General features: G+C 30.9%; 947 protein-coding genes, 45 tRNA genes, 6 rRNA genes, 1 other RNA gene, 8 pseudogenes, 4 riboswitches and 4 other annotated features (2 of these 1015 running past the window's edge). Of the genes and pseudogenes, 595 read left to right on the top strand and 412 right to left on the bottom strand.

Annotated elements, in window-relative coordinates:
* Nucleotides 1-1,188, top strand: the end of a protein-coding gene (locus ACUV9F_RS06900; protein WP_446183540.1) for a YhgE/Pip family protein. The gene continues 1,188 nt to the left of window position 1, outside the view; only the last 1,188 of its 2,376 coding nucleotides appear in the window; its start codon lies off the left edge, out of view; the stop codon is at nt 1,186-1,188.
* A gap of 135 nt (nt 1,189-1,323) precedes the next feature.
* Nucleotides 1,324-1,992 carry a CPBP family glutamic-type intramembrane protease gene (locus ACUV9F_RS06895; protein WP_446183539.1) on the top strand — a complete coding sequence of 223 codons (669 nt, stop codon included), beginning with the start codon at nt 1,324-1,326 and terminating at the stop codon, nt 1,990-1,992.
* Between the two features lie 23 nt (nt 1,993-2,015).
* On the opposite strand, the gene ACUV9F_RS06890 is transcribed toward ACUV9F_RS06895, so the two are convergent.
* The 4 genes from ACUV9F_RS06890 to ACUV9F_RS06875 form a co-directional block, all read right to left on the bottom strand.
* Complete coding sequence (locus tag ACUV9F_RS06890) at nt 2,016-2,516, bottom strand: YagU family protein (protein ID WP_446183538.1); 501 nt, start codon at nt 2,514-2,516, stop codon at nt 2,016-2,018.
* A 153-nt stretch (nt 2,517-2,669) separates the two neighbouring features.
* On the bottom strand, nt 2,670-3,563 hold the full coding sequence (locus ACUV9F_RS06885; RefSeq protein ID WP_446183537.1) for a VOC family protein: 894 nt from the start codon (nt 3,561-3,563) through the stop codon (nt 2,670-2,672).
* A 74-nt stretch (nt 3,564-3,637) separates the two neighbouring features.
* Complete coding sequence (locus ACUV9F_RS06880; RefSeq protein ID WP_446183536.1) at nt 3,638-4,441, bottom strand: HAD family hydrolase; 804 nt, start codon at nt 4,439-4,441, stop codon at nt 3,638-3,640.
* 85 nt (nt 4,442-4,526) lie between these two features.
* The gene (locus tag ACUV9F_RS06875; RefSeq protein WP_446183535.1) at nt 4,527-5,450 is read right to left on the bottom strand and encodes a hypothetical protein; all 924 of its coding nucleotides are present in this window, start codon (nt 5,448-5,450) and stop codon (nt 4,527-4,529) included.
* A 132-nt stretch (nt 5,451-5,582) separates the two neighbouring features.
* Here ACUV9F_RS06875 and ACUV9F_RS06870 point away from each other — a divergent pair, with 132 nt between their 5' ends.
* The gene (locus ACUV9F_RS06870; protein WP_446183534.1) at nt 5,583-8,114 is read left to right on the top strand and encodes a M1 family metallopeptidase; all 2,532 of its coding nucleotides are present in this window, start codon (nt 5,583-5,585) and stop codon (nt 8,112-8,114) included.
* Between the two features lie 10 nt (nt 8,115-8,124).
* A complete protein-coding gene (locus tag ACUV9F_RS06865) occupies nt 8,125-9,075 on the top strand; it encodes an aldo/keto reductase (RefSeq protein WP_446183533.1) in 951 nt (316 codons plus the stop codon).
* 21 nt (nt 9,076-9,096) lie between these two features.
* Here ACUV9F_RS06865 and ACUV9F_RS06860 read toward each other — a convergent pair whose 3' ends face one another.
* Entirely contained in the window at nt 9,097-10,359 is a 1,263-nt protein-coding gene (locus ACUV9F_RS06860) for a uracil-xanthine permease family protein (RefSeq protein ID WP_446183532.1), read from the bottom strand.
* 199 nt (nt 10,360-10,558) lie between these two features.
* Here ACUV9F_RS06860 and ACUV9F_RS06855 point away from each other — a divergent pair, with 199 nt between their 5' ends.
* Entirely contained in the window at nt 10,559-10,762 is a 204-nt protein-coding gene (locus tag ACUV9F_RS06855; RefSeq protein WP_446183531.1) for a hypothetical protein, read from the top strand.
* Nucleotides 10,763-10,776: 14 nt separating this feature from the next.
* Here ACUV9F_RS06855 and lacD read toward each other — a convergent pair whose 3' ends face one another.
* From lacD to ACUV9F_RS06835, 4 genes are read right to left on the bottom strand one after another with little or no spacing between them, the layout of a single operon-like run.
* The gene (gene lacD / locus ACUV9F_RS06850; protein ID WP_446183530.1) at nt 10,777-11,769 is read right to left on the bottom strand and encodes a tagatose-bisphosphate aldolase; all 993 of its coding nucleotides are present in this window, start codon (nt 11,767-11,769) and stop codon (nt 10,777-10,779) included.
* 22 nt (nt 11,770-11,791) lie between these two features.
* Nucleotides 11,792-13,195: a PTS galactitol transporter subunit IIC gene (locus ACUV9F_RS06845; RefSeq protein ID WP_446183529.1), complete on the bottom strand. Its 1,404-nt coding sequence runs from the start codon at nt 13,193-13,195 to the stop codon at nt 11,792-11,794.
* Nucleotides 13,196-13,220: 25 nt separating this feature from the next.
* Nucleotides 13,221-13,535 carry a PTS sugar transporter subunit IIB gene (locus tag ACUV9F_RS06840; protein WP_446183528.1) on the bottom strand — a complete coding sequence of 105 codons (315 nt, stop codon included), beginning with the start codon at nt 13,533-13,535 and terminating at the stop codon, nt 13,221-13,223.
* 15 nt (nt 13,536-13,550) lie between these two features.
* A complete protein-coding gene (locus ACUV9F_RS06835; RefSeq protein ID WP_446183527.1) occupies nt 13,551-14,048 on the bottom strand; it encodes a PTS sugar transporter subunit IIA in 498 nt (165 codons plus the stop codon).
* A gap of 237 nt (nt 14,049-14,285) precedes the next feature.
* Between ACUV9F_RS06835 and ACUV9F_RS06830 the strand changes: the two genes are divergently transcribed.
* Genes ACUV9F_RS06830 through ubiE form a run of 7 tightly spaced genes read left to right on the top strand, consistent with a single transcriptional unit; the run spans nt 14,286 to nt 19,114 of the window.
* Nucleotides 14,286-15,044: a DeoR/GlpR family DNA-binding transcription regulator gene (locus tag ACUV9F_RS06830; protein WP_446184363.1), complete on the top strand. Its 759-nt coding sequence runs from the start codon at nt 14,286-14,288 to the stop codon at nt 15,042-15,044.
* Nucleotides 15,045-15,061: 17 nt separating this feature from the next.
* Complete coding sequence (gene lacA, locus ACUV9F_RS06825) at nt 15,062-15,490, top strand: galactose-6-phosphate isomerase subunit LacA (RefSeq protein WP_446183526.1); 429 nt, start codon at nt 15,062-15,064, stop codon at nt 15,488-15,490.
* 14 nt (nt 15,491-15,504) lie between these two features.
* Entirely contained in the window at nt 15,505-16,080 is a 576-nt protein-coding gene (gene lacB, locus ACUV9F_RS06820) for a galactose-6-phosphate isomerase subunit LacB (protein ID WP_446183525.1), read from the top strand.
* A 48-nt stretch (nt 16,081-16,128) separates the two neighbouring features.
* The gene (locus tag ACUV9F_RS06815) at nt 16,129-17,073 is read left to right on the top strand and encodes a hexose kinase (RefSeq protein WP_446183524.1); all 945 of its coding nucleotides are present in this window, start codon (nt 16,129-16,131) and stop codon (nt 17,071-17,073) included.
* Nucleotide 17,074: 1 nt separating this feature from the next.
* Nucleotides 17,075-17,746: a DUF4867 family protein gene (locus ACUV9F_RS06810; RefSeq protein ID WP_446183523.1), complete on the top strand. Its 672-nt coding sequence runs from the start codon at nt 17,075-17,077 to the stop codon at nt 17,744-17,746.
* A gap of 29 nt (nt 17,747-17,775) precedes the next feature.
* Nucleotides 17,776-18,393: a histidine phosphatase family protein gene (locus ACUV9F_RS06805; protein WP_446183522.1), complete on the top strand. Its 618-nt coding sequence runs from the start codon at nt 17,776-17,778 to the stop codon at nt 18,391-18,393.
* A 7-nt stretch (nt 18,394-18,400) separates the two neighbouring features.
* Complete coding sequence (gene ubiE, locus ACUV9F_RS06800; RefSeq protein WP_446183521.1) at nt 18,401-19,114, top strand: bifunctional demethylmenaquinone methyltransferase/2-methoxy-6-polyprenyl-1,4-benzoquinol methylase UbiE; 714 nt, start codon at nt 18,401-18,403, stop codon at nt 19,112-19,114.
* Between the two features lie 167 nt (nt 19,115-19,281).
* On the opposite strand, the gene ACUV9F_RS06795 is transcribed toward ubiE, so the two are convergent.
* On the bottom strand, nt 19,282-19,704 hold the full coding sequence (locus tag ACUV9F_RS06795; protein WP_446183520.1) for an Hsp20/alpha crystallin family protein: 423 nt from the start codon (nt 19,702-19,704) through the stop codon (nt 19,282-19,284).
* A gap of 99 nt (nt 19,705-19,803) precedes the next feature.
* Between ACUV9F_RS06795 and ACUV9F_RS06790 the strand changes: the two genes are divergently transcribed.
* Nucleotides 19,804-20,160: a DUF488 domain-containing protein gene (locus ACUV9F_RS06790; protein ID WP_446184362.1), complete on the top strand. Its 357-nt coding sequence runs from the start codon at nt 19,804-19,806 to the stop codon at nt 20,158-20,160.
* A gap of 3 nt (nt 20,161-20,163) precedes the next feature.
* Here the strand turns inward: ACUV9F_RS06790 and ACUV9F_RS06785 are convergent, their stop codons facing one another.
* On the bottom strand, nt 20,164-20,895 hold the full coding sequence (locus tag ACUV9F_RS06785) for a TerC family protein (RefSeq protein WP_446183519.1): 732 nt from the start codon (nt 20,893-20,895) through the stop codon (nt 20,164-20,166).
* A gap of 45 nt (nt 20,896-20,940) precedes the next feature.
* A complete protein-coding gene (locus tag ACUV9F_RS06780) occupies nt 20,941-22,281 on the bottom strand; it encodes an Nramp family divalent metal transporter (protein WP_446183518.1) in 1,341 nt (446 codons plus the stop codon).
* Between the two features lie 154 nt (nt 22,282-22,435).
* Between ACUV9F_RS06780 and ACUV9F_RS06775 the strand changes: the two genes are divergently transcribed.
* A complete protein-coding gene (locus ACUV9F_RS06775) occupies nt 22,436-22,903 on the top strand; it encodes a hypothetical protein (protein ID WP_446183517.1) in 468 nt (155 codons plus the stop codon).
* A gap of 71 nt (nt 22,904-22,974) precedes the next feature.
* Nucleotides 22,975-23,675: pseudogene (locus ACUV9F_RS06770) on the top strand (MgtC/SapB family protein).
* A 167-nt stretch (nt 23,676-23,842) separates the two neighbouring features.
* On the opposite strand, the gene cls reads toward ACUV9F_RS06770, so the two are convergent.
* From cls to ACUV9F_RS06750, 4 genes are all read right to left on the bottom strand, one after another.
* Nucleotides 23,843-25,312 carry a cardiolipin synthase gene (gene cls, locus ACUV9F_RS06765; RefSeq protein ID WP_446183516.1) on the bottom strand — a complete coding sequence of 490 codons (1,470 nt, stop codon included), beginning with the start codon at nt 25,310-25,312 and terminating at the stop codon, nt 23,843-23,845.
* Nucleotides 25,313-25,376: 64 nt separating this feature from the next.
* Entirely contained in the window at nt 25,377-26,087 is a 711-nt protein-coding gene (locus ACUV9F_RS06760) for a zinc metallopeptidase (RefSeq protein ID WP_446183515.1), read from the bottom strand.
* 9 nt (nt 26,088-26,096) lie between these two features.
* Nucleotides 26,097-26,528: a hypothetical protein gene (locus ACUV9F_RS06755; protein ID WP_446183514.1), complete on the bottom strand. Its 432-nt coding sequence runs from the start codon at nt 26,526-26,528 to the stop codon at nt 26,097-26,099.
* A gap of 10 nt (nt 26,529-26,538) precedes the next feature.
* The gene (locus tag ACUV9F_RS06750) at nt 26,539-27,330 is read right to left on the bottom strand and encodes an alpha/beta hydrolase (protein ID WP_446183513.1); all 792 of its coding nucleotides are present in this window, start codon (nt 27,328-27,330) and stop codon (nt 26,539-26,541) included.
* A 59-nt stretch (nt 27,331-27,389) separates the two neighbouring features.
* Here ACUV9F_RS06750 and ACUV9F_RS06745 point away from each other — a divergent pair, with 59 nt between their 5' ends.
* On the top strand, nt 27,390-28,037 hold the full coding sequence (locus tag ACUV9F_RS06745) for a ribonuclease H family protein (protein WP_446183512.1): 648 nt from the start codon (nt 27,390-27,392) through the stop codon (nt 28,035-28,037).
* A 28-nt stretch (nt 28,038-28,065) separates the two neighbouring features.
* Here the strand turns inward: ACUV9F_RS06745 and ACUV9F_RS06740 are convergent, their stop codons facing one another.
* Nucleotides 28,066-29,001, bottom strand: coding sequence for a DUF1002 domain-containing protein (locus ACUV9F_RS06740; protein ID WP_446183511.1), 936 nt, complete (start codon nt 28,999-29,001; stop codon nt 28,066-28,068).
* A 205-nt stretch (nt 29,002-29,206) separates the two neighbouring features.
* On the opposite strand from ACUV9F_RS06740, the gene ACUV9F_RS06735 reads away from it, so the two are divergent.
* The 4 genes from ACUV9F_RS06735 (at nt 29,207) to nagA (ending at nt 33,373) form a co-directional block, all read left to right on the top strand.
* Nucleotides 29,207-30,517: an NCS2 family permease gene (locus ACUV9F_RS06735; protein WP_446183510.1), complete on the top strand. Its 1,311-nt coding sequence runs from the start codon at nt 29,207-29,209 to the stop codon at nt 30,515-30,517.
* A 124-nt stretch (nt 30,518-30,641) separates the two neighbouring features.
* Nucleotides 30,642-31,700 (top strand): D-alanine--D-alanine ligase family protein, encoded by a 1,059-nt coding sequence (locus ACUV9F_RS06730; RefSeq protein ID WP_446183509.1) that lies wholly within the window; start codon nt 30,642-30,644, stop codon nt 31,698-31,700.
* An 11-nt stretch (nt 31,701-31,711) separates the two neighbouring features.
* Nucleotides 31,712-32,122, top strand: a complete 411-nt coding sequence (locus tag ACUV9F_RS06725; protein WP_446183508.1) for a hypothetical protein — start codon at nt 31,712-31,714, stop codon at nt 32,120-32,122.
* A 93-nt stretch (nt 32,123-32,215) separates the two neighbouring features.
* Nucleotides 32,216-33,373 (top strand): N-acetylglucosamine-6-phosphate deacetylase, encoded by a 1,158-nt coding sequence (gene nagA, locus ACUV9F_RS06720; protein WP_446183507.1) that lies wholly within the window; start codon nt 32,216-32,218, stop codon nt 33,371-33,373.
* A 24-nt stretch (nt 33,374-33,397) separates the two neighbouring features.
* On the opposite strand, the gene ACUV9F_RS06715 is transcribed toward nagA, so the two are convergent.
* Nucleotides 33,398-33,757, bottom strand: a complete 360-nt coding sequence (locus ACUV9F_RS06715) for an HIRAN domain-containing protein (protein WP_446183506.1) — start codon at nt 33,755-33,757, stop codon at nt 33,398-33,400.
* A 148-nt stretch (nt 33,758-33,905) separates the two neighbouring features.
* On the opposite strand from ACUV9F_RS06715, the gene ACUV9F_RS06710 reads away from it, so the two are divergent.
* From ACUV9F_RS06710 to ACUV9F_RS06690, 5 genes are all read left to right on the top strand, one after another.
* A complete protein-coding gene (locus ACUV9F_RS06710) occupies nt 33,906-34,847 on the top strand; it encodes a glycosyltransferase family 2 protein (RefSeq protein ID WP_446183505.1) in 942 nt (313 codons plus the stop codon).
* Nucleotides 34,847-36,805, top strand: coding sequence for a hypothetical protein (locus ACUV9F_RS06705; protein WP_446183504.1), 1,959 nt, complete (start codon nt 34,847-34,849; stop codon nt 36,803-36,805). The genes ACUV9F_RS06710 and ACUV9F_RS06705 overlap by 1 nt, the downstream gene beginning before the upstream one ends.
* 74 nt (nt 36,806-36,879) lie before the next feature.
* The gene (locus ACUV9F_RS06700; protein WP_446183503.1) at nt 36,880-37,875 is read left to right on the top strand and encodes a YeiH family protein; all 996 of its coding nucleotides are present in this window, start codon (nt 36,880-36,882) and stop codon (nt 37,873-37,875) included.
* Nucleotides 37,876-37,944: 69 nt separating this feature from the next.
* A complete protein-coding gene (locus ACUV9F_RS06695) occupies nt 37,945-38,190 on the top strand; it encodes a GlsB/YeaQ/YmgE family stress response membrane protein (RefSeq protein WP_446183502.1) in 246 nt (81 codons plus the stop codon).
* A 135-nt stretch (nt 38,191-38,325) separates the two neighbouring features.
* Nucleotides 38,326-38,958: a TMEM175 family protein gene (locus ACUV9F_RS06690; RefSeq protein ID WP_446183501.1), complete on the top strand. Its 633-nt coding sequence runs from the start codon at nt 38,326-38,328 to the stop codon at nt 38,956-38,958.
* Here ACUV9F_RS06690 and ACUV9F_RS06685 read toward each other — a convergent pair.
* Nucleotides 38,955-39,416 carry a DUF2798 domain-containing protein gene (locus tag ACUV9F_RS06685; protein ID WP_446183500.1) on the bottom strand — a complete coding sequence of 154 codons (462 nt, stop codon included), beginning with the start codon at nt 39,414-39,416 and terminating at the stop codon, nt 38,955-38,957. The two genes, ACUV9F_RS06690 and ACUV9F_RS06685, sit on opposite strands and share 4 nt — an antisense overlap.
* A gap of 210 nt (nt 39,417-39,626) precedes the next feature.
* Here ACUV9F_RS06685 and deoC point away from each other — a divergent pair, with 210 nt between their 5' ends.
* The 8 genes from deoC (at nt 39,627) to uriH (ending at nt 48,045) form a co-directional block, all read left to right on the top strand.
* Nucleotides 39,627-40,274, top strand: coding sequence for a deoxyribose-phosphate aldolase (gene deoC / locus ACUV9F_RS06680; RefSeq protein ID WP_446183499.1), 648 nt, complete (start codon nt 39,627-39,629; stop codon nt 40,272-40,274).
* A 23-nt stretch (nt 40,275-40,297) separates the two neighbouring features.
* The gene (locus ACUV9F_RS06675; protein ID WP_446183498.1) at nt 40,298-41,488 is read left to right on the top strand and encodes a phosphopentomutase; all 1,191 of its coding nucleotides are present in this window, start codon (nt 40,298-40,300) and stop codon (nt 41,486-41,488) included.
* A gap of 14 nt (nt 41,489-41,502) precedes the next feature.
* A complete protein-coding gene (gene deoD / locus ACUV9F_RS06670; RefSeq protein ID WP_446183497.1) occupies nt 41,503-42,207 on the top strand; it encodes a purine-nucleoside phosphorylase in 705 nt (234 codons plus the stop codon).
* A 12-nt stretch (nt 42,208-42,219) separates the two neighbouring features.
* On the top strand, nt 42,220-43,443 hold the full coding sequence (locus tag ACUV9F_RS06665; protein ID WP_446183496.1) for a NupC/NupG family nucleoside CNT transporter: 1,224 nt from the start codon (nt 42,220-42,222) through the stop codon (nt 43,441-43,443).
* A 26-nt stretch (nt 43,444-43,469) separates the two neighbouring features.
* The gene (locus tag ACUV9F_RS06660; protein ID WP_446183495.1) at nt 43,470-44,747 is read left to right on the top strand and encodes an NCS2 family permease; all 1,278 of its coding nucleotides are present in this window, start codon (nt 43,470-43,472) and stop codon (nt 44,745-44,747) included.
* 16 nt (nt 44,748-44,763) lie between these two features.
* Nucleotides 44,764-45,711, top strand: a complete 948-nt coding sequence (gene deoR, locus ACUV9F_RS06655; RefSeq protein ID WP_446183494.1) for a DNA-binding transcriptional repressor DeoR — start codon at nt 44,764-44,766, stop codon at nt 45,709-45,711.
* Nucleotides 45,712-45,726: 15 nt separating this feature from the next.
* Complete coding sequence (locus tag ACUV9F_RS06650) at nt 45,727-47,025, top strand: pyrimidine-nucleoside phosphorylase (RefSeq protein WP_446183493.1); 1,299 nt, start codon at nt 45,727-45,729, stop codon at nt 47,023-47,025.
* A gap of 84 nt (nt 47,026-47,109) precedes the next feature.
* Complete coding sequence (uriH, locus tag ACUV9F_RS06645; RefSeq protein WP_446183492.1) at nt 47,110-48,045, top strand: uridine-preferring nucleoside hydrolase UriH; 936 nt, start codon at nt 47,110-47,112, stop codon at nt 48,043-48,045.
* Between the two features lie 29 nt (nt 48,046-48,074).
* Here the strand turns inward: uriH and ACUV9F_RS06640 are convergent, their stop codons facing one another.
* The 3 genes from ACUV9F_RS06640 to ACUV9F_RS06630 are packed head-to-tail and all read right to left on the bottom strand — an operon-like array spanning nt 48,075 to nt 52,051.
* Nucleotides 48,075-50,432, bottom strand: a complete 2,358-nt coding sequence (locus tag ACUV9F_RS06640; RefSeq protein WP_446183491.1) for a hypothetical protein — start codon at nt 50,430-50,432, stop codon at nt 48,075-48,077.
* A 5-nt stretch (nt 50,433-50,437) separates the two neighbouring features.
* A complete protein-coding gene (locus ACUV9F_RS06635; protein WP_446183490.1) occupies nt 50,438-51,439 on the bottom strand; it encodes a DUF916 domain-containing protein in 1,002 nt (333 codons plus the stop codon).
* A gap of 18 nt (nt 51,440-51,457) precedes the next feature.
* On the bottom strand, nt 51,458-52,051 hold the full coding sequence (locus ACUV9F_RS06630; RefSeq protein ID WP_446183489.1) for a WxL domain-containing protein: 594 nt from the start codon (nt 52,049-52,051) through the stop codon (nt 51,458-51,460).
* A 162-nt stretch (nt 52,052-52,213) separates the two neighbouring features.
* Between ACUV9F_RS06630 and ACUV9F_RS06625 the strand changes: the two genes are divergently transcribed.
* Together ACUV9F_RS06625 and ACUV9F_RS06620 are read left to right on the top strand one after the other, a co-directional pair.
* On the top strand, nt 52,214-53,704 hold the full coding sequence (locus tag ACUV9F_RS06625; RefSeq protein ID WP_446183488.1) for a helix-turn-helix domain-containing protein: 1,491 nt from the start codon (nt 52,214-52,216) through the stop codon (nt 53,702-53,704).
* A gap of 75 nt (nt 53,705-53,779) precedes the next feature.
* Nucleotides 53,780-55,612: an FAD/NAD(P)-binding protein gene (locus tag ACUV9F_RS06620; protein ID WP_446183487.1), complete on the top strand. Its 1,833-nt coding sequence runs from the start codon at nt 53,780-53,782 to the stop codon at nt 55,610-55,612.
* A 28-nt stretch (nt 55,613-55,640) separates the two neighbouring features.
* On the opposite strand, the gene ACUV9F_RS06615 is transcribed toward ACUV9F_RS06620, so the two are convergent.
* Nucleotides 55,641-56,450, bottom strand: a complete 810-nt coding sequence (locus tag ACUV9F_RS06615) for a metallophosphoesterase (RefSeq protein WP_446183486.1) — start codon at nt 56,448-56,450, stop codon at nt 55,641-55,643.
* Nucleotides 56,451-56,573: 123 nt separating this feature from the next.
* On the opposite strand from ACUV9F_RS06615, the gene ACUV9F_RS06610 reads away from it, so the two are divergent.
* The 5 genes and pseudogenes from ACUV9F_RS06610 to ald (ACUV9F_RS06590) all read left to right on the top strand — a co-directional run bounded on the left by ACUV9F_RS06610 (nt 56,574) and on the right by ald (ACUV9F_RS06590) (nt 62,498).
* Nucleotides 56,574-57,155 (top strand): peptidylprolyl isomerase, encoded by a 582-nt coding sequence (locus ACUV9F_RS06610; protein WP_446183485.1) that lies wholly within the window; start codon nt 56,574-56,576, stop codon nt 57,153-57,155.
* Between the two features lie 123 nt (nt 57,156-57,278).
* Nucleotides 57,279-58,564, top strand: a pseudogene (locus ACUV9F_RS06605) (GntP family permease).
* Between the two features lie 9 nt (nt 58,565-58,573).
* A complete protein-coding gene (locus ACUV9F_RS06600) occupies nt 58,574-59,707 on the top strand; it encodes a glycerate kinase family protein (RefSeq protein ID WP_446183484.1) in 1,134 nt (377 codons plus the stop codon).
* A gap of 133 nt (nt 59,708-59,840) precedes the next feature.
* Nucleotides 59,841-61,196 (top strand): APC family permease, encoded by a 1,356-nt coding sequence (locus tag ACUV9F_RS06595; RefSeq protein ID WP_446183483.1) that lies wholly within the window; start codon nt 59,841-59,843, stop codon nt 61,194-61,196.
* Between the two features lie 207 nt (nt 61,197-61,403).
* Nucleotides 61,404-62,498, top strand: coding sequence for an alanine dehydrogenase (gene ald / locus ACUV9F_RS06590; protein ID WP_446183482.1), 1,095 nt, complete (start codon nt 61,404-61,406; stop codon nt 62,496-62,498).
* 33 nt (nt 62,499-62,531) lie between these two features.
* Here the strand turns inward: ald (ACUV9F_RS06590) and ACUV9F_RS06585 are convergent, their stop codons facing one another.
* Complete coding sequence (locus ACUV9F_RS06585) at nt 62,532-62,915, bottom strand: winged helix-turn-helix transcriptional regulator (RefSeq protein WP_446183481.1); 384 nt, start codon at nt 62,913-62,915, stop codon at nt 62,532-62,534.
* A 102-nt stretch (nt 62,916-63,017) separates the two neighbouring features.
* On the opposite strand from ACUV9F_RS06585, the gene ACUV9F_RS06580 reads away from it, so the two are divergent.
* Both ACUV9F_RS06580 and ACUV9F_RS06575 read left to right on the top strand, forming a co-directional pair.
* On the top strand, nt 63,018-63,836 hold the full coding sequence (locus ACUV9F_RS06580) for an MBL fold metallo-hydrolase (protein ID WP_446183480.1): 819 nt from the start codon (nt 63,018-63,020) through the stop codon (nt 63,834-63,836).
* A gap of 6 nt (nt 63,837-63,842) precedes the next feature.
* The gene (locus ACUV9F_RS06575; protein WP_446183479.1) at nt 63,843-64,241 is read left to right on the top strand and encodes a nuclear transport factor 2 family protein; all 399 of its coding nucleotides are present in this window, start codon (nt 63,843-63,845) and stop codon (nt 64,239-64,241) included.
* 31 nt (nt 64,242-64,272) lie between these two features.
* Here ACUV9F_RS06575 and ACUV9F_RS06570 read toward each other — a convergent pair whose 3' ends face one another.
* Nucleotides 64,273-64,893: a GyrI-like domain-containing protein gene (locus tag ACUV9F_RS06570; RefSeq protein ID WP_446183478.1), complete on the bottom strand. Its 621-nt coding sequence runs from the start codon at nt 64,891-64,893 to the stop codon at nt 64,273-64,275.
* Between the two features lie 103 nt (nt 64,894-64,996).
* On the opposite strand from ACUV9F_RS06570, the gene ACUV9F_RS06565 reads away from it, so the two are divergent.
* Together ACUV9F_RS06565 and ACUV9F_RS06560 are read left to right on the top strand one after the other, a co-directional pair.
* Nucleotides 64,997-66,199, top strand: a complete 1,203-nt coding sequence (locus ACUV9F_RS06565) for an MFS transporter (RefSeq protein WP_446183477.1) — start codon at nt 64,997-64,999, stop codon at nt 66,197-66,199.
* Nucleotides 66,165-66,560 carry an OsmC family protein gene (locus ACUV9F_RS06560; RefSeq protein WP_446183476.1) on the top strand — a complete coding sequence of 132 codons (396 nt, stop codon included), beginning with the start codon at nt 66,165-66,167 and terminating at the stop codon, nt 66,558-66,560. Before ACUV9F_RS06565 ends, ACUV9F_RS06560 begins: the two co-directional genes overlap by 35 nt.
* Before the next feature lie 28 nt (nt 66,561-66,588).
* On the opposite strand, the gene ACUV9F_RS06555 is transcribed toward ACUV9F_RS06560, so the two are convergent.
* Complete coding sequence (locus ACUV9F_RS06555; RefSeq protein ID WP_446183475.1) at nt 66,589-66,951, bottom strand: winged helix-turn-helix transcriptional regulator; 363 nt, start codon at nt 66,949-66,951, stop codon at nt 66,589-66,591.
* A 138-nt stretch (nt 66,952-67,089) separates the two neighbouring features.
* Between ACUV9F_RS06555 and ACUV9F_RS06550 the strand changes: the two genes are divergently transcribed.
* The 5 genes from ACUV9F_RS06550 (at nt 67,090) to coaBC (ending at nt 74,010) form a co-directional block, all read left to right on the top strand.
* A complete protein-coding gene (locus tag ACUV9F_RS06550; RefSeq protein WP_446183474.1) occupies nt 67,090-68,262 on the top strand; it encodes an MFS transporter in 1,173 nt (390 codons plus the stop codon).
* A gap of 165 nt (nt 68,263-68,427) precedes the next feature.
* On the top strand, nt 68,428-69,282 hold the full coding sequence (locus tag ACUV9F_RS06545) for a PRD domain-containing protein (RefSeq protein WP_446183473.1): 855 nt from the start codon (nt 68,428-68,430) through the stop codon (nt 69,280-69,282).
* Nucleotides 69,283-69,382: 100 nt separating this feature from the next.
* Entirely contained in the window at nt 69,383-71,248 is a 1,866-nt protein-coding gene (locus ACUV9F_RS06540; RefSeq protein ID WP_446183472.1) for a beta-glucoside-specific PTS transporter subunit IIABC, read from the top strand.
* Between the two features lie 14 nt (nt 71,249-71,262).
* Nucleotides 71,263-72,702, top strand: a complete 1,440-nt coding sequence (locus tag ACUV9F_RS06535) for a glycoside hydrolase family 1 protein (protein WP_446183471.1) — start codon at nt 71,263-71,265, stop codon at nt 72,700-72,702.
* Between the two features lie 138 nt (nt 72,703-72,840).
* Nucleotides 72,841-74,010 (top strand): bifunctional phosphopantothenoylcysteine decarboxylase/phosphopantothenate--cysteine ligase CoaBC, encoded by a 1,170-nt coding sequence (gene coaBC, locus ACUV9F_RS06530; RefSeq protein WP_446183470.1) that lies wholly within the window; start codon nt 72,841-72,843, stop codon nt 74,008-74,010.
* Between the two features lie 77 nt (nt 74,011-74,087).
* Here the strand turns inward: coaBC and ACUV9F_RS06525 are convergent, their stop codons facing one another.
* Nucleotides 74,088-74,939, bottom strand: a complete 852-nt coding sequence (locus ACUV9F_RS06525; protein ID WP_446183469.1) for a YitT family protein — start codon at nt 74,937-74,939, stop codon at nt 74,088-74,090.
* Nucleotides 74,940-75,114: 175 nt separating this feature from the next.
* On the opposite strand from ACUV9F_RS06525, the gene ACUV9F_RS06520 reads away from it, so the two are divergent.
* Genes ACUV9F_RS06520 through ACUV9F_RS06510 form a run of 3 tightly spaced genes read left to right on the top strand, consistent with a single transcriptional unit; the run spans nt 75,115 to nt 76,705 of the window.
* The gene (locus tag ACUV9F_RS06520; protein ID WP_446183468.1) at nt 75,115-75,657 is read left to right on the top strand and encodes a DUF805 domain-containing protein; all 543 of its coding nucleotides are present in this window, start codon (nt 75,115-75,117) and stop codon (nt 75,655-75,657) included.
* On the top strand, nt 75,650-76,018 hold the full coding sequence (locus ACUV9F_RS06515; RefSeq protein WP_446183467.1) for a hypothetical protein: 369 nt from the start codon (nt 75,650-75,652) through the stop codon (nt 76,016-76,018). Before ACUV9F_RS06520 ends, ACUV9F_RS06515 begins: the two co-directional genes overlap by 8 nt.
* A gap of 15 nt (nt 76,019-76,033) precedes the next feature.
* On the top strand, nt 76,034-76,705 hold the full coding sequence (locus ACUV9F_RS06510; RefSeq protein ID WP_446183466.1) for a DUF975 family protein: 672 nt from the start codon (nt 76,034-76,036) through the stop codon (nt 76,703-76,705).
* Between the two features lie 35 nt (nt 76,706-76,740).
* On the opposite strand, the gene budA is transcribed toward ACUV9F_RS06510, so the two are convergent.
* Both budA and alsS read right to left on the bottom strand, forming a co-directional pair.
* A complete protein-coding gene (budA, locus tag ACUV9F_RS06505; RefSeq protein ID WP_446183465.1) occupies nt 76,741-77,454 on the bottom strand; it encodes an acetolactate decarboxylase in 714 nt (237 codons plus the stop codon).
* Between the two features lie 14 nt (nt 77,455-77,468).
* On the bottom strand, nt 77,469-79,145 hold the full coding sequence (alsS, locus tag ACUV9F_RS06500) for an acetolactate synthase AlsS (protein WP_446183464.1): 1,677 nt from the start codon (nt 79,143-79,145) through the stop codon (nt 77,469-77,471).
* A 114-nt stretch (nt 79,146-79,259) separates the two neighbouring features.
* Between alsS and ACUV9F_RS06495 the strand changes: the two genes are divergently transcribed.
* The 7 genes from ACUV9F_RS06495 to ACUV9F_RS06465 all read left to right on the top strand — a co-directional run bounded on the left by ACUV9F_RS06495 (nt 79,260) and on the right by ACUV9F_RS06465 (nt 84,824).
* Entirely contained in the window at nt 79,260-79,676 is a 417-nt protein-coding gene (locus ACUV9F_RS06495) for a MarR family winged helix-turn-helix transcriptional regulator (protein WP_446183463.1), read from the top strand.
* 381 nt (nt 79,677-80,057) lie between these two features.
* Nucleotides 80,058-80,642, top strand: a complete 585-nt coding sequence (dhaL, locus tag ACUV9F_RS06490) for a dihydroxyacetone kinase subunit DhaL (protein ID WP_446183462.1) — start codon at nt 80,058-80,060, stop codon at nt 80,640-80,642.
* Between the two features lie 10 nt (nt 80,643-80,652).
* Entirely contained in the window at nt 80,653-81,663 is a 1,011-nt protein-coding gene (gene dhaK, locus ACUV9F_RS06485) for a dihydroxyacetone kinase subunit DhaK (RefSeq protein ID WP_446183461.1), read from the top strand.
* Complete coding sequence (gene dhaL, locus ACUV9F_RS06480) at nt 81,653-82,231, top strand: dihydroxyacetone kinase subunit DhaL (RefSeq protein ID WP_446183460.1); 579 nt, start codon at nt 81,653-81,655, stop codon at nt 82,229-82,231. The genes dhaK and dhaL (ACUV9F_RS06480) overlap by 11 nt, the downstream gene beginning before the upstream one ends.
* Before the next feature lie 13 nt (nt 82,232-82,244).
* A complete protein-coding gene (gene dhaM, locus ACUV9F_RS06475) occupies nt 82,245-82,616 on the top strand; it encodes a dihydroxyacetone kinase phosphoryl donor subunit DhaM (RefSeq protein ID WP_446183459.1) in 372 nt (123 codons plus the stop codon).
* 17 nt (nt 82,617-82,633) lie between these two features.
* On the top strand, nt 82,634-83,764 hold the full coding sequence (locus ACUV9F_RS06470; protein WP_446183458.1) for a glycerol dehydrogenase: 1,131 nt from the start codon (nt 82,634-82,636) through the stop codon (nt 83,762-83,764).
* A 76-nt stretch (nt 83,765-83,840) separates the two neighbouring features.
* The gene (locus tag ACUV9F_RS06465; protein ID WP_446183457.1) at nt 83,841-84,824 is read left to right on the top strand and encodes a dihydroxyacetone kinase subunit DhaK; all 984 of its coding nucleotides are present in this window, start codon (nt 83,841-83,843) and stop codon (nt 84,822-84,824) included.
* On the opposite strand, the gene dhaS is transcribed toward ACUV9F_RS06465, so the two are convergent.
* Nucleotides 84,821-85,411: a dihydroxyacetone kinase transcriptional activator DhaS gene (gene dhaS, locus ACUV9F_RS06460; protein WP_446183456.1), complete on the bottom strand. Its 591-nt coding sequence runs from the start codon at nt 85,409-85,411 to the stop codon at nt 84,821-84,823. The genes ACUV9F_RS06465 and dhaS overlap by 4 nt on opposite strands.
* Before the next feature lie 137 nt (nt 85,412-85,548).
* Between dhaS and ACUV9F_RS06455 the strand changes: the two genes are divergently transcribed.
* Nucleotides 85,549-86,718 (top strand): iron-containing alcohol dehydrogenase, encoded by a 1,170-nt coding sequence (locus ACUV9F_RS06455; protein ID WP_446183455.1) that lies wholly within the window; start codon nt 85,549-85,551, stop codon nt 86,716-86,718.
* Nucleotides 86,719-86,764: 46 nt separating this feature from the next.
* Here ACUV9F_RS06455 and ACUV9F_RS06450 read toward each other — a convergent pair whose 3' ends face one another.
* Entirely contained in the window at nt 86,765-87,310 is a 546-nt protein-coding gene (locus ACUV9F_RS06450; RefSeq protein WP_446183454.1) for a cysteine hydrolase family protein, read from the bottom strand.
* A gap of 99 nt (nt 87,311-87,409) precedes the next feature.
* Between ACUV9F_RS06450 and ACUV9F_RS06445 the strand changes: the two genes are divergently transcribed.
* Nucleotides 87,410-87,715 (top strand): iron chaperone, encoded by a 306-nt coding sequence (locus tag ACUV9F_RS06445; RefSeq protein ID WP_446183453.1) that lies wholly within the window; start codon nt 87,410-87,412, stop codon nt 87,713-87,715.
* 73 nt (nt 87,716-87,788) lie between these two features.
* Nucleotides 87,789-88,070, top strand: a complete 282-nt coding sequence (locus ACUV9F_RS06440) for a hypothetical protein (protein ID WP_446183452.1) — start codon at nt 87,789-87,791, stop codon at nt 88,068-88,070.
* A gap of 12 nt (nt 88,071-88,082) precedes the next feature.
* On the opposite strand, the gene ACUV9F_RS06435 is transcribed toward ACUV9F_RS06440, so the two are convergent.
* Nucleotides 88,083-89,024, bottom strand: coding sequence for a glycosyltransferase family 2 protein (locus tag ACUV9F_RS06435; RefSeq protein ID WP_446183451.1), 942 nt, complete (start codon nt 89,022-89,024; stop codon nt 88,083-88,085).
* Between the two features lie 184 nt (nt 89,025-89,208).
* On the opposite strand from ACUV9F_RS06435, the gene ACUV9F_RS06430 reads away from it, so the two are divergent.
* From ACUV9F_RS06430 to ACUV9F_RS06405, 6 genes are all read left to right on the top strand, one after another.
* Nucleotides 89,209-90,921: an ABC transporter ATP-binding protein gene (locus tag ACUV9F_RS06430; RefSeq protein WP_446183450.1), complete on the top strand. Its 1,713-nt coding sequence runs from the start codon at nt 89,209-89,211 to the stop codon at nt 90,919-90,921.
* The gene (locus ACUV9F_RS06425) at nt 90,921-92,714 is read left to right on the top strand and encodes an ABC transporter ATP-binding protein (RefSeq protein ID WP_446183449.1); all 1,794 of its coding nucleotides are present in this window, start codon (nt 90,921-90,923) and stop codon (nt 92,712-92,714) included. The genes ACUV9F_RS06430 and ACUV9F_RS06425 overlap by 1 nt, the downstream gene beginning before the upstream one ends.
* A 92-nt stretch (nt 92,715-92,806) precedes the next feature.
* A complete protein-coding gene (locus ACUV9F_RS06420; RefSeq protein WP_446183448.1) occupies nt 92,807-93,451 on the top strand; it encodes a YdeI/OmpD-associated family protein in 645 nt (214 codons plus the stop codon).
* A gap of 2 nt (nt 93,452-93,453) precedes the next feature.
* Nucleotides 93,454-93,993 (top strand): DUF1697 domain-containing protein, encoded by a 540-nt coding sequence (locus ACUV9F_RS06415; protein ID WP_446183447.1) that lies wholly within the window; start codon nt 93,454-93,456, stop codon nt 93,991-93,993.
* Between the two features lie 45 nt (nt 93,994-94,038).
* Nucleotides 94,039-94,896, top strand: coding sequence for an aldo/keto reductase (locus tag ACUV9F_RS06410; protein WP_446183446.1), 858 nt, complete (start codon nt 94,039-94,041; stop codon nt 94,894-94,896).
* A 108-nt stretch (nt 94,897-95,004) separates the two neighbouring features.
* Complete coding sequence (locus tag ACUV9F_RS06405; RefSeq protein WP_446183445.1) at nt 95,005-95,670, top strand: CPBP family glutamic-type intramembrane protease; 666 nt, start codon at nt 95,005-95,007, stop codon at nt 95,668-95,670.
* Nucleotides 95,671-95,677: 7 nt separating this feature from the next.
* Here ACUV9F_RS06405 and helD read toward each other — a convergent pair whose 3' ends face one another.
* Nucleotides 95,678-97,948 carry an RNA polymerase recycling motor HelD gene (gene helD, locus ACUV9F_RS06400; RefSeq protein WP_446183444.1) on the bottom strand — a complete coding sequence of 757 codons (2,271 nt, stop codon included), beginning with the start codon at nt 97,946-97,948 and terminating at the stop codon, nt 95,678-95,680.
* A 273-nt stretch (nt 97,949-98,221) separates the two neighbouring features.
* Here helD and trpS point away from each other — a divergent pair, with 273 nt between their 5' ends.
* The 9 genes from trpS (at nt 98,222) to ACUV9F_RS06355 (ending at nt 105,939) form a co-directional block, all read left to right on the top strand.
* The gene (gene trpS / locus ACUV9F_RS06395) at nt 98,222-99,235 is read left to right on the top strand and encodes a tryptophan--tRNA ligase (RefSeq protein WP_446183443.1); all 1,014 of its coding nucleotides are present in this window, start codon (nt 98,222-98,224) and stop codon (nt 99,233-99,235) included.
* 121 nt (nt 99,236-99,356) lie between these two features.
* The gene (locus ACUV9F_RS06390; RefSeq protein WP_446183442.1) at nt 99,357-99,812 is read left to right on the top strand and encodes a MarR family winged helix-turn-helix transcriptional regulator; all 456 of its coding nucleotides are present in this window, start codon (nt 99,357-99,359) and stop codon (nt 99,810-99,812) included.
* Nucleotides 99,805-101,253: an MDR family MFS transporter gene (locus ACUV9F_RS06385; RefSeq protein ID WP_446183441.1), complete on the top strand. Its 1,449-nt coding sequence runs from the start codon at nt 99,805-99,807 to the stop codon at nt 101,251-101,253. Before ACUV9F_RS06390 ends, ACUV9F_RS06385 begins: the two co-directional genes overlap by 8 nt.
* Before the next feature lies 1 nt (nt 101,254).
* On the top strand, nt 101,255-101,986 hold the full coding sequence (locus tag ACUV9F_RS06380; protein ID WP_446183440.1) for a DUF4811 domain-containing protein: 732 nt from the start codon (nt 101,255-101,257) through the stop codon (nt 101,984-101,986).
* Between the two features lie 270 nt (nt 101,987-102,256).
* Nucleotides 102,257-102,907 (top strand): ABC transporter ATP-binding protein, encoded by a 651-nt coding sequence (locus tag ACUV9F_RS06375; protein ID WP_446183439.1) that lies wholly within the window; start codon nt 102,257-102,259, stop codon nt 102,905-102,907.
* Nucleotides 102,907-103,668, top strand: a complete 762-nt coding sequence (locus tag ACUV9F_RS06370) for an ABC transporter permease (RefSeq protein WP_446183438.1) — start codon at nt 102,907-102,909, stop codon at nt 103,666-103,668. Before ACUV9F_RS06375 ends, ACUV9F_RS06370 begins: the two co-directional genes overlap by 1 nt.
* A gap of 32 nt (nt 103,669-103,700) precedes the next feature.
* Entirely contained in the window at nt 103,701-104,276 is a 576-nt protein-coding gene (locus ACUV9F_RS06365) for a LemA family protein (protein ID WP_446183437.1), read from the top strand.
* Nucleotides 104,276-105,064, top strand: coding sequence for a TPM domain-containing protein (locus tag ACUV9F_RS06360; protein ID WP_446183436.1), 789 nt, complete (start codon nt 104,276-104,278; stop codon nt 105,062-105,064). Before ACUV9F_RS06365 ends, ACUV9F_RS06360 begins: the two co-directional genes overlap by 1 nt.
* Nucleotides 105,061-105,939, top strand: coding sequence for a Ppx/GppA phosphatase family protein (locus tag ACUV9F_RS06355; RefSeq protein ID WP_446183435.1), 879 nt, complete (start codon nt 105,061-105,063; stop codon nt 105,937-105,939). Before ACUV9F_RS06360 ends, ACUV9F_RS06355 begins: the two co-directional genes overlap by 4 nt.
* A gap of 161 nt (nt 105,940-106,100) precedes the next feature.
* Here ACUV9F_RS06355 and ACUV9F_RS06350 read toward each other — a convergent pair whose 3' ends face one another.
* The gene (locus ACUV9F_RS06350; protein WP_446183434.1) at nt 106,101-106,994 is read right to left on the bottom strand and encodes a DegV family protein; all 894 of its coding nucleotides are present in this window, start codon (nt 106,992-106,994) and stop codon (nt 106,101-106,103) included.
* A 102-nt stretch (nt 106,995-107,096) separates the two neighbouring features.
* Between ACUV9F_RS06350 and ACUV9F_RS06345 the strand changes: the two genes are divergently transcribed.
* From ACUV9F_RS06345 to ACUV9F_RS06290, 12 genes are all read left to right on the top strand, one after another.
* Nucleotides 107,097-108,023: a hypothetical protein gene (locus tag ACUV9F_RS06345; protein WP_446183433.1), complete on the top strand. Its 927-nt coding sequence runs from the start codon at nt 107,097-107,099 to the stop codon at nt 108,021-108,023.
* A gap of 9 nt (nt 108,024-108,032) precedes the next feature.
* On the top strand, nt 108,033-108,725 hold the full coding sequence (locus ACUV9F_RS06340; RefSeq protein ID WP_446183432.1) for an NAD-dependent protein deacylase: 693 nt from the start codon (nt 108,033-108,035) through the stop codon (nt 108,723-108,725).
* A gap of 7 nt (nt 108,726-108,732) precedes the next feature.
* Entirely contained in the window at nt 108,733-109,554 is an 822-nt protein-coding gene (locus ACUV9F_RS06335; protein ID WP_446183431.1) for a DUF72 domain-containing protein, read from the top strand.
* Nucleotides 109,555-109,661: 107 nt separating this feature from the next.
* Nucleotides 109,662-111,665, top strand: coding sequence for a methionine--tRNA ligase (gene metG, locus ACUV9F_RS06330; RefSeq protein ID WP_446183430.1), 2,004 nt, complete (start codon nt 109,662-109,664; stop codon nt 111,663-111,665).
* Between the two features lies 1 nt (nt 111,666).
* Nucleotides 111,667-112,443 carry a TatD family hydrolase gene (locus tag ACUV9F_RS06325; protein ID WP_446184361.1) on the top strand — a complete coding sequence of 259 codons (777 nt, stop codon included), beginning with the start codon at nt 111,667-111,669 and terminating at the stop codon, nt 112,441-112,443.
* Nucleotides 112,436-112,993: a ribonuclease M5 gene (gene rnmV, locus ACUV9F_RS06320; RefSeq protein ID WP_446183429.1), complete on the top strand. Its 558-nt coding sequence runs from the start codon at nt 112,436-112,438 to the stop codon at nt 112,991-112,993. Before ACUV9F_RS06325 ends, rnmV begins: the two co-directional genes overlap by 8 nt.
* Nucleotides 112,983-113,855, top strand: coding sequence for a 16S rRNA (adenine(1518)-N(6)/adenine(1519)-N(6))-dimethyltransferase RsmA (gene rsmA, locus ACUV9F_RS06315; protein ID WP_446183428.1), 873 nt, complete (start codon nt 112,983-112,985; stop codon nt 113,853-113,855). Before rnmV ends, rsmA begins: the two co-directional genes overlap by 11 nt.
* A 68-nt stretch (nt 113,856-113,923) precedes the next feature.
* A complete protein-coding gene (locus tag ACUV9F_RS06310) occupies nt 113,924-114,181 on the top strand; it encodes a Veg family protein (RefSeq protein WP_446183427.1) in 258 nt (85 codons plus the stop codon).
* 133 nt (nt 114,182-114,314) lie between these two features.
* Nucleotides 114,315-115,310 (top strand): acyltransferase family protein, encoded by a 996-nt coding sequence (locus tag ACUV9F_RS06305; protein WP_446183426.1) that lies wholly within the window; start codon nt 114,315-114,317, stop codon nt 115,308-115,310.
* A 101-nt stretch (nt 115,311-115,411) separates the two neighbouring features.
* Entirely contained in the window at nt 115,412-116,251 is an 840-nt protein-coding gene (gene purR / locus ACUV9F_RS06300) for a pur operon repressor (protein WP_446183425.1), read from the top strand.
* 101 nt (nt 116,252-116,352) lie between these two features.
* Entirely contained in the window at nt 116,353-117,744 is a 1,392-nt protein-coding gene (glmU, locus tag ACUV9F_RS06295; RefSeq protein ID WP_446183424.1) for a bifunctional UDP-N-acetylglucosamine diphosphorylase/glucosamine-1-phosphate N-acetyltransferase GlmU, read from the top strand.
* A gap of 12 nt (nt 117,745-117,756) precedes the next feature.
* Nucleotides 117,757-118,740 (top strand): ribose-phosphate diphosphokinase, encoded by a 984-nt coding sequence (locus tag ACUV9F_RS06290; RefSeq protein ID WP_446183423.1) that lies wholly within the window; start codon nt 117,757-117,759, stop codon nt 118,738-118,740.
* Nucleotides 118,741-118,826: 86 nt separating this feature from the next.
* Here ACUV9F_RS06290 and mscL read toward each other — a convergent pair whose 3' ends face one another.
* The 4 genes from mscL to ACUV9F_RS06270 form a co-directional block, all read right to left on the bottom strand.
* Nucleotides 118,827-119,228 carry a large conductance mechanosensitive channel protein MscL gene (gene mscL, locus ACUV9F_RS06285; protein WP_446183422.1) on the bottom strand — a complete coding sequence of 134 codons (402 nt, stop codon included), beginning with the start codon at nt 119,226-119,228 and terminating at the stop codon, nt 118,827-118,829.
* A gap of 83 nt (nt 119,229-119,311) precedes the next feature.
* Nucleotides 119,312-120,994, bottom strand: coding sequence for a glycerol-3-phosphate dehydrogenase/oxidase (locus ACUV9F_RS06280; RefSeq protein WP_446183421.1), 1,683 nt, complete (start codon nt 120,992-120,994; stop codon nt 119,312-119,314).
* Nucleotides 120,995-121,103: 109 nt separating this feature from the next.
* On the bottom strand, nt 121,104-122,429 hold the full coding sequence (locus tag ACUV9F_RS06275; RefSeq protein ID WP_446183420.1) for an HD domain-containing protein: 1,326 nt from the start codon (nt 122,427-122,429) through the stop codon (nt 121,104-121,106).
* Between the two features lie 9 nt (nt 122,430-122,438).
* On the bottom strand, nt 122,439-123,251 hold the full coding sequence (locus tag ACUV9F_RS06270; RefSeq protein WP_446183419.1) for a lipoate--protein ligase family protein: 813 nt from the start codon (nt 123,249-123,251) through the stop codon (nt 122,439-122,441).
* A 40-nt stretch (nt 123,252-123,291) separates the two neighbouring features.
* Here ACUV9F_RS06270 and ACUV9F_RS06265 point away from each other — a divergent pair, with 40 nt between their 5' ends.
* From ACUV9F_RS06265 to ACUV9F_RS06235, 7 genes are all read left to right on the top strand, one after another.
* A complete protein-coding gene (locus tag ACUV9F_RS06265) occupies nt 123,292-123,726 on the top strand; it encodes a YwiB family protein (RefSeq protein WP_446183418.1) in 435 nt (144 codons plus the stop codon).
* Between the two features lie 44 nt (nt 123,727-123,770).
* Nucleotides 123,771-124,373 (top strand): DNA-directed RNA polymerase subunit delta, encoded by a 603-nt coding sequence (gene rpoE / locus ACUV9F_RS06260; RefSeq protein WP_446183417.1) that lies wholly within the window; start codon nt 123,771-123,773, stop codon nt 124,371-124,373.
* A 172-nt stretch (nt 124,374-124,545) separates the two neighbouring features.
* Complete coding sequence (pyrG, locus tag ACUV9F_RS06255) at nt 124,546-126,159, top strand: CTP synthase (RefSeq protein WP_446183416.1); 1,614 nt, start codon at nt 124,546-124,548, stop codon at nt 126,157-126,159.
* A 66-nt stretch (nt 126,160-126,225) separates the two neighbouring features.
* Nucleotides 126,226-127,488, top strand: a complete 1,263-nt coding sequence (gene murA, locus ACUV9F_RS06250; RefSeq protein WP_446183415.1) for a UDP-N-acetylglucosamine 1-carboxyvinyltransferase — start codon at nt 126,226-126,228, stop codon at nt 127,486-127,488.
* A gap of 211 nt (nt 127,489-127,699) precedes the next feature.
* Entirely contained in the window at nt 127,700-129,232 is a 1,533-nt protein-coding gene (gene abc-f, locus ACUV9F_RS06245) for a ribosomal protection-like ABC-F family protein (RefSeq protein WP_446183414.1), read from the top strand.
* 66 nt (nt 129,233-129,298) lie between these two features.
* Nucleotides 129,299-129,547, top strand: coding sequence for a type B 50S ribosomal protein L31 (locus ACUV9F_RS06240; protein WP_446183413.1), 249 nt, complete (start codon nt 129,299-129,301; stop codon nt 129,545-129,547).
* A 48-nt stretch (nt 129,548-129,595) separates the two neighbouring features.
* Nucleotides 129,596-130,027, top strand: a complete 432-nt coding sequence (locus ACUV9F_RS06235) for a GNAT family N-acetyltransferase (protein ID WP_446183412.1) — start codon at nt 129,596-129,598, stop codon at nt 130,025-130,027.
* 16 nt (nt 130,028-130,043) lie between these two features.
* Here the strand turns inward: ACUV9F_RS06235 and ACUV9F_RS06230 are convergent, their stop codons facing one another.
* A complete protein-coding gene (locus tag ACUV9F_RS06230; protein WP_446183411.1) occupies nt 130,044-131,264 on the bottom strand; it encodes a multidrug efflux MFS transporter in 1,221 nt (406 codons plus the stop codon).
* A 124-nt stretch (nt 131,265-131,388) separates the two neighbouring features.
* On the opposite strand from ACUV9F_RS06230, the gene ACUV9F_RS06225 reads away from it, so the two are divergent.
* The 4 genes from ACUV9F_RS06225 to alr all read left to right on the top strand — a co-directional run bounded on the left by ACUV9F_RS06225 (nt 131,389) and on the right by alr (nt 135,920).
* Nucleotides 131,389-132,762, top strand: a complete 1,374-nt coding sequence (locus tag ACUV9F_RS06225; protein WP_446183410.1) for a UDP-N-acetylmuramoyl-tripeptide--D-alanyl-D-alanine ligase — start codon at nt 131,389-131,391, stop codon at nt 132,760-132,762.
* A gap of 102 nt (nt 132,763-132,864) precedes the next feature.
* Nucleotides 132,865-134,400 (top strand): degradosome RNA helicase CshA, encoded by a 1,536-nt coding sequence (cshA, locus tag ACUV9F_RS06220; RefSeq protein ID WP_446183409.1) that lies wholly within the window; start codon nt 132,865-132,867, stop codon nt 134,398-134,400.
* 57 nt (nt 134,401-134,457) lie between these two features.
* Complete coding sequence (gene acpS, locus ACUV9F_RS06215; protein WP_446183408.1) at nt 134,458-134,814, top strand: holo-ACP synthase; 357 nt, start codon at nt 134,458-134,460, stop codon at nt 134,812-134,814.
* The gene (alr, locus tag ACUV9F_RS06210) at nt 134,814-135,920 is read left to right on the top strand and encodes an alanine racemase (RefSeq protein ID WP_446183407.1); all 1,107 of its coding nucleotides are present in this window, start codon (nt 134,814-134,816) and stop codon (nt 135,918-135,920) included. Before acpS ends, alr begins: the two co-directional genes overlap by 1 nt.
* Before the next feature lie 13 nt (nt 135,921-135,933).
* Here the strand turns inward: alr and cbpA are convergent, their stop codons facing one another.
* Nucleotides 135,934-136,599: a cyclic di-AMP binding protein CbpA gene (gene cbpA / locus ACUV9F_RS06205; protein WP_446183406.1), complete on the bottom strand. Its 666-nt coding sequence runs from the start codon at nt 136,597-136,599 to the stop codon at nt 135,934-135,936.
* Between the two features lie 165 nt (nt 136,600-136,764).
* A complete protein-coding gene (locus tag ACUV9F_RS06200; RefSeq protein ID WP_446183405.1) occupies nt 136,765-137,742 on the bottom strand; it encodes an L-lactate dehydrogenase in 978 nt (325 codons plus the stop codon).
* A gap of 124 nt (nt 137,743-137,866) precedes the next feature.
* Here ACUV9F_RS06200 and pth point away from each other — a divergent pair, with 124 nt between their 5' ends.
* From pth to ACUV9F_RS06095, 21 genes are all read left to right on the top strand, one after another.
* Nucleotides 137,867-138,424: an aminoacyl-tRNA hydrolase gene (pth, locus tag ACUV9F_RS06195; RefSeq protein WP_446183404.1), complete on the top strand. Its 558-nt coding sequence runs from the start codon at nt 137,867-137,869 to the stop codon at nt 138,422-138,424.
* A 16-nt stretch (nt 138,425-138,440) separates the two neighbouring features.
* A complete protein-coding gene (gene mfd / locus ACUV9F_RS06190; RefSeq protein WP_446183403.1) occupies nt 138,441-141,959 on the top strand; it encodes a transcription-repair coupling factor in 3,519 nt (1,172 codons plus the stop codon).
* Nucleotides 141,959-143,485 (top strand): oligosaccharide flippase family protein, encoded by a 1,527-nt coding sequence (locus ACUV9F_RS06185; protein WP_446183402.1) that lies wholly within the window; start codon nt 141,959-141,961, stop codon nt 143,483-143,485. The genes mfd and ACUV9F_RS06185 overlap by 1 nt, the downstream gene beginning before the upstream one ends.
* A complete protein-coding gene (locus ACUV9F_RS06180) occupies nt 143,482-143,721 on the top strand; it encodes an RNA-binding S4 domain-containing protein (protein WP_446183401.1) in 240 nt (79 codons plus the stop codon). The genes ACUV9F_RS06185 and ACUV9F_RS06180 overlap by 4 nt, the downstream gene beginning before the upstream one ends.
* A gap of 47 nt (nt 143,722-143,768) precedes the next feature.
* On the top strand, nt 143,769-144,152 hold the full coding sequence (locus ACUV9F_RS06175; protein WP_446183400.1) for an FtsB family cell division protein: 384 nt from the start codon (nt 143,769-143,771) through the stop codon (nt 144,150-144,152).
* 38 nt (nt 144,153-144,190) lie between these two features.
* Nucleotides 144,191-145,522: a tRNA lysidine(34) synthetase TilS gene (tilS, locus tag ACUV9F_RS06170; RefSeq protein ID WP_446183399.1), complete on the top strand. Its 1,332-nt coding sequence runs from the start codon at nt 144,191-144,193 to the stop codon at nt 145,520-145,522.
* Nucleotides 145,519-146,064, top strand: a complete 546-nt coding sequence (hpt, locus tag ACUV9F_RS06165) for a hypoxanthine phosphoribosyltransferase (RefSeq protein ID WP_446183398.1) — start codon at nt 145,519-145,521, stop codon at nt 146,062-146,064. The genes tilS and hpt overlap by 4 nt, the downstream gene beginning before the upstream one ends.
* 76 nt (nt 146,065-146,140) lie before the next feature.
* Nucleotides 146,141-148,243 carry an ATP-dependent zinc metalloprotease FtsH gene (gene ftsH, locus ACUV9F_RS06160; RefSeq protein ID WP_446183397.1) on the top strand — a complete coding sequence of 701 codons (2,103 nt, stop codon included), beginning with the start codon at nt 146,141-146,143 and terminating at the stop codon, nt 148,241-148,243.
* A gap of 45 nt (nt 148,244-148,288) precedes the next feature.
* The gene (gene hslO, locus ACUV9F_RS06155; RefSeq protein ID WP_446183396.1) at nt 148,289-149,158 is read left to right on the top strand and encodes an Hsp33 family molecular chaperone HslO; all 870 of its coding nucleotides are present in this window, start codon (nt 148,289-148,291) and stop codon (nt 149,156-149,158) included.
* 81 nt (nt 149,159-149,239) lie between these two features.
* A complete protein-coding gene (dusB, locus tag ACUV9F_RS06150; RefSeq protein WP_446183395.1) occupies nt 149,240-150,235 on the top strand; it encodes a tRNA dihydrouridine synthase DusB in 996 nt (331 codons plus the stop codon).
* Between the two features lie 46 nt (nt 150,236-150,281).
* Complete coding sequence (gene lysS / locus ACUV9F_RS06145) at nt 150,282-151,766, top strand: lysine--tRNA ligase (protein WP_446184360.1); 1,485 nt, start codon at nt 150,282-150,284, stop codon at nt 151,764-151,766.
* Nucleotides 151,767-151,859: 93 nt separating this feature from the next.
* Nucleotides 151,860-151,932 (top strand) — tRNA-Val (locus ACUV9F_RS06140).
* Nucleotides 151,933-151,935: 3 nt separating this feature from the next.
* A tRNA-Lys gene (locus tag ACUV9F_RS06135) sits at nt 151,936-152,008 on the top strand.
* A 32-nt stretch (nt 152,009-152,040) separates the two neighbouring features.
* A tRNA-Leu gene (locus ACUV9F_RS06130) sits at nt 152,041-152,123 on the top strand.
* Between the two features lie 7 nt (nt 152,124-152,130).
* Nucleotides 152,131-152,203: transfer RNA gene (locus ACUV9F_RS06125), tRNA-Thr, on the top strand.
* 119 nt (nt 152,204-152,322) lie between these two features.
* Nucleotides 152,323-152,393, top strand: a tRNA-Gly gene (locus tag ACUV9F_RS06120).
* Nucleotides 152,394-152,508: 115 nt separating this feature from the next.
* Complete coding sequence (locus tag ACUV9F_RS06115) at nt 152,509-154,989, top strand: ATP-dependent Clp protease ATP-binding subunit (RefSeq protein ID WP_446183394.1); 2,481 nt, start codon at nt 152,509-152,511, stop codon at nt 154,987-154,989.
* A 210-nt stretch (nt 154,990-155,199) separates the two neighbouring features.
* Complete coding sequence (gene rpoB / locus ACUV9F_RS06110) at nt 155,200-158,823, top strand: DNA-directed RNA polymerase subunit beta (RefSeq protein ID WP_446183393.1); 3,624 nt, start codon at nt 155,200-155,202, stop codon at nt 158,821-158,823.
* An 11-nt stretch (nt 158,824-158,834) separates the two neighbouring features.
* A complete protein-coding gene (gene rpoC, locus ACUV9F_RS06105) occupies nt 158,835-162,497 on the top strand; it encodes a DNA-directed RNA polymerase subunit beta' (RefSeq protein WP_446183392.1) in 3,663 nt (1,220 codons plus the stop codon).
* Between the two features lie 55 nt (nt 162,498-162,552).
* Nucleotides 162,553-163,107 (top strand): TetR/AcrR family transcriptional regulator C-terminal domain-containing protein, encoded by a 555-nt coding sequence (locus ACUV9F_RS06100; RefSeq protein WP_446183391.1) that lies wholly within the window; start codon nt 162,553-162,555, stop codon nt 163,105-163,107.
* A gap of 65 nt (nt 163,108-163,172) precedes the next feature.
* Entirely contained in the window at nt 163,173-164,087 is a 915-nt protein-coding gene (locus tag ACUV9F_RS06095; RefSeq protein ID WP_446183390.1) for a DUF5692 family protein, read from the top strand.
* Nucleotides 164,088-164,100: 13 nt separating this feature from the next.
* On the opposite strand, the gene ACUV9F_RS06090 is transcribed toward ACUV9F_RS06095, so the two are convergent.
* The gene (locus ACUV9F_RS06090) at nt 164,101-164,781 is read right to left on the bottom strand and encodes a prepilin peptidase (RefSeq protein ID WP_446183389.1); all 681 of its coding nucleotides are present in this window, start codon (nt 164,779-164,781) and stop codon (nt 164,101-164,103) included.
* A 214-nt stretch (nt 164,782-164,995) separates the two neighbouring features.
* Here ACUV9F_RS06090 and rpsL point away from each other — a divergent pair, with 214 nt between their 5' ends.
* The 41 genes from rpsL (at nt 164,996) to ACUV9F_RS05885 (ending at nt 188,887) form a co-directional block, all read left to right on the top strand.
* On the top strand, nt 164,996-165,409 hold the full coding sequence (gene rpsL / locus ACUV9F_RS06085) for a 30S ribosomal protein S12 (protein WP_446183388.1): 414 nt from the start codon (nt 164,996-164,998) through the stop codon (nt 165,407-165,409).
* Between the two features lie 35 nt (nt 165,410-165,444).
* Nucleotides 165,445-165,915 carry a 30S ribosomal protein S7 gene (gene rpsG, locus ACUV9F_RS06080; RefSeq protein WP_446183387.1) on the top strand — a complete coding sequence of 157 codons (471 nt, stop codon included), beginning with the start codon at nt 165,445-165,447 and terminating at the stop codon, nt 165,913-165,915.
* A 40-nt stretch (nt 165,916-165,955) separates the two neighbouring features.
* Nucleotides 165,956-168,064 carry an elongation factor G gene (gene fusA, locus ACUV9F_RS06075; RefSeq protein ID WP_446183386.1) on the top strand — a complete coding sequence of 703 codons (2,109 nt, stop codon included), beginning with the start codon at nt 165,956-165,958 and terminating at the stop codon, nt 168,062-168,064.
* Nucleotides 168,065-168,322: 258 nt separating this feature from the next.
* Nucleotides 168,323-168,631 carry a 30S ribosomal protein S10 gene (gene rpsJ, locus ACUV9F_RS06070; RefSeq protein ID WP_446183385.1) on the top strand — a complete coding sequence of 103 codons (309 nt, stop codon included), beginning with the start codon at nt 168,323-168,325 and terminating at the stop codon, nt 168,629-168,631.
* Nucleotides 168,632-168,661: 30 nt separating this feature from the next.
* Entirely contained in the window at nt 168,662-169,309 is a 648-nt protein-coding gene (rplC, locus tag ACUV9F_RS06065) for a 50S ribosomal protein L3 (protein ID WP_446183384.1), read from the top strand.
* Between the two features lie 16 nt (nt 169,310-169,325).
* Nucleotides 169,326-169,949, top strand: coding sequence for a 50S ribosomal protein L4 (gene rplD / locus ACUV9F_RS06060; protein WP_446183383.1), 624 nt, complete (start codon nt 169,326-169,328; stop codon nt 169,947-169,949).
* Nucleotides 169,949-170,233 carry a 50S ribosomal protein L23 gene (gene rplW, locus ACUV9F_RS06055; RefSeq protein ID WP_446183382.1) on the top strand — a complete coding sequence of 95 codons (285 nt, stop codon included), beginning with the start codon at nt 169,949-169,951 and terminating at the stop codon, nt 170,231-170,233. Before rplD ends, rplW begins: the two co-directional genes overlap by 1 nt.
* Before the next feature lie 24 nt (nt 170,234-170,257).
* Nucleotides 170,258-171,091: a 50S ribosomal protein L2 gene (gene rplB / locus ACUV9F_RS06050; RefSeq protein WP_446183381.1), complete on the top strand. Its 834-nt coding sequence runs from the start codon at nt 170,258-170,260 to the stop codon at nt 171,089-171,091.
* Nucleotides 171,092-171,130: 39 nt separating this feature from the next.
* Nucleotides 171,131-171,406: a 30S ribosomal protein S19 gene (gene rpsS, locus ACUV9F_RS06045; protein WP_446183380.1), complete on the top strand. Its 276-nt coding sequence runs from the start codon at nt 171,131-171,133 to the stop codon at nt 171,404-171,406.
* Between the two features lie 32 nt (nt 171,407-171,438).
* Nucleotides 171,439-171,789 (top strand): 50S ribosomal protein L22, encoded by a 351-nt coding sequence (gene rplV, locus ACUV9F_RS06040; RefSeq protein WP_446183379.1) that lies wholly within the window; start codon nt 171,439-171,441, stop codon nt 171,787-171,789.
* A 16-nt stretch (nt 171,790-171,805) separates the two neighbouring features.
* Nucleotides 171,806-172,480 (top strand): 30S ribosomal protein S3, encoded by a 675-nt coding sequence (gene rpsC / locus ACUV9F_RS06035; RefSeq protein WP_446183378.1) that lies wholly within the window; start codon nt 171,806-171,808, stop codon nt 172,478-172,480.
* 3 nt (nt 172,481-172,483) lie between these two features.
* On the top strand, nt 172,484-172,918 hold the full coding sequence (gene rplP / locus ACUV9F_RS06030) for a 50S ribosomal protein L16 (protein ID WP_446183377.1): 435 nt from the start codon (nt 172,484-172,486) through the stop codon (nt 172,916-172,918).
* Nucleotides 172,908-173,099: a 50S ribosomal protein L29 gene (gene rpmC, locus ACUV9F_RS06025; protein ID WP_446183376.1), complete on the top strand. Its 192-nt coding sequence runs from the start codon at nt 172,908-172,910 to the stop codon at nt 173,097-173,099. The genes rplP and rpmC overlap by 11 nt, the downstream gene beginning before the upstream one ends.
* A 22-nt stretch (nt 173,100-173,121) precedes the next feature.
* On the top strand, nt 173,122-173,394 hold the full coding sequence (gene rpsQ / locus ACUV9F_RS06020; RefSeq protein ID WP_446183375.1) for a 30S ribosomal protein S17: 273 nt from the start codon (nt 173,122-173,124) through the stop codon (nt 173,392-173,394).
* Between the two features lie 41 nt (nt 173,395-173,435).
* On the top strand, nt 173,436-173,804 hold the full coding sequence (gene rplN / locus ACUV9F_RS06015; protein WP_259596409.1) for a 50S ribosomal protein L14: 369 nt from the start codon (nt 173,436-173,438) through the stop codon (nt 173,802-173,804).
* 52 nt (nt 173,805-173,856) lie between these two features.
* Nucleotides 173,857-174,183, top strand: a complete 327-nt coding sequence (gene rplX, locus ACUV9F_RS06010) for a 50S ribosomal protein L24 (protein WP_446183374.1) — start codon at nt 173,857-173,859, stop codon at nt 174,181-174,183.
* Between the two features lie 22 nt (nt 174,184-174,205).
* Complete coding sequence (rplE, locus tag ACUV9F_RS06005) at nt 174,206-174,748, top strand: 50S ribosomal protein L5 (RefSeq protein WP_446183373.1); 543 nt, start codon at nt 174,206-174,208, stop codon at nt 174,746-174,748.
* Between the two features lie 17 nt (nt 174,749-174,765).
* Nucleotides 174,766-174,951, top strand: a complete 186-nt coding sequence (locus ACUV9F_RS06000; protein WP_302083109.1) for a type Z 30S ribosomal protein S14 — start codon at nt 174,766-174,768, stop codon at nt 174,949-174,951.
* Nucleotides 174,952-174,981: 30 nt separating this feature from the next.
* Nucleotides 174,982-175,380, top strand: a complete 399-nt coding sequence (gene rpsH / locus ACUV9F_RS05995; RefSeq protein WP_446183372.1) for a 30S ribosomal protein S8 — start codon at nt 174,982-174,984, stop codon at nt 175,378-175,380.
* A 30-nt stretch (nt 175,381-175,410) separates the two neighbouring features.
* Entirely contained in the window at nt 175,411-175,941 is a 531-nt protein-coding gene (gene rplF / locus ACUV9F_RS05990) for a 50S ribosomal protein L6 (RefSeq protein ID WP_446183371.1), read from the top strand.
* Between the two features lie 33 nt (nt 175,942-175,974).
* Nucleotides 175,975-176,331 carry a 50S ribosomal protein L18 gene (gene rplR / locus ACUV9F_RS05985; RefSeq protein WP_446183370.1) on the top strand — a complete coding sequence of 119 codons (357 nt, stop codon included), beginning with the start codon at nt 175,975-175,977 and terminating at the stop codon, nt 176,329-176,331.
* An 18-nt stretch (nt 176,332-176,349) separates the two neighbouring features.
* A complete protein-coding gene (gene rpsE / locus ACUV9F_RS05980; protein ID WP_446183369.1) occupies nt 176,350-176,850 on the top strand; it encodes a 30S ribosomal protein S5 in 501 nt (166 codons plus the stop codon).
* Nucleotides 176,851-176,868: 18 nt separating this feature from the next.
* The gene (gene rpmD / locus ACUV9F_RS05975) at nt 176,869-177,051 is read left to right on the top strand and encodes a 50S ribosomal protein L30 (protein ID WP_446183368.1); all 183 of its coding nucleotides are present in this window, start codon (nt 176,869-176,871) and stop codon (nt 177,049-177,051) included.
* A gap of 31 nt (nt 177,052-177,082) precedes the next feature.
* Nucleotides 177,083-177,523 carry a 50S ribosomal protein L15 gene (rplO, locus tag ACUV9F_RS05970; protein ID WP_446183367.1) on the top strand — a complete coding sequence of 147 codons (441 nt, stop codon included), beginning with the start codon at nt 177,083-177,085 and terminating at the stop codon, nt 177,521-177,523.
* Entirely contained in the window at nt 177,523-178,818 is a 1,296-nt protein-coding gene (secY, locus tag ACUV9F_RS05965; RefSeq protein ID WP_446183366.1) for a preprotein translocase subunit SecY, read from the top strand. Before rplO ends, secY begins: the two co-directional genes overlap by 1 nt.
* Before the next feature lie 25 nt (nt 178,819-178,843).
* A complete protein-coding gene (locus tag ACUV9F_RS05960) occupies nt 178,844-179,497 on the top strand; it encodes an adenylate kinase (protein ID WP_446183365.1) in 654 nt (217 codons plus the stop codon).
* Nucleotides 179,498-179,589: 92 nt separating this feature from the next.
* The gene (gene infA, locus ACUV9F_RS05955; RefSeq protein WP_446183364.1) at nt 179,590-179,808 is read left to right on the top strand and encodes a translation initiation factor IF-1; all 219 of its coding nucleotides are present in this window, start codon (nt 179,590-179,592) and stop codon (nt 179,806-179,808) included.
* A 40-nt stretch (nt 179,809-179,848) separates the two neighbouring features.
* Complete coding sequence (gene rpmJ / locus ACUV9F_RS05950) at nt 179,849-179,965, top strand: 50S ribosomal protein L36 (protein ID WP_046315631.1); 117 nt, start codon at nt 179,849-179,851, stop codon at nt 179,963-179,965.
* Between the two features lie 23 nt (nt 179,966-179,988).
* Nucleotides 179,989-180,357, top strand: coding sequence for a 30S ribosomal protein S13 (rpsM, locus tag ACUV9F_RS05945; RefSeq protein ID WP_446183363.1), 369 nt, complete (start codon nt 179,989-179,991; stop codon nt 180,355-180,357).
* Nucleotides 180,358-180,372: 15 nt separating this feature from the next.
* Nucleotides 180,373-180,759 (top strand): 30S ribosomal protein S11, encoded by a 387-nt coding sequence (gene rpsK / locus ACUV9F_RS05940; RefSeq protein ID WP_446183362.1) that lies wholly within the window; start codon nt 180,373-180,375, stop codon nt 180,757-180,759.
* Between the two features lie 45 nt (nt 180,760-180,804).
* On the top strand, nt 180,805-181,740 hold the full coding sequence (locus tag ACUV9F_RS05935; protein WP_446183361.1) for a DNA-directed RNA polymerase subunit alpha: 936 nt from the start codon (nt 180,805-180,807) through the stop codon (nt 181,738-181,740).
* Nucleotides 181,741-181,760: 20 nt separating this feature from the next.
* Complete coding sequence (rplQ, locus tag ACUV9F_RS05930; protein WP_446183360.1) at nt 181,761-182,141, top strand: 50S ribosomal protein L17; 381 nt, start codon at nt 181,761-181,763, stop codon at nt 182,139-182,141.
* 166 nt (nt 182,142-182,307) lie between these two features.
* Nucleotides 182,308-182,396, top strand: a riboswitch (TPP riboswitch).
* Nucleotides 182,397-182,458: 62 nt separating this feature from the next.
* The gene (locus ACUV9F_RS05925) at nt 182,459-183,298 is read left to right on the top strand and encodes an energy-coupling factor ABC transporter ATP-binding protein (RefSeq protein WP_446183359.1); all 840 of its coding nucleotides are present in this window, start codon (nt 182,459-182,461) and stop codon (nt 183,296-183,298) included.
* Nucleotides 183,274-184,119 carry an energy-coupling factor ABC transporter ATP-binding protein gene (locus ACUV9F_RS05920; protein ID WP_446183358.1) on the top strand — a complete coding sequence of 282 codons (846 nt, stop codon included), beginning with the start codon at nt 183,274-183,276 and terminating at the stop codon, nt 184,117-184,119. Before ACUV9F_RS05925 ends, ACUV9F_RS05920 begins: the two co-directional genes overlap by 25 nt.
* A gap of 9 nt (nt 184,120-184,128) precedes the next feature.
* Entirely contained in the window at nt 184,129-184,932 is an 804-nt protein-coding gene (locus ACUV9F_RS05915) for an energy-coupling factor transporter transmembrane component T family protein (protein WP_446184359.1), read from the top strand.
* 3 nt (nt 184,933-184,935) lie between these two features.
* Entirely contained in the window at nt 184,936-185,679 is a 744-nt protein-coding gene (truA, locus tag ACUV9F_RS05910; RefSeq protein WP_446183357.1) for a tRNA pseudouridine(38-40) synthase TruA, read from the top strand.
* A 138-nt stretch (nt 185,680-185,817) separates the two neighbouring features.
* Nucleotides 185,818-186,261, top strand: a complete 444-nt coding sequence (rplM, locus tag ACUV9F_RS05905; protein ID WP_446183356.1) for a 50S ribosomal protein L13 — start codon at nt 185,818-185,820, stop codon at nt 186,259-186,261.
* 14 nt (nt 186,262-186,275) lie between these two features.
* The gene (gene rpsI, locus ACUV9F_RS05900) at nt 186,276-186,668 is read left to right on the top strand and encodes a 30S ribosomal protein S9 (RefSeq protein ID WP_446183355.1); all 393 of its coding nucleotides are present in this window, start codon (nt 186,276-186,278) and stop codon (nt 186,666-186,668) included.
* Nucleotides 186,669-186,856: 188 nt separating this feature from the next.
* Nucleotides 186,857-187,036 (top strand): CsbD family protein, encoded by a 180-nt coding sequence (locus ACUV9F_RS05895; RefSeq protein ID WP_446183354.1) that lies wholly within the window; start codon nt 186,857-186,859, stop codon nt 187,034-187,036.
* A 70-nt stretch (nt 187,037-187,106) separates the two neighbouring features.
* On the top strand, nt 187,107-188,156 hold the full coding sequence (locus tag ACUV9F_RS05890; protein WP_446183353.1) for a YibE/F family protein: 1,050 nt from the start codon (nt 187,107-187,109) through the stop codon (nt 188,154-188,156).
* Nucleotides 188,156-188,887, top strand: a complete 732-nt coding sequence (locus tag ACUV9F_RS05885; RefSeq protein WP_446183352.1) for a YibE/F family protein — start codon at nt 188,156-188,158, stop codon at nt 188,885-188,887. The genes ACUV9F_RS05890 and ACUV9F_RS05885 overlap by 1 nt, the downstream gene beginning before the upstream one ends.
* 25 nt (nt 188,888-188,912) lie before the next feature.
* Here the strand turns inward: ACUV9F_RS05885 and ACUV9F_RS05880 are convergent, their stop codons facing one another.
* Nucleotides 188,913-189,464: an NADPH-dependent FMN reductase gene (locus ACUV9F_RS05880; protein ID WP_446183351.1), complete on the bottom strand. Its 552-nt coding sequence runs from the start codon at nt 189,462-189,464 to the stop codon at nt 188,913-188,915.
* 323 nt (nt 189,465-189,787) lie between these two features.
* On the opposite strand from ACUV9F_RS05880, the gene nhaC reads away from it, so the two are divergent.
* Both nhaC and ACUV9F_RS05870 read left to right on the top strand, forming a co-directional pair.
* On the top strand, nt 189,788-191,158 hold the full coding sequence (nhaC, locus tag ACUV9F_RS05875; protein WP_446183350.1) for a Na+/H+ antiporter NhaC: 1,371 nt from the start codon (nt 189,788-189,790) through the stop codon (nt 191,156-191,158).
* A 2-nt stretch (nt 191,159-191,160) separates the two neighbouring features.
* Complete coding sequence (locus ACUV9F_RS05870) at nt 191,161-192,156, top strand: zinc-binding alcohol dehydrogenase family protein (protein ID WP_446183349.1); 996 nt, start codon at nt 191,161-191,163, stop codon at nt 192,154-192,156.
* Nucleotides 192,157-192,177: 21 nt separating this feature from the next.
* Here ACUV9F_RS05870 and ACUV9F_RS05865 read toward each other — a convergent pair whose 3' ends face one another.
* On the bottom strand, nt 192,178-192,963 hold the full coding sequence (locus ACUV9F_RS05865; protein WP_446183348.1) for a Cof-type HAD-IIB family hydrolase: 786 nt from the start codon (nt 192,961-192,963) through the stop codon (nt 192,178-192,180).
* 96 nt (nt 192,964-193,059) lie between these two features.
* Here ACUV9F_RS05865 and ACUV9F_RS05860 point away from each other — a divergent pair, with 96 nt between their 5' ends.
* The gene (locus ACUV9F_RS05860; protein ID WP_446183347.1) at nt 193,060-193,788 is read left to right on the top strand and encodes a winged helix-turn-helix domain-containing protein; all 729 of its coding nucleotides are present in this window, start codon (nt 193,060-193,062) and stop codon (nt 193,786-193,788) included.
* A gap of 5 nt (nt 193,789-193,793) precedes the next feature.
* Nucleotides 193,794-195,248 carry an ATP-binding protein gene (locus tag ACUV9F_RS05855; RefSeq protein ID WP_446183346.1) on the top strand — a complete coding sequence of 485 codons (1,455 nt, stop codon included), beginning with the start codon at nt 193,794-193,796 and terminating at the stop codon, nt 195,246-195,248.
* A gap of 7 nt (nt 195,249-195,255) precedes the next feature.
* Here the strand turns inward: ACUV9F_RS05855 and ACUV9F_RS05850 are convergent, their stop codons facing one another.
* A complete protein-coding gene (locus ACUV9F_RS05850; protein WP_446183345.1) occupies nt 195,256-197,394 on the bottom strand; it encodes an LTA synthase family protein in 2,139 nt (712 codons plus the stop codon).
* An 84-nt stretch (nt 197,395-197,478) separates the two neighbouring features.
* Here ACUV9F_RS05850 and ACUV9F_RS05845 point away from each other — a divergent pair, with 84 nt between their 5' ends.
* Nucleotides 197,479-198,093, top strand: coding sequence for a VanZ family protein (locus tag ACUV9F_RS05845; protein ID WP_446183344.1), 615 nt, complete (start codon nt 197,479-197,481; stop codon nt 198,091-198,093).
* Between the two features lie 65 nt (nt 198,094-198,158).
* A complete protein-coding gene (locus tag ACUV9F_RS05840; RefSeq protein WP_446183343.1) occupies nt 198,159-199,499 on the top strand; it encodes a glucose-6-phosphate isomerase in 1,341 nt (446 codons plus the stop codon).
* 86 nt (nt 199,500-199,585) lie between these two features.
* On the opposite strand, the gene ACUV9F_RS05835 is transcribed toward ACUV9F_RS05840, so the two are convergent.
* From ACUV9F_RS05835 to ACUV9F_RS05815, 5 genes are all read right to left on the bottom strand, one after another.
* Complete coding sequence (locus tag ACUV9F_RS05835; protein WP_446183342.1) at nt 199,586-200,806, bottom strand: site-specific integrase; 1,221 nt, start codon at nt 200,804-200,806, stop codon at nt 199,586-199,588.
* 115 nt (nt 200,807-200,921) lie between these two features.
* The gene (locus ACUV9F_RS05830) at nt 200,922-201,572 is read right to left on the bottom strand and encodes a hypothetical protein (RefSeq protein WP_446183341.1); all 651 of its coding nucleotides are present in this window, start codon (nt 201,570-201,572) and stop codon (nt 200,922-200,924) included.
* Nucleotides 201,573-201,660: 88 nt separating this feature from the next.
* A complete protein-coding gene (locus ACUV9F_RS05825) occupies nt 201,661-202,335 on the bottom strand; it encodes a DUF3862 domain-containing protein (protein WP_446183340.1) in 675 nt (224 codons plus the stop codon).
* A gap of 55 nt (nt 202,336-202,390) precedes the next feature.
* Complete coding sequence (locus ACUV9F_RS05820) at nt 202,391-202,852, bottom strand: ImmA/IrrE family metallo-endopeptidase (RefSeq protein ID WP_446183339.1); 462 nt, start codon at nt 202,850-202,852, stop codon at nt 202,391-202,393.
* 7 nt (nt 202,853-202,859) lie between these two features.
* Nucleotides 202,860-203,195 carry a helix-turn-helix domain-containing protein gene (locus tag ACUV9F_RS05815; RefSeq protein ID WP_446183338.1) on the bottom strand — a complete coding sequence of 112 codons (336 nt, stop codon included), beginning with the start codon at nt 203,193-203,195 and terminating at the stop codon, nt 202,860-202,862.
* A 165-nt stretch (nt 203,196-203,360) separates the two neighbouring features.
* Between ACUV9F_RS05815 and ACUV9F_RS05810 the strand changes: the two genes are divergently transcribed.
* On the top strand, nt 203,361-203,588 hold the full coding sequence (locus ACUV9F_RS05810; RefSeq protein WP_446183337.1) for an XRE family transcriptional regulator: 228 nt from the start codon (nt 203,361-203,363) through the stop codon (nt 203,586-203,588).
* An 8-nt stretch (nt 203,589-203,596) separates the two neighbouring features.
* The gene (locus tag ACUV9F_RS05805; protein ID WP_446183336.1) at nt 203,597-203,761 is read left to right on the top strand and encodes a hypothetical protein; all 165 of its coding nucleotides are present in this window, start codon (nt 203,597-203,599) and stop codon (nt 203,759-203,761) included.
* Here the strand turns inward: ACUV9F_RS05805 and ACUV9F_RS05800 are convergent.
* Entirely contained in the window at nt 203,756-204,340 is a 585-nt protein-coding gene (locus tag ACUV9F_RS05800; protein ID WP_446183335.1) for a hypothetical protein, read from the bottom strand. The genes ACUV9F_RS05805 and ACUV9F_RS05800 overlap by 6 nt on opposite strands.
* An 80-nt stretch (nt 204,341-204,420) precedes the next feature.
* On the opposite strand from ACUV9F_RS05800, the gene ACUV9F_RS05795 reads away from it, so the two are divergent.
* From ACUV9F_RS05795 to ACUV9F_RS05725, 15 genes are all read left to right on the top strand, one after another.
* Entirely contained in the window at nt 204,421-204,585 is a 165-nt protein-coding gene (locus tag ACUV9F_RS05795) for a hypothetical protein (protein WP_446183334.1), read from the top strand.
* Between the two features lie 78 nt (nt 204,586-204,663).
* Complete coding sequence (locus ACUV9F_RS05790; RefSeq protein WP_446183333.1) at nt 204,664-205,176, top strand: helix-turn-helix domain-containing protein; 513 nt, start codon at nt 204,664-204,666, stop codon at nt 205,174-205,176.
* 3 nt (nt 205,177-205,179) lie between these two features.
* Entirely contained in the window at nt 205,180-205,410 is a 231-nt protein-coding gene (locus tag ACUV9F_RS05785) for a hypothetical protein (RefSeq protein WP_446183332.1), read from the top strand.
* A gap of 1 nt (nt 205,411) precedes the next feature.
* Nucleotides 205,412-205,576, top strand: coding sequence for a hypothetical protein (locus ACUV9F_RS05780; protein ID WP_446183331.1), 165 nt, complete (start codon nt 205,412-205,414; stop codon nt 205,574-205,576).
* 159 nt (nt 205,577-205,735) lie between these two features.
* Nucleotides 205,736-206,518 carry a phage recombination protein Bet gene (bet, locus tag ACUV9F_RS05775; RefSeq protein ID WP_446183330.1) on the top strand — a complete coding sequence of 261 codons (783 nt, stop codon included), beginning with the start codon at nt 205,736-205,738 and terminating at the stop codon, nt 206,516-206,518.
* A 22-nt stretch (nt 206,519-206,540) separates the two neighbouring features.
* The gene (locus ACUV9F_RS05770) at nt 206,541-207,269 is read left to right on the top strand and encodes a PD-(D/E)XK nuclease-like domain-containing protein (protein ID WP_446183329.1); all 729 of its coding nucleotides are present in this window, start codon (nt 206,541-206,543) and stop codon (nt 207,267-207,269) included.
* Nucleotides 207,270-207,346: 77 nt separating this feature from the next.
* Entirely contained in the window at nt 207,347-208,306 is a 960-nt protein-coding gene (locus tag ACUV9F_RS05765; RefSeq protein WP_446183328.1) for a DnaD domain protein, read from the top strand.
* Between the two features lie 82 nt (nt 208,307-208,388).
* Nucleotides 208,389-208,895, top strand: a complete 507-nt coding sequence (gene ssb / locus ACUV9F_RS05760) for a single-stranded DNA-binding protein (RefSeq protein ID WP_446183327.1) — start codon at nt 208,389-208,391, stop codon at nt 208,893-208,895.
* Between the two features lie 8 nt (nt 208,896-208,903).
* Nucleotides 208,904-209,140, top strand: coding sequence for a LexA family protein (locus ACUV9F_RS05755; RefSeq protein WP_446183326.1), 237 nt, complete (start codon nt 208,904-208,906; stop codon nt 209,138-209,140).
* 65 nt (nt 209,141-209,205) lie between these two features.
* Nucleotides 209,206-209,643 carry a RusA family crossover junction endodeoxyribonuclease gene (locus ACUV9F_RS05750; protein ID WP_446183325.1) on the top strand — a complete coding sequence of 146 codons (438 nt, stop codon included), beginning with the start codon at nt 209,206-209,208 and terminating at the stop codon, nt 209,641-209,643.
* Nucleotides 209,640-209,777, top strand: coding sequence for a hypothetical protein (locus ACUV9F_RS05745; RefSeq protein WP_446183324.1), 138 nt, complete (start codon nt 209,640-209,642; stop codon nt 209,775-209,777). The genes ACUV9F_RS05750 and ACUV9F_RS05745 overlap by 4 nt, the downstream gene beginning before the upstream one ends.
* Entirely contained in the window at nt 209,774-210,205 is a 432-nt protein-coding gene (locus ACUV9F_RS05740) for an ArpU family phage packaging/lysis transcriptional regulator (protein ID WP_446183323.1), read from the top strand. The genes ACUV9F_RS05745 and ACUV9F_RS05740 overlap by 4 nt, the downstream gene beginning before the upstream one ends.
* 416 nt (nt 210,206-210,621) lie before the next feature.
* Nucleotides 210,622-210,813 (top strand): type II toxin-antitoxin system HicA family toxin, encoded by a 192-nt coding sequence (locus ACUV9F_RS05735; protein ID WP_446183322.1) that lies wholly within the window; start codon nt 210,622-210,624, stop codon nt 210,811-210,813.
* A 93-nt stretch (nt 210,814-210,906) separates the two neighbouring features.
* The gene (locus ACUV9F_RS05730; RefSeq protein WP_446183321.1) at nt 210,907-211,290 is read left to right on the top strand and encodes a type II toxin-antitoxin system HicB family antitoxin; all 384 of its coding nucleotides are present in this window, start codon (nt 210,907-210,909) and stop codon (nt 211,288-211,290) included.
* 68 nt (nt 211,291-211,358) lie between these two features.
* Complete coding sequence (locus tag ACUV9F_RS05725) at nt 211,359-211,625, top strand: hypothetical protein (RefSeq protein WP_446183320.1); 267 nt, start codon at nt 211,359-211,361, stop codon at nt 211,623-211,625.
* Nucleotides 211,626-211,659: 34 nt separating this feature from the next.
* Here the strand turns inward: ACUV9F_RS05725 and ACUV9F_RS05720 are convergent, their stop codons facing one another.
* Nucleotides 211,660-212,034 carry an ASCH domain-containing protein gene (locus tag ACUV9F_RS05720; protein WP_446183319.1) on the bottom strand — a complete coding sequence of 125 codons (375 nt, stop codon included), beginning with the start codon at nt 212,032-212,034 and terminating at the stop codon, nt 211,660-211,662.
* 74 nt (nt 212,035-212,108) lie between these two features.
* Here ACUV9F_RS05720 and ACUV9F_RS05715 point away from each other — a divergent pair, with 74 nt between their 5' ends.
* The 29 genes from ACUV9F_RS05715 (at nt 212,109) to ACUV9F_RS05575 (ending at nt 235,763) form a co-directional block, all read left to right on the top strand.
* Complete coding sequence (locus tag ACUV9F_RS05715) at nt 212,109-212,792, top strand: helix-turn-helix domain-containing protein (RefSeq protein WP_446183318.1); 684 nt, start codon at nt 212,109-212,111, stop codon at nt 212,790-212,792.
* Entirely contained in the window at nt 212,782-214,089 is a 1,308-nt protein-coding gene (locus ACUV9F_RS05710) for a PBSX family phage terminase large subunit (RefSeq protein ID WP_446184358.1), read from the top strand. Before ACUV9F_RS05715 ends, ACUV9F_RS05710 begins: the two co-directional genes overlap by 11 nt.
* Before the next feature lie 8 nt (nt 214,090-214,097).
* Complete coding sequence (locus ACUV9F_RS05705) at nt 214,098-215,621, top strand: phage portal protein (RefSeq protein ID WP_446183317.1); 1,524 nt, start codon at nt 214,098-214,100, stop codon at nt 215,619-215,621.
* The gene (locus ACUV9F_RS05700; RefSeq protein WP_446183316.1) at nt 215,621-217,093 is read left to right on the top strand and encodes a phage minor capsid protein; all 1,473 of its coding nucleotides are present in this window, start codon (nt 215,621-215,623) and stop codon (nt 217,091-217,093) included. The genes ACUV9F_RS05705 and ACUV9F_RS05700 overlap by 1 nt, the downstream gene beginning before the upstream one ends.
* A 12-nt stretch (nt 217,094-217,105) precedes the next feature.
* Nucleotides 217,106-217,315, top strand: coding sequence for a hypothetical protein (locus tag ACUV9F_RS05695; protein ID WP_446183315.1), 210 nt, complete (start codon nt 217,106-217,108; stop codon nt 217,313-217,315).
* Between the two features lie 56 nt (nt 217,316-217,371).
* Nucleotides 217,372-217,557, top strand: coding sequence for a hypothetical protein (locus ACUV9F_RS05690; protein ID WP_446183314.1), 186 nt, complete (start codon nt 217,372-217,374; stop codon nt 217,555-217,557).
* Nucleotides 217,558-217,659: 102 nt separating this feature from the next.
* Nucleotides 217,660-218,223 (top strand): phage scaffolding protein, encoded by a 564-nt coding sequence (locus ACUV9F_RS05685; protein WP_446183313.1) that lies wholly within the window; start codon nt 217,660-217,662, stop codon nt 218,221-218,223.
* Between the two features lie 19 nt (nt 218,224-218,242).
* On the top strand, nt 218,243-219,136 hold the full coding sequence (locus ACUV9F_RS05680; protein WP_446183312.1) for a phage capsid protein: 894 nt from the start codon (nt 218,243-218,245) through the stop codon (nt 219,134-219,136).
* Nucleotides 219,137-219,213: 77 nt separating this feature from the next.
* Nucleotides 219,214-219,450 (top strand): hypothetical protein, encoded by a 237-nt coding sequence (locus ACUV9F_RS05675; RefSeq protein ID WP_446183311.1) that lies wholly within the window; start codon nt 219,214-219,216, stop codon nt 219,448-219,450.
* Between the two features lie 7 nt (nt 219,451-219,457).
* Nucleotides 219,458-219,868: a head-tail connector protein gene (locus tag ACUV9F_RS05670; RefSeq protein ID WP_446183310.1), complete on the top strand. Its 411-nt coding sequence runs from the start codon at nt 219,458-219,460 to the stop codon at nt 219,866-219,868.
* Complete coding sequence (locus tag ACUV9F_RS05665; RefSeq protein WP_446183309.1) at nt 219,861-220,211, top strand: putative minor capsid protein; 351 nt, start codon at nt 219,861-219,863, stop codon at nt 220,209-220,211. Before ACUV9F_RS05670 ends, ACUV9F_RS05665 begins: the two co-directional genes overlap by 8 nt.
* Nucleotides 220,208-220,531: a minor capsid protein gene (locus ACUV9F_RS05660; RefSeq protein WP_446183308.1), complete on the top strand. Its 324-nt coding sequence runs from the start codon at nt 220,208-220,210 to the stop codon at nt 220,529-220,531. The genes ACUV9F_RS05665 and ACUV9F_RS05660 overlap by 4 nt, the downstream gene beginning before the upstream one ends.
* A complete protein-coding gene (locus ACUV9F_RS05655) occupies nt 220,531-220,923 on the top strand; it encodes a minor capsid protein (protein WP_446183307.1) in 393 nt (130 codons plus the stop codon). The genes ACUV9F_RS05660 and ACUV9F_RS05655 overlap by 1 nt, the downstream gene beginning before the upstream one ends.
* Nucleotides 220,924-220,935: 12 nt before the next feature.
* Nucleotides 220,936-221,391 (top strand): phage tail tube protein, encoded by a 456-nt coding sequence (locus ACUV9F_RS05650; protein WP_446183306.1) that lies wholly within the window; start codon nt 220,936-220,938, stop codon nt 221,389-221,391.
* Nucleotides 221,392-221,531: 140 nt separating this feature from the next.
* The gene (locus tag ACUV9F_RS05645; RefSeq protein ID WP_446183305.1) at nt 221,532-222,008 is read left to right on the top strand and encodes a hypothetical protein; all 477 of its coding nucleotides are present in this window, start codon (nt 221,532-221,534) and stop codon (nt 222,006-222,008) included.
* An 8-nt stretch (nt 222,009-222,016) separates the two neighbouring features.
* A complete protein-coding gene (locus ACUV9F_RS05640; RefSeq protein ID WP_446183304.1) occupies nt 222,017-222,607 on the top strand; it encodes a Gp15 family bacteriophage protein in 591 nt (196 codons plus the stop codon).
* On the top strand, nt 222,600-225,653 hold the full coding sequence (locus tag ACUV9F_RS05635) for a tape measure protein (protein WP_446183303.1): 3,054 nt from the start codon (nt 222,600-222,602) through the stop codon (nt 225,651-225,653). Before ACUV9F_RS05640 ends, ACUV9F_RS05635 begins: the two co-directional genes overlap by 8 nt.
* Entirely contained in the window at nt 225,653-227,107 is a 1,455-nt protein-coding gene (locus ACUV9F_RS05630; RefSeq protein ID WP_446183302.1) for a distal tail protein Dit, read from the top strand. Before ACUV9F_RS05635 ends, ACUV9F_RS05630 begins: the two co-directional genes overlap by 1 nt.
* A 1-nt stretch (nt 227,108) precedes the next feature.
* Nucleotides 227,109-228,980 carry a phage tail spike protein gene (locus ACUV9F_RS05625; RefSeq protein WP_446183301.1) on the top strand — a complete coding sequence of 624 codons (1,872 nt, stop codon included), beginning with the start codon at nt 227,109-227,111 and terminating at the stop codon, nt 228,978-228,980.
* A 15-nt stretch (nt 228,981-228,995) separates the two neighbouring features.
* Nucleotides 228,996-230,180, top strand: a complete 1,185-nt coding sequence (locus ACUV9F_RS05620) for a BppU family phage baseplate upper protein (RefSeq protein WP_446183300.1) — start codon at nt 228,996-228,998, stop codon at nt 230,178-230,180.
* Between the two features lie 16 nt (nt 230,181-230,196).
* Entirely contained in the window at nt 230,197-230,538 is a 342-nt protein-coding gene (locus ACUV9F_RS05615; protein ID WP_446183299.1) for a hypothetical protein, read from the top strand.
* Nucleotides 230,538-230,666, top strand: a complete 129-nt coding sequence (locus tag ACUV9F_RS05610; RefSeq protein ID WP_446183298.1) for an XkdX family protein — start codon at nt 230,538-230,540, stop codon at nt 230,664-230,666. Before ACUV9F_RS05615 ends, ACUV9F_RS05610 begins: the two co-directional genes overlap by 1 nt.
* A 47-nt stretch (nt 230,667-230,713) precedes the next feature.
* Entirely contained in the window at nt 230,714-231,019 is a 306-nt protein-coding gene (locus tag ACUV9F_RS05605) for a hypothetical protein (protein WP_446183297.1), read from the top strand.
* A 12-nt stretch (nt 231,020-231,031) separates the two neighbouring features.
* Nucleotides 231,032-231,991 carry a peptidoglycan recognition protein family protein gene (locus ACUV9F_RS05600; protein WP_446183296.1) on the top strand — a complete coding sequence of 320 codons (960 nt, stop codon included), beginning with the start codon at nt 231,032-231,034 and terminating at the stop codon, nt 231,989-231,991.
* Nucleotides 231,992-232,439: 448 nt separating this feature from the next.
* A complete protein-coding gene (locus ACUV9F_RS05595) occupies nt 232,440-233,003 on the top strand; it encodes a PBECR4 domain-containing protein (RefSeq protein ID WP_446183295.1) in 564 nt (187 codons plus the stop codon).
* Nucleotides 233,004-233,199: 196 nt separating this feature from the next.
* Nucleotides 233,200-233,481: a TIGR04197 family type VII secretion effector gene (locus ACUV9F_RS05590; RefSeq protein ID WP_446183294.1), complete on the top strand. Its 282-nt coding sequence runs from the start codon at nt 233,200-233,202 to the stop codon at nt 233,479-233,481.
* An 8-nt stretch (nt 233,482-233,489) separates the two neighbouring features.
* Entirely contained in the window at nt 233,490-233,828 is a 339-nt protein-coding gene (locus tag ACUV9F_RS05585) for a DUF3958 family protein (protein WP_446183293.1), read from the top strand.
* A 14-nt stretch (nt 233,829-233,842) separates the two neighbouring features.
* Entirely contained in the window at nt 233,843-235,297 is a 1,455-nt protein-coding gene (locus ACUV9F_RS05580) for a T7SS effector LXG polymorphic toxin (RefSeq protein WP_446183292.1), read from the top strand.
* Nucleotides 235,298-235,310: 13 nt separating this feature from the next.
* A complete protein-coding gene (locus tag ACUV9F_RS05575) occupies nt 235,311-235,763 on the top strand; it encodes a hypothetical protein (protein WP_446183291.1) in 453 nt (150 codons plus the stop codon).
* Between the two features lie 495 nt (nt 235,764-236,258).
* On the opposite strand, the gene ACUV9F_RS05570 is transcribed toward ACUV9F_RS05575, so the two are convergent.
* The 5 genes from ACUV9F_RS05570 to ACUV9F_RS05550 all read right to left on the bottom strand — a co-directional run bounded on the left by ACUV9F_RS05570 (nt 236,259) and on the right by ACUV9F_RS05550 (nt 239,868).
* Entirely contained in the window at nt 236,259-237,479 is a 1,221-nt protein-coding gene (locus tag ACUV9F_RS05570) for a site-specific integrase (RefSeq protein WP_446183342.1), read from the bottom strand.
* A gap of 115 nt (nt 237,480-237,594) precedes the next feature.
* Nucleotides 237,595-238,245: a hypothetical protein gene (locus ACUV9F_RS05565; protein WP_446183341.1), complete on the bottom strand. Its 651-nt coding sequence runs from the start codon at nt 238,243-238,245 to the stop codon at nt 237,595-237,597.
* A gap of 88 nt (nt 238,246-238,333) precedes the next feature.
* Entirely contained in the window at nt 238,334-239,008 is a 675-nt protein-coding gene (locus ACUV9F_RS05560; protein WP_446183340.1) for a DUF3862 domain-containing protein, read from the bottom strand.
* A 55-nt stretch (nt 239,009-239,063) separates the two neighbouring features.
* Complete coding sequence (locus tag ACUV9F_RS05555; protein WP_446183339.1) at nt 239,064-239,525, bottom strand: ImmA/IrrE family metallo-endopeptidase; 462 nt, start codon at nt 239,523-239,525, stop codon at nt 239,064-239,066.
* Between the two features lie 7 nt (nt 239,526-239,532).
* Nucleotides 239,533-239,868, bottom strand: a complete 336-nt coding sequence (locus tag ACUV9F_RS05550; protein WP_446183338.1) for a helix-turn-helix domain-containing protein — start codon at nt 239,866-239,868, stop codon at nt 239,533-239,535.
* Nucleotides 239,869-240,033: 165 nt separating this feature from the next.
* On the opposite strand from ACUV9F_RS05550, the gene ACUV9F_RS05545 reads away from it, so the two are divergent.
* Both ACUV9F_RS05545 and ACUV9F_RS05540 read left to right on the top strand, forming a co-directional pair.
* Nucleotides 240,034-240,261: an XRE family transcriptional regulator gene (locus ACUV9F_RS05545; protein ID WP_446183337.1), complete on the top strand. Its 228-nt coding sequence runs from the start codon at nt 240,034-240,036 to the stop codon at nt 240,259-240,261.
* 8 nt (nt 240,262-240,269) lie between these two features.
* Entirely contained in the window at nt 240,270-240,434 is a 165-nt protein-coding gene (locus ACUV9F_RS05540) for a hypothetical protein (protein ID WP_446183336.1), read from the top strand.
* Here ACUV9F_RS05540 and ACUV9F_RS05535 read toward each other — a convergent pair.
* On the bottom strand, nt 240,429-241,013 hold the full coding sequence (locus ACUV9F_RS05535; protein ID WP_446183335.1) for a hypothetical protein: 585 nt from the start codon (nt 241,011-241,013) through the stop codon (nt 240,429-240,431). The genes ACUV9F_RS05540 and ACUV9F_RS05535 overlap by 6 nt on opposite strands.
* A gap of 80 nt (nt 241,014-241,093) precedes the next feature.
* Between ACUV9F_RS05535 and ACUV9F_RS05530 the strand changes: the two genes are divergently transcribed.
* From ACUV9F_RS05530 to ACUV9F_RS05460, 15 genes are all read left to right on the top strand, one after another.
* Entirely contained in the window at nt 241,094-241,258 is a 165-nt protein-coding gene (locus ACUV9F_RS05530) for a hypothetical protein (RefSeq protein ID WP_446183334.1), read from the top strand.
* Between the two features lie 78 nt (nt 241,259-241,336).
* Complete coding sequence (locus ACUV9F_RS05525) at nt 241,337-241,849, top strand: helix-turn-helix domain-containing protein (RefSeq protein ID WP_446183333.1); 513 nt, start codon at nt 241,337-241,339, stop codon at nt 241,847-241,849.
* A 3-nt stretch (nt 241,850-241,852) separates the two neighbouring features.
* Entirely contained in the window at nt 241,853-242,083 is a 231-nt protein-coding gene (locus ACUV9F_RS05520; RefSeq protein WP_446183332.1) for a hypothetical protein, read from the top strand.
* Nucleotide 242,084: 1 nt separating this feature from the next.
* Complete coding sequence (locus ACUV9F_RS05515) at nt 242,085-242,249, top strand: hypothetical protein (RefSeq protein WP_446183331.1); 165 nt, start codon at nt 242,085-242,087, stop codon at nt 242,247-242,249.
* Nucleotides 242,250-242,408: 159 nt separating this feature from the next.
* Nucleotides 242,409-243,191 carry a phage recombination protein Bet gene (gene bet / locus ACUV9F_RS05510; protein WP_446183330.1) on the top strand — a complete coding sequence of 261 codons (783 nt, stop codon included), beginning with the start codon at nt 242,409-242,411 and terminating at the stop codon, nt 243,189-243,191.
* Between the two features lie 22 nt (nt 243,192-243,213).
* Entirely contained in the window at nt 243,214-243,942 is a 729-nt protein-coding gene (locus ACUV9F_RS05505; protein ID WP_446183329.1) for a PD-(D/E)XK nuclease-like domain-containing protein, read from the top strand.
* A 77-nt stretch (nt 243,943-244,019) separates the two neighbouring features.
* Nucleotides 244,020-244,979, top strand: a complete 960-nt coding sequence (locus ACUV9F_RS05500; protein WP_446183328.1) for a DnaD domain protein — start codon at nt 244,020-244,022, stop codon at nt 244,977-244,979.
* Between the two features lie 82 nt (nt 244,980-245,061).
* Nucleotides 245,062-245,568, top strand: a complete 507-nt coding sequence (gene ssb, locus ACUV9F_RS05495) for a single-stranded DNA-binding protein (protein WP_446183327.1) — start codon at nt 245,062-245,064, stop codon at nt 245,566-245,568.
* Nucleotides 245,569-245,576: 8 nt separating this feature from the next.
* On the top strand, nt 245,577-245,813 hold the full coding sequence (locus tag ACUV9F_RS05490) for a LexA family protein (RefSeq protein ID WP_446183326.1): 237 nt from the start codon (nt 245,577-245,579) through the stop codon (nt 245,811-245,813).
* A gap of 65 nt (nt 245,814-245,878) precedes the next feature.
* Nucleotides 245,879-246,316 (top strand): RusA family crossover junction endodeoxyribonuclease, encoded by a 438-nt coding sequence (locus ACUV9F_RS05485; protein ID WP_446183325.1) that lies wholly within the window; start codon nt 245,879-245,881, stop codon nt 246,314-246,316.
* Nucleotides 246,313-246,450: a hypothetical protein gene (locus ACUV9F_RS05480; protein ID WP_446183324.1), complete on the top strand. Its 138-nt coding sequence runs from the start codon at nt 246,313-246,315 to the stop codon at nt 246,448-246,450. The genes ACUV9F_RS05485 and ACUV9F_RS05480 overlap by 4 nt, the downstream gene beginning before the upstream one ends.
* Entirely contained in the window at nt 246,447-246,878 is a 432-nt protein-coding gene (locus tag ACUV9F_RS05475) for an ArpU family phage packaging/lysis transcriptional regulator (protein ID WP_446183323.1), read from the top strand. The genes ACUV9F_RS05480 and ACUV9F_RS05475 overlap by 4 nt, the downstream gene beginning before the upstream one ends.
* Before the next feature lie 416 nt (nt 246,879-247,294).
* Nucleotides 247,295-247,486: a type II toxin-antitoxin system HicA family toxin gene (locus tag ACUV9F_RS05470; RefSeq protein WP_446183322.1), complete on the top strand. Its 192-nt coding sequence runs from the start codon at nt 247,295-247,297 to the stop codon at nt 247,484-247,486.
* A 93-nt stretch (nt 247,487-247,579) separates the two neighbouring features.
* On the top strand, nt 247,580-247,963 hold the full coding sequence (locus tag ACUV9F_RS05465) for a type II toxin-antitoxin system HicB family antitoxin (RefSeq protein WP_446183321.1): 384 nt from the start codon (nt 247,580-247,582) through the stop codon (nt 247,961-247,963).
* Nucleotides 247,964-248,031: 68 nt separating this feature from the next.
* A complete protein-coding gene (locus ACUV9F_RS05460) occupies nt 248,032-248,298 on the top strand; it encodes a hypothetical protein (RefSeq protein WP_446183320.1) in 267 nt (88 codons plus the stop codon).
* A gap of 34 nt (nt 248,299-248,332) precedes the next feature.
* Here the strand turns inward: ACUV9F_RS05460 and ACUV9F_RS05455 are convergent, their stop codons facing one another.
* On the bottom strand, nt 248,333-248,707 hold the full coding sequence (locus ACUV9F_RS05455) for an ASCH domain-containing protein (RefSeq protein ID WP_446183319.1): 375 nt from the start codon (nt 248,705-248,707) through the stop codon (nt 248,333-248,335).
* 74 nt (nt 248,708-248,781) lie between these two features.
* On the opposite strand from ACUV9F_RS05455, the gene ACUV9F_RS05450 reads away from it, so the two are divergent.
* From ACUV9F_RS05450 to trxA, 49 genes are all read left to right on the top strand, one after another.
* Entirely contained in the window at nt 248,782-249,465 is a 684-nt protein-coding gene (locus ACUV9F_RS05450) for a helix-turn-helix domain-containing protein (RefSeq protein WP_446183318.1), read from the top strand.
* Nucleotides 249,455-250,762: a PBSX family phage terminase large subunit gene (locus ACUV9F_RS05445; protein ID WP_446184358.1), complete on the top strand. Its 1,308-nt coding sequence runs from the start codon at nt 249,455-249,457 to the stop codon at nt 250,760-250,762. Before ACUV9F_RS05450 ends, ACUV9F_RS05445 begins: the two co-directional genes overlap by 11 nt.
* Nucleotides 250,763-250,770: 8 nt before the next feature.
* Entirely contained in the window at nt 250,771-252,294 is a 1,524-nt protein-coding gene (locus tag ACUV9F_RS05440; RefSeq protein WP_446183317.1) for a phage portal protein, read from the top strand.
* Nucleotides 252,294-253,766 carry a phage minor capsid protein gene (locus ACUV9F_RS05435; RefSeq protein WP_446183316.1) on the top strand — a complete coding sequence of 491 codons (1,473 nt, stop codon included), beginning with the start codon at nt 252,294-252,296 and terminating at the stop codon, nt 253,764-253,766. The genes ACUV9F_RS05440 and ACUV9F_RS05435 overlap by 1 nt, the downstream gene beginning before the upstream one ends.
* 12 nt (nt 253,767-253,778) lie before the next feature.
* Nucleotides 253,779-253,988: a hypothetical protein gene (locus tag ACUV9F_RS05430; protein WP_446183315.1), complete on the top strand. Its 210-nt coding sequence runs from the start codon at nt 253,779-253,781 to the stop codon at nt 253,986-253,988.
* Nucleotides 253,989-254,044: 56 nt separating this feature from the next.
* Complete coding sequence (locus tag ACUV9F_RS05425) at nt 254,045-254,230, top strand: hypothetical protein (RefSeq protein ID WP_446183314.1); 186 nt, start codon at nt 254,045-254,047, stop codon at nt 254,228-254,230.
* A 102-nt stretch (nt 254,231-254,332) separates the two neighbouring features.
* Complete coding sequence (locus ACUV9F_RS05420) at nt 254,333-254,896, top strand: phage scaffolding protein (protein ID WP_446183313.1); 564 nt, start codon at nt 254,333-254,335, stop codon at nt 254,894-254,896.
* A gap of 19 nt (nt 254,897-254,915) precedes the next feature.
* Nucleotides 254,916-255,809, top strand: coding sequence for a phage capsid protein (locus ACUV9F_RS05415; RefSeq protein WP_446183312.1), 894 nt, complete (start codon nt 254,916-254,918; stop codon nt 255,807-255,809).
* A 77-nt stretch (nt 255,810-255,886) separates the two neighbouring features.
* The gene (locus ACUV9F_RS05410; protein ID WP_446183311.1) at nt 255,887-256,123 is read left to right on the top strand and encodes a hypothetical protein; all 237 of its coding nucleotides are present in this window, start codon (nt 255,887-255,889) and stop codon (nt 256,121-256,123) included.
* 7 nt (nt 256,124-256,130) lie between these two features.
* Nucleotides 256,131-256,541 carry a head-tail connector protein gene (locus ACUV9F_RS05405; RefSeq protein WP_446183310.1) on the top strand — a complete coding sequence of 137 codons (411 nt, stop codon included), beginning with the start codon at nt 256,131-256,133 and terminating at the stop codon, nt 256,539-256,541.
* Nucleotides 256,534-256,884 (top strand): putative minor capsid protein, encoded by a 351-nt coding sequence (locus ACUV9F_RS05400; protein ID WP_446183309.1) that lies wholly within the window; start codon nt 256,534-256,536, stop codon nt 256,882-256,884. The genes ACUV9F_RS05405 and ACUV9F_RS05400 overlap by 8 nt, the downstream gene beginning before the upstream one ends.
* Complete coding sequence (locus ACUV9F_RS05395; RefSeq protein WP_446183308.1) at nt 256,881-257,204, top strand: minor capsid protein; 324 nt, start codon at nt 256,881-256,883, stop codon at nt 257,202-257,204. The genes ACUV9F_RS05400 and ACUV9F_RS05395 overlap by 4 nt, the downstream gene beginning before the upstream one ends.
* A complete protein-coding gene (locus ACUV9F_RS05390) occupies nt 257,204-257,596 on the top strand; it encodes a minor capsid protein (protein ID WP_446183307.1) in 393 nt (130 codons plus the stop codon). The genes ACUV9F_RS05395 and ACUV9F_RS05390 overlap by 1 nt, the downstream gene beginning before the upstream one ends.
* A 12-nt stretch (nt 257,597-257,608) precedes the next feature.
* Nucleotides 257,609-258,064, top strand: a complete 456-nt coding sequence (locus tag ACUV9F_RS05385) for a phage tail tube protein (RefSeq protein ID WP_446183306.1) — start codon at nt 257,609-257,611, stop codon at nt 258,062-258,064.
* 140 nt (nt 258,065-258,204) lie between these two features.
* Nucleotides 258,205-258,681: a hypothetical protein gene (locus tag ACUV9F_RS05380; RefSeq protein ID WP_446183305.1), complete on the top strand. Its 477-nt coding sequence runs from the start codon at nt 258,205-258,207 to the stop codon at nt 258,679-258,681.
* Nucleotides 258,682-258,689: 8 nt separating this feature from the next.
* Nucleotides 258,690-259,280, top strand: coding sequence for a Gp15 family bacteriophage protein (locus tag ACUV9F_RS05375; RefSeq protein WP_446183304.1), 591 nt, complete (start codon nt 258,690-258,692; stop codon nt 259,278-259,280).
* Nucleotides 259,273-262,326, top strand: a complete 3,054-nt coding sequence (locus tag ACUV9F_RS05370; RefSeq protein ID WP_446183303.1) for a tape measure protein — start codon at nt 259,273-259,275, stop codon at nt 262,324-262,326. The genes ACUV9F_RS05375 and ACUV9F_RS05370 overlap by 8 nt, the downstream gene beginning before the upstream one ends.
* Nucleotides 262,326-263,780 (top strand): distal tail protein Dit, encoded by a 1,455-nt coding sequence (locus tag ACUV9F_RS05365; protein WP_446183302.1) that lies wholly within the window; start codon nt 262,326-262,328, stop codon nt 263,778-263,780. Before ACUV9F_RS05370 ends, ACUV9F_RS05365 begins: the two co-directional genes overlap by 1 nt.
* Before the next feature lies 1 nt (nt 263,781).
* Nucleotides 263,782-265,653, top strand: a complete 1,872-nt coding sequence (locus ACUV9F_RS05360; protein ID WP_446183301.1) for a phage tail spike protein — start codon at nt 263,782-263,784, stop codon at nt 265,651-265,653.
* A 15-nt stretch (nt 265,654-265,668) separates the two neighbouring features.
* The gene (locus ACUV9F_RS05355; RefSeq protein WP_446183300.1) at nt 265,669-266,853 is read left to right on the top strand and encodes a BppU family phage baseplate upper protein; all 1,185 of its coding nucleotides are present in this window, start codon (nt 265,669-265,671) and stop codon (nt 266,851-266,853) included.
* 16 nt (nt 266,854-266,869) lie between these two features.
* On the top strand, nt 266,870-267,211 hold the full coding sequence (locus ACUV9F_RS05350) for a hypothetical protein (protein ID WP_446183299.1): 342 nt from the start codon (nt 266,870-266,872) through the stop codon (nt 267,209-267,211).
* Nucleotides 267,211-267,339, top strand: coding sequence for an XkdX family protein (locus ACUV9F_RS05345; protein ID WP_446183298.1), 129 nt, complete (start codon nt 267,211-267,213; stop codon nt 267,337-267,339). The genes ACUV9F_RS05350 and ACUV9F_RS05345 overlap by 1 nt, the downstream gene beginning before the upstream one ends.
* 47 nt (nt 267,340-267,386) lie before the next feature.
* Nucleotides 267,387-267,692, top strand: a complete 306-nt coding sequence (locus ACUV9F_RS05340; protein WP_446183297.1) for a hypothetical protein — start codon at nt 267,387-267,389, stop codon at nt 267,690-267,692.
* A 12-nt stretch (nt 267,693-267,704) separates the two neighbouring features.
* Nucleotides 267,705-268,664, top strand: coding sequence for a peptidoglycan recognition protein family protein (locus ACUV9F_RS05335; RefSeq protein ID WP_446183296.1), 960 nt, complete (start codon nt 267,705-267,707; stop codon nt 268,662-268,664).
* Nucleotides 268,665-269,112: 448 nt separating this feature from the next.
* Complete coding sequence (locus ACUV9F_RS05330) at nt 269,113-269,676, top strand: PBECR4 domain-containing protein (RefSeq protein WP_446183295.1); 564 nt, start codon at nt 269,113-269,115, stop codon at nt 269,674-269,676.
* A gap of 196 nt (nt 269,677-269,872) precedes the next feature.
* Nucleotides 269,873-270,154 (top strand): TIGR04197 family type VII secretion effector, encoded by a 282-nt coding sequence (locus tag ACUV9F_RS05325; protein WP_446183294.1) that lies wholly within the window; start codon nt 269,873-269,875, stop codon nt 270,152-270,154.
* An 8-nt stretch (nt 270,155-270,162) separates the two neighbouring features.
* Nucleotides 270,163-270,501 (top strand): DUF3958 family protein, encoded by a 339-nt coding sequence (locus ACUV9F_RS05320; protein WP_446183293.1) that lies wholly within the window; start codon nt 270,163-270,165, stop codon nt 270,499-270,501.
* Nucleotides 270,502-270,515: 14 nt separating this feature from the next.
* Nucleotides 270,516-271,970: a T7SS effector LXG polymorphic toxin gene (locus ACUV9F_RS05315; protein WP_446183292.1), complete on the top strand. Its 1,455-nt coding sequence runs from the start codon at nt 270,516-270,518 to the stop codon at nt 271,968-271,970.
* 13 nt (nt 271,971-271,983) lie between these two features.
* Nucleotides 271,984-272,436 (top strand): hypothetical protein, encoded by a 453-nt coding sequence (locus tag ACUV9F_RS05310; protein WP_446183291.1) that lies wholly within the window; start codon nt 271,984-271,986, stop codon nt 272,434-272,436.
* 549 nt (nt 272,437-272,985) lie between these two features.
* The gene (groES, locus tag ACUV9F_RS05305; RefSeq protein ID WP_446183290.1) at nt 272,986-273,270 is read left to right on the top strand and encodes a co-chaperone GroES; all 285 of its coding nucleotides are present in this window, start codon (nt 272,986-272,988) and stop codon (nt 273,268-273,270) included.
* Nucleotides 273,271-273,289: 19 nt separating this feature from the next.
* Nucleotides 273,290-274,918 (top strand): chaperonin GroEL, encoded by a 1,629-nt coding sequence (gene groL, locus ACUV9F_RS05300; RefSeq protein WP_446183289.1) that lies wholly within the window; start codon nt 273,290-273,292, stop codon nt 274,916-274,918.
* A gap of 137 nt (nt 274,919-275,055) precedes the next feature.
* Nucleotides 275,056-275,820: a TIGR00282 family metallophosphoesterase gene (locus ACUV9F_RS05295; RefSeq protein ID WP_446183288.1), complete on the top strand. Its 765-nt coding sequence runs from the start codon at nt 275,056-275,058 to the stop codon at nt 275,818-275,820.
* Between the two features lie 12 nt (nt 275,821-275,832).
* Nucleotides 275,833-278,403: a DNA mismatch repair protein MutS gene (gene mutS / locus ACUV9F_RS05290; protein ID WP_446183287.1), complete on the top strand. Its 2,571-nt coding sequence runs from the start codon at nt 275,833-275,835 to the stop codon at nt 278,401-278,403.
* A 21-nt stretch (nt 278,404-278,424) separates the two neighbouring features.
* Entirely contained in the window at nt 278,425-280,299 is a 1,875-nt protein-coding gene (mutL, locus tag ACUV9F_RS05285; RefSeq protein ID WP_446183286.1) for a DNA mismatch repair endonuclease MutL, read from the top strand.
* Complete coding sequence (gene ruvA, locus ACUV9F_RS05280) at nt 280,299-280,889, top strand: Holliday junction branch migration protein RuvA (protein ID WP_446183285.1); 591 nt, start codon at nt 280,299-280,301, stop codon at nt 280,887-280,889. Before mutL ends, ruvA begins: the two co-directional genes overlap by 1 nt.
* Nucleotides 280,890-280,904: 15 nt before the next feature.
* Entirely contained in the window at nt 280,905-281,918 is a 1,014-nt protein-coding gene (gene ruvB, locus ACUV9F_RS05275) for a Holliday junction branch migration DNA helicase RuvB (protein ID WP_446183284.1), read from the top strand.
* A gap of 4 nt (nt 281,919-281,922) precedes the next feature.
* Nucleotides 281,923-282,954: a tRNA preQ1(34) S-adenosylmethionine ribosyltransferase-isomerase QueA gene (gene queA, locus ACUV9F_RS05270; protein WP_446183283.1), complete on the top strand. Its 1,032-nt coding sequence runs from the start codon at nt 281,923-281,925 to the stop codon at nt 282,952-282,954.
* A 113-nt stretch (nt 282,955-283,067) separates the two neighbouring features.
* The gene (gene tgt, locus ACUV9F_RS05265; RefSeq protein ID WP_446183282.1) at nt 283,068-284,210 is read left to right on the top strand and encodes a tRNA guanosine(34) transglycosylase Tgt; all 1,143 of its coding nucleotides are present in this window, start codon (nt 283,068-283,070) and stop codon (nt 284,208-284,210) included.
* A 55-nt stretch (nt 284,211-284,265) separates the two neighbouring features.
* Entirely contained in the window at nt 284,266-284,637 is a 372-nt protein-coding gene (gene yajC, locus ACUV9F_RS05260) for a preprotein translocase subunit YajC (RefSeq protein WP_446183281.1), read from the top strand.
* Between the two features lie 86 nt (nt 284,638-284,723).
* On the top strand, nt 284,724-286,193 hold the full coding sequence (gene zwf, locus ACUV9F_RS05255; protein ID WP_446183280.1) for a glucose-6-phosphate dehydrogenase: 1,470 nt from the start codon (nt 284,724-284,726) through the stop codon (nt 286,191-286,193).
* Nucleotides 286,194-286,212: 19 nt separating this feature from the next.
* Nucleotides 286,213-287,328 carry a DNA polymerase IV gene (dinB, locus tag ACUV9F_RS05250; RefSeq protein WP_446183279.1) on the top strand — a complete coding sequence of 372 codons (1,116 nt, stop codon included), beginning with the start codon at nt 286,213-286,215 and terminating at the stop codon, nt 287,326-287,328.
* Nucleotides 287,329-287,335: 7 nt separating this feature from the next.
* A complete protein-coding gene (locus ACUV9F_RS05245) occupies nt 287,336-288,280 on the top strand; it encodes a DHH family phosphoesterase (protein ID WP_446183278.1) in 945 nt (314 codons plus the stop codon).
* A gap of 31 nt (nt 288,281-288,311) precedes the next feature.
* Entirely contained in the window at nt 288,312-289,637 is a 1,326-nt protein-coding gene (locus tag ACUV9F_RS05240) for a DEAD/DEAH box helicase (RefSeq protein WP_446184357.1), read from the top strand.
* A 230-nt stretch (nt 289,638-289,867) separates the two neighbouring features.
* Entirely contained in the window at nt 289,868-292,507 is a 2,640-nt protein-coding gene (gene alaS / locus ACUV9F_RS05235; protein WP_446183277.1) for an alanine--tRNA ligase, read from the top strand.
* 68 nt (nt 292,508-292,575) lie between these two features.
* Nucleotides 292,576-292,836 carry an IreB family regulatory phosphoprotein gene (locus tag ACUV9F_RS05230; protein ID WP_446183276.1) on the top strand — a complete coding sequence of 87 codons (261 nt, stop codon included), beginning with the start codon at nt 292,576-292,578 and terminating at the stop codon, nt 292,834-292,836.
* A complete protein-coding gene (gene ruvX, locus ACUV9F_RS05225) occupies nt 292,836-293,267 on the top strand; it encodes a Holliday junction resolvase RuvX (protein ID WP_446183275.1) in 432 nt (143 codons plus the stop codon). Before ACUV9F_RS05230 ends, ruvX begins: the two co-directional genes overlap by 1 nt.
* A gap of 10 nt (nt 293,268-293,277) precedes the next feature.
* A complete protein-coding gene (locus tag ACUV9F_RS05220; RefSeq protein WP_446183274.1) occupies nt 293,278-293,556 on the top strand; it encodes a DUF1292 domain-containing protein in 279 nt (92 codons plus the stop codon).
* 83 nt (nt 293,557-293,639) lie between these two features.
* Entirely contained in the window at nt 293,640-295,997 is a 2,358-nt protein-coding gene (locus ACUV9F_RS05215) for an endonuclease MutS2 (RefSeq protein WP_446183273.1), read from the top strand.
* 58 nt (nt 295,998-296,055) lie between these two features.
* Nucleotides 296,056-296,364, top strand: a complete 309-nt coding sequence (gene trxA / locus ACUV9F_RS05210) for a thioredoxin (protein WP_446183272.1) — start codon at nt 296,056-296,058, stop codon at nt 296,362-296,364.
* A 28-nt stretch (nt 296,365-296,392) separates the two neighbouring features.
* Here the strand turns inward: trxA and ACUV9F_RS05205 are convergent, their stop codons facing one another.
* Complete coding sequence (locus tag ACUV9F_RS05205; protein WP_446183271.1) at nt 296,393-296,794, bottom strand: DUF2507 domain-containing protein; 402 nt, start codon at nt 296,792-296,794, stop codon at nt 296,393-296,395.
* 103 nt (nt 296,795-296,897) lie between these two features.
* On the opposite strand from ACUV9F_RS05205, the gene murI reads away from it, so the two are divergent.
* The 5 genes from murI (at nt 296,898) to ACUV9F_RS05180 (ending at nt 300,270) form a co-directional block, all read left to right on the top strand.
* The gene (gene murI / locus ACUV9F_RS05200) at nt 296,898-297,683 is read left to right on the top strand and encodes a glutamate racemase (RefSeq protein ID WP_446183270.1); all 786 of its coding nucleotides are present in this window, start codon (nt 296,898-296,900) and stop codon (nt 297,681-297,683) included.
* Nucleotides 297,673-298,275 carry an XTP/dITP diphosphatase gene (locus ACUV9F_RS05195; protein WP_446183269.1) on the top strand — a complete coding sequence of 201 codons (603 nt, stop codon included), beginning with the start codon at nt 297,673-297,675 and terminating at the stop codon, nt 298,273-298,275. The genes murI and ACUV9F_RS05195 overlap by 11 nt, the downstream gene beginning before the upstream one ends.
* Nucleotides 298,276-298,328: 53 nt before the next feature.
* On the top strand, nt 298,329-298,730 hold the full coding sequence (locus tag ACUV9F_RS05190; RefSeq protein ID WP_446183268.1) for a DUF948 domain-containing protein: 402 nt from the start codon (nt 298,329-298,331) through the stop codon (nt 298,728-298,730).
* Nucleotides 298,731-298,739: 9 nt separating this feature from the next.
* Nucleotides 298,740-299,042: a hypothetical protein gene (locus ACUV9F_RS05185; RefSeq protein ID WP_446183267.1), complete on the top strand. Its 303-nt coding sequence runs from the start codon at nt 298,740-298,742 to the stop codon at nt 299,040-299,042.
* A gap of 61 nt (nt 299,043-299,103) precedes the next feature.
* A complete protein-coding gene (locus tag ACUV9F_RS05180) occupies nt 299,104-300,270 on the top strand; it encodes a CynX/NimT family MFS transporter (protein WP_446183266.1) in 1,167 nt (388 codons plus the stop codon).
* Nucleotides 300,271-300,296: 26 nt separating this feature from the next.
* On the opposite strand, the gene ACUV9F_RS05175 is transcribed toward ACUV9F_RS05180, so the two are convergent.
* Nucleotides 300,297-300,932 (bottom strand): VTT domain-containing protein, encoded by a 636-nt coding sequence (locus ACUV9F_RS05175; protein WP_446183265.1) that lies wholly within the window; start codon nt 300,930-300,932, stop codon nt 300,297-300,299.
* Between the two features lie 84 nt (nt 300,933-301,016).
* On the bottom strand, nt 301,017-302,003 hold the full coding sequence (locus tag ACUV9F_RS05170; protein ID WP_446183264.1) for an NAD(P)/FAD-dependent oxidoreductase: 987 nt from the start codon (nt 302,001-302,003) through the stop codon (nt 301,017-301,019).
* Between the two features lie 107 nt (nt 302,004-302,110).
* Here ACUV9F_RS05170 and ACUV9F_RS05165 point away from each other — a divergent pair, with 107 nt between their 5' ends.
* The 32 genes from ACUV9F_RS05165 to ACUV9F_RS05010 all read left to right on the top strand — a co-directional run bounded on the left by ACUV9F_RS05165 (nt 302,111) and on the right by ACUV9F_RS05010 (nt 310,168).
* Nucleotides 302,111-302,482: a CvfD/Ygs/GSP13 family RNA-binding post-transcriptional regulator gene (locus tag ACUV9F_RS05165; protein ID WP_446183263.1), complete on the top strand. Its 372-nt coding sequence runs from the start codon at nt 302,111-302,113 to the stop codon at nt 302,480-302,482.
* Nucleotides 302,483-302,798: 316 nt separating this feature from the next.
* A 16S ribosomal RNA gene (locus tag ACUV9F_RS05160) occupies nt 302,799-304,373 on the top strand.
* A gap of 83 nt (nt 304,374-304,456) precedes the next feature.
* A tRNA-Ile gene (locus ACUV9F_RS05155) sits at nt 304,457-304,531 on the top strand.
* A 36-nt stretch (nt 304,532-304,567) separates the two neighbouring features.
* Nucleotides 304,568-304,640, top strand: a tRNA-Ala gene (locus tag ACUV9F_RS05150).
* Nucleotides 304,641-304,748: 108 nt separating this feature from the next.
* A 23S ribosomal RNA gene (locus ACUV9F_RS05145) occupies nt 304,749-307,665 on the top strand.
* A 59-nt stretch (nt 307,666-307,724) separates the two neighbouring features.
* Nucleotides 307,725-307,841: ribosomal RNA gene (gene rrf, locus ACUV9F_RS05140) — 5S ribosomal RNA — on the top strand.
* Together the 16S, 23S and 5S rRNA genes with 28 tRNA genes alongside form the textbook arrangement of a ribosomal RNA operon.
* A 7-nt stretch (nt 307,842-307,848) precedes the next feature.
* A tRNA-Val gene (locus ACUV9F_RS05135) sits at nt 307,849-307,921 on the top strand.
* A gap of 3 nt (nt 307,922-307,924) precedes the next feature.
* Nucleotides 307,925-307,997 (top strand) — tRNA-Lys (locus ACUV9F_RS05130).
* Between the two features lie 40 nt (nt 307,998-308,037).
* Nucleotides 308,038-308,120, top strand: a tRNA-Leu gene (locus tag ACUV9F_RS05125).
* A 5-nt stretch (nt 308,121-308,125) separates the two neighbouring features.
* Nucleotides 308,126-308,198, top strand: a tRNA-Thr gene (locus ACUV9F_RS05120).
* A gap of 6 nt (nt 308,199-308,204) precedes the next feature.
* A tRNA-Gly gene (locus tag ACUV9F_RS05115) sits at nt 308,205-308,276 on the top strand.
* Between the two features lie 13 nt (nt 308,277-308,289).
* Nucleotides 308,290-308,375 (top strand) — tRNA-Leu (locus ACUV9F_RS05110).
* 11 nt (nt 308,376-308,386) lie between these two features.
* A tRNA-Arg gene (locus tag ACUV9F_RS05105) sits at nt 308,387-308,460 on the top strand.
* Between the two features lie 5 nt (nt 308,461-308,465).
* A tRNA-Pro gene (locus ACUV9F_RS05100) sits at nt 308,466-308,539 on the top strand.
* 30 nt (nt 308,540-308,569) lie between these two features.
* Nucleotides 308,570-308,643: transfer RNA gene (locus ACUV9F_RS05095), tRNA-Met, on the top strand.
* A 4-nt stretch (nt 308,644-308,647) separates the two neighbouring features.
* A tRNA-Ile gene (locus ACUV9F_RS05090) sits at nt 308,648-308,722 on the top strand.
* A gap of 38 nt (nt 308,723-308,760) precedes the next feature.
* Nucleotides 308,761-308,834: transfer RNA gene (locus ACUV9F_RS05085), tRNA-Asp, on the top strand.
* A gap of 4 nt (nt 308,835-308,838) precedes the next feature.
* Nucleotides 308,839-308,911 (top strand) — tRNA-Phe (locus tag ACUV9F_RS05080).
* 20 nt (nt 308,912-308,931) lie between these two features.
* Nucleotides 308,932-309,002, top strand: a tRNA-Gly gene (locus ACUV9F_RS05075).
* A 9-nt stretch (nt 309,003-309,011) separates the two neighbouring features.
* Nucleotides 309,012-309,086, top strand: a tRNA-Ile gene (locus ACUV9F_RS05070).
* Nucleotides 309,087-309,088: 2 nt separating this feature from the next.
* Nucleotides 309,089-309,176: transfer RNA gene (locus ACUV9F_RS05065), tRNA-Ser, on the top strand.
* 13 nt (nt 309,177-309,189) lie between these two features.
* Nucleotides 309,190-309,262: transfer RNA gene (locus ACUV9F_RS05060), tRNA-Glu, on the top strand.
* Nucleotides 309,263-309,306: 44 nt separating this feature from the next.
* Nucleotides 309,307-309,396 (top strand) — tRNA-Ser (locus ACUV9F_RS05055).
* 9 nt (nt 309,397-309,405) lie between these two features.
* Nucleotides 309,406-309,479 (top strand) — tRNA-Met (locus ACUV9F_RS05050).
* A 14-nt stretch (nt 309,480-309,493) separates the two neighbouring features.
* Nucleotides 309,494-309,567 (top strand) — tRNA-Asp (locus tag ACUV9F_RS05045).
* Between the two features lie 4 nt (nt 309,568-309,571).
* Nucleotides 309,572-309,644: transfer RNA gene (locus tag ACUV9F_RS05040), tRNA-Phe, on the top strand.
* 5 nt (nt 309,645-309,649) lie between these two features.
* Nucleotides 309,650-309,732, top strand: a tRNA-Tyr gene (locus ACUV9F_RS05035).
* A 9-nt stretch (nt 309,733-309,741) separates the two neighbouring features.
* Nucleotides 309,742-309,812, top strand: a tRNA-Trp gene (locus ACUV9F_RS05030).
* A 13-nt stretch (nt 309,813-309,825) separates the two neighbouring features.
* Nucleotides 309,826-309,899, top strand: a tRNA-His gene (locus ACUV9F_RS05025).
* A 6-nt stretch (nt 309,900-309,905) separates the two neighbouring features.
* Nucleotides 309,906-309,977, top strand: a tRNA-Gln gene (locus ACUV9F_RS05020).
* A 7-nt stretch (nt 309,978-309,984) separates the two neighbouring features.
* Nucleotides 309,985-310,055, top strand: a tRNA-Cys gene (locus ACUV9F_RS05015).
* Between the two features lie 29 nt (nt 310,056-310,084).
* Nucleotides 310,085-310,168 (top strand) — tRNA-Leu (locus tag ACUV9F_RS05010).
* Nucleotides 310,169-310,312: 144 nt separating this feature from the next.
* On the opposite strand, the gene ACUV9F_RS05005 is transcribed toward ACUV9F_RS05010, so the two are convergent.
* The 3 genes from ACUV9F_RS05005 to ACUV9F_RS04995 form a co-directional block, all read right to left on the bottom strand.
* The gene (locus ACUV9F_RS05005; protein ID WP_446183262.1) at nt 310,313-311,437 is read right to left on the bottom strand and encodes a site-specific integrase; all 1,125 of its coding nucleotides are present in this window, start codon (nt 311,435-311,437) and stop codon (nt 310,313-310,315) included.
* A gap of 159 nt (nt 311,438-311,596) precedes the next feature.
* A complete protein-coding gene (locus ACUV9F_RS05000) occupies nt 311,597-312,118 on the bottom strand; it encodes an Ltp family lipoprotein (protein ID WP_446183261.1) in 522 nt (173 codons plus the stop codon).
* A gap of 80 nt (nt 312,119-312,198) precedes the next feature.
* The gene (locus ACUV9F_RS04995; RefSeq protein ID WP_446183260.1) at nt 312,199-313,104 is read right to left on the bottom strand and encodes a hypothetical protein; all 906 of its coding nucleotides are present in this window, start codon (nt 313,102-313,104) and stop codon (nt 312,199-312,201) included.
* A gap of 116 nt (nt 313,105-313,220) precedes the next feature.
* On the opposite strand from ACUV9F_RS04995, the gene ACUV9F_RS04990 reads away from it, so the two are divergent.
* Entirely contained in the window at nt 313,221-313,952 is a 732-nt protein-coding gene (locus ACUV9F_RS04990; RefSeq protein ID WP_446183259.1) for a P-loop ATPase, Sll1717 family, read from the top strand.
* Nucleotides 313,953-314,117: 165 nt separating this feature from the next.
* Here ACUV9F_RS04990 and ACUV9F_RS04985 read toward each other — a convergent pair whose 3' ends face one another.
* Nucleotides 314,118-314,810 (bottom strand): hypothetical protein, encoded by a 693-nt coding sequence (locus ACUV9F_RS04985; RefSeq protein WP_446183258.1) that lies wholly within the window; start codon nt 314,808-314,810, stop codon nt 314,118-314,120.
* A 141-nt stretch (nt 314,811-314,951) separates the two neighbouring features.
* Here ACUV9F_RS04985 and ACUV9F_RS04980 point away from each other — a divergent pair, with 141 nt between their 5' ends.
* Nucleotides 314,952-315,332 (top strand): hypothetical protein, encoded by a 381-nt coding sequence (locus ACUV9F_RS04980; RefSeq protein WP_446183257.1) that lies wholly within the window; start codon nt 314,952-314,954, stop codon nt 315,330-315,332.
* Here the strand turns inward: ACUV9F_RS04980 and ACUV9F_RS04975 are convergent.
* On the bottom strand, nt 315,325-315,519 hold the full coding sequence (locus ACUV9F_RS04975; RefSeq protein ID WP_446183256.1) for a hypothetical protein: 195 nt from the start codon (nt 315,517-315,519) through the stop codon (nt 315,325-315,327). The two genes, ACUV9F_RS04980 and ACUV9F_RS04975, sit on opposite strands and share 8 nt — an antisense overlap.
* Before the next feature lie 3 nt (nt 315,520-315,522).
* On the bottom strand, nt 315,523-315,648 hold the full coding sequence (locus ACUV9F_RS04970; protein WP_446183255.1) for a hypothetical protein: 126 nt from the start codon (nt 315,646-315,648) through the stop codon (nt 315,523-315,525).
* A gap of 532 nt (nt 315,649-316,180) precedes the next feature.
* On the opposite strand from ACUV9F_RS04970, the gene ACUV9F_RS04965 reads away from it, so the two are divergent.
* The 13 genes from ACUV9F_RS04965 (at nt 316,181) to ACUV9F_RS04905 (ending at nt 328,795) form a co-directional block, all read left to right on the top strand.
* Nucleotides 316,181-316,825 carry a deoxynucleoside kinase gene (locus ACUV9F_RS04965; RefSeq protein WP_446184356.1) on the top strand — a complete coding sequence of 215 codons (645 nt, stop codon included), beginning with the start codon at nt 316,181-316,183 and terminating at the stop codon, nt 316,823-316,825.
* A gap of 126 nt (nt 316,826-316,951) precedes the next feature.
* A complete protein-coding gene (locus tag ACUV9F_RS04960) occupies nt 316,952-318,151 on the top strand; it encodes a glycosyltransferase family 4 protein (RefSeq protein ID WP_446183254.1) in 1,200 nt (399 codons plus the stop codon).
* Entirely contained in the window at nt 318,144-319,172 is a 1,029-nt protein-coding gene (locus ACUV9F_RS04955; protein WP_446183253.1) for a glycosyltransferase family 4 protein, read from the top strand. The genes ACUV9F_RS04960 and ACUV9F_RS04955 overlap by 8 nt, the downstream gene beginning before the upstream one ends.
* Entirely contained in the window at nt 319,173-320,192 is a 1,020-nt protein-coding gene (locus ACUV9F_RS04950; protein WP_446183252.1) for a lysylphosphatidylglycerol synthase transmembrane domain-containing protein, read from the top strand.
* Between the two features lie 7 nt (nt 320,193-320,199).
* Complete coding sequence (locus ACUV9F_RS04945) at nt 320,200-322,257, top strand: LTA synthase family protein (protein WP_446183251.1); 2,058 nt, start codon at nt 320,200-320,202, stop codon at nt 322,255-322,257.
* Between the two features lie 351 nt (nt 322,258-322,608).
* Nucleotides 322,609-324,183: ribosomal RNA gene (locus ACUV9F_RS04940) — 16S ribosomal RNA — on the top strand.
* A gap of 83 nt (nt 324,184-324,266) precedes the next feature.
* A tRNA-Ile gene (locus ACUV9F_RS04935) sits at nt 324,267-324,341 on the top strand.
* A gap of 36 nt (nt 324,342-324,377) precedes the next feature.
* A tRNA-Ala gene (locus tag ACUV9F_RS04930) sits at nt 324,378-324,450 on the top strand.
* 108 nt (nt 324,451-324,558) lie between these two features.
* Nucleotides 324,559-327,475, top strand: a 23S ribosomal RNA gene (locus tag ACUV9F_RS04925).
* 59 nt (nt 327,476-327,534) lie between these two features.
* Nucleotides 327,535-327,651, top strand: a 5S ribosomal RNA gene (gene rrf / locus ACUV9F_RS04920).
* A gap of 7 nt (nt 327,652-327,658) precedes the next feature.
* Nucleotides 327,659-327,731, top strand: a tRNA-Asn gene (locus tag ACUV9F_RS04915).
* Between the two features lie 42 nt (nt 327,732-327,773).
* Nucleotides 327,774-327,862 (top strand) — tRNA-Ser (locus ACUV9F_RS04910).
* A 312-nt stretch (nt 327,863-328,174) separates the two neighbouring features.
* Entirely contained in the window at nt 328,175-328,795 is a 621-nt protein-coding gene (locus tag ACUV9F_RS04905; protein ID WP_446183250.1) for an isochorismatase family protein, read from the top strand.
* A gap of 345 nt (nt 328,796-329,140) precedes the next feature.
* Here the strand turns inward: ACUV9F_RS04905 and ACUV9F_RS04900 are convergent.
* Nucleotides 329,141-329,213, bottom strand: a tRNA-Glu gene (locus ACUV9F_RS04900).
* Between the two features lie 213 nt (nt 329,214-329,426).
* On the bottom strand, nt 329,427-329,744 hold the full coding sequence (locus tag ACUV9F_RS04895; protein ID WP_446183249.1) for a hypothetical protein: 318 nt from the start codon (nt 329,742-329,744) through the stop codon (nt 329,427-329,429).
* 100 nt (nt 329,745-329,844) lie between these two features.
* Between ACUV9F_RS04895 and ndk the strand changes: the two genes are divergently transcribed.
* Nucleotides 329,845-330,255, top strand: coding sequence for a nucleoside-diphosphate kinase (gene ndk, locus ACUV9F_RS04890; RefSeq protein WP_446183248.1), 411 nt, complete (start codon nt 329,845-329,847; stop codon nt 330,253-330,255).
* 26 nt (nt 330,256-330,281) lie between these two features.
* On the opposite strand, the gene ACUV9F_RS04885 is transcribed toward ndk, so the two are convergent.
* Nucleotides 330,282-330,881, bottom strand: a complete 600-nt coding sequence (locus tag ACUV9F_RS04885) for a CPBP family intramembrane glutamic endopeptidase (protein ID WP_446183247.1) — start codon at nt 330,879-330,881, stop codon at nt 330,282-330,284.
* Between the two features lie 51 nt (nt 330,882-330,932).
* Between ACUV9F_RS04885 and ACUV9F_RS04880 the strand changes: the two genes are divergently transcribed.
* On the top strand, nt 330,933-331,883 hold the full coding sequence (locus ACUV9F_RS04880) for a serine hydrolase domain-containing protein (protein ID WP_446183246.1): 951 nt from the start codon (nt 330,933-330,935) through the stop codon (nt 331,881-331,883).
* An 82-nt stretch (nt 331,884-331,965) separates the two neighbouring features.
* Nucleotides 331,966-332,670, top strand: a complete 705-nt coding sequence (locus ACUV9F_RS04875) for a D-alanyl-D-alanine carboxypeptidase family protein (protein WP_446183245.1) — start codon at nt 331,966-331,968, stop codon at nt 332,668-332,670.
* Here ACUV9F_RS04875 and ACUV9F_RS04870 read toward each other — a convergent pair.
* Complete coding sequence (locus ACUV9F_RS04870) at nt 332,663-334,021, bottom strand: MurT ligase domain-containing protein (RefSeq protein ID WP_446183244.1); 1,359 nt, start codon at nt 334,019-334,021, stop codon at nt 332,663-332,665. The two genes, ACUV9F_RS04875 and ACUV9F_RS04870, sit on opposite strands and share 8 nt — an antisense overlap.
* A 127-nt stretch (nt 334,022-334,148) precedes the next feature.
* On the opposite strand from ACUV9F_RS04870, the gene ACUV9F_RS04865 reads away from it, so the two are divergent.
* The 21 genes from ACUV9F_RS04865 (at nt 334,149) to ACUV9F_RS04765 (ending at nt 350,650) form a co-directional block, all read left to right on the top strand.
* Nucleotides 334,149-334,727 (top strand): thymidine kinase, encoded by a 579-nt coding sequence (locus tag ACUV9F_RS04865; protein ID WP_446183243.1) that lies wholly within the window; start codon nt 334,149-334,151, stop codon nt 334,725-334,727.
* Between the two features lie 11 nt (nt 334,728-334,738).
* Nucleotides 334,739-335,836: a peptide chain release factor 1 gene (gene prfA, locus ACUV9F_RS04860; RefSeq protein WP_446183242.1), complete on the top strand. Its 1,098-nt coding sequence runs from the start codon at nt 334,739-334,741 to the stop codon at nt 335,834-335,836.
* A complete protein-coding gene (gene prmC, locus ACUV9F_RS04855) occupies nt 335,814-336,662 on the top strand; it encodes a peptide chain release factor N(5)-glutamine methyltransferase (RefSeq protein WP_446183241.1) in 849 nt (282 codons plus the stop codon). Before prfA ends, prmC begins: the two co-directional genes overlap by 23 nt.
* 5 nt (nt 336,663-336,667) lie before the next feature.
* Nucleotides 336,668-337,687, top strand: coding sequence for an L-threonylcarbamoyladenylate synthase (locus ACUV9F_RS04850; RefSeq protein ID WP_446183240.1), 1,020 nt, complete (start codon nt 336,668-336,670; stop codon nt 337,685-337,687).
* 2 nt (nt 337,688-337,689) lie between these two features.
* Nucleotides 337,690-338,319: a uracil phosphoribosyltransferase gene (gene upp, locus ACUV9F_RS04845; protein WP_446183239.1), complete on the top strand. Its 630-nt coding sequence runs from the start codon at nt 337,690-337,692 to the stop codon at nt 338,317-338,319.
* Nucleotides 338,320-338,480: 161 nt separating this feature from the next.
* A complete protein-coding gene (gene atpB / locus ACUV9F_RS04840; protein ID WP_446183238.1) occupies nt 338,481-339,191 on the top strand; it encodes a F0F1 ATP synthase subunit A in 711 nt (236 codons plus the stop codon).
* 20 nt (nt 339,192-339,211) lie between these two features.
* A complete protein-coding gene (gene atpE, locus ACUV9F_RS04835; RefSeq protein WP_446183237.1) occupies nt 339,212-339,424 on the top strand; it encodes a F0F1 ATP synthase subunit C in 213 nt (70 codons plus the stop codon).
* A gap of 43 nt (nt 339,425-339,467) precedes the next feature.
* Complete coding sequence (atpF, locus tag ACUV9F_RS04830; RefSeq protein WP_446183236.1) at nt 339,468-339,986, top strand: F0F1 ATP synthase subunit B; 519 nt, start codon at nt 339,468-339,470, stop codon at nt 339,984-339,986.
* Nucleotides 339,973-340,518, top strand: coding sequence for an ATP synthase F1 subunit delta (atpH, locus tag ACUV9F_RS04825; protein ID WP_446183235.1), 546 nt, complete (start codon nt 339,973-339,975; stop codon nt 340,516-340,518). The genes atpF and atpH overlap by 14 nt, the downstream gene beginning before the upstream one ends.
* Before the next feature lie 18 nt (nt 340,519-340,536).
* Complete coding sequence (gene atpA / locus ACUV9F_RS04820) at nt 340,537-342,054, top strand: F0F1 ATP synthase subunit alpha (protein ID WP_446183234.1); 1,518 nt, start codon at nt 340,537-340,539, stop codon at nt 342,052-342,054.
* Between the two features lie 18 nt (nt 342,055-342,072).
* On the top strand, nt 342,073-342,990 hold the full coding sequence (locus ACUV9F_RS04815; RefSeq protein ID WP_446183233.1) for a F0F1 ATP synthase subunit gamma: 918 nt from the start codon (nt 342,073-342,075) through the stop codon (nt 342,988-342,990).
* 17 nt (nt 342,991-343,007) lie between these two features.
* A complete protein-coding gene (gene atpD, locus ACUV9F_RS04810) occupies nt 343,008-344,453 on the top strand; it encodes a F0F1 ATP synthase subunit beta (protein WP_446183232.1) in 1,446 nt (481 codons plus the stop codon).
* A gap of 11 nt (nt 344,454-344,464) precedes the next feature.
* Nucleotides 344,465-344,902 carry a F0F1 ATP synthase subunit epsilon gene (locus tag ACUV9F_RS04805; protein WP_446183231.1) on the top strand — a complete coding sequence of 146 codons (438 nt, stop codon included), beginning with the start codon at nt 344,465-344,467 and terminating at the stop codon, nt 344,900-344,902.
* A 134-nt stretch (nt 344,903-345,036) separates the two neighbouring features.
* Nucleotides 345,037-345,267, top strand: a complete 231-nt coding sequence (locus tag ACUV9F_RS04800; RefSeq protein WP_446183230.1) for a DUF1146 family protein — start codon at nt 345,037-345,039, stop codon at nt 345,265-345,267.
* A 17-nt stretch (nt 345,268-345,284) separates the two neighbouring features.
* The gene (murA, locus tag ACUV9F_RS04795; protein WP_446183229.1) at nt 345,285-346,610 is read left to right on the top strand and encodes a UDP-N-acetylglucosamine 1-carboxyvinyltransferase; all 1,326 of its coding nucleotides are present in this window, start codon (nt 345,285-345,287) and stop codon (nt 346,608-346,610) included.
* An 84-nt stretch (nt 346,611-346,694) separates the two neighbouring features.
* On the top strand, nt 346,695-347,675 hold the full coding sequence (gene mreB, locus ACUV9F_RS04790) for a rod shape-determining protein (RefSeq protein ID WP_446183228.1): 981 nt from the start codon (nt 346,695-346,697) through the stop codon (nt 347,673-347,675).
* 3 nt (nt 347,676-347,678) lie between these two features.
* Nucleotides 347,679-347,927, top strand: coding sequence for a membrane protein insertion efficiency factor YidD (gene yidD, locus ACUV9F_RS04785; RefSeq protein WP_446184355.1), 249 nt, complete (start codon nt 347,679-347,681; stop codon nt 347,925-347,927).
* A gap of 13 nt (nt 347,928-347,940) precedes the next feature.
* Nucleotides 347,941-348,159, top strand: a complete 219-nt coding sequence (locus tag ACUV9F_RS04780; RefSeq protein ID WP_446183227.1) for a DUF2969 family protein — start codon at nt 347,941-347,943, stop codon at nt 348,157-348,159.
* A gap of 13 nt (nt 348,160-348,172) precedes the next feature.
* Nucleotides 348,173-349,378 (top strand): FtsW/RodA/SpoVE family cell cycle protein, encoded by a 1,206-nt coding sequence (locus tag ACUV9F_RS04775; protein WP_446183226.1) that lies wholly within the window; start codon nt 348,173-348,175, stop codon nt 349,376-349,378.
* Nucleotides 349,379-349,393: 15 nt separating this feature from the next.
* Nucleotides 349,394-349,687, top strand: a complete 294-nt coding sequence (locus ACUV9F_RS04770) for a glycine cleavage system H family protein (protein WP_446183225.1) — start codon at nt 349,394-349,396, stop codon at nt 349,685-349,687.
* Nucleotides 349,688-349,813: 126 nt separating this feature from the next.
* On the top strand, nt 349,814-350,650 hold the full coding sequence (locus ACUV9F_RS04765) for a helix-turn-helix domain-containing protein (protein WP_446183224.1): 837 nt from the start codon (nt 349,814-349,816) through the stop codon (nt 350,648-350,650).
* A gap of 12 nt (nt 350,651-350,662) precedes the next feature.
* On the opposite strand, the gene ACUV9F_RS04760 is transcribed toward ACUV9F_RS04765, so the two are convergent.
* The 3 genes from ACUV9F_RS04760 to ACUV9F_RS04750 all read right to left on the bottom strand — a co-directional run bounded on the left by ACUV9F_RS04760 (nt 350,663) and on the right by ACUV9F_RS04750 (nt 353,019).
* A complete protein-coding gene (locus tag ACUV9F_RS04760) occupies nt 350,663-351,139 on the bottom strand; it encodes a universal stress protein (protein WP_446183223.1) in 477 nt (158 codons plus the stop codon).
* Between the two features lie 64 nt (nt 351,140-351,203).
* A complete protein-coding gene (locus ACUV9F_RS04755) occupies nt 351,204-351,488 on the bottom strand; it encodes a hypothetical protein (protein ID WP_446183222.1) in 285 nt (94 codons plus the stop codon).
* 256 nt (nt 351,489-351,744) lie between these two features.
* Nucleotides 351,745-353,019, bottom strand: coding sequence for a replication-associated recombination protein A (locus ACUV9F_RS04750; protein WP_446183221.1), 1,275 nt, complete (start codon nt 353,017-353,019; stop codon nt 351,745-351,747).
* A gap of 59 nt (nt 353,020-353,078) precedes the next feature.
* On the opposite strand from ACUV9F_RS04750, the gene ACUV9F_RS04745 reads away from it, so the two are divergent.
* Nucleotides 353,079-353,648, top strand: a complete 570-nt coding sequence (locus ACUV9F_RS04745; protein ID WP_446183220.1) for a DUF1054 family protein — start codon at nt 353,079-353,081, stop codon at nt 353,646-353,648.
* A 39-nt stretch (nt 353,649-353,687) separates the two neighbouring features.
* On the opposite strand, the gene rpsD is transcribed toward ACUV9F_RS04745, so the two are convergent.
* The gene (rpsD, locus tag ACUV9F_RS04740) at nt 353,688-354,296 is read right to left on the bottom strand and encodes a 30S ribosomal protein S4 (RefSeq protein WP_446183219.1); all 609 of its coding nucleotides are present in this window, start codon (nt 354,294-354,296) and stop codon (nt 353,688-353,690) included.
* A 322-nt stretch (nt 354,297-354,618) separates the two neighbouring features.
* On the opposite strand from rpsD, the gene ACUV9F_RS04735 reads away from it, so the two are divergent.
* The 6 genes from ACUV9F_RS04735 to ACUV9F_RS04710 all read left to right on the top strand — a co-directional run bounded on the left by ACUV9F_RS04735 (nt 354,619) and on the right by ACUV9F_RS04710 (nt 364,331).
* The gene (locus ACUV9F_RS04735) at nt 354,619-356,313 is read left to right on the top strand and encodes a septation ring formation regulator EzrA (protein ID WP_446183218.1); all 1,695 of its coding nucleotides are present in this window, start codon (nt 354,619-354,621) and stop codon (nt 356,311-356,313) included.
* Between the two features lie 78 nt (nt 356,314-356,391).
* Nucleotides 356,392-357,537, top strand: coding sequence for a cysteine desulfurase family protein (locus tag ACUV9F_RS04730; protein ID WP_446183217.1), 1,146 nt, complete (start codon nt 356,392-356,394; stop codon nt 357,535-357,537).
* A gap of 10 nt (nt 357,538-357,547) precedes the next feature.
* Nucleotides 357,548-358,765, top strand: coding sequence for a tRNA uracil 4-sulfurtransferase ThiI (gene thiI / locus ACUV9F_RS04725; RefSeq protein ID WP_446183216.1), 1,218 nt, complete (start codon nt 357,548-357,550; stop codon nt 358,763-358,765).
* Nucleotides 358,766-358,803: 38 nt separating this feature from the next.
* Nucleotides 358,804-358,991: a binding site (T-box leader), on the top strand.
* Nucleotides 358,992-359,041: 50 nt separating this feature from the next.
* Entirely contained in the window at nt 359,042-361,681 is a 2,640-nt protein-coding gene (locus ACUV9F_RS04720; protein WP_446183215.1) for a valine--tRNA ligase, read from the top strand.
* Nucleotides 361,682-361,995: 314 nt separating this feature from the next.
* Nucleotides 361,996-362,553, top strand: coding sequence for an aggregation-promoting factor (apf, locus tag ACUV9F_RS04715; RefSeq protein WP_446183214.1), 558 nt, complete (start codon nt 361,996-361,998; stop codon nt 362,551-362,553).
* A 128-nt stretch (nt 362,554-362,681) separates the two neighbouring features.
* Nucleotides 362,682-364,331, top strand: a complete 1,650-nt coding sequence (locus ACUV9F_RS04710) for a putative polysaccharide biosynthesis protein (protein ID WP_446183213.1) — start codon at nt 362,682-362,684, stop codon at nt 364,329-364,331.
* 26 nt (nt 364,332-364,357) lie between these two features.
* Here ACUV9F_RS04710 and ACUV9F_RS04705 read toward each other — a convergent pair whose 3' ends face one another.
* From ACUV9F_RS04705 to ACUV9F_RS04680, 6 genes are all read right to left on the bottom strand, one after another.
* Nucleotides 364,358-365,143 carry an ABC transporter permease gene (locus tag ACUV9F_RS04705; RefSeq protein ID WP_446183212.1) on the bottom strand — a complete coding sequence of 262 codons (786 nt, stop codon included), beginning with the start codon at nt 365,141-365,143 and terminating at the stop codon, nt 364,358-364,360.
* A 2-nt stretch (nt 365,144-365,145) separates the two neighbouring features.
* Nucleotides 365,146-366,036: an ABC transporter ATP-binding protein gene (locus ACUV9F_RS04700; protein ID WP_446183211.1), complete on the bottom strand. Its 891-nt coding sequence runs from the start codon at nt 366,034-366,036 to the stop codon at nt 365,146-365,148.
* Between the two features lies 1 nt (nt 366,037).
* Complete coding sequence (locus ACUV9F_RS04695) at nt 366,038-366,370, bottom strand: DUF1048 domain-containing protein (RefSeq protein WP_446183210.1); 333 nt, start codon at nt 366,368-366,370, stop codon at nt 366,038-366,040.
* Between the two features lies 1 nt (nt 366,371).
* Complete coding sequence (locus ACUV9F_RS04690; protein ID WP_446183209.1) at nt 366,372-366,695, bottom strand: PadR family transcriptional regulator; 324 nt, start codon at nt 366,693-366,695, stop codon at nt 366,372-366,374.
* A 78-nt stretch (nt 366,696-366,773) separates the two neighbouring features.
* Nucleotides 366,774-367,604 carry an NAD(P)H-hydrate dehydratase gene (locus ACUV9F_RS04685; protein WP_446183208.1) on the bottom strand — a complete coding sequence of 277 codons (831 nt, stop codon included), beginning with the start codon at nt 367,602-367,604 and terminating at the stop codon, nt 366,774-366,776.
* A 30-nt stretch (nt 367,605-367,634) separates the two neighbouring features.
* On the bottom strand, nt 367,635-367,883 hold the full coding sequence (locus ACUV9F_RS04680; RefSeq protein WP_446183207.1) for a zinc ribbon domain-containing protein: 249 nt from the start codon (nt 367,881-367,883) through the stop codon (nt 367,635-367,637).
* Nucleotides 367,884-368,029: 146 nt separating this feature from the next.
* On the opposite strand from ACUV9F_RS04680, the gene ACUV9F_RS04675 reads away from it, so the two are divergent.
* From ACUV9F_RS04675 to ACUV9F_RS04660, 4 genes are all read left to right on the top strand, one after another.
* Entirely contained in the window at nt 368,030-368,182 is a 153-nt protein-coding gene (locus tag ACUV9F_RS04675) for a hypothetical protein (protein WP_446183206.1), read from the top strand.
* A gap of 50 nt (nt 368,183-368,232) precedes the next feature.
* Nucleotides 368,233-368,598 carry an iron chaperone gene (locus ACUV9F_RS04670; RefSeq protein WP_446183205.1) on the top strand — a complete coding sequence of 122 codons (366 nt, stop codon included), beginning with the start codon at nt 368,233-368,235 and terminating at the stop codon, nt 368,596-368,598.
* Between the two features lie 242 nt (nt 368,599-368,840).
* On the top strand, nt 368,841-370,535 hold the full coding sequence (gene argS / locus ACUV9F_RS04665; protein WP_446183204.1) for an arginine--tRNA ligase: 1,695 nt from the start codon (nt 368,841-368,843) through the stop codon (nt 370,533-370,535).
* Between the two features lie 89 nt (nt 370,536-370,624).
* Nucleotides 370,625-371,533 (top strand): prenyltransferase, encoded by a 909-nt coding sequence (locus ACUV9F_RS04660; RefSeq protein ID WP_446183203.1) that lies wholly within the window; start codon nt 370,625-370,627, stop codon nt 371,531-371,533.
* Here the strand turns inward: ACUV9F_RS04660 and ACUV9F_RS04655 are convergent.
* A complete protein-coding gene (locus ACUV9F_RS04655) occupies nt 371,523-372,395 on the bottom strand; it encodes an RluA family pseudouridine synthase (RefSeq protein WP_446183202.1) in 873 nt (290 codons plus the stop codon). The genes ACUV9F_RS04660 and ACUV9F_RS04655 overlap by 11 nt on opposite strands.
* A gap of 77 nt (nt 372,396-372,472) precedes the next feature.
* On the opposite strand from ACUV9F_RS04655, the gene ACUV9F_RS04650 reads away from it, so the two are divergent.
* Together ACUV9F_RS04650 and ACUV9F_RS04645 are read left to right on the top strand one after the other, a co-directional pair.
* The gene (locus ACUV9F_RS04650) at nt 372,473-374,542 is read left to right on the top strand and encodes a PBP1A family penicillin-binding protein (protein WP_446183201.1); all 2,070 of its coding nucleotides are present in this window, start codon (nt 372,473-372,475) and stop codon (nt 374,540-374,542) included.
* Nucleotides 374,543-374,551: 9 nt separating this feature from the next.
* Nucleotides 374,552-374,896, top strand: a complete 345-nt coding sequence (locus ACUV9F_RS04645) for a YlbF family regulator (protein WP_446183200.1) — start codon at nt 374,552-374,554, stop codon at nt 374,894-374,896.
* 76 nt (nt 374,897-374,972) lie between these two features.
* Here the strand turns inward: ACUV9F_RS04645 and ACUV9F_RS04640 are convergent, their stop codons facing one another.
* Nucleotides 374,973-375,524: a TMEM175 family protein gene (locus tag ACUV9F_RS04640; protein WP_446183199.1), complete on the bottom strand. Its 552-nt coding sequence runs from the start codon at nt 375,522-375,524 to the stop codon at nt 374,973-374,975.
* 218 nt (nt 375,525-375,742) lie between these two features.
* Between ACUV9F_RS04640 and ACUV9F_RS04635 the strand changes: the two genes are divergently transcribed.
* The gene (locus ACUV9F_RS04635; protein WP_446183198.1) at nt 375,743-375,949 is read left to right on the top strand and encodes a hypothetical protein; all 207 of its coding nucleotides are present in this window, start codon (nt 375,743-375,745) and stop codon (nt 375,947-375,949) included.
* Between the two features lie 215 nt (nt 375,950-376,164).
* Here ACUV9F_RS04635 and ACUV9F_RS04630 read toward each other — a convergent pair.
* A tRNA-Gln gene (locus ACUV9F_RS04630) sits at nt 376,165-376,235 on the bottom strand.
* A 148-nt stretch (nt 376,236-376,383) separates the two neighbouring features.
* On the opposite strand from ACUV9F_RS04630, the gene ACUV9F_RS04625 reads away from it, so the two are divergent.
* Nucleotides 376,384-377,808, top strand: coding sequence for a C69 family dipeptidase (locus ACUV9F_RS04625; protein ID WP_446183197.1), 1,425 nt, complete (start codon nt 376,384-376,386; stop codon nt 377,806-377,808).
* A 12-nt stretch (nt 377,809-377,820) separates the two neighbouring features.
* On the top strand, nt 377,821-379,335 hold the full coding sequence (gene yjeM / locus ACUV9F_RS04620; RefSeq protein WP_446183196.1) for a glutamate/gamma-aminobutyrate family transporter YjeM: 1,515 nt from the start codon (nt 377,821-377,823) through the stop codon (nt 379,333-379,335).
* A gap of 38 nt (nt 379,336-379,373) precedes the next feature.
* On the opposite strand, the gene ACUV9F_RS04615 is transcribed toward yjeM, so the two are convergent.
* The gene (locus ACUV9F_RS04615) at nt 379,374-380,474 is read right to left on the bottom strand and encodes a M24 family metallopeptidase (RefSeq protein WP_446183195.1); all 1,101 of its coding nucleotides are present in this window, start codon (nt 380,472-380,474) and stop codon (nt 379,374-379,376) included.
* Between the two features lie 163 nt (nt 380,475-380,637).
* On the opposite strand from ACUV9F_RS04615, the gene ccpA reads away from it, so the two are divergent.
* Nucleotides 380,638-381,636 carry a catabolite control protein A gene (ccpA, locus tag ACUV9F_RS04610; protein ID WP_446183194.1) on the top strand — a complete coding sequence of 333 codons (999 nt, stop codon included), beginning with the start codon at nt 380,638-380,640 and terminating at the stop codon, nt 381,634-381,636.
* 36 nt (nt 381,637-381,672) lie between these two features.
* On the opposite strand, the gene pepV is transcribed toward ccpA, so the two are convergent.
* The 3 genes from pepV to ACUV9F_RS04595 form a co-directional block, all read right to left on the bottom strand.
* A complete protein-coding gene (pepV, locus tag ACUV9F_RS04605; RefSeq protein ID WP_446183193.1) occupies nt 381,673-383,079 on the bottom strand; it encodes a dipeptidase PepV in 1,407 nt (468 codons plus the stop codon).
* Between the two features lie 75 nt (nt 383,080-383,154).
* The gene (locus tag ACUV9F_RS04600; RefSeq protein WP_446183192.1) at nt 383,155-383,649 is read right to left on the bottom strand and encodes a DoxX family membrane protein; all 495 of its coding nucleotides are present in this window, start codon (nt 383,647-383,649) and stop codon (nt 383,155-383,157) included.
* Nucleotides 383,650-383,753: 104 nt separating this feature from the next.
* Nucleotides 383,754-385,106, bottom strand: coding sequence for a glycerophosphodiester phosphodiesterase (locus ACUV9F_RS04595; protein ID WP_446183191.1), 1,353 nt, complete (start codon nt 385,104-385,106; stop codon nt 383,754-383,756).
* A gap of 57 nt (nt 385,107-385,163) precedes the next feature.
* Here ACUV9F_RS04595 and ACUV9F_RS04590 point away from each other — a divergent pair, with 57 nt between their 5' ends.
* Genes ACUV9F_RS04590 through ACUV9F_RS04570 form a run of 5 tightly spaced genes read left to right on the top strand, consistent with a single transcriptional unit; the run spans nt 385,164 to nt 388,747 of the window.
* Nucleotides 385,164-385,481 carry a hypothetical protein gene (locus ACUV9F_RS04590; protein WP_446183190.1) on the top strand — a complete coding sequence of 106 codons (318 nt, stop codon included), beginning with the start codon at nt 385,164-385,166 and terminating at the stop codon, nt 385,479-385,481.
* A gap of 2 nt (nt 385,482-385,483) precedes the next feature.
* Entirely contained in the window at nt 385,484-386,869 is a 1,386-nt protein-coding gene (locus tag ACUV9F_RS04585) for a bifunctional metallophosphatase/5'-nucleotidase (protein WP_446183189.1), read from the top strand.
* Nucleotides 386,862-387,353: a YutD family protein gene (locus tag ACUV9F_RS04580; RefSeq protein ID WP_446183188.1), complete on the top strand. Its 492-nt coding sequence runs from the start codon at nt 386,862-386,864 to the stop codon at nt 387,351-387,353. Before ACUV9F_RS04585 ends, ACUV9F_RS04580 begins: the two co-directional genes overlap by 8 nt.
* 12 nt (nt 387,354-387,365) lie before the next feature.
* Nucleotides 387,366-388,151, top strand: a complete 786-nt coding sequence (locus ACUV9F_RS04575) for a TIGR01457 family HAD-type hydrolase (RefSeq protein WP_446183187.1) — start codon at nt 387,366-387,368, stop codon at nt 388,149-388,151.
* On the top strand, nt 388,151-388,747 hold the full coding sequence (locus tag ACUV9F_RS04570) for a TIGR01906 family membrane protein (protein ID WP_446183186.1): 597 nt from the start codon (nt 388,151-388,153) through the stop codon (nt 388,745-388,747). The genes ACUV9F_RS04575 and ACUV9F_RS04570 overlap by 1 nt, the downstream gene beginning before the upstream one ends.
* A 27-nt stretch (nt 388,748-388,774) precedes the next feature.
* Here ACUV9F_RS04570 and glyA read toward each other — a convergent pair whose 3' ends face one another.
* The 4 genes from glyA to ACUV9F_RS04550 form a co-directional block, all read right to left on the bottom strand.
* On the bottom strand, nt 388,775-389,983 hold the full coding sequence (gene glyA, locus ACUV9F_RS04565; protein WP_446183185.1) for a serine hydroxymethyltransferase: 1,209 nt from the start codon (nt 389,981-389,983) through the stop codon (nt 388,775-388,777).
* A 53-nt stretch (nt 389,984-390,036) separates the two neighbouring features.
* Nucleotides 390,037-390,786, bottom strand: coding sequence for a DNA/RNA non-specific endonuclease (locus ACUV9F_RS04560; RefSeq protein ID WP_446183184.1), 750 nt, complete (start codon nt 390,784-390,786; stop codon nt 390,037-390,039).
* 69 nt (nt 390,787-390,855) lie between these two features.
* Nucleotides 390,856-391,248: an SMU1112c/YaeR family gloxylase I-like metalloprotein gene (gloA2, locus tag ACUV9F_RS04555; protein WP_446183183.1), complete on the bottom strand. Its 393-nt coding sequence runs from the start codon at nt 391,246-391,248 to the stop codon at nt 390,856-390,858.
* Between the two features lie 272 nt (nt 391,249-391,520).
* Nucleotides 391,521-392,162 carry a DNA-3-methyladenine glycosylase gene (locus tag ACUV9F_RS04550; protein ID WP_446183182.1) on the bottom strand — a complete coding sequence of 214 codons (642 nt, stop codon included), beginning with the start codon at nt 392,160-392,162 and terminating at the stop codon, nt 391,521-391,523.
* 58 nt (nt 392,163-392,220) lie between these two features.
* Here ACUV9F_RS04550 and ACUV9F_RS04545 point away from each other — a divergent pair.
* The 13 genes from ACUV9F_RS04545 to ACUV9F_RS04485 all read left to right on the top strand — a co-directional run bounded on the left by ACUV9F_RS04545 (nt 392,221) and on the right by ACUV9F_RS04485 (nt 406,700).
* Nucleotides 392,221-392,293 (top strand) — tRNA-Glu (locus ACUV9F_RS04545).
* A 7-nt stretch (nt 392,294-392,300) separates the two neighbouring features.
* Nucleotides 392,301-392,373: transfer RNA gene (locus tag ACUV9F_RS04540), tRNA-Val, on the top strand.
* A gap of 872 nt (nt 392,374-393,245) precedes the next feature.
* The gene (metK, locus tag ACUV9F_RS04535) at nt 393,246-394,433 is read left to right on the top strand and encodes a methionine adenosyltransferase (protein WP_446183181.1); all 1,188 of its coding nucleotides are present in this window, start codon (nt 393,246-393,248) and stop codon (nt 394,431-394,433) included.
* 71 nt (nt 394,434-394,504) lie between these two features.
* On the top strand, nt 394,505-395,980 hold the full coding sequence (locus ACUV9F_RS04530; protein WP_446183180.1) for an MDR family MFS transporter: 1,476 nt from the start codon (nt 394,505-394,507) through the stop codon (nt 395,978-395,980).
* Between the two features lie 67 nt (nt 395,981-396,047).
* Entirely contained in the window at nt 396,048-397,220 is a 1,173-nt protein-coding gene (locus tag ACUV9F_RS04525; protein ID WP_446183179.1) for a class I SAM-dependent methyltransferase, read from the top strand.
* Between the two features lie 308 nt (nt 397,221-397,528).
* Nucleotides 397,529-399,946: a leucine--tRNA ligase gene (leuS, locus tag ACUV9F_RS04520; protein ID WP_446183178.1), complete on the top strand. Its 2,418-nt coding sequence runs from the start codon at nt 397,529-397,531 to the stop codon at nt 399,944-399,946.
* A gap of 66 nt (nt 399,947-400,012) precedes the next feature.
* Complete coding sequence (locus tag ACUV9F_RS04515) at nt 400,013-401,248, top strand: bifunctional folylpolyglutamate synthase/dihydrofolate synthase (protein WP_446183177.1); 1,236 nt, start codon at nt 400,013-400,015, stop codon at nt 401,246-401,248.
* Nucleotides 401,249-401,267: 19 nt separating this feature from the next.
* Complete coding sequence (radC, locus tag ACUV9F_RS04510) at nt 401,268-401,924, top strand: RadC family protein (protein ID WP_446183176.1); 657 nt, start codon at nt 401,268-401,270, stop codon at nt 401,922-401,924.
* A 94-nt stretch (nt 401,925-402,018) separates the two neighbouring features.
* The gene (locus ACUV9F_RS04505) at nt 402,019-403,017 is read left to right on the top strand and encodes a rod shape-determining protein (protein WP_446183175.1); all 999 of its coding nucleotides are present in this window, start codon (nt 402,019-402,021) and stop codon (nt 403,015-403,017) included.
* Between the two features lie 57 nt (nt 403,018-403,074).
* Nucleotides 403,075-403,932, top strand: coding sequence for a rod shape-determining protein MreC (mreC, locus tag ACUV9F_RS04500; RefSeq protein WP_446183174.1), 858 nt, complete (start codon nt 403,075-403,077; stop codon nt 403,930-403,932).
* Nucleotides 403,932-404,471, top strand: coding sequence for a rod shape-determining protein MreD (gene mreD / locus ACUV9F_RS04495; RefSeq protein WP_446183173.1), 540 nt, complete (start codon nt 403,932-403,934; stop codon nt 404,469-404,471). Before mreC ends, mreD begins: the two co-directional genes overlap by 1 nt.
* A gap of 61 nt (nt 404,472-404,532) precedes the next feature.
* Nucleotides 404,533-404,632: riboswitch (TPP riboswitch) on the top strand.
* 35 nt (nt 404,633-404,667) lie between these two features.
* Nucleotides 404,668-405,249, top strand: coding sequence for an energy-coupled thiamine transporter ThiT (gene thiT / locus ACUV9F_RS04490; RefSeq protein ID WP_446183172.1), 582 nt, complete (start codon nt 404,668-404,670; stop codon nt 405,247-405,249).
* A gap of 69 nt (nt 405,250-405,318) precedes the next feature.
* Nucleotides 405,319-406,700, top strand: a protein-coding gene (locus tag ACUV9F_RS04485) for an IS3 family transposase (RefSeq protein ID WP_446183171.1) whose coding sequence is annotated in 2 segments (ribosomal slippage) — nt 405,319-405,790 and nt 405,790-406,700 — 1,383 coding nt in all. Because the reading frame shifts where the segments join, the coding sequence is not laid out codon by codon here.
* A gap of 63 nt (nt 406,701-406,763) precedes the next feature.
* Here ACUV9F_RS04485 and ACUV9F_RS04480 read toward each other — a convergent pair.
* A complete protein-coding gene (locus ACUV9F_RS04480; protein ID WP_446183170.1) occupies nt 406,764-406,874 on the bottom strand; it encodes a DUF4044 domain-containing protein in 111 nt (36 codons plus the stop codon).
* A gap of 225 nt (nt 406,875-407,099) precedes the next feature.
* Here ACUV9F_RS04480 and mraZ point away from each other — a divergent pair, with 225 nt between their 5' ends.
* From mraZ to ACUV9F_RS04300, 36 genes are all read left to right on the top strand, one after another.
* Nucleotides 407,100-407,531, top strand: a complete 432-nt coding sequence (gene mraZ / locus ACUV9F_RS04475) for a division/cell wall cluster transcriptional repressor MraZ (RefSeq protein ID WP_446183169.1) — start codon at nt 407,100-407,102, stop codon at nt 407,529-407,531.
* Between the two features lie 8 nt (nt 407,532-407,539).
* Complete coding sequence (gene rsmH / locus ACUV9F_RS04470) at nt 407,540-408,487, top strand: 16S rRNA (cytosine(1402)-N(4))-methyltransferase RsmH (protein WP_446183168.1); 948 nt, start codon at nt 407,540-407,542, stop codon at nt 408,485-408,487.
* A gap of 17 nt (nt 408,488-408,504) precedes the next feature.
* Complete coding sequence (ftsL, locus tag ACUV9F_RS04465) at nt 408,505-408,876, top strand: cell division protein FtsL (protein WP_446183167.1); 372 nt, start codon at nt 408,505-408,507, stop codon at nt 408,874-408,876.
* The gene (locus ACUV9F_RS04460; protein WP_446183166.1) at nt 408,873-411,050 is read left to right on the top strand and encodes a penicillin-binding transpeptidase domain-containing protein; all 2,178 of its coding nucleotides are present in this window, start codon (nt 408,873-408,875) and stop codon (nt 411,048-411,050) included. Before ftsL ends, ACUV9F_RS04460 begins: the two co-directional genes overlap by 4 nt.
* A gap of 21 nt (nt 411,051-411,071) precedes the next feature.
* A complete protein-coding gene (mraY, locus tag ACUV9F_RS04455) occupies nt 411,072-412,034 on the top strand; it encodes a phospho-N-acetylmuramoyl-pentapeptide-transferase (protein ID WP_446183165.1) in 963 nt (320 codons plus the stop codon).
* A 17-nt stretch (nt 412,035-412,051) separates the two neighbouring features.
* Complete coding sequence (gene murD, locus ACUV9F_RS04450; RefSeq protein ID WP_446183164.1) at nt 412,052-413,419, top strand: UDP-N-acetylmuramoyl-L-alanine--D-glutamate ligase; 1,368 nt, start codon at nt 412,052-412,054, stop codon at nt 413,417-413,419.
* Entirely contained in the window at nt 413,420-414,514 is a 1,095-nt protein-coding gene (murG, locus tag ACUV9F_RS04445) for an undecaprenyldiphospho-muramoylpentapeptide beta-N-acetylglucosaminyltransferase (protein ID WP_446183163.1), read from the top strand.
* Between the two features lie 11 nt (nt 414,515-414,525).
* Nucleotides 414,526-415,272, top strand: a complete 747-nt coding sequence (locus ACUV9F_RS04440) for a cell division protein FtsQ/DivIB (protein ID WP_446183162.1) — start codon at nt 414,526-414,528, stop codon at nt 415,270-415,272.
* 81 nt (nt 415,273-415,353) lie between these two features.
* Nucleotides 415,354-416,733 carry a cell division protein FtsA gene (ftsA, locus tag ACUV9F_RS04435; RefSeq protein ID WP_446183161.1) on the top strand — a complete coding sequence of 460 codons (1,380 nt, stop codon included), beginning with the start codon at nt 415,354-415,356 and terminating at the stop codon, nt 416,731-416,733.
* 32 nt (nt 416,734-416,765) lie between these two features.
* The gene (gene ftsZ / locus ACUV9F_RS04430; protein ID WP_446183160.1) at nt 416,766-418,025 is read left to right on the top strand and encodes a cell division protein FtsZ; all 1,260 of its coding nucleotides are present in this window, start codon (nt 416,766-416,768) and stop codon (nt 418,023-418,025) included.
* 14 nt (nt 418,026-418,039) lie between these two features.
* Nucleotides 418,040-418,429, top strand: coding sequence for a cell division protein SepF (locus ACUV9F_RS04425; protein ID WP_446183159.1), 390 nt, complete (start codon nt 418,040-418,042; stop codon nt 418,427-418,429).
* A gap of 21 nt (nt 418,430-418,450) precedes the next feature.
* Nucleotides 418,451-418,717 carry a YggT family protein gene (locus ACUV9F_RS04420; RefSeq protein WP_446183158.1) on the top strand — a complete coding sequence of 89 codons (267 nt, stop codon included), beginning with the start codon at nt 418,451-418,453 and terminating at the stop codon, nt 418,715-418,717.
* On the top strand, nt 418,714-419,487 hold the full coding sequence (locus tag ACUV9F_RS04415) for a YlmH family RNA-binding protein (RefSeq protein ID WP_446183157.1): 774 nt from the start codon (nt 418,714-418,716) through the stop codon (nt 419,485-419,487). The genes ACUV9F_RS04420 and ACUV9F_RS04415 overlap by 4 nt, the downstream gene beginning before the upstream one ends.
* 226 nt (nt 419,488-419,713) lie before the next feature.
* Nucleotides 419,714-422,491 carry an isoleucine--tRNA ligase gene (ileS, locus tag ACUV9F_RS04410; protein ID WP_446183156.1) on the top strand — a complete coding sequence of 926 codons (2,778 nt, stop codon included), beginning with the start codon at nt 419,714-419,716 and terminating at the stop codon, nt 422,489-422,491.
* A gap of 1 nt (nt 422,492) precedes the next feature.
* Entirely contained in the window at nt 422,493-422,696 is a 204-nt protein-coding gene (locus ACUV9F_RS04405) for a cold-shock protein (RefSeq protein WP_446183155.1), read from the top strand.
* A 54-nt stretch (nt 422,697-422,750) separates the two neighbouring features.
* A complete protein-coding gene (locus tag ACUV9F_RS04400) occupies nt 422,751-424,169 on the top strand; it encodes an MFS transporter (RefSeq protein ID WP_446183154.1) in 1,419 nt (472 codons plus the stop codon).
* Nucleotides 424,153-424,716, top strand: a complete 564-nt coding sequence (locus ACUV9F_RS04395) for an NUDIX hydrolase (protein WP_446183153.1) — start codon at nt 424,153-424,155, stop codon at nt 424,714-424,716. Before ACUV9F_RS04400 ends, ACUV9F_RS04395 begins: the two co-directional genes overlap by 17 nt.
* Nucleotides 424,709-424,918 carry a hypothetical protein gene (locus tag ACUV9F_RS04390; protein ID WP_446183152.1) on the top strand — a complete coding sequence of 70 codons (210 nt, stop codon included), beginning with the start codon at nt 424,709-424,711 and terminating at the stop codon, nt 424,916-424,918. Before ACUV9F_RS04395 ends, ACUV9F_RS04390 begins: the two co-directional genes overlap by 8 nt.
* A 21-nt stretch (nt 424,919-424,939) precedes the next feature.
* Nucleotides 424,940-425,623 (top strand): 5'-methylthioadenosine/adenosylhomocysteine nucleosidase, encoded by a 684-nt coding sequence (locus ACUV9F_RS04385; protein ID WP_446183151.1) that lies wholly within the window; start codon nt 424,940-424,942, stop codon nt 425,621-425,623.
* 15 nt (nt 425,624-425,638) lie between these two features.
* Nucleotides 425,639-426,775: a cysteine desulfurase family protein gene (locus ACUV9F_RS04380; RefSeq protein ID WP_446183150.1), complete on the top strand. Its 1,137-nt coding sequence runs from the start codon at nt 425,639-425,641 to the stop codon at nt 426,773-426,775.
* A gap of 15 nt (nt 426,776-426,790) precedes the next feature.
* Nucleotides 426,791-427,126: a cysteine desulfurase gene (locus ACUV9F_RS04375; protein WP_446183149.1), complete on the top strand. Its 336-nt coding sequence runs from the start codon at nt 426,791-426,793 to the stop codon at nt 427,124-427,126.
* A 19-nt stretch (nt 427,127-427,145) separates the two neighbouring features.
* A complete protein-coding gene (gene mnmA, locus ACUV9F_RS04370) occupies nt 427,146-428,261 on the top strand; it encodes a tRNA 2-thiouridine(34) synthase MnmA (protein WP_446183148.1) in 1,116 nt (371 codons plus the stop codon).
* Between the two features lie 14 nt (nt 428,262-428,275).
* The gene (locus ACUV9F_RS04365) at nt 428,276-428,755 is read left to right on the top strand and encodes a phage tail protein (protein ID WP_446183147.1); all 480 of its coding nucleotides are present in this window, start codon (nt 428,276-428,278) and stop codon (nt 428,753-428,755) included.
* A gap of 87 nt (nt 428,756-428,842) precedes the next feature.
* Nucleotides 428,843-429,502: a histidine phosphatase family protein gene (locus ACUV9F_RS04360; protein WP_446183146.1), complete on the top strand. Its 660-nt coding sequence runs from the start codon at nt 428,843-428,845 to the stop codon at nt 429,500-429,502.
* 9 nt (nt 429,503-429,511) lie between these two features.
* Nucleotides 429,512-430,159, top strand: coding sequence for a tetratricopeptide repeat protein (locus ACUV9F_RS04355; protein ID WP_446183145.1), 648 nt, complete (start codon nt 429,512-429,514; stop codon nt 430,157-430,159).
* A 3-nt stretch (nt 430,160-430,162) separates the two neighbouring features.
* A complete protein-coding gene (gene recD2, locus ACUV9F_RS04350; RefSeq protein ID WP_446183144.1) occupies nt 430,163-432,523 on the top strand; it encodes an SF1B family DNA helicase RecD2 in 2,361 nt (786 codons plus the stop codon).
* Nucleotides 432,524-432,532: 9 nt separating this feature from the next.
* The gene (locus ACUV9F_RS04345; protein WP_446183143.1) at nt 432,533-433,750 is read left to right on the top strand and encodes a GNAT family N-acetyltransferase; all 1,218 of its coding nucleotides are present in this window, start codon (nt 432,533-432,535) and stop codon (nt 433,748-433,750) included.
* 128 nt (nt 433,751-433,878) lie between these two features.
* A complete protein-coding gene (locus ACUV9F_RS04340; RefSeq protein WP_446183142.1) occupies nt 433,879-434,391 on the top strand; it encodes a DUF1307 domain-containing protein in 513 nt (170 codons plus the stop codon).
* A 147-nt stretch (nt 434,392-434,538) separates the two neighbouring features.
* Nucleotides 434,539-435,102: a hypothetical protein gene (locus ACUV9F_RS04335; RefSeq protein ID WP_446183141.1), complete on the top strand. Its 564-nt coding sequence runs from the start codon at nt 434,539-434,541 to the stop codon at nt 435,100-435,102.
* A 43-nt stretch (nt 435,103-435,145) separates the two neighbouring features.
* Nucleotides 435,146-437,266 (top strand): MucBP domain-containing protein, encoded by a 2,121-nt coding sequence (locus tag ACUV9F_RS04330; RefSeq protein ID WP_446183140.1) that lies wholly within the window; start codon nt 435,146-435,148, stop codon nt 437,264-437,266.
* A gap of 18 nt (nt 437,267-437,284) precedes the next feature.
* Nucleotides 437,285-437,650: an EF2685/EF0750 family sortase-dependent surface protein gene (locus tag ACUV9F_RS04325; RefSeq protein ID WP_446183139.1), complete on the top strand. Its 366-nt coding sequence runs from the start codon at nt 437,285-437,287 to the stop codon at nt 437,648-437,650.
* On the top strand, nt 437,640-438,221 hold the full coding sequence (locus ACUV9F_RS04320) for a WxL domain-containing protein (protein ID WP_446183138.1): 582 nt from the start codon (nt 437,640-437,642) through the stop codon (nt 438,219-438,221). Before ACUV9F_RS04325 ends, ACUV9F_RS04320 begins: the two co-directional genes overlap by 11 nt.
* Before the next feature lie 80 nt (nt 438,222-438,301).
* Complete coding sequence (locus tag ACUV9F_RS04315) at nt 438,302-439,390, top strand: WxLIP family cell surface protein (RefSeq protein ID WP_446183137.1); 1,089 nt, start codon at nt 438,302-438,304, stop codon at nt 439,388-439,390.
* Between the two features lie 66 nt (nt 439,391-439,456).
* The gene (locus ACUV9F_RS04310; RefSeq protein ID WP_446183136.1) at nt 439,457-440,902 is read left to right on the top strand and encodes a helix-turn-helix domain-containing protein; all 1,446 of its coding nucleotides are present in this window, start codon (nt 439,457-439,459) and stop codon (nt 440,900-440,902) included.
* 2 nt (nt 440,903-440,904) lie between these two features.
* Nucleotides 440,905-441,300, top strand: coding sequence for a hypothetical protein (locus ACUV9F_RS04305; RefSeq protein WP_446183135.1), 396 nt, complete (start codon nt 440,905-440,907; stop codon nt 441,298-441,300).
* A gap of 11 nt (nt 441,301-441,311) precedes the next feature.
* Nucleotides 441,312-441,596, top strand: a complete 285-nt coding sequence (locus ACUV9F_RS04300) for a hypothetical protein (protein WP_446183134.1) — start codon at nt 441,312-441,314, stop codon at nt 441,594-441,596.
* On the opposite strand, the gene ACUV9F_RS04295 is transcribed toward ACUV9F_RS04300, so the two are convergent.
* The gene (locus ACUV9F_RS04295) at nt 441,586-441,936 is read right to left on the bottom strand and encodes a MarR family winged helix-turn-helix transcriptional regulator (protein WP_446183133.1); all 351 of its coding nucleotides are present in this window, start codon (nt 441,934-441,936) and stop codon (nt 441,586-441,588) included. The genes ACUV9F_RS04300 and ACUV9F_RS04295 overlap by 11 nt on opposite strands.
* Nucleotides 441,937-442,248: 312 nt before the next feature.
* On the opposite strand from ACUV9F_RS04295, the gene ACUV9F_RS04290 reads away from it, so the two are divergent.
* Nucleotides 442,249-444,354 carry a BspA family leucine-rich repeat surface protein gene (locus tag ACUV9F_RS04290; protein WP_446183132.1) on the top strand — a complete coding sequence of 702 codons (2,106 nt, stop codon included), beginning with the start codon at nt 442,249-442,251 and terminating at the stop codon, nt 444,352-444,354.
* A 20-nt stretch (nt 444,355-444,374) separates the two neighbouring features.
* Here ACUV9F_RS04290 and ACUV9F_RS04285 read toward each other — a convergent pair whose 3' ends face one another.
* The 4 genes from ACUV9F_RS04285 to def all read right to left on the bottom strand — a co-directional run bounded on the left by ACUV9F_RS04285 (nt 444,375) and on the right by def (nt 447,969).
* Entirely contained in the window at nt 444,375-445,340 is a 966-nt protein-coding gene (locus tag ACUV9F_RS04285; protein ID WP_446183131.1) for a diacylglycerol/lipid kinase family protein, read from the bottom strand.
* A 38-nt stretch (nt 445,341-445,378) separates the two neighbouring features.
* Nucleotides 445,379-447,067 carry a ribonuclease J1 gene (gene rnjA / locus ACUV9F_RS04280; protein WP_446183130.1) on the bottom strand — a complete coding sequence of 563 codons (1,689 nt, stop codon included), beginning with the start codon at nt 447,065-447,067 and terminating at the stop codon, nt 445,379-445,381.
* A gap of 6 nt (nt 447,068-447,073) precedes the next feature.
* Nucleotides 447,074-447,286, bottom strand: a complete 213-nt coding sequence (locus tag ACUV9F_RS04275; RefSeq protein ID WP_446183129.1) for a DNA-directed RNA polymerase subunit epsilon — start codon at nt 447,284-447,286, stop codon at nt 447,074-447,076.
* 122 nt (nt 447,287-447,408) lie between these two features.
* Nucleotides 447,409-447,969, bottom strand: a complete 561-nt coding sequence (def, locus tag ACUV9F_RS04270; RefSeq protein ID WP_446183128.1) for a peptide deformylase — start codon at nt 447,967-447,969, stop codon at nt 447,409-447,411.
* 175 nt (nt 447,970-448,144) lie between these two features.
* Here def and ACUV9F_RS04265 point away from each other — a divergent pair, with 175 nt between their 5' ends.
* The 16 genes from ACUV9F_RS04265 (at nt 448,145) to holA (ending at nt 464,147) form a co-directional block, all read left to right on the top strand.
* Nucleotides 448,145-448,540: a CidA/LrgA family protein gene (locus tag ACUV9F_RS04265; protein ID WP_446183127.1), complete on the top strand. Its 396-nt coding sequence runs from the start codon at nt 448,145-448,147 to the stop codon at nt 448,538-448,540.
* Nucleotides 448,541-448,545: 5 nt separating this feature from the next.
* Nucleotides 448,546-449,298, top strand: a complete 753-nt coding sequence (lrgB, locus tag ACUV9F_RS04260) for an antiholin-like protein LrgB (protein ID WP_446183126.1) — start codon at nt 448,546-448,548, stop codon at nt 449,296-449,298.
* 211 nt (nt 449,299-449,509) lie between these two features.
* Nucleotides 449,510-450,610: a pyruvate dehydrogenase (acetyl-transferring) E1 component subunit alpha gene (gene pdhA / locus ACUV9F_RS04255; protein ID WP_446183125.1), complete on the top strand. Its 1,101-nt coding sequence runs from the start codon at nt 449,510-449,512 to the stop codon at nt 450,608-450,610.
* Between the two features lie 2 nt (nt 450,611-450,612).
* The gene (locus ACUV9F_RS04250; RefSeq protein WP_446183124.1) at nt 450,613-451,590 is read left to right on the top strand and encodes an alpha-ketoacid dehydrogenase subunit beta; all 978 of its coding nucleotides are present in this window, start codon (nt 450,613-450,615) and stop codon (nt 451,588-451,590) included.
* 36 nt (nt 451,591-451,626) lie between these two features.
* Entirely contained in the window at nt 451,627-452,916 is a 1,290-nt protein-coding gene (locus ACUV9F_RS04245; RefSeq protein ID WP_446183123.1) for a 2-oxo acid dehydrogenase subunit E2, read from the top strand.
* Nucleotides 452,917-452,922: 6 nt separating this feature from the next.
* The gene (gene lpdA, locus ACUV9F_RS04240) at nt 452,923-454,350 is read left to right on the top strand and encodes a dihydrolipoyl dehydrogenase (RefSeq protein ID WP_446183122.1); all 1,428 of its coding nucleotides are present in this window, start codon (nt 452,923-452,925) and stop codon (nt 454,348-454,350) included.
* A 51-nt stretch (nt 454,351-454,401) separates the two neighbouring features.
* Nucleotides 454,402-454,680 (top strand): UPF0223 family protein, encoded by a 279-nt coding sequence (locus ACUV9F_RS04235; RefSeq protein ID WP_446183121.1) that lies wholly within the window; start codon nt 454,402-454,404, stop codon nt 454,678-454,680.
* A gap of 262 nt (nt 454,681-454,942) precedes the next feature.
* On the top strand, nt 454,943-455,710 hold the full coding sequence (locus tag ACUV9F_RS04230; RefSeq protein WP_446183120.1) for an inositol monophosphatase family protein: 768 nt from the start codon (nt 454,943-454,945) through the stop codon (nt 455,708-455,710).
* A 95-nt stretch (nt 455,711-455,805) separates the two neighbouring features.
* Nucleotides 455,806-457,644: a translational GTPase TypA gene (typA, locus tag ACUV9F_RS04225; protein ID WP_446183119.1), complete on the top strand. Its 1,839-nt coding sequence runs from the start codon at nt 455,806-455,808 to the stop codon at nt 457,642-457,644.
* Nucleotides 457,645-457,751: 107 nt separating this feature from the next.
* A complete protein-coding gene (locus tag ACUV9F_RS04220; RefSeq protein WP_446183118.1) occupies nt 457,752-458,921 on the top strand; it encodes an FtsW/RodA/SpoVE family cell cycle protein in 1,170 nt (389 codons plus the stop codon).
* A 9-nt stretch (nt 458,922-458,930) separates the two neighbouring features.
* Nucleotides 458,931-459,200 carry a YlbG family protein gene (locus tag ACUV9F_RS04215; protein WP_446183117.1) on the top strand — a complete coding sequence of 90 codons (270 nt, stop codon included), beginning with the start codon at nt 458,931-458,933 and terminating at the stop codon, nt 459,198-459,200.
* An 8-nt stretch (nt 459,201-459,208) separates the two neighbouring features.
* Nucleotides 459,209-459,763 carry a 16S rRNA (guanine(966)-N(2))-methyltransferase RsmD gene (rsmD, locus tag ACUV9F_RS04210; protein ID WP_446183116.1) on the top strand — a complete coding sequence of 185 codons (555 nt, stop codon included), beginning with the start codon at nt 459,209-459,211 and terminating at the stop codon, nt 459,761-459,763.
* Nucleotides 459,764-459,768: 5 nt separating this feature from the next.
* A complete protein-coding gene (gene coaD, locus ACUV9F_RS04205; protein WP_446183115.1) occupies nt 459,769-460,263 on the top strand; it encodes a pantetheine-phosphate adenylyltransferase in 495 nt (164 codons plus the stop codon).
* Nucleotides 460,264-460,307: 44 nt separating this feature from the next.
* On the top strand, nt 460,308-460,943 hold the full coding sequence (locus ACUV9F_RS04200) for a helix-hairpin-helix domain-containing protein (protein WP_446183114.1): 636 nt from the start codon (nt 460,308-460,310) through the stop codon (nt 460,941-460,943).
* A 188-nt stretch (nt 460,944-461,131) separates the two neighbouring features.
* On the top strand, nt 461,132-463,141 hold the full coding sequence (locus ACUV9F_RS04195; protein WP_446183113.1) for a DNA internalization-related competence protein ComEC/Rec2: 2,010 nt from the start codon (nt 461,132-461,134) through the stop codon (nt 463,139-463,141).
* 1 nt (nt 463,142) lies between these two features.
* Nucleotides 463,143-464,147, top strand: coding sequence for a DNA polymerase III subunit delta (holA, locus tag ACUV9F_RS04190; protein ID WP_446183112.1), 1,005 nt, complete (start codon nt 463,143-463,145; stop codon nt 464,145-464,147).
* 29 nt (nt 464,148-464,176) lie between these two features.
* On the opposite strand, the gene rpsT is transcribed toward holA, so the two are convergent.
* On the bottom strand, nt 464,177-464,431 hold the full coding sequence (rpsT, locus tag ACUV9F_RS04185) for a 30S ribosomal protein S20 (protein ID WP_446183111.1): 255 nt from the start codon (nt 464,429-464,431) through the stop codon (nt 464,177-464,179).
* A 206-nt stretch (nt 464,432-464,637) separates the two neighbouring features.
* Here rpsT and rpsO point away from each other — a divergent pair, with 206 nt between their 5' ends.
* The 7 genes from rpsO (at nt 464,638) to spxB (ending at nt 473,706) form a co-directional block, all read left to right on the top strand.
* Nucleotides 464,638-464,907 carry a 30S ribosomal protein S15 gene (gene rpsO, locus ACUV9F_RS04180; protein WP_446183110.1) on the top strand — a complete coding sequence of 90 codons (270 nt, stop codon included), beginning with the start codon at nt 464,638-464,640 and terminating at the stop codon, nt 464,905-464,907.
* 155 nt (nt 464,908-465,062) lie between these two features.
* Nucleotides 465,063-466,745 carry a ribonuclease J gene (locus tag ACUV9F_RS04175; protein ID WP_446183109.1) on the top strand — a complete coding sequence of 561 codons (1,683 nt, stop codon included), beginning with the start codon at nt 465,063-465,065 and terminating at the stop codon, nt 466,743-466,745.
* 47 nt (nt 466,746-466,792) lie between these two features.
* Nucleotides 466,793-467,698, top strand: coding sequence for a hypothetical protein (locus ACUV9F_RS04170; protein WP_446183108.1), 906 nt, complete (start codon nt 466,793-466,795; stop codon nt 467,696-467,698).
* Nucleotides 467,699-467,889: 191 nt separating this feature from the next.
* Nucleotides 467,890-469,080: an elongation factor Tu gene (tuf, locus tag ACUV9F_RS04165; protein WP_446183107.1), complete on the top strand. Its 1,191-nt coding sequence runs from the start codon at nt 467,890-467,892 to the stop codon at nt 469,078-469,080.
* A gap of 151 nt (nt 469,081-469,231) precedes the next feature.
* Nucleotides 469,232-470,521 (top strand): trigger factor, encoded by a 1,290-nt coding sequence (gene tig / locus ACUV9F_RS04160; RefSeq protein ID WP_446183106.1) that lies wholly within the window; start codon nt 469,232-469,234, stop codon nt 470,519-470,521.
* 111 nt (nt 470,522-470,632) lie between these two features.
* Nucleotides 470,633-471,889 (top strand): ATP-dependent Clp protease ATP-binding subunit ClpX, encoded by a 1,257-nt coding sequence (clpX, locus tag ACUV9F_RS04155; RefSeq protein WP_446184354.1) that lies wholly within the window; start codon nt 470,633-470,635, stop codon nt 471,887-471,889.
* A 98-nt stretch (nt 471,890-471,987) separates the two neighbouring features.
* A complete protein-coding gene (spxB, locus tag ACUV9F_RS04150) occupies nt 471,988-473,706 on the top strand; it encodes a pyruvate oxidase (RefSeq protein ID WP_446183105.1) in 1,719 nt (572 codons plus the stop codon).
* 54 nt (nt 473,707-473,760) lie between these two features.
* On the opposite strand, the gene ACUV9F_RS04145 is transcribed toward spxB, so the two are convergent.
* On the bottom strand, nt 473,761-475,101 hold the full coding sequence (locus ACUV9F_RS04145) for an FAD-dependent oxidoreductase (protein WP_446183104.1): 1,341 nt from the start codon (nt 475,099-475,101) through the stop codon (nt 473,761-473,763).
* Between the two features lie 142 nt (nt 475,102-475,243).
* Here ACUV9F_RS04145 and ACUV9F_RS04140 point away from each other — a divergent pair, with 142 nt between their 5' ends.
* The 7 genes from ACUV9F_RS04140 to ACUV9F_RS04110 all read left to right on the top strand — a co-directional run bounded on the left by ACUV9F_RS04140 (nt 475,244) and on the right by ACUV9F_RS04110 (nt 481,055).
* The gene (locus ACUV9F_RS04140; RefSeq protein WP_446183103.1) at nt 475,244-475,567 is read left to right on the top strand and encodes a heavy metal-binding domain-containing protein; all 324 of its coding nucleotides are present in this window, start codon (nt 475,244-475,246) and stop codon (nt 475,565-475,567) included.
* Between the two features lie 68 nt (nt 475,568-475,635).
* Nucleotides 475,636-476,217, top strand: coding sequence for a ribosome biogenesis GTP-binding protein YihA/YsxC (yihA, locus tag ACUV9F_RS04135; protein WP_446183102.1), 582 nt, complete (start codon nt 475,636-475,638; stop codon nt 476,215-476,217).
* A 240-nt stretch (nt 476,218-476,457) separates the two neighbouring features.
* Complete coding sequence (gene tyrS / locus ACUV9F_RS04130) at nt 476,458-477,708, top strand: tyrosine--tRNA ligase (protein ID WP_446183101.1); 1,251 nt, start codon at nt 476,458-476,460, stop codon at nt 477,706-477,708.
* A gap of 118 nt (nt 477,709-477,826) precedes the next feature.
* On the top strand, nt 477,827-479,626 hold the full coding sequence (locus ACUV9F_RS04125; RefSeq protein WP_446183100.1) for a heavy metal translocating P-type ATPase: 1,800 nt from the start codon (nt 477,827-477,829) through the stop codon (nt 479,624-479,626).
* On the top strand, nt 479,623-479,841 hold the full coding sequence (locus tag ACUV9F_RS04120) for a heavy-metal-associated domain-containing protein (RefSeq protein ID WP_446183099.1): 219 nt from the start codon (nt 479,623-479,625) through the stop codon (nt 479,839-479,841). The genes ACUV9F_RS04125 and ACUV9F_RS04120 overlap by 4 nt, the downstream gene beginning before the upstream one ends.
* The gene (locus ACUV9F_RS04115) at nt 479,838-480,377 is read left to right on the top strand and encodes a ferritin family protein (RefSeq protein WP_446183098.1); all 540 of its coding nucleotides are present in this window, start codon (nt 479,838-479,840) and stop codon (nt 480,375-480,377) included. The genes ACUV9F_RS04120 and ACUV9F_RS04115 overlap by 4 nt, the downstream gene beginning before the upstream one ends.
* Nucleotides 480,378-480,395: 18 nt before the next feature.
* A complete protein-coding gene (locus tag ACUV9F_RS04110; RefSeq protein ID WP_446183097.1) occupies nt 480,396-481,055 on the top strand; it encodes a Crp/Fnr family transcriptional regulator in 660 nt (219 codons plus the stop codon).
* Nucleotides 481,056-481,091: 36 nt separating this feature from the next.
* On the opposite strand, the gene ACUV9F_RS04105 is transcribed toward ACUV9F_RS04110, so the two are convergent.
* Complete coding sequence (locus ACUV9F_RS04105; protein ID WP_446184353.1) at nt 481,092-482,033, bottom strand: NADP-dependent oxidoreductase; 942 nt, start codon at nt 482,031-482,033, stop codon at nt 481,092-481,094.
* Nucleotides 482,034-482,260: 227 nt separating this feature from the next.
* Entirely contained in the window at nt 482,261-483,139 is an 879-nt protein-coding gene (locus ACUV9F_RS04100; RefSeq protein ID WP_446183096.1) for a LysR family transcriptional regulator, read from the bottom strand.
* Nucleotides 483,140-483,238: 99 nt separating this feature from the next.
* Between ACUV9F_RS04100 and ACUV9F_RS04095 the strand changes: the two genes are divergently transcribed.
* The 7 genes from ACUV9F_RS04095 to ACUV9F_RS04065 all read left to right on the top strand — a co-directional run bounded on the left by ACUV9F_RS04095 (nt 483,239) and on the right by ACUV9F_RS04065 (nt 492,908).
* Nucleotides 483,239-484,858, top strand: a complete 1,620-nt coding sequence (locus ACUV9F_RS04095) for a malolactic enzyme (protein ID WP_446183095.1) — start codon at nt 483,239-483,241, stop codon at nt 484,856-484,858.
* A gap of 15 nt (nt 484,859-484,873) precedes the next feature.
* Nucleotides 484,874-485,833: an AEC family transporter gene (locus ACUV9F_RS04090; RefSeq protein WP_446183094.1), complete on the top strand. Its 960-nt coding sequence runs from the start codon at nt 484,874-484,876 to the stop codon at nt 485,831-485,833.
* Nucleotides 485,834-486,035: 202 nt separating this feature from the next.
* Nucleotides 486,036-487,535, top strand: coding sequence for a PTS fructose transporter subunit IIC (locus ACUV9F_RS04085; RefSeq protein ID WP_446183093.1), 1,500 nt, complete (start codon nt 486,036-486,038; stop codon nt 487,533-487,535).
* 14 nt (nt 487,536-487,549) lie between these two features.
* A complete protein-coding gene (locus tag ACUV9F_RS04080; protein ID WP_446183092.1) occupies nt 487,550-487,996 on the top strand; it encodes a PTS sugar transporter subunit IIA in 447 nt (148 codons plus the stop codon).
* A 55-nt stretch (nt 487,997-488,051) separates the two neighbouring features.
* Entirely contained in the window at nt 488,052-490,679 is a 2,628-nt protein-coding gene (locus tag ACUV9F_RS04075; RefSeq protein WP_446183091.1) for a glycoside hydrolase family 38 N-terminal domain-containing protein, read from the top strand.
* Between the two features lie 4 nt (nt 490,680-490,683).
* On the top strand, nt 490,684-492,069 hold the full coding sequence (locus ACUV9F_RS04070) for a glycoside hydrolase family 1 protein (protein WP_446183090.1): 1,386 nt from the start codon (nt 490,684-490,686) through the stop codon (nt 492,067-492,069).
* A gap of 14 nt (nt 492,070-492,083) precedes the next feature.
* Nucleotides 492,084-492,908, top strand: a complete 825-nt coding sequence (locus ACUV9F_RS04065; protein WP_446183089.1) for an ROK family protein — start codon at nt 492,084-492,086, stop codon at nt 492,906-492,908.
* On the opposite strand, the gene ACUV9F_RS04060 is transcribed toward ACUV9F_RS04065, so the two are convergent.
* Complete coding sequence (locus ACUV9F_RS04060; RefSeq protein ID WP_446183088.1) at nt 492,905-493,708, bottom strand: MurR/RpiR family transcriptional regulator; 804 nt, start codon at nt 493,706-493,708, stop codon at nt 492,905-492,907. The two genes, ACUV9F_RS04065 and ACUV9F_RS04060, sit on opposite strands and share 4 nt — an antisense overlap.
* A 145-nt stretch (nt 493,709-493,853) precedes the next feature.
* Here ACUV9F_RS04060 and ACUV9F_RS04055 point away from each other — a divergent pair, with 145 nt between their 5' ends.
* From ACUV9F_RS04055 to ACUV9F_RS04005, 11 genes are all read left to right on the top strand, one after another.
* Nucleotides 493,854-495,356, top strand: coding sequence for a YfcC family protein (locus ACUV9F_RS04055; RefSeq protein ID WP_446183087.1), 1,503 nt, complete (start codon nt 493,854-493,856; stop codon nt 495,354-495,356).
* Between the two features lie 13 nt (nt 495,357-495,369).
* Complete coding sequence (locus ACUV9F_RS04050) at nt 495,370-496,704, top strand: M20 family metallopeptidase (protein WP_446183086.1); 1,335 nt, start codon at nt 495,370-495,372, stop codon at nt 496,702-496,704.
* A gap of 146 nt (nt 496,705-496,850) precedes the next feature.
* Nucleotides 496,851-498,281, top strand: coding sequence for a PTS transporter subunit EIIC (locus ACUV9F_RS04045; protein ID WP_446183085.1), 1,431 nt, complete (start codon nt 496,851-496,853; stop codon nt 498,279-498,281).
* 18 nt (nt 498,282-498,299) lie between these two features.
* Nucleotides 498,300-499,355, top strand: coding sequence for a DUF871 domain-containing protein (locus ACUV9F_RS04040; RefSeq protein WP_446183084.1), 1,056 nt, complete (start codon nt 498,300-498,302; stop codon nt 499,353-499,355).
* A gap of 3 nt (nt 499,356-499,358) precedes the next feature.
* Nucleotides 499,359-500,246, top strand: coding sequence for an N-acetylmuramic acid 6-phosphate etherase (gene murQ, locus ACUV9F_RS04035; protein ID WP_446183083.1), 888 nt, complete (start codon nt 499,359-499,361; stop codon nt 500,244-500,246).
* 15 nt (nt 500,247-500,261) lie between these two features.
* Nucleotides 500,262-501,116: a MurR/RpiR family transcriptional regulator gene (locus ACUV9F_RS04030; protein ID WP_446183082.1), complete on the top strand. Its 855-nt coding sequence runs from the start codon at nt 500,262-500,264 to the stop codon at nt 501,114-501,116.
* A gap of 2 nt (nt 501,117-501,118) precedes the next feature.
* The gene (locus ACUV9F_RS04025) at nt 501,119-501,586 is read left to right on the top strand and encodes a PTS sugar transporter subunit IIA (RefSeq protein WP_446183081.1); all 468 of its coding nucleotides are present in this window, start codon (nt 501,119-501,121) and stop codon (nt 501,584-501,586) included.
* 282 nt (nt 501,587-501,868) lie between these two features.
* On the top strand, nt 501,869-504,106 hold the full coding sequence (locus ACUV9F_RS04020; RefSeq protein ID WP_446183080.1) for a sigma factor-like helix-turn-helix DNA-binding protein: 2,238 nt from the start codon (nt 501,869-501,871) through the stop codon (nt 504,104-504,106).
* A gap of 31 nt (nt 504,107-504,137) precedes the next feature.
* Entirely contained in the window at nt 504,138-504,530 is a 393-nt protein-coding gene (locus ACUV9F_RS04015; RefSeq protein ID WP_446183079.1) for an arsenate reductase/protein-tyrosine-phosphatase family protein, read from the top strand.
* A 185-nt stretch (nt 504,531-504,715) separates the two neighbouring features.
* A complete protein-coding gene (locus ACUV9F_RS04010; RefSeq protein ID WP_446183078.1) occupies nt 504,716-506,284 on the top strand; it encodes an Nramp family divalent metal transporter in 1,569 nt (522 codons plus the stop codon).
* A 7-nt stretch (nt 506,285-506,291) separates the two neighbouring features.
* Nucleotides 506,292-506,723 carry a universal stress protein gene (locus tag ACUV9F_RS04005; RefSeq protein WP_446183077.1) on the top strand — a complete coding sequence of 144 codons (432 nt, stop codon included), beginning with the start codon at nt 506,292-506,294 and terminating at the stop codon, nt 506,721-506,723.
* A 425-nt stretch (nt 506,724-507,148) separates the two neighbouring features.
* On the opposite strand, the gene tenA is transcribed toward ACUV9F_RS04005, so the two are convergent.
* A complete protein-coding gene (tenA, locus tag ACUV9F_RS04000; protein WP_446183076.1) occupies nt 507,149-507,811 on the bottom strand; it encodes a thiaminase II in 663 nt (220 codons plus the stop codon).
* A 39-nt stretch (nt 507,812-507,850) separates the two neighbouring features.
* Nucleotides 507,851-507,939: riboswitch (TPP riboswitch) on the bottom strand.
* A gap of 6 nt (nt 507,940-507,945) precedes the next feature.
* Nucleotides 507,946-508,113, bottom strand: a complete 168-nt coding sequence (locus tag ACUV9F_RS03995) for an SPJ_0845 family protein (RefSeq protein ID WP_446183075.1) — start codon at nt 508,111-508,113, stop codon at nt 507,946-507,948.
* Between the two features lie 122 nt (nt 508,114-508,235).
* On the opposite strand from ACUV9F_RS03995, the gene uvrC reads away from it, so the two are divergent.
* The 6 genes from uvrC (at nt 508,236) to ACUV9F_RS03965 (ending at nt 512,770) form a co-directional block, all read left to right on the top strand.
* Entirely contained in the window at nt 508,236-510,041 is a 1,806-nt protein-coding gene (gene uvrC, locus ACUV9F_RS03990) for an excinuclease ABC subunit UvrC (protein WP_446183074.1), read from the top strand.
* A 1-nt stretch (nt 510,042) separates the two neighbouring features.
* Nucleotides 510,043-510,699, top strand: coding sequence for an NAD(P)H-dependent oxidoreductase (locus ACUV9F_RS03985; RefSeq protein WP_446183073.1), 657 nt, complete (start codon nt 510,043-510,045; stop codon nt 510,697-510,699).
* Entirely contained in the window at nt 510,699-510,875 is a 177-nt protein-coding gene (locus tag ACUV9F_RS03980; RefSeq protein WP_446183072.1) for a hypothetical protein, read from the top strand. The genes ACUV9F_RS03985 and ACUV9F_RS03980 overlap by 1 nt, the downstream gene beginning before the upstream one ends.
* A gap of 83 nt (nt 510,876-510,958) precedes the next feature.
* The gene (locus ACUV9F_RS03975) at nt 510,959-511,321 is read left to right on the top strand and encodes a GntR family transcriptional regulator (RefSeq protein ID WP_446183071.1); all 363 of its coding nucleotides are present in this window, start codon (nt 510,959-510,961) and stop codon (nt 511,319-511,321) included.
* A 2-nt stretch (nt 511,322-511,323) separates the two neighbouring features.
* Nucleotides 511,324-512,028 (top strand): ATP-binding cassette domain-containing protein, encoded by a 705-nt coding sequence (locus ACUV9F_RS03970; protein ID WP_446183070.1) that lies wholly within the window; start codon nt 511,324-511,326, stop codon nt 512,026-512,028.
* Nucleotides 511,997-512,770, top strand: coding sequence for a hypothetical protein (locus ACUV9F_RS03965; protein WP_446183069.1), 774 nt, complete (start codon nt 511,997-511,999; stop codon nt 512,768-512,770). The genes ACUV9F_RS03970 and ACUV9F_RS03965 overlap by 32 nt, the downstream gene beginning before the upstream one ends.
* Before the next feature lie 184 nt (nt 512,771-512,954).
* On the opposite strand, the gene ACUV9F_RS03960 is transcribed toward ACUV9F_RS03965, so the two are convergent.
* The 3 genes from ACUV9F_RS03960 to ACUV9F_RS03950 are packed head-to-tail and all read right to left on the bottom strand — an operon-like array spanning nt 512,955 to nt 516,538.
* Nucleotides 512,955-514,859: a PTS fructose transporter subunit IIABC gene (locus ACUV9F_RS03960; protein WP_446183068.1), complete on the bottom strand. Its 1,905-nt coding sequence runs from the start codon at nt 514,857-514,859 to the stop codon at nt 512,955-512,957.
* Nucleotides 514,860-514,871: 12 nt separating this feature from the next.
* On the bottom strand, nt 514,872-515,786 hold the full coding sequence (gene pfkB, locus ACUV9F_RS03955; protein ID WP_446183067.1) for a 1-phosphofructokinase: 915 nt from the start codon (nt 515,784-515,786) through the stop codon (nt 514,872-514,874).
* Nucleotides 515,786-516,538 carry a DeoR/GlpR family DNA-binding transcription regulator gene (locus ACUV9F_RS03950; protein ID WP_446183066.1) on the bottom strand — a complete coding sequence of 251 codons (753 nt, stop codon included), beginning with the start codon at nt 516,536-516,538 and terminating at the stop codon, nt 515,786-515,788. The genes pfkB and ACUV9F_RS03950 overlap by 1 nt, the downstream gene beginning before the upstream one ends.
* 145 nt (nt 516,539-516,683) lie before the next feature.
* Between ACUV9F_RS03950 and obgE the strand changes: the two genes are divergently transcribed.
* The 6 genes from obgE to ACUV9F_RS03920 all read left to right on the top strand — a co-directional run bounded on the left by obgE (nt 516,684) and on the right by ACUV9F_RS03920 (nt 521,366).
* Nucleotides 516,684-517,955: a GTPase ObgE gene (gene obgE / locus ACUV9F_RS03945; protein WP_446183065.1), complete on the top strand. Its 1,272-nt coding sequence runs from the start codon at nt 516,684-516,686 to the stop codon at nt 517,953-517,955.
* 14 nt (nt 517,956-517,969) lie between these two features.
* Nucleotides 517,970-518,902 (top strand): ribonuclease Z, encoded by a 933-nt coding sequence (rnz, locus tag ACUV9F_RS03940; protein WP_446183064.1) that lies wholly within the window; start codon nt 517,970-517,972, stop codon nt 518,900-518,902.
* Nucleotides 518,903-518,906: 4 nt separating this feature from the next.
* Nucleotides 518,907-519,719 carry an SDR family NAD(P)-dependent oxidoreductase gene (locus tag ACUV9F_RS03935; RefSeq protein ID WP_446183063.1) on the top strand — a complete coding sequence of 271 codons (813 nt, stop codon included), beginning with the start codon at nt 518,907-518,909 and terminating at the stop codon, nt 519,717-519,719.
* A 13-nt stretch (nt 519,720-519,732) separates the two neighbouring features.
* Nucleotides 519,733-520,008 carry a LapA family protein gene (locus ACUV9F_RS03930; RefSeq protein WP_446183062.1) on the top strand — a complete coding sequence of 92 codons (276 nt, stop codon included), beginning with the start codon at nt 519,733-519,735 and terminating at the stop codon, nt 520,006-520,008.
* An 84-nt stretch (nt 520,009-520,092) separates the two neighbouring features.
* Complete coding sequence (rpmF, locus tag ACUV9F_RS03925) at nt 520,093-520,275, top strand: 50S ribosomal protein L32 (RefSeq protein WP_446183061.1); 183 nt, start codon at nt 520,093-520,095, stop codon at nt 520,273-520,275.
* Between the two features lie 245 nt (nt 520,276-520,520).
* Entirely contained in the window at nt 520,521-521,366 is an 846-nt protein-coding gene (locus ACUV9F_RS03920) for a glycosyltransferase (RefSeq protein WP_446183060.1), read from the top strand.
* A 38-nt stretch (nt 521,367-521,404) separates the two neighbouring features.
* On the opposite strand, the gene ACUV9F_RS03915 is transcribed toward ACUV9F_RS03920, so the two are convergent.
* Complete coding sequence (locus ACUV9F_RS03915; protein ID WP_446183059.1) at nt 521,405-521,596, bottom strand: YjzD family protein; 192 nt, start codon at nt 521,594-521,596, stop codon at nt 521,405-521,407.
* A 123-nt stretch (nt 521,597-521,719) separates the two neighbouring features.
* Between ACUV9F_RS03915 and dnaE the strand changes: the two genes are divergently transcribed.
* From dnaE to ACUV9F_RS03735, 36 genes are all read left to right on the top strand, one after another.
* Nucleotides 521,720-525,031 (top strand): DNA polymerase III subunit alpha, encoded by a 3,312-nt coding sequence (gene dnaE, locus ACUV9F_RS03910; protein ID WP_446183058.1) that lies wholly within the window; start codon nt 521,720-521,722, stop codon nt 525,029-525,031.
* A 101-nt stretch (nt 525,032-525,132) separates the two neighbouring features.
* Nucleotides 525,133-526,092, top strand: coding sequence for a 6-phosphofructokinase (pfkA, locus tag ACUV9F_RS03905; RefSeq protein WP_446183057.1), 960 nt, complete (start codon nt 525,133-525,135; stop codon nt 526,090-526,092).
* Between the two features lie 23 nt (nt 526,093-526,115).
* A complete protein-coding gene (pyk, locus tag ACUV9F_RS03900; protein ID WP_446183056.1) occupies nt 526,116-527,888 on the top strand; it encodes a pyruvate kinase in 1,773 nt (590 codons plus the stop codon).
* 65 nt (nt 527,889-527,953) lie between these two features.
* On the top strand, nt 527,954-528,415 hold the full coding sequence (locus ACUV9F_RS03895) for a DUF441 domain-containing protein (RefSeq protein ID WP_446183055.1): 462 nt from the start codon (nt 527,954-527,956) through the stop codon (nt 528,413-528,415).
* A 7-nt stretch (nt 528,416-528,422) separates the two neighbouring features.
* Nucleotides 528,423-529,289 (top strand): S1-like domain-containing RNA-binding protein, encoded by an 867-nt coding sequence (locus tag ACUV9F_RS03890; protein ID WP_446183054.1) that lies wholly within the window; start codon nt 528,423-528,425, stop codon nt 529,287-529,289.
* Between the two features lie 13 nt (nt 529,290-529,302).
* Nucleotides 529,303-530,211 (top strand): site-specific tyrosine recombinase XerD, encoded by a 909-nt coding sequence (gene xerD / locus ACUV9F_RS03885; RefSeq protein WP_446183053.1) that lies wholly within the window; start codon nt 529,303-529,305, stop codon nt 530,209-530,211.
* A 9-nt stretch (nt 530,212-530,220) separates the two neighbouring features.
* Nucleotides 530,221-530,607: a hypothetical protein gene (locus ACUV9F_RS03880; protein WP_446183052.1), complete on the top strand. Its 387-nt coding sequence runs from the start codon at nt 530,221-530,223 to the stop codon at nt 530,605-530,607.
* Complete coding sequence (locus ACUV9F_RS03875; RefSeq protein ID WP_446183051.1) at nt 530,594-531,346, top strand: segregation and condensation protein A; 753 nt, start codon at nt 530,594-530,596, stop codon at nt 531,344-531,346. The genes ACUV9F_RS03880 and ACUV9F_RS03875 overlap by 14 nt, the downstream gene beginning before the upstream one ends.
* Nucleotides 531,330-531,923 (top strand): SMC-Scp complex subunit ScpB, encoded by a 594-nt coding sequence (scpB, locus tag ACUV9F_RS03870; protein ID WP_446183050.1) that lies wholly within the window; start codon nt 531,330-531,332, stop codon nt 531,921-531,923. Before ACUV9F_RS03875 ends, scpB begins: the two co-directional genes overlap by 17 nt.
* Nucleotides 531,916-532,644, top strand: coding sequence for a pseudouridine synthase (locus ACUV9F_RS03865; protein ID WP_446183049.1), 729 nt, complete (start codon nt 531,916-531,918; stop codon nt 532,642-532,644). The genes scpB and ACUV9F_RS03865 overlap by 8 nt, the downstream gene beginning before the upstream one ends.
* A gap of 2 nt (nt 532,645-532,646) precedes the next feature.
* Nucleotides 532,647-532,763: riboswitch (FMN riboswitch) on the top strand.
* Between the two features lie 77 nt (nt 532,764-532,840).
* The gene (locus ACUV9F_RS03860) at nt 532,841-533,398 is read left to right on the top strand and encodes an ECF transporter S component (RefSeq protein ID WP_446183048.1); all 558 of its coding nucleotides are present in this window, start codon (nt 532,841-532,843) and stop codon (nt 533,396-533,398) included.
* 77 nt (nt 533,399-533,475) lie between these two features.
* On the top strand, nt 533,476-534,231 hold the full coding sequence (locus ACUV9F_RS03855) for a LysM peptidoglycan-binding domain-containing protein (RefSeq protein WP_446183047.1): 756 nt from the start codon (nt 533,476-533,478) through the stop codon (nt 534,229-534,231).
* 63 nt (nt 534,232-534,294) lie between these two features.
* Entirely contained in the window at nt 534,295-534,951 is a 657-nt protein-coding gene (cmk, locus tag ACUV9F_RS03850; protein ID WP_446183046.1) for a (d)CMP kinase, read from the top strand.
* A gap of 63 nt (nt 534,952-535,014) precedes the next feature.
* On the top strand, nt 535,015-536,196 hold the full coding sequence (gene rpsA / locus ACUV9F_RS03845) for a 30S ribosomal protein S1 (RefSeq protein WP_446183045.1): 1,182 nt from the start codon (nt 535,015-535,017) through the stop codon (nt 536,194-536,196).
* Nucleotides 536,197-536,247: 51 nt separating this feature from the next.
* Complete coding sequence (gene der / locus ACUV9F_RS03840) at nt 536,248-537,561, top strand: ribosome biogenesis GTPase Der (protein ID WP_446183044.1); 1,314 nt, start codon at nt 536,248-536,250, stop codon at nt 537,559-537,561.
* Between the two features lie 177 nt (nt 537,562-537,738).
* The gene (locus tag ACUV9F_RS03835; protein WP_446183043.1) at nt 537,739-538,014 is read left to right on the top strand and encodes an HU family DNA-binding protein; all 276 of its coding nucleotides are present in this window, start codon (nt 537,739-537,741) and stop codon (nt 538,012-538,014) included.
* A gap of 94 nt (nt 538,015-538,108) precedes the next feature.
* Nucleotides 538,109-539,359 carry a tetratricopeptide repeat protein gene (locus ACUV9F_RS03830; protein ID WP_446183042.1) on the top strand — a complete coding sequence of 417 codons (1,251 nt, stop codon included), beginning with the start codon at nt 538,109-538,111 and terminating at the stop codon, nt 539,357-539,359.
* 9 nt (nt 539,360-539,368) lie between these two features.
* Entirely contained in the window at nt 539,369-540,565 is a 1,197-nt protein-coding gene (locus tag ACUV9F_RS03825) for a CCA tRNA nucleotidyltransferase (protein ID WP_446183041.1), read from the top strand.
* A gap of 49 nt (nt 540,566-540,614) precedes the next feature.
* Nucleotides 540,615-541,076, top strand: a complete 462-nt coding sequence (locus tag ACUV9F_RS03820; RefSeq protein WP_446183040.1) for a hypothetical protein — start codon at nt 540,615-540,617, stop codon at nt 541,074-541,076.
* 80 nt (nt 541,077-541,156) lie between these two features.
* Complete coding sequence (locus tag ACUV9F_RS03815; RefSeq protein ID WP_446183039.1) at nt 541,157-541,930, top strand: ABC-F family ATP-binding cassette domain-containing protein; 774 nt, start codon at nt 541,157-541,159, stop codon at nt 541,928-541,930.
* Between the two features lie 38 nt (nt 541,931-541,968).
* On the top strand, nt 541,969-543,036 hold the full coding sequence (locus tag ACUV9F_RS03810; protein WP_446183038.1) for an ATP-binding cassette domain-containing protein: 1,068 nt from the start codon (nt 541,969-541,971) through the stop codon (nt 543,034-543,036).
* Between the two features lie 3 nt (nt 543,037-543,039).
* A complete protein-coding gene (locus tag ACUV9F_RS03805) occupies nt 543,040-543,990 on the top strand; it encodes a thymidylate synthase (RefSeq protein ID WP_446183037.1) in 951 nt (316 codons plus the stop codon).
* Between the two features lie 13 nt (nt 543,991-544,003).
* Nucleotides 544,004-544,483, top strand: coding sequence for a dihydrofolate reductase (locus ACUV9F_RS03800; RefSeq protein WP_446183036.1), 480 nt, complete (start codon nt 544,004-544,006; stop codon nt 544,481-544,483).
* A 76-nt stretch (nt 544,484-544,559) separates the two neighbouring features.
* Nucleotides 544,560-545,402, top strand: a complete 843-nt coding sequence (locus ACUV9F_RS03795) for a DegV family protein (protein ID WP_446183035.1) — start codon at nt 544,560-544,562, stop codon at nt 545,400-545,402.
* Nucleotides 545,403-545,447: 45 nt separating this feature from the next.
* On the top strand, nt 545,448-546,260 hold the full coding sequence (locus ACUV9F_RS03790; protein WP_446183034.1) for an SGNH/GDSL hydrolase family protein: 813 nt from the start codon (nt 545,448-545,450) through the stop codon (nt 546,258-546,260).
* A 7-nt stretch (nt 546,261-546,267) separates the two neighbouring features.
* Nucleotides 546,268-546,852 carry a YpmS family protein gene (locus ACUV9F_RS03785; protein WP_446183033.1) on the top strand — a complete coding sequence of 195 codons (585 nt, stop codon included), beginning with the start codon at nt 546,268-546,270 and terminating at the stop codon, nt 546,850-546,852.
* 2 nt (nt 546,853-546,854) lie between these two features.
* The gene (locus ACUV9F_RS03780; RefSeq protein ID WP_446183032.1) at nt 546,855-547,079 is read left to right on the top strand and encodes a YozE family protein; all 225 of its coding nucleotides are present in this window, start codon (nt 546,855-546,857) and stop codon (nt 547,077-547,079) included.
* A gap of 8 nt (nt 547,080-547,087) precedes the next feature.
* Nucleotides 547,088-548,494 (top strand): S41 family peptidase, encoded by a 1,407-nt coding sequence (locus ACUV9F_RS03775; protein WP_446183031.1) that lies wholly within the window; start codon nt 547,088-547,090, stop codon nt 548,492-548,494.
* Between the two features lie 11 nt (nt 548,495-548,505).
* Nucleotides 548,506-549,363 carry a ribosome biogenesis GTPase YlqF gene (gene ylqF, locus ACUV9F_RS03770; protein WP_446183030.1) on the top strand — a complete coding sequence of 286 codons (858 nt, stop codon included), beginning with the start codon at nt 548,506-548,508 and terminating at the stop codon, nt 549,361-549,363.
* Nucleotides 549,344-550,105 carry a ribonuclease HII gene (locus ACUV9F_RS03765; protein WP_446184352.1) on the top strand — a complete coding sequence of 254 codons (762 nt, stop codon included), beginning with the start codon at nt 549,344-549,346 and terminating at the stop codon, nt 550,103-550,105. The genes ylqF and ACUV9F_RS03765 overlap by 20 nt, the downstream gene beginning before the upstream one ends.
* Before the next feature lie 38 nt (nt 550,106-550,143).
* A complete protein-coding gene (gene dprA / locus ACUV9F_RS03760; protein ID WP_446183029.1) occupies nt 550,144-550,923 on the top strand; it encodes a DNA-processing protein DprA in 780 nt (259 codons plus the stop codon).
* 95 nt (nt 550,924-551,018) lie between these two features.
* Nucleotides 551,019-553,097, top strand: a complete 2,079-nt coding sequence (topA, locus tag ACUV9F_RS03755) for a type I DNA topoisomerase (RefSeq protein ID WP_446183028.1) — start codon at nt 551,019-551,021, stop codon at nt 553,095-553,097.
* Between the two features lie 64 nt (nt 553,098-553,161).
* Nucleotides 553,162-554,058 carry a tyrosine recombinase XerC gene (xerC, locus tag ACUV9F_RS03750; protein ID WP_446184351.1) on the top strand — a complete coding sequence of 299 codons (897 nt, stop codon included), beginning with the start codon at nt 553,162-553,164 and terminating at the stop codon, nt 554,056-554,058.
* A 15-nt stretch (nt 554,059-554,073) separates the two neighbouring features.
* Nucleotides 554,074-554,598: an ATP-dependent protease subunit HslV gene (gene hslV, locus ACUV9F_RS03745; RefSeq protein WP_446183027.1), complete on the top strand. Its 525-nt coding sequence runs from the start codon at nt 554,074-554,076 to the stop codon at nt 554,596-554,598.
* A gap of 10 nt (nt 554,599-554,608) precedes the next feature.
* Nucleotides 554,609-556,012, top strand: coding sequence for an ATP-dependent protease ATPase subunit HslU (gene hslU / locus ACUV9F_RS03740; RefSeq protein WP_446183026.1), 1,404 nt, complete (start codon nt 554,609-554,611; stop codon nt 556,010-556,012).
* Between the two features lie 9 nt (nt 556,013-556,021).
* On the top strand, nt 556,022-556,906 hold the full coding sequence (locus ACUV9F_RS03735; RefSeq protein ID WP_446183025.1) for an aldose 1-epimerase family protein: 885 nt from the start codon (nt 556,022-556,024) through the stop codon (nt 556,904-556,906).
* 78 nt (nt 556,907-556,984) lie between these two features.
* Here ACUV9F_RS03735 and ACUV9F_RS03730 read toward each other — a convergent pair whose 3' ends face one another.
* On the bottom strand, nt 556,985-557,605 hold the full coding sequence (locus ACUV9F_RS03730; RefSeq protein ID WP_446183024.1) for an endonuclease III domain-containing protein: 621 nt from the start codon (nt 557,603-557,605) through the stop codon (nt 556,985-556,987).
* Between the two features lie 128 nt (nt 557,606-557,733).
* Here ACUV9F_RS03730 and ACUV9F_RS03725 point away from each other — a divergent pair, with 128 nt between their 5' ends.
* Nucleotides 557,734-558,582: an alpha/beta hydrolase gene (locus ACUV9F_RS03725; protein WP_446183023.1), complete on the top strand. Its 849-nt coding sequence runs from the start codon at nt 557,734-557,736 to the stop codon at nt 558,580-558,582.
* A 40-nt stretch (nt 558,583-558,622) separates the two neighbouring features.
* Here ACUV9F_RS03725 and ACUV9F_RS03720 read toward each other — a convergent pair whose 3' ends face one another.
* Nucleotides 558,623-559,354 carry an SDR family oxidoreductase gene (locus ACUV9F_RS03720; protein ID WP_446183022.1) on the bottom strand — a complete coding sequence of 244 codons (732 nt, stop codon included), beginning with the start codon at nt 559,352-559,354 and terminating at the stop codon, nt 558,623-558,625.
* Between the two features lie 69 nt (nt 559,355-559,423).
* Between ACUV9F_RS03720 and ACUV9F_RS03715 the strand changes: the two genes are divergently transcribed.
* Entirely contained in the window at nt 559,424-559,888 is a 465-nt protein-coding gene (locus tag ACUV9F_RS03715) for a MerR family transcriptional regulator (RefSeq protein ID WP_446183021.1), read from the top strand.
* Nucleotides 559,889-559,895: 7 nt separating this feature from the next.
* Here ACUV9F_RS03715 and plsY read toward each other — a convergent pair whose 3' ends face one another.
* Nucleotides 559,896-560,525 (bottom strand): glycerol-3-phosphate 1-O-acyltransferase PlsY, encoded by a 630-nt coding sequence (plsY, locus tag ACUV9F_RS03710; protein ID WP_446184350.1) that lies wholly within the window; start codon nt 560,523-560,525, stop codon nt 559,896-559,898.
* A 98-nt stretch (nt 560,526-560,623) separates the two neighbouring features.
* Here plsY and parE point away from each other — a divergent pair, with 98 nt between their 5' ends.
* The 5 genes from parE to rbsU all read left to right on the top strand — a co-directional run bounded on the left by parE (nt 560,624) and on the right by rbsU (nt 568,161).
* Nucleotides 560,624-562,657 carry a DNA topoisomerase IV subunit B gene (gene parE / locus ACUV9F_RS03705; RefSeq protein ID WP_446183020.1) on the top strand — a complete coding sequence of 678 codons (2,034 nt, stop codon included), beginning with the start codon at nt 560,624-560,626 and terminating at the stop codon, nt 562,655-562,657.
* A 68-nt stretch (nt 562,658-562,725) separates the two neighbouring features.
* A complete protein-coding gene (gene parC, locus ACUV9F_RS03700) occupies nt 562,726-565,137 on the top strand; it encodes a DNA topoisomerase IV subunit A (RefSeq protein WP_446184349.1) in 2,412 nt (803 codons plus the stop codon).
* Nucleotides 565,138-565,252: 115 nt separating this feature from the next.
* Nucleotides 565,253-566,221 (top strand): LysR family transcriptional regulator, encoded by a 969-nt coding sequence (locus tag ACUV9F_RS03695; RefSeq protein WP_446183019.1) that lies wholly within the window; start codon nt 565,253-565,255, stop codon nt 566,219-566,221.
* A 19-nt stretch (nt 566,222-566,240) separates the two neighbouring features.
* Complete coding sequence (locus ACUV9F_RS03690) at nt 566,241-567,164, top strand: manganese-dependent inorganic pyrophosphatase (protein ID WP_446183018.1); 924 nt, start codon at nt 566,241-566,243, stop codon at nt 567,162-567,164.
* Between the two features lie 106 nt (nt 567,165-567,270).
* Complete coding sequence (rbsU, locus tag ACUV9F_RS03685; RefSeq protein WP_446183017.1) at nt 567,271-568,161, top strand: ribose/proton symporter RbsU; 891 nt, start codon at nt 567,271-567,273, stop codon at nt 568,159-568,161.
* A 38-nt stretch (nt 568,162-568,199) separates the two neighbouring features.
* Here rbsU and ACUV9F_RS03680 read toward each other — a convergent pair whose 3' ends face one another.
* The gene (locus tag ACUV9F_RS03680) at nt 568,200-569,858 is read right to left on the bottom strand and encodes a DUF6792 domain-containing protein (protein ID WP_446183016.1); all 1,659 of its coding nucleotides are present in this window, start codon (nt 569,856-569,858) and stop codon (nt 568,200-568,202) included.
* Between the two features lie 158 nt (nt 569,859-570,016).
* Here ACUV9F_RS03680 and ACUV9F_RS03675 point away from each other — a divergent pair, with 158 nt between their 5' ends.
* Nucleotides 570,017-571,447, top strand: a complete 1,431-nt coding sequence (locus ACUV9F_RS03675; protein ID WP_446184330.1) for an MFS transporter — start codon at nt 570,017-570,019, stop codon at nt 571,445-571,447.
* Nucleotides 571,448-571,588: 141 nt separating this feature from the next.
* Here the strand turns inward: ACUV9F_RS03675 and ACUV9F_RS03670 are convergent, their stop codons facing one another.
* The 5 genes from ACUV9F_RS03670 to ACUV9F_RS03650 form a co-directional block, all read right to left on the bottom strand.
* A complete protein-coding gene (locus ACUV9F_RS03670; protein WP_446184329.1) occupies nt 571,589-572,839 on the bottom strand; it encodes a peptidoglycan bridge formation glycyltransferase FemA/FemB family protein in 1,251 nt (416 codons plus the stop codon).
* 70 nt (nt 572,840-572,909) lie between these two features.
* Nucleotides 572,910-573,002 (bottom strand) — tRNA-OTHER (locus ACUV9F_RS03665).
* 64 nt (nt 573,003-573,066) lie between these two features.
* On the bottom strand, nt 573,067-573,492 hold the full coding sequence (locus tag ACUV9F_RS03660) for a Fur family transcriptional regulator (RefSeq protein ID WP_446184328.1): 426 nt from the start codon (nt 573,490-573,492) through the stop codon (nt 573,067-573,069).
* A 15-nt stretch (nt 573,493-573,507) separates the two neighbouring features.
* Nucleotides 573,508-574,191, bottom strand: a complete 684-nt coding sequence (locus tag ACUV9F_RS03655; RefSeq protein WP_446184327.1) for a VIT1/CCC1 transporter family protein — start codon at nt 574,189-574,191, stop codon at nt 573,508-573,510.
* 9 nt (nt 574,192-574,200) lie between these two features.
* Entirely contained in the window at nt 574,201-574,878 is a 678-nt protein-coding gene (locus ACUV9F_RS03650) for a VIT1/CCC1 transporter family protein (RefSeq protein ID WP_446184326.1), read from the bottom strand.
* Nucleotides 574,879-575,202: 324 nt separating this feature from the next.
* Between ACUV9F_RS03650 and ald (ACUV9F_RS03645) the strand changes: the two genes are divergently transcribed.
* Genes ald (ACUV9F_RS03645) through ACUV9F_RS03635 form a run of 3 tightly spaced genes read left to right on the top strand, consistent with a single transcriptional unit; the run spans nt 575,203 to nt 578,738 of the window.
* Complete coding sequence (gene ald, locus ACUV9F_RS03645; RefSeq protein WP_446184325.1) at nt 575,203-576,318, top strand: alanine dehydrogenase; 1,116 nt, start codon at nt 575,203-575,205, stop codon at nt 576,316-576,318.
* 40 nt (nt 576,319-576,358) lie between these two features.
* The gene (gene tdcB, locus ACUV9F_RS03640) at nt 576,359-577,390 is read left to right on the top strand and encodes a bifunctional threonine ammonia-lyase/L-serine ammonia-lyase TdcB (RefSeq protein ID WP_446184324.1); all 1,032 of its coding nucleotides are present in this window, start codon (nt 576,359-576,361) and stop codon (nt 577,388-577,390) included.
* Nucleotides 577,391-577,409: 19 nt separating this feature from the next.
* A complete protein-coding gene (locus tag ACUV9F_RS03635; protein WP_446184323.1) occupies nt 577,410-578,738 on the top strand; it encodes an APC family permease in 1,329 nt (442 codons plus the stop codon).
* Between the two features lie 34 nt (nt 578,739-578,772).
* Here the strand turns inward: ACUV9F_RS03635 and ACUV9F_RS03630 are convergent, their stop codons facing one another.
* Nucleotides 578,773-579,636, bottom strand: coding sequence for a DegV family protein (locus tag ACUV9F_RS03630; protein ID WP_446184322.1), 864 nt, complete (start codon nt 579,634-579,636; stop codon nt 578,773-578,775).
* A 97-nt stretch (nt 579,637-579,733) separates the two neighbouring features.
* Between ACUV9F_RS03630 and ACUV9F_RS03625 the strand changes: the two genes are divergently transcribed.
* Nucleotides 579,734-581,416 (top strand): Rqc2 family fibronectin-binding protein, encoded by a 1,683-nt coding sequence (locus ACUV9F_RS03625; RefSeq protein WP_446184321.1) that lies wholly within the window; start codon nt 579,734-579,736, stop codon nt 581,414-581,416.
* Here the strand turns inward: ACUV9F_RS03625 and ACUV9F_RS03620 are convergent.
* The 7 genes from ACUV9F_RS03620 to ACUV9F_RS03590 form a co-directional block, all read right to left on the bottom strand.
* Nucleotides 581,396-583,771: an ATP-binding protein gene (locus ACUV9F_RS03620; RefSeq protein WP_446184320.1), complete on the bottom strand. Its 2,376-nt coding sequence runs from the start codon at nt 583,769-583,771 to the stop codon at nt 581,396-581,398. The two genes, ACUV9F_RS03625 and ACUV9F_RS03620, sit on opposite strands and share 21 nt — an antisense overlap.
* Before the next feature lie 15 nt (nt 583,772-583,786).
* Nucleotides 583,787-584,854, bottom strand: coding sequence for a carbamoyl phosphate synthase small subunit (locus tag ACUV9F_RS03615; RefSeq protein ID WP_446184319.1), 1,068 nt, complete (start codon nt 584,852-584,854; stop codon nt 583,787-583,789).
* A 9-nt stretch (nt 584,855-584,863) separates the two neighbouring features.
* The gene (gene pyrR / locus ACUV9F_RS03610; RefSeq protein ID WP_446184348.1) at nt 584,864-585,376 is read right to left on the bottom strand and encodes a bifunctional pyr operon transcriptional regulator/uracil phosphoribosyltransferase PyrR; all 513 of its coding nucleotides are present in this window, start codon (nt 585,374-585,376) and stop codon (nt 584,864-584,866) included.
* Between the two features lie 108 nt (nt 585,377-585,484).
* Nucleotides 585,485-586,393 carry an RluA family pseudouridine synthase gene (locus ACUV9F_RS03605; RefSeq protein ID WP_446184318.1) on the bottom strand — a complete coding sequence of 303 codons (909 nt, stop codon included), beginning with the start codon at nt 586,391-586,393 and terminating at the stop codon, nt 585,485-585,487.
* On the bottom strand, nt 586,390-586,848 hold the full coding sequence (gene lspA / locus ACUV9F_RS03600) for a signal peptidase II (protein WP_446184317.1): 459 nt from the start codon (nt 586,846-586,848) through the stop codon (nt 586,390-586,392). Before lspA ends, ACUV9F_RS03605 begins: the two co-directional genes overlap by 4 nt.
* Before the next feature lie 3 nt (nt 586,849-586,851).
* On the bottom strand, nt 586,852-588,528 hold the full coding sequence (locus tag ACUV9F_RS03595; RefSeq protein WP_446184316.1) for a formate--tetrahydrofolate ligase: 1,677 nt from the start codon (nt 588,526-588,528) through the stop codon (nt 586,852-586,854).
* 16 nt (nt 588,529-588,544) lie between these two features.
* Entirely contained in the window at nt 588,545-588,925 is a 381-nt protein-coding gene (locus ACUV9F_RS03590; RefSeq protein WP_446184315.1) for an EbsA family protein, read from the bottom strand.
* Between the two features lie 160 nt (nt 588,926-589,085).
* Between ACUV9F_RS03590 and lplA the strand changes: the two genes are divergently transcribed.
* A complete protein-coding gene (gene lplA / locus ACUV9F_RS03585; protein ID WP_446184314.1) occupies nt 589,086-590,099 on the top strand; it encodes a lipoate--protein ligase in 1,014 nt (337 codons plus the stop codon).
* 60 nt (nt 590,100-590,159) lie between these two features.
* Nucleotides 590,160-591,080 carry a magnesium transporter CorA family protein gene (locus tag ACUV9F_RS03580; RefSeq protein WP_446184313.1) on the top strand — a complete coding sequence of 307 codons (921 nt, stop codon included), beginning with the start codon at nt 590,160-590,162 and terminating at the stop codon, nt 591,078-591,080.
* A 93-nt stretch (nt 591,081-591,173) separates the two neighbouring features.
* Here the strand turns inward: ACUV9F_RS03580 and ACUV9F_RS03575 are convergent, their stop codons facing one another.
* The 4 genes from ACUV9F_RS03575 to ACUV9F_RS03560 form a co-directional block, all read right to left on the bottom strand.
* A complete protein-coding gene (locus ACUV9F_RS03575; protein ID WP_446184312.1) occupies nt 591,174-592,286 on the bottom strand; it encodes a THUMP domain-containing class I SAM-dependent RNA methyltransferase in 1,113 nt (370 codons plus the stop codon).
* A gap of 75 nt (nt 592,287-592,361) precedes the next feature.
* An RNA gene (gene rnpB / locus ACUV9F_RS03570) (RNase P RNA component class B) lies at nt 592,362-592,723 on the bottom strand.
* Between the two features lie 51 nt (nt 592,724-592,774).
* On the bottom strand, nt 592,775-593,212 hold the full coding sequence (gpsB, locus tag ACUV9F_RS03565; RefSeq protein WP_446184311.1) for a cell division regulator GpsB: 438 nt from the start codon (nt 593,210-593,212) through the stop codon (nt 592,775-592,777).
* A 102-nt stretch (nt 593,213-593,314) separates the two neighbouring features.
* Nucleotides 593,315-593,869, bottom strand: coding sequence for an SLOG family protein (locus ACUV9F_RS03560; protein ID WP_446184310.1), 555 nt, complete (start codon nt 593,867-593,869; stop codon nt 593,315-593,317).
* Nucleotides 593,870-593,940: 71 nt separating this feature from the next.
* Between ACUV9F_RS03560 and recU the strand changes: the two genes are divergently transcribed.
* On the top strand, nt 593,941-594,552 hold the full coding sequence (gene recU / locus ACUV9F_RS03555; protein ID WP_446184309.1) for a Holliday junction resolvase RecU: 612 nt from the start codon (nt 593,941-593,943) through the stop codon (nt 594,550-594,552).
* A gap of 2 nt (nt 594,553-594,554) precedes the next feature.
* Nucleotides 594,555-596,813, top strand: a complete 2,259-nt coding sequence (locus ACUV9F_RS03550; protein ID WP_446184308.1) for a transglycosylase domain-containing protein — start codon at nt 594,555-594,557, stop codon at nt 596,811-596,813.
* 18 nt (nt 596,814-596,831) lie between these two features.
* Here the strand turns inward: ACUV9F_RS03550 and ACUV9F_RS03545 are convergent, their stop codons facing one another.
* Genes ACUV9F_RS03545 through ACUV9F_RS03515 form a run of 7 tightly spaced genes read right to left on the bottom strand, consistent with a single transcriptional unit; the run spans nt 596,832 to nt 609,863 of the window.
* Nucleotides 596,832-597,476 carry an endonuclease III domain-containing protein gene (locus ACUV9F_RS03545; protein ID WP_446184307.1) on the bottom strand — a complete coding sequence of 215 codons (645 nt, stop codon included), beginning with the start codon at nt 597,474-597,476 and terminating at the stop codon, nt 596,832-596,834.
* Nucleotides 597,476-598,102 (bottom strand): DnaD domain protein, encoded by a 627-nt coding sequence (locus ACUV9F_RS03540; protein ID WP_446184306.1) that lies wholly within the window; start codon nt 598,100-598,102, stop codon nt 597,476-597,478. Before ACUV9F_RS03540 ends, ACUV9F_RS03545 begins: the two co-directional genes overlap by 1 nt.
* A gap of 52 nt (nt 598,103-598,154) precedes the next feature.
* Entirely contained in the window at nt 598,155-599,453 is a 1,299-nt protein-coding gene (gene asnS / locus ACUV9F_RS03535; protein WP_446184305.1) for an asparagine--tRNA ligase, read from the bottom strand.
* A 10-nt stretch (nt 599,454-599,463) separates the two neighbouring features.
* On the bottom strand, nt 599,464-599,940 hold the full coding sequence (locus tag ACUV9F_RS03530) for a PepSY domain-containing protein (RefSeq protein ID WP_446184304.1): 477 nt from the start codon (nt 599,938-599,940) through the stop codon (nt 599,464-599,466).
* 42 nt (nt 599,941-599,982) lie between these two features.
* Nucleotides 599,983-602,781 carry a helicase C-terminal domain-containing protein gene (locus ACUV9F_RS03525; RefSeq protein WP_446184303.1) on the bottom strand — a complete coding sequence of 933 codons (2,799 nt, stop codon included), beginning with the start codon at nt 602,779-602,781 and terminating at the stop codon, nt 599,983-599,985.
* Between the two features lie 16 nt (nt 602,782-602,797).
* Nucleotides 602,798-606,403, bottom strand: coding sequence for a helicase-exonuclease AddAB subunit AddA (addA, locus tag ACUV9F_RS03520; protein WP_446184302.1), 3,606 nt, complete (start codon nt 606,401-606,403; stop codon nt 602,798-602,800).
* Nucleotides 606,393-609,863, bottom strand: coding sequence for a PD-(D/E)XK nuclease family protein (locus ACUV9F_RS03515; RefSeq protein ID WP_446184301.1), 3,471 nt, complete (start codon nt 609,861-609,863; stop codon nt 606,393-606,395). The genes addA and ACUV9F_RS03515 overlap by 11 nt, the downstream gene beginning before the upstream one ends.
* 109 nt (nt 609,864-609,972) lie before the next feature.
* Here ACUV9F_RS03515 and mvk point away from each other — a divergent pair, with 109 nt between their 5' ends.
* The 4 genes from mvk to fni are packed head-to-tail and all read left to right on the top strand — an operon-like array spanning nt 609,973 to nt 614,021.
* Nucleotides 609,973-610,908, top strand: coding sequence for a mevalonate kinase (gene mvk / locus ACUV9F_RS03510; RefSeq protein WP_446184300.1), 936 nt, complete (start codon nt 609,973-609,975; stop codon nt 610,906-610,908).
* Nucleotides 610,909-610,917: 9 nt separating this feature from the next.
* Nucleotides 610,918-611,886 (top strand): diphosphomevalonate decarboxylase, encoded by a 969-nt coding sequence (mvaD, locus tag ACUV9F_RS03505; RefSeq protein WP_446184299.1) that lies wholly within the window; start codon nt 610,918-610,920, stop codon nt 611,884-611,886.
* Between the two features lie 22 nt (nt 611,887-611,908).
* Nucleotides 611,909-612,982, top strand: coding sequence for a phosphomevalonate kinase (locus tag ACUV9F_RS03500; protein ID WP_446184298.1), 1,074 nt, complete (start codon nt 611,909-611,911; stop codon nt 612,980-612,982).
* A 1-nt stretch (nt 612,983) separates the two neighbouring features.
* Complete coding sequence (fni, locus tag ACUV9F_RS03495; protein ID WP_446184297.1) at nt 612,984-614,021, top strand: type 2 isopentenyl-diphosphate Delta-isomerase; 1,038 nt, start codon at nt 612,984-612,986, stop codon at nt 614,019-614,021.
* 395 nt (nt 614,022-614,416) lie between these two features.
* Here the strand turns inward: fni and ACUV9F_RS03490 are convergent, their stop codons facing one another.
* The 13 genes from ACUV9F_RS03490 to ACUV9F_RS03430 all read right to left on the bottom strand — a co-directional run bounded on the left by ACUV9F_RS03490 (nt 614,417) and on the right by ACUV9F_RS03430 (nt 627,690).
* A complete protein-coding gene (locus ACUV9F_RS03490) occupies nt 614,417-614,935 on the bottom strand; it encodes a hypothetical protein (protein ID WP_446184296.1) in 519 nt (172 codons plus the stop codon).
* A gap of 95 nt (nt 614,936-615,030) precedes the next feature.
* Nucleotides 615,031-616,548, bottom strand: coding sequence for an LXG domain-containing protein (locus ACUV9F_RS03485; protein ID WP_446184295.1), 1,518 nt, complete (start codon nt 616,546-616,548; stop codon nt 615,031-615,033).
* A 15-nt stretch (nt 616,549-616,563) separates the two neighbouring features.
* Nucleotides 616,564-616,830: a hypothetical protein gene (locus tag ACUV9F_RS03480; protein WP_446184294.1), complete on the bottom strand. Its 267-nt coding sequence runs from the start codon at nt 616,828-616,830 to the stop codon at nt 616,564-616,566.
* An 11-nt stretch (nt 616,831-616,841) separates the two neighbouring features.
* Nucleotides 616,842-617,192, bottom strand: coding sequence for a hypothetical protein (locus ACUV9F_RS03475; protein WP_446184293.1), 351 nt, complete (start codon nt 617,190-617,192; stop codon nt 616,842-616,844).
* A complete protein-coding gene (locus ACUV9F_RS03470; RefSeq protein ID WP_446184292.1) occupies nt 617,176-617,517 on the bottom strand; it encodes a DUF4176 domain-containing protein in 342 nt (113 codons plus the stop codon). Before ACUV9F_RS03470 ends, ACUV9F_RS03475 begins: the two co-directional genes overlap by 17 nt.
* A 3-nt stretch (nt 617,518-617,520) precedes the next feature.
* Nucleotides 617,521-618,024 carry a hypothetical protein gene (locus ACUV9F_RS03465; protein ID WP_446184291.1) on the bottom strand — a complete coding sequence of 168 codons (504 nt, stop codon included), beginning with the start codon at nt 618,022-618,024 and terminating at the stop codon, nt 617,521-617,523.
* A 3-nt stretch (nt 618,025-618,027) separates the two neighbouring features.
* Nucleotides 618,028-622,521: a type VII secretion protein EssC gene (essC, locus tag ACUV9F_RS03460; protein ID WP_446184290.1), complete on the bottom strand. Its 4,494-nt coding sequence runs from the start codon at nt 622,519-622,521 to the stop codon at nt 618,028-618,030.
* Entirely contained in the window at nt 622,505-623,137 is a 633-nt protein-coding gene (locus ACUV9F_RS03455; RefSeq protein ID WP_446184347.1) for a type VII secretion protein EssB/YukC, read from the bottom strand. Before ACUV9F_RS03455 ends, essC begins: the two co-directional genes overlap by 17 nt.
* Nucleotides 623,107-623,427: a hypothetical protein gene (locus tag ACUV9F_RS03450; RefSeq protein WP_446184289.1), complete on the bottom strand. Its 321-nt coding sequence runs from the start codon at nt 623,425-623,427 to the stop codon at nt 623,107-623,109. Before ACUV9F_RS03450 ends, ACUV9F_RS03455 begins: the two co-directional genes overlap by 31 nt.
* A 14-nt stretch (nt 623,428-623,441) precedes the next feature.
* Nucleotides 623,442-623,690 carry an EsaB/YukD family protein gene (locus ACUV9F_RS03445; RefSeq protein WP_446184288.1) on the bottom strand — a complete coding sequence of 83 codons (249 nt, stop codon included), beginning with the start codon at nt 623,688-623,690 and terminating at the stop codon, nt 623,442-623,444.
* 2 nt (nt 623,691-623,692) lie between these two features.
* The gene (locus tag ACUV9F_RS03440; RefSeq protein WP_446184287.1) at nt 623,693-624,175 is read right to left on the bottom strand and encodes a hypothetical protein; all 483 of its coding nucleotides are present in this window, start codon (nt 624,173-624,175) and stop codon (nt 623,693-623,695) included.
* On the bottom strand, nt 624,168-627,326 hold the full coding sequence (gene esaA / locus ACUV9F_RS03435; RefSeq protein ID WP_446184286.1) for a type VII secretion protein EsaA: 3,159 nt from the start codon (nt 627,324-627,326) through the stop codon (nt 624,168-624,170). Before esaA ends, ACUV9F_RS03440 begins: the two co-directional genes overlap by 8 nt.
* Nucleotides 627,327-627,396: 70 nt before the next feature.
* On the bottom strand, nt 627,397-627,690 hold the full coding sequence (locus tag ACUV9F_RS03430) for a WXG100 family type VII secretion target (RefSeq protein WP_446184285.1): 294 nt from the start codon (nt 627,688-627,690) through the stop codon (nt 627,397-627,399).
* Nucleotides 627,691-628,056: 366 nt separating this feature from the next.
* Between ACUV9F_RS03430 and ACUV9F_RS03425 the strand changes: the two genes are divergently transcribed.
* Genes ACUV9F_RS03425 through ACUV9F_RS03415 form a run of 3 tightly spaced genes read left to right on the top strand, consistent with a single transcriptional unit; the run spans nt 628,057 to nt 630,769 of the window.
* Entirely contained in the window at nt 628,057-629,529 is a 1,473-nt protein-coding gene (locus ACUV9F_RS03425; RefSeq protein WP_446184284.1) for a cytochrome ubiquinol oxidase subunit I, read from the top strand.
* Nucleotides 629,522-630,541 (top strand): cytochrome d ubiquinol oxidase subunit II, encoded by a 1,020-nt coding sequence (cydB, locus tag ACUV9F_RS03420; RefSeq protein ID WP_446184283.1) that lies wholly within the window; start codon nt 629,522-629,524, stop codon nt 630,539-630,541. The genes ACUV9F_RS03425 and cydB overlap by 8 nt, the downstream gene beginning before the upstream one ends.
* A gap of 18 nt (nt 630,542-630,559) precedes the next feature.
* Nucleotides 630,560-630,769, top strand: a complete 210-nt coding sequence (locus tag ACUV9F_RS03415) for a hypothetical protein (protein WP_446184282.1) — start codon at nt 630,560-630,562, stop codon at nt 630,767-630,769.
* A 30-nt stretch (nt 630,770-630,799) separates the two neighbouring features.
* Here the strand turns inward: ACUV9F_RS03415 and ACUV9F_RS03410 are convergent, their stop codons facing one another.
* The 3 genes from ACUV9F_RS03410 to ACUV9F_RS03400 are packed head-to-tail and all read right to left on the bottom strand — an operon-like array spanning nt 630,800 to nt 633,884.
* On the bottom strand, nt 630,800-632,146 hold the full coding sequence (locus tag ACUV9F_RS03410) for an RsmF rRNA methyltransferase first C-terminal domain-containing protein (protein ID WP_446184281.1): 1,347 nt from the start codon (nt 632,144-632,146) through the stop codon (nt 630,800-630,802).
* A complete protein-coding gene (locus ACUV9F_RS03405; protein ID WP_446184280.1) occupies nt 632,146-633,123 on the bottom strand; it encodes a hypothetical protein in 978 nt (325 codons plus the stop codon). Before ACUV9F_RS03405 ends, ACUV9F_RS03410 begins: the two co-directional genes overlap by 1 nt.
* A gap of 5 nt (nt 633,124-633,128) precedes the next feature.
* On the bottom strand, nt 633,129-633,884 hold the full coding sequence (locus tag ACUV9F_RS03400; protein WP_446184279.1) for a hypothetical protein: 756 nt from the start codon (nt 633,882-633,884) through the stop codon (nt 633,129-633,131).
* A 106-nt stretch (nt 633,885-633,990) separates the two neighbouring features.
* Here ACUV9F_RS03400 and lepB point away from each other — a divergent pair, with 106 nt between their 5' ends.
* Nucleotides 633,991-634,623: a signal peptidase I gene (gene lepB, locus ACUV9F_RS03395; protein WP_446184278.1), complete on the top strand. Its 633-nt coding sequence runs from the start codon at nt 633,991-633,993 to the stop codon at nt 634,621-634,623.
* A gap of 32 nt (nt 634,624-634,655) precedes the next feature.
* On the top strand, nt 634,656-634,832 hold the full coding sequence (locus ACUV9F_RS03390) for an LBP_cg2779 family protein (protein ID WP_446184277.1): 177 nt from the start codon (nt 634,656-634,658) through the stop codon (nt 634,830-634,832).
* A gap of 213 nt (nt 634,833-635,045) precedes the next feature.
* On the opposite strand, the gene ACUV9F_RS03385 is transcribed toward ACUV9F_RS03390, so the two are convergent.
* The 14 genes from ACUV9F_RS03385 to rpsU form a co-directional block, all read right to left on the bottom strand.
* On the bottom strand, nt 635,046-635,234 hold the full coding sequence (locus ACUV9F_RS03385) for a 2-hydroxymuconate tautomerase (RefSeq protein WP_446184276.1): 189 nt from the start codon (nt 635,232-635,234) through the stop codon (nt 635,046-635,048).
* 12 nt (nt 635,235-635,246) lie between these two features.
* Nucleotides 635,247-636,479, bottom strand: a complete 1,233-nt coding sequence (gene pepT / locus ACUV9F_RS03380; RefSeq protein ID WP_446184275.1) for a peptidase T — start codon at nt 636,477-636,479, stop codon at nt 635,247-635,249.
* 11 nt (nt 636,480-636,490) lie between these two features.
* On the bottom strand, nt 636,491-637,270 hold the full coding sequence (locus tag ACUV9F_RS03375) for a Nif3-like dinuclear metal center hexameric protein (RefSeq protein WP_446184274.1): 780 nt from the start codon (nt 637,268-637,270) through the stop codon (nt 636,491-636,493).
* Complete coding sequence (locus ACUV9F_RS03370) at nt 637,263-637,961, bottom strand: tRNA (adenine(22)-N(1))-methyltransferase (protein ID WP_446184273.1); 699 nt, start codon at nt 637,959-637,961, stop codon at nt 637,263-637,265. The genes ACUV9F_RS03375 and ACUV9F_RS03370 overlap by 8 nt, the downstream gene beginning before the upstream one ends.
* Nucleotides 637,962-638,032: 71 nt before the next feature.
* Nucleotides 638,033-639,154 (bottom strand): RNA polymerase sigma factor RpoD, encoded by a 1,122-nt coding sequence (rpoD, locus tag ACUV9F_RS03365; RefSeq protein WP_446184272.1) that lies wholly within the window; start codon nt 639,152-639,154, stop codon nt 638,033-638,035.
* 12 nt (nt 639,155-639,166) lie between these two features.
* Nucleotides 639,167-640,987 (bottom strand): DNA primase, encoded by a 1,821-nt coding sequence (dnaG, locus tag ACUV9F_RS03360; protein ID WP_446184271.1) that lies wholly within the window; start codon nt 640,985-640,987, stop codon nt 639,167-639,169.
* An 11-nt stretch (nt 640,988-640,998) separates the two neighbouring features.
* Entirely contained in the window at nt 640,999-643,059 is a 2,061-nt protein-coding gene (gene glyS, locus ACUV9F_RS03355; protein WP_446184270.1) for a glycine--tRNA ligase subunit beta, read from the bottom strand.
* 1 nt (nt 643,060) lies between these two features.
* The gene (gene glyQ, locus ACUV9F_RS03350) at nt 643,061-643,963 is read right to left on the bottom strand and encodes a glycine--tRNA ligase subunit alpha (RefSeq protein WP_446184269.1); all 903 of its coding nucleotides are present in this window, start codon (nt 643,961-643,963) and stop codon (nt 643,061-643,063) included.
* Nucleotides 643,964-644,201: 238 nt separating this feature from the next.
* Nucleotides 644,202-644,966 (bottom strand): DNA repair protein RecO, encoded by a 765-nt coding sequence (recO, locus tag ACUV9F_RS03345; protein ID WP_446184268.1) that lies wholly within the window; start codon nt 644,964-644,966, stop codon nt 644,202-644,204.
* Nucleotides 644,966-645,874: a GTPase Era gene (era, locus tag ACUV9F_RS03340; RefSeq protein WP_446184267.1), complete on the bottom strand. Its 909-nt coding sequence runs from the start codon at nt 645,872-645,874 to the stop codon at nt 644,966-644,968. Before era ends, recO begins: the two co-directional genes overlap by 1 nt.
* On the bottom strand, nt 645,874-646,278 hold the full coding sequence (cdd, locus tag ACUV9F_RS03335) for a cytidine deaminase (protein ID WP_446184266.1): 405 nt from the start codon (nt 646,276-646,278) through the stop codon (nt 645,874-645,876). Before cdd ends, era begins: the two co-directional genes overlap by 1 nt.
* A gap of 2 nt (nt 646,279-646,280) precedes the next feature.
* On the bottom strand, nt 646,281-646,742 hold the full coding sequence (gene ybeY / locus ACUV9F_RS03330) for an rRNA maturation RNase YbeY (protein ID WP_446184265.1): 462 nt from the start codon (nt 646,740-646,742) through the stop codon (nt 646,281-646,283).
* 9 nt (nt 646,743-646,751) lie between these two features.
* A complete protein-coding gene (locus ACUV9F_RS03325) occupies nt 646,752-647,717 on the bottom strand; it encodes a PhoH family protein (RefSeq protein WP_446184264.1) in 966 nt (321 codons plus the stop codon).
* A gap of 96 nt (nt 647,718-647,813) precedes the next feature.
* Nucleotides 647,814-648,002, bottom strand: a complete 189-nt coding sequence (rpsU, locus tag ACUV9F_RS03320; protein ID WP_446184263.1) for a 30S ribosomal protein S21 — start codon at nt 648,000-648,002, stop codon at nt 647,814-647,816.
* Between the two features lie 138 nt (nt 648,003-648,140).
* On the opposite strand from rpsU, the gene ACUV9F_RS03315 reads away from it, so the two are divergent.
* On the top strand, nt 648,141-648,968 hold the full coding sequence (locus ACUV9F_RS03315) for a pyruvate, water dikinase regulatory protein (protein ID WP_446184262.1): 828 nt from the start codon (nt 648,141-648,143) through the stop codon (nt 648,966-648,968).
* A gap of 15 nt (nt 648,969-648,983) precedes the next feature.
* Here the strand turns inward: ACUV9F_RS03315 and ACUV9F_RS03310 are convergent, their stop codons facing one another.
* The 4 genes from ACUV9F_RS03310 to hisS all read right to left on the bottom strand — a co-directional run bounded on the left by ACUV9F_RS03310 (nt 648,984) and on the right by hisS (nt 652,621).
* A complete protein-coding gene (locus ACUV9F_RS03310) occupies nt 648,984-649,883 on the bottom strand; it encodes a deoxyribonuclease IV (protein ID WP_446184261.1) in 900 nt (299 codons plus the stop codon).
* A gap of 12 nt (nt 649,884-649,895) precedes the next feature.
* Nucleotides 649,896-650,774 carry a YitT family protein gene (locus ACUV9F_RS03305; protein ID WP_446184260.1) on the bottom strand — a complete coding sequence of 293 codons (879 nt, stop codon included), beginning with the start codon at nt 650,772-650,774 and terminating at the stop codon, nt 649,896-649,898.
* Between the two features lie 75 nt (nt 650,775-650,849).
* The gene (gene msrB, locus ACUV9F_RS03300; protein ID WP_446184259.1) at nt 650,850-651,272 is read right to left on the bottom strand and encodes a peptide-methionine (R)-S-oxide reductase MsrB; all 423 of its coding nucleotides are present in this window, start codon (nt 651,270-651,272) and stop codon (nt 650,850-650,852) included.
* Between the two features lie 68 nt (nt 651,273-651,340).
* On the bottom strand, nt 651,341-652,621 hold the full coding sequence (gene hisS, locus ACUV9F_RS03295; RefSeq protein ID WP_446184258.1) for a histidine--tRNA ligase: 1,281 nt from the start codon (nt 652,619-652,621) through the stop codon (nt 651,341-651,343).
* Nucleotides 652,622-652,886: 265 nt separating this feature from the next.
* Here hisS and ACUV9F_RS03290 point away from each other — a divergent pair, with 265 nt between their 5' ends.
* Nucleotides 652,887-654,239: an N-acetylmuramoyl-L-alanine amidase family protein gene (locus tag ACUV9F_RS03290; RefSeq protein WP_446184257.1), complete on the top strand. Its 1,353-nt coding sequence runs from the start codon at nt 652,887-652,889 to the stop codon at nt 654,237-654,239.
* Nucleotides 654,240-654,336: 97 nt separating this feature from the next.
* Here the strand turns inward: ACUV9F_RS03290 and ACUV9F_RS03285 are convergent, their stop codons facing one another.
* The 6 genes from ACUV9F_RS03285 to ACUV9F_RS03260 all read right to left on the bottom strand — a co-directional run bounded on the left by ACUV9F_RS03285 (nt 654,337) and on the right by ACUV9F_RS03260 (nt 660,136).
* The gene (locus ACUV9F_RS03285; protein WP_446184256.1) at nt 654,337-654,972 is read right to left on the bottom strand and encodes an HAD-IA family hydrolase; all 636 of its coding nucleotides are present in this window, start codon (nt 654,970-654,972) and stop codon (nt 654,337-654,339) included.
* On the bottom strand, nt 654,959-655,411 hold the full coding sequence (dtd, locus tag ACUV9F_RS03280) for a D-aminoacyl-tRNA deacylase (RefSeq protein ID WP_446184255.1): 453 nt from the start codon (nt 655,409-655,411) through the stop codon (nt 654,959-654,961). The genes ACUV9F_RS03285 and dtd overlap by 14 nt, the downstream gene beginning before the upstream one ends.
* A gap of 4 nt (nt 655,412-655,415) precedes the next feature.
* Entirely contained in the window at nt 655,416-657,629 is a 2,214-nt protein-coding gene (locus ACUV9F_RS03275; RefSeq protein ID WP_446184254.1) for a RelA/SpoT family protein, read from the bottom strand.
* A 360-nt stretch (nt 657,630-657,989) separates the two neighbouring features.
* Complete coding sequence (locus tag ACUV9F_RS03270) at nt 657,990-658,745, bottom strand: 16S rRNA (uracil(1498)-N(3))-methyltransferase (protein ID WP_446184253.1); 756 nt, start codon at nt 658,743-658,745, stop codon at nt 657,990-657,992.
* Nucleotides 658,745-659,638 (bottom strand): 50S ribosomal protein L11 methyltransferase, encoded by an 894-nt coding sequence (gene prmA, locus ACUV9F_RS03265; protein ID WP_446184252.1) that lies wholly within the window; start codon nt 659,636-659,638, stop codon nt 658,745-658,747. The genes ACUV9F_RS03270 and prmA overlap by 1 nt, the downstream gene beginning before the upstream one ends.
* A gap of 75 nt (nt 659,639-659,713) precedes the next feature.
* Nucleotides 659,714-660,136, bottom strand: a complete 423-nt coding sequence (locus tag ACUV9F_RS03260) for a hypothetical protein (RefSeq protein WP_446184251.1) — start codon at nt 660,134-660,136, stop codon at nt 659,714-659,716.
* Between the two features lie 163 nt (nt 660,137-660,299).
* Here ACUV9F_RS03260 and ACUV9F_RS03255 point away from each other — a divergent pair.
* The 3 genes and pseudogenes from ACUV9F_RS03255 to ACUV9F_RS03245 all read left to right on the top strand — a co-directional run.
* Nucleotides 660,300-660,569: pseudogene (locus ACUV9F_RS03255) on the top strand (YbaK/EbsC family protein); the annotation flags it as partial.
* Nucleotides 660,570-660,618: 49 nt separating this feature from the next.
* Nucleotides 660,619-662,000, top strand: a protein-coding gene (locus ACUV9F_RS03250; protein WP_446183171.1) for an IS3 family transposase whose coding sequence is annotated in 2 segments (ribosomal slippage) — nt 660,619-661,090 and nt 661,090-662,000 — 1,383 coding nt in all. Because the reading frame shifts where the segments join, the coding sequence is not laid out codon by codon here.
* 27 nt (nt 662,001-662,027) lie between these two features.
* A pseudogene (locus ACUV9F_RS03245) lies at nt 662,028-662,270 on the top strand (YbaK/EbsC family protein); the annotation flags it as partial.
* Between the two features lie 204 nt (nt 662,271-662,474).
* Here ACUV9F_RS03245 and ACUV9F_RS03240 read toward each other — a convergent pair.
* Nucleotides 662,475-663,647 carry an MFS transporter gene (locus ACUV9F_RS03240; RefSeq protein WP_446184250.1) on the bottom strand — a complete coding sequence of 391 codons (1,173 nt, stop codon included), beginning with the start codon at nt 663,645-663,647 and terminating at the stop codon, nt 662,475-662,477.
* 108 nt (nt 663,648-663,755) lie between these two features.
* On the opposite strand from ACUV9F_RS03240, the gene ACUV9F_RS03235 reads away from it, so the two are divergent.
* The gene (locus tag ACUV9F_RS03235; RefSeq protein WP_446184249.1) at nt 663,756-664,046 is read left to right on the top strand and encodes a hypothetical protein; all 291 of its coding nucleotides are present in this window, start codon (nt 663,756-663,758) and stop codon (nt 664,044-664,046) included.
* Nucleotides 664,047-664,211: 165 nt separating this feature from the next.
* On the opposite strand, the gene ACUV9F_RS03230 is transcribed toward ACUV9F_RS03235, so the two are convergent.
* The 7 genes from ACUV9F_RS03230 to ACUV9F_RS03200 form a co-directional block, all read right to left on the bottom strand.
* On the bottom strand, nt 664,212-664,700 hold the full coding sequence (locus tag ACUV9F_RS03230; protein ID WP_446184248.1) for a hypothetical protein: 489 nt from the start codon (nt 664,698-664,700) through the stop codon (nt 664,212-664,214).
* 648 nt (nt 664,701-665,348) lie between these two features.
* Entirely contained in the window at nt 665,349-667,046 is a 1,698-nt protein-coding gene (locus tag ACUV9F_RS03225; RefSeq protein WP_446184247.1) for a putative mucin/carbohydrate-binding domain-containing protein, read from the bottom strand.
* A 62-nt stretch (nt 667,047-667,108) separates the two neighbouring features.
* Entirely contained in the window at nt 667,109-667,612 is a 504-nt protein-coding gene (locus ACUV9F_RS03220) for a hypothetical protein (RefSeq protein ID WP_446184246.1), read from the bottom strand.
* Between the two features lie 627 nt (nt 667,613-668,239).
* Entirely contained in the window at nt 668,240-668,689 is a 450-nt protein-coding gene (locus ACUV9F_RS03215) for a hypothetical protein (RefSeq protein WP_446184245.1), read from the bottom strand.
* Nucleotides 668,598-668,966, bottom strand: a complete 369-nt coding sequence (locus ACUV9F_RS03210) for a TIGR04197 family type VII secretion effector (RefSeq protein ID WP_446184244.1) — start codon at nt 668,964-668,966, stop codon at nt 668,598-668,600. The genes ACUV9F_RS03215 and ACUV9F_RS03210 overlap by 92 nt, the downstream gene beginning before the upstream one ends.
* Before the next feature lie 145 nt (nt 668,967-669,111).
* Complete coding sequence (locus ACUV9F_RS03205; protein WP_446184243.1) at nt 669,112-669,279, bottom strand: hypothetical protein; 168 nt, start codon at nt 669,277-669,279, stop codon at nt 669,112-669,114.
* Entirely contained in the window at nt 669,276-669,554 is a 279-nt protein-coding gene (locus ACUV9F_RS03200; protein WP_446184242.1) for a hypothetical protein, read from the bottom strand. The genes ACUV9F_RS03205 and ACUV9F_RS03200 overlap by 4 nt, the downstream gene beginning before the upstream one ends.
* A gap of 75 nt (nt 669,555-669,629) precedes the next feature.
* Between ACUV9F_RS03200 and ACUV9F_RS03195 the strand changes: the two genes are divergently transcribed.
* Entirely contained in the window at nt 669,630-669,812 is a 183-nt protein-coding gene (locus ACUV9F_RS03195; protein ID WP_446184346.1) for a tyrosine-type recombinase/integrase, read from the top strand.
* 162 nt (nt 669,813-669,974) lie between these two features.
* Here ACUV9F_RS03195 and ACUV9F_RS03190 read toward each other — a convergent pair.
* The 4 genes from ACUV9F_RS03190 to ACUV9F_RS03175 form a co-directional block, all read right to left on the bottom strand.
* Nucleotides 669,975-670,062: transfer RNA gene (locus tag ACUV9F_RS03190), tRNA-Ser, on the bottom strand.
* 16 nt (nt 670,063-670,078) lie between these two features.
* Nucleotides 670,079-670,591, bottom strand: coding sequence for an adenine phosphoribosyltransferase (locus tag ACUV9F_RS03185; protein WP_446184241.1), 513 nt, complete (start codon nt 670,589-670,591; stop codon nt 670,079-670,081).
* A gap of 11 nt (nt 670,592-670,602) precedes the next feature.
* Nucleotides 670,603-672,879, bottom strand: coding sequence for a single-stranded-DNA-specific exonuclease RecJ (gene recJ, locus ACUV9F_RS03180; protein WP_446184240.1), 2,277 nt, complete (start codon nt 672,877-672,879; stop codon nt 670,603-670,605).
* A gap of 80 nt (nt 672,880-672,959) precedes the next feature.
* The gene (locus ACUV9F_RS03175; protein ID WP_446184239.1) at nt 672,960-673,730 is read right to left on the bottom strand and encodes a class A sortase; all 771 of its coding nucleotides are present in this window, start codon (nt 673,728-673,730) and stop codon (nt 672,960-672,962) included.
* Nucleotides 673,731-673,862: 132 nt separating this feature from the next.
* Here ACUV9F_RS03175 and galE point away from each other — a divergent pair, with 132 nt between their 5' ends.
* The gene (gene galE, locus ACUV9F_RS03170; RefSeq protein ID WP_446184238.1) at nt 673,863-674,855 is read left to right on the top strand and encodes a UDP-glucose 4-epimerase GalE; all 993 of its coding nucleotides are present in this window, start codon (nt 673,863-673,865) and stop codon (nt 674,853-674,855) included.
* Nucleotides 674,856-675,011: 156 nt separating this feature from the next.
* On the opposite strand, the gene ACUV9F_RS03165 is transcribed toward galE, so the two are convergent.
* The 8 genes from ACUV9F_RS03165 to pnuC all read right to left on the bottom strand — a co-directional run bounded on the left by ACUV9F_RS03165 (nt 675,012) and on the right by pnuC (nt 681,856).
* Nucleotides 675,012-676,304: a DUF4097 family beta strand repeat-containing protein gene (locus tag ACUV9F_RS03165; RefSeq protein WP_446184237.1), complete on the bottom strand. Its 1,293-nt coding sequence runs from the start codon at nt 676,302-676,304 to the stop codon at nt 675,012-675,014.
* Between the two features lies 1 nt (nt 676,305).
* On the bottom strand, nt 676,306-676,641 hold the full coding sequence (locus ACUV9F_RS03160) for a PadR family transcriptional regulator (RefSeq protein WP_446184236.1): 336 nt from the start codon (nt 676,639-676,641) through the stop codon (nt 676,306-676,308).
* Nucleotides 676,642-676,750: 109 nt separating this feature from the next.
* Nucleotides 676,751-678,376 (bottom strand): ABC-F family ATP-binding cassette domain-containing protein, encoded by a 1,626-nt coding sequence (locus ACUV9F_RS03155; RefSeq protein WP_446184235.1) that lies wholly within the window; start codon nt 678,374-678,376, stop codon nt 676,751-676,753.
* A gap of 94 nt (nt 678,377-678,470) precedes the next feature.
* Entirely contained in the window at nt 678,471-679,550 is a 1,080-nt protein-coding gene (gene pepA, locus ACUV9F_RS03150; RefSeq protein ID WP_446184234.1) for a glutamyl aminopeptidase, read from the bottom strand.
* Nucleotides 679,551-679,584: 34 nt separating this feature from the next.
* The gene (locus tag ACUV9F_RS03145; RefSeq protein ID WP_446184233.1) at nt 679,585-680,316 is read right to left on the bottom strand and encodes a 3-oxoacyl-ACP reductase; all 732 of its coding nucleotides are present in this window, start codon (nt 680,314-680,316) and stop codon (nt 679,585-679,587) included.
* Complete coding sequence (locus tag ACUV9F_RS03140) at nt 680,316-680,540, bottom strand: DUF2829 domain-containing protein (RefSeq protein WP_446184232.1); 225 nt, start codon at nt 680,538-680,540, stop codon at nt 680,316-680,318. The genes ACUV9F_RS03145 and ACUV9F_RS03140 overlap by 1 nt, the downstream gene beginning before the upstream one ends.
* Nucleotides 680,540-681,025, bottom strand: a complete 486-nt coding sequence (locus ACUV9F_RS03135; RefSeq protein WP_446184231.1) for a QueT transporter family protein — start codon at nt 681,023-681,025, stop codon at nt 680,540-680,542. The genes ACUV9F_RS03140 and ACUV9F_RS03135 overlap by 1 nt, the downstream gene beginning before the upstream one ends.
* A gap of 102 nt (nt 681,026-681,127) precedes the next feature.
* A complete protein-coding gene (gene pnuC, locus ACUV9F_RS03130; protein WP_446184230.1) occupies nt 681,128-681,856 on the bottom strand; it encodes a nicotinamide riboside transporter PnuC in 729 nt (242 codons plus the stop codon).
* Nucleotides 681,857-682,131: 275 nt separating this feature from the next.
* Here pnuC and ACUV9F_RS03125 point away from each other — a divergent pair, with 275 nt between their 5' ends.
* Entirely contained in the window at nt 682,132-682,284 is a 153-nt protein-coding gene (locus ACUV9F_RS03125; RefSeq protein ID WP_446184229.1) for a zinc ribbon-containing protein, read from the top strand.
* A gap of 15 nt (nt 682,285-682,299) precedes the next feature.
* On the opposite strand, the gene ACUV9F_RS03120 is transcribed toward ACUV9F_RS03125, so the two are convergent.
* The gene (locus ACUV9F_RS03120; protein WP_446184345.1) at nt 682,300-683,034 is read right to left on the bottom strand and encodes a class I SAM-dependent methyltransferase; all 735 of its coding nucleotides are present in this window, start codon (nt 683,032-683,034) and stop codon (nt 682,300-682,302) included.
* 176 nt (nt 683,035-683,210) lie between these two features.
* Between ACUV9F_RS03120 and ACUV9F_RS03115 the strand changes: the two genes are divergently transcribed.
* Together ACUV9F_RS03115 and ACUV9F_RS03110 are read left to right on the top strand one after the other, a co-directional pair.
* A complete protein-coding gene (locus tag ACUV9F_RS03115) occupies nt 683,211-683,840 on the top strand; it encodes a hypothetical protein (protein ID WP_446184228.1) in 630 nt (209 codons plus the stop codon).
* A gap of 2 nt (nt 683,841-683,842) precedes the next feature.
* Entirely contained in the window at nt 683,843-684,658 is an 816-nt protein-coding gene (locus ACUV9F_RS03110) for a DNA/RNA non-specific endonuclease (RefSeq protein WP_446184227.1), read from the top strand.
* Between the two features lie 77 nt (nt 684,659-684,735).
* Here ACUV9F_RS03110 and lepA read toward each other — a convergent pair whose 3' ends face one another.
* The 25 genes and pseudogenes from lepA to ACUV9F_RS02985 all read right to left on the bottom strand — a co-directional run bounded on the left by lepA (nt 684,736) and on the right by ACUV9F_RS02985 (nt 711,836).
* Entirely contained in the window at nt 684,736-686,562 is a 1,827-nt protein-coding gene (gene lepA, locus ACUV9F_RS03105) for a translation elongation factor 4 (RefSeq protein ID WP_446184226.1), read from the bottom strand.
* A gap of 63 nt (nt 686,563-686,625) precedes the next feature.
* Nucleotides 686,626-687,744: a molecular chaperone DnaJ gene (gene dnaJ / locus ACUV9F_RS03100; RefSeq protein WP_446184225.1), complete on the bottom strand. Its 1,119-nt coding sequence runs from the start codon at nt 687,742-687,744 to the stop codon at nt 686,626-686,628.
* Between the two features lie 18 nt (nt 687,745-687,762).
* Nucleotides 687,763-689,610, bottom strand: a complete 1,848-nt coding sequence (gene dnaK / locus ACUV9F_RS03095) for a molecular chaperone DnaK (RefSeq protein WP_446184224.1) — start codon at nt 689,608-689,610, stop codon at nt 687,763-687,765.
* A gap of 24 nt (nt 689,611-689,634) precedes the next feature.
* The gene (gene grpE / locus ACUV9F_RS03090) at nt 689,635-690,213 is read right to left on the bottom strand and encodes a nucleotide exchange factor GrpE (protein ID WP_446184344.1); all 579 of its coding nucleotides are present in this window, start codon (nt 690,211-690,213) and stop codon (nt 689,635-689,637) included.
* A gap of 22 nt (nt 690,214-690,235) precedes the next feature.
* Entirely contained in the window at nt 690,236-691,282 is a 1,047-nt protein-coding gene (gene hrcA, locus ACUV9F_RS03085) for a heat-inducible transcriptional repressor HrcA (protein ID WP_446184223.1), read from the bottom strand.
* A gap of 92 nt (nt 691,283-691,374) precedes the next feature.
* Nucleotides 691,375-692,319 (bottom strand): riboflavin biosynthesis protein RibF, encoded by a 945-nt coding sequence (gene ribF, locus ACUV9F_RS03080; RefSeq protein ID WP_446184222.1) that lies wholly within the window; start codon nt 692,317-692,319, stop codon nt 691,375-691,377.
* A 9-nt stretch (nt 692,320-692,328) separates the two neighbouring features.
* Nucleotides 692,329-693,225 (bottom strand): tRNA pseudouridine(55) synthase TruB, encoded by an 897-nt coding sequence (truB, locus tag ACUV9F_RS03075; RefSeq protein ID WP_446184221.1) that lies wholly within the window; start codon nt 693,223-693,225, stop codon nt 692,329-692,331.
* Nucleotides 693,226-693,320: 95 nt separating this feature from the next.
* A complete protein-coding gene (rbfA, locus tag ACUV9F_RS03070; RefSeq protein ID WP_446184220.1) occupies nt 693,321-693,674 on the bottom strand; it encodes a 30S ribosome-binding factor RbfA in 354 nt (117 codons plus the stop codon).
* Between the two features lie 14 nt (nt 693,675-693,688).
* Nucleotides 693,689-695,557 (bottom strand): annotated as a pseudogene (gene infB, locus ACUV9F_RS03065) (translation initiation factor IF-2); the annotation flags it as partial.
* Between the two features lie 651 nt (nt 695,558-696,208).
* Nucleotides 696,209-696,298, bottom strand: a pseudogene (locus ACUV9F_RS03060) (translation initiation factor IF-2 N-terminal domain-containing protein); the annotation flags it as partial.
* 15 nt (nt 696,299-696,313) lie between these two features.
* Complete coding sequence (locus tag ACUV9F_RS03055; RefSeq protein WP_446184219.1) at nt 696,314-696,613, bottom strand: ribosomal L7Ae/L30e/S12e/Gadd45 family protein; 300 nt, start codon at nt 696,611-696,613, stop codon at nt 696,314-696,316.
* Nucleotides 696,610-696,921 (bottom strand): RNase P modulator RnpM, encoded by a 312-nt coding sequence (rnpM, locus tag ACUV9F_RS03050; protein WP_446184218.1) that lies wholly within the window; start codon nt 696,919-696,921, stop codon nt 696,610-696,612. Before rnpM ends, ACUV9F_RS03055 begins: the two co-directional genes overlap by 4 nt.
* 31 nt (nt 696,922-696,952) lie before the next feature.
* A pseudogene (gene nusA, locus ACUV9F_RS03045) lies at nt 696,953-698,020 on the bottom strand (transcription termination factor NusA); the annotation flags it as partial.
* Nucleotides 698,021-698,034: 14 nt separating this feature from the next.
* A complete protein-coding gene (rimP, locus tag ACUV9F_RS03040; RefSeq protein WP_446184217.1) occupies nt 698,035-698,502 on the bottom strand; it encodes a ribosome maturation factor RimP in 468 nt (155 codons plus the stop codon).
* Between the two features lie 124 nt (nt 698,503-698,626).
* Nucleotides 698,627-702,940: a PolC-type DNA polymerase III gene (locus ACUV9F_RS03035; protein ID WP_446184343.1), complete on the bottom strand. Its 4,314-nt coding sequence runs from the start codon at nt 702,938-702,940 to the stop codon at nt 698,627-698,629.
* A gap of 42 nt (nt 702,941-702,982) precedes the next feature.
* Nucleotides 702,983-704,686, bottom strand: coding sequence for a proline--tRNA ligase (locus ACUV9F_RS03030; protein WP_446184216.1), 1,704 nt, complete (start codon nt 704,684-704,686; stop codon nt 702,983-702,985).
* Between the two features lie 18 nt (nt 704,687-704,704).
* Nucleotides 704,705-705,982, bottom strand: coding sequence for an RIP metalloprotease RseP (rseP, locus tag ACUV9F_RS03025; protein ID WP_446184215.1), 1,278 nt, complete (start codon nt 705,980-705,982; stop codon nt 704,705-704,707).
* A 15-nt stretch (nt 705,983-705,997) separates the two neighbouring features.
* The gene (locus tag ACUV9F_RS03020) at nt 705,998-706,804 is read right to left on the bottom strand and encodes a phosphatidate cytidylyltransferase (RefSeq protein ID WP_446184214.1); all 807 of its coding nucleotides are present in this window, start codon (nt 706,802-706,804) and stop codon (nt 705,998-706,000) included.
* Between the two features lie 12 nt (nt 706,805-706,816).
* Nucleotides 706,817-707,569 (bottom strand): undecaprenyl pyrophosphate synthase, encoded by a 753-nt coding sequence (gene uppS, locus ACUV9F_RS03015; protein ID WP_446184213.1) that lies wholly within the window; start codon nt 707,567-707,569, stop codon nt 706,817-706,819.
* A 3-nt stretch (nt 707,570-707,572) separates the two neighbouring features.
* Nucleotides 707,573-708,130: a ribosome recycling factor gene (gene frr / locus ACUV9F_RS03010; RefSeq protein ID WP_446184212.1), complete on the bottom strand. Its 558-nt coding sequence runs from the start codon at nt 708,128-708,130 to the stop codon at nt 707,573-707,575.
* Nucleotides 708,130-708,858 (bottom strand): UMP kinase, encoded by a 729-nt coding sequence (gene pyrH, locus ACUV9F_RS03005; RefSeq protein WP_446184211.1) that lies wholly within the window; start codon nt 708,856-708,858, stop codon nt 708,130-708,132. Before pyrH ends, frr begins: the two co-directional genes overlap by 1 nt.
* A 122-nt stretch (nt 708,859-708,980) precedes the next feature.
* The gene (tsf, locus tag ACUV9F_RS03000) at nt 708,981-709,856 is read right to left on the bottom strand and encodes a translation elongation factor Ts (protein ID WP_446184210.1); all 876 of its coding nucleotides are present in this window, start codon (nt 709,854-709,856) and stop codon (nt 708,981-708,983) included.
* A gap of 85 nt (nt 709,857-709,941) precedes the next feature.
* A complete protein-coding gene (gene rpsB / locus ACUV9F_RS02995; RefSeq protein WP_446184209.1) occupies nt 709,942-710,700 on the bottom strand; it encodes a 30S ribosomal protein S2 in 759 nt (252 codons plus the stop codon).
* Between the two features lie 139 nt (nt 710,701-710,839).
* Nucleotides 710,840-711,112 carry a GIY-YIG nuclease family protein gene (locus ACUV9F_RS02990; RefSeq protein ID WP_446184208.1) on the bottom strand — a complete coding sequence of 91 codons (273 nt, stop codon included), beginning with the start codon at nt 711,110-711,112 and terminating at the stop codon, nt 710,840-710,842.
* On the bottom strand, nt 711,102-711,836 hold the full coding sequence (locus ACUV9F_RS02985; RefSeq protein WP_446184207.1) for a tRNA1(Val) (adenine(37)-N6)-methyltransferase: 735 nt from the start codon (nt 711,834-711,836) through the stop codon (nt 711,102-711,104). Before ACUV9F_RS02985 ends, ACUV9F_RS02990 begins: the two co-directional genes overlap by 11 nt.
* A gap of 67 nt (nt 711,837-711,903) precedes the next feature.
* Between ACUV9F_RS02985 and ACUV9F_RS02980 the strand changes: the two genes are divergently transcribed.
* Entirely contained in the window at nt 711,904-712,509 is a 606-nt protein-coding gene (locus tag ACUV9F_RS02980) for a lysophospholipid acyltransferase family protein (RefSeq protein ID WP_446184206.1), read from the top strand.
* 9 nt (nt 712,510-712,518) lie between these two features.
* On the opposite strand, the gene ACUV9F_RS02975 is transcribed toward ACUV9F_RS02980, so the two are convergent.
* Nucleotides 712,519-712,734: a YneF family protein gene (locus tag ACUV9F_RS02975; protein ID WP_446184205.1), complete on the bottom strand. Its 216-nt coding sequence runs from the start codon at nt 712,732-712,734 to the stop codon at nt 712,519-712,521.
* A gap of 62 nt (nt 712,735-712,796) precedes the next feature.
* Nucleotides 712,797-713,039 carry a DUF896 domain-containing protein gene (locus ACUV9F_RS02970; protein WP_446184204.1) on the bottom strand — a complete coding sequence of 81 codons (243 nt, stop codon included), beginning with the start codon at nt 713,037-713,039 and terminating at the stop codon, nt 712,797-712,799.
* A 93-nt stretch (nt 713,040-713,132) separates the two neighbouring features.
* Between ACUV9F_RS02970 and lexA the strand changes: the two genes are divergently transcribed.
* Nucleotides 713,133-713,756 carry a transcriptional repressor LexA gene (gene lexA, locus ACUV9F_RS02965; protein WP_446184203.1) on the top strand — a complete coding sequence of 208 codons (624 nt, stop codon included), beginning with the start codon at nt 713,133-713,135 and terminating at the stop codon, nt 713,754-713,756.
* A gap of 25 nt (nt 713,757-713,781) precedes the next feature.
* On the opposite strand, the gene ACUV9F_RS02960 is transcribed toward lexA, so the two are convergent.
* Nucleotides 713,782-715,200: an aminotransferase-like domain-containing protein gene (locus ACUV9F_RS02960; RefSeq protein WP_446184202.1), complete on the bottom strand. Its 1,419-nt coding sequence runs from the start codon at nt 715,198-715,200 to the stop codon at nt 713,782-713,784.
* Nucleotides 715,201-715,320: 120 nt separating this feature from the next.
* Between ACUV9F_RS02960 and thiD the strand changes: the two genes are divergently transcribed.
* From thiD to ACUV9F_RS02945, 3 genes are read left to right on the top strand one after another with little or no spacing between them, the layout of a single operon-like run.
* Nucleotides 715,321-716,133 (top strand): bifunctional hydroxymethylpyrimidine kinase/phosphomethylpyrimidine kinase, encoded by an 813-nt coding sequence (gene thiD / locus ACUV9F_RS02955; protein WP_446184201.1) that lies wholly within the window; start codon nt 715,321-715,323, stop codon nt 716,131-716,133.
* The gene (locus tag ACUV9F_RS02950) at nt 716,130-716,621 is read left to right on the top strand and encodes an ECF transporter S component (RefSeq protein WP_446184200.1); all 492 of its coding nucleotides are present in this window, start codon (nt 716,130-716,132) and stop codon (nt 716,619-716,621) included. The genes thiD and ACUV9F_RS02950 overlap by 4 nt, the downstream gene beginning before the upstream one ends.
* Nucleotides 716,622-716,631: 10 nt before the next feature.
* The gene (locus tag ACUV9F_RS02945; RefSeq protein WP_446184199.1) at nt 716,632-717,192 is read left to right on the top strand and encodes a TIGR01440 family protein; all 561 of its coding nucleotides are present in this window, start codon (nt 716,632-716,634) and stop codon (nt 717,190-717,192) included.
* A gap of 31 nt (nt 717,193-717,223) precedes the next feature.
* On the opposite strand, the gene rplS is transcribed toward ACUV9F_RS02945, so the two are convergent.
* From rplS to ACUV9F_RS02875, 14 genes are all read right to left on the bottom strand, one after another.
* On the bottom strand, nt 717,224-717,574 hold the full coding sequence (gene rplS, locus ACUV9F_RS02940) for a 50S ribosomal protein L19 (RefSeq protein ID WP_446184198.1): 351 nt from the start codon (nt 717,572-717,574) through the stop codon (nt 717,224-717,226).
* A 119-nt stretch (nt 717,575-717,693) separates the two neighbouring features.
* A complete protein-coding gene (gene trmD, locus ACUV9F_RS02935) occupies nt 717,694-718,425 on the bottom strand; it encodes a tRNA (guanosine(37)-N1)-methyltransferase TrmD (protein WP_446184342.1) in 732 nt (243 codons plus the stop codon).
* Nucleotides 718,425-718,937, bottom strand: a complete 513-nt coding sequence (gene rimM, locus ACUV9F_RS02930; protein WP_446184197.1) for a ribosome maturation factor RimM — start codon at nt 718,935-718,937, stop codon at nt 718,425-718,427. The genes trmD and rimM overlap by 1 nt, the downstream gene beginning before the upstream one ends.
* Before the next feature lie 77 nt (nt 718,938-719,014).
* Nucleotides 719,015-719,284, bottom strand: coding sequence for a 30S ribosomal protein S16 (gene rpsP / locus ACUV9F_RS02925; RefSeq protein ID WP_446184196.1), 270 nt, complete (start codon nt 719,282-719,284; stop codon nt 719,015-719,017).
* 77 nt (nt 719,285-719,361) lie between these two features.
* On the bottom strand, nt 719,362-720,798 hold the full coding sequence (gene ffh, locus ACUV9F_RS02920) for a signal recognition particle protein (protein ID WP_446184195.1): 1,437 nt from the start codon (nt 720,796-720,798) through the stop codon (nt 719,362-719,364).
* Between the two features lie 15 nt (nt 720,799-720,813).
* The gene (locus ACUV9F_RS02915) at nt 720,814-721,155 is read right to left on the bottom strand and encodes a putative DNA-binding protein (RefSeq protein ID WP_446184194.1); all 342 of its coding nucleotides are present in this window, start codon (nt 721,153-721,155) and stop codon (nt 720,814-720,816) included.
* The gene (gene ftsY, locus ACUV9F_RS02910; RefSeq protein ID WP_446184193.1) at nt 721,155-722,261 is read right to left on the bottom strand and encodes a signal recognition particle-docking protein FtsY; all 1,107 of its coding nucleotides are present in this window, start codon (nt 722,259-722,261) and stop codon (nt 721,155-721,157) included. The genes ACUV9F_RS02915 and ftsY overlap by 1 nt, the downstream gene beginning before the upstream one ends.
* A gap of 8 nt (nt 722,262-722,269) precedes the next feature.
* Nucleotides 722,270-725,818 (bottom strand): chromosome segregation protein SMC, encoded by a 3,549-nt coding sequence (gene smc / locus ACUV9F_RS02905; RefSeq protein ID WP_446184192.1) that lies wholly within the window; start codon nt 725,816-725,818, stop codon nt 722,270-722,272.
* Between the two features lie 23 nt (nt 725,819-725,841).
* A complete protein-coding gene (rnc, locus tag ACUV9F_RS02900) occupies nt 725,842-726,540 on the bottom strand; it encodes a ribonuclease III (RefSeq protein WP_446184191.1) in 699 nt (232 codons plus the stop codon).
* Nucleotides 726,541-726,630: 90 nt separating this feature from the next.
* Nucleotides 726,631-726,870, bottom strand: coding sequence for an acyl carrier protein (acpP, locus tag ACUV9F_RS02895; RefSeq protein ID WP_446184190.1), 240 nt, complete (start codon nt 726,868-726,870; stop codon nt 726,631-726,633).
* A 48-nt stretch (nt 726,871-726,918) separates the two neighbouring features.
* Nucleotides 726,919-727,908, bottom strand: coding sequence for a phosphate acyltransferase PlsX (gene plsX, locus ACUV9F_RS02890; protein WP_446184189.1), 990 nt, complete (start codon nt 727,906-727,908; stop codon nt 726,919-726,921).
* 15 nt (nt 727,909-727,923) lie between these two features.
* Entirely contained in the window at nt 727,924-729,963 is a 2,040-nt protein-coding gene (recG, locus tag ACUV9F_RS02885) for an ATP-dependent DNA helicase RecG (protein ID WP_446184188.1), read from the bottom strand.
* Nucleotides 729,964-730,023: 60 nt separating this feature from the next.
* Complete coding sequence (locus ACUV9F_RS02880) at nt 730,024-731,709, bottom strand: DAK2 domain-containing protein (protein ID WP_446184187.1); 1,686 nt, start codon at nt 731,707-731,709, stop codon at nt 730,024-730,026.
* 30 nt (nt 731,710-731,739) lie between these two features.
* Nucleotides 731,740-732,105, bottom strand: coding sequence for an Asp23/Gls24 family envelope stress response protein (locus tag ACUV9F_RS02875; protein WP_446184186.1), 366 nt, complete (start codon nt 732,103-732,105; stop codon nt 731,740-731,742).
* 228 nt (nt 732,106-732,333) lie between these two features.
* On the opposite strand from ACUV9F_RS02875, the gene rpmB reads away from it, so the two are divergent.
* Nucleotides 732,334-732,519 (top strand): 50S ribosomal protein L28, encoded by a 186-nt coding sequence (gene rpmB, locus ACUV9F_RS02870; protein WP_446184185.1) that lies wholly within the window; start codon nt 732,334-732,336, stop codon nt 732,517-732,519.
* A 15-nt stretch (nt 732,520-732,534) separates the two neighbouring features.
* Here the strand turns inward: rpmB and ACUV9F_RS02865 are convergent, their stop codons facing one another.
* From ACUV9F_RS02865 to gmk, 10 genes are read right to left on the bottom strand one after another with little or no spacing between them, the layout of a single operon-like run.
* Entirely contained in the window at nt 732,535-733,206 is a 672-nt protein-coding gene (locus ACUV9F_RS02865; protein ID WP_446184184.1) for a thiamine diphosphokinase, read from the bottom strand.
* A gap of 3 nt (nt 733,207-733,209) precedes the next feature.
* Entirely contained in the window at nt 733,210-733,854 is a 645-nt protein-coding gene (gene rpe, locus ACUV9F_RS02860) for a ribulose-phosphate 3-epimerase (RefSeq protein WP_446184183.1), read from the bottom strand.
* A gap of 2 nt (nt 733,855-733,856) precedes the next feature.
* A complete protein-coding gene (rsgA, locus tag ACUV9F_RS02855) occupies nt 733,857-734,735 on the bottom strand; it encodes a ribosome small subunit-dependent GTPase A (protein ID WP_446184182.1) in 879 nt (292 codons plus the stop codon).
* A gap of 23 nt (nt 734,736-734,758) precedes the next feature.
* Nucleotides 734,759-736,639 carry a Stk1 family PASTA domain-containing Ser/Thr kinase gene (gene pknB, locus ACUV9F_RS02850; RefSeq protein WP_446184181.1) on the bottom strand — a complete coding sequence of 627 codons (1,881 nt, stop codon included), beginning with the start codon at nt 736,637-736,639 and terminating at the stop codon, nt 734,759-734,761.
* Between the two features lie 3 nt (nt 736,640-736,642).
* On the bottom strand, nt 736,643-737,386 hold the full coding sequence (locus ACUV9F_RS02845; RefSeq protein ID WP_446184180.1) for a Stp1/IreP family PP2C-type Ser/Thr phosphatase: 744 nt from the start codon (nt 737,384-737,386) through the stop codon (nt 736,643-736,645).
* Between the two features lie 9 nt (nt 737,387-737,395).
* A complete protein-coding gene (rsmB, locus tag ACUV9F_RS02840; protein ID WP_446184179.1) occupies nt 737,396-738,718 on the bottom strand; it encodes a 16S rRNA (cytosine(967)-C(5))-methyltransferase RsmB in 1,323 nt (440 codons plus the stop codon).
* Entirely contained in the window at nt 738,708-739,646 is a 939-nt protein-coding gene (fmt, locus tag ACUV9F_RS02835) for a methionyl-tRNA formyltransferase (protein WP_446184178.1), read from the bottom strand. Before fmt ends, rsmB begins: the two co-directional genes overlap by 11 nt.
* Nucleotides 739,647-739,660: 14 nt before the next feature.
* A complete protein-coding gene (priA, locus tag ACUV9F_RS02830; protein ID WP_446184177.1) occupies nt 739,661-742,042 on the bottom strand; it encodes a primosomal protein N' in 2,382 nt (793 codons plus the stop codon).
* Between the two features lie 49 nt (nt 742,043-742,091).
* Nucleotides 742,092-742,352: a DNA-directed RNA polymerase subunit omega gene (gene rpoZ, locus ACUV9F_RS02825; RefSeq protein ID WP_446184176.1), complete on the bottom strand. Its 261-nt coding sequence runs from the start codon at nt 742,350-742,352 to the stop codon at nt 742,092-742,094.
* The gene (gene gmk / locus ACUV9F_RS02820; RefSeq protein ID WP_446184175.1) at nt 742,349-742,963 is read right to left on the bottom strand and encodes a guanylate kinase; all 615 of its coding nucleotides are present in this window, start codon (nt 742,961-742,963) and stop codon (nt 742,349-742,351) included. The genes rpoZ and gmk overlap by 4 nt, the downstream gene beginning before the upstream one ends.
* A gap of 177 nt (nt 742,964-743,140) precedes the next feature.
* Here gmk and ACUV9F_RS02815 point away from each other — a divergent pair, with 177 nt between their 5' ends.
* Complete coding sequence (locus ACUV9F_RS02815) at nt 743,141-743,464, top strand: hypothetical protein (RefSeq protein WP_446184174.1); 324 nt, start codon at nt 743,141-743,143, stop codon at nt 743,462-743,464.
* Here ACUV9F_RS02815 and recN read toward each other — a convergent pair.
* The 17 genes from recN to miaA all read right to left on the bottom strand — a co-directional run bounded on the left by recN (nt 743,453) and on the right by miaA (nt 756,371).
* The gene (recN, locus tag ACUV9F_RS02810) at nt 743,453-745,138 is read right to left on the bottom strand and encodes a DNA repair protein RecN (RefSeq protein ID WP_446184173.1); all 1,686 of its coding nucleotides are present in this window, start codon (nt 745,136-745,138) and stop codon (nt 743,453-743,455) included. The genes ACUV9F_RS02815 and recN overlap by 12 nt on opposite strands.
* Nucleotides 745,139-745,147: 9 nt before the next feature.
* A complete protein-coding gene (locus ACUV9F_RS02805) occupies nt 745,148-745,978 on the bottom strand; it encodes a TlyA family RNA methyltransferase (RefSeq protein ID WP_446184172.1) in 831 nt (276 codons plus the stop codon).
* Nucleotides 745,971-746,852, bottom strand: coding sequence for a polyprenyl synthetase family protein (locus tag ACUV9F_RS02800; protein WP_446184171.1), 882 nt, complete (start codon nt 746,850-746,852; stop codon nt 745,971-745,973). The genes ACUV9F_RS02805 and ACUV9F_RS02800 overlap by 8 nt, the downstream gene beginning before the upstream one ends.
* A 4-nt stretch (nt 746,853-746,856) precedes the next feature.
* Entirely contained in the window at nt 746,857-747,087 is a 231-nt protein-coding gene (locus tag ACUV9F_RS02795; RefSeq protein WP_446184170.1) for an exodeoxyribonuclease VII small subunit, read from the bottom strand.
* A complete protein-coding gene (xseA, locus tag ACUV9F_RS02790; RefSeq protein WP_446184169.1) occupies nt 747,077-748,423 on the bottom strand; it encodes an exodeoxyribonuclease VII large subunit in 1,347 nt (448 codons plus the stop codon). The genes ACUV9F_RS02795 and xseA overlap by 11 nt, the downstream gene beginning before the upstream one ends.
* The gene (locus ACUV9F_RS02785; RefSeq protein WP_446184168.1) at nt 748,410-749,264 is read right to left on the bottom strand and encodes a bifunctional 5,10-methylenetetrahydrofolate dehydrogenase/5,10-methenyltetrahydrofolate cyclohydrolase; all 855 of its coding nucleotides are present in this window, start codon (nt 749,262-749,264) and stop codon (nt 748,410-748,412) included. The genes xseA and ACUV9F_RS02785 overlap by 14 nt, the downstream gene beginning before the upstream one ends.
* Nucleotides 749,265-749,317: 53 nt before the next feature.
* Nucleotides 749,318-749,740: a transcription antitermination factor NusB gene (gene nusB, locus ACUV9F_RS02780; protein ID WP_446184167.1), complete on the bottom strand. Its 423-nt coding sequence runs from the start codon at nt 749,738-749,740 to the stop codon at nt 749,318-749,320.
* A gap of 12 nt (nt 749,741-749,752) precedes the next feature.
* On the bottom strand, nt 749,753-750,166 hold the full coding sequence (locus tag ACUV9F_RS02775; protein WP_446184166.1) for an Asp23/Gls24 family envelope stress response protein: 414 nt from the start codon (nt 750,164-750,166) through the stop codon (nt 749,753-749,755).
* Nucleotides 750,167-750,190: 24 nt separating this feature from the next.
* Entirely contained in the window at nt 750,191-750,751 is a 561-nt protein-coding gene (gene efp, locus ACUV9F_RS02770; RefSeq protein WP_446184165.1) for an elongation factor P, read from the bottom strand.
* Between the two features lie 115 nt (nt 750,752-750,866).
* Nucleotides 750,867-751,139 (bottom strand): 50S ribosomal protein L27, encoded by a 273-nt coding sequence (gene rpmA / locus ACUV9F_RS02765; RefSeq protein ID WP_446184164.1) that lies wholly within the window; start codon nt 751,137-751,139, stop codon nt 750,867-750,869.
* A 14-nt stretch (nt 751,140-751,153) separates the two neighbouring features.
* Complete coding sequence (locus tag ACUV9F_RS02760; protein WP_446184163.1) at nt 751,154-751,489, bottom strand: ribosomal-processing cysteine protease Prp; 336 nt, start codon at nt 751,487-751,489, stop codon at nt 751,154-751,156.
* 2 nt (nt 751,490-751,491) lie between these two features.
* Complete coding sequence (gene rplU / locus ACUV9F_RS02755) at nt 751,492-751,806, bottom strand: 50S ribosomal protein L21 (RefSeq protein WP_446184162.1); 315 nt, start codon at nt 751,804-751,806, stop codon at nt 751,492-751,494.
* 9 nt (nt 751,807-751,815) lie between these two features.
* Nucleotides 751,816-751,884 (bottom strand) — a sequence feature (ribosomal protein L21 leader region).
* Nucleotides 751,885-751,936: 52 nt separating this feature from the next.
* Nucleotides 751,937-752,833: a glycine betaine ABC transporter substrate-binding protein gene (locus tag ACUV9F_RS02750; protein WP_446184161.1), complete on the bottom strand. Its 897-nt coding sequence runs from the start codon at nt 752,831-752,833 to the stop codon at nt 751,937-751,939.
* Nucleotides 752,834-752,842: 9 nt separating this feature from the next.
* On the bottom strand, nt 752,843-753,697 hold the full coding sequence (locus ACUV9F_RS02745; protein WP_446184160.1) for an ABC transporter permease: 855 nt from the start codon (nt 753,695-753,697) through the stop codon (nt 752,843-752,845).
* Complete coding sequence (locus ACUV9F_RS02740; protein ID WP_446184159.1) at nt 753,690-754,892, bottom strand: quaternary amine ABC transporter ATP-binding protein; 1,203 nt, start codon at nt 754,890-754,892, stop codon at nt 753,690-753,692. The genes ACUV9F_RS02745 and ACUV9F_RS02740 overlap by 8 nt, the downstream gene beginning before the upstream one ends.
* Nucleotides 754,893-755,302: 410 nt before the next feature.
* A tRNA-Arg gene (locus tag ACUV9F_RS02735) sits at nt 755,303-755,376 on the bottom strand.
* An 83-nt stretch (nt 755,377-755,459) separates the two neighbouring features.
* The gene (gene miaA / locus ACUV9F_RS02730) at nt 755,460-756,371 is read right to left on the bottom strand and encodes a tRNA (adenosine(37)-N6)-dimethylallyltransferase MiaA (RefSeq protein WP_446184158.1); all 912 of its coding nucleotides are present in this window, start codon (nt 756,369-756,371) and stop codon (nt 755,460-755,462) included.
* Between the two features lie 67 nt (nt 756,372-756,438).
* Here miaA and ACUV9F_RS02725 point away from each other — a divergent pair, with 67 nt between their 5' ends.
* Nucleotides 756,439-756,621, top strand: coding sequence for a DUF3042 family protein (locus ACUV9F_RS02725; RefSeq protein WP_446184157.1), 183 nt, complete (start codon nt 756,439-756,441; stop codon nt 756,619-756,621).
* A gap of 48 nt (nt 756,622-756,669) precedes the next feature.
* Here ACUV9F_RS02725 and ACUV9F_RS02720 read toward each other — a convergent pair whose 3' ends face one another.
* The 14 genes from ACUV9F_RS02720 to ACUV9F_RS02655 form a co-directional block, all read right to left on the bottom strand.
* Nucleotides 756,670-757,074, bottom strand: coding sequence for a rhodanese-like domain-containing protein (locus ACUV9F_RS02720; protein WP_446184156.1), 405 nt, complete (start codon nt 757,072-757,074; stop codon nt 756,670-756,672).
* Nucleotides 757,075-757,076: 2 nt separating this feature from the next.
* Entirely contained in the window at nt 757,077-758,051 is a 975-nt protein-coding gene (locus ACUV9F_RS02715; RefSeq protein ID WP_446184155.1) for an ROK family glucokinase, read from the bottom strand.
* Nucleotides 758,038-758,256: a YqgQ family protein gene (locus ACUV9F_RS02710; protein ID WP_446184154.1), complete on the bottom strand. Its 219-nt coding sequence runs from the start codon at nt 758,254-758,256 to the stop codon at nt 758,038-758,040. The genes ACUV9F_RS02715 and ACUV9F_RS02710 overlap by 14 nt, the downstream gene beginning before the upstream one ends.
* Before the next feature lies 1 nt (nt 758,257).
* Nucleotides 758,258-758,938 (bottom strand): rhomboid family intramembrane serine protease, encoded by a 681-nt coding sequence (locus ACUV9F_RS02705; protein ID WP_446184153.1) that lies wholly within the window; start codon nt 758,936-758,938, stop codon nt 758,258-758,260.
* 1 nt (nt 758,939) lies between these two features.
* Nucleotides 758,940-759,491, bottom strand: coding sequence for a 5-formyltetrahydrofolate cyclo-ligase (locus ACUV9F_RS02700; RefSeq protein ID WP_446184152.1), 552 nt, complete (start codon nt 759,489-759,491; stop codon nt 758,940-758,942).
* 48 nt (nt 759,492-759,539) lie between these two features.
* On the bottom strand, nt 759,540-759,689 hold the full coding sequence (rpmG, locus tag ACUV9F_RS02695) for a 50S ribosomal protein L33 (RefSeq protein ID WP_446184151.1): 150 nt from the start codon (nt 759,687-759,689) through the stop codon (nt 759,540-759,542).
* Nucleotides 759,690-759,761: 72 nt separating this feature from the next.
* On the bottom strand, nt 759,762-761,876 hold the full coding sequence (locus ACUV9F_RS02690) for a peptidoglycan D,D-transpeptidase FtsI family protein (protein ID WP_446184150.1): 2,115 nt from the start codon (nt 761,874-761,876) through the stop codon (nt 759,762-759,764).
* A 15-nt stretch (nt 761,877-761,891) separates the two neighbouring features.
* The gene (locus ACUV9F_RS02685) at nt 761,892-762,185 is read right to left on the bottom strand and encodes a HesB/YadR/YfhF family protein (RefSeq protein ID WP_446184149.1); all 294 of its coding nucleotides are present in this window, start codon (nt 762,183-762,185) and stop codon (nt 761,892-761,894) included.
* Between the two features lie 73 nt (nt 762,186-762,258).
* On the bottom strand, nt 762,259-762,735 hold the full coding sequence (gene greA / locus ACUV9F_RS02680) for a transcription elongation factor GreA (protein ID WP_446184148.1): 477 nt from the start codon (nt 762,733-762,735) through the stop codon (nt 762,259-762,261).
* A gap of 91 nt (nt 762,736-762,826) precedes the next feature.
* Nucleotides 762,827-763,924 (bottom strand): endolytic transglycosylase MltG, encoded by a 1,098-nt coding sequence (gene mltG / locus ACUV9F_RS02675; RefSeq protein WP_446184147.1) that lies wholly within the window; start codon nt 763,922-763,924, stop codon nt 762,827-762,829.
* Nucleotides 763,925-763,978: 54 nt separating this feature from the next.
* The gene (pheT, locus tag ACUV9F_RS02670; protein ID WP_446184146.1) at nt 763,979-766,387 is read right to left on the bottom strand and encodes a phenylalanine--tRNA ligase subunit beta; all 2,409 of its coding nucleotides are present in this window, start codon (nt 766,385-766,387) and stop codon (nt 763,979-763,981) included.
* Entirely contained in the window at nt 766,388-767,440 is a 1,053-nt protein-coding gene (gene pheS, locus ACUV9F_RS02665) for a phenylalanine--tRNA ligase subunit alpha (protein WP_446184145.1), read from the bottom strand.
* A 43-nt stretch (nt 767,441-767,483) separates the two neighbouring features.
* Nucleotides 767,484-767,667 (bottom strand) — a binding site (T-box leader).
* Between the two features lie 42 nt (nt 767,668-767,709).
* Complete coding sequence (locus ACUV9F_RS02660) at nt 767,710-768,210, bottom strand: HD domain-containing protein (protein WP_446184144.1); 501 nt, start codon at nt 768,208-768,210, stop codon at nt 767,710-767,712.
* Between the two features lie 62 nt (nt 768,211-768,272).
* Nucleotides 768,273-769,037, bottom strand: a complete 765-nt coding sequence (locus ACUV9F_RS02655) for a TrmH family RNA methyltransferase (RefSeq protein ID WP_446184143.1) — start codon at nt 769,035-769,037, stop codon at nt 768,273-768,275.
* 65 nt (nt 769,038-769,102) lie between these two features.
* Here ACUV9F_RS02655 and ACUV9F_RS02650 point away from each other — a divergent pair, with 65 nt between their 5' ends.
* The 3 genes from ACUV9F_RS02650 (at nt 769,103) to ACUV9F_RS02640 (ending at nt 771,894) form a co-directional block, all read left to right on the top strand.
* Nucleotides 769,103-769,381 carry an acylphosphatase gene (locus ACUV9F_RS02650; RefSeq protein WP_446184142.1) on the top strand — a complete coding sequence of 93 codons (279 nt, stop codon included), beginning with the start codon at nt 769,103-769,105 and terminating at the stop codon, nt 769,379-769,381.
* Between the two features lie 67 nt (nt 769,382-769,448).
* On the top strand, nt 769,449-770,462 hold the full coding sequence (gene yidC / locus ACUV9F_RS02645; protein ID WP_446184141.1) for a membrane protein insertase YidC: 1,014 nt from the start codon (nt 769,449-769,451) through the stop codon (nt 770,460-770,462).
* A gap of 50 nt (nt 770,463-770,512) precedes the next feature.
* Nucleotides 770,513-771,894 (top strand): IS3 family transposase gene (locus ACUV9F_RS02640; RefSeq protein WP_446183171.1). Its coding sequence is split into 2 segments (ribosomal slippage): nt 770,513-770,984 and nt 770,984-771,894, totalling 1,383 coding nucleotides; the frame shifts between segments, so codons are not numbered across the junction.
* A 35-nt stretch (nt 771,895-771,929) separates the two neighbouring features.
* Here ACUV9F_RS02640 and ACUV9F_RS02635 read toward each other — a convergent pair.
* The 27 genes from ACUV9F_RS02635 to ACUV9F_RS02505 all read right to left on the bottom strand — a co-directional run bounded on the left by ACUV9F_RS02635 (nt 771,930) and on the right by ACUV9F_RS02505 (nt 798,034).
* Complete coding sequence (locus ACUV9F_RS02635; RefSeq protein ID WP_446184140.1) at nt 771,930-773,375, bottom strand: HAMP domain-containing sensor histidine kinase; 1,446 nt, start codon at nt 773,373-773,375, stop codon at nt 771,930-771,932.
* Nucleotides 773,375-774,058, bottom strand: coding sequence for a response regulator transcription factor (locus ACUV9F_RS02630; RefSeq protein WP_446184139.1), 684 nt, complete (start codon nt 774,056-774,058; stop codon nt 773,375-773,377). Before ACUV9F_RS02630 ends, ACUV9F_RS02635 begins: the two co-directional genes overlap by 1 nt.
* A gap of 124 nt (nt 774,059-774,182) precedes the next feature.
* Nucleotides 774,183-776,753, bottom strand: a complete 2,571-nt coding sequence (locus ACUV9F_RS02625) for a hypothetical protein (RefSeq protein WP_446184138.1) — start codon at nt 776,751-776,753, stop codon at nt 774,183-774,185.
* Nucleotides 776,754-776,830: 77 nt separating this feature from the next.
* Nucleotides 776,831-777,505 carry a hypothetical protein gene (locus ACUV9F_RS02620; protein ID WP_446184137.1) on the bottom strand — a complete coding sequence of 225 codons (675 nt, stop codon included), beginning with the start codon at nt 777,503-777,505 and terminating at the stop codon, nt 776,831-776,833.
* A 132-nt stretch (nt 777,506-777,637) separates the two neighbouring features.
* Nucleotides 777,638-779,059 (bottom strand): NADP-dependent phosphogluconate dehydrogenase, encoded by a 1,422-nt coding sequence (gndA, locus tag ACUV9F_RS02615; protein WP_446184136.1) that lies wholly within the window; start codon nt 779,057-779,059, stop codon nt 777,638-777,640.
* Nucleotides 779,060-779,156: 97 nt separating this feature from the next.
* On the bottom strand, nt 779,157-779,696 hold the full coding sequence (locus ACUV9F_RS02610; RefSeq protein WP_446184135.1) for a YceD family protein: 540 nt from the start codon (nt 779,694-779,696) through the stop codon (nt 779,157-779,159).
* 3 nt (nt 779,697-779,699) lie between these two features.
* On the bottom strand, nt 779,700-780,812 hold the full coding sequence (locus tag ACUV9F_RS02605; protein WP_446184134.1) for a nucleotidyltransferase: 1,113 nt from the start codon (nt 780,810-780,812) through the stop codon (nt 779,700-779,702).
* A 9-nt stretch (nt 780,813-780,821) separates the two neighbouring features.
* Nucleotides 780,822-781,550 (bottom strand): class I SAM-dependent DNA methyltransferase, encoded by a 729-nt coding sequence (locus ACUV9F_RS02600; protein WP_446184133.1) that lies wholly within the window; start codon nt 781,548-781,550, stop codon nt 780,822-780,824.
* Nucleotides 781,550-781,906, bottom strand: coding sequence for a ribosome silencing factor (gene rsfS, locus ACUV9F_RS02595; protein ID WP_446184132.1), 357 nt, complete (start codon nt 781,904-781,906; stop codon nt 781,550-781,552). The genes ACUV9F_RS02600 and rsfS overlap by 1 nt, the downstream gene beginning before the upstream one ends.
* Nucleotide 781,907: 1 nt before the next feature.
* On the bottom strand, nt 781,908-782,498 hold the full coding sequence (gene yqeK, locus ACUV9F_RS02590) for a bis(5'-nucleosyl)-tetraphosphatase (symmetrical) YqeK (protein WP_446184131.1): 591 nt from the start codon (nt 782,496-782,498) through the stop codon (nt 781,908-781,910).
* Nucleotides 782,485-783,126 carry a nicotinate-nucleotide adenylyltransferase gene (locus tag ACUV9F_RS02585; protein WP_446184130.1) on the bottom strand — a complete coding sequence of 214 codons (642 nt, stop codon included), beginning with the start codon at nt 783,124-783,126 and terminating at the stop codon, nt 782,485-782,487. The genes yqeK and ACUV9F_RS02585 overlap by 14 nt, the downstream gene beginning before the upstream one ends.
* 11 nt (nt 783,127-783,137) lie before the next feature.
* On the bottom strand, nt 783,138-783,455 hold the full coding sequence (locus ACUV9F_RS02580; RefSeq protein WP_446184129.1) for a YhbY family RNA-binding protein: 318 nt from the start codon (nt 783,453-783,455) through the stop codon (nt 783,138-783,140).
* Nucleotides 783,455-784,570, bottom strand: a complete 1,116-nt coding sequence (yqeH, locus tag ACUV9F_RS02575; protein WP_446184128.1) for a ribosome biogenesis GTPase YqeH — start codon at nt 784,568-784,570, stop codon at nt 783,455-783,457. The genes ACUV9F_RS02580 and yqeH overlap by 1 nt, the downstream gene beginning before the upstream one ends.
* A complete protein-coding gene (locus ACUV9F_RS02570) occupies nt 784,571-785,089 on the bottom strand; it encodes a YqeG family HAD IIIA-type phosphatase (protein ID WP_446184127.1) in 519 nt (172 codons plus the stop codon). It abuts the gene before it with no gap.
* Nucleotides 785,090-785,164: 75 nt separating this feature from the next.
* Entirely contained in the window at nt 785,165-785,521 is a 357-nt protein-coding gene (rplT, locus tag ACUV9F_RS02565; RefSeq protein ID WP_446184126.1) for a 50S ribosomal protein L20, read from the bottom strand.
* A gap of 44 nt (nt 785,522-785,565) precedes the next feature.
* Nucleotides 785,566-785,766: a 50S ribosomal protein L35 gene (gene rpmI / locus ACUV9F_RS02560; protein ID WP_446184125.1), complete on the bottom strand. Its 201-nt coding sequence runs from the start codon at nt 785,764-785,766 to the stop codon at nt 785,566-785,568.
* A gap of 17 nt (nt 785,767-785,783) precedes the next feature.
* Nucleotides 785,784-786,299: a translation initiation factor IF-3 gene (gene infC / locus ACUV9F_RS02555; RefSeq protein WP_446184124.1), complete on the bottom strand. Its 516-nt coding sequence runs from the start codon at nt 786,297-786,299 to the stop codon at nt 785,784-785,786.
* A 43-nt stretch (nt 786,300-786,342) separates the two neighbouring features.
* Nucleotides 786,343-786,452 (bottom strand) — a sequence feature (ribosomal protein L20 leader region).
* A gap of 45 nt (nt 786,453-786,497) precedes the next feature.
* Complete coding sequence (gene thrS, locus ACUV9F_RS02550; protein WP_446184123.1) at nt 786,498-788,438, bottom strand: threonine--tRNA ligase; 1,941 nt, start codon at nt 788,436-788,438, stop codon at nt 786,498-786,500.
* Between the two features lie 268 nt (nt 788,439-788,706).
* Nucleotides 788,707-789,645, bottom strand: a complete 939-nt coding sequence (gene dnaI, locus ACUV9F_RS02545; protein WP_446184122.1) for a primosomal protein DnaI — start codon at nt 789,643-789,645, stop codon at nt 788,707-788,709.
* 10 nt (nt 789,646-789,655) lie between these two features.
* Nucleotides 789,656-790,972: a DnaD domain protein gene (locus ACUV9F_RS02540; RefSeq protein WP_446184121.1), complete on the bottom strand. Its 1,317-nt coding sequence runs from the start codon at nt 790,970-790,972 to the stop codon at nt 789,656-789,658.
* Nucleotides 790,965-791,459: a transcriptional regulator NrdR gene (gene nrdR, locus ACUV9F_RS02535; RefSeq protein WP_446184120.1), complete on the bottom strand. Its 495-nt coding sequence runs from the start codon at nt 791,457-791,459 to the stop codon at nt 790,965-790,967. The genes ACUV9F_RS02540 and nrdR overlap by 8 nt, the downstream gene beginning before the upstream one ends.
* A 100-nt stretch (nt 791,460-791,559) precedes the next feature.
* Nucleotides 791,560-792,156 (bottom strand): dephospho-CoA kinase, encoded by a 597-nt coding sequence (coaE, locus tag ACUV9F_RS02530; RefSeq protein ID WP_446184119.1) that lies wholly within the window; start codon nt 792,154-792,156, stop codon nt 791,560-791,562.
* Nucleotides 792,156-792,986, bottom strand: coding sequence for a DNA-formamidopyrimidine glycosylase (gene mutM, locus ACUV9F_RS02525; protein WP_446184118.1), 831 nt, complete (start codon nt 792,984-792,986; stop codon nt 792,156-792,158). Before mutM ends, coaE begins: the two co-directional genes overlap by 1 nt.
* A 19-nt stretch (nt 792,987-793,005) precedes the next feature.
* Nucleotides 793,006-795,657, bottom strand: coding sequence for a DNA polymerase I (polA, locus tag ACUV9F_RS02520; RefSeq protein ID WP_446184117.1), 2,652 nt, complete (start codon nt 795,655-795,657; stop codon nt 793,006-793,008).
* A gap of 81 nt (nt 795,658-795,738) precedes the next feature.
* On the bottom strand, nt 795,739-797,067 hold the full coding sequence (gene murC, locus ACUV9F_RS02515) for a UDP-N-acetylmuramate--L-alanine ligase (RefSeq protein WP_446184116.1): 1,329 nt from the start codon (nt 797,065-797,067) through the stop codon (nt 795,739-795,741).
* Nucleotides 797,068-797,077: 10 nt separating this feature from the next.
* Complete coding sequence (gene ytpR, locus ACUV9F_RS02510) at nt 797,078-797,692, bottom strand: YtpR family tRNA-binding protein (protein WP_446184115.1); 615 nt, start codon at nt 797,690-797,692, stop codon at nt 797,078-797,080.
* 18 nt (nt 797,693-797,710) lie between these two features.
* Nucleotides 797,711-798,034, bottom strand: a complete 324-nt coding sequence (locus tag ACUV9F_RS02505; RefSeq protein ID WP_446184114.1) for a thioredoxin family protein — start codon at nt 798,032-798,034, stop codon at nt 797,711-797,713.
* Between the two features lie 114 nt (nt 798,035-798,148).
* Here ACUV9F_RS02505 and ACUV9F_RS02500 point away from each other — a divergent pair, with 114 nt between their 5' ends.
* A complete protein-coding gene (locus tag ACUV9F_RS02500) occupies nt 798,149-798,460 on the top strand; it encodes a hypothetical protein (RefSeq protein WP_446184113.1) in 312 nt (103 codons plus the stop codon).
* Here the strand turns inward: ACUV9F_RS02500 and trmB are convergent.
* Genes trmB through ACUV9F_RS02485 form a run of 3 tightly spaced genes read right to left on the bottom strand, consistent with a single transcriptional unit; the run spans nt 798,457 to nt 801,038 of the window.
* Nucleotides 798,457-799,101 carry a tRNA (guanosine(46)-N7)-methyltransferase TrmB gene (trmB, locus tag ACUV9F_RS02495; RefSeq protein WP_446184112.1) on the bottom strand — a complete coding sequence of 215 codons (645 nt, stop codon included), beginning with the start codon at nt 799,099-799,101 and terminating at the stop codon, nt 798,457-798,459. The genes ACUV9F_RS02500 and trmB overlap by 4 nt on opposite strands.
* Nucleotides 799,102-799,129: 28 nt before the next feature.
* Complete coding sequence (locus ACUV9F_RS02490; RefSeq protein ID WP_446184111.1) at nt 799,130-800,305, bottom strand: ABC transporter permease; 1,176 nt, start codon at nt 800,303-800,305, stop codon at nt 799,130-799,132.
* Nucleotides 800,298-801,038: an ABC transporter ATP-binding protein gene (locus ACUV9F_RS02485; RefSeq protein ID WP_446184110.1), complete on the bottom strand. Its 741-nt coding sequence runs from the start codon at nt 801,036-801,038 to the stop codon at nt 800,298-800,300. Before ACUV9F_RS02485 ends, ACUV9F_RS02490 begins: the two co-directional genes overlap by 8 nt.
* A gap of 88 nt (nt 801,039-801,126) precedes the next feature.
* Between ACUV9F_RS02485 and ACUV9F_RS02480 the strand changes: the two genes are divergently transcribed.
* The 3 genes from ACUV9F_RS02480 (at nt 801,127) to ACUV9F_RS02470 (ending at nt 802,844) form a co-directional block, all read left to right on the top strand.
* Nucleotides 801,127-801,567 (top strand): HIT family protein, encoded by a 441-nt coding sequence (locus tag ACUV9F_RS02480; protein WP_446184109.1) that lies wholly within the window; start codon nt 801,127-801,129, stop codon nt 801,565-801,567.
* A 2-nt stretch (nt 801,568-801,569) separates the two neighbouring features.
* Nucleotides 801,570-801,836: a YtxH domain-containing protein gene (locus ACUV9F_RS02475; protein ID WP_446184108.1), complete on the top strand. Its 267-nt coding sequence runs from the start codon at nt 801,570-801,572 to the stop codon at nt 801,834-801,836.
* 123 nt (nt 801,837-801,959) lie between these two features.
* A complete protein-coding gene (locus ACUV9F_RS02470) occupies nt 801,960-802,844 on the top strand; it encodes a peptidylprolyl isomerase PrsA (RefSeq protein WP_446184107.1) in 885 nt (294 codons plus the stop codon).
* A 51-nt stretch (nt 802,845-802,895) separates the two neighbouring features.
* Here ACUV9F_RS02470 and ACUV9F_RS02465 read toward each other — a convergent pair whose 3' ends face one another.
* From ACUV9F_RS02465 to ACUV9F_RS02445, 5 genes are all read right to left on the bottom strand, one after another.
* Nucleotides 802,896-803,834, bottom strand: a complete 939-nt coding sequence (locus ACUV9F_RS02465; RefSeq protein WP_446184106.1) for a 3'-5' exoribonuclease YhaM family protein — start codon at nt 803,832-803,834, stop codon at nt 802,896-802,898.
* Nucleotides 803,827-806,238, bottom strand: coding sequence for an ATP-binding protein (locus tag ACUV9F_RS02460; protein ID WP_446184105.1), 2,412 nt, complete (start codon nt 806,236-806,238; stop codon nt 803,827-803,829). The genes ACUV9F_RS02465 and ACUV9F_RS02460 overlap by 8 nt, the downstream gene beginning before the upstream one ends.
* Nucleotides 806,239-806,246: 8 nt before the next feature.
* Nucleotides 806,247-807,428, bottom strand: a complete 1,182-nt coding sequence (locus ACUV9F_RS02455; RefSeq protein ID WP_446184104.1) for a metallophosphoesterase family protein — start codon at nt 807,426-807,428, stop codon at nt 806,247-806,249.
* Nucleotides 807,429-807,685: 257 nt separating this feature from the next.
* Nucleotides 807,686-807,910, bottom strand: coding sequence for a zinc-binding dehydrogenase (locus ACUV9F_RS02450; RefSeq protein ID WP_446184103.1), 225 nt, complete (start codon nt 807,908-807,910; stop codon nt 807,686-807,688).
* A gap of 52 nt (nt 807,911-807,962) precedes the next feature.
* A complete protein-coding gene (locus ACUV9F_RS02445) occupies nt 807,963-808,685 on the bottom strand; it encodes an NADP-dependent oxidoreductase (RefSeq protein ID WP_446184102.1) in 723 nt (240 codons plus the stop codon).
* Nucleotides 808,686-808,812: 127 nt separating this feature from the next.
* Here ACUV9F_RS02445 and ACUV9F_RS02440 point away from each other — a divergent pair, with 127 nt between their 5' ends.
* Nucleotides 808,813-809,358 carry a TetR/AcrR family transcriptional regulator gene (locus ACUV9F_RS02440; protein ID WP_446184101.1) on the top strand — a complete coding sequence of 182 codons (546 nt, stop codon included), beginning with the start codon at nt 808,813-808,815 and terminating at the stop codon, nt 809,356-809,358.
* A gap of 96 nt (nt 809,359-809,454) precedes the next feature.
* Here ACUV9F_RS02440 and ACUV9F_RS02435 read toward each other — a convergent pair whose 3' ends face one another.
* From ACUV9F_RS02435 to ACUV9F_RS02425, 3 genes are read right to left on the bottom strand one after another with little or no spacing between them, the layout of a single operon-like run.
* Nucleotides 809,455-809,928 (bottom strand): NmrA family NAD(P)-binding protein, encoded by a 474-nt coding sequence (locus ACUV9F_RS02435; protein WP_446184341.1) that lies wholly within the window; start codon nt 809,926-809,928, stop codon nt 809,455-809,457.
* Nucleotides 809,929-809,966: 38 nt separating this feature from the next.
* A complete protein-coding gene (locus tag ACUV9F_RS02430; protein ID WP_446184100.1) occupies nt 809,967-810,278 on the bottom strand; it encodes an NAD(P)H-binding protein in 312 nt (103 codons plus the stop codon).
* 1 nt (nt 810,279) lies between these two features.
* On the bottom strand, nt 810,280-810,702 hold the full coding sequence (locus tag ACUV9F_RS02425; protein ID WP_446184099.1) for a MarR family winged helix-turn-helix transcriptional regulator: 423 nt from the start codon (nt 810,700-810,702) through the stop codon (nt 810,280-810,282).
* Between the two features lie 124 nt (nt 810,703-810,826).
* On the opposite strand from ACUV9F_RS02425, the gene ACUV9F_RS02420 reads away from it, so the two are divergent.
* The gene (locus ACUV9F_RS02420; protein WP_446184098.1) at nt 810,827-811,153 is read left to right on the top strand and encodes a hypothetical protein; all 327 of its coding nucleotides are present in this window, start codon (nt 810,827-810,829) and stop codon (nt 811,151-811,153) included.
* Nucleotides 811,154-811,179: 26 nt separating this feature from the next.
* Here ACUV9F_RS02420 and ACUV9F_RS02415 read toward each other — a convergent pair whose 3' ends face one another.
* The 9 genes from ACUV9F_RS02415 to ACUV9F_RS02375 form a co-directional block, all read right to left on the bottom strand.
* Nucleotides 811,180-811,374 carry a hypothetical protein gene (locus ACUV9F_RS02415; protein ID WP_446184097.1) on the bottom strand — a complete coding sequence of 65 codons (195 nt, stop codon included), beginning with the start codon at nt 811,372-811,374 and terminating at the stop codon, nt 811,180-811,182.
* Nucleotides 811,375-811,431: 57 nt separating this feature from the next.
* Nucleotides 811,432-811,926, bottom strand: coding sequence for a glycosyltransferase family 2 protein (locus tag ACUV9F_RS02410; RefSeq protein WP_446184096.1), 495 nt, complete (start codon nt 811,924-811,926; stop codon nt 811,432-811,434).
* 141 nt (nt 811,927-812,067) lie between these two features.
* Nucleotides 812,068-813,366, bottom strand: coding sequence for a D-alanyl-lipoteichoic acid biosynthesis protein DltD (gene dltD, locus ACUV9F_RS02405; RefSeq protein WP_446184095.1), 1,299 nt, complete (start codon nt 813,364-813,366; stop codon nt 812,068-812,070).
* Entirely contained in the window at nt 813,359-813,598 is a 240-nt protein-coding gene (gene dltC / locus ACUV9F_RS02400; protein WP_446184094.1) for a D-alanine--poly(phosphoribitol) ligase subunit DltC, read from the bottom strand. The genes dltD and dltC overlap by 8 nt, the downstream gene beginning before the upstream one ends.
* Nucleotides 813,599-813,617: 19 nt before the next feature.
* Nucleotides 813,618-814,844 (bottom strand): D-alanyl-lipoteichoic acid biosynthesis protein DltB, encoded by a 1,227-nt coding sequence (gene dltB / locus ACUV9F_RS02395; protein ID WP_446184093.1) that lies wholly within the window; start codon nt 814,842-814,844, stop codon nt 813,618-813,620.
* Nucleotides 814,841-816,382, bottom strand: a complete 1,542-nt coding sequence (gene dltA, locus ACUV9F_RS02390; protein ID WP_446184092.1) for a D-alanine--poly(phosphoribitol) ligase subunit DltA — start codon at nt 816,380-816,382, stop codon at nt 814,841-814,843. Before dltA ends, dltB begins: the two co-directional genes overlap by 4 nt.
* A gap of 21 nt (nt 816,383-816,403) precedes the next feature.
* Nucleotides 816,404-816,553 (bottom strand): teichoic acid D-Ala incorporation-associated protein DltX, encoded by a 150-nt coding sequence (locus ACUV9F_RS02385; RefSeq protein WP_446184091.1) that lies wholly within the window; start codon nt 816,551-816,553, stop codon nt 816,404-816,406.
* A gap of 91 nt (nt 816,554-816,644) precedes the next feature.
* Complete coding sequence (locus ACUV9F_RS02380) at nt 816,645-817,034, bottom strand: hypothetical protein (RefSeq protein ID WP_446184090.1); 390 nt, start codon at nt 817,032-817,034, stop codon at nt 816,645-816,647.
* The gene (locus ACUV9F_RS02375) at nt 817,027-818,289 is read right to left on the bottom strand and encodes a Y-family DNA polymerase (protein WP_446184089.1); all 1,263 of its coding nucleotides are present in this window, start codon (nt 818,287-818,289) and stop codon (nt 817,027-817,029) included. Before ACUV9F_RS02375 ends, ACUV9F_RS02380 begins: the two co-directional genes overlap by 8 nt.
* Nucleotides 818,290-818,459: 170 nt before the next feature.
* Between ACUV9F_RS02375 and ACUV9F_RS02370 the strand changes: the two genes are divergently transcribed.
* Nucleotides 818,460-818,645, top strand: coding sequence for a PspC domain-containing protein (locus tag ACUV9F_RS02370; RefSeq protein ID WP_446184088.1), 186 nt, complete (start codon nt 818,460-818,462; stop codon nt 818,643-818,645).
* Between the two features lie 50 nt (nt 818,646-818,695).
* Here ACUV9F_RS02370 and ACUV9F_RS02365 read toward each other — a convergent pair whose 3' ends face one another.
* The 4 genes from ACUV9F_RS02365 to ACUV9F_RS02350 all read right to left on the bottom strand — a co-directional run bounded on the left by ACUV9F_RS02365 (nt 818,696) and on the right by ACUV9F_RS02350 (nt 822,157).
* On the bottom strand, nt 818,696-818,902 hold the full coding sequence (locus ACUV9F_RS02365; RefSeq protein WP_446184087.1) for a cold-shock protein: 207 nt from the start codon (nt 818,900-818,902) through the stop codon (nt 818,696-818,698).
* 158 nt (nt 818,903-819,060) lie between these two features.
* Nucleotides 819,061-819,189, bottom strand: coding sequence for a hypothetical protein (locus tag ACUV9F_RS02360; RefSeq protein WP_446184086.1), 129 nt, complete (start codon nt 819,187-819,189; stop codon nt 819,061-819,063).
* A gap of 76 nt (nt 819,190-819,265) precedes the next feature.
* Nucleotides 819,266-820,603, bottom strand: a complete 1,338-nt coding sequence (gene glnA / locus ACUV9F_RS02355) for a type I glutamate--ammonia ligase (RefSeq protein WP_446184085.1) — start codon at nt 820,601-820,603, stop codon at nt 819,266-819,268.
* A 126-nt stretch (nt 820,604-820,729) separates the two neighbouring features.
* Nucleotides 820,730-822,157, bottom strand: a complete 1,428-nt coding sequence (locus ACUV9F_RS02350) for an APC family permease (RefSeq protein WP_446184084.1) — start codon at nt 822,155-822,157, stop codon at nt 820,730-820,732.
* A 165-nt stretch (nt 822,158-822,322) separates the two neighbouring features.
* Here ACUV9F_RS02350 and ACUV9F_RS02345 point away from each other — a divergent pair, with 165 nt between their 5' ends.
* Nucleotides 822,323-824,389: an Orn/Lys/Arg family decarboxylase gene (locus ACUV9F_RS02345; protein WP_446184083.1), complete on the top strand. Its 2,067-nt coding sequence runs from the start codon at nt 822,323-822,325 to the stop codon at nt 824,387-824,389.
* A gap of 22 nt (nt 824,390-824,411) precedes the next feature.
* On the opposite strand, the gene ACUV9F_RS02340 is transcribed toward ACUV9F_RS02345, so the two are convergent.
* From ACUV9F_RS02340 to ACUV9F_RS02285, 12 genes are all read right to left on the bottom strand, one after another.
* A complete protein-coding gene (locus tag ACUV9F_RS02340) occupies nt 824,412-825,671 on the bottom strand; it encodes a methionine gamma-lyase family protein (protein WP_446184082.1) in 1,260 nt (419 codons plus the stop codon).
* Nucleotides 825,672-825,673: 2 nt separating this feature from the next.
* Nucleotides 825,674-826,252: a GNAT family N-acetyltransferase gene (locus ACUV9F_RS02335; protein ID WP_446184081.1), complete on the bottom strand. Its 579-nt coding sequence runs from the start codon at nt 826,250-826,252 to the stop codon at nt 825,674-825,676.
* A complete protein-coding gene (locus tag ACUV9F_RS02330; protein WP_446184080.1) occupies nt 826,221-826,805 on the bottom strand; it encodes a TetR/AcrR family transcriptional regulator in 585 nt (194 codons plus the stop codon). The genes ACUV9F_RS02335 and ACUV9F_RS02330 overlap by 32 nt, the downstream gene beginning before the upstream one ends.
* A gap of 63 nt (nt 826,806-826,868) precedes the next feature.
* Nucleotides 826,869-827,342, bottom strand: coding sequence for an SsrA-binding protein SmpB (gene smpB, locus ACUV9F_RS02325; RefSeq protein ID WP_446184079.1), 474 nt, complete (start codon nt 827,340-827,342; stop codon nt 826,869-826,871).
* Nucleotides 827,343-827,358: 16 nt separating this feature from the next.
* Nucleotides 827,359-829,632 carry a ribonuclease R gene (gene rnr / locus ACUV9F_RS02320; protein WP_446184078.1) on the bottom strand — a complete coding sequence of 758 codons (2,274 nt, stop codon included), beginning with the start codon at nt 829,630-829,632 and terminating at the stop codon, nt 827,359-827,361.
* Nucleotides 829,633-829,642: 10 nt separating this feature from the next.
* Complete coding sequence (locus ACUV9F_RS02315; RefSeq protein WP_446184077.1) at nt 829,643-830,398, bottom strand: alpha/beta hydrolase; 756 nt, start codon at nt 830,396-830,398, stop codon at nt 829,643-829,645.
* 62 nt (nt 830,399-830,460) lie between these two features.
* Nucleotides 830,461-830,697: a preprotein translocase subunit SecG gene (secG, locus tag ACUV9F_RS02310; protein ID WP_446184076.1), complete on the bottom strand. Its 237-nt coding sequence runs from the start codon at nt 830,695-830,697 to the stop codon at nt 830,461-830,463.
* 154 nt (nt 830,698-830,851) lie between these two features.
* Complete coding sequence (gene eno / locus ACUV9F_RS02305; protein ID WP_446184075.1) at nt 830,852-832,147, bottom strand: phosphopyruvate hydratase; 1,296 nt, start codon at nt 832,145-832,147, stop codon at nt 830,852-830,854.
* A 31-nt stretch (nt 832,148-832,178) separates the two neighbouring features.
* The gene (tpiA, locus tag ACUV9F_RS02300; RefSeq protein WP_446184074.1) at nt 832,179-832,934 is read right to left on the bottom strand and encodes a triose-phosphate isomerase; all 756 of its coding nucleotides are present in this window, start codon (nt 832,932-832,934) and stop codon (nt 832,179-832,181) included.
* 15 nt (nt 832,935-832,949) lie between these two features.
* On the bottom strand, nt 832,950-834,161 hold the full coding sequence (locus ACUV9F_RS02295) for a phosphoglycerate kinase (RefSeq protein WP_446184073.1): 1,212 nt from the start codon (nt 834,159-834,161) through the stop codon (nt 832,950-832,952).
* A 108-nt stretch (nt 834,162-834,269) separates the two neighbouring features.
* Complete coding sequence (gene gap / locus ACUV9F_RS02290; RefSeq protein ID WP_446184072.1) at nt 834,270-835,286, bottom strand: type I glyceraldehyde-3-phosphate dehydrogenase; 1,017 nt, start codon at nt 835,284-835,286, stop codon at nt 834,270-834,272.
* Between the two features lie 32 nt (nt 835,287-835,318).
* Nucleotides 835,319-836,353 carry a sugar-binding transcriptional regulator gene (locus ACUV9F_RS02285; RefSeq protein WP_446184071.1) on the bottom strand — a complete coding sequence of 345 codons (1,035 nt, stop codon included), beginning with the start codon at nt 836,351-836,353 and terminating at the stop codon, nt 835,319-835,321.
* 199 nt (nt 836,354-836,552) lie between these two features.
* On the opposite strand from ACUV9F_RS02285, the gene ACUV9F_RS02280 reads away from it, so the two are divergent.
* Nucleotides 836,553-836,624, top strand: a tRNA-Arg gene (locus ACUV9F_RS02280).
* A 312-nt stretch (nt 836,625-836,936) separates the two neighbouring features.
* On the opposite strand, the gene ACUV9F_RS02275 is transcribed toward ACUV9F_RS02280, so the two are convergent.
* The 4 genes from ACUV9F_RS02275 to ACUV9F_RS02260 are packed head-to-tail and all read right to left on the bottom strand — an operon-like array spanning nt 836,937 to nt 839,161.
* Entirely contained in the window at nt 836,937-837,191 is a 255-nt protein-coding gene (locus ACUV9F_RS02275) for a hypothetical protein (RefSeq protein ID WP_446183697.1), read from the bottom strand.
* Nucleotides 837,188-837,550, bottom strand: a complete 363-nt coding sequence (locus ACUV9F_RS02270) for a hypothetical protein (protein ID WP_446183696.1) — start codon at nt 837,548-837,550, stop codon at nt 837,188-837,190. Before ACUV9F_RS02270 ends, ACUV9F_RS02275 begins: the two co-directional genes overlap by 4 nt.
* Complete coding sequence (locus ACUV9F_RS02265) at nt 837,547-838,770, bottom strand: alpha/beta hydrolase family protein (RefSeq protein ID WP_446184070.1); 1,224 nt, start codon at nt 838,768-838,770, stop codon at nt 837,547-837,549. Before ACUV9F_RS02265 ends, ACUV9F_RS02270 begins: the two co-directional genes overlap by 4 nt.
* Nucleotides 838,751-839,161 (bottom strand): DUF1310 family protein, encoded by a 411-nt coding sequence (locus ACUV9F_RS02260; protein WP_446184069.1) that lies wholly within the window; start codon nt 839,159-839,161, stop codon nt 838,751-838,753. Before ACUV9F_RS02260 ends, ACUV9F_RS02265 begins: the two co-directional genes overlap by 20 nt.
* A 385-nt stretch (nt 839,162-839,546) precedes the next feature.
* On the opposite strand from ACUV9F_RS02260, the gene ACUV9F_RS02255 reads away from it, so the two are divergent.
* Together ACUV9F_RS02255 and clpP are read left to right on the top strand one after the other, a co-directional pair.
* Entirely contained in the window at nt 839,547-839,744 is a 198-nt protein-coding gene (locus ACUV9F_RS02255; protein ID WP_446184340.1) for a helix-turn-helix domain-containing protein, read from the top strand.
* 205 nt (nt 839,745-839,949) lie between these two features.
* Nucleotides 839,950-840,540, top strand: coding sequence for an ATP-dependent Clp endopeptidase proteolytic subunit ClpP (gene clpP, locus ACUV9F_RS02250; RefSeq protein ID WP_446184068.1), 591 nt, complete (start codon nt 839,950-839,952; stop codon nt 840,538-840,540).
* A 39-nt stretch (nt 840,541-840,579) separates the two neighbouring features.
* Here clpP and whiA read toward each other — a convergent pair whose 3' ends face one another.
* The 25 genes from whiA to ACUV9F_RS02125 all read right to left on the bottom strand — a co-directional run bounded on the left by whiA (nt 840,580) and on the right by ACUV9F_RS02125 (nt 868,633).
* On the bottom strand, nt 840,580-841,518 hold the full coding sequence (whiA, locus tag ACUV9F_RS02245; protein WP_446184067.1) for a DNA-binding protein WhiA: 939 nt from the start codon (nt 841,516-841,518) through the stop codon (nt 840,580-840,582).
* A gap of 2 nt (nt 841,519-841,520) precedes the next feature.
* A complete protein-coding gene (locus ACUV9F_RS02240) occupies nt 841,521-842,555 on the bottom strand; it encodes a gluconeogenesis factor YvcK family protein (protein WP_446184066.1) in 1,035 nt (344 codons plus the stop codon).
* A 1-nt stretch (nt 842,556) separates the two neighbouring features.
* Entirely contained in the window at nt 842,557-843,444 is an 888-nt protein-coding gene (rapZ, locus tag ACUV9F_RS02235; RefSeq protein WP_446184339.1) for an RNase adapter RapZ, read from the bottom strand.
* A gap of 97 nt (nt 843,445-843,541) precedes the next feature.
* On the bottom strand, nt 843,542-846,391 hold the full coding sequence (gene uvrA, locus ACUV9F_RS02230; protein ID WP_446184065.1) for an excinuclease ABC subunit UvrA: 2,850 nt from the start codon (nt 846,389-846,391) through the stop codon (nt 843,542-843,544).
* Nucleotides 846,391-848,397, bottom strand: coding sequence for an excinuclease ABC subunit UvrB (gene uvrB / locus ACUV9F_RS02225; RefSeq protein ID WP_446184064.1), 2,007 nt, complete (start codon nt 848,395-848,397; stop codon nt 846,391-846,393). Before uvrB ends, uvrA begins: the two co-directional genes overlap by 1 nt.
* Before the next feature lie 104 nt (nt 848,398-848,501).
* Nucleotides 848,502-850,223: a phospho-sugar mutase gene (locus ACUV9F_RS02220; RefSeq protein ID WP_446184063.1), complete on the bottom strand. Its 1,722-nt coding sequence runs from the start codon at nt 850,221-850,223 to the stop codon at nt 848,502-848,504.
* Between the two features lie 103 nt (nt 850,224-850,326).
* On the bottom strand, nt 850,327-851,253 hold the full coding sequence (gene trxB / locus ACUV9F_RS02215) for a thioredoxin-disulfide reductase (RefSeq protein WP_446184062.1): 927 nt from the start codon (nt 851,251-851,253) through the stop codon (nt 850,327-850,329).
* Nucleotides 851,254-851,332: 79 nt separating this feature from the next.
* The gene (locus ACUV9F_RS02210) at nt 851,333-852,349 is read right to left on the bottom strand and encodes an NAD(P)H-dependent glycerol-3-phosphate dehydrogenase (RefSeq protein ID WP_446184061.1); all 1,017 of its coding nucleotides are present in this window, start codon (nt 852,347-852,349) and stop codon (nt 851,333-851,335) included.
* Between the two features lie 14 nt (nt 852,350-852,363).
* Entirely contained in the window at nt 852,364-853,188 is an 825-nt protein-coding gene (lgt, locus tag ACUV9F_RS02205) for a prolipoprotein diacylglyceryl transferase (RefSeq protein WP_446184060.1), read from the bottom strand.
* 6 nt (nt 853,189-853,194) lie between these two features.
* The gene (gene hprK, locus ACUV9F_RS02200; protein WP_446184059.1) at nt 853,195-854,139 is read right to left on the bottom strand and encodes an HPr(Ser) kinase/phosphatase; all 945 of its coding nucleotides are present in this window, start codon (nt 854,137-854,139) and stop codon (nt 853,195-853,197) included.
* An 86-nt stretch (nt 854,140-854,225) separates the two neighbouring features.
* A complete protein-coding gene (locus ACUV9F_RS02195) occupies nt 854,226-854,576 on the bottom strand; it encodes a phage holin family protein (protein ID WP_446184058.1) in 351 nt (116 codons plus the stop codon).
* A 62-nt stretch (nt 854,577-854,638) separates the two neighbouring features.
* Nucleotides 854,639-855,292, bottom strand: a complete 654-nt coding sequence (gene phoU, locus ACUV9F_RS02190; RefSeq protein ID WP_446184338.1) for a phosphate signaling complex protein PhoU — start codon at nt 855,290-855,292, stop codon at nt 854,639-854,641.
* Nucleotides 855,293-855,313: 21 nt separating this feature from the next.
* Entirely contained in the window at nt 855,314-856,075 is a 762-nt protein-coding gene (gene pstB, locus ACUV9F_RS02185; RefSeq protein ID WP_446184057.1) for a phosphate ABC transporter ATP-binding protein PstB, read from the bottom strand.
* A gap of 8 nt (nt 856,076-856,083) precedes the next feature.
* The gene (gene pstB, locus ACUV9F_RS02180; protein WP_446184056.1) at nt 856,084-856,884 is read right to left on the bottom strand and encodes a phosphate ABC transporter ATP-binding protein PstB; all 801 of its coding nucleotides are present in this window, start codon (nt 856,882-856,884) and stop codon (nt 856,084-856,086) included.
* A complete protein-coding gene (gene pstA / locus ACUV9F_RS02175; protein ID WP_446184055.1) occupies nt 856,884-857,774 on the bottom strand; it encodes a phosphate ABC transporter permease PstA in 891 nt (296 codons plus the stop codon). The genes pstB (ACUV9F_RS02180) and pstA overlap by 1 nt, the downstream gene beginning before the upstream one ends.
* Nucleotides 857,774-858,694 carry a phosphate ABC transporter permease subunit PstC gene (pstC, locus tag ACUV9F_RS02170; protein ID WP_446184054.1) on the bottom strand — a complete coding sequence of 307 codons (921 nt, stop codon included), beginning with the start codon at nt 858,692-858,694 and terminating at the stop codon, nt 857,774-857,776. The genes pstA and pstC overlap by 1 nt, the downstream gene beginning before the upstream one ends.
* Nucleotide 858,695: 1 nt before the next feature.
* Nucleotides 858,696-859,556 (bottom strand): phosphate ABC transporter substrate-binding protein PstS family protein, encoded by an 861-nt coding sequence (locus tag ACUV9F_RS02165; RefSeq protein ID WP_446184053.1) that lies wholly within the window; start codon nt 859,554-859,556, stop codon nt 858,696-858,698.
* A gap of 151 nt (nt 859,557-859,707) precedes the next feature.
* Nucleotides 859,708-860,055, bottom strand: coding sequence for a DUF805 domain-containing protein (locus tag ACUV9F_RS02160; protein ID WP_446184052.1), 348 nt, complete (start codon nt 860,053-860,055; stop codon nt 859,708-859,710).
* 9 nt (nt 860,056-860,064) lie between these two features.
* Nucleotides 860,065-861,723, bottom strand: a complete 1,659-nt coding sequence (locus ACUV9F_RS02155; protein ID WP_446184051.1) for a sensor histidine kinase — start codon at nt 861,721-861,723, stop codon at nt 860,065-860,067.
* Nucleotides 861,713-862,381 (bottom strand): response regulator transcription factor, encoded by a 669-nt coding sequence (locus ACUV9F_RS02150; protein WP_446184050.1) that lies wholly within the window; start codon nt 862,379-862,381, stop codon nt 861,713-861,715. Before ACUV9F_RS02150 ends, ACUV9F_RS02155 begins: the two co-directional genes overlap by 11 nt.
* A gap of 8 nt (nt 862,382-862,389) precedes the next feature.
* Nucleotides 862,390-863,506, bottom strand: a protein-coding gene (prfB, locus tag ACUV9F_RS02145; protein WP_446184049.1) for a peptide chain release factor 2 whose coding sequence is annotated in 2 segments (ribosomal slippage) — nt 862,390-863,433 and nt 863,435-863,506 — 1,116 coding nt in all. Because the reading frame shifts where the segments join, the coding sequence is not laid out codon by codon here.
* A 46-nt stretch (nt 863,507-863,552) separates the two neighbouring features.
* On the bottom strand, nt 863,553-865,913 hold the full coding sequence (gene secA, locus ACUV9F_RS02140; protein ID WP_446184048.1) for a preprotein translocase subunit SecA: 2,361 nt from the start codon (nt 865,911-865,913) through the stop codon (nt 863,553-863,555).
* 156 nt (nt 865,914-866,069) lie between these two features.
* Nucleotides 866,070-866,618 (bottom strand): ribosome hibernation-promoting factor, HPF/YfiA family, encoded by a 549-nt coding sequence (hpf, locus tag ACUV9F_RS02135; protein WP_446184047.1) that lies wholly within the window; start codon nt 866,616-866,618, stop codon nt 866,070-866,072.
* Between the two features lie 91 nt (nt 866,619-866,709).
* The gene (locus ACUV9F_RS02130; RefSeq protein ID WP_446184046.1) at nt 866,710-867,192 is read right to left on the bottom strand and encodes a ComF family protein; all 483 of its coding nucleotides are present in this window, start codon (nt 867,190-867,192) and stop codon (nt 866,710-866,712) included.
* Between the two features lie 187 nt (nt 867,193-867,379).
* A complete protein-coding gene (locus ACUV9F_RS02125) occupies nt 867,380-868,633 on the bottom strand; it encodes a helicase-related protein (protein ID WP_446184045.1) in 1,254 nt (417 codons plus the stop codon).
* Nucleotides 868,634-868,662: 29 nt separating this feature from the next.
* Between ACUV9F_RS02125 and ACUV9F_RS02120 the strand changes: the two genes are divergently transcribed.
* On the top strand, nt 868,663-869,292 hold the full coding sequence (locus tag ACUV9F_RS02120) for a YigZ family protein (RefSeq protein ID WP_446184044.1): 630 nt from the start codon (nt 868,663-868,665) through the stop codon (nt 869,290-869,292).
* A gap of 11 nt (nt 869,293-869,303) precedes the next feature.
* On the opposite strand, the gene ACUV9F_RS02115 is transcribed toward ACUV9F_RS02120, so the two are convergent.
* The 13 genes and pseudogenes from ACUV9F_RS02115 to ACUV9F_RS02055 form a co-directional block, all read right to left on the bottom strand.
* Entirely contained in the window at nt 869,304-870,398 is a 1,095-nt protein-coding gene (locus ACUV9F_RS02115) for a glycosyltransferase family 4 protein (RefSeq protein ID WP_446184043.1), read from the bottom strand.
* 105 nt (nt 870,399-870,503) lie between these two features.
* Nucleotides 870,504-872,069: a ribonuclease Y gene (rny, locus tag ACUV9F_RS02110; protein ID WP_446184042.1), complete on the bottom strand. Its 1,566-nt coding sequence runs from the start codon at nt 872,067-872,069 to the stop codon at nt 870,504-870,506.
* A 156-nt stretch (nt 872,070-872,225) separates the two neighbouring features.
* The gene (recA, locus tag ACUV9F_RS02105; RefSeq protein WP_446184041.1) at nt 872,226-873,266 is read right to left on the bottom strand and encodes a recombinase RecA; all 1,041 of its coding nucleotides are present in this window, start codon (nt 873,264-873,266) and stop codon (nt 872,226-872,228) included.
* A gap of 84 nt (nt 873,267-873,350) precedes the next feature.
* Complete coding sequence (locus ACUV9F_RS02100) at nt 873,351-873,884, bottom strand: CinA family protein (RefSeq protein ID WP_446184040.1); 534 nt, start codon at nt 873,882-873,884, stop codon at nt 873,351-873,353.
* A gap of 32 nt (nt 873,885-873,916) precedes the next feature.
* The gene (gene pgsA / locus ACUV9F_RS02095; RefSeq protein WP_446184337.1) at nt 873,917-874,498 is read right to left on the bottom strand and encodes a CDP-diacylglycerol--glycerol-3-phosphate 3-phosphatidyltransferase; all 582 of its coding nucleotides are present in this window, start codon (nt 874,496-874,498) and stop codon (nt 873,917-873,919) included.
* Between the two features lie 94 nt (nt 874,499-874,592).
* Nucleotides 874,593-875,411: pseudogene (locus ACUV9F_RS02090) on the bottom strand (helix-turn-helix domain-containing protein); the annotation flags it as partial.
* 59 nt (nt 875,412-875,470) lie between these two features.
* Nucleotides 875,471-876,199 carry an elongation factor P 5-aminopentanone reductase gene (ymfI, locus tag ACUV9F_RS02085; RefSeq protein ID WP_446184039.1) on the bottom strand — a complete coding sequence of 243 codons (729 nt, stop codon included), beginning with the start codon at nt 876,197-876,199 and terminating at the stop codon, nt 875,471-875,473.
* The gene (gene yfmH / locus ACUV9F_RS02080; protein WP_446184038.1) at nt 876,192-877,442 is read right to left on the bottom strand and encodes an EF-P 5-aminopentanol modification-associated protein YfmH; all 1,251 of its coding nucleotides are present in this window, start codon (nt 877,440-877,442) and stop codon (nt 876,192-876,194) included. The genes ymfI and yfmH overlap by 8 nt, the downstream gene beginning before the upstream one ends.
* Before the next feature lie 3 nt (nt 877,443-877,445).
* A complete protein-coding gene (gene yfmF, locus ACUV9F_RS02075; protein WP_446184037.1) occupies nt 877,446-878,717 on the bottom strand; it encodes an EF-P 5-aminopentanol modification-associated protein YfmF in 1,272 nt (423 codons plus the stop codon).
* A 6-nt stretch (nt 878,718-878,723) separates the two neighbouring features.
* Nucleotides 878,724-881,063 carry an FtsK/SpoIIIE family DNA translocase gene (locus tag ACUV9F_RS02070; protein WP_446184036.1) on the bottom strand — a complete coding sequence of 780 codons (2,340 nt, stop codon included), beginning with the start codon at nt 881,061-881,063 and terminating at the stop codon, nt 878,724-878,726.
* A 112-nt stretch (nt 881,064-881,175) separates the two neighbouring features.
* Nucleotides 881,176-881,685, bottom strand: coding sequence for a tRNA (uridine(34)/cytosine(34)/5-carboxymethylaminomethyluridine(34)-2'-O)-methyltransferase TrmL (gene trmL / locus ACUV9F_RS02065; protein WP_446184035.1), 510 nt, complete (start codon nt 881,683-881,685; stop codon nt 881,176-881,178).
* Nucleotides 881,686-881,860: 175 nt separating this feature from the next.
* A complete protein-coding gene (locus ACUV9F_RS02060) occupies nt 881,861-882,730 on the bottom strand; it encodes a putative RNA methyltransferase (protein ID WP_446184034.1) in 870 nt (289 codons plus the stop codon).
* The gene (locus ACUV9F_RS02055) at nt 882,702-883,883 is read right to left on the bottom strand and encodes an AI-2E family transporter (protein ID WP_446184033.1); all 1,182 of its coding nucleotides are present in this window, start codon (nt 883,881-883,883) and stop codon (nt 882,702-882,704) included. Before ACUV9F_RS02055 ends, ACUV9F_RS02060 begins: the two co-directional genes overlap by 29 nt.
* A gap of 88 nt (nt 883,884-883,971) precedes the next feature.
* Here ACUV9F_RS02055 and ACUV9F_RS02050 point away from each other — a divergent pair, with 88 nt between their 5' ends.
* From ACUV9F_RS02050 to ACUV9F_RS02040, 3 genes are read left to right on the top strand one after another with little or no spacing between them, the layout of a single operon-like run.
* Nucleotides 883,972-884,994 carry a lactonase family protein gene (locus tag ACUV9F_RS02050; RefSeq protein ID WP_446184032.1) on the top strand — a complete coding sequence of 341 codons (1,023 nt, stop codon included), beginning with the start codon at nt 883,972-883,974 and terminating at the stop codon, nt 884,992-884,994.
* Between the two features lie 30 nt (nt 884,995-885,024).
* Nucleotides 885,025-885,867 (top strand): undecaprenyl-diphosphate phosphatase, encoded by an 843-nt coding sequence (locus ACUV9F_RS02045; protein WP_446184031.1) that lies wholly within the window; start codon nt 885,025-885,027, stop codon nt 885,865-885,867.
* A 20-nt stretch (nt 885,868-885,887) separates the two neighbouring features.
* The gene (locus ACUV9F_RS02040; protein ID WP_446184030.1) at nt 885,888-886,523 is read left to right on the top strand and encodes a copper homeostasis protein CutC; all 636 of its coding nucleotides are present in this window, start codon (nt 885,888-885,890) and stop codon (nt 886,521-886,523) included.
* A gap of 27 nt (nt 886,524-886,550) precedes the next feature.
* Here the strand turns inward: ACUV9F_RS02040 and mgtE are convergent, their stop codons facing one another.
* The 4 genes from mgtE to yjbM are packed head-to-tail and all read right to left on the bottom strand — an operon-like array spanning nt 886,551 to nt 890,264.
* The gene (mgtE, locus tag ACUV9F_RS02035) at nt 886,551-887,912 is read right to left on the bottom strand and encodes a magnesium transporter (RefSeq protein WP_446184029.1); all 1,362 of its coding nucleotides are present in this window, start codon (nt 887,910-887,912) and stop codon (nt 886,551-886,553) included.
* A gap of 4 nt (nt 887,913-887,916) precedes the next feature.
* The gene (locus ACUV9F_RS02030; RefSeq protein ID WP_446184028.1) at nt 887,917-888,810 is read right to left on the bottom strand and encodes an RluA family pseudouridine synthase; all 894 of its coding nucleotides are present in this window, start codon (nt 888,808-888,810) and stop codon (nt 887,917-887,919) included.
* 1 nt (nt 888,811) lies between these two features.
* Nucleotides 888,812-889,615: an NAD kinase gene (locus ACUV9F_RS02025; protein WP_446184027.1), complete on the bottom strand. Its 804-nt coding sequence runs from the start codon at nt 889,613-889,615 to the stop codon at nt 888,812-888,814.
* Nucleotides 889,596-890,264 (bottom strand): GTP diphosphokinase, encoded by a 669-nt coding sequence (gene yjbM, locus ACUV9F_RS02020; protein ID WP_446184026.1) that lies wholly within the window; start codon nt 890,262-890,264, stop codon nt 889,596-889,598. The genes ACUV9F_RS02025 and yjbM overlap by 20 nt, the downstream gene beginning before the upstream one ends.
* A 157-nt stretch (nt 890,265-890,421) precedes the next feature.
* On the opposite strand from yjbM, the gene ACUV9F_RS02015 reads away from it, so the two are divergent.
* Nucleotides 890,422-891,051 (top strand): DsbA family protein, encoded by a 630-nt coding sequence (locus tag ACUV9F_RS02015; protein ID WP_446184025.1) that lies wholly within the window; start codon nt 890,422-890,424, stop codon nt 891,049-891,051.
* Here ACUV9F_RS02015 and ACUV9F_RS02010 read toward each other — a convergent pair.
* The 4 genes from ACUV9F_RS02010 to ACUV9F_RS01995 form a co-directional block, all read right to left on the bottom strand.
* Nucleotides 891,022-891,789: a competence protein CoiA family protein gene (locus ACUV9F_RS02010; RefSeq protein WP_446184024.1), complete on the bottom strand. Its 768-nt coding sequence runs from the start codon at nt 891,787-891,789 to the stop codon at nt 891,022-891,024. The genes ACUV9F_RS02015 and ACUV9F_RS02010 overlap by 30 nt on opposite strands.
* Nucleotides 891,790-891,972: 183 nt before the next feature.
* The gene (locus ACUV9F_RS02005; RefSeq protein WP_446184023.1) at nt 891,973-892,665 is read right to left on the bottom strand and encodes an adaptor protein MecA; all 693 of its coding nucleotides are present in this window, start codon (nt 892,663-892,665) and stop codon (nt 891,973-891,975) included.
* 112 nt (nt 892,666-892,777) lie between these two features.
* Nucleotides 892,778-893,176 carry a transcriptional regulator SpxA gene (gene spxA, locus ACUV9F_RS02000; RefSeq protein ID WP_446184022.1) on the bottom strand — a complete coding sequence of 133 codons (399 nt, stop codon included), beginning with the start codon at nt 893,174-893,176 and terminating at the stop codon, nt 892,778-892,780.
* Nucleotides 893,177-893,393: 217 nt separating this feature from the next.
* Nucleotides 893,394-894,125 carry an MBL fold metallo-hydrolase gene (locus ACUV9F_RS01995; RefSeq protein WP_446184021.1) on the bottom strand — a complete coding sequence of 244 codons (732 nt, stop codon included), beginning with the start codon at nt 894,123-894,125 and terminating at the stop codon, nt 893,394-893,396.
* A 30-nt stretch (nt 894,126-894,155) separates the two neighbouring features.
* Here ACUV9F_RS01995 and ACUV9F_RS01990 point away from each other — a divergent pair, with 30 nt between their 5' ends.
* Nucleotides 894,156-894,557: a hypothetical protein gene (locus tag ACUV9F_RS01990; RefSeq protein WP_446184020.1), complete on the top strand. Its 402-nt coding sequence runs from the start codon at nt 894,156-894,158 to the stop codon at nt 894,555-894,557.
* On the opposite strand, the gene ACUV9F_RS01985 is transcribed toward ACUV9F_RS01990, so the two are convergent.
* Nucleotides 894,547-896,550, bottom strand: coding sequence for an FtsX-like permease family protein (locus ACUV9F_RS01985; protein WP_446184019.1), 2,004 nt, complete (start codon nt 896,548-896,550; stop codon nt 894,547-894,549). The genes ACUV9F_RS01990 and ACUV9F_RS01985 overlap by 11 nt on opposite strands.
* Nucleotides 896,543-897,307: an ABC transporter ATP-binding protein gene (locus ACUV9F_RS01980; protein ID WP_446184336.1), complete on the bottom strand. Its 765-nt coding sequence runs from the start codon at nt 897,305-897,307 to the stop codon at nt 896,543-896,545. Before ACUV9F_RS01980 ends, ACUV9F_RS01985 begins: the two co-directional genes overlap by 8 nt.
* Nucleotides 897,308-897,365: 58 nt before the next feature.
* Between ACUV9F_RS01980 and ACUV9F_RS01975 the strand changes: the two genes are divergently transcribed.
* Together ACUV9F_RS01975 and ACUV9F_RS01970 are read left to right on the top strand one after the other, a co-directional pair.
* Nucleotides 897,366-898,040 (top strand): response regulator transcription factor, encoded by a 675-nt coding sequence (locus ACUV9F_RS01975; RefSeq protein ID WP_446184018.1) that lies wholly within the window; start codon nt 897,366-897,368, stop codon nt 898,038-898,040.
* A gap of 9 nt (nt 898,041-898,049) precedes the next feature.
* Nucleotides 898,050-899,057 (top strand): sensor histidine kinase, encoded by a 1,008-nt coding sequence (locus ACUV9F_RS01970; protein ID WP_446184017.1) that lies wholly within the window; start codon nt 898,050-898,052, stop codon nt 899,055-899,057.
* 26 nt (nt 899,058-899,083) lie between these two features.
* On the opposite strand, the gene ACUV9F_RS01965 is transcribed toward ACUV9F_RS01970, so the two are convergent.
* From ACUV9F_RS01965 to ACUV9F_RS01950, 4 genes are all read right to left on the bottom strand, one after another.
* Nucleotides 899,084-901,132: a copper-translocating P-type ATPase gene (locus ACUV9F_RS01965; protein WP_446184016.1), complete on the bottom strand. Its 2,049-nt coding sequence runs from the start codon at nt 901,130-901,132 to the stop codon at nt 899,084-899,086.
* Nucleotides 901,125-901,556 (bottom strand): CopY/TcrY family copper transport repressor, encoded by a 432-nt coding sequence (locus tag ACUV9F_RS01960; RefSeq protein WP_446184015.1) that lies wholly within the window; start codon nt 901,554-901,556, stop codon nt 901,125-901,127. The genes ACUV9F_RS01965 and ACUV9F_RS01960 overlap by 8 nt, the downstream gene beginning before the upstream one ends.
* A gap of 91 nt (nt 901,557-901,647) precedes the next feature.
* Nucleotides 901,648-903,375: a phosphoenolpyruvate--protein phosphotransferase gene (gene ptsP, locus ACUV9F_RS01955; RefSeq protein ID WP_446184014.1), complete on the bottom strand. Its 1,728-nt coding sequence runs from the start codon at nt 903,373-903,375 to the stop codon at nt 901,648-901,650.
* The gene (locus ACUV9F_RS01950; protein ID WP_446184013.1) at nt 903,375-903,641 is read right to left on the bottom strand and encodes a phosphocarrier protein HPr; all 267 of its coding nucleotides are present in this window, start codon (nt 903,639-903,641) and stop codon (nt 903,375-903,377) included. Before ACUV9F_RS01950 ends, ptsP begins: the two co-directional genes overlap by 1 nt.
* A 300-nt stretch (nt 903,642-903,941) precedes the next feature.
* Between ACUV9F_RS01950 and ACUV9F_RS01945 the strand changes: the two genes are divergently transcribed.
* Nucleotides 903,942-906,110, top strand: a complete 2,169-nt coding sequence (locus ACUV9F_RS01945) for an ATP-dependent Clp protease ATP-binding subunit (protein ID WP_446184012.1) — start codon at nt 903,942-903,944, stop codon at nt 906,108-906,110.
* Between the two features lie 11 nt (nt 906,111-906,121).
* Here the strand turns inward: ACUV9F_RS01945 and ACUV9F_RS01940 are convergent, their stop codons facing one another.
* The 4 genes from ACUV9F_RS01940 to ACUV9F_RS01925 all read right to left on the bottom strand — a co-directional run bounded on the left by ACUV9F_RS01940 (nt 906,122) and on the right by ACUV9F_RS01925 (nt 911,517).
* Nucleotides 906,122-907,360, bottom strand: a complete 1,239-nt coding sequence (locus ACUV9F_RS01940; RefSeq protein WP_446184011.1) for a D-alanyl-D-alanine carboxypeptidase family protein — start codon at nt 907,358-907,360, stop codon at nt 906,122-906,124.
* Between the two features lie 147 nt (nt 907,361-907,507).
* Entirely contained in the window at nt 907,508-908,419 is a 912-nt protein-coding gene (locus ACUV9F_RS01935; protein WP_446184010.1) for a GRP family sugar transporter, read from the bottom strand.
* 102 nt (nt 908,420-908,521) lie between these two features.
* Nucleotides 908,522-910,096, bottom strand: coding sequence for a peptide chain release factor 3 (locus ACUV9F_RS01930; protein ID WP_446184009.1), 1,575 nt, complete (start codon nt 910,094-910,096; stop codon nt 908,522-908,524).
* 65 nt (nt 910,097-910,161) lie between these two features.
* A complete protein-coding gene (locus tag ACUV9F_RS01925; RefSeq protein ID WP_446184008.1) occupies nt 910,162-911,517 on the bottom strand; it encodes a hemolysin family protein in 1,356 nt (451 codons plus the stop codon).
* A gap of 128 nt (nt 911,518-911,645) precedes the next feature.
* Between ACUV9F_RS01925 and ACUV9F_RS01920 the strand changes: the two genes are divergently transcribed.
* Nucleotides 911,646-912,101, top strand: coding sequence for a hypothetical protein (locus ACUV9F_RS01920; protein WP_446184007.1), 456 nt, complete (start codon nt 911,646-911,648; stop codon nt 912,099-912,101).
* Nucleotides 912,102-912,150: 49 nt separating this feature from the next.
* Here the strand turns inward: ACUV9F_RS01920 and ntdP are convergent, their stop codons facing one another.
* On the bottom strand, nt 912,151-912,687 hold the full coding sequence (ntdP, locus tag ACUV9F_RS01915) for a nucleoside tri-diphosphate phosphatase (protein ID WP_446184006.1): 537 nt from the start codon (nt 912,685-912,687) through the stop codon (nt 912,151-912,153).
* A gap of 311 nt (nt 912,688-912,998) precedes the next feature.
* Between ntdP and ACUV9F_RS01910 the strand changes: the two genes are divergently transcribed.
* Genes ACUV9F_RS01910 through ACUV9F_RS01900 form a run of 3 tightly spaced genes read left to right on the top strand, consistent with a single transcriptional unit; the run spans nt 912,999 to nt 915,207 of the window.
* The gene (locus tag ACUV9F_RS01910) at nt 912,999-913,772 is read left to right on the top strand and encodes a transporter substrate-binding domain-containing protein (protein ID WP_446184005.1); all 774 of its coding nucleotides are present in this window, start codon (nt 912,999-913,001) and stop codon (nt 913,770-913,772) included.
* A gap of 11 nt (nt 913,773-913,783) precedes the next feature.
* The gene (locus ACUV9F_RS01905; RefSeq protein ID WP_446184004.1) at nt 913,784-914,473 is read left to right on the top strand and encodes an amino acid ABC transporter permease; all 690 of its coding nucleotides are present in this window, start codon (nt 913,784-913,786) and stop codon (nt 914,471-914,473) included.
* The gene (locus ACUV9F_RS01900; RefSeq protein WP_446184003.1) at nt 914,470-915,207 is read left to right on the top strand and encodes an amino acid ABC transporter ATP-binding protein; all 738 of its coding nucleotides are present in this window, start codon (nt 914,470-914,472) and stop codon (nt 915,205-915,207) included. Before ACUV9F_RS01905 ends, ACUV9F_RS01900 begins: the two co-directional genes overlap by 4 nt.
* Nucleotides 915,208-915,247: 40 nt before the next feature.
* Here the strand turns inward: ACUV9F_RS01900 and ACUV9F_RS01895 are convergent, their stop codons facing one another.
* From ACUV9F_RS01895 to ACUV9F_RS01870, 6 genes are all read right to left on the bottom strand, one after another.
* Nucleotides 915,248-915,601: a transcriptional regulator, SarA/Rot family gene (locus tag ACUV9F_RS01895; protein ID WP_446184002.1), complete on the bottom strand. Its 354-nt coding sequence runs from the start codon at nt 915,599-915,601 to the stop codon at nt 915,248-915,250.
* On the bottom strand, nt 915,601-918,576 hold the full coding sequence (locus ACUV9F_RS01890) for a BspA family leucine-rich repeat surface protein (RefSeq protein ID WP_446184001.1): 2,976 nt from the start codon (nt 918,574-918,576) through the stop codon (nt 915,601-915,603). Before ACUV9F_RS01890 ends, ACUV9F_RS01895 begins: the two co-directional genes overlap by 1 nt.
* 65 nt (nt 918,577-918,641) lie before the next feature.
* Nucleotides 918,642-921,443 carry an isopeptide-forming domain-containing fimbrial protein gene (locus ACUV9F_RS01885; protein WP_446184000.1) on the bottom strand — a complete coding sequence of 934 codons (2,802 nt, stop codon included), beginning with the start codon at nt 921,441-921,443 and terminating at the stop codon, nt 918,642-918,644.
* Nucleotides 921,444-921,452: 9 nt separating this feature from the next.
* Nucleotides 921,453-921,668 (bottom strand): hypothetical protein, encoded by a 216-nt coding sequence (locus ACUV9F_RS01880; RefSeq protein WP_446183999.1) that lies wholly within the window; start codon nt 921,666-921,668, stop codon nt 921,453-921,455.
* 92 nt (nt 921,669-921,760) lie between these two features.
* A complete protein-coding gene (locus ACUV9F_RS01875; protein ID WP_446183998.1) occupies nt 921,761-922,120 on the bottom strand; it encodes a hypothetical protein in 360 nt (119 codons plus the stop codon).
* On the bottom strand, nt 922,113-922,746 hold the end of the coding sequence (locus ACUV9F_RS01870; protein WP_446183997.1) for a helix-turn-helix domain-containing protein. Its footprint extends 773 nt past the window's final position; 634 of the gene's 1,407 nt are visible here — the last part of the coding sequence; the start codon falls outside the window, past its right edge; it ends in the stop codon at nt 922,113-922,115. Before ACUV9F_RS01870 ends, ACUV9F_RS01875 begins: the two co-directional genes overlap by 8 nt.

Raw genomic sequence — 922,746 nt, 5'->3', positions numbered from 1 at the left:
AATGGTGTTAAAACTCAAGTCAGTGGAAAAATATCTAATGAGGAGTTTGCTCAATTACAAGCCGCTACACAAGGCTCAATTGATATGCTTCAAAGCTTGAGAGAAATTCAGACTGGTCTTAATTCAAAACTTGTTCCTGGGATGGATCAATTAGACTCGGGAATCTCACAATTACAGAGTGGATCAACTACAATTGCTGAAGGACTTAGTCAATACACTAATGGTGTTGCTACAGCTGCTAATGGTGCTAGTCAATTAAACGCAAATAGTGGAGCTCTTAATTCTGGAGCTAATCAATTATCTGCAGGAACTGGTGAATTAAACGCCAAAATACCTGTGCTATCTTCAGGTGTAAATCAACTTGCTAATGGAACAAAGCAATTAGCTGCAAACTCACCACAATTGACAAATGGTGTTGCTCAATTAAGTGATGGTAATAATACGTTAGCTACTGCATTAAAAGATGGTTCTAAGAAAGTTAATTCAATAAAATTAACTGATAAAACTGCAAATCAATTTGCTGCTCCATCAGAATTAAAACACTCTAATTATAGTAAGGTTCCAAATTATGGACATGCCCTAGCTCCTTATGTACTATCACTTGCATTGTATGTTGGAGCGTTGGTATTTAACTTCGCATTCCCAATTAGAAAAATCTCTATGACAGGCCAATCATCAACTGCTTGGTTCTTGAGTAAGATTTCTGTTGGTGGAATAGTGGCGATAGCTATGGCTATTATTGAACCAGCACTAATGATGGCTGCCGGATTGCAGGTTGATAACCCAGGACAATTCTTTGCCGTAGCAATTTCGTTCTCAATAGCTTCTATGGCAATTGTTATGTTCTTATCAATGACCTTTGATAATCCAGGACGTTTTTTGGCTATGATTTTATTGATGCTACAACTTGGTGGTTCTGGTGGTACTTTCCCAATGGAAGTTACAAACGGATTCTATAACTTTATTCATCCATTACTTCCTATGAGCTATTCAAACCTTGGATTCAGACAGGCAATTACTTCTGGTCTAGGTAGTGGACAGATCACTCAAACAGTAAGTGTTCTTGCATTATTTACAATAATTAATTTAGCATTATTGTGGACGGGAATGTATTACTTACAAAAACGCGGTAATAATGGCGAATCAGTATTAGACGATAACCAAAAATTACAAGAAGTAGAAAAATAAGAAGATTCTTTGTCAACAGATATTGATGAAGAGAAGAAGAGGTATTTATCGAAAGATAAATACCTTTTTCTTTTCAAAATCTTCTAAAGGAATCCAGAAACTCATTAGTGTATAATTCTCACATGAGGTAATTTTATGTTTGATGAGTTATTAATAAAAAGCAAAATAAGACTGAGTAAAATTTGGATTATTCCAATAATGATTGTTTTAGGCATGGCAGGTTTATCTTTTGGTTGGCTTCGTTTGCCTTGGATTTGGCTACCTATAACTAGTTCAATCTCTTTAATTGTTACATTTGGCTGGAGTAACTTTAAGAAGTTCTTTAAGTTTCCTGTTAAAAAGGACTGGAAAACTATTTTTCAAATGGGATTATTAGCGTATGGTCTTGCCATGTTGGTTTTCATAATTGGATCACTTTTATTTCATTTGAAGTTTTCGGCCAATCCTATATTAAATAGTGATAAAAGTTCTATTTTAATTAGTTTATTATTTATTTGGATATCTTTAGTTGGTGAGGAATTAATTGTTGCATCGGTTGTTCTACCTATTTACAGTTATCTAGCTCAAAGAAAGACTAATAAGAAAAATGCGTGGCTTATTGCTTTAATAGTTGGATCTGTATTTTTTGGAATGTTACATCTACCAACTTATTCTTGGAACTGGTATCATGCAGTAGTTATTATTGGCTTAGCACGTGTGCCATTTAGTATGGCTTGGAAAAAAACAGACAGTTTATTAGGTGGAATATTTACGCATATCATTTATGATTATGTATTGATTTTAATAGTATTGTTAGGAATGTAAAAAAGGATTGAAGAAAAAAATCTTCAATCCTTTTTTGCTAGTCGATTATATATTTCTTGTCCTACAACGTCATTAGTCCACATCCATGCAATATGTCCCAGAGCTTCTGACAAGTGTTCTTCAAATGGTTGTTCTTTTGCAGAGGGTATTGTTTTCATAGCAGGCATTACTAAAAGGTGATATGTAATCCAAACTGCTAATCCAAAAATAGTTCCACTGCCTGCGCGTAATTTATCTTTATATTGTATTAAAACTTCATAGATTATCGCAAATGAAGCTGAAAACCCAAAATGAATTATATAACTAACATATGGTAGTTCTTGTCTTGAGTATTTGTATGTTGCATGGGTAATTGAGCTTGGAATACCTAGTTGTTCTAACATTTTTTGTGGTGGATTAGTCTTATTTCTTTGTGGCGTACGTGGAGGTAAGATGTTTTCCCAGCCTAATTTGACTAATCCTGATGTAATACCAGCTGCTGTTCCAGCGAGTACAGCAGCCTTTAAATTTATTTTTTTATTCATATGAAATACCTGACTATTTCTTTATATTTACTATATTAAGAATAGCAGAATATTTTTATTAAAAAAATAAATTAAACTATATACTATTTAAGCTCAATTGAACTTAAATTGCTTTTAAAATACGTGTCAAGTCATGCCAATAATCAATTCAAATTAAAAATTTATTCCTTTTTCTGCATAAAATTTTTCAATATCTAATCTTTCTGGTTCTAATCTGTCTGGAAGACTTAAATGCTGTCCAAGAAAATCTAAAGGTTCATCAACAGTCATACCTGGATATGATGTGGCAAATTCAATTCTGTTATGATTTGGATCTTTGAAGTATAAAGAATAAAAAAATTTTCTATCAATATCTTCTTCATATTCAAAATTACTATCAAGACCTAACTGTTTAACTCTGGTAATGTCACTTTTATCAAGAACTGAAAGAGCAATATGGTCTATACTTCCACGTCCCATGCGCTTTCTTCCTGGGTTAGACGATTGTATTAGTGTTATTGTCTGATTATCGTCAAGAGGTAATATATTACCAGAGAATTTAATAGAAGTTAATGTTTCAAAGAAGTTTTTTTCTGCATTCATATCATTTACATAGATATTTGAATTTTTAAAACGAATTATTTGATTATCACGTGAAATATCACTAAGAGTATTTACAAGATGTTCTGGCAGGTGCTCATTTATAAAGTTAAGTGATAAAGGAACGTCTTCAAAATCTTTAAAGGATAAAATATTGTTTTGAAAACTAAATGGAATATTAAAATGTGTTAATCTGTTTTGCCAAAATTCTTCACTACCTAATGGAGCATAAAAATCGACTCCTTGAATATAACTATCTTCATCTGTTCTTTGACCTAGTCTGGGAACTTCTATAAATGTTATATCCATACCAATACTGCCCATATAATCTCCATAAAAGACATGACGCATATGAGGATTTTCTTGATTAATGGAATTTTTCACTAATCTAAATCCAAGTATTTTTATGTAAAAATCTGAATTTTTAGAGACATCTTTAGTTAGTAACGTAATATGGTGTAGTTTCATATTATTATCCTCCTGTCTGTAATCACCTAAATTATAAATCTATTAAAAAAAATATCGAGAACTAAGTCTCGATACTATAATAAATACTTATGTATACCAAATCCTACACCATCTTCTTTGTTTGATTTGGTAATATATTTTGCATGTTTTTTAATGTCATCATTAGCATTTGCCATGACAATAGGTGTTCCAATAAGTTTTAACATGGGTAAGTCATTGTGACCGTCGCCAAATGCAGCAGCTTGGTCATATGATAGGTTTTCTGAATCTAAAATGTACTTAACACCTGATGATTTTTTTGCTTTGTCACTGGTGAATTCAAAATAATTATAACCTGAACCAACAAAACTTACTTCAGGTAGATTTAATTGTTTAAAATAATTGTTTATATCCGAACAATCTTTTGATGTTTTTGAGATGGTCATTATTTTAAAGAGTTTTTTATTTTTATCAGTAAATAAGTCGTTGAATTCAACGATTTCTGGATAATGATTTACAAATTTATGCTCCGATTCAATTCCAAAATCAATTTTTTCTGCATACCAATGATCAGTATCGTAAAGACTGACACTTGTGTTTGGAAAATTATTTTTTAATTCATTTACGATTATTTCTGCTGCAGAGATATTTAAAAGATTTTCTTGTATTGGAATTATCTCATTTTCTTCAAATTTAAAGATTAAGCCACCATTAAAGGCAACCTGTTCATCAGTAAGATGTAATTCTTTTATGAAGTCGATCATTTCTATAGGTGAGCGAGCAGATACTAATGTTAAGGGAATATTGCTCTCATCAATTAAGGCGGCATTATTATTTGTTAGAATTCCCTTTTCGTTTAGTAATGTTCCGTCCATATCTGAAAAAATGTGTTTTATCATATTATTATCCTTAAATAAAAAAAGTCTTAGTTACTAACTAAGACTTACTGTAAAGTAAGATATTTGTTTTGTAAACAGTCAAATATTATATTTCTTCCAAAGATTCTTGTCTTGAACTCTTTAAACTTAAAACCTTTTGGTATGTAAATGCTAATGAAAAGAAAAAAGCTGAGGCAATTAAAGCGGTAGTTGGTAAATTATTAAAAATATTTGTAGGTAAAACTATTGCTAAAAGTGGAAAAGCATAGGCAGCAGGTAGTTGTATTTTTAAAATTGTTAATAGTAAAAATACAAGAGGTAAAGAAATTAAAGTAGTGATTAGCCATGATGCAAAAATGCTATGAACAAAGAAACCTATTGTGGCAGCTAATGTTAAGGCAGTTGCTTGCTTGATTGCCATTATTCCGGAATATTTTGGTTTTTGTAGTACTTCAAAAATAACGACAAGAATAGGCGGAATTGCAGACATAGATTCTTTTCCTAGTAAGCTAACAATTACTATCCAACTAAGAGAAATAATAAAGAAAAAGATAATTCCGTTATTATTTAACGTAAATTCTTGTGAATATTTTTTATCTAGTTTTCTAAGTTTAGCTACTAGCATTAATAAAAATGTGAAAGCAAGAATAGAGATGATAAATGAATATTTGTGTGCATTTACTATTATTGGAAGTAGTCCTGTGGCAAATGAAGGCGCCAAGCTAGAATTAGTTAGGTATAGAATTATAAGCATTATGAACAATAAAATAATGACTTTTTGAAAATATTCAATTTGTAATTTGTTAATAAAAAATCCAATAATTGCAGTAATTGATGGAATATAAAATATTTTAATGGGGTTATTTAGCCAGTGAGTTTCATGATAAATCCACAATCCAGCGGTTAAAGCACCTAACTCTGGCAAAATTATTTCGATATCTTTTGTTATTGTCGCAGTACCAATCATTAGTAAAATAAAAACTAATCCAATTACGTACTCAAAAAACTTGTATACTGTACTTCTTTTCATTATTTGTAGCTCCTTAAATAAAAAAACACAATAAATAGAATACCACGAAAAAAACTATATATGCAACTTTGAACGACCTTGAGTGCAATTGTGCTAATATGTAGTCACAAGTATATAGTTAGGAGAATTCTTATGACTGAGGTAAAACATTTTTTTGAATATTTTAAGCCAGAAACATACAATATTTTTTTGGATATAAATAGAAAGAATAAAACTATTAAAGGTGAAACTGAAATTAACGGTGAAGCAAGAGATTCAACGATTTTTTTAAATCAGAAGAATTTAAAAATTGAATCAATAACTTCTAACGGAAATAGTCTTGATTTTTCAGTTAATAATGAAGATGATTCAATTACGATTTCACTAAATAAAACAGGATTAACAAATTTAAAAATTAAGTATCATGCTGATTTAACCGATACAATGATGGGAATTTATCCTTCTTATTATGAAGTGGACGGAGAACAAAAACAGCTTGTTGGGACACAGTTTGAAACGACTTTTGCTAGACAAGCATTTCCAAGTATTGATGAACCTGAAGCGAAAGCTAAGTTCAATTTGGCTATAAAATTTGACGAACAACCTGGCGAGACAATATTAAGCAATATGCCAGAAATAAAAAATGAAAATGGAATTCATTACTTTGATACTACGGTCCGTATGTCTACCTATCTCGTGGCATTTGCTTTTGGTGATTTACAAAGTGTTAAGACAAAAACAAAAAATGGAACGCAGATAGGTGTGTTTTCGACTAAAGCACATAAGTTAAGCGAGCTAGACTTTTCTTTAGATATAGCAAAACGTGCTATTGAGTTTTATGAAGATTTTTATCAAACTCCTTATCCTTTGCCACACTCATGGCAACTTGCCTTGCCAGATTTTTCAGCAGGAGCAATGGAAAACTGGGGACTGGTTACATATCGTGAAGCTTATTTACTAGTTGATCCAAGAAACACTTCAATAGAAACAAAGCAAAGAGTAGCAACTGTTGTTGCTCATGAATTGGCTCATCAATGGTTTGGTGACCTTGTTACTATGAAGTGGTGGGAAGATTTGTGGTTAAACGAAAGTTTTGCCAATATGATGGAATATCTTTCAATTGATGCTATTGAACCAAGCTGGAATATATGGGAGTCATTTCAAACTGGTGAAGTTGCAAGAGCTTTAAAAAGAGATGCAACTGATGGTGTTCAGTCAGTCCATGTTAAAGTAGAAGACCCAGCTGAAATTGATGCATTATTTGACGGTGCAATTGTATATGCCAAGGGATCAAGAATATTGGTGATGGTAAGGTCGTTAATTGGCGACGAAGCACTTAGATCAGGATTAAAAGATTACTTCAAAAATCATAGTTATGGTAATGCACAAGGAGATGACTTGTGGAATGCTTTAAGCAAATATTCAAAACTGGACATCACAAAAATTATGCATTCTTGGCTTGAACAACCAGGTTATCCTGTGGTATCAGCAAGTGTCGTAAATGGAGATTTGATACTAAAACAAAAACAATTCTTTATAGGTGAAGGCAAAGAAGTAGGGCGTAAATGGGAAATACCTTTAAATACAAACTACAAAAATACGCCACTAATTATGTCACAAGAAGAGTTAAATCTTGGTAGATATAAAGAATTACGTGAACAAAATAATCAGCCATTTAGGTTAAATGTAGGTAATAGTTCTCATTTTGTAGTGAAATATGACGATGCTTTATTAGAAGATATTTTTAAAGATATAGACAGTCTAGACAATATTTCCCAACTACAAATACTACAAGACTTAAGATTATTGGCTGAAAGTAATCAAATTTCATACGCAAATGTGGTCGGTTATTTGAAACACTTCTCAAATAGTAAGTCTGCAATTGTAAATACAGGATTATATGTATTAGCTAATAATTTGAAAAAATTTGTTGATAATGATTCTGATGAAGAAAGAAATTTAAAAAAATTATTTAATAAATTAAGTGCCGATATTGTTAACGATTTGACTGCTGAGAACAGAGAAAATGATTCTTTAGATGATACATTATCTCGTCCTGTCGTGGTGAATGCAGCGATGTATGGTGAAAATATAGCAGTAGAGAAACAACTTCATGATATTTTTGAGCTTAATAAAGATAGTTTAGAAAAATTACCAGCGGCAACAAGAATGCTAATAATGAAAAATGAAGTACAGAACTTTGGTAATGATAGTCTTTACGAAAAACTATTTAAAGAATATCAAAATACCACAAGTCCAAGTTATAAAGCTGATCTAGTAAGAGCGATAACAAGTGCTGAGAGTAAAAACTTTTTACAAAAAGTAGTAGGTGAATTTGAAAATTCTCAAATTATCAAACCTCAAGATTTACGTGCGTGGTTCCAAGGAGTGCTAGAAAATGGCATAGGTGAACAATTAGCTTGGGATTGGATAAGAAATGATTGGGACTGGTTAGAAAAAACAGTTGGTGGAGATATGGAATTTGCAACATTCATAACTGTTATTTCAACAGTACTTAATAATCGTCAAAGATTAAATGAATTCAAAAAGTTTTTTGAGCCTAAACTTCAAACACCTGGATTAACTCGAGAAATAATAATGGATACGAAAGTTATTGAAACTAGAGTAAAACTAGTTGAAGAAGAAAAAAATACAGTAAACCAAGCGATCTCAGATGAAATGTGAGGGCTTTTAAATGAAAAGTATAAAAATCGGTAATTCTAATTGGAAAGCATCAGCAATTGCATTAGGAATTATGCGTATGAACGTTTTAGATAGTAATAAGGCAGTTGAAGTGATTGAAACAGCTTATAAAAATGGAATTAATTTCATTGATACTGCAGATATTTACGATCTAGGAAAATCAGATGAAGTTTTTGGTGAAGCATTAAAAAAATCTTCTTTAACTCGAGATAATTTCTATATTCAATCTAAAGGTGGCATTATTAACAATAATGGTAAGTCTAAGAGTTTTCCTGAAGGTCTTAGATATGATTTTTCTAAAAAACATATTATTGAATCTGTTGAAGGCAGTCTTAAAAGACTGAAAACTGATTATCTTGACTCGTTTTTATTGCATAGACCAGATACTTTGATGGAAGTTGAGCAAATAGCAGAAGCGTTTGATGAATTGGAAACGTCGGGAAAAGTTAGACATTTTGGTGTATCAAATTTTAATCCGGAGCAATATAAGTTGGTACAAAGTGGTATTAATCAAAAATTAATGATTAATCAGTTGCAGTTTAGCATTATGCATACTGGTATGATAGATTTTGGGATTCATACTAATATGACAGATAATGGATCAATAAGTCATGATGGAAGCATCTTAGAGTTTTCTCGCCGTAAGAATATTACAATTCAAGCATGGTCACCATTTCAATATGGATTTTTTGATGGGACTTTCATAAATAATGAAAAATTTCCTGAATTAAATCAAAAGTTAAAGCAATTAGGTGATAAATACGATGTAGGGAAAAACGCAATTGCTACTGCGTGGATATTAAAACATCCAGCTAATATGCAGGTGATTTTAGGGACTATGAATCCTAAACATATTGAAGATAGTGCTGCAGGTGGAGATGTTGTATTAACAAATCAAGAATGGTATGACGTATATTTTGCAGCTGGAAATGATTTACCATAAATTAAAAAAGCACGTATGAAGTTATTCTTCATTACGTGCTTTTTGTGGTAATACAGCGTTTAATAGCATGCCTACAATTGTTGCTACTGCTACACCGGAAAATTGAAAAGTTCCGATTTGTAAGAAAACATTTCCGATTCCTATTACAAGGACTGATGAGGCAATCATTAAGTTTCGATTTTTATTAAAATCAATATGGTTATCAACAAGAATTCTTAATCCACTTGAGGCGATAACTCCAAATAATAAGAAACTAATTCCACCAATAACGGGTAAGGGAATACTTTGTATAAGGGCGCTAAGTTTTCCGATGAATCCAAAAATTATAGCAAATATTGCAGCGCCGATTATGACGTATACACTATAGATTTTGTTTAAGGCCATAACTCCAATATTTTCTCCGTATGAAGTAATTGATGGCCCTCCAATTAATCCGGCGATTATTGAAGCTGCTCCGTCACCGGCAAGAGTTTTATTAAGACCTGGATCCTTTAAAAAATTTTTACCAGTTAATTCATCTAAAACCATAATATGACCCATATGCTCTGTCATTGTTACGAATGCGATAGGTGCCATTCCTAAAATAGCTCCCCAATATATTTGGGGTTTGTATGAAATGAAAGGTATTTGAAAATTAGGAATTTTAAACCAAGGGGTGTTTATAACGGTAGAAAAATCTACTAGTCCAAATCCGACAGAGATAATGTATCCAAAAAAAACACCTATAAGAATAGAAATTTGACTAGCAAAACCTTTTAATAACATGTTAAAAGCAATTGTGATAAATAGTGTAGCAAAGGCAACAATGAAAAATCTGATATCATAATGTCCATTATTCATGGTTGCATCTTTTCCAGCATTTGAAGCAAGTGATAATCCAATCACCATGATAATTGGGCCAACAACAATAGGAGGAAGAGCTTTATCAATCCATTCAGTTCCTAAAAAACTTACTAACGTAGAAACAATTAGATAGACAATACCGACAGCAATGGTTCCTTGAGCAACTGCAGGATAGCCAATTGTTTTCATAAGAGCAATCATTGGAGTTATAAAAGCAAAACTAGAACTCATATATGATGGAATTTTTCCTCTAGTTACGAGAATATGCATTAAAGTTCCCACCCCGGAGCTAAATAAAGCAATTCCAGGATTAAGACCAACCAAGATAGGAACCAAAACAGTTGAACCAAACATTGCAAATAAGTGCTGAATTGATAATCCTAACCACTGAAGTGGTTCAGGACGATCATGGACATCTAAAACAATTTTGTTATTTTTCATAAAATCCTCCATAAAAAAAGACCTTTTATCCGCGTGAAGATAGAAGGCCTCTAATGTTAATAGAGTTTTAGCATAAATTTATGACTACCTTGCAAGCCTCACGGGACTTAATTAAAGGTTTATTTAGTTTTTAATAGAATACATATAAAAAATGAGTATGTCAATGGTAGAATGTTATTAGTTAAGGAAGGTACTCATTATGGATCAAAAAGAAAAGAAACGAAGAAATAAAGTTTTTTTATGGGCAATAATTGTAGTTGCTGTTAATATAATTCAATATATTTATCATAATTCAATTACTATTGGAATTGCGTTGGTAATAACGGTGTATGCCTTATATGTTATCACTATAAAAGATAGGGTTGAAAAAGATAAGAAAGAAAAAAGCAAGAAATCCAACTAAGGATTTCTTGCTTTTTAATCGATCCTATTTGTCCAAGGAGTAGCAGTTTCTGCAAGTACTTTGTTTAAATCTTCAATATTTTTTTTACCTTCTGTACGCATCCATTGTCTTCCTGCTTCTTCACCATCTTTAGCAAATGGTTCGATACCAAGTTTCCACGTTGCACGTCCACAAAGAACACCATTAAATGTTGATCCTGCTTCTTTAGCAAAGATTAATTCTTCTTGGAATAGTTGCGGTGTAACGCCAGCACTCAAGAAAATAAATGGTAATTCAGTAGCATCACTTTGTTCTTTATAGAAGTTTGCTGCCTCCGACTTAGAATAGATTGCCTCGCTATTATTTTCATTGAATCCCTCAACGTATTTTTGGTTAACAGGTACTTCGACTTTTAAAACTGTAACATTGTATTGAGGTTTTGAAAATTCTTTCATTGCTTCAATAACCTTATGAGGCTTTACTTTAGCGTATTCAGGTGAACTTACATCATCTATGTGTGCATCATATGATACTAATTCTAAGAAAAATGGCATTTCTTCTGCAACGCATTCTGAACCTATACGTTCTATGAAAGCGTGTTTTTTGTTATTAATTTCTTCTGATTCATCTGTATCGTAGTATAGAAGGAACTTAATAGCATCGGCTCCTTCATTTTTTAAACGTTTAACAGACCAAACGTCAAGAATGTCAGGCATACGTCCTGGTTCAGTAACATCGTAACCTGTTTTTTCATAAGCTGCTAAAAATCCAGCGTTAGTATCTCTAACATTTGCGGCTGGTAATCCGTATTCTGGATCAAGAAGAATTGAAGAAGAATATTTAGTTAACTCACTAGAGATAACTTTTTTAAATTCAACTATATCTGTTTCGTTAGCTTCTTTACCACTAGCTGAAGCTAACATTTTTTTTAAGGATTCACGTTGGTCTATCGCTAAAGCACCGATAACATTATCAGAATTAGATAATTTTTTTAGTCTTGTTTTTACTTCATCTGTTACTTGTATCATTTATTGCTCTCCTTAATAGTAATTAGTTCTTATTTGCTGCATATTCAGCGTTACGTTTCTTCATTTGTTTTGCATACCACATGAAGATTAGTAGATAAGCTACTAAAACTAATATTGCATACATGATGAATTTAATATCACCTTTACTTGCATTACCAACTAAATAGCCAAGGAATTTTTCAACGGGTCCTTCCATTGTTGAATGAGAAATTAGTGTTGATGAAGCCATTCCCTTTGGAAATGCTCCAACATGTTTAGCGGTTTCTGTTACAAATGGTGCTGTTAATGTTCCTGCCCATAAAAATAATGGTAATTCGATAGTACCGATGATAATCATTCTCAAAATTTTTCCTCTAGTTACAACTAGAAGTGCGGGTGTAACACCCATTGCAATAATTCCACCTAAAGGTAGAATTTTGTTTCCTGGTAGTACAAGAGACTCTAATAACATAATAGGAGCAAGTACGTTTGCTGCTGCCCATACTTCAGCACGACCGGCAATGAATGGCCAATCAAGACCGACATTCATTGTACGACCATTAAATCTCTTGTTTGCAAAGTTTGTAATACCTTGAGATAAAGGCTCAACAGCGGCAATGAACCATGAACCGATAATTGAGAATAATTCCAAACATGTTGCAGCTGTTAGTGATAATGTAAATATTTCTTTAGGGTTAGATTGTGAAAGCAGACCAATAAAGATACCTAAATAAATACCTATAGCAAATTTACTTCCCCAAAAGCCAATTTTTTCGTTTAGTTTAGCTGAGTCAAAATCATATTTATCTAGCCAAGGGAAAAGCTTATCGAATAATTTATCCAAAATCATTATGTATGGATTCATCATGTAATTCATATGTGTAGTTGTCATTGGGTTCGAATCTGGGGCATCTAATAAATCGTTAAAAGTAGGTTTCATTAAATCGGAATTGATAATTTTTAGAATTCCGATAAATACTACTAATAATGTTGCTACGAGAAGATTTGCACCACAGAATATTGCAAATAATCCAACGAATGATGAGTGCCAAACATCAAAAATATCTACATCTAAAGTGTTGGTTTTTTTCAAAACGAGCATTACTGCATTAACTATCACTAATATCATAAGAAAGAATAATGTATATGGGGAACCCCAAGTAATTGTTGCTAGGGGAGCCCATCCTAAATCGGTAACGGTTAGATGAATACCAGTATTTTCAACAAATCTTTGAAGAGCATCTTGATATGCTGTTGTTAAAAGTCCAATAATATCACCGATTGCAGTAAGAGCTATCGCTAATTTAATACCACCTTCAAGAGCTTTTGAAAATTTAACTCTAAAGATAAGTGCAATGACTGTCAGTACAATAAGCATTAATGGAGCAGCACCTAAATCTATTAAAGGTTTGAAAATTGTATTGGCAAAATTAATAATTCCATTCATATTCATACTCCTTTATTTTAGTTATTTAACTATTTTCTATTTTTTTTACGGCGTCTTCGACTTGATTAAATACAGGATCAGCCATAGCTGGCATTCTGTACAAAATTGGTCCGGCATCAATAACTGGAACATCAGGAGTAAAACCTAAATCTGTTTTTGCAATTGGTGTAAAAATATCGTATTTAGACATCAATTCTTCGTTAACATCTTTAACCATGTAGGCATCAGCTTTAACTTGATGTCCTCTTTTTTTCATTTCTTCATTAAGTGCATCTGCAATTTGATGTGATGAGTTTACTCCTGCACCACACGCTGTAAGAATTTTTACGAGTTTTGTCATGATTTTTCTCCATTTCTAATTAAATTTATTTTCCAATATACTGAAAATTGTTTTTGTATCATTAGAATTAAATAACTCTTGAAGATATTCAACTTCGCTAGAAGAAATAAATTCCATAATTTCAGATAATATATTTGCTTGTCCTTCAGGATCGTTATTTAAAATCATAAATAAAAAATTAACCTTAATGGTTTGAGAAGGGTTAATCATATTGTTAAATTCTACTGAGCTAGTTAACTTAACAGGAATAATTCTTCTGGAATTGACGAAACCACTTTCAGTATGTGGAATAGCAATATTTGATAATGAATTGTCTATTACTGATAAATCCATTCCTGTAGGGAATTCTTCTTCTCTTTTGATGATATTATACAAAAAATCTTTTTTGACTAGTCCTGATTCATAAAGCTTTTTGGAAATATCAGCGAATACCTCATTGGATGTATTTTTATCAGAAATAAAAATTGAACCTTGTGATATAAGTGCTTCAACAACGTTTGACAGTTTAATCACCTTCCTTTTTTGTTCTTTTTTGTTCTGTTTACACCACGAATTATCTAGCAAACGCTTTCAAAAGTCAAGAAAAAAATAAAAATGCCTATTTAATAGATGATTTATTAGGTAAATAATAAATTCTAATTTGTTGTTATTATTGGAATTACATAGTTGACAATAAACTACAGTGTGTTATATTTTTGTTGTTATCAAAAAAGAACATTTTAGAACATTTAGAAAGAGAGATGATGCTTTCTGCTTAAAAATGAAAGACTATTGAAAATAGTAAAATTGGTAGATGAAAGTAATATTATTACTGTAAATACCTTGGTAAAAAAGTTAGGCGTCTCAACTATGACTATTAGAAGAGACTTAGAAGAATTAAGTAAAAACGGTCAAATAATTAGGATACATGGTGGGGCAGAAAGCGCTAAATCTAAACTTAGCAAAAAAGAACTCACGTATGTACAAAAGAAGAGTATAAATGTCTTTGAAAAAAAAGAAGTGGCACAACTTGTCGCTTCTATGATAAATGAAGATGAGACTGTATATATAGGGCCTGGAACTACTAACGAATTTATTGCGATGTATTGTAAGCAAAAAAATATAAGAGTAGTAACTAATAGTTTGCCTGTTTTTAATTCTTTTAGAGAGCTACATGATTATGAGATTTGTCTTGTTGGTGGAGTTCTCCGAGAACGGAGTGGGGCATTTATAGGTGGAATTACCTTAGACTCATTAAAACATCTAAGGACAAGTAAGGCGTTTGTGAGTGTAAATGGTATCAATGAAGATTCACTGATGAATGCAAGCCCTGAGGAAGGAAATACTCAAAGAATTGCATTACAAAATGCAGATAGAAAATTTGTTGTAGCAGATCATAGTAAATTTAATCATTCTGATTTTTTTAGTTTTTGGAATCTAAAAGATGTTGACGCTGTAATTACAGATTCTGCATTGGATGTTGAAGTGAAAAAAGAATATGAAAATGAAGTGGCAATTATACAACCATAGGTTTAGGAGGAACGAAAATGAAAGTAGTAGTTGGATCAGATAAAGATGGGTTTCAATTAAAGGAAAAAATAAAAGAATATCTTATTAAAAATAATCATGAGGTAATTGACGTTAGTGAAGAACCATCTGTTGATTTTACTGAATCGGCATTAGCAGTAACTAAAGAAGTGCTTGATAATGGAATAAAAAAAGCTTTGATGTTTGATGAGTATGGTGTTGGATCAGCAATGGTAAGTAATAAAGTGAAGGGAATGGTAACAGCTAACGTTAATGAGGAAAGAACTGCTCATATGACAGCAGAACATAATGGTGCTAAAGCGATAGCAATGGGTGCCGGTATTGTTGGTTATAAATTAGCAGAATCAATAATAGCTGATTATTTAAAAACTGATTATGCTGCTGGACGTCATCAAGTTAGACTAGATATGCTAGAAAAGATGATTTAATGGAGGAAATTAAAATGTTAGATAATGATAGACCACAACCAGAGTTTGTTGAACCAGATATTAATAAAAATACTATAATTGCAATAGGAAACGATCATATTGTTACAGATGTTAAAATTAAAGTTTCTGATCATCTTAAATCTTTAGGATATCAGGTTATTGATGAAGGAACACATGATTTTTCAAGAACTCACTACCCTATATATGGGAAAAGAGTCGCAGAAGATGTAGCAGACGGCAGAGCTGACTTAGGAATAGTTTTGTGCGGTACAGGTATAGGAATTTCAACTGCTGCAGATAAAAACGACGGAATTCGTGCTGCAATGGTTGGCGATGCTACTCAAGCAAAATATGCAAAAGAACAATTAAATGCTAATGTCTTAGGATTTGGTGGGATTGTATTAGGAAGAGACTTTATATTTGATATCGTCGATTCATTTTTAAATGCTGAATATAAGCCAACAGAAGAAAATAAAAAAATAATAGAAAAAATTGATAATATTGCTATTCCTAATCCTGAACAAAGAGATAATGAACATTTCTTTGATGAAGAAAATGAGAAATGGGCGCGTGGTGTATATCACGATTAAAAATAAAAAGCCGTGACATATGTCATGGCTTTTTTATGGAGGAGAAAAATGATACTAACACTAACAATGAATCCATCTATTGATATGGCTTATTCATTAGATACTCTAAAGATAGATCAAGTGAATAGAGCATCTGAGGTAATTAAAACTGCTGGTGGTAAAGGTTTAAATGTTACTAGGGTGATCAAAATGATGGGAAGAAATGTAACTGCAACTGGATATAATGGTGGAAATTTAGGTGCGTTTCTAGAAAAAAAATTAGATGATGATGGAATTCAATATGAATTTGTTAAGATTAATGATGAAATCAGAAATTCTATCGCAATAATCCATGATAATGGTATGCAAACGGAAATACTAGAACCAGGGCCTACAATAAATAAAGAAGATAAAATAAAGTTTTTAGAATATTTTAAAAAGAATGTTTCAAGATATTCTGTAGTAACAATTTCGGGAAGCTTACCTAAGGGACTTGATACAAGTTTTTATTCAAAAATAATTGAGATTGCTGATAAAAATAATGTAAAAATATTATTAGACACATCGGGAGAAGCACTTAAAGAAAGTTTAATACCTGAAAAAAAACCTTTTTTAATTAAGCCAAATGAAGCAGAAATTTCACAATTGTTAGATGCTCAATATACTGAAGAGAACATCAATTATGATAGTTTAAAAGAAAAGTTGCAAAATGACATGTTTAAAGGAATAGAATGGATTGTTGTCTCTTTAGGTGCTCAAGGGGCATTTGTAAAAGTAAATGGTGATTTTTATAAAGCAATAATTCCATCTATTAATGTGGTGAGCCCTGTTGGATCAGGGGATTCCACTTTAGCGGGCTTAGCAATAGGGATTGATGAAAAAATGTCTATTGAAGATACAATAAAAACTGCGATGACAACGGGTATGTTAAATACTATGTCTTCAAAAACGGGTTACATTGATAAAAGTAAATTTGATGAATATTTTAAAAAAGTAAAAGTTGAGGAATATTAGTTTGGATAAAATTACAAGATTTAGAGAGGCAAATCCAAATAAAAAGATACATACTATTGATTCTAGTGATTTTAAAAAATTTGGAGAAATAAAAACAGGATATGATATTTCTGATATTAGTGAATATTTTTCAAATTCTGTAAAAATAAAAGAAAAAAATTTATATACTACATCAAATTCAGAGATTGAAAATTTCGATGTTGTAAAACAGCTTTCTAATGATATTTATCCGGGTGTGGAAACACAGGCAGGAGAGTGCACAGGGCATTCAAAAGACTTTTCGGCAGTGGAATATCATCAAGGAAGTGAAACAAATATATTCTTTACCGATGTTATAATGGTTTTGGCCAAAAGAAGTCAAATGACCAATAATAATATAAATATACAAGAATCTGGTGAGATTTATTTTGTCCCTAAAGGAACAGTTATAGAATTTTATAGTGATACCTTACATTATGCACCAATTCAAGTAACAGATGAGGGAATTAAAATATTAGTTATGCTCATTAAAGGGACAAATGAAGAATTGCCAAATAATTTTAAATCTAGTAATCGTATTATTACTAAAATAAATAAATTTCAAGTGGTTCATAAATCAAGAAAAGATAAAATTAATAATGGAGCAGTAATTGGAGTTACTGGTGAACTTCTTACCTTTAACATGATAAACTAGAGATAATATCAAATATTAGAGGTGCTTTTATGGTTGAAGTATATATAATTCGTCATGGAGAAACAGATACAAATAAAGAAAAAAGAATAAATGGGAACTCTACAGATTTACCATTAAATGAAAAGGGACGAAAACAAGCCAATCAACTAAGAGAAGTTTTTGATCTATCAGACTTTGATGAAGTTATTTCAAGTCCACTAATTCGTGCATATGAAACGGCTCAAATTCTTACAGAAAATACGGGTATCGAAGTTAAGACAGATGTTCGACTTAGAGAAGCTGACTATGGTAGTTGGGATGGTGTATCAGAAGAAAAATTATATAAAGAACATCCAGAAGTATTTGATGATAATGGTTATTTGCTACCTGATTATATTAAGTATGCTCAAGATGCAGAAAATTATGAAGATGTTTATCAAAGAGTAGATGATATTTTAAATGAGATTAGTCAACTAGGTGATAATAAAAAAGTTGCTCTAGTTTGCCATGGCTTTATTAGTAGAGCTTTGATGAAAGTTATCATGAATATTGATGATATATCTAAAATTATCCAACCAAGAAATTGTGGTGTAAGTAGATATAGATTAAATAAAGATGGAAAACGTTATTTAATTTATTATGGACGTAAGACCCCTTTAGAATTTTAGGTGAATTATGAAAAAAACAAACAACGTTTCTGAAGAAAAAGTTCAAAATATTTTTAATCATATTGCTGGTGAATATGATAAAGTGAATTCTCTAATAAGCATGGGAACTCATAGAAAATGGCGCTCTCAAGCCACAAGGAAATTCAATCCTAATGTTGATAGTGTACTTGATTTATGCTGTGGAACTGGTGATTGGACCATAGATATATTGAATCAAGTTTCAAAAAAGACAAAAGTGACAGCCTTGGATTTCAGTGAAGGGATGTTAAATGTAGCCAGAAAAAAGCTTAAAGAAAATAATTACGAAAATCGTGTAAAAATTGTTCAAGCAGATGCCATGCATTTACCTTTTGATGATGAGTCATTTGATGTTGTGACTATTGGTTTTGGCCTAAGAAATGTTCCTGATGCAAATGTCGTCTTGTCAGAAATTTATAGAGTCTTAAAGCCAAATGGTAAATTAGTATGTTTGGACGCATTTAAAGTTGAAATTCCTGTAATTAAATTAGGCTGGAAGTTTTATTTTGGAAAAATAATGCCAGTAGTAGGTAAAACATTTAACAAAAAGGCAACTAACGAGTATGAATATTTAAATTCATCAGTAAATAATTTTGTCTCAATAAATCAGTTGAAACACATGTTTGAAAAAGTAGGATTTAAAAATATTAAAATTAAAGAATATATTTTTGGTTCAGCAGCAATGCATGTTGGAACAAAATAAAAAGAGTGCCAAGGGGAAAGGCACTCTTTTTATATATTATAGAGGAGTAAGAATATAAGGAAGTTATAAAAAGAATTTAGGGGGAAACTCTTTATAACTTTCTATATTTATAGACTAACTTTTAAATTTGAATTTCTAAGTTATAAAACTTGAAAAAAGTGTGAAAATTAATCGATTTTAATGAAATTATCTCCGTTTTTACTTTCTTCATTCTTAGGAAGTGTAATATTTAGAGTTCCATCCTTGTAATTTGCAGTAATGCCACTTTTATCTGCGTTTGGAAGTCTAAAACTTCTTGAGAATTGTCCGTAACTACGTTCACTCATTAAAAGGTTTCCCTTATTATCTTCATGATCTGAGAAACTTTCACGTTTTCCAGAAACTGATAATACTCCGTCTGTATAAGAAATTTTTATGTCATCTTTATTCATGTCAGGCATGTCAACTTTTACAAGATATTCTTTATCGGTTTCAGAAATATCTGCTTTCATATTCATTTTTGGAAATGATCCAAAATTGTGAAACATATCTCCAAAATCATTAAACCAATTTCCCATATCACCATTACGATTCATCATTTCATTTCTCATAGATACGTACTTCCTTTCTCTTATGTTTACAATTATATTTTAGTTCCTGCATCTAGCTTTGTTAAATAATTTGATTGCGGTAATATGTAAATGGGAGTGATTATTATGATAAAGATCGCACGTATTTATGAGAGTTATGAAATGCCGGAATTTTATCGAATATTGGTTGATAGAGTTTGGCCTAGAGGAGTTTCAAAACAAAAAGCTAGATTATTTATGTGGGCAAAAGATATAGCACCGTCAAAAGAGTTGAGAGAATGGTTTAATCATGAAGATGAAAAGTTTGATGACTTTAGAAAAAAATATCTCGAAGAGTTAAGATTGAATCCTAAAACTTTTGATTTCGTACAAGAAGTTCAAGCTCATGAAGATATAGTATTGTTATATGCTGCAAAGAATAAAGAACATAATCAAGCGGTAGTTTTACAAGAGTATTTAAAAAGCCTAGAAAGTTAATTTCTAGACTTTTTTGTTATTTATGAGGTGTAAAACAATAGTAATTACAAAAACGAGAATGGTAAAAATAAGAAATAAGTATGAAGGTATTTCAATTCCGATAAATGGTATGGTCAAAAATAATTTGATTGCTATAAAGAAAATTAAAATATAAGCAGCGGAGATTAATTCGGGAATTTTGTTCATTATTGAAGATATTACTTCTGCAATAAGTCGCATAGCCAGTATCCCAATTAGACCGCCTAAAATTAAAATGATTGGGTTCTCAGATAGTGCTAGCGAAGCTAATACAGAATCGACTGAAAAAGCTATATCCATTAACTCGATTGAAATGACGACTCTCCAAAATAACGATAATTTTTTAAGAGCTGGTAGATGACTATGTCCATTTTTGCCGTCAGTAGCTTTTATAAAAAATGAAATTGATAAATATAACAAGTAAATGGCACCAATAACTTTAATAATCCAAAACTGAATTAAATAACTTCCAATTCCAATTGCAATAAATCTAAAAATGTATGCACCGAATAATCCGTATAATAACGACTTTTCTTGTTCATGCTTATCAGGAAGAATTTTAGTTTGTGCCGCTAAGACAACAGCATTATCTAAAGACATCATGCATTCTAATATAATTAGAGAAATAATTATAATCCAGTCTTGTTTACTATTGAAGACTGCAATCCAATTATTCCAATCAAAGAATGGTTCATAAAATGTTAAAAAGTTATTCATCTTTTTTCACTTTCCTCCGATAAATAAAAAAGAGCTAATGCTCTTTTAAAATGACTTAATAATTAACCAAATATTTAATGCGGTTAAAATGGCAGCAATGAAATATCCTAGCCATTTTATCCATGCTTTGTTAGCAAAATTTCCCATTAATTTTTTACTACTTGAGAAGTATACTAGTGGAAAGATTGAAAAAGGTAAAGCAATACTTAAAAATACTTGAGAAAATGTAAGTAAGCTTTCAATTTTTGCCTCATTTCCATGATAGTAAATAGTAAAGAAAATAACTGGTGATATTGAAAGAAGACGTGTTATTACTCTTCTAGCCCAAAGCGGAATCTTCATGTGAACGAAACCTTCCATAACAATTTGCCCTGAAAGAGTACCTGTTATTGTTGAGTTTTGACCAGAAGCAAGTAATGCTATGGCAAACAAAATACTTAATGTTGGGCTAGCAATTGCACCGGCAACTTTTGGATTTTGTAAAGCATTAAATAAGTCACCTAGTCGACCTAAATCTGTCTTAGTTCCATAAAATAATGCAGCACCTAATACAAGTAATAAAGTATTAACAATGAATGCTAAAGTTAATTGTATGTTGGAATCCCATGTAGAAAAACGAACGGCGTCTGCAACACTTTTTTCATCATCTCTATCATATTTTCTTGCTTGAGAAATTGAAGAATGTAAGTAAAGATTATGTGGCATAACTGTGGCACCTACAATACCTAAAGCAATATATAACATTGATTGATTGTGTGTAATTTCAATACTTGGAATATACCCAATCATCATTTCACCAAAATTAGGTTGAGCAAGAAGAACTTCGTATAAGAAGACTCCAAGTATAATTGTGATTAACATAGCAACAAGTGCTTCAATTTTTCTAAAGCCTAATTTCATTAATAATAGTAAAAGCAAAACATCAGCGGCAGTTATTAAGACACCAACTAATAAAGGTACATGAAATAGTAATTTGATGGCTATTGCAGAACCAATAATTTCAGCAATATCGGTCGCCATGATTGCTAATTCAGACATAATCCATAATGCTAGTCCACCCCATTTACTAGTGTGGTCACGTGTGAGTTGAGCTAAATCGCGATTTGTTACAATACCTACTTTAGATGCCATATATTGTAATAACATCGCAACTAAACTAGAGATCAAAACAACGCTTAGTAATGTGTATTTGAATTGTGCACCACCAGCAATTGATGTTACCCAGTTACCAGGGTCCATGTAACCAACGGCAACTAAAGCACCAGGTCCAGAATATGCTACTAGTTTTTTGAAAAAACTACCATTTTCAGGAACTTCAACAGTGGCATTTATTTCTTCAAGTGAAGGTCCATTAGCGTAAGTCATGAACTTTTTCTTTTCAGACATAGATTTTTCCTCCTAATCTTTTATCCTAACCAATATAGTACACTATAAATATTAGGAATGAAACTATTTTTTAGGCTAACTTAACTTTCTTAATTAATATACATTTCATTTTATTGATGTTAAGCTATATGTATAGAATTGAGGTATAAGTATAATGAATATTTTTGTTTGGATTGCTATTGCAATTTTTGTTGCAGGGGCTGCTTTTAATATCTATTGGCAGTCACAAATAACAATAAAAGCTAAATATAAATTTATGCCAGTAGTTGTATCTGCCTTTTTTGTGGCCTGGATTTTCACTGGCTTTGAGTATTCTCTAAGTTACATTATTTTAGTTGCTCTATTCTTAACTGTAGGGATTATGGATGGAGTGGGTGGAATTGGTGAAAAGAGAATAGTTAGCAGTGGATTTTTGTCCAGCGTTTATGAGTATTCAAAATTAACTAATATTACTTTAATTCCAATTAATCTTGGAAATAAAAATAGAGTAGTTGCAATATTTAATCTAAACACTAGACAATCTACTCAAATGATTTTCAATAAAGAGTTAAATGTCATTAAAAACGAACTTGAAAAACATATAAATGATTCTACAAAAATAGAAATAGGAAGTATTCAATAAAAGCTTGAGAAATTATCTCAAGCTTTTTTGATATTTTGATATACTTATTATTAAAATTGGAGGGAAAAATTTTGTTTGAAGTTAATACTACACAGATATTTATTAGACTAGCACTAGCGACATTGATCGCAGCATTAATAGGTACAGATAGAGAATATAAAAACAGCCTGCTGGTATGAGAACTCATGTATTAGTATGCGTAGGTGCGTGCGTAGTCGCTATGATTCAACAAGAAATAGCTTATCAAAATATAGAATTTGCTAAAGAACATTTAGCGTTGGCTACAACAATAAGAACAGATCCTGCACGACTAATTGCACAAGTAGTTAGCGGAATTGGTTTTTTAGGAGCTGGAACAATTATTGTTACAAGAAGAAAAATTATGGGATTAACTACTGCTGCATCATTATGGGCAACGGCTGGAATAGGTTTAGCTGTTGGTATGGGATATTATGAAATAGCTATTATAAGTTCAATATTTGTAATTTTAATATTGGTATTCTTAAAGAAAATTATTCATATCAATACGCTGAAAAAAATTGAAATAAAATATCAGCATAAATTAGAGACAAAAGAATTTATTCAAAATTATTTTGATGAACATGGAATTAAAGTTAGAGATGTTAATTTCACTGTTAGTCAAACAGAGGATTTTAAAATATATACAAATGTTTATAGAATAGAAGTTCCAAGAGGAATGAAATACTCTGATATAGTTGAAGATATTTCTTTAAATAAAAATATTAATACTATTAGAATGGTTTCAGTATAAAAAGGGTATGATAATATAAGTATTGGATGCTGTAATTAATGCGAACCTTTCTATTCAGCGTGGTTCATAAATCAGTAAGTTCCACTAAAAAACAGTCCGTAATCATAAACTATGATTACGGACTGTTTTTTAGCGCTCAATTATAAACGACTTCTGTCACAGCTCGTTTATAGTATTGGAGACAATAATCTTGAAAAGTATTGTTTAAATGTTAACCATCTACTTTGATTGTTAATGTTTTCTTTAGTAATAAGAGAAGATTCTTTAATATCCTCATAAAAAATATTTACTAATTCTTTTGCTAAATTTGAATCATAAAAATAAGCATTAGCTTCAAAATTTAAACTATAACTTCTGAAGTCGTGGTTCATTGAACCAACAATAGCAATCTCGTCGTCAAAAACTGCTGTTTTAGCATGCATAAAGCCTTTGTTGTAGTTATATACTTTGATTCCATATTTGGTAAGGTGGTTAGCATAATATTGAGTCGCACGATATATAAATGGATGATCAGGCATATCTGGAATCATAATTTTTATATTTATTCCGGAGTGCGCTGCAACTATTAATGCATCTATCATTGAATCATCAGGAACAAGATAAGGTGTTTGTATATAAATACTTTGCTTAGCATTTAAAACCATACTTAAAAAGCCACCTTTTAAAATGTCTTCAGTGTGATCGGGACCATCGGCAACTATCTGAGTGCGAGTATTTGCTTCGTAGGGGATTTTATTTTCTGGGAAAAATCTTGATTCAAAAGAAATTTTTTCCGCATCCTTTTTTACTGATGCATTCCAATCCATAATAAAACGTTCTTGCATCAAAAATACTGCAGAACCATAAATTCTTACATGAGTATCACGCCAATAACCAAATTTTTTTGTTGTATTAATATATTGGTCACCAACATTAAATCCGCCGATCCAACCATATATCCCATCAATTACAACTATTTTTCTATGTAAATGATAATTTAATCGAGCTTTAGAAATTATATTTCGCCCAGTTACAAAAGGGATGACTTGCACACCACGTTTTTTGTAAGATTTAAATAACTCGCCACGAACTTTTCCAGATCCCCAGGCGTCATAAATCACACGAACTTCTAATCCTTGTTCTGCTTTAGACGCAAGCAATTCCATTAACTCATTACCGATATCATCATTGAAAATTGAGTAGTATTCAATATGAATATACTCCTTTGCATTTTTTATATCCTTAAATAAATCTTTGAATTTTTCTTTACCATCGGTATAAACTGCGACTTTATTGTGCCTTGTTAAAGGAGAATCTTCTGTCTTGTCAAAATAGTTTATTATTTTATTACATTTTTTTGAAGTGTCTGATTTTATGTTTTCAACAATCGACTGGTTATTTTTTTTAATAATTCTTTTTAGAGTCTCTAACCCTATATGGTCTTGATTTGAAATTGCAAAAAGTTTGTCATCGGCTAATCCGCGTCCGAAAAATGCAAAAACAAAAAAACCAATTATAGGAAGAAAGAATAAGACAATTAACCAAGCTAGCGTAGATGATATACTTCTAGGTTTGTGAAAAACTGTAATTATTGCACCAATTGTATTTGCAAGTAAAATAAAACTAATAATAGTTAAAACGATAACATCTATTTTCATAATCTAATCCTTAAAAAAACAGTAAACTAATATAAATTAGTTTACTGTTTTAAAAGATAAAAATCTAGTCGCGTTGATTACCAAATAAGATAACCAAACGTAAGAATTGAAGAGCTGTTGATAATACAGCAGCTACATATGTTAGCGCCGCTGCAGTCAATACTTTTTTTACTGCAGGAATTTCGCTATTTTCAAGTAATGTTCCTTGAGATAAGATATTTACTGCTCGCATAGATGCGTTGAATTCAACAGGTAAAGTAATGATTTGAAAAATTAAAACTAATGCGAATGCATAAATACCTATGTTTATCAATGTATGGTTCATTCCCAAAAGCATGCCTATTAAGATTAAAGGAAATGAAATCGTTGATCCGATATTTACCAAAGGGACAAAGGACGCACGTAATCTCATTGGAAGGTATCCTTCATGATCTTGAATAGCATGTCCAACTTCATGGGCGGCAACTCCAATTGCTGCAACAGAAGTTGAAGTAAAAGAAGCATCAGATAAGTTTAAAGTTTTATTACCTGGATTATAGTTATCTGTAAGGTGTCCACTTATGTGATTAACAGTAATATCATTTATATTTGCCGATTTCATAATTTCTTCGGCAGCTTGGGCAGCGGTTATTTGATTTTTGCTGGTAACTTTATCATATCTGCTGAAAGTGCTTGTTACATTTAATTGTGCAATACCTGCAATTGCTGCACCGATAATTACTAAAATGAATGTAGGATCAAATCCAAATCCATATCCCATACCAATTGGAAACATTTAGTCACCTCATTTTTTTAATATTAATGTATCATTTATCGTATTATAGTAATTTAAAAGTTCAGTGTAAACTTTATTATTTATTCTTGAAGAAATTGTAAACTTTTGTAGATTTAAATTGATGGTACAAATTTCTGCAATCCTAAAGCTGATTTCGTGAGCATCTTCATCACTAAGAGAAGAATCCAATTTTGCATTAAGTGTATTATTTTTAAAATTAAATTTTACTAAGCCAATTATTTTTTTGGAGAGTTTATCTTGAATAAACCAAAAAATTACATTTCCTTCCATAATTTCTTTCATTAATTCACTAGACTTTTGTGTGACTGTGTCATAATCTTCTTCAGAAAATTCACTGATTTGTTTAGTTGTGAATTGAGAAGGAAAATCAAAAATATATCCCTTTGTCATAAGAGGTCGTAAATAAGAAAATTCTGCCATTTTATCTCCTTTAGTTAAATAAAAAGGTAGTCATTGCATCAAGAATTTCATCATCATCATGCATTTGAGAATGTTCTCCACGATTTCCTAAAATCTCATATTCGTTAAAAGAACGAACTTGGTCTTTTAAAATGTAGCCAATTGATCTAGCTGAAGTTACAGATACATATTTATCCGAGTTTGAAAAATCGTTAACATTTCCATATATATTTATAACATCAACATCTTTAGGAAACTTTTTTTTCAATAACATCAATTGCATGAAGGTAAAACCAATAAACAATGGTCGCCCGTCTTTATTTAATCTATTAATATTAGGTAAATCACCCAAGCCAATAACTCCTGAGAAAGGTCCGGCTATTAAAACCATTTTATCAATTTTTGGCAGAAAAGGTTTGTTTGAAGCACTGATTTCCATCAAAGTAAGTGCTACAGCACCTAATGAATGTCCAACTGCATAATATTTTTTGAAGTTAAAATTTCTTGCTAGGTCTTTTAATACTTTTAAAAGCCAATAAGACATTATTTGCGAAATGGTAAATTTATCTTTAAATACTATTTGTATAAGGGGATGTTTATTATTAGTCCAAGTACCTTCATACGAAATTTTTCCAAGCCTGTTAACAGTGATCTTTAAAAAATCATCAGCGTCTGTTTTATTTAAAGATGCAAGTACCATTTTTTCGGTTGTATAATCTCCGCCTCTAAAGCCATGTATAAATAGTGTTGGAATTTGATTGGGAATTAATCCGTCTTGATGTTTAGGTATAGAGTTATTATTATTTTTTTTCAAATTTTTCATTCCTATTTATTTTCTCGTTCCTATATTATAATACTTCGTAATGTGTTGAGGTGAATAATATGAAATTTTATGCAATTAAAAAAGGAAGAAAACCAGGGATTTATACGAATTGGCCAGAAGCAAAAAAGCAAGTTGAAGGCTTTTCTGGTGCGGTATACAAAGGATTTACTACAAAAAAAGAAGCAGAATTATTTATAAATCAAGATAAAAAAAATATAAAAGTCTCAGATGATGCAATCATTGTTTATACAGACGGTGGTTCTAGAAACACCGGAAATATCTCTGGCGGGCATGTTAAAAGTAATGATAAAGCAGCTTGGGCGTATCTGATTAATGATCATTCAAAAATATATGAAGATTCCGCTGGTGAGTATGGTGTAACTAATAATAAAATGGAACTTACGGCGTTGATAGCTGCACTAAAGAAATTAGAAGAATTAAATAAAAAAGAATCAGAAATATTGATTATATCTGATTCAAAATATTTAATTAATGCAATAACTTTAGGATGGATGAATGGTTGGAAAAAGCGCGGTTGGAAAAAATCAGATGGAACAGTTCCAGCAAATGTCGAGTTATGGAAAGAAATGAGTAGTATTTTGCCTAGCTTTTCTAATCTGCAAATTAAATGGACTAAAGGACACGCAAATAATGATGGCAATAATCTTGTGGATGAATTGTTAAATAAAACGATGGATAGGATGTAAAAAGAGCTGACATATGTCAGCTCTTTTTTTAAAACAATCCTTTGAAAAAGGACACTATATTGTCCCAAAGTTTTTGAAGGAAGTTTCTGTTTTCTTTAGTATTTAGTTTGTCAAAAATATTTGAAGCTGATTTTTTTATATTATTGCTTAGCTTATCGGCTTGATTTTTAAAATTATTATTATTTAAAGCTCCAGAATCACGGATTGTTACCATGGTTTTAACAATTTGTTGTCTTTGAGTATCTGTAATACTATTTTCTAAACCATTGTTTGATATTTGAGTATTAACAATATTAGTGATTTCATTGACAGTAATATTTGGTCCTTTTTTTGCCATATCACTTTTAGTACCTGCTATTGCGTTGTTTAGTTGTTGATCAGAATAATTGTCTTTGTTCTTGTTTTCTTGATTTATTTGGCTTAGTGTACTCATTTCATCTTGAGCAGCAGATACTTGCTCTTGATTCAATGAGTTTCCGTTTTGAGCATAGGCTGCATAAACACCTGCAAGAGCACCGGAACCATCTATAGGAACAGCGGAAGTAACATAAATGTTTGCATCTGATATTCCTGCAGTTAGTGCCGCATTTTTGTATTGATCTGCTGTAATAGTAGTAATATTTTTGTTGCCATTATAGTCCAGAATTTGTACATTAATACCGGAATTTCTATTACTTGGAACGATTAGTGCAGATGACCAAACACCAGAATTATTTGTAAAATTAGAACCAGATGGATTTAAATATTGTACTAATGTACTTCCGTCTACAGTAAGTTGACTATAATCTTGATTTTTTATTTGGGACGATAAGACATCGATTGTTCCTTGTTTTTGGCTCTGTGTTAAAGATGTTCCCAAAGTCATGACGGGTTTATTTAAGTCAGCAGCTTTTGCGTTTGTAGTAAAAGAGAATATTCCTGTTATAAGTAATGTAAGGATAAATAAAAATTTTGTCTTTTTCATGACAAATACCTCCTATTTGTAAATAAATGATAACAATAAAATTGAAAATTAACGAGAATTCTAAATATATATTAAGAAATTCTGTTTATTAAACACGAATAATGTTCGATTAGAATTTGATTTTTAATCTTGATTTACGATATATAATAATTTACAATAGTTATTGTGTTAAAAAATACGAACAATATCGCGAGGTAATTCAATAATGATTGGAAAAATCGAACAATATTTTGATTTTGAATCTTTAAAGACAAATTTTAAAACAGAAATAATTGCTGGAATAACAACTTTTGTTTCTATGGCTTATATATTATTTGTAAATCCTAATGTTTTGGGTGCATCTGGTATGAATAAAGGTGCTGTGTTTACTGCAACAGCTTTAACAGCTGCTATCGGTTGTTTAATCATGGGAGTGGTTGCTAAGTATCCTTTTACAGTTGCGCCTGGACTTGGAATTAACGCATTCTTTACTTTTACAGTAGTTAAAGGAATGGGTGTTTCTTGGAAAACAGCATTATCAGGTGTATTTTTAGCATCAATTATTTTTATTTTAATAACAGTATTTAAAATTCGTGAAGCTATTATTAATTCCATACCTCAGGATATGAAATTGGCTATTGCTGCAGGTATTGGTATGTTTATTGCATTTTTAGGATTGCAAGAAGGTGGGGTAATAGTTGCTAACGATTCTACTCTAGTAGGAATGGGATCATTAAGTGTTGGTACAACATGGCTTACAATTTTTGGAATAATAATAACTGCAATACTAATGGTAAAAAAAATACCTGGATCAGTTTTCATTGGAATGATCCTAACAACCATTGTTGGCTTAGTAACTAAACTAATACCTTTGCCTAGTGCAATAATATCTAGTGTACCAAGTATTAAATCTACATTTATGGTGGCTCCTCAACATATTGGAGATTTTAATAGTATTCAAATGATTGCAGTAGTTTTGACATTTTTAATGGTAACCTTTTTTGACACTGCAGGTACTTTTGTTGCTTTAGCTGAGCAAGCCGGATTTATGAAAAATAATGAATTACCAAGAGTGGGGAAGGCTTTGACAGCAGATTCTTCAACAATGATGATTGGTTCATTGCTAGGAACTTCTCCAACTACATCATATGTGGAAGCTTCAGCAGGTATAGCTGTTGGAGGTCGTTCAGGATTTACTTCTGTGATAGTTTCGATTTTATTTGTTTTGAGTTTATTCTTCTCACCACTACTAACAATAATTACAAGCAATGTAACAGCTCCTGCATTGATTGTTGTTGGTGTTTTAATGGCAACATCATTGAAAAAAATTAATTGGGACAATTTAGAAATAGCAATTCCAGCATTTATGACAATAATAAGTATGCCACTTACATATAGTATTTCAGACGGAATAGCAATTGGATTTATTTTTTACCCAGTTACAATGATTACCGCTAAACGTGGCAAGGAAATACACCCTTTAATGTATGTATTGGCGTTAATATTTATTGCATTCTTTTTAATAACTAATAAATAAACTCGCACATTGCGAGTTTTATTTATTTTAAAATTATTCTTAAAATATTTCTTTTGAAAGTGTTTTTGTGGTAAAGTAAAGATTCTAGAAAAACACGTTAATTATGACACGGGAGGAAAAACCGGTGAAAATAGTAGTATTATCTGGTGGTCGTAGTACTGAAAGAAATGTTTCTTTATCGTCAGGTGCAAAAATAACAAATGCGTTGAGAAGTAAAGGACATAAAGTAGCATACATTGATTCTTTTTTAGGAAGAGATGTTGATAACGACGAAGAAATTGAAGCATTGTTTACAACAGTTCCTGAAGATGAAAGTAAACAAAAAATTAGTGACGAGGTTCTTACCACAGAAAAGATAAACGCATTGAGAACTGATGGAACTAGAGGATTATTTGGGAAAAATGTGTTAAAAATCTGTCAGGCAGCAGACATTGTGTACATGGGTCTTCATGGTGAAGATGGAGAGAATGGAAAGGTTCAAGCAGTACTTGATTTGAATGAAATCAAATATACTGGTTCAGGAACATTAGCTTCTGGTTTAGCAATGGATAAAAAATTCTCAAAAGAAATTTTCTTCCAGAATAAAATTCCTACTGCTAAGTATTTTGCAACTAAATCAGCAGGGGTAACTTCTAAAGATTTAGATTTTGATTTTCCAATGGTAGTGAAACCGGCAAATGGTGGTTCTTCAGTTGGAACAAGTATTGTAAAAGATGAATCAGAATTAAAAGCTTCATTGGAAGAAGCGTTAAAATTTGATAGTGAAGCACTAATTGAAGAATTTATAAAGGGACGCGAGTTTTCAATTGGATTAGTGGATGGTCATGTTTTTCCGGCAATCGAAATTGTTGTAGATACTGGTTGGTATGATTTTGAACATAAATTCCAAGAAAATAATGTTACGCATTTTATCACACCTCCCAAGAATTTAGACGATGATATTCATAAAGAAATGCAAGATTTGTCTTTGAAAACTTTTGAAGCTTTGGGAATGGCAAATTATGGTCGAATAGATGTATTGTTAAATGATTCAGGAGCTTACGTAATAGAAGCAAATTCATTACCAGGAATGACTCCTTTATCATTACTTCCCCAAGAAGCGGCAGCTGACGGTGTAGATTATGCAGATTTGTGTGAAATGATTATTAACAGTAAACTAAAATGGTATGAACAAAATAAATAGAGAGGTAAAAAATGCAAGATTCTAGGGATTTCACTTTATTATTAGTGGTTGTCTTATTGATAATATTAATTGTATTAATTACAGCTGAATGGATTTGGTTGAATGGCTACCTAAAAAAAAGAAGATCAGTTGAAAAAGCTGAAAGAGGTCGCTACATAAAATATTATGTTGGACGTGGTGGAACAGGGTTTGTTGGAATCCATAAACACAGTTTGACAATATTTATCGATACCAAAAAAGTAAAAAAAATCCCTTACGAAAAATTATATATTTACCGAACAAGAAATAGATTTGATTTTAAAGATAGTGCAGAGCCGCTAACTATGACAGACCGAACTTACGGTGTAATATTAAGTCATGCTGATACTAAGTCATTTAAACATTTTATTAAGGAAAATAATTTAAGATTGATTCAAAATTAAAGAACCCAAGTGGTTCTTTTTTATTTTCAATTCGTATTGGTATAGACCTGTTATAATGATATAATAAAATCAGAAAATATTGGAGGTATATGTATGTCGTATTTTATTCACGCAAATAAATTCTTCTTTCAAAATGCTACTGAAAATGGTGGTTATTTAGAAATTACTGAGGACAATAAATTTGGTGATTATTTTAAAGAAAATCAAAAACCAGATGGAAAGATTGTTGATTATTCTAATCAATGGATAGCCCCAGGCCTTGTTGATACTCATATTCATGGACTTTTGGGTCACGACGTTATGGATAATGATTGGGATAAATTAAATGAAATGTCAGAAGGGTTATTAAAAACAGGTGTAACTTCATGGCTACCAACAACCTTAACTGCTTCATTTGATCAACTTGATGCAATTTGTAAAACAATTGGCGACAATTATCAAAATGCAACAGGTGCAAAGATTCAAGGTATCCATTTTGAAGGCCCTTATTATACTGAGGAACACAAAGGTGCACAAAATCCTAAATATTTTAGAGATCCAGATATCAACGAATATATAAAATGGCAAGAATCAGCCAAAGGGATGTTAAAAAAAATTTCACTAGCTCCTGAAAGAAAAGGTGCTGTAGAATTCACAAGAGAGGTTACAAATGATGGCACTGTGGTTGCTTTAGGACATTCAGCCGCTACATTTGAACAAGCTAAAGACTGTGTTGAAGCTGGTGCATCAATGTTTACACATACATATAACGGAATGAGTGCTTTTGGTCATCGTGAACCTGGAATGGTCGGAGCGGCAATGAGTATGAACTTAGTTGATGATGAATTGATTTGTGATGGATATCATGTTCAGCCATATGCTGCTAAAGCGCTTATTGAAAGCAAAACACCAGAACATGTTGCATTGATTACTGACTGCATGCGCGCAGGATTAATGCCTGATGGAGATTATGTACTAGGAGAATTTCCAGTTGTAGTTGAAAACGGAACAGCAAGATTGAAAGATGAGTCACACAATCTTGCAGGAAGTATTTTAAAATTAAATGATGCTATTAAAAATGTTGTGGATTGGAATATTGTAACTCCTGAAGATGCAATTATGATGGCAAGTTATGTTGCAGCTAAAAGTAGTAAAGTTAATGATAGATGTGGATCAATCTTGCCAGGAAGAGATGCTGATTTCTTGGTATTAAATAAAGATATGAGTCTATCAGAAACTTACTTAGATGGAGTTTCAAGATATAAAGCATGAAAATAAGGAAGTCATATGACTTCCTTATTTTTTTCTATTGTCTGTTATATTTAAAACCACTCTAACCTGACGATCTGGATATTCAGAAGTATCGATAGATAGTATTTTGGCTTCAAATATATTTTCATGACCAAAATATAAAATAGTATTTAAAAAGCTATTTTTATCGCTCGGAACATAGCCTAATTTATATTTGTTGTAATAAATTGCAATTGCATTAGGATCATATGGATTATCTTCTTCAGTAACTAAAGTTAAATTATCATTTAATTTTAGTTTATTAATTATATTTAAGCCATCATAATACTTGAAACCAGCAATTGTAAAATCATCAATATATGAACTTTTAATGTAAGGTATATCAATATTTTCTGAATTTTTCATAATATAATCCTCTCTTTAATTACATTTTAAACTTAAAATATTTTAAATTAAAGCTAAAATATTTATAAAAATTTACTAAAATGTAAGATGTTTTTTTGTTAGTTTAGTAGTAATATTTAAGTTATTGTAATTTGTTGAAGGAGTATTTATGAAGAAATTAACAATTGTTGTCCCTGCTTTTAATGAAGAGGAAATGTTACATATATCTATTGATACATTAATAAAAATTGAAGATAGATTAATTGAAAATTCTAAGATAAGCGAGCAATCTGATATTTTAATAGTAAATGATGGTTCTAAAGATAAAACTTGGGATGTTATAAAGAATTTACATGAAAAGAATGAAAGAATAAAAGGAATTAAATTTAGTCGAAATTTTGGTCATCAAAATGCTTTGATCGCTGGACTTACCGAGGCAATAAAAGAATCCGATACAACGGTAACTATTGATGCCGATCTACAAGATGACCCTAATGCAATTATTGAGATGGTCGATAAAAATATGGAAGGTGCAGATATTGTTTATGGTGTTCGTAACAATCGAGAAACAGACTCTTGGTTTAAAAGAACAACTGCAGAATTATTTTATAAATTTTTAAATTTTTTAGGTGTAAAGCTAGTTAATAATCATGCTGACTTTAGACTTATGTCAAAAAGAGCAGTAAAGACCTTACTTTCATATGAAGAAAGAAACTTATTCTTAAGAGGATTAGTACCATTAATAGGTTACAAAACTGATAAGGTCTATTATAAACGTGGGAAACGTGAAGCTGGTGAGTCCAAGTATCCTTTGAAAAAGATGTTGTCATTTGCTTGGGAAGGATTAACATCTTTTTCAATTGCACCAGTCAGGTTAATTACAGTTTTGGGTCTTTTAGCAAGCACTTTTGGATTCGTTATGTTTATTTATACATTGGTAGCTAAGTTTATGGGCCAAACTAGTCAAGGATGGTCATCTCTTATGATATCTATATGGGTTCTTGGTGGATTACAAATGCTTAGCCTTGGTGTAATTGGAGAGTATATTGGTAAAATTATCCTTGAAGTTAAAAGCCGTCCAAGATATATAATTGAGGAGATTTTAAAATAGTGATAGTTAAGTTATATAAAATATTTCCTGTTAGTTTAATTGTTATATTGATTGTGGGTATTGTGTCTAATCTGTCATCTCCACTAAGTGTTGTAATGTTAAGTGCATTAATTATAAGCACTTTAATAATATGGAGAAATTGGCGTTCATTAAAAAGAAAAACACAGAATATAAATTCAAAAAGTATGAATAAAATCATAATTAGTTTTCTAATTATGATTTTTGTTATTCAGATAATTACTTTAAAATATTTTCAAGCAACGGTTTACCATGATCCTTTTAGGGTTTTGTATCAAGCTGAATTACTGAGTAGAGGTCATAATTATTGGGGAAGCACAACTTATTTTTGGCGATATCCTAATAATGTATCAATTGCATTTATAATTTCTTTATGGATGAGATTTACTAATTTATTTCATTTGACAAGTAGCTCATCAATACATTTACTAGCGTTAATTTTTTTAGATTCTTTTATAGTACTGTCAATATTCACAGTAAGAAAACGGTATAAAAGAAATATTGGAATATTAGCGTTAATGTTGTTTTTACTATTTAGTCCATTTGCATATACCTATTATTTACAAGTGTTTTATACAGATTTACCTAATATGTTATTTCTACTTATTGTTTTTAATTTAGTTAGTTCATGGGAAAAAATGACAGCAGTTAAACAGATACTGTCGGGTTTTTTAATTATTGTATTAATAACACTAGGACAGCTGCTAAAACCTAATTTAATTATTCTCGGAATTGCAGTTCTTATTATTACAATTGGGTTTTTTATAATTAATAAAAATGTATTAAAAAATATATTGATACCTTTAATATTAATTTTATTGGGATTAGGTTTGGCAACTCCAGTTAAATCAGCCATACAAAAAAGTATTAACTTCCATCAAAATGCAAAATATCAATTACCTACAAGTCATTGGATATGGATGAGTTATAACCTTCATGGAAATGGAGAGTATATGCAGTCTGATGTCCAAGAAATGTTAGATATTCCTACAAAAAGACAACGAATAAACTATTTAGATAAAGAAGGACTTCCTAATAGATTGAAATCTCTGGGTCCTCTTGGTGTTTTAAGAAGATGGACTACGAAATTAGGTTTATTATTAAATGTAAATAATATTCAAAAAGCGTATACAGGCGGATTTATACAAACACCTAAATTTTATACAAAAATACAATATTTCATGAGTATTTTTGGACAATTTATTATAAGACTAGGTTTTATTATATTATATGGGATGAGTTTATTAACTGCTATTAGATTGACTATGCAAAAAAAGGAAGAAATAGATATAATTCAAGCCTTTTCCACTGTAACAATAGTAGGTTTTATGTTATTTCATACAATTTTTTGGGAAGCAGGAGCAAGATATGGTCAAATATTAATTCCTTTATTATTTATGATTAATACTGGTGAATCATATGAAATAAAAAAAAGAATTGATTGGTCAAGATTTGAAATTGCTGTACCAATAGCTGGATTGTCTGCAATAATGATTATGCTTTTTGTGCCAAGGCCTTTAATACCACATAGTCCTATAGTTGTTTCAGCACAAAGAAGTCAATTATCAAAACAATATGGTGATAAGGCTCAAAAAATTCCTGGGAATTCAAAAGTTTCTCAAATAATAAAAATAAATCATGAAGTTAAAGAGATAGCAATAAACTCACCGAGTGAAGATAGTAACCTAAAAGCAACTTTAGTTAATTTAAGAAGTAAAGAAATTATAAAAATGAAAAAAGATAAAAGTGTAATTTATTTAAACGGGAAAATTAAACCGGGTAAATATAGGGTTATTTTTGAAGCTAAAAATAAAAAGAAACCTTTTTACTTTACATCTACAAGCACTAAAAGCTATAAATTAGCAAATTATCCAATCGAAATTAATGGAGAAAAAAATAATTATCGTTCTATGATTTATCAAGCAAGTTATTTACATTAAGCCTTATATAGTAAGGCTTTTTTTATTTGAAGATATTCATGTATAATTACAACTATGTGTGAAAGGAGCATTTTATGAGTGGTAAAAGAGTTATAGATATAATTCCTGGTTTTGCGTTATCTTTTATCGTTGCCATTGTTGCAAAGCTATTAGCGATTTTCTTACCTAGTTTAGGAGCAGCAACTATTGCAATATTAGTAGGCATAATTTTAGGTAATATTTTTTTTAAGCAAGAAGTTTTAAATAAAGGTACTAAGTTTTCTGAAAGTAAATTACTAGAATATTCTGTAGTTTTATTAGGATTCACAGTGACATTTCAGACAATTAGTAAAATGGGCATTAATGGTTTGATATTTGTTTTGTTAATGATGACTATTGTTATTTTTAGTGCATATAATATTGGAAGAAAATTAGGTTTTAATGAAAAAATGTCTCTAATGTTTGCTGGTGGCAATGCAGTTTGTGGATCATCTGCTATTGGTGCAATTGCTCCTGCAATAGATGCTGACGATGAAGAAAAGGGTCAAATCATTACACTAGTAAACTTGCTTGGAACGGTTATGATGTTGACTTTGCCATTTTTAGGGACTTTGATTTTTGGAGATAATTTATTATCTAAAAGTGCCTTATTAGGTGGAAGCTTACAATCGGTTGGTCAAGTTGTTGCTGGGGCCAGCTTGATAAATTCTGATACTGTTAAATTTGCAATGTTATTTAAGATAACTAGAATTATCTTATTAGTAGTTGTCGTATTTGCTTTTGAAAAAAAAGTAAAACCAACATCTAAAGCTAAAAAAAATAAATTCAAATTGCCAATACCTTGGTATGTATTGTTGTTTTTAGTTCTTTGTCTAATTAATAGCTTTGTTGATTTACCAATATTGTTTAATAATACTGCTCATTTTTTAAGTGGTTGGTTTGAAACAATAGCTCTTGCGGCTATTGGATTAAGATTAGATTTTAGAAAATTTATTAAAGAGGGACCTAAATTTTTAATCTATGGTCTTTCTGTTGGAACTGTACAAACAGTATCAGCCATCTTATTAATAGTATTATTAAATGTTAAATAAGCATAATCTTCGTTCTTTTATAAGCTTGATTATATAATGATTATAAATATAAGAAGTGAGGTAATTATTATGCATATTATATGGGTATTAATTGTAGGAGCTATTATAGGTGCGATTGCAGGTGCAATTACTAAGACATCATTAGGATGGATACTAAATATTTTGGCTGGTCTTGTTGGTTCATATTTAGGTGAAATGGTATTAGGAAGCTGGGGCCCTCATCTAGCTGGAATGGCAATATTTCCATCAATAATTGGTGCAGTTATACTTGTAATTGTGGCTTCACTAATAGTTGGTGCGATGAGGAAAAAATAAAGCAAATCATATAGTGATTTGCCTTTTTATTTGTTCTTATAACATCAAAAAATATGAATTAAGTATGTAAAGAGTCCTAATTGAAGGAAAAATTCTATAATTAATGTATAATTTCTTTGAATGGGGGAATATGTAATGAAACCAGATCGTGTTCAGGCTTTTAGTGACGGTATATTTGCAATATTAATTACTATTCTAGTCTTGGAGTTTAAACTACCAAAATATACCGCAGGACATTTAGTTGATAGTGTAATTAAACAGTGGCCAATACTTTTTTCATATATTTTAACGTATTCTTATATAGGCTTTTTATGGTTATTTCATCATGATTTGTTTAGTAAATTGAAAGTTACTACAATTGGATTTAATATAATAAATTTATTTTCGATTTTTTTAATAACATTGCTAAATTATGTGACTCTTTTATTGGCAGAAACTATTTCAACAGAAAACACTGCAGATATGAGATTTGCTTTTGGTTTGTATGACGTAGTGGCTTTTTTAATTTCACTTTCATTTATTGTTTACTATATGTATTTGTACAATAATCCTAAGGTATTAAAAGATACTTTTAGAGATAGGTATGATCTAAGAATAAATAGGTATCCATTAACGAGTATGAGCCTATATTTGTTAGCATTTTTATTAAATTATGTTCAAGTATATTTAGGCTTATTATTTTTGATTTTAGGCATGGTATTTCATTCGGTAGCATATTTTAAAACCTCAAGAATTATACATGGTAATAAAAAAGTGATTGAAGATTAATCTTCAATCACTTTTTTTGTATGAATTAAGCTTAAGATACCTCTAGAAAATGGGCCTACAAGTATTAATTGTAAAGGTAAAGCCATAATAAAGTTCATCATCCATACATGAATATATGTAGTAATAAAGCTGTTAGGTATATCTCCATCAATTAATAATCCAAATAAAGTCATCAGGGTAACCATACCGAGAATCATAAGAGTTGAAATAGCTAATATCATTTGAATTTTACTAGTTTTATCAATGAAGCTCAGATGAGAAACGATTTTCTTTGCTGTAATTCCAACTATGAAAGTATCCAAAAATAAGGCAATAATAAATCCTAGAATAAATCCAAAAATGAAATTAGATAATATTATTGGTCCATGGAGTAATGAGTTATAAAGACTCATACATAAAACCATACAAAAACACATTAATGTTGTGAAAATAATTCCTTCTTTTTTGTTAGTTGGCATGTAAAAACCCTCTTTCATTAAAATTAACACAATGATTAACATATCATATTAAAAAAATCTTCGTAAGCAAAAAATTATTAAAGATAAATATAAATGGCTATATTAATTTTATTGTTGATAAATACTTTAAAAATGTTCAAATCGATGTTTACAAAATGTAAAATATGTATTATAGTGTAAGCGTTAACAAACAAGAAGGAGATTTTTAAAATGAATTTAGCAAAATATATTGATCATACAATTTTGAACCCAGAAGCAACAGAGGATCAAGTTGAAAAAATAATAAATGAGGCAAAAGAATATGATTTTGCATCAGTATGTGTAAACCCTTATTGGGTTGAAAAATCAGCAAAAGAATTAGCTGAATCAGACGTTATGGTATGTACAGTTATTGGTTTTCCGTTAGGGGCAACAACTACAAATTCAAAGGTTCTAGAAGCAAAAGATGCTATACAAAATGGGGCTGACGAATTAGATATGGTTATCAATATCGGTGAACTAAAAGCGGGACATTATGAAAATGTTTTAAATGACATTAAAGCTGTAGTTAATGCCGGTCATGAAAATGACAAGCACGTAAAAGTAATTATTGAAACTAGTTTATTAACTGATGATGAGAAAATAAAAGCTTGTGAATTATCAGAAGAAGCCGGTGCAGATTTTGTAAAAACATCAACAGGATTTTCAACAGGTGGAGCAACAGTTGAAGATGTTAAATTGATGCGTAAAACTGTTGGTAATCGTCTAGGTGTTAAGGCATCAGGTGGAATTCATTCAAAAGAAGAAGCATTAGCATTGATTGAAGCAGGAGCAACTCGTTTGGGAGCAAGTGCCGGCGTAAAAATAATGAATAGCTAATATTAAGAATGGAGGAAAGTTCGGTGAAATATAATAGAGTTTTTGCAATTGTAATGGATTCAGTAGGGATAGGAGAGTCACCAGATTCAGTAGATTTTGATGATGCTGGAGCAGATACCTTGGGACATGTCGCTAAGTTTTATGGGAAGAATTTTAAAATCCCCAACTTAGTAAAATTAGGAATTGGAAATATTAGAAAAGATAATCCTTTATCAGACGTAGAAATTATGGATTCTCCAATTGGAAGTTTCGGTAAAATGCAAGAAACATCAGTTGGAAAAGATAGTATGGATGGACATTGGGAGATGATGGGCTTACCTGTTAAGGAGCCACTTGGATTTTTTCCTAATGGTTTTCCTAAAGAATTAATTGAAAAGTTAGAAAAATTTAGTGGAAGAAAAGCAATTGTTAATAAACCATATTCTGGAACAGATGTAATAAGAGACTATGGAGAACACCAATTAGAAACTGGAGATTTAATTGTTTATACATCAGGAGATTCGGTTTTACAAATTGCTGCCAATGAAGAAAAAATTCCATTGAAAGAATTATATAAAATATGTGAGTATGCTAGATCAATAACTAGAGATCAACCATATAGAATTGGTAGGATTATTGCTAGACCTTACGTTGGAACAAATAAAGAAAATTTTGAAAGAACTTCAAACAGACATGATTACGCTCTAGAACCAACAGCAGAAACTGATATGAATAGAATTCAAAAATCAGGACTGGAAGTACTAGGAGTTGGGAAAATAAACGATATTTTCTCAGGTAATGGAATTACATCAGGCGTTCATACAACGAGCAATCATGATGGAATGGAAAAAACTATTGAAAACTTAAATAAAGATTTCAAAGGATTTAGTTTTACTAACTTAGTAGATTTTGATGCAATGTATGGACACCGACGTAATCCAGAAGGATTTGGTAAGGCATTGATGGAATTTGACATTCAATTAGGGGAATTTTTAGATCAAATGAAACCAGACGATTTACTGATGATTACTGCTGACCACGGGAATGACCCTGGATATAAGGGAACTGACCATACTAGGGAATATGTTCCATTATTAGCATATTCTCCAAGTATGAAAAAAGGTGATTCACTAGGAATTAGATCAACATTTGCAGACCTCGGCGCAACAATTATTGATAATTTTGGTATTGAAGGTAATGGTGTTGGTACAAGCTTTTTGGATCAATTAAATTAAAGGATGGTAGATAAATGAGTACACATATTAATGCACAACCAGGTGATATTGCAGATGTTGTTTTATTGCCCGGAGATCCTTTGAGAGCAAAATATATTGCAGAAACATTTTTGGAAGATGTAACTCAATATAATACGGTTAGGAATGCTTTTGGATTTACTGGAACTTACAAGGGAAAGAAAGTTTCAGTTCAAGGAACTGGAATGGGTATTCCTTCTATATCGATTTATACAAATGAATTGATTCAATTTTACGGAGTAAAAAAATTAATTCGTGTGGGTACATGTGGTGGATTAGGTAAAGATGTTCACGTAAGAGATGTTGTTATCGCTCAATCTGCAAGTACAGATTCGGGTATTATCAATAATACTTTTGGCAGCGGTTTTTACTATGCACCAACTGCTGATTTTAGTATGTTGCTGGACGCATATAATTCAGCTAAAGAAAATAATATTAATATAAAAGTAGGAAATATTTTATCAGAAGATAGATTCTATAATGATGAAATTAATCGTGAAAAATTAATTGAATACGGAATACTTGGTAGTGAAATGGAAGCCGCTGCATTATATATGCTAGCTGCAAAATTCAATATAAAAGCACTTGCTGTTCTTACAATTAGCAATCATATAATTACCGGAGCAGAAACCACTTCAGAAGAACGTGAAAAATCATTTAATGACATGATTTCGGTATCTTTAGAAACAGCTATTGCCTAAGGAGGAAAAAGTATGTTTTTAATTACAAATATAATTGGACTGTTGATTTTTCTTGCAATTGCTATTTTGTTTTCAAAAAATAGAAAAAATGTTAAGTGGAAATCAATAATTGTTATGGTTGCTATTAATTTAGTCTTATCTTGGTTTTTAACTGATTTTTCAGTTGGAAGACAGATAGTCTTAGGTGCTGCAAATGGATTTAATCAATTGGTACAAATTGCTTATACAGGAATAGCTTTCGCACTTCCAAGTATGGTTCATGTTAAACAAATGGATTTTTTTGTAAGTGTATTGTTACCAATTTTAATGATTATTCCATTGTTTGATATCTTAACTTATGTCGGAATATTACCATGGATAATCAAATGGGTTGGTCGTGGTTTGGCAAAAATCACTGGACAACCAAAGTTTGAATCTTTCTTTGCAGTTGAAATGATGTTTCTTGGAAACACTGAAGCGCTAGCGATTTCAGGCTTGCAATTACGGAAAATGAGTAAGGAAAGAAATCTTACCTTAGCTATGATGTCAATGAGTTGTGTCACTGCTTCTATTGTAGGAGCATATACACAAATGATGCCTGGACAATATGTATTAACAGCAATTCCTATAAATATTATCAACGCAATTATTGTCTCAAACATCTTGAATCCAGTATCTGTACCAGAGTCTGAAGATACTATCGCTACAATTGGTGAGGCTGATGAAGAAAACGGTGAGAATACAAATAATAAAAAAGAACCATTCTTTTCATTTCTTGGCGATTCAATCATTGGAGCTGGTAAGCTTATCTTAATTATTGCTGCAAATGTAATTGCATTTGTTGCTTTAGCCGCATTAGTTGATAAATTATTAGGTATAATTAATCCATGGCTAAGCCTAGAACATATTTTGGGAATTATTATGTTCCCATTTGCATGGTTAATGGGAGTTGATACAAGTACAGCATTTGAATTTGCTCAATACATGGGAACAAAATTAGTTACTAATGAATTTGTTGTTATGGGACAAATAACTAAGACTGTTCATACATTTTCAGCACATTATCAAGCAATATTAACTGTTTTCTTAACATCATTTGCTAACTTTTCAACAGTTGGAATGATAATTGGTGCATTTAAAGGATTAGTTAATCAAGAAAAAAATGATCATATTGCTAAAAATGTTGGATATATGATTTTAGCAGGAATTTTAGTATCACTATTATCAGCAGCAACTGTTGGATTGTTTGTATGGTAATAATTCTAGATGGGATGTATGTTTAAGTGTCAGAATTTTTCAAATTATTTAAAACAAAAAAATTAAAAACAGAAATTATCGCTGGAATAACAAGCTTCTTCGCAATTTCTTATATAATGATAGTAAATCCAATGATTTTAAAAGATGCTGGAATACCAATGAATCTAAGTGTATTCGCAACCATATTTATATCTGTTATCGGATGTTTATTAATGTTTGTTTGGGCAGATGCTCCGGTTATTTTAACTCCAGGAATGGGTGTCAATGCATTTTTTACATATACTTTAGTTGTTGGACTTAAGTTTAGTTGGCAAGAAGCTATCGCCGTTTCAATAGTTAGCAGTATTTTTTACTTAATTATTGCATTTACTCCATTAAGTAATATTTTGTCTAAGTCAATTCCTGATACTTTAAAATCTGGAATTACCGTTGGGATTGGATTGTTTTTAGTTGAGATTGGGTTAGAAAAAGCCGGACTAATAGTAGCGGGCAGTAACGGTTCCTTATTAGCATTTGGATCATTAAATAATTCAACAACTATTTTAGGATTATTTGGGTTATTATTAACTTTGGTATTATTTATTAAGAAAGTTCCAGGAAATTTTATTATCGGAATTGTTATAACAACAATTATCGGTGTGATTTTTCAAATAAAGGGACAAGCAACCAGTATAAGTATTACTCAATTAAATGATTATTCCAATATTTTGATAAAAGGTGACTTTTCTCATATTGTTGACTTGAAGTTTTTGTTGGCTGTCTTTTCTATGACTATGATTTTAGTTTTTGAATCTATGGGATTGTTAGAAGGAATATTACCCGATAAAAAGAAGTTTAAAAAATCTTTTCAAAGTAGTGCAATAACTTCATTACTGTCTGGTTTTTTTGGAACAAGTCCGACAGTTGCTGCAGCAGAAAGTGCTTCAGGTATTGAAAGTGGCGGAAAAACGGGAATTGTGTCACTAGTTGCAGGAATGTTATTTGCTATATCAACATTTTTTGTGGGATTTTTAAGCTATGTTCCGCAAGCAGCAATAGCTCCAGTGATTATTATTACAGGTGCATTGATGATGCAGCAATTAAGATTTATTCACTTAGAAGATTTTAGTGAATGGTTTCCGGCATTTTTAATTATTGTTTTAATTCCGCTGACTGGAAGTATTGCTACAGGAATATCTTTTGGATTTATTTGTTATCCAATTGTTAAAGTAGTAAACAAGGAATATAAAAAAGTACATCCTATTATGTGGATAATTGGAATGTTATTCTTACTAAATTTAATTACTAATTCTTTACTGGTGTAATATTAGAAGGATATTTATGAAAGATAATTCGTTAAGTATAAAAATACACCAAAGTATAAAAGCCGCACATTTATATTATGAAGCTGCTTATAGCCAAGAAAAAATTGCTAAAGAACTAAATGTCTCACGACCCACTGTTGTTAGATTATTAAAATATGCTAAGGACAATGGATTTGTAAAAATAACAATATCTGATCCATGTGGCCAAATTGCTGAACTGGAATCCAAGTTAAAAACAAAATATAACTTGAAAAAAGTTAGAGTAGTTAGTACGCCAAGCAGTGAGTATAAAGATATTGTTAATAAACTTGGTGAAAATACTGCAGATATGCTGGAAAGTATTGTTAAAGATGGAGACACTTTAGGGGTATCTTGGGGGCAAACAATGAATGAAGTTGCTAAGCATTTAAGGCCTCAGAAAGCAGAAAATGTAGAAATCGTTGAGTTAAAAGGAAATGTAACTTATACTGAAACCCCAATTTTTGCTGAATCGGTACTTATGGAGTTTGGAGAGGCATATCATACAAGTCCTTACAAGCTACCTCTTCCTGTTATTTTTGATGATCAAGAGACACATAATTTAGTTTTAAAAGAAAGATATATTAATTCTCTTATTCAAAAAGGAAAAAGTGCAAATATAGCATTATTTACTGTAGGAACAGTGAGAGACGAAGCGTTATTGTTTAAAACAGGATATTTTAATGAAGAAGAAATTAGATATTTAAAAAAACATTCAGTTGGAGATATATGTTCAAGATTCTTTGATGAGAATGGGGAAATAGCTTGGCCTCAGTTAAATAAAAGGACAGTAGCTATTCAGTTGGACGATTTAAAATCAAAAAAATATTCAATCTTAATTGCAGGTGGTCAACACAAAGTTCGTTCGATTAAAGCTGCATTAATAGGAGGATACGCTAACGTTTTAATCATTGATGAACAAACGGCCCAGTCAATTATTGATTGACGGAGGTATGATGTTATGAGAATGGTAGATGTTATTCAAAAAAAACGTGATAAAAAAGAATTAACAAAGGAAGAAATTGAATTTTTTGTTAATGGCTACACGGATGGATCAATTCCTGATTATCAAGCAAGCGCATTATTAATGAGTATTTATTTCAATGATATGACTGATGATGAACGAGCAGCACTAACTATGACCATGCTCAATTCTGGTGACAAACTAGATTTATCAGCTATTAGTGGAATTAAGGTAGATAAACACTCGACAGGTGGTGTAGGAGATAAAACAAGCCTACCATTAGCACCAATTGTAGCGGCGTTGGGAATTTCTGTCCCTATGATTTCTGGTAGAGGACTAGGACATACAGGTGGAACTCTTGATAAACTTGAATCCATTCCAGGTTTTAAAGTTGAAATTTCTGAAAAAGATTTTATTAAACAAGTTTCTGAAATGGGTTTAGCAATTGTGGGGGCTACAGGGAATATTGCTCCAGCCGATAAGAAGATTTATGCATTGAGAGATGTAACTGATACTGTTGACTCTATACCATTGATTGCTGGATCAATTATGAGTAAAAAAATTGCTTCTGGAACAGATGCTTTAGTGTTAGATGTTAAGACTGGTTCAGGGGCATTTATGAAGTCTGAAGAAGACGCTATAAAACTAGCTAATGCCTTGGTTAGAATTGGAAAAAGTGTTGGAATGAATTGTATGGCAGTAATTTCTGATATGAATCAACCACTAGGTAATACTGTTGGAAATACACTTGAAATTGAAGAAACAGTAGATATTTTAAAAGATAAAGGTCCTAAAGATATAACTAAATTAGTGGAAATATTAGCTTGTCAGATGGCTGTTCTTGGTGAAAAAGCTAGTTCCATTGAAGATGCTCAAAAAATGGTTGATGAAGTCATAAAAAATGGAAAAGCACTTGAAAAATTTAAGGAAATGATCGAGTATCAAGGTGGAGATTCAAATATAATTGATGATTACACATTGATGCCACATGCCAAATTTAAGATTGAGCTCCCCGCATTAAAAACTGGAACAGTAAGCAAAATAACAGCTGATGAAGTGGGTATTGCAAGTATGTTACTTGGTGGTGGAAGACAGTCAAAAGATGATCTAATTGATTATGGTGTTGGAATTAAGTTTCATAAAAAAGTTGGAGACAAAGTTGACGAAGGTCAAAGTATATTAACTATATACAGTAATACAGAGAATGTTGATAATATAAAGGAACTGTTATATAACAATATTAATATTGGAAATGAAGTTAAACCCATAGAATTAATTCATAAAATAATTCAATAAAAGTTAATTTGTTATATTTTTTGTAATCGCTATTATTAATAATGTGATAGTATCAAAGTATATATCTTAAAGGGAAGGATTAATATGACTAAAAAAATTATTTTGGATTGTGATCCAGGTCATGATGATGCCTTAGCTATGATGTTGGCATACGCAAATCCAGAAATTGATCTTGTTGCTGTGACTACGGTGGCGGGTAATCAAACACTAAAAAAAGTAACAAATAATGCACTTTCACTTGCTACATTAATTGGAATGAACGAAGTTCCAATAGCTGCAGGATGTGAGAATCCTTTGGTTAACAAAATAAAAGTTGCAGATGATGTTCATGGAGAATCAGGAATAGATGGAACAGATTTACCTGATCCTGAAGTTGAATTACAAGATATTCACGCTGTTGATTTGATTATTGATATTATTATGAATAATCCCGAAAATACAATTACTCTTGTTCCAACTGGAGCTTTGACTAATATTGCTATGGCTGTTAGAAAAGAGCCTAAGATAGTAAATAGAGTAAAAGAAGTTGTTTTAATGGGTGGAGGATATTTGGAGTCTAACGCTAGTGCAGTTGCAGAATTTAATATAATTACTGATCCAGAGGCAGCACATATTGTATTTAATGCTGGTTGGAAATTAACAATGGTTGGATTAGATGTTACCCATAAAGCACTAGCAACACAGGATGTATTAGATGAGTTACTAAAAATCAATACAGAAACTTCTGTTAAGGTGAATGAATTATTATCATTTTTTCAAGCTATGTACAAAGAAAATCAGGGGTTTGATTTTCCTCCAGTGCATGATCCAGTAACTGTGGCATATTTAATTGATCCAAGTATTATGGAAGTTAAAAATGTTCCTGTTGATATTGAATTAAGTGGTAAACTTACCAGGGGTATGACGGTTGTAGACTTTAGTCATGTTATTAAAGAAAAATGTAATACATACGTAGGTATGAGTCTAGATAAAGAAAAATTTTGGAATTTAATATATGATGCATTAAGAAAAATAAGATAAATAAAAAATTGACTTAAAAAGTCGATTTTTTATTTATCTGGGCCTGAATTTAGTGACCACTGTATAGTTCCTGAATAAGATTTATTACCTATGAATTTTTGGTTATTAGATATTTTTAATTCTGGGCCGGAAGTAGTAGGCCAAGTAAAATCTAAGATTCCGTCATTTGATAAACTATTTTCGTATATAGTATTTGAATTACCAGGTGTTAAAGACAAGTTTTCATCAAACATCCCTGGATATTGATTTTTTAGATTAGGATCTTGTATTAAAAGTAATGTTGAATTCAATGAATCACCATCTTGATCCGTTAAAGCATTAACTACTTTTCCCGATAATGTCCAATTGAAATCATCATCATCATAGGTATCAAGAATTTTTATGAAGAATTCATCAGGAGATTGGCGATGATATGTTTTAACTTTGTCAGGTACTGTTTGTTGACCAAACGCAATATTCTTTGTCACATCTTGAAATCTTAATTCTCCCAACTTAATATTGATATTTGATGCATTTGTTTCACCGATTGTATGTACTTTGTTATCTACTTTTGAAGGGGCTTCAATTAAATCTTTTGGTACAGGTAAAGTTTTACCTTTATCGTTTTTAGAAGTTGAAACTTTATAACTTAGTTTAATGGCTGTGTCTTTTGGTATAAAGTCTAAATTATATATTAACTGTCCATTTTGCCAAAGATTGTCTGAAATATTGATAATCTTAGAACCGGCTACTAGTTTAGTTGAGTTCGGAATAAGTGATGTTGAATCTGGTAATGTTGACTTGATGGTTGATTGAATTAAATCAACACTTTTTTCGGGGGAAAAAGTTGAAACTATATTTACGTCTTCACCGGGGGTGATTGTTAATGTATTAGTGGATCTATCAGTTGATGTGAAGAGAGTTTTTTCACTTTTAAAGTTTGGAATATCTAAAACGGTATATTCGTAAGTGACAGTGACAGTGCGATTAAATTCATCGTTAAAAGTAAGTATTAACATATGTTTGCCAGAAGCTGAATACTCGCTAGGGAGAGCGACGATAGATTGTTCCTGTTCTCCGGGCTTGTTTACAGATATATTTGTTTTATTTGCAGTTGAAGATAATAAATCTTGAATTGATACAGAAAGTTTTTTTGACCTGGTATCGTATTGCGTAAAATCTATAGGGACTTTTATAGATTCGCCAAACATATAAGTGTTCTTAGCTGATGAACTTAATTTCACAAATAGTGATTCATCATCTCTTGTAAAAGTTACTTTTCTTGGACTTAATCTTGTCCAGGTTGAATCTGTACCATGAAAAGTGACAGTAGTTTTCTTTTTTGTGGTTAGGTTATCTATATCATGAGTTATATTACTACCATCTGTGGTATCTTGCTGTGTATAAATATTAACAATTCGATTGAATCTATTACCAACTTCTGTTAATTCAGGGTGTTCCCAAGATTTAAATGAAACTTCACGATTAGAAAAGGGTCCTGGTAAAAATGAGTCTTGTAATTTACCGTCTCTTACAATATTTTCCCAATTTTCAGTGGTGTTTTTTTCACCGGTATTAAATGTCTCTCCATTATCCCAAGGGGAAATGTATTCGTTCCAAGTAGAGAAACTGTCATGACTTTCATTAGCATTTTCGTTTCCTGGTTTTGGTTTTATTTTTTTGTTACTATCCCAATCTATTTGATCATGTCCATAAAAATTAACCCCAAATTTTAATTTTTTATCGGGTGATGGGGGAGCCATTCCTCTTGTCAGTTGCTGATTAGGGCTTTTGTCGATGTCAGGATATCCGTTTTTTGTAAGTTTATTTACATCTATTTTTGCAACTAATTTAACATCAAGAGAACCACTGAAATTTGTAATTATTGATTTAACAATATCAATAATCCACTGAATTAATTTATTAAACTCTGCACCTTTACGCATTGTGAAATATAGATAGTGATCACTGGGATTATCGTATGAAAAGAATCCAGAGTCCAAAACATAGGGCTCAGCAGATCCAACATACAAATATGAGTTTTTATAATCTAATGAATCAATTACATCTTTGGCAGTAATTGATTCTGGTAAATTAATTCTTGCTCCAAAGTTAAGTCCATTTTTAGCGGCTTGTAGTGCATCAGAACCTGCTAATGCTGTAAGAGTAGGAACAACTGTATCTTCCCAAACGAAATCAGCACTTCCGCCTTTCCATGGATCAATTCCGGGATTTTCGGGGTAGTAAAGAACTTTAGTTTTCGGGGTAACGCTCCGTTTTTGTTTAACTAAAACACCATTTTCAATATCGCCATATAACCAATGTGCACTTACCATATTAGGCGTAGAGATAACTTGAGCGATGAGAAGAAGCATAATAGATAGATTAATAATTATTTTTCTTTTCAATAGTACTATCTCCTTTTTGAAAGTTTGAGTCTAATTAGTAAATAGATAACAGTAATAACTAAAATAAAAATAATTAGAACAAAAAATATATATATCCAATTTATATTCTTATGTAACCCTGATTCTTTATTAATAGCGTTAGCAGTTTTATTTGAAATGTTGATTTCTTTAGTAAAGTGTCGTGAAGTTTTATCACTTTTTACGTTTAAATCCAAAATATATATTCCTGGGTCAAGATATTTTTTTACAATTTTAGTTGTATGTGTAAATTTGGAGTTTGGAGCGATTTTAAGATTATTGGAAGTATCAGATATAAACACTTTTTTATTGGATTTTTTATATAATTTTGAAGTTATTTTTAAGTTTGATTCAATATTATTACTCCAATTATTTAAAGAATATTCCACTGAAGGGTAATTAAAACTAGATTTAATTTTAATATTTGAGAGCTTTAGATTTGATTTATCAATAATGCTACTATTTCTTACAACAATGGCAATATTATAAGCAAAAACATTTTTTATTGAAGAATTGTTAGAAGAAACATTTGAACCATTTTTCTTATATACATGAAACGCCCCTAATTTCATTCCGTTAAATGAATTTTTAGGCATGGTAATTTTTATTTGTACGTCTTTGCTACTATTTTTTGGTATTTTTATTTCTTGTTTCCTTTTATCTACTAAGTCTTCAAAGTCTAGATTTAGTTTATTAGTTCTTTTAAATTGTCCGTAATCTATTGCACCTGACTCACTAGTAGTAGCTTGATTAGTTTCAATAATGAATGCTTGTTCCTTATTGGAACTGTTATGAATAGATATAGTTACTACTTTTTGTTGTTTTGGTTTTAAAGTTAAATCAAAATATGTGTTAATGTTAGAATTATTAGTATTTTCAATCAATGGAGTAACTGAAAATTCACTATCACTAGAAGCAAAAATTGCATTTGTGGATAATATAAACAGTAGCGGTGCTCCAACTAATAATTTTTTTAATATTTTTTTCAACAGTCTTCTCCTTAACAATTATTTGTCTGGCCCGGAGTTTAGTTCCCAAATTAGGTTTGCCGAATACTTTCCTTCATACGCAGAGCTAGGAATTTTAAGCTGGATATTACTATTTTCACTTGAATTAGGATCATAAAAGAGTGCATTCCAATGTCCTATTCCTTCATTTGAAGAAGCTTTTAATATTTCTGTTGGGGAGTCATTAGCAATTATTTCAGTGTTTTTAAATGTTGGTGCTAAAGTGGCGTCGTTATCTTTTGAAGGAACAATTTTTGGTTGTTTAAAAATTAATTTAAAATTAGTATTGGTTTTTCCATTCACAGTAAAACCATGTGTTTTTACCGTGAGATTCCATCCCGTGTAAGATCCTGTTGAGTCTTTTATATGAATGTAGGGCTCTTGAGATTTGTCGCTTATAGTTGAATTTTGACCATAAGTATAAGTTCCAAAATCTAGATTTGGAACATGTATTATTTCTAGAGAGTTTTCTGATTGAGTTTTAAAAGATATTTCTGCAGTGGTTAAATTATTTTCTGCGAATGTAATGTTATTAGGTATTGATATGGAAAATATAAATAGCATAAAAAGAATATTTTTTTTAGAAAATAACATATCTTTGTTCTTCCCCCCCCTTTTAAAATGTATAGCCCCATAAAGTGTAAGTATCTTATACTAATTGTAACTGCAATGATTTAAGTATTTATTCATGTTTATTGACGTTAATAATAATCTATGAATATAATTTGTTGAGTCTTAACTTTTAGGAGGTAACTTATGTATGACTTTTTAAGTAAACAGGATCAAAAAAGAATGGATGTTTTTAAATACCTTTATTTGCATGGAAATAGTCATACTAAAGAAGTAGCTGAAGCACTAGATGTTTCAACATCTACAGTTAGCAAGGTTATTGAAGATATTACAGAAAAAAATGAGGAATTCAAAAAGCAAATTACAGAATTAAATGGTGAAATATTAGTCGAAAAACTAGATCTAAATGCTCTTTTAAATCATTACTTACAGTCTTCGGTAATATACGAGATGTTAAGATCGTTAATGAAGACTGGAACAATGAGTCAAGAATACTTTGAAAAGAATCTTTATATAAGCCAGCCAACTTTTTCGAGAAATAGAACACGATTGAAGCATATATTGAAGCATTTCAATATAGAATTGAGTAGTAATAATGAATTAATCGGTAGTGAATATATAATTAGAAAATTCTTTTATTTTTTTTATACAGGGATATCAGGGTATTTAAAACAAGATAAAAATGATATCAAAATTAAAATGCATTACTTATTTGAAGCAGCGCCATTTTTAAAAACTAATAACTATAATTTATATAATAAGATGTATCGTCTTTTAAAAATAAGTTCATTACGTGTTAATCAAGGGAATTTTATTGATGTAGATATTTTTGTTGATAGAGATAAATCACAAGTTGTTGATAAAATGATGAATAGTTTTCCAAAGTACATTGTTTCTACAAAAATAACTTCAGAAATTAAAAATAAAGAAATTAAATATTTTATTTATACACTATACAGAGAATATATAACTAATTTTAATTTAAAAAATGAAGAATTGACTGAACTATTTAAAGTGCCAGATGAAAGATTTTACAAAGTTGAAAAAGATATTGTCAATGAAATTCTTGGAGAAATAGCGTTCGAAAATAAAAAATCTGAAGATGTCACTAAAAAAATTGATGAATTAGTAAATAGATATCATTTAGAAATGATGTATGGATTAATAGATAGGAGTTTTTTTGAAATAGTAAGTCTTGATAGAAGTGCTTTGCATGCAGTAGAGGAAAAATTGGTTCATAAATCTGAGAAAATATATGAAAAACTCAGTTTGAATAAAGAATATAGAAACTGGGTTGTTAACAATGATGTTTATGTGGATAAAGATTTGTTTATAACGGATATTTTCTTTTTGCTTTATAGAGCCAAAATATTTCAAGCAAAAACGGATAAGTTAGTTTTGAATATTCAAAGAATTAAGCTACTTATTCAAATGTCACATCCAGAAATAGAAAGATTTATACATACAAGATTTGAACTTTTATTTTGGAACCGAATAACTTTTGTAGATGATGTTTCAAAAAAACCTGATTTTATAATTGCTGATATAGAATATCCAGAGTACAAAGGAATTCCAACTTATTATTTGGCGTCTATCCCGACTGAACAACAGACTAAAAAAATAATGATAGAATTATCGGAAAGTATTTTAGATATGTTTTTAGAAAGAATAATTTAGGAAAAACTAGATTTTTTTAAAATGTTATTTCTTGGTCTATACTATAAAGGATATAAATTTTGATGGGAGAAACTTATGATTTTATCAATAATTGGTGCTGGACCTAGGGGAATGTTAGCTCTTGAACGATTAATTTCGTGGCAAAAAGAAACGACTAAATTTAAAAATATAGATATAAAAATATTTGATCCTTATGGAGTTGGTGGACGTGTTTGGGATGTTAATCAACCTCATGAGTTAATAATGAATACGACTGCTCAAGATATAACTTTGTTTCAAGATCAAAGCGTTGAATCTACTGGACCGATTAATAATGGACCAAGTTTGTATGAATGGATTAAAAACAATGCAGAAGAGTATTTAAAGATTAATAATTACTCTGAAGTCTTTTTAGATGAAATAAAAAGGATCTCAGCTAATGACTATACATCAAGAGCATTGTTTGGAATTTATATTCACTGGTTTTATGAAGAACAGTTAAAAAGAATAGAAAATAATATTAAAATTGAATTTATTAACGAAGAAGTAAAAGATATACAAAAATCAAGAGATAACTTTGTTATAAGTTATAAAAATGAACAAATTATTAGTGATATTGTAATTGCTTCTTTAGGTAATTTATTTACAGTCCCAACAAAAGTTGAAAAAGAGCTTTTAGAATTTGCTAAGAATAATAAATTGATTTATTTTGAACCTAATTTTGCTAATGAACCGGATCTCACTAATATTACAAGTGATAAAACGGTTGCTGTAAGGGGATTGGGATTGAACTTTTTTGATCTGATGGCTCGGTTTACTTATGGCAGAAATGGTAAGTTCAAAAGAAATACTGAAGGTTATTTAGAATATATAAAAAGCGGTGATGAACCACGTATTATTGCGGGATCCCTACATGGATTACCTAATCATTCAAAAGGAAAAAACGAAAAAGCACCTGGTGAAGAATATGAACCTAAATATTTAACTCAATCAGTATTGGGTAGATATAAAAAAGGTGAGTTAAGCTATGAATATTTCTGGAAAATGATAAAGCGTGAAATGAATTATGTTTATTATTTCAATCTTTTATTACAAAAATATCCAGAAATTGATATAGATTATTTTCAGTTAAGTATTTTAAGAAACCCTGAAAAATCAATTAAGGAATTACCAATTAATATTGAAGATCACATAGACTGGGATGTATTTTTACACCCTAAAGAAGCAAACCAAAATGATGGATTTGAAGAGTTTATCGAACAATTTATTAAAGAGGATTTCCAAGAAGCGAAAAAGGGTACTAAAACAGGAGCAATAACAAGTGCTTTAGAAGTATTGCGAGATATTAGGGCAACTATACGTTATATCATTGATAATGAATTATTCTCAAAAAGTGATTACGTGGAGAAATTTTTGGGACAATTTAATTCGGCTAATAATCTATTATCAATGGGGCCTCCAGTTTCAAGATTGGAAGAATTATATGCATTGATTAAAAGTGGAATAATTGAAATAATTCCTGGTGAAATGATAGTAAAAACCGGGCAAACAAAGTTTGAAGTTTCAAGTAAAGCTCAAAACGCCAATGTATATAAAGCCGATGCTTTAATTGAAGCCAGAATACCGAGAGGATCAGCTACTAGTTCAAATAACACATTAATAAATAATTTAAATAAACAAAAAATGATAAAAAACTGGTCGTTCAAAAAAGAGAATGGTGATTTATTTACAAGTGGGGCAATTGACTTTGATAGAAATACATATCAATTAGTTAATGCAGATGATGAAATAGTTAATAATTTTTATTTCTGGGGAGTTCCTACTGAAGGCAAGATGTGGTTAACAACAGCTAGTCCAAGACCTTATATTAACGATCCAAGTTTGAGAGGGATTAATAAAATTATCAGTAATATTTGGAATACTAAATAAAAAGGTTGCCTTTTAAAGGGCAACCTTTTTAAAAATGAATTGAAAATGAAGATACTTCAGGAATTACGTTAAATCTTGCATGGATAGAAGTAGTTCCTAATCCAGTATTAACATACAATTTTGTGCCGTCAGACAGTGTATATAACCCGCGAGTGTATTTTCTTGCTAAATTATTTGTTATAGGATGGAATGGAATCCAAATTTGACCACCGTGGCTATGTCCAGCTAACACTAACTGTGTATTTGTATTTACAAAATTATCAGCAACATCTGGTTCATGAGTTAGCAATATCGAATAATCGTATTGTTTGCGATATGCTAATGTGTCACTGACGGATGGATTTCCAAGTAAGGAATCGTCTAAACCACCAATAAATAAAGTTTTACCATTTTGTAATGTTATAGTTCGGCCTTCATTTTTTAAAACTTTAAAGCCGGATTGAGTCATAACATTATCATAGATTCGTGAAGCTCCTCCACCGTAATCATGATTTCCCCAAACTGCATATTTTCCAAGTGTTGCATTCATTGAACTGAGTTTTTGAATTATTTCATCACTATGTGAGTATTTTGAATAGTTGTCAAACAAATCACCAGTAAAAACAATTATGTCTGGATTCTCTTTATTAACTTTAGAAATAACCCTATCCAGTCTATTTGATGCATAGGCTTCTGATACTTGGATATCAGAAATCTGGACTACTTTTAATTGCTCTTGTTTGTGAGGATCACCAAGTTGAATATGATTAGTGTGAACTAAGAAAGGTTCAATTTTGAATGCATAAATTGGTATAAAAATAATGATTAGTACAATAAAAAATAGAATTTTTTTAAACATATTTTGTCCTTGCTAATTTTTAGTATACGGATAACAATAACAAATATTTTTTTAAATTCAATTGATGTTAATTAATCTTAAAAACTAATATAATAAAGTGAGTTTTAAAAAAGGAGAAAATATATGTCATATCCACAATTAGATTTACAAAATGTAAATGGAACTAAGGTAACAATTAAAACAAATCATGGAAATATAAAAATTCAGTTGTTTGATGAGCTAGTACCAAAAACAGTGAAGAATTTTGTTGAGCTAGCAAAAAAAGATTATTATAACGGTGTTGTATTTCACCGAGTAATCCCTGACTTTATGATTCAAGGTGGGGATCCCACTGGAACAGGTATGGGTGGAGAGAGTATTTATGGAGAAGCATTTGAAGATGAATTTTCAAATGAGCTATTTAATTTAAACGGGGCTTTATCAATGGCAAATGCGGGTCCCAATACTAATGGAAGCCAGTTTTTTATTGTGACAAATAAGAATGTTCCTGAAAATATGATTGCACAAATGGAACAAGCAGGTTACCCAAAAGAAATTATTGAGGAATATAAAAAAGGTGGAACACCTTGGCTTGATCACCGTCATACGGTCTTTGGACAAGTAATTGAAGGTATGAAAAATGTTGAAGAGATTAGTAATGTCGATCGTGACAACATGGACAAGCCTAATGCAGCTGTAGTAATTGAAGAAGTTGAGATAGATTAAAAAGGTTAGCAAACAATCAGTTTGCTAACCTTTTTAATCTTGCCAATAATATAAGTATTAAGAAAATATAATGTATAATATATCCTATAGTATAATAACGGAAAAATTATAGGGAGGTATTTAATGACAATTCAATGGTGGGCTGCTTTAATCGGTTTAGCAATTTCAATTATTTTAATTTTATACAAGGTGAATTCAGTTTATTCACTGCTTTTTGGTACAATCGCAGGTTCTTTAATCGGAGGACTTAGTCTTTCCCAAACGGTAAATGTAATTGTTACGGGTGCATCTGGTGTTATGGGAACAATAATAAGAGTTTTAGCAGCAGGAATACTTGCTGGAGTAATGATGGAATCTGGTGCTGCTGATGTAATAGCCAGAGCAATTGTTGACAAATTAGGAGATAAAATGGCTATAGTTTCATTGGCATTATCGACAATGATTATAACGAGTGTAGGTGTATTTATTCCTGTGGCTGTTTTAATAGTTGCACCAATTGCTTTAGAAGTTGGCCAAAGAATGAAGATCAGTAAGATAGCTCTACTAGTTGCACTTTCTGGTGGTGGAAAGGCAGGAAATATTATATCGCCTAATCCTAATACTATTGCAGCTGCTAAAGGATTTAATATTGAGCTTAGTCAATTAATGGTGGCAGATTTTATCCCTGCAGTAGTAGGCATAGTTGTTACGATAATAGTTGCATCACTTTTAAAAAAACATGGTGTAATGGTGAAAGAAACAGATGTAGTTAATGAGAGCGAATATGAAAAAAAGAATTACCAAGTTTAGTAAAATCACTAGTTACGCCAGTTGTGGCTGTTGTTTTATTACTTATTAATCCTCTAGGAAATATTTTTAATATAGAAATTATGAAAAGTTTTAACGTAGATGCTATGTATATTTTGCCATTAGCAGGCATTTTAGGGACTATTGCTATGGGAAAGTATAACAAACTACTGTCATATATGTCTGCTGGACTTTCTAGAATGACAGATGTTGTTTTGATTTTAATTGGTGCAGGAGCAATCGCAGGATTAATTGGGACGTCAAATTTACCACAAGAAATTGTTACTTTGGTAAAAAATAGTGGGATATCAGGAACGTTCCTTGCGCCTATTTCAGGTATTTTAATGGCAGCAGCAACAGCATCAACATCAACAGGTGTAATATTAGCTTCAGGATCGTTTGGAAAGTCAATATTATCACTTGGTATTCCAGCGGTTGGAGCGGCTGCAATGGTTCATACTGGTGCTACATTCATCGATCATTTGCCACATGGAAACTATTTCCATGTAACTGGAAATTCAATGAAGATGTCATTTAAAGAACGTATGCAAACAGTTATTTGGGAAACTATCGTTGGTGCTTCAATGACAATCTGTGCTGTATTAATTTATGGAATTTTTTAGGAGAATATTATGAAAATAGTAATTGCACCTGATTCATTTAAAAATTCACTAACTGCAAAAGAAGTTGCAGATAATATAGAGATAGGGTTCAAAAAAGGTTTACCGGAGGCTGAATATGTAAAAGTGCCGATGGCAGATGGAGGTGAGGGTACAGTTCAATCAATGGTTGATGCTAGAAATGGGAAAATAGTAACAGCTAATGTTACAGGTCCACTAGGTAGTATTGTTGAGGCAGATTATGGCTTAATTGATAATAATCAAATTGCAATCATTGAAATGTCTGCTGCTAGTGGAATTCAGTTTGTAGATGAAAACACAAAAAATCCTTATATTACAACTACTTATGGTACTGGAGAACTTATAAAAGATGCTATAAAAAAAGGCGTAAAAAAAATAATAATTGGCATTGGCGGAAGCGCTACTAATGATGGTGGAGCAGGCATGGCTCAAGCACTTGGATATAATTTGCTAGATGTTAATGGACATGAATTGGACTTTGGCGGTAAGAATTTAGAAAATTTATCAAAAATTAAGACAAATAATGTTTTAAAAGAATTAAAAAATGTAGAAATTCTAATTGCTTCAGATGTAAGTAGTCCATTAACTGGTAGTAAAGGTGCATCAGTAGTATTTGGACCACAAAAGGGTGCTAATGAAGAAATGGTAAAGGTACTAGATAACGCTTTACATCATTATGCAAAAATAATAAAAAAAGACTTAAATAAAGATATAGAAAAATTACCTGGATCTGGTGCAGCTGGTGGCTTGGGAGCAGGACTTTTGGCTTTTACTAAATCTTCTATGAAATCTGGAGTTGAGATAGTTACCGAATATACAAGGTTAAAAGAAAAATTGGTTAATGCAGATTTTGTTGTAGTTGGTGAAGGGAGTATTGATTTTCAAACACAATATGGTAAAACACCAATTGGTGTTACTAAAACTGCTAAAGAAATTGCACCTGATTCAAAGGTCATTGCAATTGCAGGACTACTTGGAAAAGACGCACAAGTATTATACAACCAGGGAATAGACGCTATGTTTAGTTGCGTTCCTGGTGTTGAGACACTAGAAAAAGCAATAGAAAATACTGATATTAATTTACAACAAATTTCAGAAAATATTGCGAGAATGATAAAAGACTAAAAAGGGATTTTTCTTTTTGAGCAAAATAATTTCTTTAATATATTAGAATAGTTATAATACGTTTAGAAATCGCTTACAGTTTTATGATTTTTGTTTCTTTGTTTTGAACTCAGGCAAGACAGGAGGCTTATTTATGAAGCTGAAGGAGATAGATGATCTTGCCCATAATCAAAAACAACGACCTAAAACATTAGGTTTGTTTGATTTATCAATTATGGGAATTGGTGCCATTATAGGTACTGGGATTTTAGTATTAACAGGTATAGTTGCAGCCACTGACGCAGGACCAGGAGTAATATTTTCGTTTCTAATTGCTGCTCTTGCTAGCGGGTTGATAGGACTTTGTTATTCAGAATTGACAACCTCTATTCCAAGTTCTGGTAGTGCGTATGTATATACATGGGTATCTATGGGGCAGACAGTCGCATATTTTACTGGATGGACAATGCTAGGGGTTTATATAACAACAACGGCTACTGTGGCTGCTGGTTGGACAGGTTATTTCACTTCATTTCTTGGCGAATTGGAAATTGTTTTTCCAAAGGTGCTTTCGACAACACCTTTTAATGGAGGAATTATTAACTTACCAGCAACAATAATAGTTATATTAATCATGTTATTGCTTATGCGAGGAATGAGTGAGAGTAAAACAATAAACAATATTTTAGTAATAGTAAAATTATCTATAATTATTTTGTTTATAATCGTAGGGATATTTAGTGTTAAAGTAAAAAATTGGTCACCACTTTTACCTTACGGATTAAAAGGAGTTTTTAATGGAGCATCAACGGTGTTTTTCGCATTTTTAGGGTTTGATGCATTGGCAACATCTGCAGAAGAGGCTAAAGATGTACAAAAAAATTTGCCAAGAGCAATTATTATTTCTTTAGTGGTATCAACATTACTTTATATTGTTGTTAGTTTAGTTATGACAGGAGATGTATTTTACAAAAAATTAAATGTTGCTGAAGCAATGTCTTTTGTGCTTATAACTACTCATCATCCGTTAGTGGCACAAATAATTTCGGCGGGAGCCTTGTTAGGGATTATTGCTGTTATATTAGCATTTATATATGCATCATCCAATATAGCGATGGCAATGAGTCGTGGAGGTTTTTTGCCTAAAAAATTTTCTGAGTTAAATAATAAAACAGGTAGTCCTAATAAGTCCTTGTTATTAATAGGAATTGTTGCTGCAGTTGGAGCTGGCTTTTTAGATTTGAAAAATCTAGCAACTTTTTCAAATGTAGGATCAATATGTGTGTTTGCTCTTATTTCTTTAGCAGTAATATTACTTAGAAAATTATATCCAAATCTAAAAAGACCTTTTAAGGTTCCGTTCGGAATGATTATTCCTGTCAGTTCAATTTTAATTTGTATTTTCTTACTTTCAAATTTACCATTTTCCGCTTGGTTAAATTATATTGGATGGTTACTGATAGGATTAATAATTTATCTAGTTTACTCTATAAAACATGTTGAATATTAATTGGCGTATACCAATTAATAAATTATTTTAATCACAAAGTTAATAGATTAAATGCCATTTTTATGGGATATATTGACTTTTGTTAGAAAAAAATTCACAAAGTATAAATATGAAAAAAAGAAAATGGTTATATATTGTTAAGTTTTTACTGGTGTGATATTTTAATGGTGTAAGCGATTTCAAAAATATATTTTGGAGGATATAACAATGATTATAGGTGTTCCAAAAGAAATAAAAAATGAAGAAGAACGTGTTGGTAGTACACCAGCTGGTGTATCTAATTTGGTAAAAGCAGGACATGAGGTTCGTGTTCAGTCTGGTGCTGGTATTGGTTCAGGTTATTCTGATTCCGACTATGAGAGTGTTGGTGCAAAAATTGTTTCAGTTGATGAAGCTTGGGCTTCTGATATGGTAATTAAAGTAAAAGAGCCACTTGAAGAAGAGTACCATTATTTTAGAGATGATCTAATTATTTATACTTATTTACATTTAGCTGCTGATCCTAAATTAACAGATGCATTATTAAATGCAAAAACAACAGGTATTGCTTATGAAACAATGGTAGGAAGAGATGGTGGATTGCCATTACTTGTGCCAATGAGTGAAATAGCAGGGCGTATGTCTGTGCAACTAGGTTCACATTTCCTAGAGCAAAATCATGGTGGCAAAGGTATTGTTCTTGCTGGAGTTCCAGGAGTAAAACGTGGTGAAGTTGTTGTTATTGGTGGTGGAACCGTTGGTGTTAATGCGGCTAAGATTGCCGTTGGAATGGGTGCTAACGTGACACTTCTAGATATTAATGCTAAAAGATTGGCAGAGATTGAAGATATATTTGATGGAAAAGTACAAACATTAATGTCCAATACTCATAATATTGCTACCGCAGTTAAAAAAGCTGATTTAGTGATTGGTGCTGTATTGATACCTGGTGCAGCTGCACCTAAACTAGTTTCTGAAGAAATGATTAAAAGTATGGAAGCAGGCTCGGTTGTCGTAGATATTCCAATTGATCAAGGTGGTATATTTGAAACTTCTACTAAAATAACAAGTCATGATGATCCAACTTTCGTTGTTCATGATGTTGTACATTACACAGTTCCTAATATTCCAGGTGCAGTTCCAAAGACTGCAACAGAAGCACTATCTGCTGCAACTAATATGTATGCTATACAGATTGCAAATAAGGGACTTAAAGAAGCAGCCAAAAATAATACTGTTTTAACAGGAATTAATACTTTTAATGGTAAACTAACAAATCAGGCCGTTGCTGAAAGTCTAAATATTGAATATGAACCTTTCTAAAAAAGAAAATAGTAAGAAAAAAGCATCTCAAAATTAATTTTGGGATGCTTTTTGTTGAAAATTTTTGGAAATATATGATTCTCCCCAATCGCTCATCCAATTAAAGATTGGAATTAAAGTCTTACCGGTTGTTGTCAAAGAATATAATGTTCTTCGTTTGTTTTTTTGAATATATTCGTTTTTCATAATTAGTTTATCAGTTACTAACTCTTTTAATTGTTGTGCTAAAACTTGTTTAGTAGCTTCTGGAATTTTTAATTGTAATTCTGAAAAATGCAAGTTAGTGTTTTCGCTTAGATTTACTAATATTGCCATTTTGTATTTACCGCTAAACATTGATAATGCAACTTCTTTTTCGCACTTAAAATCATTATTTATAAGTTTATTTTTTACTGATTTTCTGATAACGTCTGTCATTTTTAAATATTCCTCATTTGGTTGGTAATAAAAATATTACCTATTTTCTTTGATTTCTCGGGTGGTATATTATATATACTAACAAAAAAGGAGAATTTTTAAATGCTTAATGTACAACGCAAAAGTGTTGATGATTTGGAACTTATTATTTTTGTATCAGACGAAAATAGTTTCATGATAACAACAACTCTAATAACTAAAGGTAGTCGAGCTGTATTAATAGGGACATCCTTTACAAAAGATGATGCTAATGAGATTGCACAATTTATTAAAAATAATGAATATAGTCTAGAAAGTATTTATTTGTTACACGGAGATCCAGATTATTATTTTGGATTAGAGCAAATAAAGCAATATTTTCCTAAAGTTATAGCATATTCAACTCAATCAACGTTTTCACATATTGCAAAAACAGTTGAATCTAAGTTAACAGTATGGTCGGAAACACTAGGAAACCAATTGCCACAAAATATTGTGATGCCAAAAATTATTCAAGAAAATAAATTTGAAATTTTTGAAGAAAATTGGGAAATAGTTGGAGAGAAAAAACGTACCAATCTTTGGAATAGCAAAAAAAATATACTTATTGGTGGAATAGATACGTTTAATGAAATAAATCTATTTTTAGCAGATACAGCAAGCTCACCAGAATTAGAACAATGGATAAATAGATTAGATTTATTGATTGATCTTAATTCTGAGATTGTAATTCCAAGTCATTCTTCAGCTAAGAAATCATATGATAAGAAAGCACTTGAATTTGAAAAAAAGTATATTCAAACAGTTTTAAAAATAATGAAAAATGTTAAAAAATCTGATCAATTTATTGATGAAGTAAAAAAAGAATTTCCTAACTTAGAAAATGAATCTGTTTTAGCATTAAGTGCTAAAGTGCTTACAAAGGAAATTAATTGGGGGTAAAGTAGAATGAATGAACTATATGAAAAATTATTACATGAAACATATATATTAACTGGACAGGGAAAATTAGATGAATTTAAATCATATTTAGCTGATGACGTATCTTGGACAGAAGCAAAGGGTTTTCCTTATGCGGGTACATATGTTGGACCAGATGAAGTAATAAAAAATGTGCATCAAAGACTAGGAACAGAGTGGAACAATTATTCAGCAAAGGATATATCTTATGGATTTAATGGAAATAAGGTATATGTTTATGGCCAATACAGTGGTGAATATAAAGAAACGAAAAAATCTTTTATTGCAGACTTTGTTCATATTTATGAATTTAATAATGATAAAAAAGTCCAAAAATTTACTCAGGTTGTTGATAGTCATACTGTTGTACAAGCAATGAAAAACTAGAAAAAAATAGGGAGCTTTAACTCCCTATTTTTTATTTGAGTTTATATCTTAATACAGTCTTTAATTTTTCTGGAGCAGTACGTCTATTATCTGATAAATAGATTTCTCTATGTTGATAAATATTTTGAAAGGTTGTTTTTTCTAAATTGTTTTCCTTCATAAATTCTTCCATTTTTTGAAATGTATTTATTTCAGTTTCAAAAGGACCATTATGAAGAGCTTCTACAACTTTGCCATCAGTTATTTTTTCAAAAGTCACTTCTGAAAAGTATTTATTTTCTTTTTTTTCTAAAACATTTTTTTTGATATCATTAAATAATTCTTCTGTAACAATCTCTGGTTGGCGAATCATTATTTTATAGACAAGTGCATCTTTATTTAAATACTCATCTCTTGAACCATCTGATGTTGTCCATATTCCTTCTAATGGATATACAGTATATTCAAAAGGCTCACCAAGTTCACCTTTTTTTAATGCCATTCTTATTCCATAGGCAATTGGATATAAAGCTTGTATATGTTCAGAGAAATCTTCACTATTAGGATTTCCAGTTCCTTCAAGTGTGATGTAATTATATTCGGGAAGATCTAACTTAACAACTCCCTTCGGAAGATAAATGTCTTTTTCATTTTTTCGCCATTCGTATTTCAAAATTAAGTCCCCATTTTCTATAAGTTATTTTAAAGAAACTTTGTGATTGATAGTTTCTCTTATTTTATTTTATACTTATTTAGTTAGAAAAATGGAGGTAAAAATGAAATCTTTTAAATTTAGGTTTGTAGTTTTAGTTTTAATCGCTTTTACACTAGGATGTAGTGAGTTTTTAATTTCGGGTATTATTGGTAATATTTCAAAAGATTTTAATCAACCATTGGCAACAGTTGGACTTTTAGTTACTATATTTGCTTTTGTATACGCAATATTCACCCCCATTGTTACTTTGATTATTGGGAAGTATAAATATTATTATTCATTTATTGTATTAATGCTAATTTATATTATTGGAAATATAATGAGTGCCTTAGCTTTTAACTATGTGATTTTAGTAATATCGCGTATAATTACGGCGGGTGTATCAGGAGCAATGTTGTCGGTTGCCTTAACCTTTGGTAATGCAATTGCGCCTCCTAAAAAAAGAGCATTTATGGTTTCTTGGATTTTTTCAGGATTTAGTATAGCTACTGTTGCCGGCCTTCCAATGGGAACATACATTGCACACATCGCTAATTGGCATTACTCTTTTTGGGCAGTAATACTTCTTTCTATTACGACTCTTTTATTAGGAGTTTTTGCTCTTCCAAAAGATTTAAGAGCCCAAGTAGGGGATACTTCAGCTAATCAATTAGACTTAATGAAAGACCCATTAATTATAGTTGGTGTGTTATTACCTGTATTTAATGCAGCATCTAGTAATTTATTTAATACATTTCTAGCTCCACTATTTACTGATATATTAAAATTTAGTGCCACAGAGTTAAGTTTATTATTGTCACTTATTGGAATTTTATCTATTATTAGTAGTCAAATTGCTGGATGGTTAGCTAATCATGAAGGGCTAAAAAAAATACCTCTAATATTTGTTCTTCAGTTTTTATTATTTATATCTATATATTTTGCTTTAGGGAATGTTTTAAGTTCTTTAGCCATAATTTTTATTCTTGAATTAACATTTAATATGGTGGGATCTTCGATGCAAATTCATTTTTTTGATGTTGCAGAAAGATCCTACCCTCAATCAATGGTCTTGGCTTCTTCTTTGAACCCAGTATTTTTTAATTTAGGAATTTCTCTGGGATCAGGGACTGGTAGCTGGGTTGTTTCAAAATATGGTTTGAATTCAATAGGGTTCGGATCAGCTGTATATGTAGTTATTGCGTTAGTCGTATTATTAATTTTAAATAAGATGATAGGAGCTAGCAAAAATGAAACCAAATTATCAAACAAAAATTTTGAATGATCAAGGATTGTACGGCAGAGTAAAGGTTAGTAATGGTAATGATTTTGTGACTAGTAGTCCTCAAAGTGGTGATAAAAACAACAATCCAGAACAATTTATAGGAGCTGCATTGGCGACTTGTTTAAATGCCACTTTAGAATATTTGAATAAGGAAGAAAATTTACCACAAACGTCAAGTGTAGAAGTTACTGTTGATCAATATTTAGATATTAAAGGCTACAAATTTAAACTTGATGCATCAGTTAAATTACCAGATGTCTCTAGAAAAAAAGCAAAAGAATTATTAGAAGAAGCAGAAAAAAGATGCCCTGTAGCAAAATTATTAACTAGTAGCGGTCAAGTTAATGTACATTTAGAGTAAAAAAGTCCTTCATGAGTGAAGGACTTTTTTATACGCTATCTCTGTTTAAAATTGTTATATCTTCACCTTTTTCATGACGACGATCAATATCGTTTTCTCCCCAGACACAAAGTAGGTTTAAAATCTTATTCAATGATTCTCCGTATTCGGACAATTGATATTCAACATGTGGAGGAACTTCTTGGAAAACGTGTCTTGTGATAATATCGTCTTCTTCAAGTTCACGAAGTTGTTGAGTTAATACTTTTTGAGAGATATTTGGAATTTTTTTCATTAATTCATTAGTTCTTAATGGCACGTTTCTTAAATGGCATAAGATAATTGGCTTCCATTTTCCACCAATTATATCAATCGTAGCTTCTACACCAATATTATAAATTTTTTCAGTCATTAATAAATTCTCCGTTACTGTTATCATACAAAAGTTACTTTTAAGTAACTTACTGACTAATAAGTACGTAATTGTACTTATTTTTTTACTGCCTATAATAATATCACGTCGTTATTTTTTTTACACGTGGAGGTAGTTATGAAAAATAAGAATAAATCGAGTTTAACACTGTTAGCGTTGGCATTAAGTGCTTTTTCAATTGGATCAACAGAATTTATTAGTGTTGGTCTTATGCCTTTATTAGTCAAGGATTTTGGCATTAGTATACAATTAGCTGGATTGACGGTTTCTGTATATGCACTTGGAATAACAATCGGTGCACCAATATTAGCGATACTAACGAACAACTGGGATCGTAAAAAATTATTGTTAGGTATTATGCTTACTTTTATTATTGGTAATTTAACAGTTGCTCTTGCACCGAGTTTTTCAGTTGTATTAGTTGGCCGAGTGATTTCGTCTTTGGCTCATGGCATATTTATGTCAATTTCTTCAATTATTGCTGCTGATGTGGTTGCTCCTAATAAGCGTGCTAGCGCAATAGCTGTCATGTTTACTGGATTGACAGTAGCTACTGTTACCGGTGTTCCTCTTGGAACATTTATTGGCCAGATATCTACATGGCATATGTCATTTTACTTTATAGCATTAATTGGTGTAATAGGATTTATAGCAAATTGGTTGTTAGTACCTAATAATCTTCCTAAAAGTAAGAAAACAAGTTTTTCAGGAATTATTAGAGTTTTAAAGACAAAGCCATTGGTTTTTGCATTGATTATTACCGCATTTGGTTATGGATCAACATTTACAGTGTATACTTTTATAACCCCAATTTTGCAAACTAAAATGAAATGGAGTCCTAATGCTATTGTAATAATTCTAATTGTGTACGGATTGATGGTAGCAATTGGAAATACACTTGGCGGAAAATGGTCTAATAAAAATATTTTATCTGGATTAATAAAGATGTTTATCGGATTGTTAGTAACATTGTTGCTATTTCTTGTAACAATGGGAAGTCACTGGATAGGATTAGTTAATGTTATGCTATTAGGATTATTTGCATTTATGAATGTTCCTGGCTTACAACTATATATTGTACAATTGGCAGAAAAATTCACACCTAATGATATATCAATAGCATCAGCCTTGAATATATCAGCATTTAATATCGGTATAACTTTGGGCTCGTTACTTGGAGGTCAAGCAGTTTCAAAAGTAGGACTAATTGCAACACCGTTTTTTGGTGCAATAATGATTTTAATCAGTATTATTTTGACGATCTATTTGCAAAGAATAGAGAAAAAATAAATAAATATAGTGACTTAGCTTGCCTGAAAAAATAATAAATGATAATATATCTCTGTAAACGTTTGCAGTAATGGGGATTGTTACTTTAAGTAGGCAAAACTTCACGGAACCTAATAAGGGGTCTTGTGGAGTTTTTTTAATACTAAGAATTGGAGGTGATAAATCTTGCTGATTGATTCAGTTGTTAATAATAATGTTGTAATGAGTAAAGATGACGACAATAATGAATTGATTTTGGTCGGTAAAGGGCTTGGTTTTAAGGCTAAAAAAGGCGATGAAATTGAAGAATCAAGGATTCAAAAGAGATTTTATTTAGAAGATCAGACTCTCTTTTCAAAATTCAAAAGTATTCTTAATGAATTGTCTTCTGAAGAATTAATAATTACTTCTGAAATTATTAACTATGCTCAAGCTAGTCTAGGGAAAAAATTAAATGAGTCAATTTATATAACATTATCAGATCACATACATTTTGTGATTGAACGATATAACAAAAATGAGTTAATAACTAATACGTTTATTTGGGATATAAAAAGATATTACTCAACAGAATTTGAAATAGCTCAATATGCGGTTCGTTTAATCAATCAACGTTTTAAAGCTCAACTAGATGATAATGAAGCGGGATTTATCGCGTTTCACTTCATCAACGCATCAAGTGAGATGAATAAATCTATTGGCGCTAACAAATTAATGGATTTGGTTCATCAGATTGTAAATATCGTTAGTTATAATTTAAATATTTCTATTGATATGTCAGATGTAAATGGTTATAGATTCATTAATCATGTTAAATATTTCGCTCAAAGAGTGCTTGAAAAAATATCGACTGATGTCACCGATCAATCTGATAATGAGTTGTATGAAATTGTTAAAAGTAAGTATAAAGAATCTTTTATTATAATGAAAAAAATTAGTGAATTTTTATTGCAGCAATATCAACATAAAATGAGTAAAAACGATCAACTATATTTTATGATTCATATTCATAGATTAATAACGCATTTTAAAAAAGAATGATTTTTCGAAGTTGTTACTTTAAGTAGGCAAAACTCGAAATATATCCATTAAGCCAATGGATATATTTTGAGTTTTTTTATTAGAAAAAGGAGGAAGAAATATGGACTACTCAAAATTAGCAAGTGAAATATTAAGTGAAGTTGGTGGAGAAGAAAATGTTAATACACTAATTCATTGTGCAACAAGACTTAGATTCACGTTAAAAGATATTTCAAAAGCTCAAAAAGATAAAATCTCTAATCTTGACGGTGTGATTTCTGTTGTTGAAAGTGGTGGGCAGTTCCAAGTGGTTATTGGGAACAATGTCTCTAAAGCTTATGAGGCTATCATGGATATAACTCACTTGGGTGATGATAGTTCACCTGATGATCCTACAATTAATAAAAATAAGGGTATAAAAGCGATAATTGCTTCTTTTATTGATGTTATTTCAGGAGTATTCTCACCAATATTAGGTGTATTAGCAGGATCAGCTGTTTTAAAAGGAGTACTGGCTATTTGGGTAGCAATGGGTGCTAATCAAAAAAGTGGAACTTACATAATATTGTATGCAGCGGCAGATAGCTTATTTTATTTCTTACCGTTAATGCTAGCAGTTTCAGCAGCTCGTAAATTTAAAGCTAACATGTATGTGTCATTAGCTTTAGCTGGGGCTTTGATATATCCATCAATCGTTACTGCATTTACCAATGCTACTAAATTAGATTTTTTAGGAATACCAGTGGTTTTAGCACAATATAGTAGTACTGTTATTCCTTCGATAGTTGCGGTTTATGTGTTATCAAAACTTCAAAATTTTGTAGAAAAATATTTACATGAGAGTGTAAGAAATATATTGGCTCCTTTTATTAGTTTAACAATCATGGTTCCCTTGACATTAATAGTAGTAGGACCTGTTACAACTTATTTAAGTGATTTATTAGCAAAAGGTTACTTAGCTATATATACATTTAGCCCAATATTATCTGGTATTTTAATAGGTTCATTATGGCAGGTACTTGTTATATTTGGTTTACATTGGGGAATGGTACCAATTATGATGAACAATGTTTCTAAATTTGGTAGAGATACTTTATCAGCAATGATTGTACCCGCAATAGGAGGACAAACTGGAGCTGCTTTAGGTGTATTCTTTAAAACAAATGATAAGAAAGTAAAAAGTCTATCAGTATCATCGTTTGTTACTGGACTATTTGGAATTACTGAACCGGCAATTTACGGAATAACTTTAAAATATAAAAAGCCATTTGTAGTAGGAGTAATTGCAGGTGGAATTGGTGGTGCGATTGTTGGAGCCGCAGGTTCAGCAGCCTCAGCATTTAATATTCCAAGTTTATTAACATTCCCAGTTTATTTAGGAAAAGGATTTGTATGGTTTATCTTAGCTTATGTCATTGCATTAGTTATTGGTTTTGTTGGAACTTTAATTGTTGGTATAACAATTCCGGATTCAGAAAAAAAAGAAGTAGAAAACTCATTAGAAACGCCAGTTGATAAGTTAATCGAAAATGAGATGATTGCTTCTCCAATAAGTGGTGAGATTATTCCACTAACTGAAGTGAAAGATAAGACGTTTTCTAGCGGTGCTCTGGGTAAAGGATTTGGAATAATCCCTGATGGGGACACAGTTTCATCACCAGTAAATGGGAAAATAACAATGATATTCCCAACTAAACATGCTGTAGGAATAATTTCAAATTCAGGTGCAGAAATTCTTATTCATATTGGAATTGACACTGTTCAACTTGATGGACAGGGATTTGAAAGTTATGTTGATGTTGGTCAAGAAGTCAAAATTGGAGATAAATTAATTAAGTTTGATAATAAAGAAATATTGAAAAAAGGTTTTGATACTACAATAATGGTTGTAGTTACTAATTCTGACAATTATTTAGATATTTTAGATAAATTTGAAAAAAATTCAGAAGTAAAACAAGGTCAAAATAGTTTGGCACTAATGATTTAATAGGAGGTAAGGTTATGAGTAAATTTAAAAAAAATTTTTTATGGGGTGGTGCCACAGCCGCCAATCAATTAGAAGGGGCATATAATAAGGACGGAAAAGGTCTCTCAATTGCTGATGTTCTTCCTGGAGGACCTAAGAGATTTGAAATAGTTAATCAACCAGACTTTAAATTTGAAATAGATGAAGGTACTTATAAATATCCTAATCATTTAGCAATAAATCATTATGAGAGATTCAAAGAAGATATTGAAATGTTTGCAGAAATGGGGTTTAAAGTTTATCGATTTTCTGTTGCTTGGAGTAGAATTTTCCCACAAGGTGATGAGAATACTCCTAATGAAAAAGGATTAAAATTTTACGATCAAGTAATTGATGAATGTTTAAAGTATGGAATTGAGCCTGTTATAACTATCTCACATTATGAGATGCCTCTTAACTTAGTTACTAAATATGGCGGATGGAAAAATAAAAAGTTAATTGAGTTTTATGAAAGATACTCAAATGTTGTATTAAATCGTTGGTACAAAAAAGTTAAATATTGGATGACTTTTAATGAAATTAATAGTGCACAACATTTTCCAATTATGAGTCAAGGTTTAGTAAATTCTAATGGTGCTTTAGATAAGAAAAATGTTTTTCAGGCATGGCATAATCAATTTGTAGCAAGTGCTAGAGCTGTAAAAATTGGACATGAATTAGATAAAAATCTTCAAATAGGTGCTATGATTTTATATGGAACATCTTATTCAATTGACGCAAACCCAAAGAATCAAATGGCAAATCTTGAGAATAATCAAGAATTTAATAACTTTTGTGGGGATGTTCAGTCTCGAGGACAATATCCGGCCTATACCAAAAGATACATGAAAAAGTATGGTGTTAAGTTATCTGATTTAGATATTACAAAAGAAGATTTGAAACAGATAAAAGAAGGAACTGTTGACTATATTGGCTTTAGTTATTACATGTCTACTGTGACTGATATAACAGGAACTGAAAATAAAAAAGCAACTGGTAACTTTATTGGTGGTTCAGTAAATCCATTTTTAAAATCCAGTGAATGGGGATGGCAAATTGATCCGATGGGATTAAGAATTGCTTTAAATGAGTTGTATGACAGATATCAAAAGCCACTATTTATTGTTGAAAATGGCCTTGGGGCTAAAGATGAGATAAATGAAAAAGGTGAAATAGATGATTATTATCGCATTGATTATTTAAAACAACATATCCAAGCAATGAGTGATGCGGTTGATGATGGTGTTGATTTGATGGGATATACTCCTTGGGGATGTATCGATTTGGTAAGTGCATCAACAGGACAGATGAGTAAAAGATATGGATTTATCTATGTTGATCTAGATGATGATGGTAATGGAACAATGAATAGATATAAAAAGAAGTCCTTTAATTGGTATAAGAATGTTATAAAAACTAACGGCGAAACACTATAGAACTGATAGATTTAAAATAAGACCTCACTAAAAATTAATTTCAGTGAGGTTTTTATTAATTAGATATTAAACTAACAAGTTACTTTAATTATTCTAAATGTTAATGCTACAATAAGTACAATCATTTGGAGGTGTCGTATGAAAATTGCACTATTTGTTAGTGGTAGTATAGCCGCATTTAAGATTCCTACACTAGTTAGCTCGCTTATTAAAAATGGACATGAAGTTCGAGTGGCAATGACTTCTTCTGCCAAATATTTTGTTACAGAAAAATCATTGGCGATTATGTCAAAACACCCTGTCTTGACTGATGAAAATCAATTCCAAAATGCTGAACATGTGTCACATATTGAACTCGCACAATGGGCAGAGCTTGCACTCATTGCTCCAGCTTCAGCGAATACGATTGCTAAATTAGCTAATGGTATCGCTGATAATGTTGTTACTACGACATTACTGGCAACCAATGCTCCTAAAATAGTCATTCCTGCAATGAATAATCAAATGTGGTCATCACAACAAACACAAGAAAATATAAGTCGTTTAAGAAAATTCAATATAAATGTTATAGAACCAGAAGTAGGAATGCTTGCCGAAGGTTATGAAGCAAAAGGAAAAATGCCAGAGCCATCCACAATTAGTCTAATAGTAGAAAACTTTGATTCCTCTCAATTTTTAAAAGGGAAAAAAATATTAATTTCAGCAGGTGGAACTAAAGAACGCTTGGATCCAGTTAGATTTCTTACTAATGATTCTTCTGGAAAAATGGGAACTGCTCTCGCTAATGCAGCTGCTGGAGCTGGAGCTTTAGTTACACTTGTTACGACTAAAGACCTGCCTACAATTCCTAATGTAAAAAAAATATTTGTAGAGAGTGCACAAGAGTTAAACAATAAAATATTAGAAAACTTTTCTAATACAGACATTGTAATTATGGCAGCAGCTGTTTCCGATTATCGTGTTGATCATGTCGCTAATCAAAAAATTAAAAAAACATCACCAACTGCAGGACTTGACTTACATTTAATACAAAATCCTGATATATTATCAGAACTTGGACAAAAAAAAGAGAACCAATATGTAGTCGGTTTTGCTGCAGAAACCAATGATTTAGTAGCTAATGCTACAAAAAAACTTGAAGCCAAAAAAGCGGATATGATAATTGCCAATTCAGTTGGTGGAGAAAACAAAGGATTCAACTCAGAAGATAATGAAATCACAATTTTAAGACATAACCAAGAGCCAAAAGTGGTTTCAAAAATGGCAAAAACTCAAATTGCTAAAATAATTTTAAAAGAATTACTTTAAAACAAAAAAACATTTAAATTAGGACTTAACAGCTCATAGTCTTAATCTAAATGCTTTTTTAGTATGGAAATAATCAATTAAATACTACCATTGTGAACTTCTGCCATTGTATCAGCTAGAATAAAAGATTTTTTATCAATACTATGGATAATATGTAATATTTGTCCGTAAAATTGAGTTTCTGTAACAATCATTAACATTTTTTTGTCATCATTTGTATACATTCCTTGAACATTAAAAACAGTACCACCGACATCTAGTGATTTAGAGATAGCAGCTTGTATCTCGTCAATTCTGTTTTCACTCATTATATAAATAATTTGTTTTTTATCTATACCTGTTTCTATATAGTTAATAACTATTGTCGATAATCCAACGGACAAAATAGCTAGGAAAAAAGTTTCTATACCTGAAGTAAAGATATTTCCTAAGCAGACTATTGCATCAATTACAAATAAACTATTGGCATTTCTAATATGAAATAGTTTTTTGAAAATGAGCGGTGGGACCGTAGTTCCACCACTTGGAGTATTTAAACGATAAAGTATAGTTAGACCAACACCAAAAATAATACTACCAATTATAGTCGATAAAAAGATATCTTTAATTACCATATAGTTAGGAGTGACTGCAACCAATATAGGTAAGACGATACTGCTAAAAGTTATACGTGCAGTAGTGATTCTATCTAAAAAAATATAGGAAAGAATCAACATTAAAATATTAATTGAAAATAGTGAAATACCAAGAGGAATATTAAATAATCCTTTAAAAAGAATAGATATTCCGGTTGCTCCTCCAGCAGCTATTGAATGAGGATCAAAAAACATAGTAACACTCATTGCTATTAGCTCTAATCCAATTAATATTAAAAGAATTTGAATAAGCTTATTAATAATTTTGTTTTGAGTAAGTTTAGATATATTCATATATATATTATTGCAAATTGCGTATAAAATATCACGAAATATGAAGAGCGATTTTATGTTTACGCGTGAAATAATTAGCGATGGTAAATAATTGTCAAAACAATGAATTTTTTTTAGTTTTTTTTGAAATATTATTAGTGTATGGTAATCTATATAACTATGGGGGAGGTTTAATTTGATTAGAGCATATAAAGATTTTTGGAAAAAATATATAGATTTCAAGGGGAAATCAACTGTAACTGACTATTGGTGGTCAGTTTTAGGAAATGTTATTATTTCGATTTTATTGATAATTTTAATGCTTATTTCTTTTAGAAATATGAGTATTCAAGAATTCACTGGTCAAGAAACATTTGCAACAATTTATGTAGTCATAATGGTGTTAGTTTTTGCTATATGGTTACTTGCACTGATAATTCCTAATATTGCAATTAGAATTAGGCGATTTCGTGATGCTGGATTATCACCATGGTGGACATTATTAGTAGTTGTTCCAACTTTGATACCTATTTTTAGTGTAAGTACGTTGGCAGTTATATCAAGTCAGATATTAAATGTGGGGTATGGCTTTGATTCATCCTTATCATTTTTTCATAGTGGTTTAATGACAACATTAGTGTTGGTAAGAATTGTTTTGGGAATAATTAATTTTGGAATATCAATATTCTTTTTTATTGCATCATTATTGCCAACAAAAAAGGAGAAAATAAGTGAATAAATCTTTAATTAAAAGCGTTTTTATATTAACAATTATTCAAGCAATTATATATTTATTTGGATTTGGAAATTGGGCAGCTAGCGTATCAGGATGGAAACCATGGCTAAACATTTATGAGAGCGGGTTTGGTACAATAATGTTCTGGTCAATTTTAGGATGTTTAAGTATTGTAATTGTTGTATTATCAATTTACATAATATCAACAAAATCGGTACCTAAGTCTGATAGGTTAGGAATATTTTTAGCAATTGTGGGTGCACTGTTGCCTATTGTTTTAATATTTTTCTTAATATTGCCAGCAACAGTAATGATTTTAGCGGCGATATTTATTAATTATTTAAATTTTAAAAAAGATAAATGAGGAGAATCTGATTTAATGAAAAGTAGAGCAGAACTAAAACAAGAAGTAAAAGATACATTTAGAGGTAATTGGGGAAGTGCCATAATTATGGTGTTTATTCCTGGCTTGATTTTTATGGTTTTAGAAATATTACTTTCAGTAATTTTTCCGGCAGAAGTGATAGATGGAAGAGTATATCCTAACTCAATTTCACAGTCATTATCGTATGTAGTTTCTATAATTTTTGCTATGTTAGTAACAGGGGCAACTTATCAATTTATTGATTGGTTAAAGAACAAGGATTTAGAGTTTTCACCAGTGAAGGCAGTCTTTGTACTTTTTAATGCTAAAGATTTCTGGAAAATAGTAGGAGTAATTGTCATTAGAAGCTTATTTACATTTTTATGGACATTACTATTTTTCGTTCCTGGTGTTATTAAATCATGCAGTTACTCTCAAGCACTTAATCTATACAAAAAAGCTAAAGAAGATGGAACTAGTAGTGAATATAAATTAACTGACTATATTACTCAAAGTAGAAAACTAATGAATGGACATAAATTTGATTACTTTGTACTTCAATTAAGTTATATTGGTTGGATGCTTTTAGGAATAATAACTTTGGGAATAGGTTTATTGTGGGTCGCACCATATGTGCAAGCTACTAATGCGGCATTCTTTAATGATTTGGTTAAGAATCAGGAATAAAATAAAAGGAGCTATGACAGATTTGTCATAGCTCTTTATTTTTCAGCCTCATCAATTGCAGCTGCAGTTTGAGAATTATCAAATTTATGATTCATATATGTTTCATTTGTTATTGGTAAGTGTTGAGTAAAGGTATCAAAAACTTGTAACTCTGACGTACCATTATCAAGTTCGAAATCTAAAACATGTCCACCAATTGAATGATCATCTGCTAAAAAGTGACTATGACAGCCTCCAACTGCAGCTCCATTAAATACTTCGGGTGAATAGTAAGTCAATAATGTACCCTCAATGTTTTCTGCATCAAAGACACGTTGGTCATGAGCAGTTTGAACAAGAGTAGGATATGGTTTTTTTGATTTCTTTACGACCCTAGTTTTTATTTTAGAAAATTTTCCTTTAGTTATTACAGCAAAAAAAGTATTTTCTGAGTTTGATTTTTCTATAATTTCTTTTTCAAAATCATTTAGGGTTATTTTTTTAAGATCGATAAATTTTTTGAAATTACTAAAATGTGCTGTTGCAAATGGCATTGTAAAATCATCTTTTACAAGATTTACTGATCCAGTACTATCAACTTGATAAGGAATTCCATCAAGAATTATTAGCTCTCCATCCAAGCCTTCACCAGATCCAATTCCCATATTTCCGTGGGTTAATAAATCACCCATAGAAATAGTTCCTTCTAGTAATCCAGGAACAAGAAGTGCTAAAGTTCCATGTTGGTATACAACATTTTCTTCATTCATATTTATACCTTCTTTTAATAAAATGAGTCTTCAATCATTTGTTTACTTAATTCTATATTATTTCGATAATCAATTGGAATATCAATAACTACCGGTCCATTTGTTGAAAATGCTTCATCCAATGCTGATGCAATGTCATGATTTTTATCTACTTTAATTCCTTTAGCTCCAAAACTTTCGGCATATTTTGCAAAATCAACACCACCAACTTTTACACCTGCGGCTTTTCCATATTTTGCTTCTGCTTGGAATTTTACCATATCATAATAGCCATCGTTCCATACTAAATGAACAATATTTAAATTATGTTCTACTGCAGTTGCTAATTCTTGACTAGAATACATAAAACCAGCATCCCCAGATACAGAAACAACCTTTTGTCCAGGATTAAGTAAAGCAGCGCTGATTGCCCAAGGCAATGCTACTCCTAAAGTTTGCATACCATTACTAAATAGTAATTTTCTTGGTTCATAACTTTTAAAGTGACGAGCCATCCAAATATAATTACTTCCTACGTCAACTGTAACTGTTGTATCATCATTAACTCTTTGTTGTAATTCTTTAATAACAGTTAAAGGGTGAACCAAATTGTCATTATCTGATACTGGTGGAATATCTTTTAATTTGTGATCTTCACGGACTTTATTTAGATACTCTGAAGTTTCTTTTGATAAATTAAATTTAGAATCAAATTCTTCACTAAGTGCATCAAGGGTATCAGCTAAATCGCCACGTAAAATTAAGTCGGGTTGATAGTCTGTTGATATTTCAGGTAATATACTATCAAGGTTAATGATTGAACCTTGACGATTCTTATTCCAATTACGTGCTTCATATTCAATGGGATCGTAGCCAATAGTAATTACCAAATCACTTTTACTTAGTAAAATATCTCCAGTTTGATTAGTAAATAATCCAACTCTTCCAAAGAAGTTATCAATTAAGTCGTGAGAAATAATTCCAGCACCTTGAAAAGTTTCTACTACAGGTATATTTATTTGTTTCAAAAGCTTTCTTAAAGATGATGTGGCATTTTGTTCTGATGCTCTCATTCCAGCAAGAATAACTGGCATTTTAGCATTTTTAATTCTATCAGCAAATTCTTTAAGTTGTGTTTTAGCTGGAATTCCTTGTGCTACTTCTTGAACAGAAGTGATATTTTTTCTAGTTACAACTCCGTCCATAACATCTTGTGGAATAGAAATAAAACTTGCACCACCTTTAGGCGCTTTAGCAATTTGATAAGCGTTAGCAAATGTTTCAGATAGATTATTAGCATCTTCAACTTCTGCACTCATTTTTGTAACAGGTGATAATAATTCTCGGTTAGCGATACTTTGATGGCTGCGACGTACTAAGTCATCGCGAGTTACTTGTCCACCAATAGCTACTATGGGGTCTCCTTCAGATGTTGCGGTAACTAAACCTGTAGCAAGATTTGCCACACCAGGTCCTGAAGTTACGGCTACAACACCTGGATTTCCTGTAATTCTACCAATTGCTCCAGCCATAAAAGCAGCATTTTGTTCGTGTCGCGTAACTATAAGTTTTGGTGCGTTTTTTATATTTTTGTTCTCGATAATATCAAACAATTTATCTACTTTTGCACCTGGTAAACCAAAAACGTATTTGATTTTGTGATTTATCATTGTTTCTAAGAGTGCTTCAGCACCAGATTTTTTAACAGTCATTAGAAAAAGCTCCTTAATTGTATGTTGATTTGTCAACTTAAAATCATCATATAAATCGCAAGTTGATTTGTCAACTAAAATATTATATTATACCTTTTAAATAAGGAGTATTAAATGGATGATCTAGGTAAATTAGCACAGAATATATCAGTATTACACCGACAGTTTTATAAAGATACAAATGAAAAATATAAAAAGTATAATCTAAATCCCACAGCCTCTTGCATTTTATTAATGGTTTCCGATAATCCAGGCATTATTCAAAAAGAAATTTGTGATGGGCTAGTTATTGATAAAGCACTGGCAACAAGAGAAATAAATAAAATGAAAGGAATGGATTATATTAAAAAAATTTCTGGCACAGGAAGAACAATTAAGTTATATTTAGGCAACGAAGGAGAATTAGTAGCACCAATTATTAGAGAGATAAGACAAGAATGGTGGACTGATAAGTTTGCCTCAACCGGTGTTAGTCAAGATTCAAAGTTAGTGCAAGGAATTCAAACTATAGTAAAGACAATAACAAATTAGAGATGACATGTTGTCATCTCTTTTTTTACAAAGAAAAACAACCCAATAATTAGGGTTGTTTATTTAAAATATTCAGTTGTAACTAACAAATACCAGCCACATACTAATATCCTGTTTTTCTTATACGCTGAAAAGTCTAGCGATTTTCTTTAGAGAATTTGGAGCTGGTACTGCTATTATTTGTGATCTCGACTTCATATCCCATCGGAACCACCTCCCTTAGTTTCTCTTTATTTTGTAACTATATTATATATCTTGAGTTCTGATAAAGCACGAATTATGCTTATGATTTTTTAGTAAATGGACAATATTAAATTTTTGTCCCTTAAAAATTAAGCGCTTACATTTTATAGTGTAATTAAGTTAATAAAGGAGGCAAAAATGTTAACTACTGAAAACTCAAAAAAGTGGATGAAAAATTTTGCAAAAAAAATAGATGAAAAAAAAGATGAATTAAGTCGCATTGACAGTATAGTTGGTGATGGAGATCACGGTAATAATATGAGTCGTGGAATGCATGAAGTAATTGAACAATTTGAAGTTCAAAATCCCCAAACTATTACTGAGGTCTTTAAAGTGACAGCAATGTCAATTATGAATAAAGTCGGTGGAGCGTCTGGAGCGCTGTATGGAACTGCATTTTTAGAAATGGCAAGAGAAAGTAGAAATTCAGAAAAGCTAACAGATATGTTACAAGCATCAGTTGATAAATTGATGAAACGTGGTGGAGCAAAACTTGGTGATAAGACAATGCTTGATACATGGATTCCTGTTACGCAAGCAATAAAAGAAAATAGACTAGATGAAGATACTATTCAACTAGCTGTTGATAACACAAAGAGTATAAGAGCTTCAAAAGGAAGGTCATCATATATTGGTGATAGATCAATAGGATATCCTGATCTAGGAGCTCTTTCAAGCAGTTATCTATTTCAAAGCTTATTAGAAACAGAAGATATTTTATAGGAGAAAAATAATGAAAAAAATTATTAACAATCCAAGTGATATTTTAAAAGAAATGGTAAGCGGATTAGTTCGTGCTTACCCAAAATATTTAAAACAGTTAGATGATACATATGTAGTTGCAAGAAATGACAATAAAAAAATAAAAAAAGTAGGAATCGTTTCAGGTGGTGGAAGTGGACATGAGCCACTCCATGCAGGATTTGTAGGAGAAGGAATGCTTGATGCAGCAGTTTGTGGACAAGTATTTACATCACCAACACCTAATGAAGTATTAGCAGCAATTAAAGAAAGTGATCAAGGAATGGGAGTTTTATTGATCGTTAAAAATTATGCTGGAGATGTAATGAATTTTGATATTGCCAAGGATTTAGCAGACTTAGAAGATATTAGAGTTGAACAGATTATTGTTGATGATGATATCTCAGTTGAAGATAGCACGTACACTCAAGGTAAACGTGGTGTCGCAGGAACAATTCTTGTTGAAAAAATTATAGGTGCTGCTGCACAAAATGGTGCTTCATTAGATGAATTAGTTGAACTTGGAAACAAAGTAATTGAAAAAACAAATACAATTGGAGTTGCTTTAGAACCAGCGACAGTTCCCGAAGTTGGAAAACCTGGATTTGAAATTGCTGATGATGAGATTGAATATGGTGTTGGAATTCATGGAGAACCTGGGTATAAGAGACAAAAATTAGTTCCTTCAAAAGAATTAGTTGAAGAATTGATTGTGAAATTAGAAAAATCATTTGATGGATTAGAAAACAAAAAATTTGCAGTTTTGGTTAATGGGTTAGGCGCAACTCCATTAATGGAACAATATATTTTTATGAATGATGTGCTAAATAAACTGGAAGAAAAAAATGCCAGTGTTGAATTTACAAAAGTTGGTTCATACGTGACCTCAATAGAAATGGCAGGTATTTCACTAACACTACTCGAATTAACACAAGAAGACTGGTTGAATAAGTTGAATGCTAATACAGAAACAATAGGCTGGGGTGATACTCATGTTGAATAATGAACAAATTTTAACGTGGATGAAAATATATCAAGAAAAAATTTCTCAAAATAAACAAACACTAAGTGATCTAGATGATGTTATTGGTGATGGCGATCATGGTAATAATATGGATCGTGGAATGACAGCAGTGATATCTGATTTAGAATCAAAAAAACCTAATAATATAACTGAAAGTTTTAAATTGATAGCAATGGCTTTGATGTCAAAAGTAGGAGGGGCCTCTGGACCATTATACGGAACTGCATTTTTAGAAATGGGAAAAACCTCTAAAGATAGTCAAGATATAGCTGAATTAATAGCAGCTGGAGCAAAAGGAATTGCAAAACGTGGCGGGGCTTCAATGGGTGATAAAACTATGTTAGATGTATGGTTGCCTGTTGCTGATGAAATAAGACATGAAAGTTTAACAAACGAAAAAATAGATGGTTTTGTTGAATTAACCAAAAATATGCAAGCCAAAAAAGGAAGAGCTTCCTATCTTGGTGAAAGATCAATAGGACATATCGATCCGGGTGCTGAATCAACAGGGATGTTATTTAAGTCTTTGTTAGAATCAATGAAATAAGTAGGAGTTAACAATGGCAAAATATGGAATTTTATTAGTTTCACATGTTTCTGAAATAGTTTCAGGTATTAATAGATTAATATCTCAAGTTGCAAAAGATGTGCCAGTTACTATTGCAGGTGGGACTGAAGGAAATGATGTAGGAACAAGTATTGAAAAAATAAATAATGCAATTCAACAAAATAATGGTGAAGAATTATTGGTATTTTACGATTTAGGTAGTGCCAAAATGAATTTAGAAATGGCTGAGGAGTTATCTGAAAAACCTCTGCACATTTTTAATACGGCATTCGTTGAAAGCGCTTACTCAGCTGCTGCGTTATTGCAAGTGGGAGTACCACTTGCAAAGATTGAAGAAGAACTAAAAGAATTAACTATTAAATAAAATTAAGGAGATTTATCATGGATAAAATGTTTGTAAGCCCAGATACATATATACAAGGATCAGGATTATTAGAGCACAGTGCTGAATATATTAAAAAATTAGGTAAACACATTTTAATTATGTCTGACGAAACAGTTTGGAAAATTGTAGGAGATGAGTTTGCTGATTATTTATTAGATAATGATTTTGAAATAGAAAAAGTAGTATTTAATGGTGAAGCATCAGTTCAAGAGATTGAAAGAATTACTAAAATTGCCAAAGATAAAAAAGTAGATGTAGTAGTTGGACTAGGTGGTGGTAAAACTATTGATACATCTAAAGGAATAGCATTAGAAGCAAATACTAAGCTAGTAATTGCACCAACAGCCGCATCTGCTGATGCACCAACAGCAGGACTTTCAGTATTATATACTGAAGATGGTGTATTTGATCAATATAAATTCTATCCAAAACATTCTGATTTAGTATTACTTGATACTAAAGTAATTGCTAATGCTCCAGTAAGAACTTTAGTATCTGGTATATCAGATGCAATGGCAACAAATATTGAAGCAAAAGCAACTGCAATGAAGCATGGTGTAACAATGGGAAATGGAGCTGCAACTTTTGCTGGAAGAGCAATAGCCGCAGAATGTGAAAGAGTTATTTGGGATTACGCATATGAAGCAGTTGAATCAAATAAAAATAAAGTAGTTACACCTGCCATAGAAGCAATTGTCGAAGCAAACACTTTGTTGTCAGGTTTAGGATTTGAAAATGCTGGATTAGCTGCAGCTCATGCAATTCACAATGGCTTCACAGCCGTAAAAGGAGAAATACATCATTTAACTCATGGTGAAAAAGTCGCATTTGGTTCAATGGTAGAACTAGTACTTGAAGATACACCACATGATGTATTAGATAAGTATATTAATTTCTGGTTAACACTAGGATTACCAATAACAATGGAAGATACACATTTAGATCAATTATCAGAAGATGAATTAATGCAAATTGGTAAGTTAGCAACTGCTCCGGACGAAACAATGAAGAATATGCCTTTTGAAGTAACTCCTGAAATGGTTGTTAATGCTATGAAAGCAGCAAGCGCTTATGTAAATGCATATAGAAAATCACATGATATTAAACCTATTTTTGAAAGAAAATAAATATAATAAAAAGGCATTCAAAAGAGAATGCCTTTTTTGATACAATTGAGTCAAATGAATGTATTGGGGATTAAACTTGAAAAAACTAATAAATAACTCAAAAAATGTTGTTCATGAAATGCTACGTGGATTGGTGTTAGCCCATCCAGAGCTTACAAAACCGCATGGAATTAATAGTATTATTTATGATAATAAAAGAAAAGTAACATTGATATCTGGAGGTGGAAGTGGGCACGAACCCTTAGATATTGGCTATGTTGGTGAAGGACTATTAGATGCTGCTGTAATTGGAGAGCCATTTACTCCTCCAACTGCAGATCAAATAGTTAAAACTGCAGAACAATTTAGTATAAGTAAACCAATTTTATTTATTGTTAAAAACTTTGAAGAAGATATTAAAGAGTTTGAAAATGCAGGGAAAAAATTAGAAAAAAAAGGTTATGTAGTTAAAACAGTAATCGTAAATGATGATGCTTCAGTTGATCCAGATACAAAAAAGACTCGGAAACGTGGGGTTGCTGGAACGGTTTTAATTCATAAGATTTTAGGCGCAGCTGCAACTAGAAGAATGGATATTTTTGAGCTTGTAGAATTAGGCAAACAAGTGAATGAAAATTTATTTACTCTAGGAGTTGCTTTAACAGGATCAGAACTTCCCGGACAAAATAAACCAACATTTGAACTTAATGAGAACCAAATTTTTTATGGTATAGGAATTCACGGAGAACGTGGCTATCGAAAAGAAGAATTCACCTCTTCTGAACTATTAGGAAGAGAATTGGTTAATAAACTAGTTCAAGTAAGTTCAGCTAAAGAAAATGAGAAAATAGTACTATTAATTAATGGCTTAGGAAATTTACCAATGATGGAGAGCTTTATATTTACTAATGATGTAAATAAGTTGCTGCAATTAAAGGGGATTAATCCAGTGCTGGTAAAAACAAGTAATTATTTGAGCTCATACAATATGGATGGAGTATCTATTACCGTATTAAAAATAAGAAATGATGAGTGGTTAGAGTATATTAATCAAAGTTGCGGTGGTTTTGGGTGGTACTAATCAAAATAATGATATTTATGTCTACCAGGTTTTTCTCGTAACAACATCCCATTAATAGTATCTTCAATAAATAATGTTAAGAACTTGGATTCATCTTCAACACTTCTACGGTGATGATTTGAAATCCAAGTTTTTAATTGTCCTACAAGAGAGTTAGCAAATAATTCAGTTGAGAATTCAATTTGGTTATCACTAAATTGAATTTTTTGCTTATCTGAAATTTCCAACATAATAACTTTCACTAGGTTTTGAATATGCTTTTCAATAAGCTTTTCGGAGAAATTACTTTGATTAGAATCATTTAAAATTTTTCGAAAAAAATTTCTATTTTTGAAAAAATAAATACACAAATAATTAACTATGTTATGCCACTTTTCATAGTCAAGATTATCTTCAATAATTTCCGTGATTTCATCGTTATAAAGCCACTCTATGGCATCATATTTATCAAGAAAAAAATCATAAAAAGTCTGTCTTCTCATATTTATACTTTTCATAATTTTTGTAACACTAACTTGATCAATATCTGTTTTGACAACCAAGTCTTTGCAGGCATTGGCTATTTTCTTTTTTGTTATATATGACATTTATCTCACCAATTATAGTTTATAAGAAAGCGCTTCATATTACAAAGAGAGTTTCTGGACAAAAATAGACTTTTGTCCGATGTAAGCGTTTTAATTAGTGATAATATTAACAATATAAAGAAAGGAAGGGAATAAATATGAAAGAAAATTTTGATTTCTTAATGCCAAGTGTCAATTTTTTTGGTTCAGGAGTAATTGAAAAAATTGGTGATCGTGCCAAAATGGTAAATATAAGTAAGGCACTAGTTATAACAGACTCATTTTTAGAAAAAATGGAAAATGGTCCCGTTGAGCAGACCATTAATTCATTGAAAGAATCAAATGTACAGTATGTTATCTATAATGGAGTAGAGCCCAACCCTAAAGTTAGAAACATTAAAGAAGCAAAAGAAATTTATTTAGAGAATAGCTGTGATGGAATTATCACTGTTGGAGGTGGCTCTGCACATGATACCGGTAAAGGTGCTGGTATCATTTTGACAAATGGTGATGACATCACTAAATTGGCTGGTATTGAAACACTGAAGAATGCTTTGCCCCCACTTATTGCGGTGAATACAACTGCAGGAACTGCATCAGAATTAACTAGACACTGTGTAATTACTAATGAACAAACACATCTTAAATTTGTAGTAGTGTCTTGGCGAAATGTTCCGCTTGTTTCGTTTAATGACCCCAAATTAATGCTTAATGTACCACCTAAATTAACTGCTGCAACTGGTATGGATACTTTTGTTCAAGCAATTGAACCATATGTTTCAACAAATAGAAACGATATAACAGATGGACAGTGTATTCAGGCAATTAAATTGGTTGAACAAAGTTTAAGACAAGCAGTTGCTAATGGTCAAAACTTAGAAGCACGAACAAAGATGGTAGAAGCAGAAATGTTGGGAGGAATGGCATTTAATAATGCTGATCTTGGCTATGTACATGCTATGGCACATCAACTTGGTGGTCAATATGATGCTCCACATGGGGTATGCTGTGCAATTTTATTACCTATTGTAGAAAGATTTAATATAATTGCTTGTCCAGATAGATTTGCAGATTTAGCAGTAGCAATGGGTGAAAATATTGATGGATTATCAACTCGTGATGCTGCAGATAAAGCTATTGAAGCAATGCAAAAGATGAATGATGATGTAGGAATACCTCGAAGTATAAAAGACATAGGAGCAGATCCTAAAGATTTTGAGATAATGGCAGAAAATGCATTGAAAGATGGAAATGCATTTTCAAATCCAAGAAAAGCTAGCAAAGAACAAATTGTTGAGTTATTCCAACAAGCTTATGACGCAAAATAAAAAAACGGTAGCGAAATATCAAAAAAAACAGCCATTGGCTGTTTTTTTAAACTATTGTTGCACCAAGAGAGTTTTTGAAATGTTCTAATGACCATTCTTGACCATTTTTTGTAAAAGTTGCTATTCCTTCTTTATGGATTATTAATTTGTATCCTAGATTGTATGCATCAACAGCTGTATGTAAAATACATATATCTGAACATACGCCGACTAAGTGCAATGTATCAATTTTTCTTTCTTGTAAAAGAATGTCTAAATTGGTTCCAGCAAAAGAACTATAACGAGTTTTATCAATAATTTTTATTGAATCTGAATTATTTTTTTTGTACCAAGAATTTAAATCACCATAAAATTCTCTTCCCCAAGTATCTTTTTGATTATGAATAGGAAATAATTTTGATTCAGGATGAAATGTGTCATTTTTTTCGTGAATATCTGTTGGTAAGTATATAAACGAATTCTTCTTCACAGAATCAGCTAAATTTATAATGTATGGCTCAAGTTTTTGACCAGGTTTCCCACAAGATAACGCACCATTTGTAGCGACAAAATCATTTGTATAATCTATAATTAATAAAGATTCATTATTCATAAGTCTTCTCCTCAGATTTAATTGAGTTAAATATATAAGATATTATTAGTTTATTCAAGAAAATAGATATATAATAATTTGTACAACGGGGAGCTGAAAATGGACGATTTTAATGAATATTTATTGACGATTGATAATAAAGAACATTTAGAAAAAATAGCCAATGTTTTAAAATGGATACATAAAGAATTTCCACAACTAAAACCAAGAATTGCATGGAATCAGCCTATGTATACAGATCATGGAACATTTATTATTGGTTTTAGTGTGGCTAAAAATCATTTCTCAGTTTCAGCTGAAAAAGCAAATGAGAAGTTTAAAAATGAAATAAAAAAAGTGGCTATGAGAGTGGTAAAAAATTATTTAGAATTCCATTTGATAGCGACGTTAATTATGAGTTATTAAAAATGCTAATAGAATGGAATATAAACAATAAAAAAAATATAGATACATTTTGGTGGAAGTAAGGAGTTTTTTATTGAAGTGGTTAAGTAAGTCCTCTGTATTTACAATTTTAATTTTAGAAATAATTTTAATAGGTGTATTAGGATATTCTCAAAATGTTGATGCTACAAAAAATGCATTAATATTGTTTGGAATTAGTATAATTTTTGTCGGCTATTTAATAAGCTTTAAGCTACGTGGTGATTTAGTTGACTATTTTGTGAGTAATAATAACGATAAAACAGTATTAAAAGTAACAGGAATGATTGTGTTTTTAGTGGGTGTTGCAGTACTTGCATTATCATTTGCAATTTAAAAAAGATAATCCTTATTTATTAGGGTTATCTTTTTCTGTTTCTTTAACTATATAAATAGGACGTTTTTTTGTTTCAACGAAGATTTTTCCGATATATTCACCTAAAATACCAAGACATAGTAATTGAATACCACCAATAAAGAGAATTAAACAGATGATAGATGACCATCCACTAATTGCAATTTCTGGCGATATTATTTTACGAATAATTATCCAAACGATTCCTAGTCCAGCTAAAGTTGAAAAGAATCCTCCACTCCAAGTAGCAATATGTAAAGGTGCTTCAGAAAAATCTGATATTCCATTTATAGCATATTTTAATAGTTTCCAAAATGACCAAGAAGTTTGTCCAGCAACACGCTCTCTATTTTTAAACGATAGGAATGTTGTCTTATATCCGACCCAACTAAATAATCCCTTAGAAAAACGATTGCTTTCTGAAAGTCTTAAAATCGAATCAACCACCTGTCGAGTCATTAGTCTATAATCTCGAGCACCATTAGTCATCTTAGTGTCAGAAATTTTGTTAATAAGTTGATAGAATTTCTTTGCAAAAAAGCTCCTAATAGCGGGTTCACCATCACGATTTTCTCTTCTTGTCGTTACGCAATCAAAGCCCTTATTTTCGATTAGATCAATCATTTCCGGTATTAATTCTGGAGGATCTTGTAAATCCACATCCATTACGGTAACTAATTCGCCAGTTGATGCTTGCAAACCTGCATATAAAGCTGATTCTTTACCGAAATTTCTAGAAAATGAGATATATCTTACATTTTCATGTTTAGAAGATAATTTTCTTAATTCTTCTATAGTATTATCACTTGATCCATCGTTAATAAAAATATATTCAAAAGTATATTCTATTTCACTTTGAATTTTTTGCATTTCTTCATAAAAAATAGGGATTGTTACTTCCTCGTTGTAGCAAGGAATAATTACTGAAAGTTTCATTATAACTCCTTCAAATAAGTAATTTATTAAATTATAGCATTAGTAGTAATTGCTTTTTGAAAAAATAATTATTTTGTATCAAAAAACTTTAAAAAAATATTGATAAATAATTTGAGTGGTATTAGAATGGAAACTCTGATACTAATAAATGTGTCAAATCTTAAAATAGAAAAGAGTTGGTTTTGTGTCTTTACTTAAACAACACATTAGACCATATTTGGGGGTCTTATCTGTTTCTATAATAGCAACTATTTTTTCAGTTATTGCCGCCTTATGGCAACCAAAGTTGCTACAAAACATATTGGAAGCCATTATGAAAGAAGATCAAAGTAAAGTTAACCATTATGGTATTTACTTGTTGGTTATTGCTTCAGTTGGCTTGATTGCTGGAATAGTTAATACTATTGCATCAGCAAGTACTGCACAAGGTATGACAGCAGATATTCGTGAAACAGCATTTAAAAAAATACAAACATTTTCTTTTGGAAATATTGAAAAGTTTTCTGCTGGTAATTTATCAGTTAGATTAACTAATGATATGACTCAAGTTCAAAATGTTATTATGATGACTTTACAAACGATTGTTAGAATTCCTTTCTTATTTATTGGAAGTTTTATTTTGGCAATGAATTCAATTCCAAGTCTTTGGTGGATTATTATTGTTTTGGTCATATTAGTATTTGTGATTACGTTTATTTCATTTGGACAAATGGGTAAACACTTTGGCGCTATTCAAAAATTAATTGATAGAACAAACAATCTTGCTAAAGAAAATTTAATGGGAGTAAGAATTGTAAAATCTTTTGTTCAAGAAGATAATCAAGATAAAAAATTTAAAAGCACAAGTGATGAGTTACAAAGCCACACAGCAACTGTTGGGGTTTTATTTTCAATTATGATTCCTGCATTTATGCTTGTAGCTAATTTAGCTATTGTAGCTTCAATTTATTTCGTAGGGAATCTAGTTGATTCAGACCCACAAGCTGTTGCAGCAATTGCATCATTTATGAATTATTTAATGCAAATAATGATGTCAATCATTATGGGTGGAATGATGATTATGGGAGCTTCTCGTGCGGCTATTTCTATTGTACGTATTAACGAAATAATGAATACTGAACCTGATATTAAATTCAAAGATACAGCAGATAAAGATATTAATGGTTCTGTTGAATTTGATAATGTTACTTTTAGATATTTCGGTGAAGATCATGATACTTTAAAGAACATATCATTTTCAATTAATCCAGGTGAAATGGTAGGAATAGTTGGTGCAACAGGTTCAGGTAAGTCAACTCTTGCACAATTAATTCCAAGATTATTTGATCCACAAGAAGGTACTGTAAAAGTTGGTGGAGTTGATGTAAAAGATTTGAATGAAAAAAATCTCCATTCTTCTGTATCAATGATCTTGCAAAAACCAATTTTATTCTCAGGGAAAATTTCTGATAATCTTAGACAAGGCAAGTCTGATGCAACTCTTGAAGATATGAAAAAAGCTGCAAAAATTGCTCAATCTGAGGAATTTATTGAAACTAGACCTAAAAAATACGATGACATTGTTGAAGAAAGAAGTGCTAACTTCTCAGGTGGACAAAAACAACGTTTGTCTATTACTCGTGGTGTTATTGGAACTCCTAAAGTATTAATTCTTGATGATTCAACAAGTGCTTTAGATGCAAAATCTGAAAAATTAGTAAAAGAAGCACTTGATAAAATGACAGGAACAACAAAAGTCATTATTGCAGAAAAAATTTCCTCTGTTGTAAATGCAGATAAAATTTTGGTTATGGATGATGGTAAATTAGTTGGTGTCGGTAATCATAAAGAATTGGTAGAAAATAATGATGTATATCGTGAAATTTTCGAAACACAAAAAGGAAGGAGAGATAAATAATGGCTGAATTTAAAAATTCTATGAAGTTTTTCTATCGTTATTTAAAGCGTTATAAGTTTTCTTTCCTAGTTGCAATTATAATGACAATTATCGCTGTGTATTTACAAGTAAAAGCTCCTATTTATATAGGTGATGCGTTGAATGAACTTGTTAAGTACGCTGGAAAATATCAATATTTAAAAGCAATGCATTTGCCAACTAGTGGTGCTTCTAAAGATGCATTTATCAGTGTAATATGGTCGTTATTACTATTTTATGTATTTAATGCTCTTGCTACATTTGTACAATCCATAGTTCTATCAATTGTTAATGCAAAATCTACTAATCAAATGAGAACAGGATTATTTTCAAAGTTACAAAAATTAACTGTTGCATTTTTTGATCGTCATTCAGATGGAGATATCTTGAGTAGATTTACTTCGGATCTTGATAATATTTATAATGCGATGAATCAAGTATTATCACAATTAATGACTGGTATTGCATTGATTATTGGATTATTAATAATGATGTTTCAAAAAAATTCTCAACTTGCTTGGGTTACCATTGCTAGTGTTCCGGTATCAATTATTTTAGCTGCTTTTGTTATTGTGAAAGCTCGTAAGTATGTTGATTTGCAGCAAGATGAAGTTGGTAAGCTAAACGGATATATTAATGAACGTATAACTGGGCAAAAAATAATCATTACTAATTCACTACAAAAAGAAACAGTAGATGGCTTTAAAGTTCATAATGAAAAAGTTAGAAAAGCAAGTTTAAAGGGACAAATTTATTCAGGAATGATTTTTCCTGTAATGCAAGGAATGTCACTTGTTAATACTGCTATTGTTATTTTCTTTGGAAGTTGGTTGGCAGTTCATGGAGATATCAAAAAAACTGTTGCGCTAGGATTAGTAGTTACATTTGTTCAATATTCTCAGCAATTTTACAACCAAATTGCACAATTGGCATCTTCTTATAGCATGATCCAATTGGCATTAACTGGTGCAAGACGTGTTGATGAAATGCTTGACGAAGTTGAAGAAGTAAATCCAGAAAACGGAAAGAAAATTGCAGGAGTTGAAAATAACATAAAATTAGAACATGTTGATTTTCAATATTTACCTGATAAACCGATTTTAAAAGATGTTAATATTGAAGTTGATAAAGGACAGATGATTGCTTTAGTTGGACCTACTGGTTCAGGTAAAACAACTGTTATGAACTTAATGAATCGCTTTTATGATGTGAATAATGGTTCAGTTAAGTTCGATGATACTGATATTCGTGATATCGATTTAGATTCGTTGAGATCCCATGTTGGTATTGTTCTTCAAGAATCAGTTCTATTTGGTGGAACAATTCGCGAAAATATTGCTTTTGGTAAACCTGATGCAACTGATGAAGAAATAATAGCAGCTGCAAAGCAAGCACATATTCATAGCTTTATTGAGACACTTGAAAAAGGTTATGATACTGAAGTTAGTGAAGAAAATAATATATTCAGTACAGGTCAAAAACAACTAATTAGTATTGCCAGAACTATATTGACAGACCCTTCATTATTAATTCTTGATGAAGCAACAAGTAATGTTGATACAGTTACAGAAGCAAGAATTCAAAAGGCAATGAATAATGTTATAAAAGGTAGAACAAGTTTTGTAATTGCTCATCGATTAAAAACAATATTAAATGCTGATAGAATTATCGTTCTTCGTAATGGAGAAATTATTGAAGAGGGTAATCATGATGAATTAATGAATCAAAATGGATTCTATGCTGAGTTGTATAATAATCAATTTGTTTTTGAATAAAAAAAGAGGCTTAATTCTTACAGAATTAGGCTTTTTTTGTTGCAATAGTTATTAAAATAAAATGATATAATTGTAAAAAAGTGGAGAAAATAATGACTGAAAAATCAATAATTGAGAAGCTTAAACTTAACAAATATAAAGATCCTATTATTATAAATCCTTTAGATGATGGTCTATCAAAACAGCTGAAGGCAAGAATTAATGTTTTTGAAAAAACTGAATTAATGATAATTTTTGTAAAAGATATTAATGAGTTTGTTACGTATTTTGAAAAAGCTAAAAATTTGATATTAGAAAATGGAATCTTAGCTTTTGCCTATGCTAAAAAAGGGAATAAGCTGTATGATTCTTATATTCCACGTGATGATATTTTTCCAGCACTAAAAGTTGATGATGATGGATATCCAAAAGCTAGTCTATTAAAGTTCAATAGGATGATAAAGTATGATGATAACTTTACACTTGTAGCCTTAAAGAAGACTAAAAGACACGAAGTTCATAAAAAAGATGGGCGTATTAAAGACTATGAAAAATATGTTCCTAAACTTATGGAAGTAATGAACGAAGAAATAAAAAATAAGTTTGAAAAACTAACTCCTGGATACCAAAAAGATTGGGCAAGATATGTATATAGTGCAAAAACTGAATTGACTAGAAAAAAACATATTGAGGAAATGATAAGTATTTTACAAAAGGGTTATAAAACAAGAGACATGTATAAACGAGGAAAAAAATAAAGATGAAAAAATTTATTGTTTTATTAAGAGGAATTAATGTTGGTGGTAAAAATAAGATTCCAATGAAAGAATTAAAAGAAAATCTTGAGAGATATTTTTTTAATGTATTAACATATCTAAATACAGGTAACATTATTTTAGAGTCAGATAAAGATGAAGTAGAAATTCAAAATGAAATTCATAATATCATACTAGAAAAATTTGAATGTGATATTTTTACTCTTTGTATAAATTCAGATGATTACTTAGAAATGATGAATAACTTACCAGAATGGTTTGGAAAGAATAAAGAAGACAAAAATAATTTTATTTTTGTAATAAAACCTTATTCCGGAAAAGAAATAGTGGAGTCTATAGGAGAAGGAAAGCCGGAATTTGAAAGGGTAGACTATTTTAAGAATGTTATTTTTTGGTCGGCACCACTTAAAACATTTAGTAAAACTCGTTGGTCAAAAATAGTAGGAACAAAAGAATATAAATATATAACAATTAGAAATATTAAGACTGCTAAAAAGTTGTCCGATATAATTCAAAATGAGTGAGAAATTTTCTTTTATGTAATATGATTTAAACTGGAGGGATTTATTATGACAAATATACCTAATATAAAATTAAATAATGATGTATTGATTCCACAATTTGGATTGGGAGTCTATAAAATGCAAGAAAAATCTGAATTTATGGATGCCATTAATTGGGCATTTGAAGCAGGTTATAGACATATAGATACTGCAGCATATTATGGTAATGAAGAATGGTTAGGACAAGCAATCAAGGAATCAGGGCTTGCTCGTGAAGAATTATTTATAACATCAAAAGTATGGAATGCAGATCATGGTTATGAAGAAACAAAATCTGCATTTGAAAAAACTATGAAAAAACTAGATTTAGACTATCTAGATTTGTATTTAATACATTGGCCATCAGATAATTATGTTGAAACTTGGAAAGCAATGGAAGAGTTTTATAAAGAAGGACGTATTAAATCTATTGGTGTGTCAAATTTTCAAATACATCATTTACAAGACTTAATGAGTAAAACAGATGTTGTACCAGCAGTTGATCAAGTTGAGACACATCCATATTTTCAACAAGATGAGTTGAGAGAATTTTTATTAAAAAATAATATTGCCCATGAAGCCTGGGGACCACTAGGACATGGTAAAAATGACCTATTTACTGATCCTATTTTGACGAAAATTTCAGAAAGTCATAATAAAACAGTAGCACAAGTCATTTTACGTTGGCACATTCAAAGAAATACAATTGTTTTTCCTAAGTCCGTTCATAAAGAACGTCTTGCTCAAAATATTGATATTTTTGATTTTGAGCTTAGCGATGAAGAAATGACTGAAATTAAGAAGTTAGAAACAGGAAAGAGATTTGCTGCAAATCCAGATGATAAAGAATTTCTTGCAGAGTCAGCAAAAAAGAAAATTGATTAATTAAAAAATGAGCTAATTAATTAGCTCATTTTTTAATTTTATTTTAAATTCAATAGTATCCACTTAGTTGATTAAGTATAATAATCATATTAAAGTGGGTAAATTTATATGAATAATGTTGAATCAAAAGGTGTTACATTTTTTAGATATATATTTTGGTTGTTATTTGCAGCAATGACAACTTTTTTACGTGAAGCAGCTGTTAGTAAAAGTGGACTAAATATATTTTTAGCTATTTTCTTTGCTATATTCGGAATTACTACGTCACGAATTATGTCTCATCGATATGGAAGAGAGCAAATAATTTTAAAAGAATCTCGTATTTATTTTAGAGATACGGTGGCTCAAAAATTTGGATTAATTATAATAATGGCTATTTTGATAGGGGTTACTAGAATAGGTGTAACTTATTTACAATTGAAGGGTGTTTTACCTAAATTTAATAATGATTACTATGCAAGCTCAGATCAAAAAGTATTAATTTTTAATATGTTGGCTAATATATTTATAATTTCGTTTCAGCAAATGATGGTTTCTCAAGTATTCTTGTACAATTATTTTTGGAGGCGAAATACTACCAGCAATTATGTCTCTGGAATGGTAATGAGTGGAATTGTTTTGGCTGTTATTAGTCTTACAACAACATATCAAGAATTTATTTTGTACTTCTTATTAGGAATTGTATATACAATAATTTATCGTAAAACTAAAGACTTTAAGGTTACGTTATTATTAATTATATTTAGCAATATTATGGGAACGTTAATTGTATAAAAAAAAGCTAACGAAAGTTAGCTTTTTTGATATACAAGTTTTTATCTATTTTATTTAGTATTGAAGAACTTTCTCCAATACATGTAACAGTTAAATCATGCATTGCACGTGTAAATATCGTATATAATACATCTAAGTTTTTCATCTCTGAAGAAATATTATCAGCAATTACTGCATCAAACTCCAATCCTTTAGCAAGATATATCGGTAAAATTAATAAACCTGAATGAAGTTTACGATTATTGTCATTTATCAATGAAACATTGATGCTTGTATTTAATTTATCATATAAGTACTTTGCTCTCGTTTTCGAAGTCGTCAAAATTGCAACAGTATCATTTTTTTGAGATAGATTTTTATAAATATCTGGCAAACTTTGTAAATATCTTTTTTCACTACCAAAATTAATAAGCTCGGGTTTATTTCCATCTCTACTAAAAGTTCTAATTTGATTACCATTAGGTAAAATCTGTTTAGCAAAGTTAGTTATAGAAGCTGTTGAACGATAACTTTGATTAAGAGTTACTAATTGTGTTTTTTTATTAGAAAAAATACTTTGTAATTCATCTAATCGATTATTTTTTGTGTACGTTGAAGCAAAAATATCTTGTGAAAAGTCTCCAAGCAATGTGAATTTTGCGATTGGAAAAGAATAATCAAGATATTTGAATACTGAAATAGGATAGTCTTGCATTTCGTCAACAAACAAATGTTGAATACTGTAATTTTTCCCAGTACCGGTAACGATATCTCGTATTAATAGTACAAAAATTGCGTCACTCAATCGGATTTTATGATATTCGATATTGTTTACTACGGTTTCAATCATCATAGTCCAAGTTGTTTCATCTATGTTTTCAGGACGATTGTCAAATAAGTATTGACTGTATGCTTTGTAAGGATCCCAATAAAAATCGTTAAAAATACCGTTATAAATAGTGCGATATCTTTCTTTTAAGAACTTTTGTGATAAAAATTCTCGTTGCTTTTCAGAGTCTTCAATATGATTATCTTTTAGTAATTGTTGAAAATCCATGTCATCTAAATTATCAATTTCATCTTGGACCCACTCTTGCATAGCATCTGTTTTAATGCGGTGCTTTAATTCTTTAATCAAAGTATTTTTTGTTTTAAGATAACGTTGTTCAATAGGTAGTCTAATATTCAAAGAATTAAAAATTTCATTTATATGCTCGCTACTAAAGAAAATTTCTCCTTCAAAATAAACATCTTCAAATTCTAAATGCAAATTGTTATTTGAAAAATATTTTTTTATTTTTTCAAAAAATGATGAACTTTCTTTAAACTTACGAATCTCCTTTGTTTCCTCTGGAATATTAGCTAAGTCATTTTCGAATCTTTCAAAAAGCGATTCAACTTTTATTCCATATAATCTTCTTGATAAAAAGTCATCAAGAGTTACTTGTCGCATGTTCTTTTCACCTAAACTGGGTAGGACTTGTGAAATGTAGTTACTAAAAAGCTTGTTGGGTGAAAATAAAATCATATTATCTGAATTTAATTGAGAACGGCTATGATACAAAAGATAGGCAACTCGTTGTAATATTGCGGAAGTTTTTCCTGAGCCTGCAGCACCTTGAACAATTAGTACATCTGAACTAGTGTCTCTTATAATAGTATTTTGTTCTTTTTGAATTGTAGCAACAATATTTTTCATGTATTCGCTACTTTTTGATCCTAGAGCGTTTTGCAGTATTTCATCACCGACAGTCTCGTTGGTATCAAACATGTTTTTAATTTTTCCATTAACTATATTAAATTGCCTTTTTAATGTTAAATTGGCTTCTTTAGTAGTATTTGGTAGTTCATAATTAACTTTGCCAAGAGTACCATTATAATAAAGACTAGAAATGGGTGCACGCCAATCATGAACTAAAAAATTATTGTCTTTATCTTGAAGTGTTCCTGTTCCAATATAGTAAGTATTCTTTTTTTCTGATTCTTCAACATCAATACGTCCAAAATAAGGGGATCCTTGTAGGGCATGTAATTGTGTATTTCTATTATTAAGAACTGTTTCGTTTTCTGTTGCCATGGAAATAAGCTGTTTTTGTTGTTGTACGGAAGCATTAGTTTCCATTTGATCATCAACTTCTAAAGTATTAACACGGGTATTTGCACCATATGAAGTTTCAATTTCGTGTGTTTGTTTTTTTGCGGTTGATATTTTTTCTTCTGTTTCTAACAATTGATCCTTAATAATATTTTCAACTGTATCCACACGTTTTTGCTCTTGTGATTTTGTCGTATTAGCCATTAACTTCCCCTTTGTTGACAAAAGATTTAGTTGCCGTTATGCTATTAATAATTCAGCTTGAATATTATAGTGTTTTTACAGTACTAATTCAATCAATTGATACAGAGAGCGAAATGAATTCTGAAAATTTTGCCAATATTGTTTTAGGAAATGGATATAGGTGGTGCTTTATAGCTAATTAAGGTAGAGTAATATTTCTACAAAAACAGGTGGTACCACGGTAAAGCGTCCTATTAGTCATAGGATGCTTTTTTAATTTAGGAGGTAGTTATTATGACAAAACATACAATATTAACAGGCGATAGACCAACAGGTAAATTACATATAGGTCATTATATTGGATCATTAAAAAATAGAGTTAATATGCAAAATGAAGGAACTTATGATACTAACATCATGATTGCCGATATGCAGGCGTTAACTGATAATGCAAGAAATCCTGAAAAAATTCGTAATAGTTTAATAGAAGTTGCTTTGGATTATTTAGCGGTGGGATTAGATCCGAATAAGTCAACGATATTTGTTCAATCGCAAATTCCGGCTTTAAATGAATTAACAATGTATTATTTAGATTTAGTAAGTGTTTCAAGACTTGAAAGAAATCCAACAGTTAAAGCAGAGATTAAACAAAAAGAGTTTGGTCAAAGCATTCCTTCTGGATTTTTAATTTATCCAATCAGTCAGGCAGCCGACATTACAGCTTTTAAGGCAGACACAGTTCCTGTTGGTGACGATCAAGAACCGATGATTGAACAAACAAGAGAAATTGTTCGCTCTTTTAACCATACTTACAACAAAGAAGTTCTTATAGAGCCAAAAGGAATATTTCCTCCTGCTGGACAAGGACGTTTGCCAGGATTAGATGGCAATGCAAAAATGAGCAAGTCTTTAGGAAATGCAATTTATCTGGCAGATTCTGAAGATGAAGTTCAAAAAAAAGTTATGTCTATGTATACTGATCCTAATCATATTAGAGTAGAAGATCCTGGTCAGATTGAAGGTAACACAGTATTTACGTATTTAGATGTATTTGCTAAAGATAAACAAGAAGTTGCTAAATTAAAGGAACGGTATCAAGCCGGTGGATTAGGTGATGTTAAGGTTAAAAGATATCTAAATGACGTATTACAAGCAGAGCTTGAGCCAATTAGAAAAAGAAGAGAAGAGTTTTCTAAAGATATTCCAGCAGTATATGAAATGTTGAAACAAGGTAGCCAAAAAGCAAATGTAGTAGCTAATAGAACTTTAGATGAAGTTAGAAATGCTATTGGTGTTAATTATTTTTAAAAAGAAGCCTGTATAGGCTTCTTTTTATTGAAAACGCATTCTTGATTTTTTCAAGTATTATTCTTGATTTTTTCAAGAGTCAGAGTAAAATAGTCTATGTTTTCTAAAAGGAGATAATAATTTGGAAATAGGACAAAAAATATTCTTCCTTGCTCGACAAAAAGGGATGTTCTTAAAACAAATAGCTAAAGAACATAATTACAAAGTAATTGAACTTGCTATTTTGGCGGTTGCAGATCATAAACCTGGGGTTAGTCAAGAAGAAATAAGAGATGTGACTAGTTTTGATGAAGCTAGTGTAGCAAGAAGTTTGAAGAGCTTGGAAGACAGAAATCTTATTAAAAGAGAAGTTAATCCAGAAAATAAACGTCTTAAAAAAGTACTTTTAACTAGTGAAGGTCAAAAAGCAAATGACAAATTTAAAAGTATTTTAGATTTTTGGGATGATGAACTTTTATCTGAATTAACAAAAAACGAAAGAGATCGTTTAGGTGAACTTTTAGATAAAGCAACTATTGACTCTGAAAAATTTAAAGTGGATTCAATGGTTAAAAAATGGAGGGAAAATAATGAATAACACAGATATAAATGGAAAACATTATAATCGAACATTAATGGTTATTGTTTTGTTGATTGGTTCATTTTGTACTGTTTTAAATCAAACAATTTTATCAACAGCATTTCCAACCTTAATGAAAGATTTTGATGTTTCAACATCAACTATTCAATGGTTGACAACAGGATTCATGATGGTAAATGGGGTTATGATACCTGTTAGTGCGTGGTTAATTACAAGATTTAAGTCTAAATGGCTCTATTTAGGAGCAATGACAACGTTTTTGATTGGTACAATTATTTGTTTTATTGCCGATAATTTTACTACAATGTTGATCGGTCGCTTGGTACAAGCTGTTGGTGTTGGGTTGTCAATGCCTCTTTTACAAACAATTATGCTATCAATTTTTCCACCTGAAAAGCGTGGAGTTGCAATGGGTATGGCGGGACTTGTTATCGGTGTAGCACCTGCTATAGGACCAACTTTGTCGGGTTGGGTTATTGATAATATGACTTGGAGAGATTTGTTTGGAATGATTATTCCAGTTGTGGTAATTGTTATAATCTTAGCGATGTTCTTCATGAAAAATGTTTTACAAACACGTAAGGAAAAACTTGATGTCACATCATTTATACTATCAACAATAGGTTTTGGAGCATTATTGTATGGATTTTCAACTGTAGGTGATAAAGGTTGGTCATCAATGGAAGTCATTTTACCAATAATTGGTGGACTTATTCTTATTGTCATATTTGGATATCGTCAATTACACATGGACAAGCCATTTCTTGAATTACGTGTATTTACATCACGTGAATTTACAATTGCTGCAGCATTGTCATCAGTAACAAATATGGCGATGGTTGGTGTAGAAATGATTTTGCCTATGTATTTGCAAATTATTAAAGGATTGTCAGCATTTCATTCGGGACTAGCATTACTTGGTGGTGCTGTTATGATGGCAATTATGAGTCCCATTACAGGAAGAGCTTTTGATAAATTTGGTGTAAAGAGACTAGCAATTACAGGTATGTTATTTCTAACAATTGGAACTGTACCATTTGTCTTTTTAACAAAAGATTCTTCAACACTTTATTTAACAGTTTTGTATGCAATTAGGATGTTTGGTATTTCAATGGTTATGATGCCTGTGACAACATCAGGTATGAATTCGTTACCTAACAATCTAATTAGTCACGGAACGGCTGTAAACAATACTACTAGACAAGTATTCTCATCAATGGGAACAGCTATATTAATTAGTGTTCTTTCAAATGTAACAAAGAATAATATGCCAGGAAAGCACTTACTAAAACAAATGCCTTTGGTATATAAAGACCATGCAATAAATGCTACACTTACTGGATACCATGCAGCATTTATGGTAGCTATATTATTTTGTATAATAGCTGTTTGTTTAACATTTATATTAAAAAATACAAATGCCAAGGGGGTAAAGTAAGATGATTATATTTACATTAATACTTTTTGTCCTTCTAGCTTTTATTAGTATTGTTTACATCAAAAATAAAACAATTAGTAATATGTTGGGAATTTTGTTTTTTGCATTGGTAATTGGAAATATTTCATTAATGATGATGAATGATCATAATCATTTTGGAATGAAGACAATTACTGAAGAAAGAACAGTAGATTTAGTTTCAGCTTCGCCAAAAAAAGGTATGAATATGCTTTTGTATAAACCTGTTGGAACAAAGGGAAAAGAAAATGTATATATCTATAGAACAGATAAGAATCAAAAGAAACCAAAATATACAAAGGTAGACACAAATATAAGTATAAGTAATAAAGTGGTAACAACAACAGGTGCTGACAAACTAGTGCAAAAATCTAAATATCGAGTATATAAATCTGAATTTATGAAATTTGTATTTGGAATATCAGGAAATGATCATAAATTTGTTTCAAGAAAAAATGTTTTCTATGTAAATAAAAATTGGTTAGTTTTATCAACTAATCAGGCACAAGAATTACAGAAGAAAATGAAAGATAAGAATTATCAAGCACAGCTAAAAATTGAGGGAAAATCATATGTTCAAAAAGCTGTAATGACTGCAATGATGCAAAATCCTCAAATGACAGAAGATCAAAAAAATAGAATAGTTAATGATGCAACACAACAATTCCAGATGATGAAAATGGAAGAACTAATAAAAAATTTAAAAAATGATTAATTAAACGAGCTGTGACAGAAGTCGTTTAGCAATTGAGCATTAAGGAAGAATAACCTGTAATCATGAACATGTGATTACAGGTTATTCTTTTTTTAGCGGAATTTGCTGACTTATGGATCGCGTTGAGTTGTAACGTTCGTACTAATTGAAGTATTTAATACTTATGTCATATTCTTTTTTTGAAATCAGTGCTTAAACTTTATTTAGAATCATTCCAATTTGAATATTTTTATGATAAATTTAATTATAAATATCCTTTAGGAGTAAATTATGACTGAAATAATAAAGCTAAATCATGTTAATTATTCTGTAAATAATTCTAAAATATTAGATGATATTAATTTGACAATAAATAAAGGCGATTTTTTAACCTTTTCAGGTCCTTCTGGCTCTGGTAAAAGTACAATTATGAGATTAATTGCCAATATGATTAGTCCAAACAGTGGTGAAATTTTATATCAAAATAAAGATATTAATGATTATGAACCTACTGAGTATAGAAGAGAAGTTTCTTATTGTTTTCAACAACCGACTTTATTTGGTGAAACTGTTAAGGATAACCTTGAATTTCCTTTTAAGGTTAGAAATAAAAAGATAGATAATGAGTTACTGATTCAAAAACTAGAGATGGCTAATTTAAATAAGAATTTCATAAATCAAAAAGTAATTGATCTATCAGGTGGTCAACGTCAAAGAATAGCATTACTTAGAAATCTTATGTTCTTGCCTAGTGTATTAATTCTCGATGAAGTAACTACTGGTCTAGATAAGGATAATAAGGAAATAATTCATAATTTAGTAACAGATTTAAATAAAAATCACGACGTTACTGTTCTTGCAATTACTCATGATCAAAGTGAATTAAACGATTCAAAAAGTATTGTAAATATTGAATCTGGAAAAATTGTGGAGGGAAAATAATGCAAAATTTAGCAGTTAACAACTTATCATTAGCATTATCATTTGTACTTGTTTTAGTAGCTCTATATTTTGGTTATAAGGAAAAGTTAGGTATTGATAAAGATATAATAATTGGAGTTATTCGTGCGATTATCCAGCTGTTTGTAGTTGGATATATATTAAAATATATTATTCGTACAAACAATGTAATTTTGACACTAGCAATGATGATTATAATAGTTACTAACGCAGCCTGGAATGCAAAAAAACGTGGTGCTGGAATTCCTGATATCTTTTGGACTTCATTACTTGCAATTGTTACAAGTACAGGAGCTACCATTGGTGTATTAGTTGCTTCTGGATCCATTAGGTTTATTCCACAACAAATAGTTCCTGTTTCTGGAATGATTGCCAGTAATTCAATGGTTGCAATTGGACTTTGTTATCGTAATATGATTGCTGCTTTTAAAGATAGACATCAACAAGTGCTTGAAAAATTAGCCCTTGGAGCAAACATTAAACTAGCTTCTATGGATATTTTAAGAGATAGTATAAGAACAGGAATGTCTCCTACAATTGATTCTGCTAAAACGGTAGGACTTGTAAGTCTGCCAGGGATGATGTCAGGATTAATATTTGCAGGAGTTGATCCAGTCAAAGCTATTAAATACCAGATTATGGTAACGTTTATGCTACTTTCAGCAACAAGTATTGCTTCTGTAATTTCTTGTTATTTTGCATATAAGAAATTTTATAACGATAAAAGCCAACTTGTACTATAATAATAGCAATTCGTTAATAAGGAGAAATAATAATGAGTAATAGTAAAAGAAATATATGGATTGGAATTGGAGCAGTAGTTGCAATTATTGTGATTTTTGCTATTTCAACGTATAACGGCCTAGCAAAAAGAAATCAAGAAGTTGATGCACAATGGAGCCAAGTTGAGAATGTAATGCAAAGAAGATACGACTTGATCCCCAATTTAGTTAACTCAGTTAAAGGAAGCATGAAGCAAGAAAAAGATGTATTTGGAGATATTGCTAAAGCTCGCCAAAACTATAATAAAGCTGATACAACTAAAGAAAAAGCAAATGCAAATGCAAAACTTGATCAATCAGTTGGTACTTTGATTAATGTTATTAGAGAAGACTATCCTCAACTTAAATCAAGTGAGAATGTATCTACACTAATGACTCAACTAGAAGGTTCAGAAAACAGAATAGCAACAGAACGTAAACGTTATAATGACAAAGTTGCTGATTATAATAAGTCTATTATTACTTTCCCTAAAAACATGTTTGCAGGGATGTTTGGTTTCCACCAAAAGAGTTACTTCAAAGCAGATGAAAGTGCAAAAGAAGCTCCTAAAGTAGACTTCAATAATTAATGATGAAAAAGAGATCAATTCTTTTAACATTTTTAATAGTTTATTTGTTTGTATTAGCAATTGGTGGAAAAAAAGTTTATGCACAAATACCATCACGACCTGATTCTTATTATTATGATGAAACCAATATATTAGATGATAAGACTAAAGAATTAGTAGAAAAAACTTCAGAAAATTATCAAAAAACTAAGAAAAAGCCGCAAGTTGTTGTTGCAGCTATTAAGTCAACGGATGGCGATAGTATAGACTCTTATGCTCCTGACTTATTTGAAAACTGGGGAATAGGTAATTCAAAATATAATAATGGAGTACTGATTTTATATGCTCTAAATAATGGGCAGAGAAATGTTCGTATCGAAGTAGGATATGGTTTAGAAGGTGCAATAACTGATGCACAAACTGGACAAATTCTACAAAAATATAAAAACGATTTAAAGTCAAACGATACTCAAAAAATAAATTATGGATTACAACATGTATTTAATTCTGTCACTACGTTAATAGATAAAGAATACGGCTATAAGGTGACTAAAGAAAAAAATAAAGAAGAATCTGGTAATGACAATAACCCGTGGGGAAGTTTAGTTATTTTTGTTATTATTATTCTCATTGCATTATTCTTTAATGGTGGAGGATCATCAGGTCCAGGAGGACGCTATTATAGAAGAGGTACGTATGTAGGTACAGGAATGGGTGGATATTTTGGTAGTGGAAGTGGCGGCTCTTCAGGCGGTGGTTTTGGAGGGTTCGGCGGTGGAAGTTCTGGAGGAGGAGGTTCTTCGATTTGATTAAAAAAATAGCGATAATTGAATTTGGTTCTAACGCTATAAGAACCGCTGAATTTTCTGTGAACTCTACAACCTTTAAAGAAGAATTGCTTGAAAGAATACCTTTAAGATTAATTGAAGATCTTGGACAAGAAAAAGAAGTATCAAAAAAGACAATCAAAAAAGTCATTAATATTATTAATGACTTTTTGAATAGAATTAATGCCAATGTAAAATTATATGCAATAGCTACAGCGGCGGTTCGTAGTGCTGATAATAAAGAAGAATTCATTAAAGAAGTGCAAAAAAGCACTAATATTAAAATAGAAATAATTTCTTCTGACAAGGAAGCTTACTATGACTATTTGGCAGTAGAAAATAAATTAGGTATTTCTGATTTATTAATTGCAGATGTTGGTGGCGGATCGACTGAACTAATCGGTGTGAAGAATAAAAAAATAATTGGAAAAACTAGCGTACCAATTGGTGGCGTAAATATAACAAACAATTTTTTTACTGATATTCCAATAAATAAATACGAGCAAAACTTAGCACAAACAGAAATCAGAAGACATCTACAAAAATTAGATTGGCTAAAAGATTTTAGACAACCTTTAGTATTACTTGGTGGAGCGGGCATTGTTTTATTTAAGATGGCTCAAAATTCAGATTTTATTAAGACCGATGCTTTGAACTTACAGATATCTAGACTTCAAAAGATGAGTAAATATCAAATGAATGAGCTTGCAATAATTCCATCAGGGACAATAGATATTATAAATGGCGGAATTAGTATTATTAGTGAACTACTTAGATATTCGCAACCACAAAAAGTAACTACAATAAAAGCAAGTGTTCGAGAAGGATATTTGATAGATAAGATAAATGGGATGTGACATAAGTATTAAATACTACAATTTAGTAAGAACGTTTCAATTCGAAATGTTCTATAAGTCAGCAAATTTCGCTTAAAAATGAATAGCCAGTAATCATGGACATATGATTACTGGCTATCTTTTTAATGCTCAATTGTTAAGCAACTTCTGTCATGGCTCTTTCAATTATAACTTTCGGCTATTTCTTTCCAATCTTGAGACCAGATAACTGCGATTGCACCTTGTCCTGTATGGACTCCAACCACTGGCCCAATGATACTTGTATCAACTTCCATATCTGGAAAAATATTTTTGAATGTTGTTACCCATTCGTTACTTTTTTCTGGATCGTGAGCATCAATAATAGTTGCTCTTACTTTATAATTTTTATTTTTAATTTGATTAGAGACATCTTGTTGTACTTTTTTAAATGCTTTTATATAAGTGCGCTCTTTTTCAATTACTGATAATTTACCATTACCTGATTCTTGAACATCCATGCCAATTATTGGTTTTATATTCAAAATTCCACCGATAAAACTTGCAGCATTACTCAAACGACCTGTTCTATTTAAGTGCTTTAAATCGTCAACAATTAAACGAACGTTAGTAGTGTCTCTTAATTGGGATAATGCCTCGAATATTTCGTCACTATTATGATTGTCACGTACCATTTTTGAAGCCAATAATGTCATATTAGCTAGTCCAGCGCAAGTTACATGAGAATCAAAAACTCTAAATGTAATATCTTTTCTTTGCTGTGCGTATGTTTTAGCGTTTGAAATAAATGAGCTTATTCCACTTGAAATAAAAATTCCAATAATTTCATCGAAACCCTTTGATTTTAGCTCATCAATCTTTTTTTCTAATGCACCAATTGATGGAGTTGATGTAGTCGGTAATTGTTTTTTTGTGATTAAATTTTTATAAAAATCATCAAATGAAATATCAACCATATCAAGATATTCCTTGTTATCCCATATAATAGGAATCGGTAGAATTTCAATATTATTTTGTTTGATTTGATCATTAGTTAGATAAGAAGAACTATCTGTTAAAATTGCTATGTTAGTCATTATTGTCCACCTCTTGTTAGGATAAGAATAATTCACCCCGTATTCATTAAAGAAAATTATAGTCTAAGTGATATAATTTGCATAGAAAAAGAGGTATTTAGAATGAAAAGGATTGTCATTAATAATTTATCAGATAAGCTACAAAATTTAATTAAAGAAGTTTCTGAATTGGCGCAAAAAGAAATAATAATTAATTTTGAAAATGAAAGAACTACTCCATATATCGAGTTGAGCCAGTCTGAACATAAAGTTAGTGGAAATGTTATTAATATTGAGATAAAAAATTCTCCAAATATTGAGTATATGATTGCTCACGAGTTATTTCATATTAAGTTGGATTATTCTGATTTTACGAAATTAAATTTTAATCTTTATAGTAGTGATGCTAATTTTAACCAACAAGCTCAAGCTACAGCAGTCTCTTTAAAAACTGTTATAGACCATAGATTAATAAAAAATTGGGAACTGTCTAATGAATTCATAACAACAGATATTCAAGAGTCTATTAATTATGGGGCAAAAGAGATGCTGGCCGCTGACGAAGTAAATGCAAGTGATGAACAGTTAATTTTGTATAGAACTCTAATTATGCTAGACAATGATATTTATGATAGCAAGTATATAACTGCTAATGATTTAGCCAAGAGATTAAATGAAGTGATAGGAGATATTCAAAATAGTACGCAACATCATAGTGCATTGGTTAGACTATTTAATACGTTTGATGGGAATGTTAAAAATATTGGTTATATTGATTTAATGCATAATCAATTTACAACATTAACTCCAATCTTTAGTAAGCGACAATTAAGATTAGAAGTTAATCAAATATTTGAAGTATTGCATACTGAATTTGTGAATAAGCAAAATACACATCCATATATTTTATTGACAAAAAATAATAATCAGAATGCAGGCATTATTGAAATACCCGTAAATAAACAAATACCTGATTTTTTTAAAGAATTATATTCGATGACTTTATTAGACTTTTTAGATAGTTACCATATTGAATATTTACTTAGATAGGAGATAACTATGGAACTTCAAAATGAAATTGATCAAGCTGAGTATATTGTTTTTTTAACTGGAGCAGGTATATCAACGGCTTCTGGGATTCCAGATTATAGATCAAAAAAAGGATTATATACAACTAGTGATGATGAAACGCCAGAATATATGTTAAGTCATGATAATTTTATAAATAATCCAAAAAAATTTTATGAATTTGTAATGAAAAATATGTACTTTCCTGATGCTCTTCCTAATATCATCCATAAAAAAATGGCGGATATTACTAATGAAAAAGGAATGGTTATTACTCAAAATGTTGATAATCTTCACGTAAAGGCTGGAACAAAAAATTTAGTTGAGTTTCATGGTAATCTGTATAAAACTTATTGTACAAAGTGTGGCAAACAAGTTGATTATCATGAATATCCTAAAGATTATCATCATAAAGAAGACGGTGGAATTTTAAGAGGAACAACTGTTTTATATGGTGAATCAATAAAACCAGAGGCAATACAAAGATCAGCTATAGCAATTAGTAAGGCTGATTTAATAGTTATAGTAGGAACAAGTTTTAAAGTATATCCATTTGCCAATCTTTTACAGTATAGGAATCAGAACTCAAAAATTATCGCTATTAATAAGGAGAATATTAGTGATGATGATAATATAGAGATGATTGTTGCTGATGCAGTTGATATATTTGAAAAATTAAAATAGGTGAATAATGATTAAAATTGGATTAACAAATTGGGCAAAACATCCAGATTTAATTGATAAAAAAACTATTAGTTTAAAGGATTATGCAAGTTTTTATTCTTGTGTAGAAGTTGATAGTTTTTTTTATGGAATAAAAAATGCTCAAGTAGTAAAAAAATGGTCAGAAACTGTAGACGAAAATTTTGATTTTATTGTAAAAGCGAGTAAGGAAATTACTAAACAAGCAGATGCTTCAGAAATTGAGATTCAAGAACAATGTAATAAGTTAGTAGAATCACTTGTACCATTAAAAAATAAATTAGCAGGTGTATTGTTACAGTTTCCTCCTTTTTTTGACGTAAAAAAAGAAAATATTGAATACTTGTCAACAATATTTAATTTGTTGCATAAATTGCCTTTAATAGTTGAGTTTCGACACAAAAGTTGGTATTCAAAAGATTACTACTTACGGACAATAAATTTTATTAAAAAAAATAAAGTCACATTAGCAATGGTTGATGAACCACAGATAACTGATGGATGTATCCCGTTTGATATAACTGTAACAAATAATGACTTAGGATTTTTTAGATTTCATGGAAGAAATACAAACGGATGGTTCGCACCACTTGGGTTTGAAACGGGTAGTAGAACTAATTATGACTATTCAGACGAAGAACTAGAACAATTAGCAAAAAAAGTTAAAAGTGTTTCAAAAAATGTTAAAAAAGTAGTCGTCATTTTTAATAATAATGGTGGACTACATGCAAATAAAAATGCTATTAAGTTTCAAAAAATATTGAATTTAAAACCTAAAAATATGCAAGTAGAGCAAATTGAACTATTGTAACGTTTATTGAAATGTAAATTTATGCTATAATTTCAATACTTTATATAGGAATTAAAGAACTCGGGAAGAAAATTTAAATTCCCGTTTTTTTATTGAAGGAGCCAGTTATGACTAACCAAAAACCAACATTTTATGTAACCACACCAATATATTATCCATCAGGAAAATTGACTATAGGAAATTCATATACAACTATTGCTGCTGACACTTTGGCACGCTATAAAAGGAATCAAGGATATGATGTTTTCTTTCTGACTGGAACTGATGAGCATGGGCTAAAAATTGAACAAAAAGCCGCTGAAAAAAATATGTCTCCTCAAGAATATGTTGATATGATGGCTAAAGATATCAAAGAACTTTGGAAAAAACTTGAGATTTCTAATGATAAATTTATTAGAACAACCGATCATGAACATGTTGAAGCAGTTCAAAAAATTGTTCAAAAGTTAATTGATCAAGGGGATGTTTATTTAGGTGAATATTCCGGATGGTATTCAGTATCAGATGAAGAATATTTTACTGAGTCTCAATTAGAAGAAGTTTATAAAGATGCCCAAGGAAAAGTAATTGGTGGTAAAGCACCATCAGGGCATGAAGTACAGTTAGTTACTGAGCCAACTTATTTCTTTAAGATGAGTAAATATGCAGACAGATTATTAAAATACTATCAAGATAATCCCGAATTTATTCAACCAGCTTCACGAATGAATGAAATGATTAATAATTTTATTAAACCAGGCTTAGAAGATCTAGCAATGTCACGTACAAGCTTTAATTGGGGTGTTCAAATTCCAAGCGATCCTAAACATGTTGTATATGTTTGGATTGACGCATTATTAAACTATATTACTGCACTTGGATATACTAGTGACGATGATCAGTTATTTAAAAAATTTTGGCCAGCAAATGTTCAGTTTGTTGGAAAAGAAATTGTACGTTTTCATACAATATATTGGCCTATTATATTGATGGCACTTGACTTACCACTTCCCAAACAAGTATTTGGACATGGCTGGTTACTAATGAAAGATGGCAAGATGTCTAAATCTAAGGGAAATGTTGTCTATCCTGAAATGATTGTGGAAAAATACGGTTTGGACGCTCTTCGTTATTACCTAATGCGTGCTATGCCATTTGGTAATGATGGTACATTTACACCTGAAGATTTTGTTGAAAAGATAAATTATGATCTTGCTAATGACCTAGGAAACCTATTGAATCGTACAGTTACAATGATTAATAAATATGACAATGGTGAAATACTTTCTGTTGAAAATATGACTGAATTTGATACAGGGTTGGTTAATACAGCGGAAAGCGTGATTAGTGATTATCATAAACAAATGAATAAATTCCAATTTCCGAGTGCTTTAGATGATGTTTGGAAGCTAATTTCTCGTGCTAACAAGTATATTGATGAAACGCAACCATGGATTTTAGCTAAAGATGATTCAAATAAAAAGATTTTATCTTCAGTTCTTGGACATTTAGCCGAAGTATTAAGATTAGTTGGTTTAATGATTTCTCCAGTTATGACACAAACACCTTCAAAAATATTTACTCAACTAGGATTAGATTTAGATAAAGATAATCAACTTAGCTTTGGAAAAACTGTTGTTGGTAAAAAAGTGATTAAAAAAGGTCAACCAATTTTTCCACGCTTAGATATTAAAGAAGAAGTAGAATATATAAAAAATAAAATGGCTGAAGAACAAGCTAAAGCTGGTGGCGCAAAAATAAGTAAGTCGGCAGCAAAGAAAGCAAAAAGCCAGAGTGAAGTTTCAGAAATTGAATTTGATGACTTTGCAAAAGTTAAAATGATAACCGTTCAAATTAAAGAGGTTTCAAAAGTTAAAAATGCGGATAAATTATTGAAATTTCAATTAGATGATGGCAGCGAAAATCCTAGACAAATTCTTTCTGGAATAGCAGAATACTATCCAAACTTTGAAGAATTAGTTGGGAAAAAAGTAATAGCTGTAATTAACTTAAAACCAAGAAAAATTCGTGGGGAGATGAGTAACGGTATGTTACTTTCTTCAGAAAAAAATGGAAAAGTACAGCTTTTAGTAGTTGATGATTCACACGAAAATGGAGCAGAAGTTGGATAAAATAAAAATTTTTGATTCTCATACACATTTAAATGATAAGCCATTTCAAAATGATATAAATCAATATAATATGAATGCAAGGGAATTAGATGTAATAAAAATTGCTAATGTTGGTTCTGATTACGAATTAAATAATGGAGCAATTGAATTAGCAAATAAGTTCGATAATATGTACGCAATTATTGGATGGCATCCTGAATTTGCAGATCAATATGATGATAAAGCTAAACAGTATCTAAAAGATAATTTGAAGAATGAAAAAGTAGTGGCAATTGGTGAGATAGGGCTTGATTATCATTGGGAAGATGCACCCAGTAAAGAAATTCAAAAACAAGCATTCATAGAACAATTAAAACTTGCCAATGAACTAGGCGTACCAGTATCTATTCATTGCCGAGATGCATATGATGATGCCTATCAAATATTTACATCAATTGATTTGAGTAATACTAAGGTGATTATGCATAGCTTTAATGGAAATGTTGACTGGTTAAATAAGTTTTTAGATTTAGATTTTTATATTTCATATAGTGGTGTTGTATCTTTTAAAAATGCAAAAGAAGTTCATGAGTCAGCGGCAAACACGCCACTTACAAAATTATTACTAGAAACAGATGCACCTTATCTAACTCCAGAGCCTTATAGAGGTTCTCAAAACCAACCAGCTTATACTAGATATGTGTTAGAAGCAATTTCAAAGTTGAGAAATGAATCGATAGAAGAGATTGCTCTTCAAACTTATAAGAATACTTGTGAGATATTTAAAATAAATGAATGAAATAAATGAAGTTATAATTGTAGAAGGTAAGTCAGATACTACACATCTAAGAAGTTTTTTTAAAAATATTGATACAATTGAAACAAATGGTTCAGCCATTGATGAAAAAATTATTGAACAAATAAAATTAGTTAATGAAAAAAGAGGAGCAATTGTATTAACTGATCCTGATTTTAATGGAAATAAGATACGTCAAAAAATCGTTTCACAGATTCCTGAAATAAAGCAAGCCTTTCTACCTAGAAAAAAAGCAGTACCTAAAAAATCAGGAAATAGTCTAGGTGTTGAGCACGCGTCTAAAGAAGACTTGATAGAAGCTCTTAATAATGTTATTACACTGAAAAAATATAAAGAAGAAATAACTCAATCACAACTAATACAATTAAAACTAATAGGATTTAAAGAATCCAAACAACTTAGAGAATATTTGGGAGATAGGCTCCATATTGGGTATGGAAACTCTAAACAATTCTTAAAAAAAGTAAATCAGTTTAATATAAGTATTGAAGAATTAAAAGAAGCAATAAACAGGAGAAATAATGGAGAGTAGACTAAGTATAGCCAATCCAATCAGAACAAATGCAATTATTAAGAAGTTCAATTTACGAGCAAAAAAAAATCTTGGACAAAATTTTTTAACTAATGAACAAGCTATAAATGGAATTGTTGAAGCAGCAAAATTAATAGATACAGACACAGTAATAGAAATTGGCCCAGGAATTGGAGCATTAACTGAAAAGCTTGCTCAAAAAGCTGGTCGAGTTTATGCATTTGAAATTGATTCAACATTGTTACCTGTTTTAGACGATACATTATCTCAATATAATAATATTGAAATAATAAACCAAGATATTTTAAAAGTTAATTTAGTTGAGTTCATAAAAGAAAAAAATATTAGTGGATCAATAAAAGTAGTTGCAAATTTACCTTATTACATAACTACACCAATTTTACTGGGACTTTTAGATGAAGAAATAGAATTTGATAAAATGGTTTTAATGATGCAAAAAGAAGTTGCAGAAAGAATAACTGCAACTCCAGGACATCGAGAATTTGGATCATTAACAATTACTATTCAAAGTAGGATGGATTCGCAAATTTCGTTAATGATTGGGAAAAATTCTTTCTTTCCAAGACCAAAAGTAGATTCAGCAGTTGTAACATTAAGTAAAATGAAAACTAACAAATATGAAATTGAAAATTTTGCAAAATTTAATAAGTTTGTTAGGGCCTGTTTTGCTCAAAAAAGAAAAAGTTTGTGGAATAACCTTTTAAACTTATTAGGTAGGACAGATGAACAAAAAGCTAAAATTAGTAACGCTTTTGAACAAATTAATGTTGAAACTAATGTAAGAGCTGAACAGCTTTCTATCAATAAAATCAAAGAATTATTTGACTTGTTAGATATATAGCTTAATTAGTTTATGCCATTGATTTTCTAAAAAAAATATGATAAAATATTCGCCAGGGAGTTGATAATATGCCAACATCACTAGCAAACATCAAAAATACACTTGATGAACATATCGGAGAAAATCTAACTGTTGTAGCTCAAGCAGGTAGAAAAAAAGTTATACGTCGTAAAGGAAAATTAGCTGAAACATTTCATTCAGTATTTGTTGTTGATTTAGATCAAGACGAGAATTCATTTGAAAGAGTTTCATATAGCTATGCTGACTTATTGACAAAATCAATCGACATCACTTTTGAAAGTGATGAAGATACAATAGAAGAATAGTTAAAACTACATCTATCAAGTAATTGGTAGATGTTTTTTTGTTTAAAAATTTTATAAGAATGTTAAATAAAAGTAATGGCTTTCAGCATTTTTCTAATATATAAGTTAAATTATATTTAGAGGAGTGTATATTATGAAAAAAAACTATGATGCCATTGATTTGATGAAATTTATTGCCGCTATTTTTATAATTGGAATTCACTCGTCCGCTTTAAGAGATATAAGTCCCGTTTTAAATGATGTAATATTTCAAGGAATTGGAAGATTAGGATTTCCTTTGTTTTTTGTTGCTTCGGGATTTTTATTGAGTAAAAAAATTCAAAGTGATACTAAAAACACTAAAATAATTGTAAAAAATTATGTAAAAAGAATTGGTATTGTATATCTTTTTTGGCTTGCTTTTAATTGGAAGTGGGTTTGGGAAAGCTGGTTTGCAAATTCAACAGGTACTTTTGAGAGCAACTTTGTAAAGCTTTGTTTAGACATTGTGTTTCAATCGACGTTTAGCGGATCTTGGTACTTAATGTCATGTATTTTTTCTGCAATATTATATTTTATAGTTTTAAAAAGATTATCTAGAACTCAAAAATTGATTCTTACCGGAATTATCTTTTTTGTAGTAGCAACTTTTTCTTTAAGGATAAACAATCCAATAATTAATTACATAAAAAATGTTTTGTATTTACCTGTTTCAATATTTGTTGGTCCAATATATTTTGCGATTGGAGACCTTATTGCAAATGATGATGTCAGAACTATTAAAGAAAATCAAAATGTATATATCATCGGAACTTTACTTTCTGCAATATTATGGATAATTGAGCTTATTATGAAGAGTAAAATATTAATTTCAACAGATCAATTGTTTATTTATCCAATTATTAGTTACTTTATTTTTTCTCTTTTATTAACAGTAGAAATAAAAATACCATTTTCATATGAAATGAGAAAAATTAGTAGTGTAATGTATTTGAGTCAATTTTCATTTTTATTCTTAAATCAAGCATTTTTAAATCTACCAAGCACAGTATTGTTTTCTTTAACTGTAATTGAAACTATAACTCTTGGAATGGTTGTCTTAAAACTAAATAAATTAAAAGAATTTGATTGGCTAAGCTTAGCATATTAGTTTTATTCGATTTTTATCGATAATTACAAAAAATTAGAGTGAATAGTTCGTAAAAATAGTTTATAATTAATCGAGAAAGTAATATTTTATGAGGTTAATGAATGAAAACACGAAGAAGCGAACGTTTAATTGATGCTACGAACTATCTTTTAAGTAATCCACATACTCTAATTCCATTAACATATTTTTCAAAAAGATATGAATCAGCTAAGTCTTCAATAAGTGAAGATTTAGGAATAGTTAAAAAGACTTTTTTAAAGCGTGGTGTAGGATTTCTTGAAACTTTGCCAGGTGCTGGTGGTGGAGTGATTTTTACTCCAGCTATTAATAAAGAAGTGGCTTCTGAATTTATTGATGAAATGGTTGAAACAGTTTCCGATCCTAAGCGTCTGTTACCAGGAGGTTATGTATACCTTTCTGATATATTAGGATCTCCTGAAACACTTAGAAAGATTGGTTTAATAATAGCTACACAGTATGCTAATGACAAAGTAGATGCTGTTATGACTGTTGCAACAAAGGGTATTCCAATTGCCCAAAGTGTTGCTTCTTGTTTAAACGTTCCCTTTGTTATTGTTAGAAGAGACTCAAAAATAACTGAAGGATCAACTGTCAGCGTTAATTATGTTTCAGGTTCATCAAACAGAATTGAAAAGATGGAGCTTTCAAAAAGAAGTCTACCCGAACACTCACGTGTTTTAGTAGTAGATGACTTTATGAAAGGCGGCGGAACTGTAAGTGGAATGCACGGTATGATTAAAGAATTCAATTCTGAATTAGTTGGTGTTACGGTTTTTGCTGAATCTCCACAAAAGGTAAAAACTTCCAATCTAAAAACTACATCATTAATTAAAGTTAAAAAAATTGATACTGAAAAACAAGAATTACAGGTTGAAAAAGGCACCTATTTAGAAGATGTTTCGCCTGATAATTTTTCATAATATATTCAGGCTCTTTGTTGAGAGAACTGTATCTTTAGGGTATTATTTATAGAGACGGTTTAATCAATCGGAGCCTTTTTAATGTTAGGAGATATTTTTGAATGAGTGATCGATTTGTCGTCATTTTGGCTGCTGGTAAAGGTACCAGAATGAAATCAAAATTATACAAGGTATTGCATAAGGTTAGCGGTAAGGCAATGGTTGACCATGTATTGACTCAAGCTGAATCAATTAATGCTAAAGAAATTGTGACAGTTGTTGGACACGGTGCAACTGATGTTGAAGATCTTTTGGGTGATAGAACTAGGTATGCTTTACAAGAAGAGCAATTAGGGACAGCTCATGCAGTTTTACAAACTGAAGACATACTAAAAGATAAAGAAGGAACAGCACTAATTATTAGTGGAGATACTCCTTTATTTACTCATGAAACATTAGATAATTTGTTCAAATTTCATGAAGAACAAAAAGCTTTGGCAACTATATTGACAGCGAAAGCTCCCAATCCATTTGGGTATGGTCGAATTATCCGAAATAACGAAGGCCAAGTAGTAAAAATCGTCGAACAAAAAGACACTTCTGAAGAAGAAGCAATGGTCGATGAAATTAATACTGGGGTCTATTGTTTTGATAATAAAACTCTTTTCCAGAGATTACATGAAATAGGAAATGATAATGCACAAGGTGAATATTATTTACCAGATGTAATTGAAATTATAAAAAATGTTGGTGGGAAAATTTCTGCTTATCAAATGAGTGATTTTAATGAGTCTATGGGTGTAAATGATCGTGTTGCCTTATCTAGTGCTGAAAAAGTAATGCGTAGAAGAATTAATGAAATGCATATGAGAAATGGTGTTACATTAATTGATCCAGAAAGTACATATATAGATTATGGAGTAGAAATTGGCTCAGATACTATAGTTGAGCCAAATACAAAAATTTTTGGGAATACAGTTATTGGTTCTGATTGCTTAATTGGTAGTGGTAGTAGAATTGAAAATTCTAAAATAGGAAATAATATTAAGATAATAAGTTCAACTATTGAAGAAGCAGAGATGAAAGACGGCAGTAATTGTGGACCAAACAGTCACTTAAGACCTAATGCAATTATTGGGGAAGAGGTTCATATTGGTAATTTTTGTGAAATCAAAAATGCAGATATTGGTCCTCGTACAAAAATTGGCCATTTAACATATGTAGGAGACGCTACATTAGGAAGTGATATTAACGTAGGTTGTGGTGTTGTATTCGTAAACTATGACGGAGTTGAAAAATTCCACAGTACTATTGGAGATCATACATTTATAGGAAGTAATTCTAATATAGTAAATCCTGTTAAGATATCTGATCATGCGTTTGTTGCTGCAGGTTCAACTATAACTGATGATATTCCATATCATGCCATGGGTATTGCCAGGGCAAGGCAAACTAATAAAGAAGATTTTTGGAAACGACTTGCTATAGCTGATAGTGAAGAATGGAATAAATAATTGGAGGAACTTATGATAAGTACAAATAATGAAACTAGACCACTGAAAATTTTCGCTTTAAATTCAAATAAACCATTAGCAGAAAAAATTGCTGAATCAATGGGAGTTGAACTTGGTAAGTCATCAGTTACTAAGTTTAGTGATGGTGAAATTCAGATAAATATTGAAGAAAGTATACGTGGAGCAGAGGTCTTTTTAGTACAATCAACTTCAGATCCCGTAAATGATAATTTAATGGAATTATTAATAATGATTGACGCTTTACGACGTGCTTCTGCTTCAATGATCAATGTTGTAATTCCTTATTATGGCTACGCTAGACAAGATCGTAAGGCGCGTTCACGCGAACCTATCACTGCTAAGTTGGTTGCCAATATGCTTGAACGTGATGGAGTAGATAGAGTTTTAGCACTTGATTTACATGCTGCGCAAATTCAAGGATTCTTCGATATACCAGTGGATCACTTGATGGGAGCTCCTTTGTTAGCTGATTATTTCTTAGAAAAAGGTTTAGATGATAATGCAGTTGTAGTATCTCCTGATCATGGTGGTGTAACTAGAGCTAGAAAATTAGCAGAATTTTTGAAAACACCGATTGCAATTATTGATAAAAGAAGACCAAGAGCAAATGTTGCAGAAGTGATGAATATTATTGGAGATGTAACGGATAAGCGAGCAATTATTATTGATGATATGATTGACACTGCTGGTACTTTGACATTGGCATCACAAGCATTGATTGATGCGGGAGCTAAAGAAGTTTATGCTTGCTGTACACACCCTGTATTATCGGGACCCGCAATAAAAAGGATCGCTGAATCACCAATTAAACAATTAATTGTTACTGATTCAATTAATTTACCAGATGAAAAACAAATTGATAAAATGGTACAAATTTCAGTAGGTCCATTAATTGGAGATGCAATTTTAAGAATTCACAATAATGAACCGGTTAGTCCGTTGTTTGTAACAAGATTTAGGCCTAATAAAAAATAAGTTCTAGTTATATATAATAAAAAAAAAATCCACTTTGATTTAAATAAAATCAAAGTGGATTTTTTGTTTTCAAAAGATTGACTTAATTATTTGCTTTCTTTTTGTTCTTTTAGCAAATCACGAATTTCCATTAGGTAGTTCTCAGCTGTGTTAATTTGTGTTTCTTCTTCCTCTTCTTCACTTTGTTTACCAAGTGAACGCATCTTATTAATTGCCTTAACAATAAGGAAGATTACAAACATAATCATAATAAATTCGATAATTGAGTTTATGAACATACCAAACTTGAAGTTTGCATTTCCTATTCTTAATACAATTGAAGATAAATCAACTTGCCCTAGGAATAGACCTAATAATGGGTTAATTAAGTTGGCTACAAGTGATCCGGCAAGATCTTTAAATGCACCACCAACAATAACACCGACGGCCATGTCAATAACACTTCCTCTTGAAATGAATTCTTTAAATTCTTTCAAAAAACTTCTCACAATAATTTCCTCCAAATATACAATACTAATGGTAATTATAGCAGAATAATTAAAGGATATTCAATAAAGAGAAAGTGAAATTTTTATTTTTCTTCTTTATATTCTTTTTTAATTTCAGAAAGATCAGTTAATTGTAATTTTTCATCGATTTCTTCAGTCATTTTTTCTTTAGTTTCATCTGACCAATTAAAATAAGTTTGCATGTAATTAATTACTGGAGTTTTTACACTCTTCATATGATTTATATCAAATAACATCTGACTGCTACGTCTTAACAGATAGTCAATAGGGTGCTCAACCATTTCGTATTCTAGACCGTATTGCACCATAGCATAATCAACTCTGTCTAATCCTGATTTGGTTTTTGTTTCGGGTAGAAGAGAAAAAACAATTGGAGCATTTGAGCCATAACGTTGTACGATTTTTTCAGCATCTTCGCGACTCAAGTCAAATTCGGCAATTCCTTTTTTTACAGTTTCATGGAAATAGTTATCCCAGCCTTTATCACCGCCTACATCTCCTCCTGAAAGAGGCATATTAACTGTGTGTTTTTGTTGGAATACATAGTCTGTTTCGTCTTCAAGTTGATGGGCAACTTTATTAACGATTTTTTCAGCCATTTTACGGTATCCAGTTAATTTACCGCCAGCAATTGAAAGCAAGCCACTTTCTGATTGGAATATTTCGTCTTTTCTAGAAATTTCTGAAGGGGATTTTCCTTCTTCTTGAATTAGTGGTCGTACTCCTGACCAACCTGATTCAACGTCTTCAGGAGTTAGTTTTTGAGGAAGTGAAAACATTTGATTTGCTGCAGCAAGAATATAAGTTACATCTTCTTTAGTGATATCTGGTTCTTTAGGATCTTCTGTCCAAGTAGTATCAGTGGTTCCGATGTAAGTTTTTCCTTCACGAGGTATTGCAAACATCATACGATTATCGTGGAAAGGTGTATCAAAAAATAATGAGTTGGAAATAGGGAATTTTTCATGATCAATTACAAGATGAACACCTTTTGTTAAGTGTAGATGCTTGCCTGTATTTGAACCATCCATTTCGCGAATGTCATCAACCCAAGGACCACTTGCATTAATAACTTTTTTTGCGTGCACCTCAAAAATATCACCTGTTAAAGTGTCTTGAGCCTTGACCCCGCTTACCTTATTATCAGTGTATAATAAGTCGATTACTTTAACATAGTTAGCAATTAATGCACCTTTTTCACTTGCCTTTTTCACTACTTCAAGAGTTAAACGCGCATCGTCTGTACGGTATTCTACATAGACCCCAGTACCTTTTAATCCGTCACCTTTAATATATGGCTCACGGGTTAGTGAGTCTTCAGGATTTAGCATAAATTTTCTTTCGGATTTTTTAACTCTGGCTAATCTATCATATACATCAAGCCCAATTGCAGTTGTGAAAGGACCAAAAGTACCACCTTTATAAAAAGGAAGCATCATTTTTAATGGAGTAGTGACTGCTGGTGCATTGTTATAAACAATGGCACGTTCTTGACCAACTTCAGCTACTTCTTTAATAGCAGCTTGTTTTAAATATCTTAGTCCACCGTGAACGAGTTTGGTAGATCTACTCGATGTTCCTGAAGCAAAGTCACGCATTTCCAGCATAGCTGTCTGAATACCTCTGGTCTGTGCATCGAGAGTAATACCACTACCAGTGATACCACCACCTATTACAAGTAGATCAGTTTGTTCTTCTTGCATTTTTTTTATATTATCAGTTCTTGTTTCATTTGAAAATTTCATTATTTTACCTCCAAGAATTTTACTTACACTTATAATAATAAAACATCTCGCACTCGTTTGAAAGCGGTACCACTACTTATAAATAAAATAAAACTACCAAAAAGGTAGTTTATATTAATTGGTTATTATTTATATGTGACTGAAATTCATCATAATAGCTATCAAATATACTATTTCTAGTTTTTGTCAGCATTTGTTTAGGGAAGAATAAACGCTCATCTTTAGAGATTTTATCTGAAATCGATGCTACTAGATAACTAAGAGTAGATAATTCATTTAATGTTCCATCTTCTTGGATGATTTCAATAGGTGTTTTAGGCTCGTTATATGCGTCATATGGAAGATCTGAACTATTATTAATTGCTGTGTAGTATTGTTTATCAAAGCCGCATTTTTCCACTAAATCTTTCATATTTGGTATTAAATATTTAGTAGAGTCTGTAAATTGAATTGACTTAAAAGGATGTCTATTTAAAAATCTTCTTGTTAAGTCTTTTAAAATTTTATCAGGATGATCAATCCATAGATTAAAGTAAGTGTTCAATACACCATCGTCAAGGCGTAAATAATCATTAACAGATACATTTTTTTCGAAGAATGGGACTAATAAGCTTGGCATATCAAAGCCTTCCATATCTCCATTTTCATAAAGTGTTTTGGCTCTTTGAAGTAGATTAGTTAAAATCACCTCCATGCCTCTTGATACTGGGTGAAAATAAATTTGCTGATACATTTGAAATCTTGCTAAGATGTAATCTTCAACAGCATGCATTCCATCAGTTTCAAAAGCAATTCCTTCTTTGTAAGGTCGCATTACTCGTAAAACTCGGGTCAAATCAAACATACCATAATTTGTTCCAGTATTATATGCATCACGAAGTAGATAATCCATTCTATCAGCATCAAGTTGACTAGATATTATTTGAACGACTTGAGGATTAGGATATGTTTTTTTTATAACACTTGCAACTCTTTCAGGAAAATTAGAAGCGACTTTTCTTAGAACGGCGTTGATTTCAGTTTTTTCATTTGTAATTATTTCTTGAGTCCATTGCTCGTGGTCAGTGTCAAAAATATGCTCAAATGTATGAGAATAAGGACCATGCCCTACATCGTGAAGTAAGGCAGCACAAAGTGCAACGATACGTTCTTCATCATTCCAAAGACCGTCTTCTTTTGAATGGCTAGGATAGTTTCTTTTAAAATTGTCACATATTTGACGTGTTATTTCATAAACTCCAATACTATGTGTAAAACGAGTATGTTCAGCCCCATGAAATGTGAAAGAAGATGTACCTAGTTGTTTTATTCTACGTAGTCGTTGAAATTCTTTAGTATTAATTAAATCTAAAATAACTTTATGTTCAATATGTATGTAGTTATGAATTGGATCTCTAAAAACTTTTTCTCTTGGAAGGTATATTATATTATCCATTTTTAACCTCTATAAAATAATATTTTTATTTCTGGTTTTTAAATCATTTAAAGCGATATCTAATTGTTCTTGATATTCTTGTGTCTGAGTATACAAGTTAAGGGTTTTTGAGTCTAATTTAATGGTGGGTAAAGAATTAAAAATTGATTTTTTATATTCCTCAATAGACATATGTTTATTAAGCAAGACATCTAAATTTTCCATTACGGCTGGATCAACATCTGGATAAGTATATTTCTCGTTTTTTGGAATATTGCTTTTTGAATAAAAGTTTTTAATTAATAAACTTCTTTTATTTTGATTACCTGTAATGCTTAAATATGCCATGACAACAATACCATTAGTTACTCGTCGCTGTGAAATTCCTGCAAATTTTTTTCCGTTAATACTTAAATCAAAATCTCCTGGACAATACGAATTGGCAATTTCTTTAACGTCGATTTTTTTTTCTGGTATTGAAAGTTGTATTAAATCAACCATTATCTGATAAGCAGAATCGATGGATAGATTATATTTTTTTCTTGGGATAAATAAAGAAATATTTAGTATGTCTTTATCATTAATTACAGCAAGCCCACCAGAATTTCTTACAAAGTATTTGTAATTATTTTTTTTAAAAATTTTTAGGCCTTCGGTTAGGTTAGGTAGACGTTGATCAGTCATTCCAAGAATTACTGTGTCATCCATTGTCCAAAAATTTAAAATTGTATCTGATTCTAAAGATTTTAATAAAACATTATTTTCAGCAAACGGTAAATAAATTTTGGTTGGTTGTTTGTAATTTCGGTCGTATAATAACAAAGTATCTAAATTTTTTAACATAACTATCTCCTGATTACTATTATATAAGAAAGTACGTAAAATGAATAATTCTAAACAGATAAAAGTTAAATTAGAAACATTAATAAAACAAGATGAAAACATTGATTCATTTACAATTGAATCTGAAGGGACTATTGAGTCTTTTAAAGATAGACATGTAATACAATTTTTAGAAGAAAACTCTGAGAATATATTTAATATTCGTTTTGATCTAATGAAAACTGGAGAGGTCTTATTAAATAGACAATCAAAAAATAGGCAAGAAATGTCTGATTTTTACTTTAAAGAACAAGATCAAAAAGATGTTATTTATAAAACTATTTATGGTACGATGAATTTAATTGCTAAAACCCTAAAAATAAATATAAATTTGGACGAAAAATCTGAAAAAGGTGAGATTAAGATTCAATATAATTTATATAATCAAGATCAAATACTTGGAGAATATAAGTTACGATTGATTTTTAGGGGGTAAATAGGTTAATATTATAAGAAGGCTGTTTGAAAGGACGTGGACCCGTGAAATTAGATATTTTCGATGGTCAACTTAAAGATGAATTATCAATGATTGAAGTTGCCCATGCTATTCTCGAACAAAAAGAAGAAGCAATCTCATTCGCTGATTTAGTTAACATGATCCAAGAATTCTTGGAAAAAGATGACTCAGACGTTAGAGATCAACTTCCACAATTTTATACAGATTTAAATAATGATGGTAGTTTTATATCATTAGGTGATAATGTTTGGGCATTACGTAAATGGTATGCTGTAGATTCAATTGATGAAGAAGTAAATCACCCAGAAGATATGGGAGATGAACCAACAATTAATACAGGTGCTAAAGTTAATGCATTCTTAAATGATGATGCAGAAGATGATGATGTTGTTGATTATGACGACGATGATGCAGATGATGACGATACTGTAATCGGTGCTGGTGAAGGACCTGATTTATCTAAGTTTACTAATAGTGATTTAACTTTAGATGATGACGATGATGAAGATAAAAGCGATGATTTACCAGACGGAATTGAAGGTCAACTAACTGAATTTGATGATGCAGATGATGAAGATATTGACCTTGATGAAGAAGATGACGACGAAGACGATGATGAAGAATAAAAAAATAGCATTTTTTATTTGACGAATCGACTATATATCTATATTATATTGTTTGGGCTCTTAAGAGACGTCTTAAATAACAAGCTCCCTGTTCGAAATGAATAGGGGGCTTGTTTTATATTTAAGAAGAGTTGCTACCTCAAGTTGTGTACATAAGAAAGGAATAGATTTTATGACTAAATATATTTTTGTTACTGGTGGAGTTGTGTCATCATTAGGTAAGGGAATTGTTGCTGCTTCATTAGGAAGATTATTAAAGAATCGTGGATTGAAAGTAACTGTTCAAAAATTTGATCCATATATAAATATTGATCCTGGAACAATGAGCCCATATCAGCATGGTGAGGTTTTTGTAACGGATGATGGAACAGAAACTGACTTGGATCTTGGTCATTATGAAAGATTTATTGATAATAACTTGAATAAATATTCAAATGTTACTACAGGTAAAATCTATTCAGAAGTATTGAAAAAAGAACGCCGTGGAGATTACCAAGGCGCAACAGTTCAAGTAATACCACATATTACAAATATGATTAAGGAAAAAATAATGCGTGCAGCCTCAACAACAGACTCAGACGTAATTATTACTGAAATTGGTGGAACTGTTGGTGATATTGAATCTCTTCCATACTTAGAAGCATTACGTCAAATGAAAGCTGAAGTTGGTGCAGAGAACTGTATCTATATTCATACGACTTTAATTCCATACTTACGTGCTGCAGGAGAAATGAAAACCAAACCAACTCAACATAGTGTAAAAGAACTTCGTGGAGTTGGTATTCAACCTAATATCTTGGTCGTAAGAACTGAAAAAGAAGTTCCTCAATCAATGAAAGATAAAATTGCATCATTTTGTGATGTATCACCAGATGCAGTAATTGAATCACGCGATGTGGATACTTTGTATTCAATACCATTAAACTTACAAAAGCAAAATATGGATCAAATAGTTTGTGATTATTTACATATAGAAACTCCAAAGGCAGATATGACATCTTGGAAAAACTTAGAGCAACGTGTTTTGAATTTAAAACATACAACAAATATCACATTAGTTGGTAAATATGTTGAGTTACAAGATGCATATATTTCTGTTACAGAAGCATTAAAACATGCCGGATATGTATATAATTCAGATGTTAAAATCACAAAGATAAAAGCAGAAGATATTACAAAAGATAATGTTGATGAAATGCTAAAAGATAGTGATGGGATAATTGTCCCTGGTGGTTTTGGTGATCGTGGATTAGAAGGAATGATCGAATCAATTAGATATGCTAGAGAAAACGATGTTCCTTATTTAGGAGTTTGTCTAGGTATGCAAATGGCATGTATTGAATTTGCTAGAAATGTTGTGGGTATTAAAGATGCAACAACTGGTGAAGTTGATGAAAATGCTGCCAATAAAGTTATTGATTTGATGGCAGATCAACAAGGTGTAAGAGAAATTGGTGGAACTTTACGTTTAGGCCTATATCCATGTAAACTAAAAGAAGGTTCAAAAGCTAAAGAGTTGTATGACAATCAAGATGAAATTCAAGAACGTCATCGTCATCGTTATGAGTTTAATAATGATTATCGTGAAGAATTTGAAAATAAAGGATTTGTATTTTCAGGGCTATCTCCAGATGGACGTTTAGTTGAAGTAATTGAAAACCCAAATAATAAATTCTTTGTTGCTGCACAATATCATCCAGAGTTCTTATCAAGACCAAATCGTCCAGAAGGATTATTTAAGGCATTTATTGGAGCTGCATCTGATTTAGAAGAATCAGAATTTTAATTGTAAATCATTAGAAAAATAGGTATATTAGATAGAGTATATTTAAAGGATTAGTTGGACTAAAAAATGCAAAAAATTGTTATTAATGGTGGAAAAAAAATATCAGGTGAAGTATCAATTGGTGGGGCAAAGAATAGTACAGTTGCTCTTATTCCTGCTGCTATTTTATCCGACTCAAAAGTTGTTTTAGATTGCGTACCCCGAATAAGGGATGTTTACAATCTAATGGATATTCTAAGTGATATGAATGTCCAATCAGAATTTCGTGAGGATATATTAACAATTGACCCAACAGAAATGGAATTTGGTCCACTCCCAGATGATAAAGTTACGTCTTTACGTGCGTCATATTATTTTATGGGTGCATTATTAGGTAAGTTTAATAAAGCCATTGTTGGATTACCCGGTGGTGATGATATTGGTCCTCGACCAATTGATCAACATATCAAGGGATTTGAAGCGCTTGGCGCAACTGTAGAAAATAAAAATGGAAATATTGTAATTGAAGCTAAAGATGGGTTACATGGTGCAAAGATATTTTTAGATATGGTATCCGTTGGAGCTACAATAAATATTATCTTAGCTGCAGTTAGGGCTAAGGGAGTAACTGTTATTGAAAATGCTGCAAAAGAACCTGAAATTATCGATTTGGCAACATTTTTAAATAATATGGGCGCTCAAATCAGAGGAGCTGGTACTGAAACAATTAGAATTTTGGGAGTTGATCAATTAAATTCCCATAATTCACATACCATTATCCCTGATCGAATTGAAGCAGGTACCTACTTAGCTATGGCAGCAGCAGTTGGTGATGGTGTTTTGGTTAAAAATATTATTGCGGAACATCTAGATGCATACATAGCAAAACTTGAAGAAATGGGTGTTCCTTTAGATGTTCATGAAGATAGTATTTATGTGCATCCCGTTGAAAGACTAAATAGTGTAAGAATTAAAACAATGCCATATCCTGGCTTTGCCACTGACTTGCAACAACCAATTACGCCTTTATTATTAAAAGCTGAAGGGCAAGGAATAATCTCTGATACTATTTATCCAAAAAGAATTAGACATATTCCACAGTTAGTAAAAATGGGAGCTGAAATAACCAACGAGAATGATTTAATTATTGTTGGCAAATCTAATCAGTTGCAAGGAGCTACAGTTACTGCTGATGAGATTCGAGCTGGAGCATGTCTTGTTACAGCCGGTTTAATGGCACAGGGTCAGACAGTCATTGAAAATGCTGAAAATGTTATGCGTGGATATGATCGCGTAATTTGGAAACTTAGAAATCTTGGAGCTGATGTATCCTTGATCGATGAAGATTAATCTGATATATTACTATTTACAATATAACTGAAAGGAAGTGAAGCCGTTGAGAAACTAAGTTGAAATAAGATTAAATATACGAATCAGTATGTTTATTTGCTTTTCAACTTAGTAGTATCAATGGCGAAACTTCGCCTATTTGACGCTACTTTTGTGGCGTCTTTTTTTGTTGAATAAGCTCGTACTGATTTAATAATACGAGGTGAACTATATGGGAACAATACAAATACAAAACTTAAATTTTAAATATTCTAATATGTCACAGAATCTGTTTGAAAATATAGATATACAAATAGATGAGACTTGGAAACTAGGTTTAATTGGAAGAAACGGCCGCGGAAAAACTACATTATTAAAAATAATTCAAAATCAACTAAGTTATGATGGGAAAATTTTAACTAATTTAAACTTTTCCTATTTTCCTAAAGACATTAAAAATCAAACTAGAAAAGTTGAAGAAATTATTTTTGAAATATCTAGTATCGAAGAATATGATTTATGGAAAATACAAATAGAATTTGAAAAATTGAATTTAGATAATGAAATCTTAAAAGAGCCTTACAATATTTTAAGTCCCGGACAGCAAACAAAAGTCCAGTTAGCAGCAATGTTTGTTAATGAAAGAGAGTTTCAGTTGTTAGATGAGCCAACAAATCATCTTGATATAAAAGGACGTCAGATTGTTCAAAAATATTTAAAATCTAAAAAGGGATTTATTGTTGTAAGTCATGATAGAGTGTTTTTAAATAATGTTGTTGATCACGTTATTTCAATAGATCGCAGCAATATAAGTGTATATAAGGGGAATTTTGATACTTGGGAAATAGAAAAAAATAAGCAAGATAAACACGAATTACAACAAAAAGAACAACTACAATCTGAAATTAAAAAAATGAAATTGTCAGCTACAAAAAAAGAAAATTGGTCTAAACAAAAAGAATCAGATAAATATAAAAAACAAGGTATGGAAAATGCCAAACTAGATAAAGGATTTATTGGATCACGGGCGGCAAGAGTGATGAAAAGAGCTAAACAAATAGAAAATAGAGCAAATAACGCTATCAATGAAAAAGAGTCATTACTTAAAAATATCGAAATAGATGAACCATTAAGTTTTAATTATTTAAATGACGTGCATTTTAAGGAAATAATTACTGCAGAAAATTTACAAATGGGATTTAATGGTAATGTTATAAATCAGCCTATTTCATTTAATTTAGAGCTTGGTAAAATTTTTACATTTATCGGTGAAAATGGCGTTGGAAAGTCAACGTTAATAAAAAGTATATTAAATAAAAGTAACGCAAAATTAACTGGAGAATTAAAAGTAAAGTCTAATCTTAAAATATCTTATCTGAGTCAAAATGCTAATGAATTAAATGGAACAATTGAAGAACTCAGCCAAGAAAAAAATATATCTAAAAATGAAATTTTTTCAAATTTAAGAAAATTAGGGTTTGAGAGGTCATTATTTAATTCGAAAATTGAGAGTATGAGCCAAGGACAAAAGAAAAAAGTTGCGTTAGCACTAAGTCTATTGGAACCCGCAAATATTTATATATGGGACGAGCCATTAAATTATTTAGATGTAATAACAAGAAGCCAAATTATTGAGGCTATTAAAAAATATCACCCTACTATGTTAGTAATTGAACATGATCAAGATTTCATTAATGGAATTTCTGATAAAAAAATTATATTTGAGAGTACTACTACTATTGAAAGTGATCAAAAAACATGTTAAACTTTTTAAATGTCAGTTAATAATCTCTAGACTGGCAAACAGTTTAGGGCAAAGGAGAAATTTACAATGAAAAAAGATATTCATCCAGATTTTCATCCAGTTGTGTTTATGGATTCATCAACTGGTGCTAAGTTCCTTGCAGGTTCAACAGTTAACTCAGAAGAAACTGTTGAATTTGAAGGTGCAGAATATCCATTGATTCGTGTTGAAATTTCATCAGATTCTCATCCATTCTACACAGGTAAACAAAAATTTGCTCAAGCAGATGGACGTATCGATCGTTTCAACAAGAAATATGGACTATCAAACAAATAAAAACAGCCAGTATGGCTGTTTTTTTGTTTTTATGTGAGGAAATTAATTATGATTATTACAAATAAAGACCTAAATAAAGAAGACTACAAGCAAATTGCTAACGTTTGGTTAGAATCAAATATTGAGTCACAGGATTTTATAAATAAAAAATATTGGCTTTCTAATCTCGGTTATGTTAAAAATGCTATGCAAAAATCTAAGATTTTCGCATATAAGATTGATGATGAAATACAAGGATTTATAGGACTTAATGATGACTATATCGAAGGAATTTTTGTAAAAAAAGAATACCGTAAACATGGTATTGGAAAGAAGTTATTAGAACAATTAAAAAGAGAGCATGATTTATTAAAACTATTCGTATACAAGAAAAATGAAGTAGCACTTCAATTTTATCTTTCTAATGGCTTTACTATTTTTAATGAATCAATCGAAGACGAAACAGGAGAAATTAGTGTTTCTATGGTTTGGAAAAAATAAAAAGAGCAGATAACTATCATTTATCTGCTCTTTTCGTGGTTTTTGTTGCGACTAAGAAATTTATTAATTCTAAGCAACTTGTACTTAAAAATACGGCACCATATCCTAATATACTCGATATACTTGAACCGAGTAATGGTCCTGTGACATTACCAATTGCTTGGAAGGATTGATTAAATCCAAATATTCTACCTGCAGATTCATGTGGAGAATTTTTAGCTATTAATGTTTGAACTTGTGGTATCAATGCTGCATCAGAAATACCAACAATAAATCTCAATACCATTAATTGATAGACGTTTGTCACAAAGCCTTGTGGCAGGTAAACTAAGAATGCCAGAATCAATCCAGACAAAAGAATTTTTTGAGTTCCTATTTTGTCACCTAAAGCACCAAACCTTGGAGCAGCAATTACTGTTGCTATTCCAGGAATGGCGGCTACAATTCCACTTATAAAAGCGACATTATTTCCACCGTGCAATAATTGTCTTACGTACAAACTTAAAATTGGGTTGATGGAATTATTAGATGCTTGGATAATCATGGTGGTTATAAACATTCCAAAAATAATTCGTTTGTTTGGTAAAGTACTAAATAACTCTTTTGCATTGATTTGATCATTTTTTTCAACAGGTTTAAAATCTTCATGAACAAAAAATAATGAGAGTAAAAATGCGATAAATAATACAGCACCTGTAATCATAAAGGGAACTCTATATCCGTAAATTTGAGCAACCGCTCCACCAATCATTGGTCCTAATAATGATCCAGATACATTTCCAGTTGTAAGAGTACCTAAAGCTCTACCTGATTCTTCTTTAGGAGTTGTAGTGGCAATTAAAGTATTTGCATTACTGATAAATCCTGAAAATACACCTTGTAATGTTCTTAAAGCTAATAATTGATAGACATTTGTTACCATAGAACAAAGGGCTAGAACAATCGACATTCCTAATGCTGCTCTTAATAACATTAATTTACGGCCCTTGCGATCAGCGATTCTTCCCCAAATTGGAGAAATGAATGCCATAACTAAAAATGTAGATGAAAAAACTGCCCCTGACCAAAGGTTTAATTGGGTTTTGGTGAAACTTCCTAATTCATCGATATATAAAGACATGAATGGGGTGATCATTGAAAAACCAATCCCCACCATAAAATTTCCAAACCATAAAACCTGTAAATTACGTTTCCACTGTGGTTTTGATTTTGAAAAGAAATTTGAAATACGCCCCAAGTTTTACACCTCCAATTCAAGGTTTCTTTTTTATTGAATTTCAATATATATTAAAAGTATAATATTGTAGAAATTAATAGACAATTTAATAATTATAGTACAACAATTCTTAGGAGTACAATTAATGAAGTTATCAGTTAAAGAAATATTAAAAGCTTTAAATTCAAAACAAGTTATAAAAGAAGATGAAGTAATTGTTACAAATGCTTGTTTTGACAGTAGAAAAGTAATACAAGGATCATTATTTATTCCACTTGCAGGTAATAGAGATGGACATGAATTTGTTATTAAAGCTCAAGAATTCGGTGCAACAGCAAGTTTTTGGCAAAAAGATCGAGAGATTCCTACTAATATAAATATACCGCTTATCTTAGTTGATGATGTGTTATCTGCTCTTCAAACTTTGGCAAAATATTATTTGAATAAAGTAAATCCCAAAGTTGTAGCAATTACAGGAAGTAATGGTAAGACAACTACTAAAGATATGGTTGCTTCAATATTAAGTTCAGAAATGAACGTAGTTTATACATATGCAAATTATAATAATGAAATTGGTGTGCCAATAACGGTACTTAATATGGAAACAAATACCGAAACCTTAGTAGTTGAACTTGGGATGGATCGTCCTGGACAAATAGATGCTTTAAGTGAATTAGTACAGCCTGATATTGCTGTTATAACAATGGTTGGAGAGGCACATATTGAATTTTTTGGTACAAGAGATAAAATCGCTGATGCTAAAATGGAGATAACTAATCATCTAAGAGAAGATGGAGTATTTATTTTTAATGGTGATGACGATTTATTACTAGAAAAATCCAAAAAGGTATCACAAAAAATGATTACCTTTGGATTTAATGAATCAAATGATATATATCCAATAAGTTATGATAGTAAAAAAACAGATACTAGTTTTGAATTAAATATTTATGAAGATAGTCAGTTTATCTTGCCTCTAATGGGAGATTACAATGTCAAAAATGCTATGGCTTCAATAGCTGTTGCAAATGAGTTTCAGATTCCAGTAATAGCAATAAAAGAACAATTAAAAAAATTCATTCCAACAAAAAATAGAACCGAGTGGAAAAAAGCGTTTAATGGAGCTGACATTTTAAGCGATGTTTATAATTCTAATCCTACAGCGGTTAAAGATGTATTGCTGAATCTTAAAAAAATTCCGACAAGTGGAAGAAGAGTGGTTGTTTTAGGTGATATGCTCGAGCTAGGAGAGCAATCAAAAAGTTTACATGAATCACTTTTTGATTATTTAGATCCAAAATATTTTCAAGAGATATATCTTATTGGATCAGATATGAACTATTTGAAGAAAAAATTAAATACAAAGTATGACAAGTTACAAGTTAAGTATTTTGAAAAAACACAATTAGAAGAATTATCCATGGCGATTAAGACTGATTTAAAACCAGAAGATATCATTTTACTGAAAGCAAGTAACGGTATTCATTTGAATAAAGTACTGGAGCAAATACAAAAATAGTAAAATGGTTGATATTATAGGTTTTCAGTGGTAATATTATTTAGTGCGTTTTCAGAAAGCAAATTGAAAATAGTAACAATAAATATTCCAGGAGGAAAACATTTGAAATTTAATGAGCTAAATTTAAGCCCTGAAATTTTAAAAGGAATTCAAGAAGCAGGGTTTGAAGAAGCTACTCCTATCCAAGCCGAAACAATTCCTTTGGTAATTAAAGGAAATGACGTAATTGGACAAGCCCAAACAGGTACAGGGAAGACAGCTGCTTTTGGGTTGCCATTGTTGGATAAAGCAGATACAAAGGATAATCATATTCAAACGTTGATTATTTCACCTACACGAGAGTTAGCTATTCAAACACAAGAAGAATTATACAAGCTTGGCAAGCCTAAAAGAGCTAAGGTACAAGCAGTGTATGGTGGATCAGATATTAGAAGACAAATAAATAATTTGAAAAATCATCCGCAAATTCTTGTAGGGACACCAGGAAGGTTATTGGATCATATCAATAGAAAGACTGTACGTTTAGAACATGTTACAACTATTGTTCTAGATGAAGCTGATGAAATGCTAGATATGGGATTCATTGAAGATATCCAAAGCATTTTAGAAACTGTTCCTAATGAACATCAAACATTGTTATTTTCAGCAACAATGCCAAAACCAATTTTAAATATCACAAAGAGATTTATGAAAGATCCCGAAGTGGTTAAAATTAAGTCAAAAGAATTAACAGCAAAAAATATTAAACAATATTTTGTTAAGTCAAAAGACTTTGAAAAATTTGATATCATGACAAGAATTTTTGACGTTCAAGCACCAGAAAAATCAATAATATTTGGTAGAACTAAAAGACGTGTTGATGAATTAACAAGAGGATTACAAGCTCGCGGATACAGAGCAGAAGGTCTTCATGGTGATTTATCACAACAAAAGAGAATGTCAGTGCTTCGTCAATATAAAGAAGGTAAGCTAGAATTTCTTATTGCGACAGATGTTGCAGCACGTGGATTAGATATTTCTAACGTAACCCATGTTTATAATTACGATATTCCACAAGATCCAGATAGTTATGTTCATCGTATAGGAAGAACGGGGCGTGCTGGTAAGTCAGGTATTGCTGTATCATTCATTACACCAAATGAAATGGGATATCTTCGTACGATTGAAGAACTTACAAAAGTAAGAATGGATCCTTTGCAGCCACCAACAGATCAAGAAGCACTTGTAGGACAATTCAATTCTGCTCGTAGTGAAGTTATTGATACAATTGAAAACAACGATTTAACAAAATATGAAGATTTTGCTAAAGATTTACTTGGACAGTATAGTGCAGAGCAACTAGTTGAAGCTTATATCAAAACAATTAGTAAAGATGCTGAAAACATTCCAGTAAAAATCACTCCAGAACGTCCATTGCCATCAAGAAAGAATAGTCGTAATAGACGTGGTAATGGTGGACATCATGGTAACAGAAACAATCGTGGTGGAAATGGAAAGAAACGTTTTAATGATCGCGATCATAGACGTGGTGGTAAAGACGGTAAGCCTAATCGTTCCAATGATTCTAGAAAAAATGGAAGTAGTAAAAAAGGTGAAAAACGTAAGAATCGTAATTTCACAATCAGAACAAATGCATAGATTTATGGTAAAATAGTGTATCCAATATGGTGCACTATTTTTTTGTGGGGTAGCTAAATGATAAAAGGATTTGGTATAGATTTAACTGAAATTTCTAGAATTAAAAAGCTAACAAAAGAGCACGATGGATTTATAGACAAAATTCTTACAAAAAGTGAGAAAAAAGAGTTAAAAAAATTTAGTGACAAAAGAAAGATTGAGTACTTAGCCGGTAGGTATTCAACAAAAGAATCCTTTTCAAAAGCGATAGGTACAGGTATAGGCAAACATGTATCTTTTCAAGATATTGAGGTTTTATCAGATCAATATGGTAAACCATATATAATAACAGATAAAATAAGTCAAAAAATTCATGTATCCATATCGCATACAGATGAATTAGTAATGACACAAGTGATAATAGAGGAGATATAATGGACTTTCCATCAATACATAGACCATCATATGTAGAAATAAACTTAAACAATATTAAAAAAAACATAAAAAATATACAGCATCACTTAAAAAATAATGAGGATATATTTGCGGTTGTTAAAGCAGATGCATACAGTCATGGACTTGTTGAAGTTTCAAGGGCTGCTATTGAATCTGGTGTAACTGGACTTTGTGTTGCAACCTTAGATGAAGCATTAACATTAAGAGAAGCTAGTATAATTGAGCCTATTTTAGTATTAGGAGTTACTGATGCTAAATATGCTCCTTTAGCAGCTCAACAAAATATTTCTTTAACAGTTGCGTCAAAAGGATGGCTTGCATTTACTCAAAACGAAAATTTTGATGGTTTAAAGGTACATATCAAAATTGATTCGGGAATGGGAAGAATAGGAATAACAAAGCGAGAAGAGCTTCTAGAAGCATGCGATATCTTAAAAAAAGATTCTCGATTTATCTCAGAGGGAATATTCACACACTTTGCTACTGCTGATGAACCTGATGATACTTATTTTCAATATCAACTTGATACTTTTAAAAAAATTACTAAAGATTTACCGATCAATTTTAAGTATAAGCATGTAGCTAATTCTGCAACGACTCTTTGGAGAGATGATTCTGGGTTTAATATGATTCGATTAGGAATTGCAATGTACGGTTTGAATCCTTCAGGAACTGCAATTGATTTGCCGTATGAAATAAAGCCAGCTTTTTCTTTACAAAGTGAAATAGTATTTGTAAAAAAAGTTAAGCCAAAAACAAAAATTGGATATGGTGCAACTTATGAAGCGCCCGAAGAAGAATGGATAGCCACTGTACCAATTGGTTATGCAGATGGTTGGTTAAGAAGAATGCAAGGATTTGAAGTCTTAGTAGATGGGAACCGTTGTCCAATAGTGGGACGTGTTTGTATGGATCAATTAATGATTAAATTACCTGGGCCATATGTTCCTGGAACTAAAGTAACCTTGCTTGGACAAAATGGTGACGATGAAGTAAGTATACAAGAAGCAGCAGATTATGCTGATACAATTAACTATGAAATAATTTGTTCGTTGTCATCAAGATTGCCAAGAATATATAAATAAAAACGCTGAATAATTATTCAGCATTTTTATTTTGTATTACAGATCCAGTTTGTAAGTCATCTATTTCAGCAATTTCAAAGCCTTTGCGATTTAGTTTTTTTGAAATTTTTTTTAATGTTTCTTCAGTTGTACCTGTTGGTAAAGTAAATAAAGTTCTTCTAACTCCAATTTCTTCACGAGCGTCTAAAGTCATACATCCACCAATTGATGCATATTTAGCTATTATTTTTGACATAGCTGCAAGATCACCTTGTTTACCATCAGAAAGTACTGTTAAAACGTAACTACTTAAATGTATGTTCCAAGCGTCAGATAACATATCTAATAGTTTGGAGTGAGTTAAAATGCCACTAAACATATTTTGCTCATCTAAGACTGCTATATAAGGTAGATCTTTAATATTAAAGAAAACTTTAAAAAAAGGAGAATCAATTTGAATGGTTTTTGTGGCATTTTTTAAAAGAGTAGTTACTGGTAAAGACATATCACCGCCGTTTGCTTTGTGTCGGTAAATATGCATTTTATATATGTTTCCTCTGAAAATTTTACCTGTTTTATCTACAATAGGAACGCAACGAAAACCAGATTCTTCTAGTATAGAAAGTGCTTCTTGCAAAGTGATATCCTCATTAACTGTTGTTAGTTTTTCCTTATTTAAAATTAAAGATTCTATAAGCATAATATGATCTACCTCTAAATATATTAAGATAATTTAATCTAGCTCATTTATATTAGCATAAAAATAGCCTTATTGCTCTATTAATAAATTAGAGAAAAACTAAGAGTAGAAAAATATTGTACAAAAAAAGCTCACTTTATTTTAAAGTGAACTTTTTTAAATTAATTATCTTTTGATATCTGTTGCAGCAAATCCATCTTCGATAACTTTGTTTAATGCACTAGCTGATGCATCCATTGCAGCTTTTTCTTTGTCATCAAGAGGAACTTCAATAATTTGTCTTAGACCATCTTTATTAACGATTGCAGGTGTTCCAACATAAACATCATTCAATCCATATTGACCTTCCATAAGAACTGAAAGTGGAAGAACTGTGTTTTCATCGTTAAGAAGTGCTTTACAAATACGTGCTAGAGCTGTACCAACACCGTAGAATGTAGCACCTTTACCGTTGATGATTTCGTAAGCAGCATTAACTGTACGTTCTTGAATTGCTTGAAGTTTTTCTTCAGTAAATGAACCTGGGTTAGCAGCCATCCATTCGCGAATTGTGATTCCACCAATTGTTAGATGAGACCATGCGGCAAATTCTGAATCACCGTGTTCACCTAAGATATAACCGTGAACTGAGCGAGGATCAACGTTGATTTCTTCAGCAACGAATTTACGTAAACGGTTTGAATCAAGTGAAGTACCTGAACCGATAACACGTTCTTTAGGGAATCCTGAAAGTTTGTATGTTGCGTATGTCAAGATATCAACTGGGTTAGCAGCAACAAGGAAAATACCATTAAATCCTGATTCAACAACAGGGTTAACGATTGATTTTAGAATGTTTAGATTTTTGTTAACAAGATCAAGTCTTGTTTCACCTGGTTTTTGAGGAGCACCAGCAGTGATAACAACAATATCAGCATCTTTAGCATCTGAATATTCACCACTTCTGATGTTCTTTGGAAATGAGTAAGGTGTAGCATCAGATAAATCTAATGCGTCCCCAACAGTTCTATCTTTAGCAATATCAACAATTACTATTTCTTGAGCGATACCTTGTAATGTCATTGCGTAAGCAAATGATGAACCAACAGCTCCATCACCTACAAGAATAACTTTTTGATGGTTCTTAGCGTTTGTAGCAGTCATAATAGGCCTCCTAATAAATTTACAAATATTATTATACTGTTTTTTTTATTATAAAAAAAGGTAAATAAGATAATTAAATGCTATTGCATGATATAATATTTAATATTGAAATGGTGGTAATAAAATGAAGTTAATAGTTGGATTAGGAAATCCTGGAAAAAAATACGATAAAACAAAACATAATATGGGATTTTTAGTTATCGATAGGTTGGTTGAAGAATTTGGTGAGCCGCTTAATAAAAATAACTTTGACGCTAAATATTGTCGCTTTAAATTTGAAGGAGAAGATATTTTTTTTGTTAAACCATTAACCTACATGAATGATTCTGGACGAGCTGTTGGAATGTTAATGGGATATTTTCAAATTCAAAAAGAAGAGTTATTAGTTATTCAAGACGATATGGACATGCCAATCGGTAAAATACGTCTAAGAGCTAAGGGGTCAGCTGGTGGACACAATGGCATAAAAAGTATTATTAATTCCGTTGGTGGTAATGACTTTAAAAGAATAAAAATAGGTATTCAACATCCAGACAAAAAAAGTGTTGTTGATTGGGTATTAACTCCTTTTAATAAAGATGATGAACCTGTTGCAATGGCTGGAGTAGATAAAGCCAAAGATGCTATTGTCGATTGGATTAAAGATGGGAATTTTGAAAAACTAATGAATCAGTATAATTAATTAAAAGAGGTACCAATTGAATTTAGTAGAGACTTTTTTTCAGAATAAACAATTACAAAATTTTGTAAGTAAAATTGAATATAATACAAAAAGCTTATTGACCGGATTGTCAGGATCTGCAAATACGCTTTTTTTTGCTGGACTGTTAAGTAAACAACAGAAGATATTAGTAATTGAAAATACTAATTTTCATGCAAATCAAACATTTGATGATTTAAACAGAATTTTAGACGAAGATTTAGTTCATATATTTCCAGTTGAAGAAGCAATATCTACAGAGGCAGCTGTTAGTTCACCTGATTCATTGGTTCAAAGATTGGATGCAATGAACTTTTTGGTTTCAAATAACAAGGGAATCGTTGTAACCTCTGTTTCGGGACTTGAGTATATTATTAATGGACAAAAAGAGTTTAAAGAATCAAAATTGATATTTAAAACTGGATTAGAATTTGATTTAAATCAATTGGCAAAACAATTGATTTCTATGGGTTATCATCGAGAAAGTATAGTTGCTAAACCAGCAGATTTTGCTATTAGAGGTGATATTTTAGATTTATATCCACTGAATACAGAAAATCCTGTTAGAATTGAGTTTTTTGGTGATGAAATAGATAGTGTCCGATATTTTGATGAAAATACACAAGTTAAGATATCAAGTGCTGATGAAGTAGAAGTTATTTCAGCGACAGATAGAATTATAGATACAAATAATTTATCAATAATTGCGGACAATATTGAAAAAGATTTTAAAAAAGTAACAGATAAGTTAGATAGTAAAGAATTAAAAGAAAACTATGAAGCCAATATAAATCCAGTTATTGAAAAACTACGCCAAAATGTTATTCCAGAAAATATTGGGTTATTTGCTGATTATATTTATGATAAAAAGAATTTACTTTTGGATTATGTTGATGAAGAAGTAACAATTGTTTTTAATGATTATAATAGGTTAGTAGAACAAGCTAATGAAAATATTTCTGATGAACTTGCGTGGACTACCGGACAATTAGAGTTAGGTAAAATTCTTCCTAATCAAGTTATTAGACAAAAATTTCTTGAGGTTATAAAAGGTAATAAAAATAAACAAGTATATCTTTCAATGTTACAAAAAAGTATGGGAAGAATGAAATTGACGCAGTTAGAGAATATACATATTAGAAGTGTTGCAAAATTTTTCAGTCAAATGCCATTAATCAAATCTGAAATAGATCATTGGAATAAAGAAGAATTCAGAGTGATCATTTTAATTGATTCAAAGCATCGTATTGAAAACATAAAAAATACTTTAAACGATTTTGAAATTGATGCTAAATATGTTACTAATGGGCAGCTAACGGATGATAAGGTACAGATAATTAACTCTAGTTTAGCGACTGGTTTTGAATATATTGATGAAAAGATAGTTGTAATAACGGAAACTGAATTATTCAATAAAGTTTCTAAAAAGCGTCGACGTCCTACTTTAAATAATGCTGAGAGACTAAAAAATTATAATGAACTAAAACCAGGAGACTATGTAGTACATGTAAATCACGGAATTGGTAAATTTACAGGCATTCAGACTATGGAAGTTGATGGTAAGCATCAAGATTACATTAGTATTGAATATCGTGATAGCGGTATGATTTTTGTTCCTGTTGTTCAATTGAATTTAGTTCAAAAATATGTAGCTTCTGAGGGAAAAACACCAAAAGTTAACAAACTAGGTGGAACCGAATGGCAAAAGACAAAAAATAAAGTTCAGTCAAGTATTGAAGATATTGCGGATGATTTGATTGAATTATATGCTAAAAGAGAGTCTGAAGAAGGCTTCAAATTTTCAAAAGATGATGCTATGCAAAGAGAGTTTGAAGATAGTTTTCCTTATCCTGAAACACCTGATCAAGTTAGAAGTACTAATGAGATAAAACATGATATGGAACAAATACGTCCTATGGATAGGCTATTGGTTGGGGATGTTGGTTTTGGAAAAACCGAAGTTGCTTTAAGAGCTATATTTAAGGCGGTCGAAGACCAAAAACAAGTGGCTTTTTTAGTTCCGACAACAATTCTTGCACAACAACATTTAGAAACAATGCAAGACAGATTTGCAAATTTCCCAATAAATGTAGCAATTATGTCTCGCTTTCAAACGCCTAAACAAATTAAAGAAGTAATAAAGGGGCTGAAGAATGGCAGAATTGACGTTGTCGTGGGAACACATAGAGTTTTATCAAAAGATGTAGAATTTAGTGATTTGGGGTTGCTAGTTGTTGATGAAGAACAACGTTTTGGTGTGAAACATAAAGAAAGATTAAAAGAATTAAAATCACAAATAGATGTACTAACTTTAACTGCAACTCCAATACCAAGAACATTAAATATGTCTATGCTAGGAGTTAGAGATTTATCTGTTATTGAAACCCCTCCAAGTAATCGTTATCCAATTCAAACTTATGTTATGGAGCAAAATGCAGCTGCGATAACAAGTGCGATTAATAGAGAGATGGAACGCGATGGTCAGGTATTTTATTTACATAATCGTGTCGAAGATATCGAAAGAACTGTAAGTGAAATTGAATCACTGGTTCCTAATGCAAGAGTTGCTTTTGCACATGGTAGAATGACTGAGACTCAATTAGAGGGTGTTATTTATGATTTTCTTCAAGGAGAGTATGATGTGTTGGTAACAACAACCATCATTGAAACGGGAGTTGATATGCCTAATGCTAATACTCTTATTATTGAAGATGCAGATAAATATGGATTATCGCAGTTATATCAACTAAGAGGACGTGTTGGAAGATCTAGTAGAGTAGCTTATGCATATTTCACTTATAAGCCAAATAAAGTTTTGACAGAAGTTAGTGAGAACCGATTAGAAGCAATTAAGAACTTTACTGAACTAGGATCAGGCTTTAAAATTGCAATGAGAGACTTATCTATACGTGGTGCCGGTAATCTCTTAGGGAAACAACAGCATGGCTTCATTGATTCTGTTGGATATGACTTATATATGCAGATGTTAACAAACGCTGTAAGTCAAAAGCGTGGACTTAAAAAGCAAGAAACAACAGATACTGAATTGAATATCAAAATTGAAGCTTATATTCCAAGTGAATATATTTCAGATGATCGTCAAAAAATTGAAATTTATAAAAGAATAAAATTAATTGATTCAGAAGAAAGTATGAAAGAAATGCAATCTGAGTTGATTGATAGATTCGGTAAGATACCAGTACAGACACAAGCTTTAGTTAGAATAAGTTATATTAAGTCCTTTTTAGATAGAGGACAAGCAGAATCACTTATAAGAAAGAATGGACAGTTGGTATTGAAATTATCAAATGACATTTCAAATAAGCTAAGTGGTGAAGATATTTTTAAGGCACTATCATTTACAACAATGAAGGCCAACGTCAGCCAAGATGATGAAAAATATAATTTGGTATTTAAAAATATTGACGATTATTCGGATGATGAATTATTGGATCAACTTGAAAGCTTTGCTAAAGGACTGGATAATATTGTTAATTCAAAAGAAAGTAGTGACTAATGGCTAATCAAGATAGTAAAAATATAATTACTGGAACTTGGATAATGGCATTTGCAGCGATATTTTCAAAAATACTTAGTGCTGTTTATCGAGTGCCATTACAAAATATGGTTGGCGATCATGGATATTATATATATCAACAGATATATTCTATCTATGGAATTTTTAGTGTCCTATCATTGACAGGACTTCCTTTATTAATTTCTAAGTTATTCTCTAGTTCGTCAGAAGAAGAATTAAATAGATATATTTTGGATGTGTTTTGGATTTTAGTATATATAGCGATTTTTTTAGTTGTTGTTATTCAAATTAGTTCGTCAAAACTTTCGTTAATGATGGGAGACAAAAATATAAAAGAAGAATTGCAATTGACAGCATTCATTTACTTGTTAATGCCGTTTGAAACTGTAATTCGTGGATATTATCAAAGCAAGCTTAATGTTGGAATAAGCGCAATTTCTCAAGTGATTGAGCAATTTATAAGAGTTACCTTAATTTTATTAGTGGCGTTTTTGTTTACAGCTGGATTATTTGACGTTTATAAAATGGGTGCTTGGGCTAACTTTGGTTCGGTTATTGCGGCTATAGTTGCTAGTTTATATTTAGGAATTGTGTTTTTAAAAGATAAGCCAATTAAATATAATTTAATGCCTACTTTTAATAAAAAAATATTTAAATTGTTAGTTACGCAAGGTTTAGGAATTGTATTAGTAACTGGTATATTAGTTTTTTTTCAAATGATTGATTCATTAACTATTGTTCCTGAGCTAATAAAAAGTGGACTTACAGTTATGCAAGCTGGCGTACAAAAGGGTATTTTTGATAGAGCACAACCGCTAGCACAATTAGGAATAGTAGTTGTTATTTCTTTTTTGTCCGTGTTAGTACCTGCAAAGCAAGCAAATATTGATCAATCTTCTTTAAATAAAGTACTTAGGTTTTGTATAAATTTATCTTTAGCTGAAACAGTCGGTCTTTGCTTATTAATAAGGCCAATCAATACCATGTTATTCAAAGATGATAAAGAAAGTATGACTATAGCGATATTTTTAATATCTATAGCTTTATACTCATTAATTAATATTTTGGTTACTTTAAATGATAAAACCCATCATAAACTAGTATTGATTTTTATTGGTATTTCTTTAACTTTAAAGGCTATTCTTAATATTATTTTGATACAACATCTAGGATTAATTGGTGCAAGCATAGCAACTAATATTAGTTTATTGTGTTTATTAATTTTGTTATTGTTTATTAGTGATAAAAAAATTAAACGTGTTTTTACTTCAGATAAATTTATTGGTAAGACTTTAATTGCATTATTAGTAATGGCAGTATTTGTGGAAATAACTGTTAGAATTAGCTTAAGTTTACTAGGTAGTTCAAGAACAGATAGTATAATAATAACGTTTTTAAGTATATTAGTAGGTGTTATAGTTTATGGTATATCTGTTGTTAAATTTAAAGTTTTTCCTAAGGAAGATTTAAATGATATACCTATATTGAAGAGGATAATAAAATGAGATTAGATAAATTTTTAAAAGTAAGTCGCATTATAAAAAGGCGTACGGTCGCAAAGGAAGTAGCAGATAAAGGAAGAATAGAAATAAATGGAAGAGTTGCTAAATCATCAACTGATTTAAGTGTTGGTGATAAGATAACTATTCATTTTGCTGCTAAAGATAGTACTTTTGAAGTTTTGAATTTACAAGATACTACTAAAAAAAATGATGCTGAATTAATGTATCGAGAGTTATAATTATATTTGGTATACTTAATCTAAGTTTTTTGGGGAAAGTGATAGTCATGAAAAAGGATACTTCAAGAAATGTCATTTCCTTTAGAACTAAATCTAAAGGAAAACAAAAAAATCTGACATATGAACAAATAGTTCATAAAAGAAGAATAACTGCAATTGTTTCTATTATCGTTCTTGTAGTACTAATTTTGGGTGGGCAAATAGTTTTTGCCAAACTATCTGAAATGAATACCAATAATTCCATCACGACTAGCCAAAAAAAGTTAGAAAAAGAGAAAAATAAAAATTCGGATTTAAAAATAAAAGCAAAACAATTACAAGATGATGATTACATTGAAAAAATCATCCGTTCAAAATATTATTACTCAAAAGATGGTGAGCAGATATATGCATTGCCTGGAAGTAATAATGTTAATTCAAATGATAATTAGAAGGCGGATAAAGTCCGTCTTTTTTCGTTGGAGAAGCTATGAAAGACTTATATAATAATTTTAAAAAAGAAGTATCAAAACTAAGTGGAACCATCAGTGGTAATAAATATTTGCTTGGTATTTCAGGTGGAGTTGATTCCATTGTTTTGTTTGATATGTTTTATCGTTTGAAAGGAGAGTTTTTATTTGAGTTTGAAGTAATAACGATTGATCATAAATTACGAAAAGAAAGCGAAGAAGAAGTTTCATATGTTAAAAAAATGTGTGAAGCAAAAAACATAATTTGTAATGTAGAAACTTGGAATAACAACAAAGATAAAAGTGAAAATGCAGCTCGTATATTTAGATATGAGATGTATAAAAAAGTTATGAATGAACATAATATTCACAATTTAGTACTTGCACATCATGCTGATGATCAAACAGAGACCGTTTTAATGAAATTAATTCGTGGAGGTAATATCCGTGAAGTTCAATCAATTGAACCTAAAAGGAATTTTAATAATGGTTTTGTAATCCGACCTTTTTTGAAGAATTCAAAAGATGAAATTAAAGAATATGCAAAAAACAATAATCTAAAATATTTTGATGATGTAACCAATTATTCTGATTTTACAATGAGAAATCGTTTGAGAAATAAAGTTGTTCCAGAGTTAAAAAAAGAAAATCCTAAAATTTTACAACACTTTACAGAGTTTACAGAGCAATTACAAACTACTAATTTGATATTAGAGAAATATTTTAATCCTATTTTTTTAAATGATTTTTCTTCTGACTTATTGTCAGGAAGCATAAGAAGTCTAAAAAACTTAAGTTTTGAAGAAAATATTTTATTTTGGAATATTTTCAAAAAGAAAAAACACTTTTTCCAATTGAACGATAAACAAATTAAGCAAATAAGTACATGTGTTAAATCTAAGAAGCCAAATATGGAAGTTTATTTAGACGATGAATTAAGATTTATAAAAGATCATGATAAATTCTCAATTGAAAAAGAAGACAGTTTTGACGGGTTAAATCTCGAATTACCAATGAATGAAAAAATAGCAATTAATGATATTCAAACAGCACTGATAACTGATGAATTTAAAACAACTAATTCTATAAAAATAAATGTTGATGAATATCCTAGTAGAATAGTTTTAAGAACCAGACAACCTGGTGATGTTTTATTACTAAGTAATAATAAGCACCAAAAATTAAAGAAAAGAATGATTGACTTAAAACTTTCGAAAAAGCAAAAAGAAAACGCCTTAATTCTTGCTTTTGATGATAAAATTGTATGGGTAGATGGAATTTATAATATTTCCAACTATGAAAAAAATAAAAACAGGAATTTTTATCTACAAATAAAAGGGAGATATCAATGAGATTAAGTGATGATATTGAAAAAGTTTTAATTAGTGAAGAACAATTGGAGCAAATCAATGAAGAACTTGCTGCTCAATTAAGTAAAGATTATGCAGATAAGAATCCAATTTTTGTTTGTGTACTTAAAGGAGCAGTTTTATTTTTAACTGACCTAGTTAGAAAAATGGATATACCGGTCGAAATTGAATTTATGGATGTTTCTAGTTATGGTGACGGAATTAAATCATCAGGTGATGTTAAAATCTTAAAAGATTTAGATGTTTCTGTTGCTGGAAGAGATGTTGTATTTATTGAAGATATCGTTGATACGGGATTAACTCTTGCTGCTTTGACAGAACTATTTAAGACTAGAAATGCAAAATCAATTAAAATATGTACATTACTTGATAAAAAAGAAAATAGACAAGTTAATGTAAAAAGCGACTATATAGGCACTACTGTTCCAAATGAATTTGTAGTAGGATACGGTTTAGACTATGCTGAAAAATATCGTAATTTACCGTATATTGGTGTTTTAAAACCAGAGATATATCAAAATTAAGATTCCTTATAATAAATAGCTAATTTTATTTTATTGTGTTAATATTCTGTGTATAAAAATTTTAGGAGGCATTAAATTGAAAAACAACAGAAATCGGCTAGTAAATAATAGCCTATTTTATATTTTAGTTTTTGTTGTTTTAGTTTTAGGGATGAGCTGGTTTGTGGGAAACCATGGTGGCTCACAAACTAAAGTAATGGATTCAAGTGAATTTATTTCTAAACTACAAAAAAACAAAATTAAAGATTTTTCTATCCAACCATCTAATGGTACATATCACGTAGTAGGAGAAATGAAAACCTCAAAAAGTGATAAAAAAGATGAAAAATCAAATAACAATGTCTTTCCATTATTTAGTAGTACAAAACAAAATAAACCTGAAGTAATAAACTTTACGTCTACAGTACTTCCTAATGATGCTACATTAAAGACTATCAACGATTTAGCAGCTAAAAATAACGTTAAAGTTAATGCTCAAGAAGAATCTCAAACTGGTGCATGGTTAAATATTGCACTCTTAGTTGTTCCAACTATAGTTGTTTTCTTCTTCCTTTACATGATGATGAGCCAATCTGGCGGCCAAGGTGGCGGAGCTGGAAGAATGATGAACTTTGGCAAAACTCAAGTCAAACCACAAGACCCTAAGAAAAACAGAGTACGTTTTTCAGATGTTGCTGGTGCAGAAGAAGAAAAACAAGAACTTGTTGAAGTTGTTGAATTCTTAAAAGATCCAAGTAAATATATCTCACTTGGTGCAAGAATTCCTGCCGGAGTATTGTTAGAAGGACCTCCTGGTACTGGTAAGACATTACTAGCTAAAGCTGTTGCTGGAGAAGCTGGAGTTCCGTTTTTCTCAATTTCTGGATCAGATTTCGTTGAAATGTTTGTTGGTGTTGGTGCAAGCCGTGTTCGTGATTTATTTGAAACAGCAAAGAAAAATTCACCATCAATTATTTTTATTGATGAAATTGATGCTGTTGCCCGTCAACGTGGAAATGGTATGGGTGGAGGAAACGATGAACGTGAACAAACACTTAACCAATTGTTAGTTGAAATGGATGGTTTCACTGGTAGTGAAGGTGTAATTGTTATCGCAGCAACTAACCGTTCCGATGTTTTAGATCCAGCTTTATTACGTGCTGGACGTTTTGATAGAAAAGTTCTTGTTGGTCGTCCTGATGTAAAAGGGCGTGAGGCAATCTTAAAGGTTCATTCTAAGAATAAGCCTCTAGCAGATGATGTTAATCTAAAAGTAGTTGCTCAACAAACACCAGGCTTTGTTGGTGCTGATCTTGAAAACTTATTAAACGAAGCGGCTCTAGTCGCAGCTCGTCGCGAAAAAAACAAGATAGATAATAAAGATATTGACGAAGCTACTGATCGTGTTATTGCTGGACCAGCTAAAAAGGATAGAGCAATCAGCAAAAAAGAACGCAATATTGTTGCTTATCACGAAGCTGGACATGCTTTAATTGGATTAGTATTGAGTGATTCTAGAGTTGTTAGAAAAGTTACTATTGTTCCTCGTGGTCGTGCAGGCGGATATGCTATTATGCTTCCTAAAGATGATCAATTCTTAGCAACTAAAAAAGAATTAGACGAACAAATTGCGGGATTATTAGGCGGTAGAACTGCTGAAGAAATAATATTTAATTCATTATCATCTGGAGCTTCAAATGATTTTGAGCAGGCAACTGCAATTGCTCGCAGTATGGTTACTGAATACGGAATGTCTGAAAAACTTGGAACAGTTCAACTCGAAAAAGAAGGACAAAGAGGATACGGACAACCGCTATATTCACAACAGACTGCTAAAGAAATTGATAATGAAATTCGCGATATCATAAATGTTCAGCATAAACGTGCTCATGCGATTATAGAAAGTCATCGTGAACAACATAAAGCAATTGCTGAAGCATTATTGAAATACGAAACGCTTAATGAAGAAGAAATTCTTAGTCTTTATAATACTGGAAAAATGCCAGAAAAAACTGATGAATTTCCAAGTGAAGCTGCAGCTACATTCGATGAAGCTAAAGCTGCTTTAGAAAGAAAAGATGCTGAAAAGCAAGCTGAAGAAGGAACAGTTGAAAAGAAGACTGAAGAAAATGAATCAACAGATTCTACTTCTGAAGAAAAAACACAAACTCTTAAGTCAGAAAATGATGATAAAGAATAATAAAAAGACTTCTTAGGAAGTCTTTTTTTATGAAAGGATTTTAAAATGAGCAATTATTTGATAAAAGCTATTACTAAGGATAATAACTTTCGTGTTTACTGTGTTGATGCAACTAGTTTAGTACAAGAGGCGCATGTAAGACACGACACATGGGTTACTTCAACAGCAGTTTTAGGAAGAACTCTCATTGGTACATTGTTGATTTCAACGTCATTGTTAAAAGGAGAGGATAAAATAACTGTTCGTCTACAAGGCAATGGACCTGCAGGAGCAGTAATTGTTGATGGTAATTCTCATGGAACAGTTAAAGGGTATATACAAGAACCACATATTAGTTTGCCAAGTAATGATAAAGGTAAAATTGATGTTAAAGGTGCAGTTGGAACTAAGGGAATATTATCTGTTACTAAAGATCAAGGATTAAAAGAACCATTTACTGGTCAAGTCGGACTAGTATCTGGAGAAATTGCCGAAGATTTTACATATTACATGGCTAAATCTGAACAAACACCATCAGCAATAGGATTGTCCGTATTTGTAGAACCTGATGAGCATGTTGAAGTAGCAGGCGGATTTTTAATTCAAGTACTTCCTGGAGCTGATGAAAGGGCAATAGAAGATCTAGAAAAAAAATTATCTGATATGCCATTAGTTTCTGAATTGTTGAGAGAAGGTAAAAATCCTGAACAAATAATTGAAGAATTATTTAGTAAAGAAAATGTGAAAACATTAGAAAAAATGCCAGTAAGTTTTACTTGTGATTGTAATAAAGAAAGGTTCAAGACAGCTTTGACTTCAATTAGTAAAGATGATTTACAAGAAATGATTGATCAAGATAAAGACATTGAAACAGTATGTAAGTTTTGTGGTAATAAATATCAATTCACCATTGATGAATTAAAGGAATTAATTTAGCATTTAGTGCTATGAGCTTGCTTTTATACCTTTATTTTTGCTATCATTAATCGGATAAAATTTTTCTTGGAGATAATTAAAATGGAATGGAAAATTGGTGACATAACGATACCAAATCAAGTGGTTGTTGCTCCTATGGCAGGAATTACAAATGCTTCTTTTAGACTAACAGCACGTGAGTTCGGTGCTGGTCTTGTAGTGTGTGAAATGATTAGTGATCGTGGAATTATATATCGCAATAAAAAAACATTAAATATGTTATTTGTCGATCCTAAGGAACATCCTGTAAGTATACAAGTTTTTGGTGGAACAAAAGAAACGCTTGTTCAAGCTGCACAATTTGTTGCCGAAAATACAGAAGCAGATATTATTGATATTAATATGGGATGTCCGGTAAATAAAATAGTTAAAACTGATGCAGGAGCAAAATGGCTTTTGGATCCTGATAAAGTCTATGAAATGGTTGACGCTGTAACAAATGCAGTTGATAAACCAGTAACGGTTAAAATGCGTACTGGTTGGGATGAGGACCATATTTTAGCGGTTGAAAATGCTTTAGCTGCTGAAAAAGCAGGTGCAGCAGCTCTTGCAATGCATGGAAGAACAAGAAAACAAATGTATACTGGATATGCAGATTGGGATATCTTGCATCAAGTTGCCCAAGAAATCACTATTCCATTTATGGGAAATGGTGATATTAAAACTCCAGAAGATGCTAAAGTAATGATTGAAGAAGTTGGTGCTGATGCTGTTATGGTAGGACGTGCTGCTTTAGGGAATTTATGGCGATTAGATGCCATGAATCATTACCTAGAAACTGGTGAATTAATTTCTGAACCAACACCGTCTGAAAAAATTCAAACTGCTAAACTACAATTAGATAGATTAATCGAATTAAAAGGTGAACATACTGCTGTACCTGAGTTTAGACAACAAGCTGCATATTACTTAAAGGGTATTCCTCGTGCAGCAAGAGTACGTGCATCAGTTATGAAAGTAGATACAAAAAAAGAAGTGTTTGATATTTTAGATGACTTTATCGAGAAATTAGAAAAGACACAAGCAACTGGAAGATAAAATTGGAGGTTTTATTTTGGCTAAATTAACAGGCGAACAAAGACAAATGAATGATCAATTAAGAGCTAGAAGAGAGAAAATGACAGAACTAGCTGAATCTGGAATTGATCCATTTGGCTCGAGATTTGAACCGAAAAATACTGCAAGTGAACTTCATGAACAATATGAAGATATTGAAAAAGAAGAATTAGATGGCAAGGCTATATCAACAATTATTGCGGGGCGCATGATGACAAAGCGTGGTAAGGGTAAAGTAGGCTTTGCTGACATAAAAGATAGAACTGGACGTATTCAAATTTATGTTAGAAAAGATGTCGTAGGTGAAGATAATTATCATATCTTCAAGCGCTCTGATCTTGGTGATATTTTGGGTATTGAAGGTGAAGTGATGAAAACGGATATGGGTGAGCTAACTGTGAAAGTAACTCATATTACAATGCTTACTAAAGCACTACGTCCACTTCCTGATAAATATCATGGGCTAACAAATATAGAACAAAGATATAGACAAAGATATTTAGATTTAATTACAAATCAAGAAAGTTATGATCGCTTTGTTAAACGTACTAAAATCATTTCGGCAGTTCGCAAGTATTTAGACAATAATGGATTTTTAGAAGTAGAGACTCCTGTTTTGAACTCTCAAGCAGGCGGTGCTTCAGCTAAACCTTTTATCACACATCACAATGCTTTAAATATAGATATGTATATGCGTATTGCTTTAGAACTTCATTTAAAGCGTTTAATTGTTGGTGGTATGGAACGCGTTTATGAAATAGGACGCTTATTCCGTAATGAAGGTGTTGATACACATCATAATCCTGAATTCACATCGCTTGAAACATACGCAGCATATTTTGACTTTAATGATGTTATGGACGAAACAGAAGGAATATTTAGATTCGCTGCTAAAGAAGCGTTAGGAACGGAGCAAATTAACTACCAAGGTGATGATGTTGATTTAGCTAAGCCGTTTAAACGTGTTCACATGGTAGATGCAATTAAAGAAGCAACTGGAATTGATTTCTGGAAAGAAATGACTTTAGAAGAAGCACGTAAATTAGCCGATGAAAAAAATGTTAAATATGAATCTTACTGGAAAGTAGGACATATAATTAATGAATTCTTTGAAACCTTTGTGGAAGAGACAATTAAAGAACCAACATTTATTTATGGTCATCCAGTTGATGTTTCACCACTTGCAAAGAAAAACTCTGAAGATCCTCGATTTACTGATCGCTTTGAATTGTTTATTTTAGGCAATGAGTATGCTAATGCATTTACTGAACTAAACGATCCAATTGATCAAAGACAAAGATTTGAGGACCAAGTTGCAGAACGTGATGCAGGTAATGACGAAGCTGAAGGAATTGATGAAGACTTTATTGAAGCTCTTGAATACGGAATGCCACCTACAGGTGGTTTAGGTATTGGTATTGATAGATTAGTTATGCTATTAACTGATGCAGCATCTATTCGAGATGTATTGTTATTTCCAACAATGAAACCAGAACATAAGGATAACGATTAAAACATAGGTAAATTACCTATGTTTTTTTATTTATCTTATTGACGTACCAATTTAGAGTTGGTAAAATATATGAGTTGCGTTAAGCAAACTCATGGAGGATTAGCTCAGCTGGGAGAGCATCTGCCTTACAAGCAGGGGGTCACAGGTTCGAACCCTGTATCCTCCATTTGAGTCGTTAGCTCAGTTGGTAGAGCATCTGACTTTTAATCAGAGGGTCGGCAGTTCGAGCCTGCCACGACTCATTGCACGTAGTGCAATATTGAATAATAGATATGCGGGTGTGGCGGAATTGGCAGACGCGCCAGATTTAGGTTCTGGTGTCCATTGGACGTGAAGGTTCAAGTCCTTTCACCCGTATAATGTCGCCGACTTAGCTCAGTTGGCAGAGCATCTGTCTTGTAAACAGAGGGTCGGAGGTTCGAATCCTCTAGTCGGCATAATTTTTAAAAGACAATCCAATTGGATTGTCTTTTTTTAGTGATTATAATAAAATTTTAAAAAAAGAAATAGTAGGTATTGAACATATGCTTAATTATGGTTATAATAATTAAGTATTGCGGGTGTAGTTTAGTGGTAAAACCACAGCCTTCCAAGCTGTTGTCGCGAGTTCGATTCTCGTCACCCGCTTAAAAAAGAGACTGCAAATAATTGTGCAGTCTTTTTATTTTGCATTTTTTATAATAAGTTTTATACTATTTAAACTATTGTTATAATTTATGTAAATAATTAAGCGAGGCAATTAATGATTAATGAATTTTCTGATAGTGCAAAAGATGTTTTAACGATTGCACAACAAATGACAAAAAAATTCCGTCACAATGCAGTAGGAACTGAACATTTACTATTAGCATTAGATTTAGAGAATGACGGTATAGCTGGTATTGTCTTAAGAGATATGGCTGTTTTTCCTAATGATATTGAGGAAGAAATTGAAAGCTTGACAGGATATGGGTTTAAAGACTCAAAAGTAGCTAGAAATGTTGAACTCCCTTTTTCTGCTAAAACAAGAATGGTTCTTCAATCTGCTCAAGATCAAGTAACCTTTATGCAGTTAAATGAAATAGGTACAGAACATCTATTACTAGCTTTGTTAAATAATAATGATGCTATTGCCAATAGAATTTTAATTAATCTTGGAGTCAGTGTCGTTAAATTAAAGGAACGTCTGTTTAACGAGATGGGAATGCCAAAACGTAATCGTAATAATGACCAGTTTAAAAGAGCTATTAAAAAAATGGCTGACCAAGGACAAGCTGGAACTCCAACGTTAGATTCTTTAGCTAGAGATTTGACTAAAATTGCGCGTGAAGAGCAAACAGACCCAGTTATTGGACGTCAAAAAGAAGTTGAACGAAGTATTCAAATTTTAAGTAGACGTACAAAAAATAACCCTGTTCTTGTTGGAGAGCCTGGAGTTGGTAAAACAGCAATTGTTGAAGGTCTTGCCCAAGCAATTGTAAACAAAGAAGTTCCCTTTGATATGCAAAATAAAAGAATAATGATGTTAGACATGGGAAGTCTTGTTGCTGGAACTAAATATCGTGGAGAGTTTGAAGATAGACTTAAAAAGATTATTAGTGAGATTTATGATGATGGTCAGGTAATATTATTCATTGATGAGCTTCATACACTTGTGGGTGCAGGAGGTGCTGAAGGTGCAATCGATGCATCGAATATTTTGAAGCCTGCACTTGCTAGAGGAGAACTACAGTTAATTGGTGCGACAACACTAGATGAGTATCAAAAATATATTGAAAAAGATTCAGCCCTAGAACGTCGTTTTGCTACTGTTCAAGTCGAAGAGCCAAGTAAAGATGAATCACTTCAAATATTACAAGGCTTGAAACAAAACTATGAAGAATTTCACAAGATAATAATATCTGACGAAGCTTTGCAAGCTGCAGTTGATTTATCGAGTCGCTATTTAACTAATAGATTTTTGCCAGATAAAGCAATAGACTTGGTTGATGAAGCTGCTGCTAAGGTTAGAATAGGTGCTGTTAATAATTCTAGATCAATAAAAGCTGAAAAATTACAAAATGAATTAAAAGAAAAAATAAATGAAAAAAATTCTGCTTTAGAAAATCAGGATTTTGAATTAGCTGCTACGTATCGCCAAGAAGAAAAAGAGCTTCAAAAAAAACTTGATAAATATAATGAAAGAAATGCTAATGGCATAAACGCTAATGTTGTTGTAACTCAAGAAGATATTGCCACTATTGTTTCTCAATGGACTGGTGTACCAGTAGAACAAATGAGCAAAAAAGAGAATGATCGATTAATTAATCTTGAAAAATCATTACATAAACGTGTGATTGGTCAAGATGAAGCAGTTGATGTAATTTCTAGATCAATTAGACGGGCAAGAAGTGGTATTAAAGATCCAAATCGTCCAATTGGTTCATTCTTATTCCTAGGTCCAACTGGTGTTGGTAAAACAGAATTAGCAAAAACACTAGCTCAGGAAGTATTCGGATCAGAAGAAGACATGATAAGAGTTGATATGTCAGAATTTATGGAACAATATAGTACTTCTAAGTTAGTTGGTTCAGCACCTGGATATGTTGGTTATGAAGAAGGCGGACAACTTACCGAAAAAATAAGAAATCACCCATACTCTGTATTATTACTAGATGAAGTTGAAAAAGCTCATCCAGATGTTTTTAATATTTTATTACAGGTACTAGATGATGGTTACCTTACAGACGCTAAGGGTCGTAAAGTGGACTTTAGAAATACTATTATTATCATGACTTCTAATCTTGGAGCAACTAAGATTCAGGAAGAAAAAAGTGTTGGATTTGGTGCAGATAATGCCTCTGAAAATTATGAAGCAATGAAATCGGCAATTTTTGGTGAAATGAAGAATTTCTTTAGACCTGAATTTATTAACAGAATTGATGAAGTAGTAGTCTTTAAAAAATTAGAAAAAGTTCAACTTCGTCAAGTTGTAAAAATTATGGCCAGAAACTTAACAGAACGCTTAAATCAGCAAGATATTCATTTGAAATTTACTAGTTCAGCACTTGATGAAGTTGCTCAAAAGGGCTTTAGTCCTGAATATGGTGCAAGACCTTTGAGACGTGAGTTACAAAAACAAGTTGAAGATAAATTAAGTGAATTATTACTTGCAGGAGAAATAACTTCAGGTGATACAGTTTCTATTGGAACAAAGAAAAATGAAATCAATATAAAAATTACAAAACCTGAAGAAGTCATGTAAGATTCACTTCATTGACAACTTTAAAAAAAGAGCGTAATATATTAAACAGATTTATAAGTGATGAGATATCGCAATCTCCCCTGATATATTGTCCAGGGAAGGTAATAAAAAGCAAAAGTAATACTGTTACTTTTGTCTTTTTTTTGCTCAAATTTCTTTAAAAATGAAATTGTAATGAAATTGTAATATTTTATCAAAATTAATGAAGAGGTGGAAAATTTGGCACAAGACGTCCAATTTGGAAAAAAATCAACTAGACGTAGTTATGCAAGAATCAAAGAAGTTTTAAAGCTTCCTAACTTGATTGAAATTCAAACGAATTCTTATCAGTGGTTCTTAGATGAAGGTCTACGTTCAATGTTTGAAGACATTATGCCTATCCAAGATTTTGCAGGAAATCTTTCTTTGGAATATGTCGATTATAAGTTATTAACACCAAAATATACCGTAGAAGAAGCTCGTGACCATGATGCTAACTACAGTGCTCCTTTACACGTTACTTTAAAATTAACTAACCACGAAACTGGTGAAATTAAGACTCAAGACGTGTTCTTTGGTGATTTCCCAATCATGACTGAAGAAGGAACATTTATTATTAACGGTGCAGAACGTGTTATTGTTTCTCAATTGGTTCGTTCACCAGGTGTGTACTTTAATTCTGATACTGATAAGAACAGTAGAGTAACTTACGGTACAACTGTAATTCCTAACCGTGGTGCATGGTTAGAATATGAAACAGATGCTAAAAATATTTCTTATGTACGTATTGATCGTACAAGAAAATTACCTGTTACTGAATTGGTTCGTGCATTAGGTTTTGGATCAGATTCTGACATTTTAGATATGTTTGGTGAAAATGATTCACTTAACTTAACTCTTGAAAAAGATGTCCATAAAGATGTATCTGATTCTCGTACTGATGAAGCTTTAAAGGATATTTATGAAAGACTTCGTCCAGGAGAGCCTAAAACAGCTGATAGTTCAAGATCATTATTTTATGCACGTTTTTTTGATCCAAAACGTTATGATCTAGCAGAAGTTGGTCGCTATAAAATTAACAAAAAACTAAATCTTCGTACTAGATTGATGAATCAAACTCTTGCTGAGACTTTAGCTGATCCTGATACAGGTGAAGTTATTTTAAATAAAGATACTGTCTTAGACAGAGAAGCAATGGATACTTTAACACCTTATCTTGAAAGAGAAGATTTTAAAGCAACAACATATCAACCTTCTGAAGACGGTGTATTAAGTGATCCTATTACCTTACAAACTATTGAAGTATATTCAAAAAATGATCCAGAAAAAGTAGTTAAGGTTGTAGGAAATGGACATATCCCAGAAAACGTTAGAACTGTATTACCTGCTGATATTCTTTCATCATTGAATTATTTCTTAAATCTTCAAGAAGGTCTTGGAAATACAGATGATATTGATCATTTAGGTAATCGTCGCATTCGTTCCGTTGGTGAATTACTCCAAAACCAATTTAGAATTGGTCTTTCTCGTATGGAACGTGTTGTACGTGAAAGAATGTCAATTCAAGATGTAGATACAATTACACCTCAACAACTTATCAATATAAGACCAGTTGTTGCCTCTATTAAAGAATTCTTTGGTTCAGCACAACTTTCACAATTTATGGATCAAACTAACCCATTGGGAGAAGTTAACCATAAACGTCGTTTATCAGCCCTTGGACCTGGTGGTTTAACTCGTGATCGTGCTGGATATGAAGTTCGTGATGTTCACTATACTCACTATGGTCGTATGTGTCCTATTGAAACTCCTGAAGGACCTAACATCGGACTTATCAATAACTTAGCTAGTTATGCTGTCGTTAACAAATATGGATTTGTTGAAACACCATATCGTCGTGTTTCATGGAAGACACACAAAGTTACAGATAAAATTGATTATTTAACTGCTGATGAAGAAGATAATTATATTGTTGCTCAAGCAAATACTCCTCTTAATGATGATGGATCATTTGCTGATGATGTAGTGTTGGCTAGACATAAAGATGACAATATTGAAACAACACCTGAAAAACTTGATTATATGGACGTTTCTCCAAAACAAGTAGTTTCAGTAGCTACAGCTTGCATTCCTTTCTTGGAAAATGATGATTCAAACCGTGCCTTGATGGGTGCTAACATGCAAAGACAAGCTGTTCCATTGATCAAACCAGAAGCTCCTATCGTTGGAACTGGTATGGAATATATTGCCGCTCATGACTCTGGATCTGCTTTACTTGCTAGTGCAGACGGTGTTGTTGAATATGTTGATGCAAAACAAATTAGAATTAAAGAAAAATCAGAAACAAAGACTTATAAAGTAACTAAGTTCCGTCGTTCTAACTCTGGTAAGAGTTATAACCAAAGACCTATTGTCAGTGTCGGAGATAAAGTTGACGCTGGAGATATTATTGCTGATGGTCCTGCAATGGAAAACGGTGAGCTAGCACTTGGTCAAAATCCAGTTATTGCATTTATGACATGGAATATGTATAACTACGAAGATGCCATTGTTCTTTCTGAAAAAATGGTTCGTGATGATAAATATACTTCAATTCATATTGAAGAATATGAATCAGAAGCTCGTGATACTAAGCTTGGACCTGAAGAAATTACCCGTGAGATTCCAAATGTTGGCGAAGAAGCTCTAAAAGATCTTGATGAAGATGGAATTATTCGCATTGGTGCCGAAGTTAATGACGGTGATATTTTAGTTGGTAAAGTAACACCTAAGGGAGTTACTGAATTATCTGCTGAAGAACGTCTTTTACATGCAATCTTTGGTGAAAAAGCTCGTGAAGTTCGTGATACTTCACTTCGTGTACCACACGGTGGTGGCGGAATAGTTCAAGATGTAAAAATCTTTACTAGAGAAGCTGGCGATGAATTAAGTCCAGGAGTAAATATGATGGTACGTGTATATATTGCTCAAAAACGTAAAATTCAAGTCGGTGATAAGATGGCTGGACGTCACGGTAATAAAGGTACTGTTTCAATTGTTGTTCCAGAAGAAGATATGCCATTCTTGCCAGACGGTACTCCAGTTGACATCTTGTTGAACCCAATGGGTGTTCCATCACGTATGAATATCGGACAAGTTCTTGAATTACATCTAGGTATGGCCGCAAGAAATCTTGGTATAAAAGTTGCTTCACCTGTTTTTGATGGTGTAAATGATGATGATTTATGGGATATTGTTAAAGAAGCTGGTATGGATTCTGATGCTAAGTCAATTCTTTATGATGGTCGTACCGGTGAACCATTCCATAATCGTGTTGCCGTTGGTGTAATGTATTACATGAAATTGGCTCACATGGTTGACGATAAACTTCATGCAAGATCAATCGGACCATATTCATTAGTTACGCAACAACCACTAGGTGGTAAAGCACAATTTGGTGGACAAAGATTTGGTGAAATGGAAGTTTGGGCCTTAGAAGCTTATGGTGCTGCTTACACACTTCAAGAAATTTTGACTTACAAGTCAGATGATATTGTAGGCCGTGTTAAGACATATGAAGCCATTGTTAAGGGTGAACCAATTCCTAAGCCAGGTGTGCCAGAATCATTCCGTGTTCTTGTAAAAGAATTGCAAGCACTTGGTCTAGATATGAAGGTTCTTGATGTTGATCAAACAGAAATTGAACTACGCGATATGGATGATGACGATGACGTAGTCAGTGTTGATGCACTTTCTAAGTTTGCACAAGAACAAGAACAAAAACGTGCTGAAGAAGAAGCAAAACAAAACGAAGAACAAGAAAATAAAATACAAGCAGAACCAGTAATAACAGATTCTGATAATAGTGAAGAATAGGAGGACACCGCGTGATAGACGTTAACAAATTTGAAAGTATGCAAATTGGTTTGGCCTCTCCTGATAAGATTCGTAGTTGGTCTTATGGAGAAGTTAAAAAACCAGAAACAATTAATTATCGTACTTTAAAACCAGAACGTGATGGTCTTTTTGATGAAAGAATTTTTGGACCACAAAAAGATTGGGAATGTGCGTGTGGTAAGTACAAACGTATAAGATATAAGGGTATTGTTTGTGATCGCTGTGGTGTTGAAGTTACTAGATCAAAAGTACGTCGCGAACGTATGGCTCATATTGAACTAGCAGCTCCTGTAACACATATCTGGTACTTTAAAGGTATTCCAAGTCGTATGGGACTTGTTTTAGACATGAGTCCACGCTCTCTTGAAGAAATCATTTATTTTGCTGCATATGTTGTTATTGAACCTGGTAATACAGATCTAGAAGCAAAACAATTAATTACTGAAGCAGAATATCGTAAAAAAGTTGAAGAATTTGGAAATACTTTTGTTGCTAAAATGGGTGCAGAAGCTATTAAAGAATTACTTGCAAAAGTAGATCTTGAAACAGAAATTAAAGAACTTAAAGAAGTTCTTCACTCTGCACAAGGTCAAAAAAGAACTCGTGCAATTCGTCGTTTAGATATATTGGATGCATTTAAAAAGTCAGGAAATAGTCCTGAATGGATGATTCTTGATTGTATTCCAGTTATTCCCCCAGATTTAAGACCTATGGTACAACTTGAGGGTGGACGTTTTGCTACTTCAGATTTAAATGATTTGTATAGACGTGTTATTAACCGTAACAATCGTTTGAAGAGACTTCTTGATCTAAATGCTCCAAATATTATTGTTCAAAATGAAAAAAGAATGTTACAAGAAGCTGTTGATGCTTTGATTGACAATGGTCGTCGTGGTCGTCCTGTTACTGGTCCTGGTAATAGACCATTGAAATCATTGTCACACATGCTTAAAGGTAAACAAGGACGCTTCCGTCAAAACTTACTTGGTAAGCGTGTTGATTATTCAGGACGTTCCGTTATTGATGTTGGTCCTACACTTAAGTTTTATCAGTGTGGATTACCACGTGAAATGGCTCTTGAATTATTCAAACCATTTGTAATGCATGAACTTGTAAAACGTGAAATTGCTTCAAATATCAAGAATGCTAAAAGAAAAATTGAACGTCAAGATGACGAAGTTTGGGATGTTCTTGAAGATGTAATTAAAGAAAGACCTGTTCTTTTAAACCGTGCACCTACACTACATAGACTTGGTATTCAAGCCTTTGAACCTGTTTTAGTAGATGGAAAAGCAATGAGATTACATCCATTAGCTTGTGAAGCTTATAATGCCGATTTTGACGGTGATCAAATGGCTGTTCACGTACCTTTATCTGATGAAGCTCAAGCTGAGGCTCGTATGTTAATGCTTGCTGCCCATCATATCTTGGCACCAAAAGATGGAAAACCTATTGTTACTCCATCTCAAGACGTTGTTTTAGGTCACTATTTCCTAACTATTGAAGAAAAAGGTCGTAGTGGAGAAGGCACAATTTTCAAAGATACTAATGAAGTAATTATGGCTTATCGTACAGGCCGTGTTCATTTCCATTCAAGAATTGGTTTGGCAGTAAACTCATTGTCTAACAAGCCTTTCACAAAAGAACAAAGAAATAAAATAATGGTTACAAGTGTTGGTAAAGTAATATTTAATGAAGTTTTACCAGAAGACTTTAATTTCTTAAATGAGCCAACACAAAGCAATATTGAAAATGGTGTTCCTGACAAGTATTTCCTAGATGAAGGACAGGATATCAAAGAATATCTATCAGATGCTCCTTTAATTGATCCATTTAAGAGTGGATTTTTAAGTGACATCATTGCTCAGATTTTTAAAGTTTATAGAGTTCAAAGAACCTCAGAATTACTTGATGATATGAAAGAACTTGGATACACAGTATGTACAGTTTCTGGCTTAACTGTTGGTGTTAAAGATGTTCCTCAATTAGCTGAAAAAAGTGAAATAGTAGAAACGGCACATAATGGTGTTGCTACTGTTTCTAAACAATTCCGTCGTGGATTGATAACTGATGAAGAGCGCCACGATAGAGTTATTTCAATTTGGAATGATGCAAAAGATAACATCCAACAAAAATTGATTGATTCTTTTGATCCAACTAATCCTATCAGTATGATGAGTGATTCTGGAGCTCGTGGAAATATCTCTAACTTTACTCAACTTGCCGGTATGCGTGGACTTATGGCTGCTCCTAATGGTGGTATGATGGAAGTTCCTGTTACATCAAACTTCCGTGAAGGACTTTCTGTTTTGGAAATGTTCATGTCAACTCACGGTGCTAGAAAAGGTATGACTGATACAGCCTTGAAGACTGCTAACTCAGGTTACTTGACTCGTCGTCTTGTTGATGTTGCTCAAGATGTTATTGTTCGTGAAGAAGATTGTCATACAGACCGCGGATTAATTGTTTCTGCTTTCAAAGAAGGAAATGAAATGATTGAGCCATTGTTTGATAGAATTGTTGGTCGTTATACACAAAAGACTGTATTTAATCCAGAAACTCATGATGTTATTGTTCCTAAAGGAACATTGATGGATGAAGATATGGCTCAAGAGATTGTTGATGCAGGTGTTGAAACTGTAACAATCCGTTCAGCATTCACATGTAATACAAAACATGGTGTATGTAAGAAATGTTACGGCCGCAACCTTGCTACTGGTGAAGAAGTAGAAATTGGTGAAGCAGTTGGTACAGTTGCTGCTCAATCAATCGGTGAACCAGGTACACAACTTACAATGCGTAACTTCCATACCGGTGGTGTTGCTGGTGGAAATGATATCACTCAAGGGCTTCCTCGTATTCAAGAAATTGTTGAAGCTCGTAATCCTAAGGGACAAGCAATTATTTCTGAAGTAGATGGGATAATTACTGCAATTGATGAAAACCCTGCGGAACACACAAGAGAAATTACAGTTGAAGGTAAAACTGATACTCGTACTTATAGTGTTCCTTATGCTTCAAGTGTTGAAGTTTCAGAAGGTGATCATATTAAACGTGGTGGTAAGTTGACTGGTGGTTCTACAGATCCTAAACAACTTATCCAAATAACTGATGTATTAACAACTGAAACTTATATGCTTTCAGAAGTTCAAAAAGTTTATCGTATGCAAGGTATTGATATTTCAGATAAGCATTTTGAGGTAATGATTAGACAAATGATTCGTAAGATGCGGGTTCTAGATCCGGGTGATGCTGATGTATTACCAGGTGCATTACTTGATATTGCTGATTTCACTGAAATTAACCGTGCCGTTCTTGCTAAGAGTGGTGTTCCTGCAACTGGTAGACCTGTTCTTCTTGGTATTACAAAGGCTAGTTTGGAAACAAATAGTTTCTTATCTGCCGCTTCATTCCAAGAAACAACTAGAGTTCTAACAGATGCATCAATTCGTGGTAAGAATGATCCTCTACTTGGACTTAAAGAAAATGTTATTATCGGTAAAATTATTCCAGCTGGTACAGGTATGGCTAAGTATCGCCATATGGAACCAAAGAAAAATGGTCCGGTAGCAACAAATGCTTTAAACGGAGCCTATACTATCTCAGATATTGAAGCTCAAATGAAAGAAGCAGAAGAATCTAATAAAGAATAAGAAAAACACCCTAGATAGGGTGTTTTTTTGTATACTCTAATTTAAAGGAGTAAATATGAAAAATACAAAATTAAAATTATCTAACGCGTTAAAAGAAATGATGGAAACACAATCAATTGATCACATTACTGTAAACCAATTATCTGAATTTGCTAATGTTTCTAGAAACACTTTTTATTATCATTTTATAGATATTCATGATGCCTTGTCTTGGACATATAATCACGAAGTAATAGAGCAACTTGATAATTATCAAAATCAACAATACTGGAAAGATGGAATAAAATTAGTTCTTGATTATATAGAAGAGAATCAAAAATTTTGTTTAAATACTTTTCGATCTTTAAATAGAGATTTATTGAATCACTTTTTATATGAACATTTGTTTTCAATGGTTGTAGAAGTGGTAGATGAAATTAATGACGAATGTTCTGAACAATTAAGAGATGAAATTGGAAATTTTTATAGTTGGGCAATTGTGGCACAAATCGTTCAATGGTTAGTTACTAACTTAACTGAATCAAAAGAGGAATTTTTAAATAGAATGTATACGATGCTTCATACCACTATTGCACATGTTATTGAATATAATATGAATTTGGACAAATAAGCATTATTGACTATATGAATACGTTTTCAACTCTTTTATGATAGGTCATAAAAGGAGGTAGAAAAATGTTTTTATTTAGTAATATAAATTATATTGATATTTTTGTTTGGATTATTGTTGTTGCAATATTAATGATATTAAATGAAATCGCAAGATTTAGTAAGATAGCGTCTGTTGGATTATTTATAATATTGCCAATTTTATTGACCATTTTTGTTTGGCCAAATACAGCAGGCCCAGGAAGTAGTACGGGAACATGGTTTCATTGGATGAAAGTATATTCCACATTAGCGGGTTGTTTGGGATTTATGGCACTACGTTATTTCCCAAAACTTGCAAAGAATAAATGGTGTTTATTATTTCCACCTTTAATATTAGCATTTAATATATGTGAAGCAGTGATTAGAGATTTCCAAGTTTCAAGTATGCATGGAGTTATTGATGGTGTGTTCATGAACGGTGGAGCTTGGAACATAATGAATGGAATAGCAGGAATAATAAATATTATTACTATCACGGGTTGGTTTGGTATTGTAATTAGCAAAGATAAACAAAAAGATATGTTGTGGCCAGACCAGATATGGTCATGGATTATTGCTTATGATGTTTGGAACTTTGCTTATGTTTATAACTGTGTTGGAGATCATTCGTTTTACGCAGGTCTTGCATTACTAGTTGCGCCAACAACAGCTGCTTTTTTAATTAAAAAGGGTACTTGGCTTCAAGCAAGAGCACAAACATTAGCATTTTGGATGATGTTTACAATGAGCTATCCAATGTTTGTAACTGATAGTCAATTTTCAGTAGCAAGTTCTCATAATAGTGTAGCTTTATTTACAGTAAGTTTACTAGCTCTATTAATAAATATTGCTGTTTTGGTTTTACATATTTATAGAGTTAAAAAGTACCATAAAAATATATTTAAAGATGAAGTATACAAGGGTACAGGCGCTTATTTAAAAGTTATCAAAAGCAAATAAAAATCTAGGGATATTATATTATCCCTAGATTTTTTAATTGTATTACTATCGAAAAACTCCAATAAATATAAGGTACAAAATGAATTTTTTTATCATACGGATTTTTAAAAGTCTCAATGATTATGCAGAAAAAACAAGAAATTAAAATAATTAGTAAACAATAGTATAATGGGAAAAATAATGCTAAAAATGAAAGAATTTCAACATCACCAAATCCTAAACCTTTGGTGAGTAATGAAAAGGCGAGAAGACATACAAAGACTATAAAAAAATTAGCTAACGAAAAACTAAAAAAAGGTAATAGTATTATCATAGGTATAAATAAAATCGGCATTATTATTCCATAAAAAAAGTCCATTGTAGAAAATATTAATAATAATGATAAAACACATATTTGCAATATTGCAGTTGATGAATTCAATTTAATAATAACAATAGTAACTCCAAAAAATAGTTCATTTAAAGGAAAAAATAACGAAATATTGTTATGACAATTAGTACATTTGCCTCTAGACATTACATAGCCCAAAATGGGGATTAGATTAAACCATTTAAGCTGTTTTTTACAGTAATCACAATGTGATCGAGGATAAATAATACTTTGACTAAGTGGCATACGAGTTCCAATTAAACATAAAAAAGAACTGATACATGTTGATAAAATAAAAATATAAAAAGTATAGATATAATTCATAAAATCACCTCATAAGTGAAATTACGCAGAAGTTTGAAATTATGTTGACAAACATTGCTTTTAGATGGTAAATTAGTAACTGTGCTTTTTAGTGGACACTATTGTCTTGCGAAGATAAGCCAACTCAACCACATGCGTGGTATTTTATTTTATTCAAAAATGAAACACCTGGATGTGTGTATTTAAATAATAAAATATATAGGAGGAACCTTTAATGCCAACAATTAATCAATTGGTCCGTAAAGGTCGTAAATCAAAGACATCAAAATCAGATTCACCTGCTTTGAACTTTGGTTACAACAGTATGAAGAAAACTTTGACTGACACACCAGCTCCACAAAAACGTGGTGTTGCAACTCGTGTTGGTACAATGACACCTAAGAAACCTAACTCTGCTTTACGTAAGTATGCTCGTGTTCGTTTATCAAACTTAATTGAAGTTACAGCATACATTCCTGGTGAAGGTCATAACTTACAAGAACATAGTGTTGTTCTTATCCGTGGTGGTCGTGTAAAAGATTTACCTGGTGTTCGTTATCACGTTATCCGTGGTGCTTTAGATACTGCCGGTGTTGATGGCCGTATGCAAAGCCGTTCAAAATATGGTGCTAAAAGACCTAAGAAATAATAAAAAATATATTTAAAATACTGGAGGTAATCTAAATGCCTAGAAAAGGTACTGTAGCAAAACGTGATGTTTTGCCTGACCCAATTTATAACTCAAAACTTGTTACTCGTTTGATTAACCATGTTATGAAAGATGGAAAACGTGGTACATCATCAAAAATTATTTATGATGCATTTAATAAAATTAAAGAAACAACAGGAAATGAACCACTAGACGTATTTGAAGAAGCAATGAACAACATTATGCCTGTTCTTGAAGTTAAAGCTCGTCGTATTGGTGGATCAAACTATCAAATTCCTATCGAAGTTCGTCCAGAACGTCGTACAACATTAGGATTACGTTGGTTAACTAATTATGCTCGTTTACGTGGTGAACATACTATGGTTGACAGACTTGCTAATGAAATTATGGACGCTGCTAACAATACTGGTGCTGCTGTTAAAAAACGTGAAGACACTCATAAGATGGCTGATGCTAACCGTGCCTTTGCACATTATCGTTGGTAATATCGTTTAATCGATAAATTCGAGAGGAGAAATTTAATTAATGGCAAACAAACGTGAATTTCCATTAAAAGATACACGTAATATTGGTATCATGGCTCATATTGATGCTGGTAAAACAACAACTACAGAACGTATTCTGTATTACACAGGTAAAATCCATAAAATTGGTGAAACTCATGAAGGTGCTTCACAAATGGATTGGATGGAACAAGAACAAGAACGTGGTATTACAATTACATCTGCTGCTACAACTGCAGAATGGAAGAAAAATCGTATTAACATCATCGATACTCCGGGTCACGTTGACTTTACAATCGAGGTTGAACGTTCACTACGTGTTTTAGATGGTGCTATCACAGTTCTTGATGCTCAATCAGGTGTTGAGCCACAAACCGAAAATGTTTGGCGTCAAGCTACAACATATTCAGTTCCAAGAATCGTTTTTGTTAACAAAATGGATAAAATTGGTGCTAATTTTGACTATTCTGTTGAAACATTACATGACAGACTAGATGCTAATGCTCATGCTATTCAAATGCCTATTGGTGCTGAAGATCAATTTGAAGGTGTTATTGATTTGATCGAAATGGTTGCTGATATTTATGATGAAGATGAATTGGGTTCAAAATGGGATACAGTTGAAATTCCTGATCAATATAAAGAAGAAGCAGAAAAGAAACGTCAAGAATTAATTGAAGCTGTTGCTGATGTTGATGACGATGTTATGGGTAAGTATCTTGAAGGTGAAGAAATCACTAAAGATGAACTAAAAGCTGCTATTCGTAAAGCTACAATTGATTTGAAATTTTACCCTGTTCTTGCAGGTTCAGCATTTAAAAATAAAGGTGTTCAAATGTTAATGGATGCCGTTGTAGATTACTTACCATCTCCATTAGATGTTAAACCTTATAATGCCGTAAATCCTGCAGATGATTCAGAAGTTTCTCTTGTTGCTGATGATGACAAACCATTTGCTGGACTTGCATTTAAGATTGCAACAGATCCATTCGTTGGTCGTTTGACATTCTTCCGTGTTTACACTGGTACTTTGGAATCAGGCTCATATGTATTGAATGCGTCAAAAGATAAACGTGAACGTGTTGGACGTCTTCTACAAATGCACTCAAATCACCGTAATGAAATTCCAGAAGTATTTTCAGGTGATATTGCCGCAGCTATCGGTTTGAAAGATACAACGACTGGTGATTCCTTGACTGATCCAGATCATCCATTGATTCTTGAATCACTTGAAATTCCTGAACCAGTTATCCAAGTTTCTATTGAACCAAAATCAAAAGAAGATAGAGATAAGTTAGATGTTGGTCTTCAAAAACTAGCAGAAGAAGATCCTACATTTAGAGCTGAAACAAACCCTGAAACTGGAGAAACACTTATTTCTGGTATGGGTGAGCTTCATTTAGATATTCAAGTTGATCGTTTGAGACGTGAATTTAAAGTTGATGCACAAATTGGTGCTCCACAAGTTGCTTATCGTGAAACATTTACTAAAGCAACACAAGCACAAGGTAAATTTGTTCGTCAATCAGGTGGTAAAGGTCAATATGGTGATGTTTGGGTTGAATTTACTCCAAATGAAGAAGGCGCTGGCTTTGAATTTGAAGATGCTATTGTTGGTGGTGTTGTTCCTCGTGAATACATTCCTTCAGTAGAACAAGGTCTTAAAGAAGCAATGCAAAATGGTGTATTAGCTGGATTCCCATTAATTGATGTAAAAGCTAAACTTTATGATGGTAGTTATCATGATGTCGATTCTTCTGAAGCTGCCTTTAAGATTGCCGCTTCAATTGCGTTGAGAAATGCTGCTAAGTCGGCTGGTGCTGTTATCCTTGAACCAATCATGAAAGTTGAAATTGTTGCCCCAGAAGATTATCTAGGTGATGTTATGGGACACGTGACAGCTAGACGTGGTCGTGTTGAAGGAATGGAAGCTCGTGGTAATGCCCAACTTGTTAATGCATATGTTCCTCTTTCAGAAATGTTTGGATATGCAACCACATTACGTTCAGCAACTCAAGGACGTGGTACATTTACTATGGTAATGGATCATTACGAACCAGTTCCTAAGAGTATTCAAGAAGAAATTATTAAAGAAAATGGTGGAAAAATAGTTAATCCAGAAGATGAATAATTATTTTTCAAAAAAGACTCGAATTTATCGAGTCTTTTTTTATTTATTTCGTGAAAAAGCCTTGATATTACTCGTGATTTCTTGTAATATATTACTCGTGCTGATTATCCCTTGGGATAAGTATGCTCAATTGAGTATTTAGGAATACTCTCGGTGAAGAAGTGGGAGGTTGCGACACACCCGGCCGCTTTGCCACGGCAAGTGTGGCGGATATTTCCACTGAGCCGGTCATTTTAAAGACAAAAAGGAGGTAACCCCATGGCAAGTCAAAAGATTCGTATTCGTTTGAAAGCTTATGAACATCGCATTCTTGATCAATCAGCTGACAAGATTGTTGAAACAGCAAAGAGAACTGGTGCTGAAATTTCAGGACCAATTCCATTGCCAACAGAACGTTCACTTTATACAGTACTTCGTTCACCACATAAGCACAAAGATTCTCGTGAACAATTCGAAATGCGTACACATAAAAGACTTATCGACATCGTAAATCCATCAGAAAAGACAGTAGATTCTTTGATGAAATTAGATTTACCAAGTGGTGTGGATATTGAAATCAAATTATAATAACAAAAATAAACTAATGGAGGTGTAAACATGGCCAGAAAAGGTATTCTCGGTAGAAAAGTTGGAATGACTCAAATCTTTACTGACAACGGTGAATTAATTCCTGTAACAGTTGTTGAAGCTACTCCAAACGTTGTTATGCAACTTAAGACAGTTGAAAATGACGGTTATGAAGCTGTACAACTTGGTTTTGAAGACATGCGTGAAGTATTGAGTAACAAACCAGCTAAGGGTCATGCTGAAAAATCAAAATCTACTCCTAAACGCTTCATTCGCGAATTCCGTGATGTAGATATGGGAGCTTACGAGCTTGGTTCTGAAGTGAAGGTTGATACTTTCGCTGAAGGAGAAATTGTTGATGTAACTGGTGTTACTAAGGGTCACGGTTTCCAAGGAAATATTAAAAAAGATGGTCAATCACGTGGTCCAGAAACTCACGGTTCACGTTACCATAGAATCCCAGGTTCAATGGGAGCAGTTATTAACCGTGTATTCAAAGGTAAAAAATTACCTGGACGTATGGGTAACAAGACTGTTACAACACAAAATCTATCAATTGCTAAAATTGATGTTGAAAATAACGTAATTATGATCAAAGGTAATGTTCCTGGTGCTAAGAATTCACTAGTAAAAGTTCAATCAGGTATTAAAGCTTTGGCAAAATCAGAAGATAAATAGGAAAGGAGGAGCTTAAATGACTAAGATTACATCATTCAAAGAAAATGGAACAAAGGGAACAGATGTTGAGTTAAATGATTCAATTTTTAATATTGAACCAAACGATAACGTAATTTTTGATGCTGTTGTTATGCAACGTGCATCAATGAGACAAGGTACTCACGCTGTTAAAAACCGTTCTGAAGTTCGTGGTGGTGGTAGAAAACCATGGCGTCAAAAAGGTACTGGTAGAGCTCGTCAAGGGTCAATCAGATCACCTCAATGGGTTGGTGGTGGAACTGTATTTGGTCCTACACCAAGATCATATGCATACCATCTTCCAAGAAAAGTTAGCCGTTTGGCATTGAAATCTGTTCTTTCACAAAAGGCTAAAGATGGAAATGTAATAGTAATTGATTCAATTGACTATAAAGAACCAAAAACAAAAGTGTTTGCTAAATTGTTGAACAAAGTTAAATCAACAGGTAAGACATTGGTAGTAGTTGAAGAAGAAAATGAAAATGTAGCATTATCTGCAAGAAACTTAGATAAAGTTACAGTAGTTGCTTCTCGTAAGATTAATGTTTTAGATGTTATTAACAATGAAAAACTTGTAATTACAAAAGCTGCACTTTCAAATATTGAGGAGGTGCTTGGATAATGAATGCACGTGATATAGTTCTACGTCCGGTAATCACTGAACAATCTATGGCTATCATGGACGATAAAAAGTACACATTTGACGTTGCTGTTGACGCTAACAAAATCCAAGTACGTCAAGCAATTGAAGAAATCTTTGATGTAAAAGTTAAAGCAGTAAATATTATGAATGTTAAAGGTCATAAAAAACGCGTTGGTCGTTATGAAGGTATGACTAAAAAACGTCGTAAAGCTATTGTTGCTCTTACAGAAGACTCTAAAGAAATTAAAATTTTTGAAGATTAATATAGAAGAAGGAGGAATTTTGTAATGGGTATTATTAAATATAAACCAACTACAAACGGTCGTCGTAATATGACTGCTTTGGACTTTGAAGAAATTACAAAGACAAAGCCTGAAAAGACTTTGCTTGAATCTCAAGGTCATACAGCTGGTCGTAACTCATACGGTCACATTACTGTTCGTCACCGTGGTGGTGGACACAAACAAAAATATCGTATAATCGATTTTAAACGTATCAAAGATGATTCTAAAGCTCTTGTTAAAGCTATTGAATATGATCCAAATAGAACAGCAAATATTGCATTACTACATTATGAAGATGGTGTTAAATCTTATATCTTAGCACCTAAAGGATTAACTGTAGGAACTGTTATTGAATCAGGACCTGCTTCAGATATTAAAGTAGGTAATGCTTTACCACTTGAAAATATCCCAGTTGGTTCAATTATTCATAATATTGAAATGAAACCTGGAAAAGGTGGACAAATTGCTCGTTCAGCGGGTACATCAGCTCAAGTACTTGGTCGTGATGGTAAATATACTCAAGTAAGATTATCATCAGGTGAAGTAAGATTGATTCTTTCAGCTTGCCGTGCAACTATTGGTGAAGTTGGTAATGAACAACACGAATTAATTAATATTGGTAAAGCTGGTCGTAAAAGATGGATGGGTATTCGCCCAACAGTTCGTGGTTCTGTAATGAACCCTAACGATCACCCACACGGTGGTGGTGAAGGTAAAGCTCCTATCGGACGTCCATCTCCATTATCACCATGGGGTAAAAAGACTCTTGGTAAGAAAACACGATCATCTCATGCCAAATCAGAAAAACTTATTATTCGTCATAGAAAAGGTAAATAATCTGATATTTGAATTTATTTTAAAAAAGGAGGCAACAAGATGACTCGTAGTCTTAAAAAAGGACCTTTCGTCGATGAGCATTTGATGAAAAAAGTCCAAGCACAAGAAGATCAAGATAAAAAAGCGGTAATTAAAACTTGGTCTCGTCGTTCAACAATATTCCCTAACTTTGTAGGCGCAACAATCGCTGTACATGACGGACGTAAACATGTTCCAGTTTATATACAAGAAGATATGGTTGGTCACAAACTAGGTGAATTTGTTCCTACACGTACTTTCCACGGTCATGGAGCAGACGACAAAAAAACTAAGTAAAATAGTTTTACTAAATGAAGGGAGAATGTCAGATGGCTGAGCAAATTACTTCAGCAGTAGCAAAAGCTAAAACTGTTCGCATTGCTCCTCGTAAGCTTCGTCTTGTTATTGACCTTGTTCGTGGCAAGAATGTTGCAGAGGCTCTAGCAATATTGCAATTCACACCTAACGCTGGTGCTCCAGTTATTACTAAGGTTGTGAAGTCTGCAGTTGCTAATGCAGAACATAATTTTGATTTAGATGCACAAAACTTATATATCAGTGAAGCATTCGTAGATGAAGGACCAACACTTAAACGTTTCCGTCCTCGTGCTAAGGGATCAGCTTCACCAATTAATAAAAGAACATCTCACGTAACAGTGGTTGTTTCAGAAAAAGAATAGTATAGGAGGGAAACTAGTGGGTCAAAAAATTAATCCTATTGGATTTCGTGTTGGCGTAATTCGTGACTGGGATGCCAAATGGTATGCAGACAAGAAAGATTTTGCTAATTATTTACACGAAGATCTAAGAATACGTAAATTTATTGAAGAAAAATTATCAGACGCTTCAGTTTCACGTATTGAAATTGAACGTGCTGCAAAACGTATTAACGTTTCTATCCATACTGCAAAACCAGGAATGGTTATCGGTAAGGGTGGAGCAGAAGTTGATAACTTGCGTAAGCAACTTAACAATTTAACTGGTAAAAATGTACACATTAATATTGTAGAAATTAAAAAACCTGATTTAGATGCTAAATTAGTTGGTGAAAGTATTGCTCGTCAACTTGAAGCACGTATTGCCTTTCGTCGTGCACAAAGACAAGCTGTTACACGCTCTCGTCGTGCTGGTGCTAAAGGCATTAAGACACAAATTTCTGGTCGTTTGAATGGGGCAGATATGTCACGTCGTGAATGGCATACAGAAGGTACAGTTCCATTGCATACATTAAGAGCAGATATTGACTATGCTTGGGTTGAAGCAACAACTACTTACGGAAATCTTGGTGTTAAAACTTGGATTTATCGTGGAGAAGTTCTTCCAGCTAAAGCTAACAAAGATAATAATCAGGATGCGAAAGGAGGGAAATAGCCAATGCTAGTACCAAAACGTGTTAAACATCGTCGTGAATTTCGTGGTAAGATGCGTGGAGCCGCAAAGGGTGGTAAAGAATTAACATTCGGTAAATACGGTTTACGTTCACTAGATTCACATTGGATTTCAAATAGACAAATCGAAGCTGCTCGTGTTGCGATGACTCGTTACATGAAACGTGGTGGTAAAGTTTGGATTAAAATTTTCCCTCATAAATCTTACACTGCTAAAGGTGTTGGGGTTCGTATGGGTAATGGTAAAGGTGCACCAGCTGGTTGGGTAGCTCCAGTAAAACGTGAAAAAATCATGTTTGAAATTGATGGAGTTTCTGAAGAAGTTGCTCGTGAAGCACTTAGACTTGCATCACACAAATTACCAGTTAGAACCAAATTCGTTAAACGCGAGGAAGTAGGTGGCGAATCTGATGAAAACTAATGAAATTAAAGAATTAACCACTGATCAAATGCTTGATAAAGAAAAGCAATATAAAGAAGAACTTTTTAACTTACGTTTCCAACAAGCAACTGGACAATTGGAAAATACTGCAAGACTTAAAAAAGTTAGAAAAAATATTGCGCGCATTAAAACAGTGTTACAACAAACAGAAAGTAAATAATAAATAGGAAGGAGTACTAAACTTGAGCGAATTAAATGAAAGAAATCGTCGTAAAGTATACCAAGGTCGTGTTGTTTCAGATAAGATGGATCAAACTATTACAGTAGTTGTTGAAACTTATAAGACTCATCCTGTATATGGTAAACGTGTTAAATACTCAAAGAAGTACTACGCACAAGATGATAACAATGAAGCAAAAGTTGGCGATATTGTTCGTATCATGGCTACTAGACCATTATCACGTACAAAACGCTTCCGTTTATTAGAAATCGTTGAAAAAGCGGTAATTATTTAAAACTTCTATTATAAAGTTTAAACGAGAGGAGGACCAACATAGTGATTCAACAAGAAAGTCGTTTGAAAGTTGCTGATAATTCAGGAGCTAGAGAAATTTTAACTATTAAAGTACTTGGTGGCTCAAACCGTAAAACTGCCAACATTGGTGATATTATTGTTGCAACTGTTAAACAAGCAACACCAGGTGGCGTTGTTAAAAAAGGTGATGTTGTTAAAGCTGTTATTGTAAGAACTGTATCAGGAGCACATCGTGCTGATGGTTCATATATTAGATTTGATGAAAATGCAGCAGTTATCATTAACGCTGATAAAACACCTCGAGGCACACGTATCTTTGGACCGGTAGCTCGTGAATTACGTGACAATGATTTCATGAAGATTGTTTCATTGGCACCAGAAGTATTATAAAAATAATTTATGATCTACAGATTGAAAAGATTAAACAAGGAGGTGCTGATCTATGTTTGTAAAAACTGGTGATAATGTCAAAGTTATTTCAGGAAATGACAAAGGCAAAGAAGGTAAAGTCCTTAAAGTATTTCCTAAGAATGACAAGGTATTAGTTGAAGGTATTAATGTTGCAAAGAAACATCAAAAACCAACTAATCAAGAACCAAATGGTGGTATTGTTGATGCTGAAATGCCAATTAGTGTTTCAAATGTTGCACTAGCAAAGAAATCTGCTAAAAAGACAACTACATCAAAAACAACAACAAAGAAAACTACTGCTAAGAAGACAACAAAAAAAGAAACAACAAAATCAACTTCTAAAAAAGATGATAAATAACGGAAGGGAGGACTAATAATAAATGGTAAGTAATTTAAAAAAGAAATATGTTGAAGAAATCACACCAGCTTTGGTAGAAAAATTCAACTATAGTTCAGTTATGCAAACACCCAAAATTGAAAAAATTGTTTTAAATATGGGTGTTGGTGATGCTGTTTCTAATTCAAAAAATTTAGATGATGCTGTTGAAGAACTAACTCTTATCGCAGGTCAAAAACCATTAATAACAAAAGCTAAGAAGTCAATTGCTGGTTTCCGTTTACGTGAAGGTATGTCAATTGGTGCTAAAGTTACATTACGTGGTGAAAAAATGTATGATTTCTTATATAAATTAATCAACATTTCACTTCCTCGTGTTCGTGACTTTCGTGGAGTTAGCGATAAATCTTTTGATGGTCGCGGTAACTACACACTTGGTGTTAAAGAACAATTAATCTTCCCAGAAATCGATTACGATATGGTTAATCGTGTTCGCGGATTAGATATTGTTATTGTTACAACAGCAAATACTGATGAAGAAGCAAAAGAATTGCTTAAACAAGTCGGTATGCCATTTGCTAAATAATAAAGGAGGTCAAATAATTGGCTAAGAAATCTCAAATTGCAAAGAACCATCGTCCAGCAAAGTATAAAGTTCAAGAGTATACACGTTGTGAACGTTGTGGTCGTCCACATTCTGTTTATCGCAAATTTAAGCTTTGCCGTGTTTGCCTTCGCGAATTAGCTCACAAGGGCCAAATTCCTGGTATGAAGAAAGCTAGTTGGTAAAAACAAAATTAATTACAGGAGGTAAATAGAATGGTAATGACAGATCCTATTGCAGATTACCTAACACGTATTCGTAATGCTAATATGGTTAGACATACATCTGTATCAGTTCCTGCTTCAAACATGAAAAAAAATATTTCAGAAATTTTGAAGCGTGAAGGTTTCATTAAAGATTACGAAGTTGTTGAAGATAATAAACAAGGTATGATCAATATCACACTAAAGTTTGATCAAAACAATGAACGTGTATTAACAGGTTTAAAGCGTATTTCAAGACCAGGTCTAAGAAGTTACGTAAATTCTGAAGAAGTTCCCAAAGTTCTTAACGGATTAGGTATTGCTATTATTTCTACTTCTGAAGGTGTTATCACCGATAAAGAAGCTCGCGCTAAGAAAATTGGTGGCGAAGTAATTGCATACGTTTGGTAAGAATAAGAATTAGATAAGGAGGTGCACAACTTGAGTCGTATTGGTTTAAAAACAATCGAAGTACCTGCAGATGTAACAGTTACTAAAAATGGTAACGAAATCACTGTTAAAGGTCCTAAAGGTGAATTGACAAGAGAATTCAGTCCAAAAATTAAATTTGTTCAAGAAGGTAATGTTGCAAGATTTGAACGTGAAAGTGAAAATGATAAAGCATTACATGGAACAATGCGTGCTAATTTAAACAACATGGTTGAAGGTGTTGTTAATGGATTTGAAAAGAAACTTCAACTAATTGGTGTTGGTTACCGTGCACAACTTAAAGGTAGTCAACTAGAACTTAATGTTGGATATTCACATCCAGTACTTATGGATGCTCCAGAAGGCATTAAGATTGAAGTTCCATCAAATACTGAAATTACAATTTCAGGAATCAGTAAACAGGTTGTTGGACAATTTGCTGCTGAAATCAGAGACGTAAGACCACCAGAACCTTATAAAGGTAAAGGAATTCGTTATGTTGATGAATATGTTCGTCGTAAAGAAGGTAAGACTGGTAAATAATTAAGTCTTACAAAAATAATATGAGGTGAAAAAATGATTTCTAAACCAGATAAAAACAAGATACGCCTAAAACGTCATAAACGTGTCCGTGGTAAAATCTCTGGTACTGCTGAGCGCCCACGCTTAAACGTATTTCGCTCAAATGCTAACATCTACGCTCAAGTAATTGATGACGTAGCGGGTGTGACGCTAGTAAGTGCCTCAAGTATTGATAAAGAAATTAAAGACGGTTCAAAAACTGAAAAAGCTGCTGCCGTAGGTGCACTTGTTGCAAAACGTGCTGCAGAAAAGAAGATTGTTGATGTTGTGTTTGACCGTGGTGGTTATATCTATCATGGACGTGTTCAAGCACTAGCAGAAGCAGCTCGTGAAAATGGACTAAAATTCTAAAAAGGAGGATACCTAAGTATGACATTTATCGATCCATCACAATTTGAATTAGAAGATCGTGTTGTTGCTATTAACAGAGTTACAAAAGTTGTAAAAGGTGGACGTCGTCTACGCTTTGCTGCTATTGTAGTTGTTGGTGATAAGAACGGTCATGTAGGTTTTGGTACTGGTAAAGCTCAAGAAGTTCCAGAAGCTATTCGTAAAGCGGTTGAAGATGCTAAAAAGAACTTGATTGAAGTACCAATGGTTGGTACAACTATTCCTCATGAAATCATTGGGAAATTTGGTGCTGGCGAAATCTTATTAAAACCAGCTTCAGAAGGTTCAGGTATTGCTGCTGGTGGTTCAGTTCGTTCAGTTGTTGAACTTGCTGGTATTGCTGATATTACAGGTCAAATGTTGCGTAGTAATACACCAATTAACGTTATTCGTGCAACAATTGACGGTTTAAGTCGTTTAAAAACAGCCGAAGGTGTTTCATCACAACGTGGTGTCTCAGCTCAAGATTTGCTTAACTAGAAAGGTGTGTCGTAAATAATGGCTAAATTAAAAATTACTCTTATTAGAAGTGCAGCACACCGTATTCCAGCTCAACGCAAAATTGTTAAAGAGCTAGGGTTGGGTCGTATTAGTAGTTCTGTTATTAAGAACGATGATCCAGCAACACGCGGTGCTATTGTAAAAATTGCACATTTAGTAAATGTTGAAGAAGTTAAATAATTATAAGAAATAAACAAGGAGGTACCTTTTCATGGAATTACATAATCTTAAACCAAGTACTGGTTCAAGAAGTTCTAGAAAACGTGTAGGTAGAGGTACTTCATCAGGTACAGGTAAAACTGCAGGACGTGGACAAAAGGGTCAACTAGCAAGATCAGGTGGTAAAACACGTATTGGTTTTGAAGGTGGACAAATGCCTTTATTCCGTCGTATGCCAAAACGCGGATTTAACAATATCAATAGAAAAGAATATGCTGTTGTTAATTTAAGCGATTTAGCTAAGTTTAAAGATGGTTCTGAAGTAACTGTTGCTTCATTAAAAGAAGCTGGAATCATTAAAAAAGAACTTGCAGGAGTTAAGTTACTTGCTAATGGTGAGGTTAAAGCTAAGCTTACAGTTAAAGTTGCAAAATGCTCAAATGCTGCTAAAGAAGCAATTGAAGCTGCAGGTGGTTCTGTCGAGGTGATTTAATGTTTAAAACAATCAAAGCTGCTCTGAAAGTTAAAGAAATAAGAAAAAAGATTTTCTTTACTTTAATGATCTTGGCTATATATAGATTGGGTTCATATATTGCTGTGCCAGGTGTTAATGCTTCAGCAATGAATAAAATTAGTGCTACTGGATTAGTTCCATTATTGGATACTGTTTCTGGTGGTGGCTTATCAAATTATTCTATATTCTCAATGGGTGTTTCACCGTTCATTACTGCTCAAATTGTTGTTCAATTATTGCAAATGGATATTGTTCCTCGATTCGTTGAATGGAGTAAACAAGGTGAAGTTGGACGTAGAAAATTAAATCAAGTTACTCGTTACTTAACGATCATACTTGGATTAATTCAGTCAATTGGTATAACAGCTGGATTTAACGCACTTAGCGGCATGGGACTTGTTAAGAAACCAAGTATTCAGACATTTTTGATTATTGGAATCATCTTAACTGGTGGAACAATGTTGCTTACTTGGCTAGGTGAACAAATTACTGATAAGGGTCTTGGTAATGGTGTTTCAATGATAATCTTTGCAGGTATCATTGCAAGAATGCCAAATGGCCTTTATAAGTTATTTAATGATCAGATTGCTAGTTCAAATAAAAGTGATTTAGCTAAAAATATTGGATTTTTAGTTGGAGTTATTTTAGTAATTCTTATAGTCACCGTTTTTGTTACTTTTGTACAGCAAGCGGTTAGAAAAATACCTATCCAATATACAAGACGTGCTACTAGTGGTGGAAGCGAAAGTTTTCTTCCGCTAAAAGTTAACGTTGCTGGTGTTATTCCTGTTATTTTTGCTAGTTCATTTATTGTTACTCCCCAGACTATTATGATGGCTTTTCAAGCAAGTCATGGTGATGAAAATTGGTTCAAAGTATTAAGTAACATTTTTAACATGCAAACTACAACGGGGGCACTTCTTTACACCTTATTGATTATTTTATTTACTTTCTTTTATGCATTTGTTCAAGTCAATCCTGAAAAACTTGCTGAAAATTTACAAAAACAAGGTGCCTATATTCCAGGTGTATGGCCTGGAAATGGAACAATTAAGTTTGTTTCTGGTGTTTTGATGAGACTTTCAACAGTTGGATCATTATTCTTGGGACTAATTGCATTGCTTCCCTTATTAGCATCAAATATATTTGGATTACCTCAATCTATTGGATTAGGTGGGACAAGTTTACTTATTGTTATAGGGGTTGCTTTAGAAAGTGATCGTCAACTTAAGGGATTATTAATGAAACGTAAATATGTAGGTTTTATTAGATAATAAAAATTTAAGTTGGGAGAAAAAAATGAATCTATTACTTATGGGCTTACCGGGTGCTGGTAAAGGTACTCAAGCTGAAAGAATTGTTAATGATTTTAAAGTTGTACATATTTCCACTGGAGATATGTTCAGAGAAGCAATGGCCGAAAAAACTGAGATTGGAATGAAAGCTAAATCATTTATGGATAATGGTGAATTAGTTCCGGATGAAGTTACTTCTGCTATTGTTAAAGAAAGATTAGCAAAAGAAGATGTCAAAAAATCGGGTTACATGCTTGATGGTTTTCCAAGAACTATTGCTCAAGCTGAATCTTTAGATGAAATTTCAAGTGATCTTAATCAGCCGATTGATGGTGTTATCTATATAGATGTTCCTTCAGAAAAGTTAGTTGAACGTCTATCTGGAAGATTTATTTGTAAAAATTGTGGAGCCACATATCATAAGATATTTAATCAACCTAAAGTTGAGGGTACTTGTGACATTTGTGGTGGACATGAATTTTATCAAAGAGATGATGATAAACCTGAGACTGTAAAAAATAGATTAGATGTAAATATTAAAATGAATACTCCATTAATTGATTTTTATGAAAAGAAGAATCTTTTGCATAAAATTAATGGAGACAAAGATATTGAAGAAGTTTATGAAGATGTGAAAAAAGTTATAAAAGGACTTTAGTTACCATTTATTTACTTTTTAGTAGCTTCGTGATATTATTTTTCGATATATGTAGTAGTATTAAACCTTACAAATTCGAGGAGGGTCCAAGTTTGGCCAAAGACGATGTTATTGAAATCGAAGGTACTGTTGTAGAGAACTTACCTAGAGCAATGTTTAAAGTAAAACTAGAAAACGATGCCACAGTATTGGCTCATGTTTCTGGTAAAATTAGAATGCACTATATTAAGATATTGCCTGGTGATAAAGTTACTGTAGAACTTTCACCGTACGATTTAAGTAAGGGACGTATCACATATAGATATAGATAAATATTTTCTGTTTTTTAATATGATGGGAGGTTCACAGAATATGAAAGTAAGACCATCTGTAAAACCAATGTGTGAACACTGTAAAGTTATCAAACGCAAAGGTCGCGTTATGGTAATTTGTTCAGCAGATCCAAAACACAAACAAAGACAAGGTTAATATTATAGAAGGAGGATACTTCAATGGCTCGTATAGCAGGTGTTGATTTGCCACGTGATAAAAGAATTGTCGTGGCACTTACATACATTTTTGGTGTTGGTAACTCAACAGCAGTCAAAGTCTTAAAAGATGCCGGGGTTTCTGAAGATATCAGAACTCGTGATTTGACTCCAGATCAAGAGGATAAAATCAGAACTGAACTTGATAAATTTCCTGTTGAAGGTGATTTACGTCGTTCAGTAAGTATGGACATCAAGAGATTACAAGAAATTGGTTCATATCGTGGAATTCGCCATCGTCGTGGATTACCCGTTCGTGGACAAAATACAAAAAACAATGCACGTACTCGCAAAGGTAAAAAAGTTACTATTGCAGGTAAGAAGAAAGACTAATAAGGAGGTAGGTTCATGGCAGTCAATAAAGGTCGTAAACGTCGTGTAAAGAAACATATTGAATCTGGCGTTGCTCATATTCATTCAACATTTAACAATACACTAGTAATGATTACTGACGTTAATGGTAACGCCGTTGCTTGGTCATCAGCTGGTGCCTTAGGTTTTAAGGGAAGTCGTAAGTCTACTCCTTTTGCCGCACAAATGGCTGGTGAAGCAGCAGCAAAAGAAGCAATGGAACATGGTATGAAAACCGTAGAAGTTGCAGTTAAAGGTCCAGGTTCTGGACGTGAGGCAGCAATTCGTTCTTTACAAGCTACAGGTCTTGACGTTACAGCAATTCGTGATGTTACACCAGTTCCTCATAATGGTTCTCGTCCACCAAAACGTCGTCGTGTATAGTAAGTTCTTTGAAACTAGCGCAATAGATGAAAGGGGCAGAACTGAATGATTGAATTCGAAAAACCAAGTATCATAAAAGTTGAAGAAAAAAATGATTACGGTAAGTATGTAATTGAACCTCTTGAAAGAGGTTATGGTACTACTTTAGGTAACTCACTAAGACGTGTATTACTTGCTTCTTTACCTGGTACAGCAGTTTCTGATGTACAAATTGATGGAGTTCTTCATGAATTTTCAACAATTGATGGTGTTATTGAAGACGTAACTCAAATTATCTTGAATATTAAGAAACTTTCTTTAAAACTTCACGGAGATGAAAAGAAAGTTGAAATTAATGTTAAGGGACCTGCTCAAGTAACAGCTGCTGATATAGTTGCAGATGACGATTTAGAAATTCTAGATCCTACTCAATATATCTGTACTGTTGCTGAAGGTGGCGAACTTAATATGCAAATGACAGTTAAAACTGGTCGCGGATATACACCAGCTGACCAAAACAAAACAGATGCAACACCAATTGGTGTTTTGCCCGTTGATTCGATTTTTACACCTGTTTCAAAAGTTAATTACCAGGTCGAGAGTGCTCGTGTTGGTAAAAGAAGTGATTTTGATAAATTAACTTTAGACGTTTGGACAAATGGATCAATTAACCCCAAAGAAGCAATTAGCTTGGCAGCTAAAGTTCTTACAGAACATTTGAATAGTTTTGTAAACTTAACTGAAGAAGCTATGAACGCTGAAATGATGGTTGAAAAAGAGGAAACTCAAAAAGAAAAGAAACTTGAAATGACTATTGAAGAACTTGATTTATCAGTTCGTTCATACAACTGTTTGAAACGTGCAGGTATTAATACTGTTCAAGAACTTACAGATAAGAGTGAACCTGATATGATGAAAGTTCGTAATCTAGGACGTAAGTCATTAGAAGAAGTCAAAGTTAAGTTAAACAATCTAGGTTTATCACTTAGACAAGACGATTAATAGACAAGGAGGGCACTAAAATGGGCTACCGTAAACTAGGACGTTCAACAGATCAAAGATTAGCTATGCTTCGTGATTTAACTACTGATTTGATTATTAATGAACGTATCGTTACTACTGAAACTCGTGCTAAAGAAGTTCGTCGTACAGCTGAGAAAATGATTACACTTGGTAAAAAGGGTGATTTACAAGCTCGTCGTCAAGCTGCAAAGTTTATTAGAGATGAAGTTGCTAACATTAGTGAACAAGATGATGCAGTTGTTGTTCAGTCTGCTCTTCAAAAACTATTCAGTGATGTTGCACCTCGTTACAAAGATAGACAAGGTGGATACACAAGAATAATGAAGACAGCACCACGTCGTGGAGATGCTGCACCTATGGCAATAATTGAACTAGTTTAATTATTACATCAATCTATTTAAAAACAGTCATTCGTGATTTTAGTGAGCGTTATGATGTTGGGTATATTCCAAGTCTAGCTCTAAGATTTCCCTAATCGGGAGACACTAATTTTATCGAATGATTTTTTTATATACTTATAAATTATTGTGTTATTATATTGTTAATTAAATAAATCTGGGGTGCAATTTGCTGAGATTATACCCATTGAACCTGATACAGTTAATGCTGAAACGGGGAGATAGTAGTTGTAAGTATTAGTGGACCTCTTTGTTTAATATTACAAAGGGGCCTTTATTTTTAAATAAGGTATGTAAATATGACAAATCCAATTATTGAAATTAGTAAATTAAATTACAAATATGATGAATCCACTGAAAATGTATTGTCAGACATTAATCTAAGAATTAAAGAAAAGTCATGGACTGCTATTGTTGGACAAAATGGTAGTGGTAAAAGTACGTTGACTAAGTTATTAAATGGTATTTTACAAACCGATTCTGGAACTATAAAAATTGATAATATCAAATTAACTAATGAAACTATTTGGGACATACGTTCTAAAATGGGAATTGTTTTTCAAAATCCTGATAATCAGTTTGTTGGTGCAACGGTAGAAGATGATGTTGCCTTTGGTTTAGAGAATCAAAGTGTTCCTCAATCAGAGATGAAAAGTAAAGTGATGGATGCTTTAGACAAAGTTCAAATGACTGATTTTGCAAATAGAGATCCACAAAGTCTTTCAGGTGGACAAAAGCAGCGTGTTGCTATTGCTGGAATTATTGCACTAGAACCAAAGATAATTATTTTGGATGAAGCTACTAGTATGCTTGACCCAAGTGGACGATACGAGATAATTGATATCATAAAAAAATTAAAAGATGAGCTTGATTTAACTGTATTGTCAATAACACATGATGTTGAAGAAGTAACTGTTGCCGATGATGTTCTTGTTTTAAGTAAAGGAAAAATTTTAAAGCAGGATAAACCAGAAAATATTTTTACTGATGAAAAATTATTAAAGCAAGCAGGACTAGAGTTACCATTTGTTCAAAAAGTACAGCAGCGTCTTATATCAAGAGGTATTAATATTTCAAACGACTGGATGAACGAAGAAAGATTGGTGAATGAAATTTGGAAATATCATTTGAACAAGTAGAATATATATATCAGCCAGATACTCCTATGGAAAATTTAGGGTTAGAAGATATTAATGCAACAATTAAAAATAATAGTTTTACTGCATTGGTCGGTCATACAGGAAGCGGAAAATCTACTTTTGTACAGCATATAAATGCTCTATTAAAACCAACTAAGGGAAAAATTGTTGTTGGAAATAAAGTAATAACGCCAGATACAAATAATAAAGATTTAAAGTCATTGAGAAAAGAAGTAGGTATGGTTTTTCAATTTCCCGAGAGTCAATTGTTTGAAGAAACCGTTGAAAAGGATATCATGTTTGGTCCGATGAATTTTGGTATAGAAGAAAAAGATGCTAAGATTCTTGCAAAAGAATCACTATTAAAAGTTGGATTAAGTGAAGAATATCTTCAAAAATCTCCTTTCGATTTATCAGGGGGTCAGATGAGAAGGGTTGCAATTGCAGGAGTATTAGCAAGTAACCCTGATACGTTAATTCTTGATGAACCTACAGCCGGTTTAGACCCAGAAGGACGTTTAGAAATGATGACTTTATTTTATAATTTACATAAAGAAGGTAAGACTATTATATTAGTCACTCATCAAATGGAAGATGTCGTTAATTATTCAGATGATGTAATTGTGTTTAATCATGGAAAAATCGTTAAACATGATACTCCAGATAAAATTTTTGAAAACGAAATTTGGGTAAAAAATAACAATCTTGAACTCCCAAGAAGTGTTGAATTTATGAATCGTTTAAAGAGTAAAGGGATGAATAGTACTGATAATCCGTTAGTGATTTCAGATTTAATTGATGTAATTAGTAATGATATTTAAGGGGAATTAATTTTGAATAAATTAATTGTAGGTCGTTATATACCTGGTGATTCGATAATTCATAATTTGGATCCACGAGCAAAGTTTATTGGAACTTTTTATTTTATTGGAATTATATTTTTAGCGAATAGCTGGTACACATATTTGCCATTATTTTTGTTTGTTTTTTTTGCTTTAAAATTGTCAGAAATAAAATTGTCTTTCTTTTTCAAAGGATTAAGACCACTAATGTGGCTAATTTTATTTACTGTGCTTTTGCAAGTATTTTTTACTCCGGGTGAAAAGCAATTATGGCAATGGTGGATTTTTTCATTATCTTGGCAATCTATATTAAATGGTACATATATATTTATGAGATTTTTACTGATAGTTTTCTTTTCAACACTTTTAACGTTAACAACTACTCCAGTTGAATTATCGGATGCAATCGAAGCGGTAATGAAGCCACTGAAGTATATTAAATTTCCAGTTACTCAAGTTGCTTTAATGTTATCTATTGCGTTAAGATTTGTGCCTCAACTAATGGATCAAACTACTAAAATTATGAATGCACAAAGAGCGCGTGGCGTAGATTTTGGTACAGGATCAATAATGCAAAGAATTAAAAGCTTTATTCCATTACTAATCCCACTTTTTGTAAGTAGTTTTTCAATTGCTTATGATTTAGCAATAGCTATGGAATCCAGAGGATATCAGGGTGGTGAGAATAGAACAAGATACAGAGAACTTATTTGGGAAAAAAATGACACAAAAATGATTGTAGCGTTTATCGCTATAACGCTATTACTTTTATATTTAAGGTTTGGTTTGTAGTGAATGAGTAATTATAAGTTAACGTTGAGCTATGATGGTACTAATTATCATGGATTTCAACGCCAAAATGAATTAAGAACAGTACAAGGTATTATTGAAAAAGCATTAAAAAAAATGACAAAAGGAAAAAGTATAGATGTAATTGGCTCTGGAAGAACTGATGCAGGAGTACATGCATTAGGGCAAGTTATTAATTTTAATTACCCAGGAAATATTCCAGCATTAAATATGCAAAAAGCATTAAATAGTTTAATGCCATTGGATATATTATTTACTGATTGCGAGATCATAGATGATAATTTTCATGCAAGATTTTCTACCAAGGGTAAGCGATATATGTATCGGGTTGACTTAGGACACTATACTAATCCTTTTAAAAGAAACTATACTGGTCATTATCCATACAAAATAGATATTGAAAAAATTAGAATCGCATTAGATGATGTAATTGGAACTCATGATTTTACTAGTTTTGCAGCTAGTGGAGGAGTGATTAAAGATAAAGTTAGAACTATATATGATGCGACTGTTGAATTTGATAAAAAAAATAATGAATTAATTTTTGAGTTCTATGGCAATGGTTTTTTATATAATATGGTTAGAATTTTAGTTGCTACATTGCTTGAAATTGGAAATGGTAGAAGAGATATTCATGATTTTTTACGTTTATATGAATTAAAGGATAGGCAAGAAGCTCGAGCAACCGCTCCTGCAAGTGGATTATATCTAAAGGAAGTTTATTACTAATTTAGCCAGAAAAATTGCGATTCATATTGACTTTATAGATAATTTTAAGTATTATGAACTTTGGTATTGTTTGCCCCACGATAAGCCCCGGAAACTTATTGAGTGTCAAACATGTAGAATGATATGGAGGAATTTATTGTGCGTACAACACCTTTTGCTAAATCAGGCGAAGTTGAACGTAAATGGTATGTTGTTGATGCAACAGATGTTGCTTTAGGACGTCTATCAACTGTAGTGGCTTCAATCCTACGCGGAAAGAACAAACCACAATTTACACCAAACGTAGATACAGGTGACAATGTAATTGTTATTAACGCCGAAAAGATTAAATTAACAGGTAAAAAAGATACAGATAAAATTTATTATCGTCACAGTGACTATCCAGGTGGTCTTAAAGCTGTGTCAGCTGGAGAATTAAGAGATACAAAACCTACAAGATTGATTGAAAATTCAATTAAGGGTATGTTACCTAAGAATTCTCTAGGTCATCAACAATACATGAAACTTCATGTATATGCTGGTTCAGAACATGAACAACAAGCTCAAAAACCAGAAGTATTGGATATCAATAAACTAATCTAAGGGAGGAAATAATTTTGGCACAAGTAGTATATGCTGGAACAGGTCGTCGTAAGAACTCAATTGCCCGTGTACGTTTAGTACCAGGTAACGGCGCAATCACAATTAACAAGCGTGATGTTAAAGATTACATCCCTTTTGATAGTTTGATTGCTGATATGGTTCAACCACTTGAAGTAACAGAAACAAAAGACAGCTATGACGTTTTAGTTAACGTTAATGGTGGTGGATTCTCAGGACAAGCAGGAGCTATTAGACATGGTATTTCACGTGCTCTATTAGAAGTAGATCCTGACTTCCGTGGTGCTCTAAAAAGAGCTGGTTTCTTAACACGTGATTCAAGAATGAAAGAACGTAGAAAACCAGGTCTTAAAAAAGCTCGTAAAGCTCCACAATTCTCAAAACGTTAATATATTTATATATCAGTATTTTGGAACACTTCACAATGTATTTTGTGAGGTGTTTTTTTAATTGAATAATTAATAGTATTTTGTTAATTTATTTAAACATTAAAAAGTCTTAAACTTTTTATAAGCTCATTTCTTGTCTCTATAATTTCTACTTGGTAGCATGAAGTTAATATAAAGGAGGTATTATTATGAGTTTAGAAAGTAAAAAAGATCAAGTAAAGGGAAAAATAAACGAAGAAGTTGGTAAAGCAACTGGTGACGACAAAAAAGAACTAAAGGGTAAGGCAGAAGGTTTATTAGGTAAAGCAAAAGATAAACTTGAAGATCTTGGCGATAAAGTTGCTAAAAAGATAAATAATGATGATTAATTTTTATAAAAAGAGTTTAAATTAAATTTAGACTCTTTTTTCTTTGTTAAATAAAACTATAATAATAGCTATGAAGAAAAAATATAAAATACTCATTGGTATATGCTTTGTTATTGTTATAACAATAATTTCTTATTTTGATGCAATGATTTATCAGAATCCCATAATGGTTGTTACTAGTGTAGAACAAATTAGTTCGTTAAGAATTAATGATGATAATAACAAGCAAATCACCCAAAAAATTCAGGGATTTTTAATAGATAATGATCATAGGAAAGTTAATCTAATTAATCAATATTTGAATTCTGAAATGACTGACTATAAAGTCCATCCTGGTCAAGAATTGATTTTAAGTAAAAATAAAAAAATAATTCAAAATGTGAAAAGAGACTATATTGTTATTTTTATATTAGCAGTTTTACTTTTACTACTAATATGTATAGTTCCTTCGATTATTGAAGTATTAAAATTATTTATTCTTTATTTGGTTATTTATATATCCTTTATAAGTATTACTAATCATAGTTCAACTCATGTTTTGTTATGGACTATTTTAGTATGTTTGATTACGTTAATAAGCACAGTGTTATTGCTCTTTGGGAAAAAAATTGACAGTATATATCTTTTATTGGCAATAATATTTTCAATTGCTATTGCTGTTGTCATAGGAATAGCTTGTTTAAAAATTAGTAATTTTCAAGATTTAAATTTTGAACTGTCTGGTGCGGGCATGCAACCTTACATAGATGTATTTATTTCACAGATTATTTTAAGTGTTTCAGGCGTAATACTTGATGAATCAATTGATATCACTGCATCGTTAAAAGAAATTCAAAATCAAAACGAGATAAAAGATAGAAAAGAAATATTCTCAATTGGTATGAATATTGGAAAGGATTTAGTTGGACCGTTATCAGGAATTTTATTTTTCATAATTATTGCTACGCATTTGAATGAATTGACTGTATATCTAAGTAATAATTACCCTCAAAAAGAATTATTCAAGCTAATTATTAGTCCTGATATTGCACAATTTTTAATAAGTGTTTTAGGCATTGTTCTAGCAGTTCCAATTACTAGTTATATTTTTAGTAGAGTTTTAATTAAAAAGGAGAGCTAATGGTTTATTTGAGTCTAATTGTAATCCTACCATTATTTTTAGTTTTGAAAGTTAAAGCAGTTAATTTTATACTAAGTATTTTAATAAATACATTGCTCATATATATTTTATTAATTTTAATATGTGATGGATTTGGAATTATTGCTTCAACAATTATTTTTTCAGGAATGATTTTAGCAGTTTCAATTTATTTAAATGTTAAAAATAGTTTTTCAGCTGATACTTCATTTAAAACTTCTATAATTGTTATTTTTATACTATTATTAATAATAGTTCCTATTTTATTAATTGCCTCAGTTCAAGGCTTTGGAATTATCAATTTAGATGCCATTGAAGGGATGCAACCCGGTAACATAATGTTTCAAAAGCTTGTAAGTTCAATTATGGTTATAAATACGATTGGAGTTATTTCCGAAAGTAGCATTGCAATATCTGAAGGTATTTTTGAAAATTATGAGTTAAATAAAGATAAAAAGAGAATTTTTAATTCTGGAATGATAATTGGTTCGATGATATTAAAAACTCAAATAACCACATTGTTTTTAAATTTAGTATCGTTAACTTTTCCTGTAGTAATTGCCTTAATGAGATTAAATTATGGTATTGTTGATATTTTTAATGACAAGGTAGTAGTCTTTCAAATTATAACTATTTTATTATGTATGATAGCTGTTGTTATAACAGTTCCTATTACGTCAATGTATTGTAATTGGAGAATAAAAAAATCGTAAGAATTATAATTCTTACGATTTTTTATTAATATTTATTTACTAGTTCTACAAAGGCTTCAACTATTGAACTAAAGAATCCAAGTGTTCCCTCATTTGTTACTTTTCCTTCGTCGTTCAATAAGTTTGTAACTCCACCAATGTAGGCTTCTGGTTGTTGAACAACTGGCATATTTAAAAAGACAAGTGATTGGCGTAATTGATGATTTGCACCAAAACCACTAATTGCACCAGGTGAAACTGAGATAATAACAGCAGGTTTATTTTCCCATATATTTTCACCATAAGGGCGTGATCCAACATCTAGTGCATTTTTTAATACAGCGGGTATTCCACGATTATATTCTGGAGTTGCAAAAATAACAGCATCCATTTCCTTCATAGTATTTCTAAATGAAGTATATTCACTTGGAACGTTACCTTCATCATCAAAATCTTGATTATATAATGGCAAATTTCCGATTTCTACAAATTGTGCTTCAAAACCATCTGGTAGCATATCCATAATATTTTGAGCAATTTGTTTTGTAAAAGAACCTTTTCTAAGGCTTCCTACAAGAACAGCAACTTTTTTTGTCATTGTAAAATTCTCCTTTTTATTTATCGACGATATTTAAAATATCATGAAAATTAAATTAGGTAAAATATTTATACTTGAATATTTTTATTGACTTAATTTAAATTTGTCTGTAAGGTAATAGTCATTAAGTAATCAGTAGTGACTTATCTGGGTGTAAGAAAGCCGGTGGTTGATGCGAACCGGTCAGGATAAAATCATGAATTATTTTAGTTAAATATACTTATTTGAGGCACTTTTTTAGTGTAAATATGGGTGGTACCACGATATTATCGTCCCTGTTGCAATTTATTGCAGCAGGGATTTTTTGTTTAAGGAGAAGTAATATGAAGAAGAATGTAGGAACTATTGAATCAGCAATTGTATTAGTAATTATGTTTGTGATTTTAGGAGTGAGTGTAATTAAATTAGGATTAATACCTCAGATACCTATATTATTAATTATTGCTTTGTTAATCGTTTGGGCTTTAATTCATGGATTTACATGGGATGATATTATTGGTGGTATAAAGCGCGGTGTTAATGGAGGAGTAATTCCTATAGTTATATTTATTTTAATTGGTGCTTTGATAGGATCTTGGATTGCAGCAGGAGTTATACCAGCTTTAATGATGGTTGGTTTTAAAGTGATAAGCGTTAAATTCTTTGTACCTTCAGTTTTTATCGTTTGTGCCATAGTAGGAACTTCAATTGGTTCTGCATTTACAATAATATCTACTATAGGAATAGCACTATTAGGGATGGGCAATGCTTTAGGAATTGATCCAGTTATAACGAGTGGCGCAATTATATCGGGTGCTATTTTTGGTGATAAAACATCTCCACTATCAGATTCAACAAACTTAGCTTCTGCAATTTCTGGAGCAGATTTATTTGATCATATTAAGAATTTAATGTGGACAACATTACCTGCATTTTTAATTTCGTTAGTTTTCTTTGCGTGTATCAATCCACAGGCAAGTAATACCCATACTGCGATTATTATGAATCTAGAGAATCAGTTAAATAGTCATTTTACTCTTGGATGGTGGCAAGCAATACCAATTTTATTAATGTTTGTATGTGCAATATTCAAAATCCCAGCTATTGGAACTTTATTACTAAATGTGTCCGTTTCAGTAGGATTAATTTTTGTTCAAAATCCACATATACAGATGAAAAAAATAGTAAGTATTTTAAATGATGGTTATGTAATGCAATCAAACAATAAAAATCTAGATGCACTGTTATCTCGTGGTGGAATTATGAGTATGATGCCAACGGTTGCTTTGATTATTATTACTTTATCATTAGGAGGTTTATTGATTAAATTTAATATAATTCAAAATGTTATTGAGTTACTAACTAAAAATATTAATAACACAGGTCACTTAGTTTTAGTTACAATTCTTTCAGGAATTGGTGTTAATATATTTGTGGGTGAACAGTATTTATCAGTAATTTTACCTGGTAATGCATTTAAAAAAGTATTTGATGAAAAGAAATTTCGACCTGTAGTATTAAGCAGAATTCTTGAAGATGGCGGAACAGTTATTAACTACTTAATACCGTGGGGAGTTGCTGGGTCGTTTGCTGCAACAACCTTGGGAGTTTCAACACAAGCATACTTGCCGTTTGTGATTTTTAGTTGGATTTCACCAATTTTATCTATTATTAGTGGGTACACAGGATTAGGTATTAATAAAAAGGAGAGTTAGCTATGAAAGCATTTGGCTTTAAAAAATATTATCCAATTAGTGATGAAAGGAGCTTTATAGAGTTCGAAGCTCCAACTCCAAAATTAAGAGATGAAGATGTTCTTGTTGAAGTCTTAGGGATAGCTTTAAATCCAGTTGATATAGCTACTAGAAAACAAGTTACAAAAGAGTTAATTGAACCTATGATTGTTGGCTATGATGGATATGGAAAGATAGTTGACAAAGCTAATTCTAAATTTGAGAATGGCGATTTAGTATTTTTCGCGGGAGACCATACTCGTTTTGGTAGTTATGCGGAATTAATTGCAGTAGATCAAAGAACTATAGCTCTTGCACCTAATAAAATTAGCTTAGAAGAAGCTGTGGCAATGCCTTTAACAAGTCTTACTGCGTACGAATCATTAGTTGATAAACTCAATATTGACTTCAGTGATAATAATCAAAATAAATCTATTTTGATTATTAATGGTTCAGGAGGTGTAGGATCTGTAGCTACTCAATTAGCTAAAATAGCGGGTCTTAAAGTTATAGCAACTGCTTCTCCTAATAACCAAGAATGGGTTAAAAACCTTGGAGCTGATATTGTTATTGATCATCATGAAAATATTGTAGAACAGTTGAAAAAACAAGATATTGAAGAAATTGACTATATTCTTGTATATTCTGCGGTTGATCCACACTGGAAAGAAATTACTAGCTTAATAAAACCTTTTGGAAAAATTGTAACCATTACAAGTACTACATCGAATATGAATGATCTGAAATCTAAATCAGTTAGTTTTGAATGGGAATATATGTTTACAAAGACAATATACCAAACAGAATCAATTGACACTCAAGGACAATATTTAGCCAAGATAGCTAAGTGGTTAAATGAAGGGAAATTAAAGTCTACAGTTAAAAAAGTTTACAATGGATTAAATTTGAGAAATATTAAAGATGCTACAAAATTATTAGAAGATGGGCATATGGTGGGTAAAATTGTTATAAAAAAATAGTCGCAAACTGCGACTATTTTTTTATATTAAATTATAATGTTTTAAACCGTTAACAATACCATGATTTGTATTTTTCGTGGTGATATACTCTCCATATTGAAATATATCTTTGCGTGCATTCCCCATTACTACTGAGTGATCTACGTAGTTAAGCATTTCAATGTCATTTGGACCATCACCAAAAGCATAAGTTGGAACATTTGTAAGATTTAAATTTTTTAATAAATTAATGATTCCATTTTTCTTTGACTCTTCTTTCATGACACAATCAATTGAAAAAGTTCCAGTTTTATAAAATTTTAATGAGCTAGAAAATTTCACATTATATTCATTTTCTTTGTCTATACTATAGATAACCATCATGTTGATATCATTATCTTGATAAAAAGTAGAATCTACTTCAGGAATTGGTTCTGCAATAAATTTATGAGTTTGAATAATTGCATTTGTATCAAGATTGGTTCGACGAATTGTTTGGTTGTTATACATTGCAACGGCTTCCTCGAAAGAATCAGCCATTTCTATGACGTTTTTGCATAAATCAGTTGGAATTATTCTTTGATAAATAATTTCGCTATTATTTTTGACTAGACTTCCATTTAAAGTAATGACTGTATCAATATTGGTCATTTCTTGAGTGTGAATTATTTCATGTGGAGATCTACCAGTACAAATAACTGGCAATATATTGTTCTTTTTTAGTTTTTCAGTAGCTTCAGCTACTTCAGGTTCAATTTTTGATTTGTCGTTTAATAAAGTACCGTCTAAATCAAAAAAAACAACGCCTTTAATGTTTGATGTGTTCATATTTGCTCCTTTACTTTATATTGAGAAGTTTTATATATTGAATATAATTTAAGGATAGCAGATTAATGTTAAAATAGAGATATTAGGAGTGTTTTTATGAAAATATTAATGATAGAAGATAATAAATCAGTTTCTGAAATGATGAATATGTTTTTTCAAAAAGAAGGCTGGGAAGTAAGTTTTGCCTATGACGGAAAAGATGCACTTAAAATATTTAATGATGATAAAGACGCATGGGATTTAATCACATTAGATCTAAATTTACCTGAGATAGACGGTATGGAAGTTGCAAAAGAAATAAGAAAAGTTTCTGATTCTGTTCCGATAATAATGTTAACAGCCAGAGATACCGAAAGTGATCAAGTCTTAGGTTTAGAACTTGGAGCGGATGATTATGTCACAAAGCCTTTTAGTCCAATTACATTAATCGCTAGAATTAAGGCACTTCACAGAAGAAGCGAATTAGTAAATACAAAAAATGAGTCTAGTTCTGCTGAAACAGATAGTGAAGAAGAAATTAATGATATTGATACAGGTATATTTAAACTTAACAGTAAAACAAGAGAAGCATCTATTGAAGGGAAAGATATTCCTGACCTAACTCCAAAAGAATTTGACTTATTAAAAACACTAGCAAGCAAACCAAGACAAGTGTTTTCAAGAGAACAATTATTAGAACAAATTTGGGGATATGATTTTTTTGGAGATGAAAGAACAGTTGATGCACATATAAAAAAATTACGTCAAAAAATTGAAAAAGTTGGTCCTCAAGTAATAAGTACTGTTTGGGGAGTAGGGTATAAATTTGATGATACGGATGTATAAATAATATGAAGTTAATTTATCAACAAATGTTGAGTTTTTTTGTAGTTATTTTTACTACATTATGTATTCTTGCATTCTCTATTCAAAAAAATAATGAACGACTAGAGTATGAGCAAACATGGACAAAGCTTGAAAGTTATGGAAACAGTTTGGGGAATTTGGCGTTAAGAATGGATCCTCAAACTCATGAAATAAAGAATATAACAAGTGGGTTTATTGACGATCTTGAAAATGTAATGCAAGATCAATCTGTTCAATTTGCTGTTTTTAATGCTGATAATGATCAAACTTATCCTAAAAATAATTCTAACATTCATTTGAAACCAAAAATATGGAATCAAATTAAAAAGGGAAAGGTAGTTAAAGAAGAAACCAATATTGGTTTAGGATCTCCTAAATTTAATAGTAAAAGTGGAGAAATGACATTTGTTATTGTCCCTTGGTTTATGAATAAACAATTGGTTGGGGCTGTATGGGTTGGTTCAAGGGTATCTGATTTAAAAAATAATTTACAAGATATGAGACAAAACCTCTATACGGCAATAGCAATTGCACTAATTATATCTATAATGTTGAGTTATGTTTTAGCTAGATATCATGTTTCACGAATTAATAGATTAAGAGAAGCTACTAATAAAGTTGCTTCAAATAATTTTGATGTACAAATAAAGACAAGAAATCGTGATGAAATTGATGATTTGGCTAAAGACTTCAATAGTATGGTTAAATCATTGAAAGAATCTAATGATGAGATTAAAAGACAAGAACAAAGACGAAAAGAATTTATGGCTAATGCTTCTCATGAAATGAAAACGCCACTTACTACCATTAATGGTATATTAGAAGGATTACAATATGATGCTATTCCTGAAGAGTCAAAGGATCAAAGTATTCAATTAATGAGAAATGAAACTAATAGGCTTATTAGATTGGTTTCTGAAAATCTTGATTACGAAAAAATTAGAACTAATCAGATAACTTTGACTAAAACGACATTTGATGCAATTGAGCCATTAAAAAATATAATTTCTCAACTAAATAAAAAAGCAAAGGAATCAAATGATAAAATAATTTTTATTTCAGAAGAAACAAAGGTTCCTGTCTTTGCTGACTATGATAGATTTGTACAAATATTTTTTAATATATTACAAAATGCAATTCAATTCACTGATAATGGAAATATAAAAATTGTTGCTACTAAAACAAGTAGGGGTGTAATGATATCTGTTTCCGATACAGGAATAGGATTAACTAAAGAGCAAATTAAGAATATATGGGATAGATACTATAAAGTTGATCCATCTCGCAAGGCTACCAAGGGAGAATCTGGACTTGGACTTTCAATAGTTCACCAACTTGTTGAGATGCATAAAGGAAAGATTGAAGTAGAAAGCGAAGTTGGAAAAGGTACGTCATTTATAGTTAAGTTTTATGATAAAAAATATTTAAATAAAAAATAAAGAGACTCTAATGAGTCTCTTTATTTTTGCTGGAAAATGTATCAATTGTCATTCTATCCCCATTTATTTCAGGTGCATCAGTAATGTAATCGTTTGTTGTTGACTGATTTTTATTCTTAGAATAAACGCTAGTAGATTTAACTCCCAATTGATTTCTAATTTTTTCTATTTGTTGCATTTGGTTGAAATAATCATATTGAGTAGGATCAACTGGTGTAAATCCAATTGGAGTATAAAATCTTAGAAGATTCATATTGTTAACTTTATCTGATAAAGATAGGGATTCGTTTCTATCGTTTTGAATTTTTGTGATTTCTTTTAATAATTTTTTATTTGGGTTATTTATCAATAGTCCATTCTTACTATTATAAATATCTGTTTTGCCATCTTTATTATGAATAATAGTGTAATTTTTGTTTACAATATTTTTGTTCCTAAAAATCACATTACCATTATGTTGATTTGATAGTAGATCGGTACCAAATTGAATATATCCTTTTGTAGGTATACCAGCTAGATGTAGGATTGTTGGCAATGCATCAATTTCGCCACCATATTGATTTTGTATTCCGCCCTTTAAGCCCTTCATATTAATCATGAAAGGAACCCTTTGAAGTTGAGCATTGTCAAAATTATTCCAAGTTGAGGGTTCTTTTCCTAAAAGGGATGAAAGAGATTTGTTATCTGAGTCAGATAATCCATAATGATCTCCGTATAATACAATCATTGAATTATCATATATTCCTGATTTTTTCAAATAATCAAAGAATTCTTTAATTGAACTATCAAGATAATGAGCAGTTGCAAAATAATTATTCACAATTTGACTATCCGTCTGGGGTCGTATGAAACCACTATTATCTTCTTCATCAAGTGGAAATGCGTAATGATTTGTTACAGTGATAAATTTAGTATAAAAAGGTTGTTGTAGCTGCTCTAAATATTTAGCACTTTGCGACAACAAAAGTTTATCCTTTAATCCATATTCAGTACTTGAATTATTCATAGAAGTATCATAATAGCTTTGATCAAAAAAATAATTGTAACCAAAGTTTTTATAAACACTATTTCTGCTCCAAAAACTAGCAACGTTACCATGAAATACAGCTGATGTATATCCTTTTTGTTGATTTAAAATGGCTGGGGCTGCTTGGAATGTGTTGTCAGGGCCTAGTTTAGTAAAAACAGATCCTTCAGGAAGTCCATATAAACTGTTTTCCATCATGGTTTCAGCATCACTTGTTTTACCCTGACCAACTTGATGAAAGAAATTTTTAAAGGCTAAAGTATTATTGTCGTGATATAAAGAATTTAAAAATGGTGTAACTTCTTGGTTATTAACTTTGAAGTCTATTAAAAATTGCTGAAAACTTTCCAAATGGATAACAATAATATTTTTTCCGTTAGCTGCTCCGTAATAATTAATGTTTGGTTCGGCGTAATGTTTATCAACATAATTTAAAACCGGAGTTATATCTGTTCCGTCAGCTGTTGATCTAACGGCATCATTTTGAGCAGTTTTTAAAGTGTCATAGACTAAAAATGAATTAAGACCAAGATATTTAACAATATAAGATCTATCAAATGTCCTACCCAATAATTGTGGTCTGTTTGTTTCAGCGAGTGCTAAGTTAAAACAAAATAATGCAATAGAAAAAATAGTAGTCGCAATGGCAGTAATTCTTTTTACAGGTCTTGAATCAAGTTTAATAATTCCTCTTATAAGTAGAAAAATTATGATAATTAAATCTATCCAATAAATTATGTCATGATACTGCATTAGATTGAAAGTGCTTGAACCGAGTCCTTTTGAAACTTTTCCTGCAGAAGCAATTGTATTAAAAGAAAGAAAGTCAGTAAATTGACGATAATAAATTATGTTTCCGTATAAAATAAGTGTTTCTACAAAATATATAATTAAAGTCAAAATATAAGAAATTTTTTCTTTTTTAATATACAGACCAATACTAAGTAACAAAATGCTTGTAGCAAAAGGATTAATAATTGCTATTAAATGTTGTAGCGGATCTGCTATTCCTAAATTAAATTCAAAATAGTATGCAAAGATAGTTTTAAGCGCAATTAAAATAGTTAAAAGTGAGATAAATCCAAAACGGGTAGTCAATAATTTTTCTTTTTTATTCATTAAGTTATTTCCTTAATTCTTTAATTACTTCAATAAAATTGATAGTATGATTACAGATATTAGTTAATTAGAAAGAATGTATTTATGATATTTTTAAATCCATTATACCAACAAATTGAATATTTATATGCTAATAAATTTAATCATTTTCCTTTGATAAGATTGTCCATCTTAAGTTTAGATAAAACAATCTTTTATTTAATTATTTATATTATTTTACGTATTTTGTATCTCAAAAATAAAAAAAAGAAAGTTACTTTTATTTCAGAACTAAAAAAATTTTTCTTTATGGCATACATTCTACTATTATTTTTTTTGACGGTATTTCGAGCCCAGTATTTTCCTTGGGAAATTCATTTTATTTTAAACAGACCTCTTTCTAGTATTAATTTTGTTCCACTAGTTCAAACGTTTAAATTAGCAAGCGGTGCTTCGATAATTGATTTTCTTTATAATTTTTATGGCAATATTTTATGGTTTATTCCCTTAGGAATTTTTGTACCTTCATTAAGGAAAAAGAATACTAGTTTATTACAAATGACTTTAATTGGTGCAACATTATCAGTAACAATAGAAGCATTACAATTTCTATTAATGTCTGGTATTAGTGATATTGATGATGTTATTTTTAATGTTTTGGGTGTAATCATTGGATATTGTTTATACCAAATAGGAAAATCGTTTAAAAAAATATTTTAATAATAGAATTTTACTGTCAAATGGACTAAAATTATAATTGATTTATGTAAAAGAAAGGGACAATTATGACACATATTAAATTTGATGATTCAAAGTTATCACCATTCATTAATGATAATGAATTAGAAGAAATGCAAGCTATGGTAAATGCTGCTGATGAACAACTACGCCAAGGAACTGGAGCAGGTAGTGATTTTCGTGGTTTTATAGATTTACCAGTTGATTATGATAAAGACGAATTTGCACGCATCAAAGAAGCCGCTAAAAAAATTCAAAATGATTCAGAAGTATTTATAGGAATTGGAATTGGTGGTTCATATCTAGGTGCAAGAGCTGCTATTGACTTTTTAAGCTCAAGTTTTTATAACGTGCATAACGAAAAAAATGTTCCGGAAGTTTATTTTGCAGGAAACTCAATCTCACCTAATTATTTAGCTGATTTAATGGAAGTCATTGGAGACCGTGACTTTAGCATTAATGTTATTTCAAAATCTGGTACAACAACTGAACCTTCAATTGCTTTTCGCATATTAAAAGCAAAATTAATTGAAAAGTATGGTGAAAAAGAAGCTATTAAACGTATTTATGCCACTACTGATCGTGCTAAAGGAGCACTAAAACAAGAATCTGACGCACAAGGTTATGAAGAGTTTGTTGTTCCTGACGATATTGGTGGACGTTTCTCTGTTCTTTCTGCCGTAGGATTGTTACCAATTGCTGTTGCTGGTATTGATATCGATAAATTAATGGAAGGTGCTGCAGCTGCTAGAGAAGATTACAAAGAAAAAGACTTAAATAAAAATGAAGCTTATCGTTATGCTGCAACTAGAAATATTTTATATCGTAAAGGATATACAACTGAGCTATTAGAAAACTATGAACCAAATTTACAATATTTTGGTGAATGGTGGAAACAACTTATGGGTGAGTCTGAAGGAAAAGACCAAAAAGGAATTTATCCATCAAGTGCAAACTTTTCAACTGATTTACACTCTTTAGGACAGTATATTCAAGAAGGTCGTCGTAACTTGATGGAAACAGTTGTTATGATTGATAAGCCAAGACACGATCTTGAAATTCCTAAGTATGATGAGGATCTTGACGGATTAGGCTACTTAGAAGGAAAGACAATGGACTTTGCTAACAAACGCGCTTATGAAGGTGTTGTATTAGCACATACTGATGGTGGTGTTCCTGTAATGTCAGTTCATGTTCCTGAACAAGATGCATTTACTTTGGGATATTTGATATATTTCTTTGAAATTGCTGTTGGAGTTTCTGGATATCTAAATGGAATTAATCCATTTAACCAACCTGGTGTTGAAGCATATAAGAAAAATATGTTCGCTCTTCTTGGTAAACCAGGATTTGAAGAACTAGGTAAAGAGTTAAACAAACGCCTATAAGACAAAGATTTAAGCTGAATTATAAATAAGAATTAAAGCATTTAAATATTAAAAAAGACTGAAATGGTTCCGATAATGGTTCCGTTTCAGTCTTTTTTTTGTTTTTCATTAACAAAATGTTCATAAATTGATGATGCTCTTTTGACAGTCACTTCTGTTGGCTTTGCATATATTTGTGTAGACTTAATAGAAGTATGTCCTAATTGTGCTTGTATGTCTTCCAGTGGAATTCCAGCCTCACGCATTATAATAGCGTGTGAATGTCTCAATCCATGAATTGTTATTTTGGGTAACTCAGCATTTTTGGTAATTCTTGTGAATGCTCCATCTACAGCTCTTGAACGAAGTACATTGCCTTTGTTTCTTTTATAAAAAGAATATCTAAAAATAAAATCATCAATTGTTAAATCGTTATCAGCATTATTTATGGATACAATATCTCTTATACTTTCGGTGTAATCTTTGAATAGCTTTAAATTTGAACTTAATCGCTCAGTCATAAAAATTTTATGTGTTGAACCAATCGACTTTGTAGTATCTAAAACTATTGATCCAACATTTTCTCCAACTTCGCTTCTATAAAGTCTATTCCTTCGAATGAATATTGTATTATTTTTAAAATTGATGTCCTTCCAACATAGAGCCATAGCTTCGCCTTTTCTAATTCCTAATTCAATCAGGGTTAAGAAAAATAAATACCAAACTTTATCCGCTTCATATTCAGCATATTTTAGGAATATTTCCAGCTGTTCAATATTCCAATGATTCTGTTCTATTTTTGCTTCTTCTTTTGGAAATTCAACATTTAAAGTAGGATTGTAAGGTATTAGCCCGAGTTTCTTAGCTTTAGAAAAAGCGTTAGATAGAGTTAAGTTAATCAAAGATACTGTATTTCTTTTTAGTGGCTGTTGATCTTTCCCTCCATGATCTAGTAATTCATTGATGAAGTCCTGATGCATTTTGAAAGAATAATCAGCCATCTTATATTTACCAATTTTAGGAATTAAGTAATGCTCAACTTGATACCTATAGGCAATCATGGAACCTTCTTTTACATTTACCTTATATTCACTAATCCATTTATTTAAATATTCTGCAATGGTCATATTTCCTTTATAATCAGTGGTTATTTTATTGTCCATTACATCTCGTTCAATCTTGTTAGCATATTTCTTAGCTGATCGTTCGGTATCAAATCCACGCTTATGGATTTTTTTCTCTTTACCGGACCCATCTACGCCAATGTAACAAAAGACTTCATATTTAGTTAATCCGGATTTTAGCTTATATGGGACTATCCTTGCCATTGTTTTTTATTCCTTTCGGATGTAAATATCGTATTTACGAACTTATGTTCTTTTTTGACTTAAAATAAAAAGCCATAAGACTTAATTAATTTTAATTCTGCAATTTTAGTTCACTTTAATTCTTCGTAGTTGCAACTTTATATATCATCCAAATAACAATACAGATGAAAAATAAAGAATAAGTAGAGAAAAAAAATCTAAAAAAATAATTAGAAATTTTGTCGTTGTCTATATTATCATTTAGTTTAGAATTTTTAATTTTAATTGGATAGAAAGAAGCAGCTTTAGTTTTTGGAACTTCAAAAAGATAGCTTTCATTAACAAGATCAACTATTTTTATTAAACTTTTGTCTTCAGTTAAAGCAACTGAAAAATTATTATCTTCCTGTCTCTTTAATAGTTCTCCAATAATTCTATTTTTTGAATAAACAAAAGTGATATTTCCTGGTTTTTTATTAAATGATTTTATAGTGAGAAAAATACAAAATAATGCCCCTATGCTAAATAAGGAAATTAGTATTGTTGCAGGAATAATTTTTTTAAAGTTGTTCCAAAATGTTATTACGTATTCAAAAGATATAAAAAGTGAAACTAGAGAAAAGATAATTATTATAACTGCATTATATGAAATTTTTGAGTAAATTTTAGTCTTTGTACTTAATATATTTTTTTCAATAGAAGTATACGATAAATATATAATGTAGAAGTATATTATCGATCCTATCAGACCGATGGATGTAATAATTGCCATAATAATATTAACCATATATAAGGAGTTCCTTTCTTTATTTTTTTATTCCCCAGCCAGGAGTCAAACCCAGCCAAGCTATCATAGTGGGGTAGACAAGTAATTGTTACTTCATACTTGTTTGTGTTTTTCCAGATACCGCTCCATTTTCAATAGTTACATTAAAATTAGCACCGATATCACCTTTTATATCAGATGTATATTCTAATATCTTAGATGTTTGTCCAGAAATTGAAGTCTCTGAGTATCCATTTGGTTTGCCAATCTTTTTCGTTAAATCTGCTTCAGACATTCCATTTTCAATAGAATTAAAAGTATCCAAGTCTATTTTTTTACTTCTAGAAACTTTTAAACCAGAAATAGCTTTAGATACAGCATGTTCATTAGAAAATCCAATAATTACGCTTGATCCCATTTCTCCGCCGTCAACTTTGTCCCAGGTCAAATCTTCTGCTTTAATACCGCCGACAGTATTGTCAGAAGTGGAATTAGCTTTACCTAATTTTGCTATTAAATCACTTTTAGCAGTTCCATCAGTTTCACTTAATTTAACCGCATCATAATCAGCTTTATTCATACCGTCACTTTTTGCATTATGCTTTTTTGCTGAAGTATTACTTGAACTACTGTTCGAATTATTACTATTTGATTTTTTTCCACCCATTGATGAAGCAACAATAATAATTACAATAATTGCTAAAATCCAAAACCAAACTCTTTTATAAAATGGTTTCTTTTGTACATAAGTTTTGCCATTTTCATCTTTAATTTTTTTAGCCACGAATAATTCCTCCAATAAATTCATCTTTTATAGTCTTAAGTGTTTGGACTTATAGTTAATTCTTTTTTATTTTATTTATATTAATAGTATTAGTTAAATCAAAATAATAATCTTTATATTTAAAATTTAAACCAAGTTTATTTCTATAATAATCAATGGCGTTTAATATTTTATCTTCATTTATATTTAAGTGATCTGCAAGTTCAAATAATTTTGTATCACCATCTTCGTAACATTCAATTAAATCATCCAGAGTGACTAGATACGTTACAGCAGTCCGACGAGCTTGTAATTCTTGTTTTCTACTTATGGAATCATTTTTATTAACTATGTTTCCAACGGTAGTAGCATAATGAGCAACTTCTTCTGCTAATAATTCATTTTGAGTTTTCTTGCTTACTCTAGAATCAATAAATATCTCATTATCGTTATTATATCCAGGTAATCCTTCTGGCATCTTAATAAATTCAAATTTTAAAGAAGGGTACATATTTGAAAGCCTTTTTATTATATCCATTTAAGAATCAGTCCTTTTTATCTCTGTTTTTAACAAATTCAATAAAATTAGCTATTTCTTTCTTTTGATCATCGTTTAAATTATCGTCCATGTGAGCTGCAGACGTCCCTCTATTAAAATCATCTTCATTTTTAAATTGAGATTTCCCAAGCAAATAATCTGTAGATACATTGTACAAGTCAGAAAATTGACTAAGCTCGTCACTTTTAACATCTCTTTTTCCACTCTCTATTTTTGAAATAATGGAATTCTCAAGATGTAATCTTTTAGCAACCTCTGACTGGCTATAATTATGATCTTCTCTAAGATTGATTAATCTTCTAATTAAGTTATTATTCGCCAACAGTGTGCTCCTTTCTATGCGCTATTCGCATATAATGTTATCATCTTTGCGATAAAAGATACGATGTTGTGCTAAAAAAGCAAAATAATTGTTGACAATGCTAAAATCGCATATTATAGTATGTATATCGAATGCGATAATCGCATTTAAGAAAGAGGTGATATTTTGCAGTACGAAGTAGATTTGAATTTCTTAAGGAAACGAAGAAAAGAGCTTGGATTATCTAGTATAGATATGTCAAAAGCTTTGAAATTGAAGTCTCCAGACAAGTATTTAAGAAGGGAATCGGGAGTATATAGATTTCAATCAAATGAAATTCCCACACTTGCTTATAAGTTAGAAATTCCCATAGAAAAAATTTTTAAAAAGAATAATGCTAAAATCGCAAATTAGGAGGGAACATGGAAAAAGATATTGATGTAGCTCAGCAAAAAGCAAACAAGTTAGTTGAAACTTTAAAAAAAGCCAACTCATTGGCAGATGAATTGGCCCATAAAGAAATTAATAATAAGCAACTACAAATTTCTAAAGTTGGTGCTGCTCAAGTAATCAAAATAGATTTATAACAAATTACTTAATAATTTAACGATAAATACACCTACAGAAATTCCAAGCTCTGAGTGTTTTTCAAATAAGGATTTGAATTTTGATAAAAAGCCTGCAGACATAGGAATATTTGAGTCTTTAGTTATATCAAGCAATGATATTAGTTCCTCTTTCTGTTTATCAGAAACATCAGAATAAGAATCTAAAAGGTTTTTAATATCTTTTAAGTCATTAACAGAATTGTTAAATACGTTGTTGTTATTGTCACCGATAGAAGCTATGCCGTTAACCGTACCAATGGTAATAGGAGATTTAGGATTGTTTTGCTTGCTAAACTCAGTATCATATTTTACTTCAAATCCAGCATTTGGTTCTCCTGGATAAGGTATTGGATTAACTTCATTGACAAAGTATTTTTTATTTAATTCGTCAACGAGAATATCTCCCTCCATTACTTCGTAACTTGGAGTAACTTGTAGACCGTGATTACCCGTAAAGAATGCTTTTATAGTATCGACCTTAGAATCATTTCTAAACACATCAAAATCTTTACTAGATTCTTCCATAAAGCTTTTCATTTGTTCGAGATCCATATTCATATTTTATCACCTCACTTTCGTGTTAATTATACCAGTGAAGTGATTCAAAATTTTTCAAAGAACTAAAAGGAGGTGATGACATGATTACTAAAGAAGAAAAGATTAAACGTATAACAGAGCTTGACCCTAAATATACTGTGGCAATGTTGAAATCATTAAATGAATCGACTATCGACAACATGCTAATAGTTGCTAGAAATCAATTCGCTAGAGCCGTTCAAGAACAAGCATTTGAAATGGCTTAATCATTTCTACTATTTAAAGATACTAATAAATTAATCGGATAGAAATAAGAACTATTACGAATCGAAAGGAGCAATTTAATGGATATAGCTAAGCCATTAAAAAAGCATTTATTAAAAAATGATATACCTCAAAAAGCATTTGGAATACTTGCTGGTATTAGTCGGTCATCAATGAGTGATTATATGCAAGGAAGAAGTCCTAAAACTGAAAAAGCTGTAGATATTGCTAAAACTTCTAACGACTTTGAATTGAATATGAATATTATCAGTCAAATGTTCGGAATATTTAAGTTAATGGACGGTCCAAAATTAAATGGGGATGCATTAACGATTGATGCATTTACAGAATTGGAAGAGCAAGAACTACAAGCAAAATATAAAAAAAATCATGCTAGAACTTTACTTAGAAATTCTGAATTATCTAAACAAGAGCACAAAGAATTGTTAGATATAACGCTTGATGATATGGATGCGGTAATTATGAGAGTAACTAGATTAAGTGTTGAATGTGAAAAGTTAGGTGTTACTCCCATGGAATTGTTTAGCAAAAAGAAAAAAGAGTACATAGAAAAAGAATATATGGAGGCTTAATAAATGGCATTACAAGTAATTAAACCGCCTAAAAAAGTTAACAGAAGAAAACGTTATAAGAGCTACGAGTTTGTATCGATGGAAGCAATAGCAAAACATTTTAATGTAACTAAACCAACTATTACTAGATGGAGTACACGAGATGATAACCCAATGCCTAGACACAAAGCGCCATTTGGTAAGGTGGTGAATTTTGTTATCGAAGAGTGCGATAGATGGTATGAAGGAGAATGATATGGAAGGAATAATATTTTTTGGAATATTGATAATAGGAAATTGGCTCGACGGTCATAAGTTTAAAGATATGTGGGATTTCAATTTCGAAGAAAACATGAGAGCACAAAAAAAGACCCAATCAGCGGCAACTGATAAGGTCTCGAACATTAAACAAAATATTTAATAAATTAATATTAGAACATTTGGAGGCATATTTCAATGTTCAACTATGATAACTGGTTATCAGATGACGGATATGTATATCAAGATGATGAAATACCAGAACAAGATCCAGATGATTACGATGATGAATTAGGATATTAAAACTAAGGAGAAATTAATTATGGCAAATGAGTTATCAGATAAAAAAGTAAGTTATGAAGTAAATGGAGACACAGTTGAATTATCTCCAAGCATTGTTAGTCAGTTTGTAACTAAAGGAAACAGTAATCTTACAAATGAAGAAATAGTAAATTTCATGCAACTTGCAAGATTCCAAAGACTTAACCCTTTTTTGAATGAAATTTACTTAATAAAATTTGGTAGTCAACCGGCACAAATGGTTGTTTCTAAAGAAGCATTTATGAAACGTGCTGAGAATAATTCACATTATAGAGGTCTGAGAGCAGGAATTTTAGTTGACCGAAACGGTGAAATAAAACAGCTTCAAGGTGCTGTAAAGCTTAAAGATGATACTTTGATTGGTGCATGGGCAGACGTAGATAGAGATGATAGAAATTATCCAGCACACGTTGAAGTTGCTTTAGATGAGTTTTCTAAGTCACAAGCAACTTGGAAACAAATGCCACAGAATATGATTCGTAAAACAGCGATTGTTAATGCTCTACGTGAGGCATTCCCTGAAAGTCTTGGATCAATGTATACAGAAGATGATAAGGACTTGAATGAAGTTAATGGTAATTCTAAATCTAATCTTAAAAAGGTAACAGGGACTGAAACAGATAATTCATCAGTTAACGACATGCTAAACAAGGTTAAAGACGAAGTGAAAGGAGATATAAACAATGAGCCTAAATCAGAAGGACAATCTGAAACAGTTGAAAATAGTGAGCAAAGTGTCACTGAAGAAACTACAACAGAAACTGAACAACAACAATTACTATAATCCAGAAATGGATTTACCATACATGAGCTTTAGTTTATTCAAGAAATTTATTGAATGTGAAGCTGCGGCAATGAATAAGCTCTTAAATCCTAGTGAAGAAAATAATGCAACTGCCTTGTTAGTTGGTAATTATGTTCATTCATATTTTGAGAGTGAAGAAGCTCATCAAGATTTCTTAAACGAAAAAGAAAAATATATAAAGACAAGAACAGGTACATTGAGATCTGATTTTGTTAAAGCTAGTAAATATATTAAAAGATTGCAAGATTGGAAATTGTTTAATGCGTTTTACAAAGGCGAAAAAGAATCAATAGTCATTGGAAATATTGGCGGTGTTCAATGGAAAGGTAAGATCGATAATTTGAATATTGCTAAAGGTTACTTCTGTGATATTAAAACAGTTAAAGATTTTAGTAGGATTTGGAACCCTGATACTCATGAACGAGAGAATTTCGTTGTTAATCGTCAATACACAATGCAGATGTACATATATAAGACATTGTTAGAACAACAATACGGAAAAGAATTTACACCAATTATATTTGCGGTAACAAAAGAAGAACACCCAGATATTAAAGCAATTAGCTTTCAAGATTGGGACTTCTCAATTGATGAACAAACTATACAGAGTTACTTGCCTCACGTAATGAAGGTGTTATATGGCGAAGAAAAGCCAACGAGGTGTGAAAAGTGTAATTTCTGTAAAGATACTAAACAGCCAACTGATTTAGTTTCGGCTAACGATTTTTAAAGGGATGTCAAGCTGTATTTAAAAAAAGTAATAATCACTGTGCTATATGTGGCTCGAATTATGAGAGGAGGAATCATATGAATAATTATTTTCCTCATGATAGCAACGCTAGAAATTCCGATAAATTACTCCCAGTTAGGATGAAGTACGGTGCGGAAGGGTACGGAATTTACTTTATGCTTTTAGAACGTCTTAGAGAAGAAAAGGACTATACGAGTATCAAAGATTACAACATGCTAGCTTTTGATCTTCGTGTAGATTCTGGAAAATTAAAATCCATCATTGAAGATTTCGGGTTATTTGCCTTCACCGATGACGGTGAGTGTTTCTACTCCGATAGTTTCAAGAAAAGAATGGAAATCAAAGACGCTAAGAGTAAAAAACTTTCCGAAGCTGGAAGACAAGGTGCTGAAAAACGTTGGAATAAAAGCGATCAAGAGGGCAAGCCAAAGGGTAGCTATAGCCACCCTATAGCAAATGCTACAGAAAATGATAGCAAGAAAAGAAAAGGAAAGGAAACTAAAGTAAATGAAAGTAAAGTAAATAATACTGCAAAAGAAACTGACAAAGAAAAGCCCCAGCAGTCAACAGACAATATCTCTGACGCTGTCCCTAGAGAAAAACTAGCCTTAAACACTTTTCAAAACAATATCGGTGTTCTAAGTCCAATCGTGAATGAAAAAATAGCTAATTGGGTTAAAGACTTTACAGACAAGGGGACTGATGATCTAGAGGCTAACGAGATTATTAATCATGCTATCGAGATCGCTGTTAGTAAAAACGCTCGTAATTGGAGTTATGTTAATGGCATTCTTAAAAGCTATTACAACAGCAATCTATTCACCTTAGCTAATATTCAAGCTAGTGAAGATGAGTTCAAAGCAAAGCGTCAATTAAATGATCGGTATAACAAGCCTAGAGTTTTTGAACAAGGTACTGAATGGTCAGAGAAGAATCGGGAAGCTGAAATGTCTGACAAGGATGCCGACAAAATGATTGCTGAGGCTAACGCACGATTAGAACGACTGCATACATGAGGTGTGGCTAGTGAGCAGATGTTCCAAGAAATAGAAAAACATACAAACGAATATTTAAGTATACGAAATAAGGAGTCAAACCATGATAAATAGAGTTGTATTGGTTGGTCGCCTGACAAAAGACCCGGATTTGAGATATACGCAATCAGGTTCAGCAGTTGCTAGTTTTACATTAGCTGTTAACCGTCAATTTACAAATCAACAAGGAGAACGAGAGGCAGATTTCATTAACTGTGTTATCTGGAGAAAAGCTGCAGAAAACTTTGTCAACTTTACTAAAAAAGGTTCATTAGTTGGAATTGATGGTCGTTTACAATCTAGATCTTATGAAAATCAACAAGGACAAAGAGTATATGTGACTGAAGTTGTTGTAGATAACTTCTCATTGCTTGAACCAAAATCAAGTCAAAAGAATGATAATGCGTCAAATCAAGGCTTTAGCGGTGAACCAAAAGTAAATCAAAATCAAAATACTGATATTGATACAAGTAGACCTTACGAAGAAGTGAACGGAATTAAACCTGATAGTAATCCTTTTAATGATAATGGACATCCTGTTGATATATCAGATGAAGACCTTCCATTTTAGGAGTTAGCATGAATGATTTAACAGAAAAACAAGAGAGATTTTTAGCAGCTTTAAATTTCTTAATTAACGATCAATGCGTGGAACCCACAACCTCTAAATTAATGAAGTTGATGAATATTAAAACAGCGCAAGGAATATTGAGATATTTTAAGGAATTGAAACGAAAAGGCGTAATTATTTACGTTTATGGAACCCCAAATAAAGCTGTTATTACAAAAAAAGGATATGAAATTTTAGGAAGATAATTTTAAACGAGGTATGGAGTTAGTCTTGATGAATTTAGGGATTAAGTAGTTTTAGGAGAGATGTTTTGAAGATTGTAGTTGAAGGTACACCACAGGCTCAAGAGAGACCGAGATTTAAAAGATTAGGTAGCCATGTAGCGACATATGACCCAGTTAACTCGAAAAATTATAAAGCCAAACTAAAAGCTGAATGGATTAAGAAATATGGAAGAAAATCAATGCCGGAAGGTGTCCCACTAGAAATTAGTATTGTTGTCTATCGCCCCATTCAAAAGTCTATATCAAAGCGAGAACGCTCATTGAGAATCGCTAATAAGGTATTACCAATAATGAAACCTGATACTGATAATTACATCAAAATATCGATCGACGGTCTGAACGGATTAGCTTTTAAAGATGACAACGTGATAACTGATATACACGCTGCTAAGCGTTATTCAGGTGAACCTAGATTAGAAATTGAAATCAAAGAAATTGAGTTAGTTAGTGAGGAGCAGGTATGAACGCAAAGAAATTTGGAAATGCATTAAGTTATATGATAGTAGGAGCAATCGCTATTTCGGTATCTTTCATTATTATTGCAATAGGTTTTAAGATTGGCTTTTGGATAGGCTTAATAAGGGGTGGCAATATATGAACCTTTTTCCTGATCCTGATGAAAAGAAATCTATTGAAAATGCGAAAAATATTTTAAAAGATTATCGTAAAATTTCACGTATATTAGGACAACCACTAACTAATTATAAATCGCCAATGATAACTGATATTCCTAGAAGTGAAACTTATGGAAATAGCATAGAAGACAAAATCATAGATAATCTATCAGCAAAAGATGAGTATTTAGCGATTAATGATGCCATGAGAACATTATCTCAAGAGTGTTATCAAGTTCTATACTATAAGTATATGTCTAGTGAAGAACACACCAATATTTGGATAGCTGGAGCAGTATTTGGCACACCGAACGCTTATAGGACAGTTCAACGTACAATTGACAAAGGCTTACTTCAATTTAGCTATGGTTACAGAGGCGGTAAATTACTAGAATTTTCAAAATGTCCATAATTTGTCCATAATTTGTCCATAATTTGTCCATTTCACGCGAAATTGAGTGTTAAATTAGTATTATCGAAAATGTAAAAATTCTAAGTTAATTAGTTAATAGATTGAGCTTAGGCGTGAATTTGAACTTCACCCGTTGTTAAAACTACTGGTGCAATTCCAGTGCTAATTATTGCCTCTCGTTCAGGCAAAAATAAAAGTCCTCAATAGAGGCTAGCTTTATTTAACTGGTATATCGGGTTCGAATCCTGATATATCATTAGTGCAGACTCCCGGAAGTGAAATTGATTAACCTACATTTTCAATTTAACTGCACGTATTAAAGTCATTGTTTGATGGCTTTTTTATTTTGAATAATTGTTGACATACACATTTAGTGTGTATATAATGTATTTATTAAGTAAGAGGGAGGTACGCAAATGCCGATGAAGCCAAGGCAGATGATAAAACTGCTAAAAAAGAATGGCTTCATAGAAAAATCACATAATGCCTCATCGCATTGTATAATGTTCAATCCTAAGACAAATAAGACCGTTCCTGTACCAGTACATGCAAAGGAATTAGGAAAAGGATTAGAACATACGATTTTGAAAGAAGCTGGGCTTAAATAAAAAAATAACTAGGACGGTAAGTCCTAATATTTTTTAGAAGGCCGAACTTGACGCTATTTGTGTACGTTCATTTAAGAAAAGGAGGAACTTAGTATGAAAGATGTAGTAATGTATCCTGTAATTCTTCGAAAAGATGACGATGGTTATATTTTTGTACGAATTCCTGACATTGATGGTGGATTTACCCAAGGAGAAAATGAAATTGATGCTATAAAAATGGCTGAAGATGTAATTGGAAACTTATTGGAAAATGAAACCAAATACCCAGAGCCATCTAATATTGAGGATATTGAATTGGAAGATGGAGAAAAACTTGTATATGTCACAACTGATATGACTATATTTAGACAAATGTATTCTAAAAAGGTTAGAAGAAATGTAACTATTCCAGAATATCTAAATGAAATTGCTAAAAAACAAAAAATTAATGTATCTAGCGTCTTAACTGATGCATTAAAAGAAAAAATAGAAGCATAAGAATTAATTATTTAAGCGACACTCATTGAGTGCTCGCTTTTTTATTTTGAATAAAAGGATATGAAATTTTGAAAAATTCAAAAATAATCTCACAGGCTGAGACTAGAGCAAACACTGAATTACTGAACTCTAGAAGAGACAAAATAATCACATTAGAAGATGTAGATGAAACATTTAAAATTGCCGAAGAACTAATTAAAAGTGGTAATCCTGAATGGGTGGAAGATTTACATTTTACATATTCAACTATTAGAAAATTAGAAATACGCGGTTGTGATGTTAAAAGGCTAAAAGAACTATTCACAGAAAAATCAGAGGAACTATTGAAATTATGAAAGAAAGATATTATTTGAAAGTTAAGTACGGCAATTATTCAAAGATTAATGGCTTGTAATATTCATTGAAGAATTGATCTTCGCCTTCATCGTCTTCAAATTCTGGTATCTGGATATCTTCAAGTTCAGTATCAACATTAAAAATTCTTTGTTGACCTTTAATAGGTATAGGAACTATGACGCTAATATCATCTAGCATCCAAGCATACTTATTATCAGCAAGTTTTTTAACATCAACGATATTAACTAAAGCTTGAGCATATCCAGGTATAGTACCTGATATTTTACGAGCTGTTGAACATATTAGAATAGGTCCACGATATTTAGTTGACCATGATCTGTATTCAATATGCTTTCTTCCGGTAACAATGTCAGCGACGAAGTCCGGACGAATTGATAAAGCTTTCATATAATTTATGTCCTTTTTTTAAATGAATTTATTGAATTAATTATAACATTAAATTGGAGTGTGGTGAACATGTAATGGCACAGAGTAAGTACCAAGAATGGGTATCTGATAAGGGTTTGAGCATGATTGCTGGTTGGGCAAGAACTGGCTTGACTGATGAACAAATTGCAAACAATATGGGAATTAGTCGTTCTACTTTGAACGAGTGGAAAAAGAAGTATTCGGACATATCGGACACCCTAAAAGAAAATAAACAAAAAGCTGATATTGAAGTTGAAAATGCACTTTATAAAAAAGCTTTAGGGATGACTACTAAATCCAAAACTTACAAGATGGTTAAAGTTGATGATGATGTTTTAAGGGTTAGACGTGAAAGATTTCTAAATCAGTATAAGCTCAATCATCCAAAAGCTACTAAAAAAGAGTTGGCCATGAAATCAATTGAAGAAGTCCCAACGTATGAACGCATACCTATAGTTGAAAATGAAACAGAGTTAGCGCCGGATACATCAGCTATTATATTCTGGCTTAAGAATAGAATGCCAGAAGTATATAGAGACCAATCATTTAAAGAACTTAATGAAGCACAAGCTGATAAAGCTAAGGCAGATGCTGAAACAGCAATACAGAAGGCTAGAATTGCTAAAATACAAGCCGATAGTTTAGAAGGTTTAAACGATGATGGTTCAAATATTACTATTGTAGATGGGTGGTTAGATGATGAAGACGAAACGTCGACAGACAAAGATGCAGATTGATATTCAAAATGAAGTACAGCCGCACTTTAAAAATGTATGGCTATCTAAAAAACCTTATAATATTTTAAAAGGTGGACGTAACTCTTTTAAATCGTCAGTAATAGCATTGAAATTAGTCTATATGATGATTGCTTATATTATTTTGGGCAAAAAGGCTAATGTTGTAATAATACGTAAGGTTAGCAATACAATTCGTGATTCTGTCTTCTTAAAAATTCAATGGGCTTTAAATAAGTTCGGTATTGCTCATATGTTTAATATGACTGTTGCACCTTTTAAAATTACTCATAAGTTAACAGGTTCAACATTTTATTTCTATGGCCAAGATGACTTTCAAAAGTTAAAGTCTAATGATATTAACGACATAATAGCTGTATGGTATGAAGAAGCTGCTGAATTTAAGAACGCAGAAGAATTTGACCAAACTAACATTACTTTCATGCGTCAGAAACAGTCAGATGCTGAAATGGTACAGTTTTTTTGGTCATATAATCCACCACGTAATCCGTATTCATGGATTAATGAGTGGACGGACTCAAAATTGGGAGATAATAACTATTTAGTAGACTCATCGAGTTATTTAGACGATGAATTGGGCTTTATAACAAATCAAATACTAGATGAGATTAATCGAATTAAAGAAAATGACTACGATTACTACAGATATTTATATCTTGGTGAAGCTGTTGGGTTAGGGTCAAATATTTACAATATGAATTTATTTCATTCTATAAAACAATTACCAGATGACGACTCTATAGGTGGTCTAACATATTCTATTGATGCAGGACACCAAACATCAGCTACAACTTGTTTATGTGTAGGAATTACGCAAAAAGGCAAAGTTATTTTAATAGATACATATTATTATTCACCTGCTGGAAGAGAATATAAAAAATCACCTCAGCAATTAGCGAAAGATATTCACAAGTTCATTGAACGAACAAGTCTTGAATATCCTAATGCAACAATCATTAAAAGAACAATTGATTCTGCGGAAGGTGGTTTAAGAAATCAATATTACAATGATTTTAAAATTAAACTTCATGGCGTTAACAAAGCTATGAAGAAAGAAACTATGATTGATTATATGCAAGACTTACTCGCTCAAGGGCGAGTTTTTATTTTGCAAAAAGAAAGCAATCAAATAGTCATATCCCAGCACAGACAATATCGTTGGGACGAAAAAACAATTGAAACAGATAATCCCAAAGTTATCAAAGAAGAAGATCATACATGTGATGCATTTCAGTACATGGCAATTGATAACAGGAGATTACTTGGTTTAAAAAGGTAGGTTAGTAAATGTTTAATAGATTAAAGAACTTTTTTAGACAGACAGGAGCTGAGATAGGAATGGTTGAATCTTTAACTAATATCACTGATCACAAAAAAATAAATGTTGATCCATTAGAATATCAAAGAATTAATAAAAGCCGACAATATTTGGAAGGTAAATTTGATGATGTGAAGTATAAAAATACGTATGGGGTGGAACAAACAAGGCCTTATATGACTATTAACATGATGAAAGTTGTCGTTAAAAGATTAGCTTCACTTTTATATAACGAACAATGCAGAATTAAAGTTGGAGATGATGAGAAATTTAAAGATGCTAATGATTTTATTGAAAATACTTTTAATGATAATGATTTTAATAAAAATTTTGAGAGATATCTTGAATCAGATTTAGCTTTAGGTGGTTTAGTTATTAGACCTTATTTTGATAAAGCGCAAAATAAAATTAAATTAGCTTGGTGTCAAGCTCCTACTGTATATCCATTGAAGAATAACACTAATGATGTGTCAGATATTGCGATTGCAACAGTTAATCAAAAAATTGAAAATGATAAAGTAATCTATTACACATTACTAGAATTTCACGAATGGATAAATGGCGTATATACAATCACTAATGAACTTTACAGATCAGAAAATAAGAGCAGAGTAGGTATTAAAGTACCTTTAAATACGTACTATGAAGATTTACCTGAGAAATCAGAGATTAATAATATTAAGCATCCCATTTTTGTTTATATGAAGCCACAAGGATTTAACAATAGAAATATAATTAGTCCACTTGGCATAGGTATTTGCGATAATGCATTAGAAACTCTTAAACAGATAAATGATACTTTTGATAAATTTAACTGGGAAATTCAAATGGGACAAAGAAGAGTTGGTGTTCCAAGTGATTTAGTTGCAACAACTTTTGATGAACAGGGTAGTAAGCCAAAAGAAGTATTTGATACAAATCAGAATGTGTTTTTTGAGTTACCTGGTGACTCCGAAAATGGTTTCACGTTAAGTGATTTAACTCCAGATATTAGAACTGATGAGTTTGTTGGAGCAATAAACAATGCTCTTAGAATGCTCGAATTACAAACAGGATTTTCTGCAGGTACTTTTTCATTTGATGCAAAAAACGGAATGCAAACGGCTACAGAAGTTGTTTCAGAAAACAGCATGACTTATCAAACGCGAAATTCTCAACTAACAATGGTTGAACGCGGAATTAAGGAATTAATAATTGCAGTGCTCGAACTCGCGAGCACAGAAGAGATTAATCTTTATGATGGTAAATTGCCAACATTAAATGATATATCTATTGATTTTGACGATGGAGTATTCACTGATAAGAAGCAGAAACTAGACTACTATTCACAACTTTTATCGAGTGGCTTAGTTTCCAAATTAAAAGCCATTAAAATGGTTTTTGGTGTTACAGATGACCAAGCACAGGAAATGTTAGACGAGATCAACGAAGAAGTATCAAATAGTCATGAAGTATCAGCTCAAGCACCAATGTTTGCTAATGGTGATGAATAATGTCATCAAGACAATTAGATCTGTACTCTAGTCAAATTCAAGATACGTATAAAGCTCTTGAAGATGAAATAGTAAGTATGTTCATTAAAAAATTAAATGGGGATGTTTTAGATAAAAAAGATTTTAATATTTACCGTTGGCATTTAAGTAAGTTAAATGAACTACATATTTTAAATAATGAAACTATAGATATCATTTCGAGTGCAACTGGCATTAGTCAAAAGCTAATTAAAAAAATGATTATTGATGGCGGTTATCAAATTGCAGAATCAACAAGTAAAGATTTATCTAATTCACTAAATGCAGATGATAAGGGGATTTCTTCTGACGTTGATGATTTATTAAAGTCAATGCTCGAACAGACTAACGCAGATATGAATAATTTCGTAAATCAAACTCTATTGACAAGTAATTACGGTCAAGGTGCTGTTTACGATGCCTACCAATCAATTTTAAATGAAATGATGGGTAAAGTTATCTCAGGAATTAAAACACCAAGAGAGGCATTAAATAGTGCTATTTATAATTTTATCGATAAAGGATTAAATTCAGGGTTTATTGATAAAGCTGGGAGACAATGGAGCTTAGAATCATATATAAGAATGTTAATGGATACAACTGTATATAACGTGATGAACGAGTCAAGAATGAGAGAAGCACATGAATATGATGTACATACATTTTTAATGAGTTCTCATCCTAAAAGTCGTCCTGCATGTGCTTTTATTCAGGGCCATGTTGTTAATGATGTACCAAGAAATGATGCTCACTTCGATGGTAGATTTCCAACGATTTATGATTATGGATATGGAGAACCTGCAGGAACATTTGGTATTAACTGTAGACATATTAAATATCCATTTATACCTGGGGTAAATATCAATAATCAACCACAATATGACCCAAAGGAAGCGATAAAGAATGGTGAATTACAACAGAGGCAAAGGCAAATCGAACGTGCAATTAGAAATAATAAAAGTAAGTTAAATGCTGCTACTCAGTTAAACGATGAAAATGGAATTTTTAAATATAAAAATTTAATTAGAAATCAACAAGCTGCATTACGTGATTATCTTAAGAAACATTCAGCATTAAATAGAGATTATTCCCGTGAAAAAGTATATAATAAGCCTATATCAAAGGCTGAAAAGGAAGAGATATTAAAACGTAGTACAATCAATACTCAAAAGAATAATAGGCATATTCCTGGTACTTATGAATATAATGAGAAAGTTAAAGTAATGGGAAAAAGAAACAGAAGACCAAGTTATTTAACAATAGATGAAAACGAAATAATAAATCTAGTTGATCAATATGGTGTTAAAGATTTAACAACAAGAACTATTGCATTTGATGCCAAAAAGATAGTTGGCTATTTCGTTGATGCTAACGGAAGAGAATATGCTACAAGTTGGTTATTAGTTACCTATTCAAAAAATGGTTATCACGTAACACCCATTAAACCAAAATAGGAGATGTAATAAATGGATAATGAGTTTTTAGACTATGAAGCTAAATATACTGGAATAAATGTTGATATTATTACGAAAGACAATAAAAGCTACAGTGGCATTGTCTCAGCTGTTATACCTGCTGAAGATATTGATGATAATAGAAATATGATTGTATTAAACGCTACTGATAAATTAACTGAATTGTTTATTGATGAAATTAAACAAATTAAAACAAAATAAACAGCATCTTACGTTTGTAAGGTGCTTTTTTTGTGCACAAAATTAAGGAGAATATTATGTTTAATAAAAAGAAGCGTTCTAAAGAACAAATAGGTTTAGACATAACTTCTGTTAGTCTACAAGCAGATGTTAAAGAAAGAATGAAAGTAAATATTGAATTAGAAATATTTACTAATCCAAACAACGAAAATTTACATTTGATTGAAGATTTAGTAAATAAAATTGGAAAAATAAAACTTTAAAAATTGAATAATTCGACCTGAGCACGTCGTTAAACCGCTTATTTTTTATGCAGAAATTTCGTGTCTCGTGGCACGTTAAAAATAAACGTTAGGAGAGTAGGCATGAAAAGAGAAGATTTAAAAGATTTAGAATTATCTGACGAACAAGTTGATAAGATTATGAGTTTGCACGGAAAAACAGTGAATGATTTGAATAGTCAAATCACTTCGTTAAAAACCGAAAAAGATACACTATCTGAGCAAGTAAATCAATCTAGCAAGCAGCTTGAAGAATTGAAGGAAAGTACAAAAGACAATGAGAGTCTTCAAACTAAAATCCAAGAACTTCAAGATGCAAACAAACAACTTGAAAATGAGAGCAGTTCTAAATTGACTGAGGCACAGAAAGGATTTGCCCTTGAATTAGCATTAAGAGATGCCGGTGCTCATGATGTTAAAACCGTATTGCCTTTACTAGATCAGGACACTATCAAATTTGAAAATGAAAAATTAACTGGTCTTGATGAGCAATTAAAGAATATTCAAGAGAACAAATCATTTTTGTTTCAAAGCAAAGAAGATGGTAAAGGAAAACCAAGCATCACAACTTTGGACAATCCTAATCCACCCTCAAATGGTAATGGTGCGAATGATCCATTCGCTGAAAAAGTTGCTAAATATCAATAGAATATAGGAGGCCATAAGAATGGCAGGAGAAAACAATAATCAAGCAGTAAGAAGTTATCAAAAACAATTTATGAGTTTGCTACAAGCAGTGTTTGCTAAGCAAGCATACTTTGGCGAATTTTTTGGAAATAATCTACAAGCATTAGATGGAGTAACAAATAACGAAACGGCATTTTCTGTTAAGACTAATGATATACCTGTGGTTGTTGGAAGCAAATATAGCAAAGATAAAGATATTGCATTTGGTAAGGGTACATCAAATTCAAACAGATTTGGTGAAAGAACAGAAGTGATTTATAGCGATACTGATGTTAAATATAGTTGGGAATGGGTATTTCATGAAGGTATTGATAGACACACGGTGAATGCTGACTTTAATGGAGCAATAGCTGACAGAACAGATCTTCAAGCACAAGCTAAAGTACAAATGTTTGATAATCATGGCGGTAAATTCATTTCTAGCATTGCAAACGAAGCATTAGAGCTTAAAGATTTTACAGCGGATTCAGTGCTAGCGTTGTTCAATTCACTGGCAAGTAAATATGTGAATATGGAAGCTGTAGGTCAAAAGATGGCATGGGTTAAACCTGAATTGTATAACGCAATTGTTGACCACCCATTAACAACTAAATCAAAAGATTCAAGTGCTGATATCGACAATAACGGTATTTTGAATTTTAAAGGTTTCAGAATTAAAGAAGTTCCTGAAGATAAATTTCAAGATGGAGAAATTGCATACACTTCAATTACAGGAGTTGGACGTCAATTTACTGGCATTAATACAGCTAGAACTATCGAGGCACAAGACTTTGACGGTGTAGCATTCCAGGGAGCTGGAAAGGCTGGAGAATTTATTTTGCCTGCTAATAAAAAGGCAGTTATTAAAGTAATTACTGGTACAGCGTCAAAATAATAGCCCCAAGTAAGGTTGAGGTAACAGCTACTGCAGATGGGGCAACGATTATAACAGAATAAGTAGGAGGAAAGATCATGCCAAGAAAAAAAACAATATCTGCAATTGATCGTACAGGTCAAACTCTATTAGTTCTTGATAATGCAGGTAAAGCTGTCTTTACAGGAAAAATTGGAGAAAAGACAGTTTCTATCACTGGCCTTGCAGCTGGTACAAAAGTTGCAACTGGAGATTATAAAGTTGCTTACACTGATGGAACTCAAACGTCTGATTCAGTAGATGTTCCAGCATTTGAAGTCCCAGCAGAAGGGTAGAGCTAAAATGAACACTACATATTTAACTTTTGCTGAGTTTAAAAAAATGGGATTTGATATTGATGAAAATAATTTTGATGATTTATATAAAAGAGCAATGGATCAATTATTGATTGTAACTCGAAGGTTTTATCAATTTAATGATTTTGAAAAAGACTACACGTTTAGAAAAGATGCATATAAGTTAGCTTTAGCATATCAAGTAATGTATATGTATTCTCAAAGTGTTTCATCCGCTGACGATGTAGCCAATAAACCTAATTCGGTATCACAATCAATTGATGGTACAAGTGTTTCAAAAACGTTTAGTAACACTACCTCTTCAAATAGTAGTGGTGTATCTAGAGCTGTAAGTCAAGAAGCGTTAAATCAGTTAAGTGGTACTGGTCTTTTATATCGAGGTGTTGAATATGACTGAACTAATAGACTCATCGTGGTTAATCCATAATATTAAAATATTTAAAGTTAAAGGTACTGATGAATATAATAATCCGATCTATAAAGATAGGCCGATAGAGCTTAATCATGTCAGAGTCAATATAGAAAATAAATATTCAGGAAGTCAAAATAATAAAGAGATCGTAGCAACTGCTACGGTCTTTTCTTTTGCAGATTTTACAGAAAATTATTTTGTAGCTGATGATAGTTTATTAAAAGCTAAGGTTGAGTATAAAGGCGATGATTATAAATTGGTTGGTTATAAAAATTCATTATATGTAGAAACCGATAAGCCTTATCAAACTAAGTTGAGTTTATTATGACAATAAAAATAAAGGTTGATCTATCAGGTATCAATGAGAAGTTTTCAGTCAGAAATATTCAATATGGAAAAACCGCATTGGCAAATCAAATGCTTTCAGATATGAACAATGAAGTTCCATTAAGAGATGGATATTTACGTAATTCGGGTCATATTGAAAGGAATAGTTCTCAATTGGTGTGGGATACACCATATGCACACCGTCAATATTCCAATAAGTATAGACATCCACGAGGTGGAAGCGATCATTGGGACAAGAAAGCTAAATCGATTTATGGAAAACAATGGGTAGAAGTATTTAAGAAAGGGGCTAAATTCTGATGGATTTTATGGAAAAGTTAAAAGATAACATTAATGGAATCAGTGAATTACCAATGCACATGAAACTTGGATATTTAACCGAATCGGATAGTCTCGTTATGTATGGAATACCTGGAGGAAAGGTTAACCGTAAATATTACGATGGAGTTAAAGATGAGTCTTTAAATTATGAAATTGGTATTAAAACTAAAAATCAAAAATTAGCTAATAGAACTCTATGGTTAATTCAAACTCATTTAGAAGGGTTAGAAGAATTATTAAGTGATGATTCTAGCTTCGAATTTCAAGGAATAGAAATATCAAATAAGCCCTTTTTATCTGGAGAAGATGAACAGGACTTTTTTATTTATCTGCTTAATATTCAAGCAGATTTAACAACGTTTAAAAAATAGGAGGACTTTGACATGCGTCAAAAAAACGCTAAAAGAAAACACTTTATTGCACCATGGACAAGTGATGAAAAAAAACCGGAAGAAGCAGATTATTTGCCATTAGCTCACTGGATTACAACTTTAGAAGATGACTCTGATGAAGATACAGATGATTATGGTGACTATGCAGGAGATGGAAACAAGAAGTCAACTTTAAATGGACGTACTGAAAAATGGAACTTTGAAGGAACATATGATTCTGCAGATCCTGCTCATAAGTTGATTGCTTCAATGCGTCGTAAAACAACAGATGAAGAGCGTATGGTTTGGCACAAAATCATTGAAACTGACGGAACTATTGTTGAAGGACCAGCAATGGTCATGGAACCTAAAGCCGGTTCGGGTGATGCAACTGATTACGAAGACTTAGAAGGTCATATTGATTACACACAAACACCAACTGAAACTCCTGCAACAACAACACCCTAATGATCCCCAAAATGTGGTAGTTACTGCTACAAAAGATGGTGCAATTATTACTGCTGAATAGGGGTTATTCATTTTAGCCCTGACACTTTGAAAAGGTGTTAGGGCTTTTTATTTTTAATAATAAGATTAGGAGAAATATTATGACAATTAAAACTTTAAATTTTAAAGCTCAACAAGAAGGTATACCTTTCAATGTTGAAGTCGAGCAAATGAATGGTTCAACAAAACTAGTGCAAGTCTTTTTAAAAACAGATGAAAATTCATTGATAGAGTTGATGAATAAAGCTAATGAAATAAACGAAAAAACAAAAGATATATCAAAGAAATATCCAGCAATTAATGAAGAACTTTCAGAAGACAATGTTGAAAAAATTGAAGAAGCAGTTAAAGGAGTAACTGAGTTTGTAAAAACTAATTATGATGAACTTTTTGGAGAAGGATCATATCAAAAATTTGTAGATGCAGGATTAAGTCTTAGAAAGTTAATTCCATTGTTAGATGATATGTCTGAGGCTGCTACAAAACAGTTAGAGGAAGATAATAAAGAATCTAAGAAAAAATCAGACAAGAAAAAAGCAAATGCTTTGATTAATAAAAAGAAAAAACAAAACAAGTAGGTGGTTAGATGTTCAGGTTGAACGACCCACTTGAAGATTTTATTAAAATTAACAACAAAAAATATTCAGTAGACATGTCCTTCGATAATGTTCTAGATGCACTTGATTATTTGAATGATAAAGAAATGACAGTCATTGACAGAATCGACACTTTTATAGATTTAATGATCATTGATTTTACAGCTAATTCTGAATTAGAAAAGAAATCTGCTGTTGAGCAAGTAATCAAACTGATAAACATAGAACCGGTTGAAAGTCAGAAATACGATATTGAAGGTAATCCAATGCCAACTAAAAAAGGAAATGAGAATGAACAACTCATTTCCTTTTCTTTTGATTCCAAATATATTTATGCGGCTTTTATGCAAGCTTATGGAATTGACTTAATAGATCAACAAGGAAAACTTCATTGGGTCAAATTTTCTGCAATGTTAAATGCACTTCCGGAAGATACAATGATGAGAAAAATCATTGATATTAGAGGGACCGATTTAAAAGATATCAAGGATAAAAAAGAAAAAGCTCGAATGAGAGAGCTAAAAAAAACATATAGATTACCAAACCAAGAAATAGAGGAAGGAGGAGAAGATTATGGCTAATGATGGAACGGTTAGAATTACTATTGAGGCTGATGGTAATAAAGCTATTAAAACTGCTAAAGATTTAGAATCTGTATTTAATGGTTTGAGTAAAACTAAAGGTACAGATGGTATTAATAAAAGTCTTGACGAGACTGCTCGCAGTGGTGGAAAAGCCAGAGTTTCAATTATGGATATGGCAGCTTCAATGGGAGTAGTAAAAGTTGCTAGCGCCGCTTTTAATGTATTAAAAAGTAATGTTGCCGGCGCAGTACAAAGGTTTGATACTTTAAATCGCTATCCTGTTGTTATGAAAGCACTTGGTTATTCAGCAAAAGATACTAATAAATCAATGAAACTTTTAAACAAAGGAATTGATGGTTTACCAACATCTTTAGATGAAATCACTTCATCATCACAACAATTCGCAACGCTAACTGGTAGTGCAACATCAGGTGCAAAAGCTGCTTTAGCATTGAATGACGCATTCTTAGCGAGTGGTGCAAGCTCTGCCGATGCAAGCCGTGGAATGGTTCAATATACTCAAATGTTATCGTCTGGAAAAGTCGATATGATGTCGTGGCGTACTTTAATGGAAACTATGCCATCATCATTAGACAAAGTTGCCAAGTCATTTGGACTAACAGGTAAATCAGCCAAAATGGATTTATATAATAAGTTGCAAAGCGGCGAGATTACTATTGATCAATTAAATGATAGATTTGTAAAACTTGATGGTGGAGTAGGTGGATTTGCAAAAATGGCAAGAAAGAATTCGGCAGGTATTGGTACATCGTTTACCAATATGTCTAATTCTATTAAAAAAGGTTTAGCCAATACCTTAACTGCAATTGATGATGGATTGAACAATGCGGGATTACCTGGAATAGCCGAATCGTTCAATAATATGAAAGATGTCATTAATACTGCTTTTACTTCTATAAACGCAAAAGTAACTCAGACCATACCACCTATAATTAATACTATAAAAGGTTTAGTAAGCTTTGTTCAAAAAAATAAAGATTGGTTAGAACCATTAGTAGTAGGAATTGGAAGTTTTGCTGTTGCCTTAAAAGTAGTTAGAACTGCCAAAACAGCATTTTCGGGACTTAAAGCTGCAATGACCGTTGGCAAAGTTGTATCTCAACTAGCGGGAGACACTGACTTATTAAAGACAGCATTAGCTAACATGAGTAAAGAAAGCAAACTTGCTGCTTTAGCACAAGAAGCATTAAATGTAGCTCAATCATTAAGTCCTACAACATGGATTATCATTGGAATTATGGCACTTGTTGCAGCTTTAGTATGGTTTTTTACTCAAACAAAAACTGGCAAAAAGATAGTTGAAGATGTTACTAAAGCTATTCAAAACGCATGGAATAAGACTGCTTCTTTCTTATCTCAACTATTTAAGAAAATAGCTAAAGCAGCAAATGATATATGGAATGGATATGTTGATTACATTAAATCTGTAATTAATGGCTTTAAAAATGCATGGAGTGGCGTTGTTTCCTTCTTTTCTGGAATAGTTACTGGAATACAAAATGTTTGGAATGGAATCACTACCTTTTTTAGTAATTTATGGAACGGTATAGTTCAGGCGATGATGCCATACTGGCAAAGTTTTCTTACATCTATTCAACCAATAGTAGATGCTTTTATGAACTTATGGTCAGCATTAAGTTCGTTCTTTTCAACGTTGTGGAACGGTATTGTATCGATTGCAAAAGTAATATGGTCTGCATTTGTATCATATTTCAATTCATTAATAACGACAATCACTAGTGTTTGGATTACTATTTCTTCATTTTTTAGTGGATTATGGCAAAGTATAGTAAATATTTCAATGTCAATCTGGCAGGGAATTGTTACATTCATGACGCCTATAATTCAAACGGTTCAGGTAATGTGGTCAGGGTTAGTAGCATTTTTTGCCATTTTATGGCAATCAATTGTAACTGTCGCTACAGCCATATGGTCTGGACTAGTTGCTTATTTCACTTTTGTTTGGACAACAATTGTAACTATAGCAACCACCATTTGGAATATGCTTCAGACTGTAATAAGTACTGCGATTAATGTCATTATGGTTATAATTCAGACGGTCTTAAACGTTATTGTAGGTATTTGGTCAGTTATTTGGAATTCAATCGTTGCTGTAGTAACAACCATTTGGAATATTATAGTTACTGCAATCTCAACCGCAATTAATGTTCTAGCAGGAATTATTAATGTGGTAACTGCTGCAATTCAAGGTAACTGGACTGCCGTTTGGAATTCGATAAAAGGAATTGCCACAACTATTTGGAACGGTATTAATAAGGTAATAACTTCGGTGATGAATGGAATTAGAGCAGTTGTTTCTTCCGTTCTAAATGGAATTCGTGGTATTTGGAGTTCTGTTTGGAATGGAATAAAAAGTGTGGCTTCTTCTATATGGAATGGTATTAAATCAGTTATAACAATAGCTATTAATGGTATAAAAAGTGTAATTAATGGAATACGATCAGTTATTGGAAGTGTAAGTAGTACATTTAATTCCATTAAAAGTGCTATGGTTGCACCAATTCAAGCAGCTAAAGGTATCATTGATGGAATTATCAACGGAATAAAAAATGCGATTAATGGTGTAAAGAATATCGGTGGAAGTATTAAGAAAAAACTCGGTTTTAGCTTAGAAATACCATCAATTGATAACGGTGCAGGAGAAGGACCAGGTCAAGAATCGACTAGTCCAGTTTCTGCAATGAGTAATTTAGCAAACTCAGCAAGAACAATGATGGCAAGTAAAAGTATGCCAAATTTTGCATTTGCTGGAATAACTCCCGAAACTTTCTCAGGAATAAACACGTCCGCTAGACCAACAAATTCAGTTGTTAATAATTATCAAAAATTTGATAAAGTTTCAACTGAAAATAATGGAAGCAATGAGTTAGATAGTCCTATTGAATTAAATGTATCTGTCGAAGTTGATAATAAATCAATATTTAGAGGTGCTGGAGAGGTAATGCAAAGCGAGTTAAATAGAAGCAAGAAGATGAATTTAAGACTTGGAGGACAAAGATAGTGGCTTTCAAAGTGTTCTTTAATGGATATGATTTAAGTAAGTATTTAAATGTCGTTTGGGGTTTTAGTAGAGATATAATTTCCGATAGAACGAATACTGTTCAAAAAGTTGGTAATAATAGCGGAAGTATTCTTCTAGATTCTACTATTGAGTCTAAAACAATTAAAATGCCATTTATTATGCTTAATAAAAATCTCGATACAATTGATAAGCTTGCAAAAATATTAAATGTTAGTGAAGAAAAAGAATTAGTATTTGAAGATCAAACTGACAGAATATTTTTTGCAATTCCAACAGGAAGCATAGATTTTGACGAATTAAGAAATTCTGGAAAAGGTACTATTAATTGGTTAGTAACAGATTCACATTCTCACGCTGCACAATCAACTAAAGTTGATAATTTTAGCAATTCTAGTTCACCAACTAATACCGTTAAATTTTTTAATAACGGAACTGATAAAACACCAATCAAGGTTAGTGCTGAAATGTTATCTGATAATGGATTTCTCGGGTTAACTCTTGGTAACAGGTTTTATCAGATTGGTAATCCGCAAGAAGTGGATGGAACATATTTTGATAATTCAGAAGAATTAGTAAAAGGTGACCCAATGCCTACTTCAAATCAAGGTGAAATTAACAAGCCTAATTTTGAAGTAATACCTCCGGAACAGGGCAATTTAAAGTTAGGTGGAACTATTGGAACTAATCAATGGAAGCAATTATTCGCTGATGGATTTGGTGATGATTCCTATGAAGGTCCACATGGTCCGTCAATAACATTTAAATTGCCAGCTGATTCATCGAAAAAAGAAGGGTCTAAGGACTTTGAGTTTAGATGGCATTCAGCTTTTAGACCAACTAATCTAAACCAATTGGGAGAAATGACCGCTACTATTCATGATGAAAGCGGTAGAGCATTAGCTTCAATGGCTTTTAATAATTTAACCACTTTAACGACTGACACTACTGTTAGATTTGATATAAATGGTAAGAGCTATTTTAACCAAGTAATACCCAATATGCCTAAAGGGTTTGAAGGTCACGCTAAAATAATTAAATCAGGTAATCAATTCACATTTGCTTGGTTCAATTTAAAGCCTATGACCTTTATTTGCAATGAATTAGCTGAGTCAAAAGCTTACTACGTATCTTTCAGTTTTCTTAAATGGAAAGATTACTCACCCATTGAAATAATGGGAATTATTAACTGGAATTTCAGAAAAAATTTCACTGATTTTAATAACATTCCTAATTTCTTTCAAAATGGTGATGTTTTAACGCTTGATAGTGAAAGTAATCAACTTAAAATTAATGAATTAACTGATTGGGATAGAGTGGATATTGGCTCTCAACCACTACTAGCAGATGTTGGCGAAAATGAATTAAAAATAATTAATTCTGATTGGGCTAAAATTCCAAAGGTATCAGTAGAATTTAGAGAAAGGTGGCTTTAATTTGAATTGGTTTATATTTTCAAGAGATATGCACGTACTTTGTAATCCAAGTACTGATTCTAAAGACAGCTTGCCAATCTATAATGACAAACAGAATATTGTAATTTCAAACAATACAGTTGTTTCAACGTATGATTTCACTGTTCCACAGAATCACCCCGACGCTAAATTCTTAAAATATGGTAATTATATTGTTTTTAAAGATAAATACGAAAAAACAAAGATGTATACATTAATTGAGTTTGATGGAGATGATACTGAAACTGATTGGCATGCTGAAGATGTTGGACTTGATTTGTTAAATGAAACTGCTGATAAATGGGACTTCACAGGTCAACCACACGACATTAAATGGTATTTAGAAAACCATCTACTATTTGATACCGGGTGGACTGTTGGAATTAATGAAGTTTCAGATTTAACTAGAGCATTGAAATTCGAAGGTCAGAGCGATACTTCTTTAAAACGATTAGGCGATATTGCTAATCAATTTGATGGTGCAGAAGTTGATTTTACTATTGAATTAAATGGAAACTTAATTACGAAACAAGAAATTAACATTTATAAGAAAATAGGTTCAAAAGCTATTTCACAACGATTTGTGGACAGTCAAAACTTAATATCTTTAAACAGTAAAGGCAGTATTGCTGATTTAAAAACAGCACTAATTGGCTATGGTTCTCAACCTGAATCCACAGATGGAAAAACTAATGAAGCACCAATTACTTTTAAAGATATTAATTATGATGATGGACAGTTCTTTAGCCCATATGGCTCAGAGTATTTAATGGATAGAGTTAATCATCAACAGTGGTCTAGATATTCAGGTTATGACCCCAACAATCCAAAAGAAACAAATGGGTATATAGTTGGCATATATTCATATGACACTAAAGACCCACAGGAACTTTTGAAACGTACTATTACTCAACTTCAAAAAGTTAATCACCCGAACGAAACATACGAAGCTAACTTATTAGATATCAAGGCGGACATTGGAGATTATGTGCAGATAGCTCATAACAACTTCAATCCGCCTATTTATTTATCCGCTAGAGTTGAATCAGTAACCAATTGTTATACTCAAAAAGGACAAGATACTGGTACTTTAGGTGACTATTCAAAGTTAACTTCTAATGTAGACCAAAATATCAAAGATATTTTAAATAATTTAAATGGTGTAACGATTAATAATTCAACAATGAGTTCTTCAACAGTTAAAGGTTCTAAAATGGTTAACGAGTTTAAATATGATGAAGGTGGTGGAACCCAAGCCGTAGGAACTTCCATAATTGAAAATGGTGCATTTAAAATTGATTATAAAGAAGTTTTAGGAAATGGAGCTGATGGACTTTCAGGTGAAGTTCAATTATATAATCAGGGGTTTCAACAGACTTTAAAAGATTCAAGCGGTAAAGTTTTAACTTCAATGTCTTTAACAGCAGATGGATTGACTTTGATTAACAATTTGAGTAGCAGAAATACGACAGGTCAATTAACTGCTGAAGATATTGATAGTGCGGGACCAATTTATTATAAATCGTCGAATGCAGACGGTAGCTATGTTTTAAGTTTAGAAAAACATTTTAGAAAAGTTTGGATTAGTGGAGTGATTGTGCTACCTCAAGCTTCTTTTCCAAACTATGTACATATATTTGATATTCCTGATACTAAAATGAGGACTAAAATTAATAGATATATTTTTGGTAATTTAGTTGGCAATAACCCAATTCCGGGAATGTTGGAGGTTAGACCTGATGGTTCAGTATGGGCTGCGGGAGTTCCTCAAGCTGGGCGATATTCATTCGAGAGTAAATCATACTCAACAGATGCAGTAGATTTATCGAAAGCAAAATTTATAACAATAAAGTAATGAAAGGAGAAATACATGAGTGAAACCGTAATTAAATTAGATTTAAATAATCAAACAATATTTAATCCCATTGTAAAAATTAGAATGGGTGACGGAAATATATTAAATATCAATGTAAGTATTTTCGATAATGGAGAGACTGCTGACCTATCTAAGTTTAATAAAGCTGAATTTAGAGGGACAAATAGTAATAGTGAGTTAGTAATTAAAGAACTATCTGATTTTCAAAAAAATGAGTTTGAATTTACTTTTCCCAAAACTGCAAGCTCAGTTGCTGGAGCATTTAAAAGAGCATATTTTGTTTTTTATACATCAGATGGTCAAATTTCTACATCTGATTTTAATATTCAGGTATTTCAAAATTCGGACTCAAATAGCAAACACGCTGATGAATTGGTTGATAAATATAATGAGTATTTAAAAAAACTTCAAGATATATTTGATTCTGGCAAAGCTGGTTTGGATACTGAAATCAAAGAATTAAAAGATAAACTTGAAGAAATTTCAAATAAATTAAAAGATGTGAATTTTGTGACTCAAGATGATTTAAAAACGTATGCCAAAAGTTCAGATTTAGATAATTATGTTGAAACTATAGATTTTGAAAACCATAAAAATGAATCAGATAAGAAGTATTTAAATCAAAATGTAGGAACTATTGATAGTACAACAGATTGGAATACAATTACGAAGTCAGGGATATACCATGTAAATGGTAGCAATGGTGCTAATGCACCGCTTGGTAGTACTAAAACATGGGGTGATTTACTTGTAATTGCTAATGGTAATTGGATAGAGCAACACTATTTCTGCGCTACTCAACGAGGAACAGAATATATTAGAAGTTATTCAGGGGAAAATTCCGTATGGAGCCCTTGGAATAGCCCCATTATGGCAAATGATTTTATTAAAAAAATCGATTTAAAGCCAATTAATGGAGCTACTCAAAGCTGCCATTTAACTATAGTTGGTGAAAAATCCATAACATTAACTTTTGATACGAAGATACCTAAAAGTGCTGCTGTTACTTGCTACAAGATTGATTCAAAGTACGCACCAAAAGTTAATACACCATTTACGTTGGGACATAACAGCATGTCATCTCAGGCCGTATTAGTAATTACTGTCAAAGGTGATATTGTGATAACAAACGACGATGATCAGAAAGCAGTATTCGGAAGTTTTTCATATTCAATCTAAATCTAGGAGAAATAAATTGGAAAAATTAATATATTTTTATGATGAGAATTTAATATTCTCAGAATGTAAGATTTTAGAAACAGAAGAGTTACCAGAAAATGCAACTCTTAAAGCCCCAAGAACTGAAGTGGGATATGAACCATATACGTATGATCCTGCTGCAGATGATTGGAAAGGTGTATCAGAAGAAGAGTATTTAAAAGCTCATCCAGAACCTGAACCAGAAGCACCTGAACCAAGTGAAGTAGATAAAGCAATTGCTAAACTAACATTAAACCAAGCTACTCAAAAGGTAGCTCAAGATAAATTCAATGCTAATGTATTGCTACAAATTGCTAAAATTGGAGGTAATAAATAATGTTTGAATATATTAAAAGTTATTTTGAAATGGGTCTATATTCCGAATCAGACTTAGATACATTCGTATCTTCTGGAATGATTACAGAAGAGGAAAAACAAGAAATTTTAAAAGAAAAATCAAAATAGACTAGCTACTGATATTTAGTAGCTAGTCTATTTGTTAGGAGATTAACTTGAATTTAGAAAAAGAGGTAGAAAGTCATACAGGAAGAATTAAAACTCTTGAACATGATGTTAAAGAGCTTAGTCAAAATTTAAGAGATGGTCTTCAAAGAGTAGATCAATCAAACGAATATTTGAGAACTCAAAACAATGACATTTTAAAAGAGATTATTAAAAGAAATTCTAATGCCGAACAGAGAGATTACGAATTAAAAAAATTAGGAAAAACAAATCAAGTTAAAATGTTTGGAATGATTTTTGGAGCGAGCGGTTTAGCTGCTTTGGTTTTAGATTTCTTAATGAAGTTAGTTAAATAGGAGGAATATATATTGAAAAATAAAATAAGTAAATTAGTAGTCGCCTTAATGGCGATTTTTTTGTTGGTTTTAACAAATGTAGCAAGTGCATATAGTGTTGACTACACATATGCATTGAATGGAAATGAAGGAACATATCAAATTCCATACAACAGATTAATTATTGCGCACGATACAGGAACTTATGCTCCAGCTCGTAATAATGCAATATTTGAAAAGCGTACTTGGTTAAGTAATCAAGCATTCGTTCAATACATAGTAGGTGATGGTGGGCATGTTTACAAAGTTGGACGTGATGGAAATGTAAGTTGGGGTGCTGGTTCATGGGCTAATGCTAACGCACCAGTTCAAGTAGAGTTGGCAAGAACCTATAGTCAAGCACAGTTCAATATTGATTATGCGGTATACGTTAATCTTTTGAGAGATTCAGCACGTACATACGGTATATCAACTAATCTAGATACTGGATACGGAATTGTTGGTCATAAATGGGTATCCGATAATGTCTGGGGTGATCATCAAGATCCATACGGATATTTAGCAAGTCACGGAATTAGTAAAGCTCAGTTCGCTCAAGACTTAAAGACAGGATTACCTGAGAACGGAAATTATCACCCTAATAATTCATCATCAATCCAACAATTTAAGAATGCTGGAAACTGGTATACAATCAATAAACCTATAAGGGTAGATGAAGTCAGGTACTGGAGAGGTTGCTGGCAATTCGTTAATTATGAATTAGCAGGTGGACGTGATGTGAACTGGGATAATAACGGTATTCCCTTAGCAATCGTAACTAGAACTGATGGTGGAGATAATGACAATGTTGGTAAAGGTGCAATGGTTAAATTTGATAGTCCTTGGAATACAGGTACAATTGATTCATATGACCCTGCAACAAATGGCGTAGGAGTTAATTATGGAAAATATGGCATGATTTGGTTCAACGCGGATACATTGTTAAAATTATAGAAACATTAAAAAGAGGTCTAGCTACTTAATGTAGTTAGGCCTCTTTTTATTTTAAAGAAATTTATAAATTATAATTTATAAAAAGTTATCCACAATTTCATGTATGATAAATACTGTTAAATAGGTTTTTTACCAATTTTAAAGTTAGTAATTTAAGAAAAATATTTTGTGTTTTCCACAAGAATATTGGTTATAAATGCTGATATGTAAGTATTCTTAATGTGTTGCATTTTTAAAACAATGTTGCTAATATAGTAGATGAGCAAGTCATTGAGTGGCCTTGCTTAGCTTTGCTTTTTTTATTTAGTGTAGTAGATAGCACACTATGTTGCCAGGTGAAAGCTTATTTCACCCCTAGTTCTGAGTAGAGACTGATCTATTCCTGTGCTATATAAAATGCCGGTGCCAGTTTTTCTGGCATCGGTTTTTTATTTGGAGGAGAAGAACATTGGAAAATCAATTTGACAAAGAAGTTCCTATCATTATTGATAAGGAAAATGATATTGATTTTTATAGAATATTAGTAGATTACCGTAATTTCTTTTCTGGTAGATCAATTAAAATTACTACTAATTATAATTTACTTAGTACATTTATTGTATCTTTTAATGATAATGATTTACCTCACTTAATGGGATGGCATAAGTTGAGAAATAGTAGAGCTACAAAATTAATATCTGCTGTTGAAAGTGGTTCTTTGACAAAGGAAAAAGTAAAAAGGCATCCAAAATGGCATGAAGCTTCTCAAAGAATGCTTTCTTATAATTTTATGCATAGAATTTTTGTTGATCAAGATATATCTGCCTTTGTTTATACAAGAGAAATGAAACCCAACAGACAAAATCTTGATATTGTATTTTTAAATAATAGAAAAAAAGATACTGTTATTCTCGGCTTAAGGAAAGCTAATGGTAGGGATACATTTATACCAACAACTTTGCACGTTGAGCCATTGAATAATTCATATAATGGCAGAAGAAGAACTAGAATAAAATCTACTGAGTGGTTATAGTGGTATTTATTTTTTAAATAAAAGATTTATTATGAATAATTACTAAAAAAGCTCACTGCTTACTTGATTAAATTCAGGTAGGTAGTGGGCTTTTTTTTATTTGTCACAATCAACTATTGCTAAGGTTAATTTTATTATGTCTAAGGTTATGAGATAATAAACCAAATTTAAAATATTAATGAGTGGGGAAATTAATATGGTTATAAAAAGTGATAAACATGTAGCTAGTCAATTAGCTAATGGTATTGGGGAATCAATTACTGACTTAAGTGGGATAAAGGGTAACTCAATAGACCAAGATAGCACAACTAATGTATCTGTAGTAAAAACTGCTAGTAATACAATAGATGATGTAGTTGGTTTTGTCTCTAAATATGAATTAGCTGTTAAACAAGTGATGAAAGATATTAAGTCTGTTGCTGATAATTTTGAAGTAACTGATAAGGACACAAAGAAATTATTTGAAAAGATTAAGTAGGCGTAATCATGACAGATAGTAAAATCGATTCAATTAATAATGAACTTAAAGACATAGAAAATAAAAGATTTGATATTGAAGATGAAATACATAAGAACCAAAATCTTCAAGAAGATAACTTTAATAATTTAACTCAATCTAGGGCAACAATGAATGATATACAAACTGATTTTTATCGAGATGAAAAATTAGGTACTTGGTTAAATGATATGAGTTTAGAACTAGAACAAAGACAAAAGAAAACTGAACAATTATTAGAAGACAAAGATAATGATTTAAGAAGTAAGAAGAATAGCTTAAATAATAAGTCAGAAGAATTAATCTCACAAAGACGTAAATTATACTAAGGGGAAGTATATAAATGGGACTAAGATATGTAATTGATAGTGCTGAAGAGCAGTCAGAATCAAGTATTAGATATTGTAATAAAATAATTGAAGCAATGGATTCATCAATTAAAGCTTTAAATAAGTTTGTTAACGATGAAGAATTACAAGGTAAGACATATAGTTCCGCAAAGAACTTTGTAAGACAAATTCATATACCTTTAGCTAAGGGGATAGTTGAAGTATGTGAAGAAGTGATAAAGAAAAACAAACATTACGTTTCAAAATATAGAAGTGATGTAGCTACAGTAACTGTAGATGAAGACAGAGAAAATCAACATATAAGTAAAGTTCAAAGACAAATTTCAAATACAAGAGCTTTAAATGACGCACTACCTAATCCAATGTCTAAGAGTTCTATTGAGATATACCAAGAAATAGAAAAACAATTAAAAAAGAAGATACAAGATTTATATGATTATGACTCAGAAACTCATAATAGTTTTGAATCAGTAGAGAATTTATTAAGTAGTTTATCTAGAGGTTTTCAACAACTATCAGCACATTCAGGATTTAATCCTAAGACTGGTACATTTTCAACAGAGGGAATGGATTTAAGTTGGACAAAGAGTATTAATGATAATTGGAAGAGTTCTAAAGAAGAACAGATAGAAGAATTAGAAAAAAATTTTGGTATTAGTAAAGAGATTGCTAAATTAATTATAAAAATGCAAAATAAGGTTCATGATTATGCCAAGAAACATCATATGAATCAAGATGAAGAAAATCACTTTTATTTTAGTCTTTTGGCTTCGGCTGCAGGATATCAAGGAAATTTTGTTTGGGGAACAGCTGCTAATAATCCTGGAACTAATGATTTGGAAAAAATACTTAAAAATATGGGATTTTCAAATCATGAAATTAATAAAATGATAACAAATAAAGATAAAGAATATTATCCATATGTTAGTAAGAAATATGATTTTGGTCATTTAATGGCTTGCTTATCAGTCATTACAAACAATAATTCTGGGAAGACTATTGCAGATATCGGAACCACTTCTACATTCTCTTTTTTAAATACAGATAATGAAACGATTAACAGAACTTCTAGGGGATCTTATGACAGAATAGATGAAGCAGCAACATTTAGAGGAGATATTGCATCGGGATCATTTGACAGAAAAGATTATATGGCGGATGTTGATTCTTTAAATCTTAAAAAAAGGGGACCAGGAAAAGGTAATGTTTTAGATATATTAAATAAGTATTTTGCATCACTTTCAAATGGAACAAATAGAGCAAATGAGTTAGCAAAAAATTATGGTGGAAAAAATAATTTACATAATAGAGTTTTTGATAGCATAGATGATGCAGGTAATTTGAAATTAGCATTTAACAAATGGAAGTATAATTTGAGCCATAAGGATAAACTAGACAAGAAAAATAATGACATGTGGAATTATTTTTTGAAAGATTTTAACAAGTAGGGATTATTGTATTATGAATGGAAAAATAATGAAGAAGATTATTATATTTGCTTTTTTAGTATGTATATTAATTTATGGATTTTATTATCATGAATTCAGACAAAGAAATGCTTTTTATTTTGCATATAGGAGTGATCCTACTAGTTTTAATAAGACTAGAAAAGGACTTATTAAGTCTATTGATAATAGTGGTGATATGCAGAGAGAGATTTTAAAAGATAATGGTGTAGACTTCGAGGTGTTGCATGGTGGACGTGGAGTTAAATTTATTAGTGTATCAGACAGTCAGAATTATATTACTTTTAGTAATAGTGATTCGTCATATAACATTGGGAATAATAATTCAAAGGATGTATATATGTCAGGATTAAAACCAAATTCAAAAGAACTTAAGATAAAGAAAAAAGGCATGAAAATGTATTTTAAGGTTATTAAAGAACTTTATGAAAAATGGGAATTGAGATAGTTTTAATGACTCTATATAAGAAGAGTTACTGAACTAAAGACTTAAAGATGATAATATCGATCACTAATCTCTTCGTGAAATTCTAACAATTGTTTTACTGTTGCAAAATGTCTAATGTAAATCTTAATTATAATAGAATAAATAGTTTTATACATAATTACCTCCTATATATAATTACGCAAAAATAATATAAAAAATATATGTAACTTTTTGGTTCCGGTAATGGTTCCGAGTGACGTCTGAATATGAAATAAATGAAAGATATGTTACTTGCTAAATACTTATAGATTAAGGTTTGCTATTGATTGATGTTATCTAAAATCATATTGGATATAAGAAAAATATGTTCGCTCTTCTTGGTAAACCAGGATTTGAAGAACTAGGTAAAGAGTTAAACAAACGCCTATAAGACAAAGATTTAAGCTGAATTATAAATAAGAATTAAAGCATTTAAATATTAAAAAAGACTGAAATGGTTCCGATAATGGTTCCGTTTCAGTCTTTTTTTTGTTTTTCATTAACAAAATGTTCATAAATTGATGATGCTCTTTTGACAGTCACTTCTGTTGGCTTTGCATATATTTGTGTAGACTTAATAGAAGTATGTCCTAATTGTGCTTGTATGTCTTCCAGTGGAATTCCAGCCTCACGCATTATAATAGCGTGTGAATGTCTCAATCCATGAATTGTTATTTTGGGTAACTCAGCATTTTTGGTAATTCTTGTGAATGCTCCATCTACAGCTCTTGAACGAAGTACATTGCCTTTGTTTCTTTTATAAAAAGAATATCTAAAAATAAAATCATCAATTGTTAAATCGTTATCAGCATTATTTATGGATACAATATCTCTTATACTTTCGGTGTAATCTTTGAATAGCTTTAAATTTGAACTTAATCGCTCAGTCATAAAAATTTTATGTGTTGAACCAATCGACTTTGTAGTATCTAAAACTATTGATCCAACATTTTCTCCAACTTCGCTTCTATAAAGTCTATTCCTTCGAATGAATATTGTATTATTTTTAAAATTGATGTCCTTCCAACATAGAGCCATAGCTTCGCCTTTTCTAATTCCTAATTCAATCAGGGTTAAGAAAAATAAATACCAAACTTTATCCGCTTCATATTCAGCATATTTTAGGAATATTTCCAGCTGTTCAATATTCCAATGATTCTGTTCTATTTTTGCTTCTTCTTTTGGAAATTCAACATTTAAAGTAGGATTGTAAGGTATTAGCCCGAGTTTCTTAGCTTTAGAAAAAGCGTTAGATAGAGTTAAGTTAATCAAAGATACTGTATTTCTTTTTAGTGGCTGTTGATCTTTCCCTCCATGATCTAGTAATTCATTGATGAAGTCCTGATGCATTTTGAAAGAATAATCAGCCATCTTATATTTACCAATTTTAGGAATTAAGTAATGCTCAACTTGATACCTATAGGCAATCATGGAACCTTCTTTTACATTTACCTTATATTCACTAATCCATTTATTTAAATATTCTGCAATGGTCATATTTCCTTTATAATCAGTGGTTATTTTATTGTCCATTACATCTCGTTCAATCTTGTTAGCATATTTCTTAGCTGATCGTTCGGTATCAAATCCACGCTTATGGATTTTTTTCTCTTTACCGGACCCATCTACGCCAATGTAACAAAAGACTTCATATTTAGTTAATCCGGATTTTAGCTTATATGGGACTATCCTTGCCATTGTTTTTTATTCCTTTCGGATGTAAATATCGTATTTACGAACTTATGTTCTTTTTTGACTTAAAATAAAAAGCCATAAGACTTAATTAATTTTAATTCTGCAATTTTAGTTCACTTTAATTCTTCGTAGTTGCAACTTTATATATCATCCAAATAACAATACAGATGAAAAATAAAGAATAAGTAGAGAAAAAAAATCTAAAAAAATAATTAGAAATTTTGTCGTTGTCTATATTATCATTTAGTTTAGAATTTTTAATTTTAATTGGATAGAAAGAAGCAGCTTTAGTTTTTGGAACTTCAAAAAGATAGCTTTCATTAACAAGATCAACTATTTTTATTAAACTTTTGTCTTCAGTTAAAGCAACTGAAAAATTATTATCTTCCTGTCTCTTTAATAGTTCTCCAATAATTCTATTTTTTGAATAAACAAAAGTGATATTTCCTGGTTTTTTATTAAATGATTTTATAGTGAGAAAAATACAAAATAATGCCCCTATGCTAAATAAGGAAATTAGTATTGTTGCAGGAATAATTTTTTTAAAGTTGTTCCAAAATGTTATTACGTATTCAAAAGATATAAAAAGTGAAACTAGAGAAAAGATAATTATTATAACTGCATTATATGAAATTTTTGAGTAAATTTTAGTCTTTGTACTTAATATATTTTTTTCAATAGAAGTATACGATAAATATATAATGTAGAAGTATATTATCGATCCTATCAGACCGATGGATGTAATAATTGCCATAATAATATTAACCATATATAAGGAGTTCCTTTCTTTATTTTTTTATTCCCCAGCCAGGAGTCAAACCCAGCCAAGCTATCATAGTGGGGTAGACAAGTAATTGTTACTTCATACTTGTTTGTGTTTTTCCAGATACCGCTCCATTTTCAATAGTTACATTAAAATTAGCACCGATATCACCTTTTATATCAGATGTATATTCTAATATCTTAGATGTTTGTCCAGAAATTGAAGTCTCTGAGTATCCATTTGGTTTGCCAATCTTTTTCGTTAAATCTGCTTCAGACATTCCATTTTCAATAGAATTAAAAGTATCCAAGTCTATTTTTTTACTTCTAGAAACTTTTAAACCAGAAATAGCTTTAGATACAGCATGTTCATTAGAAAATCCAATAATTACGCTTGATCCCATTTCTCCGCCGTCAACTTTGTCCCAGGTCAAATCTTCTGCTTTAATACCGCCGACAGTATTGTCAGAAGTGGAATTAGCTTTACCTAATTTTGCTATTAAATCACTTTTAGCAGTTCCATCAGTTTCACTTAATTTAACCGCATCATAATCAGCTTTATTCATACCGTCACTTTTTGCATTATGCTTTTTTGCTGAAGTATTACTTGAACTACTGTTCGAATTATTACTATTTGATTTTTTTCCACCCATTGATGAAGCAACAATAATAATTACAATAATTGCTAAAATCCAAAACCAAACTCTTTTATAAAATGGTTTCTTTTGTACATAAGTTTTGCCATTTTCATCTTTAATTTTTTTAGCCACGAATAATTCCTCCAATAAATTCATCTTTTATAGTCTTAAGTGTTTGGACTTATAGTTAATTCTTTTTTATTTTATTTATATTAATAGTATTAGTTAAATCAAAATAATAATCTTTATATTTAAAATTTAAACCAAGTTTATTTCTATAATAATCAATGGCGTTTAATATTTTATCTTCATTTATATTTAAGTGATCTGCAAGTTCAAATAATTTTGTATCACCATCTTCGTAACATTCAATTAAATCATCCAGAGTGACTAGATACGTTACAGCAGTCCGACGAGCTTGTAATTCTTGTTTTCTACTTATGGAATCATTTTTATTAACTATGTTTCCAACGGTAGTAGCATAATGAGCAACTTCTTCTGCTAATAATTCATTTTGAGTTTTCTTGCTTACTCTAGAATCAATAAATATCTCATTATCGTTATTATATCCAGGTAATCCTTCTGGCATCTTAATAAATTCAAATTTTAAAGAAGGGTACATATTTGAAAGCCTTTTTATTATATCCATTTAAGAATCAGTCCTTTTTATCTCTGTTTTTAACAAATTCAATAAAATTAGCTATTTCTTTCTTTTGATCATCGTTTAAATTATCGTCCATGTGAGCTGCAGACGTCCCTCTATTAAAATCATCTTCATTTTTAAATTGAGATTTCCCAAGCAAATAATCTGTAGATACATTGTACAAGTCAGAAAATTGACTAAGCTCGTCACTTTTAACATCTCTTTTTCCACTCTCTATTTTTGAAATAATGGAATTCTCAAGATGTAATCTTTTAGCAACCTCTGACTGGCTATAATTATGATCTTCTCTAAGATTGATTAATCTTCTAATTAAGTTATTATTCGCCAACAGTGTGCTCCTTTCTATGCGCTATTCGCATATAATGTTATCATCTTTGCGATAAAAGATACGATGTTGTGCTAAAAAAGCAAAATAATTGTTGACAATGCTAAAATCGCATATTATAGTATGTATATCGAATGCGATAATCGCATTTAAGAAAGAGGTGATATTTTGCAGTACGAAGTAGATTTGAATTTCTTAAGGAAACGAAGAAAAGAGCTTGGATTATCTAGTATAGATATGTCAAAAGCTTTGAAATTGAAGTCTCCAGACAAGTATTTAAGAAGGGAATCGGGAGTATATAGATTTCAATCAAATGAAATTCCCACACTTGCTTATAAGTTAGAAATTCCCATAGAAAAAATTTTTAAAAAGAATAATGCTAAAATCGCAAATTAGGAGGGAACATGGAAAAAGATATTGATGTAGCTCAGCAAAAAGCAAACAAGTTAGTTGAAACTTTAAAAAAAGCCAACTCATTGGCAGATGAATTGGCCCATAAAGAAATTAATAATAAGCAACTACAAATTTCTAAAGTTGGTGCTGCTCAAGTAATCAAAATAGATTTATAACAAATTACTTAATAATTTAACGATAAATACACCTACAGAAATTCCAAGCTCTGAGTGTTTTTCAAATAAGGATTTGAATTTTGATAAAAAGCCTGCAGACATAGGAATATTTGAGTCTTTAGTTATATCAAGCAATGATATTAGTTCCTCTTTCTGTTTATCAGAAACATCAGAATAAGAATCTAAAAGGTTTTTAATATCTTTTAAGTCATTAACAGAATTGTTAAATACGTTGTTGTTATTGTCACCGATAGAAGCTATGCCGTTAACCGTACCAATGGTAATAGGAGATTTAGGATTGTTTTGCTTGCTAAACTCAGTATCATATTTTACTTCAAATCCAGCATTTGGTTCTCCTGGATAAGGTATTGGATTAACTTCATTGACAAAGTATTTTTTATTTAATTCGTCAACGAGAATATCTCCCTCCATTACTTCGTAACTTGGAGTAACTTGTAGACCGTGATTACCCGTAAAGAATGCTTTTATAGTATCGACCTTAGAATCATTTCTAAACACATCAAAATCTTTACTAGATTCTTCCATAAAGCTTTTCATTTGTTCGAGATCCATATTCATATTTTATCACCTCACTTTCGTGTTAATTATACCAGTGAAGTGATTCAAAATTTTTCAAAGAACTAAAAGGAGGTGATGACATGATTACTAAAGAAGAAAAGATTAAACGTATAACAGAGCTTGACCCTAAATATACTGTGGCAATGTTGAAATCATTAAATGAATCGACTATCGACAACATGCTAATAGTTGCTAGAAATCAATTCGCTAGAGCCGTTCAAGAACAAGCATTTGAAATGGCTTAATCATTTCTACTATTTAAAGATACTAATAAATTAATCGGATAGAAATAAGAACTATTACGAATCGAAAGGAGCAATTTAATGGATATAGCTAAGCCATTAAAAAAGCATTTATTAAAAAATGATATACCTCAAAAAGCATTTGGAATACTTGCTGGTATTAGTCGGTCATCAATGAGTGATTATATGCAAGGAAGAAGTCCTAAAACTGAAAAAGCTGTAGATATTGCTAAAACTTCTAACGACTTTGAATTGAATATGAATATTATCAGTCAAATGTTCGGAATATTTAAGTTAATGGACGGTCCAAAATTAAATGGGGATGCATTAACGATTGATGCATTTACAGAATTGGAAGAGCAAGAACTACAAGCAAAATATAAAAAAAATCATGCTAGAACTTTACTTAGAAATTCTGAATTATCTAAACAAGAGCACAAAGAATTGTTAGATATAACGCTTGATGATATGGATGCGGTAATTATGAGAGTAACTAGATTAAGTGTTGAATGTGAAAAGTTAGGTGTTACTCCCATGGAATTGTTTAGCAAAAAGAAAAAAGAGTACATAGAAAAAGAATATATGGAGGCTTAATAAATGGCATTACAAGTAATTAAACCGCCTAAAAAAGTTAACAGAAGAAAACGTTATAAGAGCTACGAGTTTGTATCGATGGAAGCAATAGCAAAACATTTTAATGTAACTAAACCAACTATTACTAGATGGAGTACACGAGATGATAACCCAATGCCTAGACACAAAGCGCCATTTGGTAAGGTGGTGAATTTTGTTATCGAAGAGTGCGATAGATGGTATGAAGGAGAATGATATGGAAGGAATAATATTTTTTGGAATATTGATAATAGGAAATTGGCTCGACGGTCATAAGTTTAAAGATATGTGGGATTTCAATTTCGAAGAAAACATGAGAGCACAAAAAAAGACCCAATCAGCGGCAACTGATAAGGTCTCGAACATTAAACAAAATATTTAATAAATTAATATTAGAACATTTGGAGGCATATTTCAATGTTCAACTATGATAACTGGTTATCAGATGACGGATATGTATATCAAGATGATGAAATACCAGAACAAGATCCAGATGATTACGATGATGAATTAGGATATTAAAACTAAGGAGAAATTAATTATGGCAAATGAGTTATCAGATAAAAAAGTAAGTTATGAAGTAAATGGAGACACAGTTGAATTATCTCCAAGCATTGTTAGTCAGTTTGTAACTAAAGGAAACAGTAATCTTACAAATGAAGAAATAGTAAATTTCATGCAACTTGCAAGATTCCAAAGACTTAACCCTTTTTTGAATGAAATTTACTTAATAAAATTTGGTAGTCAACCGGCACAAATGGTTGTTTCTAAAGAAGCATTTATGAAACGTGCTGAGAATAATTCACATTATAGAGGTCTGAGAGCAGGAATTTTAGTTGACCGAAACGGTGAAATAAAACAGCTTCAAGGTGCTGTAAAGCTTAAAGATGATACTTTGATTGGTGCATGGGCAGACGTAGATAGAGATGATAGAAATTATCCAGCACACGTTGAAGTTGCTTTAGATGAGTTTTCTAAGTCACAAGCAACTTGGAAACAAATGCCACAGAATATGATTCGTAAAACAGCGATTGTTAATGCTCTACGTGAGGCATTCCCTGAAAGTCTTGGATCAATGTATACAGAAGATGATAAGGACTTGAATGAAGTTAATGGTAATTCTAAATCTAATCTTAAAAAGGTAACAGGGACTGAAACAGATAATTCATCAGTTAACGACATGCTAAACAAGGTTAAAGACGAAGTGAAAGGAGATATAAACAATGAGCCTAAATCAGAAGGACAATCTGAAACAGTTGAAAATAGTGAGCAAAGTGTCACTGAAGAAACTACAACAGAAACTGAACAACAACAATTACTATAATCCAGAAATGGATTTACCATACATGAGCTTTAGTTTATTCAAGAAATTTATTGAATGTGAAGCTGCGGCAATGAATAAGCTCTTAAATCCTAGTGAAGAAAATAATGCAACTGCCTTGTTAGTTGGTAATTATGTTCATTCATATTTTGAGAGTGAAGAAGCTCATCAAGATTTCTTAAACGAAAAAGAAAAATATATAAAGACAAGAACAGGTACATTGAGATCTGATTTTGTTAAAGCTAGTAAATATATTAAAAGATTGCAAGATTGGAAATTGTTTAATGCGTTTTACAAAGGCGAAAAAGAATCAATAGTCATTGGAAATATTGGCGGTGTTCAATGGAAAGGTAAGATCGATAATTTGAATATTGCTAAAGGTTACTTCTGTGATATTAAAACAGTTAAAGATTTTAGTAGGATTTGGAACCCTGATACTCATGAACGAGAGAATTTCGTTGTTAATCGTCAATACACAATGCAGATGTACATATATAAGACATTGTTAGAACAACAATACGGAAAAGAATTTACACCAATTATATTTGCGGTAACAAAAGAAGAACACCCAGATATTAAAGCAATTAGCTTTCAAGATTGGGACTTCTCAATTGATGAACAAACTATACAGAGTTACTTGCCTCACGTAATGAAGGTGTTATATGGCGAAGAAAAGCCAACGAGGTGTGAAAAGTGTAATTTCTGTAAAGATACTAAACAGCCAACTGATTTAGTTTCGGCTAACGATTTTTAAAGGGATGTCAAGCTGTATTTAAAAAAAGTAATAATCACTGTGCTATATGTGGCTCGAATTATGAGAGGAGGAATCATATGAATAATTATTTTCCTCATGATAGCAACGCTAGAAATTCCGATAAATTACTCCCAGTTAGGATGAAGTACGGTGCGGAAGGGTACGGAATTTACTTTATGCTTTTAGAACGTCTTAGAGAAGAAAAGGACTATACGAGTATCAAAGATTACAACATGCTAGCTTTTGATCTTCGTGTAGATTCTGGAAAATTAAAATCCATCATTGAAGATTTCGGGTTATTTGCCTTCACCGATGACGGTGAGTGTTTCTACTCCGATAGTTTCAAGAAAAGAATGGAAATCAAAGACGCTAAGAGTAAAAAACTTTCCGAAGCTGGAAGACAAGGTGCTGAAAAACGTTGGAATAAAAGCGATCAAGAGGGCAAGCCAAAGGGTAGCTATAGCCACCCTATAGCAAATGCTACAGAAAATGATAGCAAGAAAAGAAAAGGAAAGGAAACTAAAGTAAATGAAAGTAAAGTAAATAATACTGCAAAAGAAACTGACAAAGAAAAGCCCCAGCAGTCAACAGACAATATCTCTGACGCTGTCCCTAGAGAAAAACTAGCCTTAAACACTTTTCAAAACAATATCGGTGTTCTAAGTCCAATCGTGAATGAAAAAATAGCTAATTGGGTTAAAGACTTTACAGACAAGGGGACTGATGATCTAGAGGCTAACGAGATTATTAATCATGCTATCGAGATCGCTGTTAGTAAAAACGCTCGTAATTGGAGTTATGTTAATGGCATTCTTAAAAGCTATTACAACAGCAATCTATTCACCTTAGCTAATATTCAAGCTAGTGAAGATGAGTTCAAAGCAAAGCGTCAATTAAATGATCGGTATAACAAGCCTAGAGTTTTTGAACAAGGTACTGAATGGTCAGAGAAGAATCGGGAAGCTGAAATGTCTGACAAGGATGCCGACAAAATGATTGCTGAGGCTAACGCACGATTAGAACGACTGCATACATGAGGTGTGGCTAGTGAGCAGATGTTCCAAGAAATAGAAAAACATACAAACGAATATTTAAGTATACGAAATAAGGAGTCAAACCATGATAAATAGAGTTGTATTGGTTGGTCGCCTGACAAAAGACCCGGATTTGAGATATACGCAATCAGGTTCAGCAGTTGCTAGTTTTACATTAGCTGTTAACCGTCAATTTACAAATCAACAAGGAGAACGAGAGGCAGATTTCATTAACTGTGTTATCTGGAGAAAAGCTGCAGAAAACTTTGTCAACTTTACTAAAAAAGGTTCATTAGTTGGAATTGATGGTCGTTTACAATCTAGATCTTATGAAAATCAACAAGGACAAAGAGTATATGTGACTGAAGTTGTTGTAGATAACTTCTCATTGCTTGAACCAAAATCAAGTCAAAAGAATGATAATGCGTCAAATCAAGGCTTTAGCGGTGAACCAAAAGTAAATCAAAATCAAAATACTGATATTGATACAAGTAGACCTTACGAAGAAGTGAACGGAATTAAACCTGATAGTAATCCTTTTAATGATAATGGACATCCTGTTGATATATCAGATGAAGACCTTCCATTTTAGGAGTTAGCATGAATGATTTAACAGAAAAACAAGAGAGATTTTTAGCAGCTTTAAATTTCTTAATTAACGATCAATGCGTGGAACCCACAACCTCTAAATTAATGAAGTTGATGAATATTAAAACAGCGCAAGGAATATTGAGATATTTTAAGGAATTGAAACGAAAAGGCGTAATTATTTACGTTTATGGAACCCCAAATAAAGCTGTTATTACAAAAAAAGGATATGAAATTTTAGGAAGATAATTTTAAACGAGGTATGGAGTTAGTCTTGATGAATTTAGGGATTAAGTAGTTTTAGGAGAGATGTTTTGAAGATTGTAGTTGAAGGTACACCACAGGCTCAAGAGAGACCGAGATTTAAAAGATTAGGTAGCCATGTAGCGACATATGACCCAGTTAACTCGAAAAATTATAAAGCCAAACTAAAAGCTGAATGGATTAAGAAATATGGAAGAAAATCAATGCCGGAAGGTGTCCCACTAGAAATTAGTATTGTTGTCTATCGCCCCATTCAAAAGTCTATATCAAAGCGAGAACGCTCATTGAGAATCGCTAATAAGGTATTACCAATAATGAAACCTGATACTGATAATTACATCAAAATATCGATCGACGGTCTGAACGGATTAGCTTTTAAAGATGACAACGTGATAACTGATATACACGCTGCTAAGCGTTATTCAGGTGAACCTAGATTAGAAATTGAAATCAAAGAAATTGAGTTAGTTAGTGAGGAGCAGGTATGAACGCAAAGAAATTTGGAAATGCATTAAGTTATATGATAGTAGGAGCAATCGCTATTTCGGTATCTTTCATTATTATTGCAATAGGTTTTAAGATTGGCTTTTGGATAGGCTTAATAAGGGGTGGCAATATATGAACCTTTTTCCTGATCCTGATGAAAAGAAATCTATTGAAAATGCGAAAAATATTTTAAAAGATTATCGTAAAATTTCACGTATATTAGGACAACCACTAACTAATTATAAATCGCCAATGATAACTGATATTCCTAGAAGTGAAACTTATGGAAATAGCATAGAAGACAAAATCATAGATAATCTATCAGCAAAAGATGAGTATTTAGCGATTAATGATGCCATGAGAACATTATCTCAAGAGTGTTATCAAGTTCTATACTATAAGTATATGTCTAGTGAAGAACACACCAATATTTGGATAGCTGGAGCAGTATTTGGCACACCGAACGCTTATAGGACAGTTCAACGTACAATTGACAAAGGCTTACTTCAATTTAGCTATGGTTACAGAGGCGGTAAATTACTAGAATTTTCAAAATGTCCATAATTTGTCCATAATTTGTCCATAATTTGTCCATTTCACGCGAAATTGAGTGTTAAATTAGTATTATCGAAAATGTAAAAATTCTAAGTTAATTAGTTAATAGATTGAGCTTAGGCGTGAATTTGAACTTCACCCGTTGTTAAAACTACTGGTGCAATTCCAGTGCTAATTATTGCCTCTCGTTCAGGCAAAAATAAAAGTCCTCAATAGAGGCTAGCTTTATTTAACTGGTATATCGGGTTCGAATCCTGATATATCATTAGTGCAGACTCCCGGAAGTGAAATTGATTAACCTACATTTTCAATTTAACTGCACGTATTAAAGTCATTGTTTGATGGCTTTTTTATTTTGAATAATTGTTGACATACACATTTAGTGTGTATATAATGTATTTATTAAGTAAGAGGGAGGTACGCAAATGCCGATGAAGCCAAGGCAGATGATAAAACTGCTAAAAAAGAATGGCTTCATAGAAAAATCACATAATGCCTCATCGCATTGTATAATGTTCAATCCTAAGACAAATAAGACCGTTCCTGTACCAGTACATGCAAAGGAATTAGGAAAAGGATTAGAACATACGATTTTGAAAGAAGCTGGGCTTAAATAAAAAAATAACTAGGACGGTAAGTCCTAATATTTTTTAGAAGGCCGAACTTGACGCTATTTGTGTACGTTCATTTAAGAAAAGGAGGAACTTAGTATGAAAGATGTAGTAATGTATCCTGTAATTCTTCGAAAAGATGACGATGGTTATATTTTTGTACGAATTCCTGACATTGATGGTGGATTTACCCAAGGAGAAAATGAAATTGATGCTATAAAAATGGCTGAAGATGTAATTGGAAACTTATTGGAAAATGAAACCAAATACCCAGAGCCATCTAATATTGAGGATATTGAATTGGAAGATGGAGAAAAACTTGTATATGTCACAACTGATATGACTATATTTAGACAAATGTATTCTAAAAAGGTTAGAAGAAATGTAACTATTCCAGAATATCTAAATGAAATTGCTAAAAAACAAAAAATTAATGTATCTAGCGTCTTAACTGATGCATTAAAAGAAAAAATAGAAGCATAAGAATTAATTATTTAAGCGACACTCATTGAGTGCTCGCTTTTTTATTTTGAATAAAAGGATATGAAATTTTGAAAAATTCAAAAATAATCTCACAGGCTGAGACTAGAGCAAACACTGAATTACTGAACTCTAGAAGAGACAAAATAATCACATTAGAAGATGTAGATGAAACATTTAAAATTGCCGAAGAACTAATTAAAAGTGGTAATCCTGAATGGGTGGAAGATTTACATTTTACATATTCAACTATTAGAAAATTAGAAATACGCGGTTGTGATGTTAAAAGGCTAAAAGAACTATTCACAGAAAAATCAGAGGAACTATTGAAATTATGAAAGAAAGATATTATTTGAAAGTTAAGTACGGCAATTATTCAAAGATTAATGGCTTGTAATATTCATTGAAGAATTGATCTTCGCCTTCATCGTCTTCAAATTCTGGTATCTGGATATCTTCAAGTTCAGTATCAACATTAAAAATTCTTTGTTGACCTTTAATAGGTATAGGAACTATGACGCTAATATCATCTAGCATCCAAGCATACTTATTATCAGCAAGTTTTTTAACATCAACGATATTAACTAAAGCTTGAGCATATCCAGGTATAGTACCTGATATTTTACGAGCTGTTGAACATATTAGAATAGGTCCACGATATTTAGTTGACCATGATCTGTATTCAATATGCTTTCTTCCGGTAACAATGTCAGCGACGAAGTCCGGACGAATTGATAAAGCTTTCATATAATTTATGTCCTTTTTTTAAATGAATTTATTGAATTAATTATAACATTAAATTGGAGTGTGGTGAACATGTAATGGCACAGAGTAAGTACCAAGAATGGGTATCTGATAAGGGTTTGAGCATGATTGCTGGTTGGGCAAGAACTGGCTTGACTGATGAACAAATTGCAAACAATATGGGAATTAGTCGTTCTACTTTGAACGAGTGGAAAAAGAAGTATTCGGACATATCGGACACCCTAAAAGAAAATAAACAAAAAGCTGATATTGAAGTTGAAAATGCACTTTATAAAAAAGCTTTAGGGATGACTACTAAATCCAAAACTTACAAGATGGTTAAAGTTGATGATGATGTTTTAAGGGTTAGACGTGAAAGATTTCTAAATCAGTATAAGCTCAATCATCCAAAAGCTACTAAAAAAGAGTTGGCCATGAAATCAATTGAAGAAGTCCCAACGTATGAACGCATACCTATAGTTGAAAATGAAACAGAGTTAGCGCCGGATACATCAGCTATTATATTCTGGCTTAAGAATAGAATGCCAGAAGTATATAGAGACCAATCATTTAAAGAACTTAATGAAGCACAAGCTGATAAAGCTAAGGCAGATGCTGAAACAGCAATACAGAAGGCTAGAATTGCTAAAATACAAGCCGATAGTTTAGAAGGTTTAAACGATGATGGTTCAAATATTACTATTGTAGATGGGTGGTTAGATGATGAAGACGAAACGTCGACAGACAAAGATGCAGATTGATATTCAAAATGAAGTACAGCCGCACTTTAAAAATGTATGGCTATCTAAAAAACCTTATAATATTTTAAAAGGTGGACGTAACTCTTTTAAATCGTCAGTAATAGCATTGAAATTAGTCTATATGATGATTGCTTATATTATTTTGGGCAAAAAGGCTAATGTTGTAATAATACGTAAGGTTAGCAATACAATTCGTGATTCTGTCTTCTTAAAAATTCAATGGGCTTTAAATAAGTTCGGTATTGCTCATATGTTTAATATGACTGTTGCACCTTTTAAAATTACTCATAAGTTAACAGGTTCAACATTTTATTTCTATGGCCAAGATGACTTTCAAAAGTTAAAGTCTAATGATATTAACGACATAATAGCTGTATGGTATGAAGAAGCTGCTGAATTTAAGAACGCAGAAGAATTTGACCAAACTAACATTACTTTCATGCGTCAGAAACAGTCAGATGCTGAAATGGTACAGTTTTTTTGGTCATATAATCCACCACGTAATCCGTATTCATGGATTAATGAGTGGACGGACTCAAAATTGGGAGATAATAACTATTTAGTAGACTCATCGAGTTATTTAGACGATGAATTGGGCTTTATAACAAATCAAATACTAGATGAGATTAATCGAATTAAAGAAAATGACTACGATTACTACAGATATTTATATCTTGGTGAAGCTGTTGGGTTAGGGTCAAATATTTACAATATGAATTTATTTCATTCTATAAAACAATTACCAGATGACGACTCTATAGGTGGTCTAACATATTCTATTGATGCAGGACACCAAACATCAGCTACAACTTGTTTATGTGTAGGAATTACGCAAAAAGGCAAAGTTATTTTAATAGATACATATTATTATTCACCTGCTGGAAGAGAATATAAAAAATCACCTCAGCAATTAGCGAAAGATATTCACAAGTTCATTGAACGAACAAGTCTTGAATATCCTAATGCAACAATCATTAAAAGAACAATTGATTCTGCGGAAGGTGGTTTAAGAAATCAATATTACAATGATTTTAAAATTAAACTTCATGGCGTTAACAAAGCTATGAAGAAAGAAACTATGATTGATTATATGCAAGACTTACTCGCTCAAGGGCGAGTTTTTATTTTGCAAAAAGAAAGCAATCAAATAGTCATATCCCAGCACAGACAATATCGTTGGGACGAAAAAACAATTGAAACAGATAATCCCAAAGTTATCAAAGAAGAAGATCATACATGTGATGCATTTCAGTACATGGCAATTGATAACAGGAGATTACTTGGTTTAAAAAGGTAGGTTAGTAAATGTTTAATAGATTAAAGAACTTTTTTAGACAGACAGGAGCTGAGATAGGAATGGTTGAATCTTTAACTAATATCACTGATCACAAAAAAATAAATGTTGATCCATTAGAATATCAAAGAATTAATAAAAGCCGACAATATTTGGAAGGTAAATTTGATGATGTGAAGTATAAAAATACGTATGGGGTGGAACAAACAAGGCCTTATATGACTATTAACATGATGAAAGTTGTCGTTAAAAGATTAGCTTCACTTTTATATAACGAACAATGCAGAATTAAAGTTGGAGATGATGAGAAATTTAAAGATGCTAATGATTTTATTGAAAATACTTTTAATGATAATGATTTTAATAAAAATTTTGAGAGATATCTTGAATCAGATTTAGCTTTAGGTGGTTTAGTTATTAGACCTTATTTTGATAAAGCGCAAAATAAAATTAAATTAGCTTGGTGTCAAGCTCCTACTGTATATCCATTGAAGAATAACACTAATGATGTGTCAGATATTGCGATTGCAACAGTTAATCAAAAAATTGAAAATGATAAAGTAATCTATTACACATTACTAGAATTTCACGAATGGATAAATGGCGTATATACAATCACTAATGAACTTTACAGATCAGAAAATAAGAGCAGAGTAGGTATTAAAGTACCTTTAAATACGTACTATGAAGATTTACCTGAGAAATCAGAGATTAATAATATTAAGCATCCCATTTTTGTTTATATGAAGCCACAAGGATTTAACAATAGAAATATAATTAGTCCACTTGGCATAGGTATTTGCGATAATGCATTAGAAACTCTTAAACAGATAAATGATACTTTTGATAAATTTAACTGGGAAATTCAAATGGGACAAAGAAGAGTTGGTGTTCCAAGTGATTTAGTTGCAACAACTTTTGATGAACAGGGTAGTAAGCCAAAAGAAGTATTTGATACAAATCAGAATGTGTTTTTTGAGTTACCTGGTGACTCCGAAAATGGTTTCACGTTAAGTGATTTAACTCCAGATATTAGAACTGATGAGTTTGTTGGAGCAATAAACAATGCTCTTAGAATGCTCGAATTACAAACAGGATTTTCTGCAGGTACTTTTTCATTTGATGCAAAAAACGGAATGCAAACGGCTACAGAAGTTGTTTCAGAAAACAGCATGACTTATCAAACGCGAAATTCTCAACTAACAATGGTTGAACGCGGAATTAAGGAATTAATAATTGCAGTGCTCGAACTCGCGAGCACAGAAGAGATTAATCTTTATGATGGTAAATTGCCAACATTAAATGATATATCTATTGATTTTGACGATGGAGTATTCACTGATAAGAAGCAGAAACTAGACTACTATTCACAACTTTTATCGAGTGGCTTAGTTTCCAAATTAAAAGCCATTAAAATGGTTTTTGGTGTTACAGATGACCAAGCACAGGAAATGTTAGACGAGATCAACGAAGAAGTATCAAATAGTCATGAAGTATCAGCTCAAGCACCAATGTTTGCTAATGGTGATGAATAATGTCATCAAGACAATTAGATCTGTACTCTAGTCAAATTCAAGATACGTATAAAGCTCTTGAAGATGAAATAGTAAGTATGTTCATTAAAAAATTAAATGGGGATGTTTTAGATAAAAAAGATTTTAATATTTACCGTTGGCATTTAAGTAAGTTAAATGAACTACATATTTTAAATAATGAAACTATAGATATCATTTCGAGTGCAACTGGCATTAGTCAAAAGCTAATTAAAAAAATGATTATTGATGGCGGTTATCAAATTGCAGAATCAACAAGTAAAGATTTATCTAATTCACTAAATGCAGATGATAAGGGGATTTCTTCTGACGTTGATGATTTATTAAAGTCAATGCTCGAACAGACTAACGCAGATATGAATAATTTCGTAAATCAAACTCTATTGACAAGTAATTACGGTCAAGGTGCTGTTTACGATGCCTACCAATCAATTTTAAATGAAATGATGGGTAAAGTTATCTCAGGAATTAAAACACCAAGAGAGGCATTAAATAGTGCTATTTATAATTTTATCGATAAAGGATTAAATTCAGGGTTTATTGATAAAGCTGGGAGACAATGGAGCTTAGAATCATATATAAGAATGTTAATGGATACAACTGTATATAACGTGATGAACGAGTCAAGAATGAGAGAAGCACATGAATATGATGTACATACATTTTTAATGAGTTCTCATCCTAAAAGTCGTCCTGCATGTGCTTTTATTCAGGGCCATGTTGTTAATGATGTACCAAGAAATGATGCTCACTTCGATGGTAGATTTCCAACGATTTATGATTATGGATATGGAGAACCTGCAGGAACATTTGGTATTAACTGTAGACATATTAAATATCCATTTATACCTGGGGTAAATATCAATAATCAACCACAATATGACCCAAAGGAAGCGATAAAGAATGGTGAATTACAACAGAGGCAAAGGCAAATCGAACGTGCAATTAGAAATAATAAAAGTAAGTTAAATGCTGCTACTCAGTTAAACGATGAAAATGGAATTTTTAAATATAAAAATTTAATTAGAAATCAACAAGCTGCATTACGTGATTATCTTAAGAAACATTCAGCATTAAATAGAGATTATTCCCGTGAAAAAGTATATAATAAGCCTATATCAAAGGCTGAAAAGGAAGAGATATTAAAACGTAGTACAATCAATACTCAAAAGAATAATAGGCATATTCCTGGTACTTATGAATATAATGAGAAAGTTAAAGTAATGGGAAAAAGAAACAGAAGACCAAGTTATTTAACAATAGATGAAAACGAAATAATAAATCTAGTTGATCAATATGGTGTTAAAGATTTAACAACAAGAACTATTGCATTTGATGCCAAAAAGATAGTTGGCTATTTCGTTGATGCTAACGGAAGAGAATATGCTACAAGTTGGTTATTAGTTACCTATTCAAAAAATGGTTATCACGTAACACCCATTAAACCAAAATAGGAGATGTAATAAATGGATAATGAGTTTTTAGACTATGAAGCTAAATATACTGGAATAAATGTTGATATTATTACGAAAGACAATAAAAGCTACAGTGGCATTGTCTCAGCTGTTATACCTGCTGAAGATATTGATGATAATAGAAATATGATTGTATTAAACGCTACTGATAAATTAACTGAATTGTTTATTGATGAAATTAAACAAATTAAAACAAAATAAACAGCATCTTACGTTTGTAAGGTGCTTTTTTTGTGCACAAAATTAAGGAGAATATTATGTTTAATAAAAAGAAGCGTTCTAAAGAACAAATAGGTTTAGACATAACTTCTGTTAGTCTACAAGCAGATGTTAAAGAAAGAATGAAAGTAAATATTGAATTAGAAATATTTACTAATCCAAACAACGAAAATTTACATTTGATTGAAGATTTAGTAAATAAAATTGGAAAAATAAAACTTTAAAAATTGAATAATTCGACCTGAGCACGTCGTTAAACCGCTTATTTTTTATGCAGAAATTTCGTGTCTCGTGGCACGTTAAAAATAAACGTTAGGAGAGTAGGCATGAAAAGAGAAGATTTAAAAGATTTAGAATTATCTGACGAACAAGTTGATAAGATTATGAGTTTGCACGGAAAAACAGTGAATGATTTGAATAGTCAAATCACTTCGTTAAAAACCGAAAAAGATACACTATCTGAGCAAGTAAATCAATCTAGCAAGCAGCTTGAAGAATTGAAGGAAAGTACAAAAGACAATGAGAGTCTTCAAACTAAAATCCAAGAACTTCAAGATGCAAACAAACAACTTGAAAATGAGAGCAGTTCTAAATTGACTGAGGCACAGAAAGGATTTGCCCTTGAATTAGCATTAAGAGATGCCGGTGCTCATGATGTTAAAACCGTATTGCCTTTACTAGATCAGGACACTATCAAATTTGAAAATGAAAAATTAACTGGTCTTGATGAGCAATTAAAGAATATTCAAGAGAACAAATCATTTTTGTTTCAAAGCAAAGAAGATGGTAAAGGAAAACCAAGCATCACAACTTTGGACAATCCTAATCCACCCTCAAATGGTAATGGTGCGAATGATCCATTCGCTGAAAAAGTTGCTAAATATCAATAGAATATAGGAGGCCATAAGAATGGCAGGAGAAAACAATAATCAAGCAGTAAGAAGTTATCAAAAACAATTTATGAGTTTGCTACAAGCAGTGTTTGCTAAGCAAGCATACTTTGGCGAATTTTTTGGAAATAATCTACAAGCATTAGATGGAGTAACAAATAACGAAACGGCATTTTCTGTTAAGACTAATGATATACCTGTGGTTGTTGGAAGCAAATATAGCAAAGATAAAGATATTGCATTTGGTAAGGGTACATCAAATTCAAACAGATTTGGTGAAAGAACAGAAGTGATTTATAGCGATACTGATGTTAAATATAGTTGGGAATGGGTATTTCATGAAGGTATTGATAGACACACGGTGAATGCTGACTTTAATGGAGCAATAGCTGACAGAACAGATCTTCAAGCACAAGCTAAAGTACAAATGTTTGATAATCATGGCGGTAAATTCATTTCTAGCATTGCAAACGAAGCATTAGAGCTTAAAGATTTTACAGCGGATTCAGTGCTAGCGTTGTTCAATTCACTGGCAAGTAAATATGTGAATATGGAAGCTGTAGGTCAAAAGATGGCATGGGTTAAACCTGAATTGTATAACGCAATTGTTGACCACCCATTAACAACTAAATCAAAAGATTCAAGTGCTGATATCGACAATAACGGTATTTTGAATTTTAAAGGTTTCAGAATTAAAGAAGTTCCTGAAGATAAATTTCAAGATGGAGAAATTGCATACACTTCAATTACAGGAGTTGGACGTCAATTTACTGGCATTAATACAGCTAGAACTATCGAGGCACAAGACTTTGACGGTGTAGCATTCCAGGGAGCTGGAAAGGCTGGAGAATTTATTTTGCCTGCTAATAAAAAGGCAGTTATTAAAGTAATTACTGGTACAGCGTCAAAATAATAGCCCCAAGTAAGGTTGAGGTAACAGCTACTGCAGATGGGGCAACGATTATAACAGAATAAGTAGGAGGAAAGATCATGCCAAGAAAAAAAACAATATCTGCAATTGATCGTACAGGTCAAACTCTATTAGTTCTTGATAATGCAGGTAAAGCTGTCTTTACAGGAAAAATTGGAGAAAAGACAGTTTCTATCACTGGCCTTGCAGCTGGTACAAAAGTTGCAACTGGAGATTATAAAGTTGCTTACACTGATGGAACTCAAACGTCTGATTCAGTAGATGTTCCAGCATTTGAAGTCCCAGCAGAAGGGTAGAGCTAAAATGAACACTACATATTTAACTTTTGCTGAGTTTAAAAAAATGGGATTTGATATTGATGAAAATAATTTTGATGATTTATATAAAAGAGCAATGGATCAATTATTGATTGTAACTCGAAGGTTTTATCAATTTAATGATTTTGAAAAAGACTACACGTTTAGAAAAGATGCATATAAGTTAGCTTTAGCATATCAAGTAATGTATATGTATTCTCAAAGTGTTTCATCCGCTGACGATGTAGCCAATAAACCTAATTCGGTATCACAATCAATTGATGGTACAAGTGTTTCAAAAACGTTTAGTAACACTACCTCTTCAAATAGTAGTGGTGTATCTAGAGCTGTAAGTCAAGAAGCGTTAAATCAGTTAAGTGGTACTGGTCTTTTATATCGAGGTGTTGAATATGACTGAACTAATAGACTCATCGTGGTTAATCCATAATATTAAAATATTTAAAGTTAAAGGTACTGATGAATATAATAATCCGATCTATAAAGATAGGCCGATAGAGCTTAATCATGTCAGAGTCAATATAGAAAATAAATATTCAGGAAGTCAAAATAATAAAGAGATCGTAGCAACTGCTACGGTCTTTTCTTTTGCAGATTTTACAGAAAATTATTTTGTAGCTGATGATAGTTTATTAAAAGCTAAGGTTGAGTATAAAGGCGATGATTATAAATTGGTTGGTTATAAAAATTCATTATATGTAGAAACCGATAAGCCTTATCAAACTAAGTTGAGTTTATTATGACAATAAAAATAAAGGTTGATCTATCAGGTATCAATGAGAAGTTTTCAGTCAGAAATATTCAATATGGAAAAACCGCATTGGCAAATCAAATGCTTTCAGATATGAACAATGAAGTTCCATTAAGAGATGGATATTTACGTAATTCGGGTCATATTGAAAGGAATAGTTCTCAATTGGTGTGGGATACACCATATGCACACCGTCAATATTCCAATAAGTATAGACATCCACGAGGTGGAAGCGATCATTGGGACAAGAAAGCTAAATCGATTTATGGAAAACAATGGGTAGAAGTATTTAAGAAAGGGGCTAAATTCTGATGGATTTTATGGAAAAGTTAAAAGATAACATTAATGGAATCAGTGAATTACCAATGCACATGAAACTTGGATATTTAACCGAATCGGATAGTCTCGTTATGTATGGAATACCTGGAGGAAAGGTTAACCGTAAATATTACGATGGAGTTAAAGATGAGTCTTTAAATTATGAAATTGGTATTAAAACTAAAAATCAAAAATTAGCTAATAGAACTCTATGGTTAATTCAAACTCATTTAGAAGGGTTAGAAGAATTATTAAGTGATGATTCTAGCTTCGAATTTCAAGGAATAGAAATATCAAATAAGCCCTTTTTATCTGGAGAAGATGAACAGGACTTTTTTATTTATCTGCTTAATATTCAAGCAGATTTAACAACGTTTAAAAAATAGGAGGACTTTGACATGCGTCAAAAAAACGCTAAAAGAAAACACTTTATTGCACCATGGACAAGTGATGAAAAAAAACCGGAAGAAGCAGATTATTTGCCATTAGCTCACTGGATTACAACTTTAGAAGATGACTCTGATGAAGATACAGATGATTATGGTGACTATGCAGGAGATGGAAACAAGAAGTCAACTTTAAATGGACGTACTGAAAAATGGAACTTTGAAGGAACATATGATTCTGCAGATCCTGCTCATAAGTTGATTGCTTCAATGCGTCGTAAAACAACAGATGAAGAGCGTATGGTTTGGCACAAAATCATTGAAACTGACGGAACTATTGTTGAAGGACCAGCAATGGTCATGGAACCTAAAGCCGGTTCGGGTGATGCAACTGATTACGAAGACTTAGAAGGTCATATTGATTACACACAAACACCAACTGAAACTCCTGCAACAACAACACCCTAATGATCCCCAAAATGTGGTAGTTACTGCTACAAAAGATGGTGCAATTATTACTGCTGAATAGGGGTTATTCATTTTAGCCCTGACACTTTGAAAAGGTGTTAGGGCTTTTTATTTTTAATAATAAGATTAGGAGAAATATTATGACAATTAAAACTTTAAATTTTAAAGCTCAACAAGAAGGTATACCTTTCAATGTTGAAGTCGAGCAAATGAATGGTTCAACAAAACTAGTGCAAGTCTTTTTAAAAACAGATGAAAATTCATTGATAGAGTTGATGAATAAAGCTAATGAAATAAACGAAAAAACAAAAGATATATCAAAGAAATATCCAGCAATTAATGAAGAACTTTCAGAAGACAATGTTGAAAAAATTGAAGAAGCAGTTAAAGGAGTAACTGAGTTTGTAAAAACTAATTATGATGAACTTTTTGGAGAAGGATCATATCAAAAATTTGTAGATGCAGGATTAAGTCTTAGAAAGTTAATTCCATTGTTAGATGATATGTCTGAGGCTGCTACAAAACAGTTAGAGGAAGATAATAAAGAATCTAAGAAAAAATCAGACAAGAAAAAAGCAAATGCTTTGATTAATAAAAAGAAAAAACAAAACAAGTAGGTGGTTAGATGTTCAGGTTGAACGACCCACTTGAAGATTTTATTAAAATTAACAACAAAAAATATTCAGTAGACATGTCCTTCGATAATGTTCTAGATGCACTTGATTATTTGAATGATAAAGAAATGACAGTCATTGACAGAATCGACACTTTTATAGATTTAATGATCATTGATTTTACAGCTAATTCTGAATTAGAAAAGAAATCTGCTGTTGAGCAAGTAATCAAACTGATAAACATAGAACCGGTTGAAAGTCAGAAATACGATATTGAAGGTAATCCAATGCCAACTAAAAAAGGAAATGAGAATGAACAACTCATTTCCTTTTCTTTTGATTCCAAATATATTTATGCGGCTTTTATGCAAGCTTATGGAATTGACTTAATAGATCAACAAGGAAAACTTCATTGGGTCAAATTTTCTGCAATGTTAAATGCACTTCCGGAAGATACAATGATGAGAAAAATCATTGATATTAGAGGGACCGATTTAAAAGATATCAAGGATAAAAAAGAAAAAGCTCGAATGAGAGAGCTAAAAAAAACATATAGATTACCAAACCAAGAAATAGAGGAAGGAGGAGAAGATTATGGCTAATGATGGAACGGTTAGAATTACTATTGAGGCTGATGGTAATAAAGCTATTAAAACTGCTAAAGATTTAGAATCTGTATTTAATGGTTTGAGTAAAACTAAAGGTACAGATGGTATTAATAAAAGTCTTGACGAGACTGCTCGCAGTGGTGGAAAAGCCAGAGTTTCAATTATGGATATGGCAGCTTCAATGGGAGTAGTAAAAGTTGCTAGCGCCGCTTTTAATGTATTAAAAAGTAATGTTGCCGGCGCAGTACAAAGGTTTGATACTTTAAATCGCTATCCTGTTGTTATGAAAGCACTTGGTTATTCAGCAAAAGATACTAATAAATCAATGAAACTTTTAAACAAAGGAATTGATGGTTTACCAACATCTTTAGATGAAATCACTTCATCATCACAACAATTCGCAACGCTAACTGGTAGTGCAACATCAGGTGCAAAAGCTGCTTTAGCATTGAATGACGCATTCTTAGCGAGTGGTGCAAGCTCTGCCGATGCAAGCCGTGGAATGGTTCAATATACTCAAATGTTATCGTCTGGAAAAGTCGATATGATGTCGTGGCGTACTTTAATGGAAACTATGCCATCATCATTAGACAAAGTTGCCAAGTCATTTGGACTAACAGGTAAATCAGCCAAAATGGATTTATATAATAAGTTGCAAAGCGGCGAGATTACTATTGATCAATTAAATGATAGATTTGTAAAACTTGATGGTGGAGTAGGTGGATTTGCAAAAATGGCAAGAAAGAATTCGGCAGGTATTGGTACATCGTTTACCAATATGTCTAATTCTATTAAAAAAGGTTTAGCCAATACCTTAACTGCAATTGATGATGGATTGAACAATGCGGGATTACCTGGAATAGCCGAATCGTTCAATAATATGAAAGATGTCATTAATACTGCTTTTACTTCTATAAACGCAAAAGTAACTCAGACCATACCACCTATAATTAATACTATAAAAGGTTTAGTAAGCTTTGTTCAAAAAAATAAAGATTGGTTAGAACCATTAGTAGTAGGAATTGGAAGTTTTGCTGTTGCCTTAAAAGTAGTTAGAACTGCCAAAACAGCATTTTCGGGACTTAAAGCTGCAATGACCGTTGGCAAAGTTGTATCTCAACTAGCGGGAGACACTGACTTATTAAAGACAGCATTAGCTAACATGAGTAAAGAAAGCAAACTTGCTGCTTTAGCACAAGAAGCATTAAATGTAGCTCAATCATTAAGTCCTACAACATGGATTATCATTGGAATTATGGCACTTGTTGCAGCTTTAGTATGGTTTTTTACTCAAACAAAAACTGGCAAAAAGATAGTTGAAGATGTTACTAAAGCTATTCAAAACGCATGGAATAAGACTGCTTCTTTCTTATCTCAACTATTTAAGAAAATAGCTAAAGCAGCAAATGATATATGGAATGGATATGTTGATTACATTAAATCTGTAATTAATGGCTTTAAAAATGCATGGAGTGGCGTTGTTTCCTTCTTTTCTGGAATAGTTACTGGAATACAAAATGTTTGGAATGGAATCACTACCTTTTTTAGTAATTTATGGAACGGTATAGTTCAGGCGATGATGCCATACTGGCAAAGTTTTCTTACATCTATTCAACCAATAGTAGATGCTTTTATGAACTTATGGTCAGCATTAAGTTCGTTCTTTTCAACGTTGTGGAACGGTATTGTATCGATTGCAAAAGTAATATGGTCTGCATTTGTATCATATTTCAATTCATTAATAACGACAATCACTAGTGTTTGGATTACTATTTCTTCATTTTTTAGTGGATTATGGCAAAGTATAGTAAATATTTCAATGTCAATCTGGCAGGGAATTGTTACATTCATGACGCCTATAATTCAAACGGTTCAGGTAATGTGGTCAGGGTTAGTAGCATTTTTTGCCATTTTATGGCAATCAATTGTAACTGTCGCTACAGCCATATGGTCTGGACTAGTTGCTTATTTCACTTTTGTTTGGACAACAATTGTAACTATAGCAACCACCATTTGGAATATGCTTCAGACTGTAATAAGTACTGCGATTAATGTCATTATGGTTATAATTCAGACGGTCTTAAACGTTATTGTAGGTATTTGGTCAGTTATTTGGAATTCAATCGTTGCTGTAGTAACAACCATTTGGAATATTATAGTTACTGCAATCTCAACCGCAATTAATGTTCTAGCAGGAATTATTAATGTGGTAACTGCTGCAATTCAAGGTAACTGGACTGCCGTTTGGAATTCGATAAAAGGAATTGCCACAACTATTTGGAACGGTATTAATAAGGTAATAACTTCGGTGATGAATGGAATTAGAGCAGTTGTTTCTTCCGTTCTAAATGGAATTCGTGGTATTTGGAGTTCTGTTTGGAATGGAATAAAAAGTGTGGCTTCTTCTATATGGAATGGTATTAAATCAGTTATAACAATAGCTATTAATGGTATAAAAAGTGTAATTAATGGAATACGATCAGTTATTGGAAGTGTAAGTAGTACATTTAATTCCATTAAAAGTGCTATGGTTGCACCAATTCAAGCAGCTAAAGGTATCATTGATGGAATTATCAACGGAATAAAAAATGCGATTAATGGTGTAAAGAATATCGGTGGAAGTATTAAGAAAAAACTCGGTTTTAGCTTAGAAATACCATCAATTGATAACGGTGCAGGAGAAGGACCAGGTCAAGAATCGACTAGTCCAGTTTCTGCAATGAGTAATTTAGCAAACTCAGCAAGAACAATGATGGCAAGTAAAAGTATGCCAAATTTTGCATTTGCTGGAATAACTCCCGAAACTTTCTCAGGAATAAACACGTCCGCTAGACCAACAAATTCAGTTGTTAATAATTATCAAAAATTTGATAAAGTTTCAACTGAAAATAATGGAAGCAATGAGTTAGATAGTCCTATTGAATTAAATGTATCTGTCGAAGTTGATAATAAATCAATATTTAGAGGTGCTGGAGAGGTAATGCAAAGCGAGTTAAATAGAAGCAAGAAGATGAATTTAAGACTTGGAGGACAAAGATAGTGGCTTTCAAAGTGTTCTTTAATGGATATGATTTAAGTAAGTATTTAAATGTCGTTTGGGGTTTTAGTAGAGATATAATTTCCGATAGAACGAATACTGTTCAAAAAGTTGGTAATAATAGCGGAAGTATTCTTCTAGATTCTACTATTGAGTCTAAAACAATTAAAATGCCATTTATTATGCTTAATAAAAATCTCGATACAATTGATAAGCTTGCAAAAATATTAAATGTTAGTGAAGAAAAAGAATTAGTATTTGAAGATCAAACTGACAGAATATTTTTTGCAATTCCAACAGGAAGCATAGATTTTGACGAATTAAGAAATTCTGGAAAAGGTACTATTAATTGGTTAGTAACAGATTCACATTCTCACGCTGCACAATCAACTAAAGTTGATAATTTTAGCAATTCTAGTTCACCAACTAATACCGTTAAATTTTTTAATAACGGAACTGATAAAACACCAATCAAGGTTAGTGCTGAAATGTTATCTGATAATGGATTTCTCGGGTTAACTCTTGGTAACAGGTTTTATCAGATTGGTAATCCGCAAGAAGTGGATGGAACATATTTTGATAATTCAGAAGAATTAGTAAAAGGTGACCCAATGCCTACTTCAAATCAAGGTGAAATTAACAAGCCTAATTTTGAAGTAATACCTCCGGAACAGGGCAATTTAAAGTTAGGTGGAACTATTGGAACTAATCAATGGAAGCAATTATTCGCTGATGGATTTGGTGATGATTCCTATGAAGGTCCACATGGTCCGTCAATAACATTTAAATTGCCAGCTGATTCATCGAAAAAAGAAGGGTCTAAGGACTTTGAGTTTAGATGGCATTCAGCTTTTAGACCAACTAATCTAAACCAATTGGGAGAAATGACCGCTACTATTCATGATGAAAGCGGTAGAGCATTAGCTTCAATGGCTTTTAATAATTTAACCACTTTAACGACTGACACTACTGTTAGATTTGATATAAATGGTAAGAGCTATTTTAACCAAGTAATACCCAATATGCCTAAAGGGTTTGAAGGTCACGCTAAAATAATTAAATCAGGTAATCAATTCACATTTGCTTGGTTCAATTTAAAGCCTATGACCTTTATTTGCAATGAATTAGCTGAGTCAAAAGCTTACTACGTATCTTTCAGTTTTCTTAAATGGAAAGATTACTCACCCATTGAAATAATGGGAATTATTAACTGGAATTTCAGAAAAAATTTCACTGATTTTAATAACATTCCTAATTTCTTTCAAAATGGTGATGTTTTAACGCTTGATAGTGAAAGTAATCAACTTAAAATTAATGAATTAACTGATTGGGATAGAGTGGATATTGGCTCTCAACCACTACTAGCAGATGTTGGCGAAAATGAATTAAAAATAATTAATTCTGATTGGGCTAAAATTCCAAAGGTATCAGTAGAATTTAGAGAAAGGTGGCTTTAATTTGAATTGGTTTATATTTTCAAGAGATATGCACGTACTTTGTAATCCAAGTACTGATTCTAAAGACAGCTTGCCAATCTATAATGACAAACAGAATATTGTAATTTCAAACAATACAGTTGTTTCAACGTATGATTTCACTGTTCCACAGAATCACCCCGACGCTAAATTCTTAAAATATGGTAATTATATTGTTTTTAAAGATAAATACGAAAAAACAAAGATGTATACATTAATTGAGTTTGATGGAGATGATACTGAAACTGATTGGCATGCTGAAGATGTTGGACTTGATTTGTTAAATGAAACTGCTGATAAATGGGACTTCACAGGTCAACCACACGACATTAAATGGTATTTAGAAAACCATCTACTATTTGATACCGGGTGGACTGTTGGAATTAATGAAGTTTCAGATTTAACTAGAGCATTGAAATTCGAAGGTCAGAGCGATACTTCTTTAAAACGATTAGGCGATATTGCTAATCAATTTGATGGTGCAGAAGTTGATTTTACTATTGAATTAAATGGAAACTTAATTACGAAACAAGAAATTAACATTTATAAGAAAATAGGTTCAAAAGCTATTTCACAACGATTTGTGGACAGTCAAAACTTAATATCTTTAAACAGTAAAGGCAGTATTGCTGATTTAAAAACAGCACTAATTGGCTATGGTTCTCAACCTGAATCCACAGATGGAAAAACTAATGAAGCACCAATTACTTTTAAAGATATTAATTATGATGATGGACAGTTCTTTAGCCCATATGGCTCAGAGTATTTAATGGATAGAGTTAATCATCAACAGTGGTCTAGATATTCAGGTTATGACCCCAACAATCCAAAAGAAACAAATGGGTATATAGTTGGCATATATTCATATGACACTAAAGACCCACAGGAACTTTTGAAACGTACTATTACTCAACTTCAAAAAGTTAATCACCCGAACGAAACATACGAAGCTAACTTATTAGATATCAAGGCGGACATTGGAGATTATGTGCAGATAGCTCATAACAACTTCAATCCGCCTATTTATTTATCCGCTAGAGTTGAATCAGTAACCAATTGTTATACTCAAAAAGGACAAGATACTGGTACTTTAGGTGACTATTCAAAGTTAACTTCTAATGTAGACCAAAATATCAAAGATATTTTAAATAATTTAAATGGTGTAACGATTAATAATTCAACAATGAGTTCTTCAACAGTTAAAGGTTCTAAAATGGTTAACGAGTTTAAATATGATGAAGGTGGTGGAACCCAAGCCGTAGGAACTTCCATAATTGAAAATGGTGCATTTAAAATTGATTATAAAGAAGTTTTAGGAAATGGAGCTGATGGACTTTCAGGTGAAGTTCAATTATATAATCAGGGGTTTCAACAGACTTTAAAAGATTCAAGCGGTAAAGTTTTAACTTCAATGTCTTTAACAGCAGATGGATTGACTTTGATTAACAATTTGAGTAGCAGAAATACGACAGGTCAATTAACTGCTGAAGATATTGATAGTGCGGGACCAATTTATTATAAATCGTCGAATGCAGACGGTAGCTATGTTTTAAGTTTAGAAAAACATTTTAGAAAAGTTTGGATTAGTGGAGTGATTGTGCTACCTCAAGCTTCTTTTCCAAACTATGTACATATATTTGATATTCCTGATACTAAAATGAGGACTAAAATTAATAGATATATTTTTGGTAATTTAGTTGGCAATAACCCAATTCCGGGAATGTTGGAGGTTAGACCTGATGGTTCAGTATGGGCTGCGGGAGTTCCTCAAGCTGGGCGATATTCATTCGAGAGTAAATCATACTCAACAGATGCAGTAGATTTATCGAAAGCAAAATTTATAACAATAAAGTAATGAAAGGAGAAATACATGAGTGAAACCGTAATTAAATTAGATTTAAATAATCAAACAATATTTAATCCCATTGTAAAAATTAGAATGGGTGACGGAAATATATTAAATATCAATGTAAGTATTTTCGATAATGGAGAGACTGCTGACCTATCTAAGTTTAATAAAGCTGAATTTAGAGGGACAAATAGTAATAGTGAGTTAGTAATTAAAGAACTATCTGATTTTCAAAAAAATGAGTTTGAATTTACTTTTCCCAAAACTGCAAGCTCAGTTGCTGGAGCATTTAAAAGAGCATATTTTGTTTTTTATACATCAGATGGTCAAATTTCTACATCTGATTTTAATATTCAGGTATTTCAAAATTCGGACTCAAATAGCAAACACGCTGATGAATTGGTTGATAAATATAATGAGTATTTAAAAAAACTTCAAGATATATTTGATTCTGGCAAAGCTGGTTTGGATACTGAAATCAAAGAATTAAAAGATAAACTTGAAGAAATTTCAAATAAATTAAAAGATGTGAATTTTGTGACTCAAGATGATTTAAAAACGTATGCCAAAAGTTCAGATTTAGATAATTATGTTGAAACTATAGATTTTGAAAACCATAAAAATGAATCAGATAAGAAGTATTTAAATCAAAATGTAGGAACTATTGATAGTACAACAGATTGGAATACAATTACGAAGTCAGGGATATACCATGTAAATGGTAGCAATGGTGCTAATGCACCGCTTGGTAGTACTAAAACATGGGGTGATTTACTTGTAATTGCTAATGGTAATTGGATAGAGCAACACTATTTCTGCGCTACTCAACGAGGAACAGAATATATTAGAAGTTATTCAGGGGAAAATTCCGTATGGAGCCCTTGGAATAGCCCCATTATGGCAAATGATTTTATTAAAAAAATCGATTTAAAGCCAATTAATGGAGCTACTCAAAGCTGCCATTTAACTATAGTTGGTGAAAAATCCATAACATTAACTTTTGATACGAAGATACCTAAAAGTGCTGCTGTTACTTGCTACAAGATTGATTCAAAGTACGCACCAAAAGTTAATACACCATTTACGTTGGGACATAACAGCATGTCATCTCAGGCCGTATTAGTAATTACTGTCAAAGGTGATATTGTGATAACAAACGACGATGATCAGAAAGCAGTATTCGGAAGTTTTTCATATTCAATCTAAATCTAGGAGAAATAAATTGGAAAAATTAATATATTTTTATGATGAGAATTTAATATTCTCAGAATGTAAGATTTTAGAAACAGAAGAGTTACCAGAAAATGCAACTCTTAAAGCCCCAAGAACTGAAGTGGGATATGAACCATATACGTATGATCCTGCTGCAGATGATTGGAAAGGTGTATCAGAAGAAGAGTATTTAAAAGCTCATCCAGAACCTGAACCAGAAGCACCTGAACCAAGTGAAGTAGATAAAGCAATTGCTAAACTAACATTAAACCAAGCTACTCAAAAGGTAGCTCAAGATAAATTCAATGCTAATGTATTGCTACAAATTGCTAAAATTGGAGGTAATAAATAATGTTTGAATATATTAAAAGTTATTTTGAAATGGGTCTATATTCCGAATCAGACTTAGATACATTCGTATCTTCTGGAATGATTACAGAAGAGGAAAAACAAGAAATTTTAAAAGAAAAATCAAAATAGACTAGCTACTGATATTTAGTAGCTAGTCTATTTGTTAGGAGATTAACTTGAATTTAGAAAAAGAGGTAGAAAGTCATACAGGAAGAATTAAAACTCTTGAACATGATGTTAAAGAGCTTAGTCAAAATTTAAGAGATGGTCTTCAAAGAGTAGATCAATCAAACGAATATTTGAGAACTCAAAACAATGACATTTTAAAAGAGATTATTAAAAGAAATTCTAATGCCGAACAGAGAGATTACGAATTAAAAAAATTAGGAAAAACAAATCAAGTTAAAATGTTTGGAATGATTTTTGGAGCGAGCGGTTTAGCTGCTTTGGTTTTAGATTTCTTAATGAAGTTAGTTAAATAGGAGGAATATATATTGAAAAATAAAATAAGTAAATTAGTAGTCGCCTTAATGGCGATTTTTTTGTTGGTTTTAACAAATGTAGCAAGTGCATATAGTGTTGACTACACATATGCATTGAATGGAAATGAAGGAACATATCAAATTCCATACAACAGATTAATTATTGCGCACGATACAGGAACTTATGCTCCAGCTCGTAATAATGCAATATTTGAAAAGCGTACTTGGTTAAGTAATCAAGCATTCGTTCAATACATAGTAGGTGATGGTGGGCATGTTTACAAAGTTGGACGTGATGGAAATGTAAGTTGGGGTGCTGGTTCATGGGCTAATGCTAACGCACCAGTTCAAGTAGAGTTGGCAAGAACCTATAGTCAAGCACAGTTCAATATTGATTATGCGGTATACGTTAATCTTTTGAGAGATTCAGCACGTACATACGGTATATCAACTAATCTAGATACTGGATACGGAATTGTTGGTCATAAATGGGTATCCGATAATGTCTGGGGTGATCATCAAGATCCATACGGATATTTAGCAAGTCACGGAATTAGTAAAGCTCAGTTCGCTCAAGACTTAAAGACAGGATTACCTGAGAACGGAAATTATCACCCTAATAATTCATCATCAATCCAACAATTTAAGAATGCTGGAAACTGGTATACAATCAATAAACCTATAAGGGTAGATGAAGTCAGGTACTGGAGAGGTTGCTGGCAATTCGTTAATTATGAATTAGCAGGTGGACGTGATGTGAACTGGGATAATAACGGTATTCCCTTAGCAATCGTAACTAGAACTGATGGTGGAGATAATGACAATGTTGGTAAAGGTGCAATGGTTAAATTTGATAGTCCTTGGAATACAGGTACAATTGATTCATATGACCCTGCAACAAATGGCGTAGGAGTTAATTATGGAAAATATGGCATGATTTGGTTCAACGCGGATACATTGTTAAAATTATAGAAACATTAAAAAGAGGTCTAGCTACTTAATGTAGTTAGGCCTCTTTTTATTTTAAAGAAATTTATAAATTATAATTTATAAAAAGTTATCCACAATTTCATGTATGATAAATACTGTTAAATAGGTTTTTTACCAATTTTAAAGTTAGTAATTTAAGAAAAATATTTTGTGTTTTCCACAAGAATATTGGTTATAAATGCTGATATGTAAGTATTCTTAATGTGTTGCATTTTTAAAACAATGTTGCTAATATAGTAGATGAGCAAGTCATTGAGTGGCCTTGCTTAGCTTTGCTTTTTTTATTTAGTGTAGTAGATAGCACACTATGTTGCCAGGTGAAAGCTTATTTCACCCCTAGTTCTGAGTAGAGACTGATCTATTCCTGTGCTATATAAAATGCCGGTGCCAGTTTTTCTGGCATCGGTTTTTTATTTGGAGGAGAAGAACATTGGAAAATCAATTTGACAAAGAAGTTCCTATCATTATTGATAAGGAAAATGATATTGATTTTTATAGAATATTAGTAGATTACCGTAATTTCTTTTCTGGTAGATCAATTAAAATTACTACTAATTATAATTTACTTAGTACATTTATTGTATCTTTTAATGATAATGATTTACCTCACTTAATGGGATGGCATAAGTTGAGAAATAGTAGAGCTACAAAATTAATATCTGCTGTTGAAAGTGGTTCTTTGACAAAGGAAAAAGTAAAAAGGCATCCAAAATGGCATGAAGCTTCTCAAAGAATGCTTTCTTATAATTTTATGCATAGAATTTTTGTTGATCAAGATATATCTGCCTTTGTTTATACAAGAGAAATGAAACCCAACAGACAAAATCTTGATATTGTATTTTTAAATAATAGAAAAAAAGATACTGTTATTCTCGGCTTAAGGAAAGCTAATGGTAGGGATACATTTATACCAACAACTTTGCACGTTGAGCCATTGAATAATTCATATAATGGCAGAAGAAGAACTAGAATAAAATCTACTGAGTGGTTATAGTGGTATTTATTTTTTAAATAAAAGATTTATTATGAATAATTACTAAAAAAGCTCACTGCTTACTTGATTAAATTCAGGTAGGTAGTGGGCTTTTTTTTATTTGTCACAATCAACTATTGCTAAGGTTAATTTTATTATGTCTAAGGTTATGAGATAATAAACCAAATTTAAAATATTAATGAGTGGGGAAATTAATATGGTTATAAAAAGTGATAAACATGTAGCTAGTCAATTAGCTAATGGTATTGGGGAATCAATTACTGACTTAAGTGGGATAAAGGGTAACTCAATAGACCAAGATAGCACAACTAATGTATCTGTAGTAAAAACTGCTAGTAATACAATAGATGATGTAGTTGGTTTTGTCTCTAAATATGAATTAGCTGTTAAACAAGTGATGAAAGATATTAAGTCTGTTGCTGATAATTTTGAAGTAACTGATAAGGACACAAAGAAATTATTTGAAAAGATTAAGTAGGCGTAATCATGACAGATAGTAAAATCGATTCAATTAATAATGAACTTAAAGACATAGAAAATAAAAGATTTGATATTGAAGATGAAATACATAAGAACCAAAATCTTCAAGAAGATAACTTTAATAATTTAACTCAATCTAGGGCAACAATGAATGATATACAAACTGATTTTTATCGAGATGAAAAATTAGGTACTTGGTTAAATGATATGAGTTTAGAACTAGAACAAAGACAAAAGAAAACTGAACAATTATTAGAAGACAAAGATAATGATTTAAGAAGTAAGAAGAATAGCTTAAATAATAAGTCAGAAGAATTAATCTCACAAAGACGTAAATTATACTAAGGGGAAGTATATAAATGGGACTAAGATATGTAATTGATAGTGCTGAAGAGCAGTCAGAATCAAGTATTAGATATTGTAATAAAATAATTGAAGCAATGGATTCATCAATTAAAGCTTTAAATAAGTTTGTTAACGATGAAGAATTACAAGGTAAGACATATAGTTCCGCAAAGAACTTTGTAAGACAAATTCATATACCTTTAGCTAAGGGGATAGTTGAAGTATGTGAAGAAGTGATAAAGAAAAACAAACATTACGTTTCAAAATATAGAAGTGATGTAGCTACAGTAACTGTAGATGAAGACAGAGAAAATCAACATATAAGTAAAGTTCAAAGACAAATTTCAAATACAAGAGCTTTAAATGACGCACTACCTAATCCAATGTCTAAGAGTTCTATTGAGATATACCAAGAAATAGAAAAACAATTAAAAAAGAAGATACAAGATTTATATGATTATGACTCAGAAACTCATAATAGTTTTGAATCAGTAGAGAATTTATTAAGTAGTTTATCTAGAGGTTTTCAACAACTATCAGCACATTCAGGATTTAATCCTAAGACTGGTACATTTTCAACAGAGGGAATGGATTTAAGTTGGACAAAGAGTATTAATGATAATTGGAAGAGTTCTAAAGAAGAACAGATAGAAGAATTAGAAAAAAATTTTGGTATTAGTAAAGAGATTGCTAAATTAATTATAAAAATGCAAAATAAGGTTCATGATTATGCCAAGAAACATCATATGAATCAAGATGAAGAAAATCACTTTTATTTTAGTCTTTTGGCTTCGGCTGCAGGATATCAAGGAAATTTTGTTTGGGGAACAGCTGCTAATAATCCTGGAACTAATGATTTGGAAAAAATACTTAAAAATATGGGATTTTCAAATCATGAAATTAATAAAATGATAACAAATAAAGATAAAGAATATTATCCATATGTTAGTAAGAAATATGATTTTGGTCATTTAATGGCTTGCTTATCAGTCATTACAAACAATAATTCTGGGAAGACTATTGCAGATATCGGAACCACTTCTACATTCTCTTTTTTAAATACAGATAATGAAACGATTAACAGAACTTCTAGGGGATCTTATGACAGAATAGATGAAGCAGCAACATTTAGAGGAGATATTGCATCGGGATCATTTGACAGAAAAGATTATATGGCGGATGTTGATTCTTTAAATCTTAAAAAAAGGGGACCAGGAAAAGGTAATGTTTTAGATATATTAAATAAGTATTTTGCATCACTTTCAAATGGAACAAATAGAGCAAATGAGTTAGCAAAAAATTATGGTGGAAAAAATAATTTACATAATAGAGTTTTTGATAGCATAGATGATGCAGGTAATTTGAAATTAGCATTTAACAAATGGAAGTATAATTTGAGCCATAAGGATAAACTAGACAAGAAAAATAATGACATGTGGAATTATTTTTTGAAAGATTTTAACAAGTAGGGATTATTGTATTATGAATGGAAAAATAATGAAGAAGATTATTATATTTGCTTTTTTAGTATGTATATTAATTTATGGATTTTATTATCATGAATTCAGACAAAGAAATGCTTTTTATTTTGCATATAGGAGTGATCCTACTAGTTTTAATAAGACTAGAAAAGGACTTATTAAGTCTATTGATAATAGTGGTGATATGCAGAGAGAGATTTTAAAAGATAATGGTGTAGACTTCGAGGTGTTGCATGGTGGACGTGGAGTTAAATTTATTAGTGTATCAGACAGTCAGAATTATATTACTTTTAGTAATAGTGATTCGTCATATAACATTGGGAATAATAATTCAAAGGATGTATATATGTCAGGATTAAAACCAAATTCAAAAGAACTTAAGATAAAGAAAAAAGGCATGAAAATGTATTTTAAGGTTATTAAAGAACTTTATGAAAAATGGGAATTGAGATAGTTTTAATGACTCTATATAAGAAGAGTTACTGAACTAAAGACTTAAAGATGATAATATCGATCACTAATCTCTTCGTGAAATTCTAACAATTGTTTTACTGTTGCAAAATGTCTAATGTAAATCTTAATTATAATAGAATAAATAGTTTTATACATAATTACCTCCTATATATAATTACGCAAAAATAATATAAAAAATATATGTAACTTTTTGGTTCCGGTAATGGTTCCGAGTGACGTCTGAATATGAAATAAATGAAAGATATGTTACTTGCTAAATACTTATAGATTAAGGTTTGCTATTGATTGATGTTATCTAAAATCATATTGGATATAAGAAAAATATGTTTGCTCTTCTTGGAAAGCCTGGATTTGAAGAACTAGGTAAGAAACTAAGCGAACGTTTATAGTATAAAAAGACATTTACTGAAAAAGTAAATGTTTTTTTATACAAATCACTTGCACTCGTGGTTCAAAATGTTATTATTATCTTTGTAATTAGCACAAAGAACTTAAGAGTGCTAAAAAATATTTTTTTGGAGGGATTAACGTGTTAAAACCATTAGGTGATAGAGTAATTCTTACAGTAGACTCTGAAGATGAAAAAACAGTGGGTGGCATTGTACTTGCAAGTAATGCCAAAGAAAAACCACAAACCGGTGTTGTAGTATCAGTTGGTGATGGTGCGATTTCCCAAGATGGAACAAAGCTATCTATGACAGTAAAAGCTGGCGACAAAGTATTATTTGATAAATATGCCGGTACAGAAGTTAAAGATGAAGATAAAGAGTATTTAGTAATGCATGAAAAAGATATCATTGCAATTGTTGAATAATAAAAGGGAAGTGTAAAATATGGTTAAAGAAATAAAATTTTCTGAAGATGCTAGAGCAAAAATGCTTAAGGGTGTCGATCAATTAGCTGACACAGTCAAAACAACAATGGGTCCTAAGGGAAGAAATGTAGTTTTGGAACAATCATTTGGTAGCCCAGAAATTACAAACGATGGTGTTACAATTGCTAAAGCTATTGAACTTGAAGATCATTTTGAAAATATGGGAGCTAAATTAGTTTCAGAAGTCGCTTCAAAGACTAATGATGTTGCCGGTGATGGTACAACAACAGCCACAGTTTTAGCTCAAGCTATTATTCGTGAAGGAATGAAAAATGTCACAGCAGGAGCTAATCCAGTAGGAATTAGAACAGGTATTGAAAAAGCTACCAATGCTGCTGTAGAAGAGCTTCACAAAATTTCACATAATGTTTCAAATAAAGATGAAATTGCTCAAGTTGCTTCTGTATCATCAGCAAGTCAAGAAGTTGGTAAATTAATTGCTGATGCTATGGATAAAGTTGGTAACGATGGAGTTATTACAATTGAAGAATCAAAAGGTATTGATACTAGCCTTGATGTAGTTGAAGGTATGCAATTTGATCGTGGATACTTATCACAATATATGGTTACTGATAATGATAAGATGGAAGCCGACCTTGAAAACCCATACTTATTAATTACTGATAAGAAAATTTCTAATATCCAAGATATTTTACCAATGCTTCAAGAAATTGTTCAACAAGGTAAGTCATTATTGATAATAGCTGATGATGTTGACGGTGAAGCACTACCAACACTTGTATTAAATAAGATACGTGGGACATTTAATGTTGTAGCTGTTAAAGCACCCGGATTTGGTGATCGCCGTAAAGCTCTGCTTGAAGATATTGCTACTCTTACTGGTGCTACAGTTATTACAAGTGATTTAGGTCTAGAATTAAAAGATGTTAAACTTGAACAATTGGGACAAGCTGGAAGAGTTACAGTAACTAAAGACAATACAACAATTGTTGAAGGAAATGGTGATAAGAATGCTATTTCTGAACGTGTTGAAATGATTAAGAAACAAATTGTAGAGACAACTTCTGACTTTGATAAAGAAAAACTTCAAGAAAGACTTGCAAAACTTTCAGGTGGTGTTGCCGTAATCAAAGTTGGTGCTGCAACAGAAACTGAACTAAAAGAACGTAAGTACCGTATTGAAGATGCATTAAATGCTACACGTGCCGCAGTTGAAGAAGGCTATGTAGCTGGTGGTGGAACAGCCTTGATGAACGTTATAAGTGCTGTTGCACAACTAAAAGATGAAGGCGATGTTCAAACAGGTATTAATATTGTTTTACGAGCATTGGAAGAGCCTGTAAGACAAATTGCAACAAATGCTGGACTAGAAGGTTCAGTCATAGTAGAACACATGAAAAATGAAGAAAATGAAATTGGTTATAATGCTGCTACTGGTGTTTGGGAAAATATGATTAAAGCTGGAATCATTGACCCAACAAAAGTTACACGTTCAGCATTACAAAACGCTGCAAGTGTTGCTGCATTATTATTAACTACAGAAGCAGTAGTTGCTGATAAGCTAGAAGAAAATAAAGCATCAGCTGCACCAGCAGATCCAACTGCTGGAATGGGTGGCATGATGTAATAAAGTTTTTTAAAGAACTTTAAAACAATCAATCAACTATGGTTGATTGTTTTTTTGTTTATTAAAAAATAATTTTGGCTAGTCGCGCTATAGATTAAAAATTGATACAATAGCAGTATTACAAAAAGAGGTAGATCATGCGTATATTATTTGTAGGTGATGTTGTTGGAAGTATTGGAATAAAAGCTTTGAATACATACTTAAAAGAACTTAAATCAGACTTGAAACCGCAACTAACGATAGTAAATGGTGAAAATTCTAATGCAGGAAAAGGAATTAAGGAAGTAGATTTTAAAAATATATTAAATAGTGGAGCAGATATTGTAACTTCAGGAAATCATGTCTGGGATAAAAGAGAGGTTCTTGATTTTATTGACAAAAAAGAAAATATGCTTAGACCACTTAATTACCCGGGAAATGTACCAGGTAATGGATACAAGACTATTAATATTAATGGTGATAAAATAACTGTATTAAATATGCAAGGTACGGCTATGATGCAACCTATTGATAATCCTTTTTATGTATTTGACAAGTTTTATAGTGAACATAAAGATGAAAAAATATTTATTGATTTTCATGCAGAAACTACTAGTGAAAAAATTGCCTTTGGTCGATATACAGATGGCCGAGCACAAGTAGTTGTAGGAACACATACACATGTTCAAACCAATGATGCACAGATTTTCCCTAAAGGTACGGCCTATATAACTGATGTTGGAATGACAGGTTCAATGGATGGTATTTTGGGTGTTAAAAGTCAAAGAGTGATTAATAGATTTTTGACACAACGGCCTGAAAAATTCGATGTAGAAGAAGATGGTCGAATGCAATTAAATTACGTAATTGTTGATATAAATGAAAATAAAAATACAATAAAAGCAAACTATATTAGATCTTAATAAGGTGGAAAAATGCCTCAAAAAACAAAAGATACACCAATGATGCAGCAATACTATGAAATTAAAAATAAATATAAAGATGCATTTTTATTTTACAGAGTCGGTGACTTCTACGAATTATTTCAAGAAGACGCAATAAAAGGATCACAAATTCTTGAATTAACACTAACTGCAAGAAATAAAAATGCTGATGATCCAATTCCAATGTGTGGAGTTCCGTATCATGCCGCTGATACATATATACAAATATTAGTTGAACATGGGTATAAAGTCGCAATTTGTGAGCAAGTAGAAAATCCTTCTGATGCTGAAGGGACAACTGTAAAAAGAGAAGTAATTAAAGTTGTTACTCCTGGTACAGTCATGGATGTTAAATCCGAAAATAGTAGTGATAATAATTATATTACTTCAGTTGTAAAAGGTGAGAATGACTATGCTATTACATACGCTGATCTTTCAACTGGTGAGTTAAAGGCAACACATATTAAAAATACAGATGAGGTCATTAACGAATTGTTGACTTTAAATACCAAAGAATCTGTTATGAATTTTCAAGATGTTAAACTTGAAGAGTCAATGAAAAAGCTTGGTATACTTATAACATTTATCGATGAAATAAAAGATACATCTGAAGTTAACTATGTCATTCAAGAACTTGAAAATGAATCAGAAATAAAAGCAACTCAATATTTAGTTTCATATTTGGTAGATACGCAAAAAAGAAGTCTTTCACATCTGAAAATCGCTCAAAGTTACGAGACTAATTCTTATTTACAACTAGACTATTCTGCACAGGATAATTTAGAGCTATTTAAGTCATTGAGAACTGGAAAAAAATATGGTTCTTTGTTATGGCTTCTTGATGAGACCAAAACGGCGATGGGTTCTCGCTTACTTAAACAGTGGATTGCCAGACCTATTTTAAGTAAAGAAGAACTGGTGAAACGACAAGATAAAGTACAAATATTAATGGATAATTTTTTTCAGCGATCAAGTTTACAAGATTATTTAACAAAAGTGTATGATTTGGAAAGACTCGCAGGAAGAATTGCATATGGAAACGTTAATGGCCGAGATTTATTACAATTAAAGACGTCATTAAGACAAGTTCCTTTGATACAAGAAATTTTAAGAGATTTAGATACCAAAGAGTTTAATGATTTTGCTAACTCTTTAGAAAACTGTACGGATATATATTCTCTAATCGATAGTGCAATAAACGAAGATACACCACTATCCGTTAAAGACGGTGGTGTTATTAAAGATGGATTCAATTCTCAGCTTGATAAGTATCGTGATGCTTCTAAAAATGGAAAAAAATGGATTGCAGATATGCAAGCAAAAGAACAAGAAGAAACAGGAATTCATAGTTTGAAAATAGGATATAACAAAGTTTTTGGATATTATATTGAAGTTACAAAAGCTAATGTTGCAAATTTACCTGAAGGCAGATATGAAAGAAAGCAAACATTAACTAATGCTGAAAGATATGTAACACCTGAATTGAAAGAAAAAGAAAGAATTATTTTAGAAGCAGAGGAAAAGTCAAGTTCTTTAGAGTATCAATTATTTACGGAGCTTAGAGAGAAAATTAAGGATGATATAGTAAAACTCCAAAATCTTGCTTTAAAGATATCTGAATTAGATATTTTACAAAGTTTTGCGACTATTGGTGAAGAATATCATTTGATAAGACCTACTTTTTCCTCAGATAGAACTATTAATATTGTTAATGGTCGTCATCCAGTTGTTGAAAAAGTTATTGGACAAAATAAATATATTCCAAATGATATAAAAATGGAAAAAGATGACAATGTTATGCTTATCACCGGTCCGAATATGTCTGGAAAAAGCACATACATGCGTCAAATGGCTTTAACAGTTATAATGTCTCAAGTTGGAAGTTTCATACCAGCAGAATCAGCAGTATTACCAATTTTTGATCATATTTTTACTAGAATAGGTGCAGCAGATGACTTGATTTCTGGTGATAGCACTTTTATGGTCGAAATGAAAGAAGCAAATGATGCTTTAAAAAATGCTACTAAAAATAGTTTATTAGTATTTGATGAGATTGGACGCGGTACTGCTACCTATGATGGTATGGCATTAGCACAATCAATTATTGAATATATAGAAAAAGATGTTCAAGCAAAAACTCTATTTTCAACTCATTATCATGAATTAACCGAGTTAGATAAGAAATTTACAGGTGTAAAAAATGTTCATGTAAATGCTACTGAAGAAAATGGAAATTTAGTGTTTTTACATAAAGTATTACCAGGACCAGCAGATCAATCTTATGGAATACATGTTGCCAAGCTTGCTGGACTACCTTCACAAGTATTAGTTCGGGCCGAAGAAGTTTTGCAGAATTTAGAATCAAAAAGCAATGCTTATGATGAAAAGCAAGTTTCCAAAAAAAATATAGATGGATCAACTATTAAAGAGCAAGATTTACAGTTATCACTGTTTAATGAAGAAAATGAGATTACTAGTGAATTAAAAAACACTAATTTGATGGATATAACTCCAATGGATGCAATGAATCTATTGTATAAATGGCAAAAGGAGCTTAAATAGTTTTTTAGAGGGGGGATTATTTTGAGTACAATTTATGAATTATCTGAAGAATTAGCGAATAAAATTGCTGCTGGTGAAGTAATTGAACGTCCTGCTTCAGTAGTAAAAGAATTAGTTGAAAACTCAATTGATGCTCACGCAAATCAAATTGAAATAGACATTGAAGATGCTGGAATGAAAAAAATCTCTATTATAGATAATGGGGACGGAATAGCTGATGATGATGTTGAACTTGCTTTTCATAGAAATGCGACAAGCAAAATTAAAGGAGCTAATGATCTATTTAATATAAAAACTCTAGGTTTTCGTGGAGAAGCTTTGGCTAGTATTGTATCTGTTTCAAAAGTTGAATTAACAACAAGTACAGATGGAACAAGTGCCGTGAAAGTTAACTACGAAGGCAATAACTTAATAAGTAGAAAAATTGCAGCTAGGCCAAAAGGAACTACAATTGTAGTAGAAGATTTATTTTTTAATACACCTGCACGATTAAAGTATATTAAAAGTCAAAATACTGAATTAAATAAAATAATTGATATTGTAAACAGAATTGCTTTAGGACATCCAGAAATTTCGATTACTTTAAAAAATAATGACAAAAACCTTGTTAGGACTTCTGGTAATAATAATCTAGAGCAAACAGTGGCTGGTATTTATGGGCGAAATGTCACCTCAAAAATGGTTAAGTTTGAGGCTGAAAATTTAGATTATAAAGTTGTTGGATATACTTCACTTCCTGAACTAACAAGGGCAAATAGAAATTATATATCAGTCATTTTAAATGGTAGATTTATTAAAAATTATATTTTATCTCGCTCAATAATAAGTGGTTATGGATCAAAATTAATGATTGGAAGATTTCCAATTACGGTTTTAAGTATTCAAATGGATCCTATTTTAGTCGATGTGAATGTACATCCAACTAAACAAGAAGTTAGATTAAGTAAAGAACAAGAGCTCGCAACTTTAGTCAGTGGAGCAATAAACCAAGCCATTAGTTCTTTAAATTTAATTCCTGATGCAATGGAAAATCTACAAAAAAGCAGGACTGTTCAATCAAAAGTCGAAGATTTACCAATTGATTTAACATATACTGATGATAAAGAATCGAAAAATAGTTTTATTAAAGAATCAACTGATGATATTTCAACTTCTCCCATTGAAAACAAAGAAATAAGACAGGAAATCATAAATAGTGATTCTATTTTTGATAATCCAGAAAGATTAAAAAAATGGGATGAACGTTTAAAAAAAGAAATTAATAACTTTGAAGAAAAAGAAGAGTATAAAAAATTCCCTCAGTTATTATATATAGGACAAGCTCATGGAACTTATTTGTTAGCCGAAAGTGAAGATGGTATTTATTTTGTCGATCAACATGCAGCTCAAGAAAGAGTTAACTATGAAAAGTATCGAAAAGAAATTGGTGTGGTTCAAAAAGATCAACAAAAGCTTTTGGTCCCTATTGTATTAGAATATCCTAATTCGGATAGCGTTTTAATTAATGATCGGCTAGATTTATTTGAAAAATTAGGATTACATTTACAGAATTTTGGTCAAAATAGTTTTTTAATTCAAAGCCATCCGACTTGGTTTAAAAAAGGACAAGAAGAAGATACTGCAAGGGAATTAATTGACTATGTTTTAAACGATAAAAATATGACAATTGAAAAATTTCGAGAAAGTGCTGCAATTATGATGAGCTGTAAAAGGGCAATTAAGGCTAATCATCATCTAGATCAGCAGCAAGCAAAGGCACTTTTGCAAAATTTAGCAAAAGCAAAAAATCCATTTAATTGTCCACATGGTCGTCCAGTTTTAGTACAATTTACTAATAAGGATTTAGAAAAAATGTTTAAGAGAATTCAAGATTCTCATGAAAGTCGGAGTATGTAATGTTTGAATATTTAATGGGACAAGTTTCGGCCATTCATCCAAGTTATGTCGTAATGGATGTAAATGGAGTAGGATATAAGTTGCTGGTTGCTAATCCATACAGATATGAAATGGATGAAAAAACCACAATATATGTTGAACAAATAGTTAGAGAAAATGAACAATCTTTATACGGATTTTATGATTTAAGTGAAAAAGAATTGTTTGGAAAATTAACGAGCGTTTCTGGTATTGGACCAAAAAGTGCGTTAGCAATCTTAGCTGGAAATGATATTTCTGGAGTGTTTTCTGCTATTGAAACAGGTGATGCGACTTATTTAACTAAGTTTCCCGGTGTTGGGAAGAAAACTGCACAGCAGATAATATTAGATTTGCAAGGGAAAATATCATTTGATAAGACACAACCTAACTTGTTAGATAATCACTTAGAATTATCATCAAGTGTTGCTTTAAATGATGGACTTGAAGCATTGTTATCACTTGGTTATTCAACTAAAGACATAAAGAAGATTACTAACCAATTAAAAGAATCAAAAGCAAATACTGCTGATGAATATGTACGTGAAGGATTGAGACTATTGATGAGCTAGAGAGGAGGTAAATGAATGGATGAAAATGAAAGACTAACAGATTCAGATATTAATAGTGATAAAGAACAACAAGAAGAGATAACTCTTAGACCTAAAAGACTAAGCCAATACATAGGGCAAGAAAAAATAAAAAAAGAAATGAGTATCTATATTCAAGCTACTAAAAGTCGTGGAGAAGCTTTAGACCATGTTTTATTATATGGACCTCCTGGATTAGGTAAAACGACGCTGGCAATGATTATTGCTAACGAACTTGAAGTGGATATTCATACAACTACTGGTCCGTCAATTGATAAAGCAGGTGATTTACTTGCAATGCTGTCAGAACTACAGCCTGGGGACGTTTTGTTTATTGATGAAATCCATAGACTACCAAAAAATGTTGAGGAAGTTTTATATTCTGCTATGGAAGATTTTTATATTGACATAGTTGTAGGACAAGGGCCGGAAGCACATCCAATCCATTTTACCCTTCCTCCATTTACTCTCATTGGTGCAACAACAAGAGCTGGTCAATTATCAGCTCCGCTTCGTGATAGATTCGGAATTGTTCAACATATGAATTATTATACTGTTGATGAATTAACACAAATAGTTCAAAGATCATCTGAAGTTTTGAATATGGAGACAATTCAAGATGGAGCATATGAAATTGCACGAAGATCCCGTGGAACGCCTAGAATAGCCAATAGATTGTTAAAGCGTGTTAGGGATTTTGCTGAAGTATCTGAAAAAAAAGTTATTGATATGCAAATAGCAAAACACTCATTAGATCAATTGCAAGTTGATAATAATGGACTTGATCAAGTTGATAGAAAAATATTAAAAATGATGATTGAGTTATATAAAGGTGGTCCACTAGGATTAAAAACAATTGCGGCTAACATTGGTGAAGAACAAGAAACAATAGAGACTGTTTATGAACCATATTTAATGCAATTAGGATTTTTAAAAAGGACACCTCGTGGAAGAATGGTTACTAAAAAAGGGTATAATCACCTAGGTATCCCATATAAAGAAAAGGACTAAAAATATGTTAAGTACAGAAGATTTTGACTATAATTTACCAGAGGAATTAATCGCGCAAACACCTATTAAAGATCGCGATCACTCAAGAATGCTAGTATTAGATCATGAAACAGGTGAATATGAAGATCATCATTTCTATGAAATACTCGATTATTTAAATCCAGGTGATGCTGTGGTAATGAATAATAGTAAAGTTTTACCAGCTCGACTTTATGGAACAAAGGTTGATACTAATGCTCATATGGAAGTGCTACTTTTAAATAACATTGAAGGTGACAAGTGGGAAGTACTGATGAAACCTGCTCGAAAAGCACCAGTTGGAACTGTTGTCACTTTTGGAGATGGCCAATTAAAAGCAGAAGTATTAGAAGAATTAGAACATGGTGGAAAAATAATAGAATTTAAATATGATGGTATTTTTATGGAGATACTAGAGCAACTTGGAGAAATGCCTTTACCACCATATATAAAAGAACGATTGGATGATCCAGATCGTTATCAAACTGTTTATGCAAAAGAAATAGGTTCAGCAGCAGCACCAACAGCAGGTTTTCACTGGACAAAGGATTTGTTAAAAAAAGCAGAAGAAAAAGGTGTTAAATTAGTATATCTCACTTTACATGTTGGTTTAGGAACATTCAGACCTGTGTCTGAGTCAGACGTAAGTAAGCATGTAATGCACTCCGAGTTTTATCGTTTAGATGAAGAATCAGCAAAAACTTTGAATGAAGTAAGAGCAAACGGTGGAAAAATTATTGCTACAGGAACGACATCAATTAGAACATTAGAAACAATTGGTTCTAAATTTAATGGTGAAATAAAAGCTGACAATGGATGGACAGATATTTTTATTAAACCTGGATATGAATGGAAAGTTGTAGATCATTTCATTACAAACTTTCATTTACCTAAGTCAACTTTAGTGATGCTTGTGGCATCATTTACTGGAAGAGAAAACATATTGAATGCATATCAACACGCTATTGAAGAAAAATACCGTTTCTTTAGTTTTGGAGATGCAATGTTTATAAAATAGTGATATTTTTGTAAAGTCCTATTTAATATAGGACTTTTTATTTAGTATTTAGCTGTATAAAATTTAGTATTTTTGATAAAATTGACTAATCTTTAATGAAAGTGAAGTAAACAATGGAATCTCCAATTAAATATACATTATTGAAAAAAGAAAAACATACTGGAGCTAGACTGGGATTATTACAAACACCTCATGGAACTTTTGAAACACCAATGTTTATGCCTGTTGGCACTTTAGCCTCTGTTAAAACTATGGCACCTGAAGAATTAGATGAAATGGGTGCTTCGGTAATTCTTTCTAATACATATCATTTATGGCTAAGACCTGGTGAAGAAATTGTCAAAGAAGCTGGTGGTTTACATAAATTTATGAATTGGGATAAAGGTATCTTGACTGATTCTGGTGGTTTTCAAGTGTTTTCGCTAGCTGATACTAGAAATATCACTGAAGAAGGTGTTCATTTTAAAAGTCACCTTGATGGTCGAAAACTATTTTTGTCACCCGAAAAAGCTATTCAAGTTCAAAATGACCTAGGACCTGATATTATGATGAGTCTTGATGAATGTCCTCCGTATTTTGAAAGCTATGAGTATGTTAAAAATTCTATAAATAGAACGACACGCTGGGCAGAACGTGGATTAAAAGCTCATCAAAATCCAAATACTCAAGGATTATTTGGTATTGTTCAAGGCGCTGGATTTGAAGACTTGAGAAAACAATCTGCAAAAGATCTAGTTAGTTTAGATTTTCCAGGTTATTCTATAGGAGGACTTTCGGTTGGTGAGTCTAAAGACGAGATGAACAGAGTTTTAGACTTTACAGTTCCAATGTTACCTGAAAACAAGCCCCATTACTTGATGGGTGTAGGGACTGCAGATTCATTGATTGATGGTGTAATTCGTGGAGTTGACATGTTTGATTGTGTTCTTCCCACTCGTATTGCAAGAAATGGTACTTGCATGACATCAAAGGGAAGATTAGTTGTTAAAAATGCAAAATATGCAAGAGACTTTCGTCCACTTGATGAGAATTGTAATTGTTATGCCTGTCGTAATTATACGCGTGCTTATATTCGTCATTTATTAAAAACAGATGAATTATTTGGAATGCACTTAACTAGTTATCATAATTTATACTTCTTATTAGATGTTATGAAAAAAGTACGTCAGGCTATTAAGGATGATAACCTTTTAGAATTTAGAGAATCATTTTTTGAAGAGTACGGATTTAATGAAAAAAACGCTAAGAAGTTTTAGATTTTTTGAGTATTGTAGTACAATGTCTTATATATAAAAAAACAGAGGTGCTTAAATGAATTATTCAATGATTATCTTACTTATCTTGATGTTTGTGGCAATGTATTTCTTCACAGTTAGACCACAAAAGAAACAACAGGAAAAACGTGCTGAAATGCTACAAAAAATGAAAAAAGGTGACTCTATTGTTACTATCGGTGGTATGAAGGGTAAAATCGATGAAATCGATATGGAAGCAAAAGAAGTTGTTATTGATGTTGATGGTGTCTTTTTAACATTTGATATTGCTGCAATAAGACAAGTTAATAATTCAACAGCTACACCTACACAAACAACACCTGTTGAAGAAAAGAATAGCGAAAAAATAGAAGAAAAAGTTGAAGATACTGAAAAAGTATCAAAAGAAGAAACAACTGAAGAAAAATAAAACGTTCATTTGAACGTTTTTTTTTCGGTCTTTAATAGTATTAGTGTAAAATAAATAAGATAAATAAATTAAGAGGTTGTATTAAAATGAAACAAGAAAATCCGGCATTGTTTATAATTTTTGGTGGGTCAGGAGACTTAGCTCATCGAAAGTTATATCCCGCTTTATTTAATTTATATAGAAATAACTATATCAATAAAAAATTTGCTGTAATTGGTACTGCAAGAAGAGATTGGAGCGATGATTTTTTCAGAGATACTGTTAAAGAATCGTTAAAAAAATTCTGTGAGGATGAAAAAATGGTACAAGAATTTAGTAGCCATTTTTATTACCAGTCGCACGATGTAAATGACTCTCAACACTATATAACATTAAAAAAGCTTGCTCAAAGTTTAAATGATAAATATGAACTAGAAGAAAACCGCGTATATTATATGGCTATTGCACCTTCACTATTTGGAACTGTTGCAGGACATATTAAATCGGAAAATTTAATTACGGATAATGGATTTAATCGCTTAGTTATCGAAAAGCCCTTTGGACATGACTTTAAGTCTGCTAAGAAATTAAATGATGAAATTTCACAAACATTTGATGAAGAACAAATCTATAGAATAGATCACTATCTTGGAAAAGAAATGGTTCAAAATATTCCTGTTCTGAGATTTAATAATCCAGTGTTTAATACTATTTGGAATAAAGATTATATTTCAAATGTGCAGATTACATTGGCAGAATCACTTGGTGTAGAAGAACGAGGTGGATATTATGATGGAGCAGGTGCATTAAGGGACATGGTTCAAAATCATGTCATGCAAATACTGGCACAGCTTACAATGGAAAAGCCTGAAGAATTCACCTCACAAAAAGTTCATCAATCAAAAAAAGAGCTTTTTGCAAGTTTAAAGATGTTATCTAGTGATGAAGTTGATAAAAACTTTGTACGTGGACAGTATGGAGTTAATTTGAATCAAACTCAAATCTCATATCGTGAAGGGCCTAATATAAATCCTGAATCTCAAACAGAGACCTATGTTGCAGGGAAAATCATGTTTGATAACGATACTTTTAGAGGTGTGCCTTTTTATGTGAGAACTGGTAAAAGATTGCCAGAAAAAAGTACAAGAATAGATATTGTTTTTAAAAAAGATATCAAAAATATTTTCACCTCATTAAATGAATCAGAAATCAAAGAAAATATTTTTTCAATCATTATTGAACCGGACCAAGGCTATGAACTATTAATGAATGGTACAAAAGTTGGTATGGATTTTGCTACGGATACTTTTTCAATGAACTTTAAGCGCTCAGCAAAAGAACTTGATAAAGTTCCAGAAGCTTACGAAAGATTAATGGTTAACATATTGGATGGTGATCATACTAACTTTACTCATTGGGATGAATTATCAAGTACTTGGAAATATATTGACGTAATTCGTCAAAAATGGGATGAAGAAAAAGAAGATTTTCCTAACTATCGAAGTGGAACGTTTGGACCAAAAAAAGCAGATGATTTACTAGCTCGTGATGGTAATCAATGGGTTTTTAGAGGATAAAATTTAAGGAGAAAACACCTTGAGTTTAATTGAAATCCCACTAGTAGTGGATGATAGCCGAAAAATTTTACATGTTGATATGGATGCATTTTACGCTTCGGTAGAAGAAAGAGAGCATCCAGAATATAGAAAAAAAGCACTTGTTATCGCTCACGATCCAAGAAAAAATAATAATCACGGAGTGATAACGACTGCTAATTATAACGCGAGAAAATACGGAGTTCATTCTGCAATGCCTGCTCAAAAAGCTGTTGAGTTGATTCCTAAAAGTGAGCTTGTATTTACTAACCCTAATTTTACTTTATATAGAAAAGTATCGAATTATATACATGATATTTTTAAAAGCGTTACTGATAAGTACCAGACCGTTGCATTAGATGAAGCATACTTGGATATTACAAACAATAAGTTAAATGAGTCTAGTGCTTTAAAAGTTATGCAATATTTACAGGCCCGAATATATAAAGAAACTGACTTAACTTGTTCAATTGGAGTTTCATATAATAAATTTTTAGCTAAAATGGCGTCTGACTATGCTAAACCCTTTGGAAGAACTATAGTTTTACCAGAATATTCAACAGAATTCCTGGCAAAAATTCCAATTGAAAAATTCAATGGTATAGGAAAGACAATGCAAGCTAAACTTCATGAAATGAATATATTTACAGGTGAAGATTTGCAAAACTTAGATCAAGATATAATGTTAAACGAGTTTGGCAAGTGGGGATTTTTAATGTTTCAACGCTGTCGAGGTATTGATAATAGCCCAGTTGAAGCCAATCGTCTAAGAAAATCCGTTGGTAAGGAGCAAACCTTTAACAAACCACTAATAACTAAAGAAGAAGTATATAGACAACTTAATACTTTGAGTAATCAGGTTTATAAAGTTCTAATAAATAAGCATTTACAAGGAAAAACTGTTGTTGTTAAAGCAAGAACAACAAGTTTTGAAACAGTATCAAAAAGAAAAACTTTAAATGATTACTTACATAGTGAAATTGAGATTTATAATACAGCTCAAGAATTATTTGACGAAATTGACATTGATTTGGAGTTACGCTTGGTTGGTGTTACAGTTACTACCATAGATGAGTTTGGTTTTGAAGAATTACCATTAAAATTATTTAAGGATTAAAATTAAAATGGAAATAAAATTAATTAAAGAAAAAATTGAACAGTATGATAAAATTATTATTCATCGACATCAACATCCAGATCCAGATGCCTTAGGATCACAAAAATCTTTAACTTTATCGATAAAAAAAACATTTCCTAATAAGCAAGTGCTTATGGCTGGAGAATCAGTTGGCGATTTAGACTGGTTATCGCATATGGATAACGTTAATCAAAATGACTACAAAAACGCGTTGGTCATTGTTGTTGACACTGCTAATGTACCTAGAATAAGTGGTGAAAATTTTGATAAAGGCAACTTTTTGATAAAAATTGATCATCATCCTGATAATGATCAATATGGTAATTTGAGATTTGTTGACGATGAAGCTTCTTCTTGTTCAGAAATAATGTATGATTTGCTTACTCAATGGAAGTTTGTTATTGATAAACAAGTTGCGAATGCTATTTATGCAGGAATTGTTGGCGATACAGGGAGATTTATGTATGATGCAACATCTTCTCATACATTTGAAGTGGCAAGTGAATTATTAAATTTAGGTGTTGATCTGCCCAAAATAAATCAAAAATTAAGTGAAGTGACATTGCAACAGGCCAAATTACAAAGTAGTGTGTATGACTATTTAACAATTGATAAAAGTGGAGCAGCTTGGGCTATTATTACTCAAGAAAATCTAAAAAAATTAGATGTAACAATGGAACAAGCCCATGCTGTAGTTTCTTCCCCTGGTCGTTTGAAAGGGGTAGTTTCTTGGATAATTGCAGTTGAGAAAAAAATACCTGAAACAGGGTTTAGAATACATTATCGATCAAAAGGACCAATTATAAATACCTTGGCAATGAACCATGATGGAGGAGGACATCCTTTGGCTAGTGGTGCAAATGCTAAAGATGAAGAAGAAGTTAAGCAAATAATTAATGAATTAATACAAGCTGTTAAGGATTTTAAATAGGAGAAAAAACGTGGTAACAACCTTTAAATCAATGGGATTCAAAGATTTTATTAATAAATCTTTACAAGAAATTAAATTTTTAAATGCAACTCCTGTCCAAGAAAAAGTTATTCCTTTAGTAAGAAAGGGACAAGATTTAATTGTTCAGTCTCAAACTGGTAGTGGTAAAACTCATGCATATTTATTACCAATTTTTGATAAATTAGAGCATAGTGAAAATAATCAAGTACTAATAACGTCACCTAGTCGTGAATTAGCATATCAAATATATGATGACACTGAAGAAATTGCTAAAAACGATAATATTAGTGTGAGTAATTATGTAGGTGGAACAGATAAAAAAAGACAAGAACAAAAACTAGAAAATTCACAGCCAGAAATTGCAATTGGAACACCTGGTCGTTTACTAGATTTGATTAAGTCTAATCACTTAAAAGTCAATGAAACTAAAGTTTTAGTCATTGATGAAGCAGATATGACTTTAGATATGGGCTTTTTGGATGATGTTAATCAAATTGCTAGTGCAATGAGTGAAGATTTACAGATACTAGTTTTTTCAGCTACTATTCCTGAAAAGTTACAACCATTTTTAAAAAAATATCTTACACAACCAAAATTTGTTGTTATTGATAATCCAAATGTTGTAAGTGAAAATGTCGAAAATTGGCTAATCTCAAGTCGTGGTCAAAATAAGCATGAAATGATTTATCAAATATTAACTACTGGACAGCCATTTTTATCCTTAATCTTTGCAAATACAAAAAATGAAGTTGATGATATTTATGACTTTTTAATTCATAAGGGATTAAAAGTTGCTAGAATTCATGGCGGTTTAACTCCAAGGGAACGTAAACGTACTATGAAAAGAATTGAAAACATGGAGTTTCAGTTTGTTGTTGCAACTGATTTAGCAGCTAGAGGAATTGATATTACCGGAGTTTCACATGTTATAAATGCTGAAATTCCCGATGACTTAGAATTCTTTATTCATAGATCTGGACGTACTGGGAGAAATAATCTTTCAGGAATTGCAATAACTCTTTATAATCCTTCTGAAGAGGAAAAAATTACAGTACTAGAAAAAATGGGAGTGAAATTCAAACCTAAAGAAATAAAAAAAGAAGGAATTGTTGACACCTATGAAAGAAATCGACGTCAACAAAGAACGGCTTCTAATGAAAAACTCTCAACAACAATGAGAGGATTGGTTAAAAAGCAAAAAACGAAACGCAAACCGGGTTATAAAAAGAAAATCAAAAATGCGATTAGTGAAGAGAAACGAAAGAATAAAAAAATAGAGGCTCGTCAGCAACAGAGGGCACTACGTAAAAAGAGAAAAAATGAAAATTCATATTAAATTTGACATTTTTACTTTTCACAATTATTCTTTTAATGGATATATTTTTTAAATTAATTTTTATAGAGAAAGTATGGTTGGTGAAAATACTTAAATTAATTTAATTAATGCTACCAGTAAAAATGTTAATAAATGTCTAAAGAGGCAAACGATTGAGTCGTTGCAAACAAGGTGGTACCGCGCACGGGCGTCCTTGTAAGCAAGACTCTTTTTATTTTCTGGAGGAAATTATGAAAAAATTATCAAGTGCAGAGATTAGAAAACTATTTTTGGATTTTTTCAAAAGTAAAAATCATGAAATTGAACCAAGTGCATCATTAATACCGGTAGATGATCCAACATTACTTTGGATTAATTCAGGAGTTGCAACATTAAAGAAATATTTCGATGGAACTGTCATTCCAAAAAATCCAAGGATAACAAATGCTCAAAAATGTATTAGAACAAATGATATTGAAAATGTTGGTAAAACAGCAAGACATCAAACATTTTTTGAAATGTTGGGTAATTTTTCAGTTGGCGATTATTTTAAAGAAGATGCAATTCCATGGGCTTGGGAATTTTTAACAAGTGATAAATGGATTGGCCTAGATAAAGAAAAAATGTATGTTACTGTATATCCTAAAGATACAGAAGCATATAGAATTTGGCATGAAGTTGTTGGATTACCTGAAAATCATATATTTAAAGTTGAGGACAATTTCTGGGATATCGGCGAAGGACCTTCGGGACCAGATACAGAAATTTTTTATGATCGTGGGCAAAAATTTAATAACGTTGATGAAGATGATCCGGAAAATTATCCAGGTGGAGAAAATGAACGTTATTTAGAAGTTTGGAATGTTGTTTTTTCTGAATTTAATCATCTACCTGATGGTTCTTATGTCGAACAACCACATAAAAATATTGATACGGGTATGGGATTGGAACGTTTGGTTTCTGTTGTACAAGAAACTAAAACTAATTTTGAAACTGATCTATTTATGCCGTTAATTAATAAAGCTGAGGAACTCAGTAACGGGAAAAAATACGGTCAAAATATAAAAGATGATATTTCATTTAAAATAATTGCCGATCATGCGCGTACAGTTTCTTTTGCAATTGCTGACGGGGCATTACCTTCAAATGAAGGACGTGGATATGTTATTCGCCGACTAATTAGAAGAGCAGTTTTAAATGGAAAAAAACTAGGAATAAATGGTTCTTTCTTAAATGAATTCGTTGTTATTGTTGGACAGATTATGGAAAGTTATTATCCTGAAGTATCTAACCAAAAAGATTTTATTGTTAAAGTTATTAAGTCTGAAGAAGAAAGATTTTCAAATACTTTAACTGATGGACTAAGCTTATTAAATAGCTTGTTGGAAGAATTAAAAGAAAATAATAAAAAAGAAATTTCTGGTGCTGATGCATTTAAATTATTTGATACGTACGGATTTCCTTTTGAAATGACTGAAGAAGCTGCACATGATGAAGGCTTCGAAGTTGATAAGAATGGTTTTGAAGAAGAAATGAGTAAGCAAAAACAAAGAGCTAGATCAGCACGTGGCAACTTACAGTCTATGGGTTCACAAGATGAAGTTTTAATGAATATAAAAACTGAAAGTGAATTTGTTGGATATCATTTCAACTATGACGTTGATGATGCAATCTTAAAAGACATTGTCTTTAATGATATTTTAGTAGACTCAATAAATTCAGGTAATGCTCAATTGGTATTTGATAAAACTCCATTTTATGCTGAAATGGGTGGACAAGTTGCTGATAAAGGAAATATTTACAATCAAAGAGGAGAAGTTGTTGCTAAAGTTGAAGATGTGCAACATGCTCCAAATGGTCAAAACTTGCATTATGTTGAAGTTATTGGTGAATTAAACAGTGGTGAAAAATATCAATTAAAAATAGATAGAACTTTTAGAAAAAAAGTTCGTAGAAACCATACAGCTACTCATTTACTAGACCAGGCATTACGTGATGTTTTAGGTGAGCATACTCATCAAGCGGGTTCATTAGTAGAACCAGATTATTTAAGGTTTGACTTTACAAGCTTAGACGCAGTTACTTTTGAGCAGTTAGAAAAAATAGAACAAATTGTCAATGAAAAAATTTGGGATGAATTACCAGTTAATACTACTGAAACAGATATTGATTCTGCAAAAAAAATGGGGGCAATTGCTTTGTTTGGTGACAAATATGGAGATATCGTTCGTGTAGTGCAAATCGGTGATTACTCAATGGAGTTATGTGGTGGCACTCATGCAGAGAATACTGCCGAATTAGGTCTATTTAAAATCAAATCTGAATCAGCAGTTGGTGCAGGAACAAGAAGAATTGAAGCTGTAACTTCAAAAGAAGCATTTGAATATTTAAATGAACAAATGTCCATACTAAACGAGACATCATCAGCTCTAAAAGTTACTCAAGCAAAAGATACTCCTAATAAGGCTCGTCAATTAATGACTGAGTTAAAAGAGGAAAAAAGAAATGTAACTAATTTAAAGGCTAAATTTGCCAGTCAACAATCTGCTGGAATTTTTGATGAGAAAGAAGATATCAACGGATATTCTGTAATTGCAAAAATTGCTCCCGTAGATGATATGAATGGCTTAAGAAAATTGGCAGATGATTGGAAAAACAAGAAAGTATCAGATATTTTAGTTTTAGGGTCAAAAACTGATGATAAAGCTAATTTAATCGTTGCTTTATCTGAAAATGCAATTAACAATGGCTTGAAAGCTGGAAATATTATTAAAGAAATATCACCATTTATCAATGGTGGCGGTGGTGGCCGTCCAGATATGGCACAAGCGGGTGGAAAAAATCCGGATGGGTTAAAAGAAGCCTTTGAAGCTGCAAAGAAGCTATTATAAAAATGATTATTTGTTATTAATAACAAAATCAGGTAAAATCACTTTAGATGTATTGGAGGTGTGATAGTTTGAGTTCACTAGATAAAACAATGAGTTTTAAGTTTAATGAAAATAACAATAGTAATGTTCATGACACTTTAGAAAAAGTATATGAAGCTTTACAAGAAAAAGGATATAATCCAATTAATCAAATCGTTGGGTATTTATTGTCTGGTGATCCAGCTTACATACCTCGTAATAATGACGCTCGTAATCTTATCTTAAGACATGAACGCGATGAAATAATTGAAGAACTTGTAAAAAATTATTTAGGCAAGGAAAATAAGTAATGCGTTTATTAGGATTAGATGTTGGGTCAAAGACCGTTGGAGTTGCTGTGAGTGATTTATTAGGCTGGACTGCCCAAGGGGTTGAAATCATTCCAATTAATGAGAATAAAGAAATATTTGGACTAGAAAGATTAAAAGAAATCATTGATCAATATGAAGTGACGGGGATTGTCTTAGGACTACCCAAAAATATGGATAATTCTTTAGGACCAAGAGCTGAAAAATCCCAAGCTTACGGAAAAATGATTGAGGATAGATTCTCACTACCAATAGACTTCATCGATGAACGTTTAACAACTGTACAAGCTGAAAGAATGTTAATTGATGAAGGAAATGTTTCAAGGAAAAAAAGAAAAAAAGTAATTGATAAATTAGCAGCAGTGATGATTTTACAAAATTATCTAGATGCTAAGGGTAAATTAATGAAGTAGGTGAAAGAAGATGGCAGAAGAACAAGAAGATCGTTTTGTTGAAGTTACAAATGATGATGGAACGACACAAACATTAAAAATAACTACTGTTTTTAATTCTGAAGAATTTGGAAAAGAATATATAATTCTTGAAGATATGGAAGAAAATGAAGATGGAGAAGTTTTTTATTATCCATACTCATTTGAAGCAGAAGATGAAGATGAAGGTAAGTTGACACCTGTTGAGTCTGAAGAAGAACTAGAAATGATTGATGGTGTAGTTGAGGCTATAACTGATATCGAAGAATAGCAGGATATTCCTGCTTTTTTAATGTTCAATAATTCAATTTAAGTCAGCCAATGGCTGACTTTTTTATTAAAAAAGGAAAAGAAATGAACGAGAAAATTTTAGACGTATTAGAGTTTAAAAAAATAACTGATCAAGTTTCAAAGTTTACAATAACTGAAATGGGACAAAGTCTAGTAAAAAGAATTACCCCAATGAACACAATTGATGAAGTACAAAAATCATTAGATGAAACATTTGATGGTATGAATATCATTCGATTAAATAAGTCAATTCCCATTAGAAAATTGGCTAATATTAATGAACAATTAAAAAGATTAAAAATTGATGCGACATTGAGTAGTACAGATTTATCATTAATTGCTATGCAGCTAGTTAACGTTAATGAACTTAAAAACTTTTTTCAAAGATTATTAGAGGAAGAAAAAAATTTAACGTTTAAACAAATTGACACGATTTTTCAGAATTTGATCACAATACCTGAATTAAACGAAAAATTAAAAAGTTCAATTTCTGAAAATGGAGCAGTATTGGATACTGCTTCAATAAGATTAGGAAATATAAGAAATAGTATTAAGTCATTGAGCAATAATGTTAGACAGTCAATGGAAAAGTATACTAGGGGAAATAATTCTAATTATTTAAGTGAAGCAATAATTACAATACGTGATGAAAGATTTGTTTTGCCGGTTAAACAAGAATACCGTTCAAAATTTGGTGGAATCATTCATGATCAAAGTGCATCAGGACAAACGTTATATATTGAACCAGCAAATGTTGTTGAATTGAATAACGATATTGCTCAAAAAAGAATTGATGAGAATAATGAAATTCAAAAAGTTTTGCGAGAATTATCCGATTTAGTTAGACCTTTTATTAATGACTTAGAAAAAAATCATACACTAATTGCAAAATTAGACCTAATAAATTCTAAAGCAAAGTATGCAACAGAAATTAAAGCAACTGAGCCAATCATTAATGCAAATAGAGTTGTTGAATTACGACAAGCAAGACATCCATTGTTAAATAAGAGTGTAGTAGCTAATGATATAATCTTAGGAAAAGATTACACAACTATAATTATTACTGGTCCTAATACTGGTGGTAAGACTATTACATTAAAAACTTTAGGGTTACTTCAATTAATGGCTCAATCAGGATTATTTATACCGGCAAATGAGAACAGTCAAGTTGCAATATTTGATGAAATATTTGCGGATATTGGTGATGAACAGTCAATTGAACAAAATTTAAGTACTTTTTCTTCTCACTTTACCAATATTATTGAAATCTTCAAAAATGTAAACGAGCGTTCGCTGGTATTATTTGATGAACTTGGTGCTGGAACAGATCCGCAAGAAGGTGCAGCTTTGGCTATTGCAGTAATAGAGAAAATGATTGCTAAAAAAGCTTTTGTGGTCGCAACTTCTCATTATCCAGAGTTGAAATTATTTGCTTATGAAAATAATGAAACAATTAACGCTAGTATGGAGTTTGATATTGATACTTTACAACCAACCTATAAGTTTTTGATCGGAGTTCCAGGATCAAGTAACGCAATAGATATTGCGGAAAAACTTGGCTTGGACAAAGATATTATCGAAAGTTCAAGAAGTTTGATAAATGGTCAAAGTCAAGAATTAAACAATATGATTAAATCTTTAGAAGATCAACGAAAAAAATTTGTTGAAAATAATCAATTATTAGAAGAAAAGTTATCAAAGAATAGTGAACTTCAAGAAAAACTCGATATTCAATTGAACAATTTAGAAAAATCTAAAGAAGATATTTTGATTAAGGCTAATAAACAAGCTGATGAACTTGTTGCAAAAGCAATTAAAAAGTCCGAAAAAATTATTTCTGATTTAAGAAAACTTCAATTAAGTGGTGCTGTGGTTAAAGAGGATAAATTAATATCTGCAAAGACTGATCTAAATAATTTGCGTCCTGATCCTGCTTTATTAAAGAATAAAGTATTAAAGAAAGCTAAGAAGAAACAAGAAATAAAACCAGGTGATGAAGTTAAAGTTTTGACTTACGGTCAGTTTGGTACAGTACTATCAAAAACAAAAGATGGACGATATGAAGTTCAACTTGGAATATTAAAGATGAAAATTTCTGAAGATGATTTAGAAAAACAAAATATTCAAGTTGAAAAACCTAAAAAAATTCGTTCAACAGTAAAAAGAACAACTAAAGCTACTTCTGGTCAACTAGATTTACGTGGATTGAGATATGACGAAGCTATGGAAAAATTGGATAAATATATTGATCAGTCACTATTACAAGGGTATGGACAAGTTACTATAGTACATGGCCGTGGTACAGGCGCAATTCGAAATGGTGTAATAGATTATCTAAAATCTCATAGACAAGTTAAACATTTTGAATTTGCTCCAGCATCAGCTGGGGGAAGTGGCGCAACTATTGTAGAATTTAAGTAATAAGCATTAAAATTGTTTTTGAAAAAAATATTGGTATATTATTACTGAGGTGATTTGAATGGTAGAAGAAATATTAGACAAAGACTATGATAAGATGACAAGTGAGGGTCTCGTTTTTACAGATTTTTGGGCAACTTGGTGTGGACCTTGTAGAATGCAATCTCCAGCTGTAGAGGCATTATCAGAAGATAATGATGATATAAAGTTTTTCAAAATGGATGTTGATGAGAACCCTCAAACACCTAATAGTTTAGGTATTAAGGCAATACCAACTATGACTTTAAAAAAAGACGGAAAAGTTGTAGAAACTATTGTTGGATATCACAGTAAAGAACAACTAGAAGAAATTATAAATAAACATAGATAATTAAAAAAGCTGGGATTTCCCAGCTTTTTTAATTTATTGTATTTTTATGATCTATTTCAATTGTAAAAACTACACTTTTTGCTTTCACGTTTATATGAGAAGTACAGTAGCTATTAGTAACTGTTTGCACAAATTCACATAAAAACCCTGCTTCTAGTGTGAATTCGGGGTTATCGGATTTAATACGTTGAGTAACTAAATCACCTGAAAGTACAAATTCAAATTCTTTTTTTGATGATTTTTTTATTTTTAGATCACCAAATTTTGCATTAGTAAAAAATAATATCAAATCATCTTCACTTTGAATTTTATCTAAGAATCTTGTAAATAATCTTTTACCCTCCCAATAAAGGATTTCTACTGAATCATCTTCAAGAATATCAGGTAAAACAATATCTCTTAATAAAGAGTAACTGAAATCATTATCCATGCTTATTATCTCCATTACTTAATAGTTAGATTATATCATTAAAAAGACTAAGTAATCAAAAAGTGGTAAACTATAATTTCAATAATAAAAAGAGGTGACTGTTTTGATTAATAATCAACCAATAGGTGTATTGGATTCGGGTGTAGGTGGATTAACAGTCTTAAAACAGCTAATAAAACGATTGCCTAATGAAAAATTTGTTTTTATAGGTGATCAAAAAAGGATGCCATATGGATCCAAAAGTCGTGAAGAAGTTATACAATTTACGAGACAAATGATCAAGTTTTTACTAAGTAAAAATGTAAAAGCTATAATATTTGCTTGTAATACTGCAACAGCTGAAGCATTAGATGTATTGAAAAGTGAAGTTGATGTTCCTTTAATCGGTGTTATTAAATCAGGAAGTGAAGATGCAGTCGAAGCTACTAAAAAAAATGTTGGAGTAATAGCTACACAAGGAACAGTTTTAACCGGAATGTATGAAAAGGAAATATTAAAATTAAATTCTGATTTAAAAGTTTATTCAAAAGCTGCTCCTAAATTTGTTCCAATGATTGAATCAGGAAACATTGATAGCTTGGAAGTAAGTAGGGTACTTAATTATTTTGATGACAAGAAGATTGAAACATTGGTATTGGGATGTACACATTATCCAATTATTTTAAGTGAAATTGATAACTACTTTAATGGTAAAATAAAAATTATAGATCCAAGCTTTAAAACGACAGAAAAGTTGGCCGAAGTTTTAGACAAAAAAGATATTCATGGGAATTCAAAACAAGAAATTAGTTTTTTTACTACTGGAGACAGTAATAATTTTGATAAATTCATTTTTCAAATATTAAATATAAAAATACCGCAATCAAGGAGTGTAAATATTGAAAAATAAAATTGTTATAGCCACTAACAATGTAGGAAAAGCTAAAGAATTTTCTGAGTTATTTAAAAAATATAATTTAGAGATAGAAACATTAAATGATTATCCAGAGTTCGGTGATATCCCTGAAACTGGCGAAACATTTGAAGAAAATGCGAAAATTAAAGCACATACAGTTGCGAAAAAACTAAAAGTCCCGGTATTAGCAGATGATTCGGGACTTGAAGTAGATGCCTTAAATGGACAACCAGGTGTTTATTCTGCTAGATATGCTGGAGATCATGATTTTGCGGCAAATAATGCAAAGCTATTGTCTGAATTGGGTGGGATACCACTTGAGAAACGGACAGCAAGATTCGTTAGCACACTTGTACTTGCACATCCAGAAGATGAAAACAAAGATGTAATAGTATCTGGAAGTGTTGAAGGTTTAATATCAATATTTCCAGAAGGCGAAAATGGTTTTGGATATGATCCGTTATTCTATATTCCAAAATTAAAGAAGACAATGGCAGAAATGTCAATGGAGCAGAAAAATTCATTAAGTCATAGAGCTCGTGCTTTAGAAAAATTAGAGAAATCTATGCCCGATTGGATAAATTAATTTGTTTGTCTTGTTTTTTATGCTAATATTTTAAATAAATAGGAGGTTTTCTTATGAATTTATCACAAGTAGCTGCATTAATTGCGGCAGTAGCATTTGCCGCTTTGGTAGTATATTTAATAATATTATTAACACAAACAACTAAGGTTTTAAAAGAACTAGAAAAAACTATGGCAGAAGCTAATGATACATTGAAGACAGTAACAAATGATGCCGATAAAATTTTAGATGAGAGTAACACATTGTTGATGAAAACTAATACTTTAGTCGATGATGTATCTTGGAAAATGGAAAAATTAAATCCATTATTTCAAACAGTCGAGAATTTAGGAGATAAAGCTCAAAGAGCTACTTCTTCTGATAAAAAAAGTTCTTCTTTTATGAGCTTTAATACAGCTTTGAAAGCTGCAAAGATGGCTAAAACTGTTAAGTCGTTTATGCCAGGAAGAAAGTAGGTGTCTATAATGGCTAAGAAAAGTCATTTTCTTTTAGGTGTTGTAGTTGGTTCTGCTGTGTCTTACGCAGTTACTAAGTATGTTTTACCTATGTCATCAAAAGAAGATTTGGTAGAAAAATTCAATGATATTAAAGAGGGTATGAGCGAGTCTATTGAATCTTTTGACAAAGAGAAAATAATAGATGATTTTAATTCTAAGACTTCTGATTTAAAAAATAATATTGATAAACAGATTAATAAAAAATTAGCTTCGGATGATAACTTTGAAAATATCATTCTCGATGAGAATAATTTAAATTTAAAAGACTAAAAAACCCTGAAAAGTTAGAAAAAATCTAGCGTTTTCGGGCTTTTTTATTTAAAGGATAGTAATGAAAAATAAAAAAATAGTATTAGGAATTATATTAATTGCAATGAATTTAAGACTGCCAATAACAATGATTCCTCCTTTAATGGAACAAATAAAGCTAAGTGTAAAATTACCATCTTCAATGGCTGGCTTATTGACGTCAATACCCCTTTTAACATTTGCAATCATGTCGCCTATTATTGTTAAATTAGGAAAGAAAATAGGTAATGAATTATCAATATTTGTGCTTTTTTCTTTATTAGTAATAGGGAGTTTTTTGAGAATCATTCCAACAATGTTTTTCTTATTTTTTGGAACTTTTTTAATAGGCATGGGTATTGATAGTGGTAATGTTTTAATTCCGGCGGTTATTAAGGGAAAAATGCCAAACAAAATTTCTCTTGGAACAAGTCTATATACAGTTTCTATGATGGTTATGGCATCTGTTGGGAGTGCACTTTCAGGATTTTTAATAATTAGAACTAGTTTGGCTAATACGTTATTTGTATTATCACTAACCAGTATAGTCGGCTTATTAGCATGGTTACCAAATGTAAGTTTTAAGAAAGATGAAGAATCTGATAAAAAAATAAAGATAAATACATATAGATCAGTATGGAAACAGCCAATCGGTTGGTTAGTAACGTTATTATTTGGGCTACAGTCTTTAATCTCATATTCTTTAATTACTTGGATTCCGTCAATATTAATTGATCAAGGCGTAAATTCTGTAGTTGCAAGTACGACGTTAACAATATTTCAATTTGCAGGAATTCCATTTTCTTTAATAACTCCTATGTTAGTTGAAAAGAAGTGGGGAATGAATTCGTTGCTAATAATTACTTTTATTGGCTTTATAGGTGGTACGTTTGGATTGTTTATTACTAATATGAGCTCTGGTTTTTACTTTTTTATAGGGCTTATATTGGGGTTTGCATCTAGTGCTGCCTTTAATTTAACAGTGGTATTTTTTGGTAAAAAAACGACAAATCCTTATCAAACTGTTGAAATATCTGGAATGGCTCAATCTTTTGGATATTTACTAGCTGCAGTTGGTCCGTTTGTTTTTGGAGTTTTACATTCTTTGTTTAACACATGGAGTATTTCATTGTACATAACTATTGTATTGTCGTTAGTTATGATAATTGTTGGATATGTTATATATGTTTCACCAAATGTTAAAGAATAAAAAAACACTTTCAAATTTGAAAGTGTTTATTTTTTATTACGTCCTTTTACAAGACCAACAATTGCCGGAATTGCTGAAACAATGATAATTCCAATGACGATCAATGAAAAATGTTTTTGAACCGCCGGGATATTTCCAAATAGATATCCAGTAGTGGTAAATAAAGCAACCCATAATGTGGCACCTAAAATATTATAAATTAAAAATCTTTTATAATGCATTGAACCACTTCCGGCAACAAATGGAACAAAAGTTCTAATAAAAGGAATAAATCTTCCTATGACAACTGTAATTCCACCATGTTTTTCAAAAAAAACATGTGCATCATATAACTGATCTTGATTAATAAATTTTTTCAAAAACGATTGTTTAGTTGCATAGTTACTTAAATGCTCACCAAGTTCGTAATTCACAGAATCACCAATTACAGCTGCTAGAATGAAAATGGTTAATAGTAACCAGACATTCAATTTTGCGTTTGCATTTGCGGAGAGTGCTGCTGCTGCAAAGATTAATGAATCACCAGGTAAGAATGGGAAAATTACTAATCCTGTTTCAATAAAAATTATTAAAAACAAAATTACATATGTCCAAATACCAAAACTTCCTACCATTCCGGTTAGATGTTTATCGATGTGTAGAATAAAATCAATAAGTTGCAAAATGTTTACCTCAATTTATTAGTATTATTTTGATTATACGTTTTCTAAAATGAATTCCAATATATATTTAGATTTAATTAATAATTAGATGTTGTCAAATAAGTTTGTACTATGTTCATAATAGCTTTTTTCAGGATAAATTTTATTTTGAGCTTGAGCAACAGCAATTGGTCCTTCTGAAAATGCATTTGCAATAAGTTTGAGTTTTCCATCATATTCAGCAACATCACCAATTGCATAAATATTAGGTAAATTTGTTTCCATTTTTTGGTTAACCTTTATATAAGGGCCGGTTAATTCTAATCCCCAATCACGTAAAAGTTTTGAGTCAGATGTATATCCATAATTTACTAATAAGTAATCTACAACTATTTCTGATTTAATTTCCTTGTCACGAGCTTTACTTAGTGTCACTTTTACTCTATTCTCCGCAGCTTTTTCAACATTTCCTATTAGATAAGGTGTTATTTTTTTTATATTTGAAGAATTGAGTTTATTTACACTAGATTCAAGAGCACGAAAATTATCTCGGCGATGAACAATGCTTGTGGAATTAGCAATTTCATTAATAGCTATTGACCAATCAACAGCTGAATCACCACCACCAGCAACTAAGACGTCTTTATTTTTATACTTATTGATATCAGTTACAAAGTAATCTATGTTATTTTTTAAATCAGTACCATATTCAACAGCAAGTTTTCGTGGATTAAAAGCTCCGTTTCCAATTGCTATAATCACAGTTTTTGCATAAATGTCAGAATTGTTACTCTTTAAAATTTTGATATCATTTTCGTCAATTATTTCTTTAATAGTAGTTTCAGTAAAAATATCATAATTAAATATGTTTGTTTGTTCGGTTAGTTTTTGAGTTAATTCTTCACCAGTTATTCCTAAAAAACCAGCAACATCATATATTTTCTTTTGTGCATACAATGTATTGGGCTGACCGCCAAGACTTGGCAAACTTTCAATAACACAAGTTTTTAAATTTCTTAATTGTGCATAATAGCTAGCAAATATACCGGCTGGGCCACCGCCGATAATTGCTATGTCATATATTTCTTTCATAATATATCCTAACTTTTTATTTAATTTTTTTATCTTTTTAGTGCATAATATACATGTAGACTTTATTATGATAAAGCAAGTAAGAAATAAAAAAAAGGAGGTTTACTTTGAACTATAAAATAGGTGATATTGTTAAAGGAAAAATTGCTGGAATACAGCCGTATGGAGCATTTGTAAAACTAGATGAAGATACTCAAGGATTAATTCATATTTCTGAATGTACAAATGGATACGTTACTTCAGTTAAAGAAATTCTGGAAACAGGTAAAGAAGTCACGGTAAAAGTTTTAGATATAGATGAATACACAAAAAAAATATCTCTTTCATTAAGGGCGTTACAAGATAAAGAAGTTACAAAAAAAGTAAATAACCACAAAAAACATTTTTGGACTGATAAAAGTCAAAAAATTGGTTATCAAACTATCGCTGATGAAAAGCCGAAATGGGTTAAAGAAGCACTTAAAACAGTAAACAGCTAATTAAATGATATTTTACTAAAAAAATAATAAAAAAAGACTTGACCGAATATAATAGTGTTGGTAATATAGTTCTTGTCGTTAAGACAGAAACAAGAAAAGCAAAAAGTCAGAGAGAAAAAATAAGAAATTATTTAAAAAACCTCTTGACAAAGAATAACTTAATGTAATATACTTATTGAGTTGTTTAAAACGAAAGCAACAAGGTAGACCTTTGAAAACTGAACAAAGTTTTAACGCTAATTGTGTAGGGCTACAAGAGATTGTAGTAAAACAATTGCGAAGTCAATTCGCTAGTAATAAAAAAGAGTCACAAACTTAATATGAGAGTTTGATCCTGGCTCAGGATGAACGCTGGCGGCGTGCCTAATACATGCAAGTCGAGCGAGATATCGTTTTTGACTGAAGGTGCTTGCACCTGAAGGATAAGACATTGTATCGAGCGGCGGACGGGTGAGTAACACGTAGGTAACCTACCCTAAAGAGGGGGATAACATCTGGAAACAGGTGCTAATACCGCATAACAACAATCATCGCATGATGGATGTTTGAAAGATGGTTTCGGCTATCACTTTAGGATGGACCTGCGGCGCATTAGTTAGTTGGTGAGGTAACGGCTCACCAAGACGATGATGCGTAGCCGAACTGAGAGGTTGATCGGCCACATTGGGACTGAGACACGGCCCAAACTCCTACGGGAGGCAGCAGTAGGGAATCTTCCACAATGGACGAAAGTCTGATGGAGCAACGCCGCGTGAGTGAAGAAGGTTTTCGGATCGTAAAACTCTGTTGTTGGAGAAGAATGTATCTAATAGTAACTGATTAGGTAGTGACGGTATCCAACCAGAAAGCCACGGCTAACTACGTGCCAGCAGCCGCGGTAATACGTAGGTGGCAAGCGTTATCCGGATTTATTGGGCGTAAAGCGAGTGCAGGCGGTTAATTAAGTCTGATGTGAAAGCCCTCGGCTCAACCGAGGAAGTGCATCGGAAACTGGTTAACTTGAGTGCAGAAGAGGAGAGTGGAACTCCATGTGTAGCGGTGGAATGCGTAGATATATGGAAGAACACCAGTGGCGAAGGCGGCTCTCTGGTCTGTTACTGACGCTGAGGCTCGAAAGTATGGGTAGCAAACAGGATTAGATACCCTGGTAGTCCATACCGTAAACGATGAGTGCTAAGTGTTTGGGGGCTTCCGCCCCTAAGTGCTGCAGCTAACGCATTAAGCACTCCGCCTGGGGAGTACGACCGCAAGGTTGAAACTCAAAGGAATTGACGGGGGCCCGCACAAGCGGTGGAGCATGTGGTTTAATTCGAAGCAACGCGAAGAACCTTACCAGGTCTTGACATCTCCTGAAAAATCTAGAGATAGATCTTTCTCTTCGGAGACAGGATGACAGGTGGTGCATGGTTGTCGTCAGCTCGTGTCGTGAGATGTTGGGTTAAGTCCCGCAACGAGCGCAACCCTTATTGTCAGTTGCCAGCATTAAGTTGGGCACTCTGGCGAGACTGCCGGTGACAAACCGGAGGAAGGTGGGGACGACGTCAAATCATCATGCCCCTTATGACCTGGGCTACACACGTGCTACAATGGTCGGTACAACGAGCAGCGAGTTCGCGAGGACAAGCAAATCTCTTAAAACCGATCTCAGTTCGGATTGTAGTCTGCAACTCGACTACATGAAGCTGGAATCGCTAGTAATCGCGGATCAGAATGCCGCGGTGAATACGTTCCCGGGCCTTGTACACACCGCCCGTCACACCATGAGAGTTTGTAACACCCAAAGCCGGTGGGGTAACCTTTTAGGAGCTAGCCGTCTAAGGTGGGACAGATGATTAGGGTGAAGTCGTAACAAGGTAGCCGTAGGAGAACCTGCGGCTGGATCACCTCCTTTCTAAGGATAAATACCAAATGGTATAAACGGAATCTGCACAAGTTAAAACTTTGTTTAGTTTTGAGAGGTCTACCAGCCTTATCGGGCCTATAGCTCAGCTGGTTTAGAGCGCACGCCTGATAAGCGTGAGGTCGATGGTTCAAGTCCATTTAGGCCCATGAAAAGAATAGAAATCTCAGAATAAAAAGATCCATGGGGGATTAGCTCAGCTGGGAGAGCGCCTGCCTTGCACGCAGGAGGTCATCGGTTCGATCCCGTTATCCTCCATAGACAATCGTTGATTGTCGAACTTCGTACCTTGAAAACTGAATACTAACGAAAAGAAACACCGAAAACTGCGCGGCTAAGAAATTAGCCAAGAAAAGTAATTTAATAGGTTAAGTTATAAAGGGCGCATGGTGGATGCCTAGGCACTAGGAGCCGATGAAGGACGGAACTAACACCGATATGCTTCGGGGAGCTGTACGTAAGCTTTGATCCGGAGATTTCCGAATGGGGGAACCCAATTGTTTTTATCGACAATTACATGTAAGTGAATACATAGCTTATGTGAGGAAGACGCAATGAACTGAAACATCTAAGTAGTTGCAGGAAGAGAAAGAAAAATCGATTCCCTGAGTAGCGGCGAGCGAAACGGGAAGAGCCCAAACCAGAGAGCTTGCTTTCTGGGGTTGTAGGACTGATGTAGTGAGAACAAAAGGCAGAGATAGTTGAATGATTTGGGAAGATCAACCAAAGAAGGTGACAGTCCTGTAAACGAAATCAAAGCCACTCCAATCAGTATCCTGAGTACGGCGGAACACGCGAAATTCCGTCGGAATCCGGGAGGACCATCTCCCAAGGCTAAATACTCCCTAGTGACCGATAGTGAACCAGTACCGTGAGGGAAAGGTGAAAAGCACCCCGGGAGGGGAGTGAAATAGATCCTGAAATCATGTGCCTACAAATAGTCAGAGCTCGTTAATGAGTGATGGCGTGCCTTTTGTAGAATGAACCGGCGAGTTACGTTTACATGCAAGGTTAAGTAGAAGATACGGAGCCGAAGCGAAAGCGAGTCTGAAATGGGCGACATAGTATGTAGACGTAGACCCGAAACCAAGTGACCTACCCATGTCCAGGTTGAAGGTGAGGTAACACTCACTGGAGGACCGAACCCACGTATGTTGAAAAATGCGGGGATGAGGTGTGGGTAGCGGTGAAATTCCAAACGAACTTGGAGATAGCTGGTTCTCTCCGAAATAGCTTTAGGGTTAGCCTCGAGGTAAGGATCATGGAGGTAGAGCACTGTTTGGACTAGGGGTCCGTCAAGGATTACTGAATTCAGATAAACTCCGAATGCCATTGATTTATACTCGGGAGTCAGACTATGAGTGATAAGATCCGTAGTCGAAAGGGAAACAGCCCAGATCACCAGTTAAGGTCCCAAAATCTATACTAAGTGGAAAAGGATGTGGGGTTGCTTAGACAACTAGGATGTTGGCTTAGAAGCAGCAATTCATTTAAAGAGTGCGTAACAGCTCACTAGTCGAGTGACCCTGCGCCGAAAATGTACCGGGGCTAAGTATAGTACCGAAACTGTGGATGTATCGTAAGATACGTGGTAGGAGAGCGTTGTATGAGGGAAGAAGCTGTACCGTGAGGAGCAGTGGACTTCATAGAAGTGAGAATGCCGGTATGAGTAGCGAAAGACCAGTGAGAATCTGGTCCACCGTATGACTAAGGTTTCCTGGGGAAGGCTCGTCCGCCCAGGGTTAGTCGGGACCTAAGATGAGGCCGAGAGGCGTAATCGATGGATAACAGGTTGATATTCCTGTACTAGTATATATTGTTTGACCGATGGAGGGACGCAGGAGGATGATGTGTGCATGCAGCTGGAAAAGCATGTTCAAGCAACAAGTTTTGTTATGAGTTAAATGCTTGTAACTATAAGGACAAGTTGTGATGAGGAGCGAAATTATAGTAGCGAAGCACAGTAACTCACACTGCCAAGAAAAGCTTCTAGTTAGATATATACTACCCGTACCGCAAACCGACACAGGTAGTCGAGGAGAGTATCCTAAGGTGAGCGAGAGAACTCTCGTTAAGGAACTCGGCAAAATGACCCCGTAACTTCGGGAGAAGGGGTGCTGATCGCAAGGTCAGCCGCAGTGAATAGGCCCAAACAACTGTTTATCAAAAACACAGGTCTCTGCAAAATCGTAAGATGACGTATAGGGGCTGACGCCTGCCCGGTGCTGGAAGGTTAAGAGGATGAGTTAGCTTCGGCGAAGCCCAGAATTGAAGCCCCAGTAAACGGCGGCCGTAACTATAACGGTCCTAAGGTAGCGAAATTCCTTGTCGGGTAAGTTCCGACCCGCACGAAAGGCGTAATGATTTGGGCACTGTCTCAACGAGAGACTCGGTGAAATTATAATATCCGTGAAGATGCGGATTACCCGCGACAGGACGGAAAGACCCCATGGAGCTTTACTGTAGCTTGATATTGAGTTTTTGTGTAACATGTACAGGATAGGTAGGAGCCGTAGAGCTCGGAACGCTAGTTTCGAAGGAGGCATTGGTGGGATACTACCCTTGTTATATGAAGGCTCTAACCCTCGCCGGCAATCACGGCGGGAGACAGTGTCAGGTGGGCAGTTTGACTGGGGCGGTCGCCTCCTAAACAGTAACGGAGGCGCTCAAAGGTTCCCTCAGAATGGTTGGAAATCATTCGCAGAGTGTAAAGGTATAAGGGAGCTTGACTGTGAGACTTACAAGTCGAGCAGGTACGAAAGTAGGACTTAGTGATCCGGTGGTTCCGCATGGAAGGGCCATCGCTCAACGGATAAAAGCTACCCTGGGGATAACAGGCTTATCTCCCCCAAGAGTTCACATCGACGGGGAGGTTTGGCACCTCGATGTCGGCTCATCGCATCCTGGGGCTGTAGTCGGTCCCAAGGGTTGGGCTGTTCGCCCATTAAAGCGGTACGCGAGCTGGGTTCAGAACGTCGTGAGACAGTTCGGTCCCTATCCGTCGCGGGCGTAGGAAATTTGAGAGGAGCTGTTCCTAGTACGAGAGGACCGGAATGGACATACCTCTGGTGTACCAGTTGTTCTGCCAAGGGCATCGCTGGGTAGCTATGTATGGAAGGGATAAACGCTGAAAGCATCTAAGTGTGAAGCCTCCCTCGAGATGAGATTTCCCATTCCGTTAAGGAAGTAAGACCCCTTATAGATGATGAGGTTGATAGGCTGAGCGTGGAAGTACAGTGATGTATGGAGCGGATCAGTACTAATAGGTCGAGGGCTTAACCGAGCCGTAGTAAGTAGGAAAGAGTAGTTAGTATTTAGTTTTGAAGGTACGAAAGTACTAAGTGTGGTGATGATGGCAAGAAGGATACACCTGTTCCCATGTCGAACACAGAAGTTAAGCTTCTTAACGCCGATAGTAGTTGGTGGGAAACTGCCTGCGAGGATAGGAAGTCGCCACGCTTTAAATGGAGGATTAGCTCAGCTGGGAGAGCATCTGCCTTACAAGCAGGGGGTCACAGGTTCGAACCCTGTATCCTCCATTTGAGTCGTTAGCTCAGTTGGTAGAGCATCTGACTTTTAATCAGAGGGTCGGCAGTTCGAGCCTGCCACGACTCATTGCACGTAGTGCAATAATAAATTAAAACCATCAACACATGCGGGTGTGGCGGAATTGGCAGACGCGCTAGATTTAGGTTCTAGTGTCCGCAGGACGTGGGGGTTCAAGTCCCTTCACCCGTATTGTCGCCGACTTAGCTCAGTTGGCAGAGCATCTGTCTTGTAAACAGAGGGTCGGAGGTTCGAATCCTCTAGTCGGCATGTGTTGCGGAAGTAGTTCAGTGGTAGAACATCACCTTGCCATGGTGGGGGTCGCGGGTTCGAATCCCGTCTTCCGCTTTCATTATATAACGCCGGGGTGGCGGAACTGGCAGACGCACAGGACTTAAAATCCTGCGGTGAGTAATCACCGTACCGGTTCGATTCCGGTCCTCGGCATATAATGAAATGCACCCATAGCGCAACTGGATAGAGTGTCTGACTACGAATCAGAAGGTTGTAGGTTCGACTCCTACTGGGTGCATTGCTCGGGAAATAGCTCAGCTTGGTAGAGCACTTGGTTTGGGACCAAGGGGTCGCAGGTTCGAATCCTGTTTTCCCGATTGCATTTTGATATATGCAGTATATATTTTGGCGGTGTAGCTCAGCTGGCTAGAGCGTCCGGTTCATACCCGGGAGGTCGGGGGTTCGATCCCCTTCGCCGCTATAATGGACCTTTAGCTCAGCCTGGTTAGAGCAAACGGCTCATAACCGTTCGGTCGTAGGTTCGAATCCTACAAGGTCCATAAAGTTGTTAATGTTATTACTAACAACTTATGTAATTGGTTCCATGGTCTAGTTGGTTAGGACGCCTGCCTGTCACGCAGGAGATCACGGGTTCGAATCCCGTTGGGACCGTAATGGCTCGGTAGCTCAGTTGGTAGAGCAATGGATTGAAGCTCCATGTGTCGGCAGTTCGATTCTGTCCCGCGCCATTAAGACTTATTTTTGAAATGCGGGTGTAGTTTAGTGGTAAAACCACAGCCTTCCAAGCTGTTGTCGCGAGTTCGATTCTCGTCACCCGCTTTTTCTTTTGGGCCTATAGCTCAGCTGGTTTAGAGCGCACGCCTGATAAGCGTGAGGTCGATGGTTCAAGTCCATTTAGGCCCATTGGAGAAGTACTCAAGTGGCTGAAGAGGCGCCCCTGCTAAGGGTGTAGGTCGCTAACGCGGCGCGAGGGTTCAAATCCCTCCTTCTCCGTTTATTATTGTATGACCCGTTGGTCAAGTTGGTTAAGACATCGCCCTTTCACGGCGGTAACATGGGTTCGAGTCCCATACGGGTCATTGCACTTTTGAAGTGCATGTTTTATAATTAAGTTATTAGTTTTGGAGGATTACCCAAGTCCGGCTTAAGGGAACGGTCTTGAAAACCGTCAGGCGGGTCAAACCGCGCGTGGGTTCGAATCCCACATCCTCCTTTTTAATATCGCGGGATGGAGCAGTCTGGTAGCTCGTCGGGCTCATAACCCGAAGGTCGTTGGTTCAAACCCAGCTCCCGCAATTTTTTTGTTTCTTGGTTCCATGGTCTAGTTGGTTAGGACGCCTGCCTGTCACGCAGGAGATCACGGGTTCGAATCCCGTTGGGACCGTAATGGCTCGGTAGCTCAGTTGGTAGAGCAATGGATTGAAGCTCCATGTGTCGGCAGTTCGATTCTGTCCCGCGCCATCAATGGAGGGGTAGCGAAGTCTGGCTAAACGCGGCGGACTGTAAATCCGCTCCTTCGGGTTCGGAGGTTCGAATCCTCTCCCCTCCATTTTTTTATAGGGATATAGTTTAAAGGTAGAACTACGGTCTCCAAAACCGTCAGTGTGGGTTCAATTCCTACTATCCCTGTGTTATTATTATGGCGGTATTGGTGAAGTTGGTTAACACACCGGTTTGTGGCACCGGCACACATGGGTTCGAGTCCCATATACCGCCCTTGATTGGGCTATAGCCAAGCGGTAAGGCAACGGACTTTGACTCCGTCATGCGCTGGTTCGAATCCAGCTAGCCCAATTTTTTTGGCGGTATAGCCAAGTGGTAAGGCAGAGGTCTGCAAAACCTTCATCGTCGGTTCGAATCCGATTACCGCCTTTGGCTATACGAGCCAATGATGTTAATTTGCCGGTGTGGCGGAATTGGTAGACGCGCTGGATTCAAAATCCAGTTTCTTCACGGAAGTATCGGTTCGACTCCGATCACCGGTATTATATATAGATTTTTAAGAAATTTTAAATTAAGTTTAATAGCTATAATCATTGTTAAATCAGTGATTGTAGCTATTTTTGTTTATTTATTAAAATCTTTAAAAAGATATAAAATTGCACACTCTGCACACACATTGCACACATTTACATACTTTGAAGAATGTTTAAAGCACGTTGATTTTCTTCGTCTCTTCTATCTTTAAGTAAATGAATATACACACGTTCTGTTATTGCTGTGGAAGAATGTCCGAGGCGTTCAGCAATGTAAGCAGGAGATAGACCTTTTGAAATTAGTATTGATGCATGAGTGTGTCTAAGCCCATGCATTGTAATTATATTTTTAGCATTTATAGATTTTAATATTGGTTGTAAAACATGTTTGGCTCCATTTGGTGAGGGCACTTCATGTCTATTGTTAATGAATACTAAATTTAGTTTATTTTTATATCCTTGTTTTAAAAATATTTTTCTTTGTTCTAACTGGAGTTTTTTGAGCATTTCTAAAAGATCACTATCAATACTAATTAATCTAACTGAACTTTCATTTTTGGTAGTTTTAAATCCATTTCTTTTTTTGTAATCATATGTTTTATTTATATTTACTGTTTTGTCTGTAAAATTAACACAATCCCAAGTTAAACCCACAATCTCACCATATCGACAGCCAGTTGCTAAAGCAAAGTCAATTATACACGCTGATATGTTAAATATATTCTCGCGTTCTTTTACGATTTTTTTTAACTTAGCTGCTTCGTCATATTCTAGATATTTTAAATCAGAGCTCTTACTTTTATTACCACTTAATAATGCTCGCCTTGTAAAATCTCTTTGAATAATTTGTTCATCTATCGCATCTTGCAATGAGGCTCTAATATATCCATTTATACGTGATGTATTGTCTTTAATGTGATTCTTTCCATACTCATCTAAAAACTTCTGATAAGTGGCTTTATTAATGTCTGATAGCTTTGTGTCATTAAAGTATTCTTTTATTAACTTAGAAGCATAAATATATTTTTGATCCGTGGTTTCTGAAAATCTATTTAATTTATAAGTTTTAATCCAATTACTGAAGTAATCTGATAAGGTTATATCTTTACTAAATAAATTTGCTCCTTTATTCTTTTCATTTTCTAATGTATTAGCATAGATTTCTGCTTCTTTTTTTGTTTTAAAACCAGATTTATTCTTTGAGTGTCTCGTTCCTTCAGAATCGAGAAAATAGACCCTCACAGCCCATTTATTGTTACGTTTATATATTTGTGCCATTATATTTTCTCCTTAGTTTTGAGTATAAAAAATAGACGTACCAATAAGCACGCCTAATATGTTAAAATATAAGGGCAGACATGCTTATTGGCGTGTACTGACTGTTAGCACAACTATCTTCTTGGCGGGAGGGGTTGTGCTTTTTTATAAGAATTATAATTATTTATTTAAGTGTTGAATGGCGTAATCTGCTTCTTGTGCTGTGAATTTTTCTCCAGCGTCTGAAGTAAGCTGATCTCTAACTGCCTCTGGAGACATACTTTGTTGTTCTTGATATTCCTTAGCCTTGGCTAGAGCATTAGCATTCCAATCAGCTTTCAAATGATCGATTGCATAGTTAGCTGCTTCTGCTGAAAATTTTTCTCCAGCGTCAGATGTTAGTTGATCATAAAGCCCAGCTTTAGACATGTGCATCGTTTCATTATATGATTTGGCTTTAGTCAATGCGGATGTATATTCAACAGGCACACTTTCTTTTGGCTTTTCAGAAGATTTTGAATTAGTATTTTTAGTTGATGCTTCTTTTGTGTTTGTATCTTTTGAATCAGATGTGTTTCCACCTGCCGAACTTCCAATAACAATAATAAGAATAATTGCTAAAATCCAAAACCAAACCCTCTTATAAAAAGGCTTTTTTTGAACATATGTGTTTCCATTCTTGTCAGTAATTTTCTTTGACATGAATAATTCCTCCAAATTTTTCAGCTTTTAAAGTCATCAGTATTTGGACTTAAATTCACCACTCATTAGTCTACCTCATTCTATGGTAAATTTTCTATTTCTTGCTCAACATTTCTGCCATCGTTGTAAGTAAAGAATTTAACACCATAAAGCTTAACTTGATCATTCTCACCAACAAGTTCAATATTTTCAGGACGAATACTTTCTAAGAGTTCTTGTTTCCACTGATCCTGATCAAGCAATTGGGGTCCCTTAGGCTCAATATAAATTTGATAACAAAAATCTTTATTCTGTAAATAGAGGATAAAATCAGGCATGAAACCGGCATAATGAGTTGTCTGACCTTTAAATTGATGTAGCTTGAAATTAGTATTGCGTTCATCATTTCTAAATAAGTAAATTTGACTATATTTTTGACTTAACCGCTCAACAAAAGAACCAATTAAATCAACTAAAGACTTCTCCAGCTTATCAACAATGGCTTCTTCAAAAACAAACCAAGGTTTATTTTTCATTGAGTAGGGTAAGATCATTTCACTAACTGATTTATTAAAATGTTTGGCAACTTTCTTTTGGTAGTCCCTAATTAAGAATTTTATAGGAACTGGAATAAAGCGCTTTGTTCCGCGTTGTCTGTGATAGTTATTAATGATCTGTTTTTGAACAAAAGTTAAATATTGTTCAACTGCTTTAAGTTGCTGCTTACGATTTAAGGCTGGTGAACCATTGCTGACACGAGCATACAAACGAATATTTCCCAACCAATTATCAGCTGTCATAAATTCATTTAAAGAATTCAAAGTAGGAATATATTGCTTCAGAGAGTTAAACCGATAGAACTTATTACGTGAGAATGCTTTTTTAACTAAGATTACGGCATCTCGAAACTTAAACAAAAATCTAGTTTCTGTTAAAGGATCTTTCTCAATAGCAACAGCATTATAATTTGTTTCCCAAGTGCTCTCTACCAAATTGACTTCAGCCATTGTGGTTGTATTAACCCCATAACGGTCAAGACAATTAAATTCTTTATCTGGTACAGGTTCAACTTCGTTGTAGTACAGATTACCTTAACGAGTTCTTCTTCTCTTGCAACATAGATATGAAGATTACAATTTGTATTAGAGAAGATATATTAATGAAGATTACTGATCCTGATATCAATAAAATTAAAAGAGATAGTTCTTTACTAATTGATTGGAGTAAGGATACTCAAGGACTAAAAAAAGTGGTTGATTTAAGGTTTGAATTCTCAGGAATTCAAAATAATTTTGATTTGAATGAAAACTATTGGTATAAAATATTCCCTAAAAAGATAAGAAATAAAGATTCATGGGAACATATTTTAAATTATACTTTATACAAGCCAAGAGATGTATTGCAGTTTTTGAAATCATGCCAAGAATTATATCCAAACAAAGAATCATTAGGATTTAAGGAAGTCAATGATGCTATAAAAGCATATTCTAAAGATTATTTTATTGAAGAAATGAAAAATGAAGTTTCTGGGTTTGTTAGTGAGAATTTAATTACCTTATTGCCAACTATTTTTCAAAGATTAGGAAGTAATAGATTTTCATTGGGTGAATTTAAAAGGAATTTTGAGATGCAGAGTACTACAAAAATACAAAATGAAAATGAAGTTAAACTATTATTGGCACTGCTTTTTGAGGCGGGTTATATTGGACAATTAATTGAAAATAAAACTAAAAGAAATAGACAGACTTCATCTGTAATCTTTAAATATAGAAATCCTGGAAGCCAAGTTGATTATTCTCAAAAATTTATTATTCATATGGGAATACAAGAAGGTCTAGGAATTAAGTTACAATAATTTGTTTAAACAAATTTGTTGATTTTAATTTAGAGTATGTTAAAATTTAGTTATCGATGAGGTACCCGTTACCCATTATTGAGGCTTGCCACATGTTGGAAGCCTTTTTTTACAATAAAAATACCCACAACTTACAAATGTAGGCGGTGGGCTTTTTTGTTTGCATTAACTTATTATTTTATTTTGATAAGTATCTTCATAAATTATCATATTAACATAATCTATATACATGTTTTTACGATTAATTTCTGTATCTAAGTCAGATAGAAAAGCTGTTCTAAATAAAGAAAATGTAAGTATTATAAAAAATAATGATAAGTAAATAAATAAAATAACAGTAGCTATTTTTGTTGATTCGGACATTCTATGGACAAAAAAATCTAGTAGTTTTGGTATACAAACAATTATTAAAGATATAATAGTCGCAGTGAAAAGAGAAGTATACATCTGAAATTTTCTTAACCCCATATCTAAATTCTTATCATATAAAGCCAGCAATTCTTTAAGCTCTTCTATTGAATATTTTAATAACAGCTTATTTTTATATTTTTTTAATTTTAATTCTTTTTGTTCCGTATAAGTTTTATAATCATCAAGTTTATATCCAATGAAAATAAATGAAAGTGTGAAAATGACAAGACATAATATAGAAAAAATATAAATTGAATTTAAAGATGAATTAATAACCAAGTAATAAAATAATACTATTAAAGATATGATTAGTAGTATTAAATTGATTATTCCTGTACAACGCCAACGATTGAATTTACGTTGTTTTTTATTCTTTTTATATATTTTCTTCACTTCTTTTTCAGTTTCTTTATAGATCTTTTGAAGATCATTTAATTTCTCAAACATTTCTTACCTCCTCTCTACAATTAATATATTACTACATCACAATGTAGTAGCCAAAAGAACATCTATTTTATTTGCAGACAATTAAAAATATTGCAAATACAAACGTACGTTCGTATAATTTAATCGAAATGAGGTATTAATATGAATAGTAATTATGATCCTGATTTAGTAACTGCCTTTTTTAATGAATATCAAGATAGAGGAACTATGAAGTGGCAGGGCTTTTATCTGTCTGATCATACCGCTGCTGTTAAAAATGAAGAAAAACAAATTAGTAATGATATTAAACGAATTCACACAATAGAAATGAGTGAGTCTGAAATACAAGAGTTCATTAATGAAGCTATCAAAAAACAACAAAAAGTGCGAGTCGAATTAAGAGAACTAACTAATGACTTAATTGTTCAAGAACCTATAATTGGGAAAATAGAAGGATACTATTTGAATAAGTTATTAGTAAGCAACAGATACATAGATATAGAAGATATTTACTCAATTAAAAAAGAATCTACTATTATATAGATTCTTTTTTTAATTCATCTTCTCTTAATTTAATTAATGATTTTAATTCTTCAAGGTCTTCAAGTGTAGATTGGTTTTTAATAAACGAACGTGTACGACTCCTATTGGATAAATATTTAGCGCGTTCTTTGTTTTTTTCTTGCCACTTTTTATTTGCTTTTGTTTGTGAATTTTCTTTTTCAGCCATTAGTTATTTAACCACCCAATAGATTATTCCGACAATAATTAATATTGAAATCCAAAAGGGTATTGTTATAGATAGTTTTATTTTACGAGTATCATTTTCTTTTTTATTAGAAAAATTAATCATTTTCATTTTGTTTACTCCTTTGTATAATCATGTTATATTTTAGGTACAAGCAAACAAGCTCTTACGAGCTGTTGCTTATCTTTATTGAGAACTTGAAGATTTTTAAGAAATTTACTTCGAAGGTGATTTCAATTTTCAAGTTCTTTTTTAGTTTCTTCATTTCTTTACCTCCTCTCTATAGTTATATAATACTATGCACAGTATATAAAGTCAACACTTTTTTATTTTTTTGTTTTAACAACAAATATTGCACACTTTTTGCACACAAAATGCTTATTAACGTTGATATAATAGGCATACCCAAGCCGATCACCGGTATTTAATTTAATGAAAATGAATATGATTAACTCAACGTGTGTGTTGAGTTTTTTTATTTATTGATTTTGGTAAAAGATCTTCTTTCATTAGTTAATATTATCAAAATTATTTAAATAATTATTTAGAAATTGCTATCCATAATTATCACTATATGTGGTAGTATATTATTCGTTGGCATAATACATATGGTGCCATTGGTAAATTTCAGGAGGTTATTATGATGATCGTTTTAAGTGGCACTATTGGTGCAGGAAAGAGTAGTTTAGCAACAATTTTATCTGAACATTTAGGAACAGAGCCATTTTATGAACAGGTCGATAATAATCCTGTATTACCTTTATTTTATAAAGATCCAAAACAATATGCTTTTTTACTGCAAATATATTTTTTGAACAAACGCTTCGATGCAATAAAAAAAGCTTTAGGAAATGATAATAATGTATTAGATCGCTCTATTTATGAGGATTCATTATTTTTTCATATGAATGCTGATATGGGGCGTGCTACTCAAGAAGAAGTAGCTGTATATGACGAGTTACTTGATAATATGATGCAAGAACTTCCTTATGCTGCCGATAAAAAAGCCCCAGACTTATTAATCCAAATTGATGTTTCTTTTGACAAAATGTTGGAAAGAATTCAAAAACGTGGTCGTGAATACGAACAAATTGAAAATGATCCTAGTTTAGTTGATTACTACAAGAATCTTCTTTCTCGCTATGATGATTGGTTTGAAAATTATGATTATAGTCCTAAGATGAGAATTGATGGAGACAAGTTTGATTTTGTGGAAAATGAAATTGATAGAAAAAAGGTTCTGGAGTTAATTGATCAAGAAATTAAAAAAAGAGATATGTTAAATTAATTAATTATTTTATGTAAGAGGATACTTGGTATTCTCTTATTTTTTGTCAATTTTTTACTTTTTTAATAAAACAATTTGATATAATAGATGTTAGTATTCAAAAAAGTTAGGAGTACTTAAATTAGTATGAATATTGGTATTTTTACAGATACATATTTTCCACAAGTTAGTGGTGTAGCTACTTCAATCCTTACTTTAAAAAATGACTTAGAGCGAAAAGGTCATTCTGTATATATTTTTACAACAACTGATCCACATGTTAGTAAGGATATGATTGAGCCTAATGTTTTTCGATTGCCAAGTGTTCCATTTATTTCTTTTACGGATAGAAGGATTGCAATAAGTGGTTTGTTCCATGCTGTCGAAATTGCTAAAGAGTTAGAGCTCGATATTGTACATACACAAACTGAATTTTCTGTTGGTATGATTGGTAAATATGTTGCCAATCGTTTAAAAATTCCTTGTGTTCATACCTATCACACTATGTATGAAGATTATTTGCATTATGTGTTAAATGGGCATTTATTACGACCATACCATGTTAAGCAAATGACAAAAATGTTTTTAAGCCATACTTCTGGTGTAGTCGCCCCAAGTAAGCAAGTTGAAGAGGTATTAACTAGATATAAAATTAAAACTCCAATTTCTATCATTTCAACTGGTGTAGATATTTCTGAATTTACTAAGCCTGTTGACACTAAAAAAATAAAACAGAATTTGGGTATAGATAACGACTCTCCTGTACTTCTCTCACTAAGCAGAATTGCAATGGAAAAGAAAATAGAAGTAACGATTGGTGCAATGCCAGAGCTTATTAAAAAATATCCTAATATCAAACTAGTAATTGTTGGTGATGGTCCTGATATGGAGCAAATTCAGAAAATTACTCGTGATTTAGGAGTTTGGGATAATGTTATTTTTACAGGAGAAGTAAAACACAGTGATGTTTCCCCTTATTATCACATGGCTGACTTATTTATATCTGCTAGTGATACTGAAACTCAAGGTTTAACATGTATTGAAGCAATTTCTGCTGGTGCAAAAGTTGTTGTGAGAAGTGCGCCATATACTGAAGAATTATTAAAAGATCCTGCTGTTGGGGTTACTTTTGACACTAAAAAACAATTGATTTCAAGCATATCTAGATATTTAGATCATCCTAAATCTTTTGATGACAAAAAGTCTCAAAAAAAGATAATGCATGATATTTCTTCTGATACATTTGGTGATAAGATTATGAACTTTTATCAGGAATCTTATAAGTACTTCTTGAAAAAAGAACTTTCTAAAAGTGATTTAAATGATGAGGAATATAGTAATGATTAAAATAAATATGTTTTCTTCTGCTGACAAGGTTTCTGGTCAAGGAGTTGGAAGTGCGTATAAGGAATTAATAAATTTATTAAGTAAATATTTTTCAAATGAGTTTGAAGTTACAATTAATAAAAATATTAAAGCTGATGTGACGCACTATCACACAATTGATCCTAAATTTTATTTTTCGACTTTTTTTAAGAAAAAAAGAGGTAGAAAGGTTGGCTATGTGCATTTTCTTCCTGAAACGCTTGAGGGGAGCATTAAGCTACCTAAGTTTGCTCGTATTATATTTTATAGATATGTAATTAGCTTTTATAAAAGAATGGATCAAATTGTGGTTGTAAATCCAATTTTTATACCTAAGCTAGAGAAATATGGAATTCTAAAGGAAAAAATAAAGTATATTCCAAATTTTGTTTCTACCAAAACATTTTATGAAAAATCAGATACTGAAAAATTACAAATTCGTGAGAAATATAATATAAATAAAAATGAATTTGTTGTTTTTGGTGACGGCCAAGTGCAAGAACGAAAAGGAATTGACGATTTTTATAAGCTAGCACAAAATAATTCTAATATAAAATTTATTTGGGCCGGAGGTTTTTCATTCGGTAAGATTACTGACGGATACGAACGATATAAGAAAATGGTAGAAAATCCTCCTGAAAATTTAATATTTACTGGAATCGTTAGTCGCGAAGAGTTAGTTGATTACTATAATATATGTGACTTGTTTTTATTACCTTCATATGATGAATTATTTCCAATGTCTGTATTAGAAGCTCTAAGTTGTGGTGCTCCTGTTTTACTTCGTGATTTAGATTTATATAAGGCTATTCTTGATGGATATTATGAATATGGTAAAGATTATGATAACTTAAATGAAAAAATACATACTTTACAAAATAATCCTGATAGAATAAAGGAACTTAAATTAAAATCAAAAGAAGCTTCAATGAAATATTCAGAAGACAATTTAAGTAAGATTTGGCATGAATTTTATATTGAACAAGCCAAGTTAGGTGATTAAATGAATCGAAAAAATATATGGGCATTTTTTTTGATGCTAGTAATGGGTATTGGAATATTTGCTTGGGAATTAAGAAACACAAACATTAATAGTTTGTTGAAAAGTATTACAGAATTAAATTTTGGATGGTTATTAGTCGCGTTTTTATCTATGATATTATCATTTGTATTTGAGGCTTTGGTATTAAAAGTGCTGCTTAATGGTAGATTAGATAGAAAACTGAGCACTTGGGAGTACTTTAGAATTCCATTAATTCAGGCATTGTTTAATGCAATTACTCCTTTTTCATCTGGAGGACAGCCAGCTCAGTTAGTAGCTTTAATGCAATCAAAAATTGAGCCAGGGAAAGCAAGTTCTGTCTTGTTGATGAAGTTTATTGTTTTTCAAACGATGGTAATGATTAATTTCATAGTAGCCCTTATTGTAGGTTTTAAGCATATTGCTCAAAGTTTCTCGGGCCTATCTATTCTTATAATTGGTGGTTTTGCTATTCATATTTTTACTATTTCAGTTTTATTGATGATAATGTATTACTACAAATTCACCAAAAAAGTCGCCATCATTATAATGAAACCTGTTAAACTGATTGCTAAAAAAGATGGCGTTAAATGGGAAAAGAAGTTATTAGAAAAAATCAACACTTTCTATCAAGAAAGTTTGATTTTAAAAAAAGAACCCTATAAAGTTTTTAAAGCCGCCGTGCTAACTTTTATACAATTATTATTTTATTACTTAGTAGTGTATTTTGTTTTACTATCATTGAATGTTTCTCATATTAATATTATTAAAGTATTAGTATTACAGATAATGATTGTGATGATTGTTTCCATTTTTCCTATACCTGGTGGTTCTGGTGGAGCTGAATATAGTTTTAAATCGTTGTTTGCAGGCTTTTTACCAACCCAAGGTTCATTGGTCTTAGGAATGTTTTTATGGAGATTTATAACTTATTTTTTCGGGATGTTCCTTGGTATTTTGGGAACCGCTAAAAAAATTGATGCCAATGATTCTATGGAGTGAATTAATAATGAAGAATTTTTTTAAAAAGATAAGATCTTTTTTTAATACAAAATTAGGATTTTTTGTTCTTGCAATTGTGTTGTTTTGGATTAAAACAGTATATGCTTACTATACAAAATTTAATCTTGGTGTAAAAGGATCGATGCAGACATTCCTATTACTACTTAATCCACTTCCAACCACGATATTTTTATTTAGTATAGCTATATACATGAAAGGAAGAAAATCATATATATATTTATTAATTATTGATGTAATTTCTTCTATATGGTTATTTTCAAATATACTATATTATCGTGAGTTTTCTGATTTTTTAACTATGACACTGATAAAAGGTTCGGGGTCTGTAGGAAATAATCTGGGAAAAAGCATTGCTGGAATAATAGTTCCTACTGATTTTCTTGTGTTTCTTGACTTAGTGATTTTAATTTTATTACTAAGTATTAAGCTGATAAAAGTAGATGTAAGAAAGTTGAATTGGAAAATTCCCACGATAATTACTTGTTTATCATTTTTACTTTTTGGAGCTAATTTAAGTTTGGCCCAGGCTGATAGATCAGGATTATTAACTAGAACGTTTGATAATAATTATATTGTTAAATATCTAGGATTGAATAGCTATGTAGTTTATGATGGTGTGAAAACTGCAAAAACTCAAGCAGTAAAGGCTAGCGCAAATAGTTCAGATTTAAAATCAGTAAAAAAATATATGAATGCAAACTATGTGTCACCAAATGTAGAATATTCTGGGGTAGCAAAAGGCAAAAATGTATTTATTATCCATTTAGAAAGTTTTCAACAGTTTTTAATTGATTTCAAATGGGATAACCAAGAAGTTACTCCTAATTTAAATAAAATTTATCATGAACAAAACACTTTAAGTTTTGATAACTTTTTTAACCAAGTTGGACAAGGTAAGACGGCTGATGCAGAGTTGATGCTAGAAAATTCTTTATTTGGTCTTTCTGAAGGATCAGCAATGGTAACTTCTGGAACAAGTAATACATTTCAGGCTGCCCCAGCAATTTTAAATCAAAAAGGATATACTTCTGCATCTTTTCACGGGGATGTACCAAGTTTTTGGAATCGTGACAATACTTATAAGTCTTGGGGCTATGATTATTTCTTTAGTTCTGAATATTACAAGAAGAAAAAAGATTATGATATTGGCTATGGAATGAAAGATAAGATTTTTTTGAAAGATTCTACAAAATATATTGAACAACTTCCACAACCTTTTTATGCAAAACTAATTACTGTTACTAATCACTATCCTTATTTACTGGACAAGCAAAACCAAACTATCTCTAAAACTAATACAGGAGATGATACGGTTGATGGTTATGTGCAAACTGCAAAATATTTGGATCAATCAATTGGTGAATTTATGGATTGGCTACAAAAAACGGGCTTAGATAAAAAGAGTGTAGTTGTTTTTTACGGTGATCATTATGGAATTTCGGGAAATCACAAAAAAGCTGTAGCTAAACTGTTAAATAAAGATAAATTTAATGATTTTGACAATACTCAATTTCAAAGAGTTCCATTTATGATACACATGGATGGACTAAAAGGTGGAATTAATCATACTTATGGCGGCGAAATTGATGTCTTGCCAACATTGATGAATTTACTAGGGATAAAAGATAAACAGTATATTCAGTTTGGATCTGACTTACTATCTAAAAATCATAGTCAAATAGTAACTTTTAGAAATGGTGATTTTGTAACTCCAGAATATACAAAAGTTGGAAGTAGTTATTACGATACTAAAACAGGGAAAATCTTGAAAAAATTAACAAGTTCGCAAAAAGAAGAGTTAGACAATATTTCAAACCACGTTACAACAGAACTTTCACTTTCAGATAAGATAATAACAGGGGATCTTCTCCGTTTTTACAATCCAGAAGGATTTACAAAAGTTAATAAAAAAGATTACTCTTATAAAAAGAGTGTGGCGTTAAAGAAATTGAAAGAAACAAAAGATAAAAATACTTTGTTAAAAGAAACTGGAGAGTCAACGACTGATAAATATAGTACAGATGCACCTGAACTAGAAAAATAATTTTTCAAAAAACACAAATATTTTTGTGTTTTTTTATTTTTTTGAATGAATTTTAAAAATAATAAAAAAAGACTTGACCGAATATAATAGTGTTGGTAATATAGTTCTTGTCGTTAAGACAGAAACAAGAAAAGCAAAAAGTCAGAGAGAAAAAATAAGAAATTATTTAAAAAACCTCTTGACAAAGAATAACTTAATGTAATATACTTATTGAGTTGTTTAAAACGAAAGCAACAAGGTAGACCTTTGAAAACTGAACAAAGTTTTAACGCTAATTGTGTAGGGCTACAAGAGATTGTAGTAAAACAATTGCGAAGTCAATTCGCTAGTAATAAAAAAGAGTCACAAACTTAATATGAGAGTTTGATCCTGGCTCAGGATGAACGCTGGCGGCGTGCCTAATACATGCAAGTCGAGCGAGATATCGTTTTTGACTGAAGGTGCTTGCACCTGAAGGATAAGACATTGTATCGAGCGGCGGACGGGTGAGTAACACGTAGGTAACCTACCCTAAAGAGGGGGATAACATCTGGAAACAGGTGCTAATACCGCATAACAACAATCATCGCATGATGGATGTTTGAAAGATGGTTTCGGCTATCACTTTAGGATGGACCTGCGGCGCATTAGTTAGTTGGTGAGGTAACGGCTCACCAAGACGATGATGCGTAGCCGAACTGAGAGGTTGATCGGCCACATTGGGACTGAGACACGGCCCAAACTCCTACGGGAGGCAGCAGTAGGGAATCTTCCACAATGGACGAAAGTCTGATGGAGCAACGCCGCGTGAGTGAAGAAGGTTTTCGGATCGTAAAACTCTGTTGTTGGAGAAGAATGTATCTAATAGTAACTGATTAGGTAGTGACGGTATCCAACCAGAAAGCCACGGCTAACTACGTGCCAGCAGCCGCGGTAATACGTAGGTGGCAAGCGTTATCCGGATTTATTGGGCGTAAAGCGAGTGCAGGCGGTTAATTAAGTCTGATGTGAAAGCCCTCGGCTCAACCGAGGAAGTGCATCGGAAACTGGTTAACTTGAGTGCAGAAGAGGAGAGTGGAACTCCATGTGTAGCGGTGGAATGCGTAGATATATGGAAGAACACCAGTGGCGAAGGCGGCTCTCTGGTCTGTTACTGACGCTGAGGCTCGAAAGTATGGGTAGCAAACAGGATTAGATACCCTGGTAGTCCATACCGTAAACGATGAGTGCTAAGTGTTTGGGGGTTTCCGCCCCTAAGTGCTGCAGCTAACGCATTAAGCACTCCGCCTGGGGAGTACGACCGCAAGGTTGAAACTCAAAGGAATTGACGGGGGCCCGCACAAGCGGTGGAGCATGTGGTTTAATTCGAAGCAACGCGAAGAACCTTACCAGGTCTTGACATCTCCTGAAAAATCTAGAGATAGATCTTTCTCTTCGGAGACAGGATGACAGGTGGTGCATGGTTGTCGTCAGCTCGTGTCGTGAGATGTTGGGTTAAGTCCCGCAACGAGCGCAACCCTTATTGTCAGTTGCCAGCATTAAGTTGGGCACTCTGGCGAGACTGCCGGTGACAAACCGGAGGAAGGTGGGGACGACGTCAAATCATCATGCCCCTTATGACCTGGGCTACACACGTGCTACAATGGTCGGTACAACGAGCAGCGAGTTCGCGAGGACAAGCAAATCTCTTAAAACCGATCTCAGTTCGGATTGTAGTCTGCAACTCGACTACATGAAGCTGGAATCGCTAGTAATCGCGGATCAGAATGCCGCGGTGAATACGTTCCCGGGCCTTGTACACACCGCCCGTCACACCATGAGAGTTTGTAACACCCAAAGCCGGTGGGGTAACCTTTTAGGAGCTAGCCGTCTAAGGTGGGACAGATGATTAGGGTGAAGTCGTAACAAGGTAGCCGTAGGAGAACCTGCGGCTGGATCACCTCCTTTCTAAGGATAAATACCAAATGGTATAAACGGAATCTGCACAAGTTAAAACTTTGTTTAGTTTTGAGAGGTCTACCAGCCTTATCGGGCCTATAGCTCAGCTGGTTTAGAGCGCACGCCTGATAAGCGTGAGGTCGATGGTTCAAGTCCATTTAGGCCCATGAAAAGAATAGAAATCTCAGAATAAAAAGATCCATGGGGGATTAGCTCAGCTGGGAGAGCGCCTGCCTTGCACGCAGGAGGTCATCGGTTCGATCCCGTTATCCTCCATAGACAATCGTTGATTGTCGAACTTCGTACCTTGAAAACTGAATACTAACGAAAAGAAACACCGAAAACTGCGCGGCTAAGAAATTAGCCAAGAAAAGTAATTTAATAGGTTAAGTTATAAAGGGCGCATGGTGGATGCCTAGGCACTAGGAGCCGATGAAGGACGGAACTAACACCGATATGCTTCGGGGAGCTGTACGTAAGCTTTGATCCGGAGATTTCCGAATGGGGGAACCCAATTGTTTTTATCGACAATTACATGTAAGTGAATACATAGCTTATGTGAGGAAGACGCAATGAACTGAAACATCTAAGTAGTTGCAGGAAGAGAAAGAAAAATCGATTCCCTGAGTAGCGGCGAGCGAAACGGGAAGAGCCCAAACCAGAGAGCTTGCTTTCTGGGGTTGTAGGACTGATGTAGTGAGAACAAAAGGCAGAGATAGTTGAATGATTTGGGAAGATCAACCAAAGAAGGTGACAGTCCTGTAAACGAAATCAAAGCCACTCCAATCAGTATCCTGAGTACGGCGGAACACGCGAAATTCCGTCGGAATCCGGGAGGACCATCTCCCAAGGCTAAATACTCCCTAGTGACCGATAGTGAACCAGTACCGTGAGGGAAAGGTGAAAAGCACCCCGGGAGGGGAGTGAAATAGATCCTGAAACCATGTGCCTACAAATAGTCAGAGCTCGTTAATGAGTGATGGCGTGCCTTTTGTAGAATGAACCGGCGAGTTACGTTTACATGCAAGGTTAAGTAGAAGATACGGAGCCGAAGCGAAAGCGAGTCTGAAATGGGCGACATAGTATGTAGACGTAGACCCGAAACCAAGTGACCTACCCATGTCCAGGTTGAAGGTGAGGTAACACTCACTGGAGGACCGAACCCACGTATGTTGAAAAATGCGGGGATGAGGTGTGGGTAGCGGTGAAATTCCAAACGAACTTGGAGATAGCTGGTTCTCTCCGAAATAGCTTTAGGGTTAGCCTCGAGGTAAGGATCATGGAGGTAGAGCACTGTTTGGACTAGGGGTCCGTCAAGGATTACTGAATTCAGATAAACTCCGAATGCCATTGATTTATACTCGGGAGTCAGACTATGAGTGATAAGATCCGTAGTCGAAAGGGAAACAGCCCAGATCACCAGTTAAGGTCCCAAAATCTATACTAAGTGGAAAAGGATGTGGGGTTGCTTAGACAACTAGGATGTTGGCTTAGAAGCAGCAATTCATTTAAAGAGTGCGTAACAGCTCACTAGTCGAGTGACCCTGCGCCGAAAATGTACCGGGGCTAAGTATAGTACCGAAACTGTGGATGTATCGTAAGATACGTGGTAGGAGAGCGTTGTATGAGGGAAGAAGCTGTACCGTGAGGAGCAGTGGACTTCATAGAAGTGAGAATGCCGGTATGAGTAGCGAAAGACCAGTGAGAATCTGGTCCACCGTATGACTAAGGTTTCCTGGGGAAGGCTCGTCCGCCCAGGGTTAGTCGGGACCTAAGATGAGGCCGAGAGGCGTAATCGATGGATAACAGGTTGATATTCCTGTACTAGTATATATTGTTTGACCGATGGAGGGACGCAGGAGGATGATGTGTGCATGCAGCTGGAAAAGCATGTTCAAGCAACAAGTTTTGTTATGAGTTAAATGCTTGTAACTATAAGGACAAGTTGTGATGAGGAGCGAAATTATAGTAGCGAAGCACAGTAACTCACACTGCCAAGAAAAGCTTCTAGTTAGATATATACTACCCGTACCGCAAACCGACACAGGTAGTCGAGGAGAGTATCCTAAGGTGAGCGAGAGAACTCTCGTTAAGGAACTCGGCAAAATGACCCCGTAACTTCGGGAGAAGGGGTGCTGATCGCAAGGTCAGCCGCAGTGAATAGGCCCAAACAACTGTTTATCAAAAACACAGGTCTCTGCAAAATCGTAAGATGACGTATAGGGGCTGACGCCTGCCCGGTGCTGGAAGGTTAAGAGGATGAGTTAGCTTCGGCGAAGCCCAGAATTGAAGCCCCAGTAAACGGCGGCCGTAACTATAACGGTCCTAAGGTAGCGAAATTCCTTGTCGGGTAAGTTCCGACCCGCACGAAAGGCGTAATGATTTGGGCACTGTCTCAACGAGAGACTCGGTGAAATTATAATATCCGTGAAGATGCGGATTACCCGCGACAGGACGGAAAGACCCCATGGAGCTTTACTGTAGCTTGATATTGAGTTTTTGTGTAACATGTACAGGATAGGTAGGAGCCGTAGAGCTCGGAACGCTAGTTTCGAAGGAGGCATTGGTGGGATACTACCCTTGTTATATGAAGGCTCTAACCCTCGCCGGCAATCACGGCGGGAGACAGTGTCAGGTGGGCAGTTTGACTGGGGCGGTCGCCTCCTAAACAGTAACGGAGGCGCTCAAAGGTTCCCTCAGAATGGTTGGAAATCATTCGCAGAGTGTAAAGGTATAAGGGAGCTTGACTGTGAGACTTACAAGTCGAGCAGGTACGAAAGTAGGACTTAGTGATCCGGTGGTTCCGCATGGAAGGGCCATCGCTCAACGGATAAAAGCTACCCTGGGGATAACAGGCTTATCTCCCCCAAGAGTTCACATCGACGGGGAGGTTTGGCACCTCGATGTCGGCTCATCGCATCCTGGGGCTGTAGTCGGTCCCAAGGGTTGGGCTGTTCGCCCATTAAAGCGGTACGCGAGCTGGGTTCAGAACGTCGTGAGACAGTTCGGTCCCTATCCGTCGCGGGCGTAGGAAATTTGAGAGGAGCTGTTCCTAGTACGAGAGGACCGGAATGGACATACCTCTGGTGTACCAGTTGTTCTGCCAAGGGCATCGCTGGGTAGCTATGTATGGAAGGGATAAACGCTGAAAGCATCTAAGTGTGAAGCCTCCCTCGAGATGAGATTTCCCATTCCGTTAAGGAAGTAAGACCCCTTATAGATGATGAGGTTGATAGGCTGAGCGTGGAAGTACAGTGATGTATGGAGCGGATCAGTACTAATAGGTCGAGGGCTTAACCGAGCCGTAGTAAGTAGGAAAGAGTAGTTAGTATTTAGTTTTGAAGGTACGAAAGTACTAAGTGTGGTGATGATGGCAAGAAGGATACACCTGTTCCCATGTCGAACACAGAAGTTAAGCTTCTTAACGCCGATAGTAGTTGGTGGGAAACTGCCTGCGAGGATAGGAAGTCGCCACGCTTTAAATTCCGGTTTAGCTCAGTTGGTAGAGCACCTGACTGTTAATCAGGTTGTCGTCAGTTCGAGTCTGACAACCGGAGTTTTTTTGTATATTCATATATTTTAAATAATATAATATACTTGGAGAATTGTCCGAGAGGCTGAAGGAGCACGGTTGGAAACCGTGTATACGATTTACATCGTATCAAGGGTTCGAATCCCTTATTCTCCGTAATGAGATTTTTAGGATGCTTTAGGTTTGTACCACTTTATTATAAAAAACCTATAAATTAACGTTTATAGGTCTTTTTATTTTCGTTATTTATAACCTCGGTTGTTTCAAGTTGTACCACTGTTTTGTACCTAGTTTGTAGCTAGATGTTATATAAATTATTTTTATTGCGTGCTAAAAAAATTTTAGTATAATAGTTAAGCTATTTTATAAATAAAAATTAATATACTCATAGATTTAAATAGTTGCAAATAATTGATAAAAGTTTATTATGCAATTGTAATTAAATATATTTATTTGGAGGAATTTGTTATGACATCTGAACCACGTAGAGATCCTGTTACGGATCATTTGATCACGCCAGAAAATAGTGCTTTTTTGTTGATTGACTACCAACCAACTCAAATTAATTCTATAAATTCAATGGATCGTTCAAAATTGATTAGTAGAATTAAAACTGCTACTAAATTATTACGAGACTTTAAAGTTCCAATAGTTTTATCAACAGTAAATGTAGCAAGTGGACAAAATCAAGATACAATTCCTGGAATAAGAAATTTAATTCCAGATGTTAAATCTTACGATAGAACAACAATTAATTCTTGGGAAGATGTTGAATTTAAAGAAGCTGTAAAAGCAACAGGAAGAAAGAAACTAATCATTGCTGGACTTTGGACAGAAGCATGTTTAACTTTCCCTGCATTAGATGCATTAAAGGAAGATTATGAGGTATACCCATTGGTAGACGTAGTAGGTGGAACTTCAGTAGAAGCACATGAAAGTGCATTAAGAAGGGTAGAACAAGCTGGAGGACAACCATTATCATTGGTTCAATTAGCTTGTGAGTTACAGCGTGATTGGGCTAGAAAAGAAACTGTACCTGTATTCTTAGAAGCTATGAAGGAATCTGGTGCATTCTTAGATATGGATTAAACTAGTAAATATAACAAAAGACACGTAATTTATTTTACGTGTCTTTTTAACTTTAAGTTATCTTCATAGGATCTTTTTTATCTATATTTTAAATTGGCAGATATTGATTTTAGTTTAATTTACTATTTGTGATGAATTACCATTTGTATCAATACAATATTTTTAATGGTTAAATATAATTATCAACATAATAAATAGTCAAAATTTTTTTAATTTAATATTACATGAAACGTTTTTTAATTCTTTTGTACTCAGTTAATGTAAAAGTTAGATGCTCTAAAATAAATAAAAAAACGTAAAAACAACGTTTTACGCTTGGAGCTGTGTTTTTTAATGTTTTAGATATCACCCGTACGGGAATCGAACCCGTAACTCTACCTTGAGAGGGTAGCGTCTTAAACCATTTGACCAACGGGCAAAATACATAAATAATTTTACAAATTTTAATAGGACAAGTCAATATAAATATTACTTTTTATGTATAAAAAATAATATTGAAAGAATAAGTAAAAGTATGCAGTAACAGATACTGATCAATAAACAAAATATAAGAAACTTTAATTTTGTTATGTGATACATTATGTCCAATAACAAAGAAAGTAATGTAAATTCAAATAGTTTTACAAAAATATTATTCAAAAGAAATCTCTACTAAAGCTAGTTTTCTATCTGAAATATTTGATGTAGTTAACCAAACATTTTGGAAATTCTTTTCTTCTTTATTCAACTTATCAGTAAAAATATTAAGATCAGATTTTATTTTTGGTAGTATATTATCGTCTATTCGTTCAACATGTAACCTCATTTTTGGAAATATGGATTGTAGGTTGTCTGGTATTAGTTGATTAGCAAAGGCAACTGTTAGTTGATTACTGTAAACTTTTGGTTCGAAAACCAAATTATTTTTTTGCTTATTCAAAAAATTTATAAGTTCAATTTGTATATTCATAATTAGGACCTCTTTTTTATTATATCAAATTTTCACTAATTAATTTGAGGAAATGATATAATTAAATTATTATTAAAAATATAACTGGAGAGCGACAAAAATGAGTGAAAGAACTTTAATTTTAGTTAAGCCTGACGGTGTTAATCGTGGTTTTATCGGAAATATTATTTCTCGTATTGAGAATAAGGGATTTTTGATAGAAAAAATGAAAATGATGATGGCTACTGATGATAAATTACGATTGCATTATAAAGATAAAATAAACAAGTCTTACTTTCCACAAATGGTCTCATATATGAAAGAAGGACCAATTATTGCAATAGTTGTTAATGGTACAGACGTTATTAAAACAATACGAACTATGACGGGTGCAACGATGCCAAATGAAGCTAGTCCTGGAACAATTCGAGGGGACCTTGGCAGAATTTGGGAGGATGGTATTACTAGAAATGTAATTCATAGCTCTGATAGTCATGAATCAGCTGAAAGAGAAATTTCAATTTGGTTTTAAAAAAATATACCGACAGGTATATTTTTTTAATAGTATATGGATGAAATATTATTTATCATGTGAATAAAAATATTAGCTTTAATATTTTTTGTTTTTAAATAGACGGCTCCTAAGACTAACCCTAATAAAATTTTTGATGTAAGGTATATGGAGTCATTTGAAACATGAACAATTCCAAATAAGATACTTGATGTTACTAGACCAAAATATTTGGAATCAGGAAAAAATAGATTAATAAAAAAGCCTCTAAATAGTAACTCTTCAAGTATTGGTCCAACTATAAAAGAATATATAACCATTAATTCAGGATATGTTGAAATAATTTTTTGCAAAGCGTCAACGTTTGCATTTCCGGTATTTTTCATGAATGGTATGCTGACAATATTAATTAATATTGTCATTATTATTCCAATGAAAATTATAATGATTGTATTCTTTGTTATTTGTGCTCTATAAAGTTTATTTATTTTATTATAAAAATAAAGCATAATAACGGTTACAATAATCATTGATAGAAATATTATTGTACCTTGAGTTTTAGATGGTTTTTGTTCCATTAAAATTAGAGGCACTTGCTGAATTAAGTACAGTCCAATAAATATAAAAATGTTTTTTAATGTCTTCACTATAATCACCTGTTTCCTTATACAGAATTTTAACATAGAGGTATATCATTAATGGATAAATTTTTACAAACTAAATCACAGATTAGAGATTTGTATAATAAAAAAATTGTATCTAATGTATCTTTTGCTGTTATTGATAATAATACGGTTTTTACTGAATATCGTGGTGATCTGTCTTGGGAAAGCTCAAAAAAAGTCTCCTCAAAAAATCTTTATGATGTTGCTTCTTTGACTAAAGTTATTGGGACAACAATGTTGCTATTAAAGCTAATTAGAAATAAAAAAATCAACTTATATGATTCTATTAACAAATATTTGCCGGAATTTTCTGATAGTAGAGTGAAAATATATCATTTATTAACTCATACTTCAGGAATTCGTGGATTTATTAAAAATAGAAACAGCTTGAATCCTTCTGATTTAAAAAAAGAATTACTTAAATTACCTGTTACTGATGAATTTAACAAGATTATCAGATATACAGATACAGGCATGATTTTTTTAGGTTTTATTATTGAAAAAATTTATAACAAACCTGTTCAAGAAGTAATAATGCAAGAAGTCATTAATCCTTTAGACTTTGAGAATATGACATTTAATCCCCAAAAATCACTTTGCATTCCTACTGAGAATAATTTGCAGGGCATTGTACATGATCCTAAGGCACAAATTTTAGGAGTTCACTGTGGCTCTGCAGGTTTATTTAGTAATTTGAATGATCTAGTTAAATTTTCTCAATATATATTGAAAAATAATGATCAGACGATTGATTCTTTATTTAAAAATTGGACAAGTTTTGATCCGGGAAGATCATTAGGTTGGGACTTAAGACTTGATCCAATTGACAATCATTGTGTTATTTATCATACTGGATTTACTGGAACTTTTATCACAATAGATAAAGTTAAACAGACAGCAATTATAGTTTTGACAAACAGGGTAAATCCGAGCAAAGACAATAAATTATTTTTGATACATCGAGATTATAGTGTAAACACATAATTAAGAGAAAATTTATGAAAAATTATAAATATATAACAGGTATAACAATTTTAATAATGATTTCACTGTTAGGTGTTTTTTCTTGATAAAAAAAGATAATACTTCAAGTAAAGTTAATGCACCTAGGCAAGAGGTTAAGAAACGAAAAATTAAAAATAGTTCAAAGAAAAATGAATTGAATTCGCCTTTATTATTGGTAGTTAATAAAAAGCACCCACTACCATCTGACTATAATCCCTATCATGGAGATGTTTCTGGAAATAATTCAAATGGCACAGGTTTAAAGCCAGAAGTAAATGAGGCAAAGAAAAAAATGATTACTGCTATGCGACAAAAAGGTTTCCCTATATCAGATAATGTCTCGGGATATCGCTCTTATGAGTATCAAAAATCGTTATATGATAATTATGTTCAAGAAAGTGGACAGCAACAAGCCGATACTTTTTCTGCTCGCCCTGGTTATTCAGACCATCAAACTAGCTTGGCTTTTGACCTTTTAGGAACAAATGGACAATTGCCAACTGATGATAATATGTATAGCTGGCTACAAAATAACGCTTACAAATATGGTTTTATAATAAGATTTCCAAGAGGAGAAACTAAATCAACTGGGTATATTGGTGAAGAGTGGCATATTAGATATATCGGAGTTAAATTTGCAACAGAAATGCATGACAAAAAAATAACAACTTTAGAAAAATTAACTCATATTTCTGGAGGAGATTATAATTCCAACAAAAATGATGATATTCAGGCTTTATCTGAACAAAAAAAGATTTCTAATTAATAGAAATCTTTTTTTGTTTTATATAATTTTGATCTTGTAGTTTTTTTCGTAATTGTAACATCGCTGTATATGTCGCAAGAACATATACTTTATTAGTTTTAATATTTTTAATTTCATTTATGAAGTCATCAATTTGATCTTTTTGAATTAATTTAGATTCATCAATACCAGAGATTTTAAATCTAAAGGTGATATCTTTTTTTCTTTCACCAGCAGTTATTATTTGCGGAATTTTTTCATAAGGTAAATCTTCAAAATCAGCATCCCAAATCCAGCTTGTATCGATTCCGTCAGCGTAGTTTGCGTTTAATAAAAAGGCTAATGAGAAAGGCTCATCATCTGTTTTAATGGTGTCAAAAACTTGATTTAATCCGACAGGATTTTTTACTAAAATTATATTTAAATTGTGATTATCAACCTTTACAGATTCTTGACGGCCAAATACTTGTTCATCATAGTCAAAAGCTTTATATATTTGTTCTTTTGAAATACCTAATTGTCGTCCAAGAGCATAAGCTGCAAGAGCATTATAGATATTATATAATCCACCGATACTTATTGAATAATTAAAATCGTCAATATTAAAGGAAGATTTATTTGGCTTTAAATCAATAACGTCAGTAACTTGGTAATTTAATTCAGGTCTTTTAAAACCACAATTTGGACAGAAATAACTTCCTAAGTTCGCATAAGAAATATAATGATAGTGAATAATCTTTTCACAGACTGGACATAAAACTCCATCGGTATTTGCTGGGGCTTTAAAGTCATCTTTTTCATGACCAAGGTCTGAGAATCCATAGTATACAAATTTATTTGGAAGTTTGACAGAACTGAAAATGGACGCATCACCATTGGCTATCACTGTTGCATCTGGAGCAAGTTTAATTCCGTTAATGATTTTTTGATATGTTGTATAGATTTCACCATATCTATCCATTTGATCACGAAAAATATTAGTTAGAATAAAAAACTTAGGCTTAATATATTTACAAATTGTTTCAACATTTGCTTCATCTACTTCTAAAAGAGCAAGTGGCTTTTCATTTTTTTTCTTTTTATGAGTTAAAAAAGAAGTAACAACACCTTGAATCATATTTGAACCTGCAGGATTTGTTAGAACATTTGAAAATTTTTGATGTAATATTTTATTTGATAAAGCAGTAGTTAATGTTTTACCGTTTGTACCTGTAACTATTATTAACTCATAATTTTTTCCTAAGTCTTTTAAAATATCAGGATCAATTTTATAAGCAATTTGTCCTGGATATGAACTACCTCCTCCAATTTTATTTAAAATAAAGTAAGAAGATTTTCCAACTAATTTTGCTATATCTGTTTTAATTCTCATAGTTTTCTCCTAAAAAGCATCTTAAAAAGATATTAGCACATAAAAAAAATCAATTAAATAAAGTTTTATTATATTTAATTTTTAATTTTAGGTATAATAAGAAGTGAATTTTTAAGGAGTGAAAATAATGGCTCAATTATTTTTTAAATATGGTGCAATGAATAGTGGAAAATCTATTGAAATTTTAAAGGTTGCACATAACTATGAAGAACAAGGTAAGTCTGTTATCTTAATGACAAGTGTGCTTGATAATCGTGATGAAGTCGGTTATATTTCAAGTCGTATAGGCTTGAAACGTAGAGCAGAAGTGATAGATTCAGATACTGATATTTTTAGATCTGTTGAAAACAGGGAATACAGTAAAGTTGCTTGTATTTTAGTTGATGAAGCACAATTTTTGAATAAGAAACAAATTATTCAGTTGACTAAAATTGTTGATGAATTAAATATTCCAGTTATGGCATTCGGATTAAAAAATGATTTCCAAAATGAATTATTTGAAGGAACTAAGTATTTATTGTTACTAGCTGATAAACTAGAAGAAATGAAAACAATATGCTGGTTTTGTACAAAAAAAGCTATCATGAATATGCGTGTAGTTGATGGTAAAGCTGTTTTTAATGGAGATCAAATTGCCATAGGTGGTAATGACATGTATTATCCAGTATGCAGAAAACATTATTTTAACCCACCAGAAAATATTTAAGGAGAATTAAGTTGGATAAAATTTTTGACCAATTAGATGGCTTGATTGATCGCTATAATGAATTACAAGAATTAATGAGTGATCCTGAAGTTATTAATGACACAAAACGGTACATGGAGCTTTCTAAAGAAGAAGCTGACATGAGAGAGATTGTTGCAAAATATAAAGAATATAAAAAATTAAAACAAAATATTTCTGATAATGATGAATTACTAAGAGAAACAAACGATTCAGAAATGGAAGAAATGATTAAAGAAGAATTAGCTAGTGATAAAAAGTCTTTAGAAGAAGTAGAAGAAAAAATTAAAATATTAATGCTTCCTAAAGATCCAAATGATGACAAAAATATAATTATGGAAATTCGCGGAGCTGCAGGTGGTGACGAATCAAGTTTATTTGCAGGTGATTTGTTAAATATGTATGAACGTTATGCAGAAAAACAAGGTTGGAAAATAGAAATTATTGATCAAACTACTACTGAAGTAGGTGGATATAAAGAAGTTTCTGTGATGATTACAGGAAATAGTGTATATTCCAAACTTAAATATGAAAACGGTGCTCATCGTGTTCAAAGAATACCTCAAACAGAGTCACAAGGAAGGGTTCACACTTCTACAGCTACTGTTGCTGTAATGCCTGAATACGATGAGGTTGAATTGGACATTGATCCTAAAGATATTCGTGTGGATGTTTATCGTTCTTCAGGAGCAGGTGGTCAACATATTAATAAAACTTCATCAGCTGTTCGTATGACTCATTTACCAACTGGTATTGTAGTCGCTATGCAAGACCAAAGATCTCAACAACAAAATAGAGAAAAAGCTATGCAAATTCTTCGTTCTAGAATTTATGATTACTACGAATCGCAAAATCAAAGCGAATATGATGAAAATAGAAAGTCAGCAGTTGGAACTGGAGATCGTTCTGAAAGAATTAGAACTTATAATTATCCACAAAATCGTGTGACAGATCATAGAATAGGTCTATCACTTAATAAATTGGATAGAATTATGGCTGGTGAAATCGGTGAAGTAATTGATGCATTAATTTTATGGGACCAAACAAATAAGCTGGGGCAAATTCAAAATGGAGAAGCGCAGTTATTCTAATGCCCTTGAGAGGGCTTTTTTAATACTCAAGGAACATAATGTTAATGAAGATGTTGCAACGTATCTTATGGAAGAAATGCTGGGTTGGACTTCGAGTAAGTATTCCTTACATAAAAATGATGAAATGTCTGAAAAAGAATTTAATAATTTCTTTGAGCTAATTGATAGGGCAAAAAATAATGAACCACCGCAATATATACTAAAAAAAGCCTGGTTTTATGGACGTGAATTTATTGTTAGTCCAGATACATTAATTCCAAGACAAGAAACAGAAGAATTAGTGAAAAAAATATTAGATGATATAAATAAAACCAATAATTTATCTATATTAGACATAGGAACAGGTACTGGTGATATTTCAGTTACTTTAAAATTAGAAAAGCCGGATATAAAAATAACCGGTTCAGATATATCAAAAAAGGCATTGCAGATAGCAAAAAGAAATTCAGAGAAGTTTAATGTAGATGTTAACTTTATTGAAAGTGATTTATTTTCAAATATTAATAGCAGGTTTGATATTATAATTTCAAATCCACCATATATTTCTAAAAATGAACTAGATGTAATGGATGATAGCGTGAAAAAATATGAACCTGGTATTGCTCTATTTGCCGAAGAAGATGGACTAAAAGTTTATAGAAGAATTTTTGATAAATGTAAAGACTATTTAACACAAAATGGAATAATGTATCTAGAGTTTGGATATAGACAAAAAGATAAGATACATGAAATGATAAAAAAACAGTTACCTAATTTTGAAGTTGAATTTTTTAAGGATATATCTGGAAATTGGCGTTATTTAAAAATATATCGAAAGAAGAATTGATAAAAATGAAAACAGAATTAATATCTAAAGATAATTTGAATTTAGCTGTTGAATTTTTAGCTAAAGGGCAATTAGTAGCATTTCCAACTGAAACGGTTTACGGCCTTGGTGCAGATGCTACAAATGTTGATGCTGTAAAAAAAGTATATAAAGCAAAAGGACGTCCAAGTGATAATCCATTAATCTCTCATGTTAGTAGTCCTGATATGGTTTGGAAATATGCTGATGAAAAATATAAAAAGATTGCAGAAAAATTAATGGATAAATTTTGGCCAGGTCCATTGACAATTATATTACCGATAAAGCCTAATTCTTTGTCGTCTAATGTAACTGGTGGGTTGACCACGGCTGCATTTAGAATGCCAGATAATAAGAGCACTTTAGAAGTTATTTCTAAGCTTAATAAGCCATTAGTTGGTCCTTCAGCTAATACTTCTGGTAAGCCAAGTCCAACTCTTCCTGAACATGTCTTACATGATTTAAATGACAAAATTGCCGGAGTTATTAATGATGGTCCTAGTAAAATTGGAGTTGAGTCAACTGTTATTGATTTATCGGTTAAAACGCCTACTATATTGCGTCCCGGATTTATTACTTATGAACAACTAAATAATGTATTAAGGGATGTTATCAGTGATCAACATAAGGTCTCTGATACCGAAGTACCCAAGGCACCCGGTATGAAGTATAAGCACTATGCCCCAAATGCACAGGTAATAATTATTGATAATCCTGATGATTTTAAAACAGCGTATGAAGAAAAGGCTAAGTTTGGAGAAGTAGGGATTCTAGCTACTGATGAGATATTGTCAAAATTTGAAATAGATAAAAAGTTTAAGTTTTCATTAGGTAAAAATATCCAAACTTCTTTAAAAGAATTGTTTGCGGGATTAAGATATTTTGATAATATGGAAGCAGTGAAATTTATTCTTGCACAAGGGTATTCTGGAAATGGAGTTGCCACCGCTTATATGAATAGATTGAACAAATCTGCAGGACAAATACATTACAAAAAGGGAGAATAATAATGTCTAAATTTACTGTTATCGATCATCCACTGATTCAACACAAGCTAACAATGATTCGTGACCAAAATGCTGGAACAAAAGATTTTCGAGAGATTGCAAATGAAATCGCTGGTTTAATGGTGTATGAAATTACAAGAGATCTACCTCTAGAAGATGTTGAAGTACAAACTCCAATGGGAAAATCAGTTCAAAAACAATTAGCAGGTAAAAAATTAGCTGTAATTCCAATATTAAGAGCTGGATTAGGAATGGTTGATGGAGTACTTCAACTAATCCCCGCTGCTAAAGTTGGACATGTTGGAATGTATCGTGATGAAGTAACTTTAAAACCACATGAATATTTTGTTAAGCTACCAAGTGACATTGACCAACGCGATCTCTTTATTGTAGACCCAATGTTAGCAACCGGTGGTTCTGCAAATATGGCTATTGAAGCTCTAAAAAAACGTGGAGCTAAAAATATGCGCTTAATAGTATTAGTCGCTGCTCCTGAAGGAGTAAAAGCTGTGCAAGATGCTCATCCAGATGTTGATATTTTCGCGGCTTCATTGGATGAAAAGTTAACCGATAACGGGTATATTTTCCCTGGATTGGGTGATGCGGGCGATCGACTATTTGGCACAAAATAAAAAAAATAAAAGTGTTTTATGAATAAAGGTAATAATCAATACTTGTAAAGCGCTTTCTTATTTTAAAAAGCTTTTTGAATTTTGTTAGTTTTGGTGCTATTATTTTGTTTATTATGGATAAGTATTAATCCATATTATAAATATTGAAGGGAGGTTAGGCTTTGAATGAAAATTATCCCATTATAGAATTTTTGGGCATTAGATTTAATGTTACCAACTGTCTATCTGGATTGTTAGCAGCTATATTGGTTTTTATTTTTGTTTTTGCTTTATCAAGAAAAGTAGAGATGAAGCCAGGCAAAGCTCAAAACTTTTTAGAGTGGATAATGGATTTTACAAATGGAATTGTTAAATCAGCAATGCCCGGAGATGAAGGTCGTCCTTTTTATCTTTACGCATTTGTAATATTTTTATTTATCTTCATGTCAAACCAAATAGGTTTGTTTTTGCAGATTACGATTCATGGTCAACCAATCATAAAATCTCCTACAACTAGCCCAATTGTAACTATGGCATTAGCATTGATAACGCTACTTTTAAGCCATTATTACGGTGTTAAAAAAATGGGTTTTGGTGGATATTTAAAAGATTATGTTAGACCTGTAGGGTTCTTATTACCAATCAATTTGATTGAGGAACTAACAAACTTTTTGACTTTGTCATTACGTTTGTACGGTAATATTTTTGCCGGAGAGGTACTACTTAATTTAATAGGAGGACTTGCTCATAGTTTTGGCTTAGTTACATTTGTTGGAATTATGCCAGTTGCTATGATTTGGCAAGGATTCTCAGTATTTATTGGATCAATCCAAGCTTACGTATTTACAACATTATCAATGGTGTATATATCACGTAAAATGGAAGAAGAATAATTTTTTGGAGGAACTTAGAAATGAAAGAACTTGCAGCAGGAATTGCAGCTGGACTCGCAGCTTTAGCGGCATCATATGGTAACGGACATGTTATTTCAAAAACACTTGAAGGTATGGCTCGTCAACCAGAAGTATCAAAAGACTTAAGAAGTACAATGTTTATTGGTGTTGGTTTGATTGAAGCTGTTCCTATCTTAGCTATTGCTATTTCATTTGTTATTCTTTTCTCTTAATTAAGAAGAATAAAATTATTAAGGGAAGGGAAGTGACTAAAAAATGGCAGAATATCTAGTACTTGGTGCAGAAACTTCTACACTTGGTGACTTTCTATTTTATATAATTTCTTTCATCATATTAGTTGTTTTGGTTAAGCATTATGCGTGGGGTCCAGTTATGAAAATGATGGACGAGCGTTCAGCTAAAATTACTGGTGATTTGGAATATGCTGATAATGAGCGTCAAAAAGCCGAAAAGCTTGCTATTGAAAGAGAGAATGCATTAAAAGATTCTCGTTCAGAAGCCGTTAAAATTGTTGCGACTGCCAAAGAAAACGGTGAAAACCAGAAAAAGGCTATCATCAATGAAGCACATTTAAGTGCAGAAGCTGTTAGACAAAAAGCTGAAGAAGAAGCTAAAAAAGCTAAAGCTGATGCAATGAATGATGTTCGTAATGATGTAACAGATATTTCGGTATTAATTGCTTCTAAACTAATTAAAAAAGAATTGTCAGTATCTGACCAAGAATCCTTAGTAGACTCATATATTAAGGAGTTGAGTGCTGATGAAACAAAGTAGATCCCAAGTAGCATTTAAGTATACTAAGGCACTTTACGAAGTTGCTGAAGAAAATGATGAACTTGAAACAATTATTTCTGAAATTGAAGCGTTAGATATTGTTTTTAAAGAAAATACAAATTTGGTAAAAGCACTATCAAAAAATAGTATTTCATTGTCTGAAAGAATTGGCTTATTAGATACATTGAAGAGTCAACTTAGTAGCATAATGCAAGATTTCTTGAGCTTATTGTCTGACTATAATCGTTTGGATACATTGCCAATAATTATTGATGATTTCATCAAACTACATGATGAAAAAATGGGAATAATTGAAGCAACTGTAATAACGACTTATGATTTAAAAGATAGTCAATTAGAAGCTTTTAAAAAATCTTTACAAAAACGATTTAACGCAAAAGAAGTTAGAATTGAAAATAAGATCGATGATTCAATTATGGGTGGAGCCGTTGTTCGTGTAGGTGATCAGATAATTGATGGAAGTATTCAGCGTAAACTTGCTGATGTAAAAAGATTGTTACTAGAAAAGTAAAGTATTGAGGTGAATTAAATGAGTATAAAAGCTGAAGAGATTAGTTCTCTTATTAAAGAACAGCTTAATAAATATCATGAAGACCTCTCAGTTGAAGAAGTGGGTACTGTTACTTATGTTGGTGACGGAATAGCTCGTGCTCATGGATTAGAGAATGCTATGGCAAATGAACTTTTAGAGTTTTCTAATGGATCATATGGTATGGCATTAAACCTTGAATCTGATGATGTTGGTATCATTATTCTTGGTAAATACGATGACATTCGTGAAGGAGATACAGTTAAAAGAACTGGTCGAATTATGGAAGTGCCTGTAGGTGATGAACTTATTGGTCGTGTCGTTAATCCATTGGGACAACCAATTGATGGTAAAGGTGATATTAAAACAACAAAAACAAGACCTATCGAATCACCAGCTCCTGGTGTTATGCAAAGAAAGTCAGTTTCTGAGCCTTTACAAACAGGATTGAAAGCTATTGACTCACTTGTACCGATTGGTAGAGGTCAACGTGAATTAATTATCGGAGATAGAAAAACTGGTAAGACATCAGTTGCTATCGATACTATTTTAAATCAAAAAGATCAAGACATGATTTGTGTTTATGTTGCTATTGGTCAAAAAGATACAACAGTTAGGAATCAAGTAGAAGTACTTAGAAAATATGGCGCAATGGATTATACAATTGTTGTAGAAGCTGGACCATCTTCTCCAGCCCCTCTATTGTATATTGCTCCTTATGCTGGTGCTGCAATGGGTGAAGATTTCATGTATCGTGGAAAACATGTTTTAATCATTTATGATGATTTAAGCAAGCAAGCTACTGGTTATCGTGAACTCTCATTACTTCTTCGTAGACCGCCTGGTCGCGAAGCTTATCCTGGTGATATTTTCTATCTACATTCACGTTTATTAGAAAGAGCAGCTAAATTAAGTGATGATCTAGGTGGTGGGTCAATGACAGCTTTGCCAATCATAGAGACTCAAGCTGGTGATATTTCTGCTTATATTCCTACGAATGTTATTTCCATTACTGACGGTCAAATTTTCTTGGAAAGTGATTTATTCTATTCAGGAACAAGACCTGCTATTGATGCTGGTGCTTCGGTTTCACGTGTTGGTGGAGATGCTCAAATTAAAGCTATGAAAAAAGTAGCTGGTACTTTGCGTTTGGATCTTGCTTCATATCGTGAATTAGAGTCATTTTCACAGTTTGGATCTGATCTAGATTCTGCTACACAAGCAAAACTAAATCGTGGTCGTAGAACTGTTGAAGTATTGAAACAGCCTGTTCATTCTCCAATTCCAGTTGAAAAGCAAGTTATGATTTTATATGCACTAGGTCACAGCTTCTTAGATGAGGTTGAAGTAGATAATATCTTAGATTATGAAACAAAACTATTTGATTATTTAGATAGTAATAATGCAGATTTATTAAAAGAAATCAAAGAAACTGGTAAGTTGCCAGATACTGAAAAACTTGATTCTGCAATTAAATCATTTACGGATGGTTATGTTGCAGGGCAAACTAAAAAATAATAGATCGGAGGTGGCAAGATGGCAGAATCTTTAATTGATATTAAGCGTAGAATTGCTTCTACAAAAAAGACCGGACAAATCACTAATGCTATGCAGATGGTTTCAGGTTCTAAATTGATGAAGATTGAAAAGCAATCAATAAATTATCAAATGTATTCTAATAAATTGAAAAGTGTTGTAAGTCATTTAGCCTCCAGTAAATTATTAGAAAGTGTTGGCTCTGCAAGTACATCGACAAATTCAGCTAATCTTTTATCATTGAATAATTTATTGGTTAAAAGACCAGTAAAAAAATCCGCATATATGGTTATTACCAGTGATCGAGGATTAGTTGGTGGATATAACAGTAATATTTTAAAAGCAGTGATGTCTATTTTTAAAGAGAAACATAATGATAATAAAGATGAATTTGTTATTATTGCTATTGGTGCTACAGGTGCTGAGTTTTTTAAAAATCGTGGATATAATGTTGCTTATGAATATCGTGGAATTAAAGATATTCCTAGTATTGATGATGTTAAACCAATTGTTAATACATTAATTCAGCTTTATATTTCTGGAGTTTATGATGAATTGTTTATTTGTCACAATCATCATGTTAATTCTTTGACTTCAGACTTTGTTTCTGATCAATTGTTGCCAATTACAGCTCCTGCTAAGAATGATAATAAGGTTTCAGAAGAGTATATCGCTGACCCTTCACCAGAAGAGGTATTACAATCAATACTTCCACAATTTGTTGATAGTTTGGTATTTGGTGCCATGCTGGATGCTAAAACAGCAGAACATGCTGCGTCAATGACAGCTATGAAGAGTTCTACTGATAATGCTAATAATTTAATTTCCACATTAACAACCAAATTTAATCGTGCAAGACAAGCTCAAATCACCACCGAAATCACTGAAATTGTTGGTGGGGCTGCTGCACTTGAATAAGAGAAAGGAGTAACGTAATGCAAGAAGGAAAAGTTGTTCAAGTCATTGGTCCTGTTGTTGATGTTGAGTTTTCTCTTGACAGTCAACTTCCAGATATAAATAATGCTCTTGTTGTTTCAAAAAATGACGATACAACCGTTACTCTTGAAGTTGCCCTAGAACTTGGTGATGGTGTTTTAAGAACTATTTCAATGGGTTCTACAGATGGTCTTCAAAGAGGAATGAAAGTAATAGATACAGGCGCTCCAATTTCTGTACCGGTAGGTAAAGAGACCTTAGGACGTGTGTTTAATGTACTGGGTGAAGCAATTGACGGTGGAGAAGAATTTGATAAGGATTTCCGTCGTGATAGTATTCATCGTGAAGCTCCAAAGTATGAAGAACTAAGTAATACCAAAGAAGTTTTGGAAACTGGTATTAAAGTTATTGACTTATTAGCTCCATATCTTAGGGGTGGTAAGATTGGATTATTCGGTGGTGCCGGAGTTGGTAAGACTGTTTTAATTCAAGAGTTAATTCATAATATTGCTGATGAACATGGTGGTATTTCAGTATTTACTGGAGTTGGTGAAAGAACTCGTGAAGGTAACGACCTTTATTATGAAATGAAAGAATCAGGAACGCTTGAAAAGACTGCTATGGTATTTGGCCAAATGAATGAGTCTCCGGGTGCTCGTATGCGAGTTGCTCTTACAGGTTTGACAATTGCTGAATATTTCCGTGATGTTGAAGGACAAGATGTTTTGTTATTTATTGACAATATCTTTAGATTTACTCAAGCTGGTTCAGAAGTTTCAGCCTTGTTAGGACGTATGCCTTCTGCTGTAGGTTATCAACCAACATTGGCTACTGAAATGGGTCAATTACAAGAAAGAATTACTTCAACCAACAAAGGATCTATAACATCTATTCAAGCTATATATGTTCCTGCTGATGATTATACTGATCCTGCCCCCGCAACAACGTTTGCGCATTTAGATGCAACTACTAACCTTGAAAGATGGTTAACAGAACAAGGTATTTATCCTGCTGTTGATCCATTGGCTTCAACTTCAAGTGCGCTCGATCCAGAAATAGTAGGAAAAGAACATTATGAAGTAGCCGTTGAGGTTCAAAGAGTTCTTCAAAGATATCGTGAACTTCAAGATATAATTTCTATTCTTGGTATGGACGAACTATCTGACGAAGAAAAAACCATCGTTGCTAGAGCAAGAAGAATTCAATTTTTCTTATCTCAAAACTTCCATGTTGCTGAAACATTTACTGGACAACCAGGTTCATATGTTCCAGTAGAAGAAACAGTTAAAGGATTTAAACAAATTCTTGAAGGTAAGTTTGATGATTATCCAGAAGATGCCTTTAGACTTGTTGGTGGAATTGAAGATGTTATTGCCAAGGCAAAAGATATGGGATATTCTTCAGAAGAATCAGCTGATAATACAAAAAAAGCAGCTAATGAATAGGGGGTAATAAAATGGCTGACGAAAAAAATATTTTAACAGTCAATGTAGTTACTCCAGATGGTCTTGTATATGATCATCATGCTACTTTAATTATTGCTAAAGCAATTGATGGTGATTTAGGAATCATGGCAAATCATGAACCTATAATTGCTCCATTAAAAATTTCAGAATTACGTATAAAAAGACCTGATAATCCTCATCATGAAGATGCTATTGCAGTTAATGGTGGATTTTTAGAGTTTAGTAATAATATAGTTTCAATTGTTGCTGATAGTGCAGAACGCGCTCGTGACATAGATTTGAGACGTGCTGAATATGCTAAGCAAAAAGCTGAAGAAAAAATTGAACATGCTAAAGAAACCAGTGATGTTGATAGTGAGCAAAGAGCAAGAGTTGCCCTTGCAAGAGCTGTTAACAGAATTAATGTTTCAAGTCATAAACAAAATTAATTTAAAACTCTGATATTTAAGTATCAGGGTTTTTTTGTTGTATAAAAAAATGTTATTATTCTTTAAGGAGTCGTTATAAATATAAAAAAGATAGAATCTATGTGTTAAAATTCTTTTAAAAGGATGGTTTATTTATGTCTACAATTGGTCTTAATGGAGTGTTAACAATTTTAAGCCATGTTTTTTTTATTTGGATAAGTTTTAATGTTATTCAAGTTATTGATTTTAATAAATTTATAAAAAAAGGTAATCCACAAAGAGCCCAAGTACTATTAATGTTTTTTGCAATAACATTGGGCTTTACTGTTAGTAATTTTTTTATTAGCTTAATTGAAGCTTCACAAAGTTTAAAATATTTATTTTAGAATGAATGAGGAAGACTATGGAACAAATAGTTATAAATGGGGTAACTAAATTAAAAGGAGAAGTAGAGATTGAAGGTGCCAAAAATGCTGCATTGCCAATACTCGCTGCTACAATCCTAGGTTCAAAAGGAAGTACAAGATTAGAAAATATTCCACCGTTATCTGACGTTGTTATAATGAGTAAGGTTTTAAAAGAATTAAATATTAATGTTAAATTTGATCGATTTCAAAAAATTATGACAATAAATGCAAGTAATCAGCTTAATTTCACTGCTCCACAAGAATTAGTTGAAAAAATGCGTGCATCTATTGTTGTTTTGGGACCTCTTGTTGCAAGACTAGGACATGCCAAAGTGGCTATGCCCGGCGGATGTGCAATTGGAAGTAGACCAATTGATTTACACTTAAAAGGACTTGAAAAACTGGGAGTTGAAATAAAACAAGAGTCTGGTTTTATTGAAGCTACAGCCAATCAATTAAAAGGCGCAAGTATATATCTTGATTTTCCAAGCGTTGGTGCTACACAAAATATAATGATGGCGGCAACTTTAGCAAAGGGAGATACTGTAATAGAAAATGTTGCTAGAGAGCCTGAGATAGTTGATTTAGCCAATGTTTTGAATAAAATGGGTGCAAAAGTTTCAGGTGCAGGAACTGATACAATAAAAATAAAAGGCGTTGAAACATTACATGGATGTGAACACTCAATAGTCCAAGATAGAATTGAAGCTGGTACTTATATGATAGCCGCTGCAGTTTCCAATGGGGATGTTTTGATTAAAGACGCAATTTATGAACATAATAGACCGTTATTGTCAAAATTGATTGAGATGGGTGTTAAGGTTGAGTCAAATAATGAGGGTATTCATATCGTAGGGCCATCAGTTTTGAAACCAACGGATGTTCAAACATCACCTCATCCAGGATTTCCAACAGACATGCAGGCACAAATTACAGTTGCACAATTGGCTGCTAATGGAATAAGTACAATAAATGAAACTGTATTTGAAAATAGATTTATGCATTTAGATCAACTTCGTAAAATGGGAGCAAACTTTAAAATAGAAAGAAACTCTGCCACCTTACTTGGGCCTACTCAATTTGTTGGGGCAACAGTGGCTGCAACTGATTTAAGAGCGGCAGCTGCATTAGTTATTGCTGGGATCATTGCGACTGGCGAAACGAGAGTTTCACATCTTGAATATATGGATCGTGGATACTATAACTTAGTTAAGAAATTTAAAAATCTAGGTGTAAATATTAAACGAGTAAATATCGATTCTTTAGGTAGAGAAACATTAGTTGCTAATGAAGAAACTGATGAATATTTTAATTTGGCTTAATCTTAAAAAAGACAGTCATACCTGTCTTTTTTTGTTTAATAGATATGATATAATTTTAGAGTTAGAAATATTAGGAGGCTTAACATGGCTAAAGATATCGGGATAGATTTGGGAACTGCTAATGTATTAATTTATGTAAAAGGGGAAGGTATTGTTTTAAATGAACCTTCTGTTGTTGCCATGAATACGTCTACAAATGAAGTAGTTGCCGTTGGGAGCGAAGCCTATGAAATGGTTGGTAGAACTCCAGGAAATATACAAGTAATTAGACCTTTAGAAGATGGGGTTATTTCTGATTTTAAAACAACGGAAAGCATGTTAGATTATTTTATTGGTAAATTAAATTTAAAAAGTAGATTTTCAAAGCCTAATATAATGATTTGTTGTCCAGCAGATGTAACCTCAGTTGAGCAAAGAGCGATAATTGAGGCTGCAGAAAAAGCTGGTGCTAAGCAAGTATATTTAGAATTTGAACCCAAAGTTGCTGCTGTTGGTGCAGGTATGGATATATTTAAACCACAAGGAAATCTAGTCATTGATATTGGTGGTGGTACAAGTGATATAGCTGTGCTATCAATGGGATCAATTGTTGCAAGTAATTCTTTGAGACTTGCTGGTGATAAGATGAACTCTGATATACAAAATTATATCAAACAAAAATATAATCTAATGATTGGTGAGCGTACAGCAGAAATTATAAAAAAAGAAGTAGGTACAGCGTTTGAACCTGATGCAAGCTCTAGTTTATCAATTAGTGGTCGAGATTTAATGTCAGGATTACCTAGAGAGATTTCAATCAATGAAGTGGAAGTTGAAGAAGCTTTACATGAATCATTGAATTCAATTATTGAAGCTACAAAAGGAGTCTTAGAAGTAACGCCTCCTGAACTTGCTGCAGATATTGTTGATCGTGGTGTAATGTTAACCGGAGGGGGATCTTTACTAAAGGGAATGGATAAACTATTTTCTAAAGAACTTCAGATTCCTGTATTTTTAGCAGATCAACCTCTTGACTCTGTTGCATTAGGAACTGGTATTTTACTTGACCATATAGAAAAAAAGTAAATGATTAAGAGATTATTTATTTTTTTGGTGATTTTTTATCAAAAAAATATTAGTGTTTATACGCCTGCAACTTGCAGGTTTGAGCCAACATGTTCAAGTTATATGATTGATGCGTTAAAAAAACACGGAGTTATATTAGGATTAATAATGGGTATAGCAAGGATTATTAGATGTAATCCGTTTAATAGTACGGGTTTTGATCCTGTTGGAAAAAAGTTCACTATTTTTAGAAATAAACATCCATATGAATAACTAGGAGATAATTTTGTCTAAGAAAAACAAACCTAAAGAAGTTGAATTAAAAGAAATAAAAAATGATACAAATTACGAATTATGGGAATCAAAATATTTAATTGGTCGCATAAACAAAAATGATGAAAAATTTGAATATCAATTGAATGGTAAAAATGCTACTAAGAGTGTAAAAACACTTGATGAAGCGATAAATGAGTTATTGATGCAATATAATTTGCATACGCATTAGTTGAGGTTTTATTATGGATAATAAAAAAAGACGTAAAACTAGAGATGATGATTCTCGTATAGATTATGGGATAATTTTATCAGTCATGTTGCTAGCTTTGATTGGTATCATGTCTATCTATGTTGCCGCGTCACATGATCCAAATGGCGGGTCTGCCTTACGACAGGTTGTTACGCAAATTGTTTGGTATGCCATTGGTGTAGGATTAGTAGCGTTTATTATGCAATTTGATGCTGAAGATTTGTGGAAACTGGCACCTTATGCATACGGTGCGGGAATCGTTTTATTAGTATTAGTTTTGTTTTTATACAGTAGAGCATACTTTGTCAAAACTGGTGCAAAGAGTTGGTTTGCACTTGGACCTTTGACGTTTCAGCCTTCCGAGATTATGAAACCGGCCTTTATCTTGATGATAGGAAAAGTTGTTGCTAATCATAATAATGAACATCCTGTTCATACATTTAAAAGTGATGTTAAGCTAATTGGAAAAATGATTGGCTGGGTATTACCAGTTTTAATTTTATTAAAATTACAAAATGATTTTGGAACAATGCTTGTATTTGTTGCCATACTTGGTGGAGTATTTTTAGTTTCTGGTATTGATTGGAAAATAGTACTTACCGCTTTTGGATCTGTTGCCATACTTGGTGGAAGTGCATTGACGATGGTTGCTACAGACGGAGGAAGAAAGATATTATCAAAATTAGGATTTGCATCTTATCAATTTTCTCGAGTTGATAATTGGCTTAATCCTTCACAAGATACGTCTAATTCTGGTTATCAGTTATGGCAAAATATGAAGGCTATTGGATCTGGTCAGTTATTAGGAAAAGGATTTAATCATGTAGATGTTACGGTTCCTGTTCGAGAATCGGATATGATATTTTCAGTAATAGGTGAAAATTTTGGATTTATCGGGGCATGTGTATTAATATTTATTTACTTCCTACTAATTTATCAAATGATTCGCGTTACTTTTGATACAAAAAACGAATTTTATGCATATATGTCAACTGGAGTTATTATGATGATACTTTTCCATGTTTTTGAGAATATTGGAATGAGCATCGGATTATTGCCATTGACGGGTATACCGTTGCCATTTATTTCTCAAGGTGGTTCAGCCTTATTAGGAAATATGATTGGAATTGGACTTATTATGTCAATGAGGTATCATCACAAGAGCTATATGTTTGGAGATACGAAAACCTTTAAATAAAAAGGAGTGACAGTAATGGAAGAAGTTTCTGAGTATTTAAATATTATTGAGGATGATAATTCAATAAGAATCGGTTTAAAAAAGAATAGTAAAGATGCTTTGGGTGATGTTAAATTTGTCGATATAATGTCTTCTAATGGAAAGCTAAACAAAGGTGATATGTTTGCTTCAATTGAGGCGAAAAAGGCGGTCATCGAGCTAGAAGCTCCATTTGAAGGAGAAATTATTGATGTAAATAAAGAAATTGAAGATAATCCAGAAAAAATATATGACGATGATTCTTGGATAGTGAAATTAAATAAGGCATAATTTGTATATGACGTAGCGTTTTGATATTATCTAATATGGATATGTTAAAACGCTATTTTATAAGGGGAGCGCGTTAAATAATTGGGGGAATTATAAAGTCAGTATTAATTTGGAGGAAGCCGGATAATGAAAATATCAGGTGAAAAAATAAAAACACGGCGCAAAGCTCTTGGCTTATCACAAAGTGAATTAGCTGATAAGATATGTACTCAAGCCACAATTAGTTTAATCGAGAAGAAAAATAAAGTTCCTAGTATGGAAATTTTAATTAATATTTGTGATCGTCTTGAATTAAATATTGATTCTGTAATTGAAGAAGATGAAAATCAAATAAGCAATATTTTTAAAAGAGCTGAGAAATATATGGCTGATTTGAATTATGAAGGTATTAATGAGGTCATAGGAAAAATAGATGAGTCTCAGTTGACTAGTTCACAAGAATTAAAACAATATTATTTTTTTAAGGCTTATATTGAATTGAAGTTAAATAAAAACTATGATAAAGCAATTTTTATTTATACTAGGGCATTTAATATAAGTACACATAGTAGTGATTTTTTTGATACGTTAATAAATATATATATTAGTCAAGCATATCTAGGAAAAAATGCATATGAAGAAGCAGAAATATATGCTAAACAAACCCAAGAAGTGATTGATTCAAATTATTTCAAGGAAGATGATACTTCTATAAATAAATTGTTGATATATAAAAATATCGCTAATGTGTATCAAACTTTAAAAAATGATGAATTAGCAATTCATTATGCAAAAATGGGAATAATTGAATCTAAAAAAAGAAAATCATATTTTTTGTTAGATTATTTTTATTTAATTTTAGCAGAATTAGAAAATGATAAGTTTGCGTTAACGGCTGCTTATGTTATCAGCTCTATTATGGAAAATAAAGAAATATATAAAGAAATTAGAAATATAGCTGAAAAAAGAAATATTGAATTATAAAAAGCTGGGGAATTATTCCTCAGCTTTTTTAGATGGTTTCTTATTGTCTAAATCTGTTCTTACAACTAAAACATCGCATTTAGCAGTTCTTGTAACGTATTCAGTTACTGAACCGATTAATAAACGTTCTACTGCATTTAATCCAGTAGCACCAATCATTATTAAATCGACACCAACTTTTTCCGGAAATTCATGTGAAATTATGGTTTTAGGAGCTCCATACTCAATTGCAGAATCAACATCTATTATTCCTTCTTCTTTAGCTGTTTTTTCATAACTATCAATTGTTTCTTTTGCTTTTTCTGTTACTTGTTCAACCATTTCCGAATCGAAACTTGAAACACTTTGAAAAGCCCTTGTATCAATTACATGTAAGATATGTAATTTTGATTTATTTCTTTTTGCAACTTCAACAGCTTTTTTGAATGCTAACTCAGACTCAAAAGAACCATCTACTGGAACTAAGATACTTGTATATTGTTGTAACATAGTATCACCTCATTTGCTTTTGTATACTTTCATTGTAGACCATAGGTAATGCTTTTAACAAGTTTTATATATGAAATTTATTTGAAATAAAAATAGCATAATATGCAGCGCATATACTTCCAAATAGTAAAGCGAAAATACTGAAAGTTTTATTATTAAAAACAATAGTAAGTAGACTAATTATTCCAGCAATTAAGAATAAAATAGAAATAAATCTAGTTGTTAATTTATATTGTGTCAAATATTCTGGTTTAATTTTAATAAATGGAGTATTGGTATGCTTATATAGATAATACGAAATAATAAGCATAACAATTCCAAAAATTATCATTAATATATTAATTATCATAATTCCTCCAATAAAAAAGCGGCTCTATATGAACCGCTAAAATACTTTAAATGTCGTTTAGCATTTTATAGTTGTCCCCGCTTTTTTAAATAGAATTAGGATGTCTCATAATTAATCACTACTTTGCACAAAAGCTTGATCATAGTTATGAATAACAAATCCAAGGACATGTAATAATTGTTCAGTCAACTAAATTTAATGCCTATCAATCATTCAAGTATTTATATCGTTATCATATCAACAATATGAATATTTTTCAATCTTTATGAGCCTGATTAATTTTATCATATTGTAGTTTTAATGCTTGTTCATATTTTCCGGTTGTCTTAGGAGTGTAATATGACTGTGACTTTATTTTATCGGGTAAATATTGTTGATCAATCCAATCATTTGGATAATTATGTGGATATTTGTAATCTGTACCATGGCCAAGTTTTTTTGCGCCAGAATAATGTGCATCTTTTAGATGATCAGGTATAGACCCAATATCTTTTGTTTGAATATCTGAAATTGCTGCATCGATTGCTTCCATTGCGGAATTTGATTTTGGACTTAAGCAAAGATCTATTATAGCCACGGATAGTGGAATTCTAGCTTCAGGTAATCCTAATGACAAAGCAGCCTGAGTTGCTTCAACGGTTCTTGCACAAGCTTGAGGGTTAGCTAGACCAATATCTTCATAAGCACAAACAGTTAATCTTCTAACAACTGAAATTAAATCACCAGCTTCAAGCAATCTACCCATGTAATGTAATGCAGCATTTGCATCGCTACCTCGAATTGATTTTTGAAAAGCTGAAACCACGTCATAGTGACCATCTCCATCTTTATCTGCGGTGATTGCTTTTTTTTGAATAGACTCTTGAATAACTTCTAAAGTTAAATGAATAATCTCATCCGTGCCAGGCTTTGTGGATTTGGCCGCTAGCTCTAATCCATTTAATATAGTTCTTAAATCACCGTTTGATGATGTAACTAGCAACTCAAGCGCGTTGTCGTCAAGTTTTAGATTAAGATTACCTAGTCCATTTTCTTTGTCTGATAAGGCACGAAAAACAGCTTTTTTTAAATCTTTTTCTTGTAATGGTTTAAGTTCAAAAATTTGAGTTCTTGAACGTATGGCAGGGTTGATATTTATATATGGATTTTCTGTTGTAGCACCAATTAGTATTATTGATCCTTGCTCAAGTAGAGGTAATAAAAAATCTTGCTTTGTTTTATTAAGTCTATGTATTTCATCGAGTAATAAGACTACTGTGCCACTTAGCTTTGCTTCTTCAGCGACAATTTTTAGTTCTTTTTGTCCATCAGTAGCAGCGTTTAAAGTACGAAAAGCATATTTTGTACTTCCAGCAATTGCACTAGCAATACTTGTTTTTCCAATTCCAGGTGGACCATATAAAATCATTGAAGATAATAGCTTGGCATTAACCATTCTTCTAATTATTTTTCCAGGTCCTACCAAGTGTTCTTGACCAACAATATCATCAATTGTTTTTGGCCTCATTTTATAAGCAAGTGGTTGTTGCATTGAAATACTCCTTAAATTTGTATATGTTTATAGTATCAATAAAATGCTAGGAGGTAAAAATGTTTAATTCGAAAGACTTTGAAGTTTTTCAAGATCCTACATTAAACGGTAGGCTAGAAAAAATAAAAGAAATAATTGATCCTAAATTCGAAAAATTTGGTAATGATTTATTGAAAGAATATCAAAAAGATTTTTCTAAAGATCTATACATACACATTGCCAAACATCTTCGAAGACATAAAAATCCACCGCCTGATACTTGGTTTGCTATTAGTATGAATAAAAGAGGGTATAAAGCATATCCACACTTAGAGCTTGGTTTTTGGCCTGATTGCTTTTTTACTAATATTTCTTTTTTAACAGAATTATCAGATAGGAAACAAATAGTTGAAATTTTAAATGATAATATTCAATTTAATAAGGGCTTAGGGATATCTGGAGATCATACAAATAGTGATTTAGAATTAATGGATAAAAAAAATTTTAAAAAAATAGTGAATAGATATTTAAATGTTAAAAGTGCAGACTTGGTTATTGGCTTTAAATATGAAAGAGAATCATTTTTGAATGAAGAAATGATAAATAATCTGCCTATTTTATTTGATATTTTAAATAAATTTGAAAAATAAAAAAGCATTCCAAGCGGAATGCTTTTTGAATATCCAGTATTAAAGAATTTGGTTGTAGAATTCAACAACTAATGATTCATCAATTTCTGGGTTTAGTTCTTCACGTTCTGGAAGTCTAATAAGTGAACCTGAATTTGTGTTTTCGTCAAAGCTTACAAATGCTGGACGTCCAACAACTGATTCAAGAGCTTCTTTTACGATTGTTAAATCTTTTGATTTTTCTCTTAATGAGATAACTTGTCCAGGTTTAACTTCGTATGAAGGAATATCTAAACGTTTTCCATCAACTAAAATGTGACCATGGTTTACTAATTGGCGAGCTTGTGGTCTTGTTGAAGCTAAACCTAAGCGATAAACAACGTTATCTAGTCTTGTTTCAAGAAGAGCCATCAAATTAGCACCGTGAATTCCGTCCATTTTACCGGCACGAATAAATAAGTTACGGAATTGACGTTCATTTAATTCATACATAAAACGTAATTTTTGTTTTTCTTTAAGTTGTGTACCGTATTCAGAAACTTTTCCACGACTATTTGGACCATGTTGACCAGGTGCGTAAGGACGACGAGCTAATTCCTTACCTGTTCCTGAAAGTGAGATTCCTAAACGACGTGATAATTTCCATCTTGGTCCTGTATATCTTGACATATAAATGTCCTCCAATTTTTTTTGGAGTAAAATAATATATAACTATAAGTTCTGCATTCGTTCAGTTCGCTTTTCAATCTTCACCTTTGCAGCCGTAGGTTACACAATTGAGCTATTACGCGTTGAACTGTTGACGAGCTTGCCACTTATCGCTGCATTATTTTACACAAGTGATATCATACCGATAATAGGTGTATTAGTCAAGATAATTACGGTAATGCAATTGTTAATTTTATTAAAAGTTGTTTAAAGATGTTAAATATTTATGGAAGGGGTTTGCTATAATTAAAAGTAATGTAAATTATAGACTGAGGTGGGAATTTTGGCGTTAAACATTTTTATCGCAATTGTAGTTATTCTTATCCTAATTGTGGTTTTTGTTTGGTATATGTCAAATAAAAACGAAAAGGATTTAATTGAGGCTCAAGACCGTATCGACTTACTAAAAATCGGTAATATAAAAAAGATGATTGATGATCTTCAAAGCATCCAATTCACTGGAGCTAGTTTAAAAAGTTATCAAAATCAGATAGATATATACAATAATATTGTTGATAATTCAATCCCGATAATTAACAGTGAACTAGAAGAAATTCAAGAAGATAATTCAAAATTTAAAGTTTTTAGTGTTCATTCTCAATTAAAAACTAAATTTAAAGAGATTGATAAAGTTAAAGAAGAGATAAATAAAGCAAATCTTGGTCTTATAAAGTTGGCTGATAGTACAAAGAAGAATGCATCTCAAAGTACTGAGTATAAGAATAAATATCAAGAAATTAGAAAACAATTACTTACGAAGTCCTTTATATACGGCCCAACTGCTCCTAAATTAGAGGAAGAATTAAAACAGCTTGAGGTTCAATTTTCTAAAGAGTCTGAATTAACTCAAAAAGGTGATCACTTAGAGGCAAAGAATTTATTAGACAGTATAAAAAAAGATATTGATAGAACAGATTGGCAGATGAAACAAATTGAACCTCTTTATCAAAAGTTAATTGATGTTTTCCCGGGCCAATTAGATGAGATTGAATCAGTTTATGAAAAAATGAAAACTCAAAAGTATGATTTTCCAAAGCCAAGTATTGATGATGGTATTATAGAAGTTACTGATAAAATTGCTGATTCAAAAGAAAAACTAGCGATTTTTGATTTTGGAGCAGTAACGGAAATGAATAAAAATATTGCTCAAAAAATTGAAAGCTTATATGATACTTTAGAAAAAGAAGCCAAAGCAAAAAATGAAGTTTCAAAAATTAATAATTCTATATTTGATTTCTTGCAGCATGCTCATCATCAAAATGAATATTTATTAAAAGATATAAATGAAATTGAACGTCACTTTATACTATTAAATGATGAAAAGACATTTGTTGAAAGTAGTAAAAATGAAATTTATGAATTAATCGAACAATATAATCAATATTCAGAAGAAATGTCGACAGACAGTGTTATATATTCCGAAATTTTAAAATTTTATCAAGAGACTAAAAAAAGACTTACAGAAATAGAAGAGCAACAATTAGCTACTCATGAAAATATTCAACAAATGATAAATAGTGAAAAAGTTGCTAAAGTTAGTGTAGATAATTTTTATAATAGTCTTAGGAATCAAAAAAGAGAAGTTGACCAAATGAGGTTACGAGGACTTCCTAAAGAATATCTAGATTATTTTAAAATGGTATCAACTGAGATTGCTAAGTTAGAAGATCAATTAAATGAAACAAGAATAAATATTGAAGATATTTCAAAACAATCAATTATTGTTCAAGAAGATTTAAATAATCTTGAACAAAAGACAAAAGATTTAATTTCAGATGTTAAACTTACTGAGATGGCAATTCAATATTCTAATAGATATATAAATTCAGATGAGGAAGTTAGATTTGCTTCTCAACTATCAAAGAAATTATTCGATCAAGAATTTGACTATAAGCGTGCATTAAAAGTGATATCTGATGGCTTGGAAAAAGTTGAGCCAGGTTCAATTAAGAGATTAAAAGATACAATGGATGCATGATTTATTAAAATGGTATATTATATTGAAAGAAAAAAAGCCGCGCGAACGGCTTTTTTATTTGAAATGGTGGTAGATAAAATGATTTATTTTGATAATAGTGCTACAACAAAGATTAATTCTGAAGTTTTAAAAACATATCAAAAAGTAAGTGAAGATTTTTATGGAAATCCTTCAAGTCTTCATAAATATGGTGAAAAAGCATTTCAATTATTGGAAGCATCACGTCAACAAATAGCAGATTTATTGAATGTTAAATCTTCAGAAATATATTTTACTAGTGGTGGAACTGAAGGCGATAATTGGGTTATTAAAGGAACAGCAATGGAAAAACGTGTTTTTGGTAAGCATATTATTACTAGTTCAATTGAACATCCAGCTGTTCTTAATACAGTAAAACAATTGGAAAAATTAGGTTTTGAAGTAACATATTTACCAGTAGATAAAAATGGATTTGTAAGACCTGAGGATGTTAAAAACGCCATAAGAAAAGATACAATATTGGTTTCTATAATGGCTGTGAATAATGAAATTGGCTCTGTACAGCCTATCAACGAAATAGGAGAAATTTTAAAAGATTATCCAACAATTCATTTTCATGTTGATGCTGTTCAAGCAATTGGTAAGGGCTTAGACGGCAAGTTTATGAATGATAGAGTTGATTTTATGACATTTTCGGGACATAAATTTCATGCACCTAGAGGAGTCGGCTTTATTTATTATAAAGAAGGCAAACGAATAGAAGATTTATTGACAGGTGGGGGCCAAGAAAATAATCAACGTAGTACGACTGAAAATACACCTGCAATAGCAGCAATGGCAAAATCGTTACGTATGTTAAAAACAGATGAAAAAATGTCTGCTCAAAATCAGTTAGAAATAAAAAAAATGTTAATTGATCATCTAAGTAAAATGGAGAATGTAACAATATTTTCTCCAGTTGATGAAAATTTTGCACCTAATATAGTATGTTTTTCACTTCACGGTGCACGTGGAGAAACAATTGTTCATGCATTTGAACAATATGATATTTATATATCAACTACAAGTGCTTGCTCATCTAAAAAAGGTGTTGAATCAGGAACTTTAAAAGCAATGCACGTAGATGAAAAGATTGCAACTAGTGCAGTAAGAGTTAGTTTAGATGATACCAATACTAAAAAGGAAATGTTATCATTTATAAATGCTTTAGATGAGATATATAATCACTTTCAAATTTTAAATTAAGGATGAGTTCATGAATTATACAGAAATAATGGTTCGCTATGGCGAATTGTCAACTAAGGGTAAAAACCGTAAAGATTTCATTAGTAGATTAAACGGCAATGTTACTAAAGTTTTAAATGGAATTGATGGATTAAGTATTAGACCACATCGCGATAGAATGCATATACAACTCAATGGTGCCGACTATGAAGAAGTGATGACCAGATTAAAAAAGGTCTTTGGAATACAAACTTTTTCACCAAGTGTTAAAGTTTCTAAAAACTTTGAAGATGTTAAAGAAGTGGCACTTGAGATGATGAAAGAAGTTTATAAAGAAGGGATGTCTTTTAAAGTAAACACCAAAAGATCTGATCATGAATATGAATTAGATACTAATGAAATAAACTTGCAACTTGGAGATTATATCTATACTAATATTCCTGGTATTTCTGTGGAAATGAGAAAACCAGATATTAAGTTATTAGTTGAAGTAAGACAAGATGGTATTTATTTATCAAATCAAACTATTAAAGGTGCTGGTGGACTTCCTGTTGGAACAGCAGGTAAGGCAGAATTAATGTTATCTGGAGGAATCGATTCTCCAGTTGCTGGTTACTTAGCTATGAAGCGTGGCGTTGAAATAGAAATGGTTCATTTTTACAGTCCACCATATACAAGTGAGAATGCTCTAAAAAAAGCTAAGGAACTTACAGGGAAATTGGCTGCATTTTCTGGACCAATTAAATTTATTGCAGTGCCATTCACGGAGATACAAGAAACAATTAAATCAGAATTGCCTGAAGGATATTTAATGACTGTTCAAAGAAGATTCATGATGAGGTTAACTGATTTAATAAGAGAAAAAAACGATGGGTTAGCTATATTTAATGGTGAAGCTGTAGGTCAAGTAGCATCTCAAACTCTTGAAAGTATGGTGGCAATTAACGATGTTACTAATACACCAATTTTAAGACCTGTTTCAAATATGGATAAAACAGAGATAATAAAAATTGCTGAAGATATAGATACTTTTAACCTATCTGTTCAACCTTATGAAGATTGTTGTACAGTATTTGCTCCACCAAGCCCCAAGACAAGACCTAATTTACAAAAAGCAAGAGATTTTGAAGCTAAGTTAGATGTTGACGGACTAATTAGTCGTTCTTTATCAGGAATCGTTGAAACAACTATTATGCCAGGAGAAACATTCTTGGATGAAAAAGAAGAAGAATTTAGTGAATTATTGTAATTCTATTGACGAGTTAAAATAATTACATTAATATTTTGTTATAGGCTATGAACGAGAGTTTTTTTAGAAATTGATTTTTAGAGAGAATGAGTTTGGTGAAAATCATTCAATCAATCTGAAAAATGTTACTTGGGAGCCATCTAATGATCGGGATATCCGTTATCTATTTGAGGAGAGCACTTTGTGTTCTTAAAATTAGGTGGTACCACGAGCATTCGTCCTATTATGGACGAATGCTTTTTTATTTGAAAAATTAATTACTGAGGTGAACTAAAAATGAAAGAAGTAAATATGGAGCCTAAATATAATCCAACTGATGTTGAAAAAGGACGATATGATAGCTGGCTAGAAAAAAAGGTTTTTAAACCATCAGGTGACAAAACAGCTAAACCATATTCGATAGTTATTCCTCCTCCAAATGTAACAGGGAAGCTTCATTTAGGACACGCATGGGATACAACAATTCAAGATACTTTAATTCGATTAAAAAGAATGCAAGGATACGATACTTTATATCTTCCAGGAATGGATCATGCTGGGATTGCTACTCAAGCTAAAGTTGAAGCCAAATTGCGTTCTGAAGGTAAAGATCGTCATGAAATGGGAAGAGAAAAATTTGTTGAACAAGTATGGGCATGGAAAGATGAATATGCAACAACAATCAAATCCCAATGGGGTAAATTAGGATTATCATTAGACTATGATCGTGAAAGATTTACCCTTGATGAAGGATTGTCAAAAGCAGTTAGAAAAGTCTTTGTTAAGTTATATGAAGAAGGACTAATCTATCGAGGTGAATACATTATCAATTGGGATCCACAATTACAAACAGCACTTTCTGATATAGAAGTAATTCATCAAGATGATGAGGGTGCATTTTATCATGTCCGTTACCCATTTGCTGACGGAAGTGGTGACATTGAAATTGCAACGACTAGACCAGAAACAATGTTTGGTGATACAGCAGTTGCGGTAAACCCATCAGATGATAGATATACTGATTTAGTAGGAAAAGAATTGATTTTGCCATTAACAGATAGAAAAATTCCAATAATTGCTGATCATCACGTTGATAAAGAATTTGGAACAGGAATGGTTAAAATCACACCTGCACATGATCCTAACGACTTTGAAGTTGGAAATCGTCATGATCTTGAAAGAATAAACGTTATGAATGATGACGGGACAATGAATGAACGTACAGGTAAATATAATGGTATGGATCGTTTTGAGGCTAGAAAAGAATTAGTTAAAGATTTAGACGAACAAGGATTTTTAATTAAAGTTGAACCAATGATACATAGTGTAGGACATTCAGAACGTTCAGGTGTACAAGTGGAGCCACGTTTATCAACTCAATGGTTTGTTAAAATGAAACCATTAGCAGAGGCCGCATTGAAAAATCAGGATACCAAAAACAAAGTGAACTTTGTTCCTGATAGATTTGAACATACATATAATCAATGGATGGATAATGTACATGATTGGGTAATATCACGTCAATTATGGTGGGGACATAGAATTCCTGCTTGGTATAACAAAAAAACTGGGGAAATGTATGTCGGTGAAACTGAGCCTAAAGATATTGAAAATTGGGAACAAGAAAATGACGTTTTAGATACTTGGTTTTCTAGTGCATTATGGCCATTTTCAACAATGGGTTGGCCTAATGAAGATAGTGAAGACTATAAGAGATATTTCCCTACTAATACACTTGTTACCGGTTATGATATTATTTTCTTCTGGGTTTCTAGAATGATTTTTCAAAGTTTGAAATTCACTGAAAAAAGTCCATTTAAAGATGTTGTCATTCATGGTCTTATTCGTGATGAACAAGGACGTAAGATGAGTAAATCATTAGGCAATGGGATTGACCCTATGGATGTAATTGAAAAATATGGTGCTGATGCGTTACGTTGGTTCTTAATGAACGGTTCAACTCCAGGACAAGATACTAGATTTAGTTATGACAAGATGGACGCAGCTTGGAATTTTATTAATAAAATATGGAATGCAAGTCGTTATGTAATTATGAATTTAGAAGAAACCCCAGCGGTTGAGTCAATTCCTGATATGAGCAAAAATGATTTGTCAGATTCTTGGATTTTAGCTAAATTAAACGACACAGTAAGTGAAGTAAATATATTATTTGAAAAATTTGATTTTGGTGAAGTTGGTCGAACAATGTACAACTTCATTTGGAACGATTTTTGTGATTGGTACATTGAAATGAGTAAAGCTACTTTAAATGGAGATGATGAAGATGCTAAATCTCACAAACGATATGTACTTGCGTATGTGTTAGATCAAATTTTGAAATTAATGCATCCAATTATGCCATTTGTAACTGAAAAAATTTGGTTGAGTATGGAACATATTGGAGAATCTATTTCACTAAAAGATTACCCAACGATACATTCAGAATTTGAAAATGATGTTGCTAAAAACAATATGAACACTTTAATAGATTTAATTAAAGCTATTAGAAAAATACGTTCAGATGCTAATGCACCTTTATCTAATCCTGTCGATATAATTATTAAGGCACATGATGAAAATATTAAGGCTACAATAGAAGAAAATATTGAATATATCGAACGTTTTGGTCATCCTAAGAATTTAGATGTTAATTTGAATGCTAAGGCTCCGGAACTAGCAATGACAGAAGTAATCAATGGAGCAGAGGTTTACGTACCTTTGGCCGAATTAATTAATATTGAAGATGAAATTAAACGTCAAGAAGAAGAATTAGGTAGGGTTCAGGCAGATATTGATTTTGTAAATAAAAAGTTATCGAATGAAAAATTTGTAAGTAAGGCACCAGAAGCCGTTGTAAATGAACAACGTGAGAAATTGTCTGTTTACGAACAAAGAAAAGAAAAAATTGTTGATAGAATTAATCAACTTAAAAAATAATTTGTTAAAAAAACATTTAATTGAAGTAAAACTCAAAAATTAGATGTTTTTTTATTTTCAGATTTAATATCTGTATTATTTCTGTAATGTGTAAACTATTTGAAATGAAAATAATGAAAATGAAATTGGCTCAAAGTACTGTTATTAAAGAATATTCAGATGAAAAAGCCAGCAAATAGGCTTTTTTTAAATTGTATATTTCTCATTTTCAGAAATATTAATGTAATATACATGTAATTTTTCTCTGATTTGTTCGTAATAATGAGATGTTAAAGTAGTCTTTGTTAAATAAAGCAAAATATTTAGGAGATTTTATGAAACTTTCAAAAATAACTTTTAGTCTTTTAGGAGTACTACTTTTAACTGGAGCTACAACAACTAGTGTACTTGCTGCAGATACATATACAGTTCAATCAAACGATACTTTGTCAAAAATTGCTGACGAAAATGATACAACTGTTGATTCAATTGCAAAATTAAATGATATTAAAAATATCGATTTGATCTTACCAGGTCAAGTATTGAAGTTAGATAAAGATGCTAAGGTAGAAAATACTACAAATGCTACACCAGCAGTTCAAGCTGCTGTTACTACACCAGCTCCTGTAGCTGCACCAGCTGCATCAACATATGTACCATCAGTAAGTGGTGATGAAAATTCAGCTAAAGAATGGATTGCACAGCGTGAATCACATGGTTCATATAGCGCAAGAAATGGAATGTTCATTGGTCGTTATCAATTAACTGATGCATATTTACATGGTGACTATTCACCAGCTAACCAAGAACGTGTTGCTCATAACTACGTATACAGCCGTTATGGTTCATGGCAAGGAGCTAAGAATTTCTGGCTAAGTCATGGTTGGTACTAAGATTAATAGATTAAGTAAAAAGTATGTAAGATAAGTCTTACATACTTTTTTTATGTTAAGAAATCAAAAAAATGTGCTGCTTGTTACATTTTTTTGATAAAATATACTTTCATAGGAAAGGCTTAATTATGAATGATAAAAAAAAGACAATGAATAATGATACTAATGGTTCATTAGTAAAAGGTTCAGCTTGGATGACTGCAGGAAGTATATTTTCAAGAATACTTGGTGCTATATATATTATTCCTTGGAATGCATGGATGGGAACTGCAGCGGTTGCTTTGGCTGCTAATGCTTTATACGCTAAGGGATATAATATATACAGTGAATTTTTGATTATATCAACTGCCGGAATTCCTGGTGCTATATCTAAGCAAATCTCACATTATAATGCACTTAATGAATATTCAGCTGGAAATAAACTATTTAAACAGGGCTTAAAGCTTATGATAGGTTTAGGCATTATTTTTGCTGGTGTAATGTTTTTTGGAACTAAATATCTTGCTAAGATATTTGCAGGTGGAGATATGACTACGATCCCTGTTCTTAAGTCATTGAGTTTTGCTGTATTAATTATTCCAATATTAAGTATTACACGTGGTTACTTTCAAGGATATGGACAAATGGCACCATCTGCGATTTCACAAATAATAGAGCAGATAGCAAGAGTATTTTATATGTTACTTGCAACTTATTTAATCATGCAAGTTCAACATGGTAACTATGTAAATGCAGTAACTCAATCAACGTTCGCTGCATTTGTTGGAGCTATTATATCTTTGGCGTTACTTGGATATTATTTGATTAGACAATTGCCAAAGTTAAGACATCTATCCAGAAACAGTAATAATGAAGTTAATATTAATAATAAGAAATTACTATTAGAAATATTTCAACAGGCAATTCCTTTTATTATAATGGGATCAGGTATAGTAATGTATCAAACTTTTGATCAGTCAACATTTAATTTAATGATGAATAAAGTAGGTAGTTATTCTAAAACCACTTTAGATCAAATGTATGCACTATTTGGATTTAACTCCAATAAACTAATTATGATAGTCGTATCATTAGCAGTAGCTGTATCAGAGGCAGCAATACCTTTGTTGTCCCAGGCACATGCAAAAAATGATAAAGAAAATATAAAAAAAGAAATCTCAAAAATTTTTCAACTATTTTCTTTTGTAATGATACCAGCTAGTATAGGGATGTATGGAGTTGCTCGTTCTTTATGGACTACATTTTATGTATATAATTCTATTGGTATAAAAATGTTACAATTTTCTTCAATATTATCGATAATTTTGGGGTTATTCACAATATTGGGTGCAATTTTGCAGGGATTATATAAAAATAAACTAGCTATTAGACAGCTTTTAATTGGATTAGCTGTAAAAGTAGTAGTCCAGTATCCAATGATTGTTTTATTTAAAGAATTTGGACCATTAGTGGCAACATTTTTAGGTATGACAGTTTCTTCGATGTTAATGTTACAAACATTAATAAAAGAATTCGAAATTAATCCAACACAAACACTAACTAATGTTGGAAAAATAATTATTTATTCATTAGAAATGTTACTTGTAGTATTTCTTATTGATTTAGTTATTTATAAATTTACTGGTAATGTTGGAAGAATTGTTGGGTTAATAATTCTATTAATAGAAGCTGGTATTGGTGGATATATTTATTCATATTTAACTTTAAAATCGCATTTAGCTGATAAAATATTAGGATATTCGATGGACAGGTTTAGAAGATTATTGCGCATTAAATAAAGCAACAAGGTTTATACCTCGTTGCTTTATTTTTTTGTATAGACTTGTTTATATTTATTAAACGCTAAGAAACTAAATATGATAATAAGACTTACTAACCAAATAATTGCTTGTAGATTAGTAGAACTATTAAACGAAAATTTATTATTCAATAAGTTCCTAGAAGTTTCAACAATAGGTGTCATAGGCTGGTGTTTTGCAAACCATTTGATTGGTTTTGCCATTCCATTTATTGGCATGAGAGCTGAACTTACAAATAATAACATAAGTAAAATGTATGAAAATCCACTTGCACTGGCTGCTTCTTTTGCTTTTAATGAAAATGGAATTGCAAGTAGAGTTACAGCAAATGCGAATAATATTGATAATAATATAAATAAAATATATTCAGATAGTGTGGCTTTTGGATCATAACCAATTAGTAAACCGACAATGAATATTGTAAACTCTGCCATTAACATAAAAATAACGGATGCTACAACATGAGAACCTAAAATAACCCATCTTTTAATTGGAAGTGAGTGCAGTCTATTGAGAAAGCCTTTTGTTTGATCAAGGTTAATTCTTACTGCCGTATAAGCAGATCCCATTGACATTGCTATAAGTAAAAATCCAGGAAGAGAGTAGGTTAGATATATTTTTGAGTTTGATACTACATTATTTCCCATGGAAATATTTCCACCTAGTATATAAACAAAAAATAGTAGCATGAACATTGGTGTGATAATTACAGTAATAACTGTATCTAAATCAGTTAGATTTTGTTTAATGATTCTTCTTATAAGAATTAATAATTGTCTTAAAGAATTCATGATTATCTCCTTTGTATGGTTTTTAAAAACACATTTTCTAAACTTAGTTTTATTTTGTGAAAGTCTAAGAAAAATATTTTGTTTTCTACTAAAATTTTTAACGTTTTTTGAATATCATTTTCTGGGATTATCAAAATAGAATTGTTTTGCTTAAATGAAATATTAGCTTCGTTAAGTAAAGTTATAGATTTAAGTACATCTTTTTTTGTGATTTCAATTGAAAATAGGGACTCTGTTTCATTTTTTATTTCTTCTGGTGTACCATATAAAACAATTTTTCCATTATTTATAATTCCAATATAGTCAGATAAATGATCGGCTTCTTCTAAATATTGAGTAGTGAGAAAAATAGTTTTGCCTGAGTTTTTTAGCTCTTTAATAATATTCCATATTTCAATTCTATTTTTGGGATCAATTCCAGTTGTTGGTTCATCAAGAAAAATTATTTTAGGATTACCAATAAGTGACATAGCAATGTCTAGACGACGTTTCATCCCTCCAGAGTATGTTTTAACTTTTCTTTTTATAAAAGATTCTAAGTTTAGTTTTTTTGATAATATTGTAATTTCATCCGTACTGATATTACGCAATTCAGCAATTAGTTTTAAGTTTTCATATCCTGTGAAGTTATCGTCTATTGTATTAGTTTGAGCATTCAAGCTAATTAATTTTCTTATTTCTTCACTATTATTCAAATCATTTCCCATAATATTTATGGTGCCTGATGTTGGAAGACTAAGGGTTGTTAGGATGTTTATTAATGTCGTTTTACCGGCACCATTTTCCCCAAGTAAGGTAAAAATTTCACCTTGATTTATATTTAAATTTATTCCATTTAATATTTGATTTGAACTAATTTTCTTTGAAATATTCTTTATTTCAATTGCATGCATTTTATTTCTCCAATTGTTTAAATTCTTTTCTTAATTTGTTTTGTATTTTAATAATCCATAGATGATCTGAGTATTGAGACATTAATTCATCTGCAAATTTAACAGGATCGTCACCAACAATATCTTTTATCGGTATATTATCCATAGAACTTTCTTGAAATAAATGAAGTAGTTCGTCAAATGCTTCTTGAAAATTATCATCTCCCCAAAAATTCCACATATAACTTTGTAAAGAATTAAATGCAATTTGGTACTCTTTTGGTAGCTTTTTAATTTCTGCTTTAAATTCTTTATATGCTTTTTTATCACCAATTATTTTTTTGAAAATATTCATATTATTTTTCTCCTTTTATTTGTTCCATTTTTTCATTAATAAAAGACCAGTTTTTCCAAAATTCTTCTAAGTAGTTTTTTCCCTGATTGTTAAGTGAATAGAATTTTCTGGGAGGACCTTGCACTGATTTTCTTTTTTCTACTTCTAGTAATCCTTTTTTTTCAAGTCGTAAAAGAACTGTATATACAGTTCCTTCAACAATATCTTCAAATCCCAGCTCAATTAAGTAATTAGTTATTTCATATCCGTAAGTTTCACCTGTACTAATTTTTTGTAGCACAATTCCTTCTAGAACACCCTTTAATAATTCAGTGAGTCCTTTCATTGTAATTCCTCCACTACCTTGTAAAATTAAGTTCTGGTATATAATAATACTAAGTAGTAAAAACGTCAATAAAAAAACTCAATTATTTAATTGAGCTTTTTTCATATATTTAGGTAATGATTGAATGATTTTTTCAGGTAGCACTATATAATTCTCCTTATATAATTCGTTGGCTATATCACTATGAGTATATAAAGCAGCGCATATTGCGTCAATTGAATAACCAAACTGAGCTATAAATCCGGCTAAAATTCCACTAAGTGTATCGCCTGAACCTCCAATTGCCATGCCTGGATTTCCAGGGATGTTTTCGTATATATACTTTGAGGTGTATATTTTTGATTTATGACTCTTAAGTATAAGGACAAAATCTTTTTTTAATTGAGATAAATAAGTTAAATTATTTTTGTCATTTTGATCTTGAATTTTAATACCAGAGTTATTTTGCCATTCCATTTGGTGTGGAGTAATAATTATTTTTGCTTTTGATGAATTTAATAGATCTATTGTTAAATATTGAATTGATGATGCATCTATAACTACAGTTTGATTATTTGAAGTGTTTTTTATAACTTCAAGTAACAGGTTTCTTGAATCATAAGTTACTAGTCCAGGACCAATTAGTATAATATCATTTTTTTTAATGATTTTTGATAAATCATCATTGTAATTAAAGGTCATAATTTCAGGTGTTTTAGTATTAACAGCAGAAAAAATTGTTGGATCTGTTGCAAGAGTTACTAAGCCAGCCCCTGAGTATAGGGTTGCTGATGAACTTAAAATTGCTGCACCACCATAATTTTTGCTTCCAGCTATAACTAGTACTTTTCCAAATGTTCCTTTGTGTGAGTTTATTGGTCTTGATTTTATTATATTTAAAATGGATTTATTAATTTGTATTGTATTCATTCTTTAAAATAAAAAAGTAATGTATTTACATTACTTTTTGTTCCATCTTTCTAATTTTTTCAACATCATTGGAAATGTCAGTTTTAAAATAAATTTTTTAAGAAGAGAATCGTTACTTTCTGATATACCATTTAATCCTCGTTCTTTTATTTCTTGAAAAGTAATGTTAGGTTCAATAAATTCACCATTTTTGAAGCATAGATTACAATATTTATTACTTCCTTCAGCTACATTATCAACTGTAAGAGGCATTCCACAGCTTTGACAAAATTTTTCCATATAGTTTCCCCTTTATGAAGATTGAATATTTATAGTATAACATATCAATTATTTGAGTTATTTGTTGACAATAGTGATGAAAGGGTATACATTATATAAGATATTTCGCTGCCTCCTAGTAACATCGAAAGGAAGGTATTTATATTATGAAAAATATTAATATGAATAATATGTATCGTATTTCACTAGATACAGACAAACAAATTTTTATTGCTACTGATATTAATAATGATTTTAAATCAGGTACAGGCGTTACAATAAAAGATGCTATTAAGTCATTGCAAAAACAGAGTGCATAAAAAGGTGAGCAATATGCTCCCTTTTTTTGTGGGAAATTTATAGGAAAATCATGAAAAAAAATAAAGATATAGATAATTACATAAAAAATTTAAAAGAAGACAGCGATAAAAAATTAGCTGAGCATGTTCGCAGAATCATTTTTGAACTTGCTCCGGTTGACTGCGAAGAAAGATTATCTTATCAATTATGTGGATACTACTTTAATGGTCCACTAATTTATTTTGGAATTGCAAAACATCATTTAGGAATATATCCAACGGCTGAAGGAATTGATGAAGCTTTAAAACAGAATATATTGAAGAACTATTCATTTTCGAAAGGTACAGTAAGAATTCCTAAAGATGATGATGGCCTAGATGCTTTTGTTAAAGAGATTTTAAAAATACGAATAGAGCAAAAAATGTTACAAAATTAATTGTTTAACTACTTGTTATATGATAATATTCAATTAATACTTGAGGAATAATTAACGGAGAATTCTTAGCGAGATCAGGATAGTGTAAGCTGATTAATTTTAGTTAAGTGCGCACCTCAATGATTTTTTTGAATAATTAATGAGTGGATAACAATCAATTAGAGTGGTACCGCGGGAAAATCTCGTCTCTTTATTTATTAAGAGATGAGGTTTTTTTATTTTTATTAAACTTGGAGGATAATATGGATTTTAAAAATTTAGTGGTAGAAGAATTAAGTAAAGTTTTACCTGAAACAATTACTATTGAAAAAATTACGGATTTAATTGAAATTCCTAAGTCATCAGATCTTGGTGACTATGCTTTTCCAACATTTATTTTAGCTAAAGAATTGCACAAAGCACCTAATATAATTGCAAGCGAGTTAGTTGAAAAAATTGAAAAAGATAGTTTTGAAAAAGTTGAATCAAAAGGTGCATATATTAATTTTTTCACGGATAAGTCGGCTTATTCAAATGACATTTTGCATATAATTTTGACTGAAAATATGAATTATGGAAATACACAACAAGGTGAGAATAGAAATGTAACGATTGATATGTCATCACCTAATATTGCTAAACCTATGTCAATGGGACATTTAAGATCAACAGTAATTGGAAATTCAATTTCAAAAATCATTACTAAACTTGGATATAACCCTGTTAAAATTAATCACTTGGGTGACTGGGGAACACAGTTTGGTAAATTAATAGTTGCCTATAAATTATGGGGATCTGAAGAAGATGTTAAAAAAGATCCGATTACTAACCTTTTAAAATATTATGTAAAATTCCATGAAGAAGCAGAAGAAAAACCGGAATTAGATGATCAAGCACGCGCATGGTTTAAGCGCATTGAAGATGGTGATCAAGAGGCCTTGCAACTATGGAAATGGTTTAGAGAAGAGTCATTAAAAGAATTTAACCGTATCTATGATCGCTTGGGTGTAACTTTTGACTCTTATAATGGTGAAGCATTTTACAATGATAAGATGGATGATGTTGTAAATGAGCTTGAAGATAAGGGATTGTTAGTTGAAAGTCGTGGAGCAGAAATTGTTGATTTATCAGATGAAAACTTATCCCCAGCATTAATTAAAAAATCAGATGGAGCAACATTATATATCACAAGAGACCTAGCTGCTGCTATATATCGTAAAAAAACATATGACTTTGCTAAGTCATTATATGTTGTTGGCCAAGAACAGACAGAGCATTTTAAGAAGTTAAAAACTGTATTAAATCTTATGGGCTATGATTGGTCTGATGATATCGAGCATATTCAGTTCGGATTAATTACAACTGGAGGGAAAAAACTTTCAACTCGTAAAGGCAATGTTATTTTACTTGATGAAGTTTTAAATGATGCTGAAAGTCTTGCTCTAAAACAAATTGAAGAAAAAAATCCAAAACTTGAAAATAAAGAATTAGTTGCAAAACAAGTAGGAGTTGGAGCGGTAGTCTTTCATGATTTAAAAAATGAGCGTCGAGATTCATTTGATTTTGATTTACAAGAAGTTGTTAGATTTGAAGGAGAAACAGGTCCATATGTTCAATATTCTAATGCAAGAGCTTTAAGCATCTTAAGAAAAGTAGATAATGAAGATTATTTATCAACTGACAATCTTTCAATTAACGACAGTAATGCTTGGGATACTATTAAGTTACTTGGTAATTTCCCTGATGTTTTACAGCGTGCTCTTAGAGAATATGAACCATCTGTAATTGCTAAATATTCTTTACGACTTGCAAAATCATTTAACCAATATTATGCACATAGTAAAATATTGGCAGATGATGAACAAAAAAATGCTAGATTAGCATTGGTAAAATCAGTTTCAATAGTGTTAACAATGTCTTTAGCATTATTAGGCGTTAATGCTCCAGAAGAAATGTAAGAAAGGTCACATTCATGTGACCTTTTTTTCTGTTTAAAAAAAGTTTAATATAGTTAATGAAAAAGTTTTCAGAAGGGAATTATTTTATTATGAATTGGAAGTTGTTTTATGAATTAACTGAAATATATACAACACCATTAGATGTTTTGTGGTTTGTATTCGCGGTTTCATATTCTTACTACAGATTTAAGTCATTTAACTTTTTTTATGGAATTATAGGTTTCTTATGTGTTTTTAGTTTTCATCTAATTGTTAATATGCATAATAACTATATGGATTACAAAAATGCTAAAGATGAAGATGGTTATAAAAAAAAGGTAAGTACCATAGGTACAAATAATATTCCTTTAACAACAGTGCGAAACTGGATAATGGGATTATCAATTATACCTTTAATTGCAAGCCTTTGGCTTGTATATAAAACTGGCTGGACAACATTGATTATCGGGGTAATTTGTGTTGGAATTGGTATTTTTTATTCATTTGGTCCAAGGCCAATAAATAGTTTGCCAATTGCTGAAATTACAGTTGCATCAGCTATTGCCTTTTTTATTCCATTAGTTTATATATATCTAGGATTAAATGATAGAACTATTATGCAATGGTCAATAATTGGTGAGGTTTTATTAATATGTTTACCTAATATGTTAATTTTCTTTAGTACATTATTAGCTAATAATACTAGTGATCTAACCGAAGATATAAAAAACGGTCGTCATACATTAGTTTATTTTATCGGAAAGAAAAATGCGGTTAGCTTATATAAGATTGTATGGATAACTGCGGCAGTATTATTACCGGTACTATCAATACTACATATAGTTCCATATACTGTTTTATTAGTGATTTTAATGTATCCCAAGGCATATAGAACCATTAAACCTTATTTAATAAAGCAGATAAAAAAAGAGACATATTTTGCAGCATTAAAAGGGGTTAATGTTGTTATTGTCCCAAGTATTTTGTTATTTGCAGTTGGTGTAGCTATTAATTTTTAATTTTAAAATCTGTAGGAATGCTAATTTCTACAGATTTTTTTTCTTCTGAAAAAGGTAAACAATATGATATTTTATAAGCCATTAACATCATATTCTTATTGCTATATATTTTGTTATTATACAAAGGATCGCCAACAATAGGATATCCAATATGAGATAAATGAACTCTTATTTGATGTGTGCGTCCCGTTAAAAGATCTAATTTAAGCAAAGCGTTTTTTTTGTTTTTTTCTAAAACGGTGTACTTGGTTATGGAGTTTAATCCGTCACTTCTAACTTTTCTTTTTCTTGGATCAGAATCATCTTTTCCAATAGGAAGTTCAATAGATCCTAAATCTGGTATACTATTTACCAAGTCAATCACGGCATAATAATTTCTTTTAAAAGATTTATTTGTTAATTGTCGATTCATGATTGGTACAACATAAGGATTTTTTGCAATCATCATTAAACCAGAAGTATACATATCTAAGCGATGTATCATATATGGATTTTTGCCCTGTTGGGTTAAATAAAATTTTGCATCGTTCATTGCTGTATTATTTTCTAAGGGATTATTTGGATGGCTTTTTTGACCAGAAGGTTTATTTATTATTAACAAATCATCATCTTCAAAAATGATGTTTGGTAACTTGGTAGATGATAGATATGTTTGATTTTTTGTTCTAGGTATAAAGTTAAAGTCGATAATCATTTGATCGTCTTTTTGCAAAAGATAATTAAAGGGTTTGTAAGTACTGTTAATCAGTATTTGATGATTGACTCTTAATAAGTGTTGCCATTTTCTGGGAATGAGCCATTTATTTAATTGTTGACGAATTGTAATCTGGGGTGGGTTAAAAAAATTAATAATTTTTTTCATAATTTTATATCTATAACAAAAGTTATATTCTTTCTTTAATATTATGATAAAATTATTTTACAATGACGGGGTAGATTATGAATACTTTTTTTTCAAAAATTGCTAAGTTATTTAAATTGTTTATGGAAAAATTTGGTAATAGATTTCGAAGATTTTGGAAAAGATATCAGATAACTAGATGGATAATTTTAATATTAGCTTCAATATTTTTAATTTTAAGTGGTTATTTTACATATAAAGCAAAAACTGCTGATATAGGTGTGTTAAAGCTTCAATTGAAAGAAAGCACAAGAGTTATTGATTCTGAAGGAAATGAAGCAGGAAAATTATATTCTCAAAAAGGTACTTTTGTTGAGCTAAATGAAATATCACCTAATATTCAAAATGCAGTAACATCAACTGAAGATAAAACATTTTGGACTAATTCTGGATTTAGTATATTAGGATATGCAAGGGCAGCAGCTGGACTAGTTTTACATGGAAGAATAATTGGTGGTGGAAGTACCATTACCCAACAATTAGTTAAAAATTCTTTACTCAGTCAAAAACAAACATTTTTAAGAAAAGCTGCAGAGTTCTTCATGGCTGTAGAAGTAAATAAAACATATTCAAAAAAAGACATTATGACTATGTATTTAAATAATGCTTATTTTGGAAATGGTGTTTGGGGTGTAGAAGATGCTTCGATGAAGTATTTTGGAGTCCATGCTAGTCAACTGGACTATAGCCAAAGTGCAGTAATTGCGGCAATGTTAAGAAGCCCAAGTTACTATAACCCAATAGATCATCCTGATAATGCGATTAGTAGAAGAAATCTTGTCTTAGGTTTAATGTTTAATAATAAGAAGCTAACAAAAGAACAAGCACTTCAAGCAAAAAATGAAAAACTAAATCTAAAGGATAGATATCAAGTATCAAATAGTTATAAATATCCATACTATTACGATGCTATAATTGACGAAGCTATCAATAAATATGGCTTAAAAGAAGAAGACATTTTGAGTAAAGGATATAAAATATATACTTCTTTAAATCAAGATTATCAAACGCAAATGCAAAATACATTTGATAAGAGTTGGCTATTTACAACATCAGCTGCTGATGGTACCACTCCTCAAGCTGCATCTGTTGCTATAAATCCTCAGTCTGGAGGAGTTGCAGCTATTGTTGGTGGAATTGGAGATCATGTATTTAGAGGCTTAAATAGGGCCACTCAAATTAAACGTCAACCAGGTTCCGCTATAAAACCACTAGCTGTTTATACACCTGCTATTGAAAGCGGGTATAGATATGATTCCTTATTGCCTAACCAACTAAAAAGCTATGGTAAAAATAATTATCGACCAAGTAATTCAAATGGAAGATATAGTGAAACAATACCTATGTATAAGGCACTTAGTGAGAGTGACAATGTACCAGCAGTTGCATTACTAAATAAAATTGGTGTTAAAAAAGGTGTAAATTCAGTTGAGAATTTTGGAATAAATGTTGATAAAAGTGACCAAAATCTCGCTTTAGCATTAGGTGGGCTACAAACTGGTGTATCCCCATTACAAATGGCTCAGGCATATACAGCATTTGCCAATGATGGAAAACTTGCAACCGCACACTTTATAAATAAAATCGTCGATGCTGATGGAAAAGTTATTGTTGATAATAACCAAACTAATAAGCAAGTAATTAGTTCAAGAACTGCAAAGACTATGACAAGTATGATGTTGGGTGTATTTAATAATGGTACAGGATATACTGCAAAGCCTGCTGATTATACTATTGCTGGTAAAACTGGTGATACAGAAGTTCCAAGTTCGTATGGGTTTGGTACAAAAGATCAATGGGTAATAGGATACACACCAGATGTTGTAGTTGCTAGTTGGATGGGTTATGATAAAACAGATGAAAATCATTTTATGAAAACTGCCGCATATCAGACATTAGCTCCAGTATTTAAGGATGAAATGGAAAATATGTTACCTTATAGTAATGAAACTGATTTTGATGAAGAAGATGCAGCAACCATGTATGCAAATAAAAAAGATACTAAGTCTGGATCAGGTAATTGGATAGATGATTTACAAGATAATTTTAATAGTGTAAAAGATAACGCTACTCAATGGTATAATTCAGCTAAGAACTTTTTTGGATAGGGAGAATTTATGATTAATATTTATGATACAGCCAATCAAATGGCAACAGATTTGGATCAAGTAGAGCAAGTTAAACATCTAAAGGATGTTTTTGCAAAATTAAAAGCAGACGAAGGTGCATATGAGATTTTTGATAAAGTTCAAAACTTGCAATATGAATTACAACAAAAACAAATGTCTGGTCAAGAAATAACTCAAGAAAATATTGACGAAATGAAGAGTTATACAGATAAATTTAATGATTTTCCAATTATTAATGAGTTAATGGAATCAGAAAAGAAAGTTAATGATTTAATTAATGAATTAAATCAAATAATAACAAAACCTATTGCTGATATATACTCAACAAAATAAAATTTGAAGGTGTAGCTAGTGTTGATAGATTTTCTATCAACACTTTTTTATATCTAAAAAAAAGTAGCTATCAATACTAATGATTCCTTGGTAATGCCCATAAAAAGATATTTAAACTTAGTCCTATAAAGGGAAACGGAGGGTAAAAAAATGTTATAAATAATGTTCCTATGTTTATGAAAAGAGATATACGTTCTGAATATCTTAAATGACTTACTTTATTAGAAATCTCTGGATTTAAAGAAATTGTAAAGTCCCGTAATTGTGCGGTAGTAATATTAAATAAAATAACATTTATTACATATAACGATGATGAAATAACTGAATTAATATCAGATCCCATCCAGGCAGTGGTTGCGGGTAATAAAGAAGCCCAAAAAAGTAATAAAATATTTATCCATAAAATACGATTATCTATTCGTTTTACTTCTAAAAAAATAAAGTGGTGATTAATCCACATTGTAGAAATAAAAATAAATGTTAAAACGTAAGAAAAAAATTGTGGAGCAATTTTAATAAATGCGCGAATAGTGTGATCATTGTTTGGAAGATGGATTTCTAATACTAGTATTGTTAATATTATTGCGATAACGGCATCAGTAAAAGCTTCGAATCGTTCTTTTTTCATATTAATTCAATTCCTTTGATATTTTTTATTATATTGTACAAAAATTTTCTTTTCTAAACGTATTTTTTTAAAACATGATTATTTATCAAAATAAAAAGGCTCACTGCTTACTATTAATTTAGTAGATAGTGGGCTTTTCTGTTTTATATATGATAGTATAATTTTATCCTTGTTGTAAATGCTTCATAGAAATATATTGAAATGCGAAAGATAAGCTAATGAAAAATACTAAATTTGATATTATTATAACTATTATAAATATAATTGTAGCTATAGCAGGAGTATGTTTCGCAAAGTCACAATTTTTGAGGCTAGAAGAGAATTTAAAAAATGATGTTAAAAATTATCATCAATTATTAAATTATTTGAATTTAGTTGATGATAGTAGTAAAGATAATACAACTTATAATGGATTTGAAAAATGAGTTTTAATTTGATTCTTCTTAGGTAAATATTTCATCTGATAATTCAATAAGTCAATTAACAACTTCTAAAAATTCTTCATCAGACATATTTTCTAACATTTAATCACCTCAGATTAATAATATTAAATGTACTTAAAAAGTTACTTTTGTAGCTAAAAATGTAGCTAAAACAAAGAACAAAATAAAAAAGCCTATAACAATAGGCTTTTTTTATATTGGGTATACAGGGATCGAACCTGTAATCACGGATTCAGAGTCCGTTGCCTTACCATTTGGCTAATACCCATTAATACAATATCTATATTATAGAATTTTGATGATTCTTGTCAATTATATATATAAATATTTTTATTAGATTTTTTTTAATTTTCTATACCGTTTTTCTTAAAGTTGTGCCATAATATAACACATCATAATATTAATGGGGTGAAAAAATGGAATACAATAAGTCGGAATTAAGTGCTTGTACAAGTATTTTAATTGGTAAAAAAGCTACAATTGATGGTTCAACAATTATTGGTCGAAATGAAGATTCACAAGCTTCATGGCCAAAACATTTTGTGGTGAATGAACGACGAACATTTTCTGAGCCTCAAGAATTTGTATCGCAAGCTAATAAGTTTAAGATGGAACTTCCAAAAACTCGTTTTAAATATACTTCAACTCCTGAATGGACAACTGAAGAAGGATTATTCGAGGAGGATGGATTTAATGAATATGGAGTAGCAATGAGCGCTACTGAAAGTGCATATTCTAACGAAGTTGTTTTAGGCGCTGATCCACTCGTTGAAGATGGAATTGGTGAAGAAGCAATGATTACAGTCGTTCTTCCTTATGTTAAAACTGCTCGTGAAGGTATTAAGCGACTTGGTGATATTATTGAAAAATATGGTACTAGTGAGACTAATGGTGTCTTATTTTCTGATAAAGAAGAGGTTTGGTATTTTGAAAATGGTTCTGGTCATTACTGGGTTGCTCAAAGAATTCCAGATGATAGTTATGCAGTAGTAGCTAATCAGCTAGCTATTCAGGAAATTGATTTTGATGATACTGATAATTTTATGTTCTCAAGTGATATTCAAAAATTTGTTTCAGAAAATAACTTAAATCCTAATCCTCAATCTTTTAATTTCAGAAAGATATTCGGCACACAAACTTTATCTGATGAACATTACAGTACTCCACGTGTTTGGTGGGGACAACAGCAGTTTTCAGGAGCTACAGATGAGTCTCCAATGAGTGAAGATTTAGATTTTATTAAAAAACCTAACCGTCTATTGAGTATTGAAGATGCTAAGATGTATTTAAGTTCTCATTATGAAAAAACTGAATACGATCCTTTAAATGAATCAGATAAGAATCGTTTATTTAGACCAATTAGTTTAGCTAAAACTCAAGAATCTCATTTATTACAAATTAGACCTGATATGCCGTCAGAAATTGCTTGTGTCCAATGGTTGTCAATGGGAGTAGCTGCGCAAAGTGTTTACGTTCCTTTTTATATGGGGATTGATGATACTCCAGAAGAGTATAGAATTGGTAAGTTACCTTATGATGAAAAATCTGCTTATTGGACATATAAATTGGCTAGTGTACTAATTGATGGACATTACAAAGAGTTTGGTAAAAAACTTCAAGAAACACAAAAATCAATAAATATTACTTTAGCTAAAAAGCTTCGTGAATCAGATAAAAAAGCGAAAATGTTATCTGATGAGAAGTTGTCAAAATATTTGACTGAACAAAGTAATGAATCTGCGGAAATAACGTTATCAGCATATAAAAAGATGATTGCAGAAATTATTACAGCTTCAACTGATTTTTCAAAATTAAACTTTAAAACAGATTTAAATTTATAGGAGGACATTTTTATGTCAGAAGAGAGTAATTATTCGCCGAAGAAGACCATTCAATTAGGAACTCTAATCATGATGATCTTCACGACAATTTTTGGATTTGGTAATACACCCATTGCTTTTATGCAAATGGGTTATGCAAGTATAATTTGGTATATTTTTGCCGCAATATTTTTCTTTTTACCTAGTGGTTTTATGATGGCTGAATATGGATCAGCTTTTAATGAAGCTAAGGGTGGAATTTATTCTTGGATAGATGGTGCAGTTGGTCCTAAAACTGCTTTTATCGGAACTTTTATGTGGTTAGCATCTTGGGAAACTTGGTTAGTTGCTACTGCTTCAAAAATTTGGATTCCTCTTTCAGTATTTATCAGTGGGTCTGATAAAACTCAAACTTGGAGTTTTGCTGGTTTAAATTCTAATCAGGTAATTGGTGTTCTTGCAGTTATTTGGATTATCTTGGTAACATTTTTTGCTAGTAAGGGTATAGATTGGATTTCAAAAATTTCATCATTTGGTGGAACGATGATGGTAGCTATTAATATCTTATTTTTTGTATTAAGTATTTATATATTAATAGCTTCAGGGTTTAAAACTGCCGAACCTGTTCATGGAATTCATACGTTTATTAATAGTGCAAATCCATCGTTTGCATCTCCTATTGCTATGATTAGCTTTGTTGTTTATGCAATATTTGCATATGCTGGAATGGAGTCAATGGGTGGTATTACAGATAGTATGAAAAATCCTAAACGTGATTTTCCTAGAGGGATACTAATTTCTACATTAATTATTGCAGTGTTATATGCTCTTTCAATTTTCTTGTGGGGTGTTAGTGCAAATTGGAATCATATCTTTAATAGCGGTAATGTTAACTTGGGAAATATTGTTTATGTAATGATGGACAATTTGGGACAAACCTTTGGACATCAATTAGGGATGAATGCATCTACCGCTGCAACAATGGGTCAATGGTTTGCCAGATTTGCTGGATTAGATATGTTTATAGTATATACTGGTTCATTCTTTGTTTTGATTTATTCACCATTAAAATCTTTTGTAATGGGAACGCCAAAAGATTTTTGGCCAGAACATGTTACTAAATTAAACAAAGCAGGAATGCCTTCCAATGCTATGTGGTATCAAGCAATATTTGTAAATATAATAATAATTGCAGTTGCTTTTGGTGGTTCAACCGCTCAAGCATTCTATAACATTCTTACATTAATGGGAAATGTCTCTACAGCTCTACCTTACTTATTCTTGGTGGGAGCTTATCCATTCTTTAATCTAAATAAAAATATTGAAAAACCATATTTATTCTTTAAAAATAAAACATTTATGTGGACTGTTTCAATCGTCTCATTTGTTGTTTTGACATTAAGTGTTATCTTTACATGTGTGCAACCAATTATAGATCATCAATGGAATGATGCAATCTGGACAATTGCTGGACCAATTGTATTTACAGTAATTGCTGTGGTTTTGTATAGAAGATATGAAAGAAAACATAATAAAAAATTAGTATAAGAAAAGCCTCGATATTAAAGATATCGAGGCTTTATTTTTTAATCAATAAATTTTAACTCTTTTGGAGTATGTGTAAATGGCTCACTACCATCTTCAGTGACATGTACGCAGTCTTCAATTCTTACTCCAGCAACTCCTGGTATATAAATTCCAGGTTCAATAGAAAAACACATTCCTGGCTGAATTTCTAAATCATTTCCTTCCATAATTGAAGGAAATTCATGATCTGTCATTCCTATACCATGACCAAGTCTATGAATAAAATACTCTCCGTAACCAGCTTTAGTTATAATATCTCTTGCAATTTTGTCTAGTTGCGAAGCTGTAATTCCTGGTTTGATAGCTGATTGAGCGGTAAGCTGTGCTTCTAAACATACGTTATAAATATCTAAAGCTTTTTGTGAAGGTTTACCAAAGGCAACTGTACGACTGGCATCACTTGCGTAACCTGAATGTATTGTACCAAGATCGAATAGGACCAAATTATTTTTTTTCAATGGGTCTTTTTCTGGGCCTCCATGAGGATTTGCAGCGTTAGCTCCACTTTGAACGATTGTGTCAAAACTCGTATGCATAACACCTTTTTTCATTAGTTCAAACTCTATTTCTGCAACAACTTCTTGTTCTGTTTTTCCTTCCTTAATAGCGTTGAAGCCAACTGAAAAAGCAAAATCAGCCTCTTTACCTGCGGCTTGCATCAATTTTATTTCTTCAGGAGTTTTAATTAATTTTGCTTTTTCCATATATATAGATGCGTTTTCAAGAAATTGTGCATCAGGAAATTGTTGTAATACAGATTCCATGCGTGAAACAGGAAGGCTTGCTTTTTCAATTGCCCATTTTTTAGGCGAAATGGATGTTCTATCTAAAATATGTTGAGCTATTATTTTAAATGGATCTTCATGATCTAAGTAACCAAATACATCATAATTCCATCCAGCTTTTTTTGCTGATTCAACCTCTAATTGTGGAGTAAATAAAAATGGATCTTGGTCAGGAAAGATAAATAAGCCTAATACTCTTTCAATAGGATCACTTTCATAACCAGTGAAGTAGTTTACATGAGTTGGTTCATTGATATAAGCAATGTCCATACCAGAATTACTTAACCAATTTTGCATTTTTTCTATCTTATTCATAGTTATATCTCCTTTTTTATAGTATAGCATCTTTTATTAATTTGAATATGAAAGCAAAATTGAAAATGAAATGAAAATATGACAATTTCCCTTGAAAATACTAATATAATTTGTTAAATTAAAATGAAAGCGATTTTTATAATTTAATTGAATGAGGAAGAATATGGAAAAACAAGTAATCACTATCTATGATGTTGCAAATGAAGCAAAAGTCTCAATGGCGACTGTTTCAAGAGTTGTTAACGGCAATCCTAACGTTAAAGAAGCAACAAGAAAAAAAGTTATGGAAGTAATTGATAAATTAAATTATCGACCTAATGCTGTTGCTAGAGGATTGGCAAGTAAAAAGAGTACAACAATCGGTTTAATCATTCCTGATATGACTAACTTGTATTTTGCTTCTCTTGCTAAAGGTATTAATGATGTTGCAACTATGTACAAATATCATATTATTAGTTCAACATTGGACTCAAAAGATGATGAAGAACAAGTTATTGATAATTTATTATCTAAACAAGTAGATGGACTTATATATATGGGACATTCTATTGATAAAAAACTAAAAAGACTTCTTATTAATTCTAAAACTCCAGTTGTTTTTGCTGGTGTAATTGACGATAGCTATGAAATAGCAAGTGTAAATATTGATTATACAGATTCTATTCGTGAGGTTACGGATGGTTTAATTAGAAATGGACATAAAGAGGTTGCTTTTGTTGGTGGAGATCTACAAACTCCAGTTGATGGAATATTTAAATTGGGTGGATACAAAGAAGCCTTAGAAGCTGCTAATATTAATTACTCGTCAAACTTAGTATTTGAAAGTGAATATACATTAACAGCAGGAGCAGCAGTTTGGGATGCTGTTTCAAGCACAGGAGCAACAGCAGCTGTAGTTAATGACGACGTATTAGCAATTGGCATGTTGAATGCTGCACAAGATTCAGGTGTGAAAATTCCAGAAGATTTTGAATTAATTACAAGTAACGATACTATTTTATGCCAAGTTACAAGACCTAAAATGAGTTCAATATCACAACCACTTTATGATATTGGAGCTGTGTCCATGCGTCTTTTAACTAAATTAATGAATCAAGAAGTAATTGAAGAAAATCAAGTAACACTTCCTTATAGCATTGTTCGTAGACAAACAACAAAATAATAAATAAAAACCACATTCTTAGAATGTGGTTTTTATTTATTTAATTAATCTGTAAATTGCATCTGCATATATTTCTATTAATAATACTAAGTCATCAATAATCATATATTCATTTGCTTGGTGCATTACATTTTCTCTACCTGGAAGAAGTCCTCCAAAGGCGACTCCTCGTTCTAACATACGTCCGTAAGTACCACCACCAATTGACATTGGTTCAGAATTATCATCATAATGATCACGGTAAGCACCAAGGAGTGAAGAAACAAGTTTATCTTCAGGATCAACGAAATGTGGTGGTTGTGCATGTCCATCAACTTCAACTTTTGCATGATCGGGAAGTACTTTTTTAATTAATTCTGTTAATTCACTGTCTGTTTTTCCTTTTGGATAACGGACATTTACAAGAATTTCAGAACTATTTGAATTTTCATCATATGAATAAATATCAGCACTGGCAGTCAATTCACCCATGATTTCATCAGAATAAGCAATATTTAATTTTTTACCTGTATAGTCGAGGTGTAATGTATTTGCGATAAATGAGAAGTAATTTTTTTCTTTATCATTTAAGCTAAGATTAGTAATAAAAGTTGCTAAATAAGTAGCGGCATTGATTCCTTCTTTAGGATCCATAGCGTGGGATCCTTTACCGGTTAAAACAAGTTTTAACTCATTGTTTTCTTGTGTAACTTCACCAGCTAAGTTATTTTCGTTAATAAAAGATAAGAAGCTATTTTTAATTTCTTCACTATTAATGTTATCACTATTCAAAACAACAGTTGCTGTTTGTGGAACCATATTTACACGAACACCACTTGTAAATGACTTAATAATTGAATTATCTGAATTGCTTTGATCAAAAGTAATTTTAAATGAAACAATTCCTTTTTCACCATTGATTAATGGAAATTCAGCATCTGGAGAAAATGCATAGTCCGGTTTTTGTTCAACTTCCATGTATCTTGTGATTCCAGTCCAATTACTTTCCTCGTCAGTTCCAAAAATAAAACGTACTTTTTTGGAAACAGGAAGATTTAAGTCTTTAATTAACTTTAATCCATAATAAGCAGCAATTGAGGGTCCTTTGTCATCAGAAGTTCCTCTACCATATATTTTTCCATCTTTAATTGTTGCTTCGTATGGATTAGTATTCCAACCATCTCCAGCAGGAACAACGTCCATATGACCAAGTATGCCAAGTATTTCATTACCTTGACCATATTCAATATGACCGGCTAAGTTTTCTATATTTTTTGTAATAAATCCATCTCGTTCACCAAATGATAATACTTGTTGTAATGCTTCTGATACACCAGGGCCAAGCGGATATTCGTCTGTCTTGTGTTCTACATCACGTTCACTTTTGATATTAACTAAAGCTGTTAAATCTTTAATCATATCATCACGATATTTTTGTGCTTCTTTTTTCCAATCGATATTCATAATATTTCCTCCCAATTAAGTTAATAAAATCATATCATAGAGTATAAAAAAAAGTCGCCTATAAAGGCGACTTTTCTACGCGGTTTTTCTAAATATATGTTTTCTAACCCATGGAATTACCCAATAATCTAATCCAATTTTGCTAGCATTAAATCCAGCAACAATTAAAAAGATTTCAAAGAATAGGTATTCAGGGTTAACAGAAACAGTTCCTGAAAGAAGGTAAGTAAAGTTCATCATCATTGCGAAAAAGACTGCAGCTGTTGTTAGACAACCAAAAATAAGTCCTAAACCAATTAAAAACTCACCCCATGAAACCATGAACCCAAACATTTTAGAATGAGGCATGAAAACATTTTTTACTAAATCATTAAACCATGGATATGCTTGAGTTTTTTCTGGAGTCATAACGGGAGCTTTTATTGTTTCCATAAAGAAACCAGCAGGGTCAAATGCTGGATGGGAAGTGATCTTTTCCCAACCTGCAAGAGTCCATTCAATACCAAGCCAAACACGAATAATTGCTAGAATAACAGAAGCCACTTTATTCTCTCTTAAAAATTTATCCATGATGTTCTCCTTAATTGTGAAATATATTACAATGATATGATAGTGGTATAGAGCTTTGATGTCAACGAAAAGTATTTTTAAAAGATTAAATTTCAAAAAAATGATTATTTTTCAAATAAATCGCTATAATTAAATATTTTTGAAAAACTTTTAGCAGTTGAGCCTGAAATAGGAGATGTATTTAAATTAATATTTATTAAACGTTTATTTTGAGGAAGACTAAAGTATAAATGTTTTCCTTGGTTATCTTGAAAATTTATTAAAGTATTATTTGCAAGCACCCAGCCAAGTGTTGTCTTTAACCAATAGGAGTGACCATCTTTTTTAATACTTAATATTTTGTATTTTTTATTTATTAGTAATGCAGTTCCAGACGAAGACTGCGAATTTGGTTGTTTATAAATAATATGTGGCTGTTTAGGATTTTTAACTATGAAAGTAGAATTCATATATGCAAGGAGCTCTTCTAATTGACTTTCAGGTATAAAATCCTCTGAAGATACAAATTCATTTGAACTTAACTGAAAATAACTCTTATTATTAAAAGTAACTATATCTTGAACATTATAAGAATCTAAATATTTTGATTTTCCCGTGATATTGCTTTTAATATAAGGATTTTCGTATATAGGAATTTCATTTTTATTTATATAAACAAAATTTTCATTTGTATTTTTAAATTCAGCTTTATTTTTCAAATCACGATACTTAGCCCCAGTAGCTGAAAAATTAGTGACAACACCATCGATTGGCATATTAACTAGCCAATTCCATTGATTTTTGTTCTCATTCATTTCATCCCAGACGTAAACTTTTTGATTTAAACTATGTAGTTGATTAACTAAAGTTGGAGTTATTAAATCAGATGAAATATTAACGCCTGTACTATATTTAAATACATCAAAGTTAAGTCTTTGTAGTGAACCTGAAATAAAAATTCTTTGTGAGTTTGGGAAATAATTGGCCAATTTTTCAAGACTTTCTTCAGAAAAACTGTGAAACGCAACTCTGTTTTCCATATGATATTGGTTTATTACTTGATAAAGGATTTTTTCCATATCTTTAGGGTTGCCATGCTTAGTTTTTTTAGTCTCAATTAGAAATTTGGCCTTTGGATTGTTTTTATAATGCTCAAAAACTTCGTTTAAGCTGTGTATATGTTCTCCGTTTGCTACTGTAAGAGTTGATAAGGTATTATAATCATTATCAGAAACGATTAGTGGTTTTTTTGTGATTCGCTGTAAGTTTTTGTCGTGAGATACAATAAGGACGTTATCATTTGATAAATGAACGTCTAATTCTGCATAGTCAGCACCTTCATTAAATGCAGTATCAAAGCTTTGAAATGTTTCTTCTGGTGCTTTTATTGGATCACCACGGTGACCAATTACTACAAAAGCAGAATTAAAAATAAAAATAGTTACTATTAATAATAAAAACGAAATTTTTTTGAACATATTATTCCTTCCATTTTTGAAATAACTGGTAAAATATTAAACATAGGAGATATTATTTTGACTGAGCAAAAACAAGAATTAGATTTAATAGAACAAATTACTTTAAATGATGGCACAAAATACTTTGATTTGGCAAATATTTTCTTAAATGGACGTGCTGAATTAGCAGCTGAAAAAGGTCTTATAAAAGAAGTGAAAATATTGAAGTTAAATATTCCTCACTCAACGGCAGTTGAATTTTATGAAAAATTTATCAATGAAAATTATGAAATGCCATCTTTAGACATGAAGGAATGGACTGTATTTGATCATTCAGATCCTAAAGTAAATAAGGCTATAATGGATACTTTAAATGCAAATAATATAGAAGTGTAATTATGACAAATATAAAAATAGTTCATACTAATGATTTACATTCACATTTTGAAAATTTCCCTAAAATTGAGCGATTTATTTCTAAAAAAAGAAAATCTGCCAAATTGAATAATGAAGAGTTTTTATTATTTGATATTGGAGATTTTTCAGATAGACAGCATCCTTTAACAGAAGCTACTGATGGTAAAGCTAATATACAATGGCTAAATGATCAAGGTTATGATGCAGTAACAATTGGAAATAATGAAGGACTAGGAAATAGTTATAATCAATTAAATAATATGTTTACTGATGCAAAATTTCCAGTAATAATAGGAAATCTTAAATCATTAAAAACAAATGAAATTCCACATTTTGCTACAGAGTACAAAATATATGAATTTGACGATAATAAAATAGGTGTATTAGGGTTAACATTTCCTTATGTATTAACTTATCCATTGATTGGCTGGGATATTCAGTTAATCCAAGATGTTTTGCAAGAGCAAGTTGATGAGCTAAAAGAAGAGGGATGCGGAGTAGTAATTTTACTATCTCATTTAGGAATATCAATGGATAGAAGAATTGCAAATAAATTTAATAATATCGACTTAATAATTGGTTCTCATACCCATCACTTATTTGAAAAAGGTGAATTAGATAATAAGACGTATTTAGCAGCAGCGGATCGTTATGGACAATATATTGGTGAAATTAATTTATCTATAGAAAATAATAAATTGAGTAGTATTTCACTTGATACAACAAAAACTGAAAAAATACCTAGTATTGATAGTGATGAAAATAAGATAGAAGAGTATCTAAAAAAAGGACATGAGATATTAAGAAAAAAAGAAGTCGTTAGATTGACATATGACTTAACTAATGATTTTGAGTCTGAACATTCTAATATTAAATATGCTTTAAAAGCAATAAAAAAGGTGACCGATAGTGATGTTGCTGTGTTAAATAATGGACTATTTCTAAAAGAATTAAATAAGGGCGTTGTAACAAAAGATGATATCCATGATTTATTACCACATGCTATGCACGTTATGAAAGTTACACTTAATGGCCAAGAAACATGGCGATTATTTTTAGAAATGGAATTTAACAGACTATTTTTGAGAAGACATATACAAAAAGGTATGGGTTTTAGAGGTAAATATTTTGGAGAGTTAGTGTATGATGGTGTAAAAGTAAACTTAGACAAAAGAACAGTTCTGATTAAAGACAAACCAATAGATTTAGATAAAATGTACACTATTGCTACGCTTGATCATTATTTGTTTTTACCTTATTTTCCTACCATAAAAATAATGGGAGAGAACAAACTGTATTATCCAACGTTTATCAGGGATGTATATAGTGACTATTTAAAAAATAAATTTGGAAAGAAAAATGAATAAAAACTTAAAAATAAATGAAGAAGAAGCTGAAGAACGACTTAAAGTAGAAGTAATTCAGCTTGATGAAGAGAATGTTAGAATTAAAAGACATCCGTATAAGATAATCGAGAACTATCGTGATGGTTTTGACAGAGAAAAACTGGCTGAAAGATATAGTGATGTCTTAAAAAAATATGATTATATTGTCGGTGATTGGGGATATGATCAGTTAAGATTAAAGGGATTTTATAATAAGAACTATTCCCAAGCTAAAATGGATCAAAGAATCGAAAATGTTGAAGATTATTTGTTAGAATACTGTAATTTTGGATGTGCATATTTTGTTTTGGAAAATTTGAAAAAAATGCCTAAATCAAAATTAAAACAAAAAACAAATATTAAAAGGAAGTCTAATAATTTAAAATCATCACAAAAAAATAATAATAAAAAAGTAACTAAAAATAAGAAAAATAATTTTAATATCAGAAAAATAAATAAAGACTAAGTAGGTAGTAAAGTGGCAGTAAAAAAATATAAGAATTATTTGATCGATCTTGATGGAACAATGTATCGTGGCTCAGAAAAAATTCCAGAAGCAAAAAGTTTTATAAATAAAGCAATTAATGACCCAGACGTTAACTATTATTTCTTAACTAACAATACGACAAAAACTCCACAACAAGTTGCTGATAATTTAACTAAAAACCATGGAATTACGGCTGAAGCAAATCAGGTAATTACTCCATCTTTAGCAACAGCTTTTTATTTAACTGAAAATAATTCAAGAATATCAGAAAAATCTGCTTATGTTATTGGTGAAATGGGCTTAAAGACAGCAATTTATTCAACTGGTATAAAATACGACGAAGTTAATCCTGACTATGTTATTGTTGGTCTTGATTATGATGTTACTTATCATAAGTTTGAGTTGGCAACTTTAGCAATTAAACGTGGGGCTAAGTTTATTGGAACTAATGCTGATACTAATTTACCAAATGAGCGAGGTCTAGTTCCTGGAGCAGGGTCAGTTATTTCACTAGTAGAAACTTCAACTCAGCAAAGGGCTATGTATATTGGAAAACCAGATAAACCAATTATTGATTACGCATTAAAAGAATTCAGCTTAAAAAAAGAAGAAACTATTATGGTAGGTGATAACTATAATACTGATATACTGTGTGGTTTAGATAACGGATTGGATACACTACTGGTTTATTCAGGTGTTTCAACAAAAGAAGATGTAAATAAAAAAGATAGAAAACCAACGTTTGAAATTGATAATTTAGATCAGTGGGAGTTTTAATGATAGATTGGTTTAGAGTTAAAAATAATTCAATTAATATTTTATTCGTTTTAACTTTTTCGATTTTCATAATAATAGCAGTTAGTATTCCTATATATATCATCAATATAAATGTGATATATGATTTTTCCATGGGGAATGTGAAGTTAACAAGGGAATATTTACATTTGATGAATTATTTACTTAATCCGTTTATAAACAACTTAAAATTTTTATATTTTGTAGCTTCTAGTTCAGGGTTGGAACATTTTAGGGATGTAAAAGTTCTTTTTTTAATAAATAATATAGTGTTGTTATTAGTCTTTTTTATAAAAAAAATTTTTAAAATCCGATTATGGTTTTATAAAAATGATGCTATATCAATTGCTATAGTTCCAATAATTATTGCAATAATTGCATCAATGAATTTTGATGAATTTTTTATTTTATTTCATAAGTTGTTGTTTACTAATAATAATTGGCTATTTAATCCACTAACAGATCCAATAATAAACGTATTACCCGAAGGCTTTTTTGAACAATTAATATTTTTATTTTTAATAGTGTTTGAATTTTTAATATATTTTGGATATAGAAAAAATGAAAAAAGACATTAATTTTTTAAAATTAATGTCTTTTTTTATTTAAATTGGATGTTTTGAAGTTAATGTTAATACTCTAGTAGATAATTCATTAAGTTTTTCTTGATTATCATGATAATCGATTGCTTCAAGTATGATCTGTGCGACTTCTTTACAGTCATCTTCTTTAAATCCTCGTGTTGTTATTGCTGGAGTACCAACTCTTAATCCAGATGTAAGTTTTGGAGGAAGAGGATCATTAGGGATAGCTTCTTTATTAGTAGTTATATGAATTGTATCTAACAAATTTTGTAAATCATTTCCATTTAGATCTGTTTTTCTTAAATCAATAATCAATAAGTGATTATCAGTTCCGCCTGTTAAAACATTGACTTTATCTGAGTTTTGAAATACTTCTGACATTGCCTGAGCATTTTTAATGATTTGTTGCGAATACTCTTTAAAATCAGGTTGTAAATCCTCACCAAAAGCGACTGCTTTACCAGCAATTACATGTTCTAATGGCCCACCTTGAGTGCCAGGGAAAACTGCAGAATTAATTTTTTTGCCAAGTTCAGAATTAGCGAGGATCATTCCACCACGTGGACCTCTAAGAGTCTTATGAGTTGTTGTAGTTGTAACGTCTGCTATTCCTATTGGAGATGGATGTAAACCAGCGGCGACTAATCCGGCAATATGAGCCATGTCTACCATCAATTTTGCATTTACAGAATCGGCAATAGTTCTAAATTTTTTGAAGTCAATAATTCTACTATATGCTGAAGCCCCAGCAACAATTAATTTGGGTTGAACTTCTTTAGCGATTTTTTTAACTTCGTCATAATCAATCCAACCGTCCTCGTTCACACCATAGCTGTAAAAATCATAAGTTTTTCCAGAGAAATTTACTTTTGAACCATGGGTTAGATGTCCACCGGCGTCTAGAGACATTCCTAGCACTTTTTCACCAGGTTTCACAAGAACTTTATATGCTGCCTCATTAGCTTGTGATCCTGAATGTGGCTGAACATTAACGTACTCAGCACCAAATAATTTTTTTGCACGCTCAATTGCTAAAGTTTCTATCTCGTCAATATATTCACATCCACCATAATAACGAGCACCAGGATAACCTTCTGCATATTTATTAGTAAGCACAGAACCTTGAGCAGCTCTAACAGCATCTGAAACAATATTTTCTGATGCGATTAATTCTATATTATCTTGTTGACGCTTTTCTTCTTTTTTTATAATACTGAAAATTTCATCCATTTAATCCACCTCCAAATATTTGATAAATTTATTATATCTTAAATAGAGAGAATTTAGTTAATATATCCAGTTGCATAGTCAATTTTTGCATCTTTTTCTATATTAAAGATATACACATTTAAATGAACTTCATTACTACCAATAGATTGGGCTTTTATTTGTACTCCACGTGCTACTAGTTCATCTCCACGATATACTGGTCGAACTTGATACCTAACATATTTATCAGGATTTTGTTTTAAAAATTGAGCAATATCCATTTCATATTTATTCATACCTGGTGAGTTTAAACTTCTTGTTCCAGTCATTAGATTTCGTAAATTATTATTCTGTCCCGTCAATTGATATCCAATTAGATGACTTCGATTATATACATATTCACCGTTAACCTCTTTATTATGAAATCCTGTAGGGTTTACATAAAGTGGCTTTCGTTTTGTTGTTGGCATTATGCTTTTATTTAGCATTGCATTCGCAATTGTTGAACGACCTAAAGAGTCTAAGTTTCCAAAAGATTGCCATGCACCATTTTTTAGTGATAATTCTGCATCTGAAAAATTTGGATTATTGTTATTTATTACTAATTCTTGTTTGTTATCATAGTTTAAAGATGAGAGCTCAGAATATTCGTTGTCAGTATTGATATTCTTGTTTCCAGTCGCAAGCTCATAATTAGAATTATTATGAGGCTTTTGTCCGTTTTCTGTGGGCCTATTAATAAAAAATGATATTAATGCAACTACGATGATAATAAGTGCAGTAGTAGGGGTATAGTTTTTAGATTTGCGTCTATATTTTGACAAAATTAATTCTCTCTTTTTAATGTAATGGTTCTATTATATAAAAAAGTCTATTTTAAAAATAGACTTTTTTTATTCATGTAATTCAATTGGTAGGTTATCTGGATCGTAAAAAAAGACCATTTTTTTGCCTGTATAGTCATCTTTACGTAAATCTTCAACCTTTACATCTTGACTTTTTAAGTAGTTGACATCTTTTTCTATGCTGTTAGTTTTAAGGGCTAAGTGTCTCAACCCTCTAGCTTCTGGATAACTTAATCTATTTGGAGATTCTTCTTTAATAAAGATTTCTAATTCGGTGTTATCATTAATTTTTAAATCTAACTTTGTATCATTTTTTTCGGATCTGGAGTTTTCACGAATTATTTTAAATCCTAAAATATCGACATAAAATTGTTTAGCTTTATCATAGTTACTGGCGATTATTGCTATATGATGAATTGAATCAAAATTTGGTTTATACATAATTTTCTCCTTGTTTAAATTAAGTTTATCAGATTATTATTTCAAAAGAAAAGACCACCACCTAAGTAGTAGTCTTCGTTGTATTAAGATATTTTTATTTATAAATTCAAAGTAGTTGTTTGACATATAATTACCTCTTTAGTAATTGTATTTCAAGAGTATTTATAACTCTTGATGAACTATATTCTATTTAAGAGTTGTGAATTAACTTAGAAAAATATTCAGTTACTTTTAGAGATAAGTTTGGATATTTTTTTAAACTTATGAAGAAATTATGCTCTCCATCCATAACTTGCTAAATCAAATTCTGATTTTTTTATTTTTGAAACATATGGATTTCCCTTAACGAAATATCTCAATGGCTTTGATGTCCAAGGTTCTTTATTATTTATACCGATTCTAGGTGTTGTTTTTATTTCGATTGGATTCTTTACTCTTTCATAAGATAAAGATAGGGAATCTGAATTCAGAAATTTGCCGGACAATTTTTTATCAGTTATACCGAACGCACGCATCCATTTAGCGGGACCGTTTGTTAATTCAAAAGGCGATTGAATTTTTCTGTTTTTTTTCATTATATCTAGGCCATCTATAGGTTGTATTCCACGTATTAAAATTCCATTTGGGTTGTCCTTTTCTTGGACACTAATGTCCATATCTAAATAGCTATGAATAGAATATATATAAATTGTCCCGCCTTCTTGATATAATGGATCGTTACTTGGAGTATGTCGCTCGTTATAGCTATGTGCAGCCTTATCAATCGTTCCTAGATATGCTTCAGTTTCCACAATAATTCCTGATACTTTTCCTAAACTGCATTCGTAAGTTAGTTTTTTTCCTAACAAGTCCTGTGCAATTTGTTGTGTTGATTGTCCTTGAAAGAAATCTTGAATTTTTTTATCTTTTTCCATAATTTTTCCTTGCAATGTTTTATATTCATACTATATAATATCACTTGTGCTTATGATTGACCCGTTGGTCAAGTTGGTTAAGACATCGCCCTTTCACGGCGGTAACATGGGTTCGAGTCCCATACGGGTCATTGGCATGGAGGATTAGCTCAGCTGGGAGAGCATCTGCCTTACAAGCAGGGGGTCACAGGTTCGAACCCTGTATCCTCCATATTAACAAAAAAACACAATCATTTGATTGTGTTTTTTTGTTGTTTTAAATAAAAAATTGAATGGCGCTTATAAATAGTCTTGTGAAGCTCGATTTTGGTTCAATATTGAAATAATATTTTATCAGCGCTGCTAAAAGTAGTGTTGCAAACATTGATAATCCACTAAATAACGTTATATATTGTCCTACACACATTACAATAGTTAAAATTAGTATCACGATAATTGTAAAAAGAGATTTATAGCTTATCTCAATATAATTTGAAGTTAATGAAAAAGTATTTATTAATAAAACCATGATGATTACTGATATGCTAACAAATTTTGTTAGTGAATAAATCAAAATAATCATTAAAAAAATTGGTGTTACAAAATTAAAAATTAAATCTGTAACTATTGGAGAGTTATTTTTAACTATCTTGGCTAGAATGAATAGCAGAAGTTGAAATATACTAATTAATGTAATTAATGTATTTAGTTTAAAGCTAAATACAATACTCATAGATAGGAAAATCACTAAAAATAGACTATCAAAGTATTTGTTAGGATTTTTTGGTATAAAAATGTCCTTGTAAATAAATATTAGAGTAATAAAAATAATTACATAATTATAACCGGTTAAGTGAGTGATTTTAAAGTGACCTGAGAATATAAAAGGAAATACGATAATGCTTAATATATCCAAGATAGTATCCAATATTCTCATGATAAGTGGGCGTGTTTTTTTTGAATTAATTGTCTTCATACAGTATATATTATTCAAGTTTATTTATTACGTCAATTAAATATGGTAATATAGTAAATTGTTACAATGAGACAATCCTAATGGGGTCCGTATATTGGATTTGCCCTGTAACCGAAAGGTGGATAATTATGGAAGAAAAACATTTTTTTACTTCAGAATCTGTTTCTGAAGGACATCCTGATAAAATTGCCGATCAAATCAGTGATGCCATTTTAGATGCTATCTTGCAACAAGATAAGGATGCAAGAGTAGCTTGCGAAACTACTGTTACTACAGGTTTAGTACTAGTTGTTGGTGAGATATCAACTTCGGTTTATGTTGATATTCAATCAATAATAAGAAAAACTATTAAAGATATTGGATATAATAGTTCTTCAATTGGATTTGATGGGAATACTTGTGCTGTTTTGATTGCCCTTGATGAGCAATCACCTGATATTGCAATGGGAGTCGATGATGCCATTGAGTATCGTAATGGTGATGTCGATCCATTAGATAAAATTGGTGCTGGTGATCAAGGATTGATGTTTGGATATGCAACAAATGAAACACCAGAATATATGCCTCTTTCTATTTCTTTATCACATAAATTAATGAGAAAGATTGCACAGATTAGAAAAGACGGTATATTAAAATATCTAAGACCCGATGCAAAAGCGCAGGTCACAATAGAATATGATGAAAATGGGATGCCTTTTAGAGTTGATACGGTTGTATTAAGTACTCAACATGATGAAGATGTTACTTTAGAACAACTAAAAACTGACGTTGAAAATATAGTAATTAGGGAAGTTATTCCTGAAAATCTTATTGATGAAAAGACTAAGTTTATTATTAATCCTACTGGTCGTTTTGTAATTGGTGGACCACAAGGTGACTCCGGATTGACAGGTCGCAAGATTATTGTTGATACTTATGGAGGAGTTGCACATCATGGTGGCGGTGCTTTTTCTGGAAAGGATGCCACAAAAGTTGACCGTTCTGCAAGTTATGCTGCTAGATATATAGCTAAAAATATGGTTGCAGCAGGTATTGCAGATAAATTTGAAATTCAAATTGCTTATGCAATTGGTGTAGCACAACCAGTTTCAATACATGTTGATACATTTGGAACAAGTAAGGTTAGTGAAGAAAAAATTATAAGCTGTATTCGTGAATTATTTGATTTACGACCAGCTGGTATTATAAAAATGTTAGATTTACAAAGACCAATTTATAAACAAACTTCTGTTTATGGTCATTTTGGACGTACAGATGTTGACTTACCTTGGGAACATTTAGATAAGGTGGATGATATTAAAAAATATCTAAGTTAGCGAGATAAAGAGGCGTTTTTTTGAAGAAATTCAAAGAGCGTCTTTTTTTACTGGAATTTTAGGAGAGTATTATGCAAACTAAAAAAGAAACAAATGTAAAAGTAGTAACAGTTGCAGTTTTTGTAGCAACATTTATGACAGCCGTTGAAGGGACAATAGTATCAACGGCGATGCCAACTATTATAGGTAGTTTGCACGGTGTGTCATTAATGAATTGGGTATTTTCGATATATTTATTAATGACTGCATTATCAACACCGGTTTATGGGAAATTAGCGGATATTTTAGGAAGAAAGCCAGTATTTATTTTTGGTTTAGTTTTATTTACTATTGGGTCATTATTATGTGGTCTTTCTCAATCAATGATTGCATTGATTTTATCTAGAGTTATTCAAGGAATTGGAGCTGGATCAATTCAGCCGATAGCGTTTACAATTATTGCTGATATTTATCCAATAGAAAAAAGAGCAAAAGTTATTGGACTAAATGGATCTTCTTGGGGAATTGCTTCTGTTATCGCTCCTTTATTAGGAGGATTTATTGTAGAGAAATTAAGCTGGCATTGGGTATTTATGATTAATATTCCTATTGGTTTAATAACTATTGGTATGATTTGGATATATCTTATAGAAAGCATTGAGCACCAAAATACTTCTATTGACTATAAAGGCACTGCTTTATTAGTTATTTTGTTATTATCATTAATGCTAGGACTACAAAACTTATCTAACAAAAATATTTTTATACCAATTGTCTTAATTCTCATATCAATTATTTCATTATTTATTTTTGTGCATATTGAAAAAAATGCGAAAGATTCGATTATTCCGTTAGAACTGTTTAAAAATAAAACTTTTGTTATTCAAAATTTAATTGCTCTTCTTGTGAGTGGATATTTAATCGGTTTTGAAGCTTATTTACCAACTTGGATGCAAGGAGTTCTTGGGCTAAAGGCTTCTCTTGGAGGTTTTGCTGTGACACCTAGTTCAATAATGTGGGTTGTTGCTTCTTTGTGGGCTGGTAGTCTATTAAAAAAATATGCGCCAAATAAAATAATTTATATTAGTTTATTTTTCCTATTTGTTTCGGTATTTGGATTGATATTAGCTCCTATAAATGCACCTTTTTGGTATTTCTTATTGGTGGCAACAGTTTCCGGTATTGGCTTTGGACTAACGATAACTACTACCACGGTAGCATCACAATCAGCTGTTAAACCAAATGAAATAGGTGTTGCAACGAGTTTTAATACTTTGTGTAGGACTATTGGACAAAGTTTAATGGTATCTGTATTTGGAATTGTGTTAAATCAAAAAATGCTATCTGGAGTTGCGAAAAACAAACATTATACAATGGATATGATGAACAAACTAATTGATCCTCAAACAGCAGGACAGTTACCACATAATCTTTTACCCGGATTAAAGCAGATTTTATTCAATGGAATTCACAGTATCTATTTAGTAGGATTATTATTAATAATTTTCACTTTATTGCTTAATTTATTAGAGTTTAAAAATAATGACTTATTAAAACAGACAAAATAGTCTATTAGTTGAAGATATTAATTTAAAGGTGTACGGTATTTATATTAAATTTTAAAAGGTGATATACATGCTAGAAAAAACTTTTTACAAACAATTTTTAAAGAACTCCTTTAATATACCTGTTATGGTTACTTATTGGGACGGTAAAAGCGAAACTTATGGTGAAGGTTTGCCAAAAGTTCAAATTAAATTTAATGAAATAATTCCAATAAAAGAACTAGCAAATAATGCGTCACTAGCCTTAGGTGAAGCGTATATGGATAAAAAACTTGAGATTGAAGGAAGCATTGAGGAATTAATTTTAGCTGCTTACAATTCAAAGAATAGTTTTTTTTATAATAAAAAGTTAAAGAAGTTTTTACCTAATAAGAAACACTCTGAAAAAGAAAATCAAGAATATATTCATAGTCACTACGATATAGGAAATGATTTTTATAAATTATGGTTAGATAAGACAATGACTTATTCTTGTGCTTATTTTGAAAATGATGATGATGATTTAGAAACTGCTCAAATAAACAAAGTGCATCATATAATCAAAAAACTTGATCCAAAGCCTGGAAAGACTTTACTAGATGTTGGCTGTGGATGGGGCACGTTAATGCTTACTGCGGCTAAAGAATATGGGCTAAAGGTTACGGGAATAACATTAAGTCAAGAGCAATTTGATTACGTGAACAAACAAATTGAAGAACTAGGTTTGCAAGATTCTGCAGAAGTAATCTTAACTGACTATCGTGAAATGGAAGGTAGAAAATGGGATTATGTAACTTCTGTTGGAATGTTTGAACATGTTGGGAAAGATAATTTGGCTGGTTATTTTGAAGATATTTCAGAATTTTTAAATGATAATGGTAGTGCTTTGATTCATGGAATTACAAGACAAGGTGAAGGGGCAAGCAATGCTTGGCTCGATAAGTACATTTTCCCTGGTGGATATATCCCTGGTTTGGAAGAAAATATTCAAAATATTTTGAATACTGATCTACAAATAAGTGATATTGAAACACTTCGCCGACACTATCAAAAAACAACTGAAATTTGGGATAAGAATTTTAACGACCAACTTTTAGAAATTAAGAAAACAAAGGATGAGCGTTTTATCAGAATGTTTGATCTTTATTTACAGGCTTGTGCTGCATCATTTGCCTCAGGTAATATAGATGTTATTCAATTTCTACTTACAAAGGGGCCTTCAAGTGTCGATTTACCGATGACTAGAGATTATATATATAAATAAGTATTAAATATGAAGAACACCTATAAAGATTCTTTACTTTAGATATCTTTTTAAGTAGAATGTTATTTGTATTAGGAGTAGTAATCGAATATTATTTTTTAGAAAATATACGGGTGATGAAAGTATATACTTAATATCGATGAACTTGTCTATATGATTAATTGAATCTATTTAAATAAGGCGGTTATTACTGCCAATTAGAGTGCTATTCATTTTGAATAGAATTTAGGTGGTACCGCGATAAAGTCGCCCTATGTTAATTATGGGGTGGCTTTTTATTTTGTTGTTAATTTAAGAGGAGAACTTATATGACTTATAATCACAATACTGTCGAAAAAAAATGGCAAGAATATTGGGCAAAAAATAAATCTTTTAAAACTACTGAAGATACAGACAAGAAAAATTATTATGCATTGGACATGTTTCCTTATCCTTCTGGACAAGGATTACATGTTGGTCATCCTGAAGGCTATACCGCTACAGATATTTTGTCGAGAATGAAAAGAATGCAAGGATATAATGTTCTTCATCCAATGGGATGGGATGCTTTTGGATTACCTGCTGAACAATATGCTTTAGATACAGGTAATAATCCTGCAGATTTTACAGAAAAAAATATTTCTACGTTTAAACGTCAAATAAATTCACTTGGATTTTCTTATGATTGGGATAGAGAAATTAATACTACAGACCCCAATTATTACAAATGGACACAATGGATATTTGAGCAACTTTATAAAAAAGGTCTAGCTTATGAAGCTGAAGTTCCAGTTAACTGGAGTCCGGATTTAGGTACAGTTGTAGCTAATGAGGAAGTAATTGATGGTAAAACAGAACGTGGTGGATATCCAGTTATTAGAAAGCCGATGCGTCAATGGATGTTAAAAATAACGGCATATGCGGATAGATTGATTGATGATTTAGATCTTGTTGATTGGCCAGAAAATATTAAAGATATGCAAAGAAATTGGATTGGTCGTTCTGTAGGAGCTGAAGTTACATTTGCAGTTGATGGAATTAAAGAAGATTTTGATGTTTTTACAACAAGGGCAGATACTATTTTTGGTGCAACATATATAGTAATGGCACCTGAACATGAGTTGGTTGATAAAATAACCACAGCTGATCAAGAATTGTCAGTTAAAAAATATATTGAAGAAACATCTCATAAATCAGATTTAGATCGAACAGATTTGAGTCATGATAAAACTGGAGTCTTCACAGGTGCTTATGCGATTAATCCAATAACAAAAGAAAAGATGCCTATATGGATATCTGACTATGTTTTAGTAACTTATGGTACAGGCGCAATTATGGCTGTTCCTGCTCATGATGAAAGAGACTACGAATTCGCAAAAAAATTTGATCTGCCAATTAAGCAAGTAATAGATGGTGGAAATGTTGACAATGAAGCTTATACAGGTGATGGAATTCATATTAATTCAGATTTTCTGGATGGAATGGATAAACAATCTGCAATTGATAAAATGATTAATCTATTAGAAGAAAAGAAAATTGGAAAGAAAAAAGTAAACTATCGTTTACGTGACTGGTTATTTTCTCGTCAAAGATACTGGGGAGAACCAATTCCTGTAATACATTGGGAGGATGGTGAAACAACCTTGGTGCCAGAAGATGAATTGCCATTGGTTTTACCTAAAGAAACTGATATCAAACCTTCAGGAACAGGTGAAAGTCCACTTGCTAATTTGACTGATTGGCTAAATGTAACTGATGAAAATGGAAGAAAAGGTCGTCGTGAAACAAATACAATGCCTCAATGGGCAGGAAGTTCTTGGTACTACCTAAGATATATTGATCCTCATAATTCTGAAGAAATAGCCGATAAAGAAAAACTAAAAAATTGGTTACCAATAGATATGTACATTGGTGGCGCAGAGCATGCTGTATTACATCTATTGTATGCAAGATTTTGGCACAAAGTATTGTATGATTTAGGGATTGTACCAACAAAAGAGCCATTTCAAAAGCTATATAATCAAGGAATGATTCTTGGTGATAATCATGAAAAAATGTCAAAATCAAAGGGTAATGTTGTAAATCCTGATGATGTTGTAGAAGAATATGGTGCTGACACTTTAAGATTGTATGAAATGTTCATGGGACCCTTAGATGCCTCTATTTCTTGGAGTGAAGAAGGTTTAGCTGGATCACATAGATTTTTAGAAAGAGTTTGGAGATTATTTATCAATGACGATGATGAAGATACATTAAAGGATACCATCGTTGATAATAATGACGGATCTTTAGATAAGGTCTATAATGAAACAGTTAAAAAAGTGACAGAAGACTATGAAGAATTGCATTTCAATACTGCTATTTCACAAATGATGGTGTTTGTAAATGCTGCTAATAAGGTGAAAGAAATTCCAAGCGAATATGCACAAGGATTTGTAAAACTATTAGCTCCCATTGCTCCACATATGATGGAAGAAATATGGAACAAAATGGGAAATGAAGATTCACTAACTTATGCTAAATGGCCTACATATAGCGAAAGTGCATTAGTTGATGATCAAGTTGAAATCATTGTCCAAGTTAATGGAAAACTTCGTGGAAAGATTGAACTACCAGTTGAAACACCAAATGATATTGCTCAAGAACTAGCGTTAAATGAAGAAAATGTAAAGAAATTTATAGATGGAAAAGACGTTGTAAAAGTTATCGTAATTCCAAATAAATTGGTAAATATTGTTGTTAAATAATAAAAAAGCAGACATAGTCTGCTTTTTTATTTGTAATAGGACTTACTTTTGAGTATAAATAAAAGTATGAATAATATAGATGAAGTAATTAAATATATACACGGATTACCTAAGTTTCATAAAACCGCAGATTTTACTAATATGAATATAATATTAAAAAGATTAAAAAATCCTCAAACTAATTACGAAACAATTCATATTACAGGAACAAATGGTAAAGGATCAGTAGCCCATTACATCAATCAAATGTTAATAAATTCTGGCTACAAAGTTGGAATGTTTACATCTCCATATATTGTTAAGTTTAACGAAAGAATTCAAATTAATAATGAGTTTATAAGTGATGATGAGTTGATAAGCTTAACAAATAAAATTAATTCAGTTTTAGGTAACGTACAACTAGTTGAGTTTGAATTTGTTACGATTTTAGGCTTTTTGTATTTTAGTCAAAAAAAAGTCGACATAGCAGTAATTGAAGTGGGAATAGGTGGAACACACGATAAAACTAATGTAATAGATTCTACTATATCAATTATTAATAATGTCGGTTTAGATCATCAAAACCTTATTGGTCCTACTTTAAAAGACATAGCAATCGAAAAATCTGGAATTATAAAAAAGAATAGTTATGTTGTACTTGGGGATATTGAAAAAAAATTATTACCGATTTTTAAAAATAAAGCATCTCAATGTGATTCAAAAATCATTGAGTTGAATAATGATTTTTCACTTATAAAAAAAGAAGATGACAGATATGCTTTTTATTTTCAAAATAATAAATTAGAACATATTTTTTTGGAAAATGTAGTTGATTATCAAGTTGAAAATATGGCCGTCGCTTTAGCAGCTTTTATTGTATATCAGGATTTTAAAAAGAAAAAAATAGATGAAAAAGTGATTAATAAATCATTGAATGAAGTCAAAATACTGGCTAGAATGCAAAAAATTCATGATAATCCTGAGATAATTTTAGATGGGGCTCACAATATTCATGCTGCAAAAGAAATAACTAAAATATTGAAAAATAAGAAAGTGAAATTCTTAGTAGCTATGATGAAAGATAAAAATTTTAATTCTGTATTAGACGAGTTTAAAACAATATCAAAAGATATTACACTGACTACATTTGATGAAAATAGAAGTCTAAAAAAAGAAGATATAAGAAAAAACAACTTGAACTATCCATTTACAGATAATTGGCAATCATTTATAAGTAATTTTTTAAAAACAAGTAACGATGAAACGTTAATTATTACGGGTTCGCTACATTTTGTTTCGATAGTTTTAAAATATTTTGCGTAATTTCATTGTGGATGATGAGGTGAGCAAAATAGACGTAAGAGAAATGGCGGAAGCATTTGGAGTAGAAAGTCTGACAAATTTTGAATTAATAAAATTACTTATACGATCAGGAAATAAAAGTGCAACTGTTGAAGAAATAACTGAAAATTTATTAAATAAATACAGAAATATTTGTGATATTGAATATTCAAATATTGAAGATTTAAAAAAGATAAAAGGATTGGGAAAGTGCCGTGCTATTGAATTAAAAGCAGCGATAGAACTTGGAAAAAGAGTTCAGTTTGGTAAAACAGTTAGGTTTGAAGAAATAAATTCAAGTAAAAAAATTGGTGAATTATTGATTAGTAAACTGACAGGAATTAGTCAAGAACTTGTTATAGTCACTTATTTAGACACTAAAAATCAAATTATAAAAATAGATAATGTATTTAAAGGGACACTGAATTCAACTACAGTTCATCCAAGAGATATATTTAGAAGATGTTTGCAACTATCAGCTTCAAAATTTATTATTGCACATAATCATCCTAGCGGTGTCTTGTCAGTATCTAAAGAAGATATTGAATTCACAAATAGGTTATTAAAATGTAGTGAATTGATTGGCTGCGAGTTACTTGATCATTTAATAATTGGTAAAGATTCCTATCTCAGCTTGAAAGAAGAGGCACTAATGTAGGAAAATAGCCGAGAAGGACAAATATTTGATAAATTTTTAACAGTTTTATGATATAATCTTTCTAACTTATTATGTTACTCAAGGAGCGATTATTTTGTTTGGAATAGGTACTAGAAACGTAGGGATAGATTTAGGAACTGCAAATACATTAGTTTATATAGACGGCAAAGGAATTGTATTGAATGAACCATCAGTTGTAGCAAAAAACACTGTTACTGGAGAAACTGTTGCTGTTGGTTCTGAAGCCCGTGAAATGATCGGTAGAACACCGGGGAACATCGTTGCTATTCGCCCAATGAAAGATGGAGTTATTGCTGATTACGATACAACTGCAGCAATGATGAAATATTTTCTTGAGAAAACTATTGGATCAAGCAAACCACTAGTTATGGTTTGTGTACCAAGTGGTGTGACAGAAGTTGAAAAACGTGCTGTTGTTGAAGCAACTCAACAGGCAGGTGCAAAAGAAGCTTACGTTATTGAAGAACCATTTGCTGCAGCTATTGGTGCCGGTCTACCTGTTATGGATCCAACTGGTAGTATGGTTGTTGATATTGGTGGTGGAACAACTGATGTTGCTACAATTGCTCTTGGTGGTATTGTTTCATCACGTTCAATTAGAGTAGCCGGAGATAAATTTGATGATTCTATTACTGCATATGTAAGACAACAATTTAGTTTACTAATTGGTGAAAGAACTGCAGAACAAATCAAAATGGAAATTGGATCAGCATCTGTTGAAAGAGCTGATCAAGCACAGTCTATTTCAATCAGAGGTCGTGATTTAATGACTGGATTACCAAAAACAATTGAATTAACATCGGTAGATGCGGCTCGTGCTATTCACGAAGATGTTGCTGAAATTATTAATGCCGTTAAGGAAACACTAGAAGAAACTTCTCCAGAAATTGCTGCTGATATTATTGATCATGGTATTGTTTTAACAGGTGGTGGAGCTTTACTAGGCAACTTAGCGGAAGTGATTTCTGATGAGACGAGTGTTCCTGTATTTATTGCACAAGATCCTCTTGAATGTGTTGCTATTGGAACTGGTGAATCATTAAAGAATATCGATGTAATAAGACGCCACTAAAAAAGCAGCGGGTTATAATAGAACCTGCTTTTTTATTTCAATTATTAGGAGTATAGAATGAATAAGTTTTTCTCAAATAAAAAATTGATTATATTGATGATATCTGTTATTTTGACTTTTGGATTAATTGCAGTATCACTTAATATCCGTGATGGTAAAAATGATTCTCCATTTTTCCAACAAGCTGGTAATGATACTATTGGCTTATTGAGTAGAACAGTTTCAGCTCCGTTTAATGCAATTAGAAATTTTGGATCAAATGCCTCTGATTTGTTAAATACTTATTCTGAAAATAAAAAATTAAAAGCTAAGTTGCAGGAATATAAACAAACTCAAGTTAGTTTAGACACTGTTAAAAACGAAAATAAGGATTTGAAAAAGCAATTAAAGCTTTATAATACGTTAACAGACTATTCAAAAATTAATGCTTCTGTTATTAGTAGATCTCCTAGTGATTGGCAAGAGTATTTAGTAATTAATCGAGGATCAAATCAGGGCATTAAAAAGAACATGCCGGTTATGTCTGGTTCAGGATTGATTGGTAGAATTGCGGATGTAAATAAAACTAATTCTAAAGTTGAACTTATTTCTTCAGAAAACTCTTCAAGTAATAAATTTGCTGCTGAAGTTTTATCAGATACGCTTAATATTAACGGAATTATTACCAAATATGATTCCAATTCTAACTTGTTAGAATTAGGACAAGTTAACTCTATAAAAGATGTAAAGCCAGGACAAAAAATTGTTACTTCAGGACTAGGAGGTATAACTCCTAAGGGTCTATTTATTGGAACAGTTGCTAATGTTAAAAAGGATGATTATGGGTTATCTAATGTAATTTATGTAAAGCCTGCAACGGATTTAACTAAATTTACTGTTGTCACTGTTATTAATAGAAGTGTAGGTGATAATTAATGAAAAGATTTAGTGAAATTCTTAAATTAATTGCTCCTTTTTTACTTTTATTACTTGGCTTTTGTTTAGATGGTGTAGTCAAATATAATCTTGATTTTTTAAATGACAAAAGTAATAATGGGTTACCTCAGTTTATGTTAATGATGCTTATAATATTCGCATTTAAATTTACTATGTCTAAAGAAATAGTTATTTATGCGGCTATTTTTGGATTGTTTTATGACATATTTTATATGAATATTTTTGGCATTTATGTTGTTTTACTACCATTATTTGTTGCTCTTATTTATATATTGAAAGATATATTAGCAGATAATTTTATAATTGAGGTGTCTTTGTACTTATTGTCTTTAATCGGTATTCATGTAATTGTTTATTTACTAGGATTAATATTTAAAACTGTAAGCTTAAGCTTTGCAGATTTTATTACCTATACAATTGCTCCAACAGTAATATTTAATTTGGTTACTTTCATCATTTTATTACTACCAATTTCTTGGGTAACGGACAAGATAATAGAATTTCGAAGAGGATATTGAGTAAGTATAATGACTTGCTTTTTTTTTCTTATTATCTTATATTTTTATGTAATAAATCAATAGTCTCACAAAGGGGAGCCATTTGGCTGAGAGTGATGTAGTGTCAGACCCTTAGAACCTGTTTGTTAGTACAAGCGTAGGGATTTGTGTGGAGGAAACTCCTTTTGTGATGACTAATCATGAAAGGGGTTTTTTTATGGAAAAAACTAAGGACAAAAATGCTTTACAAGTAACAGTAGAAGGTGCAATTATAACTGCATTTGCTATGGCTTTAAACTATTTACCACATACTACAGGAATTTCCGCAGTGGAATTTTCGTATGGATTAGTACCTTTGATAATTTTTGCTTTTAGAAGAGGAATTGTTCCAGCAACTTTATCAGGACTAACTTGGGGAATTTTAGATCTTATCTTAAGAGGAATTGGAGATGGAAGTGTTCTTAATCCATTGCAAGGATTCTTAGAATATTTCATTGCATTTGCTTTAGTAGGACTTGCGGGAACTGGGTATACAAAAATACAAAGTGATTTGAGAAGTAACAAAAGTATTATGTTATCAGCTATTCTTTTTGGATCATTAGGAATTGTTAGTAAATATTTTATTCATTTTATTGCGGGTGGATATTATTGGGGTTCATATGCTCCAAAAGGAATGAATCCATGGGTATACTCCCTAGTAGTTAATGGGGGAAGTGCGATTGCCAATATAATATTAGTAATAGTTGTACTTTTATTATTATCAAGGTCTATGAAAACATTGATAATTCCAAAAAATTAAAAAAAAAGAAGATGTGAATTTGAACTGAACCCCCGATATTGGGCCAAATCCAATATCGGGGGTTTTTGTATGGTTAAATATTCTAAAGAATTAAAATTAAAGATTGTTACTGAATATCTCAATACTTCAATAGGAGTTTCAAATCTAATCAAGAAATATCATATAACAAATGATTCTATAGTATATACCTGGATTGACCGTTATAAAAAGTTTGGTTTAGATGGGTTGAATATATTATCACCAATTTCAACTTATGATGGCTCATTTAAAGTGAATGTTTTAAAATGGATGAAACAAAACAATGCTTCTTATCCACAAACAGCCCTTCACTTTAATATATCCAATACCGGAACTATTTGGCAGTGGCAACATAAGTTAGATTGTGAAGGAATAGAAGTATTGTACCGTAATAAAGGGCGGACAAAGATAATGAATTCTAAAAAACAATCTAAACAAGGTAAAGAAAAAACAGAATTAGAAAAACTAAGAGAAAAAAACGAGCTTTTGGAAATAGAAAATAAATATCTAAAAAAACTAAAGGCCTTAGTTCAGGAACAAGATGGCAAAAAGCACAAATAGTAAATGAACTAAGGCAAGAGAAATATTCTTTGAAGAACATCCTTAAAGTAATAGACATGCCTAAAAGTACTTATGAATATAACTCTAAAAGACTGCTTGATAACAATAATAGTGATCAAGAATTAAAAGAAGCTATCAAAGATATTAAAACAAGTGATGATACTTATGGATATCGTCCAGTAACAGGTGAGCTTCATAATCGAGGATTTAAAGTTAATCACAAAAAAGTCTATAGATTAATGATTGAAATGAATTTACTATCTACAGCTTATAACAAGAAAACACGGAAATATAATTCTTACAAGGGTACAGTGGGTAAAATAGCTAAGAATAGAATTAATCGTCGTTTTAATACTGATAGACCTTATCAAAAATTAACTACAGATATCACTGAAATACGATGGGGAAAAGAAAGTATCAAACAAAGAGCTTATTTTACTTGTATTTATGATTTGTTTTCAGACGAAATATTGAGCTGGGATATAAGTAAGCATCCGACAGTAGAATTTACAGTAAACACCTTAAAAGATGGTATTAATAAAATACCAGCAGGATTAGATTACAGAACTACAGTACATTCAGATCAAGGGGTTCAATATCAACATAAAAGTTGGGTTAAAGTACTTAAAGAGAATAAAATATTTCAAAGTATGTCAAGAAAAGCAACGTGTTTAGATAATGCAGCTATGGAGAGTTTTTTTCATATTTTGAAAGTTAATATATATCATCAAAAAGAGATTGATACCTATGAAGAATTAGTTTCAGAAGTAGCAGCATGGATGGAGAAATATAATAAAGTGAGAATAAAACAAAAACTGGGATACAAAAGTCCGGTAGAGTACCGAAAGTTTGTATCCCAGAAAGTAGCTTAAAACTTCGTCCAATATTTGGGGTTCAGTTCAATTTTAAATTCACGTCTTCTTTTTTTTAATTTCTTATACTAATGCTGCGACTGCACCAAAAACAACTCCTACAATTGTTAAAAGTAACATTAACCAGATGAAAACTCTGGTTATTTTTGTTAGTGTACTAGGTTTTTTATCCATTTTTTTCTTCCTATATATTAATTTTAGTGAAATTTTACTGCATTTTAATATAAAACTCAAATGTATATTTATAATCTACCACACAAAACCACCTATATAAACATTGATAAATCAATGATTGTATAGATATTCTTGTTTAAAAATACTTTTTTTGGTAATTATGTGGTGTGAAGTGGTGGGTTGTGGTAATATTATATTTATTAGGGGAGTAAGGAGGTGATTTGGATGTTCATGGGAGAATACAACCATACTTTGGATGCTAAAGGAAGAGTTATAGTTCCAGCAAAATTTAGACAAAGTCTAGGAGATGATTTTGTTTTAACAAAGGGTATGGATGGATGCTTGTTTGGATATCCAAATGACCAATGGAAAAAGTTGGAAGAACAACTTGATCAATTACCTCTAACAAAAAAAGATGCTCGTGCGTTTGTTAGATTTTTCTATTCTTCGGCAACTGAAACAGAAATTGATAAACAAGGACGTATTAATATTTCTTCCTCATTGATGGATTATGCTGACCTTGATAAAAATTGTGTGATTGTTGGTGTTTCAAATAGAATTGAAATTTGGGACAAGGAAAGATGGAATGAATTTAGCGACAATGCGGCTGAAAACTTTGATGATATTTCAGAAAAAATGATGGATTTTGATTTGTAGGAGTAAAAATGTTTGAGCATAAAACGGTTTTATTAGAAGAAACAGTCGAATATTTAAATACTTCTCCTACAGGCACTTATGTTGATGCAACATTTGGCAGAGGCGGGCATACTAAAAAAATTCTTAGTCAGCTTAATGGTGGTAAGGTTATTGCATTTGATCGTGATGATACAGCTATTTTAGAAGGTAATAAGCTTTCTGAAGATGTTGCAAAAAATTCTAATAATGAATTGATAATGATTAAAAGTAATTTTGAAAGTATCTCTGAAAAATTAAACGAAATTAGTATCGATAAGGTTGATGGAATTATTTACGACTTAGGTGTATCTTCACCCCAGTTTGATGATCCAACAAGAGGATTCAGCTACAAAAATGAAGCTAGGCTCGATATGCGAATGGATCAAAGTCAAGAATTAGATGCTTTTAAAATTGTTAATGAGTGGCCATATGAAGAGTTAGTTAGAATTTTATTTAGATATGGTGATGAAAAATTTGCAAAAAAAATTGCCCGCAATATAGAAAAAAGACGAGCAATAAATAGTATTGAAACAACTACCGAATTAGCAGATATTATTAAAAATTCAATACCGGCAGCTAAAAGAAGAACAGGTGGACATCCAGCAAAGAAATCTTTTCAAGCAATTAGGATCGCAGTTAATGATGAACTTAGTTCTTTAGAAAAATCATTAAGTAGTTCAATTGATTTAATAAACGTTGGGGGAAGAATTTGTGTAATTACATTCCAATCTCTTGAAGATAGGATAGTTAAGCAAATGTTTAAAGAATTCTCTGAAATTGATATTCCAAGAGGACTTCCTGTAATTCCAGAAGAGCTAAAACCAAAATTAAAATTAATAAATAAAAAGCCAATCTTACCAACTGGGATTGAGCAAGATGAAAATCATCGTGCACATAGCGCAAAATTACGAGTAGTAGAAAAAGTAAACGAGAATTAATGTAGTGGGGAATTAGTATGAATAATAATACAGCGAGAAATTTAGAAACTTATGTACAACCAGAAATTGAGCAACAACCAAAGCAAAGAACAACAAGAAGAACACGCACTAAAAGTGTTCCAATTTCAAAAACTGAAGGTTTCTTGTTAGCTGGACTTGGTATTGTTACAATGGTTCTTATGATAGCCTTGGTTTCTGTAAAAGTATCTGCAACTGTATCTCAACAACAGCTTCAAAAAATAAACTCCGCTGTTGACTCAACTACAAGTAAAAATGTCGACTTAAGACAAGAGGTTGGCGAATTGTCCAGTTCTCAAAGGCTAACTGAATACGCTCAATCACATAATATGAATTTGAGTAATGATAATGTTAGGAATGTTTCAAAATGAGTAGTAAAAATAATAAAAATAATTTAAGAGCAAAATCAAATAGAACACTTTTTGCAAGAGTGTTGATGTTTATATTTGCTCTTATTTTTATTGTCTTTATATTGGATTTTGCAAAAATTGCGATGACAGGTGAGGCAAAAGGACAAAACCTAAGTTACAGAACTAAATTTAAATATATGAAAAAAAATCCTTTAATAGCACAAAGGGGAAATATTTATGACAAGAATGGTGATGTAATAGCTTCTGATGCAGGAGAATTTTCTATTTATGCCATACTTGATAAACAAAATAAAACAAAAAATGGAAAAGATGACTACGTTAAAGATAAAGAAAAAACTGCTGAAATTTTAAGTAAATATCTTTCATTAGATAAAAATAGGATATTTAATTATCTAAATCCCAAAAATAAAAAAACTTTTCAAGTTGAATTTGGTTCGGCAGGTAAAAAGCTTTCTTTACATATAAAAGACCAAGTTGAAGTAGAAAAATTGCCAGGAATTAAGTTTATAAAAACTCCTTCCAGATCATATCCTAATGGAATTTTTGCATCTAATTTAATTGGAATTACAAAAGTGAAAAATCAAAGCGATGTATCTGACGTTCAAAAAGTTACTGGAATAATGGGAATAGAAAAAGAGTTAGATACAGAATTGTCAGGTAAAGATGGAGAAAAAATTTCAAAAGTAGACAGTAATGGTAATGAATTGCCTGAAACAAAAGTGATAAAAAAACAATCTGAAAATGGTAAAGATGTTTATTTAACGCTAGATTCTAAAATTCAAGACTATCTAGAAATATTAATGTCTAATGTTCAAGAAAAATATTCTCCTAATCAACTTCAAGCAGTTGTGATGGATTCAAAAACAGGAGCTATTAGGGCGATGTCTCAACGTCCAACATTTAACCCGACAAATTTAGATGGACTGTCTGATAGTTGGAAGAACACATTAGTTGAGGATCAATTTGAACCAGGGTCAGTCGTAAAAATTATGACCTTGGCTGCTGCAATCGATTCTGGTCACTATAATCCTAATCAATATTATCAATCTGGCGATATAAAGATTGGCGATAGAGTAATTAGTGATTGGAACAAAACTGGATGGGGTTCAATTCCTTTATATGAAGCTTTTCCGCGTTCAAGTAATGTTGGTATGGTAACACTAGAACAACAAATGGGTGCTTCTACTTGGCAAAACTATTTAAATAAATTTCATATGGGTGAAAAGACTAATATAGATCTTCCAAATGAAACAGCAGGAAAAATCGAGTTTAGTCATTCAAGTGATCAAGCTATGACTTCTTTTGGACAAAGTATTGATGTTAATACAATTCAAATGTTGCAAGCTGTTTCTGCAGTTGCTAATAAAGGAAAAATGGTAAAACCTTATGTTGTAGATAAAATAGTTGATCCAAATACTAATAAAATAACGCAAACTAAAAAGACAGTAGTTGGTCAACCAATAAAAAGTGATACAGCAAATCAAGTAATGTCTGCAATGGAAGACTCTGTTTATAAAGATTATGGACTTGGAAAAATTTATAGTATTCCAGGTTATAAAACAGCTGTAAAAACCGGTACTGCACAAATTCCATCGCAATCAGGAGGTTACTTAACTGGAAGTAATAATTATGTCTTTTCTGTAATGGGAATATTACCAGCTGACAAGCCCCGTTATATGATTTATATAACAATGAAACAACCACAGGTAATGTCTCCTAAAGGTGGAGATGGAATTCTTTCTGAAATATTTAATCCACTTGCATTAAGATTATTGAAGAGTTCAGAAAACTTGGAAGCACAAAATCAAGATATAAGCTCTAATCACGTTGATGTTGCGAATGTAACTGGTAAAAATATTGATAAAGCTAAACAAAAACTCACTGATTCAGGATTAGTTCCTGTTGTAATTGGGTCAGGTAGTAAAGTTGTACAACAGCTTTCAAGAGCAAATGATAAAATATTAAAAGGCCAAAAAGTTCTATTAATGACAAATGGTGCAATGACAATGCCAGATGTAACTAAATGGTCAAAAAGTGATATTTTGAAATTATCTGAAATCACTGGTAAAAAAATTAAAGTGACTGGTTCAGGATATGTAACTAGTCAAAGCCTAAAAGCAAACGAAGTAATAACAAATAAAAAAGATATTGAAGTAACACTTTCTGGAGCATAGTGTTAATAAGAGGAAATATATATGTTAACAAAAATTTTAATACCATTTATTAGTAGTTTTGCAATAGCGGTAATGTTACTACCGTTATTTATTGGATACCTAAGAGCAAAAGATGAAGGACAGCAAATTCGTGAAGAAGGTCCTAAATGGCATGAAAAAAAGTCAGGAACTCCAACAATGGGTGGTGTTGTATTCTTGATTAGTATTATTATTACTAATATTTGGGTTGGTATCGTAAAAAATCAATTTACACTATCAATGTTAGTCGTTTCTTTAGTTATTATTTTGTTTGGTGTCTTAGGATTTCTAGACGATTTTATAAAGGTCAGTAAAAAAAGAAATCTTGGATTAAAAGCCTGGCAAAAGATGGCCGGTCAAATTCTTATTGGTTTAATATTTATGCACGTATATGCACATGAAGGTTTTTCAACAGTTTTAAATGTACCTTTAATAGGCAGTATTAATTCAGTTATAATATTCACCATTTTCGCTATTATATGGCTTGTTGGTTTTTCCAACGCTGTTAATTTAACAGATGGACTTGATGGATTGGTAGCTGGATTAGCAACTATCTCATATGCAACATATGGAATTATCTCTTTTCAAGAATCCAGAAATGATATTGCTTTGATTTGTTTTTCTGTTGCTGGTGGACTAATTGCATTTTTATTTTATAATCATAAACCCGCAAGAATATTCATGGGTGATGTTGGTTCTCTTGCATTAGGTGGTGGACTAGCAGCAATTTCTCTAATTTTACAAAGACCATGGTCACTGTTGTTAATTGGATTGATTTACGTAATAGAAACATTAAGTGTTATGTTACAAGTCGGATCATTTAAATTATTTAAGAGAAGAATATTTAAAATGACTCCAATACATCATCACTTTGAAATGCTTGGTTGGAGTGAATGGAAGATTGATATTGTTTTTTGGCTATTTTCAATAATTTGTTCAGTAATTTATTTAACTATTTTTTTATAAAAAAGAAGGTATAGAAATTGAAGGATATTGATACTTATAAAAATAAATCAGTATTGGTGTTAGGACTTGGAAAAAGCGGAGTTGCAGCAGCTAACCTACTTATTAAGCTAGGTGCAAAAATAACTGTTAATGATGCTAAAAAGTATGATAATAATCCTGATATTGCTGAACTTGAATCACAAGGAGCTAGAGTTTTAACAGGAATGCATTCAATAGATTTATTTAATGAAAATTTTGATTTTATGTTTAAAAATCCAGGAATTCCATATACGAATGTAATGGTAAAAGAAGCTCAAAAAAGAAATATCCCTGTTTTAACAGAACCTGAGTTGGCTTATGAAGTTTTAGACGGCAAAATGATAGCAGTTACAGGTACAAATGGAAAAACGACAACTACAACTCTTATTTCTCTGATGTTACAAAAACAAAATTCAGTACACAGAGTTTATACAGGTGGAAATATTGGAATACCTTTAAGCCAGGGTGCACAAGTTGCAGAAAAAGAAGACTATTTGGTTTCAGAATTATCGAGTTTTCAATTAATGGGAGTTAAAGACCTTCATCCTAAGATAGCTGTATTAACTAATATATATTCTACACATTTGGATTATCATGGTAGTCGTGAGAACTATATAAAAGCTAAGATGAATATTACGAAAAATCAAACAAATGAAGATTTTTTCGTAGTAAATTATGATAATAAGGAATGGATAGATTTATCTAAAGAAAGTCATGCTCAAGTAATTCCTTTTACTAAAAATAACGAGTATAAAGATGGTGCTTATGTATTAGATAACATTATTTATTTTAAGGATGAAAAAATTATTGATGTTTCAGAAATTAGAATTCCTGGAAGCCATAATGTCGAAAATGCCATGGCAGCAATTTGTGTGGCAAAAACTTTAGATATTTCAACTGACAATATTAAATCAGTCTTGAAAACATTTGGCGGGGTAAAGCACCGTATCCAGTTCGTAGATGAAATTAAAGACAGACTATTTTATAACGACTCCAAAGCTACAAATATAAAAGCTACAACGGTTGCAATTAATGCATTTAATAAGCCTATAAATTTAATTGCAGGTGGATTAGATAGAGGAAATGGATTTGAAGAACTAATACCCAGTTTAAGTCATGTAAAGAATATGGTAGTGTATGGACAAACCGCTGATAAACTGGCTAATGCAGCACAAAAAGCAAACGTCAATGTCAAAAAGGTTAATAATTTAAATGAAGCTGTAGTGGAATCGTTTAAATTGAGTCGAAAAAATGAAATTATTCTTTTATCACCTGCGTGTGCAAGTTGGGACCAGTTTGATTCTTTTGAACAACGTGGAGATGTTTTTATTAATGAAGTTGAAAAATTAAAAAAGGAAACTAAGTAGATGAGAGTAATTGTATCTGGTGGAGGAACTGGTGGTCATATATACCCTGCAATAGCTTTGATTAATAGACTAAAGGAAAGAAATGTCCTTGATGAAATTTTATATGTCGGAACAGAAAATGGACTAGAAAGTAAGATTGTAAAAAATTTAAATATTCCATTTAAAACAATTAAAATTCAAGGATTTAAAAGAAGCATCTCAATTGAAAATATAAAAACAGTTAATTTATTTATTTCAAGTATTTTTAAGTCAAGAAAGATTATTAAAGGCTTTAAACCAGATATTGTAATTGGGACTGGAGGTTATGTTTCAGGGGCAATCGTATATGCCGCTCACACATTAAAAATTCCAACTATCATTCATGAACAAAATTCTATTGCTGGAGTAACTAATAAATTTTTGGCAAATTTTGTTGATAAAATTGCTGTTTCTTTTAAAGAAGTCGAAAATGAGTTTAGCCAAAAAAATAAGATTATTCTTACGGGAAATCCAAGAGCTCAAGAAGTCGTTAATATAAAAAAAAATGATCGACTAAAAGAATTTAATCTAGATCCTAAAATGCCTACTGTACTTATATTTGGTGGTAGTAGAGGTGCTGAACCTTTGAATAGGGCAGTAATTAGTAGTATTGAAAGCTTTGAAAAAGAAAATTATCAAGTATTGTTTGCAACAGGAAAAATTCATTATGATTATGTAAAAGAAGCACTTAGAAATATTAATTTAAAAAAAGTTTCAGTGGTTTCTTATATAGATGATATGCCTGAAATACTGCCGGATATTGATTTAATTGTGGGAAGAAGTGGAGCTACTAGTATAGCAGAGATAACAGCATTAGGAATTCCTGCAATTTTTGTTCCAAGTCCTTATGTAACAAATGATCATCAAACAAAAAATGCAAAAATTCTAAGTAATGTTAATGCCGCTAAAATAATTGAAGAAAATAAATTAAATGCTGCTTCATTAATGAGCGCTGTAAATGAAATAATGAATAATAAAAAAGTACATGACACTATGGAAACAAACTCTAAGAAATTAGGAATGCCCAATGCAGCTGACTTATTAATAGATGAAATGATTAAATTAACTGAAAAATAGTGAGAAGGAAAATGAGCGAAAAAAAGTCTAGCTTAACAATTGTTAAAAGAAAGAAAAAACGTCACTTAAAAGAAATTTTAAGTGATAATAAAAAGAATTTCATAATTGGAATAATTGCATTTGTTATTTTATTATTTGCTTATTTTGGCTCTTCTATCTCAAAAATATCAAATATTGATGTTGTAGGAGTTAATGAGCTTGGAGAACAGCAAGTTATTAATTCTTCTAAAATCAGTAATAATACACTTGTTTTGAGTATTATTTTTAATAGTTCAAAGTATAGAAATTCAGTAAAAAAAGATTTAGAGTCAGTTAAAGATATTAATTTTCATATTATTTCATTTAATAGATTGAAAATTTCGGTAAAAGAATATGAAACTGTTGGATACTTATCTAAGAATTCAAAATATAATAAAATACTATCCACTGGTAAAGTTGTTTCTAAAGGCTCAAAAGTACCAATAGGTAATTATCCAGTGTATAGTAATTTTAAGAATAAAAGCATGCTAGATATGACAATTAGAGAATTTGGGAAATCAAATTCAAAAATAAAGCATTCTATTTCAGAAATAAAATATAGTCCATCTAAGTTAAATAAATATCGAATTAGATTATTCATGAATGATGGTAATGAAGTTATAGCTGATATTAGAACAATGAAGAAAAAGCTGGAATACTATCCAAGTATTGTAAGTCAAATGAAACAAAAAGGAATTGTTGATTTAGAAATTGGTGCATATTCACATGCATTTTCTTAATATAAAGTTTCAAAATTAATATAGTTTTATGTTAAACTTTTAAGGTGTATATACTAATACCTATAATCAGGGGAGGCAATTATGAACAATTCAGAAATTTTTGTGGGATTAGATATTGGAACAAGTTCCATAAAAGTGATAGTTGCCGAATCAGTAGCTGGAAAAGTTAATATTATTGGTGTCGGAAGTCAAAGGTCTGAGGGTGTAAGCCGGGGCGTCATTGTTGATATTGATAAAGCTTCTGATTCTATAAAAAATGCTATTAAAAAGGCAGAAAAACAAGCAAACTTAAAAATTGATGAAGTTATAGTAAATATTCCATCGGGACAGTTAGAAATATCTTCTTGTCAAGGTATGATAGCTGTAGGAACTCAATCTAAAGAAATTACAGAAAAAGACGTTAGACAAGTTATGTCAGCAGCTATGCTTCAGAATTCACAAAGTCAAAATGAGATTGTGACGCTAAAACCATTAAAGTTTAGTGTGGATGGCTTTAATAATATTCGTGATCCAAGAGGCATGATTGGAGTAAGACTTGAGATGTCTGGAATCTTGTATACAGTTCCGAGAGGAATCGTACATAATATCCAAATGGCAGTCAAAAAAGCCGGGTTAAGCATTTCACATGAAGTGGTTGCTCCAGTTGCTTTGAGCAATATCGCTTTATCAGAGGGTGAAAAGAATTTTGGCTCTATTATAATTGAAATGGGTGCAGGACAAACTTCTGCATCTGTTATTCATGATAAAAGTCTAAAATTTATTGATACTGATTATGAAGGCGGAAATCATATAACACATGATATATCTGTAGTTTTAAATACGAATGTTGAAAATGCCAGTCATTATAAAATTTATTATGGTAATGCAGATTCTACATTGGTTTCTCAAACTGAAACTTTTCCAGCTGAAATTGTTGGGAAAAGTAGTACAGAAAATATTTCACTCTCATATTTATCAGAAATTATTGAAGCTAGAATTGAGCAAATTTTTAATCGATTAAAAAAGAAACTTGTAGAAACTAATGCATTGGATTTACCAGGTGGTATAATTATTACAGGTGGTGTTGCAGCTACCCCTGGAATAGATTCATTAGCAAAAAGAATTTTTGGTATTCAAGCTAAAGTTTATACGCCAGAACAAGTAGGAATGCGATATCCATCATTTTCTATTGGTCTTGGGAATGTATATTATGCAGCAATGCTATCTGATATTGATAAAATAGCAAATAGTATTGTAAGTGGTTCAATGAGTAACTTACAATCGACTAATAATCAATCAAATGGTAACAGTGGCATAATGGGGAGATTTTCACGAAATGAAGAATCTCTACCTCAAGAAAATACTAGATCATATTCAAACAGAAATGATAACAAAGATAATCAAAACAAAGTACAGACAAAAGAAAAAGTTAAAAATGCTGGAGAAGCAGTAAAAGGATTTTGGAATAAATTCTTTGATTAAAATTAAAGAATCAATTAGGAGAATACGTTGACATGGAATATTCATTAGACTCGCAAAATAATACATCAGCAGTTATTAAAGTTATTGGTGTTGGTGGCGCCGGCGGTAATGCTGTTAATAGAATGATCAGAGAAGGTATAAGTGGAGTTGAATTTATTGTTGCTAATACTGATGTACAAGCTCTTGAAAGATCAGAAGCAGAAAAAAGAATTCAAATTGGTCCTAAATTAACAAGAGGTCTTGGAGCAGGAGCTAATCCTGAAATTGGAGAAAAAGCTGCTGAAGAAAGTGAACAAGAGCTTGAAGAAGCATTATCAGGATCAGATATGATTTTTGTAACTGCTGGGATGGGTGGTGGAACCGGTACAGGAGCTGCACCAGTTGTTGCTAAAATTGCTAAAGAAAGTGGAGCATTAACTGTTGGTGTTGTTACTAAACCATTTATTTTTGAAGGTCAAAAAAAAGACCGAAATGCTTCGGATGGTATAGCTAAACTTAAAGCTAATGTTGATTCTTTAATCTTAATTGCTAATAATAAACTTTTAGAAATTGTTGATAAACGTACTCCAATTGATGAAGCATTCCAATTTGCTGATGATGTTTTAAGACAGGGTGTGCAAGGTATATCAGATCTTATTACATCAGCTGGTTATGTGAATGTCGATTTTGCTGATGTTAAGACTGTTATGGCTGAACAAGGTGCAGCATTAATGGGAATTGGTCAAGCAAGTGGTGAGGATAGGATTCAAAAAGCAACCAATATGGCAATTTCTTCACCATTATTAGAAGTTTCAATAGATGGTGCAGAGCACGTATTATTGAATTTAACAGGTGGTCCGGACTTATCACTATTCGAAGCTCAAGAAGCTTCACAAATTGTGCAAGATGCTGCCGGAAGTGATATAAATGTTATTTTTGGTACTTCAATTGATGAGAGCTTAGGTGATGAGGTTAAAGTCTCTGTTATTGCAACTGGAATTGATAAGAAACAACAACACAATAATCCAACCCCTGCACAACGTGCTTTTAGATCAGCTTCTGAACCTCAAACTGTTGTACCAAGTGAACCAAAAATTGACGAAAATAATCAAAAATCTGATTCAGAAGTTGATCCATTTAATATTTGGAATGAAACTTCAAACACATCTGTACAAAGAGAAGATAACTCAGAACCTTCAAATAATTCAGGTTCCAATGAGTTTGGCTTATTTAATAATGATTCTGGTATTGATGACATCAAAGATAGTGATGACTCAACACCTCCATTTTTTAAACGTAGACGTCCAGAATAAAGGGGTAATTAAAAATGGCTTTTGAAAAATTAAGTAATTTTTTTGGTATGAATGAAGAAGAAAACTATGGAACAAATGACGAAATGATGAATGAAGAATATACTGATGATAAGGTTGTACAGATGTCATCAGCAGTTAATTCAAAAAAGACAAGTAAGATTGTTATTTCGCAACCGGTAGCATATTCAGATACAAAAGATATAGCTACAATGTTGCTTTCTAATAAAGCGGTAATCGTTAATTTTTCTAAGATTGATGATAGTCAAGCTAAAAGAATTGTTGATTTTCTAACTGGTACATTATTTGCTATTGATGGTGAAATAAAAAATGTTGGTGAAAAGATTTTCTTATGTACACCACAAAAATTTGAAGTCGATAGTAAAGAAAGTGACACAACAAATTAAATATAAAGGATATTAGAGTAATTGAATAATATAATTATAGGTTTGCCTTATATAATTTCTAAATTGATAGAGGCTTATGAGCTAATTATAGTAGTCTATGCTTTATTGTCATGGTTTCCAGGAGCAAGTCAATCTGCATTAGGTAAGTTAGTTACTAAGATTGTTGCTCCTTTTTTGAACATGATTGATAGAGTTGTTCCAGCAATTGCAGGTATGAGTTTCTCACCCATAATTGCAATTTTCTTATTAGAAATTCTAAATAGAATTTTGTTGAGTATTTTATTATGAGTTCAGATTTTTTTAGAGCAGAAGAAAATTCATTCATACAAAGAATTGAAGAACTTTTTGAAAGAGTACAAAGACAAAATTATTTTCAATTAACAGACTTTTTAAATTTAAGAGAACAATATATATTAGAAAATATTAGTAATAGATATTCTGGCACTAATATTTTTTTTGAAGGCGGATATTATAATAGTGAACGAAAAAGGGTAATAATTGCTCCTGATTATTATCTTTTAAATAAAGATGATTTTGAGATTGATTATATTGATATCATGTACTCAACAAAGTTTAATAAGTTAAAACATTCTCAAATTTTAGGTGCTCTAGTACACTTGGGCATTGATAGGAATACATTCGGCGATATAATAACTGATGGTAAAAATTGGCAATTCTTAGTTAATAAAAATATGTCTTCTTATGTTGTTTCTAATATTCAAAAAATAGGAAGTAATACCGTTCATTTGAAACAAATTGAAGAGGCTCAATTGCTTTTACCAAGAGATGATTATGAACTTGAGATGATTACTAGTAGATCATTTCGAATTGATTCTATTATTTCCACTGTTTTTAATTTTTCGAGACAAAATGCTAAAGATTTAATAACTAATGGTAAGGTTACTGTTAATTGGATAAAAACTAATAAAGCAGACTATTTTTTGACAATTAATGATACTATTAGCGTTAGAGGTTATGGAAGAGTTAGGATAAATGAGATTTATGGACAAACTCAAAATTCAAAATGGAAAATGAGCGTAAGTGTTATACGAAAATAATTAAATGGTGGAAAATATATATACTTTCTACTATAATTATTAAAGTAATAAAAAAGACAAACGGTAAAGTTATCATTTCAGCGAGTTAACAAAAGGTGCGAGGTTAACAATGCTCTGGCTTTAACGTATCACTTTTTTTAATTAGTTAAATAGTATTACTATATTTTTTAGGTGGTATAGCGATTAACTCGTCCTGTTTGGACGAGTTTTTTATTAGGAGGAATATATGAAAACAAAAGATACCTTGAATTTGGGTAAAACCGAATTTCCAATGCGCGGTAATCTTCCCAATATGGAAGATACATGGCAAAAAGAATGGCAAGATAACGATTTATATAGTAAAAGACAGGCATTAAACGCTGAAAAACCAACATTTTTCTTACATGATGGCCCTCCATTTGCAAATGGAAATATTCACATGGGACATGCGTTAAATAAAATTTCAAAAGATATTATCGTACGTTATAAATCAATGAATGGTTTCAGAGCTCCCTTTGTTCCCGGTTGGGATACGCATGGGTTGCCAATCGAGCAACAACTAGCTAAAAAAGGTATTAAACGTAAAGAAATGACTTTAGCAGAATATCGCAAACTTTGTTTTGACTATGCCATGGGCGAAGTTCAAAAACAAAAAGAAGATTTTAAACGCTTAGGAATTTCTGCAGATTGGAATAATCCTTATATTACTTTACAGCCAGAATTTGAACGTGAAGAAGTAAAAATGTTTGGTGAAATGGTAGAAAAGGGATATATCTATCGTGGTAAAAAACCGGTTTATTGGTCACCATCTTCTGAATCTACTCTAGCAGAGGCTGAAATTGAATATAAGGATATCAAATCACCATCTTTATATGTCTCATTTAGAGTAAAAGATGGAAAAGGATTATTGGATAATGATACTTCATTCATTATTTGGACTACAACACCTTGGACATTGCCAGCTAACCTTGCAATAGCAGTTAATCCAAGATTTGAATATTCACTAATAAATGCTGATGGAAAAAAATATGTGGTTGCAACACAGCGTTTAAATGCAGTAAAAGAAGCTCTTGAGTTTGAAAATGTTGAAACTTTAAAAATTATTAAGGGTGCTGATCTTGAGTATATGACAGCACAACACCCCTTTTATGATAGGGAATCATTATTGATTCTTGGAAATCACGTAACATTAGATGATGGTACTGGTTTGGTTCATACAGCTCCAGGACATGGTACAGATGATTTCAATGCAGCTTCTAAATATGATCTACCGATTCTTTCTCCTGTTGATGAACATGGGAAAATGACAGATGAAGCTCCAGGATTTGAGGGTATGTATTATGATGATGTTAATAAGCCTGTTACTGAATTATTAAAAGAAAAAGGCGCATTATTAAAACTTTCATTCTTTACACACAGTTATCCTCATGATTGGCGTACTAAAAAGCCTGTTATCTTTAGAGCTACACCTCAATGGTTTGCATCAATTGATCCATTCAGAAAAGAAATTCTAGAGCAAATTCAAAAAGTTAACTTTACTCCAGAATGGGGTAAAACACGTCTTTACAATATGATTAAAGATCGTGGAGATTGGGTGATTTCAAGACAACGTGCTTGGGGTGTTCCATTACCAATTTTTTATGCTGAAAATGGCGACCCAATTATGACTGAAGAAACAATCAACCATGTAGCTGAATTATTTGGAGAATTTGGATCCAATATTTGGTTTGAACGTGAAGCTAAAGAATTATTACCAAAAGGATTTACTCACCCTGGTAGTCCAAATGGAGAATTTACTAAAGAAACTGATATAATGGATGTCTGGTTTGATTCTGGTTCTTCACATCGTGGAGTAATGAAATCAAGAAGTGATTTAGGCTTTCCTGCCGATTTATATCTTGAAGGTTCTGATCAATATCGTGGATGGTTTAATTCAAGTTTAATTACATCTGTTGCAGTAAACGGTCAAGCACCATATAAGAATATTCTTTCTCAAGGATTTACTCTTGATAAAAAGGGCCATAAGATGAGTAAATCACTTGGAAATACTATTTTACCAAGTGATATTGAAAAACAATTTGGAGCTGAAATTATTAGACTTTGGGTTGCATCTGTTGATACAAGTTCTGATATTCCGGTCGGAGTTGACTCATTCAAGCAAACTTCAGATATCTATCGTAAAATTAGAAATACAATGAGATTCATGTTGGCCAATACCGATGACTTCAATCCAAAAGAAAATGCTGTTAAATTTGAAGATTTACGACAGGTTGATAAGTTTATCTCTATTAAACTAGACCTATTAATAAATAAAGTAATTAATAAGTATGAAGAAAACGATTTTTCAGCCGTTTATAAAGAAGTAATGTCATTTATCACTAATGATATGTCATCATTTTACTTGGATTTTGCTAAAGATGTTGTATATATCGATAGTGCTGATAGCCATTCTCGTCGTTGTATGCAAACTGTCATGTATAATGCAGTTATAAAAATTGCTAAGGTACTTACACCAATTTTGCCATTTACTATGGAACAAGTTTGGAAATATGTAAAAGAAGATGAAGAATTCATTCAACTTGCTGAAATGCCTGAAAAAGTAGAAATTAACAATGATGAATTAATGAAGAATTGGAAAGAATTCATGAGAATTAGAGACGATGTCTTAAAATCTCTTGAAGAAGCAAGAAATGCAAAACTAATTGGAAAATCAATGGAATCTAAAATCACAATTTTTGCTGATGAGAAGACTAAATCATTACTCGAAAACTTAGATAGTGACTTAGGACAATTACTAATTGTTTCAGGATTTGAGTTAAAAGATATTACTCAAGCAACTGAAAAATCAGATAATTATGGTGATTTAAAAGTATTAGTTGAACAAGCAGATGGTGAAGTTTGTCAAAGATGTCGTATGATTAAAACTGATGTGGGAAGTGACAGTCAATTACCAAACCTCTGTGCTAGATGTGCAAATATTGTTCATGACAACTACCCACAAGCTGTTGCGGAAGGACTTGAATAATATGTTTTCAGGAAAAGTTGTAAAATTTGACGCTAAAAAAGGTTTTGGATTTATTGAGGATTCAGAAGGTAAACAATTTTTTGCATTCATAACTTCATTTAAAAATCGTGATGAAGCTAAGATTGAAGATGGATGTGATGTTAAGTTTGAAATTGCTCAGGGATTAAAAGGGCCACAAGCAGTAAATATAATGATAATGTTGTAAAATAAAAAGCACTGATGTGCTTTTTTATTTTTGATAAGAGGAGAATAAAATAATATGGATAACAAATTAAATCCAAATAGATGGAAAATTTTAATTTCGGTTAGTTTATTTACTTTTATGTCCGTTTTAGACGGAAGTATTGTAAATATTGCCTTACCCGTAATGAGTAAGGGATTAAAGATACCAATGAATAAAGCAGAATGGGTCGTATCTGTTTATTTGATAGTAATATGCGCCTTTTTAGTATTGTTTGGGAAAATTGCAGATACAGTTGGTAAGGTAAAAATATTTCAATTAGGTGGTTTATTATTTGTTTTTGGATCATTACTATGTGGATTTAATCATAGTTTGGAATTTCTACTTTTTGGTAGAACAGTTCAAGCCATCGGTGCTGCAATGACAATGAGCACGAATAATGGAATTATTACTGAAGTATTTCCATCAACTGAAAGAGGCCAAGCCCTTGGTTGGGTAGGATCTTTTGTTGCATTAGGAGCTATAGCGGGACCAGGATTAGGTGGTTTAATTTTGGCCGTATTACCATGGGGATACATATTTTGGATAAATGTTCCTTTAGGTATATTTGCTTATATATTTGGAAGAATATATCTTCCTAAAAAAGAAATTAAAACTCCAAGTAAAATTGATTATATTGGATTTATTTTTTATTTTATTGGAATAGTTCTTTTCTTTGGTGCAATTTTTCTAGGACAAGAAGTTGGATTTAATAATATATGGATTGTTCTTTCATTTATTATTGCTGTAATTGTATTTATGATATTTATTTCAAGACAGAGAAAAATTGACTATCCACTAATTGATTTTCAAATTTTTAAAAATGGTAATTTTTCAATTAGTTTATTATGTGGATTCTTAATCTTTGTTACTAACTTTTTCTTTAATGTGATTTCACCTTTTTATTTACAAAATTTAAGAGGTATGAATGCTGCACATGCTGGTTATGTATTAATGATTTTTCCAATAGTTCAAGTTGTTATTGCACCTTTTGCTGGAAGACTGTCAGATAAATTAAGCCCTATGATGCTTACATTTTTTGGCTTGGTAATTATTTTAATAAGTCAAGCTTGTTATGCAACTTTAGATGGTCATACTCCATTTTGGCTAGTAATGCTTTATATTGGTATGGTTGGATTTGGAAACGGTATTTTTCAAGCACCTAATAATTCTATTATAATGAGCTCTGTTGATCATAAGTACTTAGGAATTGCCGGTGGATTAAATTCGTTATCTAGAAATATGGGAATGGTTATTGGAATTTCTTTAGCTACTACCGTTTTATTTAGCTCAATGAGCAATGCTGCAGGATATAAAGTCACAACCTATTTGAATGATAGACCAGATGTATTCGTTACTGGTATGCATGTTGCATTTGTATCAGCGTTTGTGATATGTTTATTTGCACTAATAACAACAGGAATTCGTTGGTATAAATCAAATGCAGAAAAAAAGTAAATTTGAAGAAAAAATAATAAGTGAAAAGCAAATATTTAAAGGACATGTGGTTGATCTTTTTGTTCAGGATGTTGAATTACCCGATGGTCAAAGAGCAAAACGCGAAATTATTAAACATAATGGTGCGGTAGGCATTATTCTAGTTGAAAATGATAAAATAGCATTGGTACGTCAATGGCGTGCACCGATGCAACAAGAGACTTTAGAAATTCCAGCCGGGAAGATTAATATTGGTGAAAAAGATATAAAAGAAGTAGCAAGACGAGAACTCAGAGAAGAAACTGGATATGTTGCAGAAAATTTAGTTAAAGTGTCACAGTTTTTTGGCAGTCCTGGATATTCTAATGAAATGCTATATATGTATTTTGCAGTTAATCCAAAAAAAGAATTTGATACATTGAAATTAGATGAAGATGAATTTTTGAATGTAGAATGGGTTACAATAGAAGAAGCAAAAAAAGAAATAGAATCTAGTTTAATTTGTGATGCAAAAACTTTATTGGCATTAAATTATGTCGAAATGAAAAAGGAATATAAAAATGAGTGAGAATTCAAATTTAAAATCTGAAGATCAGATGAGAGTCGAAGCAGAACAACGCTATGCAAGAGAAAATCCAGAAAGAATTGAATCTAATAAAAGATTAGTTGCAAGAGAAAAGAAAAATAAACTAAAAAGTAAATTAAATAGAGCAATTTTAGTGGTTTTTGTTTTGATTATTATAGTTTTTCTGATATTGTTTTTCTTGTAGTTTTAAAAAAGAGGTGTAGTAATGAATTTAGGTGTCATAATCCCCATGGAACAAGAGCAAAGATTACTTTTAGAATCTATGGAAAATATAAAAGAAACAAAAATTGCAGGAGTTACTTTTTTTCAAGGGGAGTATAATTCCCATGAACTTACATTAGCTTTGTCTGGCATTGGTAAAGTTCAAGCTGCAATGACAACAACATTAATGGCAAGTGAGTTTAATCCTGAATTGATTATTAACACAGGCTCTGCTGGTGGTATTGGCGAAGGATTAAAAATTGGTGATGTGGTTATCTCAACAAAACTTGCATACCATGATGTTGATGTTCAAGGTTATGAAAAAGGTCAGTTGCCAGGACGTGAACTTTATTTTGAAGCAGATAAAAAATATGCAGAAGATATTGCTCTTGCTGCTCAAAAAGCTAATTTACAATTTCATAAAGGTTTAATTGTTTCTGGGGACCAATTTATTGATTCTCCAGAACAAAATAAAAAAATAAAAGCTAACTTCCCTGCTGCTCTAGCAAGTGAAATGGAAGGCGCTGCAGTAGCACAAGTTTGTACAGAATTTAATTTACCTTTTGTAGTAATTCGTTCAATGAGTGATGTTGGTGATAGCAATGCTAATATTGATTTTGATGAATTTGTAGTTACAGCGGGTAAAAACTCTGTTTCAATACTTTTGAATTTTTTAAATAATAATTAATAAGAAGGTGGCAAAGTGAATAATATTTATCTTAATTATGCTGCCACTACTCCGATGGATGAGTCTGTTATTGATGTTATGACAGAAGAAATGCAGAATAACTTTGGCAATGCTTCTACCCCAGATTTTACTGGTAGAAAGGCTAAAGCTACTTTACAAAGAAGTCGGAAAATAATTTCAAATCATATAAATGCACAAGAAAAAGAAATTATTTTCACAAGTGGTGGAAGTGAAAGCAACAATACAGCAATCATTTCAACTGCTGAATTAAAAAAACAGCTGGGTAAACATATTATATCTACCCAAATTGAACATGAATCAGTTTTAAAACCACTTGAATATCTTGAATCTATAGGTTATGAAGTCACTTATTTAAAACCAAATGAACAAGGTTTAATTACTGCACAGCAAGTAAAAGATGCATTGCGTGATGATACTATTTTAGTAACAATAATGACAGTTAATAATGAAACTGGTGTAGTTATGCCAATTAAAGAAATCGGTCAAGTCATAAAAAATCATCAGGCAATTTTTCATACTGACGCTGTTCAAGGGCTTGGGTTGTTAGACATAGATGTAAAAGACTTAAATGTAGATTTATTATCTACATCTGCACATAAAATTTATGGGCCTAAGTTCTTAGGTTTTTTATATATAAAAGACGGATTAAATCTGCCTTCTTTTATTCGTGGCGGAGATCAAGAAACAAAGCGTCGTGCTGGAACCGAAAATATCCCAGCAATTGCGGGCTTTGCTCAGGCAATTAGTAAATTAGAAAATCAAAATGAATTAATTGAAAAATATAAATATTTTAAAAAGTTTATAACTGATTCACTTAAAGAAAATAAGATTAATTTTGCTGTAAATGGAGTGTTAGATAGTCCAACTCACGTCTTAAATTTATGGATCAAAGGTATTTCAAGAGATATTTTAATAACTAGATTAGATATGGTTGGTATTGCTGTTTCAGGTGGTTCAGCTTGTACAGCGGGTAGTTTGGAACCTTCACATGTATTAACAGCTATGTATGACGATAATTTTGACAGAATTAATGAATCAATTCGAATAAGTTTTGGTAAAATAACTACAAAAGAAGAAATTGAAACTTTTGTAGAAAAACTAATTGATATTGTTAAGGAATTGTTAAATTAGTTGTGGAGGGAAATCATGGAACATTTAATTGATCAAGTAACTGGAGATAAACAATCATATAAAATTGCCGATGGTATTAAAAAATATACGTTAAAAGATGTAGGTTTTGTTGAGACTAATAATGGTAATTTTGTATTTGACAGGCCAATAGGTGATTCACCTTATGATGCTAAATTTAAGCTAAAAATAAGTATTTCAAAGGATTTTGATAAGTTGAAAATGTCAGTTACTGATATGTCAGGTCTTACTGATATTGATATTTCAAAATTAAAAGATAGTGAAAAAATGGTCGAGTTATATCAATATATTTTAGATGATTTTATAAATAGAGAAATTTTAGTTAAGAATTAAATAGAGGTAAATATAAATAATGGAAAAGAAAAAGCGTGTAGTAGTTGGCTTAAGTGGTGGAGTTGACTCATCAGTTAGTGCTTTATTATTAAAAGAAGCTGGTTATGATGTTGTTGGTGTCTTCATGAAGAATTGGGATGACACTACTGATTCAGGTGTTTGTACAGCGACCGAAGATTATGAAGATGTAGCTAAGATTGCTGAGCAAATTGGGATTCCTTATTACTCAGTTAATTTTGAAAAAGAATATTGGGATCGTGTATTTACATATTTCTTGGACGAGTATAAAAAAGGTCGTACACCAAATCCTGATGTTATGTGTAATAAAGAAGTTAAGTTTGCAGCATTTTTAGACTATGCTATGAAACTTGACGCAGATTATATTGCAATGGGACACTATGCACAAATTAGAAAAGATGAAAATGGAATTGTTCACTTATTACGTGGTGCTGATGATAATAAGGATCAAACTTATTTCTTAAGTACTGTCGCACAAGAACAACTACAAAAAGTAATCTTTCCAATTGGTCATTTACAAAAATCAGAAGTAAGAAAAATTGCTCAAGAGGCTGGTCTTGCTACGGCTAATAAAAAAGATTCAACAGGTGTTTGCTTTATTGGAGAAAGAAACTTTAAGCAATTTCTTGGTGAATTTTTACCTGCTCAACCTGGTAAAATGATGACACCAAGTGGTGAAATTAAGGGTGAACATGCTGGGTTGATGTATTATACAATTGGTCAACGTTCAGGATTAGGAATTGGTGGAGATGGTAAGTCAAATGATCCTTGGTTTGTTGTAGGTAAGGATATGAAGACAAATACTTTGTATGTAGATCAAGGATTTGAAAATGAAGCATTGTATGCCGATGAATTGATTGCATCCGATTTATCATTTAATACACCAATTGATCATGGAGACGAATTCCACGTTACAGCTAAGTTTAGATACCGTCAAAAAGATGTAGGTGTAACTGTAAAAATGTTGGACGATAACAAAGTAAAAGTTATTTTTGATGCACCAGTTCGTGCAATTACACCAGGACAAGAAGTTGTTTTTTATGATGGAGAAGAATGCTTAGGTGGAGCAACAATTGATGCTGCATATAGTAATGCTAAGGAATTACAATATATTTAATAAGGATTATAAAAATGACTTATACAGTTAATTTTAAAAATGTTGAAACAACCGGAGTAGAATCATCTCCAGTTGCAGAAGATCTTGCTGGCCTTAGAGCAAATGAAGCAAGATATTTTTGGAATAAATATAAATATGTTTATAAGACAGAACCTGCTAGTGAACATCAAGATTTAATTGAGTTAGTTGAAACAATTCTTAAAGAAAAAGACATTTATTTATCATGTGAACCTTTAGAAGTTACTAATTTTACTGTTGAAGGTACTAAATGGATTTATGTATTTTACGAAAACGGATTGGTAATTAACGTTTTATATACACTTGAAGATGATAAAAAACGTGCGGTAGGAATTAAGTTAACAGATGGAATGGAAATCCCAGAAGAATTTGTTGATAAATTTAAATTTGCACGTCAAAAATCAAAATTAGCGGGAGTCATCAGGGGCTCATATTTTGTAATTAAACAAGAATATGATATGCCATCTGATTTTTAAAAAGAAGTCACATTTATTGGCTTCTTTTTTTATTACCTAATTTAAACTATAATGGAAACATATATTTATAAATTAGGGGTATTTTTTGTGACAAAATTTTATTTTATAAGACATGGAAAAACACAATGGAATTTAGAAGGAAGATATCAAGGAGCTCATGGTGATTCTTCTCTTTTGGATGAAAGCTTTGAAGATATTAAGCATTTGAGTGCTTTTCTAAGGAATATCGAGTTTACTAAGGTATATTCAAGTCCACTAAAAAGGGCGAGAATTACTGCAGAAACTCTAATTGAGGATTTAAAGCAAGAAATTCCTATTGTTATTTGTGATGAATTAAGAGAATTTGATCTTGGAATAATGGAAGGTGAAAAATTCAAAGATATGGAGTCGAAATATCCTGAATTGATACTTGCGTTTAGAAATAGTCCTAAAGATTATCATCATGAAATTGTAGATGGCGAATCTTTTGATGAAGTTATCAGCCGTACAAATAGATTAATTAAAGATATTGCAAAAGACTCTGATGGTAGTGAAAACTATATTGTTGTGAGTCATGGGGCTGCATTGGTTGCAATGATTAAATCGTTAATTGGTGAAAAATTAGCTGATTTAAGAAAAGACGGTGGATTGTCCAATACAAGTGTTACAACAGTGCAAACTAAAAATTTTGGTGAAACTTTTGAACTTTTAGATTGGAATAATACATCATTTCTAAATAAGAAAAAGGATCCAACAGATACTATTTAGGTGGAAATAATGAGTGAAATTTCAAAAGAAGCTGAAAGATTATATTCGTCTGATAAAAAACAAGAAGCAGTAATATTACTTACTAGATCGTTATCAAAAGATTTTGAGCAACTAGACTTAATATTACAATTATCAACATACCTAACTTATGGTGGCGAGATGCAACAAGCAGAAGAACTATTATTAAAATCTAAGAATTTTTTTCCAAACGAAAAAACTATTGATTATAATCTTGGAAATATCTATTACACTCAAGGTGAATATAATAAAGCTATAGATGTCTTTAATTCTATTAAGACAAATGATTCAATGTATATGCTTGCTCAGTGTTATCAACAATTAGGAGATAATAATCGAGCTTTGGTATATGCGATAACCGCATCAGAAAATAAAAATGATGAAGTATATCTTGAATTAGTCGGTGATATCTTGTTAAGTTTAGGAAATATTAAGCAAGCAAAAGATTATTATCAAAAATCAGCAGATATTAAAGAAAATGAAAAAAACACCTTCAATCTTGCATTATGTTTGACAGTACTAAATGAAAAAGATGCTCAAAAATATTTTGCGGTATCAAAAAAAATAAACTCTAAATATTATAATGACAATATAAAAAGATTAGATGATATACAAAAATTGATTAGTGGTAAAAAATAATTTATGGATGATAAACAATATATAGTTGGAACGGTGGAATCGATATTTTTTGAAAACCCGGATAACTTTTTTAAGATTGTTCTAGTTGCAGTTGATGAAACTAATACAGATTGGAATGAACCTGAGATTGTTATTACGGGTTATTTTGGTGATCTTAATGAAGAACAGGCTTATGAGTTCATTGGTGAAATGGTAAGTCATCCTAAATATGGAAAACAGTTTAAGTCTGATTCATATTCTCAAAAAAAATTAACTGATAAACAAAGTCTAATAAATTATTTTTCCAGTGATTTATTTCCAGGGATTGGTAAAAAAACAGCCGAAAAACTAATTAATACAGTTGGTAGCAATCCTATAGAACGTATTTTAAAGGACCAAAGTGTTTTAAACAATTTGCATTTAAGTAAAGAAAAGCAAGATATGATTTATGAACAAGTTCAATCAAATCATGAAACAGAACAGATTCTACTTGAATTAAATAAATTAGGAATTGGTAACACAATTGCTACTAAAATATATCAAGCATATAGATCCAATACATTAGAAACAGTAATGAATAATCCATATAAATTAGTTGAAGACATAAATGGAATTGGTTTTAAAAAAGCTGACTCAATCGCGGAAGAATTAGGATTTGAAGTTGATAATGACTTTAGAATTAGAGGCGGAATATTACACGTTTTAAACTTATTATCTTCACTAGAAGGAAATACGTACGCAAATGAAGAGATACTTATCAATGAAACTCAAAAGCTTTTAATGAGTAGTCGTTTCACTGAAAATGTGGAAGAAAAAATTACCAAACAAGTTGCTCAATTAGCAACCGATGGGTTTATCATTCGAGAAGATAAAAGACTTTATTTAAAATATCTATATGATTTTGAATGGACAATTGCTTCTAATCTAAAGTTAATTTCTGATGGCTTTAAAATTAAGATTGATGATAAAAAATTAGACAAAGCAATCGAAAAATCTGCTCAAGAACTGAAAATTACATATGACGATTCACAAACAATGGCAATAAAACAAGCATTGAAGTCGCCAATATTTTTATTAACTGGAGGGCCTGGTACAGGAAAAACAACAATTATTAATGGAATTGTAGCGACTTATTCAAAGTTACATAATCAGTCCTTAGATATAGCCGATTATAAAGGAACAGCATTTCCAGTTGCACTTGCAGCACCTACTGGAAGAGCTGCTAAGCAAATGTCGGATACTACGGGGCTACCAGCAAGTACGATACATCGTTTATTAGGTTTAAACGGTAATGATGATATAAATGATGCAACAGTTGGTGAGATTGAAGCTGACTTAATTATTATTGATGAAATGTCCATGGTTGATATTAGTTTGTTTAAGCAACTATTAAGTGCTATAAATCCGGGAACACAAATAATACTTGTTGGGGATAAAGATCAACTTCCTTCAGTGGGACCAGGACAAATTTTTTCCGACTTAATACAAAGTAATGCACTTCCAACAAAAAAACTTAATTTTATATATAGGCAAGACAGTGATTCTTCGATTACAAAGCTGGCTCATGATATAAATGAAGGAGTTATTAATGAAGAATTATTTCAAAATTTCAGTGATCGAAGTTTTATTGAATGTAACGACAAACAGGTTCCTGGAGTGATAGAACAAGTTATATCTCGTGTTAAAAAACGTGGTTTTGATATAGATAATGTTCAAGTATTAGCACCAATGTATAAAGGAAACGCAGGTATTGATAACCTTAATTTAATAATTCAAAATATTTTAAATCCTTTAGAGGGAAACAAAAAAACAGTTAAATTCGGTAACTTTGATTATCGAATCGGAGATAAAGTGGTTCATCTAGTGAATAATCCAGAAAATAATGTTTTTAACGGTGAAATAGGGTTAATAACGGGAATTACTTATGCTAAAGATAGTGATGATAATACAGACGAGTTGCACTTTAACTTTTCAGGCCAAGAAATATCTTATTCAAGATCTGATTGGAACAAATTTACACTTGCATACTGTACTTCAATTCATAAGGCACAAGGAAGCGAGTTTGAATTAGTAATAATGCCGCTTGTTAGACAAGCTAAAAGAATGTTGAAAAGAAACTTGTTATATACAGGGATAACTCGTGCAAAATCAATGCTTATAATGTTAGGTGACAAAAAAGCATATGTAGACGCAATAAATGATGTTTCAAGTAAACGTGCAACAACTTTGATAAATAGGCTAGTAAAAACATTTAATTTAAAAGTTGATGAAAAAAGTGAACCACAAAATTTAAATTATGAATTAACAAATGATATTATTTTAGATAGTAATATAGACCCAATGATAGGTATGGAAAATATTAGTCCTTATGATTTTAATAATTAGGAGAAAAAAATGGACGACGGTGTTCGAAAAAATTTAAAGATAAAGCCAGTTGAAGCAAAAGACGTAGAACAATTTAATGACTTATTAAGATATGTATTTCAAGTAACAGATAAAGAACTTACGGAAAGTGGATATGAAGAAGGAGAAATACAAAGGGCAAAGCTTCCTGTTTTAGCCACTTCTGACGTAATAGGATGGTTTAATGAAAAGAATGAACTTGTTTCACAACTTGCAGTTTATCCATGTAAAGTAAATATCCACGGAAGAATATTTGAAATGGGTGGACTAACTGGAGTTGGAACCTATCCTGAATACGCTGGACAAGGCCTTATGCATGATCTTGTAAAAGTTGCATTGAATCATATGAAAGAAAGCGGTCAATTAATATCATATTTATATCCTTACAGTATTCCTTTTTATAGAAAAAAAGGCTGGGAAATAATGTCTGATCATATGACTTTTGAACTAAAGGATACTCAACTTCCTAAAGTAAAAGATGTAGAGGGTAGAGTTGAAAGAACAGAAGTAGACGATAAGGATATATTTTCAACTTATGATAAATTCGCAAAAAAAACACACGGATCAATGATACGAAATCAATTAAATTGGGATGAATATTGGCGCTGGGAAAATGAAGAAGAAAGAATGGCTGCTATTTATTATGATAAAAATAATCAGCCACAAGGATATATCATATATTGGATAGCTAATGAAGTATTTCACATCAAAGAATTAATTTATTTAAAACAAGAGGCACGTGTTGGACTTTGGAACTTCATAAGTGCACACTTTTCAATGATAGAAAAAGTAAGAGGAAACATCTATAAAGATGAGCCACTGGCATTTTTATTAGATGATGGAGATATAAAAGAAACGATAGAACCATATTTTATGGCCAGAATAGTTGATGTTAAAGAATTTTTGATGAGATATCCATTTGAAGAAATTGATAAAGACTTTCATTTTAAAATCACCGATCCTTTAGTTGATGATAACAATGGAATATTTGGAATTCATTGGAATAAACAGGGAAAGATTGAAGTATCGAATGAACCAATTGGACATGAAGTTAAGTGTGATATTCAAACACTAAGTACAATGTTAATGAGTTATAAGAGACCATCATATTTAAAAAATATTGAAAGACTACAAGCAACTCATAATGTAGTAAGAGAATTGGAAAATATAATTCCAATGGAAACTCCATATTATTCAGATTATTTCTAAAATAAAAGCACTTTGCATAATTGCAAAGTGCTTTTATTGTCTATGTAAATAATTGGTGTGGTCTATTGTAAATTGTTCAGAGAATGATATTTTAAATTAAGCAATAAATTTAAATATGGGAGTCAAGTATGAAAAGAACGATAAAATTATTTTTTTCACTTTTATTATTAGTGGGAGTATTAGCGGGATGTAGTTTATCTATAACAAAAAAAGAATTTGTAAGTAATACAAAATATGCCAAAACATCATTAATGGCATATGCACACGGTGACAAGGTATTTAAAGAAGAAATTAATACAACTTTGGATTTAACATCGCTTGAAGCAGATACAAGTGGTATGGATCCAGATCTAAAAGCACAGATGCAAAAGGCAACTAAAGAATCAAAAGATTTAATGATTTCAGAATTAAAAAAAGAATTTTCAAAATACAAAAACATTAACGGATTAGATATAAAAGCAAATTATGAAAGTTCAAAAGTGAAAATAAAAGTAACTGTTGATTACAGTAAAATAAGTGATAAAGATTTAAGCAAAATATCACAAACAAATATTAATGGATTAAAATCCGGTAAAAAACAAATCAGTTTGAAAAAGCTAACTAAGGATTTGAATAAAGAAGGATTTAAAGAGAAAAAATAATTAAGTAAGCAGACACAAAATTATGTGTCTGTTTTTTTTATTTGTAAGATAAAAAATTAAAACAAAGCTTCGATTAACATAAACCTTATTATACTAATATATTACTTGGTTAAGCATTAACTATAGAAAATACACTTGAGGAATTTTATGTATCAATATAAAAGGAGAATTTCAAAAAAATTAATAAATAAAAAAGCCTTTGAAGAATGTAACATTCAAAATATTTTTGAAAAAATAGACAACGAAACTATTAATTACAATCAATTATATAAAGAATTTTTTAACTATATAAATATTAATGAAAATCATTGTGAGCTAATTTTTAATGTCCCTAGACTAAAAAAACTAAAGTTATCTATAAGTGGTTCAGAAATAAATGGATTTTTTAATATAAAAATAAATTTAAATATTAATAGCAAATTAGATTTTAAGATTAAAAAAGAAATAAATAAATTAGAACGAAAAAAAACAAGAAGTAAAAACTATGAAAACCAAAAATATAAAATATTAAAGCTAAAAAAAAGAAGAGAGAAAAGAAAAAAATATTATTTAGATAGGTTAGCACAAATTATTGGTTATTCTTCAGATCAAATAATTATTGAAAGAAACGATAGCTGTTCTGATTTTTTGCAGTACTTGAGAAAATACAATAAAAATATTTCACTTAACCGCTATGATACCGGGGATAGCTTAGTAAAAAACTTTGTTTAAAAGTGTTCCTAAGAAGATATCAACAACAAATGAGGAGGAAGATATGAAAAATAATATTAAAAAGTTTCAAGCAGTATTATCAATTTTTGCTATTTGCTTAGCATTAGTTATTGGGGAAATTACAGTGCCACTAAATATTTCGAATGCTGATTCTAAGACGCCTTTATCTATCCCTAAATATGAGATGAAAGTAGTAGGATCTGATAGTAATAAATTTACTCAAGGTACAAACATTGGTTTTGATTTTTCAACTTCTGTAACTTCCAGTGATTCAATTCCAGCAGGTACAACAATAAATATTGGTGTTGGAAAATCAATAGACTTAAGTACACTTAGTGTTAGTAATTTACCATCATACATTAATGTAACAGGAAATTCGACAACTGGCGTGATTACTATTACGTTTAAAAATGAAGTCTCAGGTAGTACGGGAAATATTGGCTTTAGGATGACGGCAATTGCTAAGGACTTAGGTACATATAGATACACAGCAAGTTCAACTCTCTGGGGTAATATGAATATCACTAATCCAGATGTTGAAGTAATTAAGCCTACTGTAGATCCTACCTCTTGGGGTAGTAATTACTGGAATGGTTATGGTATCAAGGTCGCAGGACTGACTCAGGCTACATTTTTAAGTTCTGATGGTGGTGACACTTATGATCAACCGGTTAAAGGACATTTTACAAATGATGGTGATTCAACACCAATTGTTACTAATATTAATGGTACTGGGGTAGTTGATATTAAGCCAGGTTTTGACTCGATCACTGATTGGGCTAATGCAGGAGGACATACTGCATCTACTCCAGGTAGTAAGCCAGGAAATACTTCAGAAGCATATACTAATGGATTTTATGCATTGTATTCTATTCGTAATGATACTGGGGCTAAGCTTGATTATGATCATTTTTATGTTTATAACACAGTAACAAAGGAAAATATAACAAATAAGTTCAAAATAATTAAGGGATATTATGGTAGTAATGGTAAACCTAATGGATCTTTTTATGACGGACACGGTAAAATGGGAGACTTTACAGTTGGAATTACTGCAAAAGAAGATATTCCAAAGAACGAATCTTATTTTGCAATTGTAATGCCAATTAAATCAAGTTCACCACAAGCAAAACCTATTGTTGATGTATTTTTACAATATGGAGCATTTATCGATCAATGGAATTCAAGTGTAGCACCTAATCGTATGAATACAGATCATTTTCAAGTGAACTATGATATTCAGCCTAATTCAGATAAGTTTATTCCAAGAATGTATTTAGATAATGATAATAAACAAGTTGTTTATGGTAGCAATAAGGATGAAATTCTTAATAAACATGAAGGGGTAACTGCTGAAGATGTTGAAGATGGTGATTTAACTTCTAAAATTGCTGTTGAAAATGATGGCGGATTAGATACCAGCAAAGCTGGAACGTATGAAGTCACATATAAAGTTACTGATTCCGATGGGAATACTGTTTATATAAAGGTCCATTACATTGTCGAACATAATAAAAAAGCTCAAGTTATTGTGAAGTACATGGACGAGGATACTAATACTGAAATTGCTCCAAATGATACTTTTACTGGTGCTTACGGTGATTCATATTCAACAACATCTAAAAGTATTGATAATTATGATTTAGATACAAATAAGTTGCCAAATAATGCAACTGGTCAATATACTGATGATCCTATTACAGTTACTTATTATTACCATTCTAAAGGAGAATTAACTTTCAAATCAGCACCAAGTTTTTTAAGTTTTGGGACGCATGAATTATTTGCTGATAAAGAACATGATTTTAATGTAGAAAGTAAAGATGCAGATTTAGTTATAAGCGATACTAGAAATCTATATAATAAGCCAGCTTGGACATTGAGCGGTCAACTTACTCAAGATTTCAAGGGTAAAAAAACAGGTTCAGAAATGAAAGACATTCTTTTCTATAATGATGGTAGTGGTGATAAACCAATGGCATTGAATGGTACTGTACCAATTGTTAATGATCATGAAACAACATCACCTGATGATGTTAATATTTCAAGTTCATGGAACAATGATAAAGGATTGAAGATTAAAGTTAGTCCTGATAAACCACGTGCTGATACATATAATGCGACGATACAGTGGACACTATCAGATGGTGTAGCAAATAAATAACTAGTGAGGAGAAAAGATATGAAATTATATAAAAAAATAAGTTTAGTAGTACTCACACTAGTTAGTGGTCTTATGTTTAGCATAAGCTCTGTAAATGCTGCAACAACTAGTGGTGATAATGGTACTAGTGCAGGTAGTGTTGGTTTCTATGGAAATCCAACACCGCCAGATAATAACAAGCCAGGTAAAGGTGAAGACAATGACGGTAATAACGACGTTGTTGTTACAAAACCATCAGCACCAGTAGCAAATATTAATGGCAAAAAAACTTTACCATTAACAGGTACGCAAAATAGTGAATATTTAGTATTAATCGGATTGTTAATATTAGTAATAACAATTTTTACAATAACAAAAAAAGAGGGAATTAATTATGAAAATTAAAAATTTAGTAATCACATCAGCAACATTATTAGCAACACTAGCTTCAACAACACCAGCAATGGCTGCAAATGCAGTTAATGGTACTACAGGAACATCAGATTCAGACGTAACATTTACAGCACCTGATAAAGGGGCTCTTACATTATTGAAAGTTTCAGACTTGAACTTTGGCTCACATCCAATTTCAGCCGCAGATGAAACTTATTCAAATGAAAATGCTGGAAAAGTTTCAGTACAAGATCTTCGTGGTAGCAATGAAGGATGGAAAGTTCAAGTTCAACAAGCTAACGAGTTTAAAACAAGTAAGGGTGACCTACTTAAGGGTGCAGAAATAACATTTAATGGTTCTAATGCAGCTACAGGAACAACACCAGCTACTGATGCTGCAATCAATACAGGAAATGCTGTTGATGTATGGACAGCTCCTAAAGGTAGCGGTAACGGAGTTTCCAACATGGATGTTGAAGCTGGAAAATCAAGCTTGATGGTACCAGGTGCTTCAACAAAACTTGCTGATACATATACAACAACTCTTAACTGGACTCTTCTAGACTCACCAGCTAACAAATAATTAATAATAAAAATAATAAGCTAATTGATTAGTTTATTATTTTTATTCCTAAAATAAAGAAATATAACTGGGGTATAAAAATGCGTATAAATTTAAAGAATAAAAAAATATTATTAACTTTATTTCTTCTATTAGGAATGAAAGTAATTACTAATCAAAATACTCAAATAGTTAATGCTAGTGGTATTGATTTTCAGGTTGGACCAGTAAAGTCTAATAAGCAATTAGATAAAAGTGTTTCTTATTATGACTTGAAATTAAAAACTAATGAACAAACAGAAGTTAAGGTACAAGTGAAAAATAATACTAATAGAGTTATTCACGTTGATACTTATGCAACTAGTGCTACTACAAGTGACAGTGGGGTTACTGTATACGGTAAATCAAATGCTAAAACTGACAAAAGTTTGTTGTATCAAATGTCTGATATTGCTAAGACAAATACTCCTGAGTTAACGTTACAGCCTAATTCTGTTCAAACAGTTAGTTATATGGTCAAAATGCCTGGACAAAATTATGATGGCTTATTAGTTGGTGGAATTAACTTTGTCGAAAAACTTAGTGATATTAAACAAAAGGCTAAAGGAACGATGGGAGTTAAGAATCAGTATTCATATAGTGAAGCAATCGTTCTTCATGGTCAAACCGAAAATTCAAAGGGTAACTTAAAGCCAGGTCAGGTAAGAATTGGTCAAGTTAATTATCGTAACACATTTAAAGCTGAACTAATTAATGATCAATCAAATTTTGTTAACCAATTAAAGATTAATCAAAGGATTTATGATCGTGATAGCAATAAGCTACTTTACTCAACAAAAAAGGATATGCTGCAAGTTGCACCTAATTCAAAATTTAAATGGGTGACATACCTTAACGGTGACAAGTTTAAACCTGGTAAATATAAATTAGTTATTGATGCTTCAGCAACTGGGAATAGAAAATGGCACTTTGAAAAGAGATTTGATATTAAATCAAAGGAGGCGCAAAAATACAATGCTAAAGATGTCACAGTTAAAGAAGATTATACATGGTTATACGTTCAAATTGGTGTTATAGTTTTTATTTTTATTATAATAATAGGAATTTTGATTAGAAAAAGATCAATTAGGAAAAGAAAAGAGTTAGAGGAGTTAAAGGCAAAAGTATCACAGCTAGAATCTGATGAATAATTAAAACAAAGAAAATAAAACAGACATTTATAGTGTCTGTTTTTTTGAAAATTGAGGAAAGCGTGTATGGATGAATTACTAAATGAAGATGATCAATATAAAATTTTATTATTAACAATATTTAATTTATTTGATAATTCTGAATTAACAGTAGCATATTTTTTAGAATATTTCGGAATTTCTAGGTATAAATTTAATCAAATTTTAGATGGTATATTGTTTGAACAAGAAGAGGATAGGAAAGTTTTTTTGAGTTTGAAGATTAGTATTAATGATGACATCGTTAAATGGTTCAGTGTAACAAATGATTATATTCAATATAAAAGGTATCAGTATATAAATAAATCAGAGAAATTTGAACTTTTTCAATATATAAGTTTGTATAATAAGAATATTTCTGAATTTATTGAAGAAAAACATGTCAGTAGAACAAAGGCATATAAAATAACCCATGAGCTTAATGAAATACTAAAAAATTTTAATATTAGTTTAGGAGCATCAAAATTTAAAGGAAGAGAAACTGATATAAGAAACTTTATGTATCAAGTTTTTTATAGTTTTTTCTCTGAAAAAAATGTACCTTTTGATGATGAAACAAAAGAATATATTGAAATGGTTATATATGGAATTAATATGGTCATAAGGGCTAATAAAAAACATATTCCATTCACACAAATTCAAAAGTTAAGTTTTTTTATAGGTGTTAATCATATTAGAATAAAAAATAATTATTTAATTGATAAATCAAAGAAAATAAGTGATGTCGGAAGAATAGAAATAAATCGAGTTTTTGGTGAACTTCATAAAATTATAAATACTGACTATATAGATAGTAATGACAAGTTAATAAATGAAAAAAAATTTTTTTATGAATTCATTAGATTAAATATAACGCCTCAATTGTTAATGAGAATTAGTGAAAATCAAGATATTGATATTACCAGAATTTCAAATGATTTTTTAGAGGTTTTGAAAAAAAATAAATTATTACCAGGAAATAATGTGAAAAAATTATATCAAAATATCACTTTAATTCATGAAAGACTAAAAGAGTTTCCTTGGATTCCAGTGACTTTTAATATGAAGCAGCAAAGTAAATATTTTGAAGAGAACTATTTTGCTTTTCATAATATAATAGTTGATTTCTTGAATAATAATGAATTTTATACAAAGAATAATTTGAATTCATTAACATTAAACGGTGTATATTATGATTTGATGTTTAGCCTTATTGATGCAATCCCGCTAGATATATTACAAAGAAAAGTTTATGTATATGTAGATTTCTCACGTGGCGATCTATATACCAAATATATTTCAAAAAATATAGAATCATATCGTGAATTAAATGTTGTTATCCAAGAAGAATTGAATCAATATACTGATATCTTGGTTTCTGATGTTCAAATAGATAATGTTAAGTGCAAAAAAATAATATGGAAAAATCCACCTAGTGCTACTGACTGGAAGGAATTTGCGGATGCAGTATTGGATTTAAAGAAAGAAGTTTAAAAATGAAAATAAAAAAAGAAGTATATGGATTTATGATATTTTCTCTGATTACGTCATTTTTTACTGTGACTGACGACAATCGACATAGTAATCATAGATATATCTATGATAGTAATCTTTATAGAAATAGTAGAGGAGAATTATATAAATTTGTTTCATCAAATGGTAAACTATCTGGAATATTGTCTCAAGATATTACAGTGAAATTTATTTATGAAAAAGTTGATAAGCATAGAATAATACATAAACAAAATGAGTTAGATGTGTTAAAAGATAATATATATATGCACTCTAATTTGTTAAAAGATATACATGGTTCTGATCCAAGAGGCTATGTGACAAGTGATATTGTTAAAGTGTTATCAGGCAGATTATTGTATGGAACTACAGAAGAATAGGAGTATTAATGATGAATAAAATAGTATTTGGATTAATATACTCTGTATTTGCTTTGGGAATCATGAATAATCAAGCTCAAGGATCTAGTAGCGATAACTCAGCAAATGCAAAAGTAAGTTTTTATGAGCCCAATTCATTTGTGTACAAAATTCAAAAAGTTTTTAAAAGGTATAAAAATGATCAGAATACTGTCACCATAAAATTTAGAGATACTAAAGGGGTAAAAATTGATCCAGATAAAACTATAAAATTTAAAAGCGGCAGTAAATATGATTTAAATCAATTTAAAAACTAAATTGGTTTAAATCTTTTTTTGTTTTATCAAGAACTTCACTACCTTTTTTAGTTACTTGAAGAATAATTTTTCTTTGATCATTATCCGTTCCGTAAATTTTGGCAACTAGTTCTCTTTGTTGAAGTCCTCTAATTGTTCTTGAAATAGAAGAACGAGAAGTATGTAATTCATTTGTGATGTCTGTAGGTGTACTTATTTCCGCCTCCGTTATACATAAAAGCACACTAAACTGTGAGAATGTTAAGCCATTTTTTAATGTGATTTGATTTAATTTATTTTTTAAAAAATTTTGATCTTTATACCAATTGTTTAATTCTAAATAGTTATATTTTTTGATCATTACTTGTCTCCTATTGCTTTTACATATAGTATAGACAACCTGGAATTTTTAAAAGTTAAATTTGTTTTTATAGTTTTTCAATAGAAACAAAAAAAAGTACAAAGGTAGAATGTAATAATTCATAATTTTTATTTGATATTGATTTAATAAGTTTATTAACTGAGATAATAATTTTTTATATTATAACCAAGCGTTTTAAATAATTATCAATTATAAGTTATTTTATTTTGTTTTTTAATAAATGTTGTATACTATTATTAACGATATTTGTATACGGGGTATATAAATATGCTGTTTTTTGGGGGATTAAGTATGAAGTTATTTAAAATATTTTTTTTAGTTATTCTTATAAATATGTCAACCTTATTCATAAATAAGAACACTATAGCAAATGCCGATGAAGGTAATATAATTGTTGCAGCTTTAACAGGTAAAGCAGACAGTAACTTGGGAGCTAACACGGCTGATATCTCAACTGATACAGTAAGTGGTAGTACCGCATCAGCCACTATTTCGAAACTATCAGGATATTTATCTAACAAACCAAGTGTTTTGGTTAATATTGCAAATGGGAAAATATCGCCCATAAATCCAAAATCGTATCATGGAAAAGACCTAGTAGCTGACGATAATGGTAATGTGACTCAAAAAGATGAGATAGGTGAAGGTGGTCGAGTATTCTTTTATCCAGAGGATGGAACTTTGTCTGATGGAATGTCTGAGGATGTTTTGAATGGTAGATCAGTTATTCCAGATAAATCAATAAGTTCAAGTGATGGAACACTAGTTCCTGATCCAACCGGTAAGCATATAAATAATGCTTATTATCAGATTAAATTACCAGAAAATTTTACAGGTCTGACTTTTAGACTAAAAGGGATAAATAAGTATTTACATAATGGTGGAGACTATACCAAAACAAGGTTTATTTTTTATGATAAGAATAAAAAATTTTTGGGGCAATATAAGGGGAATCTACAAGGTACAAATCATGAATTTATCAGTCAAGAAACTCCAGTTGATACAGATATAAAGATTGATAAGTCCGGAATACCAAGCGGATCTGCATATTTTAGTACAAGCTTGCCTGCTGCACAACCAGTTGAATCAGTATCAATGTTCTTTAATATAGCTCCTGGACCAGCTCATGGATTTAATGGTACCTCTCCTTGGTACATTGATAAGTCAGGTAAATTAACAACTTTTGAAGGACAAACCAATAATGTTGATCTTAATGAAATAAAGCGTCGTTATGGAAATGACAAAATAAATTCAATAGATTTCAAAACAAATAATAATGAAATTATTTATGCACCCAAAGATAGTACTAATTTATTTGGATCAAATAATGTTGGATCAATAGTAGCTTCTTTTTCTAATTTACAAAGTATTGATGTAACAAATTTGGATGTTTCAAAAGTTGAAAATATGGATGGAATGTTCAATAGTTTAAGTAAAATTACTAGTTTGAATTTAAAAAATTGGAGTACTTCAAATGTTAAGAGTGCAGAGGATACGTTTTTTGGGATGAATTCACTAAAAGAAATTACTTTAGGGGAAAAGTTTACAACCTCAGTACAACTTCCTAATTCTGATGCCACACATATTTGGACCAATATTGAAACTGGTACCACATTAACAAATGGTGAATTTGACGGTAATAAATCTCCTAAAGGAACATACAGATTATATGATATAGACGCCGAACCTCCAAAGGTAACTTCAATAACATTAAATCCTAATCAAATGATGAGTAATGATTTAAAAGATATTGTAGTAAGCGGTAATTGGTCGAGTAAGTCTGGAGGAACTGGAAAGGTTGTTGCTTATCAATTTTCTGACGGAAAGATTGTAAAAGTTAATAATTCTAGTGATTCAAAAGAGACTTATAGTTTTACAATTCCTAAAAGTGAAATAACAAGTGAACTAGTATTAGAACACGGTGGTACATTAAAAATTCAAATCCAAGATGATCTAACTGGTGCTAAAAATAAAATTTCCGATTCTCCTTCTGGTACATTAAAGATCACTGATCCATTACCAGACATTGAAATACCTAAAAACTTAACTTTTAAAGATGTAACTATAAAAGACTCTTCTGTACTAGATGAGCGTGATCAAGGATGGAGTCAAATAAAACTTAATAATAAAGATGAACACTTCCAGGTACAACAAAGTACTGAATGGACAACAAAAGATAGCAATAAAAAATTAGATTCTATTGTTTTTGTTGATGACAGTGGTGTTAATAAAAGCATTGATAATTCACCAATAAATATCGAGTTTGATGCAAATGGTCAATTAAAATGGTTGAACGATCCTGATAAGGGGCTACTTGAACCTATTAATCCTGATAATTACACTGGCTCATATCAAACGACCTTAACGTGGTCAGAAGTTAATGCTCCAAATAAGTAAATAAAAACGAAGACTAATTGTTAGTCTTCGTTTTTATTTACTATAAAGAATGGATGTTGTGAAACATTAAATGTTAAATTGACATTACTTTTCTCAAAATCTTCTCCGTCCATTTGTTTGTATTCAGGCTTGTTAGTCTGTAAATGGATATTATCTGATGTGATATGATGCACACGGTAATCACTCATGTGTGTGCCATTAGTTAACATTTTTATGAACAGCCTGATGATATTGAACATATTCATATAATCAACAACAATCAAATCTAATTTTTGATCAAACGGATCTGCATTTGGAATTATTGGAACTCCTCCACCAAAGAAAGGGTGATTTGTCGTAGTAACTAAAAATACATTTTCAAAAAGAAATTCTTTTTTTGTAGTAAAGTCAGAAACTTGCAAGTTAAAGGATTTTTGTTGAAAAAAAACTTTAACTAATTGCGAAACATATGACAATTTACCTAAGTGAAGAGTATTCAATATTTTTTTTAGTTTAGAATTATTTGTTGCATTTACAACTGCAGCATCAAATCCAATACCGATATTATTAACGAAATAATAGCTATCGTTTGATTCATCATCAATAAACTTACCTATGTCTACCATTTTAGTTGAAATATCAGATTCGAGATTATTAATAATAGTGTTTAAATGCGTCTCTAAATTTAATCCTCTGGCAAAGTCATTACCTGAACCAGAAGGAATATAAGCGATAGGGGTAAGAGGATTTCTTGATTGGCGAACTCCATTTAAACATTCGTTTAATGTACCGTCACCGCCAATTACTAATAGTAAAGAATTTTTTGACTCCTCAGAATTAGCGAATTCTTTTCCTAACCTTATTCCATCATCTGGTTTTTTTGTTACTCCATAAGTATAAGGTATATTTTGTTCATCAAGAATTTCAAAAACTTTGTGACCACGCTTTTTAGAACGTCCAGATGACGCATGTTCATTTAGTATTACGTATATTTTTTTATAATTCATAGTTACCCTCAGTAAAAAAGACCCTAAAGGGTCTTTTTTTAAATTGATGCTGAAATTAACATTGGTAATATTACAGGATTACGTTCTGTTTTTTTATAAAGCATATCTTGTAGACCATCTATAATAGCGCTTTTTAAAATTGCATCTGTAGCATCAGTTTCTGGATCATTTAGTGTATTTTTTATGATATGAAAAACTCGTTTTTGCGCTTGACTGATTAATTCTCCTGATTCTCTCATATAGACAAATCCACGAGAAAGAATGTCAGGACCAGCTAGTACAATTTTTTTCTTATAATCAATTGTAGCTACAACGATTACTAAGCCTTCATCTGATAACATCTTACGATCATGAATAACGACGTTACCAATATCACCAATACCATTTCCGTCAACGTAAACGTCATCAGCAGGAAAATGTCCAGCTGGTCGTGCTGAATTGCTAGTTAAAGCTAAGACATCACCATTTTCCATGATAAAACAATTTTCTTTTGGAACGTCACACATTTGAGCTAGTTCAGTATGAATTTTCAACATCCTGAATTCACCATGAATAGGTACAAAATATTTAGGTTTTATAAGTCTAATCATTAGTTCTTGCTCTAATTGTCCACCGTGTCCAGAAGCATGAATATTATTTACTTTACCATGAATAACTTCAGCACCAGCTTCAGATAAAAGATTAATAACGTGATTAACACTAGCAGTATTACCAGGAATAGGGTTACTTGAAAAAATAACCGTATCACCAGGTTGAATGGTAATTTGTCTGTGTGAACCATTAGCAATTCTACTCAATGCAGCCATAGGTTCACCTTGTGAACCAGTACATAAAATCATAACTTCTTCAGCAGGAAGTTTATTTATTTCAGAAGCATCTAACAACATGTCATCTGGAATATGTAAATAGCCCAGCTCTCTACCATTAGTAATAGCTGATTCCATACTTCTTCCAAAAACAGCTACTTTTCTATTATGTTGTAATGCAGCATCAATTGCTTGAGAAACACGATAAATATTAGAAGCAAAAGTAGCAAAGATAATTCTACCTTTAATAGTCTCAAAAATCTGATGAATAGTGTCTCCAACATAACGTTCTGATTTACTAAAGCCGTATACTTCAGCATTAGTACTATCAGAAAGTAAACATAAAACGCCTTCGGCACCTAATTGAGCCATTTTTTGAAGATTTGGAGCAGGTAGACCCGCAACAGGAGTTAAGTCAAACTTAAAATCACCTGTTTCTACAATCACTCCTTGTGGGGTGTGTACTGCAATTCCAAGTGCATCTGGAATTGAGTGAGTAGTTCTAAAAAAGTCAACGCTGACTTTAGGAAATTTGATGACTGTATCTTCGCCAATTTCGTTCATTTCTGTTGAGTTCAACAAACCGTGTTCTTCAAGTTTACCTTTAATTAAGGCACTGGCCAAAGGACCAGCAAATATTGGGACATTAACTTTTTGTAGAAAGAAGGGAATTCCTCCAATATGATCTTCGTGACCGTGAGTGATGAAAAGTCCCTTAATTTTGTCTTGATTTTGAATCAAATATTGATAGTCAGAAATGACATAGTCAATACCCAATTGATCATCTTCTGGAAATTTAATTCCTGCGTCAATAACAATAATCTCATCTTGATATTGAACACCATACATATTTTTACCGATTTCGCCTAAGCCCCCGATGGCAAAAACGAATACTTCTTCATTATTAACTTTAAATGACATTAATAATTAAAATTCCGTTATTTTAAAGTCAGGATTTTTCTTTTCGTATTCTAAAAAATCACTGCTTAATTCTTGTACTAATTCAATATTATAGTTTGTATTGTTCTCAACACTTTCTAGTGCTTCAATTTTTGAATTAGCCTCTACATAGATAGATTGTGTAGATTCTCTACGGGGTGTTTGAGATTTGTCTGGTTGAAATAAAACTTTATAAATCATTTGTTCTCCTTTTGTTTTGTAAATATTTATCCGAACAGGTGGTTGACGAATCAACAGTTATATAAATTTTATCATAATTAGTAATTAAAGTATATAAATACAAAAAAAGACGCGGCTGCGTCTTATTCAATAATGATTGCGTCGTCACTAATCTTAAGTGGCTCTTTTTTGTTAATTTTGTCATAGAATAAATGTCCATTTAAATGGTCTATTTCATGTTGACAAACTATTGCAGGATAACCTTTTAAGCGAATTGTTTGACTGTTTCCTTCAAAATCATCATATCTAACAGTAATTTTGTTGTATCGAGGAACATATCCTGGAATGTCTTTATCTACAGAAAGACATCCTTCACCTTCACCAAGGGCAGTGATTTGAACGGATTCACTAATAATAACAGGATTAATTAATGTCATTTGTAAGTCTATTTTATCTGGGTCTTCTAAATTTGGAACTAAAACAGAAGCCATAGCAACAGATTCATCTACTTGAGGTGCAGCAAGGCCAACACCAGCTCTTAATCCATATTTTGGTCCTAATTCAGGATCTTGACTATTAACTAAATATTCCATCATGTCATCAGCAAGTTTTTTGTTTTTTTCTGATAATGGAAATGTTACTTTTTGTGCAACTTTACGCAAGACAGGGTTACCGTCTCTAGTAATATCTTTCATTAAATACATTGATTAACCTCCATGTGAAATTACCTAATTAATAAATTATATCATTAATGAAAATTCTGTAATACCTCTTTATATAACTTATAAATATATATGAAAAAAATTTACATGTTGATGTAAATCAATAATGGCCTTACGATTTAAATGTAAGTGATTACAAGATAAGGAGGGGATTTATATGGAAAAAGATAAAAAAGATTCACCGATATTAATTCAAGTTGGAATTATGTTAGGAATTTTATTTATTTCAAACATATTATCAAAAATGATGCCAGCATCGTTTCCCGTACCTACACCAGTATGGGGACTGGTAATATTGTATTTATTGCTCACTTTTAAAGTGATAAAAATTGAGCAAGTAGAAAAAATATCAAATTTTTTTATTGGAATTTTAGGATTTTTATTTGTGCCGTCAGGAATTCAGCTTTATCAAAATCTAGAGATTATTAAAGAAGACGGACTTAGGCTGATTTTAGTTATTATTTTTTCAACAATAATTTTATTAGTAGTAATAGCTTACACATCGAGAATTTTAATTAATATAAAGAAAAAAATAAGTCACGAAAGGAAATAAAATTAATGGTAGATATCATATTAAATAATTCTTTTTTTGGAATTGTATTATGTATTTCAGTTTTTTTAATTGGTGACTATCTCTTCAAAAAAACTAATAAGTTCTTCTTATTTCAACCATTATTTGTTGGTATGGTGCTTGGAATTATTGTATTAATTATTATTCAAAAAATTTCAGGAATTTCTTCACAAGATGTTTATCTAGCGTTTTGGCAAGGTGGAAAAAAAGGGCAACTAGGAGCAAATATAATATTTTGGTTTCTTGGCCCTGCAACAATTTCGTTTGCAGTTCCTTTGTACAAAAGAAATGATATTGTTAAAAAATATTGGTTAGAAATTTTACTTTCACTAATAATAGGGTCATTTATTGCATTATTTGCTATTTATTATTTAGGAAAACTATCAGGAATGCCTAAAAATGAATTGGCTTCAATACTTCCACAAGCAGCAACTACAGCAATAGCATTACCTCTTTCACAAAGTATTGGAGGTTTGCCTTCTGTTACTGCTATGACAGTAATATTAAACGCTGTTATTGTCTATGCTCTAGGAGATCAATTAATAAAACTATTTAGACTTGAAAAAGATCCAATCGGCATTGGACTTGGTCTTGGAACCTCTGGACATACTATTGGATCGGCAAAAGCTGTTGAACTTGGTTCTGTTCAGGGAGCAATGGGGTCAATAGCTGTTGTAATTATAGGAGTTGTTACAAATTTAGTAATACCAATTTTTAGTCAGGGGGTTGGATTTAAGTAAAAATATTGTTAAATAAATCACAATAAAAACCCTGTTAAAACAAGGTTTAAAAGACCTCGAAAATACATATTTCTAAAATAGTGAAAACAATTGCAATATACCTTGCAAACGCTACCAAATATTGGTAATTTGTAATTGTAATAGTAAGCAAGGAAAAGCTACTTATCTATTAATAATTTGATAACTTTTCAACAGAAAGGACTGTATTCAAATGGCAAATAAAGCAGTTGTCGATTTTGCGGCAATCAAACAAGGATTAGCAAATAATCCAGAACCTATTCAGGTTTTAAATTCAAAATCTGAGGTTGTAAATAAAGAAGTTTTTGAAAGCTTTACTGATGAACAATTAGTTGAGTTCATGGAAAAAATGGTTTGGGAAAGAGCGTTGCATGAACAGACTATGAATTTCTCTCGTCAAGGACGAATGGGATTTTATGCACCAACAGCTGGTGAGGAAGCTTCAGAAATGGGTACAGTTTTGGCAATGGATAAAAAAGATTATCTACTTCCAGCTTATCGTGATGTTCCTCAATTAATTCAACATGGTGCTACTGTTTCAGAAGCATTCTTATGGTCAAGAGGGCATGTTCAAGGAAACAAGTTTAAGGCTCGTTCACTAATGCCACAAATTATCATCGGAGCTGCATACGTTGAGTCTGCAGGTGTTGGTATGGGTCTTAAGTTAAATGGTGAAGATGCAATTGCATTCACATATACAGGGGATGGTGGTACTTCACAAGGTGACTCCTATGAAGGAATGAACTTTGCTGGAGCATTTCAATCACCAGTATTATTCATTGTTCAAAATAATGGATATGCTATTTCAACACCAAGGGTTAAACAAACTGCAGCTCCAACCTTGGCACAAAAAGGTGTAGCTGCAGGTATTCCAAGCGTGCAAGTTGATGGAATGGATATTTTAGCTTGCTATGCAGTAGCAAAGGCTGCTCGTGAATATATTTTAGCTGGAAATGGTCCTGTCCTTATAGAAACACTAACATATAGATATGGAGCACATTCATCAGCTGGCGATGATCCAAAACGTTATAGAACTGAAAAAGACGAAAAACCATGGTTTGACGTTGATCCTTTAATTAGAATGAGAAAATTGTTAACTGATAAGGGACTTTGGTCAGAAGAAAAAGAAGAAAAACTTATTGAAGAATACAAGGCATCTTTCAAAGAAGCAATTAAAGAAGCAGATCAAGTAGCTCCTGAAAAAGTTACTGACATGTTGAAACGAACATTTGAAGTTCCTACTCCAGATATACAAGAACAAATTAAAGAATTTGAAGCAAAGGAGTCTAAATAATCATGGCTAAAATGACTTATATTCAAGCAATTACTAATGCTTTAGATATTAAATTAGAAGAAGATCCAAAGACAATGATTTTTGGTGAAGATGTTGGTAAAAACGGTGGTGTTTTTAGAACAACTCAAGGTCTTCAAGATAAATATGGTGAAAAGCGTGTATTTGATACTCCACTAGCTGAATCAGGAATTTTGGGATTAGCTGTCGGTTTGGGATTAACTGGCTGGCGCCCAATACCTGAAATTCAATTTATGGGATTTAGTTTTGAAGCCGTTGATTCAATTGTAGGTCAAATGGCAAGAATGAGATTCCGCTTTGATGGTGAAAAAACTCAACCAGTAACTATTAGAACTCCTTACGGTGGTGGAACTCATACAGCAGAAATGCATGCCGATAACTTAGAGAATTTCTTCACAGGAGTTCCAGGTTTACGTGTAGTTATGCCAAGTAATCCTTATGATGCAAAGGGATTATTAATATCATCTATTGAAAATAATGATCCAGTATTATTTATGGAAAACTTGAAATTATACAGATCAATGAAAGATGATATTCCAGAAGATAAATATACTGTTCCTCTAGATAAAGCTAATGTAGTCGTAGAAGGTAAAGATATAACTATTGTTGCTTATGGTGCTGAAGTTAACGAAGCCAAAAAAGTAGCAGAAAAATTAGCTGAAGAAAATATATCTGTAGAAGTTATTGACTTAAGAACTGTATCGCCAATTGATACTGAAACTATTTTTAAATCAATAGAAAAAACTCATAAAGTAGTTATTGTTCAAGAAGCACAAAAAATGGCAGGAGTTGGAGCTAATGTTGCATCAGAAATTTCTGAACACGCAGTATTGAATCTTGATGCACCGATTGGTAGAGTTGCGGCACCAAACTCAGTATATCCATTTGCTTTAGCAGAAGAAGTATGGATTCCAGGAGCTGATGAAATTGAAGCAAAAGTACGTGAAACCTTAAATTTCTAATCTGACTCAAACACTTAAGAAGGAAGGATTTTTAATATGGCATTTAAGTTTAAATTACCAGAACTAGGTGAAGGAATGGCTGAAGGTGAGATTGCTCGCTGGTTAGTCAAAGAAGGGGACACTATAAAAGAAGACGACTCAATTGTTGAAATTCAAAATGATAAATCAGTTGAAGAATTGCCAACTCCAGTTTCAGGAACTGTAAAACAAATTGTTGCCGCTGAAGGACAAACTGTCGAAATTGGTGATACGTTAATTGTTATTGATGATGGTTCAGCTGATGATGGTGACGAAGGAGTAACTGAAGCACCTAAAGCTGAAGAAAAAAAAGAAAATACTGAAAAAGTTGAAGAAAAGACACCTCAAGTTGCTGCTGAAGCTACTGGATCAGCAAATTCAAACTATCTTGCAATGCCATCAGTTCGTCAATATGCAAGAGACAAAGGAATTGATTTATCACAAGTAACTCCAACTGGAAAACATGGACAAATTACTAAAGAAGATGTCGATGGATTTAACGGTGTAGCAGCACCAAAAGATGAACAAAATACAACTTCACAAACAAGTAGTAAAGCTGAATCAAAAGGTGCACCAATAGCGGCATATACTTCAGAATCACCTGAAATGGAAACACGTGAGAAAATGTCTCTTACAAGAAAAGCAATTGCTAAGGCAATGCGTACAAGTAAAGATATTGCTCCTCACGTTACAAGCTTTGATGAGGTTGAAGTTTCAGCATTAATGGCAAATCGTAAGAAATATAAAGAAATTGCTGCAGGAAAAGACATTAAGTTGACATTCTTACCATACATTGTAAAAGCATTGGTAGCAGTAATGAAAGAATTCCCTGAATTGAATGCCTCTATTGATGACTCAACGGATGAAGTAGTTTACAAACATTACTTTAATGTTGGAATTGCTACAAATACTGAACACGGACTTTATGTTCCAAACATTAAAAATGTTGACTCAAAAGGAATGTTCCAAATTGCTAAAGAAATAACTGAAAATTCACAAGCAGCTTACGATAACAAATTAAGCGCAGCTGCAATGCGTGGAGGATCAATTACTATTAGTAATGTTGGATCAATTGGTGGTGGATGGTTTACACCCGTTATCAATTACCCTGAAGTAGCAATTTTAGGTGTTGGTAAAATCGCTAAAGAACCATACGTTGATGAAAATGGTGCTATTCAAGTTGGAAATATGCTAAAACTTTCATTAAGTTATGATCACAGATTAATTGATGGTGCTTTAGCACAAAATGCTTTGAACAAACTAAAAGAATTATTACATGATCCAGATATGTTGATGATGGAGGGATAGTTTAAGATGGCAGATAATGTAGTAGAAAAAGATACAGTTATTATAGGTTCAGGACCTGGTGGATATGTAGCTGCAATTCGAGCTGCTGAATTAGGACAAGATGTAACAATCATTGAAAAATCAGAAACTGTTGGTGGAGTTTGTCTTAATGTAGGTTGTGTTCCTTCAAAAGCTCTAATAACTGCTGGACATAGATTACGCGAAACGAGAGATTCATCAACATATGGTATCAGTAAAACAGATGCGACAATTGATTTTACTAAGACACAACAATGGAAAGATGAAAAAATTGTTGCTCGTATGACTAATGGTGTTAACATGCTTTTAAAGAAACATAAAGTAGAGTTAATACAAGGAGAAGCATTTTTAGACAATAATACTCAACTAAGAATTATGGCTACTGGACCTAAACAATTTATGGATAATGGTGGTGGTCAAACGATTAAGTTCAAGAATTTAATTGTTGCTACAGGAAGTCGTCCAATTGAAATAAAAGGATTTAAGTTTGGTAAGAGAATTATTGATTCAACTGGTGGTCTTAATTTAACCGCTATTCCTAAGGAATTTGTAGTTATTGGTGGAGGTTATGTAGGTACAGAATTAGCAGGTGCATATGCTGATTTAGGTGCTAATGTAACTATACTAGAAGGAACTGGACAAATTGTACCTAACTTTGAAAAAGATATGGTTGATGTTGTTAAAAAGAACCTTGAGAAAAAAGGTGTAAAAATAATAACAAATGCTATGGCTAAAAAAGGTGAAGAGACTGATAAGGATGTAAATGTCACTTATGAAGTCGATGGTAAGGAACAAACTATTAAAGCTGATTATTGCATGGTTACGGTAGGACGTAGACCAAATACAGATGATTTTGGTCTAGAAATGACTGATGTAAAAATGACAGATCGTGGACTTATTGAAGTCGATAAACAAGGAAGAACTTCAGTAGATAATATCTGGGCAATTGGTGACGTAGTAGCTGGTCCAGCTCTTGCACATAAAGCATTCTTTGAAGCAAAAACTGCTGCAGGTGCAATTTCTGGTAAGAACACTGAAAATGACTATATTGGTGTTCCAGCGGTTTGCTTCACTGATCCAGAACTTGCTGCAGTTGGATTAACTCAAGCAGAAGCAAAAGAAAAAGGAATTGAAACAAATGTAGCCAAATTCCCATTTGCTGGAAATGCACGTGCTGTTTCACTAGATTCTCCAGAAGGTTTTGTAAGACTTGTTGCTGAGAAAGAAACAGGTACACTAATTGGAGGACAAATTGTTGGTCCTGGTGCTAGTGATCTTATCTCTGAATTAAGTTTGGCAATAAATTGTCAAATGAACGCAGAAGATGTTTCTCTAACAATTCACCCTCATCCAACTCTTGGTGAACCAATACAAGAAGCTGCAGACATTTTGATGGGATTCCCAACACATATATAAAAAGAAAAAAAGCGATGCACTGCATCGCTTTTTTGGTACACTTAAACTATTATGAATAATAAAAAAAGTTATGAATATCCAATTGAATACGATTGGGATACAGAAGAAATTACAAAAGTAATTAATTTTTATAATATGGTGGAATCTATATATGAAAAAGGAGTAGACAAAAAAGAGTTTATTAATAGTTATAATGAGTTTAGAAAAATTGTTCCTATGAAGATGGATCAAAATAACTTGTCAAAGAGATTTGAAAAAGAATCAGGATATTCTATTTATAAATCTGTAAAGGAAGTTCAAAGGTCTACAGGGAATTTTGTTAAGTTTTAGAAAATAAAAAAACCACGGTTGGGGGACCGTGGTTTTAAATACATTATTTGGGGAATAAATGTATTTGTTGGGGATGTTCGTCTTGGGGAAGACGACGATATGAAAAATATCAAAGTTTAGTTAAACAATTTATTTAACTAACGTAACTATAATCTAATACTTGTATAAAAAAGTCAACACTTTTTTGCAGAAAAAATCAAAAAAGTGTAAAAATTGAACTAAAATATAATAGATTAACGTGTATGATGAGGAGGCAAGGAAAATGAACATAGAAAAATTAACTATAGATATTAAAAATATTTTAAATGATGTCTCTGAAATTCTAAAGGATAGTATGGAAGATGAACTAATTATTTCTACTAAGAGTAATAAAAATGACTTAGTAACTAATATGGATAAAAAAATAGAAAAATTTATTATTGAAAGAATAAAAACTAACTATCCAAACGCACAAATTTTTAGTGAAGAAGGATTTGGCGATAGTATTAATAACCTCTCTGGATTAATTTTTTTTGTTGATCCTATTGATGGGACTTTAAATTATGTAAAAGAAAGAAAAGATTTTGCTTCTATGATTGGCGTGTATTTTGATGGTAAGCCTATTTTGGGTGCTATTATGGACATAATGGCCAATAAGTTATACATAGGTGGGCCTGAAACAGGAGTTTTTTGCAATGAAAAAAAACTTCGAACTCCTGAGAATAGAAGTTTGAATGATTCTTTAATTACGATAAGCTCTCGACTAACTTTCAATGAAGAAATAAATATGAAAAAAATTATTCAACAAAGTAGTGGATTAAGGGTTTTGGGCAGCGCTGGAATAATTTATGGAAGAATGCTTGAAGATAGACAAAATGCTTATATTTCAAAATTAGCGCCTTGGGATTTAGCAGCTGGTAAAATTTTACTTGAAACATTGAACTTTAATATAGTAGGGATTGACGGAAAGCCTATAAATATGCTAAAATCACAACCTGTAATTATTGGAACAAAGCAATTAACCCAAGAGGTTCTAAATATCTTGAATTAGAGCCAATTGAGCTGTGATTTTCCAGATATCACAGCTTTTTTATTGCCTAAGATTTTTATAAAAATTGTAATTAAATTTGGAAGGAAGAAAAAACTTTGAAATTAAGAGACGATATTAGAAATATTGCTATCATTGCTCACGTTGACCACGGTAAAACAACTTTAGTTAATGAAATGTTAAAGCAATCTGATACATTAGATTCACATACTGAAATTGATGACCGTGCTATGGATACAAATGATATTGAAAAAGAACGTGGTATCACAATTCTTTCAAAAAATACAGCTGTTAAAGTAGACGGAAAACAAATTAATATCTTGGATACGCCCGGACATGCTGACTTTGGTGGAGAAGTTGAGCGTATTATGACAATGGTTGATGGTGTATTACTAGTTGTTGATGCTTATGAAGGAACAATGCCTCAAACTCGTTTTGTTTTGAAAAAAGCATTTGAACAAAATCTTACACCTATTGTTGTTATCAATAAAATTGACCGTGAGGGTGCTCGCCCAGCGGAAGTTGTTGATGAAGTACTAGAATTATTTATTGAATTAGGTGCTGATGAAGATCAACTTGAATTCCCAGTTGTATATGCTTCAGCAATGAATGGTACAACAAGTCTAAGTGATGATATTTCAACACAAGAACATACTATGGAACCATTGTTTAAAACAATTTTGGATACAATTCCAGCTCCCGTTGATAACTCTGATGAACCATTGCAATTCCAAGTTTCAATGCTGGATTACAATGATTTTGTTGGACGTATTGGTATTGGTCGTGTATTCCGTGGAAAAATTAAGATTGGTGATCAAGTTACTGTTATGAAACTTGATGGATCAACTCAAAACTTCCGTGTTACGAAAATGTTTGGTTTCATTGGACTTCAAAAAGTTGAAATTCAAGAAGCTAAAGCTGGTGACTTAATTGCCTTGTCAGGTATGGAAGATATTTTTGTTGGAGAAACAGTAACACCTGTTGATCATCAAGAAGCATTACCAGTGCTTAGAATTGATGAACCAACACTACAAATGATGTTTTTAGCAAATGATTCTCCATTTGTTGGACGTGAAGGTGATTTTGTTACTGGTCGTCAAATTGAAGATAGACTAAGATCACAATTACATACTGATGTCTCTTTAAAAGTTGAAGATACAGATCAACCAAGTGCTTGGATGGTATCAGGTCGTGGTGAATTACATCTATCAATCCTTGTTGAAGAAATGCGTCGTGAAGGATTTGAATTACAATTATCACGTCCAGAAGTTATTTATAAAGAAGTTGACGGAGTAACTTGTGAGCCTTTTGAAGCAGTTCAAATTGACACACCTGATGAATATGTTGGATCTGTTATAGATTCAATGTCACAACGAAAAGGTGAAATGAAAAACATGGAAAGTACAGGTAATGGTCAAACAAGATTGTCATTCCTTGCTCCTTCTCGTGGATTAATTGGATATTCAACTGAATTTTTATCAATGACAGGTGGTTATGGAATTATGAATCACACATTTGATTCATACCAACCAGTTGTTAAAAATTGGGAACCAGGACGTCGTAATGGTGCATTGGTTTCAATTAATCAAGGACCTACAACGACATATAGTTTACAATCTGTTGAAGATCGTGGACAATTGTTCTTAGGCGCTGGTGTTGAAGTTTATGAAGGTATGATCGTAGGACAAAGCTCTCGTGATCAAGATATTGCTGTTAATGTAACTAAGGGTAAGAACTTAACAAATACACGTGCTTCTGGTAAAGATCATTCAGCAGCGATTAAAACACCTAAGACTCTTTCTCTTGAAGAATCAATTGAATTCTTGAATGAAGATGAATTATGTGAAGTAACTCCTGAAAGTGTTCGCTTACGTAAAAAGATTTTGAACACAGGTGAAAGACAAAAAGCTGCAAAGAAAAAGAAAATGGCTAAATAATATATTTAATAAAAACCGGTGACTACCGGTTTTTTTGTTATAATGATTTCTTCTTTTTACCATATTTGATGATATAATTAATTTTATTAAACAAGGAGAACATCAACGTGAGTTCAAAATTTAGATATTTAGATTACTGGATACTAATTCCATACTTAATATTGCTAGGAATTGGCATTGTAATGGTTTACTCAGCAAGCTTTGACACAGTTATGGTTCATGGAGGAGCTGCTTCTTCGTATTTTATAAAACAAATGATGTATGCGTCTATAGGACTAGTATCTTGTGTTATTGTATTTATGTTAAAAATAAATAAACTTAAGAGTTTAAAACTAATTCAGTTTTTTTTATTTATAACAATAATTTTATTGATATATTTATTAATAAGAAAAAAAATAGATCCTACTTCAGCAATTAATGGTGCTTCAGCGTGGATTAATGTTGGCTTCTTTAATATTCAGCCATTAGAAATCGCCAAATTAACATTAATTCTTTATTTTTCATTTATCTTCAGTAGAAGACAAGAGCGATTAGTACCTGGAAATATCATTCAAGAACTTTCAGGTCCTTTAATTATAGGATTCGTAATTTTATTATTAGTTATTTTTCAACCTGATTTTGGAGGTACAGGAATTTTATTTTTCATTGGAATTGTACTGATATCAACTTCCGGAATTCCAAAGAAAAGTATGGCACTAATGAATGCTGTGTGGATTATTCCGATGTCTATCGTTTATTACGTCTTAACACATAATCATTTTGCTTTTTTACAAAAATATTATCAATATCGACGTTTTATGGCGTTCAAAAATCCTTTTAAATATGAATCAGGAATTGGCTCACAACTTGTTAATTCATTATATGCAATTAATAATGGTGGATGGTTTGGTGTAGGTTTAGGTAATAGTATTCAAAAGCGTGGATATTTACCTGAACCATATACTGACTTTATACTGTCTATTACAAGTGAAGAACTTGGATTTGTTGGTGTATTATTAATTTTAGGGTTATTGTTTACTATTATGTTTAGATGTATTCAAATTGGTATCAAATCAACGGATACATTTAGATCACTACTAGTGTTTGGGGTGGCTGCTATGCTTTTTGCACAGACTTTTTTAAATGTGGGTGGTTTATTAGGATTAATTCCTCTTACAGGTGTTACACTTCCATTTATTAGTTATGGTGGTTCTAGTTTAATTATATTATCAATTTCAATAGGAATTGTTTTAAATGTTAGTGCTTCAGAGAAATTTCAAGAAGTTCAAAATAGATAGGTGATAAAAATGAACGCAAGAAAGGGCTTAATTATTTGGTTATATTCATTACGAGGACAAAAAGAATTAAGAAAATTTGGTAACATATATTATATTTCTAAAAAAATGAAATATGTAATAATGTATATTGATAAAAATGATATTGATAAAGTTGTTAACAAAGTTTCTCGAATGAAATTTGTTAAAAAAGTTGAATTTTCTTATCGTGATGAAATTGATATGAATTTTGAAGAAAAAATCGGTGCTTCCGAAATTAAAGATACAGTTTTTAGCGAATAGGAGTTATTATGAGAGTTGTTTCAGGCGAATTTCGTGGATTAAATTTAAAAGCGGTACCAGGTAGTTCTACAAGGCCCACTTCTGCTAAGGTTAAAGAGTCAATTTTTAGTATTATTAATCCACATATGGTTGATAGTGGGATTTGTTTGGACTTATTTGCTGGCACAGGTTCTCTTGGAATTGAAGCAGTGTCAAGAGGATATGCTAAAGCATATTTAGTAGATAAAAATTTTAAGGCTATTAAGACAATAAAAGAAAACCTTGAAAAAACTCATGCGGATGATAGATTTATTATTCATTTTGGCAGTGCTAATGATGCGCTAAAAAAATTTAACGATGAATCCATTAAGTTTGATTTAGTATTTTTAGATCCGCCATATAGAATGCATATAACTGACGAGATTGTTCAAAAAATGATAGATGACGATTTGGTAAATGATGGTTGTATATTTGTCATTGAAACAGATTATGAAGTTGAATTATCCAATAATAATCACTTAAAAGTACTTCAAAAAAAGAAATATGGAGAAACTCAAATATTAGTATATGAGTATGAGGGGTAAAGATTATGCCGGAAAAAGTAGCGTTATATGCTGGGAGTTTTGATCCTATTACTAATGGTCATTTAGATATAATTCGTCGTGCTTCAAAAGTATTTGACAAAGTCATTATTGCTGTGATGACTAACACTACGAAGAAATATTTATTTACCTATGGTGAAAAAGAAGATCTTATAAACAGTCAAGTGGCTAACTTGCCAAACGTAAAAGTGATTGATGGAAAAAATAGACTTACAGTCGATCTTGCTAATGAGTTAAAAGTGGATGTTTTGATTAGATCAATGAGAAATACAAATGATTTTATATATGAGTCAGGAGTTTCTCAAATAAATCATTTACAAGATAGAAATATTGAAACATTATATTTATTATCAGATCCTAAATATGCTAATATTTCTTCAAGCATGATTAAAGAAATCATTACTTTTGGAGGAAATGTCAGTCAATTAGTTGCTCCAGAAGTAGAAAATAAATTAAAACAAAAAATTAAAGGAATTCATTAAAAAATGAATTCCTTTTTTCGTAATTTTATTTAGAAGGTGAAATTATGATTGATAAAATAAAAGAAAAAGTATTAGAGAAAAAAATTGAATATGCAATAATTATTATCTTAATAATTATATTAATTTCTGGAATTTTTGTTTTAAAACAAAAACCAGCTGTTCAAACTAGCCAAAATGAAAATGTTTTTAAAGAAAATATTAAACATAAGAAAACTCAAAAAGTACAAAAGAATGATTCTGAACAAATATATGTAGATATTCAAGGCGAAGTTAATAGACCTGGTTTTTATAGATTAAAATCAAATTCAAGAGTATTTGATTTACTTCAATTAGCTGGTGGGCTAAAAGAAACCGCTGATTTAAAAAATGTAAATCAAGCTAAGAAAATTTCAGATCAAGAACAAGTTTATATACCAAAAGTTGGCGAGAATATGCAAAATTCAAATCAAAAAGAAAATGTTGCTTCAATTGATGAGAATACAAAGAAACAACAGGTTAATATAAATACGGCTGATGTTAGTGAGTTACAAAAGTTAACAGGAGTAGGTCCTAAAAAAGCTGAGCAAATAGTGCAGTTCAGAGAAGAAAATGGTGGATTCAAAAAGCTCGAGGATTTAACAAAAGTCTCAGGAATTGGTGAGAAGACATTAGAAACTCTAAAAGAACAAATAATGGTTTAGTATTTGAAAATAAGTATTTAATAGTGTCTGTTTTCATTTCACTATTATTAGGATTTTATTTTACACAAAAATATATTTTTCTTTTATTGTTAATATTCATAGTAATTAGAACAGTATATTTAAAATATTATAGATTTTTAATTATTATTTTAGTCACAATATTTGCAACTCTTATTAGAATAAATTTTTTGCCACAGAATACAAATTATCAATACAATCAATTAATTATAAAAATAAAACCAACTGAATTGAAAAAAGTAAACGATGTATATACTGCAGTTGGAAATAATGACAAAGAAAAATTTAGTCTTTTAATTAATGCTTTTGATGAATTGAAACAAAAAGAAAATAAAATTATTTATTTAAAAACTACAGACTTTGACTTAGAAGACATAAAAGGACCCACAAATTATGCAGAAGTAAATTTTAAAAAATATTTTTTTTCGAAAAATATTTTTCGTAGAGTGAAAATCAATTCTTTTGATGTGGCATATGTTGATCCTTCTTCCATAGAAGAGAAAATATTACTATTACGATTTAAACTAGAAAAAAGATTTCAAAAATTACTTCCTACATTAAAATTTAATACTACTAGTTTATTACTTGGACTTAATGAAAATGATGAACAAAATAAAATATACTTAAATGATTTTAGTAAATTAGGAATAATACATTTGTTCAGTTTATCAGGCATGCATTTAATGTTGTTAGTTTCATTTATAAAAAAAGTATGTAGTATTTCTAAAATATGTACGACTGAAACTCTTGAAATATTGCTATTTTTGATACTTCCAATCTACTGTGTATTGGTTGGAACAAAAACAAGTATTTGTAGAGCAACAATTTTAATTTTAGAAAAAATAGTAATAAAAAGATTAGACATTAAAATACCCGAAACCGAAATTTTTGGAATTGGCATGATTTGCGGATTGTTTTTTGATCCTAAGTGCCTCTTATTATTAGGGGGACAACTTACATATTTACTTTCATTTGCATTAATTTATTTAAAAAAATTATCAATATTTAAATTATCGTTTGCTATAAATATGTTATGTATGCCTTTAATTATTTTTAATAACTATGAAATAAACATATTAACTATTCCTATTAATGTATTTATGACACCTATTTTTGAATGGATAATATTACCCACAACTTTGATTGTTGGTATTGTGGGCAATATACAGATATTTGAAATAATTAATAGATTTATTTATGATGCTTGTCATCAAATATCAAATATTAATTCATTTAGCATAATTACGGGAAAAATATCAAATGTGATAGTAATAGTTCTAATGGTATGCGGTTTAATTATGATCTCTGATAATAAATTTAAAAACAAATTCAAAAGATATTTTATTATTATATTTACATTGTCCATATTAATTAATAAAATTCCTCTTTCAGGGCAAGTAACTCTAATTGATGTTGGTCAAGGAGATAGTATATTAATAACAACACCAATTAGAAGAAAAGTGTTTTTAATAGATACAGGAGGGAAATTAAACTTCAAAAGACAAAAAAATAAAAACTTTAATGTTGATAAAATCACTATTCCTTATTTAAAGAGTCAAGGTATATCAAAAATAGATGGCATTTTTTTGTCACATCAAGATGCTGATCATATTGGTGACTTAGGTATTTTATTGCAGCACTTTAATGTAGATAGAGTATATTTTGGAGAGGGAATGCAAGCAAACAAAAAAATACAAAAAGTATTATTACCATATGTTAATAGAATAGAAATAAAGCCTGTTATAGCGGGCCAAACTTTGAATTTTGATAATATATGTTTTAATGTTTTAGCTCCAACGAATCCAGGTATTGGAGAAAATAAAGATTCAATGGTCTTACAAACGAGAATTTGTGATAAGAACTGGCTATTTACTGGTGATTTAAATAGAGAAAAAGAACTCGAAATAGCTAATAGTTTCAACTTACAAGTTGACTACTTAAAAGTAGGACATCATGGAAGTAAAACTTCAACAGATCCCAAGTTTATTAATCAAATAAAGCCAGAAATAGCATTTATTTCTGTTGGTAAAAAAAATCGATATGGTCATCCTAATAAAGAAACAATTGAAACTTTAAAAGCTCAAAATGTAAAAATTATTAAAACCAGTCAATATGGTATGATTAAATGGAACTATTGGATAAATAGTAAATATAAATTACATAGCTATTTAGGAAAATAAAATGAATTTAAAAGAATTACAAAAAAGTATAAAAGAAAAGATAGAACCAGTTTATATGGTGGTGGGTAATGAATCTAGTTTAAATGATAAAGCTCATGAGATATTTAAAAATATACTTACAAAAGAAGAGCTGGATATGAATTTTAGTTCTTTTGATTTAAAAGAAGTTTCTCTTGAAGATACAATAAATGAGGCTATAACGGCTCCTTTTTTTGGTGAACGTAGACTGATATTTGCTGAAAATCCATATTTTCTAACTGGAGAAAAAGTTAATATAGAACAAAATATTGATTTATTAGTTGAATATATTAAAAATCCTATGCAGTCATCTTCCTTAGTTATTTTTGCGAGCTATGAAAAATTGGATACTAGAAAAAAAATTGTAAAAGAATTAAATAAAATTGCAACAATTGTTGATACATCAACTATTAATGCAAACCAGGTGAGTGGATATGTAAGAACTTTAATAAACAATAATGGGTATGATATCGACAATGATGCTTTGAATTTGTTAGTACAAAAGACAAATTCTAATTTCTCGGTAATTGAATCACATCTAGAAAAATTATATTTATTTAAATTAGATACAAAAAAAATCGACCAGGAGTCGATTGATAAGTTAGTGCCCAACACTTTAGATGATAATGTTTTTGATTTAGTAAATGCTATATTAAATAAGGATACATTTGTAGCAGAGGACTTATATCAACAGTTAATGGTACAAAAAATTGATCCGATTGCTTTAAATGGATTAATTCTTTCACAGTTAAGGTTATTGATACAAATTAACATACTCATGGAAAAAGGTTTAACTCAATCAACAATAGCGCAAACATTGAAGGCACATCCGTTTAGAATTAAGATGGGAGCAAATCAAGTTAAAAAAATTCCTATGCAAATTTTGAAGGATATGTATCTTTATATAGTTGATATAGATTATAAAATGAAAACAGGTGCTGACAATAAAGAAATGTTATTTGATTTATTTATAGCTAAATTTTCGTAAAATAAAAAAGCCATCATTGATGGCTTTTATTATTTGTTATTTAGTTTTGCTAATCTTGATTTATCACGAGCAGCTTTGTTTGCTTTGATAAGACCTTTTGATTTGGCCATATCAATAGCTTTAGAAGCATCTCTAAACAATTGTTCAGCATCTTTGCTACCATTGGCAGCAGCAGTTTCAAATTTCTTGATAGTAGAGCGCATAGCACTCTTTTGTGAAGCGTTACGTAAGTTAGAACTTGCAATAGTTTTAACTCTCTTCATTGCTGACTTAATTTGTGGCATATCTTTCACCTCCGATAGCTCTTAAACTCAATACGTTAAATTATACAAAAATCTATACTACATTGCAATAAAACTTTCTAAAGTATTGATTTTATTTCTAAATTACTGTAAATTATTTACTTGTAATACCGATACTCAGTTTGTTGTTTTCACCGACGCTTACTTAGTATTTGGTTTATATATTTAATAAAAAGGTGGAAATTGAAATGGCTATTTCAAAAGAACAAAAGAACGAAATCATTAAAAAATATGCTACAAAAGAAGGAGATACTGGTTCTCCAGAAGTTCAAATTGCTGTATTGACTGCAGACATTAATGCATTAAATGAACATTTGAGCATTCATAAGCAAGACCATCATTCATATGTTGGTTTGTTGAAAAAGATTGGTCATCGTCGTAACTTACTTGCTTACTTAAGAAACAAAGATGTTACTCGTTACCGTAATCTAATTAAATCTTTAGGACTACGTCGTTAAGATTAGAACTCGCGAAAGCGAGTTTTTTTGTTTGCTTTCTTTTATGTAAATAGTAAGTGTGATAAAATTCTCTATAGGTGTAGACAAGTTGTCTAATTAAGACAAAAAATTTTTTTATAAAAAAATTCTACAAAAAATATTAAAGAGGTTTTTACATGGATAATATTAAAATTATCCTCTTAGGCGGAGTGCGTGAAAATGGAAAAAATATGTACGCTGTCGAAGTAGGAGATGAAATTTTTATCTTGGATGCTGGTTTGAAGTATCCAGATAATGAATTATTAGGTATTGATGTTGTTGTACCCGATTTAACTTACATAAAAGAAAATATTGATAGAATTGTTGGAATTTTCCTAACACACGGTCATGCTGATGCAATTGGAGCTCTTCCTTATATAGTATCTGATTATGATATTCCTGTGTTTGGTTCTAAGCTAACAATAGCTTTAGCAAAAATAACTACTCAAGGTGATAAAAAGAGTAGAGGATTTAAAGAATTTCATGAAATTGATGAAAATACTGCAATTGATTTTGAAAATGCGTCAGTATCTTTTTTCAAAACCACACATTCTATTCCAGATTCATTAGGTATTGTTGTCAAAACTCCAGAAGGTCAGATAGTTTATACGGGTGATTTTAAGTTTGATCAAGCTGCCATACCAATGTATCAAACGGATTTCGGACGTATTGCAGATATTGGCAAAGAAAAAGTTCTGGCATTACTGAGTGACTCAGCAAATGCAGATTCTCTTTATGAAAATTCAAACGAAAGAGATATTGCAGAATATATTTTAGATACTTTTAAATATCATACCGGAAGAATAGTTGTCGCTAGTGTTGCTTCAAATATACAAAGAATGCAGCAAATTATTGATGCGTCAGCTGCTTTAAAAAGAAAAGTGGCTATAGCAGGTAAAGATGCAGAAAAAATCGTAAGAACGGCTATGAAGCTTGGATATCTAAAAGTACCTGATGATGTCTTAATTAGTGAAAGAAGCCTTAAAGATTTTGATCCAGAGCAAATAGTTTTAATTGAAACAGGTCGAATGGGCGAGCCAATTAAATTACTTCAACGCATGGCTAATGCTAAACGTGGACCTTTTAAAATTTTAGAAGGTGATTTAGTTTTTATTGCAACTACTCCAACCTATGCAATGGAAACTATAGTAGCAAAAACTCGTGATATGATTTATCGAGCTAATGCTGAGGTAAAAACAGTAAGTGATGGATACCATCCATCTGGTCATGCAAATAAAACTGATTTACAATTGATGATTAATTTATTAAGGCCTGAAAATATAATACCTATTCAAGGAGAATATAGATTACTAGATAACCACGGTAATTTAGCAAATGAAACAGGTATTTCTTATAAAAATATTTTTATGACTCAAAAAGGTGACGTTCTTGAGTATCATAATGGACAGTTTCATTTTGGAAAGGCTATTGAAGCTGGGGACACAATGATTGATGGAATTGGTGTTGGAGACATTGGCTCAATTGTATTAAGGGATCGTCAAATGCTTGCAGAAGACGGTGTATTTATTGCTGTAGTTACAATTGATCGAAAGAAGAAAAAAATAGTAGCTAGGCCTAAAGTAAATGCTCGCGGATTCATTTATATGAGAGATAATAGAGAATTGCTTAATGATAGTATTGATGTGATTACAAAAGCTATTGAAAACAATTTGGAAAATAAAGAATTTGACTGGGCAAATTTAAAGCAAGATGTGAGAGAAGACCTGAATAAATACTTATATGAACAAACTAGACGTCATCCGATGATTTTGCCAATTGTAATGGAAGTTAATCAAAATCGACATCGTACACGCAAATAGATCGGCTATACGCCGGTCTTTTTAATTATTTGAAAGATGGAAAAATGATGGATAATAACGAAAAAAATAATCTAGTAAAACAGGGCAATGAAGCATTTGAAAAACATAATTGGAAAGAAGCAATTTACTTTTTTGGACAAGCATCATTAATAAAAAATGATTTTGCAATTAATAAAAAAATAGTAATTAGTTTATTTAAAATTGGAAAATTTGATGATGCAGTTGAACAAAGTTCACTTTTTTTAGATGAATATTTAAATAATGAAGAAGATATGAATTTATTATTTGATATTTTTATTGGAGCTAAAGAATTTTTACAAGCTAACCAACTTCTTAATTTAATAAAAAATAATAAAGAAATAATAAATAAGGTTAGAAATGCTGAAATTGAGTATCAAAAAAATAATTTATTAGAAATAAAAAATCAAGAAAAAGATTTAATGTCTTTAGTAATAATGCCAATTGGAATACAAGCTTCAAAAATAAGAGATATGAAACATTTACCATTAAATAATTATTTAAAAATTTCAGAAAATTTATTATTAAATCCATATTTACATCCACTTTTAAAAAACGAAATCACGGAGAATTTAATTAAATTAAAAATTAATAAAGAATATACAATTAGTTTTTTTGGAGAGTTAAAAAAATTTAATCCATCAAGTTTAAAGTCGCTATTTGTATCAAAAAAATATATTGAGATTAAAGAACTATTAAAAAAGAAACTAGAAACATACAGTGATGTTGAATATAATCTATTGTTAAATGAGTTTTCACTTTATATTTCAATGCTTCATCCTTTCATAGATCAGATAGTAACTTATCCTAATGAATGGATTGATATTTATTTAAATAAATATGAAAAAAAAGATATAAAGCTCACTCAAAACGGTGAGATGATTGAAAAATGGTTAGATAAATTTGAAAAATTATTAAACAACTTTAATGAATAATTTAAAAAAATCAAATAAACTTATTTACTTTTATCATATACGACCGTATAATTCTAAGAGTATATTTTTAGGTAATTTTATTGCATAAAAACCTAAAAGTAGTATAATCAAGCATTGAAGAGTGAGCTGCAAGACTCTTTTTATTTTTGCAGTAGAATTCTTACGAAAGCATAATTAGGAGGAATCTTTTAATGGCTGAAAAAGAACATTATGAGAGAACAAAACCCCATGTAAATATTGGGACAATTGGTCACGTTGACCATGGTAAAACAACTTTGACAGCAGCAATCACTAAAGTATTAGCTGACCAAGGCTTGGCTCAAGCCCAAGACTACGCTAATATCGATGCTGCTCCAGAAGAAAAAGAACGTGGTATTACAATTAATACAGCTCACGTTGAATATGAAACAAAAGCACGTCACTATGCACATATTGATGCTCCAGGACATGCTGATTACGTTAAGAACATGATCACTGGTGCTGCACAAATGGATGGTGCCATCCTTGTTGTTGCTGCTACTGATGGTCCTATGCCACAAACACGTGAACATATCCTACTTGCTCGTCAAGTTGGTGTTGACTACATCGTAGTATTCTTGAACAAAACTGACTTGGTTGATGATGACGAATTAGTTGACCTAGTTGAAATGGAAGTTCGTGAATTACTATCAGAATATGATTACCCTGGTGATGATATTCCTGTAGTACGTGGTTCAGCTCTAAAAGCTCTTGAAGGTGATGCTGAACAAGTTGCTAATGTTCAAAAACTTCTAGATATCGTTGATGAATATATTCCAACACCAGAACGTGATACAGACAAGCCATTCTTGATGCCTGTTGAAGATGTATTTACAATCACTGGTCGTGGTACAGTTGCTTCAGGTCGTATTGACCGTGGTACAGTTACTGTTGGTGATGAAGTTGAAATCATTGGTTTGAAAGAAGAAATTCAAAAGACAACAGTTACAGGACTAGAAATGTTCCGTAAGACATTGGATTCAGGTGAAGCTGGAGACAATATCGGTGCTCTTCTACGTGGTGTTGACCGTGATCAAATCGAACGTGGACAAGTTCTAGCTGCTCCAGGTTCAATTCAAACTCACACTAAATTCAAGAGTGAAGTTTATATCATGTCAAAAGATGAAGGTGGACGTCATACTCCATTCTTCTCAAACTACCGTCCTCAATTCTACTTCCATACAACTGATGTTACAGGTGTTATCGAACTACCATCTGGTGTAGAAATGGTTATGCCTGGTGACCAAGTTACTTTTGAAGTTGACTTGATTGCTCCAGTTGCTATCGAAAAAGGTACAAAATTCACTGTTCGTGAAGGTGGACGTACTGTTGGTGCTGGTTCTGTTACAGAAATCTTGGACTAACATAAGTTTATCCAAAAAACTCAAGACATTGTCTTGAGTTTTTTTGTTTTATCAAATAAATAAACGGTGAAATATTTACAACCATATACATTTAGGGTAGAATTAATAAGTATGAGATTTACAGAATTGATATATAACCGGAGGGATTTCAATGGCTTCAAAAGCTAAGTGGACAAAAAAAGGTAAAACTGATGGAGAATTAACTTTCGAAATTGATAGAGATACAATTAATAAGGGACTAGATGTAGCATTTAAAAAGGTTAGAAAAAATCTTAATGTTCCTGGATTCCGTAAAGGCAAAATGCCAAGACAAATTTTTAATAAAATGTATGGAGAATCAGCTCTTTATGAAGAAGCTTTAAATGCTGTATTGCCTGAAGCATACAACAAGGCTATTGAAGATACAAAAATTGAGCCAGTTGATCAACCTAAGATAGATGTTGACTCATTATCAGAAACAGAACCATGGATTTTAAAAGCTCTTGTTACTGTTAAACCAGAAGTAACATTAGGCGACTACAAAGGATTAGAAGTTCCAAAACAAAAACGTACTGTTACAAAAAAAGCTGTAGAAGAAGAAATTGAAAACAAACGCCAACAACAAGCTGAATTAGTTCTTAAAGAAGATGCAGCTGCAAAAGATGGCGATACAGTTGTTATTGATTACGTTGGAACAGTTGGTGAAAAAGAATTTGATGGCGGTTCTGCTAAGAACTACTCATTAGAACTTGGTTCAAATTCATTTATTCCCGGTTTTGAAGAACAATTAGTTGGACATAAAGCTGGTGAAGATGTTGTTGTTAAAGTTACATTCCCAGAAGAATATCATGCTAAAGATTTAGCAGGTAAAGCTGCAGAATTTGCAACAACAATTCATGAAGTTAAGGAAAAACAACTTCCAAAATTAGATGATGAATTTGCTAAAGATGTTGATGATAGTGTAGAGACTCTTGATGAATTAAGAGACAAAATTAAAGCTGATTTGAAGAAACAAAAAGAATCAGAAGCTCAAGCTGCAATTCAAGAAGCTGCTACTGAAAAAGCTGTTAAAAATGCCAAAATTGATGATATTCCCGAAGCTATGATTAATACTGAAGTAGATAATCAGATGAATCAATACATGAATACTATTCAATCACAAGGTATGAATCCACAAATGTATTTCCAATTAACAGGAACTACAGAAGATGATTTAAGAGAACAATTTAAAAAAGATGCAGATACAAGAGTTAAGACTGATTTAGTTCTTGAAGCAGTTGTTGCTGCAGAAAAAATTAAACCAACTAAAAAAGATGTAGACGCAGAGATTAAATCACTAGCTGAACAATACAACATGGAAGAAAGCGTTGTTCGTCAAGCTCTTACAGATGACATGGTTAAACACGATGTTGCCATTAAAAAAGCTATGGATATAATTGTTGATTCAGCAGTTGAAAAATAATACTTTTTAAAAGTGCTCTTTTAGAGCTCTTTTTTTGTTAAAATCAAAATTCTTTACGTAATTTAAGAATTTTGATAGACTATCCTGCGCCAAGTTAAAAGGAGGATTTTAATTTTGGAAACAACTGAAGCAAGTGGATCAATAAAATGTTCGTTCTGTGGTAAAACTCAAGATCAGGTTAAAAAAATTGTTGCCGGTCCTGGTGTATATATTTGTAATGAATGTATTGATTTATGTAAAGAGATTATAGAAGAAGAATTAGCACATGAAACAACTGTTAATAATGTACTTGAAGATATTCCAAAACCAACAGAAATAAATAAAATTTTAAATGATTATGTAATAGGACAATCAGCTGCTAAAAGAGCATTATCTGTTGCAGTATATAACCATTACAAACGTGTAAATAAGATGAATGAGTCAAAAGAAGGCGATACAGAGTTACAAAAAAGTAATATTGCTATGATTGGATCTACAGGATCAGGAAAGACATTTCTTGCTCAAACATTGGCAAGAATATTGGATGTTCCTTTTGCAATAGCAGATGCTACAACACTAACTGAAGCTGGTTATGTTGGAGAAGATGTTGAAAATATCTTGTTAAAATTACTTCAAAATGCTGATTATGATGTTGAACGTGCTGAACGCGGAATCATATATATAGATGAAATTGATAAGATTGCTAAAAAAAGTGAGAATGTATCCATAACGCGTGATGTTTCAGGAGAAGGTGTACAACAAGCACTTCTAAAAATTCTTGAAGGAACTATTGCGAGTGTTCCACCTCAAGGTGGAAGAAAACATCCACAACAAGAATTAATTCAGATTGATACTACTAATATATTATTTATTATTGGTGGTGCTTTTGATGGAATTGAAGAAATTGTTAAAAATCGTTTAGGCGAAAGAACAATTGGGTTTGGCTCTGTATCATCAGAAGTTGATCTTGAAGACGAAGAGAGTTTAATGCAACAAATAATTCCGGAGGATTTAATGAAATTTGGTATAATTCCAGAGTTTATTGGTCGTGTTCCAATTATTACTGCGTTAGAAAAACTAACTGAAAATGATTTAGTTTCTATTCTTACTAAACCTAAAAATGCACTTGTAAAGCAATATCAAGAATTATTAGCCCTTGATGATGTTGAACTTGAATTTAAAGAAGATGCATTGGAACAGATAGCTAAAATTGCAATTGAACGTAATACTGGTGCTCGCGGACTTCGCGCAATTGTTGAAGAAACAATGCTTGATACTATGTTTGAAATTCCAAGTAGAAAAGATGTCAAAAAAGTAGTAATTACTAAAGATTCAGTATTAAAAGTAAATAAACCTGAATTACTTTTGAAAAATGGAAAGGTTGCTTAAAGACGCGTAAGCGTCTTTTTTTTTCGAGTAAAATATTTTGAAAAAAAATAATGAAAGGGTTACCATTATCACATCATCAAAAAAGAAGGTAAAAGATAATGGCAGATATGATAAATGCTTCAGATGCAATGATAAAAGTTATGGAAGATTGGGGAATTGACCATATATATGGTCTACCTGGTGGATCAATCGATTCTACAATGAATGCTTTATACAATAGAAAAGATACGATGAAATATATTCAAGTTCGTCATGAAGAAGTTGGATCTTTGGCAGCTTCAGGAGAAGCAAAAATAACCGGTAAAATTGCCGCTGCTTTTGCTTCTGCTGGACCTGGTGCTGTTCACTTATTAAATGGATTATATGATGCTAAGCATGATAATGTTCCTGTATTGGCAATTATTGGACAAGTAGGAACTTCAGCAATGAATACTGACTTTTTCCAAGAATTAAATGAAAATCCAATGTTTGAAGATGTTGCGATCTATAATCGTACTGTTATGACAGCTGAATCATTACCACATGTTGTAGATCAAGCAATTAAACAAGCTTACAAATATAGTGGAGTTGCTGTAGTTACAATTCCTACAAGTATCGGATGGGAACAGATTCCTGATACTTTTAAAGCTACTGCTAATTTATTTAAAGTAGGAAATTATCCACTACCAATTAATGAGGATATCGATAAAGCATTAGATTTAATAAAAGAAGCTAAAAGACCAATTATTTACTTTGGACAAGGTGCAAAACATGCAGGAAAAGAACTAAAAGAATTATCTGATAAATTAAGTATTCCAATGATGTCTAGTGCACTTGCAAAAGCTGTTGTTGATGATACAGATCCTGCATATATGGTTTCTGCTGGTAGAGTTGCTACAAAACCTGGTGTTGATTTGGCAAGAGCCGCAGACTTGATTCTATTTATTGGTAGTAATTATGAATTTGGTCAATTCTTCTTCAAACCTGATGCTAAGTTTATACAAATTGATATTGACTCAAGTAAATTTGGACATCGTCACAATACTGATGTAGCAATTTTGGCAGACTCAAAAGTTGCAATCCAATCTTTAATTGATAGAAGTGAGCTTGTTACTGAAAAGACTAATTTCTATAAAGCAGCAGTTGAAAATAAGAAAAATTGGGTAGAATGGGTTCAAAGCAAGGAAAATTCAACTCAAAGTCCATTACGTGTTGAACCAATTTTCAAGGAAATAAATGAACATGCAGCAGATGATGCAATATTCCATATAGATGTGGGAAACGTAACTATTGATGGAATTAGATTCTTAAATATGAAACCAACGCAAGACTTTCAAACTTCTGCATGGTATGCATCAATGGGTAACGCTTTACCTGGAGCCATTGCAACACAAGTTAAATACCCAAATAGACAAAGTTGGTCTATAAGTGGTGATGGTGGATTCTCAATGGTAATGCAAGATGTTATGACGCAAGTTAAATATCATTTACCAATAATTAATGTTGTTTTAAATAACGGTTCGTTAGGATTTATCGAAGCTGAACAAGATGATACCAAACAACCTCATTCAGGTGTTGATTTATTGAAATCTGATTTTGCAAAAGCTGCTGAGGCAATGGGGGCAAAAGGAGTAAAGGTAACCAATATAGATGAATTAAAAGAAGCCTTTGATAATATAGAAAATATCAAAGAACCTGTGGTTATTGATGTTGATATTGAAAATGCACGTCCATTACCAGTAGAACAATTAAGATTAAATGATCCTGAATTTGTTAAGAATTATCAAGCAGAAGGATTAATTGATTTTAATGAAACTTTGAAAAAATATGAAGCTTAAAAAATAGTTTATCGTAAAAAAAGAATCCATTTCGGATTCTTTTTTTGTTTATAACTATTTGTTAGCTTGTGCTACGGCTGCACCAGCAATTTGTGCTATATAATTTATTGGCTTATCAAAATTAGGTTGGAACAAAAAATCTACCATTGATAATTCTTCAATAGTCATTTTATTTTGAATTGCTAGCGATAAGACATTTGCTGATTGTGAGATATCGTACTTACTTGTTAAAGAACCACCTAAAACAACGTGTGACTCAGGGTCCCATGTTAAATTCATTAAAACAGGTGTGGTTGATACCATGAATTCAGGTCTGTAATTATCTTCAAATGAAATTGAATCAACTTCAAAATTTCTAGATTGTGCACCATTTTTTGTTAATCCACTACCTGCATAGCTTCTACTAAATAGTTCAACTGCCGAAGTAGATTGAGTACCAAGATAAGCAAGCGTATTTTTTTCTATATTTTTTCCAACCAAAATTCCTTGTCGAACAGCGTTAGTTGCAAGTGGTATATAATCATTTTTTTGAGTTGGATTGTAAAATACAGTTGCTGAATCTCCAGCTGCAAAAACATCAGGTCTACTAGTATGCATATATTTATCAACTATGATTGCACCATTATCAATCATATCAATTTTACCTTTAAATAAATCAGTGTTTGGTCTAAATCCAATACATAATACAGCAATATCAGCAGTATACTCATTTTTATTTGTTACAACTGTAACTGTGTTATCTGGATTAGAGATAAACTTTGTAACTTTTTCATTTAATGCCAAAGATACATCGTGATCAATAAAATCTTTTTCTGCTACTTCTGAAATATTTTCATCGAAATTTTTTCCTAGTACATGAGGTAATGCATCGATTAAAGTAACTTTTTTGCCAAGAGTAGAGTAGCCTTCAGCAAGTTCTGCACCTATATATCCTGCACCAATTACAATTGCACTTTTTATATCAGTTTTGTTCTTTAATTCATTAGCATGAGACCAATTTTTACATAAAAATACATTCTCACCGTCAATACCTTCAATATTAGGAATAACAGGAGCTGATCCCGTTGTAATTACTAATTTATCATAGTCTTGAATAAATTCTTTGTTATTTATTAAATCCTTAACTTTAAGTTTTTTGTTATCTAGGTCAATATCCAAAACATCATGTTTCATTTTCATATTGGCACCAAGTTTTGCTAAATCTTCTGGGCTTGAATAAAACATTTTATTTGGATCAGAAACACGATTACTTACCCAAAGTGCGATACCGCATGATAGAAAGGATAAGTTGTCATTTCTTTCAAAAACTGTAACTTCCCAATCTGGATGCTCTGTTAAAATTTGTTGTGCGGAAAATGTTCCTGCATGTGTACATCCAATAATACTTACCTTCATAAATATAACCCCCTTAAAAAATATTACATTGTAAATGTATCACTTTGTTAAATGATTAACAATATAAAAATGATATCGTTTTCATTTAAAGAGGAGTTTTTATGATGTATAATTAGGTAAAATTATTTTAAGGGGATGTATTATGGCAGACGAAATTTTAGTTACAACTACTGAAAAAATACCCGGTAGAGAATATGAAATTATTGGAGAAGTATTTGGATTAACAACGCAATCAAAAAATGTTTTTAAAAATATTGGAGCTTCATTTAAAAATGTAGTTGGTGGTGAAATTAAAGCATATACTGAAATGATGACTGAATCTCGTGATATCTCAATAGATCGGTTAAGAAAAAACGCTTCTGAAATGGGAGCTGATGCAGTTGTCATGATGAGATTTGATTCAGGCTCAATTGGTACCGATATGCAATCTGTTGCAGCATATGGAACTGCTGTAAAATTTAAGTAACTTTAAAAGTGCATCTTCTGAAGGTGCCTTTTTTTATGGTAAAATATAGAACATTAAGGAGCTTATGTATGAAAGTAAATAATGTATCTATGAATTTAAGTGCAGTCAGTTCTGCGCAATATCCAAAAGAAGGCTACCCAGAGATAGCTTTAGCAGGTCGTTCTAATGTTGGTAAGTCATCTTTAATTAATACGCTAATAAATCGAAATAGTTTTGCAAGAACATCAAGTAAGCCTGGGAAAACACAAACTTTAAATTTTTATAATATTGAAGATTTATTATATTTGGTTGATGTGCCAGGTTATGGTTATGCAAAAGTTTCAAAAAAACAACGCGAAGAATTTGGTGTAATGATTGAGGAATACCTGACTACAAGAAAGCCTCTTAAAGGCGTAATAATCTTAGTTGATGGACGTCACGACCCGAGTGAAGATGATGTTTCAATGTATGATTTTGTTAAATACTATAACTTGCCGGTACTAATAGTCGCTACCAAAATGGATAAAGTTAAAGGAAATCAGTGGAATAAAAGTGAAGCAAAAATAAAAAAAGCATTAGATCTAGATCCCGAAGATACTTTGCAAATGTTTAGTTCTGAAACAAAGTATGGAAAAGAAGAAGTTTGGAAATGGATAGAAGATAAAATGTGATTTTTATTGACACTAAGTAACTAATTATGTAATCTTGTGGTAGACGTGTAGATTTATTAACTCAGATGTTAAGAGAATTAGCGGTTGGTGTAAGCTAAGCAGGTTAATAAATTGAACTACTTAAATTTAAATAATAAAGAGCAGTAAGCGTAGACTTTCTGAATTTGGGTGGTACCGCGATATTAAGTCGTCCCTGTTATTTTTTAACAGGGCTTTTTTTATGGAAAGGAAATAATATTTATGAATATATTAGAAGAATTAAGATGGCGTGGAGCAATTAATCAACAAACTGACGAAGAAGGACTAGAGGAGTTAGTTTCAGAAAATAAGATTTCTCTATATTGCGGAGTTGATCCAACAGGCGATAGCATGCATATTGGTCATTTGCTTCCCTTTATGATGATGAAAAGATTTGAGCTAATGGGACATCATCCGTATATAGTTATTGGTGGAGGAACCGGAAGCATTGGAGATCCTTCAGGTAGAAAAACGGAACGACAGTTACAAACAATGGAACAGGTTCAACACAATGTTGATTCATTAAGTAGTCAAGCAAAAAAAATTTTTGATAGTGAAAATATTTCTATGGTAAACAATTATGATTGGCTTTCAAAAATTTCTCTATTAGATTTTCTTCGTGATTATGGAAAATTATTTAATATTAATACGATGTTAGCTAAAGATGTTGTTGCAAGTAGATTGGAAGCAGGAATTTCATTTACTGAATTTACATATCAAATATTACAATCAGTTGATTACTACAGATTGTATAAGGATCATAATATACAATTACAAGTTGGCGGTGGGGACCAATGGGGAAATATAACCGCAGGAATTGATATGATTCATAAAATTGAAGGACAGGATGCCAAAGTTTATGGATTAACTATTCCTTTACTTCTGAAGGCAGATGGAACTAAGTTTGGAAAGACCGCTGGTGGTGCTGTTTGGCTTGATCCAGAAAAGACATCTCCATATGAATTCTATCAGTTTTGGTTAAATCAAGATGATAGAGATGTTATTAAGTATATGAAGTTGTTCACTTTTATGACTCAAGATGAGATAACTTCTTTTGAAGGAAAACTAAAAAAAGCCCCTGAAAAACGTGAAGCTCAACGTAAGCTAGCAGCAGAAGTTACAAAATTTGTTCATGGAATTGATGGATTAGAGTCAGCAGAAAAAATTACTGAAGTTCTTTTCTCGGGTGAAATTCAAAAATTAACAGTAAAAGAGGCACGTCAAGCATTTTCTGGAGTTCCATCAAATGAGATTAGTTCTAATCCACAAAATATTGTTGATTTATTGATAAATGCAAAGGTAGATACTTCAAAAAGACAAGCAAGAGAAGATATTACAAATGGTGCTATCAGAATAAATGGAGAAAAAATTACGGATTTAAATGCTGTGATTAATCCGAATAATTCATTTAATGGAGAATTCGTAATTATTCGTAGAGGAAAAAAGAAATATTTCTTAGGAAAAATAAAGTAAAAGAAATCTCAATAATGTTTTTAACATTATTGAGATTTTTTTGTTTTCTTGATTTAAATCAATTTTTATTTTTTATTCTTGTCAGATAATACTCTTGAACAGAAACGAGGTGATGAGAATGATTAAATACATAAATAAAAATAATAATGTATTTATGGTATTAACTGGAATTTTTATAATAACGGGTTTGATTTTTAATCAATTATTTCTTCTTATAGGTGGAATAATTGGTGGAATTCCAATTTTCGTTAAGGCTATAGAAGCTTTGAAGGTAAAAGTTATAAGTATTGATTTACTTGTTAGTATAGCGATAATTGGAGGATTATTAATAGGAGAGTATGAAGAATCAAGCGTTGTATCTTTTTTGTTTTTATTTGGTACATTTTTAGAACAAAAAACCTTAAAAAAAACTAGGAATGCAATTAAACAACTTGTTAACTTGGCACCTAAAACAGCTTATGTAAAATTATCAAATAATGAAATAAAGAAAATTGATATTGATAATTTAAAATTAGATGATGTCGTCATGGTTAAACCTGGAGGGCAAATACCTGTTGATGGGAAAATAGTAAAAGGCGATGCAAGTGTTAATCAATCAGCAATAACAGGTGAATCACAGCCCATTAATGTAACTTTAGGAGATGATGTATTTGCTGGATCAATTGTTGATAATGGAAGTGTTGAAATAAAAGTTACAAAAATTGGTGATGAGACAACCTTGGGAAAGATTATCGAATTGGTTGAAGAAGCTCAAGATAGTAAGTCACCAGCTGAAAAATTTATAGATAAATTTGCGACATATTATACTCCAGCTGTATTAATAATAGCTTTAATTATTTTTATTATTAGTAAAGATATAAAACTAGCTATTACAATTTTAGTATTAGGGTGTCCGGGAGCATTAGTTATAGGTGCTCCAGTGTCAATTGTTGCTGGAATAGGAAATGGAGCAAATAGAGGAGTATTGCTTCAAGGTGGAGATACTATAAGTCAAATGGCAAAAATAAAAATATTTGCTTTTGATAAAACTAATACATTAACTAAAGGGAAAATGGTAGTCAGTGAGGTTAAAGAATATTCAAAACTAACAAATGATGAAAAAAACATTATTTCAAGCATTGAAAATGAGTCGGATCATCCGTTATCTAAAGTACTTGTTGATTATTTCAACGGAAAAATAAATAAAGTAAATGTAAAAACAATTAAAGGTCAAGGACTCATATATGAAAATATATTAATTGGAAATTTAAACTTGATGACTAATAATCAAGTAAATGTATCAGAAGAACAATTAATTGATTTGAAAAATATTCAAAGTCATGGCTCCTCAACTGTAATGATTGCAATGAATAAAGAATTAAAAATGACAATTGGTATAAGTGATGTTTTAAAAGATGACGCTAAAAAAGCATTAATAAATTTGAAAAAATTGGGTGCAAAAAAAACAGTTATACTTTCTGGCGACAACCAATCAGTAGTTGACTTTGTTGCTAAAGAATTAGGTACAGATGAAAACTATGGAGAATTATTGCCAGAAGATAAATTAAACTTTGTCAAAAAAATGCAAAAAAATTCTAAAATTGCTTTTATAGGAGATGGAATAAATGATAGTCCTACCTTAGCAGCAGCAGATATTGGAATTGCTATGGGGAATGGTACTGATGTAGCAATGGAAACTTCAGATATCGTTTTAGCGAATTCAAAACTTAGTTCTTTAGTATATGCGTATGCAATTAGTAAAAAAACTTTACAGAATGAAAAACAAAATATATTCATTGCTATTTTAACAGTGGTGTTATTACTAGTAGGATTAGTATTTGGCATAGTTAATATGGCAAGTGGAATGTTATTTCACGAGTTTAGTATTTTATTAGTAATAATGAATGCAATGAGATTAATTAAGGAGATAAAAATATGAAAATAATAATGCAATTAGATGAGCTTTCATGTCCATCATGTTTACAAAAAATTGAAGCAGGTGTAAGTCAATTAGGAGGAGTAAATACAACTAAAGTCTTATTCAATGCAAGCAAAGTAAAAGTTGATTTTGATGACAGTCAAATAGACAAAGAAAAAATTATAGATACAATTTCAAATTTAGGTTATGAAGTTAAAGGAGTAAAGATAAAATGAAAAATATTAATCAATTATATGAACAAGAAATAAGACAATCTGAAATTGATCATAAATTACCTACTGCTGGTGCAATGACAGGACATATAGTTTCAAACTTGCAAATATTAGAACAAAAAATTCAACAAGTTAAATGGTATTATGTTGGTATAAATAAAATAGAGTTTAATCAGCACTTAAATGAAATGATTCTAAACATAGTGTCCTTTAAAGATAAACTCGGTAGTGTATTGTTGGATGAATTAGAGTTAGTACCTAGTACGTCAAAAGAGTTTCAAGAATATACAATGTTAAAAGAAGATTCTAAAGCAAAATATTTGAGTAATACACAAATGATAAATATGATTGCAGAAGATATTCAAACTAATACGATGTTTATTACAAGAGCAATAAAGTTATCTGAAAAAGAAAATTTATTTGGCTTAAAACATGTGTTAATTGATATACTTGAATATAATAATCGTGAATTTAGAATTTTAAAAGGACTAAATGATATTACAATTGTAGACCTGAGAGAAGAAATAGATGAAGATTAATTAAGGTGAGGTGTTATTTTGGAACAACATATATGTGCAGAAATAGTACCAATTTTTAATGAACTATCTGAAGAGGACTTAATAAAAATATCTGCTATAACTCATCATAAAAAAATAAAAAAAAATACATTAATTTTTTCTCCATTTGAGCAAAATGAATTAATAATAGCTGCATCTGGCAGTATTAAAATTTATCAATTAAATAAAAATGGGAAAGAACAATTGTTAAGAGTAATGCAACCTGGAGATTTTGAGGGTGAAAAAGTTTTATATGGAGTCGAAAATCAAAGTTTATATGCAACAGCACTAAAAGATTCTACAATTTGTACACTTCAAAAAAATGAGTTTCAAAGTTTACTTATAAAATACCCTGAAATTAGTAGTCATCTGCTAACAGATTTTGTTACAAAATTAGAAAACTTAGAACGACAAGTTGATTTATTTAATTCTGAAAGTGTGGAGGCTAAACTAGCCACCTATATATTAGATTTAAGTATAGATCAAGATTCAAGTACTGTTAAAATTCCATTTAAACTAAAAGAACTATCCACATATTTGGGAACTACTCCTGAAACTATATCAAGAAAATTGAAAAACCTTGAAAATGAAGGGTTCATAAAGCGTCATAATTTAGAGATAGAAATATTAAAATCTGATGAACTTGAAGAAATATTTTAAGCAAAAAAGACTAAACAATTTGTTTAGTCTTTTTTGTTAGAATTTAATAACAATTTTTCCAGCTGAATGATTTGTTGCACTTAGTTTATGTGCTTTCACTAATCCATCACGAGAAAATTCTATTATAGTATCAATAACAGATTTAACTTTACCGTCTTTCATCAAAGCTGCAATTTTTTGTAAATCATTGCCACTAGGTTGTAACCAAATATCCTGAAATTTAATATTGGAATTTTTTATAATATTATCTGTATTTTTTGATTTTCCTACAATTGATATTTGTCTTCCGGAATCTCTATTTAAAATATCAAATGATTCTTCTTGTGTTTTACCACCAATAGTATCAATTACTAAGTCTATATTTGTAAGTTTGTCCGATATTTTTTCTTTTTTGTAATCAATAATTTCATCGGCTCCAAGTTCTTTAACAAGTTCAAAATGCTTACTACTTGTCGTAGTTGTTACGTGAGCACCCAAAGATTTTGCAATTTGGATTGCGTAAGTTCCAACACCACCAGATCCTGCTTGTATTAGTACTGATTCACCTTTTTTTAATTTTCCATGAGTGATTAAAGCTTGGTAAGCAGTTTCACCAGCCAATGGAACAGCAGCTGCCTCTTCAAATGAAATATTATCAGGTTTATGAGCTAAAAGATTCGCATCAACCGCCACATATTCCGCATATGTACCTTGCTTAGTTGTTGCTGGACGTGCGAAAACAGCATCACCAACGTGCCAATCTGTTACATTGGCGCCTATTTTTGTGATAACTCCAGATATATCCCAACCAAGAATAATTGGAAATGTCCAATCAAACATTTGTTTTAAATAACCTTCGCGTAATTTCCAATCAATAGGATTTATTGAAGTTGCTTTAGTTTGAATAAGAACTTGGTTGTCGGATATTTTTGGAATAGGTAGTTTTGTAAGTTCTAAGTTATTCTCGTCACCGTAATTATTTATTACTACAGCATTCATCAATTCATTCATATATTTTGCCTTCTTTATTAAAGATTAAGTATAAAATATATCAGTTTGTGAAATAATTAGTCAATTATTTTGACTTACCTGTGGATAACTTTAAGCAAGTTAATTAAATTTAAAAATAAAATAGATTGCTAATAATTCAATGATTATTTTATACTAAAAGCAAGATATTCAAAAAAATAATGGTATAAATATGTGTGGAAAGAGGTTATTAATGACTAATTATTTTCATTTTTAACCATTGAAATAAATTTTTTCATATCTGATGTTAGCAATTTATCTTTTCTATATGCAAGGTAAATATAAAAATTTAAATTACTTGCTTCTTTAATGTCATAAACATTGTAATCAAGAGAATTTGTTATAGCAGTTTCAGTGAAAAATCCTATTCCCTGATTATTTTTTATTAAATCTAATGCTAATTTATAGTCTGAAGTTTTAAATATTGGATTTAAGGTTAGATTAATTGAAGATGCTAATCGGGTTATTGCTTTATTATGAACAGATTTTTCGTCTAATAATATTAAAGGAAAATCTTTAATTTCAAAAAGAGATATATCTTTTTCTTTGCTTAAAATATTTTCTTTAGCACTGATTATTTTAAATTTATGAGTCCGAAGTAAAATTGTTTCTAGATTCGTTTTATTTATCGGCACTAATGATCCAATTAGAGTAATGTCAATTTTTCCATTGACTAATTCATTCATTAAAACTTGCGATTCTGCAGTGATTCCTTCTATGTTTTTTAATAAATTATTAGTAAACAATATATTAAATAAACTAGAAAAATAATTTGTAATTATTGGAGGTAGTCCAACTTTTAATTTTGAAATTTTAGATTGTATAATATCTTGTTTTGAAACTTCAATTTCAAAAAGGATCTTTTTTATATGAATTAATAATTGACTGCCATTTGGAGATAACACAACAGTATGGGATTTACTGTCTCTGATTAAAAGTTGGGTGTTAAATTCTTTTTCAAGTCTTTTTATAGCGTAAGTGATTGTAGGTTGACTAACTTCAAAGTATTTTGCTGTTTTTGAAAAACTTTTTAACTCAGATAATTTATCAAAATAACTTAAATCCATTAAATTCATTTTTTAACCTCTATAAATATTATTTATTAAATATACCATATTTGACTATATATTTTATTGAATACTATGATTAGTTCGATAAAAACTTGGAGGATAATCATGAAAAAAGGACAAGACTTATTAAATGATCCATTTTTAAATAAAGGTACTGCCTTTACTGAAGAACAAAGAAAAGATTTACAGATTAATGGTATGCTACCAAATTATGTGCAAACGTTAGATCAACAGGTTGAACAAGCTTATGAACAATTTAGTGCAAAGGTAAATGATTTAGAAAAAAGAATTTTCTTGATGAATATTTTTAATGAGAATAGAGTTTTATTCTATAAATTGTTTAGCCAACATATAATGGAATTTATGCCAGTAGTATACGATCCAACAATCGCTGAAACCATTGAAAATTATAGTCACTTATATGTTAACCCACAAAATGCAGCATTCTTATCAATTGAAAAAATGGACGAAATTGAAGAGTCATTAAAAAATGCAGCTGCAGGAAGAGAGATTGATTTAATCGTTGTAACAGATGGTGAAGGAATTCTTGGAATTGGTGATTGGGGACTACAAGGAGTAGATATATCCGTAGGTAAGTTGATGGTCTACACAGCAGCAGCAGGAGTAAATCCAGAAAATGTTTTACCAGTTGTACTTGATGCTGGTACTAATAATAAAGAATTATTAAATGATAAGTTATATATGGGAAATCATTTTGAAAGAGTTTATGGTGATAGATACAATAAATTCGTTGATACTTTTGTTGAAACTGCTGAAAAATTATTCCCTAAAATGTATTTGCATTTTGAAGATTTTGGTAGAAGTAATGCTGCTAATATTTTGAACAAATATAAAGATAAAATATTGACATTTAATGATGATATTCAAGGAACTGGAATAATAACTTTGGCTGGAATTATGGGTGCAATGAATATTTCAGGACAAAAACTTACTGACCAAATTTATATGAGTTTTGGTGCAGGTACTGCTGGTGCAGGAATTGTCAAAAGAATTTATGATGAGATGATTCAAGAAGGATTAAGTGAAGAAGAAGCAAAAAAACATTTCTACTTAGTTGATAAACAAGGTCTATTATTTGACGACACTGAAGGATTAACTCCTGAACAAAAACCATTTACTAGAAGTAGAGATGAATTTGAAAATCCTGATGAATTAGTAACTTTAGAAGCTGCAGTTAAAGCAATTCATCCAACAATTTTGGTTGGAACATCAACTCAACCAAATACATTTACAAAAGAAATTGTTGAAGAAATGTCAGCCAATACTGATCGTCCTGTTATATTTCCACTATCAAATCCAACAAAATTGGCAGAAGCAACTGCAAAAGATTTAATTGAATGGAGTGACGGTAAGGCACTTGTAGCAACAGGTATTCCAGCTAAACCAGTAGAATATAAAGGGGTAACATATGAAATCGGACAAGCAAATAATGCCCTTGTTTATCCAGGACTCGGTTTAGGAGCATTAGCTGTTAACTCAAGAATTCTTAGCGATGCAATGATAAGTAAGGCTGCTCATTCACTAGGTGGAATTGTTGATGCAAGTAAACCAGGAGCAGCAGTATTACCTCCAGTTTCAAAATTAGATCAATTTTCACAGACGGTAGCATTAGGAGTTGCTCAACAAGCTATTGATGAGCAACTAACAGAAGTTACAGATGCTAAAAAAGCAATAGAAGAAAAGAAATGGTCACCAGAATACTAAAGGAGAATATTTAAAATGGAAGCTTTTATAACTTCACTAGAAAGCGTAGCAGAAATAGTTATAGTAATTGCACTAGGCTATTGGTTAAAAAGATCAAATAAAATTGGTTCAGAATTTAAAGAAAATATTGAATTTATAATAATGAAAGTTGCACTACCAGCTTCAATCTTTGTCTCTGTATTGAAATATTTAACAAGAGATAAATTAGCAAGTTTATCTGGAGGATTGGTATATGCGTTTGGTAGCTTTGCTCTTAGTTATTTATTGGCAATACTATTAGTAAAAATATTAAAAGTTAGACCTGGAAGACGGGGAACAATGATTAATATGTTTGCTAATGCCAATACGATTTTTATTGGATTGCCATTAAATTTAGCTTTGTTTGGAACAAAAAGTTTGCCTTATTTTTTAATATACTATGTTATGAATACAGTTTCTACATGGGCAATAGGTGTATTCTTTATATCAGCAGATGATCCTACATCAGAAGGTAAAAAAGCTAAATTTAATTGGAAAAAACTGTTACCTGCTCCATTAGTTGGATTTTTAGTTTCATTAATATTCTTATTGTTAGCTATTCCAGTTCCAGAATGGATAAATAAAACCTTAGACATGGTAGGTGGAATTGTTACACCGATGTCATTAATATATATAGGAATTATTTTGGCAGATGCAGGATTGAAATCAATTAAATTTGATCGTGATACTGTAATTGCCTTATTAGGAAGATTTGTTTTCGCACCAGCATTTATGATTGCAATGGTAATGATAGGTGCCCATATGGGACAATCAATGCCAAATGTTGAACAAAGTACTTTAGTAATACAAGCAGCAGCTCCTGGACTTGCTGTTTTACCAATACTAGTTGGTCAAGCCCATGGGGATGTTGAATATGCAACTAATGTTGTAACAACAAGTACCGTATTGTTTGTTATTGTTGTTCCAATTTTAATGCAGATAGTTAATATGATATAAAAAGAACCATCTTAATTGAAAATACCGTTTGTTAGATTTACGTGTCTAATAGAAGGGCTATCGATTAAGATGGTTTTTTTAATGGAATTAGTTTCAAACATATATTATAAATTGAAAAAAATAACAGGATAACGGAAAACGCTTTCTGTTATCCTGATTTATGATTTAATAGTAATTAATAACAAAGGGAGGAATATATAATATGGCAAAAAAATTAGTTGCTGTTACTGCCTGTGCTGCCGGCATAGCTCATACATATATGGCAGCAGAGGCGATTGAAAAAGCTGCAAAAAAAGAAGGATGGGATGTTAAGGTAGAAACTAATGGTGCAATTGGTGTTGAAAATAAAATAACATCGCAAGAGATTGATGATGCAGACTTAGTATTAATTGCATCAGATATAAAAATAGATCCCATGAGATTTACAGGGAAAAAAATGTTTGTAACCGATTCAAACGCTGCCATTGATGATGCGGAAGGACTAATTAAAAAGGCAAACATAGAAGGGACGGTTTTTGGGAAGAAAGGTTCTAAAGTAGGAAAAGTTCAAATTGGTAATGATTCTGAAAAAACGACTTTTTTTACACATATAATGAGCGGTATATCTTATATGGTGCCTATGGTAATTGCTGCAGGACTAATTTTAGCAATTGCTAATGTATATGCTTTTCAAAAAGATGATTTAGGACGAATTGTTAAATGGGGATTTGATACTAAAACTCCTGTAGGTTTATTTATGTCGAATATGTTTCAAGTTGGACAAGCTGGGTTTAAGTTGATGATTCCATTATTTGCTGGGTTTGTTGCAAATTCAATAGCAGACAAACCAGCAATTGCACCAGCAATGATTGGAGCATATATTGTGAATGATCCTGATTTATTGCATACAAAATCTGGAGGTGGATTTATAGGTGCTTTAATTGTGGCGTTTCTTGTAGGGTATTTTGTAAAATATTTTAAAAAAGTTAAGTGGCCTAAAATTATACAACCTATTGTTCCAATTATGATAATCCCAGTTGTTACAACATTTTTTATTTCAATTATTGTATTTTATGTTATAGGACAGCCACTTGGTAGTGGAATGAATTCTATGTATAACTGGCTTTCTTGGTTAACAAAAACTTATACCAGTGCGCCATTTATTATTGGAGCAATTATTGGAGCAATGATGGGATTTGATTTAGGAGGCCCTGTAAATAAAACGGCATTAATTTTTGGAACTGCTGTATTCACAGATACAATGACAAAATTTGGCGTTCAAGGAGCTAATTTTGTACCTCAAACCGCTTCTCAAGCTGCTATATCAGTAGCGCCTCTTGGAGTATGGGTTGCTACGATAATGTTTAAAAGAAAGTTTAGTAAGGATGAGAAAGTTGCTGCCAGTGCAACTCTTGGAATGGGGTTAGTTGGAGTTACTGAGGGAGCAATTCCGTTTGTGGCTGCGGATCCGGTTAGAATGATAATTGCTAATGTTATAGGTTCAGCCTTAGCTGGTGGGCTGGCTGCTGGATTCGGATGTAAGTTTTATGGTGGAATTGGGTCCCCATTAGGAACTTTCATAGGATATATTGATCAGCCTGTTCCCTTCGTAACTTGGATATTTAGTGTAAGTATGGGAATCTTGACTACTGCTTTAATAATCGGTTTTACTAGATCTCCAAAAGTTACTGAAGCGGCTAAAGAAGTAGAAATAGAATTGTAAATTGGAGAGATTAAATGGAAGAAAGTATTTTTAATAAGAATAATATATTGATTGACTCAACTAGTAAAACTCAAGATGAGGCGTTTAGAAATATAGCTAAGTTAGTTAAAAAAAATGGATATACTTTATCAGATGAAAAATTCTATTTGGGTTTAAAAACTCGTGAAGGTGAAACTACTACTGGTTTTAAAAATGGCATAGCAATTCCTCACAGTAATGATAGTAGTGTTATTAAGACCGGATTATTCTACATTAAGTTTACCAATTCAATTGAATGGAATGCACTTGATAAAAAGCCGGTGAATATGGCTATAGCACTATCTATACCTAAAAATGGTGGTAAAGAACATTTGAGAATCTTGAGTACTGTTGCTAGAAAATTAATGAATGAAGAATTTATACAAAGACTTAAAAATGAAAATAATTTAGATAAAATAGTTCAATTAATTAATGAGATATAGTGTAAATTGGAGAGAATTTAGAAATTCTCTCCAATTTACATAAGGGAGTAAGTATATGAGTGAAAAAATAAAAGTAAACGTTATTCCACATACACATTGGGATTTTGAATGGTATTTCACTAGACAAGATGCAATGATCCAATTTATTCATAACATGGATGAAGTTTTTCTAGCACTGGAAAATAATAAATTGGAATATTATTTAATTGACGGTCAAATGTCGATTATTGATGACTATTTGCAAGTATGCCCTGAAAAAAAAGAGTTATTTAAAAAATATATTAAGTCGGGGAAATTATTTGTTGGGCCTTGGTATACTCAAACAGATGAACTTATTATTTCGGGAGAATCTATTATTAGAAATTTACAATTGGGAATGTCGTTAGCCAAGAAATTAGGTGGTTATATGTCTATAGGGTACTTACCAGATTCTTTTGGACAAGGACAAGATATGCCTAAAATTTATAACGGATTTAATATAAGAAGAGCTGTATTTTGGAGAGGATTACCAGTAGACCTTACAAAGAATAGATTTTTTAATTGGAAATCTAGTGATGGATCTAATGTTAATGTGTTAAACATTAATGGTGGGTATTATGCAGGTGTTCCACTGATAGAGGAGCAAGAAAAATTACCTGAAATACTTGATACTTTAAAAAGTGAGAATATTAATGATATTGTTCTTCCTTTGGGAGGAGATCAAAGGTATATTGATTTCAATTTAAAAGAAAAAATTAGTCAAGCAAATAAAGAATATTCTAATTATAATTTTGTTGAAAGTAATTATCCTAAAGCTTTTTCTGACTTTGAAAATAAAATATCTAAATTAGACGTATTAAGTGGGGAATTTATAGACCCATCAGTATCAAAAATTCATAGGTCTATTTATTCATCTAGATACGATCTAAAATATTATAATGATAAGTTAGAGAGATTGGTTACTGAAACCTTAGAACCTCTGATGGTAATCGCTGATAAGAATAATATTCCATACAAGAAAGGCTTATTGGATAAAATATGGAAAATTCTTGTAAGAAATCAAGCACATGATTCTGCTGGCGGTTGTAATAGTGATGTAACTAATGAAGATATAAACAAAAGGTTTAAAGAGGCGGAAAGATTAGTAACTTCAGAAATAGATTACCTAACAAGAAAAATGTCTATTTCAATGAAGGATAATGCTGAAAATGACTTTTTAATTTATAACGTACAATCTAAACAAATCCAAAAAATAATTAAAGTAGAAGTCTCAACTAAATTTAAAAATTTTAAAATAACTAATTTACAAAATAGTGAAATTGATTATCAAATTTTATCTCAAGAAAAAATATACTCAGGTCAAATTAAGCGTGACAATACTTCTTATGAAGAAAATAAATTTTATTATTTAACCAAAATTCTTATTAAAACTAAAATTGATGCTTTTGGATATGAAAAATATAGAATAGTGAAAAGTAATAGTAGGCAAAAAGCAAGTAATATTAGAGCTTCCAAAATTGAGAATGAATTAATTAAATTAGAATTATCAGAACAAGGATTAATAACTATAACGGATAAAAAAAATAAGCGAGTAATTAACGATGCCGTACAGTTCGAAGACAGTGGCGATGAAGGAGATACGTATGATTTTTCTCCTGCATATAAAAATGAAGTATACAAATTGAATTTTAGAGATTCTAAAGTAGAAATTATTAAGGGTGTACTTCAAGATGAAATGATCGTTTCTGGAGTTTGGAAATTACCTAAAAATCTAAAATCAAGGGCTAACAACAAAAAGGATGGCCAATTGGTATATGAGGTTAGAATTGGTTTAAAGAAAGATTCTAAACTTATTGAGTTTGCTGTTAAAATAAATAATAAAATAAGTGATCATAGATTAAGAGTACTTTTAAATTCAAATATTAAAAATGATTTTTCTTATGCTGATACACCTTTTGGTTTTATTAACAGGAAAGTAATAGATAATAATTTAAATAAATGGAGAGAATTAGATTATAAAGAGGAACCTTCTGCCATATACCCAATGATTCATTTTGTTAACGTACATAATTCAAAAAGATCTTATTCAGTTTTAAGTAAAGGGATAAAAGAATATGAACTTGTTGGTGATAAGTTTAGTAACATTGCTTTAACAATGTTTAGATCTGTAGGATTTTTAGGAAGGCCTGACTTATTAAGAAGACCCGGTGTTGCATCAGGTAATCAATTTAGATATATTCCTACACCCGAAAGCCAGTTACTAAAAAATATGGAATTTAATTTTGCTATTAATATTATTGATGATAAATTTAATGCAAATGAGATAATTAATGATTTTCATAATTATTCAGTTTATTTACCACATTATCAGATTCAAAATTTAAATAAATTTGTTAATACATTAGAATATTTTGTTATGAATAAGCTTCCTCAAAACGTTGAAAAATTTGGATATTTTAATACAGATAATATTAATGTAAATATAAGTGCTATTTATAAAGGCTTCAAAAATAATATAATAGTCAGACTTATAAATTATGATGATAATGAAATTAAGGGGGGAGAGATAAGGTCTAACAAAAAAATTAATACTAAGTTTGTTGATTTGGAAGAAAAAGCTCAAAGTGTAGAAATTACTGGCGAAAAAATAGATTTAGGAATATTTAAACCTGGACAAATAAAAACATTATCAATTGAGGTATGAAAAAATGAAATACCAGTTTCCAAATGATTTTATGTGGGGATCAGCTACATCTGCTCCACAAACAGAAGGCCATTCTTTAGAAAATGGAAAAAGTTATTCAACATGGGATAAATGGTTTGAACTTAATCCCGAAAAGTTTAATGACAATCAAGGGCCAAAAAATACTTCAATGATGTATGAATATTATTCTGAAGATATTGAGCATATGAAAAAACTAGGCCTGAATTCTTTTCGGACTTCAATCGCATGGACAAGACTTTTACCTGATGGAAAAACAATTAATCAAGAAGCCGTAAGATTTTATCGTGATTATTTTACTAAAATGATAAAGAATAATATCAGACCTATTATTAATTTATTTCATTTTGATATGCCTTGGTGGTTAATGGAAAAGGGTGGATGGGAAAACCCTAAGTCTTCTGATTGGTTTGAATTTTATGCCAAAACTTGTTTTGAACAATTTGGAGATATAATTCATGATTGGATTACATTTAATGAACCACTAGTACATGTTGAGTGTAGTTATTTAAATGGTTTTCATTATCCGGCAATTCATGATTTTAAAAAAGCAATAGCAGCTGGATATAATACATTACTTGCACATGCCAAGGCAGTTAGAACGTTTAAAAAAAATCATTATGAAAAAGATTCAAGAATTGGCATCATTTTGAACTTAACACCTGCATATCCTAAAAGTGATGATAAAAAAGATAAGTTAGCATCTCGAAGAGCAGATTTATTAAACATTTATAGTTTTTTAACTCCCGCTTTAAAAGGTGAAGTTAATATAGAATTAATAAATTTATTGAAAAAATACAATTTAATAGATGATCAAAATATAATATATCAACCGGAGATAATTAAGTTTTCTGAGGTAGATTTTTTGGGAATTAACTACTATCAGCCATTACGTGTACAGGCTCCTTTAACTGAAAAAAAAGTAATAAAGGATCCTACTGATCTCTATGAAAATTATATATGGGAAGATCGTCGTGTGAATCCCTATAGAGGTTGGGAGATATATCCAAATGCAATTTATGATATTGCAAAAACAATTGATAAACTAACAGATAAGCCGTGGTTTATTTCAGAAAATGGAATGGGAGTAGCAAATGAAGAACGTTTTATTGATAATTCCGGTATAATTAAGGATGATTATCGAATTAACTTTATGAAAGAGCATTTAGTTCAATTGCACAAAGCTATTGATGAAGGTGTTAATTGTATTGGTTATCATACTTGGACATTTATAGATTGTTGGTCTTGGTTAAATGGATATAAAAATAGATATGGATTTTATTACTTAGACTTAAATAATTATTCACGAACAATGAAAAAAAGCGGTTCATGGTTTAGTTATTTAATAAAAAATAATGGATTTAATGAATAATAGTAGGTGAAATTATGTTAGCTTGTTTTGATATCGGTGGAACTACAGTGAAATGTGGTTTTTGGGATGGGAAAAAAATAATTAATCATCAGAAATTTGATACGCCACATAGTTTGGAACAATTAATAAGTTCTATGAAAAATGTTATTGATGATAAGAAGATTGATGGCATTGCACTAAGTTGTCCAGGAATTGTCCATAAAAAATTGGGAATAATTACTGGTTTGAGTGCTGTTCCTTATATACATGAAATAAAGTTAGTTGAAATATTAGAAAATGAGTTTAGAAAAAAAGTTTCAATAGAAAATGATGCAAACTGTGCTGCACTATGTGAGTCAAAGTATGGTGTAGCCAAGAATTTTGATACAAGTGCTTTTATAGTTATTGGAACGGGTATTGGTGGGGCATTTGTAATAGATAATCATATTCTTAGAGGGAATAATTTATTAGCTGGTGAATATGGACTAATTGAGTCAGGTAATAAGCCAATAGGGAATTATACTTTGGTTCATCAAGCAAGAAAATATAATAGAATTAACCATACAAATATATCAGGAAAAGAATTAGCAAGAAGTTCAGATCCTGAAGCACAGGAACTTATAAATGAGTTCATTAAAAAAATGGGATTATTAATTTTTAATATCCAAGTAACCATTGATCCTGAAGTTAATGTTATTGGTGGTGGAGTGTCACAAAATATCGAATTAATTGATAAAATAAAAATACATGCAAATAGTTTATTGCATGCAAGAGGATATGAAGATGTTGAAATTGAAGTAAACCCAAGTAAATATCAAAATGATGCTAATTTAATAGGGGCTGCCATATCTTTTAATTAATTTAGAAAATGTTCTGATTCTCCCCATTTTTTTCCAATAATTATCTCATTATCTGCATAGTATTGTGAATAAATCATATCAAGCTGAATTAGGATAGGTATCTGAGGAGATATCTGTCCTAATTTTTGATTTGGTTCCAGTTGAGCACAGTAAATAGTTTCAGTTGCATAGTCAATTAAGGGAGAATCCTCGTTGCCGGTAATTACCAATATAGTTGCCCCTTTTTTATAAGCTGTTTTTGCGCCTTTGATTAGATATTCATCATTCCCACTCATAGTACTAATTATTATTAAATCGTCTTTTTTAGATTGGTGAGAGGCAGTGAATATAGTATGATGATCTTTTAAAACGGTAATTGTTTTTCCAAATCTAAAAAATTTAAAATAAAAGTCTTCACCTGCGAATGAATTGAAGCCTAATCCCCAAAACCATATAAATCTATTATTAAATATTAAGTCGGAAAAAATTTTTATTGCATTTGATCTAAAGTTTTTTTCGGATTCTACAATTAAGTTAGAATAGTTTTGAGAAATATCAGATTTAATAGTGGAAAACAAGTTTTGATTTTTTAAGCTTGCATTATATAAGTATATAAATTCTTTATAGTTATCTAGGCCAATTTTTTTAACAAACCTCGTTATAGAAGAGGTCGATGTGTGGATTTTTTTTGACAAAAAATTAATATTAAAATTATCCAAACTATTTTTATTTAAGAAGTAGTCAGCTATTGTCATTTCAGAAGGTGTAAGTGAAGAGTACTGTGCTTGTATCAAATTAAATATATTAATAGTATTTGTCATTTTTCTCTCCATATCAGAATATAACTAAAATAAATTTTAGCATATAATAATATCTTTTTTATTAAAAAAAATCTAATCTTTCCTTTTAAATCCCCTAACTATCAAGTATCCTTATATATAATAAATATATAAAAGGAGTGAAAAGATGGAAAAAAAGAAAAAGAAGCTTAACATGCCGTCTTCATTTACTATTTTATTTTTCTTAATTATTATTGTTGCCATTTTAACATGGATTATTCCTGCTGGAGAATATGCAACAACTAAAAGTGGAGAAATAATAGCTAATACTTATCACAGTAAGGCAGCAAATCCCCAAGGTATATGGGATGTTTTTATGGCTCCAATTAAAGGGATGGTTGGAACCAAAGACAGCGATGGTACGGTAGCTATTTCTTTATTTATTTTAGTAATTGGTGGTTTTTTAGGTGTTGTAAATAAGACGCGTGCTTTAGACGATGGAATTTCAGCAACCTTAAAAAAATATGCTGGAAAAGAAAAAATATTAATACCAATTCTAATGACATTATTTGCTATTGGTGGTACTACCTTTGGTATGGGAGAAGAAACAATCGCTTTTTATCCAATTTTGATTGCTGTTATGATTAGTGTTGGATTTGATTCTTTAGTTGCAATATCCGTTGCTTTAATTGGCTCTCAAGTTGGGGTTCTAGCTTCAACTCTAAATCCTTTTGCAACAGGTGTAGCTTCTCAGAGTCTTAATATTTCTCCTGGAGATGGATTGATTCAGCGCCTTATCTTATTTGTAATAACTGTGGCTATTAGTATTGTTTATGTTATGAGATATGCAAGTAAAGTTAAAAAAGACCCTAAGAACTCTTATGTTTTTAATCGCAGAGAAGAAGATTTAAAAGAATTCTCTGTTTCAGATGCTGATGATGGTTCTGATATGTCTAAAAGACAAAAAGCGGTACTTTGGTTATTTGGATTGACTTTTATTATTATGATTGTTGGTCTTGTTCCATGGACAAGTATTAATTCAAGCTGGAGTATTTTTGATGATTTTACTAAATGGATTACTAATGTTCCATTTTTAGGTACTTTATTAGGAAAAGATATGGCACCTTTTGGTACATGGTATTTTGGTGAAATGACAATGCTTTTCTTATTCATGTCGGTGATTGTTATGTTTGTTTATCACATGAAAGAAAGCGACTTTATTGATGCATTCTTAGGAGGTATGAATGAATTCTTAAGTGTTGCTATAGTTATTGCCGTTGCTCGTGGTATTCAAATTGTTATGAATGATGGAAATATAACAGCAACTGTTTTACACGCTGGTGAAAAAGGACTGCAAAGTCTTCCATCAGGAATATTTATTGTTTTGACGTTCATTTTTTATATTCCAATGTCATTTTTGATTCCTTCGACATCAGGCCTTGCGGCTGCGACAATGGGAATTATGGGTCCTCTTGGTAAGTTTTCCGGTGTTAGTCCTGAATTAATCATTACTGCATATCAAAGTGCTATTGGTTGGGTCAATATCATTACACCAACTTCAGGAATAGTTATGGGAGCTTTAGCAATAGGACATGTAGATATTGTTACATGGCTTAAATTTACCGCAAAATTAATGGCTATATTATTTGTTGTAACAATTGCTTATTTAGTAATTTGCACTCTAATTTAAGGAGAATAATACTATGACTTATATTTCAGATGATATTCAAAAAAAAGCAATCGGCGCTTTAAGTAGGTTGGTTTCTAAACCTTCATTTTTAAGCGAATCAGAGCCAAATGCTCCATTTGGAAAAGGTGTGAGACTTGCTTTAGATGAAATTATCAATATAGCAAATGAGTTAGGATTTAAAACATATGAAGATCCAAAAGGATACTATGGATATGCTGAGGTCGGAGAAGGAAAAGAGATTTTTGGATTGATTTGTCATGTTGATGTAGTTCCTGCTGGAGATACGTCAGCTTGGAATACAGATCCATTTGAATTAGTTCAAAAAGATGGAGCTGTGTTTGGACGTGGTACACAAGATGATAAGGGACCAACAATTGCTGCAATGTATACTGTTAAAGCTTTACTAGATAAGGGCTTGACATTTAATAAAAGAATTCGTTTTATTTTTGGAACCGATGAAGAAAATCTGTGGCGCGGAATGGTGGAATATACGAAGAATGAAGAAGAAATTAGCATGGGAATTGCGCCAGATGCAGAGTTTCCTCTTGTGTACGCCGAAAAAGGATTACAACAATCATATTTGATTGGACCTGGAAGTGAAGAGTTGAATATAGACTTAATTAATGCATTTAATGCAGTTCCTGGATCGGCAGTTTATAATGGGGAAAAGCAAGGTGAAGTAGAAGAAGCACTAAGAAAACATAATTTTAAATATAAGAAAACTGATGATGGGCTTATTATTCAAGGTAAGTCGGTTCATTCAATGAATGCAACAGAAGGAATAAATGCTGTTTTGAGGCTAGGAATAGCTCTTGCAGATGTATTTAAAAATATTGAAATACTTAAATTCATTAAAAAATTTGGTGAAGATGCTAATGGTTCTAATATTCTCGGGGATATAAAAGATGATGTATCAGGTAAATTAACACTTAATATATCAAGCCTACAAATTAATAAAAGAGAATCTCGTGTACAAATTGATATGAGAATTCCAGTGAAAATTGAGCATGATACATTAATTAGTGATATTGAAGAAAAAATTAAGCCATTTAATTTGAGATATGAAAATTTTGATTATTTAAAACCACTATATGTACCTAAAGAAAGTAATTTGGTCAAAAAGCTTATGGGTGCTTATAGCAAAGTTACAGGCGATGAAACTTCACAACCAGGAATTTCTGGAGGAGCAACATTCGCGCGTACCATGAAAAATAGTGTTGCATTTGGGGCAATGTTACCAACAACACCAGATTATATGCATCAAGCAAATGAAAATTGGTCAATAAAAGATATGAGAACAGCAATGGAAATATATGCTGAAGCGTTGGTTCAATTAGTAACTGAATAAAAAAAGTTCGTAGAAATTTTCTACGAACTTTTTTTATATTTCCCTGAAATTATTTTTCATATTTTTTAGTTTTTTAAAAAATACTTGAAATAAAATTTTATGATGATATTATAGAAATGAAAACGTTAACAAAAAAGGAGAAAATTATGAAATCAGATCAAGTTGCTGAAGAGATTTTAAATTCAGTAGGTGGGAAAAATAATATTGAAGCTAATGTTGCGTGCATGACTAGACTAAGATTACAAGTAAAAGATAAAAATAAAGTAAATATTGAAAATTTAAAAAAGGTTGAAGGGGTGTTGGCGGTTGTTGACGCTGATACTTTGCAAGTAGTTCTCGGTCCTGGGAAAGTCAACAAAGTTGCAGAGCCATTTTCTAAACTTTCTGAAGTTGCACTTGGTTATGAGGATGATGATAATTCAGAAGTTGATTCAGTAGATGAGATTGCTAAGAATAATAAAAAACAGAATAAAGAAAAACATGATAAGCCGTTGCAAAGGGGATTACAGCACATCGCCAATGTATTTATTCCACTTTTACCTGGAATTATCGCAGCCGGATTAATTAATGGATTAACAAATGTTATTGACTTTCAAACACATGGTTCTTTAATGAATCAATGGTGGTATATGACCATTAAATCAATCGGCTGGGGATTATTTACATTTTTACCAATTTTTGTAGGTATGAATGCGGCTCGTGAATTTAAAGGTACAGCTATACTGGGTGGTATTGGTGGTACAATTTGTCTATCCATAGCGGTACCTGGTTTTCCATTATTAACAAAGGGAGTTATTATGCCCTTAACCAATAAACCCTTTACTGTAGGTGTTGGAGGATTGATTACTGCTTTATTTATGGGGATATTTTTTGCTTATTTGGAGAAAAATATTAGAAAAGTAATGCCTGATCTATTGGATACTTTTTTCACACCTTTATTAACAGTGCTTATTGGAGCTTTATTAGCAGTTGTTGTTTTACAACCTGCTGGATCATGGCTAACTAATGGGATATATATTGTAATGGACTTTATTTATTCTAAATTAGGTATTTTGGGAGGATTTTTACTTTCTGCTTCATTTTTACCCCTTGTTTCAGTTGGATTACATCAGGCTTTAACTCCAATTCACGTATTATTGAATGATCCTAACGGCCCAACAAAAGGAATAAATTACTTATTGCCAATACTTATGACGGCGGGGGGTGGTCAAGTTGGAGCTGCTCTTGCACTATTCTTCAAAACAAAAAATAAAAAATTAAAAAAACTTGCAATGAATTCAATTCCTGTCGCCTTTTTAGGAGTTGGAGAACCCTTAATGTATGCCATAACATTACCACTAGGTAGATCTTTTATAACTGCATGTATCGGTTCAGGACTAGGAGGAATTGTAGCATCATTATTCCATTTAGGTGCAGTTTCACAAGGTGTTTCAGGATTATTTGGACTATTGATTATGCAACCAGGTCAGCAAATTCAGTTTTTAATCGCAATGATTTTAGCATACATTGGTGGATTCTTGTGTACTTGGTTCTTTGGGGTTGATGAAGAAAGAATTAATGAAGTATTTGGTAAATAATAGAAATAGGTAAAAGTTATGATAGGTTTTTCAGTTTATTTAAATAAAGAAATTGATAATGAAATTAAAGAGTACCTTAAATTAATGAAACTTAACGGATTTTCAGGTGTGTTTACTTCACTTCATATTCCAGAAGAAGATTCGAAATCGTATCGGAATAAAATTATTGAATTAGCGAAATTCTGTAGGTATCTCAATTTGCAATTAACTATCGATGTAGATGAAAATTCATTAAATTTAATTGGATATTCCTTTAATAATGTTGAACAGTTAGCTGAACTTGGTGTAACAGCCTTAAGAATAGATTATGGGTTAACTAATGAACAGATAGCAAAATTGAGTTATAAAATAAAAATTGCATTAAATGCAAGTACAATACTAAAAAAAGATATTGAAGAATTAAAACAGTTCAATGCCAGATTTGATTCACTACAGGCGTGGCATAATTATTATCCAAGGCCAGAAACAGGATTAGACTTTAATTGGTACAAACAAAAGAACATTTTTTTAAAGAAATCTGGATTTAAAACTATGGGGTTTGTTCCTGGTGATAAAAATTTAAGAGGGCCTTTGAATCTTGGCTTGCCAACTGTTGAAAAACACAGAAATCTCAATCCATTATTTTCATCAATCGAGTTAATAGATAGTGGAAATACTGATTTAGTATATATTGGAGATCCAAGGATCAGTGATAAATTAATGAATCAGTTTAGACAATATTTTTCTGAAGATATACTTGAATTATCTGTAAATAGTAGTATTGAATTTCCTGATTTTATGAAAAACATTGTTCATTCTAGAAAAGATTTATCTCGTGATGTAATTAGGATTGAAGAAGGCAGAATCATGATAAATAAAAAAATATATCCAATGAATATTGTTAAAAGAAATAAAGGAACCATAACACTAGATAATTTAAAATATGGAAGATATATGGGCGAATTACAAATAGTAAAAAATGATTTACCAAAAGATGAAAGAGTAAATACTATTGGCAGAGTGAATGCTAGTGATATAGATTTATTAGATATTATTAAGCCATATCAAAAAATTGTATTTAAAATAGGTGATTAAAGAATGAATTTAGGCAAATTAACAACAGAAAATAGAAATAGTGAAACAACTAATTTAGATTTAATGAATGAAAAAGAAATAGTAACAGTAATGAATAAGGAGGATAAGAAAGTAGCAATTGCTATTGAAAATGAGTTATATGATATTGCAAGAGCAGTTAAAGTAGCCAAAGAATCATTACAAAATGGTGGTAGGTTAATCTATATGGGAGCTGGTACTAGTGGAAGACTTGGCGTTCTTGATGCAGCTGAATGTGTTCCAACTTTTGGAACTAGTCCAGATCTTGTTTTGGGTTTAATAGCAGGCGGGGCTAAGGCCATGACAGTCGCTGTTGAAGGTGCTGAGGATTCAAAAGAATTGGGTGCGAATGATTTAAAAAAAATAAATTTAAATGGAAAAGATACTGTTGTAGGAATTGCTGCGAGTGGAAGAACACCTTATGTTATTGGTGGATTGGAATATGCAAGTTTGGTTAAGGCAAAAACTTTATCTATATCTTGTAATAAGAATTCAGAAATAAGTAAATTAGCTCAAGTTGCAATTGAAGTTGATGTTGGTCCAGAAGTATTAACGGGTTCGACGCGCCTGAAGGCAGGGACTGCACAAAAAATGGTGTTAAACATGATTTCAACTGGTTCTATGGTTATGAATGGGAAAGCATATGAAAACTTAATGGTAGATGTATTAACAACTAATGAGAAACTAGAAGAAAGAGCCATTAGGATGATTATGACCGCGACTGATACTGATCAAAAAAATGCAACAAAAAAATTTAAAGAAGCAGATAAAAATGTTAAAGTGGCTATATTAATGATTTTGACAAATAAAACTAAAAATGAAGCTATAAGCTCTCTTAAAAAAAGTAATGGAAGAATCAGAGAATCTTTGTAAAAAAAGGATTTATAAATGGAAAATGTGCTATTAACCATAAAACAAAAATTAACAACATTATCAGAAGCTGAACAAAAAGTTGGGAATTATGTAATAAAACATTCTTCTGATATTTTAAAGATGAAGGCTAATGAATTGGCAAAACGTACAGGAGTAAGTCCAGCTACAATTGTTAGGTTTTCAAAATCAATAACGGGATCAGGGTTTCCAGAACTTAAAATATTGATATCATCAAGTTTAAATATTAAAAATGATATTATTAATGAGATTAATCCTGAAGACACTGTCAACGAACTAAAAGAAAAAATGGGTGCAAGAGTGACTCATACAATTCAACAAACCAATAAAAAAGTCAGTAATAAAAATATAACAAAAGCGTCAAAACTTATTTTTAACTACAATACGGTAGTTGCTTATGGTATAAGTGCATCAGGATTAGTAGCTCAAGATTTTACGCAAAAATTTTTAAGAATAGGTAAAAATGTATCTACAAGTTACGATACTCATGTGTTGTCCACTATTATGTCGTCAAATATAAATGATGTAATTTTAGTATTATTTTCAAATTCCGGTGAAACATTAGAGTGTAAAAATCTACTTAACTTTGCTAATAAAAAAGGTATTAAGAGTATTGTTATATCTCACTCACCACAAAGTTATATGGCAAAAAATTGTACTATATTTTTAGAACATGATGTTGGACAAGAAAAAGAGACAATGAGAACTGCTGCTACCACGTCATTACTTGCACAACTGTATATTACTGATTTAATTTATTATGACTATTTTAGATATAGCTACGATGATAATATAAAAAAAATAAAAGACTCATCACAAGCAATAAGAAATTATTTTGAAGGGAATAAATAAGTATGTTTAAATTTTTAAAAAAAGATGTGAATAATAATTTTTATTCACCAGTAGATGGAAAATTAATAAATATAAAAGATGTGAATGATCCTGTATTTAATACAAAAGCAATGGGAGAAGGGTTTGGCATTGTTCCGGATTCAGATGATATCTATAGCCCTGTATCGGGAGAAGTAACAATGATTGCAAAAAAAAGTAAACATGCAATTGGAATTAAAATGGAGAATGGTAATGAGATACTTGTACATATGGGGATAGATACAGTTAAATTGAATGGAAAACCGTTTGAGCTATTTGTAGATGTCGGTAACAAAGTTAAATATGGAGAAAAAATTGCATATATTAATAGAAATCAAGTAAATAATAATAATCTTGAAGATACTATAGTTGTGGTTATAACGGAAAATAAAAATAATTTAATTTTTGATACTATCGAAAGAAAAGTGTCAAAAGGAGACAGAATAGAATAAAAAAAGTTCGTAGAAATTTTCTACGAACTTTTTTATTAGGGAAAATATGTAATATCAATTCTTAGTGTTTAAGGGGGGAACACCGAGTGATTTACAATAAATATTGAGGAAAAAGGGGGACCTCAAATATTTATAAGCTAATTATAAACATTAGCGTAAAATAATGCAAGCGATTTACAATATAAAAAAATTGGTTTACTATATGTAAAGTGGTTGACAAATACAAAAAATGTTATACTTATTAAATATAAAAGCGATTGCATGAAATTTGGGGTATATGTTATGAGTTTGTTTATAGATGAAAGAACTATTTCAGAATTATTTCCTGATCGAAAAAATCAGTTGATTAGGGATATATTCAATAGTCAAAATATATATAAAGTAAAAGACATTACTAACGACTCAATTAGTAAAGTTATTAATGCGCGCGGTTTTGGGGATAAAAAAAGAAATGAGTTTTTACAAGAAATTAATCAATTAAAAACTAGTGCAAATATTTCGATAATATTTCCTGAAATTATATCTACGAATGAAATTATTAAAGATGCATTTTTAAATATTCCTGTGTCAAATTCTGGAATTTCAGCAATTAATGGTTTAATTTTTGAGCGTGTCAATGATGTAATAAAAAAATCGGGTTATAAGTTGACAACGACAAGACGACATAAGTTAGTAGATGAGTTTATTGATGAAGTTCATGACTTTTTAAGTTCTGATTTGAATAAAATTGAAATTACTCCTTTTTCGTTGTATAGGGCAATGGAAGCCATACAAGTTCCATACACAAGGTTTTTTTTACAAAATTATGAATTAAAATTTAAGAAATTAAGTGACATAATAAAAAAACATAAATCCAAATTAGATAAGTATCAATTGTCAATTGTCAGTCAACTTATCTATAGAACAAGACTATTAAATGAAACTAATATTGATAAGACTATTTTTAAAGATGTATCAAATCAGGATAAAAATTATAGCCACAGTATGAATATTTTGGAAGCAAGAGTACAAAATAAAGAAACACTTCAAGAAATTGGTGATAGACTCGGGGTGACTCGCGAAAGAGTTAGACAAATAGAAAAGAAAATAAGAGATAGGTTTGTAATTAGTGCTAAAGAAAATCTTTTTTTTGAAGCAATAGATTTAACATATTTTGATATAAAGATAAATACAATTTTGGTTAGTCATTTAAGTGAGTCTACACAAAAAATTCTTGATTATACACAAGATAATAATCGATATAATTCTCAGATAGGATTGTATGGAAACTTAAAAAACTTTGATTTGGATAGGCTTATTGATAAATTACTTCAATATATTGATCAAAATTTTGGGAACAAATTAAGTGAAGTATTAATAAAAATGAATTCATTTTTTGAAGAGATGGATATTAATCTATCAAATGAGGATCTAGTCGAAGTGTTTAATAAGATAGTAAAAATAACAAACAAGATAATTATAAATAATGATAATATCTACAGTAAGTTAACCAAAAAACAATTGGTATTAGTTGCTTTAGAAAAATACTTACAAAATAACGACTACTTTGAGCTAAGTCTTAAAAATTTAGATCAATTAAATAAAATAACACAACAATTATATGCAAGTGATATCTATGAAGTTTCTGAAGATAATTATCGTGCTTTGGAGTCTACATTACTTAGAATAACTGATGATAAAATTTTAATTAGAATTGGTCGTAGAAAATATAAAATTTATAATGAAGAAAATTATTCAGATGATTTTTTAAATGATGTAAAACTATTTCTTATTGAAAGATTAAACGTAGTCCCTGAAGTGTCATATAAAGTAATTTCTCAAAAATATTCAAAAGAACTTAAAGAACAAAGTATAACTGAATTTGAAATATACTATGCTTTAAAAAATAAGTTCAGTGAAATATTTGATTTTGGTAGATATAATACAATGTCTATAAGAAAAAAAAATAGTCAGAAGAAAAGCACTGAACAAGTATTACTAGATGTTTTGAATGATAATAATGGACAGCTAACAATGACCGATACTCAAGAAAAATTGGGTTGGGATGAATATACTATACGTCAAGCAGCTGCAAATAGTTACGAGATGTATATATCGGATTCAGTTATTAAAGCAATTACAAAAAAGGATACACTTAAAGTTACTAATACATGCAAAGAAATTGTAAAAAAGAATTCTGATATTATTATTGTCGCTGATGAAGTAAAAAAATATCATATTAAAAATAAAATTTTGTTAAGTAACTATATTCAAAAAAATAGTAGTTATACAGGAAATAATTTGATTCTAATAAAAAGTAGACAGGAAAATGTTAGTCCCCTTTATTTAATATTAGTAGCTATTAATGATAAATTTAAGGGTAGCTCATTTACTAAAGATGAATTAATGAATTATCTATATTACATTGGATATAAGGCAGTATCCGCTGCTTTTAACTTTGAAAAATTGCTACACGCTGAAGATATTATAGAAATTAAGGAGAATTTATATGAAGTCAATACTCTTCGTTTGTCTAGGTAATATATGCCGCTCACCTATGGCAGAAATGATAATGAGTGATCTTGTAAAAAAAAATAATTTAAATGTAAATGTTGAATCAAGAGCAACATCGACATATGAAATAGGCAATAATCCTCACAAAGGTGCAATAGCTAAATTAAAAGAAAAAAGCATTCCACTAATAAATCACAAGGCTAAACAAATAACTGACAGTGATTTTATAAAATTTGATTACATTGTTGGTATGGATAATTCTAATGTTAACAATTTAAAGAGTATGTCACCAAATAAAGAAGCACAGAATAAAATTTATATGGCAACATCAGTTCTAGAGAATCCATATGAAATTCAAGATCCTTGGTATGATGAAAATTTCGAGAGAACTTATCGACAATTAAGTGAAGTTCTTCCGTTATGGATAGAAAAAATAAAATCTGATGAATAATCATCAGATTTTTTGTTTGCAAACTAACGTAATTTAAAAAAATTAGGGTAGCCTAAAAATCCTCGCGATAACCGTTTTTAGGGACCTTTTTCTTGATTTTATAAGTTAGGCTTACTTAAAAAAAAGTTGTCAAAACTCTTTTTGTCCTTTTACAATATCTAATGGATATATGAAAGGAGAGTTATATGAGTGAAACAAAAGAAGTAGTTCATAAGCATAAATTAATTGAATATGCTAATGGACCATCACTTGAAGAGATTAATGGAACTGTGAAGGTTCCAAAGGGAAAAGGATTCTGGAAAACTTTATTTGCTTATTCAGGACCTGGTGCCTTAGTTGCAGTTGGATATATGGATCCCGGTAATTGGTCGACTTCAATTACTGGAGGACAAAATTTTCAGTACCTATTAATGTCTGTAATTCTTATGTCAAGCTTAATTGCGATGCTTTTACAATACATGGCGGCTAAGCTTGGCATTGTGAGTCAAATGGATTTAGCACAAGCAATTAGGGCTAGAACAAGTAAGTCTTTAGGAATTGTTTTATGGATTTTAACTGAGTTAGCAATTATGGCTACTGATATAGCTGAGGTAATAGGTGCGGCTATTGCATTATACTTATTATTTAATATTCCACTTCTTATTGCAGTGCTGATAACTGTATTAGATGTATTATTATTGCTATTATTAACTAAAGTAGGATTTAGAAAAATTGAAGCAATTGTTGTTGCTTTAATTATTGTAATTTTATTAGTGTTTGTGTATCAAGTTGCATTATCTAATCCTGATTGGTCAGGAGTAATAAAGGGATTAGTACCAAATGCTCAAACATTTGCAGCTACTCCACACATCGGAGGGCAGACACCACTTACTGGTGCATTAGGAATTATCGGTGCAACAGTTATGCCACATAATCTTTATTTACATTCAGCAATTTCTCAAACAAGAGAAATAGATCACGAAGATGAAGAATCAGTTGCACAAACTGTTAGATTCTCTGCTTGGGATTCAAATATTCAACTAACAGCTGCATTTTTTGTAAATGCTTTGTTACTGATTATGGGAGTTGCAGTGTTTAAAAATGGAGCAGTAAAAGATCCATCATTCTTTGGCTTGTATCATGCATTATCTGATACATCTACATTGAGTAATGAAGTATTAGCTAGTGTTGCTAGGTCAGGAGTTTTATCTGCATTGTTTGCAGTAGCACTTTTGGCTTCAGGACAAAATTCAACCATTACTGGTACATTGACTGGTCAAGTTATTATGGAAGGTTTTGTTCATATGAAAATGCCATTGTGGGCTCGTCGATTGATTACAAGATTGATATCCGTTATTCCTGTCGTTATTTGTGTAATGATGACCAGTGGAAAAAGTGCAATAGAAGAACATAGCGCATTGAATGATTTAATGAATAATTCTCAAGTTTTCTTAGCTTTTGCATTACCTTTTTCTATGCTGCCATTGTTAATGATGACAGATAGTAAGGTCGAGATGGGAGAGCGTTTCAAGAATTCTACTTGGATTAAAATACTGGGCTGGATATCGGTTATTGGATTAACATATTTGAATATGATTGGTTTACCAGGTCAAATTGAAGGATTTTATGGTGATAATGCAACACAATCTCAAATAATGACTGCAGATGTAATTGCGTATACCTTGATTGTTGCAGTGTTGGCATTATTGATTTGGACAATTATTGAATTGTACAAAGGAAATAAACGATATCAAGAGAAAATGAATATAAAATAGTGGAGGTATGGTTATGGAGATTAAAAAAATATTAGTTGGTGTTGATGATTCCTCAGATGCGCTATTAGCCTTTGACCACGCTATAAAAGAAGCTAAAGAACATAATGCAGAATTAATAATCGCATCAGTGTTAGAAAATGGAGAAATGAATATTTATCAAGTTATGGATGTTGATTACATCCATGGTGAAAGAAAAGAATTAGAAAAACATATGGAAGAATATGTCAAAAAAGCTAAAAATGCTGGCGTAAAAGACGTAAGAACAGTCATAGGAGAAGGCCAAGCTGGAGAAGTAATTGTTAAAGAAATAATACCTAAGGTACAACCTGACGTTTTAATAGTCGGTTCTTTAGCTAAAAAAGGTATAAATAAATATTTTGGTAGTCAAGCAGCATATATGGCAAAATATTCACCAATATCAGTGATGGTAATTAGATAAAAAGTATACTTTAATATTTAAAGAAAATGTCATTATAAATCCCCGTAAATCAGCGTTTAAAATTAGAGTAAAGTTAATTTGCTAATGTGTAAAAAAGGTGTTAAATTAACCATGGAAAGAGAAATAGTATCCAATCTAATACAAACAGGAGGGTGACATTATGATGTTACTTTTAGGCGCTAGCTTGTTAGTTTTGGTTGAGTATATGGTATATATTAGAAATATTAACAAGTTAAACTTTAAATTTTAATAAACGAACTGTGGCAGAAATCGTTTAGCAATTAAGCATTAAGGAAGAATAGCCTGTAATCACGAATATATGATTACAGGCTATTTTTTTAGCAAAATTTTCTGGTTTATGGAACGTGTTGAATTGAAACATCCTTACTAATTGTAGTATTTAATATTTATTTCACATTTCTTTTTTACCATTTTTCTTTTGTGTATGACATTTCCCAAAACCTATATTCCATTTGAGAACTAATAACAAAAGCATTAATCATTTTTTCTTGATCTTTAACGGAAACAGATTCATATAATCTATCTAATAAGTTGCGTTGTTTAATTATATTTTCCTTTACCTCTTTTGTTGAATAGCTGTCAATCCAGCTTTGATATATTGGAACTGGTGACATCTTGTCAGACAAGTATTCACCTATTTCTTGATATAACCATTCACAAGGTAGCATACTTGCTGATGCAATGATTGCATTACCTGTGTAAAGCTGTCTATACATGTGAGATACATAATTATAGGCAGTAGGAGTAATAGGTGTATTTTTTATTTCTTCAGAAGTAATGTTTAGCTCTTTGAAAAAAGTATTTCTTATTGCTAGTTCACCTGCACCAAGGTCTAAAGAATTCGCAATTAAGGAGTCCTTTAATTCTTTATTATCAGTTGATTGAGCTATTAGTTCATAAAGCTTATTAAAATGTTCTAAATAATAACGATCTTGTAATAAGTAGTATTTAAATATATCCATATTCAAACGTCCACTTTGTAATTCAGTGATAAATGGATGCGTAAAACTATTATGCCATGGCTCAAAAGACTTGTTATAAGCAATTTCGGTAAAATTTTTAGTCATAAAAATACCCCTTTGTCTAAAAAATCGCAAAAGGGTAGCAATAGTCAATAAACATTTTCCTTCGCCAGTTCTAACTGGAATCAGGTTCGATGGGTATAATCTCAGCCTAAGCACCCCAAATGCGATGAATTTAATTATTTTTCTTCTTTTTTGTTATCTTTAACTTTCTTTTCAGTTTCTTTTACTTTGTCCATGTTTTTTTTAACATCATCTGGTAATGAAGCAAACTTATCAAACATTTCCCCAAAGTTATTTTCTTGTTTAACTGTTAGTCCCATATTATCATCCTCTCTTTTCTTCATAATAATACTAAATTATTTTTTAAATCGCAATTCTTGAAACTATTGTAAAATAGTCTAGAATGGTTAAAGCAAATAAATGAATCTCATTTATAAAAAGAGATATTACATTTAGGAGAAATAATTTGGCAAGTGAACATTTAGAACGTAAGTTAGCATTATTACCAGATAGACCTGGATGCTACTTAATGAAGGATATTAATTCAAAAATAATATATGTTGGAAAAGCTAAAAATTTAAAAAACAGAGTTCGTTCATACTTTAAAAGTGCTCATGAAGGTAAAACAGCACGTTTGGTATCTGAAATAGTTGATTTTGAAACTATCATAACATCAACAGATAAAGAAGCATTCTTATTAGAAATTACGCTAATTCAAAAACATCAACCATACTTCAATATTAAACTAAAAAAAGGAACAGGTTATCCTTATATAAAAATTACAAAAGAACGTAATCCAACAATGATGATAACTGGTCAAGTAAAAAAAGATGGTGCTTATTATTTTGGACCTTATCCTAATGTATATGCAGCTGAAGAAACGTTGCATTTTCTTCAAAAAGTATATCCATTAAGAAGATGTCAGGGATTTATGAATAGGCCATGTCTTTATTATCATTTAGGACAATGTCTAGGTGCATGTTTTAAAGAAGTTCCTGTTGAGGTATATGATAAACAAATTGAAAAAATTGTAAGCTTTTTAAATGGAAATGTTTCATCAGTAAAAAAAGAATTAAATCAACAAATGCAAGAAGCTTCAGATAATTTGCAATTCGAAAGAGCTGCTGAAATAAGGGATCAAATTCACTATATTGAAGCTACAGTTGAAAAACAAAAGATCATTTCAAATGATAATACACCAAGAGATATTTTTAATTTTTATGTAGATAAAGGCTGGATTTCAATTCAAGTATTCTTTATTAGACAAGCTAAATTAATGAAGCGTGAAAAAAGAGTATTTCCATGTATTAATACTCCGGAAGAAGAATTACAGACTTTTATACTTCAGTTTTATAATAGAAAAAATAATATTTTGCCTAAAGAAATCCTAATACCCAAAGATATTGATTCTTCGGTAATGGAAGATATTTTACAGGTACCTTTTAGAACACCACAAAGAGGGCAAAAAAGAGATTTGTTAAACATGGCTTATGAAAATTCTAAACTAGTATTAGAAGAAAAGTTTCGACTAATGGAACTTGATAATCGTAAGACATTTGGAGCACAAGAAGAAATATTTAAATCATTGAACCTTCCATATGGACATATTATTGAGGCTTTTGACCATTCCCATATTCAAGGAACTAGTCCCGTTTCAGCAATGGTCGTATTCAAGGATGGACATCCCTACAAAACCGAGTATCGTAAATATAAAATAAAAGGCGAAGTAGAACATCAAAAAGGATCTGACGAAGCTGCAAATACTCGTGAAGTTATATATAGAAGATATTCAAGACTGATAAAAGAAGAAAAACCACTGCCTGATTTAATACTTATGGATGGTGGAATTATTGAATTACGTGCGGCAATGGACGTTTTAGAAAATGAATTAGGAATAAAAATTCCTGTAGCAGGCATGGTAAAAAATAATAAACATAATACCTCTCATTTAATAACTGGAGAAGACGGTATAGAAGTGGATCTCGATGTAAAAAGCCAAGGTTTTTATCTACTTCAAAGAATTCAAGATGAAGTGCATAGGTTTGCGATAACGTTTCATCGACAAACAAGGAGTAAAAACGCACTTTCATCACAACTTGAAAGTATTAAGGGTGTAGGACCAAAAACTAGAACAAAATTACTGAAAAAATTTGGTTCGGTTAAAAAAATAAAAGAAACTCCGCTTAATGATCTAATGGATTTAGGAATATCAAAATCTGTAGCACAAACAATTAAACTATCACTTTCGATAACGCCAAAGAAAAGGAAATAAAATGAAAACTTTAGTTATTGTAAGCCATCCAGAAATAAAAGAATCATCAACACAGAGTTTTTTAAAGGCTAGCTTTCCAAACAATCATAATGTTACTTATCACTTTATTGACGAAATCTTTGATAAAGAACAAGATCGACAATTATTATTGGAAAATGATAGAATAGTTTTTCAGTTTCCATTATATTGGTATTCAGCTCCAGCAAATTTGAAAAGATGGATTGATGAAGTGCTAGATGGTGATTTTGCTTTTTCTGGTAACAAACCACTTCAAGACAAAGAATTTGCGCTAGTGATTTCAACTGGAATTGCTAAAAAGGATTTTTCTGCTGGGAGTAAAGAGAAGTATTCAATATCTGAAATGTTAAAACCATTTGAAATGATGGCCAATAAATTAGATATGAAGTATCTTGCACCTTTTATAATTTATCAATTTGAGTATCTTACGGATAGACAAAAACAAGCACTAGTTACTGATTATCAACGATATTTAATGCAAGAAAAGTTTGACTTTGACTCAGAAATAAAATGGTTTATTGATGAATTAACAAATAAAAAGCAAGACTTGTTGGCAGAAACTTTGAAAGCAAAACAAGAGGAATTAAATGATTTGACTTGGCAAGTTAAATCAATGCGTGAAGATGATGGAGAAGGGTAATGGATGAGATTAATTGGATTAAACAACAGGCCCAAGAATTAAGTTTGAAATCACAAAAATATGAAGACAGAGCTTTTTATAAAAATTTAGAAAGTTTGACAGATGAATTAATAACTAGAATAGAACAAAAACAAGCAGAGTTAGACGGTCGTATATGGAATCATAAAGGCTGGTAAAAAAAACCGATACAATTTAGTATCGGTTTTTTATTGCAATTCGTATATTAGTGTATTAGTATAGTAATACATAGGAGGACGATATGGAGTTTCGCGCGAGTATACCAATATATTTACAAATTAAGGATTTAATAAAGAATAAAATAGTATCTAATAATTATAAAATTGGAAGCAAAATTCCATCTGTTAGAGAATTTTCAGTTGATCTTGGTGTAAATATTAATACTGTTCAAAAAGCATTAAATGAGTTAGTACAGGAAAAAATAATAGTTACACAACGAGGAAAAGGGAATTTTGTTACAGATAATACTGAAGTTATTTTAGAGTTGAAACAGGAAATAATAAAAAATACTATTGATGAGATGTATAAAAAATTGTTTGATTTAGGACTTTCAAGAGAAGAAATTACAACATACTTGAGTCAATTTGTTATGGAGGGAGAGTAATTATGAGTGAATTATTAAAAATAGAAAATTTAGAATATAAAAAGAATGATAAAACAATTCTTGAAAATATCAATCTCAAACTTAATAATGGACATTTTGTTGGTTTGGTTGGTGAGAATGGTGCAGGGAAAACTACTTTATTAAAAATAATTTCAAATTTGAATACAAACTATAAAGGAAATATAAGTATCAATGGTGAAAAGAATAAAGCTAAACAAAAATTAGCAGTTAGTTTTTCTGATGAATTAAATTCTTTTGATAAGTCGATGAAAATTGAAAAAATTGTTCGATTCTATTTGAAAGTTTATCCAGATTTTTCTTTTTCCAAATATTTAGAGATATCGAATTTTTTAAAAATAAATCCCAAAATGAAATTAAATGATTTATCAAAAGGAAATAAAGAAAAACTAATAATAGCTTTATGCTTGAGCAGAGAAGTACCATTATATTTACTTGATGAACCTTTTAGTGGCATTGATTTGATGAGCAGAAACTTAATTATAAAAGGTTTACTGAAGTGGATAGATTCTTCAGCAACACTTATGATTAGTAGTCATCATTTGACAGAAATTGCTGATATATTAGATGAACTAGTAATAATTAAAGATAAAAGAGTAATAAAACATGAGTTTACTGAAGAAATAAGAAGTCAATCTATTTCGTTAGAGAAGTATTTTGAAAAAATATATTATGAGGATGGAAAATAAAGTGGTTAATACATTTAAAAGAATGTTAAGTGAAAGGTTTATACTTATAAATAAAATATTAATTTTAGAGTTATTAATTATAACTATTAGTTCATTAATTGGACTTATAACTTCAGGAACATGGAGATTGGATTCTTCTGAAAGGGGAATATCAATATCTTTGATTGTTTGGTTACCATTATTCTTTTCATTGTATCCAATAATCATTGGAACTAATATGATAAGGCAATTTGGTTTTTCTAGATATAGATTAATTGCGATATCAGATACAAAACTATATCTTAGTAGTATTTTTGCATCTTTTATTAACTGGATGTACATATTTATGGTACAAATTGGCCTTGCTGCGGGTGCTATGATAATATTTTTTAAAAATCACGAGCATTTATACATTCAAATTATTCAATCATTAAAAAATTCAAGTAATGTACCTGATGTAAAAAATATAATATTTTCAATTATTCTTGTATGTTTATCAATATTTACAATTATTTTGTTAGTAAATAGTGGGGTTTTTCTAGGTAAAATTGTAAGTAGCATATTACCCATTAAAATATCAACTTTAATCAAAGTAATTATTTATATAATAATGATTTTTCTCGTTTTACTCATAACTAATAAAATTGAATCTTTCATAACTGATTCAAACAATTATATTAATATGTTAATGACTGTAATAGAAGCAGTTATAGTTATATCAATTAATCAATATTTATTGAAATATTATGAAGCAAGTAAATAAAAAAGGGATGCGATTTATTTATTAAATACTATAATTAGTACAAATGTTTCAATTCAACACGTTCCATAAGTAAGCAAATTCCGATAAAAAATAATAACCTGTAATCATGAACAAATGATTACAGGTTATTATTTTTTAATGCTCAATTATTAAACGACTTCTGCTGCTACGGACCGCTTTAAATTTATTTTTTAGCAGGTTTCCAAATTCCATAAATGATACCTGCAATTACAGCACCAATGACAACTGATAATAAGTAATTCAATGGATTATTTGCCAAAGGACTAACGAATATCCCACCGTGCGGTGCGGGAATATTTACTTTCCAAAGTTGTGTTAAACCACCACCAATTGCTGAACCAATTACACTAGATACAATAACGTGTAGTGGGTCTCCAGCGGCAAATGGAATTGCACCTTCTGTTATAAATGCTGCACCTAAAATGTAATTACTAAATCCAGCTTGTCTTTCTTGTTCAGTGAATTTATTTTTCCAAAATGTAGTAGCAATAGCAATTGCCAATGGAGGAATCATTCCACCAACCATTACAGCAGCCATTAATGTACCATTATTTGTTGCTGTGAATGCTCCAATAGCAAATGTATAAGCAGCCTTATTAAATGGACCACCCATATCTAAAGCCATCATTCCTGCAAGTAACGCACCTAATATAATCGCATTTCCAGTTCCCATATGGTTAAGGAAAGTTGTAATAGCTTGGTTAACAACTGCAAATACTGGGTCAATAGCAAAGTACATAATTGCACCTACAATTAATAATCCAAGAATAGGATAGATTAACATAGGTTTTAGACCTTCAAGATTCTTAGGAAGGTTCTTAAATACTTTTTTCAACCAGTTAACGACTAAACCGGCAATAAATCCTGCAAATAGTCCACCGATAAATCCTGCAGGACTCTTGGAAGGTAAAAAGCTAGCTGTCGCTTGTGATGCCATGTAACCACCAACAAACCCAGGCATAAGAGCAGGGCGATCACCAATAGCTTGAGCAATATACGCTGCAAGTACAGGTATTAAGAATTGAAATGCATAGTTACCTAAATTATTAAAGAATATAAATGAACCTGATTTAGCACCAAAAGAACTTTCAAGTAAGAAAGAAATGGCCATTAGTATTCCACCACCAACAACAAAAGGTAGCATATTTGAAATACCATTCATTAAGTCTGCATAAATTTTTGAACCTAATGATTTTTCATCAGAACTGTCATTTTCTTCTGACTCGTTTTTATCAGCGTGATAAATTGACCCTTTGCCTTCAATGGCATTGTTAATCAATTCCTCAGGCTTATTAATTCCGTCAATAACCGGTCTATTTTGAAGCTTTTTACCATCAAAACGAGACATTTCAACTTTTTTATCAGCTGTAATAATGACACCGTCTGCTCTAGCAATATCATCTGAAGTTAGTTTGTTTTTTACACCTTCAGAACCATTTGTCTCAATTTTAATATTTACACCAATTTTTTCGGCAGCTTTTTTAAGAGCTTCTTCTGCCATATAAGTGTGGGCAATTCCATTTGGACAAGCGGAAACTCCGACAAAAAATGGAATATCTTCATCTTTTTTAGTTGGAACTTTTTTCTTATCTGCTTCTTCTTTGGCTTCTTTTTGTGCTTGCGCATCCATAAATAATTGCTGAACTTCTTCGGCAGTAGAGGCGTTTTTTAGCTTACTTATTAATTCTGGATCAATTAATAATGTAGATAATTGTGCTAATGCTTGTAAATGAATATTATCAGCACCTTCAGGAGCGGCAATCATGAAGAATAAACTAACAGGCTGTCCGTCTAATGAATCAAAGTCAACACCAGTATTACTTTTAGCAAATAAAACTGTGGCACGTTTAACGGCTTTGTCATGGGCGTGTGGCATAGCAATTCCATCACCAATACCTGTACTTGTTTCGGATTCACGTTTCATAATATCAGCTCTATAAAGCTCTTTATCATCAATGACTCCGACATCAGCATACTTATCAATCATTTCATCAATAGCTGCTTCTTTAGTTGTAGCTTTTAAATCTAAAATCATGGCATCTTTTAATAGTAGTTCTTTTAATTCCATAATTTATTCTCCTTAAATTTTACTAACTGAAATTTGTTTATAAATTTCGTCGATTTTTTCTTTAGTTGCAATATCTTCGCTAAATGCAGTAGCGCTTCCACAAGCAGCTCCAGTTTTGAAACTTTCAACAAAATCTTTAGTTTGCATGTAGGTTCCAACAAAACCAGCAATCATAGAATCACCAGCACCAACAGAATTGATTACTGTTCCTTTGGGTGCATTACATTTAAAATTACCCTTTGATGAAACTAAAATTGCACCATCACCCGCCATAGAAACTAATACATTTTTTGCACCAAGATTAACTAATTTTGTGGCGTACTTAATAATGTCTTCGTCGCTAGTTAGTTCAACATTAAACAAATCAGCAAGTTCATGATTATTAGGTTTGATGAGAAAAGGCTTATATTTCAATGTGTCTAATAATGCCTGACCAGTTGTATCAATAACAAATTCTGCTTTGTTATTGTTAGCTATTTCTGCGATTTTTAAATAGAATTCTTGAGTTAAGTTTTTAGCTAAACTTCCAGAAACAATTACAGTATCATTATTAGTTAATTGACGAATCTTATTTAATAGTTCTTCTTGTTCAGAAAATGAAATATTAGGTCCAGTACCATTTATTTCTGTTTCTTCTGAATCTGTTTTAACTTTAACGTTGATTCTTGTATCATCATCAACATGAGTAAAATCAGTATTTAAATGATGAATCTCTAAAAGTTGTTCAAACATTGAACCTGTTGCACTTCCAACAAAACCAAGAGCGGTAGAATCAGCACCAAGTTCTTTTAAAATTCTGGTAACATTAATTCCTTTGCCACCGGGAAGTTTTGAATCATAATTACTTCGGTTTATGTCACCAACTGTCAATTGATTAATTTGTACAATATAGTCAATTGAGGGATTAGCAGTAACGGTATAAATCATCAGTTTGCCTCCAGTACTTCTAAATTTTTATTTTGAGATAAATCCTCACTCAGATTTGTTGTGATTAAAGTGACATCAGTCAGTGAAGCAAATTTACAAAATGCAACTTGTTTATATTTAGTATCATCAGCTAATAAAAAACTTTTTTTAGAATTTTTAATAGCTAATTTTTTTACAGCAGCTTCTTCAGGATCTGGGGTAGTTAACCCTTTGTTGATGTCAAATCCATTTGTCCCCATAAAGGAAACATCAAAACTATAGTTGCTTAGAGTTTGCATCAACAATGAACCAACTAGTGCCTTAGTGGAATTTTTTAAGATACCGCCAGGTAAGCAAGTTTTAATTTTAAAATCTGCTAATAAAGATGCATTATCAATACTATTTGTAACAACAGTAATATTATTAAATTTAGAAATGTACTCGATTAATTCCTTAGTAGTAGTACCAGAATCTAAAAAAATAACATCACCATCTTTAACAAATTCAGATGCAAGTTTAGCAATTGCTAATTTCTTTTCTTTATTAATACCAGTTCTTTCAGGAATAGTTGTTTCTTCATTAATGGAGGTAATTCTTTTTGCACCACCGTGAATACGCTGAAGAAACTTCTCGTCTTCTAGTTCTTGTAAGTCACGTCGTAATGTTGACTCAGAAGCTCCAGTTCCTGATATCAAAGCTTGAAGTTGGACAATTCCATCTTTTTTTAATTCATTTAGAATATATTGATGTCGCTGTTCTGTAATCACTTTCATCACCTCGAAATCAATAATACAACGATAAACGTTCAAAATCAATCATAAATCTTTCAAAAACGTTCAAAACAACTTAAGTTAATAAATGATGGTTCTTTATGGTAGAATGCTATAAGTGAGATTTTGTGTAAATGAGGAGACATAAATGTTTGTAGATAATGTAAAAATTTCAGTAAAAGCAGGCTCTGGTGGCGATGGATCTGTTGCATTTCGTCATGAAAAATATGTTCCGTTAGGTGGACCTGCTGGTGGTGATGGCGGAAAAGGTGGAAGCGTAATTCTTGAAGTCGATGAAGGATTAAGAACTTTAATGGATTTTCGATTCAAGCATAATTTTAAAGCTCAGCCCGGACAAAATGGTATGAATAAGCAGATGTATGGAAGAGGTGCACAGGATTTAATTATTCAAGTACCTGCCGGTACATCTGTTTATGATGAAGATACAGGTAAACTAATTGGAGATTTAACTGAAAAAAATCAACGATTAGTAGTTGCTAAAGGAGGAAAAGGTGGACGCGGTAATATTCACTTTGCTAATTCTCGTAACAGAGCCCCTGAAGTTGCTGAAAACGGAGAACCTGGTGAAGAAAAAAATCTTAAATTAGAATTAAAAGTTATCGCTGACATTGGATTAGTAGGTTTTCCTTCGGTTGGAAAATCAACACTATTGTCAGTTGCAACATCTGCTAGACCAAAGATTGCAGCTTATCATTTTACAACTTTGGCTCCTAATTTAGGTATGGTGCAATTAGATAATGGTCAAGATTTTGTAATGGCAGATTTACCTGGACTTATTGAGGGTGCCTCAAACGGTGTTGGATTAGGTATTCAATTCTTGCGACATGTTGAAAGAACAAAAGTAATTCTTCACTTAGTTGAGATGGATCCAAATAGTGGTCGAGATCCAGTAGATGATTATCACAAAATAAGACAAGAATTAGCTAGTTATGATGAAAAAATTTTGGACAAGCCAGAAATAATAGTACCAACAAAAATGGATATGCCAGGTTCAAAGGAACAGTTGGAAGAATTCAAAAAAGAACTTAATCTAAAAGATGAAGACTTATATCCAATATCAAGTGTTCAACAAAAAGGTGTAGATGTTTTGTTAAAACACGCAGGTAAAGTGTTAGATGAATATGTTCCCCCTGTTGAAGAAGTTACCCAAGAAGTTAAAGAATATAATTATGAGCCTGAAGAAATTGGCTTTGAAGTTGAAAAAACAGAAGAAGGATTTGTTATTTCAGGACCTAAGGTTGAAAGATTATTTAAGATGAGTAATCTTGATCATCAAGATGGAATTATGCGTTTTGCACGTCAACTTAAGTCTATGGGAATTGAAGACGCACTTAGAGAAGCTGGAGTTCAAACTGGAGATACAGTAATAATTGATGACTTCTCATTTGAATTTGTATAGAACGGAAGAAAAATATGGAATTAGAGTTTTTAGGAACTGGTGCTGGAGTTCCTTCAAAAGGAAGAAATGTAAGTAGTGTTGCTTTGAAACTTCTAGACGAACGAAATGAAGTCTGGTTATTTGATGTAGGAGAAGCAACACAACATCAAATATTAAAGACTAATATTCGTCCAAGAAAAATCAATAGGATATTTATATCTCATCTACATGGAGATCATATATTTGGTTTGCCAGGATTATTATCTTCAAGATCTAACCAGGGAGGTAATGAACCTGTAACTATTTATGGACCAAAAGGAGTTGAACAATTTGTAAAAACAGCTCTTAAGGTATCTGAAACACATTTAGGCTACAAGATTACATATGTTGAAGTACATGATGGGGATGTGATCTTGGACGATTCAACATTTAAAGTTGAAACAAAATTAATGGAACATAGAATTGCATGCTTTGGATATAGAATTGTTGAAAAAGATCATCCAGGTGAATTGCTTGTCGGTAAACTCAAAGAGTTAAAAATACCAAGCGGCCCAATATATGGACAAATCAAAAGAGGAGAAACAGTGACTCTTGAAGATGGTAGGGTAATCAATGGTAGAGACTTCATTGGAGCTAAGCAAAAAGGAAGAATAGTAACAATAATTAATGATACAAGATATATTCCTAAGAGCATTGAATTAGCACAAAATGCCGATGTTGTTGTACATGAAAGTACTTTTTCTAAAGCAGAAGCTCAGTTAGCTAGAAATTATTATCATTCAACGTGTACACAGGCAGCAGAAGTGGCAAAGAAAGCTCAAGCTGATAAACTACTATTAACACATATATCTGCCAGATACGCTGGGAAAAATGCTTTGATTTTGCAAAATGAAGCAAAAGAAATATTTAATAACACTAAGGTTGTTAGAGATTTCTATATATACGATATTCCATTGAAAAAGGAGTAGTAATATGAATGACCTAACTAATAAAGTGGTTGCAATAACAGGAGCATCTTCTGGGATTGGTAAGCAAGTAGCCATTGAATCTGTGAGACGTGGAGCACAAGTCGTCTTAATGGCAAGAAATGTTGAAAAACTTGAAGAAGTCAAAAAAAAGTGTGAAGAAATTAACTTGAACTCTGCAGAAATATTAAAACTAGATGTAGGAAATACAGACGAAGTTGATGAAGTGATAGAAAAAATATATCAAAAATATCAAACAGTCGATTACGTACTAAATGCAGCAGGTTTTGGAGATTTTAGTAGTAATTTTGTTAATGCAGACTTCGATACAATTCAAGAAATGTTTATTGTAAATGTGCTTGGTCTCATGTATGTATCAAGAATATTCGCTGGTAAGATGATTGAGCAAGGATATGGGCATATTTTAAATATCGGATCAATGGCAGGAAAATTACCAACAGCAAAGGCAGCTGCTTACGCTGCAACTAAGGCAGCAGTAATTGCATTCTCTGACGGTTTAAGATTAGAATTACAACCATTGAACGTATATGTAACAACAATTAATCCAGGACCAGTTAATACCAATTTCTTTACTGCTGCTGATCCATCAGGAAAATATATTAATAGGTTAAAAGAAACTCCTATTTCAAAAATTATTTTTTTAGAGCCCGACAGTTTAGCAATAGAAATAGTTAATTCATTCGGCAAAAGAAAAAGAGAAATAAACAAACCAAAAATAATGGCAGTTGCAAGTGTGTTGACTAAAGTAGCACCACATATTGGAGATTATATAACGAGCCACTTTGGAGATCTGAAATAAGGAGGTATAAATAATGACAAAAAAACAAGCAAAGTTCTTTTTATCAATCTTATTAATCTTAATCGTAGTAATATTTTCAGTGATGAATACTGAAGCAGTTACAATTAATTTTTTATTTACTAAAGTTAATTTGCCATTAATTATTTTAATAATTGTTACTTTTATATTAGGAGCAATTACTTCATATCTATTTTCATTTGGAAATAAGAATATAAAAAAAGAAGACAAAAAAATACCAGCAGATGACAAAAAAATAAAAAAAGTTGAAAATACTATTGAAAATAAGTAATTTCCCCTTGCTACTTTAGAGATGTGATAGTATTATTGTAAGAGTTAGTTAAACAATATGTGAATTTAAAAGGAGTATTTAAATATGGCTGTACCAGCAAGAAAAACATCAAAACAAAAGAAACGTCAACGTCGTGGACATATCAAGTTGAACACACCAAACGTTCAATTCGACGCAACTACTGGAGAATATCGTGTAAGTCATCACGTTTCACCAAAAGGTTTTTACAAAGGAAACCAAGTAGTTTCAGATAAAGCAAATGCTTAATTAATGTATGGGAATCTCATTAGAGATTCCTTTTTTATTTGAAAAATAAGATCTAAATAAATGTAACAATTTTGTAAAATTTTCAAATTCCTTTATTTATATGCATTTAAAAAGTTTTTTTCATTAAAAATGAAAAAAATAATAAACAAGATTGGAAAAACCAAGAAATTAATGTTCCATTTAACTATTATTTAACATTCATAGCATTAAATAAATATGATGCATTAATTGTACCGACAGAAAATATGGCTGTTAAATTAAGACACGATATTGGATTTAAGGGTCCAATTGTTGTTTCAGGTCCACATGGGTATAAAACACCCATGATTCCTGATAGAAGAAAAAAATCAAATACAGTTATATTTGCAGGTAGTTTTGAAAAAAATAGAAGTTTAGATGAATTAATGAATAATTCTCCCAAATTGAACTTTAATATTTACGGTGGTTCAAGTGGTGAAGGTGGAATAAAAGTATTTTTAGATAAACACAAAAATGGTGACATAAAAGGTAAATTTGATCCTGATGCAATAATAATGTCACTGAAAGGTTCTTACGGATTAGTTTGGGACTCTTTGAAATATCCTAATGTCGTGGGAGGAAAAGGACTATATGAAATCCTAAATACCCCACATAAATTTTCAATGTATTTAGCCGCTGAAATTCCAGTAATAGTGTGGTCAAGAATGGGACTTGCTAATTATGTTATTGAAAATAATATTGGCTGGGTAATTGATGATTTAAGTCAGTTACAGGAATTAGTACTTAATATAACCGAAGAAGATTATCAAGAAAAATTGAATAATCTTGAAAAAATAGGTGGTTTAATTCGTTCCGGAATTCAGTTTAAAAAATCAATATTTGAAGTTGTTTCAGCAGTAAATGAGATTTCATTATATGAAGAGTCTAATTACGACATTGATCCAGTTCCAGAATTAGGAATTAACCAATGGATTATCGATATGGATATTAATGAATTAAAAGAAGTGCATTTACCAGATGAGGTTTTAGAATATTATCGTAAAAATCTTTATCCTGATGATTCTCAATATATGAAAGCAAAAAATATTTTAAAGAAAATTAGATATATTTAAAAAGACCGGTAGTGAATTACCGGTCTTTTTTTGATTCTTTATTTTTTTTGACTTGGTTTTGGTGATGAACTATCTAATATTGGTGGAATAATTGCAATAATTAATCCAAAGATTAGACTTATAATTAAGCTCTTCATTGAATCGAATTCTGCATTTGTAAGAGCTGAACCAATAAACCCAGCTACCTGACCTAAAACGGCTGACCAAAATAATACCATTATATATTTCATCGTATTTATCCTTCTTTCGCTTTCTAGAGTAGTTTATCACATTTAAAAAAATTAAATCAAGAATCCTGTTAGTTTTTTTTCACTTTGTTATAATTTATATAACACAAAAAAGGAGGTCTCTTCATGCAAACACAATTACAAACATTTAGTAGCTACAGTTTGCTAAAGAGTCCCACACGTATTAATCAATTAGTTGATACAGCAAAAAAAAGGGGATATACCTCAATTGCTTTGACTGATTTGAATAATTTGTATGGAAGTATAGATTTTTATAAATATGCAAAGAAGCAAGGGATTAAGCCAATAATTGGATTAACAATTGAAACAAAAGGTTTAATCAATGATCAAGATGTTTATCGTAATGTATTACTTGCCAAAAATGATAAAGGATATAAAAATCTGTTAAAAATATCTTCAAAGATTTTAATGAGTGAAGAATTAATAAACTTAAGCGACATATCATCGTGGCTGAATGGTTTGTTCTTTATTACTTCAGCTTCAGGTTCTGAAATTTTACAAATTGGTGATAATGAAAAAATCGATTTATTTTTTTCAAAATTAAATTCTTTTGTAGATGAAAATAGTTTATATATTGGGATATCAACAAATGGAATATTAAAAAATGATATTGGAAAATTACTAGAAATTAGTAATAAATTTAATGTTAAACCAGTTTTTACAGAAAATATCGAATATATAGATACAAACCAAGCCTTTGTAACTAAAATTTTACAGTCAATTGATGAAGGACAAATAATAGAAAATCCCACTGAATATGCTAATGAATTAGGAGATTTTTATTTAAAGAATGCAGAACAGTTGGAAAATATTTATGAAGATTTGAGCCTTACTTACATAAGTGAAAATACTCAAAATATTGCAGATGAATGTAACTTAGAAATTGAGTTTAAACAAGCTGAACTTCCTAAATTTACAACTCCCAATGAAGTTTCTTCTGAAAAATACTTACAACAATTAGTTGTATATGGATTAAAGAAAAGATTCAACGGAAATGTTCCAGAGTCGTATAAAAAAAGAGCGTTACATGAATTAAGTATTATTGAAAAAATGGGCTTTTCTGATTATTTTTTGATTGTTTGGGATGTTATTAAATATGCACATGAAAATAATATTATTACAGGCCCTGGACGTGGTTCTGCAGCAGGTTCTCTAGTTGCTTATGCTCTAAGGATAACTGATGTTGACCCTATCAAATATGATTTGCTTTTTGAGAGATTTTTGAATCCTGAACGGATTAATATGCCTGACATTGATTTGGATATACCTGATACAAGACGTGATGAGTTAGTGTTATATATGCAAAAAAGATATGGTGCAAGTCACATGGCTCAAATCATAACTTTTGGAACTTTAGCTTCTAAGATGGCTTTGAGAGATGTTGGTCGTGTTCTTAATCAAACTCAAAGAGAAATGGATAAATGGTCAAAAGCGGTTCCCAATGTTTTAAAAATTGATTTAAAAACATCTTATAAAGAATCAGATGCTTTTAGACAGTTAGTTAATAAAAATGAAATAAATAAGCTTTTATATGAGACTGCACTTCAAATAGAAGGATTACCAAGGCATTTTTCGACACATGCTGCTGGAATAGTTTTAAGTAAGGGAGAACTTACAGATACTGTTGCGATTAGAATGGGGTCAGATAATGTTGCACTAACTCAGCAAACTAAAGATAATGTTGAAAATTTAGGGCTACTTAAAATGGATTTTCTAGGTTTAAGAAATCTTACTATCTTGGGTAATGCAGTTAATAATGTTTCAAAACAGGTTAGAAAGAAGCTAATACCTGAAAAAATCAATTTGAACGATGAAGCAACTTTAAAATTGTTTCAGCTTGGGGATACTGATGGAGTTTTTCAATTTGAGTCTAATGGAATAAGGAATGTATTAAAAAAGATACATCCGGACAGTTTTGATGATATTGTTGCTACAAATGCTTTGTATAGACCAGGACCAATGCAAAATATTGATACTTTTGTTGCAAGAAAAAATGGAACTGAACCCGTTAATTATCCTGATGAATCTCTGAAGAAAATTTTAAAATCGACCTATGGAGTACTTGTTTATCAAGAGCAAGTTATGCAAGTTGCTTCAGAGTTAGCAGGATTTACTCTTGCAGAGGCTGATAGCTTAAGAAGAGCTATGGCGAAAAAACATAAAGAAGAAATGGACTCTTTGAGAAATAAATTTATTAAGGGTTCAATTGCTAATGGACACCCTAAAGAAACAGCAATTATTGTATATGACTATATTGAAAAATTCGCTAATTATGGATTTAATAAATCACATTCAGTTGCTTACAGCAAGATTGCTTTTTGGTTAGCTTATATAAAAGTTCATTTTCCAGCTGCATTTTTTACAGCGTTATTGAATTCAAATATGAATAACGATACTAAGATTAGAAGTTATGTTCAAGACGCTAAGTCAAGAAAAATAAAAATATTGCCTCCTGATATAAATCAATCTGGTTATTTATTTAAAAATGGTAATGAAACTATTCAATTTGGAATTTCTTGTATTAAAGGTGTCAGAAGAGATTTTGCAAAACATATACTTGAAATTAGAAAAAATGGAAAATTTTCTGACATGGAAAACTTTCTGCAAAGAATAGATTCTAATTTTGTAAAAGAAGATAATATAAATCCACTTATTTTAGGTGGTGCTTTTAGCAGTTTTAATAAGAATAAAAAAGCTCTATTGCTTGATTCAAGAGACTTAATTGAAAGTATTCAATTATCTGGCAATAATGTGTCACTCTTTGATGTGTTGAGTCCAAAAAAACATGAAGTTAGTGATTATAGTGATTCTGAAAAATTGAATCAAGAAATTCAGTATCTGGGGACTTATGTTTCGGGACATCCGGCAGAAAGTTTTAGAGACAATAGTTTTGAATATATCAATAAATTAAAAGAAAATATTAATTCAAAAATTGTTTTTTATATTAAAAGAATAAAAACTATTCGAACTAAACGTGGCGATCAGATGGCTTTTGCCGATGGTGAAGATGAGTCTGGTGAAATTTCATTGACAATTTTTCCTGAAGCATTTAAAAAATATTCAGAGTTACTGGTTGAAAAAAACATAATTGAAGTAAGTGGTAAGTTATCAAGAGATAAAAAAAATAATTTGAACTTTGTAGTAAGTGAAATATCAAAAGCTAATAAAAAAAGCAATGATTTAAGTGATACTTTATATATAAAGGTACCCGAAGATATTGATACTCCTGAAGAAAGATTGGAATTGAAGAGAGTTTTAAATAGTTTTAAGGGTAATAAAAATGTCTTAGTTTTCTATCCTAAAACTGATCAAAAAATTCTTTTTAAAAATGAAAATTCCGTTAATTTTTCTAACGAATTGAAGTCTATTTTGGTTAAGAGATATGGTGTTAAAAATATTTTTTATAAAACAAATTAAACTTTTTTAATTTAAAACGTTTTCAACTCTACAATAAACTAATAAAAAATGGTATTCTTTTTAAGAATGTTATTTAGTTATCTCATACAGGAGTGTGAAAAATGAAGCGAATTGGTATTTTAACAAGTGGTGGAGATGCACCGGGTATGAATGCTGCTATTCGTGCCGTGACGCGTCACGCCATTGATAAAGGTTTGGAAGTTTATGGCATTAACTACGGTTATGCTGGATTGGTTGCTGGAGATATTTTTCCAATGACAGCTAAAACTGTTTCTGATAGAATTTCACGAGGTGGAACTTTTCTATATTCTGCTCGTTATCCTGAGTTTGCTCAAGTAGAAGGGCAACTTAAAGGAATTGAACAACTTAAAAAGTTCGGTATTGAAGCTTTAGTTGTTATTGGTGGTGATGGTTCATATCACGGTGCTTTAAGATTAACAGAGCACGGATTTAATGCTGTTGGATTACCAGGAACAATTGATAATGATATTCCATACACTGATTTTACAATTGGATTTGATACAGCTGTAACAACAGCAGTTGAAGCAATTGATAAAATTCGTGATACAGCTAGTTCACACGCTAGAACTTTCGTAGTGGAAGTTATGGGACGTGGGGCTGGAGACATTGCCTTGTGGGCAGGTGTTGCTGGTGGAGTTGAACAGATTGTTGTTCCGGAGCATGATTTTGATATCGAATCTATTGCCTCAAAAATTAAAATTGCTCGTGAGAAAGGTAAGAAACATATTATTATCGTTCTCGCTGAAGGTGTTATGCATGCTGATGAATTTGCAGAAAAACTTTCAGAGTATGGTGATTTTTCAGTTAGAAGTACCGTCTTAGGACATATTCAACGTGGTGGTGCACCAACTGCAAGAGATCGTGTTTTAGCAAGTAAAATGGGAGCTTATGCTGTTGACTTACTTCTTGAAGGTAAGGGTGGAATTGCCGTTGGAATGCTTGAAAATAAATTAACATATCACAATATGCTTGATTTATTTGATGGTAAACATAATCCAGATATGTCATTATTTGAACTAAATGAATCAATGAGTCGCTAATAAATAATAGGGAGATTTAATACATGAAAAGAACAAAAATTGTTAGTACATTAGGACCTGCAAGTAATACGGTTGATATTGTTGTTAAGTTAATTGAATCAGGAGCAAATGTTTTCCGTTTCAACTTTTCACATGGTGATCATGAAGAACATGCTGGAAGAATGGCTAATGTTCGTGAAGCTGAAAAGATTACTGGCAAAACTGTAGGTTTCATGCTTGATACAAAAGGTGCTGAAATTCGTACAACTGAACAAGAAACTGGTAAGTTTGAAGTTAAAGCAGGAGATACTTTGCGTATTTCTATGGATGATTCAATTAAAGGAACTCCAGAAAAAATTGCTGTAACATATCCTGGATTGTTTGATGACACTCATGTTGGTGGAACAGTTCTTATTGATGATGGTGAAGTTGGACTAAAAATCATTGAAAAAGATGAAGCTAATAAAGAATTAGTTACAGAAGTACAAAACCCAGGTGTTATTGGTTCTAAAAAAGGTGTTAATGCTCCAGGTGTTGAAATTCGTCTACCAGGTATTACTGAAAAAGATGCCGATGATATTCGCTTTGGTTGTGAACAAAATATTAACTTTATTGCTGCATCATTTGTTCGTAAACCAAAAGATGTACTAGATATTCGTGAAATTCTTGAAGAAAAAGGCGCAACAAACGTTCAAATCTTCCCTAAGATTGAATCACAAGAAGGAATTGACAACATTGATGACATCTTAAAAGTTTCTGATGGATTGATGATTGCTCGTGGTGACATGGGTGTTGAAATACCATTTGAAAATGTTCCTTTTGTGCAAAAAGATTTAATCAAGAAATGTAATGCTCTTGGAAAACCTGTAATTACAGCTACACAAATGCTTGATTCAATGCAAGATAACCCACGCCCTACACGTGCTGAAGTAACTGATGTTGCTAATGCCGTTATGGATGGAACAGATGCAACTATGCTTTCTGGTGAAAGTGCTAACGGAGATTACCCAGTAGAATCAGTTGCTACAATGGCTCGTATTGATGAAAGAACTCAAGAACAAATGGAACAAGGTGACAACACACTTGCTCTACAAAGATTTGAAGAATACAAAGGTTCAAACATTACTGAATCAATTGGTGAATCAGTTGTAAGAACTGCAGAGGAATTAAAAGTTAAAGCAATTGTTACTGCTACTAACTCAGGTTATACTGCAAGAATGATTTCAAAATATCGTCCAAGTACTGATATTTTAGCTATAACTTTCGATGAAAAAACACAACGCGGTTTAACAGTAAACTGGGGTGTACATCCTGTTATTGCTGAACGTCCTTCAAATACTGATGATATGTTTGAACTAGCAACAAGTAAGGCTCAAGATCTTGGATTTGCTGATGAAGGTGACTTGATTCTTGTTGTTGCTGGTGTTCCAGTTGGTGAAAGTGGAACAACTAACTTGATGCGTGTTATCCGTATCGGTTCTCAACTTGTAAGTGGTCAAGGTGTTGGTGATGAAACTGTTGTTGGTAATGCAGTAATTGCTAAGTCTGCTAAAGAAGCTGCTGACAAAGTTAAAAAAGGTGATATTTTAGTTACTACAACTACAGATAAAGACTATCTACCTGCTATTGAAAAGGCATCTGCTCTTGTTGTTGAGGCTGGTGGTTTAACATCACATGCTGCAGTAATTGGTATTGCTATGGGAATTCCAGTTGTTGTTGGTGCTGAAGGTGCTACATCTTCAATTAATGATGGTGATACAATTACAGTAGATACTCGCCGCGGATCAATTTATCGTGGTGCATCTAACACACTTTAATATATAATTGAAATAAATTAAAAAGCTGAGAATTTTATTCTCAGCTTTTTTTAAAGGAGTAATAAATGGAAAGCTGGCTGTTTTTACTGGGAATATTAGTAATCTCTTTTTTAGCTAAGAATCAACCTTTAATGATTGCGACAATTGTTGTGCTGTTAATAAAATTATTGCCTGATTCAAAACAAATTTTTGATTTAGCTACTAAGCAGGGAATGAATCTTGGTATTACAATAATTTCAATTACGATATTAATACCAATTGCGATTGGTAAAATACAATTCATGGATTTAATTAAAGCTTTAAAAACTCCTATAGGGATTGTTGCTATTATTTGTGGAATATTAGTTGCAGTTTTATCTAGGTATGGAATTAATTTACTTTTTAATCAACCAGAGGTTACTGTTGCATTGGTATTTGGTACAATAGTAGGGGTAGTTTTATTTAAAGGAGTTGCAGCAGGACCTGTTATTGCAGGTGGTTTAACGTATGTTATTGTTTCAGTTCTAGCAACTATAGGAGTTAAATAGGAGAATTATGGTAGATATTAATTATGGAACGGTTTATGAAGGTACAGTTATTGATCAAAATGATGATAGTTATTTTGTACAAGTAGCTGGCCTAACTTTTGAACTAAAAAAAGATGAATTAAAGAAGGATTTACATAAAGAAGATAAAGTTTCTGGTTTTATTTATGAAAATAAAAATCATAAAAATATTATGACAGCAAAGATTCCTGATGTGCAGATAGGAATGTATGGTAAAGGGGCTGTAGTCGATGTAAGAAGGGACTTGGGTGTTTTTGTTGACATCGGTTTGCCAGATAAAGACATTGTAGTTTCTTTGGATGATTTGCCTCTTGATAAATATGAGTGGCCTAAAAAAGACGATATTTTAATTTTGAAAATTATTAATGATAATAAAAATCGTATGTGGGGCAAACTTGCTGATATAGATTTAGTTGATCAATTAGTTAGGACTGCACCAGAAAATGATAAAAATAGATTTGTAGAAGGACAAATTATAGCTAATAGAGCATCTGGTAGTTTTGTTTTAACAGATGATTTTTATTTAGGATTTATTCATCCAAGTGAAGCTATTGGTACTTTGCGAATTGGTCAACGTATAAAGGGTAGAACAGTTGGAACAAGTCATTATCGTTATAATGTTTCTATGAAGCCTTTTGCTTATGAGGAAATAAGTGATGATGCTCAAATGATTTTGGCTGTTTTGAAACGTGCTAATGACAAAAAAATTCCTTATACGGATAAGAGTACACCAGAAGAAATTATGGATTATTTTGGTATAAGCAAGTCTAGTTTTAAACGCGCAATTGGGAATCTATTAAAAAATAGGTATATTAAGCAAGAAGATGGATATACCATTTTGATTAAGGAAGATTAATTTAATGAGGTGAATGTTATTGAAGTATTCGGAAATGTTAGATACGGCTAATGACTATTCGCGTTTTTTGAGATTAGATAGGGGATTATCAAGAAATACCATTAATTCATACCATCAAGACATTGTCGAATTTATTGATTTTTTGATGGAAGAAAAAATAAATTTATTTCCTGAAGAACGTAATTTAATAATTAGTTTTTTTTCTAAACTTCAAGCAGAAAAAAAATCTAAAAATACAATTCTAAGAATGTTTTCGTCTTTAAGAAAATTTTATCAATGGTTGATGAGAGGACACTTAATAAGTTCAGATCCCATGGTTGACATGGACTCACCAAAAAAAGGCGTGCATTTGCCTGTTGCTCTTTCAATGCAAGAAGTTGATGATTTAATAGAAGCTCCAGATGTCGGTAAACCTTTAGGAATAAGAGATCGTGCAATTTTTGAAACAATGTACGCAACAGGATTACGAGTTTCTGAACTAATAAATTTAAAAATGGATGATATTCATCTTGATATTGGCTTAATTAAAACAATAGGTAAAGGTGATAAAGAAAGATTAATTCCAATAGGTGATACCGCTGCCAAGTGGATTACAAGATATATTCGAGAAGTACGTAAAACACAAGTTGAAAAATATGGTAATGTAGACTTTATTTTTTTAAATTTTCGCGGAAAAAGATTAACAAGACAATCTATTTGGCGATTAATCAAATCTTACGTGTTACAAGTTGGAATTGATAAAAACGTTACACCGCATACTTTAAGGCATTCTTTTGCTACTCATCTACTAGAAAATGGGGCAGATTTAAGAGTTGTACAAGAGTTACTAGGACACTCAGATATTTCTACCACACAGATTTACACGCATATAACTAAGCAAAGACTTAGAGACGTGTATAATAAGTCTCATCCAAGATCGTAAGGAGTAATTATGTTAGTACCTTATAGCGAAGAATATAAAAAAATTACTATGGGATTCATGTCGTATCGAAAAGAGTTAAAAGATGTAGATTTTTTAAGTAATGAGATTAATTTATTCCAAACGGATAATCATCAGTTATATTTGTATAAGCGTCGACCAGAAACAGATTTTGTAGGACTTATTGCAACAGATTTAGGTGAGAATTATATTTATGTGAGATATATTTGCCTTAATCCTGCTTATAGGACTAGAAAAAATTTTTATAATATTTTTAATGATTTACAAAATTTAAATAAAAAAAAGCATGTCTTATCTTCGGTTGAATTATCACGAATGGTAAATAATTGGAAAAGAGACAAAAAAATACAGGAAAGTAAAAATAATGGAAGAGCTTAACATTGTATTGACTGATTTTGAAGGGCCATTAGATTTGTTATTGCATTTAATTAAACAATCAAAAATTGATATTTATGATATTCCAATTGCGGAAATAACAAGCCAATATATTAATTTTTTAAATAATATGAAACAATTGCAACTAGATATTGCTGGTGACTATTTGGTTATGGCTTCAACTTTGATGTCAATTAAGAGCAAATTACTTTTGCCAAAAAAGTCTTATGAAGAAGAAGACTTAGAGGAAATAAGTGATCCTCGTGATGATTTGGTTGCTCAATTGTTAACATATCAGACTTTTAAAAAAGTCAGTCAGTATTTTGAAGATAGAGAAACTGGAAGAAGATTATCTTTTTCAAAAGAAATTAGTGTTCCAAAAGATGATATCAAGCCTTTTTTAAAGCCTAATGCTGTATTAGCTAGTGATTTAGCTTTAACAATGTCTGATATTTTAAAAAGACAAAGGAAAAGACGACCAATCACTGAAACAGTTGAAAATGAATCGTTATCAATTGAAGAAGCACAATTTAATATTATTGATAGGTTGAAAAAAAACTCAAGTAAAAAAAGTTCGTTTAAAGATTTATTAAAAAATAAAAATTCAATTGATGAAGTAATTACCACGTTTATGGCGACCTTAGAATTAATGAAAAGTAAAGAAGTAAAATGTTATCAAGAATCATTTAAAGAAGATTTATTAGTTATTTTAAGAGGAGACTCAAATGCAGTATCGAGCTGAAATAATGGCACTTTTATATACAAGTGGGGATCAAGGGTTAGACCTTGGTATAATGGCTGAACTTTTAGAAATTTCTAAGTCAGCACTGCGCCAAAATTTGGAAGAACTTAAAGATGTTTTGCTTAATGATGAAAAAAGTGGATTAATAATTAATCAGCATGAAGATATTTATAAATTAGTAACTAAACCCGAATTGGGATCATTATTAAATAGATATTTTAAAAGCGGACTATCAACTACTTTGAGTCAAGCTGCATTAGAGATACTATCAATTATTGCCTATAAACAACCAATTACAAGAGTTGAGATCGACGAAATACGTGGTGTACAAAGCTCAGGAACGATACAAACATTAATGGTTCGGCAGCTGATAAAGGAAAACGGTAGAAAAAATGTTCCTGGTAAGCCAATTTTATATGGAACCACTGAACAATTTTTAGATTATTTTGGATTAAAAAATTTAAATGAATTGCCAGATATTGAGGAATTTAAAGATTCTGAATTGGATAAAGATGGTAATTTGGATTTGTTTTATAGCAAATTTGAACGTTTAGAAAATGAGGAAAACAATGACTGAAAAACAACGGTTACAAAAAGTAATGGCTAATGCAGGTATTGCCTCTAGAAGAAAATCTGAAGAAATGATTAAAAATGGTTTAGTACAAGTAAACGGTGAAACTGTCACTGAATTAGGTGTTAAAGTATCAAGTTCAGATAAAATAAAGGTTAATGATAAGTTAATTCATAAAGAACAAAAAAGATATATTTTGTTTTATAAACCAAGAGGAGTGATTTCTTCTGTAAAGGACGAAAAAGGTAGAAAAGTTGTTACTGATTACATTAAAGATGTTAATGAACGACTATATCCTGTAGGAAGACTTGATTACGATACATCTGGACTATTGTTATTAACTAACGATGGAGAATTTGCTAATAGATTAATGCATCCCCGTTATAAGATTGATAAAACTTATATTGCAAAATTAAATGCCATCCCCAAACGAGAAGATTTAGCTAAACTTGAAAAAGGTGGATTAAAAATAAAAGATTATAAAACCTCACCAGCAAAAGTAAAAATTCTGTCAGAAGACAGGTTGAAGAATAAAGCAATTGTACGTATTACAATTCACGAGGGACACAATCATCAAGTCAAGGATATGTTTGATAAGATAGGATTTAAAGTTGATAAATTGTCACGAGAGAGATATGGATTCTTATCGCTTGACGGAATGACATCTGGAGAGTATCGTGATTTAGGTACTACAGAAGTAAATTTACTTCTTAAAAATAAAAAATAATAGTTGGTTTTCAGGGCAGGGTGTGATTCCCGACCGGCGGTATAGCCCGCGACCCAGAAATGGTTGATTTGGTTAAATTCCAAAGCCGATAGTTAGAGTCTAGATGGAAGAAAACAGGCAGAAAAGGCTTGTTTTTTGTGTATGCTAAAAAACAAGTTTTTTTTAATGAAAACCAGCGGAAAGTTGGTGAATTATTATGAAAAAAAGATCTTTAAGTACAAGAACTGTGATCTACATTGCAGTTTTAGCAGCATTAGCAACATTAATAATGTTTTTTGAGTTTCCTGTATTACCTACTGCTCCATTTTTGAAAGTGGATTTTAGTGATGTAATTACTATTATTGGAGGAATTACATTTGGACCACTCGCAGGAACTTTGATTGCTTTTGTAAGAACCATCGTAAATTGGTTAATAAAAGGTTCAGGTGTCATTGGACTAATAGGGAATATGGCTGGTTTTTTTGGTAGTGTAGCAATTATGTTACCAATGGTTCTTATTAAAAGTAAAAGTAGATTGTTTAAAATAATAATCAGTATTATTTCGTTAACGATTGTAGCTTCATTAATCAATTATTTCATACTAATGCCTTTATACATGGCTTTAATTAATATGAAGATAAATATGTCATTACTTAAGTACGTATTAACTATTATTGTTCCTTTTAACTTAATCAAAGGAGTATTAGTTACAGGTGTGAGTTGGATTATATACGTTCGCTTAGCTAGTTTTTTAAAACGTAAAAATTTTCAATAGAATTTCTTTATAACTATTTAAAGTTTTCTTAATATCTTTATGTTAGTATTTAAGGATATTATAAGGAGGATCCTAAATTGACTGAAAAAAATGATTCTAATTTAAATGATCAACTTCCAGATTCTGTGTCTGGTTTAAATGGATCTGTGTCTAAAGAAGACTTAGAAAAGATTAATACTACAATTTCAAATCAAGGACCACTTGTTGGAGATAAACCATGGAACAAGCAATTTGAAGATGATTTGGATGAACAAGGTAAGCCATCACGAGTTGCAAAAAATAAAAAAAAGCGTGGAGTTAAAAACTTAGTAATAGTTTTATTTGCTGCTTTAATTATTTTAATGTTTATTCCTGTCTTTAATTGGGTTATGAGTGGACGTAATTCAAATCCAAACAATCAAACAACTTCAACTCAAGTTGCGAAAAATACTGATACGTCGTCTTCAAACAAAGAAAAAAAGACAAAGAAATCATCAGACAAGAAAAAAACTTCTTCAAGCAAAAAGTCTAACACAAAGAAAGAAAGTAACGATTCTTCTGACAATAATAATACTAGTGATGCAAATTCAAATGGAGAATCAGCAAATAACGCTAATAATTCTGCTGCTTCTACTACACAAAATGATCAAGCTGCAAATGCTGTACAGCAAAATCAAAATCAGTCAGCAAATTCAACTTCTCAAGCAGACAGTGGATACTATACTGTTGCAGCAGGTGATAACCCATTTCGTATAGCATATAATCATAATATGACAACTGATGAACTTTATGCTTTGAATGGATTACAACCGGGAACTGTTTTACAACCGGGAATGCGCATAAAGGTAAAATAAGGTAAAATAAAGAGTGAAGAAATTCACTCTTTTTTATTTTTAAAATATAGGTGGTTATAATATATGCAAATTGCAATTGATGGACCGGCTTCAGCTGGTAAAAGTACAATTGCCAAGTTAGTGGCAAAAGAACTTGGGTTTATATACTGTGATACTGGAGCAATGTATCGCTCAGTAACTTTAATGGCGAAAATGAATAATGTAGACTATAGTAATGAATCTGAAATTCTAAACTTAATGAGTAAGTATAAGATTAGTTTTAAAAATGATTCTGACGGACAAAAAGTTTTTTTAAATGATCAAGATATATCAAATGACATTCGTTCAGTGGATATTACAAATAATGTTTCTGAAGTTTCAGCTTTAAAAAAAGTACGTGAGCAACTTGTGAATGAACAAAGAAGAATAGCCGAAGAAGGAAATGTAGTGATGGATGGGCGAGACATTGGAACAACTGTGTTACCTAATGCGGAAGTGAAGATATTTATGATTGCCAGTGTTCATGAACGTGCAGTACGAAGATTTAAAGAGTATGAGTCCAAAGGTATTGAAGTTTCACTTCAAAAATTAGAAGACGAAATTCAACAAAGAGATTATAAAGATTCACATAGAAGTGTTTCACCATTAAAAAAAGCAGATGATGCTATAGAGCTTGATACGACAGGTATATCTATTGAAGAAGTCGTTGAAAAAGTGATAAATATAATAAAAAAGAAGTAAAATACTAGTTTTTAATTTCAATTTCAATTACTATTAATACAGAATGCAAAAGAGGTGTAGGTTATGACAAATTCTTCAAATGATATGAATCAAGAGCTTTTATCTGCTCTTGATAATTTTGGCAAGGTTGAGATTGGCGATAAAGTTACTGGTGAAGTTTTGACAGTTGATGATAAAGAAGCAATTATAGGTATTGATGCTTCTGGTGTTGAAGGGATTCTTACAGCAAAAGAATTTTCAAATGATCGTGATATTGATTTAAGAAAAGAACTACAGCGTGGAGAAAAACTTGAGTTAATTGTTGTTTCACGTTTAAATCCTAATAAATCAAATGGAAGCTTTTTGCTATCAAAAAAACGTATTGAGGCTCAAAAGGTTTGGGAAGATTTGCAAAGTGATTTTGATAATAATGCTCGTTTTGATGTAACTGTTTCTCAAGTCGTTAAGAATGGACTATTAGTTGATATAAAGGGTGTTCGTGGATTTATTCCGGCATCATTAATATCTACTAATTTTGTAAGAGATTTAGCTCCTTATCTTGGTAAAACTCTAAAAGTTGAAATTTCAGAAGTAGATAAGTCAAAAAATCGACTAGTTTTGAATCATAGAATAATAGAGGAAGAAGAAAAAGTTGCAGCTAAAGAATCAATTTATAGCAAAATTCTTCCTGGTGATGAAATTCAAGGAACTGTAAGAAGATTAACTAATTTTGGTGCATTTATTGATGTAGGTGGAATTGACGGTTTAGTGCATATTTCTGAAATTTCATATAATCATATTGATCAACCTTCTGATGTATTAAAAGTCGGTGAAAAGGTAAATGTTAAAGTTTTAACTCTTGATAAAGAAAAGGATAAATTATCACTTTCTATTAAGGCTTTACAACCTGGTCCATGGGATAAATTAAAAGAAGAAGTTAGTGTTGGTGATACTTTAGATGGTATTGTTAAAAAACTAACCGACTTTGGTGCATTCGTTGAAGTAATGCCAAGTGTAGAGGGATTAGTACATATTTCCGAAATTTCTTGGAATCACATAAAAGTACCTGCGGATGTATTAAAAGTGGGTGAAGAAGTAAAAGTAAAAGTTATCAATATTGATAGCGAAAAAAAACGACTTGGTCTTTCAATTAAGCAATTGGTTGAAAATCCAAATAAGGAAGAAATTCAAGAAGCTGAAGATTTTGAAATTCCTGAGGAAAGCCATGGATTTAACATGGCAGATGTGGTTAATAACGATAAATAATAATAAAAAGCTGGAATGTACCAGCTTTTTTGTAGTTAAAGGATGAAGTAAATGGTAGTTCCCGTAGTAGCTTTAGTAGGTCGTCCCAATGTTGGAAAATCGACTATTTTTAATAGAATAATAAATGAACGTCTTTCAATAGTTGAGGATACACCTGGCGTTACACGTGATAGAATTTATTCACGTGCATTTTGGTTGGGTAAAGAATTTAGATTAATTGATACCGGTGGTATCGAAATAAGTAATGAAACATTGTCAGAACAAATCAAGCAACAAGCAGAAATTGCTATGCAAGAAGCTGACATCATAGTGTTTATTACTGATGGAAGAACAGGTGTAACAAAAGAGGACGAAGATGTTGCTAAGATTCTTTATAAAACTAATAAACCGGTTGTTTTAGCTGTTAATAAAGCCGATAATCCAGAGCAAAGACAAGATATTTATGATTTTTATACTTTAGGATTTGGAGATCCAAACCCCGTATCAGGTGTTCAAGGTACAGGTATTGGTGATTTATTAGATAATATTGTAAAAGAATTTCCTAGCAATACCGAAGAAATTGTTGATGACTCAATAAAATTCAGTTTTATTGGTAGACCTAATGTTGGTAAATCTTCTTTGGTAAACGCTATTCTTGGCGATAATCGTGTAATTGTTTCTAATGTTGAAGGAACAACTCGAGATTCTATAGATACAAAATTTTTCAGTGATTCATTGGATCAAGAATTTACGATGATAGATACTGCAGGAATTCGTAAAAAGGGTAAAGTTTATGAGAATACTGAGAAATATTCTGTTTTAAGAGCTTTGAGAGCTATTGATAGATCTGATGTTGTTTGTGTAGTTTTAAATGCTGAAGAAGGTATTAGAGAACAAGATAAACACGTAGCTGGATATGCGCATGATGCCGGCAGAGGAGTAATTATTGTAGTTAATAAGTGGGATACTTTAAAAAAAGATAATAAAACTATGAAAGACTTCGAAGATAAAATTAGAAATGAATTTCAATATCTTTCATATGCTCCTATTATCTTTACTTCTGCAATTAAGAATCAACGATTGGATAAAATACCTGAATTAGTTCAACAAGTTGCTGATAATCGCGAAATGAGAATTCAATCATCATTGTTAAATGATATTTTGTTACAAGCAACATCTATTGCACCGACACCGATTATCAATGGTAAGAGATTAAGAATTTATTATATGACTCAGGTTGCAGTTTCACCTCCTACTTTTGTTGTTTTTGTAAATGACCCTGAATTATTACATTTTTCATATGAAAGATTTTTAATAAATCAGCTTAGAGAATCATTTGATTTCACTGGAACTCCAATAAAAATAATTGCTAGAATGAGAAAATAACAAAAAATAATTTTTAAAAAATGACTTTTTAAAAGAAAAAATGTATTTTATTAAGATTATGCTTGTCCTGACAAGGTTTTGTATGGTAATTTATTCATTGGGATAATGATATGCCATTATCATTGCTCGAAAAAATATTGTTTTGAACAATATAAATATTCTGGAGGTTTTTATATTATGGCTAATAAAGCAGAACTTATTGATAGTGTTGCTAGTAAAACAGGAATCACAAAAAAAGATGCTACTGCAGCAGTAGACGCTGTATTTAGTGCAATCCAAGAAAAACTTGCTGATGGTGAAAAAGTTCAATTAATCGGCTTTGGTAATTTTGAAGTACGTCAACGTGCTGCACGTAAGGGTCGTAACCCTCAAACTGGTGCAGAAATCAAAATTCCAGCAAGCAAAGTTCCAGCATTCAAACCCGGTAAAGCTTTGAAAGATGCTGTTAAATAATTAATTTAATTATTAAGACAATCAACCTAGTTGATTGTCTTTTTTTTGTTATAATAACTATTGTTTTAATAAGTAAGAGTAAAGAGGTTTATATATGAGCTATTCACAAGATGCGTTGGATGAGTTTTATAATGGCGATATTGATAAAGCTAATGAACTAATTAAAAAAGCTATTGAAAATGATGACGATGATACTCTATTCAATTTAGGAGATAACTTACTTGAAATGGGTCAGTCTGTTCAGGCTAAAGAAATATTTGAAGATCTTTTAGAAAAAAATCCTGATGCAGATGAACTACGCACTAGACTTGCTGAGATTGCAGTTTCTGATGGTAATAATGATGCGGCAATTGATTACTTATCAGTTATTAATCCTGACTCTTACGCATACGCTGAGGCTTTGTTAACTTCAGCTGATGTATATCAATCAATGGGTATGTATGAAGTAAGTGAGCAAAAACTTTTAGAAGCAATTAGACTATATCCTGATGAGGATGTAATTAAGTTTGCTTTAGCTGAACTATATTTTGCTCAGGGAAATTTTGAAAAAGCTATTAATTTGTATGAATTATTATTAGACAATGATATTAGTGAACTTTCAGGTATTTCAATTCACGAAAGACTAGGTGATTCATTAGCTGGTACTGGAAAGTTTGAAGAAGCAATTATTGAATATAATGATATTAATCGATTATTGCTTAATGAAGATATTTTATATAAAAAAGGTAGTTTATATTATCAGACAAATGATTTAAATAATGCTCAAAAAACATTAAATGAATTAATAGATTTAAACCATGACTATGCGCCGGCATATTATTTGTTAGCGAATGTATTGTATGATCAAAATAAATACGAAGAATCTTATCGTACAGCTGTTAGTGGATTAAAATTTAACGAATATAATTTAGATTTGTATAGAATATTGATCAAGTCAGCTAAAAAGACAAAATTTTTAAAAGATGCAATAGAACAATCAATAAGTGGCATTAATAAAGTTGAAGAACCTAACGAATTAAAAAAAATAATAAGTGATTATTATATTGAATTTGGAGATTATGAACAAGCTATTAGTATAATTAATAGTGGTAATGAAACTGATAGTGATGATCCATATCTATTCTGGAATTTAGCTAAAGCTAATCGAGAGATTGATGATATCAACGAAGCTAGAAAAAATATTTTATTAGCTTATAATGACCTGCAAGACAATCCAGATTTCTTGAAAGACTTAGTATTGATATTACGTGATTCTGTAGATTTAACGACGGCAAAAGATGCTTTGAATAAGTATTTAAAACTAGTTCCAGATGATGACTATATGAGAACAATATTTGATGATTAAGGATACGCAATGAAAATTAAAGAATGGCCAGAAATATTTAAAAGTTCACTACATATATTAGAGAAAATTCAAGAAGCGGGATATGAAGCATATTTTGTTGGAGGAAGTGTCAGAGATTATTTATTAAATCTTCCAATTCATGATGTAGATATTGCAACTAGTGCGTATCCAGATGAAATTAAAAAAATTTTTTCAAGAACTATTGATACGGGAATCGAACATGGTACTGTAACAGTTATGGAAAAATCCACTCCTTATGAAATTACAACTTTTAGAACAGAAACTGGATATCAAGATTATAGAAGACCTGACGAAGTTACCTTTGTTCGTTCATTAAAAGATGATTTAAAAAGAAGAGATTTTACTATAAATGCGTTAGCAATTTCACCTACAGGAGAAATAATTGACGAATTTAATGGATTAGACGATTTAAAAAATAAAACTTTAAAAGCTGTCGGAAAAGCTCATGATAGGTTTAATGAAGACGCATTGAGAATGATGCGAGCTGTAAGATTTTCTAGTCAATTAAATTTTGATATTGAAATAAATACAAAAAAAGCAATTGTTGAAAATGCTAATTTACTTTTAAAAATTTCAATTGAGAGAATTAATACAGAATTTGTAAAAATGATGTTGTCTGATAATTGGAAAAAAGGACTTGAGTTTTATATAGACTCTAATCTATATAAATATTGTCCATTTTTTGATGATAAAAAAGATAATTTAAAAAAATTACTCTTATTAAAAGATATAAAGATTAATAATACTAGAACTGCCTGGTCTTTAATTACACAATTATTACAAATAACAAATACAAATTCGTTCCTAAGTAAATGGAAAGAGTCTAATCAAGTTAAAAATGATGTTTCTAAAATTAATTTGTTAACATCAGTAATTGCATCAAAAAAATATGATCCTTGGAATTTTTATTTAGTTGGAGATGATTTTATTGATGATGTTGAAAATATTTGTGAATTAAGAAATATTAAATTTGAAAATGAAAAAATACTTAAAATTTATAAATCCTTACCAATACGTGATAAGCATGAGTTAGCAATTGATGGGAGAGTATTAATTGAGAAGTTAAATATAACCCCTGGTCCTAAGTTAGGAAAAGTTTTAAGAGATATTGAAAAAAAAGTGGTTCATAATGAAATAAAAAATGATTCAAATGAATTGTTAGATTATTGTAAAAAAGTCATATAATTTGTGATATTATTACAATGTAAGCAATTTCAGAAAGGAAGTATTTTTTATGGAAAGTAATCGCGTTTTTAAGGAAATAAAATTTTATTTTAGAAATGGTGACACTTGGACTGTAAATCATAAAGAAATGAGTGATGTTTGGTTAGCTCGTGTTACAACAAGTTATGGACGAATTAATGGTGGAAAAATGCAAGAAATCAATCCTTGTAAGAGTTTCAAAATTGAAATTTTAAAAGAGGCTGATTACTTGAAAGATAATGATACTATTACGGTTACAACTGCAGCAGGGATGTTTGATCGTGTTATGAGTTATCAAGATATCGAAAAATGTGACCTTGTTTTTGATGATGAGGGAGATTCAAAACAAATCTATTTCCCATATAAAGCAAAAGATTCTGAAGGATTAGATAACATTTATCAAACTAGTGCTGTATCCAAGAAAAATGGTAATCTTTATATCGTTATTGATGCTAAAGCAAACGTTTTTGATAAATACGCAGATAGAATTTAAAAAGTCGACTATGTCGGCTTTTTTTAATGTATTCCAACTTGTATAATATAAACTAATAAACAAGTTTGGAGTTATACAAGTTGAAAACATTTATAGCAGAAAATTTATCAAAAAATGTTGGTGATAGAACTCTTTTTCATGGAGCAAATTTTTTAATTAATGAAGGAGATAAGATTGGTTTAGTAGGATTGAATGGTTCTGGTAAGAGTTCCTTACTTAATTCCCTAGTTGATTCTAATGAGTTAAGTGGTGGAGAAATAAAAACTCCAAAAGAGTATAAAATTACATATCTTAAACAACAACCAGAATTGGATTTAGAAAAGACAGTTTTTGAAGCTGTTTTAGATGGAGATGATGACGTATTTAAGCTGGTTAATAATTATGAAAAAACTCTTGAAGAATATAACAATGATATAAATAATGAGAAGTTAAAAAAACGTTTATTTGATTTACAAGAACAAATGAATAATAAAAATGGTTGGGAAATAGACACAGATGTCAAAACCATTTTGACTAAATTAGGAATTACAGAATTTGATAAAAAAATAAAAAATCTTTCAGGTGGTCAACAACGAAGAGTCGCATTAGCCCAAGCACTAATAACTGAAACTGATCTGTTGATATTAGATGAACCAACTAACCATTTAGATTATCAAGCTATTAAATGGCTTGAAACATATTTAACTAGATTAAAAAATGCTGTAATCTTTGTAACTCATGATAGATATTTTTTGAATCAAGTTGCTACAAGAATATTTGAAATAGAGTTTGAAAAATTAACCGAATATTCAGGAAATTATGAGAAATATTTGCAACAAAATCAAAAAATGAAGAAATTCAAGCAGCTACTTTAGGACATAAGCAAAAATTATATAAACAAGAATTAGAATGGATGAAAGCAGGAGTCCACGCAAGAGGTACTAAACAACAGGCAAGACAAAATAGATTTAGTGAACTAAAAGATGAACTTAAAAGCCAACCTCAGTTACAAAAAGATATGGAAATTAATATAGCTAAGACTAGACTGGGTAATGATGTTTTTAATATAAAAAATGCTAATTTAAAAATTGATAAGAAAAATATATTAAAGGACTTTTCATATTTAATAAATAAAAAAGAACGTATTGGTATTGTTGGAAAAAATGGGGCTGGTAAAACTTCATTTTTAAATATATTGGATGAAAGAATAGCTCTTGATTCAGGAATTTTAGAAGTTGGTCAAACAGTAAGAATTGGTTTTTATACTCAGTACAGTGAGAATATGGACCCTGATAAAAGAGTTATTTCATATTTAGAGTCGATTGGTCAAAATATTCAAACCGAAGATGGAAGAAAACTAACCGCATCCTCACTACTAGAAACCTTTCAGTTTGATAATAGACTACAAGGTGCATTTATTAGAGAACTTTCTGGCGGTGAGAAAAGACGACTATTTTTATTATCAATTCTAATTAGGCAGCCAAACGTTTTGTTGCTCGATGAACCAACTAATAATCTTGATATAAAAACCTTAACAATTTTAGAAGACTATATTTTAAGTTTTAGTGGTACTGTAATAGCTGTATCACATGATAGATACTTTTTAGATAAAATTTCTCAAAAATTATTGGTATTTGAAGGAAACGGTATAATTACTGAATATTTAGGAGATTATTCGACATATTTAGAAAATTCTCAAGAGCAAAAAATAAACAACGAAAAAAAATCTGCCGTAAATGCCAAGAAAAAAAATGATGATAGTAAGCGAAAATTAACCTATGCGGAAAAAATTGAATTAAATGAATTAGAACCAAAGATTGAGAAGTTAGATAATAGAATTTCTGAGCTAAATGAATTATTATTAGATGAAAGTGCTGATTATCAGGACTTAATGGGGTATCAAGCGGAGTTAGAACAAAAAACAAAAGAATCAGAAGAATTAATGGACCGTTGGGCTGAACTTAGTGAATTGGGAGAATAGAGGATGAATGAAGATCAGTATTTGCAATTAGCTAAATATATTATGGAAAACGGAAATGACAAGACTGACCGAACTAATACAGGTACTAAAAGTGTTTTTGGATATCAAATGCGATTTAATTTGCAGGAATCTTTTCCGCTGTTAACAACAAAAAAGGTTCCTTTTGGACTTATAAAAAGTGAGCTACTTTGGTTCTTGCATGGGGATACCAATATTAAATATTTACTTCAACATAACAATCATATCTGGGATGAATGGGCATTTAAGAAATATGTTGAAAGTCCTGAATATAATGGTCCAGATATGAGTGACTTTGGACATAGGAGTCTAAGTGATCCTGAGTTTAATAGTTTATATAAAGAACAAAAGAGTTTATTTTGTAATCAAATTTTAGAAAATGATGAATTTGCTGAAAAATGGGGAGACTTAGGAAATGTATACGGCAGTCAATGGCGACATTGGCAAAAACGTGATGGTGGTTTTATAGATCAGATCAAAAATGTTATAGATCAAATTAAAAGAACACCTGATTCACGTAGAATGATTGTTAGTGCTTGGAATCCAGAGGACATCCCGACAATGGCATTGCCTCCTTGTCATACAATGTTTCAATTTTATGTAAATGATGGAAAATTATCATGTCAGTTATATCAAAGAAGTGGGGATGTATTTTTAGGGGTTCCTTTTAATATTGCAAGTTACGCGCTACTCACTCATTTGATTGCTCGTGAAGCAAATTTGGAAGTTGGGGAATTTGTTCATACACTTGGTGATGCTCATATCTATACAAATCATTTTGAACAAATTAAAGAACAATTATCTAGAAATCCAAAAGTTGGGCCTAAACTTAAAATTAATGATACAGATAAGAGTATTTTTGAATTAGGTATTGATGATATACAAATTGTTGATTATAACCCAGATGGTGCAATTAAGGCACCTGTGGCAGTTTAGAGAGGAACAAATTATGATTACTTTTATGTGGGCAGAAGATAAAAATCATTTAATCGGAAAAAATGGTAGCTTACCGTGGAAGTTACCAGATGACATGAAGAGTTTTAAAAAAGCAACAATGGGTCATCCTATTATTATGGGAAGAAAGACATTTGAGAGTTTTCCTAATGGTCCATTACCAGGTAGAGAAAATATCGTTATTACAAGAAATAAAGACTTCTCGTATCCAGGAGTTACTGTTATTAATGATCCAAAAGAATTAAAATTCTTGAAAGATAAGGAGTACGATATAATCGGTGGTTCTCAAATATTTAATATATTTAAAGATGTAGTAGACACCCTTTATGTAACAAGAATTGATCATGAATTTGAAGGCGATACTTATATGGTTGATTTACCATGGGATAAATTTGAACTAGTATCAAAAAAAGATGGAATTAAAGACGAAAAAAATAAATGGGCACATACTTTTGAAATTTATCGACATAAATAAAGAGATTCATATGAAAATTAATTTAATTTTGATATAATCAAATTATATATTGAAAAAGAAAGTTGGGCTTAGTCAAATGGCTAAAGTACGTATTGTAACAGACTCATCAGCTCAATTAAGCAATGATGAAATTAAAAATAATAACATTAAAGTGGTTCCTTTAGATATTGTTATTGATGGCAAGCAGTTTATAGATGGTGTTGATATTACTCGTGATGAATTTATTGAAAAAATGAAATCATCAAAGCAATTACCAACAACTTCACAACCACCTATAGGTAGTTTCACTAGTGTATATGAAGAAATTTTAAACGAAGATCCAGAAACTAAAATTATATCTATTCACATGCTAGAAGATATAAGTGGTACTGTAAATGCTGCACGACAAGCTGCAGAAATGACTGAAGGAGATATCATTGTTGTTGATAGTCAGTTCACAGATTGGGGATTAACTTTCCAAGTTTTAAAAGCCGCACAATTGGCTAATGAAAACAAAGACGTAGAAGAAATATTGGTAGCTATCAAAGAAATACGCGATAAAACAGAGCTGCGTTTAGGTGTTGTTACTATTGAAAATATTTTACGTGGTGGTCGTCTTGGTAGGTTTGCAGCAACAATTTCTACGGTTTTAAACATTAACTTGGCTTTAGAAGTGGCAAATGGAAAACTAAGTATTGTAAAAAGAGGTCGTGGACGAAAAACAATAGATAAATATGTAGAGACAATTATTGAACGAATAAAAAACAATAAAGACATTAAATTTATTGGAATTTCCGATTGTGATGCAAAAGATTACTGTCAAGAAGTAAAAGAAAAAATTGAAAAAGTTGCACCAAATGTAGAAGTTGAAATTAGAACAACTAGTCCTATTATTTCAACTCATACAGGAGTTGGAGCGTTTGCAATTATTTTTTATTAAATAGAGTAGATGATAATCATCTACTTTTTTTATATGGAGAAGTTAATGAAAAAAATATTACTTATAGTTACTTTTATCTTAGTTATTTTGACGGGCGGATTTTATTATTTGAATGTTCAACAACGAAATATTCCCGTTAAAATAAAAACTGAGATAAAAGCTAAAAAAAATATAACTTTAGTTGGAGTTGGTGATTCTTTAACACACGGGGTAGGAGATTCAACTAATAATGGCGGATATGTGAACCTTATAAAGAAAAAAATAGAAAAAAAGGATAATATTAATGTTAATACAAAAAATTTTGGCGTTAGTGGTGAGACTAGTACACAGATTGATAAGAGAATAATAACTGATAAAAATTTACAGAAAAGCTTAAAAAATGCTGACATAATAACGTTAACCGTTGGTGGAAATGATTTAATGCATATATTAAAAAAATATGGATTGAAATTAACCAAGAATGAAGTGGTGAACGGTACTGATAAGTTTGAACAAAATTTGAATACATTGATTGAAAATATCAGAAGAAATAATTCCAGAGCACCAATATATTTGATTAGTATTTATAATCCTTTCGGAGTAAGTTTAAAAGAAGTAAAATATATGAATACTGCAGTTAAAAATTGGAATGGTTTATCAAAGCAAACAGCAACAGAAAACTATAAGGTTTATTTTGTAGATATAGACTCACTGTTAACTAATCCAAAAAAGAAAGTAACAGATAAACAAGGAGAAGAACAAAATCCTTATTTGTACAATAAAGATCATTTTCATCCAAATGACGAAGGATATAAGTTAATTACCAATCAGCTATATTCTCAAATGATTAAAAATAAAGATGACTGGTTAAAGAAATAGGAGATTTATGAAAAAAAGAAATTGGTGGAAAATTAGTTTTATAATTTTAATTTCATTAATATTTATAATTGGAGCATTTTTAGGATTTAAAATTATGAATCCTGAAGAATCAAATGCAAAAGTTAAAACAGCTAATAAGATGGATAAATCAGCTTTTTTAGTTACCTTGAATAAAAAGCAGGCTAATAAAATGGCAGCGGATTATATCGATCAGTTTTTAAACAATGATGATATTAAATACCAACTTGTATTAAATAAAAAGCATGCTGAAGTAACTGGGAAAGTTAAATTTATTGGATCTAAAATCAAATTTACATTAATAATGAATCCTTACCGTAGTGAAAATGGTGATATTATTTTAGAGACTAAGAAGTTAAAAGTTGGAAGTCTTTCGATACCTATAAATTTTGTAATGAATTATATTGAAAACACTTATCATTTGCCTGATTGGGTTAAACTTAATAGTAAAAAAAGAACAATTAATTTACAATTAACAAAGTTCAAAACTGAGTCGGGGTATTCATTTAAGGTTAGACAATTAGATTTAAAAAATGATGTAATTAAAGTCGAAGTTTTTAAAAAAGGAAAATAACAATGATTAGAAGTTTTTATCAGTATTTAATGACATTACGAAATCCGGATGGAAAAGATGAAATCTCACATTTTGCAAATTCAGCTTTTTATGATTTAACATTTCCTAAACAAGCCGAAGAGTATTCTGAGATATCGGAATATTTAGAGTTAAATGGCTCTTATTTACCTAGTATGGATATTTTTGATGAAGTATATCGTATGTATATAGAAAAAAATACAAGATAGGAATAATTATGAAAAAAAGATTTAATACAATAGTTTTAGTCATTTCAATTATAAGTGCATTTATCATCGGTTTTGGATCAGCATATGGAACGATAATATTTAGAAGTTTATCAAGCGTTAATTCCTTAAATGCACAAAATGTTCAGAGATTCATAACCGTTTATAATGATATAAATAGCGGATATTATAAAAAAGTAAATTCAGAAAAATTAATTAATAGTGGAATTAACGGGATGTTGAGTTCTCTTAATGATCCTTACACTCAATACATTGATTCTAGCCAGATGGAATCGTTTAATAATAATATTTCTGGTAATGTGTCAGGAATTGGAGTTGTTGTAACTTCAAGTAAGAATCAAATTATTGTTGATTCAGTTGTTAATGATTCTCCAGCAAAAAAAGCGGGAATTAAAGCAAATGATATTATTGAAAAAATTGATAATAAATCAACAAAATCAATGACCTTGGATGAAACTTCCAAATATATTAAAGGAAAAACAGGAACTAAGGTTACTCTTTCAATTAAAAGAGGAAATGAAGAGTTTAAAAAAGATATAGTTCGTGAAAAACTAATTGTTACTTCAGTTAACTATAATGTGGATTCTAAAAATAAGAATATTGGTTATATTCAAATTAGTGAATTTTCTGATAATACCGCAAAAGATTTGAAAAATGCCTTAGTTAAATTAGATAGTAAAAAGGTTAAAAGAGTTATAATTGATCTACGTTCCAATCCTGGTGGTGAGTTGGATCAAGCTGTTAGGGCGGCAAGTATGTTTGTTAAAAATGGAGATAAAATTGTATCAACTCAAGATAGATCAGGCAAAAAAGTAATCTACAAAGCAAAAAGCACATATAATGGTGGATTTAAATTTAAAAAGACTGTTAATTTGTTAGTGGATTCAAATACTGCAAGTGCTGCCGAAGTATTTACGGCAGCTTTAAATGAAAATAACGGAACTCCAATTATTGGAACAAAAACTTTTGGCAAAGGAATTGTTCAATCTGTTGTTCCTGTAGATGCAAGTTCTGAAGTGAAATTTACTTCTTCAAAATGGCTAACTCCAAAAAATAATTGGATTCATCATAAAGGGATAAAACCAACTATTGAAGTAAAATCCGATGGAATAACCAATGAAACTGGATTTAAGGATTATAAGACATACAAACTTGGAGATAAGAATAAAGATATAAAATTTGCCCAAGAAGTATTAAATAAATTAGGTTATAAAGTGCAAATCACAGGAATTTTTGACCAAGAAACTGTTAATAAAATTAAACAATATCAAAAAGATAATAATTTAAATCAAGATGGGCAATTAACTAAAAAAACAAAAGAAACAATGTTATATTCATTGGCTAAAAATTTAAAAGAAAATGACACGGTATATAAGCGTGCTCTGGATTTGAAATAGGAGAAATATTTATGGCATTACAGTGGTACCCTGGACATATGAATAAGGCAAAAAACCAAGTACAAGATAGACTAAAGCTAGTTGATGTTGTAATTGAAATTGTTGATGCAAGAATTCCTTTTTCTTCAAGAAATCCAATGTTAGATTCGATAATTAATAACAAAAAACGAGTAATCATTTTAAATAAATCCGATTTAGCCGATTCGACTTCTTCAAAAAAATGGCAAGATTATTTTGAATCTAAGGGAATCAATACGTATATTGTAGATTCAAAACATTCAAATAATATGAATAATTTAATTAACAACATAAAAAAAGAAGTAGCACAAAAAGTTGAAAAATATCAAAAAGCTGGAGTTAAGAATTATCGTATAAAAGCGATGTGTATTGGAATACCTAACGTTGGCAAATCAACTATTTTGAACAGGTTTGCAGGGAAAAATATTGCAGTAACTGGAAATAAACCGGGAGTAACTAAAAATCAAAATTGGATTAAAACAAAATTTGATTTTGATATTATTGATACTCCAGGTATTCTTTGGCCAAAAATTGAAGATGAAAAAATTGGATTAAAATTAGCTTTAACTGGAGCTATAAAAGATAGTATTTTTCATGCTGATGATGTTGCTTTGTTTGCTTTAGACTATTTTAAAAAATATTATCCTGATAAATTAAAAAAAGTATACAACTTATCAGATGAGAACTTAGGTTATGAAAATCCTGAATTATTATTGTTTTTGACTAAAAAATCAGGTATGAAAGACGACTTTGATAGAATGTCTGAAAAGATAATGATGGATATTCGAAAAGGAGTTTTAGGAAGATATACATTAGACCAAGTTGATGAGGTTGAAAATGCAATCAATTAAAGAAATAAAAACACTTTTAAGCAATTCTAGTGTTTCAGATGATATATTATTCCAATTAAAGCAAGATGAACGTAAAGGGGTTCAAAACGCCTTAAATGGCTATTATAAAAAAATAGAAAAGAAAAAGTTATTAGAACAAAAATTTCTTGAGAGAAAAAAATATGAAAATTTTCTTTGGAATCAAGGAAATATTGTTGCAGGTGTAGACGAAGTTGGTCGTGGTCCGTTAGCAGGTCCTGTTGTTACCGCTGCTGTAATATTGCCTGAGAATAATACTTTGATAGAAGTAAATGACTCAAAACAATTATCTGATAAAAAAAGACGAAAATTATACCAAGATATTTGCCAGCAGGCTTTAGATATTTCAATTGGTATTGGAAATCAGGATTTAATTGATAAAGAAAATATATATCATGCAACTGAATTAATTATGAAATCAGCTGTTGAGGATTTAAATATTACGCCGACTTATTTATTAGTTGACGCAATGACCATTCCAGTAAATATACCTCAAAAAAAGATAATAAAGGGTGATGCAAATAGTATAAGTATTGCTGCTGCAAGTATTGTTGCAAAAGAAATTCGTGATGACATAATGAATATGTATGACAAAATTTATCCTGGTTATGATTTTGCTAGAAATGTCGGATATGGGACAAAGAATCATTTAATTGGATTAGAAAAATTGGGTGTTTGTCCAATACACAGAAAAACTTTTGCACCGATAAAACAAATGGTTTAATTATTCCTTTACGTAATTTATACGTGGAGGTTTTTATTTTGAATAAATTATTCTTAAAAATTGCTGTAACTGAAGTATTGTCAAATAAAGATTTACTAAAGCTTTTAAAAATGGATAAATTTAACTTAGATTTTGTATCTAAAACATATCCAGCTAAATTTTCAAAAATAATTAATAATTCAAATTATCAAAATTTTGATAACTTGAATGTAAATATTATTACCTTTTTAGATGAAGAGTACCCAGAAAAATTAAGGGAAATCTATAATCCACCTGCTGTTTTATTTTATTATGGAAATATTAATTTAATAAAGAATGATTGTATTGGGATCGTGGGAGCTCGAGATGGATCAAATTACAGTGCTGTTTCAATTGAAAAAATTTGTCAAAACATTAAGAAAAATAAGGTTATAGTAAGCGGGATGGCAAAAGGGGTAGACTCCATGGCACATAAGAGTGCAATCAAGAATCACCTAGCGACAATTGCGGTTATGGGCACAGGAATTAATGATTGTTATCCTAAATCTAATGAAGACTTAAAACAAAAAATTCAGAATATGGGGTTAGTTTTAAGTGAATATCCGCCAAATCATAAAACTAAGCCATATAATTTTGTGCAAAGAAATAGAATAATCGCAGGTTTGTCGGATAATTTAGTTATTACAGAGGCAAAGAAAAAAAGCGGTTCTTTGATAACTGCAAGTTTAGCACTTGAAAATAATCGTAATGTCTATGCATTACCAGGTTCAATTAGTAGTCCATTATCAGAAGGAACAAATGAATTAATTCGAGATGGAGCTAATGTATTGTTGATATAAATATTAATATTTTTTAATTTAAAATTTGACAAAAGTTTATTTCCTATTTTATTATTGCTAAAGTTTGAATTTCTTAATTATGAAAGAGGAAAATTGTGCCAGCAAAAAATCTTGTTATTGTAGAGTCTCCAGCAAAGGCTAAAACTATCGAAAAATATTTAGGAAGAAACTATCATGTTATTGCAAGTATTGGACATGTTAGAGACCTTCCAAAAAGTCAAATGGGTGTTGATGTAGAGAATAATTACGAGCCCAAATATATTTCTATAAGAGGAAAAGGTCCTGTAATTAAGGATTTGAAAAAAGAAGCTAAAAAAGCTAAAAAAGTTTTTCTTGCAGCCGATCCTGATAGAGAGGGTGAAGCAATAGCTTGGCATGTTTCACATTTACTTGATTTAGATCCTAAAGGTAAAAATCGTGTGGTCTTTAATGAAATAACTAAAGATACAGTTAAGCAGGCCTTTAAGGAACCTAGAGATATAAATATGGATCTTGTTGACGCTCAACAAGCTAGAAGAATTTTAGACAGACTTGTTGGATATTCAATCAGTCCTATATTATGGCAAAAAGTAAAAAAAGGTCTTAGTGCAGGACGAGTTCAGTCAATTGCATTAAAACTTGTAATAGATCGTGAAAAAGAAATTAAAAAATTCACCCCCGAAGAATACTGGACAGTGGATGCTCAATTCACTCATGGAAAATCTAAATTTGAAGCAAAATTATACGGTGAAAAAGGTAAAAAGTCTTCTTTAGATAATAATGACGCAGTTCAAAAAATTCTTAAAAAAATAGATAAGAAAAAGAATTTTGAAATATCTGATGTGCAAAAAAAGGAAAGACGAAGATCAGCCGCAGATCCTTTTACAACAAGTTCTCTTCAACAAGAAGCTAATCGTAAGCTTAATTTCAAAACGCGAAAAACAATGATGTTAGCTCAACAACTTTATGAAGGTATAAAACTTGGTAAGGGTGAAGGAACAGTTGGATTAATTACATATATGCGTACTGATTCTAAGCGTATCTCTTCTGTTGCTAAAGCTGATGCAGCAAGTTTTATTGTCGATGAATACGGTGAAAAATATTCTTCTCATAAAGTAAGAAAAGTAAAAAATCAAGAAGGTGCTCAAGATGCCCATGAGGCTATACGTCCATCTTCAGTGTTTAGAACCCCTGAATCTGTAGAAGAATACTTGAGTAAAGATCAATTTCGTTTATATAACTTAATTTGGTCAAGATTTGTTGCTAGTCAGATGACACCAGCTGTTTTAGATACAGTAACGGCAACTATAGAACAAAATGGAGTTCAGTTTAGAGCAAATGGGTCTCAATTAAAATTTGATGGTTATCAAAGAGTTTATAAATCTACAAATGAAGATAAAGAAAAAAATAAGAAGCTTCCAAATTTAAAAACTGGAGATCTTGTTTCACTAAATAAAACAAACCCAGAACAACATTTCACACAACCACCAGCTAGATACTCTGAAGCTTCTTTAGTTAAAGCACTAGAGGAAAACGGTGTTGGTCGTCCCTCAACATATGCACCAACAATTGACACAATACAAAGAAGATATTACGTAAAACTTAATGGTAAAAGTTTTGAGCCAACAGAACTTGGCGAGATAGTAGATTCATTAATAGAAGAATATTTCCCTGATATTGTTAATATTGAATTTACAGCTAAGCTTGAAGATCAGCTTGATGAAATTGAAATTGGTGATGAAAATTGGGTAAAAGTTGTTGATGAATATTACAAACCTTTTGAAAAAGAGCTAAATGTTGCAGAAAAGGAAATTGAAAAAGTTCAGATAAAAGATGAACCTGCAGGAATTGATTGTGAAGTTTGTGGTGCTCCTATGGTTATTAAGATGGGGCGTTATGGCAAATTTTATGCATGTAGTCGTTTTCCTGATTGTCGTAATACATTGGCAATTACAAAAGAAATAGGTGTAATTTGTCCTAAATGTCATGAAGGGCAAGTTATAGAACGCAAATCAAAACGCAATAGAATATTTTATGGTTGTTCAAGATATCCAGATTGTGATTTTGTTGATTGGAATAAGCCCGTTGGGAGGGACTGTCCAAAAGATGGTCATTATTTAGTTGAAAAGAAAGTTAAAGGTGGTCGCCAAGTTGTATGTCCAAATGGTGATTATGAAGAAACTGTTCAAAAATAAAATATTTTGTGTCACCTTCGTTTACTTGTGGTAATCTATCATGTAATCGGAGGTTTTTTTATTGATAGAGAAATTAATTAATGAGTATCTGAAGTATTTAACAGTCGATAGAAATTATTCGAAACAGACTATTAAAGCTTATGGTGAGGATATAAATAAATTTATTGTTTTTTTAAAAAACCAAGGTGAGTTTACTCAGTTAGGTGAAGTTAATAATATTGATATCGATGCTTATTTAGAATATATGGACAAAAAAAACTATTCTATTGATACAATTCAAAGAAGAATTTCTTCACTGCGTTCTTTTTTTAAATATCTTCAAAGAAATAATAAAATAACTAATGATCCATTTGATCTGGTTCAGTTAAAAAGAAAAGGTCGTAAATTACCAAGATTTTTTTATCAAAAAGAAATTGATATTTTATTTAATACTGTTAAGGGAACAAAACCACTTGCACAAAGAAACTCTGTTATTTTAGAATTATTATATGGTACAGGTATGCGTGTGAGTGAGCTGTCTAATTTGACATTGCCACAAATTGATATGAGCATGAATGTCATTTTGGTTCATGGTAAAGGTAATAAGGATAGATATGTTCCATTTGGCGAATATGCCAAAAAAGCTTTGAAGATATATTTAAATGATGGTAGAAAAAAATTACTTAAAACTGTAGATGAAGATGATAAGTTTTTATTAGTCAATAATAAAGGTAAACAACTTACTTCTAGAGGAATTGAGTATGTACTAGATGAATTAATAAAAAAGACTAGTTTAACCGCTGATATTCATCCGCATATGTTGCGTCATACTTTTGCAACTCATATGCTTGATAATGGTGCTGACTTAAGAACTGTTCAAGAACTTTTAGGGCATAGTAGTTTATCAACAACACAGATATATACACACGTAACAATGGAACATTTACAAAAAGATTATAGGAATTTCTTCCCAAGATCTTAAAAAAGGAGAAGTATTATGACAACAATATGTGCAGTAAAAAATAATGGTAAAACAGCTATAGCTGGTGATGGACAAGTTACAATGAGCGAAAAATTTATTATGAAAGGTACAGCTCAAAAAGTTCGTCGTATCTATGATGATAACGTAATAATTGGTTTTGCAGGAGGAGTAGCAGATGCTTTCACCCTTCAAGAGTGGTTTGAGGAAAAATTAAAAAGTTATTCTGGAAATTTAAAAAGAGCTGCAGTTGAGTTAGCTCAAGACTGGCGTAAGGATCCAACCTTACAAAAGCTTGAGGCTTTATTAATTGCAATGGATGAAGATAATATTTTATTGATTTCTGGTAATGGTGAAGTTATTGAACCAGATGAAGATGTTATTGCAATAGGTTCAGGTGGTAATTTTGCACAAGCAGCAGCAACTGCTATGATAAGACACAGCAAGGAAATGACTGCTGAAGAAATTGCTAAAGAAGCTATAAATATTGCTTCTAGCATTGATGTTTATACAAATCAAAATATAATTACCGATAAATTTTAAGGTGGATAAGATGAACGAACAAAAAACTCCTAAACAAATAGTTTCTGATTTAGATGAATATATTATTGGACAACAAGATGCAAAAAAATCTGTTGCCATTGCTTTATATAATCGTTACAGAAGAACACAATTACCAACCAATCAGCAACAAGATATTACGCCTAAAAATTTAATGATGATAGGTCCTACAGGTGTTGGTAAGACTGAAATTGCTAGAAGATTAGCCAAAATAGTGAAAGCTCCTTTTATAAAGATTGAAGCAACAAAATTCACAGAAGTAGGATATGTAGGTAGGGATGTTGAATCTATGATTAGAGATTTAACTGATGTTGCTGTACAAATGGAAGAAAAAGAAGAATTTAAACTGGTACGGAATGATGCTATTAAAGAAGCTGATAAAAAATTAGTTAAAATTCTTGCTCCGGGTGTTAAAAAGCAAACTCGTCAAAATAACATGGCTGATATGATGCAAATGTTAAATAACTTGTCTAACGGACAAATGCCAGGAAATGATGACGATCAAGAAGAAGTAACAGATGAGATTAGAAACAGACGACTAAGTATTAAAGAACAACTAGATAAGGGACTTTTAAATGATCAGGAAGTAACAGTTCAACTTGAAGAGACATCTAAGGTTGGCCCAATGAATGATACTATGGGAACAATGGGAGTAGATATGAGCTCTATGTTGAATAACATAATGCCTAAAAAGAAAGTATCAAGAACACTTCCTGTAAAAGAAGCACGTGAATTATTAATAAAAGAAGAATCCAACAAAATAGTAAATCATGATAAGATTTATCAAAATGCAATCGACTTAGTGCAAAATAAGGGAATAATTTTCATTGATGAGTTTGATAAGATTGCTGCGGGAAACAAAAAAAATAGTGGTGAAGTTTCAAGAGAAGGGGTACAAAGAGACATTTTACCAATAGTAGAAGGTTCTCAAGTTAATACTAAATATGGACCAGTTAATACAGACCATATTTTATTTATTGCTTCAGGGGCTTTTGCTGAAAGTAAACCAAGTGATTTAATTGCAGAACTACAAGGAAGATTTCCTATTCGAGTTGAACTTGATGAACTAAGTCAAGAAGATTTTATTAATATTCTAACCGTTCCTAATAATGCATTAGTAAAGCAATACATGTCTTTGATTAATACAGATGGAATAAAATTAACTTTCACAAAAGAAGCAATTGAAGAAATTGCGCGAATTGCGTATGAATTAAATCGTGAAAATGAAAATATAGGTGCAAGAAGGTTACATACAGTTTTAGAAAAATTATTAGAAGATATACTATATGAAGCACCAGATATGCAAATGGGCGATATCACAATTACGCAAAAATATGTAGATGATCAAGTTGGAGATATCGTTGCTGATAAGGATCTTTCTAAATATATTTTATAGGTGAATAAAATGGATAAATTAATAACTTTACAAAATGAAGAAATTAAAGTAACTATTGATCCTAATGGCGCTGAGCTAGTAAGTGTTAAAGATATTGTTACTAATGTTGAATATATTTGGCAAGCTGATCCTAAAGTTTGGAAAAGACATGCTCCTGTGTTGTTTCCAATTGTTGGTAAGTTAAAAAACAATCATTATTTTTATGGGAACAATGAGTATGAAATGGGACAGCATGGTTTTGCCAGAGATATGAAATTTGATATTTCGGTGAAAAATGATAATTTTGTTTCGTTACTTTTAAAAAACAATAGTGAAACATTGAAAAAATATCCGTTTAATTTTGAATTTTACGTAAACTATACATTAAGTGGACGTTCTGTTCTTGTAAATTACCAAGTCATTAATCCAAAAGATGAAGACTTGTACTTTTCAATTGGAGCTCATCCTGGTTTTACTCTTCCGTTAGCTAATAATACTAAGTTTGAAGATTACTATTTTGAGTTTTCTCCAGAAGAAGAGAGATATAAAATTCCTTTAGAATCATCAAATATAAATCTTAAAAGCCATTTCAAGACTAGTGAAAGCAAATATTTAATAAGTCATGATTTATTTAAAGATGATGCTTTAATATTTGAACTTGAAGGGACAAATACTGTATCAATAAAAAGTGATAAGACTTCTTATGGAGTTGAAATTTCTTCAGATAATGCTGAATTTGTTGGATTATGGTCAACTTATCCAACAAAGGGTAATTTTGTTTGTATTGAACCTTGGTGGGGAATTGCCGATACTAATGAAACTAGTGGTAATTTTGAAGAGAAATATGCTATTAAGATTTTAAAAAATAAAAATGATGAATTTAATGCTAATTATTCAATTAAATTTAGTAAGTAAAACGAGCTATGACAGAAATCGTTTAGTAATTGAGCATTAAGGAAGAATAGCTTGTAATCATATGTTTATGATTACAAGCTATTTTTTTAAAATAGAATTTAAAAAATCAGAACTGTGTTCATCAATTAATGCGTGAAATTCCTGAAGTTGAATGGTATTCATATTATTAAGTTCTGATTCCATCATAGATTTAACTTTTTGATAGGTTAATTTTTTATAATCAATTCCTTCAAGTTCTGATATCAAAACTCTTGAATATTTATCTGCTACAAATACACGTCTATTAAATATATAAAGTAGTATAACATCTGCAGTTTCGTCACCTATGCCATGGATATTAAGCAGTGCTTTTCTTAGTTCATTTGTTGATATATATTTCTCATTAATTAATCTTATATTCCAATTATATTGCTTAAAGAATCTCAAAAGAGAAAATATAGATTTGCTCTTGTTAATATAAAAGCCACTTGGTTTAATGAGTTTAATTAGTTCGCCTTGTGATAATGTGAGAATAACTTGTGGTTCTAGATTAGTTTTTCTTTTTAAGTTAGATAGAGATTTTTCGACATTCTTCCAGTTTGTATTTTGAACTAATATAGCACCAATCATCATTTCCCATTCTGAATCAGCTGGCCACCAATATTGTGGACCAAACTTTTTATATAGGAAATTATATAAAAAATAATAGTCATATTTCATTGATATATTCTCCTTATAAGTAAATTAACACTTAATAAAGATAAATGTTAGACGAAAAATAATTCTAAGTATATTATCACTGTAAAAGAAGTTAATGTTGTTTTTTTAAAAGGAATGGCAAATTTAATATGAAGAAAAAATTAAGAACAGTAACAATTTCAGTAATATTACTTTTTATTTTCTTACTGGGATGGATAATAGTTAGACAAAATACTAATCAAAAGATAATAAATCCTGGTAAATATGAGCCAATACTCTTTTTTCATGGATTTGGTAGCAGCCACAATGCTGAAAAACAAATGGCTAATAGTCTAGTTAACGCAGGAATTACCAAGACAATTATCAGAGCTAACGTTGAAAAAAATGGGAAGGTTAAGTTGCTAGGTAATTTTAATAGAAGTGATTATCGACCAGTAGTTGAGATTGAATTTGAAGATAATAAAAATTCAAAGTCAGAAACTTTAAGTAATTGGACAAAAAATGTAATTGTTAAACTTCAAGATAAATATCATATTGAAAAATTTGATATGGTAGGCCATTCAATGGGGAATATGGCAATTATGTTTTATCTTTTAAATAATAATGAAAAAAATAGTCATTTACCTATATTAAAAAAACAAATCGATATAGCAGGACCTTTTAATGGTATTTTGGCAAGAGACGACAAGCCTAATAAAATGAAGTTAAATAAAGACGGAAAACCAAATTGGATGAATGATAATTATAAGAAGTTATTAAAACTAAAATATTCTTATCCCAAGAATCAAGTAGATATATTAAATATTTATGGCAATAAAAATGATGGTTCAAATTCAGACGGTTCCGTAAGCAATGCATCCGCTATGTCTTTACGATATCTGGTAAAAAATAATGCAAAAACATATACCGAAAAGATGATAGTCGGAAAAAATGCTCAGCATAGCAAATTACATGAAAATAAAGAAGTAGATCAATTATTAATAAGATTTTTAAAATAAAAAAGAATTAACTGAACTGAATTTCAGTTAATTCTTTTTGTTAAGCATCTTGTAAAGTAGCGGCTATATCAATCTCTCTTATATTTACTTCTTGAGGCATATCATAGATGAATTTTACACTCTCAGCAACATGTACAGGGTCTAACGTAATTCCGCCCATTGATTTTTTCCAATCATTATAATCAGATAATGCATTTTGATCTGTGACGTGAGTTAATAATTCTGTTTCGGCTGCGCCTGGAGCAACTAATGAAATTCTAACACCACTTCCAGAAACTTCTTGACGAATAGTTTCACTTAACCCGTGAACACCAAATTTAGATGCAACATATGCCGCATGATTAACAAAAGCTTTAAATCCAGCAATTGAAGACATATTTATGATAGTTCCATGATGTCTATTTTTCATATCTTCTAAGACAATCTTTGTGCCATTTAATACTCCTAATACATTGGTATCAAGCATATTTTTCCATTCTATTGGATCTTGTGCCATTACGTTACCAAGAAGCATAATTCCAGCATTATTAACGAGTAAGTCTGTTTTTCCATAAATCTCTTCAGCTTTTTTAATTGCTGAATCAAAAGCTGAAATATCAGTCACATCTACTTTTTCAACTAAAACATTGTCAAAATTCAATGGTAATTCTTTAATTTTTTCTATACGTCTTCCAAGTAAAAGCAGTGGATAGCCATCTTTATTAAATATTTTTGCAATTTCAGATCCAAATCCTGAGCTTGCACCAGTAATTACTACTAATCCTTTTTTCATTAATTTTTCTCCTTTTGAATAATAAAGGTATAATAACAGTTAAACTTAACTTTAAGTCAAGGAGAAATTATGAAAAATTATTCAATTGGAGAAATTTCAAAAAAGACCAATATGTCAACTTCAACTATAAGATACTATGAAAAAGAGGGACTATTGCCATTTATAAAAAGAGATTCTGCTCAAAGAAGAAAATTTAACGATGTTGACTTAGGATTTTTAGAAGTAATTGACTGTATGAAAAAATCTGCAATTCCAATAAAAGAAATAGCAGATTTTATGGAACTATGTATGAAAGGTGATTCAACACTTAATGATAGGTATAATTTTTTGGATAAACATGAAGCCCAACTAATACAAAAAATTCATGATTTAGAAGATAATTTAGAATTCTTACGTTGGAAAAAATGGTATTACAAACGAGCAATGGAGTCAGGAACTGAAGAAGTAAATTTTTTAGAAAATAGTAGGGTAGTTGATCCTGAATTAAAAGAAAACTATGAAAAAAATATTATTCATAAAAAATTGAAATATTAAAAAACAGCTATTTGCTGTTTTTATTTCTTAAATAATGAACTAAACCAAAGTCAAGAATATTCTCGTTACCTTGTATGAGTCTTTTAATATTTTCTTTGTGTCTTATAAATATAAAAATCGTAACAATAATTGCAATAGCCGAAAATATAAAGTCTTTATAGAATAAACTTGCAATTGATAAAAATGTCAGAGTCGTTAAACTAGATAAACTAACGGTACTAGTTATAAGTACTAGAATTAAAAAAGTTGCGAATGTAAAGATAAATAGTATTGGATTAAAAGCAAGTAAAATTCCTGCACTTGTAGCAACAGCTTTTCCACCTTTAAAATTAATAAAAATAGAAAAACAGTGTCCTAAAACAGCAGCAAATCCAATATAAAGCATGTAGTGATGGTCTGTTATTCCCAAGAATATAGGAATAAATGATCCTAAAGTACCCTTTAAAATATCAATAATCATTGTAAAAGTTGCAGGAATGGGTCCAAGAACTCTATATGCATTTGTTGTACCTACATTTTTACTTCCCAACTTTAAAACGTTTTTTTTGTAGAATATTTTTCCAATTACGTAAGCTGATGGGAATGAACCAATAAGGTATGATAAAATTATACTTATTAAAATTTTCAAATTAATCACCATAAATTTTTATTTACTTAAATAAAGTATTTTATTTATTATAGAATATATTGAGTGATTTGAAAAAAGATTATTTAGTAAAAGAAGGAATTATTATTATGGCAAATTCAAAATCATCTTATGATGATTCGTCTATTCAAATTCTTGAAGGATTAGATGCGGTTAGAAAAAGACCAGGAATGTATATTGGTTCTACTGATGTAAGAGGATTGCATCATTTAGTATATGAAATTGTTGATAATGCCGTTGATGAAGCTTTGTCAGGTTTTGGAAATGACATAAAATTAACAATTAATTCAGATAGCAGTATTACTGTTCAAGATTATGGTCGAGGAATGCCCACTGGTATGCATGCTTCTGGCAAACCAACTATTGAAGTTATATTAACTGTGTTGCATGCAGGTGGAAAATTTTCTGAAAGTAATTATAAAACGTCAGGTGGCTTGCATGGTGTTGGTTCTTCTGTAGTCAATGCATTATCTGAATGGATGACTGTTCGAGTAGTCAGAGATAGGGAAGTTTTTGAGGAGAGATTTGAAAATGGTGGACATCCAGTAGGTACTTTGAAAAAAACTGGTACTACTAAAGAACCAAATGGAACAACTATTTCTTTTAAGCCAGATAGTTCAATTTTTTCTACTACTAATTTTAATTATGAAACTTTAGCAGAAAGAATAAGAGAATCGGCTTTTTTGCTTAAAGGTGTCAAGTTTACCATGACTGACAATAGACCGGGAAAAGAAAAACAAGAAGTATTTCTTTTTGAAGACGGTATCCAATCATTTGTAAAATACCTAAACGAAGGAAAAGATACTTTAGGTAACATTATTTATTTTGAAGGTGAGAATCAAGAAATAGAGATTGAATTCTCTGCTCAATATAACGATGGTTATTCGGAAAATATTATTTCTTTTGTTAATAATGTTAGAACTGGCGATGGTGGAACTCACGAAGCTGGTATGAAATCAGGATTAACTAAAGCTTTTAACGAATATGCTAGAAAAGTTGGACTTCTTAAAGAAAATAGTAAAAATCTTGAAGGTACAGATGTGCGAGAAGGTATAAGTGCTGTATTATCGGTGAGAATTCCTGAAGAGTTATTGCAGTTTGAAGGTCAAACAAAGGGTAAACTTGGAACGACTCAAGCAAGGTCTGCAGTCGATAATTTAATATATGAACAAATGACTTTTTTCTTAATGGAAAACGGTGAATTTGCCCAAACATTAGTGAAAAAAGCTATAAAAGCTCGAGAAGCTCGAGAAGCAGCCCGAAAAGCTCGTGAAAATACCAGAAATGACAAACGTAAGAAAAAAAATGATGGTTTACTATCAGGTAAACTTACACCGGCACAATCAAAGAATTCAGCAAAAAATGAGCTCTACTTAGTAGAGGGTGATTCAGCTGGTGGCTCTGCTAAACAAGGCAGAGATAGAAAGTTTCAAGCTATTTTACCTTTAAGAGGTAAGGTATTAAATACTCAAAAAGCAAAACTAGAAGATATTTTCAAAAATGAAGAAATTAATACCATGATTTATACAATTGGTGCAGGTGTTGGTCCAGAGTTTAAATTAGAAGATAGTAACTATGATAAAATTATTATTATGACTGATGCGGATACTGATGGAGCGCATATTCAAACACTACTTTTAACATTTTTTTATCGTTATATGAGACCCCTTGTTGAAGCTGGTAAAGTTTATATTGCTCTTCCACCTCTATATAAATTACAAAAAGGCAATGGAGCAAAAACAAAAATTGAATATGCATGGACAGATGATGAATTGACTCAAGCAACAAAGACGATCGGTAAGGGGTACTCTCTTCAAAGATTTAAAGGGTTGGGAGAAATGAATGCTGATCAACTTTGGGAGACAACTATGGACCCGGATAATAGAACTTTAATTAAAGTTGTTATTGAAGATGCTGCTTTAGCGGAACGTCGTGTTACTACTTTGATGGGGGATAAGGTTGCACCTAGAAGAACATGGATTGAAAATAATGTTCGTTTTACTCTGGAAGAAGATGGAAGTATTTTAGATACAACTAATTCTGATCAACCACAAAAAAATGAGGAAGTTGTTGATGACTTATTAAAACAAACGTCACAGACTTCTTTAGATCTTGAAATATAAAGTGAGTGAAAATTTTGGAAAAAACAAATGAAAAACAAAGAATACAAGAACTATCTCTTGAAGACATTATGGGCGATAGATTTGGAAGATATTCTAAGTATATTATTCAAGAACGAGCTTTACCTGACATTAGAGATGGACTAAAACCAGTTCAAAGACGTATTCTATACGCTATGAATCTAGATGGGAATACTTTTGACAAAGGATTTAGAAAGTCTGCTAAATCTGTTGGTAATGTTATGGGTAACTTTCATCCACATGGTGACAGTTCAATTTATGAAGCGATGGTACGCTTGAGCCAGGATTGGAAGTTAAGAGAACCTCTTATTGAAATGCATGGTAATAATGGATCTATGGATGGAGATCCTCCAGCTGCAATGCGTTATACAGAAGCTAGACTAAGCAAAATTTCTGGTGAAATGTTAAAAGATATCAATAAAAAAACAGTTGATATGGTATTAAATTTTGATGATACTGCTGAAGAACCAACAGTGTTACCAGCAAAATTTCCTAATTTATTAGTTAATGGAGCAACAGGTATATCTTCTGGTTACGCTACTGAGATTCCGCCGCATAACTTACAAGAGGTAATTGATGGAACTATTAAATTGATTGACGATCCTGAAGCTTCACTAGGAGAATTAATGTCAATAATTAAAGGCCCAGATTTTCCTACTGGAGGAATCTTACAAGGTAAGGACGGAATAAAAAATGCCTATGAAACTGGTCGTGGAAAGGTTGTATTACGTTCTAAAACTGAAATTGTTCCATTACGTGGGCATAAGAGTCAGATTGAAGTTTCTGAAATTCCTTACGAAGTAAATAAGGCTGTGTTGGTTAAAAAAATAGACGAATTAAGAGTGTTAAAAAAGGTTGAAGGAATTTCTGAAGTTCGTGATGAATCAGATAGAAAAGGTTTATCAATCGTAATAGAACTAAAAAAAGATACAGATGCACAAGGTATTTTAAACTACTTATTTAAAAATACTGATTTACAAATTTCGTATAATTTCAATATGGTTGCTATTGATGATATGAGACCACAACAAGTTGGCTTAATTCAAATTCTTAAAGCATATATCTCACATCAAAAAGATGTAATTATTCGTAGAAGTAAATTTGATCTAAATAAAGCTAATAAACGTCTTCATATTGTACAAGGATTAATTAAAGCTTTATCCATTCTTGATGATGTTATAAAAACTATTCGTGCGAGCCAAAATAAAAGTGACGCAAAAAATAATTTAGTAAAGAAATTTGAATTTACAGAAGAACAAGCTGAAGCAATAGTTTCACTTCAACTTTATCGTTTAACTAATACAGACGTAACTGATTTAGAAAAAGAAGATAAAGAGTTAAATGTTCAGATAAAAAAACTTTCAAAAATTTTAAATGACGAATCAACACTTATGAATGTCATAAAAAAAGAATTAGAGTCCATTAAGGAAAAGTATGGTAACAAACGCCTAACAAAGATTGAAGACGAAGTTCAAAATATTGAGATTGATAAAAGTGCAATAATTCCACATGAAAATGTTCGTGTATTGATAAGTAAAGATGGATATATTAAACGCAGTAGTGTCAGATCATATACAGCTTCTGACAATAATGATAATGGCTTAAAAGAAGAAGACTATCCAATTTTTGATAAAGAAGTTGATACCTTAGATCATTTATTCATATTTACGAATAAGGGAAATCTTGTATATAGACAAGTACATGAAATAAGCGATAGTAGGTGGAAAGATACTGGAGCTCATCTATCGCAAGAAGTCGGATTATCCAATGATGAAAAAATTATTGATGTATATAGTTTTAATTCGTTAGATCAAAAAGGAAGTTTTGTTTTTGGAACTAATGACAGTTATGTAAAACAAGTTCTTTTTAAAGACTTACTGCCTGGAAGAACATATAAATCACGTGCAATAACTTCAATGAAAATGCATAGTGAAAATTCAGAAATGTTACATGCATTTTATATCGACTTTGAACAAAGTAATCAATTAGTCTATGTATTTACAAGAAAATCATATTCATTAGCTTTTAATTTGGATGAAGTTCCAATCGTTGGTGCAAAAGCAGCTGGTGTCAAATTTGTTGGGTTAAAGGATAATGATTATATTGTTAATTTTGCATTGGCTAGTTCAAAAGAAGAATTGATAGTATTAGTTACACAACGCGGTTCTTATAAGCAAATGAAATTATCAGAAATACCTATTACAAGTCGTACAAGAAGAGGAGTAATAACTTTAAGAGAATTAAAAACAAATTCACATGAAGTACAATTAGTTGAATTAGTTGATAATACTGATATTATAAACATAATTACTGATAAGAATAATATTATTGAAGTTGATGTGACTAAACATCCTAATGTTGATAGATATTCTAATGGAACATTTATCCTAGATGTTAATAGTGATGGGATGCCTATGAGAATTCAGAAACTAAAAAATGATGTATCCGAATCGGTTGATTAATTATAAATAACAATAATTACTTTTTATGTTTATTAAATAGAGTGTAATTGTTATAATTACTTATGATATCTATAAAAATATTGAAATATATAAATTAAGCTGAGAGGGAAAACTTATGTCAAAAGAAAAGGGTATGGAGTCTAATGTATTTACTTCTAAAGCTCTAAGTTATTTTATCGAATTAACAAAGAATTTAAGCTATACGCAAACTGCACAATTGCTTGGTATTACACAACCTGCTCTAACACAACAAATAAAAAAAATTGAGCGTGCTTTGGGAGCACCACTCTTTTATTCCGTTGGAAAGAAAATACAATTAACAGATGCTGGACATACATTATTAAAAACGACTACGGATATTTTTCAACAAATAAATTCTGCTAAAGATGAAATTCAACATTCTACTACTGCAACAAGTGGAAAAATATCTATTGGTGTCCTTGCTTCAATGGAAGATTCAGTAATTGAAGAGTTTGTTACTCATCATTTTAGAGAAGTTCCGGATGTTCAAGTTGATGTATATTTGTTAACAAGACGAGATATATGGGAAAGACTTGAAAACAATAAAATCGATTTAGCAATTATGTATCTACCAGATGAAAACATCAAAAACTGGAAACCTTATAAAATTAAAAAAATTATTGATGATGATATGTTATTCATCCATTCCAATAAAGAATTAGCAGATAAAAAGAAAGTTAAATTAAAAGATACACTTGACAAAGAATGGGTAGGATATGTAAAGAGTTATTATCTAAATGAATTAATTCAAGAAAAATATAAAAATGAAATGGTTGATATTCCAGAAGCTGTTACAAGATTCTCATCACCTTATCAAATCTTGAGATTTTCTAATAATTTAGGAGCTTATACTGCACTTCCAACTAGCTTTGTTGTTGCAAACCAAGAGAATATAAAAGGATATCAAGCACATTTTGACCCAAATATTACAAGCGAAATGGCTTTTGTTTATAGAAAAGATAAAGAACAAATCCCACGTATTGATAATTTCTTTAAAATTTGGGATAAGTATTTACATGAAAAAGATTATTTAACACGTTTAAAAGAAGTTAAAACTATTTAATTTATTGGAGGATATTATTTTGAAAAAAGAATTAGTTTTCGGACACAAAAATCCTGATACAGATGCTGTTGTAGCTGCAATTGCATATTCATATTTTATGAATCAAAAAGGAATAGATACTGAACCAGTAGCTTTAGGAAATCCAAATGAAGAAACAAAATATGTATTTAATCATTTTAACTATGATTTTCCTCGTGTAATAACGAGTGCAGATACTGATAAAGTAATGCTTGTTGATCATAATGAAAGTCAACAAAGTGTTGATAATATTTCTGATGTGGAAGTAACACATGTTGTTGATCATCATAGAATCGCTAACTTTGAAACTTCAAATCCATTATTTTATCATGCAGAACCACTTGGATGTACAAGTACTATTATTTGGAAGCTTTTTAATCAAGAAAAAATTGAAATTCCGGCACAAATTGCTAGTTTGATGATGTCTGCTATAATTTCAGATACTTTATTATTAAAATCACCTACAACAACTGATCAAGATAAAGCTGCCTTAGAAAGTTTATCAAGAACTGCTGGTGTTGATTATGAGACATATGGATTAGATATGTTAAAAGCTGGTACAAACCTAGATAGTAAGTCTGCAAAAGAACTTGTTGAAATGGATGCTAAGACATTTGATATGAATGGCAAGAAAGTACGTATTGATCAAGTTAATACAGTTGATTTAGATGATACATTGAAACGCCAATCAGAGTTTGAAGAAGCAATTAAAAATGAAATGAATGTGGAAAATGAAGATTTATTCATTCTTTTAATTACTAATATACTTACAAGTGATACTAAGGCTATTGTTTTAGGTAATGATTCTGTTCTTAGTGTATTTGAATTAACATTCAATACTAAGATAGAAAATAATATTGCTTATTTACCAGGAGTCGTATCTCGTAAGAAGCAAGTTGTACCACAATTAAATGAAAATTTTTAATAAATTGTCGTTGAAAATATTGGTCTAAACCAATATAATTAATTGTATGTTCTAGAAGATGGAATTATTCCATCTTTTTTTATTTTTATGAAAGAAAGGTTTTATTATGAATACAATTAATATATTAATTGGATTGATGCCAATGATTGGATGGGGAATTTTTCCAATTATGGTTGGAAAAATTGGAGGAAAGCCAGTTAATCAAATTATTGGAACAGCATATGGTACATTAATTTTCGCTATTCTAGTATCGATTTTTACAAAATCTTGGTTTCCGGCTGATACTAAAACTTTAATTTTTAGTATAATTTCTGGTGGATGCTGGGCAGCAGGACAAATTGTAACCTTTTATGTGTTTACTCTCATGGGTGTATCAAGAACTATGCCTATCACTACTGGGTTCCAATTAGTAGGAGCTTCATTATTTGGGGTATTATTTAAGGGTAATTGGGCAGGTAGTCAATCAAAATTAATAGGTTTTTCTGCAATCATATTAATTATTGTTGGTGTCTATCTTACTGCATGGAAAGAAAGTAAAAAATCTGATTCAACAAATAATGTTGTAACTACAGGTATATTACTATTGTTAATTGGTGAATTAGGTTATTTAGGATATTCCGCATTTCCACAATCAGTCGATGCTAATGGATTTGATGCCTTTTTACCTCAGGCAATCGGTATGGTAATTGTTGCAACAATCTATGGCTTATATCAAATGACGAGAAATGAAAAACCATTCAAGGATATAACTTCATATAAAAATATATTTAGTGGCTTTTTCTTTGCTTTTGCAGCATTGACATTGCTAATTTCAATGCAAAAAAATGTTAATGGAATGGCTACTGGATTTGTACTTTCTCAAACAAGTGCAATATTTGCTACATTAGGTGGAATTTTTGTACTGAAAGAATCAAAAACAAAAAAAGAGATGGCTGCAGTTATTATTGGATTATTATTAATTGTTATCGCAGGTTCAGCAACTGCATTTATTAAATAAAAAAACATCATTTGAATTAATTCAAATGATGTTTTTTTCTATTTAAAATGTTTAGCACCATCAATGGTGTGAAAATAAACAACAGTATCAATCATATCATTGTTAATACTGCTTAAAAATGGCCATTCTCCCTTTAAAACACGTATAGCAGTCATGGGCTTTGATAATTCTTTTTTAAAATTTGCCTGTACCACAGCAGGGGAGTCTTTAAAAATTTTAGATTCATATAGATAAGTTGAGAAATCCTTAAAAATATTTTTTGCCTTATCAGTTTTTATTACACCGTATAATTCCTTAACTATTTGAAAGGAATACGTTAAGATACTAAACATAATTTGTGTACCTCTTACATTTTTTGATTTTCTTAAATGTTCAATTAAACCTCCGAAAAAATCAATATATAATTGAATGTCGTCTTCTTTTAAATATGACACAATATTAGACTTAAATGGATAATACCAGTTTGTAGTATTTAAATAATTAGATGAACCCATATAAAAAGTATGAGGAAAACCAAAATATATTCTGGTTAAATCATTTCTGAACCATTCATTGGTAATTTCGCTAAAATCTTTTTTTAAATATGTCCTTATTAATAAATCAGTCTCGATATCTTGTGTATTGTAATAAGTTAAAGAAAATAGTTTTTCCCATGTACTTTCGTCAAATAAATCTGGCTTATAGTGTTTGATTTGTCTTAATTGAATTGGAGCAGAGTTTAGAGTATAACCTTGATCAAACAAATTATCTAATAATTGAATAGTCTGAACAAAGTGACCACCCAGGGAGTGTCCAAGGCCATAAATTATAGTATTAGGATTCAATTCTTTGATGATTTTTTTAGTAAAATTTCTGGCAAAATTTAGTTGATAGTCGTGAGAAGTATCACCAAGTAGAATTGCATCAATATTGTATGCCCAATCTCTGTAACCTTCATTAATATAATTATCAAATCTTTTAGTAAAAGATTTGATTTTGGAATTTTCCAGAGATCCTTCTGTTCCTTTATACGATATATAACAATAAGAATTGTCATTAATATTAAATTTATATGCAAATGCGGAAAATCCCACTTCTTCAGACCCAATTAATACTTCACGAGCATCAAAAAATTCTAAATTTTTAGCAATTTTACCGCTATATTTAAATATTAAAAACTTTACGTATGAATTTAGTTCACTGACAGAAAATAAGGTTGATAGGTAGTTGAGTTCCATTAAATTAATTTTAAAATCCTTACTGTTAAATAGGTCATCCTTATATTCAATTTGATAATTATGTAAATTATTGGATTCAAATAAAAAAGCTAAGCATTGTCGTATTAAGATTAATGATTCAGAAATTTTTTCATTTTGTATTTTATTTAAAACATCTTTTAAATTATTTATCTTTCTATGTCGAGTTATCTTTTTTGAATTAATTATATCTGTTTGCTTATCTAAATATTTTAATCTTTTAACTTTAAATATTAGATAGTCATTTTGTAAAGAAAAAATAATAGAATTAATTATTTTTCTTTTTTTTATTTTTAAATAATTTAAGCGAAGTAATAAACGTTTGTTTTTAACAAGTAATTCTTGAGTTTTATTTTGATCAAGAGTTAATGGTATATAAGTATGTGCCTTGAAATTTAGTTTATCTAAGTCCAAAAAAACTTGTTCTAGCATAGATAGATTTGTAATTAAGTTAGTATCCATAATTTTCAGCCTTATTTTATTAGTTATATTAATAATATACTTAAAATTTAAGAATTAAAAATTATTTGGAATTTGTTTTAGAAGATAAAATTTTTGTGTTTTTTATTGAAAAGGTATAAAACATTCTTATCGTAAGCTATATAGGGGGATGGATTATAATGGAGAAGGAAGAACAAACACAAAATCCTAAAAGATGGTTAATCTTAATTGTAATTGGTATATTTGCATTTATGTCAAATCTCGATTCGAGTATTGTGAATGTTGCATTACCAGTTATATCACACAAACTGAATGTGCCAATGAATCAAATTAATTGGATAGTTTCAATATATTTAGTCTTATTGTCAGCTCTCTTATTATTTTTTGGTAAGTTAGGTGATATCAAGGGGAAAAATTTAGTTTTTAGAATTGGAACTGTTGTTTTTGTATTAGGTTCATCTATTTCAGGTCTAGGATTAAATTTTAGTTTATTGTTGTTAGGAAGAGCAGTTCAAGCAATAGGTTCAGCAATGACACTTTCAAATACCTATGGAATGGTAACAAGTACTTTTCCTTTAAAAGAGCGTGGAAGGGCGATGGGGTTAATAGGTACATTTGTTTCCCTAGGTGCAATTGCTGGACCTAGTTTGGGAGGCTTTATATTAGCTGTTTTTTCATGGCCATATATTTTTTTGATAAATATTCCTATTGGAGCATTTGCAATAATTTTAGGATGGTTTGTTTTTTCAAAAAATATCATTCTTTCAAAAGAAAGTATTGATTGGTTAGGAGTTTTATTACAAGCAATCTCAATAATTGGAGTATTTGGAGGAATATTTATTGGACAAGATAAGGGATATAATAATTTATTGACTATTATTATGTTAGGTGTTGGTATCATTACTGCTATTTTGTTTATATTCTTTGAGAAAAAAACTTTAAATCCATTACTTAATATGAAAATATTTACGAATAAGGTATTCACCTATGGAATAAGTACGGCATTTTTAATATTTATAGCAAATTTTTTTACAACAATTATTATTCCATTTTATTTAGAACTTTCAAGAGGATATAGTGCTGGATATGCGGGAATGTTATTAATCATTTATCCGTTAATAATGGTAGTTTTTGGACCAATCGGAGGTGCACTAGCTGATAAGTGGAATGTAGTTGGTGTACAAATAATTGGAACGAGTCTAATATTTTTGGGCAATATAATGTATTTTTTTATGACTGATAAATCACCAATCTGGTTGTATATTATAATTACTTCGCTGCTAGGAATTGGTATGGGATTATTTCAATCGCCAAATGGTGATGTGGTAATGTCCGCTGTAAAAAAATCAGAACTAGGTATTGCAGGAAGTATAAATGCGTTATTTAGAAATTTAGGATTTTCTGCAGGATCTGCATTAGCTACAAGTATATTATTTGCAGGAATGTCTATTAAATCAGGAAAAATTATAACTAACTATGTGCCATCTCATCCTGAATGGTTCATATATGGTATGCATATAGCATTTATAATTTCAGCGGTTTTAGCATTAGGTGCTATAGTTATGTCTGTTGTTACAGCTAAAAAAGTTAAAAAAGTGGAGCTTAAATAGAGTAAGTAATCTTTTAAGTCACCATTAACTTCGTATAATATATATTATGTAACCTTAAATGTAATTAGATAATAAACTCGTTTTTTAAGATATGTTATTTACTGAGATACAAAAAAGTATATCCGTCAAAGGATATACTTTTTATCTACCTAATATCTTTTTTAGTGTTTTGTAAAGTGAGTATTTTAAATTATTTACTGGCATATTAAATGTACCAATCATTTGTTGAACTTCACCATTAAAACTTCTCTTAAATTCGAGAACTCCATCTGAACCATTAAATGTTCCATTAATACCATAAAAGTTATATCTAGATATTCCAGACTCAATTGTTTCACGAATAATTGCATCTTGGATTTGATATGGGCCATAAAATTCCATATATTGTTCGTAAGTACCTGAAAATAAATAAATCATCTCCTGTGGTAATTTTATGAACATTCCACCTGCAATTATAACTGTATCACTGTCAGCCTTATTTTGAAGTTCTTTTGCACGCTTAATTCTATTTTCATGTGATTTTTTTTGATCTTCAAACTCATTAAATTGACGCTTAAACTTATCGTTTGCGGGATATTTATCGATTTTTTGTTTAATCTTTTCAAGTTTAGCATCTAATTGGCTTATTTTTTGTTCTTCTTCAGAAATATATTTTGAAAAAGTAATTTCAGCAACTAAAAACTGTACCTTATCTTTAAAGCTATCAAAACTATCTTCGTAGTATTCAAGACTTTTAGAACCAATACCTAAACGTTTTCCGGTATCAACTGTGAGATCATAAAACTTACCAAGTTCGTTTTTTGGTAGTTTTCTTAGTTTTATACCAAATTGTTTATTCTTCTTTAAATAATAAGTTACATCTTTACTAAATGTTTTCTTAATATCATCATAAGAACTATTACCCAATTCTTTAACATATTGCCATGAAACCTCCCCAGAGTCCATTAATCCTGTTTGGAAGTTTTCATGAGAGAACCCGACAAGTTCAAGATTATCATAAGGTTCATTATTTTTATCTGAAGTTGGATTACCATGTCCATCATATTTTTGGTAAACAATATTTGGAACAACTCTAATAAATAATCCATTATATTGCTTTGAGAATTGTTTTAAACCATTAAAAAATGCTAAAAGTAAATTTTTATCACTATAGTCTATTAAAGGACCGTGATCTAAATTTACTAAATTCCCAAACTTTACATGTTGATAAGTCACTACGCTACCACCAACTATGTTTTCTTCATCATCTACCAAGCCTAAAATAAATGTTTTAGTTCCCTTTGACTTTAATATATTAAATTGATTGATTGTCTGGGCGTAACTTCCAAGAGGATGTGATAATGAGAATGTTTCCCAATCTGATTGTCTTTTTGATAAATCTACAAATTTCATTATTAATGCCTCTTTTTTATTTTGTATAAAATAATAGCCTCTTCATTACGAAGAGGCTATTATTACTTTAAGGAGAGGGGAGGATTTGAACCGCCGCGTCGACAAAGTCGACCTAGATAGTATAAATACTAACTTCCCTTAAGCCAGACTTGGGTACCTCTCCATATGTTTTGCCGTAACAAAACTACATATAAAATAATATCATTAGAATTTTGATATGTAAAGTTCTAATTTAATTTTTTTTGGCATTCTGGACAAAGTCCAAAAACTTCGATTTTTAATCCAGTAACTTTATAACTAGTTTCTTTCTCTGCACTTTCAGGGAGTTTTGAAAAATCAAACTCATTAGCGTCAACAATTTTTCCACAATTTGTACATATTACATGATAATGAGGCTTACCAAAATAATCATAATGAGTTTTATCATCATTACGATTATCAATTTCTATGACCAAATGAATTTTTACCAATATCTCTAAAGTATTATAAATAGTAGAAATTGGTAAACTATTTAAATCTTTGTGTATCATTTCAACGGTTGGATGTGTGCGGTGATTAATCATGTATTCAATTATTTTTTTTCTAGGTTCAGTTAATTTATATCCATTTTTTTTGAGCCTATTTATAACAAGTGTTAAATCTTGTTCCCCCATATATTTTCTCCTTTTTTAAAATAATAAACCAATTCCGTAGTGAATAGCTATGGTTACTAATCCAATTATTATATTACGAATAATAGCTTTTTTAGGTAAACCATGACCAATAATAGCACTTAAGTATCCAGTCAAACCTACTGCTATTGTTGTTGCAATAATTGTTGTAAGAAATTGCCAGTGAGCAGTTGTGATAACTAACGCTATTAAAGGAAATGCCCCACCAATGGCTGCAGATATAAGTGAAGAAATTGCAGCTCCCCACGGATTAACATAATGATTTAGTTGTATATCATACTTTAAAGATAATATTGTTTGTAAGGGATTTTTTTTCATTAAAGTTTCAGCAATGTCATTGGCTGTACTTTTATTAATTCCCTTTTCTATGTATATATTTTCTATTTCTTTTTTTACTTTCTCAGGATATTTTCTTAATCGTTCCTTTTCTTGAAAGACGACAACTTTTTCAGAGTCTGATTGGGAACTCACCGAAGCATACTCACCAGATGCCATAGATAATGCACATGCCAATAAATCAGCTAAACCTGCAATAAAAATTGTAAATTGATTAGAAGTAGCGGCCCCAACTGAAAAAAGAACTCCAACTACAGTTAAAATTCCGTCATTTGAACCAAGTACTCCTGCCCTTATAACATTTAATCTTTCCTCTAAAGTTTGACTATCTTTTTTGTTTTCCATAATAAAGAATTACCTTCCTATTAATCTTCCAATTGTATAAGTAACAATCATTGTAAAAATACCTGCAATAATATTTCTTAATGTAGCAGTTTTTTTGTTTGCTTGAGATAACATAGCCGATAAATATCCGGTTATGCCAAGTGCGATTAAAACAGCAATTATAGTAGCTAAAATTCTAATATTTTGAGGAAAAAGAGTAATTGACATCATTGGTAATAAAGATCCTAAAGGAAAAGCAATCATAGAAGTTATAGCAGCACCAACAGCTGAGACTTCATGATGAACTGAAAAACCATGACGTTCTCGAACGGTTGTTTCTAATGCATTTTTATCCATCATTTCTTTAGTAGCTTGTTGAGCGAGTTCTTCTGGAATACCTTGATTCATATATTTAGTTTTTACAAAATCAAACTCTTTTGAGTACTCATTAGCAAGAGCATACTCCTGTTCTTCTGTTGCTCTAACCTGTGCGTCATTTTGAGAATGGACAGAAACATATTCACCCATGGCCATTGAAACAGTTCCAGCTAAAGCTCCCGCAAATCCAGCTATAAAGATGGCAAATGTACTTGAGGTAGCCCCAGCTACTCCAATCACGATTCCAGAAACTGATAAAATACCATCATTTGCTCCCATTACAGCTGCACGGACCAAGTTATTTTTTTCTGATAATGTTAATTTCTTCATTTTTATCTCCAATTAAGAATCATTCTAAATTACAAATTAAGTATAGAATATTTTCTGAAAATAAACAACTCTTTATTAAAAAAATTATCAATTGAAATTATTTTCACAATATAAAAATAAAAACAAAACATTATTCTACCCTACTTACTAAAAAATGACGCAAAATGTAAATTCACAAAATACGCTTTCATTGCTAATGTATAAGTATTTTATGGTGTCAGCTAATTTGGTAAAAAAATCGAAAAATAGTCTTGATTTTTTTAAATACTAGTCTATAATCACAAGTGTATTAAGTTAAAAAAATCACAAAAGGAGATTTTTAGTATGAAAATCGGTGTAATTAAAGAACAAAAAGAAGGAGAAGGTCGCGTTGCCGCTACCCCTTCTAATGTAAAAGCAATGGTTGATGCTGGAAATGAAGTTCTAGTTGAAAAAAATGCCGGCGTTGGTGCGGGATTCCCCGATAGTGAATTTGAAGCTGCCGGTGGTAAAATTGTTTCTCATGAAGAAGCTTGGTCTTCACAACTTGCAATTAAAGTTAAAGAGCCTACATCAGCAGAATATAAATTCTTTGAAAAAGGTAAAATTGTCTGGGGATTCCAACATTTAGCTTCTTCAAAAGAAACTGTTGATGCTATGGCTGAAAAAGGAGTAACTGCTATTGGTGGTGAAACAATTGTTAAAGATGGAAAACTTGCCCTACTTGCTCCTATGTCAGCTATTGCTGGTAGAAGATCAGTAATTATGGGTGCCTATTATCTTGAAGGACAACATAAAGGTGAAGGTATTTTACTTCCAGGTATTGATGTTCCAGGAATTAACCCTGGTAATGTAGTGATCTTTGGTGGTGGAAATGCTGCTGTAAATGCTGCTCAAATGGCACTTGGACTTGGTTGTAGCGTAGTAATCATCGAGCTAAATGATGACAGAATAAAACAATTAGAAGAACAATTCAAAGGACAAAATGTCCGACTAGTAAAATCTACTGAAGAGAACTTAGCTAAAGAAATAAAAGATGCTGATTTATTTATTTCAACAATTTTAATTCCAGGTTCAAGACCTCCTAAGTTGGTTAAGGAATATATGGTTAAATCAATGAAAGAAGGAAGTGTAATTGTTGATATAGCAATTGACCAAGGTGGTACTGTTGAAACAATTGATAAACCAACTACTATTGATGACCCTATATTTATAAAACATGGTGTATTACATTATGCAGTTCCTAATCAACCTGGTGCTGTACCACGTACATCAACAATGGCACTTGCAGCAGGAAACTTAGAATATATTCTTGAAATAGCTGAAAAAGGTATTGTTGATGCTATTAAATCTGATGATGCATTAGCTTCAGGTATCAATGTATATGAAGGAAAAGTTACAAATGAAGGATTAGCAGGATCTGTTGATCACGAATATGTTGACTTAAATACACTTATTTAAATAAAAGCATTTTTAACATAAAAATTGGAGGGCTTTAGTTATGACAACAAGAAATGTTGGAGAAATACAAGGAATATCAATTCAAGATATTGAGGAAGCAAAACACGTAGTAAGTGAATATGCACGTAAAACCCCACTTATCCAATCTATGTTTTTAAGTAGAAATGTTACAAATGGAAATGTCTTTTTAAAACTTGAAAATATGCAATTAACAGGATCTTTCAAGTTTAGAGGAGCAAATAATAAAATTAATCACTTATCAGATGAAGAAAAAGAACGTGGAATCATAACAGTTTCAGCTGGTAACCATGCTCAAGGTGTAGCTTTAACTGGTAAACTATTGGGTATAAAAACAACAGTTGTTATGCCAGATGAAGCACCACAAGCAAAACGTGATGCAACTGCAGGATATGGTGCTGAAGTTGATATTCATGGAGCAACTTTTGACGATGCAAAAAAATGGATGCATGAACGCGCTGAAAAAGAAGGAAAAACAATTGTTGATCCATTTAATGATCAACTAGTTATAGCTGGTCAAGGTACAATTGGATTAGAAATTCTTGATGAATTATGGGATGTTGATACAGTTGTTATTCCTGTTGGTGGCGGTGGTCTAATTTCAGGTATGGCAATTGCACTTAAATCATTTAACCCTAGCATTCATATTGTAGGTGTTCAATCTGAAAATGTTCATGGAATGAAAGCATCAATTGATAAAGGAGAAATTACTTTCCATCATGATGACTTCACCCTTGCAGATGGTACAGATGTTGCAGTTCCTGGTGATATAACATATCCTATTGTTAAAGAATTAGTTGATGAAATTGTCACCGTAAGTGAAGATGAAATTGCTAATGCAATGAAAGATTTAATGCAAAGAGCAAAAGTTGTTTCTGAAGGTGCTGGAGCATTACCAACTGCTGCTTTAGAATCACATAAAATTGATGAAAAATGGTTAAAGAACAAGAATGTTGTTGCCATGGTTTCAGGTGGTAATGTTGACTTATCTAGAGTTTCTGGAATTATCGATCAATTCTTCTCACCCGTTAAACCTAATGGTGCTATTGGATAATTAAAGAGGATATAAATCTATGGAAAATGAAAAAGGACTAAAAAAATCAATTGGTTTTGGTGCTGCCCTTTCGACTGTTGCAGGTACCGTAATTGGTACAGGTGTATTCTTTAAAGCTTCCGCTGTTACACAATATACTGGGTCTGCAAGTCTTGCTATGTTTGCTTGGTTAATTGGTGGATTAATAACTATCTGTGCTGGGTTAACAGCTGCTGAGTTAGCTGCGATGTATCCTGAAACTGGTGGTCTTACAAGATATATTGGACATTCATATGGGAAATTTTGGGGATTTCTATCCGGTTGGGCCCAAGCAATTGTATACTTCCCTGCTAATGTCGCAGCTATTGCAATTGCATTTGGTACACAATTCGCTAATTTATTCGGATTGAGTAATATGTACATCATTCCTGTTGCAGTGATTTGTGCATTATCTGTATTATTAATTAACTTTATTAGTATTAAACTTGCTGGTAGAGTTACTTCAATTGCATTAATATGTAAATTAATTCCGTTAATAGCTATTGTTATTTTGGGATTCTTTCATAAAGGAACAGGACATCTAAGCTTGTTCCCTATTGCATCAGATGCAAGTCATCCATTCTGGACTGCTTTAGGTCAAGGATTATTGGCTACAATGTTTGCTTATGACGGATGGTTACATGTTGGAAATATTGCTGGTGAAATGAAAAATCCTAAAAAAGACTTACCGTTAGCAATATCTGTTGGAATTGCTATTGTCATGGTTGTATATCTTCTTGTAAACGGAGTATTTTATTGGATAGCACCAGTTTCACATGTTGCCGGTAACATGAATATTGCTTCTGATGTTTCAAAGGTCATATTCGGTGATATGGGTGGAAAAATCATAACCATCGGAATTTTGATTTCAGTTTACGGTGGATTAAATGGTTATATTATGACTGGAATGAGAATACCTTACATAATGGGACAAAAAAAAGAATTACCATTTTCAAATAAGCTTTCTAAATTAAATAAAGCTGGAGTTCCTTATGTTGCAGGTATTGTTCAGTTTGTAATTGCTTTTGTTATGATGCTATCTGGTCAATTTGATGCAATAACTAATATGTTGATATTTGTTATCTGGCTATTTTATACAATGTCGTTTGTTGCTGTTATAAAACTAAGAAAGACTGAACCAGATTTTCAAAGACCATACAAAGTACCAGGTTATCCAATAATACCGATTGTTGCTATTCTAGGAGGACTATTTATATTAGTAAATACTTTCTTCACTCAATTTTTAACAACTATCATTGGACTGGCAATAACTATTGTCGGAATACCAATATATTATTATTTAGAAAAAAAGAATTCTGTTAAAGAGTAAATAAAAAGAGCTAGAATTTAAATTCTAGCTCTTTTTATTTACTCATATCTTTAATCCAAGCCAATGCAATTGCTTTTTCACCTAAATGAGTACCAATAACTGGTCCAAAATAGCTTATTTCAATATGTTCTTCAGGGAATTTTTTATGTAAATCATTCTTCCACTTCTCTGCTTCTTCAGGGTCATTAGCATGAATAACTATTAGTTTGTAGCTAAAATCAGCTTTTTCTTTATCTTTTTGAAATTCTTTTGCAGCTCTTGCATATGCTTTTTTTATTGAACGTACTTTATCATATGCAACAATTGCATGACTAGAATTATCAAAGGTTAATAAAGGCTTTATATTTAGCATACTTCCTATTACGGCTGAAGCATTTGAAAGTCTACCACCTTTAACTAGGTTTTTTAAATCATTTACGATAAAAACTTCATTCATTGTTGCACGAAGTTTATCAAGACTATCAAGAATCTCATCTAAGTCTGCCCCAACTTGCGCCATTTTTGCGGCCTGTAGAACTAAGTTTCCCATCAATAAAACTGTTATTTGAGAATCATAAGGAATAACTTTTGTATTAGTTACCATTTCTGCTACAGTTCCCAAAGTATTAACAAATCCTGATATTGTACTTGCTAAATGTATTGAGATAACAGCGTCATAACCTTCATCACCCAGTTTTGTATATAAATTAACCATTTCTCCAAGAGGAGGCTGAGAAGTTGATGGAAGTTCTTTTGATACTCTTAACTTGTCATAAAATTCCTCGGTAGTAATATCTACACCTTCTTGATAGGTTTTTCCATCAATAATTACAGGAATAGGCACTACCGTTATATTATATTTTTCTAAGTTTTCTTTTGGTAAATAACATGTACTATCTGTTACTACTGCTATTTTCATTAAAATCACCACTATTTTCAAATTGAAAGTACGTAATAGAATTATATCATAAAAAATCTGTTAGAATATATAGGATAAACAAATTGAGGTGATTTATATGTCTTTTGACGGCACTTTTACACATGCAATGGTAAATGAATTAAAAGAAAAGCTCTTAGGTGGACGCATTTCAAAAATTCAACAACCTTTTAAAAATGAACTAGTATTAACTATTAGAAGTAATAGAAAGAACTATCCACTATTACTTTCTGCAAATCCAATATATTCACGTATACAGATAACTAATATTGATTTTTCAAATCCTGACAAGCCATCTAATTTTGTAATGTCAATGAGAAAAAATATTGATGGATCTATAATCACTGATATCAAGCAAATCGGCAACGATAGAATTGTGGTTATTTATTTAGAAACAAAAGATGAATTGGGCTATCAAATTAATTTTAAGATTATTATCGAGATTATGGGACGTTACAGTAATATTGTATTAGTTGATAATGAAGAAAAAATAATTGACTTAATTAAACATGTATCTAGTTCTAAGAATAGGTTTAGAACATTAATGCCTTCTGAAAAATATGTTTTTCCTCCAAAAACAAATAAAAAGAATCCGTTTAATGATTTTTCAGATGATGATTTAAAGGATTTACAAAACAATTTTGAAGGACTAGGTACTGATACAACAAGAGAACTAGAATTTAGGCTAAATGAATCAAATATTAAAAGAGTCGCATTTAGAAATTTCTTTAATGAAATTAACAATAATATTTATCCCAATATTATTATTAAAGACAATAAATCTAATTTTTTCCCAATAGAATTTAAAAGTTTTTCTGATTCAGATAAAAAAACCAGCTACTTTTCCCTATCTGAAATGTTAGATGTCTTTTTCCGAGAAAAAGCACAAAATGATCGAGTTAAATCCAGCGGTGAAAATCTTTTATTAGTCGTGAATAGTGTTTTAAAGAAAGATAAAAATAAATTAAAACGATTAAATAAAGATTTGAAAAAAACCGAAAATATGGATAAATATCGGATTTATGGTGAATTACTAACAACTTATATGAATAATATAAAACAAGGTATGTCAGAGATTAAAGTAAATAATTATTACGATAATTCAGAGCTAACGATACCTTTAGATAATAAGCTATCTCCTTCCGCAAATTCTCAAAAATATTTTAAGACTTATCAGAAATTAAAAAAATCAATTAATTTTATTAATACTCAAATTGAAGAAACAAATGCAGAAATAAACTATTTAGAATCTGTTTTGTATCAAATTAGTGAGTCTAAACTTGATAATCTTCAAGAAATTAAAGAAGAACTGATTGTTGGAGGATATATCAAGAAAAAAAATAAAACTAAAAAACATAAGAATAATAAAGAAATTGGCAATAAATTTATTAGTACATCTGGTGATTTAATCATTGTTGGAAGAAATAATATTCAAAATGATCAACTAACTCTTAGAATAGCAAAAAAGAATTACATTTGGCTTCATGTAAAAAATATCCCTGGTTCACATGTAGTTATTTCAAGCAATGATCCTGATGAAGAAACTTTGCTTCAAGCAGGCAAATTAGCCGCATATTATTCTAAAGCAAAAAATTCAAGTAATGTTGAAGTAGACTATGTGCCAATTAAAAAAATAAAAAAACCCAACGGCGCTAAACCAGGATTTGTAATCTATGAAGGTCAAAAGACTCTTGTAGTTACGCCTGAAGTTGAGCTCGTTGAGCAATTGAAGGAAAACTATTTAAATTTGAATAGTAAATGAGTTATTTTTAAAGCAAATACTTTTCTTTTTATTTGAAGTAATAAATTTTTCTTCATTAATATCTAAATTTAATTGGTTGAAGTCAATACCAATAACCAGTTTTACATAAGTGTCTATCAGATTTAATGAGCTAACGATATCATGAATAATGATATTATCATTAAATCCTATAGATACTTTTTTTATTTTAACTTCATCATTTATAAAACAAACAGTGAAGTTCAATAATTTAGCATATTTTTTTTGGTCGTTTGTTAAATTATATTTCAAAAAATTATCTACTAATTCTTTTAAATTCGATGCCTTATCGATTATTGATCCAGCTATAAAGCTTCCGTCAGTAACATTTTTTTTAACATATGAAGTGAAAAGCCAATTTGAAGTATCTTTTAAAACACTCAATTCGTATTCATCATTACTTTTTATATTATTGTCTTCAAAAATTTTGGTTTCTCCTTCATCAAGAAGACCATTTTTGTCTGAGTAGTCATTAGTTAGTTTTATTGTGTGCTTAAAAATATTTTTAGACAATAAATTATACTTATCAATTTCATCAAAAGGATCAACAATTCTTGAAATTTTACTTTCATCTATGTTGATAGTTTCTCGAGTTGTTTTATCAATTAAGATTGCATTAAACCCATTCTTATGACTTATTTGAGCAATTCTACTAATTAAAAAGTTGTTTCTAACTTGTTCTTCAAAAGACATTTCCGGACTTGCTTTAATAACTATGGTTTCTTTTTGATCATTATAAGTAAATTCGTTATGTTTACCAATACTTGGAATGTATTCTAAACTTTTAGTGTTATTCGTTACAAAGGCAGCATCCTTTAATTGAAATTTAATATCAGATTGACTTATAAGTTCTTTGAGTTGATTAGAACTAATTTTCCAAAGTGTTGATATCTCATCAATAGAGAATCCACAAACGAGAGCAGTCCGTAATATCTCTATGTCCCCCTTATTTTGTACTAATTTTAATTTTATCTTAGAAAGTCGTCTTAATGATTCTAAATAAACAGGATGTATTTTTGTTACTTTTGATAAGTAAGGAACATCAAATCCCCTATTTAAAGCAATCTTCAAAACACTTAATTGTCTGTTAGTTGGATGAATGATTTTTTCAAATAGTTCATCATCATTTAAATTCTTAAGATTTCCAGAATTTAAAGCGTTTGTTTGAGAAATTTTTGCGTTTAACTGCCCTTTTTTCAATATTTCTTCAATATTATTTGACCTGACAATAAATGCTCCGTTTGATGTTTTTTTCGGCTCTAGAGGTATTTCTTGAATATTACTCCAAGTTGGAACTCTCATAGTTAGGAATTCTATATTAGGTTCATAAGCTGCGTTTACTTTTTCCCCATTTAAATTCTCTAACTTATCAATATTCATACCTACATTTAATTGAGCTGCAATTTCGGCAACTTGATAGTTATATGCGGTTTCTAAAAATTTTGTTTCTTCACTTAATCTAGGGATTATTTCGGTAATGTAAAATTCATTTGGATTGTTTAGATTAAGTGCGAAATGAGTTGTACATACTCCGACTATATTGAAAGCCTTAGTTACTTTTATTGCTGCTTTTCTAAGTTCTTGAATTTGACTATTTGATAATGTAAGTGTTGGTGTTACAAGTAATGAATCTAAATGGTGAATACCGATTGGTTGAATATCTTCAATTGCTCCAACTACATTAACATTATTAGATTTATCTCTTAGTGTTGTTACTGAAAATTCTCTTTGACCATGTACACTTTTTTCAATTTCAACAGCATCTTCAAATTCAGGATCATGTTCAATAAAATTGTTTAAATCATATAAATTTTCAATTATTGTCCACCCTGAAGATAAATGATTTTTAAATCTTCTACGAACAATAACGGGAAATTCATTTTTTCTCACAAAATCATAAATGTCATTTTCATTTTTCGTACTTATATAGTTAATAACGGGTAAATTGTTATATTCTAAATGATTACTTAAAGCATCTCTATTAATTGTTGCTAAAGCTGCAAGTGTATTAACACCTAATATTTCAACATTAGATGGGAAACTATTTTGTGAAATTATACTAAGAGCATTTCTATCTCCAAGAGTGGGAATTACTGCATCAATATTATAGTCTTTAATTACTTCGTTAACTGTTACTGAAGTGATTTGTTTAATAACAAGATTCTCTAACGAATTAGATCTAGTTAAAATAGAGATAGGATTTTCTGTTAATAAAGTAACTTTAAAATTTAATTTATTAATAATTCTGCAGGTTCTATAAATAGAATTGGTCAAATCAACATTTGTTGGGCTATTTGTTGCACCAATTACTAATATATTTTGTATATTTTTTTTCAAAATCTCACCTACTTTTTAAATTCGTTCATAAGAATTGATCATATCAATAAATTCATCAAATAAATATGTCATATCCTGGGCGCCAGGTGCAGCTTCTGGATCAAACTGTACTGATATTGTTGGCTTGTACATATGTCTAATACCTTCAATGGTTCCATCAGAAGGACAAATATGAGTCACAATAAAATGAGCATCTTTAATTCCACGATTACTAATTGCATAAATATGATTGTGATTTGTATATTCAATTTTTCCACTAGCAATTTCTTTAACAGGATAAGAAGTAGAATGATGTCCTAACTTCATTGTGATTATCTGACATTCATTTGCTAACGCTATTACTAAATGACCCAATCCGATAGCAAAGATTGGAAATTCTTCTTGCAATTCAGAAACTGTATTGATTGTCTGTTGAATATTTTGAGGATTTCCAGGACCATTTGATATAACAATTCCATCAGGCTTTAACTCTCTAATTTGTTGAGCTGAGTAGTTATAAGGAACAACAATAGAATTACAGTCACGATAAGACAATTGTCTTAAAATAGAATATTTCATACCAAGATCAATAACGATGATTTTCTTACCAGAATTAGGATTAGGATATGGCTGTCTAGTTGATACTTGTTTAACTAAGTCGCGTTGAATAACTAATGCTTTAATTTGATCTACTGAATGTTCATCATCTGTATCAGATATGCTTGCTTTTAATTGTCCATATTTTTGAACATGTCTTGATAATGCTCTAGTATCAATATTAGTAATCCCGGGTATATCTTTTTTCTTAAGAAATTCGTCTAATGACTGATTTTTGCTTGTTTCATTCGATAAAGCAACTGAGTTAAAAATTATTCCTTTACAAGTTGGATCAATTGATTCGTACTCATTTGCATTAATACCCGTTGCTCCAGCAGCAGGAACTGTCATTGCAATAATTTGACCATTATAAGTGGCGTCGGTTAAAGTTTGTTCTAATCCATATAAATTATTTGAAATAACTAATTGACCAGCTGCAACAATTGGTGCACCAATTGAATCACCTTCAAGTGTGAATCCATCTTCAAGTACTAAATATCTTTTCATATTATCACTCTAATCTATTTCAATTTTATCCTCATTATCGACTTCACTCATTGATACATTTATTTTTTCTTTTCTAGAAGTTGGAATGTTTTTGCCCACAAAATCTGCTCTGATTGGAAGTTCTCTATGTCCTCTATCAACTAGAACTGCTAAAGATATTTTTTTAGGACGGCCAGAAAAAATTATTGCATCCATTGCGGCTCTCACTGTGCGTCCAGTATATAAAACATCATCAACTAAAATTACGTTTTTATCTTTTAAATCAATATCTAATTTGTTTTTTTCTTCAGACTGACTAGTATCATCTCTAAAAGGTGTAATATCTAGCTCAGCAACTGGAACAGTTATTCCTTCTAGTTGTTTAAGTCTAGATTCTATTCTATGTGCAATAAATACACCTCTAGTTTTAATTCCTACTAAAACTAGGTTGTCTATTCCCTTGTTTCTTTCTATTATTTCATAAGTAATACGTGTTAAAGCACGCTGCATAGTAATTCCATCAATAATTTCTTTTGCCATAATTTCCTCCAAACAAAAAACCACTCTTCTGTGAGTGGTTTGATTTTAAACTTTTGAGTCTCACAGGACTTACTTAAAAGCTTTAGCTAAGTTGTAAGTAATATTTTACAATCAATTCCTTAATGTGTCTAATGTTTCTAAAAAGATTTTGGGAGGTTTAACACTGAACTCCATTTGTTTTCCATTTGTTGGATGAATAAATCCGAGTGTATGTGCGTGTAAAAATTGACCATTTCCTTTTAAGGTTTTCTTAGGACCGTATAAAGGATCTCCTGCAACAGGATGATCAATAAATTTTAAGTGAACACGAATTTGATGGGTTCTTCCAGTTTCCAAATGTAGTGAAAGTAAAGCATAGTTATCAAATTGTTCTAAAACTTTGAAATGTGTGACAGCACTTCTACCATCAGCAACAATATCTTGTTTTTTTCTATCTTTTTTAGAACGTCCAATTGGGGCATCTATTTTACCAGAAGTTTCTGAGAAAACTCCGTGAACGATTGCCAAATACTCGCGAGTATTTGTCTTTTCTTTTAGCTGTTTCATTAATGAATCACGAGCAATACCGTTTTTAGCAACCATTAATAATCCAGAAGTATCTTTATCGATTCTGTGGACTATTCCTGGCCTAAGAACGTCTTCTTCTTCGCTAGGTAAGTTAGTATGATACATCAAACCATTAACTAACGTATGATCTGGATGACCTGCGGAAGGATGAACTACCATACCTTGAGGTTTATTTACAACAATTACATCGTTATCTTCATAAACAATATCCAAATTCATTTTTTCTGGTTTAGCGGATAAAGGTTGTTCATCTGGTTTTTGAATAATAATTAAATTGTTGCTCTTAATTTTATAACCGGATTTTGATACAACATAATTATCTACAGTAATATACCTATCCATTATCCATGCTTTTATTTGTGATCTACTACTATCAATTTTTTCAGTTAAGTACTTATCTAAACGATAATTGTTGAACTTTGATTCAACAATTAGCTTAATTGTTTCCGTCATTTATGGACATCCTTATCAATAAAAATAATAAAAATAATTATCAAGATAACGCCAATTGTGATATAGACATCTGCTAAATTAAATATAGCAAAGTCTATAAAATCTAAGTGGAACATATCTGTTACAGATTGATTTGTAAATCTATCAATCGCATTACCTATTGTTCCTGATAAAAGTAAGACTAATCCTGTTTTGTAAATATTTGATTCTTTTTTTGCTCTATATAATAAATACACAATAATTATCACTGCAATTATTGTTACAAAATAAAAAAACAACATATTACCAGAAAGAATACTCCATGCTCCTCCATTATTAGTAATATTGGTAAGAGAAATAATACCAGGAATTATATTATGTAATGACCCTATTTCTATGTTTGTATTTACAAAAAATTTTAGTGATTGGTCAGCAATTACTAAAATTAACATGATTAACAAAAAAAATATACTCATTTTTTAAAAAATTCCTTTTACTGTACCGCTATTGTCTATATCAATATTTAAAGCAGCAGGTTTTTTTGGTAGGCCAGGCATAGTTAAAATTTTACCTGTTTGCACAACGATAAATCCAGATCCTAATTTGGGAGATACAGATGTAATGCTCAAAGTGAAGTCACTTGGTTTTCCAAGTAGTTTAGGATCATCACTTAAAGAATATTGAGTTTTAGCAATACAGATTGGTAAACTTTCCCAATGATTTTTTTCGATTATTTCAATCTCTTTTTTTGCTTTACTTGATATAGAGATGTCTTTGGCTCCATAAATTTTTGTGGCTATTGTTGTGATTTTATTAACTACAGAAGAATTATTATCATACAATTTTTCGTAATTTGAAGGCTTTTCACAAGATTCAACTACTAATTTTGCAAGATCAATGGCCCCTTTCCCACCAAGTTCGTGAGCTTCAGAAATTTCAACGGCTACATTTTTTTCTTCACACAATTTTTTTAATGTTTGTAATTCATCTTTAGAATCTGTATTAAACTTGTTTATTGCAACAACTGCCGGAATATTGTATCTTTGCATGTTTTCAATATGCTTTTGAAGGTTTACGAATCCTTTTTTTAATGCGCCTAAATTTTCATTTGATAATTCTTTTAAATCTTGTCCGCCATTATATTTAAGAGCTCTTACAGTGGCCACGATTACAATTGTATCAGGAGATTTTTCAAGATTAGGAGTTACAATATCTAAAAATTTCTCTGCACCTAAGTCCGCCCCAAAACCGGCCTCTGTAACTGTATATTCACTCAATTTCATAGCCGTACTTGTTGCTAAGATACTATTGCAGCCATGAGCTATATTTGCAAAAGGGCCACCATGGACTATTGCTGGAGTTCCTTCTAAAGTTTGAACTAAGTTAGGTTTAATAGCATCTTTTAAGAGAGTAGCAATCGCTCCTTGAACATCTAGGTCCTTAACAAATATAGGATTTTGTGAATAGTCAAAACCTATTAAAATTTGACTAATGCGAGTTTTTAGATCATTAATATCAGTAGCCAAGCATAATATTGCCATTAGCTCTGAAGCAACAGTTATATCAAAATGGTCTTCACGAGGAATTGATGATGTTCTTCCGCCAAGACCAATCACAATATTTCTTAATGCACGATCATTTATATCTAACGTTCTTCTCCATGTTATTGTTCTTGGATCAATATTTAAATCATTTCCTTGTTGTAAATGATTATCTATTAAAGCAGCTAATGTGTTATTGGCTGCTGTTAAAGCATGCATATCACCAGTAAAATGTAAATTTATATCTTCCATAGGAATAACTTGTGATTGACCGCCTCCGGTTGCTCCTCCCTTCATCCCCATAACGGGTCCTAAAGAAGGTTCACGAAGTGCTATAACAGAGTTTTTATTTATTTTTCTTAAAGCATCAGCCAAACCTATAAGTAAAGTTGACTTACCTTCCCCTGCAGGAGTTGAATTTATAGAAGTTACTAGAATAAGTTTTCCATTAGAATTAGATTTAGTTTTTTTTATTGTAGATAGCTTGATTTTTGCTTTGAAATCTCCAAATCTCTCAATATCTTTTTCATCTAGTCCTATTTTTTTAGCAATTTCTTGAATATTTTTCATACTATTATTTTCAATATTTTGAGCTATTTCAATATCTGACTTCATTATAAATAACACCTACCTAGTTAAGATTTATTTTTGATGAAAATTTAACGATATTTCTTGGTAAGGCAATCAATCTCATAGGAAAAAATTCATCAGATTTAAAATAGATAACAAAATAATATTTTTGAAAGTCTATTTTTTTTATTTCATTATTTTTTATAATCAATGATTTTTTTCTAAAGGGCTGTTGAATTTTTATATATTCTTTTTCTACGGTTATCTGTGACTTTAGATATATATACAATCCAATTATAATTGCCAATATAATTATTATTGGAGAAATTATAGTTGCTTTAAATATTTCCATTTGAACTATAATACCTAAGAAGAAAAGTGAAGTAATTAACGACCACGTGATTATTCCTTTTTCTCCTCCAGACTGATATCTAAATTTCAAATCATTTTCCTCCAACACTTTATATATAAAACAATTGTACACTGAAATACTGAAAAATAGTAATTTTTTAAAATTAGTAATCGCTTACACTGGATAATTTTATGTAATTCATATATAACTAATATATGATCAATATTAATTAACTAGGGAGGATATATCTTTGAAATATGTAGTAATGAAATCACGCGATATTCGTGAAAATTTAGCTACCGAACAATTTTTAATGAACAATAAAGATTTTAATGAACCACTAGTACTATTTTATATTGAAGGACCTTGTATTATTGTAGGAAGAAATCAAAATACTTTAGAAGAAATTAATCATGATTATGTAAAGGAACATAGTATTGTAGTAACTCGTCGACTTTCAGGTGGTGGAGCAGTATATCAAGATTTAGGAAATTTATGTTTTAGTTTTGTTGTAAATTCTGATGATAAAAATTTTGGTGATTTTAAATCATTTACTCAACCAATAGTAGATGTACTTAAAGAAATGGGTGCAAAAACTGCTGAGGTTTCTGGTAGAAATGATTTACTTGTAGATGGTAAAAAGTTTTCTGGTAATGCAATGTACACAAAAAATGGAAAAACTTTTTCTCATGGAACCCTTTCATATGATGTCGATTTAGACGTGTTAACACAAGCACTACACGTTAATGAAGATAAAATTAAATCTAAAGGTATTAAATCGATTAGAAGTAGAGTTACAAATTTAAAACCTTATTTATTACCTGAATATCAAAATTTAACCACTGAAGAATTTAGAGATATTTTGATACCAAAACTTTTCGAAAAAAATTCTATTGATGAAATTAAAGATAACGAGTACATTGTTACCGATGATGATCAAAAAGAAATAGACAAAATCTTAGAAAAGTACTATAACAATTGGGATTGGGTATATGGTAAATCTCCAAAATTCACTGTTAAGCAAAGAAAACATTTTGATATGGGTACTATCGATATTCGATTAAATATTGAAAATGGAATGATCGATGATGTCAAAATATATGGTGACTTTTTCGGATCAGGTGACGTTAGTGAAATAACCACAGCTTTGAAAAACACAAAGTTTGAAACCAAAGACATACAAAATGTTTTAGATAATTTTAATTTGGATAATTACTTCAAAGGTATTCCAAAAGAAGAAATTATAAAATTAATGACTCCATAACCTTTTAGGGCTACTAAAGCCCTATTTTTTTGTGTTATATTACTACCGTGAGGTAAAAATATGATTACAAAGTACAAGTTAACTAATTCAATTGATTTTATTTCAGTTAATGAAATCTCTGATTCCGACATAAATGAATTAACTAACAACTATAATATTACAAATGAGATAATCGAATATGCAACTGATATGAAAGAACGTCCAAGAACAGAATATATTGAATCTTTAGATTCTTGGTTAATAGTTTTTCATGTTATTTCAAATAGCTCAAGAATTAATAAAGTTGCTCTGCCAGTGACGATGGTGCTCTCTGATAAACAAATAATTTTATTTACAACTGATAAAACTTTATATATTGAACAATATTTTAATGAAATCAGAAAAAATAATTATACAGATGTAACCAGTTGGGGAATTTATTTTCAAATCGGTGACGAAGTATCTGAAGATTTTGTTGATAAGATTGAAGAAATTTCAGATAAACGTACCATAATTCAAAGAAGACTAGCAAAAAGAAAAATAAGAGATAAAGAAATTTTACAATTATCTATGATTCAAGAGGAAATATCATATCTTTTAACCGCTGTAAATGGAAATTTCTTATTGCTAAAAGAAGCACAACTTTTTGTTAAAAGTTCAGACATGGAAAATAAAGTGACAAAGCAAGACATTGAACTTATAAATAATGCAGTAATTGAGTTTGAACAAATTCAAAAAATGACTGAACTTCTAGGTGATATTACTGATAAGTTATCAAATTCTTTTAACAACCTCTTAAATAATCAAACAAATGCCACAATGAAAGTCTTAACTATATATTCGCTAATACTTTCAATACCAACAATCGTATCTGGTTTTTATGGAATGAATACATTTTTACCATTTGCAGATAAATCATGGTCTTGGATTTTTTCTTTAGGATTAGTATTTATTGGTGTGGGAATTATTTTAATTGATTTAAAAAGAAGACATTTTATGTAAAACGATTTGTGATAGAAGTCGTTTAGCAATTGAGCATTAAAAAAGAATAGCCAATAACCATGAACATATGATTACTGGTTATTCTTTTTTTACTTATTTCCAATATTGAAAATAATCAGTTCTAATAGCACCATTATAAAGTTTTCTTCTTTTTGTTGCTTTTGTTCCATAGTGTTTTTCAAATGACAAGTCACTTGTTAAATAATATTTGCTCCAATCATGAAGATTCTCAAAAGTTTCACCCATTTGTTTATATAAAGTATGAACTTCATCTGATTCCTTCATTCTTTTTCCATAAGGAGGATTAGAAATCAATACTCCATTTCTTTCCTCAATTTTTAAATCCTTTAACGCAATTTGCTTAAACGTAATATCATGTAAAACACCAGCTTTATTTGCATTTAATTTTGCAATATCAATCATATTTTGATCAATATCACTTGCAAAAATATTCAAATCAACATCTTTAATGGCATTTTTTGCTTCATTTTTTTCATTTTCTAGTAAAGAAGAATCAAACCAATCAAATCCCTCAAATATAAAATGTCTTTTTAAGCCTGGAGCAATATTTTTACCAATCATAGCAGCTTCAATAGCAATGGTTCCTGAACCTGTAGTCGGATCACAAAATGGCATATTTGAATTCCAATTTGTAAGCATTATTAAAGAAGCAGCAAAATTTTCTTTTAAAGGAGCTCCACCATGATCAATTCTATAACCACGTTTGAAAAGACTATCACCAGTGGTATCAATAGTTACTTCAGCAATATCTTTAGATATTCTAACTTCTATAGGAAAACTACTACCAGATTCAGGAAGATTACCATTACGTCTGTATACGTCAGATATTTTATTTACTATTGCTTTTTTTGTAATGGACTGTATATCTCTTGTTGAAAATAATTTAGATTTAATTGATCTTGCATTTACAGGAAAATGGGCATTTAAAGGCAAATAATCGTCCCAAGATATATCGTAAATTTTATCAAATAAATCTTCAAAACTTCTTACTTCAAATTTTGAAATGATTATTTTTATTCGATCAGCGGATCTCAACCATAAGTTAGTCTTCGCTATATCCTTTTGATCACCATTAAATAAAACTCTTCCATTTTCAGTCTGTGTATTATAACCTAAACTATTCAATTCTTTAGCAGTTATAGCTTCAAAGCCACTTGCCATTGTTGCAACTAATTTGTATGTCATACCGTTTGTCTTTCTTCTTTTATTGTTTTTAATAAAAAAAGACGAAGTAAACTTCGTCTTAACCTGAGAGTAAAAATCTATAAGCCATGTTCTGTTCAAGCATTAAAACAGGTTATTTTTAATGCCATTAGTAATCATCTATCTACATAAATGTCTCCACACTAGGTTCAGTTACCGTTGTGAAGCGCCCCTACCAAAGTTTGGGTTACTCGCTCGCGGGGTTTACCCGTTCCAATTTTGCCATTTCTAGCAAACATGCGTTTCTGTGGCACTTTCAAACTACTCACACATGACTAAAAGTTTTAGTGCTTTCGTTGCCGTTATCTCAAAGAGATACCTTGGCTTATTGGGCCAAGCACGAACACTACAAGCATCTCAGCTTGTGCGGGCATGGACTTTCCTCAGCCTGCATAAACAGACCGCGATTACTCGAAAATTACTCATTAAGTAAATCAACCTATGATGCAATTATACTCAAATTAATGTTATTAATGCAAGTTATTTTGAGTATTATTTCCATAAAAATCATTAGCTGGTGATTGCATACTCTTTTCTTCACCAAAGACCTTGCGTTCAAGATTTGAAAGCCTACGCAAAATATCATAGTTAGTTGTTGATGGATAAGATTCATCAACAGGATTATATGTTGCTTCAGAACTAACGGCTGGTGTTGGCTCAGGGGCAACTGTTGTATTTATAGTTGGTTCAGATGTAGTTGTATTTTCAGCTACAGGATTAGAACCTTGCTGTCTTAATTTTTGATTTTCTTCTTCTAACTGTTGAATATATTTAAACATTGCATCATAGTCTTGAATAATATTATCAAGATATTCATCAACTTCGTCAGGATTATATCCACCAATTTTTTTTGTATGAAACTCTTTATTCAAAATATCATTTGGTTGTAGGTTTGTATTAATATTCATATTTAATTCCTCTCAATAAACTTGTAACTAAAATTATATCAAATAGCTACTTAATTATAAAATAAGTATTTACATATAGCTATTTATTTAAGAATAACTTAATTATTCTTCAGAAATACTTCTTAAATAATCATCTAAGTCATCAAAATGTACTATTTCAATTGGATAATTATGATTTTGAGAATATTCTATAGCTTTTATATAATCAAACTCTGGCTTCCCTTTTTCTTCATTTTCTGGTTCGTAAATTATTAATAACCCATCCGTATGATTTAGCATAAAGTCCTGCCAATTTTTCAACTGACTAGGATTAATATAATTCTTAGAACTCACATAATTATAATAGTCTGCCTTTTTTAAACTTTGCTGAAATAAAAATGAATTACTTTCATTCCAATTTTTTCCAAAATCAGAAAAGGGTAACATTACTGCGTGTTTTATTTCAAAATTTTCTTTTTTTAATTTCCATGTTGCATTAATACTATATTGTTCAATTCCAAGTTGTGCTCCTGTAATAACCCACTGAAGTCCATTTGAAATATACTGCTCTATTTTCTGTTTCAAAAATTGCTCTATTATTTTTTCTTTAGGATCATCTTTACCGAAAATTCCTAGTTCAAAAGATCTATATCCCGTTATCCATAGACGTTCAATCATAATTATTAGGTTCCTTTGTTTTTTGATTAATAAAATAATGGTATAATCACTTAGTTATTAAGGAGGAGTTTATGAATATAAAATATCCAGATGGAACATCTTATAATAAAACTTCTAACAATCTTAAAAAAAATAAAACTGTTTTTGCTGACCGTGGAATGACTCTTGAAGAAGAAATCAATCAAAGTAATGAATATTATCGATCACATGATATTGCTGTAATTTACAAAAAACCTATTCCACTACAAATAGTAAAAGTTGACTATCCAAAAAGAAGTAAAGCCGTTGTTAAAGAAGCATATTTTAGACAACCTTCTACTACCGACTATAACGGCATATATAATAGAAAGTATGTAGATTTTGAGGCAAAAGAAACAAAACATAAAACATTGTTTCCTTTTACTAATTTTCACACCCATCAAATTGAACATTTAAGGAAATGTTTAAAATTAGGTGGAATTTGTTTTGTCATAATGCGTTTTGTAACGCTTAATGAATATTATATACTACCTGCTTCTATATTAATAAAATACTGGGATTTACAAAATAGTCCAAATGGGAAAAAGTCTATCTCACATGAAGATGTTGTTAAATATGCCGTACGGATTACTCCAGGATATAATCCTGTACTTCCCTATTTAGAAGCTTGTGATAAAATGGTTAATACCATGGAGGAAAAGTAACTATGACAGAACTAACACGTGTACAAAGACGTGAAAAAAATAAAAAGTCGAATAATATATTTCCAATATTAAAATGGGTATTAATAGGATTTTTAGTATTATTTATTATTGGAATATCTGTATTCGGCTTTTATGCAAGTAAAGCACCAGCTATTACCCAAGACTCACTTCAAAGTGCTGGATCTTCTAATATATATGATGAAAACGGAAAAAAACTTTTTAATTTAGGTAATGAAGAACGAGAATATGCTTCAATAACACATATACCAAAACAAATGCAAAATGCCGTTGTATCAATTGAAGATAAAAGATTTTATGATGAACCATTTGGAATAGATCCAATTAGAATTATTTCAGCTGGCTTAGGTAATCTAAAATCTCAAAGTATTCAAGGTGGTGGAAGTACTTTAACTCAGCAACTGGTAAAACTTTCAGTATTCTCCACTCATAAATCAGATCAGACCATTAAGAGAAAAATTCAAGAAATATGGCTATCAATGCAAGTTGAAAAAGAATATTCAAAACAACAAATTCTTGAATTTTACATGAATAAAGTTTATCTATCTAATGGTATTTATGGAGTTAAAACTGCCGCACGGTACTATTATGATAAGGGATTAAATGAATTAACGCTGCCTCAGATGGCACTTATAGCAGGTATGCCTCAATCACCATATAATTATGATCCCTATTTACATCCTCAAGCTGCAAAAACTAGACGAGATTTAGTGTTAAATGCTATGTATAGTAATAAAAAAATAACTAAAAAAGATTTAGTCGCAGCAGTTAATACTCCGATAAATGATGGACTAAAAGCAAAAGATACTAATGCTGATGCTACAAATTCAGAAACAAGAAAAATTTCTGATCCTTATTTAAAGGAAGTAATTAGTGAAGCTAAGAAAAAAGGCTACGATCCTTATAGAGATAATCTAAAAATCACTACAAATATGGACTATACAGCTCAAAAGAAATTATATGACATTGTAAACTCATCGACTTATATTTACTATCCAGATGATAAGATCCAAATAGCTTCAACTGTTGTAGATCCTAATACTGGAAAAGTTGTTGCAATGATTGGTGGAAGAAATCAAGGAGATGTACAACTTGGTTACAATAGAGCAGTACAAACTTCCAGAAGTAATGGTTCAACAATGAAACCTATAATGGATTATGCACCTGCTTTAGAATATCTCGGTTGGTCAACAGCTCATCCACTAAAAGATTCACCATATAAATACCCAGGAACAAATATTGAACTAAACAACTGGGATAATTCTTATATGGGCTCAATGACATTAAGAAATGCTCTTGCATCTTCTAGAAATATACCTGCTGTAAAAACTTTACAAAAAGTTGGATTTGATAAAGCAAGAGGCTTTGCAAAATCACTAGGTATTGATGTACCGGCTAACACAGGATTATCAGCTGGTATTGGTTACTCTTCTTCAACATTGCAAAATGCTGCTGCATATAGCGCTTTTGCAAATGGCGGATATTATAGAAAACCTTACTTTATTAATAAAATTGAAACTTCTGATGGAGTCGTACATAGATATGACTCAAGTGCAAAAAAAGTAATGAAATCATCTACAGCGTATATGATTACTGATATTTTAAAAGATACATTTACTAATGGTATGTCATCTAGTGCGGTAATTTCTGGATTACATCATGCTGGAAAAACTGGTGAAACTAATTACTCTGATGAGGCACTAAAAAACAATCCAGGATTAACTGGACTAGCGCCTGATGCTTGGTTTGATGGATATACAAAGAATTACTCTATTAGTGTTTGGGCTGGATATGATAAACAAAATAAAGATGGTCTAAATCAAAGTGATCAACAACTTCCTCAAGAAGTATATAAATACTTAATGAGCTACTTACAAACTTATAAATCTAATAAAGACTGGAAACAGCCTGGTAATCTTACAAAAGTAGGAAGAGAATTATATCCAAGTGGTAGTGCACCAAGTATTTACTCAAGTAATAATTCATACTCCTATGTTGCTCCTAATAGGTCTACAAACGATACGACTGCTAATCAGCCAACAAACGACAGTAAAACCACTGATAATTCTGGCGGTGATGGTTCACCAAAGAATAATGATAATACATCAAATAATTCAGATAATAATACCAATAACAGTGGTAATACTGATGGTAATAATTCTAATAACGGTAATACAAATAATAATGATGCTGGTGGAAATACATCACCAAATAATAATGCGTCACCTAATACAAATAATTAAAGTAAAAAGAACTTACATTTATTGTAAGTTCTTTTTGTTTAGTCTATCGCATTCCATTATTAACGTGCTAACTTCTTTTTCGACAGGTAATTTCATCGAATATTTTCTTCCAAATTCAATCATAGTATGATGTGCACGAATCCATTCTGAGCTATCTAAAACGGAAGTGATTTTATTTTCTATTTCAATAGTTGATGCATTTTTAGGTACAAAATGTAATCTCTTTGATATTGCTGAAACATGAGTATCAACTGCAAATGCCGGGATATTAAATCTGTCACTTATCACAACATTAGCGGTCTTTCTGCCTACACCAGACAAAGACATTAATAATTGCTTATCTTTTGGAACTTCTCCATTAAAGTTTTCCAATATTTCATTAGCACATTTTTTTATATTTCTTGCTTTATTCCGAAACAATCCTACACTTTTAATAATATTTTCTAGATCAGAAATATTAGCATTTGAAAGCGTAGTAGGATTAGGATATTTAGAAAATAAAATTGGTGTTACCTTATTCACAGATAAATCTGTTGCTTGTGCACTTAGAATTACAGAAATTAAATATTGAAAATCAGTTCTAGAATCAAGAGATGGGCCCACTGGACCTATTTCATTCATCATTTCGTGAATAGCCCACACAATATCTTTATCAGCTAACATTAGTACTCATTTCTCCTTTTATATTCATCCAATTGAGATGGTGTTTTAATATTTTGCTTTTCCCAATTTAATAATATTCTATCCATATATTTTAGTGAATATACCTGATTTAAAATAGATTCTTTTAAAGCTAATTTAATTAAATCAATATTATATCCATCATTGTCAAGCCAATCATGTATTGTTTCTTGTTCTATCGGAGAAAGTGGTCGACCAAATTCAACTTCTATCATTTTAAATAGTTCTATTACTTTATTTTCAGAATCCTGTTTTTCTTTTTCGTTCTTTTTATCATCGGTAATTGTAGCTAATAGTCTATAGACAGGAGTCAAATCATATACATCTTGTTGTTGATGATTATTGTTTATTTTTGTATTTATATCAATTATTCTTTTTTGAATTAAATTTTGAATAATTTTAAGAACCTCATTTTGTTCAATTCCCAAATGTTTTGAAATTAGACTTGGTGCTGGGAACTCAACGCCTTTTTGTCCATACATTTGTATTGTAGTATATATTAAAAATTCTTCGGCAGACATATTTAGATTTTTTATATTCAATAAAATAAGATTATTAATTACAGTACTGCCCTTTTGCATTAATTCTTTAAAAAATTCTTCATTCATTCTGTAATACCTCAAAAAAGGTTGGAAAATATCCAACCTTTATTATATTTATTTAGGGTTTTAATCTATTAATCATTCTAGGAAATGGAATAGCTTCACGTAAATGATCTAATTTGCAAATCCAGGTTACAGCTCTTTCAAAGCCAAGACCAAATCCTGAATGTGGAACTGAACCGTATTTACGTAAATCAAGATACCATTCATATTCTGACTCATCTAGTCCAGCATCTTTAATGCGCTTTTCAAGTGCTTCAAAATCAGTTTCACGTTCGCTACCACCAATTATTTCTCCATATCCTTCAGGAGCAAGTAAATCAGCACATAGATATACGTCATCGCGATCTGGGTGTGGTTTCATATAAAATGGTTTAATTGATTTTGGATAATTCAGTATAAATACTGGTTGTTCAAATTGCTCTGAAATATATTGTTCATCAGGTGCACCAAAATCGTCTCCCCATTTAATGTCAACTCCATGTTTTTGTAACATTTCAATTGCTTCATCATAAGAAATTCTAGGAAACGGTAATTTAGTATATTTTTTAAGTTGATCAATATCACGATCTAAAAGTTTTAATTCATATTCACAATTATCAATCACACTTTGTACTAAATAAGCAATATACTTCTCTTGAACTTCCAAACTCTGGTTCTGTTCAGTAAAAGCCATTTCTGGTTCAATCATCCAAAATTCTGTTAAGTGACGTCGAGTTTTTGACTTTTCAGCTCTAAATACAGGCCCAAAGGTAAATACTTTACCAAAAGCCATTGCCCCTGCTTCGGCATATAACTGCCCACTTTGAGTTAAATAAGCGTCATTATCAAAATATTCGATATGAAATAACTCAGTAGTTCCTTCTGGAGCACTACCAGTTAGGATTGGTGGATCCATTTTAATAAATCCTTCTTTATTAAAAAACTCGTACGTTGCATTAATCATTTGGTTTCTGATTCTCATAATTGCGTATGGACGTCTTGATCTTAACCAAAGATGTCTATTATCTAATAAAAAGTCAATTCCATGTTCTTTAGGCGTAATAGGAAAATCTTCACTTTCTCCTACCACTTGGATATCTGAAACTTCAATTTCATAACCAAAATGTGAACGAGAATCTTCATGGATAACTCCTGTAACCCAAAAACTCGTTTCTTGGCGTATTGATTTAGAAAGTTCGAATATTTCTTCACTTACATTACTTTTAACAACCACTCCTTGAAAGAAGGCTGTACCATCTCTTAATTGTAAGAATGCAATTTTTCCTGAAGAACGCTTGTCAGTAAGCCAAACACCTATTTTAACTTCTTCATTAACGTGTTTTTTTGCGTCAATAATATTAATAACTTCTGTCATAAATAGCTCCTTAGATATCTTTTATAGTTTCAGTAATTTTTCCAGAATAATAATCAATAAATACATAGTTAGATTTATTATTCTTATCTAAATAAGAAATTTCCCAAATGGGTTTCTTATCTATCAAGCCAAGATTAATATGAAAAATTTTTTTTACATTAAATTTTTCTTTAATCATATTCATAATGTAATCTTTAGAATATTGATTTTTATTCAATATTTTTATTTTTCCACTTTTTGCATCAATAATTACATAACGATATTTATTTTTTGATGTTAATCCACCTACAGTAAAATACTGTTTTTTTTGTGTGAAATTAGAAAAATAATCTGGGGTATTAATATCAGCAGATTTAAAAGCAATATTATTGGCTTGTTGTCTTGCACTTGTATAAGGTTCAGATGCAATAGAAAAAAACCAAAATGTTGAAACCATGCCAATTAAAATTATACCAACTATAATCCATGACCGTGTTACTCTACTCATAATAATTACCTCTAATATCAACTTCTAATAGTATACCAAAAACTAATATAAAAAATCTTCAAGATTCTGTTTAATTTCTTCAGAATTAAGATTTTTTATAATTATTTCTTCTGGGAAATTATTGAGCATTTGTTTACCGTATTTAGATTTGATAATTCTATCATCCAAGATTACCATTATTCCCCTATCGTTTTGAGTTCTTAATAGTCTACCAAATCCTTGTCTTAACTTTAAAGTTGCTCTAGGTAAAGCATCAGCTCCAAAAGCATTGATGTCTAAATTAGATAAATATTTGCTTCTTATCATTGTTTCATTTTGATCAGGCGAATCAAATGGAAGCCTTGTAACAATTACTATTTCTAAAATTTTTTGAGGAAAATCTACGCCCTCCCAAAATGAATTTGAGCCTAAAAGAATTGAATTTTTACTATGGGAAAACCTTTTTTTTATTTTTTCATTAGTTCCATTTATACCTTGAGCAAGAATTTCTTTTTGATTACTTAATTCAGTTTCATTCAACAAATTATATACTGAACTCATTGTAGATAGTGAATTAAATAGTACTAATGCCTGATGAGTATTGTTTAATAGAAATTTTTGAATCATGTCTGAAAGATATACATTATATTCTTCATCAGTCATATCTCGAATGTCTTTTGAGTCATTTGGTATATAAATCTTGGTTTTTTCTTCAACATTAAATTGATTATTATAAATATTTTTTTGATTAATATATTTATTAGAAAGCTGCAAATCGTTTAAAAAGAACTCAAAGTCATCATTACTATTTATAGCACCACTTATTAAATAAATATTCTTAAACTTATTATTAATGGTCTTCAGTTCATTTTCAATATTAAGCTTGTACCAATGAATCACTCCATTTGATTTATTATTAGCATCATTTAAATTAAAGCTAATTCCAAATACATTTTCTTTTTCTGTCAATTTAGTTATTAATTCTAGTAAAGAAATCGTACTATTTCTTAGATTATTATTATATAAACTTAAATTTGAGATGATTGAAGCAATTTTAATTCCAGAAAAATTATTCTCACTAAAATAAGCACGGACCAATGAATCTATTTTTACAATAATATTAGTCAACAAATCCTTTAGATTAGTTATTAATAAAATAAGATTATCAATATTTTTAATATCATCACTTAATAATTGAATATTTAAAAAATTATCACTATGACTAGTTTTTTTCTTATCTTTAAAATAATTTATATATATATATTCATCTAGTTGATCACTAATTTTATCAAATTGTTGGAAGAATTCTTCCATTTCTTGTAAGTTATTTTTTCCCCAATCAATAAAATAATTATTATCAAATTTATTTCTTAGATTCACTCGATTTTGATAAAGAGTGTCGGAAATTTTTTTTATTTCATTTGCTAAATTCTGAATATTTAAATTTGGTGAATTATTAGATCTAAGGTTCTCGGCAAAATGATGTGCTTCGTCAATAACAAGTATTGGTTCTGATCCCCAGATTTTTGAATTTATATTTCTTGAAAAATATGATTGATTAGTGATTAATATTTCGGAGTTTTGAGCTCTTTTTAAGCTATACTTCCAAAAGTCATCCTCTGAAAATATAGTATCTTCTTTTTTTTCACCGCGATGAGCTATTAAATTTAAATATGGATTTTTTTTATTACTTAGCCTTAGTTCATCCATGTCACCGGTTGTTGTCATTGTTAACCAAACTAATATCTTCATTTTTAAGATAGAGGTGACTTTATGCCCATTTATATCTTGATACAATGTGTTATAAAATCTATCTAAATCAATATAATTGTAGCTACTTTTAATTATTTGAGCAGTATAAGAAAAATTATTAAGTTGATTTAATATAGGAATTGCTTCATCTAAAATTTGAGATTGCAAAAGTGTTGTTGTTGTTGCAATTACTAGTTTTTTCGTATCTGATATTTTAAACGAAAGAGGATATAAATACCCTAAGGTTTTTCCCATACCTGTTGGTGCCTCAATAATGGACCATTTTTTCTCAGTATCAAGAACTTTGTAAATATCATCCATCATTTTAGCTTGTTCATTTCTAAATTCTAAGGTACCTGATATAGATTTTCTTTTATCATCGTCAGTCAATGGATATATATTATTTTTTTTCACATTAGAAGAAATAGTAATATCTTTTTTTCTAAGTACTATTCCATTTTTTTGATACATATATTCAGATAATATATTTTGTTCATTTTTTCGTTTATTGTATATATCTAAAAAAAGTTCACCCGTTTGTCTAATTGTTGATTTTCCAATATCACAAATAGATTTTAAGGTTTGCATGGGAAGAATATATATTCTTTGAATTAAAATCAATAAGAGCTTAGCAGTTACATTAGAATCATCATCGGCTCGATGTGGATGGTCATGCTCGATATTTAAATATTCAGAAATGTCCTGTAGTTTAAAACTACTCAATTGTGGAAGCAATATTTGTGAAAGTTCAACAGTATCAATTGCAGGTACATTTAATTCTGGATACCCTGCTTTAATGAGCGCGTCTTTAATAAAAGGAAAGTCAAAGTTTACGTTATGTGCAACAAAAGTTCTTCCCTTTAAATTTTCATATATTCTCTCAGCAACCTGTTTGAAATCAGGTGCATTTTTAACTATTCTATTAGAAATACCAGTTAATTCTTCAATTCTTTGAGAAATAACTTGATGAGGATTTATTAAAATAGATATTGAATCAGTTATTTTTCCATCATCTATTAATGTACATCCAAATTGAATAATTTTATCTTCATTTTTATTAGTTCCAGTTGTTTCTAAGTCAACAACTGCATATTTTTTTGATATATCCATACAAATCCTACTCACATTAGATTTTTACGTATTTACCAAGTCTTAAGAAAAATAAATATTTGCCTATTACTGGTTTATTTTCAATACTTTTAATTGCTGAAGCATAAAGATTTAATTGTCCGCTATATTTTTTGACAGCCTCTTCAACAGAATTTTTTGCATCTTTGTTATCGACTACATTATCAGTCTTATAATCAAATATAACAATACCCTCTTTTGTATTAACTAGTCCATCAATAATACCATGAATTAGAATATCGTCATTTTCACTAACACCATTAAATATTTCAGAAGCAGGTACTACCATTGAAAAAGGATACTCTCTTTTTAAATTTTCTTTATTTTCTAATACCAGCTTTCCTAAGTCTGACTCAAAAAAGTTTGCGATTGCTTTAATATTTATCTCTTTAGCTACTGCATTGGAAATTATATTATTTTTTTGCAAATCAGCAACTAGCTTTTCAATAGAAGTGATTGTTGGTTCATTTTTTAAATCAATTTTCTGTAATACTAAATGAGTTGCACTTCCAATCTCCGCTGCGGAAATAGACTTATCCGATTCCAAAAAATTAGGTTTAGAAAAATCATTTAATACATATCTTCCAGAGTTAATTATATTTGATTTTTGTAGTTGTTCTTCATCAGGATCTGAAAATAAAAATTTAATTTCTGAAACAGATTGATATGCTGTTGTTTGTGTCGAGTACTTAAATGGATAATTAAGATTCAAAATGCTTTTTACTATTTCTTTAAATTTGGAACTATTATCAATGACATTTCTCTTGTTACTACTTAATGCTGTCAAGTTCTCATCTTCAGTAATATTTTTTATTGAAGAAACAATATTAATTTGTGTATTTAATTCATCATTAACATATGATAAATCAGAAATTTTCTTTGAGCTTTGAAATATACAACTCATTATTATATCTTGATATGACTTAAAATTAATTCGATCAAAATAATCTATTTTATTATCAGAAATATTAATGTTATTCCAAGAATTAAATGATTTCTCTATTTTTTTTGATGTACCAACCACAATTAACTTTTGCTTAGCTCTGGTTAAAGCAACATATAGTAATCTTAATTCTTCAGAGATACTTGAAATACGTTTTTTTTCAGAAATTAAACTTCTAGGAGGAGTTGAGTATATTATTCTATTTTCTTGATCAAGATATTTTATACCCAATCCAAGTTTTATATCAATTAAATTTGAACTTACGTAATCTCTATTATTAAAGTCTTTTGCGACATCAATTAAAAAAACAACTGGAAATTCCAATCCTTTACTTCCGTGAATTGTCATGACATTGACAGCATCTTCATCTGATTCAATACTATTAGGCTGGGATAAATCTTTGTCATTTTTTTCAATTCTTTCAATAAAATTAATAAATTTATAAAGACCTTTGAAATTCATTTCCTCAAATTCATTAGCTCTTTGATATAAAGCATGTAAGTTTGCCGCCCTTTGTTTTCCACCAGGCATTCCAGTTACTAAGTCTAAAAAACCAGTTGTTTGATAAATATCCCAAATTAATTCAGAAATTCTAACCTGATTTGAAGAGAATCTAAAACTATTTAACATACCAATAAATCTTTTTAGTTTATCTGCTATATAGTCATCATTTTCTTCGGCATATTTTAAAACGGCATTATAAAAATTGAAATTACTCTCATTAATTCTAATTTTTGCTAAATCATTTTCGTTTAACTGAACAATTGGCGATCTTAATACTGCAACTAAAGGAATATCTTGTTGTGGGTTATCTATTAATTTTAAAAACTCAATCATTACTTGAATTTCCATTGTCTGAAAATAATTTTGTGAATCAGTAACAATTACAGGAATATTACTTTTTGCAAATTCAGAAATCAAATCTGTATTATTACTTTTTGTTCTACTTAAAATTGCAATATCACTGTATTTAATAGGCCTAAATTTGTTGAGTTTTGAATCAAATATTTCAAACTTATCATCAAATAATTTTCTGACTCTTGAGGAAACAAATTGAATTTGAGAATCTCTTTTACTTCCTCCCTCAAATTCATTTTCCAAATCAATAATATTCACTTCTATTTGAGTATCTGTCTCATCAGAAAACTTAGCTCCGGGAATTAACTTAGTTTCATCGTTATAATCAATATCACCAAGTTTTTTGTCCATTACCATTTCAAAAATCTTGTTTACAAAAGTTGTAACGGATTTTGAGGAGCGAAAGTTATTTGATAATAAAACTAGCTCGTTGTCACTATCTTTATTCTTAAAATTATCGTATTTACTGGCAAATAAGTATGGAGCTGCCTGTCTGAATCCATAAATAGATTGTTTTATATCGCCCACCATAAAAAAATTATTAGATGTACTACGTAACATTTGGACAATGCTTTCTTGCATTGGGTTTACATCTTGATATTCATCAATCATTATTTCTGAAAATTTATTTTGATAATAATCTTGAGCAATATTGATATTATTCTCTGTAGAATTAAATATATCCATAGTGAAATGCTCTAAGTCATTAAAATCAATTGTATTATTTGCTAATTTTATATTTTTAAATTCTGCAATAAATTCTTTTTCAACTTCGACAAGTTTAGCAATTAAATCACGAGAATTATTTATGATAGTAGTCAATTTATTATTATCTGTTATTAGTAGTTCATTTGGAATGGTCTCACTAATCACTTTTTTTACATTTTTTCTTACTGATTCTACATATTCAGATGCCCCATCTTTTGGTGCATCTTTGACCACCTTTGCTCGTTTAAAACTAAATTTAAAGAGTAATTCTCCAAGTTCATCATGTGAATAAATATGGATATCATTAATTATTTTAGATAATTCTTCAACTGCTTGTTCCAATGAGTCAACAAACTTTTCACAGCTTTCATTTTCTAGTGAAATAGAAAGTGCTTTTTTTATCAATTGAAGTTGCTCATTCAATTTTTCAACTAATTTAGGCTCGAATATTTTTTTATTAATGCTTGATTCCTCAAAATTTGATGATTTCAAGTCATATAATTTTTCTAAAGACTCTAACCATTCATTACTATTTGGATTAGTTATCGCAAAATTAAATAGTTGAAATACTAAATCTTGTAAACCATTATCATCTCTATCGTTTGAAAAGTTACGAGTCAAATTTAAAAAGTCAAGGTCATCGTTTCTATAATGTCTATCACGTACTAAGTCCCAAGCCTTTTCTTTTAATAATTCTTGTTCAGTTTCATCGGTTAACAATCTAAAACTAGGCTCTAAGTCAATCAAATAATAAAACTTTTTTATGACGTTTGAACAAAATGAATGCAAAGTACTAATATCTGCAGATGGAACTTTTGCTAACTGTTGTTGAAGAAGTAATTTGTTTTTTGGATTCTTTGAATTATTTATTTCAGTTCTTAATCTAGCAACTAATCTTTCTTTCATTTCTTTTGCAGCAAGTTTAGTAAAGGTTACTACTAATAAACTATCAATATCTTGTCCATTAAGAATTTTTTCAATGATACGTTCAATTAATATTGTTGTTTTTCCTGACCCAGCTGCTGCCGAAACTAATATGTCTTTATTAGAATCAAAAATTGCTTTTTTTTGAGAGTCTGTCCAATTAATTCCCATTATTATCTTCTCCTTTCACTAGTTTTTTTAAGAACTCCGTCTTTGATAATGTAGATATTTCTCGATAATTATTTTCGGGTAGCATAGCATCAAATTCAAAAATTGATTTGTAATCACTGTGTTGAAGGCCATTTGATTGATCCGTTTTTCTAAATGGATTTAAGTTGATCTCCCCAGAAAAAACTTTTTCTCCTGCAAAAATTATCAATTTCTTATTGTAATCAAGTAGCTGTTCTAACTCTGGTTTAGTCACTTTTTCAGATGAGCTTAATTCTCCGTTTTTATTTAATCTCAATTTATATATATTAGAACTATTTTTTTCATCAAGTCCATTTTTAGTAAGAATATCAATACTACTTGAGTCATCAACGATAATTCCCGATAGTTGATAATTTTTTTCGTTTTTTTTCATAATAAATTTAGCTTTTTCAATTGGGTTATAAATATGAGAATAAAAAGCTCCAACAACATTATTCGTATCCGAATAATTATTTAATATTGCTTGAATATAAGTTGTTAGTTGTAGCTGTAATCCTGAATAAAACTGACCATACTCAAATTTCTTTTCTGAGGATTTATAATCAATAATCTGTAGAGCGTTTTTATTATTAAAACTGTCAATTCGATCAATCTTACCTCTAACGTTTATTTTTTTACCATCAAAATCATAACTTATCCCAGCAATACCCTTATTACCCTGTATCGAGCCAAAAGTGATTTCAGATTTTATTGGTTCAAACGTTAATAAAGCTGCTTGTTTCTTAATTGACTGAATTAATGTATTTATTATATTGCTCAACTGGTTAGTTATATATTTCATCTGATTTGATGATTCGAATATTTTGTAATTAGAACTTTGAAGAACTTGATTAATAATTTTATTGGAAACTTTATGTGCTTGTTCATCTGTTAAATTTTGAATATCTATTTTATTTTCTGATATGTATTTAACAAACTTATCTAAATTATCATGAAAAAAACTTCCAATATTGGCAGGTGTTAATTCAAATATATTTCGAGGTAATACTTTTAAACCATATTTCAAAAAATATTCATATTCGTTCTTATAAAACGTTTCAAGTTGAGATATAGATACATTTAAAGTATCTCCATATAATTTTTGAGAAACGTTTTTTTCTAGATTGACTGGAATATTTTTATAATTGAGTGATTTTTTAAACTTATTATTTAAATCAGAATCACTTAAAACAATATCTTGAATCATTTTCCATTTTTCAGAAAGTACACTATTATTATTCCTTAACTCTCTGTTAAGTCTAATTAAATAATTTAAAGTCGAACTTGTAGAACCAACATATTCTAAAGCAAATTCGTCACTTGGATTAGGACTATTAGTTATTATTCTTTCTTCAATATTAAAGTGATTTTCTATTCTCTGAATATAAGGTGATAGTTGTTCTTTTGAGTCCGAAGCCATAACTGGATATGTAAATATAGTTCTTAAAGAAGAACTGATAAAAGAACTATTATGAAGATATGGTTCGTCATTATTAATAACTTGAGATGAATCATTAAACTTACTTTCACTGGTCAAAAACTTAGAAAATTTTTCTTTTTCTTCATCGCTCAATAGTGAATTATTAAGTGTAGTCTTAGGCATTTGCTCCGCCGTACATCCCAAAATAATAGTTACTTTCCTATTATTCATCTGAACCATTCCAAGTTCTGAAATATTCACTGCATCCAAAGTTGATGGAATTTGAGAATATTGAGAAGCAGAAAATCCACTATCTAATACACTAAGCAATTCATTGATATCAAACTTATCTTCACCAAATATATCAATAAATTCATCTAATATATTATTTAAAGTATTTACAACTTGTTCAGGTATATTACCTTTTTCAATATTTCCATCTTCAATATTCTTATCTTGCCAATACTTCAACGAACCAAAAACATTATTATTAATTAAAAATTTATATATATCTGTTACTACTTCTTTATTGCTAGTATTTTTTTTCAAAATAACTTGTAATTGAGTATAGATATTTTTTACAAATTCTTTTACTACATTAATTTTTCGAAAATCATTTTTATATTTTTCTCTTTGCTTTTTATTCAAATTATTAATATTCACATCAAAATTAAAATCTTCATCTGATAGCCATTCACTTTTAAATAAGCCGTTGGCTAAAGAATAATTTTCAGCAAGATCAACTGCAGACTTAAAATACTGTCTATCTAATTCAGTTGGTTTTAGTAAATCCAACTTCAAAAGTTGAAAAATGGATTCATGTGATAAATTTGAGCGTGCAAAATCAAATATATAATCAATAACTAACTTTAAAGGATGTTGTGACATATTATGTTGTAAATCTAAAAAAATCGGCACATCGAGATTTTTAAACATTGGACTTATAAAGGATTCATATTCAGATAAATCACGTGTTAATACTAAAAAATCTTTGAATCTGTAATTTTGGGTAGCTACTAGTTGTCTTATATAAGTAGCTACAGATTGTATTTCAGCTTGTTTATCAGTTGCTTGCCATATTTGTAAACTGTTTTTTGAAATTTTTTTATCTACAATTTCTTCTTTTGAAGTATTAGAACTTATCCAAAAGTCCTCAAGCTTTTGCAAATCAGACTCTACTCTATTCTCACTAGCATACTCATTATTTATTGGTATATTTTCTTTTCTAGCATATTCATAAAATTCCTTATAAGTTCTAGAAGGTCTAAAATAAAAATCAGTTTTTTCGGGAAGTTCAATATAAGGCTTATCTAATTCAAGACTCATGGTAATTTCACTTTTAACAATCATTGAATTTATTAAACTTATTTCTGATTTTTTAAATGCCGAAAATCCATAAATATAAAAATGTGTATTAGTCAAAGCTGAGCTATTTTCAAAGTAGTCAAGTAATTGATCATTTAAATAATTATTTTGCAAATAATTTTCATTAACTACTTCCTGATATTTTTGATAAATTAGTTGTAATTCAGCTATTTTTTCTTTCTCAAAGCTTGAATCAGTTTCATTTTTTATATTTTCTAAATCTTTTATACTGATATTTCCATCTTGAAATTCATTTAGCTGTTTAGCAATTTCATCAATAAAACCATTAAATTTTATCTCACCCTTAAAAATTGGAAGATTATCTTTTTCTTTACTCAAAATCGAACGTATAATCATTGCTTTTTTGGTTTCAGTTAAAGATTGCCTGTTTAATACATTAGTATCTCGTAAAAAATACCAAGCAAGTCTAGATAGCGAAAATATTTGTAAATTATTAGTTGCCACATATTTATCTTTTGATCTAAATTCATTTTTGAAATTTTTAATTATAGAAATTTCAGACTCAAATTTAATATGATTAGGAACAATAAAATAAAATTTATCTTGAGGATTTTTTTTGTAGTCCTGTAAAAATCTATCGACAATTTCTTTTTGATGATTTTTTTGACTTTTTCCTAGGACAAAAGTTAAAGACATGGTTAATATTGCTCCTTTTTTTCTATGTTTATGTATAATATTAATGAATTAACAGTTAATAATTATTTTCTTAGTAATTATTATAACCTTAAAGTGAGGATAAAACAGTATGAATGGAATTGGCCGAAGCCATGCAAAATTAATTATTATTGGCGAACATTCTGTGGTCTATGGTTACCCTGCAATTACTATTCCCATCAGAAATATCCCAGTTATTGCAAAAATGGAATCAATCGACAGCAATGAATCAATAATTGAATCTAGATTTTTTACGGGATCAATTTCTGCCTTACCTAAGAGATTAACAGGTATTAAGGAATTAATTATTAACTTAGACGAAAAACTAAACTTTAATAACACTAAATATAACTTACGTATTGAAAGTGAAGTTCCTATAGAACGCGGATTAGGTTCTTCAGCTGCAACTTCTGCTGCCATTATTAGGTGTTTTTATCAATTTTTCCAAACTCGATTAACAAAAAAACAATTAATAAAAGAAATTAATATTTCTGAAACGATTATCCATGGTCATCCAAGTGGTGTTGATGCCGTTTCAGTTACTGCAAGTGACCCACTTTGGTTTCAAAAAGATCAACTACCAAAAAGTATTGATATGAATATTACAGGATATTTTGTAATCGCTGATTCTGGTATTAGAGGAAAAACCGGCGAAGCCGTTAATGATGTGAAAAAATTAATAGAGAATAATCCAGATGAATATAATAAATATTTAAAAAATCTCAGTCAGTTAACAAAAAAAACCAGTACTGCACTCGCCATAAATGATTTAAATAAACTAGGTCAAATTTTTAATGAAGCACAGAAAAATTTGAGAAATCTTAGTGTTTCCTCACCAGAAATTGACAACCTCATTAAAATAGCAAATTTAAACGGTAGTCTGGGAACTAAATTAACGGGTGGTGGTCGTGGAGGTTGCATAATTGCAATTGCAAAAAACTTAACTCAAGCGCAAATGCTTTCTGAAATTTTGGAAAATAATTCTGCAATAAAAACATGGATTCAACCATTAAATGTATACGGTTAGAGGTTAAAAATGAATAAATCTACGGCAATTGCTCATACTAATATTGCTTTAATTAAGTACTGGGGAAAAAAAGACGAACTCTTAAGAATTCCTTACACTGATAGTCTATCTTTGACTCTTGATGAATTTTATACAGAAACAACAACTGAATTAAGCGATAACGATGAGGATCAATTTATTTTAGATGGGAAACAATCGTCTGCCATTGAATCTAAAAGAGTATTTGATTTTTTGAATTATTTCAAAAATAAGTACAATATTAATGAATATTTTAAAATAAGTTCTGTTAATCATGTTCCTAATTCTGCTGGCTTAGCTTCTTCTTCTTCGGCATTTGCAGCACTCAGTGCTAGCTTAAATAAGGTCACTAATTTGAATTTAGATAATAAAGAGTTGAGTCAACTTGCTCGAGTTGGTTCTGGATCAGCTTCCCGTTCAATTTTTGGTGGCTTTGTTCAATGGCATGCAGGAAATAATGATATGTCTTCTTATGCCGAACAAATTAATGATGCTAAAAATAGCGATATCAGCATTATTTCTGTCATCATTAATAAACATAAAAAAAATATTTCTTCAACTAAAGGAATGAATTTGAGTAGAGATACATCTCCTTTTTATCAATTATGGCCGGAAATAGTTCAAACAGATTTAAAAGATATCGTAACTGCTATTTCAAAAAATGACTTACAAAAAATTGGTGAAATTTCTGAAAGTAATGCCATGAAAATGCATGCATTAACGCTGAGTTCAAACCCTCCCTTTACCTATTTTGAACCAGAAACAATTAATATAATTAATACTGTTCAAGAATTACGTAAAGAAGGTTTTTTAATTTATTTCACTATAGACGCAGGACCAAATGTAAAGATAATATGCTCAAAAAAGGATATTTTAAAACTTAAAAAAGAACTTACATATCGGCTTAATGAACCTGAATTAGTAATAACAAAGCCGGGACCAGGAATTACATACAAATAAACATTGGAAGGTGCTTTTTAATTTGATAACAGCTAAAGCTTCAGGAAAACTATATTTAGCAGGAGAATATGCAGTAGTAGAAAAAGGAAATCCCGCAATAATAGCTTCTGTAGATAAATATGTCAGTGTCAGTATTACCAAAACAAAAAATGAAGGTACACTTAATTCTAATAGATTTACAGACAGTCTAATTCATTGGACAAGAGAAAATGACAAGTTTTTAATTGACAGTCGCGATAGTCAATTAGAATTTATTATCTCAGCCATTCATTGTGCAGAGATTTATGCAAAACAATTAGGCAAAAAACTTTCATATTACAATATAGATGTAAGTAGTCAGTTAGATTCTGAAGATGGAAAAAAATTTGGTTTAGGTTCTTCAGCTGCAGTTACGGTCGCTACAATAAAAGCTCTATGTAAATTTTATGACCTAAACGTTGATAATAAAATAATATTTAAATTATCTGCTTTAGCTCATTTAAAAGTTCAAGGGAATGGTTCACTTGGAGATATTGCTGCCAGTACCTATGGTGGAATTATTTATTACACATCGCCAGATAAAAACTGGATAATTAATACATTAAAAAAAGAGCCCTTATTTAATGTTATTCACAAAAAATGGCCCGATTTAACAATTCAACAAATAAGATTACCAATAGACTCAAAATTACTTATTGGTTGGACTGGAAACCCTGCTTCAACATCAATTTTAGTAGAACAAATATCTTACTCAAAATCACAAAAAGCTAAATTATATAATGAATTTTTGAAGAAGAGCAAACAATGTCTAGAATTAATGTTAGAAGGTTTTTTAGCTGGTAATTTAAAACTTATCCAAGAACAAATAAAAGTTAACCGCAACTTGCTTAATTCACTTTCAACATTTACAGATGTCTTAATAGAAACACAAAAATTAACAGAGTTATGTGATATAGCTACAACCGATAATTCAGCAGCAAAGACATCAGGAGCTGGCGGTGGAGACTGTGGTATAGTAATCGCTAAAGATGATCCTATTCTCATACAAAATATTATTGGAAAGTGGAAAGAGAAAAATATTATCCAACTAAAATTAAATATTACTGACTGGAGTTAATATGCCAAAACAACCATTACAACAACAAAGGAAAAACGAACATTTATTTTTAGCAGAAAAATTTTACCAAGAAAAAAGTGAAAATGGTTTATCTGATATTAAATTTATTCATGACAGCTTGCCCGAAATTGAATTAGACGAGATTAATTTTAAAACTAATTTATTTGGTAAAAAAATCAACTATCCTATTTATATAAACGCAATGACAGGCGGTTCAATTCAATCAACAAAAATAAACGATACCCTTTCTCGTTTATCTTATGATTTGAATATTCCAATTGCAGTAGGCTCAATGAGTTCAGGGATACGTTATCCAGAGGTTCAAGATAGCTATAAGATTGTAAGAAAAAACAATCCCAACGGAATTGTTATAGCAAATATTTCAGCTGCACACAATTACAGGGATGTTTTGCAATCTATAGATATGATTGATGCTAACGCCGTGCAAATACATGTAAATACGCTTCAGGAGTTATCAATGAATGAAGGAGATCGAAATTTTTATTGGCTAGAAAATATAAATGAAATAATTAATAAAATATCAATTCCAGTGATTATAAAAGAAGTCGGCTTTGGAATGAGCCAAGAAACATTTTTAAAGCTAAAAAAAATTGGTGTAAAAAATATCGATCTATCCGGTTCTGGTGGTACAAACTTTATACAAATTGAAAATGCTAGAAATCATGATTTAGATATGTCATTTTTAAATGATATAAAACTTAGCACTGCCGAATCACTAATTGAGTCAAAAAAATTTCAAAATGATTTCACTATATTTGCTTCTGGTGGAGTAAAGCTCCCTATAGATGCATTAAAATCACTTAGACTTGGTGCTAATTATGTTGGTATGTCGGGATTAGTTCTCCACCAAGTTCAAAAAAAATCATATGAAGAAGCATATAACTACATGAATAACTGGTTTAAGTCATTTAATATTATTTCTTGTGCACTTGGCGCAAGAAATACAAAAGAGTTAATGAAAAAACCAATTATACTTAAAGACTACTTATATAACTACAATATTCAAAGAAATAAATAAAGTGTTTAGTTATGATATTACCCCGAAAGTTAGAATAAAACTTTCGGGGTATTTTTATAACTAAAATTAATAAGAACGAAATTAAAATCAATTTTAAAATATAATCAAAATAATTTACCAATTACAATATAGCCAGACATTATACAGAAATAAATAAAAATAGATGTCATATCGCAAAAAGTTGATTGGCAATATGATACCTACTAAAGTTCTCTTTTTAAAATTTACGATTTAAATGATGATGGTTATTTTGAAATTCTCAGTTGAAATTGCTCCCATCATATTTAGAAAATCTGAACCTGCTACTGCATCAAAACCACCTGAAATGTATCCTTCCATTGATGGAGTACTTCCACCTGCATATCGATTTACTATTCTTTCTATATCTGAAACTTCTATTTCTTAACCAGATCCAATGCTTTGCTAAACCATTTTGGCGTCTTAAGAAGTAAAAATATGGGTAATACAAAAACATATATAATAAAAAAAATAATCAATAAAATTGCAGACATAATGCCCATTGGAAGCAATTCAAATAGACCACTTTTTTCCATTATACCCAATCCACCTATATCGAGTAACAATAATCCTAACATATATACTCCCGCTGCCAATCCCAGTAATGAATTAGGTGGTGTTAAATATTTTTGACGTGCATGTTCTCTTGCTTTTCTTATTTTCATTTCGCTAGTCTTTATCTCAGCTCTAGCAGCTAAGAAAAGTACCATATATGTTAACAGTCCCGCAATAATTAGTTGAATTGACCATGATATTCCCCATACCACTGCCGCTTGCTCATCTGAAACAAACACACTGGCAGTCATTGCCACAAAAATACTTGTCCCTAACAAAATAAATAAAACTAAAAAACCATAAAGAGTTATATTAACTTCTTCATCATCAAAATATTTCAATGAATACCTCAAATACACGATCAATGTAGTAAAAAATATTATTTCCGCAACTACAGCTAATGGCCATGAGTTCTGTGTTATTCCCAACATATTGATTACCTATTACTTATAATCGAATGAACAGCTGTGCTCGTTGACCAAGTAATACCTTTCTTAATAATTTTGTTAGATCCTTTTTTTAAAGCCTGTGATGTAAATGATTCTGGATCATCATCAAATTGACTGACAATTGAATTAGCAGCTGAACTCTTTGCATAGCTTGAAAGTGCACCTTTACCATAAGTTTTTATTATTGACTTGGTTGTTTGTCCTGAATGTACTTTGGCAACATGATTCAATTTAACAAAAACTCCATTTGCTAGTCCTTTTGTTTGTCTAAAATTCTTAGCATTATTAAAGAATGCCGATTTAGCGGCTGTCATATCTTCTTTCATAAATGTTTTCACTAGCGGTTTTGAAGCATTCTTAGATTGTATGAAATATCCACCCTTAGCCAAGCTCTTATAAGAACTACCAGATGCACCTACACTTGCTACAAATTCAGTTGCTCCATACACGTTATCTGAAAATTCCTTGTTTACCCCTGAGTACTTTCCAACTGATTCAAAAAATTCTTTTGCAAAGTTATCACCTTCATTTTTACCATTCATCATTTTATCAAAGTCAGCATATGTATCGGATAATGTAAAAGCGCCTCCAATAGCTACTAGTGCCAAAGGAGCAGCTAATCCTCCAGATGCAATAGTTATCACTGCTCCCACACCAATGAAAAATACATCGGTCCAAAAAGATGCGGCTCCTTCTCGCTGATTTTGTTCTTTCTGCATTTTTTTAACTTTCTTACGATAGCTAGCTTGGTCACTCAATGCATTCTTGATATATTTACTAAAGTCATCACTAGCTGATTTCATAGTGGAATTCTCAGTTGAGATTGCGCCCATCATGTTTAGAAAATCTGAACCTGCTACTGCATCAAATCCACCTGAAGTGTATCCTTCCATTGATGGAGTACTTCCACCTGCATATTGATTTACTATTCGTTCTATACTAGTAATCGCAAGTCTTGGCGCATCCATATCATTAGCACGTGTTTTTTCGAATTCATGCCAACTTTTCTGTTCATTCTTAGCATAATTATGCATTTTTGTGAGGTTTTCACTTAGATGCTTACCATCTGTTTTTAAATCACTTTTAGACGAGGTATTTACAATATCATCAACTGAATTCATAGTTCTTAAAGCTGAAGCTACTACATCGGCATATTTATCTTTAGCTGTCTGAATTTCATGCATATGTGCTGTGAAGTCTTCATCTATTATTCTAAAATTATCGCCTTGGTCTACAGAAATATATTGTCCTACAAGAATATTCAGTTTTTCTTCATAATTAGTGATAACTGTTTGTAATTCATTAATAATTCCACTGATATGTACTTCATTAATGTAATTACTAATACTATCAGCGGCTGCACCATTTAGGTTTTGTGATCCAGATAACACTTGAAGTGAATTTTTTAGATCATTCAATTTATCGCGTCGATGTTTCAGACCTTTTTTCAAACTACCATGATATTCGGCTAATTTGTCATAGTAGAGTGTATTGCCTCCTGCCATCTCTTTTCCCCCCTATTATTTCTTGCTGTATGATTTGTCTAATTCAATTTTATTCTTACCTGCTTGATGAAATCTTGATATATCATGTTCTACAAGTTTTGCGTATTCATTGATAGTATTCGTTAAGTTGTCGTATTCATTCCATAATTTATGAACTGAATTAACGTTTAAATGTTTTGTAGGTTTAGCAACTCCATTTTTTGTTGTCAAATTAGTTGCCGATGCTTTGGCTACTGCTACTTCATTAAAATATTCATTTACATTAATTCCAACTTTTGCCATTTTTATTCTCCCTAATATCCATTACCATAATTATTAGTTCCATTACCGTACGTTGAATGTGGTGAATTATAGTAATGATTAACGCTATTATTATAGTGATTCATTACATCGTCAGTTCCATACAAACTATTAATTTTCTCTTGATAGTCAGAAATTGCATTTTCAATATCTTTAGATATCTTAGATACATCTTTCATGAAATACTGATAGTGTTGTAAGAACTTAGAATTCTGAGTCCCCATCCACTTACGTGTACCTGCATACATAAGACCTTTAGTCTTGATGTTTTCTAAAGCTTCTTGTTGTTTGGATAGTTTAGAAATAGCTTTTGTTAACTTATCTATCTTATCTTGCTTCTTCATCCTCATTCTCCCTTACTTCGGCAAACGGATCGATATTACCATCATCATCTAATGTTTTTAGAGCCTCATTTATTTGTTCTTGCATCAATTTATCGTCGCCATCTTGATAACCTGGATAGATTGTCTTGGCAATTTCGTCATGATTGAAGTACACAATTTTGTCGTCAACTAGTCCTTCTGGATATAGCGCAGCACCGTAATCAAAATATTTGGTACTGCTATCTTCTTGTTTCACTTGTACAGCCCGTTGAATAATCATTATTTTTTTAACAACACCTTTCAATACTACGATTGATCCTAATGGTAAAAATTCTAGTGCTTTCATAATTTAATCCTCTTCTTGATTTATTAATTTATTTTCTACTTTTACTACTTGTGCTTTTGAATAATCAGTATCGTTAGTAATCGTCACTTCAACACAATCATATGATATAGCATCCATTCCATCGCTCCATATCATCAATTTTAGGGCACCTTTACTTTCGGAAACATCCCATGTTTTACTAGGTTTCCCAAATTCATTAATGATTTCTTGGACTGTTGCACCTCCACTATAAGATCCATCCGGGTTTTTTTGAGCTATTTTAATATCCTTAATGCTATTTTCTTTAGAGCGCCACTTCTTAGTGTCATCGGATTTGTGATGTAAATATTTTTCGTAATTTTTTTTGCGTTTTTTTTCGTACTCCTTAGTTATTTGAGATTCAGTCCTAGCGATATTTTCTTCGCTTCTATTATGAATCCAACTTTTAATACCAACTCTTAATACATTCAATACAAGAAAAGCTCCGACAACTATTATATAAATTTTTGTATTTTTTCCTTTTTTCATAAATTATCCCTTTTCTCCAGCCATGCGTATTTTAGAATATTTTCTTCCACGAGATTCAAAATAATACGCTTCATTATTCTTAATTGAAGCTTCCATACTACTTCCCATAGCTTCAATTAGTCCTGTATCAGTAATTCTTGAACTAACAATTCCTGACTTAGCTCGTTCTCTAATGGCTTGCACTGTTAGGTCATAACTTTTACCAATAAAGCTTTCCATACTTTGAATAATAATATGCATTCCAGATTTATATACTTTATCTAATACAAGCTTCAAATCATCTGTAGCAAAGTTTGACTCTTTCAAGAAACTCTCTAAATCAGCAATATAGACATAGATTTTTGACAACTCTCTATTGTCTTGAGTTGCTTTAACATAATCAGCCATCAGTTGCTTAATTTCATTAATTTTATCCTGTTCGTTATTAATCACTTCGCTGAAAACACTTACATTTAAAATTTCACTTTCAAAATCAATTAATATTTTTTTACTATTAATATGACTTAATTGATTGAATAATACACTTCTTTGAATTTCTAGTTGTTCATCTAATGTGTGTGACATAACAAAAAATTCATTTTTTTCAATTATGTCACCTAGTGGACTAGTGTCAGATATTGCTAGTCCTAACGCAATATTTCCCGTTTTTTGCCAATCATTAACCTTAGTATTGAAGTAATCGATATCAAATTCTTCTGGAACAATTGGTAATTGCTCTGGACGTGTTCCATCCCACATAGCATCCAATTGAGCTACTTCTTCATTAATTGCATTCAAAATTGACAAAGGTTCAGTTTCATTGTTAGGTAAGTAAGTTTGAAAAGCGTTTACTTGGTCAAGTTTGATCTGACCTCGTCCAATAATTTCTTGTTGAATTATTCTATCTCGACCGATAATATCCATAACTTCACTCTCATCGACCAAAAATAATGCTAACTTAGTTTCAATATTACTCATCATTGACATCTTTATACTGTTTGAACGATTTGCTGAAATTATTAAATAAATTCCTACCGCGGAGCCTTCACGTAAAATTTTCGATACAACACTATCAATTTCATCACGATTGTCATCCTCAACAACTGCATCATATCCGTCTAGCACATTTACTATTATTGGTAATTCATATTGATTTTGTTCAAATTGAACTAAGCTGGCAACTCCAGCTTTTTGAAACTCAGCTTTTCTTTTATCAATTTCTGAACGCATCTTTTGTAACATCTTGAATAATTTTTCTTTTTCATTCAATCTTGCTAAATCTGCAGTGTGTGGTAATTTCTCCAATGGTAATAATCCATTAGTTCCAAAATCTAATAGATTGAATTGAACTTGTTCTGGCGTGTTTTTTCTGGCTAAGTTCATAACTAATGTCTGTAAGAAATTACTTTTACCATAACCCGGACTAGCAAATATAGCTGTATGATTCATCTCATTAAAATCAAAGTATAAAGGCTCCTGCACTTGTCTACTTGGAATATCCATTAATCCAATAGGAACGGATAAATTGCGTTCATTTGACCATTCAATTTTTGGATTAATTACTGGAGTAGCAATTGCTTTTTCTAATGGTGGTAACCATGGTTTGTCGGGAAGAATTGCTTTTGTTTTATTTGAAATTTCGGCGATACTGTCAACAATTGCATCCAGTTGTGTTTTTTTATCTTCGTTTTTTACTTCAACCACATCATCATCAGCGGATAAATCCTCAGTTAGGAGCTCAGCTTGTCCGGAATCATTAATCAACCACATACGTTCATCAATTTTCTTTTCAATATTTTTATTGGGGTCATAATCTGCTCCACTCCATGCACTTTGGAATAATTCATAAATCTCATTATTACCAACTTGAAGATAAGCTCTACCTGGTTCCACAATGCTAGCTGCATCAGGTGTTTTCAAAATTTCGTTTGAATCGGCAACATCTTGTACTTTCAAAGCTAATTTAAATCTTGAATTTGACCAAATTTGATCATCAACAACACCACTTGGTTTTTGTGTTGCCAAAATTAAATGAACACCAAGTGAACGTCCAATACGTGCAGTTGAAACTAATTCAGCCATGAAATCTGGTTCGTTGGCTTTTAATTCAGCAAACTCATCAGACACTAAGAATAAGTGTGGCATTGGTTTTGTAGGATATTTCTTTTTTTCATCTGGATTTGTTTCATTTTTACCGGCTTTGTATAACTTGGTATATCCATTAATATGGTTAACTCCAAATTCACCAAATAAGCGCTGACGTTTTTGTAATTCAGCGCGAATACTTGCCAATGCACGGGCAGAGCTGGCACCATCTAGGTTAGTAATTGATCCTAATAAGTGAGGTAACTTAGCAAATAAGTTAGCCATTCCCCCACCCTTAAAGTCAATTGGCAAGAAGCCAACATCTTCAGGAGCAAAATTAACCGCCAAACTAAGTAAATAACTTTGTACAGTTTCAGATTTACCTGATCCTGTAGTACCTGCAACTAACCCATGAGGTCCATGAGCTCTTTCATGTAAATTCAAATAAACTAAGTCATCTTTACCTCGTAGCCCCAAAGGAACTGCCAACGATTTTGATGTATTAGCTTTAGACCACCTATCTTCAATATTTAATTCATCAATTTTTTTGACATTATACATATCCAAAAAAGTTACCGTTTCTGGAATAGCATTTTTTTCAACTTCTAAGTGATTAAGGTTAGCCAATCTACTTATCAATTGTGGTAATTCATAATTTGACGGTAACTTATAAGGCTTGAAATCCTTGTCTACATAAACTTTATTTTCGTTAACAAGTTGTGCTGACTCTTCACTATTATATTTAATAAGTGTAGTTACTGTCTCTGGCAACATTGAAGTATCTTCTTTACCCCAAACAACAGTTACACCATATTTACTCATATCTTCTGCCAAGAATTCGTTAAGACCATGACCAGCTAACCAACTATCATCAAGGATTATCAAAATATAGTGTGGAGAAAATTGAATTTTTTCTCTCTCATTTTCCTTTACTTGTTGTTTTCTTTTATTAAGAAGTTGATAAAAACTATTTAATATCATATCTCGACTTTGTGCATTGTGAACAAGCCCTCGAATATTTAACTCTTCCATCTTAAGATGTGGTAACCAACGCCACTGTTTCCAATCGCTCTCATATTCACCTTCTGGTACTAATAACAATGTTTGTACATCATGATATGAATGAAATGTTGCAATTTGCAATAGCATTGTTTGTACAGAATTTTTTAGGTTGGGGTAACTTCCTACAAGCCCAAAAGTTTGTTCCTTCAACGAAGTTATTATTGGTGCGTCCTTTAATGATTGATATTCATTAACTATTGTTTCTTGCACATTTTTTACTAATGGATCATTTTTATTTTGGTCATCATAATTAAAGTCAATTTTATAACTAGAATTGACTTTACCAGTACCTAGAGAAAATTTAAGATAATCGACGTTATTACTAGTTTTTTCGTATATTCTCGGATTGTACTCATTAATTAAAGTAGCTAAACTCTCCATATTTGGATAGTGATAATCCAATGAGTATCTTTGTTTATCAGCTAATTTCTTGATTTCTGAAGTCTTATCAATTGTATACAATTGATACTTTTTTTCTCGTTCTTTCTTTTGAACTTCTGATTCTTTTTTATTAGTGAAATAAGACGATATTGAAATACCCATTGTTATAATACTGGCTCCACCCATACCTAACATCATTAAAGGATTTCTTCCACTCAAAACAGAAGTAGCAAAACTAGCAGCTAACATCCCTAACGGTGGTAAAAGAGTTTTTAATATATCATTTTTACCTTCTTTTTCTAAAGACTCGGGTTGACTGATAGTCACCTTATTCGTAGGTTCTTGATGCATAATTCGTGGGCTTCTTCTGAAATTTGGAAATTCCAGAGGATATTCTAAAACATTGTTTTCTGAAATTAAGGCATTTGTATTAAAATCAAATTTACCATTAATTTCTGTTATCTTCATTTGATTTGGACGAAGTTCAAACACAACACCTGCAATAACAACTTGATCACCAACAAAAAAATTCGTATTCAACTGTTCAACTAATTTTCCATTAAAATAGGTTGATTCATTTTCATTAATATTATTAATTTTGTAGTTAATAATTCTGTCTTTATTACTAAATACCGGAATAATACTCATAAATGATTTTTTAGATAGCTTAATATCGGCTTTTACATCATTTGATACAGTGATTAGCTGTTTGGGCAATGAAGTAGTAATCGTTCGGAGATTTTCATGTTTAATAATAGTTAAATCATTAATTTTTTTTGACGGATTTATATTTTTATCTATCAATAATTCATCGTCTATTACTTGAAAAATATGATTAAACCTGTTGACTGTCTGATTATTAGATAATTCAAGATGTTCAAATTGCTTACCAAAACTAAAAATATCGTATTTAATATCATTTAATGGAACTATTTGATCATCAAAATTAGGAGCTTGCGGATAACTAAGAAAATTATTTTTCAATACCATTGCTCTTGCCCCCTAATTCTTTTACATATTTCTTAATACTTATTCTATAACTGCTTAATAGTTTTTGTTTCTTACTTCCGTTCATATTATTGTCGGCTTTTGTAACATCATAGAGTTTTGTATATGCGTATAATGTCAATTGGTTATCTCCAATATTCTTAGCCAGATTAAGTGCTGTTTTAAAATCACCTCGTCCAGTATATATCCAATAAAGAAGTGTATTACTGTCGCTTTGTGGTGAAATATTATTTAATAACATCTTTTTTTGTTTATTAGTTAAATTATCTAAATTTATATAGCTTGTAGCTAATATATATTGAGCTGGTTTTGATAACTTACGCGGATTATCATTTTCCAATATATCAATTGTTTTGTTGTAATCACTAGACATGAAAGCTGACTGACTATCAATAACTCGATTTTGAGCTGGCTCTTTAATTCCAACCCTATAGATCATAAATCCGCCTAATACAACTAATAAAACAATAGAAATCACGAACCCATACTTATATACTGCATAGTTCTTTTTTTTAACGGGAATTTGATCTGCTGTAACCTTACGATATTGTTCTTGCAGCAATGATGTTATTTCATCGGCATCTTTAGCATCCATGATTGATCGTTCAAAACATTTAGTTTTAAAGCAAGCGCTATTCTTTGCGAATATTTCATTGAATTTCTAACAATATCCAATGATTTTGTGAATTTAGGTAGTTCATAACTTATAATCGCTTTGCTTTGAGATAATTCTTCAATATTTCCTGCTAAAAGTAGGCTATTGGAATGCAAAGTGTTTTTAATGATTTCCACTCCACTTATTTTGTATTGCTTAGGACTAAGCTGTATTTGGAATATATTTTTCTTTAAGTTTGCTTCAATACTCGTATATCCATCTGTTATTTGCATAATATTAATTTCCTTTATTCTTCAATAATGAAACGATCCCCGTCACTTATTGGATATTTATCTAGCGTTATATCATCAGATAATTTTACATTTTTACCGATTAAATTGAGTTTCCAATCTTTTTTTAAGGCAACATTTAATTGTTTCAAATTTTCAGCTAATAACTCTTTTAATCTTTTTTTAGATACTTCACTAGGAATTTTTAAATCGAATGTTCTATCTTTATACTTCAACTCAATATTTATAGTTTCTCGTTTTTTCATAGCTACACCTTTTTAAATATTTTTGAATATCTCTTACCCAATAAAATTCCTATTACAGCAGCTACAATAACTACCACAGAACTTAATACCCATTTTAACCACGTAGGAATCGAGCTTGAACTTGTTTCTTTCTTACTTGTAATTTCATTTTGACTCTTTTTAAAAGCAATTTGTTGTCCAACAATTTTTTGATATTTTTTTTTATCAATCTTACTTTTTCCCTTAAAAATATCTTTTTCAACTTGCTTGATTTCTTTTTGAGAATCAGAGTTTTGCACTTTTTCTCTTTTATTTCTATCATTTAAAAAAATGTCGGGCATAACATCATAAATAATATTAGTGCCATTTTCTTTATCTTTATCATTTTTTTCTATAACATCGTTGTTTATTTTTAAATCGCCTGTAGCGGCATTAGTATTTTGAGGAAAGTAAAATATGGTAATGTACAAAAACAAAATAAGAACAAACATTAATTTTTTAGGCAATTATCTGCTCCTTTTTTCTTCTTTGGTTTAGTACTAAATAATAAATAGCTATTAAAAGAAATACAGTCAAAATTAGAATTATTGGTATTGTAATATTTATTCTATTTAAAATAATTTCAGAAAATCCATTTTCCACAATCTGTAATGGAGAATAATCGCTAAATATACTTAAGAAAGAGTCTTTTTGAATAGATATACCCAAAACTGGGGTTAGCATCAAGTATGAACCTATAATTATTCCCAAAATATATGGAGCAATTCGCGGTATTAGTTTCCAAATTACATATTCGATTACCACTATGAATAATCCTGCTAAACTTGTATAAATCGTCCATGCAAGTTTATATTGAGATTCACTAATATTAAAAGTTAATAAACTCATTACAATACTTGAAATAGCCGACAATAATAACAAATATAAGATATTATTTCTTGAAGTTTTCTTATTAAGTGTAGTGTCATAAGCAACTAAAAGAACAGAAGATACTAGTATTGTTAAAATTGTCATTAAATATGGAGTTGTGGACATTGATTCCAAATTATTAATATATTTACCCTTTTTACTTAATGGATTAACTAAAAATTCAAAAACGTGTGGATTATCCGCCCCTCCGTTATGTGTGTTTTTTAATACTTTACTAAATCTATATGAATAATTCTTATTGTCTCCGGTTGTTTTTGAAACATTAGTAACAAGTGAGTTAGTATTTTTTAATACTTTTTCAGCATCATTGTTAGTTTGTTGAGTTGATTTCACCAAATTTGAAAATTGACTCTCTAGAGATGCAATCTTTGCAGAACTCTCTGCTGTGCTAAGTGCTTGCTCATTGGCATTTTTACTCATCTCAATAATTTGATTACTTAATTCTTTTCCCGATTCATCATCAAAATAAATACTATTACTTTGATTCTGCTCATTTTCATTATATTGTTTATAATTAATATCTAGCTTAGGATTGTCTTTCCATGTTTTATATTGTCTGTCTAGTTCAGAATTAGCTGTGTCATACCAATTTTGAACTTTATCCTTTTGTTCTAACAATTTATTTGGTGTTCCACTCATAACTAAACTAAGTACTTTCACACTAGTATAAGTATTAAGTACATCATTATATTGATTATTAACTTGATCAAATATCTGTTGTCCATTCTCACGATATTGGTTAAGTATCATTGATGAGATATCATTTGCACTTATTTTTTCTCTAAATAATGAGTCTGACTTTGCTAACTGGCCGATAGATATATTCTGACTTTGATTTGGCAATTTTTTATCAAAGGATATGGCATCCATACTTCCATCGCTAAAAGATCCATATAAAGTAATAATTTTTTGACTAATTCTGCTTAACTTATCCATTTCATCTAGGACTGTTTGAATTTCTAAATTATCATCTTCTGTGTAGAAACTTAAATAACTATCACTTTGTAGCATTTTCTCATTGTTAGTAGAAACACTCCAACTTATATAATTACTTCTATACGCTTCTTTCATTTCCTCATCATTAAAATTCCATCTTAAATTAGAATTAAATGTGACTGATACTTTATTAGTTTTTGTTTCGTCTTGGTTAGGAACTATTTTAATTACATCATCATTTTGAATTGCTTTTGCGCCTGTTTCTTTAATTTGACTATTAATTTGATCAAGCACATTATTTAAATCATTAATCACAACATTATCATCGTCAGACTTCAAACTAATAATTGTATCCTTTGAGGTATCAATACTTAAGGTTGTCGTCAACTTGTTATCAGTATAAGTATCATCTTTACGCGTAATTTTAGTATTATTCTTTTTACTAGATTTATTCAAATCAATATTCGTATAATAAGAGACAATATTGAATTCAGCCTTATATTGATCTGCTTCTTCAGTAGTTATTTTTCCATTTTCTAATAAGTTATCAATTATGATGTCTAAATTATCCGGTATCGCTGAATTATGAATATCATCACTGATATCCTGGATATACTTTTTATCTAAAATAGAGTTACTATTATCATCGGTATTTTTATCAACCAAATTACTAATAGCCGTTTTTACATCATCATCACTTGCATTGGTACCCTTTCCATTAAAATATATGATATTAGTTTGGTCTCTCAGTACAGCTAAGTTTGTTTTAATATCTTCTAACTTACTTGTATAATCACCCAAACTTGAATTAATTTTTTGCTGCATATCACGGAAATTTTCTCCATCTTTTTGCATATCCACTAATAGTCCAGATTTCTCATCATTTTCACTATTTTCTAATTTATTAAAATTTGCTTTCTTAACTTCTTCATAGGAATCATAATATCCCTTATATATAGAAGTATCAGACTCAGACTGGTTTTTAACAACATCCGAAGCATTACTTTGATTAATTTTGCTAATGATATTTTGCAAATTAACATATTTATTCAAATCAGATGAATTTTTTAATAGGTCTGAACCAGTAGATTTTAGTAAATTTTGTGTACTTTTAGAAAACTCATTCTGTTGGTCACTCCAAGAGCTGTTTTCATCCTTTAATTCTGACGTTGAGCTTATTACATCTTTAAATCCATTGGGCAAGTTTGAAAAAGGCTGTTGAATATTCAGAGTCAAAAAATCTTGACTTGTTTGTTCACCATTTACAATTCCATTAACATTTCTTTGCGCTTCTGATAAGTTACCTAATACGCTAGAAAAATACATTTTTATTATCTTCTGATTAAATGAATTAAGTATTAATCCAACTTTTTCTTCAATTGCTTTATTTGTTTTTTCATTTGTTCCCTCTTTAACCTTATATGTAATTTGTGCCTTTTGAGGATCCATACTTTCCAAATTCAAAAGTCTTTGAGAAAAATTTTGCGGTAGAATAATTTCGACATCATAAGATCCATTCTTAAATCCTGCCTCCGCTACATTATAGGGCGCGACTTGCCAAACATTTTTATTATCCCGATTAATTAAATTAACAAAATTTTTCCCTAGTGTAATATTTTGATTATGGAATTTTGCACCGGTATCTTCATTGACTAATACATATCTGATAGTGCTTTGTTTATTTTCACTTATTTTATGTACATTTTTATTAGTTAAAATTCCGTATATAAGAATAAAACCCAATAGCAACACTGCTATTAAGGTGCCAATAATTTTTTTACTATTTTTCATATCCACATTTATCCCCTAAACAAAAGGCATCAGCATATTTGTGCTGACGCCTTTTTAATAGTATAACTTTTTATTGAATTCCAAAATGTTTTTTGTCATCCGCGTCACGTTCTGCAACAGTTTGAGCGTATTGAGTTAATTGGGAATTAATATTAACTAGTAATTCTTCAAATTGTTTAACTTGTCCATACAACTGATTGTATTGTTCCAAGTAACCCTCAAAAGCTCCACCTTTCCATTCTTGTTGAATGGTATTATTCATTGAATTAATTTTTTGAATTTCTTGTTCAATACCTTCTTTTGCACGAAGATATACTTGTGCTTGTTGAGTAAGTTGCTCTGGTGTAACTGAAATTGTTGCCATTATTTTTCCCCTTTTAATAAAAATTTGTATAACCTTTCGTTACGAATTAAATTTATCATACGATTGTGAATTAATCAACATAAAATTAATAGTATAAAACACTTATATAAAGGTCTTTATTTGAAATATATGTCGAGTTAAATGTTCACTTTGTTAAATATTCACAATGATATTTATAAATTAAGTGAACGCATTTTTAAATATAATCTTAATAAGTGATTTTTTTATTGACCATTAGAACAACCAAATCATTATAATATGCACTTTTTGTTCACTTATAATTCTATAAATTTTTTGTGTTTTTTCATAAATAGTTGTATTTTTAAGTTAGTTAAACGTGTAAATATTATATGGGGAGGAATTATTATGACTTTATCAGTTATGGGTATAAGTTTATTAACTACAACTCTTTCAAGATGGCAATTTGCCATCACGGCTGGATTTCATTTTATGTTTGTTGGAACATCAATTGGATTAATGCTGGTAACTGTTGTTTTAGAGTCATTATATGCTTTTAAAAAAAATGGTGCTGAAAACTACGGTCGTTTAGCTAAATTCTATGGAAGAATATTTCTATATAGTTTTGCGACTGGAGTTGTTACCGGTTTGTTCATGGAACTTCAATTTGGTTTAAATTGGTCAGGTCTTTCAAAATTTTTAGGGGATATAATGGGTGCTCCTTTAGCAATTGAAAGTATGGCTGCATTTTTTATGGAGTCCACTTTAATTGGAGTTTGGATTATCACTTGGGAAACAATTAATAGAAAACTACATTTCTTTATTGGTGCAAGTATCTTATTTTCATCTTTATTTTCTGTAGTCTGGATTATTGCAATAAATGCGTTTATGCAAAATCCTGTTGGTTTTACAATCAAAAATGGTCGCGCACGTTTAACAAGTATTATTAACGTCTTACAAAATCCTCAATATTTACCTGAGGCAATGCATGTTTTCATTGCCACAGTTATAATCGGCGGATTTACAACAATGGGAATTGCTGCTTGGCAAATTATTCATAATCGCGATGCAAAATTATTTAAACGTGCAATTATGATCGGTATGTTAGTTGCCCTCCCAGCAGTTTTAATGCAACCTTATTTTGGAGATGGACAAGGTAAAACTATAGCTGCAGGACAACCTATGAAATTTTCTGCTATGGAAGCTTTGTGGCAAGACACACCTAAAAATCAACCAGCGCCTTGGGCTGCCGCTGCATTAATTAATGAAAAAAATCATACAACAAAGGCTCTAGACATTCCGCGACTAAGTAGTTATTTTGCTACTGGAAACTTCAATAGTAAGGTTCAATTACCCGGTATGGAAACTATTGCCAAAACTTATGATTTAAAATTTAACAAAAATGTTGCCAAATCCTATGATGGACAAATGAAATGGTATCCACAAGTACATACACTATACTGGTCGATGCGTTGGATGTTTTATTTTGGATATATATTTATGACAATAGTTGTTTCACTTGCATTGTTATTATTCCGAGATCATGATGCTTTTTCAACACATAAAAAAACTTTAAGATTACTTGGTTACGCTATGTGGCTCCCTTATATTACAGCATTCTTAGGCTGGGTGGTTGCAGAAGTTGGACGTTATCCATTTGTTGTTTATGGAATAATTACTCAATATGACAGTGTTTCTGCAAACTTAAAACCTGTTGAAGTTGGAATCTCATTAACATTAATAGTACTGATTGATGCATTCTTATTATTTAATATGATTAAAGTAAATCATAACTTAATGTTAACTGGCGTGCCTGAAATAAAAAAGGATACATCAACTATTTTTGATCCTTTTGCAAAGGGGGTATTCACTCATGAATAGCATAAGTCATTTACAAATTGTCTTATTTTTCTTAATAGTTAGTGAATTTTCTACATTCTTTGTCATGAATGGAACTGACTTTGGTATAGCAATATCACTACCCTTTATTACCAAAAATGATGATGAGCGAAATCAATTAATAGATATTTCAGCCCCTGTATGGGGTGGCAACGAAGCATGGTATGTAACTTCAATTGCTTTAATTTTGGCGACATTTCCAATTTGGTATGGTGCTTTAGTTTCAGGTTACTATTTATTATTTTTCTTACTTTGGATAACTTTTGTATTTAGAGGCGTTGCATTTGATTATCGAAGAAAATGGAAAATAAAATCTTATAATAGATTTTGGGATAATGCCTTATTTGTAAGCAGCATATTCCCACCAGTTATTCTTGGTATGATTTTATTTTCATCACACACTCAGATTACAATTGATAGTAATTTTAATATTCTACAAAGCTTCAGTAATTTAATAAATATCACTTCTATTATTGGAGGACTTTCAATATTTACATTTAGCGTAAAAATCGGTCTTGAGAGAACTATAAAAAATTTAGATAATACTAACATAGTTTCTAGAGCAAATAATATTTTAAAATATGTAAATTGGCTTCTTTATATATTACTAATTCTTAGCTGGTATTTATTAAATATTCACTACCCTATATTTAATAAAGCTCAACTTCACTTTTATATACTATTAATAATCAGTTTTGGTGCTCTTGTATATTCACATATCTCAAATATTAAAATGAACAAAAGAATTGCATTTTGGTCAACAGTTATTTCGTTTAGTACATTTATCATTAATTTCTTTTATAGTATTTACCCTAATTTAATATTAGGACAAAATAAAATGAATTTAACTATACTTAAAGCTTCGAGCGGATTAACCAGTCAAACATGGACAATGTGGTTAATTGCACTAATGTTACCATTAATGATAATAGTTCAAGTTTTTGCTTATTCTTTAATTAATCGTACACTAAAGATTCACAAAAATATAAAGTAGAAATTTAAGGGTGAAATTATGAGTAAAATATTTAGATTTTTTTCAAGTGCAATAATCATATTATTTATCGTAGCTTATGTGTTTTTCTGGCCAATGTTTCTACCAAAGTTATTTGGAAGTGAAAACGCTGGTTTAGCTGCATTTATAACTACTGTAATACTATTCTTTAGCTTTGTAGTTATTAATGTAAAAAATATATTAAATAAATATGATTCAAATAAACAATAAAACACATCTCAATTAATATTGAGATGTGTTTTATTGTCGTAATCCTTTTGGATAAAAATTTTTAATTGTATTATTAGCAATTTTACCCCAAGAAAATATTTTTTTCTTATAAGAAACTCCTATCCACTGACTACTTAAATTATCATTAATTTTTATGGTTTCTCCGTGAATATATTTTGTATATTCATTTTCACTTAGCTCAAGAACATTTTTTATCTGATTAGAGCTTAAAGATAATACTAAAGAGTGATTAGGTTCAAATCTATTCTTTTTTAATTCTCCTAACCTCAAACCATTTCTAAGTATCTTCAATTCATTATTTAAAGTCGAAGTATCAATTATTGGTTTCTCCAAAGTCAAGCCATGCTGTTGTATACCTTCAAAAGAAGTATTTAAATTATCATTACAAAAAACATCAAATAATTCCTTAGATTTTTTTTCAATATTTTTATTTTTAGATTTTTGAAATTTAAAATTTAAATCTTCTTCGTTTTTTTTAAATTTACTTATAAAATGTCCCTCACCTTTAAAACTATCAGGAAACATCCTTAGAAAACTTTTTGCCCTATTATCATTATTACACCAAGCAGGAATACCTTCTTCCATTCCTTCATACTTATCGATAGCAATAATCTCCATATTAAAGTTATCAGCTAACCATAAAGCATTTTGTTCATCTTCTTCAGCGGAAAAAGTACATGTCGAATATACCATTTCACCACCTGGTCTAAGTAACTCGAAAGCGACAGCTAATATTTCTTTTTGTCTCTTCGCACATGCTTTTACATAGTCTAATGACCAATAATTAACAGCTTCATGATCTTTTCTAAACATTCCCTCACCTGAGCAAGGAGCATCAACGACAATTTTATCAAAATATCCGGTAAAACTACTAAGTAATTGGTCTGGACGATTATTTAAAACAACTGCATTGGTAACACCCATTCTTTCAATATTAGACGAAAGAATTTTTGCTCTAGGAGTATTTATTTCATTGGCAACTAATATTCCCTTATTGTTCATTTTTGAAGCAATATGTGTCGTTTTACTTCCAGGAGCTGCACATAAATCTAGTATTTTTTCTCCTGGTTTGGGGTTTAAGACTTCAGCAACATACATTGCGCTTGGATCTTGACTATATAGATAACCACTAATGTGATCTATACTATTACCGTTAATCTTGCCATAATATCCAATATCAGAATAATCAACTTTTGAGTCTACATTTACTTGAACATTTTCATAATCTTCTTTTAAAGGATTCAATCTAAAACCTTCAATAGGCTCTTTAAATAAGGAATTCTCAAAATATTTATATCTACTTCCAAATAATCTCTCATACTTCTTTTTAAAATCTTCTGGTAAATTTAATGACATTAATGAATTAATCTCCTATTTTTTGTAAAAATTACATAACACCCTAAAATAATTGAAACTATTATATTAATAACAAAAAAAGTTAAAAACTGTGTTTGATTAATAATTACAATGAATTTTTGAATAAAGAAATATGAAAAAACAAAAGACAAGATATTATACAAAATATATTGAAAAATCAGTCCTACTTTAAAATCATTTTGTAAGTCCCCATTCAATTGCGAATTATTAATTAGATATTTCATAGGTATCAATAAATTAAAGTTTAATATTGCAATTATTACTGTTACAAATATTAAAATTAAAATTAAAAATTTATCTTTTTCAATTAACTTTTGCTTAACATTATTGATTTTATTAACAGAGTTCACAGCTTTTTTAGAAGAAAATGCATTTTTGACAGATTTCAATGTTTTTTGTTTATTTCGAGAAGAAATTCCATCCAGTACAATTCTATAGTCATTTATCTTTTCTAAATTATTTATAGAATAAGGTGAGATTGAAATAAAAATATGCTTATTTAAATTACTTTTTTTGTCAGCAGATACTACACCAACTACTGGTAAAAATTGATTGTTTACGTTTATATATGCCTGTTCTTGTGGTTTATATATATCTTTAACATCTTTACCTGCAACTACAAAAGAAGTACCAGCTTTAAAGTCTAAATAAGAGAAACCTCTTCCCTTTGTTATTGGTAATTTCATTTTTTCATTTTGACAGTAATAGTAAGAAATATCAGGATTTTTCTTACTAATAAAATGAAGCTTAAAACTAAGATTCTTTTTTTTAGAAAGCTTATTTATGCCGTTAATAATTGTCTCATTAGAAGCTGTCTTTAATATTAAAGCTTCTTCTGAAATTCCGTTTCTATTTAATACACTTTTATATTTTATATTGTCATGTTGCGAAAAAAGCACACCAGATACTATAAGTAAAAATGTTATCAACACGGTTATTGTAATTTTTCTTTTCAAACTTCTCACCCAATTAAGTATAAATGGTCATCAACAATGTCATAATTACTGTAAAAACCATTTACTTTATTTATAAGACTTGATTCTTTTATGTTCACACTACCCCAAAATTTATCGCTATTTGTAGCACCATCGATTTCGCCAATGATAAAGAATAGTGGCTTATCACCCTTTATTTTACGATATCTTTGCAAAATTTGATAATCAATTTCGTCAAAATCAGGACTCCAAGCCAACATAATAATGTCTACTTTATCATAATACTTTTCAAAAGCATCCAGAGCATCAATTTTTTCAACATCAATTAGTTGTTTTTTCCCTGTATTACTACTTGAAGACCAAGCATTTGAATCGGTTGGATATACTAATTTATTTTTATCAAAAAAATACTTTGAAATATACGCATTGCCCGCCATAAGTTCTAAGCATCTATCAAACTTAAAAGTATCCAAAAAAGAATTCAAAAACGGTTTGGTTATTGTTGCCCAATAGCCATAGCTTTCTTGCAAATATTGTCTAAAATAGCTTAGATATCTATCAAGTTCTTCTAAGGATTCTAGATTAAATCTTTTTTGTAAAATTAATAATATTTCTTCTTCAGAAAAAACTAAACTATAAAGATTTTCATCGGGAATAATATTTTTTGATAAAGCATTATCGAAATTTAAAATCAATTCAATTCTTTTATCAACTTCATCAATTCCCTCAAATTTTTTTGAAAGTTTTATAACTTGTTCTATATATTTTTCAAAGTTATTCATTTGCAGTTTCCTTTTGTATAATTAATTAGTATTATACGTAATTAATATTATACGCATATTTTTTTAAAATGTTATAATTATGGTATTAATCAATAGGAGTTTTAATATGAGTAAAAAAGAACAAAAAGAAGAAACACCCTTACATTTTTGGATTACTACTATTTTAGGAGCTTTGGCAGTTTTTCTTGTGGTATGGGGAATTAAATCATTTTTAATTGCTAATGATCGAGTCTCTGGACCTTCCATGCAACCAACATTTGAAGATAAGGATAGAATTATTGCGATTAGAAAACATGATGCTAAAAGAAATGATGTTGTCATTTTAGATGCTCCCGATCAAAAAAATGCACAATACATTAAACGTGTAATCGGTATGCCCGGCGATACGGTTGAATCAAAAAATGATGTTATGTATATTAATGGTAAAAAAATAGCTCAGCCATATTTAGAAAATAACTTTAAAGAAGAGCAACATGCACAAGGCGTAACCTATACTAACAACTTTACATTAAAGACTTTAGCAAAAAATCAATATTACCAATCTATATATAGTAATAATCCTAAACTTTTAAACGAGGTTAAAAAGACTGGAAAAGTACCAGCTGGTTATTACTTTGTGATGGGTGATCATAGAAATGTTTCTAAAGATAGTAGAATGATTGGATTTATTAAAAAAGATAAGATAGTCGGTGTTGTTAAATTACGATATTGGCCTTTCAGTGATTTTAAGACTTTTTAATTTAAATAATTTTAGTTAAAGGAGAACTAATTATGAATTTATCACATGAAATTATCGAATACCAAAAGAAAACAAATTCAAATGATACTCAATTAGCTTTTGAAATACATCTTTCAGTTGAAAGACTTCATACTTTAAAGAGTAATGGAGAGTTAGCAACACCAGACGAAGAAAAAAGAATATTAGATTTTATTAGGATGCATAGATAATAAAAAGGTTTTCCCTAAAAGGAAAACCTTTTTATTTGCTTATTGCAATACTTTGGACAGCTTGTAAAAACAGCCCAACCAACCCCAATATGATAATTATATTTATAATAATAAATCTCATAAATTTCACAATAATCCCCCAAAAAATAATTCTCTATAAGATTATTGTAAATTAGGTTAATATTTCAATCAATAATTCTTAGAAAAACTTAATCACTTCTCATCGCTTTTTAAAATTCCACCGACTGAATAATTCTCTTTTTTCATTTCATTGATAATAATATGAACTCGTTCTGTTGGAACATCAACACTATCACTAATGGCTTGAGTTACATCTTTAACCATTTTTTTTAGTTGTTCATTACTTCTTCCCTCAACAAGATCAATGTGTACAATTGGCATTTTTATTTCCTCCTATTTTGCATTCAATTCAACAATTTTAGTAATTACATCTACTGCATCTTCCATGGTTTGTAATGATACATATTCAAATCTTCCATGCATGTTTTCCCCACCAGCAAATAGGTTGGGCGTAGGTATACCTAAGAATGAAATTTTTGACCCATCTGTTCCACCACGTACAGGTTCTTCTTCTGGTTCAATTCCAAGCGATTTCATAGCTTCTTCAGCTAAAGTTACAACTTGCATATTATTTTTTATAACTTCATACATATTATAATATTCATCTTTAATCGTTACTTTTACAATATCACCATATTTTTTATTAAGCTTTTCACCAATTTCTTTAGCTAAGTTTTTACGATTTTCTAATCCATCTCTTGTAAAATCTCTAATAATATAATTCAAGTGGGATTCATCAACGGTCCCGTCAAAACTTAATAAGTGGAAGAAACCTTCTTTTCCCTCTGTGAGTTCTGGAACTTCTTTTTCTGGTAATTCATTTTGAAATTCAATTCCAAGTTGAATTGAATTAATCATTATTCCTTTAGCAGATCCTGGATGTACATTTTTTCCCTTTATATCAACTTTTAAAGATGCGGCATTAAATGTTTCAAACTCTAAGCCACCTAAAGCCCCACCATCAACCGTATATGCATAAGTAGTATCAAAATCATCGACGTCAAAATGGTCTGCTCCTGTACCAATCTCTTCATCAGGTCCAAAAGCAATTTTAATATCTCCATGTTTAATTTCTGGATTATTTATTAATTCTTCGGCAAAAGTAATAATTTCAGCTACACCAGATTTATCATCAGCACCTAACAATGTGCTTCCATCAGTAGTAATCAAAGTATTTCCTTCATATTTTTTAAGTGAAGAAAACTCAGCTGGATCTAATACGTACTGACCTTCATCATCAAGTTTAATTACACTTTTTCCATCGTAATTTTCAATGATTTTAGGATTTACTTTTTCAGAATTAAAATCAGCCGTATCAATATGAGAAATAAAACCGATTGATGGAACTTCCTTATCGATATTTGAAGATATTTTTGCAGTCAAATAGTAATTGTCAGTGTTTATTTTTACTTCTTCAAGTCCGATTTCTTCCAATTCTTCCTTCAAACTATTGATAAAATCAATTTGTCTTTTTGTTGAGGGAATACTTGTTGAATTTGCATCAGAACGAGTATTCGTTTTAACATATTTTAAAAATCTTGGTAATAAATTTTCGTATTTTGCCATATTATTTCTCCTTATATAAACCAAAAAGGTTCAGTATTTGATTCTGACTGTATTATATCAATGTTCCAGTTATTTTGCTTAGACCAATCTTTAATTTTTTCCGACATTTTTGAAATAAAAATACTTTCAATATGATGACCCGGATCAATTACATTTAAACCCAAGCTTTGCATATCATGAGCTGTATGATAATAAACATCTCCAGTAATAAATGTATCTGCACCTAATTGTTTAATAATAGGGTGAAATTTCCCGCCATCTCCTCCGATAATTGCAACTTTATGAACAAGTTTTTCTTCAGACTTAATCACTCTCAATCCTGATAGATTAAATTTTTCTTTTATTTGTTCTGAAAAATCAGAAAGAGAAATTGGTGTTACTTCTCCAATTCTTCCCAGTCCATTAAGTTCTTCTATCGGCTTAATATTTGTTAACCCAATTTTATTACTTAACCAATCATTCATTCCACCCATCGTTTTGTCGATATTAGTATGTGCAGAATGTACGGATATATCATTTTGAATTAAATCATAATACATTTTATTTTGTGGATTAGTTATATCCAAATTTTTAACTGGTCTAAACATAATTGGATGATGAGCAATAATTAAATCAACATTTTTTTCTATCGCCTCTTTAACGACATTGGGACGTACATCTAATGTCGTCATTATTTTTTTTATTTCTTTTGACCTGTTACCTATCTGAAAGCCTGTCGGGTCATTTTCTTCCTTTAAAGATAATGGAGCAAATTCTTCTATTTTATCGATAATATCTTGAATATTAGTCATTGAATAACTCCTCTAAAATTTTCAAATCAACTTCTAATTCGTTAATTTTTTTACTATCTGGATTTTTAGATCCTTTAATTCCTTTTAATGTGTTTTTATATTTTAAAAATTTTCTTCTCCATTTTTTTTCAAATGCTTTATTGTTGTTTATTCTTAGGATAGGTCCTAATAAAAAATCCGCTCTTGTATAGTCAGGAATATCATCCGACTTCTTAGCGACTATAATTTCATAAGTATGACCTTCGTCTTCAAGAATATTCTCATTTACAATTTTATATCCATTTTTTACTAACCAATATCTAACCGCCGCTTCGCCAATATTAGGCTGCAATATTAATTTTTGAATTTCAAATTCTTTTCTTTCCACAAACCTTTGTAATATATCAGTTATTAATATTCCACCCATACCTGCAATTATAGCTGTATCAACATTGTCCTCATTTGAAATAACGTCAAGCCCATCACCTAACCTAACGTCAATTTTATTTTCCAGATTATGATTACGTATGTTTTCTACTGAACGACTTAAAGGTCCCTCAGCAACTTCACCAGCAATGGCAGACTGTACTATTTTGTTTTCTACTAAGTTAATTGGTAAATATGCATGATCTGAACCAACATCAACTATTTTTGAATCCTGATCAACAAATTTAGCCACTTCTTTTAGTCTTTTAGAAATTGAATTACTCAAAATATTAACCTACTTCTCTTTAATATAAAAATGATACCACAAAAAAAGAGAGCAATAAGCTCTCTTTTTGTTTATTCCATAAAATCTTTTAGTTGCTTTGATCTAGATGGATGTCTTAATTTTCTTAAAGCTTTCGCTTCAATTTGACGAATTCTTTCACGAGTAACTCCGAAAACCTTACCAACTTCTTCAAGAGTTCTTGTACGACCGTCATCTAATCCAAATCTCAATCTTAAAACATTTTCTTCACGATCAGTCAATGTGTCTAATACATCTTCTAACTGTTCTTTCAAAAGTTCATAAGAAGCATGATCTTCTGGACTAGTTGCATCAATGTCTTCAATGAAATCACCTAAGTGAGAATCATTTTCTTCTCCAATTGGTGTTTCTAATGAAACTGGTTCTTGAGCAATTTTTAGTATTTCACGAACTTTACCTGTAGGTAAGTCCATTTCGGCACCAATTTCTTCTGGTGTTGGCTCACGGCCTAAATCTTGAAGTAATTGTCTTTGAATTCTGATAAGTTTGTTAATTGTTTCAACCATGTGAACTGGTATACGAATTGTTCTTGCTTGATCGGCAATTGCACGTGTAATTGCTTGACGAATCCACCATGTTGCATACGTTGAAAATTTAAATCCTTTACGATAATCAAACTTCTCAACGGCTTTCATCAATCCCATATTACCTTCTTGAATTAAATCAAGAAATTGCATTCCACGTCCAACATATCTTTTGGCAATAGAAACTACCAATCTAAGGTTAGCTTCAGCTAACTTTTGTTTTGAAACTTCATCGCCTTCTTCAATTTTTAAGGCTAAATCAACTTCTTCTTGTGCATTTAAAAGTGGTACACGACCAATTTCTTTTAAATACATTCTTACAGGATCATTAATCTTAACTCCAGTTGGGGCAGATAAATTATTTAGTTCTGCTTTATCTATATCTTTTTCTTTTAAAAGACTAAGTTTACTTGGCTCACCATTTTCATCGACAACACCAATTCCTTCATCTTCTAATCGTTCAATTAATTCATCAATAGATTCATCTTTTAATGCAAAAGGCTTAATTAGTTTTTCAAGTAAGTCTTCTTCATTTATTTCTTTTTTTGATTTGTAATCCTTAATTAAACTCTTTGTTGCAGTTTCAAGTTCCTCACTTGATTTTATAACGCTTTTTTTCTTCTCAGCCATTCAAAAAGCCTCCTAATTAGGATTATTTAAGTTTAATAACTTATTTTTCAATTCAATCATCTGATTGGTTAATTCTAAAACTCTTTGATCATCATTACTTGCAGCAGCTTGTTTTAGCAATTTCTTGGTATTTTCATAATCCTCTACTACCGAGTTATTAATTATAACGTTAATATAATCGTCAACAGTATCATCAGAATAATCATCTGGAAAATCCTTAAGCTCTAATTGAGCTACTACTGGTTTTAAATCGTCCTCAAGGTGATCCATAAATTCAGATATACTCATATCAAACTCAGCAATATCTGCCCATGACCCTAATATTTTATTATACCTGTCATCGATAAAAGCAAAGTTTTTCACACTCAATATTTTATTATAAACATCTTTTGAACGTAATGTTAAATATAACAAATTTTGTTGTGCAATTTCAAGTTTTGTGTTTACTTTTTCTGGCTTAGTTGTAATAATTGCTGCTTTTTTTCCAAAATCAGCTGGTGGGCGCTTAATTAATTCTTCTCTTTGTATAGTGGAAAATTGTTTCTTTAAGGTATCTAATCCGATTGATAAATTATCTGATAATTTTTGAAGATACATTTCGATCTCAACAACAGAATTTACAGATGCTAGTTGTCTTAATGCATTATCTAAAAATTCTAGCTTATCACGGTCATTGTCAAAATTATAATCATGACTCATTCTATTAAATTCAAATGAAATAACTGTTTGTGTTCCATTTTTAAGAATTTTTTTAAATGCATCAGAACCTCGAGATTTAATGAACTCATCCGGATCCATTTTTTGTGGAAGTGTAACAACTCCGATATCAATTTTTTTATCTTTAAACAAAGAAATTGATCTGTGTGTAGCATTTTGCCCTGCATCATCACCGTCATAGCAGATTACAACTTTATCGGTAATTCTATTTATTAGATAAATTTGTTGATCTGTTAAACTAGTACCCATCGAAGCAACACCTGTTGTTACTCCAGATTGATAAGCACTAATTACATCCATAAAACCTTCAAACAAAACTATTTGTTGTTCAGATCTAATATTTTTTTTTGCTAAGTCATAGTTGAATAAAACCTTGCTCTTATTAAATAAAAATGTTTCAGGACTGTTTAAATATTTTGCGACGTCTAACTCTTTATTTAGTATTCTCCCTGAAAAAGCGATTACTTTTCCATTTTGGTCTTTAATTGGAAACATCACTCTTCCACGAAACCTATCAAATAATTCTCCATCATTATTTTCAGAAAACAAACCCGACTCTCTTAGCAAATCATCAGAGATATTCTTTTCTCTAAAAAAAGTAAGTAAGAAATCACTCTTATCAGGTGCAAATCCAATTTCATATGTCTGAATCGTTTCATCAGTTAATTCTCTTTTATGAAGATAATCCAGTGCATCTTCACCTGTAGTCGTTCTTTTAAGAATATGCTGGTACAAAATCTGAGCTTCATTATAAAGATTTTGTAGTTCATTAAATTTTGTGTTTTGTTTTGTTTCACTCGTAGTTACAGTAGTAATTTCTGTTGGAACCGATATTCCAATTATATCTGCAACTTTAATTACAGCTTCAGGAAAGTTCAAATGTTCAATTTCCATTATGAAACTAAAAACATTTCCACCACGTCCGCAACTAAAGCAATGAAATATTTGCTTATCTTCAGAAACGGAAAAAGAGCCTGTTCTTTCTTCATGGAAAGGACAATATCCAAATAAGTTTTTCCCAGATTTTTTAAGTTGAACATAATTACTAATAATATCAACAATATCAGTCTTGCTTCGAACTTCTTCAATAAAACTTTCTGGAATTCGTCCCGCCATAAAATGCCTCCTTATTTAATAACTAACTCACTTAAATCACCAAAAATTCTACCCAATTCATTAATTTTATTTAATTGGATAAGACGATTATTTTTAATATCTTCATTTTTATCCATAATCATATTTTCTTCAAAATATTTGTCGATAATTGGATGAAGTTCTTTAATTTGTTGGAATAATTTATCAAGATTATTCATTGAAATATCAATTTCATTAACCGCATCAAACAAGTTTTTCTCAGACTCATTTTGGAAAAGATTAGTATTAATGCTATTTTCTTGAATATTTCCATTAGCTTTTTCAGATATTTTTTGAACTCTTGATAAAGATTCAATTGTTTCTTTAAAATCTGAAGTTTGCCTCTGTTCTTTTAATATTTTCGCGATTTTTACAATAATTGATGGAGAATGAGTAGTTGACTTAATTGTTGTTTCAATAATGTCATGATCCATATTTATATTTTTAAATAATTGTTTTAATCTCTCGATAATAAATTCTGTAACTTCTACTTGATTTTTTTCAAAATTATCATTTTCATCAAATTTGTTGATTATTTCTTTTTGAATTAATTCTAACGATATATCCCAATTCATATTATTGAGAATTCTATCAATTCCATATGCTTGTCTACGTAATGCAAATGGGTCATTAGATCCACTAGGTATAATATCGACAGAGAAAAATGACATAATTGAATCAAGTTTATCTGCTATAGCTAAAATTGCTCCAACTTTTGAACTTGGTAATTCACCTTCAGCAGTAGTAGGCATGTAATGCTCACGAATGGCTGTTGCGACTGTCTTAGTTTCTCCCATTAATTCAGCATACTTTTCTCCCATTATTCCCTGTAATTCAGGAAATTCATCTACCATACCAGTGACTAAATCGAACTTATAAATTTCACTTGCTCTTTTTAATGCCATAAGTTCATCATTAGAAATATCCAAATGTTCAGCAATAATGTTTGCAATTATTGAAGTGCGTTTCATTTTTTCAAAGACTGAACCAATTTTAACATGGAAAGTAACATTTTTTAAACGATTGACATAAAATGCTATATCATTTTTTTGATCTTCTTGATAGAAAAATTGTGCGTCTTCAAGTCTAGCGACAAGTACTTTTTCGTTACCGCGAATAACATTTTCTATATACTCATTGTTTCCATTTCTAACTCCAATAAATACTGGAGCCAGTTCTTTATTTTGATTTCTAGCATAAAAATATCTTTGGTTATCTTTCATTGAAGTAATTAAAACTTCATCAGGTATATTTAGATACTTAGAATCAAACTTTCCATAAAAAGTAGTTGGATATTCAACTAGATTATTAACTTCTTCAAGTAAATCCTTATCAATATCAATAATCCAACTATTTGATATACCAATATTTTTAATTTGATTCTCAATTATTGATTTTCTTTCTTCTGAGTCTGCAATAACAAAATCATCTTTTAAAACTTTTAAATAAGAACTTGCATTTTCAATATTTATTTCTTTATGACCTAAAAAACGATGTCCATTAGTTTTGTTGCTTGCTTTAATATCTAATATCTTTGTATTAACAACTTTGTCATCAAGCATAGCCACAAGCCAATGAATTGGTCGAATATATTCAAATTTTGTACTTCCCCAATGCATTCTTGTTGGAAATATCATTTCTTCAATAGGCTTATTTAAATTCTCAAGTACTTCATTTGAGCTTTTACCTAATTCATGTTTTTTAATATATGCGTATTCTGTTCCTTTTAGTTCCTGAAAAAATATATCGTCTGGATTTCCGCCTTGTCCCTTTGCAAATCCAATAGCAGCTTTAGTCCAATCTCCATTTTCATCTTGTGCAATTTTTTTTGCAGGGCCTTTGGCTACTTCATCAATATCGTCTTGCTTATCCGCAAGTTCATCTATCATCAATGCTAATCTTCTGGGAGTAGAATATTTTTTAACTTTTCCATAGCTTAAACGATTTTCATCCAAAAATTCTGTAATCCTTTTTGAAAACTGTTCAATACTTGGTGTAACGACATGTGCAGGCATTTCTTCTAAACCTAATTCTAATAAAAATGTTTTTGTCATTCTATTCACCTACCTGTGTATCATTATTTTTTAAAAGTGGAAAACCGAGTTTCTCACGTTCTTCAACGAACGCATTAGCAACTTTGTGTGCCATTTTTCTTATTCGTGACAAAAATCCTGCACGCTCAGTAACAGAAACTGCACCTCTGGCATCTAATAAATTGAAAGTATGACTACATTTTAAAATATAATCATAGGCTGGGTGGACTAATCCTAAATCCATCAAACGATTCGCCTCTTTTTCGTATTCATTAAAGAAATTTAGTAACATTTCTTGATTGCTTTCTTCAAAAGAATATTTAGAATGTTCATATTCTGGTTCTTTAAAGATATCACCATATTTGACTCCATTTCCCCATTGCAAGTCATATACAGAATCGACATCTTGAATGTAAGAAGCTAATCGTTCCACACCATAAGTAATTTCACTAGTTACAGGATCACATGGAAGTCCTCCGACTTGTTGAAAATAAGTAAATTGTGTTACTTCCATTCCATCAAGCCAGACTTCCCAACCAACACCAGCACATCCCATTGAAGGGTTTTCCCAATTATCTTCAACAAATCTAATATCATGTTCAAGCGGTTCAATTCCTAGTGCACGCAAAGAATCCAAGTAATATTCTTGAATGTTTTTTGGAGAAGGTTTCATAACAACTTGAAATTGATGATGCTGATAAAGTCTATTAGGGTTGTCACCATATCTACCATCAGCAGGACGTCTAGAAGGTTCAACATAAGCAGCATTCCATGGTTCCGGTCCGATAGCTCGCAAGAATGTATAAGGACTCATTGTACCAGCCCCTTTTTCAGTATCGTAGGATTCCATTAACATACATCCCTTTTCACCCCAGAATTGTTGAAGTGTCAAAATCATGTTTTGTATATCTAATTTTTTTGCCATAAAATTCCTCCATAACTAAAAAGAAAAAAGCCCCTTGCAGAAATTACTGCAAGGGACGATAAATCGCGGTTCCACCCTAGTTCTAATATAAAATTAGCTCTTTTAGTTATTTATTTTTTAAGTTCTACCATTTTAATAATTCGTGACTTTCACCAACACACGATCGCTTTTATTAACGCATTAATGATACTTTTAAAGTTTGATAATGTCAAATGTATTTAACCTATGAAAAATCCTGTTAAGATTTATAACTATTTAGTTTTTCAATAAACTTCTTACTCTTTAAATTCAAGCCAATATTGTCATCATATATTAAATCAATAACATGTTGGATTTGATTTTTTGTACTTTGCTTAACATCAATTGTATTTATTTTTTTTAGATCTATATTTGAAAAAAGTCTAAGATAATAAATGACTTTTTGTCCAGCATGAATTCTGTTAGGGTCATTAATAAAGTGTCGACTACAAATAATTCCGCCTAAAACTATTGAAAAATCAAATTCTCCACTTGTTTCTCCACCAATCACACAACTTTTAAAATTTGGTTTAACTCCAAATACTTCTAAAAGCTTTATTTGGACAATATTGGTGATTATTTGATAATCTAAGTTTTTATTAATTAACTCTAATGCAATTTTTAAATATTCAAACCATTCTTTTTCTATATTAGTGCTTTGATCAAATGCATGAGAAAATAAATCTATAATAAAAGCTGCATAAGCATTTTTTTCAATATCAAAAACTATATTTTTAAACTCATGAACTTCATTTGAACTAGTGACGTATGAAAAACCATTATCATTTATTGACCCCAAATACTCTCCATAACTAAATGGCATTAAGGTTCCAGTTAACTTTGATTTAGATTTACCAAACCCTCTAATATAAAATGTTTTTAGCCCAAATTGTTCAGTGATCATATAAACTAATGCATCGTTTTCTTTATATCTTTTAACTTTAATAACTAGTCCATTAAAGGACTGGTTTTTTTTTATTGTCATTATTTAAAATCCTTGGCTGAATATCCGGCTGATGTTAGAAAACTTGGATTGTCTCTCCAATTCTTTTTCACTTTTACCCAAAGTTTTAGATTTATCTTTTCACCTAATAAATCTTCAATTTTTCTTCTAGCTCCAGTCCCAATATGTTTTAACATGCTACCTTTTTGACCAATGATAATTCCTTTTTGGCCATCTCTTTCAACATAGATATTAGCTTCTATTTGAAGCTTCCCATTAATTCTAGTATTCATTTTTTCTACAACAACGGCTACAGAGTGAGGAATCTCATCATGTGTTGCATGTAAAATATTTTCACGGATTAGTTCGGCTACAATAAAATATTCAGGATGATCAGTAATTTGATCTTCAGGATAATACATTGGTCCTACTTCCAAGGACTGCCCGATTCCATCTAACAATTCATCAACATTATTTCCCATTGTCGCAGAAATAGGAAATACTTGTTGAAAATCTAAAATATTTTTATATTCTTCAATTTGTGACATTATTTCATCTGGATGAATTAAGTCAATTTTATTCAATACTAAAAATACAGGTTTATTTATTTCACTTAATTGCTGAAGAATATACTGATCACCAGGTCCAGCCGATTGTCCTGCTTCAGTCATAAACAAGACTAAGTCAACTTCTTTAAAAGTTGAAAATGCTGCTTGATCCATATAATCATCAAGTTTATTTTTAGGCTTATGAATTCCTGGTGTATCTAAAAAGACAATTTGCTTATCCTTATCTGTATAAACACCTGAAATTTTATTTCTTGTCGTTTGTGCTTTATCAGAAGTTATTGCTATTCTTTGTCCTAAAACACGATTCATAAAAGTCGATTTTCCAACATTAGGACGGCCAACTATTGCTACAAAACCTGAGTGAAATTCGTTATTTTCCATTATAGATCCTCTTTTAAAAATGAATATGGCAAAATTTGTTCCATTGTGTATTTTTCAAATGCATCTTTTATATTTGTTAGATAAACAGTTGCATCTTTTTTCATAAATTCGGCCATTACTTGTCTACATGCACCACAAGGTTTGCAACCATCTTTTGTATCCCCAATAACTAAAATACTTTCAAATTCTCTGTATCCATCTGATACTGCTTTAAATATTGCCGTTCTCTCCGCACAGTTAGTCAATCCATAAGAAGCATTTTCAATGTTACATCCACTATAAAACTTTCCATCTTTTGTTTTAACAACAGCACCTACGTGAAACTTTGAATATGGTACATATGCTTTATCGAATGCTTTTTTTGCTTCTTCATACATAAGTTCTTCTTCTTTTGTTTTAATCATAATTATTTCTCCAATCCAAATTTTGTAAGGACTTTTTCTTGTAGGCCAATCATTTCTTTTTCTTCTTCAGGCTTTATATGATCATAGCCACTTAAATGCAAAATACCATGGACAATTGTGTATCCTAATTCTCTATCAAAAGAATGTTCATATTCTTTTGCATGGTTATCTACTACTTCTTTACAAATAAATAGATCGCCAATGTCATGTTCTAAAATATCATCAAATTGATCCATAAATTCTTCTTCTTCATCTTCTATGGCAAAGCTGATAACATCAGTTGGACGATCCGTATTACGATATTCTTTATTTATTCTATGAATTTCATTTATATCAACAAAATGAATAGAAACCTCAGTTAAATCCGAAATTTTCAATTCATCAGCAGTGAAATTAACTAAATCCTCAACCCATTTTATTCTTTTTCCATCAATTTGATTATTTGCAAAAAGATTTAATTCCATAATATCTCCTTATTCATTCGAATTTTTCTCATATGCGTCAATAATTTCAGCAACAACGGGATGTCTTACAACATCTTTTGAAGTAAAGTTTACAAAGTCTATATGCAAAAGATTTTGTAAAACTTCTTGAGCTTGAACTAAACCGCTACTCGAATTTTTTGGCAAGTCAATTTGAGATATATCACCATTTACAATCATTTTTGATCCAAATCCAAGCCTAGTTAAAAACATCTTCATTTGTTCCTTAGTAGTATTTTGTGCTTCATCTAAAATAATAAAAGATTCATCTAGTGTTCTACCTCGCATATATGCTAAAGGAGCAATTTCAATTATTCCTCGTTCCATCAATCTACCTACATGTTCTACTCCCATAATAGAATATAAAGCATCATATATAGGTCTCAAATATGGATCTACTTTTTCTTTTAAATCACCAGGTAAAAATCCTAAATTTTCACCAGCTTCTACTGCTGGCCTTGTTAAAACAAGTCTTTGTACTGTTCCTTCTTTTAAAGCGGCAACTGCCATTACGACTGCTAAATACGTTTTACCAGTTCCAGCGGGACCTATTCCAAAGGTTATGTCATTTTTTTTAATCGAATTTACGTACTGTCGTTGACCAAAATTCTTTATACGTACAGGACGCCCCTTAGCATCTCTTATTAACTCTTCTTTATACAAATCTTCAAAGTATGAAAGTGTACCTCTTTGGCTCATTTTAACAGCACTTATTATGTCTGCTTGTTCGATAGTAATATCTTTATTAATTAATTTTACAAGACTCTTTAATATCTCAATTGCATTATTTACTTGTTCATCATTTCCTGTAATTGAAATTTTTTCACCAAATGCAGAAATCTTTACATTTAGACTTTCCTCTAATATTCTGAGATTTGAATCATTAATACCAAATAAACTTATAGCAATTTGTTGATTATCCAAAAGAAAATCTTTTTTTATAGAAACTTCAGTCAAAAGACGCCTCCAATTATTATTTATATATGATTTTACCATAATAAATATGCAAAAAAAGAGATTAAAGCTCTACAGATGCTTTAATCTCTTCAAATATTAACCGCGACGTTTTTTCCTGTTACGTTTACGTGCAGCTTCAGATTTTAACTTACGTTTAACACTTGGCTTTTCGTAGTACTCTCTTTTACGGTATTCTTGAAGTGTACCGCTTTTTGAAACAGAACGCTTAAAGCGTCTAAGAGCGTCATCTAGCGATTCGTTCTCGCGAACAACAGTCTTTGCCATGATATCACTCCTTTCGACTTTTAGCATTAGTAACCGTTTCACGCTTACCTAAGTATTATACCAAAAAGATATCTCTCGTCAAAAGTTTTTTTATAAAAATAACAATAAATGCTAAAATTAAAATACGAGGTGACTAAAATGACAAAAAATAAAGAGATTTTTATTATTTCTGATTCTGCTGGAGATACAGCTTTTAATGTTACTAAAGCTGCCATTGCCCAGTTTTTTGATCTAGGAGTTATGTATCATCGTTATCCTTTTATGACTGATATTTCTAAAATTAATAATGTTTTAAATACTATTAAAGAAAATAAAGATTCAATTTTATTTTACACAATTGTTTCTCCCGAGAATGTAAAATATATAAAAGAATTTTGTCAAAAAAATAACATTGTTAATTACGATATTTTGAGTCCGATTATTTCTGTAGTAAAAAATAGTTCGGGACTAACTCCTAGTTACCAAGCTGGCGCAATGCATCAACTTGATAGCGGATACTTTGACATGATTTCAGCAGTTGAATTTGCATTGGTTAACGATGATGGCAAGCATCCAGCAGGATTTGAAGACGCTGATGTTGTTTTATTAGGCGTATCAAGAACGTCAAAAACCCCACTCTCATTATTCTTAGCAAACAGTAATATTAAAGTTGCTAACTTACCTCTAGTTCCCAAAGCAAAGATTCCTGATGAATTATGGAAAATAGATTCTAAAAAAATTGTTGGCCTTACAACTGACCTAAACGTTCTAAAGAAAATAAGACGTCAAAGAATGATCGCTTATGGATTAAACCCAGACACTACGTATTCAGATGAAAAAGAATTAATTGATGAATTAGAATATTCAAAAGAATTATACGATAAAATTGGATGTTTAGTTATTAATACTGCGGATAGGTCAATTGAAGAAACTGCTTCAATAATTATGGAAAAACTTAATCTAGGACATTTTAGTTCAAAAAAATAGAACTGCTAAGCAGTTCTATTTTTTTATTAACTTAGTTTTCATATCTGAATCAAATTTATTATTTCTTAACATTTCAATTTCAGCTTTATATGGTGCAACACCTTTTTTGTCATTTTCATCTTGTTTCACGTATGGAGTCTCCATAATTTTGGGAACTGACTCTAATTGAGGATGATGGGCTATATAGTTCAATGTATCAAAACCAATCTCTCCAAATCCAATGTTTTCGTGACGATCTTTATGAGATCCTTGTGGATTTTTTGAATCATTTAAATGTACTGTAGCAATTTTTTCAATACCTATTATGTGATCAAACTCATTTAAAACACCATCAAAATCATCTTTAATGTTGTAACCAGCATCACTTGTATGACAGGTATCAAACGTTATAGCAACTTTATCATTAAATGTTACTTTATCTAAAATGGTTGCAAGTTGTTCAAAATTTACACCGACTTCTGTTCCCTTTCCTGCCATTGTTTCGATAGCTATCAGTACTTTTTGATCAGAAGCTATAACTTCATTTAATCCTTTTGCAATTTGATTTAATGCCGCCTCGGGTCCAGCACCCACATGAGCTCCAGGATGAAAACTTAAAGCCTGTATACCTAAAGCATCACATCTTTTAATTTCTCCTTGCATGAAATCAACACCAAATTTAAAACTTTCAGGTTTAATAGTATTTCCAAGATTAACAATATAAGGAGCATGTCCAATAATATCAGTAATCCCGTACTCTTTTATAAGTCTGCTGCCTTCATCTATATTTAATTCTGAAATGTCTTTTCTACGAGTATTTTGAGGGGCACCTGTGAAAATCATCATAGAATTAGCATCATAGCTATGTGCTTCAATGGCAGATCCTGCTAACATTTTAGGTGCCTTCATCCCAACATGTGAACCAATTTTAAACATATTTAATACTCCTTAATAAATTGTTGATTGGTAAAAATTACCCAGAATTTTTATAGAATCAGTAATGCTTACAAACGCATACGGATCTGAATTTTGCATAGCCTCTTTTAAAAGATCCATTTCATATCTAGCAATTACGGTAAATAAAATAGTCTTTTCTTCGTGACGATATGCTCCTTCAACACCATGAACAACAGTAATACCACGGCGCATTGTTTTTTGAATTTCGTCAATGACTTCTTGGGGGTTTGAAGTAACAATCATAACTTGGAACTTTTGATTTTTGGTATAAACCATATCAATTACTCGACCGTTAACAAAAATACCAACTGCAGAATATAAAGCATTTGGCCACCCATATAGTAAACCGGCGGCAATAACTATCAATACATTAAAGTATATATTAATAGTACCAACACTTTTACCAGTTTTCTGTCTCAAAATAATACCGATAATATCAAGTCCACCGGTTGAAAGACCATTTTTCAAAGCAAATCCTGTACCAAATCCGTTGGCAATAGCACCAAATATAGCACAAATCAAAGGATCTCTTGTGATAATAATAGGTGAAATTGACTGCAACATAATAGAAGATAGAATTACCGCAACCGCTGTAAAGAAAGTGAATTTCTTTCCAATTTTTTTATATGATAAATAAAAAAGTGGCGCGTTCAATACAAAAACCATTAATGATGTTGGTAATTTATATGGTAAAAATTTTTCTGAAAAAGTCGTAATTACTTGTGAAAAACCTGTTATTCCTGAACCATAAGTGTGTCCAGCTGACCAAAAAAGGTTAACCGCAATTGAAACACAAATAGCATAAATAAAAGCGACAGTTAATTTTGAAACAGTTTGGTGACGTCGAAAAATCCGATCGATTTCTTCCATTATCTAATCAATACCTCTAGTGATTTATATTACTGAAAATATATTAACATAAAATGTTTTATATATACGGTTAATTTAAAATAATTTATTCTTATACTCACTTAGTCCGTTTTCGTCTAGTTTATCATAAGGAATGAATTTGAGTGATGCAGAGTTTATACAGTATCTTAACCCTCCTTTTTCTTGTGGTCCATCTGTAAAAACATGTCCAAGATGTGAATTTGCCTTTTTACTTCTGACTTCTACTCTTTCCATTCCAAAAGATGAATCTCTTTTTTCTACAATATTTTCAATTGGTTTATAAAATGAAGGCCAACCACATCCTGCATCATATTTATCTTCAGAACTGAATAAAGGAGTTTCATCTACAATATCTACGTATATTCCTTTTTTATAAAAATCGTCATATTCTCCTGAAAAAGGAGCTTCAGTTGCAGCATTTTGTGTGACTTCAAATTGTTCCTTTGTCAACTTATCTCTTAATTCATTTTTGTCCATAAAAAAACACCTTCCTTAACTTTTACTATAAGTATAGTCGTGTAAAGGAAAGTGTCACTAAATATGCACTAATTATTCATTAATTTTTTTATTGTTTCAACTAAGTCATCAAAATCAACGCTCAATTGATCACCAGTTTCCATAATTTTTAAAGATGCTTTTTTCGATAATATCTCTTCTTCTCCAAGTGTTATAACTAACTTAGTATTTAAATTGTTAGCCATCTTAAATTGGCCCTTAACTTTTTTATTTAAAAAGTCTCTATCAGCAGAAATGTTATTTTTTCTTAATCTATCTAAGATAACTAATGATTCATTTTGAGCTTCTTGGCCGATAGTTACAATAAATACATCAAGAGAATTATTACTCATATCTGACTTTGTCTGTTGATCTATCAAGAGCATCAATCTTTCAACACCCATTCCAAAACCAAAACCTGGAGTTTGTGGTCCTCCGAGTTCTTCTACAAGTCCATTATAACGACCACCAGCAATTACTGTCGTTTCTTTATTGTCGAAAGCTTTATCAGTTACCATCACTTCAAATATTGTATGATTATAATAATCAAGACCTCTAACCATGTTTGAATCCACTTCATAATCTATGTTAAGTAAGTTCAAGGCTTTTTTTACTCTAGCGAAATGTTCTTTTGAATCTTCAGTTAAAAAGTCTAAAATTGAAGGTGCGTTTTTAACAATTTCTTGATCTTTTTTATCTTTACTATCTAAAATTCGAAGCGGATTTTGTTCTAAACGACGTTTGGAGTCTTCACTTAATTCATTCTTGAATGGTTTTAAATACTCAATCAAAGCTTCATGATATTTCTGTCGAGTTTCTTTATCACCTAATGTATTAATAGCAAGTTTGTATTCTATAATATTGAATTTCGCTAAAAAATTTATTGCCATAGAAATTATATCAGCATCAATATCAGGACTAGTTGATCCAAATGCTTCAACTCCTATTTGATGAAATTGTCGTTGTCTTCCTGATTGGGGACGTTCATATCTAAACATTGGTCCCTTGTACCAAACTTTGTATGGTTTAACATGCTCTGGACCAAATAATTTATTTTCGACATACGATCTTACTACTCCAGCTGTCCCCTCAGGGCGAAGTGCCATATGTCTGTTTCCCTTATCTTCAAAATCATACATCTCTTTGGAAACTATATCCGAAGTTTCCCCTGAACTTCTTTGAAAGACTTCATATTGTTCAAAAATAGGAGTTCTTATTTCAGAAAATCTATAATCTGAAAATACGTCAGCGGCAGTTTTTTCAATAAATTGCCATAGTTCAGATTCTCCAGGTAAAATATCAGTTGTTCCTTTTGGCTTTTGATAACTCATTAACTTCCTCCGATAAAAAAAGCACCCCTATCCTATTAAATTAGAATAAGGGCATAATAACATCTAACTGTATCAACTAAATCAGTTGATTTACCTTGCTCTTTTATTAACTATATATATAATAACCTACTTATTTTTCACACTATTGTCAAGAATATTTAAATACTTATTTTTTGTTTTTTGTAAGATTTTATAATAAACAGTGGAAGTGTTACAAAAATTATATTAATCTTATAGGTAGAAACAATTTAGGCGGTTTTTAATTATGAATAAAAATATTCATCATTTTAAAAAAATCATAAAAAATTATGGTGCTTTTGCATTAATAACACTCTTATTAATTATTTCAACAACATCAACTGTCGCATTAGCAAATCTTTCAACTGTAACAGTAAAAGCAAACACAGTTAATGTTAGAGTTGGTCCAGGTCTTTCTTATAATTCTCTTACACAGGTTAAAAAAGGAGATAAATTAACTGTCATCGACAAAAAGAATTCTTGGTGGCAAGTAAGACTATCTGGAGATAAAGTTGGTTGGGTAGCGAGTTGGCTACTAAATAACACTGAAGTTAGCTCTTCTTCAAATCACATTGGAGTGATTACCGAAAGTGGTGCAAATGTTTATACAACTGATAATACTTCTAGTAAAATTCTTGGAACAATTCAGCCATCCCAAAAAGTTAACGTAGTTTTTCAAGAAGAAGGATGGAATCAAATTCTTTATGGAAATACGGTTGGATGGGTTCAAAATGACAATATAGAAACTACAGGTAAAGTGGCGGGTACAATTAATAAACCTCAAAGTAATCCAAATTCTAATAATAATACTGGACATAAACTAAAAGAAGATAATATAAAATCAGTTACTACCGTTGAAAATGACACTAAACTACGTAGTATTGCTGACACATCGGGAGAAGTATTAGAAACATTACCCGCTAATCAAACATTAACATTTATATCACAGCAAGGTGACTGGTATAAAGTAAAAACAAAATCTGGAACTACTGGTTGGATTGCTAATTGGTTAGTAACTATATCTGATAGCAATAAGCCGGTGAAAGTAAATGCATCTAATTTATCTGAAGCTACAATTGTTTTAGATGCTGGACATGGTGGTAAGGATGTTGGTGCTGAAACAATTAATGGTAAAAATCATGAAGCAGATTATACACTGAAAGTCATCAAAAAAATAAAAGATAAATTAGAGCAATCAGGAGCTAATGTTATATTAACTCGAGATTCAAATAATACGGTTAGTCTTGGAACAAGGACCAGATTGTCAAATCAAAAAAATGCAGACGCTTTTATTAGTGTTCACTTTGATTCAAGTGATACTAATAACTCAGCCTCTGGTATAACAACTTATTACTATGAAAAATCAAAAGATTATAAATTAGCAAAAAGCCTCGATTCTAATTTGAATAATCTCACATTAAATAATCGTGGAACTGACTTTGGTAATTTCTATGTATTAAGAGAAAATAATCGTCCTTCTGTTTTGCTTGAACTTGGGTATATTAACTCTGATAATGATTTTAAACAGATAAGCTCAAACAAATATCAAACACAAGTGGCTAATGATGTCTATCAAGGACTTGTAGACTATTTCAAATAAAAAAGAAGCATCTTATAAATGGATTTCCCAACAAGGATTCATTCAAAGATGCTTTTTTTATTAACATTATAAACAATAATTTTTTTTAATATTTTGCTTATTTCAAAATATCAATTATTTCACTAAGATTATTTATAACATACGATGCATTTCTATTATCATTAAAGTTATCAACATTAAAATAAATACTCTTAATGCCAGCATTAATACCAGCTAACAAATCTAAATCTCTATCTCCTATCATAAAAGTCAACGCAGGATCCATATCATACTTAGAAATAAAATAGTTAATAGCTTCAGGGTCTGGTTTTCGTTTAAACTTATTTTTTGAAGTGACAAAATCTTCAAAATATTGTTTCAAATTATCTTCTTTTAAAAAGCCTATTGCCGACTCATCACGATGTGTTAATAAAAAGTTCCTATTATCTAAAGAACTTAGTTTTTTTAAAACCTCATCTGCATTAGGAAAAAAATGAGGTCTATATTGCATTATTTGTTCAATTTCATGGTATTTTGCGTCTGCAATTTTTGCTTCAATACCATATCTACTCTCATTTTTCTTAAATAACTCTTTAAAAGAATAAAGTTTACAAAATTTGTAATCCTCTTTTAATTGGTTTTTAGTAATGTCTACATTGAAACTAGACATTGATTTTTTATATGCCTGCATCATTACAGGATATGTATCGTATAAGTTCCCATCAAAATCCCATATCAAATTATAATTCTTCATTATTCAACTCCAAAACAATTGTTACAGGACCATCATTGACCAATGATACTTGCATATCCGCACCAAATTTCCCTTTTTTAACTTCTATTCCTTCACTTGTTAATTGTGAATTAAAAGCATCGTACAAATCTTTTGCCTTATCTGGCTTAGCTGCAGAAACAAAGCTTGGTCTGTTTCCCTTTTTTGTATCCGCATATAACGTAAATTGTGAGATGGACAAAATTTTTCCACCTATATCCTTTATTGATAGATTCATTTTGCCCTGTGTATCAGAAAAAATTCTTAATTTACCAATTTTTTCAGCCATTTTTTTAACAACCATTAGATTGTCATTATCTTTAATCCCAACTAAAATACATAAACCCGAGTCTATTTTTCCAATTACATTCTTATCCACTTCTACCGAAGCTGATTTTACTCTTTGAATTACAACTTTCATTTTATTACAACTTTCTTTTTACTTCATATACGTCTTGTATACTTCTTAATTTATCTAAAATATTATTTAAATGTTCCGCAGATCTAACACCGACACTTACACTAATGTGTGCAGTCTTATTTGAATCAATTTTTCCACTAATATTATTTAAGGTATTTGTTTGGGAATTCAATATTTGTAGTACGTCATTTAATAACCCATTTCTGTTATACCCAAATACTTCAATTTCAGATATATATCTTTTATCTTTAGTAACATCATTCCAGTCAACATCTATTAATCTTGATTTAGCTTCATCTGTCAAAACATTAGGACAATCAACTCGATGAATTGTAACCCCTCTTCCCTTAGTAATATATCCGACAATTTCATCACCTGGTATAGGATTACAGCACTTTGCAAGGCGTATTAATAAATTTTCTGTACCTTGGACAGTGACTGCTTCTTCATCTTTTGTAATTTTACTGTTTGGTGAATTTACATCATTATTTTCAATACCACCATTGAGTATTTTCTTTTCAAGTTCTGTTGTTTCCTGATTATTTCTTTTTGAAACTTCATCGTGAGTTATTTTGTTAACAACATTTTCTGCAGAAATTTCACCATAACCAACTGCACTAAATAATTCACTGTCTTCTTTAAAATCATATTTTTTAATGGCTAAAGAAAGTTTACCTTTATCAAGATACTCTTTTGGAGTAAAGCCTCTTTCAGTTAATAGTTTTTCAACCATTTCTCTTCCGAGCTGCTCATTTTCAACTTTTTCTTTACTCTTAAAATATCTTTTAATCTTATTTCGTGACCTTGCTGTATGGACAATATTCATCCAATCTCTACTTGGATTAGCATTAGAAGATGTCATCATTTCAACAATGTCACCATTTTTTAATTGATAATTCAATGGAACTATTTTGCCATTAACTTTTGCTCCTACGGAATGGTTTCCAACTTCTGTATGTACTTGATAGGCAAAATCTAAAGTAATTGAACCTTTTGGTAATTCTAAAACTTCTCCTTCTGGAGTAAATACATACACTCTATCACTAAAAATATCGCCTTTTACATTGTTCATGAAATCTGTAGCATCTTGAGATTCATTTTGAAGTTCAATTATTTCACGAAAAACATCTATCTTTTGATCATCACTGTTTAAATCAACGCCTTCTACTTTTCCTTCTTTATAAGCCCAATGTGCAGCAATTCCAAACTCAGCCACTTCATGCATCTTATAGGTTCTTATTTGTACTTCAAGTGGCTTACCATTTGGGCCAATTACCGTTGTATGAAGAGATTGATATCCATTAGCTTTTGGCATGGCAATGTAATCCTTAAATCTGCCAGGCATTGGTCGCCATTTTGTATGAATTTCGCCTAAAACTGCATAACAATCTTTAACAGAATCCACAATTATTCTAACTGCTGACAAATCATATAGTTCAGAAAATTGTTTGTGTTTATCATGCATTTTTTTATAGATAGAATAGATATGTTTTGGTCTTCCATAAATTTCATACTTGATATTCAAGTCAACTAGTGAATTCTTAATTTCAGTAATAGCTGTCTCAATGTCTTCAACACGCTGATTTCGTTTAGATTTCATTAAATGAACTATACGATAATATTGTTGAGGATTTAAGTAATGCAAAGATAAATCTTCAAGCTCCCACTTAATTTTACTGATACCTAGCCTATCAGCTAAGGGAGCATATATTTCAAGAGTTTCATTAGCAATGCGTCTTTGTTTATCCGGTCTGAGGTGGTTTAAAGTCCTCATATTATGCAATCTATCGGCTAATTTAACCATAATCACACGTAAATCTTTTGCCATAGCCAAAAGCATTTTACGATGATTTTCTGCAAGCAATTCTTGATGTGATTGATATTTATACTTAGAAAGTTTTGTCACACCATCAACAATTTGAGCTACATCTGAACCAAATAATTCTTCAATATCTCCTAAAGTTAACTTGGTATCTTCAACAACATCGTGTAAATACCCTGCCGCAACAGTTTTAGGATCCATTTTTAAAGAGGCAAGAATTGCCGCAACTTGAACAGGATGAACAATATATGGTTCACCAGAGCTTCGTTTTTGTGCCTTATGAACATACTTAGCAGCTTGATAGGCTCTATTTACAAACTCAACATGTTCCTTGTTCATATATTTTCTACATAAATCAAGTACTTCTTCTGGTGTATACACCTTTTCTTTGGCCATAATATCACCTCAATTTTGTAAGAATATATGTTAATAATGACACTAAAAGATAAATTATTCCAAAATAAAAACCGTAACTACCATATCTGAATATCACTTGTATCATAAAAACTATCGGGAAAATATATATTATATTCTTATTTAAGGATTTTAGTTTTACGACTCTTCCAATAATCAATGAAATAATATTATTTACAACTAAAAAAATAATACTAATTCTCATTGTCTTGCTTATTAAATGAAATTGCCCAAGTAATGGAACAATAACCATAACCCAAATAATAGAAAGTATTAATATTTTAAACGCTGGTTTTTTTATAAAATTTTTAAAATTAAAACTATCTTTCACAGTTATATCCTCTACATTAAATCAAATTTATATGATAAAGCACTTAAAAAATATATTGGAGCGGTTTCGGCCCTTAAAATTCTTGGACCTAAACCAATTTTTAAATAATCATTTTTTAACAGCATTTGTATTTCATCCGGGTCAAAGCCACCTTCTGGTCCAAATAAACAAATAATGCTCTGTTTTTTATCCATTTTTTTTAATTGTTGTTCTAAATTACTTGGTTCACCCGTTTTAGCAACTTCTTCATATGCTACTAATTTATGATCAACTTCTGAAAAATCTTCAATTAATTCTTCTAATGAATTTACGTACCTCACTTTAGGAATTAATTTTCTATGAGATTGTTGAGCAGCATTTTTTACTATTTCATTTAATCTATTTAATTTTTTTTCCTGATTTTTTGAATTCCATTTCATAATAGAGAATTTAGATGAGAAAAAAATTATTTCTTTAGCGCCAAGTTCAGTTGATTTTTGGGCAATCCATTCTATTTTATCTTTTTTGGAAAGTGAGCAAGCAATGATAGGTTTAAATTTAAATTCTGTATTAATTGTATTTTTATCAATCAAAATATCAAAGTTCAAAATTTTATCATAAGATTTTAATGTTGCAATATATGTATTTTGAAGTAAATCAACTAGTATACAATTATCCCCGATTTTCATACGCAAAACTTTGATTAGATGATTATGTAATTCCCTATCGTCAATATAAATATTACTATCATCAGAATTGATTTTCTGATTTATAAAATACTGTTGCATTATTTTTCAACATCCTCTTTACGTTTTGTAATAATTGTTGACCAACCATCCTTTTTTATTACGCTAACTACTAAAAAATTGATTTTTTCTAATTCTTTTACTATTTGATTTTCCTTTTCATTAATAATTCCTGATAAAATAACAGTTCCATTTGGATTCAAGTTTCTATCCATATTAGGAATAAAATCCATTAATATTTCAGCAAGAATATTTGCAACTATAATATCTACTTTACCACTGATACCATCTAATAATGAATTTTTCTTAACAACTATATCGTTACTATCTGAATTTAAAGAAAAATTATATTTTGTTGCATCAACTGCAATTTGATCAATATCAAATGCTTCAATATCCCTAATTCCCATTTTACGCGCAGCTATTGATAATATACCTGAGCCTGTTCCTACATCATACATACTTTTTTGATCATTTATTATCATTTCCAAAGCTTGTAAACAAGTGAATGTTGTTGCATGCGTACCTGTCCCAAATGATTCGCCTGGATTCATCACTATAAGTTTTTCATCATCTTTTAGATTAATGTTACTTTCCCATTCTGGAGCTACAATTAAATATCTACTTATTCTCGTTGGGTGATAATATTTTTGCCATTCATTCTTCCAGGTCCTGTCATCCAATAAGCTTTTAGATACTTCAATGTCTGAAAATTCGAAGTTAAATCCAAACTTTTTATATTCCATAATTTCAGACTTTATTTTTTTTAATAATTCATCTTCTATATTCTCATTTTCAAAATATGTAGAAATTATAAACTTGTCTTGGTTTTCACGGAATTCTATCCCATTAGCATTATTTTGTAATAAAACAATACCAATAATTTCTTCCAACTCTTTTTTATTAAATTTAACTTCAACTTTTGTCCAATTCATTACATTACCTCTTATAATAGATTACTAAAATTTACACAATAAAAAAAGACGGAAACTCCGTCTTTATAACAAATATTATCTTGAAGATATCATTTGAAGTGAATTAAATAAATTATTTTTTGCATTTTGCACATTTGCAACTATTAATTTGTGTTTTATTAAATCCAAGCTCTGTGAATTTTCATCCACACAATTTGTGACTTTGTTTAGTTCACTTATATAATCATTTAAACTTTTTATAATTTCATTTAGGGATGTACTGTCAATTTTCTTTTGTAAAATTTTTATCGTTTTTATAGTTTCAGAAGTAAACAGTTGAACATTTTTACGATAATTACAATTCAATGTTTGAAAATTTTCAAACATTAACGCTTTACCATCAGAAATCTTTTTCATTGTTTCCATATACTCATTAAAAACCAAATCATATGTAGCAAATTTATCTACAAAATTTATTAGATCTTGAGTAATACTCATTTTCAGATTTTTAATCATCATTATATCCTCCATTACTTATTGCTTATATATCATAGTAACATATTTTTTTGATAATGTTTACTATAATTTAAAATTAATATTGAAGCTTATTATATTAATTATTTTTTTAAAATTTAAACCTCTGTTATTATAAGAATAATTAATACTATATAAGGAATAAAAAATGTCTAAGAAAAAAAGTACTAATAAAACTCTTGTGGAAAAAATACTGGATAAACAAAATATTAGTTATGAATCTGTATCCTTTGAGACTATTAACGACGGAGATACAAAATCATTGTCTATAAATAAAGATACTAATAAACATAATATATATAAAACTTTAGTAACAACAGGAAACAAAACTGGACCTGTAGTTGGTGTTTTACCATTAGATATGCATTTAAGTTACAAAAAAATAGCAAAAATTTCTGGCAACAAAAAAATTGGTATGTGAACTGAACCCCCGATATTGGGCCAAATCCAATATCGGGGGTTTTTGTATGGTTAAATATTCTAAAGAATTAAAATTAAAGATTGTTACTGAATATCTCAATACTTCAATAGGAGTTTCAAATCTAATCAAGAAATATCATATAACAAATGATTCTATAGTATATACCTGGATTGACCGTTATAAAAAGTTTGGTTTAGATGGGTTGAATATATTATCACCAATTTCAACTTATGATGGCTCATTTAAAGTGAATGTTTTAAAATGGATGAAACAAAACAATGCTTCTTATCCACAAACAGCCCTTCACTTTAATATATCCAATACCGGAACTATTTGGCAGTGGCAACATAAGTTAGATTGTGAAGGAATAGAAGTATTGTACCGTAATAAAGGGCGGACAAAGATAATGAATTCTAAAAAACAATCTAAACAAGGTAAAGAAAAAACAGAATTAGAAAAACTAAGAGAAAAAAACGAGCTTTTGGAAATAGAAAATAAATATCTAAAAAAACTAAAGGCCTTAGTTCAGGAACAAGATGGCAAAAAGCACAAATAGTAAATGAACTAAGGCAAGAGAAATATTCTTTGAAGAACATCCTTAAAGTAATAGACATGCCTAAAAGTACTTATGAATATAACTCTAAAAGACTGCTTGATAACAATAATAGTGATCAAGAATTAAAAGAAGCTATCAAAGATATTAAAACAAGTGATGATACTTATGGATATCGTCCAGTAACAGGTGAGCTTCATAATCGAGGATTTAAAGTTAATCACAAAAAAGTCTATAGATTAATGATTGAAATGAATTTACTATCTACAGCTTATAACAAGAAAACACGGAAATATAATTCTTACAAGGGTACAGTGGGTAAAATAGCTAAGAATAGAATTAATCGTCGTTTTAATACTGATAGACCTTATCAAAAATTAACTACAGATATCACTGAAATACGATGGGGAAAAGAAAGTATCAAACAAAGAGCTTATTTTACTTGTATTTATGATTTGTTTTCAGACGAAATATTGAGCTGGGATATAAGTAAGCATCCGACAGTAGAATTTACAGTAAACACCTTAAAAGATGGTATTAATAAAATACCAGCAGGATTAGATTACAGAACTACAGTACATTCAGATCAAGGGGTTCAATATCAACATAAAAGTTGGGTTAAAGTACTTAAAGAGAATAAAATATTTCAAAGTATGTCAAGAAAAGCAACGTGTTTAGATAATGCAGCTATGGAGAGTTTTTTTCATATTTTGAAAGTTAATATATATCATCAAAAAGAGATTGATACCTATGAAGAATTAGTTTCAGAAGTAGCAGCATGGATGGAGAAATATAATAAAGTGAGAATAAAACAAAAACTGGGATACAAAAGTCCGGTAGAGTACCGAAAGTTTGTATCCCAGAAAGTAGCTTAAAACTTCGTCCAATATTTGGGGTTCAGTTCAATGGTTCCTTTAAAAAATTTAGTTAAAACTAGTGGATTTGAACATGGTGCAAATAGTCCAGTAGGAATAAGATCATTACATAACTATCCAATCTATATAGATAATACCGCCTTAAAAGAAAAAACCATTACTGTTTCAGCTGGTAAAATTGGTAGATCAATCATTATTAATCCTAAAGACTTAGCAAAATCTGTAAATGCTACTTTTGATAGCTTCGCAGTATATGAAGAAGAAAAATAAAAAGAGAAACCTACGAAGGTTTCTCTTTTTTCTATTCTAAAAACAAAGAATAGTAATTAGAAGTAAATTGAAGGTAGTTAAGTTAATCACTTAACTAAAAGTATATGAATTGTACCAAATCATCCCCATCACTTGGTACAAACAAAATATAGCACATATTCAAAAATTGTACAAGGCATTATCTTATTACACCCTAAACAATTATTAACGCAAATCTTTTTGATGAATCACTCTTCTTACAAAGAAAGTAATTAAATAAGACATAAAAAGAATAATTGCTACAACTATATATGGATAATGAGTGTTCATATCCATTAATACTCCAGACATAATAGGTCCAATTATATTACCCACACTTGTTAATGACATATTTAAACCATTTATTAACCCTTGATTTGTTTTGCCAAATTTTGTTAATAAAGTGGTAATTGCCGGTCTTAGTAAATCAAAAGCCGAAAATATAATTAATGTAGCTATAATCACTTCAAATTTACTTTTTGCCTGTGTAATCCATACAACACAAATTGCAGCAAACAAAAAACAATACGCAATTAGTTTTACCTCACCTATTTTTCTAATTAACCAATCAAACAATGCTAATTGTAAAAATAAAGAAATGATACCATTTAAAGTTAATACCAGAGCTATTGTATTCAATGTGAATTTAAAGACTTGATTTACGTATATACTATAAATACTTTCAAACCCTTGTAATCCAAACGAGGAAACTAAAATCATAGAAAATAAAATAATCATTGGGATAGTAAGAATTGATGAAAGATTTTGGGAATTATTAAGTTTATTTTTTTCATCATCAATATTTTTAACTGTTGGTAAAAATATTAAAGTGAAAATAGTACTTATTAATCCTAATATTGCAGCTGCCCAAAATGGCGTTTTATATGTAATACCAGCTAACATACCGCCAATTCCCGGTCCAAGTATTAAGCCTCCACTAAATGCAGCTGAAATCCATCCAATAACTTTTGCACGTTCTTTAGAAGTCGTTACATCAGCAGCCATTGCCATTGATGTTGGTACAAACATAGCAGCTGATAGTCCACCTATAATTCGTGAAGCGTCAAAAAAATAAATATGATTAGAAAATGCAAATATTATTTCTGATACCATATACAAAAATAATCCAGCTACAATGACAGGTTTTCGTCCAATTTTATCCGATATACGTCCAACAATAGGAGAAGCTATAAATTGAGCTAATGCAAATAAAGATGTCATTAACCCCATTTGAGTAGTTGTATAATGATATGAATTTTTAATAAAAGGAGTAACAGGTATTACTAAACCAATTCCCAAACATATTAAAAAGTTACCGAAAATTAGAATATAAATTGAACGTTTTATTTCTTTAGTCATTAATATTTCCTTATTTAAGCATTTATAGTTAATTCTACATAGTTATTGCTAAAACTCAAATAATTTTGTAAACTTTGATTATTGTTTATATATAAAAGGGGAATTAAAATGGCAGACGAAATGAACGTTTCATATTCATTAAATGAAAGAGAAGCACTATTACTCGCAATGACAAAAACACTAAACGAAGTGGAATTTGATGAAAAAAGTCATCAAGTTGAAGGAATGGGACCCGCTGATATAGTTGACTTATTTTTAGATGCTAATATGAAAAACATTCAAAACACATTAAGAAAGAACTATAAAGAAGCTCTTAGAAACGAAATATATGCTTCAGGATGCATCAATATTGCTCAACAAAATGGTATAACTCAAGAATCTCTATTCAATACAAAGTAGTAAAAAATTAAATAGCTTCAATAAGTTAGGTTTCATCTAATTTATTGAAGCTATTTTTATGGAATAAAAAGCTAAACTAGTAGTAATTAATAAATTCATTACTTACCTTAAATATAAATAAGCTCAAAAACAAATTATCTACCATTATAAAATAGTAAAAAAAGTTTATTTTAATTTCCAATTTTTATAAAGTTTTTTCATAGAGTAAAAATATACTTTCATTCCTTCTCTTTTTACTTGTTTTTCTTTGTTATTAGCAGGAAATAAAGAGGAATATCTATTTTTATATCCTGGAATATTACTATCTATTTTATGAATATTTTTGTCTAATTCGTATATGCTGTATGGACTGTTGATAGAATTTTCAAAATTAATTTCATATTCATTATTAGAAATTCTTATTAGTTTAACATCGTTTCTATCAGATAAAGTTTTAATATCTAATTCAAGATTTTTTTGTAATTTTGTTTGCTTTAAATTACCACTATTTAACGATTCAATGAGTCCTTGGCGTAATTTTTCGAAATTTTGGGGATATTTTTTATACATAAAATAAAATGCATTTCGTTGCCTAAATTCATAGTATCGATACCCTATCATCACTGAAAAAATTACAACTATAAATAATAATAGACGAACACCTTTTTTAGTCATAAACTCACCCACCCAATTATAATTTTCTTTAAAAATAAGCCCAAATTTATTATAAGTAAAATTTTTATCAAAAGAACTTTTTATTCAAATTTCAAAAAAATATACATTTTTTTAAAAAATTCTTCTAAATATCTTCAAATAATTATCTATTATAAAAAAATTATGGAGTTATAACAAATTTGGAGGTGAATAATGTGTATAGAACAGGTGATTCTCCAGGCATTGGAAGTTATGTTTGTCTAAGTTGCAAAGAAAGCGTTGTCACCTTAATTGATTTTATCAAAGTTACCCATTTGTAACATATGTAAAGGTGATATTTGGGCAAAAGATTAAGTTCATAGGTTTTTAAATTTATATTAACAAATAATGAGAAGAATAAGTATTGTAACATTTCATTCACAATTATTTTCAACAGAGTATAGTACTTATCATTTATTCAAAATGCAAAAATTCGTTAAATATTAGAATACAAAAAAGCACTTGCAACTACTGATATAATAACATCAATTGTTACTATATCAATTCGTTACAAGTGCTTATTTTTGAGTCTAAAAATTTCATTGCCTATTTTTCCAATAGACTATATTTTATTTGTTAAACAATAAGCGCCTGCTTTTGTAAGTAGATAGATTTAATAAGTTAAAATTATTAGTTATATAAATCAAATAACTTTTTATATTTATCAAAGTATTGTTTAGCTTCATTTTCAGGTAATGTATTAATTGCTGTATATAAATCTTCGATTAGCTCATTCCTTCTACTATTTATATTTGGATCAGCCATATATTTGTCTCCAAAAAATAAAATTAAAGATTTCAAATTTTTAATTTTATCTTTATTATTAATATTTCTTAATCCATAAGAATCAAGTATAAAAGAAGTTTCTTTAGAACTTTTGTCTGATAGTTCCTCATCCATTACATTAGTAATTTTTAGTCGGTTAGGTTCAGCATGATATATATTTAAATTTACCTTTAGAGAATTATTATTTACCCAATTGACTTGCTTAAATATATCTTCACTATCTCCAAAAATAGTTTTATCAATTAAGTTTTCATCTCCATTTTTTATATTTATAGAAGCATATTTCTCTCCAGCAAAGTAACTGTGTGGAGTTTTTCTAAAAAAGTCCGTTGCAATTCTAATCGCACTAAAATGTTTATATAATCCCGTGTTAATTCTCATAAAAGGATCATCTGCTAATCCTTCAAACAAAATTTCATTACTTGTAGTCAAATTACTAACATTACTTTTTTCTATATGAGACGTATCAGAATCTATGTTATATTTATCGGCTCCTCGTTGTCTAATAGTTAAATAATCGTTATCAATATACATTCCAGGCTTCATTCCTTCAAATTCTAATCTGTATGTACCGAGTGGTAAATCATCAAAAACTATTCCCTCCTTATTTGTTATAGTTTTGGAAGCAATTAATTTATCACCATCAAAAACATTTAGTTTGGTATTCAATAATTCATCTGGAAGGATACCTTCAAATGCAACACTACCCTGTCCTTTCAATCCTAGGGGCAATAGTTCTTCAGGTGTAACTAAATTATATATACTCTGTGATTTAATTTCAGGATTCAATTCCATTAACTTTTGAATTACTTTTTCCCTATTTTCAGGAGCAATTAAACTTGCTATACTGTCGACTACGTGTTTTTTGCTCGAAAAGTATCCATTGTAAAGAAATGTTTTTTTATTTGTATCAAAAGAATAATCATCTAATACCTTTCTGTAATCATATTCTTTAGAATTTGCCAGACCTAATAGTTTATTACTTAAAAATGAATTTTTATCATTAAAAATATTAAATAGTGATAAATTTCTCGAAGACTCATTTATTTTAGAAATACCTTCTCCATTAGAATCCAACTTACTTAGTAAGAAATAAATTAAAATTAATTTTTCTCTAAGCTCTAATTTGGAAAATGACTTTCCAGCTTTTAATTGATTTGATAATTTGCTTTCCACAGTATCTCTTTTTCCATAATCAAATATCCAGCCTTTATTATCAGTATCGATACCAAATTTTTGAAAATCATAGTATGCACCTAGAATATTATTTGAAACTTCACCCATTCCTTGCTGTCTCATTAAGTCATTCTGAAATCCATGTCCAATTTCATGTTGATGTCCCCACTGATTTTGTAACCACATTGTTCCATCTTTATAAGAATCTGCTGTCCATTTATTACTATAAAAAGCACCTCCCGCCCCATGAGCATCATTTTTTAAGAAAAATCTGTTATTATCTAATTTGTTCTCTGAATTAGAATTATCTAACTTAGTTAATCTTTCATATAATGGAAATAATTCATTATCATAATGATCTATCATGGACTGTATATCTTTAAATCCATCTTTTAATGAAGACATATTTTTAATTGAATTATAAATACCTATCGGTAAAAATAATTGAAATTTTTCCCTTTAAATAACGCAAATGAAGATTTTGATTTTTCCCAATTGTCTAAAAATTCTTTTTGATTATCACCACTATTAAAAATTGCCAAATTCTGTGTGTCTCCACTAAATTCATAGTTAACTTTTATATTTGTACCATCTATAGGTGTTTCAACAAATGGTACACTATCATAATCAGCTATAATGGTTTGTTCTTCAGGCCCAATCTTATATTCTTTCTCTGTATTGTTATCATCATTTAATAAATTCAAAGTACCTTTTTGCGACGCAGATATTTTAATTTGACTACCTTTTTTCATTACTTTACCTAAGTCGTATCTATCATGATATTTTCCGTGACTCATACCAGAAGAATCAAAAAATTCATTTCTTGTTAATCCTTTGATGTCTAGTGTTTCGGCATCTATTTTTTTTGAAAAAGACATTATTCCTAGAATAATACTAAAAGCTGTAATAACAAATATTGTGGCTTTTCTCATATTATTAATACCTCATGCTTTTTATTAGTTTTTATCACTTAACAATGATATCAAACATAAGTATCTACAGTCAAGAAAAAATAAATCGTTTACAATATTAGGCTTATTATCACTCATAAATTTATTAAAAAGTGCCTATTTTTACCTCGCAAAATATTTAATAAATATATACAAGACTAAATATTAGAATATAAACATCGACTCCATTTGCTTTTAAAATTTTTCTCTGTTTATCATTACTATTATCAATGGACTTAATAAGTCCTTGTCTAGTTTTAATAAAGTTAGTAGGATTACTTTTATATGCAAAATAGAAAGCGTTCCTTTGTCTGAATTCATGATAACTAAATCCACAAATTAATATACTTATTAAAAAAACAAATATAATAATTTTTTTTTATTGTTTTTCCATTCATAATACAAAATTCCTACCTGTTAAAATCTTTCAAAAAGTAATTTCACATATCATTATTGTTCTTATTCAGTTTATCCTTATTAGTTAAATTGTACTTCCATTTATTAAATTGGTTTTTCTACCATAATTTTTTGCTAACTCATCTGCTCTATTTGTTCAATTTGAAAGTGATGAAAAATATCTATTTAATATATCTAAACTATTTTTCTCTCCTAGTCCTCTTTTTTAAGATTTAAAGCATCTACATCCGCCATATAATCTTTTCTATCGAATGATCCCGATGCAATATCTCCTCTGAATGTTGCTGCTTCATCAATTCTGTCATACGACTTTCTCTTTGTTCTATCAATAGTCTCATTGTCTGAGTTTAAAAAAGAAAATATAGAAGTGGTTCCAACATCAGCAAATACTTTCCCAGAATTATTATTTGTGATGACTGATAGACAAGCAGCTAAATGTCCAAAATCATATTTCTTACTAACATATGGATAATACTTTTTCTCTTTATTTACTATCATTTTATTAATTTCGTTATCTGAAAATCCAATTGATTTCAATTTCTTTTTTAATTCATGAGTATTTAAGTTGGCTGCAGCTGTTCCCCAAACGAAGTTTCCTTGATATCCGGCAGCAGAGGCTAAAATACATGTGATTTTCTTCATATTGATTCATATGATGTTTCTTAGCATCTTCATCAGTTATTTCAAAGTTATCAGCAACTGACTTGATATCATTCATCATTTGTTTAACTGCTAATTCATATTTAGAAACAAAATCAACTACATTATCAATTGTATTACCAACACTTTTCACTACAGACACATTAGTTATACTGTTTCGGTCTATAGAATTACCCTTTATATTACTTAAATCAGTGATAGATTCTCCTATGTCATTAGCTAATTGATTTGCCACACGTTTATCACTCTTTATAACCATATTAATTCCCCCACTCATCAATATTTTAAATTTGGCTTATTATCTCATAATTTATTTCACTTTAAAATTAACATTAATAATAGTTGACTGTGACAAACAAAAAAACCCACTACCTACTAAATTAATAGTAAGTAGTGAGCTTATTTTAATAGTCTAATTTTTTAGATATATTTTCAATTCTTTGCAATAATGTAGGATAGTTTTTTAAATAAGCCTTCAAATCAGGAACTTCAATGTTTATCGCAGAAAAGTTATAATTTGTGTCATAAATGGTTTTTGCAAATGTATTTAGTTTTCTTTCTTTTTCATTCATAATTGCAGCATTATATTTAAAGATTTCTGATCTTGCATTAAATTTAATAATTGCTCCATAATTATTGTTCTTTTATACATATTGTTTTTAAACCTTATTATATTGATTAAAAATTCATTTTCTATATTTGAAAAGTCTAGTTTACTTAGAACACTATAATTTTCTTTAAGAGATGTAATTTCAGACTGAAAACCATCAATATCAAGCTTATCATTTTCTAAATTGCTAAAAATATTAACCAACCCTTCCAATTGTATATAGTTAACGTTCTTCATAACTTCTTTTATAGTACTTGTATATTTCTTTTTAACAACAAGTTGATTATATAAAGTGCCCTAAACCTACACCAGATATCAACTCATGGATTTAGACATACTCATGCTATCCTCTTATATGATGAAAATCCAGATATTACTATTAAAGATGTACAAAAGAGATTGGGACATCTAGATGTCTCAATTACTATGAATATATATGAACATGTTACAGATAAGTCTGATGACAAAATACTAAATGCTCTAAATAATTTTTAAAAAATAAGTGGCTACTTTTTGGCTACTTTTACGTTGCAAATTATTGCATAAGTTTATAAACTTGAATAATAAAACACAGACAAAAAAGCACTTGCAACTATTGATTTAACAGCATTTACTGTTATTATTTCAATTCGTTACAAGTGCTTACTTTCTAATCAAAGGAGACGACAGGATTTGAACCTGCGCGCCGGTATTAACCGGTTCGGCGGATTTCGAGTCCGCTGCATTACCACTCTGCCACGTCTCCATATAAAAACTCAATTTTAATATTGAGTTAATGTAAACATATCATAGTCTTTAATTTTTTGGCGACCATTCAGATCTTTCAATTCAATTATAAATGCAGTCCCTACAACTTCGCCACCTAATTTTTCAACTAAGTCAATAGTTGCTTTTAGTGTTCCTCCAGTTGCCATCAAATCGTCAACAACTAAGACTTTTTGTCCAGGTTTCACGGCATCTTTTTGCATATATAAAGAACCTTGACCATATTCTAAATCATACGTTACTGAAACTGTTTCTCTTGGAAGTTTTCCTTTTTTTCTTGCAGGTGCAAAGCCAATTCCTAGCTTATTAGCTACAGGACATCCAACAATAAAACCACGAGCTTCAGGGCCACAAATTAATTCAGCTCCACGTTCTCTGGCATATTCAGCGATATCATCTGTCGCCGCATGATATGCTTGACCGTCAAGCATCAAAGGTGAAATGTCTCTGAATAAAACACCAGGTTCTGGAAAATCAGGAACATTGGCAATATATTTTTTATAATCCATTACTTACTCCATTATTGTTTTTCAATCCATGAAAGTAGATCTTGATAACTAGAATTTACTAGCAGTGATCCAACTTCATTTCTTTGTAATCTTTTTTGATAAAAAAGTGAAGACTCTAAGTTTTTATTTTTATCAATTTGTTGAGAACTTATCACTCCGCCATTAATTTTAACAAAACCTAGCTCAAAAAACACGTTAATATAAAATTTTAAGTTATTAATATTAATATTTAAGTATTTAGAAATTGTCTGATAGTCATTTTCCCTTATTCCTTGATGTGTTAAAAAGAATTTGAGTGTATCATGCATCTCTTTTTTATCAGGTACTAATTCATAACTATACTTTAACTGTGAATAAAATAATAAATAGACAAATTGTGCCTGTTGAACATCAATAAATTTTTTAAAGTTATTAATGTTATGCGGTCTGTCAAAAACTAAAATTTTATTTAATTTGCTTATTTGTGGGTTATTCCATAAATAAGCACTTATATCGTTTCCTCTTTGTTCAAATAAATCAAAATATCGTTTATTAAAAAAAATAAGTGATAAATCATTGTCTAATTTTTTTATATCAAACTCATGATTACGCCAATCAATAAATTGTGTGCCGAATTTATCAGATCTTATATCACTAATCATAAGCTGTATATTTTTTTTACCCAGCCACTCATTAATTCCTATTTGATAATATGCATCATATAAAGGAATATCTTTAATGGTATTAAACTCATTTGAAAATCTAAAAGCTATAAATTCTGTTTTTATTTGATTTTGCTTAATTTTTCCTTTTAAGTGTGTTTTATCATTACCAATATTTTTTTCATCAACTATTTCTACATTTGAAGACTTAAAAATAGGTTTAGGATTACCTTCACCAAAAGGCGCTAGTATATTTATTTGATCTAATAAAGTAAAAGAAATCTCTTTTGTATCCAGGTTTAAATCATATATACATTCTTTTTCCTCAACTTTATTAAAGCCTTGGATATCTATTTCTTTTTGAATTATATCAGAGAATTCTTCAATCTTATCCGTCTTAATAGAAACACCGCATGCTTGTGCATGGCCTCCAAAGCTTGTATATAAATCTTTATGTTTTTCTAAAGCTTCAAATAAATTAAAGCCTATTGGTGATCTTCCTGAACCTTTATAAACATCACCATGCTTTGAAAGGACTAATGTAGGTTTATTGGTTTCATCAGAAATTTTTCCGGCGACTATTCCTAATACTCCTTCATTCCAGTTGTCGTCATACAATACTTGAAATTTCATTTTATTTCTTGATAATTTTTTACTTGCTTTTTGATATATTTCGTCAGAATATTGTCTTCTTAAAGAGTTAGTTTCATCGACTTCTTTAGCAATTTTTTTAACAGAGTCAATATCTTGCTCTGTAAGTAAATCAACACCAATATTTGCATTCTTAATTCTACCTAATGCATTTAATCTAGGTGCTATTTGATAACCAATAACTTCTTCGTCTACTTTTTTAATATCTAATTTTATTGTTTTAAAAAGCTCTTTTAGTCCAATTCTATTACCACTTTGAATTTGCTTTATACCATTTGCTACTATTACTTTATTTTCACCACTTAGTTTTACAACATCTGAAATTGTTCCTATTGCAGCTAAGTCTAATAAATCTAAAGGCACTTCTTGCAATAAGGCACTTGCAACTTTAAAAGCAACACCAGCCCCAGATAAATCCTGACAAGAATATTCATTTCCTTTTATTCTTGGATGTATTATCGCTGTTGCATTTGGTAGTTTTTCAGGCAAAGTATGATGATCTGTTATTATTACATCAACATTATTATTTTGAGCAAGTTCAACTGCTTCATAACCACTTACTCCATTATCTACGGTAATTATTAATTGATATCCCTGATTAATAAATTCCTGATATCTTTCGATATTAGGTCCATAACCATCACTAAACCGATCAGGGATATATGTATCAACTTGACCTCCAATTATCTCAATAGCTTCTTTCATAATTGATGTGCTTGTTAATCCATCTGAGTCATAATCTCCATAAATAACTATTTTTTCATTATTATCTAATGCCTGTTCAATCCTATCTATGGCTTTTTGCATATCATTTAATTTAAAAGGATCATCTATTTTTTCTATTGAAGTGTCTAAAAAATCTGTTATTTTTTCCTCAGTATCAATATTTCTCGACACTAATAATTTCACAGTTATTATGGGAAGCCCAAGTTTATTTGATAAACTAGTCACTAAATTATTATCAATTTTTTTTCTTAATTTCCAATTTTTATCCATGAGTATATTATACATTTTTAAATCAAAAAAACTTAATGAATTGAAATCTATTTAAGACTTCTATCATCAAGTTTTAATTTTTATTTTCTTTTCTTAATTACTAAAGTCAATACCAAAATTATTAAGATTAATAGTCCGCCAATCATCATTAAAATGTCACTAGTTTCATATTTATTTCTTGTTGATTTTTCTTTACTATTTTCTGTAATAATTTTTATTGTATTTTTATCTTTTGCTTTTTTGGAAACAAGCCTTCCTTGAGTTGCTAAACGTTTTGTATTGTTATCGGTACATGTAATTAAAGTAATAATTTTTTGTCCTTTAACATCATCAATTACATTAACCTCTGTTGGTTCAACTGCTTTTTTTGAATAAACTTCGTATTCATAAACATTTTTAAAATCAGAAATATATATCTTGTCTCCTAATTTTATGTCATGTGTTGGCATAAAAATGGACTTATAATCATGTCCTGCTAAAGCATAATTTCCTTCCCCCATTTTTTGATTGGGCTTCATAGTCCCTCCAGAAGTCGCTAGAACCATATTACTTACACCTTTAGCAATTGGTAATTTTATTCCTACACTTGGGACTGAAATAGCACCAATGATTGGAATATATCCGCCTATCATTCCATTGATAATCTTTCCAGGACCAAGTTGTTTAACGTTGGCAAAATTATAATCTGCTTTAGCCTTTTCATTTTTTACAATTTGTTTTCTTGTGATTTTTTCAACACGTTGATCATTATAATGTTTAAGACTTGTTGCCGTAATTTGTTTATTAAATATTAATACTATTGATAACAATATTAATATTATTATCAATAAATTTTTTAAAAATTTTTTCATACTTTCATATTTCCCCGTTCATAATTTCAGTATTAAATTTACCACAATAGTAATGAAAAACACAAAAAATATTGTAATATATCATATTTAAATATACCATTTAATAAGATAAATTCTAAGGAGGAACAAGTAATGTCTGTATTAATTGTAGGTGGAGCTGGTTATATCGGTTCTCACGCAGTTGACTGGTTTTGTGAAAATAACTATGAGGTTGTTGTCGTAGACAATCTTTCAACTGGTCACAAAGATGCTATCAATAAAAAAGCTAAATTTTATGAAGGTGATTTACGCGATAAATCATTCATGCGAAGAGTTTTTGATAATGAAGTAATTGACGGCGTTATTCACTTTGCAGCATTTTCAATAGTTCCAGAATCAATGAAAAAACCTCTTGATTATTATGACAATAATGTTTATGGAATGAACGTGCTATTGGAAATTATGAACGAATATAGTGTGAAAAATATTGTATTTTCTTCAACTGCTGCCACTTATGGAGAACCAAAACAAATTCCAATTAAAGAAACGGATCCTCAAGTACCTACAAATCCATATGGTGAAACAAAATTAGCTATGGAAAAGATGATGCACTGGGCTGATACTGCTTACGGTATCAAATTTGTTGCTCTTCGTTATTTCAATGTTGGAGGAGCTAAGCCTGATGGAAGTATCGGAGAAGATCATAACCCTGAAACACATTTGACACCTATTGTTCTTGATGTAGCTCATGGAACTCGTAATGAATTAACAATTTTTGGTAATGATTATGACACTACCGATGGTACAAATGTGAGAGATTACGTTCATGTTATGGATTTAGCAGAAGCACATCGTCTTGCATTTGAATACTTAAAGGCTGGTAATGATAGTAATGCTTTTAATTTGGGCTCATCAACTGGATTTTCTAATCTACAAATTGTTGAAGCTGCACGTAAAGTTACCGGAAAAGAAATTCCAACAAAAATTGGTCCAAGAAGACCTGGTGATCCAAGTACTCTAATCGCTGATAGCACAAAAGCTAGAACCGTTTTAAATTGGAAGCCAAAATATGATAACGTTGAAAAAATCATTCAAGATGCTTGGACTTGGGAAACTAAAAATCCAAGTGGATACGGAGACAAATAAAAACCTTAAACTAGAAAAACTATCTAGTTTAAGGTTTTTTTATTAATAATCAATATTAATAACTTTTAATGAACTATCACATTTTTGACTTAAAAATAAACTAAGATAAACTATATCATTGTTCAAAATAAAAAATTCAATTTATTTGTACTTTTTTTAAATCAATTTAATTGATCCATGGTTACTTTTTGCATTAATTGAATATTCGGGATTATTTTCACCATTTAGTACCCCTTGCATAAATCCTTGTGCCTCATAATTATATGTTTTATTTTCTATTCTATTTCTTACTATTCCAGACTTACTTTGTAAGACAAAATTAGCTTTTGTATCCGCAGGAACTTCCATTTTAATGGCACCATTTTTTGTAAAGGCATTAATATCTTCACTTACTTTTGTAAAAATCAGTCTAATAGCTCCATTATTACCATTAAAATCACCGCCGCCATTTATTTGATCTAGCTTAACAGCACCATTTCTTGTTTTCACTTTAAATAATCCTTCAAGATTATTACCTGTTATTGAGCCATTATTAGAAATAATTTCTGAATCTTGTAATTTTACACTATTTAACTTTATAGCACCATTTGCACAAAATAAATTTAAGTTTTTAATATTTGCATTACTAATATTGGTTGCACCATTTGTAGCTGTGACCGATAAATCGGCTTGACTATTTATTTGGTCTAACAAGACCTTTCCATTTTTGTTCACAAATGTAACTCTATTGGCATATTTTTCGGGTAGATAGATTTCTATTTTTGTGCGTACATGCCACATGATTGGCCTATCGCCTTGTTTTATATACAACTGCCCATTTCCAACATTAGTACTTCTCAAATAGTATCGTTTATTATTACGACTCATATATTCATTAATTATCAATTCATCAGATGGTGATTGTTTTATTTCAAGTTGGTCATTTGAATAACTTATTACTAGATCATTAATTTGAGAAATATCAAATTTGACATTATTAACTAATTTTAAATGGCTAAATCCACCATTAGTTCTTTCATGACCTAAAGAAATTCCATCGTCATCAACTCTAAAAAATCCATTTCCCATATCAACAGAACCATCTTCAACTTTTAAAAATTTCCCAAAATCTACTCGATCTTCGTCAATAATAACTTTATCATCATATTTAATTTGATTATCTTTTATTATAAATTTGCCGATTTTAACTGTATTTTCATCTGACTCTATTTTCTGATCTTCTTTATTAACTTCGTCAAATTCTTGCATTAATTCATTAAGATCACCTAGATGTTTAAATGCAGCTTCAACTGCTTCATCCTCACTTTTTCCCATATCTTGTTGATCATTTGCAATTTCTGATAAATCAGCTATTAATTCTTCTTTCAATTCAGTTATATTTTCTGATGGTTTGTATTTTGAAAAAATTTGATCTATTTTTGTTCTAATTTTCATTTCGATTTTATTCATGTTAAATTTTCCCCTTTATAATTTTATCAATTATTTTTTTTGAATAATCCCATTCAATTAGATTAGCGTCTAACTGATCAATTCCACTTTCGGTAATCTTATAATATTTTCTTCTAGATCCTTTAGTTTCATCTCCCCAGTAGCTTTGAATGGCATTATTTTTTTCTAATCGGCGAAATACAGTATATAATGTTGCCTCATTTAGTATATATTCACCTTCAGTTAGTTCCTGTACAGTTTTTGAAACTTGATATCCATAACTATCTCCTTGATTCAAGATACTTAAGACTATCATTTCAGTATTACCTCTAATGATATCTTTTGAAATAGACTTCATTACGCACCTCCATTAAAGTACTTTAATAATTTATAACATATTACTGTGTGTGTCAAGGTAGTTTGTCACAAAAAATATATAATATAAAAAAACACCCATAAATGAGTGTTTACGCATATAATTTTTTTACTTGTTTTTGCAATTCTTCATGATTTAAAAATTCATCAAAAGTTGTATCGGCACGTTCAACCATACCCTTATCAGATACTTCAATTATGTGGTTAGCAATTGTTTGTATAAACTCATGATCATGTGATGTGAATATTAACGCACCCTTAAATCCAATTAAACCATCATTTAAAGATGTAATTGACTCTAAGTCTAAATGATTAGTTGGATCATCCATTATTAAGGTATTAGCCTTTTGCAGCATCATCTTAGATAAAATACAACGAACTTTTTCACCACCAGATAAAACCTTAATTTCTTTGTCCACTTCATCTCCTGAGAAAAGCATTTTTCCTAAAAATCCTCTCAAGAAAGTATTATCATCTTCTTCTTTACTTGCAAATTGCCTTAGCCAATCAAGAATACTTAATTTATCATTGTTAAATGCTGAATTTGTATCTTTAGGTAAATAAGACTGTGTACTTGTAACACCCCAAGTCACACTTCCTTCATCTGGACTCATATCTCCAGCCAATATTTGCATTAGTGTAGATGAAGCAATGTCATTTTGTGAAATAATTGCTGTTTTCTCATCTGGCTTTATAGTAAAAGTAATATTATCTAAAACTTTAACACCATCAATAGTTTTTGAAATATTTTCAACTCGAACAAGGTCATTTCCAAGTTCTCTTTGAAAATCAAACTTAATAAATGGATATTTACGTGATGAAGGTTGTATATCATCCAAGGTGATTTTTTCTAACTGTTTCTTTCTTGAAGTAGCTTGTTTAGATTTAGAAGCATTGGCAGAAAATCTTGCAACAAATTCTTGCAATTCTTTAATTTGCTCTTCTTTTTTTGCATTTTGATTTGCTTGTAGTTTTGCAGCTAGCTGACTTGATTCCAACCAGAAATCATAGTTTCCGACAAATAATTTGATTTTTCCAAAATCAACATCACACATTGAAGTACATACTTGATTCAAAAAATGACGATCATGAGAAACAACAATAACAATATTAGGAAAATCAGCTAAGAAATTTTCAAGCCATACTTCAGAAGCCATATCCAAGCCATTAGTAGGCTCATCAAGAAGTAATATATCTGGTTTACCAAATAATGCTTGACCCAATAATACTTTAATCTTTTGGCCTTCCATTAACTCGCTCATTTTTACATGATGCAATTCTTCACTGATTCCTAGCTCTTGTAGTAGCTGTGCTGCTTCAGATTCAGCATTCCAACCATCTAATTCCGCAAATTTTGCTTCCAAATCAGCAGCTTTTATTCCGTCTTCGTCATTAAAATCTTCTTTTGCATATAGAGCATTTTTTTCTTGCATTACATCATGAAGCTCTTTGTGACCTTGTATTACTGTATCTAGAACTTCAAATTCTTCAAAAGCATAATGATCTTGATTTAAACTAGACATTCTTTCATCTTTACCAATAGAAATATTTCCAGAACTAGGTTGAATTTTTCCTTCTAAAAGTTTTAAAAATGTTGATTTACCAGCACCATTAGCTCCAATAACTCCGTAACAATTTCCTTCTGTAAACTTTAGATTAACCTCATCATAAAGCTTACGTCCGCCCATTGTTAAACTCATGTCGCTTACTGTTATCACTTAATAGATTCCTCACTTATATTTATTCTTAAAAACAAAAACCAGCAGCATCTAAGCTGTTGGCTTTTAACTTATCTTGAAATTGTAACATACATTATAGTCCACGAACAATTGTATCAATTGTACTTTTATCAAGTCCTTTTAAAACTTGTACCAACATTTCTTTTGCAGCATCATAATCAGATATATTAAACATTGTTTGATGTGTATGTATATATCTTCCGGCTACACCTATTACTGTACTTGGTATTCCCTCATTTGCCGTATGTGCATCACCAGCATCGGTACCACCTTTAGAAACAAAATATTGATAAGGTATTTTATTAGTTTCAGCAATATCTAATAAATATTCCTTTAATCTAGGCAAAGTTATAAGTCTAGGATCTTGTATCCTTAGTAGAACTCCCTCGCCTAAATGACCAAAAGTTCCTTCTTTTGTGTTTATATCATTCGCAGCTGAACAATCCACTGCAAAAAATAAATCAGGCTTAAATTTTGTAACTGATGGTTTTGAACCACGAAGTCCTACTTCTTCTTGAACATTGGCTCCCGCAATTAAAGTGTGACCTAACTCTTCATTTTGAAGCTCTTCTAGTGCTTCAAGTACCAATGTGCATCCATATCTATTGTCCCATGCCTTTGAGATAATATTTTTTTCATTAGCAGTTTTAATGGTTTCAACTTGTGGAATAATCACATCACCTGGTCTTACTCCATACTCCATAGCTTCTTCACGTGACTCAAATCCTGCATCAAATAAAATTTTTGATATATCTAAACTACTCTGTCCAGTTGTTCCTCTCAATAAATGAGGGGGTATCGAAGATGAAATACAAGGATAGTTTTTGCCACTAGACGTCTTAAGAGTAAATCTCTGAGCTGAAACAACATAAGAATTCCAGCCTCCTAAAGCTACAGCATTGAATAATCCATTTGCATTTATCTGTGTTAGCATGAATCCTACTTCATCCATGTGAGAAGCAACCATTACCCTTCTAGAATTAGAATCAGAACTATTTTTTATACCAAAAATACCACCTAGTCCATCTTGTGAAACTTCATCAACTAAAGGAGTTATTGACTTTCTCATATAATCACGTATTTCATGTTCAAATCCACTAGTCCCTTGTAATTCTGTTAATTCTTTAATACGCATAAATGTTTTATCATTCATAATTACTTATCCTCTACTTAATAAAATAGGTCTATCAAATAAACTTATCTATTGTCCAACCACCATCGATTGAAACAATAGAACCAAACATATATTTCGACTTCTCACTGGCAAGAAATAAAGACAACTCGGCGACTTCTTTAGGAGTAGCATATCTTTTTGCAGGTGTAGCTTCTTCGACAATACTTGCAATTTCTCCGCCATTATTAAAATCAGAACTATTCATACTAGTTCTTACTGCACCTGGAGCTATACAGTTCGCCCTTATTCCATATTTAGCATAATCAAAATTTAACTGCTTAGTAAATCCTATGATTGCATGTTTTGAAGCGGTGTAAGAAGCTCCACCTCCACCAGATATAATACCAGCTATGGATGCCATGTTCACAAAAACTCCAGATTTTTGTTGTATCATAAGTGGTAATAATTTTTTAGCAATTACAAATTGACTTGTTATGTTAGTATCTAACACCTTATTCCACTCATCTAACTGAGTATCAGTAGTGGAGTGATAATCATCGAGAATTCCGGCAGTATTACAAATTATATCAATTTGAGTTATATCGCTTAATATATTTTCTAACTCTTTAAAGTTAGTAATATCACATTTTTTAAAAGTAAAATTTTCACTTTTTATATCACAATTGTTTTTATCAATGCCAATTACTTTGGCATTATTTTCTAAAAATAATTTTACTTGCTCATATCCGATGCCACTGGAAGCACCTGTAACTAGAACTTTTTTATTCTCTAAATTTAAGTCCATTAATCAACAATACTCCAGTCATCAGCTAACACATCACAAGATGTTGGTTGGAACATATAAAATTTTGGAGTCTCATTTGTCTCAATTAGGATATATTCCCCAATATCTTCTCCTTGATATTTTGAATTATTTACAATAAAAATACCAACCTCACCTGATTGCCATCCATCACGAGTTATTTTTTTCCCTTTTTTCATTTCTCTAAGTGCATTTTCAAAAGTCATTATTTCAACATCTCCTTTATATTTATTCTTTTATTTATTAAATAAATTAACACCGCTCCTATTACCATTGAGCCCAGTTCGCCTAAAGCAACAGTCCCATAAGTCATCCAAAAGGGAATTTTAGAAACAATGTGCAATTCTAAGGCTATTGACCACATAAAAATAGTACAAGTTATGGTAGAAACTGTTAGTTTTAATTTTAATGACTTAACATACTTACTCAATAAGTAACTAATAAATGTCATAACAAGTGTCCCTAATGTTCCAAAAACTACGTCTACTACTGCCAATGGAGAAAATAAATTCACTACTAAACATCCCCCAGTTAGTGCCCAAATATACTTTTTATCAAATATTGCAAAATGATTAAGCATTTCAGCAATTCTAAATTGTACAGGACCATAGGAAAATGGCGTCAGTAATAATGATATAGCTATATAAATCCCTGCTACTATGGATGTTTGTATTAAATCTCTTGTTTTCATAGTCACTCCTTATCAACTATATTTTATTATACAAAATAAAAAAGTATATTCCAAAATAGAATATACTTCTTAGTCATAAATTACTTGTTCGAGTAAAGTTAATTATTTATTTTCATGAAACCATTTACTATCAGTAAATGCAACTATATCATTGGCTAGATATAGCATATAAGTTATCATTAAAACCCACACGGGATGTCCATGCATTGCTGTTTGAATCCAAAGTGCAATACTCATAACTCCTTGAGCAGTCCAAAAATAATAACTTGAACGAAATCTTCTTACAGTTAATACAGCACCTGTTAAACCGATTGTTGCACTAATTGCATCTAATATTGCTTGTGGACTGTGTAAAATAACTGTATCTAAAATATAAGTTGCAACTAAAAATGCTAGAAAAATTAATATAGTCTGAAAAACATCAGTTCCAGTCATTTTTCTTGGATCATGGCTAGACCATTGTTTTTGAATTAGAATTGGAATATCTAATAATATAATATATGCAGCTTGCATAATAATATCAGAATAATTTCCTGTGACTAATGCAACATAAATCAACATAACAGCTGAAATAAAGCCTAATATACCGTTTATTGGACGTCCATTTGTGATTGACACAGTACAGCTAAATCCAATAATACCGGCTATTGTTGATGTGACTCCTAGTGGACTAATTCCATGTCCTAATCCAATATACAATTGAATTATGATACCTACTGCTAGTAATATATAGCTAGCTTTTGTCCAACCTGACATTTGGTCTTTGTACCAATGCCAACTAAACACTCGAGTAAATGACATTTTGTCATAATACTTACTTTCATTTTGCATAATATCTAAATCTCCCTCTTATTTAGAATCCCCTCGTCCAGAACCCAAGGTTTTTTAACGTTGTCCTTCTTCAACGAAATAAATTACTCGAACTATTTAATAATAAACTTTACCAAAATCTTAGGCAAATAATAATTATTACTAAAATTTGATAATTTATTGATATACCATGCTTTTAAATGAAATTTTCTTTAAAAATAAATTTTGCTATAGAATATTACTTATATTTTTATAAAAAAGGTGTATACTAAAAGAAATCGTGGAGGTAAAAGTCTATGTATAAAACTAACGATACTCCTGGAGCAGGTAATTATGAATGTTTAACTTGTAAAAGCAATCTGATAACCCTGAAAGATGGAGAAAAAATCCCTGAATGCTCTACCCCTAATTGCAAAGGCGATATTTGGGCAAGAGTTTATAATAATTAAAAAGAACTCATATCATTATGAGTTCTTTTTTGTTGCTGAAATAATTAACATCATTGGACGTCTAAGTTCATCTTTCATTCCAGGAATATTCATCATCTTTACTGGCGGTTTTGGTTCAACTACATGATTAATAGTAAATCTAAATTCTAAAAGAGTCTCTAGATACGTAGTGATAGTTCTATGATATTTTATAACAGAAGTGTTTAAAAAATCAGTTTTCCTTACTCCTTCAAAAAAATAATTATCCACCGGAAAAGATTTTATAGTTCCATTCTCATTTAAATCCCACTGTTCAGAACCTTGAGCCGTAAATATAGGATGTTCCACAGAAAATATAAAAGTTCCTTTATTTTTGAGAACTCTTTTTACATTTCTAACAACTTCATCAAAATCATTTATGTAGTGCAATGCTAATGAACTTAAAACAATATCAAAGTTATTATCTTCAAATTCAATATTAGTAATATCCATATTTTTAAAACTAATATTATTATATGTATTTTTTTCATTTGCAACGGACAACATTTTTTCAGAAGAATCAATTCCAACAACAGATGAAGCACCATTTTCAGCAGCACAAAAAGCATGCCATCCGTACCCACTTCCAAAATCTAATACATCTTTATTCTTAAATACTGGCAATAATTTTTGTAAGGTCTGCCATTCTCCGGCACCCTTTAAACCCTGTTTACTTTGATTTATTTTTGAATATTCATCAAAAAAATTTTGATCGTCATATATATTTTTTATTTTAAAAACCACCTAATAATTAATTTCAAAATATATTGTATCACTGATACTTTTTTGCGTAATTTATTAATTAAGGTTTTATTGACTAATTATGTATACGTTGCGTATTATTATATAAGTAAATAATAAACATTTGTTTTTATTTATCTTATAAAACAATACGTAAGGAGATTTATATGAATAAACTTTTTTTAATTATTTTTTTATTTTCGTTAATATTTTTGATTTATACATTTTTTAAGAAAAGTGAGTCAAGAAAGAAAAAAATAAAATACTCAAGTATTATAGCAATTATTTCATTCATTTTAGTTGGTATGACAGCACCAAGCACACCATCGTCAGCAAAGAAACAAGTAAAAACTACGACAAAAACTGAATATATTGGAAAAAATAATTACAATAAAGACAAGAAGTACAATGCTTTACTTTTATCAAAAAAAGGTTCTCTAAAAAAAGAACTATCTTCAATTAAAACTCAAGAAGATAATGATAAAAAAGCACAAGATCAGGCAATTGAGAAACAAAAAGCTGATCAAGAAAAAGCAGATCAAGAAAAACAAGCCGCAGCATTAGCTGCTCAAAAAGCTCAAGAACAACAAAACTCTCAACAACAACAGCAACAATCTCAAGAGCAAGTTTCACGTCCAACACCTAACGAAAATTTAGTATACATCGCTCCAAATCACGGGAAGAAATACCATAGAGATCCAAATTGTCGCGGATTACGTAATGCTATTAGTGTAACTTCAATGACAGAAGCTCAAGCACAAGCTGAGGGGTATACTTTATGTGGATGGGAAGGTTAAACATGAAAAAAAGAAATATATCAGCTTTATTATTTTTAACTTTTTTACTCACTTCATTACCTTTTTCAACAGTAATTGAAGCGAAGAGTAATAATATAAAAATAGTAAAAAATTATAATTTCCAAAAAAAAGATAAAAAGTTAAAAAAAGAAAATTCTAAACTTGAAAAAGAAATATCAGAATTGGAAGAACAGTTAAAAAATAAAAATTCTGATAAAGTAAAAAGTAAAGCTAATAATGAAGAATTGCAGAATTTAAACTATTCAAACTTAAAAGAGATAACAGTCAATGATAATAACCCAAATTTTTCAGATTCTGACTTGGATATTTCAAAAGGTGCCTGGCAATCATATTCTAATTTAGATAATCTTAATCGAGCAGGAACCGCCAACGCACTCCTCAACAAATCACTTATGCCAACTGCTAAAAGAGAGGGACTGACTTGGAATCCAACAGGATGGCATAATAAAAAAATTAAAGGTGGATGGCTTTATAACAGAAGCCATTTAATCGGCTATCAACTGACAGGTCAAAATAACAACCCTAAAAATTTAATCACAGGAACAAGAGAATTAAACTCTCCTGAGATGCTTGCCCATGAAATGGATATTGCTGATTTTTTAAAAAACAACCCTAAAAAATTTGTTAGATATAGAGTAACACCTATATTTAGAAACTCTGAATTATTACCAAGAGGAGTTGAAATGGAAGCACAATCTATAGGAAGCGATAATATTAAATTTAATGTTTATATTTTTAATGTTCAAGATGGTGTAAATTTAAATTATCAAGATGGAACAAGTACTTTAAATAATTAGAAATAGATTACAATTAAAGACCCGGTAAGTTTTAAACTTACTGGGTCTTTAATTGTTTTAAAACATTGATATATCAACTAATTTTCTTCGTGCATTTTCAAAACGGACATGAATGCTTCTTGAGGAACTTCAACTCTTCCTACAGCTTTCATTCGTTTTTTACCACGTTTTTGCTTATCTAACAGTTTTGCACGTCTATCTGGATCACCTGTATGAATCTTGGCAGTAACATCCTTGCGATATGCTTTTACGGTTGCTCTAGCAACAATTTTTGTACCAATCGCAGCTTGTATTGGAATCTCAAAGTTTTGTCTTGGAATAATGGTTTTTAGTTTAGAAGTGATTTCTCGTCCTCTTTCAAACGCAAAATCTTTATGGACAATAAAACTAAGTGCATCAACAGTATCTCCATTTAACAAAATATCCATTTTTACTAGATCACTTACTTCATACCCCTCAATTTTATAGTCAAGTGAGGCATACCCTTTGGTACTTGATTTTAAATCGTCAAAGAAATTAAAAATAATTTCTGATAATGGTAACTTATATATTACATTTACTCGATATTTATCAAGATAATCCATTGTAATAAATTGACCACGTTTTTTTTGTGAAAGTTCCATTACTGCTCCAACATAATCTTCAGGAACCATTATTTCTGCTCTTACAAATGGTTCTTCTATTGAAGATATAGTTCCACTATCAGGCATTTCAGAAGGATTATCAATGACAAGCGTTTCTCCATCCACTGTATTTACATGATAATTTACAGATGGAGCGGTCATAATTAAATCAAGATTAAATTCTCTTTCAAGGCGTTCTTGAACAACATCCATATGTAGTAACCCTAAAAATCCACAACGAAATCCAAAGCCAAGTGCTTGCGATGATTCGGGCTCGAACTCTAAAGCCGCATCATTTAATTGCAATTTTTCTAAAGCTTCTCTTAAATCTTCGTATTTGGCATTATCAACAGGATACATCCCTGAATAGACCATTGGTTGAATTTGTCTATATCCTTCTAGTTGATTTTCAGTTGGATTATTGGCTAAAGTTACAGTATCACCAACACGAGTATCTTTAACTGATTTTATACTTGCAGTAATATATCCAACATCTCCTGCCATTAGTATATCTTTAGCGACTGCCTTAGGTGACATTACTCCAACTTCTGTAACTTCAAATTTCTTTTTATTACTCATAATTTCAATAGTATCGCCTGCTTTAACTGTTCCTTCTTTAACCCTTACACTCAATACAACGCCTCGATAGCTGTCGTATACAGAATCAAAAATCAAAGCCTTCAATGGTGCTGTTATATCACCTACAGGTGCTGGAACATCTTTTACAATTCTTTCCAAAAGCTGAGGTATTCCGATACCTTTTTTTGCGCTAACTTCAACTGATTCTGAAGCATCTATACCAATCATATCCTCAATTTCTGATTTAACCTTTTCCGGTTCTGCACTTGGCAAATCAATTTTATTAATAACAGGTAAGATTTCCAAGTCATTATCAATTGCTAGATAAGTATTAGCTAATGTTTGTGCTTCAACACCTTGAGCAGCATCGACAACTAGTAATGCCCCTTCACAAGCAGCTAAACTCCTGGATACTTCATATGTAAAATCAACATGACCAGGCGTATCAATTAAATGAAAAATATATGTTTGACCGTCTTTAGCCTTGTAGTGTAATTCAACGGCATTTAATTTAATTGTTATTCCACGTTCACGTTCCAAATCCATATCATCAAGAATTTGGTCTTTCATATCTCTTTTTTCAACTGTATCTGTTAATTCAAGAATCCTATCAGCTATTGTCGATTTACCATGATCAATATGTGCAACAATAGAAAAATTACGTATTCTTTTTTGACGTTCTTTCATTTCTTCTATATTCATTAAAAAACTCCTTTAAATCATATTAAATTATACCAAAAAAGACACCCTTAAGGGTGTCTAATATTACTTAAAAGCGTCTTTCATTCTATCAAAGAAATTTCCACTATCCTGTTCAGTGATTTTATCTCCGCCAGCCTTAGCAAAATCTCGTAATGCTGATTTTTGTTCATCAGTTAATTTCTTAGGTGTCACTATATGAATAGTCACTAAATGATCACCTATTCCTGTACCATTTAATTTTGGAGATCCTTTTTCTTTAAGTTTAAAAGTAGTTCCTGTTTGTGTTCCACTTGGAACTTTTAGTTTTACATCGCCATATACAGTTTTAACTTTAATTTCATCACCTAATGCGGCTTGAGGAAAACTTATACTTTTATCAGAATAAATTGTTGAACCACGTCTTGTAAAATCTTTACTTTTAGCGACTTCAAACACAATATATAAATCACCATAAGGCCCATGATTTATTCCTGATTCTCCCTGTCCTTCAAGTCTAATCTGTTGACCATCTTCAATTCCAGCTGGAACTTTTACTTTAACAGAGTGCCTATCGATTGTATGACCGTCACCACCACATGTAGGACATTTTTCTTCAATTTCTTTACCTGTACCATTACATACATCACATGTTTCAGTAGTTCTCATCTTACCAAATGGAGTTTGACGATCAACTTGAATACGACCAGAACCGTGACATTTTCTACATGTTATAGGTGAAGTGCCTGGCTTTGCACCAGAGCCATGACAAGTTGCACATTCTTCTTGTCTATTATATGAAATGGTTGTTTCTTTACCAAAAACAGCTTCTTCAAAAGTCAAATTCATACGATATTGTAAATCATTACCTTGTCTTGGTGCTGTTGGATCAGCTTGACGGCTTGAACCACCACCAAAAAATGAGCTGAATATATCTTCAAATCCACTACCACCAAACGACTGATCAAATCCGCCAAAGCCACCTGCTCCAGCATTATCATCAGTAGTACCAAATTGGTCATATCTTTGACGTTTTTGGGGATCTTTTAATACATCATAAGCATCATTAACTTCTTTAAACTTCTCATCTGCACCCGGTTCTTTATTAATATCAGGGTGATATTTTTTTGAAAGTTTACGATACGCTTTTTTTATTTCTGCATCGCTTGCATCTTTATCGACACCTAAAACGTCGTATGGATTCATTAAGATACTTCCCTTCTATTATTTTTTATCGTCTGGATCAACTTCTTCAAAATCAGCATCAACAGCTCCATCGCCCTTGTCTTTATTGTCATTTGAATCAGTAGCACTTGCGTCACCTGATGGCTGAGCTTCTTGAGCTTGTTGATATAGTTTTACAGATAAATCTTGAATAATTTTATTCAAATCATCACGTTTTTGTTTCATATCTTCAAGATTATTATCTTCTTGAGCTTTCTTCAAAGCATCTTTAGCTTCTTCAGCTTTTTTAATCTCTTCGTCAGATACTTTACCCTTAATTTCTTCAAGAGTTTTATCAGTTGTAAATAGTAATTGATCAACATCATTTCTTAAATCAACTTCTTCTTTACGTTTGTTATCTGCTTCTTCGTTTTCTTTTGCTTCATTCTTCATTTTTTCAATTTCTTCATCTGAAAGACCTGAAGAACTCTTAATTGTGATGTTTTGTGATTTTCCAGTTCCCATATCCTTAGCAGATACATTAACAATACCATTCTTATCAATATCAAACTTAACTTCGATTTGTGGAACACCACGTGGTGCTGCAGGTATGTCTGTTAATTGGAATCTACCAAGTGTTTTATCATCGGCAGCCATTGGACGTTCACCTTGTAATACGTGAATATCTACAGCAGGTTGATTGTCAGCGGCTGTTGAAAATACTTGAGATTTACTTGTAGGAATTGTTGTATTTCTATCAATAAGTTTTGTAAATACTCCACCCATTGTCTCAATACCTAATGATAATGGTGTAACATCAAGTAAAACAACGTCTTTAACATCCCCAGTAATAACACCACCTTGTACGGCAGCACCTAAAGCAACAGCTTCATCAGGGTTAATTGAATGATCAGGTTCTTTCCCTGTCCAATTCTTAACAGCTTCTTGAACAGCAGGTATACGAGTTGAACCACCATTTAAAATAACTTTATCAATGTCAGCATTTGATAAGCCAGCATCTTTTAGAGCATTTTCAACTGGAATTTTTGTTCTTTGAACTAGCTCGTTTGTTAGTTCATCAAATTTAGCACGTGTTAATGTTTCTTCTAAATGAAGAGGACCAGCATCACTTTGTGAAATAAATGGAAGACTGATTTGTGTTTGAGTAACACCTGATAAGTCTTTCTTTGCTTTTTCTGCAGCATCTTTTAGACGTTGCATAGCCATTTTATCTTGAGACAAATCAATACCATTAGCAGCTTTGAATTGTTCAACTAACCAATTCATAATAGCATTATCAAAGTCATCTCCACCTAATCTTGTATCACCATTTGTAGAAAGCACTTCAAAAACTCCATCACCTAGTTCAAGGATAGAAACATCAAAAGTACCACCACCAAGGTCATATACTAAAATCTTTTCATCTTTATCTTCTTTGTCTAGACCATAAGCCAATGAAGAAGCAGTTGGTTCATTGATAATACGTTTAACATCTAAACCAGCAATCTTACCAGCATCTTTTGTTGCTTGTCTTTGAGAGTCATTGAAATAAGCTGGAACAGTTATTACTGCTTCTGTTACTTCCTCACCAAGATAGTCTTCTGAGAATTTTTTAATGTGTTGCAAAATCATAGCAGAAATTTCTTGTGGTGTATATTCTTTACCATTAGCTTTAACTTTGTAACCTTCTTCACCAATATGACGCTTAATTGATGAAATTGTATCTGGATTAGTTATTGCTTGTCTTTTAGCAACTTCACCAACTTGAATTTCTCCATCTTTAAATGCAACAACAGATGGTGTAGTTCTTCCACCTTCTGGATTTGTAATAATTTTAGGTTTTCCACCTTCCATTACAGCAACAGCTGAATTAGTAGTACCTAAATCAATACCGATAATCTTTGACATAACTTAAATCTCCTTTATTACTTATTAATTTGCAACAATAACCATTGATGGTCTTAATACACGATCTTTTATCATATATCCTTTTTGTAAAACTGAAACAACTGTATCTGCAGGATGACTATCATCAGCAGGAACAGTTTGAATAGCCTGATGAATTGTAGGATCAAATTTTTGATTTTCAGCTTTAATTTCTGTGACATCACTATTTTTTAAAGCTGTATTCAAACTTTTTAAAGTTAATTCAATTCCTTTTTTTAGCTGCTCACCATTGTCATCTGTAACTTCAACTTGTAGTGCACGTTCAATATTATCAATGACTGGTAAAATCTCTTTAGCAAGCTTTTGACCACCATATTTCAGCAATTGTCGCTGCTCTTTTTCAAAACGTTGATGCATGTTTTGAATTTCTGCTTGAGAACGTAAATACTTGTCTTCTAATTCTTGATTTTTTTGAGTTAACTCATCAAGAAGTTTTTCATTTTCATCAATAGTTGGTTCATTCTCTTTTTTTTCATCTATTTCATCACTTACTTCTTCTTTTGCTTCAACGACTGTTTCTTTTTGTTTCAAGTCATCTTCAGAAGGAAATTGTGATGAATCCATTTTCTTTTCCAAATGAATCCTCCTACTCATCATTAAGATCTTTATAATATTCGATCAGTTTGTTGGCTAATTCTTCTCTGAATAAACCGAGTAAACCAATCATTTTTGAATAAGGCATACTTGTTGGTCCTAACAACGCGATTAAACCTTCACCATGTATCCCTGCATCATACCTTGCGGTAATAATGCTGTAATTCTTAAATGCATCATTATCTAATTCTGATCCCAACTTAACATTTATTTCTTGATCACTTAATTCATTATTCAAAAGTGCTAATAAACCATCATTTTGATCAATAGTTGAGTATAAATTTCTGATTTGTTTTAAATCATCAGGATCAGCATAGTTCAATAAATTTAACTGACCATCAACAAAATATCTATTTCTAGCAGCTTTTTGAAAAACATCATCAAATAACTCGAGAAATCCATTAGTTGAATGCATATATTTTGATAGCATAATAGGAATATCTGTATGCAACTTCTTAACTACTTCATCTAAAGGCAATCCAACAAGTTCATCATTCATGATATTGACAATTTTTTCAATAATATCCGAACTTATTCCATCTGATATAGTATAAACTTGACTCTGAACAGTTCCTTGATTTGTGACTAACACAGCCATGAATTGACGACTAGTTAATGGAACAATTCTAAATCCTGTTAAATATGTTGAATTTTTTTCAGGTGATAAAGTAATCGCCGTATAACTAGTTAGATTCGACAAAATTTTTGCAGATTCTTGAATAATATCATCAATCTGATGAAAATGATGATCAAAATTTTGTTCAATTACTTTAGATGTTTGGTTTGAAACTTTAGTTGGCTGAACTAAATGATCAAGGTAATAACGATATCCTTCAACAGAAGGAACCCTTCCAGAAGAGAGATGTGTCTTTTCAATTAATCCTTGTTCTTCTAAAACAGCCATCTCATTTCTGATAGTTGCTGAACTTACTTTGATTGGAAGGTAATCCATTAAAGTCTTAGAACCAACCGGTTGACCTGTTTCAGTAAAGATTTTAAAAATTTCTTTTAAAATCAAATTCTGCCTATCAGTCAACATCTTGGCACCTCCTTTAGCACTCTTATACCACAAGTGCTAACAATGTAAAATATACCAATGTATAGTATAAGTGTCAAGTGATTAGCGACCATTTATTTATTATTTTTGAAATAATTTTCTGTATCAATTTTATCTTTGTCTAATTGTTCAATTAGCTTGTCAATCCCATCAAATTTAACTTCTTTACGAAGAAATTTTCTCCATTTTAAAGTTACTTTTTTTCCATAAATATCTTTATTGAAATCTAAAATATTACTTTCAACTACCAAATCCTTAACATCATCAAAAGTTATATTAAATCCAACAGACGTCATCGACGGATACCATATATTATCAATTTTTATTTCAGTTATATATACACCAATCCCAGGAATAAACTCTTTTTTATCTATATCAATATTTGCCGTAGGATATCCCAATGTTCTTCCTCTTTGAAATCCATGAACAACCTCACCAGTATTTTCGTAGATATATCCAAGTTGTTTATTAGCATTTTCAAGTTGATTGTTTTTCAAGTTATTTTTTATTGAAGTTGTACCAATCTTTTGACCACTAAATTCCATTTTGTCCACTTTAACAACATCAAATCTATTGTTAGCATAAGTAACTAATGTAGTCATATTAGCAATTTCTTTAGGTCCATAAGTGTAGTCAAAACCAGCAACGACTGTTTTAGCGTTTAAATTAACTATATATTGATCTACAAATTCCTGTGGTTTTAATTTAATAAAATCTTCGGACAGATCAACGATATACATATAATCAACACCTAATTTTTCAAATAAATTGGCTTTTCTGTTAATTGTAGACAAATATCTAAAATCTTTTTCATTATCATTTCCAAATACTGTACTTGGAGACTGGTTAAATGTCATTACTGCTAATTTTTGTTTGTTTTTTTCAGCAATTTTTTTAGCAGTTTTAATCACTTGTTGATGTCCTAAATGAACCCCATCAAAAAAACCTAACGCCAATACTACTGGTTGGTTAGGAATTAAACTCTTATTAAATGGATGTATTAAATTAATTTTTTTCATAGTTCACTCTCAATCATTATTTAATAACATGATATCTGGCTGATACTTTCCAAACTCATTCAAAATATAAATTGCCTTTATTCGATTATTATATGAGACAGTAACTTTTTTTTCTTTAGATTTAAGTTTTATAAAAGCCCCATTTTGAACAGAACTCCATTGTTCATCACTTAATTCTATTCTAGGTAAATTAGACAATACTTCATCTATCGACACTAGAAAATCCATGTTTTTGTTTTTTTGAAACTCTTCAATTTCAGCTAATGTATAAGTTTCTGGCAAAGTAATACCTGCACTTTTTACACGAGTTAATTGAGACATGTGAGAAGGTATACCTAATAATTCACCGACTTGTACAGCCAAAGTTCTCACATAAGTTCCTTTTGAACATTCAACATCAAAGGAAAAACTAACAGTTTTGTTGTTTGTATTAACTTTAAGTTCAGAAGTACGTTTAAATTCAAAAATTGTAACGGTTCTTTCTGGCCGTTCAACAATTTGTCCTGCTCTGGCATATTCATAAAGTTTTTTCCCATTTACTTTAACAGCCGAAAACATTGGAGGAGTTTGTTTTATTTCACCAACGAAATTCTGTAAAATTTCATCAATCTTATTTTCATCAATATCATCTTCAACTTCAACTTTTTCAACAATATCTCCTTCTTTATCTTCAGTAGTTGTTGAAAAACCAAGTGTAATTTCGCCAGTGTATTTTTTCCCTGAATTAGTCAGTAAATTAACCAATTTAGTTGCTTGCCCAACACAAATAGGAAGTACACCATCAACTTGTGGATCAAGTGTTCCAGTATGTCCAATTTTTCTTTCATGCAATATTTTTCTTAATTTATAAACACAATCGGCACTAGTCATACCGAGTTCTTTTTTTAAAGGTATTATTCCATTCATAAGAAGTATTATAACAAAAGAAATAAAAAATAGCGGAAAAGAATTCTTAATATACAAAACAAAAAAGACTAAATAATTAAATTTAGTCTTTTACCTTATTTATCACTCTTATGCATTTGTCTCAATAGTTCATCGATTTTTTCACCATAACGCACTGACTCATCTTGTGCAAAGACCAGTTCGGGTACTTTAAACATCGTTAGTCTTTGACTTAATTCATGTCTAATTAGTCCATTAGCTTTATCAAGACCATCTTGTGCTTTTTGAGCATCACTTGCCTTATCAGATAAAATACTGAAATAAACTGTTGCTCTTTGTAAATCGCCCGTCATTTGCACGCCGGTAATTGTTACATCTTGAACTCTTGGATCTCTAATACGTTTTAAGAGAATATCATTAATTTCTTTTTGAACTTCTTGTTCAACTCTGCCGATTCTATGTTTAACCATAAGTAATTCCTCCTCTACTTAACAGGAACTTCTTCCATTACATATGCTTCGACTTGATCATCAATTTTAATATCATTGTAATTTTCTATTGTAATACCACATTCAAATCCTGAAGTTACTTCTTTAACGTCATCTTTGAAACGTTTCAATGATGCTAGTTTTCCTTCATAGATAACAATGCCATCACGAATTAAACGAACGCCAGAATCTCTTCTTATTACACCATTATCAACGATACATCCCGCAATTGTACCAATTTTTGATACATGATATGTTTCGCGAACTGTAAGTGTACCAGTAACTTTTTCTTCAAAGACAGGTTCAAGCATACCCTTCATAGCTAATTCAATTTCATCAATAGCATTATAAATAACTCTATGTAATCGAATATCAACATTTTCTTCTTCAGCCTCTGCTTTTGCTTGAGGTGTTGGACGAACGTTAAATCCAATAATAATAGCATTACTTGCTGAAGCTAGTGTAATATCACTTTCATTAATTGCACCTACGGCTTGATGAATAATATTTACTCGTACACCTTCAACGTCAATTTTCTTCAAACTTCCTGCCAATGCTTCAACAGAACCTTGAACGTCTGCTTTTATAATAACGTCAACGTTTTTAAGTTCTCCTTCTTTCATTGTGTCAAACAAGTTATCAAGAGTAACTGTATTAGTACGTTTTCTTTCTTCAACTAGAGCGCGTTTTGCACGTTCTTCACCAGCTGCTCGAGCTGTTTTTTCATCTTCAAACACCGCAAATCTATCTGCCGCTTCTGGAACATCATTTAATCCTGTAATCTCTACTGGTGTTGATGGCTTAGCCTCTGTTACATCTTTTCCACGATCATTTGTCATTGTTCTAATACGACCAAATGTATTACCAACAACAATAGGATCTCCAATGTGAAGTGTTCCTTGTTGTACTAGTAATGAAGCAATTGTTCCACGTCCCTTGTCAAGACGAGCTTCAATAACTGTACCAATAGCACGATGAGTTGGATCTGCCTTTAATTCAAGAACATCTGCTTCAAGAAGTACCATTTCTAGTAAATCTTCAACACCTGTTCCTTCTTTAGCAGAAATATTTACAAAAATTGTATCTCCACCATAACTTTCAGGAATTAATTCATATTCCATTAATTGTTCAATAACATGTTGTGGATTAGCACCTGGTTTATCAATTTTATTAACAGCTACAATAATTGGATCACCGGCTGCTTTAGCATGATTAATAGCTTCAATTGTTTGTGGCATTACACCATCATCTGCTGCAACTACCAAAATAACTATGTCAGTTACGTCTGCACCACGTGCACGCATATTACTAAATGCAGCATGTCCTGGTGTATCTAAAAATGTAATTAATCTATCGTGTAGTTTAACTTGATAAGCACCGATATGTTGAGTAATACCACCAGCTTCACCATCAGTAACATGTGACTTACGGAGATTATCAAGAAGTGTTGTCTTACCATGATCAACATGTCCCATAATTGTTACAACTGGAGGACGTGTAGCAAGGGCATCTTGGTTAATATCTTCTTCATCAAAGTATGTATCAATGTCAGCAATATCTTCTTGAATCTTTTCTTCTGAATTAATTCCGTAATCTTCTGCAATTAATTCTATTGTATCTTTATCAAGTGATTGGTTTTGATTAACCATAATTCCTAGCATAAATAACTTTTTAACAATTTCTGAAGGTTCTCTATGCAAGATTTTACCAAGATCTTGAGCATTCATACCAATTGTATATGTAAGTGTTTCTGGTAATGGACGTTCTTTTCTTTGTGGCATTTCTTTTTTAGGTTGTTGATTTTGCTGTTGTTGTTTCTTCTTATTCTTTTTTTTCTTACGTGATCCAAATGGGTTACCCAGATTCTTTTTATTAAAATCACGTTTTACTTCATGATTATTTGTTTTTTTCTTTTCTTCAACTGGAATTGGTTCAACAATTGGTGTTGTTTTTTGTACAACTGGTTGTTTCTTTTCAGTTTCATTAGAACGAGAATTATTAGGATGTGGCTTGTTATTATTATTACGATTGTTTGGGCGTTTATTATTATCAGGACGATTATTTTGTGAATTTGCTCTTTGCCTTTGTTCTTGTTCTTGATGTTGTTTGAATGCAGCTAAATGCTTAGCCCCAACACCACCTGATCTTGGTGTTGATGAAGTTGTATTAGCTCTTTGATTATTAAAATTATTTTTATTTCTATTTTGATTGTTCGTTCTGTTTTGGTTGTTAGTATTATTAGTTGAATTATTTCTTTGTGGACGATTATTGTTATTAGGCTTGTTATTATTTCTATTAGTATTTTGAGTACCTGGATGCTTCTTAGGAGCATCGTTACGTCTAATAGCTGTTACTTTAATTTTAGTTTTTTGTGGTTTATCATCAGCCTTATTTTCATCTTTTGTTTTAGATGAATTATTGTCACTTTTTTTTGACTCAGATTTTTTATTTCCACTTAATTCGCTTTTTATTTTTGCCTCTGCAGCTTCATCAACTGAAGACATATGATTTTTTATATCAATACCTAATTTAGTTGCAGCGTCCACTACAACTTTATTTTCAACTTCTAGTTCTTTTGCGATAGTATAAATTCTTTTTTTAGCCATACACATTCACGCTCCTTAATTAATTAATTCTTCAAACTTCTTAGCCATTCCCACATCTACGATTGCTATCAACTTGCGTTTTTTACCAGTTGCTTGAACAATTTCTTCATCATTAAAAATCTGTTTCATCTTAACTTGATAATAATTTGTCTTATTTACTATATCTTTAAGTGACCGTTCACTAATATCCGTAGAAACCAATACTAATTTAGCTTTGCCATTAGCAATTGCATTACCCACTAATTCAGTACCAGTAATTGTTTTTTTTGCCCTTGTCGCAATTCCAAGAAAATTAATAATCTGTTTTTTATTCAATGTTTTTTACCAATATCACCAAATAATTCCATTCTTGCTTTTTGATGATCTACATATTCAAATAATTCATCATAAAAATTCGAGTCAACGCTTGTAGAAAAAGCTTTTTCAATTGTCCCTTTAGTTTTTGCTTTTTTTACTGCCTCTGGATCAAGTCCAACATATGCTCCACGCCCAGGCATTTTACCCGTTGGATCTATTGAGACTTCTCCTTCTTTATTTTTAACAATTCGAACCATTTGTTTTTTTGGAAACATTTCATTAGTTAGCAGGTCTTTTCTCATTGGTATTTTTCTTTGTCTTACCATTTTATTCACCACCTAAATAACTTTTTTATTCATCTTCTTCATCAAAATCATCATCAGAAACAAATTCAACTTCAGACTCAGGTTTGATATCAATTCTATAACCTGTTAATTTAGCAGCTAAGCGTGCATTTTGACCACGTTTACCTATAGCAAGAGATAGATGATAATCAGGAACAATAACTAAGCATTTTTTTGCATCTTCTTCATCAAACTGAACAGCTATAACTTCAGCAGGATTCAAGGCATTTGCTATATAATCTGAAGGATCTTCTTCCCATTTAACAACATCAATATTTTCTCCACCTAAATTGTCCACAACTGCTTGTACTCTAGATCCTTTAGGGCCGACACAAGTTCCTACTGGATCAAGATTTGGATTATCAGATCTCACAGCAAGCTTAGTACGATCACCAGCTTCTCTAGCGATTGAAACTATTTCCACTGTACCATCAAAAATTTCTGGAACTTCCTGTTCAAATAAGCGTTTTACTAATCCAGCGTCTGTTCTTGACACAAAAACCTGAGGTCCTTTTGATGTATTTTCAACTTTAGACACATATACTTTAATTCTATCTTGTGGATTGTAAGTTTCGTTTGGCATTTGGTCGGCTTTACCCATTACTGACTCAATTCTACCAAAGTTAACATATACGAACTTATTATCTACACGTTGGACGACTCCTTGCATGATTTCGCCTTCGTACTGAGAATATTCATCATAAATATTACTTCTTTCAGCTTCTCGCACACGTTGCATAATAACTTGCTTAGCAGTTTGAGCTGCAATTCTTCCAAAATCTTTAGGTGTTACTTCAAATTTAACATGATCTCCAAGTTCATAACCCTTATTAATTTCAGTTGCTTCTGCCAATGAAACTTCTAATCTATCATCGACAACTTCTTCTACGACTTCTTTTTCAGCGTATACATGAATATTTCCTTTTTTATCGTCAAATTCAACGATAACATTTTCAGCTTGTCCATAATTACGCTTATATGCTGCAGCAAGCGCTGCTTCTAGGGCTTCAATAACAGTTTCTTTTTTTACACCTTTTTCTTTTTCCAACGCGTCTAAGGCGTCAACCATTTCTTTACTCATTATTTGTATCCTTTCTAAAATTCAATAGCTAATCTTGTTGAAGCTATTATTTCTCTTGGTAAAGTAATATGTTTTTTAATATTTTTGGCTTTATAGTCTAATTCAAGATTTTCATCATTTACAGTAGTTAAATGTCCTTCAAAAACTTTTGAACCCTCAACTTTTTTATAAAGTGAAACATGAATATATTCACCAATAGCATTTTTTAAATCTTCTTCTGACTTTAAAGGCCTCTCTGCACCGGGTGAAGAAACTTCTAAGAAATATGCTTGTTCTATTGGATCGTTTTCATCCAATTTTTCACTAAGCAATTCACTTACTAAAGCACATTCATCAATATCAATACCACCGTCTTTATCTATAAAAGCACGGAGATACCAACTTCCAGCTTCTTTAACGAATTCTAAATCTACAAGTTGAAATCCTTGTTGATCTAGAATTGGGATTAATAATTCTTCAACTTTTTGAGTTACGTTTTCCAAGTTCGACCTCCAAATATTTGATTTATAAAATTTATTCAATAAAAAGAGCGAGCATTTCTGCTCACTCGTTACATAAACCCTATAAACTAAATTTAATTATACATTAATCATTATCAATATGCAATTAAAATAATGATAGTTGATTTTCGTCTGGTAGATCATCTATTACGTGATTTACTGTTAAGTATTCAATTAGTGTTTTTGATACTTTACCTCTATTAGATAAATCTTCTTTTGATAAAAATGGTTTCTCTTCTCTTGCAGCAACAATCTGTTTAGCAACGTTTTCTCCAAGTCCTGGAACAGCTCTGAATGGTGCAAGTAAAGTGTGGTCATCAATTATTTTAAAATCAAATGCTTCAGATTCGTTAATATCAACCATCTTTATTTTAAATCCTCGTTCTAAACATTCATTTGCTATTTCCAAGACGGTTAATAAGTTTTTCTCTTTTGTAGAAGCTTCCATACCCTTTTGATTAATTTCGCTCATTGATTTTTTTACAGCTTCTTTTCCACGTGCCATTGACACTAAATCAAAATCATCAGCTCTAACACTAAAGTAAGCACAATAATAATAAAGAGGATAATGAACTTTGAAATAAGCAATTCTCAGTGCCATTAAAACATAAGCTGTTGCATGAGCTCTAGGAAACATATATTTAATTTTTAGACAGGAATCAATATACCAGTCAGGAACGTTTTCATTTGCTCGCATTTCCTTTTGCCATTCTTCAGGAATTCCTCTTCCCTTACGAACATGTTCCATTATTTGAAATGCCATTTGAGAATCCATACCCCAATGAATCAAATCAGTCATGATATTATCACGACAACCAATGACATCTTTTAAAGTGATAACACCATTTTTAATTAATTCTTCAGCATTCCCGAGCCAAACATCTGTACCATGAGACAATCCTGATATTTGAAGCAATTCATCATAAGTCGTTGGATGCGTTTCTTCTAACATTCCACGAACAAACCTAGTTCCAAATTCAGGAACACCTAGAGTACCAACATTTGATTGGATTTGTTCTGGTGTAACTCCCAAAGATTCTGTACCTGAAAACAGCTTCATAACGCCTTCATCATTTGTTGGAATTGTTTGAGGATCTATCCCTGATAAGTCTTGTAACATACGTATCATGGTTGGATCATCATGACCCAATATATCAAGTTTTAAAATATTATCGTGAATTGAATGAAAATCAAAATGAGTTGTTTTCCAAGAAGCAGATCTATCATCTGCGGGATACTGAATTGGCGTAAAATCATAAATATCCATATAATCTGGAACAACAATGATACCGGCAGGATGTTGTCCAGTTGTTCTTTTTACACCTGTAGCTCCCATAGCTAAACGTTCAACTTCTGTACTTCTAAATTTTTGGTCAGTCACTTCTTCATAATTTTTTACGTAACCAAACGCTGTTCTATCAGCAATGGTTCCTATAGTTCCAGCTCTAAATACATGATCTTCTCCAAACAGAACCTTCGTATAATTATGTGCTACTGGTTGGTAATCACCTGAGAAATTTAAATCAATATCAGGAACTTTATCTCCTTTAAATCCAAGAAATGTTTCAAAAGGAATGTCTTGTCCATCTTTGTCTAATTCAGCCCCGCATTCAGGACATTTTTTCGCAGGTAAATCATAACCTGATCCATATTCTCCTTTTGTAAAAAACTCAGAGTAATGACATTCGGGACATCTATAATGAGGTGGCAATGGATTAACTTCTGTTATACCAGTCATTGTTGCAACAAAACTTGATCCAACTGATCCACGAGAACCTACTAAATATCCATCTTTATTACTTTTGTATACTAAACGCTGTGAAATTAAATAAATAACTGAAAATCCATTTCCAATGATACTTTTTAGTTCTTTGTCTACTCGCTCTTGAACAATTTCAGGAAGTTTTTCGCCATACAACTCATGGGCTTTATTTAATGTCAAATTCTTAATCTCGTCTTCAGCACCAGGCATTTTAGGTGTATATAATTCATGTTTAACTGGTGAAATTTCGTCATCTATTTCATCTGCAATTTTATTTGAATTTGTTACTACTAATTTATGTGCTAATTCATCTCCCATAAAAGCAAATTCTTCAAGCATTTCTTCAGTAGTTCTAAAATGTACATCAGGTAATTTTTGTCTTATTAAGGGATTACTTTTAACAGCATGAATTACTATATCTCTATATACACTGTCATTTTCATCCAAATAATGAACATCCCCAGTTGCTACAACTGGCTTATTGAGTTCATCACCAACTTTTACTATATTGTTCATTATTTCTTTAAGAGCATCTTCATCTGCTATCATTTCTGAAGCAATTAATGGTGTATAAACTGACTTAGGTTGTATTTCTATATAATCATAATATTGGGCTTTACTTAGTGCTTCTTCATACCCCTTTTGCATCATTGACACAAAAACTTCACCAGATGAACAAGCCGAACCGACTAAAATACCTTCCCGGTATTTATCTAGTATTCTTCTAGGTACTCTTGGTGTTCTATAAAAATAATCTACCATTGAAGTAGATACAATTTTAAATAGATTCTTTAAACCAGATTGAGTTTGAGCAAGTAACATAGCATGATTAGGTCGTGCTTGTTTATAAGATTCTTCATTCCCAACATGATCATTTAATTGAGATACATTGCTTGTTTGAAATTTTTCTTCTAACTCATCAAGCATCTTATACATTATAAGACCAGTTGTTTCAGCATCAGAATCCGCCCTATGATGATGTTCTAGTCTAATATCATATTTTTTTGCTAGTGTATCTAATTTATGATTACGATATTCGGAATGAACAGTTCTAGAAATCTCCAAAGTATCAATAACTGGCATTGATAAGGTCGGTAGTTTTGATCTTCTTAGAGTTGCATTCATAAATCCCATATCAAAAGTTACATTGTGTCCAACTAATATATCGTCACCTACAAAATCCATGAATTGTTTGATAACAACTTGCTCATTGTCAGCATCTTTAATCATATCATCAGTAATACTTGTTAAATTCACAATAGTATCGGATAAAGCATGTCCAGGATTAATAAATTTATCAAATCTATCAATAACCTGTCCATCTTTCATTTTTACGGCACCAATTTCAATAATACTGTCATATACAGCAGATAATCCTGTTGTTTCTGTATCAAAAATTACATATTCTGCATCTTTTAGATTCTCATCACGAAGATTATAAGCAATTGGATTTCCTTCATCTACAAGATTAATTTCAACACCATAAATAACTTTAATATTATTTTTTTGGCCTGCATTATATGCAAAAGGAAATGCTTGGGCAGTTGCATGATCAGTAACCGCAACTGCTTTATGTCCCCATTGCGCAGCTCTTTTTACAATATCCTCAGAACTAGCAATTGCATCCATTTGACTCATATTAGTATGGAAATGTAGTTCTACTCTTTTTTCATCAACATTATCATTTCTTCCATTATGCTTTATACCATTAATATCGAATGCATTAATGGTAAGTTCTCTTGAATATGTATCTTCTTGGACACTTCCTCTAATTTTCACCCAACTTCCCTTTGAAAAATTAGAAAAAATTTGTTCATCAGTTTCATTTCGAGAGAATTTTTTCACTGTAAAAGAAGAAGTATAGTCCGTTACTTTTAATATTAACAATTGACGTCCTGATTTAAGTTTTCTCAAATCAGTATCAAATACATAACCTTGAACAACAACCGATTGCTCTTCTTCTACAATTTCTGACATTTGTTTAATAGGTTGCTTATCAGAAATAGTTTTACCTATAACTGTCGCTGTAGTTTGTTGGTTGTTTAGCTTTTGATTAGTATTTTTTTTCTGAACTTCTACTAACTGATCCTGTAATTTTTTTTCAACCTGATCATTTTTTGAATGTAATTCGTCAATTTTTTCTTGAGTTTTAGACTCATCAACGCTCACATGAATTTTAAACTCGGGAAATCCTAATTCAACATATTTTTCAGTGATTCTTGATATCAAACCATTTTTCAAGAAATCTCTAATTATTTCATTTTGAACAATTAAAAAATACTGGTCATTTTCAAATTTGGGGCCTTGAGATGATTGAAGTTCATATAAGATTGGAGATTCTATATCCAGGTGAGTTAGAATATACTTCCAATAATCATTAATATCTTTTTGAGTCAAAATTGGACTAATACTATTAATATTAATGTTTATCTTAGCGATGTCCTTGAAAGAATGTACCAATGCTTCATTTAACATTTGGAAGTCAGTAAATGGTAATACATTTTGAAACTCAAAATTAATAGTCCATGATTGAGTTTTTTTATGTACATCAACCGACGAAATAGCTCCATTATCAAATGAACTACTTACCTTTATTGCATCATCTATTTTTATTTGTTTTAGAAGAATTTGAAATAATTCTTTTTTTTCTGTCATAATTACACTCCAAAAAAATCATAAAAAAAGGCTTACTATTGCCCACTATTTAACATCATTTAAAAATAGTTCCTGGACTTTTTTAGCAGCCTCTTCTTTATTAACTTCATAAGTATCACCAGTTGCGCGAACTTTAATTTCAACAATTCCTTCACTAGCTTTTTTACCAACAGTTACTCTAATTGGTAATCCAATTAAATCAGACTCTGCAAATTTCACACCTGCACGTTCTTTTCTGTCGTCTATAAGAACAGACATCTTTAAATTCTCTATTGCAGTTGAAACTTGTTCTGCCAGTTTCACTTGAGTATCATCCTTAGTATTTACAGGGATTACATGAACATCATACGGTGTTATTTCTTTATTCCAAACTAGACCATTCTTATCAGCACTTTGTTCACAAATTGCTGATAGAAGTCGACTAATTCCAATTCCAAAACACCCCATTAGTAGTGATTGTTGACGTCCATTTTCATCTAAGAACTTAGCATTTAAACTGTCAGAATACTTTGTACCGAGTTTGAAAATATGTCCAATTTCAATACCTTTAGTAAATTCAAGTTTATTTTTACCATCTTCAGTTAATTCACCAGCTTTAACTATTCTAAAGTCTGAAAAACTTGATACTGAAAAATCACGATTTACATTAGCATTTTCATAATGTGCATCTATCTTATTTGCACCTACAACACTATTATTCATACTTTCGACTGTTAAATCAGCCAAAATTCTAACTTTTGTCCCAATAGGTCCGATGAATCCTGGAACAGAATTAAACTTAGATACTATTTCTTCTTCAGTAGCTTCTCTTAAATTATCTGCATCTAAATAATTTTTTAACTTAACATCATTAACTTCATAATCGCCTCTAATTAAGACCATAATAGGTTCTTCATCGGCGATAAAGGCCATTGATTTAATTAATTTAGTTTCAGGATAACCTAGATAATTAGACACTTCTGAAATTGTTTTTATATTTGGTGTTGCTACTTCTTTCAATTCTTTTATGTCTTCGAATGAATTATCAATGAATTTACTTGTAGCCATTTCAATATTAGCTGCATATTCACCATTCTTTGAATATACTATTGTATCTTCACCAATTTCAGCAGGAGCAGAAAACTCTTTTGAGTCACTTCCTCCCATAGCACCAGCATCACCTAAAATTACTTGGTAATTTAATCCACATCTATCAAAAATATTACGATATGCTTGTTCCATATCATTAAAAGATTGATCAAGTTGTTCATTGCTAGATGCAAAAGTGTACGCATCTTTCATCAAGAACTCTCGTCCTCTTAGTAAACCATATCTTGGTCGGTCTTCATCACGAAATTTATCTTGCAACTGATATAAAGTAATAGGTAACTTTTTGTAACTATTAAGTAAATCTTTGACAATGTAAGTCATTGTTTCTTCATGAGTTGGTCCTAGAATAAATTCACGATTATGCCTGTCGTTTAGCTTGAATAACGTATCACCATAAGTATTGTAACGTCCGGATTTTTTCCAAAGATCAGAAGGTATCACTGCAGGAACCATCATTTCTACAGCGTCAATTTTCTCCATTTCTTCTCTTATAACATTTTGAATATTTTGTACAACTTTCCAAGCTAATGGCAAATAAGCATAAGTACCAGCTGAAATTTGTTTAATATATCCAGCTCTTAACATCATTTGATGGCTTAAGGCTTCTGCGTCAGCAGGAATTTCTTTTGTTGTGGGAATAAAAAGTTTTGACTGTTTCATTAAACTATCCTTTAAATTTTAATGTATAAAAAATCTTTGTATATCGTTCCAAGTTACAGCAATCATCAAAGCAACCAACAACCCTACACCAATTAAGTTAATAATACCTTCTTTTTCTTGTGATAAGGGCTTTCCTCTAATTGCTTCAATAAAGTTTAATAATAATTTTCCACCATCAAGTGCAGGAATTGGAATCAAGTTCATTATCCCTAAATTTATCGAAAGCATTCCTGTAAAAGCAATAATACTTATTAACCCTTGTGAAGCAACTTGAGAGGTCAATGAATAAATTCCTACAGGACCAGAGAATTGATTTATATCAAAGCCAGTGGTTACCATGTGAGCTAGTGTTGAAATTATCATTGCCGCAATTGCAAAAGGTTGAGTAAATCCATATTTAATTTTACTTCCTAAACTTTTGTCTAAATTTGTTTTAGGAGTTATCCCAATAATCTTTGAATCAGAACCTTTTTGCTTTTTTGGAGTAACTTGAATACTCTTTATTTGATTTTTATGGTTAATTGTTAAATTTAATTTTTTTGAACCATTTTTTGAGATTTGTTTTTGGATTGAAGTAAAAGTATTAGTCTTTTTACTATTAACTTCAACAATTTTGTCATGAGACTTAATACCAGCAACATATGCAGGTGAATCTTTTTGAACACTACCAATCTCATTAGTATTCACAGTAGTTTGAACACCGCCTAGCATAAATACTACAATCAAATAAGCCACGATAGACAAAATCATGTTGTTAAAAGGACCGGCAAAATTAGTAAGTATTCTATTTAATAATGATGCTGATTGAAAGTGAACATCTCTTGGAGCAATTAATACTTCAGTTCCATCTTCTTCAACAATAGTAGCATCATGATTAACTGAATATTCTTTTTCTTCTTGTTCATTACCATTTTCATATACTGTCATTTTCAAATCATCAACTAAATCAGCTTTAACAATTTGAACTGGTATACCAGAAATATTACTATTTTTTGAAGATAAGTTAATATTAGTAATAATTCCACTGTCATCAATTTGTATAGAACCAACTGTTCCAGGTTTTATTTCGTTATCGTCATCTTGAGTTCCTGCCATTCTGACATATCCCCCAAGAGGCAACAATCTTAACGTATAAGTTGTACTATTTTTTCTAAAATTAATGAGTTTAGGTCCCATACCAATGGAAAATTCCCGAACTAAAATTCCTGATTTTTTAGCTACGTAAAAATGTCCAAATTCATGAACAATAACTAAAATACCAAAAACTATAATAAAAGTTATTATGGGTAACATCACTTTACTCCTAAGTAATTAAACTAATCCAAATAAATGTAGTAATGGCAATACAATTAGCATACTGTCAAATCTATCTAAAATTCCACCATGACCTGGTAGAATTTTACCTGAATCTTTTACTCTATAAAATCTCTTATATGCAGATTCAACTAAATCACCAAGTTGCCCAGCGATAGAAGCAATGATTGAAATAATTATTATATATGTAAAATCAATATTAGGTAAGAAATACATTGCATATATTGTCGCAATTATTACAGCAATTACTGTACCACCAATAGAACCTTCCCACGTCTTATTAGGGCTTATATATGGAAACAACTTATGTTTACCAATTGCGCGCCCAACAAAATATGCACCACTATCAGTAATCCAGACAATTAGTAAAGCAAATATTAACAGTTTAAATCCATAAAAATCGGTTCCATTAACATTTCTAATTGCAGCCAAATAATGAAAACCTGTTCCAATATAAGCCATAGAAACAATTGAAACACCTGCATCTTCAAAATTAAACTTGTTTTTACTAAAAACCGTCCATAATAATAGCAGAATTGAGAAAATATATAAAATATCTAATCTCGAAATTGAGCTAGGTAACCATCCTTTATAAAAAGTGATTGGTACTGTCAATGCCATTACACCAAGAGTAGTTAGAATAAAGTCAAAGGAGACAATAATTCGCTTCCTCATTATATATACTTCTGATATGCCAACATAAGCTAAAGCTGCAGCAGCAAAGTCAATCCAAAATCCTCCCATAATCAAAATAGGAATAAAAATAGCTAACGCAATAACTGCAGTAATAATTCGTTGTTTCATACTACACTCCGATTAATTTAATTTTCCAAATCTTCTATCTCGATTTTGAAATTTATAAATGTCTTCAACTAGATTTTCTGGTGAATAATCTGGCCACAAAATATCCTCAAATATCATTTCAGTATAGGCCATTTGCCATAACATAAAATTTGAAATTCTAGTTTCACCGCTTGTTCTAATTAATAAATCTGGATCTGAAAAACCTTTTAAGGTATTAGTTAAAAGATTTTTTGAAAATAATGACTCATCAATATCATCAATTACTAATTCATCATTTTGAATTTTTTTTACTATCCGTTTTGTCGCCTCTAAAATATCAGCTCTTCCACCATAATTAAAAGCAAAATTTAAAATCATTCCAGTGTTATTCTTTGTTTCATCAATAGCCTTTATAATTATATTTCTTGTTTTTTCTGGAACATCATCTAATATTCCAGTCGCAAAAACTCGTATATTATTTTGCATTAATTCAGGCATAAATACACCAAAAAAGTCAATTGGTAATTTCATCAAAAAATTAACTTCAGTACTTGGTCTTCCCCAATTTTCAGTTGAAAAAGCATAAAGTGTTAAAACTTTTACACCAAGCTTGCTAGCTTTTATTGCAATAGTTTTAACATTATTCATACCTTCTTTATGTCCCGCAACTCTAGGTAAACCTCTTTTTTTTGCCCAACGACCATTTCCATCCATAATAACGGCAATGTGGCTAGGTATATTATCTTGAGATAATTTAATATTATTATCTTCTAATATTTGAGTCATAAATTATCCTTCTGTTATTTCTTTTTCTTTAACAGCTGAAATTTCATCAATTCCTTTTACAGCATCATCAGTAACTTTTTGAATATCGTTTTCTAATGTATGTAATTCATCATCAGAAATATCACCATTTTTTTGTTGTTTTTTTGCATTATCCATTGCTTCTCTTCTAATATTTCTTACAGCAACTTTTGCATTTTCAGCCTCTTTACCAACTTTTTTCGCTAATTCGATACGACTTTCTGTTGTAAGTTGAGGAATAACCAATCTAATTACGCTTCCATCGTTTGCAGGAGTTAGTCCAAGGTCTGACATGTTTATAGCACGTTCAATATCATCAAGTGCTGATTCATCAAATGGACTAATCATCAAAACACGTGGTTCTGGAATAGATATAGAAGCTACTTGGTTTATTGGAACCTGTGCTCCATAATATTCAACATTTACTCTACTTAAAATAGACGCATTTGCTTTTCCTGCACGAATATTTCCCAATTCTCTTTGAAAAGCTTCTTGAGATTTTTTCATTCGAGTCTTTGCATCATCAATTATAGGATTTGCCATTATTTATCTTCTCCTTTAATAGTTGTACCAATGTTTTGTCCTTCAACAACTTTTCTAATATTGTCAGGCTCATTCATATTGAATACAACAAGAGTTATGTTATTGTCCATTGATAGCGAACTTGCCGTAGTATCCATTACACCCAATTGCTTATTAATTACATCAAGGTGAGTTAATTCTTCATATTTTACAGCAGTTGAATCTGTTTTTGGATCGGCTGAATATACACCATCAACGTCATTTTTAGCCATCAAAATAACATCTGCATCTATCTCAGCCGCTCTTAATACTGATGTTGTATCGGTTGAGAAATATGGATTGCCTGTTCCACCAGCAAATATAACAACACGTCCCTTTTCTAAGTGTCTAATTGCTTTTCTTCTAATATATGGTTCAGCAATCTGTCTCATTTCTACTGATGTTTGTACACGAGTAGGTACTCCAGCTTGTTCTAAGGCATCTTGAAGAGATAGGGCATTCATTACTGTTGCCATCATTCCCATATAGTCAGCCTGGGCTCTTTCCATTCCTAATTCAGCACCTGTTTTGCCACGCCAGATATTTCCTCCACCGCAGACAATAGCAATTTCAACTCCCATATCATGAACATCTTTTATTTGTTTTGCAATAGATGCAATAACTGGAGGATAGATACCAAATCCTTGCTCTCCTGCTAAAGCTTCTCCAGAAATTTTTAATACTATTCTTTTATATTTAATGTTTGTCATTTAAAAGGAACTCCTATTATTTTATTACAAAATATTTTACCATAGTTACGGCTTTTATTTAATGAATACTATGAATTAAATAAATAAAAAAACTTCCAAGTTTTAGCTTGGAAGTTTTAATATTATTTAATTTGTCCCATAACTTCTTCAACAAAGTTATTTTCTGCTTTTTCTATTCCTTCTCCAACTTCAAAGCGTACAAATGAAACTAATTTACCACCTTTTGATTCAACAAATTCTGCAACTGTTTTGTCAGAATCTTTAACAAATTCTTGATCTGCTAAACTAATTTCAGACAAGTACTTATTTAATCTTCCTTCAACAATCTTAGGAACGATATTTTCAGGTTTTCCTTCATTCTTAGTTTCTTCAGTAAATACTGCACGCTCATGTTCTAGAACTTCGCTAGGAACTTCATCACGTGATACATATTGAGGGTTAATAGCAGCAACATGCATTGCAACATCTTTAGCTGTTGCTTCATCAGCGCCTTCAAGTAATGCCAATACTGCTATAGCTCCACCATTATGTAAATATGAACCAAAATTTTGTGAATCAGTTTTTTCTACAAGTTGGAATCTTCTAAAACTAATCTTTTCACCAATAACAGCTGTCAAATTCTTAACAGCATCATCGATAGTTCCTTCTCCCATTGATAATTGCAAAGCTGCATCCATATCGGCAGGTTTATTTTTAGCAACTGTTGTTGCAATATCTTTAACTAATGTTTGAAATTTATCATTTGATGAAACAAAATCTGTTTCAGAATTAACTTCGATTATAGCAGCAGTGTTTCCACTTAATTCAATATGTGCCAAACCTTCAGCAGCAATACGCCCGCTCTTCTTAGCAGCTTTAGCCATACCTTTTTCACGAAGTTCATCGATAGCCTTTTCCATATCACCATCTGTTGAAACAAGTGCCTTTTTAGCATCCATCATTCCAACACCAGTTTTTTCACGTAATTCTTTAACTTGTGCAGCTGTTATTGTAGCCATATTTAATCCTCCAATAAATTAGTTTTTTGTTTATTTTACAGAAAAACCATCTTCAATATTATTAAAGACGGTATTAAATTCAAAATTATTCTTCTGTTTTTTCTACTGATTCAGCGTCTTCTTCACTTGCAGCTTCTTCTAATTCAGCAGCAACTCGATCTTCACCTTGACGTCCTTCAATAATAGCATCAGCCATCTTAGCAGCGATCAATTTAACAGCACGAATAGCATCATCGTTTGATGGAATAATAACATCAATATCATCTGGATCTGAGTTAGTATCAACCATAGCAACGATAGGAATGTTCAATTTCTTAGCTTCTTGAACAGCAATGTTTTCTTTATGTGGATCAACAACAAACAATACATCAGGAATTCTTGGCATATCTTCGATACCACCCAAGAACTTCTCTAGTTTTTCTTGTTGCTTTGTTAATAAAGCAACTTCTTTTTTAGGAAGACGATCAAATGTTCCATCTTCAGCCATTGCTTTGATTTCTTTAAGGCGTTTAATACGACTTTGAATTGTGTTCCAGTTTGTAAGTGTTCCACCCAACCAACGATGGTTGATGAAATATTGTCCAGCACGAGTAGCTTCTTCAGCAACTGCATCTTGTGCTTGTTTTTTTGTACCAACAAAAAGAAATACACCATTATCACTTGCAACTGCCTTGATGTAGTTGTAAGCATCATCAATCATATGAACTGTCTTTTGTAGATCGATGATATAAATACCATTTCTTTCTGTAAAGATGAATGGTTTCATCTTAGGATTCCAACGTCTTGTTTGATGTCCAAAATGAACACCAGCTTCAAGAAGTTGTTTCATTGAAATAACTGTCATAATTTTTCCTCCGGTTTTTCCTCCACTATCGCTTAATTCTTAACCAAACATTTTCATGCACCATGGTTAAAAGTGCGACGTGTGTGTTTTATAAATACAACGTTTAAATTATATGTAATATCAAGAAGATAATCAAGCATTATTTATCCCAAGAGATATGTTTTTTTCTTAAAAAAGCTTCTTTTTTTATTCTTGATAATTTTTTTAGCTCATATTCCCTACTCAACGCATTAGATTTTGTTTTTAAATCTTCAAAATACAATAATTTTACTGGTCGTCTCATTTTTGTATACTTAGCTCCCTTACCAGCATTATGTGTTGCAACTCTTTTTTTAACATCATTAGTTGTGCCAATATAAAATGTCTTATCTCTACACTGTAATATATAAACAAAGTAACTATTATTTTCCATAAATAATTTCTTTTGCCTCTTTAGTATATTCTGTTTTATTTTTATAGATTATTAAATCTGGTAAAACAGTTACACCACCTTTTTTTGGAGTCTTAATAAATTCAGCCAATAATAAGTTTGCGTTGTCTTGATAATGAGAATGAACAAATCTTAATTTATTCAATTTGAAATTATATTCATCAGCTAATTGAACAAATTCTACTATTCTATCGGGCCGATATACCATATAAAGTTTTGAGTTTTGTTTTAATAGTCCCTTTGAAATTTTAAATATCTCAGATAAATTTGTATTAAATTCATGTCTTGCATTAGCTAATACACTATTTTTTTTAATTTTCGTTTCTTCTTCAACTTTAAAATATGGAGGATTGCAAATAATAGTATCAACTGTATCGTGCTCTATATATTGCAAAGATTTTTTTAGATCATCATTTATATTTTGAACTTGACCTTGCTTATTATTATACTCTATAGATCTTTGGGCTAGATCCGATAATTCCTTTTGCAATTCAATCAAATAAATTTTTGCATCAGTTTGTCCACTTATAGTTAGTCCAATAGCACCATCACCAGCACATAAATCTACTATTTTTTTACTTTTTTCAAATTCAGTAAAATTTGTTAATAAAATTGTATCAAGATTAAATGAATATAGGCCTTTGTCTTGTATTATTGTAACTCCACTATTGGATATCATGTCGTAAGTTATTTGTTTATCTAGCATAATTACTCCTAATATTTTAAAATCTATCATGTATAATATACTAAAAATCACATTTAAGGGGAATTTCATGTTTTTTAGATTTATTCGTTCAATCGTAAAATTTATTGTTTTAATAATTAATGGAAACTGGCACGTTATCGGAAAAGAAAATCTACCCAATGATACATTTATTCTTGTGGCTCCACATAGAAATTGGTGGGAACCGATATTTTTTGCATTAGCAATTAGTCCAAGAGAAACTTCATTTATGGCTAAGCAAGAACTTTTTAAAAACCCAATTTTAAAATTCATATTATTACACTCTCACGCTTTTCCGGTTGATCGTAAAAATCCTGGACCATCAGTTGTAAAAACTCCAGTTAAGTTTTTAAAAAAAGAAGGACTCTCGTTGATAATGTTTCCTTCAGGAACAAGGTATTCTCAAGATTTAAAGGGTGGTTCTGTATTAATTTCAAAATTATCACAAAAACCATTAGTCCCTGTTGTATATCAAGGTGCACCAACTTTTAAGGATTTATTATTAAGAAAAAAAATCATAATTGCTATTGGAGAACCGATAAATATTGATAAAAAAGAAAAAATAACAGATGAATTAACTGAAAAAATAAATCAACAAATGGAAAATAGTTGGAAAGAATTAGATAAGCAAGTACAAAAAAAAGTTGCCGAATAAGGCAACTTTTTATTTTTTGTTTTGTTGTTTCATCATTGACATCATTTGATTCAATTTTTTTTGTGAAGGTTTTTGACCCATCTGAGCCATCATTTGCTTCATCATATCAGCATTTATTGGTGGATTATCTTGAAAGTATTTTTTCATATACCAGCGTGCGATGAAAAAACCACCAGCTAATCCAACAAGTAATGCAATTAAAGCAACTATAATTGTAATTAACATTTACTTAACTCCTTTTATTCAATATTTAGATTGTACACAATAATAAGATAAAAATAAAGATATTAATTATCTCTTAAGCCTTTTTCTCTTTGAATTTTCTTAACTTTTTCTGGTGTCACTTCCTCACCATTTTTATCAAAGACTTGCATCATTTCAACTTGTGACTTAAAACTTTCTCTAAAATTCTTTAAAAACTCAGATCGTAATTTTTTTCGTTCTATAGTTTCTTCTTCTGTAAGTTGTCCTTCTTTAGCTTTTTTAGCAAGTTCATTTATTCGCGCAGTTAATTCTTTATTTGTAGCCATACTAATTCCTTTCAATTAATATACGAACGTTAGTTTGATTAAGAACTGACATTTTGATATTATTATAATATATTTTAAAAACGAGGTGTAACTATGACGAGTACGTCAGGTTCAAAACAATTAGAAATATTACAATGTATTAATGATTACGTCAATAGAAGAGGTTATCCACCAACAGTTAGAGAAATTTGTGACAGTGTAAATCTTTCTTCTACTTCAACAGTTCATGGCCATCTATCACGTCTTGAAAAAAAAGGATACATTTTTAGAGATCCAGCAAAACCAAGAGCAATCGAAATAACAAGTTCTGGACTTGAAGCAATCGGCGAAACAAGTAATGAAATGCCCTTATTAGGTGTTGTAACTGCTGGAGAACCAATCTTGGCTGTCGAACAAGCAACTGATTATTTCCCTGTACCACCTAATATTAATAACGATGGTCGACCTTTATTCATGCTTACAATTAGAGGTGAAAGTATGATTAATGCAGGTATATTAGATGGGGATCAAGTAATTGTTAGAAAACAAGATTACGCTTCTAATGGCGAAATTGTAATTGCTATGACAGAAGAAAATGAAGCAACTTGTAAAAGATTTTACAAAGAAGATGGGTATATTAGACTACAACCCGAAAACGATACCCTTGATCCTTTAATTTTTGACAACATAAGCATCCTTGGAAAAGTAGTTGGTCTATATAGACCAACTATATATTAAGTTAAAGTCCTTTTTAAGGGCTTTTTTATTTTATTATTCTCTCAATATTTTTTATGAATAAATTAATTTGTTCATTCTTTATTCTAGAAAAATTAATTCTGATTCCTCTCTTTTTTTCCCAAAACAGTGTCCCTGGTACAAATAAAACTTTTGACTTCATAATTTTTGAAATTATATTTTCATTATTTATGGTAGAAATCCAAATGTAGTATCCTCCTTTTGGTTTACTTACTTTTAATGATGGGAATTTAGATATTAAATTTTCATAAAGCGCATCTGCTCTTTTTGTAAGCTTTATTCTTAGTTGCTCTAGCTGACCTTGAAAATTTTCATCCTCAAGAGCTAAGTTTGCCATTACTTGTGGAAAAATACTTTCGGATAAATCAAGTTCTCTTTTTACATTCTTTAAATGGTTAATTACTTGTGTAGAAGCAATAAGCCAGCCTACTCTCGTATTCTCACCCATTATTTTTGATAAAGAGCTTACATATATAACATTTTCAGGATCAAGCTCTTTTAAAGTAGGCACTATATTATTTTCTTTAAAAGAAAGCCATCCAAAAATATCATCTTCTACCAAAGGTATTGAATATTCTCTACCTAATTTAATAACTTTTTTTCTTCTATCTAAAGACATAACTTGTCCAGTTGGATTTTGAAAACTTGGATTTAACAAGATTAATTTAGGCTTATGTTTTTTTATTAATTTCTCAAGATTATTTATTTTAATTCCTTCCTCATCTGTAATACATGAGTATACTCTAACTCCTGTTGCTTCAAATAGCGATAACGAATGAAAAAATGATGGGGACTCAATGATTACTGAATCTCCAGGTACTAATAATCCTTGTAGAATTAAAAATAGTGCCTGTTTAACCCCTCCCGTAATAAGTATGTCTTCTGTTGACACATCAAAATTAGAATTTCTTTTATGCAATTTTTTTATAGAATTAAGAAGCGGTATGTATCCATTTAAATTAGTTAATTTTTGCTCTTCTATAAAATAATCCCAGCTTAAAGATGGAAAATTAAATTGTGGTATCAATTCTTCAGGAAGATTACTCGAATAAGAATCTATAAAGTTACTTTTATTTTCCTCCAATAAATCATCTAACTCTTTTCGTATATTATTATTACTTTTAAATTTTTTATTTTGTAAATATGTATGCCAATTTAATCTTACCTGGTCAAACAATATATTAGGATTATCATTTATAAAAGTTCCACTACCAATCTTACGGACTATTATTTTTTTATCTTCTAATTCATTAAATGCCTTAGTTACGGTTGAACGATTAACATTTAAATTTTTGGCTAATAATCTTTCTGACGGCAATCTAAATTTAGGTGGTAACTCATTACTTTTGATTAACGATATTATCATTTTTTCAATTGCAAGATATTTAGGTTTTTCTTCTAATAGATGTTCTTTCCAATCAATCATGAAATTTCTCCTTATTTATATAATATAATTGGCTGGTAAAAAAACAAGCCAATTGGTTGTTTTATTTTTTTTATTTGTTAGCTAAATTACATAGTATAAATAATTAAAAAAGGAGTAATAATGAAAAATGTTGTAACTATCGCTGGTTCAGATATTTTAAGTGGCGGCGGATTACAAGCCGATCTAAAAACTTTTGAAGAACTCGATACTTTCGGAATAAGTGCAGTGACATGTTTAACTACTCTTGACAAGAAAAATAACTTTCAAATAACTAATTTACCAACAGATATAGTTAAAAAAGAATTTGAAAGTATTCTTCAAAATGTATCATTTGATGCTTTAAAGCTTGGCCTCATTAATAGTAACGATACTTTGAATTACCTAGCTGATAGACTTAAAGAGTTTTCATTTAAAATCATAACTGATCCAGTTTTCACATTTAAAGAAACATCAGATTCTTTATCTTCAGAGTACATAGAAATATTTAAAAAGAAAATTTTACCATTAAGTACTATAGTGACACCTAATTTATTAGAGGCAAAATTATTAAGTGGTATGAAAAGCTTAAAAAATATTGAAGATTTAAAGAAAGCAGCGGAAATAATTCAATCTTACGGTGTGAAGAATGTTGTTATAAAAGGAGGCACCAGCTTCGATGATGAAGATGCTATCGACTATGCCCTTTTAAATAATTCTTCAATAATTTTAAAGAAGCCTAAAATTAATTCAAAAAATATCAATGGTGCTGGCTGTACTTTTTCCTCTGTTTTAACAGCTGAAATTGCGAAAAATAATTCTATTGAAAAATCCGTTACCTTTGCAAAAGAATTCGTCTTTAATGGAATAAAATATGGCGTATCAATAAATGACAATTTTGGAAATGTTTGGCAAGGTGGCTATCGATATCGCAATAGAGAAAAGGAGAGAAAATGAAATCAAAAACACAAGAAATAACTTTAATTTCAATTTTAACTGCTTTTACAGTAGCCACGTCAATATTATTTGTTATACCCGTGCCCGCTACTAAGGGATTTGTAACCCTATGTGAAGTTGGAATATATACCACTTCCCTGCTTTTAAAAAATCCAAGTGGATTATTAGTAGGAGGACTTAGTGGATTACTGATTGATATTCTATCAGGATATCCGGAATGGTGTTTATTTTCACTTTTAATTCATGGTCTACAAGGTTTTGTAGTTGGATATTTTTCAAAAAACGATAAAAAATACACAGTATTTTTTTCATTGTTTATCGGTTCTTTGGTTATGATTATAGGCTATTTTTTGGCAACATTAATACTGTTTAGTTGGCCTGCGGCACTTGCATCAATCCCAAGTAATTTTGTTCAAAATGTTTTTGGAATATTAATTACCGTTCCTCTAGTTATCGCATTAAAAAAAATTAAAATAAAATATATATAGGAGTATATTAATGGAAATAAATAATAAAGAAATTCAAAAAAAATTAACAACAATTGTACAAGATGTCTTAGCAGCCTCTAATTTAAAATCTGGAGATATTTTTGTTTTAGGATGTTCTACAAGTGAGATAGTTGGAGGTAAAATCGGTAAAAATTCAAACGCTGAAATTGGCGAAGTAGTTATTAAAACATTACTATCTATTTTGAATCCTTTAAACATTAACTTAGCAGTACAAGGATGTGAACATATAAATAGAAGTTTAGTTATAGAAAATAACGTTGCTGATAAAAATCAATTAGAAGTTGTCTCTGTAGTTCCCGCAATGCATGCTGGTGGTGCTTGTTCAGTAGCCTCGTTTAAAGAATTCGATAATCCAGTTGAGGTAGAACATATAGTTGCACAAGCTGGAATTGATATTGGCGATACATCCATTGGAATGCATATTAAACATGTTCAAGTTCCTGTTCGTCCATCTTTTAAGGAATTAGGATCAGCACACGTTACAGCACTAAGATCCCGTCCAAAATACGTTGGTGGTCCAAGAGCTGAATATGATATAAGCAAAATGTAAAATAAAAAACCAGCCGTTAGGCTGGTTTTTTTTATTTTCTTGTTTTTTCAGCAATTCTTGCTGCCTTACCATGACGATCACGTAAGTACAATAGTTTAGCACGACGTACACGACCTTGTCTGATAACTTCAATCTTTTCAACACGTGGTGTATGTAATGGGAATGTTCTTTCAACACCGACACCACTACTCATTTTACGTACAGTATAAGTTGCACTTATACCAGAACCACGTCTCTTAAGAACAACACCTTCAAATATTTGAACACGTTCACGTGTTCCTTCAACAACTTTAGCATGAACTCTAACTGTATCACCAGGTCTAAAGTCAGGAATATCTGAACGTAATTGCTTTTCTGTAATGCTTTGAATTAATTTATTCATAATTCGATTCTCCTAAATCGACACTCATTAAAGCCATAATAACTTCAGCGGAATATCGTTGATATGTGTATTAAACACTTATAATATAGTACCTTATCTTATGTTAAATGTAAATAAAATTAAAATAATTCTTGCTTAATTTCTTTTAACATAACTAATTCTTCATCACTAAATTGATGATTTTCTAATAAATCAGGTCTTTTTAAAAATGTCTTTTTCAATGATTCTTTAAGTCTCCATTTACGTATTAATTCATGATTTCCACTCATTAATACTTCAGGAACTTTCATTCCTTTATACTCAGCCGGTCTTGTATACTGGGGAAATTCAAGTAGATCATTGCTAAACGAATCATCATATGCAGATACATTATTTCCTAATACACCAGGTACAAATCTTAAAGTTGCATCAATCATGATCATCGCTGCTAATTCTCCACCAGTCACTACATAGTCTCCAATTGAAACTTCGTCAGTAACAACGCTCTTTACTCTTTCGTCATACCCTTCATAATGTCCACAAATAAAAACTAAATTGTCAGATTCAGCAAAGTCTTGTGCCATTTTCTGATCAAATTTCTTACCTGCAGGGTCTAACAATATTACTCGTCTTTTTTTAATATCTTTATTCTCTAATGCATCAAATGCATCTAAAATAGGTTGTGCTTGTAATAACATACCTGCTCCACCACCATATGGTGAATCGTCTACAGTATTATGTTTATTATCAGTATAATCTCTAAAGTCAACAGTATTAATTTCCACAAGTTTTTTTTCTTGTGCCTTACCAATCAATGACTCATTTAAGGTATTAAACATTTTTGGAAAAATCGTTAAAATATCTATCTTCATCAATCAATTAACCCTTCCGGAATATCTACAGTTACTATTTTTTTAGTCAAATCTACATTTAATATGACTGATGGAATATATGGTATTAGTACTTCTTTGTATTTTTTGGACTTTACTACCCATACATCGTTTGCCCCAGGAGATAAAATTTCTGAAATTTCTCCTATTTCACCTAACTTATTATCTACAACCCCTAAGCCAATAATATCACTGTAATAAAATTCATTTTCTTTTAATTCATCATTTTCATGAATTGATTTTAAAGTTTTCCCTTTAAATTTCTCCGCCTCAGTTAAATTATTTATTTCCATAAATTTCAATAAATAATTACCTTTATGTATTCTAACGGATTCAATAGTAACGGGGACTTCTTTATTTTCTATATATAAAACATTTTCTTTTTGATATCTTTTTTCAGGAAAATCGGTTATTGAGGCAATTTTTAATTCTCCCTTAATACCATGCGTTCCTACAATTTTTCCAACATTAAATAATTTTTCTTTATTTGTCATACTAATCCTACTTTATTTAGATAAATAAAAAGGACCAAAATAAAACTTTTTAAGTCTTATCAGATCCTATTTATCAATTATTTTGACATTTTGTATTCATGAAATTTCTTCATAACACCTTGTTTTTGAAGTAAGTTGCGAACAGTATCTGAAGGTTGAGCACCTTTTTTTAACCAGTCCATAATAACTTCTTCATCAAGTTTAATTTCATTTTCTTTTAATGGGTTATAATAACCAACTTCTTGAATAAAACGTCCATCACGAGGTGCACGTGAATCAGCAACAACAACTCTATAAAATGGTTTTAATTTGCTACCCATTCTTTTCATTCTGATTTTAACTGACATATATATTTCCTCCTAAAACTTAACAAAAAATATTATATAAAATTTTTCGTTAAGTGTAAAGTGTTTTTTCTTTACACTTAAGATTTAAATCTTTTTATTTTTTTCATACGTTTCTTTTTATTTTTCTTTGTACGTTTTATCATAGAATTCATTGCCATTTTTCCCATACGACCTTGAATCCCATTTCCAAACATTTGCTCCATTCCAGACATGTTACCTTTATTCATTTGATGCATCATGTCTCTTGCCTGTTTAAATTGTTTAATCATACGATTAACTTCTTGAATATTCCTACCTGAACCAGCAGCGATTCTGCGTCTTCTAGAAGGATTTAAAAGATCTGGTTCTTCACGTTCTTGTGGTGTCATAGAATAAACTATAGCTTTTAAATGTGCCATATCTTTCTCACCAAAATTAATATTGGCAACAGCAGGATTATTAGCCATTCCGGGAATCATCTTCATTATCTCGTCAAGAGGTCCCATTTTAGAAACTTGATCCATTTGATCGATAAAATCATTAAAATCAAAAGAGTTTTCTTTTATCTTTTGAGCCATCTTTTGAGCTTGATTTTCATCATAATCAGCTTGAGCTTTTTCAATTAAGCTCATCATATCTCCCATTCCTAAGATACGACTAGCCATTCTTTCTGGATGAAATACTTCTAACTGATCTAATTTTTCACCTTGACCAATAAATTTAATTGGTTTACCAGTTACTTCTCTAATTGATAAAGCAGCACCACCACGAGTATCACCATCTAATTTGGTTAATACAACACCTGTAATACCTAATTGACTGTTGAATCCATCAGCTACTTTTGCAGCAACTTGTCCAGTCATTGAATCGGCTACAAATAATATTTCGTTTGGTTGAGCTAATTCTTTAATTTCTTTTAGCTCATTCATTAATTCTTCGTCAATCTCTAAACGTCCAGCAGTATCAATAATTATGTAATCATTTTTATTATCATCAGCTACTTTTAATCCATCACGAACAATATCTACAGGTTTTTTTTCTGTTCCTTCTTCAAAAACAGGAACTTCAATTTGATTACCAACTGTTTTTAATTGTTCAATTGCCGCTGGCCTATATATATCAGCTGCAATAAAAAGTGGTCTTGCTTTTTCATTATTTTTTAAATATTTTGCAAGTTTTCCTGCTGTTGTAGTCTTACCAGCACCTTGTAATCCGACCATCATAATAATTGTCGGAATATGAGTTGATTTGTTTAATGGAACAGCTTCTTGTCCCATAACCTTAGTTAATTCTTCATTAACAATTTTAATTACTTGTTGAGATGGGGTTAAACTTTCAAGAACCTCACTTCCAACAGCACGTTCACTAACAGTTTTTACAAATTTTTTTACAACATCAAAGTTTACATCAGCTTCAAGTAAAGCTAATCTAACTTCACGCATCATCTCTTTGACATCAGATTCGCTTATTTTTCCTTTTCCACGAAGTCTTGAAAAAGTTTTTTGTAATCTTTCACTTAATCCTTCAAAAGCCATTTTAATCCTCGCTTACTATCGATTTGATAAATCATTTAGTCTTTTCACCATATTAACAAGTTCATCGTCACTGCTATAATTAGCATTCACATATTCCAGTAATTGATTAGCCAATTTATTTTCATCTTGCATATTCTTTACTAATTTTAAATCTTTTTCATATGCTAAGAGTATTTCTTCACTTCTCTTTAAGTTATCATAAATTGCTTGTCTACTCACATTGTATTGTTCTGAAATTTCCCCTAAGGAAAGATCCTCAACATAATACAAATTCATATATTCACGTTGTTTTTTTGTTAATAATTTCGAATAAAAATTAAATAGAATATTCATCTGTTCATTTTTTTCTAGTTGCATTAATTATTCTCCGAAATTAAGTCTTTGAACATACCATAGACAAATTTTTCAGAATCAAAATCACGTAAATCATCCATTTGTTCACCTAATCCAACTAATTTTACTGGAATATGTAATTCATTTTTTATTGCAAAAATTATACCACCTTGTGAAGAACCATCTAGCTTAGTCAAAACTATTCCAGAAACTTCGGTTGTATCGTTAAATTGTCGAGCTTGGTTAATAGCATTTTGCCCTGTTGTACCATCAAGAACAAGAAGGACTTCATGAGGTGCTGCTGGTAATTCACGAGTTATAACCCTCTTGATTTTTTCCAACTCACGCATTAATCCTTCCTTATTCTGTAGTCTTCCAGCAGTATCTACAAGTAAAATATCAAAATTTTCTTCTTTTGCCTTCTTTACTGCATCAAATGCAACTGAAGCAGGGTCTGTCTGTGCTTTAGATGCAACAACAGGGACATTAATCCTTTTGCCCCATTCTTGTAATTGTTCTATAGCGCCTGCTCTAAATGTATCGCCAGCAGCAAGTAAAACTTTTTTTCCTTGCTGTTCAAATCTATGTGCGAGTTTTCCAATAGTTGTAGTCTTTCCTGCTCCGTTGACACCAACAAATAAAATCACAGTTGGCTCATCAGTATCAGAGAAGTTTAGACTATTGTCAGTGTCATTTTCTTCGTATATATCTACTAATTTTTTAATAATTACATTTGACACATCTTCTTTAGATTTAGCATTTTGTAGTTTAACCTCTTCTCTAAGCTCTTCAGATATTCGTATCGCTGTCTCATAACCAACATCTGATTCGATTAATACTTCTTCTAAATTATCAAAAAAGTCTTCATCTACAGAGCGAAAATTAGCCAAAAAGGAATTAATCTTGCTACTAAATGTCGAACGTGATTTTTCCAAACCATCATTGTATTTTTCGGTTTCTTCAGATGAATTATCAATATCTGCATTTTCCTCATTATTTTTTTGAGAAACTTTAATATCTTTTTTTTCAATTTCTTCATCAGTATCAGTAGACGGAACTTTTTTTACTTCTTCAACTGACTCTTCATTTTTACCTACTATTGCTTTTTTTATTTGATCAAATAAGCCCATATTATCACCTAATTATTTTCTTTAACTTCAACTGATACCATTTTCGACACACCTAATTCTTCCATCGATACTCCATATAATCTATTAACATTCATCATAGTACCTTTACGATGCGTAATGACTATAAATTGAGTATTATCATCATACTTATTCAAATACTTGGCAAATCGATAAACATTAGCATCATCTAAAGCAGCTTCAACTTCATCAAGAATACAAAATGGAACAGGTTTTACCTTAATAATTGCAAATAATAATGTTATTGCTGTAAGTGCTCTTTCACCACCAGATAACAAACTTAAACGCTGAAATTTCTTTCCAGGCGGTTGAGCAATAATTTCAATACCCGTTTCTAATAAATTATCAGGATCGGTTAGTACAAGTTTTGCCCTTCCTCCAGCAAACATTTCTGGAAAAATAACTTCAAAAGAAGCGGCTACAGCATCAAAAGTCTCTTTAAATCTTCTAGAAACTTCTTCATCCATTTCAGACATGGTATTTTTTAGTTGTTCACGAGCACTTAAAAGATCTTCTTCTTGTTGATTCAAAAATTCATATCTATCTTTAACTTTATCATATTCGGCAATTGAAGAAATATTAACATCACCCAATTCAGAAATTCCCATTTTTAGTAATTTAACTTCTTTTTTGAGTGCATTAATATCAATATCGTTGATATCAATTTTAGCAAATGCTTCCTCAAAAGAAATATTATATTCTTGACTTAAAATATCTAATCGGCTATCAATTCCATTATTAGTTTTTGTTAATTCAATCGCTATATCCTCTTGTTCTTCACTAGCCCTTTTTTGAAGTTCAAAATTTCTACTAGCTTCTTGGGATAACTCTTCTGATTTATTCTCTAAAACAGATCTTTTAACTTTTAAATCATCGATACTTTTTCTTAATTCTTTTACCTGACGTGTCAAATCTTCAAGTTGCTTTTTACTATTTTGATCCAAATTTACTAACTCATTTTGTTCACTTTCTAGCTTATCAAGTTGAGCCTGTGTATCAAGTAAGTTAGCATTCACTTTTTTTAATTCGTTTTTTTGACGACGTAAAAGCGTAGATTTATTTTCTAAATTATTATTGGAAACTGCAATTTGAGTTTGATATGTTTGAGCCCTTTGGTTTATTACAGCTTGCTCTTGACTAAAATTATTTAATAAATTATTTTTTTCTTCAGTTAATTCTTTTATTTCTATAATTTTTTTAGAGATTGATGCTTCATTTTTTTCATTTTTTATAAGTGTTTCACTTATTTCTTTTAATTCTTTTTCATTACTTTTTAATGAATATTCAATTGAACTGATATCTTGATTAATTCTTTGCTGCTCATCTTTTAATTTTGATACTTTTTGATCAAAATCCCGTTTTTTACTTTCAAACTCTTGAATCTCGTTTTTTTCAGAATCGATTCTTTTTTCTGTTTCATTTTTTTCTTCAGTTAACTGATTCAATTTCTTTTGATAGTTATCTGATTTTAACTGTAAATCTTTTATTATTTTGTTTAAATCATCTATTTCTTGATTACGACTTAGTAAACTGTTACCACGCTGTTTAATATGTCCACCGGTTAAAGATCCACCTGGACTTAAAATATCTCCTTGTATTGTTACAATTCTAAATCGATGTCCCGTACTCTTAGCAATTTTAACAGCATTATCTAAACTATCCACGATTAATAAATTGCCAAAAATATTTTCCACAATATTTTTAACACTATTATCATATTCTAATAACTCAGATGCAATTCCTATAAATCCTGAATCTGATGACAATCTAAGAACTTTTTTATCTATTTTCTTTGATCTAATTATATCCTTTGGTAAAAAAGTAGCACGTCCATAATTGCCTTTACGTAAGAAAGAAATAGCACTTTTTGCTGAGGATTCATCTTTAGTCACAATTGATTGTAGTTGATTTCCAGAAGCTACTTCAATAGCTAATTGATATTCCTTTGGAACTTTAATTAATTCAGCTACAGCTCCAATTACTCCTGAAAGTTTATCAGTATTATTTAAAATACTTTTTGCACCTTGAAAGAACCCTGCATGATCATTAGATAATTCTTCTAACGCCTTTTTCTTTGCACTAACTTGTTGTAACTTACCCAACTCATTCATATAGGTTGTCTGAGTTTCTTTAATTTGTTCGCTTAAATATTCACTGTCAATCTGATTTTTTTTAAAATTGTTAATTAATTCAGAATTATTTACTTCGAATTTTTTTCTGCTATCAATAAGAGCATCTATTTCTGATTGCTTTTTATTTCTTTTCTCAATTAATTCCTTTAAATCAACTTGAGAATTACCAACTAAATTTTCAATTCTTTTCTTTTGAGTGTTTAAGAAATTAGTGTTGTTACTATTTGTTGTTTGTTCTTGCAAAGCATTTAGATAATCACCACGAAGAGTCTCAATTTCTTCTTTTATTACATCAGGTGTTTTATTTTTTGAATCGAGAATCTCATTTAATTTTTCAGTTAGACTATCTACTTCTTGTTTTGCTTTGTCATATTCTTTTGTTTCAGTTCCTATTTCAACTTCTAATTTTTTGGTTTCTGAAGTTAGATTATCAATTTGTTGTTTAAGTTGTTCTTTATTCTTGTTGTTAAAATCGTTTCTTTCTTCAGTAACCGCTTTTTGACCATTAATTATTTCTAATTGGCGACTTTTTTCTAGAAGTTCTTTATTTTTTTGGTCTAAAGTTTCAGATAATCTTGAAATTTCATTTCGATTTTTTTTCACAAGTTCATCTGATTTTTTTACATTTTCGTCAATTTTTTTTAATGTATTTTTTATTTCAGCAGATTTTTGAGAATGGCCTTTAAGTGAATTATTTAAATCGTTAATTTCTACAGCTAAAATTTGTTTATATATCTTATCATATTCATTTTTTTGATTTAAATAATCATTAGCTATACTTGCCTGTTCTTTAAGTGGTTCAACTTGAGAAGATAATTCATGCAAAATATCCGATACACGATTCAAATTATCGTCTGTATCGGTTAATTTTAGTTCTGCTTCATGTTTTTTCTGTTTATATAATGCAACTCCAGCAGATTCTTCAATAATAGTTCTTCTTTCTACTGGTTTACTATTAAAAATTGCTTCTACTCTACCTTGAGAAATAATCGAAAAAGATTCTCTACCTAATCCAGAATCCATGAATAATTCAGTTATATCCTTTAATCGACAACTTTTGTTATTTATATAAAATTCAGAAGTTCCATCTCTAAATAGACGTCTTTTAATAACAACATTATCAAAATCAGTTTTTAAGTCTCTATTTGAATTATCAAATTCAAATATTACTTCTGTTCTATTCATCGTAGATCTCACAGAACTACCTGCAAAAATAACATCAACCATTTTATCTCCACGAAGACTTTTGGCTGACTGTTCCCCCATTACCCAACGAATTCCTTCAGTAATGTTACTTTTACCGCTTCCGTTAGGCCCAACTATTCCTGTAATACCTGAGGTGAATTCAATTTTAGTTTTATCAGCAAAGGACTTAAATCCATTTAATGTCAATGATTTTAACGGCATCAAATTCTCCTATCTAGTTACTTTTAATTCAAATTCAGTTTGTTTAATGCAATCTTAGCTGCACTTTCTTCAGCACTTTTCTTACTATTTCCTTCAGACTGTGCAATCATTTTCCCATTAACTACTAACCCTATTGAAAACTTTTTCTCATGCTCATGACCAGTTTCAGATATAACACGATATTCAATATCAACAGAGCCATCTTTTTGAAGTTTTTCTTGCAATAGTGTTTTATTATCACTTTTATCAGAAAATTCACCAGCTTCTATTTTAGGAAAAACAACTTTTTCTAAAAATTCAACCACCTTGGCTTGTCCCTGATCTAAATATAAAGCTCCATTAAAAGCCTCAAAAACATCTTCTAGTAAAGAGTCTCTATTTCTTGCACCTTGTTTTTCTTCACCCTTTCCTAGTTGAATATACTTATCTATTCCTACTTCTCTAGAGAATCTTGAAAAACTTGCTGTACAAACAATTGCAGAACGTAGTCGAGTCAAATTACCCTCAGCAATATCTGGAAATGATTTAAATAAAAATTCCGATATTGTTAACTCTAAAACAGCGTCTCCCAAAAACTCTAAGCGCTCATAATCATCAATATTTAACTCTTGATGCTCATTTGCATATGAAGAATGTGTCAAAGCAGTTTCTAACAAATTATGATTTTTAAACTCAATATTATACTCACTATGTAGTCTACTTGTAAATTCAGGATCTATCATTTTCAGACTCCTCTCAAATATTTATATTATACCTTTTTTACAGCTAATATTGAAGATTTTAAATAACAAAAAAGAGCCTCTCTGGCTCTTTTATTGATGATTTTTAATATATTCAACTGCTTGTCCGACAGTCTTAATATCTTCAGCATCTTCATCCGATATTTCATTACCAAACTCATCTTCAAGTTCTAATGAAAATTCGACTAAATCAATTGAATCAGCATCTAAATCTTCTTTAAAATTTGTATTGGCATTTATTTGTTCAGCATCTACTTCAAATCTATCAGATACTAATTCAACAATCTTATTCATAATTTCTTCTTCAGACATAATTTCACCTGTTTTCTTAATTAGTAATCAATATAATACCATACTTACTTAATCATTATAATATTCATTAACCTTATTAATAATTTTTTTATTAAGCATTTCTCTTATTTGCTCAATTGTATAAAACACTGCTCGAGAATCGGCCGCTCCATGAGCTTTTACAACTGGAGCCTTTAAACCTATCAAAACAGCTCCTCCTGATTTAGAAGTATCAAACATTTCTTTCATTCCCTTAAGAGATGGAGAAATAATTGCTGCACCTAATTTTGTAATTAATCCATTTTCAAGAAGTGAGTGCTTAAGTAGAGACATGATTATTTTTGAAGTACCTTCAGTAGCTTTTAAAGCAGCGTTTCCTGTAAATCCATCCGTTACAATTATATCGGCCATACCAGTTAAAATTTTATCTGATTCAATGTTACCAATAAAATTAATGTCGCTTAATTCTGAGAGTCTTTGATAAGTTTCTTTATGCAAGTCATCTCCCTTATCAAATTCCTCTCCGTTGTTTAATAAGGCAACTCGAGGGTTTTTAATTTTTTTGATTTCTTTTGCATAAAAAATACTCATTAAAGCCCACTGCTCTAAATAATTAACTTTAGCCTCTGCGTTTGCTCCAGCATCTAAATATAAAACACCATTATTTGAATTTGCAACCGGTAAAGTTGTCATTAAAGCTGGTCTTTCAATTTTTTTTATTCTTCCAATTACAAAAATTCCTGCAGCTAGTAATGCTCCAGTATTTCCTAATGAAAATAGAGCATCATTTTCACCATCTTTTACAGATTTGGCTGCCATAACCATTGAAGAATTTTTCTTTTTTCTAATTGCCTTAACTGGCTCATCAGTACCAAGAATTTCTTCATCAGATTGTACAATCTGGATATTTTTTTCATTTTTTAAATACTTTTTTATTTCTTCTGTTTTTCCATATAGTGTGAACGTTAAATCATCATACTTATCTCTTGCATTTTCCACACCTTCAATAACAACCTTAGGTGCATTATCGCCACCCATTGCGTCTACAGCTATTTTCATACTCATTTCCTAACCTTAGTCAAAATTTCCAGCGGATTTCATTTTTCGCTCTAAATAAGATTTTATCATTTTATGATTATCATTGTCTAAATATGGATCCATTTCAAAAATAATTTGTGCTTCTTGTTGAGCTATTTGCAACACATTAAAATCAGTCACAGGATTTCCCACCTTAAAATTTGGCAATCCGGATTGTTGACTACCCAACAAATCTCCTTGTCCACGTAGCTCCAAATCTTTTTGTGCAAGTTTAAACCCATCGTTTGACTCAGTCATAATTCTCATTCGCTCTATTGCAATTTCATTTTTTGGATCTGCAATCAAAATACAATAAGACTGCTTATCTCCTCTTCCAACTCTACCACGTAACTGGTGCAATTGTGATAATCCAAATCTATTTGCATCGAATATAACCATAACACTTGCGTTAGGAATATCAACACCAACTTCAATGACTGTAGTCGAAACTAAAATATCAATATTTTTTTTCTCAAAATCACTCATAATTTCGTCTTTTTCTTGAGAATTCATTTGTCCATGAAGAAGTGAAACTTTGTAATCTTGACCGTAAATTTTTTGGAATTTTTCATATATTTCTTCTGCATTAATCAGATCAATCTTTTCTGACTCAGAAATCAATGGTGTTACAACAAAAATTTGAGAATTATTTTGTAACTCTCTTTTTACAAATCGATACAGTTGTTCTAATTTATTTGTTCTCAACCAATAAGTTTCCACAGGCAGTCTTCCTTTAGGTAACTCTTTAATAATTGAAAGTGACATATCGCCATAAGTTGTTATAGCCAAAGTTCTGGGTATTGGAGTTGCCGTCATGGCTAATATATCTGAATTTTCACCTTTTAATCGCAACTCTTTTCTTTGCTGTACTCCAAATCTATGTTGTTCATCAATTATACCTAATCCAAGATTTTTATATTTAACATCTTTTTGAATTAAAGCATGTGTACCAATGATAATATTAGTTTTACCATTTTTTAAATTTTCAATTTTTTCAGTTCTTTTTTTAATCGATAAGGACCCGACTAATAAATCTACAGTAACATTATATGGACTTAACATTTTAAATATTTTATTAAAATGCTGTTCTGCTAGTATTTCTGTTGGAACCATTAAAGCCGCTTGGTATCCAGCAGTTACTGCTGCAAATAAGGCAATTGTCGCTATAATTGTTTTACCACTTCCAACATCGCCTTGAAGTAACCTATTCATATGCTTACTTGAGTTCATATTATCAAGAATTTCTTGTGTTACTTTTTTTTGATCATTTGTTAATTCAAACGGTAACGAGTTTATAAATTCTTTGATAATTTCTCGATCATAATTCAGAGATATTCCAGCTTTTGAAATTTCATTTATATTTTTAATATTCTGCATTCCACACTCAAACAAAAAAAACTCACGAAATTTAGCGGTTCTTCGTGCATTTTCAGTTTCTTCAACTGAATCAGGAAAATGCATTCCTTTTATTAATTGCTTTTCATGTACAAGTTTATATTTTTTAATCAAGTTATCTGGTAAGTAATCATAAATAACATCAATATACTCATCATATGCTTGTTTTATCAGTGTCTTTAATGTACTTTGACGAATATTTTTATTAACTGAATAAATTGAATCCACTGTATCATCTTCGTCTTTTAAATTTAAAACTTTCATTCCTGTTAAAGAACGACGATTTTGATCCCACTTACCATAAACTTGAACCTGTTCACCAGTATTAAATTTTTCTTTCATCCAAGGCTGATTAAAAAAGGTAACCATAATTGACTCATTATCAACCAATAATCTAACATTAACTCGACTTTTTTTATAACCAAACCTACTGACAACTGGTTCACTAGCAACTACACCACTAATCACAGTTTTTTCTTGGCCAATTATTTCATCTAGTGATTTAACCATTAAATCTTCATATCTAAACGGAAAATAATAAAGTAAATCATAAATTGTTTCAATTCCCAAGCTCTGTAAAATACTTATTTTACGATCACCTACGCCCTTTAAAACTTTTACATTATCATTTAGCGACTTCATAATAATACCTCTAATGTAATAAAATAAGACAACCATATCTTTGATTGTCTTATTTAGTAATTATTCTACTGCAATTAAATAAGGATATACAGGTTGATCACCTTGATGAATTTCAGTTTCAATATCAGGATATTTAGACTCAATCATTTGAGCAATAGACTCAGCCTGTTCATCATTTCCATCTTCACCGATTAAAATTGTAGCAATTTCACTTTCATCATTAACCATTTTATCAACCATATTGATAGCAGTTTTTTCAATATCTGCATCTTCTGTGACAATTTTTCCATCAACTATCCCCATAAAATGGCCGTTAACAATCTTTAATCCATCAATTTCTGTATCTCTTATTGCATGAGTTATTTGACCACTTGTAACTGTTGAGATAGCATCACTCATATTTTCATTATTTTCATCTAGACTAGCATCTGGGTTAAATGAAATCATAGAGGTCATTCCTTGAGCAATAGTTTTTGTAGGTATAACAGCCACTGGAATATCTACTAACTCGGCTGCTTGATTGGCAGCCATTAAAATATTACCGTTATTTGGCAAAACAATAACTTGTTTTGCATTTGTCTTCTCAATTGCATTCACTATATCATTCGTTGAAGGATTCATTGTTTGTCCTCCACTTATAACATAAGTTACTCCAAGGCTTTCAAAAAGTTCTTTCAAGCCATTTCCTGAAGCTATTGCGACTACCCCATATTCAGTAGCAGGTTTAGTTTCAGTCGCAACTGATGCTTCTTTTGAAGTATCACCGTCTAAAATTGTTTCATGTTGAATTCTCATATTGTCAATTTTTATTTTTGCTAGATCACCGTATCTGTGTCCATAACTAAACACTCTTTCAGGAAATTGAGTATGGACATGGACTTTTACAACTTCATCATCAGAGACGACAAGTAAAGAATCGCCAATATCATTTAGATAGTTTCTGAAACTTTCATATTCAAATTTATCATTTGATGTGGCATTTTTTCCTAATTCAACCATCATTTCAGTACAATAACCATTTACAATTTCTTCTGTGGTAAAGTGTCCCTGTACAGATTGATGATGTGTAGCTTTAGCCATTTCGTCCATCTCTTGAGTATCAGGTTGATAGTATTCGCTCTCAACAGTCTCTCCTGAAAGTCCTTCTAAAAAACCTTCATATATAAATACTAATCCTTGTCCACCTGAATCCACAACACCAACTTCTTTTAAAACTGGTAATAATTCTGGGGTTTGAGCCAATGCTTTTTTTGATCCCTCAACAACTGCTTTTAATAAATCATTTATATCGTCACTTTTTTTTACAGATTCTTCACCATATTCAGCACCAACTCTAGCAACTGTCAAGATAGTACCTTCAACAGGTTTCATTACTGCTTTATAAGATGTTTTAACGCCATCAGTAAAAGCTGTGGCTAAATCTTTAGCATCAATAGTATCTTTTCCCTCTAAGCTTTTAGCAAATCCACGGAAAATTTGCGATGTAATTACACCAGAGTTACCGCGGGCTCCCATTAAAAGCCCCTTGGCTAAAGCTTGAGCCAGATTTCCAATAGTATCCTTATCAGATTCATTAACTGACTTAAATCCACTTTGAAAAGTAAGGTTCATATTTGTACCTGTATCACCATCTGGAACAGGAAAAACATTTAACGAATTTACAAATTCAGCATTATCACCTAATCGACGTGATGCAACACGAATCATATCAGAAAATTCATTTTTTGTAATAACATTAAGACTCAAGAGAATGTCCTCCCAATAAGAACAAATTTATTATTTTTCTTCGATAACTTTAACACTTTGTACAACAACATTAACAGACTCAGCTTTCATACCAAGCATTGATTCTAAGTTAAATTTAACTTTATCTTTAACATTTCTAGCCACTTCAGATATTTTAACACCATAACCGACTACGATGTTCACTTCAACAATTACATTACCTTGATTTTGCTTGATAACAACACCCTTGGCGTAATTTTCTCGACGCAGAATATCATTAACACCGTCACGAATTTGATTTCTGCTTGCCATTCCAACAACACCATAAATGTCAGTTGCCGCACCACCAACAATAGTTGAAATAACATCGTTGGAAATATCTATTTTCCCATATTTTGTATTAATAGTTACAGACATAATTGTCTCCTTTACTATGTAGTAAAAGTAATAATTCAATAGATATATTAGCATACAATTCTAACTTATCAAAATACTTTAATATTAGGATTTTATTTTTTAAATAAAATAAAAAACATACTAACAAGTGATTTTCCTTTACAGGTACTTGTAAAAATCTTTTTATTGTGATAAATTATTTAAGTGAATTTATAAAAGAAAACATGTAGCCAAAGGAGGTTGTGTCCCATGGCAAAAGATTTTATCACTGGTCGTAAGACTACTTTTGGTAACAAGCGTTCACACGCTTTGAACTCATCAAAACGCTCTTGGAAGCCAAACTTGCAAAAAGTTCGCATCTTAGTTGATGGTAAGCCAAAACGTGTATGGGTTTCAGCTCGTGCACTTAAATCTGGTAAAGTTACACGCGTATAAAAAAGACTAGCTAAGCTAGTCTTTTTTTTTGTCTGAATCTTTACTTTGTATTACTAAAATTGAGCCTTCATCAAAACTAAAATTAATTGTATCTTTCACGAATTCATTACTTGCCCAGCTAATAGGAACTTGTGATGTATTGTTCTTAAGTAAATATTTACTATCAATTAAATTTAAATTTTTAACTGGTCCAATATTTACAAATCCAACATACTTCATTTTCGCTAATTTCTTAACAGTGTGGTATCCAGGAGTAAAAAATTCGATATAGTTACCTGTATCTATTAATTTAACTTTTTCAATTATATTGGTAAAGTTCTTATCAGTACCTAAAAATAGATTAACCAACAAATGATCAATTCTACCACCAGTAGCTCCATAAACATGAATTTCATCAAATTCAAAATTTTTAATTACAGTTTTTAAAGCTAATTGAGAATCCGTAAAATCTTTTTCAGCTGGAACTTTTATTATGTTCTTTATAGCTTCCTCAAATAAATTTAATTCATCTTTACTGCTAGAATCAAAATCTCCAACAGAATATTTAGGGATAATATTATTTTTTAATAAATAAGCAGTACCGTGGTCTGCAGCAACCCATTCTCCAGATATTTCTTTGGGATTAGTAAGTAATTCTTTAGGATATTCGCTTTTTGGACCACCTAATAAAATATTTACTATTTTCATTATTTACTCCACTCGAAGTGACTTTATTCTTTCTTCCAAATTACCACCGAACACATAAGAACCGGCAACAAAAATATCTGCACCAGCATCTTTACACAAACCTACAGTCTTGTCATCAACTCCGCCATCCACTTCAATTTCAAAACTATAATCAGAGTTAGTTTGTCTTAATTGATCTAGATGGGTTATTTTTTTTGTCATTTCTTTAATAAATTTTTGACCACCAAATCCAGGATTTACAGTCATAATCAACACTTGGTCAACAATTGATAGTACAGGAATAATTGAATCTACAGGAGTTCCAGGATTAATTACTACTCCCGCTTTTGCACCTAAATTATGTATTGTTTGAATTGCCCCATGAATATGTGGAGTTGCTTCTGCATGGATTAAGACCATATCTGCACCATTTTCAACAGCAATAGGTAAATATGGTTCGGGATGATCAATCATTAAATGTACATCTAATGGAGTTTCAGTTACTGCTTTTAACGCTTTAATAATTCCCATTCCAAAAGTAATGTTTGATACAAAATGTCCATCCATGATGTCAACGTGAATTAAATCAGCTCCTGCCTCAGAAACTGCTTTTACATCTCTTCCCATATTCATTTGATCTGCACTTAAAATTGAAGGTGCTATTTTCATAATTATTTCTCCCTTTTATAAATTTTCTTTCTATTTTCTAGTTCTTTTCTTATTGTCTTGTAATCATTATATCTAATAATTGATATATTTTTGTTTTCCAGCTCATTTTTTACCGCACAATTTGGTTCATTAATATGAGTACAACCTCTGAATTTACATTCACTTTGATATTTTATAAAATCTGGATATAAATATTGAAGCTCTTCTAGTTGTATATCTCTTAAATCTATAGAAGAAAAACCAGGAGTATCAGCTACTAGCCCTTCATTAAAACTAAAAAGATTAACTTGCCTAGTGGTATGCTTACCACGGTTTAGAGTTGAAGAAATTTCTGCTGTCTCTAGTTTCAAGTCAGGATTTATTCTATTTAATAATGTAGATTTTCCAGATCCTGTTTGTCCTGTAAAAATCGTTACTTTGTTTTTAAAAATTTTATGAAATTGTTCTAATTTAATCGTTTCACCATAAATTACAGGATAAATATTTTCATAATCCTTAATGATATTCACTACTTTTTCTAATTTTTCTCCAGCAATATCTTCTTTTGATATATAAATAATTGGATTTATAGAGTTTTTTTCTAAATTCAATAAAATTTTATCTAACAAAATTGCTGAGAAATCAGGCTCTACTACAGAAGTAACAACTATAGCTTGATCGATATTAGCTACTGGAGGTCTAATTAAAAAATTTTTTCTATCCAATACTTTAGTTAAGTATCCTAATTGATCACCATTATCATCAAACTCAACATTATCTCCTACAACTGGCTTAATACTCTTATTTCTAAAATTTCCTCTTGCCCTAGTTCGATAAACTTTTCCTTCTTTTAAAATATCATAAAATCCACTGATTGAACTTATAATTTTTCCTTCTACCAAATTAAATACCGGTAATCACTTTCTTATTTTTTTACAACTTCATTCATAATCACTTGCCCATCACGTTTAACAAGATAATTACCTGTTTGTCCTGTCTTAACTTTAAAGGATAGCTCTACATTCTTATTACTAGTTATTGTAAATGTCTGAGCTGGAGCACCTTCAATGTCATGATCAACATCCCCAATAAATATCTGAATTTCATTTTGATCTTTACTGGAATCAAATGGGATTTGAATATTTTTAGTAAATGTATCAAATTGCTTAGCAGGATCTTTCCCTTTAGAAATGACCACACTTAATTTGTCTCCCTTAATCAAATATGCTCCAGCTGCTGGATTTTGACTAATTACTAATCCTTGTGCAACTGTGTCTGAATATTCTTCAGAAGATGAAAGGACAAATCCTTGTTCGTTTGCATAGTCTTGTGCACTCTTTAAGGTATATTGTGATAAATCTCTAACTGCAATTTTTTTATCTTTTTCACCCTTACTTACTTCAAATTCAATTGTCGTATTATTAGGAACAACTTTTTCTCCAGCGGGAACGCTTTGAGAAATTATATATCCTTTAGGTACACTACTCGAATATTCAGACGTTTTTTTGATTGTAAATCCTTTTTTACTTAGATCACTTGAAATCGTTGAATATTTTTTTTCTGTATAATCTTCAAGCTGATATTTTTTTTGTCCACGACTAATTTGTAAATCAACCTGAGAACCTTTTTTAACTTTACTGTTTATTTCAGGTTGTGATTTTATTATATGTCCTTCTTTAACAGAGTTACTGTAAACTTTATATATATCTCCAACTTTAAGGCCCTTACTTTCAAGGACATCTTCAGCTTGAGTTCTTGTTAAATCACTTACGTCAGGAACATTTACTTTTTGATTACTATCAGTCCAAACAGCACCTAAAATAATAATTAATAATATTCCAATAATACTAGCAATAGCTATTTTCTTTTTAGTCCACCATTTTTTCTTTTTGGGTTTATCACTTGCTTTACTATTTATTGGCTCCATCACTTTTGTTTCTTCTAATGATTCATCCAATGGAACAAATCTTTGTTCACCGGCTCTAGTTGAAAGCAGAGTCGTTTTTAAGTCTTTTGCCATCTCATCAGCAGTCTGATACCTTTGATTTGGATCTTTAGCTGTTGCTTTCAATATTACATTTTCTAAAGCTTGAGGTATGCGAGGATCAACATCTCTTGCAAATGGCATAGGAGTTCGAAAATGTTTTAGGGCTATCGCAACTGAAGAATCACCAGTAAAGGGCACATTTTTTGTAAGCATCTCATATAAAATTATTCCTAACGAATATATATCAGACTTGGTCGTTGCTTTTTTTCCTCTTGTTTGTTCTGGCGACATGTAATAAACAGAACCCAAGGTTGTATTAGTTTGTGTGATTGGTTGTTCGCTAAGTGCTAATGCTATTCCAAAATCTGAAACTTTAACTCTACCATAATGATCTACCATTATATTTTCAGGTTTTAAATCACGATGAACAATATTATGCTCATGAGCAATTTTAACAGCAGAAAGAATCTGTTCCATCATATCAATCACTCGTTGATACGGAATTGGAAAATTATCTCGAATATATGTTTTTAAAGTTTTACCTTTAATATACTCAATTACCATAAATTGAGTACCTTGATCAACACCTACATCTAAAACATTTACAATATTAGGATGAGATAGTTCACTTGTTGAAATTGCTTCTCTTTTAAATCTTTCTAAAATTGAACTATCGTTTCTTAAATCCATTCTTAGTGCCTTAATGGCAACTTCTCGATGTAAAAATGTATCTTCAGCTAAATACACATTGGCCATTCCACCTTCACCAATAACACTAATTATCTTATATCGATCGGCAACTAATTGTCCTACTTGCATATGTTAATCCTCCTTTCTTATATCATTTTTTATAATTAATGCAGTAATATTATCTAATCCACCTGCATTATTAGCTTTTTGAATTAGTTTTTTACACATTTCTTTTAAAGAAATATTGCTCGTCAAAATTTCCTTAATTGCATCTTCAGTTACCATATTGGTTAATCCATCTGAGCACAATAAAAGGATATCATCGCTTAAAAAATTGAAAATATTAGATTCAGGTTTAACATTTTCATTAACTCCAAGTGTTTGAGTAATAATATTTTTTTGAGGATGATTTCTAGCCTCAGATTTAGTTAATTCACCTGATTCTACTAGCTCATTTACTAGCGAATGATCAAAACTTAATTGTTTTAGTGTTTGGTTTCGCAACAGATATAGTCTACTATCACCAACATTAGAAACTAACATTTTGTCTTCATAAATAATTACTCCAACCATTGTAGTTCCCATTCCGTTTAAATCACTAAACTGTTTTGAAGCATCAATTATGCGATTATTTTCTTTTTGAAGTTCTTTGACTATCCAATCCTTTAAAGCTGACAGGTCTTTTAAATCAGTCTGCTCAAAATCATGTCCTATATGTGAGACAGCCATGTCAGATGCGACATCCCCACCTTTATGACCACCCATTCCATCAGCTACAATTCCCAAAACAGCTCCACGAATATTAGTAAATACATTTACATAGTCTTGATTTGATTGACGTTTTCGACCTATGTCACTTAAAAAAGCAGTTTTCATAATAACTCCTTATTTGATGCGCTTAAAAGCACTGATAAAAAAACCATCAGTTTCATAATCATCTGGATATAATTTTACCATTTTATTCTTTGAAATACCTATATCATTTTTAACATCTATTTGTTCAAAATTGTCATTATTTTCTAAGAATTGCTGCACTGTTCTTTCATTTTCATCATCAACAATAGTACATGTACTATATACTAAAATCCCGTTAATTTTTAATTTTTTAGAAACAGAATTTAAGATTTCTTTTTGAATTAAAGTTAGTTCATTTATATCTTCTGGTTTTCTAAAATATCTCATCTCAGGTTTCCTTCTCAATAATCCCAATCCTGAACAAGGCGCATCAACTAAAATTCGATCAAAGCTCATATCTAAAGATTCTATATTTAATGCATCTAATTTTTTTGCATATACTAAATCAGACATCCCAAGTCTATAAGCATTTTCTTCAATCAATTTTACTTTATGATCATAAATATCTAATGCAGTTACAGATCCTTCTTCATTAGAATCTAAATAGCTGGCAATATGTGTAGTTTTCCCGCCTGGAGCCGCGCAAGCATCTAAAACTTTTGAGTTTTTTTCCACTTGTAATGCGGGTGCAACTAGCATTGAACTTTCATCTTGAATTGTATACAATCCATTTAAAAATTCTTCTGAATTAATTACTCGATTATCTGAAGTCATTATTCCAAAGGGCGAAATTTCACTTTTTTGAACTTCTATATTTTTTTTACTTAACTTAGAAATCAATTCATCTCTATTTATTTTTTTAGTATTTACTCTTAAAGATAATCTTGAAGAATGGTTCAGTGATTTAATTATATTTTCAGTTTTATCCATTCCCAATTGACTTGATAGCTTTTCAATTATCCAAAGTGGCATACTAAATTCAACACTTAGTCTGTTTTTATAATCTTTAATTATATTTAAATTTTTATGACCGTTTCGTTGATAATTTCTCAAAACTCCATTAACAAACCCACCAATACCACGATTACCTCTTTTTTTAGCAATCTCAACTGATTCATAAATTACTGCTCTATCAGGTACTTTATCAAGATATTCAAATTGATATATTGATAATAACAATAAAATATTTACCCAGGAATCAATTTTTTTACCTTTTAAGTAATCTTGTAAATAAAAGTCAATTGTTAACTTATGTTGTAAAACTCCGTACACAATATTTGTCATAAGAGCTACATCTTTTGAACTTAAATTATCTCTTTTTATTACGTTATTAATTTCAATATTTGAATATGATTCATCTATTAAAATTTTTTCAAGTATATTTAAAGCGTTATATCTAGCACTATTCAGCAATGATTTGACCTACCTCTATGTCTCGTCCGAAACCATTTAAATATGATGCTATATCCATCGACTTCTTCCCTGCAGGTTGTAATTTTAATATCTTAATAGCATCTTGTCCTGCTTTTATTACTAAACTATTTTTACTTTTTTCAATGACTGTTCCAGGTTTATTTTTACTATTATTTTCAACAACTTCTGTTTTCCATAATTTAGTATGGAGCTTATTTAAAGTTATCCAAGCTCCTGGATTAGAATTAAGTGCACGAACTTTATTAGTTATATTAACTGCAGAATCGTTTATGTCTACTTTTTCTTCTTCTTTAGAAATATTGGGTGAGATAGATACTTCATCAGGATTTTGTATTATTCTTTCATTTGTACCATCAATAATGCTTGGTAAGGTTTTTAATAATAAATTACGCCCTACTAAACTTAACTTTTCAAACATTGAATCCCCAGTATCATCTTTTGTTATTTCAACTTCTTCTTTAGCAATCATATCACCAGCATCCATAGCTTTAACCATATACATTATCGTGATACCTGTTTTTTTATCGCCATTCATTATTGAACGTTGAATAGGTGCTCCTCCTCGATATTTTGGTAATAACGAGCCATGCACATTTACCGCACTTGTAACTGAGTTAATTAAGCTCATTGGCAAAAATTGTCCATAAGCAGCAGTTATTAAAACATCAGCCTTTAAGGCTATTAATTCATTTAATTCTTCACTACCTGAAAGCTTATCGGGTTGTAATACTTTAATTCCATACTCTTTTGCAACTTTTTTAACCGGAGTTTCTTCTAATACTTTTTTTCGACCTATTGGCTTATCTGGCTGTGTAACTGCTGCGATTACTTCATAGTCATTATCTATCAGTCCTTTTAGCACTGTTGCTGAAAATTGGGGAGTTCCCATAAAAATTATTTTTGTCATTTTTTCACCTCATATTATTGTGGTTCATTATCTATTGAAATTCTAAATCCTTCACTGATATCTTTTTGAGTTTCATTTAATAATGCTGTTAACATTTTATGAACCTGTAATTTATTTTTATATTTCAAAGTTATCTGGTAGTAATATCTGTTTTTCAGTCGAGAAATAATAGCTGGAGTGGGACCCAATATGATAACATTTTCATCTAGTTTATCAGAAAAATATTTTTTTATTTCATACGCTTTTTTTAATGACTGATTTTCATATTGATGAGTAATTGTAATTAAGGTTGAATAATAAAAAGGTGAATAATCACTTCTATGTCGTATAAACATTTCATGTCTATAAAATTCTTCATAGTCATGTTTAGCAGCCAATCGAATAGCATAATGTTCAGGATTATAAGTTTGAACTATCACTTGACCACTTTTATCAGCTCTTCCAGCACGTCCACTAACCTGAGTTAATAATTGAAAAGTTTTTTCACTAGCTCGAAAATCTGATATTGCTAATGTAGTATCTGCATTTATAACTCCTACTAATGTTACATCTGGAAAATCTAGCCCTTTTGCAATCATTTGGGTTCCAAGCAAAATCTGTGCTTTTTTATTTGCAAATTCATTTAATATTTTGCTATGCGAACCTTTTTTAGATGTTGTATCTACATCCATTCTTAATACACCAGTTTCTGGGAATAATTTATTAAGTTGCTCTTGAACTTTTTGAGTACCAGTACCATGAGAACGTAATCTTTCACTATTACAATTAGCACAATATTTAGGTATTGAACTTTCAAAACCGCAATAATGGCATTTTAAAATATTTTTATCTTTATGAACAGTTAATGAAACATCACAATTTGGACATTTAAATACATAGCCACACTCTCTACATAATAAAAATGATGAATATCCACGTTTATTTAATAATAAAACCGCTTGATTCCCATTTTGAAGTGTTTCATTCAATGCACTTATAAGTTTTACACTAAGATCTCCTGATTCAGATGCATTTTTAGCATCTCTCATATCTACAATTTCTACAGGGGGTAGTTGATTATTATTAACTCGATGTTTCATTTTTATTAGTTTGTATACATTCTTTTGTGCTCGAGCTCTTGATTCTAAACTTGGCGTCGCACTACCTAAAACAATGGGACATTTATTATATTCTCCACGCCATATAGCAACATCTCTAGCATGATAACGTGGATTTTCTTCCTGCTTGTAACTTGACTCATGTTCTTCATCAATAATTATTACTCCAAGATTTTCAAGTGGTGCAAATACAGCACTTCTTGCTCCAACAACTACTTGTGCTTCATTTCTTTCAATTCTTCTCCATTCATCGTATCTTTCACCCTTTGATAAACCACTATGTAAAACAGCAACTTTATCTTGAAATCTTTGTGAAACTCGCTCTACCATTTGAGGAGTCAAAGATATTTCGGGTACAAGCATCAAAGCTGTCTTGCCTTTTTCTAATGCATTTTGTATAGAATTTAAATATACTTCTGTTTTACCACTACCAGTTACTCCCTCAATCAGGAATATGTCATTTTTTTTATTATCAATAGAATTAGTAATCTGATTAACAGCTTTATTTTGTTCCTCAGTAAGACTATAAGTCTTATTCACTTTTTCATTAAAAAAATTTTTAGGTGTTCTATATTGCTCAAGTTCTTTTTGTTCAAAAATACCATTTTTAATAGTTGCTGTAACAACGGTTCTTGTAACATTTAATAATTTAGTTAACTCATTAATTGATATGACGCTATCTATATGTTCAATAAAATAATCAATGACTTTTAATTGAGACTTTTTTCTAGTCATTCCCTTTTTTATCTCAATTAATTCATCAGTAGATTTGCTATTTTTAATAACACTAATTGTCTTTTTCTTTGCTTGATTTTCTACAGAATAAATAATGTCAACTTGTCCATTTGACTTGTATCGCTTTACTCTTAACAGTTCATCTTTTGAAAGGTTGCTGCTTATTTCTACTTGTCCATTTTGAAATAAGTTGTCTTTTTTTGTACTTTCATCTAATGCAACTGCAATTTGATGATATTTTGCCCTCATAACACTTGGTAGCATTGTTTGCAGACTTGATATTCTGAAGGAATAAGTCTTGTCTGCAATCCATTTTGAAAGTTTTAACATTTCAGTATTCAAAACAGGCTCAATATCAATAACATTACTAATCGGCTTTAAATCACCATCAAATGTTGTGTCTTCTACAATTTCATCGACAAATCCCTGAATTTTCCTTCTACCAAATGGCACTTCAACTCTCACACCTATTTGAATAATATTGTTTAAAGATTCAGGAATTAGATAGTCAAAACTCCTATTCGTCTGCATAGTTGGAATATCAACAATAACTTTTGCAATCATTTTTATCACCTACAAAAAAACCTTCACGATATAGTGAAGGATTGAAATATTATTTTTTTTCATTTTCTAATTGTTCAATATCCATTTTTTCAGCTTCTTTTTCAAGCATGACTGAATCAGGATCTATTTCAATTTTTCCATCAGCAATTTCTTCAAATGCTTGTCCAATAATTCTTGGTGATTCATACTTACTAATCATCTCTACATCACCATTTTCCAATTCATGAGCACGCTTAGCTGCAAGTACAGCTAGAGAATAGCGTGAATTTACATTATCTAATAACTTATCAATTGAAGGATCTATAATCATTTTTTATCACCTATTGCTTTCTTATAACTATCATATACTCTTGAAACTCTTAAATGTTCACTACGAATAATATTTTCAATTTTTCTAACGGCCTTAGGTATTTCATCATTTACAACCGCATAGTCATAGTGTGACATCAATTCTATTTCTTGTCTAGCTTTTTCAATTCTTTTATCAATAGTAGCATCATCTTCTGTTCCACGATGAGAAATTCTTTCTCTTAAACTTCCCAAATCTGGCGGAGTTAAAAAGATAAATACTCCATCGGGCATTTTTTCGCGAACCTGCATTGCACCATTAACTTCAATTTCTAACAATACATCTCGACCAGCATCTAATTTTTGTTGTACATATTTTAATGGAGTTCCATAATAATTGTCAACATACTTTGCATATTCTAACATGCCACCATTTTTTATTTCATTTTCAAATTCTTCTTTTGAACGAAAATAATAATCAACGCCTTCTCTTTCTCTAGGACGCATCTTTCTAGTCGTCATCGAAATAGAATAATCAAACTTTATACGCGATTTTTTTACCATTGCTTTTCTTACGGTTCCCTTACCAACACCAGATGGACCAGATAAAACAATTAACATTCCTTTAGACATATTATCCCTACTCTTTATAAAAATATAATATATATATTTTGGGCTAAAACCATTTATATTTCAAGGCTTTTGTTTAATAAAGAGAAAAAAATATTAAGAAAAAATAAAGACAGTTGCATATACGAACAAAAGTTCGTATACTTATCTATACAAACAAATGTTCGGGGGATTTTAAATATGGAACTAAAAACAACTAACTTATCACACTTCAAGGACACAATTACCAATGAAACAATGAACTTGCTTTATTCAACTTTCGATTTAAGTTTTTCTGGTCAGAATTCCAAAGTTAAGCAAATGCCTTTAAATCAAATAAAAGAGTTTCTTAATCAAAGTTTCCATTCAAAATATTTGATTAATGTTATTCTTAAAAACAATATTTCATTAGATGGTATTTTAGTATCAAAAAAAGACGATGACACATTTATATTCAATACAAATGGCAACGTCTTTAGAATTTTAAAAACCAATGATATAAAATATATAAAATTAGCTGATTAATTTTGTTTGCTCATTATGAGCTAATTCTAATAATTCTTGAGCATTATTTCTTGTCAAATCAGTTACCTTAATTCCGGATAACATCTGGGCAATAATCTCTATGCGTTTTTCTTCATTTAATTTATAAACAGCAGTCGAAGTTGAATCTTTGGTTGCTGCTTTTTTTATATATAGCTGTATGTTACTCATAGCAGCAACTTGTGGCAAATGGGTAATACATAGAACTTGAATATTTTGTGCAATTAGAAAAATTTTATTTGCAATAGCTTGTGCAACTCGTCCACTCACGCCAGTATCAATCTCATCAAAAACAATTGTAGAAATATTAAGGGTTTTAGACATGATAACTTCTAGAGCCAACATAATCCTTGAAAGTTCTCCGCCTGAAGCTACTTTAACTAATGATTTAAATTCTTCGCCAGGATTAGTTTTTAATTCAAAACTAACTTCTTCTTTACCATTTTCAATAAATTCACTAGTTTCTATAAACTTAACTTGAAACTCGGCTTTTTCCATATACAAATCAACTAATTCTGATTTTATTTTTTTTGAAAGTTCTGTTGCTGTTTTAACTCTAATTTTATGAATTTCTTTTGATTGGACGGTTAATTTTTCAGTAAGTATTTTTAATTCTTCTTCAATTTTTTCCGGTGCTGAATTTTCATCTGTTATATCTGTTAGCTCTTGTTGTGCATTATTGCCAAATTCAATAACATCATTTACCGTAGGCCCATATTTTTTTTCCAAACTTTGAATTAACTGTAAACGTTTTTGAATTTCATCCAATGTCTGAGGGTTATAATCCAAATTATCAATAATTGATTGAATTGAACTCATTGCATCTTGAAGACTGTAATATGAATCTGTTACTGAATTATTAATTTGTTTAATTTCATCATTATATTCAGACACCGCACTTAGCTCTTCCATAACACTGCCCGTATTATCGACTATAGAATCTGACAACTGAGTATAGCTATTTCTTAAAGCCAATGAAATTTTATCAAAATTAGCCAACTGATTTCTTTGATCTATTAGTTGGTCTTCCTCACCAGGCAGTAGTTGGGCATCGTTTATTTCTGAAATTTGAAAAGTTAACATATCTTTTCTTTGGGCTAATTCTTGTGCATTTTTTTGAATGTTTTTGAGCTTTTGTACTAATTTTTTATATTCTTTAAAGTTATTAAAATACTCTAGTTTTTTTTCTTTTAATTTATCAGAAGCAAAATTATCCAATATTTTAATATGATTTTCTTCATTCAATAATGCTTGACTCTGATTTTGTCCATGAATATTAACCAGAGTTCTACCAATTTCAGCTAACACAGATAAACTTATTAATTCACCATTAGCACGACAGACATTCCTACCATTTGTAGAAAATTCTCTTTTTAAAACTAACATTGAATCTTGAAACTCAATACCTTGTTCATTCAATATTTTTTGAGTATTTTCATTATCAGAAATATCAAAAAGTCCCTGAATTATAGCCTTTTTAGCACCTGTTTTTATAAATTCAATTGAACCTCGACCGCCTGTAAGTAGTCCTAGTGCATCAATGATGATAGACTTACCAGCACCTGTTTCACCAGTCATCGCTGTCATTTTATCTTGAAATTCGATATCAACTTCATTGATAATTGCAAAATCCTTAATTAAAAGTTCTTTTAACATAACTAACCTCTATTTATTTAAATCAGAATATGCATTATTAATTACATTTTCGATAGATATATTACCAGATATAGTATTTTTTTCTTCCAGAGAGGGTTTACTTATATGAAGTAAAAATTCAATATTGCCTTCACCACCCTTTATTGGTGAATAATCTAAATTCAATATATTAAAGCCAGTTTTATAAGCAAAATTAATTACTTTTTTTATTACATTTTCATGAACTTCTCTATCTCTAACAATCCCATTTTTCCCAACATTTTCAGGTCCAGCCTCAAACTGCGGCTTTATAAGGCACACTGCACTAGAATTAGGAAGAATTATATTAAACATCGGAGGTAAAATTAATTCTAAAGAAATAAAAGAAACATCAGTCATAGCAAACTCGGGTAATCCTTGAGTAAAATCTTCTGGTTTACTATATCTAAAATTAACTTTTTCCATTACTATAACTCTTTGATCACTTCTCAACTTCCAAGCTAACTGATTTGTTCCAACATCAAGAGCGTAGACTTTCTTTGCCCCATTTTGAAGTGCAACATCAGTAAAACCGCCAGTTGAAGAACCAATATCTAAACATATTTTTTCGCTAACATCTATATTAAAAGATTTTAATGCCTTTTCCAGTTTAAATGCACCTCTACCAACATATTTCATAGATTTGCCTTTTACATGCAACTGACTATCTATATCTATTTTTTCTCCAGGCTTATCTAACCTAAGATTATCCTGATTATAAATTTCTCCAGCCATTATTGAGCGTTTTGCCTGCTCACGAGAAGAAAAAAGATTTTGTTTTACAAGTAACACATCAACTCTTTCTTTTGCCAAATTATTCACCTAATTCAAAATATTTTAAAAAGTCATCTAATAGACTCGTATCTTTATTTATCTGTAATAAATCTTCATGAGCAGAATCACAAAGCTTTTTTAGATACCCTTTTGATTCTTCTAATCCTAAAAGAGCGGGAAATGTATTTTTTCCTTCATTAGAATCTTTTTGTGTCTGCTTACCAAGTTTCTCAGTAGTTGAAGTGACATCTAAAATATCATCTTTAACTTGGAAAGCAAGACCTACTTTTTTTGCAAAGTTAGTAATTTTCTGAATATCATCATTTGAAGCATTAGTTAATTTTACCGCCATTAAAAAACTTGCCAGAAGAAGATCCCCTGTTTTTTGACTATGCAGCTGCTTTAAATCTTCAAAAGTTAATTCATGATTTTCATTTGATATGTCTATCCATTGACCTGAAACCATTCCTTGAGCACCAGCTTTTTCACTCAAAATATTAATAAGATCAACTTTTTGTTTATCGGTAATAAATAGATTCTCGCTTACAAACTGAAATGCCATTGTTAATAGTGCATCACCTGCAAGAACCGCTTGACCTACTCCAAAAACTTTATGATTTGTGGGTTTACCACGTCGTAAATCATCGTTATCCATCTCTGGTAAATCATCATGAATTAATGAATAAGTATGTATTAACTCCAAACTTGCAGAAATATCATAGTATTTTTCTAATTCTTTTTTTTCAAAAGTTGCTAAAGTCGCTAAAAATAATATTGGTCGTACTCTTTTGCCTCCAGCCATTAACGAATATTCCATTGATTCGGCTAGTTTTTTATTTTGAATTTTTAAATTGATTTTATTTTTTGCAATATTTACTATTTTTTCAGCATGAATTTTTTGAAATTTATTAAAATTATTCAAATATCTACTCCAAGTTTAAAGATGTTTCATCAAGATTTTTTTCTTCATTATCATCAGTCATCACTTTTGTAAGAGTTTTTTCAGCGCTCTTAAGAGTTTTTTCTAAAGTATTGCTTAAATCGATTCCTTTTTGAAATTTTTTCATTGCTTCTTCCAAAGGAACATCACCTTTTTCAAGCTCAATTACAATATTTTCTAACTCGTTTAGATTATCTTCAAATGTTTTATTTGCCATTCTTATTTACCTCATCAACTGTTGCATTAATTTCACCATCTGAAATACGTATTTTTATTTTATCTTGTACATTAAAATCAGAAATTTTATTTAAAATTTCATCATCATTATTAGTTACAATTGAATATCCACGTAATAAAGTTTTTAACGGACTAAAGCTATCTAATTTATTAATAGTATTTTTAAAATGATTATTTTTATTTACATATATTACATTAATATTAGAAATTAACTTTTCATTTAATAAATTCAATTTTGCATAATTTTCTTTTACAATCACTTCAGGATTATTATGTAGCAGCTTTTGTCTCTTTAATTCTAGCTTACTATTATAATTACGTAAACTTTGTTCCATATTAGTAGTCAACTGTGAGTACAACTGATCTAATCGCTGCAAATATATATCATATAATCTTTCTGGATGTTGCATAACAGGTCTAGATTTTAGCTTTTGAATTTCATTTTCTAATAAATTAATTTGATTTTTTAAGTTTGTAAAAACTCTATTCTTGTAATCATTAATTTGTATCATCAACTGTGCTAAATCAGGTGTGGCTAATTCTGCTGCTGCTGTTGGTGTAGCAGCTCTCATATCTGCAACTAAATCAGCTATTGTTGTATCTGTTTCATGTCCAACAGAAGATATAACAGGAATTTTGCTGTCAATTATTCCCCTTGCAACGATTTCCTCATTAAACGGCCACAAATCTTCAATAGATCCACCACCACGACCAATAATTAATACATCAAAGTCACTATCTTTATTAACACGTTTAATTTGCCTTGCAATGTCATCTGCTGCTCTATCACCTTGAACAAGTGCCGGATATAAAACAATCTGTGCAATGGGAAATCTTCTCATAGTTGTTGTAATAATATCTCTAATGACTGCGCCTGACTCACTAGTAATAACAGCAATTCTTTTAGGAAACTTAGGAAGTGCTTTCTTAGGTAAATCAAAAACTCCCTGCTCTTTTAATTGATTTTTTAGCTGTTCATACGCTTGATATAAGGCACCAACTCCATCAGGCTCCATAGACTCAACATAAATTTGATAAGTACCACTCGGTTCATAAACAGAAATTCTTCCCGTCACTAGAACCTTCATTCCTTCTTCAGGAATAAATTTGAGTTTGGAAAAAGAAGTTTTGAACATAATGGCAGATATTTTTGCTTGATCGTCTTTAATTGAAAAATATTGATGAGCATTGGAACGCATTCGGAAGTTAGAAATTTCTCCAATTAAAAAAACCTTACCCAAGTATGGATCAACATCAAATTTTCTTTTTATGTATTGACTTAGTGCTGTTACGCTTAAATATTTATCTCTTTGCATTTGCTCTTTTTTCCGCAATACTTATTGTCTGATACATCAAACCTGTAATTGTCATGGGACCAACGCCTCCAGGAACTGGTGTAATTAATGAAGCGTGTTTACTAACTTCGTCAAATTTAATGTCACCAGTCAATTTGCCATCAACCCTATCCATTCCGACATCAACAACAACTGCGCCTTCTTTTATATAATCACTTGTAATAAACTCACTTTGTCCAATTGCTACTATCAGTATATCTGCTTTTTTTGTTATTTCTTTCAAATTTTTAGTGTGAGAATGTGCAATTGTAACTGTAGCATTAGCATTTAACATTAACGCTGCAACTGGTCTTCCCACAATATTACTTCTACCTACAATTACAACATTTTTCCCATCAACATTGATATTATATTGATTTAGTAGAAGCATAATTCCCCTAGCAGTCGCTGGTACTTGTTTTGGATCATTCATATATAATTTTCCAAAATTATATGGAGCAAAACCGTCTACATCTTTTTCAGGCTTCACAGCATTTACAATTTTTTCTTCTGAAATATGACTTGGAAGAGGAAGTTGTACAATAAACCCATCAATTTCATCACTATTATTTAATTTATCAATTTCTTTTAATAAATCTTCTTCAGAAACTGTTTCAGGAAGAATCACTTCGTTAAAGTTAATGCCTAACTTTTGTGCTCTCTTTTTTTTATTTCTAACATAAATTTCACTAGCACTATCATTACCTACCATTATTACTGATAAACCAGGTACAACATTTTTTTCTTTTAACAAGGCTATTCTCTTAATTAGTTCTTCATCAATTTCTGCTGCAGTCTTTTTTCCGTCTAATATATTATCCATGATAAAATCCTCCATAAAATAAAACGCCGGTTATTAAATTAACCAGCGTAAAATTAATCATCTATAAAGTTTGAAAGAACGGCATTAATAAAACTAGCATCATCAGGGTCACTAAATTGATGTGCTAATTCAATTGCCTCATTTATAGCAACTTTTTGAGGAACATCTTTGCTATATAAAATTTCAAATAAACCTATTCTAAGTATAATTAAGCTAATTTTGGGTAAACGATCGATAGACCACTTTTTCCCAAGTTTAGTTGAAATTTTTTCATCCAAGCCAGATTTACTCTGATTAACACCATTAACTAAAAACTCTAAGTATTCAGGAATTGTGACTTCAGACTCGTCATCTATATCATATTTATATCTTAAAATATTTTCAATTGATTCTTTTTCTTCTATATCTTTTTGTGAATCTATTGAATACAAAACCTGTAACACCAATTCTCTTATTTCATGACGAGTAAATTCCACTATGATCTTCCTTTATTCAGAAATTTTTATTCCTTCTATATTTCCATTAGCTTTTTTAGCAACTAATCCGACAACATGAACATTAATATTTGTTAACTTTAAATCAGTCATAAACATTAACTGTTCTTTTAATGCTTTTTGCAACTCAAGTGATACTTTAGGAACAGATACTCCGTAATTAAAATAAGCGTAAATATCAGCGATTAATCCATCTTCTGTTTGTTCTAAAGTAACGCCTTTACCGTGATTATCTAATCCAAATAATGTATTTAATGTGCTAGATAACGAATCACGCATACTATAAACACCTTCAACTTCACGAGCAGCAATTCCTAAAATTGTCTCCAATACTTTAGGTGCAATTTCAACATTACCATTCACTGTACTATCTTTTTGTTGAATTGATATATATTTTGTATCAGTCATCTCAGCCTCCTTAAAGGTGTGCTTTTAGGCTCTTGAAATATAAGAGCCATCTTGAGTGTTTATTGTTAATACATCACCACTATTTACAAAGAATGGAACTTGAACAACAAGTCCTGTTTCCATAGTAGCAGGTTTTGAACCACCAGATTGTGTATTACCTTTGATTGTAGCCTCAGTTTCTGCAACTTCAAGATCTACAGTATTTGGTAGTTCCACTCCTAATGTTTCTCCACCATGCATAATAATACTTACCATCATGTTTTCTTTCAAATATTTAAGCTCATTTTCGATTTGTGATCCTGCTAACTCTAATTGTTCATAAGTTTCAGCATCCATGAAAACATAATTGTCACCATTAGCATATAGATATTGCATTTTTTTATTATCAATTTGTGCTTTTTCAACTTTCGCAGTTGATCTAAAAGTTTGTTCTTGTAGTGCACCAGTTCTAAGATTTTTTAACTTTGATCTTACAAATGCACTACCCTTACCCGGTTTTACATGTTGAAACTCAACAACACGCCATAATTCCCCATCAATATCAATTGTTAAACCATTTTTAAAGTCATTTACAGAAATAGCCATAAATAATTTCTCCTCGCTAATTATATCCTATTAATGATATCAATCTTTATATGATTAAATCAAGCTATATATCATATTTTTGCAAATAAAAAAGCTCTCAATGAGAGCTTTTTTATTAATATACAGAAACTTGTTTCTTATCTTTTCCAAGACGTTCAAATTTAACAACGCCTTCTTTAAGAGCAAACAATGTATCATCTCCACCAATACCAACATTAGTACCGGGATGAATTTTTGTTCCACGTTGTCTAAAAATAATTGAGCCAGCGTTTGCACGTTGACCGTCAGCAATTTTAGCACCTAGTCTACGACCAGCTGAATCACGTCCATTTGAAGTTGATCCTCCACCTTTATGGTGAGAGAAGAATTGTAAGTCCATTTTAATCATAATAATTTCCTCCGCTAATCAGAATATCCTGCAAATACAGAATATTGCTTAACTATATCTTTATATATTAAATAAAAATTTTCCAAAAGCAATGAAATATCGTGGTTTTCTTCACTAGTTTTATCATAGTCTATGTGAAATTTTAGATATCCACCATTTTTTTCATCTAACTTAATATTAGCTCTTGAATTTGCAAGTGCTTCTATATTATTTATAGTTCCGATAGAAATAGCTGAAACGGCAGAACAAACAATATCTAGTTCCCCGCTTTCACCATAGTCCGCATGACCTGTTAGTAAAAAATCAGTAATTCTATCTTCGCTATCTCTTTTAAAGCTTGCTTTTATCATTATTAAGCGTTTTTGATGCTATCAATCATAACTTTTGTATAAGGTTGACGGTGTCCCATTTTTGTATGTGAATGTTTCTTAGGTTTGTATTTGTAAGTAACAACTTTACGTTCTTTACCTTGTTTTTCAACCTTACCAGAAACTGAAGCACCTTTTACAAATGGAGTACCAACTGATAATTTATCACCATCAACTACCATGATAACGTCATCAAAAGTAACTTTCTTACCTTCTTCAACATCAAGCTTTTCAACAAATATAGCTTCATTTTCTTGAACCTTATATTGTTTTCCGCCAGTTTTAATAATTGCGTACATATACATGTACCTCCTTCTAAGACTCGCCATTATGGGTGACAAAGCTTAAAACCCAATCATGTGCGGTTGTAGATTACAACTAGTAAAATTTACCAGAAAAATCAACTTTAGTCAATACCTTATGCTTTTTTTAATGCTCTTTAAGATCATTAATACTATTTATATTTTTCATATATTTAGGAACAGCTAAACCAACTTTTGCACCTTTTAAGTTTACGCCTAAATCAACAAACTTCCCCTTAAAATCTTTGTAAAAAACTCCTGACGTATTCGGTAACCATGCACAAACTTGAGCATCTGCTGCATTAGTAGCAATTGATGACCACATTGGCTGAATTTCCATTGCTTGAATAGTTACATCGTATCCTACTGATCTTAATGTTTCAGCCACAACATTAGTTGATGCTATTTCTGAATCCCAAGCAACATAAGTTAATTTTAATTTATGATCTTTAACTTTTTTTACGTCTTTAGTCCAGCTATTAACTTGTTTTTTATTCTTTTTAATCCAACTTTTAGCAGCTTGTTTTGGATCTTGTCCTTCGTTAACTTTTAACATAACATCTGACATTTGTTCTTTAGTCCAATGAAATCTATCAAGTACCTCGTAAGCACTAGGTTCATCTTTTTTTAAACCTACTCGAGCTATTGTATGTATACTTTCTTCTTTACCATATACATGCTTTGGGTCTTTTAGAAACTTAATTGGGTATTTGGTAAACATCCAATGAGGTTGCCAACCAGTTATTACAATTGGCCGTCTATCTTTCAACGCTTTTTGTAACGTACTAGTCATTGCTGCAGTCGAACTAGTTTGCAGTTGCCAATTTTCTTTTTGTAAATCATATTTATCAATGGCTTTTTGTGTAGACGACATTATTCCAGCACCAGCATCAATACCTGTAATTGTATAATTTATTTGCTCACCAACTGATTTTTTTGCATCATACTTTGGCATTTTAGAAGAACACGATACTAGTAATAAAGAAATAAAAAATAGTGAAATAATTGATGTTATTTTTTTCATATTTTTCTCCTATTTTTGTTTTTCATGAGTTAATGCTTGGGTTAATCTATCCAAAATTATTGCCAATATAACTATCGCTAATCCGGCAGCAAATCCATTACCAGCATCGTTTCTACCTACTGCAAAATAAACTTTAGTTCCTAATCCCATAGCACCAATCATAGATGCAATAACCACCATTGATAAAGATAACATCATACTTTGGTTAATTCCTGCCATCATAGTTGATTTTGCCAATGGCAATTGAACTTTAAAAAGTTTTTGCCTTCCAGTAGAACCGTAAGACTCAGCTGCTTCTATTAATTCTTTTGGAACCTGTCTTATACCAAGATTTGTCATTCTTACTGTTGGTGGCATTGCAAAAATTACAGATGCAACAACTCCTGGAACCATTCCAATTCCAAAAAAAGCGACTGCGGGAATAAGATAAACAAAAGCTGGCATTGTTTGCATAAAATCAAGAACTGGCTTTAATATAACTTCTGCAGTATCACTTTTTCCCATTAAAATTCCCAATGGTATTCCAATAATTAATGAAATTAAAGTTGAAGTTAATACCAAAGTCAAAGTTTGGGTCATATCTCTCCAAAATTCGAGATTAATAATCAAAAGTAAGCCTAATAATTCAAATATCAACAATCCGTATTTTTGTTTATTCTTATTTGCAAAAAAAGTTAGTCCAATAATTATAAATATGAATAACCATGCAGGAATTAAATCAAATATCCATTGAAAACTATTAATAATTCCACCTATAAAATTCGATACGATATTAAAAAAAGATTCAAATTTAGTTAATCTATCAACTAATGCATCTATCCATTGTGCAAGTGGAATTTTTTGTATCATTAAAATATTATTCAAAATCACTTACCTCATTTCCAGTCAAGGCACCTAAAACAGCACCTCTGATAATAATTCCCATCAATCTATTTGAATCATCAACAACAGCAAAAGGAATTGGAGTTTGTGATATATCTTCCATCAATTCTGATAAAGGATTTTCAGGCCCAGTCTTTGGAATATTATCTTTATTCAAAATGCTTTCTAAATCACGACTACCTTTTTTGACTAAACTAGCCACATCCATAACATCTAATGTCCCAACTAACTTACGCTTGTTATCAATTACGTATACCATTGAAACTTCATCTTCTCTCATGCGTTTAAGTGCAATACGTGGTCCATCTTTTTGAATATTTATTGTGGTTGGTCTTATCATAACGTTTTCAGCAGTTAATACTTTACTTCTATCAACATTCTCTATGAATTTTTCAACATAATCATCAGCTGGTTTTGTCAAAATATCTTCAGGAGTTCCTAATTGAATAATTTCTCCATCTTTCATAATCATGATATGATCGCCAATTTTCAAAGCTTCATTTAAATCATGGCTAATAAAAATAATTGTTTTATGGAGTCTTTCTTGAAGATCAAGTAACTGATCTTGCATATCAGATCTATTTAGTGGATCAAGGGCTGAAAATGCCTCATCCATTAATAAAATTTGTGAATCATTTGCAAGAGCACGGGCTAATCCCACACGTTGTTGCATTCCACCAGAAAGTTGAGTTGGGTATTGATCATAATACCCATCAAGACCAACCTCATTTAAGGCCTCTTTAGCTTTTTTCTCACGAATATTTTTTTGTATACCTTGTATCTCTAATCCATATTCAGTATTTTCCAGCACTGTTCGATTTGGAAACAATCCAAAATTTTGAAAAACCATACTCATTTTTTTTCTACGAATATTTAATAATTCTTTTTTATTAATCTTCATTAAATCTTGACCATCAATAAAAATATTGCCATCGGTGGGTTCTATCAATCTATTAATCATTCGAACTAACGTGGATTTCCCAGAACCAGACAAGCCCATTATTACAAAAATTTCGCCATCTTCTATTTCAAAATTAGCACGATTAACACCAACCGTTGCTCCAGTTTCTTTTAAAATTTCTGATTTTGTTTTTCCTTTTTTAAGTAACTCTTTTGCTCGCCCAACGCGACGACCAAATATCTTTGTAAGATTTTGTACCCTTACTTTTTTAGTCATAAAAACCTCCTTCAAAATAAAAAGGATTTTGAAAACTATCAAAGTCCTAACTTTATTTATATATTATGCTAACAAATATAATAGTTCACTTCAAATAAACAGAAAGTTTATTTGAAAGGTTTAAAATTATATTAGAAATATTTTTGCCAAATTTATTTTGCTGTATCCTTACTTTCACAACGATTCTGTTGCTTTTTTAGGTTCAAAAGTTGCCAAAAACACTATTTTCGGTCTATTTTTACCTGATTTTGAGTAGCTTTTATAAATTTGGCAACAAAAAAATATTTTAGTGAACTTTTGTGAACGTTTAGAACTGTTTACAAAAAATAAAAAGCTCCTTAAATTGTCGATATATCAACAATCTAAAGAACTTCTTGAAAAAGACTGAACCTTAGTGAACTTTTACTAAATGTCGTGGGTGAGATTCGAACTCACGACCTACGGTTTAGAAGACCGTTGCTCTATCCAACTGAGCCACCACGACATCGCACTAAAATAGTACTCAATCATTGTATTATTTTATCCATTATAATGTCAATGGATTTTTGAAAAAAATTATATTTTTTTCTAACTTTTCAAAAAATTATCTATGGTATTTTCTATTTTTTCAATATATTCCTTTTCTGAAATCAAAAACCAATTAACATCCATCTGATTTTTAAAATATGTTAGCTGTCTTTTAGCAAATCTTCTTGTATTTCTTTGAACTAACCTTTTTGCTTCCTCTATAGAATATATTCCATCAAAGTAGCCGAATAATTCTTTATAACCTATTCCTGTCTTAGCTTGAGGTACTTGGTCGCGGATATCATATAATTTTCTTGCTTCTTTTACTAGTCCATTATCAAACATCAAATCCACACGTTTATTTATTCGATCATAAATATGATCCCGATTATCGCTTAATCCAATTAACAAATATTCATTATTATTTTTTTTATTATTCTTTTGATTAACAATGCTTTGTCCTGTCGTTTCAAAAACTTCTATCGCGCGAATGACTCTTCTAGTATTGTTTATATCAATTGTTTTATATGCCAACGGATCAATATTACTTAATTTTTCTTGTAACCATTTTTTATCATGTAATAATAACTTATTTCTAAGCTCAATTGAATTTTCCTTATCGCCACCTAGATTCATTTCTTCAACTAATGCATTTAAATAAAATCCTGTTCCACCAACAATAATTGGTATTTTATTTTTTGAAGATATCTGTTCAATAAATTCTTGCGATTGCTCTTGGAATTTTTTCACAGTATATCGTTGTGTAACATCACAAATATCTATTAAATAGTGTTGAATAATTTCTTGCTCTTTTTTAGAAACTTTAGCCGTACCTATATCAAGTCCTTTGTAAACTTGCATCGAATCACCTGAAATTATTTCTCCAGAATACTTTTGTGCAAGTTTAATGCCTAAATCACTTTTTCCAATTGCTGTGGGACCTAAAATTATTATTACTTTATTTTTTTTCATTTCTTTTCCATTTCAAATATTTTTATAAAATGGTAAACTCTTATTAAACTTATTAGGAGGTACCATCGTGAGTAAACATTCATTTGCTAAGGGACTATTTGTTGGTACAGCAGCTACAATTGGTATTTTGGCTGGTGCACTTACAACTTTTAGAAAAACAGTAATTGAACCCGAAGAAAAAAAACTAGATAAATTTGAAGAAAACCGTCTACGCGCAAATAGAAAATCACTTCATTCACATCAAGGATAACACTTGATTTTTAAAAAAGGCTTGGAATTCATTCCAAGTCTTTTTTTATTACAATTTTGTTGTTTTTTTAGTTTTACCTTTCCAGTCACTAAAATTTTGATCTAACCAATAAACATCAGAAAAACCATATTTTTTTAGTTTAGAAACTGCACGAATTCCATTGTTTACAGTTCTATCGTACACGTACACCGGTAAATCTTTTCTTAATTCATTCGCATACATTTTCATTTGTGTATACGGAAGATTTCTTGCACCAAGAATATGCTTCACATCATACTCTTGTTTTTCACGTGTATCAATTAGTTGTGCCTTGCGCATAGTATTTTCAAATTCTTTTGGATCTAGAGCTCCACCTAATTTTTTGGCTTTAATTTTATAAAATAACCAAGTAGCTCCCCAATACAAAAGAACAGCCACAATTATTACATCTAAAATATAAATAAAATTCATCATAACTATTCACCTTCAATTACTAACGATGCAGCTCCAATTACTCCTGCACCATTTCCTAAAGTCGCTAATTTTAATTTTGTAGTTTCTTTTACTAATGGAAATGTATATTTAAGGAAATATTCATTTATATGTTCAAGTAAAAAATCACCTGCAGCAGAAACTCCACCACCCACAACGATAAATTCTGGATTTAAGGTATTAGCTACATTCCCTAATGCTAGTCCCAAATACATAGAAACTTTATCTACAACTTTTAAAGCTAAAACATCATCTACTTTTGCCAAATCATAAACATCTTTTGCAGATATATCTTCACCATCATCTAACATTGATTTTAGTTTAGAATCTCCTGAATACTCTTCAGCCAAATCTCTGGCAACTCTAACAATACCTGTAGCAGAAGCAACAGTTTCAAGACAGCCTTTTTTACCGCAGTTACAATCGTATCCTTTTGGATCAACAGTTATATGGCCTATTTCTCCAGCTCCACCAGCAATACCAGTAACCAGCTTGCCATTCAGAATAACTCCGCCACCTACACCAGTTCCTAATGTGACAAAAACTACATTATCAGAATTATTTCCAGCACCCTTCCATTTTTCACCAAGGGCAGCAACATTGGCATCATTTTCTAGATATGTTTTTATACCAGTTCCTTCAGTAATATCCCTAACCGGAAAAACCTTATGATTTTCATTCCAATTTAAATTGAAAGCTCCACTTACTGAACCTTCTTTTCTATTAACACCACCAGGTGTTCCCATACCTATTCCAATAAATTCATCAGCACTCATTTTGTATAAATCTAGATGGTGATTAATTGATTCAATAATATCAGGAATAATAAAATTACCCTCTGACAAAACATTTGTCTCTTGACTCCATTTTTGCTGTACTTCTCCATCAGCAGTCAATATAGAAAATTTAATTGTTGTTCCACCTAAATCAACACCAATAAGTTTTTTATTTGTTGTCATAGTTATTCTCCTGTCTTTTTTCAAAGCGATGTTCCTTTTTTAAGATTAATTGAGCTTCAATATAATCTTCCTTAACAATAAGACCTTGTTCATACATTTTTTTTAGTTCGATTGACATTAATTCAATATCCCAAAGCCTTTTTCCAACATGAACAAAAGTCCCATATCTTTTCAAAAGTTGTTGTACATCATAAAGCGTTCTCATCTTATATCATCTTACTTCCCATTCCGTATGAATAAAGAAATATCACTAATATTAATAATAACAAACTTGCGCCAATTCTTAACATAAAATTGTTATTTTCAGATAATTTTTTAGATAAAATTACTGTTATCAGTGCTCCTCCAATTACTCCTCCAATATGTCCCCAAATATCTATACCGCTCATGAATAAATCCATTACAATATTAAGAACTATTAATACTGTAAATTGTCTACCGAGTAATTGCATATAAGTATTAGATCTATTTAAATATGCCAAAGTTCCATATGTTGCAAACAATCCGAACAAAGCAGTACTTGCTCCAGCAGAAATCATATTTTCACTACCAAAAGCAAAGCTTGTTAAATTTCCCATTATTCCCGACACAAAGTATATAATAAAAAATTTCAAATGGCCTAATGACTCTTCTAGTTGTATTCCAGCAAAATATAATGTTAATGAATTTATCAAAATATGTGTAAATCCAATATGTACAAACATAGGTGTTACAAATAGCCAAAACTGATTATTCTGACTAATTGCTATATTTGTCTTAGCTCCATATTGAATTAAAGTAATCGGATTATTACTTCCTCCATTAACTGTTTCCAATATAAAAACAAAAACCTGAATTGCTAATAATGTATATGTAATAATAGGCATTTTTTTATTTATATAACTCATATTAATCCTCTTTATACGTAATTATTTTTTTCACCGGAATATCAAATTCTTCAACACCCCAATTATCAAAGTTATATAGCTGTTTTGAGTTAACTAAGCTCAGTGTTTCAGGATTATTTTTTCTCAAGTATCTATCGTAAAAACCGGCACCAAAACCTAAACGATAATTAGTCTTTTTTATAAATGCTAAGCCAGGAACAATTAATAAATCAGGTATTGCTTTTTTAGTATCTCCAACGGGTTCTAGAACTCCAAATTTTGTTTTTCTTAATTCTTCATAACTATTAAATTGATAAAAATCCATGTCTTTTGTTTCTGTGACTGTTTTAGGGATATAAACTTCTTTATTTAATTCTAAACTTTTCAAAATAATTGGATTAGTGTCTAATTCAAATCCCATACTTATAGTGACTCCAATTGATTTTGCTGTTAAAAATTTTTCATTTGTAAAAAGTTTATTATATAAAATTTCACTTTCTTTTTTATATTCGTCAGTTTTAAAAAACTCATTTAGAATTTGTATTTGTCTTTTTCTAAATTCTTTTTTCTCCATATTTACCATCCATTTATAAAAAAAACAACAGGAATTAACCTGTTGTTTTTATTTTGTTTCACGGTGTAAAGTTGTTTTACGATCGCGAGGGCAGTACTTCTTTAGTTCGATTCTTTCTGGATTGTTACGTTTATTTTTGTTTGTTAAGTATGAACGTTCATGACATTCAGTACATTCCATAGTAATATTTACGCGCATTATGTTTCTTCCTTTCATGACTTTCTAAAATCAACTATTCCAATATACCATGTTTTTGTTAAATTGACTAGATTATTTATCCAATTTATCGTTTGAATCACTATTCTCTTTGAAATACTCTTGAATGATTTCTTTAGCAGCAGTTGTGTTGTATCCACCTTTTTCACTAGTTAGGTTAGGAAATACTAAAGCAATTGCAATCTGAGGATCATTATATGGAGCATAGCCAATAAAACTATCAGTTATAGTTTCTGGTGGATTAGGATTATCTGGGTTTTGAGGATCGTAGTAAAACGATTGAGCAGTACCTGTTTTACCAGCAATTTCAGGTTTCACATCTTGTAATGGTTTACCCGTTGTCCATCCATGAGCACCATGAATAACTTGATAAAATCCTTGTTTAACAACTCCTATTTGCTCTGAAGTAGCATCAATTTTATTCATTACTTGTGGTGATGCATTGTAATTAACAGTTGTTTTATCTCCTTTTTGAGATGAAATAGATTGAACCACGTATGGTTTCATCCTGTAACCGTTATTAGCAATTGTTGAAACATACTGTCCTAATTGCATAATCGTATATGAGTCGTAGTTACCAAATGATAAATCAAGCGCACTACCAACCTTCACTTGACCTTCTTCATTTAATGTTGGTCCTTCAATACCAGCAGCCTCACCTGGTAAATCTATACCGGTTTTTACTCCTAAGCCAAATTGATTAAAGTAACCTCTTAATTTTGAAAAAATATTGGGATCCATTTTTATATATTTATTCGGTATATACTTTGCATTTGCTTCTTTTAAAGCAAGATGCATCATATATGTATTTGAAGAATATTCAAGTGCAGAAGTTGCATTAAGAGCACCAAATGTTCCAATTGGATACGATGATTTTTTAACAGGAGTTCCAGGTAAATAAATAGGATCATCAGGCATTGTATTACTTGATGGAGTAATAGCTCCATCCATAAGTCCACCCAAAACGGTAGCACCTTTAACAACGGATCCCATTACAAATGTTCTATTAATTACACCTAAAGCATCATCTTGTTGCTCTCCTGTTTTAGGATTACTATTAATTCCAGCCATAGCCAAAATTGCACCAGTTTTGGGATTCATAGCAACAGCATATGCTCCATCTGCGTACTGAGCTACTCCATTTGCCTTTGCCGATGCAAATGTTTGTTTTAAAATATTTTCAACAGAATTTTGAAATTCTGAATCAATTGTTAAAGTGAGATTATCTCCACTTGTTCCTTTATAAACCACTTTAGAATCAGTAACTTTATTTTTTGAATTCACATTTAATTGTGTTTTTGTTTTTGAACCTGAAAGAACTGACTCATAGCTTTTCTCTAAATAACTTGTACCAACTCGATCATTTCTTGAGTACCCTTTAGCAAGTAATTCAGAAATCTGATCTTCTGGAAGGCCTTGTTTTTCACTTGATACATTACCAACAAGCTCCCTAATTGACTCTCCTTCTGGATAATTTCTATTCCAATCTGTTCCAAGTCCAATTCCCGGAAGTTCTGTCAGATGTTCACCTACTTGAGCCATTTCATTACTTGTAACATCTGAGCTTTTTATAAATGTTGTTGATAATTGATAAGAACTACTCATCTTGTTAAAAATAGCAGCCGCATTTTGTTGTTGCTTTGTTAAATGAATATCTTCTTTTTTAACAAAATCAACTAAATTTTTATAAATAACTGAATTTTCTAATTGTTCCTTACCATTATATTTTTTATTTCTAGGCAATTTCCCTAGTTCTTTTTGATAATTTCTTGTATTTGCTAAATAGTAGTCTGCTTCTTGTCGTGAAGTTAATTTATCCGTATCTACAGTAATAATTCTACTCAATTTATTTGCTGTATTGTACATTTGAATATTATCAATATCTGAGCTTTTAGTAAAAGTAATAGCATTTTCAGCCTTGTTACTAACAATAGCTCTTCCCTTTGAATCATATATAATTCCTCTTGGAACTGAGCTAGTAATTATAGACTTATCTGTTCTAGAAACTTCTGCTTGAAATTTTCCGCCATACACAATTTGTAAATATGCAAGTTGAGCAATAAGTGCAGCAAATAATAAAAATACAATGAAAAATAAGAGATTCAATCGAAAAGGTAAAATCGATTTTGTACCTCTTTTTTTATTTGTCTTTCTTTTAAAAATATTCAAAATAAAACTCCTCGTTTATTCATCGACAAATGTATATTTAGGTCCATCAATCGCTGAATCATAATCAATATTAAGATTATAACCCGAAAAGAACCAAATATCGCCATGTTCAATAAAAAAACTTATATCTTTTAACTTTAATTCATATTCTGGATCAGCAGGCTTTTTCACTTGCATGGCTAGTGAAAATCCATCATGTACGTTGGTTTTTCCATAAACTTTTCCATAAAAGTGAACACCATCACCCGCTTTTAATCCCATTTCATCTATAAACCAATTAAGTGCTTCGTCTGAAATATTTATTTTCATTTTTATCACCCACTGTTAATAATAAATGATTTTAGCAAAAAAGAAACAAAAAAGTACTCAATTGAGTACTTTCTTAAGCAATTTCTACAGACTGAATTTTCACCATAAATGATCCACCTGGAGTTTGAATCTCAACTTCATCTCCAACTTTTTTACCTAATAGGGCCTTAGCAATCGGTGAGTCGTTGCTAATCTTACCTGACATTGGATCAGATTCTGCTGAACCAACAATTATATAAGCTTCTGGCTCTTCACCATCTTCAACAATTGTTACTTTTTTTCCAACAGATACCTCATCTGTATCTATATTTGATGCATCAACTACATCGGCATATTGAAGCATTTCTTGTATTTGAGAAATTCTTGATTCAATTACACTCTGTTCGTCTTTTGCTGATGAATATTCTGAATTTTCTGATAAATCGCCATAACTTCTAGCAATTTTTATTCTATTAATTACTTCTGGTCTTTTAACCATTTTTAAATCTTCTAATTCTTGTTCTAATTGAACTTTTCCATCAGCTGTCATTTGAAATTTTTTATCTGCCATTTTCGTTCACCTCTAATTTTCTATTCAATGCAATATAATATTTTGAATGATACATTTTGTCAACCTAATAAAAAAACGCCTGTGGCGTTCTTTATTGTCCTAGTGAAGAATTTGTCTCTAAGTGTTGTGAGTAAGTCTTTGAATAATATACTTTTCCTGTCTTTAAATCAGCAACAAAATATAAATAACCTTTATCTCTATCCTGGGGATTTAATACAGCGTCCATTGATTCAATACTTGGATTATTAAATGGTCCAGGTCCAAACCCAACATTTTTATACAGATTATATGGTGAATCAACACTAGTATCTTTATTAGTTAAACTTCTCTTGTGTTTATTTAAAGCATACATAACAGATATATCAGATTGAAGTGGCATCTGGGCATCTATACGGTTAAAGAAAACCCCTGAAATTTTACGTCTGTCTTTTTTGGTAACACCTTCGCGCTCTATTAAAGATGAGAGAGTTAATGCTTGTTGAACAGTTAAATTTTTTGATTTTATTGTATTAAAATAAGGTGTCATTTCTTGGTTTTCTTTTGCTACCATTGAATTTACAAGATCTTTTAAAGTCATTTTCTTGGTGATATTGTAAGTTGCTGGGAACAAATATCCTTCCAAGTTATATCTTACTTCTTTTGAATCAAGTGATGATTTTAATAAATCTGGATATTTATTTGCTAACTCTTGAATATAAGATTTATCTGTCATCAAATTTAAAAAGTCTTTTTTAGAAAACTTGGTATTAGCCGCAATTGAATCACCAATTTGATCAATTGTTACGCCTTCTCTAACAACCACTCTTTTCCCTTGTAGTGGAACACTACTTCCGCCCTTTTGCAATTTTAAAACAATTTGATTTAAAGTCATCGATGGTTTAAAAGAATAGTATCCAGCTCTTAGATCTGAGTAATTATGTGCTTTCAAATAATAGTTAAATACCATAGCGCTTTTAATTATTTTTTTCTTTTGCAATTGATCAGCTATCTCATTACTTGAAGAACCCATTGGTACTTTAACAATTATTTCTGAGTTATCTTTTTTGTTAAAAGGTTGTAATGACGTATTGATATAATGAGCGCCAAATATTCCAACGACAATAACTAAAGCAATTACCGCAATAATTACTCCTCTAACAATTTTATTAGCTTCTTTTTTGTTATTTTGATCACTTCTTAATTCTGTCAAATTTATTCCTCCAAGATATGATAAACCAAAAGTTCTAACTAAATTAGTTAATCATTATCTAATTTCGGCGTCAACATTTTCTTGTAATTTTTTAACAATCTTATCAAAATCACTATTTATTTGATCATCGGTTAATGTTTCTTCTTTATTTTGGAAAGTTAGTCTATATGCCATAGATTTAAATCCATTTTCAATATTCTTTCCTTGATAAATATCAAACAATTTAATATCAATCAAATATTTTCCACCATTTTCTTTAATTACATCAGCAATATTTTGATTTGTAATATCTTCTTTTATAAGCAAAGCAATATCTCTATTTATGGTTGGATATTTAGAAATAGGTTCATAAATATTATCTTTTTTATCAAAATCATATAAATTATCAAGATCGATTTGAAAAACAAAAATGTCTTTTATTCCTAATTCTTTTTCATAATTTGGATGAATTTTCCCAACGAATCCTATAAATTGACCATTTGCTAAAATTTTTGCAGTTTGACCTGGATGCATATTTTCAAATTCTTTAGTAGCAATAAAATTATATTCAACATCCCTATTTAGTCTATTCAATAAATTTTCTAGACTTGATTTAATATCAAAAAAATCAACTGCTCTTTGTTCGTGATGCCAATCGTTATCAATCATATCTCCAGTTAGCATAGCTGCAAGATATTCACGTTCTTCTGGACGCTTGTCTCCACCTTTTAAGAAAACTCTTCCCTGCTCAAAAAGCGACAGATTTTCTTGTTTTCTAACTGAATTATACTTAACTACGTTTAGTAATCCACCAATTATATTTGTACGTAAAAATTCATGATCTTCTGTCATTGCCCATACTACTTTAGTCCAATCACTTGGTACCATTTGAAAGTCACCCACAGTACTTTTTTCAACCATAGAATACGTTATAGCTTCATCAAAACCATTAGATAACATTTCTTCTTTTGCTTTTTTTATAAAGTTTTCTTTTAAACTACGTCCACCAACAGTTTGTCTGCCAACTGGAAGTGTTCCTTCAAGGTTATCATATCCATAAAGTCTAATAACTTCTTCTATTAAATCTGAGTCAATAGAGATATCCCATCTTCTAGCAGGAACAGATACTTTTAGTTCTTCATCTTTTGCTTCTGTCTTAAATTGAAGTCTGTCAAATATATTAATAATATCTTGAGTAGTTATATCAAGACCTAATGCTTTATTAATTCTACTTGTTGTTATTTCAATTACTTTTTCATTTACAGGAGTTTGTTTTCCAACAATTTGACCATTTAAAATTTCACCATTTGCAAATTTTGTAATTAACTCAGCTACTCTATTCAAGGCTTTTTCAGTTGCAGAGTTATCAATTCCTTTTTCAAAACGGCTAGATGCTTCAGAACGTAGATTTAAATGTTGGGCAGTTTTTCTTATTTTGGTTTCATCAAACACTGCAGATTCTATAACAATATTTTTTGTATTCGAATCTATCTCAGTATTTTTTCCTCCCATTACTCCCGCAATTGCGATTGCCTGTGTATTATCAGCAATAACTACATCTTCTGAATTTAATTCATATTCTTCATCATCTAGTGCAAGTATTTTTTCATCAGCACTTGCATTTCTAACTTGAATTGAATCTCCTTTTATCTTGTCTAAGTCAAAAGCATGTATTGGTTGACCATATTCAAGTAATACATAATTTGTAATATCGACAATATTATTAATAGGACGAATTCCTGCATTCCATAAACGTATTTGCATCCACATAGGACTGGACTTAACTTCAATGTTTCTAGCAACTCTTAATCTGTATTGTCTTGTTTTTGTGTCATCGTCAACTTCGACTTTTATTATTTCATCAGCTTTTTTTGAGCTTTCTACTATTTCTGGAGTGGGAATAGTAATTTTTTTATCATAAATTGCACCCATCTCGTAAGCTGTACCGTTCATACCCAATGTATCGGCACGATTAGGTGTAATATCAAAGTCTAGAATATTGTCGTCCATTCCTAATAAACCATAAACTTCTTGTCCTGGAGTTACTTTTTGCTCAAATACATATATACCATCTTTATACTTAGCTGGAACTACATTTTCTGAAAAACCAATTTCTTGTAGTGCACAAATCATTCCCATTGAAATAACACCACGTAACTTACCTTTTTTGATTTTTTCATTATTAGCAATTCGTGAATTAGGTAATGCTACAATAACATCTTGTCCTTGCGCCACATTAGGAGCCCCACAAACGATTTGATAGTCTTCACTTTCACCAACATCAACTTGACAAATATTTAAATGGTCCGAATCTGGATGTGGTTCAATTTTATTAATATGTCCAACAACAATTTTTTTAAGTCCTTCAGCTGGTTTAATAACATCAGCCACTTCAATTCCTGTTAAAGAAACACGGTTAGCAATCTCTTGTGGAGTTTCATCTATTTGTAAATAATCTTTAAGCCAATTTAGTGAAATTTTCATTTATGCTTCTTCTCCTTTAAATTGTTCAATAAATCTAACATCATTAGAATAGAAATTTCTAATATCTTCTACTCCATATTTAAGCATCGCAAATCTATCAGGACCTACACCAAAAGCAAATCCTGAATATATATCTGGATCAATTCCTGAATTTTTTAGAACATTAGGATGCACAAGACCAGCTCCTAGTACTTCAATCCATCCTGTAAATTTACAAATACGACATCCACTTCCACCGCATGCAAAACAAGTAATATCAACTTCTACAGATGGTTCTGTGAAAGGGAAATAACTAGGTCTAAATCTTATTTTTCTCTCTTCACCAAAAACATGACGAACTAATACTTCAAGAGTTCCTTTCAAATCAGCCATAGTTACATTTTTGTCTACTACCAATCCCTCAATTTGATTAAATTGATGAGAGTGGGTTGCATCATCAGTATCTCGTCTATAAACTTTTCCTGGACTTATCATCTTCAAAGCACCCTTAGAAAAATCGTGTTTTTCCATGGTACGCGCTTGCTGTGGGGAAGTATGTGTTCTCATCAAAAGTTCATCATTTATATAAAATGTATCTTGCATATCACGTGCAGGATGGTTCTTTGGAATATTCATCTTTTCAAAATTATATTTATCTTCTTCAACTTCAGGACCTGAGATTACCTGATAGCCAAGTCCAATAAACAATTCTTCAATATCGTCAATTATTTGATTTAAAATATGTTGAGTTCCAATTTTATTTGATTTTCTACTTGGAAGAGTTACATCTATTGTTTCTTTTTTTAATTTTTCATTGATAATTGCTTTATTAATCTCTTCTTGCTTGTCAGCAATTGCTTGTGCAAGTTCTTCTTTAATTTTATTAGCAAATGAACCAATTTTTGGCCTTTCTTCGGCCGGTAAGTCTTTCATACCACGCAAAGTATCAGTTATTGGTCCTTTTTTACCCAATAGTTTTACTCTGATATCATTTAAAACATGTTGTTCTTTTGAATCTGCAATATCTTTTAAACCTTCAGATTTTAATTTTTCCAAATTTTCTTTTAAAGACATAATTTCCTCCATGATTAACTAAATTAAAAAAATCCTCATCCCAAAAAGGGACGAGGATTCGCGGTACCACCCAAATTCATGCAAATGATTGCATGCACTTATAGTCATTACGTTGACCAATCGAAAAGCTCAAAAGCGAATTCACCAAAATACAATTAGAACTTCACACCAACAGTTCCTCTCTGAAATTGTAAATATTGATTACTACTCTTCTTCAACGCTTATATTATATGTATATACAATACCCTAATACTTTTTTAGGGTCAATATTAGTTAATATTTAATCTTAATTTTAAATTTTTGAATTTGTTCTTAAAATATGGAACAGAAGCTTCAACTATTGCACATTGATCATCTACGATAGAAACTAATGCACTTTCCATATACAAAGGTGGCGCAATTGTTGCTCCCCACATGTGTTTAACAATAATGTCTGCTTCTTTTTTTGAAATCTTTGTTATTTTTTTAGCATTTTCTAATGCAATTCTCGGATGCACATAAGCATGTGATCCTTCAGAAAATTTTGTTGTTCGCCAATCATAGTAAAATAAATCGTGTAACAATCCGGCTCTTGCCATTGCTTTATAATCAAGATGTAATTTCCTACCTAAAATATAGCTTTTATAAGAAACCATTATAGAATGGTCCAACCTATTAGAATTAATATGTTGAGTTATATTTTTCAGCTTCATTACTTCTGGTTTAATTAGCAAATCTGCAACTATAGCGATATATTTTCGATCCTTTTGCCAATCATTTTGTTTAATCATCATTTCCTCGATTTATTAACGACTTGACTTGAATTTTAACAGGTTTTATACAAAATGCAACTTTAAGATTTTAATACTAGATGATACATCATTACCGATGCAGCAACACCAACATTTAATGATTCTGCCTTTCCAAATATTGGAATGTAAACCTGCTCATCAGCAAGAAGAAGTATTTCCTTATTTAACCCATTTGCTTCATTTCCCATAACAATTAAAATATCATTAGGTTTCTCTAACTCATTAACAGGTTTAGCATTTTTATTTACTTCAGTTGCCCAAACGGAGATATTTTTTTTCTTAAATTCATTCATAATATATTTGGTATCGGCCACTACAATCGGAATATGAAATTGACTTCCTTGCATTGATCTTTGAACTTTTCCTTGATAAACGTCCGCTGTGTTATCTCCCAATAATACTCCACTAAATCCTGCTGCATCAGCTGTTCTAACAATTGTTCCAACATTGCCAGGATCTTGTACATTATCCAGCAGTACCCATTTTCCATTATAATTATTAAATTTATTTTCTTGTTCAATTTCAGCTACTGCAAATATACCCTGAGGAGTTTTTGTATCTGAAATATATTCAGCTAATTCCTCAGTTATTTCATATGAATTGTCATAATATTCTTTTACCAAACGATGATTTATATACTTATCAGTAACTAAAGCTTGTTTAATATTTACATTATACTTTAACGCCTCTTCAATAAGATGAAGACCTTCAATCACGTAAAGATTACTTTTTTTTCGTTGTTTTTTTGCATCTAATTTTTTTATTTCTTTTATAATATCATTCTTTTTTGAAGTAATTTGTTGCATCTTTTCCCTCGATATTCTATTTTTATCTTATACAATAAGCATACATCAATATGGAGGTTAAATATATGAAAAAAAATATTTCCTTAGTAGCTCACGGAATAGTACAAGGAGTTGGTTTTAGATACTTTACACAACAAATTGCTGAAAAAATGTCAATAACAGGTACCGTAAAAAATAATATAGACGGAACTGTTTCGATAAATGCAGAAGCAGATGAGACCGTATTAGATGACTTTATTAAAAAAATTAAATCTGGACCTTCGACATTTTCTAAAGTTAAAAAATTAGATGTTATATATAATGATGAATTAAAAAACTATACAAATTTTTCTGTCATCGGTTGAAGTAGTGTTTAGTTTAACGTATATTATTCCTTGTTAATGTTTATTACACATTAGAAAGGAAAAAATATTGAAAAATAAAAATTTAAAAAGAATATTTAGTTTAACTGTACTATTTTTATTAATCGCAATCACTACTGCTGCCTGTGCTAGAACGACTGGCTCAAATGGAGTTATTAAGCCTCCTACTAGTGGACCATATGCATTTATCTTTAAATACATTGGAAGTCCTTTCCAACATTTAATAGAAGGTACTGCTAAGACTATTGGTGGTAATAATGGATTTGCTTTAGGTATTATTGTTATTTCTTTTGTTGTAAGGCTGGTGCTTTTACCTCTTGGATTAAATCAGTCTTATAAAGCAACAATGCAACAAGAAAAAATGAAAGCAATTCAACCACAATTAAAATTAATTCAAGAAAAACAAAAAGAAGCCAAAAATCCAGATGCTCAGGCAAAGATTAGTCAATTAATGATGAGTGTATATCGTGAAAATAATATGAGTCTTGTTGGTGGCGTTGGTTGCTTACCACTATTGATTCAAATGCCAGTTTTGATTGGTATTTATCAAGCTGTTCAATACTCTAAAGAGATTGGTAGTGCTACATTTTTCGGATTACCTCTTGGAAAATCAAGTATTGTTATTGCAATAATTGCTACATTGTTTTATGTGGCTCAAAGCTATTTATCAGTTCAAGTTATGCCAGAAGAGCAACGTAAGCAATCACAAACAATTATGTATATGAATCCAATTATTACATTCTTTATTTCAATGGTTTCATCAGCCGCTCTTGGGTTATATTTCTTAGTTGGTGGTGTAATTATTTTGATTCAACAAATTATAACTAACTATGTAGTTCAACCTCGAGTAAGAAAAACTATTGATGAGGATTTAAAGAAAAATCCTGTTAAAGAAGTTGTAACAGAAGAATCATTAAATGAAATTATTAAAAACTCGGAATCTTCATCCGATACATCAAATTCAACAAACAAAACATCCGATAAGGATAATAAAAACACTTCAAAAGCTAGCCAACATGCTAGAAATAAGAATAAAAATATTCAACAAAATAAAAAAGATTAACTGAACTGAACCCCCGATATTGGGCCAAATCCAATATCGGGGGTTTTTGTATGGTTAAATATTCTAAAGAATTAAAATTAAAGATTGTTACTGAATATCTCAATACTTCAATAGGAGTTTCAAATCTAATCAAGAAATATCATATAACAAATGATTCTATAGTATATACCTGGATTGACCGTTATAAAAAGTTTGGTTTAGATGGGTTGAATATATTATCACCAATTTCAACTTATGATGGCTCATTTAAAGTGAATGTTTTAAAATGGATGAAACAAAACAATGCTTCTTATCCACAAACAGCCCTTCACTTTAATATATCCAATACCGGAACTATTTGGCAGTGGCAACATAAGTTAGATTGTGAAGGAATAGAAGTATTGTACCGTAATAAAGGGCGGACAAAGATAATGAATTCTAAAAAACAATCTAAACAAGGTAAAGAAAAAACAGAATTAGAAAAACTAAGAGAAAAAAACGAGCTTTTGGAAATAGAAAATAAATATCTAAAAAAACTAAAGGCCTTAGTTCAGGAACAAGATGGCAAAAAGCACAAATAGTAAATGAACTAAGGCAAGAGAAATATTCTTTGAAGAACATCCTTAAAGTAATAGACATGCCTAAAAGTACTTATGAATATAACTCTAAAAGACTGCTTGATAACAATAATAGTGATCAAGAATTAAAAGAAGCTATCAAAGATATTAAAACAAGTGATGATACTTATGGATATCGTCCAGTAACAGGTGAGCTTCATAATCGAGGATTTAAAGTTAATCACAAAAAAGTCTATAGATTAATGATTGAAATGAATTTACTATCTACAGCTTATAACAAGAAAACACGGAAATATAATTCTTACAAGGGTACAGTGGGTAAAATAGCTAAGAATAGAATTAATCGTCGTTTTAATACTGATAGACCTTATCAAAAATTAACTACAGATATCACTGAAATACGATGGGGAAAAGAAAGTATCAAACAAAGAGCTTATTTTACTTGTATTTATGATTTGTTTTCAGACGAAATATTGAGCTGGGATATAAGTAAGCATCCGACAGTAGAATTTACAGTAAACACCTTAAAAGATGGTATTAATAAAATACCAGCAGGATTAGATTACAGAACTACAGTACATTCAGATCAAGGGGTTCAATATCAACATAAAAGTTGGGTTAAAGTACTTAAAGAGAATAAAATATTTCAAAGTATGTCAAGAAAAGCAACGTGTTTAGATAATGCAGCTATGGAGAGTTTTTTTCATATTTTGAAAGTTAATATATATCATCAAAAAGAGATTGATACCTATGAAGAATTAGTTTCAGAAGTAGCAGCATGGATGGAGAAATATAATAAAGTGAGAATAAAACAAAAACTGGGATACAAAAGTCCGGTAGAGTACCGAAAGTTTGTATCCCAGAAAGTAGCTTAAAACTTCGTCCAATATTTGGGGTTCAGTTCAAACTCTTAGGAGTTAATCTTTTTTATTTCTAATGGTAATTCAACCCTAAATACTGATCCTGATCCCTCAATACTCTCTACATACATAAATCCTTTGTAATTTTTAACTAACTGCTTAGCTATTGGAAGTCCAAGACCATTTCCTCCGCTTTGGCGAGAACGATCCTTATCAGCACGATAAAATCTATTAAATATTTTTTCTTGATTTTCAGGGGAAATTCCTACTCCAAAATCTTGAATAGCAATTTCTAAATAATTTTCATTTCTAGATACAGCAATATAAACTTCTTTTTTTTCTCTTGAATATTTAATCGCATTATCTAATAAAATTATTATTATTTGTTCTAAATGATTTCGATATATCTTCACTTTTGCATCTTCACGGACATCATAGTCAAGATTAATTAAGAACTCTGGATGGAGAACTTTAAAATCATTATATATTTGATTAATTAGCGGTTTAGCATCAGATACTTCATTGCTAAATTTATTCCCAGGTTGTTCAATTCTAGTTAAGTCTAGCATTTCTTGAATAAGATGCTTCATTCTATTAATCTCTTGTAAAGACGATTTCAAAGACTCATCTAACACTTCAGGGTCATCTTTTCCCCAACGATTTAAGAGCTTAAGGTGGCCTTCTACAACGGCAACAGGGGTTCTAAGCTCATGAGAAACATCTTGTACAAATTCTTTTTGCTGACTCGCATACTGCTGCATTTTGTCTAACATTTCATTAAACTGCTCAGCCAAATCAGTTATCTCATCATTTTGTTTTTGTATGGGTATTCGTGCATCTGACTCAGGATAATCTTTAACTGAATCTATCGTTTGATTGATTAACTTCAATCTTCTTAAAACAAATTCAACTAATATAAAGCCAAGAGCTATACTAAGTAATAATGCTGCTATTGCATTAGGTAGTAATTCATCAATCAAATTATTAACAGTTTGATGATAAGTACGCATTTTATTTTTTACTGCTACATAGCCTATAATCTGATTTTTATTTTTAATGGAAGAAAATCCAACTAAATTATCAATGCGTAAATTGTTTTTGTTTTTTACTATTTTAAAATTGCTTACTTCTTTCAAATAGATGTTTGTATTATCTGTTCTAAGTAATATTTTTTTATCATTATCAAGAATAACAACTTGTAAACCACTGTTTCTAAGCTGTTCAAGTAATGTATCGTTACCATTTTTCAAACTATATATTTCTTTTTTTATACTTTTTTTATTGAGTGGTTTTTTTTCATCTTTAAATCTACTGGATACAGCCATAAGCGCATTTTTAACAGTGTTTTCTTCATTTTTAATTATAGAATTGCTGACAAAATAAAATACAGTAATTGAAAAAACAAGATACATAAAAAAAACAACTATTGTTATGAAAAAAGTCCATTTAAATCGCAATGAAATGCGAGGAGTTTTTTTTGCTTTTAAATCTTCCATTATTTAATTACATATCCACTTCCACGAACTGTTTTAATATAGCTTTCTTTGCCAGGTTTATCAATCTTGTTTCTCACATATTTAATATATACATCGATAACATTTGTTTCTTCGTTCCCCTCATCACCCCAAACATCGTCCAGTAATTTTTGTCTATTCAAAACAGTCCCTTGATTTTGCATAAGTGTTTTTAGCAATTCAAATTCTCTTTTAGTTAACTCAATTACTTCTCCATTTCTCCTTACCGTTCGTGTGTCTTTTTCAATTTCTAAATCTTTATATACTATGACTTGATCAGAATTAAATTTTTTTTCATCGTCCAAATCAATTCTACGTAATAAAGCCCTTAATCTAGCAAGTAATTCCTCAATGGCAAATGGTTTAACAATATAATCATCGGCTCCATGATCAAGCCCTGAAACACGGTCTATAACTGAATCCCGCGCAGTCATCATAATAACTGGAGTATCTTTTTCCTGGCGAATTCTACGACATACTTCTATACCATTCAATTCTGGCAACATCAAATCAAGTAATATTCCATCCCAATCCTTATCTAATGCAACTTCTAATCCTGATCTTCCATTAAATTCCACATGAGTTTCATAATTTTCATGTTGTAACTCTAGTTCAACAAATCGAGCCATATTTTTTTCATCTTCAATTATTAAAATTTTTGCCATATAAATTTCTCCATAATTAATAAAATCTTTTTATCTACACTTGTCATTATTCTATCACATAAGTTAATAATTAAATAAAAAAGACCTCATCAAATTAAAAATAACCTAATGAGATCTTAACTATTTATATATTTCTATTCTTCTTGTTCTTAATTACAAAATATTCTGTTACTGTTATCAACAGTAAACCCACTATAGTTAGTATTGAAGTATTTCTTATATTCTCTCCAGTTCTTGGTAAATTGTTGTAATTACTTACATTTGTACCTCTATTACCATTATTACTTCCCTTATCAGTTTTACTATTATTGTTATCTTCTGTATTGCTTCCCGGATTATCTTTATTTCCAGGTTGGTTTGGTTTAACTGGTAATGTTGGTATTTGTTTTGGCCCAACAGGGTCTTTAATTTCTACGCCAAGTCTATATGGCTCAATTACCTGTGAAGCATTTGATGCAAATGCAAATGAATTATATGCAGTTGTTTTAGCTTCTGCATCTTCTGGAACTTTCATTCCAAAATTAATTGCCATGTCTGCTCCACTTACCCATGTTGTTTTATCTTTCAACTCAATCTTAAATGCCTTAATCTTTGTCCAATCAGTTACATCTTTTGCACTTACCCATGTTGCATCTTCTGCACCTTGTGCATCTTCTAATTTTTGTGCAGTTGATGGATAAATTGTATCCTTATCCAATATTCCAGATTTCTTTGGATTACTTGATGTTGTATATTCAACATTAACTTTATCTTCCCAACTCTTTGGTATATTGATTGGGCCTGTTAATGACATATCAAACTGCGATCCACGGTCTTCATTTGTAGTAATTGATAAGTCACCAACACTTGGTAATGTATCCATCAATATCATATTATTTAAATCATCTTCTGATGTGTTTGTTAATTGTAATTGATAATTTACTTTGTCTCCTGCTACTTTTTTAACCGTCTCTGCTTGTTTTTCTACTGTTTCTGATACCGATAATGCATTTGCTTTATCAAAATGATAATCTCTTCCAGAATAAAACATTGGTTTATCTGTTCCATTCCCATTTAAATTATCTTTATCAACATCTTTTTTTGTATCCGTTATTACTGGTGTTCCTTTAATATCTGGTACTGAAAAATCATCTGATCCAATAAAACTATAAACTTTAATTTCCGGATCAGTAGATACACCATCAGTTACATTAACTTTGAATTGTTGAGATATATTTTTATTTGGTTGAATATTGTCCGAACTATAATTTACTTTTACTAAACTTTGTCCACTTCCCTGATAATTATCAGATAATAATTGACTAACTTTTCCATTAGTACCATCTATATCACCAATATATTGAACACTCTTAGGTAACAATACATAACTAATCATTGGCCCTGGAGCACTATTTTTAGATGTTTGAGTATTGTCAATGGAAGTTGTAACACTATTTTCACCTGGACTTAAGACCTTTTGTCCGTCAGGTAGTTCAGAAAGATAATCAAATGCAACAGAAGTTTTTAGAACCCTATTAATACCAGTTACAGCCTTAACAACCTCCGCTGTTTGTGCTTGAGCTCCAGCAATCATTGCACTATATTTATCATTCCACTCATACTCACTACCTAGCCAAAATCCCTTGCCTTTAGCAGTAGTTCCATAGTTATTAATATACATTGAATTTTTTACTTGACCAATGTAACCTTTTTTTATTCCCATCTTAAAGTCAACATTATTTGAATACATTCCTGCTGGTGCCCAATTTTCTAAATAGCTAAGGTCTGAACCTTGCTGTCCATAATATCCTGTAGGATCAGCTTCATAATAATCTGGCAAACCATTTTCATCACCTGTCGCAATATAAGTCTTATCTTTATTGAATATATCATGTCTTACAGTTCCTTTGGCAGGGTGAAAATGTAACATTATTTCTTTAATTGTTTTATTTTCAGGTATATTTAAATCTTTAGCAGTTAACCATTTTCCTAAAGGAACATCAGCTACTAAAGTATGCCAATTGTTTTTATGTGCATCTTGATAAATAACAGGATCCCCAGTAATGGGATTTACAACCTCTGTCCCACTGATTTTTGATGGTACATCATCAGAATCATCAGTGTATCTAACGTTAAATGAATAATGTGAGAGATTTTTTAAAGGTTTTCCAACAACCCCTCCTTTACCCGTACTCATATTAAAATCACCTGAATAAAATTTTTTTATTTTTAGATTCGGATCAACTTTATAGTGCACTGTATATGCTTTTAAATCCTCTTCCTGACTATTCGTATACATCGATGAGACACGCATACCAAAAGCAAGTGTTGCATCATCAGTGACTTGAGGATCAACATACTCTTTAACACCTGCTAGATTTCCTTCACCATCTTTTGGTCCAAAATGTTCAGGATTATAATAACTCCCTGTTTGAGGTGGTAGCTTATCAGCATCTGATTGGGAAATAGTAATTTTTCCATCAATTGAGTTTGGTAAAAAATCTTCTCCATCATTAAAAGTTGCTTTTGTTATCTTAAGTGTGTTGGTAGCATCTTTAAATACATTATTTTTATCATCTTTTACTTTTAATTTTAAACTCAAATCTTTTTCTAAAAAGCTACTATTATTCATTTGCTCTTGAATACTTGGAGCTGTTATTTCCCATTTTAAAGCATTCCCATCTACTGTTGGAGTTGGAGACGATGAATTAGCCATTCCCTCATACTTCAATTTATCGTCGATAATATAACTGACTTCAAGCTTAGATCCTGGCTTTAGGAAGATTGATCCTTCTACTTTTTTGGTGCACCTATACCAACATTCCACAAAATCTCGTCTCCGATAACGGGGTTAGTATGATAAGTTTCTGAACTTACATCATTATTGTAAATAGATTGAAATTTATTTATAAGAGAAAGATTTTTAGTAGCATTAACTACAGTTTGCCCACCAGTTTGTGCTTTTATCGCTCCTTTATCACTGTCTGCAGTTAATGTCCCACTTATTTTAATTGGTGTTTGATTAGTGAATCCTCCATTTATTGTATCTAATCTTAAAACTGTTTTATTAACTTGTCCGGTTGGTAATTTGTCAAAATGCCAAGTTAGTAACCCTGACGTTTTATCATATTTTGGCACAACATTATTTAATTTAAGTGCATCTAATGATTGACTAAATTCAACATAATCTTGCTTTGGTAATTGAACTTTTAAATCGACATTACTTAAATTTGTAACTGCACCTGTCGACTTTAAATAAATGTTAAAATTAGCCGATTGTCCAGCATTTACAGTTGTATTTTGTGCATCAACTGTAAAATCCCCTTGAAAATTTCCTTTTGGAAAATTAGTTGGTATTACAGTTCGCTGTGAATCATTTGATATCGCTGTAACATTTATTATTGGTGTTGCTGCTTGTGCTAGAAGTAATGCAACACCAGCTGCATAAATAATTTTTTTATTATTCATTTTCATCCCCCTCATAATAACTAAAGTATTAAATCGTTATACACGGTAATAATATACCGCGTTAATGAAAACGTCAACATTTGCTTATACAAAAAAAAGCTAATAATTATAAATAATTACTAGCTTTTTACCCTATTGTTCTTCATACCATGTATAATGGAAAATTCCCTCTTTATCAGTTCTCTCGTATGTATGTGCACCAAAGTAATCACGTTGTGCTTGAATTAGATTTGCAGGAAGTACTTCACTTCTATATGAATCAAAATAAGAAATGGCTGCCATAAATCCAGGTACAGGAATACCTGCCTTAACAGCATATGCAATAACATCTCTAACTGAATCTTGGTACTTTTTGCAGATTTCCATAAAGTATTCATCTAACAATAGATTCTCAATTTTTGGATCTTTATCGTATGCATCAGTAATCTTTTGTAAAAATTGTGCACGAATAATACATCCCGCACGCCAAATCTTAGCGATATTACCAAATTCTAAATTCCAATTGTATTCTTTTGAAGCAGCATCCATTTGGGCAAATCCTTGAGCATAGCTCATAATCTTGCTGAAATACAATGCTTCACGTATTTTTTCAACAAATACTTCTTTATCAAAATCATTTGTATGTTCTGCAGGCTTTGGTAATACTTTACTTGCCTTAACTCGCTGATCTTTATAAGTTGAAATATAGCGACCATATACAGCCTCAGTTATAAGTGATTGAGGAACTCCTAATTCTAAAGCGCTTTGAGAACTCCATTTACCAGTTCCTTTGTTACCAGCCTTATCTAGGATTTTATTTACTATATAGTCATCACTACCTTCATCATCACGACGTTTCAAAATATCAGAAGTAATTTCAATTAGATAACTAGATAATTCTCCCTCATTCCAATCTTTAAATACATCAGAAATTTGGTCGAGATCTCCAGCATATATTTCTCGAAGTAATGAATAACTTTCTGCTATTAATTGCATGTCTCCGTATTCAATACCATTATGAACCATTTTTACATAGTGTCCTGCTCCATTAGGTCCAATATACGTAACGCAAGCTTGACCATCTTCTGCTTTTGCTGACATTTCTTCTAAAATAGGTGCAACTAAATCATAAGCTTCTTTTTGACCACCTGGCATCATAGAAGGTCCTTGAAGTGCTCCAAGTTCTCCACCTGAAACACCCATTCCAATAAAATTAATTCCAGATTTATCTAGTTCAGCATTTCTTCTCATTGTATCTTCAAAGTAAGTGTTACCACCATCAATTAAGACATCACCCTTATCTAAAAGAGGCAATAATTCATTAATTACAGCATCAGTTCCCTTACCTGCTTTAACCATCATGATAATTCTTCTTGGTTTTTCAAGTGAATTAACAAAATCTTCTATTTTGTAACTTGGAACTAATTTTTTTTCACTGTGTTCTTTAACAACTGTTTCTGTCTTTGAAGCAGTACGATTGTAAATAGCAACAGTATATCCACGACTTTCTATATTTAAAGCTAGATTTTTACCCATTACAGCCATACCAATAACACCAATTTGTGGTTTATTCATTTTAAACGCCTCCATATATGAATACAATAATAATACCAAAAAATTAAAAACTATGTGACTACTTTACATTCAAAAATACTATCCTTGATAGTATTTTTTAATCATTATCTTTAAACATATCCTTTAGTTTTGCAAATTCAGGATTAGGTTTTGGCTTTTCATGTTCTTTTATATATTCTTCTTCAGATATAACTTGCCAATTTTTCCCTTGTGGCATTGAGTTTTCTTTTTTCTCTTTTTCCGTTAGTACTTTATTTGGAATTGATAGAAGTAAATTATCAACTGCAGCAAGTTCAAGATTAATACCATCTTCTTCTAGTTCCATGACAATTTCTTGATTATCAATTTCCAATTCTTGACTTGAATCTTCCTGATAAGCTTCAGTTACATGATCATTTATCTCAAACTCAACTGGTTCAAGACTTCTAGTTGATGGAACTGTTACAGTAGAATTAATATCAAAGTCTGTATACCATAAACCACGATCATAAAACAAATGTCCCTTTATAGTAATTGGCTTTACATCAATTATTCTTTCGTCTCTTCTTTTCAATTCATCTTTTAAGTCCAAAGTTTCTTCAAATTCCATTGGATGGTTTTTATATTTTTGTAGTTCTTCTAATTTCCACTTAAGCATGTTTTATAGCTCCATTTCAGGTTTTCTCTTAAAATTTTGATCAGTATTACTAAATAAACTATATACTGAATCAACTTTTATTTGTAAACCCATTATATTATCTTCACTTCCTATTTTTTTACTTACTTTAGTAACAATCGGAATTTTGGTACAGTCTTTTATTTGACTTAATAATTTCTGCCCTTTTTTATTAAATCCTAGTATATGAATAAAATTATGTGAGTTATCAATATCCATTTTTTTTACATTTAAAGTTGTATATATCAATAATCGTCTTAATCTTGCATAAGTGAATCGACTTGATTTTATTTTTTCTAAAAATTCTTCAATAGAATTAACATATAAAATTTCTTTTTTTAATTTATTTTCAATTCCTTCATTCATTTGATATATACTATTTAACTCATGAATAGAACTCGTTATTATTTTATATTTTAATAACTGAAAATAATTAATTTTAATATTTGGGGGCAATTTTACGGGAGTATATTCACTTATATTTTTATTTTTTTCAATTTTTTTGCGTATCTCACTAGCACTTGCATATATTCCATTTGTTTTTCTTGAATCATGATCAACACTTATTCTTTTTATCGGAACAATTGTTATAGGAAAATCGTTTTTCAATATTTGAATAGTATAATTTAATCCCAACATTTGATTGGGAAAATTTACTGATATATCCAGTTTTTTATAAAAATTATTTATTTGCGTTGCATATGATGAATTAAAATTTGAAAACTCATTATTTTCTTTTTTGTTAGATATAATTTTTTTTGCTGCCTGTTCATATTCAAAATTGACATCCTCAGTTCCAAAAACTAAATGTGTACAACCTAAGTCGTTTAGTAAAGTTACTGCACCTTTAGCAAATATATCAGCAGAAGACACTGCAAATTGAAACGGTAGCTCAACGATTAAATCAACTCCTATTTCCAACGCCATTTTAGCTCTATCCCATTTATCGAAGCTCGCAAATTCTCCACGCTGTACAAAATTTCCAGACATTACAACTATTAAAAAATCAGGCTTAAGTTGTTTTTTTACCTGATCTATCAAATATTTATGTCCATTGTGTAAAGGATTAAACTCAGCAATTATCCCACAAATTTTCATCTTTTCACCCTACTTAGTACATTCAAAAAACCAGCGAGTAGCATGATCGTAGATAGCAGAATTACCAAAATCAGTAGTAACTTCTATATCCTTAAATCCCGCTTTTTTCAAATGATTTACATATACATCTAGTTCATAAGTTCTTTCATGATGTAATTCTTCAGAAACATCATATCCTTGAATATTTTCATTCCAAGAAAAAAATGTTAAGTCATGTTCAATACTATGCTCAAACTCTCCTTCATAGCTACTCCACATGAACGCATTTTCAGAATTTTTAAAGTTATACATGTATCCTGGAAAAATTGTATCCATTTGATAAAGAGAATGTGCATCAAATAAGTACTTTCCTCCATTATTTAAGTGAACAAATGCTTGATTAAATGCTTGTTGTAACTCATTTTCATTTTTTAAATAACAAATAGAATCATCAAAACAAGTAATTACATCATATTTTTCTAAACCTGTTAAATCAAGCATATCAATTTGTACTAAATCAAATAATAAATTGTTATCTTCTATTTTTTTTGCAGCGATTTCTAACATTTCATAAGACAAATCACTTGCCGTAACATTGTAACCAGATTTCTTTAATAGTATTGCTAAATCTCCAGTTCCACATGCAACCTCTAACAAGTCAGATTTATCACTTCTTTTTTCTACATAATTTTGCCATTTCTCATATAATGAATCATCCATCAATTCATTATATATTTCTGCAAATTTAGAATAAATCATTATTCGCTTACCCAATTAGATACATCAACTTCTTTAGCATCCGACCAAAGTTTTTCAAGATTATAAAATTCGCGTTCTTCATTTAAAAATACATGAATAATAACATCCCCTAAATCCATTAATATCCAACTAGAATCTTTTTTTCCTTCAATATGATTAACACGTAGACCATTTTCTTCAATTTTTTCTTCAATTGTATCAACAATCGCTCCAACTTGTCGTGATGAACTTGCATCCATTATTACAAAATAGTCGGCTACAATAGACATTTCTTGAATATCTAAAACTTTTATATCATTTGCATGTTTATCATCTGCTGCTTCTACAGCAAGTTTAGTTAGTTCTAATGATTCCAAATTAATTCTCCTCTACTACCCATTTATTATAACTATTAAGCATTTTTGGATAGATCTTTTTATTATTATTAATTAAATATTCTAAAGTATGTTTTAATTCAAAACTGACAGCATCATCTAAAGATTTTTCAGCAATTTTTCTGGCCATATCTACCTCAGGAAAATCTCTTGCATCTTCAATAAAGTCAGCAATAAAAACAATTTTATCTATATCAGTCATATATGGATCAGCAATGGTATGTTTTCTAATTGCATTAAGTATTATCTCATCATTAACATCCAATTCTTCACGAATAATATCTGCTCCAATACTGCCATGCCAAATCCCATTTCCGTAATTTAATAAATCTTCGTCTAAGTTAAATTTTTTTACTGCTTCAATAAATTTTTCTTTAGGCATCTGTTTACAATAATCATGTAAAAGCCCTGATATCCCAGCTCTTGTTATATTTGCATTAAATCTTATTGCCAATTCTTTTGATTTTTTTTCTACTCTTAAACAATGATTAAATCTATTTTCATCTAAATTTTTTCTTAATCTTTCAATAAAAAAATCACGGTTGTAACTTGATAAATTATCATAATTCTCCATTAGAATATAGTCCTTCTTTTTTTATATATTCTTCTACCTTTTTAGGGACCAAGTATTTGATAGTATGACCAGAATTCACTTTTTTTCTAATATCCGTTGAATTAATATTCATCAAAGGTGAATTGACCCAAATAACCGGATACTTTGTATCTTTTTCATAACCTGGTCTACATACTCCAACGAATTTCACCATTTGGCAAAGTTCATTAATATGATTCCAAGTTGGCAAATATTCAACCATATCTCCACCTATTATGAAATAAAAATCTATATCTGGATTGGCCTTTTTTAATAGTTTAATTGTTTCATATGTATAACTTATTCCACCCTTATTAATCTCTGTCAAATCAAGTTTAAAGTTTGGATTATCTTCAATTGCTAACCTCACCATTTCTACACGATGAAGCGGTTCAATCGTTTCTTTTTTGTCAACATGAGGGGGAATATTATCAGGAATAAACCATATTTCATCAAGAGATAGTTGATCTAAAACTTGTTGTGCCATAACTAAGTGAGCAAGATGAGGAGGATTAAATGTACCTCCAAATAATCCGACTAACTTTTTATTATTTGCAGTACTTTTTAAAGTTTTAGTTTTAACTTGATTTGAAATAACTACTGAAGACATATTTTAACCTCTTATCTTAAATTTTCCAGTTCAACAGAAATTTTTCGATTAGATTCTTTAGGCGCTTTTTTAAATAAAATTATTTTGGAACCTATAACTTGTACTAACTTTATTGCAGGATCAAAATTTTCTAAACTATCTAATAATTCATTAGAATTTACATCAGTATTTTGAAGTAAACTTACTTTAATTAATTCTCTTTTATCAATTAAATCAACTAATTGTTGCAGTGTAGTTTGTGAAAGGCCCATTTTTCCAATTTGCATAACTGGTTTAATCGTCTGAGCTTTACTCATTAAAAATTTTCTCTGTTTTGTTTTAAATATCATTATACAATTGCCTTTCTCAAAGTTATTTCAACGCCCTTAGGAGCATACGCTTTAATTGTAATACCTGCTGGAATTGTTATCCAACCTAATCCTGCAATAACGACATCAGATTTTTCTGTCGCTTTAAATTTAAACATTTGCATCTCTGGTAATGTTTGAGGATCATAAGGGGGATTTAAAATATCAGCTTTATGGTTTTTATAAAATTCATCTGCATTTTCAAGTTTTGTTCTATGTATTAACAAATTATTATCAACATAAACAATTGCACTAGTCTTTATATCATCAATAAAGTCAATTCTGGCAAGGCCAGCAATGAATAATGTCTGCAATCCTCTTAGCTGATATACTTTAGGCTTTATTTCAGTACTAGGGGTAACTTCTTTTAACTCTTTTTTATTTAAAAAATGAGCTAGTTGATAGTTATGAATTATCCCTGGAGTATCGATTAACATAGCTCCATCATCTAAAGGAATTTCAATCCTGTCTAAAGTTGTACCTGGAAATCTTGAAGTAGTGACTAAATTCTTTATGTTAGAACTCATGGATATTATAGAATTTACCAAAGTAGACTTACCAACATTAGTTGTACCTACAATATATACATCTTTATTGCCTCGATATTTATTAATCAAAGATAATAAATCATCTAAGTTAGTATTTTTTTTTGCAGATATTAAAATTTCAGCAACTGGATTTAATCCATCATTTTGAGCTTGCCTATGAAACCAGCGTTTCAATTTATCTCTATTAACAGATTTAGGCAACAAATCTTCTTTATTTGCCACTAGAATCATCTTATTATTGCCAATAAATCTTTGAATTCCAGGAATAACACTTCCGTTATAATCAAAAATATCAATTAAATTTACAACAAGTGCATCCTCATCACTAATTTTATTTAAAATACTTAAAAATTCAGAATCATCTAATTCAACATCCATTATGTCATTATAATTTCTTAGTCTAAAGCACCTTTGACAATAAAGTTCCTGTTCATCTGATTCAATATATTTTTTTAAAGTATTTTCAGGTAAATACCCCGCTTTTGTTTTTTCTGTAGTTTGTAATTTAGATCCACATCCTACACAATATAAATCTTGATTGTTATCCAATTAGATATTTTCCTTCCAAGTTAATTTATATATTTTATTTATTAATTTTAATAAAGGACGCTCAAAAAATCTATTTACACGGGTTTTTCTTAAATCTGTATCCACAAGCGGCTTAACTAATACTGTTTTTACTCCCGATAAATTTCCTGCAATAATATCTGTTAGCAGTTGATCCCCAACAAAAAGAACACGTTTTTTTGAGACACTACTCAAATTTACAAAATTTTTGATTGCAAAAGGTAATGGTTTTTTTGCACGAGAAATAATTTTTACATCCAATGATTCTACTGCTTTATGAATTCTTGTATGATTGTTATTCGATACAATTACTAATTCTATATGATATTTATTTAGCTCTCTTACCCAATCAATTAATTCTTGTGATGGTTCTGACGAATTCCATGGAATTAAAGTATTATCTAGGTCACTTAGTATATGAGTTATACCCATTAATTTGAGTTTCTCAGGTTTTAAGTTAAATGTATTATTTATCATATAAGTTGGTTTTACGATTGCCATATAAGAACCTCATCTATTTACTTAATAAAAAAAACGCAATTTGGCTTTTCCAAATTACGTTCAGCGTGTGATTGATTAAGCCAAAGCTTTTTTGGCAGCTTCAACAAGACTTGCAAATGCTTTTTCATCTGTATACGCAAGATCAGCTAGCATTTTACGGTTAATATCTATACCTGCTACTTTTAGTCCATGCATTAATTTGCTGTAGCTAATATCATTCATACGAGCAGCAGCATTGATACGTGCAATCCATAATTTACGGAAGTCACGTTTTCTTTGACGACGATCACGGAATGCATAACGGTATGAGTTCATAATTTGAGTATGAGCTGCTTTAAATTGAATATGTTTTGAACCGCGATATCCTTTTGCTAATTTTAATGTCTTTTTACGACGTTTACGAGTTACTGTTCCACCTTTAACACGGGGCATAGTAATTCCTCCTTATTTGTACTTGTTTTATAAATTAATAGATATTACTTCATTTGTGACAACATTTGTCTGATACGTTTCATATCGCTACTTGAAACCATTGCTGATTTTCTTAATTGACGACGTTGTTTAACAGTCTTTCCATGGAAACGGTGACTTGTAAAAGCATGACTTCTTTTAAGACCACCATTAGCTGTTTTTTTGAAACGTTTTGCTGAAGCGCGATGTGTTTTTTGCTTAGGCATAAAAAAATGACCTCCAATTATTTCTTATTAGCATCTGTTTTTTTGATCGGATCGAGCATCAAGAACATACTTCTGCCATCCATCTTAGGTTTAGTTGTTACAGTTGCAACATCCTTAGTTTTATCAGCCATACGATCTAATACTTCTTTACCAATCTCTTTATGAGTAATGGCGCGGCCTTTAAATCTAATAGATACTTTAACTTTATCACCTTTTTCTAAGAATTTAACGGCATTTTTAAGTTTAGTATCAAAATCGTTTTGTCCAATGGTTGGACTTAAACGAATTTCTTTGATGTTGACAATCTTTTGTTTCTTTCGTGCCTCACGGTTTTTCTTTTGTAATTCAAAACGGTATTTACCGTAATCCATGATACGAGCAACCGGTGGCTTGGCGTTTGGTGAAACAAGAACAACATCCAAGTTTGCTTTTTCTGCTAGTTCAAGTGCTTCTGCTTTTGTTTTAACACCCAATTGATCCCCTGTTGCAGAAATCAGTCTTAACTCACGGGCACGAATACTATCGTTAACCATCAAATCTTTTGCTATTGTTACTCACCTCCGAGTGATTTAGAAAACCTACAAAAAAACGTAGGCGTAAAACGCCCACGTTTAACATATAACTACTTGTTATAAACCTAGAGGTCATATGACTTAGGCGAGAAACGGGCGTTTCTACTTAATCTCAATAAATATATTAAACACTATTAGTTATTTTCTGTCAATACTTAATTAAGATTCACGACTATAATTTTCAATATCTGCTCTAACACTTCCAATGAACATTTCCTTATTCATTGAATTTGTGCTTTCTTCACCATATTTTCTCACAGAAACCTGTGCACTATTTGCTTCATCATCACCAACTACGACTGTATATGGTATTTTATTTGTTTGAGCCTCACGAATCTTGTATCCCATTTTTTCATTACGATCATCAATTGATACACGAATACCCTTTTCAGCTAGTTCTTTTCTTAGTTCTTCCGCATATTCTGAATGAAGATCTAAATTAACAGGAATAATCTTCACTTGTGTTGGTGCTAACCAAGTTGGAAATGCACCTTTATACATTTCAATTAGGTAAGCAATAAATCTTTCCATTGTTGAAACGATTCCTCTATGAACCATAACTGGACGATGTTCTTCACCATCTGCACCAACATATGTTAGTTCAAATTGTTCAGGTTGCATAAAGTCTAGTTGAATTGTAGATAATGTTTCCTCATTACCTAGTGCTGTTTTTGTTTGTACGTCAAGTTTTGGACCATAAAATGCAGCTTCACCTTCAGCTTCATAATATTCCAACCCAAGATCATCCATAGCACCTTTTAACATTGATTGAGAAGTATTCCACATTTCATCATCGTCAAAATATTTTTCCGTATTTTTAGGATCACGATAACTTAAACGGAATGTATAGTCTTTAATGTCAAAGTCATTGTATACTTCCATCATTAATTGAAGTGTACGCTTAAATTCATCTTGCACTTGATCAAGTGCAATAAATGTATGTCCGTCATTTAGTGTCATTTCACGAACACGTTGCAAACCAGATAATGCTCCAGATTTTTCATAACGGTGCATCATTCCTAGTTCTGCTATACGGACAGGTAATTCACGATATGAACGAATATGATGTTTATATATTTGAATATGTGAAGGACAGTTCATTGGACGAAGTTCTAACATCTCTCCGTCCCCCATATCCATTGGTGGAAACATATCTTCACGATAATGTGCCCAGTGACCGGATGTTTTATATGCATTTAAGTTCATTAAAATTGGTGTATATACGTGTTGATATCCCCATGCCACTTCTTTATCTATAATATATCTTTCTAATACACGACGAACTGTTGCACCATTAGGCATCCAGTATGGAAGACCTGCTCCAACTTCAGGATCAACGAAGAATAAGTCTAAGTCTCTTCCTAAAGTTCTATGGTCACGTTCTTTTATTTCTTCTCTACGTTTTAAATCATCATTTAAATCTGATTCATTGAAGAATGCAGTTCCGTAAATTCTTTGAAGCATTGGATTACTTGATTTACCTTGCCAATATGCACCAGCAACGGATAGTAACTTAAAGAATTTAACGTCACTTGCTTTTGGCATTAAAGCATTAAACCCAAAATCTACATAATTTCCCATCTTGAATACTGGAATTTGAACAGAATCAATTGATTTTAATTGAAGCATTTTATATTTATCATCTTTGAATATTTCTTCAAGTTCCGTTTTATCCATCAATTGTCTTTCAATTGGTGAATTTTGTTTTATTATCTTATTCATTTCAACTGAAATATCTTCCAATTGATCAACTGAAATTTGTGTACCTTCTTTATCTGTATCATAGAAGAAGCCATCTTCATTTGAACTATGTTCCCCAAAACTAATTTCAGGAAATAGATTCTTTGTTGCATATCCAAAAAGGTAGGCTACAGTATTACGAAGAACTTCTAAAGCTTCCTCATTTTCACTTGTCAAAATTTCAATATTACCATTTTGATTAATTGATCTATTCACATCAATCAAAGTACCATTAAGTTTTCCTGCAATCGCATTCTTACCTAATGACGTACTTATCGAAGAAGCCACTTCTTTAACAGTTATTTCACTATTAAATTCTTTCTTTGAATTATCTGGAAAAACTAACTCTAAATCTGCCATAAAATATCCCTCCAATTTTTTGGACAACAAAAAGTCCCTTGGATCAATGATCCAAGGGACGTAATCTCTACGCGGTTCCACCCACATTAAAACAATAATTATTGTTTCATCTCTAAAATGATATCGGTATTAAAACCAGACTATTTAATTTTATAGAAAGTGGTAAAACCAATTAATAATGAGTTGCTTTCAGTTATGCAATCTCTCCCTGCGCTTTAATTGATATGCTGTCTTTCTGGCTATATCATAACCGGTTAATTTCAAAAAATCAATACTCAATTTGATTTTTTAGTCGTTGATTTTCTCCTGAGATTGTAATTTCACGACTTAGATATTTAATTCTTTGCATTATTCTTTGAGCTTTAATCGGTTCTTCGGCCGATTTTGTAATGGATAAGTGCTTTTGCAAATCTTCCATTGAAAAATTTGAACTAAAAAAGGTGGGAAGTTGTTCTTGCATTCTAAATTGTAAAACCACTCCTAAAACTTCATCTCTAATCCAAGCAGAAACAGAATCTGCACCAATGTCATCAATCATTAACACAGAAGTTTTTTTAAGCTTTTCCAACTTTGAAGTGACTAGATTATCCGTAATCGCAGATTTCATATCAACAGCAAAAGTAGGAAAATGTAGTAACGCCACATCAACATTTTGTTGAGCTAATTCATTAGCAATGGCCCCTAAAAGATATGTTTTTCCAACTCCAAAATCTCCTGATAAGTACAGTCCAGGTGCAAATGTATTTTTTTCAAAATAGGTTTCTAAAAATTTATTAGCAGCAGCAAATGCTTTTGCCCTGCCAATTTTATTTCTTTGAGGATAATTCATTAAACTAGCGGTTCTGATATCTGCGGGAAGATTGATTAATTCAAAATTTTTCTTGAATCTATCACTTTCTCTTTTTTGCTGCATTGTCGTGTCTGGAACATATACAACATCCACTGTATTATGATTAACCGTCAATTTTGGAGAATATCCTTTAGCAAAAGAGCTCTTTCCACTTTCAATTTTTCTTTTTTCCTGAACAAATTCATAAATTCTAGCAGCACTTCTTTGTAAATTTTGTTCAGTTATTTCATTTGCGTGTTCTGATAAAAAAACTTTTACCTCTTCATCATTAATTGAGTCACCAATTAAATCTCTGTACTGATTTTGCCAATTTCTTTGAATCATTTCTTTTTGTATATCTTCACCCATATTTTTCATAAACTATCTCCTATTTTGATTGTCCTTCATGCAACTTTTTCAATCGCCTATTTGCTTCGTTTATAAGGGTATCAGGATCAAAATTTTCTTCTTTTGATGGGTTAACTTTATTCCAATCAGTTCCTTGTTCCACCTTTAAAGTTTTATTACTTCGGCGCTTGTTATTACTACCACTCTCAAAATCATTTATTCTTTTCAAAGCATTTTCAGCTGTATTTACACCATTTTGTGACCAGTCATTCGCCACAGTTTCAACAAGTCCATCACTTAAGGTTGGTGATTTCTGTAACACATAATGAATAAGCATATTAACTACTTCATCAGGTAAAACATGTCTATTCTGTAATTTTCTTAAGACCCTAGTCTCGCTAGTTCCAACAAAACCATTTTTTTGATTTTTCTCATATGCTAAAAATTCGCTTGGAATTAACTCATTTGCTTTATTTATTAGGGGATTACTTGATTGATTTTTATTAGTCTTTTCAGTAATTACTTTTTCAGTAATATTAATCCTGTTCTCGTATTTTTTTTGTGCAAATCTATTCAATTTTTTTATATCAATCGAATGATCCGATAAATTTATTGATTTTGCAATAAGCATTGACAATTCAAGTTCATCTAATCCATAAAAAACGTGTAATTCGTATAATTCTTCTTCATTTTTTTCTAATTCTTTACTTGTAATACCATATTGAGAAGTTAGTTGTCCTAAAAAACTCCAATCTATTAAGTTATTATTCGACTTAATTGAAGGAGTGTTGTTTTTTTGAACTATTATCTCCTTTTGTGTTTCTTGAATTATATCTGGTGTTTCCAATATATCTTGATTTGACAATTTAAAAACGTCCAAAAACGATTTTGTTATATCACGACTATCACTTAATATATTATTTTGAACTTTATATTTTTTTGAAAGTTCTTCAAACGCGGCTTGTCCAATTTTTTCTAGTAGTAAAACACTCAATAAATTCTCATTAAAAAAATCCCTTGGTGATAATGGATTATGTAATTCATAAATATAATATTCACCTAATTGATCTTCATTTTCATACGTTTTTAATAAGCCTAAAGCCTCTAATTTAATTCTTACTTGATAAAAAACTCTTGCATCACAGTCAAGTAATGAAAGTAATTGAGAATGACTAGGTCGCTGAGAAACTATATACTTTTTGTGTGATTCATTCCATAACAACAAATAAAGGCCAATCGCAACTGGCCCAACTAATGGTTGATATAAATCTATTAAATTTTTTGTTTCAACATCGCTAAGTTCAGAATATTTTAAAATTAAAAAACCTGACATAGGATTAATTGAATTTTCAACCATTATTTTCCTCACTATTACTCTTTGAATTAATATTACCATTTGCCATTAAATCTTTTACTTCTTGCATAAAAACATTCATATCTTTAAATTCACGATATACACTTGCAAATCTAATATAAGTAACATCATCTATTTTGGCTAATTTTTTCATGACATGTTCACCAATTTCTTGAGAACGAATTTCACTTTCGCCAAGAGCGCGTAGTTCATTTTCAACTTGATTTACAACTTGTCTCATTTGATCAATTGATATTGGTCTTTTTTCAGCCGCTCTTACTAATCCACGTAAAAGTTTATCTCCACTGAATTCTTCTCGATTACCATCTTTTTTAATTACTAATAATGGAGATTCTTCAACCTTTTCAAATGTTGTAAACCTAAAACCACAGTTTTCGCATTCTCTACGTCTTCTTATTGCACGTCCTTCATCACTTGGACGACTGTCTACAACTCTAGATGAATTTTTATGACAATGTGGACACATCATAATTTTTTATCCTCTATTTATTAGTATTAATTATTCAATATTATACCTTATCGAATATATAGTTATCAAAATCTTAAGTTAAAATAATAAAACTTCTCTTTTATTTCTTTAGTTCATGCAATAACTTATTTACTTGGTCATTTATGTTTTCTATCTCTGAATTCGAGTTATTAATAATATAGTCAGATTTATCTTTTTTTTCATCTAGAGACATTTGAGAATTTATTTTTTTTTCAGCAAATTCTTTTTCAATATTATCTCTTTTCATTAATCTTTGAATCTGAGTTTGATTGTCTACATATACTAAAATTGTACCATCAAAATATTTTTCATAATTTTGTTCAAAAAGTAGCGGAATCTCCATAAAATAGATTCTTTCACTATTTTCTTTATGATATCTATCAATTAATTTTACGATTTTCTTTTTTATAGTTGGTCCCATTATTGAATTTAATAAATTCAACTTACTTTTATCATTAAAAACAATTTCACCTAATTTAAAACGATCAATTTTATTTTTATCAATTACTTCTTCACCAAATATCTCAGATATCTTTTTTATTATTTCAGGGCTATCACCAACTTGATGTGCTATCTCATCAGCATCAAATACCTTAAAATCCTTATTTCTTATGATTTCACTAATATAGGATTTTCCTGAAGCTATTCCACCAGTTATTCCAAAAATTTTTGACATTATTTCACCAATTTTTGACAGTTAGGGCAAAAATGAGTTCCTCTGCCGCCAACTTTTATTTTTTCTATTTTTACGCCACATCGCTCGCAAGGCTCCCCTTGTCTTCCATATACATTAAGCTGTAACTGAAATTGTCCTGATTTCCCTCGGGAATCAACATAGCTTCTTATAGTTGTTCCCCCAGCTTCAATAGCCGTTTTTATTTCTTTATTCGATGAATTTATTATTTTTTTAATTTCTGAGTTTGTTAGCATAACTGCGCTTGTCTCCGGATGGATTTTACTCATCCAAAGAACTTCATCAACATATATATTGCCTAAGCCAGAAATCACGGTTTGATCCAGTAATACTGTTTTGATATTTTTTTTGTGTTTTGTAATTCTAGGATAAATATTATCGAAAACAAAATCATCACTAAGTGGTTCAGGGCCAAGTTTTTGGAGTGATTTATCTTTATTAAGTTCACTAGTCTTAACTAGTTTCATCCTTCCAAATTTTCTTACATCCCTATAGCCAAGCATAGTTTTGTCTGTAAAATGAAAAATAACGTGAACATGTTTATCAAAATTTTCAACATTATCTCTAACTTGATATTTACCTTCCATTCTCAAGTGACTTATCATTGAATATTCATTATCAAAATCAAATATCAAGAACTTAGCTCTTCGCCTTATATTAATTAATTTTGCACCACTTAGAATCTCTAAAAATAACTCAGTATTTCCTTCAATAATATTTGGATATCTTATTTCAATACTATGTATTGTCTTATTTTTTACTAATTGTACTAAACCTTTTCTTACAGTCTCAACTTCAGGCATTTCTGGCATAAATATCACCTATTTTCTATTATTTTGCATCATACCAAGTTTTTCCATGTGATGTCTCAACTTTTAACGGTACATCTAGTCTAATAGCAGAGTCCATTGTCTTAGGTACAATGTTTTCCAAAATTTCTATTTCATTTTTTGGAACTTCAAATATTAACTCATCATGTACTTGTAATAACATTTTTGATTTTAAATTATTCTTCTTTAAAACATTTTGCATATTTATCATAGCCACTTTAATAATATCAGCCGCACTCCCTTGAATAGGTGTATTCATGGCTGTTCTTTCGGCAAATGATCTTATACTAAAGTTCTTTGCATGAATATCTGGCAAATATCTTCTTCTATGCATTAAAGTTTCAACATATCCATTATCTTGAGCAAATTTAATCATATCATCCATATATTTTTTTACGCCTGGATATTGTTCAAAATATGCAGCAATAAATTTACTTGCTTCTTTTCTAGTAATTCCAATATTTTTTGCCAATCCATAATCACTAATTCCATATACTATTCCAAAATTAGTTGCCTTGGCTTTTCTTCTCATATCAGGAGTAACTTCATCAACAGAATTCAAGTCAAATATGTTCATTGCCGTATGTGCATGAATGTCATAGTTATCTTTAAATGCTTTTTGCATATTTTCATCACCTGAAATATGTGCTAATACTCTTAATTCAACTTGAGAATAATCAGATGAGAAAATCTCCCAATCATCTTGCTCTGGTAAAAAGGCTTTTCTTATTTTTTTCCCTTCATCAATTCTTATTGGAATATTTTGAAGATTTGGCTCTATTGATGAAAGTCGTCCCGTTTGAGTTAATGTTTGGATATATCTTGTATGAACTTTATTATCTGGTTGAATTACTTTTAACAATCCTGTTACATAAGTTGATTGAATCTTTGATATTTGACGATATTTCAAAACATCTCGAGCTACAGGTGATATTAATTCTAATTGTTCTAATACCTCAACAGAAGTGGAATACCCTGTTTTCGTCTTTTTTATAGGTTTAAGTCCCATATGCTCAAATAAAACTACGCCTAATTGTTTAGGTGAATTAATATTAAATTCTTCACCAGCTTCTTCATAAATATCTTTTTGAATTTCTTCTAATCTTTTTCCTAAATCATTTTGCATTTGTAACAAAGTCTGAGCATTTACAGTGATTCCTTGTACCTCCATATCAGCTAGTACCTTTGCTAAAGGAATCTCGATTTCATCAAATAGACTATCTTGGCTATTTTCCTTAAGTAGGTTTAAAAATTTATCTTTCAATTCTTTTATTGCATTCAGTTTAAATGATATAAATCTGTATAATTCTTTACTTTCTGTCGGCAACGCCCTCTTAGCACCTTTACCATAAAATTCTTCCTCAGTTTCTAAGTAGGAAATGTCACAATTTTTCGCAATAGTTCCAAAATCAGATTGATTACTATTTTTATCGAGTAAATATGCGGCTAATAATAAATCAAAGGAAGCACCCGAAAAATTAATATCATATTTTTTTAATGCTACAATGGTTTTCTTCAAATCAAAGATATTTTTTTCAATATTTTCATCTTCTAACCAATTTTTAAAAGCAGGGTTTGTAAGAAGTGAAACATCATCCGTAACAAAATATTTATCATCAGTTCCTAATCCAACTCCTATTATGGAGTCTAAATGATAATTGTCCCCATAAACTTCTACATGTAAATACTTAGTTTTTTTATTATTTAAAATTTCAACAATATTATCATTGTTTAATATTTCAAAGTTTATCTTTGATTCATTTTTTCCCTCACTGGTTGTATCAATGCGCGACAAAAAAGATTTAAAGTCCATTTCTTTATAAAATTTTATTAATTCATCAATATTATCGCCTTCATATTTAGTATCATCTAAATTAATCTCAATGGGAACTTCCAAATTTATAGTCGCTAATTTTTTACTCATAAATGCCTTATCTTTATCATTTATAAGGTGTTCTCTTAATTTACTTTTTTTCATTTCATCGACATGTTCATAAAGATTTTCAACAGACCCATACTCATTTATAAGCTTAATAGCGGTTTTTTCACCAACTTTTTCAACTCCAGGATAATTATCAGATGTATCACCCATTAGTCCCTTAATATCAATAATTTGCTTAGGCTCAACTCCTAGTTTTTCTAAAACATGATCAGGCGTATATTTTTCCAATTCAGAAACACCCTTAACAGTTACAGCAACTGTAATATTATTAGTTGTTAATTGTGTTAAATCCTTATCCCCTGTGACAATAACTGTTTCAAATCCTTCACTTTGTCCTAATCGAGACATAGTTCCAATGATATCATCAGCTTCAAAATTCTCTAACTCATAATTTTTTATCCCTCTAGCTTGTAATAATTCTTTAATATATGGAAGTTGCTCCATTAATTCTGAAGGTGTTTTTGACCTTGTTCCCTTGTAATCGTCAAACATTTCTGTTCTAAATGTTGTTTTTCCTGCATCAAAGGCAACCAACATATGTGTTGGATTTTCACTTTTTAAAATAGCCTCCAACATATTATTAAAAACATAGATAGCATTAGTATGTAATCCTTCAGAGTTTGTAAACTTATCTAAAACATTATGCATCGCAAAAAATGCTCTGAAGGCTACACTATTTCCATCTACTAAAACTAATTTATTTTTGACCATTATTTAACCTCTAATTATTTAATATACTAATTCTAACAAAAAAACAAAAAAGAAGTGATTAATTCAATCACTTCTTTTTTGTTATTGATTATTAGGAATCAACGTACTCAATAATTTTTCATACTCAATTTCATATTTTTGAACATCACCTGCACCCATAAATACCATAACAGCATTCTCATAGTCTAGTAATGGAGACATATCTTCTAATTTTAGAACACTACCGCCCTTATGTATCTTATTTCCTAAATCTGCACTAGAAATATTTCCTTGCTTTTCTCTAATAGATCCAAAGATATCTGTTAAATAAACTTTATCAGCTAAATCTAAGCTCTTGGCAAATTCATCCATTAAAGCCAAAGTTCTCGTATAAGTATGAGGTTGAAAAACGGCTATTATTTCACGTTCTGGATACTTTTGTCTTGCAGCATCAAGAGTTGCTTTGATTTCTTGTGGATGATGAGCGTAGTCGTCAATAATAACCATGTTATCCACTTTTTTCTCACTAAATCTGCGTTTTACACCGTGAAAAGATTGTAATTCTTCATTTACTTTTTTTGAATCAATATTTTCCAAAAAACTAACACCTATTACGGCTAAGGAATTCAAAATATTATGTTCTCCAAAAATAGGTATTTCAAAGTTCCCTATCTTTTTGCCACCATGCAATACATCAAACGCAGATCCTGTTGTAGTTCTAGTAATATTTACAGCTTGAAAATCGTCCGTTTCTTTTAAACCATAATAATAAATAGGAACATCAGCCTTAATTTTTCTTAGATAAGGGTCATCACCCCAAGCAAAGATTGCTTTTTTTACTTTTCTTGCTTCGGACTCAAAAGCATCAACAACATCATCTATCCCAGTATAATAATCTGGATGATCATAATCAATATTGGTCATTATCAAATAATCAGGTTCATATGCTAAAAAATGACGTCTATACTCATCAGCTTCAAAAACAAAAAATTTAGAATTTTCTATTCCTTTACCAGAACCATCACCAATTAAATATGATGTTTTTTCTATTCCACTTAGCACATGAGCCATTAGTCCGGTTGTACTGGTTTTACCATGAGAACCAGCAATTCCAATCGATGTATAATTATTCAATAATTCCCCTAAGAAATCTGTATATTTAATAACTTCAATATCATTATCTATTGCTGCTTGAATTTCTACATTTGTATTGTCAAAAGCATTACCTTTTATTACAGTTATTCCCTTTTTTATATTCTGTTCACTAAAGGGAAAAATCTTAATACCGGCTTTTTCTAATCCTCTTTGAGTAAATGTATATTTTTCAATATCTGAACCTTGAACTGTATATCCAAGATCATTCATCACAAGTGCTAGTGCACTCATACCTGTTCCTTTTATACCGACAAAATGAAATACTTTATTTTCCATATTACTATCCTTAAATGTTAAAATTAAAAGCTGTACCCGGAACTTCTTTTTCGTCCAATACTAAAATACCACGCTCTTTAGGTGCATTAGGTAAATCAAGTTCACTTGCTGAACAAACCATTCCGTAACTTTCAACTCCACGTAACTCACCAGGCCAAATAATCTTGCCAGTTGGCATCACAGCACCAGTAAGTGCTACAACTACGTTTTGACCTTTATCAATATTAGGTGCACCACAAACTATTTGTAAGTCTTCACTTTCTCCAACATTTATTTTTGTAATATGTAAATGATCAGAATCGGGATGTTCACTAATTTCATCAACATGTCCTACAACAAATTTAGTTTTTTTATCAATAGTTAAAATATCAGAAAAACCATTATCGCTTATAATATTGTTTACAATTGAAACTTGTGATTCATCTAGTTTAACTTGTCCAGATGACATTAAATTTAACTTATCTTTAACATTTTTTATGTTAAGCCCAATTAATTTTTGAGTTTTTTTGTCAAAGATTCTTGTAACATCACCTTTAGTTTCAAAAGCCTGTTCCTTTGAATCTTCATTTACAATAATTAACAAAATATCGCCTAATGTCTTAGGATTAAAAAAACTTAATAGCATAATTACACCTTTTTCTATTTATTTAGGAAGAGTATCAATGAATGCTTCGACCTCTTCTTTTGTTTTTCTATCTTTATTTACAAGTCTACCAATTTCTTCACCATTATCAAAGGCCACAAAACTAGGAATTCCCATAACTCGCAATTCACGCGCAATATCCATATTTGCATCTCTGTCTACTTCAATCCATTTATAGTTACTATTTTCCTTTTCAATTTCTGGCATTCTTGGCTTTATAAAACGGCAATCAGAGCACCATGTTGCTGTAAAAAATAACATAACACGATCGTCACCAATAACTTTTTTTAATTCATTTTCATTATATTCGTTAAACTGTTTCATAAGTAATACCTCCTCAAGATATAGTACTTTTTTATTTTTTTAGGTCAATTTAGATTACTTATATTGATTTATATTGTAAAATGAAAACGCAAACATTAGAAAAGAGGTAATATAATGACGAAAAAATTTCTTTCAACAGTAGTAGTTGGCTCAGCAATTATCGCAACTGGCATATCTACAATGCTTTTAAAGCACAAAACAGATAGCAAAAAAGCAATCGAATCAGCAAAAGAAAAAATAGGTAGCGATAAAAATTTCATTAGTTCTTGGAGTGAACCTTTTTATCAAAAAGTAAATATTGATGGAAAAGATAGATATTGCATAGTTGGTGGTATCAACGTTATGGAAAACTTTGAGATAATTCAATACCACTTTTTGGCAGATACTTTAAGTGGAAAATTGATAGACTTGAAAAAAACTAATTAATTAAATTGGGCATTGAGATAATATATTCTCTGCCCTTTTTTTGTAAACTTTTGCTCATATTCTGTTTCAACATTGTCTTCCATAAGTTCGTCATTGTTATGCAAATCTAAACTAATCTTATCAAAATTCATACCAAATCCATTTAAGCTGGTTAAAGAATATTCAAATAACCCTTGATTATCTGTTTTAAACTGTAAAAAACCGTTATCTCTAACTACTTCTTTATACTGGCTTAAAAATGTTTTATATGTCAATCTTCTCTTTTCGTGTCGTGTCTTTGGCCATGGATCAGAAAAGTTCAAATATAACTTATCTATTTCATTTTTAGCAAAATATTCATTCAAATTTCTACCATTAGCCAGTAGTAACTGCAGATTAGGTAGTTTTAGGTCTAATTGTTTTTTTAAAATCAAAGCAATAGCAGCTTCTTGAACTTCCATTGCTATAAAATTAATATTTGGATATTTTTGAGCCATTTTGACTATAAACTGTCCCTTACCAGATCCAACTTCTAATTGTATAGGCTGATTTTTTTCAAATCTTGTCTCCCATTTACCAGATATTTTTAACGGATCTACTAAAATATATTGAGAATTATCTTCAATCAGCGTTTTAGCCCACGGCTTATTTCTAAGTCTCATAATAAATTCCTACTCAATCTAATTTTTTTTAATCTTTGGGTAACATTAAAAATACAAATACTAATATTATCAATAAACCTATGCCTGATACAAGCAAAGTATTAAAAGAAAACCCAAACGTATAAACTATTGGAATTAAATTAATAAGTAACTGAATAGATAAAACAAATAATACGATTTTTTTAAAATTTTTTAGCTTTAAAGATACATTAACTGGATATATTCTTTGCATAATATTATTAACATATTGCTTATAAAATGGTTTCAACTGAAAGCCAACTAAATATATAAATAAACAAAGAATTATCACGGAAAGTATTACATTCTTAACAAAAAATAATATTGCAACTTCAATAGTCACTAATCTAAAAAATAGACCAATATACTCATTATTTCTAATAAACCCACGAATATATATATATAAATATGTATTATTATGAGTAGACTGAATCACTTTAAAAATACCATCAAGATATTTACGACGTGCTATTTTACTTGATAATCCTGGTACATCAGTGAACAAATTATAAAACCTTTTAATATTAAATGATCTTGCATCTTCTTTACTAATTGCTTTTGACCATTCAAATAGCTGAGAGGTCTTTTTAATACTCAAACTTATTATTAAAGCCATTATTGAACATAATAAAATTATCAAAACGTTAAAATATAATGAAACATTAAGAACAATAAAAATGATTGAAAGAATTAAGTTCTTATAATTATTTTTCATAAAAAGACTTTGAACTTCATAATTAATAAGAGCAAACTTTAATACATATATTGATATAGAAAAAAGACCATAATTTAATAAGGGAATTCCTGTCGTAACAACGGCAAATGGATATAATACAAATAGTCCAAAACTTATAACTATAAATGGTAAAACTAAACTATATATTTTTGCTTTTTTTAAATATCTTTGAATTTTATTTTCTTTTACCATCAAAAAAGTACTATCCGCTTTTTGCAATAGTGTTACTAATTGCCCTACAGATAATAATATTATTGCAACTAATGAAATAACTAAGTTACCCCACCATTGTTGACCTGAAATTGTTTTTAGAAAATTCGAATACCAAAACCCCAGTGATCCTATTAAAAAAATTAATGCTATTACGAATTGATCATTAAAAATCAATCGTAGATATTTCAATTGATCCTTTTGATGTTTATTAAATCTTTGATTCCAAAGGTTATCCATTATTGATAACCTCCCTTGTCATTTCCATGTAAATATCATCCAAACTTGCATCAGGCATTTTATATGCTCTTTGAAGCTCTTTTAAATTTCCTTGTAGTTTAACTTGCCCGTTATTAATTAAAATAAATCTATCAGCATATTGTTGAGCAGTAGCTAATATATGTGTGGACATTAAGATTGATGAACCATTTACTTTTTTTTCTTCGACTAACTCTAACAAATCATGTACTGCTATCGGATCAAGTCCAGTAAATGGCTCATCGATTATAAATAGACTTGCATCTCTCATAAATGCACAAACAATCATAACCTTTTGTTTCATACCTTTAGAGAAATTTTCAGGAAACCACTCAAGTTTATTATCTAATCTAAATTTTTTAAGTAATTTATTAGCTCTATTCCAAGTTGATTTTTTATCAAGATCATAGGCCATTATTGTTAATTCTATATGCTCTTTTAATGTTAATTCTGGGTACAATACAGGAATTTCTGGAACATAAGCAATTTTTTTCCTGTATTCTTCAACGTTTTCTTGCAGCTTGATTCCGTCAATTCTTATTTCACCCTCTCTTGGTTGCAAAAGGCCAATAATATGTTTAATTGTAGTCGATTTACCGGCACCATTGAGACCAATTAAACCGACTATTTCATTATTTAATACATCAAATGTTTCATTTTTTAAAACTGGAAGTGGTCCATAACCACCAGTTAAGTTTTCAACTTTTAAAGTCATAAATATACCCTTGTATTCTGTAAATATTAATAAGTTTATGATAGCATGAATTTAATTAATATGCTTTTAAATTGAAAGGATTTTTTTTATGAATAAGCTTAATGATGATTGTATTTTTTGTAAAATTATAAAAAATGAAATACCAAGTATTGTTGTCTATGAAGATGATGATGTTAAAGCCTTTTTAGATATTTCACAGGTTACACCAGGACACACACTTGTCATTCCAAAAACTCATGTACAAAATGTTTTTGAATATAGTGATGAGCTAGGGGCAACTATTTTTTCTAGAATTCCCAAAATAGCTAAAGCAATAAAAAGTTCAGATAAAAATATTAAGGGAATGAATATCTGTCAAAACAACGGCAAATTAGCTTATCAATCAGTTATGCATTCTCACATTCACTTAGTTCCAAGATATACAGCTGAAGATGGATTTTCTATGACATGGGCCGATAATACAGATAAATATACTTCTGAAAAATTACAGAGTATCGCCGACAATATTAAAAATAACTTGGAGGATTAACTATGAAATTTATTTCTGGATTAGTAGTAGGATCTACAATTGGTACTACAATTGCAATACTCCAAAATAATAATATTTCTTTAATAGAAAATTTTAGCCAAGTGAAAAATGAAATGGTTGATATAACCTCAGACTTAAGTAATCTAAAAAATGAAGTTAAAACTACTGTTCCAAATGTCTTAAATGGCATTACAAATGATATTAATAAGTATACTTCATCAATTGAACCAAATATTAAAAATATAAAAAATCAACTTAAAAATATATAAATATTTCTATATAAAATTTGATTTTTTTATGTTTTTTCATATAATATTAGTATTACCTCAATTTTTGTGTTAATCTACAAATTGATGTTAGTTTTAATAAAAAAAGAATAGGATGTGTTCGATATGAGCAAAAAGTTCAACAAATGGGTTCTTGGAATTGCTGGCCTTTTAATGGTTGCACTAGTAGCAGGTTGTGGAAACCAAACTGTAGCAACTCTTAAAGGTGGCAAAGTTACCCAACAAGAATATTACGATGAAATGAAATCATCACAAACAGGAAAATCAACATTACAATCATTGATTATTTCTAAGGCACTTGAAAGTGAGTACGGAGATAAAGTTTCTGATAGCAAAGTTAATAAGCAATATAACGCTTATAAGAAACAATATGGTTCACAGTTTAATCAAATTATAGCACAAAACGGTATGACAACTGATTCATTTAAGAGAAGTATCAAAACTAATATGTTATCTCAAGTAGCTCTTAAAGATATCAAAAAGATCACTAATAAAGATATGGAAAAACAATGGAAGAAATACACTCCAAAAATCACTGTAGAACATATCTTAGTTGACAAAGAGGACAAAGCTAAAGACATCATCAAACAATTAGATGATGGTGCAAAATTTGAAGATTTAGCTAAAAAAGAATCAACAGATCCTGGTACAAAAGATAAAGGTGGAAAAATGCCCGCCTTTAACAAGAGTGATTCAAGTATAGATAGTGGCTTTAGAGATGGAGCATTCAAACTTGAAAAAGTTGGAGACTACACAAAGACACCTGTTAAGTCTGCTTACGGATATCATGTAATTAAATTAGTTAAAAGACCTGCTAAAGGTAAAATGAGTGATCATAAAGATGAACTAAAAAAAGAAATTTATGCAAGCTGGTCATCAGACTCAAGTACAATGCAAAAAGTTATCTCCAAAGTTCTTAAAAAGGCTAACGTCTCAATTAAAGATAAAGATTTAAAAGACGTCCTTTCAAACTATATATCAAATAAATAAAGAAAAGACTTCTAACGAAGTCTTTTCTTTATTGTAGCAATTTAATAAATCCTATTTATATCTATAAAAAGCCCTATTATCTAAGCCAAATATTCTTTCTGAAAAACTTCCTATTTGCGTATTTTCTAACGCTTTAGAAATCATATTGATAGAAGCATCCATTTCATCAATATAGTGCAATAATTCTGCTTCTAATATCTTAGGTCGTTCAGGTGAACCATATTCTAATAATCCATGGTGGGATAAAACCATATGTCTTAGTAATACGAGACTTTCATCATTTTCGTCTATACCCAATTCCTTAGCAATTAAAACAATTTCCCCATCTATTAATACAATATGTCCCAATAAATTTCCTTCTATTGTATATTCCGTTCCAATTGAACCAGAAAGTTCTACTGTCTTTCCAAAATCATGAATAATAGTTCCTGCAAGTAGTAATTCCTTATTGACCTGTGGATATAATTTTGATACTGATTTTGCAAGTTTTACCATACTCAATGTATGATAAGCAAGACCACCTTCAAAATCATGATGGTTACTTTTTGCTGCTGGATGTGTAAAAAACTTATCTTGGTGTCTTTGAATTAGATTTCTAACTACTCTATTCCAGACGGGGTTTGTTATTTCAAAAAAAATTTCATTAAATTCTTTTTCCATATCATCTTTTGATATAGGGGCAGTTTTAATAAATTGAGATTTATCAATTGAAGAATCCGAAACTGCATCTAAACTAGTTATTCTTACTTGAGGAGTGTTTTGATATAACTCCTTTTTCCCAATCAAGTGAGTAACTTTACCTGTTGCAAAAACCTCAGCATCAGAATCTTTTGCATCCCAATATTTGCCACCTATTGTTCCAGAAGAATCTTCAAAAATTAAAGAAAGAAATTTTTTTCCATTTTTTGCAATTCTTAAATCTGATTGTTTAATCAATACATTTAAATCAATAATTTCATTTACATTGAATTCAGATATTTTTTTAACCATCATATTCTCCTAAATCTATTACATGTTTATCGTCAAAATAATCGGTAGGAATATTATTTGTAGTCACATAAAAAATTTGACTATCCTCGGCCATTATTTTAATTAAATCAATAGCCGACTTATAACGAATTCTATCAAAATCACTAAAAGTATCATCAATTAAAACAGGAAGTTCTACGATATCCGAAATTTCCATCACAAATGCACACCTTAAAGAAATATATAATTGTGCAATCGTTCCCTTAGAAAGCTCTTGAAGATCATACTTTTGTAAGTTCTTATTTTGAACTTCAATCTTTTTTTCTCCAAACTCTATATCAGTATAATTTTCATTTGATAATATTTTAAAATATTTCTTAGATCTTTCCAACATTTTAGGAAATCGATTAGAACTAGCTAGATTTAAAGTTTCATAAATCCACTGTACACTTAATTTTTGAGCAATCCAATCATCATATAATTCAATAATTTCTGATTGCTTATCATTAATTTTTTGTTCTAAAATCAAATAGTCTTCGTCGCTTATAAGATTATCAATTTCTAATTTTAGTTTAGCGTAACGATTATTTTCTAATTTGATATCCTTATCTACTTTACTAAGTTCTTCTTTAAGATTAATTAAATCTTTTTCCAGCAAATCAAAATTAGATGAGTTTTTTAATAATTCATTTAGAAATTTACTATCCAATGCTTCTTTTAATATCTTTTTTCTATTTAATTTTTCATGCAGTTGCGAATCAACTTGTCTCTTCTTTGAAAATTCCTCAATATTTTGTAAGTCATATTTCTTTAATAATTCATTTTGAGTTTCTGTTAAAGAAAATATTTTTTTATTAAGTTCATTACTTTTCTTTATAAAATTTTCTTTCTGTTGATTTATATCATTTTGCTTTTTTAATAGATAGTTTAATTCTTCAAAATATGAATTAACATGCTTCATATCTGTAGATGACACTATATTCAACGATTTTACTTTATCTCTCCATTCTTCAATCTTTCTTTTTTCAAGATCACATTGCTTAGTCAATTTATCTATATCGTTAGTTAATTTATGTAACTGATTAACTTCAGGCTGAATAGCAATTGCATCATTAATATTCATCATTGAATAATTATATTTATTTAAATATTCATTATACTCAGTATTTTTTTCATTTTTGTACTTATATCCAAACCACGCACTTCCAAGAAATCCAAATAATGATAAAAACTTCAAATTTGTTGGTAGTAACGCAATAGCAAATATCGTTATTAAGATTCCAAAAGTCATAGAATACAAATTAATTTTATTATTTGATTCTAAATATGCATTATTTTGTACTGGTAATGGTAGCAATTCTTCACTTAATTTATCATCACTTGCAAGTAATCTATTTTTCTCTTCTTTATTTTTAAGAATTTCAGCATTCAATTGCTCAAAACTAAATTCTTTTTTATTTATTAAATCAATATTGTCTTTAATATTATTTATTTCATCTTTATGTAATTTGTAATTATTCAAAAGGAGTTCTGATGATTCTTCAATTCTTGGTATAGAATTTTGAAGAGTTTTTAAACTATCTTTTATTGATAAAATATTTTGTTCTACTTCCTTAAACAGGTCCCAGTCATCATCAGATATTGTTTCTTCACTTTTAATTTTTTTTAAATTTAAATACTCTTGATAATCAGACTGTTTTTCCAGAATACGATTATTGGAAATGATTTGATTACTTAGTTCCGCTCTTTTTTCATTTAATTTATTTAAAATATTTTTTGATTCTTGTTCTTCTTTTGACTTATTGGTAAACAATTCTAACTGATCTTGATATTCACTTCTCTTACCAACTAAACTATCATATTCTTTTAATTTAATATTTAAAGGCTTTTTTGCTCCTGACCCTGTTTTATAAATATTTTCTGAACCTTTATCAATTTGATTCATCAAATCAATCCATTGAATACTGCCTACTGCACCTACTGTTAAAACCTCAGTAATTAAATTCTTTCTGTTTAGGCTTATTACATTTTTAATATTTTCTTGATTTAAAACATACAAATTTTCAAAAACTTTTTTGTCAATATTATGTATTATATCTTTTAAAGTTGATTCAGGAAATTCTTCATTCCCTCTAAAAATAGTTACTTCTCCACCACTTTTACCTTTTATTCTTCTAATTGTCCATTCATTAATTCCATCATCAAGTATAAGCTCACCACCGTATTTACTTGAATCCTTTGGAATATATTGTTCATATTTTTTCTTTCCATCAGCAAAACCAAATAAAACAGATTTTATAAAAGACAACAATGTCGTTTTACCTGATTCATTTAGTCCCCTAATAACTTGATAATCTTTATGAAATTCAAAACTAACATCAACTAATTTACCGAATCCATAAATATTAGCTTTTTTTATGTACATATTTTCATTTAACCTTCCTTATTACGATTCAACACTGTATTACTACGTTGAATAATATCATTTATAAAATTATCATCTTCAATATGTTCTTTTATAAAACTATATTTACCCGTCTTTTTATCTAATGATTTTATATTTTTTTTCGTAAATACATCTTTTTTTGATTCATCCCAATACTTTTTATCCATTTCTTGAAATAAAGAATCACTACTATATATTGTTTTAATTTTATAAACATAAATACTTCTATCTTGTAGAATTTGCTGTATATATGTTAAAAAATCGTCATCTTCAATTTGATTTTGAACTTCTGTTACTAATCTTTGTACATTTTCTATATTTATTGAAATTAAGGTATTTTTTTTAAATTTAGCAGTATTTTTTAATACTTCATTTTTTATATCATCAACGGTATATTTACTTTGAACATTTATCGAAATTGAATCCCACAAAAAAACTTGTGATTCTATGAAATTCATTTTTAACTTCCCATTATTACCACCCACTAGATAAAATCCTTTAGGATCCGTTTCTGTGCGATTAAGTCCTTGAATATCTCCAGAATAAACTATTGGTGGATCCTGATTCAGAATTTCACGTTTATGAATATGACCCAAGGCCCAATAGTCATATCCCTTAGAAATCATTTCATTAATGTTGAAAGGGGCATAGTCTGTACTCTGAGATTCAAGCATTCCATGAACAATTCCAATTTGATAGTCACTTTTACTATCCTTTTCAGGAAATTCATCTATATAGTTTTTAGAAACATGTTGTTGATTATAGCTAAAACCAGAAATAGCGACTTGTTCCTTATCTTTAGTTAATATATTTACCGTTTCAACATTCTCACCAAATGAATAAACATTGTCAGGAAACTTAATAAACGTTGCTTCATTAAATAAATAGTCATGATTTCCATAAATCAAAAAAACTTTAATATCATAGTTTTTTAGTTTGCTAAATTGCTCATATAAAAATCTCTGCTCTTTTAAACTTCTTTTATGACGATCATATTCGTCACCAGCAAATATTATAAAGTCTACTTTCTCTTCAATTGCAGTATTAGTGATTTTTTTAAAGGCGTCAAAGGTCGCATATCTAAATTGTTCTTGTAAATTTTCAGATATTTTTTTTACTCCTTGGAACAAATGTCCCAAATGTATATCGGCAGCATGTATAAACTTCATAATTTTCTCCCTACAATTATTCTATAAGTATTATACCTTAATTTATATCTAATTTATGATGATTAAGAATGGTGCACTTTTAATATCATTCTTTTTCTGCTTATAGAACTCTTTTTAGCTAAATAAAAAAACACTTCGTCTTAAGATTATCTTGTAATGACTAATCTTAATTTAAAGCGTTTTTGATTTTGTCTATATTTTAGAACACGATATCTTAAATTTCATGTTTTTCGTACTTATTATATCTCAAAATCAACTTACTTTACTATCACTTTGTCCTTAGTTTTACCTGATTTACTAAACTCAATCGCTTCATTTATTTGATCTAATGTAAAAATTGTTGAATCTATTGCTGGAACTATATGATTCTTGTCAATAATTTTAGAACGTTCTCTTAGTTGTTGACCATTACTTTTGACAAAAATGAAATTATACTCAATATTTTTCTTTTTAACACATTTATCATATTTTCTACCTGCCATTGAAAATAAAGTTTTCTTCCAAAAAGGTATCTTATTATCTACCGCAAATTTTTTATTTGGACCCGCTATAAGTGATAGTAATTTTCCCCCCTGGTTTCATAACTGATATCTCATGTTTAAATTCACTTTTTCCTCTTGTATCTATTACATAATCAACATCTGATACCAACTTCCAATAATTTTCAGTTTTATAATCCAAATATTGATCTGCTCCAGCATTCAAAGTACGATTTTTTGCTTCTGCATTGCCTGTAACAATAACTTCAAGACCTAGACTTTTTGCTAGAGGAATTGCCATTTGACCAAATGAACCAGATCCTCCTGGTATTAATATTTTCTTACCAGATTCAACTTTTAAAATTTCAGTCATTCCTTGAATTGAAGTTAATCCTGTTAAAGGAGCAGCAACTGCAGACTTCAAATCTAAAGTTTTAGGTAGTAAAGCAATCTCATTTTCTTTCACAGCAATATATTCAGAAAAACCGCCAATATTATTTAAAGGTAGTCTTGCATATACACTATCTTCTATTTTAAGCTCGCTAACTTTCTTACCAACTTTTTTTATAATTCCAGTTATTTCATTACCCATAGTTTGTGGTAATTTATAATTTTGAATTAGTTTTATGCTTCCTGTCCCTATTAAACTATCTAATGGATTTACTGCGGCATACTTAATCTTTATTAACACTTCATCATCTTTCACATCAGGAATTTGTACTTCGTTAATTTGTAATTCAAAACCTTTTTCATATCTTAATAATTGTGCAGCTTTCATAATATTTCTCCTAAGTAACTTTTTTTAATTTTTGTAACCACGTAAACATAACATTGCGAGTTACAAATTTCAACAACTGTAACTAAAAATGTGTTATTCTTTATAAAGAATCCCAAAGGAGAATATTATGTCCAATCTATCAAAAGAATTAATAATGGATACTGCTGAAAAATTAGTTATTCAAAATCATTCCACTAACATTAGACTAGAAAAAATAGCTTCAGAGTTATCAGTCACACACGCCGCAATATACAAATACTTTAAAAATCGTAATGACTTATGGATTTCAGTTTCAACTAGATGGTTTCATAACAATATACTCGATTCCATCGAACTAAATTCTAAATATGATTCTTCCATAGATGAGCTTCACGATTGGTTATGGCAATTTGTAAATGCCAAAAAAGAATCTGCAATTAATCAAAAAGATATGTTTGAATTACATATGATCTATTTAGATAATCACCCAGAAGAACTAAAAAAAGTCCTTTTACCATGCTATAAATACATTAATTCATTGTTAAATTATCAAGACAAAAATTTTGAACAAGCGGAAGCAATTCTTTCTTGTTTCACAATTTTTATTCAACCAATATTTAAAAGAAGTTGGTTCAAGAATGATTTTCAACAACGTTTTGAAAATATATGGAATTTAATAAAATTAAGCCTTTAATATGTATTGACTAATAAAAAATTGACGACTAAATATATTAATCGTCAATCGTAGTTATATTTTTATATCCAACTTTTTTTATTTTTCTTTGCAAAATCAGCAAAAGACTGCGATTTTTTCCATAATTTCTTCAAAAGTTGAGGTTACTTGCTTTGCTGTTCCAAGTCTTGTCATCATATATAATAAGCTCATAACAGTAATATAACCCTTGTCCAATCCGCGTACAGATATCCAATATTTTTTGGCAAACAGTGGTTTGAGATTAGAATATTCTATTTTTCTACCTAACTCATTTGTTAAAATTTTTGCAACTTTCCAATAATCTATTGCTTCTGGACCAGTAATTGAATATGCCTTATTTTTATGTTTATCGGGATTGCATAGAATTTCTGCTGTAATTTCTCCTATATCTTCAGCATCTATAAAACTTGTCAATGCTTTTACCACAGGAACAACAATTTTATTAAAATATTTTATTTCAAAAGCATGAATGCCACTTATATTTTGCATAAAGAAACTTGGTCGTATGTGACAATACGAAATACCAGTTTCTTCAATATATTTTTCTATCTTATGATGTGGAGGTACTGGATTTTTTTCAATTCCAATTAACGATAAAAACCAATTAATTTAATACTATTTTTACTTTTCATTTCTTCAATAAATGGCCTTAAATCATTAGGATTACCTAAATGTGGAGGCCTCATTATAAATACCCTATCAACATCTTTTAATGCATCAGAAAATGTTGTGTGGTCCATAAAATCAAATTTAACTTCTCCTACATTATCACCAAACATATTATTTAATTTATCGATATTTGTTCCTGCAACAGTCACTTCTTGATAATTTTTCAAAGCATATTTAACTACATATTTCCCAACATTTCCTGAAGCACCTGTTACCAAAATTCTTCCCAATTTAAATTCCTCTATTTTCTATTAAAATTTTATTTGCTTGTTTTAATAACTTTATAAGTTCATCAAAATTTTCGCCCATTCCGTATTTAAGAACTGAAATAACTTTAAAATATTCATTATATGTTTCGTCTACTAATTTAATTGCTTTTTCAGTTGGTATAAGGATTATGTTTCTCTTATCAAACTTAGATCGTTTTTTTTCTATGTATCCTTTTTTTGTTAACACAGTTACCATATTTGTTGACATAGACTTAGAAAAATGAAAAAAATTAGCAATCTCTATAGGAGTTTTTTCTCCTTCAGCTTTTACCAAAAAAATTAATAACCCCATCTCGCTTGAGCGAATAGTCAATGTTTTATTTAAATTAATATATGTTCTACAAAATAAAGAAATTTCTCCTGCTGAATCCATCAATTCATCCATAACAATACAATCCTTTTTTTATTATAATTAATAATATAGTACACTAGGTGTACTATATTGACAAGATAATTGATTATTTCAAAAAAAGTATTATTATTACTGTAATATATTAGGGGGATTTTATATGTTTAATTTAGTTCCAGTAAATATGCTTGAAGTGAAGCAAAAACTTGAATGGTCTTTATCCAATAATATCAAAACCAATGAAGAGCAAATTATAATTGATGCGTTAAAGGAGAACGTCCAATCAATGGTCAATGATGTTCTTGAAGGTCCTTACTGGACCGTTAAGTGGGTAAATGACGATCTAGAAATTCCAGATATTTCTCAAAATTTCATTGAAAATATTTCTATGAAAAAAGACACTTTAATTCAAAAATTTAAAAATAATGCTCCTGTTTTAATACAACAACTATTTAAAGAAGTCCAAAGAATAGTTAAACAAAATTAAAAAGCACTTCACAAATGTGAAGTGCTTTATTTTATAACTTTTCCCATTTCATCAATTCTATCTCTAACTTCTTGTTCCTTAGATCTCATTGTAAATCCTGCACTATGTATAATACTGTCTGAGCGAGGAATCTTGAAATATAAAGTGCTTGAATAATACATAAAACTATTTGCTTTTAATACATATTCAGCAGTAAATGATAAATCCTCAGCTAAGTCCAAAGCTTCATAGAATCTAATATTATTATCTTTAATAATACTTGCTCTAAATCCTTTATTTCAGACATATCCACCTATCTTATTTCCCCAAGTATTTATTGAGTCATAAACTTTTTTCTTTGAAAGTTCAGTATATTCACCTTTTCCGTATGTAAATACGTGGCTCATAATAGCACCCCAACTATAGCTGGCAATAGTCATATCTACATTTTCATTTTCCATGGGCTCTACCATTCTCGAAAGAAAGTCATGTTCAATTGCATCATCACCATCAACAAAGAAAATATATTTTCCCTTTGCTTGATCAATCCTATAGTTTCTAGCAGCAGATACTCCTGAATGTTTTTCTAAATGGAAAATTTTAACTCTGTTATCCTCTTTAGCAATATTATCAATTAAATTTCCCGTTCCATCAGTAGATTTATCGTCAACTACTAAAAGTTCAAAATTTTTATAGTCTTGTGCCAAAACGGTTCTAATTGTTTTATCAATAAAATTATTTACATTATAAGCTGGAATAATAACACTTACTAATATTTCATCACTATTAGTCATATCTAGTTCCCCTTTTTTCTATAAAATACCCATGTAAATAAAATTACATTTATATTTTTCAATATTATACAACACTATAATAAATTTATGGTACAAAAACGTCTCGATAAACTAAAATAAAAAAGCCTATAAACTAGGCTTTTATTGATTTATTGGAGGTTGTTGTATTGGTAACTGTGGATTTGGTGCCACATCTATATCAGTCCATGATTTACTAAAGAAGTAGTCATCAAGGTCATAATTAACTTTTTTATTTGGCGAAGATAAGAACTTACTAACCTTATCATCAACCGCTAACCATCCTTTCCATCCAACATGAATTGTATCTTCCATGAAATATGGCTTTGATCCATCTTTAGAAAAATCAGCAATGTTTGTAAATCCCTGTGAGTTTAATTGGTAATGAATTTTATCAACTGTTTTTTGATACATATCCATATTTAAGCCAGTAAAATCTGACCATTTTTTATTAACTGGAGGAATTATGAACAATACATCTGATTTAGTGTCGGCAAATTGTTGTAAAACCAATTCTAAATCTCCATATTCCGGCGATTTTATATAATTAAAGTTTCTTTGTGAATTTCTAAGATGTTTAACATCTTTAGAAATTCTTTGTTTATAAAACTTATTATCAATATTAAATTTATTATTATTAGTATTTTTTTTGGCAATTTTTTCTGCTAAATTATCTAATTCCTGTCGATTATATTTATCAGGTAATTGTTTTGTATTTGGAACAATTTTAGAATCATAATTTAATTTAGATCTGAAATTTATATCGGCAAATAGTGAATCTTCATGGTTAATAAAGAATAAGTTTGCATTAATTTTTTGTCTATCAAACTGTGATAATTTTTCACCCTTAGCTATCTTTTTTAAATACTCAGTCAAACCACTTGATACATTCATCTGTAATAAACGTTTTGCAGCGTATTTATCAGACTTGGTATTGCCAGCGTATTTTAACCACGTTAGTGCCTGAGCTTTACTAAAATAAAAATTCATAGCCATTGGCGAAATACCTTTTTTTGTAAACCACTGAGGTGATATTACATAAATTGCTTTTTTGCCATACATAGAATCAGTAATTTGCTGCATTCCAAAAAAATGCGGCAGTGATTGTGCACCTTTTTGGCCTAATAAAAATGGTCTATAAGATCTGTTATATTTTTCTGCCAAGACAGATGGATGCATCGGATCCATTCTGCTCCATTCGCTTGAACCAAAAAAAGGAACAAATCTATGTTTAGGATCATTTAATGCGCGTTCTTTTAACGTTTGATTTTTAAAAACTTCTGGGGACAAAGAATTAGCAGATCTTTGCTCATCATTAAAATTATGATTGTTAATTGATACCGGCGTAATAAAAATAATAGTAATTATTAATCCAAATGCTACTATAACCGGACCAAAAATCAATCCAAGCTTTTTAAGCATTTTGTAATTCCTCTATACCCTCAATAATTTTATTTGCAGTATTCCAATCATTACGTCCCATATCAGAAACAGGAACCTTAACATTAAATTTTGATTCGATCTCTAGAACTAACTCTACAGTTGCCATTGAATCTAGTACACCTGCATCAAATAAGTCTTGATCCATCATATCAGAGACATCTTCCATAAATAAATCTTTAATCATTTCAATAACCTCATTTTTAACATCCATTTTATTTACCTCATATTATTTATATTTTATTAAACCAAAGATGATCTAAAAATCCAGAGAATAATAAGAAACTAAGCATAATAACATTAAAAGTTACAAAGATTGCAAAAGCTTCTGTCCATTTATTCTTGGGTAAATTCTTTCCATGTTTCTTCTTATAACGTAACCACCAGTCGTTTATTACTAGTGCTAATCCATGGAATAAACCATAACTAATATAATACCAAGTTATTCCATGCCAAAATCCCATAACTAACATATTTACAATATATGCAACCGATGACGTTACATTACGATTCTTGAATACTTTATGCCGCATTAATACCATAACAAATCTCATAAATATATAATCACGGAACCAAAAGCTCAAAGTCATATGCCATCTATTCCAAAAATCCTTCAAATTTTTAGCAAGAAATGGCTTATTGAAATTGATTGGAGTATCTATACCCATTATATTAGAAATTGCCACTGCAAATAATGAATATCCTGCAAAATCAAAAAATAAGTAAAAACCATAAACATACATTACGCCTAAGGTTGGCAAATTAAAGATACCACCAATTGCAAGTGCCTGATGTTCTAAATTTGGAAGTAATAATGTACCTAAAACATAGGCCAATATAAATTTATATAAAAATCCTACAAATAGATTCTTAGTAGCTTTTTCAAGCATTATAAGATAATCATTTCGATCTGATACACTTTCAAAATCTTTATTAAATCTCTGAAAACGGTCTATTGGACCAGAAGATAAAGTTGGCATAAACAACATGAATCTAAGAAATTCCATTAATGTAAATTCTTTTATTACTCCATCTCTAAGTTCAATAATCATTCCTACAGATTTAAACATCATATACGATATGCCAAGAAATCCAAGTAAAGAATTTCGCCCAGGATCAATTGCAGGTGTTAATTTTACAATTGCAAGAGGCAATATATCTATAAATACTGCTATAAAAAATATCCATTTACTATCTAAGTGTTTTCGATATGCTGCATACCCAAACACTGTTACAATTTGCCATAAAATATAAGCTAAAAGAGCTATTAATTGTTTCCAGTGATTTCCCGAAAACATCAATATTATAAAAACCAAAGAAACAACCATTTCATATATTTTGAGTCTTTTACCAAATAACATAGAAATGACTATTGGAAGTAATGCAGCCAATAAATAGATAAAATATTGAGGATCGCCGTATGGTTGTAAATTAGGAAGCCATTCAATAAAATTTATCATTTCTTATTAACCTCTGCTATAAGTGCTTTGATGTTAACTTTACCATTAGAAGTAATAGGCAATTCATCTTTATACATAAAACGAGATGGCATCATATAAGGCATCATAACATCTTTTAATTCTTCTTTAATTGCTTTAGTTAATAATAAATCTCCATCAAATTTTTCTTTCACGCCTTCTTTTAAAACAACATACGCTAATAATTGTTTTACTTTATGTTGATCATTATATCGTGGAACTGCTACAGCCATTTCTACAAATTTAGACATTTTAAGCACATGAGAAACTTCTTCTAATTCAATACGATATCCATTAAATTTAATTTGAAAGTCAAGTCTACCATTATAGTGCAATATTCCTTCATCATCAAAATAACCTAAGTCACCGGTGTGATAAGCATTTTTTTCATCTAGCTTAAAGAATGCAGCCTTAGTTTTCTTCGGATTATTTAAATATCCTTTAGAAACAGCTGGACCGGATACAACAATCTCACCTTGTTCCCCAATGTTAAGCTTATTTTGGTCTTCATCTATTATAAAAGTTGGTGAATCAGGTTTAGGATACCCAATAGGCAGTCTTTCATCCTTATCAATTATTTCATCAGTTATTTCAATTGCAGACAAAGCTACAGTTGCTTCAGTAGGTCCATAAGCATTGACAATTCTAGCATTTGGAAAACGTTCTTTTAATTTTTTCACTGTGCTTAAGGTCAGTTCTTCTCCATCAAAATAAAAATATTCTATTGTCGGAATTTTTTGAGAATTAAAGTCTTCGGATAATAATGCCATATCCGCAAATGAAGGAGTAGAAGTCCAAACTTGAATTGGTAAATCCGGTAGTATTGAAAATAAGCTTTTAAAATTAGAGGTCACATCATGCGGCAAGGCATATAACGTTCCACCCATTGCAAGTGTTGGTGCCCAATACATTACTGATAAGTCAAATGAATATGGAGGCTGTGCAAGCATTTGCGGATTTTGTGGTACTGAGAATGTATTAGAATCAATCATCCAATTTGTAAAAGATAATAAATTATCATGTGAAATTTGAACTCCTTTTGGAAGTCCTGTTGTACCAGAAGTAAATATTACATAGTAGTTATCATCATTTAAAACCGGATGGCTTAACTCATATTTTCTTTTTAGTCTCATTATTTCTTTTAATTTTGAAATTTTTATAACTGGAATTTCAGTAATTTCAACAGGTAATTCGTCAATTGCAATAATTAGACTCGGATTACCAATTTCCATAATATTTGTAATTCTTTCTATAGATGAATTAACATCTACTGGTGCATAAGCATGTCCTGATTTGCTTAATCCTAAAAATGTAGCAATCATCTCATACTGCTGTCCACCGAATACCATTACTAATGATTTTTCTGGTATATCTAATTCATCAATGTAAGCAGCTAAACTATCAGAATCTTCTTTTAAGTCTTTATACGTATGTACATTACCCAAAAAATTATATACTGATGACTCGGGTTGTTTTTTTGCATAGTCATCAATTGTACTAATCATATTTGTAATTTTCATGATTTCTCCAATTTTCATTTATTAAAATTCATTATATATAAAATGACCCTGTCCTACTCCAGAATATCCATATAAATAAAATAGAATCATTAAAATCACAGTATAAAATACCGTTTGTAAAATAAATTTTAAAATTGTGGATTTATGATTTTTTAAAAAGTCTACTAACATTAATCTTTAAAAACCTCAACTTTATATTTTTGATACTAATAAGGATATTATACCAAGATTTACTTAAGGTTTATAGCTTCATAATATTTCCTTAAACATTTATTACATTGTGCCATTCACAGAATACAGAATATATATCTTCAAACTTTACATATTTTTCTTCAATGTATACTCCTCGAGTATCTTTTCCCTTAATATATCCAGTAACCGGTTCTAATAAGATATTATTTTTATTAACTTGTCTTAAATCAACACTTACCTTTGAATTATTTTTTTGAGCGTCACTCAATTCTTTAAATATTTCGGGAACACTCATTTCTTGTAAATGCTTCCTATTTGATTTGATTTCTTTTTCTTTATTTCTTTTATAACTGGCAACCGTATGATCTGATAAATAAAATCCTTGCCATTTCATCATTCCACGATCTTGATATTCTTTTAAAAAAGCATTTACTAAATTAGGATCATAATTATTATTCATACGTATTACCTCCAGCATGTCCTCCTACAAGACCCGCACGACTAATTGCCGTCGCTCCTTTAGTTTTACTAGAAAGTTTCACTAAAGAAGTAAAACCATATTTTTTTCTAATTATATCAACCGTGGTATCAAGTATTTTTAATTTCTTTTTATGATCATCTATATCAAATAAATCCAATTGTTCATATTTATCATCGACCAAGTTACTACATGATAATTCTAAATACCTAACAGGCTCTTTTTTCCAATTTTTTTCAAAAATTTCTATTACATATTTTTTAATATCTGTATTCCTATTAGTTGCATCAATCGTTAATGAATGTCTAAATCCTTTGGATTTTTTTGACCCATATCCTTGCGAATTTCTTACACCCAAACTAATAGTTCTTGTTGCCACTTTATGTGATCTGAGTCGAGCTGCAACTTGTTCTGAAAGTTCTTTTAAAACAGCCTCTATCTCTTCTTTATTTCTATATGTTTTAGGTAATACTTGACTATTTCCATAAGACTTTTCCTTAGAGTGATATCTATTTTTTATAATTGATCTATCTATTCCCCAAGAAATTGCAAATAACTGAGAACCCATCTTCCCAAATTTTTCTTTTAGTAAATATGGATTAAAATGTGCCAAGTCATAAATAGTATCGATTCCAAGTGCGCTTAATTTTTCACTTGTTCTTTTTCCAATAGACCATACAGATGACAATTCTTTCACCGTCCATAATTTATCCGGTATATCCTCATAGTGCCACTCTGCAATTAATGAATGGTTATGTTTAGCCTCAATATCTAAAGCCAATTTTGCAAGTAATGGATTATCACCAATGCCTACTGTTAAATAAACTCCCACTTTTTTTCTTACTTCCAATTGAATTTTTCTAGCAACCTCACTAGGAGTATCGCCAAATAATCTCCAACTTTCTGTCATATCTAAGAAAGATTCATCAATTGAATAAGGATGTATATCTATAGGTGCAGTATATCTTTCAAAAATTTCATTAATTTCAAGGTTTTTTTTAATATATAAATTCATATGAGGAGATACTTTTAATAATCTCTCATCGTCTTGGGGCAATTCACTACCTCTAGTTACATTAGTAATTCCATATATTTTTTTTGCCATAGGACTTGATGCTAAAACTAAACCATCTCCAGTATTATTTTCAGTGGACATCACCACTAAGATTGCTTTTAAAGGGTTTAATCCTCTTATTGCACATTCTACTGACGCATAAAAACTCTTACTATCTATCATAAAAATTACTCTTCTGGGCTCATGCTGATAATCATACATAACAGACTCCTTCACAAAAGTTCATAATAAATTATACGAACATATGTTCTTATTTGTCAATTCAATCATTTAAAATTCAATCTTATAACTGCTATAATAAAAATTATAATAAAAGATTGGAGGTAATCATTATGCATTTACCTATTAAGCGTTCAAGTAATAATAAGGTTATTGCTGGTGTACTTGGCGGTATTGCCGAACATTTCGGTTGGAATGCTAACTTACTTAGATTAATTTATATAATTTTGACACCAACATCAGTATTTGCCGGAGTTCCCATTTACTTAATTCTATGGCTACTTATGGAAGAAGACTAAAAAAAGAGATAAGTCTTAGACTTATCTCTTTTTTTAACTTTTTAATTTAATTATCCGTTTACTTTAACAATGTTTACAGCTTGTGGTCCACGATCGCTATCTTCAACATCAAATGTAACAGCTTCGCCATCTTCTAATGATTTGAATCCTTCTGATTGGATAGCTGAAAAGTGTGCAAATACATCTTTTCCATCTTCTCCAGTAATGAAACCAAATCCTTTATCAGCGTTAAACCATTTAACAGTTCCGTTTTGCATATTAAAATCCTCCATGACATATCAATGTATGTTTATTTTTTTTCGTAATTAATATTGATAGGTACAGATGAATCTTATAACACAAAACCCAAATTACATTTCAAAATTGATCACTTCAAATAATATAACATGAATTTATTTAAAAATCAATTCATAAATTAATAACGTCGACGATGCCTTTTAAATGCTGATCCAATTATTCCTGAAAAAATACCCGTCAAAGCAATAACTGCAAGGGTTGCCTGCCACCAGGGTGCATTCCATATAAAATCAAATAATTCTTTCATAATAAAAACTCCCAATAATTATATTAATATAATTATTTTACCTTTAGAAAACCTAAAAATCCAACTAAGTACTCAATTAATACAACTCTAGATACTCGTTACGTTCCCAATTGGAAACTTGTTGTTTATACCTATCCCATTCCATATTTTTTGCTTTTTTAAAACTATGGTACAGTTGTTTACCTAGATTTTCCTTTAATAGAGTATCTACTTCTAAAGCTTTAAGTGCATTATGCAAGGTTGAAGGTAAATTATATATATGATTGGCCTGCCTTTCATCCTCTTTCATACCATATATATTTTTATCAACAGCTTCTTCAGGCTTTACCTTATTTTGTATGCCATCAAGTCCTGCCACTAAAATTGATGATATAGCTAAGTATGGGTTTGCGGATGGATCCACACTCCTTAGTTCCAAACGCGTTCCCATTCCTCTTGCCTGTGGAACTCTAATTAAAGGAGTTCTATTTTTACCCGACCAAGCAACATATACTGGAGCTTCAAATCCTGGAACCAATCTTTTATACGAATTAACAGTTGGATTATTAATAGCAGTTAAAGCTTTTGCATGTTCTAAAACTCCACCTAAGAAATATAACGCTGTTTGACTTAATTTTTCAACGCTTCTATCATCAAAAAAGGCATTACCATTTTTATTAAAGAGACTCATATTTATATGCATTCCACTTCCATTAATACCAGCTATTGGTTTTGGCATAAATGTTGCAAATAAACCATGTTTTCTTGCAATAGTCTTTACCACCAATTTAAAAGTCTGAATTTGATCAGCAGCATTTAGAGCATCTGTATATTTAAAATCAATTTCATGTTGTCCAGTAGCAACTTCATGATGAGATGCTTCAATTTCAAATCCCATTTTTTCTAATTCTAATACAATATCTCGTCTACAATTCTCGCCTGAATCTAATGGTGCAAAATCAAAATAAGTGCCTTGGTCATTCAAAGTCATAGTAGGATGACCTTCTTCATCCAGTTTAAATAAGAAAAATTCAGGTTCAGGACCTATATTAAATTCTTCAAAACCTTGCTTTTTCATATTATCAATTGCTTTAATCAAATTATTTCTTGGGTCCCCCAAAAAAGGTGTTCCATCAAAGTTATGAACAGAACATATTAATCTTGCCACCTTACCATACGTATTTTCCCATGGGAAAATTAACCAAGTATTAAAGTCAGGATATAAAAACATATCACTCTCTTCAATTCTTGCAAACCCATCAATAGAAGATCCGTCAAATGATATTTTATTATTAAGGGCCTTATCCAATTGACTAATTGGAACTTCAACATTTTTTATAATTCCATTAATATCTGCAAACATCAAACGAAGAAATTGAACATTTTCTTCTTTAACAATTTCTTTTATCTTCTCAGCAGTAAAATTCTGTTTCATTTATATTCTCCTTCATTTTAGGACTATACCAATTATTTATAATATTAATATATCAACCAAAAATAATTGTAAAAATCATACCAATTAGAAATATAAGTGTCAACATAAAAAAAGAAAGCTAAAAAATTAGCTTTCTTTATTTGTTATCCTTGCTAATAATGGCATTACAAATCCAAGTCCAAATAAAACGAGGACTGAAATAATATTCATTACTAGTTGATGTACAAATGCCGTAGTACCGAATTTAGCCTCTTGTGGCATGAATCCCATAGTTGCACATATAAATGTAAACAATAAGCACCATCCGCCTACAAACATTGCTAATGGTTTATTTTTAATAAATACATATGATGAATTAAATTTTTCTTGCTGTGCTCGTAATGCCAAGAATCCTACAAATACCCAACAAGTTTTATATGGTGAGACAATTCCATTTAAGTTTAATAGCCAATTAAATATCGAATTAATATTTGGTAAAGTCGCACTTAATAGTAATAAAAACAAACATAATCCAGCAGTAAAGATATAACTGTGAATAGGTCGTCCAGATTTATTTTGCTTTAACAACCATTTAGGCATAAATTTAATGGCAGTATCTGCCGAAAGTACTCGACTAGATGCATCAATTAGAATTGCTAGTTGTGCTAACATAAAAATCAGCTGTGCAACAGCAAACATATACATTAAGACTTTACCCATTCCTAGTTGCTGGCCTAAAACTTGAAATGCATAATATGCACCATTCATTTTTAAATCATCTGGTAAATGGTTAGCATTGAAAAATACTCCTAAAGCAAGTGAACCAAAAATAACAAGAAATCCAGTCATAAATGCTAACATCCACATTGATTTTGGAAATTCCTTTTTTGGATTTCTCAACTGCTGGACATAAGTTGCACCTAATTCAGCACCAGACGTTGCAAAAATTAATAAACCAGTAGTTGCAAAATAATGAGTTGAAAAATGAGGTTTAAACGCTGACCAACTAAAATGTGTAGCAGAAGGAATCCCTTTCATAACTCCAAAAACAGTTAAAACAACAAATAATACTGCCATTAAAAACATAGCAGCTCCACCTAGTAAAGACATTATTTCTAGTGAACGACTAAATAAATTTTCTGCGACAATAAAAATTAGAATAACTGCAAATGTAAAAATACCAAACCATGTACTAGACATATGTTTATCTAATGAATTATCTCCTAAAATCATCCAAGACATAGCAACAATAACAGAATTAGCTACATCAATTAAATAAGGCAATGTACTTGACCAATACATCCAACTAGTCCAATAACCAAAGGTATCCCCTGAAGTACGACGGATCCAAGTAGCTAATCCGCCACCATTTTCAGTAAAAGTTGTACCCATTTGAGCTGATATAAGTTCGTAAGGAATAATATAAGCCAATAATAAAAATATCCATGAAAATACTACTGATAATCCTTGATTTTGAAAAGGATAAAATATATTTTCAAATCCAATAACTGTTACAAATACTAAAAAGCCAAGAATTGGCCAAGACATATATTTTCTTTGCTGATTTATTTCCATTTATTTATCTCCAAATATTTTAATTTAAGATTTAAATTAAAATACAAGGAGGCTTATTTCTATAATATCCAAAATTAAACATTAAATTAAACTTCCTATTCTATAAAGTACTAATTATAAACTATAATAAAATATGTGTATAGCTTATCTGAAAGGCAGTAAATTATGAAATTAAATATTGGAATTAGTAAAAATATTAACTTAGACGAATTAATTATTGATAAAACAAATTTAGGTTCTCTTGGTGCTGCAATTATTACGTATAATGATCAAGCTGAACTTACTTTAATTAATGAAAGCAAACTACAGATACCTACTTTTATTTTTAATAGTAAATACGAAAAAACAATCAAAAATTTTCATTATATACAAAGTGACTTTTCAGAAAAATATTTATCTGAAATAATTGATTCTGCAAATAAGTACGAAAAAAATCAAATTCCTGATTTTTTAAATGATCTATTAAGCTTCAGTGACGACAATCCAACAAGTTTTGCAACTCCTGGGCACCACGCAGGAAAATATTTCAATTTAAATCCAGCAGGCTATTTGTTTAAATCCGCATATAATCAAACTTTCTTTAGCAGTGATACAAGCGATGTAGTTACTTCTTTAGGTGACATGCTAACTCATGGCGGTTCTCCATTAACTGCAGAACAAGCTGCGGCAAAACTATTTGGTGCCGATAAAACATATTTTGTAACAAATGGAACAACTGGTTCAAATAATATTGTTTCTAGTGCCTTATTGCAGCCCGGAGATTTAGTATTATTTGATCGAAATAACCATAAATCACTTTATAATGGAGCACTAGTACTAAACGGTGCAACACCTGTATATTTAGATACATTAAGAACAAGCTTAGGTTTAATTGGACCTGTAAATTTTAAGAACATAACTGAAGATAAACTAAGAGAAGAAATTAAAAAAGTGGCTCCAGAAAAAGCAACAAAAAAAAGGCCTTTTAGATTAGCAATACTTGAATCAGAAACTTTTGATGGGATTGTACCTAACGTAAAATATATCTTAAATACGATTGGTCAATTATGCGATTATATTTTGTTTGATTCCGCTTGGGGTGGTTACGAGAGCTTTGTTAAAGCGATGTCACCAACAGACCCTTTACATATTGATCTTAGTCCTAAAGATCCAGGAATAATCGTTACTCAATCAGTACACAAACAACAAGCAGGTCTTGCACAGACATCACAAATTCATAAAAAAGACTCTCATATTAAAAATCAAGACCGCTATGTTTCTCATGAACAATTTAACCATGCTTATTTAAAACACGTTACAACAAGTTATTCTTACCCAATATATACTTCTTTAGTCGTTAACATTGCTTTAAATAGCGGTCCAAGAGGTCAATACATCTGGAAACAGGCATTGAATGATTCTATTAATTTTAGAAAAAATTTACTCACTACTAATTTATTTAAACCATTCAATAATCCTAAAATGTTAGAATATTCTAACGAAGAATTAATTAATAATCCTAATCTTTGGAAATTATCAAAAAATGAGAAATGGCATGGTCTTACTTCTATTGATCCAAACCAAGCATATCTTGATCCATTTAAAGTCACTATCACCTTACCCAATTCTAAAGAAAATGGAATATCTGGATGGGTACTAGATAGATATTTAATTGATCATAACATAGTTCCTGAAAAAGCCGACCCAAACTCAATATTATTTTTAGTAACCCCGGGTACAGATAATTATGATTGGGACAAATTATTATCCGTTTTAAAACAATTCGAAGATGATTACTATAACAATGTTTTAGTATCTGAATGCCTTTCTAAACTTTATAAAGAAACAGGCTCGAGATATAAAAATGTCACTTTACAACAGCTGTGCTGCGAACTATCGAATTTCTTCAAAGATAATAATTTAATCACAAACCAAAAAGAATTATTTACAAATAGCAATGAAAAACCAAGGCCTTTATCTGCTTATGAAGCTGATTCAGCTTTTGTTCGTGGAGATTATGATACAGTTCATTTAAAAGAAGCTCTTGGAAGAATTGCCGTTCAAGGAGCTTTACCTTATCCACCGGGTATATTTGTCGTTGTACCAGGTGAAAAATGGACTAAGCCATCAATAAATTATTTTGAAACACTATTTGAAGGAATTAAAAAATTCCCCGGATTTACTCCAGAAATCCAAGGAGTAATTATAGATAAGAGTGGGAATCCAAAAGTTCATGTAATGAAAAAAGCTTAATTTCAAATTGAAATTAAGCTTTTTATTTACTAAAAAACGTATCCTGTGCTGCTCCCATAATAGCAAGCTTAACATGTGCGTATGTTAACCCACCTTGAATATATATAGTATACGGTGGACGAATTGGACCATCACCAGAGAATTCAATTGTAGATCCCTGAACAAATGTACCACCAGCCATTATAACTTCATCTTCATATCCAGCCATTTTTTCAGGAATTGGAGTTACAAATGAATCAACAGGGGAATTATGTTGAATTGCCTCGGCAAATTTAACCATTGGTTCTTTTTTACCAAAATTCACTGTTTGTACAATATCAGTTCTTGGAGAATCCCACTTAGGACTTACTGAACATCCCAATTCTTCCAACAATGCTGCTTCAAATATTGCTCCTTTAATAGCATTTCCAGTTACTTGTGGCGAAATAAAGAAGCCTTCGAACATTAATGACAACAATGAACCTGTAGCTCCTTCTGCCCCACCAATTCCAGGTACAGTGAAACGATAACTTACTAATTCTACTAACTCTTTTTTACCAACTATATATCCACCAGTAGGAACAATTCCACCACCAGCATTCTTATACAAAGAACCAGCCATTAAATCAGCACCAACCTCTAGAGGCTCAACTGTTTCAGAAAACTCTCCATAAGCATTATCAACAAATATCCATATATCAGGAAAAATTGATCTAACAACATCAATCATCTCTTTTATCTTATTTACAGTAAATGAATCCCTAGTAGCATATCCCCTAGATCTTTGGATTACTATAACTTTGGGCACATTAACACCTAAATATTCTCTAACAGCATCTAGGTCAACTTCTCCGTTGTCTTTCAAATCAATATAATTTACATCAATATTATATTCTTTTGGACTTCCTATACCTGATCCGGCTAGACCCAAAACTTCTTGCAAAGTATCATATGGTTTTCCTGTAATATATAGAATTTCATCACCAGGACGAACTAGTCCCAATAAGGAGACACCAATCGCATGAGTTCCAGATAATAGTTGAGGGCGAACTAATGCATCTTCGCCACCAAGAGCTTGTGCGTAAATTTTTTCTAAAACGTCACGTCCTTCATCGTAATGACCATAACCTGTTGAACCGTTAAGATGACTTTCAGCAACGTGATTATCATGAAAGGCCTTTAGGACTTTTGCTTGATTTTCAATTATTTGTTCATCTATTTCAGCAAATTTAGGCTGGATTTTTTTGTCTACTTTATCAACTATTTCTAGTAAGTTCTTATCGAAATCATCACGATAACTCATTTTCATTGCCTCACTGTATCTAAATTTAATTGCATGTGATCATACAAATGACTACCGATATATAGTTCACCAACTTTTTTATATCCCATTTTTGCATATAATTTTTGAGCCGGAATATTATTTACATCAACATTTAAACTTAAAATTTTTTCACCTTTTTTTTCAACATAATCAGGCAAAAACTCTAACATTTTTTTGCCATATCCCATATGATGCATGTCAGGATGAACAGCTAATGAGTCAAGATACCACTCACCTGGCCATGACTCTTTATCAGCAAACATATTTAAGTTATTATCCACTCCATATTTATCAAATAACGCAATAAGTGGATCATCGATATGATCTTCTAATTCTGCAGGATATCCTGCAGCTATTGATACAACTTTACCATCAACGTCATCAACTAAAATATTTTCATAGCTATAACGATAATTAGGAAGTTTAAAAGCTTCTTCAAGCATTAGAAATAGTTTTTCATTACCAATTTTTTTAAAACTTTCTAATTCCATATCATCAAAAATTTGTTTTAATATCGGTAATACTTGATTAACATCTTCTTTTTTGGCTTGTCTGATCATTTAATAATTCCTTTTTATAATAATTTACATTTTCTTGAATACTATTCTTTAAATATGAAATATAATTTCTCGATTGCTTACCAAAATCTTGTTGATCAAAATCGACTTCTTCATTTAATAATAACTCAAAATTAAATATTAAATATTCAGTCAGCAAACTCATTTCTTTTTCAAATTCATTAAAATTTTCTTGTTTAATACACTTACAATTATTAATAAAATAATTATAAATTCTATCATATAAAAACTTCTGTCTGATATTACTTCTTGTGAATAAAAACAAGTTTTTACATATATTTTTATTATTCTCAAATCCTTCAATCAGATTATCTATCAACTCAGAGCAACATTCTTTTTTGAGTGCTTCATCAAAAATTTTTTTGTTAATTAGATGTGAGTAAATCTCATTTAAAGATGAGAATTGAAAATATAAAGTACTTCTTGATACATTAGCAATTTGAGAAAGTTTTTTTACGGTTATTCTCTCAACATTTTCTTTACTTAACTCACGAGACAGTACTTCCAAAATATATTTCTGTGTTTCAAGTGTCAAATCAATTCTCCTAATAAAACATTACAACAAATATCCCATCAGAGTTAAATTACGCAAAAACATTTAACGCATATTTATTTTAATCGATCTTCTCATTTCTCGATCTTGTTCTCTTCGTTTAATAGTTTCACGTTTATCAAATTGTTTCTTACCACGTCCTACTCCTATTAAAACTTTAGCAAATCCTTTTTTAAAATACATTTTTAAAGGAACAATAGTTATTCCCTTTTCTTGTACCTCACCAGATAATTTTCTAATTTCTTTTTTATGTAGTAATAATTTTCTATTTCTTAATGGATCGTGATTAAATCTATTTCCTTGTTCATACTCATTGATGTGAATATTAACTAACCACGCTTCGTCATTTCTAATTTGAACAAATCCATCTTTTAAATTTACACGACCAGCGCGAACCGATTTAATTTCAGTTCCCGTTAACGAAATCCCTGCTTCAAAAGTTTCTTCAATTAAGTAGTCATGACGAGCTTTTCTATTATTTGCTATCTCATTATCAGGTTTTTTTGGATGTTTCTTCATTTATTACATCCCCTTTTTAATGTTTATTAAAAGGCTTTTTACTTCCTCTATTATTTCTATGCTTATTTCCACCATGTCTTCTAGCAGCATTTTTTTTCTTTAATTCATCTACTTTAGCTTGCTCTTCAGGTGGTAAAACTACTTCGAAATCTATTTTTCTTTGCTCAACATCAGCACGAATTAGTTTTACTTTTATTGGTTGACCAATTTTATATATTTTATGTGTTCTTTTACCAATAAGAGCTAACTGTTTTTCATCATACTCATAAAAATCATCTTGCATATTTGAAATATGAACTAGACCTTCTACTGTGTTTTCAAGAGTTACAAAAATCCCAAAACTTGTTACCGATCCTACAACACCGTCGTATACTTCACCAACGTTTTCTTCCATGTATTCGGTTCTCTTCAAATCGTTAACAGCACGTTCAGCATCAATAGAATGTCTTTCTCTACTTGATGAGTGTTGCCCAATCTCTGGAAGTTGTTCACTCCATTTTTCTTGTATAGATTCACTTTTATCATTTGCATATTGATGAATCATTCTATGAACTACCAAGTCAGGATAACGTCTTATTGGTGATGTAAAGTGAGTATAAAATTCTGCAGCTAATCCAAAATGTCCAAGAGGTTCTTCAGAGTATCTAGCTTGTTGCATACTTCTCAACAACATTGTTGTAGTAACTAATTCTTCAGGGGTACCTTGAGTTTTTGTTATTACTTCTTGAAGCATCTTAGGTGTAACATTTTTTAATGAACCTTGGACCTGAACCCCAAAAGTACTAGCAATTTCAAAGAAATTCTTTACCTTCTCTTCATCAGGCTTTTCATGAACACGATATAAAAATGGTAGATGCATTTTTTTATAGTGTTCTGCAACAGTCTCATTAGCAGCCAACATAAATGACTCAATCATTCTTTCAGATATTCCTCGTTCTCTTATCTGAATATCAATGGCTTTACCATTTTCATCAACAATAGTTTTTGCTTCTGGTTCTTCAAAATCTATTGCTCCACGATCATGTCTTTTTTTATATAAAATACTATGAAGTTCTGACATTTCATTAAGCATTGGAACTAACTTGGAATTATCCTCAATTAATTCTTCATCACCATCTAATATTTTATTCACATTACTATATGTTAAACGAGCATGAGAATTAATAATACTTGGATATATTTCATGACTAACTATATTTCCGTCTGGGTCTATTTCCATATCACAAGTCAATGATAATCTGTCAACTCCAGGATTAAGTGAACATATTCCATTAGAAAGTCTAAACGGGATCATTGGAATAACTCTATCTGTTAAATATGTACTTGTTCCTCGGGTATAAGCTTCTTGATCAAGTGGAGATCCTTCAGTGACATAGTGGCTAACATCAGCAATGGCAACGCCTAGATGGTAATTCCCGTTATCCATTTTCCAAAGGGTAACAGCATCATCAAAATCTTTAGAATCATCCCCATCAATTGTAACCATAACTTGATCAGTTATATCAACACGACCTTTTCTTTCCTCATCAGTAACAGTATCAGGTATTTTTTCAGATTGCATAATTGCATCATCTGGAAAATCAACATGGATGTCATTATCATAAACGATTGTTAATATATCAACCCCAGGGTCATTTTTGTTACCTAAAATCGTTTCTGCGACTCCCTCCATACTTTGAGGGAGTTCTTTACTTGGATATCTAGTCAATGAAACCTTAACCATATCCCCCAATTGGGGATGTAGTCCTTCATCAGGAATAAAAATACGGTATCCAGATATCTTTTTTTCATGGCTTTGGACATAGCCAAGCATTCCTGTTTTTTTGACTTGTATATCACTATATGGTTGGAACTCACCAACAAGCTCAGTCAATCCATGACTAACTATCTCGACTATCTCACCCTCAGGTCCTTTACTTCCCCATGGGTTAGCCGGTTTAGTTATCTTAACTTTAACTTCATCGCCATTGATTGCATGTAAAACATTAGGTTTAGCAATAAATATATCAGGATCAGTTTCATCATATCTTACAAATCCGAATCCTTTTTCATTAGCTCGAAATTCACCTTCAACAATTTGATCAGTGGGAGCTAGTTTAAAACGACCACTTGAATTAACATTTATTTTTCCTTCACCTTCAAGAATTGCTAAACTTTTAACAATTTTTTTAAATGCTTGTGCCCCATTCATTCTTAATATGTCATTAATTTGCTCAGGATCATATTTTTTCTCGGGATTATTTCTAAAAATTTCCAAAGTTTCAGAAATCAATTTATCTTCTACAGCCATTACTTACCTCTTAGCCATTCATATTTTTATTTAAAAATTCTATTACATCATCTTCTAATTGATGATGAGCATTATTAATAGTGAGGACATGTTTTGCGCCCTCATACCATTTAAATGTTGTATTAATACCATTATTTATTAAACGTTCGTTTAATATTTTTGCTCCATTAGGATTTACCATTTCATCATTTGATCCTTGGCCAATAAAATAAGGAGAACGTATTTTATCTAAATCCTTTATTACATCTAATTCTGCTTGATTAATTTCTTTTAAAGCAATACTAGATTCTTTTCTTATCTGATCTAAAAAACTTGAAGTAGCAGATTGAGAATAATATTCTTTTACTTTTTTTGAGTAGTCTACAAAACCATTGTGCACATTAGTATGATCATCATTAAACAAAGGAGAACCAAATACTCCTCCGCAAGATATTTCGTTATTAAACACTTCCAATGCCTTTGTGGCAAAAATTGATCCTAAAGAAAGTCCAAATATCGCTATTTCAGATTTATTTTCTTTTTTCAAAAATTCAATAGCATCAATAGTTTGCTGCCACCAAATACTAGGATGACCTTTAGTAATTATATTCTCTGGATCTTGTGTCCCATGTCCTGCAAATAAAGGCGCATAGACAGAATAATCTTGATCTTCTAATTTTCGTGCCAACAATCTCATATCATTTGGTGTGCCAGTATAGGAATGCAATAAAATAACAGCTTTTTCACTTTTATTAAAATAAAAAGTCTTAGGTGTAATTCTACTCATACTATTTACCTCTTAATATAAAAAAACTCCTGCACCATATTCGATAACAGGAGAAATAATCTTTAATGTGATGATAAATACACAAGGATTAACGAACATGCAAAGAAAATAATTGCCAAAATTGCAGTTACTTTTTCCATGAATGATTCAAATCCACGTTTCTTTTGTTGACTAAATAAATCTCCGCCACCACCAGAAAGAGCATTTAATGCATCTTGCTGTTTGGATGGTTGCATCATTATTGCAATTATTATTAAAATTGATACTACTATTAGTATAGTTTGAATGATATTATACAATTTTTATTTCCTCCGAAATGGGAGACAACTCTCCTAAAATCACACTAATAACATTACCATAATTACTACTAAAAATCTAATTTTTCCTAAAATTTAAGTTCTATAACACAAAAAAAGAATTTCGAAATTAATCGAAATTCTTTTTTAAACTATACTATTTTTTGATATTATAAAAACTCTTAATACCTTTGTATTGAGCTTGTGCACCTAATTGATCTTCAATTCTCATCAATTGGTTGTACTTAGCCAAACGATCTGTTCTACTCATTGAACCAGTCTTAATTTGACCAGCATTTGTAGCAACAACAAGGTCAGCAATTGTTGTATCTTCAGTTTCACCTGAACGGTGTGAAACAACAGCTGTATATCCAGCTTCTTTAGCCATTTCGATGGCATCAAGTGATTCAGTTAAAGTACCAATTTGGTTAACTTTAACAAGAATTGAGTTTGCAGCACCCATATCAATACCTTTTTGTAGGTAATCTGTGTTTGTTACAAAGAAGTCATCACCAACAAGTTGAACCTTTTCACCAAGTTGTTTTGTGATTTCTGCCCAATCTTCCCAGTTATTTTCATCAATAGGATCTTCAACAGAGATAATTGGATATTTAGCAACTAAATCTTCAATATACTTGATGAAACTTGGTGTATCAAATTCTTCACCAGTTGACCAACGTAGCTTATATTTCTTGTCTTCTTCATTCCATAATTCTGATGAAGCAACATCAATAGCAATAGCAATATCATCACCAGGTTTATAACCAGCTTTTTCAATAGCTTTGATTAGATATTGTAGAGGTTCTTCATTGTTAGCAAAATCAGGAGCAAATCCACCTTCGTCACCAACTGAAGTAACTTTGCCATCAGCTGAAAGTAAACTTTTCAAAGCTTGGAAAGTTTCTGATCCCATACGGATTGCTTCTCTAACAGATTCTGCACCAACAGGCATAATCATAAATTCTTGGAAATCAACTTTGTTATCTGAGTGTGCACCACCATTAATAACATTCATCATTGGAGTTGGAAGTACGTGTGCATTTGGTCCACCAAGATATTCATACAAAGGAACACCTAATTCATCAGCAGCAGCACGTGCAGCAGCAAGAGAAATTCCTAGGATAGCATTTGCACCCATTTTTCCTTTGTTTTCTGTACCATCAAGTTCAATCATTGTTTGATCAATTTCTCTTTGATCAGTGATTTCTAAGCCGATAACAGCATCTTTAAGTTCATTGTTAACATGTTCAACAGCTTTAAGAACACCTTTACCACCAAAACGTGATTTGTCTCCATCACGCATTTCAACAGCTTCGTGTTCACCAGTTGAAGCACCTGAAGGAACAATAGCACGTCCAAAAGCACCTAATTCAGTATAAACTTCAACTTCAACAGTTGGATTACCACGTGAGTCAAGAACTTCACGTCCTAAAACATCAATAATTACAGACATTATAATATCTCCCTTTATTTAAATAATTTTATTAGTTTTTATAATTTACAAGTTGCAAGAATGATTCTGGATCCATACTTGCACCACCAACTAATCCACCATCAATATCTTCTTTTGACATTAACTCTTCTACATTAGCAGGTTTTACTGATCCACCGTATTGAATACGAACATTTTCAGCAGTTTGTTCATCGTAAAGATTTTTAACAGCTTCACGAATTTCATGGCACATTTCTTGTGCTTGATCTGCACTAGCTGTTTTACCAGTTCCAATAGCCCAAATAGGTTCATAAGCAATGACTGATTTTGAAACTTGATCAGCTGTAAGACCATTAAGAGCTGCTTTAATTTGTCCTACAACCCATTCAACTTCTTTTCCGGCTTCACGTGTTTCTAATGACTCACCACAACAAATGATTGGTAACATATTGTTTTTGAATATTGCTTTAGCTTTTTTATTGATATCTTCGTCAGTTTCATGGAAATAATCACGACGTTCTGAATGTCCTATAACAACGTAATTTAATCCCATTTCTGAAAGTGCCTTTGGTGAAGTTTCACCAGTAAAAGCACCTTCATCTTCAAAGTAACAATTTTCAGCGGCTGTTTTCAATGGTTCATCTTTTGAAAACCAAACAAGTGCATTTAAATCGATAGCAGGAGCAGCAATAACTGACTCTACTTGAGATGGGTCTGGAAGTTTTCCTTTAATAGAATCCAAGAAATCTTGTGTTTCTTGTGGATTTTTGTTCATTTTCCAGTTACCCGCAATAATAGGTGTACGCATTTTGATTCTCCTTTTTTATTTGTCTGAAATTGAATCAATACCAGGTAAAACTTTACCTTCAAGGTATTCTAGTGATGCTCCACCACCAGTTGAAATATGTGTGATTTGATCAGCAATTCCAAGATCTTGAGCAGCAGCAGCAGAATCACCACCACCAATAATTGTAGTTGCATCAGTTAATTCACCAAGAGTCTTACCAATTTCTAATGTACCCTTAGCAAAATTACTCATTTCAAATGCACCCATTGGTCCATTCCATACAACTGTTTTAGCATCTTTTAATTTACTTTCAAATAATTCAATAGATTTAGGTCCTATATCAAGTCCCATAAATCCATCAGAAATATCGATATCTGAAACTTCAAAATCAGCATCATTTGAAAAATCTTTAGCTACAACGTGATCAACTGGTAAAACAATTTTATCTCCAGCTTTTTGAAGGAGTTCTTTAGCAAGTTCAACTTTATCTTCTTCAAATAATGATTTTCCGATTTTATGTCCTTGTGCTGCAAGGAATGTGTAAGCCATTCCACCACCAATAATGATGTGGTCTGATTTTGGAATCAAGTTTTCAATGACACCAATTTTATCTGAAACCTTAGCACCACCAAGAATTGTTACAAATGGATGAACTGGATTATCAACAGCATCTCCAAGGAACTTAATTTCTTTTTCCATTAGATATCCAGCAGCAACTGGCTTACCAGCAGCTTTCATTGCAGTTGAAATACCTACGTTTGATGCATGAGCACGGTGTGCTGTTCCAAAAGCATCATTTACAAATACATCACCCAATGATGCCCAATATTCACCAAGTTTAGGATCATTTTTGCTTTCACGCTTACCAAAATCATTATCGATATCTTGGAAACGTGTGTTTTCCATTAAAATAATGTCACCATTATTCATTGAATTTACAGCATTTTCAAGGTCTGATCCTTCATTTTCTGCTACAAATTTAACATCTTTACCCATTAATTCAGAAAGTTTTTTAGCTACAGGTGCAAGTGTTAATTCTTTTTTATCATCATCACTCTTAATTCGTCCCAAGTGAGATAGAAGAATTACCTTACCACCATTTTCTGATACATATTTAATAGTTGGGATAGCAGCAACGATACGGTTATCATTACCAATAACGCCACCCTTAATAGGTACATTAAAGTCAACACGAATTAATACTTTTTTATCTTTCACGTCAACATCTGAAACAATTAATTTAGCCATTTTAGCCTCCGAGTAAATTAAAAAGGCAGAAGGAGAAACCTCCCTCCGCCTTCTAGTTTAAAAACGTATATGCTTTTTTAAATTGACAATCTATTCGTAATTAAATAATTACATCAAGCTTGCAAATTTTTGCAATGTACGAATCATTTGAGCTGTGAAACCTGATTCATTGTCATACCAAGCAACAGTCTTAACGATTTGTGAGTCACCAGCAGTAACAACTTGTGTTTGTGTTGGATCGAAGATTGAACCGAATTCTGTTCCGATGATATCTGATGAAACGATTTCGTCATCATTGTAACCAAATGAAGCATTGTTTTCTGTATATTTCTTAACAGCAGCATTTACTTCTTCAGCAGTAACTTTCTTGTCAAGAATTGTATCTAATTCTGTCAATGAACCTGTGATAACCGGAACACGTTGTGCATGTCCGTTAAGCTTTCCATCAAGATCAGGAATAACTTTACCAATAGCTTTAGCAGCACCAGTTGAATGAGGAATAGTATTTGCAGCAGCAGCACGTGCAGCACGTTTGTTTCCACCACGATCTGGACCATCTTGTAGTTTTTGTGTAGCTGTGTAAGCATGAACTGTTGTCATTGTACCAACTTTAATACCGAATTCTTTGTTAACGGCATTTGCAAGAGGTGCAAGACAGTTTGTTGTACATGAACCAGCTGAAATAATTTGATCTTCAGCAGTGATGATATCGTCATTTACGCCGTAAACAACAGTTTTCATATCACCAGCAGGAGCTGAAATAAGAACTTTCTTAGCACCAGCAGTAATGTGAGCTTGTGCTTTTTCAGGTGATGTGTAGAATCCTGTACTTTCAAGAACTAATTGAACACCATCATTTTTAACCCAAGCAATTTTTGAAGCATCAGCTTCAGCGTATACAGGGATTGTCTTTCCATCAATAACCAAAGCATTGTCAGTTGATGAAACTTCATGATTAAATTGACCATGAGCTGTATCATATTTTAGCAAGTGTGCCAACATGTCTGGTGAAGTCAAGTCGTTAATTGCAACAACTTCTAGATCGTCACCTGCAACTTCATAAATACGACGTAGAGCCAAACGACCAATACGTCCAAAACCATTAATACCTACTTTTGTAGCCATAGAGAAATTCCTCCTTCAGGAAATAAAATTATTTAAGGGTTATCCCTTAAAATCGCAGTTGAGGCACCTTCATCAGTTATAAGTATCGTCTGACTGGGTGCGTTTTTCATATATGATTGAATTGCTTCAGCTTTAGAAGTGCCACCAGCAATAGCAAACACATATTTAATATCATCAAGATCCCGAATATGTAATCCTATTCTAGGTATCTTGTAGACTAAGTTACCATCCATATCGAAGAAATCACCAAATGCCTCTGAAACAGCATTTTTTCTAACTAAAAGCTGTTGAACTTCAGCAGGTAGCTTTCTTCTATCAGCCATGACATCTGCTTTACCGATACTATGTAAAACAACATCACTTTTTTCAATTAATCTAATAACAGAGCTAATAGACGGTTCAAGAAGTAAGGATTCAAAACTTTTTTCACTGATATCTTCAGGAACATATAAAGCTTTGTGCTTACCATTTGTATTCTTAGCCATTCTAGCACAGATAGTGTTAGCCTGTATTTCTACAGCTTCGCCAACACCACCTCGGGCCGGAACAAAAACCAAGTCTCTTCTTTTAGACAAAAGCGGAGTTAATTCATCAGCAATTTCTGCCATTGTAATTCCACCTGTAACAGAAATTGTAACGCTACTTCTAGGTAGAGTCGAATCAAGTGCCTCGTTCAAAACCCTGCCTAAAGCTTCAATTACTCTCGCCTGCTTGTCAGCGTTACCTGGAACAATAATTACTCTTTGTATTCCTAAGACTCTACTTAAATTACGCTCATCTTCAGAAACTTCAAGTATATTAGAGACAAGTAACTCCAAAGATTCTAAAAGCTTTTTCCCTTTTTTTGTTAACATCATTCCAGATTTTGACGAAGTTATAACTCCCGAACTTTTCAAAATATCAGTTTCAGTTCTAAGAGTTCTTTCACTCATATCAAGTTCAGAAGCAAGCATTCTGCGTCCCACAGGTTCCATCCAAAGAATCTGTTGAAGTATATGATATCTTCTGGAAAGTGTTTTAAAAAAATCGGGTGCTATTGCTTCAATCCAATCAAGATTTTCGTTCATTATCACACCTCGTGGGACATCTTTTGTCCACGTATGACATTTTGCGACCCATATTGTTAAAAATAAATATTCATGAAAAACATTTACCTCTCATGAACAATTAAATTATAACAAACACTATATAATTTGCAACCAAAATCAACCGAAAAAAATTAACAATTTTGTTCCCATTCCTTTATAATATAATTATATTTTAATCGCGTCGTTAGTGTAATGGATCGCACGCAAGATTCCGGTTCTTGAAATGCGGGTTCGACTCCCGCATGACGCATACAGCCTTTTCACTAAATTTCATAGGTGCTTATAAAACTGATATAAATGTAAGGTGGTATAGACATAATTTAGGAGAAGTACGTATTAATTTTACGTTCTTCTTTTTATTTTCTATAAAAAAATCATCGTGTTATTCTACGCTTATACGGTAGCAATAACGTCAATATAGTAAAAAATACTATAATATTGGTTATCTAAAAAATATTAACCCACTCACTATCCGAGTAGTTTTTTGTCACTTAAATTCTAATAACTCACCTGATTAATTTCAGGGGTGTTTTTTTATTTGTAATTAATTAGTTCATTAACATTATATTTTCTTTATATCTGTATTCTTCTTAATAATTGATTCCTGAACACCATCTGAGAACTTTCCCTTAATAACTTGGTCTACAGTTTTAGTAATTCTTATTATCTCTGCACTAATATCATCAGTTTTTGAGTTAACATCTCTCCTATGATTATATTTGCTCTCTTCTTTTTTCGTAACCTGTACATTCCCTATTGCAGTTATTTGTTGTTTCTCAAAAAACATTTTCATTCCTTTAATATCTATCACACTCATAGTTTCTTCCTCAATTGATAATATTGTTCATCCATGTCATTTTGTGATTTTCGATATCTTGTAGAATATTCTTCCCAATTATCATCTAATTTTCTTAATTCATTATTAATATTCTGATCCGCTTCGTCTCTTAAGTATTCCAAACTTCTGTAAGAATTTTTTATTAATTCCCCATAATCATTTAAGTCTTTCAAATAATATTCAGAACGTTTAGATAGGTCTTCGAGTTCCCGATCAACTTGATTCTTTTCGTGCATTAAATCTTCTTGTTTTAGCTCATAGTTCTTTTTATTCATAGAATACTCATCTTCAGCTTGTTCAATTTTTACTCTAAGCTGTTTTATCTCATCTTCTATCATAATAAATTAAATGACCTCGCTAATTCTTGATCCGTTTCAAGTTTTGCTTGAACACCTTTTTTGATATTAGTACTAATATCTGAATAATCAGACTTAACTTGTTCTGCTTTTTTAATCTTGTCTTGGTAATACTCTATTACTTTAGTAACAAATTCACTCTTAGTGGCATTTACTTGTCTTAAAGTATTCATAATATCATCTTCTGATAAGTCTTGGCCCATGCCACGAGCACGTCTTTTGGTATCTTTCCAAAGATCTTCAGCCTCGCTAATATAACCATTTAAGTCTTTAATTAGACTATCCATGCTTTCATCAACATACGTCTTAATATTATCCGCTAATATTACTGCTGCTGCACTATCAAGGTATATTTTGTCAGACTTACTTAATCCACCTTTACTTAACTTATCTTTTAATAAATTTAAGTTCAACATACCTATTTGTAATTGATTTTCTGGTACCAATTTAATATTTCCATTTTTGTCATATTGATATCCACCCCACATGTGTTGACTTACTTTATCAAGCCCCATATTCTTTGATAGAATAATATGCAAGGTACCAACAGAATTTTTATCATCAGAATATCCCAAAGACACCCAATCATTTTTATCAATAAAATTAAAAATTCTAGGATTTAGTTTCTTTAATTGTTTTACTTGCTTAGAAGTTAATATTGAATAAATATTTGGTCCTTCATATAAGTATGCTGCACGAATTCTGTCAAGATCTAAGGCATTAGCAACTGCATATTGTCCATCCATTGAGCCTAATGAATGACCATAAATATCAAATTTCGCATTGGGATAATCTTTCATTAGTTTATTCAATGTTTTACTAGAATTAATTAATTGTGAAGAAGGACCATTTCTATACTTTCCTTTAGTATAGAAACTCAATAGTGTAGATAGAAAAGGAATTTTATTAACAAGTACTCGAGTACCCATAGGTATATCATTATTAGCCCAGTCACGAATAGCATCTAGTGATACATTTGCAGATGATCCGCGATAAATAATTGCAATATTTTTTGATTTTTTTATTTTCTCGGTTTTAGTAGGTGTAATAACATAAGCCTGTTGACCACTACTATCTGTTACTACTTTTCTAACGTAACCAATATTTTTACCATTTACAACTATTGGACTATTCTTTTTCAATTTTTTATAACCATTTTTAGTGAATTCAATTCTTTCATCATCACTTAATTTTTTCCACATTATTTTGTCCCTCAGTTAAAAAATCATCCAACTCACTAGAATAGGTTCCAGAATCTGCTTTTAATTTATTATTATATTTATTCAATCCTATATCAAAATCAAATTTTTCATTGTCATTAACAAATCCTATTACATCAATTCCGCCCATAGGATTATGCACAATCTGATCATACTGAATAGTAATTTTTTTTATTTTTCCATTTTGCGTAAAAGCGTTTTTGTCTATCTTCTTAAAAAAGCTGTTTATTGCTTTTTGTCCTTCATCACTTTTAACTACTTTAACCATTTCTTCATGAAATCTAACATTATCCATATGAATCTTCACCCCTATTCCAATTACTATTATTGCTAAACTTAATATTACAATTAGGATTTTTCTTTTCTTATTCATTATTAACCTCATTTATAAACAGAATATAGCATAAGATTTTATTTACTTAAATAGACACAGTTAACTATTCCGATACACAACAAAAAACTATTCATAAATGGAACTTGTAACACTAGATACATATATATATCCTTCAGAAACTCTTTAATTATTGAGTCAAATCGGGAAAGTTTATATTCAACATTTGCCAAAACAATTATTAAAAATATGTAAATCATCATATAAATTTATAAGTATGTCGTTTTTTTATATTTTTCTCCTATACCCCCAAAAATATTATTACTATATTCAGTTATTTATTTTTATAAAAACCGATATTGTCATTATTAAAGAGTGTTAGAGGAATAAAGATGATAACTGATATAAATTTAAACATAGGAAAAAAATTCAAGAAATCAGAAAAAAGAAAAAAATAACTCAAGAAAAGCTTGCAGAGTTAAGCAACTTATCAATTAACTACATTTCAAAAATTGAAAGAACTGATGGTCAAAATATTAGTATTAAAAGCTTATTTGCCATTTCTGAAGCCCTTGAAATAAATCCTTCAGAACTATTGTCACTTGAAAATCCTAAAAAAATTTAGGATTTAATACAAGAAAACTAATTGAATTACTATCCGACTTAGATAATAATTCAGCCGACAACATAAGTAAGCAATTTCTAAAACTAATTGAAGATATAAACCATTTGCAAATTTAACACTTAAAATTTGACCGTATTCAATTACTGTGTTAAATTAGCACAGTACTTATAAGAGTGCTAAAAAATTATAGGAGGCGCTAATTAATATGTTAGTACCAACAGTTATCGAACAAAATTCACGCGGTGAACGCGCTTATGATATATACTCACGTCTTTTGAAAGACAGAATCATCATGCTTTCAGGAGAAGTTAATGATCAAATGGCTAACACTATTATTGCTCAATTGCTTTTCCTAGATGCACAAGATTCAGATAAAGATATTTCTATTTATATAAATTCTCCTGGTGGATCTGTTACAGCTGGACTTGCTATTATGGATACTATGAATTTCGTTAAGTCAGATGTTCAAACTATAGCTATGGGTATGGCTGCATCAATGGCAAGTGTCTTATTATCATCAGGTACTAAAGGTAAAAGATTTGCTCTTCCAAATTCAACTGTTCTTATTCACCAACCATTAGGTGGTGCCCAAGGACAACAAACTGAAATTGAAATAGCTGCTCGAGAAATCTTGAAGACTCGTGAAAGATTAAATCACATCTTGGCTGATAACTCAGGGCAAACTTTTGAAACACTTCAAAAAGATACTGATCGTGATAATTACATGACAGCTCAAGAAGCTAAAGACTATGGTTTAATTGATGAAATCATGGTAAACAAAGAAAATAAAAAATAGACGATTTAAAAAGACGAGAATCTAAATTCTCGTCTTTTTTTATACACTTCTCGCTTCTTGTGCTATTTGATTTATTTTTCTTAACCGATGATTAATACCAGATTTTGAAATTGCACCAGATGGCACCATATCGCCAAGTTCTTTTAATGATACTTCGGGATTTTCTAATCGAATCTGTGCAATTTCGCGTAATTTTTCAGGAAGACTATCAAGTCCAACCGTATTGGACAAGAACTTAATATTTTCAATCTGTTTTGCTGCTGCACTAACTGTTTTATTTAAATTTGCATTTTCGCAGTTAACTAGTCTATTAACAGAATTTCTCATATCACGTACTATTCTGACATCTTCAAATTTCATCATTGAATTTTTTGCACCTACTACTAATAAGAACTCTGCAATTTTCTCAGCTTCTTTTAAATACACTATGTATCCATTTCTTCTTTTAGTAACTCTTGCATTTAAATCAAAGTGATTCATCATTTTTAAAAGATCATCACTATGAGATTCATATAATGAATATATCTCTAAATGATATCTTGACGTTTCCGGATTATTAACACTTCCTGTTGCTAAAAAAGCGCCACGAAGGTACGAACGCATTCTTTGCTCTTCGTTTAAGATTTCACTTGGCACATCGGTATTCAACTGAAAACCGCCTTCAGACATAATTCCTAAATCTTTTAAAATACGATTTGTATCATTTTTTAATCGTACAATATACTGATTATTTTTTTTCAATTTCATTTTTTTTCTAACCAACAAATCAGATTCTACGGAATAGTTTTGTTTCAATAGTGAATAAATTCTTCTAGCAATTACAGGATTTTCTGTTACTGCACTCAAAACAAAATGATGGTCTTGAATAGCTAAGCTCCCGTTCATTCTTAATAAGGCCGCTAATTCAACTCTAGCATGCTCTGGATGAACTTCTAACATTGTTAATTCTTTTTTTACTTCACTTGCATAAGAGGCCAAAATTATCTCTCCTCGTTTTTTCTTTGATCTGCTTGAAATGCCAAATTCATTATTTCAGTTGCAACTTTATCTCCATCATGAAATGCACCATTATCATGTAATGATAGAAAATCATTCGATATAACACGGCATCCCATTTTTCTTAAAGATTCAAAATCATATTTTACTTGTGTTGAATATTCTTCATATTTATTAAAATCCATATAATCATCAGGCACAGGTGTCGTATTCACTAAAACTGTATCTACAAAATTGCCGCCCAAATGTTCATCTAGAACTTTTACATGCTGTGCATCTGTGAAACCTAACGTTTCACCTTTTTGTGTCATAATATTACAAATATAAACGACTTCTGCCTTAGTTTGACTAACCGCTTTACCAAGATTATCAATCATTAAATTAGGTAGTACACTTGTGAATAAACTTCCTGGTCCTAAAACAACCACATCAGCTTCTAATATAGCTTGAATTACTGGATCTACAGCCTCAGGCTTATGGTTTTCTTCTTCTGTTTCAGTGACCCATACTTTTTTTATTTTTTTATCAGCGGCAGTTATTTCACTTTCTCCTGCTAACGTTGTCCCATCAGTAAATTCAGCATTTAAAGTTAGACTGCGATTAGAGGCTGGAAAGACATGTCCATCAACTTGCATCATTTCTGATAAAACTTGTACAGCATCAAATATATTAGAATATATTTCTGATAATGCAGCAATAATAAAATTCCCAATTGCGTGTCCCGCAAAAAAAGTGTCCTTTGAATCGAAACGATATTGAAATATATCTAGCTCAGATTGTGGTAAATCTGAAAGTGCAGTTATAACATTTCTAATATCTCCAGGTGGTACAACGTTTATATAGTCTCGAATAATGCCTGATGATCCACCATCATCCGCAACAGTTACAATTGCTGTCACATCAGCATTTTGGCCCTTTAAACTTTTAACAATAACTGGTAATCCAGTTCCTCCACCAATAACTACTACTTTGGGGCGTCTTCCTTTAACAACTCTAATAATTTTATTTTGTGAAGCCATTTTAGTTTCCCCCAAACTGTGATTTTTCACGATCCCTATGACTTACTTCCACTTTATAATCATTTTTCAAATCTTCGGCTATTTTTTCTGCAATTGCTACAGATCGATGCTGTCCACCAGTACATCCAATTGCAATCGTTAAACTAGACTTCCCTTCTCTTTTATATCCAGGAATTATTGATTTTAGAAGCTTTATGTACTGTTTATAAAAGCTTTGTGTTTCTTTGTTATTAAATACATAATCTGCCACTGGCTTATCTAAACCAGACATCGGTTTTAACTCTGGAATATAAAAAGGATTTGGTAAGAATCTAACATCCATAACGTTATCAGCATCTATTGGAACTCCATATTTAAATCCAAATGACATTACTTCAATTCTAAATAATGAACTATTTTCATCGTCTTTAAAATAATCAATTATTTTTTCTCTTAATTGTCTTGTATTTGTATCTGTCGTATCAATAATTAAGTCAGAAGAAGTTTTGATATCTTCTAACATTTGGCGTTCTTTTTTTACACCATCAAGTAGCCTTCCTCCGTCCGATACCAAAGGATGAGCACGTCTTGTTTCTTTATATCTAGCAACTAATTCCTCATCAGATGCATCTAAAAACAAAATTTTTGTATTAACATTTTCTGTTGAACGTAATTCAGAAATCATTGAAACAATTGTTTCATAAAACCCTCTTGATCTAAGATCAACAACTAAAGCTACTTTATTGATATTTCCGGATTCTTTTACTAATTCCCAAAATTTTGTAAATAATGCAGGTGGCATATTATCTATACAAAAATATCCCATATCTTCTAAAGATCGCATGGCAACAGTTTTACCAGCTCCACTCATGCCAGTGACTATTATTAATTTAATTTCTTCCACATCAATTACCTGCTACTTCTTTATTCTATTATAAATTACATTATAACATGCCAGGCGTTTCATTTCTTGATAAAAGAAAAAGAATAAATATTGGATTTCTCCTCTATCCATTCTTTTTCATAAGTCTTTTATCACGTTCCAATATTGGCTTTAAATATTTACCAGTATATGAATCTTTTGCTTTTGCAATTTTTTCAGGAGTTCCAGTAGCAATAATTTGTCCACCACCTTCTCCACCTTCTGGTCCTAAATCAATAATCCAATCTGCAGATTTAACTACATCTAAATTATGTTCAATAACGACTACAGTGTTTCCATCGTCAACTAAACGTTCTAGAACCTTTAACAATCTACCAATATCATCTGTATGTAATCCAGTTGTAGGTTCATCTAATATATAAAAGTTTTTACCACGTGAACTCTTATACAGTTCTGAAGCCAATTTCATTCTTTGCGCTTCACCACCAGAAAGAGTTGTGGCTGATTGTCCAAGACTTACGTAACCTAATCCTACAGCAACAATAGTTTCTAATTTTTTCTTAATCTTAGGTATATTTTCAAAAAATTCTAAAGCGTCTGAAATAGTCATATCTAAAATTTCAGCAATATTTTTACCCTTATAAGCAACTTCTAAAGTTTCAGAATTATATCTCGTCCCATGACAAACTTCACAAGGCACATATACATCAGGCAAGAAATTCATTTCAATTTTTATTATTCCATCACCTTTACATGCCTCACATCGTCCTCCTTTGACATTGAATGAGAATCTTCCTTTTTTATACCCACGGAGTTTTGCTTCGTTTGTTTGAGCAAATAAATCTCGCACATCATCAAAAACACTTGTATACGTTGCTGGATTACTTCTTGGAGTTCTTCCAATTGGACTTTGATCAATATTTATTAATTTATCTATATTCTCGTATCCAGAAATAGTTTTATATTTTCCTGGCTTTTTAGAATTATTATTCAATTTTTGTGCCAATGCACGCTGCAAAATCATATTAACTAAAGTTGATTTACCAGAACCAGAAACGCCTGTTACAGCAGTAAATTTACCTAATGGAAATTCAGCCTTAATATTTTTTAAGTTATTTTCTTGAGCACCTGTAATCTTTATTGATTCTCCGTTACCTTTTCTACGATTTTCAGGTACTGGAATAAATTTTTCTCCAGACAAATATTTACCCGTAAGAGAATTCTTATCTTTTTTTATTTCGCTTGGAGTACCAGCTGCCATAATTTTGCCACCTAGATTTCCAGCTCCGGGTCCCACATCAATAATATAATCAGCGGCATTCATAGTATCTTCATCATGCTCAACAACAACTAAAGTATTACCTAAATCACGCATTTTTTTCAAAGAACTAATTAGTCTGTCATTATCGCGTTGATGAAGACCTATTGATGGTTCATCTAGAATGTATAATACTCCAGAAAGATTAGAGCCAATTTGTGTGGCTAATCTAATTCGTTGGGCTTCTCCACCTGATAATGTTCCTGCAGATCTTGATAGGTTCAAATACTCCAATCCAACATTTTGTAAGAAGGACAAGCGATCCATAACTTCTTTTAATATTGGCTTAGCAATTACAGTATTTTGTTCTGATAGTTTAATATTACTGAAAAAGTTTAAGCTATCTTTGATTGGTAGATCTGAAGCGTCAGCAATATCTGAGCCTTCAATTTTTACAGCTAGTGCTTTTTCATTTAGTCTCTTCCCGTGACATGTTTGACAAGTAAGTTCAGTCATATATTTTTTCATGGTTTCACGAGTGAAATCACTGTTTGATTCTTTATAACGTCTCTCAATATTAGGAATAATACCTTCAAATACTGTATTTACATCCCTAACACTTCCAAAATCATTTTCATAATGAAAATGAAATTCTTTATCACCAGATCCATATAATATTATTTCTTGTTGTCTTTTAGTTAATTTATTAAATGGTTTGTCAGTATCAATTTTAAATTGCTCAGCTGCTTGTTCTAACATCTGTGGATAATAATTAGAGCTAATTGGATTCCAAGGAGCAATTGCACCTTCTTTAAGAGAGAGTTTTTTATTTGGTATCACTAAATCCATATCCACTTCGAGTTTAGTTCCCAAGCCATCACAATCAGGACATGCACCAAAAGGAGCATTAAATGAAAATAGTCTAGGTTCTAATTCACCAACTGTAAAACCACAAATAGGACAAGCATAATGTTCTGAAAAAACTAGTGGTTCACCTCCAATTATATCGGCATTAACATAACCACCTGATAGTCGTAATGCAGCTTCCATTGAATCAAACAAACGTGAACGTACACCGTCTTTAACAACAATTCTATCAACAACTACGTCAATATTATGTTTTCTATTTCTATCTAACTCAATTTCATCTGTTACTTCAGTTATTTCTCCATCAACTCTAACTCTGACATATCCTTGCTTTTGTATTTGTTCAAATACTTTTTTGTGTTGTCCTTTTTTTGCACGTATTACAGGTGATAATATTTGTAACTTTGTACCTTGTTCCAATCCAAGTACAGTATCAACCATTTGTTCAACTGATTGACTTGTAATTACAGTTCCATCATTAGGACATATAGGAGTTCCTACTCTAGCCCAAAGTAAACGAAGATAATCATTGATTTCAGTAATTGTTCCAACTGTTGAACGTGGATTTTTTGATGTTGTTTTTTGGTCTATGGAAATTGCAGGACTTAATCCTTCAATAGAATCTACATCGGGTTTATCCATTTGACCTAAAAACTGACGTGCATATGCTGATAAACTCTCAACATATCTTCGTTGTCCTTCAGCATATAATGTATCAAATGCTAATGAACTTTTCCCAGAACCCGATAACCCTGTCATTACCACTAATTTATCTCTTGGTATTGTCACATCAACATCTTTTAAATTATGAGCACGAGCTCCTTTAATAACAATTTTATCGTTTGCCATTAACTCATATCCGCCTTTAATTCTAGAATTGTATCACGTAAATTGGCAGCTGCCTCAAAATCAAGTTTCTTAGCGGCATTTTCCATTTGAACACTTAATTGTTCGACTAATTCTTTTTTCTCTTCTTTGGACATATTATCAAAGTCCATATCATCTTCAACTATTTGTTCACCAGTATCATTTTCAACTTGTTTTACAGCTGTTATAGCATCTCTTATTGGTTTAATAATAGTTTTTGGTGTTATACCGTGTTCTTCATTAAACTTCTCTTGAATATTACGACGCCTTTGAGTTTCATCAATTGCACCTTGCATTGAATCTGTGATTTTATCTGCATACATAATGACTTGACCATGTTCATTTCTAGCAGCACGTCCAATAATCTGAATCAACGATCTCTCAGCACGAAGAAATCCCTCTTTATCAGCATCTAATATTGCAATTAATGAAACTTCAGGAACATCAATACCTTCTCTAAGCAAGTTAATTCCAATTAACACATCAAATTTACCTAATCGTAAATCTCTTATTATTTGAGTTCTTTCAAGTGTTTTAATATCACTATGTAAGTACTTAACTCTTATTCCCATATCTTTGAAATAATCAGTTAAGTCCTCTGCCATCTTTTTTGTCAATGTAGTAACAAAAACTCTTTCATTTTTTTCGACGCGATCGTTAATTTCTCCAACCAAATCATCAATTTGTCCCATAATTGGGCGAACTTCAATTTTAGGATCTAACAATCCAGTTGGTCGAATAATCTGTTCTATAACATTTGGAGTTTGCTCTAATTCATAAGGCCCTGGTGTAGCTGATACATAAAGAATTTGATTAACATGTTTTTCAAATTCTTGTAGCGTTAATGGTCTATTGTCTAGTGCACTAGGAAGTCTAAAGCCATAATCAACCAACATCTGCTTACGAGCTCTATCCCCATTATACATTCCGCGAATCTGCGGCATGGTTACATGAGACTCATCTATCATAATATTAAAATCATCAGGGAAAAAATCAAGTAATGTATATGGAGGCTCTCCTTCTGCACGTCCTTCCATATGTCGAGAATAGTTTTCGATACCGCTTGTATATCCCATTTCTTTCATCATTTCAATATCATAATTAGTTCTTTGTTCTAATCGCTGAGCTTCTAAAAGTTTTCCTTCTTTATTTAAAACTTCTAGTCTTTCCTTAAGCTCAGCTTCAATTCGTTTTATCGCTGCTTCCATTTGTTCATCATTAGTCATAAAGTGCGTTGCCGGGAATATTGATACTTGATCTAATTCTCCTTTTACTTCACCAGTTAATGGATCCATTTGAACAATTCTATCTACTTCATCGCCAAAAAATTCAACCCTAAGAGCACTGTCATCTCTTGAAGCAGGAAATATATCAACTATATCCCCACGAACTCTAAAGCGTCCACGTTGAAAATCAATGTCGTTTCTTTCAAATTGGTTATTTATAAGTTCTTCCATTAACTTATTTCTACCAGTTTCTTGACCAACGCGAATTGACAATACATTTTCTCGATATTCATTAGGATCACCTAATCCAAAAATACTTGAAACTGAAGCTACAACTACGACATCATTTCTTTCTAATAATGAACTTGTTGCCGAATGACGAAGTTTATCTATTTCATCATTAATACTTGAATCCTTTTCAATATAAGTATCGCTTGATGGAACATAAGCCTCAGGTTGATAGTAATCATAGTAACTAACAAAATATTCAACTGCATTATTAGGGAAAAATTCTTTAAATTCACCATAAAGTTGTCCAGCCAAAGTCTTATTATGTGAAATTATTAATGTCGGCTTATTTAAATTTTTAATTACATTAGCCATAGTAAAAGTTTTTCCAGTACCAGTAGCACCCTCTAGAATTTGAGCTTTTTTTCCTTCCTCAAATCCTTTAGTGATTTTTTCTATTGCTTGCCCCTGGTCACCAGCGGGTTTATATTTTGAAACTAAGTCAAATTTACGATCAGTCTGTCTGATTATCATTAGTTTCCCCCCTTAAAAATTAATTTTATATAAAAAAATATTGAAATGATTATAAATCAATCACTTCAATATTTTACCACTACGAACATATTTTCGCTATAATTTTACTTAGTCCAATTACCAATTTCTTCTATATAACTATTAAGTTTATTAGTACTTGATTGATCTGTATCTGCAGTAACACCTATGTAAAATTTAATTTTTGGCTCAGTTCCTGATGGTCGAATAGCAATCCAAGTTTCATCATCAAGGATATATTTTAAAACGTCTGCTTTTGGAAGATCTATTTGTTCTTCTCCATTTTCTGTTTTAGCGATTTGTGTTTGATAGTCCATAGTTTTAATAACCTTATGACCAGCAATCTCAGAAAAACCTTTTTCTCTAAAATTAGTCATCAAATCAGCCATAATTTTTTTACCGTCAACACCAGCAAAAGTTTCTGAAATTGTTTTTTCTTTAAAGTAACCATATTTTTCATAAAGATCTAACAAGCCATCATACATTGTTTTGCCTTGTGATTTATAAAATGCTGATACTTCAGCTAATAGTAAAGAAGCTTGCATTGCATCTTTATCTCTAACAAAACCTTTGACCAAATATCCATAGCTTTCTTCAAAACCAAATAAGAAAGTATTTGAATTAGTATCTTCAAAATTTTGGATCATTTCCGCAATGTATTTGAATCCAGTCAAAACATCAAACATTTTCAATCCATAACTTTTAACAATTTTTGTTGCTAGTTCAGTTGAAACTATTGATTTTATAACCGCACCATTTTCAGGTAATTTATTATTTAATTTCATCGAATGAAGTATATATTCAATTAATACACTAGCAATTTGATTTCCAGTCATTAATTGATATTCACCACTTGGCAAACACACAGCAGCCCCTAAACGATCAGCATCAGGGTCAGTAGCAATTAGTACATCTGCATTTTCTTCCTTACCTTGTTCAATGGCCATGTCAAACGCTTGAGTGAATTCAGGATTAGGAAACGGAACTGTTGAAAATTCCGGATCTAAAATAGCTTGTTTATTAACCATTGAAATCTTACTAAATCCAACATCATTAAAAATTCTTGGAGCAATAACTTTTCCAGTACCATGAAGTGGAGAATATATAAGGCTTAAGTCTGAACCTTCTTTTTTTATTAATTCATTATCTACACTTACATTTTTAAGATTCTCAAGATAGATTCTATCAATATCTTCACCAATTAGAGTAACAATTCCAGACTCACGAAGTTTTTCAATATCAGACACTTCAATAGCAAATAAGTCTGAGTTTTTTCTTACATAGCTTGTAATTATATCAGATTCTTTAGGAGGCATTTGGCCTCCGTCTTCGCCATAAATTTTAAAACCATTATATTGTTTAGGATTATGACTAGCTGTTATCATGATTCCTGCATAAGTATGCAATTGACGAACAGCAAAAGATAATTCTGGTGTTGGACGTAAACTATCAAATAAAAATGATTTGATACCGTGAGCACCAAGTACCTTAGCAGATTCAATAGCAAACTGTTGTGAGTTGTAACGTGAATCAAAACTAATGGCAACACCACGTTTTTTAGTCTCTTCATCTAAAGTGTCCATTAATCCAGCCAACCCAGAAGCTGCCTGTCTAACTGTATAAATATTCATGCAGTTAATACCAGGTCCCATAACTCCACGCATACCTGCTGTTCCAAATTCCATAGGAGCATAGAATGCCTCTTCTGCTTTCTTTTCATCTTTTTTTAATTCATTTAATTTTAATTTTAAATCTAAATCAAGATCTTGATATTCATCCCAGATTTTTAAGTTGTCTTTCCAACTCATAGTATTCCTCCAACTATAAATAATTATTTTTATTTTACCTTATTATAAGTAAAAACTCGACATAGATTAAGAATAATTAAAAAAGCGATGAAAATTCATCGCTTTAATCAGTTAATGTTTGAATATAATTAAATGCTTGTTGACCAGCTATTCCACCTTCACCAACAGCAGTTGTTATTTGTCTTAAATCTTTTTTTCTAACATCCCCAATTGCATAAATACCAGGTACATTAGTTTCCATTTGATCATTAGTATTAATCCAACCTTGATCATCTAAAATACCCAAGCTTTCAAATGAAGAAGTTAGTGGTTGAATTCCAACATAAACAAAAGCGCCTGACGCAGGTATAGTATGTTCCTCACCAGTTTCTTTATCTTTATATAGCAATCCCGTAACTTCATCACCGTTACCTTTGATTTCTTCTGTTTGAGCGTTCCAAATAAATTTAATCTTATCATTTTTAAACGCACGATCTTGAAGAATCTTTTGAGCACGTAATTGGTCACGTCTATGTACAATAGTTACAGATTTTGCCATTTGAGTTAGATAAACTCCTTCTTCAACAGCAGAATCACCGCCACCAACAACAACAACATCTTGATCTTTAAAAAATGCTCCATCACAAACAGCACAGTATGATACACCTCGTCCTGAATATTCTTCTTCCCCAGGAACGCCTATTTTTTTATACTCTGATCCTGTAGCAATAATTACTACAGAAGTTTCATAAGTATCTTCGTCTGTAATAACAATCTTTTTTTCACCGTCTTTTTTTATTTCACTAACTGTTCCATACAAAAACTCGGCACCAAATCTTGTTGACGAAGCATACATTTTTTCTCCTAATTCTGGACCCATAATAGACTCAAAACCAGGATAGTTTTCAATTTCAGCAGTATTATTCATTTGACCACCATATATACCACGGTCTAATATTGCCACTGATAAATTTGCTCTTGATGCATATAGTGCAGCAGTTAGACCACCAGGTCCTGCACCAATAACTACAACATCATAATTCTTTGTCATATACTAACTCCTTATTACCAATACTTCACAACTACCAATATTATTCATTTTGACTATAAAAGTCCAATAACTTGTTTTATTAAAAGTCCATCTCAGATTTTCCAGACCTGTTCATTAACTCTTTTATTACTTTTTCAACATTCTTATTCTCATAGATCACTTGATAAATTGCTCGAGTTATAGGCATATCGATTTTTTTCTTCTCTGCTAATTCAAATGCTGCTTTACATGTTGCAACACCTTCTACAACCATTCCCATATTTTCTAAAATAGTGTCTGTTGATTGCCCTTTACCTAAGGAATCTCCAAATCTCCAATTTCTCGAATTAACACTTGTACAAGTTACAATCAAATCACCAACACCTGAAAGTCCTATGAAAGTCATAGGTTTAGCACCCATTGAAACTCCCAATCGAGTTATTTCAGCCAATCCACGCGTAATTAACGCAGCTTTTGTATTATCTCCATATCCAAGACCATGTAAAGCACCAGCTCCTATTGCTATAACATTTTTTAATGCGGCACCCATTTCTACACCTATAACATCATCGTTTGTATATAGTCTAAAATATTGATTCATAAAAATTTGTTGAATAAACTCAGATTTTTTTATTTCTTTTGAAGCAGCAGTTAGTGTTGTAATATCTTTGTTTGCAACATCTTCAGCATGACTTGGCCCTGAAAGAACAACCACGCCATCTCTATTCTCAATTGGTATAACATCTTCTAAGATTTCAGAAATTCGATCATAACTTCTTTGTTCTAGTCCTTTAGAAGCCGTCACAAGTATAGGAGATATATTTAATTTTGACAAAATAGGCTTTAGTTGTTCAGCAACATCTCTAGTTGCTTGAGTTGGTATCACGAATAAAATAACTTCTGAATTTTCTGAAGCATATTTTAAGTCAGTAGTAGCCTCTAGTTGTGGGGTGATTTTAAATTCTGGTAAATAATGTTTGTTAGTATGGTTATTATTTATTTCGTCTATACTCTTTTGATTATGTCCCCAAAGCTTAACTAAATTTCCATTTTCAGCTAATAAATTAGCTAAAATTGTCCCCCAAGATCCTGCACCTAAAACTGTTACATTTGTCATATATATATCTTCTCCTACTTATTATTGGCTATTTTTTGTAAGTTATATTCAGGTAATTCATATTTATTATGACGATAAATAATTATACAAATTGCACCAACAAATAATACTATTGATAATAGTTGCGAAACGCGAATATTTGCAAAAAGATAAAGACTATCAGTTCTCATTCCTTCAACAAAAAACCTTCCAAACGAATACCAAATCACATAACTTAATACAATATCGCCACGTTTGAACCAGCCTAATTTTCTTATAATCAAAATTGTTATTAAGCCGATTAAATTCCAAACAGATTCATACAAAAAAGTAGGCTGACGATACTGCCCACCTATAAACATTTGATCAATAATAAATCGAGGTAAATGTAAACTAGTTAAAAAGCCATGTGAAGTAACAGCTCCAAAGGCTTCTTGGTTCATAAAATTACCCCATCGCCCAATGATTTGCCCTAGCATAACTGAAGGAGTAGCAATATCTAACATTTGCCAAGGGGATATTTTTTGTTTTTTACTATAAATTATAACAACGGCTAATGCGGCTAATAATCCACCATAGATTGCAATACCGCCATGCCATATTTTTATTATTTCCTCAGGATGACTGGCATAAAATGGCCATTCAAAAATAACATAATAAAATCGTGCTCCAATAAGAGCAAATGGAGCAATCCATAAAACCATATCAAGTATTTTATCAGAGTCAATATCTTGTTTTACTGCCTCTTTCATTGCCCATATAACGCCCAGTAATGCAGCTGTTGCAATAATCAAGCCATACCAATGAATCTCAAGAGCTCCAATTTTAAGTGCTATAGGACTTAATATTAATAAATTCAAAATTATTTAATCCTTCTTGTTATTTGTGTTTTCTTGTATTAACTTACTTAAATTATTTTCAAAAGTCTTTGTAGCGTCAAATCCCATTCTCTTAGAGCGAAAATTCATTGCTGCTACTTCAATAATAATAGCTAAGTTTCTACCTACTTTAACAGGAACAGTAATTTTAGGTATCTCAACTTCAAATATATTTTGTTTTTGCTCTCCAGACCCTAATCGATCATAGTTTGAATTTTGATCCCATTGTTCAAGATGAATAATCAGTTCAATTTCCGACTCACTTCTAACTGCTCCGGCACCGAATAGATTCATTACATCTATAATACCGACACCCCTAATTTCAAGTAAATGATTCAAAATCTTGGGTGCCTCTCCAATAACTGTTTTTTCATCTTGTTGATATACTTCAACACGATCATCAGCAATTAATCTGTGTCCTCTTTTAACAAGTTCCAAAGCTGTTTCACTTTTCCCAACTCCAGAATCACCTGTTAACAAAACACCAATTCCATAAATATCTACTAATACTCCATGAATACTTTGGCGCTGTGCAAGTTGCTGATCTAAATATTCCGTTATCAGACTAGATAGTCGAGTAGTTGGTAATTTAGAACTAATAATTGGAATATGATTTTCTTGAGCTTTTTGTAATAATTCTTTTGCTGGTTTTAAATTTCTTGAAATTAAAAACATTGGTGTATCGTCTAAAGACATTTTTTGAAAAATATCTTTTTTGGTTTCAGAGTCCATTTCTTCAACATAGGCAGTTTCAGTTTGACCTAAAAGTTGAATACGTTCTGATGGATAATAATCAAAATAACCTGTTAATTCAATTCCTGGTCTTGAAATATCACTTACAGTGATAAACTTTGAATCTACAAATTCTTCACCAGAAATAATCTTTAATTCATTATCTTCAACTAATTGTCTAACACTCACTTGATTGTCCATAGCTTTCACCACCAAATTATTTCATTACTATAAGTCTATCATTTTATAGAAATTTTACATACAAAAAAACGACCAAAAAAGGTCGATTAGTCTCGTGATTTAGAATAGTTAGTAATAATTGTACTTGCGATTGATAGTAGAATTGATACTAAAATTGCACCACCAAAACTTGTAAATTCAAATTTTCCACTCATAAATACTGAAGTTATTTCTAAAATTATTGCGTTTATTACTATTGAAAATAGTCCAAACGTCAATATTGTTATTGGAAATGAAATTATATGTAATATTGGTTTAACCGTTAAATTTAATAATACAAGTATAAAACTTGCAACTAAAGCGGTCATAGCACTATCAAGGATAAAATATTGAGGTAATATTTGTGCAATGGCTAAAAAAAGAAGTGTATAAATAATAGTTTTTGTTATAATTCTCATTAAAGTTTTCTCCTAAAATAGAATAAATAATATTCTATCTTTTTTTATTTATATGTCAAAATTTAATTAAGCTCAACAACATGTCCACTCTTTAAATAAACTATCCATTCACAGATATTAGTTGCATAGTCTCCTATACGTTCTAGATAACTGGCAACAAGCATGTATGAAGTGCCACCAATTATTGTTTCTGTATTTTCTTTCATTTTATCAATACTTAAATCACTTACTTGTCTAGCAAATTGATCAATCACATCATCTTCTTTAGCAATTAATTCTGCTTTTTTTTCATCTTCTTTAACGTAAGCATCTAAAACATCTTCAACTATTTTTTTTACACTATCACCCATTTGTGCGATTAATTCTTCTGCTTCCGGAATTCTTTCATTTCCTTTAACATCAATAGTAGCTTTAGCAATACTTACTGCGTGATCACCCATTCTCTCTAAATCAGAGCTTGCCTTTAAAACCGTAACAATCATTCGTAAATCACTAGTTACAGGCTGTTGCAATGCAATTAATTCAAAAGAACTTTTTTCTAAATCAGTCTCTCTTTTATTGATTCTTTTATCATTTTGAATTACCTCTTTTGCTAATTCCTTATCATGATTAATAAATGCACTTACTGATTTTAATATTGATTCGTTAACCATCATTCCCATTTCTGAAAATCGAACATGTAAGTTATGTAAATCTTCTTCAAATGCAGTTCTCATCGTCATAGTTTCATCTCCTTTTTATCCGAATTTACCTGAAATATAATCTTCAGTTTGTTTCTTTTTAGGATCTAAGAATATTTTTTTTGTTTCATTCATTTCTATCAATTCGCCATCTAAAAAAAACGCTGTTCTATCTGAAATTCTAGATGCTTGTTGCATATTATGAGTTACAGTTATTATTGTATAATCTTGTTTCAATTCTAACATCATGTTTTCAACCTTAGTTGAAGATATGGGATCAAGAGCACTCGTTGGCTCATCCATTAATATTATATCTGGCTTTACTGCTATAACTCTTGCAATACAGACTCTTTGCTGTTGACCACCAGATAAAGATAATGCACTTTCATTAAGCTTATCTTTAACATCATCCCAAACAGCTGCAGCTTTCAAGCTGGTTTCAACAGCTTCATCCAATATCGCACGATCAGTTATACCAGCAATTTTTAATCCAAAAGTTACATTATCATAAATTGAAAAAGGAAAAGGATTAGGCTGTTGAAATACCATACCAACTTGTTTCCTTAATTCTACAGTATCAGTGTTGGGTGCGTAAATATTTTTTCCATTTAATTCTATATTTCCTGTAATCGTAACATTTGGTATTAAATCATTCATACGATTTAGTGATCTTAAAAAAGTTGATTTACCACAACCAGATGGACCAATTAAAGCTGTAATTTCATTTTCATAACATTGAAGCGTAATCCCCTTCAATGCTTCTTTTTTACCATAAAACAAATGTACATCTTTAGCTGTTAGAATTGCTTGTTTTGTCATATTTACTCCTAACCAAAATGTCCCGAAACATAATCTTCAGTCAATTTTATTCTTGGTCTTGTGAAAATTTTTCTAGTTTCATTAAATTCAATTACTTGTCCCATGTGAAAAAATGCAGTGTAGTCACTTATACGTGCCGCTTGTTGCATATTATGAGTAACTATAATAATAGTAAAATCATCCTTTAAATTCATCATAGTTTCTTCAATATTCTGAGTTGAAATTGGATCAAGAGCACTTGCCGGCTCATCCATTAATAAAATATCAGGTTTCATTGCAATTGCTCTTGCAATACATAGACGCTGTTGTTGACCTCCAGATAAAGATAGCGCGCTTTTATGTAAATCATCTTTTACTTGATCCCATAAAGATGCCTGTTTTAAAGTCGTTTCAACAACCTCATCTAATTTTTTCTTATCGTGTTCTCCATATCTTTCAAGAGCAAAAGTAATGTTTTGATAAATAGATTTTGAAAAAGGATTTGGTCTTTGAAATACCATGCCAATATGTTTTCTCATCTCATATACATCTATATCGTTACTATTTATATCTAAATCTCGATATATTATTTTACCTTCTACTCGTGCAGATGCCACTGTATCATTCATTCTATTTAAGGATCTTAAAAAAGTTGATTTGCCTGATCCTGAAGCTCCAATCAAAGAAGTAATTTTAAATCTTTCAAACTGTAATGATGAACTATGAAGAGCTTCTTTATCGCCATAAAAAACTTTCAAATTTTCAGTAGTCATGGCCATTTCGTGTTTATTCTCATTTAACTTATAAATAAAAGTATCTTTTTGAGTCATTATTTATTTCCCGTCATTTTTATATAAATAAGATTACCAATATATCTAGAAAGTAGATTAAATATCAACACTGCAATTATCAAAACAGCTGAGGTTCCTGCGGAAACTGCAATTGCATCTGGAATCAACCCTTCAGAGTTAACTTTCCAAATATGTACAGCTAGAGTTTCAGCTGGTCTCATTAAATTCAATGGACTTGTAATACTCATTGGATTTAAATTTGTAAAATTAATTGGTGGAGCACTCTGACCGGCCGTATAAATTAATGCAGCAGCCTCTCCAAAAACTCTGCCTGCTCCTAAGATTAATCCTGTAATTATTGCAGGAAGAGCATCTGGAATGATTACCTTCGTAACAGTTTCAAACTTTGATAACCCTAGAGCTAATCCTGCTTCTCTTTGAATATTTGAAATAGACTTTAGAGAATCTTCAATACTTCTAATGAGTAGAGGTAAATTAAATACAGTTAATGTTAACGCACCGGATAAAATTGAAAATCCAATATGAAAATTGATTACAAAAATCAAGAATCCAAATAAACCAACTACAATCGAAGGTAATGAACTTAAAATTTCTATTGAAGTTCTAATAATTCCAGCAATTTTCCCATTTGAACTATATTCAGACAAATAAATGGCAGTACCCATTGCAATTGGAACTGATATTATCATTGATAAAATCAATAGAAAAAAAGAATTAAACAATTGAATTCCAATTCCACCACCAGCGGAGAAACTTTCAGCCTTACTTGTTAAAAAATGCCAATTTATATATTGAATTCCACGTCCTAATATATATACCAATAAACTGGCTAAAATTAAAACTATAATTCCTGACATAATATAAATTACTATTGTAGCAATTTTATCAATTTGTTTTGGTTTTAACATTACAACGTTCCTTTCTTAGCAATAAATTTGACTAAAGAGTTGAACAGCAATGACATCAATAATAATAACAACGCTAAGGACCACAATGCATTGTTAGCTGTTGTTCCCATAACAGTATTTCCCATATTCATAGTCAAAACACTTGTTAAAGTTGATGCCGGGGATACTAAGTTTTGGGGTAATAACATTGCGTTTCCAATAACCATTTGAACTGCCAGTGCCTCACCAAAAGCTCTTGCCATTCCAAAAACAATCGCAGTAAATAAGCCAGGTGCACCTGCTCTTAATACTACTCTAGAAATGGTCTGCCATCTTGTTGCTCCAACCGCTAAAGAAGCTTCCCGATAATGTCTAGGAACTGACTTCAAAGCATCAATGCTCATCGAAGTAATAGTTGGTAAAATCATTACAAATAAAACAAATGTCCCTGCTAGAATACCAAAGCCACTTCCGCCAAAAACTTTTCTAACAAATGGAACCACAACGGAGACACCAATAAATCCGTATACGACAGATGGAATTCCAACCAGCAATTCAATAACAGGTTGTAATATTTTTTTTCCTAATTTAGGAGATATTTCGGTCATAAATATTGCTGATGCAATTGCAAACGGTGTAGCAATGATTGTTGCCAAAAACGTAACAGCAAAGGATCCAAATATCATTGGCAGCGCACCTAATAAGGGATGTCCCTTACTGTCTAATTTATCAGCTGACCACATGGAATGAGTCAAAAAATCTATAATATTTACTTTATCCATTACAAATATCGCAATACCCTTTGAAGCAATAAAACCAATTAAAGAAATGACTAAAACAATTATGATTGTGGTACAAAACATAGATATAAATTTCCCACGAAATTCTCTTTTAGCTGAGGTTGACCTTACTGTTAAACTTTCCTTAATAGTGTCATTCATGTTAATTATCTCCAATTTTTGTTACATTTCCTGCTATATCTTTTTTATAATTCATATCTTTTATCGGAATATATTTCATTTTTCTTACTACATTATTTTGTACTTCAGAAGACAAGACATATTTAATAAATTTTTTTGTCTGTGGTTTTGCTTTTTTTTGTATATACATATGCTCGTATGACCAAATCTTCCATTTATTATTAACTATATTGTTGTAAGTAGCTTCTTGATTGTCTATTTTTATCGTTTTAACATCTTTATTAATATATGGCATTGCCAAATAGCTTATCGAACCAGGCGTGTTTGCTATTATTTGTCTAACCATTCCACTTGAATCCTGTTCTTGAGAACTTTTAGTATCTAAATTATTCATAACTGATTTTTCAAAAACTGATCTCGTACCACTTCCACTTGCCCTATTAATTATAGTAACTGGGAGATTAGGACCACCGACTTCTTTCCAATTGGTTATTTGACCAGTAAAAATTTTTCTAAGTTGAATTAAAGAAAGATTTTTTATATTTAGTTCTTTATTAACAATCGGTACAATTCCTACAACGCATATCTTATAATCAATTAAATTCTTAGCATTAATTCCCTTTTTTTCTTGAGCAAATAAATCGGAATTCCCTATGTCAACTGCCCCAGCTTGTATTTGACTTAATCCCGTTCCGGTTCCCCCACCTTGAACATTAATATAGATATTTGAGTTCTTATTTGAATATCTCTCACTAGCTGCTTCCGTTAATGGTTGTACAGCAGAAGACCCGACAGCTGTTATTGTTTTTTCTTTTGATTGCGAACAACCTGAAACAATGAGTAACACTACCATAGAAAAAAATAATAATAATGATTTTTTCAAAACTCTATTCCTCTTTTTATCTTTTATACTTTTATGATAAAAAATGAATGTAAATTTTATGTAAAAAAATATCCCATAGTCATAACTTCATGATTATGGGATATTTATCATCAATGTTCAATTGCTAAACAACTTCTGCCACAGTTTGCCTTTATTTAGATAATCTAACTTCGCTACTAGGAAGACATAGAAGAATAAAAACCGCAATTTGACCCAAAACTGGAAAAATTTTCAAAAATATTAGATACCAAGGATAACCCGCGTCATTAATTCTTTTGGCTTCTGCAACTGATAATGAAAATTTTGCCAATATGAAAAATATAGAACCTAAAACTTTTAAGATTAAACTATTTGTATTATCAATAAAATATATAATGCAACCAGAAAAAATTAATACTAATATTACATATCCTAATGATCCAAGCCAAAATTGTATTCTATTTAGTTTTCCATTAAACTTAAAAGTCCCTAAAATCATATTAACCGTTGCAGTAATCATTGTTTTCTCCTAAAGTGGTATTTTCACTTCAAACTTTGTACCGACTGTTAGCTGACTTTCTACTTTAATTGTGCCATTTAATTTATTTACGGCATCAATTACGATTGATAATCCTAATCCAGTACCTTCTATTTCTTGTGAGTGAGATTTATCAACTCGATAAAATCTTTCAAATATTCTATCTATATTTTCATCTGATATTCCAATACCAGTATCAGAAATATTAATAAGAAGTTGATTTTTTATTTCATCATGTTTCAACTTGATATCAACTTGTCCATTCATATTATTATAAATTACTGAATTTGTAACTAAATTATTTATAATTTGTTCAATCAAAAGACTCGAGCTAACTACTAAGTCAGGTCCAGTAATTTTTTTATTAACTGTCAAGTTTTTACTACTAATAGATGAACTTAATTCATCAGTAATATCATTAACTATTTCATCTAAAGAAATTTCGTCATTAAAAGTCTCTACTTCGTCTACTTGTGAAAGCTCTAAAATATCTTGTACGAGTGAATTTAATCTAATGCTTTCTTTATTAATTATTTTCAAAAATTTATCTAAATCATCGGGATTATTTTTTGCACCATTTAATAGAGTCTCACTAAATCCTGTAATTGCCGTTATCGGTGTTTTAAGTTCATGACTTACATTACTTACAAAGTCACCTTGCATTTGTTCAATTTGTTTGAATTCAGTCAAATCATATAAAATAACTATTACTTGTCTTTCAATATCTTCATCCGAATGAGCTATACGAATTACATTCGCATCAACAAACTTATTATTATCTATCAATTCTAGATTTTTATGATGATTTTTATTTTTTTTAAGTGTCTGCTCTATCATTCTACTTAAAGAATAAGTTTTTATGTCATCAATAAAAGGGTGTTTCCCTTCACTTATATTTTGTCCTAATATTACTGACATAGCTTGATTATGCATGATGACATTTCCTTTATCATCTAATAACATAACTCCCACTGGCAAATGACCTACTAATCCCTTAAATCTTCTACTTAATAAATGCTCATATTGTCTTTTTTCATTAGCAAATGTATTCAAACTCTGTATTTCTTTAACCACAGGTGTAAAAAAATCATGCGACCTTATGACCATTGGACTGATTTCTTGTCCATTTTGTATTTTTTTTAAGTTTTGGGTTATTAAAGATATTTCATAATCCCTTTTAACTTGCCTTGAATAAATTAATCTAATTAATATTACCGCAACTAAAAAATATATTATTGATAATAAACTAAAATATGCCAAATGATGATTCCACAATCTTTTTGAATGGTGTGAAAGAATCAAATAAGTACTATCGTTAATCTGTTTCGCTTTATAAAAATTTCTACTGGACAAATTAACAGTTCTTGAAACTTTTCCATCAGGTTTAATTATTTTTTTATTCCATAAATCTGTAACTTTATTAGGATATGTTTTATTAATATCTAATGTATGAATCTTTATATCATTTTCTTGAAGAAGAATTTTTTTAACTACTTTAGTTTCTTTATTCAGTTTAATATAAGACTCACTTGCAGTATCAAAGTGACTTGCTTGACTGGAATCAAGTGCCATATCCGAGACCTTAACTATACAAACATAAATTATTATTGCAATAAATATTGCCCCAAATAATGTTTTTTTATTCTTCATTGCCTTCCTCCAGCTTGTAGCCAAACCCTCTTATTGTTTTTAAAAATATTGGCTTTTTAGGATTGAATTCTATTTTTTCTCGTAAATGACTAACTTGTATATCAACTACTCTTCCAGAATTATTATCAAAAGGCCAGACATTTTCTATTATTTGTTCTCTACTTAGAATTTGATTTTTATTTTTATGTAAATATTTAAATAGTTCTAACTCTTTTTTTGTTAATTCAACTTCTTTTCTAGATGGCAATGTTAAGATATTTCCAAAGATTTCAAATTTAGTATTCTTCTTTACATCACTATTATGTCTTCTTAATAACGCTGCAACTCTTGCAACAATTTCTTCCGGACTAAATGGCTTTATGACGTAATCATCAGCTCCTGAATTAAGGCCTTTAACAATATCTTTTTTTGTACCTTTAGCGGATAAAATTAAAATTAAAACGTCATCATTTCTTTCTCGTATTTTTTTAATAAGTGTTATTCCATCAATTTTAGGCAACATTAGGTCAATAATTAACAAATCAAATTTATTTCTTTTATATTGCTCAAACGCTTCTTTACCATCACTTGCAACAAAAGTTTCATAATCTTTTTTTCTTAAATTATATTCTAAAAGAGTTGATATAGCTGACTCATCGTCAACAATAAGGATTTTCATAATTTCACCTATTCAGGATTTTTCATTTGTAATTGCCACTGTAAATATGAATTTATAAATTCATCTAGATTTCCATCCAGTACAGCTTGCCCATTTCCAGTTTCATAATTAGTTCTATGGTCTTTAACCATTGTGTAAGGATGGAAAACATAAGAACGAATTTGAGATCCCCATCCAATCTCCATTTGTTCACCTTTAATTTCAGCATTTTTCTTTGCTTTTTCTTCTAACTCTTTTTGATAAAGTTTTGCTTTTAGCATATTCATAGCTGTTTCTCTATTTTGTAGCTGTGATCTTTGTGCCTGAGAGCTAACTACAAATCCTGTTGGTAAATGAGTTATTCTAACTGCTGAAGAAGTTTTATTTATATGTTGTCCACCCGCACCACTCGATCTGAAAACATCTATTCTTAAATCATCGGGGTTAATTTCTATTTCAATTGAAGAATCCAACTCCGGCATTATTTCTACAGAAGCAAACGATGTGTGTCTTCTACCTGCGGAATCAAAAGGAGAGATTCTAACTAATCGATGCACTCCATGCTCAGAACGTAATAGCCCATAAGCGTTTATTCCTTTTATCATAAGAGTAACGCTTTTTATACCAGCTTCATCACCATCTTGATAGTCTTCAACTTCAATTTCAAATCCATGATGTTCAGCCCATCTTTGATACATACGATATAACATTGATCCCCAGTCTTGAGATTCGGTTCCACCTGCACCTGGATGTATTTCTAAAATTGCATTATTAGTATCATAAGGACCATCTAGTAACATTTGTGTCTCATAGTTCTTTAAGTCTGTCTGAATTTTTTGAACATTGGACTCTACTTCGGATTGCAATTCTACATCATTATCTTCTTGCAATAATTCTAAAGATATTTGCAACTCTTCAATAGAATTGGATAAATTATTAAAGTTTTCAAACTTAGCTTTTAACTTATTGTTCTCATTAATAACTTTTTGTGCAGTAATATTATCATTCCAAAAACCGTCTTCAGACATAAGATTCTCATTTTGTGCAATGGCTTCTTCAAGCGAATCTAAGTCAAAGAGACCTCCCGAATTGCTTTATTTTTTCTTCCATCTCAATAATTATATTTTTCAATTCACTTAATTCCATATATTTTCTCCTATTATAAAAAAGGCAGGCTTCTCGGCCTGTCTTTTTAGCGTGCAATATTTTGTCTAATTTCAGCCTTCATAAACAATCTTGTAACATCAAAATCTATACCTGATATCATTTCTTCAAACATACGATATCCTTCTTCTTGATACTCAACAAGTGGATTTAACTGACCGTAGCCACGTAATCCAATAGACTGTCTTAATTGATCCATTGCATCAATATGATTTGTCCAATGATCATCAACAACTCTTAAGATAACAACTTTTTCAAACTCTAGCATTTGACTTGGATCACCCAGGTCTTCTTCTTTTTTAGCATAATTTTCATCTACAAGATTCATCAAAAATTCGCTAATTTCTTTAGGTTTTTTACCTTGAAGATTATCCATTGAAATACGTTCTTCACTAACCATAGAAGAAGTTGCAAAGTCATAAATAGCTTTTAAATCCCAATCATTTTCGTTTCCTTGAGTATGTACGGCAACCTGATTATTAATTGTACGCTCCATCATTGGGAACAATACAGATTTAAGATCGTTTTCCTCTTGGATAACTTGCATTCTTTCTTTGTAGATAACTTCACGTTGTTCACGCATAACATCGTCATATTGAAGTGTATTCTTACGAGTATCGTAGTTATTACCCTCAACACGCTTCTGTGCACTTTCAACTTGTTTTGAAATCATTCTGCTTTGGATTACTGCATCATCATCTTCTACTTGAAATCTTTCAAGAACCTTCTTAACTCTTTCTGAACCAAAACGCTTCATCAAATCATCTTCAAGTGATAAGTAAAATTGTGTATGTCCAGGATCACCTTGACGACCTGATCGCCCACGTAATTGATTGTCAATACGACGTGATTCATGTCTTTCTGTACCGATTACTGCTAGTCCGCCCACTTCACGTACGCCAGGTCCTAATTTAATATCAGTACCACGTCCAGCCATATTAGTAGCAATTGTCACTGCCCCTCTTTGTCCGGCATTCATAACAATTTCAGCTTCTTTGGCATGATTTTTAGCATTTAAAACTGCATGAGGAATTTTTTCTCTATCCAGCATTCTTGATAGACGTTCTGATGATTCAACGGCAACTGTACCAACCAAAATTGGTTGTCCTTTTTCATGACGTTGGCGAATATCTTCAACAACTGCTTTAAATTTACTATTTAGAGTTGGATAAAGTAAATCTGATTCATCAACACGAACAATAGGCTTGTTGGTTGGAATAGAAATAACTTCCATATTATAAATTTCTCTAAATTCTTCTTCTTCGGTTTTTGCAGTACCTGTCATACCCGACAATTTGTCATACATTCTAAAAAAGTTTTGATAAGTAATGTTAGCCATAGTCTGAGTTTCATCTTGAATCTCAACACCTTCTTTAGCCTCAATTGCTTGATGGAGTCCATCAGAATAACGACGTCCTTCCATAACACGACCAGTAAACTGATCAACAATCATTACTTCGCCATCTTGAACAACATAATCAATATCCAAAAGCATAATATAATTAGCTCTTAATGCTTGATCTAGATGATGATTTAAAGCTGTATTGTCAATATCATAAAGATTATCTAGTCCAAAGTTCTCTTCAGCTTTTTTTATACCTTCTTCGGTCAAACTTATAGTCTTAGTTGGCCAATCAATCTTATAATCATCTTCAGTTAATGACTTAGCAAAACGATCAGTTCTTATATAAAGAGCTGTAGATTTTTCTGCCTGTCCAGAAATAATCAATGGTGTTCTGGCTTCATCAATTAAAATTGAATCGACCTCATCAACAATAGCAAAATGAAGTGGTCTTTGTACCATCTGTTCTTTATAAACAACCATGTTGTCACGAAGATAATCAAACCCAAGTTCACTATTTGTAGAGTAAGTAATATCAGCTTGATATGCTTCTCGTTTTTGATCAGAATCTAGTGCATTAACATTCAAACCAACTGTTAAGCCTAACCAGTTATATAACTCGCCCATTTCTTTTGCATCACGTGCAGAAAGATATTCATTAACCGTAACAACATGAACACCTTTTCCTTCAAGAGCATTTAAATAAACCGGAAGAGTTGCTGTTAATGTTTTACCTTCACCAGTTTTCATTTCAGCAATATTTCCTTCATGTAAAGTAATACCACCAATAATTTGAACTCTAAATGGGAAGAGTCCTAAAACTCTTCTTGCACCTTCTCTAGCAGTTGCAAAAGCTTCAGGTAATATATCATCTAAAGTTTCTCCATCTTCTAATCTCTTTTTAAATTCTGGAGTTTTGGCCTGCAATTGCTCATCGGTCAATTTTTTATATTCTTCTTCGTAGCTAATTACCTTATCGGCAATTTTGCCCATTCGTTTAACTTCACGTTTGTCACTTTCGACCCATTTTCTTAACGGATTTGCCATATTTTAAAAATCGCTCCTGTAATTGTATCCCTAATTATATACAAAGTATCTAAGTAATCTTATCATTTTACTTATGTAAATTAAATATATACATCTATTATTTTAACATTTTTAAAATTATAAACAAAAAATATCCCAATTTCTTGGGATATTTTTCTATTCACCAGTTTCAATTAAAGCAAACTTCCCATCATTTCTTTTATAAACGATACTAATTCCATTAGTTTCAGCATCTTCAAAGATAAAGAAATCATGTTCTAGCATATTCATTTGTAAGATTGCTTCTTCAACATCCATTGGTTTTAAAGCTACATGTTTTGTTCTTACAACTCTTAATTCATTTTCAATTTCATCATCAGTTATTTCTTCATCAACAGCAACAAAATCTTTTAAGCCCTTTTCACGTGACTTACGATTTATTTTTGTTTTATACTTTCTAACTTGTCTTTCAAGCTTATCAATGACTAAGTCAATTCCTGCATATAAGTCATCATTTAATTCTTCAGCTCTTAATACTAAATAAGGAAGTGGAATTGTTACTTCTACCTTTGTTTTAGAGTTAGGATACACCTTTAAATTTACATGTGCAGTTGGTTCTGTATTAACATCAAAGTACTTATTCATACGTTCCAACTTTTTTATCACATAATTTCTTATTGCTTCTGTTACCTCAATATTTTCTCCACGTACATTAATCTTTAACATAAAAATCTCTCCTTCCACAAAGGAATTTTAAAAGGTTTCTAACCTTTAATTAATTATATAATTGAAAACGTTTCAATACAATTAATATCCTCTATCTTGCTAAAGAAAAGGTCTCAACTTCACAATTAGAATTAACATTTAAAATAGCCTCTCGTGCATGATTTAGTGTTCTTCCTGTTGTATAAACATCATCAACAATAACAATTTTTTTTACCTCAGATATATCTTTAATAACTTGAAATTTTTGCGAAACCTTTAGTCTTTCAGTCCTAGTCTTCATAGCTTGTGAACTGTCGTTTTCATCAATAATTTTAAAAATATTTTCAAGTGGTAATTGTTTATACAGTTCTTTAACAGGATTAAATTGTCTTTTTTTAAAATGAGAATGAATTGACGGTATATAAGTTATAAGATCAAAATTCTCAAAATATTTCATTTGTCCTATTTCCTTTGAAAAAACATTTGATAATTCTACATCACCATTTCTTTTATATTCTCTAAAGAAATCATGCATTTCATCGTTATATCTGTATAAAGATTTATGCTTTACAAACTTCCCATATATTTTTTCCAATAAATACAATCATTACAAATTGCTTTTTTTGTTTTTTTAAAGCAATACCTACAATTTCTACCAATTATTTTTTCAAATCTCGAATAACAAAGTTCACATATAGCTTGCTGAATAGGTTCTTTACAAAAAATCAATTCATAAAATGATGGATTTTTTAATATTTTTTGTTTACATCTAATACAATTCACTATAAGTTCTTAGCCAATCTATTTAGTTTTTTTATTTCTAATACTGATTCTTTAACTTGTTTATTAAAGAGAAAGTAATAAAACGTTACATTATCATCAAAGTACTCTTTTTTTCTTCCCGCTCTACCTGCAATTTGAATTAACGTCTCTTTGGAAAAGTTTTTGTTATCCGAATTATAAACAATGATTTCAACATTTTTAAAAGTTACTCCTCGTTCTAAAATTGTAGTTGTAAATAGAGCAAAAATTTTATTTTCTCTAAATTCTTTTATTATCTCTATTCTTTTTTTATTTTTAGAACTAACAGCTTTGAAAAAAAAATTAAATGAATTCCTTTCTATGAATTCATTCATTACTTTAATACTAGGAAAAAACAATAAAAATCTTTGATTATTTTTATACAATGTATTTAAATGTTTCAAAATTTGCTTTTCAAAAAATAACATTTTTGATTTTGGTACTGGTAATGGTTTCCCATGAAATCTCTGACAAAGATAGTATGTTTTCTCTACATTTTTTAGTATTTCTTTTGGAGGAGTTGCCGATAAATAAATAATTTTTCCATTATTTTTTAAAGCTTTTAATATGATATTTTGAAGCCATTGATTGCCAAATAAAGGATACGAATCAACCTCATCAACTATTATTACATCAAAAGACCTTTCAAATTTAATTAATTGATGTACAGTTGCTATTATTAATTGAGCAGGTATATATTCTTCTTCTTTTTTTCCGTGCATTAATTTAGCACTTATGTCAAAAGCTTGAGTAATTCTTGGAAAAAGTTCTTCGCAAACATCAATTCTTGGAGAAACTAATGCTACCTTATTTTTATCAATAAATAAATTATTTAAAGTCGCATACAATATTTCAGTTTTCCCTGCACCTGTCACGGCCCATAATAAATGAGATTTAAACTTATATATATTTTTACAAAGCTGGTTTGAAATATCATTTTGTAAGTCACTAAGTTTCCCATTCCATTTTAAATAATTGTCTTTTTCTTTAAGATCGAGTAAATCTCTAAATTTTATCAACTTCGTATTCTCATCAATTCTCCCAAAACCAACACAAGATCTACAATATTTCTTTTCATTAATATAACCAAAATCACTACCTAAACATCGATTACATTTATTATTTTCAATGGCCGGAATAATATCATATTTAGTAGTCAAACTTAAATATTTTTCACTTAATTCGTTTAAAACTAATACTCTATTTGATAAACTCTGTATATTAAAATCATTCATAATACAAATTACGCAATAGGAGCTTTTAATTGGCAGAATATTTAACAATTGGAAAAGACATTTCAAACTCAATTGAAAAAAAAAAATCAAAATTTATAACCAATATATTTAAAGTTACATCTGAACAACAAGTTGAAGATAGGCTAACTGCTGTGAAAAAAGAACACAATAAAGCTAATCATAATTGTAGTGCTTATATATTAGGTAAAGACTCACTAATTAGACATTCATCTGATGACGGAGAACCTACAGGAACAGCTGGTGTTCCTATATTAAATGTATTAATAGAAAAAAATATTACTAATGTACTTGCTGTGGTAACAAGATATTTTGGTGGAACAAAATTAGGTACTGGCGGACTAATTCGTGCATATTCAAGCTCAATTAGTTCAGCTATAAAAGACAGTGACATAGTCCAAGCTGTCAATCTTCAAGAATTAATAATTACAATGCCATACAATCTTTTAGATACATTTAAATATACTTCAAACTATGAAATATCTAGTATCGATTATACAGATACTGTTAAAATCACTATTTATATACCTATTAATGAAAAAGAAAATTATATCAAAAACCTAAAATATAAATTTAACAACGCTCTAAACATTGTTGAAGGAAATATCAAATTAAGAGAGATTCCAATAAAAAACGACTGACTTATATAGTGTCAGTCGTTTTTATTATCTTTTTCCAATTTATTAAATATTTTTTTTATAAAATTTAGTAATGGTTGTCTATTTTCACCCATTAATCCAATTGATTCTACAAATAATTCTAAACCAATCAAAACAAAAATAGTTAATAAAATACTTCCCCATAAACTAGATAGTGGATATAACAAAGCTATAAATGAAAATACCAATGCTATTCCATAAATAACTAAGACGGTTTGTCGATGTGAAAGCCCCATTTGCATTAATCTATGGTGTAGATGATGTTTATCAGCTTGAGATATAGGCTTTTTATTTAAAATTCTACGCAACATTGCATATATTGTATCAGTTATTGGTACACCCATGATAATAACCGGAATTAAAACACTGATAAAAGTAACGTTTTTTAATCCCTTTAAAGAAAACACAGCCATCATAAATCCAATAAATAACGCTCCAGTATCTCCAAGAAATATCTTAGCGGGATGAAAATTATGTGGTAAGAATCCTAATAAGGAAGCAACTAAAGCAAATATCCAAATTGAAATATAGGTATTACCAACATTTAAAAAGAAGTAACCAACAATTCCCATTGTAAATAAACTAATAATAGACACACCTGTTGCTAATCCATCAAGGCCATCGATTAAATTGACAGCGTTAGTTATTGCCAAAATCCATATTACAGTGATTGGAAAACTCAACCAACCGAAGTCAATGTGTCCAATAATTGGTAGTTCTAAGAAATCCATTCTAATACCAGCTAAGAAATAAATAATTAAAGAGGCAATAAATATTCCAAGCATTTTTTGCCTAGGCTTTAATTCTCTTATATCATCAATCATTCCAGTTAATATAATTACACATTCAGCCAAAAATACACTAAACAATTCATGTGTGGGTATTTGATACCTTAATAAAATAAAAGTTGAAAACGTAAACGCTAAAAATATAGCAACTCCACCCATTGTTGGCATAGGTGTTTTATTAACCCTTCGTGCATTCGGATTATCGACAGCTCCTAAAACAAATGCTAATTTTCTAACAAACGGTGTTAGAATTGCAGCGATTATCATTGTGACAAATAATTTAACAATAATACTAAACATTTCTTTCCAACTTTCATTTACTTATTAATATAATTATACAAATTGCAAGGTTAATTACAATAAAGTGTTAAATATACTTAAAGTAAAAAAAGCCTTTCGGCTTTTTTATTTAGCATATTCAACTTTTCTTATTTCTCTAATAACAGTAACTTTTATATGTCCGGGATATTCTAATTCATCTTCTATTTGATTTTTTATATCTCTAGACAGTATAGTTGCCTGATCATCAGAAATGTCTTCTGGTTTAACCATTACTCTAACTTCTCGACCAGCTTGAATTGCATATGTATGATCTACTCCATCATAGTCATTAGCAATTTGTTCTAATCTTTCAAGTCTATGTATGTAGTTTTCCATAGATTCAGATCTTGCACCTGGTCGTGCTGCAGAAATTGCATCTGCTGCTGCAACAATTGTTGCAATTAATGAAGTTGGTTCTGTATCACCATGATGAGAAGCAATAGTATTAATCACAACCTGTGACTCTTTATATTTTGTTGTTAGTTCAACGCCTATTTCAACATGAGAACCTTCAACTTCTCTATCAATAGCTTTACCAATATCATGTAATAAACCTGCTCTCTTAGCTAACGTTTCATCCTCATTTAACTCTGCTGCCATAAGTCCAGAAAGCTTTGCAACTTCAATTGAATGACTTAATACATTTTGACCATAACTCGTTCTAAAATTCATTCTTCCAAGAATCTTAATTAAGTCAGGATGCATATTATGAATCCCTAAGCTATATATGGCCTGTTCTCCAAGTTCACGAATTCTCTCATCCATTTCTTGACGAGCTTTGTCCACCATCTCTTCAATCCTAGTTGGATGAATTCTACCATCTTGAATCAGTCTATCCAAAGCAATTCTGGCTATTTCCCTTCTAATTGGATCATAGCCACTAAGTACAACAATTTCTGGAGTATCATCAATAATTAAGTCAATTCCTGTTAAACTTTCAAAGGAACGAATATTTCTACCTTCCTTTCCAATAATTCTACCCTTCATATCATCATTGGGTAACGTTATTGTTGTAACAGTATTTTCAGTAACAGTGTCAGCTGCACTTCTTTGAATTGCTTCCACAATAAGATTTTTGGCAATTTTATTTGCATCTTGTTGTGCAACTTCTTGACTTTCTTTTATAAGTTCAGACTTTTCATGAGTTAATTTTTCATTTAAATCATCAATAATTTGTTTTTTTGCGTCTTCTTCAGATAAATTACCAATTCTATGAAGTTCTTCTTGTTCTTTTGAAATAATTGAGGATAAATCTTCTTTTTGTTTTTCAATTGTCTTTTGTTGGGCTGTAACGTCATTTTCTCTTTGTTCTAGATTATTTTCACGCTTATCCAAAGTCGTGTCTTTTCTATCTAAAACTTCTTCTCTTTGTAAGAGACGTTCTTCTTGCTTTTGAATGTCTTTTCGACGTTCTTTTAAATCCAATTCTTGTTCAGCACGATATTTGTGTGCTTCTTCTTTAGCCTCTAATAAAGCTTCTTTTTTTGACGTTGAAGCTTCTCTTTTAGCATCTTGAATTATCTGATCAGCAGAAGTGTGTGCATCTGAAAGTTTTTTATCATAACTTTTTTTACACACAACATATCCAATTAAACAACCAACTAGCAAAAATATTAGCATGATTGCGAGGTTTACTGGATTCGTTAGCATAATCCATTCCTCCACATACTTTATTATTTTTTTGTAGTAAAATTTTTAATTTATTAAATTGTTAAAGATTATACGTACATTGTTAATAATATTATTAAAAAAAACATTAGTCAATAATATTAATTACATAAAAAAGAAGGAATTTCTTCCTTCTTTTTAATCAGTTTCTTCTTTTTTGTCTTCTTCTACAACTTCTTCTTTCACGCCGTCCATTTCATATTCTTCACGAACCCTCTCATATATCTCTTTATACATCTCTGGACGTTCTTCAATATATGTTTTCGCGTTTTCTCTTCCTTGACCAATTCGTTCTTCATTATAGGAATACCAAGCTCCAGCCTTCTTAATAATATCTTTATCAACCGCCATATCGACAAGTTCACCAGACTGAGAAATACCTTTTCCATACATAATGTCCACAATAGCTACTTTAAATGGTGGGGCAACTTTATTTTTGACAACTTTAACTTTAACTCTATTTCCTATTACATCAGAACCGTCTTTTATCTGTTCTGATCTTCTCACTTCTAATCTAACGGTTGAATAAAATTTCAATGCTCTTCCACCTGGAGTTGTCTCAGGATTTCCAAACATTATTCCAACTTTTTCACGAATTTGATTTATGAACAAAGCAATAGTCTTTGTTTTATTTATTGAGCCTGAAAGTTTCCTTAGTGCTTGAGACATTAAACGAGCTTGTAATCCCACATGAGCATCACCCATTTCTCCTTCAATCTCAGCACGTGGAACAAGTGCAGCAACAGAATCAACTACAACAATATCAATAGCTCCACTTGATACAAGAGCATCTGCTATTTCAAGTCCTTGCTCACCAGTATCAGGCTGAGAAAGCAAAAGATCATCAATATTTACTCCTAAAGCAGTTGCATAAGCAGGATCCATAGCATTTTCCGCATCAATATAAGCCGCTGTTCCACCATTTTTTTGAACCTGAGCAACTGCTTGTAAAGCGACAGTAGTTTTACCAGAACTTTCAGGTCCATATATTTCTACAATTCTTCCGCGGGGGAAACCACCGACACCTAGCGCATTATCAATCGCAAGTGAACCAGAAGATACGGTTTGAATTTGTGTACTTACATTATCTCCCATTCTCATAATTGCGCCTTTGCCGTAACTTTTTTCTATTTTTTTTAGTGCTGCATCTAATGCAGCTTTTCTTTCATCTTGAACCAATTTTTGGTCCTCCTTTTAATATCTCACATAAATATTTTATCTTTACCATAAAAATTATGCAAGCAAAAATACGAACAAATGTTCTTAATGGTTGAAACTATTTTTTTGAATTATTAACATAGCTGCCGTAACTGCTTTTTTTCTAATTAGTTTACGGTCACCTAGAAAATTAAATTTATAGGCAGTTGTTATCTTTTCATCTGAATATCCGATATAAACAGTCCCTGCTTTTTTACCTTCCAATGAATTGGGCCCTGCAACTCCTGTCAAGCCAATTCCTATTAAACTATGCATTTTTGCTTTACTATTCTGCGCCATAAGCTCTGCTATGACTTCACTAACAACACCATATTCATTTATTATTTTTTCATCAATATTAAGAATCTTTTGTTTTGCGCGGTTTGAGTAAGTAACAAATCCGCCCTCCAATATTTGGGACGCACCAGAAACATCTGCTAAAGAAGATAAAAACATCCCCGCAGTTAAACTTTCAGCTGCAGTTATAGTTAACTTATTTTCTATTAATTTTTTTACAGTGAATAAAATGATCTTATTGTAAATTTGATCATCTATAGCTTCTAAATTCTCAATATTTTCTAAGCTTAGTTTATTAGTCATTTTTTTCACCACATTTTAAATTACGTAAATTACTATTTTTTATCAATAAAAACTGACCTATTTTGAATAAAATAGTCAGCACCAGAATAAATTGTAAATATTAATGCTATATATAACATTATAGTTGCTAACGGAAATCCTAATGTTTCAAAAAAAATATTATTTAATAGTAATAAAATTATAGCCAGCATTTGTGTTGTTGTTTTTATTTTTCCAGGCATTTGTGCTGCTAAAACTTTTTGCCCATTTTCTACTAACAAAGTTCTTAATCCTGTAATTGCTAATTCTCTACAAAGAATAATTGCAACTACCCATGCCGGTGCTTTACCTAACACTACTAAAAATACAAAAGCAGTCATAACAAGCATTTTATCAGCCAAAGGATCTGCAAACTTTCCAAAGTTAGTTACTAATTTATTTTTTCTTGCTATCTTACCATCTAATAAATCCGTTAATGATGCAATTATAAATATTATCGTTGCCCATACTTGGTTCATTGGAATCATCTGATTAAAAACAACTAAGTCTCCCATATCTATATTTACAGCTAACAATAATATAAACAAAGGTATTAAAAATATTCTAAAAATTGTCAATTTATTTGGTAAATTCATTTCCATATCTACATTCCATCCTTTATATTAAAAAAACACCAAGTGGTGTTTTTTATTGAATATCAAAATTAAAAGTTCTAACAAACTTGCCCGTTGCAAGATCAGTAATATTTACATCTGTTTCATTAATTTTAATACTTGTTGCTCTAGCATTTCCAGAATGTACTTGTATTTTCTTAGCACCATCAGGAATTGCAACTTGCTGAGTTTGATTTGCTGCTAAAGCACCAGCCCAAGTACTTGCACCATCAATAGAAACTTGAATCCACGCTTTTGTACTACCAGCAGTCACTGTTAATTTATTATCAGACTTAGGAAGATTCTTGATAATAAAACTACTTGTATCACCAGTAACTGCAGTTATTGCCATGGATTTTGATTCATCTTTTTTCTCAGTTTTATTTGTCTTTTTAGAAACATTGGAATCTTTACTAGAATCTGCTTTCTTTGATGTATCCTCTTTTTTAACTACTTTACTTTTATCAGGAATTACTGTCTGATTGTTTGCTTTGTTTTGCGTTGCAATAGCAAAAATGGCTCCTAATATAATGATAACTAAAATCACTACTATAGCTTGTGGTATATAATTTTTTATCGTGTTTGTATTCAAAGAGCCTTTACTAGCAGCTTTTCTCTCATTATTCAATTGTTTATTTACACCAGAAACAATCGAACCTTGTTCTGGTGTTTCTATTACAGTATCACCTAACAATTCCTTACTGTCCAAACCAACAGCTTGTGCATATTGTTTCATAAATGCTCGTACATAAAATTCACCTGGTAATTGATCAAATTGCCCTTCTTCAATAGCAATTAGATATCTTTTTTGAATTTTCGTTGTTTGTTGTAAATCATCTATTGTCAAACCCTTTTCAATACGGGCTGCTCTTAGTCTTTGACCAATCTCGTCCATAATATCACCTGCTTAATTTGAAATAAGTATACCATATAATATTTTTCTCATAAATACTTTTAAAACAGCCATCCACCGTCTATGTAAATAGTTTCACCCGTCATATATTCTGCCTCTTTTTTCATTAATATATCCACCCAAAAACTAATATCTTTGGGTTTGGCCATTTTCCCCACTGGTATTTGTTCATTTAAATCTTTAATTTCTTCTTCAGTAAAATCTTTTGTCATATTGGTTTTTACGGCTCCAGGAGCTATGGCATTGACTGTTATACCAAGACTTGCAACTTCTTTTGCATATGCATTAGCAAAGCTTGAAATTGCTCCCTTTAAAGAACTATACATTACTTCCATTGGAGAACCAATTTTTCCATAAACCGAACTTAAAAAAATAATTCTACCAAATCCAGTATTAGATATTTTATCTTGAAGTTTCTTTACCAATAATAATGGTTTTTCATAATTAACCTTAATTAACTCTTGCATTCTTATATCCGTTAAAGATGTAAATAACCCATATTCTGTAATTCCTTGTGCAAAAACTATTGCATTTAATGCAAATATTTTTTCGCTAATTACATCAATGCTATCTGTTATTAAATTAGCTTTTATACTAAAGAAATCTTGTTCAGGATAGTTTTTTACTAATTCAGAAATTAGTTTTGTTATCTTTTCTTCTCCATTATTATAATGAAGATATAATGACCATCCCGAATTAGCTAATTTGGCTGCGATACTCTCGCCAATATCACCTGATGCTCCAACAACTAATGCATATTTTTTATTCATCATTTTTTCCAATCAAATCATAATAAGACATATTTTTTTGATTTAAAATTTTGCTAGCTAAATCCACAAGTTCTTCTTTAGTGATGTTTTTAATTATATCTATCAAGTTATTCATATCAAGATTATAAAAATACAATTCAGCCTGTTGATTTGCAATAGATTCTGGTGAGTTTTTTGAAAAGACAAGACTTCCCATAATATCTCTTTTAAATCTTTCAACCACTTTATCTACAGCCATTTTTTTAAATTTCTCGACTGTAAAATGGTTTAATAATTCTCGTCTTAATAGTTCAGGCTTATCTGAATCACCATTTATTAATACAAAGCAATAACCTCGTTCGACAATAACAGAATAGCCAAAATTATCATTTATTAATCGTTTATTTAATAATTCTTCATATAGATTTGAACTTTCTCCAATAAGAATCTCAAATATCATATTCAACATATATTGAGTTTTAATTGGATTATTCTGATAATTTTCTTCATCAATTCTTATCCCTAATGATGTTTTTGTTTGATTAATATCTTCTTTTTCATTTGATCCCGGCAACACATTATCTTTAACTTTAATATCATTTTTTATAACTGGAGCATTAGTAATATTTAAATCATGTTTCTCAATAAAAGAAAATATTGAATTATGATCCACATTTCCCACAATAACTAAATTAATGTTTTTTTGATTATAAAATGTTTTATAAGTTTCCAATAAATTATCTTTATTTATTTTCTTTAAAGTCTCAGAAGTTCCTGCAATATCAAAACTAATCGGATCATTAGGATATAACTTACTCAATATTTTTTGTTCTATTTTCCACTCAGGCATATCTAAGTACATTTGTACTTCTTGATTAATAATGCCACGTTCTTTATCAACATTATCTTTTGTAAAGTACGGCGTTTGAATTAAGTCCAAAAGAACTGCTAAATTATCTGTCACGTTTTCTAAAGTTTGAAATAAGTATGCAGTTTTAGTATAACTCGTGTACGCATTTGCATTTGCTCCGTATAATGCAAATTTATCTGATGAATCATAACCTTTTTTGGCAAATAACTTATGTTCGATAAAATGTGCAATTCCCGCGGGAAGAACCTCTTTTGTTAAAGGATTAGTTAAATCTACTGAACCAAAATCAGTCATTGCTATTGCATATACCTGCTCATATTTAGGCATGGGAATAACTTGTACATTAAGTCCATTCTTTGTTTTTTTTGAATAAATTTGTAAATGTTTACTCATTAATTACTCTCCAACTAATATATATGTTGCAACTTTTTTCAAATGTCTTGCAACATTTTGAATATCTTTTTTTGTTGTTTCATTTACTATTTTTATATACTCTTCATCATCGATTAGATTTTGAGGCTTTAAATATCTCCATACAGATTTATTTAAGTCTGATGTTATCCTATCGCTAGCTAGTTTTCTTTTTGTAATTAGTATTTTCTTTATATGCTTTAAAGCAATATCTGATATTTCATTCTCTTGTAATTCATCAATTTGGTCATCAATAAGATTAATAGCATTATCAACTTCTTGACCATCAATACCTGCGTAAATAGTAACTATATTAGAAAAAGCGTTATATTGACTATTGATTGAATAAGCCAAACTATTTTTTTCTCTAACATTTTGAAATAAAAGAGATTGATCATCTCCACCTAAAGCTAAATTAAATAATTGATAAACAATATTATTTTTAAACTTTAATCCATTTATTTCATAACCAATTGAAATTCTACTTTGATTAATTTTATCTTTTTCAATTAATTTTATTGGTTTATCCAGTGAAATTAACTGCCTATTCCATTTAACTAGCAATCTTTGGTTTGACAACTTACTTAAATTACTATTTTTTATATGTTCCAGTATTTTATTCTCATCAAGATTACTTACAACTGTGATTTTAACTGCATCATCTTTTAGCATTTCTTGATAATGCTGAAAAACTTGTTCATTATTAGTGCTTTTCAGCTCTGATAAATCACCAATTACTGGAATTGTATATTCTGGATTTTCTTTAAAAAGTAATTGCCACAATTTCAAATAACTAGTTAACTCTTTATTATCTTTCATAGAAATCAAATTAGAGACTAAATTATCTTTTTCAACTGAAAAGACATCTTCAGAGAAACCTTTTTTATCCCTATTTAAAATTGGTGTAAGAATTAACTTTTCTAACAATTCAAAAGATTCTTTAAATAAAGATAGTCCATCTACTGTTTCATCGTCGCCATTAATTATCTCCATAGAGAAATTCATATCATTCAAATTACCCCATTGGCGGTTTCGACAATTTAAATCTGCTCCATATAAATCCATTGTTTTTCTAGATATATCTATCATTCGCGGATATTCTTGACAAGAATGAGACAAAATATTAGAAAGCAGTTTTCTTATCGTGGTTTCTTTTGACTTAATTGTTCTAAAAAAATCAATTTCAAATCTAGTAGTATTAAATTTATTATCCTTAATTATCTCTACTTGAATGTTATTTGATAGATTTTCAATCATAAATAATTATTCTCCATTATTTTCTTGCCTTTTCATTGCTTCAAGTTCGTCTTGTGTTATAAGAACTTTTCTTCCCTTACTTCCTTCAGAAGGTCCAACTAATCCTTTGTCTTCCATTGAATCTACCATTCTAGCAGCTCGGTTATATCCAATTTGAAATCTTCTTTGAAGCATTGATACACTCGCAGATTGTTGACTAATGATCAATTCAAGTGCTTCATACCAATATTCATCTATATTATTTTTTTCATCATTTGATTTTTGTGAATCGTCAACTTCGGGTTCATCACTTGGAATCATTGTTTCATCATATTGGGCTTGTTGCTGGTTCTTAACAAAATTAACAACATTTTCTACATCAGATTCTGTTATATAAGCTCCTTGTACACGCGTAGGTTTATTCTTACCTATTGGCTGATACAACATATCTCCTCTTCCCAATAATTTTTCTGCACCATTAGCATCCAGTATAGTTCTAGAATCTATACCACTTGAAACTGCAAAAGCAATTCTTGAGGGAACATTAGCTTTTATTAACCCAGTAATAACATCAACAGATGGTCGTTGAGTAGCTATAATAATGTGCATTCCTGCAGCGCGAGCCATCTGTGCAAGTCTAACAATAGCGGCTTCCACTTCTCTACCTGCAGTCATCATAAGATCTGAAAGCTCATCAACAATTAATATAACATAAGGTAATTTTTCCATTGGTGTATCTGGATGTTCATTGTTATAAGTTCTAACTGAGTCATTATATTCAGTAATATTTCTATTATTTGTCTCAGCAAATAATTTGTAACGTCTTTCCATCTCGCTTACTGCTTTTTGAAGCGCACCTGTCGCTCTTCTTGCATCAGTAACAACTGGTATTAATAAATGTGGTATTCCATTGTATACATTCAGCTCAACCATTTTAGGATCAATTAATATCAATTTAACTTCACTTGGTTTTGCTTTCATCAAAATACCAGTGATTATGGTATTAATTGCAACGGACTTACCACTTCCCGTTGATCCGGCAATTAGTAAATGAGGCATTTTACTGATATCACTGCTAATTATATTCCCTGTAACATCTTTACCTAGAGGAACTTCCATAGGATTACTTTTGTCTTTTTGATTTTCTGTTACATCTTTAAACCCAACTACAGCGCCCTTTTGGTTAGGAACTTCAATTCCAACGAAAGGTTTTCCTGGAATTGGAGCTTCTATTCGAATATCCTTAGCAGCCAAAGCTAAAGCTAAATCGTCGGATAAATTAACTATTTTTGAAACCTTAACACCAACTGCAGGCTGAATTTCGTACTTAGTAACTGTTGGTCCCAGAGTTGCTTTTTTAACATCTACATCAACTCCAAAGCTTTTAAAGGTAGCTTGTAATTTATTTTTATTATCTTCAATTTTTTTAAATTCACTGCTTTGATCTACTTTTTCAACATCTGATAATAACGATAAGGATGGTAAAACATAATCTGAATTATCAAAATTATTTTTTGTCAAAGACGCAAAATCTTCTACCTCTACATCTTCTGTATTTTCTGAGATAGATTCTTTTTTTGGATCTGGTTCATATGTATCAATTTTAAATTCAGATGTTTTTTCTTCTTTATTTTCACTGGTTTCATTGGCAAAAATATTTACATCTTCTATTTTATCTTTATTTCTTTTTTCTCGTCGACTCATTGTTTGTGATTCATCTTTTTTATCAAAAAATAAATCACTTGCCTTAACCGTTTTTTCTTTCACAGTACTAGTTGAATTTTTCATTCCAAGAATAGACATCTTAGTAAACTCAATAACTTGATGAATAGTAACTTTACAAATCATTAATATTCCAATAATACTTGCAATAAAAATCACAAAATATGTACCTATTTTTCCAAATAGGGTATGCGTTGCGGTATACAATATCGCACCTACAAATCCTCCACCTAGTGGATTAGTGGTTACACCGCTTCTTAAATCTTCAAAACATGCATTTAAAGTTACTCGTACAATATCATTTTGAATATTCATGGTATTAAACCACAATGCATGTAATAAAATTAAAAATGAAAAATATGTTAATACTGCACCTGTCATTTGTTTAACAGGTGGTTTAGGAAGTTTTCCAAAAGCAAATAATAATGCACCAATAAATACTAAAAACAATGCAAATAAGTAAAAGCTATCTCCTACAATTAATCTATATAAGTTTGTAAAAAATTTACCTACAACTCCAAATTTAAATAACGCTAATATAGATATTAAAACTAAAATAGCACCAATAACATTTATTGTAATATTTGAATTCTTTGCTGTTTTTTTTGATTTTTTACCTGTTTTTCTCGTTGCTCTTTTTGCCATTAATTCTTCCTCTACACAAACTCTGTCATAATAAATTATACATTTTTATAAAGAAAACAATTAATTCAAATTATTTCTTAATAAAAACAAAAAAAACACAGTTAACTGTGTTTTAATGAAGCTTATCCGTATCGTATAAATGTGTTAATTCCAACCCTTTAAAATTCTGTTGTCTTAATGCTTCATAAATAATAATTGCTGCCGAATTAGATAAATTCAATGCTCTAACTTTATTGGTCATTGGCATTCGTATACATTTGTCAGAATTATCTCTCATAAATTTTTCTGGTAATCCTGTTGTTTCTTTTCCAAATAGGAAGTAGTGATCAACATCCGTACTCTCATAGTTAACATCTGTATACACAATATCTGAAAATTTAGAAACTAAATATAAATATCTTTTATCTTCAATTATTTCCAAAAATGCATCTAAATCGTCATGAATTGTAACATCAACATTATCCCAATAGTCTAATCCTGCACGTTTCATGTGCTTATCATCAAGAGAAAAACCTAAAGGTCTAATTAAATGTAGTTTAGTATCGGTAGCTGCACAAGTACGTGCTATATTTCCAGTGTTAGCAGGCATTAATGGCTCAAAAAGAGCGATATGATTTGTCAAAATAAATTCTCCTCAAGATTAATTTAATAAAAAAAACGCACATCCTCGGTGTTCCCCACGGCAAGAATATACGTTAATAAATATTAATCATAAGCTTTTATCAAAATTAATCTGATAAAAATTTATGATTAAAGTTTAATAACATAATAAGCATTGCTTAATTATAATTCAATAGTTAAATATCGATTTTGAGAAGTTGTAAATTAACTGTAACATTTCTAATATCAGAATTCACAAATTCCTGCCTAATCTTTTCGTCCAAGTTCCAAGTTAGAGGTGTCATAGAAAACATATTTTCTTTTAATTCTTTGTTTGATAATTCAAAATTATAATCAATGTTCTCAACATTTATTGAGCGAAAATTTTTTTCTAAATTCATTAATACTTTTGAATTATCGTATGATTCACTTATGTTTTCACTTTTTTTAGAAACAAACTGTCTAATTTCAGTTAAATACTTAGCGTTTGGAATTACTTTTAAAATTCTTCCTCCCGGTTTTAAAACTCTTTTAAATTCATCATAACTTGCGGGCGACAATAAATTTATAATTGTATCTACAGAGCTATCTTTCAATGGGATATTGGCTAAATTACTAACTGCAAACAGTAATTGGTCTTCACTAAGACCTCTTGTTGAAAATTGTATTCCTTGACTGGATAAATCTAAACCCAATCCTGTAATTGATTTTTTCTTAGATAATTCTATCAATGCAGACCCTTCACCACTTCCCGCATCTACAACAAATTCATTATTATCAATATTTGCAGATAAAGCATTGAATATGGGATTAAATAATCCAGCTGTCATCATTTTAAAACGACTTTGAAAAAGCTTTGCGTCATAGTCACTTTTAATAAACTTATTCACCAGTTGGACAGATCCTCTTTTAGATATATCAAAAGTATGATTATTACTACATTTCAAAGAATTATCGGATGAAGAAATAAACAAATCCTCAAAACAAATTGGACATCTAAATTTATTAATATTTTTTTCAAAAAATTCTAAGGCAAAATCAATCTTCTTTTTTAACAATTTCTTCATTACTTTCTTTGTATAAATTCGAATTTTCTTTAATCCATTTAAAAATTTTAACAAAAATTATTTTTAAAACGGCATATGCTGGGATTCCCAAAAGAACTCCTAATACTCCAAATAAACTTCCCGCTCCTAGTAAAACAATAATCGTTGTTACAGGATGCATCTGCATTTTATTGCCTAACACAAGAGGCGAAACAACCCTAGTTTCTAAAGTTTGTTCAATAATAAATACAATCACTACTTTAATTAACATTCCAGGAGTAAATAATGCAATTATCAAAGAAGGAATTATTGCTAACGGAGTACCAACATAAGGGATAAGATTTAAAAGTGCTGCCATTATAGCTAATGGAAGCCCATATTTTTGCCCTATGATTAAATATCCAACAAAAAACATTACACCTACCCAAAAGGCCACTGTTATTTGTCCTCTAATATAAGCACTTAATGAAAAAGATATTTCACTGACTATTTCCTTACTTGCTTTTCTAAATTTAGTTGGGACATACTCAAAAAAATTATCAAAAAATTTTTCTTTATCTTTTAACATAAAAAAGAGTATAAATGGCGCTGTCAGTAGTACCATTACTATATTAGTAATAATTCCTACTGCTGAACTCAAATTATTAAAAGTTGTTGGTATTAATTTACTTGCACCTTTAGATAATTTTTCGCCCCAATATTGGTTAAATTGTTCGAGTTGTTCTTGCAAAGTTGAATCATTGAAACCTTTGTTTGTTAGTTTAGAAGATAATTCTTGAAAAGTATGCCAGTATCTCGGCCAGCTTTTAACTAATGATTCAATTTGAGATTGTAAAAAAGGTATAAATGACACAATTCCCCATACAAGTAGTGAAAAAACTATAACAAAAACTACTGAAATTGTAATAACTCGTTTCACTTTAAATTTATTCTCAAAATAATCAACTACTGGATCTATTAAATAAAACAATACGATAGATACTAATATCGTTGGCATTATTACACCAAAAATTTTTCCAATAGGAGAAAATACATAGCTAACTTTAGTAAATATGAATATAATTAAAAGTGCTAAAATTATATTCAATAAAGCTACAGTGAATTGATTATTGATGAACCATTTATAAAACCAAGATTTTTTTATTGAAGTTTTTTTATTTTTTTTTGCATCCATATCTAATTCCTTAAAATAATGTTCTTGTATAACAAAATAACATATTTTAAGTTGAAAGAATAATTTAAAACTAAAAGGAGAACTAATTTTGAAAGAACAAATCTATTTAAGTGGTTATACAAATAAAGGGAAAGGAATATATTCTGCCCAGTTAGATACTGAGACTAACTCAATTACATCACCAAAAGTTTTTATTGAATTAAATAAACCAACTTATATTGATATAGGCAACAATCTTCACTTATATTCAATCCAACAAAAAGGTGATTGGGGAGGTATTGCAGCTTATGATATTTCAAGTCAAAAGCCCAAATATATTAACTCAGCTTTAAAACTAGGTGCTGCACCATCATTTGTAAAATACGACCCAACAAGAAACATGGTTTATTCATGTCAGTTTCACGGTAGTAAGGTATACTTTGATAAGGTTCAATCTGATGGCTCTCTCAAAAGTCTATACACTATTTCGCTACAAGGAAATGGTCCAAAGCCTGAACAAGATTCTTCTAAACCACATTACAGTGGTTTGACTCCCGATAATAAAATAATTATTTGTGATTATGGAGCTGATAAAGTATCTATTTATGATTTATCTGATACGCAAGTACCAACTTTACTTTTTGAATATCACGCACCATCGGGCAGTGCCCCAAGACATCTAGTCTTTCATCCAACAAAAAATATAGCTTATATTATTTGTGAACTTTCAAGTGAAATTTTAGTTATGAATTATGATCCCAAATCTCATAGCTTGTCTTTCAAAGAAAAAATATCTACATTACCTAAAGAATTTAAAGGTACTAATACAGCTGCTGCCATTCGTATTAGTAATGATGGTAGATTTCTCTATGCTTCTAATCGTGGGCACGATTCAATTGCTATTTATGAAGTTTCTGAAGATGGTGAACATCTAAAAAAATTAGAATATCAAGATATACATGGTAAAGGACCTCGTGATTTTGACCTTGACCCTTCAAATAATTTTTTACTATGTGCTAATCAAGACAGTGATAATCTAACCTTATTTTCTCGTAATATTAAAACCGGTTTATTAACAATACTTAAAGAACAGGTTGCAATACCTGAATGTGTTTGTGTAAAATTTGTCTGATTTTAAAAATATAATTAAGAGGTAAAAATATTGTTTATTGAAATAATTAAAGTAATCATTTTAGGTATCATCGAAGGTGTTACCGAGTTTCTTCCAATAAGTTCAACAGGACATTTATATTTAGCAAATGAATTTGTTAAATTAAATCAATCTCAATCTTTTATCAACATGTTCATGGTAGTTATACAATTTGGTGCGATACTAGCAGTTATTTTATTGTACTTTCACAAATTAAATCCTTTTTCTCCAAAAAAAAATAACCTAGAAAAAAAACAAACATGGACTTTATGGTTTAAAGTTTTAGTGGCTTGTATTCCATCAATAATAGTTGGTCTTCCACTCAATGACTGGATGGATGCACACTTGAACAATTGGCAAGTCATTTCTGCTACTCTTTTAATTTATGGTATTTTGTTTATTATTATTGAAAACTATAACAAAAATAAAAAAGCAAAATTAACTGATTTAAACACTCTTTCATTTAAAACAGCTTTTATTATTGGTTTATTTCAAGTCTTAGCATTAGTACCTGGAACATCACGTTCAGGTGCAACTATTTTAGGAGCAATATTAATTGGAACCTCTAGATTTGTAGCTACTGAATTTTCATTTTTCTTATCAATTCCTACAATGTTTGGTGCAAGTCTTTTAAAGATTATCAAATTTATAGTTAAAGGTAATACATTTACTGGTAGTGAAACATTTATTTTATTATTAGGGACTGTTGTGTCCTTTATCGTTGCTTATATCTCAATTAAGTTCTTACTTAACTATATCAAGAAAAATGATTTCAAAGCATTTGGATGGTATAGAATTATTTTAGCAATTATTGTTATCATTTATTTTGGTGGTAAAGCAATTTTTGGAATTTAAATATATAAAAGGAGACATCTATGACTCTTAAAGAAGTAGCTGTAGAAAACTATTCAAGCATCCCCGCTGCTGTTTTAGCGGGAGCTAACAGAATTGAGCTAAATGATAATCTAGCGGTAGGAGGAACTACTGTTAGTTATGGCGTCATGGCAGAATCTGCTAAATATCTGCAAGAACACTCAATTCCTCTAACCACTATGATTCGCCCTCGTGGCGGGAATTTTATCTATAACGATATTGAATTAAAGATTATGGAAGCAGATATTTTTAAAGCTCAGGAATTAGGTGTAGATGCAGTAACTTTTGGCTGCTTAACATCTGACGGTCAACTTGATGAGGAAGCTATGGAAATGCTAATAGGTGCTAGTTCTGGCATGGAAGTTGTTATGCACATGGCATTTGATGCTATTCAAGAAGAAAATCAATTAAGTACAGTAGATTGGTTAATTGAACATAATGTAAAGCGGATATTAACGCATGGTGATAATTTAGATAGACCATTGAATATCGATAAATTAAAAAAAATCATTGCATATTCTGAAGCTAAAGATATAGATATTCTTCCTGGTGGAGGTATTACATATGAAAATGCTGATGAAATTTCTAATAAATTAAATGTTCCGTACTTACATGGAACAAAAATAATTAAATACTAAAAAAATCCTTCAATTATGAAGGATTTTTTATTTACCTATAAAGAAATGTATAAACAAATTAGCTATATTAAAATATATTAATACACTAGTCAAATCACTAAGTGTCGAAATAAAAGGGCCACTAGCTACTGCCGGATCAAATCCTAACTTATCCATTATTAATGGAATAAGTGTTCCAGCTAAATTAGCGACTGTTATCGCAACCATCATTGCTAATCCTATAACAAATCCCAATATAAAGCTGTGTTGCCAAAATCCAACTACAATCCAAATGGTTAATCCAGTGACCATTCCTGTAGCTATGCCTGTAACTAATTCTCGCAATATAACACTACCTAAGCCAAAATCATCATCATTAATTATAGCTAGTCTTCTAACCGCAACAGCTAAACTTTGAGTTCCTGCATTTCCAGCCGTACCTGTTATTAATGTTATAAATACCGCCAAAATACTTGCTTGACTTAATAGGTCTTCAAAATGATTAATCAAAGTTGCAGTAATCATCCCTAAAAATAACAATGTTATTAACCAAGGCAACCTCTTCATAGCTGATTGTATCGGATTATCAGATATAGATTCCTCAACATCAACACCAGCAAGGCCAGAGTAATCAGATTGAGCTTCATCATCAATAATTTCAATAACATCATCAACTGTGATAATACCAACCATTTTGTTAGCATGATCAACAACTGGCAAGGCCAAAAAATCATAGTCACGAAAAACTTGTGCGACCTCTGTTTGATCAGCATCAACGTTAACAGAAATCACCTGCTTATTCATTATATCTCCTAATAAAGCATCATCATTATTAATAATTAACTCTCTAAGAGACATAACACCAACTAAGTCGTCATCTTCACCAATGACAAACAATGAGTTAATTGTTTCAGCATCATCAGCTTGCTCTTTTAACTCTTTCATTGCATCAGATATTGTTTGATCAACACTAAAACTGACATAATCAGTAGTCATTAACCCACCGGCAGTCTCAGTATCATAATGAAGTAATCCTCTAAGATTATTAGCCTCTCCTCGAGGCATTCTTGATAAATATTTATCTACTTCTGGTTTTTCGAGATGCTCCAAAATATCAGCTGCATTATCATCATACATGTTGTCCAACATATCTGAAGCATATTGTGGATCCATTTCTTCAAGATACATTGGTAATTCAGGAATGTCATCTTCAATCGTATCAAACATGTCAGCCGTTTCATCAGGCTTTAATATTTTATATATCTTAAGCCTTTCTTCTTCTTCTAAAGTTAAGAAAAACTGTGATTGATCATAAAAATGCATATCCAAAAACTTTTTTCTGAATCTTTTAGTTTCATTATCATTTAGTAAATCTATTAACTTTTTGTATTCTACTTCAATATTATCCATTGATCTATTTCCTTAGTTTATCGATCAAGCTTTCAATATCACTAGGCAAATGCGAATTAACATCAACTATTTCTTTTGTTATCGGATGTATAAATTTGAGCCTAAAACAATGTAACGCTTGTCTTTTTATTAATTGCATAGATCCTCCGTAAAGCTCATCTCCATACAAGGGATGTCCAATAGCAGAAAAATGAACTCTAATTTGATGTGTTCTTCCTGTTATTAAATTAATTTTTGCGACTGATCCGTTATCAAAATTCTCCATAATTGTATATTTAGTTAGTGATTTTTTCCCATTACCAGAAACAATACGTTTCATATAAAAATCATCAGAAATACCAATAGGTAAATTAATTTCTGATTTTTCCAAACTATTAAAAGAATTTTCAACTACTGCAATATATTGCTTAGTAAAATCATTAGAATGCAATTTCTTGCTAATCAGTGAATGTGAAAATGAATTTTTAGCAAAAATCATCAGTCCAGAAGTATCACGATCTAATCTAGTAACTACATGGACTGCATCAGATTCTTCACCTTTTTGTTGTAAGTAAGCCTTTATATAATTTGCCATTGTTGCTGATTCTTTTTTTCGAGCTGGTAAACTAGCCAAGCCTGATGGTTTAGAAACTATTAAATAAAAATCATCTTCAAATTTTATATCCAAGTCCCCAGTTATTGCCTTTATCTTTTTTGAGCCTATTTCTGTTGGTAGTTTAACGATAATTGTAGCTCCAACGGGCATAGAATAATTTAAATATCTTTCTTTTTTATTTACAAAAATTTGTCCATCATGATTTTTTATCTTTGATATTTGACTTGATGAAAAATTCTTTTGTTTTAAAAAGCTTCTAACAATTTTTTTATCTTCTTTTTTTACTACCCATTTAAAAATCATATTATAAAAAGTCGTTCGTTCCTAAAAATGCATGTTCTACACGTCCCCAAAAATGTCTATCTCGTAACTGGGCAAACTTAATACTTTGATCAGACAACTTAAACTTCATTGATTTAATTTCACAGTTAGTTTGGGAATTAGTATCATAATTTACCATATAGTCTTTTTCACTTCCTAGAATAACCTCAACAGTTTGTGTACTAGGAACAATTATAGGAGCAGATATTGAACGATAGACACGATTATTAATCGGAGCTATTTCATTCATTTGCATAACATGAGACTTAGGATGAATTACAGCACCACCTATTGATTTCGCATAGGCTGTTGAGCCACTTGGTGTAGAAAAACACAGTCCATCTCCACGAAATTTTTCGAAAAATTCACCATCTAAAATAACATCAGCTCTCATTGTTTGCGACGGACGTTTAATTATTGTTTCATTCAAAGAACTTATTTTTTTAGTTTCACCATTTCTAAAAGTTATTTCGACATCTAAAATTGGATATTTGATACTTTTATTTTGATCATTTTTTAAAGCTTTTATTAACTCATCAACTTCAAAATCTCTCCAATCAGCATAAAATCCTAGATGGCCCGTATGTACTCCTAAAAATCTTACATTATTCACTTTATTTCTATATTCATGAAAAGTTTTTAAAAAAGTTCCATCACCACCAACACTGATTGCAATGTCAGGATTTTTTTTATCCAATTCAAAGCCAATATCTAATACTCCCTGCTTAATTTTTTCTGCAGTTTTTTTTGATATAGATTTTGTATTATTATTTATCCACACTTTCATTTTCATTGTCCTGACTAGTTTTATTTTTGTTTTTCTTTTGAACTGTAAAATACTGTTGTGCTTCTTGAATTTCACCACGTATTTTGGACATTTCTTCATCTAACATAAATGAAGCTTCAGCAGCTCTTTTTAGTCGATCATTTATTTCTTCAGGAAAATCACCTTGATATTTATAATTAAGTGAATGCTCAATTGTTGACCAAAAGTTCATTGCTAGCGTTCTAATCTGAATTTCGGCTAATATATTTTTTTGACCAGTTGTTAACTGTATTGGATACTCCACAACAACGTGATAAGATCTATATCCACTAGACTTGCTATTAGTAACATAATCGCGTTCTTCAATCACTCTCAAGTCTTCACGCTGATGCAGCAAATCTGCAACCTCGTAAATATCTTCTACAAACTGAGTTTGAATTCTTAACCCTGCAATATCTTGCATATCTTTTTCTAAAACATTTTCTGCAATGTATCTTCTTTGCATCTTTTCTTTAATACTATCAATTGTCTTCACTCGACCAGTTACATACTCAATTGGTGAATGTTCCCCACGCTCTAAAAACTCTTTACGAGCACTTCGCAATTTAATTTTCAACTCATCAACAGCTTGCTGATAAGGCATCAAAAAAACATCCCAATTTTCAGTCATCAAATTCACCTCCTGAGATTTATCTAACAGTAAAACTATACCATAAAACAGACATAGCTTATTTTTGAAAACACTTTTATAAGGCAAAACAGTTGACCTTATATGAAATTTTGATAAAGTACACTTTGGAAGATTTATTTAGACGAGGAGAAAAATTGTGTGGGAAGTATTTTTATTTGTTAATCCATTAGGTTCATATTGTTTAAATACGGAAACTACAATATTAAACTTTGTGGATGATCACAATATACAAGCACATTTTAATTTTATTGCTGTAAATAATTTAAAAAATATAACCGATTTTATGAATAGAACTAATATGGATACTAGTGATTTACAACTAAGAAATGAAATAACACTTAGTTGTTATGACGCAGCGCTTACTTATAAAGCTGCATCTTGTCAAGGTCAAAAAAAAGCACGTCAATTATTAATGAAAATTCAATATGCAATAAATGAATTAAACGCCGAGTACAATGAAGATCTTATCAAAAATTCTGCTAAAGAGTTACACATTGATTATGAAGAATTATTAGCTGACAAAGAATGTGACCTAATAAACAGTAGTTTTGAAGCTGACCAACTATTAGCGCAAGAAATGAATGTTACTCAAACTCCATCTACTGTTATTTTTAATTACGATTCTGACGATCAAAACGGTATATTAATTGATAATCATAGCAAAGAAGACCTTGAAAATATCTTATTTGACTTATATAAAAATAATCAGCCTCAAAAAAATAACACTAAAAATAACTTAATTGATATCTCTTTTTATCAAAAATAATAAATCATTTAATTTCTGATTAACCTCAGCTTGTAGTTTACTTACTAGCTGGGGGTTTATTTTTATTTGAGCAGGAATTTCAACAACTTTATCAACACCAAATTTTTCAAATTCTACTAATGTTTGAATTAAATTATGCTTAAAAATAGGAGGCATTTTTATTTCATTTAGCTTATTTTCATAACTAATATTATGTTCGTAACAATACTGCCTTATCTTAATGAAATTAATATTTTTTTCATGAATAAATGGTTGTTTCAATTCTTTAAATTGAATTATCTCTATTAAGTTATTAAAATTTCTTTTTTTATAGTAAATATTTAAGCATGGACCAACAAAATTAATATCAAACAATAAAGTATACTTATGTATATTTGTATTCAAAAAAATTAAATACCACTTCCAAGAAGTAGAATAATTTAAAAATTTCAATTGTCTATTACTTAATTTTGTTAAATATCCTTGACTTAAAAACCAAATACTCTGGTATCCACCTTTATTATATCCAGCTATCCTATCATTTAATATTTCTTTATTTATCGGTGAATTTTGAAACTCTAATGCTAATTTTCGAGTAGATTTTTTAGCAAATACGTCAATTCTTTGTTTATTATTTTCTATATATATTTCACTCGTAGTTATATAGCCATTTATTTCAAAATCTTGTTTTAATATATTTTTTCCTATTCGATGAATATTAGTTTCGTTACTCTTATTATGCGATTGTATCTTATGCATAAAATATTTTTTTTGCGTTTTAGAACATATTAATTTCACATCTTTTTTACAATCAACACATTTAAATTTATCATTTATATCAGCATTAATTGCATAGACTAATTTGTTTTTTTGATTATATGCGGCAAAAATAATATCACCCTTTTAAAAATTACGCAAAAAAAATAAAGACCCAATCGGTCTTTATTTAAAATAGTGTCTTGCTAATTGCAGTGCTGATTTATCCATAATTTTTTTCCCATATTCAGATAAATATGCAGAAGTGATAGTTGTTTTATATGAAAATTCATTAACAATTGCTGTTAATTCTTTTAGTCTTAAATCATGTAGTTCATCTGTATAAACTAAAATATCTAAGTAATATTGTCCTTCATATAACCATAAATTAGATACAATACTATCATTTTTTAGCATATTGGCTAAATCTAAGAAATCTTCAAAACTTTCAAATTTAACTACACTTGTATATATTCTATCTTCAAAACCATCTTTTGATTTTTTCTCTTCAGGTACTGACTCAACTTCTTGAGCATCAATTCCCAAATTGTTCTTGAAAAAGTCTTCCCAGCCTTTTGACTCGTTAGAATTATTATCAAAAGACCCAAACTCTTGTCCCATTTGTTTTGCTGCCTTATTACCTTTACTTATTAATAAAACTAAACCATTTGCTTTTGTTTGTGGCATAACTTGGAATGTAACAGCCTCATCATTAGCAAATGTTTTATCAACATCCACTTCATCCAAAATACTATAAAAGAATGCTTCTATCTGTTTTCTATTGCCTAATAAATCAAGCATAGAAACACCTCTGTCTTCTAAATCTTCTGGAGCAAGGATTACTTTAATTGTATCATCATTTATTCTATGAGTTTCCATTTACTTTACCTCACAACTCCGTCTTACTTCTGTCTATTTTATCAATACTAATTCAGTTGTAAAGTTTTAAGCATAAAAAAGACGCGATTAATTTCGCGCCTTTTTTATTTATCTAAAATCCTGCCATTAATTGTGCTTGATGTAATTCCATTGTTCTTACGCTTCTTGGTAGAAATCTTCTGATTTCATCTTCATTAAACCCAACTTGAAGGCGTTTATCATCCATCATAATTGGTCTTCTTAATATTCCGGGATTTTTTTCAATAATATTTAAGAGTTGATCAATTGTTAAATCATCAACTTTAATATTTAACTTTTGAAATACTTTTGAACGAGTAGAAATAATTTCTTCTGTTCCGTCTTCTGTCATTTGAAGAATTTGTTTTAGTTCATCTTTATTTAAAGGCTCTGTAAAAATATTTCTTTCTTTAAATTCTATATCATGTTCTTGTAACCAAGCCTTTGCTTTACGACATGATGTGCAACTAGGTGATACGTATAGTGTTACCATAAGTATTTCTCCTTTAGCTTTGGAGTTGGAATTTCTTCCACGTCATTATTATAACTTCTCTAATAAAAGAAGTCTATATATTTTTGTAAATTAATATGCGAAAATATGTTCCTCATTATTATTTTGTGAGTTTTCAACACTATTAAAACAATAAATGTGAACTTTTTTCACAATATTTTTTGAATAATAATTTATAAAACTAATAATTTTTTTATTATTATAACTCAACAGAAAGTGCGTCGCTCGCAAGAAATACCTTTCCAGTTTTCTTTATTGCCTTTGCCTCTTTCAACAATTGATTGTGATTAATTTCTTGAGGTAGATGGCTTAAAAGTAATACTTCAGAATTAGAATCGTTTGCTAATTTCGCCGATTCTACACTAGTCATATGCCACTTAATTCCTGTTTTTTGCTTGTCAAAATTTGTATCCGTTATTAATAAATTAGAGTTCATCGAAAAATCAACTAAATCATCAAAGTAATCCGTATCAGCTGTAAAAGTTAGTATTTTTTTCCCGTTAGTTATTCTCATAGCATATGTTGGGACAGGATGAATTGTTCTTAAAAACTCAATCTTAAATGGTCCAATTTCTAATGGAGCTAAATCGGAATAAGATTTTCCAACTGTGACTTTCTCCAAAGTCAGAGAACCGTAGTTTAAAGGATCCTGAGTATTTCCATAAATTGGCAATATGTCTACTTTCTTTTTTCCATTATTTAATTGCCAATAATATTGCAAAACTCCTAAATCTGCTATATGGTCATGATGGTAGTGAGAAATAATAACACCATCTAATTGAAGTGGATCAATAACTTTTGATAAATTATTAACGGTATTACTTCCACAATCAATTAATAAGTTATATCCATTTTCTTGTAATAAATAACTCGTTGTCCCATGCCCATCAAATGGATAACCACCAAAATATCCTAATACTGTAAGTTTCAAAATATCACCTCTTCTTTAAGGAGTTTTATTATGTCTTTAAGTTTAACACTAGGAAGTAAAAAATTATTAAAAGATTTTTCAAAGCCACACGTAATTTTAAATCCTATTAATTTAGATGAAGCATCAATGCGTGTTGAATTTTCTGGAACTGATTACCAAGAAATATCACAAAATAATTTTTCTTGGAATTTTTCTTATTATAGATTTATTTATTTGAAGTTTAATAAAGAGCAAAAACTAATTTTTGAAAATATGATGATAAACAAAAAAATTCAACTACAAAATTATTTAATAATTAAAAACGATGATAGTTTCGTAATTATTGTTGGAAGTAACTCAAGTGATATTGATTATGCAAATATAAAAAAATTATTAATCGAAAAAACGACTAATAATTTTGGCTTTTTTTCTAAACTTTATGTCAATGATTAATTTCTTTTGAAATCTGCAACTTTGATATTCTTTGAGTTATTACAAAAAGTAACGTATATATAATCAAATAAATAGTTAAAATTTCTAAAAATAATATCCAATAACTATTAATAGATATTGCCATCAAATAATTGGCCGCCATTATTGCATGTATAATAGCTAAACTAATTGGTAAATAAAATAGTAGAAAGGTTTGTCTAAAAATAAGTTTATTTATGTTTTTTTGACCTATACCGATTTTTTTTATTGTTTCATACGTTTTTATATTTCTATTATTCTCAACAAATTGTTTAATTGACAATATACTTCCTAACGCAACAATAAATACAACACTTAATACGCTGAAAATAAATACTAAAAATCCTCTTGTTTGCTGTCCCAAAACACTACTTGCATAGCTTTGAGTATAATTATTCTTTACAAATACACCCACATTTTTTTGGCTATTTTTTTTATATGAATCAATTTTATATTCATTAACGTTATGATTCTTCTGATTAATCCAAGCTAATAAATAATTGTTATTTGTTCGAGTCTTCATTGTTAAATTATCTAAATCTTTTTTCATTGATCTATTTATACTTTTTTTAAAATTAATTCCATATATTTTGTCTGCTTTATCTGCAGATAAAGATTCATACAATTTATCAGGAACTACAATAACTGATCCATAATACAAATTAGGACTGATAGGAATTGCAATACCACTATTTTTTACATGTATTTTTTTTCCAATTAACAAAGTATAGGTATCATTAACACGTTGATCACCAAATGTACTATCAGTTAAGCTCATTATTTCATTAGGATTTATATTACTATTATATTTTATAGCTTTTTTGCCTATTGCTTTTTTATAGCTTTTGTAAGAAATAAAACTATAGACTTGATAGTTATCCTTATTTTTTCTTCCGATATTTTGTTTTATGGGTACCTCTTTAATTTCTTTAAAATCTTGTTTATTCTTTTGAGCATATTTTTTTACGATGTCCAAATCTCTTGAGTTCACACCTATGTCATATGAATATAATGTGTCATCATGATATTTACTACTCTGATATACAACAATTGCAAAAAATAACATTACAATCGATAATCCGGACATTACCGTAATCAACCAAAGTGATGATACATTTTTTTTAATTGATTTTTCAAATAAATTACTAGTTAAATTTTTAAGACCATTATATTTAAAAATACTAAATTTCTTTAATATTTCAATAATTGCTTCTATAAATCCCACATAAAAAAGATAAGTGCCAATTACCACCTCAACAAATATCCAAAACATCTTTACTTGAGCAAGATTAGTATTGTAATTACTGTAATTACTATCTTTAATTATATTACCACCATATTTTAGTACCTGAAAATATCCATAAAGAATTAATAACACTCCTAAAATTCCTATAATATAATTAACAAACTTCATTTCTTTTTTTTGCTTGTACTTATTTTTCTGACGAATAATTCGATACATGTTTAGTATGGCTAATAAAAGTGTAAAAAATATAAATGTCCATAAAGATGATTGAAGAATTTTTGTATTTAAATAAAAATGAAAATCCCAAGAAAGATGCATCATTCTTATTAAAATCATTCCAAACATTTTAGAAAAAATAATTGCAAAAACAAATCCAACTATCCATGAAATAAATTGAATAAAAAAGGTTTCAAAAAAAATCCCTAAAGAAATTCTATATTTTGAAATTCCTAAAAATTTATATAAATTAAATTCCTTTTTTCTTTCTTTTATTAAAATTCCACTTATATAAGCTACAAATATCCACTCCATAAAAATTAGAATCGAAGATAATGCAGTTGTAAGACTTCCTAAATTGGTATTCCAGTTTTCAACAGTTTTTAACTCAGGGTTCCAAGTTATAAAATATAAAATGAAATAAACCATAACCGCACTTGAAGAAGCCATTATATAAACTAAATAATTATTTTTATGGGCAGAAAAATTTTTTATAAATATTTTACTAAGCATTAAAAAAATCTCCTCCACCAATTGTTCTTTGCATATTAATTATTTTTTCAAAAAATTCTTTTCTATCACCATTAGTGTTGATTTTCGCAAAAATTTTTCCATCTTTTATAAAAATTATTCTTTTACAATAACTAGCAGTAAAAGCATCATGTGTTGCCATTAATATCGTTGTTTGTTCTTGTGTATTTATTTTTTCAAGATAATTGAGAAGTTGAGTCGCGGACTTAGAGTCTAAACTTCCCGTCGGTTCATCAGCAAATAAAACTTCTGGCTTGTTTATTATTGCACGAGCACAAGCAACTAATTGCTTTTGTCCTCCTGAAAGTTCGTCAATTCTTCTTTTATTAAGTGGTGTTAACCCGAGGATTTTATTAATATATTGTAATCTTTTAGTTATCTCTACTTTTTTAAATTTCGAAAAAGTTAGCGGCAGTATAATATTTTCTTCTACCGTTAAAGATTCTAATAGATTAAAATCTTGAAATATAAAGCCTAAATGATTTTTTCTAAAATTTGCCACTTCATTTTCTTTCATTCTTGTCAATTCTTTACCGTCAATAATTATTTCTCCAACATCGGGTTTCATAGCCGAAGAGATTATATTCAAAAGTGTGGTTTTTCCTGACCCTGAAGGCCCCATAATTCCAACAAAATCTCCTTTTTCTATATTAAAAGAAACACCGTTAAGAGCTTTAGTCGAGTTGAGTAAATTCCCATATTTTTTTGAAATTTGTGAAACTGTAATTATATTCATAATTTTTTCTCCATTTAGGGTAAAATAACTATATAGACTATACCATTTTTGAGGTAATAAGATGTTCAAAGTAATGATTGTTGAAGATGAATCAATTATAGCTGACACAATTAGTGAAAGCCTTACACAGTGGCAAATAAATCCTATAAAAATAACTAACTTTGAAAAAGTTTTTGATGTTTTTATAGAAGAAAAACCAGATTTAGTTTTATTAGATATAAACCTTCCAGCTTTTGATGGTTATTACTGGAATCAAAAAATTCGCGAAGTTTCTCAAGTTCCAATAATTTTTATATCATCAAGAAATTCTAATATGGATCAGATAATGGCTATGAATATGGGGGCAGATGATTTTGTTGAAAAGCCTTTTTCTACCGATTTATTATTGGCTAAAATTAAAGCCCTACTTCGTAGAACATATAATTATTCCGAATCAAATGCAGATATTATAGAACATAACGGACTACTTCTTAATCTATCAAATAGTACAGCTAGTGTTAATGACCAAGAGATTGATTTATCAAAAAACGAATTCAAACTTTTACAAAGGCTTTTAAAAGATAAGGGTAATATTGTTACAAGAAATCAATTACTTAGTTTTATGTGGGAAGACTCTAGATTTGTTGATGACAATACTTTAACCGTCAATGTAAACAGACTTCGAAAAAAAATTGAAGATGCTGGATTGAATAATTACATAGTAACTAAAGTTGGGCAAGGATACATTGTTCCTTAAAGGAGAAATATGAATTTTTTAAAATATCTAAAAGATCAGATACTATTAATATTTTTGTGGGTTGTCTCAATAGCTTTATTTGATTTAATCATTTTTTTAGAGCCTAAATTTAAACTTTCAACTGGTACCTTTTTCTATGCGGATATTCTTTCTTTTATGATATTATTCTTCTACTTAATAACTAATTATAATAGAAAAAAAAATTGGTTTAATTCATTAAATATTCTTCGGGAAGACTCTACTAGAGAAGTATCAACAAATTCTAATCAAGAAGAATTAGAACTTAATATTATTTTGGATATTATTTTTAAATTACGTCATGAATTAACTGAGCTAAACAAATCAAAAAGTAATCAAGAAGAATTTATTGAATCTTGGGTTCACGATATAAAAGTGCCGCTAACAGCGTTAAAACTGATTTTAGAAAAAGATGATATCAATTTAATAAAAGAACAATCAAACTTTGAAATCACAAATATCAATCATTTAGTTGAACAAATATTATACTATTCAAGATTAAATAATTTTGCTAATGATTATTTAATTAAACAGATTAATTTAAAAGACGTAGTTAGTACATCTTTAAAAAATAATATGATTCTTTTTATTTCTAAAAATATTTCTGTCAATCTATCTGTTGATAATTTAACAGTACTAACAGATGAAAAATGGCTTGAATTCATTATTAATCAAATAATTTCTAATTCATTAAAGTATACAAATAGTAATGGAAAAATAAATATAGAAGCTCAAGATAATAATGGCGTTATTACTTTAAAAATCACTGATACTGGTATTGGTATTAAATCAGAAGACATCATTAGAGTTTTTGATAAGGGGTTCACCGGACAAAATGGCAGATTGAGTTCATCTAAATCTACTGGGCTAGGATTATATTTAGCAAAAAAAATGAGTGACAAATTAGGTCAAGAATTAACGATTGAATCTGAATACAATCACGGAACTACTGTTAATATTGTTTTTCCAACATTATCTTATTTTAAACAGTTCAATTAAAAAAGAGACATCTTTAGATGTCTCTTTTACTTGAGCGTCATAGCATTTATTGCAACAATCACAGTCGAAAATGACATAATAATTGCACCAACTGCAGGACTGATCATTATTCCAATACCAGCTAAAATTCCTGCTGCTAATGGTATTGCAATAATATTATATCCAGCCCCCCACCATAAATTTTGAATCATTTTTTCATTTGTCTTTTTTGCTAAGTCGAAGAATTTAATAATCGAGTTTAAATCATTATTTGCTAGAATCACATCTGCAGAATCAATAGCAACATCTGTTCCTGCACCTATAGCTATTCCTAGATCCGCTGTTGTTAAAGCAACTGTATCATTTATACCATCTCCAACCATCATTACTGAATGATGGTTTTTTTGATAATCTTTAATAATATCTTGTTTTTCATCAGGCTTTAGCTCCGCATGAAAATCAATTCCTAATTTATCCGCTATTACCTTTGCTGAATTGTGATTATCACCAGTTAACATTACTAATTTAATATTTCTATTATTTAATTCTTTTGCAAAATCAAAAGCACTTTCTCTTAATTGATCTCCTACAGAAATCATTAATTGTACTCTATCATCCACTACCAAATAACTAATAGAATTACCCTTTTGAGAAGCTTCTTCATAATCTTGTTGGTTAAAATCTATTTTATTTTCAACTAAATACTTCTTATTTACTATTAGATAATTTTGATTATTTAATTGACCCTTAACTCCATAACCTTTAAGAGTTTCCACTGAACTAAATTTGTTTACTTGTATTTCATTGTTCTTTAAATACCTTATTATCCCTTGTGCAATTGGATGATTAGATTGTTCTTCAAGTCCACCAACTATAGATAATAAATTTTCATCGTTAGAATAGTTTTTTATATCATTTACAGTGAAATTTCCTTGAGTTAAAGTCCCAGTTTTATCAATAACTATGGTATCTATTTTCTTGCTTTCTTCAATTGCTATTTTATTACGAATTAACAACCCATTAGTTGCAGCAATTGATGTACTTCTGGCGTTAACAAGAGGAACAGCTAAGCCAAGTGCATGCGGACAGGCAATAACAAATACTGTCACCATTATTTCCAAAGCCTTAGGCAAACTAGAATTTATTGTCCAATATATAAGTGCTAATAAACCGACTATTAGTGCAGCATAAAATAACCATCCGGCTACTTTATTTGCGATTTCTTCTTTTTTAGACTTTTGGCTTTGTGCATCAGCAACCAATGTTTGTATTTGTGACAAATAGCCGCTTTCATTGTCTTTAGTGACTTTTACTTGAAGTGTTTTTGAATCATTAATAGATCCACCAATAACCTGATCCTTTTCTTCTTTAGCGACTAATTTTGATTCTCCAGTGACCAGTGACTCATTAACACTTGATTTTCCTTTAACGATTATCCCGTCTAAAGGAATCGTCTCTCCTGCTCTAGCTTCAATTATAGAACCCTCAGATATATCTGAAACGTCCATATCCATTACATGATCTCCATGTATCATATGAGCTTTATCAGGGATTAGCTGTGTTATCTTTTCTAAAGCATTTCCCGCACTCATAACTGATGTCATTTCAATCCAATGACCCAATAACATAATGACAATTAAAGTCGAAAATTCCAAAAAAAAGTTCATGACACTATTATTATTCAAAAAGCTCGTAGCAATAAATGCATAAACACTATATATATAAGAAGCAGATAATCCCAGAGCAATTAATGTCATCATACCTGGTGTTCTTTTTTTTATTTCTGAAATACTTCCAATCCAAAATGGATTTCCACCATAGAATAATAAAAATGTTGCAAGTACTAATACAATTATATCTGAACCATTAAAACTAAATTGAAAAGGTAATTCCATTCCCATCATTGGTGACATCAGTATTATAGGTATCGTCACAATAAATGATACGATAAATCTTTTTTTGAAATCCATCCCATGATGCATTGAGTGATCCATTCCCGACATATTATTCATATCATGATGCATATGGGACATGTCGTGATCCATTTCTGACATATTATGATGCATATGAGACATATCATGTTCATTATTATTCATTAATATAATCCTCTTTTCTTAAACAGTTACATTCTACCCTTTCAGGAGCATCAACACGCTTTTTCTCAAGCTTTTGAATCAATACTTCTAATTCACTTTTTGAGATTGGGCTATTATCTATTAAGTCACCAATAGCATTGGATTTTTCCATATCACAAATATTATTAAATAAAATCTCAACACTTGACTCAATTCCATAATCTTCGGAATACTTAGCTGTATATATAAATGGACGATTTTTTTTATCAACTTCTAAAATTTCTTTTTTTACCAATCGTCCTATCAATGTTTTAACAGTAGAATCATTCCAATTATTCTTCTTGCCTAAGTAAGAAATGATGTCAGAACTAGTAGCCTTATCTAAAGTCCATATTATTCGCAAAACTTGCCATTCTGCAGGACTAACTTCTTCAAATTTATTCATATTTACCTCCTGTTTACATTTGTAGTTTATAATATATATTTACATTTGTAAACTAAGATAAATAAAAAAAGAGAAATCTTTTGATTTCTCCTTATTTATTACTCATGAATTCTTCAACTAATTTAGCATTTTCTTCATTAGTTAGTGATTCGTTAATTGCTTTTTCAGAAAGCTCTTTTAATTCATTAGTATCAAGTTTTTTCATTAAGCTTCTAACTTTTAATACTGATGTAGCGCTCATAGAATACTCATCCAATCCCATACCTAGTAATAAAGGTACCATTATTGGATCACCAGCAGCTTCGCCACACATACCAGCCCATTTACCTTCTTTATGAGCAGCGTCAACAACATTTTTGACTAGTCTTAAAATTGAAGGGTTATATGGTTGATATAGATATGAGACATGCTCATTTCCACGATCAGCAGCCATTGTATATTGAATTAAGTCGTTAGTACCAATACTAAAGAAATCTACTACTTTAGCAAATTGGTCAGCTAAAACAGCAGCAGCTGGAATTTCAATCATCATTCCTACTTGAATGTCATTAGAAACTTCTACGCCTTCAGAAATAAGATTTTTCTTTTCTTCTTCAAAAATTGCCTTGGCATCTTTAAATTCTTGAACTGTGGCAATCATTGGGAACATAATTCTTAATGTTCCAAATGCAGAAGCACGTAATAATGCTCTTAATTGTGTTCTGAAAATATCTTGTTTATCTAAACTTATACGAATTGCACGATATCCTAAAAATGGATTCATTTCTTCAGGAAGAGGCATGTATGGAAGATGTTTATCTCCACCAATATCCATTGTTCTAACAACAACTGGCTTACCTTTCATTCCTTCTAAAACTGCTTTATAAGCTTCAAATTGACTATCTTCATCTGGTAATTCAGCTGAATCCATATATAAAAATTCAGTTCTGTATAGCCCAATTCCTTCAGCACCATTACTAATTACACCATCAAGATCTTTAGGTGTTCCTATGTTAGCAGCAACATCAAAATGTTTACCATCAGCGGTTATTGTTGCTTCATTCTTAAGTTTTTCCCACTCTAATTTTTGAGCAGCAAAATTTTCGGCCATTTTTTGATACTTTTGAATATCTGATTCACTTGGATCAACAATCAAATCACCGTCATTTCCATCAATGATCAATGTTTGTCCTTCAGATACTTCACTTGTAACTACATTAGTTCCAACAATTGCTGGAATTTCAAGTGAACGAGCCATTATTGCTGAGTGAGCAGTTCTTCCACCAATATTAGTTACAAAGCCTTTAACAAATTTTTTGTTAAGTTGAGCTGTATCACTAGGAGTTAAATCTTCTGCAACAATAATTACTTCTTCATCAATTAATGCTGGATTAGGTAGACTAACTCCTAATAAATGACTCATTACACGTTTTGAAACATCTCGAACATCCGCAGCACGTTCTTGCATATATGGATTGTCTGTCATAGATTCAAAAATTGTAATAAATTGTTTTGAAACTTCATCTAATGCTTGTTCAGCATTAATAGAATCATCTTTAATTTTTTGTTCTACTGCCCCTGTAAATTCAGGGTCAGCCAGAATCATCTTATGAGCATCAAAAACTTGAGCCTCTTCTTCACCAAGTGATTCAGCAGCTTTGTCTCTAATTGTTGAAAGTTCAGAATCAGACACTTCAAGGGCTGATTTTAATTTAGAAACTTCCTTATCAATGTCAGAAACATTTTTTGATTCAAATGATAAATCTGGTTGAACTAAAAGATAGGCCTTAGCTGTAGCAATTCCATCACTAGCAGCAATTCCACTAATAGTTTTAGTCATTATTCAGTTAATCCTTCTTTACTCATTGTTTCTGTAATAGCTGTCATTGCGTCTGCCGCATCATCACCTTCAGCAGTAATTGTTACATCTGATCCTTGACCAACACCAAGTGACATAACACCCATGATAGATTTTAAGTTAACTGATTTTCCGTTAAATTCTAAGTTGATATCTGAGCTAAATTTGCTTGCTGTTTGTACTAATAGTGTAGCTGGACGTGCATGAATTCCTGATTCTGCAACGATGTGAAATTGTTTGTTTTCCATAGTGTAATTACCTCACTAAACTTCCATATAATATTTTAGAAAAAGAAAGCATTAGCTTTCAATATTCAGATAAAATCGTATCATTTTTTTTATGTTTGGACAAGTGTTTTCTATTTTTTGATAATCGATTACAAGCCCAATATATCAATATTCAGAAGTTGTGAAATCTCGATGAAAACATGCACCATCATTTTCAGAAAATTGCAAGTCTTAGCACTTGCATTATACGAGTGCTAATTATATAATCTCTTTATATCCTGATATTGGATATAAATAAACTTATGAAAGGCAGGGAAATGTATGCTTTGCCAAAATTGCAATATAAGAGAAGCTACTATACATCTCTACACAAGCGTTAATGGACAACGCACAGAAGTAAATTTATGTCAAAATTGTTATCAACAATTACGTAATCAACAAGCAAATATGTCAAATAATCCATTTGATATGAATGATTTTGGTGACCTATTTAGTGCTATTAATAATAATGGTTCACAAAATAGTTCTTCAGCCGATGATTTTTATCGTACACAATCTCAAGGACCTACGAATGGTGGAAATAATACAAATGGAAATTCCGTTCTTTCACAATTTGGTGTTGATTTGACTCAACAAGCAAAAGACGGACATATTGATCCAGTAATTGGCCGTGATAGTGAAATTGAAAGAGTTATTGAAATATTAAATAGAAGAACAAAAAACAACCCAGTATTAATCGGTGAAGCTGGTGTTGGTAAAACTGCAGTAGTTGAAGGATTAGCACAAAAAATTGTCGATGGACAAGTTCCTCAAAAACTATTGAAGAAACGAGTTATAAGATTAGACGTCGTTTCACTTGTACAAGGTACTGGAATTCGTGGACAATTCGAACAAAGAATGCAAGAACTCATTGACGAATTACAAAAAGATAAAAATATAATCTTATTCATTGATGAAATTCACGAAATTGTTGGCGCTGGTAATGCAGAAGGTGGAATGGACGCAGGAAATGTTTTAAAACCTGCTCTTTCTCGTGGTGAATTACAATTAGTTGGTGCCACAACTCTTAATGAATTTAGAACAATCGAAAAAGATTCAGCATTGGCTCGTCGTTTACAACCAGTACAAGTAAATGAACCTACCGTTGAAGAAACAATAAAAATTCTTAACGGTTTAAAGCCAAAATATGAATCATATCATAATGTTAAATACACGTCAGCAGCAATAACAGCAGCAGCAACGTTATCAGATAGATATATTCAAGATAGATTTCTACCAGATAAAGCAATTGATTTATTAGATGAATCTGGCTCTAAGAAAAATTTAACAATCGCTCCAGTTGATTCAAAAGAATTAGAGAATAAAATTTCTGAAGCAGAAAAGAACAAGCAAGCAGCACTCAAGCAAGAAGATTATGAAAAAGCTGCTTATTATCGCGATAAAGTAAATCAATATACTGACATGCGCGATAATAAACAACCAGATCCAAATGAGTCAGCAACTGTAACAGAAAAAAATATTGAAGATATTGTTGAAGCTAAAACTAAGATTCCAGTTGGTGATCTAAAAGCCAATGAACAAGCTCAATTGAAAAATCTTGAACCTAACTTAAAGAGTAATGTAATTGGTCAAGATAAAGCCGTTGAAGAAGTAGCAAAGGCTATCAGAAGAAATAGAATTGGATTTAACAAGTCTGGACGTCCAATAGGCTCATTTTTATTTGTTGGTCCTACAGGTGTTGGTAAAACTGAATTAGCTAAACAATTATCAAAACAATTATTTGGCTCAACTGATTCAATGATTCGTTTTGATATGTCTGAATATATGGAAAAACACAGTATATCTAAACTAATCGGTTCACCTCCTGGATATGTCGGTTATGAAGAAGCTGGACAACTAACTGAACAAGTTCGTCGTAATCCTTATAGTTTAATATTGCTAGATGAGGTAGAAAAAGCTCATCCAGATGTAATGCACATGTTCTTACAAATTCTTGATGATGGACGCTTAACAGATTCACAAGGTAGAACAGTCAGCTTTAAAGATACCATAATTATTATGACTTCAAACGCTGGACAAGGTGATGCTGAAGCAAATGTTGGATTTGGTGCAACAAGTTCTGGATCAACACACTCAGTAATGGATAAGCTAGGAAACTATTTCAAACCTGAATTTTTAAACAGATTCGATGGAATAGTCGAATTTTCACCTTTATCAAAAGAAAACTTATTATCAATTGTTGATTTAATGATTAATGACACTAATAAGATGATTCAAGATAAAGGTTTACATGTTAATGTAACAACACCAGCAAAAGAAAAACTCGTAGATCTAGGTTATGATCCTGCAATGGGTGCACGCCCACTACGTCGTATTATCCAAGAACAAATTGAAGACAATGTTGCAGATTATTATTTGAATAATCCAAATGATGAAAAATTAGAAGCTACATTAGCTGACAATAAAATCATTATTAAAAAAGAAGATTAAAAAAATGGAATTCAAAAAATTGAATTCCATTTTTTGTTTTCAAATAAATTTCTCCACGTCCTTACGAAGAAATTTGTTTTTCCAACATTTCTTTGAGCTTTATATTTAAAATCATAATTACTAAAAATATTATCATTTAAATATTCATTTTCAAATTGATATTTTCTAACTGCAATAATTTGTCCTTTTTTAAAAGGGAGATTACCTTTGAAATTTAGTTTAGATCTAAGCTCTTCTTTACCACTATCATTTTTGACAAAGATAGTACTATCCCCACTTGGAAATAAAGTCACGGATCCCTCTTTAGTATCTGCATTTATCAAATTAACTTTTTCATTTTCTAAGTTGTACAACTTGGTATTAAGTTCTGTTTGTCTAAGCATTGAAACAGTATCAGTAAATTTATTGTTATCTACTGGGGAATTAAGTACTACTGTAATGACTCTTCTTCCTAATAGATTGGTAATTCCAACAAAATTACCACCATCCCTTGGAGTTGTTCCGGTTTTCAATCCCGTAAACTTATATTCAGAACCATTTAGTAATTTATCTGTACTGTTCAAGACTGATTTATGAATTCCTATCTTAGGAAAAAAAATCTGTTTTTTTTTCGTAATTTCCAAAATATTTGGATACTCGTCTATTAAATGATTAGCAATTATAGCAACTTCTTTAGCCGATAACATATTCTCAGTATTATCATCTGTATTTGGATCATTAAATTGAGCTAAATCACCATCTTTTAGTCCAGAAGCAGAAACAATTTTAACATTATCAATTCCCCATTGCCTTAGTTGCTCTTCAGCTTCTATATAGTATTTTTTTTGACTCCCACATAATATATTTGCTAATTCAATTGCAGCACTGTTTGATGAAGGTAGCAAAGCAGCATTTTCTAAATCTTGTACTGTATATTTTTCATTAGAATTCATTGGAGCGTTTGCAACAGACATATTATGACTAAAATTAACTATATTATTAGGTACTACGTATTGTGTATTTCTATCAATTTTCCCTAACTGTATTTCTTTTTCTACCATATATATAAGTATTAATTTTGAAATAGAAGCAATTGGAAATCTTTGATTTTCATTCTTACTTGCAACAATTTGACCGCTTTTATCATCAATCAAAATAGCAGATTTTGCTGAAACATTAGGGGTAATTATACTTGCCGAAACACTATTAGCTCCTAGCAAACTACAAAATATTATAATTATGACTCCTATTTTTAATAATTGTTTTTTCATCTATCTTACTTTCTTACTTTCTTACTTTTTTATATGTATATATTACCTTTACATGCTATCATTATTCAAATTAATATTTATTTAAATTAAAGATTCGATTTCAGACAAATAAAAAAAGACCAAATTTTTTCAATTTGATCCTTTAATTTATTTTAAGAATGCTGTTGCAGAAGCTCCAGCAACAATCATAATCAAACCAATAATGATAACTAACCATTCTTTTTTAGTCTTATGTGTATGCATTACTAAAATACCAGAAACAGTAGCACCAACGATTGATACTTGAGACAAAACAAATCCTGTTGCTAATCCAAGCATTGCTGGTTGTGCCGATACTAAGTATCCTAGAGCTGCCATAGCAAAGAAGAAACCAGAAAAGATTTGTTTATATGTAATACTTTGTTTAAAGATATTGTTGTGATTTGTAATAAGTTCAAAAATACCTAAAATTAGACCAAATATTGCCATACCAATAGCTTGTGGCAAGAACATATGCATTCCATCAGTACCATGAGTATATTGTGGAAGAATTCCATATAATGAGTAACCAATTTGTGCAATTAATAGTACTCCGACTGCCTTAAGCAATAGTTCCTTATTACCTGAAGTTGCTTTTTCTTGATATGTTGTTAAATAAGCACCTACAAGAATAACGATAACAGCAACTGCACCAATTAAACGAGCTTGATTAGAACCCCAGTTGCCAAGCATAATAACTCCCCAAAGCACATTTGCAGTAATTTGAAAAGCGGTAGAAATTGGCATAGCCTTTGCTGATCCCAAAGCATTTCCATCTTTATCCTTCATACCAAATGCGGCAATTGTCAAAACATTTCCAAAAGCCCATGCAGCTCCAGATAATGCAGCTAACCAAAAGTTAGCGCCTGTAGGAATAGTTAAGCGTTGTACTAAAACCAATACAATAGCTACAATCAAAGTTCCCCATGTAGCTCCAAAAATACCTTGAACTGGCTTACCACCAAATTTTGAAACAAGTGTTGGATATGCACTCCAACCAATAATTGCTAGAAAAGCAAAAAATAAACCTAATGTATTCAAATTTCTTTCTCCTTAATTCTTTATCTAAATAAAACTTGACCTAAATATTTTATCCTAAAATAATCAAAACGTAAACGATACCAAAACAAATAATTGTCATTGTTATAATTTTGAAGTTAATTTAACATCTGGATATTTATCTTTAAACCAATTTTCAGCAAATCGATTTTCAAATAAGAACAAAGGATTGTCGTCCATATCTTTAACTAAAATATTTCTTGAAGACGACATTGATTCATCCAACTGTGAAGGATCAATCCATCTTGCAATTCTTGACCCTATTGGTGACATCTCAACTTCACTATTATATTCATTTTGCATTCTAAATTTAAACACTTCAAATTGAAGTTGACCAACTGCACCAAGAATATAATCATTTGTCGAATACTTCTTGTATAGTTGAACAGCCCCTTCTTGAACTAATTGTGTCATTCCCTTATGAAACGATTTTTGCTTCATAACATTTTTAGCCGTTACTTCCATAAATAATTCAGGAGTAAATTGTGGTAAATCTTCAAATTCAATTTCTTTTTTTCCTGTGTAGATAGTATCACCAATTTGAAAATTACCGGTATCATACAATCCAACAATATCACCTGCAACAGCACTGGAAACTTGTTCTCTTTGATCCGACATGAACTCAGTAGCATTATTTAATCGTAAATTTTTCTTTGTTCTTTGAAGTGTAACGTCAATTCCCTTACTAAACTCCCCAGAGCAAACTCTGATAAACGCAATTCTATCACGATGAGCTGGATTCATATTAGCTTGAATCTTGAAAACAAATCCTGAAAACTCTTCATTAACCGGATCTATTTCATTTCCATCTTTTGTTTTTTTAGCTTTTGGTTGAGGTGCCATATCGACAAAATGATCCAAAAATGTTTGAACACCAAAATTAGTCAAAGCAGATCCAAAAAATACTGGTGTTTGGTCTCCAGACATTATTTTTGCTTCATCATATTCATTACCAGCTTCACTTATTAATGCGACTTCATCTCTTGCTTGTTCAAAATCGTTTTCTTGCTGTAGTGAGTTATTTTTATCAACTAACTCACCATTATCATCTAAATCTATAAACTTATCATCTGAATCTTTTCGGTATAGTTCTACTCGGTGATTGTGAATATCATATAATCCTTTAAGACCCTTTCCCATTCCAATTGGCCAGTTCATTGCACAACCTTCTATATCTAATAAATCCTCAAGTTCCGCAATTAAATCCAATGGATCTCGACCATCACGATCAAGTTTATTCATAAATGTGAAAATAGGAATACCGCGCTGTTTAACAACTTTAAACAACTTTTTAGTTTGCGGTTCGATACCCTTAGCTGAATCAATTACCATTACTGCGGCATCAACAGCCATTAAAGTACGGTATGTATCTTCAGAGAAATCTTCGTGCCCTGGGGTATCTAAAATATTGATACGCTTATCTTTATAATCAAACTGCATAACAGAACTAGTTACAGAGATACCACGTTTTTTTTCAATTTCCATCCAATCACTTGTAGCAAACTGACCAGACTTTTTACCCTTGACGGTTCCTGCAGACCTAATTACTCCACCAAACAATAATAATTGTTCAGTTATAGTTGTTTTTCCAGCATCCGGATGGGAAATAATTGCAAATGTTCTTCTTTTAGATACTTTTTCTTTTAATGTTTCAGACATTTCAAGCTCCTTTTTTCTAACTAAAGTATTATATCAAGTTTTAAAGTATTAAAAAAGACGAGAGATTAAATAGCTCGTCTTTTACTTAATTTTTGTTTTATTATTTTAGATTTTTCTGTAGGCAATTCAACTAATACCTCTTGAACCCTTGAACCCTTAACTTCACCAGAAGTAAGCTTTACACCGTCATTTAACATGCTTGATAATTGATTATTATTAGTTGGAATTTCTCCCACTTCTGTAATTAAATAACCAGCTATTGTATCAATATCATCTTTTTCAAGATTTTCTTCAAAAATTCTGTTAAAGTCGTTTAAGCTCAACTTTCCTTCTACTTTGTAAGTATTGGAGTTAACTTTTTGATAGAGAGTTGTATTTTCATCATACTCATCATCAATTTCACCAACTATTTCTTCAATTAAGTCTTCAATAGTTGCGATACCAACAACTCCACCATACTCGTCAAGAATTATTGATAATTGTTGATGAGTGTTTTTCATTTTAAATAATAAGTCATTAACATTAGTGGTTTCTGGTACATAAATTGGCTCAGTCATGATATCTGGGATAGAAATTTTTTCAAAACCACTTTTTCTAGCAGTTTTTAATAAATCTTTGATATGAACAACACCAATAACTGTATCTTTGTCTCCACCATAAACTGGAATACGAGAATAAGGATGACTTAAAATCTCATCAATATTTTCGTCTTGATCGTCATTTATATCAATCATAAAGGTATCAGTTCTTGGTACCATAACTTCCCGCACCATTTTATCATTGAAACTGATTATTCCTTCAATCATCTCGTATTCTTCATCATCAATACTGCCATCAGTTTTTGACTTCTCTAAAACTGATAAAACTTCATTTCTTGATAATCCGTCTTCTTTTTTAGTGAAATCAATAGGTGTAATTTTTAATAAAACTTTGGTTGATACCGACAACAGCGCTACAAGAGGCTTAAATAGCACACTGAAAAATCTAATAACAGGAACGGTAATATTTATAGTTTTTTCAGTTTTTTGAATGGCTATTTGTTTAGGATATAATTCTCCTAAAACTAAAGAAAAGTATGAAAGTATTAATGTAATAATAATTATAGATAACTCTTGGCTACCTTCAAATCCTCCTAGTACCTTTGCCAATACTTTTGACATTGTTACTGCTGCACTCGCTGAGGATAAAAAACCTGCAAAGGTAATGGCAACTTGAACTGTAGCTAAGTATTTAGTTGAATCATTCAAAACTAAAAGTTGCTTTTTAGCTCTTTGATTGCCTTCCTTAGCTTTTGTTTCCACCTTTGTTCTATTTAAAGATAACAAAGCTGTTTCTCCTGCTGCAAAAAACGCATTAATTAATGTTAAAACTACAATTAATATTAATTGACTAATCAGGACTGAGCTCCCCGGGTCTTCCATTATTTTAAAAACTCTCTTTCATATATTGTTAAATAATTATATCATTTTTTAATTTTTTATATAGATACGCATTCAAATACTTACAATATTTATTTAAATGATTTACTCTTATTTATGAGGACAAAATTATGACACGTAGAAATTTAACAAATATATATATATTCTTATTTATAATTCCTTATACCGTTAGTTTATTAATGGTAGGAACTTCTTACAATGCTTTAGTGATGCACGCAAATAGCATATGGAGAACAGTTATTGGTAGCATTGTAGGAGCTTTTTTCCTAATGGCATTAAAAACCGTTATGCATCAAGTAGTCAAAAATATTCAGCATGATATTGATAACATCTTTGCTAAATCTATCATAGATTTTTTTGATATTGAAAGTAAGCCTATCAATTTATATTTAAATTTTATACTCGATTTTGTGTTTTGTTATGCAAGTACTTATGTAATTAGATATCTTTTTTCACCTAGATTATATGTTGGTAGTCTTTTAGGCTATCTAACCATTGTACTTTCTTTATCAATTTTGATAGGAATAACTATAGAATATCAACCACTTATAAAAAATAAATACTAATAAAAAGGCTATTGATTAAATCAATAGCCTTTTTTATAACAATCAGTAGTTATACATGATTTGATAATTCATTATATCTTTTCATCCACATATCAACATAAGCTTTAGAAAAAGGACCTTTTCCTTCATTAATCCACTCTATTAAAGTATCAACATTCTTATGCAATATCTTATCTATTTCAGGTGGATAATTCCACTTTCTACTATGCAGCGCATATTCATCAACATCTAAAAGTCGCTTTTCTCCATCAGGAAATACTTTTATATCTAAATCGTAATCAATATACTTCAAAGCTTCCTTATCTAAAGCAAATGGTGTTGCCAAGTTGCAATAGTAAGAAACACCACTTTCGCGAATCATAGTAACGATATTGAACCAATAATGTTTATGAAAGTAAACTAATGCGGGCTCTCTTGTAACCCATTTTCTTCCGTCTGATTCAGTGACTAAAGTATGATCATTACAACCAATTATTTCATTTTCACTAGTTTTAAGAACCATTGTTTCACGCCATGTTCTATGCAAATGACCATCATGTTTATAACTTTGGATTGCTATGTAATCTCCTTCTTTAGGAATATCCATAACTTTTCCAGCTTTCTATTAACTGCATTCTTTAAAATTATATCAAAGGAATACAAACTTGACTATATAAAAACAATAACTTGACTTAAATTTATTCACATATTATTATCAATTTAACGATTTTAAAGGAGATTTAACATGCAAAAAGTTTCAACTACTCTTTTTAATAAAGAATGTTGTTGTGTAGTAGCGGAAAATACTACACTTTTTTGCGTGTCTAATTTAAAACTCTAATAAAATTAGTTAACCTACAATTTTAAGAGAGCTGACAATTAGTCAGCTCTCTTTTTTTGTATTTTCAGGAGGAATATATGAAGAAAAGAACATTACTAATCACTCTAATAGCCTTTTTTATGGTTATTCTAACAGGATGTGCCGGTTCAAAAAAAATCACCAAAAAACCAGGTATATTAACAATTGGTGTAGAAGGAACATATGCGCCATATTCTTATAGAGCTGGTAATAAATTAACTGGATTTGAAATTGACTACGGAAATCAAGTTGCAAAGAAATTGGGACTAAAAGCAGAATTTATCCCTACAAAATGGGACTCACTAATTGCCGGATTGAACTCTAATACATTTGACGTAGTTATCAACAATGTTGCGATTAACAAAGAAAGAAAAGCACACTATATTTTTTCTGAGCCATACATCTATTCTAGATCAGTAATTATCACTAAGAAAAATAGCTCTATCAAAAGTGTTAATGACCTAAAAAATGTAAAAGTTGCTGAAGGAACAGGAACTGATAACTATCAAAAAGCAGAAAAATTTAATGCTGATATTATCTCTTCGCCAGATTTTCAATCAACGATGTCTATGCTAGATACTAATCGAATCAAAGCAACTATTAACTCTCAAGAGGCATTCTTAACATGGCAAAAATCAAATAAAGATAATGATTTAAAATATATAGTTATACCTGAGTCAAAATTAGAATCATCTCAAATAGCTCCAATTTACAACAAAAATTCAACAAAATTAAAAAATCAAATAACCAAAGCTACCAAGGAATTATATAAAGACGGAACAATGAAAAAACTTTCTTATAAATACTTTGGCAAAGATATAACTAAAAAATAAAGGAAATTTTTATGGGCAATATAATAATAACATCCCTACCACCAATGATTATTGCAATGTTAAAGTTTACAATTCCACTTGCATTAATTTCATTTTTTATTGGATTAATTCTTGCTATTGTTACAGCTTTAATTAATTTTTTAACTTCTAAAAAATCAAATCTATTTTGGAAAATATTACAATTAATTTCAAAATTTTATATTTGGATTTTCCGCTCAACTCCATTGCTAGTTCAATTATTTATTATTTTTTTTGGCTTACCAAATATTGGAATTGAATTAAATCCTTTCGTTGCTGCGGTAATTGGATTTTCATTAAATACAGGAGCTTACACTTCTGAAATAATTCGTTCAGCACTTATGTCTGTTCCTAAAGACCAGTGGGACGCTTCTTTCACTTTAGGATTTTCTATGTACACAACACTAAAAAAGATAATTTTACCTCAAGCATTTAGAATTGCTTTACCACCACTATTTAATTCATTTATTGGACTAGTAAAAGATACTTCATTAGCAAGCTCAATTACAATCTTAGAAATGTTTCAAGTTAGTCAACAAATTGCAGCTAAGAATTTTGAGCCTTTACTGATGTATTCACTAGCTGCCGGACTTTATGCAATTATTTGTACCTTATTAACGCTTTTACAAAGATATCTAGAAAAGCACTCGTCAATTTACATTAAAGGTGGTATTTCTGCATGATTTCTATAAAAAATATGACCAAATATTATGAAGATAAAATTGTTTTAAACAATATAAATGTAGATTTTAATAATAACGAAACTACTGTTATTCTTGGACCCTCAGGTTCAGGAAAATCAACCCTGCTCAAATCAATTAATCTATTAGTCAAACCCGAAATTGGAAATCTTATTATTGACGATATTTCTATTGACTATTCAGCTAATATAACAAAAAAATTGAGTAATCAGGTACGTCAAAAGACTAGTATGGTATTTCAAAACTGGAATTTATTTCCTAACATAACGGTTATTGATAACATTACACTAGCACCTATAGAAAATTTGCATATAAAAAAAGAAGATGCGCTTATAAAAGCCAAAGAACTATTAAAGCAAGTAAATCTCGAAGGTTATGAAAATTATTATCCAAATCAATTATCTGGTGGTCAGCAACAAAGAATCTCAATTTGTCGGGCGTTAGCTATGGATCCAAAATTTCTTTTGTTAGATGAACCAACAAGTGCACTGGATCCTGAACTTGAAAATCAGGTTTTAGAAATACTAAAAAAATTAAGTGATCAAGAACAATCAATAATTTTAGTTACTCATAATATGCAATTTGCAAGACTTGTTGCAGATAAAATAGTTTTTATAGAAGATGGTAAAGTTTTATTTAATGGAAAAAAAGACGTTTTTTTCCAAAAGCCAACTGAAAGAATTACCAAATTTTTATCAAAGACAACATTTCAATAACACAAAAACACCGTCAACTCAAAAGAGTTGACGGTGTTTTCTATATTTTTACTTCTAACAAATCATTACTGAGCTTTTCTATGATTTTCTTTGCACTTGGAGTAACTCTAATTTCCACTTTTCTTTGATCATCAGAATTACCATAGATTCGTCCTATCATTTCTTTTTTTTGTAATCCTTTTAAAGATCTTGAAACAGAAGTCCTAGATAGTTTTAATCCTTTAGCAATATCCGTAGGTGAACTGCTCTTGTAACATTCTATCTGCAACAAGATTTTATATTGTAAGAAAGATAATCCATATTTCGATGCAATTCTATCCAGTTTATTCATCAATTGACTTTGTTGAATATACCAACTATCAAGTGTCATATTTTCTGTCATAACATTTACCATTAATCTTCTTTATTTTCTTTCTTTCCTCTAAGAATTAGATAACTTATAAGACTCATAGCGGCTAAACCAATAGCTGATACTATTGAACTTAAAATCAATTCAGTTCCTGTCAATGGAAGATTACGTTCTTTTTTATGATTTGTATCTTTAGGACTTTGTGGAGCATTTTCTTTTGGCTTATTAGGTTGAACTGGTTGTTTAGAGTCTTCTTTATCATATTTATAAACTACTGTTTGTGATCCTTTAGTAAATACGCCAGTTCTATTTTTAGGTTCTTCAACTAGTTTGTATCCTTTTATTTGTTTTGCCTTAGTTGAATATTTTTCTCCAACATGTCCCATCATAATATCATCTTTAGCTACAATATTACCATCTTCATCCACATATCTAACTATCACTGTAGAATCTTCTGGTACTACATTTTTTTCTCTCACATGAACTTGTACTGTCTTTGTTTGTCCATCTTTAGCTGTGATTACTACGTCATAGTCTCCAACTTTTGTCATATCTACTGCAGATTTATCAATTGTTACTGATTCATCTTTACCATCTTTGTCTGTTGCACTTGCCTTGAATTCAGAATCATCTGGCATTGAATCTCCAACATATTTTGTTACGTCTGAACCATTAATTGAACGTTGATCTGCAAGAACATGTACTTTAACAGTCTTTGTTTGTCCATCTTTAGCTGTGATTACTACATCATAATCGCCAGCTTTTGTCATATCTACTTTTGATTTATCAATTGTTACTGATTCGTCTTTACCATCTTTGTCTGTTGCACTTGCCTTGAATTCAGAATCATTTGGCATTGAATCTCCAACATATTTTGTTACGTCTGAACCCTTAATACTTGATAAGTTATCTTTAACAGTAATCTTTGCTTTAGCCGTTGCCAAAGATGTCAAATTAATACTAAAAATTGGATTATCTTTAATTGAGTAATTGACTTCATAAACTCCTGCCTTTGTCGTATCAACTAACTTGTCAACCATAATATTACTAAAATCAACTGCGGATCCATCTTTATAAGTGGCACTATCCCAATTATCTCTTGGAGTCCATGAATCACCCACATATAGTGTTGAATCATGAACCTTCATTGTACTTTGGTTTTCTTTAACAACGATTTTTGCAGTAGCACTAACACCTTGATAAGTATAGGTTACTTGATAAGTTCCAGCTTTTGTTGTATCAACTGAACCTTCTATTTTTCCATTCTTTTGAAATTCAGAAAAATCAACATTATCACCATCTTTATTTAATGTACTATCCCAATTATCTTTAGGAGTCCATGAATCACCTACATACAATGTTGAGTTATGAACATTCACGGTAGCAGATTTATCTTTTGAATAAACATAAGTAACTGTTTGATCTACATCTGAAAACTTACCTGTAGCAGGACTGCCTTGTATTTCTTTAAATGTATATCCATCAAAAGATTTTTTCTCTGTTTTATAGTCATCGCCAGCATAACCTGACAATACAGTATCTGAGTCTAATGGATTACCTTTTTCATCAACATATTTAACCGTAACGTTTTTACCCGTTGTTTGCCAAATATATGTATCTGCATCTTTAGACCCATCATAGGTTGTCATAAACTCTGATGAAGTCCAGATATTGTCACCTTTAGGTGCTGTAGTAGTACCTTTATTTAAATTAATCCATTTGCCTGAATAATTTCCTTGTTTTGTGATTTCGGGTAACGCAGCAGCTGTTCCACCTACATACTTGAATTTAGATCCCAATGTTAGTGTATTCAACGCAATATCATTTTTGAAAAGTTCGGTCATATCAGTAACATTGGAAGTATCAATACCAGAAATATTTAAAGTAGTTAAATATTTATCATCCCTAAACATTTCCTTCATTAAAGTTAATGCAGGTGTTCGAAAATTACTTAAATTTAGCGTTTTGAAATTGGTTGCATAAAACATGGAACTCATATCAGTAACCTTACTTGTATTAAAGTTACTCAAATTGATAGTATCCATATTCTTAATGCCAAAAAACATTGTGGACATATTCGTAACTTTACTTGTATCAAAATTACTTAAATCTAAATTATTTGTACCAACCCCAATAAACATAGCGGCCATATTCGTAACTTTACTTGTATTGAAATTTTTTACATTAATTGAAGTCATAGGAGTGTCATAAGCAAACATCGCACTCATATCCGTCACATTACTTGTATTGAAACTAGACATATCAATACTTGGAGTTTTCACAGCTTCAAACATAGCGGCCATATTCGTAACTTTGCTTGTATCAAGTCCTGAAACATTAATTGATGTTAAATTATTGTCATTAGCAAACATTCCAGCCATATTTGTAACATTACTTGTATCAAAACTTGATACATCAATTGTTTTTAAAGCGGTCATTTTGTTAAACATACCGTTCATATCTGTTACTTTTGAAGTATCAAACTTATCTAATCCTTGAATTTCAGTAACCTTATTCAATGCTGCAAATATTGAAACATGTCCTTGTGCAACAATCGGTCCATCAATAATAATTTTAGTTATTTTAGAAGCATATGGCAAAAATGGGCCATCGCCTAATCCTGCGTCTCCACTAGGAATTGTTCCAGCACTTAAATGTAACTCTCCTGAATCATTAATTACCCAATTTACAGTTCCATGTGTTCCAGAAGCAATGTTTTGTTTGCTTTTACCTGCAGTTTGTTCAACATTATTATTATTTGAATTTAATTGTTGATTAACATTACTTTCTTCTTTTATATTAGTTGTTTTTGACTTATCTTTATCAACATTTTCATTATTTGATGCTTCTTCTGATTTAATATTTTGTTGATTATTTGTTTCCTTATTTGGTTTATTATTTACTTCATTTTTTGGATTTACTGTTGATTCTACAGCCATTACTGAACTAGATATGGGTGATAAAGCTGTTAAAATTAATGATGCATATGTTACAAGTTTCCATTTTTTATTTGATTTCATAATAGATATTTCCCCTTAATTAACTATAATTTATATTTTTTAAAATCTAGTCTAAAATTAACCAATTAAATGATCTTTTTTCTTGATTTTAAATTAAAGTACGAAAAAGTACTTAATATTAATAATCCAATCATGCTTAATAAATTTTGTTCTAACAAGTTTTCACCAGTTTTTGGTAATTTTTTATGATTATCCGTAACACTAGATTTTTTAGAATTACTAGTATTCCCCGATATACCTGGCTTATTAGGTTTTATGATATTTGATCCTTTAACACCTGGTACATCAACCGATGGCTTACTTGGATCTGTTGGTCCATCTGGTGTTTGTCCTATGATGTTCGCTGTATTTTCAATATCCTTACCAACTGAACTTTCTTTAACAGTACTATCAAATACTACTTTCATTGATTCATTGTATTTTAAGTCAATGCTGTAACCAGCTTTACCTTTTACTGTTATTGAATTCCCCGTTCCTGTGATATCTACTTTTGAAGTAATATCATTACCATCTTTGTCATAAACTTTGATACTTGATCTATCTAAGTCAACTCCACTTGGCACATCATCACTTACTACTACATCTTTAACGATCGAATCTTTTACTGTATTAGTTGCACTAATTGTATATTGAAGTACATCGCCGACCTTTACATCATTGACATCTTTACTTCCAGTTGTATTTTCAACTGTCTTCTTTCCTTCAATCTTTCCATCGTTATAGTTAACACCTGGTACATCAACCGATGGCTTACTTGGATCTGTTGGTCCATCTGGTGTTTGTCCTATGATGTTCGCTGTATTTTCAATATCCTTACCAACTGAACTTTCTTTAACAGTACTATCAAATACTACTTTCATTGATTCATTGTATTTTAAGTCAATGCTGTAACCAGCTTTACCTTTTACTGTTATTGAATTCCCCGTTCCTGTGATATCTACTTTTGAAGTAATATCATTACCATCTTTGTCATAAACTTTGATACTTGATCTATCTAAGTCAACTCCACTTGGCACATCATCACTTACTACTACATCTTTAACGATCGAATCTTTTACTGTATTAGTTGCACTAATTGTATATTGAAGTACATCGCCGACCTTTACATCATTGACATCTTTACTTCCAGTTGTATTTTCAACTGTCTTCTTTCCTTCAATCTTTCCATCGTTATAGTTTGGTGTTGGTGTATTATTATCACCATCACTACCCGGTGGGTTTGGATCAGTCGAATTAGGTGATTCACCCGTTACATGCGCGATATTATTAATTGTTTTACCAATTTCAGCTTTATCGTTGATTTTAGCTTTAAACTTCACCGTAACTGATTGACTACCCATCAAGTCAACTAACGTTTCCACATCTAAATTAGTGGTTGTAGAGTTATCAGTCACTTTACTCGTAATATCATTACCATCATTATCCAAAACTTGAATGGTATTTGTTTCCAAATCCAATCCAGTTGGCATTGGGTCAGTGACTTTAACGTTATTCACACGTGACCCAGCAACCGTATTTGTAGTCTTGATTGTATATTCTAGTTCATCACCAATTCTTACATCGGATGCTGAACTACCATCAGCTTTTATAACTGATTTTTCCGCCTTTAAATCCCCTACGGGATCAACTACATGAATGTCAGCTGAATCTCTTGCTGAAATTTTCTCCCCAGCGACTGTTTCTGTATTTGCTGTTGATGTATTAGTAATTACTCCTACAGGTGCATCTTGAGTAACCGTAGTTTCAAATGTAACGCTATAATGATATTGCCCATTCATATCTGCAAAACCGTCTATATGAACACTATGATTGTCGGTTGAAATATTAATATCATCCGGTAAAATGTCTTCATTAATATCATCTGATTCAGTAACTTTAACATTTGTCGCATCACTAACGTAACTAGGTAATGGATCATTAAACGAAACATTTGTTAGAATACCATTTGGATAATCCAAATTCGTAAATGAATTGCTCCATCGAATTTTATCTCCGCGTTTAACTTCTTGACCATCCCATCTTTCCCATTTTTCAGTGACGTTATTGAACTTATAGGCATGTTTAAGCATCCTAACACGTGTGTCAGTATTAAGCGAATACCAATATGTTACTTCTTGCTTGTTCTCAGTAAATGTTCCTGAGGCATTTACTTTTTTGCTATCGAGAGTTCCATCACCATCAGTTTTTTGCCAATAGTAATTATTACTTGTTAAATCTTTAAATGAGCTTACCCATGAAGTGTTATAGTCACCCGATAAAGTTTCATCAGGTGCAATGGCTTTTCCTGTATCAATATCTTTGTAATGTACGGTAACATTAGCAGAATTTACATTTTTACTAATGGGCGCATTATCAATCTTAGAAAGATCACCATTTAATTTGTTAGTATCTATTGCTTTTAAAGTGATTGGTTTAGATTGTACTTCACGACTTCCTCGCTTAGTTTTAGCCTGAATACTATAGTCACCAACCCGAGTTGCTTTTATAACAATATTAACTTCTCTGGTAGATTTTTTTGTCCAATGTGCATAAATTGTCCTGTCCTGAGAGTTATAAGCTAATGATAAATCATTTCTTGTTTGATTTATTTGTTTGGTGGCTTCATTTACATATTCAACATTCATTGGAAGCTGAACTGCAGTGTACTCATCTTCTTTATTAGCATCAGAAATTTTCAATGTAATTTCTTCATTTATTTTTGAACTATTATCTTTAGTTATTTCTTTACCATCAACAACTTGAGCAATTGTTATTTCATCAGTTTGCTCTGGTATGGTTGCAATAGCAGAAATAATATTGGTTTGTGATATTGCAGTAATCACAACCGCAAAAAAAATAATAATCTTTTTAAATATTAAATTTCTCATATATTTCCCCTATTTTTCTTGAACTACACCAGTTTTAGCTGTATTTGTTTTAGTTTTTATTTCCTTTGTTTCTTTCTTTTTATGAACTTTGTTTGTTACTACCCTATTAGCACATGATTGTGTGACTAGCCCATACGCTTTAATTCCTAATATGATTATTAAAAGAATAATCAAACCAGTGGTTATTTTTTTAGTAATTGACATTTTTTTGAAACTTTGAAACATACATCTTCCTCCCAACATGAATCTTACCAATCACAAGATTAATGCTCTCATACTTATTGAGCTTCGCCTTAAATATATTTTCAAATATTTCTCTAGGCCTGACCGATTAAAAGTTTTCCAGATAACGTTTTAGCAATTTTTGAAGGCTGAGTTAACTTATTGTTTTTATTAGCTCCATGGTATTTATCTGTTTGTTTTTTCATACTTATAATTGAATTTTCAATATTTTTAAAATTCTTCTTTTTCTTATATTTATAAGTGACTTTAGTTACATTTTTAGTATTAGTTTTTTGATATACTTTAGCTTCTAGTTTGTTATTATATTTTTGAAATTCAACTGATTCTATAATTGTATTTATTTTTTCAGTTTCATGATTAATAGAATTAAAACTAAGAGCTATCTGTCCTGTAACTATCACTCCAATAAATGGGTAAATATGTCTCTTATTCATTTCTTTGGCCTTTCAAATCAACTACTGCATTAGCAAACTCTTCCCAATCACTGTCTAAAGGTGGAGCTTTCCAAATTATCTGTAAACAACTAACTTGTGAGCTACTGAAATCTGAAATATAAATATCAGTGTCTTCATTAAATTCTTTTGTCACTTGAATATTTAAATATTTAAAATTCTCAATATTTTCACTAATATATTGGTTGTAGTGCTTACCACTAGAAAAATCCACATAAATCTTTATCTGTGATTCAAAATTCTTAATTTCTTGAAAGGATAATAAACAAAAAATAAACTCATAGTAAAGATATGTTCTTTCAAGTTTAGATATTTTATGATTATCAATTTTTTTAAGATTCATTATAAAATCATTTACTAAGTTATGTAGCAATGGATAACTTTGTTGGAAAAATTCTAACTGTTCCATAGAAATAAACGAAGTAGTAGTTAATTGAAAATTAAACCAACGTTGTGCAATTATATGAATTTCATGAACTATATTGTCATATACTTTTAAGTCCATTATCGATAGCTTTTGATTCAAAAATTCAATGAATGACTTTTCTAATGCTGTTGTTTTTAGTTGTAGGTTATTATTAAATGAAATATTTTGATTAAGCATTAAA

The organism is Daquilactobacillus linshuiensis, assembly GCF_052828685.1.
The sequence above is the reverse complement of the archived record's forward strand: the minus strand, read 5'-3'. Positions and strand labels throughout refer to the sequence as shown.

What these genes read in the sequence shown, in the direction of transcription:
- ACUV9F_RS06895 (WP_446183539.1), top strand. Translation starts at nt 1,324, where the DNA reads ATGTTTGATGAGTTATTAATAAAAAGCAAAATAAGACTGAGTAAAATT.
- ACUV9F_RS06890 (WP_446183538.1), bottom strand. Translation starts at nt 2,516, where the DNA reads ATGAATAAAAAAATAAATTTAAAGGCTGCTGTACTCGCTGGAACAGCA.
- ACUV9F_RS06885 (WP_446183537.1), bottom strand. Translation starts at nt 3,563, where the DNA reads ATGAAACTACACCATATTACGTTACTAACTAAAGATGTCTCTAAAAAT.
- ACUV9F_RS06880 (WP_446183536.1), bottom strand. Translation starts at nt 4,441, where the DNA reads ATGATAAAACACATTTTTTCAGATATGGACGGAACATTACTAAACGAA.
- ACUV9F_RS06875 (WP_446183535.1), bottom strand. Translation starts at nt 5,450, where the DNA reads ATGAAAAGAAGTACAGTATACAAGTTTTTTGAGTACGTAATTGGATTA.
- ACUV9F_RS06870 (WP_446183534.1), top strand. Translation starts at nt 5,583, where the DNA reads ATGACTGAGGTAAAACATTTTTTTGAATATTTTAAGCCAGAAACATAC.
- ACUV9F_RS06865 (WP_446183533.1), top strand. Translation starts at nt 8,125, where the DNA reads ATGAAAAGTATAAAAATCGGTAATTCTAATTGGAAAGCATCAGCAATT.
- ACUV9F_RS06860 (WP_446183532.1), bottom strand. Translation starts at nt 10,359, where the DNA reads ATGAAAAATAACAAAATTGTTTTAGATGTCCATGATCGTCCTGAACCA.
- ACUV9F_RS06855 (WP_446183531.1), top strand. Translation starts at nt 10,559, where the DNA reads ATGGATCAAAAAGAAAAGAAACGAAGAAATAAAGTTTTTTTATGGGCA.
- lacD (WP_446183530.1), bottom strand. Translation starts at nt 11,769, where the DNA reads ATGATACAAGTAACAGATGAAGTAAAAACAAGACTAAAAAAATTATCT.
- ACUV9F_RS06845 (WP_446183529.1), bottom strand. Translation starts at nt 13,195, where the DNA reads ATGAATGGAATTATTAATTTTGCCAATACAATTTTCAAACCTTTAATA.
- ACUV9F_RS06840 (WP_446183528.1), bottom strand. Translation starts at nt 13,535, where the DNA reads ATGACAAAACTCGTAAAAATTCTTACAGCGTGTGGTGCAGGAGTAAAC.
- lacA (WP_446183526.1), top strand. Translation starts at nt 15,062, where the DNA reads ATGAAAGTAGTAGTTGGATCAGATAAAGATGGGTTTCAATTAAAGGAA.
- lacB (WP_446183525.1), top strand. Translation starts at nt 15,505, where the DNA reads ATGTTAGATAATGATAGACCACAACCAGAGTTTGTTGAACCAGATATT.
- ACUV9F_RS06815 (WP_446183524.1), top strand. Translation starts at nt 16,129, where the DNA reads ATGATACTAACACTAACAATGAATCCATCTATTGATATGGCTTATTCA.
- ACUV9F_RS06805 (WP_446183522.1), top strand. Translation starts at nt 17,776, where the DNA reads ATGGTTGAAGTATATATAATTCGTCATGGAGAAACAGATACAAATAAA.
- ubiE (WP_446183521.1), top strand. Translation starts at nt 18,401, where the DNA reads ATGAAAAAAACAAACAACGTTTCTGAAGAAAAAGTTCAAAATATTTTT.
- ACUV9F_RS06795 (WP_446183520.1), bottom strand. Translation starts at nt 19,704, where the DNA reads ATGAGAAATGAAATGATGAATCGTAATGGTGATATGGGAAATTGGTTT.
- ACUV9F_RS06785 (WP_446183519.1), bottom strand. Translation starts at nt 20,895, where the DNA reads ATGAATAACTTTTTAACATTTTATGAACCATTCTTTGATTGGAATAAT.
- ACUV9F_RS06780 (WP_446183518.1), bottom strand. Translation starts at nt 22,281, where the DNA reads ATGTCTGAAAAGAAAAAGTTCATGACTTACGCTAATGGACCTTCACTT.
- ACUV9F_RS06775 (WP_446183517.1), top strand. Translation starts at nt 22,436, where the DNA reads ATGAATATTTTTGTTTGGATTGCTATTGCAATTTTTGTTGCAGGGGCT.
- cls (WP_446183516.1), bottom strand. Translation starts at nt 25,312, where the DNA reads ATGAAAATAGATGTTATCGTTTTAACTATTATTAGTTTTATTTTACTT.
- ACUV9F_RS06760 (WP_446183515.1), bottom strand. Translation starts at nt 26,087, where the DNA reads ATGTTTCCAATTGGTATGGGATATGGATTTGGATTTGATCCTACATTC.
- ACUV9F_RS06755 (WP_446183514.1), bottom strand. Translation starts at nt 26,528, where the DNA reads ATGGCAGAATTTTCTTATTTACGACCTCTTATGACAAAGGGATATATT.
- ACUV9F_RS06750 (WP_446183513.1), bottom strand. Translation starts at nt 27,330, where the DNA reads ATGAAAAATTTGAAAAAAAATAATAATAACTCTATACCTAAACATCAA.
- ACUV9F_RS06745 (WP_446183512.1), top strand. Translation starts at nt 27,390, where the DNA reads ATGAAATTTTATGCAATTAAAAAAGGAAGAAAACCAGGGATTTATACG.
- ACUV9F_RS06740 (WP_446183511.1), bottom strand. Translation starts at nt 29,001, where the DNA reads ATGAAAAAGACAAAATTTTTATTTATCCTTACATTACTTATAACAGGA.
- ACUV9F_RS06735 (WP_446183510.1), top strand. Translation starts at nt 29,207, where the DNA reads ATGATTGGAAAAATCGAACAATATTTTGATTTTGAATCTTTAAAGACA.
- ACUV9F_RS06725 (WP_446183508.1), top strand. Translation starts at nt 31,712, where the DNA reads ATGCAAGATTCTAGGGATTTCACTTTATTATTAGTGGTTGTCTTATTG.
- nagA (WP_446183507.1), top strand. Translation starts at nt 32,216, where the DNA reads ATGTCGTATTTTATTCACGCAAATAAATTCTTCTTTCAAAATGCTACT.
- ACUV9F_RS06715 (WP_446183506.1), bottom strand. Translation starts at nt 33,757, where the DNA reads ATGAAAAATTCAGAAAATATTGATATACCTTACATTAAAAGTTCATAT.
- ACUV9F_RS06710 (WP_446183505.1), top strand. Translation starts at nt 33,906, where the DNA reads ATGAAGAAATTAACAATTGTTGTCCCTGCTTTTAATGAAGAGGAAATG.
- ACUV9F_RS06700 (WP_446183503.1), top strand. Translation starts at nt 36,880, where the DNA reads ATGAGTGGTAAAAGAGTTATAGATATAATTCCTGGTTTTGCGTTATCT.
- ACUV9F_RS06695 (WP_446183502.1), top strand. Translation starts at nt 37,945, where the DNA reads ATGCATATTATATGGGTATTAATTGTAGGAGCTATTATAGGTGCGATT.
- ACUV9F_RS06690 (WP_446183501.1), top strand. Translation starts at nt 38,326, where the DNA reads ATGAAACCAGATCGTGTTCAGGCTTTTAGTGACGGTATATTTGCAATA.
- ACUV9F_RS06685 (WP_446183500.1), bottom strand. Translation starts at nt 39,416, where the DNA reads ATGCCAACTAACAAAAAAGAAGGAATTATTTTCACAACATTAATGTGT.
- deoC (WP_446183499.1), top strand. Translation starts at nt 39,627, where the DNA reads ATGAATTTAGCAAAATATATTGATCATACAATTTTGAACCCAGAAGCA.
- deoD (WP_446183497.1), top strand. Translation starts at nt 41,503, where the DNA reads ATGAGTACACATATTAATGCACAACCAGGTGATATTGCAGATGTTGTT.
- ACUV9F_RS06665 (WP_446183496.1), top strand. Translation starts at nt 42,220, where the DNA reads ATGTTTTTAATTACAAATATAATTGGACTGTTGATTTTTCTTGCAATT.
- deoR (WP_446183494.1), top strand. Translation starts at nt 44,764, where the DNA reads ATGAAAGATAATTCGTTAAGTATAAAAATACACCAAAGTATAAAAGCC.
- ACUV9F_RS06650 (WP_446183493.1), top strand. Translation starts at nt 45,727, where the DNA reads ATGAGAATGGTAGATGTTATTCAAAAAAAACGTGATAAAAAAGAATTA.
- uriH (WP_446183492.1), top strand. Translation starts at nt 47,110, where the DNA reads ATGACTAAAAAAATTATTTTGGATTGTGATCCAGGTCATGATGATGCC.
- ACUV9F_RS06630 (WP_446183489.1), bottom strand. Translation starts at nt 52,051, where the DNA reads ATGTTATTTTCTAAAAAAAATATTCTTTTTATGCTATTTATATTTTCC.
- ACUV9F_RS06625 (WP_446183488.1), top strand. Translation starts at nt 52,214, where the DNA reads ATGTATGACTTTTTAAGTAAACAGGATCAAAAAAGAATGGATGTTTTT.
- ACUV9F_RS06620 (WP_446183487.1), top strand. Translation starts at nt 53,780, where the DNA reads ATGATTTTATCAATAATTGGTGCTGGACCTAGGGGAATGTTAGCTCTT.
- ACUV9F_RS06615 (WP_446183486.1), bottom strand. Translation starts at nt 56,450, where the DNA reads ATGTTTAAAAAAATTCTATTTTTTATTGTACTAATCATTATTTTTATA.
- ACUV9F_RS06610 (WP_446183485.1), top strand. Translation starts at nt 56,574, where the DNA reads ATGTCATATCCACAATTAGATTTACAAAATGTAAATGGAACTAAGGTA.
- ACUV9F_RS06600 (WP_446183484.1), top strand. Translation starts at nt 58,574, where the DNA reads ATGAAAATAGTAATTGCACCTGATTCATTTAAAAATTCACTAACTGCA.
- ACUV9F_RS06595 (WP_446183483.1), top strand. Translation starts at nt 59,841, where the DNA reads ATGAAGCTGAAGGAGATAGATGATCTTGCCCATAATCAAAAACAACGA.
- ald (WP_446183482.1), top strand. Translation starts at nt 61,404, where the DNA reads ATGATTATAGGTGTTCCAAAAGAAATAAAAAATGAAGAAGAACGTGTT.
- ACUV9F_RS06585 (WP_446183481.1), bottom strand. Translation starts at nt 62,915, where the DNA reads ATGACAGACGTTATCAGAAAATCAGTAAAAAATAAACTTATAAATAAT.
- ACUV9F_RS06580 (WP_446183480.1), top strand. Translation starts at nt 63,018, where the DNA reads ATGCTTAATGTACAACGCAAAAGTGTTGATGATTTGGAACTTATTATT.
- ACUV9F_RS06575 (WP_446183479.1), top strand. Translation starts at nt 63,843, where the DNA reads ATGAATGAACTATATGAAAAATTATTACATGAAACATATATATTAACT.
- ACUV9F_RS06565 (WP_446183477.1), top strand. Translation starts at nt 64,997, where the DNA reads ATGAAATCTTTTAAATTTAGGTTTGTAGTTTTAGTTTTAATCGCTTTT.
- ACUV9F_RS06560 (WP_446183476.1), top strand. Translation starts at nt 66,165, where the DNA reads ATGAAACCAAATTATCAAACAAAAATTTTGAATGATCAAGGATTGTAC.
- ACUV9F_RS06555 (WP_446183475.1), bottom strand. Translation starts at nt 66,951, where the DNA reads ATGACTGAAAAAATTTATAATATTGGTGTAGAAGCTACGATTGATATA.
- ACUV9F_RS06550 (WP_446183474.1), top strand. Translation starts at nt 67,090, where the DNA reads ATGAAAAATAAGAATAAATCGAGTTTAACACTGTTAGCGTTGGCATTA.
- ACUV9F_RS06540 (WP_446183472.1), top strand. Translation starts at nt 69,383, where the DNA reads ATGGACTACTCAAAATTAGCAAGTGAAATATTAAGTGAAGTTGGTGGA.
- ACUV9F_RS06535 (WP_446183471.1), top strand. Translation starts at nt 71,263, where the DNA reads ATGAGTAAATTTAAAAAAAATTTTTTATGGGGTGGTGCCACAGCCGCC.
- coaBC (WP_446183470.1), top strand. Translation starts at nt 72,841, where the DNA reads ATGAAAATTGCACTATTTGTTAGTGGTAGTATAGCCGCATTTAAGATT.
- ACUV9F_RS06525 (WP_446183469.1), bottom strand. Translation starts at nt 74,939, where the DNA reads ATGAATATATCTAAACTTACTCAAAACAAAATTATTAATAAGCTTATT.
- ACUV9F_RS06510 (WP_446183466.1), top strand. Translation starts at nt 76,034, where the DNA reads ATGAAAAGTAGAGCAGAACTAAAACAAGAAGTAAAAGATACATTTAGA.
- budA (WP_446183465.1), bottom strand. Translation starts at nt 77,454, where the DNA reads ATGAATGAAGAAAATGTTGTATACCAACATGGAACTTTAGCACTTCTT.
- alsS (WP_446183464.1), bottom strand. Translation starts at nt 79,145, where the DNA reads ATGACTGTTAAAAAATCTGGTGCTGAAGCACTCTTAGAAACAATGATA.
- ACUV9F_RS06495 (WP_446183463.1), top strand. Translation starts at nt 79,260, where the DNA reads ATGGATGATCTAGGTAAATTAGCACAGAATATATCAGTATTACACCGA.
- dhaL (WP_446183462.1), top strand. Translation starts at nt 80,058, where the DNA reads ATGTTAACTACTGAAAACTCAAAAAAGTGGATGAAAAATTTTGCAAAA.
- dhaK (WP_446183461.1), top strand. Translation starts at nt 80,653, where the DNA reads ATGAAAAAAATTATTAACAATCCAAGTGATATTTTAAAAGAAATGGTA.
- dhaL (WP_446183460.1), top strand. Translation starts at nt 81,653, where the DNA reads ATGTTGAATAATGAACAAATTTTAACGTGGATGAAAATATATCAAGAA.
- dhaM (WP_446183459.1), top strand. Translation starts at nt 82,245, where the DNA reads ATGGCAAAATATGGAATTTTATTAGTTTCACATGTTTCTGAAATAGTT.
- ACUV9F_RS06470 (WP_446183458.1), top strand. Translation starts at nt 82,634, where the DNA reads ATGGATAAAATGTTTGTAAGCCCAGATACATATATACAAGGATCAGGA.
- dhaS (WP_446183456.1), bottom strand. Translation starts at nt 85,411, where the DNA reads ATGTCATATATAACAAAAAAGAAAATAGCCAATGCCTGCAAAGACTTG.
- ACUV9F_RS06455 (WP_446183455.1), top strand. Translation starts at nt 85,549, where the DNA reads ATGAAAGAAAATTTTGATTTCTTAATGCCAAGTGTCAATTTTTTTGGT.
- ACUV9F_RS06450 (WP_446183454.1), bottom strand. Translation starts at nt 87,310, where the DNA reads ATGAATAATGAATCTTTATTAATTATAGATTATACAAATGATTTTGTC.
- ACUV9F_RS06445 (WP_446183453.1), top strand. Translation starts at nt 87,410, where the DNA reads ATGGACGATTTTAATGAATATTTATTGACGATTGATAATAAAGAACAT.
- ACUV9F_RS06435 (WP_446183451.1), bottom strand. Translation starts at nt 89,024, where the DNA reads ATGAAACTTTCAGTAATTATTCCTTGCTACAACGAGGAAGTAACAATC.
- ACUV9F_RS06425 (WP_446183449.1), top strand. Translation starts at nt 90,921, where the DNA reads ATGGCTGAATTTAAAAATTCTATGAAGTTTTTCTATCGTTATTTAAAG.
- ACUV9F_RS06420 (WP_446183448.1), top strand. Translation starts at nt 92,807, where the DNA reads ATGACTGAAAAATCAATAATTGAGAAGCTTAAACTTAACAAATATAAA.
- ACUV9F_RS06415 (WP_446183447.1), top strand. Translation starts at nt 93,454, where the DNA reads ATGAAAAAATTTATTGTTTTATTAAGAGGAATTAATGTTGGTGGTAAA.
- ACUV9F_RS06410 (WP_446183446.1), top strand. Translation starts at nt 94,039, where the DNA reads ATGACAAATATACCTAATATAAAATTAAATAATGATGTATTGATTCCA.
- ACUV9F_RS06405 (WP_446183445.1), top strand. Translation starts at nt 95,005, where the DNA reads ATGAATAATGTTGAATCAAAAGGTGTTACATTTTTTAGATATATATTT.
- helD (WP_446183444.1), bottom strand. Translation starts at nt 97,948, where the DNA reads ATGGCTAATACGACAAAATCACAAGAGCAAAAACGTGTGGATACAGTT.
- trpS (WP_446183443.1), top strand. Translation starts at nt 98,222, where the DNA reads ATGACAAAACATACAATATTAACAGGCGATAGACCAACAGGTAAATTA.
- ACUV9F_RS06385 (WP_446183441.1), top strand. Translation starts at nt 99,805, where the DNA reads ATGAATAACACAGATATAAATGGAAAACATTATAATCGAACATTAATG.
- ACUV9F_RS06380 (WP_446183440.1), top strand. Translation starts at nt 101,255, where the DNA reads ATGATTATATTTACATTAATACTTTTTGTCCTTCTAGCTTTTATTAGT.
- ACUV9F_RS06375 (WP_446183439.1), top strand. Translation starts at nt 102,257, where the DNA reads ATGACTGAAATAATAAAGCTAAATCATGTTAATTATTCTGTAAATAAT.
- ACUV9F_RS06370 (WP_446183438.1), top strand. Translation starts at nt 102,907, where the DNA reads ATGCAAAATTTAGCAGTTAACAACTTATCATTAGCATTATCATTTGTA.
- ACUV9F_RS06365 (WP_446183437.1), top strand. Translation starts at nt 103,701, where the DNA reads ATGAGTAATAGTAAAAGAAATATATGGATTGGAATTGGAGCAGTAGTT.
- ACUV9F_RS06360 (WP_446183436.1), top strand. Translation starts at nt 104,276, where the DNA reads ATGATGAAAAAGAGATCAATTCTTTTAACATTTTTAATAGTTTATTTG.
- ACUV9F_RS06350 (WP_446183434.1), bottom strand. Translation starts at nt 106,994, where the DNA reads ATGACTAACATAGCAATTTTAACAGATAGTTCTTCTTATCTAACTAAT.
- ACUV9F_RS06345 (WP_446183433.1), top strand. Translation starts at nt 107,097, where the DNA reads ATGAAAAGGATTGTCATTAATAATTTATCAGATAAGCTACAAAATTTA.
- ACUV9F_RS06340 (WP_446183432.1), top strand. Translation starts at nt 108,033, where the DNA reads ATGGAACTTCAAAATGAAATTGATCAAGCTGAGTATATTGTTTTTTTA.
- ACUV9F_RS06335 (WP_446183431.1), top strand. Translation starts at nt 108,733, where the DNA reads ATGATTAAAATTGGATTAACAAATTGGGCAAAACATCCAGATTTAATT.
- metG (WP_446183430.1), top strand. Translation starts at nt 109,662, where the DNA reads ATGACTAACCAAAAACCAACATTTTATGTAACCACACCAATATATTAT.
- rnmV (WP_446183429.1), top strand. Translation starts at nt 112,436, where the DNA reads ATGAATGAAATAAATGAAGTTATAATTGTAGAAGGTAAGTCAGATACT.
- rsmA (WP_446183428.1), top strand. Translation starts at nt 112,983, where the DNA reads ATGGAGAGTAGACTAAGTATAGCCAATCCAATCAGAACAAATGCAATT.
- ACUV9F_RS06310 (WP_446183427.1), top strand. Translation starts at nt 113,924, where the DNA reads ATGCCAACATCACTAGCAAACATCAAAAATACACTTGATGAACATATC.
- ACUV9F_RS06305 (WP_446183426.1), top strand. Translation starts at nt 114,315, where the DNA reads ATGAAAAAAAACTATGATGCCATTGATTTGATGAAATTTATTGCCGCT.
- purR (WP_446183425.1), top strand. Translation starts at nt 115,412, where the DNA reads ATGAAAACACGAAGAAGCGAACGTTTAATTGATGCTACGAACTATCTT.
- glmU (WP_446183424.1), top strand. Translation starts at nt 116,353, where the DNA reads ATGAGTGATCGATTTGTCGTCATTTTGGCTGCTGGTAAAGGTACCAGA.
- ACUV9F_RS06290 (WP_446183423.1), top strand. Translation starts at nt 117,757, where the DNA reads ATGATAAGTACAAATAATGAAACTAGACCACTGAAAATTTTCGCTTTA.
- ACUV9F_RS06280 (WP_446183421.1), bottom strand. Translation starts at nt 120,994, where the DNA reads ATGAAATTTTCAAATGAAACAAGAACTGATAATATAAAAAAAATGCAA.
- ACUV9F_RS06275 (WP_446183420.1), bottom strand. Translation starts at nt 122,429, where the DNA reads ATGGATAATATAATATACCTTCCAAGAGAAAAAGTTTTTAGAGATCCA.
- ACUV9F_RS06270 (WP_446183419.1), bottom strand. Translation starts at nt 123,251, where the DNA reads ATGTTAAAAAATTTAGATACTTTGTTATTATACGACCGAAATTACAAA.
- ACUV9F_RS06265 (WP_446183418.1), top strand. Translation starts at nt 123,292, where the DNA reads ATGAATAATTCTAAACAGATAAAAGTTAAATTAGAAACATTAATAAAA.
- pyrG (WP_446183416.1), top strand. Translation starts at nt 124,546, where the DNA reads ATGACTAAATATATTTTTGTTACTGGTGGAGTTGTGTCATCATTAGGT.
- murA (WP_446183415.1), top strand. Translation starts at nt 126,226, where the DNA reads ATGCAAAAAATTGTTATTAATGGTGGAAAAAAAATATCAGGTGAAGTA.
- abc-f (WP_446183414.1), top strand. Translation starts at nt 127,700, where the DNA reads ATGGGAACAATACAAATACAAAACTTAAATTTTAAATATTCTAATATG.
- ACUV9F_RS06240 (WP_446183413.1), top strand. Translation starts at nt 129,299, where the DNA reads ATGAAAAAAGATATTCATCCAGATTTTCATCCAGTTGTGTTTATGGAT.
- ACUV9F_RS06235 (WP_446183412.1), top strand. Translation starts at nt 129,596, where the DNA reads ATGATTATTACAAATAAAGACCTAAATAAAGAAGACTACAAGCAAATT.
- ACUV9F_RS06225 (WP_446183410.1), top strand. Translation starts at nt 131,389, where the DNA reads ATGAAGTTATCAGTTAAAGAAATATTAAAAGCTTTAAATTCAAAACAA.
- acpS (WP_446183408.1), top strand. Translation starts at nt 134,458, where the DNA reads ATGATAAAAGGATTTGGTATAGATTTAACTGAAATTTCTAGAATTAAA.
- alr (WP_446183407.1), top strand. Translation starts at nt 134,814, where the DNA reads ATGGACTTTCCATCAATACATAGACCATCATATGTAGAAATAAACTTA.
- cbpA (WP_446183406.1), bottom strand. Translation starts at nt 136,599, where the DNA reads ATGCTTATAGAATCTTTAATTTTAAATAAGGAAAAACTAACAACAGTT.
- ACUV9F_RS06200 (WP_446183405.1), bottom strand. Translation starts at nt 137,742, where the DNA reads ATGACTGCTACAAACGCTAAGAACCATCAAAAAGTTATTCTTGTAGGT.
- pth (WP_446183404.1), top strand. Translation starts at nt 137,867, where the DNA reads ATGAAGTTAATAGTTGGATTAGGAAATCCTGGAAAAAAATACGATAAA.
- ACUV9F_RS06185 (WP_446183402.1), top strand. Translation starts at nt 141,959, where the DNA reads ATGGCTAATCAAGATAGTAAAAATATAATTACTGGAACTTGGATAATG.
- ACUV9F_RS06180 (WP_446183401.1), top strand. Translation starts at nt 143,482, where the DNA reads ATGAGATTAGATAAATTTTTAAAAGTAAGTCGCATTATAAAAAGGCGT.
- ACUV9F_RS06175 (WP_446183400.1), top strand. Translation starts at nt 143,769, where the DNA reads ATGAAAAAGGATACTTCAAGAAATGTCATTTCCTTTAGAACTAAATCT.
- tilS (WP_446183399.1), top strand. Translation starts at nt 144,191, where the DNA reads ATGAAAGACTTATATAATAATTTTAAAAAAGAAGTATCAAAACTAAGT.
- hpt (WP_446183398.1), top strand. Translation starts at nt 145,519, where the DNA reads ATGAGATTAAGTGATGATATTGAAAAAGTTTTAATTAGTGAAGAACAA.
- hslO (WP_446183396.1), top strand. Translation starts at nt 148,289, where the DNA reads ATGAGCAATTATTTGATAAAAGCTATTACTAAGGATAATAACTTTCGT.
- dusB (WP_446183395.1), top strand. Translation starts at nt 149,240, where the DNA reads ATGGAATGGAAAATTGGTGACATAACGATACCAAATCAAGTGGTTGTT.
- lysS (WP_446184360.1), top strand. Translation starts at nt 150,282, where the DNA reads ATGAATGATCAATTAAGAGCTAGAAGAGAGAAAATGACAGAACTAGCT.
- ACUV9F_RS06115 (WP_446183394.1), top strand. Translation starts at nt 152,509, where the DNA reads ATGATTAATGAATTTTCTGATAGTGCAAAAGATGTTTTAACGATTGCA.
- ACUV9F_RS06100 (WP_446183391.1), top strand. Translation starts at nt 162,553, where the DNA reads ATGAAAAATACAAAATTAAAATTATCTAACGCGTTAAAAGAAATGATG.
- ACUV9F_RS06095 (WP_446183390.1), top strand. Translation starts at nt 163,173, where the DNA reads ATGTTTTTATTTAGTAATATAAATTATATTGATATTTTTGTTTGGATT.
- ACUV9F_RS06090 (WP_446183389.1), bottom strand. Translation starts at nt 164,781, where the DNA reads ATGAATTATATCTATACTTTTTATATTTTTATTTTATCAACATGTATC.
- rpsL (WP_446183388.1), top strand. Translation starts at nt 164,996, where the DNA reads ATGCCAACAATTAATCAATTGGTCCGTAAAGGTCGTAAATCAAAGACA.
- rpsG (WP_446183387.1), top strand. Translation starts at nt 165,445, where the DNA reads ATGCCTAGAAAAGGTACTGTAGCAAAACGTGATGTTTTGCCTGACCCA.
- fusA (WP_446183386.1), top strand. Translation starts at nt 165,956, where the DNA reads ATGGCAAACAAACGTGAATTTCCATTAAAAGATACACGTAATATTGGT.
- rpsJ (WP_446183385.1), top strand. Translation starts at nt 168,323, where the DNA reads ATGGCAAGTCAAAAGATTCGTATTCGTTTGAAAGCTTATGAACATCGC.
- rplC (WP_446183384.1), top strand. Translation starts at nt 168,662, where the DNA reads ATGGCCAGAAAAGGTATTCTCGGTAGAAAAGTTGGAATGACTCAAATC.
- rplD (WP_446183383.1), top strand. Translation starts at nt 169,326, where the DNA reads ATGACTAAGATTACATCATTCAAAGAAAATGGAACAAAGGGAACAGAT.
- rplW (WP_446183382.1), top strand. Translation starts at nt 169,949, where the DNA reads ATGAATGCACGTGATATAGTTCTACGTCCGGTAATCACTGAACAATCT.
- rplB (WP_446183381.1), top strand. Translation starts at nt 170,258, where the DNA reads ATGGGTATTATTAAATATAAACCAACTACAAACGGTCGTCGTAATATG.
- rpsS (WP_446183380.1), top strand. Translation starts at nt 171,131, where the DNA reads ATGACTCGTAGTCTTAAAAAAGGACCTTTCGTCGATGAGCATTTGATG.
- rplV (WP_446183379.1), top strand. Translation starts at nt 171,439, where the DNA reads ATGGCTGAGCAAATTACTTCAGCAGTAGCAAAAGCTAAAACTGTTCGC.
- rplP (WP_446183377.1), top strand. Translation starts at nt 172,484, where the DNA reads ATGCTAGTACCAAAACGTGTTAAACATCGTCGTGAATTTCGTGGTAAG.
- rpmC (WP_446183376.1), top strand. Translation starts at nt 172,908, where the DNA reads ATGAAAACTAATGAAATTAAAGAATTAACCACTGATCAAATGCTTGAT.
- rplX (WP_446183374.1), top strand. Translation starts at nt 173,857, where the DNA reads ATGTTTGTAAAAACTGGTGATAATGTCAAAGTTATTTCAGGAAATGAC.
- rplE (WP_446183373.1), top strand. Translation starts at nt 174,206, where the DNA reads ATGGTAAGTAATTTAAAAAAGAAATATGTTGAAGAAATCACACCAGCT.
- rpsH (WP_446183372.1), top strand. Translation starts at nt 174,982, where the DNA reads ATGGTAATGACAGATCCTATTGCAGATTACCTAACACGTATTCGTAAT.
- rplR (WP_446183370.1), top strand. Translation starts at nt 175,975, where the DNA reads ATGATTTCTAAACCAGATAAAAACAAGATACGCCTAAAACGTCATAAA.
- rpsE (WP_446183369.1), top strand. Translation starts at nt 176,350, where the DNA reads ATGACATTTATCGATCCATCACAATTTGAATTAGAAGATCGTGTTGTT.
- rpmD (WP_446183368.1), top strand. Translation starts at nt 176,869, where the DNA reads ATGGCTAAATTAAAAATTACTCTTATTAGAAGTGCAGCACACCGTATT.
- rplO (WP_446183367.1), top strand. Translation starts at nt 177,083, where the DNA reads ATGGAATTACATAATCTTAAACCAAGTACTGGTTCAAGAAGTTCTAGA.
- secY (WP_446183366.1), top strand. Translation starts at nt 177,523, where the DNA reads ATGTTTAAAACAATCAAAGCTGCTCTGAAAGTTAAAGAAATAAGAAAA.
- ACUV9F_RS05960 (WP_446183365.1), top strand. Translation starts at nt 178,844, where the DNA reads ATGAATCTATTACTTATGGGCTTACCGGGTGCTGGTAAAGGTACTCAA.
- rpmJ (WP_046315631.1), top strand. Translation starts at nt 179,849, where the DNA reads ATGAAAGTAAGACCATCTGTAAAACCAATGTGTGAACACTGTAAAGTT.
- rpsM (WP_446183363.1), top strand. Translation starts at nt 179,989, where the DNA reads ATGGCTCGTATAGCAGGTGTTGATTTGCCACGTGATAAAAGAATTGTC.
- rpsK (WP_446183362.1), top strand. Translation starts at nt 180,373, where the DNA reads ATGGCAGTCAATAAAGGTCGTAAACGTCGTGTAAAGAAACATATTGAA.
- ACUV9F_RS05935 (WP_446183361.1), top strand. Translation starts at nt 180,805, where the DNA reads ATGATTGAATTCGAAAAACCAAGTATCATAAAAGTTGAAGAAAAAAAT.
- rplQ (WP_446183360.1), top strand. Translation starts at nt 181,761, where the DNA reads ATGGGCTACCGTAAACTAGGACGTTCAACAGATCAAAGATTAGCTATG.
- ACUV9F_RS05925 (WP_446183359.1), top strand. Translation starts at nt 182,459, where the DNA reads ATGACAAATCCAATTATTGAAATTAGTAAATTAAATTACAAATATGAT.
- truA (WP_446183357.1), top strand. Translation starts at nt 184,936, where the DNA reads ATGAGTAATTATAAGTTAACGTTGAGCTATGATGGTACTAATTATCAT.
- ACUV9F_RS05895 (WP_446183354.1), top strand. Translation starts at nt 186,857, where the DNA reads ATGAGTTTAGAAAGTAAAAAAGATCAAGTAAAGGGAAAAATAAACGAA.
- ACUV9F_RS05890 (WP_446183353.1), top strand. Translation starts at nt 187,107, where the DNA reads ATGAAGAAAAAATATAAAATACTCATTGGTATATGCTTTGTTATTGTT.
- ACUV9F_RS05885 (WP_446183352.1), top strand. Translation starts at nt 188,156, where the DNA reads ATGGTTTATTTGAGTCTAATTGTAATCCTACCATTATTTTTAGTTTTG.
- ACUV9F_RS05880 (WP_446183351.1), bottom strand. Translation starts at nt 189,464, where the DNA reads ATGACAAAAAAAGTTGCTGTTCTTGTAGGAAGCCTTAGAAAAGGTTCT.
- nhaC (WP_446183350.1), top strand. Translation starts at nt 189,788, where the DNA reads ATGAAGAAGAATGTAGGAACTATTGAATCAGCAATTGTATTAGTAATT.
- ACUV9F_RS05870 (WP_446183349.1), top strand. Translation starts at nt 191,161, where the DNA reads ATGAAAGCATTTGGCTTTAAAAAATATTATCCAATTAGTGATGAAAGG.
- ACUV9F_RS05865 (WP_446183348.1), bottom strand. Translation starts at nt 192,963, where the DNA reads ATGAACACATCAAACATTAAAGGCGTTGTTTTTTTTGATTTAGACGGT.
- ACUV9F_RS05860 (WP_446183347.1), top strand. Translation starts at nt 193,060, where the DNA reads ATGAAAATATTAATGATAGAAGATAATAAATCAGTTTCTGAAATGATG.
- ACUV9F_RS05855 (WP_446183346.1), top strand. Translation starts at nt 193,794, where the DNA reads ATGAAGTTAATTTATCAACAAATGTTGAGTTTTTTTGTAGTTATTTTT.
- ACUV9F_RS05850 (WP_446183345.1), bottom strand. Translation starts at nt 197,394, where the DNA reads ATGAATAAAAAAGAAAAATTATTGACTACCCGTTTTGGATTTATCTCA.
- ACUV9F_RS05845 (WP_446183344.1), top strand. Translation starts at nt 197,479, where the DNA reads ATGATATTTTTAAATCCATTATACCAACAAATTGAATATTTATATGCT.
- ACUV9F_RS05840 (WP_446183343.1), top strand. Translation starts at nt 198,159, where the DNA reads ATGACACATATTAAATTTGATGATTCAAAGTTATCACCATTCATTAAT.
- ACUV9F_RS05835 (WP_446183342.1), bottom strand. Translation starts at nt 200,806, where the DNA reads ATGGCAAGGATAGTCCCATATAAGCTAAAATCCGGATTAACTAAATAT.
- ACUV9F_RS05830 (WP_446183341.1), bottom strand. Translation starts at nt 201,572, where the DNA reads ATGGTTAATATTATTATGGCAATTATTACATCCATCGGTCTGATAGGA.
- ACUV9F_RS05820 (WP_446183339.1), bottom strand. Translation starts at nt 202,852, where the DNA reads ATGGATATAATAAAAAGGCTTTCAAATATGTACCCTTCTTTAAAATTT.
- ACUV9F_RS05805 (WP_446183336.1), top strand. Translation starts at nt 203,597, where the DNA reads ATGGAAAAAGATATTGATGTAGCTCAGCAAAAAGCAAACAAGTTAGTT.
- ACUV9F_RS05800 (WP_446183335.1), bottom strand. Translation starts at nt 204,340, where the DNA reads ATGAATATGGATCTCGAACAAATGAAAAGCTTTATGGAAGAATCTAGT.
- ACUV9F_RS05795 (WP_446183334.1), top strand. Translation starts at nt 204,421, where the DNA reads ATGATTACTAAAGAAGAAAAGATTAAACGTATAACAGAGCTTGACCCT.
- ACUV9F_RS05790 (WP_446183333.1), top strand. Translation starts at nt 204,664, where the DNA reads ATGGATATAGCTAAGCCATTAAAAAAGCATTTATTAAAAAATGATATA.
- ACUV9F_RS05785 (WP_446183332.1), top strand. Translation starts at nt 205,180, where the DNA reads ATGGCATTACAAGTAATTAAACCGCCTAAAAAAGTTAACAGAAGAAAA.
- ACUV9F_RS05780 (WP_446183331.1), top strand. Translation starts at nt 205,412, where the DNA reads ATGGAAGGAATAATATTTTTTGGAATATTGATAATAGGAAATTGGCTC.
- bet (WP_446183330.1), top strand. Translation starts at nt 205,736, where the DNA reads ATGGCAAATGAGTTATCAGATAAAAAAGTAAGTTATGAAGTAAATGGA.
- ACUV9F_RS05770 (WP_446183329.1), top strand. Translation starts at nt 206,541, where the DNA reads ATGAGCTTTAGTTTATTCAAGAAATTTATTGAATGTGAAGCTGCGGCA.
- ACUV9F_RS05765 (WP_446183328.1), top strand. Translation starts at nt 207,347, where the DNA reads ATGAATAATTATTTTCCTCATGATAGCAACGCTAGAAATTCCGATAAA.
- ssb (WP_446183327.1), top strand. Translation starts at nt 208,389, where the DNA reads ATGATAAATAGAGTTGTATTGGTTGGTCGCCTGACAAAAGACCCGGAT.
- ACUV9F_RS05755 (WP_446183326.1), top strand. Translation starts at nt 208,904, where the DNA reads ATGAATGATTTAACAGAAAAACAAGAGAGATTTTTAGCAGCTTTAAAT.
- ACUV9F_RS05745 (WP_446183324.1), top strand. Translation starts at nt 209,640, where the DNA reads ATGAACGCAAAGAAATTTGGAAATGCATTAAGTTATATGATAGTAGGA.
- ACUV9F_RS05740 (WP_446183323.1), top strand. Translation starts at nt 209,774, where the DNA reads ATGAACCTTTTTCCTGATCCTGATGAAAAGAAATCTATTGAAAATGCG.
- ACUV9F_RS05735 (WP_446183322.1), top strand. Translation starts at nt 210,622, where the DNA reads ATGCCGATGAAGCCAAGGCAGATGATAAAACTGCTAAAAAAGAATGGC.
- ACUV9F_RS05730 (WP_446183321.1), top strand. Translation starts at nt 210,907, where the DNA reads ATGAAAGATGTAGTAATGTATCCTGTAATTCTTCGAAAAGATGACGAT.
- ACUV9F_RS05720 (WP_446183319.1), bottom strand. Translation starts at nt 212,034, where the DNA reads ATGAAAGCTTTATCAATTCGTCCGGACTTCGTCGCTGACATTGTTACC.
- ACUV9F_RS05715 (WP_446183318.1), top strand. Translation starts at nt 212,109, where the DNA reads ATGGCACAGAGTAAGTACCAAGAATGGGTATCTGATAAGGGTTTGAGC.
- ACUV9F_RS05710 (WP_446184358.1), top strand. Translation starts at nt 212,782, where the DNA reads ATGCAGATTGATATTCAAAATGAAGTACAGCCGCACTTTAAAAATGTA.
- ACUV9F_RS05705 (WP_446183317.1), top strand. Translation starts at nt 214,098, where the DNA reads ATGTTTAATAGATTAAAGAACTTTTTTAGACAGACAGGAGCTGAGATA.
- ACUV9F_RS05700 (WP_446183316.1), top strand. Translation starts at nt 215,621, where the DNA reads ATGTCATCAAGACAATTAGATCTGTACTCTAGTCAAATTCAAGATACG.
- ACUV9F_RS05695 (WP_446183315.1), top strand. Translation starts at nt 217,106, where the DNA reads ATGGATAATGAGTTTTTAGACTATGAAGCTAAATATACTGGAATAAAT.
- ACUV9F_RS05690 (WP_446183314.1), top strand. Translation starts at nt 217,372, where the DNA reads ATGTTTAATAAAAAGAAGCGTTCTAAAGAACAAATAGGTTTAGACATA.
- ACUV9F_RS05685 (WP_446183313.1), top strand. Translation starts at nt 217,660, where the DNA reads ATGAAAAGAGAAGATTTAAAAGATTTAGAATTATCTGACGAACAAGTT.
- ACUV9F_RS05680 (WP_446183312.1), top strand. Translation starts at nt 218,243, where the DNA reads ATGGCAGGAGAAAACAATAATCAAGCAGTAAGAAGTTATCAAAAACAA.
- ACUV9F_RS05675 (WP_446183311.1), top strand. Translation starts at nt 219,214, where the DNA reads ATGCCAAGAAAAAAAACAATATCTGCAATTGATCGTACAGGTCAAACT.
- ACUV9F_RS05670 (WP_446183310.1), top strand. Translation starts at nt 219,458, where the DNA reads ATGAACACTACATATTTAACTTTTGCTGAGTTTAAAAAAATGGGATTT.
- ACUV9F_RS05665 (WP_446183309.1), top strand. Translation starts at nt 219,861, where the DNA reads ATGACTGAACTAATAGACTCATCGTGGTTAATCCATAATATTAAAATA.
- ACUV9F_RS05660 (WP_446183308.1), top strand. Translation starts at nt 220,208, where the DNA reads ATGACAATAAAAATAAAGGTTGATCTATCAGGTATCAATGAGAAGTTT.
- ACUV9F_RS05655 (WP_446183307.1), top strand. Translation starts at nt 220,531, where the DNA reads ATGGATTTTATGGAAAAGTTAAAAGATAACATTAATGGAATCAGTGAA.
- ACUV9F_RS05650 (WP_446183306.1), top strand. Translation starts at nt 220,936, where the DNA reads ATGCGTCAAAAAAACGCTAAAAGAAAACACTTTATTGCACCATGGACA.
- ACUV9F_RS05645 (WP_446183305.1), top strand. Translation starts at nt 221,532, where the DNA reads ATGACAATTAAAACTTTAAATTTTAAAGCTCAACAAGAAGGTATACCT.
- ACUV9F_RS05640 (WP_446183304.1), top strand. Translation starts at nt 222,017, where the DNA reads ATGTTCAGGTTGAACGACCCACTTGAAGATTTTATTAAAATTAACAAC.
- ACUV9F_RS05635 (WP_446183303.1), top strand. Translation starts at nt 222,600, where the DNA reads ATGGCTAATGATGGAACGGTTAGAATTACTATTGAGGCTGATGGTAAT.
- ACUV9F_RS05620 (WP_446183300.1), top strand. Translation starts at nt 228,996, where the DNA reads ATGAGTGAAACCGTAATTAAATTAGATTTAAATAATCAAACAATATTT.
- ACUV9F_RS05610 (WP_446183298.1), top strand. Translation starts at nt 230,538, where the DNA reads ATGTTTGAATATATTAAAAGTTATTTTGAAATGGGTCTATATTCCGAA.
- ACUV9F_RS05590 (WP_446183294.1), top strand. Translation starts at nt 233,200, where the DNA reads ATGGTTATAAAAAGTGATAAACATGTAGCTAGTCAATTAGCTAATGGT.
- ACUV9F_RS05585 (WP_446183293.1), top strand. Translation starts at nt 233,490, where the DNA reads ATGACAGATAGTAAAATCGATTCAATTAATAATGAACTTAAAGACATA.
- ACUV9F_RS05580 (WP_446183292.1), top strand. Translation starts at nt 233,843, where the DNA reads ATGGGACTAAGATATGTAATTGATAGTGCTGAAGAGCAGTCAGAATCA.
- ACUV9F_RS05575 (WP_446183291.1), top strand. Translation starts at nt 235,311, where the DNA reads ATGAATGGAAAAATAATGAAGAAGATTATTATATTTGCTTTTTTAGTA.
- ACUV9F_RS05570 (WP_446183342.1), bottom strand. Translation starts at nt 237,479, where the DNA reads ATGGCAAGGATAGTCCCATATAAGCTAAAATCCGGATTAACTAAATAT.
- ACUV9F_RS05565 (WP_446183341.1), bottom strand. Translation starts at nt 238,245, where the DNA reads ATGGTTAATATTATTATGGCAATTATTACATCCATCGGTCTGATAGGA.
- ACUV9F_RS05555 (WP_446183339.1), bottom strand. Translation starts at nt 239,525, where the DNA reads ATGGATATAATAAAAAGGCTTTCAAATATGTACCCTTCTTTAAAATTT.
- ACUV9F_RS05540 (WP_446183336.1), top strand. Translation starts at nt 240,270, where the DNA reads ATGGAAAAAGATATTGATGTAGCTCAGCAAAAAGCAAACAAGTTAGTT.
- ACUV9F_RS05535 (WP_446183335.1), bottom strand. Translation starts at nt 241,013, where the DNA reads ATGAATATGGATCTCGAACAAATGAAAAGCTTTATGGAAGAATCTAGT.
- ACUV9F_RS05530 (WP_446183334.1), top strand. Translation starts at nt 241,094, where the DNA reads ATGATTACTAAAGAAGAAAAGATTAAACGTATAACAGAGCTTGACCCT.
- ACUV9F_RS05525 (WP_446183333.1), top strand. Translation starts at nt 241,337, where the DNA reads ATGGATATAGCTAAGCCATTAAAAAAGCATTTATTAAAAAATGATATA.
- ACUV9F_RS05520 (WP_446183332.1), top strand. Translation starts at nt 241,853, where the DNA reads ATGGCATTACAAGTAATTAAACCGCCTAAAAAAGTTAACAGAAGAAAA.
- ACUV9F_RS05515 (WP_446183331.1), top strand. Translation starts at nt 242,085, where the DNA reads ATGGAAGGAATAATATTTTTTGGAATATTGATAATAGGAAATTGGCTC.
- bet (WP_446183330.1), top strand. Translation starts at nt 242,409, where the DNA reads ATGGCAAATGAGTTATCAGATAAAAAAGTAAGTTATGAAGTAAATGGA.
- ACUV9F_RS05505 (WP_446183329.1), top strand. Translation starts at nt 243,214, where the DNA reads ATGAGCTTTAGTTTATTCAAGAAATTTATTGAATGTGAAGCTGCGGCA.
- ACUV9F_RS05500 (WP_446183328.1), top strand. Translation starts at nt 244,020, where the DNA reads ATGAATAATTATTTTCCTCATGATAGCAACGCTAGAAATTCCGATAAA.
- ssb (WP_446183327.1), top strand. Translation starts at nt 245,062, where the DNA reads ATGATAAATAGAGTTGTATTGGTTGGTCGCCTGACAAAAGACCCGGAT.
- ACUV9F_RS05490 (WP_446183326.1), top strand. Translation starts at nt 245,577, where the DNA reads ATGAATGATTTAACAGAAAAACAAGAGAGATTTTTAGCAGCTTTAAAT.
- ACUV9F_RS05480 (WP_446183324.1), top strand. Translation starts at nt 246,313, where the DNA reads ATGAACGCAAAGAAATTTGGAAATGCATTAAGTTATATGATAGTAGGA.
- ACUV9F_RS05475 (WP_446183323.1), top strand. Translation starts at nt 246,447, where the DNA reads ATGAACCTTTTTCCTGATCCTGATGAAAAGAAATCTATTGAAAATGCG.
- ACUV9F_RS05470 (WP_446183322.1), top strand. Translation starts at nt 247,295, where the DNA reads ATGCCGATGAAGCCAAGGCAGATGATAAAACTGCTAAAAAAGAATGGC.
- ACUV9F_RS05465 (WP_446183321.1), top strand. Translation starts at nt 247,580, where the DNA reads ATGAAAGATGTAGTAATGTATCCTGTAATTCTTCGAAAAGATGACGAT.
- ACUV9F_RS05455 (WP_446183319.1), bottom strand. Translation starts at nt 248,707, where the DNA reads ATGAAAGCTTTATCAATTCGTCCGGACTTCGTCGCTGACATTGTTACC.
- ACUV9F_RS05450 (WP_446183318.1), top strand. Translation starts at nt 248,782, where the DNA reads ATGGCACAGAGTAAGTACCAAGAATGGGTATCTGATAAGGGTTTGAGC.
- ACUV9F_RS05445 (WP_446184358.1), top strand. Translation starts at nt 249,455, where the DNA reads ATGCAGATTGATATTCAAAATGAAGTACAGCCGCACTTTAAAAATGTA.
- ACUV9F_RS05440 (WP_446183317.1), top strand. Translation starts at nt 250,771, where the DNA reads ATGTTTAATAGATTAAAGAACTTTTTTAGACAGACAGGAGCTGAGATA.
- ACUV9F_RS05435 (WP_446183316.1), top strand. Translation starts at nt 252,294, where the DNA reads ATGTCATCAAGACAATTAGATCTGTACTCTAGTCAAATTCAAGATACG.
- ACUV9F_RS05430 (WP_446183315.1), top strand. Translation starts at nt 253,779, where the DNA reads ATGGATAATGAGTTTTTAGACTATGAAGCTAAATATACTGGAATAAAT.
- ACUV9F_RS05425 (WP_446183314.1), top strand. Translation starts at nt 254,045, where the DNA reads ATGTTTAATAAAAAGAAGCGTTCTAAAGAACAAATAGGTTTAGACATA.
- ACUV9F_RS05420 (WP_446183313.1), top strand. Translation starts at nt 254,333, where the DNA reads ATGAAAAGAGAAGATTTAAAAGATTTAGAATTATCTGACGAACAAGTT.
- ACUV9F_RS05415 (WP_446183312.1), top strand. Translation starts at nt 254,916, where the DNA reads ATGGCAGGAGAAAACAATAATCAAGCAGTAAGAAGTTATCAAAAACAA.
- ACUV9F_RS05410 (WP_446183311.1), top strand. Translation starts at nt 255,887, where the DNA reads ATGCCAAGAAAAAAAACAATATCTGCAATTGATCGTACAGGTCAAACT.
- ACUV9F_RS05405 (WP_446183310.1), top strand. Translation starts at nt 256,131, where the DNA reads ATGAACACTACATATTTAACTTTTGCTGAGTTTAAAAAAATGGGATTT.
- ACUV9F_RS05400 (WP_446183309.1), top strand. Translation starts at nt 256,534, where the DNA reads ATGACTGAACTAATAGACTCATCGTGGTTAATCCATAATATTAAAATA.
- ACUV9F_RS05395 (WP_446183308.1), top strand. Translation starts at nt 256,881, where the DNA reads ATGACAATAAAAATAAAGGTTGATCTATCAGGTATCAATGAGAAGTTT.
- ACUV9F_RS05390 (WP_446183307.1), top strand. Translation starts at nt 257,204, where the DNA reads ATGGATTTTATGGAAAAGTTAAAAGATAACATTAATGGAATCAGTGAA.
- ACUV9F_RS05385 (WP_446183306.1), top strand. Translation starts at nt 257,609, where the DNA reads ATGCGTCAAAAAAACGCTAAAAGAAAACACTTTATTGCACCATGGACA.
- ACUV9F_RS05380 (WP_446183305.1), top strand. Translation starts at nt 258,205, where the DNA reads ATGACAATTAAAACTTTAAATTTTAAAGCTCAACAAGAAGGTATACCT.
- ACUV9F_RS05375 (WP_446183304.1), top strand. Translation starts at nt 258,690, where the DNA reads ATGTTCAGGTTGAACGACCCACTTGAAGATTTTATTAAAATTAACAAC.
- ACUV9F_RS05370 (WP_446183303.1), top strand. Translation starts at nt 259,273, where the DNA reads ATGGCTAATGATGGAACGGTTAGAATTACTATTGAGGCTGATGGTAAT.
- ACUV9F_RS05355 (WP_446183300.1), top strand. Translation starts at nt 265,669, where the DNA reads ATGAGTGAAACCGTAATTAAATTAGATTTAAATAATCAAACAATATTT.
- ACUV9F_RS05345 (WP_446183298.1), top strand. Translation starts at nt 267,211, where the DNA reads ATGTTTGAATATATTAAAAGTTATTTTGAAATGGGTCTATATTCCGAA.
- ACUV9F_RS05325 (WP_446183294.1), top strand. Translation starts at nt 269,873, where the DNA reads ATGGTTATAAAAAGTGATAAACATGTAGCTAGTCAATTAGCTAATGGT.
- ACUV9F_RS05320 (WP_446183293.1), top strand. Translation starts at nt 270,163, where the DNA reads ATGACAGATAGTAAAATCGATTCAATTAATAATGAACTTAAAGACATA.
- ACUV9F_RS05315 (WP_446183292.1), top strand. Translation starts at nt 270,516, where the DNA reads ATGGGACTAAGATATGTAATTGATAGTGCTGAAGAGCAGTCAGAATCA.
- ACUV9F_RS05310 (WP_446183291.1), top strand. Translation starts at nt 271,984, where the DNA reads ATGAATGGAAAAATAATGAAGAAGATTATTATATTTGCTTTTTTAGTA.
- groL (WP_446183289.1), top strand. Translation starts at nt 273,290, where the DNA reads ATGGTTAAAGAAATAAAATTTTCTGAAGATGCTAGAGCAAAAATGCTT.
- ACUV9F_RS05295 (WP_446183288.1), top strand. Translation starts at nt 275,056, where the DNA reads ATGCGTATATTATTTGTAGGTGATGTTGTTGGAAGTATTGGAATAAAA.
- mutS (WP_446183287.1), top strand. Translation starts at nt 275,833, where the DNA reads ATGCCTCAAAAAACAAAAGATACACCAATGATGCAGCAATACTATGAA.
- ruvA (WP_446183285.1), top strand. Translation starts at nt 280,299, where the DNA reads ATGTTTGAATATTTAATGGGACAAGTTTCGGCCATTCATCCAAGTTAT.
- ruvB (WP_446183284.1), top strand. Translation starts at nt 280,905, where the DNA reads ATGGATGAAAATGAAAGACTAACAGATTCAGATATTAATAGTGATAAA.
- queA (WP_446183283.1), top strand. Translation starts at nt 281,923, where the DNA reads ATGTTAAGTACAGAAGATTTTGACTATAATTTACCAGAGGAATTAATC.
- tgt (WP_446183282.1), top strand. Translation starts at nt 283,068, where the DNA reads ATGGAATCTCCAATTAAATATACATTATTGAAAAAAGAAAAACATACT.
- yajC (WP_446183281.1), top strand. Translation starts at nt 284,266, where the DNA reads ATGAATTATTCAATGATTATCTTACTTATCTTGATGTTTGTGGCAATG.
- zwf (WP_446183280.1), top strand. Translation starts at nt 284,724, where the DNA reads ATGAAACAAGAAAATCCGGCATTGTTTATAATTTTTGGTGGGTCAGGA.
- ACUV9F_RS05245 (WP_446183278.1), top strand. Translation starts at nt 287,336, where the DNA reads ATGGAAATAAAATTAATTAAAGAAAAAATTGAACAGTATGATAAAATT.
- ACUV9F_RS05240 (WP_446184357.1), top strand. Translation starts at nt 288,312, where the DNA reads ATGGGATTCAAAGATTTTATTAATAAATCTTTACAAGAAATTAAATTT.
- alaS (WP_446183277.1), top strand. Translation starts at nt 289,868, where the DNA reads ATGAAAAAATTATCAAGTGCAGAGATTAGAAAACTATTTTTGGATTTT.
- ruvX (WP_446183275.1), top strand. Translation starts at nt 292,836, where the DNA reads ATGCGTTTATTAGGATTAGATGTTGGGTCAAAGACCGTTGGAGTTGCT.
- ACUV9F_RS05220 (WP_446183274.1), top strand. Translation starts at nt 293,278, where the DNA reads ATGGCAGAAGAACAAGAAGATCGTTTTGTTGAAGTTACAAATGATGAT.
- ACUV9F_RS05215 (WP_446183273.1), top strand. Translation starts at nt 293,640, where the DNA reads ATGAACGAGAAAATTTTAGACGTATTAGAGTTTAAAAAAATAACTGAT.
- trxA (WP_446183272.1), top strand. Translation starts at nt 296,056, where the DNA reads ATGGTAGAAGAAATATTAGACAAAGACTATGATAAGATGACAAGTGAG.
- ACUV9F_RS05205 (WP_446183271.1), bottom strand. Translation starts at nt 296,794, where the DNA reads ATGGATAATGATTTCAGTTACTCTTTATTAAGAGATATTGTTTTACCT.
- ACUV9F_RS05190 (WP_446183268.1), top strand. Translation starts at nt 298,329, where the DNA reads ATGAATTTATCACAAGTAGCTGCATTAATTGCGGCAGTAGCATTTGCC.
- ACUV9F_RS05185 (WP_446183267.1), top strand. Translation starts at nt 298,740, where the DNA reads ATGGCTAAGAAAAGTCATTTTCTTTTAGGTGTTGTAGTTGGTTCTGCT.
- ACUV9F_RS05180 (WP_446183266.1), top strand. Translation starts at nt 299,104, where the DNA reads ATGAAAAATAAAAAAATAGTATTAGGAATTATATTAATTGCAATGAAT.
- ACUV9F_RS05170 (WP_446183264.1), bottom strand. Translation starts at nt 302,003, where the DNA reads ATGAAAGAAATATATGACATAGCAATTATCGGCGGTGGCCCAGCCGGT.
- ACUV9F_RS05005 (WP_446183262.1), bottom strand. Translation starts at nt 311,437, where the DNA reads ATGGCACAAATATATAAACGTAACAATAAATGGGCTGTGAGGGTCTAT.
- ACUV9F_RS05000 (WP_446183261.1), bottom strand. Translation starts at nt 312,118, where the DNA reads ATGTCAAAGAAAATTACTGACAAGAATGGAAACACATATGTTCAAAAA.
- ACUV9F_RS04995 (WP_446183260.1), bottom strand. Translation starts at nt 313,104, where the DNA reads ATGGCTGAAGTCAATTTGGTAGAGAGCACTTGGGAAACAAATTATAAT.
- ACUV9F_RS04990 (WP_446183259.1), top strand. Translation starts at nt 313,221, where the DNA reads ATGAAGATTACAATTTGTATTAGAGAAGATATATTAATGAAGATTACT.
- ACUV9F_RS04985 (WP_446183258.1), bottom strand. Translation starts at nt 314,810, where the DNA reads ATGTTTGAGAAATTAAATGATCTTCAAAAGATCTATAAAGAAACTGAA.
- ACUV9F_RS04980 (WP_446183257.1), top strand. Translation starts at nt 314,952, where the DNA reads ATGAATAGTAATTATGATCCTGATTTAGTAACTGCCTTTTTTAATGAA.
- ACUV9F_RS04975 (WP_446183256.1), bottom strand. Translation starts at nt 315,519, where the DNA reads ATGGCTGAAAAAGAAAATTCACAAACAAAAGCAAATAAAAAGTGGCAA.
- ACUV9F_RS04970 (WP_446183255.1), bottom strand. Translation starts at nt 315,648, where the DNA reads ATGAAAATGATTAATTTTTCTAATAAAAAAGAAAATGATACTCGTAAA.
- ACUV9F_RS04965 (WP_446184356.1), top strand. Translation starts at nt 316,181, where the DNA reads ATGATCGTTTTAAGTGGCACTATTGGTGCAGGAAAGAGTAGTTTAGCA.
- ACUV9F_RS04960 (WP_446183254.1), top strand. Translation starts at nt 316,952, where the DNA reads ATGAATATTGGTATTTTTACAGATACATATTTTCCACAAGTTAGTGGT.
- ACUV9F_RS04955 (WP_446183253.1), top strand. Translation starts at nt 318,144, where the DNA reads ATGATTAAAATAAATATGTTTTCTTCTGCTGACAAGGTTTCTGGTCAA.
- ACUV9F_RS04950 (WP_446183252.1), top strand. Translation starts at nt 319,173, where the DNA reads ATGAATCGAAAAAATATATGGGCATTTTTTTTGATGCTAGTAATGGGT.
- ACUV9F_RS04945 (WP_446183251.1), top strand. Translation starts at nt 320,200, where the DNA reads ATGAAGAATTTTTTTAAAAAGATAAGATCTTTTTTTAATACAAAATTA.
- ACUV9F_RS04905 (WP_446183250.1), top strand. Translation starts at nt 328,175, where the DNA reads ATGACATCTGAACCACGTAGAGATCCTGTTACGGATCATTTGATCACG.
- ACUV9F_RS04895 (WP_446183249.1), bottom strand. Translation starts at nt 329,744, where the DNA reads ATGAATATACAAATTGAACTTATAAATTTTTTGAATAAGCAAAAAAAT.
- ndk (WP_446183248.1), top strand. Translation starts at nt 329,845, where the DNA reads ATGAGTGAAAGAACTTTAATTTTAGTTAAGCCTGACGGTGTTAATCGT.
- ACUV9F_RS04880 (WP_446183246.1), top strand. Translation starts at nt 330,933, where the DNA reads ATGGATAAATTTTTACAAACTAAATCACAGATTAGAGATTTGTATAAT.
- ACUV9F_RS04870 (WP_446183244.1), bottom strand. Translation starts at nt 334,021, where the DNA reads ATGAGAATTAAAACAGATATAGCAAAATTAGTTGGAAAATCTTCTTAC.
- ACUV9F_RS04865 (WP_446183243.1), top strand. Translation starts at nt 334,149, where the DNA reads ATGGCTCAATTATTTTTTAAATATGGTGCAATGAATAGTGGAAAATCT.
- prmC (WP_446183241.1), top strand. Translation starts at nt 335,814, where the DNA reads ATGGAGAAGCGCAGTTATTCTAATGCCCTTGAGAGGGCTTTTTTAATA.
- ACUV9F_RS04850 (WP_446183240.1), top strand. Translation starts at nt 336,668, where the DNA reads ATGAAAACAGAATTAATATCTAAAGATAATTTGAATTTAGCTGTTGAA.
- upp (WP_446183239.1), top strand. Translation starts at nt 337,690, where the DNA reads ATGTCTAAATTTACTGTTATCGATCATCCACTGATTCAACACAAGCTA.
- atpE (WP_446183237.1), top strand. Translation starts at nt 339,212, where the DNA reads ATGAAAGAACTTGCAGCAGGAATTGCAGCTGGACTCGCAGCTTTAGCG.
- atpF (WP_446183236.1), top strand. Translation starts at nt 339,468, where the DNA reads ATGGCAGAATATCTAGTACTTGGTGCAGAAACTTCTACACTTGGTGAC.
- atpH (WP_446183235.1), top strand. Translation starts at nt 339,973, where the DNA reads ATGAAACAAAGTAGATCCCAAGTAGCATTTAAGTATACTAAGGCACTT.
- atpA (WP_446183234.1), top strand. Translation starts at nt 340,537, where the DNA reads ATGAGTATAAAAGCTGAAGAGATTAGTTCTCTTATTAAAGAACAGCTT.
- ACUV9F_RS04815 (WP_446183233.1), top strand. Translation starts at nt 342,073, where the DNA reads ATGGCAGAATCTTTAATTGATATTAAGCGTAGAATTGCTTCTACAAAA.
- atpD (WP_446183232.1), top strand. Translation starts at nt 343,008, where the DNA reads ATGCAAGAAGGAAAAGTTGTTCAAGTCATTGGTCCTGTTGTTGATGTT.
- ACUV9F_RS04805 (WP_446183231.1), top strand. Translation starts at nt 344,465, where the DNA reads ATGGCTGACGAAAAAAATATTTTAACAGTCAATGTAGTTACTCCAGAT.
- ACUV9F_RS04800 (WP_446183230.1), top strand. Translation starts at nt 345,037, where the DNA reads ATGTCTACAATTGGTCTTAATGGAGTGTTAACAATTTTAAGCCATGTT.
- murA (WP_446183229.1), top strand. Translation starts at nt 345,285, where the DNA reads ATGGAACAAATAGTTATAAATGGGGTAACTAAATTAAAAGGAGAAGTA.
- mreB (WP_446183228.1), top strand. Translation starts at nt 346,695, where the DNA reads ATGGCTAAAGATATCGGGATAGATTTGGGAACTGCTAATGTATTAATT.
- ACUV9F_RS04775 (WP_446183226.1), top strand. Translation starts at nt 348,173, where the DNA reads ATGGATAATAAAAAAAGACGTAAAACTAGAGATGATGATTCTCGTATA.
- ACUV9F_RS04770 (WP_446183225.1), top strand. Translation starts at nt 349,394, where the DNA reads ATGGAAGAAGTTTCTGAGTATTTAAATATTATTGAGGATGATAATTCA.
- ACUV9F_RS04765 (WP_446183224.1), top strand. Translation starts at nt 349,814, where the DNA reads ATGAAAATATCAGGTGAAAAAATAAAAACACGGCGCAAAGCTCTTGGC.
- ACUV9F_RS04760 (WP_446183223.1), bottom strand. Translation starts at nt 351,139, where the DNA reads ATGTTACAACAATATACAAGTATCTTAGTTCCAGTAGATGGTTCTTTT.
- ACUV9F_RS04755 (WP_446183222.1), bottom strand. Translation starts at nt 351,488, where the DNA reads ATGATAATTAATATATTAATGATAATTTTTGGAATTGTTATGCTTATT.
- ACUV9F_RS04750 (WP_446183221.1), bottom strand. Translation starts at nt 353,019, where the DNA reads ATGCAACAACCACTTGCTTATAAAATGAGGCCAAAAACAATTGATGAT.
- ACUV9F_RS04745 (WP_446183220.1), top strand. Translation starts at nt 353,079, where the DNA reads ATGTTTAATTCGAAAGACTTTGAAGTTTTTCAAGATCCTACATTAAAC.
- rpsD (WP_446183219.1), bottom strand. Translation starts at nt 354,296, where the DNA reads ATGTCAAGATATACAGGACCAAGATGGAAATTATCACGTCGTTTAGGA.
- ACUV9F_RS04730 (WP_446183217.1), top strand. Translation starts at nt 356,392, where the DNA reads ATGATTTATTTTGATAATAGTGCTACAACAAAGATTAATTCTGAAGTT.
- thiI (WP_446183216.1), top strand. Translation starts at nt 357,548, where the DNA reads ATGAATTATACAGAAATAATGGTTCGCTATGGCGAATTGTCAACTAAG.
- ACUV9F_RS04720 (WP_446183215.1), top strand. Translation starts at nt 359,042, where the DNA reads ATGAAAGAAGTAAATATGGAGCCTAAATATAATCCAACTGATGTTGAA.
- apf (WP_446183214.1), top strand. Translation starts at nt 361,996, where the DNA reads ATGAAACTTTCAAAAATAACTTTTAGTCTTTTAGGAGTACTACTTTTA.
- ACUV9F_RS04710 (WP_446183213.1), top strand. Translation starts at nt 362,682, where the DNA reads ATGAATGATAAAAAAAAGACAATGAATAATGATACTAATGGTTCATTA.
- ACUV9F_RS04705 (WP_446183212.1), bottom strand. Translation starts at nt 365,143, where the DNA reads ATGAATTCTTTAAGACAATTATTAATTCTTATAAGAAGAATCATTAAA.
- ACUV9F_RS04700 (WP_446183211.1), bottom strand. Translation starts at nt 366,036, where the DNA reads ATGCATGCAATTGAAATAAAGAATATTTCAAAGAAAATTAGTTCAAAT.
- ACUV9F_RS04695 (WP_446183210.1), bottom strand. Translation starts at nt 366,370, where the DNA reads ATGAATATTTTCAAAAAAATAATTGGTGATAAAAAAGCATATAAAGAA.
- ACUV9F_RS04690 (WP_446183209.1), bottom strand. Translation starts at nt 366,695, where the DNA reads ATGAAAGGACTCACTGAATTATTAAAGGGTGTTCTAGAAGGAATTGTG.
- ACUV9F_RS04685 (WP_446183208.1), bottom strand. Translation starts at nt 367,604, where the DNA reads ATGAATACAATACAAATTAATAAATCCATTTTAAATATAATAAAATCA.
- ACUV9F_RS04680 (WP_446183207.1), bottom strand. Translation starts at nt 367,883, where the DNA reads ATGGAAAAATTTTGTCAAAGCTGTGGAATGCCTCTTACAGTTGATAAT.
- ACUV9F_RS04675 (WP_446183206.1), top strand. Translation starts at nt 368,030, where the DNA reads ATGAAAAATATTAATATGAATAATATGTATCGTATTTCACTAGATACA.
- ACUV9F_RS04670 (WP_446183205.1), top strand. Translation starts at nt 368,233, where the DNA reads ATGAAAAAAAATAAAGATATAGATAATTACATAAAAAATTTAAAAGAA.
- argS (WP_446183204.1), top strand. Translation starts at nt 368,841, where the DNA reads ATGGATTTTAAAAATTTAGTGGTAGAAGAATTAAGTAAAGTTTTACCT.
- ACUV9F_RS04660 (WP_446183203.1), top strand. Translation starts at nt 370,625, where the DNA reads ATGAATTGGAAGTTGTTTTATGAATTAACTGAAATATATACAACACCA.
- ACUV9F_RS04655 (WP_446183202.1), bottom strand. Translation starts at nt 372,395, where the DNA reads ATGAAAAAAATTATTAATTTTTTTAACCCACCCCAGATTACAATTCGT.
- ACUV9F_RS04650 (WP_446183201.1), top strand. Translation starts at nt 372,473, where the DNA reads ATGAATACTTTTTTTTCAAAAATTGCTAAGTTATTTAAATTGTTTATG.
- ACUV9F_RS04645 (WP_446183200.1), top strand. Translation starts at nt 374,552, where the DNA reads ATGATTAATATTTATGATACAGCCAATCAAATGGCAACAGATTTGGAT.
- ACUV9F_RS04640 (WP_446183199.1), bottom strand. Translation starts at nt 375,524, where the DNA reads ATGAAAAAAGAACGATTCGAAGCTTTTACTGATGCCGTTATCGCAATA.
- ACUV9F_RS04635 (WP_446183198.1), top strand. Translation starts at nt 375,743, where the DNA reads ATGAAAAATACTAAATTTGATATTATTATAACTATTATAAATATAATT.
- ACUV9F_RS04625 (WP_446183197.1), top strand. Translation starts at nt 376,384, where the DNA reads ATGGAATACAATAAGTCGGAATTAAGTGCTTGTACAAGTATTTTAATT.
- yjeM (WP_446183196.1), top strand. Translation starts at nt 377,821, where the DNA reads ATGTCAGAAGAGAGTAATTATTCGCCGAAGAAGACCATTCAATTAGGA.
- ACUV9F_RS04615 (WP_446183195.1), bottom strand. Translation starts at nt 380,474, where the DNA reads ATGAATAAGATAGAAAAAATGCAAAATTGGTTAAGTAATTCTGGTATG.
- ccpA (WP_446183194.1), top strand. Translation starts at nt 380,638, where the DNA reads ATGGAAAAACAAGTAATCACTATCTATGATGTTGCAAATGAAGCAAAA.
- pepV (WP_446183193.1), bottom strand. Translation starts at nt 383,079, where the DNA reads ATGAATATCGATTGGAAAAAAGAAGCACAAAAATATCGTGATGATATG.
- ACUV9F_RS04600 (WP_446183192.1), bottom strand. Translation starts at nt 383,649, where the DNA reads ATGGATAAATTTTTAAGAGAGAATAAAGTGGCTTCTGTTATTCTAGCA.
- ACUV9F_RS04595 (WP_446183191.1), bottom strand. Translation starts at nt 385,106, where the DNA reads ATGTTCAAAAAAATTTCGTTTTTATTATTAATAGTAACTATTTTTATT.
- ACUV9F_RS04585 (WP_446183189.1), top strand. Translation starts at nt 385,484, where the DNA reads ATGACAAATATAAAAATAGTTCATACTAATGATTTACATTCACATTTT.
- ACUV9F_RS04580 (WP_446183188.1), top strand. Translation starts at nt 386,862, where the DNA reads ATGAATAAAAACTTAAAAATAAATGAAGAAGAAGCTGAAGAACGACTT.
- ACUV9F_RS04570 (WP_446183186.1), top strand. Translation starts at nt 388,151, where the DNA reads ATGATAGATTGGTTTAGAGTTAAAAATAATTCAATTAATATTTTATTC.
- glyA (WP_446183185.1), bottom strand. Translation starts at nt 389,983, where the DNA reads ATGGATGAAATTTTCAGTATTATAAAAAAAGAAGAAAAGCGTCAACAA.
- gloA2 (WP_446183183.1), bottom strand. Translation starts at nt 391,248, where the DNA reads ATGTATAAACCAAATTTTGATTCAATTCATCATATAGCAATAATCGCC.
- ACUV9F_RS04550 (WP_446183182.1), bottom strand. Translation starts at nt 392,162, where the DNA reads ATGGAAAAAGATAAAAAAATTCAAGATTTCTTTCAAGGACAATCAACA.
- metK (WP_446183181.1), top strand. Translation starts at nt 393,246, where the DNA reads ATGGAAGAAAAACATTTTTTTACTTCAGAATCTGTTTCTGAAGGACAT.
- ACUV9F_RS04530 (WP_446183180.1), top strand. Translation starts at nt 394,505, where the DNA reads ATGCAAACTAAAAAAGAAACAAATGTAAAAGTAGTAACAGTTGCAGTT.
- ACUV9F_RS04525 (WP_446183179.1), top strand. Translation starts at nt 396,048, where the DNA reads ATGCTAGAAAAAACTTTTTACAAACAATTTTTAAAGAACTCCTTTAAT.
- leuS (WP_446183178.1), top strand. Translation starts at nt 397,529, where the DNA reads ATGACTTATAATCACAATACTGTCGAAAAAAAATGGCAAGAATATTGG.
- ACUV9F_RS04515 (WP_446183177.1), top strand. Translation starts at nt 400,013, where the DNA reads ATGAATAATATAGATGAAGTAATTAAATATATACACGGATTACCTAAG.
- mreC (WP_446183174.1), top strand. Translation starts at nt 403,075, where the DNA reads ATGAATAAGTTTTTCTCAAATAAAAAATTGATTATATTGATGATATCT.
- mreD (WP_446183173.1), top strand. Translation starts at nt 403,932, where the DNA reads ATGAAAAGATTTAGTGAAATTCTTAAATTAATTGCTCCTTTTTTACTT.
- thiT (WP_446183172.1), top strand. Translation starts at nt 404,668, where the DNA reads ATGGAAAAAACTAAGGACAAAAATGCTTTACAAGTAACAGTAGAAGGT.
- ACUV9F_RS04480 (WP_446183170.1), bottom strand. Translation starts at nt 406,874, where the DNA reads ATGGATAAAAAACCTAGTACACTAACAAAAATAACCAGAGTTTTCATC.
- mraZ (WP_446183169.1), top strand. Translation starts at nt 407,100, where the DNA reads ATGTTCATGGGAGAATACAACCATACTTTGGATGCTAAAGGAAGAGTT.
- rsmH (WP_446183168.1), top strand. Translation starts at nt 407,540, where the DNA reads ATGTTTGAGCATAAAACGGTTTTATTAGAAGAAACAGTCGAATATTTA.
- ftsL (WP_446183167.1), top strand. Translation starts at nt 408,505, where the DNA reads ATGAATAATAATACAGCGAGAAATTTAGAAACTTATGTACAACCAGAA.
- ACUV9F_RS04460 (WP_446183166.1), top strand. Translation starts at nt 408,873, where the DNA reads ATGAGTAGTAAAAATAATAAAAATAATTTAAGAGCAAAATCAAATAGA.
- mraY (WP_446183165.1), top strand. Translation starts at nt 411,072, where the DNA reads ATGTTAACAAAAATTTTAATACCATTTATTAGTAGTTTTGCAATAGCG.
- murG (WP_446183163.1), top strand. Translation starts at nt 413,420, where the DNA reads ATGAGAGTAATTGTATCTGGTGGAGGAACTGGTGGTCATATATACCCT.
- ACUV9F_RS04440 (WP_446183162.1), top strand. Translation starts at nt 414,526, where the DNA reads ATGAGCGAAAAAAAGTCTAGCTTAACAATTGTTAAAAGAAAGAAAAAA.
- ftsA (WP_446183161.1), top strand. Translation starts at nt 415,354, where the DNA reads ATGAACAATTCAGAAATTTTTGTGGGATTAGATATTGGAACAAGTTCC.
- ftsZ (WP_446183160.1), top strand. Translation starts at nt 416,766, where the DNA reads ATGGAATATTCATTAGACTCGCAAAATAATACATCAGCAGTTATTAAA.
- ACUV9F_RS04425 (WP_446183159.1), top strand. Translation starts at nt 418,040, where the DNA reads ATGGCTTTTGAAAAATTAAGTAATTTTTTTGGTATGAATGAAGAAGAA.
- ACUV9F_RS04415 (WP_446183157.1), top strand. Translation starts at nt 418,714, where the DNA reads ATGAGTTCAGATTTTTTTAGAGCAGAAGAAAATTCATTCATACAAAGA.
- ileS (WP_446183156.1), top strand. Translation starts at nt 419,714, where the DNA reads ATGAAAACAAAAGATACCTTGAATTTGGGTAAAACCGAATTTCCAATG.
- ACUV9F_RS04405 (WP_446183155.1), top strand. Translation starts at nt 422,493, where the DNA reads ATGTTTTCAGGAAAAGTTGTAAAATTTGACGCTAAAAAAGGTTTTGGA.
- ACUV9F_RS04400 (WP_446183154.1), top strand. Translation starts at nt 422,751, where the DNA reads ATGGATAACAAATTAAATCCAAATAGATGGAAAATTTTAATTTCGGTT.
- ACUV9F_RS04395 (WP_446183153.1), top strand. Translation starts at nt 424,153, where the DNA reads ATGCAGAAAAAAAGTAAATTTGAAGAAAAAATAATAAGTGAAAAGCAA.
- ACUV9F_RS04390 (WP_446183152.1), top strand. Translation starts at nt 424,709, where the DNA reads ATGAGTGAGAATTCAAATTTAAAATCTGAAGATCAGATGAGAGTCGAA.
- ACUV9F_RS04385 (WP_446183151.1), top strand. Translation starts at nt 424,940, where the DNA reads ATGAATTTAGGTGTCATAATCCCCATGGAACAAGAGCAAAGATTACTT.
- ACUV9F_RS04375 (WP_446183149.1), top strand. Translation starts at nt 426,791, where the DNA reads ATGGAACATTTAATTGATCAAGTAACTGGAGATAAACAATCATATAAA.
- mnmA (WP_446183148.1), top strand. Translation starts at nt 427,146, where the DNA reads ATGGAAAAGAAAAAGCGTGTAGTAGTTGGCTTAAGTGGTGGAGTTGAC.
- ACUV9F_RS04365 (WP_446183147.1), top strand. Translation starts at nt 428,276, where the DNA reads ATGACTTATACAGTTAATTTTAAAAATGTTGAAACAACCGGAGTAGAA.
- ACUV9F_RS04355 (WP_446183145.1), top strand. Translation starts at nt 429,512, where the DNA reads ATGAGTGAAATTTCAAAAGAAGCTGAAAGATTATATTCGTCTGATAAA.
- recD2 (WP_446183144.1), top strand. Translation starts at nt 430,163, where the DNA reads ATGGATGATAAACAATATATAGTTGGAACGGTGGAATCGATATTTTTT.
- ACUV9F_RS04345 (WP_446183143.1), top strand. Translation starts at nt 432,533, where the DNA reads ATGGACGACGGTGTTCGAAAAAATTTAAAGATAAAGCCAGTTGAAGCA.
- ACUV9F_RS04340 (WP_446183142.1), top strand. Translation starts at nt 433,879, where the DNA reads ATGAAAAGAACGATAAAATTATTTTTTTCACTTTTATTATTAGTGGGA.
- ACUV9F_RS04335 (WP_446183141.1), top strand. Translation starts at nt 434,539, where the DNA reads ATGTATCAATATAAAAGGAGAATTTCAAAAAAATTAATAAATAAAAAA.
- ACUV9F_RS04330 (WP_446183140.1), top strand. Translation starts at nt 435,146, where the DNA reads ATGAAAAATAATATTAAAAAGTTTCAAGCAGTATTATCAATTTTTGCT.
- ACUV9F_RS04325 (WP_446183139.1), top strand. Translation starts at nt 437,285, where the DNA reads ATGAAATTATATAAAAAAATAAGTTTAGTAGTACTCACACTAGTTAGT.
- ACUV9F_RS04320 (WP_446183138.1), top strand. Translation starts at nt 437,640, where the DNA reads ATGAAAATTAAAAATTTAGTAATCACATCAGCAACATTATTAGCAACA.
- ACUV9F_RS04315 (WP_446183137.1), top strand. Translation starts at nt 438,302, where the DNA reads ATGCGTATAAATTTAAAGAATAAAAAAATATTATTAACTTTATTTCTT.
- ACUV9F_RS04310 (WP_446183136.1), top strand. Translation starts at nt 439,457, where the DNA reads ATGGATGAATTACTAAATGAAGATGATCAATATAAAATTTTATTATTA.
- ACUV9F_RS04305 (WP_446183135.1), top strand. Translation starts at nt 440,905, where the DNA reads ATGAAAATAAAAAAAGAAGTATATGGATTTATGATATTTTCTCTGATT.
- ACUV9F_RS04300 (WP_446183134.1), top strand. Translation starts at nt 441,312, where the DNA reads ATGAATAAAATAGTATTTGGATTAATATACTCTGTATTTGCTTTGGGA.
- ACUV9F_RS04295 (WP_446183133.1), bottom strand. Translation starts at nt 441,936, where the DNA reads ATGATCAAAAAATATAACTATTTAGAATTAAACAATTGGTATAAAGAT.
- ACUV9F_RS04290 (WP_446183132.1), top strand. Translation starts at nt 442,249, where the DNA reads ATGAAGTTATTTAAAATATTTTTTTTAGTTATTCTTATAAATATGTCA.
- ACUV9F_RS04285 (WP_446183131.1), bottom strand. Translation starts at nt 445,340, where the DNA reads ATGAATTATAAAAAAATATACGTAATACTAAATGAACATGCGTCATCT.
- rnjA (WP_446183130.1), bottom strand. Translation starts at nt 447,067, where the DNA reads ATGTCATTTAAAGTTAATAATGAAGAAGTATTCGTTTTTGCCATCGGG.
- ACUV9F_RS04275 (WP_446183129.1), bottom strand. Translation starts at nt 447,286, where the DNA reads ATGATTTATAAAGTTTTATTTCAACCAGACAAATCTCAAACACCCCGT.
- def (WP_446183128.1), bottom strand. Translation starts at nt 447,969, where the DNA reads ATGTATTTAATGAAAGATATTACTAGAGACGGTAACCCTGTCTTGCGT.
- ACUV9F_RS04265 (WP_446183127.1), top strand. Translation starts at nt 448,145, where the DNA reads ATGGAAAAAGATAAAAAAGATTCACCGATATTAATTCAAGTTGGAATT.
- lrgB (WP_446183126.1), top strand. Translation starts at nt 448,546, where the DNA reads ATGGTAGATATCATATTAAATAATTCTTTTTTTGGAATTGTATTATGT.
- pdhA (WP_446183125.1), top strand. Translation starts at nt 449,510, where the DNA reads ATGGCAAATAAAGCAGTTGTCGATTTTGCGGCAATCAAACAAGGATTA.
- ACUV9F_RS04250 (WP_446183124.1), top strand. Translation starts at nt 450,613, where the DNA reads ATGGCTAAAATGACTTATATTCAAGCAATTACTAATGCTTTAGATATT.
- ACUV9F_RS04245 (WP_446183123.1), top strand. Translation starts at nt 451,627, where the DNA reads ATGGCATTTAAGTTTAAATTACCAGAACTAGGTGAAGGAATGGCTGAA.
- lpdA (WP_446183122.1), top strand. Translation starts at nt 452,923, where the DNA reads ATGGCAGATAATGTAGTAGAAAAAGATACAGTTATTATAGGTTCAGGA.
- ACUV9F_RS04235 (WP_446183121.1), top strand. Translation starts at nt 454,402, where the DNA reads ATGAATAATAAAAAAAGTTATGAATATCCAATTGAATACGATTGGGAT.
- ACUV9F_RS04230 (WP_446183120.1), top strand. Translation starts at nt 454,943, where the DNA reads ATGAACATAGAAAAATTAACTATAGATATTAAAAATATTTTAAATGAT.
- ACUV9F_RS04215 (WP_446183117.1), top strand. Translation starts at nt 458,931, where the DNA reads ATGAACGCAAGAAAGGGCTTAATTATTTGGTTATATTCATTACGAGGA.
- rsmD (WP_446183116.1), top strand. Translation starts at nt 459,209, where the DNA reads ATGAGAGTTGTTTCAGGCGAATTTCGTGGATTAAATTTAAAAGCGGTA.
- coaD (WP_446183115.1), top strand. Translation starts at nt 459,769, where the DNA reads ATGCCGGAAAAAGTAGCGTTATATGCTGGGAGTTTTGATCCTATTACT.
- ACUV9F_RS04200 (WP_446183114.1), top strand. Translation starts at nt 460,308, where the DNA reads ATGATTGATAAAATAAAAGAAAAAGTATTAGAGAAAAAAATTGAATAT.
- holA (WP_446183112.1), top strand. Translation starts at nt 463,143, where the DNA reads ATGAATTTAAAAGAATTACAAAAAAGTATAAAAGAAAAGATAGAACCA.
- rpsT (WP_446183111.1), bottom strand. Translation starts at nt 464,431, where the DNA reads ATGCCACAAATTAAGTCAGCAATGAAGAGAGTTAAAACTATTGCAAGT.
- rpsO (WP_446183110.1), top strand. Translation starts at nt 464,638, where the DNA reads ATGGCTATTTCAAAAGAACAAAAGAACGAAATCATTAAAAAATATGCT.
- ACUV9F_RS04175 (WP_446183109.1), top strand. Translation starts at nt 465,063, where the DNA reads ATGGATAATATTAAAATTATCCTCTTAGGCGGAGTGCGTGAAAATGGA.
- ACUV9F_RS04170 (WP_446183108.1), top strand. Translation starts at nt 466,793, where the DNA reads ATGGATAATAACGAAAAAAATAATCTAGTAAAACAGGGCAATGAAGCA.
- tuf (WP_446183107.1), top strand. Translation starts at nt 467,890, where the DNA reads ATGGCTGAAAAAGAACATTATGAGAGAACAAAACCCCATGTAAATATT.
- tig (WP_446183106.1), top strand. Translation starts at nt 469,232, where the DNA reads ATGGCTTCAAAAGCTAAGTGGACAAAAAAAGGTAAAACTGATGGAGAA.
- spxB (WP_446183105.1), top strand. Translation starts at nt 471,988, where the DNA reads ATGGCAGATATGATAAATGCTTCAGATGCAATGATAAAAGTTATGGAA.
- ACUV9F_RS04145 (WP_446183104.1), bottom strand. Translation starts at nt 475,101, where the DNA reads ATGAAGGTAAGTATTATTGGATGTACACATGCAGGAACATTTTCCGCA.
- ACUV9F_RS04140 (WP_446183103.1), top strand. Translation starts at nt 475,244, where the DNA reads ATGGCAGACGAAATTTTAGTTACAACTACTGAAAAAATACCCGGTAGA.
- yihA (WP_446183102.1), top strand. Translation starts at nt 475,636, where the DNA reads ATGAAAGTAAATAATGTATCTATGAATTTAAGTGCAGTCAGTTCTGCG.
- tyrS (WP_446183101.1), top strand. Translation starts at nt 476,458, where the DNA reads ATGAATATATTAGAAGAATTAAGATGGCGTGGAGCAATTAATCAACAA.
- ACUV9F_RS04125 (WP_446183100.1), top strand. Translation starts at nt 477,827, where the DNA reads ATGATTAAATACATAAATAAAAATAATAATGTATTTATGGTATTAACT.
- ACUV9F_RS04120 (WP_446183099.1), top strand. Translation starts at nt 479,623, where the DNA reads ATGAAAATAATAATGCAATTAGATGAGCTTTCATGTCCATCATGTTTA.
- ACUV9F_RS04115 (WP_446183098.1), top strand. Translation starts at nt 479,838, where the DNA reads ATGAAAAATATTAATCAATTATATGAACAAGAAATAAGACAATCTGAA.
- ACUV9F_RS04105 (WP_446184353.1), bottom strand. Translation starts at nt 482,033, where the DNA reads ATGAATGCTGTAGTAATAAATAATTACGGTGACGAGAATAACTTAGAA.
- ACUV9F_RS04100 (WP_446183096.1), bottom strand. Translation starts at nt 483,139, where the DNA reads ATGAATTTAATGGATTTAAGTTATTTTGATAAATTATCTGAGTTAAAA.
- ACUV9F_RS04095 (WP_446183095.1), top strand. Translation starts at nt 483,239, where the DNA reads ATGAAAAAAGGACAAGACTTATTAAATGATCCATTTTTAAATAAAGGT.
- ACUV9F_RS04090 (WP_446183094.1), top strand. Translation starts at nt 484,874, where the DNA reads ATGGAAGCTTTTATAACTTCACTAGAAAGCGTAGCAGAAATAGTTATA.
- ACUV9F_RS04085 (WP_446183093.1), top strand. Translation starts at nt 486,036, where the DNA reads ATGGCAAAAAAATTAGTTGCTGTTACTGCCTGTGCTGCCGGCATAGCT.
- ACUV9F_RS04080 (WP_446183092.1), top strand. Translation starts at nt 487,550, where the DNA reads ATGGAAGAAAGTATTTTTAATAAGAATAATATATTGATTGACTCAACT.
- ACUV9F_RS04075 (WP_446183091.1), top strand. Translation starts at nt 488,052, where the DNA reads ATGAGTGAAAAAATAAAAGTAAACGTTATTCCACATACACATTGGGAT.
- ACUV9F_RS04070 (WP_446183090.1), top strand. Translation starts at nt 490,684, where the DNA reads ATGAAATACCAGTTTCCAAATGATTTTATGTGGGGATCAGCTACATCT.
- ACUV9F_RS04065 (WP_446183089.1), top strand. Translation starts at nt 492,084, where the DNA reads ATGTTAGCTTGTTTTGATATCGGTGGAACTACAGTGAAATGTGGTTTT.
- ACUV9F_RS04060 (WP_446183088.1), bottom strand. Translation starts at nt 493,708, where the DNA reads ATGACAAATACTATTAATATATTTAATTTGATACAAGCACAGTACTCT.
- ACUV9F_RS04055 (WP_446183087.1), top strand. Translation starts at nt 493,854, where the DNA reads ATGGAAAAAAAGAAAAAGAAGCTTAACATGCCGTCTTCATTTACTATT.
- ACUV9F_RS04050 (WP_446183086.1), top strand. Translation starts at nt 495,370, where the DNA reads ATGACTTATATTTCAGATGATATTCAAAAAAAAGCAATCGGCGCTTTA.
- ACUV9F_RS04045 (WP_446183085.1), top strand. Translation starts at nt 496,851, where the DNA reads ATGAAATCAGATCAAGTTGCTGAAGAGATTTTAAATTCAGTAGGTGGG.
- ACUV9F_RS04040 (WP_446183084.1), top strand. Translation starts at nt 498,300, where the DNA reads ATGATAGGTTTTTCAGTTTATTTAAATAAAGAAATTGATAATGAAATT.
- murQ (WP_446183083.1), top strand. Translation starts at nt 499,359, where the DNA reads ATGAATTTAGGCAAATTAACAACAGAAAATAGAAATAGTGAAACAACT.
- ACUV9F_RS04030 (WP_446183082.1), top strand. Translation starts at nt 500,262, where the DNA reads ATGGAAAATGTGCTATTAACCATAAAACAAAAATTAACAACATTATCA.
- ACUV9F_RS04025 (WP_446183081.1), top strand. Translation starts at nt 501,119, where the DNA reads ATGTTTAAATTTTTAAAAAAAGATGTGAATAATAATTTTTATTCACCA.
- ACUV9F_RS04020 (WP_446183080.1), top strand. Translation starts at nt 501,869, where the DNA reads ATGAGTTTGTTTATAGATGAAAGAACTATTTCAGAATTATTTCCTGAT.
- ACUV9F_RS04015 (WP_446183079.1), top strand. Translation starts at nt 504,138, where the DNA reads ATGAGTGATCTTGTAAAAAAAAATAATTTAAATGTAAATGTTGAATCA.
- ACUV9F_RS04010 (WP_446183078.1), top strand. Translation starts at nt 504,716, where the DNA reads ATGAGTGAAACAAAAGAAGTAGTTCATAAGCATAAATTAATTGAATAT.
- ACUV9F_RS04005 (WP_446183077.1), top strand. Translation starts at nt 506,292, where the DNA reads ATGGTTATGGAGATTAAAAAAATATTAGTTGGTGTTGATGATTCCTCA.
- tenA (WP_446183076.1), bottom strand. Translation starts at nt 507,811, where the DNA reads ATGACTAAAAATTTTACCGAAATTGCTTATAACAAGTCTTTTGAGCCA.
- ACUV9F_RS03995 (WP_446183075.1), bottom strand. Translation starts at nt 508,113, where the DNA reads ATGAAGAAAAGAGAGGATGATAATATGGGACTAACAGTTAAACAAGAA.
- ACUV9F_RS03985 (WP_446183073.1), top strand. Translation starts at nt 510,043, where the DNA reads ATGAAAACTTTAGTTATTGTAAGCCATCCAGAAATAAAAGAATCATCA.
- ACUV9F_RS03980 (WP_446183072.1), top strand. Translation starts at nt 510,699, where the DNA reads ATGGATGAGATTAATTGGATTAAACAACAGGCCCAAGAATTAAGTTTG.
- ACUV9F_RS03975 (WP_446183071.1), top strand. Translation starts at nt 510,959, where the DNA reads ATGGAGTTTCGCGCGAGTATACCAATATATTTACAAATTAAGGATTTA.
- ACUV9F_RS03970 (WP_446183070.1), top strand. Translation starts at nt 511,324, where the DNA reads ATGAGTGAATTATTAAAAATAGAAAATTTAGAATATAAAAAGAATGAT.
- ACUV9F_RS03960 (WP_446183068.1), bottom strand. Translation starts at nt 514,859, where the DNA reads ATGGAATTAAAAGAACTACTATTAAAAGATGCCATGATTTTAGATTTA.
- pfkB (WP_446183067.1), bottom strand. Translation starts at nt 515,786, where the DNA reads ATGATTTATACCGTTACTGCTAATCCCTCAATTGACTATATTGTACAA.
- ACUV9F_RS03950 (WP_446183066.1), bottom strand. Translation starts at nt 516,538, where the DNA reads ATGAAAGTGATTACAGAACAGCGACATCAATATATTCTAAATGAATTA.
- obgE (WP_446183065.1), top strand. Translation starts at nt 516,684, where the DNA reads ATGTTTGTAGATAATGTAAAAATTTCAGTAAAAGCAGGCTCTGGTGGC.
- rnz (WP_446183064.1), top strand. Translation starts at nt 517,970, where the DNA reads ATGGAATTAGAGTTTTTAGGAACTGGTGCTGGAGTTCCTTCAAAAGGA.
- ACUV9F_RS03935 (WP_446183063.1), top strand. Translation starts at nt 518,907, where the DNA reads ATGAATGACCTAACTAATAAAGTGGTTGCAATAACAGGAGCATCTTCT.
- ACUV9F_RS03930 (WP_446183062.1), top strand. Translation starts at nt 519,733, where the DNA reads ATGACAAAAAAACAAGCAAAGTTCTTTTTATCAATCTTATTAATCTTA.
- rpmF (WP_446183061.1), top strand. Translation starts at nt 520,093, where the DNA reads ATGGCTGTACCAGCAAGAAAAACATCAAAACAAAAGAAACGTCAACGT.
- ACUV9F_RS03920 (WP_446183060.1), top strand. Translation starts at nt 520,521, where the DNA reads ATGGCTGTTAAATTAAGACACGATATTGGATTTAAGGGTCCAATTGTT.
- ACUV9F_RS03915 (WP_446183059.1), bottom strand. Translation starts at nt 521,596, where the DNA reads ATGAAATATATAATGGTATTATTTTGGTCAGCCGTTTTAGGTCAGGTA.
- dnaE (WP_446183058.1), top strand. Translation starts at nt 521,720, where the DNA reads ATGCAAACACAATTACAAACATTTAGTAGCTACAGTTTGCTAAAGAGT.
- pfkA (WP_446183057.1), top strand. Translation starts at nt 525,133, where the DNA reads ATGAAGCGAATTGGTATTTTAACAAGTGGTGGAGATGCACCGGGTATG.
- pyk (WP_446183056.1), top strand. Translation starts at nt 526,116, where the DNA reads ATGAAAAGAACAAAAATTGTTAGTACATTAGGACCTGCAAGTAATACG.
- ACUV9F_RS03895 (WP_446183055.1), top strand. Translation starts at nt 527,954, where the DNA reads ATGGAAAGCTGGCTGTTTTTACTGGGAATATTAGTAATCTCTTTTTTA.
- ACUV9F_RS03890 (WP_446183054.1), top strand. Translation starts at nt 528,423, where the DNA reads ATGGTAGATATTAATTATGGAACGGTTTATGAAGGTACAGTTATTGAT.
- xerD (WP_446183053.1), top strand. Translation starts at nt 529,303, where the DNA reads ATGTTATTGAAGTATTCGGAAATGTTAGATACGGCTAATGACTATTCG.
- ACUV9F_RS03880 (WP_446183052.1), top strand. Translation starts at nt 530,221, where the DNA reads ATGTTAGTACCTTATAGCGAAGAATATAAAAAAATTACTATGGGATTC.
- ACUV9F_RS03875 (WP_446183051.1), top strand. Translation starts at nt 530,594, where the DNA reads ATGGAAGAGCTTAACATTGTATTGACTGATTTTGAAGGGCCATTAGAT.
- scpB (WP_446183050.1), top strand. Translation starts at nt 531,330, where the DNA reads ATGCAGTATCGAGCTGAAATAATGGCACTTTTATATACAAGTGGGGAT.
- ACUV9F_RS03865 (WP_446183049.1), top strand. Translation starts at nt 531,916, where the DNA reads ATGACTGAAAAACAACGGTTACAAAAAGTAATGGCTAATGCAGGTATT.
- ACUV9F_RS03860 (WP_446183048.1), top strand. Translation starts at nt 532,841, where the DNA reads ATGAAAAAAAGATCTTTAAGTACAAGAACTGTGATCTACATTGCAGTT.
- cmk (WP_446183046.1), top strand. Translation starts at nt 534,295, where the DNA reads ATGCAAATTGCAATTGATGGACCGGCTTCAGCTGGTAAAAGTACAATT.
- rpsA (WP_446183045.1), top strand. Translation starts at nt 535,015, where the DNA reads ATGACAAATTCTTCAAATGATATGAATCAAGAGCTTTTATCTGCTCTT.
- der (WP_446183044.1), top strand. Translation starts at nt 536,248, where the DNA reads ATGGTAGTTCCCGTAGTAGCTTTAGTAGGTCGTCCCAATGTTGGAAAA.
- ACUV9F_RS03835 (WP_446183043.1), top strand. Translation starts at nt 537,739, where the DNA reads ATGGCTAATAAAGCAGAACTTATTGATAGTGTTGCTAGTAAAACAGGA.
- ACUV9F_RS03830 (WP_446183042.1), top strand. Translation starts at nt 538,109, where the DNA reads ATGAGCTATTCACAAGATGCGTTGGATGAGTTTTATAATGGCGATATT.
- ACUV9F_RS03825 (WP_446183041.1), top strand. Translation starts at nt 539,369, where the DNA reads ATGAAAATTAAAGAATGGCCAGAAATATTTAAAAGTTCACTACATATA.
- ACUV9F_RS03820 (WP_446183040.1), top strand. Translation starts at nt 540,615, where the DNA reads ATGGAAAGTAATCGCGTTTTTAAGGAAATAAAATTTTATTTTAGAAAT.
- ACUV9F_RS03810 (WP_446183038.1), top strand. Translation starts at nt 541,969, where the DNA reads ATGAAAGCAGGAGTCCACGCAAGAGGTACTAAACAACAGGCAAGACAA.
- ACUV9F_RS03805 (WP_446183037.1), top strand. Translation starts at nt 543,040, where the DNA reads ATGAATGAAGATCAGTATTTGCAATTAGCTAAATATATTATGGAAAAC.
- ACUV9F_RS03800 (WP_446183036.1), top strand. Translation starts at nt 544,004, where the DNA reads ATGATTACTTTTATGTGGGCAGAAGATAAAAATCATTTAATCGGAAAA.
- ACUV9F_RS03795 (WP_446183035.1), top strand. Translation starts at nt 544,560, where the DNA reads ATGGCTAAAGTACGTATTGTAACAGACTCATCAGCTCAATTAAGCAAT.
- ACUV9F_RS03790 (WP_446183034.1), top strand. Translation starts at nt 545,448, where the DNA reads ATGAAAAAAATATTACTTATAGTTACTTTTATCTTAGTTATTTTGACG.
- ACUV9F_RS03785 (WP_446183033.1), top strand. Translation starts at nt 546,268, where the DNA reads ATGAAAAAAAGAAATTGGTGGAAAATTAGTTTTATAATTTTAATTTCA.
- ACUV9F_RS03780 (WP_446183032.1), top strand. Translation starts at nt 546,855, where the DNA reads ATGATTAGAAGTTTTTATCAGTATTTAATGACATTACGAAATCCGGAT.
- ACUV9F_RS03775 (WP_446183031.1), top strand. Translation starts at nt 547,088, where the DNA reads ATGAAAAAAAGATTTAATACAATAGTTTTAGTCATTTCAATTATAAGT.
- ylqF (WP_446183030.1), top strand. Translation starts at nt 548,506, where the DNA reads ATGGCATTACAGTGGTACCCTGGACATATGAATAAGGCAAAAAACCAA.
- hslV (WP_446183027.1), top strand. Translation starts at nt 554,074, where the DNA reads ATGACAACAATATGTGCAGTAAAAAATAATGGTAAAACAGCTATAGCT.
- hslU (WP_446183026.1), top strand. Translation starts at nt 554,609, where the DNA reads ATGAACGAACAAAAAACTCCTAAACAAATAGTTTCTGATTTAGATGAA.
- ACUV9F_RS03735 (WP_446183025.1), top strand. Translation starts at nt 556,022, where the DNA reads ATGGATAAATTAATAACTTTACAAAATGAAGAAATTAAAGTAACTATT.
- ACUV9F_RS03730 (WP_446183024.1), bottom strand. Translation starts at nt 557,605, where the DNA reads ATGAAATATGACTATTATTTTTTATATAATTTCCTATATAAAAAGTTT.
- ACUV9F_RS03725 (WP_446183023.1), top strand. Translation starts at nt 557,734, where the DNA reads ATGAAGAAAAAATTAAGAACAGTAACAATTTCAGTAATATTACTTTTT.
- ACUV9F_RS03720 (WP_446183022.1), bottom strand. Translation starts at nt 559,354, where the DNA reads ATGAAAAAAGGATTAGTAGTAATTACTGGTGCAAGCTCAGGATTTGGA.
- ACUV9F_RS03715 (WP_446183021.1), top strand. Translation starts at nt 559,424, where the DNA reads ATGAAAAATTATTCAATTGGAGAAATTTCAAAAAAGACCAATATGTCA.
- parE (WP_446183020.1), top strand. Translation starts at nt 560,624, where the DNA reads ATGGCAAATTCAAAATCATCTTATGATGATTCGTCTATTCAAATTCTT.
- parC (WP_446184349.1), top strand. Translation starts at nt 562,726, where the DNA reads ATGGGCGATAGATTTGGAAGATATTCTAAGTATATTATTCAAGAACGA.
- ACUV9F_RS03695 (WP_446183019.1), top strand. Translation starts at nt 565,253, where the DNA reads ATGTCAAAAGAAAAGGGTATGGAGTCTAATGTATTTACTTCTAAAGCT.
- rbsU (WP_446183017.1), top strand. Translation starts at nt 567,271, where the DNA reads ATGAATACAATTAATATATTAATTGGATTGATGCCAATGATTGGATGG.
- ACUV9F_RS03680 (WP_446183016.1), bottom strand. Translation starts at nt 569,858, where the DNA reads ATGGATACTAACTTAATTACAAATCTATCTATGCTAGAACAAGTTTTT.
- ACUV9F_RS03675 (WP_446184330.1), top strand. Translation starts at nt 570,017, where the DNA reads ATGGAGAAGGAAGAACAAACACAAAATCCTAAAAGATGGTTAATCTTA.
- ACUV9F_RS03670 (WP_446184329.1), bottom strand. Translation starts at nt 572,839, where the DNA reads ATGAAATTTGTAGATTTATCAAAAAGACAATCAGATTGGGAAACATTC.
- ACUV9F_RS03660 (WP_446184328.1), bottom strand. Translation starts at nt 573,492, where the DNA reads ATGGGGGAACAAGATTTAACACTTGTTATAAATAGGCTCAAAAAAAAT.
- ACUV9F_RS03655 (WP_446184327.1), bottom strand. Translation starts at nt 574,191, where the DNA reads ATGGAAAACAAAAAAGATAGTCAAACTTTAGAGGAAAGATTAAATGTT.
- ACUV9F_RS03650 (WP_446184326.1), bottom strand. Translation starts at nt 574,878, where the DNA reads ATGAAGAAATTAACATTATCAGAAAAAAATAACTTGGTCCGTGCAGCT.
- ald (WP_446184325.1), top strand. Translation starts at nt 575,203, where the DNA reads ATGAAAATCGGTGTAATTAAAGAACAAAAAGAAGGAGAAGGTCGCGTT.
- tdcB (WP_446184324.1), top strand. Translation starts at nt 576,359, where the DNA reads ATGACAACAAGAAATGTTGGAGAAATACAAGGAATATCAATTCAAGAT.
- ACUV9F_RS03635 (WP_446184323.1), top strand. Translation starts at nt 577,410, where the DNA reads ATGGAAAATGAAAAAGGACTAAAAAAATCAATTGGTTTTGGTGCTGCC.
- ACUV9F_RS03630 (WP_446184322.1), bottom strand. Translation starts at nt 579,636, where the DNA reads ATGAAAATAGCAGTAGTAACAGATAGTACATGTTATTTACCAAAAGAA.
- ACUV9F_RS03625 (WP_446184321.1), top strand. Translation starts at nt 579,734, where the DNA reads ATGTCTTTTGACGGCACTTTTACACATGCAATGGTAAATGAATTAAAA.
- ACUV9F_RS03615 (WP_446184319.1), bottom strand. Translation starts at nt 584,854, where the DNA reads ATGAAAAGATATTTAGTACTTGAAGATGGATTCACACTTGAAGGTGAT.
- ACUV9F_RS03605 (WP_446184318.1), bottom strand. Translation starts at nt 586,393, where the DNA reads ATGACGGAAACAATTAAGCTAATTGTTGAATCAAAGTTCAACAATTAT.
- lspA (WP_446184317.1), bottom strand. Translation starts at nt 586,848, where the DNA reads ATGAGTATATTTTTTTTGTTAATCATGTTAATTTTAGTAATTGCTGAC.
- ACUV9F_RS03595 (WP_446184316.1), bottom strand. Translation starts at nt 588,528, where the DNA reads ATGAAGTCAGATATTGAAATAGCTCAAAATATTGAAAATAATAGTATG.
- ACUV9F_RS03580 (WP_446184313.1), top strand. Translation starts at nt 590,160, where the DNA reads ATGATTACAAAGTACAAGTTAACTAATTCAATTGATTTTATTTCAGTT.
- ACUV9F_RS03575 (WP_446184312.1), bottom strand. Translation starts at nt 592,286, where the DNA reads ATGACATACAAATTAGTTGCAACAATGGCAAGTGGCTTTGAAGCTATA.
- gpsB (WP_446184311.1), bottom strand. Translation starts at nt 593,212, where the DNA reads ATGAATATTAATACAAACCTACAACCAAATGATATTTTGAATAAAGAG.
- ACUV9F_RS03560 (WP_446184310.1), bottom strand. Translation starts at nt 593,869, where the DNA reads ATGATTGAACGTCTATGGATAACGGGATATAGATCTTTTGAACTAGGA.
- recU (WP_446184309.1), top strand. Translation starts at nt 593,941, where the DNA reads ATGAATATAAAATATCCAGATGGAACATCTTATAATAAAACTTCTAAC.
- ACUV9F_RS03550 (WP_446184308.1), top strand. Translation starts at nt 594,555, where the DNA reads ATGACAGAACTAACACGTGTACAAAGACGTGAAAAAAATAAAAAGTCG.
- ACUV9F_RS03545 (WP_446184307.1), bottom strand. Translation starts at nt 597,476, where the DNA reads ATGTTAGCTGATAAAGATATTGTGTGGGCTATTCACGAAATGATGAAT.
- ACUV9F_RS03540 (WP_446184306.1), bottom strand. Translation starts at nt 598,102, where the DNA reads ATGAATGAAGAATTTTTTAAAGAATTAATGCAAAAGGGCAGTACTGTA.
- asnS (WP_446184305.1), bottom strand. Translation starts at nt 599,453, where the DNA reads ATGACAGAAGTTATTAATATTATTGACGCAAAAAAACACGTTAATGAA.
- ACUV9F_RS03530 (WP_446184304.1), bottom strand. Translation starts at nt 599,940, where the DNA reads ATGAGTAGAGTAACACGGTCATGGATTATAGTTGGTATAATTTTAATT.
- ACUV9F_RS03525 (WP_446184303.1), bottom strand. Translation starts at nt 602,781, where the DNA reads ATGGATATATCAAAAAAATATGCAGTTGTTGACTTAGAAACAACTGGA.
- addA (WP_446184302.1), bottom strand. Translation starts at nt 606,403, where the DNA reads ATGGGAATTAATTGGACAGACTCTCAAAAAAAAGCAATTTTTGATTCT.
- ACUV9F_RS03515 (WP_446184301.1), bottom strand. Translation starts at nt 609,863, where the DNA reads ATGTCTTTAACTTTTGTCCTAGGAAAAAGTCAAAAAAATCATCAAAAA.
- mvk (WP_446184300.1), top strand. Translation starts at nt 609,973, where the DNA reads ATGAATGGAATTGGCCGAAGCCATGCAAAATTAATTATTATTGGCGAA.
- mvaD (WP_446184299.1), top strand. Translation starts at nt 610,918, where the DNA reads ATGAATAAATCTACGGCAATTGCTCATACTAATATTGCTTTAATTAAG.
- fni (WP_446184297.1), top strand. Translation starts at nt 612,984, where the DNA reads ATGCCAAAACAACCATTACAACAACAAAGGAAAAACGAACATTTATTT.
- ACUV9F_RS03485 (WP_446184295.1), bottom strand. Translation starts at nt 616,548, where the DNA reads ATGGCAGGAGGCAATACACTCTACTATGACAAATTAGCCGAATATCAT.
- ACUV9F_RS03480 (WP_446184294.1), bottom strand. Translation starts at nt 616,830, where the DNA reads ATGGCAAAAGTTGGAATTAATGTAAATGAATATTTTAATGAAGTAGCA.
- ACUV9F_RS03475 (WP_446184293.1), bottom strand. Translation starts at nt 617,192, where the DNA reads ATGAAGAAGCAAGATAAGATAGATAAGTTAACAAAAGCTATTTCTAAA.
- ACUV9F_RS03470 (WP_446184292.1), bottom strand. Translation starts at nt 617,517, where the DNA reads ATGAAAGCACTAGAATTTTTACCATTAGGATCAATCGTAGTATTGAAA.
- ACUV9F_RS03465 (WP_446184291.1), bottom strand. Translation starts at nt 618,024, where the DNA reads ATGAAAAAAGGAAAAAATACAAAAATTTATATAATAGTTGTCGGAGCT.
- essC (WP_446184290.1), bottom strand. Translation starts at nt 622,521, where the DNA reads ATGGTATTGAAAAATAATTTTCTTAGTTATCCGCAAGCTCCTAATTTT.
- ACUV9F_RS03450 (WP_446184289.1), bottom strand. Translation starts at nt 623,427, where the DNA reads ATGCAAATAACAGATGGATATACGAGTATTGAAGCAAACTTAAAGAAA.
- ACUV9F_RS03445 (WP_446184288.1), bottom strand. Translation starts at nt 623,690, where the DNA reads ATGAAAAAACGAGAAACTATAAATATTGAGTTGAAGTATAAAGATAGA.
- esaA (WP_446184286.1), bottom strand. Translation starts at nt 627,326, where the DNA reads ATGAAAAATAGTAAAAAAATTATTGGCACCTTAATAGCAGTGTTGCTA.
- ACUV9F_RS03430 (WP_446184285.1), bottom strand. Translation starts at nt 627,690, where the DNA reads ATGGCAACAATTTCAGTTACACCAGAGCAACTTACTCAACAAGCACAA.
- ACUV9F_RS03425 (WP_446184284.1), top strand. Translation starts at nt 628,057, where the DNA reads ATGACTTTATCAGTTATGGGTATAAGTTTATTAACTACAACTCTTTCA.
- cydB (WP_446184283.1), top strand. Translation starts at nt 629,522, where the DNA reads ATGAATAGCATAAGTCATTTACAAATTGTCTTATTTTTCTTAATAGTT.
- ACUV9F_RS03415 (WP_446184282.1), top strand. Translation starts at nt 630,560, where the DNA reads ATGAGTAAAATATTTAGATTTTTTTCAAGTGCAATAATCATATTATTT.
- ACUV9F_RS03410 (WP_446184281.1), bottom strand. Translation starts at nt 632,146, where the DNA reads ATGTCATTAAATTTACCAGAAGATTTTAAAAAGAAGTATGAGAGATTA.
- ACUV9F_RS03400 (WP_446184279.1), bottom strand. Translation starts at nt 633,884, where the DNA reads ATGAATAACTTTGAAAAATATATAGAACAAGTTATAAAACTTTCAAAA.
- lepB (WP_446184278.1), top strand. Translation starts at nt 633,991, where the DNA reads ATGAGTAAAAAAGAACAAAAAGAAGAAACACCCTTACATTTTTGGATT.
- ACUV9F_RS03390 (WP_446184277.1), top strand. Translation starts at nt 634,656, where the DNA reads ATGAATTTATCACATGAAATTATCGAATACCAAAAGAAAACAAATTCA.
- ACUV9F_RS03385 (WP_446184276.1), bottom strand. Translation starts at nt 635,234, where the DNA reads ATGCCAATTGTACACATTGATCTTGTTGAGGGAAGAAGTAATGAACAA.
- pepT (WP_446184275.1), bottom strand. Translation starts at nt 636,479, where the DNA reads ATGGCAAAATACGAAAATTTATTACCAAGATTTTTAAAATATGTTAAA.
- ACUV9F_RS03375 (WP_446184274.1), bottom strand. Translation starts at nt 637,270, where the DNA reads ATGACTAATATTCAAGATATTATCGATAAAATAGAAGAATTTGCTCCA.
- rpoD (WP_446184272.1), bottom strand. Translation starts at nt 639,154, where the DNA reads ATGGCTGAGAAGAAAAAAAGCGTTATAAAATCAAGTGAGGAACTTGAA.
- dnaG (WP_446184271.1), bottom strand. Translation starts at nt 640,987, where the DNA reads ATGGCGGGACGAATTCCAGAAAGTTTTATTGAAGAAGTTCGAAGCAAG.
- glyS (WP_446184270.1), bottom strand. Translation starts at nt 643,059, where the DNA reads ATGACAAAAACATTTTTATTAGAATTAGGTTTAGAAGAAATGCCTGCA.
- glyQ (WP_446184269.1), bottom strand. Translation starts at nt 643,963, where the DNA reads ATGGCAAAAAAATTAGATATACAAAACATGATTTTGACACTTCAACAA.
- recO (WP_446184268.1), bottom strand. Translation starts at nt 644,966, where the DNA reads ATGACAATAAAAAAAAACCAGTCCTTTAATGGACTAGTTATTAAAGTT.
- era (WP_446184267.1), bottom strand. Translation starts at nt 645,874, where the DNA reads ATGGAAAATAACGAATTTCACTCAGGTTTTGTAGCAATAGTTGGCCGT.
- cdd (WP_446184266.1), bottom strand. Translation starts at nt 646,278, where the DNA reads ATGATTAAAACAAAAGAAGAAGAACTTATGTATGAAGAAGCAAAAAAA.
- ybeY (WP_446184265.1), bottom strand. Translation starts at nt 646,742, where the DNA reads ATGGAATTAAATCTTTTTGCAAATAATCAAATTGATGGAAAAAGAATA.
- rpsU (WP_446184263.1), bottom strand. Translation starts at nt 648,002, where the DNA reads ATGGCAAAGACTGTTGTTCGCGAGAACGAATCGCTAGATGACGCTCTT.
- ACUV9F_RS03315 (WP_446184262.1), top strand. Translation starts at nt 648,141, where the DNA reads ATGACAAAAAATAAAGAGATTTTTATTATTTCTGATTCTGCTGGAGAT.
- ACUV9F_RS03310 (WP_446184261.1), bottom strand. Translation starts at nt 649,883, where the DNA reads ATGTTTAAAATTGGTTCACATGTTGGGATGAAGGCACCTAAAATGTTA.
- ACUV9F_RS03305 (WP_446184260.1), bottom strand. Translation starts at nt 650,774, where the DNA reads ATGGAAGAAATCGATCGGATTTTTCGACGTCACCAAACTGTTTCAAAA.
- msrB (WP_446184259.1), bottom strand. Translation starts at nt 651,272, where the DNA reads ATGGACAAAAATGAATTAAGAGATAAGTTGACAAAGGAACAATTTGAA.
- hisS (WP_446184258.1), bottom strand. Translation starts at nt 652,621, where the DNA reads ATGAGTTATCAAAAGCCAAAAGGAACAACTGATATTTTACCTGGAGAA.
- ACUV9F_RS03290 (WP_446184257.1), top strand. Translation starts at nt 652,887, where the DNA reads ATGAATAAAAATATTCATCATTTTAAAAAAATCATAAAAAATTATGGT.
- ACUV9F_RS03285 (WP_446184256.1), bottom strand. Translation starts at nt 654,972, where the DNA reads ATGAAGAATTATAATTTGATATGGGATTTTGATGGGAACTTATACGAT.
- dtd (WP_446184255.1), bottom strand. Translation starts at nt 655,411, where the DNA reads ATGAAAGTTGTAATTCAAAGAGTAAAATCAGCTTCGGTAGAAGTGGAT.
- ACUV9F_RS03275 (WP_446184254.1), bottom strand. Translation starts at nt 657,629, where the DNA reads ATGGCCAAAGAAAAGGTGTATACACCAGAAGAAGTACTTGATTTATGT.
- ACUV9F_RS03270 (WP_446184253.1), bottom strand. Translation starts at nt 658,745, where the DNA reads ATGCAACAGTATTTTATAAATCAGAAAATCAATTCTGATGATAGTAAT.
- prmA (WP_446184252.1), bottom strand. Translation starts at nt 659,638, where the DNA reads ATGAATTGGACAAAAGTTGAAGTTAAATTTAATAAAAAAGAGTTGGAA.
- ACUV9F_RS03260 (WP_446184251.1), bottom strand. Translation starts at nt 660,136, where the DNA reads ATGATGATTAAAAATCTGAAAATGAGTATTACTCAAGATCTAATAAAT.
- ACUV9F_RS03240 (WP_446184250.1), bottom strand. Translation starts at nt 663,647, where the DNA reads ATGACTAAAGAAATAAAACGTTCAATTTATATTCTAATTTTCGGTAAC.
- ACUV9F_RS03235 (WP_446184249.1), top strand. Translation starts at nt 663,756, where the DNA reads ATGGCAGACGAAATGAACGTTTCATATTCATTAAATGAAAGAGAAGCA.
- ACUV9F_RS03230 (WP_446184248.1), bottom strand. Translation starts at nt 664,700, where the DNA reads ATGACTAAAAAAGGTGTTCGTCTATTATTATTTATAGTTGTAATTTTT.
- ACUV9F_RS03225 (WP_446184247.1), bottom strand. Translation starts at nt 667,046, where the DNA reads ATGATAGATCATTATGATAATGAATTATTTCCATTATATGAAAGATTA.
- ACUV9F_RS03220 (WP_446184246.1), bottom strand. Translation starts at nt 667,612, where the DNA reads ATGAGAAAAGCCACAATATTTGTTATTACAGCTTTTAGTATTATTCTA.
- ACUV9F_RS03215 (WP_446184245.1), bottom strand. Translation starts at nt 668,689, where the DNA reads ATGAAGAAAATCACATGTATTTTAGCCTCTGCTGCCGGATATCAAGGA.
- ACUV9F_RS03210 (WP_446184244.1), bottom strand. Translation starts at nt 668,966, where the DNA reads ATGGTTATAAAGAGTGATAAACGTGTGGCAAATCAATTAGCTAATGAC.
- ACUV9F_RS03205 (WP_446184243.1), bottom strand. Translation starts at nt 669,279, where the DNA reads ATGAATGAAAAAGAAAGAAAACTAAATACATTTGCAAAAACCATTTAT.
- ACUV9F_RS03200 (WP_446184242.1), bottom strand. Translation starts at nt 669,554, where the DNA reads ATGAAGAACGTTAACTATATACAATTGGAAGGGTTGGTTAATATTTTT.
- ACUV9F_RS03185 (WP_446184241.1), bottom strand. Translation starts at nt 670,591, where the DNA reads ATGGATTATAAAAAATATATTGCCAATGTTCCTGATTTTCCAGAACCT.
- recJ (WP_446184240.1), bottom strand. Translation starts at nt 672,879, where the DNA reads ATGGATAAAAATTGGAAATTAAGAAAAAAAATTGATAATAATTTAGTG.
- ACUV9F_RS03175 (WP_446184239.1), bottom strand. Translation starts at nt 673,730, where the DNA reads ATGAAAAAATTTTTAAAAAATTTATTGATAATAATATTAATATTGTTA.
- galE (WP_446184238.1), top strand. Translation starts at nt 673,863, where the DNA reads ATGTCTGTATTAATTGTAGGTGGAGCTGGTTATATCGGTTCTCACGCA.
- ACUV9F_RS03165 (WP_446184237.1), bottom strand. Translation starts at nt 676,304, where the DNA reads ATGAATAAAATCGAAATGAAAATTAGAACAAAAATAGATCAAATTTTT.
- ACUV9F_RS03160 (WP_446184236.1), bottom strand. Translation starts at nt 676,641, where the DNA reads ATGAAGTCTATTTCAAAAGATATCATTAGAGGTAATACTGAAATGATA.
- pepA (WP_446184234.1), bottom strand. Translation starts at nt 679,550, where the DNA reads ATGAATGATAAAACATTTATGCGTATTAAAGAATTAACAGAATTACAA.
- ACUV9F_RS03145 (WP_446184233.1), bottom strand. Translation starts at nt 680,316, where the DNA reads ATGGACTTAAATTTAGAGAATAAAAAAGTTCTAGTTACAGGTGCTTCC.
- ACUV9F_RS03140 (WP_446184232.1), bottom strand. Translation starts at nt 680,540, where the DNA reads ATGACTTTTGAAAATGCACTTAGAGAAATGAAAAAAGGGAAAAAAATA.
- ACUV9F_RS03135 (WP_446184231.1), bottom strand. Translation starts at nt 681,025, where the DNA reads ATGAAAACAAGAGATTTAATACAAACATCCATAGTAGCAGGGATTTAT.
- pnuC (WP_446184230.1), bottom strand. Translation starts at nt 681,856, where the DNA reads ATGCAAAATGAAAGTAAGTATTATGACAAAATGTCATTTACTCGAGTG.
- ACUV9F_RS03125 (WP_446184229.1), top strand. Translation starts at nt 682,132, where the DNA reads ATGTATAAAACTAACGATACTCCTGGAGCAGGTAATTATGAATGTTTA.
- ACUV9F_RS03115 (WP_446184228.1), top strand. Translation starts at nt 683,211, where the DNA reads ATGAATAAACTTTTTTTAATTATTTTTTTATTTTCGTTAATATTTTTG.
- ACUV9F_RS03110 (WP_446184227.1), top strand. Translation starts at nt 683,843, where the DNA reads ATGAAAAAAAGAAATATATCAGCTTTATTATTTTTAACTTTTTTACTC.
- lepA (WP_446184226.1), bottom strand. Translation starts at nt 686,562, where the DNA reads ATGAATATAGAAGAAATGAAAGAACGTCAAAAAAGAATACGTAATTTT.
- dnaJ (WP_446184225.1), bottom strand. Translation starts at nt 687,744, where the DNA reads ATGAATCCATACGACGTTTTAGGTGTCGATAAAGATGCAAGCGATGCA.
- dnaK (WP_446184224.1), bottom strand. Translation starts at nt 689,610, where the DNA reads ATGTCAAAGATTATCGGTATTGATTTAGGTACTACTAATTCAGCTGTT.
- grpE (WP_446184344.1), bottom strand. Translation starts at nt 690,213, where the DNA reads ATGGATTCATCACAATTTCCTTCTGAAGATGACTTGAAACAAAAAGAA.
- hrcA (WP_446184223.1), bottom strand. Translation starts at nt 691,282, where the DNA reads ATGTTGACTGATAGGCAGAATTTGATTTTAAAAGAAATTTTTAAAATC.
- ribF (WP_446184222.1), bottom strand. Translation starts at nt 692,319, where the DNA reads ATGAAAAAAATTAATTTAATACATCCATTTAATAAGAGTTTAATTCCT.
- truB (WP_446184221.1), bottom strand. Translation starts at nt 693,225, where the DNA reads ATGAATGGAATAATACCTTTAAAAAAAGAACTCGGTATGACTAGTGCC.
- rbfA (WP_446184220.1), bottom strand. Translation starts at nt 693,674, where the DNA reads ATGGTTAAACATAGAATCGGCAGAGTTGAACAAGAAGTTCAAAAAGAA.
- rnpM (WP_446184218.1), bottom strand. Translation starts at nt 696,921, where the DNA reads ATGGTAAGACAAAGAAAAATACCAATGAGAAAAGACCTGCTAACTAAT.
- ACUV9F_RS03030 (WP_446184216.1), bottom strand. Translation starts at nt 704,686, where the DNA reads ATGAAACAGTCAAAACTTTTTATTCCCACAACAAAAGAAATTCCTGCT.
- ACUV9F_RS03020 (WP_446184214.1), bottom strand. Translation starts at nt 706,804, where the DNA reads ATGAAACAACGAATTATTACTGCAGTTATTGCGTTAGCTATTTTTATT.
- uppS (WP_446184213.1), bottom strand. Translation starts at nt 707,569, where the DNA reads ATGACTCAAATATTAGAAGATAATAATATTAAATTATCTCAAGATAAT.
- frr (WP_446184212.1), bottom strand. Translation starts at nt 708,130, where the DNA reads ATGGCAAATCCTATAATTGATGATGCAAAGACTCGAATGAAAAAATCT.
- pyrH (WP_446184211.1), bottom strand. Translation starts at nt 708,858, where the DNA reads ATGACAAACATTAAATATAAAAGAATAGTATTAAAAATTTCTGGAGAA.
- tsf (WP_446184210.1), bottom strand. Translation starts at nt 709,856, where the DNA reads ATGGCTACAATAACAGCTGCACAAGTTAAAGAATTACGTGAAAAAACT.
- rpsB (WP_446184209.1), bottom strand. Translation starts at nt 710,700, where the DNA reads ATGACAGTTATTTCAATGAAACAACTTCTTGAAGCTGGTGTTCATTTT.
- ACUV9F_RS02990 (WP_446184208.1), bottom strand. Translation starts at nt 711,112, where the DNA reads ATGGAAAATAATAGTTACTTTGTTTATATATTACAGTGTAGAGATAAG.
- ACUV9F_RS02985 (WP_446184207.1), bottom strand. Translation starts at nt 711,836, where the DNA reads ATGCTAGATAAACAAATAACTTACGACATGATATCCAATAGTGGAGTT.
- ACUV9F_RS02980 (WP_446184206.1), top strand. Translation starts at nt 711,904, where the DNA reads ATGTTTTTTAGATTTATTCGTTCAATCGTAAAATTTATTGTTTTAATA.
- ACUV9F_RS02975 (WP_446184205.1), bottom strand. Translation starts at nt 712,734, where the DNA reads ATGTTAATTACAATTATAGTTGCTTTAATTGCATTACTTGTTGGATTA.
- ACUV9F_RS02970 (WP_446184204.1), bottom strand. Translation starts at nt 713,039, where the DNA reads ATGGCTACAAATAAAGAATTAACTGCGCGAATAAATGAACTTGCTAAA.
- lexA (WP_446184203.1), top strand. Translation starts at nt 713,133, where the DNA reads ATGACGAGTACGTCAGGTTCAAAACAATTAGAAATATTACAATGTATT.
- ACUV9F_RS02960 (WP_446184202.1), bottom strand. Translation starts at nt 715,200, where the DNA reads ATGATTGATTGGAAAGAACATCTATTAGAAGAAAAACCTAAATATCTT.
- thiD (WP_446184201.1), top strand. Translation starts at nt 715,321, where the DNA reads ATGAAAAATGTTGTAACTATCGCTGGTTCAGATATTTTAAGTGGCGGC.
- ACUV9F_RS02950 (WP_446184200.1), top strand. Translation starts at nt 716,130, where the DNA reads ATGAAATCAAAAACACAAGAAATAACTTTAATTTCAATTTTAACTGCT.
- ACUV9F_RS02945 (WP_446184199.1), top strand. Translation starts at nt 716,632, where the DNA reads ATGGAAATAAATAATAAAGAAATTCAAAAAAAATTAACAACAATTGTA.
- rplS (WP_446184198.1), bottom strand. Translation starts at nt 717,574, where the DNA reads ATGAATAAATTAATTCAAAGCATTACAGAAAAGCAATTACGTTCAGAT.
- trmD (WP_446184342.1), bottom strand. Translation starts at nt 718,425, where the DNA reads ATGAAGATAGATATTTTAACGATTTTTCCAAAAATGTTTAATACCTTA.
- rimM (WP_446184197.1), bottom strand. Translation starts at nt 718,937, where the DNA reads ATGACAAATAAAGAAAAATTATTTAATGTTGGAAAAATTGTAGGAACG.
- rpsP (WP_446184196.1), bottom strand. Translation starts at nt 719,284, where the DNA reads ATGTCAGTTAAAATCAGAATGAAAAGAATGGGTAGCAAATTAAAACCA.
- ffh (WP_446184195.1), bottom strand. Translation starts at nt 720,798, where the DNA reads ATGGCTTTTGAAGGATTAAGTGAAAGATTACAAAAAACTTTTTCAAGA.
- ACUV9F_RS02915 (WP_446184194.1), bottom strand. Translation starts at nt 721,155, where the DNA reads ATGCAACTAGAAAAAAATGAACAGATGAATATTCTATTTAATTTTTAT.
- ftsY (WP_446184193.1), bottom strand. Translation starts at nt 722,261, where the DNA reads ATGGGCTTATTTGATCAAATAAAAAAAGCAATAGTAGGTAAAAATGAA.
- smc (WP_446184192.1), bottom strand. Translation starts at nt 725,818, where the DNA reads ATGCCGTTAAAATCATTGACATTAAATGGATTTAAGTCCTTTGCTGAT.
- rnc (WP_446184191.1), bottom strand. Translation starts at nt 726,540, where the DNA reads ATGATAGATCCTGAATTTACAAGTAGACTACATAGTGAGTATAATATT.
- acpP (WP_446184190.1), bottom strand. Translation starts at nt 726,870, where the DNA reads ATGTCTGAAGAAGAAATTATGAATAAGATTGTTGAATTAGTATCTGAT.
- plsX (WP_446184189.1), bottom strand. Translation starts at nt 727,908, where the DNA reads ATGAAAATAGCTGTAGACGCAATGGGTGGCGATAATGCACCTAAGGTT.
- recG (WP_446184188.1), bottom strand. Translation starts at nt 729,963, where the DNA reads ATGAAGTCGCTAAATGATAATGTAAAAGTTTTAAAGGGCGTAGGTGAT.
- ACUV9F_RS02875 (WP_446184186.1), bottom strand. Translation starts at nt 732,105, where the DNA reads ATGTCTGTAACTATTAATACAAAATATGGGAAAATAGATATTTCCAAC.
- rpmB (WP_446184185.1), top strand. Translation starts at nt 732,334, where the DNA reads ATGGCAAAAGATTTTATCACTGGTCGTAAGACTACTTTTGGTAACAAG.
- ACUV9F_RS02865 (WP_446184184.1), bottom strand. Translation starts at nt 733,206, where the DNA reads ATGAAAATAGTAAATATTTTATTAGGTGGTCCAAAAAGCGAATATCCT.
- rpe (WP_446184183.1), bottom strand. Translation starts at nt 733,854, where the DNA reads ATGAAAATAGCACCTTCAATTTTAAGTGCAGATCAAATGAATATGGGA.
- pknB (WP_446184181.1), bottom strand. Translation starts at nt 736,639, where the DNA reads ATGCAAGTAGGACAATTAGTTGCCGATCGATATAAGATAATTAGTGTT.
- ACUV9F_RS02845 (WP_446184180.1), bottom strand. Translation starts at nt 737,386, where the DNA reads ATGAAAACTGCTTTTTTAAGTGACATAGGTCGAAAACGTCAATCAAAT.
- fmt (WP_446184178.1), bottom strand. Translation starts at nt 739,646, where the DNA reads ATGACAAAAATAATTTTTATGGGAACTCCCCAATTTTCAGCAACAGTG.
- priA (WP_446184177.1), bottom strand. Translation starts at nt 742,042, where the DNA reads ATGATTGCAAAAGTTATTGTTGATATTCCAACTATGCAGACGAATAGG.
- rpoZ (WP_446184176.1), bottom strand. Translation starts at nt 742,352, where the DNA reads ATGATTATAGATCCTTCAATTGATAAGTTATTAGATAATGTAAATTCA.
- gmk (WP_446184175.1), bottom strand. Translation starts at nt 742,963, where the DNA reads ATGTCTAAAGGAATGTTAATTGTTTTATCTGGTCCATCTGGTGTTGGT.
- ACUV9F_RS02815 (WP_446184174.1), top strand. Translation starts at nt 743,141, where the DNA reads ATGGAACTAAAAACAACTAACTTATCACACTTCAAGGACACAATTACC.
- recN (WP_446184173.1), bottom strand. Translation starts at nt 745,138, where the DNA reads ATGTTAAAAGAACTTTTAATTAAGGATTTTGCAATTATCAATGAAGTT.
- ACUV9F_RS02795 (WP_446184170.1), bottom strand. Translation starts at nt 747,087, where the DNA reads ATGGCAAATAAAACATTTGAAGATAATCTAAACGAGTTAGAAAATATT.
- xseA (WP_446184169.1), bottom strand. Translation starts at nt 748,423, where the DNA reads ATGCAAAGAGATAAATATTTAAGCGTAACAGCACTAAGTCAATACATA.
- ACUV9F_RS02785 (WP_446184168.1), bottom strand. Translation starts at nt 749,264, where the DNA reads ATGGATAATATATTAGACGGAAAAAAGACTGCAGCAGAAATTGATGAA.
- ACUV9F_RS02775 (WP_446184166.1), bottom strand. Translation starts at nt 750,166, where the DNA reads ATGACTGATACAAAATATATATCAATTCAACAAAAAGATAGTACAGTG.
- efp (WP_446184165.1), bottom strand. Translation starts at nt 750,751, where the DNA reads ATGGCTATTTCTGTAAATGACTTTAAAAATGGTTTAACAATTGATATT.
- rpmA (WP_446184164.1), bottom strand. Translation starts at nt 751,139, where the DNA reads ATGATTAAAATGGACTTACAATTCTTCTCTCACCATAAAGGTGGAGGA.
- ACUV9F_RS02760 (WP_446184163.1), bottom strand. Translation starts at nt 751,489, where the DNA reads ATGATAAAAGCAAGCTTTAAAAGAGATAGCGAAGATAGAATTACTGAT.
- rplU (WP_446184162.1), bottom strand. Translation starts at nt 751,806, where the DNA reads ATGTACGCAATTATTAAAACTGGCGGAAAACAATATAAGGTTCAAGAA.
- ACUV9F_RS02750 (WP_446184161.1), bottom strand. Translation starts at nt 752,833, where the DNA reads ATGAAAAAAATAACATCAATTATTTCACTATTTTTTATTTCTTTATTA.
- ACUV9F_RS02740 (WP_446184159.1), bottom strand. Translation starts at nt 754,892, where the DNA reads ATGACTAAAAAAGTAAGGGTACAAAATCTTACAAAGATATTTGGTCGT.
- miaA (WP_446184158.1), bottom strand. Translation starts at nt 756,371, where the DNA reads ATGAAAAAAAATAAAGTAATAATAATTTTAGGTCCCACAGCAATTGGA.
- ACUV9F_RS02720 (WP_446184156.1), bottom strand. Translation starts at nt 757,074, where the DNA reads ATGATGAATTTTATTTATATTTTAGATGTAATAATTGTGGCTGTTCTT.
- ACUV9F_RS02715 (WP_446184155.1), bottom strand. Translation starts at nt 758,051, where the DNA reads ATGACAACAAATAAAAAACTTATTGGTGTTGATTTAGGTGGAACAACA.
- ACUV9F_RS02710 (WP_446184154.1), bottom strand. Translation starts at nt 758,256, where the DNA reads ATGAGAACGCTTTATGATGTACAACAACTTTTGAAAAGATATGGGACT.
- ACUV9F_RS02705 (WP_446184153.1), bottom strand. Translation starts at nt 758,938, where the DNA reads ATGAGTTATATAAATAAAAAAATGCCTATTATTACATATACATTATTA.
- ACUV9F_RS02700 (WP_446184152.1), bottom strand. Translation starts at nt 759,491, where the DNA reads ATGGAGAAAAAAGAATTTAGAAAAAGACAAATACAAATTCTAAATGAG.
- rpmG (WP_446184151.1), bottom strand. Translation starts at nt 759,689, where the DNA reads ATGCGCGTAAATATTACTATGGAATGTACTGAATGTCATGAACGTTCA.
- ACUV9F_RS02685 (WP_446184149.1), bottom strand. Translation starts at nt 762,185, where the DNA reads ATGAAAATAAATATTTCAGACGAAGCACTTAATTGGTTTATAGATGAA.
- greA (WP_446184148.1), bottom strand. Translation starts at nt 762,735, where the DNA reads ATGGCAGATAAAAAATTTCAAATGACAGCTGATGGAAAAGTTCAATTA.
- pheT (WP_446184146.1), bottom strand. Translation starts at nt 766,387, where the DNA reads ATGAAAATTTCACTAAATTGGCTTAAAGATTATTTACAAATAGATGAA.
- pheS (WP_446184145.1), bottom strand. Translation starts at nt 767,440, where the DNA reads ATGTCTTTAAAAGAAAATTTGGAAAAATTAAAATCTGAAGGTTTAAAA.
- ACUV9F_RS02660 (WP_446184144.1), bottom strand. Translation starts at nt 768,210, where the DNA reads ATGATTAAACAAAATGATTGGCAAAAGGATCGAAAATATATCGCTATA.
- ACUV9F_RS02655 (WP_446184143.1), bottom strand. Translation starts at nt 769,037, where the DNA reads ATGCAACAAATTACTTCAAAAAAGAATGATATTATAAAAGAAATAAAA.
- ACUV9F_RS02650 (WP_446184142.1), top strand. Translation starts at nt 769,103, where the DNA reads ATGAAAAAAAATATTTCCTTAGTAGCTCACGGAATAGTACAAGGAGTT.
- ACUV9F_RS02635 (WP_446184140.1), bottom strand. Translation starts at nt 773,375, where the DNA reads ATGGAAGATTTAAAAGCAAAAAAAACTCCTCGCATTTCATTGCGATTT.
- ACUV9F_RS02630 (WP_446184139.1), bottom strand. Translation starts at nt 774,058, where the DNA reads ATGGCAAAAATTTTAATAATTGAAGATGAAAAAAATATGGCTCGATTT.
- ACUV9F_RS02625 (WP_446184138.1), bottom strand. Translation starts at nt 776,753, where the DNA reads ATGGCTAATTCATCGTCTCCAACTCCAACAGTAGATGGGAATGCTTTA.
- ACUV9F_RS02620 (WP_446184137.1), bottom strand. Translation starts at nt 777,505, where the DNA reads ATGAATAATAAAAAAATTATTTATGCAGCTGGTGTTGCATTACTTCTA.
- gndA (WP_446184136.1), bottom strand. Translation starts at nt 779,059, where the DNA reads ATGAATAAACCACAAATTGGTGTTATTGGTATGGCTGTAATGGGTAAA.
- ACUV9F_RS02610 (WP_446184135.1), bottom strand. Translation starts at nt 779,696, where the DNA reads ATGCTTAAGTGGAAATTAGAAGAACTACAAAAATATAAAAACCATCCA.
- ACUV9F_RS02605 (WP_446184134.1), bottom strand. Translation starts at nt 780,812, where the DNA reads ATGAAAATTTGTGGGATAATTGCTGAGTTTAATCCTTTACACAATGGA.
- ACUV9F_RS02600 (WP_446184133.1), bottom strand. Translation starts at nt 781,550, where the DNA reads ATGATTTATTCTAAATTTGCAGAAATATATAATGAATTGATGGATGAT.
- yqeK (WP_446184131.1), bottom strand. Translation starts at nt 782,498, where the DNA reads ATGGAGAATTATGATAATTTATCAAGTTACAACCGTGATTTTTTTATT.
- ACUV9F_RS02585 (WP_446184130.1), bottom strand. Translation starts at nt 783,126, where the DNA reads ATGTCTTCAGTAGTTATTTCAAATCAAGTTAAAACTAAAACTTTAAAA.
- ACUV9F_RS02580 (WP_446184129.1), bottom strand. Translation starts at nt 783,455, where the DNA reads ATGATATTTAAAACAAAACAGAGAAAATTTTTAATGAGTAAAGCTCAG.
- ACUV9F_RS02570 (WP_446184127.1), bottom strand. Translation starts at nt 785,089, where the DNA reads ATGGCAATCGTAAAACCAACTTATATGATAAATAATACATTTAACTTA.
- rplT (WP_446184126.1), bottom strand. Translation starts at nt 785,521, where the DNA reads ATGCCCCGTGTTAAAGGTGGAACAGTAACTCGTAAACGTCGTAAAAAG.
- rpmI (WP_446184125.1), bottom strand. Translation starts at nt 785,766, where the DNA reads ATGCCTAAGCAAAAAACACATCGCGCTTCAGCAAAACGTTTCAAAAAA.
- infC (WP_446184124.1), bottom strand. Translation starts at nt 786,299, where the DNA reads ATGGTTAACGATAGTATTCGTGCCCGTGAGTTAAGACTGATTTCTGCA.
- thrS (WP_446184123.1), bottom strand. Translation starts at nt 788,438, where the DNA reads ATGGCAGATTTAGAGTTAGTTTTTCCAGATAATTCAAAGAAAGAATTT.
- dnaI (WP_446184122.1), bottom strand. Translation starts at nt 789,645, where the DNA reads ATGAAAAATATGGGTGAAGATATACAAAAAGAAATGATTCAAAGAAAT.
- ACUV9F_RS02540 (WP_446184121.1), bottom strand. Translation starts at nt 790,972, where the DNA reads ATGGTTGAAAATTCAATTAATCCTATGTCAGGTTTTTTAATTTTAAAA.
- nrdR (WP_446184120.1), bottom strand. Translation starts at nt 791,459, where the DNA reads ATGATGTGTCCACATTGTCATAAAAATTCATCTAGAGTTGTAGACAGT.
- coaE (WP_446184119.1), bottom strand. Translation starts at nt 792,156, where the DNA reads ATGTCAAAAATTTTTGGAATAACTGGTGGAATAGCTTCAGGAAAATCC.
- mutM (WP_446184118.1), bottom strand. Translation starts at nt 792,986, where the DNA reads ATGCCAGAAATGCCTGAAGTTGAGACTGTAAGAAAAGGTTTAGTACAA.
- polA (WP_446184117.1), bottom strand. Translation starts at nt 795,657, where the DNA reads ATGGTCAAAAATAAATTAGTTTTAGTAGATGGAAATAGTGTAGCCTTC.
- murC (WP_446184116.1), bottom strand. Translation starts at nt 797,067, where the DNA reads ATGGAAAATAAAGTATTTCATTTTGTCGGTATAAAAGGAACAGGTATG.
- ytpR (WP_446184115.1), bottom strand. Translation starts at nt 797,692, where the DNA reads ATGCTATTAAGTTTTTTTAATCCTAAGACATTAGGCGATATTTTGTTA.
- ACUV9F_RS02505 (WP_446184114.1), bottom strand. Translation starts at nt 798,034, where the DNA reads ATGAAACAGTTTAACGAATATAATGAAAATGAATTAAAAAAAGTTATT.
- ACUV9F_RS02500 (WP_446184113.1), top strand. Translation starts at nt 798,149, where the DNA reads ATGACGAAAAAATTTCTTTCAACAGTAGTAGTTGGCTCAGCAATTATC.
- trmB (WP_446184112.1), bottom strand. Translation starts at nt 799,101, where the DNA reads ATGAGACTTAGAAATAAGCCGTGGGCTAAAACGCTGATTGAAGATAAT.
- ACUV9F_RS02490 (WP_446184111.1), bottom strand. Translation starts at nt 800,305, where the DNA reads ATGGATAACCTTTGGAATCAAAGATTTAATAAACATCAAAAGGATCAA.
- ACUV9F_RS02485 (WP_446184110.1), bottom strand. Translation starts at nt 801,038, where the DNA reads ATGACTTTAAAAGTTGAAAACTTAACTGGTGGTTATGGACCACTTCCA.
- ACUV9F_RS02480 (WP_446184109.1), top strand. Translation starts at nt 801,127, where the DNA reads ATGAATAAGCTTAATGATGATTGTATTTTTTGTAAAATTATAAAAAAT.
- ACUV9F_RS02475 (WP_446184108.1), top strand. Translation starts at nt 801,570, where the DNA reads ATGAAATTTATTTCTGGATTAGTAGTAGGATCTACAATTGGTACTACA.
- ACUV9F_RS02470 (WP_446184107.1), top strand. Translation starts at nt 801,960, where the DNA reads ATGAGCAAAAAGTTCAACAAATGGGTTCTTGGAATTGCTGGCCTTTTA.
- ACUV9F_RS02465 (WP_446184106.1), bottom strand. Translation starts at nt 803,834, where the DNA reads ATGGTTAAAAAAATATCTGAATTCAATGTAAATGAAATTATTGATTTA.
- ACUV9F_RS02460 (WP_446184105.1), bottom strand. Translation starts at nt 806,238, where the DNA reads ATGTACATAAAAAAAGCTAATATTTATGGATTCGGTAAATTAGTTGAT.
- ACUV9F_RS02455 (WP_446184104.1), bottom strand. Translation starts at nt 807,428, where the DNA reads ATGAAGTTTATACATGCTGCCGATATACATTTGGGACATTTGTTCCAA.
- ACUV9F_RS02450 (WP_446184103.1), bottom strand. Translation starts at nt 807,910, where the DNA reads ATGGCAGGTAGAAAATATGATAAATGTGTTAAAAAGAAAAATATTGAG.
- ACUV9F_RS02445 (WP_446184102.1), bottom strand. Translation starts at nt 808,685, where the DNA reads ATGAAAGCTGCACAATTATTAAGATATGAAAAAGGTTTTGAATTACAA.
- ACUV9F_RS02440 (WP_446184101.1), top strand. Translation starts at nt 808,813, where the DNA reads ATGTCCAATCTATCAAAAGAATTAATAATGGATACTGCTGAAAAATTA.
- ACUV9F_RS02425 (WP_446184099.1), bottom strand. Translation starts at nt 810,702, where the DNA reads ATGGATGAATTGATGGATTCAGCAGGAGAAATTTCTTTATTTTGTAGA.
- ACUV9F_RS02420 (WP_446184098.1), top strand. Translation starts at nt 810,827, where the DNA reads ATGTTTAATTTAGTTCCAGTAAATATGCTTGAAGTGAAGCAAAAACTT.
- ACUV9F_RS02410 (WP_446184096.1), bottom strand. Translation starts at nt 811,926, where the DNA reads ATGACTAATAGTGATGAAATATTAGTAAGTGTTATTATTCCAGCTTAT.
- dltD (WP_446184095.1), bottom strand. Translation starts at nt 813,366, where the DNA reads ATGCTTAAAAAGCTTGGATTGATTTTTGGTCCGGTTATAGTAGCATTT.
- dltC (WP_446184094.1), bottom strand. Translation starts at nt 813,598, where the DNA reads ATGGATGTTAAAAATGAGGTTATTGAAATGATTAAAGATTTATTTATG.
- dltB (WP_446184093.1), bottom strand. Translation starts at nt 814,844, where the DNA reads ATGATAAATTTTATTGAATGGCTTCCTAATTTACAACCATACGGCGAT.
- dltA (WP_446184092.1), bottom strand. Translation starts at nt 816,382, where the DNA reads ATGAAAATTACAAATATGATTAGTACAATTGATGACTATGCAAAAAAA.
- ACUV9F_RS02385 (WP_446184091.1), bottom strand. Translation starts at nt 816,553, where the DNA reads ATGTTAGTAGACTTTTTAAAAAATCATAAATCCACAATTTTAAAATTT.
- ACUV9F_RS02380 (WP_446184090.1), bottom strand. Translation starts at nt 817,034, where the DNA reads ATGAATAATAATTATGATCCTAATTTAGTAAATGCTTTTTTAAAAGAA.
- ACUV9F_RS02375 (WP_446184089.1), bottom strand. Translation starts at nt 818,289, where the DNA reads ATGATAGATAGTAAGAGTTTTTATGCGTCAGTAGAATGTGCAATAAGA.
- ACUV9F_RS02370 (WP_446184088.1), top strand. Translation starts at nt 818,460, where the DNA reads ATGCATTTACCTATTAAGCGTTCAAGTAATAATAAGGTTATTGCTGGT.
- ACUV9F_RS02365 (WP_446184087.1), bottom strand. Translation starts at nt 818,902, where the DNA reads ATGCAAAACGGAACTGTTAAATGGTTTAACGCTGATAAAGGATTTGGT.
- ACUV9F_RS02360 (WP_446184086.1), bottom strand. Translation starts at nt 819,189, where the DNA reads ATGAAAGAATTATTTGATTTTATATGGAATGCACCCTGGTGGCAGGCA.
- glnA (WP_446184085.1), bottom strand. Translation starts at nt 820,603, where the DNA reads ATGAAACAGAATTTTACTGCTGAGAAGATAAAAGAAATTGTTAAAGAA.
- ACUV9F_RS02350 (WP_446184084.1), bottom strand. Translation starts at nt 822,157, where the DNA reads ATGGAAATAAATCAGCAAAGAAAATATATGTCTTGGCCAATTCTTGGC.
- ACUV9F_RS02345 (WP_446184083.1), top strand. Translation starts at nt 822,323, where the DNA reads ATGAAATTAAATATTGGAATTAGTAAAAATATTAACTTAGACGAATTA.
- ACUV9F_RS02340 (WP_446184082.1), bottom strand. Translation starts at nt 825,671, where the DNA reads ATGAGTTATCGTGATGATTTCGATAAGAACTTACTAGAAATAGTTGAT.
- ACUV9F_RS02335 (WP_446184081.1), bottom strand. Translation starts at nt 826,252, where the DNA reads ATGATCAGACAAGCCAAAAAAGAAGATGTTAATCAAGTATTACCGATA.
- smpB (WP_446184079.1), bottom strand. Translation starts at nt 827,342, where the DNA reads ATGAAGAAACATCCAAAAAAACCTGATAATGAGATAGCAAATAATAGA.
- rnr (WP_446184078.1), bottom strand. Translation starts at nt 829,632, where the DNA reads ATGGCTGTAGAAGATAAATTGATTTCTGAAACTTTGGAAATTTTTAGA.
- ACUV9F_RS02315 (WP_446184077.1), bottom strand. Translation starts at nt 830,398, where the DNA reads ATGAGTAGAATTACACCTAAGACTTTTTATTTTAATAAAAGTGAAAAA.
- eno (WP_446184075.1), bottom strand. Translation starts at nt 832,147, where the DNA reads ATGTCTGTAATTATTGATGTTTTAGGACGTGAAGTTCTTGACTCACGT.
- tpiA (WP_446184074.1), bottom strand. Translation starts at nt 832,934, where the DNA reads ATGCGTACACCTATTATTGCGGGTAACTGGAAAATGAACAAAAATCCA.
- ACUV9F_RS02295 (WP_446184073.1), bottom strand. Translation starts at nt 834,161, where the DNA reads ATGGCTAAATTAATTGTTTCAGATGTTGACGTGAAAGATAAAAAAGTA.
- gap (WP_446184072.1), bottom strand. Translation starts at nt 835,286, where the DNA reads ATGGCTACAAAAGTAGGTATTAATGGTTTTGGACGTATTGGTCGTTTG.
- ACUV9F_RS02285 (WP_446184071.1), bottom strand. Translation starts at nt 836,353, where the DNA reads ATGAACGAAAATCTTGATTGGATTGAAGCAATAGCACCCGATTTTTTT.
- ACUV9F_RS02275 (WP_446183697.1), bottom strand. Translation starts at nt 837,191, where the DNA reads ATGAGTGTGATAGATATTAAAGGAATGAAAATGTTTTTTGAGAAACAA.
- ACUV9F_RS02270 (WP_446183696.1), bottom strand. Translation starts at nt 837,550, where the DNA reads ATGATAGAAGATGAGATAAAACAGCTTAGAGTAAAAATTGAACAAGCT.
- ACUV9F_RS02265 (WP_446184070.1), bottom strand. Translation starts at nt 838,770, where the DNA reads ATGTGGAAAAAATTAAGTGATGATGAAAGAATTGAATTCACTAAAAAT.
- ACUV9F_RS02260 (WP_446184069.1), bottom strand. Translation starts at nt 839,161, where the DNA reads ATGAATAAGAAAAGAAAAATCCTAATTGTAATATTAAGTTTAGCAATA.
- clpP (WP_446184068.1), top strand. Translation starts at nt 839,950, where the DNA reads ATGTTAGTACCAACAGTTATCGAACAAAATTCACGCGGTGAACGCGCT.
- ACUV9F_RS02240 (WP_446184066.1), bottom strand. Translation starts at nt 842,555, where the DNA reads ATGGCTTCACAAAATAAAATTATTAGAGTTGTTAAAGGAAGACGCCCC.
- uvrA (WP_446184065.1), bottom strand. Translation starts at nt 846,391, where the DNA reads ATGGCAAACGATAAAATTGTTATTAAAGGAGCTCGTGCTCATAATTTA.
- uvrB (WP_446184064.1), bottom strand. Translation starts at nt 848,397, where the DNA reads ATGATAATCAGACAGACTGATCGTAAATTTGACTTAGTTTCAAAATAT.
- ACUV9F_RS02220 (WP_446184063.1), bottom strand. Translation starts at nt 850,223, where the DNA reads ATGAGTTGGAAAGACAACTTAAAAATCTGGGATGAATATCAAGATCTT.
- trxB (WP_446184062.1), bottom strand. Translation starts at nt 851,253, where the DNA reads ATGACAAAGAATTATGATGTTGTAGTTATTGGTGCAGGACCTGGTGGT.
- ACUV9F_RS02210 (WP_446184061.1), bottom strand. Translation starts at nt 852,349, where the DNA reads ATGACAAATGTAACAGTTTTAGGTGCAGGATCTTGGGGGACAATTTTA.
- hprK (WP_446184059.1), bottom strand. Translation starts at nt 854,139, where the DNA reads ATGGACAATCAAGTGAGTGTTAGACAATTAGTTGAAGATAATGAATTA.
- ACUV9F_RS02195 (WP_446184058.1), bottom strand. Translation starts at nt 854,576, where the DNA reads ATGAGAATTATAACAAAAACTATTATTTATACACTTCTTTTTTTAGCC.
- phoU (WP_446184338.1), bottom strand. Translation starts at nt 855,292, where the DNA reads ATGAGAACTGCATTTGAAGAAGATTTACATAACTTACATGTTCGATTT.
- pstB (WP_446184057.1), bottom strand. Translation starts at nt 856,075, where the DNA reads ATGACAAAACAAGCAATTCTAACAGCTAAAGATGTACATTTGTTTTAT.
- pstB (WP_446184056.1), bottom strand. Translation starts at nt 856,884, where the DNA reads ATGACTCAAAAAGATACTTTTATTTATAAGTTAAATGAGAATAAACAC.
- pstA (WP_446184055.1), bottom strand. Translation starts at nt 857,774, where the DNA reads ATGTTAAAACCAAAACAAATTGATAAAATTGCTACAATAGTAATTTAT.
- pstC (WP_446184054.1), bottom strand. Translation starts at nt 858,694, where the DNA reads ATGAATGACACTATTAAGGAAAGTTTAACAGTAAGGTCAACCTCAGCT.
- ACUV9F_RS02160 (WP_446184052.1), bottom strand. Translation starts at nt 860,055, where the DNA reads ATGATTACTGCAACGGTTAATATGATTTTAGGGACTTTTAAGTTTAAT.
- ACUV9F_RS02155 (WP_446184051.1), bottom strand. Translation starts at nt 861,723, where the DNA reads ATGAAGAATAAAAAAACATTATTTGGGGCAATATTTATTGCAATAATA.
- ACUV9F_RS02150 (WP_446184050.1), bottom strand. Translation starts at nt 862,381, where the DNA reads ATGAAAATCCTTATTGTTGACGATGAGTCAGCTATATCAACTCTTTTA.
- secA (WP_446184048.1), bottom strand. Translation starts at nt 865,913, where the DNA reads ATGGCAAATCCGTTAAGAAAATGGGTCGAAAGTGACAAACGTGAAGTT.
- hpf (WP_446184047.1), bottom strand. Translation starts at nt 866,618, where the DNA reads ATGTTAAAGATTAATGTACGTGGAGAAAATATTGAGGTAACAGAAGCA.
- ACUV9F_RS02125 (WP_446184045.1), bottom strand. Translation starts at nt 868,633, where the DNA reads ATGAATGATTTTAATATACAGAGTTTATCAAATAGAGTATTAGTTTTA.
- ACUV9F_RS02115 (WP_446184043.1), bottom strand. Translation starts at nt 870,398, where the DNA reads ATGTTTAGTATTATTGTTAAATTATTTGTCACAATGATAATCGCTGCA.
- rny (WP_446184042.1), bottom strand. Translation starts at nt 872,069, where the DNA reads ATGCTAACGAATCCAGTAAACCTCGCAATCATGCTAATATTTTTGCTA.
- ACUV9F_RS02100 (WP_446184040.1), bottom strand. Translation starts at nt 873,884, where the DNA reads ATGACTAATAAACTAAGCTTAGAAAATATTGAGAATTTAGAAGCTATA.
- pgsA (WP_446184337.1), bottom strand. Translation starts at nt 874,498, where the DNA reads ATGAATTTACCAAATAAATTGACAATTTTTAGAATATTTTTAATACCT.
- ymfI (WP_446184039.1), bottom strand. Translation starts at nt 876,199, where the DNA reads ATGAATAAAAAATATGCATTAGTTGTTGGAGCATCAGGTGATATTGGC.
- yfmH (WP_446184038.1), bottom strand. Translation starts at nt 877,442, where the DNA reads ATGAGTAAACATTTACAAATTTATTCAAAAAAAACAAAGAATGGACTT.
- yfmF (WP_446184037.1), bottom strand. Translation starts at nt 878,717, where the DNA reads ATGATTGAAAATCTATCAAATAACATTCAAGTAGAGATAATTAAGGAT.
- ACUV9F_RS02070 (WP_446184036.1), bottom strand. Translation starts at nt 881,063, where the DNA reads ATGGCAAAAAGAGCAACGAGAAAAACAGGTAAAAAATCAAAAAAAACA.
- ACUV9F_RS02060 (WP_446184034.1), bottom strand. Translation starts at nt 882,730, where the DNA reads ATGAAGAAATTGTTAAAAAAGAAGATTGATTTTGCCTTAGAATTTTTT.
- ACUV9F_RS02055 (WP_446184033.1), bottom strand. Translation starts at nt 883,883, where the DNA reads ATGGATGCAAAAAAAAATAAAAAAACTTCAATAAAAAAATCTTGGTTT.
- ACUV9F_RS02040 (WP_446184030.1), top strand. Translation starts at nt 885,888, where the DNA reads ATGACTCTTAAAGAAGTAGCTGTAGAAAACTATTCAAGCATCCCCGCT.
- mgtE (WP_446184029.1), bottom strand. Translation starts at nt 887,912, where the DNA reads ATGGATAATATTGAAGTAGAATACAAAAAGTTAATAGATTTACTAAAT.
- ACUV9F_RS02030 (WP_446184028.1), bottom strand. Translation starts at nt 888,810, where the DNA reads ATGATTTTTAAATGGGTAGTAAAAAAAGAAGATAAAAAAATTGTTAGA.
- ACUV9F_RS02025 (WP_446184027.1), bottom strand. Translation starts at nt 889,615, where the DNA reads ATGAAAGTGTGGATAAATAATAATACAAAATCTATATCAAAAAAAACT.
- yjbM (WP_446184026.1), bottom strand. Translation starts at nt 890,264, where the DNA reads ATGACTGAAAATTGGGATGTTTTTTTGATGCCTTATCAGCAAGCTGTT.
- ACUV9F_RS02010 (WP_446184024.1), bottom strand. Translation starts at nt 891,789, where the DNA reads ATGCATAAGATACAATCGCATAATAAGAGTAACGAAACTAATATTCAT.
- ACUV9F_RS02005 (WP_446184023.1), bottom strand. Translation starts at nt 892,665, where the DNA reads ATGGAAACTCATAGAATAAATGATGATACAATTAAAGTAATCCTTGCT.
- spxA (WP_446184022.1), bottom strand. Translation starts at nt 893,176, where the DNA reads ATGGTAACACTATACGTATCACCTAGTTGCACATCATGTCGTAAAGCA.
- ACUV9F_RS01990 (WP_446184020.1), top strand. Translation starts at nt 894,156, where the DNA reads ATGTCTTTAAGTTTAACACTAGGAAGTAAAAAATTATTAAAAGATTTT.
- ACUV9F_RS01985 (WP_446184019.1), bottom strand. Translation starts at nt 896,550, where the DNA reads ATGCTTAGTAAAATATTTATAAAAAATTTTTCTGCCCATAAAAATAAT.
- ACUV9F_RS01975 (WP_446184018.1), top strand. Translation starts at nt 897,366, where the DNA reads ATGTTCAAAGTAATGATTGTTGAAGATGAATCAATTATAGCTGACACA.
- ACUV9F_RS01970 (WP_446184017.1), top strand. Translation starts at nt 898,050, where the DNA reads ATGAATTTTTTAAAATATCTAAAAGATCAGATACTATTAATATTTTTG.
- ACUV9F_RS01965 (WP_446184016.1), bottom strand. Translation starts at nt 901,132, where the DNA reads ATGAATAATAATGAACATGATATGTCTCATATGCATCATAATATGTCA.
- ACUV9F_RS01960 (WP_446184015.1), bottom strand. Translation starts at nt 901,556, where the DNA reads ATGAATAAATTTGAAGAAGTTAGTCCTGCAGAATGGCAAGTTTTGCGA.
- ptsP (WP_446184014.1), bottom strand. Translation starts at nt 903,375, where the DNA reads ATGACTAAAACTATTAGTGGAATTGCTGCTAGTGATGGAATTGCTACA.
- ACUV9F_RS01950 (WP_446184013.1), bottom strand. Translation starts at nt 903,641, where the DNA reads ATGGAAAACAAACAATTTCACATCGTTGCAGAATCAGGAATTCATGCA.
- ACUV9F_RS01945 (WP_446184012.1), top strand. Translation starts at nt 903,942, where the DNA reads ATGCTTTGCCAAAATTGCAATATAAGAGAAGCTACTATACATCTCTAC.
- ACUV9F_RS01940 (WP_446184011.1), bottom strand. Translation starts at nt 907,360, where the DNA reads ATGAAAAAACAATTATTAAAAATAGGAGTCATAATTATAATATTTTGT.
- ACUV9F_RS01930 (WP_446184009.1), bottom strand. Translation starts at nt 910,096, where the DNA reads ATGTCTGAAACATTAAAAGAAAAAGTATCTAAAAGAAGAACATTTGCA.
- ACUV9F_RS01925 (WP_446184008.1), bottom strand. Translation starts at nt 911,517, where the DNA reads ATGGAAGACCCGGGGAGCTCAGTCCTGATTAGTCAATTAATATTAATT.
- ACUV9F_RS01920 (WP_446184007.1), top strand. Translation starts at nt 911,646, where the DNA reads ATGACACGTAGAAATTTAACAAATATATATATATTCTTATTTATAATT.
- ntdP (WP_446184006.1), bottom strand. Translation starts at nt 912,687, where the DNA reads ATGGATATTCCTAAAGAAGGAGATTACATAGCAATCCAAAGTTATAAA.
- ACUV9F_RS01910 (WP_446184005.1), top strand. Translation starts at nt 912,999, where the DNA reads ATGAAGAAAAGAACATTACTAATCACTCTAATAGCCTTTTTTATGGTT.
- ACUV9F_RS01905 (WP_446184004.1), top strand. Translation starts at nt 913,784, where the DNA reads ATGGGCAATATAATAATAACATCCCTACCACCAATGATTATTGCAATG.
- ACUV9F_RS01900 (WP_446184003.1), top strand. Translation starts at nt 914,470, where the DNA reads ATGATTTCTATAAAAAATATGACCAAATATTATGAAGATAAAATTGTT.
- ACUV9F_RS01895 (WP_446184002.1), bottom strand. Translation starts at nt 915,601, where the DNA reads ATGGTAAATGTTATGACAGAAAATATGACACTTGATAGTTGGTATATT.
- ACUV9F_RS01890 (WP_446184001.1), bottom strand. Translation starts at nt 918,576, where the DNA reads ATGAAATCAAATAAAAAATGGAAACTTGTAACATATGCATCATTAATT.
- ACUV9F_RS01885 (WP_446184000.1), bottom strand. Translation starts at nt 921,443, where the DNA reads ATGAGAAATTTAATATTTAAAAAGATTATTATTTTTTTTGCGGTTGTG.
- ACUV9F_RS01880 (WP_446183999.1), bottom strand. Translation starts at nt 921,668, where the DNA reads ATGTTTCAAAGTTTCAAAAAAATGTCAATTACTAAAAAAATAACCACT.
- ACUV9F_RS01875 (WP_446183998.1), bottom strand. Translation starts at nt 922,120, where the DNA reads ATGAATAAGAGACATATTTACCCATTTATTGGAGTGATAGTTACAGGA.